Origin of the sequence: Lactobacillus amylovorus DSM 20531 (assembly GCF_002706375.1) — a bacterium.
Lineage (GTDB): Bacteria > Bacillota > Bacilli > Lactobacillales > Lactobacillaceae > Lactobacillus > Lactobacillus amylovorus.
The window spans coordinates 1-922,746 of sequence record NZ_CP017706.1; the positions used below are offsets into that span (position 1 = coordinate 1).

The 922,746-nt window shown below is 37.7% G+C and carries 851 protein-coding genes, 37 tRNA genes, 6 rRNA genes, 2 other RNA genes, 80 pseudogenes, 4 riboswitches and 7 other annotated features; of the genes and pseudogenes, 245 read left to right on the plus strand and 731 right to left on the minus strand.

Annotated features, from left to right (window positions below; all coding sequences use genetic code 11):
• Positions 1–7: 7 nt before the first annotated feature.
• Positions 8–494: pseudogene (locus LA20531_RS00010) on the minus strand (transposase); the annotation flags it as partial.
• A gap of 945 nt (positions 495–1,439) precedes the next feature.
• Here LA20531_RS00010 and LA20531_RS00020 point away from each other — a divergent pair.
• Positions 1,440–2,297, plus strand: coding sequence for an IS982 family transposase (locus LA20531_RS00020; RefSeq protein ID WP_099202186.1), 858 nt, complete (start codon positions 1,440–1,442; stop codon positions 2,295–2,297).
• Positions 2,298–2,432: 135 nt separating this feature from the next.
• On the opposite strand, the gene LA20531_RS11110 is transcribed toward LA20531_RS00020, so the two are convergent.
• The gene (locus LA20531_RS11110; protein WP_157771642.1) at positions 2,433–2,708 is read right to left on the minus strand and encodes a hypothetical protein; all 276 of its coding nucleotides are present in this window, start codon (positions 2,706–2,708) and stop codon (positions 2,433–2,435) included.
• A gap of 4 nt (positions 2,709–2,712) precedes the next feature.
• Between LA20531_RS11110 and LA20531_RS00025 the strand changes: the two genes are divergently transcribed.
• Positions 2,713–2,919, plus strand: a complete 207-nt coding sequence (locus tag LA20531_RS00025; protein ID WP_099202188.1) for a hypothetical protein — start codon at positions 2,713–2,715, stop codon at positions 2,917–2,919.
• A 91-nt stretch (positions 2,920–3,010) separates the two neighbouring features.
• On the opposite strand, the pseudogene LA20531_RS00030 reads toward LA20531_RS00025, so the two are convergent.
• Positions 3,011–3,943, minus strand: a pseudogene (locus tag LA20531_RS00030) (2-dehydropantoate 2-reductase).
• Positions 3,944–4,076: 133 nt separating this feature from the next.
• On the opposite strand from LA20531_RS00030, the pseudogene LA20531_RS00035 reads away from it, so the two are divergent.
• The 19 genes and pseudogenes from LA20531_RS00035 to LA20531_RS00115 all read left to right on the plus strand — a co-directional run bounded on the left by LA20531_RS00035 (position 4,077) and on the right by LA20531_RS00115 (position 20,918).
• Positions 4,077–4,721 (plus strand): annotated as a pseudogene (locus tag LA20531_RS00035) (nitroreductase family protein).
• 118 nt (positions 4,722–4,839) lie between these two features.
• Positions 4,840–5,307, plus strand: coding sequence for a hypothetical protein (locus LA20531_RS00040; RefSeq protein WP_211138015.1), 468 nt, complete (start codon positions 4,840–4,842; stop codon positions 5,305–5,307).
• A gap of 269 nt (positions 5,308–5,576) precedes the next feature.
• On the plus strand, positions 5,577–6,449 hold the full coding sequence (locus LA20531_RS00045; RefSeq protein ID WP_236943764.1) for a hypothetical protein: 873 nt from the start codon (positions 5,577–5,579) through the stop codon (positions 6,447–6,449).
• A 25-nt stretch (positions 6,450–6,474) separates the two neighbouring features.
• Positions 6,475–7,026 carry an AAA family ATPase gene (locus tag LA20531_RS00050; protein ID WP_260191479.1) on the plus strand — a complete coding sequence of 184 codons (552 nt, stop codon included), beginning with the start codon at positions 6,475–6,477 and terminating at the stop codon, positions 7,024–7,026.
• Between the two features lie 102 nt (positions 7,027–7,128).
• Positions 7,129–7,704, plus strand: a complete 576-nt coding sequence (locus tag LA20531_RS00055; RefSeq protein WP_236704194.1) for a hypothetical protein — start codon at positions 7,129–7,131, stop codon at positions 7,702–7,704.
• A gap of 19 nt (positions 7,705–7,723) precedes the next feature.
• Positions 7,724–9,157 (plus strand): fibronectin type III domain-containing protein, encoded by a 1,434-nt coding sequence (locus LA20531_RS00060; RefSeq protein ID WP_236702979.1) that lies wholly within the window; start codon positions 7,724–7,726, stop codon positions 9,155–9,157.
• Positions 9,158–9,454: 297 nt separating this feature from the next.
• A complete protein-coding gene (locus tag LA20531_RS00065; protein WP_056940641.1) occupies positions 9,455–10,633 on the plus strand; it encodes an IS256 family transposase in 1,179 nt (392 codons plus the stop codon).
• Between the two features lie 212 nt (positions 10,634–10,845).
• On the plus strand, positions 10,846–10,974 hold the full coding sequence (locus LA20531_RS11800) for a hypothetical protein (RefSeq protein ID WP_257790260.1): 129 nt from the start codon (positions 10,846–10,848) through the stop codon (positions 10,972–10,974).
• 233 nt (positions 10,975–11,207) lie between these two features.
• On the plus strand, positions 11,208–12,410 hold the full coding sequence (locus LA20531_RS00070; RefSeq protein WP_099202190.1) for an IS110 family transposase: 1,203 nt from the start codon (positions 11,208–11,210) through the stop codon (positions 12,408–12,410).
• A gap of 105 nt (positions 12,411–12,515) precedes the next feature.
• Positions 12,516–14,300, plus strand: a pseudogene (locus LA20531_RS00075) (heavy metal translocating P-type ATPase); the annotation flags it as partial.
• 22 nt (positions 14,301–14,322) lie between these two features.
• Complete coding sequence (locus LA20531_RS00080; protein ID WP_056940655.1) at positions 14,323–14,553, plus strand: heavy-metal-associated domain-containing protein; 231 nt, start codon at positions 14,323–14,325, stop codon at positions 14,551–14,553.
• Positions 14,553–15,104 carry a hypothetical protein gene (locus LA20531_RS00085; protein WP_056940654.1) on the plus strand — a complete coding sequence of 184 codons (552 nt, stop codon included), beginning with the start codon at positions 14,553–14,555 and terminating at the stop codon, positions 15,102–15,104. The genes LA20531_RS00080 and LA20531_RS00085 overlap by 1 nt, the downstream gene beginning before the upstream one ends.
• Before the next feature lie 18 nt (positions 15,105–15,122).
• Complete coding sequence (locus LA20531_RS00090; RefSeq protein WP_025006172.1) at positions 15,123–15,752, plus strand: Crp/Fnr family transcriptional regulator; 630 nt, start codon at positions 15,123–15,125, stop codon at positions 15,750–15,752.
• A 125-nt stretch (positions 15,753–15,877) separates the two neighbouring features.
• A complete protein-coding gene (locus tag LA20531_RS11400; protein ID WP_236704196.1) occupies positions 15,878–16,342 on the plus strand; it encodes a linear amide C-N hydrolase in 465 nt (154 codons plus the stop codon).
• Between the two features lie 2 nt (positions 16,343–16,344).
• Complete coding sequence (locus tag LA20531_RS11405) at positions 16,345–16,641, plus strand: linear amide C-N hydrolase (RefSeq protein WP_236943757.1); 297 nt, start codon at positions 16,345–16,347, stop codon at positions 16,639–16,641.
• Between the two features lie 132 nt (positions 16,642–16,773).
• A pseudogene (locus LA20531_RS11315) lies at positions 16,774–16,941 on the plus strand (ISLre2 family transposase); the annotation flags it as partial.
• A 384-nt stretch (positions 16,942–17,325) separates the two neighbouring features.
• Positions 17,326–18,732 carry an ATP-binding protein gene (locus tag LA20531_RS00105; protein ID WP_056940653.1) on the plus strand — a complete coding sequence of 469 codons (1,407 nt, stop codon included), beginning with the start codon at positions 17,326–17,328 and terminating at the stop codon, positions 18,730–18,732.
• Between the two features lie 76 nt (positions 18,733–18,808).
• Positions 18,809–20,341 carry a class I SAM-dependent DNA methyltransferase gene (locus LA20531_RS00110; protein ID WP_056940652.1) on the plus strand — a complete coding sequence of 511 codons (1,533 nt, stop codon included), beginning with the start codon at positions 18,809–18,811 and terminating at the stop codon, positions 20,339–20,341.
• Positions 20,331–20,918: a restriction endonuclease subunit S gene (locus LA20531_RS00115; protein ID WP_099202192.1), complete on the plus strand. Its 588-nt coding sequence runs from the start codon at positions 20,331–20,333 to the stop codon at positions 20,916–20,918. The genes LA20531_RS00110 and LA20531_RS00115 overlap by 11 nt, the downstream gene beginning before the upstream one ends.
• Here LA20531_RS00115 and LA20531_RS00120 read toward each other — a convergent pair.
• Complete coding sequence (locus tag LA20531_RS00120; protein WP_005727342.1) at positions 20,901–21,758, minus strand: IS982 family transposase; 858 nt, start codon at positions 21,756–21,758, stop codon at positions 20,901–20,903. The genes LA20531_RS00115 and LA20531_RS00120 overlap by 18 nt on opposite strands.
• A 109-nt stretch (positions 21,759–21,867) precedes the next feature.
• Here LA20531_RS00120 and LA20531_RS00125 point away from each other — a divergent pair, with 109 nt between their 5' ends.
• The 3 genes from LA20531_RS00125 to LA20531_RS00135 all read left to right on the plus strand — a co-directional run bounded on the left by LA20531_RS00125 (position 21,868) and on the right by LA20531_RS00135 (position 23,981).
• Entirely contained in the window at positions 21,868–22,401 is a 534-nt protein-coding gene (locus tag LA20531_RS00125) for a restriction endonuclease subunit S (protein ID WP_099202194.1), read from the plus strand.
• A 75-nt stretch (positions 22,402–22,476) separates the two neighbouring features.
• A complete protein-coding gene (xerA, locus tag LA20531_RS00130; RefSeq protein ID WP_056940413.1) occupies positions 22,477–23,442 on the plus strand; it encodes a site-specific tyrosine recombinase/integron integrase in 966 nt (321 codons plus the stop codon).
• The gene (locus LA20531_RS00135) at positions 23,439–23,981 is read left to right on the plus strand and encodes a restriction endonuclease subunit S (RefSeq protein ID WP_099202196.1); all 543 of its coding nucleotides are present in this window, start codon (positions 23,439–23,441) and stop codon (positions 23,979–23,981) included. Before xerA ends, LA20531_RS00135 begins: the two co-directional genes overlap by 4 nt.
• On the opposite strand, the gene LA20531_RS00140 is transcribed toward LA20531_RS00135, so the two are convergent.
• Positions 23,978–24,607, minus strand: a complete 630-nt coding sequence (locus LA20531_RS00140) for a restriction endonuclease subunit S domain-containing protein (protein ID WP_099202198.1) — start codon at positions 24,605–24,607, stop codon at positions 23,978–23,980. The two genes, LA20531_RS00135 and LA20531_RS00140, sit on opposite strands and share 4 nt — an antisense overlap.
• A 63-nt stretch (positions 24,608–24,670) precedes the next feature.
• On the opposite strand from LA20531_RS00140, the gene LA20531_RS00145 reads away from it, so the two are divergent.
• Both LA20531_RS00145 and LA20531_RS00150 read left to right on the plus strand, forming a co-directional pair.
• Entirely contained in the window at positions 24,671–27,814 is a 3,144-nt protein-coding gene (locus LA20531_RS00145) for a type I restriction endonuclease subunit R (RefSeq protein WP_056940412.1), read from the plus strand.
• A gap of 19 nt (positions 27,815–27,833) precedes the next feature.
• Positions 27,834–29,612, plus strand: coding sequence for a GmrSD restriction endonuclease domain-containing protein (locus tag LA20531_RS00150; RefSeq protein WP_056940411.1), 1,779 nt, complete (start codon positions 27,834–27,836; stop codon positions 29,610–29,612).
• A gap of 258 nt (positions 29,613–29,870) precedes the next feature.
• Here the strand turns inward: LA20531_RS00150 and LA20531_RS00155 are convergent.
• The 5 genes and pseudogenes from LA20531_RS00155 to LA20531_RS00170 form a co-directional block, all read right to left on the minus strand.
• A pseudogene (locus tag LA20531_RS00155) lies at positions 29,871–30,026 on the minus strand (IS256 family transposase); the annotation flags it as partial.
• 59 nt (positions 30,027–30,085) lie between these two features.
• Positions 30,086–30,931, minus strand: coding sequence for an ATP-binding protein (locus tag LA20531_RS00160; protein ID WP_236704176.1), 846 nt, complete (start codon positions 30,929–30,931; stop codon positions 30,086–30,088).
• Positions 30,864–31,277, minus strand: a complete 414-nt coding sequence (locus tag LA20531_RS11410; protein ID WP_236704175.1) for an ATP-binding protein — start codon at positions 31,275–31,277, stop codon at positions 30,864–30,866. The genes LA20531_RS00160 and LA20531_RS11410 overlap by 68 nt, the downstream gene beginning before the upstream one ends.
• Positions 31,278–31,354: 77 nt before the next feature.
• The gene (locus tag LA20531_RS00165) at positions 31,355–32,392 is read right to left on the minus strand and encodes a C39 family peptidase (RefSeq protein WP_056940410.1); all 1,038 of its coding nucleotides are present in this window, start codon (positions 32,390–32,392) and stop codon (positions 31,355–31,357) included.
• 9 nt (positions 32,393–32,401) lie between these two features.
• Positions 32,402–33,377: pseudogene (locus tag LA20531_RS00170) on the minus strand (C40 family peptidase).
• Positions 33,378–33,577: 200 nt separating this feature from the next.
• Here LA20531_RS00170 and LA20531_RS00175 point away from each other — a divergent pair.
• From LA20531_RS00175 to LA20531_RS00195, 5 genes are all read left to right on the plus strand, one after another.
• Positions 33,578–34,882, plus strand: a complete 1,305-nt coding sequence (locus LA20531_RS00175; RefSeq protein ID WP_162252728.1) for an MBG domain-containing protein — start codon at positions 33,578–33,580, stop codon at positions 34,880–34,882.
• Positions 34,883–35,311: 429 nt separating this feature from the next.
• The gene (locus LA20531_RS00180; RefSeq protein WP_056940408.1) at positions 35,312–36,430 is read left to right on the plus strand and encodes a 5-methyltetrahydropteroyltriglutamate--homocysteine S-methyltransferase; all 1,119 of its coding nucleotides are present in this window, start codon (positions 35,312–35,314) and stop codon (positions 36,428–36,430) included.
• A 180-nt stretch (positions 36,431–36,610) separates the two neighbouring features.
• Entirely contained in the window at positions 36,611–37,084 is a 474-nt protein-coding gene (locus LA20531_RS00185) for an S-ribosylhomocysteine lyase (protein WP_013437854.1), read from the plus strand.
• A gap of 108 nt (positions 37,085–37,192) precedes the next feature.
• The gene (locus tag LA20531_RS00190) at positions 37,193–38,008 is read left to right on the plus strand and encodes a Cof-type HAD-IIB family hydrolase (RefSeq protein WP_013437855.1); all 816 of its coding nucleotides are present in this window, start codon (positions 37,193–37,195) and stop codon (positions 38,006–38,008) included.
• Between the two features lie 14 nt (positions 38,009–38,022).
• Complete coding sequence (locus LA20531_RS00195; protein ID WP_056940407.1) at positions 38,023–39,204, plus strand: hypothetical protein; 1,182 nt, start codon at positions 38,023–38,025, stop codon at positions 39,202–39,204.
• A gap of 64 nt (positions 39,205–39,268) precedes the next feature.
• On the opposite strand, the pseudogene LA20531_RS00200 reads toward LA20531_RS00195, so the two are convergent.
• The 3 genes and pseudogenes from LA20531_RS00200 to LA20531_RS00210 form a co-directional block, all read right to left on the minus strand.
• Positions 39,269–40,499 (minus strand): annotated as a pseudogene (locus tag LA20531_RS00200) (MFS transporter).
• A gap of 150 nt (positions 40,500–40,649) precedes the next feature.
• Positions 40,650–42,182 (minus strand): annotated as a pseudogene (locus tag LA20531_RS00205) (YfcC family protein).
• A 123-nt stretch (positions 42,183–42,305) separates the two neighbouring features.
• On the minus strand, positions 42,306–43,085 hold the full coding sequence (locus tag LA20531_RS00210; RefSeq protein WP_056940406.1) for a hypothetical protein: 780 nt from the start codon (positions 43,083–43,085) through the stop codon (positions 42,306–42,308).
• Between the two features lie 136 nt (positions 43,086–43,221).
• On the opposite strand from LA20531_RS00210, the gene LA20531_RS00215 reads away from it, so the two are divergent.
• From LA20531_RS00215 to LA20531_RS11805, 5 genes are all read left to right on the plus strand, one after another.
• On the plus strand, positions 43,222–43,554 hold the full coding sequence (locus tag LA20531_RS00215; protein WP_056940405.1) for a putative quinol monooxygenase: 333 nt from the start codon (positions 43,222–43,224) through the stop codon (positions 43,552–43,554).
• A 2-nt stretch (positions 43,555–43,556) separates the two neighbouring features.
• Positions 43,557–43,979: an N-acetyltransferase gene (locus LA20531_RS00220; RefSeq protein WP_056940404.1), complete on the plus strand. Its 423-nt coding sequence runs from the start codon at positions 43,557–43,559 to the stop codon at positions 43,977–43,979.
• 96 nt (positions 43,980–44,075) lie between these two features.
• Positions 44,076–44,285 carry an aldo/keto reductase gene (locus tag LA20531_RS00225; RefSeq protein ID WP_233994605.1) on the plus strand — a complete coding sequence of 70 codons (210 nt, stop codon included), beginning with the start codon at positions 44,076–44,078 and terminating at the stop codon, positions 44,283–44,285.
• Between the two features lie 198 nt (positions 44,286–44,483).
• Positions 44,484–45,017 (plus strand): hypoxanthine phosphoribosyltransferase, encoded by a 534-nt coding sequence (gene hpt / locus LA20531_RS00230; RefSeq protein WP_056940403.1) that lies wholly within the window; start codon positions 44,484–44,486, stop codon positions 45,015–45,017.
• 56 nt (positions 45,018–45,073) lie between these two features.
• Entirely contained in the window at positions 45,074–45,196 is a 123-nt protein-coding gene (locus LA20531_RS11805) for a hypothetical protein (protein ID WP_257790261.1), read from the plus strand.
• 43 nt (positions 45,197–45,239) lie between these two features.
• Here LA20531_RS11805 and LA20531_RS00240 read toward each other — a convergent pair whose 3' ends face one another.
• Both LA20531_RS00240 and LA20531_RS00245 read right to left on the minus strand, forming a co-directional pair.
• Positions 45,240–46,229, minus strand: coding sequence for an IS30 family transposase (locus LA20531_RS00240; protein WP_099202200.1), 990 nt, complete (start codon positions 46,227–46,229; stop codon positions 45,240–45,242).
• A 75-nt stretch (positions 46,230–46,304) separates the two neighbouring features.
• Positions 46,305–47,687: an IS3 family transposase gene (locus LA20531_RS00245; protein ID WP_099202202.1), complete on the minus strand. Its 1,383-nt coding sequence runs from the start codon at positions 47,685–47,687 to the stop codon at positions 46,305–46,307.
• A 184-nt stretch (positions 47,688–47,871) separates the two neighbouring features.
• On the opposite strand from LA20531_RS00245, the gene LA20531_RS00250 reads away from it, so the two are divergent.
• The 10 genes and pseudogenes from LA20531_RS00250 (at position 47,872) to LA20531_RS00295 (ending at position 59,750) form a co-directional block, all read left to right on the plus strand.
• A complete protein-coding gene (locus LA20531_RS00250; RefSeq protein WP_056940368.1) occupies positions 47,872–48,111 on the plus strand; it encodes a hypothetical protein in 240 nt (79 codons plus the stop codon).
• 110 nt (positions 48,112–48,221) lie between these two features.
• Positions 48,222–48,572, plus strand: a complete 351-nt coding sequence (locus tag LA20531_RS00255; protein WP_233994602.1) for a replication initiator protein A — start codon at positions 48,222–48,224, stop codon at positions 48,570–48,572.
• 153 nt (positions 48,573–48,725) lie between these two features.
• Positions 48,726–50,243: a hypothetical protein gene (locus LA20531_RS00260; RefSeq protein ID WP_056940367.1), complete on the plus strand. Its 1,518-nt coding sequence runs from the start codon at positions 48,726–48,728 to the stop codon at positions 50,241–50,243.
• Positions 50,240–52,432: an RNA degradosome polyphosphate kinase gene (locus LA20531_RS00265; protein WP_056940366.1), complete on the plus strand. Its 2,193-nt coding sequence runs from the start codon at positions 50,240–50,242 to the stop codon at positions 52,430–52,432. The genes LA20531_RS00260 and LA20531_RS00265 overlap by 4 nt, the downstream gene beginning before the upstream one ends.
• Positions 52,425–53,828 carry a DUF2252 domain-containing protein gene (locus tag LA20531_RS00270; RefSeq protein WP_056940365.1) on the plus strand — a complete coding sequence of 468 codons (1,404 nt, stop codon included), beginning with the start codon at positions 52,425–52,427 and terminating at the stop codon, positions 53,826–53,828. The genes LA20531_RS00265 and LA20531_RS00270 overlap by 8 nt, the downstream gene beginning before the upstream one ends.
• Positions 53,825–54,766: a Ppx/GppA family phosphatase gene (locus LA20531_RS00275; protein ID WP_056940364.1), complete on the plus strand. Its 942-nt coding sequence runs from the start codon at positions 53,825–53,827 to the stop codon at positions 54,764–54,766. The genes LA20531_RS00270 and LA20531_RS00275 overlap by 4 nt, the downstream gene beginning before the upstream one ends.
• Before the next feature lie 121 nt (positions 54,767–54,887).
• Entirely contained in the window at positions 54,888–55,139 is a 252-nt protein-coding gene (locus tag LA20531_RS00280) for a zinc-binding dehydrogenase (protein ID WP_056940363.1), read from the plus strand.
• A 3-nt stretch (positions 55,140–55,142) separates the two neighbouring features.
• Positions 55,143–56,004: pseudogene (locus LA20531_RS00285) on the plus strand (NmrA family NAD(P)-binding protein).
• 144 nt (positions 56,005–56,148) lie between these two features.
• Complete coding sequence (locus LA20531_RS00290; protein ID WP_056940362.1) at positions 56,149–57,906, plus strand: FAD-dependent oxidoreductase; 1,758 nt, start codon at positions 56,149–56,151, stop codon at positions 57,904–57,906.
• 155 nt (positions 57,907–58,061) lie between these two features.
• A pseudogene (locus LA20531_RS00295) lies at positions 58,062–59,750 on the plus strand (IS1182 family transposase).
• Here the strand turns inward: LA20531_RS00295 and LA20531_RS00300 are convergent.
• Complete coding sequence (locus LA20531_RS00300) at positions 59,743–60,306, minus strand: LysR substrate-binding domain-containing protein (protein ID WP_082589034.1); 564 nt, start codon at positions 60,304–60,306, stop codon at positions 59,743–59,745. The pseudogene LA20531_RS00295 and the gene LA20531_RS00300 overlap by 8 nt on opposite strands.
• On the opposite strand from LA20531_RS00300, the pseudogene aroD reads away from it, so the two are divergent.
• A pseudogene (gene aroD, locus LA20531_RS00305) lies at positions 60,271–60,765 on the plus strand (type I 3-dehydroquinate dehydratase); the annotation flags it as partial. The gene LA20531_RS00300 and the pseudogene aroD sit on opposite strands and share 36 nt — an antisense overlap.
• 265 nt (positions 60,766–61,030) lie before the next feature.
• Positions 61,031–61,669 (plus strand): SDR family oxidoreductase, encoded by a 639-nt coding sequence (locus LA20531_RS00310; RefSeq protein WP_099202206.1) that lies wholly within the window; start codon positions 61,031–61,033, stop codon positions 61,667–61,669.
• 53 nt (positions 61,670–61,722) lie between these two features.
• Here LA20531_RS00310 and ribH read toward each other — a convergent pair whose 3' ends face one another.
• Genes ribH through ribD form a run of 4 tightly spaced genes read right to left on the minus strand, consistent with a single transcriptional unit; the run spans position 61,723 to position 65,021 of the window.
• On the minus strand, positions 61,723–62,184 hold the full coding sequence (gene ribH, locus LA20531_RS00315; RefSeq protein ID WP_056940359.1) for a 6,7-dimethyl-8-ribityllumazine synthase: 462 nt from the start codon (positions 62,182–62,184) through the stop codon (positions 61,723–61,725).
• A gap of 11 nt (positions 62,185–62,195) precedes the next feature.
• Complete coding sequence (locus LA20531_RS00320; RefSeq protein ID WP_056940358.1) at positions 62,196–63,371, minus strand: bifunctional 3,4-dihydroxy-2-butanone-4-phosphate synthase/GTP cyclohydrolase II; 1,176 nt, start codon at positions 63,369–63,371, stop codon at positions 62,196–62,198.
• Positions 63,372–63,373: 2 nt separating this feature from the next.
• On the minus strand, positions 63,374–63,970 hold the full coding sequence (locus tag LA20531_RS00325) for a riboflavin synthase (RefSeq protein ID WP_056940357.1): 597 nt from the start codon (positions 63,968–63,970) through the stop codon (positions 63,374–63,376).
• Entirely contained in the window at positions 63,963–65,021 is a 1,059-nt protein-coding gene (ribD, locus tag LA20531_RS00330) for a bifunctional diaminohydroxyphosphoribosylaminopyrimidine deaminase/5-amino-6-(5-phosphoribosylamino)uracil reductase RibD (protein WP_056940356.1), read from the minus strand. Before ribD ends, LA20531_RS00325 begins: the two co-directional genes overlap by 8 nt.
• A 106-nt stretch (positions 65,022–65,127) precedes the next feature.
• A riboswitch (FMN riboswitch) is annotated at positions 65,128–65,242 on the minus strand.
• Between the two features lie 271 nt (positions 65,243–65,513).
• On the opposite strand from ribD, the pseudogene LA20531_RS00335 reads away from it, so the two are divergent.
• The 4 genes and pseudogenes from LA20531_RS00335 to LA20531_RS00350 form a co-directional block, all read left to right on the plus strand.
• A pseudogene (locus LA20531_RS00335) lies at positions 65,514–65,747 on the plus strand (aldo/keto reductase); the annotation flags it as partial.
• Positions 65,744–66,202 (plus strand): annotated as a pseudogene (locus tag LA20531_RS00340) (hypothetical protein); the annotation flags it as partial. The pseudogenes LA20531_RS00335 and LA20531_RS00340, both read left to right, overlap by 4 nt.
• A 107-nt stretch (positions 66,203–66,309) precedes the next feature.
• Positions 66,310–66,777 carry a Dps family protein gene (locus LA20531_RS00345; protein WP_056940354.1) on the plus strand — a complete coding sequence of 156 codons (468 nt, stop codon included), beginning with the start codon at positions 66,310–66,312 and terminating at the stop codon, positions 66,775–66,777.
• A 95-nt stretch (positions 66,778–66,872) separates the two neighbouring features.
• Positions 66,873–67,730, plus strand: a complete 858-nt coding sequence (locus LA20531_RS00350) for an aldo/keto reductase (protein ID WP_056940353.1) — start codon at positions 66,873–66,875, stop codon at positions 67,728–67,730.
• Positions 67,731–67,790: 60 nt separating this feature from the next.
• Here LA20531_RS00350 and LA20531_RS00355 read toward each other — a convergent pair whose 3' ends face one another.
• Entirely contained in the window at positions 67,791–68,237 is a 447-nt protein-coding gene (locus LA20531_RS00355; protein ID WP_056940369.1) for a GNAT family N-acetyltransferase, read from the minus strand.
• Positions 68,238–68,313: 76 nt separating this feature from the next.
• Positions 68,314–68,868, minus strand: coding sequence for a hypothetical protein (locus LA20531_RS00360; protein ID WP_056940352.1), 555 nt, complete (start codon positions 68,866–68,868; stop codon positions 68,314–68,316).
• Positions 68,869–69,077: 209 nt separating this feature from the next.
• Between LA20531_RS00360 and LA20531_RS11760 the strand changes: the two genes are divergently transcribed.
• The 14 genes and pseudogenes from LA20531_RS11760 to LA20531_RS00425 all read left to right on the plus strand — a co-directional run bounded on the left by LA20531_RS11760 (position 69,078) and on the right by LA20531_RS00425 (position 82,653).
• Positions 69,078–69,491, plus strand: coding sequence for an alpha/beta hydrolase (locus LA20531_RS11760; RefSeq protein WP_250645129.1), 414 nt, complete (start codon positions 69,078–69,080; stop codon positions 69,489–69,491).
• Positions 69,492–69,538: 47 nt separating this feature from the next.
• Positions 69,539–69,970 carry an alpha/beta hydrolase gene (locus LA20531_RS11765; RefSeq protein ID WP_250645130.1) on the plus strand — a complete coding sequence of 144 codons (432 nt, stop codon included), beginning with the start codon at positions 69,539–69,541 and terminating at the stop codon, positions 69,968–69,970.
• An 84-nt stretch (positions 69,971–70,054) separates the two neighbouring features.
• On the plus strand, positions 70,055–70,588 hold the full coding sequence (locus LA20531_RS00370; RefSeq protein WP_056940351.1) for a GNAT family N-acetyltransferase: 534 nt from the start codon (positions 70,055–70,057) through the stop codon (positions 70,586–70,588).
• Positions 70,581–71,294, plus strand: a pseudogene (locus LA20531_RS00375) (coenzyme F420-0:L-glutamate ligase). The gene LA20531_RS00370 and the pseudogene LA20531_RS00375 overlap by 8 nt, the downstream one beginning before the upstream one ends.
• 239 nt (positions 71,295–71,533) lie before the next feature.
• Positions 71,534–71,851, plus strand: coding sequence for an Abi family protein (locus tag LA20531_RS11770; RefSeq protein ID WP_056940350.1), 318 nt, complete (start codon positions 71,534–71,536; stop codon positions 71,849–71,851).
• 80 nt (positions 71,852–71,931) lie between these two features.
• Positions 71,932–72,345, plus strand: a complete 414-nt coding sequence (locus LA20531_RS11775) for an Abi family protein (protein WP_250645131.1) — start codon at positions 71,932–71,934, stop codon at positions 72,343–72,345.
• A 117-nt stretch (positions 72,346–72,462) separates the two neighbouring features.
• Positions 72,463–73,642, plus strand: a pseudogene (locus LA20531_RS00390) (IS256 family transposase).
• A gap of 104 nt (positions 73,643–73,746) precedes the next feature.
• A complete protein-coding gene (locus LA20531_RS00395) occupies positions 73,747–76,251 on the plus strand; it encodes an excinuclease ABC subunit UvrA (protein WP_056939989.1) in 2,505 nt (834 codons plus the stop codon).
• 67 nt (positions 76,252–76,318) lie between these two features.
• Positions 76,319–76,566 (plus strand) — a binding site (T-box leader).
• Between the two features lie 64 nt (positions 76,567–76,630).
• Positions 76,631–78,010 (plus strand): branched-chain amino acid transport system II carrier protein, encoded by a 1,380-nt coding sequence (brnQ, locus tag LA20531_RS00400; protein WP_056939990.1) that lies wholly within the window; start codon positions 76,631–76,633, stop codon positions 78,008–78,010.
• 88 nt (positions 78,011–78,098) lie between these two features.
• Positions 78,099–78,374 carry an RNA 2'-phosphotransferase gene (locus tag LA20531_RS11965; RefSeq protein ID WP_056939991.1) on the plus strand — a complete coding sequence of 92 codons (276 nt, stop codon included), beginning with the start codon at positions 78,099–78,101 and terminating at the stop codon, positions 78,372–78,374.
• Positions 78,263–79,243: pseudogene (locus tag LA20531_RS00410) on the plus strand (alcohol dehydrogenase catalytic domain-containing protein); the annotation flags it as partial. The gene LA20531_RS11965 and the pseudogene LA20531_RS00410, both read left to right, overlap by 112 nt.
• A 186-nt stretch (positions 79,244–79,429) precedes the next feature.
• Positions 79,430–80,093, plus strand: a pseudogene (locus tag LA20531_RS00415) (NAD(P)H-binding protein).
• Positions 80,094–80,273: 180 nt separating this feature from the next.
• Positions 80,274–81,644, plus strand: a complete 1,371-nt coding sequence (locus LA20531_RS00420; protein ID WP_056939992.1) for an APC family permease — start codon at positions 80,274–80,276, stop codon at positions 81,642–81,644.
• Between the two features lie 147 nt (positions 81,645–81,791).
• Positions 81,792–82,653: pseudogene (locus tag LA20531_RS00425) on the plus strand (alpha/beta hydrolase).
• A 52-nt stretch (positions 82,654–82,705) separates the two neighbouring features.
• Here the strand turns inward: LA20531_RS00425 and proC are convergent.
• From proC to LA20531_RS00440, 3 genes are read right to left on the minus strand one after another with little or no spacing between them, the layout of a single operon-like run.
• A complete protein-coding gene (proC, locus tag LA20531_RS00430; protein ID WP_056939993.1) occupies positions 82,706–83,479 on the minus strand; it encodes a pyrroline-5-carboxylate reductase in 774 nt (257 codons plus the stop codon).
• Positions 83,480–83,515: 36 nt separating this feature from the next.
• Positions 83,516–83,815: a hypothetical protein gene (locus tag LA20531_RS00435; protein WP_056939994.1), complete on the minus strand. Its 300-nt coding sequence runs from the start codon at positions 83,813–83,815 to the stop codon at positions 83,516–83,518.
• Between the two features lie 49 nt (positions 83,816–83,864).
• Positions 83,865–84,518: a DUF3800 domain-containing protein gene (locus tag LA20531_RS00440; RefSeq protein WP_162252725.1), complete on the minus strand. Its 654-nt coding sequence runs from the start codon at positions 84,516–84,518 to the stop codon at positions 83,865–83,867.
• 266 nt (positions 84,519–84,784) lie between these two features.
• Between LA20531_RS00440 and LA20531_RS00445 the strand changes: the two genes are divergently transcribed.
• The gene (locus LA20531_RS00445) at positions 84,785–86,017 is read left to right on the plus strand and encodes a replication-associated recombination protein A (protein ID WP_056940023.1); all 1,233 of its coding nucleotides are present in this window, start codon (positions 84,785–84,787) and stop codon (positions 86,015–86,017) included.
• A 1-nt stretch (position 86,018) separates the two neighbouring features.
• On the opposite strand, the gene LA20531_RS11325 is transcribed toward LA20531_RS00445, so the two are convergent.
• On the minus strand, positions 86,019–86,228 hold the full coding sequence (locus LA20531_RS11325; RefSeq protein ID WP_201779574.1) for a hypothetical protein: 210 nt from the start codon (positions 86,226–86,228) through the stop codon (positions 86,019–86,021).
• A 142-nt stretch (positions 86,229–86,370) separates the two neighbouring features.
• Positions 86,371–87,024: an endonuclease III domain-containing protein gene (locus LA20531_RS00455; RefSeq protein ID WP_056939996.1), complete on the minus strand. Its 654-nt coding sequence runs from the start codon at positions 87,022–87,024 to the stop codon at positions 86,371–86,373.
• Between the two features lie 191 nt (positions 87,025–87,215).
• On the opposite strand from LA20531_RS00455, the gene LA20531_RS00460 reads away from it, so the two are divergent.
• Positions 87,216–88,250 carry a YeiH family protein gene (locus tag LA20531_RS00460; RefSeq protein ID WP_056939997.1) on the plus strand — a complete coding sequence of 345 codons (1,035 nt, stop codon included), beginning with the start codon at positions 87,216–87,218 and terminating at the stop codon, positions 88,248–88,250.
• Between the two features lie 619 nt (positions 88,251–88,869).
• Here LA20531_RS00460 and LA20531_RS00470 read toward each other — a convergent pair.
• Entirely contained in the window at positions 88,870–89,148 is a 279-nt protein-coding gene (locus tag LA20531_RS00470; protein WP_056939998.1) for a hypothetical protein, read from the minus strand.
• 126 nt (positions 89,149–89,274) lie between these two features.
• Here LA20531_RS00470 and LA20531_RS00475 point away from each other — a divergent pair, with 126 nt between their 5' ends.
• Positions 89,275–92,814 carry a DEAD/DEAH box helicase gene (locus LA20531_RS00475; RefSeq protein ID WP_056939999.1) on the plus strand — a complete coding sequence of 1,180 codons (3,540 nt, stop codon included), beginning with the start codon at positions 89,275–89,277 and terminating at the stop codon, positions 92,812–92,814.
• A 137-nt stretch (positions 92,815–92,951) separates the two neighbouring features.
• Here the strand turns inward: LA20531_RS00475 and plsY are convergent, their stop codons facing one another.
• Positions 92,952–93,581, minus strand: a complete 630-nt coding sequence (plsY, locus tag LA20531_RS00480; protein ID WP_013438000.1) for a glycerol-3-phosphate 1-O-acyltransferase PlsY — start codon at positions 93,579–93,581, stop codon at positions 92,952–92,954.
• A 96-nt stretch (positions 93,582–93,677) separates the two neighbouring features.
• On the opposite strand from plsY, the gene parE reads away from it, so the two are divergent.
• From parE to LA20531_RS00510, 6 genes are all read left to right on the plus strand, one after another.
• Entirely contained in the window at positions 93,678–95,624 is a 1,947-nt protein-coding gene (gene parE / locus LA20531_RS00485) for a DNA topoisomerase IV subunit B (protein ID WP_056940000.1), read from the plus strand.
• Positions 95,625–95,641: 17 nt separating this feature from the next.
• On the plus strand, positions 95,642–98,098 hold the full coding sequence (parC, locus tag LA20531_RS00490; protein WP_056940001.1) for a DNA topoisomerase IV subunit A: 2,457 nt from the start codon (positions 95,642–95,644) through the stop codon (positions 98,096–98,098).
• A 149-nt stretch (positions 98,099–98,247) separates the two neighbouring features.
• The gene (locus LA20531_RS00495; protein ID WP_056940024.1) at positions 98,248–99,213 is read left to right on the plus strand and encodes a LysR family transcriptional regulator; all 966 of its coding nucleotides are present in this window, start codon (positions 98,248–98,250) and stop codon (positions 99,211–99,213) included.
• Between the two features lie 26 nt (positions 99,214–99,239).
• Positions 99,240–100,175, plus strand: coding sequence for a manganese-dependent inorganic pyrophosphatase (locus LA20531_RS00500; RefSeq protein WP_056940002.1), 936 nt, complete (start codon positions 99,240–99,242; stop codon positions 100,173–100,175).
• Between the two features lie 49 nt (positions 100,176–100,224).
• On the plus strand, positions 100,225–100,779 hold the full coding sequence (locus LA20531_RS00505; protein ID WP_236943767.1) for a glycosyl-4,4'-diaponeurosporenoate acyltransferase CrtO family protein: 555 nt from the start codon (positions 100,225–100,227) through the stop codon (positions 100,777–100,779).
• A 27-nt stretch (positions 100,780–100,806) separates the two neighbouring features.
• Positions 100,807–101,406 (plus strand): peptidylprolyl isomerase, encoded by a 600-nt coding sequence (locus LA20531_RS00510; protein ID WP_056940003.1) that lies wholly within the window; start codon positions 100,807–100,809, stop codon positions 101,404–101,406.
• A 50-nt stretch (positions 101,407–101,456) separates the two neighbouring features.
• Here LA20531_RS00510 and LA20531_RS00515 read toward each other — a convergent pair whose 3' ends face one another.
• On the minus strand, positions 101,457–101,810 hold the full coding sequence (locus tag LA20531_RS00515) for a helix-turn-helix domain-containing protein (protein ID WP_056940004.1): 354 nt from the start codon (positions 101,808–101,810) through the stop codon (positions 101,457–101,459).
• Between the two features lie 243 nt (positions 101,811–102,053).
• Between LA20531_RS00515 and LA20531_RS00520 the strand changes: the two genes are divergently transcribed.
• Complete coding sequence (locus LA20531_RS00520; protein WP_056940005.1) at positions 102,054–102,764, plus strand: YoaK family protein; 711 nt, start codon at positions 102,054–102,056, stop codon at positions 102,762–102,764.
• A gap of 1,488 nt (positions 102,765–104,252) precedes the next feature.
• On the opposite strand, the gene LA20531_RS00525 is transcribed toward LA20531_RS00520, so the two are convergent.
• The 4 genes and pseudogenes from LA20531_RS00525 to LA20531_RS00545 all read right to left on the minus strand — a co-directional run bounded on the left by LA20531_RS00525 (position 104,253) and on the right by LA20531_RS00545 (position 108,635).
• Complete coding sequence (locus LA20531_RS00525; RefSeq protein ID WP_056940006.1) at positions 104,253–104,798, minus strand: Fic/DOC family protein; 546 nt, start codon at positions 104,796–104,798, stop codon at positions 104,253–104,255.
• A complete protein-coding gene (locus LA20531_RS00530; RefSeq protein ID WP_056940007.1) occupies positions 104,795–105,010 on the minus strand; it encodes a hypothetical protein in 216 nt (71 codons plus the stop codon). Before LA20531_RS00530 ends, LA20531_RS00525 begins: the two co-directional genes overlap by 4 nt.
• A 445-nt stretch (positions 105,011–105,455) precedes the next feature.
• Positions 105,456–107,043 (minus strand): annotated as a pseudogene (locus tag LA20531_RS00540) (ATP-binding cassette domain-containing protein).
• Entirely contained in the window at positions 107,040–108,635 is a 1,596-nt protein-coding gene (locus LA20531_RS00545; RefSeq protein ID WP_056940009.1) for an ATP-binding cassette domain-containing protein, read from the minus strand. Before LA20531_RS00545 ends, LA20531_RS00540 begins: the two are co-directional and overlap by 4 nt.
• Positions 108,636–109,008: 373 nt before the next feature.
• Between LA20531_RS00545 and LA20531_RS00550 the strand changes: the two genes are divergently transcribed.
• From LA20531_RS00550 to LA20531_RS00560, 3 genes are all read left to right on the plus strand, one after another.
• Positions 109,009–110,241 (plus strand): MFS transporter, encoded by a 1,233-nt coding sequence (locus tag LA20531_RS00550; RefSeq protein WP_056940010.1) that lies wholly within the window; start codon positions 109,009–109,011, stop codon positions 110,239–110,241.
• A gap of 260 nt (positions 110,242–110,501) precedes the next feature.
• Positions 110,502–111,653, plus strand: coding sequence for a GH25 family lysozyme (locus tag LA20531_RS00555; RefSeq protein ID WP_056940011.1), 1,152 nt, complete (start codon positions 110,502–110,504; stop codon positions 111,651–111,653).
• 113 nt (positions 111,654–111,766) lie between these two features.
• Positions 111,767–112,375 carry a DUF5052 family protein gene (locus LA20531_RS00560; RefSeq protein WP_056940012.1) on the plus strand — a complete coding sequence of 203 codons (609 nt, stop codon included), beginning with the start codon at positions 111,767–111,769 and terminating at the stop codon, positions 112,373–112,375.
• Positions 112,376–112,435: 60 nt separating this feature from the next.
• On the opposite strand, the gene LA20531_RS00565 is transcribed toward LA20531_RS00560, so the two are convergent.
• Positions 112,436–112,894: a hypothetical protein gene (locus LA20531_RS00565; RefSeq protein ID WP_056940013.1), complete on the minus strand. Its 459-nt coding sequence runs from the start codon at positions 112,892–112,894 to the stop codon at positions 112,436–112,438.
• 434 nt (positions 112,895–113,328) lie between these two features.
• Between LA20531_RS00565 and xerS the strand changes: the two genes are divergently transcribed.
• Positions 113,329–114,405, plus strand: a complete 1,077-nt coding sequence (gene xerS, locus LA20531_RS00570) for a tyrosine recombinase XerS (protein WP_056940014.1) — start codon at positions 113,329–113,331, stop codon at positions 114,403–114,405.
• 181 nt (positions 114,406–114,586) lie between these two features.
• Here xerS and LA20531_RS00575 read toward each other — a convergent pair whose 3' ends face one another.
• The gene (locus tag LA20531_RS00575) at positions 114,587–115,468 is read right to left on the minus strand and encodes a DegV family protein (protein ID WP_056940015.1); all 882 of its coding nucleotides are present in this window, start codon (positions 115,466–115,468) and stop codon (positions 114,587–114,589) included.
• 77 nt (positions 115,469–115,545) lie between these two features.
• Positions 115,546–115,962, minus strand: a complete 417-nt coding sequence (locus LA20531_RS00580; protein ID WP_056940016.1) for a MarR family winged helix-turn-helix transcriptional regulator — start codon at positions 115,960–115,962, stop codon at positions 115,546–115,548.
• 277 nt (positions 115,963–116,239) lie between these two features.
• On the opposite strand from LA20531_RS00580, the gene LA20531_RS00585 reads away from it, so the two are divergent.
• Positions 116,240–117,934, plus strand: a complete 1,695-nt coding sequence (locus LA20531_RS00585) for an Rqc2 family fibronectin-binding protein (RefSeq protein ID WP_056940017.1) — start codon at positions 116,240–116,242, stop codon at positions 117,932–117,934.
• 75 nt (positions 117,935–118,009) lie between these two features.
• On the opposite strand, the gene LA20531_RS00590 is transcribed toward LA20531_RS00585, so the two are convergent.
• From LA20531_RS00590 to LA20531_RS00645, 12 genes are all read right to left on the minus strand, one after another.
• Positions 118,010–121,201 (minus strand): carbamoyl phosphate synthase large subunit, encoded by a 3,192-nt coding sequence (locus LA20531_RS00590; protein WP_056940018.1) that lies wholly within the window; start codon positions 121,199–121,201, stop codon positions 118,010–118,012.
• Between the two features lie 3 nt (positions 121,202–121,204).
• Positions 121,205–122,260, minus strand: coding sequence for a carbamoyl phosphate synthase small subunit (locus tag LA20531_RS00595; protein WP_056940019.1), 1,056 nt, complete (start codon positions 122,258–122,260; stop codon positions 121,205–121,207).
• A 4-nt stretch (positions 122,261–122,264) separates the two neighbouring features.
• On the minus strand, positions 122,265–123,173 hold the full coding sequence (locus LA20531_RS00600; protein WP_056940020.1) for an RluA family pseudouridine synthase: 909 nt from the start codon (positions 123,171–123,173) through the stop codon (positions 122,265–122,267).
• On the minus strand, positions 123,166–123,630 hold the full coding sequence (lspA, locus tag LA20531_RS00605; protein ID WP_056940021.1) for a signal peptidase II: 465 nt from the start codon (positions 123,628–123,630) through the stop codon (positions 123,166–123,168). Before lspA ends, LA20531_RS00600 begins: the two co-directional genes overlap by 8 nt.
• Positions 123,631–123,632: 2 nt before the next feature.
• A complete protein-coding gene (locus tag LA20531_RS00610; RefSeq protein WP_056940022.1) occupies positions 123,633–125,309 on the minus strand; it encodes a formate--tetrahydrofolate ligase in 1,677 nt (558 codons plus the stop codon).
• Positions 125,310–125,313: 4 nt separating this feature from the next.
• Positions 125,314–125,580 carry a hypothetical protein gene (locus LA20531_RS00615; protein WP_056940026.1) on the minus strand — a complete coding sequence of 89 codons (267 nt, stop codon included), beginning with the start codon at positions 125,578–125,580 and terminating at the stop codon, positions 125,314–125,316.
• Between the two features lie 285 nt (positions 125,581–125,865).
• Positions 125,866–127,236: an IS4 family transposase gene (locus LA20531_RS00620; RefSeq protein ID WP_099202212.1), complete on the minus strand. Its 1,371-nt coding sequence runs from the start codon at positions 127,234–127,236 to the stop codon at positions 125,866–125,868.
• Between the two features lie 191 nt (positions 127,237–127,427).
• Positions 127,428–128,660 (minus strand): metallophosphoesterase, encoded by a 1,233-nt coding sequence (locus LA20531_RS00625; protein ID WP_056940027.1) that lies wholly within the window; start codon positions 128,658–128,660, stop codon positions 127,428–127,430.
• 2 nt (positions 128,661–128,662) lie between these two features.
• Positions 128,663–129,787: a THUMP domain-containing class I SAM-dependent RNA methyltransferase gene (locus LA20531_RS00630; RefSeq protein ID WP_056940028.1), complete on the minus strand. Its 1,125-nt coding sequence runs from the start codon at positions 129,785–129,787 to the stop codon at positions 128,663–128,665.
• A gap of 72 nt (positions 129,788–129,859) precedes the next feature.
• An RNA gene (gene rnpB, locus LA20531_RS00635) (RNase P RNA component class B) lies at positions 129,860–130,226 on the minus strand.
• Positions 130,227–130,252: 26 nt separating this feature from the next.
• Complete coding sequence (locus LA20531_RS00640; protein ID WP_056940029.1) at positions 130,253–130,672, minus strand: DivIVA domain-containing protein; 420 nt, start codon at positions 130,670–130,672, stop codon at positions 130,253–130,255.
• Between the two features lie 89 nt (positions 130,673–130,761).
• Entirely contained in the window at positions 130,762–131,331 is a 570-nt protein-coding gene (locus LA20531_RS00645) for an SLOG family protein (RefSeq protein ID WP_056940030.1), read from the minus strand.
• A 69-nt stretch (positions 131,332–131,400) separates the two neighbouring features.
• Here LA20531_RS00645 and recU point away from each other — a divergent pair, with 69 nt between their 5' ends.
• Together recU and LA20531_RS00655 are read left to right on the plus strand one after the other, a co-directional pair.
• Entirely contained in the window at positions 131,401–132,036 is a 636-nt protein-coding gene (gene recU / locus LA20531_RS00650; RefSeq protein WP_056940031.1) for a Holliday junction resolvase RecU, read from the plus strand.
• A complete protein-coding gene (locus tag LA20531_RS00655; protein WP_056940032.1) occupies positions 132,036–134,357 on the plus strand; it encodes a PBP1A family penicillin-binding protein in 2,322 nt (773 codons plus the stop codon). The genes recU and LA20531_RS00655 overlap by 1 nt, the downstream gene beginning before the upstream one ends.
• A gap of 184 nt (positions 134,358–134,541) precedes the next feature.
• Here LA20531_RS00655 and nth read toward each other — a convergent pair whose 3' ends face one another.
• The 7 genes from nth to LA20531_RS00690 all read right to left on the minus strand — a co-directional run bounded on the left by nth (position 134,542) and on the right by LA20531_RS00690 (position 147,657).
• The gene (gene nth / locus LA20531_RS00660; protein ID WP_056940033.1) at positions 134,542–135,171 is read right to left on the minus strand and encodes an endonuclease III; all 630 of its coding nucleotides are present in this window, start codon (positions 135,169–135,171) and stop codon (positions 134,542–134,544) included.
• Between the two features lies 1 nt (position 135,172).
• A complete protein-coding gene (locus LA20531_RS00665; protein ID WP_056940064.1) occupies positions 135,173–135,817 on the minus strand; it encodes a DnaD domain protein in 645 nt (214 codons plus the stop codon).
• Between the two features lie 81 nt (positions 135,818–135,898).
• Positions 135,899–137,197 (minus strand): asparagine--tRNA ligase, encoded by a 1,299-nt coding sequence (asnS, locus tag LA20531_RS00670; RefSeq protein ID WP_056940034.1) that lies wholly within the window; start codon positions 137,195–137,197, stop codon positions 135,899–135,901.
• Between the two features lie 54 nt (positions 137,198–137,251).
• On the minus strand, positions 137,252–137,749 hold the full coding sequence (locus tag LA20531_RS00675) for a hypothetical protein (protein WP_056940035.1): 498 nt from the start codon (positions 137,747–137,749) through the stop codon (positions 137,252–137,254).
• 2 nt (positions 137,750–137,751) lie between these two features.
• Complete coding sequence (locus LA20531_RS00680; RefSeq protein WP_056940036.1) at positions 137,752–140,532, minus strand: helicase C-terminal domain-containing protein; 2,781 nt, start codon at positions 140,530–140,532, stop codon at positions 137,752–137,754.
• Positions 140,533–140,551: 19 nt separating this feature from the next.
• A complete protein-coding gene (gene addA / locus LA20531_RS00685) occupies positions 140,552–144,172 on the minus strand; it encodes a helicase-exonuclease AddAB subunit AddA (RefSeq protein ID WP_056940037.1) in 3,621 nt (1,206 codons plus the stop codon).
• A 2-nt stretch (positions 144,173–144,174) separates the two neighbouring features.
• The gene (locus tag LA20531_RS00690) at positions 144,175–147,657 is read right to left on the minus strand and encodes a PD-(D/E)XK nuclease family protein (RefSeq protein WP_056940038.1); all 3,483 of its coding nucleotides are present in this window, start codon (positions 147,655–147,657) and stop codon (positions 144,175–144,177) included.
• Between the two features lie 79 nt (positions 147,658–147,736).
• Between LA20531_RS00690 and mvk the strand changes: the two genes are divergently transcribed.
• From mvk to fni, 4 genes are read left to right on the plus strand one after another with little or no spacing between them, the layout of a single operon-like run.
• Positions 147,737–148,645: a mevalonate kinase gene (gene mvk / locus LA20531_RS00695; protein ID WP_056940039.1), complete on the plus strand. Its 909-nt coding sequence runs from the start codon at positions 147,737–147,739 to the stop codon at positions 148,643–148,645.
• Entirely contained in the window at positions 148,645–149,610 is a 966-nt protein-coding gene (gene mvaD / locus LA20531_RS00700) for a diphosphomevalonate decarboxylase (protein WP_056940040.1), read from the plus strand. The genes mvk and mvaD overlap by 1 nt, the downstream gene beginning before the upstream one ends.
• 42 nt (positions 149,611–149,652) lie before the next feature.
• Entirely contained in the window at positions 149,653–150,735 is a 1,083-nt protein-coding gene (locus LA20531_RS00705; RefSeq protein ID WP_013438053.1) for a phosphomevalonate kinase, read from the plus strand.
• Positions 150,736–150,747: 12 nt separating this feature from the next.
• Positions 150,748–151,764: a type 2 isopentenyl-diphosphate Delta-isomerase gene (gene fni, locus LA20531_RS00710; RefSeq protein ID WP_056940041.1), complete on the plus strand. Its 1,017-nt coding sequence runs from the start codon at positions 150,748–150,750 to the stop codon at positions 151,762–151,764.
• Here the strand turns inward: fni and LA20531_RS00715 are convergent.
• Positions 151,761–152,558, minus strand: coding sequence for a MurR/RpiR family transcriptional regulator (locus tag LA20531_RS00715; protein ID WP_236704151.1), 798 nt, complete (start codon positions 152,556–152,558; stop codon positions 151,761–151,763). The two genes, fni and LA20531_RS00715, sit on opposite strands and share 4 nt — an antisense overlap.
• A gap of 251 nt (positions 152,559–152,809) precedes the next feature.
• On the opposite strand from LA20531_RS00715, the pseudogene LA20531_RS00720 reads away from it, so the two are divergent.
• Both LA20531_RS00720 and LA20531_RS00725 read left to right on the plus strand, forming a co-directional pair.
• A pseudogene (locus tag LA20531_RS00720) lies at positions 152,810–153,435 on the plus strand (ribose-5-phosphate isomerase A).
• Positions 153,432–154,420 (plus strand): annotated as a pseudogene (locus LA20531_RS00725) (Gfo/Idh/MocA family protein). Before LA20531_RS00720 ends, LA20531_RS00725 begins: the two co-directional pseudogenes overlap by 4 nt.
• Positions 154,421–154,491: 71 nt before the next feature.
• Here LA20531_RS00725 and LA20531_RS00730 read toward each other — a convergent pair.
• The 4 genes from LA20531_RS00730 to LA20531_RS00745 are packed head-to-tail and all read right to left on the minus strand — an operon-like array spanning position 154,492 to position 158,367.
• Positions 154,492–155,283, minus strand: coding sequence for a Cof-type HAD-IIB family hydrolase (locus LA20531_RS00730; protein ID WP_056940042.1), 792 nt, complete (start codon positions 155,281–155,283; stop codon positions 154,492–154,494).
• A complete protein-coding gene (locus LA20531_RS00735; RefSeq protein WP_056940043.1) occupies positions 155,280–156,662 on the minus strand; it encodes an RsmB/NOP family class I SAM-dependent RNA methyltransferase in 1,383 nt (460 codons plus the stop codon). The genes LA20531_RS00730 and LA20531_RS00735 overlap by 4 nt, the downstream gene beginning before the upstream one ends.
• Positions 156,637–157,620, minus strand: coding sequence for an ABC transporter permease (locus LA20531_RS00740; RefSeq protein WP_056940044.1), 984 nt, complete (start codon positions 157,618–157,620; stop codon positions 156,637–156,639). The genes LA20531_RS00735 and LA20531_RS00740 overlap by 26 nt, the downstream gene beginning before the upstream one ends.
• A gap of 3 nt (positions 157,621–157,623) precedes the next feature.
• A complete protein-coding gene (locus LA20531_RS00745; RefSeq protein ID WP_013438060.1) occupies positions 157,624–158,367 on the minus strand; it encodes a hypothetical protein in 744 nt (247 codons plus the stop codon).
• A gap of 87 nt (positions 158,368–158,454) precedes the next feature.
• On the opposite strand from LA20531_RS00745, the gene lepB reads away from it, so the two are divergent.
• Both lepB and LA20531_RS00755 read left to right on the plus strand, forming a co-directional pair.
• On the plus strand, positions 158,455–159,021 hold the full coding sequence (lepB, locus tag LA20531_RS00750) for a signal peptidase I (RefSeq protein WP_056940045.1): 567 nt from the start codon (positions 158,455–158,457) through the stop codon (positions 159,019–159,021).
• A gap of 63 nt (positions 159,022–159,084) precedes the next feature.
• Positions 159,085–159,276, plus strand: coding sequence for an LBP_cg2779 family protein (locus LA20531_RS00755; protein WP_056940046.1), 192 nt, complete (start codon positions 159,085–159,087; stop codon positions 159,274–159,276).
• Between the two features lie 4 nt (positions 159,277–159,280).
• Here the strand turns inward: LA20531_RS00755 and LA20531_RS11970 are convergent.
• From LA20531_RS11970 to LA20531_RS00800, 9 genes and pseudogenes are all read right to left on the minus strand, one after another.
• Positions 159,281–160,487, minus strand: a pseudogene (locus LA20531_RS11970) (replication-associated recombination protein A).
• A 61-nt stretch (positions 160,488–160,548) separates the two neighbouring features.
• The gene (locus LA20531_RS00765; protein WP_056940047.1) at positions 160,549–161,376 is read right to left on the minus strand and encodes a hypothetical protein; all 828 of its coding nucleotides are present in this window, start codon (positions 161,374–161,376) and stop codon (positions 160,549–160,551) included.
• Positions 161,377–161,382: 6 nt separating this feature from the next.
• Positions 161,383–162,225: a hypothetical protein gene (locus LA20531_RS00770; protein ID WP_056940048.1), complete on the minus strand. Its 843-nt coding sequence runs from the start codon at positions 162,223–162,225 to the stop codon at positions 161,383–161,385.
• Between the two features lie 9 nt (positions 162,226–162,234).
• A complete protein-coding gene (locus LA20531_RS00775; protein WP_056940049.1) occupies positions 162,235–163,071 on the minus strand; it encodes a hypothetical protein in 837 nt (278 codons plus the stop codon).
• Positions 163,071–163,778: an ABC transporter ATP-binding protein gene (locus LA20531_RS00780; protein ID WP_013438066.1), complete on the minus strand. Its 708-nt coding sequence runs from the start codon at positions 163,776–163,778 to the stop codon at positions 163,071–163,073. Before LA20531_RS00780 ends, LA20531_RS00775 begins: the two co-directional genes overlap by 1 nt.
• Entirely contained in the window at positions 163,771–164,145 is a 375-nt protein-coding gene (locus LA20531_RS00785; protein ID WP_056940050.1) for a GntR family transcriptional regulator, read from the minus strand. Before LA20531_RS00785 ends, LA20531_RS00780 begins: the two co-directional genes overlap by 8 nt.
• A 287-nt stretch (positions 164,146–164,432) precedes the next feature.
• On the minus strand, positions 164,433–165,674 hold the full coding sequence (pepT, locus tag LA20531_RS00790; protein ID WP_056940051.1) for a peptidase T: 1,242 nt from the start codon (positions 165,672–165,674) through the stop codon (positions 164,433–164,435).
• 19 nt (positions 165,675–165,693) lie between these two features.
• Complete coding sequence (locus tag LA20531_RS00795; protein ID WP_056940052.1) at positions 165,694–166,491, minus strand: Nif3-like dinuclear metal center hexameric protein; 798 nt, start codon at positions 166,489–166,491, stop codon at positions 165,694–165,696.
• Positions 166,484–167,170 carry a tRNA (adenine(22)-N(1))-methyltransferase gene (locus tag LA20531_RS00800; protein ID WP_056940053.1) on the minus strand — a complete coding sequence of 229 codons (687 nt, stop codon included), beginning with the start codon at positions 167,168–167,170 and terminating at the stop codon, positions 166,484–166,486. Before LA20531_RS00800 ends, LA20531_RS00795 begins: the two co-directional genes overlap by 8 nt.
• 102 nt (positions 167,171–167,272) lie before the next feature.
• Between LA20531_RS00800 and LA20531_RS00805 the strand changes: the two genes are divergently transcribed.
• Positions 167,273–167,713 carry an 8-oxo-dGTP diphosphatase gene (locus LA20531_RS00805; RefSeq protein WP_056940054.1) on the plus strand — a complete coding sequence of 147 codons (441 nt, stop codon included), beginning with the start codon at positions 167,273–167,275 and terminating at the stop codon, positions 167,711–167,713.
• Complete coding sequence (locus tag LA20531_RS00810) at positions 167,714–168,382, plus strand: M23 family metallopeptidase (RefSeq protein WP_056940055.1); 669 nt, start codon at positions 167,714–167,716, stop codon at positions 168,380–168,382.
• Positions 168,383–168,440: 58 nt separating this feature from the next.
• On the opposite strand, the gene rpoD is transcribed toward LA20531_RS00810, so the two are convergent.
• From rpoD to LA20531_RS00855, 9 genes are all read right to left on the minus strand, one after another.
• Positions 168,441–169,553: an RNA polymerase sigma factor RpoD gene (rpoD, locus tag LA20531_RS00815; RefSeq protein WP_056940056.1), complete on the minus strand. Its 1,113-nt coding sequence runs from the start codon at positions 169,551–169,553 to the stop codon at positions 168,441–168,443.
• A gap of 15 nt (positions 169,554–169,568) precedes the next feature.
• Positions 169,569–171,401, minus strand: coding sequence for a DNA primase (dnaG, locus tag LA20531_RS00820; protein ID WP_056940057.1), 1,833 nt, complete (start codon positions 171,399–171,401; stop codon positions 169,569–169,571).
• A gap of 27 nt (positions 171,402–171,428) precedes the next feature.
• A complete protein-coding gene (gene glyS, locus LA20531_RS00825) occupies positions 171,429–173,492 on the minus strand; it encodes a glycine--tRNA ligase subunit beta (RefSeq protein ID WP_056940058.1) in 2,064 nt (687 codons plus the stop codon).
• Positions 173,485–174,402, minus strand: coding sequence for a glycine--tRNA ligase subunit alpha (gene glyQ / locus LA20531_RS00830; RefSeq protein WP_056940059.1), 918 nt, complete (start codon positions 174,400–174,402; stop codon positions 173,485–173,487). The genes glyS and glyQ overlap by 8 nt, the downstream gene beginning before the upstream one ends.
• Before the next feature lie 259 nt (positions 174,403–174,661).
• Positions 174,662–175,414 (minus strand): DNA repair protein RecO, encoded by a 753-nt coding sequence (recO, locus tag LA20531_RS00835; RefSeq protein ID WP_056940060.1) that lies wholly within the window; start codon positions 175,412–175,414, stop codon positions 174,662–174,664.
• On the minus strand, positions 175,414–176,319 hold the full coding sequence (gene era, locus LA20531_RS00840; protein WP_056940061.1) for a GTPase Era: 906 nt from the start codon (positions 176,317–176,319) through the stop codon (positions 175,414–175,416). Before era ends, recO begins: the two co-directional genes overlap by 1 nt.
• A complete protein-coding gene (ybeY, locus tag LA20531_RS00845; RefSeq protein ID WP_056940062.1) occupies positions 176,319–176,843 on the minus strand; it encodes an rRNA maturation RNase YbeY in 525 nt (174 codons plus the stop codon). The genes era and ybeY overlap by 1 nt, the downstream gene beginning before the upstream one ends.
• A 2-nt stretch (positions 176,844–176,845) precedes the next feature.
• Complete coding sequence (locus tag LA20531_RS00850; protein WP_056940063.1) at positions 176,846–177,805, minus strand: PhoH family protein; 960 nt, start codon at positions 177,803–177,805, stop codon at positions 176,846–176,848.
• A gap of 31 nt (positions 177,806–177,836) precedes the next feature.
• Positions 177,837–178,280, minus strand: coding sequence for a GatB/YqeY domain-containing protein (locus LA20531_RS00855; RefSeq protein WP_013642032.1), 444 nt, complete (start codon positions 178,278–178,280; stop codon positions 177,837–177,839).
• A gap of 331 nt (positions 178,281–178,611) precedes the next feature.
• Between LA20531_RS00855 and LA20531_RS00860 the strand changes: the two genes are divergently transcribed.
• The gene (locus tag LA20531_RS00860; RefSeq protein ID WP_099202214.1) at positions 178,612–179,973 is read left to right on the plus strand and encodes an IS4 family transposase; all 1,362 of its coding nucleotides are present in this window, start codon (positions 178,612–178,614) and stop codon (positions 179,971–179,973) included.
• A 154-nt stretch (positions 179,974–180,127) separates the two neighbouring features.
• Here LA20531_RS00860 and LA20531_RS00865 read toward each other — a convergent pair.
• The 8 genes and pseudogenes from LA20531_RS00865 to rpsU all read right to left on the minus strand — a co-directional run bounded on the left by LA20531_RS00865 (position 180,128) and on the right by rpsU (position 187,486).
• Positions 180,128–181,661 (minus strand): annotated as a pseudogene (locus LA20531_RS00865) (Nramp family divalent metal transporter).
• A gap of 10 nt (positions 181,662–181,671) precedes the next feature.
• Complete coding sequence (locus LA20531_RS00870; RefSeq protein WP_056940386.1) at positions 181,672–181,995, minus strand: metal-sulfur cluster assembly factor; 324 nt, start codon at positions 181,993–181,995, stop codon at positions 181,672–181,674.
• Entirely contained in the window at positions 181,995–183,398 is a 1,404-nt protein-coding gene (gene sufB, locus LA20531_RS00875; protein WP_056940385.1) for a Fe-S cluster assembly protein SufB, read from the minus strand. Before sufB ends, LA20531_RS00870 begins: the two co-directional genes overlap by 1 nt.
• 2 nt (positions 183,399–183,400) lie before the next feature.
• Positions 183,401–183,841, minus strand: coding sequence for a Fe-S cluster assembly sulfur transfer protein SufU (gene sufU, locus LA20531_RS00880; RefSeq protein WP_056940384.1), 441 nt, complete (start codon positions 183,839–183,841; stop codon positions 183,401–183,403).
• The gene (locus tag LA20531_RS00885) at positions 183,828–185,060 is read right to left on the minus strand and encodes a SufS family cysteine desulfurase (protein WP_056940383.1); all 1,233 of its coding nucleotides are present in this window, start codon (positions 185,058–185,060) and stop codon (positions 183,828–183,830) included. The genes sufU and LA20531_RS00885 overlap by 14 nt, the downstream gene beginning before the upstream one ends.
• Positions 185,026–186,249, minus strand: coding sequence for a Fe-S cluster assembly protein SufD (sufD, locus tag LA20531_RS00890; RefSeq protein ID WP_056940382.1), 1,224 nt, complete (start codon positions 186,247–186,249; stop codon positions 185,026–185,028). Before sufD ends, LA20531_RS00885 begins: the two co-directional genes overlap by 35 nt.
• Positions 186,250–186,258: 9 nt before the next feature.
• Positions 186,259–187,053 carry a Fe-S cluster assembly ATPase SufC gene (gene sufC, locus LA20531_RS00895; RefSeq protein ID WP_056940381.1) on the minus strand — a complete coding sequence of 265 codons (795 nt, stop codon included), beginning with the start codon at positions 187,051–187,053 and terminating at the stop codon, positions 186,259–186,261.
• A gap of 256 nt (positions 187,054–187,309) precedes the next feature.
• Positions 187,310–187,486 (minus strand): 30S ribosomal protein S21, encoded by a 177-nt coding sequence (gene rpsU / locus LA20531_RS00900; RefSeq protein ID WP_002880182.1) that lies wholly within the window; start codon positions 187,484–187,486, stop codon positions 187,310–187,312.
• A 177-nt stretch (positions 187,487–187,663) separates the two neighbouring features.
• Between rpsU and LA20531_RS00905 the strand changes: the two genes are divergently transcribed.
• From LA20531_RS00905 to LA20531_RS00940, 8 genes are all read left to right on the plus strand, one after another.
• A complete protein-coding gene (locus LA20531_RS00905) occupies positions 187,664–188,500 on the plus strand; it encodes a pyruvate, water dikinase regulatory protein (RefSeq protein ID WP_056940380.1) in 837 nt (278 codons plus the stop codon).
• 162 nt (positions 188,501–188,662) lie between these two features.
• Positions 188,663–189,298 carry a M23 family metallopeptidase gene (locus LA20531_RS00910; RefSeq protein ID WP_056940379.1) on the plus strand — a complete coding sequence of 212 codons (636 nt, stop codon included), beginning with the start codon at positions 188,663–188,665 and terminating at the stop codon, positions 189,296–189,298.
• 107 nt (positions 189,299–189,405) lie between these two features.
• Complete coding sequence (msrA, locus tag LA20531_RS00915) at positions 189,406–189,933, plus strand: peptide-methionine (S)-S-oxide reductase MsrA (protein ID WP_056940378.1); 528 nt, start codon at positions 189,406–189,408, stop codon at positions 189,931–189,933.
• A gap of 93 nt (positions 189,934–190,026) precedes the next feature.
• Positions 190,027–190,905, plus strand: a complete 879-nt coding sequence (locus LA20531_RS00920; RefSeq protein WP_056940377.1) for a YitT family protein — start codon at positions 190,027–190,029, stop codon at positions 190,903–190,905.
• 472 nt (positions 190,906–191,377) lie between these two features.
• Positions 191,378–191,779, plus strand: coding sequence for a hypothetical protein (locus LA20531_RS11425; RefSeq protein ID WP_236704171.1), 402 nt, complete (start codon positions 191,378–191,380; stop codon positions 191,777–191,779).
• Positions 191,751–191,969, plus strand: a complete 219-nt coding sequence (locus tag LA20531_RS11430; RefSeq protein WP_236704170.1) for a hypothetical protein — start codon at positions 191,751–191,753, stop codon at positions 191,967–191,969. The genes LA20531_RS11425 and LA20531_RS11430 overlap by 29 nt, the downstream gene beginning before the upstream one ends.
• Before the next feature lie 23 nt (positions 191,970–191,992).
• A complete protein-coding gene (locus LA20531_RS00930) occupies positions 191,993–192,640 on the plus strand; it encodes a hypothetical protein (RefSeq protein ID WP_014565915.1) in 648 nt (215 codons plus the stop codon).
• Positions 192,641–192,767: 127 nt separating this feature from the next.
• Positions 192,768–193,958: an MFS transporter gene (locus LA20531_RS00940; RefSeq protein ID WP_236704169.1), complete on the plus strand. Its 1,191-nt coding sequence runs from the start codon at positions 192,768–192,770 to the stop codon at positions 193,956–193,958.
• 55 nt (positions 193,959–194,013) lie between these two features.
• Here the strand turns inward: LA20531_RS00940 and thrB are convergent.
• The 4 genes and pseudogenes from thrB to LA20531_RS11450 all read right to left on the minus strand — a co-directional run bounded on the left by thrB (position 194,014) and on the right by LA20531_RS11450 (position 195,958).
• Positions 194,014–194,876, minus strand: a pseudogene (thrB, locus tag LA20531_RS00945) (homoserine kinase).
• A gap of 21 nt (positions 194,877–194,897) precedes the next feature.
• Positions 194,898–195,110: a hypothetical protein gene (locus LA20531_RS11435; protein WP_236704168.1), complete on the minus strand. Its 213-nt coding sequence runs from the start codon at positions 195,108–195,110 to the stop codon at positions 194,898–194,900.
• 45 nt (positions 195,111–195,155) lie between these two features.
• Positions 195,156–195,735: pseudogene (locus LA20531_RS11445) on the minus strand (homoserine dehydrogenase); the annotation flags it as partial.
• Entirely contained in the window at positions 195,713–195,958 is a 246-nt protein-coding gene (locus LA20531_RS11450) for a hypothetical protein (RefSeq protein ID WP_224430301.1), read from the minus strand. The pseudogene LA20531_RS11445 and the gene LA20531_RS11450, both read right to left, overlap by 23 nt.
• Positions 195,959–196,077: 119 nt before the next feature.
• On the opposite strand from LA20531_RS11450, the gene thrC reads away from it, so the two are divergent.
• The gene (thrC, locus tag LA20531_RS00955) at positions 196,078–197,568 is read left to right on the plus strand and encodes a threonine synthase (RefSeq protein WP_056940375.1); all 1,491 of its coding nucleotides are present in this window, start codon (positions 196,078–196,080) and stop codon (positions 197,566–197,568) included.
• Positions 197,569–197,587: 19 nt separating this feature from the next.
• A pseudogene (locus tag LA20531_RS00960) lies at positions 197,588–198,851 on the plus strand (aspartate kinase); the annotation flags it as partial.
• A 73-nt stretch (positions 198,852–198,924) separates the two neighbouring features.
• Here the strand turns inward: LA20531_RS00960 and LA20531_RS00965 are convergent.
• The 7 genes from LA20531_RS00965 to LA20531_RS11460 form a co-directional block, all read right to left on the minus strand.
• The gene (locus LA20531_RS00965) at positions 198,925–199,551 is read right to left on the minus strand and encodes a Crp/Fnr family transcriptional regulator (protein ID WP_056940374.1); all 627 of its coding nucleotides are present in this window, start codon (positions 199,549–199,551) and stop codon (positions 198,925–198,927) included.
• A 16-nt stretch (positions 199,552–199,567) separates the two neighbouring features.
• A complete protein-coding gene (locus tag LA20531_RS00970; protein WP_056940373.1) occupies positions 199,568–200,119 on the minus strand; it encodes a hypothetical protein in 552 nt (183 codons plus the stop codon).
• Between the two features lie 2 nt (positions 200,120–200,121).
• Positions 200,122–200,349: a heavy-metal-associated domain-containing protein gene (locus tag LA20531_RS00975; RefSeq protein WP_056940372.1), complete on the minus strand. Its 228-nt coding sequence runs from the start codon at positions 200,347–200,349 to the stop codon at positions 200,122–200,124.
• 80 nt (positions 200,350–200,429) lie between these two features.
• Positions 200,430–202,271 (minus strand): heavy metal translocating P-type ATPase, encoded by a 1,842-nt coding sequence (locus LA20531_RS00980; RefSeq protein WP_056940371.1) that lies wholly within the window; start codon positions 202,269–202,271, stop codon positions 200,430–200,432.
• Between the two features lie 358 nt (positions 202,272–202,629).
• The gene (locus LA20531_RS00985; RefSeq protein WP_162252727.1) at positions 202,630–203,277 is read right to left on the minus strand and encodes an ABC transporter substrate-binding protein; all 648 of its coding nucleotides are present in this window, start codon (positions 203,275–203,277) and stop codon (positions 202,630–202,632) included.
• Between the two features lie 174 nt (positions 203,278–203,451).
• The gene (locus LA20531_RS11455) at positions 203,452–203,820 is read right to left on the minus strand and encodes a hypothetical protein (protein WP_236943770.1); all 369 of its coding nucleotides are present in this window, start codon (positions 203,818–203,820) and stop codon (positions 203,452–203,454) included.
• Positions 203,798–204,190, minus strand: a complete 393-nt coding sequence (locus LA20531_RS11460; protein ID WP_224430296.1) for a hypothetical protein — start codon at positions 204,188–204,190, stop codon at positions 203,798–203,800. Before LA20531_RS11460 ends, LA20531_RS11455 begins: the two co-directional genes overlap by 23 nt.
• Positions 204,191–204,807: 617 nt before the next feature.
• Between LA20531_RS11460 and LA20531_RS00995 the strand changes: the two genes are divergently transcribed.
• The 4 genes and pseudogenes from LA20531_RS00995 to LA20531_RS01010 all read left to right on the plus strand — a co-directional run.
• Positions 204,808–206,031 carry an IS110 family RNA-guided transposase gene (locus tag LA20531_RS00995; protein ID WP_099202216.1) on the plus strand — a complete coding sequence of 408 codons (1,224 nt, stop codon included), beginning with the start codon at positions 204,808–204,810 and terminating at the stop codon, positions 206,029–206,031.
• Between the two features lie 257 nt (positions 206,032–206,288).
• Positions 206,289–207,614, plus strand: a pseudogene (locus LA20531_RS01000) (FAD-dependent oxidoreductase).
• A 55-nt stretch (positions 207,615–207,669) separates the two neighbouring features.
• Positions 207,670–207,913, plus strand: a binding site (T-box leader).
• A gap of 57 nt (positions 207,914–207,970) precedes the next feature.
• Positions 207,971–209,332: a branched-chain amino acid transport system II carrier protein gene (gene brnQ, locus LA20531_RS01005; RefSeq protein ID WP_056940673.1), complete on the plus strand. Its 1,362-nt coding sequence runs from the start codon at positions 207,971–207,973 to the stop codon at positions 209,330–209,332.
• Between the two features lie 14 nt (positions 209,333–209,346).
• Positions 209,347–209,535, plus strand: a pseudogene (locus tag LA20531_RS01010) (IS110 family transposase); the annotation flags it as partial.
• 252 nt (positions 209,536–209,787) lie between these two features.
• Here LA20531_RS01010 and LA20531_RS01015 read toward each other — a convergent pair.
• The 11 genes and pseudogenes from LA20531_RS01015 to LA20531_RS01070 form a co-directional block, all read right to left on the minus strand.
• A complete protein-coding gene (locus LA20531_RS01015; RefSeq protein WP_056940672.1) occupies positions 209,788–210,441 on the minus strand; it encodes a putative quinol monooxygenase in 654 nt (217 codons plus the stop codon).
• A gap of 132 nt (positions 210,442–210,573) precedes the next feature.
• Positions 210,574–211,122 (minus strand): hypothetical protein, encoded by a 549-nt coding sequence (locus tag LA20531_RS01020; protein WP_056940671.1) that lies wholly within the window; start codon positions 211,120–211,122, stop codon positions 210,574–210,576.
• Between the two features lie 89 nt (positions 211,123–211,211).
• Positions 211,212–211,817: a LysR family transcriptional regulator substrate-binding protein gene (locus LA20531_RS01025; protein WP_056940670.1), complete on the minus strand. Its 606-nt coding sequence runs from the start codon at positions 211,815–211,817 to the stop codon at positions 211,212–211,214.
• A gap of 1 nt (position 211,818) precedes the next feature.
• Complete coding sequence (locus tag LA20531_RS01030) at positions 211,819–211,980, minus strand: hypothetical protein (protein ID WP_013438106.1); 162 nt, start codon at positions 211,978–211,980, stop codon at positions 211,819–211,821.
• Between the two features lie 17 nt (positions 211,981–211,997).
• Complete coding sequence (locus LA20531_RS01035) at positions 211,998–213,164, minus strand: GNAT family N-acetyltransferase (protein WP_056940669.1); 1,167 nt, start codon at positions 213,162–213,164, stop codon at positions 211,998–212,000.
• A gap of 60 nt (positions 213,165–213,224) precedes the next feature.
• Complete coding sequence (locus tag LA20531_RS01040) at positions 213,225–214,274, minus strand: IS30 family transposase (protein ID WP_099202218.1); 1,050 nt, start codon at positions 214,272–214,274, stop codon at positions 213,225–213,227.
• A 199-nt stretch (positions 214,275–214,473) separates the two neighbouring features.
• A pseudogene (locus tag LA20531_RS01050) lies at positions 214,474–214,923 on the minus strand (citrate lyase holo-[acyl-carrier protein] synthase).
• A 10-nt stretch (positions 214,924–214,933) separates the two neighbouring features.
• Positions 214,934–215,869 carry a carbamate kinase gene (gene arcC / locus LA20531_RS01055; protein ID WP_056940573.1) on the minus strand — a complete coding sequence of 312 codons (936 nt, stop codon included), beginning with the start codon at positions 215,867–215,869 and terminating at the stop codon, positions 214,934–214,936.
• A gap of 1 nt (position 215,870) precedes the next feature.
• Positions 215,871–216,911, minus strand: a complete 1,041-nt coding sequence (gene argF, locus LA20531_RS01060) for an ornithine carbamoyltransferase (protein WP_056940574.1) — start codon at positions 216,909–216,911, stop codon at positions 215,871–215,873.
• Positions 216,880–218,151 carry an arginine deiminase gene (arcA, locus tag LA20531_RS01065; protein WP_056940575.1) on the minus strand — a complete coding sequence of 424 codons (1,272 nt, stop codon included), beginning with the start codon at positions 218,149–218,151 and terminating at the stop codon, positions 216,880–216,882. The genes argF and arcA overlap by 32 nt, the downstream gene beginning before the upstream one ends.
• 76 nt (positions 218,152–218,227) lie before the next feature.
• Positions 218,228–219,079 carry a LysR family transcriptional regulator gene (locus LA20531_RS01070; protein ID WP_056940576.1) on the minus strand — a complete coding sequence of 284 codons (852 nt, stop codon included), beginning with the start codon at positions 219,077–219,079 and terminating at the stop codon, positions 218,228–218,230.
• Between the two features lie 128 nt (positions 219,080–219,207).
• On the opposite strand from LA20531_RS01070, the gene LA20531_RS01075 reads away from it, so the two are divergent.
• Positions 219,208–221,481, plus strand: coding sequence for an HAD-IC family P-type ATPase (locus LA20531_RS01075; protein WP_056940577.1), 2,274 nt, complete (start codon positions 219,208–219,210; stop codon positions 221,479–221,481).
• 59 nt (positions 221,482–221,540) lie between these two features.
• Here the strand turns inward: LA20531_RS01075 and LA20531_RS01080 are convergent, their stop codons facing one another.
• Positions 221,541–222,038 (minus strand): SLAP domain-containing protein, encoded by a 498-nt coding sequence (locus LA20531_RS01080; RefSeq protein WP_056940578.1) that lies wholly within the window; start codon positions 222,036–222,038, stop codon positions 221,541–221,543.
• Between the two features lie 134 nt (positions 222,039–222,172).
• Here LA20531_RS01080 and cls point away from each other — a divergent pair, with 134 nt between their 5' ends.
• The 4 genes and pseudogenes from cls to LA20531_RS01100 all read left to right on the plus strand — a co-directional run.
• Positions 222,173–223,663 (plus strand): cardiolipin synthase, encoded by a 1,491-nt coding sequence (gene cls, locus LA20531_RS01085; protein ID WP_082589047.1) that lies wholly within the window; start codon positions 222,173–222,175, stop codon positions 223,661–223,663.
• 94 nt (positions 223,664–223,757) lie between these two features.
• Positions 223,758–224,548: pseudogene (locus LA20531_RS01090) on the plus strand (homoserine O-acetyltransferase/O-succinyltransferase family protein).
• Positions 224,549–224,558: 10 nt separating this feature from the next.
• Positions 224,559–224,855, plus strand: a pseudogene (locus LA20531_RS01095) (pyridoxal-phosphate dependent enzyme); the annotation flags it as partial.
• Position 224,856: 1 nt separating this feature from the next.
• Positions 224,857–225,288: pseudogene (locus tag LA20531_RS01100) on the plus strand (phospho-sugar glycosidase domain-containing protein); the annotation flags it as partial.
• A 197-nt stretch (positions 225,289–225,485) separates the two neighbouring features.
• Here the strand turns inward: LA20531_RS01100 and LA20531_RS01105 are convergent.
• The 30 genes and pseudogenes from LA20531_RS01105 to LA20531_RS01255 all read right to left on the minus strand — a co-directional run bounded on the left by LA20531_RS01105 (position 225,486) and on the right by LA20531_RS01255 (position 260,342).
• Positions 225,486–225,692: a hypothetical protein gene (locus LA20531_RS01105; RefSeq protein WP_236943772.1), complete on the minus strand. Its 207-nt coding sequence runs from the start codon at positions 225,690–225,692 to the stop codon at positions 225,486–225,488.
• Between the two features lie 15 nt (positions 225,693–225,707).
• Positions 225,708–226,155: pseudogene (locus tag LA20531_RS01110) on the minus strand (GNAT family N-acetyltransferase).
• A gap of 58 nt (positions 226,156–226,213) precedes the next feature.
• Positions 226,214–227,263, minus strand: a complete 1,050-nt coding sequence (locus tag LA20531_RS01115) for an IS30 family transposase (protein ID WP_099202220.1) — start codon at positions 227,261–227,263, stop codon at positions 226,214–226,216.
• A 180-nt stretch (positions 227,264–227,443) separates the two neighbouring features.
• Positions 227,444–227,971 carry an adenine phosphoribosyltransferase gene (locus tag LA20531_RS01125; RefSeq protein WP_013438124.1) on the minus strand — a complete coding sequence of 176 codons (528 nt, stop codon included), beginning with the start codon at positions 227,969–227,971 and terminating at the stop codon, positions 227,444–227,446.
• Between the two features lie 104 nt (positions 227,972–228,075).
• Positions 228,076–230,349, minus strand: a complete 2,274-nt coding sequence (recJ, locus tag LA20531_RS01130; protein WP_056940220.1) for a single-stranded-DNA-specific exonuclease RecJ — start codon at positions 230,347–230,349, stop codon at positions 228,076–228,078.
• Between the two features lie 110 nt (positions 230,350–230,459).
• Positions 230,460–231,149 carry a class A sortase gene (locus tag LA20531_RS01135; protein ID WP_056940219.1) on the minus strand — a complete coding sequence of 230 codons (690 nt, stop codon included), beginning with the start codon at positions 231,147–231,149 and terminating at the stop codon, positions 230,460–230,462.
• A 2-nt stretch (positions 231,150–231,151) separates the two neighbouring features.
• A complete protein-coding gene (gene lepA, locus LA20531_RS01140) occupies positions 231,152–232,990 on the minus strand; it encodes a translation elongation factor 4 (RefSeq protein WP_056940218.1) in 1,839 nt (612 codons plus the stop codon).
• A gap of 99 nt (positions 232,991–233,089) precedes the next feature.
• A complete protein-coding gene (gene dnaJ / locus LA20531_RS01145) occupies positions 233,090–234,244 on the minus strand; it encodes a molecular chaperone DnaJ (protein ID WP_056940217.1) in 1,155 nt (384 codons plus the stop codon).
• An 83-nt stretch (positions 234,245–234,327) separates the two neighbouring features.
• Positions 234,328–236,178 (minus strand): molecular chaperone DnaK, encoded by a 1,851-nt coding sequence (gene dnaK, locus LA20531_RS01150; protein WP_056940216.1) that lies wholly within the window; start codon positions 236,176–236,178, stop codon positions 234,328–234,330.
• 16 nt (positions 236,179–236,194) lie between these two features.
• On the minus strand, positions 236,195–236,779 hold the full coding sequence (gene grpE, locus LA20531_RS01155) for a nucleotide exchange factor GrpE (protein ID WP_056940215.1): 585 nt from the start codon (positions 236,777–236,779) through the stop codon (positions 236,195–236,197).
• 12 nt (positions 236,780–236,791) lie between these two features.
• Complete coding sequence (gene hrcA / locus LA20531_RS01160; protein WP_056940214.1) at positions 236,792–237,841, minus strand: heat-inducible transcriptional repressor HrcA; 1,050 nt, start codon at positions 237,839–237,841, stop codon at positions 236,792–236,794.
• 93 nt (positions 237,842–237,934) lie between these two features.
• Positions 237,935–239,455, minus strand: a pseudogene (gene abc-f, locus LA20531_RS01165) (ribosomal protection-like ABC-F family protein).
• A 261-nt stretch (positions 239,456–239,716) separates the two neighbouring features.
• Positions 239,717–240,646 (minus strand): riboflavin biosynthesis protein RibF, encoded by a 930-nt coding sequence (gene ribF / locus LA20531_RS01170; protein WP_056940213.1) that lies wholly within the window; start codon positions 240,644–240,646, stop codon positions 239,717–239,719.
• Positions 240,647–240,666: 20 nt separating this feature from the next.
• Positions 240,667–241,560 carry a tRNA pseudouridine(55) synthase TruB gene (gene truB, locus LA20531_RS01175; RefSeq protein WP_056940212.1) on the minus strand — a complete coding sequence of 298 codons (894 nt, stop codon included), beginning with the start codon at positions 241,558–241,560 and terminating at the stop codon, positions 240,667–240,669.
• Between the two features lie 50 nt (positions 241,561–241,610).
• Positions 241,611–241,976, minus strand: a complete 366-nt coding sequence (locus LA20531_RS01180; RefSeq protein WP_013438134.1) for a ribosome-binding factor A — start codon at positions 241,974–241,976, stop codon at positions 241,611–241,613.
• An 18-nt stretch (positions 241,977–241,994) separates the two neighbouring features.
• Positions 241,995–244,598, minus strand: a complete 2,604-nt coding sequence (gene infB / locus LA20531_RS01185) for a translation initiation factor IF-2 (RefSeq protein ID WP_056940211.1) — start codon at positions 244,596–244,598, stop codon at positions 241,995–241,997.
• A 4-nt stretch (positions 244,599–244,602) separates the two neighbouring features.
• Complete coding sequence (locus LA20531_RS01190) at positions 244,603–244,914, minus strand: L7Ae/L30e/S12e/Gadd45 family ribosomal protein (RefSeq protein WP_013438136.1); 312 nt, start codon at positions 244,912–244,914, stop codon at positions 244,603–244,605.
• A 2-nt stretch (positions 244,915–244,916) separates the two neighbouring features.
• The gene (gene rnpM, locus LA20531_RS01195) at positions 244,917–245,213 is read right to left on the minus strand and encodes an RNase P modulator RnpM (protein WP_013438137.1); all 297 of its coding nucleotides are present in this window, start codon (positions 245,211–245,213) and stop codon (positions 244,917–244,919) included.
• Between the two features lie 8 nt (positions 245,214–245,221).
• A complete protein-coding gene (nusA, locus tag LA20531_RS01200; protein ID WP_013438138.1) occupies positions 245,222–246,409 on the minus strand; it encodes a transcription termination factor NusA in 1,188 nt (395 codons plus the stop codon).
• A gap of 19 nt (positions 246,410–246,428) precedes the next feature.
• Positions 246,429–246,905 (minus strand): ribosome maturation factor RimP, encoded by a 477-nt coding sequence (gene rimP / locus LA20531_RS01205; RefSeq protein WP_056940210.1) that lies wholly within the window; start codon positions 246,903–246,905, stop codon positions 246,429–246,431.
• 110 nt (positions 246,906–247,015) lie between these two features.
• A complete protein-coding gene (locus LA20531_RS01210) occupies positions 247,016–251,323 on the minus strand; it encodes a PolC-type DNA polymerase III (protein ID WP_056940209.1) in 4,308 nt (1,435 codons plus the stop codon).
• A gap of 5 nt (positions 251,324–251,328) precedes the next feature.
• Positions 251,329–253,026: a proline--tRNA ligase gene (locus LA20531_RS01215; RefSeq protein ID WP_056940208.1), complete on the minus strand. Its 1,698-nt coding sequence runs from the start codon at positions 253,024–253,026 to the stop codon at positions 251,329–251,331.
• Between the two features lie 49 nt (positions 253,027–253,075).
• Positions 253,076–254,332, minus strand: a complete 1,257-nt coding sequence (gene rseP, locus LA20531_RS01220; RefSeq protein ID WP_056940207.1) for an RIP metalloprotease RseP — start codon at positions 254,330–254,332, stop codon at positions 253,076–253,078.
• A gap of 10 nt (positions 254,333–254,342) precedes the next feature.
• Entirely contained in the window at positions 254,343–255,158 is an 816-nt protein-coding gene (locus LA20531_RS01225; protein WP_013438143.1) for a phosphatidate cytidylyltransferase, read from the minus strand.
• Positions 255,159–255,163: 5 nt separating this feature from the next.
• Entirely contained in the window at positions 255,164–255,898 is a 735-nt protein-coding gene (locus LA20531_RS01230) for an isoprenyl transferase (protein ID WP_013438144.1), read from the minus strand.
• A gap of 2 nt (positions 255,899–255,900) precedes the next feature.
• Positions 255,901–256,458 carry a ribosome recycling factor gene (gene frr / locus LA20531_RS01235; RefSeq protein WP_013642134.1) on the minus strand — a complete coding sequence of 186 codons (558 nt, stop codon included), beginning with the start codon at positions 256,456–256,458 and terminating at the stop codon, positions 255,901–255,903.
• Positions 256,458–257,183, minus strand: coding sequence for a UMP kinase (gene pyrH / locus LA20531_RS01240; RefSeq protein ID WP_013642135.1), 726 nt, complete (start codon positions 257,181–257,183; stop codon positions 256,458–256,460). Before pyrH ends, frr begins: the two co-directional genes overlap by 1 nt.
• 137 nt (positions 257,184–257,320) lie before the next feature.
• On the minus strand, positions 257,321–258,343 hold the full coding sequence (tsf, locus tag LA20531_RS01245) for a translation elongation factor Ts (protein ID WP_056940206.1): 1,023 nt from the start codon (positions 258,341–258,343) through the stop codon (positions 257,321–257,323).
• Positions 258,344–258,376: 33 nt separating this feature from the next.
• Positions 258,377–259,150 carry a 30S ribosomal protein S2 gene (gene rpsB / locus LA20531_RS01250; protein ID WP_013438148.1) on the minus strand — a complete coding sequence of 258 codons (774 nt, stop codon included), beginning with the start codon at positions 259,148–259,150 and terminating at the stop codon, positions 258,377–258,379.
• A 160-nt stretch (positions 259,151–259,310) separates the two neighbouring features.
• A complete protein-coding gene (locus LA20531_RS01255) occupies positions 259,311–260,342 on the minus strand; it encodes a GIY-YIG nuclease family protein (RefSeq protein ID WP_056940205.1) in 1,032 nt (343 codons plus the stop codon).
• Between the two features lie 63 nt (positions 260,343–260,405).
• Here LA20531_RS01255 and LA20531_RS01260 point away from each other — a divergent pair, with 63 nt between their 5' ends.
• Positions 260,406–261,020: a lysophospholipid acyltransferase family protein gene (locus tag LA20531_RS01260; protein WP_056940204.1), complete on the plus strand. Its 615-nt coding sequence runs from the start codon at positions 260,406–260,408 to the stop codon at positions 261,018–261,020.
• A 124-nt stretch (positions 261,021–261,144) separates the two neighbouring features.
• The gene (locus LA20531_RS01265) at positions 261,145–262,320 is read left to right on the plus strand and encodes an SAM-dependent methyltransferase (protein ID WP_056940203.1); all 1,176 of its coding nucleotides are present in this window, start codon (positions 261,145–261,147) and stop codon (positions 262,318–262,320) included.
• Here LA20531_RS01265 and LA20531_RS01275 read toward each other — a convergent pair.
• The 6 genes and pseudogenes from LA20531_RS01275 to LA20531_RS01300 all read right to left on the minus strand — a co-directional run bounded on the left by LA20531_RS01275 (position 262,231) and on the right by LA20531_RS01300 (position 270,429).
• Positions 262,231–264,024, minus strand: a pseudogene (locus LA20531_RS01275) (IS1182 family transposase). The gene LA20531_RS01265 and the pseudogene LA20531_RS01275 sit on opposite strands and share 90 nt — an antisense overlap.
• A gap of 183 nt (positions 264,025–264,207) precedes the next feature.
• Positions 264,208–266,151 carry a M13 family metallopeptidase gene (locus LA20531_RS01280; RefSeq protein WP_056940613.1) on the minus strand — a complete coding sequence of 648 codons (1,944 nt, stop codon included), beginning with the start codon at positions 266,149–266,151 and terminating at the stop codon, positions 264,208–264,210.
• Between the two features lie 91 nt (positions 266,152–266,242).
• Complete coding sequence (locus tag LA20531_RS01285) at positions 266,243–268,039, minus strand: ABC transporter ATP-binding protein (RefSeq protein WP_056940612.1); 1,797 nt, start codon at positions 268,037–268,039, stop codon at positions 266,243–266,245.
• Positions 268,032–269,798, minus strand: coding sequence for an ABC transporter ATP-binding protein (locus LA20531_RS01290; RefSeq protein WP_056940611.1), 1,767 nt, complete (start codon positions 269,796–269,798; stop codon positions 268,032–268,034). Before LA20531_RS01290 ends, LA20531_RS01285 begins: the two co-directional genes overlap by 8 nt.
• A gap of 83 nt (positions 269,799–269,881) precedes the next feature.
• Positions 269,882–270,100 (minus strand): YneF family protein, encoded by a 219-nt coding sequence (locus LA20531_RS01295; RefSeq protein ID WP_013438154.1) that lies wholly within the window; start codon positions 270,098–270,100, stop codon positions 269,882–269,884.
• A 65-nt stretch (positions 270,101–270,165) separates the two neighbouring features.
• Positions 270,166–270,429 (minus strand): DUF896 domain-containing protein, encoded by a 264-nt coding sequence (locus tag LA20531_RS01300; RefSeq protein WP_081775143.1) that lies wholly within the window; start codon positions 270,427–270,429, stop codon positions 270,166–270,168.
• A gap of 151 nt (positions 270,430–270,580) precedes the next feature.
• Between LA20531_RS01300 and lexA the strand changes: the two genes are divergently transcribed.
• Positions 270,581–271,207 carry a transcriptional repressor LexA gene (gene lexA / locus LA20531_RS01305; protein ID WP_056940610.1) on the plus strand — a complete coding sequence of 209 codons (627 nt, stop codon included), beginning with the start codon at positions 270,581–270,583 and terminating at the stop codon, positions 271,205–271,207.
• A gap of 18 nt (positions 271,208–271,225) precedes the next feature.
• Here the strand turns inward: lexA and LA20531_RS01310 are convergent, their stop codons facing one another.
• The 3 genes from LA20531_RS01310 to rplS form a co-directional block, all read right to left on the minus strand.
• Positions 271,226–272,029 carry an SGNH/GDSL hydrolase family protein gene (locus tag LA20531_RS01310; RefSeq protein ID WP_056940609.1) on the minus strand — a complete coding sequence of 268 codons (804 nt, stop codon included), beginning with the start codon at positions 272,027–272,029 and terminating at the stop codon, positions 271,226–271,228.
• Positions 272,029–272,676, minus strand: coding sequence for a uracil-DNA glycosylase (locus tag LA20531_RS01315; protein WP_056940608.1), 648 nt, complete (start codon positions 272,674–272,676; stop codon positions 272,029–272,031). Before LA20531_RS01315 ends, LA20531_RS01310 begins: the two co-directional genes overlap by 1 nt.
• A 340-nt stretch (positions 272,677–273,016) precedes the next feature.
• Positions 273,017–273,364 (minus strand): 50S ribosomal protein L19, encoded by a 348-nt coding sequence (rplS, locus tag LA20531_RS01320; protein ID WP_003629071.1) that lies wholly within the window; start codon positions 273,362–273,364, stop codon positions 273,017–273,019.
• Positions 273,365–273,648: 284 nt separating this feature from the next.
• Here rplS and LA20531_RS11880 point away from each other — a divergent pair.
• A pseudogene (locus LA20531_RS11880) lies at positions 273,649–273,765 on the plus strand (low temperature requirement protein A); the annotation flags it as partial.
• A gap of 260 nt (positions 273,766–274,025) precedes the next feature.
• A complete protein-coding gene (locus LA20531_RS11885; RefSeq protein WP_082589049.1) occupies positions 274,026–274,640 on the plus strand; it encodes a low temperature requirement protein A in 615 nt (204 codons plus the stop codon).
• Positions 274,641–274,691: 51 nt separating this feature from the next.
• Here the strand turns inward: LA20531_RS11885 and tnpA (LA20531_RS01340) are convergent, their stop codons facing one another.
• Entirely contained in the window at positions 274,692–275,156 is a 465-nt protein-coding gene (gene tnpA, locus LA20531_RS01340; RefSeq protein ID WP_099202224.1) for an IS200/IS605 family transposase, read from the minus strand.
• Between the two features lie 99 nt (positions 275,157–275,255).
• Here tnpA (LA20531_RS01340) and LA20531_RS01345 point away from each other — a divergent pair, with 99 nt between their 5' ends.
• Complete coding sequence (locus tag LA20531_RS01345) at positions 275,256–276,587, plus strand: RNA-guided endonuclease InsQ/TnpB family protein (protein ID WP_099202226.1); 1,332 nt, start codon at positions 275,256–275,258, stop codon at positions 276,585–276,587.
• Between the two features lie 162 nt (positions 276,588–276,749).
• Here the strand turns inward: LA20531_RS01345 and trmD are convergent, their stop codons facing one another.
• The 6 genes and pseudogenes from trmD to LA20531_RS01375 all read right to left on the minus strand — a co-directional run bounded on the left by trmD (position 276,750) and on the right by LA20531_RS01375 (position 280,804).
• Positions 276,750–277,484, minus strand: a complete 735-nt coding sequence (trmD, locus tag LA20531_RS01350) for a tRNA (guanosine(37)-N1)-methyltransferase TrmD (RefSeq protein ID WP_056940347.1) — start codon at positions 277,482–277,484, stop codon at positions 276,750–276,752.
• Positions 277,474–277,989 (minus strand): ribosome maturation factor RimM, encoded by a 516-nt coding sequence (gene rimM, locus LA20531_RS01355; protein ID WP_056940349.1) that lies wholly within the window; start codon positions 277,987–277,989, stop codon positions 277,474–277,476. Before rimM ends, trmD begins: the two co-directional genes overlap by 11 nt.
• Before the next feature lie 66 nt (positions 277,990–278,055).
• Positions 278,056–278,328: a 30S ribosomal protein S16 gene (rpsP, locus tag LA20531_RS01360; RefSeq protein ID WP_056940346.1), complete on the minus strand. Its 273-nt coding sequence runs from the start codon at positions 278,326–278,328 to the stop codon at positions 278,056–278,058.
• Positions 278,329–278,416: 88 nt separating this feature from the next.
• On the minus strand, positions 278,417–279,847 hold the full coding sequence (gene ffh, locus LA20531_RS01365; RefSeq protein ID WP_056940345.1) for a signal recognition particle protein: 1,431 nt from the start codon (positions 279,845–279,847) through the stop codon (positions 278,417–278,419).
• A gap of 3 nt (positions 279,848–279,850) precedes the next feature.
• Positions 279,851–280,192 (minus strand): YlxM family DNA-binding protein, encoded by a 342-nt coding sequence (ylxM, locus tag LA20531_RS01370; RefSeq protein WP_013438168.1) that lies wholly within the window; start codon positions 280,190–280,192, stop codon positions 279,851–279,853.
• 72 nt (positions 280,193–280,264) lie between these two features.
• Positions 280,265–280,804: pseudogene (locus tag LA20531_RS01375) on the minus strand (GRP family sugar transporter).
• Between the two features lie 196 nt (positions 280,805–281,000).
• Between LA20531_RS01375 and LA20531_RS01380 the strand changes: the two are divergent.
• Entirely contained in the window at positions 281,001–282,428 is a 1,428-nt protein-coding gene (locus LA20531_RS01380; RefSeq protein ID WP_056940343.1) for an APC family permease, read from the plus strand.
• Between the two features lie 60 nt (positions 282,429–282,488).
• Here LA20531_RS01380 and LA20531_RS01385 read toward each other — a convergent pair whose 3' ends face one another.
• From LA20531_RS01385 to LA20531_RS01460, 16 genes are all read right to left on the minus strand, one after another.
• Positions 282,489–282,896, minus strand: coding sequence for a MarR family winged helix-turn-helix transcriptional regulator (locus LA20531_RS01385; protein ID WP_056940342.1), 408 nt, complete (start codon positions 282,894–282,896; stop codon positions 282,489–282,491).
• A gap of 59 nt (positions 282,897–282,955) precedes the next feature.
• Complete coding sequence (locus LA20531_RS01390; protein ID WP_056940341.1) at positions 282,956–284,377, minus strand: C69 family dipeptidase; 1,422 nt, start codon at positions 284,375–284,377, stop codon at positions 282,956–282,958.
• 45 nt (positions 284,378–284,422) lie between these two features.
• Positions 284,423–285,751, minus strand: a complete 1,329-nt coding sequence (ftsY, locus tag LA20531_RS01395; protein WP_082589032.1) for a signal recognition particle-docking protein FtsY — start codon at positions 285,749–285,751, stop codon at positions 284,423–284,425.
• Positions 285,752–289,321, minus strand: a complete 3,570-nt coding sequence (gene smc, locus LA20531_RS01400) for a chromosome segregation protein SMC (protein WP_056940340.1) — start codon at positions 289,319–289,321, stop codon at positions 285,752–285,754.
• A gap of 12 nt (positions 289,322–289,333) precedes the next feature.
• Positions 289,334–290,020: a ribonuclease III gene (gene rnc / locus LA20531_RS01405; RefSeq protein WP_056940339.1), complete on the minus strand. Its 687-nt coding sequence runs from the start codon at positions 290,018–290,020 to the stop codon at positions 289,334–289,336.
• Between the two features lie 115 nt (positions 290,021–290,135).
• Positions 290,136–291,908: an oligopeptide ABC transporter substrate-binding protein gene (locus LA20531_RS01410; protein ID WP_056940338.1), complete on the minus strand. Its 1,773-nt coding sequence runs from the start codon at positions 291,906–291,908 to the stop codon at positions 290,136–290,138.
• 212 nt (positions 291,909–292,120) lie between these two features.
• Entirely contained in the window at positions 292,121–293,872 is a 1,752-nt protein-coding gene (locus tag LA20531_RS01415) for an oligopeptide ABC transporter substrate-binding protein (protein ID WP_056940337.1), read from the minus strand.
• 212 nt (positions 293,873–294,084) lie between these two features.
• Positions 294,085–295,017, minus strand: a complete 933-nt coding sequence (locus LA20531_RS01420) for an ABC transporter permease (RefSeq protein WP_056940336.1) — start codon at positions 295,015–295,017, stop codon at positions 294,085–294,087.
• Positions 295,018–295,031: 14 nt separating this feature from the next.
• The gene (gene opp4B, locus LA20531_RS01425) at positions 295,032–295,991 is read right to left on the minus strand and encodes an oligopeptide ABC transporter permease (protein WP_056940335.1); all 960 of its coding nucleotides are present in this window, start codon (positions 295,989–295,991) and stop codon (positions 295,032–295,034) included.
• A 2-nt stretch (positions 295,992–295,993) separates the two neighbouring features.
• A complete protein-coding gene (locus LA20531_RS01430; RefSeq protein ID WP_013642166.1) occupies positions 295,994–296,980 on the minus strand; it encodes an ATP-binding cassette domain-containing protein in 987 nt (328 codons plus the stop codon).
• 3 nt (positions 296,981–296,983) lie between these two features.
• Positions 296,984–298,012 (minus strand): ABC transporter ATP-binding protein, encoded by a 1,029-nt coding sequence (locus tag LA20531_RS01435; RefSeq protein WP_013438181.1) that lies wholly within the window; start codon positions 298,010–298,012, stop codon positions 296,984–296,986.
• A gap of 120 nt (positions 298,013–298,132) precedes the next feature.
• On the minus strand, positions 298,133–298,375 hold the full coding sequence (gene acpP, locus LA20531_RS01440) for an acyl carrier protein (RefSeq protein ID WP_013438182.1): 243 nt from the start codon (positions 298,373–298,375) through the stop codon (positions 298,133–298,135).
• Between the two features lie 33 nt (positions 298,376–298,408).
• Entirely contained in the window at positions 298,409–299,410 is a 1,002-nt protein-coding gene (gene plsX, locus LA20531_RS01445) for a phosphate acyltransferase PlsX (RefSeq protein WP_013438183.1), read from the minus strand.
• Between the two features lie 22 nt (positions 299,411–299,432).
• Positions 299,433–301,469 (minus strand): ATP-dependent DNA helicase RecG, encoded by a 2,037-nt coding sequence (gene recG / locus LA20531_RS01450; protein WP_056940334.1) that lies wholly within the window; start codon positions 301,467–301,469, stop codon positions 299,433–299,435.
• 1 nt (position 301,470) lies between these two features.
• A complete protein-coding gene (locus LA20531_RS01455) occupies positions 301,471–303,132 on the minus strand; it encodes a DAK2 domain-containing protein (protein ID WP_056940333.1) in 1,662 nt (553 codons plus the stop codon).
• Between the two features lie 21 nt (positions 303,133–303,153).
• Complete coding sequence (locus LA20531_RS01460; protein WP_003547910.1) at positions 303,154–303,516, minus strand: Asp23/Gls24 family envelope stress response protein; 363 nt, start codon at positions 303,514–303,516, stop codon at positions 303,154–303,156.
• A 167-nt stretch (positions 303,517–303,683) separates the two neighbouring features.
• Between LA20531_RS01460 and rpmB the strand changes: the two genes are divergently transcribed.
• Positions 303,684–303,869: a 50S ribosomal protein L28 gene (rpmB, locus tag LA20531_RS01465; protein WP_056940332.1), complete on the plus strand. Its 186-nt coding sequence runs from the start codon at positions 303,684–303,686 to the stop codon at positions 303,867–303,869.
• Between the two features lie 227 nt (positions 303,870–304,096).
• Here rpmB and LA20531_RS01470 read toward each other — a convergent pair whose 3' ends face one another.
• The 62 genes from LA20531_RS01470 to LA20531_RS01755 form a co-directional block, all read right to left on the minus strand.
• Positions 304,097–305,218, minus strand: coding sequence for a GH25 family lysozyme (locus LA20531_RS01470; protein WP_056940065.1), 1,122 nt, complete (start codon positions 305,216–305,218; stop codon positions 304,097–304,099).
• A gap of 62 nt (positions 305,219–305,280) precedes the next feature.
• On the minus strand, positions 305,281–305,670 hold the full coding sequence (locus tag LA20531_RS01475) for a hypothetical protein (RefSeq protein ID WP_056940120.1): 390 nt from the start codon (positions 305,668–305,670) through the stop codon (positions 305,281–305,283).
• A gap of 8 nt (positions 305,671–305,678) precedes the next feature.
• Positions 305,679–305,903: a hypothetical protein gene (locus tag LA20531_RS01480; RefSeq protein WP_056940066.1), complete on the minus strand. Its 225-nt coding sequence runs from the start codon at positions 305,901–305,903 to the stop codon at positions 305,679–305,681.
• Positions 305,887–306,096, minus strand: coding sequence for a hypothetical protein (locus LA20531_RS01485; protein WP_056940067.1), 210 nt, complete (start codon positions 306,094–306,096; stop codon positions 305,887–305,889). The genes LA20531_RS01480 and LA20531_RS01485 overlap by 17 nt, the downstream gene beginning before the upstream one ends.
• A gap of 19 nt (positions 306,097–306,115) precedes the next feature.
• The gene (locus LA20531_RS11470; protein WP_236704152.1) at positions 306,116–306,367 is read right to left on the minus strand and encodes a hypothetical protein; all 252 of its coding nucleotides are present in this window, start codon (positions 306,365–306,367) and stop codon (positions 306,116–306,118) included.
• A gap of 121 nt (positions 306,368–306,488) precedes the next feature.
• Positions 306,489–306,671: an XkdX family protein gene (locus tag LA20531_RS01495; protein WP_056940069.1), complete on the minus strand. Its 183-nt coding sequence runs from the start codon at positions 306,669–306,671 to the stop codon at positions 306,489–306,491.
• Between the two features lies 1 nt (position 306,672).
• Positions 306,673–307,275: a hypothetical protein gene (locus LA20531_RS01500; protein ID WP_056940070.1), complete on the minus strand. Its 603-nt coding sequence runs from the start codon at positions 307,273–307,275 to the stop codon at positions 306,673–306,675.
• A 64-nt stretch (positions 307,276–307,339) separates the two neighbouring features.
• Entirely contained in the window at positions 307,340–307,720 is a 381-nt protein-coding gene (locus LA20531_RS01505; RefSeq protein ID WP_056940071.1) for a hypothetical protein, read from the minus strand.
• The gene (locus tag LA20531_RS01510) at positions 307,717–308,154 is read right to left on the minus strand and encodes a hypothetical protein (RefSeq protein ID WP_056940072.1); all 438 of its coding nucleotides are present in this window, start codon (positions 308,152–308,154) and stop codon (positions 307,717–307,719) included. Before LA20531_RS01510 ends, LA20531_RS01505 begins: the two co-directional genes overlap by 4 nt.
• Before the next feature lie 149 nt (positions 308,155–308,303).
• On the minus strand, positions 308,304–308,921 hold the full coding sequence (locus LA20531_RS01515; RefSeq protein ID WP_056940073.1) for a hypothetical protein: 618 nt from the start codon (positions 308,919–308,921) through the stop codon (positions 308,304–308,306).
• A gap of 90 nt (positions 308,922–309,011) precedes the next feature.
• Positions 309,012–310,418 (minus strand): hypothetical protein, encoded by a 1,407-nt coding sequence (locus LA20531_RS11335; RefSeq protein ID WP_056940074.1) that lies wholly within the window; start codon positions 310,416–310,418, stop codon positions 309,012–309,014.
• 18 nt (positions 310,419–310,436) lie between these two features.
• Positions 310,437–311,006 carry a putative phage tail protein gene (locus LA20531_RS01525; RefSeq protein ID WP_056940075.1) on the minus strand — a complete coding sequence of 190 codons (570 nt, stop codon included), beginning with the start codon at positions 311,004–311,006 and terminating at the stop codon, positions 310,437–310,439.
• Positions 310,999–312,144: a baseplate J/gp47 family protein gene (locus LA20531_RS01530; protein ID WP_056940076.1), complete on the minus strand. Its 1,146-nt coding sequence runs from the start codon at positions 312,142–312,144 to the stop codon at positions 310,999–311,001. The genes LA20531_RS01525 and LA20531_RS01530 overlap by 8 nt, the downstream gene beginning before the upstream one ends.
• Positions 312,134–312,589 carry a DUF2634 domain-containing protein gene (locus LA20531_RS01535; RefSeq protein ID WP_236943774.1) on the minus strand — a complete coding sequence of 152 codons (456 nt, stop codon included), beginning with the start codon at positions 312,587–312,589 and terminating at the stop codon, positions 312,134–312,136. Before LA20531_RS01535 ends, LA20531_RS01530 begins: the two co-directional genes overlap by 11 nt.
• Entirely contained in the window at positions 312,573–312,974 is a 402-nt protein-coding gene (locus LA20531_RS01540) for a DUF2577 domain-containing protein (protein ID WP_056940077.1), read from the minus strand. The genes LA20531_RS01535 and LA20531_RS01540 overlap by 17 nt, the downstream gene beginning before the upstream one ends.
• Complete coding sequence (locus tag LA20531_RS01545; protein WP_056940078.1) at positions 312,947–314,014, minus strand: XkdQ/YqbQ family protein; 1,068 nt, start codon at positions 314,012–314,014, stop codon at positions 312,947–312,949. Before LA20531_RS01545 ends, LA20531_RS01540 begins: the two co-directional genes overlap by 28 nt.
• Entirely contained in the window at positions 314,011–314,703 is a 693-nt protein-coding gene (locus LA20531_RS01550; RefSeq protein WP_056940079.1) for a hypothetical protein, read from the minus strand. The genes LA20531_RS01545 and LA20531_RS01550 overlap by 4 nt, the downstream gene beginning before the upstream one ends.
• Before the next feature lie 12 nt (positions 314,704–314,715).
• On the minus strand, positions 314,716–317,469 hold the full coding sequence (locus LA20531_RS11340; RefSeq protein ID WP_201779575.1) for a tape measure protein: 2,754 nt from the start codon (positions 317,467–317,469) through the stop codon (positions 314,716–314,718).
• Positions 317,470–317,717: 248 nt separating this feature from the next.
• Complete coding sequence (locus LA20531_RS01565) at positions 317,718–318,134, minus strand: phage tail assembly chaperone (protein WP_056940080.1); 417 nt, start codon at positions 318,132–318,134, stop codon at positions 317,718–317,720.
• A gap of 12 nt (positions 318,135–318,146) precedes the next feature.
• Positions 318,147–318,620: a phage tail tube protein gene (locus tag LA20531_RS01570; RefSeq protein ID WP_056940081.1), complete on the minus strand. Its 474-nt coding sequence runs from the start codon at positions 318,618–318,620 to the stop codon at positions 318,147–318,149.
• An 11-nt stretch (positions 318,621–318,631) separates the two neighbouring features.
• Positions 318,632–320,092, minus strand: coding sequence for a phage tail sheath C-terminal domain-containing protein (locus LA20531_RS01575; RefSeq protein WP_056940082.1), 1,461 nt, complete (start codon positions 320,090–320,092; stop codon positions 318,632–318,634).
• A 3-nt stretch (positions 320,093–320,095) separates the two neighbouring features.
• Complete coding sequence (locus tag LA20531_RS01580; protein ID WP_056940083.1) at positions 320,096–320,299, minus strand: hypothetical protein; 204 nt, start codon at positions 320,297–320,299, stop codon at positions 320,096–320,098.
• Positions 320,268–320,693 (minus strand): phage tail terminator family protein, encoded by a 426-nt coding sequence (locus tag LA20531_RS01585; protein WP_056940084.1) that lies wholly within the window; start codon positions 320,691–320,693, stop codon positions 320,268–320,270. Before LA20531_RS01585 ends, LA20531_RS01580 begins: the two co-directional genes overlap by 32 nt.
• Positions 320,690–321,091: an HK97 gp10 family phage protein gene (locus LA20531_RS01590; RefSeq protein WP_056940085.1), complete on the minus strand. Its 402-nt coding sequence runs from the start codon at positions 321,089–321,091 to the stop codon at positions 320,690–320,692. The genes LA20531_RS01585 and LA20531_RS01590 overlap by 4 nt, the downstream gene beginning before the upstream one ends.
• Positions 321,088–321,450: a hypothetical protein gene (locus tag LA20531_RS01595; protein ID WP_056940086.1), complete on the minus strand. Its 363-nt coding sequence runs from the start codon at positions 321,448–321,450 to the stop codon at positions 321,088–321,090. The genes LA20531_RS01590 and LA20531_RS01595 overlap by 4 nt, the downstream gene beginning before the upstream one ends.
• Positions 321,447–321,818, minus strand: a complete 372-nt coding sequence (locus LA20531_RS01600; RefSeq protein WP_056940087.1) for a head-tail connector protein — start codon at positions 321,816–321,818, stop codon at positions 321,447–321,449. Before LA20531_RS01600 ends, LA20531_RS01595 begins: the two co-directional genes overlap by 4 nt.
• A 17-nt stretch (positions 321,819–321,835) precedes the next feature.
• Complete coding sequence (locus tag LA20531_RS01605) at positions 321,836–322,942, minus strand: hypothetical protein (RefSeq protein ID WP_056940088.1); 1,107 nt, start codon at positions 322,940–322,942, stop codon at positions 321,836–321,838.
• 14 nt (positions 322,943–322,956) lie between these two features.
• Positions 322,957–323,496 carry a phage scaffolding protein gene (locus LA20531_RS01610; RefSeq protein ID WP_056940089.1) on the minus strand — a complete coding sequence of 180 codons (540 nt, stop codon included), beginning with the start codon at positions 323,494–323,496 and terminating at the stop codon, positions 322,957–322,959.
• Positions 323,497–324,022: 526 nt separating this feature from the next.
• Complete coding sequence (locus LA20531_RS01615) at positions 324,023–325,096, minus strand: minor capsid protein (RefSeq protein WP_082589021.1); 1,074 nt, start codon at positions 325,094–325,096, stop codon at positions 324,023–324,025.
• A gap of 2 nt (positions 325,097–325,098) precedes the next feature.
• Positions 325,099–326,565, minus strand: a complete 1,467-nt coding sequence (locus LA20531_RS01620; protein ID WP_056940090.1) for a phage portal protein — start codon at positions 326,563–326,565, stop codon at positions 325,099–325,101.
• Positions 326,556–327,785: a PBSX family phage terminase large subunit gene (locus LA20531_RS01625; protein ID WP_056940091.1), complete on the minus strand. Its 1,230-nt coding sequence runs from the start codon at positions 327,783–327,785 to the stop codon at positions 326,556–326,558. Before LA20531_RS01625 ends, LA20531_RS01620 begins: the two co-directional genes overlap by 10 nt.
• Positions 327,772–328,272: a helix-turn-helix domain-containing protein gene (locus LA20531_RS01630; RefSeq protein ID WP_236704154.1), complete on the minus strand. Its 501-nt coding sequence runs from the start codon at positions 328,270–328,272 to the stop codon at positions 327,772–327,774. The genes LA20531_RS01625 and LA20531_RS01630 overlap by 14 nt, the downstream gene beginning before the upstream one ends.
• A 65-nt stretch (positions 328,273–328,337) precedes the next feature.
• Positions 328,338–328,769: a DNA-methyltransferase gene (locus tag LA20531_RS01635; RefSeq protein WP_236943775.1), complete on the minus strand. Its 432-nt coding sequence runs from the start codon at positions 328,767–328,769 to the stop codon at positions 328,338–328,340.
• On the minus strand, positions 328,756–329,061 hold the full coding sequence (locus tag LA20531_RS11475; protein WP_236704156.1) for a class I SAM-dependent methyltransferase: 306 nt from the start codon (positions 329,059–329,061) through the stop codon (positions 328,756–328,758). Before LA20531_RS11475 ends, LA20531_RS01635 begins: the two co-directional genes overlap by 14 nt.
• 621 nt (positions 329,062–329,682) lie before the next feature.
• The gene (locus LA20531_RS01640; RefSeq protein ID WP_056940092.1) at positions 329,683–330,123 is read right to left on the minus strand and encodes an ArpU family phage packaging/lysis transcriptional regulator; all 441 of its coding nucleotides are present in this window, start codon (positions 330,121–330,123) and stop codon (positions 329,683–329,685) included.
• Positions 330,124–330,251: 128 nt separating this feature from the next.
• Positions 330,252–330,803 (minus strand): hypothetical protein, encoded by a 552-nt coding sequence (locus LA20531_RS01645; RefSeq protein ID WP_056940093.1) that lies wholly within the window; start codon positions 330,801–330,803, stop codon positions 330,252–330,254.
• Positions 330,804–330,925: 122 nt separating this feature from the next.
• Positions 330,926–331,264 (minus strand): VRR-NUC domain-containing protein, encoded by a 339-nt coding sequence (locus tag LA20531_RS01650; protein ID WP_056940094.1) that lies wholly within the window; start codon positions 331,262–331,264, stop codon positions 330,926–330,928.
• A gap of 1 nt (position 331,265) precedes the next feature.
• On the minus strand, positions 331,266–331,421 hold the full coding sequence (locus LA20531_RS11115) for a hypothetical protein (protein ID WP_157771643.1): 156 nt from the start codon (positions 331,419–331,421) through the stop codon (positions 331,266–331,268).
• A 2-nt stretch (positions 331,422–331,423) separates the two neighbouring features.
• The gene (locus LA20531_RS01655) at positions 331,424–331,609 is read right to left on the minus strand and encodes a hypothetical protein (protein ID WP_056940095.1); all 186 of its coding nucleotides are present in this window, start codon (positions 331,607–331,609) and stop codon (positions 331,424–331,426) included.
• Positions 331,609–331,821 carry a hypothetical protein gene (locus LA20531_RS01660; protein WP_056940096.1) on the minus strand — a complete coding sequence of 71 codons (213 nt, stop codon included), beginning with the start codon at positions 331,819–331,821 and terminating at the stop codon, positions 331,609–331,611. Before LA20531_RS01660 ends, LA20531_RS01655 begins: the two co-directional genes overlap by 1 nt.
• A gap of 25 nt (positions 331,822–331,846) precedes the next feature.
• On the minus strand, positions 331,847–332,029 hold the full coding sequence (locus LA20531_RS01665; protein ID WP_056940097.1) for a hypothetical protein: 183 nt from the start codon (positions 332,027–332,029) through the stop codon (positions 331,847–331,849).
• Complete coding sequence (locus tag LA20531_RS01670; protein WP_056940098.1) at positions 332,030–332,296, minus strand: hypothetical protein; 267 nt, start codon at positions 332,294–332,296, stop codon at positions 332,030–332,032.
• Complete coding sequence (locus LA20531_RS11200; RefSeq protein WP_168170597.1) at positions 332,283–332,456, minus strand: hypothetical protein; 174 nt, start codon at positions 332,454–332,456, stop codon at positions 332,283–332,285. Before LA20531_RS11200 ends, LA20531_RS01670 begins: the two co-directional genes overlap by 14 nt.
• Positions 332,446–332,838, minus strand: coding sequence for a hypothetical protein (locus tag LA20531_RS01675; protein ID WP_056940099.1), 393 nt, complete (start codon positions 332,836–332,838; stop codon positions 332,446–332,448). The genes LA20531_RS11200 and LA20531_RS01675 overlap by 11 nt, the downstream gene beginning before the upstream one ends.
• A 14-nt stretch (positions 332,839–332,852) precedes the next feature.
• Positions 332,853–333,281: a hypothetical protein gene (locus tag LA20531_RS01680; RefSeq protein WP_056940100.1), complete on the minus strand. Its 429-nt coding sequence runs from the start codon at positions 333,279–333,281 to the stop codon at positions 332,853–332,855.
• A complete protein-coding gene (locus tag LA20531_RS01685) occupies positions 333,271–333,873 on the minus strand; it encodes an NUMOD4 domain-containing protein (protein WP_056940101.1) in 603 nt (200 codons plus the stop codon). Before LA20531_RS01685 ends, LA20531_RS01680 begins: the two co-directional genes overlap by 11 nt.
• 1 nt (position 333,874) lies before the next feature.
• The gene (locus tag LA20531_RS01690) at positions 333,875–334,165 is read right to left on the minus strand and encodes a nucleotide modification associated domain-containing protein (RefSeq protein WP_056940102.1); all 291 of its coding nucleotides are present in this window, start codon (positions 334,163–334,165) and stop codon (positions 333,875–333,877) included.
• Positions 334,166–334,657: 492 nt separating this feature from the next.
• Positions 334,658–335,980, minus strand: coding sequence for a virulence-associated E family protein (locus LA20531_RS01695; protein ID WP_056940103.1), 1,323 nt, complete (start codon positions 335,978–335,980; stop codon positions 334,658–334,660).
• On the minus strand, positions 335,973–336,770 hold the full coding sequence (locus LA20531_RS01700) for a bifunctional DNA primase/polymerase (RefSeq protein WP_056940104.1): 798 nt from the start codon (positions 336,768–336,770) through the stop codon (positions 335,973–335,975). Before LA20531_RS01700 ends, LA20531_RS01695 begins: the two co-directional genes overlap by 8 nt.
• A gap of 90 nt (positions 336,771–336,860) precedes the next feature.
• The gene (locus LA20531_RS01705) at positions 336,861–337,436 is read right to left on the minus strand and encodes a hypothetical protein (RefSeq protein ID WP_056940105.1); all 576 of its coding nucleotides are present in this window, start codon (positions 337,434–337,436) and stop codon (positions 336,861–336,863) included.
• 2 nt (positions 337,437–337,438) lie between these two features.
• Complete coding sequence (locus tag LA20531_RS01710; RefSeq protein WP_056940106.1) at positions 337,439–338,203, minus strand: ATP-binding protein; 765 nt, start codon at positions 338,201–338,203, stop codon at positions 337,439–337,441.
• Between the two features lie 13 nt (positions 338,204–338,216).
• Positions 338,217–338,570, minus strand: a complete 354-nt coding sequence (locus LA20531_RS01715; RefSeq protein WP_056940107.1) for a hypothetical protein — start codon at positions 338,568–338,570, stop codon at positions 338,217–338,219.
• Entirely contained in the window at positions 338,567–339,136 is a 570-nt protein-coding gene (locus LA20531_RS01720; protein WP_056940108.1) for a hypothetical protein, read from the minus strand. The genes LA20531_RS01715 and LA20531_RS01720 overlap by 4 nt, the downstream gene beginning before the upstream one ends.
• On the minus strand, positions 339,069–340,334 hold the full coding sequence (locus tag LA20531_RS01725; protein WP_056940109.1) for a DEAD/DEAH box helicase: 1,266 nt from the start codon (positions 340,332–340,334) through the stop codon (positions 339,069–339,071). Before LA20531_RS01725 ends, LA20531_RS01720 begins: the two co-directional genes overlap by 68 nt.
• Positions 340,318–340,452 (minus strand): DEAD/DEAH box helicase family protein, encoded by a 135-nt coding sequence (locus LA20531_RS11975; protein WP_375711702.1) that lies wholly within the window; start codon positions 340,450–340,452, stop codon positions 340,318–340,320. The genes LA20531_RS01725 and LA20531_RS11975 overlap by 17 nt, the downstream gene beginning before the upstream one ends.
• Complete coding sequence (locus tag LA20531_RS01730) at positions 340,452–340,811, minus strand: hypothetical protein (RefSeq protein WP_056940110.1); 360 nt, start codon at positions 340,809–340,811, stop codon at positions 340,452–340,454. The genes LA20531_RS11975 and LA20531_RS01730 overlap by 1 nt, the downstream gene beginning before the upstream one ends.
• A gap of 2 nt (positions 340,812–340,813) precedes the next feature.
• A complete protein-coding gene (locus tag LA20531_RS01735) occupies positions 340,814–341,044 on the minus strand; it encodes a hypothetical protein (protein WP_056940111.1) in 231 nt (76 codons plus the stop codon).
• Positions 341,041–341,424, minus strand: a complete 384-nt coding sequence (locus LA20531_RS01740) for a hypothetical protein (RefSeq protein WP_056940112.1) — start codon at positions 341,422–341,424, stop codon at positions 341,041–341,043. The genes LA20531_RS01735 and LA20531_RS01740 overlap by 4 nt, the downstream gene beginning before the upstream one ends.
• Positions 341,424–341,900 carry a siphovirus Gp157 family protein gene (locus LA20531_RS01745; protein WP_056940113.1) on the minus strand — a complete coding sequence of 159 codons (477 nt, stop codon included), beginning with the start codon at positions 341,898–341,900 and terminating at the stop codon, positions 341,424–341,426. Before LA20531_RS01745 ends, LA20531_RS01740 begins: the two co-directional genes overlap by 1 nt.
• A 122-nt stretch (positions 341,901–342,022) precedes the next feature.
• On the minus strand, positions 342,023–342,184 hold the full coding sequence (locus LA20531_RS11205) for a hypothetical protein (RefSeq protein WP_168170598.1): 162 nt from the start codon (positions 342,182–342,184) through the stop codon (positions 342,023–342,025).
• Positions 342,174–342,473, minus strand: coding sequence for a hypothetical protein (locus LA20531_RS01750; protein ID WP_056940114.1), 300 nt, complete (start codon positions 342,471–342,473; stop codon positions 342,174–342,176). Before LA20531_RS01750 ends, LA20531_RS11205 begins: the two co-directional genes overlap by 11 nt.
• A 5-nt stretch (positions 342,474–342,478) precedes the next feature.
• Positions 342,479–342,688, minus strand: coding sequence for a helix-turn-helix domain-containing protein (locus tag LA20531_RS01755; protein ID WP_056940115.1), 210 nt, complete (start codon positions 342,686–342,688; stop codon positions 342,479–342,481).
• Positions 342,689–342,981: 293 nt separating this feature from the next.
• Here LA20531_RS01755 and LA20531_RS01760 point away from each other — a divergent pair, with 293 nt between their 5' ends.
• The 4 genes from LA20531_RS01760 (at position 342,982) to LA20531_RS01775 (ending at position 345,858) form a co-directional block, all read left to right on the plus strand.
• The gene (locus LA20531_RS01760) at positions 342,982–343,326 is read left to right on the plus strand and encodes a helix-turn-helix transcriptional regulator (RefSeq protein WP_056940116.1); all 345 of its coding nucleotides are present in this window, start codon (positions 342,982–342,984) and stop codon (positions 343,324–343,326) included.
• Positions 343,319–343,720, plus strand: coding sequence for a M48 family metalloprotease (locus tag LA20531_RS01765; RefSeq protein ID WP_056940117.1), 402 nt, complete (start codon positions 343,319–343,321; stop codon positions 343,718–343,720). Before LA20531_RS01760 ends, LA20531_RS01765 begins: the two co-directional genes overlap by 8 nt.
• A 52-nt stretch (positions 343,721–343,772) precedes the next feature.
• Positions 343,773–344,564 (plus strand): Ltp family lipoprotein, encoded by a 792-nt coding sequence (locus tag LA20531_RS01770; RefSeq protein WP_056940118.1) that lies wholly within the window; start codon positions 343,773–343,775, stop codon positions 344,562–344,564.
• Between the two features lie 154 nt (positions 344,565–344,718).
• Entirely contained in the window at positions 344,719–345,858 is a 1,140-nt protein-coding gene (locus LA20531_RS01775) for a site-specific integrase (RefSeq protein WP_056940119.1), read from the plus strand.
• A gap of 224 nt (positions 345,859–346,082) precedes the next feature.
• Here the strand turns inward: LA20531_RS01775 and LA20531_RS01780 are convergent, their stop codons facing one another.
• Genes LA20531_RS01780 through gmk form a run of 11 tightly spaced genes read right to left on the minus strand, consistent with a single transcriptional unit; the run spans position 346,083 to position 357,010 of the window.
• The gene (locus LA20531_RS01780; protein WP_046432383.1) at positions 346,083–346,388 is read right to left on the minus strand and encodes a hypothetical protein; all 306 of its coding nucleotides are present in this window, start codon (positions 346,386–346,388) and stop codon (positions 346,083–346,085) included.
• Between the two features lie 44 nt (positions 346,389–346,432).
• Entirely contained in the window at positions 346,433–347,119 is a 687-nt protein-coding gene (locus tag LA20531_RS01785; RefSeq protein ID WP_056940123.1) for a thiamine diphosphokinase, read from the minus strand.
• On the minus strand, positions 347,119–347,769 hold the full coding sequence (gene rpe / locus LA20531_RS01790; RefSeq protein ID WP_056940124.1) for a ribulose-phosphate 3-epimerase: 651 nt from the start codon (positions 347,767–347,769) through the stop codon (positions 347,119–347,121). Before rpe ends, LA20531_RS01785 begins: the two co-directional genes overlap by 1 nt.
• Positions 347,770–347,780: 11 nt before the next feature.
• Positions 347,781–348,671, minus strand: coding sequence for a ribosome small subunit-dependent GTPase A (rsgA, locus tag LA20531_RS01795; RefSeq protein ID WP_013642172.1), 891 nt, complete (start codon positions 348,669–348,671; stop codon positions 347,781–347,783).
• A complete protein-coding gene (pknB, locus tag LA20531_RS01800; protein WP_056940125.1) occupies positions 348,672–350,696 on the minus strand; it encodes a Stk1 family PASTA domain-containing Ser/Thr kinase in 2,025 nt (674 codons plus the stop codon). It abuts the gene before it with no gap.
• Complete coding sequence (locus LA20531_RS01805) at positions 350,686–351,441, minus strand: Stp1/IreP family PP2C-type Ser/Thr phosphatase (RefSeq protein WP_013438191.1); 756 nt, start codon at positions 351,439–351,441, stop codon at positions 350,686–350,688. The genes pknB and LA20531_RS01805 overlap by 11 nt, the downstream gene beginning before the upstream one ends.
• 4 nt (positions 351,442–351,445) lie before the next feature.
• A complete protein-coding gene (rsmB, locus tag LA20531_RS01810) occupies positions 351,446–352,774 on the minus strand; it encodes a 16S rRNA (cytosine(967)-C(5))-methyltransferase RsmB (protein WP_056940126.1) in 1,329 nt (442 codons plus the stop codon).
• Positions 352,761–353,705: a methionyl-tRNA formyltransferase gene (gene fmt / locus LA20531_RS01815; protein ID WP_056940127.1), complete on the minus strand. Its 945-nt coding sequence runs from the start codon at positions 353,703–353,705 to the stop codon at positions 352,761–352,763. Before fmt ends, rsmB begins: the two co-directional genes overlap by 14 nt.
• 13 nt (positions 353,706–353,718) lie before the next feature.
• On the minus strand, positions 353,719–356,118 hold the full coding sequence (gene priA, locus LA20531_RS01820; protein ID WP_056940128.1) for a primosomal protein N': 2,400 nt from the start codon (positions 356,116–356,118) through the stop codon (positions 353,719–353,721).
• A gap of 50 nt (positions 356,119–356,168) precedes the next feature.
• The gene (gene rpoZ, locus LA20531_RS01825) at positions 356,169–356,393 is read right to left on the minus strand and encodes a DNA-directed RNA polymerase subunit omega (protein ID WP_003547927.1); all 225 of its coding nucleotides are present in this window, start codon (positions 356,391–356,393) and stop codon (positions 356,169–356,171) included.
• 2 nt (positions 356,394–356,395) lie between these two features.
• A complete protein-coding gene (gmk, locus tag LA20531_RS01830) occupies positions 356,396–357,010 on the minus strand; it encodes a guanylate kinase (protein WP_056940129.1) in 615 nt (204 codons plus the stop codon).
• 165 nt (positions 357,011–357,175) lie between these two features.
• On the opposite strand from gmk, the gene LA20531_RS01835 reads away from it, so the two are divergent.
• Positions 357,176–357,460, plus strand: a complete 285-nt coding sequence (locus tag LA20531_RS01835; RefSeq protein WP_056940130.1) for a hypothetical protein — start codon at positions 357,176–357,178, stop codon at positions 357,458–357,460.
• Here LA20531_RS01835 and LA20531_RS01840 read toward each other — a convergent pair whose 3' ends face one another.
• From LA20531_RS01840 to LA20531_RS01905, 14 genes are all read right to left on the minus strand, one after another.
• Entirely contained in the window at positions 357,461–357,901 is a 441-nt protein-coding gene (locus LA20531_RS01840; protein WP_056940131.1) for an ASCH domain-containing protein, read from the minus strand.
• A complete protein-coding gene (gene recN, locus LA20531_RS01845; protein ID WP_056940132.1) occupies positions 357,894–359,576 on the minus strand; it encodes a DNA repair protein RecN in 1,683 nt (560 codons plus the stop codon). The genes LA20531_RS01840 and recN overlap by 8 nt, the downstream gene beginning before the upstream one ends.
• A gap of 10 nt (positions 359,577–359,586) precedes the next feature.
• Entirely contained in the window at positions 359,587–360,399 is an 813-nt protein-coding gene (locus tag LA20531_RS01850) for a TlyA family RNA methyltransferase (RefSeq protein ID WP_056940133.1), read from the minus strand.
• Positions 360,400–361,269, minus strand: a complete 870-nt coding sequence (locus LA20531_RS01855; protein ID WP_013642177.1) for a polyprenyl synthetase family protein — start codon at positions 361,267–361,269, stop codon at positions 360,400–360,402.
• A gap of 2 nt (positions 361,270–361,271) precedes the next feature.
• A complete protein-coding gene (locus LA20531_RS01860) occupies positions 361,272–361,514 on the minus strand; it encodes an exodeoxyribonuclease VII small subunit (protein WP_056940134.1) in 243 nt (80 codons plus the stop codon).
• On the minus strand, positions 361,504–362,862 hold the full coding sequence (xseA, locus tag LA20531_RS01865) for an exodeoxyribonuclease VII large subunit (RefSeq protein WP_056940135.1): 1,359 nt from the start codon (positions 362,860–362,862) through the stop codon (positions 361,504–361,506). Before xseA ends, LA20531_RS01860 begins: the two co-directional genes overlap by 11 nt.
• Positions 362,849–363,700, minus strand: coding sequence for a bifunctional methylenetetrahydrofolate dehydrogenase/methenyltetrahydrofolate cyclohydrolase (locus tag LA20531_RS01870; protein ID WP_056940136.1), 852 nt, complete (start codon positions 363,698–363,700; stop codon positions 362,849–362,851). Before LA20531_RS01870 ends, xseA begins: the two co-directional genes overlap by 14 nt.
• A 56-nt stretch (positions 363,701–363,756) precedes the next feature.
• The gene (nusB, locus tag LA20531_RS01875) at positions 363,757–364,149 is read right to left on the minus strand and encodes a transcription antitermination factor NusB (protein ID WP_056940137.1); all 393 of its coding nucleotides are present in this window, start codon (positions 364,147–364,149) and stop codon (positions 363,757–363,759) included.
• Complete coding sequence (locus tag LA20531_RS01880; protein ID WP_056940138.1) at positions 364,149–364,583, minus strand: Asp23/Gls24 family envelope stress response protein; 435 nt, start codon at positions 364,581–364,583, stop codon at positions 364,149–364,151. The genes nusB and LA20531_RS01880 overlap by 1 nt, the downstream gene beginning before the upstream one ends.
• Positions 364,584–364,600: 17 nt before the next feature.
• A complete protein-coding gene (efp, locus tag LA20531_RS01885) occupies positions 364,601–365,170 on the minus strand; it encodes an elongation factor P (RefSeq protein WP_013438204.1) in 570 nt (189 codons plus the stop codon).
• 82 nt (positions 365,171–365,252) lie between these two features.
• On the minus strand, positions 365,253–366,362 hold the full coding sequence (locus LA20531_RS01890) for a M24 family metallopeptidase (protein ID WP_056940139.1): 1,110 nt from the start codon (positions 366,360–366,362) through the stop codon (positions 365,253–365,255).
• A 126-nt stretch (positions 366,363–366,488) separates the two neighbouring features.
• A complete protein-coding gene (gene rpmA, locus LA20531_RS01895; RefSeq protein ID WP_013438206.1) occupies positions 366,489–366,779 on the minus strand; it encodes a 50S ribosomal protein L27 in 291 nt (96 codons plus the stop codon).
• 20 nt (positions 366,780–366,799) lie between these two features.
• A complete protein-coding gene (rplU, locus tag LA20531_RS01900) occupies positions 366,800–367,111 on the minus strand; it encodes a 50S ribosomal protein L21 (RefSeq protein WP_013438207.1) in 312 nt (103 codons plus the stop codon).
• A 14-nt stretch (positions 367,112–367,125) separates the two neighbouring features.
• Positions 367,126–367,206, minus strand: a sequence feature (ribosomal protein L21 leader region).
• Between the two features lie 68 nt (positions 367,207–367,274).
• On the minus strand, positions 367,275–368,651 hold the full coding sequence (locus LA20531_RS01905; RefSeq protein ID WP_056940140.1) for a DUF2325 domain-containing protein: 1,377 nt from the start codon (positions 368,649–368,651) through the stop codon (positions 367,275–367,277).
• Positions 368,652–368,803: 152 nt separating this feature from the next.
• Here LA20531_RS01905 and LA20531_RS01910 point away from each other — a divergent pair, with 152 nt between their 5' ends.
• A complete protein-coding gene (locus LA20531_RS01910; RefSeq protein WP_056940141.1) occupies positions 368,804–369,826 on the plus strand; it encodes a branched-chain amino acid aminotransferase in 1,023 nt (340 codons plus the stop codon).
• Between the two features lie 55 nt (positions 369,827–369,881).
• On the opposite strand, the gene LA20531_RS01915 is transcribed toward LA20531_RS01910, so the two are convergent.
• From LA20531_RS01915 to LA20531_RS01940, 6 genes are all read right to left on the minus strand, one after another.
• Positions 369,882–370,061, minus strand: a complete 180-nt coding sequence (locus LA20531_RS01915) for a 2-hydroxymuconate tautomerase (protein WP_003547962.1) — start codon at positions 370,059–370,061, stop codon at positions 369,882–369,884.
• 49 nt (positions 370,062–370,110) lie between these two features.
• Positions 370,111–370,551, minus strand: coding sequence for a DUF2207 domain-containing protein (locus LA20531_RS01920; protein ID WP_056940142.1), 441 nt, complete (start codon positions 370,549–370,551; stop codon positions 370,111–370,113).
• Between the two features lie 112 nt (positions 370,552–370,663).
• Entirely contained in the window at positions 370,664–371,566 is a 903-nt protein-coding gene (locus tag LA20531_RS01925; RefSeq protein WP_446197438.1) for an alpha/beta hydrolase, read from the minus strand.
• Between the two features lie 106 nt (positions 371,567–371,672).
• Positions 371,673–372,902, minus strand: coding sequence for a GH25 family lysozyme (locus LA20531_RS01930; protein WP_056940143.1), 1,230 nt, complete (start codon positions 372,900–372,902; stop codon positions 371,673–371,675).
• A gap of 173 nt (positions 372,903–373,075) precedes the next feature.
• Positions 373,076–373,432, minus strand: a complete 357-nt coding sequence (locus LA20531_RS01935; protein WP_013642185.1) for an arsenate reductase family protein — start codon at positions 373,430–373,432, stop codon at positions 373,076–373,078.
• Position 373,433: 1 nt separating this feature from the next.
• The gene (locus LA20531_RS01940; RefSeq protein ID WP_056940144.1) at positions 373,434–374,330 is read right to left on the minus strand and encodes an alpha/beta hydrolase; all 897 of its coding nucleotides are present in this window, start codon (positions 374,328–374,330) and stop codon (positions 373,434–373,436) included.
• A 151-nt stretch (positions 374,331–374,481) separates the two neighbouring features.
• On the opposite strand from LA20531_RS01940, the gene LA20531_RS01945 reads away from it, so the two are divergent.
• Positions 374,482–374,555: transfer RNA gene (locus LA20531_RS01945), tRNA-Arg, on the plus strand.
• Positions 374,556–374,657: 102 nt separating this feature from the next.
• Here LA20531_RS01945 and LA20531_RS01950 read toward each other — a convergent pair.
• The 4 genes from LA20531_RS01950 to LA20531_RS01965 all read right to left on the minus strand — a co-directional run bounded on the left by LA20531_RS01950 (position 374,658) and on the right by LA20531_RS01965 (position 379,452).
• Positions 374,658–376,238: an ATP-binding cassette domain-containing protein gene (locus LA20531_RS01950; protein ID WP_056940145.1), complete on the minus strand. Its 1,581-nt coding sequence runs from the start codon at positions 376,236–376,238 to the stop codon at positions 374,658–374,660.
• Positions 376,238–377,815 (minus strand): ATP-binding cassette domain-containing protein, encoded by a 1,578-nt coding sequence (locus LA20531_RS01955; protein WP_056940146.1) that lies wholly within the window; start codon positions 377,813–377,815, stop codon positions 376,238–376,240. The genes LA20531_RS01950 and LA20531_RS01955 overlap by 1 nt, the downstream gene beginning before the upstream one ends.
• A gap of 327 nt (positions 377,816–378,142) precedes the next feature.
• The gene (locus LA20531_RS01960; RefSeq protein WP_056940147.1) at positions 378,143–378,958 is read right to left on the minus strand and encodes a Cof-type HAD-IIB family hydrolase; all 816 of its coding nucleotides are present in this window, start codon (positions 378,956–378,958) and stop codon (positions 378,143–378,145) included.
• Positions 378,959–379,029: 71 nt separating this feature from the next.
• Positions 379,030–379,452: a hypothetical protein gene (locus tag LA20531_RS01965; RefSeq protein ID WP_236943777.1), complete on the minus strand. Its 423-nt coding sequence runs from the start codon at positions 379,450–379,452 to the stop codon at positions 379,030–379,032.
• A gap of 134 nt (positions 379,453–379,586) precedes the next feature.
• On the opposite strand from LA20531_RS01965, the gene LA20531_RS01970 reads away from it, so the two are divergent.
• A complete protein-coding gene (locus LA20531_RS01970) occupies positions 379,587–381,584 on the plus strand; it encodes a hypothetical protein (RefSeq protein ID WP_056940149.1) in 1,998 nt (665 codons plus the stop codon).
• Positions 381,585–381,631: 47 nt separating this feature from the next.
• Here LA20531_RS01970 and LA20531_RS01975 read toward each other — a convergent pair.
• From LA20531_RS01975 to LA20531_RS11985, 6 genes and pseudogenes are all read right to left on the minus strand, one after another.
• Positions 381,632–381,865: pseudogene (locus LA20531_RS01975) on the minus strand (transposase domain-containing protein); the annotation flags it as partial.
• A pseudogene (locus LA20531_RS11980) lies at positions 381,865–381,960 on the minus strand (hypothetical protein); the annotation flags it as partial. The pseudogenes LA20531_RS01975 and LA20531_RS11980, both read right to left, overlap by 1 nt.
• Positions 381,961–382,271: 311 nt before the next feature.
• Positions 382,272–382,733, minus strand: a pseudogene (locus LA20531_RS01985) (IS66 family transposase); the annotation flags it as partial.
• A 210-nt stretch (positions 382,734–382,943) separates the two neighbouring features.
• Positions 382,944–383,237: pseudogene (gene tnpB, locus LA20531_RS11480) on the minus strand (IS66 family insertion sequence element accessory protein TnpB); the annotation flags it as partial.
• Entirely contained in the window at positions 383,230–383,412 is a 183-nt protein-coding gene (locus LA20531_RS11485) for a hypothetical protein (protein ID WP_056940150.1), read from the minus strand. The gene LA20531_RS11485 and the pseudogene tnpB, both read right to left, overlap by 8 nt.
• Before the next feature lie 176 nt (positions 383,413–383,588).
• Positions 383,589–383,699, minus strand: a pseudogene (locus LA20531_RS11985) (LPXTG cell wall anchor domain-containing protein); the annotation flags it as partial.
• A gap of 273 nt (positions 383,700–383,972) precedes the next feature.
• Between LA20531_RS11985 and LA20531_RS02005 the strand changes: the two are divergent.
• Positions 383,973–384,287 (plus strand): annotated as a pseudogene (locus LA20531_RS02005) (IS30 family transposase); the annotation flags it as partial.
• A 59-nt stretch (positions 384,288–384,346) separates the two neighbouring features.
• On the opposite strand, the pseudogene LA20531_RS02010 reads toward LA20531_RS02005, so the two are convergent.
• From LA20531_RS02010 to LA20531_RS02070, 13 genes and pseudogenes are all read right to left on the minus strand, one after another.
• A pseudogene (locus LA20531_RS02010) lies at positions 384,347–386,081 on the minus strand (IS1182 family transposase).
• 153 nt (positions 386,082–386,234) lie between these two features.
• A complete protein-coding gene (locus tag LA20531_RS02015; protein WP_056940663.1) occupies positions 386,235–387,872 on the minus strand; it encodes a sensor histidine kinase in 1,638 nt (545 codons plus the stop codon).
• Entirely contained in the window at positions 387,872–388,552 is a 681-nt protein-coding gene (locus LA20531_RS02020; protein ID WP_056940664.1) for a winged helix-turn-helix domain-containing protein, read from the minus strand. The genes LA20531_RS02015 and LA20531_RS02020 overlap by 1 nt, the downstream gene beginning before the upstream one ends.
• A 119-nt stretch (positions 388,553–388,671) precedes the next feature.
• Positions 388,672–389,310: a phosphate signaling complex protein PhoU gene (gene phoU, locus LA20531_RS02025; protein ID WP_056940665.1), complete on the minus strand. Its 639-nt coding sequence runs from the start codon at positions 389,308–389,310 to the stop codon at positions 388,672–388,674.
• Positions 389,310–390,077 (minus strand): phosphate ABC transporter ATP-binding protein PstB, encoded by a 768-nt coding sequence (pstB, locus tag LA20531_RS02030; protein WP_013642200.1) that lies wholly within the window; start codon positions 390,075–390,077, stop codon positions 389,310–389,312. Before pstB (LA20531_RS02030) ends, phoU (LA20531_RS02025) begins: the two co-directional genes overlap by 1 nt.
• A gap of 3 nt (positions 390,078–390,080) precedes the next feature.
• The gene (pstA, locus tag LA20531_RS02035) at positions 390,081–390,956 is read right to left on the minus strand and encodes a phosphate ABC transporter permease PstA (RefSeq protein WP_056940666.1); all 876 of its coding nucleotides are present in this window, start codon (positions 390,954–390,956) and stop codon (positions 390,081–390,083) included.
• A 4-nt stretch (positions 390,957–390,960) separates the two neighbouring features.
• Positions 390,961–391,866 (minus strand): phosphate ABC transporter permease subunit PstC, encoded by a 906-nt coding sequence (gene pstC / locus LA20531_RS02040; RefSeq protein WP_056940667.1) that lies wholly within the window; start codon positions 391,864–391,866, stop codon positions 390,961–390,963.
• 18 nt (positions 391,867–391,884) lie between these two features.
• Positions 391,885–392,775, minus strand: coding sequence for a phosphate ABC transporter substrate-binding protein (locus tag LA20531_RS02045; protein WP_056940668.1), 891 nt, complete (start codon positions 392,773–392,775; stop codon positions 391,885–391,887).
• A 628-nt stretch (positions 392,776–393,403) separates the two neighbouring features.
• Positions 393,404–394,550: pseudogene (locus LA20531_RS02050) on the minus strand (IS110 family RNA-guided transposase).
• 184 nt (positions 394,551–394,734) lie between these two features.
• The gene (locus tag LA20531_RS02055) at positions 394,735–395,592 is read right to left on the minus strand and encodes an IS982 family transposase (protein ID WP_099202228.1); all 858 of its coding nucleotides are present in this window, start codon (positions 395,590–395,592) and stop codon (positions 394,735–394,737) included.
• Positions 395,593–395,833: 241 nt separating this feature from the next.
• Complete coding sequence (locus LA20531_RS02060; protein ID WP_025015408.1) at positions 395,834–397,066, minus strand: IS110 family RNA-guided transposase; 1,233 nt, start codon at positions 397,064–397,066, stop codon at positions 395,834–395,836.
• A 460-nt stretch (positions 397,067–397,526) separates the two neighbouring features.
• The gene (locus LA20531_RS02065; RefSeq protein WP_022087364.1) at positions 397,527–398,126 is read right to left on the minus strand and encodes an SHOCT domain-containing protein; all 600 of its coding nucleotides are present in this window, start codon (positions 398,124–398,126) and stop codon (positions 397,527–397,529) included.
• A gap of 72 nt (positions 398,127–398,198) precedes the next feature.
• A complete protein-coding gene (locus tag LA20531_RS02070; protein WP_056940700.1) occupies positions 398,199–398,996 on the minus strand; it encodes a TIGR02452 family protein in 798 nt (265 codons plus the stop codon).
• Between the two features lie 93 nt (positions 398,997–399,089).
• On the opposite strand from LA20531_RS02070, the gene LA20531_RS02075 reads away from it, so the two are divergent.
• Positions 399,090–399,305 (plus strand): hypothetical protein, encoded by a 216-nt coding sequence (locus LA20531_RS02075; protein ID WP_014565983.1) that lies wholly within the window; start codon positions 399,090–399,092, stop codon positions 399,303–399,305.
• Between the two features lie 34 nt (positions 399,306–399,339).
• On the opposite strand, the gene LA20531_RS11810 is transcribed toward LA20531_RS02075, so the two are convergent.
• On the minus strand, positions 399,340–399,462 hold the full coding sequence (locus LA20531_RS11810; RefSeq protein WP_257790263.1) for a hypothetical protein: 123 nt from the start codon (positions 399,460–399,462) through the stop codon (positions 399,340–399,342).
• Entirely contained in the window at positions 399,463–399,597 is a 135-nt protein-coding gene (locus tag LA20531_RS11815) for a hypothetical protein (RefSeq protein WP_257790264.1), read from the minus strand. It abuts the gene before it with no gap.
• 169 nt (positions 399,598–399,766) lie between these two features.
• Here LA20531_RS11815 and LA20531_RS02080 point away from each other — a divergent pair, with 169 nt between their 5' ends.
• Together LA20531_RS02080 and LA20531_RS02085 are read left to right on the plus strand one after the other, a co-directional pair.
• Entirely contained in the window at positions 399,767–402,148 is a 2,382-nt protein-coding gene (locus LA20531_RS02080) for a Xaa-Pro dipeptidyl-peptidase (RefSeq protein WP_056940699.1), read from the plus strand.
• 212 nt (positions 402,149–402,360) lie between these two features.
• The gene (locus LA20531_RS02085; protein WP_099202230.1) at positions 402,361–403,722 is read left to right on the plus strand and encodes an IS4 family transposase; all 1,362 of its coding nucleotides are present in this window, start codon (positions 402,361–402,363) and stop codon (positions 403,720–403,722) included.
• A gap of 155 nt (positions 403,723–403,877) precedes the next feature.
• On the opposite strand, the gene msrB is transcribed toward LA20531_RS02085, so the two are convergent.
• The 3 genes from msrB to LA20531_RS02100 all read right to left on the minus strand — a co-directional run bounded on the left by msrB (position 403,878) and on the right by LA20531_RS02100 (position 406,285).
• Positions 403,878–404,315, minus strand: a complete 438-nt coding sequence (gene msrB / locus LA20531_RS02090; RefSeq protein WP_056940762.1) for a peptide-methionine (R)-S-oxide reductase MsrB — start codon at positions 404,313–404,315, stop codon at positions 403,878–403,880.
• A 49-nt stretch (positions 404,316–404,364) separates the two neighbouring features.
• Positions 404,365–404,646: a hypothetical protein gene (locus tag LA20531_RS02095; protein WP_056940761.1), complete on the minus strand. Its 282-nt coding sequence runs from the start codon at positions 404,644–404,646 to the stop codon at positions 404,365–404,367.
• 307 nt (positions 404,647–404,953) lie between these two features.
• Positions 404,954–406,285: an RNA-guided endonuclease InsQ/TnpB family protein gene (locus tag LA20531_RS02100; protein ID WP_099202226.1), complete on the minus strand. Its 1,332-nt coding sequence runs from the start codon at positions 406,283–406,285 to the stop codon at positions 404,954–404,956.
• 99 nt (positions 406,286–406,384) lie between these two features.
• On the opposite strand from LA20531_RS02100, the gene tnpA (LA20531_RS02105) reads away from it, so the two are divergent.
• Entirely contained in the window at positions 406,385–406,849 is a 465-nt protein-coding gene (gene tnpA / locus LA20531_RS02105) for an IS200/IS605 family transposase (protein WP_099202232.1), read from the plus strand.
• 27 nt (positions 406,850–406,876) lie between these two features.
• On the opposite strand, the gene LA20531_RS02115 is transcribed toward tnpA (LA20531_RS02105), so the two are convergent.
• Positions 406,877–407,740 (minus strand): GRP family sugar transporter, encoded by an 864-nt coding sequence (locus LA20531_RS02115; protein ID WP_013438292.1) that lies wholly within the window; start codon positions 407,738–407,740, stop codon positions 406,877–406,879.
• Positions 407,741–407,908: 168 nt separating this feature from the next.
• Positions 407,909–409,291: an IS3 family transposase gene (locus tag LA20531_RS02120; RefSeq protein ID WP_099202234.1), complete on the minus strand. Its 1,383-nt coding sequence runs from the start codon at positions 409,289–409,291 to the stop codon at positions 407,909–407,911.
• Positions 409,292–409,378: 87 nt separating this feature from the next.
• Between LA20531_RS02120 and LA20531_RS11210 the strand changes: the two genes are divergently transcribed.
• Entirely contained in the window at positions 409,379–409,564 is a 186-nt protein-coding gene (locus LA20531_RS11210; RefSeq protein ID WP_168170599.1) for a hypothetical protein, read from the plus strand.
• A gap of 68 nt (positions 409,565–409,632) precedes the next feature.
• Here LA20531_RS11210 and LA20531_RS11490 read toward each other — a convergent pair whose 3' ends face one another.
• From LA20531_RS11490 to LA20531_RS02155, 7 genes are all read right to left on the minus strand, one after another.
• Positions 409,633–409,977, minus strand: a complete 345-nt coding sequence (locus tag LA20531_RS11490; RefSeq protein WP_082589038.1) for a YSIRK-type signal peptide-containing protein — start codon at positions 409,975–409,977, stop codon at positions 409,633–409,635.
• A gap of 114 nt (positions 409,978–410,091) precedes the next feature.
• Entirely contained in the window at positions 410,092–413,280 is a 3,189-nt protein-coding gene (gene carB / locus LA20531_RS02130) for a carbamoyl-phosphate synthase large subunit (RefSeq protein WP_056940428.1), read from the minus strand.
• Positions 413,273–414,364: a glutamine-hydrolyzing carbamoyl-phosphate synthase small subunit gene (gene carA, locus LA20531_RS02135; protein WP_099202362.1), complete on the minus strand. Its 1,092-nt coding sequence runs from the start codon at positions 414,362–414,364 to the stop codon at positions 413,273–413,275. Before carA ends, carB begins: the two co-directional genes overlap by 8 nt.
• Before the next feature lie 6 nt (positions 414,365–414,370).
• Complete coding sequence (locus LA20531_RS02140; protein ID WP_056940426.1) at positions 414,371–415,648, minus strand: dihydroorotase; 1,278 nt, start codon at positions 415,646–415,648, stop codon at positions 414,371–414,373.
• Positions 415,648–416,604, minus strand: coding sequence for an aspartate carbamoyltransferase catalytic subunit (locus LA20531_RS02145; protein ID WP_056940425.1), 957 nt, complete (start codon positions 416,602–416,604; stop codon positions 415,648–415,650). Before LA20531_RS02145 ends, LA20531_RS02140 begins: the two co-directional genes overlap by 1 nt.
• A 144-nt stretch (positions 416,605–416,748) precedes the next feature.
• Positions 416,749–417,291, minus strand: coding sequence for a bifunctional pyr operon transcriptional regulator/uracil phosphoribosyltransferase PyrR (pyrR, locus tag LA20531_RS02150; protein ID WP_056940424.1), 543 nt, complete (start codon positions 417,289–417,291; stop codon positions 416,749–416,751).
• Positions 417,292–417,465: 174 nt separating this feature from the next.
• Positions 417,466–418,389 (minus strand): dihydroorotate dehydrogenase, encoded by a 924-nt coding sequence (locus LA20531_RS02155; RefSeq protein ID WP_056940423.1) that lies wholly within the window; start codon positions 418,387–418,389, stop codon positions 417,466–417,468.
• Positions 418,390–418,641: 252 nt separating this feature from the next.
• Here LA20531_RS02155 and pyrF point away from each other — a divergent pair, with 252 nt between their 5' ends.
• Positions 418,642–419,349 carry an orotidine-5'-phosphate decarboxylase gene (gene pyrF, locus LA20531_RS02160; protein ID WP_056940422.1) on the plus strand — a complete coding sequence of 236 codons (708 nt, stop codon included), beginning with the start codon at positions 418,642–418,644 and terminating at the stop codon, positions 419,347–419,349.
• 1 nt (position 419,350) lies between these two features.
• Entirely contained in the window at positions 419,351–419,989 is a 639-nt protein-coding gene (pyrE, locus tag LA20531_RS02165; protein ID WP_013642214.1) for an orotate phosphoribosyltransferase, read from the plus strand.
• Positions 419,990–420,047: 58 nt separating this feature from the next.
• On the opposite strand, the gene LA20531_RS02170 is transcribed toward pyrE, so the two are convergent.
• Together LA20531_RS02170 and LA20531_RS02175 are read right to left on the minus strand one after the other, a co-directional pair.
• A complete protein-coding gene (locus LA20531_RS02170) occupies positions 420,048–420,773 on the minus strand; it encodes a Fic family protein (RefSeq protein ID WP_056940421.1) in 726 nt (241 codons plus the stop codon).
• Between the two features lie 188 nt (positions 420,774–420,961).
• Complete coding sequence (locus tag LA20531_RS02175) at positions 420,962–422,188, minus strand: CPBP family intramembrane glutamic endopeptidase (RefSeq protein ID WP_056940420.1); 1,227 nt, start codon at positions 422,186–422,188, stop codon at positions 420,962–420,964.
• A gap of 238 nt (positions 422,189–422,426) precedes the next feature.
• On the opposite strand from LA20531_RS02175, the gene LA20531_RS02180 reads away from it, so the two are divergent.
• The 3 genes and pseudogenes from LA20531_RS02180 to LA20531_RS11495 all read left to right on the plus strand — a co-directional run bounded on the left by LA20531_RS02180 (position 422,427) and on the right by LA20531_RS11495 (position 426,715).
• Positions 422,427–425,048: a cation-translocating P-type ATPase gene (locus LA20531_RS02180; protein WP_056940419.1), complete on the plus strand. Its 2,622-nt coding sequence runs from the start codon at positions 422,427–422,429 to the stop codon at positions 425,046–425,048.
• A 125-nt stretch (positions 425,049–425,173) separates the two neighbouring features.
• Positions 425,174–426,498: pseudogene (locus LA20531_RS02185) on the plus strand (ClC family H(+)/Cl(-) exchange transporter).
• Positions 426,499–426,538: 40 nt separating this feature from the next.
• Positions 426,539–426,715 carry a hypothetical protein gene (locus tag LA20531_RS11495; RefSeq protein ID WP_224430214.1) on the plus strand — a complete coding sequence of 59 codons (177 nt, stop codon included), beginning with the start codon at positions 426,539–426,541 and terminating at the stop codon, positions 426,713–426,715.
• Positions 426,716–426,956: 241 nt separating this feature from the next.
• Here LA20531_RS11495 and LA20531_RS02195 read toward each other — a convergent pair whose 3' ends face one another.
• The 3 genes from LA20531_RS02195 to LA20531_RS02205 form a co-directional block, all read right to left on the minus strand.
• Positions 426,957–427,475 carry a GNAT family N-acetyltransferase gene (locus LA20531_RS02195; protein ID WP_056940418.1) on the minus strand — a complete coding sequence of 173 codons (519 nt, stop codon included), beginning with the start codon at positions 427,473–427,475 and terminating at the stop codon, positions 426,957–426,959.
• A 65-nt stretch (positions 427,476–427,540) separates the two neighbouring features.
• Positions 427,541–427,837: a hypothetical protein gene (locus LA20531_RS02200; protein ID WP_014565994.1), complete on the minus strand. Its 297-nt coding sequence runs from the start codon at positions 427,835–427,837 to the stop codon at positions 427,541–427,543.
• A 101-nt stretch (positions 427,838–427,938) separates the two neighbouring features.
• Positions 427,939–428,232: a hypothetical protein gene (locus tag LA20531_RS02205; protein ID WP_013438308.1), complete on the minus strand. Its 294-nt coding sequence runs from the start codon at positions 428,230–428,232 to the stop codon at positions 427,939–427,941.
• 226 nt (positions 428,233–428,458) lie between these two features.
• On the opposite strand from LA20531_RS02205, the gene LA20531_RS02210 reads away from it, so the two are divergent.
• From LA20531_RS02210 to LA20531_RS02225, 4 genes are read left to right on the plus strand one after another with little or no spacing between them, the layout of a single operon-like run.
• A complete protein-coding gene (locus LA20531_RS02210) occupies positions 428,459–429,121 on the plus strand; it encodes a serine dehydratase beta chain (protein ID WP_056940417.1) in 663 nt (220 codons plus the stop codon).
• A gap of 13 nt (positions 429,122–429,134) precedes the next feature.
• On the plus strand, positions 429,135–430,016 hold the full coding sequence (gene sdaAA, locus LA20531_RS02215) for an L-serine ammonia-lyase, iron-sulfur-dependent, subunit alpha (RefSeq protein WP_056940416.1): 882 nt from the start codon (positions 429,135–429,137) through the stop codon (positions 430,014–430,016).
• Positions 430,016–430,339 (plus strand): metal-sulfur cluster assembly factor, encoded by a 324-nt coding sequence (locus tag LA20531_RS02220; RefSeq protein ID WP_056940415.1) that lies wholly within the window; start codon positions 430,016–430,018, stop codon positions 430,337–430,339. The genes sdaAA and LA20531_RS02220 overlap by 1 nt, the downstream gene beginning before the upstream one ends.
• Before the next feature lie 14 nt (positions 430,340–430,353).
• Positions 430,354–430,587, plus strand: a complete 234-nt coding sequence (locus LA20531_RS02225; protein ID WP_056940414.1) for a hypothetical protein — start codon at positions 430,354–430,356, stop codon at positions 430,585–430,587.
• A gap of 94 nt (positions 430,588–430,681) precedes the next feature.
• On the opposite strand, the pseudogene LA20531_RS02230 reads toward LA20531_RS02225, so the two are convergent.
• Together LA20531_RS02230 and LA20531_RS02235 are read right to left on the minus strand one after the other, a co-directional pair.
• A pseudogene (locus LA20531_RS02230) lies at positions 430,682–431,503 on the minus strand (IS30 family transposase).
• A gap of 134 nt (positions 431,504–431,637) precedes the next feature.
• Positions 431,638–432,459: pseudogene (locus LA20531_RS02235) on the minus strand (IS30 family transposase).
• Positions 432,460–432,584: 125 nt separating this feature from the next.
• Between LA20531_RS02235 and LA20531_RS02240 the strand changes: the two are divergent.
• Positions 432,585–432,695: pseudogene (locus LA20531_RS02240) on the plus strand (DNA methyltransferase); the annotation flags it as partial.
• Between the two features lie 46 nt (positions 432,696–432,741).
• On the opposite strand, the gene LA20531_RS02245 reads toward LA20531_RS02240, so the two are convergent.
• Genes LA20531_RS02245 through LA20531_RS02260 form a run of 4 tightly spaced genes read right to left on the minus strand, consistent with a single transcriptional unit; the run spans position 432,742 to position 435,679 of the window.
• Positions 432,742–433,602, minus strand: coding sequence for a transporter substrate-binding domain-containing protein (locus LA20531_RS02245; protein ID WP_013642223.1), 861 nt, complete (start codon positions 433,600–433,602; stop codon positions 432,742–432,744).
• 12 nt (positions 433,603–433,614) lie between these two features.
• Positions 433,615–434,355, minus strand: a complete 741-nt coding sequence (locus LA20531_RS02250) for an amino acid ABC transporter ATP-binding protein (protein ID WP_056940622.1) — start codon at positions 434,353–434,355, stop codon at positions 433,615–433,617.
• Between the two features lie 9 nt (positions 434,356–434,364).
• Complete coding sequence (locus LA20531_RS02255) at positions 434,365–435,039, minus strand: amino acid ABC transporter permease (RefSeq protein WP_013438314.1); 675 nt, start codon at positions 435,037–435,039, stop codon at positions 434,365–434,367.
• Complete coding sequence (locus LA20531_RS02260) at positions 435,020–435,679, minus strand: amino acid ABC transporter permease (protein ID WP_013438315.1); 660 nt, start codon at positions 435,677–435,679, stop codon at positions 435,020–435,022. Before LA20531_RS02260 ends, LA20531_RS02255 begins: the two co-directional genes overlap by 20 nt.
• Positions 435,680–435,827: 148 nt before the next feature.
• Here LA20531_RS02260 and LA20531_RS02265 point away from each other — a divergent pair, with 148 nt between their 5' ends.
• Positions 435,828–436,061 (plus strand): hypothetical protein, encoded by a 234-nt coding sequence (locus LA20531_RS02265; RefSeq protein WP_013438316.1) that lies wholly within the window; start codon positions 435,828–435,830, stop codon positions 436,059–436,061.
• A 108-nt stretch (positions 436,062–436,169) separates the two neighbouring features.
• On the opposite strand, the gene LA20531_RS02270 is transcribed toward LA20531_RS02265, so the two are convergent.
• The 22 genes and pseudogenes from LA20531_RS02270 to LA20531_RS02375 form a co-directional block, all read right to left on the minus strand.
• Positions 436,170–437,915, minus strand: a complete 1,746-nt coding sequence (locus tag LA20531_RS02270) for an oligopeptide ABC transporter substrate-binding protein (RefSeq protein ID WP_056940621.1) — start codon at positions 437,913–437,915, stop codon at positions 436,170–436,172.
• 272 nt (positions 437,916–438,187) lie between these two features.
• Positions 438,188–439,552, minus strand: coding sequence for an FAD-dependent oxidoreductase (locus LA20531_RS02275; protein WP_056940620.1), 1,365 nt, complete (start codon positions 439,550–439,552; stop codon positions 438,188–438,190).
• Positions 439,553–439,800: 248 nt separating this feature from the next.
• A pseudogene (locus LA20531_RS02280) lies at positions 439,801–440,438 on the minus strand (NAD(P)H-binding protein).
• A 301-nt stretch (positions 440,439–440,739) separates the two neighbouring features.
• Positions 440,740–441,126: pseudogene (locus LA20531_RS02285) on the minus strand (ASCH domain-containing protein).
• Between the two features lie 92 nt (positions 441,127–441,218).
• Positions 441,219–441,650 (minus strand): restriction endonuclease, encoded by a 432-nt coding sequence (locus tag LA20531_RS02290; protein WP_082589051.1) that lies wholly within the window; start codon positions 441,648–441,650, stop codon positions 441,219–441,221.
• A pseudogene (locus tag LA20531_RS12040) lies at positions 441,649–441,855 on the minus strand (IS110 family transposase); the annotation flags it as partial. The gene LA20531_RS02290 and the pseudogene LA20531_RS12040, both read right to left, overlap by 2 nt.
• Before the next feature lie 270 nt (positions 441,856–442,125).
• Complete coding sequence (locus LA20531_RS02300; RefSeq protein WP_056940713.1) at positions 442,126–442,491, minus strand: pyridoxamine 5'-phosphate oxidase family protein; 366 nt, start codon at positions 442,489–442,491, stop codon at positions 442,126–442,128.
• Between the two features lie 70 nt (positions 442,492–442,561).
• Positions 442,562–444,061, minus strand: coding sequence for a glutamate/gamma-aminobutyrate family transporter YjeM (yjeM, locus tag LA20531_RS02305; protein WP_056940712.1), 1,500 nt, complete (start codon positions 444,059–444,061; stop codon positions 442,562–442,564).
• Between the two features lie 132 nt (positions 444,062–444,193).
• On the minus strand, positions 444,194–444,748 hold the full coding sequence (locus LA20531_RS02310) for a cysteine hydrolase family protein (RefSeq protein ID WP_056940711.1): 555 nt from the start codon (positions 444,746–444,748) through the stop codon (positions 444,194–444,196).
• Between the two features lie 92 nt (positions 444,749–444,840).
• Positions 444,841–444,975 carry a hypothetical protein gene (locus LA20531_RS11820; protein WP_099202235.1) on the minus strand — a complete coding sequence of 45 codons (135 nt, stop codon included), beginning with the start codon at positions 444,973–444,975 and terminating at the stop codon, positions 444,841–444,843.
• A gap of 9 nt (positions 444,976–444,984) precedes the next feature.
• Positions 444,985–446,196, minus strand: a complete 1,212-nt coding sequence (locus LA20531_RS02320) for a bacterial Ig-like domain-containing protein (RefSeq protein ID WP_236704198.1) — start codon at positions 446,194–446,196, stop codon at positions 444,985–444,987.
• 277 nt (positions 446,197–446,473) lie between these two features.
• Positions 446,474–446,749: pseudogene (locus tag LA20531_RS02325) on the minus strand (hypothetical protein); the annotation flags it as partial.
• A gap of 10 nt (positions 446,750–446,759) precedes the next feature.
• Entirely contained in the window at positions 446,760–447,617 is an 858-nt protein-coding gene (locus LA20531_RS02330; protein WP_005727342.1) for an IS982 family transposase, read from the minus strand.
• Between the two features lie 66 nt (positions 447,618–447,683).
• The gene (locus LA20531_RS02335) at positions 447,684–448,202 is read right to left on the minus strand and encodes a hypothetical protein (RefSeq protein WP_236704185.1); all 519 of its coding nucleotides are present in this window, start codon (positions 448,200–448,202) and stop codon (positions 447,684–447,686) included.
• A gap of 67 nt (positions 448,203–448,269) precedes the next feature.
• The gene (locus LA20531_RS02340) at positions 448,270–448,977 is read right to left on the minus strand and encodes an aldo/keto reductase (RefSeq protein WP_056940581.1); all 708 of its coding nucleotides are present in this window, start codon (positions 448,975–448,977) and stop codon (positions 448,270–448,272) included.
• A gap of 16 nt (positions 448,978–448,993) precedes the next feature.
• The gene (locus LA20531_RS02345; RefSeq protein ID WP_056940582.1) at positions 448,994–449,401 is read right to left on the minus strand and encodes an OsmC family protein; all 408 of its coding nucleotides are present in this window, start codon (positions 449,399–449,401) and stop codon (positions 448,994–448,996) included.
• A gap of 23 nt (positions 449,402–449,424) precedes the next feature.
• Entirely contained in the window at positions 449,425–450,603 is a 1,179-nt protein-coding gene (locus tag LA20531_RS02350) for an MFS transporter (protein WP_056940583.1), read from the minus strand.
• A 47-nt stretch (positions 450,604–450,650) separates the two neighbouring features.
• Positions 450,651–451,925, minus strand: coding sequence for a sensor histidine kinase (locus tag LA20531_RS02355; protein ID WP_056940584.1), 1,275 nt, complete (start codon positions 451,923–451,925; stop codon positions 450,651–450,653).
• 8 nt (positions 451,926–451,933) lie between these two features.
• Positions 451,934–452,599 (minus strand): response regulator transcription factor, encoded by a 666-nt coding sequence (locus LA20531_RS02360; protein ID WP_056940585.1) that lies wholly within the window; start codon positions 452,597–452,599, stop codon positions 451,934–451,936.
• Between the two features lie 3 nt (positions 452,600–452,602).
• Positions 452,603–453,214: a GTP pyrophosphokinase gene (locus tag LA20531_RS02365; protein WP_288291066.1), complete on the minus strand. Its 612-nt coding sequence runs from the start codon at positions 453,212–453,214 to the stop codon at positions 452,603–452,605.
• 161 nt (positions 453,215–453,375) lie between these two features.
• A complete protein-coding gene (locus LA20531_RS02370) occupies positions 453,376–455,499 on the minus strand; it encodes an SLAP domain-containing protein (RefSeq protein ID WP_056940587.1) in 2,124 nt (707 codons plus the stop codon).
• A gap of 119 nt (positions 455,500–455,618) precedes the next feature.
• Positions 455,619–456,059, minus strand: coding sequence for a MerR family transcriptional regulator (locus tag LA20531_RS02375; RefSeq protein ID WP_056940588.1), 441 nt, complete (start codon positions 456,057–456,059; stop codon positions 455,619–455,621).
• A gap of 162 nt (positions 456,060–456,221) precedes the next feature.
• On the opposite strand from LA20531_RS02375, the gene LA20531_RS02380 reads away from it, so the two are divergent.
• Together LA20531_RS02380 and LA20531_RS02385 are read left to right on the plus strand one after the other, a co-directional pair.
• On the plus strand, positions 456,222–457,694 hold the full coding sequence (locus LA20531_RS02380; protein ID WP_056940589.1) for an MDR family MFS transporter: 1,473 nt from the start codon (positions 456,222–456,224) through the stop codon (positions 457,692–457,694).
• Positions 457,694–458,275 (plus strand): DUF4811 domain-containing protein, encoded by a 582-nt coding sequence (locus tag LA20531_RS02385; protein ID WP_056940590.1) that lies wholly within the window; start codon positions 457,694–457,696, stop codon positions 458,273–458,275. Before LA20531_RS02380 ends, LA20531_RS02385 begins: the two co-directional genes overlap by 1 nt.
• 43 nt (positions 458,276–458,318) lie before the next feature.
• On the opposite strand, the pseudogene LA20531_RS02390 reads toward LA20531_RS02385, so the two are convergent.
• A pseudogene (locus LA20531_RS02390) lies at positions 458,319–459,294 on the minus strand (serine hydrolase domain-containing protein).
• Positions 459,295–459,663: 369 nt separating this feature from the next.
• Here LA20531_RS02390 and LA20531_RS02395 point away from each other — a divergent pair.
• On the plus strand, positions 459,664–460,887 hold the full coding sequence (locus tag LA20531_RS02395) for an IS110 family RNA-guided transposase (RefSeq protein WP_069168716.1): 1,224 nt from the start codon (positions 459,664–459,666) through the stop codon (positions 460,885–460,887).
• A 347-nt stretch (positions 460,888–461,234) separates the two neighbouring features.
• Positions 461,235–462,440, plus strand: coding sequence for an MFS transporter (locus LA20531_RS02400; protein ID WP_056940498.1), 1,206 nt, complete (start codon positions 461,235–461,237; stop codon positions 462,438–462,440).
• Positions 462,441–462,483: 43 nt separating this feature from the next.
• Here the strand turns inward: LA20531_RS02400 and LA20531_RS02405 are convergent, their stop codons facing one another.
• The 9 genes and pseudogenes from LA20531_RS02405 to LA20531_RS02450 form a co-directional block, all read right to left on the minus strand.
• Positions 462,484–463,470 (minus strand): aldose epimerase family protein, encoded by a 987-nt coding sequence (locus tag LA20531_RS02405; protein WP_056940499.1) that lies wholly within the window; start codon positions 463,468–463,470, stop codon positions 462,484–462,486.
• 2 nt (positions 463,471–463,472) lie between these two features.
• Positions 463,473–464,936 carry a UDP-glucose--hexose-1-phosphate uridylyltransferase gene (locus tag LA20531_RS02410; RefSeq protein ID WP_056940500.1) on the minus strand — a complete coding sequence of 488 codons (1,464 nt, stop codon included), beginning with the start codon at positions 464,934–464,936 and terminating at the stop codon, positions 463,473–463,475.
• A 21-nt stretch (positions 464,937–464,957) separates the two neighbouring features.
• Positions 464,958–466,121: a galactokinase gene (locus tag LA20531_RS02415; RefSeq protein WP_056940501.1), complete on the minus strand. Its 1,164-nt coding sequence runs from the start codon at positions 466,119–466,121 to the stop codon at positions 464,958–464,960.
• A 175-nt stretch (positions 466,122–466,296) separates the two neighbouring features.
• Positions 466,297–467,193, minus strand: coding sequence for a PTS transporter subunit EIIC (locus LA20531_RS02420; protein WP_082589041.1), 897 nt, complete (start codon positions 467,191–467,193; stop codon positions 466,297–466,299).
• 68 nt (positions 467,194–467,261) lie between these two features.
• Complete coding sequence (locus LA20531_RS02430) at positions 467,262–467,663, minus strand: GntR family transcriptional regulator (protein ID WP_236704180.1); 402 nt, start codon at positions 467,661–467,663, stop codon at positions 467,262–467,264.
• 109 nt (positions 467,664–467,772) lie between these two features.
• On the minus strand, positions 467,773–468,417 hold the full coding sequence (locus LA20531_RS02435) for a nitroreductase family protein (protein WP_056940503.1): 645 nt from the start codon (positions 468,415–468,417) through the stop codon (positions 467,773–467,775).
• A gap of 523 nt (positions 468,418–468,940) precedes the next feature.
• Complete coding sequence (locus LA20531_RS02440) at positions 468,941–470,947, minus strand: beta-galactosidase (RefSeq protein WP_056940504.1); 2,007 nt, start codon at positions 470,945–470,947, stop codon at positions 468,941–468,943.
• A gap of 10 nt (positions 470,948–470,957) precedes the next feature.
• A pseudogene (locus LA20531_RS02445) lies at positions 470,958–472,869 on the minus strand (sugar MFS transporter).
• A 192-nt stretch (positions 472,870–473,061) separates the two neighbouring features.
• Positions 473,062–474,069: a LacI family DNA-binding transcriptional regulator gene (locus tag LA20531_RS02450; protein WP_056940506.1), complete on the minus strand. Its 1,008-nt coding sequence runs from the start codon at positions 474,067–474,069 to the stop codon at positions 473,062–473,064.
• Positions 474,070–474,293: 224 nt separating this feature from the next.
• Between LA20531_RS02450 and LA20531_RS02455 the strand changes: the two genes are divergently transcribed.
• From LA20531_RS02455 to galE, 3 genes are all read left to right on the plus strand, one after another.
• Positions 474,294–476,174, plus strand: coding sequence for a glycoside hydrolase family 2 TIM barrel-domain containing protein (locus tag LA20531_RS02455; RefSeq protein ID WP_056940507.1), 1,881 nt, complete (start codon positions 474,294–474,296; stop codon positions 476,172–476,174).
• Positions 476,158–477,108, plus strand: a complete 951-nt coding sequence (locus LA20531_RS02460) for a beta-galactosidase small subunit (RefSeq protein WP_056940508.1) — start codon at positions 476,158–476,160, stop codon at positions 477,106–477,108. Before LA20531_RS02455 ends, LA20531_RS02460 begins: the two co-directional genes overlap by 17 nt.
• 102 nt (positions 477,109–477,210) lie before the next feature.
• Complete coding sequence (gene galE / locus LA20531_RS02465) at positions 477,211–478,203, plus strand: UDP-glucose 4-epimerase GalE (RefSeq protein ID WP_013438365.1); 993 nt, start codon at positions 477,211–477,213, stop codon at positions 478,201–478,203.
• Between the two features lie 63 nt (positions 478,204–478,266).
• Here the strand turns inward: galE and LA20531_RS02470 are convergent.
• From LA20531_RS02470 to LA20531_RS02535, 14 genes and pseudogenes are all read right to left on the minus strand, one after another.
• Positions 478,267–479,892, minus strand: a pseudogene (locus LA20531_RS02470) (IS1182 family transposase).
• Positions 479,893–480,049: 157 nt separating this feature from the next.
• Entirely contained in the window at positions 480,050–481,639 is a 1,590-nt protein-coding gene (locus LA20531_RS02475) for an SLAP domain-containing protein (RefSeq protein WP_056939724.1), read from the minus strand.
• A gap of 137 nt (positions 481,640–481,776) precedes the next feature.
• Positions 481,777–483,186, minus strand: a pseudogene (locus LA20531_RS02480) (DHA2 family efflux MFS transporter permease subunit).
• Positions 483,187–483,330: 144 nt separating this feature from the next.
• Positions 483,331–484,323 (minus strand): LptM family lipoprotein, encoded by a 993-nt coding sequence (locus LA20531_RS02485; RefSeq protein ID WP_056939725.1) that lies wholly within the window; start codon positions 484,321–484,323, stop codon positions 483,331–483,333.
• A gap of 103 nt (positions 484,324–484,426) precedes the next feature.
• Positions 484,427–485,329, minus strand: coding sequence for a hypothetical protein (locus tag LA20531_RS02490; RefSeq protein ID WP_056939726.1), 903 nt, complete (start codon positions 485,327–485,329; stop codon positions 484,427–484,429).
• A 179-nt stretch (positions 485,330–485,508) separates the two neighbouring features.
• Positions 485,509–486,846, minus strand: a complete 1,338-nt coding sequence (glnA, locus tag LA20531_RS02495) for a type I glutamate--ammonia ligase (protein WP_056939727.1) — start codon at positions 486,844–486,846, stop codon at positions 485,509–485,511.
• A 140-nt stretch (positions 486,847–486,986) separates the two neighbouring features.
• Entirely contained in the window at positions 486,987–488,234 is a 1,248-nt protein-coding gene (locus LA20531_RS02500; RefSeq protein WP_013642276.1) for a methionine gamma-lyase family protein, read from the minus strand.
• On the minus strand, positions 488,227–489,147 hold the full coding sequence (gene miaA / locus LA20531_RS02505) for a tRNA (adenosine(37)-N6)-dimethylallyltransferase MiaA (protein ID WP_056939773.1): 921 nt from the start codon (positions 489,145–489,147) through the stop codon (positions 488,227–488,229). Before miaA ends, LA20531_RS02500 begins: the two co-directional genes overlap by 8 nt.
• A gap of 76 nt (positions 489,148–489,223) precedes the next feature.
• A complete protein-coding gene (locus tag LA20531_RS02510) occupies positions 489,224–489,625 on the minus strand; it encodes a rhodanese-like domain-containing protein (RefSeq protein WP_013438375.1) in 402 nt (133 codons plus the stop codon).
• Between the two features lie 58 nt (positions 489,626–489,683).
• Entirely contained in the window at positions 489,684–489,914 is a 231-nt protein-coding gene (locus LA20531_RS02515) for a YqgQ family protein (protein ID WP_013438376.1), read from the minus strand.
• Positions 489,915–489,923: 9 nt separating this feature from the next.
• Positions 489,924–490,604, minus strand: coding sequence for a rhomboid family intramembrane serine protease (locus LA20531_RS02520; protein ID WP_056939728.1), 681 nt, complete (start codon positions 490,602–490,604; stop codon positions 489,924–489,926).
• 37 nt (positions 490,605–490,641) lie between these two features.
• Positions 490,642–491,205 carry a 5-formyltetrahydrofolate cyclo-ligase gene (locus LA20531_RS02525; RefSeq protein ID WP_056939774.1) on the minus strand — a complete coding sequence of 188 codons (564 nt, stop codon included), beginning with the start codon at positions 491,203–491,205 and terminating at the stop codon, positions 490,642–490,644.
• Between the two features lie 54 nt (positions 491,206–491,259).
• Positions 491,260–491,409 (minus strand): 50S ribosomal protein L33, encoded by a 150-nt coding sequence (gene rpmG / locus LA20531_RS02530; protein ID WP_006351577.1) that lies wholly within the window; start codon positions 491,407–491,409, stop codon positions 491,260–491,262.
• Between the two features lie 75 nt (positions 491,410–491,484).
• Positions 491,485–493,593 carry a peptidoglycan D,D-transpeptidase FtsI family protein gene (locus tag LA20531_RS02535; RefSeq protein ID WP_056939729.1) on the minus strand — a complete coding sequence of 703 codons (2,109 nt, stop codon included), beginning with the start codon at positions 493,591–493,593 and terminating at the stop codon, positions 491,485–491,487.
• A gap of 90 nt (positions 493,594–493,683) precedes the next feature.
• On the opposite strand from LA20531_RS02535, the gene LA20531_RS02540 reads away from it, so the two are divergent.
• Both LA20531_RS02540 and LA20531_RS02545 read left to right on the plus strand, forming a co-directional pair.
• The gene (locus LA20531_RS02540; RefSeq protein WP_056939730.1) at positions 493,684–496,272 is read left to right on the plus strand and encodes a YfhO family protein; all 2,589 of its coding nucleotides are present in this window, start codon (positions 493,684–493,686) and stop codon (positions 496,270–496,272) included.
• A gap of 109 nt (positions 496,273–496,381) precedes the next feature.
• On the plus strand, positions 496,382–497,305 hold the full coding sequence (locus tag LA20531_RS02545; RefSeq protein ID WP_056939731.1) for an N-acetylglucosamine kinase: 924 nt from the start codon (positions 496,382–496,384) through the stop codon (positions 497,303–497,305).
• A 57-nt stretch (positions 497,306–497,362) separates the two neighbouring features.
• Here LA20531_RS02545 and LA20531_RS02550 read toward each other — a convergent pair whose 3' ends face one another.
• From LA20531_RS02550 to LA20531_RS02595, 10 genes are all read right to left on the minus strand, one after another.
• Positions 497,363–498,013, minus strand: a complete 651-nt coding sequence (locus LA20531_RS02550; protein WP_056939732.1) for a glucose-6-phosphate 1-dehydrogenase family protein — start codon at positions 498,011–498,013, stop codon at positions 497,363–497,365.
• 13 nt (positions 498,014–498,026) lie between these two features.
• Positions 498,027–498,632 carry a low temperature requirement protein A gene (locus LA20531_RS02555; RefSeq protein ID WP_236704136.1) on the minus strand — a complete coding sequence of 202 codons (606 nt, stop codon included), beginning with the start codon at positions 498,630–498,632 and terminating at the stop codon, positions 498,027–498,029.
• Between the two features lie 91 nt (positions 498,633–498,723).
• Positions 498,724–499,041, minus strand: a complete 318-nt coding sequence (locus tag LA20531_RS02560) for a low temperature requirement protein A (RefSeq protein WP_236704137.1) — start codon at positions 499,039–499,041, stop codon at positions 498,724–498,726.
• A gap of 34 nt (positions 499,042–499,075) precedes the next feature.
• A complete protein-coding gene (gene pepT, locus LA20531_RS02565; protein ID WP_056939733.1) occupies positions 499,076–500,359 on the minus strand; it encodes a peptidase T in 1,284 nt (427 codons plus the stop codon).
• Between the two features lie 110 nt (positions 500,360–500,469).
• Positions 500,470–501,384, minus strand: coding sequence for an L-lactate dehydrogenase (locus LA20531_RS02570; RefSeq protein ID WP_056939734.1), 915 nt, complete (start codon positions 501,382–501,384; stop codon positions 500,470–500,472).
• Positions 501,385–501,445: 61 nt separating this feature from the next.
• Positions 501,446–501,922, minus strand: coding sequence for a transcription elongation factor GreA (greA, locus tag LA20531_RS02575; protein ID WP_056939735.1), 477 nt, complete (start codon positions 501,920–501,922; stop codon positions 501,446–501,448).
• 79 nt (positions 501,923–502,001) lie between these two features.
• Complete coding sequence (pheT, locus tag LA20531_RS02580) at positions 502,002–504,416, minus strand: phenylalanine--tRNA ligase subunit beta (protein ID WP_056939736.1); 2,415 nt, start codon at positions 504,414–504,416, stop codon at positions 502,002–502,004.
• Positions 504,417–504,419: 3 nt separating this feature from the next.
• Positions 504,420–505,469: a phenylalanine--tRNA ligase subunit alpha gene (pheS, locus tag LA20531_RS02585; RefSeq protein WP_056939737.1), complete on the minus strand. Its 1,050-nt coding sequence runs from the start codon at positions 505,467–505,469 to the stop codon at positions 504,420–504,422.
• A gap of 37 nt (positions 505,470–505,506) precedes the next feature.
• Positions 505,507–505,714, minus strand: a binding site (T-box leader).
• 38 nt (positions 505,715–505,752) lie between these two features.
• Positions 505,753–506,103: a winged helix-turn-helix transcriptional regulator gene (locus tag LA20531_RS02590; RefSeq protein ID WP_056939738.1), complete on the minus strand. Its 351-nt coding sequence runs from the start codon at positions 506,101–506,103 to the stop codon at positions 505,753–505,755.
• A 92-nt stretch (positions 506,104–506,195) separates the two neighbouring features.
• A complete protein-coding gene (locus LA20531_RS02595; protein WP_056939739.1) occupies positions 506,196–506,963 on the minus strand; it encodes a TrmH family RNA methyltransferase in 768 nt (255 codons plus the stop codon).
• Positions 506,964–507,050: 87 nt separating this feature from the next.
• Between LA20531_RS02595 and LA20531_RS02600 the strand changes: the two genes are divergently transcribed.
• Both LA20531_RS02600 and yidC read left to right on the plus strand, forming a co-directional pair.
• Positions 507,051–507,323 carry an acylphosphatase gene (locus LA20531_RS02600; protein WP_056939740.1) on the plus strand — a complete coding sequence of 91 codons (273 nt, stop codon included), beginning with the start codon at positions 507,051–507,053 and terminating at the stop codon, positions 507,321–507,323.
• Between the two features lie 40 nt (positions 507,324–507,363).
• Entirely contained in the window at positions 507,364–508,332 is a 969-nt protein-coding gene (yidC, locus tag LA20531_RS02605) for a membrane protein insertase YidC (protein WP_056939741.1), read from the plus strand.
• Between the two features lie 45 nt (positions 508,333–508,377).
• Here the strand turns inward: yidC and LA20531_RS02610 are convergent, their stop codons facing one another.
• From LA20531_RS02610 to LA20531_RS02650, 9 genes are all read right to left on the minus strand, one after another.
• Complete coding sequence (locus tag LA20531_RS02610) at positions 508,378–509,964, minus strand: HAMP domain-containing sensor histidine kinase (protein WP_099202239.1); 1,587 nt, start codon at positions 509,962–509,964, stop codon at positions 508,378–508,380.
• Positions 509,942–510,658 carry a response regulator transcription factor gene (locus LA20531_RS02615; RefSeq protein ID WP_013438395.1) on the minus strand — a complete coding sequence of 239 codons (717 nt, stop codon included), beginning with the start codon at positions 510,656–510,658 and terminating at the stop codon, positions 509,942–509,944. The genes LA20531_RS02610 and LA20531_RS02615 overlap by 23 nt, the downstream gene beginning before the upstream one ends.
• A gap of 157 nt (positions 510,659–510,815) precedes the next feature.
• Positions 510,816–511,373 carry a DUF177 domain-containing protein gene (locus tag LA20531_RS02620; RefSeq protein WP_056939743.1) on the minus strand — a complete coding sequence of 186 codons (558 nt, stop codon included), beginning with the start codon at positions 511,371–511,373 and terminating at the stop codon, positions 510,816–510,818.
• Between the two features lies 1 nt (position 511,374).
• Positions 511,375–512,526: a nucleotidyltransferase gene (locus tag LA20531_RS02625; RefSeq protein WP_056939744.1), complete on the minus strand. Its 1,152-nt coding sequence runs from the start codon at positions 512,524–512,526 to the stop codon at positions 511,375–511,377.
• Positions 512,527–512,531: 5 nt separating this feature from the next.
• Complete coding sequence (gene rsfS, locus LA20531_RS02630; RefSeq protein ID WP_013438398.1) at positions 512,532–512,879, minus strand: ribosome silencing factor; 348 nt, start codon at positions 512,877–512,879, stop codon at positions 512,532–512,534.
• A gap of 21 nt (positions 512,880–512,900) precedes the next feature.
• Positions 512,901–513,494, minus strand: coding sequence for a bis(5'-nucleosyl)-tetraphosphatase (symmetrical) YqeK (gene yqeK, locus LA20531_RS02635; protein ID WP_056939745.1), 594 nt, complete (start codon positions 513,492–513,494; stop codon positions 512,901–512,903).
• Positions 513,475–514,128, minus strand: coding sequence for a nicotinate-nucleotide adenylyltransferase (locus tag LA20531_RS02640; RefSeq protein ID WP_056939746.1), 654 nt, complete (start codon positions 514,126–514,128; stop codon positions 513,475–513,477). The genes yqeK and LA20531_RS02640 overlap by 20 nt, the downstream gene beginning before the upstream one ends.
• Positions 514,129–514,138: 10 nt before the next feature.
• On the minus strand, positions 514,139–515,248 hold the full coding sequence (gene yqeH, locus LA20531_RS02645) for a ribosome biogenesis GTPase YqeH (protein ID WP_056939747.1): 1,110 nt from the start codon (positions 515,246–515,248) through the stop codon (positions 514,139–514,141).
• On the minus strand, positions 515,241–515,765 hold the full coding sequence (locus LA20531_RS02650) for a YqeG family HAD IIIA-type phosphatase (protein ID WP_013438402.1): 525 nt from the start codon (positions 515,763–515,765) through the stop codon (positions 515,241–515,243). The genes yqeH and LA20531_RS02650 overlap by 8 nt, the downstream gene beginning before the upstream one ends.
• 139 nt (positions 515,766–515,904) lie before the next feature.
• On the opposite strand from LA20531_RS02650, the gene add reads away from it, so the two are divergent.
• Positions 515,905–516,906, plus strand: a complete 1,002-nt coding sequence (gene add / locus LA20531_RS02655) for an adenosine deaminase (protein WP_056939748.1) — start codon at positions 515,905–515,907, stop codon at positions 516,904–516,906.
• Positions 516,907–516,956: 50 nt separating this feature from the next.
• Here the strand turns inward: add and rplT are convergent, their stop codons facing one another.
• From rplT to LA20531_RS02715, 11 genes are all read right to left on the minus strand, one after another.
• Positions 516,957–517,313, minus strand: a complete 357-nt coding sequence (rplT, locus tag LA20531_RS02660; protein WP_003627118.1) for a 50S ribosomal protein L20 — start codon at positions 517,311–517,313, stop codon at positions 516,957–516,959.
• 40 nt (positions 517,314–517,353) lie between these two features.
• Positions 517,354–517,554, minus strand: coding sequence for a 50S ribosomal protein L35 (rpmI, locus tag LA20531_RS02665; protein WP_013642294.1), 201 nt, complete (start codon positions 517,552–517,554; stop codon positions 517,354–517,356).
• Positions 517,555–517,575: 21 nt separating this feature from the next.
• Positions 517,576–518,109 (minus strand): translation initiation factor IF-3, encoded by a 534-nt coding sequence (infC, locus tag LA20531_RS02670; RefSeq protein WP_082589005.1) that lies wholly within the window; start codon positions 518,107–518,109, stop codon positions 517,576–517,578.
• A 26-nt stretch (positions 518,110–518,135) separates the two neighbouring features.
• Positions 518,136–518,247: a sequence feature (ribosomal protein L20 leader region), on the minus strand.
• Positions 518,248–518,920: 673 nt separating this feature from the next.
• Positions 518,921–520,858, minus strand: a complete 1,938-nt coding sequence (gene thrS / locus LA20531_RS02680) for a threonine--tRNA ligase (protein WP_056939750.1) — start codon at positions 520,856–520,858, stop codon at positions 518,921–518,923.
• Positions 520,859–521,138: 280 nt separating this feature from the next.
• Positions 521,139–522,056, minus strand: a complete 918-nt coding sequence (dnaI, locus tag LA20531_RS02685) for a primosomal protein DnaI (protein WP_056939751.1) — start codon at positions 522,054–522,056, stop codon at positions 521,139–521,141.
• Positions 522,057–522,072: 16 nt separating this feature from the next.
• Positions 522,073–523,422, minus strand: a complete 1,350-nt coding sequence (locus tag LA20531_RS02690; RefSeq protein WP_056939752.1) for a replication initiation and membrane attachment family protein — start codon at positions 523,420–523,422, stop codon at positions 522,073–522,075.
• A gap of 2 nt (positions 523,423–523,424) precedes the next feature.
• The gene (gene nrdR / locus LA20531_RS02695) at positions 523,425–523,892 is read right to left on the minus strand and encodes a transcriptional regulator NrdR (protein WP_007126545.1); all 468 of its coding nucleotides are present in this window, start codon (positions 523,890–523,892) and stop codon (positions 523,425–523,427) included.
• Between the two features lie 2 nt (positions 523,893–523,894).
• A complete protein-coding gene (coaE, locus tag LA20531_RS02700; protein ID WP_056939753.1) occupies positions 523,895–524,497 on the minus strand; it encodes a dephospho-CoA kinase in 603 nt (200 codons plus the stop codon).
• A complete protein-coding gene (mutM, locus tag LA20531_RS02705) occupies positions 524,494–525,324 on the minus strand; it encodes a bifunctional DNA-formamidopyrimidine glycosylase/DNA-(apurinic or apyrimidinic site) lyase (protein WP_056939754.1) in 831 nt (276 codons plus the stop codon). The genes coaE and mutM overlap by 4 nt, the downstream gene beginning before the upstream one ends.
• 8 nt (positions 525,325–525,332) lie before the next feature.
• On the minus strand, positions 525,333–527,996 hold the full coding sequence (polA, locus tag LA20531_RS02710) for a DNA polymerase I (RefSeq protein ID WP_056939755.1): 2,664 nt from the start codon (positions 527,994–527,996) through the stop codon (positions 525,333–525,335).
• 327 nt (positions 527,997–528,323) lie between these two features.
• Complete coding sequence (locus tag LA20531_RS02715; protein ID WP_056939756.1) at positions 528,324–528,554, minus strand: hypothetical protein; 231 nt, start codon at positions 528,552–528,554, stop codon at positions 528,324–528,326.
• Between the two features lie 247 nt (positions 528,555–528,801).
• Between LA20531_RS02715 and LA20531_RS02720 the strand changes: the two genes are divergently transcribed.
• Positions 528,802–530,025: an SLAP domain-containing protein gene (locus LA20531_RS02720; protein WP_056939757.1), complete on the plus strand. Its 1,224-nt coding sequence runs from the start codon at positions 528,802–528,804 to the stop codon at positions 530,023–530,025.
• A 900-nt stretch (positions 530,026–530,925) separates the two neighbouring features.
• Here the strand turns inward: LA20531_RS02720 and LA20531_RS11500 are convergent.
• The 18 genes and pseudogenes from LA20531_RS11500 to LA20531_RS02810 form a co-directional block, all read right to left on the minus strand.
• Complete coding sequence (locus LA20531_RS11500; protein ID WP_056939758.1) at positions 530,926–531,288, minus strand: hypothetical protein; 363 nt, start codon at positions 531,286–531,288, stop codon at positions 530,926–530,928.
• Positions 531,289–531,367: 79 nt separating this feature from the next.
• Complete coding sequence (locus tag LA20531_RS02730; protein ID WP_056939759.1) at positions 531,368–532,861, minus strand: restriction endonuclease subunit S; 1,494 nt, start codon at positions 532,859–532,861, stop codon at positions 531,368–531,370.
• Positions 532,861–534,339: a class I SAM-dependent DNA methyltransferase gene (locus LA20531_RS02735; RefSeq protein ID WP_056939760.1), complete on the minus strand. Its 1,479-nt coding sequence runs from the start codon at positions 534,337–534,339 to the stop codon at positions 532,861–532,863. The genes LA20531_RS02730 and LA20531_RS02735 overlap by 1 nt, the downstream gene beginning before the upstream one ends.
• 13 nt (positions 534,340–534,352) lie before the next feature.
• The gene (hsdR, locus tag LA20531_RS02740) at positions 534,353–536,656 is read right to left on the minus strand and encodes an EcoAI/FtnUII family type I restriction enzme subunit R (RefSeq protein ID WP_056939761.1); all 2,304 of its coding nucleotides are present in this window, start codon (positions 536,654–536,656) and stop codon (positions 534,353–534,355) included.
• A gap of 326 nt (positions 536,657–536,982) precedes the next feature.
• Positions 536,983–538,242 carry a phosphoribosylamine--glycine ligase gene (gene purD / locus LA20531_RS02745; protein WP_056939762.1) on the minus strand — a complete coding sequence of 420 codons (1,260 nt, stop codon included), beginning with the start codon at positions 538,240–538,242 and terminating at the stop codon, positions 536,983–536,985.
• Positions 538,243–538,254: 12 nt separating this feature from the next.
• Entirely contained in the window at positions 538,255–539,796 is a 1,542-nt protein-coding gene (purH, locus tag LA20531_RS02750; protein WP_056939763.1) for a bifunctional phosphoribosylaminoimidazolecarboxamide formyltransferase/IMP cyclohydrolase, read from the minus strand.
• Positions 539,797–539,798: 2 nt separating this feature from the next.
• Positions 539,799–540,395: a phosphoribosylglycinamide formyltransferase gene (gene purN / locus LA20531_RS02755; RefSeq protein WP_056939764.1), complete on the minus strand. Its 597-nt coding sequence runs from the start codon at positions 540,393–540,395 to the stop codon at positions 539,799–539,801.
• Between the two features lie 9 nt (positions 540,396–540,404).
• A complete protein-coding gene (gene purM / locus LA20531_RS02760) occupies positions 540,405–541,442 on the minus strand; it encodes a phosphoribosylformylglycinamidine cyclo-ligase (RefSeq protein WP_056939765.1) in 1,038 nt (345 codons plus the stop codon).
• 1 nt (position 541,443) lies between these two features.
• Positions 541,444–542,885: pseudogene (gene purF / locus LA20531_RS02765) on the minus strand (amidophosphoribosyltransferase).
• Complete coding sequence (gene purL, locus LA20531_RS02770; RefSeq protein ID WP_056939766.1) at positions 542,861–545,089, minus strand: phosphoribosylformylglycinamidine synthase subunit PurL; 2,229 nt, start codon at positions 545,087–545,089, stop codon at positions 542,861–542,863. Before purL ends, purF begins: the two are co-directional and overlap by 25 nt.
• Positions 545,086–545,757, minus strand: coding sequence for a phosphoribosylformylglycinamidine synthase subunit PurQ (gene purQ / locus LA20531_RS02775; protein ID WP_056939767.1), 672 nt, complete (start codon positions 545,755–545,757; stop codon positions 545,086–545,088). The genes purL and purQ overlap by 4 nt, the downstream gene beginning before the upstream one ends.
• Complete coding sequence (purS, locus tag LA20531_RS02780) at positions 545,754–546,008, minus strand: phosphoribosylformylglycinamidine synthase subunit PurS (protein WP_013438446.1); 255 nt, start codon at positions 546,006–546,008, stop codon at positions 545,754–545,756. The genes purQ and purS overlap by 4 nt, the downstream gene beginning before the upstream one ends.
• Positions 546,009–546,725, minus strand: a complete 717-nt coding sequence (gene purC, locus LA20531_RS02785) for a phosphoribosylaminoimidazolesuccinocarboxamide synthase (protein ID WP_013642318.1) — start codon at positions 546,723–546,725, stop codon at positions 546,009–546,011.
• 203 nt (positions 546,726–546,928) lie between these two features.
• Positions 546,929–548,104 (minus strand): 5-(carboxyamino)imidazole ribonucleotide synthase, encoded by a 1,176-nt coding sequence (gene purK / locus LA20531_RS02790; protein WP_056939768.1) that lies wholly within the window; start codon positions 548,102–548,104, stop codon positions 546,929–546,931.
• Positions 548,070–548,555, minus strand: a complete 486-nt coding sequence (purE, locus tag LA20531_RS02795) for a 5-(carboxyamino)imidazole ribonucleotide mutase (protein ID WP_056939769.1) — start codon at positions 548,553–548,555, stop codon at positions 548,070–548,072. Before purE ends, purK begins: the two co-directional genes overlap by 35 nt.
• 12 nt (positions 548,556–548,567) lie before the next feature.
• Positions 548,568–550,229: a formate--tetrahydrofolate ligase gene (locus LA20531_RS02800; RefSeq protein ID WP_056939770.1), complete on the minus strand. Its 1,662-nt coding sequence runs from the start codon at positions 550,227–550,229 to the stop codon at positions 548,568–548,570.
• 220 nt (positions 550,230–550,449) lie between these two features.
• Positions 550,450–551,331, minus strand: a complete 882-nt coding sequence (locus LA20531_RS02805) for an SPFH domain-containing protein (RefSeq protein WP_013438451.1) — start codon at positions 551,329–551,331, stop codon at positions 550,450–550,452.
• Between the two features lie 17 nt (positions 551,332–551,348).
• Complete coding sequence (locus LA20531_RS02810; RefSeq protein ID WP_013642322.1) at positions 551,349–551,663, minus strand: type II toxin-antitoxin system RelB/DinJ family antitoxin; 315 nt, start codon at positions 551,661–551,663, stop codon at positions 551,349–551,351.
• 160 nt (positions 551,664–551,823) lie between these two features.
• Here LA20531_RS02810 and LA20531_RS11215 point away from each other — a divergent pair, with 160 nt between their 5' ends.
• Positions 551,824–551,982, plus strand: coding sequence for a hypothetical protein (locus LA20531_RS11215; protein ID WP_168170600.1), 159 nt, complete (start codon positions 551,824–551,826; stop codon positions 551,980–551,982).
• Between the two features lie 197 nt (positions 551,983–552,179).
• Here LA20531_RS11215 and LA20531_RS02815 read toward each other — a convergent pair whose 3' ends face one another.
• From LA20531_RS02815 to LA20531_RS02825, 3 genes are all read right to left on the minus strand, one after another.
• Positions 552,180–553,457: an RNA-guided endonuclease InsQ/TnpB family protein gene (locus LA20531_RS02815; RefSeq protein WP_056939771.1), complete on the minus strand. Its 1,278-nt coding sequence runs from the start codon at positions 553,455–553,457 to the stop codon at positions 552,180–552,182.
• A gap of 22 nt (positions 553,458–553,479) precedes the next feature.
• Entirely contained in the window at positions 553,480–553,890 is a 411-nt protein-coding gene (gene tnpA, locus LA20531_RS02820; RefSeq protein ID WP_056939772.1) for an IS200/IS605 family transposase, read from the minus strand.
• Positions 553,891–554,112: 222 nt separating this feature from the next.
• A complete protein-coding gene (locus LA20531_RS02825) occupies positions 554,113–555,090 on the minus strand; it encodes a class III bacteriocin (RefSeq protein WP_003627170.1) in 978 nt (325 codons plus the stop codon).
• A 181-nt stretch (positions 555,091–555,271) separates the two neighbouring features.
• Here LA20531_RS02825 and LA20531_RS02830 point away from each other — a divergent pair, with 181 nt between their 5' ends.
• From LA20531_RS02830 to LA20531_RS02840, 3 genes are all read left to right on the plus strand, one after another.
• Positions 555,272–556,450, plus strand: a complete 1,179-nt coding sequence (locus LA20531_RS02830) for an IS256 family transposase (RefSeq protein ID WP_099202241.1) — start codon at positions 555,272–555,274, stop codon at positions 556,448–556,450.
• 150 nt (positions 556,451–556,600) lie between these two features.
• A complete protein-coding gene (locus LA20531_RS02835) occupies positions 556,601–558,115 on the plus strand; it encodes a M1 family metallopeptidase (RefSeq protein WP_056940740.1) in 1,515 nt (504 codons plus the stop codon).
• Positions 558,116–558,213: 98 nt separating this feature from the next.
• The gene (locus LA20531_RS02840) at positions 558,214–559,191 is read left to right on the plus strand and encodes an SLAP domain-containing protein (protein WP_056940739.1); all 978 of its coding nucleotides are present in this window, start codon (positions 558,214–558,216) and stop codon (positions 559,189–559,191) included.
• 196 nt (positions 559,192–559,387) lie between these two features.
• Here LA20531_RS02840 and LA20531_RS02845 read toward each other — a convergent pair whose 3' ends face one another.
• From LA20531_RS02845 to LA20531_RS02855, 3 genes are all read right to left on the minus strand, one after another.
• Positions 559,388–560,719: an RNA-guided endonuclease InsQ/TnpB family protein gene (locus tag LA20531_RS02845; protein WP_099202243.1), complete on the minus strand. Its 1,332-nt coding sequence runs from the start codon at positions 560,717–560,719 to the stop codon at positions 559,388–559,390.
• Between the two features lie 150 nt (positions 560,720–560,869).
• Entirely contained in the window at positions 560,870–562,183 is a 1,314-nt protein-coding gene (gene murC / locus LA20531_RS02850) for a UDP-N-acetylmuramate--L-alanine ligase (protein WP_014563192.1), read from the minus strand.
• A gap of 51 nt (positions 562,184–562,234) precedes the next feature.
• Complete coding sequence (locus LA20531_RS02855) at positions 562,235–564,136, minus strand: SLAP domain-containing protein (RefSeq protein WP_056940543.1); 1,902 nt, start codon at positions 564,134–564,136, stop codon at positions 562,235–562,237.
• Between the two features lie 282 nt (positions 564,137–564,418).
• Between LA20531_RS02855 and LA20531_RS02860 the strand changes: the two genes are divergently transcribed.
• On the plus strand, positions 564,419–565,780 hold the full coding sequence (locus LA20531_RS02860) for an IS4 family transposase (RefSeq protein ID WP_056940542.1): 1,362 nt from the start codon (positions 564,419–564,421) through the stop codon (positions 565,778–565,780).
• Positions 565,781–566,865: 1,085 nt separating this feature from the next.
• Here LA20531_RS02860 and LA20531_RS02865 read toward each other — a convergent pair.
• The 14 genes and pseudogenes from LA20531_RS02865 to LA20531_RS02925 all read right to left on the minus strand — a co-directional run bounded on the left by LA20531_RS02865 (position 566,866) and on the right by LA20531_RS02925 (position 581,383).
• Complete coding sequence (locus tag LA20531_RS02865; RefSeq protein WP_025005563.1) at positions 566,866–567,738, minus strand: ABC transporter ATP-binding protein; 873 nt, start codon at positions 567,736–567,738, stop codon at positions 566,866–566,868.
• 12 nt (positions 567,739–567,750) lie between these two features.
• Entirely contained in the window at positions 567,751–568,992 is a 1,242-nt protein-coding gene (locus tag LA20531_RS02870; RefSeq protein WP_056940541.1) for a tellurium resistance protein TerC, read from the minus strand.
• On the minus strand, positions 568,992–570,107 hold the full coding sequence (locus LA20531_RS02875) for a hypothetical protein (RefSeq protein WP_056940540.1): 1,116 nt from the start codon (positions 570,105–570,107) through the stop codon (positions 568,992–568,994). The genes LA20531_RS02870 and LA20531_RS02875 overlap by 1 nt, the downstream gene beginning before the upstream one ends.
• Positions 570,108–570,119: 12 nt before the next feature.
• Complete coding sequence (locus LA20531_RS02880) at positions 570,120–571,382, minus strand: lanthionine synthetase LanC family protein (RefSeq protein WP_056940539.1); 1,263 nt, start codon at positions 571,380–571,382, stop codon at positions 570,120–570,122.
• Positions 571,357–574,038, minus strand: coding sequence for a thiopeptide-type bacteriocin biosynthesis protein (locus LA20531_RS02885; RefSeq protein ID WP_056940538.1), 2,682 nt, complete (start codon positions 574,036–574,038; stop codon positions 571,357–571,359). The genes LA20531_RS02880 and LA20531_RS02885 overlap by 26 nt, the downstream gene beginning before the upstream one ends.
• Before the next feature lie 73 nt (positions 574,039–574,111).
• Positions 574,112–574,255 (minus strand): hypothetical protein, encoded by a 144-nt coding sequence (locus LA20531_RS11120; RefSeq protein WP_156399037.1) that lies wholly within the window; start codon positions 574,253–574,255, stop codon positions 574,112–574,114.
• A gap of 257 nt (positions 574,256–574,512) precedes the next feature.
• Positions 574,513–575,325: a helix-turn-helix domain-containing protein gene (locus tag LA20531_RS02890; RefSeq protein ID WP_056940537.1), complete on the minus strand. Its 813-nt coding sequence runs from the start codon at positions 575,323–575,325 to the stop codon at positions 574,513–574,515.
• A gap of 412 nt (positions 575,326–575,737) precedes the next feature.
• Positions 575,738–577,108 (minus strand): annotated as a pseudogene (locus LA20531_RS02895) (IS4 family transposase).
• Positions 577,109–577,336: 228 nt separating this feature from the next.
• Positions 577,337–577,621 (minus strand): hypothetical protein, encoded by a 285-nt coding sequence (locus LA20531_RS02900; RefSeq protein WP_056939818.1) that lies wholly within the window; start codon positions 577,619–577,621, stop codon positions 577,337–577,339.
• Between the two features lie 72 nt (positions 577,622–577,693).
• Positions 577,694–578,341 carry a YtpR family tRNA-binding protein gene (gene ytpR, locus LA20531_RS02905; RefSeq protein ID WP_013438461.1) on the minus strand — a complete coding sequence of 216 codons (648 nt, stop codon included), beginning with the start codon at positions 578,339–578,341 and terminating at the stop codon, positions 577,694–577,696.
• Positions 578,342–578,360: 19 nt separating this feature from the next.
• A complete protein-coding gene (locus LA20531_RS02910; RefSeq protein ID WP_013438462.1) occupies positions 578,361–578,681 on the minus strand; it encodes a thioredoxin family protein in 321 nt (106 codons plus the stop codon).
• A gap of 65 nt (positions 578,682–578,746) precedes the next feature.
• A complete protein-coding gene (trmB, locus tag LA20531_RS02915; protein WP_056939817.1) occupies positions 578,747–579,403 on the minus strand; it encodes a tRNA (guanosine(46)-N7)-methyltransferase TrmB in 657 nt (218 codons plus the stop codon).
• A gap of 11 nt (positions 579,404–579,414) precedes the next feature.
• The gene (locus LA20531_RS02920; protein ID WP_056939816.1) at positions 579,415–580,647 is read right to left on the minus strand and encodes an ABC transporter permease; all 1,233 of its coding nucleotides are present in this window, start codon (positions 580,645–580,647) and stop codon (positions 579,415–579,417) included.
• On the minus strand, positions 580,640–581,383 hold the full coding sequence (locus LA20531_RS02925) for an ABC transporter ATP-binding protein (protein WP_013438465.1): 744 nt from the start codon (positions 581,381–581,383) through the stop codon (positions 580,640–580,642). The genes LA20531_RS02920 and LA20531_RS02925 overlap by 8 nt, the downstream gene beginning before the upstream one ends.
• A 91-nt stretch (positions 581,384–581,474) precedes the next feature.
• Here LA20531_RS02925 and LA20531_RS02930 point away from each other — a divergent pair, with 91 nt between their 5' ends.
• From LA20531_RS02930 to LA20531_RS02940, 3 genes are all read left to right on the plus strand, one after another.
• Entirely contained in the window at positions 581,475–581,906 is a 432-nt protein-coding gene (locus tag LA20531_RS02930) for an HIT family protein (protein WP_056939815.1), read from the plus strand.
• Positions 581,907–581,917: 11 nt separating this feature from the next.
• Positions 581,918–582,274, plus strand: coding sequence for a hypothetical protein (locus LA20531_RS02935; protein ID WP_056939814.1), 357 nt, complete (start codon positions 581,918–581,920; stop codon positions 582,272–582,274).
• A gap of 117 nt (positions 582,275–582,391) precedes the next feature.
• Positions 582,392–583,297, plus strand: a complete 906-nt coding sequence (locus LA20531_RS02940) for a peptidylprolyl isomerase PrsA (RefSeq protein WP_056939813.1) — start codon at positions 582,392–582,394, stop codon at positions 583,295–583,297.
• A gap of 74 nt (positions 583,298–583,371) precedes the next feature.
• Here LA20531_RS02940 and LA20531_RS02945 read toward each other — a convergent pair whose 3' ends face one another.
• From LA20531_RS02945 to LA20531_RS02965, 5 genes are read right to left on the minus strand one after another with little or no spacing between them, the layout of a single operon-like run.
• The gene (locus LA20531_RS02945) at positions 583,372–584,349 is read right to left on the minus strand and encodes a 3'-5' exoribonuclease YhaM family protein (RefSeq protein ID WP_056939812.1); all 978 of its coding nucleotides are present in this window, start codon (positions 584,347–584,349) and stop codon (positions 583,372–583,374) included.
• A complete protein-coding gene (locus LA20531_RS02950; protein WP_056939811.1) occupies positions 584,342–586,837 on the minus strand; it encodes an ATP-binding protein in 2,496 nt (831 codons plus the stop codon). Before LA20531_RS02950 ends, LA20531_RS02945 begins: the two co-directional genes overlap by 8 nt.
• Positions 586,818–588,032, minus strand: coding sequence for a metallophosphoesterase family protein (locus LA20531_RS02955; RefSeq protein ID WP_056939810.1), 1,215 nt, complete (start codon positions 588,030–588,032; stop codon positions 586,818–586,820). Before LA20531_RS02955 ends, LA20531_RS02950 begins: the two co-directional genes overlap by 20 nt.
• 8 nt (positions 588,033–588,040) lie before the next feature.
• Entirely contained in the window at positions 588,041–588,391 is a 351-nt protein-coding gene (locus LA20531_RS02960) for a YlbF/YmcA family competence regulator (protein WP_013438472.1), read from the minus strand.
• 17 nt (positions 588,392–588,408) lie between these two features.
• Positions 588,409–590,466 carry a PBP1A family penicillin-binding protein gene (locus LA20531_RS02965; RefSeq protein ID WP_056939809.1) on the minus strand — a complete coding sequence of 686 codons (2,058 nt, stop codon included), beginning with the start codon at positions 590,464–590,466 and terminating at the stop codon, positions 588,409–588,411.
• Between the two features lie 90 nt (positions 590,467–590,556).
• Between LA20531_RS02965 and LA20531_RS02970 the strand changes: the two genes are divergently transcribed.
• Positions 590,557–591,414: an RluA family pseudouridine synthase gene (locus tag LA20531_RS02970; protein ID WP_056939808.1), complete on the plus strand. Its 858-nt coding sequence runs from the start codon at positions 590,557–590,559 to the stop codon at positions 591,412–591,414.
• Positions 591,415–591,473: 59 nt separating this feature from the next.
• On the opposite strand, the gene LA20531_RS02975 is transcribed toward LA20531_RS02970, so the two are convergent.
• Entirely contained in the window at positions 591,474–592,523 is a 1,050-nt protein-coding gene (locus LA20531_RS02975; RefSeq protein ID WP_056939807.1) for an alpha-hydroxy-acid oxidizing protein, read from the minus strand.
• Positions 592,524–592,715: 192 nt separating this feature from the next.
• On the opposite strand from LA20531_RS02975, the pseudogene LA20531_RS02980 reads away from it, so the two are divergent.
• A pseudogene (locus LA20531_RS02980) lies at positions 592,716–593,466 on the plus strand (MIP/aquaporin family protein).
• Positions 593,467–593,529: 63 nt separating this feature from the next.
• Here LA20531_RS02980 and LA20531_RS02985 read toward each other — a convergent pair.
• The 3 genes and pseudogenes from LA20531_RS02985 to LA20531_RS02995 all read right to left on the minus strand — a co-directional run bounded on the left by LA20531_RS02985 (position 593,530) and on the right by LA20531_RS02995 (position 594,570).
• Positions 593,530–593,859: a hypothetical protein gene (locus LA20531_RS02985; RefSeq protein ID WP_013086716.1), complete on the minus strand. Its 330-nt coding sequence runs from the start codon at positions 593,857–593,859 to the stop codon at positions 593,530–593,532.
• Positions 593,860–593,965: 106 nt separating this feature from the next.
• A pseudogene (locus tag LA20531_RS02990) lies at positions 593,966–594,079 on the minus strand (triphosphoribosyl-dephospho-CoA synthase); the annotation flags it as partial.
• A 167-nt stretch (positions 594,080–594,246) separates the two neighbouring features.
• A complete protein-coding gene (locus tag LA20531_RS02995) occupies positions 594,247–594,570 on the minus strand; it encodes an acyltransferase domain-containing protein (protein WP_056939806.1) in 324 nt (107 codons plus the stop codon).
• 113 nt (positions 594,571–594,683) lie between these two features.
• Between LA20531_RS02995 and LA20531_RS03000 the strand changes: the two genes are divergently transcribed.
• The 3 genes from LA20531_RS03000 (at position 594,684) to LA20531_RS03005 (ending at position 596,754) form a co-directional block, all read left to right on the plus strand.
• Positions 594,684–595,313, plus strand: coding sequence for a LysR family transcriptional regulator (locus LA20531_RS03000; RefSeq protein ID WP_236943784.1), 630 nt, complete (start codon positions 594,684–594,686; stop codon positions 595,311–595,313).
• The gene (locus LA20531_RS11510) at positions 595,228–595,548 is read left to right on the plus strand and encodes a LysR family transcriptional regulator substrate-binding protein (protein ID WP_236704141.1); all 321 of its coding nucleotides are present in this window, start codon (positions 595,228–595,230) and stop codon (positions 595,546–595,548) included. Before LA20531_RS03000 ends, LA20531_RS11510 begins: the two co-directional genes overlap by 86 nt.
• A gap of 96 nt (positions 595,549–595,644) precedes the next feature.
• A complete protein-coding gene (locus LA20531_RS03005) occupies positions 595,645–596,754 on the plus strand; it encodes an acyltransferase family protein (RefSeq protein WP_056939805.1) in 1,110 nt (369 codons plus the stop codon).
• 79 nt (positions 596,755–596,833) lie between these two features.
• Here LA20531_RS03005 and LA20531_RS03010 read toward each other — a convergent pair whose 3' ends face one another.
• The gene (locus tag LA20531_RS03010; protein WP_082589006.1) at positions 596,834–598,141 is read right to left on the minus strand and encodes a PTS sugar transporter subunit IIC; all 1,308 of its coding nucleotides are present in this window, start codon (positions 598,139–598,141) and stop codon (positions 596,834–596,836) included.
• On the opposite strand from LA20531_RS03010, the pseudogene LA20531_RS03015 reads away from it, so the two are divergent.
• A pseudogene (locus LA20531_RS03015) lies at positions 598,133–598,281 on the plus strand (IS30 family transposase); the annotation flags it as partial. The gene LA20531_RS03010 and the pseudogene LA20531_RS03015 sit on opposite strands and share 9 nt — an antisense overlap.
• A gap of 120 nt (positions 598,282–598,401) precedes the next feature.
• Here LA20531_RS03015 and LA20531_RS03020 read toward each other — a convergent pair.
• From LA20531_RS03020 to LA20531_RS03060, 9 genes and pseudogenes are all read right to left on the minus strand, one after another.
• Positions 598,402–599,043 (minus strand): hypothetical protein, encoded by a 642-nt coding sequence (locus LA20531_RS03020; protein ID WP_056939804.1) that lies wholly within the window; start codon positions 599,041–599,043, stop codon positions 598,402–598,404.
• 36 nt (positions 599,044–599,079) lie between these two features.
• Positions 599,080–599,349, minus strand: a complete 270-nt coding sequence (locus LA20531_RS03025) for an aggregation-promoting factor C-terminal-like domain-containing protein (RefSeq protein ID WP_056939803.1) — start codon at positions 599,347–599,349, stop codon at positions 599,080–599,082.
• 238 nt (positions 599,350–599,587) lie between these two features.
• Positions 599,588–600,367, minus strand: a complete 780-nt coding sequence (locus tag LA20531_RS03030; RefSeq protein ID WP_056939802.1) for a LytR/AlgR family response regulator transcription factor — start codon at positions 600,365–600,367, stop codon at positions 599,588–599,590.
• Positions 600,364–601,842, minus strand: coding sequence for a GHKL domain-containing protein (locus LA20531_RS11515; protein WP_236704140.1), 1,479 nt, complete (start codon positions 601,840–601,842; stop codon positions 600,364–600,366). Before LA20531_RS11515 ends, LA20531_RS03030 begins: the two co-directional genes overlap by 4 nt.
• Positions 601,818–602,096 (minus strand): hypothetical protein, encoded by a 279-nt coding sequence (locus LA20531_RS03040; RefSeq protein ID WP_056939801.1) that lies wholly within the window; start codon positions 602,094–602,096, stop codon positions 601,818–601,820. The genes LA20531_RS11515 and LA20531_RS03040 overlap by 25 nt, the downstream gene beginning before the upstream one ends.
• A 159-nt stretch (positions 602,097–602,255) precedes the next feature.
• A pseudogene (locus tag LA20531_RS11895) lies at positions 602,256–603,158 on the minus strand (prenyltransferase).
• A gap of 118 nt (positions 603,159–603,276) precedes the next feature.
• Positions 603,277–603,482, minus strand: a pseudogene (locus LA20531_RS11990) (hypothetical protein).
• Between the two features lie 230 nt (positions 603,483–603,712).
• On the minus strand, positions 603,713–603,901 hold the full coding sequence (locus tag LA20531_RS03055; protein WP_052543162.1) for an LPXTG cell wall anchor domain-containing protein: 189 nt from the start codon (positions 603,899–603,901) through the stop codon (positions 603,713–603,715).
• Positions 603,898–604,212 (minus strand): hypothetical protein, encoded by a 315-nt coding sequence (locus LA20531_RS03060; protein WP_056939800.1) that lies wholly within the window; start codon positions 604,210–604,212, stop codon positions 603,898–603,900. The genes LA20531_RS03055 and LA20531_RS03060 overlap by 4 nt, the downstream gene beginning before the upstream one ends.
• Positions 604,213–604,439: 227 nt before the next feature.
• Here LA20531_RS03060 and LA20531_RS03065 point away from each other — a divergent pair, with 227 nt between their 5' ends.
• Positions 604,440–604,925 (plus strand): DUF1836 domain-containing protein, encoded by a 486-nt coding sequence (locus LA20531_RS03065; protein WP_056939820.1) that lies wholly within the window; start codon positions 604,440–604,442, stop codon positions 604,923–604,925.
• A 305-nt stretch (positions 604,926–605,230) separates the two neighbouring features.
• Here LA20531_RS03065 and LA20531_RS03070 read toward each other — a convergent pair whose 3' ends face one another.
• The 5 genes and pseudogenes from LA20531_RS03070 to LA20531_RS03085 all read right to left on the minus strand — a co-directional run bounded on the left by LA20531_RS03070 (position 605,231) and on the right by LA20531_RS03085 (position 607,449).
• Complete coding sequence (locus LA20531_RS03070; RefSeq protein WP_236943785.1) at positions 605,231–605,881, minus strand: MFS transporter; 651 nt, start codon at positions 605,879–605,881, stop codon at positions 605,231–605,233.
• On the minus strand, positions 605,845–606,249 hold the full coding sequence (locus LA20531_RS11780) for an MFS transporter (RefSeq protein WP_250645132.1): 405 nt from the start codon (positions 606,247–606,249) through the stop codon (positions 605,845–605,847). The genes LA20531_RS03070 and LA20531_RS11780 overlap by 37 nt, the downstream gene beginning before the upstream one ends.
• Positions 606,242–606,604, minus strand: a complete 363-nt coding sequence (locus LA20531_RS11785) for an MFS transporter (protein ID WP_056939799.1) — start codon at positions 606,602–606,604, stop codon at positions 606,242–606,244. The genes LA20531_RS11780 and LA20531_RS11785 overlap by 8 nt, the downstream gene beginning before the upstream one ends.
• Positions 606,597–607,236: pseudogene (locus LA20531_RS03080) on the minus strand (GyrI-like domain-containing protein). Before LA20531_RS03080 ends, LA20531_RS11785 begins: the two are co-directional and overlap by 8 nt.
• Positions 607,237–607,245: 9 nt before the next feature.
• Entirely contained in the window at positions 607,246–607,449 is a 204-nt protein-coding gene (locus LA20531_RS03085) for a hypothetical protein (RefSeq protein WP_013438488.1), read from the minus strand.
• A 91-nt stretch (positions 607,450–607,540) separates the two neighbouring features.
• On the opposite strand from LA20531_RS03085, the gene LA20531_RS03090 reads away from it, so the two are divergent.
• Positions 607,541–608,014: a Crp/Fnr family transcriptional regulator gene (locus tag LA20531_RS03090; RefSeq protein ID WP_056939797.1), complete on the plus strand. Its 474-nt coding sequence runs from the start codon at positions 607,541–607,543 to the stop codon at positions 608,012–608,014.
• Positions 608,015–608,074: 60 nt separating this feature from the next.
• On the opposite strand, the gene LA20531_RS03095 is transcribed toward LA20531_RS03090, so the two are convergent.
• From LA20531_RS03095 to LA20531_RS03115, 5 genes are all read right to left on the minus strand, one after another.
• A complete protein-coding gene (locus LA20531_RS03095; protein ID WP_025015305.1) occupies positions 608,075–608,992 on the minus strand; it encodes a class II fructose-bisphosphate aldolase in 918 nt (305 codons plus the stop codon).
• Positions 608,993–609,101: 109 nt separating this feature from the next.
• Complete coding sequence (argS, locus tag LA20531_RS03100; RefSeq protein WP_056939796.1) at positions 609,102–610,787, minus strand: arginine--tRNA ligase; 1,686 nt, start codon at positions 610,785–610,787, stop codon at positions 609,102–609,104.
• A 303-nt stretch (positions 610,788–611,090) separates the two neighbouring features.
• Positions 611,091–611,765, minus strand: a complete 675-nt coding sequence (locus LA20531_RS03105) for a L,D-transpeptidase (RefSeq protein ID WP_013642341.1) — start codon at positions 611,763–611,765, stop codon at positions 611,091–611,093.
• A 132-nt stretch (positions 611,766–611,897) separates the two neighbouring features.
• Positions 611,898–612,746, minus strand: a complete 849-nt coding sequence (locus tag LA20531_RS03110) for an NAD(P)H-hydrate dehydratase (protein ID WP_013438494.1) — start codon at positions 612,744–612,746, stop codon at positions 611,898–611,900.
• A 1-nt stretch (position 612,747) separates the two neighbouring features.
• A complete protein-coding gene (locus tag LA20531_RS03115) occupies positions 612,748–614,046 on the minus strand; it encodes a serine hydrolase (RefSeq protein WP_022087578.1) in 1,299 nt (432 codons plus the stop codon).
• Positions 614,047–614,134: 88 nt separating this feature from the next.
• Here LA20531_RS03115 and LA20531_RS03120 point away from each other — a divergent pair.
• The 5 genes from LA20531_RS03120 to LA20531_RS03140 all read left to right on the plus strand — a co-directional run bounded on the left by LA20531_RS03120 (position 614,135) and on the right by LA20531_RS03140 (position 617,580).
• Positions 614,135–614,218, plus strand: a tRNA-Leu gene (locus LA20531_RS03120).
• A 161-nt stretch (positions 614,219–614,379) separates the two neighbouring features.
• Positions 614,380–614,697 (plus strand): PspC domain-containing protein, encoded by a 318-nt coding sequence (locus LA20531_RS03125; RefSeq protein ID WP_056939795.1) that lies wholly within the window; start codon positions 614,380–614,382, stop codon positions 614,695–614,697.
• Positions 614,698–614,769: 72 nt separating this feature from the next.
• Positions 614,770–615,474, plus strand: a complete 705-nt coding sequence (locus LA20531_RS03130) for an NUDIX hydrolase (RefSeq protein ID WP_013438497.1) — start codon at positions 614,770–614,772, stop codon at positions 615,472–615,474.
• 117 nt (positions 615,475–615,591) lie between these two features.
• On the plus strand, positions 615,592–617,025 hold the full coding sequence (locus LA20531_RS03135; RefSeq protein ID WP_014566105.1) for a nicotinate phosphoribosyltransferase: 1,434 nt from the start codon (positions 615,592–615,594) through the stop codon (positions 617,023–617,025).
• 9 nt (positions 617,026–617,034) lie between these two features.
• Entirely contained in the window at positions 617,035–617,580 is a 546-nt protein-coding gene (locus tag LA20531_RS03140) for a cysteine hydrolase family protein (protein ID WP_013438499.1), read from the plus strand.
• A 255-nt stretch (positions 617,581–617,835) separates the two neighbouring features.
• Here the strand turns inward: LA20531_RS03140 and LA20531_RS03145 are convergent, their stop codons facing one another.
• The 17 genes and pseudogenes from LA20531_RS03145 to LA20531_RS03220 form a co-directional block, all read right to left on the minus strand.
• The gene (locus LA20531_RS03145; RefSeq protein WP_056939794.1) at positions 617,836–618,090 is read right to left on the minus strand and encodes a bacteriocin immunity family protein; all 255 of its coding nucleotides are present in this window, start codon (positions 618,088–618,090) and stop codon (positions 617,836–617,838) included.
• A 73-nt stretch (positions 618,091–618,163) separates the two neighbouring features.
• Positions 618,164–619,015, minus strand: a pseudogene (locus LA20531_RS11530) (mucin-binding protein); the annotation flags it as partial.
• A 15-nt stretch (positions 619,016–619,030) separates the two neighbouring features.
• Positions 619,031–619,996, minus strand: coding sequence for a mucin-binding protein (locus tag LA20531_RS11540; RefSeq protein ID WP_233995245.1), 966 nt, complete (start codon positions 619,994–619,996; stop codon positions 619,031–619,033).
• A 230-nt stretch (positions 619,997–620,226) separates the two neighbouring features.
• Positions 620,227–620,934, minus strand: a complete 708-nt coding sequence (locus LA20531_RS03155) for a biotin--[acetyl-CoA-carboxylase] ligase (RefSeq protein WP_056939793.1) — start codon at positions 620,932–620,934, stop codon at positions 620,227–620,229.
• Positions 620,934–621,692: an enoyl-ACP reductase FabI gene (fabI, locus tag LA20531_RS03160; RefSeq protein ID WP_056939792.1), complete on the minus strand. Its 759-nt coding sequence runs from the start codon at positions 621,690–621,692 to the stop codon at positions 620,934–620,936. The genes LA20531_RS03155 and fabI overlap by 1 nt, the downstream gene beginning before the upstream one ends.
• Before the next feature lie 8 nt (positions 621,693–621,700).
• Entirely contained in the window at positions 621,701–622,471 is a 771-nt protein-coding gene (gene accA, locus LA20531_RS03165) for an acetyl-CoA carboxylase carboxyltransferase subunit alpha (RefSeq protein ID WP_056939791.1), read from the minus strand.
• Complete coding sequence (locus tag LA20531_RS03170; RefSeq protein ID WP_013642349.1) at positions 622,464–623,309, minus strand: acetyl-CoA carboxylase carboxyltransferase subunit beta; 846 nt, start codon at positions 623,307–623,309, stop codon at positions 622,464–622,466. The genes accA and LA20531_RS03170 overlap by 8 nt, the downstream gene beginning before the upstream one ends.
• On the minus strand, positions 623,290–624,672 hold the full coding sequence (accC, locus tag LA20531_RS03175) for an acetyl-CoA carboxylase biotin carboxylase subunit (RefSeq protein ID WP_056939790.1): 1,383 nt from the start codon (positions 624,670–624,672) through the stop codon (positions 623,290–623,292). The genes LA20531_RS03170 and accC overlap by 20 nt, the downstream gene beginning before the upstream one ends.
• A gap of 10 nt (positions 624,673–624,682) precedes the next feature.
• Positions 624,683–625,114, minus strand: coding sequence for a 3-hydroxyacyl-ACP dehydratase FabZ (gene fabZ, locus LA20531_RS03180; RefSeq protein WP_013642351.1), 432 nt, complete (start codon positions 625,112–625,114; stop codon positions 624,683–624,685).
• Positions 625,115–625,117: 3 nt separating this feature from the next.
• Entirely contained in the window at positions 625,118–625,561 is a 444-nt protein-coding gene (gene accB, locus LA20531_RS03185; protein WP_013642352.1) for an acetyl-CoA carboxylase biotin carboxyl carrier protein, read from the minus strand.
• The gene (gene fabF, locus LA20531_RS03190; protein ID WP_013642353.1) at positions 625,561–626,796 is read right to left on the minus strand and encodes a beta-ketoacyl-ACP synthase II; all 1,236 of its coding nucleotides are present in this window, start codon (positions 626,794–626,796) and stop codon (positions 625,561–625,563) included. Before fabF ends, accB begins: the two co-directional genes overlap by 1 nt.
• Positions 626,797–626,805: 9 nt before the next feature.
• A complete protein-coding gene (locus LA20531_RS03195) occupies positions 626,806–627,534 on the minus strand; it encodes a 3-oxoacyl-ACP reductase family protein (protein WP_013642354.1) in 729 nt (242 codons plus the stop codon).
• The gene (locus LA20531_RS03200; RefSeq protein WP_013642355.1) at positions 627,518–628,459 is read right to left on the minus strand and encodes an ACP S-malonyltransferase; all 942 of its coding nucleotides are present in this window, start codon (positions 628,457–628,459) and stop codon (positions 627,518–627,520) included. Before LA20531_RS03200 ends, LA20531_RS03195 begins: the two co-directional genes overlap by 17 nt.
• A complete protein-coding gene (locus LA20531_RS03205; RefSeq protein ID WP_013642356.1) occupies positions 628,459–628,704 on the minus strand; it encodes an acyl carrier protein in 246 nt (81 codons plus the stop codon). The genes LA20531_RS03200 and LA20531_RS03205 overlap by 1 nt, the downstream gene beginning before the upstream one ends.
• 18 nt (positions 628,705–628,722) lie before the next feature.
• On the minus strand, positions 628,723–629,691 hold the full coding sequence (locus LA20531_RS03210) for a beta-ketoacyl-ACP synthase III (RefSeq protein WP_056939789.1): 969 nt from the start codon (positions 629,689–629,691) through the stop codon (positions 628,723–628,725).
• Between the two features lie 2 nt (positions 629,692–629,693).
• Positions 629,694–630,089, minus strand: coding sequence for an ApeI family dehydratase (locus LA20531_RS03215; protein ID WP_013642358.1), 396 nt, complete (start codon positions 630,087–630,089; stop codon positions 629,694–629,696).
• 225 nt (positions 630,090–630,314) lie between these two features.
• Positions 630,315–630,749: a MarR family winged helix-turn-helix transcriptional regulator gene (locus tag LA20531_RS03220; protein ID WP_099202249.1), complete on the minus strand. Its 435-nt coding sequence runs from the start codon at positions 630,747–630,749 to the stop codon at positions 630,315–630,317.
• Positions 630,750–630,896: 147 nt separating this feature from the next.
• Between LA20531_RS03220 and LA20531_RS03225 the strand changes: the two genes are divergently transcribed.
• The 6 genes from LA20531_RS03225 (at position 630,897) to LA20531_RS03245 (ending at position 635,533) form a co-directional block, all read left to right on the plus strand.
• Positions 630,897–631,709 carry a helix-turn-helix domain-containing protein gene (locus LA20531_RS03225; protein ID WP_056939788.1) on the plus strand — a complete coding sequence of 271 codons (813 nt, stop codon included), beginning with the start codon at positions 630,897–630,899 and terminating at the stop codon, positions 631,707–631,709.
• Positions 631,710–631,915: 206 nt separating this feature from the next.
• Entirely contained in the window at positions 631,916–632,041 is a 126-nt protein-coding gene (locus LA20531_RS11825) for a hypothetical protein (protein WP_257790265.1), read from the plus strand.
• Positions 632,042–632,094: 53 nt separating this feature from the next.
• Positions 632,095–632,358 carry an acyl carrier protein gene (locus LA20531_RS03230; protein WP_056939787.1) on the plus strand — a complete coding sequence of 88 codons (264 nt, stop codon included), beginning with the start codon at positions 632,095–632,097 and terminating at the stop codon, positions 632,356–632,358.
• A complete protein-coding gene (locus tag LA20531_RS03235) occupies positions 632,351–633,409 on the plus strand; it encodes a HesA/MoeB/ThiF family protein (protein ID WP_056939786.1) in 1,059 nt (352 codons plus the stop codon). Before LA20531_RS03230 ends, LA20531_RS03235 begins: the two co-directional genes overlap by 8 nt.
• A gap of 3 nt (positions 633,410–633,412) precedes the next feature.
• Complete coding sequence (locus LA20531_RS11545) at positions 633,413–634,360, plus strand: lysophospholipid acyltransferase family protein (protein ID WP_236704138.1); 948 nt, start codon at positions 633,413–633,415, stop codon at positions 634,358–634,360.
• Positions 634,361–634,366: 6 nt separating this feature from the next.
• Positions 634,367–635,533 carry an MFS transporter gene (locus LA20531_RS03245; RefSeq protein ID WP_056939785.1) on the plus strand — a complete coding sequence of 389 codons (1,167 nt, stop codon included), beginning with the start codon at positions 634,367–634,369 and terminating at the stop codon, positions 635,531–635,533.
• A 54-nt stretch (positions 635,534–635,587) separates the two neighbouring features.
• On the opposite strand, the gene LA20531_RS03250 is transcribed toward LA20531_RS03245, so the two are convergent.
• From LA20531_RS03250 to leuS, 3 genes are all read right to left on the minus strand, one after another.
• Positions 635,588–636,001 carry a cupin domain-containing protein gene (locus LA20531_RS03250; RefSeq protein WP_013642363.1) on the minus strand — a complete coding sequence of 138 codons (414 nt, stop codon included), beginning with the start codon at positions 635,999–636,001 and terminating at the stop codon, positions 635,588–635,590.
• A 511-nt stretch (positions 636,002–636,512) separates the two neighbouring features.
• On the minus strand, positions 636,513–638,159 hold the full coding sequence (locus tag LA20531_RS03255) for a putative polysaccharide biosynthesis protein (RefSeq protein ID WP_056939784.1): 1,647 nt from the start codon (positions 638,157–638,159) through the stop codon (positions 636,513–636,515).
• 93 nt (positions 638,160–638,252) lie between these two features.
• The gene (gene leuS, locus LA20531_RS03260; RefSeq protein WP_056939783.1) at positions 638,253–640,667 is read right to left on the minus strand and encodes a leucine--tRNA ligase; all 2,415 of its coding nucleotides are present in this window, start codon (positions 640,665–640,667) and stop codon (positions 638,253–638,255) included.
• Positions 640,668–640,709: 42 nt separating this feature from the next.
• Positions 640,710–640,893 (minus strand) — a binding site (T-box leader).
• Between the two features lie 63 nt (positions 640,894–640,956).
• Between leuS and LA20531_RS03265 the strand changes: the two genes are divergently transcribed.
• The gene (locus tag LA20531_RS03265; protein WP_056939782.1) at positions 640,957–641,619 is read left to right on the plus strand and encodes a phosphatase PAP2 family protein; all 663 of its coding nucleotides are present in this window, start codon (positions 640,957–640,959) and stop codon (positions 641,617–641,619) included.
• A 53-nt stretch (positions 641,620–641,672) separates the two neighbouring features.
• On the opposite strand, the gene LA20531_RS03270 is transcribed toward LA20531_RS03265, so the two are convergent.
• Positions 641,673–642,884 carry an NAD(P)/FAD-dependent oxidoreductase gene (locus LA20531_RS03270; RefSeq protein WP_056939781.1) on the minus strand — a complete coding sequence of 404 codons (1,212 nt, stop codon included), beginning with the start codon at positions 642,882–642,884 and terminating at the stop codon, positions 641,673–641,675.
• Between the two features lie 19 nt (positions 642,885–642,903).
• Entirely contained in the window at positions 642,904–643,803 is a 900-nt protein-coding gene (locus LA20531_RS03275; RefSeq protein WP_056939780.1) for a prenyltransferase, read from the minus strand.
• Positions 643,804–643,876: 73 nt separating this feature from the next.
• Here LA20531_RS03275 and LA20531_RS03280 point away from each other — a divergent pair, with 73 nt between their 5' ends.
• Positions 643,877–644,857 (plus strand): polyprenyl synthetase family protein, encoded by a 981-nt coding sequence (locus LA20531_RS03280; RefSeq protein ID WP_056939779.1) that lies wholly within the window; start codon positions 643,877–643,879, stop codon positions 644,855–644,857.
• A gap of 4 nt (positions 644,858–644,861) precedes the next feature.
• Here LA20531_RS03280 and cydC read toward each other — a convergent pair whose 3' ends face one another.
• From cydC to LA20531_RS03565, 54 genes are all read right to left on the minus strand, one after another.
• Positions 644,862–646,610: a thiol reductant ABC exporter subunit CydC gene (cydC, locus tag LA20531_RS03285; RefSeq protein ID WP_056939778.1), complete on the minus strand. Its 1,749-nt coding sequence runs from the start codon at positions 646,608–646,610 to the stop codon at positions 644,862–644,864.
• Positions 646,600–648,318 carry a thiol reductant ABC exporter subunit CydD gene (gene cydD / locus LA20531_RS03290; protein ID WP_056939777.1) on the minus strand — a complete coding sequence of 573 codons (1,719 nt, stop codon included), beginning with the start codon at positions 648,316–648,318 and terminating at the stop codon, positions 646,600–646,602. Before cydD ends, cydC begins: the two co-directional genes overlap by 11 nt.
• A gap of 1 nt (position 648,319) precedes the next feature.
• Entirely contained in the window at positions 648,320–649,336 is a 1,017-nt protein-coding gene (gene cydB, locus LA20531_RS03295; RefSeq protein WP_056939776.1) for a cytochrome d ubiquinol oxidase subunit II, read from the minus strand.
• Positions 649,337–650,773, minus strand: a complete 1,437-nt coding sequence (locus LA20531_RS03300; RefSeq protein WP_056939775.1) for a cytochrome ubiquinol oxidase subunit I — start codon at positions 650,771–650,773, stop codon at positions 649,337–649,339.
• Positions 650,774–651,072: 299 nt separating this feature from the next.
• On the minus strand, positions 651,073–652,122 hold the full coding sequence (locus tag LA20531_RS03305; RefSeq protein ID WP_099202218.1) for an IS30 family transposase: 1,050 nt from the start codon (positions 652,120–652,122) through the stop codon (positions 651,073–651,075).
• A gap of 201 nt (positions 652,123–652,323) precedes the next feature.
• Positions 652,324–653,784: an MDR family MFS transporter gene (locus LA20531_RS03315; RefSeq protein ID WP_056940727.1), complete on the minus strand. Its 1,461-nt coding sequence runs from the start codon at positions 653,782–653,784 to the stop codon at positions 652,324–652,326.
• A gap of 22 nt (positions 653,785–653,806) precedes the next feature.
• A complete protein-coding gene (gene metK / locus LA20531_RS03320) occupies positions 653,807–655,006 on the minus strand; it encodes a methionine adenosyltransferase (protein ID WP_013438508.1) in 1,200 nt (399 codons plus the stop codon).
• Positions 655,004–655,097, minus strand: a riboswitch (SMK box riboswitch). It overlaps the preceding gene by 3 nt.
• 67 nt (positions 655,098–655,164) lie before the next feature.
• A tRNA-Val gene (locus tag LA20531_RS03325) sits at positions 655,165–655,237 on the minus strand.
• Between the two features lie 5 nt (positions 655,238–655,242).
• A tRNA-Glu gene (locus LA20531_RS03330) sits at positions 655,243–655,314 on the minus strand.
• Positions 655,315–655,455: 141 nt separating this feature from the next.
• A complete protein-coding gene (locus LA20531_RS03335; RefSeq protein WP_056940728.1) occupies positions 655,456–656,343 on the minus strand; it encodes a metal ABC transporter solute-binding protein, Zn/Mn family in 888 nt (295 codons plus the stop codon).
• A gap of 107 nt (positions 656,344–656,450) precedes the next feature.
• Positions 656,451–656,541, minus strand: a tRNA-Ser gene (locus LA20531_RS03340).
• A 10-nt stretch (positions 656,542–656,551) separates the two neighbouring features.
• Positions 656,552–656,624 (minus strand) — tRNA-Asn (locus LA20531_RS03345).
• A gap of 13 nt (positions 656,625–656,637) precedes the next feature.
• Positions 656,638–656,754 (minus strand): 5S ribosomal RNA (gene rrf, locus LA20531_RS03350).
• 69 nt (positions 656,755–656,823) lie between these two features.
• A 23S ribosomal RNA gene (locus LA20531_RS03355) occupies positions 656,824–659,731 on the minus strand.
• A 203-nt stretch (positions 659,732–659,934) separates the two neighbouring features.
• Positions 659,935–661,498 (minus strand): 16S ribosomal RNA (locus LA20531_RS03365).
• Together the 16S, 23S and 5S rRNA genes with 2 tRNA genes alongside form the textbook arrangement of a ribosomal RNA operon.
• Before the next feature lie 743 nt (positions 661,499–662,241).
• Positions 662,242–663,603, minus strand: a complete 1,362-nt coding sequence (locus LA20531_RS03370; RefSeq protein WP_099202253.1) for an IS4 family transposase — start codon at positions 663,601–663,603, stop codon at positions 662,242–662,244.
• A 187-nt stretch (positions 663,604–663,790) separates the two neighbouring features.
• On the minus strand, positions 663,791–664,255 hold the full coding sequence (smpB, locus tag LA20531_RS03375) for an SsrA-binding protein SmpB (protein WP_056940572.1): 465 nt from the start codon (positions 664,253–664,255) through the stop codon (positions 663,791–663,793).
• Positions 664,256–664,267: 12 nt separating this feature from the next.
• Entirely contained in the window at positions 664,268–666,610 is a 2,343-nt protein-coding gene (gene rnr / locus LA20531_RS03380; RefSeq protein WP_056940571.1) for a ribonuclease R, read from the minus strand.
• 70 nt (positions 666,611–666,680) lie between these two features.
• Complete coding sequence (gene secG / locus LA20531_RS03385) at positions 666,681–666,914, minus strand: preprotein translocase subunit SecG (RefSeq protein ID WP_013437272.1); 234 nt, start codon at positions 666,912–666,914, stop codon at positions 666,681–666,683.
• A gap of 67 nt (positions 666,915–666,981) precedes the next feature.
• Complete coding sequence (locus LA20531_RS03390) at positions 666,982–669,042, minus strand: LTA synthase family protein (protein WP_013437271.1); 2,061 nt, start codon at positions 669,040–669,042, stop codon at positions 666,982–666,984.
• A 71-nt stretch (positions 669,043–669,113) separates the two neighbouring features.
• Positions 669,114–670,139: a lysylphosphatidylglycerol synthase transmembrane domain-containing protein gene (locus tag LA20531_RS03395; RefSeq protein WP_056940570.1), complete on the minus strand. Its 1,026-nt coding sequence runs from the start codon at positions 670,137–670,139 to the stop codon at positions 669,114–669,116.
• Positions 670,139–671,182, minus strand: a complete 1,044-nt coding sequence (locus LA20531_RS03400; protein WP_056940569.1) for a glycosyltransferase family 4 protein — start codon at positions 671,180–671,182, stop codon at positions 670,139–670,141. Before LA20531_RS03400 ends, LA20531_RS03395 begins: the two co-directional genes overlap by 1 nt.
• 13 nt (positions 671,183–671,195) lie before the next feature.
• On the minus strand, positions 671,196–672,359 hold the full coding sequence (locus LA20531_RS03405) for a glycosyltransferase family 4 protein (RefSeq protein ID WP_013641552.1): 1,164 nt from the start codon (positions 672,357–672,359) through the stop codon (positions 671,196–671,198).
• Between the two features lie 121 nt (positions 672,360–672,480).
• Positions 672,481–672,565: transfer RNA gene (locus LA20531_RS03410), tRNA-Leu, on the minus strand.
• Between the two features lie 40 nt (positions 672,566–672,605).
• Positions 672,606–672,676, minus strand: a tRNA-Cys gene (locus LA20531_RS03415).
• Between the two features lie 23 nt (positions 672,677–672,699).
• Positions 672,700–672,771, minus strand: a tRNA-Gln gene (locus LA20531_RS03420).
• A 7-nt stretch (positions 672,772–672,778) separates the two neighbouring features.
• Positions 672,779–672,851: transfer RNA gene (locus LA20531_RS03425), tRNA-His, on the minus strand.
• Between the two features lie 12 nt (positions 672,852–672,863).
• Positions 672,864–672,934: transfer RNA gene (locus LA20531_RS03430), tRNA-Trp, on the minus strand.
• A 4-nt stretch (positions 672,935–672,938) separates the two neighbouring features.
• Positions 672,939–673,020: transfer RNA gene (locus tag LA20531_RS03435), tRNA-Tyr, on the minus strand.
• A 7-nt stretch (positions 673,021–673,027) separates the two neighbouring features.
• Positions 673,028–673,100 (minus strand) — tRNA-Phe (locus LA20531_RS03440).
• A gap of 6 nt (positions 673,101–673,106) precedes the next feature.
• Positions 673,107–673,180 (minus strand) — tRNA-Asp (locus tag LA20531_RS03445).
• Between the two features lie 3 nt (positions 673,181–673,183).
• A tRNA-Met gene (locus LA20531_RS03450) sits at positions 673,184–673,257 on the minus strand.
• Between the two features lie 9 nt (positions 673,258–673,266).
• A tRNA-Ser gene (locus LA20531_RS03455) sits at positions 673,267–673,353 on the minus strand.
• A 35-nt stretch (positions 673,354–673,388) separates the two neighbouring features.
• A tRNA-Glu gene (locus LA20531_RS03460) sits at positions 673,389–673,460 on the minus strand.
• A gap of 639 nt (positions 673,461–674,099) precedes the next feature.
• A complete protein-coding gene (locus LA20531_RS03465; protein WP_056940568.1) occupies positions 674,100–674,522 on the minus strand; it encodes a (deoxy)nucleoside triphosphate pyrophosphohydrolase in 423 nt (140 codons plus the stop codon).
• A 169-nt stretch (positions 674,523–674,691) separates the two neighbouring features.
• Positions 674,692–674,781: transfer RNA gene (locus tag LA20531_RS03470), tRNA-Ser, on the minus strand.
• 2 nt (positions 674,782–674,783) lie between these two features.
• Positions 674,784–674,858: transfer RNA gene (locus LA20531_RS03475), tRNA-Ile, on the minus strand.
• A 5-nt stretch (positions 674,859–674,863) separates the two neighbouring features.
• Positions 674,864–674,934: transfer RNA gene (locus LA20531_RS03480), tRNA-Gly, on the minus strand.
• Between the two features lie 19 nt (positions 674,935–674,953).
• Positions 674,954–675,026: transfer RNA gene (locus tag LA20531_RS03485), tRNA-Phe, on the minus strand.
• A gap of 6 nt (positions 675,027–675,032) precedes the next feature.
• Positions 675,033–675,106, minus strand: a tRNA-Asp gene (locus tag LA20531_RS03490).
• A 3-nt stretch (positions 675,107–675,109) separates the two neighbouring features.
• Positions 675,110–675,183: transfer RNA gene (locus LA20531_RS03495), tRNA-Met, on the minus strand.
• A 26-nt stretch (positions 675,184–675,209) separates the two neighbouring features.
• A tRNA-Ile gene (locus LA20531_RS03500) sits at positions 675,210–675,283 on the minus strand.
• A 12-nt stretch (positions 675,284–675,295) separates the two neighbouring features.
• Positions 675,296–675,369 (minus strand) — tRNA-Met (locus LA20531_RS03505).
• 31 nt (positions 675,370–675,400) lie between these two features.
• Positions 675,401–675,474 (minus strand) — tRNA-Pro (locus LA20531_RS03510).
• 5 nt (positions 675,475–675,479) lie between these two features.
• A tRNA-Arg gene (locus tag LA20531_RS03515) sits at positions 675,480–675,553 on the minus strand.
• Between the two features lie 8 nt (positions 675,554–675,561).
• A tRNA-Leu gene (locus LA20531_RS03520) sits at positions 675,562–675,647 on the minus strand.
• 11 nt (positions 675,648–675,658) lie between these two features.
• Positions 675,659–675,730, minus strand: a tRNA-Gly gene (locus LA20531_RS03525).
• A gap of 10 nt (positions 675,731–675,740) precedes the next feature.
• Positions 675,741–675,813: transfer RNA gene (locus LA20531_RS03530), tRNA-Thr, on the minus strand.
• Between the two features lie 24 nt (positions 675,814–675,837).
• A tRNA-Leu gene (locus tag LA20531_RS03535) sits at positions 675,838–675,919 on the minus strand.
• 13 nt (positions 675,920–675,932) lie between these two features.
• Positions 675,933–676,005, minus strand: a tRNA-Lys gene (locus tag LA20531_RS03540).
• A 2-nt stretch (positions 676,006–676,007) separates the two neighbouring features.
• Positions 676,008–676,080, minus strand: a tRNA-Val gene (locus tag LA20531_RS03545).
• Between the two features lie 4 nt (positions 676,081–676,084).
• Positions 676,085–676,201 (minus strand): 5S ribosomal RNA (gene rrf, locus LA20531_RS03550).
• A gap of 69 nt (positions 676,202–676,270) precedes the next feature.
• Positions 676,271–679,178 (minus strand): 23S ribosomal RNA (locus tag LA20531_RS03555).
• A gap of 203 nt (positions 679,179–679,381) precedes the next feature.
• A 16S ribosomal RNA gene (locus LA20531_RS03565) occupies positions 679,382–680,945 on the minus strand.
• Between the two features lie 513 nt (positions 680,946–681,458).
• On the opposite strand from LA20531_RS03565, the gene LA20531_RS03570 reads away from it, so the two are divergent.
• The 3 genes from LA20531_RS03570 to LA20531_RS03580 all read left to right on the plus strand — a co-directional run bounded on the left by LA20531_RS03570 (position 681,459) and on the right by LA20531_RS03580 (position 684,540).
• Complete coding sequence (locus LA20531_RS03570) at positions 681,459–682,454, plus strand: NAD(P)/FAD-dependent oxidoreductase (protein ID WP_056940751.1); 996 nt, start codon at positions 681,459–681,461, stop codon at positions 682,452–682,454.
• Positions 682,455–682,463: 9 nt separating this feature from the next.
• Complete coding sequence (locus LA20531_RS03575) at positions 682,464–683,114, plus strand: VTT domain-containing protein (protein WP_056940750.1); 651 nt, start codon at positions 682,464–682,466, stop codon at positions 683,112–683,114.
• Between the two features lie 145 nt (positions 683,115–683,259).
• Entirely contained in the window at positions 683,260–684,540 is a 1,281-nt protein-coding gene (locus tag LA20531_RS03580) for an ISL3 family transposase (protein ID WP_099202255.1), read from the plus strand.
• A gap of 155 nt (positions 684,541–684,695) precedes the next feature.
• On the opposite strand, the gene LA20531_RS03585 is transcribed toward LA20531_RS03580, so the two are convergent.
• From LA20531_RS03585 to LA20531_RS03610, 6 genes are all read right to left on the minus strand, one after another.
• Positions 684,696–685,898 carry an IS110 family transposase gene (locus tag LA20531_RS03585; protein ID WP_012845668.1) on the minus strand — a complete coding sequence of 401 codons (1,203 nt, stop codon included), beginning with the start codon at positions 685,896–685,898 and terminating at the stop codon, positions 684,696–684,698.
• A 263-nt stretch (positions 685,899–686,161) separates the two neighbouring features.
• Complete coding sequence (locus LA20531_RS03590) at positions 686,162–686,770, minus strand: TIGR01906 family membrane protein (protein ID WP_056940649.1); 609 nt, start codon at positions 686,768–686,770, stop codon at positions 686,162–686,164.
• Positions 686,767–687,537 (minus strand): TIGR01457 family HAD-type hydrolase, encoded by a 771-nt coding sequence (locus LA20531_RS03595; protein ID WP_056940648.1) that lies wholly within the window; start codon positions 687,535–687,537, stop codon positions 686,767–686,769. Before LA20531_RS03595 ends, LA20531_RS03590 begins: the two co-directional genes overlap by 4 nt.
• Positions 687,537–688,166 (minus strand): YutD family protein, encoded by a 630-nt coding sequence (locus LA20531_RS03600; protein ID WP_056940647.1) that lies wholly within the window; start codon positions 688,164–688,166, stop codon positions 687,537–687,539. Before LA20531_RS03600 ends, LA20531_RS03595 begins: the two co-directional genes overlap by 1 nt.
• Complete coding sequence (locus LA20531_RS03605; protein WP_056940646.1) at positions 688,167–689,543, minus strand: bifunctional metallophosphatase/5'-nucleotidase; 1,377 nt, start codon at positions 689,541–689,543, stop codon at positions 688,167–688,169.
• A 14-nt stretch (positions 689,544–689,557) separates the two neighbouring features.
• Positions 689,558–689,878: a hypothetical protein gene (locus tag LA20531_RS03610; protein WP_013437260.1), complete on the minus strand. Its 321-nt coding sequence runs from the start codon at positions 689,876–689,878 to the stop codon at positions 689,558–689,560.
• Between the two features lie 93 nt (positions 689,879–689,971).
• Here LA20531_RS03610 and LA20531_RS03615 point away from each other — a divergent pair, with 93 nt between their 5' ends.
• Complete coding sequence (locus tag LA20531_RS03615) at positions 689,972–691,342, plus strand: glycerophosphodiester phosphodiesterase (protein WP_056940645.1); 1,371 nt, start codon at positions 689,972–689,974, stop codon at positions 691,340–691,342.
• 54 nt (positions 691,343–691,396) lie between these two features.
• Here the strand turns inward: LA20531_RS03615 and LA20531_RS03620 are convergent, their stop codons facing one another.
• Positions 691,397–692,398, minus strand: a complete 1,002-nt coding sequence (locus LA20531_RS03620; protein ID WP_056940650.1) for a substrate-binding domain-containing protein — start codon at positions 692,396–692,398, stop codon at positions 691,397–691,399.
• 145 nt (positions 692,399–692,543) lie between these two features.
• On the opposite strand from LA20531_RS03620, the gene LA20531_RS03625 reads away from it, so the two are divergent.
• On the plus strand, positions 692,544–693,650 hold the full coding sequence (locus LA20531_RS03625; RefSeq protein WP_056940644.1) for a M24 family metallopeptidase: 1,107 nt from the start codon (positions 692,544–692,546) through the stop codon (positions 693,648–693,650).
• A gap of 49 nt (positions 693,651–693,699) precedes the next feature.
• Here LA20531_RS03625 and LA20531_RS03630 read toward each other — a convergent pair whose 3' ends face one another.
• From LA20531_RS03630 to LA20531_RS03640, 3 genes are all read right to left on the minus strand, one after another.
• Entirely contained in the window at positions 693,700–694,074 is a 375-nt protein-coding gene (locus LA20531_RS03630; RefSeq protein WP_056940643.1) for a hypothetical protein, read from the minus strand.
• Positions 694,075–694,091: 17 nt separating this feature from the next.
• Positions 694,092–694,517, minus strand: a complete 426-nt coding sequence (locus LA20531_RS03635) for a DUF948 domain-containing protein (protein WP_056940642.1) — start codon at positions 694,515–694,517, stop codon at positions 694,092–694,094.
• 154 nt (positions 694,518–694,671) lie between these two features.
• On the minus strand, positions 694,672–696,021 hold the full coding sequence (locus LA20531_RS03640) for an IS4 family transposase (RefSeq protein WP_056940753.1): 1,350 nt from the start codon (positions 696,019–696,021) through the stop codon (positions 694,672–694,674).
• Between the two features lie 164 nt (positions 696,022–696,185).
• On the opposite strand from LA20531_RS03640, the gene LA20531_RS03645 reads away from it, so the two are divergent.
• Positions 696,186–697,031: a mechanosensitive ion channel family protein gene (locus tag LA20531_RS03645; RefSeq protein ID WP_056940718.1), complete on the plus strand. Its 846-nt coding sequence runs from the start codon at positions 696,186–696,188 to the stop codon at positions 697,029–697,031.
• 391 nt (positions 697,032–697,422) lie between these two features.
• Here the strand turns inward: LA20531_RS03645 and LA20531_RS03655 are convergent, their stop codons facing one another.
• From LA20531_RS03655 to murI, 3 genes are read right to left on the minus strand one after another with little or no spacing between them, the layout of a single operon-like run.
• Positions 697,423–698,004, minus strand: a complete 582-nt coding sequence (locus tag LA20531_RS03655; RefSeq protein WP_056940719.1) for a helix-turn-helix domain-containing protein — start codon at positions 698,002–698,004, stop codon at positions 697,423–697,425.
• Positions 698,005–698,062: 58 nt separating this feature from the next.
• Positions 698,063–698,683, minus strand: coding sequence for an XTP/dITP diphosphatase (locus LA20531_RS03660; RefSeq protein ID WP_056940720.1), 621 nt, complete (start codon positions 698,681–698,683; stop codon positions 698,063–698,065).
• The gene (murI, locus tag LA20531_RS03665) at positions 698,683–699,489 is read right to left on the minus strand and encodes a glutamate racemase (RefSeq protein ID WP_056940721.1); all 807 of its coding nucleotides are present in this window, start codon (positions 699,487–699,489) and stop codon (positions 698,683–698,685) included. The genes LA20531_RS03660 and murI overlap by 1 nt, the downstream gene beginning before the upstream one ends.
• A gap of 78 nt (positions 699,490–699,567) precedes the next feature.
• Between murI and LA20531_RS03670 the strand changes: the two genes are divergently transcribed.
• From LA20531_RS03670 to LA20531_RS03685, 4 genes are all read left to right on the plus strand, one after another.
• A complete protein-coding gene (locus LA20531_RS03670) occupies positions 699,568–699,987 on the plus strand; it encodes a YslB family protein (RefSeq protein WP_099202258.1) in 420 nt (139 codons plus the stop codon).
• An 81-nt stretch (positions 699,988–700,068) separates the two neighbouring features.
• Positions 700,069–700,440: a large-conductance mechanosensitive channel protein MscL gene (gene mscL / locus LA20531_RS03675; protein WP_056940722.1), complete on the plus strand. Its 372-nt coding sequence runs from the start codon at positions 700,069–700,071 to the stop codon at positions 700,438–700,440.
• Positions 700,441–700,903: 463 nt separating this feature from the next.
• Positions 700,904–702,136 (plus strand): IS110 family RNA-guided transposase, encoded by a 1,233-nt coding sequence (locus LA20531_RS03680; RefSeq protein ID WP_025015408.1) that lies wholly within the window; start codon positions 700,904–700,906, stop codon positions 702,134–702,136.
• Between the two features lie 246 nt (positions 702,137–702,382).
• Positions 702,383–703,609, plus strand: coding sequence for an IS110 family RNA-guided transposase (locus LA20531_RS03685; RefSeq protein WP_056940154.1), 1,227 nt, complete (start codon positions 702,383–702,385; stop codon positions 703,607–703,609).
• A 210-nt stretch (positions 703,610–703,819) separates the two neighbouring features.
• Here the strand turns inward: LA20531_RS03685 and trxA are convergent, their stop codons facing one another.
• The 24 genes and pseudogenes from trxA to LA20531_RS03810 form a co-directional block, all read right to left on the minus strand.
• Positions 703,820–704,131, minus strand: a complete 312-nt coding sequence (gene trxA, locus LA20531_RS03690) for a thioredoxin (RefSeq protein ID WP_013437241.1) — start codon at positions 704,129–704,131, stop codon at positions 703,820–703,822.
• An 80-nt stretch (positions 704,132–704,211) separates the two neighbouring features.
• Entirely contained in the window at positions 704,212–706,569 is a 2,358-nt protein-coding gene (locus LA20531_RS03695; protein WP_056940155.1) for an endonuclease MutS2, read from the minus strand.
• A gap of 60 nt (positions 706,570–706,629) precedes the next feature.
• Complete coding sequence (locus LA20531_RS03700; RefSeq protein WP_013641531.1) at positions 706,630–706,941, minus strand: DUF1292 domain-containing protein; 312 nt, start codon at positions 706,939–706,941, stop codon at positions 706,630–706,632.
• 1 nt (position 706,942) lies between these two features.
• A complete protein-coding gene (gene ruvX / locus LA20531_RS03705; protein WP_056940156.1) occupies positions 706,943–707,371 on the minus strand; it encodes a Holliday junction resolvase RuvX in 429 nt (142 codons plus the stop codon).
• Positions 707,371–707,628 (minus strand): IreB family regulatory phosphoprotein, encoded by a 258-nt coding sequence (locus tag LA20531_RS03710; protein ID WP_003549189.1) that lies wholly within the window; start codon positions 707,626–707,628, stop codon positions 707,371–707,373. The genes ruvX and LA20531_RS03710 overlap by 1 nt, the downstream gene beginning before the upstream one ends.
• 60 nt (positions 707,629–707,688) lie before the next feature.
• The gene (gene alaS / locus LA20531_RS03715; RefSeq protein WP_056940157.1) at positions 707,689–710,328 is read right to left on the minus strand and encodes an alanine--tRNA ligase; all 2,640 of its coding nucleotides are present in this window, start codon (positions 710,326–710,328) and stop codon (positions 707,689–707,691) included.
• A 240-nt stretch (positions 710,329–710,568) separates the two neighbouring features.
• Positions 710,569–711,930, minus strand: coding sequence for a DEAD/DEAH box helicase (locus tag LA20531_RS03720; protein ID WP_056940158.1), 1,362 nt, complete (start codon positions 711,928–711,930; stop codon positions 710,569–710,571).
• On the minus strand, positions 711,923–712,879 hold the full coding sequence (locus LA20531_RS03725; RefSeq protein WP_056940159.1) for a DHH family phosphoesterase: 957 nt from the start codon (positions 712,877–712,879) through the stop codon (positions 711,923–711,925). The genes LA20531_RS03720 and LA20531_RS03725 overlap by 8 nt, the downstream gene beginning before the upstream one ends.
• Before the next feature lie 59 nt (positions 712,880–712,938).
• A complete protein-coding gene (gene dinB / locus LA20531_RS03730) occupies positions 712,939–714,060 on the minus strand; it encodes a DNA polymerase IV (RefSeq protein ID WP_201779576.1) in 1,122 nt (373 codons plus the stop codon).
• Complete coding sequence (gene zwf, locus LA20531_RS03735) at positions 714,053–715,504, minus strand: glucose-6-phosphate dehydrogenase (RefSeq protein WP_056940161.1); 1,452 nt, start codon at positions 715,502–715,504, stop codon at positions 714,053–714,055. The genes dinB and zwf overlap by 8 nt, the downstream gene beginning before the upstream one ends.
• A 107-nt stretch (positions 715,505–715,611) precedes the next feature.
• A complete protein-coding gene (gene yajC / locus LA20531_RS03740; RefSeq protein WP_056940162.1) occupies positions 715,612–716,019 on the minus strand; it encodes a preprotein translocase subunit YajC in 408 nt (135 codons plus the stop codon).
• A 64-nt stretch (positions 716,020–716,083) separates the two neighbouring features.
• Positions 716,084–717,100 carry a Holliday junction branch migration DNA helicase RuvB gene (ruvB, locus tag LA20531_RS03745; protein ID WP_056940163.1) on the minus strand — a complete coding sequence of 339 codons (1,017 nt, stop codon included), beginning with the start codon at positions 717,098–717,100 and terminating at the stop codon, positions 716,084–716,086.
• 51 nt (positions 717,101–717,151) lie between these two features.
• A complete protein-coding gene (ruvA, locus tag LA20531_RS03750; RefSeq protein ID WP_013437230.1) occupies positions 717,152–717,739 on the minus strand; it encodes a Holliday junction branch migration protein RuvA in 588 nt (195 codons plus the stop codon).
• Positions 717,740–717,741: 2 nt separating this feature from the next.
• Entirely contained in the window at positions 717,742–719,646 is a 1,905-nt protein-coding gene (mutL, locus tag LA20531_RS03755; protein ID WP_056940164.1) for a DNA mismatch repair endonuclease MutL, read from the minus strand.
• A gap of 2 nt (positions 719,647–719,648) precedes the next feature.
• The gene (gene mutS / locus LA20531_RS03760) at positions 719,649–722,225 is read right to left on the minus strand and encodes a DNA mismatch repair protein MutS (RefSeq protein ID WP_099202370.1); all 2,577 of its coding nucleotides are present in this window, start codon (positions 722,223–722,225) and stop codon (positions 719,649–719,651) included.
• Positions 722,226–722,427: 202 nt separating this feature from the next.
• Positions 722,428–724,059 carry a chaperonin GroEL gene (groL, locus tag LA20531_RS03765; protein WP_013437227.1) on the minus strand — a complete coding sequence of 544 codons (1,632 nt, stop codon included), beginning with the start codon at positions 724,057–724,059 and terminating at the stop codon, positions 722,428–722,430.
• A gap of 21 nt (positions 724,060–724,080) precedes the next feature.
• A complete protein-coding gene (gene groES, locus LA20531_RS03770) occupies positions 724,081–724,365 on the minus strand; it encodes a co-chaperone GroES (RefSeq protein ID WP_013437226.1) in 285 nt (94 codons plus the stop codon).
• 175 nt (positions 724,366–724,540) lie between these two features.
• Positions 724,541–725,296 (minus strand): LiaF transmembrane domain-containing protein, encoded by a 756-nt coding sequence (locus LA20531_RS03775; RefSeq protein ID WP_013437225.1) that lies wholly within the window; start codon positions 725,294–725,296, stop codon positions 724,541–724,543.
• A complete protein-coding gene (locus LA20531_RS03780; protein WP_014565570.1) occupies positions 725,296–725,751 on the minus strand; it encodes a LytTR family DNA-binding domain-containing protein in 456 nt (151 codons plus the stop codon). The genes LA20531_RS03775 and LA20531_RS03780 overlap by 1 nt, the downstream gene beginning before the upstream one ends.
• A 105-nt stretch (positions 725,752–725,856) precedes the next feature.
• Positions 725,857–726,132: a hypothetical protein gene (locus LA20531_RS03785; protein WP_041810363.1), complete on the minus strand. Its 276-nt coding sequence runs from the start codon at positions 726,130–726,132 to the stop codon at positions 725,857–725,859.
• 299 nt (positions 726,133–726,431) lie between these two features.
• On the minus strand, positions 726,432–727,154 hold the full coding sequence (locus LA20531_RS03795) for an SLAP domain-containing protein (protein WP_013437221.1): 723 nt from the start codon (positions 727,152–727,154) through the stop codon (positions 726,432–726,434).
• Between the two features lie 13 nt (positions 727,155–727,167).
• The gene (locus LA20531_RS03800) at positions 727,168–728,220 is read right to left on the minus strand and encodes a helveticin J family class III bacteriocin (RefSeq protein WP_056940166.1); all 1,053 of its coding nucleotides are present in this window, start codon (positions 728,218–728,220) and stop codon (positions 727,168–727,170) included.
• Between the two features lie 58 nt (positions 728,221–728,278).
• Positions 728,279–729,088 carry a helix-turn-helix domain-containing protein gene (locus tag LA20531_RS03805; protein ID WP_013437219.1) on the minus strand — a complete coding sequence of 270 codons (810 nt, stop codon included), beginning with the start codon at positions 729,086–729,088 and terminating at the stop codon, positions 728,279–728,281.
• 126 nt (positions 729,089–729,214) lie between these two features.
• Positions 729,215–731,164, minus strand: a pseudogene (locus LA20531_RS03810) (sucrose-specific PTS transporter subunit IIBC).
• Between the two features lie 241 nt (positions 731,165–731,405).
• On the opposite strand from LA20531_RS03810, the gene LA20531_RS03815 reads away from it, so the two are divergent.
• Positions 731,406–732,854, plus strand: coding sequence for a sucrose-6-phosphate hydrolase (locus tag LA20531_RS03815; RefSeq protein WP_013437217.1), 1,449 nt, complete (start codon positions 731,406–731,408; stop codon positions 732,852–732,854).
• A gap of 15 nt (positions 732,855–732,869) precedes the next feature.
• Positions 732,870–733,856 carry a LacI family DNA-binding transcriptional regulator gene (locus LA20531_RS03820; protein ID WP_056940167.1) on the plus strand — a complete coding sequence of 329 codons (987 nt, stop codon included), beginning with the start codon at positions 732,870–732,872 and terminating at the stop codon, positions 733,854–733,856.
• 41 nt (positions 733,857–733,897) lie between these two features.
• Here LA20531_RS03820 and LA20531_RS03825 read toward each other — a convergent pair whose 3' ends face one another.
• Positions 733,898–734,533 carry a redox-sensing transcriptional repressor Rex gene (locus LA20531_RS03825; protein ID WP_013437215.1) on the minus strand — a complete coding sequence of 212 codons (636 nt, stop codon included), beginning with the start codon at positions 734,531–734,533 and terminating at the stop codon, positions 733,898–733,900.
• Positions 734,534–734,717: 184 nt separating this feature from the next.
• Between LA20531_RS03825 and LA20531_RS03830 the strand changes: the two genes are divergently transcribed.
• From LA20531_RS03830 to LA20531_RS03850, 5 genes and pseudogenes are all read left to right on the plus strand, one after another.
• Positions 734,718–736,634: an ABC-F family ATP-binding cassette domain-containing protein gene (locus LA20531_RS03830; RefSeq protein WP_056940168.1), complete on the plus strand. Its 1,917-nt coding sequence runs from the start codon at positions 734,718–734,720 to the stop codon at positions 736,632–736,634.
• A gap of 170 nt (positions 736,635–736,804) precedes the next feature.
• A pseudogene (gene oxc, locus LA20531_RS03835) lies at positions 736,805–738,517 on the plus strand (oxalyl-CoA decarboxylase).
• The gene (gene frc, locus LA20531_RS03840) at positions 738,517–739,851 is read left to right on the plus strand and encodes a formyl-CoA transferase (protein WP_056940169.1); all 1,335 of its coding nucleotides are present in this window, start codon (positions 738,517–738,519) and stop codon (positions 739,849–739,851) included. Before oxc ends, frc begins: the two are co-directional and overlap by 1 nt.
• A gap of 198 nt (positions 739,852–740,049) precedes the next feature.
• Positions 740,050–741,411 carry an IS4 family transposase gene (locus LA20531_RS03845; protein WP_099202230.1) on the plus strand — a complete coding sequence of 454 codons (1,362 nt, stop codon included), beginning with the start codon at positions 740,050–740,052 and terminating at the stop codon, positions 741,409–741,411.
• Positions 741,412–741,587: 176 nt separating this feature from the next.
• A pseudogene (locus tag LA20531_RS03850) lies at positions 741,588–742,774 on the plus strand (CaiB/BaiF CoA transferase family protein).
• Positions 742,775–742,820: 46 nt separating this feature from the next.
• Here LA20531_RS03850 and LA20531_RS03855 read toward each other — a convergent pair.
• The 24 genes from LA20531_RS03855 to rplJ all read right to left on the minus strand — a co-directional run bounded on the left by LA20531_RS03855 (position 742,821) and on the right by rplJ (position 758,747).
• Positions 742,821–743,531 carry a GntR family transcriptional regulator gene (locus LA20531_RS03855; protein WP_056939946.1) on the minus strand — a complete coding sequence of 237 codons (711 nt, stop codon included), beginning with the start codon at positions 743,529–743,531 and terminating at the stop codon, positions 742,821–742,823.
• Complete coding sequence (locus LA20531_RS03860) at positions 743,524–744,498, minus strand: Gfo/Idh/MocA family protein (protein ID WP_056939947.1); 975 nt, start codon at positions 744,496–744,498, stop codon at positions 743,524–743,526. The genes LA20531_RS03855 and LA20531_RS03860 overlap by 8 nt, the downstream gene beginning before the upstream one ends.
• Before the next feature lie 9 nt (positions 744,499–744,507).
• Positions 744,508–745,221, minus strand: coding sequence for a deoxyribose-phosphate aldolase (gene deoC, locus LA20531_RS03865; protein WP_056939948.1), 714 nt, complete (start codon positions 745,219–745,221; stop codon positions 744,508–744,510).
• 138 nt (positions 745,222–745,359) lie between these two features.
• The gene (gene tsaD, locus LA20531_RS03870; RefSeq protein ID WP_056939949.1) at positions 745,360–746,409 is read right to left on the minus strand and encodes a tRNA (adenosine(37)-N6)-threonylcarbamoyltransferase complex transferase subunit TsaD; all 1,050 of its coding nucleotides are present in this window, start codon (positions 746,407–746,409) and stop codon (positions 745,360–745,362) included.
• On the minus strand, positions 746,406–746,978 hold the full coding sequence (rimI, locus tag LA20531_RS03875; protein ID WP_013437208.1) for a ribosomal protein S18-alanine N-acetyltransferase: 573 nt from the start codon (positions 746,976–746,978) through the stop codon (positions 746,406–746,408). The genes tsaD and rimI overlap by 4 nt, the downstream gene beginning before the upstream one ends.
• Positions 746,962–747,696, minus strand: a complete 735-nt coding sequence (gene tsaB / locus LA20531_RS03880; RefSeq protein ID WP_056939950.1) for a tRNA (adenosine(37)-N6)-threonylcarbamoyltransferase complex dimerization subunit type 1 TsaB — start codon at positions 747,694–747,696, stop codon at positions 746,962–746,964. Before tsaB ends, rimI begins: the two co-directional genes overlap by 17 nt.
• Before the next feature lie 26 nt (positions 747,697–747,722).
• Positions 747,723–748,241, minus strand: a complete 519-nt coding sequence (locus LA20531_RS03885) for a folate family ECF transporter S component (RefSeq protein WP_056939951.1) — start codon at positions 748,239–748,241, stop codon at positions 747,723–747,725.
• Between the two features lie 53 nt (positions 748,242–748,294).
• Complete coding sequence (locus LA20531_RS03890) at positions 748,295–749,029, minus strand: acyl-[acyl-carrier-protein] thioesterase (protein WP_056939952.1); 735 nt, start codon at positions 749,027–749,029, stop codon at positions 748,295–748,297.
• A 6-nt stretch (positions 749,030–749,035) separates the two neighbouring features.
• Positions 749,036–749,890, minus strand: coding sequence for a 16S rRNA (cytidine(1402)-2'-O)-methyltransferase (gene rsmI, locus LA20531_RS03895; RefSeq protein WP_013437204.1), 855 nt, complete (start codon positions 749,888–749,890; stop codon positions 749,036–749,038).
• Positions 749,891–750,241 (minus strand): DNA replication initiation control protein YabA, encoded by a 351-nt coding sequence (gene yabA, locus LA20531_RS03900; protein WP_056939953.1) that lies wholly within the window; start codon positions 750,239–750,241, stop codon positions 749,891–749,893.
• Between the two features lie 10 nt (positions 750,242–750,251).
• Positions 750,252–751,109 carry a DNA polymerase III subunit delta gene (locus LA20531_RS03905; protein ID WP_013641510.1) on the minus strand — a complete coding sequence of 286 codons (858 nt, stop codon included), beginning with the start codon at positions 751,107–751,109 and terminating at the stop codon, positions 750,252–750,254.
• Positions 751,109–751,429, minus strand: a complete 321-nt coding sequence (locus LA20531_RS03910; RefSeq protein ID WP_013641509.1) for a cyclic-di-AMP receptor — start codon at positions 751,427–751,429, stop codon at positions 751,109–751,111. Before LA20531_RS03910 ends, LA20531_RS03905 begins: the two co-directional genes overlap by 1 nt.
• A gap of 11 nt (positions 751,430–751,440) precedes the next feature.
• The gene (tmk, locus tag LA20531_RS03915) at positions 751,441–752,079 is read right to left on the minus strand and encodes a dTMP kinase (protein WP_056939954.1); all 639 of its coding nucleotides are present in this window, start codon (positions 752,077–752,079) and stop codon (positions 751,441–751,443) included.
• Positions 752,080–752,182: 103 nt separating this feature from the next.
• On the minus strand, positions 752,183–752,419 hold the full coding sequence (locus tag LA20531_RS03920) for a YaaL family protein (RefSeq protein ID WP_056939955.1): 237 nt from the start codon (positions 752,417–752,419) through the stop codon (positions 752,183–752,185).
• On the minus strand, positions 752,419–753,018 hold the full coding sequence (gene recR / locus LA20531_RS03925) for a recombination mediator RecR (protein WP_056939956.1): 600 nt from the start codon (positions 753,016–753,018) through the stop codon (positions 752,419–752,421). The genes LA20531_RS03920 and recR overlap by 1 nt, the downstream gene beginning before the upstream one ends.
• A complete protein-coding gene (locus tag LA20531_RS03930) occupies positions 753,019–753,348 on the minus strand; it encodes a YbaB/EbfC family nucleoid-associated protein (protein WP_013437197.1) in 330 nt (109 codons plus the stop codon). It abuts the gene before it with no gap.
• A gap of 13 nt (positions 753,349–753,361) precedes the next feature.
• On the minus strand, positions 753,362–755,170 hold the full coding sequence (gene dnaX / locus LA20531_RS03935; RefSeq protein WP_056939957.1) for a DNA polymerase III subunit gamma/tau: 1,809 nt from the start codon (positions 755,168–755,170) through the stop codon (positions 753,362–753,364).
• Positions 755,171–755,232: 62 nt separating this feature from the next.
• Positions 755,233–755,314, minus strand: an RNA gene (ffs, locus tag LA20531_RS03940) — signal recognition particle sRNA small type.
• A 50-nt stretch (positions 755,315–755,364) separates the two neighbouring features.
• Positions 755,365–755,871: a tRNA adenosine(34) deaminase TadA gene (gene tadA / locus LA20531_RS03945; protein ID WP_056939958.1), complete on the minus strand. Its 507-nt coding sequence runs from the start codon at positions 755,869–755,871 to the stop codon at positions 755,365–755,367.
• A gap of 98 nt (positions 755,872–755,969) precedes the next feature.
• On the minus strand, positions 755,970–756,152 hold the full coding sequence (locus LA20531_RS03950) for a hypothetical protein (protein WP_013437192.1): 183 nt from the start codon (positions 756,150–756,152) through the stop codon (positions 755,970–755,972).
• Positions 756,153–756,280: 128 nt separating this feature from the next.
• Positions 756,281–756,901, minus strand: coding sequence for a class I SAM-dependent methyltransferase (locus LA20531_RS03955; RefSeq protein WP_013641505.1), 621 nt, complete (start codon positions 756,899–756,901; stop codon positions 756,281–756,283).
• Positions 756,902–757,747, minus strand: a complete 846-nt coding sequence (locus tag LA20531_RS03960; RefSeq protein WP_056939959.1) for an ion transporter — start codon at positions 757,745–757,747, stop codon at positions 756,902–756,904. It lies immediately after the preceding gene.
• Positions 757,748–757,821: 74 nt separating this feature from the next.
• Positions 757,822–758,184, minus strand: a complete 363-nt coding sequence (gene rplL, locus LA20531_RS03965; protein ID WP_013641504.1) for a 50S ribosomal protein L7/L12 — start codon at positions 758,182–758,184, stop codon at positions 757,822–757,824.
• Positions 758,185–758,234: 50 nt separating this feature from the next.
• Positions 758,235–758,747, minus strand: a complete 513-nt coding sequence (rplJ, locus tag LA20531_RS03970) for a 50S ribosomal protein L10 (RefSeq protein ID WP_056939960.1) — start codon at positions 758,745–758,747, stop codon at positions 758,235–758,237.
• Positions 758,748–758,790: 43 nt separating this feature from the next.
• Positions 758,791–758,912: a sequence feature (ribosomal protein L10 leader region), on the minus strand.
• 90 nt (positions 758,913–759,002) lie between these two features.
• On the opposite strand from rplJ, the gene LA20531_RS03975 reads away from it, so the two are divergent.
• Positions 759,003–759,374, plus strand: a complete 372-nt coding sequence (locus LA20531_RS03975) for a hypothetical protein (RefSeq protein ID WP_056939961.1) — start codon at positions 759,003–759,005, stop codon at positions 759,372–759,374.
• A 39-nt stretch (positions 759,375–759,413) separates the two neighbouring features.
• Here LA20531_RS03975 and LA20531_RS03980 read toward each other — a convergent pair.
• The 13 genes and pseudogenes from LA20531_RS03980 to rpmG (LA20531_RS04040) all read right to left on the minus strand — a co-directional run bounded on the left by LA20531_RS03980 (position 759,414) and on the right by rpmG (LA20531_RS04040) (position 769,707).
• Positions 759,414–760,588: pseudogene (locus tag LA20531_RS03980) on the minus strand (AEC family transporter).
• 192 nt (positions 760,589–760,780) lie between these two features.
• The gene (gene phoU, locus LA20531_RS03985; RefSeq protein WP_013437184.1) at positions 760,781–761,458 is read right to left on the minus strand and encodes a phosphate signaling complex protein PhoU; all 678 of its coding nucleotides are present in this window, start codon (positions 761,456–761,458) and stop codon (positions 760,781–760,783) included.
• Between the two features lie 16 nt (positions 761,459–761,474).
• Positions 761,475–762,230, minus strand: coding sequence for a phosphate ABC transporter ATP-binding protein PstB (gene pstB / locus LA20531_RS03990; RefSeq protein ID WP_013437183.1), 756 nt, complete (start codon positions 762,228–762,230; stop codon positions 761,475–761,477).
• A 1-nt stretch (position 762,231) separates the two neighbouring features.
• Complete coding sequence (pstB, locus tag LA20531_RS03995) at positions 762,232–763,026, minus strand: phosphate ABC transporter ATP-binding protein PstB (RefSeq protein WP_056939962.1); 795 nt, start codon at positions 763,024–763,026, stop codon at positions 762,232–762,234.
• 9 nt (positions 763,027–763,035) lie between these two features.
• Positions 763,036–763,923, minus strand: a complete 888-nt coding sequence (gene pstA, locus LA20531_RS04000; RefSeq protein WP_007126854.1) for a phosphate ABC transporter permease PstA — start codon at positions 763,921–763,923, stop codon at positions 763,036–763,038.
• Position 763,924: 1 nt separating this feature from the next.
• Positions 763,925–764,920 carry a phosphate ABC transporter permease subunit PstC gene (gene pstC, locus LA20531_RS04005; RefSeq protein WP_056939963.1) on the minus strand — a complete coding sequence of 332 codons (996 nt, stop codon included), beginning with the start codon at positions 764,918–764,920 and terminating at the stop codon, positions 763,925–763,927.
• 3 nt (positions 764,921–764,923) lie between these two features.
• Complete coding sequence (locus LA20531_RS04010) at positions 764,924–765,790, minus strand: phosphate ABC transporter substrate-binding protein (protein WP_056939964.1); 867 nt, start codon at positions 765,788–765,790, stop codon at positions 764,924–764,926.
• A 189-nt stretch (positions 765,791–765,979) separates the two neighbouring features.
• Positions 765,980–767,125 (minus strand): annotated as a pseudogene (locus LA20531_RS04015) (RNA-guided endonuclease InsQ/TnpB family protein).
• Between the two features lie 265 nt (positions 767,126–767,390).
• A complete protein-coding gene (gene rplA / locus LA20531_RS04020) occupies positions 767,391–768,083 on the minus strand; it encodes a 50S ribosomal protein L1 (RefSeq protein WP_056939965.1) in 693 nt (230 codons plus the stop codon).
• A gap of 76 nt (positions 768,084–768,159) precedes the next feature.
• Entirely contained in the window at positions 768,160–768,585 is a 426-nt protein-coding gene (rplK, locus tag LA20531_RS04025; protein ID WP_013437178.1) for a 50S ribosomal protein L11, read from the minus strand.
• A 126-nt stretch (positions 768,586–768,711) separates the two neighbouring features.
• Positions 768,712–769,269: a transcription termination/antitermination protein NusG gene (nusG, locus tag LA20531_RS04030; RefSeq protein WP_056939966.1), complete on the minus strand. Its 558-nt coding sequence runs from the start codon at positions 769,267–769,269 to the stop codon at positions 768,712–768,714.
• A 109-nt stretch (positions 769,270–769,378) separates the two neighbouring features.
• A complete protein-coding gene (gene secE, locus LA20531_RS04035) occupies positions 769,379–769,549 on the minus strand; it encodes a preprotein translocase subunit SecE (protein WP_013437176.1) in 171 nt (56 codons plus the stop codon).
• A gap of 8 nt (positions 769,550–769,557) precedes the next feature.
• A complete protein-coding gene (gene rpmG, locus LA20531_RS04040) occupies positions 769,558–769,707 on the minus strand; it encodes a 50S ribosomal protein L33 (RefSeq protein ID WP_003549092.1) in 150 nt (49 codons plus the stop codon).
• Positions 769,708–769,892: 185 nt separating this feature from the next.
• Between rpmG (LA20531_RS04040) and LA20531_RS04045 the strand changes: the two genes are divergently transcribed.
• Positions 769,893–771,635, plus strand: coding sequence for a 1-deoxy-D-xylulose-5-phosphate synthase (locus tag LA20531_RS04045; RefSeq protein WP_056939967.1), 1,743 nt, complete (start codon positions 769,893–769,895; stop codon positions 771,633–771,635).
• A 165-nt stretch (positions 771,636–771,800) separates the two neighbouring features.
• Here LA20531_RS04045 and LA20531_RS04050 read toward each other — a convergent pair.
• A pseudogene (locus LA20531_RS04050) lies at positions 771,801–773,286 on the minus strand (gluconokinase).
• Position 773,287: 1 nt separating this feature from the next.
• Positions 773,288–773,896: a hypothetical protein gene (locus LA20531_RS04055; RefSeq protein ID WP_056939968.1), complete on the minus strand. Its 609-nt coding sequence runs from the start codon at positions 773,894–773,896 to the stop codon at positions 773,288–773,290.
• A gap of 22 nt (positions 773,897–773,918) precedes the next feature.
• Here LA20531_RS04055 and LA20531_RS11830 point away from each other — a divergent pair, with 22 nt between their 5' ends.
• Positions 773,919–774,047: a hypothetical protein gene (locus tag LA20531_RS11830; RefSeq protein WP_257790269.1), complete on the plus strand. Its 129-nt coding sequence runs from the start codon at positions 773,919–773,921 to the stop codon at positions 774,045–774,047.
• Here the strand turns inward: LA20531_RS11830 and LA20531_RS04060 are convergent.
• The 8 genes from LA20531_RS04060 to LA20531_RS04095 form a co-directional block, all read right to left on the minus strand.
• A complete protein-coding gene (locus LA20531_RS04060; protein ID WP_007126845.1) occupies positions 774,037–774,255 on the minus strand; it encodes a P8 family protein in 219 nt (72 codons plus the stop codon). The two genes, LA20531_RS11830 and LA20531_RS04060, sit on opposite strands and share 11 nt — an antisense overlap.
• 63 nt (positions 774,256–774,318) lie before the next feature.
• The gene (locus LA20531_RS04065) at positions 774,319–774,864 is read right to left on the minus strand and encodes a sigma-70 RNA polymerase sigma factor region 4 domain-containing protein (protein WP_056939969.1); all 546 of its coding nucleotides are present in this window, start codon (positions 774,862–774,864) and stop codon (positions 774,319–774,321) included.
• 138 nt (positions 774,865–775,002) lie between these two features.
• Positions 775,003–775,755 (minus strand): 23S rRNA (guanosine(2251)-2'-O)-methyltransferase RlmB, encoded by a 753-nt coding sequence (gene rlmB / locus LA20531_RS04070; RefSeq protein WP_056939970.1) that lies wholly within the window; start codon positions 775,753–775,755, stop codon positions 775,003–775,005.
• Positions 775,742–776,185 carry a Mini-ribonuclease 3 gene (locus LA20531_RS04075; protein ID WP_056939971.1) on the minus strand — a complete coding sequence of 148 codons (444 nt, stop codon included), beginning with the start codon at positions 776,183–776,185 and terminating at the stop codon, positions 775,742–775,744. Before LA20531_RS04075 ends, rlmB begins: the two co-directional genes overlap by 14 nt.
• A complete protein-coding gene (cysS, locus tag LA20531_RS04080) occupies positions 776,178–777,602 on the minus strand; it encodes a cysteine--tRNA ligase (protein WP_276066464.1) in 1,425 nt (474 codons plus the stop codon). Before cysS ends, LA20531_RS04075 begins: the two co-directional genes overlap by 8 nt.
• Positions 777,603–777,707: 105 nt before the next feature.
• Positions 777,708–779,207: a glutamate--tRNA ligase gene (gltX, locus tag LA20531_RS04085; RefSeq protein WP_056939973.1), complete on the minus strand. Its 1,500-nt coding sequence runs from the start codon at positions 779,205–779,207 to the stop codon at positions 777,708–777,710.
• Between the two features lie 76 nt (positions 779,208–779,283).
• Positions 779,284–780,660: a DNA repair protein RadA gene (gene radA / locus LA20531_RS04090; RefSeq protein ID WP_056939974.1), complete on the minus strand. Its 1,377-nt coding sequence runs from the start codon at positions 780,658–780,660 to the stop codon at positions 779,284–779,286.
• Positions 780,660–781,211 carry a dCTP deaminase/dUTPase family protein gene (locus tag LA20531_RS04095; RefSeq protein ID WP_056939975.1) on the minus strand — a complete coding sequence of 184 codons (552 nt, stop codon included), beginning with the start codon at positions 781,209–781,211 and terminating at the stop codon, positions 780,660–780,662. The genes radA and LA20531_RS04095 overlap by 1 nt, the downstream gene beginning before the upstream one ends.
• Positions 781,212–781,343: 132 nt before the next feature.
• On the opposite strand from LA20531_RS04095, the gene LA20531_RS04100 reads away from it, so the two are divergent.
• A complete protein-coding gene (locus tag LA20531_RS04100) occupies positions 781,344–781,640 on the plus strand; it encodes a GNAT family N-acetyltransferase (RefSeq protein WP_056939976.1) in 297 nt (98 codons plus the stop codon).
• A gap of 62 nt (positions 781,641–781,702) precedes the next feature.
• Positions 781,703–783,052, plus strand: a complete 1,350-nt coding sequence (gene pepC, locus LA20531_RS04105; RefSeq protein WP_056939977.1) for an aminopeptidase C — start codon at positions 781,703–781,705, stop codon at positions 783,050–783,052.
• Positions 783,053–783,115: 63 nt separating this feature from the next.
• On the opposite strand, the gene LA20531_RS04110 is transcribed toward pepC, so the two are convergent.
• From LA20531_RS04110 to LA20531_RS04135, 6 genes and pseudogenes are all read right to left on the minus strand, one after another.
• Complete coding sequence (locus LA20531_RS04110) at positions 783,116–784,051, minus strand: AAA family ATPase (RefSeq protein ID WP_013437163.1); 936 nt, start codon at positions 784,049–784,051, stop codon at positions 783,116–783,118.
• Positions 784,052–784,155: 104 nt separating this feature from the next.
• Positions 784,156–784,833, minus strand: a complete 678-nt coding sequence (locus LA20531_RS04115; protein ID WP_022087068.1) for a 2,3-bisphosphoglycerate-dependent phosphoglycerate mutase — start codon at positions 784,831–784,833, stop codon at positions 784,156–784,158.
• Between the two features lie 4 nt (positions 784,834–784,837).
• Complete coding sequence (locus tag LA20531_RS04120; protein WP_013437161.1) at positions 784,838–785,026, minus strand: DUF308 domain-containing protein; 189 nt, start codon at positions 785,024–785,026, stop codon at positions 784,838–784,840.
• Positions 785,027–785,034: 8 nt separating this feature from the next.
• A complete protein-coding gene (locus LA20531_RS04125) occupies positions 785,035–785,934 on the minus strand; it encodes a cation diffusion facilitator family transporter (protein WP_056939978.1) in 900 nt (299 codons plus the stop codon).
• A gap of 61 nt (positions 785,935–785,995) precedes the next feature.
• On the minus strand, positions 785,996–786,676 hold the full coding sequence (locus tag LA20531_RS04130; RefSeq protein ID WP_056939979.1) for a histidine phosphatase family protein: 681 nt from the start codon (positions 786,674–786,676) through the stop codon (positions 785,996–785,998).
• Between the two features lie 42 nt (positions 786,677–786,718).
• A pseudogene (locus tag LA20531_RS04135) lies at positions 786,719–787,476 on the minus strand (sulfite exporter TauE/SafE family protein).
• Between the two features lie 73 nt (positions 787,477–787,549).
• Between LA20531_RS04135 and LA20531_RS04140 the strand changes: the two are divergent.
• A complete protein-coding gene (locus LA20531_RS04140; protein WP_056939981.1) occupies positions 787,550–788,206 on the plus strand; it encodes an HAD family hydrolase in 657 nt (218 codons plus the stop codon).
• Positions 788,207–788,245: 39 nt separating this feature from the next.
• On the plus strand, positions 788,246–788,830 hold the full coding sequence (locus LA20531_RS04145) for a DJ-1 family glyoxalase III (protein ID WP_056939982.1): 585 nt from the start codon (positions 788,246–788,248) through the stop codon (positions 788,828–788,830).
• A gap of 42 nt (positions 788,831–788,872) precedes the next feature.
• Here the strand turns inward: LA20531_RS04145 and LA20531_RS04150 are convergent, their stop codons facing one another.
• From LA20531_RS04150 to LA20531_RS11350, 6 genes are all read right to left on the minus strand, one after another.
• Positions 788,873–789,637 (minus strand): ABC transporter permease, encoded by a 765-nt coding sequence (locus tag LA20531_RS04150; protein WP_056939983.1) that lies wholly within the window; start codon positions 789,635–789,637, stop codon positions 788,873–788,875.
• Positions 789,634–790,269, minus strand: coding sequence for an ABC transporter ATP-binding protein (locus LA20531_RS04155; protein WP_056939984.1), 636 nt, complete (start codon positions 790,267–790,269; stop codon positions 789,634–789,636). Before LA20531_RS04155 ends, LA20531_RS04150 begins: the two co-directional genes overlap by 4 nt.
• A 371-nt stretch (positions 790,270–790,640) precedes the next feature.
• Positions 790,641–791,012 carry a YjcQ family protein gene (locus tag LA20531_RS04160; protein ID WP_056939985.1) on the minus strand — a complete coding sequence of 124 codons (372 nt, stop codon included), beginning with the start codon at positions 791,010–791,012 and terminating at the stop codon, positions 790,641–790,643.
• Positions 791,013–791,043: 31 nt separating this feature from the next.
• Positions 791,044–791,448 (minus strand): hypothetical protein, encoded by a 405-nt coding sequence (locus LA20531_RS04165; RefSeq protein WP_056939986.1) that lies wholly within the window; start codon positions 791,446–791,448, stop codon positions 791,044–791,046.
• Positions 791,448–794,246: a DNA methyltransferase gene (locus LA20531_RS04170; RefSeq protein ID WP_056939987.1), complete on the minus strand. Its 2,799-nt coding sequence runs from the start codon at positions 794,244–794,246 to the stop codon at positions 791,448–791,450. The genes LA20531_RS04165 and LA20531_RS04170 overlap by 1 nt, the downstream gene beginning before the upstream one ends.
• Before the next feature lie 41 nt (positions 794,247–794,287).
• A complete protein-coding gene (locus LA20531_RS11350; protein ID WP_056939988.1) occupies positions 794,288–795,151 on the minus strand; it encodes a hypothetical protein in 864 nt (287 codons plus the stop codon).
• A gap of 72 nt (positions 795,152–795,223) precedes the next feature.
• Here LA20531_RS11350 and LA20531_RS04180 point away from each other — a divergent pair.
• Positions 795,224–796,403 (plus strand): annotated as a pseudogene (locus LA20531_RS04180) (IS256 family transposase).
• 33 nt (positions 796,404–796,436) lie between these two features.
• Here LA20531_RS04180 and LA20531_RS04185 read toward each other — a convergent pair.
• On the minus strand, positions 796,437–796,796 hold the full coding sequence (locus tag LA20531_RS04185; protein WP_056940681.1) for a hypothetical protein: 360 nt from the start codon (positions 796,794–796,796) through the stop codon (positions 796,437–796,439).
• Between the two features lie 147 nt (positions 796,797–796,943).
• On the opposite strand from LA20531_RS04185, the gene LA20531_RS04190 reads away from it, so the two are divergent.
• The 6 genes from LA20531_RS04190 (at position 796,944) to LA20531_RS04215 (ending at position 801,515) form a co-directional block, all read left to right on the plus strand.
• A complete protein-coding gene (locus tag LA20531_RS04190) occupies positions 796,944–797,249 on the plus strand; it encodes a hypothetical protein (protein ID WP_056940682.1) in 306 nt (101 codons plus the stop codon).
• Between the two features lie 2 nt (positions 797,250–797,251).
• Positions 797,252–798,334, plus strand: a complete 1,083-nt coding sequence (locus LA20531_RS04195; RefSeq protein ID WP_056940683.1) for a type IV secretory system conjugative DNA transfer family protein — start codon at positions 797,252–797,254, stop codon at positions 798,332–798,334.
• A gap of 6 nt (positions 798,335–798,340) precedes the next feature.
• Complete coding sequence (locus LA20531_RS04200; RefSeq protein WP_056940684.1) at positions 798,341–798,847, plus strand: hypothetical protein; 507 nt, start codon at positions 798,341–798,343, stop codon at positions 798,845–798,847.
• A gap of 188 nt (positions 798,848–799,035) precedes the next feature.
• Positions 799,036–800,136, plus strand: coding sequence for a Rep family protein (locus LA20531_RS04205; protein ID WP_082589055.1), 1,101 nt, complete (start codon positions 799,036–799,038; stop codon positions 800,134–800,136).
• A gap of 63 nt (positions 800,137–800,199) precedes the next feature.
• The gene (locus LA20531_RS04210) at positions 800,200–800,388 is read left to right on the plus strand and encodes a hypothetical protein (protein ID WP_005720375.1); all 189 of its coding nucleotides are present in this window, start codon (positions 800,200–800,202) and stop codon (positions 800,386–800,388) included.
• A gap of 74 nt (positions 800,389–800,462) precedes the next feature.
• A complete protein-coding gene (locus LA20531_RS04215) occupies positions 800,463–801,515 on the plus strand; it encodes a site-specific integrase (RefSeq protein ID WP_056940685.1) in 1,053 nt (350 codons plus the stop codon).
• Between the two features lie 69 nt (positions 801,516–801,584).
• On the opposite strand, the gene rpsI is transcribed toward LA20531_RS04215, so the two are convergent.
• Together rpsI and rplM are read right to left on the minus strand one after the other, a co-directional pair.
• Positions 801,585–801,980 (minus strand): 30S ribosomal protein S9, encoded by a 396-nt coding sequence (gene rpsI, locus LA20531_RS04220; RefSeq protein ID WP_025014702.1) that lies wholly within the window; start codon positions 801,978–801,980, stop codon positions 801,585–801,587.
• 11 nt (positions 801,981–801,991) lie between these two features.
• On the minus strand, positions 801,992–802,435 hold the full coding sequence (gene rplM, locus LA20531_RS04225; RefSeq protein ID WP_013437152.1) for a 50S ribosomal protein L13: 444 nt from the start codon (positions 802,433–802,435) through the stop codon (positions 801,992–801,994).
• Between the two features lie 263 nt (positions 802,436–802,698).
• On the opposite strand from rplM, the gene LA20531_RS04230 reads away from it, so the two are divergent.
• Complete coding sequence (locus tag LA20531_RS04230; protein WP_099202218.1) at positions 802,699–803,748, plus strand: IS30 family transposase; 1,050 nt, start codon at positions 802,699–802,701, stop codon at positions 803,746–803,748.
• A 77-nt stretch (positions 803,749–803,825) separates the two neighbouring features.
• Here the strand turns inward: LA20531_RS04230 and LA20531_RS04235 are convergent, their stop codons facing one another.
• The 37 genes from LA20531_RS04235 to rpsL all read right to left on the minus strand — a co-directional run bounded on the left by LA20531_RS04235 (position 803,826) and on the right by rpsL (position 824,747).
• Positions 803,826–804,344 (minus strand): hypothetical protein, encoded by a 519-nt coding sequence (locus LA20531_RS04235; protein WP_056939865.1) that lies wholly within the window; start codon positions 804,342–804,344, stop codon positions 803,826–803,828.
• Positions 804,345–804,383: 39 nt separating this feature from the next.
• Positions 804,384–805,178 carry a tRNA pseudouridine(38-40) synthase TruA gene (gene truA, locus LA20531_RS04240; protein WP_025014704.1) on the minus strand — a complete coding sequence of 265 codons (795 nt, stop codon included), beginning with the start codon at positions 805,176–805,178 and terminating at the stop codon, positions 804,384–804,386.
• 2 nt (positions 805,179–805,180) lie between these two features.
• Positions 805,181–805,978 carry an energy-coupling factor transporter transmembrane component T family protein gene (locus LA20531_RS04245; RefSeq protein WP_056939866.1) on the minus strand — a complete coding sequence of 266 codons (798 nt, stop codon included), beginning with the start codon at positions 805,976–805,978 and terminating at the stop codon, positions 805,181–805,183.
• Positions 805,971–806,828, minus strand: coding sequence for an energy-coupling factor transporter ATPase (locus tag LA20531_RS04250; protein ID WP_056939867.1), 858 nt, complete (start codon positions 806,826–806,828; stop codon positions 805,971–805,973). Before LA20531_RS04250 ends, LA20531_RS04245 begins: the two co-directional genes overlap by 8 nt.
• Complete coding sequence (locus tag LA20531_RS04255) at positions 806,804–807,655, minus strand: energy-coupling factor transporter ATPase (RefSeq protein WP_056939868.1); 852 nt, start codon at positions 807,653–807,655, stop codon at positions 806,804–806,806. Before LA20531_RS04255 ends, LA20531_RS04250 begins: the two co-directional genes overlap by 25 nt.
• Before the next feature lie 179 nt (positions 807,656–807,834).
• Entirely contained in the window at positions 807,835–808,218 is a 384-nt protein-coding gene (gene rplQ, locus LA20531_RS04260; RefSeq protein ID WP_013437146.1) for a 50S ribosomal protein L17, read from the minus strand.
• Positions 808,219–808,244: 26 nt separating this feature from the next.
• The gene (locus LA20531_RS04265) at positions 808,245–809,183 is read right to left on the minus strand and encodes a DNA-directed RNA polymerase subunit alpha (protein ID WP_022087075.1); all 939 of its coding nucleotides are present in this window, start codon (positions 809,181–809,183) and stop codon (positions 808,245–808,247) included.
• A 48-nt stretch (positions 809,184–809,231) separates the two neighbouring features.
• The gene (rpsK, locus tag LA20531_RS04270; RefSeq protein ID WP_003625817.1) at positions 809,232–809,621 is read right to left on the minus strand and encodes a 30S ribosomal protein S11; all 390 of its coding nucleotides are present in this window, start codon (positions 809,619–809,621) and stop codon (positions 809,232–809,234) included.
• Between the two features lie 24 nt (positions 809,622–809,645).
• Positions 809,646–809,996, minus strand: coding sequence for a 30S ribosomal protein S13 (rpsM, locus tag LA20531_RS04275; protein ID WP_013437144.1), 351 nt, complete (start codon positions 809,994–809,996; stop codon positions 809,646–809,648).
• A gap of 24 nt (positions 809,997–810,020) precedes the next feature.
• Positions 810,021–810,137 carry a 50S ribosomal protein L36 gene (rpmJ, locus tag LA20531_RS04280; RefSeq protein WP_002878160.1) on the minus strand — a complete coding sequence of 39 codons (117 nt, stop codon included), beginning with the start codon at positions 810,135–810,137 and terminating at the stop codon, positions 810,021–810,023.
• 16 nt (positions 810,138–810,153) lie between these two features.
• Positions 810,154–810,375: a translation initiation factor IF-1 gene (gene infA, locus LA20531_RS04285; RefSeq protein ID WP_002878178.1), complete on the minus strand. Its 222-nt coding sequence runs from the start codon at positions 810,373–810,375 to the stop codon at positions 810,154–810,156.
• 73 nt (positions 810,376–810,448) lie between these two features.
• Positions 810,449–811,105 (minus strand): adenylate kinase, encoded by a 657-nt coding sequence (locus tag LA20531_RS04290; RefSeq protein WP_013641476.1) that lies wholly within the window; start codon positions 811,103–811,105, stop codon positions 810,449–810,451.
• A 10-nt stretch (positions 811,106–811,115) separates the two neighbouring features.
• Positions 811,116–812,411: a preprotein translocase subunit SecY gene (secY, locus tag LA20531_RS04295; protein WP_056939869.1), complete on the minus strand. Its 1,296-nt coding sequence runs from the start codon at positions 812,409–812,411 to the stop codon at positions 811,116–811,118.
• The gene (gene rplO / locus LA20531_RS04300) at positions 812,411–812,851 is read right to left on the minus strand and encodes a 50S ribosomal protein L15 (RefSeq protein ID WP_013437141.1); all 441 of its coding nucleotides are present in this window, start codon (positions 812,849–812,851) and stop codon (positions 812,411–812,413) included. The genes secY and rplO overlap by 1 nt, the downstream gene beginning before the upstream one ends.
• Positions 812,852–812,875: 24 nt before the next feature.
• Complete coding sequence (gene rpmD / locus LA20531_RS04305) at positions 812,876–813,061, minus strand: 50S ribosomal protein L30 (protein WP_003549042.1); 186 nt, start codon at positions 813,059–813,061, stop codon at positions 812,876–812,878.
• A gap of 16 nt (positions 813,062–813,077) precedes the next feature.
• Entirely contained in the window at positions 813,078–813,584 is a 507-nt protein-coding gene (rpsE, locus tag LA20531_RS04310) for a 30S ribosomal protein S5 (RefSeq protein WP_013437140.1), read from the minus strand.
• A gap of 16 nt (positions 813,585–813,600) precedes the next feature.
• Positions 813,601–813,960, minus strand: a complete 360-nt coding sequence (gene rplR / locus LA20531_RS04315; RefSeq protein ID WP_056939870.1) for a 50S ribosomal protein L18 — start codon at positions 813,958–813,960, stop codon at positions 813,601–813,603.
• A gap of 26 nt (positions 813,961–813,986) precedes the next feature.
• Entirely contained in the window at positions 813,987–814,517 is a 531-nt protein-coding gene (gene rplF / locus LA20531_RS04320) for a 50S ribosomal protein L6 (RefSeq protein ID WP_056939871.1), read from the minus strand.
• A gap of 24 nt (positions 814,518–814,541) precedes the next feature.
• Positions 814,542–814,940, minus strand: coding sequence for a 30S ribosomal protein S8 (gene rpsH, locus LA20531_RS04325; RefSeq protein WP_056939872.1), 399 nt, complete (start codon positions 814,938–814,940; stop codon positions 814,542–814,544).
• A gap of 24 nt (positions 814,941–814,964) precedes the next feature.
• Positions 814,965–815,150 (minus strand): type Z 30S ribosomal protein S14, encoded by a 186-nt coding sequence (locus LA20531_RS04330; protein WP_003549037.1) that lies wholly within the window; start codon positions 815,148–815,150, stop codon positions 814,965–814,967.
• Positions 815,151–815,162: 12 nt separating this feature from the next.
• Entirely contained in the window at positions 815,163–815,705 is a 543-nt protein-coding gene (gene rplE / locus LA20531_RS04335) for a 50S ribosomal protein L5 (RefSeq protein ID WP_056939873.1), read from the minus strand.
• A 14-nt stretch (positions 815,706–815,719) separates the two neighbouring features.
• Complete coding sequence (gene rplX / locus LA20531_RS04340) at positions 815,720–815,953, minus strand: 50S ribosomal protein L24 (RefSeq protein ID WP_013437135.1); 234 nt, start codon at positions 815,951–815,953, stop codon at positions 815,720–815,722.
• 19 nt (positions 815,954–815,972) lie between these two features.
• Complete coding sequence (gene rplN, locus LA20531_RS04345; RefSeq protein ID WP_007126804.1) at positions 815,973–816,341, minus strand: 50S ribosomal protein L14; 369 nt, start codon at positions 816,339–816,341, stop codon at positions 815,973–815,975.
• A gap of 31 nt (positions 816,342–816,372) precedes the next feature.
• Complete coding sequence (rpsQ, locus tag LA20531_RS04350) at positions 816,373–816,639, minus strand: 30S ribosomal protein S17 (RefSeq protein WP_056939874.1); 267 nt, start codon at positions 816,637–816,639, stop codon at positions 816,373–816,375.
• An 18-nt stretch (positions 816,640–816,657) separates the two neighbouring features.
• Complete coding sequence (rpmC, locus tag LA20531_RS04355) at positions 816,658–816,855, minus strand: 50S ribosomal protein L29 (protein WP_003549032.1); 198 nt, start codon at positions 816,853–816,855, stop codon at positions 816,658–816,660.
• Entirely contained in the window at positions 816,845–817,285 is a 441-nt protein-coding gene (rplP, locus tag LA20531_RS04360) for a 50S ribosomal protein L16 (RefSeq protein WP_003625792.1), read from the minus strand. The genes rpmC and rplP overlap by 11 nt, the downstream gene beginning before the upstream one ends.
• On the minus strand, positions 817,285–817,959 hold the full coding sequence (rpsC, locus tag LA20531_RS04365; RefSeq protein ID WP_013437133.1) for a 30S ribosomal protein S3: 675 nt from the start codon (positions 817,957–817,959) through the stop codon (positions 817,285–817,287). The genes rplP and rpsC overlap by 1 nt, the downstream gene beginning before the upstream one ends.
• Before the next feature lie 13 nt (positions 817,960–817,972).
• Positions 817,973–818,326, minus strand: a complete 354-nt coding sequence (gene rplV, locus LA20531_RS04370) for a 50S ribosomal protein L22 (RefSeq protein ID WP_003625788.1) — start codon at positions 818,324–818,326, stop codon at positions 817,973–817,975.
• Between the two features lie 19 nt (positions 818,327–818,345).
• Positions 818,346–818,630 carry a 30S ribosomal protein S19 gene (gene rpsS, locus LA20531_RS04375; protein WP_013437132.1) on the minus strand — a complete coding sequence of 95 codons (285 nt, stop codon included), beginning with the start codon at positions 818,628–818,630 and terminating at the stop codon, positions 818,346–818,348.
• An 18-nt stretch (positions 818,631–818,648) separates the two neighbouring features.
• The gene (rplB, locus tag LA20531_RS04380) at positions 818,649–819,485 is read right to left on the minus strand and encodes a 50S ribosomal protein L2 (protein ID WP_013437131.1); all 837 of its coding nucleotides are present in this window, start codon (positions 819,483–819,485) and stop codon (positions 818,649–818,651) included.
• 15 nt (positions 819,486–819,500) lie between these two features.
• The gene (rplW, locus tag LA20531_RS04385; RefSeq protein WP_056939875.1) at positions 819,501–819,806 is read right to left on the minus strand and encodes a 50S ribosomal protein L23; all 306 of its coding nucleotides are present in this window, start codon (positions 819,804–819,806) and stop codon (positions 819,501–819,503) included.
• Entirely contained in the window at positions 819,806–820,423 is a 618-nt protein-coding gene (gene rplD / locus LA20531_RS04390) for a 50S ribosomal protein L4 (protein WP_056939876.1), read from the minus strand. The genes rplW and rplD overlap by 1 nt, the downstream gene beginning before the upstream one ends.
• A gap of 14 nt (positions 820,424–820,437) precedes the next feature.
• Positions 820,438–821,076, minus strand: coding sequence for a 50S ribosomal protein L3 (gene rplC / locus LA20531_RS04395; protein ID WP_005720335.1), 639 nt, complete (start codon positions 821,074–821,076; stop codon positions 820,438–820,440).
• Positions 821,077–821,102: 26 nt separating this feature from the next.
• Positions 821,103–821,411, minus strand: a complete 309-nt coding sequence (rpsJ, locus tag LA20531_RS04400) for a 30S ribosomal protein S10 (RefSeq protein WP_003549023.1) — start codon at positions 821,409–821,411, stop codon at positions 821,103–821,105.
• Between the two features lie 315 nt (positions 821,412–821,726).
• The gene (gene fusA / locus LA20531_RS04405) at positions 821,727–823,820 is read right to left on the minus strand and encodes an elongation factor G (RefSeq protein WP_056939877.1); all 2,094 of its coding nucleotides are present in this window, start codon (positions 823,818–823,820) and stop codon (positions 821,727–821,729) included.
• A 33-nt stretch (positions 823,821–823,853) separates the two neighbouring features.
• Complete coding sequence (rpsG, locus tag LA20531_RS04410) at positions 823,854–824,324, minus strand: 30S ribosomal protein S7 (RefSeq protein WP_003549021.1); 471 nt, start codon at positions 824,322–824,324, stop codon at positions 823,854–823,856.
• A gap of 15 nt (positions 824,325–824,339) precedes the next feature.
• Positions 824,340–824,747: a 30S ribosomal protein S12 gene (gene rpsL / locus LA20531_RS04415; protein ID WP_056939878.1), complete on the minus strand. Its 408-nt coding sequence runs from the start codon at positions 824,745–824,747 to the stop codon at positions 824,340–824,342.
• A gap of 184 nt (positions 824,748–824,931) precedes the next feature.
• On the opposite strand from rpsL, the gene LA20531_RS04420 reads away from it, so the two are divergent.
• Complete coding sequence (locus tag LA20531_RS04420; RefSeq protein WP_056939879.1) at positions 824,932–825,615, plus strand: prepilin peptidase; 684 nt, start codon at positions 824,932–824,934, stop codon at positions 825,613–825,615.
• Between the two features lie 54 nt (positions 825,616–825,669).
• Here the strand turns inward: LA20531_RS04420 and rpoC are convergent, their stop codons facing one another.
• From rpoC to LA20531_RS04455, 7 genes are all read right to left on the minus strand, one after another.
• Positions 825,670–829,323 (minus strand): DNA-directed RNA polymerase subunit beta', encoded by a 3,654-nt coding sequence (gene rpoC / locus LA20531_RS04425; RefSeq protein WP_056939880.1) that lies wholly within the window; start codon positions 829,321–829,323, stop codon positions 825,670–825,672.
• 15 nt (positions 829,324–829,338) lie between these two features.
• Entirely contained in the window at positions 829,339–832,980 is a 3,642-nt protein-coding gene (gene rpoB, locus LA20531_RS04430; protein ID WP_056939881.1) for a DNA-directed RNA polymerase subunit beta, read from the minus strand.
• 220 nt (positions 832,981–833,200) lie between these two features.
• Complete coding sequence (locus tag LA20531_RS04435) at positions 833,201–835,690, minus strand: ATP-dependent Clp protease ATP-binding subunit (protein WP_056939882.1); 2,490 nt, start codon at positions 835,688–835,690, stop codon at positions 833,201–833,203.
• Positions 835,691–835,794: 104 nt separating this feature from the next.
• Positions 835,795–836,250 carry a GAF domain-containing protein gene (locus tag LA20531_RS04440; RefSeq protein ID WP_056939883.1) on the minus strand — a complete coding sequence of 152 codons (456 nt, stop codon included), beginning with the start codon at positions 836,248–836,250 and terminating at the stop codon, positions 835,795–835,797.
• Positions 836,251–836,324: 74 nt separating this feature from the next.
• A tRNA-Pro gene (locus LA20531_RS04445) sits at positions 836,325–836,398 on the minus strand.
• A gap of 39 nt (positions 836,399–836,437) precedes the next feature.
• Positions 836,438–836,509, minus strand: a tRNA-Gly gene (locus LA20531_RS04450).
• 114 nt (positions 836,510–836,623) lie between these two features.
• A tRNA-Gly gene (locus LA20531_RS04455) sits at positions 836,624–836,695 on the minus strand.
• A 212-nt stretch (positions 836,696–836,907) separates the two neighbouring features.
• Between LA20531_RS04455 and LA20531_RS04460 the strand changes: the two genes are divergently transcribed.
• Positions 836,908–837,363, plus strand: coding sequence for a GNAT family N-acetyltransferase (locus LA20531_RS04460; protein ID WP_056939884.1), 456 nt, complete (start codon positions 836,908–836,910; stop codon positions 837,361–837,363).
• Positions 837,364–837,429: 66 nt separating this feature from the next.
• Here the strand turns inward: LA20531_RS04460 and lysS are convergent, their stop codons facing one another.
• From lysS to pth, 10 genes are all read right to left on the minus strand, one after another.
• Positions 837,430–838,980: a lysine--tRNA ligase gene (gene lysS / locus LA20531_RS04465; protein ID WP_056939885.1), complete on the minus strand. Its 1,551-nt coding sequence runs from the start codon at positions 838,978–838,980 to the stop codon at positions 837,430–837,432.
• Between the two features lie 16 nt (positions 838,981–838,996).
• Positions 838,997–840,022, minus strand: coding sequence for a tRNA dihydrouridine synthase DusB (gene dusB / locus LA20531_RS04470; RefSeq protein ID WP_056939886.1), 1,026 nt, complete (start codon positions 840,020–840,022; stop codon positions 838,997–838,999).
• A 79-nt stretch (positions 840,023–840,101) separates the two neighbouring features.
• Positions 840,102–840,992 (minus strand): Hsp33 family molecular chaperone HslO, encoded by an 891-nt coding sequence (gene hslO / locus LA20531_RS04475; protein ID WP_056939887.1) that lies wholly within the window; start codon positions 840,990–840,992, stop codon positions 840,102–840,104.
• A 53-nt stretch (positions 840,993–841,045) separates the two neighbouring features.
• The gene (gene ftsH / locus LA20531_RS04480) at positions 841,046–843,214 is read right to left on the minus strand and encodes an ATP-dependent zinc metalloprotease FtsH (RefSeq protein ID WP_056939888.1); all 2,169 of its coding nucleotides are present in this window, start codon (positions 843,212–843,214) and stop codon (positions 841,046–841,048) included.
• A 94-nt stretch (positions 843,215–843,308) separates the two neighbouring features.
• Positions 843,309–844,553 carry a tRNA lysidine(34) synthetase TilS gene (gene tilS / locus LA20531_RS04485; RefSeq protein ID WP_056939901.1) on the minus strand — a complete coding sequence of 415 codons (1,245 nt, stop codon included), beginning with the start codon at positions 844,551–844,553 and terminating at the stop codon, positions 843,309–843,311.
• Positions 844,554–844,593: 40 nt separating this feature from the next.
• A complete protein-coding gene (locus LA20531_RS04490) occupies positions 844,594–844,956 on the minus strand; it encodes a S1 RNA-binding domain-containing protein (protein WP_056939889.1) in 363 nt (120 codons plus the stop codon).
• Positions 844,956–845,330, minus strand: coding sequence for a septum formation initiator family protein (locus LA20531_RS04495; RefSeq protein WP_013437115.1), 375 nt, complete (start codon positions 845,328–845,330; stop codon positions 844,956–844,958). Before LA20531_RS04495 ends, LA20531_RS04490 begins: the two co-directional genes overlap by 1 nt.
• A 74-nt stretch (positions 845,331–845,404) precedes the next feature.
• Complete coding sequence (locus LA20531_RS04500; RefSeq protein WP_011254102.1) at positions 845,405–845,647, minus strand: RNA-binding S4 domain-containing protein; 243 nt, start codon at positions 845,645–845,647, stop codon at positions 845,405–845,407.
• A gap of 15 nt (positions 845,648–845,662) precedes the next feature.
• Complete coding sequence (mfd, locus tag LA20531_RS04505; RefSeq protein WP_056939890.1) at positions 845,663–849,157, minus strand: transcription-repair coupling factor; 3,495 nt, start codon at positions 849,155–849,157, stop codon at positions 845,663–845,665.
• Between the two features lies 1 nt (position 849,158).
• Positions 849,159–849,716, minus strand: a complete 558-nt coding sequence (pth, locus tag LA20531_RS04510; RefSeq protein ID WP_056939891.1) for an aminoacyl-tRNA hydrolase — start codon at positions 849,714–849,716, stop codon at positions 849,159–849,161.
• A gap of 133 nt (positions 849,717–849,849) precedes the next feature.
• Between pth and LA20531_RS04515 the strand changes: the two genes are divergently transcribed.
• The gene (locus tag LA20531_RS04515) at positions 849,850–850,821 is read left to right on the plus strand and encodes an L-lactate dehydrogenase (RefSeq protein ID WP_056939892.1); all 972 of its coding nucleotides are present in this window, start codon (positions 849,850–849,852) and stop codon (positions 850,819–850,821) included.
• Positions 850,822–850,990: 169 nt separating this feature from the next.
• Positions 850,991–851,698: a cyclic di-AMP binding protein CbpA gene (gene cbpA, locus LA20531_RS04520; protein ID WP_056939893.1), complete on the plus strand. Its 708-nt coding sequence runs from the start codon at positions 850,991–850,993 to the stop codon at positions 851,696–851,698.
• A gap of 73 nt (positions 851,699–851,771) precedes the next feature.
• Here the strand turns inward: cbpA and alr are convergent, their stop codons facing one another.
• From alr to LA20531_RS04550, 6 genes are all read right to left on the minus strand, one after another.
• Complete coding sequence (gene alr, locus LA20531_RS04525) at positions 851,772–852,902, minus strand: alanine racemase (protein ID WP_056939894.1); 1,131 nt, start codon at positions 852,900–852,902, stop codon at positions 851,772–851,774.
• 2 nt (positions 852,903–852,904) lie between these two features.
• Positions 852,905–853,261 carry a holo-ACP synthase gene (gene acpS, locus LA20531_RS04530; protein WP_056939895.1) on the minus strand — a complete coding sequence of 119 codons (357 nt, stop codon included), beginning with the start codon at positions 853,259–853,261 and terminating at the stop codon, positions 852,905–852,907.
• Between the two features lie 81 nt (positions 853,262–853,342).
• On the minus strand, positions 853,343–854,836 hold the full coding sequence (locus tag LA20531_RS04535) for a degradosome RNA helicase CshA (protein WP_056939896.1): 1,494 nt from the start codon (positions 854,834–854,836) through the stop codon (positions 853,343–853,345).
• Positions 854,837–854,849: 13 nt separating this feature from the next.
• The gene (locus tag LA20531_RS04540; RefSeq protein ID WP_056939897.1) at positions 854,850–856,217 is read right to left on the minus strand and encodes a UDP-N-acetylmuramoyl-tripeptide--D-alanyl-D-alanine ligase; all 1,368 of its coding nucleotides are present in this window, start codon (positions 856,215–856,217) and stop codon (positions 854,850–854,852) included.
• A 125-nt stretch (positions 856,218–856,342) separates the two neighbouring features.
• Entirely contained in the window at positions 856,343–856,588 is a 246-nt protein-coding gene (locus LA20531_RS04545) for a type B 50S ribosomal protein L31 (RefSeq protein WP_013437106.1), read from the minus strand.
• A gap of 110 nt (positions 856,589–856,698) precedes the next feature.
• Complete coding sequence (locus LA20531_RS04550; RefSeq protein WP_056939898.1) at positions 856,699–858,324, minus strand: glycoside hydrolase family 13 protein; 1,626 nt, start codon at positions 858,322–858,324, stop codon at positions 856,699–856,701.
• Between the two features lie 117 nt (positions 858,325–858,441).
• Here LA20531_RS04550 and LA20531_RS04555 point away from each other — a divergent pair, with 117 nt between their 5' ends.
• Positions 858,442–859,272 (plus strand): Cof-type HAD-IIB family hydrolase, encoded by an 831-nt coding sequence (locus LA20531_RS04555; RefSeq protein ID WP_056939899.1) that lies wholly within the window; start codon positions 858,442–858,444, stop codon positions 859,270–859,272.
• Positions 859,273–859,314: 42 nt separating this feature from the next.
• Here the strand turns inward: LA20531_RS04555 and LA20531_RS04560 are convergent.
• Together LA20531_RS04560 and glyA are read right to left on the minus strand one after the other, a co-directional pair.
• Positions 859,315–860,906, minus strand: a pseudogene (locus tag LA20531_RS04560) (APC family permease).
• Positions 860,907–860,997: 91 nt separating this feature from the next.
• Positions 860,998–862,233, minus strand: coding sequence for a serine hydroxymethyltransferase (glyA, locus tag LA20531_RS04565; RefSeq protein ID WP_056939900.1), 1,236 nt, complete (start codon positions 862,231–862,233; stop codon positions 860,998–861,000).
• Positions 862,234–862,394: 161 nt separating this feature from the next.
• Here glyA and LA20531_RS04575 point away from each other — a divergent pair.
• The 4 genes and pseudogenes from LA20531_RS04575 to LA20531_RS11835 all read left to right on the plus strand — a co-directional run.
• Positions 862,395–862,682 (plus strand): annotated as a pseudogene (locus LA20531_RS04575) (hypothetical protein); the annotation flags it as partial.
• A gap of 176 nt (positions 862,683–862,858) precedes the next feature.
• Positions 862,859–864,038: pseudogene (locus LA20531_RS04585) on the plus strand (IS256 family transposase).
• 174 nt (positions 864,039–864,212) lie between these two features.
• Positions 864,213–864,728 (plus strand): PH domain-containing protein, encoded by a 516-nt coding sequence (locus LA20531_RS04590; protein WP_056940759.1) that lies wholly within the window; start codon positions 864,213–864,215, stop codon positions 864,726–864,728.
• A gap of 201 nt (positions 864,729–864,929) precedes the next feature.
• Positions 864,930–865,055, plus strand: a complete 126-nt coding sequence (locus tag LA20531_RS11835) for a hypothetical protein (RefSeq protein ID WP_257790271.1) — start codon at positions 864,930–864,932, stop codon at positions 865,053–865,055.
• 12 nt (positions 865,056–865,067) lie between these two features.
• On the opposite strand, the gene LA20531_RS04600 is transcribed toward LA20531_RS11835, so the two are convergent.
• Positions 865,068–866,117 (minus strand): IS30 family transposase, encoded by a 1,050-nt coding sequence (locus LA20531_RS04600; protein ID WP_099202274.1) that lies wholly within the window; start codon positions 866,115–866,117, stop codon positions 865,068–865,070.
• A gap of 170 nt (positions 866,118–866,287) precedes the next feature.
• On the opposite strand from LA20531_RS04600, the gene LA20531_RS11230 reads away from it, so the two are divergent.
• Positions 866,288–866,521 carry a hypothetical protein gene (locus tag LA20531_RS11230; protein WP_056940402.1) on the plus strand — a complete coding sequence of 78 codons (234 nt, stop codon included), beginning with the start codon at positions 866,288–866,290 and terminating at the stop codon, positions 866,519–866,521.
• On the opposite strand, the pseudogene LA20531_RS04610 reads toward LA20531_RS11230, so the two are convergent.
• The 3 genes and pseudogenes from LA20531_RS04610 to guaA all read right to left on the minus strand — a co-directional run bounded on the left by LA20531_RS04610 (position 866,511) and on the right by guaA (position 872,632).
• Positions 866,511–870,094: pseudogene (locus LA20531_RS04610) on the minus strand (type IIG restriction enzyme/methyltransferase). The gene LA20531_RS11230 and the pseudogene LA20531_RS04610 overlap by 11 nt on opposite strands.
• Positions 870,095–870,121: 27 nt before the next feature.
• Positions 870,122–870,880 (minus strand): hypothetical protein, encoded by a 759-nt coding sequence (locus LA20531_RS04615; protein ID WP_056940401.1) that lies wholly within the window; start codon positions 870,878–870,880, stop codon positions 870,122–870,124.
• A gap of 201 nt (positions 870,881–871,081) precedes the next feature.
• Entirely contained in the window at positions 871,082–872,632 is a 1,551-nt protein-coding gene (gene guaA, locus LA20531_RS04620) for a glutamine-hydrolyzing GMP synthase (protein ID WP_056940400.1), read from the minus strand.
• 224 nt (positions 872,633–872,856) lie between these two features.
• On the opposite strand from guaA, the gene LA20531_RS04625 reads away from it, so the two are divergent.
• The 4 genes from LA20531_RS04625 to LA20531_RS04640 all read left to right on the plus strand — a co-directional run bounded on the left by LA20531_RS04625 (position 872,857) and on the right by LA20531_RS04640 (position 876,424).
• Positions 872,857–873,621: a helix-turn-helix domain-containing protein gene (locus LA20531_RS04625; RefSeq protein ID WP_233995166.1), complete on the plus strand. Its 765-nt coding sequence runs from the start codon at positions 872,857–872,859 to the stop codon at positions 873,619–873,621.
• A 99-nt stretch (positions 873,622–873,720) separates the two neighbouring features.
• Positions 873,721–874,323 (plus strand): hypothetical protein, encoded by a 603-nt coding sequence (locus LA20531_RS04630; protein ID WP_056940399.1) that lies wholly within the window; start codon positions 873,721–873,723, stop codon positions 874,321–874,323.
• Between the two features lie 60 nt (positions 874,324–874,383).
• Positions 874,384–874,481: riboswitch (purine riboswitch) on the plus strand.
• Positions 874,482–874,554: 73 nt separating this feature from the next.
• Positions 874,555–875,133, plus strand: coding sequence for a xanthine phosphoribosyltransferase (locus tag LA20531_RS04635; RefSeq protein WP_056940398.1), 579 nt, complete (start codon positions 874,555–874,557; stop codon positions 875,131–875,133).
• 7 nt (positions 875,134–875,140) lie between these two features.
• Positions 875,141–876,424: a nucleobase:cation symporter-2 family protein gene (locus tag LA20531_RS04640; RefSeq protein ID WP_056940397.1), complete on the plus strand. Its 1,284-nt coding sequence runs from the start codon at positions 875,141–875,143 to the stop codon at positions 876,422–876,424.
• Between the two features lie 98 nt (positions 876,425–876,522).
• Here LA20531_RS04640 and LA20531_RS11550 read toward each other — a convergent pair whose 3' ends face one another.
• Together LA20531_RS11550 and LA20531_RS11555 are read right to left on the minus strand one after the other, a co-directional pair.
• Positions 876,523–876,822 carry a hypothetical protein gene (locus LA20531_RS11550; protein WP_236704174.1) on the minus strand — a complete coding sequence of 100 codons (300 nt, stop codon included), beginning with the start codon at positions 876,820–876,822 and terminating at the stop codon, positions 876,523–876,525.
• The gene (locus tag LA20531_RS11555) at positions 876,822–877,067 is read right to left on the minus strand and encodes a TMEM175 family protein (RefSeq protein WP_236704173.1); all 246 of its coding nucleotides are present in this window, start codon (positions 877,065–877,067) and stop codon (positions 876,822–876,824) included. Before LA20531_RS11555 ends, LA20531_RS11550 begins: the two co-directional genes overlap by 1 nt.
• Positions 877,068–877,142: 75 nt before the next feature.
• Between LA20531_RS11555 and LA20531_RS04650 the strand changes: the two genes are divergently transcribed.
• Positions 877,143–877,967, plus strand: a complete 825-nt coding sequence (locus LA20531_RS04650) for an AraC family transcriptional regulator (protein WP_013437089.1) — start codon at positions 877,143–877,145, stop codon at positions 877,965–877,967.
• 60 nt (positions 877,968–878,027) lie between these two features.
• The gene (locus tag LA20531_RS04655; protein ID WP_056940396.1) at positions 878,028–879,452 is read left to right on the plus strand and encodes a C69 family dipeptidase; all 1,425 of its coding nucleotides are present in this window, start codon (positions 878,028–878,030) and stop codon (positions 879,450–879,452) included.
• Positions 879,453–879,594: 142 nt separating this feature from the next.
• Here the strand turns inward: LA20531_RS04655 and LA20531_RS04660 are convergent, their stop codons facing one another.
• The 4 genes from LA20531_RS04660 to LA20531_RS04675 form a co-directional block, all read right to left on the minus strand.
• Positions 879,595–880,890: a UDP-N-acetylglucosamine 1-carboxyvinyltransferase gene (locus LA20531_RS04660; protein ID WP_056940395.1), complete on the minus strand. Its 1,296-nt coding sequence runs from the start codon at positions 880,888–880,890 to the stop codon at positions 879,595–879,597.
• Positions 880,891–881,019: 129 nt separating this feature from the next.
• The gene (locus LA20531_RS04665) at positions 881,020–882,639 is read right to left on the minus strand and encodes a CTP synthase (protein ID WP_056940394.1); all 1,620 of its coding nucleotides are present in this window, start codon (positions 882,637–882,639) and stop codon (positions 881,020–881,022) included.
• 125 nt (positions 882,640–882,764) lie between these two features.
• The gene (gene rpoE / locus LA20531_RS04670; protein ID WP_056940393.1) at positions 882,765–883,319 is read right to left on the minus strand and encodes a DNA-directed RNA polymerase subunit delta; all 555 of its coding nucleotides are present in this window, start codon (positions 883,317–883,319) and stop codon (positions 882,765–882,767) included.
• Positions 883,320–883,365: 46 nt separating this feature from the next.
• On the minus strand, positions 883,366–883,767 hold the full coding sequence (locus LA20531_RS04675; RefSeq protein WP_056940392.1) for a YwiB family protein: 402 nt from the start codon (positions 883,765–883,767) through the stop codon (positions 883,366–883,368).
• A gap of 114 nt (positions 883,768–883,881) precedes the next feature.
• On the opposite strand from LA20531_RS04675, the gene LA20531_RS04680 reads away from it, so the two are divergent.
• Entirely contained in the window at positions 883,882–885,246 is a 1,365-nt protein-coding gene (locus tag LA20531_RS04680) for an HD domain-containing protein (protein WP_056940391.1), read from the plus strand.
• A gap of 28 nt (positions 885,247–885,274) precedes the next feature.
• Entirely contained in the window at positions 885,275–885,538 is a 264-nt protein-coding gene (locus tag LA20531_RS04685) for a hypothetical protein (protein WP_013437082.1), read from the plus strand.
• 41 nt (positions 885,539–885,579) lie between these two features.
• Here LA20531_RS04685 and LA20531_RS04690 read toward each other — a convergent pair whose 3' ends face one another.
• The gene (locus LA20531_RS04690) at positions 885,580–886,491 is read right to left on the minus strand and encodes an ROK family protein (protein ID WP_056940390.1); all 912 of its coding nucleotides are present in this window, start codon (positions 886,489–886,491) and stop codon (positions 885,580–885,582) included.
• A gap of 77 nt (positions 886,492–886,568) precedes the next feature.
• Positions 886,569–887,906 carry a PTS sugar transporter subunit IIC gene (locus LA20531_RS04695; protein WP_056940389.1) on the minus strand — a complete coding sequence of 446 codons (1,338 nt, stop codon included), beginning with the start codon at positions 887,904–887,906 and terminating at the stop codon, positions 886,569–886,571.
• Between the two features lie 195 nt (positions 887,907–888,101).
• Between LA20531_RS04695 and LA20531_RS04700 the strand changes: the two genes are divergently transcribed.
• Positions 888,102–888,824 (plus strand): MurR/RpiR family transcriptional regulator, encoded by a 723-nt coding sequence (locus LA20531_RS04700; protein ID WP_056940388.1) that lies wholly within the window; start codon positions 888,102–888,104, stop codon positions 888,822–888,824.
• A gap of 139 nt (positions 888,825–888,963) precedes the next feature.
• A complete protein-coding gene (locus LA20531_RS04705) occupies positions 888,964–890,391 on the plus strand; it encodes a 6-phospho-beta-glucosidase (protein WP_056940387.1) in 1,428 nt (475 codons plus the stop codon).
• Positions 890,392–890,424: 33 nt separating this feature from the next.
• On the opposite strand, the pseudogene LA20531_RS04710 reads toward LA20531_RS04705, so the two are convergent.
• The 15 genes and pseudogenes from LA20531_RS04710 to trpS form a co-directional block, all read right to left on the minus strand.
• Positions 890,425–891,474 (minus strand): annotated as a pseudogene (locus tag LA20531_RS04710) (IS30 family transposase).
• Between the two features lie 213 nt (positions 891,475–891,687).
• Positions 891,688–892,662, minus strand: coding sequence for a ribose-phosphate diphosphokinase (locus tag LA20531_RS04715; protein ID WP_056940444.1), 975 nt, complete (start codon positions 892,660–892,662; stop codon positions 891,688–891,690).
• A 240-nt stretch (positions 892,663–892,902) separates the two neighbouring features.
• Positions 892,903–894,603 carry an SLAP domain-containing protein gene (locus LA20531_RS04720; protein ID WP_056940445.1) on the minus strand — a complete coding sequence of 567 codons (1,701 nt, stop codon included), beginning with the start codon at positions 894,601–894,603 and terminating at the stop codon, positions 892,903–892,905.
• A gap of 130 nt (positions 894,604–894,733) precedes the next feature.
• Positions 894,734–895,543 carry an SLAP domain-containing protein gene (locus LA20531_RS04725; RefSeq protein WP_056940446.1) on the minus strand — a complete coding sequence of 270 codons (810 nt, stop codon included), beginning with the start codon at positions 895,541–895,543 and terminating at the stop codon, positions 894,734–894,736.
• A 154-nt stretch (positions 895,544–895,697) separates the two neighbouring features.
• Positions 895,698–897,083 (minus strand): bifunctional UDP-N-acetylglucosamine diphosphorylase/glucosamine-1-phosphate N-acetyltransferase GlmU, encoded by a 1,386-nt coding sequence (glmU, locus tag LA20531_RS04730; RefSeq protein WP_013437076.1) that lies wholly within the window; start codon positions 897,081–897,083, stop codon positions 895,698–895,700.
• 47 nt (positions 897,084–897,130) lie between these two features.
• The gene (gene purR / locus LA20531_RS04735) at positions 897,131–897,961 is read right to left on the minus strand and encodes a pur operon repressor (protein WP_056940447.1); all 831 of its coding nucleotides are present in this window, start codon (positions 897,959–897,961) and stop codon (positions 897,131–897,133) included.
• A gap of 106 nt (positions 897,962–898,067) precedes the next feature.
• On the minus strand, positions 898,068–898,325 hold the full coding sequence (locus tag LA20531_RS04740) for a Veg family protein (RefSeq protein ID WP_056940448.1): 258 nt from the start codon (positions 898,323–898,325) through the stop codon (positions 898,068–898,070).
• A gap of 61 nt (positions 898,326–898,386) precedes the next feature.
• Positions 898,387–899,271, minus strand: a complete 885-nt coding sequence (rsmA, locus tag LA20531_RS04745; RefSeq protein ID WP_056940449.1) for a 16S rRNA (adenine(1518)-N(6)/adenine(1519)-N(6))-dimethyltransferase RsmA — start codon at positions 899,269–899,271, stop codon at positions 898,387–898,389.
• Positions 899,261–899,827 carry a ribonuclease M5 gene (rnmV, locus tag LA20531_RS04750; RefSeq protein WP_056940450.1) on the minus strand — a complete coding sequence of 189 codons (567 nt, stop codon included), beginning with the start codon at positions 899,825–899,827 and terminating at the stop codon, positions 899,261–899,263. The genes rsmA and rnmV overlap by 11 nt, the downstream gene beginning before the upstream one ends.
• Positions 899,814–900,581 (minus strand): TatD family hydrolase, encoded by a 768-nt coding sequence (locus LA20531_RS04755; RefSeq protein WP_046432969.1) that lies wholly within the window; start codon positions 900,579–900,581, stop codon positions 899,814–899,816. The genes rnmV and LA20531_RS04755 overlap by 14 nt, the downstream gene beginning before the upstream one ends.
• Positions 900,581–902,557 carry a methionine--tRNA ligase gene (metG, locus tag LA20531_RS04760; RefSeq protein ID WP_056940451.1) on the minus strand — a complete coding sequence of 659 codons (1,977 nt, stop codon included), beginning with the start codon at positions 902,555–902,557 and terminating at the stop codon, positions 900,581–900,583. The genes LA20531_RS04755 and metG overlap by 1 nt, the downstream gene beginning before the upstream one ends.
• Before the next feature lie 95 nt (positions 902,558–902,652).
• Positions 902,653–905,316 (minus strand): magnesium-translocating P-type ATPase, encoded by a 2,664-nt coding sequence (mgtA, locus tag LA20531_RS04765; RefSeq protein WP_056940452.1) that lies wholly within the window; start codon positions 905,314–905,316, stop codon positions 902,653–902,655.
• Between the two features lie 76 nt (positions 905,317–905,392).
• Positions 905,393–905,556, minus strand: a riboswitch (M-box (ykoK) riboswitch).
• Positions 905,557–905,609: 53 nt separating this feature from the next.
• A complete protein-coding gene (locus LA20531_RS04770) occupies positions 905,610–906,251 on the minus strand; it encodes a TPM domain-containing protein (RefSeq protein WP_201779579.1) in 642 nt (213 codons plus the stop codon).
• The gene (locus LA20531_RS04775; RefSeq protein WP_013641434.1) at positions 906,208–906,687 is read right to left on the minus strand and encodes a ComE operon protein 2; all 480 of its coding nucleotides are present in this window, start codon (positions 906,685–906,687) and stop codon (positions 906,208–906,210) included. The genes LA20531_RS04770 and LA20531_RS04775 overlap by 44 nt, the downstream gene beginning before the upstream one ends.
• Positions 906,688–906,708: 21 nt before the next feature.
• Positions 906,709–907,731 (minus strand): tryptophan--tRNA ligase, encoded by a 1,023-nt coding sequence (gene trpS / locus LA20531_RS04780; protein WP_056940454.1) that lies wholly within the window; start codon positions 907,729–907,731, stop codon positions 906,709–906,711.
• A gap of 102 nt (positions 907,732–907,833) precedes the next feature.
• On the opposite strand from trpS, the gene LA20531_RS04785 reads away from it, so the two are divergent.
• Complete coding sequence (locus LA20531_RS04785) at positions 907,834–908,433, plus strand: SOS response-associated peptidase (RefSeq protein WP_056940455.1); 600 nt, start codon at positions 907,834–907,836, stop codon at positions 908,431–908,433.
• 41 nt (positions 908,434–908,474) lie between these two features.
• Positions 908,475–908,545, plus strand: a tRNA-Gly gene (locus tag LA20531_RS04790).
• Between the two features lie 59 nt (positions 908,546–908,604).
• Here LA20531_RS04790 and LA20531_RS04795 read toward each other — a convergent pair.
• Positions 908,605–909,267 carry a CPBP family intramembrane glutamic endopeptidase gene (locus LA20531_RS04795; protein ID WP_056940456.1) on the minus strand — a complete coding sequence of 221 codons (663 nt, stop codon included), beginning with the start codon at positions 909,265–909,267 and terminating at the stop codon, positions 908,605–908,607.
• 131 nt (positions 909,268–909,398) lie between these two features.
• Positions 909,399–909,779 (minus strand): transcription elongation factor GreA, encoded by a 381-nt coding sequence (greA, locus tag LA20531_RS04800; RefSeq protein WP_056940457.1) that lies wholly within the window; start codon positions 909,777–909,779, stop codon positions 909,399–909,401.
• Between the two features lie 234 nt (positions 909,780–910,013).
• Between greA (LA20531_RS04800) and LA20531_RS04805 the strand changes: the two genes are divergently transcribed.
• Positions 910,014–910,439 (plus strand): Hsp20/alpha crystallin family protein, encoded by a 426-nt coding sequence (locus tag LA20531_RS04805; protein ID WP_013437062.1) that lies wholly within the window; start codon positions 910,014–910,016, stop codon positions 910,437–910,439.
• Positions 910,440–910,587: 148 nt separating this feature from the next.
• Here LA20531_RS04805 and LA20531_RS04810 read toward each other — a convergent pair whose 3' ends face one another.
• On the minus strand, positions 910,588–911,637 hold the full coding sequence (locus tag LA20531_RS04810; protein WP_099202220.1) for an IS30 family transposase: 1,050 nt from the start codon (positions 911,635–911,637) through the stop codon (positions 910,588–910,590).
• Positions 911,638–911,774: 137 nt separating this feature from the next.
• On the opposite strand from LA20531_RS04810, the gene LA20531_RS04815 reads away from it, so the two are divergent.
• Positions 911,775–913,091 (plus strand): C1 family peptidase, encoded by a 1,317-nt coding sequence (locus LA20531_RS04815; RefSeq protein ID WP_056940752.1) that lies wholly within the window; start codon positions 911,775–911,777, stop codon positions 913,089–913,091.
• Between the two features lie 442 nt (positions 913,092–913,533).
• Here LA20531_RS04815 and LA20531_RS04820 read toward each other — a convergent pair whose 3' ends face one another.
• Complete coding sequence (locus LA20531_RS04820; protein ID WP_099202276.1) at positions 913,534–914,865, minus strand: RNA-guided endonuclease InsQ/TnpB family protein; 1,332 nt, start codon at positions 914,863–914,865, stop codon at positions 913,534–913,536.
• A gap of 99 nt (positions 914,866–914,964) precedes the next feature.
• Here LA20531_RS04820 and tnpA (LA20531_RS04825) point away from each other — a divergent pair, with 99 nt between their 5' ends.
• Positions 914,965–915,429 (plus strand): IS200/IS605 family transposase, encoded by a 465-nt coding sequence (gene tnpA, locus LA20531_RS04825; RefSeq protein WP_099202278.1) that lies wholly within the window; start codon positions 914,965–914,967, stop codon positions 915,427–915,429.
• 346 nt (positions 915,430–915,775) lie between these two features.
• Here tnpA (LA20531_RS04825) and LA20531_RS04830 read toward each other — a convergent pair whose 3' ends face one another.
• The 6 genes from LA20531_RS04830 to guaB all read right to left on the minus strand — a co-directional run bounded on the left by LA20531_RS04830 (position 915,776) and on the right by guaB (position 922,675).
• Positions 915,776–917,137 (minus strand): IS4 family transposase, encoded by a 1,362-nt coding sequence (locus LA20531_RS04830; protein ID WP_099202214.1) that lies wholly within the window; start codon positions 917,135–917,137, stop codon positions 915,776–915,778.
• Between the two features lie 209 nt (positions 917,138–917,346).
• On the minus strand, positions 917,347–918,291 hold the full coding sequence (locus LA20531_RS04835) for an ABC transporter ATP-binding protein (RefSeq protein ID WP_013641429.1): 945 nt from the start codon (positions 918,289–918,291) through the stop codon (positions 917,347–917,349).
• 20 nt (positions 918,292–918,311) lie between these two features.
• Positions 918,312–919,370, minus strand: a complete 1,059-nt coding sequence (locus tag LA20531_RS04840; protein WP_056939652.1) for an ABC transporter ATP-binding protein — start codon at positions 919,368–919,370, stop codon at positions 918,312–918,314.
• 15 nt (positions 919,371–919,385) lie between these two features.
• Positions 919,386–920,417: an ABC transporter permease gene (locus LA20531_RS04845; RefSeq protein WP_056939651.1), complete on the minus strand. Its 1,032-nt coding sequence runs from the start codon at positions 920,415–920,417 to the stop codon at positions 919,386–919,388.
• A gap of 8 nt (positions 920,418–920,425) precedes the next feature.
• The gene (gene opp3b / locus LA20531_RS04850; RefSeq protein WP_056939650.1) at positions 920,426–921,355 is read right to left on the minus strand and encodes an oligopeptide ABC transporter permease; all 930 of its coding nucleotides are present in this window, start codon (positions 921,353–921,355) and stop codon (positions 920,426–920,428) included.
• A 177-nt stretch (positions 921,356–921,532) separates the two neighbouring features.
• Positions 921,533–922,675 carry an IMP dehydrogenase gene (gene guaB / locus LA20531_RS04855; RefSeq protein WP_056939649.1) on the minus strand — a complete coding sequence of 381 codons (1,143 nt, stop codon included), beginning with the start codon at positions 922,673–922,675 and terminating at the stop codon, positions 921,533–921,535.
• Positions 922,676–922,746 lie beyond the last annotated feature (71 nt).

A 922,746-nucleotide genomic window follows, 5' to 3' on the forward strand; every position in this document is an offset into this window, starting at 1 on the left:
ACGAATTGCGATGTATTTTAGTATTGCGCTTTAACTTTTCTGGCAAATCAGAATTTCTCATACCCATTAAGCATTGATCTACATAGTTGTACAAGGTTCTAGTGCAAACTACCTGATCACGAGAAAATTCTCCTAAAGCTAAGCAGCGATTGGCACATACATCAAGAGACCAGCCATCTTCGCAGAAATGCTTATTAACGTATTTGATAAAGTCAGATTTCTTTAAGAAATCTGATTTACGACCGCAATTCTTACGATGTATTTGGTAAGCTTTATCACCTTGTTGTGCCTTATAGCGTTTTTGCTTACCATGATAAAGCAAAACAGTACCACGTTTAACCTCATAACTGATAGTAGAAGGAGAGCAATCAAGCTCACGAGCAATAGCCCTAAGAGAGAAACCGTCTTTAATACGGGTTTGAATAACAACCCGTTGCTCAAATTAAATGCTTTCTCTTTTGGTGCTTAGGCATGATAGAATGTAAAGAGTCCATTTGTGACCTCCAATAGATGTTTTGTGATTATTAACATTCTATCAAACAGGTCCAAATGGACTTTTTATTTTTCTAAAGTGTTCAATTTGATTTTACAATCAGCGACATAATTTTAATTTAATTATGTCCATTTTTATATAAGGAGGTGAACTGGGTGAATAAAACTAAAAAAATTTATTCGATCAAGACGAATTTCTGCCATTCTTCCTTGGATAGGAATGTTGGGTATGTTGTATTTGGTCTTTTCGCTGATTATGCATGGATTATTAGCATTATATTAAATTTGGGATTTATAGCAAATTTTATTACATAATTGATGAGTATAATTGGTTGATCGAAAGAATATCATTTGATTCTCAAAGGCTGATAGCAAATAAAAGAATGGGTATTAATCGTTTAGTTATGATAGTAAGTATAGTGATAGCTGTACTTAATACAATTATTTTAATATTGTTAAAGAGACAAGATTTTATTAGTTTTTGTGTTGGGCTCTGCTTTATTAGTGAAATTTACTTCGTAAGTCGTTTAATTGAAAACTTTCAAGTAATATTGCATATTGCATTTGATAGTTGGAAGAAATTTTATATTTTGGTTGTAATAGGTACTGCAGTTTCATCCAGTGTATATCTACTTTTATTGTGTTTTAGTATAATAGCTTATTTTATATATTTGCAATTATTGGCATCATGTACGTGATAACATATTATATTTTAATAGAAATTCATGATAGGGTCGAAAATGATCTAGGTGGGCATAAATACTTTATAGATTTACCTGACAATCGATTTGGAAAAAGGTTTTAGTTCGTGAGATTTACAATTTTACGAACTAAAAAAGATATTAATCATAATACGCGTGGTGCTAGTTAAATCGTTTTAGTTAATAAAAAAGTCCAATCGGACTAGACTCAAGTTGTAGTATCAAAAATAAAAGAGTCTGATCTGATTGAACTGCCTTAAGCTTAAGCGTTTTAGCCACCATTTACAAGTTAGTTTTAAAGATTTAGTGATAATTTGTCGGCACTGGTATCGTTTGTATGCACCGGCTGAGTTTACTCATCGGCGAAATATTGATCAAATTAAAACTACGGACAGTCTGATTTTGGCTTTACTTATCTGGCAAGCTAAGACAGGAATTGAATCACAAAGAAGATTCTGTGAATGTTTCAATTGTTTATCACACTCACGTTTTAATCGGCGTTCACGTCAGCTATTGCAATTGATTTATCAGATACGGCAAGAAATGAATAAAAAGGTTGACCTGAATGGACAGTTCTTGATCATTGACAGCTTTCCGGTACCTGTTTGCCAACCAATTCGCAACTATCGTGCTAAAATTTTTCGCGGTTATGCCAACATTGGTTATAAGGACACCAAGAAAATTTACTTCTATGGTTTCAAAGTTCATGCCATTGTTAGCGATGACGGTTACATTCTTGATTATGTCGTAACAAAGGCATCAGTTCATGATGCCAGGGAGACAGTTGAACTGATGGAAAATACCCATCCATCTAATTACTATCTTCTTGGCGACGAAGGCTATTTAGGCAAAGAACTGCATCAACAGCTAAAACAAATGGGTTACGAACTTTGGACACCATATCGTAAAAATATGACAGGAGCTAAAAAGCACAATGATCATCAATTGATGGCTATTCGCAGAACAATTGAAAGCGACTTTTCGCTTCTGACCTATTACAATGCCGAGAACAATCGAGCACGTAGTCTGATAGGCTTTCAAAGCCGGTTGGAAATTGCAATTTTAGCTTATAATTTGGCTTATTGTCTAGAACGATTTAACTAGCACCACGCGTTTCAATATAGAAAATACGCGATTTTACAGCGATGGTAACAGGGGCTTTTTTATGACAAAAGATAGAGAAGGAATGATTTTGACGGCGACTCATGATGGTTATGGTCTTACTAAGGAAAATCGTTCTTAGAATGAAACGGGTGGTACCGGTCCAATCTTCATCTTAGTTGACCCGTACGAACATAAAAAGGGTGATCCTTTAATTAACGACAAGCCAACGTTTGAGATACCAAAACCAGAAAAGAAGCCTGACGACAAACCAAAGACACCAGACAAGCCAAAGGTACCAGATAAGATAACTGTTCCTGATATCCCTGACATTCCTGAACCAAATCCGGCTGTTGTAACTACAGATGAGCCTAAAGAACCAAAGGGCGAAAATGTAGATGAAACTTTAACCACTGGTGTGAAAGGCCAAGATGTAACCAAGACTAAGCAGAATAATCCAGTCAAACCAATGGCTCAAGACATAAAGCAGCCTAAGCAGCCAGTCGTTCAAAAAGTTTCCCTAAACAATCCAAAAGCCACTTTGCCTCAAACAGGTGAACGTAGCTCAATTTTGTTGAGCGTGGCTCGGCGGATTAGTTGCATTAACTGGTTTGCTTTATCTTGATAAGGACAGAAAGAATAAGAAAGCTTAATAAACAAAAAGACGAGAAATACTAAAAGAAATCTCGTCTTTTTTGATGCTCTTAAAATTTTTATTACTTAACGTTCAAAATATCTTCCTTAGCATGAATCAAACGCGTGATGAAAGCACAGTATGGAGTGGCAACACTATGCTTCAAGCCCTTGCGCCAAACGGCACCGTCAATATAGTCGATCTCAGTTGGACGATTGTTTTGAACCAAATCCTGATGCATTGAAGGATAGTGTGGCGTATCAAACAAACTTTCAACGTGTTCAATAACTTCCTTGCGATCCAAGTTGACGCCCTCGTATTGAGCAACATCCGCAAATTCTTGTACGATATTTCTAGTCAACTCGTCAGCTTCCTTAGTGTGACCAAATTGCTTGCAGTCAGCATCAAGCAAAGCACAAAGAGCATTAACCACGCCGTTAACACAAGCTTTACGCCAGATAGAATACATGACGTTTTCACTGTAACTAGCATTCAAACCAGCATCAGTCAAAATCTTAACGATCTTTTGCGTCTCGTCTTTACCTTTTGGATCAAGGCATTGGATTTCGACGTTACCATTGTCATTGGCGAAAGTAATGTGGCCAGGAGCCGTCATCATTGATGCCCACATCGTGACACCCCATAATGATGTGATCGCGAGTGACAAATCTCTCTAGCACATCTTCGTGACCTAAGCCATTAAGCAGCAGAGCACATAAGTATCTTTGCTAATGATTGGCTTCAGACTGTTTAACATATTTTCTAACTGCATTGACTTGGTAAAGACGATTAACAGATCAACGCTTTCATGTTGCTCATCGATTTCTTCAGGACTGTAAATTGGCATCTTTTCCGCAATTTCTTCGTCCTTAACTCTAGCGACCACGCCATTTTCACGGATGGCGGCAATGTTTCTGTCCCAAGTATCGATTAAAGTAACGTCATTTCCAGCCTTCTTTAAATGCCAGCCGAATTTTGAACCCATTGCGCCAGCACCGGCAATTGCAATTCTCATATTTTAAGCCTCCTGTATAATTAGTAATCGTTTTCAGCATAAGATAAAATAGATAAATTAGCAATTGAAAAGAATGCTATAAATAAGTTATTATTAAAGCGTATAAACGGTATCATATTTTTGTAGGCTTATTATGGTTATTATTAATAATGATTTTCATGATGTTTTAACTGGAAGACATTCTGTACGTAGATTTGATCCTTCAGTAAAAATTAGTCGTGAAGAAATGACCAAAATGCTTAAAGAAACCATCACGGCACCATCTGCATGCAACTTACAGGCTTGGAGATTTGTGGTTGTTGATACAGGTAAAGGAAGAGAAAAACTGCATAAATATCTTATGAAGTTTAACTTCCCACAGATCGATAAAAGTTCGGCAATTGTTCTATTCTTTGGCAATACCTTAGCTTTTAAAAAGTATAGTAAATTATGGCATAGCATGTATGAAGCCAAAAGGTAACTAAAGAAGCTATGAATGCTGCTTTAAATACTTTCATGCCTTTATATGAAAAAGCACCAAAGGAAATGTTAGTTGCTGATTCAATGGTTGATACTTCACTTGCTGCAATGCAGTTTTATGTTGAATAGCTCGTGAGCATGGCTATGATACTAATGCAATGGCCGGTTATGATTCACTCAAGCTGCAGCCACAATGGGACTTGACCCTAAGCAGTATGTTCCGGTGATGGCAATTGCGGTTGGTAAGCATGATCCCAAGGCTGAACCTGAGATTGCTACGACTAGATATCAAATTTCAGATTTAGTTGATTTTGAATAATTGCTTATATAGAAACTTTTTTTATGATGAAAGGACTAATAGTAGGAGGGACTTGTTATGAGAAAGAGATATTTGTTCCTAATGTCATTGTGCATTCGTTAGTATTTTCTTTGTAGGGATGCAAAGTCAAAATGTTTATGCAGCTAGTCAATATGGCATTGCTCGTAAATATACAACACCTAAGGCAACTCGGGGAACTTGGTACTATCGTGAAACTGACAAGTTCAGCAGTGATAAAAAGACCATTCATACTTTGAAAATTACTGCTCACACTGCTAATAAAGATAAGTTGTATGTACCTTCACAAAAATTCTTTAAGAAGAATGTATATAATGTTTCTTCAAAGAAGCGTAATGCTTTTATCAAGAAGGTTATGAAGAAGAATATTTATGCAGCTTATAACTTTAAGAAGGGCTTTAACGTTAATAATTGGGTTAACTTGGCTGGTGATGGTGTTTATTACATCCCTGTAACCAGAACTGTTAAAGGTAAAAAGGTGAAGGCTTTGAAGATTGCTACTGGTGCAGATCAACATGCCAGCGCTTATGCATTCAAGACCAAGGCTTTAGCTAAGGCTGCTAAGTAATAGAAATCTTATTTTAATGAATATTTTAAAAAGACATAGTTAGAGTAAATCTGACTATGCCTTTTTGAATGCTTGATAAGTGGTAAAATATCGTTGAATTGGAAAGTTGAGGATGAAATGAAAAAGATTGGGAAAATATCAGTAATTGTGTTAGCAGGTTTAGCTTTAGCCGGCTGCAGTCAAAAGCCGAAGCAAAAAATGCATCATCTAAAGGCAGTGCAACTATCAAAGTAACTAAGAACAAGAAACAGCCCACAAAGATGGGACATTTGTCTGATCAAGATCTAAGTCCACAAAAAACAGTAGCGGTTATAGTGGCATATGCTGGTGATCGTTATTCTGGTAGTTGGACCAAGGCTTTGCTTGATGGTAAGCAAAACGGTATTGAAGTCGATTTAAAGAATCAGTCAAATTATTCATATATGAATGAGGGTAGCGGCGTAGCTTATATGGTATCGGCAGATGCTGGATATACTCTTAAGCAAGTGAATGGAGAGAATATTTATTATCTCTTTTCAAATGGTAAAAAATTAGGATCTGTGACCATGAAGCAAATGGTTGATTATTTGAATAAACGTGACTCAGATAGTTTGGTAAATAGTTTAGCTCAAAATGCCAAGGTGAACGATGAGCGTTCGGATTCAGGCGATGATTCTTCAGATTCTGCTGGTAAAAAATCAAACTTACCAGGAGACGACGGATTGTTTAATGTGCCAACTGAATTTCAAGGTACTTGGTATACTTATAATGATGATAAAATGTCTATTATTAAAATAAGTCAAAACAAAATCAACGTTGATAATTACGTACAAGAATTGCATAAAGTAAAAGCTGGTTTTCTTGATAAATATACTTATGGTGATATGTCTGCATCATATCATAAAGCAACCAAAAATTGGGGAATGGCTGGTATGGGAAGTCAACGTGTTCATGGAATAAATTATATGAATGTCCGTGGTTGGATGCAGGAAGCAGGGGATGGAGACTTCTATGGTCTACATACTGAGAACGGTCAATCTGTTTTAGTACTTGCTCAAGGAGCCGGTCCATGGGTAAGTAGCGTTGCCTGGAAGACGCCACAACTTGCTCAACAATATAAGCATAAGAAATTTAAGGATTTGTATTACCAAGATGACCAATAATATGAAAAGGATACCGTTAATCTTAATGTTGGGGCCACAAGCTTCAGGTAAATCTAGTTTCATTAAGATGAACGATTTACAAAACTATACTATCTCAGCTGATGAGATAAGAATTCGTTTAAATGGAATTAATTCAAATAATGGGCATCCCCAAATAAACTTTGTTGGTCAAACTGAGAAAATTGTTTGGCAGATTTTTAATCAAATACTACAAACACGGTTACAAAATGGCCTACCAACTATTGTCGATAATACAAATTTAGGCGGGCATGGATTTAATCCAATTAATGATATCTTGAAAAGAGTACCAGATAATTATCAAGTGTATGTGATCGATTGTTTTAAACCACTACTGGATGCCAATGATCCACTAAGTGAGGAATCATTAACTCATGCGTTAAAAATTCTCGACCAACGCAATCGTGATCGAGAATATTCAGTGAATATGGATATTATTCAACGTTTTGTTGATTATTATGCTCACTTCGAAATACCAAATAAGGTAAAAGTGATTAGCTCTGCTGATCTGCAGAAAGCACAGGATTTGATTGATCTAATTCTAAATTTTAATAGGTAAAAAATTTAACTTAAATTAAAGAGTCAGCATACTATGGAATGCTATAGTGTGCTGGCTTTTTGTTATAATAAATATAAGAAATACGTTAACAAGGAAGATAAAATGAAAACATTAACTTTACAGTATACAATTAGTCAAAAAGGTTGGACGGATTTAAGACAGAACGGCAAGATCAGCATTGATGAGCAATCATATTTACTTAATGCGATTCGTGCACAAGATCAATATTTCAAGAATATCTATCTTGAACAATATCTGTTGCAAAAGATTATTAAAGATACGTTGCCAGAAGCAAAAAAGCCAATTTTGGCTAAAAAGATACCGATCTCTTGTACACCATTTCCAGAGCATGTAACCGAAATGCCGGATGCCGGTGAAATTTTGTTGGAACTTGAAGTTCCAGAGAATGAGGTTGTAACAGTTGATTATCGTACTTGGCTTTATTTAGCTAGCGAAGTAAACAAGACAGTTGAAAAGTACAATAGCATGAAAGATATGAATACAATCTTGAAGTTGCCTGAAAAGAAATTAAAGATTGATAAGATGATGCGAGTTCAATTGCTTGATGTGTTAAATCCAGCTAAGACAATGAATTTTATCCCTGAACTCAAGTTAGATCAAGTCAAGAAGGCTTATCAGTCGGCTGATGGTCAACTTGAAGAACTTGAGGATTATTAAGCAGAAGAAGGTTAAAACTATGAAGAGGAGAGGCTATTTAATTGGTGCAGTAGCTGCTGGTGCATTGCTATTTAGTTTGAATACTAACGTTCAAGCTGCAACAGTACCAATTTCTGATAATGCAACCAGCTATGTGAGAAAAGGCAATCAATACCGTTTCTATTTCAAAGCACCAACCAGATTAACTGTTGCCACTAAGGCAAAATATAAGATCCTTAATACTTCAAATTGGGAATGCATCCCTTATAAGGGTAAAAACAAGAATACCAAAGTCTTCTATTTGCGTTCTGGTCATTACAATTTGACTACTAAATCTGGTAAAAATGTAAAGATTAAGACTAGCGCTACACGGATTACCAAGATCAGAAATAAGCTGGAGACTTTCTCTCATAAAACTTATCCGTTAGAAACGCGTTTTACCTCAGCTATCCCAATAAAAATAGGACAGACGGTTACTGGTATGACTGATATGTATCATACTGAAAAGCTGAATACGATGAATAGATATAAATTTACGCTGGATAAAGATCAAAAAGTAACGATGAATATGTCTGTTCAACCTGTGTATGAGAACAGTCGGTCTAATATTTTTAACAATAATGACATTCAAATTGTGCAGGACACAGATTATGGTTATGCGTTAAATCCATGGAAAACTAAAGGAACCTTAAAAAATGGAAAATATTCCTGGAATTTAGAGAAAGGGACTTATTATCTAGAAAAAGGTTCTGCTCGTGGTCGTTTCAGCTTTAAGTTGACTAGCGAAGATACGAATGCTCTTCCAAGTACGCCTAAGTTGACTAAGGTTAGCTCAACTGAAGATGGAATCAAGGTTGATTATACTAAAGCTGATAATGCGACTGGTTATGGAATTTATGGTTCTTCTCTAAGACGGTATAGATCAAATGATCCTTTGCTTGATGCCGCATCAATGATTGGACATAGTAATTTCACCCCTGACGGCAATTATCCTGATGTTTTAACTCAGACAATTTCAAAGAATAGACTGATTAACGGTGAAACTTACGATATTGCTGTTCGTGCGGTGAATGATGAAGAAGGTAGAAGCTTTAGCCCAGTTTCAGCAAATCAAAAGTTTACTTACTATATTCCTTTAAAGGGCAGTCATGAGAAACCAAAGACGCCAACGCTTAAGGTTAGCTATTATAATGACCATGGTTCAGATGAACCATATATCAACATTGAATGGGACGTTAACCCAGAAGCTGATAGCTATGAGATTCAGTATAGATTGAAAGGTAGCAGTAAGTGGGCAACCTTCTTTAGCAAAACTAGAAGCGGCGATATAGTAGATGATCCAACGAATGATTTTGGACAAGACTTTAAGAAGGGCCAAGTTTACGAAGTTCGCGTTCGTGCACTTCACAGTAATTTGATCAGTGACTGGTCCGAGGTTAAAACAGCACGCGTTGATGTTACGCCGAATAGGTAGAAAATAGTTAAAAATGTCTTTTAATTGGGTTATTTTGACTTAGTCAAGAGACTTTTTTATAGCATTCCAGAGAGGGATGCTTTTTATTTTTCAGTAATCGTAATTACAGTAATTATAATTATTGTAAGTACGATTACTGTAATTTAAATTACTGAAAAAGAAGATTCGAGACCGTAAAATAGTTTGTGTAAGGATGAATGATTCCTTAAATTAATTTCTTAAAACATTAGAAAAAGGAGTTCCTTTCTCGTATGATTGGTTTGAACAAAAAACACATACAGAAAGAAGAACTCCTTCATGAATGATTTTACCAAAAATATGGCACAAGCTCTATTCAATCAAGACAAAATAAACGATTTATTGCGCAAAGAACTCCAGCAAGCAGTTAATGACCTATTAGAGGCTGAACTGACTGCGTTTTTAGGCTATGATCCTTATGCCAGAGCTGGCTGGAATACAGGCAAATCACGCAATGGTGCTTACTTTCGCAAGGTTGATACGCAATTTGGCGAGATTGAAATTCAGATGCCTAGGGATCGCAACGGCATGTTTCATCAGCACACGCTCCCTGACTACAAGCAGCACTCCGATGTTTTGGAAAGCATGATTATCAAGCTATATTCCAAAGGCGTAACCACCAGAGAAATAGCCGACTTGATTGAAAAGATGTATGGCAGTCATTACAGCCCAGCTCAGGTATCTAACATCTCCAAGCAGATGATTCTAAAAGTCGAGGCCTATCATCAGCGCAAACTCAGTGACAAGTTCTTCTGCGTTTATTTGGACGCTACCTACATTCCTTTGCGTCGCATAACCTTTGATCGTGAAGCAGTTTATATTGCCATTGGCATCAAGCCTAATGGCCACAAGGAAATCATCGATTACCGCATTGCTCCCAGCGAAAACGTCGAGAATTGGACGGAAATGCTTCAAGACATGAAGTCTCGCGGTCTAGAACAGGTTGAGCTCTTTCTTTCAGATGGCGTTGTGGGCATGAAGACAGTGCTGGAGCAGACTTATCCGAAAGCTCATTTTCAACGCTGTCTAGTTCATGTCATGCGCAATATTTGCGCTAAAGTACGCGTAGATGATCGCGAAACGATCATGAATGAATTCAAGCAAATTCATCAACAGCAAAATAAAGAAGCTGCGATCAAAGTCTTGCACGCCTTCTATGACAAGTGGAACAGAGCGTACAACCATGTCATCAGAAATCTCAAAGATATTGAACCTGATCTGCTGGTCTTTTACAGCTATCCTAAGCAGATCAGAGCTTCAATTTACTCTACCAACATGATTGAATCTTTTAACAACGTCATTAAGCGCAAGGCTAAGCCTAAAGCAGAGTTTCCGACTGAACAGTCGCTTGATACTTTTATTGGCATCCAAGCAATGAGTTACAATGACCGCTACTTCAACCGAATTCACAAAGGCTTTGGTCAGGTTAAGGACACCTTAGAATCTTACTTTGACTAAATAAAGAATAAAAAATCAATCTATGAGAAAGATCTATTTACACAAAAGATTTGACAGTTTCGATCTGAAGGATAAGATTAAAGATAAAGAATAATTTGTTAGTTTTAAAGCACTTAGTTTTTAATATTAAGTGCTTTTTTCTTGATGGTCGTCAATTTCTGCTAACAACATTTCTCCTAAACTAAAACATGAAAAACAAAGGAGGAATATAAATGGTAAAAATTCAACAATTTTTTGTTAAACATCAAAAAATAATTTTGTCACTTAATACTGTGCTGATTTTGCTTGCGGAAGCAGCTAAATGGTTATTCCATATCAATGCTGCTTATCAAACACCCTAAAGTATAAAGGTAGATAGAAACATGACGATGTTTTTATCTACCTTTTTTCTTATACTTAGATTGAGGTTGAGGTCGACAACAGAATGGAATATTAAATTCGACTGTCAAACGGGCCCATAAATGTTTATTTTCAATCAAACTAGATTAAGGGTGTGGATCTCAGAGATCGTATAATCAAGAAATGGAGCTGAAAATAAATATTTGCCTCAATTGATTTAAAACGGGGTGATTAGGTGAATATTATTGGTATTGATGTTAGTCAAGGTGAAAGTCATGCCACTTTGATAACAAAAGAAGCGGAAGAAATAGCTTTTAAATTTAAGCATAATAAGAGCGGTTTCCAAATATTAAATTCTTATATTAAACCCGGTACAATAATAATATTTGAAACTACAGGTGTTTATTCGGCTCAGCTTACTACTTATTTAAAAAATAAAAAGGTCAAATTTTATGAGCTAAATCCCCTAGAAGCAAAATTAAGAATGGCTTCTTTGAGAAGAAATAAAACTGACAAGAATGATTCATTTAAATTAGCTTTATTGGGTAAAACTCAATTAGCGGAAATAAAGAATCACTGTAATAAACAATCTAATTCGTTGTATGAATCTTTACGGATTTTATCTTTGAGATATAAGCAGTTAATTAAATGTAGAACCAGAATACTTAATTTCCTTCGTTCTAGCTTAGAGCTTACTTTCCCAGAACTAAATCAGATTTTTAAAAATGCTTATGCAGTTTTAGCTCTTCAAGTATTTAGAATGTATTGTCATCCTGACTTTTTGGTAGGATTAACTCTTAAAGAAATGACCACTAGAGTTTACCAATCTGTTAGCAGGCGAATACATAAAGATGTAATTCAAAGTTATTGTGCTCAAGTTTGGTTAGCAGCTAAAGACTCTTATCCTGCTGTCCCAGCAGATTCTTTAGAAATTGAAATTATTTCAGAATACTGCGACGAAATAGAAAGTTACAATAAAGAAATAGCCTATATTCAGAGCAAATTAATTAAGACAGCTGTTGGATTAGATGATTTCAAAGTTATTTCCAGTATTCCTGGAGCAGGTCAATTAAATAGCGCTTTATTACTGGGCTTTACTGGTGATATTGCTCGCTTTGATAATTATAAACAACTCAATGCTTTCCTAGGTTTGGATTTAAACAGATATCAGTCTGGTAAATACGGTAAGGGTGATACTATTAACCGCAGAGGCAGTAGTCAGGGCAGAGCTGTTGAAACAGATATGATTCGAAGCATGTTAAGAAATCAGGGTAAAATTCAAAATCATTTAGTTGACTACTATTACAAATTAAAAAAGCCACCTTTCAATAAGCATGACAAGGTAGCTTTAATAGCGTGTGCCAATCATTTGAATCGCACTATTATAAATTTGGTCCACACACATCAACTTTATAATTATTCTAAGGCAATTCATTAATAAATGCTTAGCACGCAATAAGTGAAAAACTGCCAAAAGACTAGTCTTTTGGGGTTATGTTTAGTATACTCTTTTTTCTCTATAATAATGATTGACATTCTATAAGAAGTTCTGATGCTAGTAGTAGGAGTTATTGGTTTAATTCCAATATTGTTAACAGCTATTTCATCATTGAAAGTAAAATTAGTTTCCATTGATGTTTTGGTATCATTGGCAGTAATTGGCGCTATTATTATTGGCGAATTTAATGAAGCAGCAATTGTTACCTGGCTTTTTGCATTGGGTGATGTTCTGGAAGAACTTACTCTTAAAAAGACGCGTAAAGCTGTATCTGATTTAACTAAAATGGCGCCACGAACCGCGTTAGTCTTGCAAGATGACGGGACAACGGAAGAAGAGGATGTAGATTTTATTGATCCTGGTGAAAAGATTTTGATTAAAACCGGAGATCAAGTCCCAGTTGATGGAAAAATTGTCTCGGGTTCAGGTTATCTAAATGAAGCTAATGTTAATGGTGAGTCGAAACCAGCCGATAAAAAACAAGGTGATCAAGTCTATGCCGGTACAATTCTAGAAGATGGCACCTTGACAGTAGAGACTACAGCAGCCGGAGATGATACTACCTTTGGCAAGATTATCGAAATGGTAGAGGAAGCTCAGGATTCCAAATCTCATACTGAGAAGTTGATCAATCGTTTTTCTAAATACTACACTCCTGCGGTATTAGTGATTGCGATTATTGTAGGCTTAATTACAAGAGACTTCAAATTGGCAATTACAGTAATGGTTCTAGGTTGTCCAGGTGCTTTGGTTATTGGAGTTCCCGTTTCAACTGTTGCCGGTATTGGTAACGGAGCTAAAAATGGCGTGATGTTTAAGGGCTCTCAAGTAATGGATGCAGCTCGTAAAATCGATGAAATCGCCTTTGATAAAACTGGTACTTTAACAGTTGGTCACCCAGAGGTAAATAAAATTGAAGTTCTGAGTGGTAATAAGGACGAAGTTGTTAACCTGGCTGCTAACATTGAGTCTCAAAGCAATCACCCGTTAGCTAAAGCAATGGCTAAGCTTAGTGGGCAAAAGATTGATCAAATCGAGACTAAGACAGTTAAGGGCAAAGGTATGATAGCTGACTTAGATCGAGAACGGTATTATTTAGGTAATTTAGCTTTAATTGAATAAAATACTTTTGCTAATCCCAAATTAACTCAAGTAGTTAATAAACTAAGTAACTTAGGAAACTCTGTTGTAGTCTTGGCTAATAGTGATCAAAGTAAATTGGCTATTTTTGGCATTAAAGATCGTCTTCGCTCAGAAGCAGAAATCGCATTGATGCAATTAAAGCAACTAGGCATCAAGAAGTTAGTTATGCTTTCAGGTGATAATCAAGAAACAGCTCAACAAATTGCGGCTGATTTGCCAATTGATGAAGTTCATGGACAAATGCTTCCAGCTGATAAGGCACAATTTGTTAAGCAGGAACAAGAAAATGGTCATCACGTTGCCTTTATCGGTGATGGGGTTAATGACAGTCCTGCATTGGCTAATGCCGATGTGGCTATTGCAATCGGTAGCGGTACAGATGTTGCAGTCGATGTTTCAGATATTGTCTTAGTCAAAAATGACTTGCGTAAAATTGCCTATGCTTTATCAATTTCTAAGCGGACCGTTTTAAATATGAATGAAAATATTGTAATTGCATTGTTAACCGTGTTGTTACTATTCATTGGGTTATTTGCAGGTTATGTCGAAATGGCTAGCGGTATGTTTATTCATGAATTTAGCATCTTAGTCGTAATTTTAAATGGTATGCGCTTAATTAGAAATCGTCGAAAAGTTGATAACCATCAATTTCCTGATAAAGAAAAAGATTTAGCATTAAACATGTAAGGAATAAGAAAGGAAGATTTTTATGCAAAAAGTAATGATGAAGTTAGGTGGGATGACTTGCCCATCTTGTTTAACCAAGATTGAAAAAGCTGTTGAAGATGTCGATGGTACAGATCAAATTAAGGTATTATTTAATGCCGGTAAGTTAAAGTTCATGATGAATGCTGATAAGGCTGATGTTGATGATGTTAAAACAGCAATCGAAAAGATGGGCTATGAAGTTAAGGGTGTAAAGGCAAAGGAGTTAAACTAATGAAGGCTGAAGAAGCATATAAGGCAGAGTTAAAGCGAAGTGACATTGATCATCATAAGCCTACAGCTGGTGCAATGGTTGGTCACATTATTGCCAATTTACTGATTCACACTTTAAAAATTAATCAAGCTAAGTTCTTCGCTAAGGGTCAAGCTAGTTTGTTTTTAGAGCAGCATGCTGATGAGTGGATCAGATATGAACAGAATGAGTTTAACAGGCTAAATCAGATTTTAGTTAATAATGGCGAAAGCATACCTACTATTACTGATCAATTTAAAGAATATACTATGCTTGAGGAAGACGGAGCAAGCAAGTACAAAGATGGCCAAGACCAACTTTTTGCTTTAGTAAAAGACTTTGATACACAAATCTTATTTATTACTAAGGCAATTGCTTTAGCTCAAAAAGAAGCTTGGCCAGAATTGAGTGCCAATTTAATTGAACTTCTAACATGGATTAAGGAACAAATTCGTCAATCACAAAACTTCTTGGGCCATGAATTACGTGAAGGATTATATACTGAAGAAGATGATGATGACGATGATTTTTAAGTAAAGGAAGTTTTTTGAATGGCAGAGTTGTGTGTACACTTAGTTCCATTATTTAATGCATTACCGACAAATGATCAAATGCAAATAGAAGAGCTAGTTCACCATCAGAATTATCAAAAAAGTGAATTAGTAATGGATCCTACATCAAGTAATAATTTAGTAATTGTTGCTCATGGTGGTGCTCGCCTTTATACTTTAGACGAAAATGGTCGCGAGAATGTTACCCAGATTTTAAAAACGGGTGATTATGCTGGTGAAAACTGGTTATTTGGTGAAGCAAATATCAATACTTATGTTGAAGCTACAGAAAATAGTGAGATTTGTTTGCTTAATCGAAATGAATTTTTAGCGCTAATGAAAAAGAAACCAGAATTAAGTATTCAACTCTTAGAGCAAAATATTATTAAAGTACGTGCTATGCATAGGCAAATTCAATTACTTAGTTTGCCTAAGGTGGAAGATAGACTATTGAGTTATTTGCAGACTTATGCAAAACAAGTGAATAAGAACTCATTTACTTTGCCACTAAAAATGAAAGATTTAGCCTTGTATTTAGGTACTACTCCCGAAACTTTATCGCGTAAATTCGTACTCTTAGAAAAGCAAGGAACCTTAAAACGAAAACTACGTCACATTGATTTATTCTAATTATTATTAAAGATCTACGAGCCAATGGTTCGTGGATTTTTTCATTAAGAATTATCGCATGGTAGTTTTTAAATTAGCGAAAAAACAACCCCTTTGATAAAATTTTATTTAAATGAAGGGACACTATGTCACCAATTTATATTCGTCAAGCTACCAAAAATGACCTTGAACAAATTATGCCGATCATTGATGAGGCTAAGAAATTTCTAAAGGAAGAGGGGAACCCGCAATGGCAAAGTGGTTATCCCGATGTTGAAACAATTACTGCAGATATTGATGACGGTGTAGCCTGGGTCTTAATCGTTGATCAAAAAATCGCTGGCTACACTGCAATTACTGATGGACCTGATCCAAATTACAAAAAGATTGATGGCAAATGGGAGAATGATCTAGATCCTTATGTAGCCATTCACCGTGTAGCGATTTCTGATGAGTATCGCGGGATGCATATTTATGACGATTCAGTGAATATCTTAACCAACTTTTCAGTTTTCCCAGCACAAATTGAAAAGTTGGCTGATTTTGCGGCTGTCTCACCAGCACAACCTAAGAATACAATTGTTCCTAATGTTGATTTGAATATGTTTTGAATATGTATAGTAGAGGTCTAGGGACACGTCATTTACTTGGCGGAATGGATTCTAGCTTACGCTTTGTTAAGGTAGCGTTTACTTTGGCACATGCACCTAAGAGTGATGACGAAACTGAAAGTGTAACGAATTTCTTCAATATCTTGCATTCAGTCGAACAAGCAAAGAGATTGGACGAAATTGAACCTGGTAAATTTGAATATACAATGTATTCAGACTGTATGAATTTAGATAAAGGAATTCTGTACTTTACTACTTATGATAACAATCAAATTGACGCGGTTGACATGAATAGCTAAGTGTATAATTTTTTGCGGTAAGTTGAATAAATAATTAAAAAAGCTCAAGTCCTTTGAATTTGGACTTGAGCTAAAACAAAAGGACCAGTAGTCTGATGTTAAGAACAAAAAACACATTAGAAGCTGGTCTTTATGGAATCTATTATAACTGATATCGTAAAAATTATTAAGTTTGAAAATAATGTTATTGCTCGTGAAAAGGAATTAATGTGCTACTTCTTTGATTTGATTAGAGAATTAATGAAATTAGCACTAGAAGAGGTTGATGCCGGCTTAGTTGAAAAAACTAAAAATTGGGGAAGAGCTAGCTTTTGGAAGGCACATGGCATTAAATATTTGAATGTCATGGGATGGATGCAAGGCGCTGGTGATGGTACTTTCTACGGCCCTCATACTGAAAATGGTCAACCTGTATTAGTGATTGGTGAAGGTGCTGGTCTTTGGACTAACTGCGTTGCTTGGAAGAATCCGCAACTTGCACAGCAATATAAGCATAAGAATTTTAACGATTTGTATTATCAGGATGATGAATAGATAGTTATTTATAAAATGAAGCATTCCAGAAAGGGCTGCTTTTTTATTTTTGCTAAAATTTGTAAGCGAGATTATAATAATTGTAATTACGATAATTATAATTACAGTAATCGTAATTACTGTAATCTAAGTTACTGAAAGGCATAAACGATGAATGAATTTATCGGACGTGAAATTGAATTAAAAAATTTAAACAACATGTATAACAGCGACAAATTTGAAATGGCTGTTATTTATGGACGAAGACGTGTAGGAAAAACCTCGCTGATTAAACAATTCATATCAAATAAACCTGCAATTTACGTTCAGGGGGTAGAGGCTACAGCTGAAACTAATTTGCGTTTCTTGTCTAATGCAATTTTAGATTTTGAAGAACCGGGACGAGTTAATAAACATAAAACCTTTTATGATTTTGCGGAAGCATTTGAAGAAGTTCAAGATATTGCCAATAATCAAAACGAAAAAATGATTTTTGTAATGGATGAATATCCATACTTTGCAGAAGCATCAGCCGAAATTAGTTCAATCTTACAGTACACAATTGATCATATTTACAAAGAAAAAAATAATATTATGTTAATCTTGTGTGGATCATCAATGTCCTTTATGGAGCATCAGGTTCTTGGTTATAAGAGTCCTTTATATGGTAGAAAAACTGGCCAATTTAAGATTAGACCTTTTGATATCTTTAATACTAAGAAGATGTTACCTCAAGTTAACAATGAAGATTTACTAGCTTATTACGGAATAACTGATGGAATTCCACAATACTTAAGTTTTATCGATCAAACAAAATCCGTAGAAGAAAATATTCAAGAGATGTTTTTAAATCAAAATGCCCCGTTACAAAATGAGCCTAACGTTCTTCTACAGGAAGAATTGAGAAAGCCAGCCACTTATTTTTCTATTTTAAATGCCTTGGCACATGGTAAGAGTAAAAGTACACAGATTAGTCAAGCAATCGGTATGAGTAATGGTAGTAGTATAAGTGCTTATCTTAACAATTTAATTGATCTTGAAATTATTGAACGTAAGCAACCTATCTTTGAAAATAGCCCTAGAAAAGCTATTTATGCTTTTAAAGATAATATGTTTAAATTTTGGTTCAAGTTTATTGCTGAAGCTCAAGATCAAATTGCTCTTGAAAGAACCAAAGGAATTCTAATAGGTATTATGGATGAATTGCCTCGCTTCTTGGGTCCTGTGTTTGAGCAAGCTTCACGTGATTGGTTATGGCAGCAAGATGATCTGCTATTTTATCCTAAGAAAATTTCTAGTTGGTGGGGAAACAATCCAATTAAACATCGTCAAGAAGAAATTGATGTTGTAGCAAGCAATCACGATGACTCTGAGGCTATAATAGGTGAGTGTAAGTGGAGAAATGCAGACAAGTTAAATCATGAGATGATTGATACATTGATTACTAGAGCTGCATTACTTCCTAAGGTAAGAAAAACGTATTTGTACTTTTTCGTTAAGGAATCTACGGATAATTTTGAGAAGTATGCTAGAGAGCATAATGTTAGAGTTGTGAAATATGAGGAGTTTTTTAAATAGAAAGCAGATTGAATACTTGTTCTCTTTTATTTAGAATTATTGATATATAAATGTTAGTGGATGTAAGGAGATTTAAATGGCAACTAAATCAAAAGAACTTAATTTTGAAGATAAGTTATGGAAAGCGGCAGATGCGTTAAGGGGAAGTATGGATGCATCTGAATATCGTAATGTTGTATTAGGTCTAATTTTCTTAAAATATGTTTCTGATGCATTCGAAGAAAAACATGATGAATTATTAAAATCAGATTATCCAGAAGATGCTGAAGATAAAGATGTATATGTTGGAGATAATATTTTTTGGGTACCTAAAGAAGCGCGTTGGGAAAATATAGAGAAAGCTGCTAAAACGCCTCAAATTGGTGAAGTTATTGATAAAGCAATGGATGCGATTGAAAAAGAAAACGATACTTTAAGAGGCATTCTGAGTAAAAACTATGAATCTCAAGATTTGGACAAAGAACGGCTAGGTGAAGTAGTTGATTTAATATCAGATATAGACGTTGGATCTAAAGATTCACGTGACAAAGATATATTGGGGCGTGTTTATGAATACTTCTTACAGCAATTTGCTAGTGCAGAAGGTAAGCATGGCGGTGAATTTTATACTCCAAGATCAATTGTTAGAACATTGGTTGAAATGATTGAACCATATAAAGGCCGAGTATATGACCCTTGTTGCGGATCTGGTGGTATGTTTGTTCAGTCCGAAGAATTTGTAAAAGAACATGCTGGAGATATTAAAGACTTAGCCGTCTATGGTCAAGAATCTAATCCAACTACTTGGAAATTAGCAAAAATGAACTTAGCTATTCGAGGTATTGATAGTGATTTGGGGAAACATCAAGGGGACACATTTACTAATGATCTCCATAAAGGTATGAGATTTAATTTTATTTTAGCTAACCCACCATTTAATGTTAAGAATTGGAATGGAAACAAATTAAGGGATGATGCTCGCTGGAAATACGGTGTACCTCCTGTAGGTAACGCAAACTACGCCTGGATGGAACATATCATTAGTAAATTAACTCCAGATGGTAAAGCAGGTTTCGTTTTAGCAAATGGTGCCCTTTCTACGTCAAATAAAGCTGAACATGCTATTAGAAAAGCTATTTTGGAAGATGATAAGATTGATGCAATTGTTGCACTCCCAGATAAGATGTTTTATTCTACCGGTATTCCTGTTTCTCTTTGGTTCATTGACATGAATAAAAATTCTGAACATGAAAATGACAGAAGAGGTAAGACTTTATTTATTGATGCTCGTAATATGGGTGAAATGGTTGATCGTACTCATCGCGAATTTAATAAAGAAGATATTAAAAAAATTGCAGATACTTATCATGCTTTCCGTGGTACAAATGATCAAAAATATGAAGATGTAGCAGGGTATTGTAAGGTAGCTTCATTGGATGAAATTGCTAAAAATGATTATGTTCTGACACCAGGTAGATATGTTGGGCTTCCTCCACAAAAAGATGATGGCATTCCTTATGAAATAAAGATGAAAAAACTGACAGGTGAATTAAAGAAACAATTTGAAGAGAGTGATAAGTTAGAAGCAAAGATTAAGGATGTATTGAAGGAACTAGGATATGAAATATAAATCTGTTCAACTTAAAGAAATAGCAGACATAATAATGGGGCAATCTCCTAAATCAATTTTTTATAATAATTCTGGAATCGGACTTCCATTTTTGCAAGGTGTGAGAACATTTGGCGAGGATTATCCGAAAATTGATACTTATACCACTAGATTTAAAACAATAGCAAATCAAGGCGATATTTTATTTAGTGTTCGAGCACCAGTTGGTAAAATAAATTGGGCCAATCAAGAAATTTCGCTCGGTCGCGGTCTAGCTTGTATAAGAGTTAAGCCAGGCTATTCAAAAGAATATTTATATTATTATTTAAAAAAGATAGGAACATCTATAAATTCATTAGCTAATGGAACTGTATTTACTTCTATTAACAAAAAAGAATTAGAAGAGATAGAAATAAAAATTCCAATAAATTTAAATGATCAAAGGAATATTGCAAATCCACTTAAAACGCTAGATTCAAAATTAATGATAAATAATCAAATAAATGATAATTTACTTGAGTTAGCTAATGTAATTTTTACAAAGCAAATTAATAAAGATACTACTAAACTACGCGTGGTGCTAGTTAAATCGTTCTAGACAATAAGCCAAATTATAAGCTAAAATTGCAATTTCCAACCGGCTTTGAAAGCCTATCAGACTACGTGCTCGATTGTTCTCGGCATTGTAATAGGTCAGAAGCGAAAAGTCGCTTTCAATTGTTCTGCGAATAGCCATCAATTGATGATCATTGTGCTTTTTAGCTCCTGTCATATTTTTACGATATGGTGTCCAAAGTTCATAACCCATTTGTTTTAGCTGTTGATGCAGTTCTTTGCCTAAATAGCCTTCGTCGCCAAGAAGATAGTAATTAGATGGATGGGTATTTTCTATCAGTTCAACTGTCTCCCTGGCATCATGAACTGATGCCTTTGTTACGACATAATCAAGAATGTAACCGTCATCGCTAACAATAGCATGAACTTTGAAACCATAGAAGTAAATTTTCTTGGTGGCCTTATAACCAATGTTGGCATAACCGCGAAAAATTTTAGCACGATAGTTGCGAATTGGTTGGCAAACAGGTACCGGAAAGCTGTCAATGATCAAGAACTGTCCATTCAGGTCAACCTTTTTATTCATTTCTTGCCGTATCTGATAAATCAATTGCAATAGCTGACGTGAACGCCGATTAAAACGTGAGTGTGATAAACAATTGAAACATTCACAGAATCTTCTTTGTGATTCAATTCCTGTCTTAGCTTGCCAGATAAGTAAAGCCAAAATCAGACTGTCCGTAGTTTTAATTTGATCAATATTTCGCCGATGAGTAAACTCAGCCGGTGCATACAAACGATACCAGTGCCGACAAATTATCACTAAATCTTTAAAACTAACTTGTAAATGGTGGCTAAAACGCTTAAGCTTAAGGCAGTTCAATCAGATCAGACTCTTTTCTTTTTGATACTACAACTTGAGTCTAGTCCGATTGGACTTTTTTATTAACTAAAACGATTTAACTAGCACCACGCGTACTAAACTATCAAATATAGCTACAATTCAGAATGGATATGCATTTAAAAGCAAAGAATATGTTGCACAAAAGCAGCTCTTGATCTTACGAACTAAAAATATTGGCAGCAACCATTTATTTAATAAATTTGATGTAGTATATATTGATCAAGACAACTTTAATGAGTATAAAAAATTTGCTTTTAAAAAATTTGATACAGTTTTAGTAATGGTCGGAGCTAGCATTGGTAAAACAGGCTTTATAACGTCCAATGTCTTACCGTCCTTACAAAATCAAAATATGTGGAGGTTTAGAGTTAAAAATTCCCGTATGCCAGGACTACTTCTTTATGAATATGTAAATTATATCAATAAAAGAGTTAAAGGTTCTGCTTCAGGAAGTGCACGTAGTTTTTACAGAAAGGAACTATTTAATGATTTTGAAGTTCCGATTATTGATAATAATATCTTTACTGTGTTTGAAAGAATACAACTTCAAATTAACAATATTCAAGTGGAAAATAATGTACTTAGCAAGTTAAGGCAAGAACTATTAAATAAATATTTTTAAGCCGCTAAATTATCATTTATTCTTCTTAGCTATCATATTAGTGTATGATTTTATCAAAAACGAGGAGATAAAATCATGCAACAAAGTGAAGTTCAATGTGTAATAACTGATATGTTGCCTTATTTGAACAATAGTCAGTTAATCAAGTTGAAACAGTCGATGAAGAAGTTAGTGGTAAGAAAGGAACCTGATGAACTAAAGAATGAGGTATTGCTTAAGCGATATTTCTCATCTAAAAGAGCTGAAGGATGTTCAGAAAAGTCTCTAAAATACTATAAGGCAACTTTGATTCAAGCTTTAGATACGCTTGGTAAAAATGCTAGAGAAGTAATAACTGATGAGTTAAGAAACTACTTAATGAACTATCAATTACAACATAGTTCCAGTAAAATAACCATTGATAATATTAGACGTATACTTTCTAGCTTCTTCAATTGGTTAGAAGATGAAGATTACATCATTAAGAGCCCAGTTCGAAGAATCCATAAAGTGAAAATCGCAACTACTGTTAAAGAAACCTATACAGATGAAGAATTGGAAAAATTACGAGATGGTTGCGGTAACATTCGTGATCTTGCAATAATTGATTTTTTGGCTTCAACTGGGATGCGTGTTGGAGAATTAGTTCTGCTGAATAAAGATGATATTAATTTTAATGAAAGAGAATGTATTGTATTTGGCAAGGGAAATAAGGAAAGAATTGCTTATTTTGATGCTAGAGCTAAATTACATCTGAAGAAATACATTGAAGAAAGGATTGATAGTGAAGAAGCTTTATTTGTATCAATTAGGAGACCAAATAAGAGATTAACTATAGGTGGAATTGAGTCCAGATTAAAAAGTCTTGGCAATAAGGTTGGTATATCACATGTTTATCCACATAAATTTAGAAGGACTTTAGCAACAACCGCAATAGATAAAGGAATGCCAATTGAACAGTTGCAAAGATTATTAGGACACAAGCGTATAGATACAACATTGCATTATGCAATGGTTAAGCAACAGAATGTGAAAATAGCGCATAGGAAGTACATAGGATGAAAGTGAAAATTTCAGAAATTGGTGAAGTAATAGGTGGAGGAACACCATCTACAAAGAAAGCAGAATATTATAAAAAAAGGGGGATTAGTTGGATTACACCCAAAGATTTAAGTGGATATACAAAAATGTATATTTCGCATGGAGCTAGAGATATCAGTGAATCAGGCTTTAAAAATTCTAGTACCAGAATATTACCTAAAGATACAGTTTTAATTAGTTCGAGAGCTCCAATAGGATATTGTGCTATTGCTGCAAATGACTTAACTACTAATCAAGGTTTCAAGAGCATCATTCCAAATAAAAATAAGGTTTTGCCTAAGTATCTTTATTATCTAATGTTGAGTAACAAAGATAATCTTGAACAAATAGCATCAGGTTCAACGTTTAAAGAAGTATCAGGCAATGCAATGAAGAATTTCGTTGTTGAGATTCCTAATTTAGAAAAACAGAGAGAAGTAGTAAATATTATTGATCCTATTTCAAAAAAAATAGAGTTAAATAATCAAATAAATGATAATTTAGTCGAATTTGATTTTTAAAATAATTTAAGCATAAGTTCTTGTTTTATATTCTGTAGTAGTTGCTTCTCGTATAGGTTGTATATTATTTCTTGATAAATAGGTGCAAAAGTTTTATCAAATTTTTTACATGACTTAATATCAATATTCACAATTAATTTATTAATTGTGGTTGGACTGATATTGGGTTGAGCTGACCCATGTCCTAAACTAATTATTCTATTCATAATATCTTTTTGGAGAAGTATACCCAGTACACTTACCTCAGATAATTTTGGAAAAATTAGTCCCACTCGTTGGTTAACATAACCTTTAAAGTTATACGGAACTATTCCAAATTTCCCTAATGTAGCCCCGGTTAAGGCAATTACAATTTCACCACCTGTAATATAATATTTCTCTGCTCTTTTTAACTTATCTAAATTGTTCACCTTAGATAAGTTTTCTAAATTAATTGTCATGTTATTTATATCTTTTATTTTTATTATCGGTTTTCCATCATCAGCCCAATCGTTTTTATTAAATGCAAAGCCAGAATAAACTCTAAATATTTTACTAATCGTTTCCTTTTTACTTTTATCAATAACTATTTTATTAAAACTAGCTTTTATTAATTCAAGTAAATTATCATTTAATCCATTAACCATGGTCAAAGCCTTCATTATTAGCTAAAATGAAATTATAAGTTTAGTAATAGGAGATCTTAGACTATGAAAAAGAGTGCATATTTATCAGAAGAGGACTTAGAAGATTTAGCACTCGATAGACTCAAAGAAATTGGCTATCAAGTTCTTAAGAGTGAAAGTTATACAAAAGCAAATTCTGAAATAGACGCTGAGCGAGGAAAAGATCCAGAAAATTCGATCTTAAAACCTCGCCTTTTGGCGTCCTTAAAAAAATTAAACCCAGGATATAGTGATAAAGTTTATAAATCTGCATATAAGCAATTTGTTAAGCTTGCTGACAATCCTGATTTAATGATTAATAACCACCAGTTACATAAGTTAATTATTGGTGGAGCTAAAGTAAAAATGTCAGAAAAGGGACAGCAACGAACTGTAACTTTGTATCCAATTGATTTTAAAAATATTGATAATAATGATTTATTAGTTACTGATCAATTTACATCAAAATACGGTGACAATAGTCGTCGAATAGATGTTTCTATTTTTATCAATGGACTGCCTTTAGTTACTTTTGAGCTCAAGAATATGAGTAATGAAAAGACCACCATAGAAGATGCATATAACCAACTCCAAACTTATAAAGCGGAAATCCCAAATTATATGCAATATAACGAGATTTTGATTATATCTGATGGAGTAAATGCTCAGGCGGGTACTTTGACTTCTGGATTTGATAGGTTTATGCGTTGGCGCGCACCTAAACAAGTAAGTGATCTTTCAGATCTTCAACTTGAAACAATGATTAGGTATATGTTAAATCCAAAAGACCTGCTTAATCTTATTCAAAATTTCATTATTTTTGAAACTAATGGTGATAAAACTATAAAAATTGTAGCTGCTTATCATCAGTATTATATGGTGAATAAAGCTGTTCTTGCGGCAAAAAGGACCTTAGCTAATCCTAATGATAAAAGAATAGGCGTGGTTTGGCATACAACTGGTTCAGGTAAATCACTATCAATGGTATTTTTCTCAGGTATTGTTTCAAGAAAGCTAGGTAACCCAGCAATTTTGGTGCTTAATGATCGAAACGATTTAGATGATCAACTTTTTGAGACTTTTGATAAAGCTCATGAATATCTTCAGCAAAATCCAGATCATGCTGAAAATAGTGAAGAAGTACGAGATTACATGTCACGAAATTCTGGTGGTATCGTCTTTAGTACAATTCAAAAATTCTCACCTGATTTTGAAAAAGGTGAAACTAAAATGCCAGTATTGACGAAACGATCTGATGTTATTGTTATAGCTGATGAGGCACATAGAACGCAATATGGCTTAGAAGCTAAAATAACTAAAAATGGACTTCGGTATGGATATGCAAAATACTTGAGAGATGCTTTGCCTAATGCTTCATTTATTGGATTTACTGGTACTCCGATTAACTTAGCTGATAAGTCAACTACTGCAGTATTTGGTAAGTATATTGATATTTATGATATAACCCAAGCTGTTAATGACCATGCGACTGTGCGTATTTATTATGAAAGTCATGTTATTCCGCTCAAGTTAAAAAAAGGATCGGAAGAAGAATACAAACGTTTAATTAAAGATGTTGGATTGAATGATAATCCGGATGAACCGGATAATATTCGAAGAAATAAAGAATTTACACGATTAGAGGTTTTAGCAGGTTCTAAGCCTAGACTTGAGAAAATTGCTAGACATTTTATTAAACATTTTGCAGCTCGTAGAAAAGAAGAATTTGGCAAAGCAATGATTGTTGAATTATCTCGTCAAAATGCTGTTCGTTTATATAATGAAATAATAAAATTAAAACCTAATTGGGCTAGTGATGATATTAATAAGGGAAAGATAAAAATTATAATGACGACATCAGCCTCTGATGGACCTGAATTAGCTAAATTTAAGACTTCCAAACATGATCGAGCTATTCTAGAAAAACGAATGAAGGATAATAATGATGAGCTTTCTGTAGTCATTGTCGTTGATATGTGGTTAACGGGATTTGATTCACCAAGTCTTAATACGATGTATATTGACAAACCAATGCATGGGCATAATTTGATCCAGGCTATTGCTCGCGTTAACCGAGTATTTAAAGATAAGGATAGTGGATTAATCGTTGATTATATTGGAATAGCTGATCAATTAAAATCAGCTTTAAGTTTCTACTCTAAAACAGATCAAAATCAAGTAGGTATTGATGTTAATAAAGCATTGAATTTATTAAAAGAAAAATTTGAAATTATCAAGAATGATTTTCTTTACGGTATTGATTATTCCGAATTTGATTCTAATAATTCGGCTGAGCGGATACAAACTGTTACTAAAGTTGCCAATGAAATCCTAGCTGAAGATAAAGAAACACAACAGAAGTTTTTAGATACTGTGTTAGAGGCACAAAAAGCTTTTGCTTTGGTATCGACTTTTGATGAAGCACAAAAAATGGCGCCAGAAATTGCATTTTTTGTCACGGTTAAAGCTTTTATTAATAAATTAAATAATGCTGGATCTGTTTCAGGTGGCAGTAAACAAACAAATGATTCTAAAATTGTAAAATATCGTATTAGACAATATTTAGATCAGTCTATAATTTCAGAACCATATGTAGATATATATAAAGATATGGGGCTTGAAAAGCCTAATTTAGATGTCATTTCGGATGAATTCTTAAAAAAGATTCAAAAGATGCCAGAACAAAATATTGCTATTATTGTTCTACAAAAATTACTTGAGGGTAAAATAAAATCTTATCAAAGAAAGAATCTAGTTCAAGGTAAGAAATTTAATGACATGCTTAAGGATGCAATTGAAAAATATAATGTAAGAGGGATTACAAGCGAGATTGTCATTCGTGAATTAATTGAAATGGCAAAAAAGATGAATGCAGAGCAAGAAAAAGGAAAAGATCTGGGTTTATCTGATGAAGAAATTGCTTTTTACGATGCTCTAGCAAATCATGAAAAGGCAGTTCAAGTTCTTGGAGAAGAAAAACTTCATATAATTGCAGCTGAATTAGTAAAAATTGTGAAAAAAGAATCAGGAGTTGATTGGCAACGACGTAGAAATGTTCAAGCTAAAATGAGAGTTGCAGTAAAACATCTTCTTAGAAAATACGGATATCCACCTGATATTGCTCCTAAAGCTGTTGATACTGTTGTTAGTCAAGCTGAAAGATTGGCTTCGAATGAATCTGAAGATTAATTTATAAGAAAGTGCATCTATGTCAAATACAAACAAAAGTTATAGTGTAGACCACACTAATGTAGGAACATTACTTCATTGGATTGAAGAAGACAAAATAGGTCTCCCAGAAATGCAACGACCTTTTGTATGGAAGTCAGTACAGGTTAGGGATTTAATTGACTCATTATATCGAGGATATCCTATTGGTTTTATTGTCACTTGGCAAAATCCTGATGCTGCATTAAAGAATGGTAGTAAAGGTCAAAATAAAGAAATTATTATTGACGGCCAACAGAGAATCACAGCTTTAAAGGCAGCATTAGAAGGGCATAAAATAGTTGATGATAAGTATTTGTCTAAACGAATTTATATTGCATTTAATCCAACTACTGAGGAATTTGCTACTAGAAGTGCTGCTATTGCAAAAGATCCTAAATGGATTCCAGATATATCAATTTTTAATCAACCTAGTTTTGATGAATTTGAATACGTTATTAATAATAGTCAAAGTTTAGGATTACCTGGTAATAAACTTAATGCAATTATTCAAAAGTTAAAAGCAATTTCTGAGTCTGAAATTGGAGTTATTAATTTAGATAGTAAATTACCAATTGATCAAGTAACTGATATTTTTAATAGAATTAATCAAAAAGGGACAAGACTATCATCGGCTGATTTTGCTATATCAAGATTATCTTCTGATGTGACACATCATGGTAATGATTTGAGAAAAGAAATTGAATACTTCATTCAAATTTATAATGATGCTGCATTAGCCGATAATATTAAGCAAATGGATCCAGATTTTGCAGATTCAGAGTACTATCAGCATATTGCTTGGGCTAAAAATGAGAATACTACGATTTTTGATCCAGATTTTGGTGACTTATTACATATTTGTTTAGGAATTGGCTTTCTTCGTGGTCGATTATCACAATTAATAAGTTTAATTTCAGGACGTGATTTTGAAACTAAAACTTATACAGAGGAGGCAATGGCAAAGTCATATCAAAAATTAAATGAAACAATTCAATATGTATTAAACGAGAGCAATTTTAAACGCTATATTTTATTGTTAAAGAGTTTAGGTATAGTGGATAAAAGTTATGCTAAGTTGCCTGATTCTTACACTAATTTTGGCTACATTCTTTATTTGTATTTGAAAAAGTATACCAGTTTTAATAATGATGAGATAGAAAAATATACTAAACAGTGGATCTTAATGTCAGCCTTAACTAAACGCTATGGTTCAAGTCCGGAGACAGGATTTGATAAAGACTTACGTTTATTAGTTGAAAATAATTCTAATAATCAATTGGTTGAATTTTTTAACAATGTAATTACAGATAATTTAACTGATGAATTTTGGAATTTGACTTTACCTAATAATCTTGTGGCACAAACTACTCAACTGACAAATTGGCGAATTTTTCAAATGTCACAAATACATGCTAAAAGTCATGCTTGGTTAGAAAAAGATAAATTTACAGCAGATACTATTAACGAACAAGGAAATATTCATCATATTTTTCCAAAAGCATATTTACGTAAAAATGGTTTTAAACAAAGTGAATATAATCAGGTAGCAAATTATGTTTGGATAACGCAGCCACGAAATCTTGAGATAGGCGATAGAGCACCTAAAGACTATATGACAGATATGGAAACTACCAAGTATCATTCTGGTGAAAATGATCAGGCTAATGCAATTCCAGCAGATTTAAATGAATTGGATTATCACCAATACAATCATTTCTTAAATGAACGTCGTAAATTAATGTCACAGAATATTAGGAAATTCTTTAATAGTTTATAAGTCAACTGCACTAATAAAAAATGATATCAATGCAGCATGCAAAGATATCATTTTTCTTTTATCTCAAATTCTCATCTTTAAAATCAATTACATTACCGATAACAAAAACTGCTCAGCTGTGGATCTTCTTAATACTCTTCTAATATCTACAGCAATAGAAAAAAGGCCGCTTTTCTTTGTATATCACTAGTACTATGAAACTGTCAAATTTTTTGTGTAAATAGATTTTTCTCGTAGATCGATTTTTTAATCTTTTATTTAATCAAAGTAGGATTCTAAGGTATCCTGAACCTGACCAAAGCCTTTGTGGATTCGATTGAAATAGCGTTCGTTGTAGCTCATTGCCTGAATGCCAATAAAAGTATTAAGCGACTGTTCAGTTGGAAACTCTGCTTTAGGCTTAGCTTTACGCTTACTTTAAAATTCATCATTAAATTAAAAAATCGACTTACCTTAAAAGTGAGTCGATTTTTTTATTTGGTTAAAAAGTCAATTATGTGAATGACAGGGATGCCATCAATATTACCAACGTCGTCCCAATTGTTAGTAATGATTATCTTTTGATAACCAGTAGGTAAGTGCAAGAAATTATCAGATTCACGAGTACTATTTTCGGGAATCTGATCTGTCACTTGAATGTATTTTACATCCGTATCCTTTTGAGCTACAAAGTCAATTTCTTTATCATTATATTTACCGACAAAGACTTCATAACTACGACTAAGTAATTCAAGATAAACTAGGTTTTCAATCTTAGAACCGCGATTAATATTTTTTCGTTGTAATTGTGATCTAATGAAGCCTAGATCGACAACATAATATTTACCTTGACCTCGTAAATATTTTTTTCCGCGAATATCAAAACGAGGAACTTTATAAAACAGAAAAGCATTATGCAATAGTTCAAGATAATTTTCAATCGTATTGTTGCTTACTTTAAGACCTGAAGACCGCAGAGTATTGGCAATTTTGTTAATGCTGATCAATTGACCAGTATTGCTTAAAAGGTATAATGCAATTCTTTCCAAAACTTCAGTGTTCTTAATAGTAGCTCGACCAGCGACGTCTCTTAACAAAATACTATTATAAATTCCTGATAAAACGTCACGTTTTAATTGAGAATTTGTTTGTAAAACTACGGAAGGAAAACCACCGTATTCGAGATATTCGCTTAAATGCCGTGCGGGATCGGTATTCTCTAGTTTCTTGAAATACAAGAATTCTTTGAAGGTTAATGGTAGCATTTTTATTTCAACATATGGACCAGTTAAGTAAGTGGCCATCTTTCCAGAGAAGTGATGCATTAGAACCAGTAACATAGATGTCGGAATCAAATGCAATTCTATGCCCATTAATTAATTTTTGCCATTCTGAAACTTCTTGAATTTCATCGAATAATAAATATACTTTTTTATTTGCAACTACCTTATCTTTTAGATATTTATACAAATCTTTGTAAGATAATAAATCGAAAAACTCAGGATTTTCAAAATTAATATAAATAATCTGATCTTCGTCTACGCCCATGCTTAAGAGTTTATCTTTAATCATCAATAATAAATAACTTTTTCCAGATCGACGTACACCAGTAATAATTTTGATAAATTCAGTATTTATCATAGGTTCAATCCGTTTTAGATATAAAGGTCTGTCAATAGGTTTCATTTGATTTTCTCCATACTGAAAATTAGAGTACTAAAAAAGACTTACTTTTGAAGTAAGCCTTATTCTTTTTATTCAAATTAATAACTCAATGCACGGTGACCATCGAGTGCCCAGTGACGTTGGAACGTTGCTACACTCATTGAACGCTTAGTACCAGTCCACGGATCATTGTAGTACAAAGTGTTACCGTGGTAACCGGTGAGGGCAATGGCATGGTTAGAAAAACCATCGAACCAGCCAACCCAAGCCACAACTAGGTGAGAACGAATCAGCTTTTTCTTAATTGCTGCAATGCTGCAGCCAGTCATATTGGTGGCAGTGCCAAGGTAGTGCTTAACCACAGGCTTAACGCCATTTGGTGCGACCCAGAAGCCCAACGGAAACTTCTTATAAGGTGAACCGATGAAGCCTTTGTTAGGGTTGAGGCTGCGTGGCATGATTTTTGCTGCTTGATCTTTAGTAATGTTCTTACCAGCAAAGTTGATCATCATTGTTACAGCGGTGATTTCACAACCAGTAGGCATTTCAGGACGCTGGCAAATTACCTTAGCATAATTCTTAATACCTGTGATATTGCCGGATTTGTTGATCCAGTAGTAGGCGCGACTAGTCTTGGTATTCTTGAACTTGCGCTTGCCATCCTGACCAAAGTAACCGTAATTGCTTTGCTTGGGAATCTTACGGACTTTGGTGAGCATAGCACCATTTTTGTCGAACAAGTACCAATCCTTGTCGATCTTCTTCAAACCCTTGGTTGGCTTGTTGTTGACCACATAGTAGCGCTTGCCGTTTTGACTAACCCAACGAGCTTTGGGCTTAGGTTGAGTTTTAGCCTCAAGTTGCTTATTAGTAGTAGATTCGTTTTTTTCAGGTTCCTTGTTTTCAGTCTGATTCTGGTTTTCATTCTTGTTTTGACTAGAGTCAGTATAACTTGAACTATTTGGATCCTTCGTATTTAAATTATTGTTTGAGTTATTAGTATTTGAATTTGAACTATTATTAGCGGTAGTTTGGTTTGCGCTTGTTGTAGTATCGGCTAAAGCAGTCTGACTAGTAGTGAGCATTAAACCGGCGCTAAATAAAGTTGCTAAAAGGATTAATTTTTGATGTTTCATTTTTCCTTACTAAATAAACGGTCTCTTGATGCCGGCAATAACGTTGCGTTGACCGTTAACGATCGGTTGGACCATGACACGTGGTGGCCAGCTTTCGATCACGCGGTTATTGCCAAGATAGATTGCAACGTGCCAGATAGTGTGAGTACCTGGTTGGTAGTAAAAGACAAGATCGCCACGTTGACGTTCAGAATATGGAACGCGCTTCAGGTGCTTGTCGGCCCAAAGGTTACGTGAATTCCATTCATTGCCGGGATGGGCATGACCAATTGAACTAGTTGGAGTTGGGCTAATCCCACCAGCGTAGAGACTTTGCATTACAAGACCAGAACAGTCAACGCCGTATGCTGGACTTGAAGAACAACCTGCAAGCCATGGTTTACCCATATATTGGTAGGCTTGGTGAATCATTGCCTCAATATGAGCAGAACGGCCTTGCCAAGCTTGCGCTCTAAGCGGTGCGATGTAGTTATCTATATCATACCATGAAGCATTTGAAAAAAACTAACTTTTGCCAAGTCTTAATTCCTTCATAGCCGCGGTACAAATTGTAGCCGACCGTACCATAAGGCTTAACTTGAGTGTAGTGAACTTGATGGTAGCCCTTTGGATTTTGGTAACCCTTGACTGCAGCAAGCAAACTTGTTTTTGCTGGTAAATACAAGCCAGTTGTGGTTCTGACTACTGGAGCCTTGCAATTTGGTGTAATTAGACTTTGAACTAAAAAGTGTTCACCACTTCTAGCGGTGCGAACTGAGTTGGTCAATGCTGCATCGGAATAGGCAGGAGTGGAATGCTTAACACGGATAATCTTTGGACTACGTGAAAAGTAATCAGCCTTGCTGTAGCTGGTAGTTGTTGCACTAGTTGATTGATTTGTTGAGACGTCGCTAGTTGTGTCTGCGGCTTGCACGCTAGTGGTGCAGGCAACGATTCCAATTAAGGCAGAGACAATGGCAATCGTCCACTTATTTTGTTTTTTCATATCATAAAACCCCTTCAAATTTTAAATAATAAAATTTGAAAATTGAATAGGTTAGTTTTTTGAAAATGTAAATATAGTATGCGCTTACATTTTCGAAATATGTATAGTCCGAATAATTGAATTTAGTTTTTATAAGCCTAGACTAAGGGTGTAATGAAAGTGAGTTAAATTCAGAAAGTGATTTATTAGTTGCAGCTAATATTAATAATGTTCACTATTCAGCTACTATTTACGCTCCAGATGGAACAGCACAAACTATCACTTTAACCAAGAATGATCTTCAATTTGTAGATGCTGATGGCAATGCAATTACTCCAACTAATGCTGGTACTTACACAGTTGCATTATCACCATCTGTCGAAACCAGATTGAAGAACTTAACTGGCAACAACGATAACTACACGTGGACATTTAAGACTACTGTAACTTACAATATTGCTTCAACTACTGCTTCTGCAGGATTATCTGGATCTAACCGAAAGGTATTTGATGGATCTGGTGTAACAACTGCACAAATCAATCATGGCGGCAGCATTGAAGTTACATTCACATACCCAGGTAGCACCGATAGTAGTATGTACAAACTTCAAGATGGTGACTATACTTGGAATACATCAGATCATAATGCTCCTAAGAACGTTGGTATCTACACTATCACTTTGACTGATAGTGGATCAGCCACATTTGAAATCATTGCTAAGCCAATTAGCGGTGTAACTATTTCTGATAATGATCAAAGTAAGACTTACGATGGTCAAGCTGCTGGATTGGATCTCGATGCTTTGAGCATTAGCGGTACTGATACTGTAAGTGGTACTGCATTGTCAGATACAGGAATTCAGGCTAGCAGCTTTGATTGGTACTATGCAAGTGGTAATAAGCTTGATGAAGTTCCAAATAATGTGGGCACTTACGAAGCTCGTTTGACAGACAGAGCTTTGGCAGCATTGCAAAATGCAAATCCAAACTACAGCTTCAGTGAAGTCAACGGTACGATTAAGTACATGATTAATCCAAAAGTTGCTACAGATAAATTAGGAAACAGTGGTACGAAGACTTACAACGGTCAAGGTACCTCAGTCAGCGATATTATTAACTCAGTAACTTGGAATCCAGGTGGTCTAGTAACTGGTGATGACTATGAATGGATGACTAAGAATACTGACGGTACTTACAGTGTTATGACAGGTCTTCCAACTAACGTTGGCCCTTACTACTTGAAGCTTAAGGATAGCGGAATTACTAAGATCAAGAACGCTAATACTAATTACAGTTTTGCAGATGGTCCAATTAGTCCAACTTCTGACGAACAAGCTATTAGTCCTAAGAGCGCAATCTTCAACCATACAACTAATAACAAGAATGAGAATGCCAAGAAGAATGAGTTGCCACAAACTGGTTCAGCGCATAAAGGTCCACTTGCATGGCTTAGTTCATTGTTCGCAGGCTTGAGTCTATTCGGCTTAGCCGCTGACAGAAAGCGCAAGAAGAAGGACGATAATTAATCAAAGAGAAGTCATGGATATATTCCATGGCTTTTTCTTTATGAAAAAATAAAAGCAAATATTAAAAATATGTTGACAATATGAGAGCCAAATTATAATATAAGATCAAATCAAATAAGAGCGACAAAGAAAAGATAAGTAATTAGCGGTTACCGCCAAAGAGAGCTGCGGATGGTGAAATGCAGTGCGGGAGTACCTAACGAAAATGGTCTTGGAGTCCATTGAAGAGCAAGCGCAAGTAAGCTGTTCACGGGGGATGCCCGATATAGCGTCCGAGTATAACTTCTATTTTTAGAAGCGTACTTAGTGAGGGTATCAGTGTAAGCTGATACTGAATAAGGGTGGTAACACGCTAGTAGCGTCCCTAGACAAGCAATTGTCTAGAGGCGCTTTTTTTGTCCTGTTTTTTTAATAAAGGAGAAGAGAATTATGAGTAGAAATTTAGTACATTATGATATCGTTGGTAGTTTTTTAAGACCTGCAGAATTAAAGCAAGCAAGAGCAGATTTTGCCGCAAAGAAGATTTCTAAGGATGACTTAAAGAAAGTTGAAGACGAAGAAATTAAGAAATTAGTTGCCAAAGAAGAAAAGGCTGGTTTAAAGATCGTCACTGATGGTGAGTTTAGACGAAGCTACTGGCACCTTGATACCTTCTGGGGCTTCGGAGGAATCAAGCATACTAAGCAAGAACACGGTTACTTCTTCCACGATGAAGAAACCCGTAACGATTCGGCCCAAGTTGAAGGTAAGATTGAATTTACTGGTGATCATCCTGATCTCGAAGCCTTTAAGTATTTAAAGAGTATCACTGATAGCAGTGACGTCACTCCTCGTCAAAGCATCCCTTCACCCGCACAATTCTACGCCGAACTCGTTCGTGGTCCAGAAAACGTGACAGCCGTAAAGAAGTTTTACTCCAGTGAATACGAATTACTCGACGATATTTCAAAGGCCTACCGCAATTTAATCCTCGCCCTCTATGATGCAGGTTGCCGCGACGTCAAACTTGATGACTGTACTTGGGGCATGGTTGTTGATGACGACTTCTGGGCAACAATGGTTAAGCAAGGTTTCGACCGTGACGACTTGGAAAAGAAATACCTCCGTGTTAACAACGGTGCTTTAGTCGACTTGCCAGACGACTTACGTGTTTCAACTCACATCTGCCGCGGCAATTACCACTCAACTTGGGCAGCAAAAGGCGGCTACGGTCCAGTTGCCAAATATGTTTTCGCTAAAGAAAACGTCGATGCCTTTTATCTAGAATTCGATAATAAAAGATCTGGTAGCTTCGATCCAATCAAGGAAGTACCAGCAGGAAAAGAAGTTGTTCTTGGCCTTGTAACCAGCAAGAAGCCAGAACTTGAAAAGCCTGACGACCTGATCACTAGAGTTAAAGAAGCCGCTCAATTCCACGACTTGCAAGACTTAGCTCTTAGCACCCAATGTGGTTTTGCCTCAACCGAGGAAGGCAACCAATTAACCGAAGAAGAACAATGGAAGAAGATTGCTTTAGTAATCGATACTGCTAAGCAAATCTGGGCATAATTAATGAAAGAGGGGACAAAGCAATGAAGAAAAAACTATGGATTATAGCACAGGTAGTATGGGGATTACTGATTTGCTTTGGCCTCTATGTCTTCGCAAATTTATAATTCTCAATCTGAGCATATTAAACAGGAATTTAGTTAAAAGCTAATATAATTATTTAAAAAGGAGAAAAATACTATGGCAAAAGTCGAGAGTTTCACCCTGGATCACACTAAAGTTAAGGCACCTTACGTTCGTTTAATTACTGTTGAAGAAGGACCAAAAGGCGACAAGATTTCTAACTACGATTTGCGTTTAGTCCAACCTAACAAGAACGCCATTCCAACGGGTGGTTTGCACACCATCGAACACCTGCTTGCAAGTTTACTCCGCGATCGTCTTGACGGCGTTATCGATTGTTCGCCATTCGGCTGTCGGACTGGTTTTCACTTGATCGTTTGGGGCGAGCATTCAACTACTGAAGTTGCAAAAGCTCTTAAGTCCTCCCTTGAAGAAATTCGCGATACCATCACTTGGGAAGACGTTCCAGGAACCACGATTAAGACCTGTGGTAACTATCGCGATCACTCACTCTTTACTGCAAAGGAATGGTGCCGCGACATCCTTGAAGAAGGCATCAGTGACGATCCATTTGAACGTCATGTCATTTAATTAAGTATAAATATTAAGAATAAGCTAGGTTTTTGTACCTAGCTTTTTTTAGTGTGCATATTTTGTTATACTGAAAACGTATTCAATTTAGAAAGACGTGAGTTTTTTATGTATAAACTAATTGCCTGTGATCTTGATGAAACTCTGATTGATGATGATGCGCATGTCTGTCAGCGTAATATCGATGCGATTAAAGCAGCGACAAAGCTGGGCGTGAAGTTTGTCCCAGCAACTGGACGCGGCTATCGAGCAATTGAGAAGACGCTGGCAGAGATCGGTCTGAAGGATAAGGCAAATGAGTATGTGATTTCTTTTAACGGGGGATGCATTACCGAGAACAAGGATAATCGAATTATGAAGTTTCAAGGCTTGGACTTTGCTAAAGCCGACGAACTTTATCGTCTTGGTTTAAAATGCGATGTCTGCATCCACGTATATACTAAGGATATGGTTTATGTCTATAACGCAGATGAAGATGAAATCAAGTATCTGAAACTACGTCACGTTTACAAGATTATTGATGAACCAAATCTTGACTTCTTAAAGGGACAAGACATCGCCAAAGTTTTATACGGTAGTACTGATATGCCATATTTAGAAAAGATAGCTAGTGAAATTAGCAATACTACCAAGGATCTCGACGTGTCATATTCTTCCAACCGTTATCTTGAATTCAACCATCAAGGCGTCAACAAGGGTGAAGGCTTGCTCTGGCTTGCTGATAAGCTTGGCATCAAGCCTGAAGAGACGATGGCCTTAGGCGATAACTTTAACGATCTTTCTATGATTGAAGCAGCCGGATTGGGTGTTGGCGTGGCTAATGTTAACCCTAAGATGAAAGACGACTGCGACTATATTACCAAAGCCGATAACAATCAAGGCGGCGTTGGTGAGGCAATTGAAAAATTTGTTTTAGAAAAGTGATGAGGTAAAGATAGATGAAATTTAACAAGAAAATCCTAATGATTTCTGCTGCAACTTTGATGTTGGCTAGTCCTGTAGCAAGTTTGGCTAATGCAAATACTATTTCTGCAGCAAGCGTAAAGAAGGTTTCATACGCAAAGCAGACCACTGTGACGGTTAAGAAAAAGACGCCACAATTGTTCATGGCAACTGGCGGCCGTGCTTTAACCACTGGTAAGTACTACAAGAAAGGTCAAAAATTGACTGTTGATCAATTAGGCGGCATGAATATTTTAGCTAATAGTTCTCCAGATGCTTACCACATTAAGGGTACCGATTATTATGTTTGGGCTAAGGACGTTAAAGCAAAGCGTGCCTTACAAGATATCGATTATACAAGTCGTGGTTTGACTACAGTGCGGACCAATAAGTCTAAGGCACCACTTTACTCATTTTACGCTGAAAAGTCTACTCCAGCTGGCTATGCCTTTATGAAGGGGACTGATTTTAAAGTTAATGGTGCAATGTACTTGTACAATGCTAAAACTGACAAGAGCGAATTGTACTACCATTTGACTAATCATTATCACACCATGGCTAATTTGAAGACTTCACCGGATTTCCCTAACAGATTTAATACGGAGCTAGTTGATACTGGGGATGCCTTTGTGAAGGCTAGCGATGTTAATTTCTTTTCTGGCAAGAAGTTGAAGCCAATTAACACAGCTGCTTCCGCAAAAGATGGTAGCAAGATTGCTATTTTAGAAAATCAGGAAGCTGACTTGAAGGATTTACTTGGCAAAGTAGATAGTGTCAAGAATTCAGTTAAATACAAGTTGTCTAGTTCTCTCAAGCGTGACAATTACGATCTAGCTGTGAGGGATGCACAAACTCAGGTTAACTCAAGAAAGTTAATGTCAACTGCTGAAGCACAATACTTGATCTGGAGCCTTAAGACTTATGAAAGTGAGCTTGATGGTGCCAAGGTGAAGGTTGGCAACATGAATAAGTTGACTTCAAATGAGAAGCTCGCAATTGGTTTGTTGGTGATTTCTGTTTATGGTAAAAACACTGACAAGGAAAGCTTATATGGCTATGCCAAGTTTAATAAGGGCAATGACAAGACCTTTACTTTAACTATTGAAGATATGCATAATCAGAATAAGGTTGTTTCAACCAAGACAATGAAAACTAGTGATTTTGCACAAAAGAGATAAGACGATAAAAAGAGGGATGTATCGATTTGATGCATCCCTTTTAGTTTGTTTATTTTGTTTTTATTTAATCGTTATTGCTTAATTCTTTAAGGCCTGGCAAACTCATCATAACAATGAAACTAATGATGTAGAGGGCTGAAAGAAAGCCCATGACAACCGTTAAATTGTAGTGATCCATCAAGATACCGATGACAACTGATGAGAAACCACCGATTGCACGGCCAATGTTAACGATGATGTTGTTAGCTGAAGAACGAATCTCAGTTGGGTAGAGGCGACTGATTACTGCACCGTAACCACCAAACATCCCATTTGAGAAGAAGCCCATGACTGCACCGATGATGAGTAAAGTAGCCATGTTTTGTGCAAGTGATAAAACATAAACCATGACAGCTGAACCGATCAAGAAGATGGCGAAGGCTCTACGTGGACCGAAGTGGTCGAAGATGTTACCAAAGGTTATCATACCGATGCTCATGCCGACGATAGTTGAGATCATCCAAATACTTGAGCTAGATACGTTTAAGTTCAATTGCTTTTGCACGATGGTTGGTAACCAGTTCATTAAGCCAAAGTAACCAGCGATTTGGACGGTCATCATGACCATCAAGCCTAAGCTTTGAAAAGCAAGACGTGGGGTTGAAAACATTTTTTTAATGACATCACGTAATAATGAACCTTTTTCATCTTTTTTAGCTTGGAGGAATTGATCGCTTTCATGCAAATGTCTTCTAATAAAGACTGTTAAAATTACTGGGACAATTCCGACCAAGAATAGTGCGTGCCAGCCAGCTGTTGGAATAATCCAAGCCGAAATTAATGCCGCAAAGATCGCACCGATTTGACCACCGACTGCCGCAATTGAGGTCATCTTACCAATTCTGTCGCTTTCAAAGTTTTCGGCGATTAAGGCAATGCCTACGCCATATTCACCGCCGGCACCAATACCAGCGAGAAAACGTAAGGCGTAGATCTCATAGATGTTGTTGGCAAAAGCCATTAAACCCGGTGGCAATGGCGAAGATCAAAACCGTGTGTGAGAAAGTTTTAACACGGCCAATCTTGTCACCCAAGATGCCGAAACAAATACCACCAACTAACATTCCTAAGTTAGTGATTGAGGAGATCAATCCAGCGGCTCCACCTGATAGATGTAAGTCCGCAATCATTGAACTCATCGCAAACGATAAAAAAAGCACATCCATGTTTTCAAGCGCAAAACCTGATGAAGTAGAGGCGATGACCCACTTTTGGTTTTTACTTAGTCCCTGACTGTGCTGCGTAATATATTTCATATTTAATTCCTCCAAAACGAATGCTCTCTGTCATCCAATTATTTCTTCGTCTGTATATGATACGCTTTTTGAATAAATAAACAAGGGTTGTTATGAAAAAAAGATCATCCTATCGTGCTGAAAGAATGATCTGAAAACTTTGTTTCAAATCTAATATACTAACAATCCGACGCCTAATGCGACTAGACACAAGACAAATTCGATGACCAGTAATTTCCAACACCACTTGAACCATTTGTTAAAGTCAATATTAACCATCATCAAACTCATCAAGATTAATCCGGTTGGGGCAACCAAGGAAATAAAGCCAAGGCCCCAGTTGTAGGCATCAATTACACTAGCACGGTCGATTCCAACCACATTGGCAAGTGGTGCCATGATTGGCATGGAAAGTACGGCCAAACCAGATGATGATTGAATGAAGAATCCCAGAATGATGTAGACGATGAACAGGAACCAAATGAAGATTAATGGACTCATGCCAGAAATCTGTTGGCTGAAGAAGTGCATGATGGTGTCACTGGTGTGACTGTCGTCCATAACAATGGAAACGGCTCTCGCCAACCCGATTGTCAAAGCAACACCAAGCAAATCGCTAGCACCATCAACGAAGGCTTGCACAACTTTGTGCTCGGAAAGTCCCGAGAAGATAGCCATCAAGTAGCCGGCAGTTAAGAAGACTACCGAAATTTCGGTGAAGTACCAGCCTTTTTGTTGTACACCCCAGATCATGACGATAAAGGCAATGCCGAAGATGATCAATGATAATTTTTGTTGCCAAGTAAAGTTGGCTGGTTTGTTAAAGTCGGCATCGTTTAAGTACTTTTCACGATCTTCTTCGTATTGGTCGTAAACAACAGATTTAGTAGGATCTTTACGTACCTTTTCAGCGTAGCGAATGACATAGATCATACCAACTACCGTACAGATGACCCACATGGTAATTCTGAGTGGTAAAGCTCTGGCGAAGTTAACACCGGCAGTGTTAGAAGCGATGATCGTTGAGAATGGGTTAATGGTTGAAATCATGGTCCCAATACTCGTTCCCAGGAAGATCGTTCCTAGAACTGTCATCGTATCATACCCGGCTAGCAGGAAGACTGGAATTAGGATTGGGTACATGGCCATCGTTTCTTCGGCAAGACCAAAGGTTGTACCACCAAGAGAAATTAGCCCCATCACAAGGATAATCAACAGAATTTGCTTACCTTTGATTTGCTTAGATAAAGCCTGCATCCCCGAGTTGATCGCGCCGTTTGCGTGAACGACACCAATACATCCACCTAGGATCAAAACGAAGGCGATGATGTCGACACTTTGAGCGATACCTTGTACCTGTGAGGTGAAGAACTGATTGATCGCCTGCCACAGGTTAGGCTTCTTTAAATTGATTATCTCGTAAGAATTTGGAATAGCAACTGGCTTGTAGATTGTGCCATCCTTAAATTTCTTGACTGCAATGTTGACCTTGTACTTCTTTAAAGTGGCCTGAGTAGCAGGTTATTTGTACTTTTTACCACTTGGTCTGGTAACTACGAAATCTTTATTGCTGGTATCATAAGCAATCGTCGCATAGTTACCGGCAGGAATAACAAAAGTCAATAGTTGAACAAGCAAAAGCACAATTATGATGACGGTATGGGCCGTCGGAAATTGGTGCTTTTTCTTCTTTTTAGTAGCCATAATAAAACCTCCTTACTTGTATAACTATTGATTTATAGTTTTATTATACAGTTAAGGAGGTATCTTTTGACAGCGATTTCATATAAATATAATAAAAAAGCCGAGCTTGACTCGACCTTCTTGTTATTCAGCGTGTTTACCGCGATTTCTGTGCCAGAACTTGCGTGGAATATAGATTGCGGCAATTACTATAATCACCAATGGAGTAACCACGAATTTCAAGATGTTGTTGTTACGTTCAGCTTGTACATTAGCATGATTTTTGGCAGTAGCAGGTTTGTTCTTCTTACTTGTTGCCCTTTTCTTATTAGGCTTACTGCTGGTAGCTGCCTTACTTGGACTAGCATTTTGCTTTTTGTTTAAATTAGAAGTAGCAGAATTTGGCATCTTGTGTTGGTGACGCCATTTGTCTGTTTTCTTGATTGCTGAATGGCTGTTGTGATTATCCTTTGTTACATTCTGTGAATGTTGTTGATTATGGGTAGTGGTTGTGCTACTACTATCCTTCTTATTTGGCAAATAGTAGGCACAATCGATGTAGGTGACACCACTTGGATTGTTAGGATCAACTTCAAGGGCACGTCCATCATAAGGGGGATTACCAGCTATCTCAAAGTCACCAATTCTCTCTGGTAATTGCCCCATGTTAAAGAATTGCCGCTCAGGGACACCGTTAACCACTTTTACCGTATCGGCATACATGACTTGTAAGGTTTGACCAGTATATTGATTTATGCAACGCCAATATAATGATTGGTAGGTTACATTTTGTTTATTTGTTTCAGATGTTTGTGGTTGATTAGTTTGATCATTTTCATCAGCTAAAACTGGAGTAGTCGTTAAAAGCAGGGCAGCTGGTAACGCTGCACACAGTTTGATGAGGAATTTTCTTTTGTTTAACATTTTTCTCACCTCTAAATAATAACGCTTACTTTCTACTTAAATTTTAGCGATAACTTTCGATGAATACAAGTTAAGAATAAGCAAAGATTATATTAAAATAACTAATGAAAGCGATTTTACAAAGGAGAGACAAATTATGAGTTTGACTGTAAATCTTTATTACAATGGCAAAAATGGTGATGCCAGAAAGTTCGCACAAGAAATGGAAGACAAGGGTATTGCAGGTCGTATTCGTGCCGAAGAAGGCAATGAAAAATATGATTACTTTATCCCAATGGACGATCCTGAGACGGTTTTATTAATCGATAGTTGGCATGATCAAAAGGCGCTTGAGGCTCACCATGCTTCACCTATGATGAAGGAATTGGCTGACTTGCGTGAAAAGTATGACTTTCATATGTGCGTTGAACGCTACATCTCAGATGACAGCGGCGTGCCTGCAAGTGATCAAAAGTTTATTCGGAAATAAATATGATTAGAAAATATCAAAAGAGCGATTTAGATGCGTTGATGCAGATTTGGCTTAAGGGCAACCTTGATGCACACGATTTTATTGATCCAAGTTATTGGCATGATAACTATGAATTGGTGAAAAAAGAGTTGCCGAATGTTCAGCTGTATGTAGATGAAGAAGAGGGCGAGATAGCTGGTTTTGTAGGGATGCAAGGCAACTATATTGCCGGTATCTTTGTTAAAAGAGATTATCGGGGCCGCGGTATTGGTGGAAAGCTGATTGACTTTTTGAAGCTAAAGCATGATAAATTGCAGCTGTCGGTGTGTGAAAAGAATGAAGCGGCTCTTAGTTTTTATCAAAATCGTGGTTTTAAGTTAGTGAAAAAAGAGATTGATCAAGAGACTGGTGCAGCCGACTGTTTAATGGAGTGGGATGCATAAAAGTTATGCCTAGGAATTTATAATAAGTATTTTTTCATAATGGACTAGCGGTATTAAGCTTAAAGTAATGAAAGTCAGGAAAAGCATGGTGTTGAGATGTCAGAAATTGCTTTAGCTTGGGAATGGGCTAAGGGTATCACTGCTCCAATTGTTGGTTCAACGAAGATCAAACACCTTGAATCAGCTGTGAATTCGATGGGCGTAGAGCTCACACTAGATGAAGTAAACTATTTTGATGAATTGTATGTGCCACACCCATTATCGGTGCAATTAATCAAAATTCACCTGAGGGCACAGTGGTTTTAGATAGGAAATAGAGTAAAGAAACTATTAAGTGTAAAATCTTAATAGTTTTTTATTTACTCTCACTAGAACACGAACGATAATATATAAAAATTATGATTAATTAATAAATAAGCTAATAATTTTAGCAAAATACTGTGAAACTCAAAAAATATATGTTAAAATCTTATCGTTAACTAATTTGAGAGGGAAATAATCAACATGAATAACGACATCGAAAAAGTATTATTTGATCAAGATCAACTTAACAAGCGCATGGATGAAATGGCAGCTCGCCTTAACAAGAAATATGAAGGGCAAGAACCAATCGTCATTCCAGTTTTGAATGGCGCAATGATCTTTGCCAGCGATATGATCAAAAGATTAACTTTCGAATTAACAATTGAGCCAATTAAGGCCTCCAGTTATGAAGGTACCAGCTCTACTGGTAAGGTTAAGATTACCCAAGACGTGAAGTCAGACGTTAAGAACCGCCCAGTAATCTTCATGGAAGATATCATTGACACAGGTAGAACTTTAAAGGCACTTAGCGACTTGATGAAGGAACGCGGTGCCAAGAGTGTTGAAGTTATTTCTATGTTAGATAAACCTGAGACACGTGTAGTTGACTTCTACCCAGATGATTATGGCTTCAAGGCTCCTAATGAATTCTTAGTAGGTTACGGCTTGGACTACAACGGTCTTTACCGCAACTTGCCATATGTCGGTATTCTTAAGAAAAGAGTTTACGCTTAGATTTAATATAGATAATGTAAAAAAAGACATAGCTTATCTCATTTAACCCAGACACTTTGGTACGTGATCTTAAGCTCTTTAAGCAAAATGGTTATGAAACTAAGGCAATCACACCGATTGATGTTGCACCTCAAACACCAGATATGATGTGCATTTGCAGACTAGATAAGGAAAATTAATTTAAAATAAGAAGCCCGTAAATTGCAATAATAAATTGAACATTTATACTGCTTGATAGATATGATCTAATTCTTTCTCAAAGATTTCATCTGGAGTATGATATGCCAAGATCTTTCTTGGTAGCGAATTGCACCAGGTTTCAATATTAATGATATCTTGAAGAGAATAGTTATTGATGTAATCACCTTTGGGAATAAATCTGCGAATAAGGCCATTGTGTCTTTCAACAGTGCCTTTATCGCAATAAGTATATGGATGGGCGTAATAGACTAAGGTATTAGATACTTCCTCTAGATTGGAAAGATCCGCAAACTCTGAACCATTGTCAGTTGTAATTGTCTTGAAGATTTCATTCCAGTGCTCACTATACTGCTTATGTAGAGTTTGAAAAGCGCTCATCACACTGGCAGCTGTCTTGTCTGGAATACGCAAGATTAGAAATTCACGGCTCATTCGCTCAGACAAAGTTAGCAGTACTTGATCATTAATCTCTTTAGGGCGTTCTTCAATGCTTCGACCTAATTTCTTCTTGTTCTTATGAACACGATGAATTTTAGTATTACGCTTTAACTTCTCAGGCAAATCAGAGTTTCTGATAGCCAACAAGCCTTGATCTACATAGTTATATAGAGTTCTAGTGCAGACTATCTGGTCGCTGCTAAATTCACCCACAGCCAAGCAGCGATTGGCACATACATCAAGTGACCAATTGTCTTCAAAGAAATGCTTATTGACATACTTGATAAAGTCAGATTTCTTCAAGAAGTCTGATTTGCGACCACAGTGGCGTCGGTTAGTCTGATAAACACTTTGACCATGATCAGCCTTGTAACGCTTCTGTTTGCCACGATAAAGAGTAGCAGTGCCTCGTCTAACTTCGTAACTGATTGTAGAAGGCGAACAGCACAACTCACGAGCGATAGCTCTGATAGAGCAGCCATCCTTCAAGCGAGTTTGAATAACAACCCGTTGTTCAAATGATAAATGCTTTCCCTTTTGATGCTCAGGCATGATAGAATGTAAAGAGTCCATTTGTGACCTCGTTTCTGAATGTTTTGTGGTAATTACATTTTATCAAACTGAACTGAGACCTAAAAATTAGACAGTTTAAAATACAGGATTAATAGAGGCTTGATTCCGATATTCTTTCGGAGTTAAGCCTTTTAATCTGCTCTTTATCCTTTCTTCGTTATAGTATTCGATATATTCTTCGATTGCTTGAGCTAATTCTTGAAGACTATGGTACTTGTATTCTTGATCATAGAACATCTCTGTTTTGAGCAAGCCAAAGAAGTTTTCCATTAGCCCATCATCCATGGAATTACCTTTTCTAGACATGCTTTGAGTAATACCATGAAGCTTTAAAGCACGCTGATATCTTGGACTTTGGTATTGACAGCCCTGATCAGTATGAAAGATGCAATTATTAAGAGCCGTTTCCTTGGCAAAAGCCCTATCAAGCATTGTCATTACTAACTCCATGTCTGGATGTTTGGAAATAGTGTAAGAGACTATATCGCCTCCACAACCATCCAAAATAGGTGATAGATAAAGCTTTTCACCATTGAGGTGAAATTCAGTAATGTCAGTGTACCATTTCATGTTGGGCATTGGTGCAAAGAAATCACGACGAATTAAATTAGGGGCTATCTTGCCAATAGTTCCCTTGTAGCTTGAATACTTACGCTTGTTGCGTCTGATACCCTTAAGACCCAATTTATGCATCCAGTAACGGACTGTTTTCTCAGTAATATTCCAGCCTTCTTTTATTAACTGGAGTGCCACTCGACGATAGCCATAGCGTCCTTTGTGACGATTAAATATTTCCTTGATCCTTGCAATAAGTTTGGAACGCTTGGGCTTCTTAGGCTTTCGTTTAATTATTTTATAGTAAGAACTTCTGGCAATCGTAGGCAGCTCTGGATGCTCTGAAATTGCATCTAAGACATAGTTCAAGCTAACCTTAAATTCATGCCTTAGATCAGTAATTGCCTTAGCTATTTCTTTCGATCTTTGTCTTGATCCAAGGCCTTCAGTTTTTTTACGTATTCGTTCACAATACGCAATCGCAAGTTTTCTTCTTTCAGCTTTTGGATCTCTTTCTCCAATTCCTTGCGTGATTTTTGAGTCTCTTTGATCACGGGCAGGGCGTCCTTTCTGTTTGATAATGACATTATACCCGTTTTCCTTATATTCTCTAAGCCAAATACTAAGTGTGCCAATACTCTTAAGCCCCAGTTCTAGTGATACTTGTACATATGACTTGGTACTGAAAACAGCTTGCTCAATTGCTTGTTCTTTAAATTCCTTAGAATAAACCTGATAAGGCCTATCTAAAACATTGATTCCATACATATCAATTAATCTAAGCATGTAATCCAAATTAGCTACATTCGTTTTATATGTTTTAGACAACTGACTTATTGAAATCTTTTCATCTTTCCATTTACGATAAATTTCTATTTTCTGTTCTTTATTAAATTTAGACATAGTAAAGACCTAAAAGTGTCTCACTTTTAGGTCTCACTTCAAACAGGTCCAAATGGACTTTTTATTTTTCTAAAGTGTTCAATTTGATTTTACAATCGGCGAAAATAAGAAGCCTAACATAATTAGGTAAAAATGTTATAATGATTGTGTTGAAGTTTATTTATAAGAAAAGAGATAAAAGCGAATGAACACAATTGCATTTAACCAACAATTATCAGACAAATTGAATGAAGCTCTAAATCCTGATTTGTACTCAACACCAGGTAAAGGTGAAATTACTGTAGTCGCAAATGAAAAGAAAGGTTTGCGTGAATACCGCATCATCACCAAAGACAACAAGGTTGTTGATTTAGTTGATGCTTATGACTCTGAGCACGATGCCGACTACCAAAAGTTAGTCGACTTCCTCAAGGACTACCGTTAATTAAGAATACAATTAAGACCCAGAGCCATATCAGCTCTGGGCTTTTTTATTCGCTTGGCTTAATAATTTTCTAATAAACAAGTAAAACAAACATAATAGAGTTAGATATAATGAAAACACAACTAAGATTTAAAGAGGGCCAAGATTATCCTGAACAACAAAATGGTTTGCCAAAGGCATTCTTCCATAACCCAAAATATAGGGATATGAGTGTCAATGCTCGTTATCTTTACATAATTTTTACTCTACGGATGACAGAGTCACAAAATAAGGGTTGGATAGATGACGACGGCAACATGTACATCATTTATTCAGATGAAGATTTGATGAAAGAAATGCACTGCAAATCTTGTACAGTAGATAAATTGAAAAACGAACTAGTTGAATTTGACTTACTATCAATGGAGAGACATTCCAACCATTTGTATCCCTTACATATAAGCAATTCGTATAGTCATTAGGGTGAAAAAGGTACATAAAATTGTGCCTTTTTTGTTATTAATTTTTTCAAAATTAGGCCGTAAAATTTAGATCATAATCAAAAGTTAATATATAATTAAGATAGAGTAAAAGTATAATATTAAAGTAATTGCATTAATAGGTGAAAATAATAAATGAAGAAAACTTTATTTGGTTTAATTTATATGTCTTCCTATAAAATTCAACTTAACATAGTAGATCTAAAGGATCTAACTGTCATTGAAAAACTGGATTCGCCTTCGTTTTTACAAGCTGATAGTAAAAGCCAGGTTTTTGAACAAGATATGGACAAAATCTGTGATGCAATTGAAGGCTTTAAAGAGAAGCTAGCAGAATATCAGATTAAGGATTTCAAGTTTTACGGCAATGAACAATTAATTGATGAAATGTCTGCCAGTTTTATTGCAGATCAGATCAAGGTTAGAACTGGTTGGAAGATCGAATGGCTTAATGGTGGTCAAATCGTCTACGCCAAGGTTTTAAGCGGGATGAAGAGTCAAGCAGAAGTAAATGACGATGACGAGGACCACGCCACTTATTTGCTTAGTCTTGGTTCTGCAATGATCAACCTTTCTTTGTTTAAAAACAATAAGTTCGAATCAAGCTGGAGCCTGGCTTTAGGTCCACGAGAGATCCAAGAGATCAATGAAATCACTAATGAAACGCCTAATGATCCGATCTATGTTATCAATGATTACTTAGGTGCGAAGATCGGTCACTTGGCTCGTCAGATCAAGGATAATTCGCGTGCCGCTGTAATTATCCAACACGCTGATGCCTTGAATAATACTTATTTGAAGAAAGAAAACTCAGCTAACCAAATTACGCACGAAGAATTTCAACACTTCTATGATCAACTGATCCAAATGTCGCTTAACGATATCATGCAAAACTATGACTTGGAACCAGCTGTAGCTGACCACGCTATTCCTAATGCCATTTCAATCAAGCAATTCCTTTCTCTTTTAAATATTGGCACGATTTACATTACAGACATGTCTGTTGTCACCGGCCTTTTGATGCTAGAGAAGAGAGGCAAAGATACTGATATCATGATGACTTCAGCTCAAAATATGGCTCGACGCTATTTGGTTGATTTACACCATGCTACTGCAGTGCGCAAGTTTGCTTTGCATATCTTTGACCGTCTGCGCAAGGTACATCTTTTGCCTAAATCTGACAGAGAATTATTGAGTTGGGCTGCCATAGTTGATGATATTGGTAGTTTTGTTAACCAAGCAAGACGCTATGAGCAATCAGCCGAATTCTTGGATGATAATGAATTGATCGGCTTGTCTGATCGTGAAAACGAAATTGTTAGTGAAATTTGTCGTTATCAGACTATGAACGAAGATGGTTCTGCACCTGACATTGGTGGCCATCATTACCGTCACCTAGATCCAGAAATTCAGTTAACGGTTGCCAAGCTTTCCGCTATTTTACGAATAGCTACTGCGTTAGATGCTTCACACAAGCAAAAGATTAAGCAAATCGTTATTTCGCTGAAGAAAAATAATGAATTAATCGTCAGAGCTAAAACAAATGCGGATATTACATTGGAACGCTGGTCCTTTAATAAACGCGTGAAATTATTTGAAGACGTATTTGGTATCAAAGTTGTTTTAAAACAAGAGGGTATGAATAGACAATGAGTAGTACATTTTTAGGAAATGAAAAAGAAGAAATAAAACCGTTTTTGAAACCGGAATATTTCAATAATCGTGAATTAAGTTGGATGGATTTTAACGATCGAGTACTAGAAGAAGCTCGTAATAGGGACAATCCATTGCTTGAAAGAATCAACTTCTTAGGTATCACTCAAAGCAATGTTGATGAATTCTTCATGGTTCGTGTCGCTTCTTTGCACAAGTTGATTGCGGCCGGTATCAAGACTACTGATTCATCTGGTATGACTCCAGAAAAACAACTTGACGCGATTAACAAAAAGGAACACAAAGCAGTAGAAAAGAGATACTCAACTTACTGGCGTTCACTTTTGCCTCAACTTGAAAAGAAGAACATCTTTATTAAAGAAGTTAAAGATCTGAGCGCACAACAATACGAATTTTTAAGACGTTACTTTAGTGATGAATTGTATCCAGTCATTACTCCAATGGCTGACGACACTAACCGTCCATTCCCATTTATTGCTAACGATTCTTTGAATATCGCTGTTCATTTAAAGGACAAAGAAGATGGCAAGCATCACTATGCTACACTTAGAGTTCCTAATAACTTTAAACGTTTAGTTAAGTTACCAAAAGCAGACAACAGTTTTGTTTTACTAGAAGATATCATCAAAGAATTTGTCAGCAGCTTTTTCGACGGCTACGAAGTAAAAGAAGCCGCAATTTTCCGTGTTACTCGTGACATGGACTTGGACGTGGCTGAACGTGATACTTCAGACTTTTTACGTAGTGTCCAAAAACAATTGAAGGACCGTGAACATGGTAAAGCTGTTCGCCTTGAAATCGAAAAGTCAATGGGTGACAAATTGCGTTCACGCTTGTTTGACAAGTTAAACGTTAAAAAGAGCGAAATCTATGAAATTTCAGGTCCAATTGATTTAACTTTCCTTAAGAAGTTAGCTGGCGCCGTTAAGGGACATGAAAAATTGCGCTATGCTCCAATTAAGGGTTACGTTGATCCAGACTTGGCTTTTTCTAGTGATATTTTTGCCAATATTAGAGAAAGAGATTATCTTGTACAACACCCATATGATTCATTTGATGCTGTATTGAACTTCATCCGTAAAGCTGCACATGATGACAAAGTTTTAGCCATTAAGATGACTTTTTACCGTGTTTCTGGTAATTCACCAATCATTAAATATTTGGGTCAAGCTGCCCAAGCAGGTAAGCAAGTTACTGTTTTGGTTGAAGTTAAAGCTCGTTTTGATGAAGAGAACAACGTTCATTGGGCAAAGACCTTGGAACAAATGGGTTGTCACGTTATTTACGGTTTGAAAGGACTTAAGACTCACACCAAGATTACTTTGGTAATTCGTCGTGACGAAGATGGTATTCGCAGATACATTCACTTGGGTACCGGTAACTACAACGACGTAACTGCTCACTTCTACACTGATATGGGCTTATTCACTTCACGCCGCGACCTTGGTGTTGATGCCACTAATTTATTTAACATGCTATCTGGTTATTCTCGTCCACCATACTTCAGACAATTAAGAATTTCACCAAATCATATCCGTGAGTTCATTAATCAAAAGATTGATAATGAAATCGAAATCGCCAAAACTGGCCGTAAAGCCGAAATTCACATGAAGATGAATTCACTCTCTGATCCTGAAATCATTGGTAAACTTTATGAAGCTTCTCACGCTGGCGTAAAAATTCACTTAATTGTGCGCGGAATTTGTTGCTTAAGAACCGATATTCCTGGAATTAGTGATAATATTGAAGTACATTCAATTGTCGGAAGATTACTCGAACACAGTCGAATCTATTACTTCTATAATAATGGTAATCAAGATGTCTACCTTTCAAGTGCGGACATGATGAAGCGTAACTTGAACAGAAGAGTTGAAACCTTATTCCCAATCTTGCAGCCAGATTTGAAGGAACGTGTACTTCATATCTACGATATTATGTGGAATGACAACGTTAAGACACGTGTTCTTCATAATGATGTATATTCAATGTTTGATCGTCGTGGTAAGAAGGCCCTTAACTCTCAAGAGCACTTTATTCATCAAGCCCAAGAAAAAGAACGCGAATTAAAGCAAAAAGAAGATGAAGATAGAGATCCTGATGTCTTTGAAGTAATGCGTAAAGAAGACAATGATTTAACCCTTGAAGAAAAGAAGGATACGGATGAGTAAGGATTTTTTACGCAAAAGATTCAATATTGATAAGCTGCGATTAAAAGCTAGCAAAGATGAATTGATTGAGGCCGGCAAGAAGCAGGCTAAAAAGGTGCCAGTTAGTGAACTGAGTGCTTTTAAACCGGTTGAACGGGATGCCGTTGAGATGATCAAGACACAGGAAGATACAATGATTCCTGAGCTATTGCCTTTGCGTCATCAGCGCATGATTGCTAATGCCTTTAGCTTCTTGCGTGGTACTGCTGGTGTCATGGAATATGACTTGTTGCACAGCACGCAAAGCAAAATCTGGGTGATGATTTGTGGAGATGCCCACTTAAACAACTTCGGCTTTTTCGCTTCACCTGAAAGACAATTGCTTTTCGGACTTAATGACTTTGATGAAACCAGAGTTGGCAATTGGGAGAGCGATTTGAAGCGTCTGATGGTCAGTGCCCAATTAATCGGTGAGATCAACGGCTATAATCCAGATAATCTTTATAAGATATTGAAGAATACTGCCAAGGCTTATGAAGACGGAATTAATGATGCGGCTGGTCAAAAGCTGCTCGACCGTTTTTACACCTCATACAGCATCAATGATTTCTTTAATACAACCAGTGATGATAAGCAATTAGTCAAGATTTTGAAGAAAATTGCGGATAAGGCACCAAAGAATAATTCGGATAAGGTAGTTAAAAAGTTTACGACTGAAGAAAATGGTAAGCTGGTCTTTAAAGAAAATCCACCACGTGCTAGACGGATTTCTGATCAAACTTATCAGGAATTAGTTAGTGCGATGGAAGAGTACCAAAAGAAGCTTTCACCTGATGTAAAGGTGCTGTTGAGCAGTTTTAAACTGACTGACATTATTCGTTACAGCGTAGGTGTTGGTAGCTTTGGTACACGCTGCTATCTGGTTTTACTGACAGGTAGAGACGGTAGTAACTTGGTTTTGCAAATCAAAGAAGCAATGCCATCTAAGTATGATTTATCTAATTTGTCTGTGGCAGAAGCTAAACAGCAAGGTTATGAAGAAGGGCGCCGTGTAATCACCGGTCAAAGCATCTTGCAAACCTTCTATGATCCATTCTTGGGTTATACTGAAGCAGGAGGCCGCAGCTATTATGTGCGTCAATTCAGAGATATGAAGGACTCAATTGATACCACTAAGCTGGATGAAGAAAGCTTTGAAGCTTATGCGACGCTTTGTGCCTTCATCTTGGCCCGAGCTCATTGTCAAAGTCCAACGGCAGCAATGATCTATGGCTACTTGCAAGAAAGTAAGCAATTTGATAAGTGTATGGCTGATTGGGCTGTCGCTTATAGTAGGCAAGTAGAACAAGATTACGAAGCTTTTATGAAGTATCTGCGCGGTGAATATGACAGTAGACTGAGGAGGAAGAGAAAATGACTAGTACTAATTTAGTAGTAATTGACTTGGGTTCCAACTCGGTCAGAATGCAGATTTCACAAATAGACGATTATGGTGGCTATACAGTCATGGGTTACTTTAGAGAGTATGTCCGTTTGTCTGAAAATATGGGCAAAGAAATGACACTTAAAGAAGAACCAATGAACAGAACGATTCAAGCTTTGAAAGACTTTAAAACCAGATATACGCAATATGATAATGTGGTCGTCAAAGCGGTAGCAACGGCTGCAGTTCGCGGAGCAAAGAACCAAGCGGAATTCTTAAAACGAGTAAAAGATGAAGTTGGACTGGACTTGCAGGTGATCTCAGGTAGTACCGAAGCATACTTGGACTACGTTGGCGTAGTTAATACCTTGCCAGTCAGAAACGGCATTATCATGGATTGTGGTGGTGCTTCAACGGAGCTGATTTGGGTTCAAAATGGTGCCTGCAAAGAACGGGTAAGTATTCCAATCGGTTCAGTCGTTTTGTCGCAGAACTATAACTTAGCTGATACCATTTCAGCTAGTGATTTGTATAGCGCAATGAATGCAGCAGGGCAGAAAATTTCAACGGTGCGCTGGCTAGGACAAGTGCATAATTTGCCATTAATTGCACTTGGCGGTAGCAACCGGACAATCGCGAAGATTCACCGACGAGAGGTTACTGATGAAGTTGATGAGTTGCCTGACATTCACGGGATGCACTTGCCACCACACTATATCTTTAACTTGATTAGTAAATTGATCGCCATGAATAAAGATGAACGGATGAAGATTCCTGGTTTAGCCAAGTACCGAGCAGACGTGATCGTCGGTGGTTTGATCCCGATTAGCTTAGTATTGCGTAACTTGCAGGTTAGTGAAGTGATCTTTTCTAACTGCGGTTTACGTGACGGCGTCTTATTTGAATATTTACGTAAAAATAGCAAAGAATAAACTAAGTAAAATCCAAGACCTCGTGTCTTGGATTTTTTCTACGTAAAGTCAAGTTGTTTAGCTTTCAAATAAATAGGTCAATTTATTGAGAAATTAATTCAAGACAAATAAGCCTATTAAAATGTTTTTTAATAAGCTAGAAGCGTATAATGAATTTGGTTCAATTGTCGATATTGCAGCTAATAGCTATTTGACTAGTTTTTATTCTGGTAATGTCAATGAACAAAAGATTAACCATATGCTTGATTATGTTAAAAAGTATGATGTAGATGCAAAGCCAGAGCGTGTCTTTGATTTAGAACATGTAGCTGATGCTCATCGCTATTTAGAAAATTCAAAGAGTTTTGGCAAGATAGTTGTAGTGGAAGATTAACTTATGAAAATAGCAGTAACGGGTGCAACTGGTCACTTGGGTAAGTCGTGTTGTTGCACATTTGAAAAAGAAAATAGATTCTGCAGATATTCTTGCTTTGGTACACAATAAGAATCATGCGACTACTTTAATTAATGAAGGTCTCGAAATTAGAGAAATCGATTTTCAAAAGCGTGAAAGTCTAGAAAAAGCTTTTGTAGGAATTGATACGTTAGTCTATGTAGCAAGTAAAACTTATTCTGTTTTTGATCGAGTAGGTGAACTTGAAAATGTTCTTGCGGCAGTGAAGAAAAATGAAATTAAAAATCTGGTGGCAATGAGCTTTATTGCCGATCAAGAAGACAATCCATTTGTCATCTCACCATTTTATGGTTATTTACCAAGACGTCTTGCCGAAACTGATCTTAATTATGCCATTGCCAAGAACAGTTTGTATGCTGATCCATTGGTACCATATTTACCAGAATTGATTGAAAGAAAAGGTTTGATTTACCCAGTCGGCAAACAAGCGATGAGCTTCATTACTTTAGAAGATTCTGCAGAAGCTATGGCTACCATGGCACTTAATGAAGATGTTTTAAAGAGTAGAAGAACTTACTTGTTAACTCAAAGTCGTTCTTACACAATGCCGGAATTAGGTAAAATTATGACCAAGGTGACAGGTCATGAAATTGGTTATCACCCAGTTAGCGTTGAAGAATTTGGCAAGATTTATGCAGCTGAAGGTGATGGCGCTGAACTTGCTTCAATGTACAAGGGTGGCGCAATGGGTTACTTGCATGGCCTTAGCGATGACTTTGCTCATTTAACCGGTCATGAACCAGAAGCTATGGAACACTTCTTGACTAGAAGTTATCACGAATAAAGATAGAAGACGCTTTGTTAATACAGAGCGCCTTTTTATTTATAGAAAAAATCTATTGAACTTTTAAAACAAATTTATTTCTTTAATCATAGATTATAGCTATAATGAAAGAGATTTAATTAATGCGGCTAAAGGAGAAACAAAATGAGTAAAGAAACTATTAAGGCTAAAGCAGACGGCCGTAATGGACAAATAGATTTTGATATTGACCTTGATGGCAATCATATTGATGACGTCAAAGTAACTAAGAGTGCAGAAACCCCTGCAATCTTTAACCAAGTTTTTGATAAATTAAAGAATAGCGTAATTGATAATCAAAGCTTCGATGTTGATGCTGTGTCTGGCGCTTCATTAATGACACAAGCAATGCTCGATTCAGGTAAAAAAGCATTAGAAGATAAAGATATTGAATTAGCTAAGCCTGAGCCTAAGGAACACAGGGAAATTAATTTAAACGTAGACGTAGCAGTTATTGGTTCCGGTATGGCAGGCCTGATGGCAGCATGTCGTGCTTTATCAATGGGCAAACGCGTAGTTGTTTTAGAAAAGAATGGTTACTTGGGCGGTGCTACTATTTTAAATGGTTCTAACGTAGTTGGCACAGGTTCAAAAGTATCAGCTAAACTCTTTGGCAAAACTGCTAAGGAAGATTCACCAGTTTTGTTAGTTAAAGATATTACTAGAGAATGTAAGGGTACCAATTACCCAATGCTGTCTAACTTATTGGCTAATAATATTGGTCGTGCAGTTGACTTTATTACAGAATTTGCCAATTTGAAATACCAAAAAGCCGAAACTCAAACAGTTGAACACTCAGTAAATAGACAGATTGAAATGTCTTCAGAAAGTTCATATGAACTAATTACTAAAGTAGCCAAGGCTTTTGAAGAAAAAGGCGGCAAGATTATTCTTGATGCTCGCGTTGAGAAGTTAAACAAGAATGACACAGGCGTTCTCACTTCATTAGTAGCCGAAGGTAAGAATCAAACTGTTAACGTAAAATTCAAGTCTTTAGTTTTAGCTGCTGGTGGTTTTGGTGCCAAAGACTATAAGGAACATACCACTGATATTCCATACTATGGTCCAATGACATCAACTGGTGACTACTTCAATTTTGCTAAGAATATGAATCTGGTTTCTCGCAACCTCAACTGGTGCAAGATCTATCCTCATGGTTTGGAAGTTGAACCGGGAATTGCTAAATTGACCACTTATTCAACTAAAGAAGTGGGTGATATGGGTGCGATTTTCGTTAATAAATCGGGTAAGCGAATTGTTGATGAATCTGCACCATATACGCATTTTAGGGATGCAATTGCAGAGCAAAAAGATAAAGTTGCCTATGTGGTAATGGATCAAAAGATGTGGGATCGCTTCTATGAATTGATGCTTAAGTACGGCTTCAATAAAGATGAAGTTCAAGGCTACTTTGACTTAAATGGTAAAAAGAGTCCTGTCTTAGTTAAGGGTGATTTGAAGACTGCCGCTGAAAAAGCTGGTATCGATTATGCTACATTGAAGGAATCGCTTGATAACTATGAACAAGATGTAAGGGCAAAATATGATCCAGAGTTTGGCCGTGATCCTAAATTCTTGCATGCTTATGAAGGCGATACTTACTACATCATTGAACAAAAACTCAGCTTCTGTACAACCTTAGGCGGCTATGAAACTAATGACCAAATGCAGCTACTTGATACAGCAATGGCACCTGTAGCTAACTTCTATGCATCTGGTGAAATTATTGGTGGAGCAAATGGTCGTGATTCAATGCCAAGTATGATGAATTCCTGGTCATACGCTTCAGGCTTTGTCGCAGGTACTTCAGCGGCAGATAATGCCAACTACAATCATAGCGGCGATGAAAAACCAATTGATGTAACTTCTGGTGCATCAGAATAAAAGTAAAAGAAAGTGTCTGGGAAAAAACTAGTTCCGGCACATCAAAAAAGAACGATGATTTTCATTTCGAATCTCATCGTTCTTTTTCTGTACTTTAATAGTCTTCCTTGATATTATTGAATCACCACAAAACAAAAATGAAAGAAGGCTTATTAATGTATCAAAATTATATCACAGGTCAAACAGCTTTAACACTCAATTTAGATTTTACTATTCTTAATAATCATCTGCCTACTGTTATTAGCTGGTTCGTGGATTCTATTCCAGAAGAAGTACTGCTAGATGATACCGCTCAAACTGGACGCCCAGCTTATCACCCAGCCATGATGCTTAAAATTCTGCTTTTTGCTTATTCTAGAAGGGTATTTTCAGGTAGAAAAATTGTGGAAGAAAATTTGCCCATGATGGTGCTGGCAGAGCATCATAAAATCTCCTACCATACCATCAATAACTTTAGATCTAGCGATCATGCCAATCAGCTTATCAAGAAAAGCTTCCTTTACTTCACTAACCTATTAGAGCAATAAGGACTTATCAATGAAGGGGCTATCTTTATCGATGGTACCAAGATTGAAGCTGATGCCAACCGCTATACATTTGTCTGGCGCAAATCTGTTGAAAAGTTTCATGATAAGTTAAAGGATCAGGCAGTTGAGCTTTATGATGAATTGATTGCCAAAGAAGTAGTCAAAGTAATGGCAAAAGAAAAAGTACAAACCAGCCAAGGACTAACAGAATTAGCTTAAGAAACCAAAATCGAGCAACTGACTAAAGAAATTGAGTAAGAGCCCAAAGCTATTCCAGGTGGTTCGCCTAGAAAAGCAAGACGACGCAGCCTTAAAAAGTATCTTCATCGCTTAGAAAAGGACTACCTGCCTAGAATAAAAAAATACGAACAAGCTCAAGCGCTCTTTGCCGGACGCAACAGCTATTCCAAGACAGATCATGAGGCGACTTTTATGCACATGAAAGAAGATCATATGAAAAATGGACAGCTTAAGCCAGGCTATAATATTCAAACAGCTACGACTAATCAATATGTAGTGGATTTTGCCTTGTATCCTAATCCAACTGACTTTAAAACGCTGGAGTCTTTTTTAAAGCAGTTGCCAACATTGGACAAGTTCGATAAGATCATCGACGATGCAGGCTATGGTAGCGAATATAATTATTCAATGCTGGAAGATAAGTATTCGGATAAAGAGTACTTTATTCCCTACACCATGTATGAAAAGGAACAAAGCAGAAAATATAGAAAAGATCCAACAAAGCTTACTAACTGGTTCTACGATGAAAAAGATGATTACTATCTAGATCAAAACGGGGTTAGATTTAATTTCAAATATTACAGTAGGCGTAAAGAAAGATCGACTGGTCAGGTTCGTGATTTTAAGGTCTATGAAGCAGATGAATTCCAAGCAACGCCGGAATTAGAGCAATTAGCTAAGACCAAAAGTGGTCGTCAAAGACAAGTACGATATAATCCTAACTGGCAATATTTAAAGGAAAAAGCAAAAGAAGTTCTTCAAAGTCCTACAGGCAGACACATCTACGGTATGAGAAAGTATGATGTCGAGCCGGTATTCGGACATTTGAAGAACGTCTTTGGTATGCGCCGAACACATTTAAGAGGTAAAAATAAAGTAGAAACAGATGTTGGAATAGCCTTTATGATGATGAACTTAAGCAAATATTGGGCCAGAAGATGGTCGAAGGACCAATATGCATTATTGACAAATAAAAACAGAAAGAAAAAGACGGTCAAGCGACTCAAATTAAGAGTTAGCTTGATCGTCTTTTTATATCTGAGAGTTAGTTTTTTCCCAGACACTTTTGTTAGATAAGCTTGTCTTTGCTAACATAATTTTGGTAGCAATATTTTTGTACGAATTCATTAAAGCGATTAACTGCTGGTGGCAAGAAGTGATCGCTCTTTGTGATGATGTAAATTGGGTGCATGCCAATTTTATCTTTCAAGTGAAGCAATTTTACTTCATTTGGATTTAGTTGAGGTAAATTTGGAACGACTGCAACACCATAATTCCAATGAACAAAACCGATAATGGTATGATCTTCTACTGCTTCAATTAAAATCTTTGGTTTGATATTAGCCTTGTTAAACATTTGATCCAGTTGCGGACGCAAGCCGCTTTTTTCAGAATAGTAAATAAAAAGATATTGGACGAGCTCTTTTAAAGAGACGTCCTTTTGTTTAGCCAAAGGATTTTCAAAAGGCACAGCGGCTAAGATTTCTTGATCAACTAAGTGGAAGGTATTAATTTTATCCTTAATGTCCTGTCTTTGCGGCATTGAAGCTAAAACAATATCGAGTTCATCGTTTAAAAGGGCATCAATTAGATGAGCGGCGTTCTTGAGCTTGATGAAGAAGGCTACTTGAATTTACTTAACACCATCATCGTGAATAGATTAGGGGATGCCGTTGATATTGAACTATTCCACGATGAAGACCGTGTTAAGGAATTAGTTGCTGAAGCACATAATTATAATGTAGTCATAATTATGAGTAATCATGACTTTGAAAAAGTACCTGCTAAAGATGTGATTGAATTTCGTTTGAAGAAGATGGCAGCTTTAGGTGCTGATGTACCTAAGCTTGCATGTATGCCTCATAACGCAAAAGACGTTTTGACCTTATTAAGTGCAACTAATGAGGTAAATGAAGCAATTGATAATCCATTAATCACTATGGCAATGGGGGATATTGGCAAGGTAACTAGAATTGCAGGACAAGTATTTGGTTCTAGCTTATCATTCGGTGTAGTGGGAAAGACATCGGCCCCAGGTCAATTATCAATTGATGATTTAAGAAATGCAGAAAATTACTTAGAAATTAAGTAAGAAAAATAATTTTTGGATCTCGACGAAAGTCGGGATCTTTTTTTATAGTTAATGTTTCTAAAGCAAGTTGTTACTAAATATTTTTAATAAAAACCAACTATCTAGGCATCACACCAAATCAAAGAACGCCAATCTACAAAAACAAAAGTAGATAAACGTCTAAATCTATTAAATGAAAATTCTTGATGACTTACAAAAAATAAGCTATATTATATTTGAATTGAAATTTAACGAATATATTGTATTAATTTGAGGAGGATAGATTATGCGAATTTTTGTAGCTGGTGGTTCAGGTCGTGTCGCAACTGAATTAATTAAAGACTTAATTGCCGACGGTAATACCGTTGTAGCTGGCGCACGCCATGAAGACCATATTATTAAGCTAAATAATGTAAAGCCGGTTCACATGGATCTCCATGCTAGTGTGGATGATCTTGCTAAATTGATGAAAGGCAGCGATGCCGTTTACTTTACTGCAGGTTCTCGTGGTAAAGATTTACTTCAGACAGATGCATTCGGCGCTGTAAAGACAATGCAAGCAGCAAAGAAGCTTGGCATTGAAAGATACATTATGCTTAGTTCGATCTTTGCTCTTCAACCAGACATGTGGCATATTGATGGCTTAGATCAAATTATGGATTATAACGTTGCTAAGTATTTTGCAGATAACTACTTAGTAAATCAAAGCGGCCTTAAATATACTATTTTGCAACCGACTAATTTAACTGAGGAAGAGGGCACAGGCAAGATAAGTCTAGATGTAACTAGAGTAACTTCTAACCCAATTCCTGATGTAGCAAAGACCTTGGCTGAAATTCTTAAGCACGATAATACAATTGGCAAGGTAATCATGATGAAGACTGGTGATACACCAATCGATGAGGCTTTAGCTAGTGTTAAGTAGAATAACAAAAAAGCATCCCTAACTTGGGATGCTTTTTCATGCAATCATTTTTATTACATCATCTTATTCAAAGAGATCATTTCTAGCAAACTCTGAGCAGTAGAACTGCCTTCATTACCCGCCTTCAATCCGGCTCTTTGCAATGCTTGTTCAATATCATCAGTTGTCAAAATTCCAAATGTAACAGGAATCTCAGCTTCTAAATTAATTTGCATAATCGCATTAGTAACATTTTGAATAATCATGCTGTAGTGATCAGTTTCACCCTTGATCACAGCACCAAGCGTCATAATACCGTCGTATTTGCCACTAAGCATAATCTTTTTGGCAGTAAAGCCAATTTCAAAAGCACCGGGTACCCAGTAAACATCTATGTTATTTTCATTAATACCGAATTGCTTAAGAGTAGCTAATGCACCATCAACTAAGTGATGAGTAACAATTTCATTAAACTTAGAAGCTACAATAGCAATCTTTACGTCATTGTTTTCAAAATTACCTTCGTATACAGACATTTCTTTTTCTCCTATAAAGCTAATATGTGGTGGAATTTGTCGCGTTTAGTTTCAAGATAAGCATAATCAACATCATTGGCAGGTATTTCCAATGGGATTCGTTTGTTGATCTTGATACCGTAATCTTCTAATTGACCAATCTTATCAGGATTGTTGGTTAATAAATCAATTTGATGAATTCCCATATCCTTTAAGATCTTAGCCGCAGTTTTATAATCTCTTTCATCAGGCTTGAAACCCAAAACCTTATTGGCATCGTAAGTGTCATATCCTTGATCTTGTAAAGCGTAGGCCTTCAACTTATTAGCTAAACCAATGCCACGACCTTCTTGACGTAGATAAAGGATCATGCCGCTACCGTTTTTCTCAATTTGTTTCATTGCATTATGCAATTGATCGCCACAATCACAACGCATTGAACCGAAAGTATCACCAGTCATACATTCAGAGTGAAGACGAACTAACATTGGCTTATTTGGATCAATTTTGCCTTTTAAAATTACGAGATTATTGTCATCCAAAGCTTTAATCTTAAAATCGCCATATTTAGTAGGGAAGTTTACAAAGTCTGACGGTTTACTCACTGCACTTTTAACGTATTCTTGCAATTCAGCAATTGTCAGAAATGGCATATGATGTTCTTTAGCAATTTCACGTAATTGTGGTCTTCTTGCCATGTGGCCATCAGCCTTCATAACTTCACAAATATAGGCAACAGGTTGTTCACCAGCTAATTTTGCCAAGGTAACTGAAGCTTCGGTGTGGCCGTTTCTTTCTAGAACAAGGCCATCTTTAGCAACCAATGGGAAACAGTGACCTGGACGGAAGAAGTCTTCAGGTTTAGTAGTGGGATCTGCGATTGCTTTAATTGTAGCAGCACGATCATATGCTGAAATTCCTGTAGTAGTTGTCTTATAATCAACACTAATCGTAAATGCAGTACCATAAGGATCGGTGTTATTAGATTCCATTTGTGGCAGCTTTAATCTTTCGGCAACTTCACGACCGACACTGGTGCAAAGCAAACCACGTGCATATTTGGTCATAAAATTAACATTCTCTGGGGTAACTTTCGAGCCAATACCAATCATGTCACCTTCGGATTCACGATCTTCATCGTCAGCAACAATTACCAAGCCACCATTTTTCATCCATTGAATTGCATTTTGAATCTTCTTAACATCCATTTTTAATTCTCCCTACTTAAATTTTTTTGCACATACTTACCAAGAATATCTGTTTCAAGATTTACTACATCGCCAGCTTTTAGGCTGGATAAATTAGTTTCATCTTGAGTATGTGGAATTAGACCAACAGAAAATTTATTATCTTTTACATCCATCACAGTTAGACTAACGCCATTTAAGGCGACGCTACCTTGTGGCACGATTTGCTTATCAAGGTGATTAGGAATTGAAAACCATAGTTCAATTGCATTTTCGTTAATATGACTATCAGTTACATGAATGACATCGTCAACATGACCAGTAACGATATGTCCTTCAAAGCTAGAGTCAGCTTTCATAGCTTGCTCAACATTGACATCATCGTTAACCTTTAAATCTTTAAAAGTAGTCTTTTCAAAAGTCTGTGGCATCATAGTAACCTGAAATTCATTAGGTTCAACTTTTTCAGCAGTTAAACATGTTCCATTAACTGCAATCGAATCACCAATTTTAATATCGGATAATAGGCCGGTAGGATAAGTGACGGTCATTGTGATAGTTTCATCTTTTTTATTAATTTCTGCAATTTTGGCTTTGCCTGCAACTACACCACTAAACATTTTTATTCCTTTCATCAATTCTTACATTATTACCCAATTGCTTAATGTCTACTTCATCAAAGTGATGTGATGAAGTAGGTACAGTACCAGAAACTCCGTTTGCACCGATAAGGTCTGGTGAAATGTAGGTAATCATTTCATTTATAAAAAAGTTATCTAAGAATGATTTCTCCAAAGTAGGACCACCTTCAACATAAATTGATTGAATTTCCTTTTTACTCAATTCAGCAATCAGATCAGATAAATCATTATTTTTAGTTAGGAAGCATTGTATATTTTGATTCAAATTGTGATTTGCTAAAGATTTATTTTGAGTAAAAATCCAAGTTGGATTGTCATCATTGAGAAGAGTTAAATCTAAATGCTCTAACAAACGTCCTCGTCGATCAAGAACTATCCTGATTGGCGGATAGTCAGTTGAAGCCGTAGTTAATAAACTAGGATTATCAATAATCGCAGTAGAACTACCAATTACAATTGCCTGGTAATCTGCTCGTTCGCGGTGAACTTGCTCATAAACTTCGTGATTGGTAATTGCAGTTCGCTGATTCAAACCGGCACTTACTTTATAGTCAAGTGAGGTAGCTTGCTTTAAAGTAATCCAAGGACGGTCATTTTTGTAAAAATAGTTATAATGCTCGTTTAACTTTTTTCCTTCAGCGTTTAACACGCCAGTTGTGACCTCAATGCCATTTTCTTTTAAAGTGGCAATTCCTTTACCAGTTACTAATTTATGAGGATCAACTTCCGCAATCACAACACGTTTGATATGACTATCGACAATCAATTGTGAACAGGGTGGCTGTTTTCCAAAGTGGTTGCAAGGTTCTAAAGTTACGTAAAGAGTTGAATTGAATAATTGTTCTGGGGTTAGTTTGGAAATAGCATCTCGTTCAGCATGTGGCTTACCATAATGATGGTGATATCCGGTAGCGAGAACTTGATCATTTTTAACAATCACAGCACCAACTAATGGATTCTTCCATGTTTGGTGTCTGCCTTTTTGTGCCTCATGCAGGGCAAGCTGCATGAAGTGTTCATCTTTTTCCATGTATTTCACTCCCTTTTCAGAACAAAAAAAGAGTCTCGAATTTCTTCGAGACTCTCGTCATTATTATCATAAGCAAAATAAGTGCAACGCAAAAAAGCGCAGACTCATTCTTCTTCTACCATCTAGACTATAACTATCGGTACCCATTGGGATTCAACCGCTTAATGCGGGTTGCGGACTTTACCGCCGGTCGGGAATTTCACCCTGCCTCGAAGAACATTTATTCAATTCGCTTTTATAATATATTTCTTATTACGCGTTGTCAATTGAAATTTTAAGTTTAGAATCTATCAGCCTTTGACCAAACATCCTGAATATCTTGAATTAACGGTATTACACGGTCTTTGTTTAAAAATAAAAAATTTTTTATACTCTACGTAAACCGCATACTACCATACTGTATTTTGAATTTTAAATTACTACATTTACGATTAAGATAATAACTGTAAGTTGAAACAAGTTAAAGAATTCTATTCAGGGGAGATAAGAAATATGACAGACATTCCAAAGATTAAGTTAAATGATGGCAATGAAATTCCGCAATCGGTTTTTGGTGTATTCCAAATTCCTAACCATGATGATGCAGTAAAGGCAGTAGAATCTGCAATTAGCAACGGCTATCGTTTGATTGATACTGCCGAAGCTTACAACAACCAAACTGCTGTTGGTGAAGCAATCAAGAACAGCGACGTTAACCGTGACGACATTTCCTTAACGACCAAGTTGCGGTATTTTTAATCACTTTCTTTATAGTTGCCGACTTTTGGTATGACCTGCATTTGTCGTTCTCATATTATATTTTTAGACCGACAAAAACAGTGGCGATTATGGACTTTCTGCTGTTAGCGGATCTATCTCTTTTTCCGGTAATGACCAAATGGATCATGGCTGAGACCTCAACTTTTGCAGTAGTTAATTTTGGTGTTGTCTTTTTAATTGCAAAAGTAGTTGAAATTCTGACTCAATATTTTGTGGCAAAAGAGACGGTGAAGGATTCACAAATAATGCGAATTGTTATGAATAAATCATTTGTAATACGAAGCGTATTTGATCTAGTTATTAATATTATTTTGATAATCATGTCTCTTTATATTCCAAGAGTAGCAATGATTTTGTATCTGATTATTCCAGTGATTTCATTTATTTTCCCTAATCGAATTAGATTAACCAATAAAGATTAATATTCAAGGCACTTTTTAAGAAGTGTCTTTTTGTTTTGGGTCGAATTATTAGTACTTGTAAGAAAAAGATGCTACAATTAAAGAAAGCGGTTTAAAGGAGGCTTTATATGAAATATACCAAAACAAAAGAAATTTTAAATCAAGCAGTTGCTGATTTAACTCAACTTATCATGATTACTCGTCAACAGCATTGGTACATGAGAGGCCCAAACTTTTTGAAACTTCACCCATACCTCGACGATGTTATGGACGAGCTTGATGAACAAAGAGATTTAATTTCGGAAAGATTAATTACCATTGATGGGTCACCTTATTCAAGTTTATCTGAAGTATTGAAACATACTAAACTAGAAGACAAGCCTGGGGAATGGGACATTTCGACTAAAGATAGATTCAAGACCATTATTGCTGGCTACCGCTATTTAGATAAGCTTTATGAAGAAGGAATTAAAGCTAGTGATGAAGAAGGGGACTACGGTAGCAACGATATTTTGACTAGCTGTCATACGGATATCGAAAAGAGAATCTGGATGATGCAAGCTGAGATTAATGAAGCTCCTGAAATCGATAAGTAACTAATGAAACTTTCTAGGTCGCTTTTTAGCGCTTACAAAGCTTTTTAGTTTATACTTAATGTAATTACTTATAAATATATAATTTAGGAGAAAACATGAAATTTAATTCTTTACAAGATACATACACACTTAATAACGGTGTGAAGATTCCAATTATTGGTTTTGGTACTTGGCAAACTCCAGATGGTGAAGTTGCTGAAAAATCTGTTTTGACAGCTTTGAATGCTGGCTATCGTCATATCGATACTGCTAAGGCATATGGTAACGAAGATAGTGTTGGAGCAGCTATTCAAAAGAGTGGTATTAACCGTCATGAATTGTTTGTTACTACCAAGTTATGGAACTCAGATCATGGCTATGAAAAGACTAAGAAGGCCATCGATCAAAGTTTACTTGACTTAAAGCTTGATTATCTTGATATGTACTTGATTCACTGGCCAAACCCAGCTAACATGCGTGATCATTGGGCTGAACTTAATTCTGAGAGTTGGAGAGCTATGGAAGAAGCTGTTCAAGCAGGTAAGATTCGTGCGATTGGTGTATCTAACTTTAGAAAACGTCACCTTGATGCATTAATGGAAAATGCTGAGATTAGGCCTGTAGTAAATCAAATTTTCTTAAACCCAAGTGATTTACAACCTGAAGTTGTTGCTGAGAATAAGAAGCTTGATTTACTTAGTGAAGCATACAGTCCACTTGGAACTGGTGGTTTGTTAGGTAATGATGTAGTAAAAGAAGTTGCTGCAAATTATGGCAAGTCTCCAGCACAAGTATTGATTAGATGGTCATTACAACATGGTTTCTTGCCACTTCCAAAGTCAGTTCACCCAGAATATATTAAGGCTAATGCAGATGTATTTGATTTTGAAATTAGTCCTGAAGATATGACCAAACTTGATGGTCTTCATGGTGCAGCTGGCGTAGCAAACGATCCAGATAAGGTTAACTTTTAATAGATAAAATAATAAACGTTCGATTTCTGTCAAAATGCAGAAGTTGAGCGTTTTTTGTAGTTAAAGTCTCTTTTGTAAATAAATCATATCTACAAGTTGTTTTCCAACTTCGAAGATTGGATGGTCGTAATTATCAACGAAGAAATTTCGTTTGCGACCACTAACTTTGAAATCAATTTTTTCATAAAAAGGCAAGGTGAGAGGACTATCACCAGTGCCAACTTGAAGAATATCGAACTGACCACGATATTTTTGTTCAATGAATTCAACGAGTTTTTGTGCATAGCCCTGATGTTGGAAGTCTGGATTAGTGGCTAAATTCTTTATTTCTAAAATTTTGTTACCTTCATCAGTGACAACACATTCTGAGATAGCTGTATCATCTTGAAACAAGACATACATCTTACCCCGGTCAAGGTATTTATCTACCATGCTTTCTTGCTCATCAGCCAGAAGGAGTAGAGAAAGATATTGTTTTTTGTTAGTTATAATTTTTTTGATCTTCATAGCTACTAAGATACCACCATAATAAAAAATCTCATAATTATTAGACATTAATCTAGTAATTGTGAGATCTTTTGGTTTAAGCTTTTACAATTTTACCTGCAGCAATAGGTAAAGTAGTGTGAGCATCGTAACTCATTACATCGCCTTTAACAGAATCAGGCAACTTTAAATCGGCTGGCACACCGTGGACATAAACAACACGTTTATCTAATTGAAGGTCAGTTGAACCGAAGGCTTCTTTAAACTTAGCTTGAAGCTTATCTAAAGGAACATCAACTTCATATTCGTAGTGGCCATTTTCATCAGCAACTGGATAACCATCGTGAGGGATTTTCATGTCTTCTGGAGCACTATCTAATGGCACCATTGTTGTACCTGAAACTGGCTCTGTTTCTGGTAAGTCAATATAACCATCATAGTTAACATCTTGCGCCATGGTTGGAACTTGTGCATCCCTGCCATCAGGGAAACCATGGAAGTGTTCCCAGTGTTCGATGTTCTTAGGATTATCGAACATCTCAACCTTAATATGAAGCTTATCGCCATTTTCGGTAAATTCGGCAGTTCCATGTGGATTAACACCAATCTTGTCAGTATTTAAAGCAGTAATCTTAGCAATGTATTTAGTCATAATGATTCTTCCTTTCGTTTAGTTTTCTTACTTGTTGACTACAGTATAGGATCGATAATTTAAATAAAAATTGATCTAGATCAAGAAAACTTAAAATGATAAAAAATATTCCCATAGCTTTAGCTATCGAAAAGCAATCTAAATAGGTATTTCACATTATGAGTTCTTTTAAGTAAGATTTATTTATAAATAAATCTTAGAAAGAGGATTTGAATGAAGAAAAAGCATATTGGATAAGTGCGATTATCGTCATCATTTTGATAATCGCCGGCGTTTTTGCATTTAATAAGCATCAACAACAAGAAAATGATGTGCAGTCTATTATAAAAACCAAAGTCACTAGTAAAAATATCCCTACGTTCTTCTTCCATGGCTGGGGAAGCAGCTATCATGCTGAAGAAGATATGACAGTCGCCATTAAAAACGCTGGTGTATCTAACACAATAGTTCGAGTAAACGTCAATAAAAATGGTCAAGCAAAGATAATTGGAAAAATTACTAAAAATGCGAAGAACCCACTTGTAGAAGTTAACTTTGCCGACAATAAGTTGACTAATGCTCATGGTTCATATACCAAGTACCAAGGCATATTATTCAATAGGTGCAAGATATGTCAAATGTAGTTAATGATTAATACGGTTACCACCAGATTAACGTTGTATCTCACTCAATGGGTAATCTAGAATTTGCTAACTACATTCGTCGTTACCACGCGCAAAAAGATTTTCCTGGTGTTGAACACTGGGTATCCATGGCTAGACATTATGATGGTATCGTCGGCATCAACGACGAACCTACCAAAACGAAGATTGATGCTAAAACGGGTAAGCCTAGCCGAATGGAACCGGAATATCGCGCACTATTAAGTCTTAGAAATATTTTTCCTCGTGAAACCAATGTGTTAAACATTTTTGGTAATCTAGAAAATGGCACAAATTCTGATGGTGATGTGACCAATGCATCGGCTAAATCATTGAAATATTTAATCAATGGTCGTGCCAAATCATATCAAGAATTAATGATCCGCGGTCGAGGCGGTCAACATAGTGCACTGCACAATAACAGCCAAGTTACCAAGGCATTGATTAGATTCATTTGGTAAAAAATGAAGATTATTAATAAAAGCATCCCTAGTAATGGGGATATTTTTGTAGTGTATACTTAAAGAAAAAATAAGGGGGTTTATATGTCACAAATCGTTATTCGTGAAATTGATGCAGCTCATAATAAAGATGCTAGAATTCCTAACCAACCATTTGAAATTTGGGGACGCATGATTCCTAGCATAGATCATGGAAAATGGAGCTATGAAGTTGAAAAAAATGAAAAGCCGACACAAGATTGTTTTCCTGATGAACGATATAATGTCGCAGAAGATGACGCAACATTTTTAGGTGCGTATGATGGTGATACTTGTGTAGGTCTTGCCGTTTTACGTAAAGATATGTTCAGATATCTCTATCTAGATGATTTAAAAGTAAATCGTGACTATCGTGGTCAAGGCGTAGGCGGCAAATTAATTGAGGCTTGCATGCATAAGGCGGAAAAGCTAGGGATGCAAGGTGTTTATACGATTGGCCAAGATACTAATGCCTCAGCTTGCTTGTTTTACTTAAAGCACGGTTTTGACATTGGTGGCTTTGATAATCGTAGCTACCGTGGCACGGCTCAAGAAGATTCTGCCAACATTTTCTTCTATAGAGATTTGAAAAATGATTAGTATAGAAGGTCTAAATGGTGTCTCTCAACTAAAAAAGCAATGTGATCTAGGCAAGGTGCTTTTAGACACAATGAATAGTCAAAAGTTTGATTTAAAAGATGGCGATATTTTATGTATCTCTTCCAAAATGTGTTCTATTGCTAGTGGAAATATTGTCGATCTTAAAAAAGTAGAGCCATCTGAGCTAGCTAAAGAAATTCATGAGAAAATTCCCAGAAAAAGTACGGAGCCAATTCAAGTAATTCTTAATCAAACTTAAGATGCAACTGGAAACAGGATTATAATTGCTGACAACTATATTGGTGGTTGGCTTCCTACTGGTCTCTTTTTGATAAGTGCAGGAGTAGACAGACAAGGTACAGATAAGGCAGTCGTTCTTCCTAAAAACTGTGACTTAATTGCCAAAGAGATTGGAGAAAAACTTATCGGGGCTTTACAAGTTCAAATTGCCATCGTTACTACTGATAGTGATGGTAGAGTGGATAAAAAAGGTGCTAATCAAGTTGCCGTGGGATTATATGGAATAGATGGCTTAAGAAAAACACAGTATGAAGATAAAACTTATGTAGAAACGCTATGCAATATGCTTGCAAATTCAGTTGGATTGGTAATGGGACAAAGAGGAGTAAACATTCCTGTTGTTAAGATTCAAGGACTAGAATACGAATTTAATGAATCAGCTACGATTGAAGATGCATTAAATTAACGACGTAAATAGTCTTTAACTTATATATTGATTTAACAAATGAAAGAAAGAGGACTACCATTATACATGGCTGGACAAACATCCTTCCTTGTGAAGTGATTGTATAACCTATTTTCTTCATTATAAATCTCGCTAAAGTCGCAGTAATGCTATGTTACTGCGACTTTTTTGTTAGTAATTATAAAAGAAGGTATAGTAAATAATATAAAAAATCGCTCTTTGTACAGGGAGATGAATTAATGACTAAATCAGACGAAGACTTTGAAGATGTAGCTAAATGGCGTATGGATTTTTGTCGTGAATTTGGAATAAAAATTGACGATGAGCAATTTTTTATTGATAAGATTAAAACTTATGGCTACCGTGAAATTATTTATCAGTATCTTGACCATTTTATTGAAGATGATAGCGAGAAGGTTAGACCAAATACAACTTTTGAAGAAATATATGCTTTTTATCAACTAGATCAGAGATTAAAAAATGAAGTATTAATTGACTTGCAACTATTTGAACAAACATTTAAAGCTACACTAATCGATGTAATAAGTTGTACGTAGCGCAACTAAAAGCTAAAAAGTTCAACGTATATCAAGAGTCCAGATTAAAACTTGAGGATCTTTTAAAGGAAAAATATATCATGCAATCTGGACGAGTAGTTAGACGAGGTGATCTAAGAAGTAGAGTACGACGTATTAAGGAACATTATCTTGAACCGTTCGATGGATATAATTACTTGTACAGTAATGAAATTACCACATGGGTTCTAATAAAAGAAATGTTATTTGGCGTTGCTTGCAACTTTTTCTTTTTGTTGCACCATAAACAGCAAGCAATAATTTTAAAGCGAGTTTTTAAGAATGACTTGTCACTTGCTGATTTAGAAAAGGTCATCGAGTCCATGCGATATTTCAGGAATCGTGCCGCACACAATTATTCACTGCTGATAATAAAGAATAGTGATGATGAATTTTTATACAATACAGTGTACAAATCACTTTTACGTTTAAAAAATCAAGAACCGGCAAGACGTATGAAGGAAACTGTCAAATAGTTTGTGTAAGGATGAATGATTCCTTAAATTAATTTCTGAAAACATTAGAAAAAGGAGTTCCTTTCTCGTATGATTGGATTGAACAAAAAAACAACATACAGAAAGAAGAACTCCTTCATGAATGATTTTACCAAAAATATGGCTCAAGCACTCCAATAATCAAGACAAAGTTAATGATTTTTTGCGCAAGGAAATTCAAACTGCAGTTAATCAATTGCTTGAAGCTGAATTGACTGCCTTTTTAGGCTATGATCCTTATGCAAAAAGCGGATGGAACTCTGGCAATTCCAGAAACGGCATCTATTATCGCAAGGTTGATACGCAGTTTGGCCAGATCGAAATTCAGGTTCCCAGAGACAGAAACGGCGAATTTCATCAGCACACTCTGCCTGACTACAAGCAGCACTCGGACGTCCTGGAAAGCATGATTATCAAGCTTTATGCCAAAGGCGTCACTACCAGAGAAATAGCCGATCTGATTGAAAAGATGTACGGCAGCCATTACAGTCCGGCTCAGGTATCAAATATTTCCAAGCAAATGATTCCAAAGGTTGAAGCCTATCACAAACGCAAGCTTAGCGACAGTTTCTTTTGCGTTTATCTTGACGCAACGTATCTTCCGCTGTGCCGAGAAACGTTTGAGCGTGAAGCCGTCTATATTGCCATCGGCATCAGGCCCAATGGCCATAAAGAAGTAATCGACTACTGCATAGCACCCAGCGAAAACGTCGAAGTTTGGACTGAAATGCTTCAAAACATGAGATCGCGGGGTTTGAAGCAAGTCGAGCTTGTCTTGTCTGACGGTGTTGTCGGCATGAAAACAGCTCTGGCAAAGACTTATCCCAAAGCACATTTTCAGCGCTGCCTGGTTCATGTCATGCGCAATATTTGCAATAAAGTGCGTGTTGACGATCGTGAGACAATCATGAACGATTTCAAGCAGATTCATAGGCAGCCTAACAAGACAGCCGCTGTACAAACTCTTAATGCATTCTATGACAAATGGAACAAGGCATACAATCATGTCATTAGGAATCTAAAAGACATTGAGCCTGATCTATTGGTCTTTTACAACTATCCCAAACAGATCAGACCCTCAATCTATTCCACCAACATGATTGAATCCTTTAACAATGTCGTTAAACGCAAGGCAAAGCCCAAAGCAGAGTTTCCAAGCGAGCAGTCACTTGATACTTTCATTGGCATTCAGGCAATAAGCTACAATGATCGCTACTTCAACCGAATCCATAAAGGCTTCGGCCAAGTGCAGGATACATTGGAATCCTACTTTGACTAAGAAAAAATTAAAAAATCAATTTACGAGAAAGATCTATTTACACAAACTATTTGACAGTTTCGTTATTGTCGCAAATGAAAACTAATTTTAGAAAGGGAGAGATTATGGCGTTACCAACAAAAATTGAAGTACGTGGTGCAAGAGTTCACAACTTAAAAAACATTGATGTCGATATTCCATTGCACAAATTTGTCGCAATTTCTGGATTATCTGGCTCAGGTAAGTCATCACTAGCCATGGGTATTCTTTACGAAGAAGGTTCACGTCGCTATTTAGATGCTTTATCAACTTTTATGCGTCGTCGAATTAAACAGGGCACACAAGCAGACGTAACAAGTGTAAAACATATTCCATCAGCTTTAGCCCTGCGTCAACGTCCAAGTGTTCCAAATGAACGAGCCACTGTCGGAACTACAACTGAAACTTTCAATGTTCTTCGTTTAATTTTTTCAAGATTAGGTTCACCAGTTTGTCCTAATGGTCACAGGGTTGCTCCAAGTTTAGAAATCGCAGAAGCAGCAGCGAAATCTGGTGCCGAAATGGGTATGATTACTTGTCCAACCTGTGGTGTTAAGTTTCGCATGTTCAGTGCCGAGGATTTTGCCTTTAATTCAGATGGTGCCTGCAAAAACTGTGGCGGTACTGGTAAAGTTCGCCAACTTGATGAAAATAAATTAATCGCCGATGAGAATCTTTCTATTGAGGACGGAGCAGTAGCTTCATGGAATCTGCCAGGTAGAAATTTCATGCCAAATGTGGCACAACACGCTGGCGTCAGAATTGATATTTCCTTTAAAGATCTAACCGATAAGGAAAAAGATTTCGTCTTAAATGGTCCAGAGAAGAAATACAAGATGGACTTAATATCCAGTAATGGTCGTGTTTTCCATAATTTTAATGCCCTTTATGAAAATGCTACTCAAGCAGTTTTACGATCTGCTAAAAGTAGTAAGAGCGAACGTGCACAGAAACGGATCGCTGAATTCTTTACTTATTCAACTTGTCCAGTTTGTCATGGTACACGCCTTCGTCCTGAGCTTTTAAAACAACTGGTTAATGGCAAAAACATTTATCAAGTAGAGCAAATGCAGCTAGGTGATTTACCTAAATGGAGTAAAGAAGTATTAGCTCAATTGCCAGACGATATGCAGAAGATGGCCAGTTCTTTGATCAATGAATTTACAAATAATTTGCAACCATTGCTAGATCTAGGTCTTGATTATTTGACTATGGCTAGAGCAGGTAATACTTTGTCAACGGGTGAATTGCAAAGAATTCAATTAGCTAGAACTCTCAGAACTGAAACTACTGGTGTACTTTATGTTTTAGATGAGCCATCAATTGGTTTACACCCAGCCAACGTTGATGGTTTGATTAAAGTTTTGCGTAAATTAGTCGATCAAGGAAACTCATTAGTCGTAGTGGACCACAATGTCGACATCATTAGTGCTGCTGATGAAATTATCGAAATTGGTCCAGGATCTGGTGAGCAAGGTGGGGAAATTTTGGATCAAGGCAGTCCTGTCGAGATTAAAAATGATCCGCAATCATTAATTGCACCATATTTGAATGGTAAAGCTAAATTAATGGCTAGAAAAACAAGTGAGAAAGTTAATACTGAAAAAATTACTTTTGAAGTAGATCACTACTTTAACTTGCATGACATTAAAGCTGGCATCCCTCTTAATCAAATCACTGCAGTCACCGGTTTTTCTGGTGCCGGTAAAACTAGTCTAGTCCTCGATTCACTTGTTCCAGCAATTCAAAACCAAAGTAAAGACGAAAAATTACCCAAGCAGATTAAAAAATTTAATTCACCAGTCCATAACGTGGTCAGCGTTGATGCGTCGCCAATCGGAAAAAGTACGCATTCAACCGTCGCTACTTATACATCGATCATGGACAATTTGCGTAAACTCTTTGCCCGTCAACCAATGGCAAAAGAAAAGCATTACACGCCTAGTTACTTCTCTTACAACAATAAAGAAGGAGCTTGCCCAACTTGTGGCGGTACTGGAATTGTTACCCTAGACATTCAATTTTTGCCTGACATGCAACAGACTTGTCCAACCTGTCATGGTGAACGTTACAATCCTAAGATTCAACAAGTTAAATGGCATAATCTGTCAATCGTCGATGTTTTAAACTTAGACATTAATGAGGCCTTACCTGTCTTTAAACGCGTGCCAAAGATCGAACGTGAATTGGAATTGCTTAAAGAAGTTGGCCTAGACTACTTACACTTAGGTGAAAGTACGCCAACTTTATCCGGTGGAGAAGCTCAGAGATTAAAGCTTGTAACTCACTTAAGTCATAAGCAAGACGACACTTTATTTGTTTTTGATGAACCAACTATTGGGCTTCACCCACTGGATGTAAAAGTTTTAGTTCAAGTAATGCAAAAGCTGCTCGATCAAGGTGCAACGATTATTACGATTACTCACGATTTGAATCTAATTGTTAATGCAGATTACATGTTAGATCTTGGCCCACGTGGTGGTGAAAATGGTGGTCAGGTAGTCGCCGAAGGTAAGCCAACTGATTTAATTAAGAAGCCAGAAAGCTTAACAGTTAAGTATTTAGCAGACTATTGGAAACAATTTAAATAAAAAATATTGAAAAAGTGTTGACTTTCATGACAATCTAATTAAAATAATGATTAACAATTTAATCAATCTGAAAGCAAAAGAAAGAAGAGTAATTTAATTCTTGATTAACAGCGAGTCTCGTCAGGTGCAAGGAGATAAATCTAAGATTAAATGAAAATCCCTTTCTAGTTCTGTTTCTTAATCAATAGTAAGAAACAGTGGGAGCGCCCATTATAGTGCCAACGTATCGCCATATTTTTTATGGCCGCACGTGAAAGGTATTGTTAGAAATAGCAATATGAATAAAGGGTGGTACCACGCTAGAGCGTCCCTCAGTCAAAGATATTTTGGCTGGGGGACTTTTTTTGTGATCAGACTTATTTTTTCAGGAGGAGAAGACATGAAAGATCTCGAATCTCAAAAGTTGACCTGGAAGCAATATTTAGTCGTTGCTTCTCTATTATTTGGATTATTCTTTGGGGCAGGAAACCTAATTTTCCCACTTCATTTAGGCCAATTGGCTGGTTCCAACTGGGGTACAGCCACTGTTGGTTTTCTGATCACCGGTGTATTGTTGCCATTACTTTCTGTATTGGCAGTCGCAATCACTCGTTCAGAAGGTGTTTATGACATTGGTAAACCGCTTGGTGCAGGATTTGCCGTAGTCTTTATGGTATTGATCCACGCAACAATCGGACCATTGTTTGGTACACCAAGAACTGCAACTGTTTCATTTACAGTAGGTGTAGCACCATTCATCCCCAAGAATATGCAGACTCCAGCTTTATTAATATTCTCTGCCTTATTCTTTGTTGCCGCATTTGCCTTTTCATATCATGAAAACAACATCTTATCTAACGTTGGTAAAGTTTTAAACCCTTTATTCTTGGCCTTGCTTTTCTTAGTATTCGTTGTCGCATTTGTAAACCCATTAGGTAATCCACAAACTGCAGCTGTAACAGGAGCTTACAAGCACTCAGCTTTAGTTAATGGATTCTTAGAAGGTTACAACACAATGGATGCCTTGGCTGGTTTGGCCTTCGGCGTAACTGTAGTAACGGCTGTACGTGGAATGGGACAAAAAGACGCAAAAAGCGTATCAAAAGTTGTTGCTAAATCAGGGGTGGTAGCTGTAGCTGCCATCGGCTTAATCTACTTATTGCTCATCTTGATGGGTGAAATGTCACTTGGTAAGTTTAATGTTTCTGACAACGGTGGTGTTGCTTTTAACCAAATCGTTAACTACTATGGTGGTATGTTTGGTCAAGCGTTGCTTGCATTCTTGTTAACTATTACTTGCTTGACTACAGCTGTAGGTTTGGTTGCCGCATTTGCTCAAGATTTCCATAAGCATTTTCCAAAGGTAAGCTACCATGCATGGCTTGCACTTAGCTGCTTGGCATCATTCTTAACTGCTAACTTCGGTTTGGATCAAATCATCGCTTGGTCAACCCCAATGCTTATGTTCCTATATCCTTTATCAATGGTATTGATCATCCTTTCAGTTTTCTCACCATTATTTAAGAAAGATGGCGTTGTTTACTTCTTTGTAATCTTGTTCACTGTTGTTCCTGCATTAGGTGATATGGTAGTGGCTTTTCCAAGCGTAGTTAGCCAAAGTAGTTTTGGTTTGACAGTAGCTTCATGGAGAAACGCATTGCCACTTGCAAACATGGAATTGTCATGGCTTGTTCCAGCTTTGGTTGGTGCGGTAATCGGTTTGGCAGTTCACTTTGTAAGAGGACAAAAAGTTGCTCAAGTTGAAGACGAATTAGAATAAGTAATAAATCCTTTTCTCTATGGGGAGTTGGAGAGAAGGATTTTTTATTTTTGTCTTAAAATAGATGTGAAAGTTCAGGTGACAAAAATTGCAAAACAGATGGGATCATCGCAGTAATATTTTCATCAGTAAAAAGATGTCCCATTGTTTACGACATAATCCAGGCAAATATGGTTTAAAGTTAGACAAATACGGCTTTGTCGATCTACAAGACTTCCTAGATGCAATGAATAGAATGCACCATTTTCAGCCGAAATTAAGAAGCCTACAGATGCTATTATTAGAATTCTTCGTGCTTGTGTTTGTGGTTCTGACTTATGGTGGTACCGTGGTATTGCAAAACGTGAATCAGGCACTACAGTAGGTCACGAAGCAATCGGTATCGTTGAAGAAGTCGGTAGCGATGTTGTTGCTGTTCATCCAGGTGACTTTGTCATCGCCCCATTTACTCATGGTTGTGGTAAATGTGCGGCATGTCGCGCCGGATTTGATGGTTCATGCTTAGAACCAACCGAAGGACCAAACGGTGGTTACCAAGGTGAATACCTTAGATTTGAACATGCTAACTGGGCATTAGTTAAGATCCCTGGCAAGCCAGAAGATTACACTGACGCACAACTTAATAACTTCTTGACCTTGGCTGATGTTATGGCCACTGGTTATCACTCAGCTGCTAGTGCTGAAGTTAATGAAGGTGACACTGTAGCAGTTATCGGTGACGGTGCTGTAGGTCTTTGTGGTGTTATCGGTGCAAGACTTCGTGGCGCTAAGAGAATTATCTTGATGAGTCACCATGAAGACCGTGCAAAGTTAGGTCGTGAATTTGGTGCAACTGACATTGTTTCTGAGCGTGGCGATGACGCTATCAAGAAGGTTATGGAATTAACTAACAGCGTTGGCGTTGACGCAGTTCAAGAATGTGTTGGTGCAGTTAGTGCTATTGAACAAGCTGGTAAGATCGCTCGTCCAGATGCCGTAATTGGTCGTGTTGGTGTTCCTCAAACTGAACCATCATCAAAAACTTTATTCTGGAAGAACATTGGTCTTCGTGGTGGTATTGCTAATGTTACTACCTACGACAAGAACATCTTATTAAAGGCTGTTCTTGATGGTGAAATCAACCCAGGTAAGGTATTTACTAAGCGTTTTGACTTAGATCACATTCAAGAAGCCTATGAAGCAATGGATAAGCGTGAAACTATCAAGTCACTTGTTATTGTTGCTGACAAATAAAGCTTATAATCATTAATATATAAAAGGGTAGAAGAGCTGTAACTCCTCTGCCTTTTTTATTCCTTATTATTTTGCTATACATTCTATGCATAGCCCCCATACTTAATAAGTAATTTTTTATATTCAGATTCTTCTATACTATTAAATGTAGATGAGATGTAAAAAGAACAGAAAGGAAGAATACCAATGACAAAAAACGTAGCAATTATTGGTGCTAATGGTCAAATCGCTCGCTTAGTTGAAAATGATATTTTAAATAATGATAAAGATGTACATTTAACCTTATTCCTTAGAAATGCCAGCCGTTTGGACAGCTTAAAAGATAATCCTCAAGTAACTATTATTGATGGGGGATGCTAATGACCCAGAAGATTTACGCAAAGCAATCAAGGGCCAAGACATCGTCTTTGTAGCATTTGTTGACCATGGTGCCGGTGCTAAGGTTACTCAAGATGTTATCAAGATCATGGATGAAGAAGGTGTAAAGCGTCTTATTTCTTCAAACATCTTGGGTATTTATGATGAAGTTCCTGGCAAATTCGGTGACTACAACCGTAGCGTCTGCTTTGGCGGTAAGGTAGAACCTGATAACTCAATGGTTCTTTCAGACAAATATGCTGAAGATTCAGATTTGGATTACACTGTTATGCGTTTAGCATGGCTTAACGATCGTGACGACACTAACTACACCGTTACCCAAAAGGGTGAAGAATATGTTGGTGTTTCTGTTTCAAGAAAGAGTGTTGCCGACGTAGTTAAAAACATCATTGAAGATCCTACTAAATACAGCAAGGAAAGTATTGGTTTTGCTGACCCTGCAACTCAAGGCTCAGACAAGCCAGTATATTAATTACTCTATTACCTCTATCCCTATTGAAAATTAGATATACTTATACTTAATATTTATATTCTTATAGCTGGTCGGAAAGACTAGCTTTTTTTGTCTATTATTATACTATCAGAAGCTTCTTGGCCTAAAATAAGAATTGTAAAGATAAATAATGGGAGGATTATAGAATCGGGGCTTATCGTGGAAAATTCAGATAAGAAACCTAAGAAATTGTCCTTCATTTCTATTTATTTCTTAGGGATTAACGCAGTAATTGGGTCAAGTACTTTCTTACTGCCAGCCAAGATTTATCATGAGATGAATCTAATGGCAATCGTGGTATTATTATTGACCGCCGTCGTTGTATCAATGATCGCTCTATGCTACGCAGACTTATCAAGCAGATTTAAAGGGTCTGGAGCAGCGTGGCTATATGCTTATCATGCTTTTGGCCGATTCACTGGATACGAATTAGGTGTTTTTACTTGGTTTTTAGGTTGTTGTACATTAGGGGCTGAAATTGTCGCATTACTAACTACGCTGAAGAGCTTTTGGCCAGTCTTAAATAATCAAACTATCTATTATTTACTAGCATTTGGGTTAATTATTTTATTCGCCATCATAAACTTCTTTGGTCGTTCATTAGTCAAACTAGTAAACAATATTTCAGCAGCCGCAAAAATGATTACATTGCTTATCTTTATCATTGTAGGGGCATTCTTCATTCATCAAGGTAACTTCTCACCAATTATTCCAGTAGCGGCTACGAAAGGGGCTGGACCATTTTTGCAACACTTTGGTGCAGCATTTACTCCAATATTCTATTTGTTTACCGGCTTTTCATTTATTCCAATTGCGGCTCGTCAAATGAATAATCCTGAAAAGAATATTCCACTGGTTCTAATAGCCGTAATGGTTAGTGTCACTATTTTAGACTGCTTAATGATGTTTGTAGCTATTGGCCTTGTTGGTAGTAAATTAAGCACTTATTCAACACCATTAGCAAGTGCACTAGGAAATGGCATTGGTAAGTGGGGCTACTCATTCATTATCGTAGGTATGCTTATCCCAATCTTTGGTGTTGCATTTTCTGCATCATTTAACGCTCCATCTTTGATTGCATCCCTCCCAAATGAACAAGAACTTTTACCTGCATGGGTTGGCAAAAATAATAAACACGATGCACCATGGGTCGGCATCATTGTGACAGCTATTTTAACTGGTGTATTTGTAACTCAATCATACTTATTCCTAGTATCATGTACCGTATTGGCTTCATTTATTCAGTATGTTCCATCAATCTTAGCTGTAATTAAATTCAAACACAGTAATGAATTTCCTAACCACGGATTTAAGTTACCTGGTAAGTATACTATTCCAATTATTGCTTTGATTGTCTCATGCTATATGGTTACTAACTTCACACCTGTAACTCTTTTAGTGGGAGTAGTTGTAGCAGCTATCGGTGCTGTATTATATATCTTCATGGACCAAGATCCTGCCATGGAAGAAATGGAAAAGCTGCACAAAGAGTTTTTGGATAAATTGAGACATAATAAGATCAAGTTTTAACTTATTACAAAACTGTCAATAGATTTCGGCAGTTTTTTGTTTATTTTAAATCTAATTTACTAGCATCCATATGGCTTGAATTACATGAAAATATCAAAGAGGCATACAATATTGGAAGATATTAAATAAGAAAAGGGTAGATCAACAATGAAGAAAAAACGATATCTTATTCTAATAGCTTTTCTAGCTACTATATTCTTAACTGCTTGCTCTAATTCAACTTCTAATCAAGGTACAAGTAGTCAAAATACTAGAACAACTAAAAAGGCATTAAATCACATCAACTCCAACATTATTTTTCCATGGTGGCAGTTCATCTTATCATGCAGAGGAACATATGGTAGGGGCCGGTGTTACTAAATCTGTAATTAGAGCCGAAGTGGACGGTAACGGTAGAGTCACTTTAATTGGTTCATGGCCAAAAGGAGCTAAGAATCCAATTTGTGAAGTTAACTATGAAAATAATCGCCAATTAGATTTTAATAAGCATGGTGTTTATGCCACTAATGTTGTTAAAGCTTTACAAAAACAATACGGCATTAAAAAGATCAATATGGTTGGACATTCTTTAGGCAACATTTCAATTATTTACTACATGCTTCAAAATGGCAAAAAGATGCCACAGCTGCAAAAAGAAGTTAACATTGCTGGTCACTTTGCTGGTTTGACCTTTGATGGTTTACCAAGTGCTATTAAACAGCCGGCAGGGATGAAACTCGATAAAAACGGCAAGCCTAATAAGATGAATGCCACTTATAAGCAAATGACACAGGCAAGAACAGCCTATCCTAAAAATCAAGTTCAAGTATTAAATATCATTGGTGATATTGGTAATAATAGTGATGGTAGAGTAGAAAATGTCTCATCCCTATCCTTGAAATACTTGGTTGCTGACTGTGCAAAATCTTATCAAGTAGTAAAAATCAAAGGTAAGAATGCACAACACTCTAAGTTGCACAATAACTCGCAAGTAGATAAAGTATTAATCAAATTCTTGTGGAATAAGTAAATTGAACAATAGAAATAGAGGTCATCTGGCCTCTATTTTTTATATAACTTAATTAGTTTTTATTAGCCTTATTTACAGCATCAATGACCGCGTATCTAAAACTATTCTGCTCTAAACTGGCTACTCCCTGAATCGTCGTGCCACCGGGTGAGCAAACTTGATCACGCAGAATAGCTGGCGCAGTTTTACTTTCATAAGCTAGACTAGCTGAACCTTTTACCATGCTTGCTGCTAAAGTATTGGCTAAATCTCGTGGCAAGCCATTCAGTACACCTGCATCCCCAAGTGCGTCAAGAAAAACATCTACAAAAGCAGGACCGCAACCACCAATTGTGCCCACAATACTTAATTGATCTTCCTTGACTGGAATAACATCACCCAATTGGCTCAAAAAATCTACAATGAATTGACGTTTATGTTGATCAACTGTTTCAGGTATAAATAAGCCAATAGTTCCAGCATTGATTACGACAGGAATATTTGGAATAATTCTAGCAACTGTGTGATTAGGTAAAATATCCTTTATCTTTTTGTATTCAATGCCAGCAGCGGCTGAGAGGATGATCGTATCATTATCAAGATTCATCAGCTCTGGAACCAGATCAAGAGTAATATTCGCTGGCGTTGTCAAAATGACAATTTCTGGATTTTTTTCAACTAAATCAGCTAGAGTATTAACTAATTCAAATTCTAGTTCTTTAGCTAATTTTGATACTCGTAGGTTAACTGGATTTTCAGCAATAATATGATTTTTAGGATTGTGTTTAAGTCCTTTAATAATGGCACTTCCCATATGTCCTACACCAACTACAGCAACTTTAGTCATAATTTTTCTCCTTTATACAATAATTTCAAATATATATTAGCAATACTTCTTTATTTTAGTATTAAATGCTTTTAGTTCATCTGTCATAAATTTACGCGCAGATTTATTAATACAAGTCCTGTTCATTTGTTTTAAATTGTGTCGTAAATTTACCAATGTTCTTTCGTAGTGCTTATCGTCAAGCTTTTTACTTAAAGTTGCAGCAAAAGCATGAGGCTTAAGTCGTGCGCGTTTAACCAAATCATCCAATTGCGTATTTAAATTGCAACAGAGTGCGATGATTTTCTTACGCTTTCTTTTATTATTGACCGTCTTTAGTTTACGAAGTAAATCCATCACTTCTAGAAAAGGATCTTTTTCAACGTATAAACTATCATCTTTTCTTTTAAAAAGATTCCTCAGAAATGTAATAGGATGACAGCTCTTTTCGATAAGCTCCTGCAAACATATCAGCTACTTGGATACCATAGCTTTCTTTGCTATCGACGGTTTGATAGTTAATTACTACACAATTGTCCGAATCGCTTACTTCTTGAGCTAATCTATCCAACAATTGTTTATTTAAACTCAAACAAGGATCAATACAATTCTGCGAAGTTCTATCAATAACAACATCTACTATAATTTCAGCAGTTTTTGCACAATTTTTTAGTTGCAAAAAAATATTTTTAATGGGCTGAATATATGACAAGAGCTCCAAGCTTAAATACATATTCTTTTTCCAAGCACCAAACTGACTATAATCAATTGCTGAACGCTCTAGCACAGTCGCGTTTACTAAGTAATTCTGTGCTATCTCAAGAGCTTGCCTGTTAGTCTTATCTGATACCTGATTACTTTTCTTTTCATGTGTTGCTTTATTAGCATAAATGGTTTGTTTATAAGCACAATTTAGCCTTTCAATATCCTTAGCCTTAATAGTATAAAAGGCAACAATGAAGCATCTGGCAATCATCATTTCTTCTTGTTGTTCATAAAGAATACTCTCATCAATATAGACCTTAAAATGCTCTACATTAGCTTCAGTAGTCTTTTCCATTAACTTAAAAGGCGGATATAGTCTAAGTTTTAGGTGATAAATTAAGTTTCTCATAGTTTACTCCCAATTAGAAACATTTGTTTGCATAAAGAATATACCAAACATATGATCAAAATAAAAGAGACTTTTATAAAAATGTGAACATTTGTTTTAATTAAGTCAATTATTTTGCATTAAAGTTGGTTAAAAGCTTATATTAATAAGTGTTTAATTCAGAAAGAAAAGAAGGGAAGATATTGCTTTTCAATCAACCTTTGGCTGATCAAATGAGACCTAACAACCTAAAAGAAATCGTGGGACAACAAGAGTTACTGGGAAAAGGGAAGCCTCTTCGTCAAATTATTGAGCAAAAAGTACCAATCTCACTACTTTTATGGGGACCTCCTGGAACAGGAAAATCTAGTTTAGCTCGAATCATTGCTCGCACTAATGAGTATGCTTTTGCTTCATTTAACGCTTCTATTGATAATAAAGCTAAGTTGCTTAATATCATTGATACATATCCTCATCAAACTTTTGTCTTACTTATCGACGAAATTCATCGGATGACCAAAACTTTGCAAGATTTTTTGCTGCCATATTTAGAAAACGGTCACGTTATATTGATTGGTGCAACTACTGAGAATCCTATCATGTCAATTGTTCCGGCGGTGCGGTCACGTTGCCAGATCTTTGAATTTAAGGCATTAACTGATAAAGATATTCAAACGGTATTAAATAGAGCAATCCAAAAAATCTATCATTTAAAAGATGATCAGTTTGATGAGGAAGCAATCAAGTTAATAGCCACCTCTGCTGACGGAGATTTACGTGTTGCATTGAATATTTTGGAAGTAATTCATGCAACTAATCCAGATAAGTTATCTACTTCAGCGGTTAAGCAATTTGTAAAAGAACAGCATTTTGCATATGACAAAAAAGCAACCAAGCATTATGATTACTTGGCTGCTTACTCTGACTCAATGGCCGGTTCAGATACCGACGCGGCACTTTATTATTTAGCTGTTTTGTTAAAAAATGGCGATCTGCCTTCAGTGGTTAGAAGACTCAGAGAAATACCTTATACCTATATTGGTTTGGCTAATCCCGAGCAGGTGACTCAAATTGTCATTGCAGCTAATCAAGCCGAAAAGGTAGGGATGCCCAAAGCAAAATATCCGTTAATGTTTGCAACGATGCTAATGTGTTTATCTCCAAAATCTGGAAGTTTTGATGAAATATGGGATAAACTTGATGAAGATACAGAATATCCTAGTCAGCATCCCATGCCGCGTGGTTTACGGGACATGCACTACAAGCATTCTGAAGAAATAACGGGTGGGGGATTGATTGAATCTCCCTTTGAGCAGCCACATCAAATTGCTAAACAAAATTACATGCCTAAAGGATTGGAAAACAAACAATATTATCACCCTAAAGACAATGCAAATGAACAAAAGCTTTTTGATCTTTATCTTAGGCTGCATCGCTATATTTATAACAAAGACTATGATGATTAAGTTAATCGACTTTAGCCCATTGATCTTGCAAACTACTGATCAGGGGCATGAGTCGATTTTTATTTTGTTTTAAAAAGACGGCATAGAATTTTTGATGAGCACTTTCATCTTTAATAGGGATATTCACACGATTGCCAGGCAAATTGAGTCCCCAATTATCGTCCATCACAGTCACGTTAGTAGTGAAATATGGCAAAATCGAATAATTCAATATTTCGCTATATTCATGAGATTTAGTTTGATAGATAAATTGGCCATCCGGAATTTCATGTTCATAAATCTGACGCCAAAGGCCAATATTATAGGAACTGATAATAGTTTTTCCTTAAAAGTAAAATTCTCCCACAATCAATCTAATAAGGAATAATTAATTCATATTTCGCCAAAAATGAATTATCAAACTGTTGTGGCAACTTATATTCCTGATTAAAAGTATCTATCATCGCATGAAAATTCTGATAATTACGTAAAGTGAAATTATCTAGATTCTTCTCAATCAAAACTTTTGCTTTTTCATATGGCGGCACATTTTTCCAACCCAAACAGGTAAATAAACGGCGAGAATATGTATCAACCACAAATTCACCTTTGCGAAGGCCATACATCAAAATAACGTCTGCAGTTTCAGGGCCAATACCATGAATAGATAAAATTTCTTGGCGTAATTTACGTTTATTTTGTTCCTGAGCTAATTCTAAATCGCAATCAAAGTTGTCATTAAAATAGGTGGCAACATTCTTGATAGTTTGTGTTTTGCGAGTATAAAAACCAGCAGAAACAATCATTTTGCTCAGTTCTTCATTTGTCATATTTAAAATATTTTGAGGTAAAAAGTCAGTAGCATAATAAAGAGAGGTGAGTGCTTTAGCTACATTTTTCCAGTTGGTATTTTGAATTAAAATTGTCGACCAGATCACTTCCCAATCACTGCGTCCAGGCCACCAGCCAGTGGGATCCATATGATCATACATGATGTCGTAAAGTTGATTTAGGGTTATTTTCTCCATACTTATCACTCATTTTCTTATAAAGAATCTATATATTTAGTCTTACAAATCCAATTATAGTATTTCTTAAGAAATTATAAAAAAGAGACACTGTGTCACTTTTATACTGATATTGTGATATTATGAGCAATGTAATGAAACAAAGTTCGGGTACTTTGTAAAACAACTTTATATATTTGGAGATCCTTTTATTGGAAATTATCAAAACTAAATCATTTAGGCTAGCAGCCATCATGACTTTGACTTGTTCTCTTGCTGGTATTCTTTTAGCCAAACTACCATACGCTAACTTAATTGGAGCTTTGGTATTAGCACTTTTATTAGGTATTCTTATGCAGTTTCTACCAGAGAGTACACGTCAAGAAGCTTCAGGTGGTATGGGCTTTATTTCAAATAAGTTCCTAAGATTAGGAATGATTTTGCTCGGCTTTAGACTTGATTTAGAAAAATTGGCAGCAGCAGGTATCAAAACCATCTTAGTTGCTGCACTTGCAGTTGCAGGTACTATTTCATTAACTTATTGGCTCAGCCGTAAATTCGGTGCAGAAGATGAATTAGCATTTCTCTCAGCATGCGGTTGTGGTGTCTGTGGTGCGGCAGCCGTAATGGGTGTGTCCCCACAAATTACAGCTGCTAGTGAAGAACGAAAAAGAGAAAACGAAGTTTTAGCTGTAGCAGTTGTATGCGTAATGGGTACAGTCTTTACTTTATTAGAAATTGGACTTAAACCAATCTTAGGTTTGACTGATTCTCAATTTGGTATTGTTGCTGGCGGTTCTTTACACGAAATTGCTCATGCAGTTGCTTCAGGTGGTGCATTTGGTAACATCAGTTTAGACAGTGCTTTAATTATGAAATTATCTCGTGTAATTCTTTTAGCACCTGTAGCATTAATTATCGGTTACTTATACCAACGTCGTTCAGCTAAAACAAATACAGGCAATGTTGAAAAAGCTCAAAAGAACGGTAAGTTACCAAATCCTTGGTTCTTAGGCGGTTTCATTTTAACTAGTATTTTGGGCACTTACTTGCCATTCTCAGCTAGTTCATTAGACGCTTTAGTACAAGTAGCTTACATCTTCTTAGGAATGGCTATGGCTGCATTGGGTGTTTCTGTTAACTTTAAAGTTATCTTCAAACGTGGTGGTTCAGTATTTGGAGCAGCAGCAATCAGTTCAACCTGTTTATTGGTATTCATGATCATCATGAGTAAATTATTCTTCTAAAAGCACAAAAAAGAGATGACCCCTCTAGTCATTTCTTTTTTAACATCTCATATCTTTTAATTTACTCTCAACTCAACTTTTGTGTTAACACAAACTGCATCATCATCTCCCCAAAAAATACAGTAATTATCACTTTCCAACAAAATATTGTACCAAAACAACTAACGATATAGAATACTTTTTCAATCGGAAATATTCGAATCCGCATTTACATCTTTTTCATTATCATCAAAGAAACTTACCAAGCTATCGTAGTCGGGGTAGGGTTCTGGATAAACTTCTAGATAGTCTTTGATATTACGACAGTATTCACGATTTTCTTCCTTCACGCTACGGTGATAGATTTCCTCTGAAGTTTCTTAGTAATGCCTGAAAACAGTTCTCTGTAGCAATCCAAATCTTCAGCAGTTAGTCTTCCAAATTGCTGAGTCAATTTAATTACCCCTATCTGTTCGTATTTTATTTACACTATCATATGATTCTATAAGCAAACATGTTAATACTGCACTCCTTACAACCATATTATAATGTGAACTTGACATTTGTTAATACTAAAATGCTCGCAATTTTTAATAAAATTTATCATAAAAAAAAGCACCCCTAAAACGAGGTGCATCCCTTATTTAGCCAATTTATATGCTACTTTCTTAGCCAAAATAACAGATTTATTTTTCACAGTATTTAAGTTTTTATCCAATTGAATTTTTTTATCTTTTTTATGATCAACTTTTATTCCATTTAAGTCTTGCATTAATTCCACTTTGGTATGATCGTCCATATAATTAGCACTTAAGACCTTTTTGACATCATTTTTATGTTTTTGTGAACTAATCGTTTTACCCACAACTAAACCAATGCCACAATAGAAGGCTGCTTTAACGATTTTTCTTACTAGCATAATAAACACCTCGTTCTTTGTTTATCTTATTTTTCTTTACTTTAATTATATTTCTTTCTACTGGCTTTTACTATTTAATATGTAGTATTGTAGTTTAAAGTTATACCAAATTAAGGAGTTGTTCAGATGGCACAATGGCCTAAATTATTTCCTCAACGAATTTTAGATCGAGGGGAAATTTATTTTGAAAATCAAATGGTACAAAACATTCAGTTAGCCACTGATCGAGAGCACTTCACAGCTCAAGTTCAAGGTGGCATAGGTCGATACTATAATGTTTCTGGACGTTTACGCCCAGACGGTCGAGCATCTGAATTAAAGTGTAATTGTCCTTGGGCTATGAAAGGCCATCGCTGCAAACACCAAGTAGCCGCATTAATGGCAGCAGAAGAAAAGCAAAATAATACAGACACACAAGCAGTTATGGATGGCGCTCAAGTCGACTTTAAGGATTTAACCTCTGATCAGATTAAACAAGCAATCATTCAAGCCAATTCTGCTATCGATCCTTTTGAAATTATCGGTCAAAGAACATTTAGTCAAGAATCTTATGATCATGCATTGCGGTTAATTGATACCTTACAGGAAATTAATTTCCGCAAAATCGACGACAAAATGCGTGCTTACGAATATATCTGGAATTTTGAAAACGAAAAGGGTAATTGGCAAAATTTATATATTAAATTCACACGCTGGCAAATTCTAACTATCGACTTTGAGAATAGAACAGATATTAAAGATCAAGATACGATTACTATTTTTGCCTTACTTAAATTTTTAAAAGAATATATTAAAGATGATCCTTTTGATGTAACCAATCAAGCCGCCAATCAGTTGTTAGATTTATATTCAGACAATGCTGCTAAAGTTAAAAGTCCTACTATTTTAAGATCGCAAATTGACAATTATGGTAGAATGCTTCGATTAACCTTTAAGTTAGGAATAGAGAAACACTTATACCAAATTAATGATCTAAATGCATTAATAGATGCAGTGCATAAACAAACGCCAGTAAAATTAGGGAAGTTCTTTAATGAACCAATTGATCCCAATCAAATGACTCAAGACAGTAAGAAATGGCTTGATTTCATTGCAAGGATTATCGATGCACGCAATTTAAGTGTTTATTACAGTGGAAGCAGCCATTTTGATTCAATTGAAATTGAAAATTCAATTGCTGATGAAGTAAATGATCTAATTTACAACGGTACTAAGCTTTATTCAGGTACTCATTTAGTAGGATATACTTCTGATCAGTTAGACTTAAATATCAACATTACTGCTGATAAAGGTGGAGCGATTGTCACAATTGAGGATTTTCCGGCTAGAACTATAATCGCTGGTAGAAATAGTTATTACGGCTATTACAAAGGTGTTTGGATCAAGTATATGGGTCTGACGCCACAATATTTACAGAAGCTAAAACTTCATCCGGGAGATGAGCTACGTTTCAGTAAAAAGACGGTCTTACAGTTTGCACGCAATATTTTGTCTACATTAGAACAAGCTGAGCATGTATCCGTAACAGGTGCACAAGAGTTAAAAGATAAGCTGCCGCCTGAAGCTAGGTTTATTTTCAAATTAGACTATCTAGGTGGTAAGATTCGCTGCACAGCTATGACTGTATATGGGGATGCAGAATATCCATTAAATCGTGACTATGTTGCAAACGAAAAACGAGAATCTGATCTTGAAGAATCTGTTCAAAATAAGCTTAAGCAGTACTTTACTGATTTTGATAAAGAACAATATATTCTTCCAAATGAAGATGCGGATGCTGTTGCGGATTTTTTGGATAATGGACTTGAAAAGCTAAAAGAACTCGGTGAAGTGCAAATTACCGCTAATTTTAGATCATTGCTAAAAGGAATTAAGATTAATACGCAAATTGGCGTAAGTGTTAACTTAACAAATGAGTTGCTTAATGTAGATCTGACTAGTCAGGAGCATAGTCTAGAAGATATTCAAGCTGCATTAAAAGCCTATCAAGAAAAGAAACGTTATTTTGTTTTAAAGAATGGCATATTGCAAAAGACTGAACAGCCTACAATAGAGCAACTTGCGCAAACAATGCATGATTTGAACATCAAATTTACTGATTTCATTCATGGCAAATTACAAATACCTGCGTACAGAGCCTTTTATTTTGCCAAGCAAATGAAAAGTATGAGCGCTCTGCATTTTTCAACTAATGATACCTTTAATAGATTAATCGCTGATTTGTCTAACAACCGTATACGCAGGGATGCAATTCCGCAAACTCTTCAAAATACGCTGAGACCATATCAAAAAGCAGGATTTAACTGGATTAGTACAATCATTAATTATAATTTTGGCGGTCTATTAGCAGATGAAATGGGACTAGGCAAGACTTTACAAGTTATTGCTGTGCTTTTAGCCAGAAAACAGCAACATAAGAGTAATCTACCAAGTTTAGTTATTGCACCAGCTTCCGTAATCTATAATTGGCAAGCTGAGATAAATAAGTTTGCACCTGAGTTATCTGTTGGAGTATTGGGCGGCAGCAATGATGAACGACGCAATATGTTAGTACATCAAAACAAATATGATGTACTAATTACCTCATATCAATCGCTTAATCACGATCTAGAAGCTTATCACAACTTATCTTTTGATTTACAAATCTTAGACGAGGCACAAAATATTAAGAATCACCAGTCGATCACGGCTCAATCCGTTAAAGTTATTAAGGCACAACACAGATTAGCTCTAACAGGAACGCCAATTGAAAATAAGCTAAGTGAATTATGGAGTATTTTTGACTACCTAATGCCTGGCTTCTTGGGCTCTTACGTGGACTTCAAAAAGAAGTTTGAAGTACCTATCGTTAAAAAAGAAGATAAGGACCTAGAATCTGCATTAAGTGAGACAGTAGCTCCATTTATCTTGCGGCGACTTAAGAAAGATGTTTTAAAGGATTTGCCTGCTAAAGACGAAGAGGTTATTCCTATCAAGATGAACCAAAAACAGGCTAGTCTATATCATCTGCAGATGAATAAAATTATTGCCCAATTAAATGGACAAGACGATGATGATTTTAAAAAGTCTCGTTTTCAGATTTTGGCACAAATTACTAAATTACGAGAGATCTGCTGTGATCCGCATCTTTTATATGATAATTACCATGGCAAATCCGATAAATTAAAAGCGACTATTGATTTAATAAAGAGCAATCTAGAAAACGGACATAAGATTTTACTGTTCTCCCAATTCACTTCTATGCTAGATATTTTGCAAGAGAAACTGGCGAAATTAAAGGTGCCTACTTTTATGCTTACTGGATCTACGCCAAAAGAGAAGAGGCAGGAAGATATTCAACACTTTAATTCATTAAAGCAGCCTGGTGTCTTTTTGATCTCTCTTAAGGCTGGGGGAACTGGTATTAATTTAACTAGTGCTGATGTAGTTATTCATTATGATCCATGGTGGAATATAGCAGCAGAGAATCAAGCAACAGATCGAGCACACAGAATAGGGCAAAAGAATTCTGTTAAAATTTATAAGATGGTCACGCAGGATACAATAGAAGAACGGATCATCAAGTTGCAGCAAAAGAAAGCAGAACTTGCACAAGCAATACTAAACAATAAAGATATGGCTAATGCTACAATGAATAGAGAAGATCTACTTAAACTGCTAAAATAAAAGAATAGCTTATAGTTATATCTTTCTTAATTTATGCTTTTTATTCTTGCGAACGATTGTTTGCATGAGTATAATAATTTATGTAACAAAAAGCCAACAAGTTAAACACTTGCTGGTTTTATATTTTGCTTATTAGTTTATTTAGCATGTTTCTTTTTGTACCAGTAATATAAACCAAACGGTACCATGTTTTCTTGGTGGTGTTCGATTCGGCTAATATTGCTTCTATGGCTCCAGTAGATTAAGACTACAAGCAATCCACTGATAATGCTTAAGGCAATGTCGTGGAAAAAGAACGAAGCGATAAAGATTAGGACCACTGAGATTAAGCTGGTTAATGAGACCATACTTGTGATAAACAAGACAGGGAAGAATATTGCTGCACAAATCAAGAAGAAATGTACATTGTATCCTAATAGAAAACCTGCTGAAGTTGCAACAGCCTTGCCTCCCTTGAATTTCAAGAATACAGGGAAAGCATGACCTAAGATTGCAGCTAAACCAAAAATAAGGCAAAGATAATGTGGACCTAAGTTAAAAATGACAGGAATCAATGTAGCTAGCGTTCCTTTAAAGAAATCAACTAAGAACACGATGATGCCTGCTACAGGACCTAGAACTCTAAATGTATTTGTAGTCCCGATATTTCCTGAACCGTATTTTCTAATGTCTTTATGGAAAAAGGTTTTTCCAACTAATATACCTGTCGGAAACGATCCGAGCAAATATGCTAAAATAAACAACGATGCAAATTTTAATGCAAACATATTTAACAACTCCTATTAATCTATCGCTATTTTAGCAAAGATTATCTTTTAAATATATGGTAGTTGCTGAATTTATGAACAAGCGGAGGAATTTTAGTGGCAAAAGCTAATACTTATGATGATTCTTCAATTCAAATCTTACATGGACTAGAAGCAGTCCGTAAAAGACCTGGTATGTATATTGGTTCAACTGATATACACGGTCTTAATCAACTAGTTTATGAAATTGTCGATAACTCAGTCGACGAAGCGATGGCTGGTTTTGGTAAAGAAATTGATGTAACGATCCATAAAGACAATAGTGTTACTGTAAGAGACTTTGGACGTGGCATGCCTACAGGGATGCACAAGTCTGGTAAGCCAACAATTGAAGTTATCTTAACTGTACTTCATGCAGGTGGTAAATTTACCGAACAGAACTATAAGACATCAGGTGGGCTTCACGGTGTAGGTTCATCAGTTGTTAATGCTCTTTCAAGTTATATGAAAGTAAGAGTGGTTCGTGATGGCAAGGCCTATGAAGAAGAATTTAAAAATGGCGGTCATCCTGTTGGTACACTTAAATGCGTTGGTAAAACCAAAGATAAGACAGGTACAACTATTACTTTCAAACCTGATCAAACTATCTTTTCAACTACTAAGTATAAATACGAGACAATTCAAGAACGAATTCGTGAATCTGCATTTTTACTTAAGGGTGTTAAATTTGTTTTAACAGATGAACGTGAACCAGAACATCAGGATGTTTTCCAATATGATGACGGGATTAAGTCATTTGTTTCCTACCTTAATGAAGGAAAAGGAACAATCAGTGACGTTTTCTATTTTGAAGGAAAACAAGATGGCATGGAAATTGAATTTGCTGGTCAATATAGTGATGGCTATTCAGAAAATTTAGTTTCATTTGTTAACAATGTACGTACTGGGGACGGTGGTACCCATGAATCTGGTGCGCGTAGTGGATTTACTAGAGCTTTTAACGATTATGCTAAAAAGCAAGGTTTACTTGGCAAAAAGGATAAGAATATTGATGGATCCGACTATCGTGAAGGCTTAAGTGCGGTATTGTCAGTAAAGATTCCGGAAGAATTACTTGAATTTGAAGGACAGACTAAGGGTAAGCTAGGTACGCCCCAAGCACGTTCTGCGGTTGATTCACTTGTATATGAAAAGATGTCTTACTATCTCATGGAAAATGGTGAGTTAGCTCAGGAATTGGTTAAGAAGGCTCAACGAGCTAGGGATGCACGTGAAGCCGCTAAAAAAGCTAGAGATGAAAGCAGAAACGGCAAAAAGAGACGTAAGAAGGAAGTCCTTTCTGGTAAACTTACCCCTGCTCAATCACGTAATCCTAAGAAAAATGAGCTATTCCTAGTAGAAGGGGACTCTGCCGGTGGTTCAGCAAAACAAGGTAGAGATAGACGCTTCCAAGCTATTCTTCCTCTTCGTGGTAAGGTCTTGAATACTCAAAAGGCTAAATTGCAAGATATCTTCAAGAATGAAGAAATTAACACAATGATCTATACCATTGGTGCGGGGGTCGGAACAGAATTTAATGTAGATGACTCTAATTATGACAAAGTTATTATCATGACTGACGCCGATGATGATGGTGCTCACATTCAAATTTTGTTATTGACTTTCTTCTACCGCTACATGCGCCCGATGATCGAGAAGGGTAAAGTTTATATTGCTTTGCCACCTCTTTATCGTCTGCAAAAAGGTCGTGGCAAAAAGAGTAAGATCCAATATGCTTGGACTGATGAAGAACTAGCAGAAGACGAAAAGAAAATGGGTCGTGGATACTCCTTGCAAAGATTTAAGGGACTTGGTGAAATGAATGCTGAACAGCTTTGGCAAACAACCATGGATCCTGAATCTAGAATGTTGATTAGAGTAAAAATCGATGATGCCGCTTTAGCCGAGAGAAGAGTAACTACCTTAATGGGCGACAAAGTTGCTGCAAGAAGAAAATGGATTGAAGAAAATGTCAAATTCAGAATGGGCGAAGACGGCTCAATTCTAGAATCTGAAGATGAATAAAGAAGGTTTTTAATTTAATGGCCACAAAAGAACGAATTCGCGAAATGCCCCTTGAACAAGTTATGGGTGAGCGTTTCGGAAGATATTCTAAATATATTATTCAAGAACGTGCGTTGCCAGATATTCGTGATGGTTTAAAACCCGTACAGCGTCGTATTTTATACGCAATGTACCAGGATGGAAATACCTACGACAAGCCATTTAAAAAGGCGGCTAAAGCTGTCGGAAACATCATGGGTAACTTCCACCCACACGGTGATAGTTCTATTTATGGTGCTTTAGTTCACTTGTCTCAAGATTGGAAGATGCGTGAACCATTAGTAGAGATGCACGGTAACAATGGTTCAATGGATGGTGATGGACCAGCCGCAATGCGTTATACCGAATCTCGTTTAAGCAAGATTTCAAATATGCTTTTACAAGATATTGATAAAGACACTGTCAATATGGTTCTCAACTTCGATGATACCGAATATGAACCAACTGTATTACCAGCACGTTTCCCTAATTTATTAGTTAACGGTTCAACCGGTATTTCAGCAGGATATGCCACTGAGATTCCACCTCACAATTTAGGAGAAGTTATCGATGCCACAATTTATTTATTAAAGCATCCTGATGCAACTCTTGAGGACTTGATGAAATACGTTAAGGGACCAGATTTTCCTACAGGTGCTATCATTATGGGCACCAAGGGGATCAAAGAAGCATACAAGACTGGTCGCGGTCGTATTCAAGTTCGTGCAAAAACAAGCATTCAAGATATCCGTGGACACCGTCAAGAAATTGTAGCTACTGAAATTCCATTTGATGTTAATAAATCTCTTCTTGTAAAGAAAATCGATGAAATCCGCTTAAACAAGGAAATCGATGGTATTGCAGAAGTCCGTGATGAAACTGACCGTCATGGTTTATCAATCGTAATTGAATTGAAGAAAGATACTGATGCACAAAACATCTTAAACTACTTGTTTAAGAATACTGATTTGCAAGTATCTTATAACTTCAATATGGTTGCAATTGACCACATGACACCAGTTCAAGTAGGGTTAAAGCATATTCTAATTTCATACTTGGAACATGAAGTTGACGTTGTTACTAAGCGTACTAAATTCGATTTAAACAAGGCTGAAGCTCGTTTAGAAATTATCCAAGGTTTAATTCACGCAATGGATATTTTGGATCAAGTAATTAAGACTATTCGTGCATCTAAGAACAAAGCTGATGCCAAGAAGAATTTAATTGCTAAATACAAATTCACTGAAAAGCAAGCTGAAGCTATCGTTTCTTTACAACTTTACAGATTAACCAATACTGATGTAAACGAATTGATTGCTGAACAAGATAAGCTCAATAAGTTAGCTGAAAAATACCGCAAACTTTTGTCTGACCGTAAGACCCTTGAAAAAGAAATAATCAAGGAACTTTCAGCAGTAAAGAAAGAATTCAGCAACCCTCGTCGTACTCAAATCTCTCAAGAAAGTGCCAAAGTTGAAATTGATGAAAAGGCATTAGTAGCTGATGAACAAGTACGTGTCTTGATTAGTCGTGATGGCTATCTCAAGCGCTCATCTATCAGATCATATCAGTCAACAGATGATGCGGATAATGGTTTGCCTGATGGTGACAAGGTAGTTTATGAAAACACACTATCAATATTATCTAATCTTTATCTGTTTACCAACCGAGGCAATGTGATTTATCGTCCAGTTCATGAATTAGTCGAAGTTAAATGGAAAGAAACAGGACAACACTTGTCTCAAGAAATAGGTCTAGATAATGACGAAAAGATCATTCGTGTATTTGTTTTAGACAAGTTAAGCGCAAATATCAATTTCTTGTTGGTTACAAATGATGGCTATATCAAACAATTGGAACTTGCTAACTTGCAGCCTACGAGAACTTACAAATCTCGTGCTATGACCGCAATCAAATTAAAGAATAAGGATAGCCTATTAGTTGGTGTAGATGCCGTTAAACCTGATGCTAAAAAGGAAATTACCTTATTTACTCATCGGGCTTATGCAATTAGATATGATATAAGTGAAATTCCTACATCAGGTTCTAAGGCTGTGGGTGTTAAATCAGCCAATCTTAAAGAAGACGACTATATCGTAAATTATGTATTAGTTGATAATAAATATGTTGATTTAATGCATGTCGGTTTGATTACTCAGCGTGGTGCATTTAAGCAGTTCAAATTAAAATTGGTTAATAAAGTGTCTAGAGCTAAACGAGGCGTCTTAGTATTGCGTGAATTAAAGACTAAGCCACATAGAATCGCTGCCTTGGTACCATATGCTCAAGATCATGTATTGCATATTACAACAACTAGTGATCGTCACGTTAAGATTCAAACTAATGAATATCCTTTAGGCGATCGATATTCAAATGGTTCATTCGTCATCGATACAACAACAGATGGAATCCCAACAAGTATTGAGTTAGGACGACCAATTAGTAGCCAAGATTAGTTTTTTATTATTAATTAGTTTCAACTTAGATATTTATAAATAGTGTTAAGAAGTTTGTTTTGACACTATTTATTTTTGGATAGATAATGAAGATGGTTATGGGACACGGCTTATTATTAAATAATATTTTAGGGAAGAAGATAATTACTATGCCTAAAACAGATACTATACTTTCGGTCAAATCCTTACGTTACTTTTTACAATTGATTGACACCATGAACTACACTCAAGCTGCTCAAATTCTTGGTATCACTCAACCTGCATTAACCCAACAAGTCAAAAAATTGGAATATGCAATTGGTGCTCCTTTATTTGGCCAAATGGGTAAGAAATTGTACTTAACTGAAGCAGGGAAGGAAATGGAGTCTGCCGCAATTGAGCTATTGAGCACTATCAATGGTGTTGTAAGTGACATTCAAGAATACACACAAGCCGACAAGGGTAATATTTCCGTTGGAGTTTTGGATACTCTGCAAGCTGATGTCTTTTACGAATTTCTACGCTTCTTCCACAGAAAATATCCAGAAGTTACTTTTTCAGTCGATTACTATGATAGAAAAGAGCTTTGGCGTAGACTCGACACTAATTTAATAGATCTAGCAATTATGTATTTGCCAGATAACACCAAGAAGGAAGAAACTAATTTGCGTCATCAATACAATCACAATGACATTTCTTCTGATCGCTTAGTTGTTTTAACACACAAGACAACTGTAGAAGCAGGTGAAACTTATCCAGTATCACGCTTCATCAACAGAAAATGGATTGCATATCCAGATGACTTTTACGTAACTCACTTAATGTACGAGCTATTTGGTAAAAAGCACAAACCAGATATTTATATGAAGATTGCTTCTACTAAAGAAATGGTCCAAATGGCAGAAGTAACAGACTACGATACTTATGTTACTCAATCCTACTATGACGCCCACAAAGATGAAATCAGTTTAACTCCTATTTACCTACAAGGAGAGCATGATTTCCATATTTCTTATGTCTACCGTAAGGGTAAGTTAGAAATTCCAAGAATGGAAAATATGCTAAAAGAATTTGAAATGTTCTTGGATAAACGCTTAGATTCTAGTAGACTATTAAGAGAAGTAAAACAAAAATAAAGTTAGAAAAAGAGGCAATTAATTTAATGGAAAAAGAATTCGTTTTCGGACACCAAAATCCAGATACTGATGCTATCGGTACTGCTATTGCATTTTCATACTTGCAAAACAGGTTAGGCTACAATACTGAAGCTGTTGCTTTGGGTGAACCTAATGATGAAACAGCTTATGCTCTTAAGAAATTCGGTTTTAAAGCTCCTCGTGTGATTAAGGAAGCAGCACCCGAAGTTAAGGCAGTTATGTTAGTTGACCACAACGAACCACAACAAAGTGTTTCAGACATCGACAAGGTTAAGGTAACTCACGTAGTAGATCACCACAGAATTATGAACTTTAATACTGCTGATCCTTTGTACTACCGTGCAGAACCTAAAGGTTGTACTTCAACTATCGTTTGGAAGATGTTTAACGAAAACAACGTTGAAATTCCTGAAAAGCTTGCTGGTTTAATGCTCTCAGCTATTATTTCAGACACTTTGCTTCTTAAATCACCAACTACTACTGATGAAGATAAGGAAGCTGTAGAAGCTTTAGCTAAAATTGCTGGTGTTGACTACAAGGAATACGGTTTGGCAATGCTTAAGGCTGGTACTAACATCGACGACAAGTCAGAAGAAGATTTGATTGACTTAGATGCTAAGAGTTTTGAATTAAACGGCCACAATGTACGTGTTGCACAAATCAATGTTGTTGATTTAGCAGATGCTTTGAAACGTAAAGATACTTTCTTGAATGCTATGGAAGCTTCTTCAAAGGACAACAACTATGACATGTTTATGCTTTTAATCACCAACATCCTTGATTCAGACTCAGAAGCTTTGGTTGTAGGTAGTGACGAAACTAAGGCATTGTTTGAAAAGGCATTTAACACAAAGCTTGAAGATTCAGAAGTTAAATTGCCAGGTGTTGTATCACGTAAGAAGCAAGTTGTTCCACCACTTACTGATGCTTTCAACGCTTAATTTAAAGTGGACGAATAAGAGGTAGTTGATATAACTGCCTCTTATTTTTATGTCAATTATGAAAAAACTATTTAACACAATAGTCATTATCAGTACGGCGTTAATGATACTAAGCTTTATCTTGTTTATTATTCATAAGGATAAACTGTCCATAGCCTTATTTGCAACGTTTATCACCATTTGGTATCATTTCTTCATGCGTTGGATTATTGGAAATGTAGTAGGGCCAATGTTATTAGGTGTGAATTCTAACAACAAATGGTTTCATCAAACTAAGATAGAAAATAAATTTTATCGCATATTGCACGTCAAAGATTGGAAAAAGTTTCTTCCAACTTATGACTCAACTTTATTCGATTTAAAAACTCAGAACCTCGACGATATCATAAACAATATGTGTCAGGCAGAGCTTATTCATGAACTAATGTTTATATTTAGTTTGGTCCCAATTGCATTTTCAATTTACTTTGGTGATCTATACATTTTTATACTTACATCAATTGTTGCAATGATGTTTGAACTTTGCTTCATAATCGTACAACGTTATAATAGAGAACGTTTGGTAAAACTAAATACTAAGCTAAAACGTAGACTTTCGCGTTAAATCAATTTTATAGAAAAGAGAACAAATATGGATTACCCACAATTAAACTTAGATAAGGTAGAAGGACCAAAAGCTACCATTAAGACTAATCACGGTGATATAAAAATTCAATTGTTCCCTGAGCAAGCACCAATGACCGTTGAAAACTTTGTGCGATTGGCTCAAAAGGGATATTATGATAAAACAATTTTCCATCGAGTAATCAGCGACTTTATGATTCAAGGTGGAGATCCTGAAGGTAACGGTACTGGCGGAACAAGTATCTGGGATCACCCATTTGAAGATGAATTCTCTCAAGAATTATTTAACTTACGTGGTGCTTTATCAATGGCCAACTCAGGTCCTAATACTAATGGCAGCCAATTTTTCATTGTTCAAAACAAAAATATGCCTAAGCGCTATATTAAACAAATGGAACCAGCCGGTTATCCTGAGGAAATTATTCATGCATACAAGCAGGGTGGTACACCTTGGCTAGACGGTCGTCACACAGTCTTCGGCCAAGTTATTGATGGCATGGATGTAGTAGATGAAATTGCTAAAGTCAAGAAAAACAAGATGGATAAGCCATTAGAAGACGTTGTAATCAATACAATTGATACTGACGGTTCAATTTTGGAAGACTAACAAAATAAGAGCTATTGTCAAAATAATCGACAATAGCTCTTATTTTTCTTTTAGTTTATTTCCTTTAAAAGGACAATGAGTGATTTACACACACGTTCTGCCTTAGCGGCTGGTAATTTTCTTAATTCATTATTTACTTTCTGAATGAAAACAGGCGTATTATTCACTGGACCGTCGGGCTTTATCTTTTTAACGCGATAAGCGTTATTAATGATATCAGGTGTAGTAGTATTCAAAGCTCTTGCAATTGAATCAAGCTTTTGAATACTAATATTTTGATCCTTGGTCCTTTCCAAACGTGAAATAAAATTTACTGAAAGATCACTGAGTTCAGCAAGATCTTCCTGCGTGAGTTTTTGTTCACGTCTTCTACGGGAAATTTCTTCTCCTAAATTAATATTCACAAAGCATTCGATCCTTTCAAACTACTTATATTCTTATGTGTATAGCTTATAAAAAATTAGGTGGAAAATGAATAAACTATTTTAATAGTATTAACTTGTATTATATTAAACATCAATATTGCTTTATTTATTGATTAAGCAAATCTCGTAGCCTCAACCTTTGAGGCTATTCTACCGCAAATAACATCTAATATTGTAAGACTAGTATTGTAAGACTAGGATTTTGAAGGATTGGGGATATTAATGAGTTTAAGAGGAAATTTGCAAGATATTTTTAATAGTGTTAAGCCAGCAGAATCAAGGCAATTAGCTTGTGCTTTAACTTTTTGCGGTGGTTTCATTGACGCTTATACATATATAAAAAGAGGACACACATTATCCGCTGGTCAAACAGGGAACGTAATATTCTTTAGTTCAGCATTGGCTGATCATAATATTCCAGGAATGATCAATCGAGCAAGTACTTTTATAGCATTCACATTGGGATTGCTACTGGTTGGTCTTTTTCATAAATACGTAAAAAGTCACTATTGGAGAGTATTTTGTTTATTTCCAATTTTAATCATCTGTGTAGTTGTTGGATTTCTGCCTAAAAGTGTACCTAATTACTATATAGTGCCAGCAATCGCTTTTGGCTTGGCCGTTCAAAATGCTTCTTTCAGCAAAATTGAAGGTATGGGGTACAACAACGTTTTTACAACTGGTAATCTAAAAAAATCTGTAGTTGCTTGGACCGCGTTTTTCTTTGGTGCAGATAAGAGTCAACATACAGCAGCTGTTAATTACATGATACTAACAATTTCATTTGTGGTTGGAGCAATCGTTTCAGCATTGTTGCAAAAGATTTGGGTTCTTAAAACAATTTGGATTGCGGTTGTATTATTGGCAGCAATTAATTTCATATATCTTTTGGCACTTAAATCAAATAATAAATTGAATTTTAAAAATGAATAGAATATTTAAATCATCTGTCTGTAATGCAGATGATTTTTTAGTTGATCGAAGAAAAGGGATAGCAAATAGCAGAAGAAAATGCTCCTATATATCTGCGTATAATTGATATTATGTAAAGCTATATATCAAAAAACAGCAAATAGACGAAGTGCCTCTAAAAACAGCTCTTAAATTTTAGAATTTATATTTTACTAATTAAACTTTTTATCTCATTTAGTTTATTTAAAAAATAAAAATTAGTTTATTTAAAAAATAAAAATTAACCGATCAATTTTTATTTTTTAAATTTACTTCAGTTACTTTGGCAATTCCGTTTCTTGTTAGTTGCCGTTTACTTTCTATTTAACATTCATTCTCTTTACTCAAAAATCAGATGCTGAGATCGCAATTCTACGGTTAAGTTCATTTATTTTGATCAATAATTAATGAACTAAGGCAACTCATTTTGAATTCATATTTTTATAGAATTGGCATCAGAGATCATATATATTCAAATTCGTCCGGATAGCTCTATTAATTCGGAAACATAATTTATGTATTGATCAATTTGCTGAATAAATAAAACATCACTAGCCATGGTTTGTGAATAAACATAATTAGCAAATTATTTATTAGTAGATTTTTTTATTTGTAGCAAATCTATCGGTTTTAGTAATATCTATTGAATGAACTAATTTAAACGACATATATGTGATATATAGCTGTTATGGCTGCCATAAATACAGAATTATTGGAGCAATTACTAATTGATAGCTAGAATTAGTCAAAATTAATGATCAATAGGAGTTTTACCGTTAATTTGCTAAATATTTCAAGGCTACTTACTAAACCACTATTGATTTACTCAGTCATATTGACTTAACTTAAGATTTTATATATTTTTTATTCTTGCTTTATATAAAACAATAATTTTAATGCTAGCTAAATGAACCTCTCTCGAAAATTGCTGATTTGGCTGCACTTTAAACAAATTCTATAAATTGATATTTGCTTAATTTTATTTATTAAGTTTAATTATCAAATTCCATGCAGTTTAAGTAGAAACCTCGAAGCATTTTTGATCTTTTGGCTTTTTAAATAGCTTTTGTATCTAGCAATATGGCATTCTTCTCCATCAATGAACATTCAGCGCTTATTTTGACTAAATATTTTATCTAATTCATTAATTTTCTATTCAATTATTCGATAATCATCGCCAGTAAAGTCGTATTCTGCGATTATCACTCTCACACATTCATAAATTTAACACCCAAATATCATATATTTACTTTTAATTACGCATTGATTTACTCAAAATGTGTTATTTCTTTATAAATCAAGAAAATCTTATCGTATTTTTTATAAAAGACCAATTTTATTATGTATATTATGCTGATTTAATACTATATTTCACCAAATCTCCCCTCCTCTACGACTAGGGAGCAGGAAAGTAGACAAAAAAGATCAAGGTTTGCCGTTAACGAGCCTTGATCTTTCACTTTTTTGATTTTATATTTTCTCAACTTTAATTAATCGAGCTATTTCATGCACATTGGTATCTGTTAGCGCCTGTATCAGGTCATCATTACTTAAAGGAACTATGCATTGATTATGATTTGCCGCATAGCACTGCAAAAACAAGCGTGTACTGCGACCATTTCCTTCTCTAAAAGGATGCATATAATTCAATAAATCCATCAACTGAGCATAGTCTTCAGCAGCCAATTCATCTTTTTCTTTTTGTAGAGCCAGCACATGGTTGATGTCCTCTTCGGCATAATCGAAACGATTGCAATCGAGAAAAGCCGTATTTCCTTTATAAAAATTACCAGTTCGATATTTACCTGCCCAATCGTATAATGGCATGAATAAAAACTTATTTATCTTGGCAAATGCACTAACATCTTTAATCACAATATTTTGATTTAATAAATAAAGTTCTCTTTGCGCAGTGATTTCAAACTCTTTCTGAGCTAACTCTTGTGCATCCCTAATCCCCAACTTATTAATCAAAGTGCCATTCTCATACAAAGTCTCTTGAATCCAGTCACTCATCTACTTACTCCAAACACCTTGTGGTAATCTTCGCTTAAATCCGGTTTTCCATGCACTAAATCATTAATTTCTTTCTCCGTAGGCTGCCAACCCTCTAGATGATTATTTTGTACTACAAACCGCACTTTCTTATATAAGCTTGGACTAAACACTCTAATCCCTTGAATCATTTGCCCTGAATCATCTATCGCTAACCGCTTTTTATCACTCATCTTGTTCACTTTGTTCACTCTTTCTGTACTAGATATATTATAACAACTAAAAAACTCCTTATGTCTTTTCAACACAAGGAATTTTCGTCTATTTACATATTAAAGATTAAGCCTACAGCAAAAATAAACAAAATGATCCAGATCAGTCCCAAAGCTAACGAAACAGCAATAACTGCTGCTTGAGGCATTTTAGATCTAACAGATACAACTTTGTAGAAAAATATTGGCGAAACTGTCCCGATTATGTTTGAAGCAATGTTATAAAGATAATCAACAAGCGACTATCAATATATAAAGTAGACAAAGCACGCCCCATACAATTCCTCATCCATTTCATAGAAATTGATCGACCATACCTACCCAGAATGAATATTACAGCAAAAATAATAATGGCTTGTACCCAGATGGGGACTAATAGACCATATGCTTTCACGAGCTACTCCTCCTATTTTTTTCTGTCTATTTCCTTTACTAAATGAATCTCGCGGTCAAATAACTTGTGCATCCCTTCATTAAAGTTATGTGCGATAAAGACAATAGTTGCCTTGCTTTGTTTCAATATATCAATTGTAGCATTTTGATCAATTGCACTAGTACCTTCATCAATCAGGATAATGTCACTATCATGTACCTTAGCTCTGGCCAAAACAATTTTTTGTCTTTGACCACCTGAGATATTCAATTTGTCCAAATCAAGTTCTTCATTTAAACCGTCATTGAACTTAGAAATATCTGTGTCAAAGTTGACCTCTTTGACTGCAGTTTCAACTTTACTATCAAGCTTATCATTAAACATAGTAATATTGTCTTCGATTGTAGCTGGAAATACTACTGGATTTTGCGGAATATAACCGATCCTACTTAAGTCAGGAACAATCTCCTGACCATTCTGATCTTTATAAACTACATGAACCTCACTCGGCTTTAATTCTCCTAAGATCAATTTGAATAGAGTAGACTTACCAGCATCTGAATCACCAGTTAACAAGATCTTTTCACCTTGGTTAATCTTTAAATCTGGGAAAGATAAACTTTCACCATTTGGAAAATGTAACTTAAGATCATGAGTTTCAATCGAGGCTGGTACAACGCCTTGTTTGTCCTTGAGCACTTTAACACTACTTGCGGATTGATCAACCTCATCAATCAATTTAGTTGTACCTTTCATTGCACCACGACCAGATGTAATAAGATTAATACCTTGATTAAGATAAAAACGAAAGTTTTCAACAATTAATAAAGCACCAATGGTAATAGTACCTTGTTTGACTAAAACCCCAGCTATGATGAATAAGATTAGGCCAAATAAGGCTGAAACAATCCCGTTAACGGCTTCAAGCAACTTGATATAACCAGTTTGCTTTACATTAGAATCTTCTAATTTCTTTGAAGCATTTGCAGTAACTGAGAACAACTTAGCTCCTGCCATAAATTGTCTAATTTGTTCTAATCCTGATAGCCAGTCATTCAATGTATCTAAATATATTTGATTACTGTCAGAGATCATGATTGGCCTTTTGGAGTGGCTTTTCTGTTAATTTAGGCAAAAGCAATGATACAGCTACCATGACACAGATAACGATCAATAATTGCCAGCTTAACAGAATTAAATAGATTACTACACTAATAATCAAGACAGTACCATAAATTACACCGAACAAGTTGTCAAAGTAATTTTCATTAATTAGTGTTAAATCATTAGTCAATCGATTCTGCATATCAGCTACAGAATGTTGCTTTTGATCATCATAATAGTGTTTGACTATCTTAGCTCTAACTTGCTGATTAAGATCCTGTTGTAGATAATTATCAGTAGTCTGTACTATTGGCAACAGAAAGTTCAAAACAAGCATCAAGATAAAGCTTACAATAGCTATTGCAGTAAATCCTTGCCAGTTTCTTGCTAAGATTACATTCGTTAGGATTTGTGTTAAGTAAGTACCAAAGATGGCCAAGGCGGGTATTATTACTGAACCCAAGACAAACAAAGCAAACCTAAAGGGATGTATTTGAATAAACTGTTTTAAATTCATTTTTCCGCCCCTTCTTTCTTACTCTTTAAGTGAATAATTTGATCAAACTTTGATTGCAATTCTGGAGTAAAGTTATGTGCGATTAACAATATTGTTTGATCTGTTTTAAGTAGTTTATCGATAATCTTTTCTGTAGCGGTTTGATCAATAGCACTAGTTGCCTCATCCATTAAAACAAAAGGCTGTTCATGAATTTCGCTTCTGGCTAAAACAACTTTCTGTCTTTGACCACCTGATAGATTTTCTTTCTTTAAATCTACTTCAGTATCAACACCAGCAGGCATTTTAGCTAAATCAGGCTGCAGCTGAACAGCCTGAGTGACTTCTTTTACTTTACTAGTCAGCTTTTCATTAAACATCACAATATTGTCTTTAATACTTGCAGGAAAAACGATTGGGTCTTGAGGTAAATAACCTACTTTGGCTTCATCTAAAGAAAGAGCTTGTCCGTTTTGATCAAAGAAAGTAACCTGACCGGCTTCAGGCTTAAGCTTACCTAACAGAATCTTAAATAAAGTTGATTTACCTGTACCTGAATCACCAATCAGCAGTACTTTTTGCCCCTTCTTAATTGTAAAGTCAGGGTAAGTAATTTCTTCTCCTTCTTTATACTTAGTTTTTAGTCCTGATACAGCAACACCATAAGCATCTTCTTTTTTAGAATTAATATTTACTTTCTTTTGACGTAACTCAGTGGTTTGTTCACGCAATGCTTTAGTCGATTTAACTTTGGTGATTGCATTCGTGATATCCCAGATAGCTGAAAAGATTGTAAAAGCAAAACTACTTGCAACAGCAAAATCACCGAATGAAATAATATGCATCAAAAACAATACACCGGCTACAACGGACATCCCTATTTGAGATAAAGCATTACCTAACCCATTGATGATCTCAGAAATTGCTTGATATTTATAGTTTTGCTTATTGGCCTTAACATAATCGCCGCTAGCCTTCTGCATTTGTCTAGCTAATCTACCATAAGCAGTATAACGACGTAATTCTTGAAGGCCGCCTAGCCAATGTTCAATCGCATTCAGCAATTTACTGTGTTCCTGATTTACTTTATCCATTGCCATAGAGGTCTTTTTCTCCATTATCTTAGGTAAAGATAAAGTGATAACGGCTAAGATAGCTGTAGTCACAATCAAGATCCAATTCATGCTTATCAGCAAGGCGATCGCAATGGTGATGTTTAGTATACCGCTCAAAATAGTAACCCAAGTGGCTGCATAGTTTGTCGTAAGCAACTTCAGATTTTCAGTTAATTCATTCTGCATATCAGTTAGCTTGGCATCCCCACTACCGTAGTAATAGTGCATAATATCTTGTCTAATCTGATGCAGATAATCTTGTGTTTGTCTGGTAAAAACTACAGTTGCAATTGGCAAAAGCAAAGCAGTAATGATTTCTAGACCCCCTTGAATAGCTTGCCAATAAATAAATGTGTTTAGTTTTCCGGCAGTAATTCCATTTAGAGCATATTTAAGAAAATACTGCGAAAAACTACCAGAAAATGCATATAACACATATAGCACAATGATTAAAATCGAACGCGGAATATTGCTCTTTAAAAGCTCTTTGATTGTCATAGGCTTTTCCTCCAAGATTCCTTTCAAATTAATTAAATAATTATTTATGTTTTAATAATACCCCCTGTTTTTAATTTACAACCTATTTTTACTATATGGTCATTTTTTCTAACTAAGATGCAATTGTTTGATACTAAAGCTATGTGCTATAATGTGATCAACTTTTAAACAGGAGATGTATTCTAAGTGTTTCTTCATAAAAACTTAGGTTTAAGCTTGCGGTTAAACTACTTCCTTTTAACCGTTAAGCGCTACTTACAGCTCGATCCCAAATCTGAAAGTTTGGGGTTTGTTAACTACAATTAAATAGATAACTTTTCCCTGACTTTCAGAAATACTTGTTTTGTCACAGTATTAAATAAGGAACGGGAAAATGTTTAAAGATATTAATAAAAACAAGAACCAAGACGTTGACATATTACTGATTGGACGCATAGCTACCAATATTGCAGACTCGTTGTTTTACATAACCATTCTGTGGTACTTTAAGACTACTTTTCATTCACCAGTAGCTTTATCTTTAATTTTTATAGCTGATTCGGCTATTGATATGTGTGCATTCTTATTTGGGCCGCTGATTGATAGAGTCTATATTAAGAAATTGCTCAAAAGCGTGACAATTGGACAAACTTGTTTAAGTCTAGTTGTTACTTTGCTGTTTTATTTTGAAGATTGTAACCAGATAGTACTTGTTTTATTACTATTAACGTATGTGTCATCTACTATTGGTTCAACGTTAATTTATCCGGCAGAAGAAAAAATCTTACCCTTAATCGTTAACAGGGATAAATTATCTAATGTTAATGGCTTGTTTCAATTGACATATCGAATTTTAGATTTATTTCTTGATGCCCTAGCTACACTATTAATTACCTATCTATCTCTAAGTGCAACGATGATTATTAGCGCATTTGTCTTTGCTACCGCTTTCTGCTTTTATACCAAATTGTATTTGCCTAAGGATTTAATAGTAGCTGAGAAAGATGAGAAATACTTCACTGGTAAATATCTACGTGATTTGCTTAAAGGCTGGCAAGTATTGAAGAATGAAGGCCAAATTCTGCTTTTAATTATTCCTCTTGCAGTAACAAATTTGTTTTATGGTATTGCCTCTGTGGGGATGCCATATTTTGCCAGTCAATATCTAACTAAATCAGCAATTAGTTACGGCGGAGTAGAACTCTTTTCTTCTATTGGTGGCTTATTAGGCAGTTTAATTATTAGCAAGATTGGTATATTAAAACAGAAATTAGAACGCATAGTTGTCATTTGTTTAGGTTTGGCCGGTATTTCTGTAATTTTAGAAACGATGATTGCTAATAGCATCCCTATGCTAATACTTGTTTTCGCACTCAGCAGTACCTTCTGGATTAGTATCATGAACATAAACTTTGAGGTACTAATCCAAGAAAGTTTTAACCTACACATACTTGTCAGAATTGAAACGATCAATAGCAGCATTATCAACTGCATGATTCCTATTGATTCATTTTTAGGCGGAATTATCGTGCAGCGAGTTAGCGCAAGCTTCGCTATTTCTTTACAAGGCATTGCAGAAGTTATTACAGCAGTGTTTTACTTGCTTGTTTTTAATAAGAAAAGTTAATTTAAAAAGAACAATTACTGTCGTATCAAACAGCAATTGTTCTTTTCTTTTATTCCTATTTTTGCAGGGATCCGCATCCCTTTTGTATCAAAAATATTTCAATTATTTCTATAACATTACTAGTCTATTAACAATCAATCACGTCTATTGCCAGTTGGTCTCTACCAATGTAAGCTATAACATATAGAATTTAAACATATTAAGTGAGAGATAAAACATATAGATCATTAACTCTCTCCACCAATCTGGAGGAATTAATTTTGGTAAAAAAGAAAACAATCATCAAATTAGCATGCGCAACTATGTTGCTTAACTCAGGAATGGCTCTCTTCCCTCATCTGGCTCTTGCTACATCCACTGTTCAAGCTTCATCAACTTCTGTTGCTGCTAAGGCATTAGGAATTGACGTTGCCAGTTATCAAAGTGCCGACTTAACTGCTCATGCTAAAGCTGGTTCTCAATTCGCTGTTGTTAAAGTAAGTGAAGGTACTGGCTACCGTAACCCTAAAGGTGCTAGTCAAATCAAGTCAGCAATTGCTAACGACATGATGCCAATGGGTTACCACTTTGCGACCTTTAGTTCTAATGCATCCCTGGCCAAGAAAGAAGCTCAATACGCAATTTCTTCTGCTAAGGCATTAGGTTTACCTAAGGGCTCATACCTTGCTTGTGACTACGAAACTGGTCAAGGGAATATCATTACTAATGGTAAAAGCGTCACTGCTAAAGCGATCCTTGCCTTCATGGATGAAATCAAGGCCGCTGGTTATCAACCACTTCTTTACGCTAGTTCATCAGTTTTACAAAACAACATTAATACCCCATCTATCGTAAAGAAATATCCTAACTCATTATGGGTTGCGGCATATGCTATCTCAGGTCGTGTAGATAAGCCTAACTTTAAGTACTTCCCTTCAATGGATGGTGTTGCAATTTGGCAATACACAGACAACTGGAAAGGCATGTCAACTGATGGTAACGTAGCTATCTTGCCACTATCCATCTCTGGCGCTGCTGTTTCTCAGGCACCAACCAACCCTAACACTAAACATACAGGCACTGTAATGTACAAAGCCTACGTTTACAAACAAAACGGAGAACGTACTGGTGATAGTTACAAAGCCTACAGCTCTATCACTTATTATGGTGGTAAAACTAAGCTCAAGAATGGTAAAAGCGCAATCAGAGTTGGCGAAAACAGATATGTTTTAGCAAGCAACGTTTTAGGTAACTCACGTACCTTTAAGCAAGACGCTGAAGTTTACCAAGGAGACGGTAGTTTAAACAGTAGCTGGAAGACTTACAAGAAAGGTTCCCCAGTTAAGACATACGGCCCTAAGCATTATATTAACAACGAGGCTTACTACAGAGTTGGTAAAGATGCATACGTTAAAGCTGAAGTGTTCAAATAATAAATACGCCAAAAATAAACTAGGAATATAAACCTAGTTTATTTTTGGCATCTTTTATTAATGATAAAATTATAGTATCAAAAGTATTGTGTTTTAGAATTTGGAGAAGAATTATGAAATTAAGGAAAAAGCTAGGTATGCTATTCGGTATAGGAATATTGGCCTTAACCCTATCTTCCTGCAGCAATATTGCCAACTGGGAATTATCAATGCGTTCAAAGATTGGTGCTCTGCCTTTAACTGTATCAACCTATGATTCAAATGGACAAAAGATTGATCAGATTAAGGCAAAATCCGTCAATATTCATACCGACAAGAAGATGTCGCAGAAAGACGATAAAGGTAATGAGGGCTCTAGCGTGATTGACGTTGATTACGGACATAATAGAATGATTCATGTAGGTTCTACTTTAATCGCATATGAAGGCCTTAAAAACTATCAGGACGTCTTTAGCAAGCATACTAATATCAATGATCAAAATCATGCTGTACCAATCTTGAATACCATGTATCAAAACTTTAAAAACGATTGGTCTGGCGATTCTAAGGTTGTCATGATTAGAAGTCAATTAGGGATGCCAGTTGCAGTCTTTGCTGGTAAAAAAGTATCAATTCATAAGAGCGATATGAAGAAATCAACTCAATTTGTAATTGACGGTCATCGTCTATTCGTTTATCGTGCAGATTACACTGTTTACCCTGTAGCCAGTCTTAAGAAATAAAACTTAACATAATTAATAATATAAAAAAAGAGCAAGATATACTTACTCTTTCAACCAATCTTATTCATTAACTAAAGTATTAAATGATTCGTTGGTTTCTACAATGTCACCCATTAGTTGGTTAACCCAATTATTAAGTTTATCATTATCATAGTTTTCAAGGCCACCTTCAGTATCACCGATATCAGCAATACCATTGTTAAAGTCGACCATTTCTGTAATTAACTTTTCTGCAAAAGCTTTAGTTGAACCTGCGAAATTATTTGCAAAGTTGTTAACATCGCCATAAGCATCAGTGATATCGCTAAAAGCTTCAACAGTCTTACCAAATGTATCACTCAAATTATTAATATCTTCTTGAGTTGGAACTGTTAATTCTTCGTCCTCATTATTAAGTTGTTCGTCCAAACGCACACCAATATCGTTTAAAACTAAGTGTCCATCATATAGGCGGTTCAGCAACTTAATACCACTAGGATTTCTTGCTTGAAAGTTTACTTCAATTTCTTCTTCTGCCATAATTTTCATCTCACTTATACGTTTTTCTTTATTGTACAATTTTTAAATAAAAATTACCATTTTATGCTTGATCATTATAGATAAACAGCTTAGAATAAGCTATTGAAGGCTGTATTGTACTATACAACCTTCAAACTATTGATGGTATTGTGCAATTTGCTAGATGCAACTTGACCATACTATGAATAGTCTATCAATGTTTACCACAACTGGCATGCTAAGATTGCGTTGCTGGTATCCCAGTTGTGGTAAAATGATTTTCTGATTTACCTTCTTTATAAATAATACCTTATGATAATTACTACAGATATTATTATCGGCATTAGGAGTAAACAAGTTGAATTAGTGTTTAAAAACACCTATCTGATTAGATAGGTGTTTTTATTTTTATGATATAATTTTTGATGAAACGTTTGTTTGCAAAGGAGTAACTTATGGAAACTGCTAAATATCTTGAACGAATTCAAATTGAATTAGATAAAATGCCAGACTATGTTAAACAGTACAATCTTGGCACCAATCATTCATTAACTACTACTTATCAATATTTAACGGAAATTCGTCGCTTCTTAAGTTGGCTGCGTAAAGAAGGTATCTCCAATGCTCCTGATAATAAACACGTTACAACGGATACATTGGCCTCATTACGGCGCAATGATGTAATGCTTTATATAGATTACTTAGGGCATACTAAAAACAAACAAGGTCATTTAAATTCCCCAACTACGATTAATCGTTCAATCAACGCATTAAGGTCCCTCTTTAAGTTTTTAACGATTACTGCTGATAACAACAATGGGATGCCCTATTTTGATCGTAATGTGATGCTTAAAATTAATTCTTTGAATGATACTAAGACACTTAACTATCGTGCCCATGTATTAGCATCGCATATGTACACTGGAAATCTAAAATTTGAATTTCTAAAGTTTATCGATCATGATTACGAAAATAAATGCAATAAGCAAGCCAAGCCTGGATTCAAAATGAATAAAGAAAGAGACATGGCTATTATTGCTTTAATCTTAGGCACTGGTATACGTGTTTCTGAATGCGCCGGCGTGGATTTACAAGATCTTAATTTAAAAGATGCTGTTTTAGACGTAACACGTAAAGGTGGGCAAAAAGATAGTGTGCCTATTGCGGAATGGACCTTAGACTATATCCAAAAATATAAGAATATTAGAATGAAGCGCTATTCTGCTGATCAAAAAGAAACAGCTTTTTTCTTAACTAGATGGCACAATCAAACTAGAAGAATCACTACAAATGCCATTGAAAAAATGGTCAATAAATATTCTGCTGCATTTGGTCACCCGCTTACGCCACATAAATTACGTCATACTTTAGCTTCAGAGTTATATGAAGTAACCAAAGACCAAGTATTAGTGGCTCAGCAACTGGGGCAAAAAGGAACTACAGCGACAGACTTATATACACATGTTGATCAAAAAGTGCAAAGAGCTGCGTTAAATAAGATCTCTGATGAAGATTTGAAGCATAAGCAGTGATAATATATTTATTATTGCAAAATATTAGTATTTAACTAAGCAATAGCATTTAAGTTATTGCTTTTGTAAAAATGTTAATAATAAAATTATTATTATAAGTAATGAACCAGCAATTACATTTTTATTATTGCCTATAGATACAAAAAAGGAGTGAAGATTTGTCTCTTCACTCCTTTTGCATTTAATTATTTAAGTCTAATTTATCAATATCTACCATCCAGGCAATGGCAATTGACTTCTCACCCAAGTGAGTTGCAATTACTGGACTGAACTCTGCTACGTCAACAGGTTTGTCAGGGAAATTATCAATTATGAATTGTTTAATTTCTTCTGCTTGCTTTAGATCGTTTGAATGGAATACAAACAGACGAAGCTTATCCTTATATGGTAAGTCTGCTGTTTTCTTTAATGCTAACTTTTCTACCTTAGATACAGCTCGCTTTAAAGATCTAATCTTATCAAAAGCTACAATTTTTCCTTCATCATTAAAGGTCAATAAAGGCTTGATTTGAAGCATGGTACCAATAAATGCACTTGCATTGCTCAATCGTCCACCACGACTAAGGTTCTTCAAGTCATCAACCACAAACAATTCATCGATTGTTTCTCTAATTTCATCGAGTTTCTTTAGAATAGGTTGTGGTTCCATACCATTCTTGATCATTCTTGCAGCAGCTAATACCAAATAGCCTTGCAATCTTACAGTCATCTTAGAATCATATGGATACAAGTTATATTCAGGATTATTATGCGCCATGTTAACTAGGTTTTGGTAAAATCCTGAAATTCCGCTTGATAATGCAATAGCAATGATTGCTTCATAACCTTCACTGTGCAACTTATTGCATAGTTCAATCATTTCACCCATGCTAGGTTGCGAAGTTTTTGGAAAAGCAGCACCTTGTCTTTGCATCTCAAAAAGTTGTGCGGAGGTAATATTTACGCCTTCCAAGTATTCCTTATCGCCGACAATTACAGGGATAGGTACTACGGTTATATTATTATCGCTAACTTCTTGTTTGGTTAAGACACTAGTACTGTCAGTAACTAATGCAATTTTCAATTTATTAACCCTTCCCATTTATTAAATTCAATGCTTAATACAGAAAATTATAGCATAAAAGCATTGAATTACGCACCCTATTCTGTCTTTTCAAGGGATGCAGATGTTTGGGCAATTTCATTTAATTGCTTGATAAATAAAGTTGAGGCATCTTGATCAAGATAGACAAACAAGCCCTTTTCTATTTCAGCAAGCACGTCTTTTAACTCTTTTGCCTTTTTTATTCCTTCATCATTAAGACTAACAATTTTGCTAGAGTCTTTTTCTGAGCGCGCAATCTTTATATAATTTTGCGTCTTTTTTTGTTGTAATTGACGACTCAAAGTAGACAAAGAAATATTTAAAGCTTCAGCTAATTTTCCCATTGCCAAAGCTTGATTATGAGTTTCATCAAAATACAATAGAATTCTTGTTTGTGAAATATTTAAGCCACATTTGTGATTTATTTCCTTTTTAATTTGATCTGCGATCGTACTAAAAAATAATACATCCATATATATGTCCTTTTTCCCAAAAGTAGTGTTTGCTACAGTTGTATTTTATCATTTAATGGGTACTTTGATAATACTATTTGAGAACAAACTTTCAGATTTCAGCTTTAAGCACTATGTGAAACAATATAGCATTAATTTTATTTTAACGTTTGTGAAACATATTATACATAAGCTTATACTTATGTATTAGATTTAATTAATGTTGGGCTGGAATATTAATATTTTAGAAATAGCTAAATTACTGTTATAATATTAGACGTATTTTGAGGTGATATATATGGCATTTGATGGATTATTTATCCATAGTTTATTACAAGACTTGACTCCTACCTTAGTAGACAGTCGCTTATCAAAAATTTATCAACCATTTGATCAAGACCTAGTTTTAATTTTCAGAAAAAATAGAAAGAATTATCAATTCTTAATTTCAGCTAATGCACAATATCCAAGAATGTATTTAACTGATCAATCAATTGCTAATCCAGATAAAGCTCCTATTTTTGTAATGGTGCTGAGAAAGTACTTAGAAGGTTCAGTTTTACAATCTATCGAGCAAGTAGGTTTAAATCGTATCGTGAACTTCCATTTTAGCAATCGAAATGAACTTGGTGACCAAGTAAAACTTGTTCTTTCAGTCGAATTAATGGGTCGACACAGTAATGTCATTCTTTATGATCAACAAGACAATCATATTATCGACTTATTGAAGCGAATCAATCCGGATGAAAACAGAGCTCGCATTCTTTTGCCAAAAGCAAAATATGAATTACCTCCTCTAAAGCCGGGCTTAAATGGACTAACTTTATCTGAAAATGAATTTAAGCAATTGAGTTCCAAATACCAACCTGATGAGTTGGCTAAACAAATGGATGGTTTAGATCGAGACGATCGCAATGAATTAATTGGCTATCTTGAAGATGATTACAGCTATTCATCCTTTAAGACGTTTTTTGATCAATTCAATAATCCACGTGCTTTTGTTTTAAAAACTCCTAGAAACAAGAGAAAGATTTTTTGTTATCTCCCTTATCATTTGGATCTTGAAAAAGAAAGTTCTAATCCTGATCTAAATAAAGGACTAGATGACTTTTACGAATATCAAGCAACGCGTGATTGGGTAAAGCAACGTGCCAGTCAAGTAGAACGAGTTGTCAAAAACGAGCAAAAGAAGCTAAGTAAAAAAGTCAAAAAATTAGAGAAGCAACTCGATTTAGCTGAAAATTCTGAAGGCTACCGAATCAAAGGTGAAATCTTAAATGCAAACTTGTCTCAAGTCAAACCTGGAATGACCAAAATATCATTACCTAACTACTATGAGAACAATGTACTAATAGAGATCAAACTTGATCCCGCCCTTTCCCCTGCTCGTAATGCTCAAAAATACTTTACTCGTTATAAGAAATTAAGAGATTCCATTAAGCACGTTAATGAGCAGATCAAAATTGCCAAAGGAAATTTGCGCTACTTTGATTCTATTCAAACAGCAATTGATAATGCTGATCCACAAGATATCGATCAAATTAATGACGAATTAATCAATCAAGGCTATATTCGTAAACAAAAGAAAAACAAGCGTCGCAAGAAGATTACTGAACGTAATTTGAATGAGTTTAAACTCTCATCAGGTAAGCACGTCTTAGTTGGTAAGAACAACTATCAAAATGATTGGTTAACTTTAAAGAAGGCTAACAAGTCTGATTACTGGTTCCATGTTAAAAACATGCCTGGTTCTCACGTAATCTTGCGTGATGATCAACCAACTGACCAAGATATTAAGGAAGCAGCAGAAATTGCGGCTTTCTTCTCCAAAGGGAAAGATTCAGCCCATGTCCAAGTCGACTATGTTCAAGATAAACGGGTCAAGAAGCCAAACGGTGCTAAACCTGGTTTTGTAATTTATACAGGTCAAAATTCGATCGAGGTTACTCCTCATGAAGATGAGATAATGGCTAAGAAAGTCGAGAAAAAATAAAAAGGACATGCTTAAAAGCATATCCTTCAACATATAAGCAAGATCTATCTAGATCTTGCTTTTTTATTATTCAAATTAAATTGGTTGAGTTGTTAAAGCTAAGGACTCTAAAACATCCAAAATCAATTCTGCTGTTTCGATACTAGAAAAGACTGGAATATGCGTGTTCAAAGCTTGATCTCTAATTCGTAACGCATCTTCGCTTGCTGCATCAGATAAGTTAGTAATATTGACAACCATTACAATTTTATGTTGGCGAATTTTATCCAGCAACTTACGTGGATCATCATGAACTTTTTCAACTACTCCAGTTGTAATACCGGCTTCCGCAAACATGTTAGCAGTGCCTTCAGTTGCAATCAGCTTGAAGCCCAGTCTATCAAATCTGCGTGCCAGCTTAGTAACTCTCTCCTTATCTTCATCTCTAACAGAAATAAAGATAGTACCATAACTAGGAATATGTAAATCACTTGCTTCATATCCCTTATACAAAGCTTTAGCCAAATGAGTGTCTCGACCCATTACGGAACCGGAAGATTTCATATTTGAATCAAAAGTATTACCACTACTATAGTTCAAAAATGAAAAGACAGGCATTTTAATATGAATAAAATCGCTGGTCTTCCATAACCCATTTGGATAACCCATCTCATTTAAGTTTTTGCCGATTAAAACTTCTGTTGCGCATGCAGTAATATCTTTATTTAAAGACTTAGACAAAAATGCCACGTTATGTCCTGCGTAAGGCTTAATCTGCAATAAATATAAATTATCCCCTACAAATAAGTAGTGCAAATTGAAAATTCCTCGTGTTTTCATTTGCTTGATTAACTTGATAGATTCTTTTTCAATCTTATCTTGTTGCTCAAGGGATAAATTCTGTGGCTTAATAACTGCAATAGAATCTGACGCATGTGAACCTGTCTGTTCCAAGTGTTCAATAATACCCGGAAGCGTGACATTTTCACCATCTGAAATTGCAGTTACTTCATATTTATTTCCTTCAATGAAACGAGAAACTAAAATCTTATCAAGCTGATTTTCGTTTAAATACTTTTCAATCGCAGGAACATCATAGACAACAGCAGATTTTTGCTTGATTTCTTTGTTCATTCCACCAATTAAGATTGGAAAGCCATATTCATTTGCAAAGGCAAACACATCATCTGGATTGTATGTATTTAATGATGGAACTCGTTTTAAATTAGCAATCTCTTGATTCAATAAATTAGCAATCTTATCACGAGGATCAGAAGCTTGATCTTGACCAATTACATGTAGGCCACATTCTTCTAATTTTTTGCTTAATGCGCTTATTCTTTTACCAGAAAACTGCAACAAGACATCAGTGATTTTTTCTTTTCTAGTAATAGTCAAAATGTTCTCTAGCGTGATTGATTCAAAATAAACTCGATCTATATCTTTATTTCTTGAAGAAACAGATTCATCATTGTTAGAAAGTAATACTGTAACATAGCCATTCTTATGTAAAGTTTTTGCGGCATGAGCAATCATATAGTCGAATTCACTGGTAACTGAAACTTGTAACGGCAACATTCCCAAAATTAGAATCTTTTTCTTAGCATCCAAGGCATGAGCTTCGTTTTGAACATTATAAGCACTGTAGTAGGCACATACATTGGGCTTATAAATACCTGCTGAGCCATCGATCTTAAGGAAAGATGGTTTTAGATTAAAGCGATCGATTATTCGATGAATATCATCTACAGAGCGATCCAAAATCTTAGCTAACAATGGATTGAAAAAGCCATATACCTTGGCTTCTTCAATTAAATCCGTAGAAAGACGATCCTTATTTTCGTAAAGCTTTTGACCTATTTCAATAATATGCAGTAACTTTTGATAATAAATGGGATGCAAGTGCGTAATCTCTTGCAATTTTGCATACGGAATGTCTTGATTAATTGCAGCAAGCAGATTGATTAAATGCAATTCGTTGGGATGCATAATGTCATCCATTATCTCATCATTAGATTTATGAATCTCTTTAATAAATGCATTCCAACCAAGCTCTAGATTGATCGTGGCATCAATTGCCTTTAAAAAGGCAGTTTCAAAATTGCGACCAACACCCATTGCTTCCCCACTGGCTTGCATTCGGTTGCTTAACTCATAATGGTTATAACCAGATTCCGTAAATGACCAATATGGCATCTTTATTGCGACAGCATCAAGCGTTGGTTCAATTGCCGCATTCAAGCCGGATAAAGGATCAGTAATTTCATTTAACCGATAACCGATAGCCACTTTACTTACGATATAACCAACATCATATAATCCAATTCGTTGTGCCCAAACTGAACTACGTGTTAAACGAGGACGAATAGTTAATAATTTAGACTTGATTTGAGTACCATGATGCTTTATCGCAAAATGAAAACTAGCAAAGCCTACTAAATCTAACTTATCAGTAATTCTTTTGATTTCTTCACGCAATTCTTGAATATGATCGTTATTCAAGGTTAATGAAGGCATTACCACAGCCGAGTCACCCGAATTAATAGCAACTGATTCAACCGATCCGGCAAAATTGATAAATACTAAATTGCCGTCTTTATCTCGAATGACATCGACAATTATTTTTTCCCATGCGGAAAGATCTTCAATTAAGCGATAGTTCTTCCAAGTAAAGTTGTCGTTTTGACTCTCGTTCTTAAAGTAAGCAATCAATGCTACAGGATCTTTGAATCTGAGATGTTCATTATGAACAAAACGATTATATTTTGTTACTAAAACTGGAAAGGCAATTCTTTGCTTTAACTCTTCCGGAGTAATATTTAGATTATCCGGAATACTTTGATTTAATTCCCAAGACTTACTGGTTTTGACCCCTAATTTTTCTAGGAAATCGGTTCTCTTCTGTTGATCACCCATTTGCAAAGTTTTGGAATTTAGAGTCAATAATTGGATCCCCATTTGTTCCAAAATGCCATCTTGCAATAATTTATGAGCAACCTTTAGTCCATTAGTTGAACCATAAGCCGTAATGATGGCATCGGGTTCTTCCATTCTTAAAATTCGCTTTAAGAAATCCAAAGTCATTGGCTCAAGGTAAACAGTAACGTCTGGTCTTTTATCAGTAGAAATAGTAGCTGGATTAGGATTAACTAAAACAACTTGAATGCCTTCTTCCGTGAGTGCATCAATTGCTTCAGTTGCCATAAGGTCCATTTCGGCTACACTTCCAATTAAAGTAGGTCCTGAGCCGATAATTAATACTTTATCTAAGTCGTTTTCTAATGGCATAATCTACTCCATCATTTGTACAAAATAATCAAAAATTTCATCTGCATCATGAGTTCCTGGTGCACCTTCAGGATTGAAAGCAGTGGCAATCAGTTTATCTTTAGTATTCCAAAAGCCGGCCATTAATTCACTGTGAAGGTCAAAGTACTCACGATTCATGTTCATTTTAATACTATCAGGTAAAACCAATTGATCAATATTCATTGAAGTTTGCCAAATAGTATTAGTATTTTGTTCAATTACCGGATAATTGATTCCATTAAATTCTTGTGGTAGATCCACTAATTCAAAATCCAAATAATCACTTAGTGCTAAGAAACCTAATCCAATACCTAAGATTGGATATTTACCATAGAATTTATCCAAAATTGAACTAAGCTGATTGATAGCCTCGTCAGGCTTACCTGGTCCATTCGAAATAATAATTCCTTCAGGTCTTAGGTTTTCAATATCGGCAGCACTAACGTTATAAGGTAAAACAGTAGCGTTTACTTTTCTTAAGGACAAAGCCCTTAACATTGAGTGCTTTAGTCCCAAATCAATTACCGCCACAGTTTTACCTATGTTTGGGGATGCATAAGCATTTTTAGTTGAGACCATAGCCGATTTATTTTTAGGTAACACCAATGCCTTAATTTGATCAAAAGCGTGTTCATCATCGGTATCCATAATAGAAGCTTTAATTGTTCCTTCTTCCATCAGACGATGAACTAATGCACGAGTATCTACCTTAAAAATAGCTGGGATCTTCTTCTCCTTTAAAAATGAACTCAAATCTTCAAAGTTTTCACTATCAGAAATGTTTAAGGCAATATCGTTGGCAATAATTCCTTTGACGGTTGGATCAATACTTTCATAGTCGATAGCGTTAATCCCATTATTACCAATCATAGGAGAAGTAAATACTAAAATTTTTCCAGCATTAGTGGGATCGGTTAAGGCTTCTTGGTAACCAAAATTGGTAGTTTGAATTGCCAATTCACCGGTAGAAATAATATTGGCGCCTATCCCCTCACCTGGGAAAGAACTGCCATCTTCCAAAATCAAATAACGCTTCATTTTATCACTTGTTTTTTTCTAATTGAGCTAATGTTTCTTGAAAAATCTGAGGTGGTTCGACAGAAAATTCCATCCATTTACCAGTTCTAGGATGTTTAAAGCCTAAAACTTTGGCATGTAAAAATTGACCGTTACCTTTTAACGTTTTTATTGGTCCATATAATGGATCACCTGCCACTGCGTGACCAATATAGTCAAGATGCACTCTAATTTGATGAGTACGTCCTGTCTCAAGTTGACATTCGATTAAACTATATCCTTTAAACTGCTTTAAAACCTTAAAGTGGGTAATTGCCTTCTTGCCTCTTTCAACAACGGCCATCTTCTTACGATCATATGGATTACGACCAATTGGTGCATCAATGGTCCCATTTTCTTCACTAAAATTGCCATGAACAATTGCCCAATAAATTCGTTTGTTAGTTTTATGGGCTAATTGATCCTCTAATGATTCACGAGCCTTGGCATTTTTAGCAATCATCAAAAGACCAGAAGTATCTTTATCGATTCTATGGACAATTCCAGGTCTAAACCCTTCAGGAGATTTCGCTAAATCTTTTGTATGATACAAAAGTGCATTAACCAATGTATGATCTGGATGACCTGGTGCGGGATGCACTACCATGCCCTGAGGTTTATTAACCACAATCACATCGTCATCTTCATAAACAATATCAAGTGGGATATCTTCGGGAACAACATCCAATGGTTTTATCGCTGGAACATTAACTTCAATTTGATCCCCTGCTTGTACCTTATAGGAAACTTTCTCCTTCTTTTGGTTGACTAGGATATTGTCATCTTGAATCAATTCTTTAACTCTGGTTCTTGATAAATCTGGTATCTGTTCTGAAACAAATTTATCTAAACGACCATGTTCATCTTTTACTTCAAGTAGATATTTTTTAGGCATTTTCGTCTTCCTTATCTGCAAAAACAATTAAGTAAATGAAAATAATGATCACGCCTACAGTAATCGCACTGTCTGCAATATTAAAAATATTGAAGTGAATGAAGTCTAATTGAAGCATATCAATCACATATTTCAAGTGAATTCTATCGATAAAATTACCAATGATTCCACCTAAAACTAAGGATAAACCAACATCAAACAATGCGTTCTTATATTTCTTATTGAAAAGGAAATACAAGCAAACAGCAATTGCGACAACACTAATGAAATAAAAGAGCCACATTTGACCCGTCAAAATATTCCAAGCAGCACCATTATTTTGCAAGTAATTAAAGGAAAGGATGCCTGGAATAACTTGATGAACTTCACCTATTGTGTAATTAGTTACAATATAACTTTTTAGCCCTTGATCGGCTAAAATTACGAATAACGAAATTAATAAATATAAAAACTGCATTTTTAGAACAATCCGCCGATTTTACCATTATTGTCTACATCGATATCAAGAGCTGCTGGATGTTTAGGCAAACCTGGCATATCTAATACATGACCTGTAGTAACTACGATAAAGCGTGCACCGTTTTTCAAGCTTACACCTTTAACATGTAAATTAAAATCTGTTGGTGCACCCAACTTTTTCTTATCATCACTAAATGAATATTGCGTCTTGGCAATGATGACAGGAAACTTGTCTTTACCTAAATCATGCAAAGCTTGAATTTGTTTTTTAGCTTTTTCTGAGTATTCAACTCCTGTAGCATGATAAATCTTAGTAGCTACCTTTTTGATTTTGGTCTTAACGTCATCATCATCGTCATAAGTTGGGGTTAAGTCTGCTTTACCTGAATCTGCTAAAGCTACAACTTCTTCAGCTGCTTTCACGCCACCTTTTGAACCATCATCATGATAGTTAACAACTTCTGCTTTAATACCTTGCTCTTCAACAAGTTCCTTTAAGAGATTTAATTCTGATTCAGTATCAGTATCAAAGTGATTAATTAAAACCATGACTGGAACATTATATGAACGCATATTATTCATGTGGCGTTCCAAATTCTTAAAGCCTTCTTTTAATGCATCTAAGTTTTCTTCGTCTAAGTGATCAGTTGAACCTAGAACTTGATATTTAAGTGCACGTACTGTGGCTACAACAACGGCAGCATCAGGCTTTTTATCTAAGTGCTTGGAAACAAAGTCCATAAACTTTTGTCCACCTAAGTCACTACCAAATCCTGCTTCAGTTAAAACGTAATCGCTTAAGTGCATTGCCAAGTTAGTAGCAATTACAGAGTTGGCACCATGAGCAATATTAGCAAATGGTCCGCCATGCACCAAGGCTGGAGTATGTTCAAGAGTTTGAACCAAGTTTGGCTTTAAAGCATTAGATAAAAGAGCTGCAATTGCTCCTTGGAAACCAAGTTGTTTTACGTAAACTGGTTGATCATCCTTGGTATATCCAACAAGCATATCGCCGATTCTTGCTTTAAGATCATCAATATCATTTGCCAAACACAAAATAGCCATTAATTCATTAGCTACAGTAATTGCAAAACTAGATTGGTGTTCAACTCCATTAAATTTGGAGCCTTCACCAACAGTAATTTTTCTCAAAGCACGGTCGTTAACATCAAGACCACGTTTTAACAAGATACGATCAGGATCAATATCAAGGCTATTGTCTTGGTAAATATAGTTATCAACTAAGGCAGCTAAAGTATCGATTGCGGCAGTTAAGGCATGCATGTCACCAGTAAAATGCAAATTGATGTCTTCCATTGGAATAATTTGCGCCATACCACCACCAGTAGCACCACCTTTAAGACCAAAAACAGGACCCATTGAAGGTTCACGCAATGCAATCATCGTATTTTTATGTAATTGATTCTTGATAGCGTCCCCTAAGCCAATAGTGATTGTAGATTTTCCTTCTCCTGCTGGAGTTGGAGAAATAGAAGTTACCAAAATCAACTTACCTAAGTGTTTATTTTGGCGAATTCGATTGATTGCTGACCAACTGATCTTAGCCTTATCGTAACCATATGGTTCAAGATCTTCTTTCTTTAAATCAACCTCAGCAGCAATTTCATTGATTGGTAATTCATTTGTTTCTTGTGCGATTTCAATATCTGACTTCATTAAGTTAACTCTTCTTTCTTGAAATTACTAAAATAGAATAGTTTTGAACTTCGCCCTTTAACTGATAAATTTGAAAAATATGCCACTGAGCACGTAAAGTAGGCTGGTTGACCTTCATTTTTGTACGATATGGCAATTTCAAGATAAATTGATCATTGCTTTTAGCTACATAAGAAAATACCCATGTATAAATCAGTAAGATTGTAAAAATAATTCCAACTACTATTCCAGAAATACTGATTGCCTTATTCCCCTCATAGCCAAGAATCATAGCTATAAAAAGAATAATTAAGAGCCATGAATAATAAATTATTCCAGCAAGCCCTAAAAATATCAAATGCTGTTTAGATTTTAAAATTTAGATCACGCCCTGTTTATCATTTATTCTTATTGTAACAAATATAGCTAAAATAAGAGAGTATGTTTTAAAACATCAATGTCATTAAGTTAAGACATTGACAAATTATCGACTCAATTTTTAAGATCATTCATTTGCGATTTATCGCATTTGAATGATCTTTTTTTATGTCAAATAAGCCCAAATCTTGTTTAGAAATTAGGCTACACGATATAAATAATATACAGCTGATTTTGGTTTGAAATTTCTTTTGTCTTTTCGTCCTGGTCTGATTGGAATTGTGTAATGACCAATTTGAATAAGAATCTTTTTAAAGATTTTAGTTGAAGAAGAAATTATATACATAGCTTGGATGATAAAGCATGACTGTTTGAAATTAAGCGCATATTGATACTTGCAGTTTTTTTGTGGTATATATGCTTGAGCATCAATTTGACTGACTGCGTTAAACATAATCATGTGGGCATAGATTTCCATTTCGATAAATTTATCCTGCTTGGAGTGAAACTGTACGCTTCCCAAAGCATATTTCAATTTTTTGAATGAAGTTTCAATACCCCAGCGCAAATGGTAGATTTCTTTGATCCTTTTTAAGGGATAATCGGCTCTATTTAGATTGGTTAGAACAACTTCCCATTCTTCTTTGCCTGATTTAGGATCATTAATTCTAAATTTACAAGTGCGAAATTTTATTGTACATAGCTCTCCAAAGTCCCAGCTGCCATCTTTGGTATTTTTAGACCGATATTTGATATATTGACGATAATGATGGTTAACAAGATGAACGTTTTCTGTGGCTTTATGGGTTTCATAATAATAATTAGAGGTAGTCACCCAGCAAGCTATATCCTTATCACACTCTTGATTAGGCAACTCAGCTATTTCCTTAAATGCGCCATATCCCGTTTTAGTACGTATGACATAATAACAGTTAGGCAGGCGATTACAATTTTCAATCATGTTAAAGCCGGTATAACCTCGATCCATAGTAACTATATATGGTCCGCAATTTAGCTTTTTAAGCATTTGAACGGCGGCTTTACGTTCATCCATCTTTGACTTAGGCTGAAAGATGCAGTCTTGATAAGTATTATTTAACAGGTCATAGAGTGCATTAACATGAATTTGGCAATATGGCTTTCCTTTATGATTGAGATTTCCAACAATATTCTCTGATTTAGGATTCCAGATTTGATTAAAATCAGACCCATCAATGGCAAATATACGATATTTATGATCAAATAACTGGATATTAAATAAATTTTGATTAAATATAGTCAGAATATGCTTAAAACAGGCGGTTGAAAGCTGACCTTTGCGTTGGACGTAAGCAGAGGTGCTAACTACTTTATCATTATTTTTAACAGCCTCTTGCCCAAAAGCTCTAAACAACTCACTGGTCAAATCTTTTCCTTGCATATTAATAGTAGTTTTAATGACTGTAGCTGCATCTAAAGACCGCTTCCTAGTGAAGGCATGAGGATCATCGATAAAATCATGAATATGCTTTCCAGTATCATTGATAATTTGATCAAGACGATCTAAAATATTTTTATGAAGGGCTTTCATAATTAACACCAGCTTTCTGGCAATAATTTTGAAGGTTTAATAATTTAATCAGAGGGCGAAAAGGTAGGTTCTTTTCGCCTTTATTTTATGCAAAAAAAGAACCAAATCATAATGATTCGGTTCTACAGAGATTAGATTCAATTTGTCAATGTCTTAACTTAATGACATTGTTTAAAACATACTCTCTTTATTTAATATCTTATTTTTACTTGTAAATTAGTGTGATCACTAGTGTCATACAAGGTTTCCAAATAAAGTCGAAACTCCGGATGGTGTTTAATCAGGGTTTGATATGCCTCCGATGAATTAATTTTATTTAACTCACTGACTTTTAAGTGATTATGTCCATTAAAGAAGTGGTAGTTCATCCAACCGAATAATTTTCCCATCTCTCGAACCAAATCTATATCATCATGATACTTATTCAATTCGCTTTGCATCATATCTGCGGAAATACTTCCCAGTTGCAAGTTTTTTAAATACTTATGGAAATGCACCAAAGTATAATCTTGTTTTTCTTTTTCAGTCAGGTACCGCGTCATATCAAAGTTTCTTCTAATATAAGTAATATGACGAGAATGCACACGCACTACTCCGTATCCTTGGTCGCTAGAACAAAAACTAGAAGTGACAATTTCGGTTGTTGGCGTCGTGCCTTGAGGCCCCATAATATTTTGCGCATGAATATGTCCTGAAAAAGCCAGTTTGACATTATATCTTACACAAAGACGACGTAATTCAATTGCATTATCAACTACATAACCTTTATTTACTGCTGGATTGTGGGCATACAGATTATGGTGCATGAAAAGAATAGGGCGCAAGTCATGCTCTTGCGCATAACGAAATTGCTTTTCTATCCACTTTAACTGCTGTTTACCAATCATTCCATGAGTATGAGGAGCTTCCGTTGTCTCTTCTCTGCCATAAATATTAGAATCAGCTAACACTAAAAAATATTGTGGATTTAATTGAACACTGTATGCCAAAGAGCTGTCATCTTCATCGGTAGCTTCACGATATGATTTATCGAAAATCGAACGCCAGAACATAGGACTAATTTCACCGGCATAAAATTGCTTTTTACCACGAAACTCTCTAGCCCAACCGTCAAAAATATCGTGATTACCAGGTAAAACTAAAACCTTGGTCTTTTTTAATGGTTTAAAAATCTCTGCAAATCTTTCTGCGGAAACTCTTTCCCCGTTAAAAGTTAAATCACCTGTCACAATTATTGCAGCAGGATTCTTTCTTTGAGCCATACGCATAAAAGCAGATAGAGCCGTTTCTTGATAGTAGAGATCCTTACCTTGACTCGTTTTTTGCATACGAGAGAAAGCTTGACCTTCATCATGCAAACTATCCGCAATCAAATGGGTATCTGAAATTACCCAAAATTCTGTGTTCAGATCTTTCGTAATCATGTTTACCTTCTATTAGCCCAATATTGGTAGAAATCTACTCTTAAGTTACCGTTGAACAACTTACGCTTCTTTGTAGCCTTTGCACCAAAACACTTTTCAAAGTTAGGATCAGCAGTTAGGTAGTATTGACTAAATGAATCTAATGGACGCAATACTTCTCCCATTTGCTTATAAAGTTCTTCTGCTGATTCGCGATCCTTAAGTCGCTTACCATATGGTGGGTTGGCAATGATAATGCCGTTTTCCAAATCAGTAGTAAAGTCTTTTACTGCAACCTGCTTAAAACGAATATCTTGTAATACCCCTGCATTATGTGCATTTAATTTAGCAATTTCTAGCACTGATTGGTCAATATCACTAGCCCAAATCGGTGCTTCTAATGGCTTAACCTCTGTCTTAGCTTTAGCCAAAGCTTTCTTATGCAAATTAGCATCAAACCAGTCAAAACCATCAAAAGCAAACTTACGCCACGTACCTGGGGCAATGTTCTTAGCGATTAAAGCTGCTTCAATTGCTAAAGTACCAGAACCGGTCATTGGATCAATCAATGGATGCGTACCATTATATGGTGTTAATCTTAACAAACCTGCCGCGAAGTTTTCCTTTAAAGGTGCGCCACCGTGTTCAACACGATAACCACGTTTAAATAAACTTGCGCCAGTGGTGTCTAATGATAAGCGAGCGACATTCTTGTAAATATGCACATCTAAAGGATATTCATTACCACTTTCTGGCAAAAAGCCGCGTCGGTGATATTGATCAACCATTTTGTTAACAATCGCTTTTTTGACAATTGATTGCACATCTGGCTCTGAGTGAAGCTTAGACTTAACTGCTCGTCCTTGGACAGGAAATTTAGCATCAACTGGCAACAATTCTGCCCAATCATAATCATATGTTTCATTGAATAAAGTATCAAAATCAGTTGCTCTAAACTCTTTAAGCAAGACCTTGACTCTATCAGCAGTTCTCAACCATAAATTAGTTTTAACAATATCCTCTTGCGTTCCCTTAAAAAATACACGACCATTTTCAACACGAGTCTTATAACCCATGCCTTGTAGTTCTTTATTGACGACGCTTTCAAAACCGGCGCCCATTGTTGCGTAAAGTTGATATTCTTTCATTATTACTCTTTCATTTATTTATTATCAAAATAAAAAGAGCTGGACCAAAAGCCCAACTCTGCCGGTGTGAATCTCTATAAGCCACGTTTTGTTCCAGTAATTTTTGGCGAAATTACCTTCAGTAGTCATCTATCTTTATTGCAAAGCAACAACTCGGTCTTTAGTTCATTTTCTTAGACCGAAGCTCCCCCACCAAATTTGGGTTTCACGCTCGCAGGGTTTACCTCGTTCCACCAAGATCATTTCTGACCTTGCTTCGTCACTGTGGCACTTTCCAGGATAGTAATGCATGTCATAAGATTTAGCACTTTTTCCGCCGTAAAAGTCAAAAGACTTTTCTCCAGCTTATTAGGCTGAATACGAACACTACAAGCATCGCAGCTTGTGCGTGCGTGGACTTTCCTCAACTAACATCAGTTAGCCGCGCCTACTCGAAATTCACACTGTTAATCATTATAGCAAAAATTAATGCTTTAAGCCATACACATGTTGCTCAAGATTATAAACTTTTCTTTCCAAAGTAGAAATTCTTTGAATAATTGCCATATTGGTTGAGATTTCTCCTTGACCTTCGTCTTCTTGAGCAAAATTAGAAACAGTTGCTGATCTACGATGACTTGGTGTATAAGTCTTAAGCTTTTCTTCGTCTTTTCGTTCAGCTACAACTGTCTTCTTTTCTTTCTGCTTTTCATCCATCAATTGACGTTGAAGCGTACCAATTTGACCGTACAAATCTTCAATCAATTGTTGGAATGTTTCATAATCTGAAATTACTTGATCCAGATATGCATCAACTTCGTCTGGATCATAACCTTTTACTTTACTTCTAAATTGTTTCTTTAATATATCTTGTGCAGATAGTTTTATATCATTTAAATTTGCCATCTTACTGACAACTCCTTTACATTCACTTTTATTTTAGCAAAAAGATAGGTCACTTAAAACAAATATACCGGCTTTAATAAAACTTTTAATTATTCGGAGAAATTAGAACTTTGATGGTTTTCCTGATATTCTTCAGCCGCATCTTGTAAATCATAAAAATCAATTAAATCTAGGGGATATTCTTTGGTTTCTTGATACTTTTGGATTAAATTATAATCATATTTTGGCTTACCGGGATGCTCTGGATCATAGATCATCATAGCTCGTTCGGTATGCTGAACCATAAAATTTTGATAGTTGCGCAATTGCACGGGACTTTGATACGGCGTATTTGAAGTTGAAGCAAAGAAATCAACTTTTTCTTTTAAATTAATGTATTTTGCCTGATTAGTCTCGTTCCAGCGATTAGCAAATTCCTCATAGGGAATCATAATCGACGTTCTAACCGGATATTTTTCCCCTAATTCTAATCCAACTTCGGCAGCCCATTGTTCTACTCCCAAATTGGCACCTGTAATAATCCAATCTAATTGTCCTTCTTCGATTAAACTAACAAAGTAATTCTTTAGGGCATATTTTATTACAGTGATTTTCGGATCCCTATCACCAAAAACATTCAATTCATAGGAACGATATCCAGTTACCCATAAACGCTGCATTATTGTAAACGCCCCCTAATATTCAAAAATCCATTCTTTATTGCTATAATGCTAACAGGAGTGAGGTTAATGGTCAAATATCCAAGCGGTAGTTTAGCCGCATTTAGAAAACCAGTAACAAAAAAAGAAGAACATGCTACTGTTCATCGATCATACAAACACAAAAAGGGAGTTAATTTTTCTGACCGTGGTATGACCTTGGAGCAACAAATAAACGAATCTAATAAATACTATTTAATGGGAGGAATAGCAGTTGTTCATAAGAAGCCAACACCAATTCAAATTGTAAAGGTTGACTATCCTAAACGTTCAAAGGCAGTAATCAGAGAAGCTTATTTTAGACAGGCTTCAACGACTGACTATAATGGCGTGTACAAAGGCTATTATCTTGATTTTGAAGCTAAGGAAACAAGAAATAAAACAAACTTTCCATTAAAGAACTTCCATGATCACCAGATCTTCCATTTGGACGAATGTTTGAAGCAGCAAGGAATTTGCTTTACAATTATTAGATTCGCTAGTCTAGAGAGGTATTTTGTAACTCCTGCTAGTTTTGTAATCCATGCCTACAGGGAAAAGGATAAAAGCTCAATGACCTTAAAGGAAATTGAAAGCCATTCTTATGAGATTAAGAGTGGCTTTCGACCTACCTTGCCTTACCTTGAGGCAGTCGATAAATTTATTGCAGATAGGAAAAGTGAATAATGGCAGACAATAATAATATGAAACGCGAATCACGTAGAGACTATCATGGACGAAGGTCTAGCGGTAGTCACTTATGGGTGAAAATCATTAAATGGATTTTTCTTATTGTGCTTTTAGTAGTGGTATCAGGTATTGGTCTCTTCGCCTTTTATGCAAAGGATGCACCAAATATTAGCCAAGATCAGTTGCAAAGCGGCGGCACTTCTGGACTTTACACCAATGATGGAAAGTTTTTGCTTTCACTAGGTTCCGAAAAAAGAATTTACGTTAGAAACAAAGATATTCCACAACAACTAAAAGATGCCGTTGTTTCTGTAGAAGATAAACGCTTCTACAAAGATCATTTAGGTGTAGACCCAATTAGAATCGTTGGCTCAATGGTTACAAATGCTAAGAGTAACAGTATTGCTGCCGGTGGTTCTACCATTACTCAACAGTTAGTTAAGTTGACAGTATTCTCAACTGCTGCTTCACAACGTACCTTAAAGAGAAAAGCACAAGAGGCTTGGCTTGCTATGAAGGTACAACACGAATTCAGTAAGGATCAAATTCTAGAGTTCTACATTAATAAGGTATTTATGAACTATGGTAATTACGGTATGGGTACTGCCGCAAATTACTACTATAATAAGACCCTTAAGCAATTGGATTTGGCACAGACCGCTTTAATTGCGGGGATGCCTAACGCACCTGTTGCTTACGATCCTTACCTATATCCACAAAAAGCTAGATATCGTCGTAACATTGTTTTAAAGACTATGTTAGAAAACGATAAGATCACCAAGAGTCAATATAACCAAGCAATTAATGAGCCAATCACTAAGGGTCTTCGTCCTAGACATTCAAACAACGAATCTAAGATCAGAAAGATTGACGACCCATACATTAAGGAAGTTATTTCTGAAGTTAAGAGCAAGGGCTTTGACCCATACAATGACAATTTAAAGATAACTATTAATATTGACCAAAAGGCTCAAAACAAGCTCTACAAATTGGCCAACAACGGCTCCGTACCTTTCACTAATGATAAGATGCAAGTTGGTGCTACTGTAGTTGATCCTAATAATGGTCACGTAGTTGCTATCTTAGGTGGTCGTCACTTACCTTCTGTTCAATTAGGTCTTGACCGTGCTGTTCAAACAGGTAGATCAACTGGTTCTTCTATCAAGCCAGTACTTGATTACGGTCCAGCTATTCAATATTTGAACTGGTCAACTGCCAAAATGATTGACGATAGTAAGTACGTTTACCCTGGTACTAATATTCAACTTTATGACTGGGATAACAAGTACGATGGTATGATGACCATGCGTAAGGCTTTGGAACAATCAAGAAACGTTCCTGCCGTTAAGACACTTGCTGAAGTTGGTGTTAAACGTGCTTCAGCATTTGCTCGTAGAATGGGCGTTAATGTTCCTGCAAGTTCTGGTTTATCTGTTGCTATCGGTGCCAACGCTTCAAGTTTACAAATGACTGGTGCCTACAGTGCCTTCGCTACTATGGGTATTTACCATAAACCTCAATTTGTTTCTAAGATCGAAACTCCTGACGGTTTAACTAGAAATTACGATTCAAACGGTGTCCGCGTTATGAAGAAGTCAACAGCATACATGATTACTGATATGCTTAAAGGCGTAATCAAGCATGGTTCCGGTACTAATGCTAAAATCGCTAATTTACATCAAGCCGGCAAAACTGGTACTGTTAAATATTCAGATGAGGACCTAGCAAAATATCCTGGATATAATTCAACACCAAAGGATTCATGGTTTGTTGGTTACACTAGATCATATGTAATGGGGGTTTGGACAGGTTATGATAACTTGAAGGATGGTACTATTTCAGGTGTTGGTCAACAATCAGCTCAGTTATTGTACAAGAGTATGATGACTTACCTTATGAATAATAAGCCAAACCTAGATTGGAAACAGCCTAAATCTGTCGTAGGTGCAAGAATTGTTAATAATTCTAACCCACCTGAAGTTGCTTCAAGTGGTGGTACTTGGCAACTGTTTGTCAGAGGTCATGCCCCTGCCGGAGTTGGCAATAGTGCAACTAGTTATGACGAAGATGATGAAGAAACTGATACTGACAGTAATGATAATACTGGTACTACAAACTCCCCTGCAACTGCTAAGAGCAGATCTTCATCAAGTAGCGAAAATGGTTCAACGAATCAATCAAGTCGTAGTCAACGAGCATCTTCTAAGCAAAGTCGTACACAATCGTCTGCGTCTTCTCAAGCTCAAAGTAGTGCAACATCTAGGACTGAAAATAATAATGAACGGCACGAACAAGAAAATTCTAGTTCGAACGATTAATGATATTTGTTATCAAAGCCAAATTGCAAAAAATGCAGTTTGGCTTTTTGTTTACTTTTTTAAATTGTCTGCTGAAACGAAGTGAAAGCAGACTTTTATTTGTTAGGAAATAAATTTAGTAACAATTCACTTATTAATATTAATCGTAAAAAAAGAAGTAATCATTTTGATTACTTCTAAATTTTTATTTTTGCGAATTTAAATAAGAATATGGATCGCCTTTTGCTCTAGAAGGCATTGTATAGCGACCAAACAGAATCATTGCGTGATGAGTTTTAATCCATTCATCCTTTGGTAGAACCGACTCCAATCTCTTCTCTACTTCATGTGGCGTTGCCTTTTCGTCTACAATGTGAAATTTCTTTGAGATCCTTGAAACATGTGTATCAACTGCAATAGCAGGAACACCATATCCTTCAGCCAATACAACATTAGCTGTCTTTTCACCTACGCCAGGTAAAGTCATCAAAGTCTTTTTATCTTTAGGAATTTGACTATTATATTTGTCTACCAATATTTGTGCTGTTGCTTTCAAATGCTTAGCTTTTGATCGATACAAACCAATTGTTTTTATTTCTTTTTCTATTTTTTCAATTGGTGCAGCTGCCAAACTCTCAGGAGTTGGAAATTCTTTGCTAAAACTAGGCATTACACGGTTAACCATTCTATCTGTCGTCTGTGCACTCATAATAACCGCGCATAACAAATGAAATTTGCTATCCCAGTGTAATTCTCCTTTAGCGTCCGGATAAAGAGATAATATTTTATTTAAAACCTTACGGGCTTCATCATCACTTAATAATTCTTCTGTCATATTATCTATTCCTCTTTAAAAATCTTTCAACTTCTTCTGGCGTTTTCAGATTATGTCTCTGCCAATTAAGTAAAACACGATCAATATATTTTAAAGAATACGCCTGCGATAATACTGCTTCTCGCAATGCTAATTCTATAATTTCTGGATCATAATGGTCAACACTGAGCCACTGAGCTATTTCTTCACGCTCAATGGGACTTAAATAGCGACCGAATTCTACTTCAACTTTTCGAGATAGATAATTTAAGGGATTATTACATAAATTATTGGTAACGGCTACTGTCTTATCTTTCTTATCATCTTTAATTAAAATATTCTGATCAATATATTGATCAAGAGCATCATATAACTTGTTTAGGCTGTACTTATTGCCAATTTTATCCTGATCATCAGTCGTTTGTTCTATCGTTAAATAATTTCGATCAATCAAACGTTGAATCAAATTGCCTACATCTGTGACTGACAGGTTGGTATTGGCAGCAATTTTCTCATTTGATGGAAATGATTCGCCTCGTTGATTAAAGGCCTCAAGTTGAATAATCAATAATAATTCTGCGTCACTAATATTTAAACGAGGATAATAAGCTATTAAGCCATTCTGTAAAGTCGTAAACCCTAATGCACGATAGTCATTAAATTGCAAAATTGATTTTCCTTTCAAAAATAAAAGTTGAACTAACAACTAGTCCAACTTTTGTTTAAATATTTAATTTTCAAATGCGAATTAAGGTTGCATTCTGTTGATCAATCTTGGGAATGGAATTGCTTCACGGATGTGGTCAAGGTGACAAACCCAAGCAATAGTACGTTCAAATCCCATACCGAAACCAGAGTGAGGCACACCACCGAATTTACGCAAGTCAAGGTACCATTGGTAATCTTCAAGGTTAAGACCTGCAGCCAAAATTTGTTGCTTCAAAACTTCGTAGTTACCTTCACGTTCTGAACCACCAAAGATTTCACCATAACCTTCTGGTGCGATAACATCAGCACATAAGTATTCCTTAGGATTGTCTGGGTTCTTCTTCATGTAAAATGGCTTGATAGAAGTTGGATAGTTGACAATAAAGACAGGACGATCGTATTGTTCAGAGATGTATCCTTCATCAGGTGCTCCGAAGTCGTCACCCCACTTGAAGTCTCGACCAGCATCTTGAAGCATTTTTACAGCGTCATCGTATGGAAGACGGGTAAAGTTGCCTTCAGTAGTTGGACGAAGCTTTTCTGGATCTCTACCTAAAATCTTAAGTTCGTATTCGTTCTTGTCCAAAACTTGCTTAACCATGTAAGCCAAGTATCTTTCTTGAATATCGAGAGATTCATCTTGGTGCATCCATGCCATTTCTGGTTCCATCATCCAGAATTCGGTCATGTGACGACGACCCTTTGATTCTTCGGCTCTGAATGTTGGACCGAAAGTAAAGATCTTGCCGTAAGCCATGGCACCAGCTTCACCGTATAATTGACCAGATTGTGATAAGTATGCATCATGGTCAAAGTAGTCAACGTGGAATAATTGAGTAGTACCTTCTGGAGCTGAGTGCATGAAAATTGGGGCATCAAACTTAATGAAGCCTTCCTTTTCAAAGAAGTCTACAGTAGCCTTAAACATAGTGTTTCTAATTTGCATAATTGCAAATGGCTTCTTTGATCTTAACCATAAGTGACGGTGATCAAGTAAGAAATCAACCCCGTGTTCCTTGTTACCGATTGGGTAACCTTCGTTGTTTGAAACTACCTTCAAATCAGTAATTTGAATTTCGTAACCAAAGTGAGAACGTGCATCTTCGTGAACAGTACCAGTAATGTAGAAGCTGGCTTCTTGTCTAAGAGTTTTAGCAGTTTCAAAAACTTCTTCTGATACATCATTCTTACGAACTACCCCTTGGAAAAATGCAGTACCATCACGTAATTGCAAAAAGATAATCTTTCCGCTTGATCGTTTATCTGTAAGCCAAACATGCATTTTTACTTCTTCATCAACATGCTTGGAAGAATCTTTAATTGAAATCAATTCTGTCATAAAATTCCTATCCACCTTTTTATCATTTATACAATGTACATAATACCAAAGTTTCTACAAATTATCGACTTCTGAGATATCATTTCCATCTTTAAATTCATATAAAGTATAACCTAGATTGCCATTTTGCTTTTTGTAAGCAACTTCCCAAACAGCTTCACCTTTATACCAACCCAGATTAATATGATTAATTGTAGCATCTGAATGAGAAGATTTAAACTTATTTTTAATATTCACTTCACTTACACCCTTGTTAGCAGGATATAAATAAGCCTTCTTAGAATTAGGCAAATAAATGAAGTAGTAGCCCTTCCCCTTTTTATTTGTACCATTAATTGCGTAGCTTCTTGTGCCACGGTCTAAATGATAATACTTAGAGATATTGGTAATTGGCGTTTTGCTTCTAGCCAATTCAGCTATTCTTTGATCATTGCCCCTGCTCTTTGAGCCTGCAGCGTAAAAAATTGCAATACTTACAAAGAAAGCAATAATGATTAAACCAATTACCCATGCTACAAATTTAATTGTTTGCCTTGTATCATCTTGTATCATAACTATTTATTTCTTAACTTCTTTTTTAGTTCTTTCAATGTTACTTTTTCAACTTTTACAGGAATCGACTGCAAAAATGCATCCCCATAATTTTTGGTCCAGATCCTTGAATCCAAGATAACGAATTGTCCATGATCATGTTCGCCACGGATCAAGCGTCCCATTCCTTGTCTAAAGCGAATAATCGCGCGAGGAAGACTATCTTTTTCAAATACGTTAACTCCCTGGTCCTCTAGTTTCTTCTGCCTTAATCGCACCTCAGGCTGATCTGGAGACTCAAATGGAAGGCGAGCCGCAAATACGGTATCAATACTACAATCGTGGAAATCAATTCCTTCCCAAAAACTATCAGCTCCTATAATAATTGCTTTTTTAGCAATTACAAATCTTTTAGCAATTCGATTGTTGGAACCTGACATACCTTGGGCCAAAATCTCAAAGTCTTTCAGCTCAGGTGCATTTAAAATTTCAGTAAAGACATCATGAATCTTATCAAGATTAGTCATTAAAACCAACACGTGATTTTTATCTGCTAAATCGTTAACCATAATTTGAGCAATGTCTTTTTGATAGTCTTCACTATCTGGATTAGGCATATTAGTTACAGCAAAAGCTTCCAAATGTTTCTTCATATTAAAGGTACTCTTGCCAATATACTTAACTAAATTCATCTTGCTCAAAGCCAACTGACTAATTGCATAATCAAAATTATGATCACTAGTCAATGTAGCACTGACAAATGCAATATGATCAAAACGACTATAAATTTGATTAAGAACATCGCTTGCATCAAGCATTAACCAATCTAAGTTAGTACTGAGCGGATCCTCTGGATTAGTGATCATCAAAATAAAGCCATCTTGAGCTAAATTCTTTTGATCGGATAACAAGTCGGCCAATTGATAGCCTTTTTCAGAATAATAGTCTAACCGATCGATTTGCTCAGTAATGTCGCTAACTAAAGCTTCAACATTTGCCAGCATTCTTTCTTGCTCATGATAAAGTTCAAACAAAGTCTGATTGGTTAATTCTCTAACCTCTTCTAGTTTTTGTTGAAACTTAGGCAATATTTGTTTAAAACGACTATCTTGATTGAATAAGCCCTTACCCTGAAAACTAAGTTCAAGAGTCCCGTTAGGCAAGTTAACCTTATTGATGGCATTATCATGCTGTGCATAGAGTTGTTTTTGCAACTCATTAATCAAATTGATTAACTCCAAGATCATAGGATCTAGCTTAGTCAATAAGAAATTGATCTGCACATTATCGTTAAATTGGCTTTCTACGCTGTCATTTGAATAATATAGCAAATTGCGTAAATGACTCAGGACACCCCAAAGTGATTCAAAACGCATGGAATCATTGCGAGAACTAATTACATTATCCGCAAAACGGTGAGCCTCATCAATTACCAAATAAGGATTTTGACCCCAGATAGTATCCATATAGTGGTTAGCCAGATAAGCATGATTGGTAACTAAAATATCGGCTTCTTCTTGCTTACGACGAGCCAAATTCCAAAAATCAACTTCCGCAAATCGACTACCCACACGAGCATCCCCCGGATGTTGGATCTGAGCAAATAGCGGTGTATTGTAATTGGTTAAATTCAACTCATCCAAATCGCCAGTCTTAGTTTTGGTCAGCCAAACCAAAATTTGCATCTGCAAAATCAAAGTTGACTTATTAGGCGTCCTCTGGAAAATCGTTTGCACAAAACCATCTAGGTCTAGATAACGACTACTTGATTTAACAACCTCAGCCTTCAAATCAAGCTTTGTCACCTTCAGTAGCTGTGGAATTTCTCTTTCCATTACTTGTTCTTGCAAAACCTTAGTTGGTGTCGCAATTACCAATTTTCTTCCTGAATATAACTGATAAGCATAAGCAAATATATAAGAAAAAGTCTTCCCCGTACCGTTAGGCGCTTCTACCAACATTGCGTTTTTCTCAGGATTATTAATGAACTGATGCAAATGATTGATTAAATCAACTTGTGCTCTACGAAAATGTAATTTTCCTTTAAACAGCTTACGCTTATCATTATCATTTTGCGGAAATGTGCCATTTTCGCCATGACTGTCAAAATGCTCATTTTGCTTTTGCAAAATAATGTTACGTACCTGCATATATTCTGCAGGTAACGGCCTTTTTTCTTGTCTTAGACTATCCGCAATCGTTGTGATTACCCAAGATGTATCTCGAATTAAGCCATGTGACAAAGAACTTAACGTATTAAGCGTTGCTTGAGGTAAAGTTGCAAGCTGCTTAATAATTTTAATTAACAGCACAGCTGTGCCATAGGCATCTGAATCAGCCTTATGCGGATTTAAATGTTTAATTTCAAGTTGAGCTGTTAAATCGCTTAACTTATACGATGGTAAAGTTGGAAAAGCAATTTTAGCTAATTCAACCGTATCAATTGCTTTATTGGTTAACGCATCATAGCCATGTTGCGTTAATTCATAATTCAAGAATGGCAAATCAAAATCAACATTATGAGCCACAAATACCGTATTTTGCAAAATTTTGATTATTTTTGGTGCATAAAAATCAAAATCTTTTTGCTTTTGCACATCTTCATTACTAATACCAGTTAAATTAACAACAGATTGAGGTATTTCACGATGGGGATTAATCATAAAAGAGTAAGTTTTGACAACTTTAAGATTTTTAATAATTGCACACCCAAACTGAATAATGTGATGGCCATTTTCTCGTTGAGTTCCTGTAGTTTCTAGATCCACTACAGCAAAGATATCTTTTGCGAATATTTTTGCCATCCTGCTCCTCCCTTCTTGTTTACTTAACTTCTACTGCTTGTTTAGCATCAAGCAAAATTAAATACTTTCCAATTACTTTCTTAGTACTAAATTCATTTAATGCTCGTTCATATAAACGAAGCTGTCCGGTATATTTTTCTTTAATTAATTCTATTGCTTCATCTAAATGCGATTTGTCTACATGATCAGTTTTGTAGTCAAACAAAATAATACCATTATTTATAATAAAATAGCCATCAATCGTACCATGAACCAAAATTTTTGCATTTGGATCACTAAAATCATCAAACAAGGTTCTGGCAGACAGCAAACTAGAGAAATCAACTTCTCTTTTTAAATCTTCTGGTCTTTGCCAAAAATCTTTAGCAAAATCACTATGGACAAACCATTCAATTTGATCTTTTTTAAGACTCGAAACAATGTCCGCATTCAATTTCTTCTGTTCAATTAAATGCTGAATCTCTTGCTCAAGCTGTTCATCACTTCCGTCACCAGTATAATCATAGTATTGCAAAATCAAGTGTGTGGCAGTACCGATCTCCGCCCCGGTAAACTTAGTTTGATAGAGGAAACTTGGTTTCGTATCGATCGGCTGCAAATACCGGTTAGTTGAGGCCAGCAAATGCGAATTCTCCAGCTCCGCTTCATCTGGGTCATTGAAGGCCTTTTTAATTTCAGAAACAGCCTGGTAAGCAGTAGTTGCAATTGCATCTTTAAAAGGATAATCAAATTGATAAAGCTTAGTAGCAGTTTCTGTCAGTGTTTTAATTTCTGGCTCGCTATCTTTACGAGTTTCCTTTTCTTCATTGACAGCATTATTTGCAATTGCATCATCATCTGAAAAATCTACGAAGAGAATTGGCTGACTCTGATCAAGCGAATTCGTAATATCACTAATTCTCATTGCTACACGACGATCAAAAGCTAATGCGGGGCCCATAAAGCTTAATGGTGTTGTTGCAGCTAATTTATCTGCCAATGATAACTGACCTTCATGATCCAACTCGTTAGACCAGTCTTTGACCTTTTTATCAAAACTAGGAATATCACCAACCATAATTAACTTTTGCTTAGCTCGCGTTAAAGCTACATAGAGAATACGAGCTTCTTCTTCAAGCAATTGTCTTTTCTTAGTAATATTACCCATTGCCTTAACTAAGGAGTCAATTCGATAATGCTCCTCTCTTAAGGTAACACCTAAACCATCAGCATTAATGACATAGTTACCCTTTAAATCGTGCAACTGATACTGATGATGCATCCCTAAATAAAAGACAATTGGAAATTCCAGACCCTTAGAACCGTGGATAGTCATCAATCTTACTGCATTTCCCGCCTCTTTAGTTAAAAGCGGTTGAGCTAAATCCTTTTGACTTTGACGCATGCGATTAATAAAGTTGATGAATTGATATAATCCTTTAAAGCCAGCACTTTCATAAGAAGCAGCTCTCTCATAAAGTGCTTCCAAATTGACCCGACGCTGCTCACCATTAGGCAAAGCAGTCATGATTTCTAACAGATTGGTTCGTGTATAAATACTCCAAATTAATTCAGAAATTCTGTGCGTAGTCGCAAACTCACGCAACGATGCCAATTGATTCAAAAAGTCTTTGCATTTATCGCTGAGCTGATCTCCCACACCAACATATGAAGTAAGGGCACTATAAAAACTGCTGTTTTTACTCTTAATTCTAATCTTAGCCAAGTCTTTTTCACCGAAATTAAAGAGTGGTGAACGCAAAACCGTAACTAGAGGAATGTCCTGATCAGGATTATCGATAATTTTCAGATAATTCATAATGACAGTTAATTCGAAAGTTTGAAAATAATTCTCGGCATCAGTCACAAACAAGGGGATATCTTGTTTGGCAAATTCCTGCATGATCTCCAGATTATCACCATGACTTCTAGTCAAAATAGCAATATCACTGTACTTCATCTCACGCATTTGTCCGCTTTTACTATCGAATACCTGCATGCGCTCTTCTTTTAGCTGCTTAATTCGTGCTAAAACCATTTGGATTTCTGAAAAATCGACCTTATCGCTGTTTTCGTCTCCACCTCTTTCTTTTTTATGAATGATTACCTCACTAGCCTTAGGCAAATTGCTTGGATAATATTTGGCACCAAAAACCAGTTGTCCTTCTTTTTGATAATCGATTCCACCAAAATTAGGACTCAAAATGCTATTAAACAGATGATTGACGGTACGAGTTACAGGTTCGGTTGATCTAAAATTATCCGAAAGCAAAATACGTTCTTCATGTTCGTTTTGTTCTTGAGCAAAATCATGGTACTTTCTTAAGAACAAACTAGGTTCAGCTTGTCTAAAGCCATAAATTGACTGCTTCACATCCCCTACCATGAACAAGGTATTCTTCCCTGGTTGTCTAACCTGTTGAATAATATTTTCCTGCAGAGCATTAATATCCTGATACTCGTCAACCAGAATTTCTTTAAATTTACTTTGATAAAAATCTCTAGCCATCTGTGAGCTAGACGTATCCTGACTGAGAATGCGATAGGCTAATTGCTCCATATCACTATAATCAATCAAGTTTTCATCACGTTTTAACTTGTTAAAACGCTCAATTAGGGCGATTTCAGCTTGCGCAATCGCAGCTACGATCTTTTGACCATCTTGCATTACTTTTACTTGTTCTTTTTCATCGGTGGCAAAAAATGCCGTAAAGGTATCAAAGACCTGACTTTTGGCTTCATCTTTTAACTTTTGCAAATCACCGTAGAACTCTAGCAGATCTTCATCCCATTTACTCGACTTGCGGTATATACCATTAAAAGTACACAAACGCAGCAAATCTCTTTGCTCATCATATGGTTTATCCTCATCCAAGGCTGCCAAGAAATTCTGTAAGTTTTGATCAAACAAACTGAAGTCTTCTCTGACTTTTTTTAGTTCCTTGGTTTCAAAGATAGTCTCTTCTAAGCGCTCATTGATTTTATTTTCTAGGCCCTTAAAACTATCTAATAAGTATGGCTTAATTTGGTTTTGCCATAAATTAGACTGAGTAATCTCAGCTCCAGTTTCATACACCTCTGGCAATTGCATTAACCAGGCATGATATTCTGGCTTAGCCATCGCATAGTTATACAAATCTAATAACAAATCTCGCGGACTGTCAGCATCCCGGTCACCAGCAAAATTATCATAAAAACGTCTAAAGTCAGAATCCTTATTAGTTAAAAATTCACCTTCAACTTCTCGCAAAGCACGTTCTTTTAATAAAGCTGCCTGCGTTTCGTCGGTTAGAATCTGAAAACTAGGATCTAAATCTACTGAATAATAGAAACGATGAATTACTTCAAGACAAAAAGCATCAATAGTTGAGATATTGGCAGTATCCACTTGATTCAGTTGTTCTCGCAAGTATCTCCGATTGACGCCTGGCTTAGCCATTTCTTGCGTCAAGGCATTCTTTATTCTCGTTTTCATTTCTTCTGCAGCTGCTTTAGTAAATGTCACAACCAACAGTTCACTTACTTGCGTTCCTGCCAAAATTTCTCTCAAAACCCGTTCAACCAAGACTGTAGTTTTACCACTACCAGCCGAAGCTGAAACTAAAATATCGTGTCCACGATCATTGATCGCTTTTTCTTGCTCTTTAGTAAATTGTGGCAAAATTAGTCCTCTCTTCCTAATCTTTCTTTGATTTTAGCTAACAGATCTTTTTTCTTCATATTACTGATTTCATGGTATTGATTTTGTCTAAGCATCGCATCAAAGAAGAAGATATCCTTGAAGTCTGAATAAGTTAGAGCATTTTGTGACTTACCATATTTATATGGATTCAAACTAATCTTACCGGACAGAATCTGACTTGATGCTTTCTTGATCAAATATTCATCATACTCTAACAACAATTCAATTTCTTCTTCACTGAAACTACGATTGGCAGGCAAACTAAATCCACCTTTAGCTTTAGTTTTAACACCAGTATAAAGCTCTGAAACCTGCTTAGTGCTTCCTTCTAGTAACGGTTCAGCTTCCGTTAAAATATCCGGGTCGTTACTGATGATGCCATTGTACATCAATTTAGGCTTGCTATCAGTTGCAGCTTGACGAAGATTCATAGAACTATCGATCAGCTTATTGCTGTTCAGTCTCTCTAACTGTCTAGTAACTGTTTGATAAAATGCACCTAATAACGACAATTGATCGCTTCCGGCAAAAAATTGATTATTATTAGCTAAAACATCTAGATATGAAACCATCTGTAAGGCGATGCCATTGTAAAACATACCTAAATCAAACTTTTTAGCTGATGACTTGTAGTCAATAACCTGTGCTAATACTTGATCCTTGTCGGCAAAGTTAGCCAAATCTACCCGGTCCATTTTTCCGCGTAAATCAACATGGTGATTGCCTGATAAATCAGGGACTGCAAAACTAAGACCTTTAAGACGTTCTCCTACCCCAAAACTTAATTCAGAGTACTTAGCTCTAAGTGGCGTTTTAGTTAGTGACTTGCGCCAATTGTGAGCTACTTTCGAGGTTGTATGATCCAGACATTTGAACAAATACTGATTAAACGGATCATTCATTAACTGGGCATATTTTCCTTCATCCTTCATGACTTCTCTCACAGAATTAAGCATACTTTCTAGCTCAGTACTATTAAGATCAGCCAAATCAAGGTGACGCTTATTAAGTTGCTTTACTAAACGGTCAAAGGTTTCATGGAAGTAATTGCCCGCTTGAATTACATCAAATTCATTTTCAAACCGGCGTCGTAATCTTAAACCATAAGTTAAGAAATATTCATAGGAATTTTTATAAAAAGTTTCTAGTTGAGAAACTGATGCGTTTAGATTTTCACCATATAACTTAGTAGCTAGTTCTTCACCAATATCCTCTGGTTGATTATCAAATTGACTAGCACCTAAAACAGAATCCGTTTTCTGTGGCAATACTTTTTGAGTCAGCTGAAGCAATTTAGTAATCGCTGACGACTTAGCTAATGAGTTCATATAAGCCAAATAACCTAAACTGGCATCTGCATTTGTAATAAATGACAAGAGATCCTGCATTTTTTCTGGCAAATCATGCTGCTCAAATTCACGAGCACCATAGTCGCTTAAGCGTTGATAATAGATAGAAGAATTTAGCGTCTCATTTGATGCATTTAAGACAGGATATGACACATACACACGGTCTTGAGCTAAGGCCAGTGATAAACCAAATTGGTAGTTTTGATCCAAATTATTTAATTGTTGATTATCTTCCAAATATGAATCTGAACTAAAACTATCCTGCAATTGAGCTAAGTTTTCAGTGGTTAAAAAGCCTGGCATCTTTTGAATAGCTGGCAAATTACCGCTAGTTGCACCAATAATGAAGACCTGCTTATAGCCACTAGTCTGAACCATTCCGATTTCAGATAAGTTAACTGCATCAAGCGTGGATGGAATTTGCGAGAAGTTAGCCTCCTTAAAGGCATTAATCAACATATTGAAAAATTCATCCATATTAAATTCTTCAGGATTAATCATTAAATAGTCACTAAGCAATTGAATCAACAAATCCCACAATTGCTCTGGCTGTTGTGCTTGTTGCAAGTCTCCAGCATTATTAGCGTCATCACGCCATTTTTCTAGTCTAGCGGCAATTCCATTTTCGGTTAAAAAGTCAAAAAAGATCGTTAATGCCTTTTGACTATCTTTCTCTTGTGCTAATTTTTCAAATAAATTAGTTACTTTATCAACCAGATAACCACGCAAGCGATCAATCTTAGCAACTTCTTCATCCATCTTATCCAGACGAATGACTTCCGCATTCACAAAGTCAGAAAACTTTTTACGCCACAAACCGTGATTAATACCGTGAGCCAAGACAAAATTTTCTAATTCATCGACATCATGAATATATTCGGCTTCTTCTTTATACCAAGACGGAATAAGCAAATGCGTTTTTAAAATTGCTAGCATACTCGAAGTAGTAAAAGGATTGCCTTTTAAATCATGCAGATTAAACAGGTTTTCAATTAAAACAACTAAAGGGTGATACTTCATCTCTTGCTGCAAGTCATTGAAGAAAGGAATTTTATTCTGCCTTAAAATTGGCGTTAAGTAAGTCTCGTATTCCTTTAAATCTGGTGCCAAGATCAAAAAATCATGATAACGGTAATTGTTTAAAGCAACCTGCTGATAAATCGTACGTGCAACAAAATATGCTTCGGCATAACGTGAATCTGCTTTTACCAACTGTACTTGATTTAAATCGTCAGTTTTTGAAATTGCTTCAGTCCATAAACTATTAAGTATTTCGCGTTTTGTTGGTTTTGGTGAAAGAGGGAAGCTGTTGACCGTATACTCCATTTTTCTTTCTTGCAAAAATGAAGTAAAACGACTGATCGTCTGCTGGATTACATAGTCGTAGTCGCCCTCTTCGGCCTGCGGATTAATGTCACCTAGCCTTGTTTTGAAAGCCAAAACCACATTTTTAGCCTTGCGCATCAGCAATTTAATAGTTAAAGTTTCTTGCAATGAAAAATGCGAAAAATCACAGAAATAAAAACTAGTATTACCCAGGTTTTTATTCTTAGCCAAAATTTCATTCAACTGAACTTGAACTTCATTTTTGGTAGAAAATTTACCTGCAATTTCTTTAATAAAAGCATCGTAAATAATCCGTAAATCGTGGACCTTACTCTTAGTTTCTTGATCTAAACTATCTTCATCGATATCTTCTAAATTTACGTTGCCATCATAAATTTGTAAAATAGTACTGTACAACTGATTAATTAAACCAGTATTTGAATTTTCAAAGATGGTTAGCTTATCTTTTTCTTGTTCTACGATATGCGTAAGCAGCATTGCACTTGCCGCATCATCTAGCTGTGTAGGCAAGCCTTGTTCCGCATCTTTTAAGAAGAACCAAGCAAGACGAGAAAAAGAAAGGACGTGCAAATTCTTAACTGCCGTCTCACTTTGATTTTTACTGATTGCAAGTTTATTAATTGCCCTAACTTCTGTGGTAAACTTAATATGATTAGGAACAATGATAAAAGTTTTATGTTCTGGATGCTGCTGATAATTCCGCACTGCTTCTTCCAGAATTTTTTCTTGTAATGGGTCGGTTTGTCTTCCTGTTAGAATTTTGATCATTTGTTCGTACTCCTTGTTTAATATTCTAGCACAACAATGTTCTATCTTTTATTAAATCTATTTTAAGGATGATTAAATAATGAAGTGTAGTTTTTTAGCTCACGGGAAAGTGATTATTATTGGTGAACACTCTGTGGTTTATGGCTATGATGCTTTAGCAATGCCCATTAAGGCTTTGCATATTAAAACCACAGTTGAAGATTCTGATCAAATGTGGATGGATACCACACGCTATCATGGTCCTTTCTTCGATGCACCAGATGAATACAATGGACTTAAATATGTGGTTAAAACCATGCGTGAAAAAGCCAAGAATACCCAGCCTTTAAAAATCACTTATACAGGTGAAATTCCGATGGAACGTGGTTTTGGTTCCAGTGCTACCGTGGCGCTTGGTACAACTAAAGCATTAAATCAATTTTTCAATTTAAACTTAACCGAAAAAGAAATTATGGCGGTTACTAACCATGCCGAAATGATTAATCACGGCAAAGCCTCTGGTCTTGATGCTGCTACTGTCAATTCAGACTATCTAGTATTTTTCAATAAGGAAATGGGTCCTAAGATGCTTAAAGCAAAACTGGGTGCTACCCTTTTAATCATGGATACTGGGCAATTAGGCAATACTAAAGAAGCTGTTACCCAAGTAAGATCATTACTAGATAAATCCGAAGCAGCCAAGAACAATATGAAGCGTTTAGGTGAATTAGCTGATTTAACCAAACAAGCTTGGCTTAAACAAGATAGTCTAACAGTAGGAAAAATCTTTAATGAAGCACAAGAAATTTTGCATTCTTTCAATATTTCTACTGCTAAGATTGATCAATTACAAAAAATTGCTTTAGCTAACGGTGCTTTAGGCTTTAAACTCTCTGGTGGTGGCCTAGGCGGGATCACTATCACATTATGTAAAAATCAAGAAATCGCTAATGAAATAGCAGCTAAGTGCCAAGATATCATTAGTAACAGCTGGATCGAGGAAATTTAATGACAAAAACTGCACGAGCACATACCAACATCGCCTTAATCAAGTACTGGGGCAAAAAAGACGCCACTTTAAGAATTCCGTTGATGTCGAGTCTATCAATGACGCTTGACGCTTTTTATACCGATACTTCCATTGAAAAAGGAACAGACACAAATGAATTCTATTTAAATGATAAAAAGCAATCTTTTGCTAACAGCCAACGCGTTTTTAACTATATTGAGAAGTTGCAACAAAGATTTAACTTAGATAAAGAAAATCTTGTAATCAAATCTACCAATCACGTTCCAACAGCTGCAGGTCTTGCTTCTTCTAGTTCCGCTTTTGCGGCCCTGGCGGCAGCTTTTTGCGCCTATTATCATATTGACGCGGATAAAACCTTATTATCACGTTTGGCTAGAATTGGCTCAGGTTCCGCAAGTCGTTCTGTTTTCGGTGGTTTTTCCATTTGGCAAAAAGGCGATTCCGATGAGACTTCTTACGCTTATGCTTTAGATGAACACCCTAAAATAGATCTACATCTACTTGCAATTGAATTGAACACTAAACAAAAGAAAATCTCATCAACTCGTGGCATGAAAGATGCTCAATCTTCCCCATTCTTTAAGCCATGGCTTGCACGTAATGAACTTGAACTAAACAAGATGATTAGCGCTATTAAAGATGAAGATTTCACTGTCCTAGGCGAACTAGCTGAACTCAACGCTAATGAGATGCACGCAATTAACTTAACCGCTCAACCAGAGTTTACTTATTTTGAACCCGATACCATCCAAGCTATAAAATTAATAGAAAATTTACGCCACAAAGGTATTGAATGCTACTATACTATTGATGCTGGTCCAAATATTAAAGTACTCTGTCAATTAAGAAATATAAAAGAAATTATTGAAAACTTTGAGTCAGAATTCAATAATGTTAAGATAGTGAGTGCAAGTTTTGGTCCTGGAGTTACTTATTTGGATTAATTTGTACATAGAAAGTTAGATAGATTCGAGGATTTAATTCTTTTGATAACAGAAAAAGCACCTGGAAAGTTATATATTGCCGGAGAATATGCAGTTTTAGAGCAGGACTGTCCTGCTGTTTTAGTAGCGGTTAATCAATTCGTACGCGTTTCAATCACCAAAAGCAAAACTTCTACTGGATTGATTCACTCTAAGCAGTATTCACAGGATTCTATCCACTGGGTTCGTCGTGGTTCTAAGATGGTAATTGATAATCGTGATAACCCATTTGAGTATATTTTGTCTGCAATTTCCTTTACAGAACAATATTGTATTGAACAAAATATCAAGATGAAAGTATACGATCTGCATGTTAATTCAGACTTGGATTCTGCCGACGGTAAGAAATATGGTTTGGGCTCAAGCGCTGCTGTTACTGTAGCCACTGTTAAGGCTATTTTACATTTTTATGGCGTAAAAACGAGTAATGAGCTTGTTTACAAGCTTTCAGCCATCTCTCACTATTCCGTTCAGGGCAATGGCTCCGCAGGAGACATCGCTGCTAGTGTCTATGGTGGTTGGCTTGCTTACCAAACCTTTGATAAAACTTGGCTAAAACATGAACTTGATAAAAAGACATTGTCTGAAGTAGTTAATGAAGCTTGGCCTGGCTTAAAGATCCAACTGCTCAACCCACCTAAGGATATGAAGTTGATGATCGGTTGGAGTCAAAAGCCTGCTTCTACTTCTCGCTTAGTTGATGAAACTAACGCTAACAAAGCTGCTTTGAACATGGAATACAAGAACTTCTTAGCATCTTCTAGAGCCTGCGTTTTAAAGATGATCGCTGGTTTTGAAGCAAACGATATTTCATTAATTAAAAAACAAATTCGCGCTAACCGTAAATTATTGCAACACTTTGCTAAGATCAACCAAATTGCCATTGAAATTCCACGTTTGACTCAATTAATCAGAATTGCGGAAGACTTTGGTGGAGCTGCTAAGACTTCTGGCGCAGGCAATGGCGATTGCGGTATTGTAATCACCGATTCTAATACTGACGTGGCCGCTCTTGAAAGCGAATGGCGTCATAATGGCATTTTGCCCCTTAATTTTAGAGTTCACCAAATAAGTTTAGTTCGTTAACGGAGAATATATATGTCAACTAGATCCGAAAGAAAAGAAGAACATCTGAAACTAGCTCAGATGTTTTTTAATAAGCAAAAATACAATAGTTTTGATCAATTACATTTACTTCGCCCTGCTTTGCCTGAAACCAAAGTTGATACTCAAATACTAGGTGTAGAGATGTTTAAAAAACGCGTCTCTGCGCCTTTTTTTATCAATGCAATGACTGGCGGCTCTCAAGAATCTAAAGTCGTAAACAAAGCCCTAGGCCATGTAGCTGCAAAAGAAAAGATTGCTCTTGCATTAGGATCTGCTAGCATCCTTGCTAAAGAAGAAGATCAATTAGATAGTTTTTATGTAGCCAGAAATGAAGATTCTGACGGTGTTTTAATAATTAATATTAATCCAGAAACACCCGTAGAAGCTACTAATAAAATCATTCATGAGTTAAACGCTGATGCTTTGCAAATTCACCTTAATACGGTTCAAGAAATCGCTATGCCCGAAGGTGATCGCAACTTTTTCTGGTTAGATCATATTAAGGCATTACGTGATCAAATCGATCTTCCGATTATTATTAAGGAAGTTGGTTTTGGTTTAGATGAAGCAACTATCCATACTCTAAAAAACGCCGGCATTGAATATTTCGACATTGCTGGCAGTGGTGGCACCAATTTTGCTCAAATTGAAAATGCTCGTAATTCAAGGGATGTATCATATTTAGAAGATCTTGGTCTCTCTACAGTTGTTTCCGCATTAATGGCGAAAAAAGAAGACGTCAACTTCATTGTCTCTGGTGGCGTACGTAATCCTTTAGACGTATTAAAAGGATTAGTACTAGGTGGACAATACGTCGGCATCTCCAATGTCTTTTTACAAGAATATAATCAAAATGGTGTTGCAGGCTTAGAGCAATTTATCTCTGCTTGGAAAAACGAACTGGCTGCCTTAATTGCTATTTATGGTCAAAAAAGTCTTGCATCCCTACCTCAAATCAAAAAGTATTATGATCTGCCTTTGAAAAATCAAATCGATCAGTTACTTTAAATCTTTTGATTAGAGATAATCTCCTCATGCTTTTTAATATGCTCTATTCGTTCATCATCTTGTGAGATCAGCAAAAGAAAGATAGCTTCAATCATAGTAAAGGCAGCTACTCTTGAGAAGTAATACTGCGTTTGCAAAACTGTTTGTCTGACAGCAGTTTGCAAGTGATAATCTGCTTCCAGTGCGATCGGTGAATCAGCTCTATTAGTAATTGCAATCACTCGAATTCCCTGCTCCTTAGCAACTTTAATTTGCTTAAGCAGTGCTGCGGATTCACCAGAATTAGAAATCACGAGTAAACAATCTTGAGCAGTTAGATTCATGCTTTGAGCAATGGCAGTTTCCACATTACCGCCTGAAGCCATCGCAAAGATGCCAATTTGATTAAATTTATAAACTGCATCTTCAGCTACAGGATATGTGTCACCTTCTGCCGAAACTTGAACTATTTTGCTACTAGTTAACAAATCTAGTACTTTCTTTAATACCTGACTATCAATATTATTCAAAGTAGCTTCTACTTCTGCTACTTTATTATCACCGATCTGCTTTAATGCAGTTTTTAAGTCATCCTTTGCAATTTTTTGCAAAGAATGGCTTTTTTCATTGCCAGAAACTTGAGCCAATTGAATTTTCAAATCGTGAAAACCGGTTAAACCAAGATTATGGCAAAAACGCGTTACTGAAGCACCACTAACGGCTGCAGTTTTGGCTAGTTCAGAAATTGTACTATTAACGATCTGTTCTGGATCAGCCAAAACTTGCTTAGCAACTTTTTGATCACTTTGCGACATGGCTGGCAATTAACTATACATTTTATCAATTATTGTTGTCATGTTGTTCACTTCCTACTAAAAGTATATCATGTGAAAATAATTTACACATTTATTTTAAAAATGTAAATTTTTATTGACTGTAAATTGTTTTCATCGTACTATCGCTTATGTAAATTAATTACATGAATAATTGCTATATAAAAATTATTTACGAGGTTATTTTTATTACTACGATTAGTGAACTGGCATTGAGCAAAATAAAAAATGGTATGCCCGTTAGCTTAGGCGGTGGCCACAACGTATTCAATCTAGCTCAAGCTATTAAAGAAGCTAAATTAGACATTCAGCTCTGTTCTCCTTCAGAATTAACTAGACTTAATTGTAAATCTATCGGATTACAGGTTGATGCACTCGATAGAATCAATCATGTTGATCTAGCTTTTGATGGTTGCGACAGTGTTGATTACAATCTCAATGCTTTAAAAAGTGGTGGCGGTATTCATTTATATAAAAAATTGCTGCACAAATGAGTGATGAATATATCTTACCCTTGCCTTCTGAGAGGATTCACAAAGAACTATCAAATAAGATTCCATTATGCATTGAAGTCGCTCCATCAACGGTGAAACAAGTAATCAATACTGGTGAATCTATGGGCCTAAAGATGGAAATTTGTCAAGGATCTAAAGTGGCATCCTTAGCTAGAAGCCCACAAGGCAATTTACTCGTTGATGCTCTCTCGTCTACATGGACCGAGATCGACAATCTGGTCTCTAAACTTAACGATCAAAATGGCGTGGTAGCAACGTCCTATTTCAAAAACTTGGTTACCTCGCTCATTACTACAAATGAAAACAATGATGCAATTGAGCTAAAGAAAGGTGATTTAAAATGACAAAATATAACTGGGGAATGATTGGTACAGGTTGGATCGCACATGAAATGGCTGACGCTTTGAACACCGTAAATGGCGAAGTTTACGCAGTTGCAGATGTCAACGAAGAAATGCTTAAGAAATTCGCTACAGAAAAGCATATTAAGAAGACCTACACTGATCCAGATAAAATGATTGCTGATCCTAACATTGACATCATTCATATTGCTACTCCTCATACTTTCCACTACGAGTACATCAAGAAAGCATTGAACGCTGGTAAACATGTTTTTTGTGAAAAAGCAATTACAGTAAACGCACGTCAATTTGATGAAGTAGAAAAATTAGCTAAAGAAAAAGGCTTGATTTTGACTGAAGGCTTTACCTTGTACCATATGCCTATCTACAAGAAGATAACCGACTTAATCAAAGCCGGTAAATTAGGTCAAATCAAGATGATTCAAGTTAACTTTGGTTCTCTGAAAGATTATGATCCAAAGAACCGCTTCTTTAACAAAGATTTAGCTGGTGGTGCTTTGCTCGATATCGGTGGCTACGCAACTGCTTTTGCCAGAACATTTTTAGATGAAAGCCCTGAAAGCATTCTGACTACAGTGAAATTCTTTGAAACTAGCGTAGATGAACAATCAGGCATCATTATGAAGAACACTAAGGATCAAATGGTAGTTATGGCTTTGGCCATAGAGCTAAACAACCAAAGCGCAGTGTTGTTTCAGGGACCAAAGGCTACGTTGAAATTAATCAATATCCACGTGCTACTGAAGCAGATATTACCTACACTGCCAGTGCTCATGAAGAAAAGCATGACAAGATTACGGCTGGTAACAGCGACAAGGCCTTAGAATACGAAGTACAAGATATGCAAAGATATATTGATCAAGGCCATGACGATGGTCAACTTCAAATGTCACACGATATCGCTCACATTTTGACTAGTGTTAGAACTTCATGGGGGATGAAATATCCTTTTGACGATGAAAAATAATTAATTAATATAAACTAAAAACAGCAGATGTCGTAACATCTGCTGTTTTATTTTACATAATCAAAAATATTTTAATTTAGATTAAGTAAACGCAAAATTTCTTTTTGCACTGTACTTTCATTGCTTGAACCAATAATTTGATCAGCTGCCATTTTAGCTTCTTTTAAAGCTGTGGCAGTGGCATAGCTGCGTCCTGCATACTTAAGCATCCCTACGTCATTGCCACTATCACCAAAAGCAACCATTTCACTTGGTTTAATACCCAATTTTTGACTCAAATATTCTAACCCGACGGCTTTATTCATGCCTTTCGTCTGCATATCAATCGAGTCAGCCGCACCAGAAACAAAACCAATTTCAGGATATTTTTGTTTTAATTGCTCTAGCACAATTGGTATCTCATCTTCCGGTACTGTTAAACTAAGCTTGAAAATTCGGTCATCGATTTCATCAAATGAATCAACTACCTCCAAGTGTTCAACATACTTCTTCATTTCTTGAACATAAGCTGGATCATTACTCTTTTTGACGTATGCACTAACTAGCCCCATAACAATTGCTGGATAATGATACTCATCCGTAATCTTGAGCAAAGTTTGATATAACTCATCACTTAAAGCATCAACGTGCAAAATTTGCTTTTCTTGAGCTACCAAGGCACCGTTTTCTGCCACAAAATAAATCTGATCAATCACATCAGGAAAACGTGTCATCAAATTAGCATACTGATTGCCACTTGCAACAACAAACTTAATGTCTCGCTTGCGCATCTCTTTAAATTCTCGTTTAAAAATTTCACGATCATAATCTTTGTCGTCGTTAAGCCACGTACCATCCATGTCTGTTGCAATTAATTTAATCATTTTCTCAATCCCTTTGGATAAAAGTTCTTCAAAACTTGATTACCAGCAACTTTACCAAAACTAAAGATCATCTTTTTATAGCTTACCAAAACAAAACCACGTAGATCGCTCTTTACTTTGATAGTCTCACCGTGTAGATAATCTTGATATTCTTTGTCATCAGCTAAATCAATCACGCGCTTTTGTTCTACTTGACCTAGCACTTCAGCCAATTGATGTCCTGGCTCAAAGCGCTTTTTCTTTAAAACACCCAGTTCTACACCGTTGTTTAAAATATGTAATTTAGTTTTACCAGTGAATTCAATTGCAGGTACAAAAACATGATCATTGCTTACCAGCGCCTTTTTACGCCAATCAGCTAGTTCTTCAGGCAAGTTGAACTTATCGATTGCCTCGCCCACTAGTTCTTGTTCATTCTTGGTCAAACACAATGCATTACGCTTATTTTTCTTATTTTTAAGCTTTTTCTTGGCAACCTGTTCTATTTCACCTGGCTTTTGCAAAATCGCCGCAAATTGCCCTTCACCAACGCCATCTTGTGGCCAAAAACGCAATGTCCTGGTTAAGTCAGGATTATCATTGCCCCATTCTGGACGACCGGCACTAATGCGCTCATCCTTTATTTGACTGTCTAAAATAGTAAAATCATATTCTTGGGTGAGCCAATTTACGATTTTTTCATCTTCTTCTGGTGCAAACGTACAAGTTGAATAAACCAAGCGACCACCTGGTTTAAGCATCTTTACCGCTTCAGCCAAAATCATTCTTTGTCGTTGAGCGCAAGTTAACACATAAGCTTGTGACCAATAATCAATCGCTTCAGGGTTCTTTCTAAACATCCCTTCCCCACTACATGGTGCATCAACTAAGATTACATCAAAGAAATCAGGAAAAGCTGCAGCCAAATTTTCTGGCGTTTCATTTGTGACTAAGGCATTACTAATGCCCCAGCGCTCTACATTTTCACGCAATATTTTGGCTCTAGAAACAGAGATCTCATTAGCAACAAGCAGACCCTTATTTTCTAACTGCTCACCTAAAGCTGTGGTTTTGCCTCCTGGAGCAGCACAAAGATCCAAAACCTTTTCACCCGGTTTAACAGTACTAATTGCGGCAGGAAACATGGCTGCAGGATCTTGAGAATAAACATAACCACTTACCCATTCAGGATCTTCACCACTAATTTCACCGTAGTATGCATGCTTAATTTCGGGCACTGGATTATCTAAACTGTATGAAATTTGCGTTTTATTTTTTAAAGTATTTACTCTAAAGGCCTTTTTACTGCTCTCATTCATAGCAGTAAACATTTTTTCTGCTTGTTCTGCCCCCAGTAAATCACGATATTTGTCTTTAAAATCTTTTGGCAGGTTTAACAATTTTTCTATCCTTTCTCGCTAAGCAATAAATTGTCACACAGAATGCGGCAATGAATATCAGCCAACTAACTATCAACGTAATGATAAGAGAACTATATGTAGAATAAAAAGCATGATATCTCAAAAAGATATACGTAAAGATGCTTAAAGCACCCTCTATCATGAATAAACGTACGCTTCGGTTGATTACCCAGTTACGCAATAAATCTCCGTGCAGACGCGTTAATTTAGCTTGTCGCTTAATTAAAATAGCTAGCAATACATTGCCGCCAATACCAAATAGTTCGGCAACAAGCAACAGCAAAATATAAGGTACAACTGACCAACAATCACGGTGATGCTCTTTAACAAAAGATGGCACGTGCAACTGTGCGTGGTAATGTTTGGCAATTCTGTCTAACACATTAGGTGCACCATCAATGACTATCCGATAATTTCTTAATTGATCCTTGGCAGTTGGTTGATCAATCCCAGTACTTAGGTAATATTTATCCATTTCTACTTGAGGATAATCTTTAAATTCACCAATTACTGAATAGTAATTTTGCCCCAAAACAACATATTTATTGTTTTGCACATTAAGCAAATTAACTTCAGTTGCTGGACCTAAAACTGCAAAAGAAACCTTGCCCTTAAAATCATCTGGAGAAAAGTAGCGTCCTTCTTCTGTCGGCAGACTCTTAACAGTATGATTAGCCCACACTAAAACCTGCTTTTTCTCATAATTGCTATCAAGATGCAGCTGCAATTGATGGTTGGCATAATTTTTATCTATGTAACGCAAAAATGAACTAATACTTTCTTTGCTATTAGTTCTAAAGTAGCGAGTATTATTTGTTAGTCCGTGTGCTTCTAATAATTCATCCGCATGGCCTGAATCAATATTAGAGAGCATAGTCCCCATACCCAGAAATGCCAATAGCGGTATGAAAAGCAATAAAATCTTTTTAAAATTCATTATTTATCTAATTTCAAATATCTGTTCATCAATAAAATCATAACTCTTAAACGAACGATTTATTTCTGCTAACTCCGGCGTCTTTTTAAACCAGTCGCTTCGCCAAAACTGGGGCGAATTTGTTGCCCCGTCTCGCTCTCCTATAAACAATAAGTAACTTGATTTATTATACGTCCGCCAAGCCTTAACTGTCTTTAAATCGCTTTGACCAAAATTTGGTGACCACGAACACAAAACTAGATCTACATCACGATATTTCTTAATAGCGTCGCTAGCTGCTAAATCTAGCACTTGGTGAAATGGTTCTGAACCAGTTTTAGAGGTCTTAGCCCATTCTAAAGAATCTGTACTAATCACTTCTATGCCAACTTCTTCAAGTGCTTTAGACCAAAAAGCATTTCCGGCCATAATTTCTAAAGCTTTTGTAATACCAAGTTTATCTTTAATTAAACCGGCAGTTTCTAGATTGGCAATAGACCAAATGCCATATTCTAAAGATAGGTACTGACGACAATTATTGAATAGATTATTAATTGCCGTTAAACTGCTTCTTTTGTCTTCACCAATATCTGCTAGAATATCTTCAAATTGATCTGGCAATAACCCCAGCATATTTGGTGCTTGAGGCAAGGGCTTTTGCTTTTTTACATAATTATCAATTTGTCTTATTTCGTTAACCTGACGATGAACAATTTCATTATCTAGTTCTTGATCAAGTTGATTAATTTTCGTTATATATTCTGTCATATCTTTATACCTACTTAATGATTTTAACATTCAAAGCGCTAGAAATCAGTTATAATAAAAACAGTAGGTAATATAAGGAGAATTTTTATGGCAGAAAATACCAAAAAGAAAAATGATGACGAAAGCATTGGTCGCTTTGTTCTCGACATCATTATTATGTTTGCGATTCTGATGGGAATCTACTACTTCATTTTTAGCTTTTTCCTATCTAACGAAACGGTCTCAGGTCCGTCGATGCAACCTACTTTTGAAAACGGCGACCGTTTAATTGCGGTACGCCACTTCACTCCTAAGCGAAACGATATCGTCATTTTGAAGGCTCCAGATCAAAAAGGTGCGCTTTATATCAAACGTGTAATTGGTACACCTGGTGATATGGTTACTTCCAAGAACGATAAGCTTTATATCAATGGTAAAAACATCCCTGAGCCATATTTAAATAACAGCTACGAAAGAAAAGCTCACAAGCTTGGCGAGCTTTATACCAACAATTTCACTTTAAAAGAACGAGTGCCAAAGGATTCATACTTCGTCATGGGTGACCACAGAGATGTATCAAAGGATTCACGGTACTTCGGTTTTGTTAAACGAAGTGCTCTTGTTGGTCGAGTAATCTTCCGTTATTGGCCATTCAACCAGTGGAGAACATTTTAATTAGCTAAAAATTTTATTTTTATGGACAGTTTGGTTAAAATTGAGGTGTAAGGAGAAATTATTATGAATGAGCAACAAGAAGAATTAACAGACGCAATTATTGATTTTCAAGTAAAGCACCATGTAAATGATACTGATTTGGCTTTTACTAGTCACCTTTCAGTTGAAAAAGTTCACGCTATGAAAACTGGTGAAGGTTCATTTACTGCTGAAGAAGTTAACCAAATTTATGACTACATGTCTGCCAATGCTTAATTAGTTATAGATGTATGAAAAAGCTCCATTTTCGTGTGTGAAATGAAGCTTTTTTCTTATCCATTTTTTCGTGCCACTTTTTAATTTGCACAATTCTCTTCTTAAAACGAATCTCATTGCCCTGCTCACTTGGATGATAGAATTGACTGCCCTCTAATTCCGGCGGCATGGTTTTCATGTTAGTCAACTTATCTGGTGCATCTTGAGCATATTGGTAATCCTTGCCATAATTTAAATCCTTCATCAGTTTAGTTGGTGCATTTCTAATTTGAAGCGGTACAGGTAAATTGCCCGTTCTCTTGATTGCCTTTTCCGCCTCTTGTTGAGCAACATAAACTGAATTCGATTTCGGTGTGCAAGCCAGATAAATGACGCATTCAGTCAGATGCACGCCGCATTCTGGCATTCCGATAAATTTACAAGCTTGAAAAGTATTAATCGCTACGTTCACTATTTGTATCGGCTAGACCCACATCTTCACTAGCAAATCTGACTAATCGACGCGCAATATATAAAGTCTAACATGCGATTCACCCAGTAAACTGCAGCAACAACATCACTATTACGCATTGATTTGTGCAAGGCCGAGATTAAGTTATAGTGTTCATCACCTTTTTTATCATAGCGTAGAGACTTAGTGTTGATTAACTGTTGCACTACAACTACCCTCTTCTTACCATTTAAAACGGCATTTTCACGCGTATTCAGGCTGCTGCGTGCATCCCCATTGCTAAATTCCGCAATCATACGCAGATTTTCATCAGATATTTGGACATCTAATCCAGGAAATCCTGCTTGGTTATTAATAGCATTTTTCAGCAAATGAATAATATCATCAGTTGATAAAGAATGAAGAACGAATGCTTTTGCACGCTGAGCAACGCTGAATTAACCTCAAATGATGGATTTTCAGTCGTTGCCCCAATTAAGGTAATGCTTCCACGTTCGACAAAGGGCAAAAAGGCATCTTGTTGTGCCTTATTAAAGCGATGGATTTCATCGATAAAGACAATCGTCTTTCCCGTTCCAGGTGGTCCCCACAAGATCAACGAAGGAACACGATCTTTTTCAATCAATTCGCGCAAGATTTTGCCAGGGCCTATCAAATCATCCTGCCCTACAAATTCAGACAGATTCTGCGACCTAACACGATCTGCTAGCGGTGTACTCTCATTTTCATTGGCTAAGGAAAAAAGCGATTCTTCCTTCATAATTTTTACCTCGAAACAATTATAACAAGAAAAAAAGCAATCAATTAATGATTGCTCTCTCTTATCTATTTACAATTTTAGGTTCAATCCATTTTCTAACAAACAAGATATCGCATAGACCAAATACTAAGTCTACTATCAATAAAAGAAGATCATCTAACCAGATTGGATCATATGACTGAAGTACTTTATTAGTATCAACCAAGTTTTGTAAGTGAGAAAGGACGATTAACCAAACATAAACAGCAATAATTACTAAAATCGCCATGATCAAAAGTCTAATCCATAAGGTGCTCTTTACAGGGAGTTCATTAGAAACAATTCTTGAAACAAAGTTGGCAAAACTTACAAAGAAATAAATAAACAAAATAACTAATACTACAAATAGCCAATAGAATTCAAAAGATACATTGATTCCTGGCACATTTGGTGTAAGAGGAAATAAGCCAAATTGACTAAATGCTTCTGCCACACAATTTGGTCCCATAGTAGGAATAAGCAGAAGAATATTTATAACTTGTTGCAATAAGAAGAAAACACCACATGCAATTAAGCTACTGAATACATTAGCTAAATAAGTCTTTCTTTCATCTACAGCAGCTAAGTGCCAAGTTTGACTCATATTGATCTTTTCGTTTTGCCAGCAAGTAACTGCACAAAAAGCAATATCAAAATAAATAGTTAAAGTAGCCATATTATAGCGCCAAAAACTACCTAAATTATGAGTCGGCGTATAAAAGAAAGATAAATCATAATTACCGGTTCCCCAAGCGAATATTGAAAGAAACGCTATTGTAAACAAGTTAATGACGAAAAGCAAATAAATATATCTACTTTTCTGTACCCACATTTGTTTGAAAAGATTACCAAAACTAGTCAACTCATTCATCCCCTTCTAACGATTAACTATTTTAGGCTCAACGAATTTCTGAATAAGAAGACAATTAATAATGCCTAGCAAAATTGCGCCAATCCAGTATTCAAGCGCAGAAACTCCAAGAGTATCAACATCAATAGCTCGATGGGTTCTAGCAAATAAATGATTAGTATACATGGTTAACACTTGATCGTTGATTCGCAATGCAATAATCACACCAACAATTACCAAAATAGCCATTACAACTAATCTGACTGCAGTAGTATTTTTCATTGGCAATTGGTCAGCAATGGTTCTAGTCAAAAGATTGGCTAAGCTAACAAAAGCAAAGATAATTAAACACAATCCAACCAGAGTTAATAGTTCTTCAATAAGAGACCAGGCAGACTCAATAAAAGAAATATTTGCACCAAAACTTGTACCAACGAAAGGATTGATATGATGGCTAAAACTGTCAATAGTTACTACGACTAAACCTATTACAATTTGAATAACGAAGATATAAGCACATTCAACTATGCTAGAAACAATATTAATGATCCAAATTTTACTACCAGATGCTGGAATCAATTGCCAAGTCTGACTTAAATTGATTTTTTCATTTTGCCAGCACATTAGGCCTAAAAAGGTAACATCGGCAAAAAATGTAGTAAGTACACCCAGACCCAATATCAAGTCCCAAAGATTGTCACTTCCAATAAATCCGCTAGCAACATTATTAATGGGATTGCCATCGCCTTTAAAAATGACTCCCATTAAGAACATAAATGCCACGGCAAAGGTTTGGATTAACAAAACCAGATTAGCATACCGACGCTTTTGTAAAAACATTTGTTTAAATAAAGCTTTAGTACTTGTCATAGCGGCCTCCTAGTTCTGTTTAGCTTCAACGAATTTATTCAAAAGGAAAATATCGATTAAAGTAATAATTACATCAAAGGCCAAAAATTCTAGTACGACTGACCAAACTCCTGTATCACCAGAACCAAAATCAAATGGCGTAAATTGACCAATCACAGAAAATAATGTACTTGATGCATAGACCAAAAGCCAGACAATCATGATCACTATGATTAATCTAACAAAAAACATCAAGGCTTTACTTGAACCATTAGGCAAAAAATCCATAATGCTTCTGCTGCTTAAATTAATCAAGCTAACAATGGCGTACCAAGCATAGCCTAATAAGATTACTAGTAATAATCCGCCTAGTAGTTGGCCCCAGGTCTGAGCACTAATATCAAAGTTGCTTCTTTGAAGAGCTTCTTTAATTTCTTTACTTGATAAAAGCAAAGGTAGCGACATTACTACAGCAGTTACAAACTCTAAAATACCAAGCCAAATGTATGAAAGAAAAGCTGTACCAAAGTTGCTTAATAAAAATTTGGTATCACTGATTGGAATTAAACGCCAAGTTTGACTACGGTTAATTCTTTCGTTTTTTACGGAAGAAACAATCCAATAAACGAAATCCGCCACAAATGATGTCATTAGCATCATTACTGCAAACATGAATAAGAATTCTACCACCGGGTTAATTGTTTCCCGTGCACTTTCCACTACTATTTCTTGAGCATGACCTCCAGCAGAGACCATCATCATGATCGTGAAGCACAAACTAGCAAAGGCCTGGATTAAGTAAATTAAATAAACTGACTTGCTTTTTTCTTGAAACATTCTGTTGAACAATGTATTAAAACTAGTCATTATTCATCATCCTCATCTGCATAAAAGCTCTCGTAGTATTCTTCAATTGACTTGTGGTTTTGTCTGATATCGTCTGCTGATTTATGCTCTAAAACTGTATTGTCCTTAACGATGACTACTTCATCAAGCAATGATGAAATCTCATTGACAAAGTGATCAGAGACTAAAATAGTAGAATTTTCGTCTTTCCACAAAATAATTGAATTGATGATCTTCTTGCGGGCCATTGCATCAATGCCGCCAAATGGTTCATCAAGCAAATATAAATCTGCCTTACGTGCAAAAGTCAAAGCAATGATTAGCTTTTCACGCATACCACGAGACAATTGACTAAGTTTCATCTCAGGATCTAACTTCATGAATTTGCGTAATTCATCAAATTCATTTTCATCAAAATCTTGAAAGATCGTAGCGTAAAAGCGAACAATTTGCGCAATCTTAGTTGAATCACTGAAACCTGTTAAGCCATCAGTAAAAGATAATTTAGCCTTTCTTTCAGCTTCTTTAGTTGCACCAGCTAAATCAATCTGTCCCTTATAATTCTTGGCCACTCCAGCGATAATACGCATTAAAGTTGTTTTACCTGCCCCATTTTCACCTAATAAGGCCACGATTTTGCCTGACGTTAAAGTTAGATCAACATCTTTTAAAATTGTTTTTTGATTTTTCTTGTAAGTTAAATCTTTAATAATTAATAAATCACTCATTATGATCCTCACTATCTTTCAAGTACTCTGTTAGTGTTGAGACTAATTTGTCCTTTTTAATACCTAATTTTTCCATATTTTGTACAAATTCATCTAACTCATTGTTGATGAGAGATTGCTTTGTTTTAGAAAGCAATTCCGTATCTTCAGTAACAAAATTACCTTCGCCACGCTTGGTATAAAGAATGCCTTGTGTGTTCATTTCCTGTAAAGCACGTTGAACAGTATTGACATTAACAGTCAATCCCAATGCCAACTTTCTAACCGATGGAATCTTCTCACCGGCCTTCATCTTACCTAAAGCAATTTGACGATATAAATATTGCTCAATTTGAAGATAAATAGGAATATTATCCTTAAATTCCATTAACTCACCTTCTACATATACTGTATTATTTATCTATTACACTAATAATACTACTAACTTTATACTCAATTTTCAAGTATTATTTTTATCCTGTTTCACATTTTTATAAAATTAAAATCCAAAACAAAAAATAGCCAACATTGCTGATCTAACAACAATATTGGCATATTTTTTGTCAATTATAATACTAGTGAATAACTTGTTATGCTTTAAATAAGCATAAGTTTTGCATAATCATGGGCATTTAAAAGTATATATTTTTATAGTAGTTATTTAAAATTGTTTCACTACTTTGCTCTTTCAGCATTTAATTCAGCCATTTTGATCATAACATCAACAGCCTTGTACATTGATTCAAGAACAGTATATTCGTAGCGACCATGCATGTTTTCTTCACCTGCAAAAATGTTAGGACAAGGAAGACCCATGTAAGTCAATTGTGAACCATCTGTACCACCACGAACTGGATCTTCGTTGATTTCAAGACCTTCAGCCTTATATGCATCCCTAGCCAAATCAACAATATCCATGTGCTTCTTCAATTCATCAGCCATGTTGTAGTATTGGTCCCACATCTTCAACTTAATGCGTTCAGTACCAAATTCAGCGTTCATCTTGTCAACGATTGACTTAACCAAATTCTTACGTTCTTCAAGACCATCACGTTCAAAGTCACGGATGATGTAATCAAGGTGTGCATTATCAACAGTACCGTTGAAGCTCATCAAGTGGAAGAAACCTTCTCGACCATCAGTATGTTCTGGACGATCATGTTCTGGCAATTGATTATGGAAATCAATCCCTACCTGAACAGCATTAATCATTTGACCTTTAGCTACAGCTGGGTGAACGTTAACTCCTTGAATATCAAGACTAAATTGCGCTGCTGAGAAAGTACCCCAGTCAAGTTTACCAGGTGCTTCACCATCAACAGTAAAGGCAAAATCTGCACCGAAGTCTTTGACATCAAAGTGTTCTGCACCAGTACCGATTTCTTCATCAGGAGTGAAGGCTAAACGAATCTTACCGTGTTTTACTTCTGGATGGTTCATCAAGTATTCCGCAAAAGTCATTAATTCAGAAACACCACATTTGTCGTCCCCACCAAGCAAGGTATCACCTGAAGCAGTAATGATAGTTTGACCCTTATAGTTCTTCAAGTGTGGGAAAACCTTTGGATCAAGATAAAATTCCGAATCGCCTAATTGAATCTTGCTTTCACCATCATAATTTTCATGAATTTGTGGCTTAACATTTTCTGAATTGAAGTCAGCTGTATCACTGTGTGCTAAAAAGCCCATTACAGGTACGTCGTAATCAACGTTTGAAGGAATTTCAGCAATTACGCTACCAGCTTTTTGATTATAGTGAACGTCACTAAGACCTAATTCTTCAAGGTCTTTCATAATGACATTCTTTTGGAAGTTTTCTTCTCTTTCAGTTGAAGGAAAACGATCTGAATGTTCATCTGAACGTGAATTTACTTTTACATACTTTAAAAATCTTGGCAACAAGTTTGGGTATTCCATTTATTATATCCTCTTTCTATTAAAATAAATCTTGAAATGGATTTGTTGAAACTTCAGAAAGCTCAACGCCAACATTCCAATTATTCTCTTCGTTCCATTTCTTGAGACGATCATATACCTTATATTTAAACAATTTTTCAGTATAATGACCAGGATCAACTACTGTTAAACCGGATGAAATCATATCATGACCGACGTGATAATAAACGTCACCTGTAATAAAGGCATCCAAATTATCATCTAAGGCTCTAGTCCAGTATTTACCACCATCACCACAGATAAAGCCAACAGTGGAAATTTTTTTGTCGTTATCCGCAGTAATCAATCTGGCCATCTTGATCTTCATTTTGTCTTTAACATAATAAGCAAAATCATAAGCTGACATCGTCTTAGGTAGTTTACCCTTTCGTCCCATTGCAATGCCATCATCATCTAAGCAAAATGGTTCAACATCTTTTAAGCCTAATTCTTCAGCTTGCCAATCAGCTGAGCCATTTTGTGCCTTATCAGAATTTGTGTGAATTGAATAAACGGTAATGCCATTTTTGATGATCTCGCCATACATTGCATTTTGTGCGTTGGCAAAATCTAAATTACGTGCAGGTCTAAACATTACAGGGTGGTGGCTGACAATAAAGTTAACACCCTTTTTTACAGCTTCTTCGACAACTTGAGGACGTACATCCAAAGTCGTCATTACCTTAGTAACATCGGCATCCATTGAACCGATTTGCATCCCCGCAGGATCGCCTTTAGAAGCAATGTCCTCTGGAAAATCTTGTCTTAAACGTTCAACAATCTCTTTGACTTTAGTCATCGCTTAGCTCCTCCTTAATCAACTGAATATTATGTTCAACCTCATTAATACGGTCTTCGTCTTTATTTCGCGCCTTGTTCAAATTCTTTAGCAATTTTTCATTGTAAGCCAATTGCCCTTGCCATTTTTGATAAAAGACGGAGTTCTTTTCACGTACAATGAATGGACCAAAGAAAATATCTTTTTCGGTTAAATCATGTTTATTAGCCGTCAAACGTGCCTTAATTAATTCATAGGTGTGGCCGGCTTCTGCTATCAATTTTTCTGCTACAATTTCATAATTGTGCATCATTAACCAATTACGCACGCCAGCTTCACCGATATTAGGTTCAAGCACTAAATTTTTAAATTGAAAGTCTTTACTCCAAGCCGTATCCAAAATATCAACCATCAATTTTCCACCCATACCAGCGATTACTACAGTATCTACTTGATCTTGATGAGTAATAGTTTCTAGTCCATTGCCTAAACGCGTTTCAATTTGATCGCTTAATCCAGCTTCCGAAATATCGTTTTTAGCATTTTCAAGCGGTCCTTCAGCAACATCACTTGCAATCGCATATTTTATTTTTCCTGATCTAACTAACTCAATTGGCAAATAAGCATGGTCAGTACCAATATCGGCAACTTTACTGTCGGGATCGACCATTTTTGCCAGCGTATTTAATCTTAAGTTCATTTAATCCTCCATAAAGAGTATGTTTAATCAAATTTTAGCATATTTAGTAGTTGTTTTTAGTCATGTTTTGCTATAATCGTACAAAGAAAGTGGGTTTTTGCATTGAAAAGAACTGAGACAGTAACTTTAACTAACATGTGCATGATCAAAAATGGAGATAAAATTCTAGTTTTGGACCGCAACGATCCAGTTTGGCCAGGCCTTACCTTCCCCGGTGGTCACGTTGAACCACATGAGTCTTTTAATGATTCTGTTGTTCGAGAGATCAAAGAAGAAACCGGACTGACCATTTCTCATCCCCAATTTGTTGGAGTAAAGCAGTTCTATGATAAAAATCATGAACGCTATTTAGTCTTTTTCTATGTTGCCGATGAATTTAAGGGGACAGTCAAGGCATCAGACGAAGGGACTTTAACTTGGATGACTAAAGAAGAGCTGCAGCAACATAAGCTAGCTTATAATTTTGATCATGATTTACCTGTATTTTTCAATCCTAATGTTAGTGAACATATGCTTGATGGAAAACGAGATGAACTTTTTTAGATGAAAAAAACAGAAAGCAAAGTATCGCTTTTTATTGCATTAATTGCAATTATTATTTTTGCTTCGGTACCGCTTTGGCACATTGATTTAAATGCCAATAGACCTCATACTCAAGTCGTAAAAAAGAAAAAGCCTAAAAAGAAGAAAAAAGTAGTTCATAAGGTTACCTGGGGTTATCCTTTTAAACGCCTTTACGAAAAGAAAATAAAATTTAAATCAGGCCAAAAATTCGGTGAAACTGACGTAATTAGACGTTACTACCCTACTAAGAGTTACTTCCACGATGGTTACGACTTCGGCTTCAGCGAAGTAGGACACTCCACTGTTTATGCCGTGCATGCTGGGACAATTCATAAAGTTAAGTATGCTCCAGGCCTTGGCTTATATGTTTGGGTGATTTCTGATGATGGCTATGTAGAAATCTATCAAGAAGGTTTTCTCAGCATCACAGATATTTACGTAAAGAAGGGCCAAAAGATTAAGTTAGGCCAAAAGATCGGTCGCTTAACCGGTTCTCACATCCACTTAGGAATAACTAAGACAGACAAGAAATACATTGATAAACATGGTGTACCATGTCGCTACTACTGGAAAGACAATGGTACTTGGCTCAACCCAATGAAGATCATTGAAGATGATATCGCTAAAGAAAAAGTCAGCAAACAATAAAGCAAATCAAAAAAAGACGTTAAGCATTTGCTTAACGTCTTTTTCATAGAACTAGATATTAATCCATAAAGTCACGCAATTGATTTGAACGACTTGGGTGACGAAGCTTTCTTAAAGCCTTAGCTTCAATCTGACGAATACGTTCACGAGTTACGCCAAATACCTTACCTACTTCTTCCAAAGTACGAGTACGGCCATCATCAAGACCAAAACGCAAACGTAAAACATTTTCTTCACGGTCAGTCAAAGTTTCAAGTACTTGTCCAAGTTGTTCCTTTAACATTTCGTATGAAGCATGTTGTTCTGGACTAGTTGCATCCTTATCTTCAATGAAGTCACCTAAGTGTGAATCATCCTCTTCACCAATAGGAGTTTCAAGAGAAACCGGTTCTTGAGCGATCTTAAGAATATCACGAACCTTATTGGTTGGCATATTCATTTCAGCACCAATTTCTTCTGGAGTTGGTTCACGACCTAAGTCTTGTAACAATTGACGTTGAATTCTAATCAACTTGTTGATCGTTTCAACCATGTGGACAGGAATTCTGATAGTACGTGCTTGGTCGGCAATAGCACGGGTAATAGCCTGTCTAATCCACCAAGTTGCATAAGTAGAGAACTTAAAGCCAAGACGATAATCGAACTTGTCAACGGCCTTCATCAGACCCATGTTCCCTTCTTGAATCAAGTCAAGGAATGACATACCACGACCAACATAACGCTTAGCGATAGAAACAACTAAACGAAGGTTAGCTTCAGCTAATTCTTGCTTTGCTTCTTCATCGCCAGCTTCAATTCTCTTGGCAAGAGCGATTTCTTGGTCTGCAGTAAGAAGTGGCACACGTCCGATTTCCTTCAAATACATCCGTACTGGGTCATTCATTCGAACGCTTGAAGGTGCTGACATATCCTTTAATTCAGCCTTTTCAACATCCTTTTGCTTCTTTAAGGCTAACTTTGAAGGATCGCCATTTTCATCAACAATACTGATACCATTATCTTCAAACTCTTGTACAAGTTGGTCAACAGCCTTGCCTTGCAAATTATAAGGCTTAATCAGACGAGCAGTGAAGTCCTTTTCAGTAATTGTCTTTTCCTTCTTAACGTCCTTAACGACTTGCTTTACCACCTTGTCCAAAGATGGTTTTTGTGTAGTTTCTCTTTCTGCCACTAAAAAGCCTCCTTATTAACCTAAGACCCTTTTCAACTCAATAATCTTTTGAGTAAGTCTCAAACATTCGTCTCGATCTTGTTTGCGCATTGCATCCTGTAATTGATTGTTAAGCTCATTCAGCCGGGAATAAATGTTGCGCTTTTGAAGCGATTGGACATACTCATTAATCTCTTGAATTGTAAAATCTTTTGGCATGTTTGCCATTTCAGCATCTACTATTATACCTTGAAGTTGCTCAGGAATAAAATCTAAGAAACCATCAATTTGCGGATTATCGTGTGTTTCTTTGTATTTAATCCATAATTGTGCTAATTCTTCAAAGTCTTTATCTGGAAAATGGAAATTTCCCTCCTGTAGATATTTTTGTGCCTGCTGTGAATGAATAAATAAGTATAATAATCTAACTTGCCTTGGGTGTCGTTGCCCTGCTGTTTGTTGGATCGTAGCAGTCGCTGCTGATTCAAAAGAAGGCTGCATCTCATCCGTGCTAGGAGTCGGAGCAGAATAATTAGACTGCTGACGCATATGACTTTTAGCACGATTATTTCTACGTAATTCTCTAGCTAAATTTGCTTTTAACGAAGCAGATGACACCTGTGCGTTGCGTGCAAGCTGTTCAATATACATGTCCCGTTCAACCGGGTTTCTAACTTGCGCGATCTCTTTGACTGCTTCATCCAAATAAGTAATCTTTTCTCGATCATTGTTAAGATTGTACTTTTTAGCTAATCTTTCAAGGAAAAATTCAGTTGGAGTCTTAGCACCATTTACCTCATTTTGGTATTTTTCGGCGCCATATTTTTTAACATACTCATCCGGATCCAAATTATCGGGCAAAACAACGATTCCTAGGTTGAAATTGCCTGCCTTGTTAAACATTCTTGCGGCACGTTCTTCCGCATGAATACCAGGTGGATCTCCATCGTAGTTGATAATAATATTAGAGGTTACCCGCCGTAACAAATAAATTTGATCATCTGTCAAACTAGTACCCATCGAAGCAATGCCTGAGCTAATGCCTGCCTTGTAAGCAGCTATTACATCCATGTATCCTTCGTAAAGAATAAGGTGCTGCTCACTTCTTGCTGCTTTCTTTGCTTCCGCAAAGTGAAACAGAACTTTAGACTTGGTAAAGATACTTGTCTCAGGACTGTTCATATATTTAGCTTCAGTTTTATCGTCAGAGATTCTCCGCCCTGAAAAGCCAATCGTTCGACCATTTTCATTATCCAAAGGAAACATTAGTCGATCACGAAAACGGTCAAATAAGCGTCCATCTTTGCTTTCGACAAATAAGCCACTTTTTTGCAGCTCATCATCTTGATAGCCTTTGCCACGCAGATAAGTAATCAAAACATTATCTTCTTTGGGAGCATAACCAATATTAAAATGATCTAACACCTTTTGATCCAGTTGCCGCTTTTGAGCATACTGCATCCCTCTTTCACCAGCTTTAGTGGTAAGCAATACACGGTGATAAAATTCTGCTGCATCCTTATGCATCCGCATAAGTGGATTCATCTTGCTTCCATCATTATTGCCATATCCTTGTGGCATCGCGATATGAGCAAATTCTGCAACCCGCTCTACGCTTTCTGGGAAAGTCAGATTATCCTTATACATTAAGAATTTAAAAACGTTGCCGCCTTTACCACAGCCAAAACATTTGAAGAACTGTTTTTCTTCATTAACCGTAAAAGAAGGTGTTTTTTCTTGATGAAAAGGGCAAAGACCAATATAGTCTTTGCCTTTCTTTTCAAGTGACACGTATTGGCTGATGATATCTACAATATTAACGTTACTGCGGACCTCATTGATGAATTCTTCTGGAATCCGTCCAGCCATATGAATCACCTTTTCTATCTATTTTTATTATTTAATGACTAACTTACTCAAGTCACCTAAACGATCAGCTAATTCACTAACAGCAAATAATTGTGCTAAACGGTTGTCCTTAACCTTTTCATCCTTAGCCATGATCATATTAGCATCGAAGTATTGGTCAATAATTGGTTGAAGTTGAACGAAGCCTTGGTAAAGGTCAGCCAAACTTTCAACCTTTTGCAAGTTTTCAACACCAGCATAAAGTTCTTTTTCACTGTTGTCGTCGAATAAGCTTTCATCGATTTCAACATTACCCTTGAACTTAGCTTTCTTCAAGATGTTGTCAATTCTAGTCAAACTTTCAACTACTGGCTTAAATTCTTCATCATCGTGGTGAAGTTGCAATACATTAGCAGCTGCCAAAATTTGACTTGGGTCTTGTTGACTTGATGCAAGGACAGCATCAACGATATCGTACTTGAAGTTGTTCTTTTGCAAGTATTGCTTTACACGATCACGAATAAAGTCAGCGATTTCTTGGTCTGCATCACCCTTAGGAAGTTTAGCTGGGGTTACACCATTAAGCATGTTAATGATTTCTGGCAATACTTCGTTAAATGGAAGTGACCACTTTTCGTTAAGCAAAATTCTAACAATACCGTAAGCGTAACGACGAAGTGCGTATGGGTCGTTTGATGAAGTAGGAATCATACCTGCACCGAAGAAGGTTACGATAGTATCAATCTTATCTGCAATAGACAAAAGTGAACCTACAGTAGTTTCTGGAAGTGGACCTTCAGCAGTTGCTGGCATGTAGTGTTCCTTAATAGCTACAGAAACTTCTTCGTCTTCACCTGCAAGACGAGCATAGTGCATACCCATGACACCTTGAAGTTCAGCGAATTCCCCTACCATTTGAGTTACTAAGTCAAACTTGTAAAGTTCACTAGCACGGTCGAAGTCCTTTACTACGTTTTCTGGTAAGTCCCAACGCTTAGCAAGATAATCACCGATCATGCGTACACGTTGCATCTTTTCAGCCATTGAACCAATCTTGTCGTGAAATGAAACATTCTTAAGACGATCAACAAAGTGGCTAAGTGGGTATTTACGGTCTTCATCGTAGAAGAATTGAGCATCGTCCAAACGAGCTACCAATACCTTTTCGTTACCTGAAATAACGTTATCTAAGTAATCCTTGTTACCGTTTCTTACAGCGATAAAGTGGTTAATTAACTTGCCATTTTCGTCGTAAACTTCAAAGTATCTTTGGTTATCCTTCATTGAAGTAATTAATACTTCGTCTGGGATGTTTAAGTACTTTTCATCGAATGAACCAGCAAAAACAGTTGGGTATTCAACTAAGTAGGTAACTTCTTCAAGAAGATCACGATCAGGTTTTACTTGCCAATGATTTTCCTTAACCAATTCATTCATTTGGTTAACGATCATATCTTTACGCTCTTCAGCGTTAGCAATTACGTATTGATCCTTCAATGCATCTTCATAGTCATCTGCATTAGCCAATACTACTGAATCACCTAAGAAACGGTGACCTTGAGTCTTACGGCCAGCAGTAATATCCAAGATCTTAACTGGAACTACGTCACTACCAAATAATGATACAAGCCAGTGGATTGGCCGAACGAATTCAAAGTCGTTTGAATCCCATCTCATCTTGGTTGGGAAGGTCATAGCCTTGATGATATCACTCATACCAAGCAAAATATCAGTAGCCTTTTTACCTTCTTTTTGAACGTGAACATAAGCGTATTCAGTACCCTTAAGTTCTTCAAAGTAGATGTCATCAGTAGTCATACCTTGGCCACGAGCAAAACCTTGTGCAGCCTTAGTCCAGTTACCATCAGCATCTTGAGCAATCTTCTTAGCAGGACCTTTTTTTACTTCATCAATATCGTCTTGCTTTTCAGCTAAGTCTTCAACCAAGACAGTCAAACGACGTGGTGTAGCAAAAGTCTTGATGTCCTTAAACTTAAGACCGTTTTCTTTCAAAAACTTTCTAGTTCTGTCAGCCAATTGCTTTACGCTGCGTGGTACAACATGGGCTGGCATTTCTTCAGTACCGATTTCAAATAAATAATCTTTAGCCATTTTCTACCCCAGCTTTCTTGTCTTCTGCACTCTTAAGCAATGGGAAGCCACGCTTTTCACGTTCTTCGACAAACTTAACAGCTACTTCATGAGCTAAGTTTCTAATTCTTGATAAGTATCCAGCACGTTCAGTTACTGAAACAGCACCGCGAGCATCAAGCAAGTTGAAAGTATGTGAACACTTCAAAATGTAATCATACGCTGGGTGTACAAGGTTTTGACCAAGAAGACGCTTAGCAGTTGTTTCATAAATATCAAAGAACTTAAGAAGTTGTTCTTGATCCGATTCTTCAAATGCATATTTTGAATGTTCATATTCTGGTTGCTTAAAGATATCACGGTAAAGAACGCCGTTACCCCATTCAAGGTCAAAGACTGAGTTTACATCTTGAATGTATGAAGCAAGTCTTTCAACACCGTAAGTGATTTCGCTCATAGTTGGCTTAACGTCTAATTCACCAACTACTTGGAAGTATGTAAATTGACTAACTTCCATACCGTCAAGCCATACTTCCCAACCAACACCGGCACAACCCATTGATGGGTTTGCCCAGTTGTCTTCTACGAAACGAATATCGTGTTCCAAAGGATCAATACCTAAAACCTTCAAACTGTCCAAGTAGTATTGTTGAATATCCTTTGGAGCTGGCTTGATAACAACTTGGAACTGGTGGTGTTGGAATAACCGGTTAGGGTTTTCACCATAACGACCATCTGCAGGTCTTCTTGAAGGCTCTACATAGCAAGCTGCCCATGGTTCAGGACCAACTGCACGAAGAAAAGTGTAAGGACTCATCGTACCTGCACCTTTTTCAACATCGTAAGAAGGCATAATCATACAACCTTTGGAGGACCAGAATTGTTCCAGCTTAAAGATCATATTTTGAATGTTTAATTTCTTATCTGCCATTTTCCTTAATTCTCCTCCTGCGCTAGGCCATAAAAAAAGCCTATGCAAAATTTTGCATAGGGACGAAATATATCGCGGTTCCACCCTAATTCAGGAAGTGTTCTTCCTGCACTTAATTGAGCTTTGACTAGAGGGGCCTTTTCCTAGGTACCCTTACACCAAACGGTACTCGCTTAACTAGTACTTTTCTAATCCTCATCATCGCCAAATACGTACATATTTTAACACATGAATTAGGTTTAAACCAGATATTTACTAACTAAAAAAGTTTTAATTCATCTAAGAATTTTTTGGTTTTTAAATTCAAATCGATCGTCTCACGGTAGATGCGATCAATCGCTTTTCTAGTAGCCTTTTTTGTTTCTTCATTAATTTTAATTGTGCCAAGACGATCTGTAAGAAGCAGGCCGATTGTTCTTAAAACGGCGGTTTCTTTTGGTTTTAAATGCATGCGACTATTTACTACACCAAAATGGTCGCTACAAACAACACCGCCTAATTTAATTGAATAATCGAAAATACCTTTTTCTTTACCACAAATTACGCAATGACGAAGCTCGGGCTCAACGCCATAAGCTCCAAGCATTTTCATTTGCACAATTTGCGTGATCATCTCGCTATCAACGCCTTCATTGATTTTTTTCAGGGCAAAAAGAGCTAAGTCATAATACTTGCCAATTGGCTGATATTCGACAAAAGCATGATCAATTAAGTCAAAAATAAAAGAAGCATAAGCATTCTTCGTTAGATCTTGGTATAACCCATCGAATTGCTTTACTTCTTTATACGTGCGTAGATTGCTCAAACCATGACCACTTGTGTAAATAACATAAGTTCCCATTGAGAAGTTAAGCGTTGCAGCACTTAAACGTGACTTTGGCCGCAAGGCTCCCTTCACAATCAAGGTAATTATTCCATCTTGTTTAGTCATGATTTTCGCTAATAAATCTGCTTCTTTATATTTTTGTCTCTTGAAAATAATACCCTGAACTTCTTTAAGTTCGCGTACCATTAACTAAGTTCCTTCTTATCGTAGCCAATTTGTTTCAAAAAGCTTGGATCTGAGCGCCAGTTGTGTTGGACTTTAACCCAGAGACGCAAATTAACCCTTTCTCCCAATAAATCTTCAATTTCCTTACGAGAGTTAATACCAATTTGCTTGAGCATCTTACCACCTTTACCTATGATAATGCCCTTTTGTCCATCTCTTTCAACATAAATGGTTGCTTCAATCACCAACTTGCCATTTTGGTGTTTATTCATTCGATCAACGGCAACCGCGGTAGCGTGCGGTACTTCTTGCGAAGTAAGTCGTAAGATCTGTTCACGAATAAGTTCAGCGACGACAAAATATTCAGGCCGATCTGTTATCTGGTCAGCACTATAATATTGTGGTCCTTCTGGCAAGTACTTGTTAAGCGTAGCTAATAAGTCTTCAATACCAATGCCTTTAGTAGCAGAAATCGGTAGTATTTCTTTAAAGCCCTCTAGCTTATGGTATGAATCCATAATTGGCAACAACTTGTTAGGGTGAATTTGATCAACCTTATTGATTACTAAAAATACGGGAACTTTTACTTCCTTAAGCAAATCAGCAATGTATTGATCACCTTTACCAATTTCCTCAGGTTCTACCATGAATAAAACTAAATCTACATCATTTAAACTAGAAAGACTAGCTTTATCCATATAGTCGTCAAGTTTTGAATGAGGCTTAAAGATACCTGGTGTATCTACAAAGACGATTTGCATATCATCGGAAGTATAAATGCCTGAGATACGATTTCTCGTGGTCTGAGGCTTATTAGAAGTAATCGCCACTTTTTGGCCAACTAAGTAATTCATCAAAGTTGACTTACCGACATTTGGTCGACCAACTAAGGCAACAAAGCCAGACTTAAACTTTTTTTCTTCCATTATTTACCTCTGCCTTCATCTAATTGATCTGGATATAGTGGTAAGCCGTAGTCTTCAAGCACCTTTCCTTGAATGCCAAACATTTCTTTAGCTTCATCAGGCTTGATATGATCATAGCCATTCAAGTGCAAGAAGCCGTGAACTACAGTATAACCAAATTCTCGGTCAAACCCAGTGCCATATTCCTTGCTATGACGTTTGATGACACTTGGACACATAAACAAATCCCCGATATCTTCTTGAAAATCAGGATCATCCCCAAAGGCAGCTAAGTCAATTGAATCCTCACCATCTTCAATTGCAAAAGAAATGACATCTGTTGGACGATCTTTATCACGATACTTCAAGTTAATTTCGTGACTACGATCTTCGTCAACAAAGTTAATACTCATTTCTAAGTTATTATCTTTGCCAATTTCTTTCTTAGCTAAAAGCAAAAGCTTCATAATCCAGTCTTGCCAGTCGCGTTTTTTATCATCTAAAAAACCAACTTCATCATTATAGGTAATATCAATTGGATCCATTTTTAGTGTTTAGCGTCCTCTTTTTCATAAGCAGTAATAATTTTGGCAACTATAGGGTGACGAACAACATCCTGTGCAGAAAAGTTGATGAATTTGATTTGGTCGATGTTCTTCAAAATTCGTCTAGCATCGATTAAACCGCTATGCTGTCGTCCCGGCAAATCGACTTGAGTCATATCTCCGTTTACGACCATCTTGGAGTTAAAACCAAGACGTGTCAAAAACATCTTCATTTGTGCATCAGTAGTGTTTTGGGCTTCATCAAGAATTACAAACGCGTCATCAAGCGTACGTCCACGCATATAAGCAAGTGGAGCCACTTCAATTACGCCACGTTCCATTAAGCGGTCAGTAGTATTAGTACCAAGAATAGCGTACAAAGAATCGTAAATTGGTCTCAAATATGGATCAACTTTTTCCTTCAAGTCGCCAGGCAAAAATCCAAGTGATTCACCAGCTTCAACGGCTGGTCTAGTCAAAATTATTCTGGAAACTTCGCCCTTTTTGAATGCAGCAATTGCACAAACAACTGCCAAGAAAGTCTTACCAGTCCCAGCTGGCCCTATTCCAAAGACAACATCGGATTTATCAATGGCCTCGACATAACGCTTTTGACCCATATTTTTCACCCTGACCGGTCTACCTTTAGCATCCCGAATCAAGACTTTCTTATACAGATCCGCAAAGTACTCTGTGGTACCCTTGTCGGCCATCTTCATCGCACTAACCGTATCGGGCGCGCCAACGTTAACGCCGGTATTCACGACACTGTCAAGTGCCTTTAAAACAGCGACGGCTTTCTTTACGTTTGCCTCATCATCCCCTGCAATAACAATGTCATTGCCAGTATCGGTAACGGACAAATCATAGCCTTCAGAAAGAAGCTTCAGATTTCCATCATTAACTCCAACTAATTTTTGAATATTCTCTGCTTTTTGAGGTGTAAAAGTTGTTTGAGCCAAAAAGACCCGCTCCTTCTTGTTACTACTAAACTTAGTTTAGTTGATCACGAACTGCTTGAGACGCAGCCTTACCATCGGCACGTCCCTTGATCTTTGGCATTAAGGCTTTCATAACCTTACCAAAATCAGACTTGCCTTTGGCACCAACTTCATCAATCGTTTCCTTAACAGCAGATTCCAACTCGTCCTTGCTCATTTGTTTAGGCAAGTACTTTTCAACTACTGCTAATTCTTTCTTAGTTTCTTCCACTAAATCATCACGTTTAGCTTTAGCAAACTCTTCGATTGATTCTTCTCTTTGTTTCTTTTCGCGATTAAGAACAGTTAATTCTTCATCTGCATTCAAATCATGTCCCAACTTGATCTTTTCATTCATCAAAGCAGATTTGATCATGCGGACAGTATCAAGAGTTGTCTTATCGTGATTTTTCATGGCTGTTTTCATATCAGTCATGATCTTATCTGACAAACTCAATTTATAATTCCTTCTTTCTATTAAAACCCAATAATATTATAGCAAACTATAAACATAACTATTAAGTTTTCAACGTAATATATTGAAGTTTTTTCTATAAAAAGCAAATATTTTGTTTTATTTCAATAATTTACGTGCGGAAAAAATAAAAACTCAAGGAAAAATCCCCAATGTCATTAAGTTAAAACATTGACGAAGATGGGACCTTAAGAACCGAATCATTTTGATTCGGTTCTTTTTCTACGTAAAATAAAAAGTGAGCAGAGTCTAATTTACTCTTCTGCTCACTTTCGTCATATTATCCGGTCTTTCATAGAAAGCTGTGACTCTTATGAAATCCCTTCACTCAAATATTCTAAAACTGATGGATAATATTATCAATAAAATCGCCACTAATATTCATGCTTTCTCTGTTTCAGATCAGGCCTTTACCCGTTGTCGTAAGCTCAATGTCGTTGATTTGATTAGGCTGATTCTAAACATGGGAGCCGGCAGTTTGAACTCGGAAATTTTTCATGCTTTTCCTAACATAAATTCCAGAATGACCGCTTCGGCTTTCGAACAACAAAAGGCTAAATTAAAACCCGAATGTTTTAAAGAAATCATGGCTGAGCTTAGTCAGGCAAACAATGCACCACAATTACTAGATGACAAATACTTAGTTGTAGCGATTGATGGTTCCGATTTTGATCAGCCTTTTAATCCAAAATCAAAGAATATTTTTCAAGGCAAAGATGGTAGAAAATATTGTCAGATCCATGTAAATGCTCTTTATGATGTTTTGAATAAATTATATTTGGATATGGTCATTCAGCCCAGACAAAAAATGGATGAGCGTGAAGCGGCACTAACAATGTTAAAGAATCTAGATAAACAAGAAAAAGATTTTTTAGTTTTAATGGATCGTGGCTATAGTAGTTTTAATTTGATTGAAACCTGTAATCGGCTAAAGCATTGTCACTATGTTATTCGAACAAAAGCTGGGAATGGCGCTATTAAAGAAATTACCACATTGTCAGGCCATGAATATGATAGTGAGCTTTCCTGTAAAGTAACTGCATCGCATCGCTACTATATAACTCACAAAGATACGGAAAAGTTTCTTCACCTGGTATTCCATAAAAAACATCATTACAAGGCTGTACGCTCAAAAAATACCAAAGATTCACGCTGGGACCATGAAGATATATGCAATGTTAAATTTCGAATTTGTAAGTTTAGAATTAATCCACCAGGTTCAGACGATGAGTGGGAAGTTCTGATCACCAATTTAGACCGGGACAAATACCCACTAGCTAGAATGAAAGAGATCTATCATCTTCGCTGGGGAATAGAAACTTCTTTTAGGGAGCTTAAATATGACTTAAGCGGCGTCCAGTTTCATTCTAAAAAAGATCAATTTGTTTATATGGAGATATACGCCCATTTTGCAATGTATGATGCAGTGAGCTTATCAGTAGCCGCCAGCTCAAAGCCATATGTTAAAAGCAAATATCAATATCAAATAGATTTTAAAATGGCCTGCTGTATTTGGCGACGATACTTTATGATAAGCGATAATTCAGATATAAGCTTTGCACAATTAGTGCTTGATATGGCATCTTATATAACTCCAATTCGACCGGGAAGAAAAGATAAACGTAATTTAAAAGCAAAATTAGTTATCAGTTTTCCTTATCGTTTGGTAGCTTAGATTAATTAAAAAGTGGCTATCCTAGGATGGCTTATTTGTGCTATCAAAAAAAGACATTTACCGAGAAAAGTAATTCGATAAATGTCTCAAAAAATATTGTCAGATTTGTCAATGTCTTAACTTAATGACATTGGAAAAATCCCTGAGTTTCTTCTTATATTCTTCTATTGGATAAAACTAATTTGCGCCGTAGCTTACTCATATCAACATCCAACATTTCTACACATGTCCAGACTAACAAAAACAGAATGATAGCAATTATCAAATAAGCTACTGCTTTCGCCAAAGCTGGATTGCAAAGATTAAATGCCACAAAGGTTCCTGGCAAATTGTATAAATTCAAAAAGATCAATATTAATGAGGAGCTCCAGCCCAATATAGAAATAAAGTAGTTATTAGCAAATTCACCCATTAATTTCTTATTATCGGTCAAAATCAATAATGGAATTATTGTAAACGGTACGGCAAAGGCTAAAAATACCTGTGAGTTTTCCATCAACATATTTAAGACAAAATGCTGTTTGGCAACTGAATCATTTGCAGTTAGTCCTACACAAATGATTACTGGAATCACCGAAAATAAGCGAGTGATCAATCGTCTGGCCACATCGGCATTTTCAAATGAATAAAGCCTTCCATCACTAACTGACCTGTCAAAGTTCCAGTAATTGTTGAGTTTTGACCTGAAGCAAGAAGTGCAATTGCAAATAATGTTGATAAAGCTCCGGTCTTTGCAACATTTATTAATATTGGATTGCTCAACGTAGCCGTATTATTAAGTGCATCATATAAACCAAAGAACGAACTGTCTCGAACAGCCCCACTCTTAAAAACCGCGGCTCCCATTATTAGCAAAAGTGAGTTAATAATAAACGCAATTGTTAACTGAATATTGGAATCAGCCTCAGTATACTTGACCGCTTGACGAATTTCTTCTGGATTATGAGCGTCAATTTTTCTAACCTGACAAATACCTGAATGAAGATAAAAATTATGAGGCATAACCGTTGCACCAATAATTCCTAAGCTTCCTGATAATGGCGAAATACCACCAATAATTGGCGTTTTTGCCAGCATTTTCGATGAAGGTAAAAGACCAACACCAATATTAATCCAATTTGGTCTAGATAGAATTACTTCATATGCAAAAATAAAAAGAATAACAAAAATTAAGCATGATACTAATATTTCAATTTTTCTAAAGCCAATTTTACTTAAAAATAAAAGAAACAGTACGTCCAAAATTGTAATAAGAGTAGCTACAATTAGCGGTATTTTGAATAATAGATTCAAAGCAATTGCAGCCCCAATAACCTCAGCAACATCTGTGGCCATAATTGCAAGTTCAGCAATTAGCCATAAAATTACGCTTAAGAATTTATCAGTATGCAGTCTAATTGCTTGGGCTAAATCAAGCTGTGTTACAATGCTCAGCTTAGCTGACATATTTTGCAAGAGCATGGCCATTAGACTTGATAATAAAATGGTAGAAATTAGCAAAAACTGGAAACTCTGACCACTATTAATCGAAGTAGCCCAGTTATATATCCTACAGCAACTAAAGCCCCCGGTCCCGTATAGGCCAATAAAGTTCGCAAAAGCCCTTTATTTTTAGGCACTTCAACTGAACCGTTGATTTCCGCTAAAGATTTGCCATTAGCATATTTGAAAAGATGATATTGTTTCATTTTTATCACCTTAAATATGAATACCTAAAGTTAATCTAGCAACTCGACTCATCATTTTTGGTGTCCATTTAGGATAGTAGACTAATTTAGTTTCGCACTTTTCTACTCCATCAACTTGCAATGCAGCTTCCTTTATCATTTTCTCTAAAAGCCCAATAATTGGACATCCCATCGTAGTTAAAGTCCAATTAATGTGACAAACATTATGTTCATCAATTTCAACTGAATAGATCAATCCTAAATCAACCAAACTTACGCTTAATTCAGGATCAATTACATTTTTTAAAGCATCATAGACTGCTTTTTCTTTTGGCGACAGACTTTCTTCACCCATTAGCCAATTGCTCCTTCCATTTGGAAACTGATCAAGCGATTAAGTTCTACAGCATATTCCATTGGCAATTGCTTAGTAAAAGGTTCTACAAAGCCCATAATAATCATCTCAGTTGCTTTTCTTTCTGGAATTCCACGACTTTCAAGATAATAAAGTTCTTCATCCGAAATTTTTGAAACTGTTGCTTCATGTTCCATTGCTACATTGGAATTTTCAATTGAATTCGTTGGAATTGTATCTGAAGAAGATTTGGCATCCATAATGATCGTATCGCATTCAACATGAGACTTAGAACCTGAAGAATTCTTACCAAATTTTACGCTACCACGGTAATCAGTTGAACCGCCACATTTAGCAATTGATTTTGAAACGATTGAACTAGACGTATTAGGTGCATTATGAAGCATTCTTGAACCGGAATCTTGGTGAATCCCTTTATGAGCAACAGCAATTGAAAGCATAGTGCCACGTGCGCCTTCTCCATTTAGATAAACACTTGGATATTTCATAGTTACCTTTGCTCCCAAATTACCATCGACCCATTCCATCGTTGCATGACTAGCAGCTGCTGCCTTTTTGGTTTCAAGACTATAAACATTATCCGACCAATTTTGAATAGTTGTATAGCGACAATAAGCATCTTTTAAGACGTTCACTTCAACACCGGCTGCATGAAGAGAATCTGATGAATACTGCGGAGCAGTACATCCCTCAACGTAGTCAAGGCTAGCTCCTTCATCAACGATAATTAAAGTTCTTTCGAATTGCCCTGAATTTTCAGCGTTCAATCTAAAGTAAGCTTGAATTGGAGTTGGTACTTTTACGCCTTTTGGCACATAAATAAAGGACCCACCGGACCATACAGCACAATTTAATGCGGCAAATTTATTATCAGTTGGCTTCACCAATTTGCCAAAGTACTTCTTAAACAATTCAGGATACTTCTTTAAAGCAGTATCAGTGTCAGTAAAGACAATCCCCATTTTATCGAATTGTTCTTTCATATTGTGGTAAACCATTTCTGATTCATACTGCGCACCAGATCCAGCTAGATACTTTCTTTCCGCCTCAGGAACACCCAAGCGTTCAAAAGTTTCCTTAATTTCATCTGGCACATCGTCCCAATCACGATACTTTTTCTTAGTATATTTTTGATAATAAAGCATATCGTCTAAATCCAAATCAGATAAATCTGGACCAAAATCAGGCATTGGCATCTTTTTATATATTTCATAAGCCTTCAGACGATAGTCAAGCATCCACTTAGGCTCATGTTTTTCTGCAGAAATTCTTCTAACAACTTCTTCAGTTAAACCACGACCCGTAGAAAACTCTGGCTGAATATCATCATGAAAACCATACTGGTAGTCTTCATCTTTTACTATATCTTCTGCTTTAGTCATTTTTATCCTTTCTTAAGCAGTGCCTGTTCTAGTGCCCACCAGGAAATCGTGGCACATTTGATTCTGGCAGGAAATTGCATCACTTGTGTTAACACTGCCGCATCGCCTAATTTTTCTATCTCATCAGATGTGTGTTCTTTTCCAATTGCAAGGTCTGAAAAGATTTTCGTAATTTCTAATGCCTCAGAAACGCTTTTATCTTTAACACTTTGAGTCAACATACTAGCCGAAGCCTGACTAATCGTGCATCCCGAACCCGTAAAAGAGACATCAATGATTTTTTCATTCTGCACCTTTACAAAAATATTAACCATATCGCCGCAACTTGGGTTATGGACAGTTTGTATTGCTGTAGCCTCCTTCATCTCTTTTTTATTACGGGGATGACTAGCATGATCAAGAACCAGAGCTTGATAGAAAGTGCGTAAATTATTTAGTCCCATTGAAAAACTCCTCTGTTTCCAAAATACCTGCAATTAATTGATCAATGTCTTCCTTATTATTATAAAAACTAAGGCTAGCTCTTACTGTAGATTCAACACCTAATCTATGCATCAAGGGCTGAGCACAATGATGCCCCGCTCTTACCTCGATCCCTTGCATATCAAGTGCTGTAGCCACATCATGAGGATGAATATTTTTCAAATTAAATGAAAACACCCCTGTATGGTCTTCTTTTGGGCCATAAATAGCGACAAAATCTAATTTCTCTATTTTTTGCATCAAATATTTGCTTAGCACATTTTCATAAGTCTGGATTCTATTCATACCTATTTCATGCAAATAATCGATTGCATAGCCTAAACCAATTGCACCAACTATATTTGGTGTCCCCGCCTCAAACTTTTGCGGCAAATCTGCCCAAGTTGCATCGTATTTGGTAACGTTACTAATCATTTCACCGCCAAAACGATATGGTGTCATTTGATCTAATAATTGCTTTTTACCATACAAAACACCAATACCTGTTGGTGCAAGCATCTTGTATCCGGAAAAAGCATAGAAATCTGCGTCCATCTTTTGAACATCAACTGGAAAATGACTCACGGCTTGTGCACCATCTACTACCACTACAGCTCCAACTTGATGAGCTATCTTAATTACTTCCTCAATAGGATTCATCATTCCTAATATATTAGAAGCATGGGCAATTGCCACAATTTTAGTCTTGGCGGTTATCTTTTTCTTGACATCATCCCAATCCAGAGTCTGACTTTCAGTCAAATCAATATATTTAAGGATGGCACCTTTTCTTTTCGCCAATTGTTGCCATGGTAAGAGATTAGAATGATGCTCCATTATGGTTAACACAATTTCATCCTGTTCATGAATGTTTTGTTCGCCGTAAGTTGCAGCTACCAAGTTCAAACTATCTGTACAACTACTAGTAAAGATTATCTCATTTGCATCAGCCGCATTAATAAAGCTCGCAACTTTCCCTCTGGCCTCTTCATATTGCTTAGTTGCATTAAAGCCTAAAGTGTCAGCACTTCGGTGCACGTTAGCATATGAAGTTTGATAAAAACTGTTGATTTTATGCAAAATTGGCACAGGCATTTGCATGGTAGCGGCATTATCCAGATAAGCTAATCTATTGCCATTAATCTTTTGTTTTAAAATAGGAAAATCATTTCTTATTTTTGTAATAGCTTCTTTGTCCATTAATCAATTTTCTTTCCAAAATCGCGAGCATTCGATCCTTTACTTTTCCCTTAGGAATGGCACCAAGTACTGGATCTAAAAAGCCATGGATAACCATTCTTTCAGCTTGAACGTAAGGAATGCCGCGACTCATTAGATAATTCATCTGAATTGGATCAACCGGGCCAACACTAGCCGCATGCGCTGCAATAACGTCATTTTCATCAATCAACAAAAGTGGGTTAGCATCCCCTTGTGCCGTATCAGACATCATCAAAACACGATTTTGTTGATCAGCTTTTGATCCATGTGCACCGTGAACAATTTGTCCAATTCCGTTAAATATCAATCTAGAATTTTCGAGTAGTACCCCACGTTGATTAATTAAACCAGTTGAATGAGGTCCACGATTAATCACTCGATTGTTAACTGCAACTTTTTGATTGCCAGTCGTAATAGCAATTGCTTTTGAATAAGCATAACTGCCTTCACCTAGAAGTTCTGAAGCTAAATCTCCGACTGTATTACAGTCATTCATAAAAGCAACATTCCATTCAACATGAGCATCTCGAGCCAAATTAGCACGACGATTGAAGTAAAGTGTAGTATTTTCTTCCATTTCATCAAGCGAAGAAAATTCAACGTTGCTTCCAGCCAAAGCCTGAACTTCAATAACTAAATTGGCCAAATTCTTCTCATGACCGATTGTAGACAGGTGCTGGATAAACTTAGCTTTACTATTTTTGCCGACTACAATTACAATGTGTGAAATCAAAGCACTTTTGCTCATGCTATTTTGAGCAAGTTCAATTTCAATCGGTTCCTGCATTTCGACATTATCAGGAATATATAAGAAAAGGCCGTTGTTCATAAAAGCAGTATTATATGCTAGCAATTTATCTTCATTAAAATGAGAAACTGAGTTTAAATATTTTTGCACTAATTCAGGATATTGCTTACTAGCCTCGAATATATCTTGGCAAATGACTTTATTTTCTTCTAACTCTGAATTATCGCTAATTTTTAAAGCAGTTTGTTCTGAAGTCAAATCATTATTAACAATTAGTAGCCAGTCTGAATATTTAAATTGCTGCATTTTAGGTAGTGGCAATTTATCAATTAAATCCCAAGCCTCTAAGCGCTCATTAATTAGCCAATCAGGTTCGTTATATTTTGACCTAAGTTCTTGAAAAGTAATGTTAGAAAACATTTTTATCCCCTACTCTTCATCAACTAATTTAATATCAAGACCTAGTTCATCACGAAGACCTACGTAGCCTTCTTGCTCCAGCTTTTTAGCAAGATCAGGACCACCATCTTTTACAACTCTGCCGTCCATCATGACGTGAACCACATCTGGAACGATATAATTTAATAATCTTTGATAGTGAGTAATCATTAAAGCGCCAAAATTATCACTACGCATGGCATTTACACCGCGTGAGACAACACGAAGCGCGTCGATGTCAAGGCCTGAGTCAATTTCATCAAGAATGCCAAAAGTAGGCTTAATCATTAACATTTGCAATATCTCATTACGTTTCTTTTCACCACCAGAAAAGCCTTGATTAAGATAGCGTTCAGTCATTGAATCATTTATATCAAGTAAAGCCATGTTCTTATTAAGCTCTTTAATGAAATCCATGATAGGAATTGGATTGTCCTTTGGACGACGAGCATTAATTGCGGCACGTAAAAATTCCGCATTCGTAACTCCAGGAACTTCAGCCGGATATTGCATTGCTAAAAAGAGTCCTTTTCTAGCTCGTTCGTCAACTGTCATATCAAGGACATTTTCACCGTTTAAAAGGATTTCACCTTCAATAACACGATATTTTGGATTGCCCATGATTGTTTCAGATAAAGTTGATTTACCTGTACCATTTGGACCCATAATGGCGTGAATTTCACCTGTGTGCATAGTAAGATTTACGCCTTTTAAAATTTTCTTGTAGGCTTTCTTTTCTTCGTCTTTAACTTCAACATGTAAATTTTTTATCTCTAAAGTTGCCATTTTATCTCCCGAATTCTAAAAAATACATCTCTAACGTTAACGCTAATTGGAATTGTTTTTAAGACTTGACTTTTAAAAAATATTTGCTTCACCTACAATTTATAGTGAGTACTGGTAGCTTTAATATCTACATATAGTTATTAACTCATTTAATAAAAAAACACAGTATCAAAATATCAATTATTTCAATACAGTGTTTATCAAATATTTTTGAAAACAAAAAGCTCACCCATTCCCGGGTGAGCTTTTCAGATTATTAATAATGTCTACGCTTGCGTGCAGCTTCTGACTTCAATTTTCTACGAACACTTGGTTTTTCGTAGAATTCGCGCTTGCGGTATTCTTGTAAGGTACCACTTCTTGAAACGGAACGCTTGAAACGACGAAGAGCATCATCAATAGACTCGTTTTCGTGAACGATTGTCTTAGCCATGTGTGATCCCTCCTTCCATTTCTTGGCGTCACGCCATACATTTACTTAAATTATACCAAACAAATCTTAAGGGTCAACACAATTTTTAAATATTTTTTGAAAAAGTTTATCTTTACAATATCGGTTGTTAATCCGCTTTCATTAATAGTATAATTATTCACAGAAAGAGGTGCTGATATGGCAGATACAAAAGACCAACTCGAATTAAACATTATCATTATTTCCGATGCTGCTGGTGATACTGCATTTAGCAACGCTACTGCGGCTGCTGCTGAATTTCCAAAGGCTAAAATTAATTATCGTCGTTACCCATTTATTACTAATGAAAAGAAATTGGATGAAGTTTTACAAGAAATTGAAAAATATCCAAATCTTGTAATCATCTACAGTTTAGTAAAAGATGAAATGCAAATGCCTATTATCAAGTTTGCACGTGAACACAATATTCAATGCGTCGACATCTTCTCACCTGTAGTTGAAGCTATCCAACAGACTACTCACATGACCCCTGATCAAAAGATCGGTGCTCAACACAGTTTGAACCAAAAGTACTTCGATAGAATATCCGCAATGGAATTTGCCGTAATGTACGACGATGGCAAAGACCCTAAGGGCTTCTTGGAAGCTGATGTAGTTTTACTTGGTGTATCTAGAACTTCTAAGACTCCACTTTCATTGTTCTTAGCTAACAAGAACTTGAAAGTTGCTAACTTACCACTTGTTCCAGAAACTCATATTCCAAAGGAAATTTACGAGATTGATCCTAAGAAGATTATTGGTTTAACCAACGATCCATCTGTATTGAATGAAATTAGACGTCAAAGAATGATTTCATACGGCTTAAACCCAGACACTAGCTACTCAAGCATGGATTCAATCAACAAAGAACTTGAATCAGCTCAAGCTTTATACAAGAAGTTAGGCTGTTACGTAATCAATGTAGCTCACCGTTCAATCGAGGAAACTGCCGCATTGATTCTTGAACACTTAGGTATTGATGACTACGCTAAGTAATAAAATTTTTATTTTAAACAGGACTGAGAAGTATTCAGTCCTGTTTTTCTATATTTTGGTAAGTAGAAACAGTTTTGTAACGGTTACGTAAAACTACTGCGCTACAATAATTCTGGTCACATAAAGAAAGGAGATATTCAGGTACATCCTGATTTAATATAGATGAGATTTAAAAAACAATTAATCACTTTATTAGGCGCAGTGTTATTAGGTTCAAATTTAAATGTATCAACTGTAGTTGCAGCTGATGCTGCAGTTGACAGCAATACAACAACAACAACTACTACTGAACCAGAAAAAAAGACATACAAATGGACTTACCCATTCAAGGCTTGTGACAAGTACGGTGTACGTCCAATGTCCAAAGCGCAAACTTTCGGGATGACTGATTATATGCGTTCTGTTAACCCACCTTCATACTTCCACGATGGTTGGGACTTCGGTCACTCAGAAGTTGGCTACTCACCTGTTTACGCTATTCATGAAGGTACAGTTAAGAAAGTTGCTTATGGTAGCGGCTTAGGCTGGTTCATTTGGGTTATCAGTCCAGATAAATATGTAGAAATTTATCAAGAAGGCTTTAACAACAAGAGTGATATTTACGTCAAGGCTGGTCAAAAGATCAAAGCTGGCCAAAAGATCGGTAAATTAACTGGCTCTCACCTTCACTTAGGTTTGACTAAGACCACTAAGAAGTACATTAACAAGAATGGCTTCCCATGCAATAACTGGAACGTTGACAATGGTACTTGGCTAAACCCAATCAGTACTATTAAGAAGTACATTAACAAGAAATAATTAAGTAAAAGAATCATCAAAAATTTTGGTGATTCTTTCTTTTTTGTCATATAATTAAAAACAATTAAGATTATTAAATGGTATTTAAATTAGAAAAGGAGAATAATATGAATAAACATTCAGACACAGCAATCTTTGCTGGCGGTTGTTTTTGGTGCATGGTGGAACCTTTCGACACCGTAGATGGCGTAAAAAAGGTCGTTTCTGGCTATAGCGGTGGTCATGTGGCTAATCCTACCTACGAAGAAGTTTGCAGCGGCAAAACCGGTCATACAGAAGCAGTCAAAATCACTTATGATCCAAGCAAGATTTCTTATGAAGAACTTTTAAATTACTATTGGCAAGTAACTGATCCTACCGATGCAATGGGCCAATTCCAAGATCGTGGCGATAATTATCGTCCTGTCATTTTTTACAATTCTGAAGCACAAAAAGAAGCCGCTGAAAAGTCTAAACAAGAACTTGCTGAAAGCGGTAGATTTGATAAGCCAATCGTGACTCAAATCGAAGAAGCCAAACCTTTTTACCCTGCTGAAGACTACCATCAAGGTTTCTATAAAAAGAATCCTGAAAGATATGCATTAGAAGAAGCCGGTGGCCGTGCTGATTTTATTAAAAAGCATTGGGATAAATAATTTTATTGGTTGGTCCCTGCCCTTATTTTTGTTAAACTTAGTATGCTAAAAACAATAAATATAGTTTGTATTTAAACTAAGGATTGACGCTATATGGATCAATTAGATAAATTCAACAGGCGCTATAACTTCTTGTCTAAGTTATCAGCGGCCCTCTTTTACTCAATTGCTGTGGCGGTTGCGTTAAACTTCTTCTGGACGCCAGGACACATGTACTCATCCGGAATCACAGGTTTTGCGCAGTTAATTAACACTGTCAGTGAACGATACTTACCATTCACGCTGTCCACCTCAATCATGTACTTCGTCTTAAACTTTCCATTGTTTATCTTGGCTTGGGTTAAGATCGGACATAAATTCACGTTCTTTACGATTGTGGCAGTTGTCCTAGGATCAATCATGATGCATGTCATTCAACCATTGCATATGGATCTTGATCCTGTTGTCTGTGCGATCTTCGGTGCGACAATTAACGGTATTGGTACTGGTTTTGCACTTAAGAACGGAATTTCAACCGGTGGGCTGGACATCATAGGGATCGTTATTCGTCAAAAGACTGGCATTAGCTACGGTAAGTTTAATATCTTTATTAACTTAATCATTATTGCCGCAGCTGGTTTCATGTTTGGCTGGACAAGAGCTTTATACTCTGCTTTAACCATCTTTATTAACGGCCGTGTAATCGATGCTGTTTACACGCAACATAAGAAGATGCAGGTTATGATCGTAACTCAGCATCCCCAACACATCATTGATGGTATTCAAAACAGAATGCACCGTGGAATTACCATTTTGCACGATGCTGAAGGTGCCTACAGTCACATTGAAAAGACGGTTTTGATCACTATTATCGACCGCTACGATATGTATGATATTCGTCAAATTGTTCAAAAAGCTGACCCATACGCCTTCATGAGCGTAAGTGAAGTTGAAAAGGTATACGGTCGCTTCAAGGAGCAAGAGATAGTCTAGAAAAGTAAGACAATTGAATATTTAACAAAAAACTCATATTGGAAGAAATTCCATTATGAGTTTTTATTATCTCTCGACTTTTATCTTCTCTACTATACTTAAGATATAATAGTTTTAAAAGGTTAACATTTCGGATAAATTAAAAACAACCTAGTATCATCATAAAGAGGATCAAAATGGCAATAATATTACTAATTTTAATTGCAATAATTATCTGGTTGTTAATTAAAATTTACGACTACAAAAAATAAATACCAAATTATCTAAACAAAATAACGAATTAGCTGAGAGAATTAAATTACTAATTGGCACTTCTCAACTCCATTCTGAAAATTCGGATGAGAAATCAAGTCAAGGCTCAGAAGACAATAAATATGCGTCAATACCTCCTACACCTTTTAATGAGAAAAATGCAGCAGCTTGGAAAAAATATGAAGATGAGCAATCGAAAGTTTGGACCAAATACCGTAAAATGCAAGAAAGCCAACCAGATTATGATAAACAATTTGGTAGATCATTTGATTATCCTAAGTACACCGCCAAATATGATACAAATACAGATTTTAGTTTGCGTGAATTACTTCTATTAATTTGGTGGGGCAAAATCAAAAAAGGTAGACTTACCACCGCTAAAATCCCTAAATATTTTATCTTTACCTACAATTTGAATGTACCAAAAGTAACTCAAAAATTTATTGATAAAGGTTGGCTTGTTCAAGAAGATGACAGATACTTCTTATCAAAAGAAGCAAATCAAGTTACAGACTTCTATAGTGATCTATGGGAAATGCATCAAGCGGACAACTTTCCTATTTGCCTAGATGAAGATTTTCCTAATTGGAATCATGGGAAATTACTCATTACCTTCTACTAAGAATGATATAGATTTTCAAAATAAATTAATTGATTATTATCACAAACTGGAATCATTCTACAAAAACAATCCAAAGTTCTTTTCTGATAAACAAATGCAAAATAATCATATTCAAGAGATTGAACAATCAGTTATAGAAGCTCAAAATGTGATTGATAAGAACAAAAAAATAATTAAAGCTATTGAATAAATAAGAATATAGAAAGGACTATCATGAGCTCATATTACGAATTAATTTGGAAAGAAAATGAACTAGATTCATACTCAACCGATAAACTTAACTTCATTTTTAATACGATCAACCATCCCTTCCCTGTTAGTTACCGCCAAATGTACTCCAACCGCTTGGAATGGCAAAAAGCTGTTAAGCATCACAACGATCTTATTCAAAAGGTAAAAGACACTATCAATACTCGCGACGACATCCACGATGTCAGAGAGGCCTGGCTCAAGCAACATGACAACGCTAAAACCACTACAGAAGATGGCTACACTATTGAGCAAATCGCCAATAAGTTGCCACATTTAGCTAACCAACTAGGAGCTTTCATGGAAATCGAAAACATCGAAATCAAGTACTTCGATGACGATTTCAAGCCGCGTTACGATTTAAACGACTTTAAAGACATCTTCAAAGAAAACTATAAGGATAGTGGCTTTAAGCAAACTGGTATGACTAAAGATGCCCTGTTGAAACTATATCCGCAAATTAACAAACAAGATCTCGAAAATGTCTTAGAAATGGCCGACTGCGAGCCAGAAACAGAAGATGGCGTGGAAGTCATGCCTTACTGGTATGCGGTAAACGCCAAAAGAATGCTTGTTGATGGCGATAGCTTCACAGAAACTTTTGATAATTAAACATCTAAAAAGACAACAGTTCAAAAAATCTGCTGTCTTTTTTACTTTCAATTGACTCTTGGATTTTATCCTTTAATGCTATAATTAATAAAGAAAAACTAGAATAAAAAGTATATTGAGATACTTTTTGCAAAAGGAAACAACATTGGGATCTTTATTATTAGCCGTCATCTATTTAGCCTTTATTAGTCTGGGACTACCTGATTCGTTACTTGGGTCCGGTTGGCCAGCAATGCAATCAAGTTTAAATGTACCGAGCTCTTATGCAGGCTATATTTCAATGACTATTTCTTTAATGACTGTAATTTCATCTTTATTCAGTCCACATTTAATCAAAAAAATGGCCGTCAAGTGGATTGTCATTATTTCAATCACTTTAACTGTATGTGGTCTATTAGGGTTTTCTTCTGTCAACCAATATTGGCAATTACTTGTTTGGGCAATACCTTATGGTCTAGGTGCCGGATCAATTGATGCCGCCCTAAATTATTACGTTGCAAGTAATTATTCTCCACGGGTCATGAACTTCTTGCATTGTTTCTATGGTGTAGGAGCCGTAATAAGTCCAAATATCATGGCATTTGCTTTACTCAAAGCTAATTGGCATGCGGGTTACCTATGGACTGCAATATTACAAGGATTTATCTTATTCGTTTGCATCATTTCTCTGCCACTATGGAAAGTTAACGAGAAAGCTAATGTAGACAGTGAAACCTCTGAATCAGTCGGCATCATGTCCTCATTGAAGGTACCTGGCGTGATTTTTACTTTATTTGCCTTCTTTTTTTACTGTGCAGGTGAAGCCACTTCTTTTTTATGGACATCAAGTTATTTTGCCGGTACTAAAAGCAATATTAATTCAGAGCTCATTGCATCATTTGGTTCTTTGATTTTTGGTGGTTTGATGTTAGGACGACTAATTGCTGGTTTTATCTCTCACCGCTTATCTGATAGAAAGCTCATTCGAATTGGTTTAATCACAGAAGCCATTGGAATTTTATTAGTGCTTATTCCATCATCTCAATACTACTTAGCAGTAATCGGTTTTCTAATTATTGGAACAGGCATGGGGCCTATCTATCCGGCTATCCAACATATGGCACCAGCTAACTTTGGTAAAAAATTTGCGGCAGCCGTAATTGGATTACAAATGGCATCTGCTTACATCGGTAGCACCTTTATGCCAATGATCTTTGGCTTTATTCAGCAAAAAACAGGCATTTGGATTATGCCATATTACTTAGCATTCTTTGCCTTACTAAACTTTATTTTCCTAGAACTGGCATATCGTAGAATTGCAGTATACAAAAATAAATAAATTATCCTTTAATCAAAAAGTGACTTTGAATAAAAATTAAAGGTCACTTTTCTTTTTATTCAATTATTTGTACGCCGTGTTCATCAGGGTGTAAAACAAGCGTATTAGCCTTTAAGTCATGCTTGTTAAGTCCTGATAAAAAGCCTTTGACGTGCTTATCTTCAATCCAAGTCATAATCGTTGAACCTGCACCACTAAGGTAGGTTGTTAAAGCATGCTTTTGATGAGCTACTTCTCTTACCTTCAAAAGCTCTGGTACCAATTTTTCACGATATGGTTCATGGAAAACGTCTTTCTCCATCAATTCTCCGGCCATCTCATAGTTCTGGGCAAACAAACTAGCTACGAGCGTATTTGCGATCGCGGAACCATGAGTGGCCTCTTTTAATAGCAATTCTTTTGGTAAAACGCCCCGCGCCTTCTTGGTTGGTAAATTATAATTAGGCACATATGCTACCAAGCTATATGGAGGAAGTGGAGCTTTTACCGCATCAAAATGATTGTCTACTTCGGTTCCTACCACTAGACCACCTAAAATCGTAGGAGCAATGTTATCAGGATGACCTTCAATTTGAGCACCAATCTGGACTTTCTCTTCATCAGACAAGCCTAATTTGCCAAAATGATCAGCTAATTCGATTCCTGCGGCAATTCACTAGAACTGCTACCCAAGCCGTGAGCAAGCGGAATATCGCTATTCACGCGCAAATGAAGTGGCTCTAATCCTGGATAAACGGTGAGCGCCGTCTTCACGATCAGATTATTTTTATCATGAGGAATCTTAGGCATTACATGGTCAACTTGAAAACGATCTGAAATACTTAAGACCTCTACTTCTAAGTAAAGTGAAACGGCCATCCCTATAGAATCAAATCCTGGCCCTAAATTTGCCGTTGAAGCTGGTACCTTAATAATCATCTATAACTCCCCTCACAATCGTTATAAGATCTTGTAACTGGCTCTCAAATATTTGTCTTGAATTGCTAAGTCTTGCAATTGTCTGCGACTTATTTCTTCAGTTTCAAAAGATAAGTAATAAGGATACTTGACATCCTCTGAACTGGTCAACTTCATCGTTCTAGAGAAATTACTGAAGGGTTTGCCATTAGTCTGTTTGACAAAGTTGCTGGTTTCCGAAATTACATCACTCATTACGGAATTGGCAGTGGCTAAACTACCTGCACCTGGTCCAGTAAAAATCGCTGTGCCAAGACTTTGACTCTTAATTTGCAGAGCATTAATTCATTTTTAATATGCACCATAATCGCATTATTAGGCAAAAGACACGGCGCAACTTTCACAAAGAGCTTACCTGCAATGTTCTTGGCAATGCCGATTAGCTTAATCACATAACCCATTGCTTGTGCCTGTTCAATATCGAACTTTTGCAAGTGATTGATCCCTTCAATAGTGAAATCATTAATACTAATCTTGGTACCAAAGGCAAACTTGCTCAAAATGACAATGTTGTAGGCAGCGTCTTTTCCAGTGACATCGTTAGTTGAATCAGCCTCGACAAAATGTAATTCGTTGTACCGTTGATGATTCCCTGAATTTCTGAAATCTTATCACTAGCATAAGAGGTGCTAAGAGTACGCAAAATAGGAATACTGCCTGCTACACTCGCATCGTACATCAAATCGCACTTATTTTTAGTAGCCAAGGCAATAAGTTCTGAACCAAAAGTAGCCATCAAGTCCTTGTTGGCAGTAACCACATTCTTGCCTACATTTAATGCATCAGAGATGTATTCCTTAGCGGGATGCAAACCGCCCATTAATTATTTTAATTTCTGCATCATGCAAAATATCATCAAAGTTAGTCGTCAATTCGACTTCTTTAGCCATATTTTGGTGCTTCTTAAGATTACAAACAAGGGCTTTTTTAATAACAATCTCTTCTCCACTTGTTTGTTTAATCTTTTTTTGATTATTTTTAATGATTTTTAAAACACCGGAACCAACGGTTTCTAAACCAAGTAATGCGATTTTGATTGCCATTTTCCTATATCCCTCTTTTTTAATGAATTTCTTATTTTTATGATTGTAACACATGGGCAAAACAAGTTACAATGTTAAATAAATATATTTATCACTTAAATAAGAAGAGGAAGATTTGTATGAAATATCGTAGTACTCGAGGCGCAAAAGACAATGCGTTAACTTCACCAGCCGCAATCATCCAAGGGTTGGCCCAAGATGGTGGACTTTATGTACCAGTAGATTTTCCAAAAGCTAATTTTCAACTAGAAGATTTACTTAAGTTATCTTATAAGCAAATTTCAGCAATGATCATTAGCTTATTTTTTGATGATTTTTCTAAGGATCAAATTAAATCTGCAGTAATCAATGCTTATAGCGAACAATGGGACGACCGCAGCATTGTGCCAATTGAAAAACACAACGATAATTTTTACATGGAACTCTTTCACGGTCCAACTTTAGCTTTTAAAGATATTGCTTTGCAGATGTTACCACAGCTAATGACACGTGCAGTACAAATTGAGAAAATCGATCGTGACATCATTATCTTGACTGCTACTTCTGGTGACACCGGAACTGCTTCAATGCGCGGCTTTGCTAACCAAAAAGGTACACGCGTCATCGTCTTCTATCCTGAAGGCGGCATTAGCCCTGTCCAACTTAAACAAATGCTCAGTCAACACGGCGACAATTTGGAAGCCATCGCGATCAAGGGTAACTTTGACGATGCGCAAACTGAAGTAAAGAAGATTTTTAACGATGAAAACTTCAGAAAGAAACTAAACCAAAACGGTTTCCAATTCTCATCTGCTAACTCAATGAACATTGGTCGTCTTGTTCCTCAAATTTCTTATTACCTTTACACTTATGGTCAATTGGTTCGCCGTCGTGAAATCAACTTGGGCGACAAAGTAAACTTTACCGTACCTACAGGCAATTTCGGCGACATTTTAGCTGGTTACTATGCAGAAAAACTCGGTTTGCCAATCAACAAATTGATCTGTGCTTCAAATGAAAACAACGTTCTTACTGACTTTTTTGCCAAAGGTGAATACGACAAGCGTCGTAAGTTCCATTTAACTAACGCACCAGCAATGGATATTTTAGTTTCAAGCAATCTAGAACGACTTTTATTCGATTTATATGATGAAGATAATGAAAAAATTGCTAGTCTAATGAATCAATTAACGCAAAGAGGTCATTACCAAGTCGACAAAGAGGTCTTAGACAAATTACAAACCATTTTTGCGGCTGGTTTTGCCACTGAAGATGAAGTAAAAGAAGAAATTCACCGCGTCTACAATTATGATCGCTACGTAATTGATCCTCATACTGCAGTAGGTTCATACGTTGCTCAGCAATATAAGAGCAAGACAAACGATCAAACACCAATGGTGATTGTGTCTACTGCTAGTCCTTATAAGTTCCCTGAAACCGTTTATGAGGCTATTACAGGTAGAGTTTGTCCTCAAACTGGCGTAGCTGCTATTAAGAAGTTGCATGATGAATTGGGTGGTCAATTATCCATCGGTGTACGCACCTTGTTTGACCACGAACCACACGTTGAAAAAGTAATTGATCCAGTCAACATGGAAGCAGCTATCAGTTCAATTTTAGATTTAAAGTAATTCATTTAGAGGAATAGATATGAAAGTTGTTAAGTTGGGCGGCTCCTCTCTAGCTGCCGGAAATAGTGTCGATAAAGCACTAAACATCGTCAAAAACGATCCCGAACGCAAAGTTATTGTAGTATCCGCACCTGGAAAAAGAACTAGTGATGATATTAAGGTGACTGATTTACTAATCACTTATGCTTGCACTAGTTTGAGAAGCAATAATTATCAGGATATCGTTAATAAAATTTACAGCGCTACGAACTAATTGCCCAGTATTTTGATTTGCCACAATCAGAGCTAGCTGAAATCAAGCGTATGCTGTTAACCTTGCCACAATTAGATTATCCTAATGCCGATTATCGGATGGCTCACGGTGAGCGTTTAAACGCTATTTTAATAGCTAAAATTTTGCAGCATCAAGGTATTAAAACTCGCTTTCTTGAGCCAAAAGATGTGGGCTTAATTGTTACTGGTACGCCGAATAATGCTGAAGTTACCCTGAAACCTACGTTAATTTAAAACGTGTCAAACTCAATGACGATGAACGAGTTATCTTCCCTGGTTTTTATGGCATTACGCCTTCTGGCCATATCGCTACTTTTTCTCGTGGTGGTTCAGATATTACAGGGGCAATCTTAGCTCGCGGTCTTAATGCGGCTCTATATGAAAACTTCACCGACGTTGACGCAATTTTCTCAGCTAATCCGCACATTATCGATCAGCCAAAGCCAATCAAAAAGATGACTTATCGTGAAATGCGTGAATTGTCCTATGCTGGCTTCTCCGTCTTTCACGACGAAGCTCTAATCCCCGCCATTCAAGGCGAGATACCAGTTAATGTAAAAAATACTAATCATCCAGATAAGCCAGGAACTTTGATCGTACCTGAAGACGGTTTTGTTCCTAAGCACACAATTACCGGTATCGCTGGTGGTAAAAACTTTGCGGCCCTTTATTTGAGAAAATACATGCTTGATAAAGGCGCTGGTTTTACCTTAAAATTAATGGAAATTTTCAACCGTCACCATGCTTCTTACGAACACATGCCATCTGGTATTGATGATTTGACCGTTATCTTTAAAAAAGATGCCTTAAGCGATCAATTGATCGATGTCATTTGTAACGAAATTCAAACCAGTTTAAATCCTGATCAGATGCAATGGATTGACGACTATGCCATCACGATGGTTGTTGGTGAAGGTATGAAGGACAAGTTGACTCCATGTGCCAGCATTCTCTACCCTCTTGGTAAGAAAGATATTTCTATTCAAATGATCAACCAGGGTGCATCCCAGAAAACTTCATCAGCAAGTAGAACTTAACATAATTTTATCAATGTAAAAAGCAGAGCTTTGCTCTGCTTTTTTGTTAATTCAAAATAATTTTGCGTAGTTTTCTCGTTAACACGCCTTGTTTCTCCAGCAAGGCAAACTTACGTGACAAAGTTTCCGGCGTAGTTCCTAAATATAATGCTAGATCCTTCATCTTTAACGGTAAATTAAACGTCTTTTTACCAACTTTTACCGCATATTCTTGTAAATACTCAGATAAGCGCTCTTCAATTTTAGGCAAAGACAACAGATCTATTTGCCTTTGCATTGTTTGCATCTTAGTCATACTTTGCTCAAGCAACTTAATGCTTAGCATAGGCTGCTTTTTTAACAGATTTAAAAAGTCTTGCCTGTTCAATAGACAAATCTTACTATTTCCCGTTGCTTCGACATAAATAGAGCCATCATTTTTACCAAGTAGCCAGTCTTCACCAGCATAATCACCTGTATGAAGAATCTGCGTAATATTTTCATGACCATTTTTATCTAAGCTATAAAGCTTGGCACTCCCATATGCGACAATGACTAGATTATTGCCGGTCGGATCCATTACTAGTTCACCCTTTTGATAGTTCTTCTTTCTTACCAGCTTTTCTATCTCTAACTGATCTGCCTCATTTAAAGTATTAAATAATGGAACCAAACGTACACATAAATCTGCCATTTTCTTCACCTTTTAACTAAAAATCGTCATCATCATCGTCTTCTTCATTATATAGTCCTTCACGCAAATCATGGCCTAAGAAGTTTTGCGTAAGACGAATTTGCTCCTTAATCCAAGCTAATAAATTGGTTAAGTTTTGAGCAAGCTCTGGCCAATCTTCTTTTTCAGCTAAAGCAATTGCCTTAGTAATAAATAAAGTTTGTGTATCAAAGTCTTTAACTAAGGCAAAGAGTTGTGCATCCCCATAATCGTATTTATCTGCCCCATTTTCTTCTAGCATGGTGAATTCCTTAAATTGGTCAGTAGTTGTAGGGATGCTTTCACCGTTATTAACTAACAAGTGATTCAACTGCTCGAATTCTTCTTTTTCAAAATCTAACCATTTCTTAGCATTTTCGCTTAAAAACAAACTAGCTGCACCCCTAGCAAACAAACTAGCTTGATTAATTTTTAATGAATGAATAGCCAAATTAGCAATAATATGGCCCGTCATTGCGCCTGCAGTCGGAGTATGATGATCAATATCACTCTGTTTTAACTCTGCTTGATACTTTTCTTCTGCGTTCATTTTTAAATATCCTTTTCCTTAACACCTTTAACTTCGTAACCCATCTTTTCAATGGCGCTTTTAATTTCATCTGAATTAGTTTTAGTCGGATCCATTACGAACTTTAATTTTCCAGCGTTAAATAAAACCTTAATATCGTCTGTTCCAGGAGTTTCCTCTACAGCCTTTTCAATTTTAGTTAAACAAGATGGGCAAGTCATGCCATCTAACTTCATCATTACTTTCTTCATAACTTGAACTTCCTTTCTCGTGTTTCTCGTGTTTATGGTAAAGCCTAATTCAGATTCAAAACTTGATGATCATCAAGTTATTAGCGATTTTTCAATAATCTCATACCATTTAAAATGACTACTAAAATACTCAATTCATGAACTAGCATCCCACTAGCCATCTCAATATAGCCCACGAATAACCCAATGAACAAAATCAGAACAGTTAACAAAGCAAGCGCAATATTCTCATTCATATTTAGAATCGTTCTCTTCGATAAAGAAAAGGCGTAAGCTACTTGCTTTAGATCGTTTTTGACTAAAACAATATCAGAAACATCAACAGCTACATCTGTACCATTACCAACAGCAATTGCGACATTAGCGCTAGCTAAGGCTGGTCCATCATTGATGCCATCACCAATAAACGCGACCTTGTTTCCCTTTTGTTGCTCAGCTTTAATAAAAGTAGCTTTATCGCTAGGCAACTGCTCTCCGTGAACTTCATCAAGTGGTAATTCAGTTGCAATTTTTTCTGCTGTTTGTTGCTTGTCACCAGACAGCATAACTAGCTTCTTAATGCCAAGTTTCTTCAGTTTTAGCAAAGCTTTTTTGGCTTGTGGACGAAGTTGATCCTTGATCCCGAATATAGCTAGCAAACTTTGATCTCGATTTGAAAAGACAACAATCGAATCGCCCTGGCTGCTTAAATCATCTGCAATTTTTTCCAATTCAGCATTCTTTTTAGTATTTTCTTCAACCAGTTGTAAATTGCCTACAAAATACTTCTCTTGTTCATATGTAGCAATAACTCCCTCACCTTTAACAGTCTCAACCACTGCATCAATGACAAAGGGATCCATCTTTGCAATCGTATTAGCTAACGGATGATTGCTCTTCTTTTCAATCGCGGCAGCTAGTTTAATAATCTTGGCTTTATCTCCATTTAAAACTCTTACAGCACTTACTTCTGGGTGACCAATAGTTAATGTGCCCGTTTTATCAAAAGCAATTTCGTCAACTTTCCGCATCTCATCCATAACTTGTGAACCCTTAAACATAATGCCGTTCTTGGCACCATTGCCTATACCAGCCACTGTAGAAACAGGCACGCCAATTACTAATGCACCAGGGCAACCAAGGACCATAATTGTGATCGCTAACTTAAAGTTGCGTGTAATCACACCTACAATAAGAGCTATGATTAAAATAAATGGCGTATAATACTTGGCAAAACGATTAATCAGCTTTTCTGTATGAGACTTAGAATCCTCGGCTTCTTCAACTACTTCAATGATTTTGCCAAAAGTAGTGTCCTCACCAGCCGCCGTAGTTTCAACCGTTAAATTACCATTTTCAAGCATAGTGCCGGCATAAACTGCATCTCCGACACCCTTATTTACTAATCTAGACTCACCATTGATACTAGCTTCATCCAAATTGCCACTACCACTAATAATCTTCCCATCTACTGGCACTTGGTCCCCAGTTTTAACGACTACTTGATCGCCAGAATCGATAAAATCAACATCCTCTTCTTCGGTAGACCCATCCTCTTGCACTACTAATGCTGTTTGTGGAGCCATACTAGCCAAATCAGAAACTTCGGATCTTGTCTTTTTAAGCGTAAAATCTTCCAGAACTTCGCCCAGCATAAAGAGCCAAGTAACGATTGCGGCCTCATTGAATTCACCAATAATAAAAGCACCTATCACGGCTAAAGAAACTAAGACATCAATTGAAATTAACTTGACCTTCAAGGATGATATAGCAGTTAAAATTATCGGAATTACGCCAATTACACCGGCAACTGCCATCAGAATTTGATATAACAATGTTAATTTGAATACCCACTTAAAGATTTCAGCTAAGATAAGCAAAATAGTAATTGTTATTAAGATCTGTCTTTTATATTTGATAAAAAAGCGTTGAATTTTAACCATAGATGTTCCTCCTCATTTCATTAATTAGTTTAAAAGAGCAAACAAAATCACAACTTGATCAGCGTCAACTTTTTCTTAGAATTCTTTAGCAATATATTACCTTTTGCCTAACAATTCTTAATTTTTGTCCTGTATATTAAAATCAAACAAAAGAAAGGAATGAGGGCATTGTTTAAAGTACTTCTATCCGCAATGATAGTTTTAGGCCTCATGGCTATCAGTTTCGTTTTAATTAAAGCTCCCACCCCAGTTAAAGTTAAAAAGACAGACAACAATCGTCTAAATAACTATTAACAAAAATCGAACTTTCCCCTCTGGTAATACTTGGTCAAATGACCAAGTATTTTTCTTTTTATCATTACTTTACATAATTATAATTATGCATAGCAAAATAGGATCTAGTATAATCAGCTTCACTAACTGAGTGCCATAATACTCCTCTTAAATTCTTTCTTGCCAAATGACTCTCAGTCATATTGTAAAGAGGCACTACGGCTGTATCCTTGGTCAACTGATTCTGCGCGTTACGCATATTTTCCCAATAGTGATCAGTTTCTTCGGCACTTTTACTCTTAGTTGCTTTTACATATCTATCATGATTTTGATAATTATTTGATTGTAAAACATCCATATCACTCATTGGATCTGTATAGTCAGCTAACCACAAGCTTAGATACATATCAAAATTACCACGCATGACATTATCCTGAACGTTTTTAGCAGGAACCGCATGAATTTCGACTTTAGCATTCTTTAACTTAGTTTCAACCTGTGATTGAACGAATTGGGCAATATTTTTATTAATCGTCTGATCATCCGTGTAATAAGTTAAGTCTGCCTTTTTTCTACCCTCTTCTTTTAATCCTTCATTCCATAATTTTTGTGCTTTAACTACGTTGTGCGTCTCTTCTGGCTTCATTTCTTTAGCAAAGTCGACACCGGTACTTTGATCCTTGGCTAGCGTTGGTGCTACAAAAGTATCGGCTGGCGTAGAACCATCTGCCAAAACTTTACGTGCAAGTTACTTTTTATCTAATACTAAATTTAGTGCGTGACGTATTTTAGCATTAGAGAAAACGCGATTCTTTCGCATATTAAGTTGTAAATAATAAACTCCTGCTCGATGCAAATGCTTTAAGTTCTTATCGTTCTGCATTACTTGAGCCGTAGTTCCTGTAATTTATGCGTTATCCAAATTACCCTGCTGGAACAACTGATGAGCAGTGTTCGAATCCTTGACCACCTGCATCTTGATTTGCTTCAAATGAATTGCCTTTGAATCATAATAGTGCTTGTTGCGATCCAAGGTCCAAGATAAGTTGCTGCCAGTCCAGCCGTCAGCATCAAGGAAATTAGAAGTATCATAGTTTAAATTGTTATTTGAAGCTTCTTCATTTGCTTGCGACCAAGTTAATGGCTTATCAGAAATTTTCTTAACAAAGCGATTTATAGTTTGGTCTTCATTACCAAACTGTGTCAAATTGTAAATATCCGAAGTACTTTCAACCATTCTATAACCTAATCCTTCAACAGCTTGATTCCAACACATATTGCATATCGTTAAATTTTTCATTGTCAGTATTCTTATTACCAACCCAATCATAAGATTCAACAATCTGATTACTATCTGCATCAATATAGGTTAAGCGATTTCTAACTTGACCAGCGTTCTTCTTTTGTCCTTCACGAACATCGACATCGATCTTGATGATAGTGCTTCTTTTTTGCGGAGTATCACCAGTATTATCAGTGTAAGTAAGCTCTGCTACACCATGGCTTGTCCCCACAGCATCAACATCTGGTTTAGTTTTCCATGTCAAGGTGATTCCTTGATCCTCAAGTGATTCATTATGATCCAAACTACCTACTGCTGATTGCAACTTTCCCAATTGATCAGGAGTTAAATCATTTAAGCTCAAAGTAGGTAATTCATCTTTAACAGTTTGTTGATGAACACCATCAATTTGTTATCCTAGTTTCTCGACTCCTTCCGGGCCCTTAGGGCCATTTAATGCAATCAAAGAATCAGTTACATGTGCCTTGGCATCTTTATTTGAAGTTGCTTCTCCATTAGCATTAGAGTTAGCGCTTACTTCAGCTATGTGTGCTGGTTGTCCAGAACTTAAGAAGAAAATCGATCCTAGGAAAACTGTAGTTAAACCAACGGATAATTTTTATTCTTAACTGATGTTTTCTCATTCATTATATCCCTCATAATGACATCCTCCAATTGTCTATAACTCTGTTATTTTTTTCACAACTCAACACTCATAAAGCAAAACATACTAATCTAGTGTTGGATGATTACTCGACGGAGTAGTCGTTCAACACTTTTTCTTTTACTATGTAAAGTGGAGATGAAGCCAATGCCGTGCGTCTTTTGGACACATGATGTCGTAAGCAAAACTGGCAGCTTCACCATTCAATTTAGAATCTCGTCTAAGTATGTTGGCTGTTAAAGTCCGGTTGAGAAAATTAGATCTGATTGAATTGGGTGAAGGTAGCTCATCTCCAAGTAAAGCGGAGGTTTATTCTTATGGATTTATTGAAAACTGTTTTCGGTATTGATGTTAGCAGCCGGAAGTCTAACGTATGCATTATGGTCAATGGCCAAAAAGTTAATGACTATGCCATCTCCAACGATATGGTAGGCTTCAATCAGCTGCTAGATGACCTTAAACAGGTTACCAACCCGCAAATTATCTTTGAAGCAACTGGCGTCTACTCCAGAAGACTCCAGGCGTTTTTGAACATGCACGAATTACGCTATGTCATGATGAACCCACTGGAAGCCAAAAGAAAGACAAAGGATGACCTGCACCAGAACAAGACCGATAAGCTTGATGCAATGTATCTCGCCAAGCTGCAATCTGAGCACCCGCAACGGCTGGCCTATGTTCAAAGCGAAGAATATCAAGAATTGATGGCCAACAACCGCATCTACGAGCAGGCTTCGCACGATCTGATAACCAACAAGAATAGACTGCACAAAGCCATTCAGCTCACTTTCCCAGAGATTGAGCACCTAATGGCTAATCCGAGAGGAAAAAACTACTGGAGTACTGTTCTCAGATTCCCGCACCCTGATATCGTATTAGAAACAAAAGAAGCCGATATCATCGACTTCTTAAAGAGCTTATCTGGTATTGGTGAAAAACGTACCAATGATCTGGCACAAAGGCTTATCCGGCTGGCCAAGCTCGCATGCCCAGCTGTCAAAAAAGACAGTGCTTATGTTCATGGCCTCAAAATAGCTATTAACAACATCCTAAGCGCTGAAGAAGAGTGCCAGACTGCTTTACAGGAGATGGCTAAGCTGGCTCCTAAGCGGGATCTGGAGATCCTCACAAGCATTCCAGGCATCGGCGAAAACACTGCCTTGAGAATTATTAGTGAGCTCGGAGATATCAGACGCTTTAAAAACCCTAACCAATTAAATGCCTTCGTTGGCGTTGACCCTCAAGTTTATGAATCTGGCAACCTCACGGCCCACCTGTCAATTTCAAAGCGTGGGACAGCTATCGGCAGAAAGGTGCTGTACTTGGCAATCAACCAAATTCAATCGGCCAAGAAAGCAGGCAACCCTTGCCATATTGCGGATTATTACGAGAAACGAAAACGGTCTTCTGAGACTGCAAGTCACAAGAAGGCCGCTATCGCATCGATCCATAAATTATTACGGACGATCTTCGCTTTAATTAAGAATGATCAATTATATAGCTATGACGTAGCCAAACATAACCAAAGACTTTTGTCATAAAAATTGATCCAATAGATATTATAACAGCCTCTTTTTTGAAATTACAGAAGGCAGGCTGTATTTTTCATGCCCTAAAGTCAGATATTTGACTTGATTCTCCGGAGGCTCCATTCAAATTAGGCTCTTATTTCAAAATAAAATTACCTAAAATCGTTGATAATACTTGACTTAGAGTAGAAAAAAGATGACAAATTATATATTTTCTTTAAAATAAATATTGTACATTCATCATTACTTTTTGTAAGAGGACTATTAATATGGAAACTAAAGAAATCAAAAACATTATCATTGGCTTCGGCAAAGGTGGTAAAACCCTAGCAAAGTTCTTAGCCACTAAGGGCTAGGAAGTCTTAGTAATCGAAAAATCGAATCAAATGTATGGTGGTACCTGCATTAACATCGCCTGCTTGCCATCCAAACGGTTAATCATTGAAGCTGCTAATGGTGTAGAATTCACTGATGCCATCAATGGTAAAAATGATATGACCGCTTTTCTAAGAAATGCCAATTATCACATGCTTGCCGATGAAAAGACAGTCACAGTTTTAGACGGTACTGCTAAATTTTTAAATAATCATGAAATAGAAGTCACTAAGCAAGACGGTACTAAAGACCATTACCGTGGCAAGCGCATTTTCATTAACACTGGTGCCCTGCCTAACTATGCTCCAATTCCGGGTCTGGCTGACAGCACTAAGGTCATCAATTCTACTGAAGCAATGGATCAAAATAAAATGCCTAAGACACTCACTATTATTGGTAGTGGTTACATAGGTCTTGAATTTGCCAACATGTTTGCAAACTACGACACCCAGGTCACAGTCTTGGCCGTTCACAGCGATTTTTTACCACGTGAAGACGATGACATTAGTCAAATGATCAAACAAGATCTTGAAAATACCGGCATCAAATTTGAACTCGGCGTAAAGATCAATCGCGTTGAAGACGACACCGTTTTCTACGAAAAGAACGGTCAAGAGCTTTCAATCAAGGCTGACCGAATTTTGGCTGCAACTGGTAGAAAACCGAATACCGAAAATCTTGGTTTGGAAAATACCGACATCCAACTCACCGACAGAGGTGCAATAAAAGTTGACGATCACTTGCTAACTAGCGTGCCAAATGTCTGGGCTATCGGCGATGTCAAAGGCGGCCCACAATTTACTTACATTTCTCTAGATGATTACCGCATCATCAAAGATCAACTTTTTGGCAGCGGCAAGCGCGTCGTCAGCGACCGAATCAATATTCCTTACAGCGTCTTTATCACTCCGGCCCTTTCCCAAGTAGGTTTAAATGAAAAACAAGCCCAAGCTCAAGGAATTAACTATCTTCTTAAGAAGCTTCCTGTCAAAGCTATTCCAAAGGCTCGCGTAGCTAAAGATACTCGTGGTCTTTTTAAAGCCCTAGTCGATCCTGATACCGATCAAATTCTTGGTGCCACATTATACGGCATTGAATCCTATGAACTGATTAACCAAATTTCTATGGCAATCAAAACAAAAATCCCAGCTAGCGTACTTCGTGATCAAATCTACACTCATCCTACTATGAGTGAAGCCTTTAATGATCTGTTTAAATAAAAAATTTGTTGACGAAAAGAAAACTATCCTGTATATTACTTATCAACAAGATTTTTTACACACTACGAATAGAAGAGTAGATTGTCGTCAGTTTAGTCAGCGAGCCTGAGATAGTGAAAGCAGGTATGAATTAAGACAATTGAAAGTAATCTATGAGTGACTAAGGCAACCCAATGGGAAGTTTTAGCCGGGAGTGCCCGTTACTGCACCAACGTATCTGATTTTTTCATGTACGCGTAAGGCATTGTTAGCGATAACAATGTAAACAAAGGTGGTAACACGCAAAAGGCGTCCTTTAAGCAACTTGCTTGAGGGGCGTCTTTTTTCATGGTGGTAATACAGAAGGGATAGAGAAAATGAATAAAACTAATTCTTTTCGTAAAACTATAATTATTGCTTCTTTAATTTTCGGTATGCTCTTTGGAGCCGGAAACTTAATCTTTCCTGTTCACTTGGGTCAATTAGCTGGTAAAAACTGGCTGGCTGCGAGTAGTGGCTTCTTAATTTCCAGTGGTTTATTGCCACTAATGGCACTGATTGCGATCAGTATTACTCACTCACACGGGATTTTTGAGCTAGCAAAGCCAATCGGTAAAAAATATGCGTTGATCTTCCTAGTTTTAATCCATGCAACCTTAGGGCCTTTGTTTGCTACGCCTAGAACTGCAACAGTTCCTTATACCATCGGTATTGCCCCACTTTTACCAGGCAATATGCAAAAAGTTAGTTTACTTATTTTCTCCGCTATTTTCTTCGGTATCGTATTTTTCCTTTCTGCTACCGAAGCAAAGGTTACTGATTTAATTGGGAAAATTTTGAATCCAGTGTTCCTGCTTTTATTATTTCTCATCTTCTTTTTAGCCTTTTCAAACCCGATGGGTGCCGCTAAGGACACAGCTTTTACTGCAAGCTACGCTCATAACGCATTTACTAACGGCTTTTTAGAAGGCTACAACACGATGGACTGCTTGGCAGCTCTTGCCTTCGGTATTACGGTGATCACTTCAATTCTCAGCTTTGGCTTTAAGAGAGAAAAAGACGTGGCGATCACTACAGTTAAAAGCGGCATGTTTGGCATATTCGCTATTGCCATCATCTACGTTTGCTTGATCTGGCTTGGTGCGACAAGTTTGCACGACTTCAAGTTAAGTTCAAACGGTGGTACAGCTTTAGCACAAATTTCTCATCATTATTTGGGTACTGCTGGGGATGCATTAATTGTGGCCTTAACCACGATCACTTGTATCACTACCGCAATGGGTCTAGTTGTTGCCTTTGCCCAAGACTTCCATAAGCGTTTCCCTAAGATTTCATACAAGACCTTCTTAACTATCAATTGCCTTCTTTCATTTATCATCGCCAACATGGGCTTGGATACGATCATTAGCTGGTCTACTCCAGTCCTAATGCTTCTGTATCCATTGGCTATCTCATTGGTAATCTTGGGTATTCTTTCACCTTTATATAAAAATGATCCGGTCGTTTACAAAATAACTACTGCCTTAACCTTGATTCCTGCCTTATTCGATATGATCAACACTTTACCAGAAGTATTGCGTTCAACGCCTTTAATCCAAGCTATTCTTTCATACGCTGAACGCTACTTACCTATGTTCCATCTAGGATTTAGCTGGTTGACCTTCAGTTTAGCTGGATTAATTATCGGTTTAATTATCCATTTTGTTAAACAATTTAATTACTCTGCTGTAAAGGATTAATATCAACATAATAAACTGTTAGGGCTACACAACCTTGCCATATTACTGATTATTATGATAAGAAAAAGCAATCTTCTCATAGCCCAGGCTACAAGAAGATTGCCATCGCATCCGTGCATAAACTGATACGCACGCTCTTGGCTTTAATAAAACATAATCAATTATATGACTACAACATAACCACCAAAAACCAAAGACTTTAGTTGAAATCAAATAATCATCTTTAGTATAGCAACCTATGAAAAAACTACAATACTCATAGGTTTATTTGTGTTACTTTCTATCACCACGTTATTTTCTATTTTATCTAATCTAACCCTATTCGTACCAATATTCTAATTAAATAGAGTATAAATTAATTAAGGAAATTACTGATAATACTTGATTTTTGGTATGCATTAGACTTGACTCTGTCTATATTTTACAGGACATAGACACTTTTTCCTAGTATCATTTTAAGGACGGTAAAAAATTTGTCCTTGATCTGAAACAAAGTCTGACTTAAGTAAATGAAGTCCTTTGCTTTCAACACAGAACTTTGTTGCCTCAAGATATCTCTTAAAGTGCTTAGTTTCAAGGTGTTTTTGATAAGCATCTTTATTTTGATAAACTTCTAATGAAAGCCACTCATTAGGCTGGTTCATCACAGTTCCAGCAATCATTACCATAATGCCTGCTTCTTTTTCAACGGCAGCTTTCATTTCTTTTAACACGCCATTGGCAAACTCATCGCCTTTGCCTAGTTGTACGCCGATTTCAGTCATGTAAACAACATAGTCATTTTCACCAGAAACATTCAATTTATCTGGCTTGGTTGAAATAAACTCTGGTTGTAATTCAACATCAACTTTTTCAGTTAGCAGCTTATCACTGGCTTTTAAAAAGGCTTGGTATTCTTCTGAATTTAAATGTTTTTGATATTGTGCATCATCTTGGAAACATTCAACGGCATAATTCTTGTGTCCAGCTTCATCTTCGTGACCACTTTGCATGAACAATGCATTTTGATCTAAATGAGCATCCAACATTGATTGAATTAATTTGTCATGATTTTTAGGATCAACTTCAAGTTTGAACAAGTGTAAAATAGGTGCTTTTTGTAGTTTCATCTTTAACCCTCACTAAGTTTATTTATTATCTTTTATTATAAATAATTTCCCATTAATTAACATTCTAAATTACTTAACATAATTTTTATTCTGAATACTAAAAAACGCATCCCTTTCGGAATGCGTCTTTTCTTACATTGTATAGTTTACTTTTTCAAACTTGTAATCCTTCATCTGCTTAGCAAGCTTCTTACTTCTGTAGTAATTACCGCCATCGTATCTACTCGTGTAGACCAAAATGTTTTGCTTTTGACCATTAATTGTTTGTGGCGTTACTCTGTAAAGACTCCACTTTTCAAAGGTGACCCATGGATCAATTTCATAGAAAGTATCATTCTTCATTGTGGTTGTCTTGCCTGACATCCAGTTCTTCGTAACTTGGTCAAACTTCTTTTGATTCTTAATCTTGCCATTAAAGTAATCACTGATCACGTTCTTATCTTGTGTGTAAATAATCTTGCCATTTACGGTGTGTGCACCAAAAGTAATCTTTTTACCATCGTGTGCATCCCGATCATATGAATACCAGGTTCCTTGCATGTTCTTAGGTACAGTGACTACGTCACCATTGCCGTAAGTTGAAGCTTTTACTGGCTCAACTTGTGTAGCCAATCCGCTAAGCCCCAAAACAAGTACCATTGAAGTTAAAGGCAATATATTTTTTCTTAGCATAAAAATCATCTCCAGAATCAGTTTGCATCCGTTTTCACCTCTAATTTTACAGTATTTGGCTATACAAAGACAAGTGGTAAACACACCACTTGCCAAAATTAATATTCTTTTTTCAAAATTTCGTTAAACTTCGCAATAGCTGGATTCTTTTCAGCATAGAAAGCTGCAATCGTTTGACGCATTGGCGCACCATTATCTGTTAAGAATAACTTTTGCAATGAGTCGTTCTTGAGCAAATCGGCCGCAATTTCATTGATCAAAAAGTAACCAGATCCTGAAGCCACAAGCAAGGCAACTTCTTCAACTGAGTTTGAAGCAATAAATGGGCTTTTCACCTGATAAAGATCCTTAAACAAATGAAGTTCAGCAACTTCTTCTTCAGGTTTAGCCACGATAAAGCAAGTCATGTCCGACAGATCTGCTTTATCAACCATTTGAATGCCGCTTTGATAGCTGCCCTTAGGCAAGATAGCCATTACACCAACTTGAGCAAGATCTTCTCTTTCAAGGTCATCCTTTTCATAGCGCTTATCCGCAATGACCAAATCGGCCTCGCCATCAGCCATTTTTTCAAAAGCTTCATCATACCCTGTACTAATTAATTTAACTTCAGTATCAGGATACTCTTCTTCGAATTTTGTCTTTGCCTGATCTAATTCTCTGCGCCCTAATTGATTAAAATATGCAATCTTCAATTGCTTCATACTAATCCTCACCTAAAGGTGCGTGACCCTCATCTGCTAGTTTCTTTTGATCTCTTCTAATTTGATACTTATTAAGCATGATCATCAAAGAGATCACTACATTAATTCCACTAACAATGATGCCTAAGAACTTTAATAAGTTGATTTTCTTTTCTCTACTCATTTTAATTACCTTCTTTACTAGAAATAATCATAGAAAGAAACGTCGCCTTTTTTAAAGTCGAGCTTTTTAATCCGATAATCTGTAATTAACCCTAGTTTAACAGCATCACTCATGCTTAGTCTACCTAAAAAAACTTGTGTCCAAGCAGTAATTGGGCCAGAATAATCAACCAAGCCGTCTTCAATTTGTTTACAGGAAACTTGACCAGCTTGATTAGTTATCTGCCATACGCCAACATTCCACGGACATTGGTCATCGCTAATCACTTCAACATTAAAGGTGCCTTCTTGAAGGGGCTTCATATAAGTAACCATTATGGCAAAGTCAATAATCCTGCTCATCATGTAGGGATGCAGACTAATTTGCAATTGATTTTGTTCTGGGAAAAGTTCACCAATTAATGAATGCTCTGGTAAAATCATGCGAAATTCTTTAATCGCACCAGAATGAGAACCCATGAAGCCAAGCAAACATATTAAGCCTTTGGCAGTGATCGAATAAAGTTCATCAGCTAAGAAAACATTGCCATGAATACGGTAAATCAAATAGCTGATAGGACGACCATCTGCATCGATATAAACGGCAATGTTTCGATTGTGGTAGTATGAGTCCATTCTGTTCCACCACCAGGCCTGACGAATTACCGTATTTCGCTCATCATCTGTATGAAGTTGTCTTTCATAGAGTTGAATCACTCCATTTTGAACCATTAGTTCGTTCCATTTGCCGCGAATTACGTGACCTGTACGTGGCAATTTAAATGCTCTTAAGGCACTACCAGAAAAACGATATTCTTTTTGATAGATACTGTTGCTAAAGCCATAGTGACGATAGAAGCTCTCAGAAGAAGGAGCCAAGTTAGTGAACGGAATATCTTGGTCATGCAGGTCTTTTAAAATTTCCTTCATCAATTTCGAAATATGACCTTGCCCGCGATATTCCGGATATGAGGCAACATACCCAATACCAGCCATTGGCACATGATGACCAAAGACCTCACTCTTAAACTTGTTCACCATAATGTAACTAGTTAATTTTTTATCATTAAAAAAGCCATAGCCATCACTATGATCATAACGAGACATAAAATTATCATCATGAAGTAGATCATTGTTCTTTCCAAAAGCATATTGAACCAGTGGGGCTATTTGCTTTAAATTATCTAGATTTTTCTCTAATTTCATATTTTTCCTTATAAACAATAAACATATATATATCGTAAATTGCAATAATAAATTGAACATTTATACTGCTTGATAGATATGATCTAATTCTTTCTCAAAGATTTCATCTGGTGTATGATATGCCAAGATCTTTCTTGGTAGTGAATTGCACCAGGTTTCAATATTAATGATATCTTGAAGAGAATAGTTATTGATGTAATCACCTTTGGGAATAAATCTGCGAATAAGGCCATTGTGTCTTTCAACAGTACCTTTATCACAAGAAGTATATGGATGAGCATAGTAAACCAGGGTTTTTGAAACTGTCTCCAGATTGGATAAATCCGCAAACTCTGATCCATTATCAGTTGTAATTGTCTTAAAGATGTCATTCCAATGTTCACTATACTGTTTGCGCAGAGCCTGAAAAGCAGTCATCACACTGGCGGCTGTCTTATCAGGAATACGCAAGATTAAAAATTCACGGCTCATTCGTTCAGACAAAGTTAGCAGTACTTGATCATCCTTAGTTTTATGTCCTAAGACTAAATCGCATTCCCAGTGGCCAAATTCTTTACGATCATTGATCTCCTTGGGACGTTCTTCAATACTTCGGCCAAGCTTTTTCTTATTTTTACGAATGCGATGTATTTTAGTATTGCGCTTTAACTTTTCTGGCAAATCAGAATTTCTCATACCCATTAAGCATTGATCTACATAGTTGTACAAGGTTCTAGTGCAAACTACCTGATCACGAGAAAATTCTCCTAAAGCTAAGCAGCGATTGGCACATACATCAAGAGACCAGCCATCTTCGCAGAAATGCTTATTAACGTATTTGATAAAGTCAGATTTCTTTAAGAAATCTGATTTACGACCGCAATTCTTACGATGTATTTGGTAAGCTTTATCACCTTGTTGTGCCTTATAGCGTTTTTGCTTACCATGATAAAGCAAAACAGTACCACGTTTAACCTCATAACTGATAGTAGAAGGAGAGCAATCAAGCTCACGAGCAATAGCCCTAAGAGAGAAACCGTCTTTAATACGGGTTTGAATAACAACCCGTTGTTCAAATGATAAATGCTTTCCCTTTTGGTGCTTAGGCATGATAGAATGTAAAGAGTCCATTTGTGACCTCCAATAGATGTTTTTGTGGTTATTAACATTCTATCAAACAGGTCCAAATGGACTTTTTATTTTTCTAAAGTGTTCAATTTGATTTTACAATCGGCGAACATATATATATCTATAATTCGTCCATCATTTATTTTAAATCATTTTCTGTTATTTTTATTAAAAAAACGAAAAATGAGATGGATTACCCACCTCATTTTACATTCTTTGCATATAATTCAGAAATATAATCTTGCATTTCTGCAACAGAATGCCTCCGAGAGCGAGCACATTCTTTAGCCGGTCGATCACAGATAAAACATTTGCGCGGACTTTGTCCCAGATCTCGTCTAGAAATAGCGGTGTAATTGGCAAATCCAAGATATAAAAGTTTTCACATCCTGTATCTTCATCTAAAGAGACCACTAATTTATAAACAAAACCCAATTTATCTCAACTTGCTTCAAGCTGTTTAATACCATAATTAAACAGCTTCTCTAAGAAGCGATTGTTTTTTTATTGGTCCTGTAATATTCAAATTAACGTCAACCAGCGTCTAATCTGGATACTAGGCAAAAATCTTTTGCTACAGAGCAACGCGTTTGTCTTTTGCATTCAGAACCTGAGCGATATTCTGCTCTTTTCCTTCCTTAAAAATATTCACTTAATCCCCGCTACTCATTATAAACGATCGTCCCTACTCCATCGTTTAATTTAGCAGCATTTTTTAAAGAAGTAATAATTGTCGGTTTACCTGTCTTCTCCGTAAATTCAATTGCAGCCTCAATCTTAGGCTTCATGCTGCCAGCCGCAAATTGTCCTTCTTGCAGGTACTGTTTCAACTCGTTAACTGTAACTTTGCCGATTGCTTGTTGATTTTCTTTGCGGTAATTCAAGTAAGCATTGTCAACAGTTGTTAAGATAACCAGCTCATCAGCACTGATATCTTCCGCCATTTTTGCGGCACTGAAGTCCTTATCAATAACTCCGGCAACACCTTTCAAACGACCATGATCGACAACGACCGGGATTCCACCACCACCAGCTGCAATAGGGACAACATGATTTTGCAATAAATTCTTGATAATTGGCGCATTGATGATTTTAACTGGTTTAGGTGATGGAACTACTTGACGATAGCCGCGCCCAGCATCTTGCTTATAAGTGTAATCAGGATGATAAATCTGTTGTTTTTGCATTTCATTGAAAGTATAAAACGGGCCAATCGGTTTAGTTGGATGTTCAAACGCAGGATCGTTGCTTTCAACGATGGTTTGGGTAACTAAAGCTACTGCTTGGCTTGGATAATTATCAGACTTAAATTGATCATCTAGAGCCTTTTGCATCCAGTAACCAATACTCCCCTGCGTCATTGCGCTAATCGTATCAAGCGGCATGGCTGGATTATTTTCACTAGCTCCCTTATGCTGCTGTAAAAGCAGATTACCCACTTGCGGGCCATTACCGTGAGTAATCGCCACCTGGTTGCCGCTTTCGATCATGCTAGCAACGGTCTTCATAGTTTTTCTAACAGCTTCTTGTTGTGCTGCCGCACTATTATCTTCAGCCTGAATTGCATTACCGCCCAAAGCAACAACTATTTTTTTCATTTTAATTGCCTCTTTCGTTAACCGTCGGAATAAACAAATTACCTAAAGTTGCAGCCATTACTGCTTTAATTGAGTGCAATCTATTTTCAGCTTCAGTAAATTGCCAAGCATACTTGGAATTAAAGACTTCATCGGAAACTTCCATCTCGCTTAAGCCATATTTTTCGTAGATTTCTTCACCGATCTTAGTTGAGCGATCATGGAATGCTGGCAAACAGTGCATAAAGATTAGTTGATCATCAGGCGTACCAGTTTCTTTCATCATCTTCATATTTACAGTGTATGGCTTTAAGAGCTTGATTCTCTCGCTCCAGTTGTTTTCACCCATTGAAACCCAGACATCGGTATAAATTACGTTGGCGCCTTTAACGCCCTTTTCAATGTCATCAGTAATCATGTTTTGTGAGCCTGAATCTTTCGCAAATTTTTCGGCAATTTCTTGAACATCTTGGTGGGTAAATAATGGCTTAGGTGTAACAATATGCACATTAACTCCTAGCATGCTGCCAGCAACTAATAGACTGTCTGCGACATTATCACGACCGTCACCAACATAAGCTAAGGTGATGCCCTTTAAGTGACCAAATTTTTCTTTAATTGTCATAAAGTCAGCTAGCATTTGCGTTGGGTGCCACTTATCGGTTAAACCATTCCAAACTGGTACACCGGAGTATTTAGCTAAATCTTCAACATCTTTTTGGGCAAAACCTCGATATTCAATCCCATCAAACATGCTGCCTAGAACTTTAGCAGTATCCTTAATACTCTCTTTTTTGCCTAAGTGAATTTCACCTGCACCCATATACTCAGGATTTGCTCCTAAATCGTTGCAAGCAACGACAAAGGCGGAACGAGTTCTAGTTGAAGACTTTTCAAACAAAAGCGCAATATTCTTACCCTTTAAATACTCGTGTGGAATATGCTCTTTCTTTAATTCCTTTAAGTGAAGTGCAAAATCAATTAAATATTCAATTTCTGCAGGAGTATAATCCTTACAATCTAAAAAGCTTCTACCTTGAAAAACGTTTTGTAAATATTTCATTTTTTGCCTCTTCTATATCTTCACGAACTAGTGGACATGACATACATCTTGGGCCACCACGGCCACGAGAAAGCTCGCTTGAACGAACTTCATGTACTAAAATGCCATGTTTTCTCAATAAATCATTAGAAACATAATTACGATCATAGGTAACAACTTCACCTGGAGCAATTGCCAAAGTATTTGAGCCATCATTCCACTGCTCTCTTGGAGCGGCGATTGGATCTGCACCTCCTGTTGGAATCAAATCGATTTCAGATAAGTGCAAATATTCCTTCAATACTTCGACTAAGTCATTCTTAGGCGTAATTTTGACTTCACCATCCTTATCCGGTTGCAAGACGTAGATATCAATTTTGCCAGATTTGGATAGGATGAAGGGATGCACTGTGAATTGATCATAATTGATCATCGTAAATACGGTATCCAGGTGCATCATGGCATGATTGTGCGGAATTTTAATCGCTAAGATCGTGTCAAAAGTTGAATGACCAAATAAGGCATGAGCTAAGTCGGTGATTGCAGCCGCTGAAGTTCTTTGCGAAATTCCAATTGCCAAGACGTGCTTATTTAAAACTAATTCATCCCCGCCTTCGATTCGGCCATGAACATTACGATCACGCCAAATCGGAATATCTTGATCTTTAAAATTAGGATGATTTTGCAAGATTGTCTTCATAAACAAAGATTCACGTCTTCTTGCCCTAAAGGTCATCCTATTAATCGTCATCCCATTGCCAATGGCCGCCTGTTGATCACGAGTGAAGTAAACATTAGGCATTGGATCTAGGTAAAATGGATAATCTGCATCTTCTGCTAGGTCGGCCAGTGATGGTTCAACGTTTTTGATCTCACTCTTTTTGATACCGGCAATTACTTGCTTCACCATCGTTTCTGGCTTCATTGTCAGCAAATATTCCAGCAGCAATTGGTGCAAAGGATCTTTTTTCTTAATGCCAGATTCTTCTAGCAAACGATCAATAAAGGCCGTGCGTGTTTTTACTGCTACTAAGGATTCTGCTAGCAAATCCTCCAAGTAAAGCACATGAATTCCTTGATCTTGCAAGGTTTTAGCAAAATAATCGTGCTCTTCTTGAGCAATCTTTAAGTAAGGGATGTCATCAATCAGCATCCGATTCAAGATTTCTGGTGAAAGATTTTCGAGTTCCTTGCCAGGTCGATGAAGCATCACTGTTTTCAACTTACCAATTTCTGAATAAACATGAATAGGACTAGTCATTTAACCACCCTCTCACTATAATCAATGTATTCGCTTACACTTATTATGGATCAATTAGGTTTAAGTTACAATCCTATTAGCTTAATGAGTCAATAATCTTTTTCATGAGTGGAGTAACTTGTCTATCTTTGCGCCAAATTAATTGTAAATGTGTTACCCAATTAGCATGTTTAATAGGAATCATATTGTCTTTGGCATAAATTGTAGCAATTGATTCTGGTACCAGAGCTAAACCCATTTTTCTTTTTGCCCATGTAATCGCAGTACGTGAATCGTCACATTTAACAGCATAAAAAGGCGTGATTCCATGATGAGCAAATGTTTGATTAAAGATATCTTCAAAGCGGCGATAAATAATCAGCGGTTGATTCGCTAGATCCTTGATACGCAGTTCTTTTTTACCTTGAAAATACGGATCAACAGTTACCGCCATCATCTTTTCTTTAGTTAAATTGCGCGCATTCAGGCCATTACGATTGTACGGCGTACGCACGATCCCTAAATCGATCGTCTTCTTTTCTAGTTTATCCAAAATGCCAAAAGTATTGGCCTCATAGATATCAAAACTTATTTCGGGATAAAAACGCGTTAATTCTTTAAATGAGTCCATTGGAATTAGTCCAGTCGATGAAGATGCCATACCAATAGCAATCGTCCCTAATTCACCAGAAATTGTCTTCTGCACCTGATTTTCCGCATTGTGGGCCAGCGATAATATTTCACTCGCATAACCTTGCAAAATCTGGCCGGCATCGGTTAATTCGATCCCATGTGACGTTCTTTTAAAAAGTTGTGCGCCTAATTCTTTTTCTAGTTGTTTTAATTGGTAGCTCAATGGTGGTTGTGCAATATACAATCTCTTAGCCGCAGAAGTAATTTGCTTTTCTTCGGCTACCACTAAAAAATAATGCAATTGTTTTAAGTTCATAATCTATCCTTTTTATTTTGGTAAATTTAGATATTAAATTTTTTAATATCATATATTATATTTTAGTATTTTAATCTGGGCAATTTATGTGCTAATTTAATAGGGTAGATTTGGAGGGAATTAAACAAATGTCTGAAAATTTTCATGGCTTAACTCAAGCAGAAGCAGACAAACGCCTTAAAGAAGACGGCTTAAACGAAGTACCTGAGCCTGAATACAATTTCTTTAAGGAATTTTTGTCTAAATTATGGAATCTTTCTGCTTGGATTCTAGAAGGTGCATTGATCCTTGAATGTATCTTAGGCAAGTGGGTTCAATCATTATTCGTATTGTTGATGTTACTCTTCGCGGCCTTTAACGGAGCTTCAAAGAAGAAACAATCACGTCGCGTATTAAACAACATTTCACACAAATTAACGCCAACTGTTGCGGTTGAAAGAGATGGCAAATGGATCAAGATCGACTCTAAGCAATTAGTCAAAGGCGATCTAATCTCATTGCAACGTGGTGACGTATTGGCAGCCGATGTCAAAGTAGTTTCTGGCGCTCTAGCTTGCGATGAAAGTTCAATTACTGGTGAATCAAAGCCAGTTAAAAAGAATGTTGACGACACCGCCTATGCTGGTACTACAGTTGTCGAAGGTGACGGCTTAGCAATCGTTACTGCTACTGGTAAGCACTCAAGAAGTGGTAAGACCATCAACTTGATCAACAATTCTGCTGCACCAGGTCACTTGCAACAATTGTTGACTAAGATCATCTACTACCTTTGTTTATTAGATGGTGTTCTTACTTTAGTAATCATCATCGCTTCATTTTTCAAGGGTGGTAATTTCAATACCTTTATTAACATGTTGCCATTCCTTGCCATGATGTTCATTGCATCAATTCCTGTGGCTATGCCATCAACTTTTGCATTATCCAACTCATTTGAAGCAACTCGTTTGAGTAAAGAAGGCGTCTTGACTTCCGACTTAACTGGTATTCAAGATGCAGCCAACTTGAACTTGCTCTTGCTTGATAAGACTGGAACTATTACCGAAAACAAAACTGCCGTAGCTAGCTGGACCGATGTTAGCGATCTGCCTGATAAAGATGTGCTTGCCTTAGTTGGTGCGGCCACTGACAAACGTAATGCCGGTATCATTGATACTGCTATTGATGAATACTTAAAAGAAAAAGACATCCCTGTAATGGACACCGATAATTTCGTACCATTTACTTCCGACACTGGTTACTCAATGGCCGAAGCTGATGGTCACAACGTTAAGCTGGGTTCATTTAAACAATTATCTTTAATCGATAAAAATGCCAACGAAGAAGTAAAAGACATTAACTTTAAAGCAGGTCGTTCAGTTGCTGTTTTAATCGACGATAAATTCGCCGGTGTCTTCATCTTACAAGATAAGGTAAGAAGCGATTCTAAGGCTGCTTTAGCTGAATTAAAAAAGCGTGGCGTTCGTCCTATCATGTTAACCGGTGATAACCAAAAGACTGCCGCAGCCGTAGCTGAACAAGTTGATTTAACTGGTGAAGTAATTTCTATTCATGACTTTAACGATAATACCGATATCGACAACTTAGCTGGTATCGCTGACGTTTTACCTGAAGATAAGTTAAACATGGTTAAGTGCTTCCAAAAGAAGGGCTACATTGTTGGTATGACTGGTGACGGTGTTAACGACTCACCTGCTTTGAAGCAAGCTGAAGTTGGTATTGCCGTTTCTAACGCCGCCGACGTTGCTAAACGTTCAGGTAAGATGGTTCTTTTGAACGATGGTTTAGGTTCAATCGTTAAGATCTTGGATGCTGGTCACCGCGTTTACCAAAGAATGACTACTTGGTCATTGACTAAGCTTGCTAGAACTGCCGAATTAACTATGCTTTTAACATTCGGTTACCTGTTCTTCGACTACATTCCAATGGCTTTGAACGCAATGGTTATTTACACTATCATGAACAATATGGTTACTATGATGATCGGTACTGATAGAACCCATATCACTTACAAGCCAGAAAACTGGAACATGGCTAAATTAGCTAAAATTGCCTTCTCTCTTGCTGCCGGTTGGACCGTGATCGGTTTCATCTTTGTTTGGTATTTGAGTACTCATGGCTGGAGTCATGGTGCTATTTCAACGATGGTCTACGTATACTTAGTCTTAAGTGCTATGCTCATCGTATTAATCACCAGAACTCGCAAGTACTTCTGGCAAGATTACCCATCCAAGTTGGTTGGTATCGTTCAAATTGCGGACGTAGCTTTAACCTTTATCTTGGCTCTTTGCGGTTTAGCAATGGTACAAATTAGCTGGCAAAACTTATTAATCACTGTAGTTGTTGCAGTAATTGCGGCAGTATTAATTGATTTGGTTTACCAACCGGTAATGAAAAATAGATAATTTGACCAGAATAAAAAAGAAGTGATGATCATCACTTCTTTTTGTTTTACATTGATTATTTAATTATTAACCATAATAGTTAAAACATTAAATGCCTTAACGTATTCGCCATCACCAATTTGAATAAATGGCTTTTCATTAATTTCTTTATGACCTAAATAGTCTACTTTGGTACCACGCTTGACAAACTTGCCTGGAATTTTTTCACCATTTTCATCATAGATATATGAAGTCTTCTTAATAATGTTTTCTACTCGAGCAGACTTAACATATGGTAAAAATGCTTCTTGTTTTACGAATCTGTTCTTGCCAATCTTAACGTAAGTGTCGCCGTTGATTACTTTGATAACGTGGATCTTGCACATGTTACCCTTCTTTAAACGACCCACTCTAACACCGCGCTTGTTGTAAACATATGTACTTCTAGTTAAATTTAATTTCTTACCTGTTTGAATTGGGTCAGCAATCGCTGCATTAACGGGTTCAACGGTAGTTGTTGCACCTAAACCCATTGCCATTAAAGCCAACCCAGCAAGATAAATTATTCTCTTTCTCATCGTTCTCTACCCCCATTTAATCTGTTTTTTACTTTCACTTTTATTTTATCAGAGATCAATAAATTTAAACTATTTTTTGAATTAAATCTGCTAAAATTATTAATTGAAACTATTCAAAGGGGAGTAACAAAATAATGATTTTAACATGGGACATAATAAGGCGAACTTTAGAGGTTCTATGGATAATTAACGTCATCTTTGCCGTATGGACTGTCTTTAGAAGTCGTCGAAGCGTGGTTGCCACTTGGGCATGGATGCTTGTTTTGACAATCTTACCTGGTATTGGATTTATTCTTTATCTTTTCTTTGGCCGGCAATTATCGCAAGATGAAATCTTTGCTATCCAAAAGGAACAAAAAGAAACACGTAACCATTATTTAAATCAGCAAAAGAAGATGTTGCAAGAGTACAATCTTCTTCCAAGAAAAGAACGGGTTCCACGTGCCAGAATGTTAACTGAGCTGAATTTAAATAATGATGATGCTATCTTGACCTTTGCTAACCACGTTAAAGTCTACACAGACGGCCCCGAACTCTTTGATCAAATGATTGAAGACATTAAGAATGCCAAAGTAGCTGTTAGTTTGGAGTTCTATACTTTTTATGCAGATAAATTAGGCCATCGCGTTTTAGCTGCACTTGAGCAAGCTGCCCAAAATGGTGCTAAAGTGCGAGTAATCTATGATACTTCAGGTTCACGTGGTACTAAGCCAGCATTTTTTGATCATTTAAGAGAATTGGGTGGGCAAGCACAACCATTTATTTCTACTTCTAAAAAGCACTGGTTTACTACTCCTCGTCTTAACTATCACCTTCACCGCAAATTGGTCGTTATTGACCACAATACGGGTTACATTGGTGGTTTTAATATTGGCGATCAATACGTAAATCAATCTAAGAAATTTGGTCACTGGCGCGATACGCACCTTCGTGTAGAAGGACAATCTCCTATTCTAATGGAAGTTCGTTTTGCCATGGATTGGAACACTTCAACTAGAAGAACCAGTCTTCCTAAATTCGAATTAGATGAGCTTAAAAATTTTATTGTTGATCGTAAAGACATCGAATCAGATAACAACGTTGCCATGCAAATTGTTGCATCTGGTCCTGATAACCAACGCTACGGTATTCGACGCGGTTATGAAGGTATCATTGCTAGTGCAAAAGAATACGTTTATATTCAAACGCCATATTTGATTCCTGAAGACTCAATTCTAGAATCATTGATTATTGCAGCCAACAGTGGCGTGGATGTCAGAATTATGATTCCATGCATGCCTGACCACCCATTTGTTTATCGTGCGACTGAATATTACGCCAAATACTTGGTTGCTCACGGCGTTAAAGTTTATAAGTACAATGATGGCTTTATCCATGCTAAGACAATGGTCAGTGGCTCAAATATCTCGTCTGTGGGTTCTGCCAATCAAGACTTCCGTAGTTACACTTTGAATTTTGAAGTTAACTCATTCAACTACAATCCTCTTTTAACTAAAGAATTAAAAGAGATTTTTGAAAAAGATCTTGAGAAATGTACCTTATTGACTAATGAATATTTTGCTAAACAGTCATCTTGGTTAAAATTCAAACAATACTTCTCTAGATTGCTTTCACCAATCTTTTAAATCAAAGGTCCAAAAATATTGGGCCTTTTTTCTTTACTTATTTTTTATAAGCTATATAAGTCTATTAACTTTTAATAAATAAGGAGGTTAAAACTTGGCTAATAAAGTAAAAATAGGCGCTCTCAATCTGATGCACAATAAGCTGGATACGCAAAAACGCTTTTAAAGGTTTTGCCTAACGAAAAATTAACGTTTTTATATCCACGCTCTCATTATCTGCATCGCCCTGCTCCTACTGAAGTATCTGCTACTTCTTCAGAGCCATTAGATATCGATCGTATCAAAGAATTTGATGGCTTCATTATTACAAGTGCACCGATTGACCATCTTGCCTTTCATGATGTCGAATATATAGAGGAAATTCGATGTTTGATTCAAGAACCTGATAAACAAAGAAAGCAACAATTGTACTTCTGTTGGGGTGCAATGGCAGCCATGAACTATTTTTATGGCATTAGAAAAAGAATTTTAGCAGAAAAGATTTTTGGCATCTTTCCCCATTTAATCATCGAACCACATCCTTTATTAGATGGGCTTAGCCAAGGCTTTATCGCTCCCCATGCTCGTTATGCGAAAATGGATAAAGAACAAATCATGCAAGATCCACGTTTAGTGATCAATTCGGTTGATGATAACGGCCATTTATTCATGGTTTTATCAGAAGAGAAGCCTGAACAAAACTTCATCTTCTCACATATCGAATATGGCAGAACTGGTTTAAGGGATGAATATCAAAGAGAAATCGCAGCTCATCCCGATCGTCACTACAAAAAGCCAGATAATTATTCTATGTCCTCCCCACTTTTTCAATGGAAGGATACACAAAAAACGTTTTTTGATAACTGGCTTAAACAAGTTGAAAAAAGCAAGTTAGTTTTAAATTAAGAGGTAAAAAATGAGTACAATTTATAATTCAGTTACAGAATTGATTGGTAACACACCATTATTGAAGTTAAACCGTGTCGTTCCAGAAGATGCGGCTGATGTTTATGTTAAGCTTGAATTTGAAAACCCTGCAGGCTCAACCAAAGATCGTATTGCTTTAGCAATGATTGAAAAAGCTGAACGTGATGGCAATTTAAAGCCAGGCGGTACTATTACCTCACGCAACACCGGTATTGGTTTAGCCATGGTAGCTGCTGCTAAAGGCTATCACATTATCATCGTCATGCCTGAAACCATGAGTGTAGAATTTTGCCTCAGGCTTAATTGATGACGTAATCATTGGTAACGCCTATGCTAGCGAAGAAGAATTAAGGGCTTTATCAGAGGTAAATCGTTACCAGTTAATGCTTCACGTTGATTATGTAAAACAAATTAGTGATATAGAAAAACCTCAACACTTCCGCCGCGGCGACATGAATGAAATTGTCATTCGTTCAACTATGCCTCGAGTAACTTACAAAGACATCCCTAACCCACCACATGATAATGAAGAGGAATTTCAACGTGGTGATGTTTTAATCGGTAATGACAATTTTGGTATTTATAAAAATGAACTTCAAATTGTCTTAAAGCCACATAAAGAGCCAAGAAAGAACAAAATTGGTAGTATCGCCAAAGATGAATTATTTTTACTTGATTTTATCAAGCCATGGACCAAATTTAAGTTAACTGGCAAATAGAATAAAAGAAATACCCCTAAAGAAATTTTTCCTTCAGGGGTATTTTTTTATTTCTGTTGATTTCACGCTATTTCTAAGCGTTACACAAATTAGTATAACGATCTTTAATTGCTAGTGCAACATTTTAAGACGATTTATTTTTTAGATTTGTTAATCCCTTTCCAAAACCATCTCACACCAACATATGCGATCACAAATCATGCTAAACTAAGGATCCAGTTTAGAAAGATTGAGGTCATCGTAATAGAACGTCCTGCTTTAGTATTTGTTATCAAGTTGACGCCAAAGATATTCGAAACAATTGGAATATTTACATTAAACCACAAATTCAAAGTTAAATAGATCATTATTAAGAGTAACCAAATTGCAATGGCTTTAATAATTCGTTTTATCCAGATATTCATTTTTATAATTACTCCTTACTTTAATTCCATCGTATCTTGTGAGAAAAGAACCGGATATTCATCAGACCATTTCTCAGTTATCGTTTTAACAGTTTCAAAACCAAACTTTTTTATACAAAGCTTTAGCACGATTATTGTTGGTAAACACCTCAAGACTGACTGGTCGCTTTAATTCGTCTAGTGTTTTTTCCATTAACTTGGTAGCTATCCCTCTACCTTGTGCATTTGGATCAACATAGATGAATTCGATCTTACCTGGTTTAAAGCCTATAAAACCCATTAATTTTTCGTCCTCAAGTGCTACGTAAATCTTACAAGACAACAAATAATCTAAATATGGTGCATCCCTGAAAGCCACAAAAACTGGCTCCAAATTTTCAGCTTCTAGTTCTTGCATCCTCGCTTTATCCATCACTGCGCCTAGTTGTGCAAAATATTGTTTTTCGTATGATTTGATTTTCATGCTTCCCCCTCTTTTATTAACTAATAATTTTCGTAAATTGCAATAATAAATTGAACATTTATACTGCTTGATAGATATGATCTAATTCTTTCTCAAAGATTTCATCTGGAGTATGATATGCCAAGATCTTTCTTGGTAGTGAATTGCACCAGGTTTCAATATTAATGATATCTTGAAGAGAATAGTTATTGATGTAATCACCTTTGGGAATAAATCTGCGAATAAGGCCATTGTGTCTTTCAACAGTGCCTTTATCACAAGAAGTATATGGATGAGCATAGTAAACCAGGGTTTTTGAAACTGTCTCCAGATTGGATAAATCCGCAAACTCTGATCCATTATCAGTTGTAATTGTCTTAAAGATGTCATTCCAATGTTCACTATACTGTTTGCGCAGAGCCTGAAAAGCAGTCATCACACTGGCGGCTGTCTTATCAGGAATACGCAAGATTAAAAATTCACGGCTCATTCGTTCAGACAAAGTTAGCAGTACTTGATCATCCTTAGTTTTATGTCCTAAGACTAAATCGCATTCCCAGTGGCCAAATTCCTTACGATCATTGATCTCCTTGGGACGTTCTTCAATACTTCGGCCAAGCTTTTTCTTATTTTTACGAATGCGATGTATTTTAGTATTGCGCTTTAACTTTTCTGGCAAATCAGAATTTCTCATACCCATTAAGCATTGATCTACATAGTTGTACAAGGTTCTAGTGCAAACTACCTGATCACGAGAAAATTCTCCTAAAGCTAAGCAGCGATTGGCACATACATCAAGAGACCAGCCATCTTCGCAGAAATGCTTATTAACGTATTTGATAAAGTCAAATTTCTTTAAGAAATCTGATTTACGACCGCAATTCTTACGATGTATTTGGTAAGCTTTATCACCTTGTTGTGCCTTATAGCGTTTTTTCTTACCATGATAAAGCAAAACAGTACCACGTTTAACCTCATAACTGATAGTAGAAGGAGAGCAATCAAGCTCACGAGCAATAGCCCTAAGAGAGAAACCGTCTTTAATACGGGTTTGAATAACAACCCGTTGCTCAAATGATAAATGCTTTCCCTTTTGGTGCTTAGGCATGATAGAATGTAAAGAGTCCATTTGTGACCTCCAATAGATGTTTTTGTGATTATTAACATTCTATCAAACAGGTCCAAATGGACTTTTTATTTTTCTAAAGTGTTCAATTTGATTTTACAATCGGCGAACTAATAATTTTATAAAAATTTTGCAAAATAAAAAAGCCCCAATGCTTTCGCATTAAGGCTTTTTATTTACTATTTAAGCACCGTGATATTTTACTAATGAATAAATATCAACGTCTGGCAACTTCTCTCTACCCTTTAAGTCAGGTAATTCAATATAGAATGCAGCACCTACAAGCTTACCACCAAGGTTTTCGATTAATTCCTTAGAAGCTCTCAAAGTACCAGCAGTAGCCATCAAGTCGTCACATACAACTACTCTTTGACCTGGCTTAATAGCATCCTTGTGCATTTCCAAGCTGTTTGAACCGTATTCCAAAGCATATGAAGCACGTTCAACTTCTCTAGGCAACTTGTGAGGCTTTCTTGCTGGAACAAAGCCAATGCCCAATTCAGTTGCTACAGGACAGCCAACGATAAAACCACGTGCTTCTGGACCAACGATTACATCCGCATTTCTGCTCTTGGCGTATTCTGCTAATTCATGAGTAGCAGTACGGTATAAATCGCCATCTTGCAAGATTGGTGTAATGTCGCGGAACACAATTCCCTTGTTAGGAAAGTCCTTTACGCTTGCAATATACTTACTAAAATCAATTGCCATAAGAAGTAAAACCTCCAAAAATCTTTGCGTTTTTATTCAAACACTTTTAACTTGTATATTTTAACAGATTTTTGGTATAAAAACATCAAAATCTTGATATTTATCTAATTATTCAAAAAATTATTAACATATGTGATAATTTGCTGAGTTGGCATTGTTCTCAATTGATCGACAAACTTAATTTGTGACTGCGTTGCTCTCAAATACTTAGATGCTGTTAAAGGCTGCTTTTGAGGATGCTGCTCGCCTACTAGCTTGCCATCGTCCAATTTAACAAAGCCTAATTCAAAGAAGACACGTAAAATGAACAATACACTGTCATAATCTAAGCCAAGATATGGCGCTACGGTGCGATAATCATCTGGACTCAACGTTGGGTGAGCATAAATATATTTCAACACTTTGCCAAAATAGCTTTTTGCTGGAATATGCTCTACTGGCAATTGATCAAGCAAGAAACGTAAGTAAATTTGTTGGTAATTCTTTTCTAGTGCCGAATTTAATTCGATTTGATTGCGTGGTACATCAAGCAAAGCAACTGTTTCACCAGATTTGTCGTAATCTTTAACCAAACTAATCTTATCGTCACTTACTTGCAGTCTATTCCTAACAATTGGAATATTCTTTTTGTCAAATAACAAATAACGATCTGCAAAACCCATGACTAGCTTTTCTTGACGCAAATCAATAACTGGCGTAGGAACAGCTAATTTAGGTGAAGCAAATTCAATTCCTTCGATGATACCTTGCAACGATATCTTATTGCGATAAGTATTAAGCGACAATTGAACAAAGACCCTGGCAATAAATGGCAACAAATTATTGTTTAAAAAGTCTTTATTAAAACCAATTACAGCCAGGCTGCCACCCTTTTTAGCGACATTAAACTTGACGTGATTCTTCTCTTTACCAATCTTAAAAAATTGGGTAATCGTTGGGTTGGAGATACTGAAAATTGGCTGTGCCTCCCCCGTTCCAAACGGTCCCACTTGATTAATCTGCGCTGAGGTCTGTGGTGACAATCCCTGCAAAGGCAGTTCCATATCATATTCCTTAATTTCAAGTCCACCTTCAACGTGAAAACCTTTCTCAAGCTTTTCTCTTAAAGCACCAATTTTATCTTCAGTCATTGATAAACCGCAGGCAAAATCATGACCACCAAATTTGGTAAAAAGTTCTTCTTTTAAAGGATTAAGGGCATCAAACAAATTAAAGCCAGTAATTGATCTACCTGAACCTTTGATTTCTCCAGCCTGATTCTTAGTTAAAACGATCGTTGGCTTATGCGTCTTTTCAACGATCTTATTGGCTACCAGGCCCAACACACCTTCATGAAAATCTGGATCATATAAAACAAGCGTATTTTGTTTTTGCCAGCTATTCTCACGGATTAACGCCATACATTTATCATAGACTTCAGTCGTCAATTCCTTACGCTGATTATTCAGCTCTTCAATTTGATCCGCAATCTTTTGTGCTTCAACATCGTCGTCGCTTAATAATAACTCAACTGCAAGGTTAGCATTGGCCAATCGACCTACCGCATTCAAACGAGGAGCAATATTAAAGCCGATATCTGTTTCGTTAATCGAGCCTAAAGTTAAGCCAGCATTCTTTATCAGGGCACGCAAACCTGGTCGCTCAGTTTGGTTAAGTACCTCCAGCCCTCGTTTAACAATTACGTGACCTTCTCCAGTTACTTTAACCATATCGCCAATCGTACCTATCATGGCTAAATCAAGTAGTTCTGGCATCGTATCCTGCATTAAGCCGCGGCAGATTGTGTAGACAACACCTGCACCACAATAATCATCAAAAGGATATTTTTGGCCAGGATAATTACAGTGTACGATGGCATAGGCATCTGGCTTTTGTTCTTGAAAAGTGTGGTGGTCGGTTACGATTGTATCTACACCATGTTCTTTAGCATATTTAACTTCGTCAATACCAGTCACACCATTATCTACAGTAATAATTAATTTGGTACCGTCTGCAACAATATCATGATAGCGATCAATATTAGGACCATAGCCGTCTTTAAAGCGATCTGGAATAAAGTAATGCACATCAGCACCTAAAATACTTAGAGTCTCTGTCATAATCGTTGTGGCAGTGATCCCGTCAGCATCATAGTCGCCATAAATCGTAATCTTTTCACCATTATTAATTGCTTGATTGATTCGATCAATGGCCTTATCCATATCATGCATAAGTGAAGGATCCGCTAAATTCTCTTCGGTCGCATTAAACCAGAAATCTAGTTTTTCATCGCTGTCAATGCCACGTAAGGCAAAAAGCTTTGCCGCAATTGGACTTAGCTGATACTTTTCTATCAAACTTGGATCTAGCTCTTCAGCAGTTCTTTGTTGCCATTTCATTACTGTAAAACACCCTCATCAAAACTAAAAGGCACTCACAAGCGAGTGTCTTTCTTGCAAATCTATTAATAATTTTAACGCAAATACGATATCTGTATAAGTCAGACAATCTATTTTAAGTTAAAGACTTTCAGATTATTATCTGTTGCTTTTTCGGTTTTAATTAAATTACCACGAATTGCCCAGCGATTTTTACCACCATCAGCACAGGTAATTAAGGTAACAATGTTTTGTCGGGTATTGTTAACTAACCAAACTGCAGAAGGATCAACGATCTTCTTCATATAAATGCGATAAATATATACCTTCTTCAAGTCAGTTAAATAAATTAACTCGCCCTTTTTAACATCTTCTAGTGGTGAAAATAGAATACCCTTCGCGGTCATATAGTGACCAGCAAGAGGATAATTACCTTTACCCATCACTTGGTCGGCACGCATTGTTCCACCACCAGTAGACATCGCATCATCGGACATCCCTAACATAATGGGCAAATGCATATTAACTTCAGGGATTGCTAAAGCACCAATCGCACCTGAGGTCTTCTTTATCTGCGACCTTGTGGCCTGGCCTATGCCAATTGACTTCACCTTCTTAAAGTCGTACATCCCCTTTTTCTTTTGGTTTTGTTCAACTTTCTTTCTAGTTAAGCTAGTCAAAGTTGACTGTTGATTATGACTGATCATCTGATTACCAATCTGTTTATTGAAAATCAGGACCAAACCAACAATCAATAAAATGACGGCAAAAATTCTGATTAAAATTGTGCTAACAGAACTTTTTTGTTTACTTTTAGCCATAATTACTTGCCTTTGATATCATCATCATTCATCTTAAGAACGGCCATGAAGGCATCTTGAGGCACTTCTACCTTACCTACAGCCTTCATTCTCTTTTTACCACGCTTCTGCTTTTCAAGCAATTTAGCACGACGGTCAGGGTCACCGGTGTGAATCTTCCAAGTAACATCCTTACGATATGGCTTGATCGTAGCACGAGAAATAATCTTGGCGCCGATCGCACCTTGAATATCAACTTCGAAGTTTTGACGTGGAATTAACTTCTTAAGCATTGAAGTCATTTGACGAGCACGATCTTGTGCTTCACTTCTGTGAGCGATAAAGCTAAGAGCATCGATTGGTTCCTTGTTAAGCAAGATATCGATCTTAACCAAGTCGGTTGCATGATAGCCAGTAATCTCGTAGTCAAGTGAAGCATAACCCTTAGTTGATGACTTCAAATCATCGAAGAAGTCAAAGATGATTTCAGCCAACGGCATATTGTAGATAACGTTAACGCGGTACTTATCAAGATAGTCCATCGTGACAAATTCGCCACGTTTTCTTTGACAAAGTTCCATTACAGGGCCAACAAAGTCATTTGGCACCATAATTTCTGCCTTAACATAAGGCTCTTGCACTTCCTTGTATTCACCAGCATCTGGCAAATCTGATGGGTTATCAATTACCTTAGTTGAGCCATCATTCATAATTGCGTGATAGTCAACGGATGGTGCAGTCATAATTAAATCAAGATCAAATTCTTGTTCTAGTCGTTCTTGCACAACATCCATATGCAAAAGTCCTAAGAAACCACAACGGAACCCGAAGCCCAAAGCAGTAGAAGTTTCAGGTTCAAATTCTAAAGCTGCATCGTTTAATTGCAACTTTTGCAAAGCTTCCTTTAAGTCTTCATAATCACGGTTATCAACTGGATACATACCAGAGTAAACCATTGGTGGAATTTGACGGTAACCTGGAAGTGGTTCGGCAGTAGGATTATCTGCTTGGGTGATAGTATCACCAACACGAGTTTCACGTACGGACTTAATGTTGGCAGTAATATAACCCACATCCCCAGCAATCAAGATATCCTTCTTAATTGGATGTGGACTTGAAACACCTACTTCTGTAACTTCATATTCCTTACCAGTATTCATAATTTGAACTCGGTCACCAGGCTTAACTGTACCGTCTTCGATTTTGACTGACATTACGACACCACGATAGTCATCATATTTTGAGTCAAAAATCAAAGCCTTGAGTGGCGCAGTAATATCACCAGATGGAGCTGGAATGTCTTTTACTACTTTTTCCAGCATGTCCTTGATGCCTTGACCGGTTTTACCAGAAACTTCCGCAGCTTCAGAAGCATCAAGACCAAGCATCTCTTCAATTTCTTCCTTAGTCTTAGGAATATCAGCAGATGGCAAGTCGATCTTATTAATTACAGGTAAAATTGCCAAATCATCATCGATCGCTAAGTAAGTGTTAGCCAAAGTCTGAGCTTGCACACCTTGTGAAGCATCAACTACCATCAATGCACCTTCACAGGCAGCCAAAGAACGTGATACTTCATAAGAAAAGTCCACGTGTCCTGGTGTGTCGATCAAGTGGAAGATGTAGTCTTCGCCATCTTCGGCATGATACTTAACTTCAACTGAGTTCATTTTAATAGTAATACCACGTTGACGTTCAAGTGGCATATCATCTAACATCTGATTCTTAAGTTGACGTTGACTTACAGTATCAGTCAATTCAAGAATTCTGTCGGCAATAGTAGACTTACCATGGTCAATATGCGCTACGATTGCAAAGTTTCGAATATGTTTTTGATAGTCTTTTAATTTGTTTAAATCCATAAATAAATGCACCCTTTTATTTCTGTCTTATTAATTATAGCAAAGGTTACGGCGCATACAAAAGAAATAGCGAGCTGCATTTTACAGCTCGCTACTTTTTTATTCTCCGTTAAATTTATCTTTAAGCCTTTCGAAAAAGCCTTTTTCTTTTGGAGTGATATGTTCACCACCATCTTGAACAAAGTTAGTTAAATCTTGTTTTTGCTTTTCATTAATATGCTTTGGAATAACGATATCAACAGTAATAATTTGATCACCGTTGCCATTACCACGAAGATAAGGCACACCTTTACCACGCAAGGTAAATTTCTTATTAGGTTGCGTACCTGCTGGAATGGTCAACTTTTCATCACCATGAACAGTCTTAACGTCAATTTCATCACCTAATGTAGCTTGTGCAAATGAAATTGGCACGTGAGTATAAATGTTTTGACCACGACGCTCAAAAATCTTGGATGGCTTTACTCGGTAAATGATGTACAAGTCACCATATGGTCCACCATTAATACCGGCATCACCTTGGCCTTGGTAACGCAATTGTTGACCATTATCAATACCTGCTGGAATATCAACCTCAATAGTATTCTTACGTTCAACAATACCTCTACCGTGACAAGTCTTACATGGGTGTTCAATGACCACACCACGACCATGACATTTATCACAAGTAGTTTGTTGACGAACCATACCAAAGACTGAACGTTGGGTAACTGTCATATAACCTGTACCATGACATTTATCACAGGTAATTGGGTGCGTACCTTTTTCGCAACCATTACCTCCACAAGTCTCACAAATTTCATCACGAGTATAGCTAACTTGAGACTTTTTACCATTAATGGCATCCATAAAGTCAATCGTTAAAGTATAGTCTAGGTCCTCACCACGTTGAGGTGCTGTAGGATCGACTCTTTGTTGACGGCCTTGACCAAAGATATCGCCAAAAATGTCGCCAAAATCGCCAAAGCCCGAAGCATCAAAACCTGCACCACCAAAGCCTTGACCGGCTCCGCCACCGAAGCCACCTTGGCCATTTACACCGGCAGAACCAAATTGATCATATTGTGCACGCTTTTGCTTATCATGCAAAACTTCATAAGCTTCGTTAACTTGCTTATACTTTTCTTCAGCTCCGGGTTCATGGTTCAAATCTGGGTGGTATTTCTTTGCTAGTTTACGATATGCCTTATTAATTTCCTGGTCACTGGCGTCACGATCTACGCCAAGCACTTTATAATAATCTTCTTGTGCCATCTATTTGAACTCCTTATTATTCTCAAAAGAAAAGAACTACTCAATGGGTAGTTCTCTTCTCTTTTTGTTTAATTATAAACCCATTACTTGTTTGGATCTACTTTGTGGAATTCACCATCTTGGGCACCACCGTTATTACCGTTGTTTGGGTTGCCACCTTGTGGGCCTTGAGGGCCTGCTTGACCTGCTGCACCTTGAGCTCCACCATTTTGTTGGTAAAGTTTAACAGCTAAGTCTTGAGCAGCCTTGGATAAAGCATCTTTCTTTTCTTTCATTTCGTCCAAGTTGTTGTCCTTTTGAGCCTTCTTCAAGTCATTAAGGGCATCTTCAACTGGTTTACGATCTGCATCAGAAAGCTTATCCTTAGTTTCCTTCAAAGTCTTTTCAGTAGTAAAGACTAATTGATCAACTTCGTTACGTAAGTCTGCTTCTTCCTTACGCTTCTTGTCTTCTTCGGCGTGTTCTTCGGCGTCTTTTTGCATACGCTTGATTTCTTCGTCTGACAAACCAGATGAACTCTTGATAGTGATCTTTTGTTCCTTACCAGTACCCATATCCTTGGCAGATACGTTTACGATACCGTTCTTGTCGATATCGAAGGTAACTTGAATTTGAGGAACACCACGTGGTGCAGGTGGAATATCAGTTAATTCAAAGCGGCCAAGAGTCTTGTCGTCTGCAGCCATTGGACGTTCACCTTGTAATACGTGAACATCTACTGCTGGTTGGTTATCTGCAGCAGTTGAGAAGATTTGGCTCTTTGAAGTAGGAATAGTAGTGTTTCTGTCGATTAACTTAGTGAAGACACCACCCATGGTTTCAATACCAAGTGACAATGGAGTAACATCAAGCAATACGATGTCCTTAACGTCACCTGAAATAACACCACCTTGGATAGCTGCACCTAAAGCAACAGCTTCGTCAGGGTTAATTGAGTGGTCAGGTTCCTTGCCAGCCCATTCCTTAACTGCCTTTTGAACAGCTGGAATACGAGTTGAACCACCGTTTAAGATAACCTTGTCGATGTCGTTAACAGTAAGACCTGCATCCTTTAATGCATTGTCAAATGGGATCTTAGTCTTTTCAACTAAGTCGCTAGTCAATTCATCGAACTTAGCACGAGTTAAGTCAGCTTCAAGGTGAAGTGGACCAGATTCGCCCGCAGAAATGAATGGAAGTGAGATGTGAGTGCTTGATACACCTGATAAGTCTTTCTTAGCCTTTTCTGCGGCGTCCTTTAATCTTTGCATTGCCATCTTGTCCTTGGACAAGTCAACGCCATTTTCATCCTTAAAGTTCTTGATGAGCCAATCCATAATACGGTGGTCAAAGTCATCACCACCAAGGTGAGTATCACCGTTAGTTGACAATACTTGGAAGACACCGTCACCTAATTGAAGAACGGAAACATCGAAAGTACCACCACCAAGGTCGTAAACCAAAACTTTTTCATCTTGGTCTTTATTCAAACCAAAGGCTAAAGCTGAAGCAGTTGGTTCGTTGATGATTCTTTGAACGTTCAAGCCAGCGATCTTACCAGCATCCTTAGTAGCTTGACGTTGTGCGTCATTGAAGTAAGCAGGAACAGTAATAACTGCATCCTTAACTTCTTCACCTAAGTAGTCTTCTGAGAACTTCTTTATGTATTGCAAAATGAATGCTGAAATTTCTTGTGGAGTGTAGCTCTTGTTGCCAACCTTAACCTTGTAATCAGCTTCACCCATGTGACGCTTGATTGAAACAATGGTGTTAGGGTTAGTAATAGCTTGACGCTTAGCAACTTCACCTACTTGAATTTCACCGTCTTTGAAAGCAACTACAGACGGAGTAGTACGATTGCCTTCTGGGTTAGTAATGATCTTTGGTTCTTTACCTTCAAGAACTGCAACTGCTGAGTTAGTAGTTCCGAGGTCAATACCAATAACTTTTGACATGTATAAACTTCCTCTCTTATTGAGCAACTACAACCATAGCTGGTCTTAGTGTCCGATCTTTATATTGATATCCTTTTTGTAAAACCTGAACAACGTGATCTTTTTGATCATCATTCTCAGCTGCTACTGTTTGAACAGCTTGATGCAATGTCGGATCAAATTTAACGCCTTCAGCCTCAATCTCAACAATACCGTGATCTTTCATGGCCTTTGCAAGTGAATCAAGGGTCATTTGAACACCTTTCTTCAATTGCTTAGACACATCATCATCGGCCTTAACGCTTAAAGCTCTTTCCAAATTGTCCATTGCAGGCAAAACGTCTTTAGCTAAGCTTTGAGATTCATACTTGATAAGTTGTGCTCTTTCTTTTGAGTAACGAGCTTGCATATTTTGAATTTCGGCTTCGCTACGCAAGTACTTATCTTCAAGATCTTTATTCTTTTCTTTTAAGTCAGCGATTTCTTTAGCTAACTTTTGATCTTCTTTATCTTTTTTAGGCTCTTCGTCTTTAGCCGTTTCTTTTTTCACAGCCTTTTTTGGCTCAGAAGCCTTTTCTTTTTTATCTAAATCTCTTTCACTTGGAGACTCTTCTCTACTCACGGCTAACCTCCTCTATTGAAATTTACCGTAATAATCAAGCAACTTCTTGGCCAACTCATTTCTAAAGTATTCAAGAAGGCCGATCATTTGTGAATACGGCATATTTGTTGGCCCAAGTAAAGCAATTGTTCCTTTACCATGGGTGCCAACGCTATATTCAGCAGTCACCAGACTATAATTCTTTAATAAGTCGTTAGGCATTTCTGAACCTAACTTTACTTTTACTGGATATTTCTCAGTCTTTGGATCAGCCTTACCATCTAGCAAGTTAGAAAATAGATTATCATGATCGATCATTTCATAAAGCAATATGATATCATTGACATTATGCTCAGATGTGTTTTTCAACAAATTAATTTGTCCATCAACATACATCTGCTCGCTTGCAGCATCTTTTAAAACATCTTCGACCAAATCTAGAAGCTCACTAACATGATCGCTACCGATTTCGTTTTTAGCAAGCTCACTTAAGAATGAAATATTAACTTCATTTAAGCTCTTGCCTACTAATTGATCGTTGATCATGCGTACTGCTTTTTCAATTTCTTCCCCATGAATATTGTGTGGTAAAGCATAAACCTGATTTTGAACGTTACCATCACTCGTAACCAGAATGGCCATCACTTGTCTAGCTGACAAAGGCACAATTCTGAAACCGGTGATCTTAACATCCCCACTCTCAGGTCCTTCGGCAAAAGCAGTATAATCAGTTAAATCTGATAAGATACGAGCTGCTTCTTGCACAATCTCATTTACTTGATGGAAGGGCCGATCTAATTGACTTCCGATTGTATTATAAACGGACTCTGGCAACTGCAGTGGTTCAACCAAATTATCCAAATAGTATCGATAACCTTCGCTTGAAGGAATTCTACCACTAGAAGAGTGAGTCTTTTCAATCAAGCCCTGATCTTCAAGCACTGCCATTTCATTACGAATGGTTGCACTTGATACCTTAATTGGTAATTGGTTCATCACTGTCTTTGAACCTACAGGCTCATGTGTCTGCGTGAAGTCCGTGATTATTGTTTTTAAAATAAGTTCTTGACGCTCGGTCAACATAAATATCGCCCTCACTTTTAGCACTCATATCTCTCAGGTGCTAACAGATTCTATTATACTAAAATTTAGCAATAATTCAACCCGAGTGCTAATTTATTTTGAACTTTTTTCTAGTTTGATTCTTTGCGTTGCTACATGCTCAATAAAGTATTGATCGTGCTCAACTAAAACCATAGCTGGTTGAACATTTTTCAGTAGCTTAATCAACTGATCTTGATTAAAAACATCCAAATAATTCGCAGGCTCATCCCACAAGTATAAATCAGCTGGTTCTACTAAAGATTTAGCCAAAGCTACTCGTTTTTGCTGACCCATGCTCATTTCTTCGATCTTGGTAGTAAAACTTTCTCGTGGAAAGCCCATTTTCTTCAAATTATTGAGCAGCTCTTCATATGAAATCTTTTGTTTTTCCGCAAACTCTTTTAATGTACCGGTATATTCAGTAAAGTCTTGAGGTAAATATGATATTTTCAAGCCATTGGTTAACGCAAACTGGCCTTGATATGACACATCATTTGCTTTACTTAATAGCAATTTCAAAAAGGTCGATTTACCAGTACCGTTTTTGCCTTCTAGAGAAATGACGCCCTTATTTTCAACAATCATGTTTAGATCTTCAAAAAGCTGTTTATCTTGAACCCTCAAAGACAAGTGCTGAGTTTCAAGTAAAGTATGATGATAATTTGACTGGAAATTCATTGTTAAATAAGGCACATCTTCAATATTGACCATTAAACCTTTTTTTCTCTTCGATTCGTTTATCCATTCGACGCTGAGTATTGATCGCCTTTTTCATCATTTTAGCAGAGACATGGCCAATTGCACCTTTGTTTAATCTTGTTCGCCGATTAAGGACATGTTGTTCCTTCATTCCCTTATACTTTTGTGCTTCAACACTGTCTGACCAATTATTAAAACGAACATATTTCTTATTTAGGTTCTTAACTTCACCTTTTAGCTTTTCATTTTTATCCCGATTAAACTGATCTCTTTTCTCCTTTGTATCTTCATAGCTAGCATAATTTCCTTGATACAAATGAATTTCCGTATTTTCAATTGCCAAAATATGATCAGTAATTTGATTCAGAAAATTACGATCATGACTTACCACAATGAAGCCCTTATCATGTTTTTTTTCAAATATTGTGCTACTTGCATACGACTTTCTTCATCCAAGTGATTCGTCGGCTCATCAATTAACGGAAATGCATCCCTATCAGTAAATGACAAGGCTAGTAATACCTTTGTTTGCTCGCCACCACTTAATGTATCAAACGGCTGCCACAATAAATTAGGATCTGTATTCATCAAGTTCAGTTCTCGCTCAAGCTCCCACTGTTCAAAAGAAGCCTGATCTTGCAACTCATACAAAGTGATATTTTCAGGATTTTTTACAGTAATTGGAAAATAAGAAAAGATCAGCTTACTTTCAATTTCACCAGTTCCCTGCAATTTCCCTCTTAGCAAATTTAGAAATGTAGTCTTACCTCTACCATTTCTACCAACTAGACCCAATTTCCAGGTGCTATCCAAGTTTAAATTTAAGTCATTAAAAATAATGTCACTAGCATCTTCGTATCTAAAAGAAAGGTTTGAAATCTCAATATTGCTCATGAAATCACCTCACGCAAAAAGAGAGCCCACACTTTTTCAAGAGTAGACTCCCTTCTTACATTTTGAGATATGAAAAAAGAAGGGTATACCATATACGTCTAATCTTGACAAAAGTGCATAGTAATCCTCTTCAAATAAAGAGTAACTGTTAAACTATGCTTCGTTTTGCAAGATTAAAGACGCAACAGCGATCCTTCTTTCTAAATTTGAATTTCAATTGATACAAAAAGGATATCATGAAAAAAATTACTTTTCAACTTTTTATTCAGCAAAATAGGCCTTGATCTCTTCTTGATCCTTTTCAAGTTGCTTCTTCAATTCATCCAAGTTGGCAAATTTAATTTCTCCGCGAGTATACTTGTACCACTTAATCTTCATTGGCTTACCATATACATCTTCGTCAAAATTAAATAAGTTTGATTCAATATAAATCTTCTTTTCTTGACCGATTGTCACGTTATAACCAACACTGGTCATCGAGTCATACCATTTGCCATCTATCTCAGTTTTAGTTGCATAAACGCCAATTTTAGGGATCACCTTGTGATCTGCCCAGATTAAATTAGCAGTTGGAAAGCCAAGCTTATGTCCATTACGTTTGCCATGTCCTATGATTCCACTCATCACATAATGATGACCCATCAGTTCATATGCAAGTTCCATATCGCCATCTTTAATGGCTTGGCGAATTTCAGTAGAACCAATCTTTTTACCAGCAAAAATCTGCTTAGGCATCACTACAATATCAAAGCGCCCCTTAGCATAATCTGGTAAACGATCCATATTGGCAATTTTCTTTGGACCATATGTATAGTCAAAGCCTGCTACAATAGTGTCCGCATTCAATTTAACGATTACATTATCGACAAAATCTTGTGCCCCGATTTGACTAAATTCTTTGGTAAATGGCATCACAGCCAGATAATCAACCCCTAATTCAGACATCTTGTCTGCCTTTTCTTCGAGCGTTTCAAGATATTTAAAATTCTTTTTGTCCTCATAAACTTCTTTAGGATGTCGGTCAAAAGTCATCACTACTAAAGGCAGATTCTTTTGATCAGCAATTTCTTTTGCTCGCTTGATTAATTTTTGATGTCCCAAATGAATCCCATCAAAAAAGCCGAGAGCAAGCACTACTTTTGAAGATAGAATATTTTCTTTAACTGGATAAGTTAAATGAACGATTTTCACAACTAATTCCTTCGTTTCAATTATTCATTTTGAAGCAACATTAGACTTGGGCAATAGAGTCTCCCCTTATTCTCATAAATTGCCTTAACTTTTTTATTGTACCTTAAAGCTACCTTTTTGGCATCTGTTTCTAACTTAATCCAAGCACCATTTTGTACTTTCTTCCATTGATCGTCTGATAAATCAATAGTTTCATAATTGGTGAAAAAGGCATCAATTGGTTGAATCAACTCATCAGCTTTTTCTGGATTTGCCTCAATCTCACTTAATTTTATTGCTTGTGAGATATCAAAGCCAGAACTAGCAGTTCTTCTTAATTCGGTCATAACGGCTGGCTTACCTAGTTTTTCTCCTAAATCATTAACTAATGATCTAACGTAGGTTCCTTTACTGCATTCAATTTCGAAGCCAAAACTTTCTTGACCTTTTTCTTCGTCAAAAACAGGTTTATCTATTAAAAGATAGTCATAGATATCAACTGTTCGCTTAGGACGCTCAACAGCAATACCTTCACGGGCATATTCATATAAGTGCTTACCATTTACTTTAACCGCTGAATAAATCGGTGGAACCTGCTCAATTTCGCCCTTAAAAGAATCCATTCCAGCCTGAATCTCTTCAGTAGTAAAAGGATGATCAAGCTTTTCTTCCTTTAAAACCCTACCCGTTGCATCATATGAATCAGTAGCGTAACCCAACAAGCCTTGGCCTTCATACTTCTTAGGACGTGTGTGCATCAATTCGATTAATTTGGTAGCTTGACCAATTGCAATAGGTAAAACTCCCGTTACTTCAGGATCTAATGTACCAGCATGACCAATTTTTCTAATATGCAACGCACGACGCAAATGGTAAACAACATCTGCGCTTGTCATATCCTTGTCTTTATCAATCACTAAAATTCCATTTAACATATTTATATCCTATCTAGCTAACAAAAAAAAGCGCCTTAACGGCGCCTTTTTTACTTACTTGCCCGTTCAGCATCTTGCTTTTTAACTTCTGCAATTAAACGGTCAATTTTACTACCATATTTTACTGAATTATCACGTTTGAAAATAAGTTCAGGAACTTTATATACAGTCAAAGTTTGACCAAGCAAATGACGCATCATGCCCTTTGCCTTTTCTAAGCCTTCTTCGACTTCCTTTTCTTTTTCAGCATCTTCAGTTAATAAACTGTAGTAAACAGTTGCATATGAAAGATCATTCGTACATTCAACCGCAGTGATTGTAACTTCGCTTAAACGAGGATCACGAATTTTCTTTTGTAAAATTTTGGTTAATTCGCGAAGGATTTCTCCTTCAACACGACCAATTCTATGCTTCATGCTTGCCTCCTAAAATAATTACTTAGGTTCAACTTGTTGCATTTCGTATACTTCGAATTCGTCGCCAACCTTGATATCGTTGTAGTCCTTAATAGTCAAACCACAATCGTTACCTTGCTTAACTTCCTTAACATCGTCCTTGAATCTCTTAAGTGATGCAATTTCGCCATCGTATTTAACGATACCGTCACGAACAACTCTAATCTTAGAATCGTTCTTAACTACACCCTTATCAACGAAGGAACCAGCAATTGTACCAACCTTAGAAACCTTCCAAGTTTCACGAACTGTTAAGTTACCGATAACCTTTTCTTCGTAAGTTGGTTCAAGCATACCCTTCATGGCAGCAGTAACATCATCAATAGCCTTGTAGATGACACTGTACAAGCGAATATCAACAGAGTCAGTTTCTGCTTGACTCTTAGCAGTTGCAGTTGGACGAACGTTGAAACCAATAATAAATGCATTAGATGCACCAGCTAAAGTAACATCTGATTCATTAATTGCACCAACGCCTGAGTGAATAATGTTGACACGTACGCCTTCAACTTCGATCTTTTCAAGTGATTGTTGCAAAGCTTCTACTGAACCTTGAACATCAGCCTTCAAGACAATGTCAACCTCTTTCATGTTTTCCTTCTTCATAGTATCGAAGAGGTTATCAAGAGTAACGTGTTGTACCTTTTCACGAGACTTTTGCAATGATTGTTGTGCTCTAGCTTCACCAACGCTTCTTGCAGTCTTTTCATCCTTAAACTCAACCAACTTATCAGCTGATTCAGGAACATCGTTCAAACCAGTAATTTCAACAGGTTCTGATGGGGTTGCCTTCTTAACTTGACGTCCACGATCGTTGGTCATTGTACGTACACGACCGAAAGTATCACCAACAACGATTGGATCACCAATATTAAGTGTACCTTGTTGGATCAAAACGTCGGCTACAGGACCACGACCACGTGACAAACGGGCTTCAATTACAGTACCGATAGCCATTTCAGTAGGATTTGCCTTAAGTTCCATCACATCAGCTTGAAGCAAAATCATTTGAAGCAAGTCATCAACGTTTTGACCAGTCTTAGCTGAAATGTTAACGAAGATTGTGTCACCACCGTAATCTTCAGGAATTAAGTTATACTTCATTAATTCTTCGGTTACGTGTTGTGGGTTGGCACCTGGTTTATCCATCTTGTTGATTGCAACAATAATTGGAACATTAGCACTCTTAGCGTGGTCAATAGCTTCAACAGTCTGTGGCATTACACCGTCATCTGCAGCTACAACTAAGACAACAATATCAGTGATTTCAGCACCACGTGCACGCATGTTTGAGAATGCGGCGTGTCCTGGAGTATCCAAGAAAGTAATCAAACGGTTGTTTAATCTAACTTGGTAAGCACCGATCTTCTGAGTGATACCACCAGCTTCGTGAGCTGAAACGTGAGTATGACGTAAGCGGTCAAGCAAGGTAGTCTTACCGTGGTCAACGTGACCCATGATAGTAACTACTGGTGGTCGCTTAACTTGGTTCTTAGACTTCTTTGATTCTTCCATTCTCTTGTTGTAAAGAGTGTCAATATCAGAGATATCTTCATGAACCTTTTGCTTAGCATCAATACCGTATTCAGCAGCCAATAATTCAATCGTATCCTTATCTAATGATTGGTTTTGGTTAGTCAAAACACCAAGCATGAATAGCTTCTTAACGATTTCTGCTGGTTCACGGTGAAGTAATTTACCAAGGTCTTGTGCGTTCATACCTTCTTCGTAAACCAATACTTCTGGTAATGGACGTTCCTTACGCTTAGTAAGTTGCTTCTTTGGCTTTTGTTCTTGTTGCTTCTTCCTGTTCTTACGACGTTTTCTTTCTGAACGATCTGAATGTTCACTGTATCCGTTGAAGAATTGTTTCTTACCCTTACGGCCTGGCTTACCTGTATTTCTACCATGACCATTGCCACGTCTATCATCCTTAGGAGCTTCTGGCATATTAACCTTAGCAGCTACTCTTTCATTAGCTGATGGTTGATTTTGCTTTAAACGAGCTGGGGATGGCTTTAAAATCTTAGGACCAATTACTTTCTTTTCAACTGGTGCTGACTTCTTTTTGTTGTTATCGTTATTAGTTTTCTTATTATTTTTCACTGGTTGTTCTTGTTTTGGATGTTTCAACTGTTCGTGATATTCTTTCTTAGCTTTTTGAGCTTCCTTGTTAAGTTGGCCTTCTTCGACACGTTGCTTTTGCTTAAATTGTTGAAGCAAAGCTGCGGCCTTGGGCTTACCTGAATTAGCTCTATTATTGCCGCGTTCGTTTCGATTATCACGATTACGATCATTATTTTGACGACGTTTATTATTACGTCTTCTTGGCTTCTTAGAAGAATTATTATCTTCTTGTTTCTTTTCATTCTTGCGAATAGAAGAAATAGAGATCTTAATCTTATTATTCTTCTTGGCGGGAGCGGAGTTTTGGAAACTACTCTTTAATTTTGCAACCTGTACATCATCAATTGATGACATGTGATTTTTCACATCAAAGCCTAAATCCTTTGCTTTTTGGACTACAACTTTATTATCAACGCCTACTTCTTTTGCGACTTCATAAATTCTTTTCTTTGCCATCCAATCACACTCCTTCATTTATTCTTTTAACTAATGCCTTAGCAAAACCAGCATCAGTTAATCCTAAAACTTTTCGTTTCTTGCCAATTGCTTTTGACATTTCACTAGCCGAAAATGAGTTTATCATAGGAATATTATTTTTTCTGGCAACGCGATCCACTTTCTCTGCAGTGTTTGCTTGAACATCACTAGCAAGCAGGATCAGCTTTATTTTTCCTTTATTTGTTTCGGTAATTACAGTTTCAGTGCCTGTTGTTAATTTTCCAGCACGCTCTGCTAAACCTAACAAATTAATTGCTTTTTGTCTATTTTGCAATCTTATTTATCACCAAATAATTCTTTTCTTGCTTTCTGATGATCAACATAAGAATAAAGCTCATCGTAGAAACTGTCTGGGATCTTAGCTCCTAAGCTGCGATCTAAAACATGTTTTTCTTTTGCAGCTTCGATCTTAGTTGGATCAAGTGAAACATATGCTCCTCTTCCTGCCTTTTTACCAGTAGGATCGACAGAAACATTCTTTTCTTTATCAATCACGATACGAACCAATTCTTTTTTAGGTTGCATTGTATCGGTTAATAAATCCTTCCGCATTGGGATTTTTCTTTTTTTCAAAAAATCACCTATTCTTCAGTATTATCTTCTGTAGTATCAGTGTTATCTGTATCTGCAGCTTCAGCATCATTTGAAGCAGTTTCTTCATTAGTTGCTGGTTCTTGACTTTCATCAGCTGCATCTTCACTATCAGAATCTGATGACTTTTCGTCAACAAATTCTACTTCGGATTCTGGACGGATATCAATCTTGTAGCCAGTCAAACGAGCTGCAAGACGTACGTTTTGACCCTTCTTACCAATGGCAAGTGATAATTGGTAATCTGGCACAATTACCAAAGCACTCTTTTCATCTTCATCATCGCCAAATTGAACAGCAATTACTTCTGCTGGGTTCAATGCATTAGCGATAAAGTCTGATGGGTCTTCTTCGTACTTAACGATATCGATATTTTCACCGCCAAGCTCATTAACAACGTTTTGAACACGAGCACCCTTTTGACCTACACAAGTTCCGACTGGATCAATGTTAGGGTCATTTGACTTAACAGCCATCTTGGTACGATCGCCAGCTTCACGAGCGATTGAAACAATTTCAACGGTTCCATCATAAATTTCTGGAACTTCTTGTTCAAACAAACGCTTAACCATATCTGGAGCAGTTCTAGATACAGTAATTTGGGCACCCTTTGAATCTGAACCTACGTGAGTTACCAATACACGAATTTGATCTTGTGGGTTGTAAACTTCATTAGGCATTTGATCGTGATGTGGCATTACAGCTTCAACATTGCCAATTTTAACATAAACAAAGCGATTATCACGACGTTCTACAGTACCTGTAACAAGTTCATCTTCATATTGAGAATATTCATCAATAATATGATTTCTTTCTGCTTCACGCAAACGTTGCATAATAACTTGCTTAGCAGTTTGAGCAGCGATACGACCAAAGTTCTTAGGAGTCACTTCAAAGCGAATTTCATCGCCAACTTCATAAGCACGGTTGATGGCTAAAGCATCCTTTAAGCTGACTTCCAAACGATCGTCTTGAACTTCGTCAACAACGGTCTTAACAGCCATAACCTTAAAGTCGCCCTTTCTTTCGTCAAAATCAACTTCAACGTTTTGTGCTTGGTTATAATTCTTCTTGTATGCAGCTACCAAAGCGGCTTTAATTGCATCAACAATAACATCTTGCTTAATGCCCTTAGTCTTTTCTAAGGTGGCAAACGCTTCTAGCATTTCTTTAGACATAAATTTTTAATCAGCCTTTCTAAAATTCAATTGCAAAACGAATATTTGCAATTAACTTACGGGGAACAGTTAATGTTTTTCGTCTTGTCTTATCTCTTACTTCCAATACAATCTCTTCATCATTATATGACTTAAGCGTACCTTCATACACTTTTTTATCCTTAATTTTTTGATAGAGACCTATATGAATATAATTATTCAAAGCCTTTTTCCAATCTGCTTCAGTCTTAATTGGACGTTCAGCACCTGGAGATGATAATTCCAAAACATATGGTTCAGGGAATGGATCTGGATTAATCGTATCGAGCTTTTCAGAAACGAGTTCACTCAAAGCTGCGATTTCATCAATATCGATTCCATTTGGTTCACGATCTACATAGATGCGTAAATAATTTTGTCCCTTTTCCTTAACGTATTCCATATCAACCAACATGTCGCCATGTTCATCAATAATTGGTTCAACAACTGGACGAACAAGATCTATAACTTTAGACAAAAATTTTCCTCCGTAATAAAAAGAGTGAGCATTACTGCTCACTCGAATTTACCTATTCGAACTTCTCTAGTAGTATACCATGTTTTACTAAACAATGTAAAATCATATATCTAGAAAAGAGACAATTGATTTTCGTCAGGCATCCCGTCCAAGACACCATTATCTTCAAAGTAGTTCATGATAGTTTGAGAAACCTTACCACGCTTAGCCAAATCCTCTTTAGATAAGAATTTCTTTTCGGCACGGGCGGCAACAATCTGCTTAGCAGCGTTATCACCTAAACCAGGTACGGCGTTAAATGGAGCTAAAATAGTATGCTTATCCAAGATCTTAAAGTCGGTGGCTTCAGATTGATCGATATCAACCATCTTGATCTTAATGCCACGTTCAAGACATTCATTAGCAATTTCCAAAACCGTTAACAAACTCTTATCCTTAGCTGAGGCATCCATTCCTTTATCTTGAATTTCTTTCATCGCTGCTTTAACAGTATTTTTACCATGACTCATTGCAACTAAATCAAACAAGTCGGCACGAACTGAGAAATAAGCGGTGTAGTAAATTTCAGGATAGTACACTTTAAACCAAGCAATTCTCAGAGCCATCAAAACATAGGCAGTGGCGTGAGCCTTAGGGAACATGTACTTGATCTTCAAACAAGATGGAATGTACCAATCTGGAATCTTCTTGTTCTTTTTAAGAACAGCCATGTTTTCATCACTAATCCCGCGACCGTGACGAACTGATTCCATGGTTGAGAAGGCTACTTCTGGTTTTACGCCCCAGTGAATCAAGTCCATCATGATGTTGTCACGACAACCAATAACGTCCTTCAACTTGCAAGTACCGTTGTTAACCAAATCTTCGGCATTGCCTAGCCATACGTCAGTACCGTGTGATAAACCAGAAATCTGCAATAATTCGGCAAAAGTAGTTGGCTTAGTTTCTTCAAGCATCCCCCTAACGAAACGCGTACCAAATTCTGGCACTCCCAAAGTACCTGTTTGTGAACCAATCTGTTCAGGAGTAACTCCTAAAGCCTTAGTACTTGAGAATAATGACATAACACCTGGATCATCTGGTGGAATAGTCAGTGGATCAATTCCTGATAGATCCTGCAAGTGACGAATCATCGTTGGGTCATCGTGTCCCAGAATATCGAACTTCAAGATGTTATCGTGAATGGAGTGGAAGTCGTAGTGCGTAATTAACCAAGCAGCATTAACATCATCGGCTGGGTATGACACAGGAGTAAAGTCGTAAATATCCATATCATCTGGAACTACAACAATTCCGGCTGGGTGCTGACCCGTTGTTCTCTTAACCCCACGAATTCCGCTGGCTAAACGATCTAGTTCTGCATTACGCAACTTCAAGTTTCGCTCTTCGTCAAAGTGCTTAGCATAACCATAGGCCGTCTTATCAGCAACAGTGGCAATAGTTCCGGCACGATATGAATTATCGGGTCCAAACATTACTCGAATAAAGTTATGAGCTACTGGTTGGTAGTCACCTGAGAAGTTCAAATCGATATCAGGAACCTTATCACCGTGGAAGCCCAAGAAAGTGGCAAACGGAATATCCTGACCATCTTTTACCAATGGAGTACCACATTTTGGACAATTCTTATCAGGTAAGTCAAAACCTGAACCATATTCCCCATTTTCAAAGAATTGCGAATACTTACACTTAGGACAGCGGTAGTGCGGTGCAAGTGGGTTAACTTCAGTAATACCAGACATTGTGGCTACCAAACTTGAACCTACGGAACCACGTGAACCTACCAAATATCCATCCTTATTTGATTTAGCTACCAGACGCTGAGAAATTAAGTAAATAACCGCATAACCGTTGGAAATAATAGAGTTAAGCTCCAAATCAAGACGATCCTTAACGATCTTAGGTAAAGGATTACCGTATAATTCGTAAGCCTTATCGTAGGTTAATTTCTTCATTTCCTCATCGGCATGGGCAATGTGAGGTGGATACAAGCCATCTTTAATAGGTTGAATTTCAGAAATTTCATCTGCAATCTTATTAGTATTTTCAATTACGATTTCTTTAGCTACATCTTCACCCAAGAAACAAAAAGCATCCAGCATTTCTTGTGTTGAGTAAAAATGCAAGTCTGGTTGCGGCTTATTTCTATTAGGGTTAGAACGTTGAGCAGAAATCAAAATTGTACGATAAATCGCATCATGTGGTTCAACATAGTGCGAATCACCAGTCGCTACAACAGGTTTATTTAATTCTTTACCTAGTTTATAGATATTGCTGATAATTTCTTCAAGCTGATCTTCATCTTTGATCAACCCATCAGCAATTAATTGTGAGTATGTTGCTGGTGGTTGAACTTCCAAGAAGTCATAGAACTTGGCCTTTTCACGTGCTTCATCGTAACCTTTTTGCATCATAGCAACAAAGACGTCACCTTGCCAGCAGCCTGAACCGTACAAAAGTCCTTCGTGCAAATCTGCCAAATCAGACTTAGGCGTTCTAGGAATACGGTAAAAGTCTTTCGTACTTGCGATTGAAACTAATTTATACAGATTCTTTAAACCTTTTTGGTCTTTAGCTAACACCGTCATGTGAGAAGGACGAGCACGCTTATATACTTCACCATGTGCAGCATAACCGTTTAAGTTGTTTAAATTATCTTCATGATATTTCTTCTTAAAAGCATCAAGCAACTTGTACATTAAATAACCAGTTGCTTCGGCATCTTGGTTAGCTCTATGGTGGTGTTCCAATGAAACATTGTACTTCTTAGCTAATGAATCCAAGGTGTGACGGTTCTGTTCTGGGTGAAGCAAACGAGATACTTCAAGCGTATCAACAACAGGTTGAGTAATTTCGCTGAGACCTGCTCTTCTTAAAGCAGCGTTGACAAAACCAACGTCAAATTGAACGTTGTGTCCACAAAGAGGACGATCACCGTAGAAGTCTTGGAACTGTTTAATTACGACGTCTTCATCATCAGCTGCACTAACCATTTCATCTGTAATAGAAGTCAAATTAATGGTTTGTTCACTCAATGGATGGTGCGGATTGATAAATTTATCAAATCTTTCAAGCACTTCACCATTTTTCATCTTTACGGCACCAATTTCAATAATCGTGTCGTAAACAGATGAAAGTCCTGTAGTTTCAACGTCGAAGATTACAAATTCACGATCTTCATAGGTCATTGGAGCCGGATTTAAAACCAGTAATGCATGATCATCAATCATATTGGCTTCAACACCATAAAGAATCTTCATACCAGTAGCTTTACCTGTGCTGTAGGCTTCTGGGAAGGATTGAACATCCCCATGGTCCGTAATCGCAATTGCTTTTTGGCCAAACTTTTTAGCTGTTTTAATAAAATCAGTTGGCGTATTAGTAGCGTCAAGTTGACTCATATTAGTATGCAAGTGAAGCTCGACACGTTTTTGTTCACCTTCATATTTTTCAGTACGACCAACATGCTCTACAGTTTCAAAACTACTAATGTTAAATACTACATCATGTTGATATTGATCATCCGCTGCACTACCTTGCATCTTAGCCCAAGTACCTGGCTTAATAGCTGACATCTGTTCAATTTGATCTTTATCGGAAACAAACTTCTTGAAAGCAATTGAATCACTGTAGTCAGTAATTTCACCAGTGAAAATAACAGCACCAGACTTCAATTCACGACTTTCAATATTAAAGATGTTACCTTCGATTACAACATTGCGTGTACCGTCTTCTACATCTTGAATTTGAGTAATCGGAGCATTTTCATCTAACTTGCGTTTACCATAACTAGTTCGTTTAGTTGGGTATTGACGTGGTTGGGGTTGGGGCTTTTCAGGAGTCTGCTCAAATTGCTTTTGCATATCCTTTTCATGTTCCTCATGCCGCTCTTCCAAACTTTGCAAGTTATTTTCCATGCTCGATTGATCAACCTGAGTGATAAACTTCAGATTAAAGAAGCCATATTTGCGCATTTCTAGAGCAAGATCATCTAAAGCTTTTTGTTCGATGATTCCGTCAATAATATTGTTATCTACTGGTATTACCCAACGACCATCGACTTTTTCTGGTTTTTGACCCGCCAAAAATTCACGCGCCATTGGTTGCAAAACATTAGAATTTTGCACTGCATAATGCCAATACTTTGGTAAATATTGATCCGAGCCATCACCAGTATTAACAAAAAATCTTACATTTACAAAAGAAGCAAAACTTTCTTCTATAGCTTTTCTTAATGCTACATAGGTATCGTACTGTAATGGAGTATCAAAAAAAACGTGGATATCCCACCTATGTTCTTTAGCGTAAACATCCACGTTTTCAATCTTCCCTTTTTGAAGAAGTTCATTATCTTCAAAACTGTCTGGGAAATGAACCTGTTTGAGCAATTTTAAGAAAAGATCGTTTTTATTGGTCACAAAAATTATCCTAACTCTTGATTTACAAACTTATCTAATTCATCAATTGACATTTCAGTTGCCTTAGCATCAGTTGGTCTCTTAACTTCAACAATACCATCAGCAGCTTTCTTACCAATCGTAATTCTAATTGGTGCACCAACTAAGTCAGCATCAGCAAACTTAACACCGGCACGTTCCTTACGATCGTCATATAAAACATCATACTTTTCACTGAATTTCTTTTCAAGTTTTTCAGCTAATTCAGTTTGATCATCCTTGTTCATCTTCATTTGAACAATATGAATTTCAAATGGTGCAATTTCCTTTGGCCATGCTACACCGCGTTCAGTTAAGTGTTGTTCAACTGCTGCAGAAAGCATTCTAGTTACACCAATACCGTATGAACCCATAATAACTGGTTGTGCTTTACCATTTTGGTCCAAGAAGTCAGCACCCATGGTCTTAGTGTAGTAAGTACCCAACTTAAAGATGTGACCTACTTCGATTGAAGTAGTGAACTTAAGTGGTAAATGATCAACTGGGTCTGGTTCACCTTCGTTAGCAACTCTAAGGTCAGCAAATTCATCAACCTTGAAGTCACGATCTAAGTTAGCGTTCTTGTATTGGTAGTCAGTTTCGCCTGCACCAACAACGACGTTGTAAAGATTCTTAACAGTTTCATCAGCAATGATCTTATCAGCCCAGCCTGCATTTACAGGACCTACGCCGCCCTTTTCACTACCAGTGATTTCTTTCAAATCCTTGGTATCAGCTTCATGAATTTCATCAGCATCAAGGACGTGGCCTAATTTTACTTCGTTGATTTGCTTATCACCACGAATTAAAACTAAGATCTTTTGACCATCGGCGATGTAAAGAATACTCTTAACAATTCTAGTTGCAGGAACATCTAAGAATTTAGCCAATTTTTCAATAGTATCGCAATCAGGGGTTGCTACCTTAGTTAATTCCTTAGGATCCTCAGGAGCTTGTTTAAATGTGTCAATACTCTTGGCCATTTCAAGGTTAGCAGCATAAGTACCATTTTCGTTAGTAGCTATGGTATCTTCACCAATAGCTGCAGGAGCTTGGAATTCAGTAGAATTCTTACCACCCATTGTACCTGAGTCAGCGATTACGGGGTGAACAGTTACACCGGCACGCTTGAAAATACGCTTGTAGGCATTTTCTTGATCGTTAAATTGTTCATCCAATTGATCACGAGTAGCAGCAAAACTGTAACCGTCAAGCATTACAAATTCACGACCACGAAGAAGACCAAAACGAGGACGGTTTTCATCACGGAACTTGGTTTGAATTTGATAAAGAGCCATTGGCATTTGCTTGTAACTCTTCAAATTCTTAGCAATAATTTCTGTAAATGTTTCTTCGTGAGTAGGTCCTAACAAGCTTTCACGACCATGACGGTCTTTAAGCTTAAACATTTCTGGGCCATACTTCTTGTAACGGTCTGATTCTTGCCATAAGGTTGCTGGAAGCAAGTGAGGCATAATCATTTCAGGAACATTAATTCTGTCCATTTCTTGTTCAATGATTGCTTCAGCCTTGCGTAAAACACGGTAACCTAATGGAAGGTAAGCATAAACACCAGCAGTAACTTGGCGAATGTAACCACCTCTAATCATCAATTTATGACTTTCTGCCACAGCATCAGATGGTGCTTCCTTTAAAGTTGGCATAAAAAACTTTGATTGACGCATTATTTTTTATAATCTCCTAAAGTAAAAATAAAACTAAAAAACTAACTAATTATTTAATAAAGTAGCGATAAATATCGTTACCTGTAACTGCAATGATCAAAACTAACAATAAACCAAAACCGATTAGTTCGACGATAGCTTCGTGTTCTTCTGAAATTGGTTTTCCACGAACTAATTCAATTAGGTTCAATAAAAGTTTACCACCGTCTAATCCCGGAATTGGAATCAAGTTAACGATTCCCAAGTTGATTGAGATCATACCCAAAAAGGCTAACACATATGTAAGGCCCATTTGAGAAACTTGAGAAGTTTGAGAATAAATTCCAACTGGGCCAGACAATTTATTCAAACTAAAGTGTCTAAACAAATTACCAACTGCATTAAAAATCAAACCTGTAGTTGAAACGGCTGTATCCCAGCCCCTCTTTAACTTAACACCAGCATTTTCATCGCTTTTAGCAACAATACCGATTTGGTAAACTTTTTGTCCTTGAATCTTATGAACCTTTGGCTTTACTGCCACAGTTCTACTTGAGCCATTCTTCTCTAATTTAAAGCGTAATTCTTTACCATTGCTTTGATTAATTTTAGCGGATACTTGATCAAAATTATCGATCTTTTGACCATTAATCGCAACAATTTTATCGCCAGGCTCAATTTTAGCACTTCTGGCAGGAGAATTAGCTTCAATAGAACCAATAGTCGTAGTAGCTGGACCTGGAACAGTAAATGTCCAAATTAAGAATACTACAAAACCAAGTAAAATATTCATAAAAGGACCAGCAAAATTGGTTGCTAATTTTTGCCAAACATTAGCTTGATTGAATTGAGTATCACGAGGGGCAATGATTAATTCAGTGCCATTCTTTTCGATGATCGTCGCATCATGATTTACATGATAAGTAACCGGATCATTTTCATCCCCGTTTTCATAACCTTCAATAATCAAGCTGTCTACCAAATCGGCCTTTGTTACTTGTACAGGAATTCCTTCAATGGGCATGTCAGATTCAGAAGCATCAATTCTAACAACTTCGTTTTGATCATTTAACTGCAAGATTACAGTCATACCCGGATCTAATTTGCTCTCATCATCAGAACCTGCTAAACGAACATAACCACCTAATGGCAACCAACGAATAGTATACGTCGTAGGGTTCCGTCTAATCTGAAAGAGCTTTGGACCCATACCAATAGAAAATTCACGGACAAGAATACCTGACTTTTTAGCTACAATGAAGTGCCCAAATTCATGGACAAAGACAAGTAAGCCAAAGACGACTAAAAAGATTAGTATACCTCTCAATAAAATTCTCCTAATGTACAATACCTAAAATAGCTGCAACAACAGGCAATACAAATAGCATACTATCAAAACGGTCTAAGATACCACCGTGACCTGGTAAGATCTTACCTGAGTCTTTAACACCATAGAAACGTTTGTATGCTGATTCAACCAAGTCACCCATTTGACCAACGATTGAAAGGATAAATGCCAAACCAACCATTGATAATTCTGAAACGCCAAATGTAATGTTGAAGTGACTCAAAATTGCTAAATAGATTGCACTAAAAATCAATGCACAAATTACGGCACCAATAGAACCTTCCCATGTCTTGTTAGGACTAATTACTGGCCATAACTTATGCTTACCGATCTTACGACCGATCATGTATGCACCAATATCAGTTGACCAAACAACTACAAATACATAACCCAATAAAGCTAAACCGTTTTGTGGGTATGCTCTGATTGCGGCCATGTAGTGGAAGCCGAGTCCAATATAAAGAGCTGCTAAAACATAAACACCAACATCATCAAAAGTTGTCTTGTTCTTGGAAAGAACAGTCCAAGTCAAGAAAATCATGACAATGCCATAAAATACACCCAACTTAGTTATATTTGATGGGAATACTTTGAAAAATGAGTCTGGAACAGTCCAGGTTAAAGTAGCAAGCAATGCTAAAACGAAATCAAATGATACCAAGAGTTGTTTTTTCATCAAAAAGATTTCACTAATACCAACTGCTGCAAAAAGTACAGTCAGCCAGTCCATCCAAAGACCGCCTGCTAATACAATTGGAATAAATAAGATTAAGGCAATAACTGCCGTAATTACACGTTGTTTCATATTAATTAACTATCCGATTCGTCTACCTTACCAAAGCGCCGGTTACGGTGCTTAAATTCATTAACAAATTGTTTTAAATCATCTGCATCAAAGTCAGGCCAGTTTTTATCACTGAAAGCCAATTCTGAATAAGCCAATTGCCAGAGCAAGAAATTAGAAATTCGTTGTTCACCTGAAGTTCTGATCAATAAATCAGGATCTTGGTATTTACCAAAATGACCGGTCATTAAATGATCGGAAATCATTTTTTCAGTAATATCTTCGCTCTTTAGTTCACCAGCTTCAATTAAGCCACCGATTTCTTGCATTGCAGAAGTAATTTCTCTTCTTGAGCCATAATTAAAGGCAAAATTAAGTACTAAGCCAGTATTATTAGCTGTTTCTGCCATTGCCCGTTGAACAATTTGATAAGTTTTTTCTGGAAGTTCATCCAAATATCCCATAATGTTAACCTTAACGTTGTTTTCCATTAAAGTTGGCATATATTTATCAAAAAAGCGTACGGGTAAATTCATCAAATAGGCAACTTCTTCTTTAGGTCTAGCCCAGTTTTCAGTAGAAAAGGCATACAAAGTGAGCACCTTAATCCCCAATTTATCAGCAGCTAAGGTAATGCGTTCAACATTGTCCATACCTTCGCGGTGTCCAACAAATCGCGGCTTATGGCGTTTTTTAGCCCATCTACCATTACCATCCATAATGATGGCAAGATGATTTAATTCATTATCCTTCTTACTCATGTTTAACCTTGAGTAATTTCCTTACGCTTTTCATCAGCAAGTTGATCAATCTTCTTGGCTGCATCATCAGTAACCTTTTGAACTTGCTTTTCTAAGTTGCGTTGTTCATCTTCGGTAATGTCGCCATCTTTTTCTTCTCTCTTCAAAGAGTTCATGGCATCACGACGAACGTTTCTAACGGCAATCTTTGCTTCTTCAGCGTACTTACCAACTTCCTTGGCAATTTCTTCTCTTCTTTCACCAGTAAGTTGTGGAATTACCAATCTAATAACCTTACCATCATTGGCAGGAGTTAAACCAAGGTTTGAAGCTAAAAGTGCATGTTCAATGTCATCCAAACTGTTTTGGTCGTATGGAGTAATCAATAAAACACGTGGTTCTGGAATAGTAATACTTGACATTTGAGTCAATGGGGTTGGTGCACCGTAGTATTGAACTTGAACATTATCAAGTAAAGCTGCGTTGGCAACACCAGCACGAATTGAAGCTAACTTCTTTTGATAAACCTTAATAGATTTATCCATATTTTCTTGTGCTTTTTTAATAGTTTCGTTGTTCATTATTTATTACCTCTAATTACAGTACCAATATTTTCACCCAAAACAACCTTCTTAATGTTGCCTGGTGTGTTAACGTTAAATACAATTAATGGGATTTCGGTATCCATTGACAATGAACTTGCAGTTCTGTCCATTACCTTTAAGTTCTTTGAAATCAAATCAAGTTGAGTTAATTCGCTGAACTTAGTTGCTGAAGGATCTACCTTAGGATCGGCTGAGTAAACACCATCCACACCATTTTTAGCCATCAAAATTACATCAGCACCAATTTCGGCAGCACGTAAAGCCGCGGTAGTATCTGTTGAGAAGTATGGATTACCAGTACCACCACCAAAGATTACAACACGGCCTTTTTCAAGGTGACGCAATGCTCTTCTTCTAATGTAAGGTTCAGCAATTTGTCTCATTTCAATTGAAGTTTGCATTCTAGTAGGAACACCAACTTTTTCAAGACCATCTTGTAAAGCTAAACCATTCATAATAGTAGCAAGCATACCCATGTAGTCGGCTTGAGCACGTTCCATGCCTAACTTAGCGCCAGTTTCACCACGCCACATGTTACCGCCACCGCAGACGATACCAATTTCTACGCCTAAGTCATGAACAGACTTAATTTCTTTAGCTAAGTGACCAATAACAGTTGGATTAATTCCAGTACCTTTGTCACCGGCTAAGGCTTCACCTGATATTTTTAAAATAATGCGATTATATTTAACTTGACTCATAATGCCCTCCTCTAATAGCTTTAATTATTCTAACATATATAACTATCTAATGTCTTTCAACTAATTAAAGTCAATAAAAATTTATAAAAAAAGAAGGAGCACTTACGTACTCCTCCTTTCATTAATAGTAGTAAAAACTACTTCATTTGTTCACGAACTTCAGCAGCAAAGTCTTCTTGCTTCTTTTCAATACCTTCGCCAACTTCGTAGCGAGTGAATGAAACTAACTTAGCGCCCTTTTCCTTCAAGAATTCGCCAACAGTCTTGCTGTCGTCCATGATGTAATCTTGTGACAATACTGCGAATTGCTTATCAACTTGAGTGTTGTCATCGATGAAGCGTTGCATCTTACCAGGAATGATTCTGTCCCAGATCTTTTCTGGCTTACCTTCTTCTTTAAGTTCAGCCTTGATATCTTCCTTAGCCTTAGCTAAAACGTCATCAGTCAATTGCTTTGCTGAACCGTAAACAAGGTGTGGTAATGGCTTCTTGTGTACCAATGCACGACTTTCGTTATCTTGGTCGATCTTGTGGTTCATCAATGCTAATTGTTCAGTGATGAAGTCATCATCTAATTCATCTGGTGAGATAACCTTAGGGTTCATAGCAGCAATGTGCATTGCTAAGTGCTTAGCAGTTGCAGCGTCTGCGCCTTCTAAGACAGTGATAACACCGATTTGGCCACCGTTGTGTTGGTAAGCACCAAATTCTTGGTCATCGTTCTTCTTTTCTAAGGCGAAACGACGTAAAACAATCTTTTCACCGATAGTAGCAGTTGCGTCAACAAATGCTTGTGACAAAGTCTTACCGTCTTCAGTCTTTAATTCGCCAGCTTCTTCAGCGTTAGCTGGTTCACCTTCAGCAATAGTCTTAGTAGCTTCTTTTACTAAGTTAACGAATTTTTCGTTTTGAGAAACGAAGTCAGTTTCTGAGTTAACCTCAGTGATAGCTGCTACATTACCAGCAACGTAAACACCAGTTAAACCTTCAGCTGCAACACGGTCGGCCTTCTTAGCAACCTTAGCCATACCCTTTTCGTGAAGGTATTCAATGGCCTTGTCCATGTCACCGTCAACTTCTACCAATGCCTTCTTAGCGTCCATAACGCCAGCACCGGTACGTTCACGTAATTCCTTAACTTGCTTTGCAGTAATTGCCATTAATATGTCCTCCTACAGAACTAACAGTAAAAACTAGTCTTCTGGGTTTTCTTCAGCGCTAACGATTTCGTCTGAACCATCAGCATTTTCTTTGAAGTCTACTTCAACAGTTTCGTCATCTTGACCTTGCTTACCTTCAACGATAGCGTCTGCCATTGCACCAGCGATTAAGCGGATAGCACGGATAGCGTCATCGTTTGAAGGAATAACAACGTCGATTGGGTCTGGATCGGTGTTGGTGTCAACCATAGCTACAACTGGGATACCCAAAATGTTAGCTTCGTGAACAGCGATCTTTTCCTTCTTAGGGTCTACTACGAACAATACATCTGGAATTCTTGGCATGTCTTCGATACCGCCTAAGAATTTTTCAAGCTTGTCCATTTCCTTAGTTAAAAGTGCAACTTCCTTCTTTGGTAATACATCGAAGGTACCGTCTTGTGACATTTCCTTTAATTGCTTTAATCTTCTAACACGACTTTGAATAGTAGTCCAGTTAGTCAAAGTACCACCTAACCAACGTTGGTTTACGTAGTATTGACCTGCACGAGTTGCTTCTTCAGCAATTGAGTCTTGAGCTTGCTTCTTAGTACCTACAAACAAGAATACGCCGCCGTCTTGTGCAACAGCCTTCATGAAGTTGTAAGCATCATCTAACATCTTGATAGTCTTTTGCAAGTCAATGATGTAGATACCATTTCTTTGAGTGAAAATGTAAGGAGCCATCTTTGGGTTCCATCTTCTAGTTTGGTGACCGAAGTGGACACCAGCTTCAAGCAATTGCTTCATAGTAACAACGTCTGCCATATTTAAATTCCTCCTATGGTTTTAAATCCTCTCAAGCGTTCATTTCATCATCTAACCACTACCTAGGGCACCACGATGATGATCGCTCTTGATGTGTTTTTTACTTATGCTTACACAGCATACTCGACTATTTTACAAGATTTTAGTCAATCTGACAAGACTAAAATTTAATATTATGATCCCGTAAAAATTTCTCTTTCCAGCTGCGAGAATGATGTTTAAACCAATACTCTCTCTTGAGTGCCAATCTTTTATCATCAAATTGTTCATGGTAAATCATCCGCACTGGTCGTCTAGCTTTAGTATACTTAGCACCCTTACCTTCATTATGCAGTTTTAAACGATGCTCAAGATCGTTCGTAAAGCCGCCATAAAAACTACCATCATTGCAAAGCAATACATAAAAGTAATATTTACCTTTTGCATCGTGCTTTGCTCGATCTTCATCGGTCTCACGCACAATCCGTTGAATAATTGGTTGAAATTCACCGTTTTGATCATGAACTTCAATTGCATCCCTCAACTCTGTGCCATCTGTTCCCGTATGCTTAACAGCTTCCACAATAATTAAATTAGTATTCTCACCGCGATGAGAAACAAAAGGCTGAATCATTTTAACGCTTAAATCATGCTTCATGCAGTAGTAACAGATCTCGCCTAGTCTTTCAGGCCGATGCACCATAAACATTTTTCCCTTCATCTTAAGAAGGCCGCTTGCCACTGCAATAATTTGTTCCAAATCGATCAATAATTCATGACGCGCAATTGCCTTTTTTCGATCCGGATTAACTTCATGCCCTTTTGGCGCCTTAAAATAGGGAGGATTAACAGTTACGACATCGTAGCTGTTCTTGCGTAAAAACTTAGGCGCATTTAAGACATTATCCCTATAAACTGAAATTCGATTTTCCATATCATTTAGTTCAACTGAACGAACAGCTTGAGAATAAACTTCGTCTTGAATTTCAATTGCATCATAGTGTGCCCGATTAAAATATGCCATATAGATAGTAGCCGCACAATTACCTGCACAAAGATCTGCCACTTTATCTCGGTCTCGAATTAATCCTTTAGCCCAATATGCTAAAAGCAAGGTATCCATTGAAAAACTAAAGGCAGTTTTATCTTGGATAATCCGCAAACTATCGCTGTACATGTAATCGATTCGTTCATTATCTTTAAGCTCAACCATAAAAATATTTGCCTTTCTTATCTATATATTTTTATAATAACTTAGAACAAATTGGAGGACAAAATGTTTTATAAAATTATTCGCCCCATCGTCCGTTTCATCGTTTGGGTGCTCAACGGACACTTGCACGTTCATCATAAGGATCACCTGCCTAAAGGCAATTATATTTTAGTTGCACCGCACCGTACTTGGTGGGAACCACTTTTGTTTGCTCTTGGTGCTAGTCCAATGGAATTTATGTTCATGGCCAAAATTGAACTATTCAAAAATCCAGTTTTGCGTTTTATCTTGAACCATGCTCATGCATTTCCGGTAGATCGTAAGAATCCTGGCCCCTCTGCACTAAAGGTTCCGGTTAAAGGACTAAGAAAAGGAAAACTTTCATTAATTATCTTTCCTTCCGGAACTAGACACTCTGCTGAATTAAAAGGCGGTGCATTGGTAATTTCTAAGATGTCAAAAAAGCCAATGGTTCCGGTAGTTTACCAAGGACCACTTTCATTTAAGGGATTACTTAAAAGAAAGCCAATGGAAGTTAACTTTGGCAATCCAATCACGATTGATAAAAAGACCAAGTTAACTCATGAAAATGAACAAATTATTTATAAACAGTTGGAAGATGCCTGGGACAAGCTTGATAAAGAACTAGACCCTAACTTCCACTATGTTGCAAAATAATATCAATGCTTAGTTAATAATCGCTTTTTCAAGCTGTGCTCATTAACTAAGTATTTTTTATTGCATAATTTTTTTTAGTGTTAAAATAAATAATTAGGTTTGATAATTATTGGAGGAAAGATAATTGTTAGAAAAAACATTTTACAAAATGATGCTTAGCAAGTCCTTCCCTTTTCCCGTTAAAGTAACCTACTGGGACGGTAAAAGCGAAGTCTACGGTAATGGTACTCCTGAAATCGAAATTGTCTTTAACGAAAAGATCCCTATGGGCGACATTACTAGAAATGCTTCACTCGCACTTGGTGAAGGATACATGGATAAGAAAATTGAAATCCATGGGGATATTCAAAAATTAATTTTGGGTGCTTACGAAAGTGCCGACAGTTTCATGCGTTCTTCAAAGTTCCGCAAATTTTTACCAAAGCAAAAGCACACTGAAAAGCAAAGTGAAGAAGACGTACAAAGCCACTACGATATTGGTAACGACTTCTACAAATTATGGCTTGATCCAACTTTGACTTACTCATGTGCTTACTTTGAAGATGGTAATGAAAATGATCTTGAACAAGCTCAAATTGCTAAAGTTCATCACATTTTAAACAAATTAAACCCACAAAAAGGCAAGACTTTACTCGACATCGGTTGTGGCTGGGGTACATTGATGCTCACTGCTGCTAAGGAATACGGCCTTAAGGTTACCGGTGTTACTTTGAGTGAAGAACAATACAGGTTGGTCCAAAAGCGTATCTACGATGAAAACTTGCAAGATGTAGCTGAAGTTAGACTTGAAGACTACCGTGAACTTGGTGATCAAAAGTGGGATTACGTAACTTCAGTTGGTATGTTTGAACACGTTGGTTCAGAAAACTTGCCTAAGTACTTCGCAGATGTTTACAAGTACTTAAACAAAGATGGTGTCGCTTTAATCCACGGCATTACTCGTCAACAAGGCGGTGCTACTAACGCTTGGATTAACAAATACATCTTCCCAGGTGGTTACATTCCAGGTTTGCAAGAAATCGTCGGCGATATCGTTGACAGTGGCTTGCAAATCACTGATATGGAAACTCTTCGTCGTCACTACCAAAGAACTCTTGAAATTTGGGACAAGAACTTCAATGCTGTTCGTGATCAAGTTGAAGGTAAAATGGGTGAACGTTTCACTCGTATGTGGGATATGTACTTAAATGCTTGTGCTGCTTCATTTGAATCAGGCAATATCGATGTTATCCAATACTTGCTTACCAAGGGCCCTTCTGGTAAGAATTTGCCAATGACTAGAGATTACATGCTTAAGTAATTTAAAAATATTAACGTGTCTGGGAAAAAACTCGATTTTTAGCCCGGATATAAAAACACAGAAATTCATTATTTTTAGTGAATTCCTGTGTTTTTTGTTTTTGAAATGAAAATTCGAAGGCTTTACCTTCTTGTTGGCTCCATATTTTTTCAGATTCATCGTCATAAACATGATTCCGACATCCGTTTCGACTTTCTTTTTACCTCTTAAATGCGTTCTCAGCATGCCAAATACACTCTTCATGTGTCCGAAAATTGGTTCCACATCTGACTTTCGACAGCCATAGATGCGTTTGCCTTCTTCGCTTTGAAGAGTCTCTTTTGCTTTTTCTTTTAAATACTGCTAGTTGGGATTGTAGTGAATCTGTCTTTGCCGGCCTGTTTTGGTTTTAGCCAATTGAGTCAGTTCTTCTGTTAATTGAAATTCATCGGCTTCATAGATCTTAAAGTTTCTAACCATGCCGGTAGCTCGATCTTTTCTCTGACTATAACATTTGAAGTTGAAACGGACGCCGGATTTATCTATATAATAGTCGTCTTTTTCGTTATAGTACCAATTGGCAATCTTGGTTGGGTCTTTCTTATACTTCCAAGTTTGTTATTTGTCGTATAAAGAGTAAGGGATTTGATAGTTCTTATCCGAATATTTCTCTTCTAGTAACGTGTAATTGTACTCGCTGCCATAGCCCGCATCAGCCACGATGTTTTGAAACTTGTCGAGAATTCCTCTAGACTCCATCTGCTCTAAAAACGGTTCTAATGTTCTGAAGTCAGTTGGGTTAGGGAATAGGTCAAAATCAACTACATATTGATTAGTAGTTGCCGCTTGAATATTATAGCCCAGCTTTAACTGGCCATTTCTCATATGATCTTCTTTCATATGCATGAAGGTGGCATCATGATCTGTTTTAGAATAACTATTCCGGCCAGCAAAGATCTCTTCAGCTTCTTCATACTTTTTAGCACGCGGAATAAAATCTTTGCGAAGTTTATGCAAGATCTTCTTTAATCCGCGACGTTTGACTTTATTCTGCGATCCACCCGGGATAATTTTAGGTTCCTTTTCGATCTCTTCCGATATCTTCTCGATTTCTTTTTCTGTTTCTTGAGCTAGGATCTCCAGCACTTGACTAGTTTGGGCTTCTTCTTCTGCCATGACTTTGACAACTTCTTTATTGATCAGCTCATCATACAAGGCAGACACATCTTCTTTTAACTTGGCATGGTACTTTTCGACCGCCTTTTTCCAAACAAAAGTATACTTGTTGGCATCCGCCTCGATCTTAGTACCATCAATAAAAACAGCACTTTCGCGGATTAATCCTTCATCTTCTAATAGTGAAGCAAAGTAGACGAAGCATTGTTTAATTACGTCATTAGCGTGGTTGCTTGATCTAAAGTTATTGATCGTGTGATAAGAAATATGTCTATTGCCAGCCAGGATAATCATCGGCAGATTTTCTTCTAGCATTCTTTCAATTTTTCTGCCTGAAAAAACTCTTCTAGAATAAGCAAAGAGCAAGATCTTAAGCATCATTGCTGGGTGATATGCTGGTCGACCAGTATCAGAAGTTGTTCCTAAGATTACCTCGTTAGGAATAGAATCAACGAAATCGCTGATAACACTGGCAATATGATTTGCAGGGATAGAAAAATCTAAATTTAATGATAAAGTAGTTTGTCCTGTGATATAATTTTGATACATGTTTAAGCCCACTTTCTATTGTTTTTTTGTGGTGATTAAATAATATCAAGGAATGGGTTTAAAGTATACAAAAAGAGCGATGACTTCTTATGAAGCTCATCGCTTTTTTCATGGCCTGGAAATTAGTTTTTTCCCAGACACTTACTATTTATTCACTTAGGCCAATATAGATTCTTGTTATTTTTACCAAATAGTTATTCTATCTTCTGGATCAAGCCACATGCCGTCATCCTTCTTAACGCCAAAAGCATCATAGAATTCATCTTGGCATTGAACCGGAATATTTACTCTAGTTGGTTGTGGTGCATGGACATCAGTTTGAACTTCAGTCTTAATTGCTTCAGAACGTTGCTTTTCCATCCAGCTTCTAGAATAGTTTTCAAACAAGTCCTTCAAGTCTGCACCATCATTTTTACCTGCTTGGACAGCACAAGCTAAACCAGCAAGGTCAGCAATATTTTCAGAAACAACTTGCTTACCGTTAATCTTAGCAGGGCCATATTGCAAACCATCAAAGATATCGATCATTTGACCAACACGCTTATTAAATTCAGCGAAGTCTTGCTTAGTCCACCAGTTGTTCATATTACCGTTCTCATCAAACTTAGCACCATTATTGTCAAAGGCGTGAGAAACTTCGTGACCAATAGTAGCACCGATACCACCGTAGTTAGCACCTCTTGATTGGTTAATATCGTAGAATGGCTTTTGCAAAATACCAGCTGGGAAAGTTAAATCGTTTCTTTGTGGGTCGTAACAAGCATTGTTCAAGTTACCTGGCATGAGCCATACTGAACGATCAACCGGCTTAGTCAATTTCTCTAGTTCATATTCGTTACGAACTTTACCCATAGCAGCTTCATTTTCATATAAGCTCTTTTCAGGATCTACTTGCAACAAGTCAAAAATCTTTTCAATTTTTTCTGGATAACCAATCTTAAGAACCAAAGCATTTAACTTAACAATTGCCTTTTTCTTAGTTTCATCAGAAAGCCAAGTATTATGATTAATTCTATCTTCGTAAACCTTAAGCATGTTGTGAATCATATCTTCAACATCATGCTTGGCTTTTTCACCAAAGTATTTCTTACCATAGAAAATACCAACCACTTCATCAAAGGCACTGTTAGCAATACGATAAGCCTGCTTAATTTGTGATGGCATTTCTGGTGCGCCTGTAATTGCTTGATTAAATGGAAACGCAGCTTCTCTAAACTTTTGTGACAAGTATTTAGCTGCACTATTAATGTATTTAACCAGCATCCAACCCTTGATTTTGTCAAAGTTTTCAGCATTGATCAATTCTTCAGCATGATCAAGGAAGCGTGGTTCCATCACAATTACACGCTTTTGCTTTTCAGGCAAAATATCATCTAAGAATTGAGCCATGTTAAATGACTTGAATTTAGCAATGAATTTGTCGTATGAAACTGGGTTGTAAATAGCTGCGTCGTCGGCCCATTCTTCAGTTGACTTAACAACCTTAGCCACCTTAGCGTCAAATGCCAAAGCATTTTCAACATATTCTCTAGCTTCAGTTTTACCAATACCGGCCATCATCAACAAATTAATGCTTTGATCTTGCAAGATATCCAAAAGCTTCTTAGCATCTTCAGTTTTGTAAGTAGTGGTATCTGGTAAGAAAGTGCTTGGACCACCAAAGTATAAGACATTAACGTCGGTATTCTTCATATCGGCATCGACGCCATAGACGAATGGCAAGATATATGGACCCATGTATAAGTCTTTAGCTTTTTTACCAAAGTCAGCAAAATCAGTTAATGATAATAACTTTTGCAAGTCATTTTGAATAGGATGTGCTTCTTCGGCATCCCTCTTCTCAAAATTCTTCGCAATCTTGTACAATGCAATTGCCTTATCAAAATCCTTAATCTCTGGCATCTTTTCTTTGCCTGCAGCAATATCAGCAAAGTCTTTCATCATTCTATTTTCAATCTTAATGTCTAGTTCTGAGTTGACACCAGTTGAAGTACGATCAGCAGGGATTTCAGCTTTAGAAAGCCACTCTGAATTAACAGCTAAATATAAATTATCTTGTGGTTTTGCATTAACATCTGGTTCAGCAACATCGCCCGCACCACCACGAACAGCGTAAAATCTTCTCATTTTTCCTCCTATGAATATTAATAATTATTTCATTCCTTTTAATCATTATAACAAAAAGACGTCTGCATTCGTGCGAAACGTCTTTTATTAACTATTCTTTGTTTTCATTATTTTGCAAGGTGTACAAGTTGTAGTAGTAACCCTTCTTAGCAAGAAGCTGTTCATGGTTACCACGTTCAATGATTCTCCCCTTGTCTAACACAATAATTTGATCTGCATCGGCAATTGTAGACAAACGGTGAGCAATCGCTAAAGTTGTTCTACCTTTACGTAAACGTTTAAGTCCCTGTTGGATCATAGTTTCAGTTTCGGTATCAACGTTAGCTGTAGCTTCGTCCAATACCAAAACTTTAGGGTCTGTAACCAAAGTTCTAGCAAATGAGATCAATTGGCGCTGTCCTTGACTCAGTTCTTCGCCACCTTCGATTACCTTGGCATGATATTTACCTGGCATCTTTTCAATAAATTGATCTGCTTGAACTGCCTTGGCTGCATCTTTAATTTGCTCATCAGTAATATTTTTATTATACAAACGAATATTTGAAGCAATATCGCCATAAAACATGAATGGTTCCTGCAAAACGAGGCCCAATTTTTTACGCAATTCTTCTTTAGGATATTTTCTGATATCTACATCATCAATTAAGATCTCGCCTTTACCAAATTCGTAAAAACGCATCATTACATTGATGATCGAGCTCTTACCAGATCCAGTATGACCAACAATACCTAAAGTTTCACCTGGATTTACTACGAATGAAATATCATGCAAGATTTCATTTTTACCATCATATGAGAAACTAACGTGCTTGAATTCAATCTTGCCGCGACTGATAGTCAATCCTTCTTGAGCATTTTGCTTTGGCTCATATTGCTCATCATCTAAAATCGCAAAGATTCTCTTACCGGCTACTATACCATCTTGGAAGAAGGTCATCTGGTCCATCATAGTTGAAATTGGATTAAACAATTGTGACAAGTATTGTGAGAAAGCATATACCACACCAGCTGGCACAAATGTTGCCTGCAATGGAAAACCGAAGTACATCAATGTCACAGCTAAAGCCAATGAATAAAGCAAACTAGTCAAAGGTGAAAGAAGCAATGAGTTAATACGAATCATGTTGAAACGCGTATTCATCAACCCACCATTTTCACCCTCAAATTGGTTGGTCATTCTCTTTTCTTGATTAAACTGCTGAATAATTGAGACACCTTCAATTGACTCATTCAAGTTAGCGTTAATTCTACTCAAACGTTCACGATAGTTACGATAAAGCCGTGAACTCTTTTGCGAATAGAGCCAAATCACAAAGAGCAAAATTGGCACAAAGGCTAAAACGATCCAGCCGGCAATCACGTTGGTAGTAAACATTGCCACCAATGCCGTAACTACAGAAAATGCACCAATTACTACTGTTGAAAGCACAGTTAAGAAGTTGCTCAAAGTCATCGTATCGTTAGTAACTCTTGACACAATTGAACCTGCAGGAGTTTGGTCAAAATAGCGCATCCCTAACTTATGCAATTTCCGGTAAAGGGCCCTTCTGATACTCTCCAAGGTTTTTTCAGATCCAAGGGCAAAGAAATATTGGTAGGTAAACTGAATGACCGCTTTTAGAATCGAACCTATTGCATAAAGTAAGCCTGCAAACAAAATAATCTGGGTAGTTGCGCTTTGTTTAAGCAAAAAGTTGTCTAAGAAATACTGCAATCCACGCGGCAGCAAAATATTAATGATGCTGACTAAAAATGCCCCAATCAATGCAATAGTCATTTCAAATTTAAAGTGCTTAACAAAGCCCATTAAACGTTTAAAAATCGCAACCTGTTCTTTAAATGGAATTGCTTTAGACCACACTGATTCTTGCTTTTCTTCATTATTCATCTACATCTTCACCCACCTTTGCTTGCAATTCTTGTCTACGCCACATTTCCGCATACCAGCCATTTTCTTTGAGCAGATCTTGGTGATTGCCTCGTTCAATAATTTGGCCGTCTTTTAAGACTAAGATCAAATCGGCATCCATGACCGATGTCAATCTATGTGCCGCAATCATCGTGGTCTTATCTTTTCTTTCATTTCTCAAAGAAGTTAGAATTTCGGTTTCAGTCTTTGCATCAACCGCTGATAAAGCATCATCCAAAATCAAAATTTGGCTATCTTTAAGCAAAGCACGGGCAATGGACATTCTTTGACGTTGACCACCAGAAAGTGAAAGTCCATTTTCACCGACTAAAGTCTCATAGCCATGTGGCATTTGTAAAACATCATCGTGCAAATCACTCTTCTTAGCAGCTGCCGCAATCTCATTTTTGCCTGCATCTGCCTCTGAGAAAGCAATATTTCTACCAATACTCGTTGAAAAGAGGAAGTTGTTCTGGGGAACATAAGATATTTGGCTAAGTAAAACTTTAAGCGGAATTTTCTTGATATTGATGCCATTTAAGGTAATTTCACCGTCATATTGGTCGAATTCTCTCAATAGCAGCTGAATGATTGTCGTTTTACCAGCACCTACACGACCTACTAAACCTAAAGTTTGACCAGGTTTTAAGGTGAAATCGATGTTCTTTAACACTGGAATATCCTTTTCATCAGGATAAGCAAACGATTTAATATCAAAATGCAAATCACCTTGTAAGTCTTGAGCCTTAATACTTTGATCAGCGTGGGCATCAGTGATTAACGGTTTTTCATAAAGTAGCTTTTCTACACGGTCGTAGCTCGCACTACCTCTTTCCAAAATATTGAACAAATAACCAATCGCAAACATCGGCCAAACCATGTTGGCAATATAGGCAATAAAGGAAACGAGCTGACCAATCGATAGCACTTTATTTGTAACTAAAAGTCCACCATAAATAATGGTAATTACATAGGTTGCACCAATAACTACCGTACCCAATGGATCAAACAAGGAGTCCCAAACAAACACTTTTTTATTGATGTTAATAGTATCATCAACCATCTTGTCAAAAGCTTGGGTATCTTCTTTTCCTTGACCAAAAGTTTTAAGTACCTTAATGCCTGAAACTGATTCTTGAGTCTTATTATTCAAGCGAGAAAAGGCCGCCTGTGACTTATCAAAAGCATCGTGTAAACGACCCCCAAGTTTCCAAGCACCTAATGCTAAAAATGGCAGTGGCAATAAGGCAACGATGGTTAGTCGCCAATCAACGAAAATGATCATGGCAATCATTGTTGATAAGCCCATTACAAGTGAGTCAACCAAGGTTAAAACACCATCACCGGCTACGTTTTGAATTGCAGTCACATCGTTAGTTGCATGGGCCATCAAGTCACCGGTTCGGTGGCGCTGATAAAATGTTCTGTCCATGATCATAAAGTGGTCGAACAGTTTAGAACGCATTTGTCGTTCTAGTTCTGCGGCCCCGCCCCAAATTTGCTTACGCCAAAAGTAGCGCAAAATATATAAAACAAAGGCGGCAGCCAAAACAGCTAGAATCAACATCCCATATTGCCCCCATGAGATGTGACCTTGATCCAGCTGATCCGCCATCAGTCCTAATACTCTTGGCGGAATTAAGTTGGCTAAAGAGGTTAAAGCAAGAAAAGTAATTCCGATAATATAACGTTTCCTTTCTTGTTTAAAAAACCAACCCAGTTTTTTAAATATGTTCATTTACTCACTCCATTCTTTAAAAAGAGCACCAAAAAAGACGAAGGAATAATCCTTCGCCTCAACATCACAAAATAATCTAATAATTACTTTTGTTGATGCTTCATCATGTTCATTACTTGATGAACCTTCTTGTTAGAAGGCTTTTGTCCCATTTGAGACATCATAGCAACGATCATATCTTCACTAATAGGAGGATTTTCCTTAAAGTATTTCTTCATGTATGCTCTTGCACCATAAAAACCTGCTGTTGCACCAACTAAAAGTGCAATAATAATCAAAAATATTGCTAAACCTAAATTCATATTATATCCTCCATCTAACTAACAATAATATCTTACATAATTTTTCACTTTTTTAAAAGGCTTAATTAATCTTTTCTAAGACCTTTTCTTCTTTGAGCACGTTTTGCTCTTTCTGAGGTTACTTCTTTACCGTTTTTATCGATAATTACCATATCTTCAACGTCTTGCTTAAAGGCTGCTCTAAAGTTGGCAATAAACTTCTCATGAAGTTCCTTACGTTCAGCTTCTTCTTCAGGAGTTAGACCTTCCTTTACCTTCTTGTGGTAAAGTTCGTTAATACGGTCAGTTACCTTTTTTTCTTCTTCTTTGCTCATAATATCCTTATTCATAATATCCACCTCACATAACATTCCTAGTCTACCGTATTTTTCTCTCAAAAAAAAGCACTTTTCAAAGAACGCCTGTTTGAGATTGCTAGGCTTTTCTGTTAAAATTAATTTTAACGAATAAAATAATAGTTTTCATAAACGGAGAAAAAATATGCCTAAAAAGAATAGTGAAACTAAACAATTAGAAATTTTACGCTATATTTATGACACTGTCGAACATCGCGGCTTCCCACCTACAGTGCGTGAGATTTGTACCGCAGTTAATCTATCTTCAACTTCAACTGTCCACGGACATTTAGCTCGTCTTGAGCGCAAAGGCTTATTAATTAAGGACGCTACTAAGCCACGTGCCTTGGAAATTACCCCTGAAGGTAAAGATGCCCTTGGCATTAAGCCAAAGGAAATTCCAGTTGTCGGCGTGGTTACCGCAGGTCAACCAATCCTTGCAGTACAAGACATTGATGAATACTTCCCACTTCCACCAGATTTGGAAAATGATGCTGGTGAACTCTTCATGCTTAAGGTTCACGGTGAAAGTATGATCAACGCTGGTATTCTTAATGGCGATAGCGTCATTGTCAGAAAACAAAATTCAGCTAACAACGGTGAAATTGTTGTTGCTATGACCGAAGAAAATGAAGCCACAGTTAAGCGTTTCTACGAGGAAAACGGTCATTACCGCCTCCAACCTGAAAATGATACTATGGATCCAATCATTTTGCCAAAGGTAAGCATTTTGGGTAAGGTTGTTAGCCTTTACCGTAACAATATTGATTAATAATATTCACGAAATAAGCTAAATTAAATTTAGCTTATTTTTTAGCAAAAGATTGTTTAGCTGCTCTTCAAATAAAGGCATCCATTTCTCTAAATAGCCAGCACGCGTTGGATGGATTTCATCAGCCATATAAAGTGAATCTTGCTTTTTAAATTCGGAATTATGATAAAGATCCAGTACTTGAACTCCCCATTTTTTAGCAAGTTCAAGCGTACTATCTACCATTTGTTCATACAAATTACTTTCAAAGTATGGATTGGTATAAATCAAAATAGGACAATCCCACTTTTTGTGTGCTTCATTGATGATATACTCAATTGCGCCAATAATGGTTTGCGTATCAAAAGTATCATCTGAACTGATTTTACCCAGTTTTTGATTGGTATTGGCATCATTAGTTGACAGTTGCAAGACAAGCATATCTGGCCTATCTTCTGTAAGCTCTTCCTTAAAACGGGCAACGTATGAGTCACCATGATAGCTTGTATCTTGATCTACCAAAGTCGTGCCATTTTCAGCATCTTTAATAGCGTCGATTCCGTCTTTCCTCCATAAATAATCTACGAATGATTCACCTAAGGCACCAAAGCCAAAAGTAACTGATGAACCTAAGAACAAAATCTTCTTATGACGCAATGGACTTTCAATCGTTTTAACACTATTCAAACTATACTTGCGGCTGTTGCCAGGCAAATATGCAAGTTCAGTATATTTACGTTGATTTAGAGGATGCTCATCCAAATCCATTCTCAACTCATTTAAGGCAACATCAGATAAATCATTATTTTGTCTAATAGGTATTAAAAAAGTTTCGTTACTCATTATTTTTCCTTTTCTAGATAAGGCTTAATTATATTCCAATCTTTAATAATATTATCACTTAGTTTGCGATTGTAAAAAACAGCAGCTGGATGATATTCAGGAAAGATCGTGTATTTTTGTTTTGACCAAACATAACCATCTTTTTGTGGATTGAGCCGTAAAATTGGCGTATTTTCAATTACTTTGCCATGTTCTTTCGATATTTTATGTCCTGGACCAAGCAAACGTTCCAATCCGGTATTGCCTAAAGCGACTATTAATTTAGTTTGCGCATAATCTATTTCATAGTCTAAAAAAGGTGCATGGGCTAAAACTTCCTTTTTGGTTGGCTTGCGATTGGGATACTTAGTAACTTCCTTATTCTCACGTTTACTAAAGACCTTTTTAATTGCATATGGTCTGCTTCTGACTGCACTAGTTATGTAGACATCATCCCTAGTTAAACCTATCTGCGCTAAAGATTTATTTAATTCTTTGCCTGCATCCCCGCTAAAAGGAATGTTATTAACTATTTCATTTCTGCCGGGTGCTTCACCAATAATCATCAACTTAGGATGCTTAGGTCCACTACCTGAATTGATTCCTTCAAGTCGCATACCTGCAGAACGCTTTTTAACTTCATCTATCAACTCTTGAGGATAGTTCAACCACTTTTCCTCCCTTCTTACTTAACATGTACATTATAAGTAATACAGAGAATCATTTCACTTTTTTGCTTTTTAGGTTATAATAAACACAATTTAAGATATGTGAAAAAAACCGCCGGTGTGGATAACTGGCGGTTTTTGCGTTAATTCCACATGAAATATTAGATTTTTAAAATTTAATTTCACAAATTAGTATTGCTGATATATTAATATTTGTTAAGTATATTTTTATACTTTGTGATAAAAACGCTATGTTACACAGCAGTTTCACAGCTAAATATTTTCACAAAGTATAATAAAAAAATAGTCGATTCTTACGAATCGACCATTTTTCATTTTATTAACGACGTGCTTCAGCAATTCTTGCTGACTTGCCGTGACGTTCACGTAAGTAGTAAAGCTTAGCGCGACGTACACGACCATGACGCTTAACTTCTACCTTAGCAACACGTGGGTCGTTAACTGGGAAAGTTCTTTCAACACCAACACCTGAAGCAATCTTACGAACAGTGTAAGTAGCACCGATGCCAGTACCCTTCTTCTTAATTACAACACCTTCGAATAACTGAATACGTTCGTGAGTACCTTCAACAACACGTACGTGAACAGTAACAGTATCACCTGCACGGAAAGCAGGAATATCATCACGAATTTGTTCTTTAGTTAATTCTTGAATTAATGGATCCATAATATATTTTCTCCTTCTTCGGTCTTCATCAACGCACCAGCGCCAGCGGAACACCCATAACTTATAAATTCCGTGGAAAATCCACGCTTACTAGTATAACAAGGTTAGACTAACTGTTCAAGTTAAAAATCAATTACCAACCTAGCTTTTTTATCTTTGTAGTAAAATATTTTTTATAAATCAAGGAAGTGTAATGAATGAATAAAATAGTAAATTTTGGGGGCAAGCCACGTACTATCGAAAATGTGATTAAAAACCGTAAAATTTCTTGATTAGAATTATTCTATGATTTAATTTTTGCTGTAGTCTTTTCACGACTAATGGAAAGCTTACTAGAACATCAAACACTAACCGGATTTATTAATGCAATCCTGACATTTTTCTGGCTAATTTGGGGTTAGGGCGGGTTCAGTGGTTATTTTGATAACCATGGTAACGATTCAATTATCAACATTTTAATTATTAATATTGATATGATCTTAATTGGCTTAGCTAGTATTTTCATCCCTGAAGCAGTAAACGGTAATTTCCATCATATAACTTGGCTATATATCATCTTAGAACTGTTTATGGGTGCTGTCTGGATCGGTTTAGGAATCTTTGATAAAACACACGGACCAGCTGCCAGAGTTTGGGGTATAACTTGTTACAGCTGCAATCATTGCCTGCGACCTCTTTTTTTAGTAATCAGCTTTTATTCTGGTTCTTAATAGTCGGAACTCTAATCAATATCTTTGTAGTTATGTTCGCTAGTTCTCGTCTTGAGCGAGAATATGAAAGAATCAACATGGTTCATATAATCAAAGATTCATTGATTGAACGCTACGGTCTAATGACAATGATCGCTTTAGGAGAAATCATTTCAAGTCTTTACGACTTTAGCAAAACGCCGATCAATTGGAACCGATTCATTCAATTCACTCTTTGTATAATTTTGGTTGCGCTATTGGCAGCTGTATATTATCAAGTTTTAGGTGAACTTCATATTCAACTAAATTCTTCGATTGCTACATCTCTTACAGGCTGGTTATTTTTATTAGTAATTCTTTTTATCTTCTTAATTGACGTTAGTCTTCACCTAGTAATCATTGATGGGAATCTTGAAAGCAAAATTTTATTTAGTTTTTCTTTGATCCTCATGCTGCTAATGATCCGAGTTTTGTTTTTAATCAGTATTCATTTCAAATTGTCAAAACTTCAGATCAAACTTAGCTGGATTCTCCTGATTGAAATAATCATCAATCTAGCAGCTGCCTTTTTACCAGCCATGGGATGATCCTTTTAGATATTCTTGTTTTAATGAAAAACGCCCGAAAATCCCCGTATTTTAATGCGGGGATGGATAGGGCTTGCCGTCTCTAACGGCATTGTAGATCTGGTCATTAATGTACTTTTCTACTACTTCTTTAGACATATTCCCTATGCTACCAAAGTAATAGCTGGGTGACCATAAATGTCCGCCCCACATCTTGTTTTGCTTAATTTCGGGATGATTCTTGAAGAATAAAAAAGCACTTCTTCCTTTGAGTGCTTTGACTACGCTTGAACCTGATTTTGATGGTCTAAAGCTGATAAGCAAATGAATATGTTCAGGCATTACCTCCATTTTTTCAATTTTGATTTGATTATCTTCAGCTATTTGCTTGAGCAGGTCTCGCATCTCTTGTGCAAGGTCTTGGTTAGTAAAGATTTGATTGCGGTATTTAGTACACCAAATTAGATGATAGTGTGCATTATAGACGTAGTGTTTTTCATAGCCTGCGTCTTTTATTTTGTCTCTCTTATTATTCATAGTCTAATATCCTTTCGTCTACTATGTATCTATTTACTGTTGATTATAAGATATACATAGGCTATAATCAAATTACAATAATACAAGGAGGTGAAATACATGAAAAGAATGAGCAGTTTAACCTATCATTTTGGCGTTAAGCTTCGCTTTTATCCTAGTTCTAAGCAAAAGAAAATCATTAAACTAAACTATGATGCGCAGCGCTTTGTCTACAACTCTTATGTAGGACGCAATCGGACTAGCTACCATGCTAAACGTTATTTAGCTAATAGGCAAAATCGAGCAATGCCCTTTGCTTTTTCTGCTCTTAATAGCTATGAAGTCCAACTGGCAGAAACAGTAGTCATCAATAATGAATTATTGGCTAAGCCTAAGAATATTCGTGATGCTTATAGCTTTTTACGTGTTAAAGAAATTGATAGTCTCGCTCTTGCCAATGCGATTCAAAACTATCAGAAAGCTTGGAACAACTATCGCAAGATTGGTCATGGAATTCCGACTTTTCACAAAAAACGCAGCGACTGGTCATATCAGACCAACTGTCAATATCCTAAGCAGTCAGAAGCCTATCTTGATAACGGGACAGCTAGATTTATTGATGCTAAACATATTAAATTGCCTAAGCTGGGAATTGTCCGCATTGCTGGTTTTAGAAAACTGATTAAAGAGCGCTTGCTTAAGCAGATACCAACTAGAATTGGCACAGTCACGATAAAAAAGACCGCTGATGACCAGTTCTACCTGTCTATGCAATTAGGCAGCGATACTGCTTTTGTTAAGGAATTACCTAAAACACAAAGTCAAATTGGCATTGACCTCAATTTAGATAACTTCCTAACAGCATCTAACGGAGCAATGGTCGCTAATCCACGATTTTATCGCAAAACCAAAAAGAAGCTGGCCCATGCCCAACGTGTCTTGTCTCGCAGGCAGCGCCGGGCAAAAAAAGAAGGACGCAATTTGTGGCTAGCAAAAAACTATCAAAAACAGCGTCTAATAGTCGCTAAACTGCACGATAAGATCAGAAGACAGCGTAATGACTTTTTACAAGTACTCTCAACTGCACTAATCAAAAACCACGATTTAGTAGTTGCCGAGGAATTAAGAAACAGAAACCTGTTAAAGAATCATGCCTTGTCGCAATCAATTTCTGATGTCGGCTGGCGTAGTTTCCTGAATATGCTGGCTTATAAGGCAGATCTATATGGTAAAGAATTTCTAACAATTGATCCTAAATATACTACTCAACGCTGTCATGCTTGTGGCAGTATTATGGGCCAAAATGGTTATAAGAAATTAACCCTTAAGGATCGGGAGTGGACTTGTCCAATTTGTCGAATGCCCCATATTCGTGATTGGAATGCGGCAGTGAATATCTTAGAAAAAGGATTAAGCAAGTGGCAAAATCCTAAAATAAAAAAAGCAGCCTAGAAAGGCTGCAGTCCGTTAGCAACTTGCGGACTTAAAAGGCTTTGGTAATTAGACGACCTCTATCGGCAATAGTCAAAAGACTATTGCTGGTAAGTCAAGTCCGTATCTAAGCAAGTTGGTGTTCTGGTTAGCGCAAGCTAACGAGCCACTAAGCCCTAGACTTCAGTCTAGGGTAGTTGACTTTGCTTCAGCTTTAATGTCAGCCAGCATCTTCTTTTCTTCATCTGAAAGCTCACGCTTTTCAAGCATATCAGGTCGATGAAGATAAGTTGCCTTTAAAGCTTCATAATGGCGCCATTCGTCAATCTTTTGGTGGTTGCCACTAGTTAAAACCTCCGGCACCTTTTGGCCTTCAAAGTCTGCTGGGCGAGTATATTGTGGGTATTCAAGCAAGCCATGAGAGAAGCTCTCTTCAACTGGACTGGCCGCATTACCCAAGATACCAGGAATTAAGCGCACAGTAGCATCAATCATGCTCATTGTTGGCAATTCACCGCCAGTTAAGACGTAATCGCCAATTGAAACTGTTTCATCAGCTAAGTCATACACGCGTTGGTCAAAGCCTTCATAGTGACCACAAATAAAGGTTAATTCATCTTCCTTAGCCCAATCCTGTGCCATTTTTTCATTAAAGGTTTTGCCTTGTGGCGCAGTAATAATTATCTTACCAGTTGAAGGAAGTGAATCAAGTGCCTTCTTGATTGGCATGATTTGTAAAACCATGCCGGCTCCACCACCATATGGGGTATCATCAACATGATGATGAACATCGGTAGTGAAATCACGGAAATTAACTAAATTGAGATCCCACTTTTTGTCTTCAAGACCACGCCCTAACATTGAAACTTGTAATGGAGTAAACATATCTGGAAAAAGGGTTAAAACATTAATCTTCATCGCGCAAGCCTTCCATTAATTCTACATAAACCTTCTTGTTAGGAACATCAACCTTTTTTACTACGTCTGCAATATTAGGAATCCAATATTCTTTACCGTCATCTTCATGAACTAACCAAATATCATTAGCACCGGGCGATTGAATATCGGTAATTTTACCTAATCTTTTTCCAGATTCTTCATCAATCACATCGCATTCAAAAATATCTTTGTAGTAATAAACACCTTCTGGCAATTCACCACGATTATCTTCACTAACTACCAAAATTTGACCACGAAGTTTTTCTGCATCATCAATATCATTTACTTCATCAAATTGAAGCAGCCAAAATTGTTTGAAAGGACGGCTCTTTTTAATAGTCAAAATTCGATCAGTATCAGCCTTTAAAGCTAGCTGCATCCCTTCCGCAAAACGATCTTCCGGGAAATCTGTAATCACATTAACTTTAACTTCACCATTTAGGCCATGCGTGGTTAAAATCTTTGCAACATCAAAATATTGCATTTTTTCTCCTTTGTAGTAACAAAAAAAGCTTGAAGCACTCGGCATCAAGCTTTCTCTAATAGCAAATTACTTGTTGTATTTTGCATCGTGCAACTTAGCCATCAAGCCAGCACCTGAAAGAAGTGATCTAACAGTGTCTGAAGGTTGTGCACCCTTTTGTAACCATTCAAAGATCTTGTCTTCGTCAAGCTTCAATTCCTTTGGTTGTGAAACTGGGTTGTAGTAACCAACTTGTTCGATGAAACGACCGTTACGTGGCATACGTGAGTCTGCAACAACGATTCTGTAGAATGGCTTTCTCTTGGCACCAGCGCGGTGCATACGAATTTTAACTGACATAAATTAATTTCCTCCTAAAACTTAACGATTAATAATATACCACCAAAGCAAATGGGTGTAAAGTATTTTTCCTTAACAGCTTCATTTTTTATGAATGATATCTCTTAACCTTACGCAGACGCTTCTTCTTGTTCTTCTTGAAATTCTTATTCATGCGGCGCATAGCCATCTTGGCCATTGGTGAATCCATACCAGGCAAGTTGCTTAAGCCCTTCATGTTACCCTTAGTAACCTTGCTCATCATTTCGCGCATTTGCTTAAATTGCTTGATCATTCGGTTTACTTCAACAACGGGACGACCAGAACCGGCAGCAATTCTTCTACGACGGCTAGGATTCAAAATATCTGGATTTTCACGTTCTTCTTCAGTCATTGAGTAAACAATCGCTTCAGTATGAGCGATTTGCTTTTGATCAACGCTCAAATTCTTAAGTTGAGGATTATTAGCAAGACCAGGAATCATCTTCATAATTTGATCCAAAGGTCCCATCTTTTGTACTTGTTCAAGTTGATCGACAAAGTCATTGAAGTCGAAGGTATTTTCACGCATCTTTTCAGCAACTTTTTGTGCTTCCTTGGCATCGTAATCTTGTTGAGCCTTTTCAATTAAGGAAAGCATATCACCCATACCAAGGATTCTTGAGGCCATTCTGTCTGGGTGGAAGACATCCAAGTCACTTAATTTTTCACCTTGACCAGTGAAGAGGATTGGCTTACCAGTAACGGCACGAATTGAAAGTGCAGCACCACCACGGGTATCACCATCCAATTTAGTCAAGATAACGCCAGTAACGTCAAGACGTTCATCAAAGCCCTTAGCCACATCGGTAGCAGCTTGACCAGTCATGGCATCAACTACAAGCAAGATGTTGTCAGGGTTGGCAACCTTCTTTACTCGTTCAAGTTCTTCCATTAATGGTTCATCAATTTCAAGACGACCAGCCGTATCGATTAAAACATAATCGTTTTTATTCTTATCGGCTTCAGCTAAACCATCTTGAACGATTTTAGCAACGTCTTTTTCACCGTCTTCGCTAAATACTGGCACCTTCAATTGTTCACCGATTTGCTTCAACTGATCTACGGCAGCAGGACGGTAAATATCTCCGGCAATTAAAAGCGGACGAGCCTTCTCGGTCTTTTGCAAGTGATATGCAAGTTTACCAACAGTAGTAGTCTTACCAGTACCTTGCAAACCAACCATCATAATAATGGTAGGAATATGCTTAGACTTATTAAGAGGAACTGCTTCCTCACCCATCATCTTAGTTAATTGTTCATTAACAATCTTAATTACTTGTTGACCAGGGTTTAAGCTCTCTTGAACTTCCTTACCCAATGCTTCTTTCTTGATCGTCTTGATAAAGTCCTTAACGACCTTGAAATTAACGTCGGCTTCAAGCAAAGCCAATCTAATTTCACGACTAGCTTTATTAATATCTTCTTCTGAAATCTTACCCTTACCAGTTAAATTTTTTAATGCTTTTTGAATTCGTTCACTTAAATTTTCAAAAGCCATGGGTTACTCTCCCCTCAATTGATTTAATAAATTCGTTATTTCATTTTTAGCAGTTTGACTATCATCATTATCAATCGACAATAATACGTCCGCCAATACATTTTCAATATGGTCATTATCCCGGCGCATATGAAGCTTGTCTTCATAGTTCTGCAAAATTTTGCTCGACCGTTTCAAATTATCATAAACGGCTTGTCTTGATACATGATGATTTACAGCAATTTCACCTAGGGACAAATCATTATAGTAATAATCTTCAAAATATGATTGTTGGCCCCGAGTCAGCAATGTGCCGTAATAGGCATATAAATCGCCAAGCTCTTCGTTTTTAGTTAATTCATCCATTAAGTTTCACCAGCCTTTAGTATATCAAAAAAGGCCCCTGATCAAAACGATCAAGACCCTTCTTTTCTAATTTTACTTGGCAAAACCGGTTAAAATACTACCACCGACGATAAAAATCAACCCGATAATAATGTAGGTCAATTCACGTTTAGATTTTTCTTCATGTAAGAACCAGATACCACCAAATGTTGAAATTACTGAGCAAAGTTGACTGTAAATAAACGCATTAGTCACACCATTTTGCTTAGCAGAAAATAGATAAAATAGTGTACCAATACCAAATTCAACACCAGCAAGACTGTTTCGCCAGATCATCTTATTGCGATAAACTGCAGTTGAATGTGAACCAATAACATAAATTACAGTACCAACTAAAACACCAAGCATTTCTGGGAAAATATAATCTAAGCCATTTACGCCTGGATTGATATCCTTAGCAATCAGCTTTGGGAAACTTGAATAAATCCAGAAAGCAATGACTTTGGCTTGAGCTGTTGGTCACTCGCCAAAGATTAAAACACCAATCAATGAGTTACCTACTAATTGGAAACCGGCTGAAAGTGGAATAGTACCACTAACACCAATTCGAGTATATGAAATGAACTGTCCAATTTATCCAATAGTCCATAGCATCCCCGCTATAAAAGCAACTGCCCATGTTGAGGCATCAAAAATTTTTGCTTATAACTAAAAGTAAGCGATTTCGATATTATTAAAGCAAGATTTTCAAAATTAAATAGTTGATGTTTTAACGTATTTTTAATTATAATTAATTACATACTATATTATTTTAAGGAGGAGTTACGTTGTGAATCTTTGGCAAAGAATGAACAAAAAAGAAGATCCACGCGTCTATGAAAACAAGGATGGACACCTGGTTCGCTCATTAAAAGTAAAAGACTTCTTAGCATTAGGCGTCGGAACGATCGTTTCTGCTTCAATTTTTACCTTGCCGGGAGAAGTTGCAGCTATGCACACCGGTCCTGCTGTCGCAATTTCATTTATCTTAGCCGCGGTTGCCGCTGGTCTCGTGGCCTTTGCTTATGCAGAAATGGCAGCGGCTATGCCATTTGCAGGTTCAGCTTATTCATGGATCAACGTTGTTTTTGGTGAATTCTGGGGTTGGGTTGCCGGATGGGCGCTGCTTGCAGAATACTTTATCGCCTTGGCTTTCGTTGGTTCAGGACTTTCCGCTAACTTCCGAGCATTAATTGCCCCAATGGGAATTAAATTACCAAACTCTTTATCAAATGCGTTTGGTAACAACGGCGGAATTATCGATATCATTTCGCTGGTTTCTATCCTATTAGTTTCAATCTTGATTAGTCGCGGTGTATCACGTGCAGCTCGTGTAGAAAATGGCTTGGTTATCTTAAAAGTTTTAGCTATCTTACTCTTTATTTTGGTAGGTTTAACTGCAATTAAAGGCTCAAACTTCGTTCCATTTATTCCAAAATACCGTATGACATCTAACGGACCATTTGGTGGTTGGCAAGGAATCTATGCCGGTGTTTCAATGATCTTCCTATCATATATCGGTTTTGACTCAATTGCGGCCAACTCAGCTGAAGCCATTGATCCACAAAAGACGATGCCACGTGGTATCTTAGGTTCATTGGCTATTGCCGTTACCTTATTTGTTGTCGTTAGTCTTGTCCTTGTCGGGATGATGCCATACCAAAAATATGCTAACTCAGCTGAACCAGTTGGACTTGCCCTTCGTTATGCCGGACATCCAATCGTAGCAATCACTGTACAAACCATTGCAGTACTTGGTATGTTTACTGCTTTAATTGGAATGAGCATGGCAGGTTCAAGATTGATTTATTCATTTGGCCGTGACGGAATGCTTCCTAAATGGTTAGGTAAATTAAATGCAGATCGTCGACCAAACAATGCATTATGGACTTTAACTGTCGTTGCCATCTTGCTTGGTGCCTTCTTCCCATTCTCAATGTTGTCACAACTTGTTTCTGCGGGAACCTTAATTGCATTTATGTTTGTATCATTAGGTATTTACAAATTACGTCCACGTGAAGGTAAAGATATTGATGATCCTTCATTTAAGATGCCATTTTACCCAGTATTGCCTGCTTTAGGCTTCTTAGCTGCTTTAATCGTCTTCTTAGGATTAGACTATCAAGCTAAGCTTTACGCTGGTATCTGGTTCATTTTAGGATTAATTATTTACTTCGGCTACGGTATCCATCACTCTATCTTAGATAAAAAGAGATAATTATTCTGTAAACAAAAAGTGACTAGGAAAAATTCCTAGTCACTTTTTTAATGCCATCAATTAATCCTTATCTTCGCTTGATTTAAGCATCTTCTTTAATACTTTTACTAAGCCTAAAGTTTCATCTTTGCTTAACATCCCTGTAATTGTTTGATCAGTATCTTCACGGTGCTTTTCAATCTTCTTGCACAAATCGATACCTTTATCAGTTTCAACGGCCGTATTATCTGAAAAGGTGATCAAATTCTTTTGTTCAAGCTCAGAAATTAATTGCTTAAGCTTTTCATCAGTTACATGAATTTCTTTAGCTAACTTGCTAAAAGACTTACCATTCTTATGATGACGTAATTCAATTAAAACTTCAAGTTCATTAGCACTAATACCGAAGCTCTTTAAATCGTCATCCATTTGTTTTTCAACTTCATTACTGATCTTAGTCAGAAATGAGCCAATTGTACCTTCTGCCATCTATATCTTCCTTTTAAATTCACAAAAAAGCAGCGAAACGCTGCTTTTTTTATCCATTATTAAAGATTTTCATCCATGTTGAAAGTTAACTTAGACATGTTGATTGAGTCAATCATCATTTGCCCCCATAACTTTTCAGTTTCCTTACGAGTATGAGCAACAGTCTTTTGGTTTTCTTTAGTCAAGAATTCAGTCAATTCATCGCCTGACTTGCCTTCCGAGTCCTTGATAATTTCTTCAACACGACCTCTGAAGTAACGGTTAAGTTCAGTAAGGTAAGTAGTATCAAGTTGAACAAATTGTGGGTAGTGACTTTCTACAATGGCTGCAAATGACTTGTAGTACCACCATGCGTCATTCATGTTGTAATCCATTGAAGTATTGTTAAATGAAGGATCAGTATCGTTCATGTTAGCAAAGAATGGAATGAATGGAGTAAATGTTGGACCACCAATACATAACCACATAATTGCGGCACGGTCTTCTGGAACATCACTTCTGATTTGCAAGATATGAGCGTTTTGCGTACGGTTCAAGCCAATTGGACGGTAACGGTGCTTTTCTTCTTCAGTACCCTTGCCAAATGGATCGTATGGAGTGTCTTGGTAGTGTGAACCTAATGCAAATTCAATATCTTCCTTGGTAATCTTCTTAGCAGCCTTACGGATGAATGGAATATCACCATCTTGTGGATCTTGTTCAATTTCTGGGTTGAACAACTTTTGAATGTACCATTGACGGTTAGTGTTGTAGTGACGGTCTTGTTCAGTGTAAGTACCGAAAATGTGACGGAAGTTCCAGCCTTCGTGATCTGGGTTCAAATGATGTTCTTCAACGAATTCTTGAATACCTTCACTCCACATGAAGTAGTCAGGATTATCGAAGTCAACTTGTTCAATAGCAACACGGTTACCAGTTGCAGCGTAGCAGTCATCTGGGATACGTTCTGCTACCCAGTGGTGACCAGTAACAATTTCCATGTACCAGATTTCGTCTTTGTCACTGAATAAAACTGAGTTACCTGCAGGAGAACCATACTTAGCAATTAATTTACCCAAGTACTTAACACCATCACGAGCTGAGTGAATGTATGGCAATACTGAAGTTTGCATACAATCTTCGTCCAAACCATCCTTAACGAGTGGATCGAATGCTAAAGTTCTTTCGTTACCGTAAGTTGATTCAGTACATGACATAGCAACGTTTTCTTGGTTAATGCCACTTTCATCGTAGTAACCACGGTGCTTGTAATCAACATTAGGAACAGCTGGAACACGTTGAGCATCTTCTGGAAGATCCATTTCAAACTTGTTAAGCCATGACTTAATGTGTTTCTTTTCACCATGACGAGCTGGTTCAATAATGAACTTTTGTGGGGTAATAGGACGAAAAGTATCGTCGTTACGAGCAATCATAGTAGTGCCGTCGATTGATGCTTTCTTACCTACCAAAATAGTAGTACAAGCGCTATATTCTTTCATAAAATTCTCCTTATTATTAATATAGTATATACTCTAACTTTATCACTAGACTAAGCCATGGAAAAGACCAATAGCATAATTTGCGGCATCAAAATCTGCCAAATCTTCTGCTTTTTCGCCTAAACCAACCAATTTAACTGGCAACTTCATTTCGTTACGGATTGCCAAAACAACTCCACCCTTTGAAGAGCCATCAAGCTTAGTTAAAACTAAACCGGTTAACTTAGTGGTCTTGTCAAAGTCTTTGGCCTGCAAAAGGGCATTTTGTCCAGTTGAACCATCAAGAACCAATAAAGTTTCTGCTGGTTGTTCAGGCAATAATTTCTTGATCGTTCTTTGAATCTTTTCAAGCTCAGCCATCAAGTTCTTCTTATTTTGCAAACGACCTGCTGTATCAACTAACAGATAATCAGCTTGTTCTTTAATTGCCCGTTCAGTAGCATCGTAGACAACTGAAGCAGGATCTGCCTTCTCTTTACCAGTTATAACAGGGACACCAACACGCTTGCCCCATTCTTCCAATTGTTCAACCGCACCTGCTCTAAAAGTATCGGCTGCAGCCAAAATAACGGATTTGCCTTCATCTTTAAAGCGTTTAGCCAATTTACCAATAGTAGTAGTCTTTCCGGCACCGTTAACTCCGACAAAAAGGTAAACATTAGGTTTAGCGTCAGGATCGTAAGCTAATTTTTCATCCTTACCTTGACCCCCTTGGTCGTAAAGGTCAACCAATTTTTCAACGATTACTTGCTTCAAATCATCACGTGATTTAGCATTTTGCAACTTAGCTTCTTCACGCAATTCATCAGTTAATTGTTCAGCTGTTTCAAAACCAACATCAGATTCAATCAACAAATCTTCAAGATCATCAAAGAAGTCTTCATCTACTGATCTAAATCTTGCAAAGAAGGCATTTAAACGCGCACCAAAACCTTTATTGGTTTTTTCAAGCCCCTTTTCATAAAGCTTTTCTTGAGCATCTTCTTCATCAGAAGATTTTTCCTCATCATTTTCTTGCTCTGCTGGTTGTTCTTCTTCAGTTTCAGATTCAGCCACATGTGTTTTTTCTTCGGCTGGCTTCTCTTCTACTGGTTCAGACTCTTCAGAATTTTCTACTTCAGTAGCTTGTGGTTTTGGTTCTACTTCAGTTTCAGATGTAGGTTCATTTTCAGCCTCAGAGGTAGTTTCTGCTTCAGATTCTTCTGTTGCAGCAGTTTCTTCAGCTGACTCTTCTTTTTCAGGTTCAGCTGATTCTTCTGATCCTTGTTCTTGCTTTTCTTCTTCCTCTTGTTTTGGCTGTTCTTCTTTTTTCTCTTCTCCGTCCTCGTCTTTTTTACCAAAGAGAGACTTTTTAATTCGATCAAATAATCCCAATTATCTCACCTCATGTTTGTTCTTTAATTCTTTTAATGATACAGACAATACTTGAGAAACACCAGATTCTTGCATTACTACACCATACAATTGATCAGCCTTACGCATAGTTCCACGTCTATGAGTAATTACAATAAACTGCGTCTTCATATCGTACTTAAGCAAAAACTGGGCAAATCGAGTTACATTTGCATCATCAAGGGCAGCTTCCACCTCATCTAGTACACAGAATGGTACTGGATTTACTTGCAACATTGCGAACAGCAAAGTAATAGCAGTTAAGGCTCTTTCACCACCAGAAAGCAGACTTAAGCGTTGCAATTTCTTGCCAGGTGGTTGAGCGATAATTTCAATTCCTGTTTCAAGCAGGTTATTTGGCTCGGTTAGTTCAAGTTTAGCCTTTCCTCCGCCAAAGACTACAGGGAAGATTTGCTTAAAGCTGTCTGCAATTGTATTAAACGTATCCTTGAATCGAGTTTTAACCTCTTCATCAAGTTCATTCATGGACTTTTCAAGATCGTCACGTGCCTTAAGCAAGTCGTTTTGTTGACCACTCAAGAAGTCATAACGCTTTTTAACATTTTCATATTCTTGAATTGAATCAAGATTAACTGGACCAATATCTTCAATTGACATGCGATGCAGTTTAACGCTCTTAGCTAATTCATTTCTGGTGTCTTCATCATTTTCGCCTTCAGCCTGAGCAAGAGCTGCCTCATAAGTTAATGAGTAATCATCACGCAAAGTTTCAAGACGTTGATTAATTGCACTGTTGAACTTAGCTAGTTGCACTGAATAGCCTTCTTGTTCAATCGCGGCATCCTTACGCAATTCATAGTTTCGACTAGCTACTTGATCCAGCTGATTGATTTGCGCATCAAATTGACCCAATTGTGAACTAAGCTCATTCAACTTGGTTTGTAAGTCTTCAGTTTGCTGCTTGAGGTCTGCTTTTTGCTTCTTCAGATCGGTATTCTTTTGAACTAAACGCTCACCACTTTGAGTTAAGTCTTGCAGTTTGTGCGTCAAATCAGCAGTTTGTTCTTGATTATTTCTAATCTGCTGTTTCTTCTCATTTTCTTGTCTACGCAAGTTTTCTAATTTGTTGGTATAAACCGCAATATCTGGATCCAACTTGGAAAGCTGATCTTGAACCTTTTGACTCAAGCTGTTAAAGTTTCTAATTCGCTCTTGCAGCTGATTCATTGCAGTTCTTTGCTCTTTACCTTGCTTAGTCAATTCATTTTGCTTGGTTTGAGCTTCTTCAATCTGCTGCTTTAATTCTTTAATCCGAGAATCACGTTCTTTGATTCTAGATTCGTACAAATTATTAGCATCGGTTAAACGCTTAACTTCTTTTTCTTGACTTTGGAAAGAAATAGCAACTTCATTAATTGCTTGATTAGTTTCTTGCAAAGAACTTTGAAGCTTTTGCAATTCAGCATTTGCTCTTTGGGCTTGATCAACTAAGGTTTCAAGTTGATTCTGATCTTCTCTCAAAGTCTTAGTCAAAGTCTTGATTTGTGCTTCTAACTGATTGATTTCAGTAGCGGTTTGCAATGGAGAGTTATTCCGCTGATTTCTTTGTCCACCAGTCATGGAACCACCAGGTGAAATTACATCCCCATCCAAAGTAACGATTCGATAGCGATTGATGCGCTTAGAAATAGATAAAGCAGTATCAATCGTATCTACAATAATTACGCTACCCAATAAGTAATTGATTGCAGCGTTAATATTACGCTCAGTTTTGCTTTCAACTAAATCGCTAGCTACGCCTCTAAACCCCTCATATGATTCAAGTGTAGTAACGGTTGATTGAGGGATGCCATATTGACGCAAACCGTCTAATGGCAAGAAAGTGGCACGACCTGTACGATTGCGCTTCAATTGGTTAATTGCGTTTCTAGCACTAATTCTGCTATCGGTAATTAAATCCTGAACGCCGCCCCCAAGAGCAGTGGTCATCGCAGCTTCTAGTTCAACTGGGAAGGAAATCAATTCACCTACTGCACCAATTACGCCAGGAAAGGCATTCATGTTGTTTAAAACATTACGAACACCATAGTAATAACCCTCGTGACGTTTTTGGATGTTAACTAAAGCTTCATGACGAGCCTCAATTTTTTCTAATTTTCCTCGCTCATCGGCAACTGTCTGACGCAATTGATTAACCTTATTAGTCAAGTCGCTATTTTGATCGCCAACTTCGGCTAACTTGATCTTTTCACTCTTGCGCTTTTCAGTTAAAGTTTTGCCTTCGGCACGGAGCTTCTCAAGTTCAGTCTTTGCCTCACTTAATTGCTTTGAGACATCGCTATTTTGATAACTAGTATCGGCTTTGCTTCGCTTTAATTCAGTATTCAAGTTAACGATTTGGTTATTAGTCGTCGCTTGATCTTGAAGCAACTGAATATAATCATTTCTGCAGCTTTCCAGTTTCTTATTTAATTCTTCTGGATCTTCCTTTAATTCTGCAGTTAATTCATCACGTTGCTTTTGTAAAACAGCCTGCTTATCCTTTAACTCTGTCGCATTCTTTTGCAAAGAAGCCAAGTCTTTATTTAATTTAACCAGGCTATTTTTCAAACTCTTAACTTGATTTTGATACTCGACCTTAGTCGCATCATCAAACTGACGAGATTGCTCTACCATTTGCAAGCTAGCATCCAAATCGGACAACTTCTTACTTAATTCAAGCAGTTGCTTTTGCGTATTATCACGCTCAGTTTGCAGTTTCTTATACTCGCCTCGTTTTTCAGAAACTGCATCTTGAGAATCCTTAACTTCATTATCTAATTTAGATAAAAGAACTTGACTCTTCTTAGCAGACTTTTCTACATCTTCTTTTTGACGGTTGATATCTTCAATTTCAAAAGCCAATAGACTCTTTAATTTCTTGTCTAAACCTGCCTTTTGAAATTGATATTCTTTAGCCAGTGAGCTTTGTTCATGTAACGGCTCAAGACGACCTTCGAGTTCTTTAACTAAATCATTAATTCTAATTAAGTTATCTTGTGTCTTTTTGAGTTGCGTCTGTGCTTCTTCTTTTTGCTGCTTAAAGTGAAGCACACCAGCTGCTTCCTCGAAAATAAGTCGTCTTTGTTCTGGACGAGAATTTAAGATTTGATCAACGCGTCCCTGGGAAATAATGGACAAACTATTTGGTGAAATTCCTGAATCAAGGAAAAGTGCACGAACATCGCGCATTCTAACTTGTTGATTGTTGATCAGGAATTCACTGTCGCCTGAACGCAAAATTCTTCTGGTAATTGAAACTTGATCGGCGTCAAAAGCCAATTCACGATCTTTATTATCAAATACTAAAGTAACTTCTGCTTTATTCAGTGGCTTACGATATTGACTACCAGCAAAAATGACATCCTTCATGTTGGTACCACGAAGGGATTTAGCACTGGATTCACCCATTACCCAACGGATAGCTTCAGTGATGTTACTTTTACCACTACCATTAGGTCCAACGATGCCAGTAATTCCGTCATTAAAATGAATAGTTGTCTTTTCCGCAAATGATTTAAAACCATCAAGCACTAATTCTGTTAATGGCACTTTTTCGTCCCCTTACTCTAATTCTTTTAATGCAGCCTTGGCAGCTTGTTGTTCTGCCGCCTTCTTATTATGGCCTTCACCGCGAGTCTTAGCCTCATCATTGATCTTTAATTCAACTTCAAAGTGCGATGGCAATTGTGATTCACTGATGACTGAATATTCAATATTAACGGGACCATTTTGTTGCAACAATTCCTGCAAGTCTGTCTTATAATCGCGTGAATCATCAAACTCACCCTTATCAATTAAAGGATAAACTGTTAAATGCAGGAAGTGCTCAACTGCTGGCATCCCTTGATCAAGATATAAAGCACCATTAAAAGCTTCAAAAACGTCTTCTAGTAAAGTTTTACGGCTTCTAGCACCAGCTTTTTCTTCACCATTGCCCAAATGAATTTCTTTTTGAAAACCACATTCAATCGCAAATTCAGAGAAGCCTTCAGTTCTAACAATATTAGATCTTAATCTAGTTAATTCACCTTCATTTAACTTAGGGTAATGACGATACAAATAATTAGATACAGCCAATTCCAGAACGGCATCACCTAAAAATTCTAGTTTTTCATAATCACGAATCCCAGCGTCAGGGTGTTCATTTGAATATGAAGAATGCGTAAATGCTTCTTCTAGTAATTTTTCATTATTAAATTCAACATTATATTCGTCTTTTAATTTCTTTAAAAATTTTGTACTTACCATGATAATTGCCCCTTTATACCTAGTAAATTATACCAGTTTTACCACTAAAATTTGAATGTCAAAAAAAGACTACTTCAAAAAAATGAAGTAGTCTTTTAATATTTAGTAATTTTTATTACTTAGCGTAAGCTACATTGTACCAGTTAGGGAAACCGTTACCCATTGAAGCTGATGGCTTAAGTGAGTAGCCAGTAAGTTTCTTGTTAACTGCAGTAATAGTGTAACTGTTTGATACAGGAATAACGTAAGCTTCGTCATCCATGTACTTTTGCCATTCGTGGAATTTATCAATTCTGTATTGGTGGTTGAAGGCCTTTTGTGAGTCCATTTCATCAAGAAGTTGAGTGTTCTTCTTAGTTACGAAACGTGAGTAGTTCATTGGAGCTGTTTGACTGTAAAGGTCGTTTGGTGATGGTTCACTTGAAAGTGACCATGCACCCATGAACATATCAACTGATGGGTCATCGTTTTGAACCTTGTCGTAGAATGAGTTAAATTCAATTAAACGACCGCCAGTAAGCTTAACGTTCAAACCTTCCTTCTTCCATTGTTGGATGTAATTTTGGATGATTGGTTCTTGGTTAGCATTACCACTCATAGCTGCAAGATGAATAGTCAAAGGCTTACCGTTAGGTTGTACACGGTAAGTACCCTTCTTCTTGTATCCAGCCTTGTCCAAGATTTCGTTACCCTTCTTAATGTTGTATGAGTAACCCTTAACATCCTTGTCGAAGTAGTCACCGAATTGCTTAGGAATCAAAGTAGGAATTCTAAAGCTTAAGCCGTATGAGTAACGCTTAGCAACTTGGTTAACGTTCATACCGTAACCAATGGCTTGACGAAGAGCCTTGTTGTTCATCTTGGACTTAGGGTTCATTACGTTTTCGCCCTTCTTAGCGTCCCACTTACCTACCTTAAAGCCAAGGTATGAGTATGAAAGTGGAACAGTAGCAATGAAGTTAACGCCCTTAGTATTCTTAACGTTTGGCCATTGTGAGTTGATAACTTGGATAACGTCAAACTTGTTTGACTTAATACTTTGAGCAACTGAGTTAGGGTTGATTACAGTAGCGGTAATCTTGCTAAGCTTTGGCTTGCCCTTGTAGTAGTACTTGTTTGGTACCCAAGTAGCTGATTGACCACGAACAAGTTTTTGAAGCTTATATGGACCAAAGAACAAAGGCTTCTTACGGATCTTGTCGCTTGACATTAAGTCTGAGAATTTAACGTCCTTTAAGTAGTGGTAAGGTGCTGCAGCTTCCCAGATGTAGCCGTTACCACTAGTGTTCATACCTGGCTTCATAGTCTTAAAGTGAAGAACAACCTTACGACCATTTTCACCATCTGGCATTTCAAGACCAGAAATAGTGCTTGCCTTACCTTCGTGGTATTCTTTCAAACCTACCAAGTCAGCTAAACTTGCAGTGTAACGTTGTGACTTAGAATCCTTGTTAGCAATAATTTCGTAAGCGTATTCGTAGTCCTTAGCGGTTACTTGCTTACCATCTGACCACTTAACGCCCTTCTTAATGTTGATAGTTGCAGTCTTGGCCTTTTGGTCAATATTAATGGTAGCTGCACCCTTATTAGTGAAGACATAATGATCATCAGTTGAGAAAAGTGATTCAGCACCATATTGCATAACTTCGGTATCAGTTGCTGAAGTTGAAAGTTCATCATTAAAAATACCTGTGAATGGGGTATCGGTTTCAACAGCAACCTTTACAGTACCACCGTTCTTGGTAGCCTTCTTTGGAACAACTGAACTAAACTTAGCAGCAGTTGAAGCTTCGTTAGCGTTTTGATTAGATGGCTTCCCACAAGCTGCTAAAGTAAGAGCAACACCTGATAAAAGTGTAATGCCAGCAAATACTTTTGCCTTTTTCATTAGTAAAAATCCTCCATAACTTGGAACAAGTTGATACTATCAATAATAGCACTATTACAAAATAGTTACAATAGCATGAAAACGGCAGGTATCTTTTTAAGACATCTGTCGCTTTTTTATGTTAGTTATTAGATTTTTAATATGAAAGTTTATGTAAAGGATTATTTATTGTTTAGAAATTTTGGAGATTTTTACTAATGTGCTTAATTACACTATTTTGCGTAGCCAACCTTGTACCATACTGAGTTAGCATCTGATGGCTTAAGTGAGTAGCCAGTAAGCTTGCTGTTAACTGCGTTAATTGAGTATGCGTTAACAGTTGGAACTACGTAAGCTTGGTCAAACATGTACTTTTGCCATTCGTGGAACTTTTGAACACGGTACTTGGTATTGAAGGCCTTTTCTGAGTCCATTTCTTGAAGAAGTTGTGAGTTCTTCTTAGTTACGAAACGACTGTAGTTAAATGGTGCCTTTTCGTTGTAAAGGTCATTTGGTGATGGTTCACTTGAAAGTGACCAACCAGCCATGAATACGTCAATATCCTTAGAATCGTGTTGGATCTTGTCGTAGAATGAGTTAAATTCGATCAAACGACCACCAGTAAGCTTGACGTTCAAACCAATCTTCTTCCATTGTTGGATGTAGTTTCTGATGATTGGTTCTTGAGTTGATGAACCAGTCATAGCTGCAAGGTGAATAGTCAATGGCTTACCATTAGGTTGTACACGGTAGGTACCCTTCTTCTTGTAGCCAGCCTTATCAAGCAATTGGTTAGCTTTCTTAAGGTTGTAGTTGTAGCCCTTAACATTCTTGTCAAAGTATTGACCAAATTGTGCAGGAATTAAAGTTGGGATTCTGAAAGTTAAGCCTTGAGTATATCTCTTTTCAACGGCGTCGATGTTCATTGCGTAAGCCATAGCTTGACGTAATGATTTATTGTTCATCTTAGCCTTAGGATCCATTACGTTCTTGCCATCTTCCCACTTACCAACTTTAAAGCCCATGTAGCTGTATTGAAGAGGAATCTTTGCAACAAAGTTAACACCCTTAGTGTCCTTAACTTGTTGCCATTGTGAGTTGATAACACCAGCAATATCAAACTTGTGACTCTTGATTGCTTGTGATGCTGAGTTAGGGTTTACAACACTAACAGTAATCTTGTTAAGCTTTGGTGTACCTCTCCAGTAGTACTTGTTAGGAACCCAAGTAACTGATTGACCACGAACGATCTTACTGATTTGGAATGGTCCAAAGAATAATGGATTCTTACGAACTGCATCTGAAGATTCCAACTTGCTAAATGGAATGTTCTTCAATTGGTGATATGGACTTGCAGTTTCAAGGAAGTAACCGTTACCTGATTGAAGCATACCTGGTTTCATTTCCTTAAAGTGAAGAACTACCTTTCTTCCATTTTCACCATCTGGCATTTGGATTCCGGAAATAGTCTTTGCCTTGCCATCGTGGTATTCTGTCATACCAACAATATTTTGAAGTGAAGCGGTGTAACGTTCAGACTTAGAAGCTTTGTTAGCCATAATTTCATATTCGTACTCAACATCTTTGGCAGTTACTTGCTTGCCGTCTGACCACTTAACACCCTTCTTGACTTCAATTGTGATGGTCTTAGCTTTACGGTCAAGTTTAAAAGTAGCAGGTCCTTTGTTATTAATCTTGTAGCTATCATCTGTATCGAAAAGAGCTTCATTACCAAATTGTGATACATCTGAGTCAGTTTGACTAGTTGACAATTCATTGTTGAAGACACCAGTGAATGGAGTATCTGTTTCAATAGCGTAAGATAAAGTTCCACCCTTTTTAACAGGCTTAACAGGTGTTTCTTCCTTAAACTTTTTAGCTTCTTGTGAACCGGCATTATTTGAAGTCTTTTGACCACAAGCAACTAATGCTAATGCTGCTGCGGAAACTACTCCGACAGAACCAAATACCTTTGTTAATTTCATATAATTATTCCTCCATCTAGGATATCTTTTTTTATTAATAATCTTTGAATCAAGTTGATGATTAAATAATACCACGCTATATTAGTTTTTCAATAGTTTTATGAAATTATTTTTAATTTTTATTTTATTAGAATTACATAACTTTATTATTATGCAGACACAAAAACAGCTCTATCAAGCGATAGAGCTGTTTTAATATATTTATTAGATTATTAATTTTCACGTTGTCTTGCGTCACCAGCACGTTGAAGAGCACGACCAACGTAGTTAATACTTAAGGAAATTACCAAAAGCAAGATAGTAGCTGGAAGCCATAACCATGGACGGTTAATAACGTTAACTGGGTCATCAGCAAATCCAATCAAAGTACCAAGTGATGGCGTAGTGGTTGGCAACCCATAGCCCAAGAAAGACAAACTAGTTTCAATACCAATGTTACCAGCAATAGTTAAAACAATGTCGATGATAATCATTGAAGTAATGTTTGGCAAAACTTCACGGAACATGATTTGTAAGTTAGATGAGCCTGATGTCTTTGATGCCAAAACATAGTCACGGCCACGTTGTGACAGAATGAATGAACGGTAATAACGTGCCGTCGTCGTCCATCCGAACATCGCGATCAAGAATACCAAAGTTACAGCGTTGTAGTTAGGAATAACTGTAGTCAAAACAATGATAATTGGCATTTGTGGCAAAATTTGAATGAAGTCAACTATTCTCATGATGATGACATCAACAACACCACCATAGTAACCAGAAACTAATCCGACTACCAAACCAACGATTTCAGTGATTACAGTAACTGAGATACCGATCATGATTGAGTTACGTCCACCCATGATGAGTAGCTTCAAAATGTCACGACCACCATCATCAGTACCAAGAAGGTGACCACCTTGGCCCCAACCGTAATATGCGTCAACGATATTCATTTCAGTAATTTGTGCTCTATTCAAGAACAGTGAACCACCAAAAGTGAATAACAAAATTAAAATAATGATAATCAACGCTGTTAAAGCAGACTTAGAACGTAAAATTTCACGTACAGCCACCTTGAATCCAGAAGGTGGGAGAGTAGCCTTGGGTGTAGCGTCTTTTTTACTTGCTTTCTTTGTAGCAGTATCTTTCTTCTTATCAGCCATTTCTTCTCTCCTCCCTATTGAATTCTAATACGTGGGTCAATAATACTCATAATGATATCTGACAATAAGTTACCAATTAAAGTCAAAATACCAAAGATAAGAATCAAAGCAGTTAAAGTGGTGTAGTCACGTTGACTGATTGAGTCAAGGAACAACTTACCCATACCAGGATAACTGAAGACACTTTCAATAATCATTGAACCACTAAGAAGACCAGTAATAGTATTACCAAGGAAGGCAGCGATTGGCAATAATGAGTTTCTCAAAATGTGCTTATGGAAAACGACATTTTCAGGAACACCTTTACTGCGAGCTGTTCTGACGTAGTCTTCAACCTTGTTGTCAACGATACCAGTTCTCAAGTACTGAACGATACCAGTAGTAGTAATCAAAGCATACAAGACTGCTGGCAAAATCATGTGGTAAAGTCTACTGCCAAGCACGCCCCAGAATCCTGACGCGTTAGCTGAAACTGAACCTGAGATTGGGAACCAACCTAAAGTAAAGCCGAAGAGCCATAATCCTAAGATATAGAATACGAACCCTGGCGTTGCCAAAGTAATGTAGTTAAAGATTTGAACACTAGTATCTTGCCATTCATCTTGGTGACGACCAGCAGTGATACCAAGAGGAATAGCAATACTATAAGTCAAAATTGTAGTCAAAAGTGAAAGCCAGAAAGTATTGTTTGCACGGTCGGCAATCAATGATGTTACTGGAACGTGCTGGATGTAACTTGTACCTAAATCACCATGGAACAAGTTGCCCACCCATCTAAAGTATTGCACGTACCATGGATCATAAAGACCTGCAGCTCTTCTTAAAGCTTCAATTTGCTTTGGGTCAGTGTTAGGGTTGATTGATCCGCTGAATGGGTCACCAGGCATCATCTTAGCTAAAAGGAAGACGAGCAGACTCAAGATGATCAATTGAGGGATCATGATTAATAAACGACGTAAGATTGTTTTCCACATGCTTAATCACTCTCCTTTTCTTCTCGTTCTTCAATTTTAGCTTCTTGTGCCATGTCTTTTGGCAAAGCTACCCAGTGGTTAGGAGCTACCTTTTGAAGTGGGTAAACACGACCATTTTCGTCATACCACTTGCTTTGGTTTTCCTTAAATTCTCTTTCGACTTGTTCACGGTGCTTCTTGTGTTCTTCACGGTGTTCTACGTCTACCCTAGGAATTGCGGAAAGAAGTCGCTTAGTATAAATATGAATTGGGTGCTTGTAAATTTCATCACGGCTACCCAGTTCTACCAAACGACCACGGTGCATAATCGCCAAATTTTCTGACATATGCTTAACCACGCCTAAGTCGTGAGAAATGAATAAGTATGCAATGTTGTATTGTTGTTGAATGTGCTTCATGAAGTTCAAAACTTGAGCTTGAACTGATAAGTCCAAAGCACTAGTTGGTTCATCGGCTACAATCAATTTTGGATTCGTAGCTACCGCACGAGCAACACCAATTCTTTGACGCTGACCACCAGAGAATTCGTGAGGATATTTGTAAATCGCATCACTAGGCATCCCTACAATATCGAGTAATTCTTGTACACGATCACGTTCTTGATCAGTAGTCAAGTTTTCGAAGTTTCGAATTGGTTCAGCGATAATATCTTCGATTCTCTTTCTTGGGTTCAAACTTGACATTGAATCCTGGAAGATCATTTGAACATCCTTGTTGTAGTCAAGCTTTCTACGATTGCTTGCCTTAGTTACGTCTAGGCCCTTATACATAATTTGACCACTAGTAGCTTTTTCAACACCAACAATTACCTTACCAGTCGTTGACTTACCAGAACCAGATTCACCAATTAAGCCGTAGGTTTCACCTTCACCAATTGAGAAGTTAACCCCATCAACGGCACGAACATAATCAGTAATTCTGTTCCAAAAGCCTGAACGAATTGGGTAATATACTTTTAAGTCTTTAATCTGAATTATTTCTTTGCCCATATACTACTCCCCACTTGCTGCTTTTTGCGTTTCGTCTTCGCCTTCAAAATGGAAGGTCTTCCAGCAAGTACATCTTACCCAGTGACCTGGGACTACTTCGTGTACTTGTGGATTTTCTTCATGAGCGCTTGCTGGAATCCATGGGATTCTAGCAGCAAATCTATCACCTGTACGTGGCATATTCTTAAGTGATGGCACAGTACCATGAATAACATGGAGGTCCTCATCTGAATCATCAGATTGAGGCATTGAATTAAGCAATGATCTTGTGTACGGATGAAGAGGATTTTCGAAAATCGTCTTTACATCTGATTTTTCTACGATTTGACCAGCATACATAACAGCAACTTCATCTGCAGTTTCTGCCACAACGCCCAAGTCGTGTGTAATCAAAATAATACCTGAGTGTGATTGCTTTTGAATGTCTTCAAGCAAGTCCAAAATTTGAGCTTGGATAGTTACATCCAAAGCTGTTGTTGGTTCATCAGCAATGATGATTTCAGGCTTACATGCGATAGCCATCGCAATAACGACACGTTGACGCAAACCACCTGATAATTCGTGTGGATACATTGCGTACATTTCTTCAGGCTTAGGCATACCTACTTGATTAAACAATTCAATAACACGTGCATGACGTGCCTTTTCATCCATATCCGTATGGTAGTATAAAGTTTCAGCTACTTGATCACCAACACGCATCAAAGGATTCAAGCTGGCTAGTGGGTCTTGGAAGATCATACCGATCTTGTCGCCACGAATCTTATTAAACAATGATTCATTTAAACCAACTAGGTTCAATTCGTTGTAAAGAATATCACCTGTAACTTTGGTGTTTTTATGGTCATACAATCCAATAATACTTGCAGCGATAGTACTCTTACCGCAACCAGATTCGCCTACGATAGCAAGAATTTCGTCACGCTTCAAAGTCAAATTAATATCATCCGCAGCATCATAGAATTTCCCTTGCAAACGGTACGCCGTATGCAGGTGCTGAATATCTAATAATAGATCACTCTGCTTTTCCAAAGGTCATTCCTCCATTTATGGCTTTGTTCATTAAAAGCCGTTTAATCTTTTCTATTTATTTTCTAATTATAAACACAAAGCTGGTCGTATGCAAATAACTACACGGCTTTTTTTAGGAAATTAACCTTGATGAGACTCGATATATGAGACTGCATCCCCAACTGTTTTAATCTTTTCAGCTTCTTCATCAGGGATTTCTGAGCCGAATTCATCTTCAAGTTGCAAAATGAATTCTACTAGGTCAATTGAATCAGCATCCAAATCGTCGGTAAAGCTAGTACTTTCAGTGATCTTGTCTTTATCTACATCAAAATTTTCAGCAATCAAATCTTTGATCTTATTAAAAATCTCTTCTTTTGACATATAAATAATCCTCCATTTTAATAAATTATTTTACTATTTTGAAGCAAATTCGTCTTTAAAATCTTCAACAAGATTTTCTTTAATCATTTTATCAACCTGCTTCAAGGTGTAGTAAATCGGTCTTACATCTGAACGGCCGTGTGTCTTAACAACTGGTGCATTGACACCAAGAAGGACAGCTCCGCCATACTTAGCAGTATCAAATTTTGATCTAAGGCTAGATAATGAACCCCTGACCATTAAAGCACCAAGCTTAGTCATGACGCCACCATTTAAAAGACTGTCTTTTAATAGATGTAAAAGAACGCTTGAAGTTCCTTCGATATTTTTAAGAACGGCATTGCCGGTAAAACCATCAGTAACTACAACATCAGCGTTGCCAAGCAATAATTCGTTACCTTCAATATTTCCTTGAAAGTTCAATGAACTATCCTTCAGCAATTGATAAGCTTGTTGGTGAACATCGTCACCCTTGTCGCTTTCTGCACCAACATTTAAAAGGCTAATACGTGGATTTTCAATACCGCGAATCTTTTCTGCATAGTAAGAAGCCATTTGCGCCCATTGCAACAAGTATTCAGGCTTACTCTTAGCGTTAGCACCTACATCTACCATGTTAAAGCCATCATCACTGTTTTGTGCAGGAAGCGTTGGCATCAAACCAGGACGAACGATGCCTTTAATTCGGCCGATGATAAAGATACCACATGCCAAAAGCGCACCGGTGTTACCTAATGAAAGAAGTGCATCAGCTTTTCCTTCTTTAACATAATTTGCGGCAACCACCATTGAAGAATCTTTTTTCTTTCTGATGGCTCTTACCGGCTCATCTTCATCTTCAATAATTTCAGTTGTTGATACAACACCCAATTGATCATTAATTTGATCAGCTGGAATTAATTTACGCAATTGTTCTTTATCACCAAATAGTAAAAATTTAGTGTCGGGCATTTCGCCTTTTGCTTTCAAAACAGCCTCAATGATTGCTTCTGGGGCATTTTCACCGCCCATGGCATCAATTGCAATTGTTCTCATATACTTTTTCACCACATCTTTTTTAAATTCTGTTTTGTTCTAATTGCTTATATTCTAACACTTGCTTTAAGGAATTATGTTCCGGACTTGTTAATTCTGGATCTGCTTTAACCAACTCACGGGCGACCTTTTGGGCCACTACTAACGTATTGTAATTATTGACCACATCACCTACGCGAAATTCCGGCAAACCGGATTGAGCTTTACCGAATAAATCACCTTCACCACGCATTTTAAGATCTTCCTCAGCCAATTTAAACCCATTGTTGGTTGCGGCAATAATTTTCATTCTAGCCTTGCCTGAATCCGTCTTAGGATCTGCAATAAAGATACAGTAACTTTGTGTTTGACCACGTCCAATTCTTCCGCGCAGCTGGTGCAATTGACTTAGACCAAAACGATCGGCATTATAAATGACCATCATGTTGGCATTAGCTACGTCAACTCCAACTTCGATTACGCTGGTCGTTACCAAAATATTGATTTCACCACTAGCAAAGGCGGACATGATCTCGTCTTTTTTAGCTCCTGGCATTTGTCCGTGTAAAAGCACTACATTCTGATCTGGAAAATCATGGCTTAATTTTTCATGCAATTCTTCAGCATTCTTTAAATCCAGAGTTTCTGATTCTGTAATCAATGGCGTTACCGCATAAATTTGGAAGCCCTGATCTAGTTGCTCGTACATTAACTTGTAAACGTCTTTCATCTGGCTGCTAGTCTTCCAAGCCGAAATGATTGGTTTTCGTCCAGCCGGCAGATGGTGAATTTCAGATACTGTCATATCGCCATAAACAGTCAGAGCCAAAGTTCGAGGAATTGGCGTTGCCGTCATTGCTAAAATATCCGGATTGTCACCTTTATTGATCAAAGCTTGTCTTTGACCAACACCGAACCTGTGCTGTTCATCAATGATGACTAAGCCTAGCTTTTTAAAGATGACGTTCTTTTGGATTAAAGCATGAGTACCAATGACGACATTGATCGTTCCGTCCGTTAACTCGCGATAAATTTCACGGCGCTCGAGTGTTTTAGTATTACCTGTAAGTAAAGCTACTCTTACGCCAAGTGGACGCAGCAACTTATCAATCTTTTTAAAATGCTGCGTAGCCAAGATTTCGGTTGGCACCATCAAGGCAGCCTGGTAGCCCGCAGTAATTGCCGCAAAGATAGCATAAACAGCTACAATGGTCTTACCAGAGCCAACATCGCCTTGAAGCAATCTTCTCATTTGACCATCTGAGTGCATATCCGCGAAAATTTCATTAACAACTTTCTTTTGATCATCAGAAAGCTCAAATGGCAAAGATTTAGTCAAATTAGCTATTTCTTTTAAATCATATTTCTTAGGGTAACCCTGCTGCTTACCATCATGATTTGCAAGCAACGCCAGCTGCAATTCAAAAATGAAGAATTCACGGAAAATCGCACTTCTTTTAGCCAATTCAGCATCATGACCATTTTTAGGGTGATGCATTTTTTGAATAATTTCTTGATCATGTAGCAGACGATACTTTTCCATGATTTCTTTTGGAACAATATCCTGCACCTGATCTAAGAAACTATCAATAGCCAAATTAATTAAATTGATCAGCTTCTTTTGCTTTACGTGTCGATTAACTGGATAAATCGGCGCCATACCACTATCATTTTCTTTAGCAGCTACAAATTTAAAGGCGGACAAACTTTGCCGAGCGACATTGTATTTACCATAAATGGCAACTTCTTGCCCAATTTCAATTTTACTTTTCAGCCACGGTTGATTAAAAAAATTGACCATGACAATATCATGGTCAATTTTTATTTTGAAGCTTAGTCTGCTCTTCTTGTATCCAAATCCACTAACAAAAGGCTCAGTTGCTACGATTCCTTTCAACATTACCTTTTGACCATCCATGATTTGGTCTAACGGCAATGTTTGAAGTTCGTCATATCGAAAAGGAAAATAAAAGAGTAAGTCATAAATACTATAAATCCCTAAGCTTCCTAGATCAGCTGCAGTCTTTGTCCCTACGCCTTTTAAATCTGTTACCGGAGCAAATAATGCATTATCTAACATTTTATTCAACTGATACTAAGAAATGATATACTGGTTGACCGCCATCATGAATTTCAAATTCAAGATCATCATGTGTTTCTTCAAGTTGGCTAACCACTTCTTGTGCTTCTTCTTCATTTGAATCACGACCAAACATGATGGTAATGATTTCTGAATCTTCATCAAGCATCTTTTCGATCATTTCGGTAGTAGTCTTGATCAAATCAGCGTTATCAACCTTAATATTACCGTCGATGATACCAATGTAATCATTCTTGTGAATTTCTACGTCGTCAATTTCAGTATCACGAGTAGCTTGAGTTACTTCACCTGAAACTACAGTGTCGAGATCTTCTGACATAGCTTCAACGTTATCATCAACGGAAGCATCTGGGTTAAATGAAAGCATTGCAGTAAGACCTTGTGAGATAGTCTTGCTTGGTACGATACCTACTGGAATGTCACTAACTTCTGCAGCTTGCTTAGCAGCCATCACGATATTACCGTTGTTTGGCAAAACAATTGCCTTCTTAGCACCTGACTTCTTGATTGCATCAATAAAGTCTTGGGTTGATGGGTTCATTGTTTGACCACCAGAAATAATTCTGTTTACGCCTTCGCTTTCAAACAATTTTCTAATACCGTTACCAGAAGCTACGGCAATAACAGCAAAGTCAACTGATTCTTGTTGTTCTTCATCTTGATCAACGATGCTTTCGTGTTGGATACGCATGTTGTCGATCTTGATCTTGCCTAATTGACCGAATTGACTACCGTACTTGAAGACATCACCAGGGTGTTCGGTATGAACGTGAACCTTAGCAATTTCACCATCAGATACAGCTAAAAGTGAGTCGCCCAAACCTGACAAGTGCTTTCTGAATTCTTCCAAATCGAATTTCTTCTTGTTTGGCACGTCAGCGTTAAGGTCAACCATAATTTCAGTACAGTAGCCGTTCTTGATATCTTGAGTAGCTAATTGACTTTGTACAGAAGATTGGTGGTGCATTGCGTTGATCATTTCATCCATTTCAGTTTCGTCAGGTTGATATTGATCAGCAAAGTTTTCACCAAGAAGACCTTCTAAGAAACCTTCATAAATGAACAAAAGTCCTTGACCACCTGAGTCAACAACACCAACTTGCTTCAATACTGGAAGTAAATCTGGAGTTGATTTAAGAGCCTTCTTAGCACCTTCAACAACTGCCTTCATTACTTCAGTAACATCATCAGTGTCATTAGCCTTAGAAGCACCTTCTTGAGCAGCAACACGAGCTACAGTCAAAATAGTACCTTCGACAGGTTTCATTACTGCCTTATAAGCAGTAGCTACACCATTTGAAAAGGCGTTAGCCAATTCTTGTGCAGTTAAGGTCTTCATGCCTTGAGTAGCTTTGTAAAAGCCGCGGAACAACTGTGAAGTAATAACACCACTGTTACCACGTGCGCCCATCAACATTCCTTTAGCTAAGCTTTCAGTCAAATCACCAACATTGCTGCTAGGATTTTCAGAAACAGCTCTTGCCCCACTTTCAATAGTTAAATTAATGTTGGTACCAGTATCACCATCAGGAACTGGGAACACGTTCAATGAGTTAACAAACTCAGCGTTCTTACCAATTCTGTGGGTGGCAACACGCACCATATCTCTAAATTGCTTACTATCTATTTCATTTAAAACCACTATTTAAAACCTCCGCTTACGTTATTCGTCAAGTACTTTTACGCTTTGAACGATTACATTAACGGCTTTGGTGTTAATTCCTAATTGATTAGAAAGATTGAATTTAACACTGTCTTGAACATTCTTACTTACTTCAGAAATCTTAAGTCCATAACCAACAATAATGTACACGTCAACAGTAATTTCATTATCTTCTGACTTTACAACAACGCCACGTTTATAGTTGGCGCGGTTAAGAATCCCGTCAAAGCCATCGCGAATAGCATTCTTAGATGCCATTCCTACAACGCCATAATTAGACGTAGCTGCGCCACCAACAACAGTTGCAATTACACCGTTTGAAATATCAATCAAACCATCTTTTGTCTTGATCTTAACAGCCATCTTTGTCCTCCGTCTCATTATCTATGTATACGTTTATTATTTTATCATAGTACTTACTCAATCAATAAACAAAATACGTTGTAAAAAAATCCTTTTAGAGTTGAATTGCTTCAAAACATATGATAATCTAATTAAGTATGACACCACAAATAAAGGAGATTTAGCAAATGGCAAAAGATTACGTAACAGGTAAGAAGACTACATTCGGTAACAAACGTTCACACTCAATGAACTCAGCTCGTCGTGCTTGGAAGCCAAACCTTCAAAAAGTTCGCATTCTTGTTGACGGTAAGCCAAAGCGCGTTTGGGTTTCAACCAAGGCTTTAAAGTCTGGTAAAGTTACTCGTGTCTAATAATAAAAAAGCCTATTAGATCTTCGATCTGGTAGACTATTTTTTTGTCTAAATTTAAGTTAAAAACCTTTTGTGCAACATTTGTGCAACAGTAAATTATTTTTTTCTTCCTTATAAAAGAGACAAAACAAAAAAGCCACTCCAGGAACTTAATCCCAGAGTGGCTTCTTTGATAGATTTAGAGGGGTTGATTTTTTCACTTCCTCTCATATAAATATTCTAATTAATTATAATACGATATAGGCTCGGTTGCCTGTGACATACACCTGCTTGCCTTTGTGTAACTCCTTGATTTTCAGGAAGTGCCCGACACGCCCTTGAATCTCAATTTTTGAGTTAAGAGCCAAGCCGTACACTTTTCCAGCGTCTGCCTTTGGTGCATCTAAGGCGTGAGTATGTGGCATCACGATCTTGGCAACGCCATGTTTGGCATCGTTGTATGCGATCGGATTAGTCTTGACATAGACGGCACGGCCATCGAAGTATTGGTTCTTGCCAACCTTAACAGCGCCATTTTCCAAGCCGAAGACTTGCCAGACAGAACCACAAGGTTTTAGCTTTGATGATTCTTTTTTATCAAGTTTGGAACTAGTGTAGACATATGCTCCTTTGGCGTTAGACACAACTGCAACAGCACCAATGTTCCACTTAACAACGGGGTGCTGAGACAGCGATTCTGTAGTTTTTTTAGCTGGTTTAGACTTAGAACTGTTCGAACTGGTCTTTAAGTCGATTAAGCAAATGTTGCCATCAACGCCTAGACCACGGTAGTTATCCGTGAATTGCCAGATAGCAACGCCGTCCATAGATGGGAAATAGTTAAAGTCAGCATAATCTTGACGACCACTTACTTTATAAGATGCTACCCATAGACATGTACCAAATGATTTTACAATTCGTGAAATGCTTAGACGATTTCTTAAATTGTAAGCACCAGAATAGATTAAAGGCTTATATCCAGTTTCCTTGATAACTTGCATTGCGGCAAGAACAGCATCTGTATTAGTAGACGTACTGCCATTTACCGAGTTGCCAGAGCCTTGCTCCCAATCATCTGCAAGATAGCTACCTGCAGGGATGCCATATGCCTTAGCCTTAGCTACTGCATACTTGGCTTCCGCCATTGCTTTGGACACAGAAGCACTATGGTTGGCATAGAAATAGCCCATAACCATTAGGCCATGAGCTTTAGCCGATTTAATTTGTGCTTCTGCTTTAGGATTGGTGTACTCTGTGCCTTCAGTAAGCTTTACGAAAGCAAACTTGGCACCAGCATAATTAACTGTTGTGCTTTGGTAGCTGGCTACGTCCACACCATAACTTTTCTTTAATACGATTGAGTTTGACATCAGATTCACTGCCTTTCTTTCTGTCTTTCTCGAAAGAATCGAAGATGATTTCGTTCCATGTCTTAGTCATTTTTTACATCATCTTCTGCTTGTACAAAGCCAATTGGCTCAACAGTTTCATTATCTTGTGATGGTGTAGCCATTTCCTTTTGTGCATCATCGTATGATTTTTGGATCATACCTGCAGCCACTTCCTTAGTTAACTGTGGTTTTTGCTTTAAGAGCTGGTCAGTAGCCCAACTCTTTTTTTCTGCGCCTGTAAGGTCAAGCAGTTTGTTAGCTTGACTGTATAAAGCATCAGACGCTTCTTTGACAGTCACAACTTGTTCGGGCACTTTCTTACCCGATGCAGTCATCTTTTTAATGTAGAAATCCAGTGCAGTAGATACGCCTTGCGATACTGCTACAATCACGATCAGAACAATCAAAGCATAATTCATAAGCTGTTCCATTGACACGACTAGTCACCTACCTTTGGAAGTAAGGGCTTGTCTGGTGTAGTCTTTTGCACCGTTGGTGTTGGTGCTGGTGTGTCGTCCTTGACCATACCGTTATCAGTAACGCCAGATAAGTAGCGCACCCACTTAGTTACTTCTTTCGCGATGTCTTGTGGGACATCATCAAGCGTCAAAACGCCATCTTGTACTAATGTTACATAATCTAAAATTCTAGTGTTTGGTTTCATAGTTATTTAACTCCTCTCGTAATTCTTTGTTTTCTCTTCTCAATTCCCTATTTTCAGCAAGCACAGCTTTATAGTCATCTGCTAAAAAGCTGTGTTTGTCCTGTCTCGTTGATCTCTTATCACTTAGATAACTCGTAAATAATCCCAGCACAAAAGGGGCTAGTACACTAAGTATGTCTTTAAGACCTTGCATAAGTGTATCAGCTCCTTTCTCAGCCTCGTGGGTCATACTCATAAGCAATCTGCATAAGATTAATGATTGCATATATCTCGAAGACGACCACAGGATGAAATCTGAAATATCCAGCTCCAAAGATGTGGAAACTTTCTGCAACTAGCAGGACCGTCAGAAACGCTACTGAAACGCCCAAACCAAGTTTGACTAGTATATCTATGTGTACATCTAAAACACCGCACAGAATCAAATCAACACCTGCCAGTAAGCCGATAATATCCACCCACATGTTGTTCCAGGCTGGTGCTAGTGCCGGCGGATAAAAAAAGTAAGTCCGGTCGACTATGAAGCAGACAGCAAGACTTACGATTAGCAGGCCAGTTTTGATAAAGTTCCAGCGGTTTAGCGAACTAAACTTGTGCAGATGGTGTGGTTTGAGTAGTTGGTGCAACATAAGCTTCACCTACAATCTTCTTGTAGTCGTCATAAGTAAGTTGACCATTCTCAACCAATCCTTGGAAGTAGTCCTTGTCAAAAAGACCCATTTGAAAATCCAATACCCACATTTGTACAAACATTTCATAAATTGACATACTAGTTACCTCCGTTTTCTTGCTTAGTGTCAGTTGTTTCAGTTGATGGTTGAGCTGGTGTAGCTTGCTTTTGGCTTGCCATTTGTAACATCAATGTCTGCATTGATGCGAGCAACTTGTTTTGGTTTGCTTGACCTTCTGACAATTCCTTGATTGACTTGGTCAATGCCAAGGTTTGTGCAGTGCCATTTGATTGATTTTCTTGTACTGTCTTAACAGTTTGATCAAGTTGTTCCTTTGATTTATCAAGTTCGACAATCTTAGCTTGTGCTTGTGCAAGGATTTGAGATTGTGCATCATGAGCGTTTTCAATCCAGCCACCGCTCTTTACTGAGTAAAGTGGGTCAACAAGGTCGTCGCTTGGACGTTCCTTGTATACGTGCCATGGCAATTCTTCATATGCCTTTTCATCAAAAACTGGCATTACATAGTGGTGCCATAAAGGATTAGTGTTATCTGGGTCGCTCATATATAAGTAACCAATCAAAGTTGGAAAGTTCTTTTTCAAACTTTCTTCTTGTGCCTTAACAGAAGTATCAACTTCTGCGTTTTGTGTAGCAGTTTCAGCACTTGCTACTGGTGCGTTTTGTGTTTCTTCAGCCATAATTGGCTCCTTTCTATTAAAAAGCCCACGGGTACGCCCCGTGAGCTAGGTTATTATTAACTTTTTATAATCCGTTGCCAGACATATTTTGCTTCATGATGTCACTGGCTTTGATAAGCATTCTATATAATCCGTCGCCTGTACCGCTATTGACAGTATGATCAAACCAGACGGTATAATACGTGGTTTTGTTTTTAGCCATAGAAATACCTAATATTTCGCCTGTAGAAGCAATGTTATTATCAACGTCAGATGGCGTAGCCCAACTAATTACGGAATCGTCAAAATTATTTAATGACACATATCCACCTGGTACTTTTAGCCAACCAATTTTATATTTGCTATAAGTAATTGACTTACCAATTAAACTGGTATCAACATAATCCTTAATAACTTGAGTATCTGGATAAAACTTATGATCGTTAAAAATAAGGTGGTCGATCATGCGATCACCACCATTCTGTAAAGGTTTCTAAACCATTGATATAAGTGGCTTAGGAGGTGCTTACCCCCCCATTTTACATTTTTAGCTTGGTTCTTTGGTACTTTGAGCCATGCAATGTATTTATAGTAACCATCTAATCGCCCATCTTCGCTATTATCACGATACGTATCAGAGTACCAACTTTGCTGGGGATGAACAATGTAATCATCTTCCCCAACAGCAACAACTTCAGCGGTATGATCATCTTTCAAGCAAAAGCCGTCCGCGTCGTTATATTCATACATCGATGTATCTAAGTTAACCTTAAAGCCATCCGGTATAGTGATTTCTGTCGGAATGGCTAAGAATTTTTTGCTATTAGCACTGATTTCGATTGAATCGTCATTGATGTTAAACCATTTGAGATTGTTAAATAGCATGTGATCTACTGTCATGCTAATCTCCTTTCTATCTATCAATAAAGGCTATTCTTTGAGGATTTTTATTTTCCCATATATTACACCGCTATCTACTGTCGTTCTTCATAAACGTTAGTCTTTTTTTGCATAAAAAACAGCACTCATTGAGTGCCTTAAATATATATTTATTTAGTTTTTAAAATCTTACCATTCGCAAAGTCAGAAATTAACCAACTATCCCAATCAACAGTTCCATTGCCTACTGCACCTGTTCTTGTCATTGTCCAACCCATTTCGCTATGATCGGGCGTAACGGTTTGCTTTATTCTATTAACGTCAGCCTTGGGATTTACAACATTCAAAAAGTACCACTGATTTTGATATTCAGCAGGAAAGTGGTCCATATTGCTACTCTCGACAAAAAAATTTCCTTCTTCAGTCAAGGTATTAATATCTACATTTTGCTTAATAACATTTGTTGCAATGTCAGACTTCCATGCAATCTGTTTAAAGTTACTTGGTTGCTTTGCAAAAGCGGAATAACTATCTGATCTGAGATAGAAATTATTTTGGTCATCAAAAAACAACTGTAAAAACTTATCCCCAGAATGCAAGTTTGCAAATGCGCCCCAAGCTGTAGTGTTATTAGGATAACCTGCCCCATTTGTTTGTTTAGTGGGATAAATTCCCGTTTCTGAAATGTGATTATCAAGAGAATCAGAAACATAATCATTTTGACCTAGCAGCCTATTTAAGTCCTTTTGATTAGCAATTTCATCACCATCAATAAAAATATTAGCCATTTAATTTCTCCTTTCAAAATAAAAACAGCCCATTTAGGACTGTCGTTGCATAAAAAACGCCAGTTTTAGACTGCCGTTCTGTCATGAGTGTTAATCGTCAGTTATAAACGCAATCCGCTGTGGGTTTGCGTTTTCCCATTCTACTGCTTGTGCTTCCTGCGATTTGGCAAAGCGTCTGCCTTCAATGTAGTTAGCTTTGATGTAGTTAATTTGGTTGACTGCATCGTTGAGTTGTGTGTTAAGTGACGCAATCTCGCTAGCCTGCGATTCAACCGTGGCATTAGTACTGCCTAAATCAGACTGATTAGCTTTAGTGGCTAGCTCACTGTTTACAGTTGATTGAAGATCATTGAAATGATTGTATAACCACTCGATGTTGATCTTTTGACCAGCTACATAAGCTTCGCTAGGCTCGTCGTTCATATCGTAAATGCCAAACACGATTGAGCCGTCCGCTGCGGGCTTTGTGGAAGCATCGTATGCAGCTTGCGGACTATCACATTTAACAAACGTGATCTTTTGCCCTAGCTTGTCATCGGTTTGCGATTTAGTATATACATCAGATGCGTTGGCTTTAGTATTAGCAGTTTCTTGCGCCTGATTTGCTAAGTTAACAGCGCCATCGATTTTACTGTCACGAGTGCTAAAAGCGTCATCGACAGCTTTTTTTGTGTAAATATCGGTTTTATCAGCTTTAGAATCTAAAGCGCTTTGTGCCTTATCATCTGCAGCTTTTGCAGCAGCTTTAGCTTGTCTAATACCTTCCTCAGTATCAGTCTTGTCAGGAACAGCAGTAATATCAGCTTTGGTTTTAAGCAACTCCCCTAATTGTTCAAGACTTACATATCTAGACAAATCAGGGTCTGGAACAACCAAATTCAACTTTCCAGTACTGTCAGGTAAAATCTCAGCCCCACCATTTATGCTTGCACTCTTAGCAACATGGCTCATATCTTCTTTGTGAGTATTTTCAAGCTTTTCAAGATTTGCGGTTACTTCACCTTTGTACTTGTCAAATTGTCCATGAGTAACTGAAGCACCATCATTAATAACGACATTTACCGCTTGAGCTTTGCCAATGACTAAATACATCTGCATGTTAAAACGGTACAGAACTTTATCATTAAAGTCTGGCATATATTCTGGGGTAACCGCAGTGGTTACGGCGTAAAGAAAATCGTTTTCTTGCCCCTCTTCTTTGACGTAAACCCCAATTATTCTAATTTGATAGCCAGTGCTTAAATTTTTATTAGCAAAACACAAAGAAACACCAATTACTGAATTATTGCTTTCAACTTCTTCAGTGTCCATGACGGTTCCCTGCTGCATGATGTTAGGAATAGCAGTTACTTCCTCGAGGTCTTGAATAGTTTTATTGCTCCAATCATCCGCAGAAGTAACCGCCCTTGTGATTTCAAACTTTGCTTGCCCTGCATTAGCTCTTTTAGCTAATTCAAGGCCAGCATTAGTAAGAACCGTTTTGTTATATTGCGACATTTTTTAAAAAATCACCTCTTACAATTTATTTTGAAAGCCAATTTGTGCAGTATTAGCTTGAATGCTTATATAAGAATCCGCAGTATTTACAATGCCTAAGTAAAGTTCTCTTGGGGTGTCAGCTTGAGCAAGATTAATCTTAATATCATAAATCATAGTTGCCGGTAAAGTGATATTCAGCATGTATTTCATACTATTAACTTTATCTGGTGTAATATCTGTAGATTTTGCTTCAACTATAGCTAAATGCTTAGCATGATCAACTCTTACTTTAGATTTTAAATTCATAATCTCAAGTAAATGGTTAAGGTATCTAGTAGTTAAAGGCTTAGGTGGCAATAATCTTAAAAGAACGTTATTACGTCTAGTTTCAAGGCTTGCACCTGAATCTGGCTTAATTCCTGCCTGATCTTCAAAAACTGAGATGCCTTTTTCATCTGCTTGAATGATAAATTCATTTAAAAGCGTTCGATTAATCTTTTCATCAAACTGATATAGTCCTTTGGATTGTGCTTTTAAAAGTTCCTCCATTTCATACACACCATCATAGTAATCTGGCATGTATTTTAAGAGTTCGTCTTTATTCATTTATAGTCACCTCACCTAAAACGGGAAGCTGTGAGGTAGTATTGTTAAATACAAGTTGTAGATCTTCATCTTTACCGTTAAGCCGTGGCATTGTAGCATTTGCTACACCTTCCAGCATCATTACCCTAGAAAGGATTTTTGAGCGGTAAATAGTCATAGAATAGCCCCTACCAACTGTGGCATTAATAGTGCTCCAATCTCTACGCAATGATTTAAAGAATTCTTCGAGTGAAGTCTTTATATTGGCTTTAATCGTATCAACGTTCGCACTATCCGCAATTGTTACATTCATTGTGATATCAACAGTGAAGGTCTCAGGAGCTGCAACAGTTACCCTATGATCGATCGGAGCTAAACCATACCCTTGTGTAGCGGACTCCTCAGGGTCAATTTCTTCTTTAACCTTTTTAATCAGAGTTTGACTAGCAGGCATCAGATCATTATTCAAAATAACTAGTTTAACTGTACCTGGTCCGTCCCACGTTGGATAAACCTGAGTTGCTCCAACATCATGAATTTTGCTAGTCATATCTAAGTAATCTGCAACGTTACCGCCGTAAGCTACCCAAGAATTACTGTTAAGTAATCTAGCTCTTAAATGATCATCATTTTCTTCATCCCTGGCTGGAATAGTAATTTCAACAATTTCAGCCCAGGCTAAATTGTCGTTGGGTGTTACTGGTAAAACTTGTCCTAAGTAACTGTTAGCACTTATTCCGGCTTCTTCGGCTTGCATTTCTGCGGTGCCATCATCATTTGCTTTAATGACGGTATAAAAAATAGGTGATTCTGCAATACTTGCAAATCTATCACCTACTTCAACGTTTACCGGATTACCATCATCATCATTGAATTTAGCTTTAACTTCTGTATTTGTAGCTGCATATCTATTAGTACCATGTTCAACCGCTCTATAGTCTAGGAATTCTCCTTGAGCGGTCTTAATATACGTTTCTCGTATGATATTAGCTAAGGATAAAGACTGTTGAGCACTAACCATAGCAGCAGGCGCTAAAGCATCATAAATAATTGAACCTTCACGTTTATCAATATCATTTGGCACATTATCAAGCATCAGGTTTAACCAGTAATCATAGTTCTGTGCTTCTAGTTCGTTTGCTAAATCATCAGGATTCATCTACTATATCCACCTCACTTTCAAACCCAACCCGACCATAAACGGTGTTGGCGAAACCTTCTACGATAATTGAATCGCTACTTGATTGTTCACACTTGGTAATTTCAACGCTAGTGATTCGATCATCTGCTTCTAAAGCTTCAACAGTCATTCTTTCAGCTTCTGATAATGCATAATCAATAGATTCTCCAATCAGTTCAGGCAAATCATTACCATACTGTTCATCGTAAATCTGATAAACAAAACGTTCAGTCTGTAAAATTTTATCCACTGCTTGTTTCATTGCATCAAGTTCATCAGTCATTCCACGAATTCGACCATTAGCCACTTTAAAAGTATAGGTAGGGCTTTGATCGTCTTCTTCATCATCAAGATCAGCATCATCTAAATATGCATCTTCCATTAATGCACCAACATTAATTTCTTCATCAGAATCCAAAACCATCTTCACCTAACCTTTCAAGTAAATAGAACTGTTGACCACCATCCAAACGGATCATTGTGACCTTATCACCTTTTTCAAGTGAATTATCAAATTCAATGTACATTGATGTTTTCTTAAAACTCAAATCAGCCTTACTGATATTAGCTGTATCGTGGTGGCCATGAAAAGTCATATCTGCAGAGCCTTTCATAATTGCATTACCTTGCAGTTTGAATTTTCCAATGTGCTTGCCAAGAATAATAAAATCATTAGTCAAGACCATATTGTTAGAAAGCTGTACTTTTAATGGTTTAGGACTAATGACAGTACCATATACAACATCCGAATAATCGCTTGGCTTACCACCACGTTTTGTCATTAACTCATAGAGCCGTTTACCTGCCATGATTGTCCCACCTTCATTGTTAACTCAACTGTATAATCTTGCCCAAAGTGGTGAGTAGCTTTCAAGATTGGACAGTTTTTAAATTTCTTTTTGTAATCTTTGATTTCAACAGTAACATAGTTGCCCGGAACTAAATCAGTACGACCAACGCATGTAATCTTTAGCTCTTTGTTCGCTCTATTTCGATTTTTAAGCTCATTTTTGGCTTGTTGAATCATCTGAGCATCGTTAGCTTTCTTCTTGGCATTCACTACCTTTTGAAGCTTGCCCCATTGTTTAGTAGATGGCATAGTAACCGACTTCGATTTAATAGTAGTTGTTTTTGGATCATCTTCACCAGTCTTGGTTTTAGATGAATTTTTGCTTTTCTTACTATCCTTTTTAACAACCTTTACAACATTGTAAGTATTATCAATATCAACCGAATAATCATAATCAGTTAATCCAGATGCATCGCCTACAATAATATCTAACTTTTTGTAAGGAAATTTTCTAAGCTCTACAGTGTCGTAGTTGTCATAAATCAAATAATGTTTATGAGTTGCTTTAGTAGTAGCGCTCATCGCACTCTTAATCATATCAAAATACGTCTTACCATCATCGACTTCAGCCTTGCATTTATGACTAGATCCAGCCACAACTTTAGCTTTGATCCCAGCACGTTTGCACACGTCCTTGAACCGTTCACTTAATGTTCCTGTTTTAAAGACAATTGAATCTTCATTCTTTAAGTATCGACTAGGGGCATAGCACTTAACAGCAATGTTATGATTTTTATCAAAACTATACTTAAAAACATAGCCGTAAAACATTTTCTTCTTTTTCCATTTAAAAGAAATGATGTCGCCTGTATATGGAATAATTGGCTTCTTTTCAAAAATCATTTTGAAGTTAAATTCGGTCGCTGAAAAATTAGTATCTCTATCTAATGTGACTGAATCATCAATTACTAAATCACTTATATCATAACCAACACGGCGCTTAGAGTGTGTAAAGTGAGTGGAGCGTCTATACAAGGTCATTTGAATTAAATCACTCATGATCTTTTTACCTCACTCATTTTCACCCAACCATGGGCTTTACCATTAATGCCTACGCAAACTGGATATTGGCGATTGGGAATAATGTATAAAACTTCGCGTTTAGCATTTTTTTCATACATTCCTGCGCCTCTGCCATAACTGTCAGCATGCAAACGCCCGTTCACAATAACCGTTGAACCTACATTGATTTTTCCAGCAGGCTTAGATCGTTTTTTGCCTTTCTTAGACCTGCCTCGCTTTTTGGGATTCTTCTTTTTCTCGTAACTAAATTTACGATACTGTTTTAGTTCCAAAGTATAGGCATATTCATCAGCCCAACCATTTTCCAAACCATATTCAAAACTAGCGATGGTCATCAACATTGAAATATCTGTCTTAGTAACCACGAATCTAACTTTGTGATTCTTACTTTGCATTTTCTTAATTTTTTTAACATAGGTAGCCTGCTTATGTGGGCTTTTAGTCGCTACATAGTGAGCGCCAACCGTAGGAAAAACAGAATTAATCGATACACCTACTAGCTTTAATTTGCCAGGAATATTTACTTCACCTAAGTTGACAATGGTTTCAGAATGATCATCTGTTTCATATTTCAGCTTAACATCGCTAGGATTAACTGGTATTTGTAAATTTTCACCTGTTGTTTGATCTTTTATATAAAATTCCATGCCACTACGATCAGGCATATGTAACACTTCCTAACTTAATGATTTATTAGCTTGCTCCATAATCTTTTCTTCAAGTCTGTCAAGTAAAGCATCCGCATCTTCTTCAGGATTACCAGAGCTATTAATTACAATGGCACCTGGGGCAATAGTGATTTCGCTGGAATTATTAGTGCCACCAGTGTAGTAATTACTACTTGTAGCGCTATTTGGTCTAATTGAACTTGAACTTAAAGAACCCGAACTGTTGATAGAGCTATTTAGTCCAGGGTAAGCACTATTGATCATGGCTCTACTACTTTGACTGATAAGCCCTCTTGTAGAATCCATACCCACAGCCATACCTTGTCCAATGAAGCTACCAACTTCGGCAAACAATCTTGATGGAGAGTGGATTTGTGCCGCTGCTCTTGCAGCTCTATTAGCTTGAGCTACCAGTTCATTAGCCGCGGCGGCTACAGCCCCAACTTGAGACCTAATACCATTCGCTAGACCTTGACCAATCATTACCCCAGCCGCTTGCATAGCTCCAGCGGCACTTCTTGCGGCTGCTACAGCTTGATTCAACGCGCTACGAACTGCGGCACTAATTTGAGCGCCACCTGCTCTTGCAGCTGAAGCTGCTCTACTCATACCTGACCGAACAGCAGAAACGACACCGCTCATGTTAGGTCTCTGCACTTTAGGGGCAGGGATTGTTTTAAGTTTAGGCATTGATGGCTGTGGTACTTTAGGTTTAGCTACTTTAGGAGCTTTAATTGTTTTAAGCTCTTTAGGCATAGTTGGCGTTGGTACTTTTGGCTTATCAACTTTAGGAGCCTTAATGGATTTAACCGTCTTAGGTACAGAGGGAGCTGGAACTTTAGGCTTGCCAATTTTAGGAGCAGGAATAGTTTTAGTATTACCACCAAGAATGTTTTTAAATGGGTTGGTAAAGTTAAGTTTTGGCTTTTCAACTTTAACTTTAGGGCCTTGAACAGTCTTCTTACCTAAATCGGCAATTTTAGCATTAGCACTAGCCACATCAACCTGTGGTTTCATCTTAATACCGTTGACATCACTAGCAGTCTTCTTAGCCGCAGAACCGACTTGGCTAAACTGTTTAATCATATTGGCAGTGGCACCATTGCCAATAGCATTACCAACATTGCCAAAGGAGTTCTTCATATCGATCATGGCATTCTTAGCATCTTCAATGTCACGTTTTGCGCCACTGAAGTTTCCAGTTAACGCATCTCCTAATGCATGGAATCCTTGAGCAATGCCTCTAACAGCATTAACCACTCCCGCCGCTACTGATACTAATGACGTTAAAGCATCAACTACAACGCCAATCCCAAGAGCTACGCCAGCTAATGCGGTACCACCCAATGTTCCAAGCGCATGCCCTACAATTTGTAAGACTGGTGCTAATGGTGCAGCTGCCGATCTTAATTGATTAAAGGCATTTGTTAAAGGTGCCAGCCCTGCAGATAAGCCATTAAATGCACTAGATAATACTTGTGTTACTGTGCTTGCAATTGGCTGGATTGTGGCTATAATTGCACTACCTATGCTAGATAAAATCGGCATTAAGGTAGACATCAAATTAGAAACTGAAGATATTAAACTGTTAAAAACAGGAGCAATCATATTAATTAAATTGCCTATTGCTTGACCAACACCTTCAAACAAACCACTAGAATTTAGGCTACTAAACATATTCTTAATAGCATTAACAGCAGTTTGAAACGTTGAGACGATTCCATTAATTGCACCAGAATTTTGGAATCCATCAAACATTTGACCAATTGATGTACCAATTTCAGAAATCACAGGCATAATTCTAGAAGCAGCGTCACCAATGCCATCGAATACTTGATCAATATTAATTTTGCCTAACGAATTAGATAGTTGATCACCAATTTTAGTGAAATTAAGTTTGCCTATTCGATCTGATAAGTTAGAAACCCATTTAATCCCGACTTTTGAGACTTTATCAAAAGCAGGCTGAAGGTTATTAGCTAATGTTTCCTTTAAGCCGTCCATAGCTTGCCCAACTGTCTTATATTGGGTAGCCATTTTACTAAAGTTGGCGTTTGTACCAGTTTTAGCAACAGCATTTAAGAAATCTTGAGTCTTCACCTTGCCGTCTTGAATATCTCTAATAAGTTGTGTAGTACTTTCGCCCATCGTTTTAGCAACAGCAGAAATACCTGCTGGTGTTTGCTCAAGCATAAGCTTGAAGTCCTGCCATTGAACCTTTGGTTTTGCGGCCATTTGAGTGGCTTGCTCGCTTAAAGTCTTCATAGCTTGTTGTGGGTTATCAGCCGCAGAAGCCAAACCACCGAAACCTTTGACTAGTTGAGCAGTATTTTTAGTACCAACTGCGGCTAACTGAGCATAAGTACTAGACATATCGGAAGCACTATAAATTGTTTGTTGTGCAAATTTTTGCATTTCGGCTTTAGCTTTATTGATTTCAGTATTTGAAGCGCCTAACTGGTGCATATTCCCTTCAAACGTTTGCCATGAAGTTGATGCTTCATTAAGTTCTCCTAGCATCGATCTAATACCAGAGCCAGCTAATCCCATTCCTTTGCTGATCATGTTGCCTACCGCAACGCCACCAGCCATAGATTTAAATAAGCCTCTGCTGGATTTTTCAGCACCACCCAACATATTTCCGCCTAGGGTGCCTTTTAACCTGCTAAAACCTGATTGTGCTCTTGAAAGTCCATTTGCTAACTTATCTAATGGATTACTAAAAGCATCAACAACTCTAATCGTTGCACTTATTTCTGGCATATATTACCTCCTTTCTGGTTCTACAAAAAAAGAGAGGCTAAGCCTCTCACATATCATTTCAATGTGTTATGACTTTGCCTCTCTTTTACTTTCTTCTCTTTCTTCCTCTTCTTGTTCTAGCCTTAATTCAATTGATGCAACAACTAATGTCTTTTCTCTTTCATTTAGATCTACCCATTGCTTTGGTGTCCAATGATACTCATTAAGAACATAATTATAAATTGAAAAATCACCAACTGAATTATTAATTAGTTTTTTGCTTCAGCAACTAAATCATTACCATTATCAGCATCAATACCTGAAAGCTCTAATACTTTTTCAGCTAATGCATTATATTCACCTGCTAAGAGCATTGCTTCCAATGTGCCCGCAGGATCACCATAAGTGCCGTAATGCTTTTGAAGTTCCTCATTCTTTAAATTGGGAACCACGACACTAGCTGCCATTAAATTATTTTCAAACTTATCTTGGTTTAAAACCTTTTGAGAAGTTCTAGTGGATTTATTAAATTGTACTTCTTTTGAATCATTTCTTAATTCGCTTACTTCTTTTGCGGTTAAAGAACGAATCTTAAAAGGTGCTTTTAAACGTTTGATCTTTACTTCTTCTTCCTTTACAGGACTTTCAACATTAATAAAGTCTTCGACATTAAAATTTTCAGCCATTTATTTTTCTCCTTACTGAATACCATCAAAAGGTTGAACTAAGTGAATACCTTCAAACGTGAAATCTGCCGAAGTATCCATTACAGTATCATCTGCTTTAAAATCTGCCACTGGAATTTCGTCCAAGTTCACTTCATCAAGTTGAATAATTTGTTTACCAGCTCTTGAAGTTAGGTCTTCGATGGAAAAAGTGATCGCAAAGTATAAATCCCCTTCCTTCATAGTGTAAGGAATACCATATTTCAACCAATTACTGTTAATTACATATTGACCTAAAGTACCAGTACCATCAACAGAAGTGGTTTTGTGCTTAGTCCAGTGATCACCCAGAACTTGAACCTTTTCTTTGTTCTTTTTGATGTTAATCTTTAATTCTTTACAATCAATCAGATTAATAACATTACCATCAATAGTAACGGTAACCTTAGCATCCTTTGATGAAATGGTATCTCTACCATGAAGAACTTGTTCTAAAGTTGTTGCCATTTATTTGCCTCCTATCTAACTACCAAGTTGACGTAAAGCTTTTCCATTGAGTCAACTGGAGTCACATATAAATCCATTAATACCGCGTCCTTGTCATTGCCTTGGGCCAAGCTTAAATCGCTAGGATCAAAATCGCGAATTACGTTTTGTGACTCTAATCCAGATAAGTAACTTACACGGTTAGCTTTAAATAAATCACGCCCATATTCGTTATTTGAAACCTTACCTAAAAAACTAGTTTCAAACGTTTGAGTAGTATTAGTACAAATTTCATCAAGTGTTCTAATAATTCTGTTTTTGCTAAAGTCTTTGGATTTTTCGCTAGTGAACTTAGTAAGTGAGTTAATATCTTGCTCAACCACAACGCGACTACCAGCCAATGTGGTAAACACAATTTGTCCAGCGCTTAAAGCTTCAATAGTCTTATCATTATTTAGCTTAGGCTTAGCTTCTACAGCATCATCAAGTTGGGTATAAGTTAATGCTTGATCTGGTGTAGCACTAGCACTCATCCCAGCAAATCTAGCAGTGGCAATATTAGGAGTAATCACAGTACCATCGTTAAGCACGTAACCGTTCAGAACAGTTGATACACCTTCATAGTTGTAAGCCACACCAGTTGAATTAGGAACAACGGCACGAACCTTAATGCCGACATTTTCACGCAAAATCTTAATTTCTTCAGCTAAAAGCTTGTGAATATTGCTTGATTCTTCCCAACCAGCAGTAGTTGCTACAGCATAATATTCGTTTTCCAAGTAGTCATGCATGTCATCAACTACATTATTAGTGCCATTAGTACCACCTGTTAAAGTAACGTTTGTAGCACTTTGAGTTAAACCATTATAAATTGCAGTATAAAGTGGATATTCTCCCTTGCCATTTAATTCCTTAGTAACATCTGCCGGAGTAGTACCAAAAGTAATGTCTACGTAGTCATTGTGGACTTCCAATTGGTCTTCCTTGGTTAATCCTGCTTTAGCAATTGCATCGGCGCTTGCCTTTGGTAAAGTGATTTTTACTTGATCAACTTGCTTAGTACCAAAGATAGTAGTTACAGTTACATCCTGAGTATTTGCGCCATCAACTAAAGGACTAGGAACAAAACTAACACTAATGTTATTGCCCTGTTCACCTTCATATTTTGCATTAATGGTATAAACACCTGTCTTAGTAGCAGTAGATTTAGCGCCACCAGTAAAATCGTTTAAAAGCAATACCGTTTCGGCACCCTTTAAAGCTTCATAAACTGGAGCCAATACCTCATCGGTGTTCTTGTGCCCAGTTAGCGCAGTAAAATCACTAGTAGCTTTTAATTCAATGATGCCATTCTTGCCCCAACCTAGAGGCTTATTTTGGAACATCAATAAACGGCCCAAAGGTGTGGTTAATACCGGCTTGCCATCACCTCGAACATTGATGTAAACACCCGGTCTTACTTTGTTTTGCATTCTCCAAGTTCCACCTGCCATTTATTACATACCTCCTTTAAATTCTTCAATTGCTTTCTTAGCTTCGGCAATTGTATAAGTTTTGTTGTCTTCCAACGCAACATTAATCAATGCTGTGTTGTTAGTCCCAGGGAATAAATTGGCTTGCTTAATTTGAGCTTTAGTATACTCAACTTCGGTGCGCTTAACTTTGATGTTATTCCCTGTTGTTTCCTTTTGTTCTTGCATTTAAATCTAAACTCCTTTGTTTCAGTGAAAGATCTGGTTTGTACATTCGTAAAACGAGATCAAAATCATACGTCAACGTATGTTCATTAGTATCTACACTGAATTCACGATTTCTTAAATAAGCGAAATCAGGCAATACAGTTAGATTGTCCATTAGCAGTGCTTCCATCTCATCTAATGCTTCATTAGCATTTTCTTCTGGTGGAAAATAAACAACTTGAAATGGCATTTTCCTAGTTTCATAATCAAAAAGTTCTGGTTTTAGGACTGCATTTCCTGCTCTGCTTATGAAAAAGCACGGTTCATCAAACCCACTTGGCTGGTTCTCCGTGTAAATCGTTGTTTCTGGCGAGATACGAGCTAACTCATCCGCAATTCTTTCAATTATTGTCATGATAGTAAATCCCTAAAAGCCCATAAGCCAGGTGTTATCAGATCAGGCAGTTGAGAGTTTATCGCATTCAAGGAATTCTTCATAAAGAATTGGCCTGGTACCCAGTTCTTGTGATTACGAGTTCTGTGGCCACTTTCAACATAGGAAGCATATTCAGTAGGATTACTTACTTTAACAACCCAGCCACCACCACTCACAGAAGGGCCTTCAGCAGTCCAAGCTTTACGTAAAGCGCCAGTATCAACAGGAGTATTGGTTTTGAGCGTTCTAATGGCTTGTACACCAATGCGCTTAGTGCTTTGGCCAATCTCTTTTTTGAGTTGACCACTATCTATTCTTCCTTTAACACGACTAGCCCAAGCCTGAAATTCTGCATCGTCAACAGTTCCCAAACTCATGCTTTTTCATCCCTTGCCATTGCTAACTCTTGATGTGAGTAATAGCCAGAATATCCTTTGCTAGAGCGCTTATATTTGACTGTATTACCGTTTTGATCAGTAATATAGATAACCGCCCCAGCAGGAATATCAATACCATTACGGATTAGTAACTTAGCGTCCGCTTCATCAGTACCAAAAATAGTTTGAGTACCTGCAGATTGCCCTTTTAAAACAACTTTGCAAGGTTCATTTTCTACTATCGTAGTTTCAACACTATTGGTAATGTGGTTCTTAGTTACTTTTTTAGTACCAGTGATTTTGGCTCTATCCGTCCATAACAAAGAGACTACCTTTTTTAAGCCTTCAAATTTGCTCATTCTGGTAGCCTCCTGAAGTTGTTTAAGATATTAGTGTAATTATCCGTAATAGGATTTAAGCCTTGCAGAGCTAAATAAATATCACTGACGGGCTTAAATGTAACACTGGTATCACCTTCATTTAGTGATTGAATGTTAGCAGCACTCTCGCCATCAAAAAATCCATTTACCTTAATTGCTTGAACTGTCATGTTAACCACTACAGTAGATAATTCATTAGGTAATTCATCAATTGGAATATTACAGTAATTAGCAATGTCATTCATGATTTTATCAACTGTAAAATCAATGATCTTATCATAATCAGGATTTTCATTATTGTTAGGGATTAACAATTTAACTTGGTCAGCAATGTGTTCTTTATCCATTCAATCGCCGCCTTAAGCTATTTTACTAAAGCTAATAAATCTGACTTTGTGGTCTTACCTGTGTAGTCAATGCCGTGCTTATCTAAGTAAGCCTTAATTTCTTCAACGGTATTAGCATCAGTAGGCTTTACATCAGTACTGTCAGCAGTTGGCTCTACATTAGCAGTATCGGCTTTCTTGCCAAGCTTTGATGAATCTGATAAGTCCTTAACACCAGTAGCATCACTAATAACAGCTTCATAACCTTTGGTCTTAGTACTCAACATAAGAACATCATCATATGATTGTTCATAGTATAAGTAGTTGCCCGAAGTTAAAGCAGAAGGTTGGTCAAATCCAACGAATGAATATTTCTCAGGTGCAATTTGAATACCATTGCTAATCAAGAACATATCAATTTGCTTAGCACCTTCTTTAAACTTTGAACCAACAGTGAAATCAAATGTAGTTTGCATCAAGTCTGATGGAACAACATGAATAGCAGATACTTCATCTAATGAGTGAACAGTACGAGTAATAGCTGAAGGATCAGAAATCACAATAGTGCGGTTCATAGCATCTGCACGCTTCAAAATTGCATTCATCTTTGGAGTTACATAAAGGATACGACCTTCAGCAGGAATACGAGCTTCATCAAAGTTACTCATCATTTCATCAAATAACTTAAGGATATTCGTTTCATCGACTGATTCAGTGTGAATGCCATCATCACCATCATAGTGAACCTTTTGTTGGTAAAGCTTTGAGAACATCTCTCTATCCTTTTCAGGCATTTTAGAATCCAAATTAAATTGACGAGTAATATTAGCAATTGAAACCACCATATCAGTTTCATCAACATCCAAAGGATCCACAAGAGTGCTCCAGTAACGTTCGTTGGTTAATTCGTATGAATCCCAGTCATTACTGTAATTAGCTGCAAAGCCTGTAATAGTTCTACGTTGACGGTCTTGACGACCTGCAGTAATGGTTAAACGTGGTACTTTAATATGTTTTGCTCCATCAAACTTAACCATTGAGTTAGATGGTGAGTTCCATAAATCTGCACTATATAAGTGACCATCATAAAAAGCTTGTTGCACAGCACTTTGGTATGCATCAGCATAGTTAATAACTTCTGCCATTTAATAAATCTCCTCTATTTCTTAAAAACATCAACCATAGCTTGAACCGGATCAGTAGTAGCAGGTGTTCCGTTGCTAGGTTCATAGTTCTGCTTAATACCTTCATCAAAGATGTATGGTGCAGTTTTGTGAATTTCCTTAATTTGCTCATCTAGTCCTGATAGGTTGCCTTGTTCATCAATTTTAACCTTGCCCATATCCAAGAAACCTTTGATTGCTTTGGTATCTCTGACCTTGCTTGCACTTAAAGCACGATCAACAGCACTAGTAAGACGTGTTTGATTTAATTTATTAGTAAGATCCGCCGTGTCATTCTTATACTTGGTTTCCAATTCCTTGTATGAGTTTGACAGCTCTTCATTATCCTTAGCATTCTTACGCAAATTCTTTAAGTCTTTATCACGTTCAGCAATTTGAGCTTTCAAAGCATTGTTTTCTTCAATAATTGCATCATTACCAGACTTAGCATTATTAATATCTTCACCGTTTAAGTCCATAACGGCTTTGATTTGATCTTCATCAAGTCCTAAATCTTTAAGTTGATTTCTTTTCATATAAATTCTCCTTACCTTTTACACGTTTTAATACGAGACCGCCCCTCACAAGGCATACAAAAAGAGCAGTTTTACGACTTACTCAGGTCAGACAATTATTAATGTAATGTCCAATAAACATTAATTCCAAAAGTATTTTTTATAAAATGGACAAACCACACATTTATTAGAATTCCTATAACTGAAAGTACTACAAAAGCAATCACTACAAGTAAGACTTGCAATGCAATTGTAAGCCACTCGCTATAGCGTATTTTGTTCCATAGATTTTTCATATTTTTACCTCAAAAATGTAAGGAATGTAAGGAAAATGTAAGATCTCTCGTCCTTACTCTCCCAAAGGATTGCAAAGATTTTTTAAAAATTCTTACACCTTACACTGCCTTAAAACTATTAATAATACCCTTGTACTATATAATATATATATTTATTATTTATATTTTTTATATTAATGTAAGATGTAAGGTATATTATATAATCCCTAGAGCCACAAGGGATTAGGGCCTTACACAACCTTACATTTTTCTTACGTTTTTGCTCTAAGCCCTACTCTCCCAACGGTTTTGGCTGTAAGGCTTTTCTGGGCGGTAGCTTTTTTCCATTGTTCAAAAGTCATATTCCGCGTCCATTTACCTTTTCCAGTAATCGGATCACGATACCAGCGCGTTGGAATATCAGGCAAGTCTTTAATGTAACCACAAGTCGTGCATCTGCAGTAGGGATGCATCAGAGGGTAATTAATGCCTTCTTTTTTATTCTTAACGTCAAAGATACGTTCATCTAAATGAGCGCAAACATCGCATGTATGAGTTTCTAGCGTTGCTAAGTATTGATACTGTTCAATGTCTGAATCTTCGTAGAACTCTGCTGTAGCCTTTTCTGCAGCGTGTCCCATTTCAGTGACAACTAAACGATGGATATTGGATTTAACCACACCTTGAAATTTGTCTCTTAACATTCGTTCAACACGATTGTAAGAGTATCCTAAAGCAGTTGATCTAAACATGACATCAGTTAACACTTCAGGCATTACTTTAGTGTAATTGTTCCAGATTCTTTTACTAAAATTGCTACCCTGCCAGGGCTGATAAACAATATCCTTTAATTCTTGTTCATTAAAGTGAGCAAAATTAACATCTAAGCTACCTACTACTAAATATTTGTTGTAATTTTCCAATAGGTAAGTATCTTCATACCGTTTGGCTAAACCAATGGCCATATTATCTTCTTCATTATCAGCATATTTAGCGGCTAATTCTTGATATTGTCTGTACAATTCCTGAAGTCTAGCAATTCTAGTTTTATAGTAAGCAGAGTTTAATTCTTTTTCAAAGCCACCAGCTCTAGCCTTGGCTTCAAACTCTGCCAGAGTCATATCAAATTTAGAAGTATCAATGGAATTTAAATAATCGGCCACTTGCTTTAGTGATTGATCATTTTCTTTAGCATATTTAGTTAACCATTTCTTAGATTCTTTAATAAATTCATTCTCAAGATCCTTAAGACGAGACCGCATAGCGACTTCATATTCAGCAGTTGAAGCCATCTCTTTTTGTTTAGCTAAGAGAGCGCGTTTCTTCCAATATTCTTGTGAGTTCATAATTAATCACTAGACTTCTTATTTGCCTTCTCTGGCTTATCAGAATCGTTTTTATTATCATTAGGGTAGTCTTCATCTTCAGGATTATTAAAGCTCTGAGAGGCTCTAAAACCGTCGCTATTTTGAATATCATTTTTTTGATGTTTAAGTTCCTGTTGCCAATCATCAACAATAGGATTTGATTTAGCAATTGCTTCTTTACTTGAGTAATTAGCAACAGTGGCAACTTCTTGAGCCTTGGCTAAATCATCTTGTACCTGGGTTCTAGTCCAAATCTGAGAGATTTTGAGGCTTTCAGCATCCCTAATACCCAAATGATTCATAATGGCTCTCACTAATTGACTAATGCCGCGTCTAAAGTTTGATTCTGTAATTCCAGCCTTTAGTTCCAAATGTGAATACAGCATCTTAATTGCTACACCGCTAGCATTGCTATTCTTAAAGTTAGCAGGATCAATGCCTTGACCATAAAGGAAGATATTTTCTTTGGTGGTCTGCAATACTGAATTTCTAGCTTCAACCGGAATATCAATCTGCAGTGTATCAATACCAGATTGATCACCATTACCTGCATTGTTAAATTTAACAGCCTTATTTTCCTTCAGATCATGCATAAATTTATCAAGCGATGTGCCGCCATAATTCTTAAGCACTAACACTACTTGTTGAATATCATCAATATCATTTAAGAAGCCATTATAAATATCATCATAGGCATCAATCAGACCCTTGCATTTCTTAAGCTCTGATAACTTAAGTTTATTCTTTGGAAATGCAATGAACGGGACACGCCCAAAATTATGCTTTAATACGTTACTTACACCAGTTTCATAACCAGCGCTCATATCATAGCTAGTAATATTGTTGTATGGCTCAAGGTCATCAAGGCTAGAAGTTGGTTGTTTAAAGAAAGTGGCCTCTTTATCGTTCCAGTATTCGTGAACTGTAAACAGCTTACCAGTATCAGGATCTAACTGCTTGTATGATCTCAATACACCTGACAGCTTATTATCTAAAGTAGTTGAGTAAATTGGCGTAATTTGATTAGGTGGAATAATTGCATATCTGAAGTTACCATCTTTATCAATCCAGTAATGAAGCCATGCAACACCAGCATTACTTGCATCAATTACTAAGTTATTTACAGTTAAGGCAAAATCGTCACCTAGCGCTTCAGAAATATCTTCATTGTATTTCTCATTGCCCACATCAATCTGAGGGGGAACAGTAGCCACATAACCTGCTTCTTGATCAACAAGCAATTGATAGAAGTTCGATGGCACACGGTTATCAGCATGGCGTAGTGGATCGTCCTTGCCGTCCTTATTCAACTTGGCTTTGCCATCATTTCTGTTTGTAATGTCAGTTTCGTTTCTATAATATTTCAATGCACTTTCATAACTGTTGAAAAAATTAGCACGTTGCGTACTGGCATTTTTGATCAGCTCCTGCATTTGTTTTAATTCCAAGGGATGTAGCCTCCTTTCGCGTTTCTCGAATAAATAGCATATCTTAAAGCATCCAATCGGTCATTATGTCTTACATCGTTTTCTTTCAAAGGTAGCCCCGTGGTTTCGTCCCAAGCGTATTGGTAAATTTCATTCATCAAGCCTTGAGAACAAGATTCAGCAATAAAGAATTTGCCTTCACGCATCTTCTGCGCAACGCATTCAATACCTGGCAATATATTCTTGTTAGCATTGATACAGTTGATGCCTGCCGTTTGAAACTCATTAACATTATCTGGTCTTGCTGAATCAGCATAAAAAATAAGATTGTGTCCAAACTCATCTTGTAAGTTCTGTGCAATCTTGACCCAATAGCTAATAAATTTATGTTTCTTTGTATAATCTCTTAAGACATAAGTATTTCCTTGATCGTCATCGCCAAGTAGCAAAATAGGATTAGGGTGTTCATAACCCCAATCGCAGCCACAGTAATAATGCAAGCCTTTAGGAATCTTATCATCATCAATAACCATTGTGTCCTTATTAAAGTCCTGATAAACAATACCTTCACCAGTTACCCACAAACCTAAAATATCACGATCGTAAAACATCCCTCTAGGCTTAGAAGCCTTAAGTGATTCAACATATTCTTTGTCTAAAAACGTGTTGTCATCAATGGTAAACGTATATGAAATAATCCCAGCTTTCGGATTTTTGTTATCAATGTAATCAGTCTTAAGCCAGTGCGTTGGGATGTCGGGGTTACTATCACAAATAATATGTGATCCCTCCATGGAACAACGATTACGAATTTCGTTAAATACCTCTTGATTTGCTAATGTTGCTTCGTTTATATAAGCTCCATACGCAGTAAACCCACGTGCCCTAGTCAATCCAGCAATTGACGCAGTATAAACAGGAACAATATCAACGTCAAACAAGTGATAATGATTATGTTTGTCAGCTTTTAAATCTAAACCAAATTGGCGCGATAATTCAGCAATAATATTGTTATAAATCGAACCCGAACTAGCACCAGCTAAAATGAATTGTGGGTGCTTGTCATTTCGTTTCTTTGCTAAATTAGCAACACGACGCAGTTCATACATCAGCAAGATATTGTCTATGTAAGTTTTACCAGCACGAACAGCACCAACATTGATCATCATTTTAAATGGAACTGTTAAATAAGTATGAAGAACTTCAGCCTGCTTAGGAGTTAGCACATCATTTAGAGCCATGCTGTAAATCCTCCTTTGCTAAAGTGTCCATCATCTTATCAAGCAACAACTCAACATCTGCACCATTGTCTTCCATTGCCTTAGCCCTAGCTTCAGCAACTCTTGCATCAGCATTAGCTTTACGAATTTTGGCTTTATCCAGTTCAGGAGTTGAATTATCTGAAAGTTGACCGCCCATCTTTAAAATTGTTATCGCTGATTGCATTTGTACCATTTCTGACTTGGCGTGAATCATTAAATAATAAAGGTGATTTAACGCTTTAGGAACATAAGTATTTTTTACTGTAATTTTCAAATACTGTTCTTTAGCTGCTATAAATAATTCATCATTTTTCCAGTTACGAATAGTTCTATCTGTTCTTTCAACTAGTTTTCCTATTTGTTCCTCTGTTAAATCATCTTCAACCATTGATTTAACAGCTGTTTGCTTTCGTCCATCTAGTTCAAAAAAAGGGCCTTTACCGGAAATTTTAGGAAACTTATTCACACCATCTCACCACCCCTTTTCTTCTAAAAAAATCTTTGAGCTGCTTTCCATTTCTTTAATCAAAGCTAAGCATTTTCGATTCTTTGCTTAGCTATTTCAAAATATTCTTTATCTAATTCCATACCAATAAAATTACGGTTTAATTGCTTGGCAGCCACACCAGTTGAGCCACTACCCATGCAATTATCTAAAACTGTCATGCCTTCATCTGTATAAGTTTTAATTAGATATTTCAATAGCTTAACTGGCTTTTGCGTTGGGTGTAATGAATGTTTATTTTTGTTTTTAAATTTAATTACATCGATTGGGAATCTTTCTCCATTTGAACTTGTTGGTTTATATTTTTTGATCTTTAAATCATAATTTTGGGATTCGCTATTGGCATTACCTTTGTACGGCTTGAAGCCCATTCTCATTTGTGGGTTATAAATTGGCAAATGCTTATAAAACACGTATATATTTTCATGTGCTTTCATCGGCATTTTATGGCAACTCAAAAAAACCTACTGGCATTGTTTTTTGCCAGATCCATTCATAGCGATAAGGCATTTTGCTAGGCGCATTCATGATTAAACTTGCACCAAATTTTCCCATACCAAACAACAGAACAGCACCATGATCTTTTATGATCCTTTGGTACTGTTCAAATAATGGCTCCAGCGGAATAATTGAATCCCACTTATTAGCTGTCATTCCATAGGGCAAGTCAGCCAATATAAGGTCAATAGAGTTGGTTTTCACTTCTTTCAGTAGCTCCAAGCAATCGCCTTGTAATAGTGTTTCTGTCAAGTTATAACCTCCATATTATTCCTAACTGCGCCTTATTTTTACGTAAAATAAAAAGCCAGCTTTGCTGACTTGAATTAAAACCTAGGATGGACTTGCACCATCATCGTTGACTTAGAATGTCATGTTTTCTCTAATTAAACTACTAGGTTTCTTAATACGATTAAGAATTAAATATGCTCTTTGACAAATAATTTTGAAAGGACATCTAATGATGTATTCTCGCATAGCAAGAACTAAGCAATAGCCTTATAAGCGCATCTGGACTTACACCAGAACCACCGCTACTGCAATAGTCGGACGTGTCTTTTTGCTCGTGAGAGTTTTTGCGCTTTACCCTGTTATTTAAAAATAAATTTCAAGGAGCAACTTATTTAATGGCGCTTGCTAACGCCACTAAGGATGATGCAGGATTTCCACCTGCACTGTGTACACATCAGTTGTAGTCAAAAGGAGACTTCATTCGTCACTCATAATATTCGTACAAATATCATCCTCGAAAGAAAATAAAAATGTTATTTATCGAAATCTTGGGGAGGTATTTCCTTAATTTTTCGACAATACTATAATAACGTGGTTTCGCTCCGCACGGAGTGCGTACTTAATTCGTACATTGTACGTCCGTCAAGTGTACGCAAGTAATCTTATGACTTTATCACAATGATTTTTTGTCTGCCATCCTTCAAAAGAATAGGCAAAAGTAAGTAATGCTCTTTTTCTATAAGCCGCAAAGGATGTATGTTCTCTATAAACAAGGGGTTGAATATCAACCCATCTTTGATGCTTAATGTATAAACCTATTAATATTTTTTGAGAAACAAGATCAACACCATGATATAGAGCATCATGAACTGATTTTACAACGCTCTGTGCATCTAAGCCGTTAATTAACTTAGTTTCAATACCATTAGCTTTACTTGAACTGTAATTCTCTTCAAAACTAGGTGACGACAAATCAATCATTCGGCTACCACTCATAAGAACAATTTTTTCCAAATCGTCTTTAAAAAAGTCACTTACATTCTTGCATGTTTTTACAGCATCAATTTTAGGTACCAACTCCATATAATTACTCCATGTTTATATATTTTTTAATTGCTTTAGAAGCCACCATTGAAATAGGTTCATTAGTTTTCTTACAATATTTCGCCAATTCGTCAAAAACTGGCGTATCAATTATAATTTTCATTTTATCATCCTTTCCATGCTTCATTCAGCCATGAATCAATACCATGCTTTACAAACACAATAGATTGGCGAACAGCATATGTGCAGTCGTCGGGCAAATCGCCCCAATAAAACGATACTTCTGAAATTTCGTAGCCCAGCTTAGGGATTAGATTCAAAATAGCTTTGGAGTTAAAGCTATTAGAGATTTTTGCAATTCTAGTCATGCCTTTAACATAAGTAGTATAGAAATCTGGTTGACCATCTTTAGTTAATTTGTATTTAAAGAGAGGTTTGTATTTCAAACCATAGAATTCTCTTACACGTTGTACTGCAGGCTGTCCTACATGAAGTATTTCATAAATTGCATGTGCTGGATAACCATATTCCAGCATTTTCTTAATTTCAAAATCAAGATCATCTGGCTCAAACGTTTTTACAGCTCTATGACCAATTGCAATTAAATTTTGTGCCTTAATCAAATCTGGATCATTTTCAGGAGTTTCACTAATTGAACCATATTTTATTTCAGCTCTGTGAATATAAATTAAGGCTTTCTGATATTTAGTTAAATTCATCTAAACCACCTTCTCCACACACACACTTTTTACACTTTAAAAACGATTTTAAAGACCCTCAGAGCGTTTTTTAAATTGCTGAGCATAGTTACACTAGGTTACATAAAAAGCTTTCTAAAGGGCTAATAACCGAATCCACATAAAGCACCATCAACTATCATTAGAGCGTCTTGAACGCTTCGTGCAATTCCATGAATCACATTATGAGATGCAAGAAATTCATGAAATCTCAATTGATCTGGTCTAGGTTTACCTGTTTTTGATTTAACTTCAATAAAAAATATTTGATTATCAACCCAACGAAAGCCCATTAAATCAGGAAATCCTTGAGGTAATCCAGTATCAAACCAGCGATGATCTATTGTTTGCACTTTACCTACATTAGTTCTAAAAACACTACATTTGTGCTGTGACAAAGCCACTTGAATTTCTCTTTGAATATTATGTTCTTCACTCGCCATATCAAATACCTCTAAACATTAATACAATCAGAATAATATCGATTACAGTTAATCCTAAGCCTAGCCAAGTTTGCGTTAGTTCTTCATCTGCATTTTTGATTAAATCGTAAAATAAACAATTTGCGATCAAAACAATGAACCACCAGCTTACAATCATTATCATTTAATCACCCGACCTCGCCCGTAATGTTTATAAATTGCATCAACAGCAGCTTCATAAGTTTTGAATGTGCCTAAGCTGCATTGATAACTATCTTTCCACCACAGTTCAAAAGATCCAGCATTAGTTTCAACTACATTTAAGATTGGAGTGCCATCAACACAAGTAATATAAAATGAACTCATTATTTTTCCTCTATATATTCAACGATTGCCGTTATCATGGCAGTCGTTATCGTTCCGAGACCAGATACACCAGTATGGGACACCCAATCATTATTAACATATCGATGTAAGATTTTTATGTTAGGATGCCGTGAAAACCAATCATTTACTTGGTCTTCGAAATCGTCTGCTTTTAGAACGAATATTTTAATTTTTATTTGTTCCTTGTCCATTGTTGTTTGCCTCTCTTTTCTCTTATCACTGCTTACTGAAGAAAATGTAAAACAATATCATAAAATTAATTGCACCAATCCAAAAAGAATTAATAGCTGGGACATATCTGTTTTCATGATGATTCGATCCATAAACACACCAGACAATCAACGCTACAGAAAGAAAAATCACAGTAGCTTGAGCATCGCTTTGAGTCATAGTTGGCATTTATTTTTCCTCCATCAAATTACGCCCACACATAGGGCAAAATTTAATAGCTGTTGCATCGCCATCGCTTGAATAAAACTCGTTGTCACTATGTAAAGTAACTAAGAAAAAGTAACCATTTTTCTGTTTTAAAAAAGCATATTCAAAGCCATCGCTCCACTCCGAGCCATACATCACTTCTTCAGGGATGTACTCACCACTGTAAATCTCAGCTCCGATATTGTCAGGATGTTTAAAATTACAATAAATGCACCTATTTTCGCTCATTGTATTTCATTCCCTGCTGGCAGTATTTAATGATTTCATGTGCTAGGCCATCAATTTCTAAGTAATCTGGCTTAAGTGCGTTAGCCTTTTGTGCAATCATCATCGCTAGATTACTGATGTTCTCATCAGTGTGATAATTAAAACCATATCTAATACTCATCTTTATTAACCTCTACAGGAATATTCTCTAATCCATAATTTTTTTCTGATTGAAAATCCTTATCGCTACCCCAATACTGAGCTTTTAAACCAGCATTTTGTTTCTTATACAACTTATGAAAAGCTTTAACTGTTACTTTTTTTAAATTCCAATCACAGTAAGTAATGTCATCATCGCATTCAGGTTTCCACAAAGCGTAATTTCTATGTTTTTGCATGGCTACGTTTAAAGTGAAATATTCCTGATTATTGATTTTTTCTAAGGCTGTTTTGATTTGATCAATTGGTTCTTCTACAAACAAAGTCATGGAATTAAAGCCGATTGCGATAATTACTGCAGTATGTGGGCGGCATTCTGTTAATGCCACTTTATCTTCTGTCATCTTTATGCTCCTTTTTAATTCTCTTTATTATCAAATTTCTTTAATAACCGTCTTTCTTTTTCACTCCTAGCACCGCATTCTGCGATTGCTGAAAGATACTCACCTTGAAAGATCTCTTTCCATCCGTTTAGTGATTTCATTTTGTTTAATTGCTCACTAATTCTAATTGCTAATGGAGCCGTAGCCTCCATGAATCCTTCCTTGGTTGCACATTGAAGCCAGGCTGTTATAAAGCTCATTGGCTTACTATCAAATAGCTTCAAGCTATCTAATGAGTAAGCTTCAATATTAATGCCATTAGAGTATTTTCTGGGGACAAAAATGAATTTATAGCCTTTAATAACAACGATCGTGCCGTATCCTTTTTGCCATTTTCCGTTTATATCTAGCTCAACAGCGATTTGATCTCCGTATGCAATTTCTTCCACTCTTTTATTTTTCATCTTCATGTTCCTTAAGGTATTTATAAATATATCCTTTAACTTGCTTTACTTTTCCACGACAGCAATTGGAAACACTTCCTTGACGAATGTTATTATTTTTAGCTGCTTCAACTTGTGAAGAATATTTTTCTAAAAATTTACCATCTAAAGTAAATTTCAAGACTGGAGTTGAAGTCTTTCTACCATTTTCAATAGCGATTTTTTGATATTTATGCTGTTTCAAAGTTTTAGCTACATTTTGATTATGGTTACCATAATTAAGATTATATTTGGCTGTGCACCATTCTAAATTTTCTACTTTATTATTTGTTACATCTTCATCTTTATGATTAACCTGTGGCCAGCCATTAGGATTAGGAATAAATGCTTGAGCAACTAATCTATGAACACGATACTGTTTTGCCTTACCTGCCTTAGACAATGTAACAAACAAGTACCCTGATTTTTGAGAACTGGCTTTTAAAATTTTTCCATTTTGGAACCAATGCCGTCCTTGATCATAAATAATACGATCTAAGCTTCTAACCCTTCCTAAAGTAGATACCTGATATAGTCCTTTATAATCTGAAATATCACACCATATTTCTTCCATTTTACTTACTTGTCCTTTCGCGTTCTTTTAGATACTTGTACAACAATAGTCCATATCCTGAAATATCGAGTGCAGTATCTGCTAATGATTCATCTTTAACCTTTTCTTTGCCACCATTAGCAGTTAAGTTCTCTAAGCGGTTGAATTTGTCTTCAAGCCTTACAACTGCTGCAATAATTCCGAATTTATCTACAGATCTGCTAAAGCTATCGCCATAATCTTTGTTTTTATTTTCTAAAGTAACAGCTAAATGATTTGTGTAGTCCTTAAAAGGATTAGATTCATTTACCATATAAAATCCTTTCTAGTTTTTGAACCAATTGATTAGCATCATTTTTATCGTCATAATCAATTAATCTGATAATTCCATCAAGTGACTTCCACACTGATGAGGTGTAGTAAATTAACTGATACCGTCACTAAAATATCAGTGGCGAGCTTTTGTATAGGTTTAATTATTGGTATTAACCGATATGACAACTTTTGCCCGTTTGTCACCGATTTTTCTTAGCACTCTAGCTATTTAACTGCTAAGAATGGTTACGTTAGGTACATGGTAAAAGCCTTACTATAACCGTCTGTCTTGCTTACTCTCTCAACGGTTTCAGAGATTTAAAACTTAAAAAGTTACGGTAATTTTTTTAAAACTCTATAACGCTATATAGCCCCTATATATATAATTAAATAATATTATTTAGTTATATATATTATTTAGTGTAGTAGTATAACTATATATAATTAGAGTTGATGGAATAGGCTTTTCAGCGGTTACGGTAAGGGTAACCTAACCGTTACCTACCGTATCCTTTTTAAATCCTGCAGTTGTTTTACCATCAATCTTTATTCTTGCACCTACTTCATAACCAAGATGCTCCATGTAATATCGAACGTCTCGTGCGTCTTTGGTATTACGGCTTAATGCATCACGATCAGCAAATAATGAAAATGCTAGTTCTTGATTAGTAATAAACTTTTTGCCCTTGAATTTATTTTCCAAAGTAGTATTAAGTTCATCTTCAAGACCAGATGTGTAGCGGAATTGTTTGCGGTTTTCTTCAAGTAGTTCTTGTTCATGATCATTAAGTAAGAATGGGTCTTTAGTAGTTTTGTAAAGATGTACTGCTTCACCCCACAACTGCTTAACATATTCTGGAGTCATCTCTGTAACTGGTGACTTAACTTGTTTATCAGCATTACAGAAAATAGACATAAATCTACGATCACCAGAACGATCTTTCAAGTGTCTGATTTCATTAGTAGTACGTGCTAAAACAAACTTTTTTAAAAATGTCTGTGACTTACGTGCATAAGCTTTACGATATTCAAACTTTTGCATAGTGATGAATTTTTTGATTTCTTCAAAACTAGCTGCATTACTTGCAGTCATTTCATCATCATTAACAATCAGAGCATTTTTCATTACTTCATAGTCGTCTTTATTGCTAAAAGAATTGAATTGGTCAGTATATAAGCCCATAGGTGCAACATTTTGTAAATAAGATGTTTTACCAACACCTTGACCACCTACTAAATCAAGCACGTTATCAACTTTAACTTTAGGATTGTAGGCTTTAGCCACTGCTTCAAGAAACCATATTTCAGTGATTAATCTGGTAGTTTCATTGTTTGGCGCTCCAAGAAACACCACAAACGTATCATCAAGACGCTGTTTCTTGTCCCATTCTGCATATGCTTCATTCATGTAATCAATGACTGGATTATATGAGTTCATGTGAGCTGTGTTGATAATTCCTTGATCAATTACATTATTTTTGAAGATAGCGCCTTGATATTTCTTAGCAGATTCAATGTAAAGTTCAACAGCATTGATAACCTGATCAGTGTACTCGCCTTTAGCGATGTTGATTGTACCAATTGAAGTTTTTAAAGCAGCATCTTTAACTACATCTACTTCATTGGTAAATTCATTGAACCTGAACAGACCTTGAAGATTTTTGTCTGTTTTAAGAATCAGAACAATATTTTTAACAGATGTGGTTCTGATTTTGCCATTGGTTCGCTCAAATAGATCTTTTTTAGTTTGTTCTTTGCTAAGTTTCTTAGCTTTCTCTTCATCAATATTAATAATTTTTTTGTCATTAGCCATCTTGTTCCTCCCTTCTTCTAATTTCTTTCTCTATCATTGAATTAACGGTTCTTTCCACTTCACTCATTGGTAGAGAATCTTCTGTATTTTCATTAGCAATAACAGCTAATTTAGCTGCAACATGTGGTTCAACATTGCGGAACAGCAAACCACCCACAAAACTAGCCAAAGCATTGTTTCTACCACCAGTTTTACCTAACCCATTGGCTATTTTTTCAAATAGTTCAGTAGTTTGAGTTTTGCCAGTTGGTTGATAGTCTTTTAAATCAACTGGTTTAAATTCTTTTTGCTTTTCAAGAATTAGGTCAATTAATCCTTGTGGTGGCTCTCTCATTGGTTTATGGTTTAACCACTTGTAAGATTTGTCTCCCAGCATTGAAGGAGCTACGACAACATAATTGTTTTCATGAGCTTTAAGATCTACTGAAGGTAAGAATCCAATGTTTTGTTGAATCTTTAAATCTTTAGGCTTAGTAAAGAAGAAATGAAAACCATTATGTGCTGTACGTTCAGTGAGCGTATTCTTAAACCACTCATCATGATTAAGGGCTTTGATAGATTTCATTCCATCACCACCACTGTGACGGTCCACATCAATTACAAAGAATTTATCTGTTTTAAGTGCAATATTTGCAGTTGGATATTTCCTCCATATTTCATGAATTTCCGTTTTATTGAGTGGCGGTTTATTGGCAAATTTAATCAGTGGACGCTTATTGTCACTAATTGGAATTACGCTAAAACCATGTTCTACATAACTTAAAGCATAATTAACTAAGTTGGGATGCATATTGATCACCCCTGTGGTGTTGTGTTGTCAGCAAGATATTCTCTTCTTTCATAGTCATCCTGTGCTTCCTGCATTGCTTGTTCCATTGTTTTAAAAAGGAAGATCATCATCAGAAATATTTACATCGCTACCATTGTTGTCCTTAAATGGATCATCCTTTACATCAAGTGTCTTAGGCTGTTCTGCTCGTGCAAATTCATAATTTCTAAAAGGATGATCAGGATTCTTTTTGTTAGCAGTTTCTTTGATAGTCATCATTAATACCTTGCCTTTAGCTTTTTGCAATACATTAGCTAAATCTTCATAAGCATCAGTTTCTGAATCATGATCAAAGCAACTATCAGGAATTGGGGTATCAGTCATTTCACCAATTACTTGAAGCATTGAAATGTTTCTAGCAATAACAAATTGTGGCATTGGATTGCCCTTTGAAGTTACTTGTGCAAGCGTTGGAAATACTGATTCAGTTTTGCCCTCATATTTGCCTTCGATAACCATAAAGCTTAGCATCAAGAAATCACGATCTCCTTTGGCATTGTGAGTCACTCCATCAAGACTAACTTTGTAAGTTCCTGCTGGAATATTTTCAAAAGCGTTGTATTCCTTACCCTTTTTTGGATCAAAACCTGACTTTTTAACTTCATTTAATGCATCTAATAAACTCATGTTTACTTATTCTCCTTTTTCTTTGCTTGTAATTTTTCTAAATCTTCTTTTTTAAACATTCCTCTGCAACTTTCAAGTAGTTGTAAGATTCTGTGATCTGTGATGTTTGCTGGATTGTACATGGTTCTTAATGCCTTTACTTCTCTAAAGTATGAAGCATTTTGACCGTCACCAATTTTCTTAGTTCTAATCACCACATCACAGTTACCATTCACGATGTTGTAATATTTAGTTTTAAGTGATGGCTTATAAGTTGTAACACCAGTATTTTCATCAGTTTTGTCATCTTCACGGCTAATGTAAATAACATTAAGTGGCAAAGCTTTAAGATCCATAACGAACTGTTGTAAAACTGTATTAAACATTGTCCACCCTTTACCATACGGAATATCTGATAAAGCTTGAACACCAGCATCAAGGCAGATAGCCTGTTCGATCATTACACAGATGTCGTCAATTACATCAATAACCACGGTTTTAAATTGTTGATCTGCTGGACGCTTAGGATTTTCCACTTGAAGTGCCGTGATAATATCATCAAGTTGTTTAATAGCAGATTGTTCAAGCTTGCCTTGAGCATTTCTGATATTTCTGATTTGAATACTTGGTGCGCTACCTTGCTCTGAATTTCCATCAGTATTCAGGATCAATGGATTAGGAAAGAAGCTTGAAAAATAGCTCTTGCCCGACATCGTGGCGCCCCAGATAAAGAAATTATGTGGTTGAGTTTTAGGACTTAGCTTTTCAACCTTTGGTAAACTAATCATTTTTATTTCTCCTTTAGAAAAATGTGAAATTTAATTCGGTTTTTCTCGTTATATAATCTCGAAAATGTTCATTACGTTTTACTAAACTATTCCAATCAGGGCCATTTTCAGATACAAAGGATTTGGCCAATTTTATAAAGCTTTCTAAAAATTGAGTGGGTAAACCATGAGTATAACTAAAAACACCTAATCCTGGTTCTTGTTGTAAAAACTCTACAGAAAATACTTTTTTACCCCTGCCAAATTCCACTTCTATAAAAACTTCATCATTTATATCAATATGCCAATAATTTATTGAGTTTGCATTAATTTGTTTTGCATTTAAGTTTTTCATCCAATATCTTATGTCTAAATCTCTAATTTTCATTTCTTAATCAATCCTTTCCTTTTGGCAGGTCTTCTGTTTTGAGCTTGTTCTTTGGGTGTTATCCACCTGCAGTTATCAGGCTCATAATTGCCATAATTATCAATACGGTCAATTGTTAGTCCTTGCTTGTAGCCATGTTTAATTGCCCATTCATAAAACGGCTCAAAATGTTTATCCCATTCAGAGCAAACTTTTATACCTCTACCACCATAATTGTGATAATTACTTACATGTGGATTACGGCATCTTTGTCGCATGGTGTTCCAAACGTAATACAGATGTGTTTTTGTTTGACCATGTGTAGGTTTAAAAGCTATTTTTTCTCTGTTCTTAGCTTCAATACAGCCACAACTAGTGGTTTCACTTCTTAGAAGGTGGTCTTGACGAACAACAGTATCATTTCCGCAATCGCATTTACATAACCAAAATTTACGTGTTCCCCATTTAGTATGTTGAATATGATCTATTTTGATTGCAGTTAATAATCCAAATCTTTTATTAGATAATTCCCTTTCTCTTCGCAATGTAATAACACCATCCTTTTTTGTACCCGTGTAATTTTCCATAGGCTTGAAGTTCCTTCATCGTGTGGAGTTCACTTACATTTTTATTTGCTACTTCTTTAAGCAAATTACTGTGAACAATTTCATGGATTAAGTTTTGCCTATCTTTGGTAGCTTCAACTAAATCAACATCACTTACTGGTTTAGCTTCATGAACTTTGATTGGTTTACCACAGACAGGACATTTACCATCCTTAACTTCACTAGCTTTCACTACTGCAAAACAATAATCGCATGTGATAATTGAAATCCCTGAATCAGTTAGCAGAGATTTACTTTTCTGCTTGCCCGATTTAATAGCCTGCTTCCAATCACGATCATCGTCAGGATAGCCGAACGTTTTAAAATTATTAGCATGATCAATAATAATGGCAGTTTTATCAGGTCTAGGATTCAAACATCTCATTGAAAACTGCAGATATAAGGCAAGTGACGCTGTGGGACGTGCCATAATCACGCAATCGACATTCGGGAGATCAACACCTTCAGTAAAAAGATTTACGTTAACAAGTATCTTAATTTCTTGCTCTCGAAATTTTCGCACCGCTAGATCACGTTTTTCTTTTGACGTAGTCCCATCTACTTCAATCGCTGAAATCCCCTCAGAATTGAATTTATGGGCTATCTCAACAGCAGTGTCAATGGAATACGTGTACACCACTGCTTGCATCCCTGAAGCTATTCGCTTGTATTGCTTAACGATATGACCAAAGATTCTAGTACTCATAGCCTCTTGCATAGATTCATTAGTAAAGTCCCCAGTACTTCCACGTTTTAATAATTTAGAATCAAAATCATTAGGTGGTTGAAAGTATCTGAATGGTGCTAGAAATCCTTTATCAGTTAGTTCATGAATTGATTGCCCAACGATAATATCATCAGCAATCTGATCAAGTTGCATTCTTCCTGTTCTATGTGGTGTTGCTGTGAAAAGTAAAACTATAGCTTTAGGAAATTGCTTTAAGATTCTTTGATAGCTCCTGGCTAAAGCATGGTGAGCTTCATCAACTAAAATCACATCAGGAATTGGTAATTTATCAACTCTACGAGTTAAAGTCTGAACCATTCCCATTGTTGTAAGGCTCATTTTTACGCCTTGCTCTTTAAAAGTCTTAACAGCTTGATCAAGAACTTCTTTACGATGAATCAAGAACATTACACGGTTATTATTCTCAGTTGTTCTTCTAGCAATTTCTGCCATTACTCACTGTTTTCCCTGTTCGTGGTGGGCTTTGAACGATAATCACACGATGATGATTTTTCATAGAATCAACGATCTTATTAATTAAATCTGTTTGATAAGGTCTTAATTCGTACATTAAAAATCACCCATTTGCTGATCCAAAAAGTCAGAAATTCCACTTAATTTTTTTAAGATTTTATCTGTTTCTTCAGTTTCATATTTTTTTAATAGATCATTTTTAACTTGAGACCAATCAGTATATTTAATTAAAGCTTCTTCATTTTCAGTATTAATTAATCCAAAAGTATGATTAACAGAAAATAGTGATTTACCTGCAAGTTCGCCACATTTTTCATTAAAAACAATACTTTCATTACCATTTCCATCAATTTCCCATGGAAGTGTGTTGCAGATGTTTTTTAGTATTTCATTTACTCTTTGATTTGCCTTTTCTTCAATTAGCTCATCAAAACGAGATTTAGTAATCTTACTCATATTTATTTACCTTTTTCCTTCCATAACTTAGCTACCATATTGAATGACTGATAGTCTTTTCTTTTAACTGCTCTTTTACCTAAATAACGGAGCTGTGCTTCAAAACTTTCATGGTGTCTATAAACTAATCTATAAACAATTCTTTTGGCTAAATGTCGATCATCGGCTTTAGCCACACAATCAAATAATTTAGCTAGTTCCGTATTTGATAAGCCTTTAAGACTAATTTTCATAAAACACTCTCAATCTGTTCCAAATCCAACCGAACGGCTTCAATGTAATTCTTGATCATTGCCGGATTGCCTGATTTAGCTAATTCCTTCAAACCAAAGATTGCATCATTAACGGAATCTTCAATCATCTCTGATTTACGTTTGATTTCATTTCTTTGTTCATCTAGTAATTCTTGAATCTTACATGCCATTTGATAATCCGCTATTTGATTACTCTCATTAGCAGCTTTAGCAATCTGATATAAAACAGTTCTCGGTGGCATCATTGTTTTTCTACAAATCAAAATGATTTCATCCATGGCATGATTAACATCATCTTGCTTAGCAAATTTGCTAAAGCCTTGCATTTGTTCTGTAATATCAGTTTGTACTGAAAACATTATTTGATCACCGTCTTTCTATTTGATTTCAAATGTGCACCTCTAATTGATTTGCCCTTCTTAAGATCTTCATAAATCAATTTCTTGTTAGGCTTAACTACTTCAGAGCAAACAATATAATCAATTGGTAAATCTTTAGTAGATTCAACAATCACAGAATCTTTATAGTTACGTGGTTTGAGAATGTGATTCTCTGTTTGAATTTCTTTATAGCCACTATCATCAATAGCTTTGGTAAGAAATTCTTGAAGATTCTCAGTTTGCTTCTTAATAGAAGCTTCAACTTCTGATAATTGCTTTCTTTTTTCTTTAAGCCAATTAAGTTTCATTTGGTTTTGTTCAATCCAGCTGGCCACGTTATCAAGTTTTTCATTTCTTGGAAGTTCCAAACTTTCTAACGTATCTGCCAAAGTCTCAGGATCAAGATCTTTTTCTTGAACTTGTTTAATGGCGTTGTTTAACTCAAATACATTCATGATTTTTTCCTTTCTAACTAATCGTTGGCGCGATTAGACTTTTTAGTTTGGCCATCACTTACTGCATCAGTGGTAGCCCATAATTTTTTAATTGTTTCCTTGCTAAGTTTCATTTTTATCTCCTATGAAAATAAATTGATGATTGCGTCCCAGAAGCCATATGATAAAAGGCTTAAACTTAAAAGCACTACAGCAATAAAGATTTTAAAAATTGTGTCATCCATATTGATATGATTTTGATGAATTGGCTTATTAAATTCACGATAATAATTCTTATTTTGCATCCCAATCTATCTCCTTCCTATGCTCATTCATCCAAACGGCAGCTGGATACTCAAAAATTGTCATTTTACCGCCTCTACCTGGATGAATGTTTGAACACCAATCCGGTTGAAACGGATAAAGAATATTTCTTTTAACCCATGCTGTGCCATGTGGTTTGGCATATTTTTGGGCAAACTCTTGAATACTAATAGTTCGTCCAACTATTTGATTTTCAGGAACGTAACCACGTTTCTTCATAATTAGATCAACTACTTGTTCTAATGAAGAATCTTCAATTGCTAGTTGCATGTTGATCACTCCATTCCAAGAACTTTGTAGATCTTTTTGCGGATCATTAAATCTTTAGGTGATGTGCCACCTTTGACTGCTTTATTGATGTCTTGACGGCTTTCGCCAATTAACTCTGCTAATTCAGCTTGTGTCATTGACTTTTGAATTAAAGCCATTTTGATTTGACGTTCAACAGCTTTCTTAGCTTGTTCTAGTTGTTCTTCCACTGCCATATAACTCACCTCAATTATTTTTGTTGTTCAACTTGTTTAGAAACTAATTTAGAAATTTGTTTAGAAACTATTGACATTATTTAGAATATTTACTAGCATCAAGGTATAATAAATAAGCGCTTAAACAGTATCCCCATACTTTTAAAAAAAGCTATTTATTCGTTTCAAAACTTGTTTTTGAATTTGTTTCTTAACTTGTTGACAAAACTATTATTACCTAAATCTTCTAAAAATGCAATACTATTTTAGAAGATTTTCTAAATAATTTTGTCAAGGATTGGAGAACCCTTGATATGATTGAATTTGAAAGAACAAAAAAATTAGCTAAAAATAAGAAAATGTCCTTACGTGAAGTAAATGACAAAGCTAAGTTAGGTACTAATTCTATTTATAAATGGAAAAGTAATAAGCCAGGATCTGATGCATTAGCAGCAGTAGCAAAAGTTCTAAGCACTACTACTGATTACTTAAAAGGTTTAACTGATGATCCTTCATTACCTACTGATGATTCATTTTCATTAGATGATGACAAACCAGTAATGTATCACGGTTATACCGTACCTGATAAATATTTAGATATGATCCGTGGTCTAATGGATGCTGATATTAAAGAAGGAAAAGCTGATAAGCATGAATGAGTTAATTGAATATCTTTTAAACTATGCTTTCGATTGCGGAATTGGTTATAAATTAGTACATGCTGATCCTTACGATCCTTCTCTATCTTTAAAGAAACATAATTTAATGGTTATTAATTTAAATTGGCATAATCAATCTGAACTACCTTTTATCATCGGTCATGAAATAGGACATTTTATTTTAGGTGATAAGGGAATTCTGTATTATAGTAGTTTTTCTGGTCAAAATTCAGAAGAAAAATCTGCTGATCTCTATTCCTTAAATTTATTATATGATTATGCATGTAGTCGTGGGCAATACTTTGAAGAACCAGGCCAATTCTTATCAGCTTATGGTATACCATCAAAGATGGCTAAAGCTACTAAGAATCTGTTTGATTACAATGATGATTAAACATAGTCCAAATACTGAAGACGTTAAAAGCTGAATTGATATGGAGGCTAATATGAAATTAAACAAAATAGCTGTGTTTAGTTCCATTGCTTTATTAAGTATGGGATTAGCTGGATGTAGTAGCTCTACTACTACACCAAAGCCTAAAAATATTAGTTATAGTCAGCTTTCTAGCTACAAATCTAGAAAGAAAGTAATAAATAAGGACTTAGCTAAAAAACTTAAAAAGGATCAGAAGAAAGCAAAAGATGGTGATGATGACTATAATTATTCACTCTATCTTTATAAGGTCCAAACTTGGGAAGATCAAACCATAGCGGTTAATGTAGATAAAGATAATTACATGAATCTTTCAACCAAGGAAAAGGTTGCTATTGGTCAAAGCATTGATACCTTAGTTAAAAAGACTCTTAAAGAAAATCATGTAAAGGGTAAAAATATTTTCATTACAATTTATGATGAAGATGGAAATATCTTAGTTCCTGCTTACAACTATGTAACACTTAAGTTCAAAAATAAGAAAGACCAAGAAGAAGCTAATGTTCCAGTTGAATATCAAAATGCTCTAGATAAGGCTCAAAGTTATTCTGATAATATGCATATGTCCAAGCAAGGACTCTATGAGCAACTAACTTCAGAAGTGGAAGGATTTTCTAAAAAATCCGCTTCTTATGCTATTAAACATGTTCAAGCTAATTGGAATGAAAATGCATTAGAAAAAGCAAAGAGCTATCAAAAGAACGAAAAGATGTCTAGAAATGCAATTTATGATCAATTAACTTCAAGCGTTGAAGGATTTACACCAAGTCAAGCTAGATATGCAATAAATCATTTACCAAAATAAAACAAAAAACTCACCTACTGCGCCAACAGTAAGTGAGTAATTGAAAGAGTTACGCCAATAGCTCTAAAAATAAATGTATTTGAATTAAAAACAAAAGCCAAGGCTTTTGCTATACCCTATTTTAGCAAAGTTTTGGCTAGAATAGGAGACTTTTATGGCTTCGATTAAGAAACGTGGTAAGACCTGGTATGTTAGATTTTCTAAAAGAGAAACACGTTGGGATCCAGAAAAGCAAAAGAATGTTTCTGTATTAAAGCAAAAATCAAAAGGTGGTTTTAAAACCAAAGCTGAAGCACAGCAATATGGAATCAAAATGGAAGCTGCTTCTATTTCAGGTGTAGATGTTACCAAGAATCCTGTTTTTGCTGACTATTTCAAAACTTGGTATGAAACCTATAAATTTCCTTCAATTAGGAAATCAACTCAAAAACGGTATATTACAAATTATCATTACATTGAAAACTATTTTGGTGATACTAAAATCAAAAATATTACTAGATCAAATTACCAAAAGTTCTTAAATTATTTAGGCAAGAAACATGCTCCTGCTACTGTACGTAAAACTAATATTATGATCAAGTCATGTATTGGCAATGCAGTAGAAGACGGCTTGGTTGAACGTAATTTTACTAATCGAACAACAATTGCTGGTAATAAGAACGCTGAAAAACACGTTCAGTACCTCAATATGAAGGAATTGCGTAAGCTGGTACAATTATGCCTGACTGATTTAAATACTTGCTACACCAGCAAATATTTAGTTCTAACAGGTATTTTTACTGGCGCTCGTATTGGTGAATTATCTGCATTGAAATGGTCAGATATTAACTTCAAAAACAACACCATTAATATTACAAAATCGTGGAATTGTAATACTAAGAAACTTGGACCTACTAAAACAAAATCCAGTGTAAGAAAAATCAAAGTAAATTCGTTTTTGCTTAAAAAAATTAAGCAATTGAAAGCCAATAACTTAGATTTTGTTTTTGCTACACCACGTACTGAATTGCCGCCAAGCAGCAGTGCCGTAAATCAGTTTTTGAGACGTACATTAGACCAAGGCAATATTCATAAACAAGATTTTCACTTCCACAGTTTGAGACATACTCATGTAGCATATCTTTTGAGCAAAGGTGTAGATATTTCTGCTATTAGTAAACGTCTTGGTCATGCTAATATTGCTACTACTCTTAAAATCTATGCTTATTTGCTTGATGAATATAAAGAAAAGCAAGATAGCAAAATCATTAATTCACTTGATGATATATGTGCAACAAATGTGCAACACGGCTAAAATTTCTATGATTTTCTAAAACATCAAATCGCATAAAATCAGTGCTTTGCTTTCTTCAGACTTCCTAAAAACACATATTTTAGTTCAACCAAGGCTTTAAAGTCTGGTAAAGTTACTCGTGTCTAATAATAAAAAAGCCTATTAGATCTTCGATCTGGTAGACTATTTTTTTACGCTTTTTTAGCAATCATAAAAGGGACAGCTTCACGCTGTCCCTTTTTCTTTTATTTCATAATGTTGTGATGCTTATCATCGTCTGAAATTTCTTCTGCCATTCTTTCATCGATTGGCGTATAAGCATACTCAGTAATCATTTCACCAAGCTTAGTTGGCAAACCTAAATCTTGATAAGTAACGTTTCTAGCTGCACCGTTAATTGTAGCAACTTCCTTATTCTTCTTTTTATCAAAAACATGAACGTGATTCTTGTGCATGTAGTCCTCTACATTTCTCTTAGCACGATCAAGTCTGGCTTCATAGCGACCGTTTTCGAAATCAGCAACATCTTTTTCAAAATCAATATACTTCATAATATTTCCTCATTTCTTTTTCTTTACTCTATTTTCACACTTTTTCAAAGATTATGAAAGCGATTGATATCTTTAGAATAGATTGCCGCAATCAAGCCTTGTTTAAAGGTAATCTTGAAACTGTCGCTGTTAGGTAAAAATTCATTTGATGAAAAAACGCGAGGATACTTACCTGAATAATTTTTCAGATCATATCTTGCACCAATTATATTAAAATCCTCAGTTGCAGAAAGCAAAGCAAAACCGATATACGGATATTCTTCCTTTCTCTCAATCACATGCATCCCTGGATTAAAGAATTCGATGCTGTTTTGTTTATCTGACAATTCTACCTTTGGCGCAAATTGATTAACAGCCGGATTAAGAAGCATCAATAAATTAATCAAGAAATGGTCTAGTCTGCCACCGGTTGCACCTAAAATAGTTAATTTATCTGCATGATAATCGTTAAAAACCGTTTGCAGCATTAACTCCGAATCGGTCAAATCTTTAACTGGGTTAGAATAGCGGATGTCTGTTACGCTCTTTTCAATCCGTGCCAAATCATTATCTTGTAATGAATCAAAGTCGCCAATCGCCACATTGGGCGTAATACCTAGTTCTTCTAAAAACAAGGCACCACGATCGACACCGAAAATCAGTTCATGATTGCGTTTAGCCTCTAATAGCTGCTCTTTAATATCCTGGGGCCATAAATCAGTTGGGCCACCTAATAATGCATATGCTCTCATTATTTAATGACATTTTCTAATTTACGAACTTGGTTAGCTATATCACCATCTTTATATAAATATGAACCCACTACAAAGACATTAGCACCAGCATCCTTGGCGATTTTAATAGTTTGATCATTAACACCGCCATCTACTTCAATAGCAATATCGTTGCTAACAATTTCTCTAACCTGTTTAATTTTCTCAGCAGAATCCTCAATAAATTTTTGTCCGCCAAAGCCAGGATGAACCGTCATTACTAATACCTGATCAAGCTTAGATGCAAACTTAGCTACAACATCGCTAGGCGTATCAGGATTAATTGCTAAAGAAGTTTTGACATCATTGGAAATTAAGTAATCAAGCCAATAATCCAATTTCTTCTCACTCATTGCTTCATAGTGAAGTTCAATCAGATCAGCACCAGCATCCACAAAGGCTGGTATAAGATCATCTGGATTATCACTCATTAAATGAATTTCTGATTCTGTCATCGGAAATTCACGTTTGAAGTCTTGAACCAATTGAGGTCCAAAAGAAAGATTAGGCACAAAATGTCCATCCATAATATCGATGTGAAATCTGCTAATTCCTGCAGCAATGGCATCTTTGACATCATTTTCTAAATTTAGATTATCTGCATTCAAAATTGATGGTGCAATAAGCATATTTTCCTCCGTTATTTTAAGTATTCGGGGATGCGGCCTTCACTAATTTCGGTCCGCATTGCCAAATAATCCTCGTATCGGCTTGCCAAAATTTTACCTTCTTCAAGCAGCTTCTTTACTTCACAACCTGGTTCTTTCAAGTGCTGACAGCCGCGAAACTTACACTTTTGACTAGCACGCTTGAATTCCACAAAGTAATTGCATAATTCATTAAGTTTAATTGGGGTCAGATCAATTGAAGAAAAGCCAGGTGTATCAGCAAGGAAGCCTTCGCCCAACTTAAACAATTCTACTTTTCTAGTAGTGTGCTTACCACGGTTTAAACTAGTCGAAATTTCGCCTGTAGCTTGATGAGCGTCTTCTTTTAAGTGATTCAATAAAGTTGACTTACCCGCACCAGATTGTCCCGCTAGCGTCCAAATTTGATCTTTACCAATCAATTCTGGAATCTTAATTTGTACATCATGATAGTCAGTAAAAACAGGATAACCGATTTCTTGATAGTAAGCTAAAGATTTTTTTATTTCACTAAGTTTATCATCGTCGATCAGATCAGCCTTAGACAAATAAATAGTTGCCTTTACCTTTTGCCAAGAAAAGAAGGTCAAAAAGCGGTCCAATAATTCTAATGAAAAATCTGGTTCAACCGCAGAAATTACCAATAATACATGGCTAACATTTGCGACAGCTGGACGGCCAATTCGATTTAACCGCGGCATAATTTTAACCAGATAACTCATTCCTTTGTCATCGATCTGGATTTCTACTCGGTCTCCTACTGCTGGTTTTTGCTTTTTTTGACGAAAAACGCCACGAGCACGCGTTCTCACGATACCCGCAGCGGTTTCTACGTCATAATAACCAGCAATTAAACCAATAACAGTTCCTTGTGCTAGTTTCATTTATTTAGTCACCTTTTCATTCAAGATAGTTTCTCCATTGCGGACTACTCTTAATTGTCCTGCACCATTCTTAATTGAAAATGGAATTGAGAAGCTCATATCACGTTTAATATAAAGATCACGGTAAATATTGCTTAAGTAGTGATCGTCGTCCTTAATATAGATCTGAACATGATTGCCCTTAGTAGAACTTGACTTGCTGGATGAACTGTCTTCATCTTTATTATCTGTTTCTCCAGCACTGTCGTCTGCTGTCCCAACATAGTTTACGGTAAAGTTCTTAGTTATTGTAGTCTCTTTTTCTTCCTTGGGTCCACGAGAAACCTTAATTGCAATGGTTGAGCCACGATCAACTTTTGTTCCAGGACCTGGATCCATTGAAATGATTAAGCCTTTTCCGACATCATCAGAGTACTCTTGATTAATCTGCAAAGTTAAACCATGATCTCTTGCATAATCTTGAGCACTCTTTAATGAGTAATTATGCAAATCTTTCAATGTCACCGTATTACTTCTTTGACGTGGAGCCTTACCTCTAGAAACTACCAAAGTAATTGTAGTTTGCGTTGGCTTAACTTCAACCCCGGCAGCAATACTTTGCGAAATGATGTTGCCTTGAGCAATCTTGTTTGAGAATTGATCTTCTCTAACCACATCGAAGCCCTGATTTTCTAATTTCTCAGCGGCCTTATCATAATCATCGCCTACTACGTCAGGCACCTTTACCATGCTTGAACCGCTAGAAACGATCAAATTGACAGATTTTCCTCGATCAAGAGAATTACCAGCCGTCGGCTCAGTGGCAATGACATAGCCCTTTTTAACATCATCAGATTGACGTCGAATAATTTTACCCACTTGCAAGCCAACAGCTTCTAACTTTCTCTCCGCTGCATTCTCAGCAATATTGGTTACATCAGGGACATTGACTTGCTTGGGTTGATTATTGCCGCTTAAAGCAAAAATCATAATGAAAATAATCAACCCAGCGGCAATCACAGAAAAGATCCACCACCATTTATGAGCTTTAACATTCTGCCAAAAGCTCTTTTTTTCTTTCTTAGGTGTTTCTTCTACCTCTGATTTTTCCTCTTTCTTGGATTCCTCAGCAGTAGTCTTTTGTGGTTTAAATCCTGGTAAAACGATGGTTTTATCATCACTATTGCCGTGATTCGGAACAAAGATTGATTCATCGCTTCGTTCGGGATCAAGACTGCTATCAAGATCTGCCTTCATTGCTTGAGCAGAAGCGTAACGATCACGTGGATCCTTAGCTGTCGCCTTTAAAACGACATTCTCTAATGCTTGCGGAACGCTCTTGTCTTTCTTTCTAATTGAAGGAATAGGTTCTTGAGCATGTTTTAAAGCAACAGAAACAGGCGTATCCCCATTAAATGGCACAGTACCTGTAATCAATTCATAAAGAATGATCCCAAGAGAATAAATGTCGGATTGCTTAGTAACCAATCCTCCTCTTGTTTGTTCTGGTGACATGTAATGGACAGAACCCATCACTGAATTAGTTTGCGTAATTGAGCTTTGGTTAAGCGCTACTGCAATACCAAAATCTGCGATTTTAATATTGCCTCTTTTATCCATTAGGATATTTTGTGGCTTTAAGTCTCGGTGAATCACATTATGCTTGTGAGCAAGAGCTACCGCACTTAAAATTTGATCCATGATGCGAATTACTTCACGCAAATCTAATGGAGAATTTTCATGGATATATTCTTTTAAATCAGGACCGTTGACATATTCCATTACCATATAAGGAAGTCCATGATCCGTACCAACATCAAGAACTGAGACAATATTAGGATGACTTAGCTCACTGGTAGCTAATGCTTCTCTTTGGAAGCGAGCTTGCGTTTGAGGTTCATTTTGCAAATCTAAGCGCAAGATTTTAACAGCAACTTTACGCTGTAAAATAATATCTTCAGCCAGATAAACATTGGCCATCCCGCCTTCGCCTAAAGTATCAATAATGCGATAGCGCTCTCCAAGCAGATAACCTTTATCGATCACTGCTTTCGTCCTCCTTATTCCAAATTAGGCAGACAGTAATATTGTCACCACCACCTAATCGATTAGCCTCGCTAATTAACTTATTGCAGCGTTCTTTCAAACTTAATTCTTTAGTTGCCAAAATTTGTTGAATTTGCGGATCACTAAGAGAATTAGTTAATCCATCGGTACACAACAAGATAATATCATTATCGCCCAATTTAATTTCATTAATCTCTGGATCAATCGTACTAGATACACCCAAAGCTTGAGTAATAATGTTCTTTTGTGGGTGATGCTTAGCTTGTTCTTTGGTAATTTGACCCATTTTAACCAATTCGTTGACTAAAGAATGGTCTTCTGTGAGTTGAACAAACTTTCCTTCTGAGTAGCTATATGCACGTGAATCACCCAAATGAGCAATTAAAGCATCATTGTCAAAAGCAAAGGCTAAAACAATGGTGGTTCCCATTCCGTTTAAATCGGGAAACTTATCAGCCGTTTTCAAAATGGTTTCATTTTCAGAATTTAACTGAACATCCAACCATTTATGCGCAATATTAGTATCGGTGAAGTCGGTAATGCCGAAGTTATGCCCCAAATGCGTAACTGCCATTGTTGAGGCTACGTCGCCGCCTTGATGTCCACCCATGCCGTCGCAGACGACCGCCAAAGTGATTCCCTTGCGATTTTTAAAAACTTGTACAAAATCTTGATTGCTTTTTCGTACCTTACCGATACTAGAAGCGTATGCTGTTTCAATCAAAAATCTAACCTCGCATCTTAAATTTAGCAATGAGAAATCCATCGTTGTTATCTTGGTCAGGCATTATTTTTAGCATCCCAGTCTTTGATTCCAACTTGCTGAGCTTGAATGGCTTTAATTCGAAATCGGGATGCAATTTTAAGAATTTTTCGACCACGGCTTCATCTTCTTCTACCGAAATTGAACAAGTAGAATAAACTAATTCACCGTCTTCTTTTAATAATGGACTAACTGAATCTAAAATTGCCAATTGAATTTTTTGTAAATTCTGCAAGTCGCGTTCAGTCTTAGTATAGCGAATTTCTGGCTTACGTCTTAATAAACCTAAACCAGAACAAGGTGCATCTACTAAAATCTTAGTAAATTCTCCCGGCTTGAAAACATCTTGTACTTTGCGCGCATCACAAGCTTTAATTTTAACCTTATTAGCTACATTCATTCTTTTCGCATTTTCTTTAACTAAATGCAATTTCTTTTCATGAATGTCTAAAGCTGTTACATCACCGGCGACAACTCGCTCTGCCATTTGCACGGTTTTACCGCCCGGAGCACTACATGCGTCCAAAATATACTCTTCTTTGGAATCAAAATCAAAAGATTCTACCACTAAACTAGCGGCTTCATCTTGAATTGTCAATTTTCCGCGCTTGAATAAATCACTTTGACTAACGCCGCCATGACCTAAAATTACATCATTAACAGATAAGTTAGACCATTCGGGTTCATAACCTTCCGTTTTTAGTTGATTAAAGACTTGATCTCGATCACATAATGCTGAAATGCGGACACTATTTTTAGCCGGTTGATTGATGCTTTCAAGCAACTTTTTAGTACGGCCCATGCCCCAATGATTGGCAAAATAATTTACTAGCCATTCAGGCATACTTTCTTTTACACTCAAATATTTTATTTCATCTTTTGCGTCAGGTAAAATTACGCCTCGTCTAATAAATGAACGTAAAATTCCATTCACTACACGATAGCCAGATGAGTGATGCTTGCCAAACTGTTTAGCAAGTTTATTTGCTTCATCTAAGACCGCGCGATTGGGAACTTTATCCAAAAAGACAATTTGATAAATGGACATCAATAAAAGTGGCTTTAGATATTTCTCAGTTAATTTAGTTCTTACTAAGCCCTTCAATTGATACTCTAAAAAAAGTCGATACTGAATCGTCCCATAAACAATCTTAGTGGCTAAATTTTGATCAGCCTGTGAGAGATCTGAATGGTTAAGACTGTTATTTAGGCTGATGTTTGAATAGGATTTATCTTGTAAAACCTTGATTAATGTTTCTAAGCTGATTGCACGAGCGCTTTTACTTGTCGACAATTTCTTCTCCTGGTGTAAACTTGCTACCTTGACCGTTCAAAAAGTTCTTAATATTCATGCGCTTCTTGCCGCTTGGTTGTACTTCAAGCAAATTCAAAACATTACCATCGGCAAAACTAATAGCGAAGCGACCTTTATTTGCGACAACTGAACCTGGCTTCAAATCTGTAGTTTCATCAGCAACTTCAGCCTTCCAAACCTTGAAACGCTTGCCTTCAACCATCATGTAAGCGCCTGGATCTGGGTTAAGAGCACGAATTATATTATTGGCTTCAGTAGCTGTCATGCTAGTAGTGATTCTTTCTTGCTCTTTGGTAATATTAGGTGAAAAGACCACTTTATCAGGATCTTGAGGCGTCTTTTTAACAGTACCATCAATAATTGAAGGTAAAGTCTTAAGCAAAAGATCACGACCTACAATTGCCAACTTGGCAAATAAAGTACCAGCATTATCATCCGGTTGAATCTTAATTGCTTCTTGAGCATAAATATCGCCGGCGTCCATCTTTTTGACCATTTCCATAATGGTAATACCAGTTTCGGCATCCCCGTTAATTAAAGAATATTGGATTGGTGCACCGCCACGATACTTAGGCAAAAGTGAACCATGAACATTTACAGCAGCAATTTTAACTGAATTCAAAAACTTAGTTGGCAAAAATTGACCATAGGCTGCAGTAACAATTAAGTCAGCGTGCATATCAATTAATTCTTGCATTTCGTCAGAGCCAGATAATTTTGCAGGTTGGTAAATAGGTAAATTATGTTTTTCTGCAGCAACCTTAGCTGGACTCTTAGTAATTTTTTGCTTACGTCCAACCTTCTTGTCTGGTTGAGTTACTACAGCCTTAATTTCATAATTATTTTCAATTAAACCTTCAAGTACTGGAACTGAAAATTCCGGTGTTCCCATAAATATTACTGATGTCATTACAGCATCTCCTCTACATTATTCTTTCTGGTTCATTATCAATAAAAATACTTAAGCCATACTTCTTTGCTTCCTGTGCGGAATCCTGAACATGGTGCAATAGTTTATTCAAATTAGGTTCTTTTTTATATTTTACCAGTATTTGGTAATAATATTGATTTTTTACACGAGAAATTGCACTTGGCGTTGGCCCTAAAATAATCGTTTCTGCATGAAGCTCTTTAGTTAAATAGCGTTTGATCTTAAAAGCTTCTCTTGCAGCGTTTTGCTCTTTTTTAGCAGCAATTGAAATTAAAACAGTAAAGAAGTATGGTGGATAGTTTCCGGCGTGTCTAACGTTCATTTCATAGCCATAAAAACGCTCATAGTCCTGCGTCTTAGCTAATTGAATAGCGTAGTGTTCCGGATTATATGTCTGGATCAGCACTTCTCCTTCTTTATCTGCTCGGCCAGCACGCCCAGCAACTTGCGTTAAAAGCTCAAATGTCTTTTCAGAAGCATTGTAATCTGAGAGCCACAAACCTGTATCGGCATTGATTACTCCTACCAAGGTTACATTAGGAAAATCCAAACCTTTGGCAATCATTTGCGTTCCAAGTAAAATATCTGCTTCGTGATTACCAAATGCATCCAAAATTTTCTTGTAGCTACCCTTTCTACGGGTGGTATCAACATCCATGCGTAAAATTCTAGCGCCTGGCAAAAGTTCTTCCAACTCTTCTTGTACTTTTTGCGTTCCAGTACCCAAAAAACGAATTTGAAAACTTTGACAATTAGGACAACGAGTAGGAATTGGTTCAGTGTGACCACAATAGTGACACTGCATGCTGTTAGTATCCTTATGCAAGTTCAAAGATACATCACAGTTAGGACATTTTAAGACAAAGCCACATTCTCGACAAAGCATAAAGTTGGCAAAACCGCGACGGTTAAGCATCAAAATAACTTGTTCTTTTTTCTCTAGTCGCTTTTTAATCGCATCAACTAGTTCAAGCGATAAATCAAATTGGCCGCCTGCAAATTGAACATGTTTTAAATCGATTAATCTTACTTTAGGCAGCTTCTTATTGTTGGCTCTCTTGGTTAGTCGTAAAAGATGATAGACATTCTTTTGTGCCCTTGCACGGCTTCCTAAAGACGGCGTTGCGCTGCCTAATACAAGTGGACAGTAATGGTATTTACTGCGCCAGATAGCTACATCTCGAGCGTTATAGCGCGGATCAGACTCTTGCTTGTATGATGACTCGTGTTCCTCATCGATCACGATTAAGCCGATATTTTTAAGCGGTGCAAAAACCGCACTTCTGGCACCAACTACTACTTTGGTTTCGCCGCGGCGTATTCTGCGCCATTCATCATATTTTTCTCCTTCAGATAACGCACTGTGCAAGACAGCAACTTCTTGACCAAATCTGGCCTTTACCTGACGCACCATCTGTGGGGTAAGCGAAATCTCTGGCACCAGCATCAAGGCGGTTCTGCCTTGGGCTAAAGCTTTACTGATGGCATGCAAATAAACTTCAGTCTTGCCGCTACCAGTAATTCCTTCAAGCAAAAATGTTTCAGCTTTTTTCTCATCGATAGCTTTGGCAATTTCGTCTAAAGCATGTTGTTGTTCATCATTTAACTTGATTGGAGCTGGTTTTTCATCATCTTTAAAGCCGGCTAAAGGATCACGATAAACTTCAACTGCCTTTTTCTTTAGCCAGCCTTTTTTAACAGCCGAATTCAAGACTGCAGCGGTTAAACCCAATCCAGCTTCTAATTCCTTTTGTGTTTTGGGATAAGCATCGGTATGTTCAATGATATCCATCAAAAGCTGCTTTTGCTTTACCGCATTTTGCCGCAAAGTATTATAGATTTTAGTATATTCTTCCGGTGCCAAAGCCAATGCATATTGATTTTCCTTTTTCTTTTTAGCCTTATTGTCGACAACATACTCAATCTTGGCATCATCATTTTTTAGCAAACTGCGGATTTTCTTGATTTGTGTTGAATCTGTTATTTTATTTAAATCAATGGGATCGCCTTGAAAAAACGGCATCTCTTTAGCCTTTGAACTAGCAGGTAGCAATAGTTTACGATAGCCTGCCCGCATCACCCATGGCAGCATAGCCTGTAAAATTTTGATCCGGTATGAATAAATATTTTGTGCTAAATCTGCAGATAATTTAACTAATTCAGGCGTTAGTGGCGGCATTTCATCAACCACTACCAACAAATCCTTCATTTTGCCTTTAAAATTGCTAGTTTCAGATAGGCCGACAACAAAGCCTTGCACTTTTCTGGGTCCAAAAGGTACTACTACTCTTGACCCGACTTGGATTTCCTTCTCAATGTCAGAGGGAACATGATATTCAAAAACGCGATCAGTCTGTCGCGCCGCAACATCTACAATCACTTGAGCAATCATCTAATCACCTGTAAAAAAGACCTTCACCCCATAGGATGAAGGTCAATTAATTAATCTTCGAGGTTAACCTCGGCATGTGCTGGGTCAACTGTAACTTTTCCAGCAGCTATTTCTTCAAGCGCCTTACCAACGGCCTTATCACACTTAAAGTGTTCAAGTGTTGGGGGATCGCCAGCTTCAAGTTCATGTGCTCTCTTAGCAGCAAGAACAGATAATGAGTAACGTGAGTCAACACGTGACAATAATTTATCAATTGATGGGTAAGTAATTCTCATAATTAATCCTCCTTGACCATCTTGCGGTAGTCATCAATTACACGTTTAACACTGACATGTTCTGCATCAACAATTGCTTTAATATGATCTACTGCATTAGCTACTGTATCATTAACTACTGCATAATCATAGTCTTCCATTTCTAGAATTTCATTTCTGGCTTGCTTGATACGACCACGAATTACTTCTTCTGGTTCTGTACCACGATGTTCTAATCGCAAATGCAAAGTATGTAAATCAGGTGGGGTTAAAAAGATGAATACGCCATCTGGCATCTTTTCACGCACTTTTTGTGCCCCATTGACATCAATTTCAAGTAAAACATCCTTGCCTTCATGAAGCATCTTCTTCACTGGAGCGAGGGGCGTTCCATAATGATGTCCAACATATTCATTATATTCTAATAGCTCCCCATTTTTAATAGCTTCTTGAAAACGTTCCTCGCTGACAAAGAAGTAATCCTTGCCGTCAACTTCACCTGGACGAGATTTTCTAGTAGTCATTGAGACTGAATATTCAAATGGAAAGACCTTGTTCTCCACAATAGCACTTTTTACAGTCCCTTTACCAACACCTGAGGGACCGGAAAGTACAAGTAATAAACCTTTATCTGCCATGCTGAACTCCTCTTAGTAACTATTAATATATCTAGTTTGCACTAAAATCGCGAGATTTTCAAGTTTTCACTTTTTATTATTTTGTATGTGTCAAACACTTGTTTTGCAGAACCAAAGTTCGTATAATTATTTTATCGAACAACGGTTCAGTAAAGGATGATCAATATGACTAATTTTTTAACCAAAAAACTAAAAAAAGCTTATCACTATTTGTTCGAATACAATACTGATAAGCTTTGTATTTATAGCCAATTTAATGGCATAATTTTAGCACGTCTGTCTTATGCTATTTTGCACAAGAATTATATTTTAATTACCTTTCAGGATGGTAGCTACGAGATTGGCCAAATTCCCAAAAGAATTTCAATTGGACGTTTCGTTTTACGCGACATCGATCGAAAAATATTACGCATCGTTGATATCGATGATATTTTTCGTGTCGACCTATAATTAGCCCACTTTAGTAAAGGTCTCGCAGACCACCTCAGTATCCTCGGTAAATTTTTTACCTAATTCTTCCTTGCATTCCCAGGTGAAAAAAGCCTCATGAACTTTTCTCCAAGATTCATAGTTGCGATCGCCTTCACCTTCTAAGTAAGCGTGTTTTTCAGACACGTTTTTAAATGGCATGATCTCCACGGTCTCATTTTTTATGACGCATACTGGTTGATTATTACCATCTAAGACAATCGAATACATGCCAACAACTGGCACATCATCTGCTGATATATAGATGCTTGTTGTTGCTGTCTTGATTCCTCTATTAATCAAATCACTCAAAACATCTGCATCGTGACTATTAGCACCAAATGCATAAGCTCCTTCTAATGCATTCGGTGCTATTTTATTTTTTTGACAAAATTCATTCCAAAATTTGCTAATACTATTCATCTTTTATGCTCTTAATCAAATCAGCGGCATTCTTCTTAGCTGCATCTGTCACGTCTTGTCCGGCCATCATTTGTGCAATGGCAGTAATTGTTTCTTCCTTGCTTAATGGGCCAATCTGAGTGAAGGTTGAACCATCTTTTACTTGCTTAGCCACAAGATAACGTTGATCACCTGCAGCAGCTACTTGAGGTGAGTGCGTAATTGCAATTACCTGCTTGTTGTGACCAATAGAATGCATCTTTTTACCAATCGCAGCAGAAACACGACCAGAAACACCAGTATCAATTTCGTCAAAAATCATTGTTCCTACCGGTTCAACGCGGCTAAAGATAGCCTTCAAAGCTAAAATCAATCTTGATTGTTCACCACCAGAAACAATTTTTACTAATGGCATCAAATCTTCACCAGGGTTTGGAGCAATGAGAAATACAATTTCATCTGTACCCTTTTTAGTAAAGGTTTTAGTTTCATCAAAATTGATTGAGAAGCGAGCTTTTTCCATGTATAAATCAGCAAGCTCTTGCTTAATTTGCTCTTCTAGTGAATGCGCTACTTTTTCACGAGTTAAATGCAACTTGCGTGCTTTTTGCGTTAAACGTTTTTCTACTTCTGCAACTTCAGCTTGAATCTTCTCTTCATCAAGGCCACCAGTTTCAAACTGGCTGAGTTCTTTTTGTACCTTGCTGTAGAAATCAAACACGTCTTTCAATGTTGGACCGTACTTTTTCTTCAAAGAATTCAAAGTATCAAGTCGATTAGTGACATATTGGAAACGTTCTTCGTCAAAATCCATCTGGTCCATCAAGTTGGACAATTCACTGCGAGCATCATTTAAAGCATAAACACCGTCATCAACAGTTTTGGCAAAGTCCTTAAACTTGGAACCAAACTCCGTTAAGTCGGTAGCCGCATTCTGTGCATCCCCCAACAATGTGGCTATTCCATGCTCATCATCATCGTAAAGCTGCATAAAGTAGTTAGCCGTATCTGCGATCTTTTGATAATTATTCAGCTCGTTATACTCTTCTTCGAGCTTTTCATCTTCTTCAGGATCCTCTAAGTCAGCGGATTCCAATTCATTATTTTGAAATTGCAAAATATCTTGCTTTTGTGCCAATTCCTGTGCATCCTGACGCAAATGACGCAGTTGACTGGTCAGCTTTTGCCATTTTTCAAAATCAGCTTGATAATCTGCCAAATCATCCTTAAAAGAAGCTGGTGCATAATTATCAATCAAATCAATCTGACGATCCTGATCCATTAGAATTTGCTGATCGTGCTGGCCATGAATATCAACTAAATAATGGCCTAAATCACGCAAAACGTTAATCGTCGTGAGCTGTCCATTAATTCGTACTACGTTTCTGCCTTTAACCGCCAGTTCACGGCTAATTACCAACTGATCATCATCATGAGGCAAACCATATTGATCGCATAGTTGAGCAATTTTTTCTTTCTGGTCATCAAGCTCAAACAGTCCTGTAATGACAGCCTTATTTTCACCCGATCTGATCATTTCTTTTTGACCGCGACCACCCATTAACAATGAAACAGCATCAATAATAATCGATTTACCAGCACCGGTTTCACCAATAATGACCGTCATCTTTTCTTGAAAGCGAACCTTCAGACTTTTAATAATCGCAAAGTTTTTAATATCCAGTTCGACTAGCATCTCATCACTCCTAAAGCCCGTTTACAGCGCGCTCGACTACTTCCTCTGGGGTACCTTGCCATAGGTTATGACCACCATCTGCTTCATCTTTTTGCAAATGAATCAAAAATTCGATATTGCCTTTACCACCCTTAATAGGTGAATAATCAACGCCTAAAACGTTGAAGCCGATGTCCAAAGCTTTTTGCATAGTATGTTCAATGACTTGCTTATGAACTTCATGATCATGCACAATGCCATGCTTACCCACATTTTCAGGACCAGCTTCAAATTGAGGCTTAATCAAACAAACAGCATCGCATTTATCCTTCAAAATGGCATACATTGGCGGCATGATCAAATCAAGTGAAATAAATGAAACATCGGTCATCGCAAAGTCAGGCAAACCTTGATCAAAATCTTCCGGCTTAGAGTAACGGAAATTTTGCTTTTCCATTACCACAACTCTTGGATCATCGCGGAGTTGCCAAGCGAGCTGATTATAACCAACATCTAATGCATAAACCATCTTGGCACCATTTTGCAATGCTACATCGGTAAAACCACCAGTTGAAGCACCAATATCCAGACAGATCTTATCCTTTAAATCAATATCAAAAACTTTTAAGGCTTTTTCTAATTTAAAACCGCCACGCGAAACATACTTTTTTCCATCATCTTTAACGTAAAACTTTTCGCCTTCTGGAAATTTAGTTCCGCTTTTATCAATTCTTTGATGATTATGATCAGAAACCAGTCCCGCCATAATTGCTCTTTGTGCTGTAGAACGAGAGTGAAAAATTCCTTGTTCTGCTAATAAAATATCCGCTCTTTGCTTTGTCATTTATAACACCTTTTGATATAGATCCAAAAATCCTGCCAAGATTTCACCATTCAGGCCGTGCAAATCATCTTTGGCTTGCTTAATCAAATCCCTTAATTCTTTACGACTCTTGTCAATGCCAAGAAGAGTCAAGGTATTGTTCTTGCCTTCTTCTTGGTCCTTATGCGTTGCTTTACCAGCTTCTTCGCTAGTTTCAACAACATCAACGAGATCATCATAAATTTGATAAGAGCGACCAAAGGCCTTAGCATAGTCAATTAACTTAACTTGTTCAATATCTGTAGCCTTAGCATAAACAGCGGCCATTTCAACACTAGCTTGGATTAAGCAACCGGTTTTTAGCCATTCCATCTTATTGATAAAATCAGCATCCCCAGCAACACTTTCATTATTGGTAGAATCAATATCCAAATATTGACCGCCAACCATACCGTTAGGACCAACTGCTTGCGTAATAATTTTTACCAATTCCGCAGAATTACTGCCTTGGGCAATCCATTGAATTCCGAGTGGCAACAAGGCATCCCCAGCTAAAATTGCTTCAGCTTCGCCCCACTTTTTATGACTGGTCAATTTGCCGCGACGATAATCATCATTATCCATTGCAGGTAAATCATCATGAATCAGTGAATAAGTATGAATTAATTCAATTCCGCAGGCAATTCTAATTTCTGGTTCTTCAATCTTCTTTCCTAAGGCATTTAGTGTAGCTAAGAAAAGAAGTGGTCTAAGGCGCTTGCCACCAGCCATTACTGAATATGACATAGTTTGACTAATCTTTTTGCTATCAACTTCATCAGCTAAGTGCTTAGCTAAATAATCATCAATAACGGGTGTCCAATCATCTTTAAAGTAAGTAAATGCTGTCATTTTTATTCCTCTGGTGCTGATGCGTTGTTAGGATCCAATTTGTGTTCAGTGCCGTCGTTATCAATCAACTTAGCTACAGTTTCTTCGGCACTAGTTAACTTCTTATCCAAGTCACGACTAATTTTTACACCTTCTTGGAATTGCTTCAATGCATCTTCCAATGGAACATTACCATTTTCAAGATTGGTTACGATTTGTTCCAAATTGTTTAATTGTTCTTCAAAATTATTCTTCTTAGTTGGCATTATTTTCTTCCCCTATTTTTGTAACTGTTGCTTCAACTTGACCGTCTTTGAAATGCAGGTTCAAGCTTTCCTGCTTTTTAACTTGTTTTACTGAACTAACTGTCTTGCCATTAGCATCAGTAGTATAAACAAAACCACGCTCTAAGGTTTTAAGCGGACTGTAGTCATCTAATTGCTGAACGGTCTTGCTAAAGCTGTTGCGCTTGTCTTTTAAGTAGTGCTGCATATTATCAGACAAACGTTTGGCCAAAAAGCGCTCTTGTTGCTGCATCTGTTGCATCTGCTTATCTGGACTTGCACCAAATAATCTTTGTTTTAACAAAAGATAACTCTGCTTTGAATGATCAACCTTATTTTGCATACTGTTATGCAAACGATCCTTTAAGCGATCAACCGTCTCAATTTGCTGGTCATATAAACGCGTTGGTTCACGCATAATAACCGAGTTCTTTACTCGATTCAAGCGATCGCGTTTTTCACGAATAATTGCTTGCATGCTTGAGAATAAGCGACTGCGCAGTTGCTGAATACCAGCTAATTCATCAACCAAATTTGGCGTAGCATACTCAGCGGCGGCAGTTGGCGTAGCAGCTCTGGCATCGGCTACCAGGTCACACAAAGTGGTATCGGTTTCGTGACCAACTGAAGAAATAACCGGCATTGGCATTGCATAAATCTGACGGACCACTTCTTCTTCGTTAAAGGGCCACAAGTCTTCAAGCGAACCACCACCACGGCCAATGATCATGACATCATACTTATCACCTTGCTCAGCTATTTGACGCATCGCACGTACTAAGGAATCTGCCGCAGTATCACCTTGTACTTGAGCAGGATAAAGGTCGATTTCGGCATGAGGAAAACGGCGGTTAGCAGTGACCATGATATCGTGAATAACCGCACCTGAAGCACTGGTTACAACTGCGATTCGGTCAGGAAAGCGTGGCAGTTTTCTTTTATGATCTTGGTTAAACAAGCCTTCTTTAGCAAGCTTGGCCTGTAATTGCTTTAATTGCTCATAAAGTGCACCAAGTCCAGCTGGTTCCATGTTTTCAGCGTAAAACTGATATGAACCTTGAGGGCCATACACGCTGACATAACCAGTAACGTAAACCTTCATCCCTTCTTCCGGTTTAAATTTAACCTTGTCGAAGTATGAACGAAACATTACCACATTAATCTTTGATTTTTCATCCTTTAATGAAAAATACTGGTGTGAATTACGGCGATATCTAAAGTTGGATAATTCACCTTGCAGAAAGACCTTATGTAAGTATGGATCGTTTTTAAATTTCTGCGTAATATAATAATTTAAATCTGTAACCGTTAAATATTTATTTTCGGCCATTTTGTCTCCTAGTTAATTTAACTACTGCTTCCATTAAGAATTGTACAGTAAGAGGACCTACACCACCAGGGACAGGAGTAATATAGCTGGCTTTTTCTTTAACCGCATCAAAGTCAACGTCGCCGACTAATTTACCATTAAGATGATTGATACCTACATCAACAACAACGGCGCCATCTTTTACCATGTCAGCCTTAACCAATAACGCTTCACCGGTGGCCGAAACAATGATATCGGCTCTCTTAGTAAGTTCGGCTAAGTTAGTGGTTTCTGAGTGAGCAATCGTTACTGTCGCATTTTGTTCAAGCATTAATGCAGCGAGGGGCTTACCTACAATATTGCTTCTACCAATGACAACAACGTCCTTACCCTTAAGTGGAATTTCATAATGTTTTAAAAGCGCAATAATTCCTTCTGCAGTAGCTGGCTCAATAAAGTGATCTTCCATCCATAGACGACCAATGTTAGCAGGAGTTAAGCCATCAACGTCTTTGTTGGGATCGATTCTTTCCAGCAACTCATCTGCATCAATTTGTTCAGGAGCTGGCAACTGGACCATTACCCCATTTATATCAGGATTCGCATTTAGCTTATCAATTAAGTCTAAAACTTCTTGTTGTTTAGTATCAGCTGGCATTTGATAAATATCTTGGATAATGCCCATCTTTTCAGCTCTGCGCTTTTTGGTGCGAACATAAATTTTGCTAGCAGGATTGTCACCAATATTTATTACGCAAAAATGTGGCGTTATTCCTTCAGCTTTTAAATTCTTAACCTTTTCTTTAAGATTTTCCCCTAATAAATTTGCTAAAGCTTTACCATCGAGAATTTTTCCCATTAACTTTCTCCTTACTGTTAAAAAAATAGCCGGCAAAACTGCCGGCTATTCATCCATTAAACAAAGTTTGCTAACATACCATTAATAAATGGCTTTTCTTTTGGCTCAGCAAATTCGTCACATAAATTCAAAGCTTCATTTACTGCTGCTTTAGGATCAATTTCATCGCTATTTTTGATTTCAAAAAGAGCAACTTCCATAATAGCAACGACAATTTGACTTACACGCTCTAGACGCCAGCCTTTTTTTAGGTGCTCTGACAAAGCAGATTGTAAATCTGCACGATTTTCAAGCACACCTTCGATCAATTTCTTCGAATAGGCAGAAAGCTGTTTTAAATTAAGCGCTGCAACGACTTTAGCTTCAACTTCTTCAGCATTTAAATCTGGCTCTTGATTAGCCAAATAAATGGCTTGCATAGCAACTTTGCGACTTTCGTGTTGGTTCATTATTTCTCTACTTCATCCTCCGGAAACAGCTTTGAGGTAGTTTCCTCAGGATCTTTTTCATCTTCTGGGAAAACTAAACCTACAACATGTACATTAATTGACTTTAGTTCAAGGTCAGTCATTTGCAATAATTGTGCCTTAAGTTGCTTTTGAATTGCCATACCAACTTTAGGAACATTTATGCCACTTTCAAGATATACGTAAACATCAGCAACTAACTTGTTATCTTCATCAACCTTAACATTAACGCCTTTACCATGATCTTCACGGCCAAGAACCCAGTTAAGACCTGATCTTAGACTGCCGCGCATACCTGCAACGCCATCAACTTTTTCAGCAGCAATACCCAAAATAACTTCTAAAACACTTGGATCAATTTTAATTTGTTCGCTGTTTTCTTCGCCACTTAAGAGAATTTTTGAACTATCTGCCATTTCGCTACCTCAAAAAACTACTTATTAGCACGTGATACGTAAGTACCGTCAGAGGTGTTAATAGTTAAAACATCGCCTTCGTTAATGAAGAATGGTACGTTAACTACCAAACCAGTTTCCATAGTAGCTGGCTTACCACCACCTGATGAAGTATCACCCTTGATGTTAGGTTCAGTCTTAGCAACCTTCAAATCAACAGTGTTAGGTAATTGAATACCTAAAGTTTCACCATCGTGCATAATTACGCTAACAACCATGTTTTCAAGCAAGTACTTGGATTCATCGCCAATTTGTTCATTTGGAATTGCCAATTGGTCATAAGTTGAAGTATCCATGAATACGTAGCTTGAACCATCGTTGTACAAGTATTGCATTGACTTAGTTTGAATATCTGCAGTTTCAACCTTAGCAGTTGAACGGAAAGTATATTCTTGTACAGCACCAGTTCTCAAGCTCTTAAGCTTTGAACGAACAAAGGCACTACCTTTACCTGGTTTTACATGTTGGAATTCAACAATGCGCCATAAATCGTTGTTGTATTGAATAGTAAGGCCATTCTTGAATTCATTTACTGAAATCATTGTCATATATTAAGTCCCTCATTTCTACAATAATATCTTACCAATCTTAAACGGTTTTGGCTATAACTTCAACCTATTAAAATTACAACTATAAAGAAATTAGTTCATCTTTAGGCAAAGTTGATAGCGTTTCTGGAGTTTGATCATGAACCAAAATATCATCTTCGATTCTAACCCCACCCTTGTCAGGCAAGTAAATACCTGGTTCAACAGTGTGGACCATGTTGTTAACTAATTTAGTGGTTCTAAATGGCAAAGCTGGCTGACAAAGTTCATGAATCTCTAGACCAATTCCGTGACCAATACCGTGGCCAAAGTATTCGCCATAGCCTTGTTCGGTGATGTAATCACGTGCTGCCTTATCAACGTCATGACCGGTATTACCGACAACGGCAGCTTCTATTCCGCGACGTTGTGCTTCATGCACAATATCGTAAATTTTGTGCATTTCAGGATCTACTTCACCTAAGGAAACGGTACGCGTAATATCAGCAGCATAACCATGGTAAAAACTACCGAAGTCGATGACAATCATGTCACCTTCTTCAATCTCTTTATCGCTGGCCACACCGTGGGCCCAAGCTGAGCGAACACCAGAAGCTATAATTGTATCAAAGTCAGGACCATCTCCGCCATTAACTTTGAATAAATAATCAAGTTTAGCACCAACTGCACGTTCTTTTACGCCTGGTTTGATCATTGGCAAAATTGCCTTAAAGCTTTCCATTGAAATATCGATTGCTTTACGCAATGCGGCAATTTCTAATTCATCCTTAACATTGCGGACACGTTCAACCAACTCCTCAACCATTTCAAAATCGATGTCAGGATTAAGTTCCTTTAACTTAGCAAATTCAGCAGCTGAAACAAATTCGCCTTCAACTAAAACTTTCTTCACATTAAGCTTTTTAAGGGCCTTAGTAAGTTCTTCGTAATCACTGGAGTGTTTCATAACAACATCCATTTCACCTGGAGCTTGGGCCTTAATTTGTCCTGCAAAGCGTGAATCTGACAAAAGAGTACGTTCACCTGCGGCAGTTAAAATAAGTTGAGCTTCTTCACCGGTAAAATTGGTGAGATAACGATAATTAGCTTGATTAAAGATGATCATTGCATCGGCTTCGTGCTCTTTAATCAAGTCTGTGACATGATTAATTCGGTTATTAATCAATGACAATAATTGTTGCTTTTCTTCCATAATCAGAACCTTCTTTGCATAGTATAATTTGAATCTATTATACTAGAATTTCAAGTCTAATATTTGAAAAAGGTTACAAAAAAGACGAATGGTCTTAACCATTCGCCTTCTTAATTATCTTCTGAATTACTTAGCTTCTTCAGCTGGGTATACAGAAACTTGCTTCTTGAACTTGCCAAGACGTTCAAACTTAACAACGCCGTTAACAAGTGCAAATAAAGTGTCGTCTCCACCTTGACCTACGTTCTTGCCTGGGTGAATCTTAGTACCACGTTGACGGTAAATAATTGAACCTGCGTGGATTGATTGACCGTCACCAGCCTTAGCGCCTAAACGACGACCAGCTGAGTTACGACCGTTGGCAGTAGAACCGCCACCCTTGTGGTGGGCAAATAATTTCATACCTAAAATATTCATAATCATTTCACCTCTGAAAATTAAGCTTCAATCTTTTCAACTGTAACCTTAGTGTAAGGTTGACGGTGACCATACTTGCTGTGTGAGTGCTTCTTAGGCTTGTACTTGAAAGTTACAACTTTCTTTTCCTTACCTTGCTTTTCAACTTTAGCAGTTACCTTAGCACCATCTACTAATGGAGTACCAACTTTAACGTCGTCACCATTAGCTACAAGGATAACTTCGTCAAAGGTTACTTTGCTGCCTTCTTCAGCATCAAGCTTTTCTACAAATACGCTGTCGCCTTCTGCAACTTTGTATTGCTTACCACCGGTCTTAATAATTGCGTACATTTGTACACCTCCGAAAAAATACTTAGACTCGCCGAACTGAGGTGCTTCTTACTCAAGAAGACTTCTAACCCCGAGCCGTGCGGTTGCAGATGTGGAGGTCCCCACAAATACAACTCTTATATAATACAACGGTTTTCAGCGGATAGCAATAATTTACTATAAATTACTTAGTCTCTGCTTCTTTATATTCAATGGATTGTGTTCCTTCATAAGCTGGCAAGCCATTTTCAGCCCGATAAAGTGCACGTTCAAAAGAACGATATCCTTTAGATGAAGAAACAGCAAATTTCACGCCATATTTTGAGGCAAATTCTTGGATGTTCCAAGTTGCATCGTGAGCGGCATATGCGGTCATCAGGATCACGATATCAAGATCCTTGATTTGTCGCTCCATGATCTTCTTTTTGCCTTCAAAAGCATCAATTGGAATAGGAATACCATTGTATCTAGTAACGATGCCTTCGAGAATACCTTCATTTTGGTTGTCACCAACCGCAATGCCGACTCTTTGATAGTGCAGATTCATGTCCAGCTTGGTTAATTCTTCCGCGTTATCCTTCTTGGATTTGTCTTTCTTCTTATAAGATAAATCAGACTTCTTTGGCGGATCTACTTGATAAATCCAGCGAATTTGAACGGCATCACTTGGATTCTTCTTAATTCTCACATCCCCTGTGTACCAGGCAAGATCTACAATCGAACCATCTTCGAGGTGAATATTTTCGCCTTGATAATAACTAGAGTCAACCGGAATAGTTACTTCTTTGCCGCGAATGCGCAGTTTTTCACCCTTAATATTGCGCGTAATTGCTAACTGGCCAGTCTTTCCTTGAACTACCGCATAACGGAACTCTTCAATTGGATCGTAGTCACGTGTGCGCAATTTGCGATAACCAACCACACGCAACACTTCTGCTTCATAGTTTGGATTGTCCTTATCTTCTAAGGCTTCGACAATATCGCCACTCTTTAAGTTCAAGGAGTGAATTTGTGATTCCTTGATTCTAAAAACAATTTGACCATTATCATTAATCAAATTGCATCCCGAAAGAGTCCGAATAACTGTGTAACGTCTTCCCTTACGATAGTCACGCTTAGGTTGTTCCTTAGGCTTTAAGGCGTCTTCAAAGATTTTCTTGTTAACTGCTTCTGTTGTAGTCTTAGACTTTTGAATGGCCTGGTCAAGTTTGCCGAGTACATTACCATAACGTTTGCCCACGCCAGGAACAAAAGTAATCTTGTGCAAGGCTTCAAGTGACTTCTTCTTAGCAGCCTCATCACCAGGTGTTTCAATTAATTCAGTCAAGCCCATCAATAATTGCTTAAATTGCTTTACATCTGCGTTTCTTTGTGCGATTGATTGTGTGTTAGCCATCTTCTTAGGCTTAGGAGTTTCCTTTTTAGGTGCCGCTTTTTCAGCTGTGCCACCTTCTGCCATAGCAAGAATTGCCTTAATTGCGTTTAAACTATTGGCTAAGCTTTTATCATCTGCGTCAGTTTTATTTAAAATAATTTTGATATTATTTCGATAATCGTACATAGTTTCACCACTTTTTCCAAATATACATCCTATCTATTATATGCTTACTTTTAATAATTAAAATTAAAACATAAAGTTATCAGTTGTATTTTAAGCTTAATCTAACTATAATTTATCGAAAAAACACTTTAAAAATATAAGGAGGCATTTTTATGACTAAAACTCGTCCAGAAGACTTGGATTGGAACAAGCTTGGCTTCAAATATCATGACTTACCCTATCGCTGGGTAGATGAATTTAAAGATGGTAAATGGCAAGGCGGTCATTTGACGCAAGACTCTACTATCACTTTTAATGAAGCAGCTGAAGAACTCCACTACGGTCAGGAAATCTTTGAAGGTTTAAAGGCCTACCGCAGAAAAGATGGCGGCATTAACTTATTTAGACCTGACCAAAATGCCAAAAGAATGGCAAATTCTGCTAAGCGTCTTTTGATGGAACCTTATCCAGAAGATGAATTCATTAAAGCAGTTAAAGAAGTCGTTTTAGCCAACCAAGATTTCGTTCCTCCTTACGGCTCAGGTGGTACGCTGTACCTTCGTCCATTTATGATGGGAACTCAGCCAATTGTCGGCGTTTCACCTTCTGAAACTTATCAATTCAGAATTTATGCCACTCCCGTTGGCGCCTATATTAAAGGTTTGAAACCAATGCCATATGAGGTCAGCGACTACGATCGTGCTGCACCATTTGGTACTGGACAAGCAAAAACTGCCAACTACACCAGCAGCTTGATGCCATCATTGATTGCCAAAAAGAATGGTTTTGCCGATGCCCTTTACCTTGATCCAAAAGATCACAAATATATCGATGAATTCGGCGGTGCGAACTTCTATGGCATTACTAAAGATGGCCAATTCCAAACACCAAAATCAGACTCAATTTTACCTTCAATTACCAAACGCTCCATCTTAAAGATTGCTAAAGACTTAGATCTTGATCCAGTCGAAACTAAGATTCCAATCGAGGACGTCGATCGCTTCGCAGAAGCTGGCGAAATGGGGACAGCTGCTGTAATTTCACCAGTCGGCTCACTCACTTATCAAGGTAAAAAGTACGTCTTTGGTAGTGAAACTGAAGCTGGTCCGATCACCCAAAAACTTTATGATACTTTAACTGGCATTCAATTTGGCGATCTTGAAGACAAATATGGTTGGACTGTTAAATTAAGTTAAACAAAAATAAGCAAAGAAAAATGATCTTCTACCAAAATAGAAGATCATTTTTTGTTTAGGCTCTCCATTCGCCGCCTTGGCCGTATGAATGCTTACCTAATTCATTGATGATTACGTGGATGTGTTCCTTAGGAGCACCAGTATTCTTGTGAACTGCTTCGGTAACGTCCTTCATCAAATTAGTGATTTGTTCGTCTGAACGCCCTTTAATTAATTCAATATGTACAAATGGCATAATATTCAACTCCCTATCTTTATGAATTTGCTTCAATTATAGCAGAAAATTAACCAAAAACTTCGGCTGCAGCTAGAATTTCGAGCTTTGATTCATCTACTTTATCTCGACCATATGCATCAAAGAAGCGATTACGATACTTATCAGTTTTCAAATCAAAATTAAGTTCAGCCGTATCTTTATAGTTAGTGATTGCATTTAAAATTTTGTAGGAATATTCAACTTTAACATTGTCATCCTCATCAATGCGATGAAAAACCTTAAACCGGTATGACTTACCATATCGCGTTAATTGATAAGTATTATTTTTACCACTATTCGAGGGCACAACATTTTGCCCATCAACCTTGACCTTAACCCCAGTCAAATTCTGCTTTTTTGTTAAATTTTGCTGATAAAAAACGCCATGAGCATCGCTATCAATTTCATAATCAATCTTGCGGTGCATCGTTAAAGAGCCATCACGATTGACTTTAGCTGTGACATTCATATCTGTAATATCATAATGACGTCTGCTCTGGCAGTTTGCGTAAAAACAGCAAATAAACTCAACACGCCCAAAAAAGCCAGTAAACTAAGAACCTCCTTTTTCATATCTATCCTCAATTTTTCTTCAAAAAATCGGTAATCAAGCGGTTAGCACGCGTCACATATTTACCCTTAAAATCATGACCAGCATGCTTGAAAATATATAATTTCGAATGCTTAAACTTCTTATTAGCCTTCTCTGAATATGTTTCAGGCACAATGATATCGTCTGTACCATGCATGATCAGTACAGGACCATTGTATTTAGTGGCAGATTTTAACAAGTCATAATTAAACAGTTTAGCAAAGTAATTCTTACCCACTGTAAAACCAAACAGATTCAACGTATCAGGCACGCGATTAATTGATTTAAAGGCAACCTGCGCATAATCAGTAATTGAAAATGCAGGGTAAAGCAAAATTAATGACTTAACTTCTTTTGGATATTTAGAAGCAAGCATCGCGGAAACGGCCCCGCCCTGGCTTTCACCTAACAGCGATACCTGATTGCGATCAACATCGCTTCTATTTCTAACTGCATTTAAAACTGTCTTTAGATTTTGCTCCTCCGTAAAAATCGACATATTCAATTGACCAACGCCTGTGCTGCAGCCATTTTTGGCACCACCAGGATAATCAAAAGCATAAGCGACATAACCCTGACCTGCCAAATATTGTGCATATTTAGTTACATCACGGTAGTTGCCAGCTAAGCCGTGCGATAAAATGACCGCCCTTTTCTTACCTGGTAAATTCTTGGGCAAGTACAATCGACCATATATATTGATGCCATCTTGATTGATATTCCAATCTTGCTCCAATACTTGATATTTCTTTTGGGGCAAGCTCTCCCTTGTTTTATTTCGCTTAACTGTTTTTACTGATGAATCTGAATTAGTATTATTTTTATTCATCGTGCATCCCGTCAACGCGAATGCCAAGCTAAGCAAAACTAATGTTGCTAATTTTTTCAAAATTTATTTCACCTTAATTAAAAAAATACCTAAGCGTTTCTTAGGTACTTTTATTATACAAAAAAAGCGCGCGCATATTCACTCGCGCTAAATAGATACTTATCTTTTTTTAGAAATTAGCTGACTTAACGTATAAGCCCTTACCAATACGGTAGTAGTACTTACCGTTAATGTTAAAGCGTGAACCGTAAGTCTTAACTGGAGTACCTTTCCTCAAAACTCTCCAGTTCGCACGTCTTCCTGCGTGGTTGTAGATATAAGCATTGCGTCTCATAACACGTGAGTTACCTAAAACGTTGCTTGCCATTACATAACGGTCATTGCCAACCTTAAGAGCAGTCTTGCCATTATCCAAAGTTACAGTTGAGCCGTAGTATTGAATGCCGTAGTAAGCTGCGTAGTAGCCGCTTTGACGTTCACCCTTCTTGTTGTAAATGTAGGCCTTCTTCATTACGTAAGCAGAAGTTACTGGTTCGGTTGGAGTTGAATCAGTCTTATTGTCAGTAGATGAAGAATTTGAGTTATTAGTAGTATTTGAATTACTGCTTGAAGGAGCTTGTGAAACAGCACCGTTGTTAGAAGTTACATTACCGTTAATTGATAATGGAAGAACAGCAACGTTACCATCAACGCTTAGTCCGCGCCAGTTATCAGTAAATTGCCAAATTGATACACCGTCCATTGATGGGAAGTAATTAAAGTTAGGATTATCAATTCTACCTGAAATAGCATATGAAGCTACCCATAATGAGTTAGGGTACTCACCAATTACGCTGCTGGTATCAATGTTGTTTTGCAAAACTGATGAACTTGCGTAAAGAAGTGGTTGGTAACCAGCTGCCTTGATTGTGTCCATGAATGCAATGATTGCGTTAGCAGTTGGCGTCTTACCACCATAAATGTTGTTGCCTTGGCCAGTTTCATAGTCACAAGCAATATATGAACCCTTTGGTAAACCAAATGCTTGCGCTGCCTTAACAGCATAGTTTGCTTCTGCTACAGCAGCACTTGAGTTAGAACTAAAAGTAGCAAAGTGGTATGCCATTGGCATCATATTGTTAGAAATAGCTGTAGAAATTTGGCTTGAAGCCTTAGGGTTACGGTATGAAGTACCTTCACTTACCTTAACGATAGCAAACTGTGCACCTACTTGAGCATGACTTGATAAGTCAGCATTTTGGTAACTGGCAACGTCCACACCAAGTGAACGTGCTGCAACAGATGTAGTTGATGCTTGAACAGTAATTTGTGGTCGATTAATTTGAGTTACTGCCACTCCTGCAGTTTCTAATACGGTTGCACATGCCAATTTAATAATTAATTTTTTGGTTGTAGTCAATCTTCTCGTCCTCCACTATGTGAAAAAATTCAAATTCACACTTGTTGATCTTCCTAGTAATACGAAATCAAATTTAGGATAAGCTCGTTTGAGATTTTAGTCAATAGATTCGCTCTAGATGTAAGGTTAGCTTAATCTTTGTCATAATTTTGTATCATACAAGGCTAAAAGCTTTACAGCCAAGTTTCTTCATAAATATTTTCTCTAAAACCACAAGTTAAATGATCATCGCCGACAACAAGCGGACGCTTAATCAGTTTGCCATCTTTGGACATCATCTCGGCAGCTTCTTCAATCGTCATATCAGGAATTTTGTCCTTTAATTTCTGCTGGCGGTAATGTTGACCAGATGTATTGAAAAAGTATCTTAAACCGCGATCTTGATACTTAGTCATCCACTTAATCAAGTCTTCTTTTTTAGGTGGCTGTTCAACTAAATCTTGGAACTCATACTTTACGCCATGATCGTCTAACCACTTTTGTGCTTTCTTTGAAGTAGAACAACGTTTATAACCATAAAATTTAATCATATTAATCCTTCTTCATGTGTTCTCTAAAGAATTCAAGTTCTTCATCGTTAGCAATATCGGCTAATTCATCCTTTTGACTTACGAAAAAGACATGGCCACGAGGATGATCTTTATCGCCATATGATTTACAAATTGCATGCACGCCGCGACCTAATAAGAAGCCAAATAAAGTAAACTGCATATCATGCAAGAAATCATTATTTGAAGTAATTAAGAATGTTGGCAAGAAATTAGAGTTAATATACTTTTCAACGTCAAGTTGTTCGTGATACTTATCAACTGCTTTAGGAGTGAAGTAAAGACTCTCAAGACCATCAAGACTTTCGGGAGTTAAAACAAATGAAGCAGCACAGTTAAGTCCAACTGCTCTAAACTTTAAGTTAAGCGGCTTGTATGGGAACAATTTGGCATAGTCTGGATTAGTCAAAATCGTGACATATTGCTCAGCCATTTGGCCACCAGCACTATCACCAACGATGAAGACATTGTTTCTATCTAAACGATATTCTTCTGCGTGATCATCAACCCAGTGCATGTAGCGGTCGATATCGTCCAATTCATCAGGAAATTCGGCGTCTTCTGGGGCAAGGCGGTAGTTAGGGTTAATGAAGGCAAAACCATGCTTAGCCAGATTCATGCCGTAATATTGGTAAGTTTCTTTGGTGCCGTAAACCCAACCACCACCGTGGATATTGATGATAACAGGAAATGGCTCATCAGTCTTTTTAGGCAGATAAACATCTAAGGTATGCCATTTGTCTGGGCCGTATGATAAGTCATCGATCCGTTCAACCTCGGGAATATCATGTGGCAAATCTTTGTCACGTTCGTCGTCGCTCTTTTTGCATCCCGCACGATACTCTGTGACAAACTTTTTAAGTCTCTGTGAAAGTTCCATAATGCTTCTCTTTTCTATTATTTATTGATCACACTTTAATTATACTTGCTTTAAAATAAAAAAATAATTTTTTTCAAAATATTCCTTGCATTTTAAATGGGTATTCCCTATAATAGTTTATGTTCTGTTGAGGACATACAAACATACAGATGGTCTGGTAGCTCAGCTGGATAGAGCAACAGTCTTCTAAACTGTGGGTCGTGGGTTCGAATCTCACCCAGATCACTAAAGTAGCAACGCTTGTGGGCGTTGCTTTTTTGTTGCAAAAAATAGGCCAAAGAAAAATGCCGATAATCTTTGCTTTACGCATTGATTGTCGGCATTTTTTTATCTAGTTAAACAGATTTCATGATCAAAGATCTTCTGCATCTCATCATTAAAATTATGTGCGATAAACACAATCGTGGCATCGGTCTTAACTAATCGTTTCAAAATTCTCATTGTTGCAGCTGGGTCAATTGCACTTGTTCCTTCATCAATCAAGATTAGCTTACTATCATGAACCTTACTACGAGCTAAAACTATTTTTTGCCTTTGACCACCTGAAACGTTTAATTTATTCAAATCAATTTCTGTTTCAATTCCATCTGGAAACTTCGATACGTCACTAGCTAGCTGCACATCGTTAATTGCTCCAGAAACAAATTGTTCTAGTTTATCATTAAACATCGTAATATTCTCGGCAATCGTCGCTGGGAACAGCACTGGAGATTGTGGCAAATAACCAATTTCGGCTAAATCTGGCTTAACTACTTTCCCACTCTCATCAAAGTATTCAATTTCACCACGAGTGGCTTTTTCTTCGCCTAAAATCAACTTAAATAAAGTACTCTTGCCAGAACCAGAGTCACCAGTAAGTAAGACCTTTTCACCAGCATTAACTTGAATATCTGGAAAAACTACTTCTTCACCATTTTTAAATTTTATAGCTAAATCTTTAGTTGAAAAAGCAACTGGCTGCTTCAAGTCATTTGATTTTTCATCAATGATCTTTTTCCTGGCCTGTAAAATTTGCTTACGCAAATCCTTAGTTGCCTTCATTCGACCGCCATAATCAGCTATTCCTTGAAGCGAAGCAAACATCGCTGAACTAAAGTTACCAATACTTGCAATTAAACCAAAAGCAGCCCAATTATTAACCACCAAAAATCCAGTTAACAGGAAAATCAATGCATCCCCAACTGAATAAGCTAATTGATTTAAATAGTCCAGTTTTTGATCTACCTTTTGTTTTTCAACGTTAACATTTTCCAATTTACCTGAACTCTTAGCAATCACGTCAAACAACTTTTGTCCTGCTAAATATCTGCGCAGTTCTGAAAGACCAATGAGCCAATCACCCAATGTCTTCAGATACTTTTTATTTGCATCAGATACTAGACTGGTAACTTTCTGTAATTGCTTATCCATCAGTTTAGGCAAATAAATCTGCACTGCCGCAAAAATTAAACACACAAGAAGTAAGCTCCATTGAAATGTAAACAGTGTAAGGGCTACGCTAAACACGCTAACGAGCATCCCTGCCACATAACGAAATGAGTTTAGATAATCATTGTGTAGCAACGTTAAATCATTAGTCATTCTGTTCTGCACGCTGCCCGCATGATGACTCTTACCATCTTCAAAATAATGGTCTGTCAATTCCTGTCTAATTAAATGAAGGTACCTTTGCACATGTTTTTGCCATAAAATACCTGCAAGATTATAAAAAAGATAAACAAAAACATAACAAATAATTTGCAAAACAGTCCAAAATACAAACATCTGTAAGTTGCGATTACGTACTGCATTAAATTGCAGCGTTAAAAAGTAAGCTACCCCAATTTCACCTGCTGCACCGGCCATTTGAAGTAAAAGTGCAATGCTAAAACTCCACGGATTTAATTTGAACAATTCTTTCCAGCTCATTATTTACCCTCCAAGTGAATTTCACGATCAAACAACGCCCTTTGCTCTTCACTCAAGTTGTGTGCAATCATCAAAAGTGTTTCTTTTCCCTGCGTTAAATTACGTAAAATCTTCGTCGCACCCTTTTGATCAATCGCACTAGTTGCTTCATCTAAATATAAAATTGACTTTTCATGAACCATTGCCCGCATTAAGACGACTTTTTGTTGCTGTCCGCCTGAAAGCAAATTATGCTTTACTTCAATTTCAGTATCTAAACCTTCTTTTAATTTTTCTTCATCACGAATAAAAGCATTTGCTTCAATTGCAGAACTAACACAACCGTCCAATTTGGAATCAAACATTGTGATATTCTCCAAAATCGAAGCGTCAAACATCGTTAAATCCTGTGCTAGATAGCCTATTTGATTAAAATCTGGATGAATGATCTTATTATTTTCATTCTTATAAATCACTTCACCACTGATTGGCTTAATTTGTCCTAACAATATTTTCAATAAAGTAGACTTACCAGTACCACTATCGCCTACAAGCAGAACTTTTTCACCACGGTTAATGACAAAATTAGGATAAGCAATCTTCTCACCATGCTCATATTTAACAGACAAATTCTTTACTTCAATTGAGGCAATTTCATCAATCGAATCATATTTCTTATCTGCTTCAATTTTTTGCAATTTGGCTAGCTGATCTCTCAAGGTCTTAGTTGACTTAAGCTGAATATACTTAGTTACACAACTATTTACACTGTAAAAGATCCCATTAGCAAAATAGCCAGCAGTTAGAATTGCACCTAAGCTCACTTGATGATTAAAAAATAAAATTCCCGCAATGACTGGTACGCCAACTCGGCCCATAACATCAAAGATGGCTGCAACCATCTCTACATAAATCATTGCTTTATCACGTTGATATTCACTTTGTTCAAGTTGATGGCTTGATTTGCCTATTTTCTTTTTTAAAACCGATTTATTTTTATATCTTCGAAGTTCTTCCAAACCATTGAACCAATTTTCAATTAGATTCAGAAATTGTGCATTCTTATTAGAAACTCTTTTAGTTGCTTTGTTGGTATATTTTTCCAGCAACTTTGGCACTGCAATTGCGAAAAACGAAATCACCAGACTATATGCCACCAATATCCAATGGAAGGTAAACAAAGTCCCAATCGTTAAAATGACATAGATCAAATCACAAGCAAAATAAAAATAAACATCATAGTAGTTTGTCTGGATCATTTGTAAATCGTTGCCCAAATGATTTTCCATATCTGCCACTTTATCTGGTTTCTGATAATAATGTTTAGAAATATTTTGCCGCACCTGATGAAATAGATTCTGCGTTTGCTTAGTATTTTGAACATTAGCAATATTGAAACTTGAATTGCAAATTTGACCAAACACAAATTGCACAGCAATTAATTCAATAAATAAAGCAAATTTTCTTTGTGAAATTGCATTAAGTTCTGGACTAGTCAAGTACGTATAAAAAGTAGTTGTAGCTTGTGTGAGCGTGATTAAAAACAGTACTAAAAATGCACGCTTATAGTTTGTTTTAAGATAATCTTTTAGACCCATTATTTTTCCTCGTTATTACTTTTACAACAAATTGACGAACTGTTTTACATCCCTAATCTGATTTGTCGCAAAGAAAAAGCACTGTCATTCGCATTCGAATTAACAGTGCAACAAATAAAGGTCGATTTTATAAAAAATCGCCTCTGATTCGTTTACTGCTAATACTGATTGCAAAAAATGGGCGCACTAAATAAAGTGTCACTAGTTCATTTTCTAATTAACAAATCAAGTATTAGAGATTCAATAAGCGAATCATAAAGCAATTTTCCTCTTTTTCTATAAGTTAATTAAACTATATCATATTTTTTTAATTTCACAAGATAATTTTTATTTATCTTCATCCAAGTACTTTTGCAATACTCTAAACACACCATTTTCGGTGTTGGCTGGAGCAATAAACTCGGCATGCTTCTTAACATTATCCATACCGTTAGCCATGGCATAAGAATACTTGGCAAAATCAAGCATTGGAATATCGTTGCCGCCATCACCAAAGGCAATTAAGTCATCGCCGGTCATGCCCATTTTTGCAAGCAAACGTTCAAGACCACTGCCCTTACTTACACCTTTTACATTAACGTCGATGGCAAAAGTAGCTGAAGCAAAGGCTGAAATCTTATTATCACGATTCTTATTAAACGCTTCTTCAACATCAGCAGCGTGTTTACTGTCCATGCCAAAAGTAATTTGATAAATATCTTCTTCTGGCAAATCATTCCAATCATCAATTACCGCACTGCTACCAGCAAAATATGCTAAGAAGTCACGTTCATCTTTATCAATTTCACTGTGCAAATAAGCGATATCCTTTTCAAAGACCATGGTTGCCATCTTGCCATATTTAGCTGGAACGTCATCGAGCAATTCTAAGACATCTTGTCTGTCCATTGGGTAGCTTGCGGCATCCTTACCCTTAATGATCAAGCGGGAACCGTTTAAAGTTACAAAATCCATTCTATCGGCAAAACCCTTGAAGTCTTGCTTTAAACGTACATAAGGTCTGCCTGAAGCAACGATAAAGTGTACTCCACGCTTTTCAAATTCAGTTAAAAGTTGGTCGAATCGTTCATGATCAAATTGCTTACGATCATCCAAAAAGGTACCATCCATGTCAACTGCGACTGCTTTAAATGGTAATGTCATTCTCTTCACCTCAAAAAATTTTTTCAACAGGTTTTATCTTATCATCTAAAGCCGCTCTCATGGCAAATATTTTATCTAATTTTCAACTGCATTTTCCTGCTCCGACGCCAAATTAGCACATTAATCGCAATCAAAACCACCGTGGCAATGACAAAGATCACATTATCATTCCAAAATACCATCCAACCATACTTAGTAAGCGAACTTGGCGTAACTAATTCAAGCACAAAGGCATAAATATAAGACACACCAAAAATGCCGGCAATCACACAATTAATTCCTGCTAAAAAGTACACCAACAAATATGCGCCAATTTTTGCTCGATCTTTGAGTAAATGAATGCCAATGAGCATCAACACAAATGAAATGCATAATGGCAACACGTAAAATGTCCAAAAGCCCATAACATATCCTCCATTTTTTGAGATCATTATGTCCAACATTTTTAAATTTTTGGTTAAGCTGCGGTTAATTTTGATTAAATTGTCAGGCAAATTTTTCAGAAGCTATCATCTTTTCTATACATTTTTTATTCAACTATAATAGGAATTAAAGGGAAAAGAAGGCGATCAGCTTGTACCAATAAAAGACAATATTATTAATATAGATGTAGATTGAAGGCATTTTTATGAAACCAGAAAATTTAAAAAAGCTCTTGCACCAAAATAGGCATAAGCTTTCGAAGAATCACGTTAAAGACGATCAATTAAATATTAGCTATGTAAAAATAAATGATTTAAAAACAGCAAATAAGGCATCGGCCTTTAATATCGAACGCAATAAAGTCATCGATGAACAGCTCAATAAATATATGCATCCCAACTCCATCCACATTCGCTTAAAGCCTTACTTTGACTCCGGCACTTGGATCAAATGGATCGGTGTCTTGGGGGATGTAACTTTGCCGAATAAAACCAATCTCAATGGCTCATTGTTGATCGATAAAATCTCCTGCTACTCAGATAAGGTGGAAATTCTCGACTACCATGCTTGGCTGAATATTGAAAATATCAAATACATTGAACATCATAACCAACAGTTGGCAATCGGCGACTACATTGAAGGTATCAGTCAGGTTAAACAATATGGTCAGGGCAAATATGGCTTAGCCGCCACCTATATTAAAAAAGCCGGCATGTTCATCGGTACCAATAGAGCCGAAACATTGGTCAGCACCTATGATAGACAAGATTCTTGGGTGGTTGAACTAAGCAACAATAATCTGACGAAGAAGAATTATAGTGAAAACTTTATAAATAAAGATCTCGCTGAATTTGCTTCAACAGGTGCGCATGTCGATGCTAAGTTCCAACCAAGTCGGTATGAAAAGTTCCAGCAGCGTCTGCAAAATCTGCAACAAGGCGAATCTGACGACGTTTTGCCACTAATTGACAAAAATAAGCAAAAATACACTGCTACAGTTGTTCGTAGCCATGCAGTAAAGATTCCAAACATCGCCCACAAGATGCCGCAATTAGAGGTTAAAGACATCAAGGTCGTTGATAGCGGTCGCTTGGTCTTTGCTAGATATTCCTTGCCTTATGTGGGCGACATTAAGAAGCTAGGTGAATTGCGCACTGATGATCAAATCAGCTTCTATAGCGAAGCTGCACCAAATAACAGCAATTCGTTCAATATGGTAACCAACTTTGAATTGCTTACAGAGCATGATTTTATCCCGCTTCCATCTAACCCAAATGCTTTTTTGGGCTACATTATGTGGCGCCACCCAGAAGAAGGCGAATCGACTTACATCGCCAACTACCAAAACTGGGCTTTGGCTAAGCAGATCCATACTGAAGAGATCGATCATGAGATCGATTCAATTCGCCCTACTTCCAATTTAACTGAGCTTGAATTAGCCAACAATTTAAGTATCGATCAAAAATTGGTTGCCAACGCAAGAAAGCAAGGCTTGATCAAACCGGTTACCAGCAATGGACTAACCAAACGTTACAATAGCAATGCCTGGAACTTGCTTAGACAGGTTATCGGTGCCCAAGATAGTACGACGATTGAACATTTAAAGCAGATGTATCCGATTTATACTACGGATGATATCGTGAAAAAGACTGGCGTGGATCGTAGCGAAGTCGATACGAGAATCCGGCAAGAAGAGTTTTTCCCACTAAACGGACTGCATTGCTCTATCAATATTTATGGTCCAAAGGTGTTTGATTTATTTAAAGCACGTAAAACTGTGCAAGATCTTTTACCAAATAAGACTGGTGTGGTCACTAAGCGTGAAATTCCGGTTAATAAGTCGCTACATGAAGTAATTGAAAAAGCTGAAAATAAAGAAAAGCAAAAAGCTGAAGTAACTGAACCTAAGAAGCCAGCGATCAAGTTCATCAAGCGAGCTGAGCCAAAGCCACAAATTAGGGAACCTCAACCTAAAGTTGAAGAATCTACTCCAGCAGCTACAAGCTCTATCATTATTATTTCTACCTTTGCCGATGAAAAATATGACTATGTTGCAGCTGATGCCAATAAGGCAATCGCTGAAATCATGGCGGCTGCTGAAAAAACGATGGTTAACAAGATGCTGCAAGTTAAAGACCACACTACAGGTCAGCCTGCAATCATCTCTGTCAAGGCCATCATGAAGATGGAATGTAAGCGTTAAAAACTGAAGTATCTTAAAACCCCACCTTGGCTTGTGCTAAGATGGGGTTAATTATATTCAAAATGTATCTGCAGCTTGCCTGCACTTGCTTTGTCTGTCAGAGTTGATTCATTGGGTAATTTATAGAGCAAATATTTTAGATATTTTTCTGGATCTAAATCATTGCGTTTTGCAGTTTCAATCAAACTAAGAATGATAGCTGAAGATTTGGCTCCGTTAAAACTCTGAGAGAATAACCAGTTCTTGCGCCCAATTACTAGCGTCTTGATTGCTCGTTCAGCGGGTTGGTAACCTGCTTGAGGTCATCCAGCAGCTGATTGAAGCCTACCATATCGTTGGAGATGGCATAGTCATTAACTTTTTGGCCATTGACCATAATGCATACGTTAGACTTCCGGCTACTAACGTCAATACCGAAACAATAAATCCATAAGAATAAACCTCCGCTTTACTTGGAGATGAGCTGCCTTCACCCAATTCAATCAGATCTAATTTTCTCAACCGGACTTTAACAGCCAATATACTTAGACGAGATTCTCAATTGAATGGTGAAGCTGCCAGTTTTGCTTACGACATCATGTGTCCAAGAGCCCTACAGTATTGGCTTCATCTCCACTTTACATAGTAAAAGAAAAAGTGTTGAACGACTACTCCGTCGAGTAATCATCCAACACTAGATTAGTATGTTTCGCTGTCTAGAACTCGGTACGGCGTCTCATCTGCGTGAATGACCTCTAGCTTTAGCAGCTCTTGTCTCAAGCGCTCGTAAAGGCTGGAAAGGTAGTACTCACAGACTTTGATATGCCAATTGGAAGCCGTCTTGTGATCAAGCGGAAGGCCCATGCGCCGCAAGTCCTTTTCTTGTCGGTAGGCAGGAGCCTTGATAATCTTGTCAGCCGGTGCTTCATCACTGCAGTGCTGGATGTGGTCGATTCTCTTGACCTTGGCTGGAACGTACAGCAGCTCTTGTCCAGCGCAGAAGACGCCGATCTCTTTCAGCTCGTGGCGGCAGTCCGGGCAGGTAAAGTCACCCAATCGGTAATGAACCTGCTCGCCTGGAAGAGAAGCTAAAATGTCCTGCTTTCTGCCGACCTGCTTGCGCCTCTTATAAGTAATAGTTTCGGTAATGCGAGGGCAAGTCCTCGTCATCTTCGCCGTCAGCCTAACTTGTTCAGTAGGAAGGGCAACCTGCTTGAGCAACTCTTCGTTAGTTGCTTTGAGCATTTCGATTAAAGCTGAAGTGTCTTTGTCGGTCATGGTTGTTGTCCCTCCCTGATTCATAGGCATAAAAACACAAGAGCTCGTGAAATCAATACATTCACGAGCTCTTGTGTTTTTAATTTTAGGATCAATGGTAAAGCCCTGCATCAAGCGCATGACTTGCTCATCGGACAGCTCTCGCACTTTGTCTTCATTGTTTGGCCAGGCAAGCTTCCCATTCTCAAAGCGTTTATAGAGCAGCCAGAAGCCCTGGCCATCCCAATAAAGTGCCTTGAAGCGGTCCTTTCGACTGCCACAGAAAAGAAAGCACCCGGAAAAGGGATCGAGATGGAAGCTCTTCTTAACTATGTAAGCAAGCGAATCGATCCCTCGATGCATGTCGGTCTTACCGCAAACAATGAACACGCGACCCAGTTCTGCCAGATTAATCATGGCTCAAGAACCTGTCTACGACTTCGAGCATAAGCTCATTAATGGCATCACTGTAAAATGACAGCTCAACCCCATTGGATTTCAGGTTAAGAACAAGTTGGTTCTTTCCGGGCCTATTCTTAGGTCTGATTCTGTCCTTTGGCAGTTCGAGCGGTACGATTGGATGTTCAGTCATAACCTCCGTATTCAATTGTTAAGAACAGTATATGACTATTGAACAGAGGTCGATAGATACCGCGCTATTGGGCACTTACACTGATCGACGTGGTGGCAGAGCTGCTCAAGAAATTGCGCAACTAAAAAAGGCTGATGCCCTCAATTCTTGAGATCATCTGCCTTTTTCTGGTTTATTTAGTTTTCCTTCTTCTTGCGCTTGAAAGCACCCAGGATGCCGATTCCGCCAAGGATGGAAGCAAGTCCTAAGCCAAAGGCGGCCTTGGAATTGTCTTCACCGGTTTGCGGTAGCTGGTCTTGAGCTTACGCAGACTCCTTGATACTGATCGTCTTGGCCGGTTCAGCGGTCTTGACGGCCTTAGGTGCCTTGACAGGAGCCTTGACCAGCTTTTCGGCCGGCGCCTTTGCAGACTTTGCAGGCTTTTCTGGAAGACCTTCCACCTTGCCAGTTGCCGTAGTCTCACCAGGGGTTATGGTGTGATCGTATGGAACCGCAGTGTCCTTGGTTGGATCCTTCGGAGTTACAGGGTCGCCTGGTTTGCCGTTCTTTGGAGTCCAGCATGGAACAGAATATTTAAGTCTATCACAACCGACAACGGTTCCGAGTTCGCGGATCTATCAAATCTTGAGCAAGTTTCCAAGACGCTTGTGTACTATGCTCACCCTTATACATTCTGTAATAAAGGTAGCGTAAAAGGCCGCATCGAGCTTATCAGACGCTATATTCCTAAGGGAGATCGCATGGATAAAGGTAGCGCGGAAGACATTGCTAATATCGAAGTATGGTGCAACTCTCTTTCTCGAAAGATCTTAAACTACAAGACTCCAAAAGAGTGCTTTGACGTAGAGCTTGACCATATTTATTGGCGCAGATAGTCAAAATCTACCAGATGTTATTGGTAAGTGTTCAATTTATTATTGCAATCGGCGGTTTTCTAAATATTGCCCTTAAGCTCGGAATTTACTTGATCCGACGAAAAGTGTCTGGGAAGAAACTCGATTTTTAGCCCGGATATAAAAACACAGAAATTCATTATTTTTAGTGAATTCCTGTGTTTTTTTGTTTTTGAAATGAAAATTCGAAGGCTTTACCTTCTTCTTGGCTCCATATTTTTTCAGATTCATCGTCATGAACATGATACCGACATCCGTTTCGACTTTCTTTTTGCCTCTTAAATGCGTTCTGCGCATACCAAATACACTCTTCATGTGCCCAAAAATTGGCTCCACATCTGACTTGCGACAGCCATAGATGCGTTTGCCTTCTTTGCTTTGAAGAGTCTCTTTTGCTTTTTCTTTTAAATACTGCCAGTTAGGATTGTAGTGAATCTGTCTTTGTCGACCTGTTTTGGTTTTAGCCAATTGGGTCAGTTCTTCAGTTAGCTGGAACTCGTCGGCTTCATAGATCTTAAAGTTTCTGACCATGCCAGTAGATCGATCTTTTCTTTGACTATAATATTTGAAGTTGAAGCGGACGCCTGATTTATCTACGTAATAGTCTTCTTCTTCGTTATAGTACCAGTTGTCGACCTTTGATGGATCTTTCTTATATTTTCGCGTTTGTTCTTTTTCGTATTGGGTATACGGAATCTGATAGTTCTTATCTGAATAATTCTCTTCCAGAATCGAGTAATTGTATTCACTGCCATAGCCCGCATCGGCCACAATATTTTGAAACTTATCGAGAATTCATCTGGACTTCATTTGGTCTAGAAATGGTTCGAATGTTCTAAAGTCAGTCGGATTAGGAAACAGGGCAAAATCAACTATATATTGATTAGTAGTCGCTGCCTGAATATTGTAGCCTGGCTTTAGCTGCCCGTTTTTCATATGATCTTCTTTCATATGCATGAAGGTGGCATCATGATCTGTTTTAGAGTAGCTGTTACGGCCAGCAAAGATCTCTTCAGCTTCTTCGTACTTTTTAGCACGCGGAATAAAATCTTTTCTGAGTTTATGTGCGATCTTCTTTAATTCACGGCGCTTGGCCTTATTTTTTGATCCGCCTGGAATGGCTTTAGGTTCTCGATCAATTTTCTCGGTCAGCTTCTCAACTTCTTTTTCCGTTTCTTGAGCCAGAATCTCTAAGCCTTGACTAGTTTGGGCTTCTTCTTCGGCCATGGCTTTGACTACTTCTTTATTGATCAGTTCTTCATATAAAGCAGACACGTCTTCCTTTAACTTGGCATGATACTTCTCAATAGCTTTTCGCCAGACAAAAGTGTACCTGTTGGCGTCCGCTTCAATCTTAGTACCATCGATAAAAACTGCATTTTCACGGATTAATCCCTCATCTTCTAATAATGAAGTAAAGTAGACAAAGCACTGCTTAATTACCTTATTGGCATGGTCGCTTGATCTGAAATTATTGATCGTGTGATAAGAAATCTTTCTATTGTCAACCAAAATCATCATGGGCAGATTCTCTTCTAGCATTCTTTCAATTTTTCTGCCTGAAAAAACTCTTCTAGAATAAGCAAAGAGTAAAATCTTAAGCATCATTGCCGGGTGATATGCAGGTCTGCCTGTATTAGAAGTGGTTTCTAAGATAACTTCGTTAGGAATAGAATCAACGAATTCACTGATAACACTGGCAATGTGATTTGCAGGGATAGAAAAATCTAAATTTAATGATAAAGTAGTTTGTCCTGTGATATAATTTTGATACATGTTTAGGCCCACTTTCTATTGTTTTTTTGTGGTGATTAAATAATATCAAGGAATGGGTTTAAAGTATACAAAAAGAGCGATGACTTCTTATGAAGTTCATCGCTTTTTTCATGGCCTGGAAATTAGTTTCTTCCCAGACACTTTTCTTTAGCTTTATTCATGGGCAATTGGGAAGGTAGCCGTAAAGGTTGACCCCTTGCCCAATTCGCTGAACAGCTTGATTGAGCCATGGCATTGCTCAGTCGCATGCTTGACGATCGACAAGCCTAAGCCTGTCCCGCCAGTCTTGCGGCTGTGGCTCTTATCAACTCTGTAGAAGCGTTCAAAGATCCGCTGCTGGGCTTCTGCCGGCACGCCGATCCCATCGTCTGCGACCTCCAAGACCGCGTGGCCGTCCCGCTCACCAACCGTCACCTTGACGTGGCCGCCGGGCTTGTTGTAGCGAATTGCATTGTCAATCAAATTGTAGGCTATCTCATACAACAGACGGAAGTTGGCCGTCAGGTAGACTGACTCAAGATTGGCAATCAGCGTCATATTGTGGCGCTCAAACGAGCTTTGCAGGGCATCAATGGCTTCTTGGACCGGACTCTTCAAGTCGATCCGCCGTTCTTCAACCTGTTGCATTTCATCCAGATGAGACAAACGGATAATATCGTCGATCAAGGTCAGCAGCTGGGAAGATGAAGCATGAATCTTCTGGTAGAATTTGTCCTTGTCCTCGTCTTTGACCAAGTGATTTTCTAGCAGCTCGGCCGAACCCATAATCGACTGCAGCGGCGTCTTCAGTTCGTGGGAAACGTTGGCCGTAAATTCACGGCGAATTTGCGCTTCATGATATTCTTCCGTGACGTCCACGACCAGAATCGAAGTCCCCTTAAGAACCTTGCGGCTGGTAATTGGACTGGCACTGACCTGAATGCTGCGGCCATGACGCTTGATGATTCCTTCGGCATGCTCGGTCCGGTTGTTCTTATTGACGATCTTCTTTACGTCTTCAGGCAGCTTGGAATTGTCGTCCAAGTCCAGCAAGGTCATCACGGCTGGATTTGACAGGAGGATCTTGTCGTCCAGATCAATCAGGATCAACCCTTCCTGCATGGCATCCGTGACCGTCTTAAACTCCTTCTCGCGATGGTGCAGCTGCTCAATTTGGTCAGAGATCTGCTTGTTCTGACTGTCAAGCCGTGAAAGCAGCGGCTTGATTTCTTCATAGTTGGAGCTCGCCAGGGGATGGTCCAGATCCAGGCTGTTTAACGGTTCCACGATCGTCTTGGAGATCTTCTTGGCCAAGAGCCAAGAAATTGCCGTTGCCCCCAGGAGAATGATCAAGAGCGGTGAAATCAGGTGCAGCAAGGCCAGCAGCATCGTATTGCGCGTGATTGCGACGCGGACGACGCTGCCATCCTTAAGGCGCTCAGCGTAATAGTGGGTTACGGTCGAAAGGGTCGTGCTGAAGCGCTCGCTCTCGCCCGTCCCCTTCTTCATCGCTTCTGCGACTTCCTTGCGCTGGGCATGATTCCCCATTTTCTTGGGGTTCTCCTCATTGTCGAAAAGGACCTTGCCGTTCTGGGCGATCCAGGTGACCCGATAATTCTCTCCCCGCAATTCCTTTAAATACTTCACTCCGCCGGCATTGACCCCGGCCGCGGCCAAGTTAGCCTGTGAAGTCAAGTTGCGAACTTCAGTATTGTCAAAATCGATACTTAAGGACAATGCGCTTAATGCGACTGACACCAGCAAAACCAATGTCGTCGACGCGAAGATTGCTCGGAAAATTCTTTTAAACATTAATTTCCTTCATGGTAGCGATAGCCGACACCCCGCACCGTCTCGATATGCTTACCAGCCTCACCCAATTTCTGTCTCAAAGTTCTTACGTGAACGTCCACCGTGCGGGTTTCACCGTAAAAACCGGTTTCCCAGATTTGATCCATGATCTCTTCCCGGGAAAAGACAGTTTCCGGATGAGTAATCAGCAGCTTAAGCAAGCCGTATTCTTTGAGGGTCAGCTCAATTTCTTCGCCATTGACAAAGACCTCATGGCGCTTGAGCAGGATCTTGACTCCATCTCGTTCGATTCTGTCTTTTTCTTCACGGCGCTGGGTTCTTCTTAAAACTGCCTTGACCCGTGAGACCATTTCCATCATCCCAAATGGCTTGGTCAGATAGTCATCAGCACCGGAATCCAGGTTCTTGACCTTATCATATTCCGCCGTCTTCGCGCTGGCGATAATCACTGGCAATTCCTTAGTGGCAGAATTACCGCGGATCCGGCGCAAAATGTCGCTGCCATCTTCATCTGGCAGCATTAGGTCCAAGATAACCAAATCTGGTTTCTTTTCCTTAAGTGCTTTGAAAAAGGATATGCCATTTTCAAAGCTCCGTGTCTTAAAGTTCATTGTTTGGAGAGTATACATTTCAATTTCGCGGATACTCTCATCGTCTTCGACACACCAAATTTCTAACATAAAAAAACCCCTTAATTTATCTGTCACATTTAATTATAGTTTAGTCCCTATGCTTTGACTATGACGGATAATTAAGAGGTTTGTAAAATCTAGGTTAAATCTGGTGGCTCAGATCTGATCTATCTGCCCGCTGGGCCAGTTTCCACGAACTTGGCCCAGCGGGCAATGTTGACCGCATGGTCCCCGATCTTTTCAAAGTACTTGGCAACCATCAAGAGGTTAAGCAAGTATTCTGGATTGCCATCTTCCTTGAAGCTCTTGACCAAAGTTTCCTTAGCATGGTTGAAGAAGCCATCAACTTGATCGTCGCGGCGAATGACCGTTTCTGCCAAGTCCTTGTCTGCTTTTACCAAGGCAGTGATGGAGTCGTTGACCATTTCGGTCGCGGCACGTGACATTTCCTTAAGATTGATCATGTCATTGGCAACTGATAGGTGGTCATTCAGGACCAATTCAGAAATATCGGCGGCAATTTCCCCAATTCTCTCCAAATCGTAAACTACCTTCAATGAAGCGGAAATCACCCGCAGATCGGTTGCGACTGGCTGCTGCTCCATCAACAGGCGCAGGCAGCTGTCTTCAATTTCCCGTTCATTCTTGTGAATCCGATGGTACAAATTGATAGAATCATTTGCCTCGTGCGTATCCCCTGTAAACAAAGTATCCGTCGTTTCCGTAATGGTGTCCTTGCACAACTCACCAATTTCGACCATGGACTTGTGCAATTCATCCAACTCGTCATCAAATCTAATTCTCATTATCCGAACCTCCCCGTAATGTACTTTTCAGTGCGTTCATCCTTAGGCATAGAGAAGATTTGATCAGTGTCGCCAAATTCAACCAGATCCCCTAAGAGGAAGAAGCCGGTTTGATCAGAAATACGTACGGCTTGCTGCATGTTGTGAGTAACGATCACGATCGTGTACTTTTCCTTCAACTGCATGGCCAGCTCTTCGATCTTAGAGGTAGAAATTGGGTCCAAGGCTGAGGTTGGTTCGTCCATCAGCAAGACTTCTGGCTTCACGGCCAAGGCACGCGCGATACAAAGTCTTTGCTGTTGACCGCCTGACAGACCCAAGGCTGACTTCTTTAACCGGTCCTTCAAGTCATCCCAAATGGCGGCTTGCTTCAAAGAAGTTTCAACGATCTCGTCCAGTTCCTTCTTGTCAGTGATCCCGTGAATCCGTGGACCGTAAGCAACGTTGTCGTATACGCTCATTGGGAATGGGTTTGGCCGCTGGAAGACCATGCCAACTCTTTGACGCAGGACAGTCACGTCCATGTTGCCCTTGTAGATGTCTTCTCCATCAAGCTTGACGCCGCCTTCGATCCGGCAGCCTTCAACCAAGTCGTTCATTCTGTTCAAGCAGCGCAACAAGGTTGACTTACCACACCCAGATGGTCCGATGAAAGCTGTAATCTTATTTTTCTTGATGTGCATGTTAACGTCATGCAAGGCGTGAAAATCACTGTAGTAAAGATTGAGCTTTTCAATCGTAAACTTGTCTTTTTCTTGTTCAGCCATTTTTTAGTTTCCTCCATTATTGCGCTTGCGCATTTTGTCTGAGATGTGGCGAGTTACCAAAGTAAAGAGCAGGGCGAGCAGAACCAGGACTGCAGAAGTAAAGTTGGCAATTTGCGTTGCGTCTTTGTTCAATGCCCCTTCAGTTCTCATTACCCAGATATGCAGGGAGAGAGTTTCGCCGGCTCTGAATGGGTTCAGCGGTGATGTTGGTGATGTAACCTTCCAGAAGTTTTGCCAGTTGACATAAGTTGATTGACCAGAAGTGTACAGCAAGGCAGCGGCTTCACCAAAGCCACGCCCAGCGGCCATGATGACCCCAGTCAGAATTTGCGGCATGGCTGCTGGAATCAGCACTTTTCTGATAGTTTCTGACTTGGTAGCACCCAAGCCCAGGGAGCCTTCCTTGTATTCAATCGGCAAAGCCTGGATGGCATCATTGGTTTCCGTGGTAATCAGTGGGATTGACAGAATTGAGATCGTCAAGGCACCAGCAATGATGTTCCAGCCCATCCCCGTCCACAGAATGAAAGCCAAGTAGCCAAACAAACCGATAACGATGGATGGCAGAGATGAAAGTGATTCAATACAGATTTCAAGCATGGTCAGGAACTTGCCCTTATTGGCATATTCGGCCAAGTAGACGCCAGCCCCGATCCCGATTGGCACTGAGACCAGCAGTGACAGGAATACCAAGTAAATCGTGTTGAAGAATTGGTTGAAGATCCCGTTGCCGGCTACCCCCAAGAATTCAGGCTTAAAGCCCTTGAGACCATCGAAAAGGATGGTACAGGTCAAGTAGACCAGGAAGATCAGCATAATCCAGCCAATCAGGTAGAAGAGCCCGGTCATAAAGCGATCTTTTTTCTTAGCACCGTTCATATTATTAGTCTTCCTTTCTGTTTGCAAGCTTGTGGATCAAGACAATCAGGATGATTGAGATGATGAACAACAGCAAGGCCATGGTCCACAGGGCCAGGTTGAATTCACCGCCTTGGGCGGTGTTGCCCATGTCGGCCGCGATTTCGCTTGTCAGGTTGCTGGTTGGCGAAAGCAGACTGGTTGCGAAAGCACGCGTCTTACCGATAACCATGGCAACGGCCAGCGCTTCACCGATTGCTCGGGCCAAGCCCAGGATAACCCCGGTCAAAATCCCGCCAGAAGCAGCTGGCAGGACAACCTTGCCAATCGTTTGCCAGCGCGTGGCACCCAAGCCATATGCCCCTTCGCGGTAGCTATTAGGCACGGACTTGATCGCGTCAGCCGAAACCGTGGTAATCGTTGGGAAGATCATAATTGCCAGCACGATTGAAGCGGCCAAGACTGAGAACCCGCCCATGGTTGGGTGGAAAATCTTCTTGATCAAGGGAACGATCTTGGTCATCCCAAACCAACCGTAAACAACTGATGGAATACTTACATAAATTTCCGTTGCCGGCCGGAAGAACTTTTCACCGATCTTTGGTGAAATTTCGGTCATGTAGACTGCTGACCCGATTGCAAATGGCAAGCAGATAAGCAGTGCCAGCAAACAGGTTTCAAGAGAACCGACAATGTAAATTGCTGCACCGACCTTACCACCAAAAATTCCAGGCTTGTCATTTGGTGCCCATTCACTCGTGAATAAGAACTCCCAGAGTGAGTGGTGGGCCTTGATAAAGGTCTGACTGCCTTGGTAAAGGAGGAAAGCCCCCATCAGCAAGGTTAAAGCGACGATCAGCAGGCCACAGAAGACATACAGGGCGCGCCAGCGCTTATCGCTTGCGATGGCTTTTTGAACTACTTTGTCCATAAATTAAATGCTTCCTTTCTACTTGGTTACCTTGCGGGTAGCCTTCGCCTTGTCAGACAGCTTGTAGGCAACGCCGTAACCCATAGCTTCGATCTTCTTGCCGTATTCCTTGCTCATCATTGACTTCAAGAAGGCTTTGGCAGCGCCCTTGGGCTGACCTTTGGTGTACATGTGCTCATAGCTCCACACATTGTACTTGCCATTGTAGACATTAGTCAGGTTTGGCTTGACCCCATCGATTGAGACAACGCCAACTTCTGGATTCCCAGTCAAGTATGACAGGGCAACATAGCCAATTGAACCCTCTACGCTTTGGATCATTTGAATCAAAGTACCAGAGTCATCGGTTTCAAGCGAGGCATTAGAGAGGCTGGCGTGCCCCTTTAAGGCATACTGTTCAAAGGTAGCTCTAGTACCGGATGAAGATGGACGGCTAACCAGAACGATCTTGACGTCATTGCCGCCTACTTGCTTCCAGTTGGTTACCTTGCCAGTAAAAACATCAATCAGCTGCTTGGTGGTCAGGTTGGTCACCCCAGCGTCTTTGTTAATGACTGGAGCGATCGCCGTAACGGCAACCTGGTGGTCAACCAGCTTAGCGGCTGACTTCTTGTCTAGCTTTTCATCGGCAAACAGGTCAGAGTCACCGATATCAATCGTCCCGTCAGAGACCTGCTGCAGCCCCTGGCCGGACCCACCACCGTTGGTGTTAACCACGCAGTTTGGGTTGGTATCCATGAAGCTCTTTGCTGCGCTTTGTACGAGTGGCAGTAAGGCTGAAGAGCCTGCCACGTTGACCGTACCGGATACTCCCTTGGTATCTGCTTTAGAACTGCCAATCACACATCCTGTAACAATAGCTGACAAAACCAGAGCGACTGCGACTACTTTAGTTTTCTTGCTCGACATGTTAGTTTCCTCCTTATTTCTACTGTCCTAATGTTATAGGAAGGAGGTTAAATCAATGCCTTGGTGAATGTTAAATCAATGTTAAACTGCGATATTTTGTTAAAAGTCTTTCGCCTCTAACATAACTTTCACAGCTCTACAAGGGTTACTAGTTCAATTTTCTTTTATTTTTACCTTTTTTGATGGATATTTTTTTGTAAAATCAAAAGCAATTCCCAATATACCAGCTTTTTTCTGCTTTCGTGCTCAGTGATTAGCATTTATGCTAAAATTATCTTCAGAGTTAAATTACAGGAGTTATGTTATCATATTAAATTGGCTGCTGTCATATTTGGCCCAAAGCAATTCATTGCTCTTTCAGGCCATTTTCTTCGTATTTGCCACGGATTCAACCTTTTTTTAGGAATGAGTCCCCGATGAAACGGGTTGGCAAAGGATTGCTCACCATTTTCTACTCTAAGTCAAGTATTATCAACGATTTTAGGTAATTTTATTTTGAAATAAGAGCCTAATTTGAATGGAGCCTCCGGAGAATCAAGTCAAATATCTGACTTTAGGGCATGAAAAATACAGCCTGCCTTCTGTAATTTCAAAAAAGAGGCTGTTATAATATCTATTGGATCAATTTTTATGACAAAAGTCTTTGGTTATGTTTGGCTACGTCATAGCTATATAATTGATCATTCTTAATTAAAGCGAAGATCGTCCGTAATAATTTATGGATCGATGCGATAGCGGCCTTCTTGTGACTTGCAGTCTCAGAAGACCGTTTTCGTTTCTCGTAATAATCCGCAATATGGCAAGGGTTGCCTACTTTCTTGGCCGATTGAATTTGGTTGATTGCCAAGTACAGCACCTTTCTGCCGATAGCTGTCCCACGCTTTGAAATTGACAGGTGGGCCGTGAGGTTGCCAGATTCATAAACTTGAGGGTCAACGCCAACGAAGGCATTTAATTGGTTAGGGTTTTTAAAGCGTCTGATATCTCCGAGCTCACTAATAATTCTTAAGGCAGTATTTTCGGCGATGCCAGGAATGCTTTTAAGGATCTCCAGATCACGCTTGGGAGCGAGCTTGGTCATCTCTGACACGCCTCTTCAGCGCTCAGAATATTGTTAATGGCCATTTCAAGGCCACGAATATGTGCGCTGCTCTTTTTGGCAGCTGGGCATGCGAGCTTGGCCAGCCGGATAAGCCTTTGTGCCAGATCATTGGTACGTTTTTCACCAATACCAGATAAGCTCTTTAAGAAGTCGATGATATCGGCTTCTTTTGTTTCTAATACGATATCAGGGTGCGGGAATCTGAGAACAGTACTCCAGTAGTTTTTTCCTCTCGGATTAGCCATTAGGTGCTCAATCTCTGGGAAAGTGAGCTGAATGGCTTTGTGCAGTCTATTCTTGTTGGTTATCAGATCGTGCGAAGCCTGCTCGTAGATGCGGTTGTTGGCCATCAATTCTTGATATTCTTCGCTTTGAACATAGGCCAGCCGTTGCGGGTGCTCAGACTGCAGCTTGGCAAGGTACAAGGCATCAAGTTTGTCGGTCTTGTTCTGGTGCAAGTCGTCCTTTGTCTTTTTTTGGCTTCCAAAGGATTCATCAAAACATAGCAAAATTCATGCTTATCTAAGAACGCTTGGAGTCTTCTAGAGTAAACGCCAGTAGCTTCAAAGATAATCTGCGGGTTGGTAACCTGCTTGAGGTCATCCAGCAGCTGATTGAAGCCTACCATATCGTTGGAGATGGCATAGTCATTAACTTTTTGGCCATTGACCATAATGCATACGTTAGACTTCCGGCTGCTAACGTCAATACCGAAACAATAAATCCATAAGAATAAACCTCCGCTTTACTTGGAGATGAGCTGCCTTCACCCAATTCAATCAGATCTAATTTTTCTACCTAAAATCAAGTATTATCAGTAATTTTCTTAATTAATTTATATTCTATTACGCGTGGTGCTAGTTAAATCGTTCTAGACAATAAGCCAAATTATAAGCTAAAATTGCAATTTCCAACCGGCTTTGAAAGCCTATCAGACTACGTGCTCGATTGTTCTCGGCATTGTAATAGGTCAGAAGCGAAAAGTCGCTTTCAATTGTTCTGCGAATAGCCATCAATTGATGATCATTGTGCTTTTTAGCTCCTGTCATATTTTTACGATATGGTGTCCAAAGTTCGTAACCCATTTGTTTTAGCTGTTGATGCAGTTCTTTGCCTAAATAGCCTTCGTCGCCAAGAAGATAGTAATTAGATGGATGGGTATTTCCCATCAGTTCAACTGTCTCCCTGGCATCATGAACTGATGCCTTTGTTACGACATAATCAAGAATGTAACCGTCATCGCTAACAATGGCATGAACTTTGAAACCATAGAAGTAAATTTTCTTGGTGTCCTTATAACCAATGTTGGCATAACCGCGAAAAATTTTAGCACGATAGTTGCGAATTGGTTGGCAAACAGGTACCGGAAAGCTGTCAATGATCAAGAACTGTCCATTCAGGTCAACCTTTTTATTCATTTCTTGCCGTATCTGATAAATCAATTGCAATAGCTGACGTGAACGCCGATTAAAACGTGAGTGTGATAAACAATTGAAACATTCACAGAATCTTCTTTGTGATTCAATTCCTGTCTTAGCTTGCCAGATAAGTAAAGCCAAAATCAGACTGTCCGTAGTTTTAATTTGATCAATATTTCGCCGATGAGTAAACTCAGCCGGTGCATACAAACGATACCAGTGCCGACAAATTATCACTAAATCTTTAAAACTAACTTGTAAATGGTGGCTAAAACGCTTAAGCTTAAGGCAGTTCAATCAGATCAGACTCTTTTATTTTTGATACTACAACTTGAGTCTAGTCCGATTGGACTTTTTTATTAACTAAAACGATTTAACTAGCACCACGCGTATTCTATTTAATAAAAAGATGGTGCGAATAAAGCTGAAAAGATTAAATAAAAGTTTAGTGCATATTTATTAGGTAACACAAAGAAGCCTATGAATTCTTGTAGTTTTTTCATAGGTTGTTATACTGAAAGTGATTATTTGATTTCAACTAAAGTCTTTGATTCCTAGTGGCTACGTTGTAATCATATAATTGATTCTTTGTAACCAGTGCATACATGGTTCGAATTAGTTTATGTACTGATGCAATGGCAATCTTCTTGAAGCCGCGGCTTTGAGAAGATTTTTTTCTATCATAATAGTCAGTAATATGACAGGGCTGGGTAGTCTTTACTGATTCCATTTGACCGATACTTAAATACATGATCTTTCTGGCAATTGAATTGCCGTGTTTGGTAATACTTAAATGACTGTCTAATTCACCAGACTGATAGATGCCAGGATCAATGCCGATAAAAGCATCAATTTGGTTAGGACTGTCAAATCGTCTTAAATCACCTAATTCAGCCAATAATCTTAAGGCTGTTGTTTTGGCAATACCAGGAATGCTTTGATAAATGGTTAATATACGGGTATCAGCCTGATTTTTACTGGCTAATTTATACAGGTAGGCCAGTGCTTCCTTTTTCTCCTGATCAAGAGAAAAAAGACTGGCAATATTTCTTTGAATAGCACGGATAACAATACTATCCTTATTGTCATAGGCACAAGTTAATCGAGCCAAAGAGATTAAGCGTTGCGTAAGGTATTCGGCTTTTTTCTGGCTTAATCCCGATATAGTTTCTAATTCGCCCAAAATATGTTCCTTGTTACTATCTAAAACAGCTTGTGCATGCGGAAATAAGGCAACTACTGACCAATAAATTTTACCTGTAGGATGACACATGAGATTTTCAATTTGTGGGAAAGTTGTCTGCAGATTACGATGAAGCTGATTCTTGGCAACAACCATAGCTTTATTCAATTCTTCATAGTATCTGCTTGCATTTTGCATTTCATGGTATGCCCGAGACTGAGGCTTAAGTAGCTTCTGTGGAGCATTAAACTGTATCAGAGCTAGACGATAAGCGTCAACTTGATCGGTCTTATTATGACGAAGGTTATTATCCATCAGCTTTTTAGCTTTCAAAGGATTAAGCTTTAGATATTGAATATGCTTCTTCTCTAAAAAAGCCTGCAAGCTCAAAGAATATACTCCTGTTGATTCAAAGACTATCAAAGGAATGACAGAGTAAAGACGTAATCTTTTATAAAGCTGCTGGAAGCCGACCATGTCATTGCTTATTTTAAATGTCTTACCCTGCCTAACTTTATCCATTAGAACGCAGACAGTAGAGTCCTTACTGCTAACATCAATGCCAACAATCACTTTACAATTTTCCATGATTGAACCTCCCAAAGTTTTAAAGATAAAATACCTTATCGAACTATTTAATTCTTATTTTCTAAACCCGGCATCAAGTGCCTGCATACTTCGAAGAGACTTCTAAATAGTCGGTAAAGCAGCCTGTTTCTAAAACGACATTTTTTGCCTTAAATTAGATATGACTTTATGCTTTATCTTCACCTTTATTTTAGATAAAAATAAAGTATTTGATTAAAGTTCCGTCGAACTTCAACCCAATACTTAGGTTAGTATGTTTCTCAACTGGACTTTAACAGCCAACATACTTAGACGAGATTCTCAATTGAATGGTGAAGCTGCCAGTTTCGCTTACGACATCATGTGTCCAAGAGCCCTACAGCATTAGCTTCATCTCCATTTTACATAGTAAAAGAAAAAGTGTTGAACGACTACTCCGTCGAGTAATCATCCAACACTAGATTAGTATGTTTCGTTTACTCTAAATTTTCAAAATTTGCTTTTTCTTAGCTTGAAATTCTTCTTCAGTCAAAATCCCTTGATCAAGCAAATCTTTCAACTTCTTAATCTGCTCTACTTGCTCATCAAGGTTATCATCATTTCGCGACCATTTCTTAATCGTTGCTGTCAAAAGTGCCGCAGTTGTCTTATTAAGTAAGTTAATGTTAACTTGTTCATTATTCACTATTAACGTTAATTCTTCAGATATAATTTGCTGCTGTAAGAGCACGCTCATAATCTCTGTTAACGGGATCACACGGCTATTTTCACTAGGATGTTTTTTACTCAAAATAATCAAATTTTGATTAGTACATGTTAGCATTACATCTTCGCCCTGATCAGTAATTCCGAGCGCTGCATACTCGATTTTTTCATGATCACTCAGTAGATTACTAAGCGGCGCTAAATCCTTACTGTTAAACCAAATGTCATAAACTTTAGCATTAATCAGTTGTTGTTTAAGTTCAGCTGGCAAATCTAGTTTTTTAATCTTAGCAATAACTTGTTGGCTGCGCTGGTCGGCCAAAAACGCTTGATTCGCTTTTCTTTGTTTTTTACTAAATAAATCAAAAAGTCCCATAGATATTTTCCTTAGTACATAAATATTTACTTATATTATGAACTAAATTTACCTAAAAAACATCTATCTAGCTCACTCGAAAACTTTCTTAAATTCATTCACTGCGCGATTTTGTCGCCGCTCATCTGGGATCACTGCATAAACGACCGTTGAAATACTGGTTGGCTGCTCGAACGTCCTCTGCCACATCTTGGCAACTTCGGCTGGCTTAAAGCCAAAGACGCCGGCGCCCCATGCACCAAGGATCAATACATCAACTTTTTGATCTTCAGCTATTTTTTTAACAAAATTCATTCGACTAAGCATTGCGCTGTCAGCATCACTGTAGAACTTCATCTGCTCTTCTGGCTCACGCAAGGTGCGACGACCAGCAGTCTTATTAGGTGCGGCACATGTGAGCACACCACTTTGAACATCCCCATCCCAGATAATATCAGGCGAATAAAGCCCGCGGTTCATATATAGGCCGCGATTCCTGTGCTGTTTATTCCAAGCATAAAAATCACGTTGACTTGCAATAATCGGATAAAGGTCTGACTGCGTACAAATCGCTTCTTCTTGCGCCATTGCACCGTTTAAAAAACCACCACCAGGATTAACATATGAAGCAAAATTCAAAGCAGCTACTTTTTGTTGCGGATAATCTTGGCAGGCCTTAATCACGGCTTGATTGGTAGCAAGGGGCCAGACAATTTGCTTAGCTTTTTGAGTAAAATCATCAACTTCTTTATCGGCAAAAGCATCAACACTATAAACCTTGGTACCTTTAATTGAAGCTCGAATTTGAGATTGATATTTTTGCTCGATCATCGCTTCATGTTTGCGGGCCACATTGCGATAATGTTCACGTTTAGAGTTATAATTTGCCATCAGTTTTCCTTTCTAAAAAATATCGAAGTTTGAACGTTTGTTTGATATAATTTTAATAAAAAACTAGTACAAATACAACTAAGAGGAATAAGAATGAGAACTCTAAATATTATCGGCATCAGCATTTATCTGATCATTGCTGTCGTTCTAGCGGTCAGACGTATTCAGCTCACCCAGGCATTTCACCAAAATAAAATTAAAGAAGAAAATTATGATCGTCTAACTAAGCGAAACACGATTGAATTAATCGTAGTCGTTGCTCTAGCATTGCTTTACGTTTATACGCCATTTAAAATTTTTATCTTTTAACGAAAAAAAGCCGGCAAAATCGCCGACTTTTTCATTATATAAACTTAACATACTTGCGTCCTAATTTAATCTGCGCATAACTACGCTTGCCCATCTTAAACACACGATTTACATGATACTTAACACCTGGCTTAGCCTCCGCATTCGAATATTCCATTTATGCTTTAACCAAGTTTTTATCAGCTGCTTTAGCTTTATTCCAGTTCTTTAAAGCCGTTTGAGTACTAGTGCTGGCTTTAACTTCAGTAGTCTTTACGCTAAACATTCCGCTACTAACTGTCGTCGCGACCAACAATGCAGCCGCAGTCTTCTTGAAGGTCTCTTTTTTATAATTAAAAATAAAATTGCGCTGATACTTATATAAAAGGACTCTAAAATTAACTTGATCTCATCTTTTTTTGATTGCGCTGTCACCTTAAACAGGTAAACTATAATTAATAAGAAAAAAAGGAGCGAAATCAATGAAATACAATCAATATGCCTATGTTGAAACCAGCTTTGATCAACAAGTCAAAGAATTAATCGACATCAACTTCCTGCCTAGAAACTACGAAGACTGGTCTTTCAGCGACCTGCTTGAAAAACTCGTTAAAAATGCAATCGCTGAAGCCAAAACTGATGCTGCTAAAACGGCCAAGTTGAACGAATTCGCTGTTTCAGATCATGAAACTTTAGCAGATTTCTTAAAAGAAAAGTCTGAATCCATCGGTACCGAACAATTCTACAACGTTGCTTTGCAACTGCTCGGCTATCACGTTCACTACGACTATCAATTAGATGACCCAACTCGCTTTATGCAAAAAAATGCTTTGCCATTTGTTCAAGACATCAGCGACAATCACAAATTGATCTCAGCCTTCTACCGTTTGCTCAACACTCGTAGTAAGAATGGTCAAATCTTGCTCGATGTGATGGCTGGTAAAGGCTACTTCACTCAATTCTGGGGCCAAAACGAATTCAAATTCTTCAATGGCAAGTCCATCCCTGTTTTTGACACTAACAAGGTAATCCGTGAAGTCGTTTACGTAGAAACTGATCTTGACACCGACCACGACGGCAAGAGCGACTTGATTCAAGTTACTGTCTTCCGTCCTGCCGAAACTAACAAAGGCCTCAAGGTGCCAGCACTTTACACTGCATCCCCATACTTCGGTGGCATCATCGCCAACGAAAAACGAAACCACAACGTTGATGAAAACTTGTCCGATGCAAGTACTTGGAACGACCCACAATATGAACACTCTCCAATCGTTAAGGCAGAAAAGCCAGACGGCTCAAGCCACCCAGCAACTGAAGAAGCAGTTCACAAGTCATCTTACCCATTAAACGAATATATGCTTGCTCGTGGTTTTGCTAGCGTCTTTGCTGGTGCCATCGGTACGCGCGGCAGTGACGGTGTCAGAATTACCGGTGCACCTGAAGAAACTGAATCAGCTGCAGCTGTCATTGAATGGCTTCACGGCGACCGTGTTGCTTACACCGACCGCACCAGAACTGTTCAAACCAAAGCCGATTGGTGCAACGGCAACATCGGGATGACTGGTCGTTCATACTTGGGTACTTTGCAAATCGCTATTGCAACTACTGGCGTCAAGGGTCTGAAGACTGTTGTTTCTGAAGCTGCTATTTCATCATGGTACGACTACTACCGTGAACACGGTTTGGTTATTGCTCCTGAGGCTTGCCAAGGTGAAGACCTTGACCTTTTGGCTGAAACTTGTCAATCTAACTTGTGGGATGCCGGTTCCTACCTCAAGATCAAGCCAGAATACGACAAGATGCAAAAGGAATTACTTGAAAAAGAAGACCGTAAAACTGGTCAATATTCTGACTTCTGGGAAGCAAGAAATTACCGTCATCACGCAGATGGCATCAAGTGCTCATGGATTTCAGTTCATGGTTTAAACGACTGGAACGTTAAGCCAAAGAACGTCTACAAGATTTGGCAACTCGTTTCTAAGATGCCAATGAAGCACCACCTCTTCTTGCACCAAGGTCCGCACTATAACATGAACAACTTCGTTTCCATCGACTTTACTGACTTGATGAACCTCTGGTTTGTTCATGAACTCCTTGGCGTAGAAAACAATGCCTACAACCAATGGCCAACAGTCATGATTCAAGACAACTTGCAAGCTGACAAGTGGCATGAAGAAAAGGACTGGAACGACGATTTAGGTCAAGAAAAGAGCTACTACCCTACTGACGAAGGCGATCTTTACGCAGATGGCAATGGTCAAGCTAAGAAGTCATTCACTGACGTAGGTGGCATCGAATTCAAGAAGGCCGGCATTTCTGAAAGCGACTGGCAATACAAGTTTATCTGTGGTGATGAAAAGTGGGCTAAGCCAAGCTTACGCTTTGTCACAGATGAATTTATCCACCCAACTACAATCGTAGGTCGTCCTGAAGTTAAGGTCAGAGTCAAAGGTTCTCTTCCTAAGGGTCAAATTTCTGTTGCTTTGGTTGAACTTGGCGAAAGACAACGTTTGACTGCAACACCTAAGTTCTTGATGCGTGGTGGCCAAGAATTGGGTTATAGATTTGGCACTGACACTTTGCAAGAATTTGTTCCAGACAAGAAGACCAAGGCTAAGTTGATCACTAAGGCCCACATGAACATGCAAAACTACAAGGACATGAAGAAGCCTGAAGCAATTGAAGCTGACAAGTTCTACGATTTGGACTTCTTGCTTCAACCTACCTACTACACTATTCCATCAGGCAGCAAGTTAGCTTTGATCATTTACTCAACTGATGAAGGCATGACTAAGCGTCCACTTGAGGAAGAAACTTACACAGTTGATTTGGCTAATACTGAAATCAAGTTTTATGAAAAATAGAATTTAAACAAAACATCATCAAAAAAAGACTACTAAGCGAAAACTTCAATGTCATTAAGTTAAGACATTGACATTATATCGACAGCTTTTAAAGATCGAATCATTTTGATTCGGTCTTTTTTCTTTTTAAAATAAAAAGTAAGCAGAGTTTATTTGCCCTTCTGCTCACTTTCGTCATATTATCTGGTCTTTCATAGAAAGCTGTGCCTCTTATGAAATCCCTTCACTCAAATATTTTAAAGCTGATGGATAGTATTATCAATAAAATCGCTGACAACATTCACGATTTCTCTGTATCTGATCAAGCTTTTACTCGCTGTCGTAAGCTCAATTCCACTGATTTGATTAAGTTAATTCTTAACATGGGAGCTGGCAGCCTGAATTCGGAAATTTTTCATGCTTTTCCTGACATAAATTCTAGAATGACTGCTTCGGCTTTTGAACAACAAAAGGCTAAATTAAAGCCTGAATGCTTTAAAGAAATTATGGCTGAGCTTAGTCAGGCAAACAATGCACCGCAATTACTAGATGACAAATACTTAGTTGTAGCGATTGATGGTTCCGATTTTGATCAGCCTTTTAATCCAAAATCAAAGAATATTTTTCAAGGCAAAGATGGTAGAAAATATTGCCAGATACATGTAAACGCTTTTTATGATGTTTTGAATAAATTATATTTAGACATGGTTATCCAACCTAGACAAAAAATGGATGAACGTGAGGCAGCTTTAACCATGATAAAGAAATTAGCCCAGCAAGAAAAAGATTTTCTAGTCCTGATGGATCGTGGCTACATTAGCTTTAATTTAATTGAAAATTGCAATCGATTAAAACATTGCCACTATGTTATGCGATCAAAATCCGGAGATGGTGCTTTTAAAGAAATTGTAGCTATGTCGAATCATGAATACGATATTGACTTATCATGCAGAGTAACTTCGTCACATTATTATTATGTCACCCATAAAGATACAGAAAAGTTTCTTCACCTGATTCTTCACAAAAAGCATCACTATAAAGCTGTTCGTTCTAAAAATACCAGAGATCAACGCTGGGATTTTGAGGATATGTGTGATGTTAGATTTAGAGTTTGTAAGTTTAGAATCAATCCACCAGGTTCAGACGATGAGTGGGAAGTCCTCATCACCAATTTAGATCGAAATGAATATCCTCTAGCTAGAATGAAAGAGATCTATCATCTTCGCTGGGGAATAGAAACTTCTTTTAGGGAGCTTAAATATGACTTAAGCGGCATACAGTTTCATTCTAAAAAAGATCAATTTGTTTATATGGAAATATACGCCCATTTTGCAATGTATAATGCCGTGAGTTTATCAATAATTGCGAGCTCAAAACCGTATACTCAGGGAAAATATCAATATCAAATAGATTTTAAAATGGCCTGTTGTATCTGGCGACGATATTTTAGTATAAGTGATAATTCAGATAAAAACTTCACACAATTACTGCTAGATGTGGCATTTTATTTAACGCCCATTCGACCAGGAAGAAAAGATAAACGAAATCTAAAAGTTAAATTAGTAGTTGGCTTTCCTTATCGTCTAGCAGCTTGAACTAATTTAAACGGCTATCTTAAGATGGCTTATTTGTGCTATCAAAAAAAGACATTTATCAAATAAAATAATTCGATAAATGTCTCAAAAAGTGTCATCAGATTAGTCAATGTCTTAACTTAATGACATTGGCGAAAACTTAGCAGTCTTATTTTTTACTCAAACAACTTCTTATACTCGCCATAACCTGCTTCATCTAGCTTCTCATATGGAATAAAACGCAATGCTGCAGAATTAATGCAATAGCGCAAACCGCCACGATCCATAGGCCCATCAGTAAAAACATGACCCAAATGTGACTGCGCCTCTGGACTTACCACTTCGGTACGCTCCATGCCATGTGACTGATCGCGGTGATACTTCAGTTTCTCAATCGGCTTAGTAAAACTAGGCCAGCCGCATCCCGCATCATACTTATCCTGGCTAGAAAACAACGGCTCACCTGACACCACATCAACGTAAATGCCTTTTTCATAAAAATCGTCGTACTTACCAGTGAAAGGATACTCCGTTGCCGCATTCTGAGTGACCTCGTATTCTTCCTTAGTCAACTTCTTCAAAGCTTCTTTTTTCTTATTTTCGTCTAAAACCATCTTTTCACCTCATCAAAAAAGAGCGACAGAATCTATCTGCCGCCTCAATCTAGATATGTTCAGTCGTTTTTGGAAAGAAATTATCGATCTGTTTTTCATAGATGTCGAATTTATATTTCGTCACAAATTCATTCGTCGGATCGAATATTCTCACTTGCAACATTTCATTTTTACCATTCATGTGTACTTCTTTATTTGGCACTTTAAAAAATGACTCAAACGCTGCAATGATATTTTGATATGAACTATAAACGTGGACATTATGCTCTATTATTTCGCCATTACGAGAATATCTTCGTGCATCAATTACATATACGGTATTGTCATTCATAATTTCAATCTGCTCCTTTGATAGACTCTTCCCACTACTTATATTTTAATCCAAAATGGTCTAGAACATATTTCTTTTGCTTAAAAAAACAAAAAACGTCGGATGAAATTCATCCAACGTTCTCCAGTCAACTGCCCTAGACTGAAGTCTAGGGCTTAGTGGCTCGTTAGCTTGCGCTAACCAGAACACCAACTTGCTTAGATACGGACTTGACTTACCAGCAATAGTCTTTTGACTATTGCCGATAGAGGTCGTCTAATTACCAAAGCCTTTTAAGTCCGCAAGTTGCTAACGGACTGCAGCCTTTCTAGGCTGCTTTTTTTATTTTAGGATTTTGCCACTTGCTTAATCCTTTTTCTAAGATATTCACTGCCGCATTCCAATCACGAATATGGGGCATTCGACAAATTGGACAAGTCCACTCCCGATCCTTAAGGGTTAATTTCTTATAACCATTTTGGCCCATAATACTGCCACAAGCATGACAGCGTTGAGTAGTATATTTAGGATCAATTGTTAGAAATTCTTTACCATATAGATCTGCCTTATAAGCCAGCATATTCAGGAAACTACGCCAGCCGACATCAGAAATTGATTGCGACAAGGCATGATTCTTTAACAGGTTTCTGTTTCTTAATTCCTCGGCAACTACTAAATCGTGGTTTTTGATTAGTGCAGTTGAGAGTACTTGTAAAAAGTCATTACGCTGTCTTCTGATCTTATCGTGCAGTTTAGCGACTATTAGACGCTGTTTTTGATAGTTTTTTGCTAGCCACAAATTGCGTCCTTCTTTTTTTGCCCGGCGCTGCCTGCGAGACAAGACACGTTGGGCATGGGCCAGCTTCTTTTTGGTTTTGCGATAAAATCGTGGATTAGCGACCATTGCTCCGTTAGATGCTGTTAGGAAGTTATCTAAATTGAGGTCAATGCCAATTTGACTTTGTGTTTTAGGTAATTCCTTAACAAAAGCAGTATCGCTGCCTAATTGCATAGACAGGTAGAACTGGTCATCAGCGGTCTTTTTTATCGTGACTGTGCCAATTCTAGTTGGTATCTGCTTAAGCAAGCGCTCTTTAATCAGTTTTCTAAAACCAGCAATGCGGACAATTCCCAGCTTAGGCAATTTAATATGTTTAGCATCAATAAATCTAGCTGTCCCGTTATCAAGATAGGCTTCTGACTGCTTAGGATATTGACAGTTGGTCTGATATGACCAGTCGCTGCGTTTTTTGTGAAAAGTCGGAATTCCATGACCAATCTTGCGATAGTTGTTCCAAGCTTTCTGATAGTTTTGAATCGCATTGGCAAGAGCGAGACTATCAATTTCTTTAACACGTAAAAAGCTATAAGCATCACGAATATTCTTAGGCTTAGCCAATAATTCATTATTGATGACTACTGTTTCTGCCAGTTGGACTTCATAGCTATTAAGAGCAGAAAAAGCAAAGGGCATTGCTCGATTTTGCCTATTAGCTAAATAACGTTTAGCATGGTAGCTAGTCCGATTGCGTCCTACATAAGAGTTGTAGACAAAGCGCTGCGCATCATAGTTTAGTTTAATGATTTTCTTTTGCTTAGAACTAGGATAAAAGCGAAGCTTAACGCCAAAATGATAGGTTAAACTGCTCATTCTTTTCATGTATTTCACCTCCTTGTATTATTGTAATTTGATTATAGCCTATGTATATCTTATAATCAACAGTAAATAGATACATAGTAGACGAAAGGATATTAGACTATGAATAATAAGAGAGACAAAATAAAAGACGCAGGCTATGAAAAACACTACGTCTATAATGCACACTATCATCTAATTTGGTGTACTAAATACCGCAATCAAATCTTTACTAACCAAGACCTTGCACAAGAGATGCGAGGTCTGCTCAAGCAAATAGCTGAAGATAATCAAATCAAAATTGAAAAAATGGAGGTAATGCCTGAACATATTCATTTGCTTATCAGCTTTAGACCATCAAAATCAGGTTCAAGCGTAGTCAAAGCACTCAAAGGAAGAAGTGCTTTTTTATTCTTCAAGAATCATCCCGAAATTAAGCAAAACAAGATGTGGGGCGGACATTTATGGTCACCCAGCTATTACTTTGGTAGCGTAGGGAATATGTCTAAAGAAGTAGTAGAAAAGTACATTAATGACCAGATCTACAATGCCGTTAGAGACGGCAAGCCCTATCCATCCCCGCATTAAAATACGGGGATTTTCGGGCGTTTTTCATTAAAATACTGAAGTTAAGACTGCACCAGCGACGATTAATACCAAACCGATTGCAGTGTAAATGTAGCCCTTCTTGGTCTTTTGTTCGTGTAAGAATACGATACCACCAAGAGTTGAAATAACTACGCAAAGTTGTGACATAACGAAGGCCAAGTTAACACCGTTCATTTGAACTGAAATGATGTATGAAAGTGCGGCGATCGCAAAAATCACACCAGCCGGAATAACTTGATAGCTCTCCTTTTCCTTCAAAACCTTAAGTTGCTTAGTGGCAACAAGGTAAATAAAGGTGGCGATCATCATCCCGATTGTTTGACCCAAGAAAATCATGACGCCATCGCCCTTCAAAGCCTTAGGAATTGAGCTTGAAGTGATGTAACCCAAAGTGGTCAAAGCCAAGATGATCATTGTACTGGTTTGGTTTTGCTTGTTACCTTCGGCAGTACCCTTATCAGTCAAAGAGGTAAAGGCAACACCGACAACCAAAGCAAGAATGCCAAGGAAACCAAACAACTTAGCTTGTGTACTTGCCCATTCGCCAAAGATTAAAACCCCAACAAGTGGCACACCGATCAATTGTAAACCGGTTGAGAGTGGCATGGTTTCAGAAACACCGATCTTTGAGTAACTGTAGTATTGACCACACTGACCAACTACCCATGCAGCACCTGCAACCATAGCCAATAAAAATGAAGTCATATTAAATGCTGGACGCTTGATTAAAGTAACGACTACGCCGAACAAAAATGCACCTAATACTGAACCTACGATTTGGTGGTAAATATTACTCTTTTTAACCCCGGCAACGAATAGAGGCATAAGTCCCCATCCGATTGCAGGAATAAATAGAAATAAATAATTCATCAACAATTTCTCCCCTATTTTCTGTAAAAAAGTTACAAAAAGCATTCTATCAATGAAATCGCTTACGTTGCAAACAAAAAATAAGGAAAATTAAAAATGCTTTCATAGGCATAAGAAAAAGGATCAAACGATCCTGAAAAATGAACTGAGACCTAAAAATTAGACAGTTTAAAATACAGGATTAATAGAGGCTTGATTCCGATATTCTTTCGGAGTTAAGCCTTTTAATCTGCTCTTTATCCTTTCTTCGTTATAGTATTCGATATATTCTTCGATTGCTTGAGCTAATTCTTGAAGACTATGGTACTTGTATTCTTGATCATAGAACATCTCTGTTTTGAGCAAGCCAAAGAAGTTTTCCATTAGCCCATCATCCATGGAATTACCTTTTCTAGACATGCTTTGAGTAATACCATGAAGCTTTAAAGCACGCTGATATCTTGGACTTTGGTATTGACAGCCCTGATCAGTATGAAAGATGCAATTATTAAGAGCCGTTTCCTTGGCAAAAGCCCTATCAAGCATTGTCATTACTAACTCCATGTCTGGATGTTTGAAAATAGTGTAAGAGACTATATCGCCTCCACAACCATCCAAAATAGGTGATAGATAAAGCTTTTCACCATTGAGGTGAAATTCAGTAATGTCAGTGTACCATTTCATGTTGGGCATTGGTGCAAAGAAATCACGACGAATTAAATTAGGGGCTATCTTGCCAATAGTTCCCTTGTAGCTTGAATACTTACGCTTGTTGCGTCTGATACCCTTAAGACCCAATTTATGCATCCAGTAACGGACTGTTTTCTCAGTAATATTCCAGCCTTCTTTTATTAACTGGAGTGCCACTCGACGATAGCCATAGCGTCCTTTGTGACGATTAAATATTTCCTTGATCCTTGCAATAAGTTTGGAACGCTTGGGCTTCTTAGGCTTTCGTTTAATTATTTTATAGTAAGAACTTCTGGCAATCGTAGGCAGCTCTGGATGCTCTGAAATTGCATCTAAGACATAGTTCAAGCTAACCTTAAATTCATGCCTTAGATCAGTAATTGCCTTAGCTATTTCTTTCGATCTTTGTCTTGATCCAAGGCCTTCAGTTTTTTTACGTATTCGTTCACAATACGCAATCGCAAGTTTTCTTCTTTCAGCTTTTGGATCTCTTTCTCCAATTCCTTGCGTGATTTTTGAGTCTCTTTGATCACGGGCAGGGCGTCCTTTTTGTTTGATAATGACATTATACCCGTTTTCCTTATATTCTCTAAGCCAAATACTAAGTGTGCCAATACTCTTAAGCCCCAGTTCTAGTGATACTTGTACATATGACTTGGTACTGAAAACAGCTTGCTCAATTGCTTGTTCTTTAAATTCCTTAGAATAAACCTGATAAGGCCTATCTAAAACATTGATTCCATACATATCAATTAATCTAAGCATGTAATCCAAATTAGCTACATTCGTTTTATATGTTTTAGACAACTGACTTATTGAAATCTTTTCATCTTCCCATTTACGATAAATTTCTATTTTCTGTTCTTTATTAAATTTAGACATAGTAAAGACCTAAAAGTGTCTCACTTTTAGGTCTCACTTCAAAATGAATTGTTCGATCCTTTTTTCTCTATTTAATTATTTTTCTTTTTGCGGTCCACGCCAACAAATGAAGCCAAACCAGCAAATGTGAGAGCGATTAAGCCAAATGCGGCAGCATCTGATTACTTCTCGCCAGTTTGTGGCAAAGTGTTTACTTTGGTGCCATTCACAGTATCGCCATTAGCACCGACAGTTGTGTTGTCAACCAAACCTGCTGGCTTTCCACTAGTTTGATCGATTACTTCTGACTTTGCTTGGCTTGTTTAGTTTGCTTAGTCTTATTGGACTTGGTTGGGCTCTTCTTAGTAGACTTCTTTGAAGGATTCTTCACTTTGAGTAGTGTAATTGTTAGTAGTAACTTGCTTATTCTGCTCATGTACATCACTTGCACTAGTATCATTAGAACTTGCATCCCCAACACTGGTTGATTGAATTTCTTTGGCAGTCTCATCTTTATTTAATTGAACATTTTCTTCTTTCTGTTCACTTTCCTGTCCAGTGGTATCTGCTTGAACTGTTTGACCGGCTCCGAATAAGAACGTAGTGTCTAGCAATACACTAGCAGCACAGATAGTTAACTTACGAATAGGATAACGTTGTCTTTTATTTGCTGTACCAAATATTAATTTTTTAGAATTTTTATTCATGACCAGTACTCCTTTTAAATACTCTGATATTTTCTTCCGTCTTCAAAACAACGTAGATAAGCAAAAAGGAACTAGTCTTCTCAACTAATTCCTTTTACTTTATCTTCCCATTTCCTACTTTAAAGCATCAGTCGCAAATGATCTATTCTCAAGTGCAGTAAGAAGTGCATCCGCAGTATCAAGTGCAGTAAGAAGTGGTACATTTTGCTGAATAGCCATCTGTCTGATAATAAAGCCATCAGAGTTCTTCTCAATATCATGACCCATCGTGTTGATTACCAAGTCGATCTTATCATCCCTCAATTCATTCAAGATGTTATCATCCGCATTTTCATCTTCATGAACCTTAGTTACCAAGTCAACGTGTAAGTCATGCTTCTTCAAGAAGTCTGCCGTACCCTTCGTCGCAAAGATTCGGTAACCGATTCTGGCGAATCTCTTCGCAATTGGCAAGATCTTTTCCTTATCTCTATCTTCGATTGTGAGCAAGACGTTACCATTTTCTGGCAATTGCATCTTAGCTCCGGCAAAGGCTTTGTACAATGCCTTGGCAAAGGTATGGTCACTACCCATTACTTCACCAGTTGATTTCATTTCTGGTCCTAAGTATGAGTCAACATCAGCTAACTTACTGAAACTGAAGACTGGTGCCTTAACTGAAATCATGTCAGGTTCTGGTGCCAAACCGTCGCTGTAGCCTTGTTCAGCCAAACTTTCACCCATAATTACGCGTGTAGCCACTTGAGCCATTTCGATACCCGTAATCTTGCTCAAGAATGGGACAGTTCTACTTGCACGTGGGTTTACTTCGATGACATAAACTTCACCGTCACGCACGATGAACTGAATATTCATGATGCCGACACAGTGCAAGGTCAAAGCTAACTTTCTCGTGACGTCGGTAATCTTTTCCTTAACTTCTTCAGTAAAGGTTTGTGGTGGGTAAACAGCCATTGAGTCACCTGAGTGAACCCCAGCGTGTTCGATGTGTTCCATAATACCAGGTAAAAGAACATCCTTGCCGTCACAGATCGCATCGACATCACATTCACGACCATCCAAGTAATCATCAACCAAGATTGGGTGATCTGCCGCAATATCAACGTGGTCTTGCAAGTATTCTTCCAATTCGTCCTTGTTGTAGACAATTTCCATTGCCTTACCACCCAAGACGTAACTTGGACGAACCAAGACTGGGTAACCTAATTTATCTGCTGCTTCAAGCACGCCTTCGTGAGTCGTTGCAGTTAAGCCCTTTGGTTGGTTAAGTTGCAAATTCTTGATAATTTCATCAAAGAGTTCACGGTCTTCTGCACGGTTAACATCCTTAACCTTAGTACCCAAAATCTTTACACCGTGCTTTTCAAGACCAGCTGCCAAGTTAATTGAAGTTTGGCCACCGAATTGGACAATTGCACCTACTGGCTTTTCCAAATCGCAGACGTTTAAAACATCTTCAAGGGTCAATGGTTCAAAGTAAAGCTTATCAGAAACTGAGAAGTCAGTTGAAACAGTTTCTGGGTTTGAGTTAATGACGATTGCTTCATACCCCATCTTTTGCAATGCCTTAACACAGTGCACAGTTGCGTAGTCGAATTCGACACCTTGACCAATTCTGATTGGGCCTGAACCAATTACAACCACTGATTTCTTACCTGACTTATGTGATTCGTTTTCTGTATCATAAGTTGAGTAGAAGTATGGCGTCTTTGATTCAAATTCGGCTGCACAGGTATCAACCATCTTGTAAACTGGTATGATGCCGTTGGCTTTTCTAAAGTTTCTTACTTCATCTTCGCTTTCACACCATAAATGAGCAATTGTTGGATCGCTGAAGCCATATTTCTTAGCAAGGCGCAATGTGTCGATATCGTACTTGTTTTCTTCAAGTGTCTTTTCCATTTCGACCATGTGCTTGACGATATCCAAGAAGTAGAAGTTGATCTTAGTTAATTCATGCACATCTTCTAAGCTGTATCCACGTCTGAATGCTTCTGCTAAGTAGAATAAGCGATCGTCTTGCGCCTTAACTAATTTTTGTTCAAGCTTATCATCGCTAGCTTCATGAGCTTCTTCAGAATAAAGATCCCTTTCATCAATTTCAAGTGATCTGACAGCCTTTTGCATCGCTTCTTCTGCAGTTCTACCGATCGCCATAACCTCACCGGTAGCCTTCATTTGCGTACCTAAAACTCTGTCCGCCTTAGGGAACTTATCGAATGGCCAGCGTGGGATCTTGCAGACAACGTAGTCAAGAGCTGGTTCAAATTCGGCATAAGTCGTACCAGTTACTGGGTTCTTGATTTCATCCAAAGTCATGCCCACCGCAATCTTAGCGGCCATCTTGGCAATTGGATAACCAGTAGCCTTTGAAGCCAAGGCACTTGATCTAGAAACTCTTGGGTTAACTTCGATAACGTCGTAGTTAAAGCTGTTTGGATCAAGGGCAAGCTGTACGTTACATCCCCCTTCGATCTTAAGTGCTCTAATCAAACGTAGTGAACAGTCACGCAGTATTTGGTATTCCTTGTCTGACAAGGTTTGACTTGGTGAGAAAACGATTGAGTCACCGGTGTGGATACCAACTGGATCGAAGTTTTCCATACAGCAGACGATCATCGCATTATCGTCGTGGTCGCGCATTACTTCGAATTCGATTTCCTTGTAACCAGCAATGGATTTTTCAATCAAACATTCAGTTACGGGTGAAAGTTCCAAACCATTTTTGGCAATTTCAGCTAATTCTTCACGGTTGTGGCAGATACCACCACCGGTACCACCCATTGTGAAGGCAGGACGTACGATGATTGGATAGCCGATTTCATCACCAAATGCCAAAGCATCTTCAACTGTATTAACCGTCTTGGATGGTGGCACAGGTTCGCCCAACTTTTTACATAATTCCTTGAACTTTTCACGATCTTCAGCTTGTTCGATTGAATCAAGCTTAGTACCCAAAAGTTCAATGTGCAGTTCATCCAAGATACCAGTCTTTGCAAGAGCCAAAGCCATGTTCAAACCTACTTGGCCACCCAAGGTTGGCAAGATGGCATCTGGATATTCTTGACGAATGATTCTTGAAATTGATTCAACGGTCAAAGGTTCAATGTAGACCTTGTCAGCGATTGTCGTATCGGTCATGATGGTTGCTGGGTTGGAGTTAACCAACACAACTTCGTAACCTTCTTCGCGAAGAGCTAAACAAGCCTGAGTACCAGAATAGTCAAATTCTGCAGCCTGACCAATAATAATTGGACCAGAACCAATCACCATAATCTTATGAATATCTTTTCTCTTAGGCATGACGCTCTTCTTCCTTTCTTTGATCAATCATTGACATAAAGTCATCAAATAGTGAAACCTCATCGTGTGGTCCTGGAGTTGCATCTGGGTGGAACTGGACTGAGAAGGCTGGGTACTTCTTATGACGCAATCCTTCAACAGTGCCATCGTTTACTTCAACGTGGGTAATCATCAAGTTATCTTTATCAACTGAATCTGTATCTACAGCGTAGCCGTGGTTTTGTGAAGTAAAACCGATGTTGCCAGTAGCAATTTCACGGACTGGGTGGTTAAAACCACGGTGACCGAACTTCATCTTGTAGGTCTTAGCACCGTTGGCTAAAGCAAAGACTTGGTGTCCCATACAAATACCCATCAATGGTACATGCTTTTCAACTTCACGAACCATGTCTGTAGCACCATTTGCGGCCATTTCTTCTGGGTCACCAGGGCCGTTTGAAAGAAGGACACCATCTGGATGAAGGTTTAACACTTCTTCAGCGGTTGCGGTATATTGCAAAACAATACAGTTGCAGTCACGCTCGGCGAGTTCACGCAAGATACTGTGCTTGATCCCGAAGTCGATAACCACAATATTGCGCTTTGAACCGGGAACTGGGTATGGACTCTTAGTTGAGACGCGGCTGATCACGCCTTGAGTTACATTTTCAGTTTGTAAAATCTTGGCAATCTTGTCTGCATCTTCCTTTGAATCTGCGATCTTACCTCTTAAAGTACCGTGGACACGAAGCTTTTTAACTAAGGCACGGGTATCAATTCCTTGAATGCCTGGGATATCCAAATGCTCTAAGAACTTAGGCAAAGTCGTTTGCATTCTCCAGTTGTCCGGATGGCGGGCAACCTGGTGGCAAATCACGCCCTTGATCTTTGGTTCAAGTGATTCATAGTCAGCTAAAGTAATCCCGTAGTTACCAATCAATGGGTTAGTGAAAACCAAGATTTGATCTGCGTAACTTTGATCAGTGATTGCTTCTTGATAACCGGTCATCCCTGTTGTAAAAACAACTTCACCGGTTGTTTCGCGATCGGCGCCGAAGCCTTCACCGGCATAGATACTGCCGTCTTCTAAAATTAAATAGCGCATTGACATTTACTCTGCTCCCTCCTGGTAGACAACTTTACCGTCAACCATTGTCATCACTGTTGAACCATAAACCTTGTGGCCGGTAAATGGTGTATTGACACCCTTAGACTTAAAGTCCGCTTCCTTGATTTCTTTTTCATGCTCAAGATCAAAGATAGCAATATCAGCAGGCCTTCCCGGTTCGAGCACACCGGCGTTTTTAAGGCCGAAGGTCTTAGCTGGCTTATCGCTGAGCCATGATAATAATTGTTCAAGCGTAAAGACTTTTTCGTTTTTTACAAACTTGGTGTACAAGGTACTAAAAGCTGTTTCGCTGCCTGTGATTCCAAATGCGGCACCTTTCATCCCGCCTTGCTTTTCTTTCTTAGCGTGAGGCGCATGGTCAGTGGCAATCAAATCAATTGTGCTATCAAGTAACCCAACTAACAAAGCTGCTTGATCTTCCTTATTTCTCAAAGGTGGATTCATCTTGTAGTAGCCGTTGTCCTTTGGAATATCATCATCAGTTAACAAAATGTGGTGCGGTGCGACTTCACAAGTGACGTTGATGCCGCGGGCCTTTGCCATACGGACCAGTTCAACGCTCGTTTTAGTTGAAACGTGGCAGATGTGGTAGTGCACGCCAGTCTTTTGCGCTAAGAGCAAGTCACGCGCAATCTGCGTAGTCTCCGCAAGCTCAGTAACAGGTGGCAAGTTCAACCTTTCTGCGGTTTTTCCGGCGTTGACGATGCCGTGATCAAACAATGAATCATCTTGAGCATGAGTTGCGACAATCAAGTTGTTTTCCTTAGCTTTTTGCATAGCCAGGTACATAGTTTGGGCGGTTTGCACGCCGTGGCCGTCATTACTTAAGGCAAAAGCACCAGCTTTTTTCAAAGCGGCATAATCAGGAATGACATCAGTTGTTTCATCATTAGTGATTGGACCGTATTGGAAGATGTGAACGATGCCCTTCTTATTGTTTTCTTCAACCATCTTTTCCATTAATTCTGGTGTGTTAGGTACAGGAGTGACATTTGGCATGGCACCGACTGTGGTAAAACCACCGCGGGCTGCAGCTTCGCTACCTGTTCTAATATCTTCCTTATAAGTTTGACCAGGATCGCGGTAGTGAACGTGGACATCAACTAAGCCGGGGCTGACTAACTTGCCTTTAGCATCAATTACTTTGTCACCTGTTAAATCAGTACCGATTGCTTTAATTTTTTGACCGTCAATTAAAACATCTGCTTTAACTAAGCAACCATTTTGATAAGCGGTACCGTTCTTAATTACTGTTGTCATTATTCGAGACCTCCGAGCTTTCTTCCGCGTAATACCGCTTCAATCATGGCCATTCTCATGAAGACGCCGTTTTGCATTTGACGAACAAACATACACTTGTCGCTTTCGACCAAGTCACCGCTAAGTTCAACGTCGTGGTTAATTGGACCTGGGTGCATGATGATTGTATCTGGCTTTAATTCATTGTAACGTTTGTGGTTGATGCCATATTTTTCATGGTATGCTTTTGCATCAAATTTCTTTTCATTAGTATCACCTGCATGACGTTCATGTTGTACTCTAAGCAGCATCATGACATCCATGTCAGGGATCAACTTGTCTAATTCTTCATACTTACCGTATTTATCAAATTCCTTTGAATACCAGTAGCTTGGACCTGAGAAGTAGACTTCTGCGCCTAATCTGGTAAGCAGTTCCATGTCACTTTTTGCGACTCTTGAGTTAGTGATGTCGCCGACGATGGCTACTTTTAAGCCTTTGAAGTGGCCGAAGTGTTCGTGGATGGTCATCATGTCGAGCATACATTGACTAGGGTGTTGACCACTACCATCACCTGCGTTGATCACACCGATGTTTAAGTGTTGGTGATCTTTTAAGTTGATCAAATCGTTGTAGTACTCATTTTGTGAGTGGCGGATCACTTCAAGATCGACACCTAAGGCATTCATGATGAGTGAAGTGTCGTATAAAGTTTCACCTTTATTAACTGATGAGTGAGCTGGATCAAATGGGACGACTGTTAAGCCCAACTTTCTTTCAGCCATTTCAAAACTCGTATGTGTTCTACTTGAGTCTTCAAAGAACATGTTGGTCACGTATACCGGCTTGGTTAAGCGAGGCGTTGCACCGCCTTTTTTGAAGTATTCTGCTCGCTTGATCAAAGCTTCTACTTCATCAACATGCAAATTTTCAACACTAACAAAATGTGGTAAACTGACAAGATTTAAATTTTTCATTTTCGATTCTTTCTATCAAAAAAGCCTGAAGCATTTAATTGCTCCAGGCTTTTTCTTCGCATTTTTGTATGCGAAAAACTAAGCAACCCTTCTGGCCCTCTCTGGAGTCAATTAAATGGTTGAATTATTTACTTTTTCTATTTTTTATTTTGGCAAAGTCTTCAGTTCAACTGAATCCTTGCCGTCCTTTTCAACTACATTAACAGCGACTTGTTCGTCGGCAGAAGTTGGAATGTTTTTACCAACAAAGTCTGCACGGATTGGCAATTCACGGTGACCACGGTCAACCAAAACTGCCACTCTGATCGAACTTGGTCGACCAACGTGCATCAAGGCATCCATCGCAGCTCTAATTGTTCGACCGGTGTAGATAACATCGTCGATCAAGACAACGTGCTTGTCATCGATGGCGACACCAACTTGATCAGAGTTAACAACTGGATCTTGCTTCAAGGATGCATCATGACGGTCATCACGGTAAAGGGTGATGTTAAGTTCACCGACCGGAACATCAACGCCTTCAAGTTTTTGAATTCTGTCATGGATGCGGTTAGCCAGGTAAACACCACGTGTCTTGATCCCAACTAATACTAGATCATCGGTACCCTTATTTTGTTCGATGATTTCGTAAGTAATACGCGTTAGCGCACGCTTCATTGCAAGCGCATCCTGAATTTCTTTTGCCAATTTAACAGCCTCCTAATTTTTGCCCATGAAAAAAGCTCCCAGTCTTCTCTGAGACTAGGAGCTTTCTGTAAAGTCGAAACTTAATTTAAGCCTGCCTTGCTAGCCTCACGGGACTAATTTTAAAGGACATTCATTGCTTTAAAGTTACTGTAAATGACAGCGTTTGTCAAGGAATTAATTGAATTTAATTTGACCGACTAAATCGTTGATATCGTCAACGCCTAATTTTTTAAGTTCAACTGGCAAACTATCTGCAATATGCTTGGAGGCGATGCTGTCGTGGAAATGAGCAGTCCCTACGGCAACAGCACTGGCACCGGCAAGCATGAATTTGACGACGTCTTCGGCTGAACTAATGCCGCCCATACCGATGATTGGTAAGTTCACGCTTTGGTGAACTTGGGCAATCATGCGCAGAGCAACTGGTTTAACAGCTTCACCGGAGAGACCACCCACGTTGTGGCCAAGCACTGGCTTTCTCGTTTTCACATCAATGTCCATACCAAGCAAAGTGTTGATCATGGAAAGACCATCAGCACCGCCCTTTTCGGCAGCTTTGGCGATAGTAACTACATCAGTGACGTTTGGTGTTAGCTTAACGTAGATTGGAACGTTGACCACGTTTTTGATTTTCTGGGTTAACTCTTCAACGACGTCGGGATGCACACCAAAGCTCATACCACCGCGATCAACGTTAGGACAAGAAACGTTGATTTCGAGTGCATTAACTAAAGCTGAGTCAGACAACTTCTTAGCGACTTCAACGTAGTCGTCTTCGCTATCGCCACCCACACTAGCCATAATTGGCAGGTCTGGATATTGTTTTCTAAGTGGAACAAGTTTCTCACTAATTACTGCGTCAACACCTGGGTTAGTTAAACCAACTGAGTTCAAAACGCCGTCGTCTAAAACAGCGATCTGTGGTTGCGGATTACCGGTTGTCGCATGTGGCGTCGTGGTCTTGATCACCATCGCACCCAAGTCGTTTAAATCGAACTTCTTAGCTGCTGGCACATCACCAAAGCCAAAGGTACCACTTGCTGGCATCACTGGGTTCTTTAAATCTAATCCTGGTAAACTTACGCGTGTATTTGTCATAATTTTCCTCCAAAAATGAATGCTCACGGACATTCGCTTATTTTTTAGAACAGATTGTACACGCCTTTTTCATTTTTTCAAAGTCCAAAATTTTATTTGTATTTTATTTTCGATGGTGTTAAACTTCGTTTTGATCAAACTTTAAACGGTACAGAGAGACCGCAAGTTCAAAATATTGACTTAAATTATCTGGGGAAAGTCTATACCTGGTGTCTCTCTGCGCCATGTATAGACTTTTTTTGTGGAGGTAAAATGACTAGACCTGTTATCGTTGCCCTCGATTTGGACAATGAAGAAAAATTACACGAAATTTTGTCAAAACTAGGCAAACCGGAAAACGTCTTTATCAAAGTTGGCATGGAGCTTTTCTATAATGCTGGTATTGACGTAGTCAGAGAATTAGCCGACCAAGGCTACAAGATCTTCTTGGACCTTAAGATGCATGATATTCCTAACACTGTTTACAACGGTGCTAAGGCTTTAGCAAAACTTGGCATCACCTTTACTACGGTGCACGCACTTGGCGGCAGTCAAATGATCAAGGCCGCTAAAGACGGTTTAATCGCTGGCACACCCGCTGGCAAGAGCGTACCTAAGCTTTTGGCTGTCACTGAATTGACTTCAATTTCAGACGATGTTTTAGCCCACGAACAAAACTGTTCTTTACCAATGGACAAACAAGTACTCAGCCTGGCCAAGATGGCAAAAGCTGCTGGTGCAGACGGCGTTATCTGCTCACCACTTGAAGTAAAAGAATTACACGAAGCAATCGGCGACGACTTTTTATATGTCACTCCAGGAATTCGTCCAGCTGGCAACGCCAAAGATGACCAATCAAGAGTTGCAACACCAGCCGATGCTAAGGCATGGGGTTCAAGTGCCATCGTTGTTGGCCGTCCTATCACTTTAGCCAGTGATCCAGAAGCTGCTTATGAAGCAATCAAGAAGGAGTTCAACTAAAATGCATAAAGATCAAATTATTTCTCAACTTATCCAAGAAAAAATCATCACTATCTCACCTGACAAGCCATTTACTTATGCTAGTGGGATGCTTTCACCAATCTACACTGACTTGCGTTTGACTGTATCTTACCCAGAATTGCGCGATATGATTGCCAGTGATTTGGCTAATTTGATTGCAAAAGAATTTCCAGAAGCTACAATCATCGGCGGTGTTGCCACAGCCGGCATCCCTCACGCAGCTTGGGTTGCTGACAAGCTTCATTTGCCAATGATCTACGTTCGTCCAAAACCAAAGGATCATGGCAAGGGTCGTCAAATCGAAGGTTGCTTTTCAAAAGACGACAAGATTGTTTTAATTGACGACTTAATCACTACTGGTGGCTCAGTTTTGAACGCTGTTAAGGCAACTGAAAAAGACGGTGGCAACGTAATCGGCGTATCTTCAATCTTCACCTACTACTTGCCAGACGCCAAGGAAAACTTTGCTAAGAGCGGCGTTAAGTATGCTCCACTTCTTTCCTACCCAGAACTTCTTAAGAAGGAAAACGAATCAGGCCACATCTCAAGTGAACAATACGATGTCTTGAAGACCTGGCACGAGGATCCATGGGCATGGGGCAAGAAATTTGAAAAGTAATAAATAATTAGATACTAAAATACCGACACTTATCTAAATGATAAGATGCCGGTGTTTTTTAATTTAAATATTTCTGTAAGTTAGGATCAATCTTAGTATCTTCAGACTTTTTATTTCTTAACTCGATGCCCTGAATTCCATTTTTATAGGTCCATTCTTTTACTTCTTTCATGTCATTAGAAAGATAGTAATCAGAAATTTTTCTTAGAAAAGTTGGATATTTATCTTCGGGCACGGCAATCAGACCGGCACCATTTTCAATCATTAATTTATTTGCGGCCAAAATAGCTGATCGTTTATTTCGATCCCAAAATATTTGCTGTCTCATGTTATGGAACATTAAAGTTAATGCCTTATCTGTTGCAGAGCGATCGCTGTTAATTAAGTCATTTAGATATTTTTCTTCTTCATCTTCACTAATATTTTCTGGTGGAACAAAATCCCCTTTATAGCTAGCTACCAAACCACTACCCGTTCTTAATTCTCCAGGAAATACTGCATCGTCTCTAGCAACAATTAGATTTATATTTTTTTCGATTCGTAGAGAAAGTGGCTTGGTTTCGTTAATAATATATTGCCAGCCTCTTTTTAATTGAACGATTGTATTTATATCATCAACTGGTACTCCATCTACTCCTAATCCAGAAACTATTATCTCTGTCTGAGGTAATGTAGTAGAAAGTCCTTCAAATCTAGTATTTGCGAAAACTAAACGTGCTAAATTTGATTTAGCATACCTTTTATTTTGCTCTGTTATTAGATGATATTTATCTTTGAACTCCATTTCATCATCTCCTTACAAAACATAGTACCATAATCGACTTTGTGTTAAATTGCCAATATTTTGAAACAACGATGTACTAAAGATCTGGCACGAGGATCCATGGGCATGGGGCAAGAAGTTTGAAAAGTAATAAATAATTAGATACTAAAATACCGACACTTACCTAATGATAAGATGTCGGTATTTTTTTAATTTAAGTTAAGCAAACGATTGGCATTTTCCTCTAAAACAGCACGTCTTTGGCCAAACATCATCCAGATCGTAAAAGCCAAAGGCACTGCTACCATTAATATTTCTGAAATATAATCGGTAGTCCAGCCGCTAAATTGCCAACCAGCTGAATTCCAACCTGACTGAAGATCAGCTAGATAATCCATTAAGAAGTGAAAGATCATTGGTAGCCATAATTTACCAGTGTAAAGATAGAGAACAGCCCATAAGAAGCCACTACCCATTACACCAATAACTTGCGCAACTGTTGCAGACAAGGTTTCACCGTTCCAGCCAACGTTACCAGCATGGGACAAGCCAAAAAGAATACCAGACGCATAAACTGCGATTGGCACACGCCACTTAGGGAAACGATTAAAGCCGGCAATAAAGATCAGAACCATCAAATAGCGTTCTGTTTCTTCCAAAATCCCTGGCTCAATGGCGGACGTCAGATTTGGAATAGTCAGATATTTTGCGTAAATATTAATCGAGTAGCCAAAGAAGACTGTCCAAAGATTTTTGTCATAATCACTGAAAGCATTGTAAAACAGATCAATCGTAGCAAAAACTACGACAATGACGAAAACCCACATTTGAAAATTGCGACTTTTGACAAATTTTAAGTTTGGATTGAAACGATAGCCCCAGGCATAGCCTAAAAAGCAGGCTAAAATTAATAAAGCCAACGCTGCAATTACGCCTTGCCAGGTAATGGAATGCATAATCCGCAAGTTTTTGCTTACCAATAATGATTGATCAGGCCCATATTGCTGATCAAGCAAATAAACAGCAATTAATCGAAGATACCATTTCTTTAGATCACCGGCATAAAGAACTGCTAGTGGTAATAACAAAACCAGATAGGCAGCCCAGAGCAAAAGGACCCATAGTATCTCCAGTTGTTTGTAATTAAGTAATAAATAATTACCCATTGCTAACCAGACATCAATGAAATAACCGCTAAACAGCCAGAGATTTATCCAGCGAGTAATCTCATGATTAAGCTTGCTAGGATTTTTACACTTAAATTGAACGTAAAAATTTAAACCAATGACTAAGCATAAGAATACTAACTGAAAAATATTACCTGCAGCGTGTCCTCGCTTAGGAATCATTTCTAAAATTATTACGATTAGTGCAAAAATCATTTGCACGTTAAAGATTTGTTGCCAGCGTTTGCGCGGCAAAATCACCTCATTCATATTTTCCCCTCCAATTTATGATTTTTAATTATATTATTTTTTTATTGCCAAGAACAATGTCGTATGATTTAATTTTAATATACATATAGGGAGTAACCGACAAATAATTGTATTTACGGCGTCATATCACGAAAGCAATTTCCGCTGTAAATTTAAATGGTGAGACTATGCATAAACTTTTTTAAGTTTGGGCATGGTCTCTTTTTTTGTCTAGACACGCCCAATTCTGGAGGATTATATGAAACAGTATTATTTACAGACCAAGGACGAGGTTTTAAAAGAGTTTAAAACCGGCAGCGATGGTTTATCGACTAAGCAGGCTGAAGAAAACTTAGCCAAATACGGTAAAAACGCCTTAGTTGAAGGCAAAAAGAAAACGGCCTTTCAAGTTTTCTTAGAGCAGTTTAAAGATTTGATGGTCATCATCTTGATCATCGCCGCAGTTATTTCTGCCTTTACTGGTGATTTAGAAAGTACGCTGGTTATCATTGCCGTACTGATCTTAAACGCAATTTTAGGAACGGTGCAGCACGTTAAAGCAGAAAAATCGCTTGAATCGCTCAAGTCGCTGTCCTCACCTAGTGCCAAAGTTCTGCGCAATGGTGAAAAGATCGAAATCGATTCAAAAGACGTTGTACCTGGCGACATCATGCTTTTGGAAGCCGGCGACATGGTTACTGCCGATGGACGAATTTTGGATAACTATTCTCTGCAAGTTAACGAAAGTTCTTTAACCGGTGAATCAACCAATATCGATAAGGCCGACGTTGACTTCGATCATGAAATCCCATTGGGTGACCGTCTCAACATGGTTTACTCAAGTTCACTAGTTACTTACGGCCGCGCTAATGTGTTAGTTACCGGCACGGGGATGAACACCGAGATCGGTAAGATCGCTTCCTTGATGAATGAAACTAAGGAACGTCGTACCCCACTTCAAGTCTCACTTGATAAGTTCTCATCCAAACTGGCCACGGCAATTTTGATCATTTGTGCCATCGTACTTGGCTTGCAAATCTGGCGCGGTCAACCGATTATGGATGCACTTCTTTTTGCAGTTGCCTTAGCTGTAGCCGCAATTCCTGAAGCCTTGAGTTCAATCGTAACCATCGTGCAAGCTATGGGTACACAAAAGATGGCCAAAGAAAATGCCATTATCAAGAACTTGGCTGCCGTTGAATCTTTAGGTTCCGTTTCCGTTATTTGTTCCGATAAAACCGGTACTTTAACCCAAAACAAGATGACCGTTGAAGACATCTACATTGGTGGCGAAGTCTTAAAGCCTGATCAACTAGACTTAGGCAATCAATTACACCGCTACCTTTTATACGACGCAGTATTAAACAACGACTCAAGCTTAAAAGACGGCAAGAGCATCGGTGACCCAACTGAATCAGCCTTACTTGAAATGTACCGCAAGGTGCCAGGCATTGACCTTGGCAATAACCAACTTGGTTTATCCGAAAATGACTTGCGTGGTCTTTTAACTCGTCAACAAGAAGTGCCATTTGACTCTGACCGTAAGTTGATGAGTACCAAGCACTTGATTCACACTGTACCTACTATCTTCGTTAAGGGTGCCATTGACGTCCTGCTCGACCGCTGTGACAACATCCGCATCGGCGATGAAGTCCGTCCAATGACCGACGAAGACAGGAAGAAAATTTTAGCGCAAAACGAACACTTCTCAGAAAATGGTTTACGTGTTTTAACTTTTGCTTATAAGGAAAAAGACGGAGACTTATCACCTGAAACTGAACATGGCTTTACTTTCATCGGTTTGGTTTCCGAAATGGACCCACCTCGTGAAGAAAGTATTGAAGCTGTTGCTCGTGCTAAAAAAGCCGATATCCGTACTGTCATGATCACTGGTGACCACAAGGTTACTGCCGTTGCCATTGCCAAAAAGATCGGTATCTTTAGCGATGGCGACATTGCCGTTACTGGTCTCGAACTTGATAAGATGAGCGACGAAGAACTTGAACAAAAGATTGAAAAGATCGCCGTTTATGCCCGTGTATCGCCAGAAAACAAGATCCGCATCGTTAACGCATGGCAAAAGAAGGACAAGATTGTTTCTATGACTGGTGATGGTGTCAACGACGCCCCTGCCTTGAAGAAAGCCGACATTGGTGTTGCTATGGGAATCACCGGTACCGAAGTATCAAAAGATGCAGCCAGCATGATCTTGGCCGACGACAACTTTGCTACAATAATCAAGGCTGTTGCCAATGGTCGGACCGTTTTTGAAAATATTAAGAACGCAATTATGTATCTTCTTTCAGGTAACTTATCTGCTATCATCACTGTACTTTTTGCCTCAATTGGTGGCTTTTCAGTGCCATTTATCGCAGTTCAGCTTTTGTTCATCAACTTGGTAACCGACTCCCTTCCAGCTTTGGCAATCGGAGTGGAACCTGGTGCACCAGACATTCTTGATAGAAAGCCACGTGATCCTAAGGTTGGTATTCTTGATAAAAACTTGGTAACAAGAGTTACCCTTCAAGGGGCAATCATTTCAGTTGGCGTAATTGCAGCCTTCATGATTGGTCGTCAAACTAGTACAGCTGTCGCATGTACCATGGCCTTCTCAACTTTGACTTTTGCTCGTTTGCTTCATGGTTTCAACTGCCGTTCACAGCACAGCATTTTCAAAATTGGCTTTAAGAATAACTGGTACAGCTTAGCTACCTTTGCAGTTGGTACATTATTGCTTGCATTGATTTTATTCGTACCAGGCCTTCACAGCTTGTTTGCCGTAACTCCATTGACTAACACTCAACTTCTTTGGATTATCGGGTTAGCATTAATGCCTACTATCATCATTCAAATTGTTAAGGTAGTTCAAGAAAATAGATAATTTTTATTCAATATTACATGCAAACAGCCCTGAACAAGGGCTGTTTGCATGTGATAAGATAAAGTTGTACTAAACTTCAGTGATAAGATAAAGTTGTACTAAACTTCAGTAATAAGGAAATAATTATGATAAAAACTGCAAAACAAATTTTAAGAAAACCGTTTTCCAGTGACATGTCTTATCACCTGTACCGGGCGATTCTTGTAGGCATCATCACCGGTCTAATCGTAAGCGTCTTTCGCTGGGTCATTGACCATACGATGCAGATCCTCAACTTCATTTACCCGAAGATGGCGGCACAACCAATGTGGCTTGTGCCCTATGTTATCTTGATGATCGTTATCTGCCTTGTACTAGGTCACATCACTAAACCATATTTGAATCAATTAGTCGGTTCTGGTGTACCGCAAATTGAAGCTGTTTTCTTAGGTGAAAACAAGATGCCATGGTGGTCAATCTTATGGCGTAAATTTGTTGGTGGTCTGCTGGCAATCTGCCCTGGCCTAATGCTGGGACGTGAAGGTCCATGTATTGAAATGGGTGCCATGGTTGGACAAGGGTTAGCCGAAAGCATCTTTGAATCAGACAAAGATCAAATTAAGGAACTGCAAGAATGTGGTGTTGCGGCAGGACTTGCGGCTGCCTTTAGTGCACCAATTGCCGGCGCAATGTTCTTAGTTGAAGAAATCTCCTTCAGCTTTAAACCCAAAAAGGTGGTCTCAATTTTAGCCGCCAGCGTCTCAGCTGACTTCATGACTATTCTGTTCTTCGGTAACAAGCCATGTTTATACTTGCCAGTTCGCGGCTACTTCCCAATCAATGCCTACTGGACTTTGCCAATTATCGGTATTGTATTAGGACTCTTAGCTTACTGCTACCAATATACATTGCTTACATCTTCAGTAAACTTAAGAAGATTCCTGCTTACTACCACAGCATTATTCCTTTGATCTCGATTATTCCAGTTGGTCTTTGGAATTCTCACCTGCTCGGTGGTTCACACGTTTTGATCACTGATTTGTCCAACCATAAGCTCGACACACAATTACTGCTTGGACCATGGAGTTTGGTAATTATCCCTATCATTCTCTTCATCATTCGTTTTGTCTTCTCAATGCTGTCTTATGGTTCATCAGTGCCTGGCGGTATCTTCATGCCGATCCTGGTTTTAGGTACGATCTTAGGCATGATCTGTGCCAACGTCATGATTAAATTAGGCATCATTCCGTCAATGTACTTCGTTCACATCTTGGTTATTTCAATGGCCGCTTACTTTGGCGCGATCGAAAAAGCACCTTTTACTGCGATCATGTTGTTAACCGAAATGGTCGGTACTGTCCAACAAGTCTTGCCATTAATCATCGTTACCTTTATTTCTTACTACGTACTCGACTTGCTTGGCGGCAAGCCAATTTACGAGGCCTTACGCTTGCAAATGGGTTACAAATAGTTAGATAATGCAAAAAATTAAATAGAAAGCCGATGTATCAATGAACGCTTGGAACGATACTAAAGCCATCAACTTTAAGCAAGTTACTGATTATCACCAAGCCAACATCATTGTGAACGCTGGTAACTACAGCAACACTGGTTGGGCTGGTATCACACAACTGCCTGCTGTACCACGTGGCTACCTCTACGGTTCAAGGTTCAACCATTTCACTTAACAACTTCTTCTTGGATCAAGTAAATCCAGAAATTGCATTGTCTGTGCTGAACACGAATTGGGTCACGCTATTGGTTTGGAGCACAACGACAGTTAACCATCAGTTATGAATTCTGCATTACTGATCAACGTGCTTACACCATCCAACGATGTGATATCGATGCTGTTAAAGCTCTTTATAACGAAAAGTAAAAAAGCCGCATAATTGTTACTTCTTGAAGCAATTATGGGCTTTTTATTTTCTACATATTTAATTCGTAAGCCAAGCGGTCTGGATCAACCTCATCATCGACTTGGATAATACCACGATATTCAAAACCGTTGCCGGTTGCCAGCTTTTGCATTGGCTTATTCAAACGATGGGTATCAACACGAAAGTTTCTGATACCGGTCGCATATTCCAAACTGATGATATCTGACATGAAGATCCTACTTAAGCCTTGACCTTGATAATTTGAACTCAAGCAAATGCGGTGAATCGTTGTATAAGGATCATCGTTGTCGCTCCAGCTGCCACCTTCAATTTTCAGATAATGGGGATCTACACCAGTAATTGCGGCAGTGTAGCCAGCCACCTTATCGCCAACTACTAAGACATATCCATCACCATTCTTAATATCATCTAAAATTGATTCTTCATTTGGATAGCCATTTTGCCATTGCATGCTGCCTGACTTTTTCAAAAATACCTTGGCATCCCCAATAATAGCCATAATCTCAGCCAAGTCATCTTTAGTTGCTAATCTTGTGTACTTCTGCATTCTGATCCCTTTCCCACAAATAAAAACGAATTTGCCACAATGGCAAATTCGTATTTTTTATGGATTTATTTTTTTATATAAGGCTTAATGATGTCAAGCAGTTCTTTCAAAGCTACCCAATCTGACATCTCTTGCACTGAGAAAGGCTTGCCAGGTTCTGCAGGTGTACCATTGTCCAAGAACAAGTAAGCATATCCTTTAAAGATATCGATGTTTACGCCGAAACTATTTGCACTTGTGTTAGTTTGACGCAACATTAATGCTGGATAACCTAACTTATCCTTTAAGTGGTGATATACACTCCAATTTTCTGATTCTTTGACGCCCTGTTCAATCTGTTGAACAATTTCTTTATCTTCCATCGTTCTCTTCCTTTTCTTTCTACGCCAAAAATATATATTTACTACTGTATTAATGATACCATTCTTATCAACTCATAACCGACTTTAGGGGGTACTTTTTATTAAAATAAGCTAGTCATGTATTCGCTTACCGCACGCTGTTGCATTTCTTGCCAATTATTAAATTTCGTCTCTTTTTTGACAAAATCGTCGATTACTTTGTCATCAATCTTTTCGATCTCTTGGAAGTCCTTCAAGCCAAGTTCTCTTACAAACACATCAATCGTAGCAAAGCTGGTATTCTTTTGCATGAACATTGGACTGAACAAGTCTTGATAAGATACTGCTTGCTGGTCGCCGCGTTCTTCAGCAACCTTCTCTAAATTTTGCTTCAATTTGTCTTTTTCGTTAGTCATAATTTATCCTTCTCTAAAAATGATCTCTATTATGCTACTAAATTATACTGAAAATGTACAAGAATAAGAAATTTTTATTTTAGTTAGATTTCAGTAATTATAATTACAGTAATTACGATTACTCTATTTCTCAAAAGATTGAAAATCATCGCAATCTTTACTTATCAATTTCCCATTATCCGTTATAATGAGAAACGAGAATTATAATACATTAGGGGATCTTACAATGGAGAATCGTTACAAGAGCGTCTTTGACATCATCGGACCTGTCATGGTCGGACCGTCAAGCTCACACACTGCCGGTGCCGTAGCCATTGGCCGTGAAGGAAACCGCTTGTTCGGCGGCGTACCTAAAAAAGTTACTGTTCATTATTATGGCTCTTTTGCGCAAACGCACCGCGGACATGGTACTGACTATGCCATCGCTGCAGGAATCTTGGGCTTTACTACAGAGGATTTGCGTGTGCCGCGAGCACCTGAGATTGCGCGCCAATGCGGAATCGATATTCGCTTTGTTGAAGAAGAAGGCCAAAGCCCCATCGGCCACCCTAACACTGCGATTTTGGACATGTCAGATGGTGAAAAGAATGCCCAATTATCAGGCTGCTCTATCGGTGGCGGTGCCATCGAAGTGCGCGACATCGTCTTACACGGCATCAACATCAAGCCAGCTGGTTCTCTACCAATCGTGATCTTAGTTGATTTTGAGAGAAAACTTAATCACGAGGGATCCTTATCTGACTTTTTGAAACTCAAGGCCCCTTTTAAGGAAAAAAGAATCTACAAGTCGCACGCTTGTTACATCTATGAGTACGATATCCAAAATTACTTCAAACCAGCCTTAACTGGTGAATTACGGAAGAAATATCCTCACATCATTTGTTTATAGATAGGATGAAATCATGTACAACCACATTAAAGAAATTGTCGCCGACTCCGAAAAAACAGGCAAACCTATCTCTGAATTGATCATTGAACAAGAATGCCAAATGTCAGGCTTACCTCGTGAAAAAGTCTGGAACAAAATGAAATACAATCTGGAAACCATGCGCGATGCGGTGAAAAAAGGTCGCAGCGGCAATGGTGTGTTTTCTAGCACTGGCTTAACTGGCGGTGAGGCCGTGAAGATCAAGAAATATATTGAGAAAGGCCACACCCTTTCTGGCGACACGATCATGACTGCCGTACAGAATGCTGTTGCAACTAACGAAGTTAATGCGGCAATGGGTGTCATTTGTGCTACGCCAACAGCGGGTTCATCCGGCACCTTGCCTGGTGTCTTGTTTTTATTAGAAAAACGACTCAACTTAACTGAGGAGCAAATGATTCGCTTCTTGTTCACTGCCGGTGGCTTTGGCATGGTGATCGCCAACAACGCCGAAATCGCTGGTGCTACTGGCGGCTGCCAAGCTGAAGTAGGCTCTGCCTCTGCCATGGGTGCGGCTGCGGCAGTTGAAGCAGCTGGCGGCTCCGCCGAACAAAGTGCACAGGCTTTATCGATTGCAATGTCGAATTTGCTTGGCCTTGTTTGTGACCCTATTGCAGGACTGGTTGAAGTGCCTTGCGTGAAAAGAAATGCGATTGGTGCTGGGAACGCCTTGATTGCGGCAGATATGGCGCTGGCGGGATGCACTAGTGTAATTCCGGCTGACGAATGTATCGATGCCATGAAAAAAGTTGGCCACCAAATGCCAGCATCCCTACGCGAAACAGGAATCGGTGGCTTAGCTGGTACGCCAACCGGACAAGCAATCAAAGCAAAGATTTTTGGTGAGGATGCATAATGAGAGACGGCGAAACAATCAAAAACGACATCATTAACCACCTCGCTCAGGTGATCGACCCTGAATTAAACGTCGACGTGGTTAATTTAGGCTTAATCTATGGTATCGACTTGGACGAAGATGGCATCTGCTTAATCAACATGACTTTGACCACTCCAGCCTGTCCCTTGATCGGCTTTTTAATCGATGCAATCACTAAAGAAGTTAAAAAAGTTGAAGAAGTAAAAAACGTGGACGTAGAATTTGTCTGGTATCCGGTTTGGTCGCCGGACCGTATGAGCGACGCCGCAAAGAAGTATTTTGGTTATGAAAAGAAGGATTAATTAAGGGAGTAGTAATGGATATTTGGTATCAAATCGGGATTTTTGTAGGTTTCTTTTTCGTGGGTCTTGCACTTTACATCTTCAGGGGATGTAGCAAAAGCAGCTACCCTGCCAATTTCACTAACTTCATCTTTTCCATTTCGATCTCAACGGCTGGCGTTTTAATCATTATCGCCAGCCTGGCCGCAATTCAGCCGCACAACTGGTACACCAGTAGTCAATTCTGGAGAATGCTCATTATAGGCTAAACAAAAATGCTTAATACCAACTAGGTACTAAGCATTTTTTATATTCTTTTTATTTAATTAGTGAGTTCGTAAATTGCAATAATAAATTGAACACTTATGCTGTTTGATAGATACGATCCAATTCCTTTTTAAAGATTTCATCTGGGGTATGATATGCTAAGATCTTTCTCGGCAGTGAATTGCACTAGGTTTCAATATTAATGATGTCTTTAAGAGAATAGTTATTGATGTAATCACCTTTAGGTATGAACCTACGAATAAGGCCGTTATGTCTTTCAACAGTGCCTTTATCGCAAGAAGTATATGGATGAGCATAGTAAACAAGCGTTTTAGAGACTTGCTCTAAATTAGCTAAATCCGCGAACTCCGAGCCATTATCAGTAGTGATTGTCTTGAAGATGTCGTTCCAGTGCTCGCTGTATTGTTTTTGAAGCGTTCTAAAAGCATGCATGACACTGGCAGCGGTCTTATCGGGAATCCGCAAGATTAAAAACTCGCGACTCATTCGCTCAGACAAAGTCAGCAGTACTTGATCATCTCTAGTCTTATGTCCTAAAACCAAACTGCGATTGACACATACATCAAGCGACCAGTTATCTTCAGAGAAATGCTTGTTAACATATTCGATAAAATCAGATTTCTTCAAGAAGTCTGATTTGCGGCCACAATGGTGTCGATTAGCCTGATAAACGCTTTGACCGTGATCAGCCTTGTACCGGCTCTGTTTGCCATGATAAAGAGAAACAGTACCGCGTTTGACTTCATAGCTGATGGTAGACGGGGAACAACCAAGTTCACGTGCAATAGCTCTAAGAGAGAAGCCGTCTTTGATACGAGTTTGGATAATAACCCGCTCTTCGAATGATAAGTGTTTACCTTTAATGCGCTGATTCATGGTAGAATATAAAGAGTCCATTTTTGACCTCCAATAGAAGTTTTTGTGGTTATTAACATTCTATCAAACAGGCCCAGATGGGCTTTTATTTTTTACAAAGTGTTCAATTTAATTTTACAATCGGCCTTCGTAAATTGCAATAATAAATTGAACACTTATGCTGTTTGATAGATACGATCCAATTCCTTTTTAAAGATTTCATCTGGGGTATGATATGCTAAGATCTTTCTCGGCAGTGAATTGCACTAGGTTTCAATATTAATGATGTCTTTAAGAGAATAGTTATTGATGTAATCACCTTTAGGTATGAACCTACGAATAAGGCCGTTATGTCTTTCAACAGTGCCTTTATCGCAAGAAGTATATGGATGAGCATAGTAAACAAGCGTTTTAGAGACTTGCTCTAAATTAGCTAAATCCGCGAACTCCGAGCCATTATCAGTAGTGATTGTCTTGAAGATGTCGTTCCAGTGCTCGCTGTATTGTTTTTGAAGCGTTCTAAAAGCATGCATGACACTGGCAGCGGTCTTATCGGGAATCCGCAAGATTAAAAACTCGCGACTCATTCGCTCAGACAAAGTCAGCAGTACTTGATCATCTCTAGTCTTATGTCCTAAAACCAAACTGCGATTGACACATACATCAAGCGACCAGTTATCTTCAGAGAAATGCTTGTTAACATATTCGATAAAATCAGATTTCTTCAAGAAGTCTGATTTGCGGCCACAATGGTGTCGATTAGCCTGATAAACGCTTTGACCGTGATCAGCCTTGTACCGGCTCTGTTTGCCATGATAAAGAGAAACAGTACCGCGTTTGACTTCATAGCTGATGGTAGACGGGGAACAACCAAGTTCACGTGCAATAGCTCTAAGAGAGAAGCCGTCTTTGATACGAGTTTGGATAATAACCCGCTCTTCGAATGATAAGTGTTTACCTTTAATGCGCTGATTCATGGTAGAATATAAAGAGTCCATTTTTGACCTCCAATAGAAGTTTTTGTGGTTATTAACATTCTATCAAACAGGCCCAGATGGGCTTTTATTTTTTACAAAGTGTTCAATTTAATTTTACAATCGGCCTTGATAAAATCAAAGCAGAAGTAGAACAGGTCGAAGAAGTTAAAAATGTAGACGTCGAATTCGTCTGGTACCCTGTTTGGTCACCAAATAAGATGAGCGACGCAGCTAAAAAATACTTTGGCATAGAATAAAGAGAAGTAATTCCAAGTTTGAATTACTTCTCTTTTCATTTTTGATTTACTTTAATAAAATGTCGCTAGGCACAATTCCTTTACCAAAGTATGGTTTAAGTTCAATTTGGTAATCTTTCTTGAAGAAACCTTCAGCAGTCAAACGATTGATTTGTTTATTAGTCCACTTCAATAAAGATTTGTTACCCTTCTTAACAGCAGGTGCAATAAATTGGTGAGGACCAATTGATCTAATTCCTACTACATATTGCGGATTCTTTTTAATCCAGGCATATAAGTAGGAGTTATCATCAGCTAATGCAGCTCCTCGCTTATTTTTCATTGCATTAAATTGCTGGGTTTCTGAATCAAAACGTAAAAGCTTTATTCCAGGACGGTTAGCAAAGTAGTTTTCACCCGTTGATCCTTTCAAAAGAATCAATTGTTTCCCTCGCAATTGCTTTTCACTGGTAATCGGGTGACTCTTAGGTGAAACGACACCAGTTGATACTTTCATGTAAGGATGGGCAAAATCTACTACTTCTGCTCTTTCTGGAGTCTTGGTAAAGTTGGCTAAGACCATATCTACTTTATTAGAATTCAATGCGTCAACCCGGTTATTTCCGTTAAGTTGGGTAAATCGTGGTTTCACACCTAATTCTTTAGCTAATTCTCGTGCAAGTCGCAAATCAAAACCAACCCGTTTGCCTTGAGAGTTAACCCAACCATATGGTGGTAAGTCGCCATAAACACCAATTCGAATATAACCTCGACGCTTAATTTGGGTCACACTATTATTGTTACTCCAACCGCTACCACCAGCAGAACGAGCTAGATATGGTTTAGTTAAACCCATATAAGCTGAAGCTAACACTACGACAGCGGCAATTACACTAATAATAGTGTTGAATATCTTTCGTCCACTCATAGTTTCATCCCCCTAGAAGTCCATATCAGTGAGGAATTGCTGAGCTCTTTCAGATTGTGGTTCAGTAAAGAACTGTTCACAAGGAGTTTTCTCAATAATCCTGCCTTTTTCCAAAAAGAGGACTTGATCAGCGACACGTTTAGCAAAGTTCATTTGGTGAGTAACTAAAATCATTGTCATATGATCATTTTCTGAAAGTTTTTTAACAATATCTTCAATACCACGAACCATTTCAGGGTCAAGAGATGCAGTAATTTCATCAAGTAGAATAACTTCAGGCTTCATAGCTAAAGTACGGACAATTGCCACTCTTTGTTGTTGACCACCAGATAATTCTCGAGGATACGTGTCAGCATATTGATCCATATTTACCCGTTTTAACAAATGATGTGCTTCTTGTTCTACTTCTGCTCGATCCCGTTTTTGGACCTTTGTAGGTGCCAAAAGAATATTTTGCATTACTGTTAGGTTTGGAAAAAGATCATATGATTGAAAAACCATGCCAATCTTTTGTCGAATAGCTTGCCATTCTTTTGGAGAGGACTGGACCTTTTTACCATGAAAGACAATCTCACCATTTTTATAATTTTCCAAACCATTCAGTGTTCTTAAGAGTGTTGATTTACCTGAACCTGAGGGACCCAGAATCGCCAAAACTTCACCCTTTTTCAAATTAAAGCTAATATCGTGAAGTACTTGCCAGTCACCATAAAACTTGTTTAGATGTTCCACTTTTAAAATTTCTTCAGTCATTTTTCTCACCTATTTTTGCTTTGCCATTAAACTCTTTGCCCATACTGATAAAGGATAATCCAGGATAAAGTAAAAGAAGAAAATCAAACCATAAACCCAGAAAACACCTGTTGGGAATTTTTGATTATTTGCTTCAATAATTTGTTGTCCCACATTGATAACATCCATTACACTGATCAACATTAAAATAGAAGTTGTTTTAATTACTCTTGTTGCTAAGTTGATCGTAGCTGGTAACTCTAATTTGAATGCTTGAGGTAACAAAACATACAAGAAAAGCTGCATCTTACTCAAACCCAATGCCAAGCCACTTTCCTTTTGAGCTAATGGCACGGATTGCAAAGCCCCACGAACAATATCGCTGAACTCTGCTGCTACCCAAAGCGAAAAAGCTAAGACTGCCATCCAAGTACCCGGCCAATTAATATGCAAGCTACGAGGCAAAATATAATAAACCAAATAAAGTAAAACTACGCTAGGTAAAATCCTAAAGATCTCCATGTAGACTCTTAAAATGCAACGAATTATTTTATTCGGCATTGTCCGAAGAACACCGAATATAGTTCCAATAAGCAATCCAATGATAATTGACAAAGCAGCAATCCAAATAGAGGTCCATAAACCAACTAATAGCCGATCAAAGTTGCTGCCGCTAAATAAGACATTAATCCCCGAATGCGCCATAACGAACTTTCCTTTCTAGCCAGTTTAAAAGCAAAATTACTGGAATCATAATAATCGCATAGCCGATAACCAACATTAAAAGATATTCGTTAGACCGGTAATACATTCCTATTAGGTCCAATGCGGTATTAGTCAATTCTGGAATCGCAATCACTGTAAAGATAGATGTTTCCTTAATAAGAAAAATCACATTAGCTGCCAAAGCTGGCATACTTAAGGCAAATCCTTGCGGGAACACAACGTATCTTGCTAATTGAAAGCGATTCATTCCTAAAGCTTCGCCAGAATTGATTTGACTATCCGTTACCCCTTGAAAGCCACCGGTGAACCCTTCAGCCATATAGCCTCCCCCAAGGAAAATCAAACCGATAATTCCGGCAGTAATTGATGACATTCGCCAACCAATTACTGGAAATGCATAATACAAAAAGAAAAGTTGAATTAAAAGCGGTGTATTGCGTGCCAATTCGACATAAGCTGTTGCAATCTGACTTAAGATCGGGGTCTTAAAGTATTGCAGCAAACTTGCAATGACTCCAACAATGATTGAGCCAATAATCCCAACCAATGAGAGCCAAACGGTAAGAACGAAGCCATGCCCATATGCTGGCAATGCCTGCTGTATAATGGTCCAGTCCATTTATATACCTCTCATTCATGAAACATCATACTTTAGTGTGAATAATAATAGACTTATTAATATAAGTCAAATTTAACTTTAATTTTTGTTTATTATTCAAAAAAATCATATAATATTTAACAGATTTAAAAAGACTGGGGAAAAGTTGATGTATGTTTTTTACCAAATCGGTATCTCAATAGGGATGATTTTAGTTGCGCTTGCTATCCATATTTTGCGCCAATCTATTAATGAAAGTTCGCAGTTCACCATGGTTAATTACATCTTTGCCTTATCTATTGCCATTGGTGGCATCTTCATCATTGTAGCTAGCTTAGCGGCTATTCAGCCCCAGAACTGGTACACTAGCAGTTCACTTTGGAAAATTTTGATTGCAAATTAAAAACGATTCAGTACCTTGAGTGGTATTGAATCATTTTCTTTTTATTCTATTCGACTATTACCAGTCTCATAATTCAAACGAACACCATCTTTAACGTTAAGAAATTAACTACTTACTAAAGCCTACTTTGTACCAAACACTATTTGCAGCTGCTGGTTTTAACGAGTAGTTCACGATCTTATTATTAACAGCTTGAATCGCATAAGAGTTAGTCATTGGCACAATATAAGCTTCATCATTCATATATTGTTGCCATTTATGAAAAGCTGCTACCCGGTACTTGTGATTGAATGCCTTAGTAGAATCAATTTCATCAAGCAATTTATTGTTTTCCTTGGTAACGAATCTAGAGTCATTCATTGGGTTAGTTTCGCTGTACATCCCTCTTGGTGAAGGCTCTGATGACAATGACCAAGCTGCCATAAACATATCGACATTTTTATCATCGTGGTCCAGTTTGTCGTAGAAGGAATTGAACTCAATTAATCTGCCACCAGTTAAGCTGACATGCAAGCCGATTTTATGCCACTGTTGAATATAATTCTGAATAATCGGCTCTTGCACTGCGGAACCTGTCATTGCGGCCAGGTGAATATTCAAAGGCTTGCCATTAGGTTGAACCCTCCATTTGCCTTTCTTCTTGTAGCCAGCTTTATCCAATAATTGGTTGGCTTTCTTTAAATTGTATGGAAAGCCTTTTGCATTTTTATCGAAGTAATCGCCAAATTGAGCAGGAATCAAAGTTGGCACTCTGAAAGTCAAACCTTGCGTGTATCTCTTTTCAACTTGATTAATATTCATCGCATAAGCGATTGCTTGCCGCAAAGATTTATTATTCATCTTAGAATTCTTGTCCATGACATTCTTGCCATTCTCCCACTTCCCGACTTTGAAGCCTAAGTAACTATATGCAAGAGGGATCTTAGCAATAAAGTTAGTATTCTTAGCGTTCTTAACGGCTTGCCAATCAGAGTTAACTACATCTGCAATATCAAACTTGTGACTCTTAATTGCTTGACTGGCTGATTTAGTCGAAACAACTTGCGCCACAATCTTATTCAACTTTGGTTTGCCTCTCCAATAATATTTATTGGGAACCCAAGTTACTGACTGACCTCTGACAACTTTACTAACTTTATATGGTCCAAAGAATAATGGATCTTTTCTGATTTGATCTGATGAAACTAATTTACTGAAAGGTACATCCTTTAAATGATGATATGGAGCTGCCGTTTCAATAAAATAGTCATTACCAGATTGCAACATCCCTGGCTTCATTGCTAAAAAATGAATGACAATAGTTCTGCCATTTTCACCATCAGGATAAGTTATGCCTGAAATAGTTTTCGCTTTGCCATTGTGATAGGCTTTCATTCCTACGATATTAGCTAGAGAATCTGAGTACCGTAGACTGTTGGTAGCTTTATTGGCAGTCATTTCATATGGATATTCCAAATCCTTAGCAACCACTTGCTTGCCATCGGACCACTTAACTCCTTTCTTAACAGTAATTGTTACTGTCTTGGCTTTCTTGTCTAATTTAAAAGTAGCTGGGCCTTTATTAGTAATCTTATATTGATTATCAGTATCGAACAAAGCCTCATTACCAAATTGCATTACGTCTGAATCCACTTGATCAACTGATAACTGACTATCAAAAATTCCTTTAAAAGGAGTATCAGTTTCAATAGCATAGGTTAAAGTCCCACCCTGTTTTGCTATCTTTTGAGGGGTTTGTTCAGGAAACTTATTCGCAGGCTTGGCTGCATTCTTATTATTTTGACCACATGCAGTTAAACTTAAAGCTGCACCAATAAGTAAACTGGTAGTACTGATAAATTTAATAGCTTTCATAGTCGTTTCTCTTTTCTAAAAAATAAAAAGGCCCACATCCCAATTAAGGAATGTGAACCTTCATAGAATAATTAGTAAATCAATTATCTGAGATTAGGATCGCCGCACACCATAATTTAGGATCACAAATAAACCATCATTTTGGTGGCGGCGTCGTAATTCTACTGTTAATGCGCTTTGTGATTCTAACATGATATGTAGCTCCTTTCTTAAATAAATTTAATATTAAACTAATCTTGCAAATACAGTTTGTCAACAGAAAATTTTATTTTTTAGAATTTAGCTAAACCTAAGGCGTGTTGTGCAGCCAAGTTGAGTAAGCTCCATTGACGATCAAATCCAGGTTGGAAGAAGAAGTCTTGCTCAGCCAAGTCTTCAAGCGTCATCTTGTGACTAATTGCCAAAGCTAAAACGTTGCCTTGTGCAGTAATATCATACTTAGAAAGAACAGCACCACCTAAAATTTGGTGATTGTATGGATTGAAGGTCAAACTTACGTAAACCTTAGGATTGTCTTTTTCAGGAATATAAGCTGGACGCATTGAGTCTTCATAGAAGCTGGTTGCGTATGGAACGTCATTTCTCTTAGCTGAAAATTGGTTCAAACCTGCTGTAGCAAAGTGATAGTCAAAGACGCTCAATGCGGAAGCACCGATGACACCCTTGAAGGCCTTGTCTGGCTTAGCTTCAAATAGGTGATCTACCAAGTATTGTGCTTCGCGGCGGGCAGTTGTTGCCAAAGCAATTGGCATTGGCTTGCCTGCAGGGATTGAAAGTGGCAAGATGGCATCCCCGATTGCATAAACATCCTTAACATTGGTTCTAAGGTATGGGTCAGTCTTAATCCAGCCTCTTTGATCAAGATCAACGGTACCCTTTAACCATGTAGTATTAGGAGTTACACCAGCAGAAACGATGACCAAATCTGCAGGAACTACGCCTTGGTCGGTTTCAACGCCAGAAACTTTGTCCTCACCCTTAAAGCCAGTAATTTTAGCGTTCATCTTAAGATCCATGTGATCCTTAAATACAGGCTCCAAGATATTGGTAAGTTCGGGGTTAAGGTAAGTGCCCAAAGGACGATCGATCATATCCATTAAAGTTACATGCTTGCCGGCTTTAGCAAAGACTTCACTTGCTTCGATACCAATATAGCCGGCACCAATGACTACAACATTCTTGATAGCTGGATCATCTTTGGCAACATTCAACTTGGTTGCCCAGTCGCGACCACGCATTAAGAAGATGTTCTTTAGATCTCTGTTTGGTACTGGCAAGGTCTTAGGAGTTACGCCGGAAGACAAGATCAATTTGTCGTATTCTACTTGGCTTTCTTTGCCGCTAACGACGTCCTTAACGGTTACAGTCTTGTCGTCTGGATGAATAGCAGTTACTTCGTGGTTAGCGTAGACATGGCCGCCTTTAGCTTCAACGTCTTCGGGTGCAAAGTTGCGTACGTCATCTTTAGCAGTTACTTTGCCTTCAAGATAAAGTTGCATTCCGCATGACATGAATGAAATAAAGTCGCCGGCTTCATAAACAGTTACATCAACGTCATCGTATTTATCTAATAATTCGATGGCAGATTCATGACCACCGTGTGAAGCACCAACAATAATTACTTTTCTCTTATCCATATATTTCAAACCTCCTGTTTATTTGGTTAACATCTTCATTATAACCTCTTTCAGGGATTGGTAAAGTTATCCTGCTTGGACAAAAACAGCGAAGTGTCCATAAGCTAACACTTATTATTTAATTTATCCTTATATAGCAGGAAAAAACAAGTATTTTATCAATACCTGCTTTTAAAAAATTTTTATTTATTTTGTTGTGATTTAATCTGTTTTTATTAATTGCTATTTTTCAAGGAGGAGTTTATTGATTAAACGCGACTCAAGGCATCGTCAATTGGCGTGTCACCTTCACGCATCTTGATGATCTTGCGGTTTGTGTTTTTGCACTTCAAAATGTCGACTAAAGTTCTGGCTACATCTTCAGCCGGATTGTAGCCAAACTTTCCTTCATCAACGGTGATCTTGCCAGTGCCAGGCTTGTCGGTCATTACCGTTGGTTGCAAAATTGCGTAATCCAAATCAGTGTTATGAATCAAGTAGTTATCAGCAAATAACTTAGCGATATTGTGTCGGTTAAACCATCGAGGCCCTTAACAGTTCTTCACTTGGTTGGTTCAAGTGAGAACAGTGCGCTAAGCATGACAAAGCGTTTAATGCCATCTTTTTCAGCGGCTTGCATCAACTTAACTGCACCGAATGCATCGACTTGGAGCAAATCTTTAGCACCTGAACCTGCTGTGAAGTAAATTGCCTCCGCACCTTTGATTGCTTTAGTCATCTCTACGACGCTTTCGTGAAGATCAAACTTAACTGGAGTGATGCGATCATTATTTTCTACTATTTCGGGATGACGCGCTCCGGCAATGATTTCATGTCCATCTTGTAATAAATTATGGGTTAAAAGTGTGCCCACACGACCAGTTACACCTGCGATAAGAATTTTCATATTTCATACCACCTATTCATTCATCAGTTCAATTGAAATTATAGGTGACGTAGCTAGGTTAGAAAATTACCGATTCTTGATATGGGTTATACGGGGGATGCATAGTAAAAAGCTGTCGTTGATATTGAACGACAGCTTTTTTCATTTACCAACTATCCTAAATACATTTGTAATAACATTCTTATTGCCCAAACAGCTAAGCCAATAATTAAAGCTAGCACAGCACTTTTATAGTATTTACGTATCTCTTTATTCATTTCTTACCTCTATTATTCTAAGGAGTGTGAGGGATTTAAACCTACTAACTCTCTATTTTATTACTTTTCTTCCTTCTCTTCGGCGTATAAATCAACGGTTGTACTTCTTTTTCAAACTCTTTTCTACTAATCGGCTTAATCAGATCATCATCAACATTGAAGAGCTTGAGCTGACCTTTCACATGAATCGGCTTGATCACATCGGCAAGTTCGATATTCCAATAGTAGAGATCTTCAAGCGGAAAATATTGAATGCTCTTCAAATTCACGACACAAATTGCGTAACCAGGTGCAGAATCTGCCACCTTTTTAGCAGTCGAACACATCAGAAGTGGTCCACGATAGTTTGTTTTTCACGTTCTATATTCAATTTTCTTCTTGTCGGCAATTATATCCATGATGTAATTGCCACGTACCGATAGTGCCTTCATTGCTACCTCCGTATTTTGCTTAGCTAGCACTAAAATTAGTGTTTTATATAAAGCCAACTAAAAAAGAGAACATTGTTCTCTAAATTAAATGTTTAATTATCTTTCTTATCAAAGAAGTCATTATCAATTTCAAACAATTCGTAAGTCTTCTGGACTTGAACTCCAACCTTGTAATCAATCATCAACTTAGTTAAAGTATCACCATCAATCAACTTTATATTAAAAGTCTTAGCTGCCATTTCTGCACCCTTAGTAAACGAAGATGTAGTGATAAACACGCCTCTATCAGCACCTTGCAAATCAAGATCACCATGAAACTGACTGATAGTTTGACGACCTACATTGTTTCCCTCTTCATAGCGTTTTACTTGTATCAAGACTTTGCGCAATCCAAGTGGATCTTGATTAAGAATCCCATCAATTCCGCCATCATTGGTTTTCTGAGTGACCCATGCATCACCATCTGGACCTTTATAGCCCATCTTACTTAAAAGATTAATCATCATCTTTTCGAATCTATCCATAAAATTTGACCTTTTTATTTTTTTAAATAAGTAGTAAGCTGAGCCGAATAAACACCTGTAGTTTCAAATATTATTATTGTACCGGGTTTAATATTTGGAAACCGCTCTTATTATGCTTAAATTTAAAAGCTATTTCTTCCGCTTCTTTTGTTATCAAAGTGGCATGACTTTCACCTTGACTAACATCAATACCAATAATATTCACCTAATCACCCCGTTTTAAATCAATTGAGGCAAATATTTATTTTCAGCTCCATTTCTTGATTATACGATCTCTGAGATCCACACCCTTAATCTAGTTTGATTGAAAATAAACATTTATGGGCCCGTTTGACAGTCGAATTTAATATTCCATTCTGTTGTCGACCTCAACCTCAATCTAAGTATAAGAAAAAAGGTAGATAAAAACATCGTCATGTTTCTATCTACCTTTAATACTTTAGGGTGTTTGACAAAGAGCCAGAAAAATTTTCAATTAAGCATCAATTTCATCAATTTTGATATTGACTACAAATGCATTAGGAAACTTGGTGTCCTTTAAAATATTTTTGGCATAGTCATCATCTTCATGAATTTCAGCAAAGCCTCTAACACGTAATGCCTTGTGAGTTGGGACATCGGCAACTACGATAGCTGCTTCTGAACCATTCTTCAAGTTGGCAAAAGCTTCAGACTTAGTCTTTTCTAAATATTGAACAGTAGTTGCGTCAATGGCCTTAAGTGAACCTTTAGGACCAACTGCTGGCTTACCTTCCTTGTTGACAGTTGCCATGTATGCCAAGTGTTCATTAAAGAACTTTATTTGTTCATCAGTGAGTTTGTTTGTATCTAATTTTTTCATGATTAACTCAGAATCCTTTCTATATCTTTCTTTCTTTCATTATAACACACTTGATAGAAATGTTTACCGATTAGTTTAAAACTTTTTCCTTATGTTCGCGATATGAATAGTAAATCCACGCAACAAGACCGAATGCGACGGGACCAATTGCAGTCCAGAATGAAGTTTGATAATCGCCAGTAAAGAGTGGTTCGATACAAGTAAAGATAATACCGATGGCAACAACTAACCAAACGACAATGGTAGTTGCCCAAACTTTCTTTTTACCTTCGATGAAGACAAATGGACGATCCAAATCCTTCCTGGCCTTGAAGAATGGGAATGCAGCAATCAAGAACAAGTATGGTGCTGATGAAGAAACATTCATCATGTCCATCAATATTGTGTAGAATTGACCAGCAGCGTTACCACCGAATGAAATGAATAAGATGATGATGCTTACGATAATTGCTTGTACCCACATTGAACGTTCAGGCATCCCGTGCTTGTTGAGTTCAACTAACTTCTTTGGCAAAAGACGTGGATCACAGCCTTCGATAAATGACTTGATTGGTGAGTAAACCATCAAGAATGCGGCAGCGATACCTGACAAAACGTCGGCAATTCCGGCAAAGTGTGAGAATGCGGAACCAATTGCGAGGGATTCTGAATGTGACAAGCCCAAGCTCTTACCAGTAACAACACCAATGTTGTTGATCAAAACATATTCTACGTTAGCAAGGTCAACGCCTTTAACACCTAAGTCCTTGTTCCAGTTAACGGCAACACCACACATGAAAATGTTAACTACGTAAAGTGCAGTCATCATTACCATGGCAATAATCAAACCCTTTGGGTAAGTCTTTTCTGGCTTATCAACTGAGTCAATAACACCTGAAGTAGTTTCAAGACCACCGTAAGCAAACAATGCATAAACGGTGAATGAAATAATTGCGATTGGTGATTGGAATGATGGGTTGGGTGAATGAACCAAGTTTTGTGCAGTAACTGGTTCAGCCAATTGTCCATGATTCAAAATGAATACAAATAATGAAACAACCGTAAAGCCGATGGCAATTGCCAAAGTAAAGATACCACCAATATTATTGATCGCCTTTATTTTATCAATTCCCTTAGCGGCACAAAAAGTTACGATTGCTAAGAAGATAACTTCTAAGATACCTAATAACTGGGTTGAAGATAATCCCCATAAGTGCCAGCTTTGGGTTGTGTCATGTCCGAAAACAGCGGTTGAGACTGATACCAAGAAGAACTGAGTAGAAGATACCAGCCAGATAACCCAAGCGGATAGCCAAATAAAAGTTCCGATAAATGCTACTTTTTCATTAGTTGATCCTTCAAGCCATGAGAAGATACCACCTCTGATACCTTTGAAGGCTGCACCATATTCCGCGAAGATCAGTGCGGATGGTAAGAAGAATAAAAAGGCGGTTACGATGTACCAAATGATACTTGAGTATCCCATCTGGTAAAAGGCCGTCAGTGAATTACTAAATCCAAAAATAGAAGAGAAAATCATCAAAACTAGGCTGCCAAGTCTAATTTTGACCTGATTATCTTTCTTCTCCATAAATAAAAAACAACTCCTTTATAAAAACAAACATTACCTATTATGAATCATTGAAGAACATTTTTCAAAAGAGGATTAAAAAAGACACCCCTTTCATGGAGTGTCTTTGAATAATTTACCTCAAAATATACACTAATCTACAACTTCAGCACCCAAACAAGTCTTGAAGTGATTCAATGCCCATTTGTGACCCGTTTGATCAAAACTTGCCACGCCATTTTCATGCACTACTAAATTGTAGCAGCGATTATACGCATCCATAGCAGTATGCAAAACACAAATGTCGGTGCAGACACCAATCAAATGTAAAGTATCAATCTTACGCTCACGCAAAATCAAATCCAATGGAGTGCCGGCAAAAGCTGAATAGCGCATTTTATCCATAAAGATCACATGATCATTATCCTTGTGCTCTTCATACCATTTACCAACCTTGCCGTATAACTTTCTTCCCCAAGTATTTGGCAAATTGTGAGGTGGGAAAAGTTTAGTTTCAGGATGATAAGGATTGCCTTTAAAGTGCAAATCAGTTGGGATAATCACCCACTTGCCTTCTTTTAAAAATTCGTCAGCCAAATTGGTAATTGCATCGTCCAATTCTTGTGCTGGCTTGCCGCAGGTGAGCGCACCCTTGTCATCTACGAAATCGTTGGTGTAATCGATGATTAATAAAGCTTCGTTTGTCATAATTGCTTCCTTTGCAAAATCCAAGTTACGTTTTTATTAATTGTACAAAAAAAGAATCAAACCATCAAAATGATTGATTTGATTCTTTCAACTTAATCTAATGGACCAACGCCACGATCTTGATTTTCGTCATCTTTATCCACTTCGTCGTCGAGCTTTTTACCAATAAACAAAGCGAATAAACTAATCAGCAACGCACTCATGCCTACCTTAGTAGTCTTTTTCATCTGGATCACCTACTTGATTCTTTGTCTAAATAATTCTGGGCGTTGAGCAAGTTCTGTATAGAAATGATTACCATTGACGCAGATACCTTCAAATTCACGACCAGTATGGAAAGAGCCAGTATCCAACACACGACCCTTTCTATTTAATTTAAACAAATAATCATTGAAAGCTAAATAAATTTGCTTTCTCTTTTTATCGTAAGCCATACCTTGAACTGGTGAGTTGTTAAACGTGAAATCACCTTTAGCTGCACCGATTTCTTTTGGAATCCAGCTATCGCCATTGCGAGTTACTTCCCAGTATTCGAAACAGTGATCAGTTAAACGGTGATATTCTGCGATAAATGTATGATCATTGATAAACACAGCATTGTGAATGTAACGACCGTCGTTTGCACCATTGTTCCAAATCTTGAAGGACCAGATACGCTTAATGCGCAAGTTCTTCTTGCTGATTTGCATGATTTCTTCTGAATTTGGAGTGTTCTTCAACAAGTGATCATTAGCAATTACATAAAGATACTTCTTGGTTGCGCTGAAAGCTTGACCATGACCTGTCTTAATGTATGGACTAACCTTCACTTGAGAGGCTAAGCGGGTAAATTTATTCCAAGACATCCATGGCAACTTTTGCATAATATAGCGATTAGAAATCTGGTTGAGCTTGTAAGCAACAATGTGTGAACGCATATTATGTGGTGAGCTGTACATAGTTGTGTAAGCTGTACCTATTGAAACAGCCAAACCTTCTGGTACAGGTCCAACTAAACCATTGTGAGTACCACTTTGACTCAAAATTGCTGGTTGATAAAAGAAGTAAAAGTAAGTCTTTAAATGAAATTCGCCACTCTTTAAGGTGTGTGACTTAGTTTCTGGTACGAAGCTCTTGCCCCAGTGACCTGAAGTCTTGAAGTGTTTAAACCAACTAGTAGCACTTCCTGCACCAGGTTGTGGCGTCTTGTCTGCCTTGACAATACCTTCGTTATCATCTGATCTTACTTCAACAGTAACATGAGCCTTGGCCTTACCGTAAGAATAAGTTACTGGATATAAACCTGCTTCATTAGTGGTGATCTTATCTTCAGAAACATTCACCTTACATGGTTTAATTACAGTACCTGACTTATCTGTAGCAAAGTTGATGGCATCCCTAGTTGGAAAATCATAGTTTGGATTCTTTACCAAGCTGATGTCATGAGCAACTGAGATCTTATTTCTCAAAAAAGCGCGTTGATTTACCCAGCCAGCTCTGTGACCATCGATCCAAACATAGTTGTACTTAGTCTTACCGATCTTTCTTTCAGCACTGGCTTGGAAGTTGCCGTGTCTTCTAACATTGTAATTCTTTATACTGATTTATGTTAGGCTTGTAAGCAGTAGCATTTTAATTTTTGTTAATATATTAATTTATATAAGATGCAAATAATAACACTATTAAGTTTTTAAAATATAAAAAAGACGCTACTTTCGTAGCACCCTTTCATTTTATTAATAAATTCTAGTTTTCAACGATCAAATTCTTAAGATCATCTGGTAAGTTAAGTGGAGCATACTTAGCACTAACAATCTTCAATGCTGATTTCTTTACGTATCTCTTCTTGCCAATGTAAACGTATCTAGTCTTACCTTTCTTAACAATCATTGATGACTTGTACTTCTTGCCATACTTAATAGTCTTCTTGCTTGCAGCGAAGGTAATCTTCTTTGACTTCTTACTCTTCTTGTAAGCGTAGTAGATCTTAGCACCCTTCTTTGACTTAGGGGTTACAGTAATACGCGTGGTGCTAGTTAAATCGTTCTAGACAATAAGCCAAATTATAAGCTAAAATTGCAATTTCCAACCGGCTTTGAAAGCCTATCAGACTACGTGCTCGATTGTTCTCGGCATTGTAATAGGTCAGAAGCGAAAAGTCGCTTTCAATTGTTCTGCGAATAGCCATCAATTGATGATCATTGTGCTTTTTAGCTCCTGTCATATTTTTACGATATGGTGTCCAAAGTTCATAACCCATTTGTTTTAGCTGTTGATGCAGTTCTTTGCCTAAATAGCCTTCGTCGCCAAGAAGATAGTAATTAGATGGATGGGTATTTTCTATCAGTTCAACTGTCTCCCTGGCATCATGAACTGATGCCTTTGTTACGACATAATCAAGAATGTAACCGTCATCGCTAACAATAGCATGAACTTTGAAACCATAGAAGTAAATTTTCTTGGTGGCCTTATAACCAATGTTGGCATAACCGCGAAAAATTTTAGCACGATAGTTGCGAATTGGTTGGCAAACAGGTACCGGAAAGCTGTCAATGATCAAGAACTGTCCATTCAGGTCAACCTTTTTATTCATTTCTTGCCGTATCTGATAAATCAATTGCAATAGCTGACGTGAACGCCGATTAAAACGTGAGTGTGATAAACAATTGAAACATTCACAGAATCTTCTTTGTGATTCAATTCCTGTCTTAGCTTGCCAGATAAGTAAAGCCAAAATCAGACTGTCCGTAGTTTTAATTTGATCAATATTTCGCCGATGAGTAAACTCAGCCGGTGCATACAAACGATACCAGTGCCGACAAATTATCACTAAATCTTTAAAACTAACTTGTAAATGGTGGCTAAAACGCTTAAGCTTAAGGCAGTTCAATCAGATCAGACTCTTTTCTTTTTGATACTACAACTTGAGTCTAGTCCGATTGGACTTTTTTATTAACTAAAACGATTTAACTAGCACCACGCGTACAGTAATGTATTGCAAGCTTCTTTTTTTGTAAGCATCTTGAATGGCCTTTACATCGTTGTTTGCTTGTTCAACAAAGGCTGATTCAGTTGGAACATTGCCTGAAGTAGTTACATCAGTTGATGGAATGAAGACAAGGCTGTCTTTACCATTGATTGTTCTATTTTCAATGTAGTACAAAGTTACGGTCTTGTCGCCTTGCTTAGCTTCAGTTGACCATAAAACATTAATGGTTTGACCCTTAGTATAATTTGAATCAATTTGGTCTGTATTGGTTTGATCCTTAGCTACGACAACAAGCTTTGGATTATCACTATTTACAGTAGCTGAAACAGTTCTATGTTTTACACTAACAGTACCAATCTTAGTATTTGAAGATTGAGTGGTGCCTGCGGCATGAACTGGTTGACCCACTGCCATGCCAGTACCAGCAAGACCTGCTGAAAGCATCACAGCAGCTGCTAATGAAGTAAATAATTTTTTAGTTTTCATTTATAAAATCTCCTAAAAACAAAACTCTTATAATTTAATTATAACATTATTTAGGAAATTCCATTAATTACTTACCCGCAAAGAGCTGGCCGATTGTTCCCATATCTTCTGGGGCAATCGTAAAGTCAGTTTGCGGATTTTCAACGATATCATCTGCTTGAACAATTGGCACAATTCTCTTTTGGGCAAAGTAGCGCAAAACTAATTCCATCGTGCTTGTACCATAATGGCCGGCGATTTCGGCCAATGCATCAATATCGCCTGCAACCGAAAGTTCCACTTGCATCTTGTTTTCTCTAGCTAATTTGATTAAAGATCCATCTTCGTAATCCAAATGAATTACGCTGGGCTTAATCTTAGGTGCTTTCAAAATAGCAGCCAAGGTATCACCATTAGCATTGGTTACACCAATATTCTTGAGCCAGCCTTGGATTTTAACTTGTTCTAATTCTTGCCAAAGTTGCTTATTACGTTCGGCGTCATCACTTAAGCGAAGCATAGCCAAATCGGCATGTTTAGCAACCAGATTATTTCTGATTTCTTTCAAATTATTACGCATCTCTTCACGCGTATTAACTTTTTCAGAAACCTGAATTTCCACGTAAGTTTGCGGACTCAGATTTTTAAAATCGATTTTTTTATCCGCAGTGCAATTAAGCAAACGATAGCCTGCCTTCATTGCCTTTGCGACATCTTCATCACTGGTAACAGTGATGCCAACTTTTGGCATCAAGCTACCATCATTCAAAACAACTGCTTCATCTAATAATGACATTAAATCATTTCTCTCCTTAAGCTAATTCAACATAAATTTTGACAGCTTCTTTGACAGTTTGATAAACAGTTGAGACATGCAAAGTATGAGCTAAAAACTTCTCCTTCTCATCCTTTGACATTTCTGAGTCAAAGAAGACTTTTATGTTCATTTCAGTTACGACGGATTTGCCGTGACCTAGACTTTCAGTTTTAGCATTATTTTCTACACGAAAATTTTTCACGTCTAAACCATGTGACTTAGCGACCATTCCTGCGGACATTACGATGCAGGAATTTACGCTACCACATAGATATTCGACCGGGTTAGGACCCTTATCATGTTCCTTATCGTTGTCATCACAGATAAATTCATGCTCACGGGCCTGGTTAGCAATTTGCCATTCTGTGCCTTCAAGCTTGGACTTTACTAAATATTCACTCATAATGTTGATCCTTTCTTCGTAAATTAATGGTGGTCAATTGCTTCGTTTAAACGTTTGCGCCAGATAAAATAAACTAGCAGCATAAATGGAATCAATACTAGTTCTACTGGATAAAACCATTCAATTGGCAACACGCTATCAACTACTCCGCTTAGCATTGGGCCAAAGGCCATCGCAATATCAAGTCCTAAATAAAAGGTAGAACTAGCTAAACCTTGTTCCTCAATCGGAGCAAGTAAAAGTGCGGTTGATTGTAAAACTGAATAAATAATGCCATAGCCCATTGCCATTCCGGCTGCGGCTAAAGCCATTTGCCAATTATTGTTCATCATGGCTAATAAGCTGATATATGCGACGGTTGAGATTAAGCTAATCCAGAACCAAACACCGAAGCGAACAGTATCAAAATAGCGTTTCAACCCAATTCTGATGATCAGCAGTACTACCGCATAGATCAAGAAATATGATCCTACGGCAACAGACAAATGCTTTTGTTCAACATAGGTAACGATATCTGCCTGCGTTACAAAATATGGTGTCGCAAACAAGGTAGTCAAAATCGCTACCGGTAAAACATTCATCTGAATAAGCTTGAAATGCTTTTTAGGCATCTTGCTTTTATCTTTAACAATTGGCTTGGCATGATCACCAACGAATTGGATAGCTATTACCATTAATAATGCGGAAATAGCCGAGGCGATCAAGCTCTCACGATAACCGATTTTTTGATAAATATTAATCGATAATGCCGGTGCCAAAGCCATGGCTAAGGCATTCATCAAACCATAAAAGCCCATTGCTTCGCCCACGTGCTGCCGCGGCACCAAGAATGCCAGCCAAGTTGTCATACAAACGGTACACAAAACATAGCCGGTACCATTGATCAATCTGAATAAAAGCAGCCAAGCACTTGATGGCGTAAAGATATAGCCTAATACACCAATTAAAATCAAAACACCGCCAATAAAAGATAGACGATATTTTGAAAACTTATCTGTCAAATTGCCGGCAATAGGACGCAAAAACATTGCGGCAACGCTCATAATACCTACGATTACACCGGCAAAGGCGCTGCTTGCCCCTAAGTTCTTGGCATAGCCATTGATCAACGGATTAACGAACATCGTACTAAACATAAAGAAGAAAGATGCTGCCATCACTAATACAACATCTTTGGTATAAATAGATTTTTTCTTTGCCAAATTAATGCCCCATTTCTTTGGCTTAATTATACAACTATCGGCAAAACCTATTTAGCAATCTTCAAAACTACTGTAAAGACGATGTCATCACCTTTGTGACTGACACTGATTCGACCATGAAAGGCTTCGACTAATTCGCGAGCCATGGACAAACCAATGCCGAATCCACCTTTCTTAGAATTATGTGATTCATCTTCACGATAAAAACGGTCGAAGAAGTGACTGTAATCTTCGTTTTTTCCTTCTTTATATGTATTGCTTACCCGTAAAACGGCATTTTTACTTAAAGCACTTTTACTCAGTTCAACTCTAACCTTGCCGTTAGGATCACAATATTTTCTAGCATTATCAAGTAGGATATTAATTACTTCGTTCAAAGAATGTTTTTCCGCCACTACATTGAGGCCTTGGCGAATCGAAACTTGATAAACATAGTGATTCTGCTTCATCACAGATTTGAAATCCTGGGTAGCATCTTCAACTAGTTTAGAAAAATCAACCTTGCTTAATGTGATTTCACCGGTTTCACCAGCCCGTGCCATTGAAATCAGCCGGTTAATCAGTTTAGTCAGTTTTTCTACCTGCTCCTTGGTACTTTCGTTCCATTCGGAGTTATTGCCCAGCATCTCTTCCATCTCAGTGTTGGCCGAAATGACCGCAACTGGAGTTTTCAATTCATGTCCAGCATTTGTAATAAATTCCTGTTGCTTATGGTAGTTATCAACGATCGGTTTAATTGCCCGACCAGAAACCAAGATCAAAACTACGGCAAAGACGATCAGTGAACCGATCCCCAGTACCACGGCCACTCTAAATAACAGCCAGAAACGGTTGTAAATTAGCGTTTCGTTTAAAAATACGACCATTGTTTGACCGACGGAGTTTTTGGCAACCCTGTAAGCATATTGATTTCGACCTACATCTACGCTGCCTGAATCTTGATGGTCAGATAAAGCCTTTCTTGTAATGCTTTTAATTTTCGTACTGTTAACCTGATAAACATTATTATCGTTAACTACGGTCACACGGTGTGACGCATCCACTGTCACTGCAAAATAGCGGTATTGATACACAGCTTCAGGATTATATGGCCCACCTAAGAAATTACGGTTGATGGGATCATTTTGATTGCCAAAGGCCGCATGTGCATTACGTGGTGATAAGTGACCCGCATTTTTGACCAAGGCAGTTAATACGCGGTCAACTTCATTCTTACTTTGCACTCGCGTGATCCCGACAAGACCGCCCAGAGTGATTAACAAAACCAGCAGCAATGCAGCAACGGAAGTCCCGATGAACTTCCAACGGAATTTTTGAATCATCTAATCACCTACTTAACTAATTCATAACTACCACCTTTTTCGCCTTCAATTTTAACTGTGCTACCGATTGACCGCAGTTTTTGGCGTAAATATGAAACATAAACCCAGACTACTTCTGGATTGGCATCTTCGTCGTTCTTCCAGACGCGATTAAAAATATCTTCGGTTGATAATTCTTTATTTTCATTTAGCAAAAAATAATTCATCAATTGGGTCTCGGGGCCGCTTAATTGAATGGAATTATGACTGGCCAGGTTTTGTTGTTCAACGTTAAGTGTTACATCCCCCACAGTCAATAAATTAGGAGTGTAATCATCTTCGCGCCGTTCTTTTGAACGCAATCTCGCAAGAAGCTCTTTTAATGAAAATGGCTTAGTAATATAGTCATCGGCACCACTATCAAGGCCAGTTACGCGGTCGTCAACTTCGGCTTTAGCGGTAAGCATCAAAATATAAGTCTTATCGCCGCTTTCTCTGATCTTCTTCAGCGCAGTAATACCGTCCATTACTGGCATCATGATGTCCAAAATGATCACATCGTAGGAATTGGCTTTAGCATGTTCTACTGCCTTCAATCCATTATCGACGGGATCAACTTCATAGCCGGATTTCTCCATCGCTACCGTTAAAACACGCAATAGCTGAGGTTCATCTTCTGCTACTAAAATTTTCATTAACTAGTCCCCTTCCTTGATTAACTGACGAATCGTCTGCATGCTTACATCACAAGAAGCAAGCTCGTCAGCTACTCGTTTTAATTCTTTCCCGATCATCTCAGGATTCTTGATCTGATGTTTATATTTCATTTCATGTTCAAGACTTGCCCAAGTGTCCATAGCAATTGTTCTTAGCTGCACTTCAACAAAATAATGACCTGGAATATTGCCGTCGACATCTTCGTCGGGTACGGTAATTTCAAGAATCATATGATATGAACGATAACCATTAGGCTTAGCGTTAGTAATATAGTCTTTTTCGTTATAAACACTTACATCATCCCAACTCTTGATGTAGTCAATACAGGTATAAATGTCATCAATAAAGTTGCAGACAACACGCAAGCCGATACTGTCACGCACTTCACGCAAAGCCGAGTGTGCATTCAATGGATAATGCTTTCTGGTACATTTTTCTTCCATGCTAGCTTCACTTTTTACACGGCCATTTAAGTGTTCATATAAACGCTCATGATGAACTTTTTGGTAATTGTTGTTTAATTCATCAAAACGATTCATTAGCTGGTTAAGTATCTTATCCAGTGTGGGGGCGTATTTTCCGTAAATATTCAACATTAGTCCCTTCTTTCGTTTATATCAATTATACCAATGCTTTTTGACTTTTCTTTGAAGGTAACAGGAATTTATAAAATCATAACTTGAACTAAAATTCTTTTAAAATTACAAAAAAAAGACACTTACCAATGAGATTCATTGATAAATGTCTTATTAACTTATCTAGGCAACTTTGAAGTCATTGAAATAATATCGGAAACTTTAACTGCGCCTTCTGGATCAAAGTCACTGTTAAATTCGGCACCACCGGTTAAGTAATAAATGCCATTGTATTTCATTACATATGGGTCAATGAAACTGACATATCTATTCTTTTGGACATTGAATGTCTTGTTTGTGACTCCATAATAGAAATCTGTTTGATAGTAGCGAGCACCCTTTTTTACTTTTGCATAAAGTGAGAAATCCATTGGGTGATCAGGACCGGTTAATTTATCAACCATTCTCTGATACTTCTTGTAGGTTGTGGAAGTACTGAAGTTATCAAGCTTTACGTCACTAGCCTTAACGAAGTAAGTATTCTTTTCTTGAACCATGAAGTAATATTGGCCTTTGATTTTTACAATCAGTGTAGCGAAGATACCAATATTATTACCCTTCTTGATGCTTCTGCCAGTTTGATACAAACGAATCTTGTTAACGTTGAAGCTTGCTCCTTCACCAATTTTAGTCGAGCTTTGGTAAACAGGAGTAGTTCTTTTAGCAACTAAAGAACTCTTTCTTTTATCGTAATCAAGCATTTGGGCATACTTAGCAAGCTTTTTATCTTTATTAATTGAAGCTTGTGTAGCAGAAGAATCGTAGCCCTTCTTATTCTTAATGTTTGGCGTATTTGCTTCCATGTAATCATTAAGATTTAACTTAGTAACAGTACCGCCTTGATCATACTTGTTAGATGCTTTTTCTTTAAAAGTATAAAGAATTAAGTCACGATCATGGTTAGCCCACATTACATCATGAGAATTATCATCATATTGCTGTCTTGCCGCAGTTAAAATCTTGGTGCGATCATATGGACTTAAGAAGTTTGGATAAGCAACCTTAATCTTTTCGACCTGCATACTTTGTTCAATGTGGTTTAATTGCCAAATTGCAAAGTTAACGGCATTACCAGTTGATGAAGTGGAAGCACTGATTTGTTTTGTCTGAGCAACAGCTTGGTCATAATCTTTTTTAACTGAACTTGCGGCACTCTTGTATTTCGCACTTGCTTGAACTTTTTCAGCATTGGCAATTGCGTCAGTTAAACTAGACTTTTCGCTACTTGTAGCAGCATTGTGTCCAGCTTCTGCTTCAGCTGCAGTATTAGCTGGTTCTGGTGCCACACCTTGAGTCAAATTAACATCTGAAGCTTTAACAAATAGTGCGCCTGTTGGTGTACGCTTGCTATCCTTACCAATGTTGCCACCATCAGTAGTTAAGTTTATTTGATTTGCACCGCTACCCACGTAGTAGAACAATTCCGCCTTATTATCTTTAGCATTCCACAAGTAATATGCTCCACCTATTGTGAAAGTTTGGTAGTGGAATGACTTAAAACCAGGGAACATATCTTGCCCATTGACATCGTAGTAGCTAGTACCATTGTTAGCAGAACCTACCTCAGCATTCTTAGGCATTGCTTGTGGAGTAAATAATTTGTCAAAAGTATTGCCATTTTGCACTTGGCTAAGCAAAGTACCGTTGTCATCTTCTAGATAGTGATCAGTACCTACGATGTGGTAGTACTCTTGTGGCACACCATCATCAATCCAGTCACCACCAGGAATTGCACCATGTCCATCGGCCGTGATGATCGTGCCTTTCTTAACAACAGTATCGCCGGCTTGACCTTTGCTATTTAGAACACGGGTATCTCTATTAACTCTTACCCTAACGTTTTGGTCTGTTAAGAGCAGACTATTACTGATGGCACCGATGTTGGAAAGATTGATGTAGCCACCATTACCTACATTTGCGTATTGCTTACCTTTAATCTTGGTAGTTTGAAGGTAAACTTTGCCATCTCTGGTATTGAAGTAATAATGCGTTTTTTCATCAGTTGTTTGAATTGGAAAACTAGGAGTGGCGCCCTTCTTGAAGTAAGCAGTCTTGCCCTTAAATTTGTAAATTCTTTGACCTTTTTTGTTATAGACGTAAGAATTTTTTCTGAAATATACTTTTCGACTTTGAGAAGTAGCGGCTTGTACTATATTTGTTTGTGGAATTTCTACAGCAGAAACGGTGGAGATACCCATCAACACTGCGGCAGAAATTAAAGCCATTTTCTTGTTAAATTTCATTGTTATTACCTCTTGGAATATGCATTTACTTATAAATCAATTATATCAAGATAAGTTATTATTACGTTAAAAAGGCACCTATCGATAAATTTCATCGATAGATGTCTATTTTGGTTAATCTATTCTTCCTTCAATTCAAAATGGCTACCATTTTCGTCAACTATGCCAATAACTTCGGCCTTTTTGTCTCCTACTTCCATCTCGCCCATTCGAATCTCACCGTAACCTTTTTCTTCATCGGTTACTTCAATATCATCAAAGGCATTACGCAACAATTTACGTGCAATCTTGCTTTTAATGCGAACTTCCTTCGATTTTTTCACAGCGGCATCCAATGTGTAGCCAGCATCAAGTTGATCTTTAATAAAGGCAATCAAATAAACTGTCGCTAAACTATAATGACGCACGCCAGATTTTTCAGTAACTGGCTTGATGTAGCCCTTTTGTTCCCAATATCTAAGTTGACGTTGCGACACACCTAGGCTGCTGCTTACGCCACCTATACCTATTTCTAGATTTTCAAAAAGTTGATGTATTTTCTTTTTCTTTGTGTTTTCCATATTTATCAGCCTCACTAATTATTTTTTATTATATTAATTCATGTTAAATTTTTCAACTTACGTGTCATATTTTATATCATATTTGTAAGATTATTTGACATTAATAAAAATTGGGCTTATAGTAATCAACGATTCTTAATTTTCACAAAAGGGGGATGACACATGAATAAACAACCTGTCGATATTCATGGAAAACAATACAATCGTAACTTATTGGTACTAGTATTGATCATCGGCTCATTTTGTACGGTATTAAATGGTACGCTTTTGTCTACTGCTCTACCTTCAATTATGAGAGATTTCAAAATTAGTACAGCCACTGCAGAATGGCTTTCCACCGCATTCTTATTAGTTAACGGTGTAATGATTCCTATTTCTGCTTGGCTAATCAACCGTTTCGGTTCTAAAAAGATGTATTTGACTGCAATGTCTACTTTCTTCATCGGAACTGTTATTGCAGCAATTGCACCTAACTTTCAAACACTTTTAGCCGGAAGAATCATCCAAGGTCTTGGTGTCGGCGTTACCATGCCGCTACTTCAGACCATCATGCTTTCAATCTTCCCAGCTGATAAACGTGGTGCCGCTATGGGGACGGTCGGCATCGTTATCGGTTTGGCTCCTGCTATTGGGCCAACATTATCTGGTTGGGTAGTCGACAATCTTTCCTGGCGTTACCTTTTCAGCATTATTGCTCCAATTGCCGGAATTGTTGTAATCCTTGCTGCCTTTTTAGTAAAAGACGTTTTGCCAACTAAGGATGAAAAAATCGATGTCTTTTCAGTTGCCACTTCAACTATCGGATTCGGTTCTCTACTATATGGTTTTTCAGAAGCTGGTAATAAAGGTTGGACAAATCCTGAAATTTTAGCCTTTATTTTTGTTGGTATCATCTTCGTAATTCTCTTTGGTATTCGCCAATTGAAGATGGATGATCCATTTCTTGATATTAGAGTATTCAAGCACTTCGAATTCTCACTTGCTGCTATTCTTTCAGGTGTTACTAACCTAGCCATGGTTGGAATCGAAATGGTTTTGCCACTTTATATTCAAAACTTACGTGGTGAATCCGCATTTCACTCTGGCTTGATCTTACTTCCAGGTGCTTTGATGATTGGGATTATGTCACCAATTACTGGTCGAATCTTTGACCGTTATGGTGCAAGAAAAATGGCCATTACTGGTATGACACTTCTTACTTTGGGAACTATTCCATTCGTATTTTTAACTGAGAATAGTTCATTCTTAATGATTATTATTCTCTACGCAATCAGAATGGTTGGTGTTGCTCTGGTTATGATGAACGTTACTACTTCAGGGATGAACTCACTTCCATTAGATAAGATTTCTCACGGTACCGCCGTTAACAACACCTTTAGACAGGTATTATCATCAATTGGTACTGCCATCCTTGTTTCAGTATTGACTACAACTACTAACAACAATATGCCAGCCAAGTCAATGCTTAAGACGTTGCCACTTCAATATAAGAATGGTGCAATTAATGCGACACTTGATGGTTTCCATGCCTCATTTGCAATTAGTATTCTCTTTGCATTGATCGCCTTAGTTCTTTCATTCTTCTTGAAGAAAGGTAATCGTGCACGTGAACGTTCAGAGAAGGTGGACAGCTAATGATTTTAATTATCTTAATTCTGGCAGTTATTGCCTTTATCTATTTCAATGTAATTCCTAAAAAGGGTTATATGCCGCTTGCGATTATTTCACTACTCATCGCAGTATTGAGTATCGCTGGAATCGTAGCTCACGACTACAATCACTATGGTATGAATACCCAAACTACCACTGTTAAAAAAGAGCTCGTCTCTTCTGCATCCCCACAATCGTCAATCCTTTTATACCAATCACTTGGCAACGGTACAGAAAAAATCTACCTATATAAAACAAAAAATACAGATAAGAAGCCTACCCCAATTAAAACCGATAAAACTCACGCTAGTGTGAAAAATGCAGATAAGCCTTCAATGACAATCAAGACTGAACGCTACGTTTTCAGTAATGGCTGGAATCAATTCTTGTTTGGCTGGTTTGGTCACAATAATGAGTTGAAGCATCGTGAATATACTTTCAATGTGCCAAAGAATTGGAAGGTTTTATCAATTAAACAAGCTAAGTCTTTGCAAAAGCAAATGGCTAAACGTGCTGCGATGATGAAGAAGATGCAGCAAATGAAACAAGCGCAAATGAAAAAGTAAACAAAAAGCGCAATTCCTTAATTGGAACTGCGTTTTTTCTATACTAAAATCTAAGCTCTGGGCGATAGCCAACATAATGATGCAAAATGTAATCCGAATCTTCTTTCAAATCCCAATAATCGATATTATTAGAAAACATCATAACCGTTTCCTTCGTCTTGTAATTGGCGATAAAGCACGAATTATAACCGGGGATGCTTCCATTGCCGGCGATCACATTATTATGGAAATATACGCCGCCAAAATAGGCCACCTCTTCATGCTGAGTCTGTTGAGAAAAAGTATTGATCATCTTAGGATTCTTTAGCACTGCCTGATTTATAAACTTCCAATAATCTTTTGGCGACATGAATAAGTTCCCTGCTCCAAAATCAGAAGACGTAGTTACTGTAACCTCATGCCAGCTAACATTATTTATAGGCTGAGGCACCTCATTTTTGGCAACCTCAGAAAAATCCTTAATTTGTCTAAGGTTAAGTGGCCCCGCAAAAGTCTGTTTAATATAGTCATTGTAGCTCAGATGCGTCTGCTTACTAATAATTGCTGCTAACAATTCATAGTCAATGTCTTGATAGTCCCAAGTGTGAAGGTGGTCGTACTTGATGTGCTTGAGCATGAAAGCAGTCTGCTCCTTTTCACCTTTTAGCGGCGAATCTGGCCGGGCATTATTGATTACTAGTGTGGTTGAGCAATTCACGGACCGTTATGCTCTTGCTACCCGGAATTTGAGGATAATACGTGGATAGCGACGTATTCCAATCAAGTTGGCCTGTTTGCCTTAATTTATAAATAGCAGTCCCAGTCATGATCTTTTGCAAAGAAGCAATTGGAAACAAGCGATTAGCTTCGACCACTTTTTCTTTATTCGAAGTTTCTTTGTTTTTCACCACAACGGGCTGGCCTTTTTTACCGCTAACCAGGGCTACACCATTGATGTGGTGCCACTTCATGTAGTCCTTAACCTGCGTGGGCAGATCCTTATCGCCGGTCTCTACCCTATCTACCGACCAAGTAAACATCGCTGTGACAACACCGATTGCCAAAACTCCACCTAGTAAAATTCTTCTCCAACGCATGATTTTTCCCTTCCACTCAAGACTTTTTATATGTTTAGTATACATGTCACAGCAAAACATACTAATCTAGTGTTGGATGATTACTCGACGGAGTAGTCGTTCAACACTTTTTCTTTTACTATGTAAAGTGGAGATGAAGCCAATGCCGTGCGTCTTTTGGACACATGATGTCGTAAGCAAAACTGGCAGCTTCACCATTCAATTTAGAATCTCGTCTAAGTATGTTGGCTGTTAAAGTCCGGTTGAGAAAATTAGATCTGATTGAATTGGGTGAAGGTAGCTCATCTCCAAGTAAAGCGGAGGTTTATTCTTATGGATTTATTGAAAACTGTTTTCGGTATTGATGTTAGCAGCCGGAAGTCTAACGTATGCATTATGGTCAATGGCCAAAAAGTTAATGACTATGCCATCTCCAACGATATGGTAGGCTTCAATCAGCTGCTAGATGACCTTAAACAGGTTACCAACCCGCAAATTATCTTTGAAGCAACTGGCGTCTACTCCAGAAGACTCCAGGCGTTTTTGAACATGCACGAATTACGCTATGTCATGATGAACCCACTGGAAGCCAAAAGAAAGACAAAGGATGACCTGCACCAGAACAAGACCGATAAGCTTGATGCAATGTATCTCGCCAAGCTGCAATCTGAGCACCCGCAACGGCTGGCCTATGTTCAAAGCGAAGAATATCAAGAATTGATGGCCAACAACCGCATCTACGAGCAGGCTTCGCACGATCTGATAACCAACAAGAATAGACTGCACAAAGCCATTCAGCTTACTTTCCCAGAGATCGAACACGTGATGGCTACTCCAAGAGGAAAAAACTACTGGAGTATTGTTCTCAGATTCCCGCACCCTGATATCGTATTAGAAACAAAAGAAGCCGATATCATCGACTTCTTAAAGAGCTTATCTGGTATTGGTAAGAAACGTGCTAACGATATAATGCAAAAGCTTATTCGTTTAGCTAAAGTCGCATGCCCAGCTGTCAAAAAAGACAGTGCTTATGTTCATGGCCTCAAAATAGCTATTAACAACATCCTAAGCGCTGAAGAAGAGTGCCAGACTGCTTTACAGGAGATGGCTAAGCTGGCTCCTAAGCGGGATCTGGAGATCCTCACAAGCATTCCAGGCATCGGCGAAAACACTGCCTTGAGAATTATTAGTGAGCTCGGAGATATCAGACGCTTTAAAAACCCTAACCAATTAAATGCCTTCGTTGGCGTTGACCCTCAAGTTTATGAATCTGGCAACCTCACGGCCCACCTGTCAATTTCAAAGCGTGGGACAGCTATCGGCAGAAAGGTGCTGTACTTGGCAATCAACCAAATTCAATCGGCCAAGAAAGCAGGCAACCCTTGCCATATTGCGGATTATTACGAGAAACGAAAACGGTCTTCTGAGACTGCAAGTCACAAGAAGGCCGCTATCGCATCGATCCATAAATTATTACGGACGATCTTCGCTTTAATTAAGAATGATCAATTATATAGCTATGACGTAGCCAAACATAACCAAAGACTTTTGTCATAAAAATTGATCCAATAGATATTATAACAGCCTCTTTTTTGAAATTACAGAAGGCAGGCTGTATTTTTCATGCCCTAAAGTCAGATATTTGACTTGATTCTCCGGAGGCTCCATTCAAATTAGGCTCTTATTTCAAAATAAAATTACCTAAAATCGTTGATAATACTTGACTTAGAGTAGAAAAAAGAGGCGTTAATTTTTACTATTCCTGCAAAAATCACCCTCGAAAAAGCCAAAGGCAATCTATAAATAAGCCAAAAATAATATTTTAAAAATCCTTAACCTATTCTAATGAAAAAATTCGATACAATATTAATTATGATTTTTCAATTTAGAAAGTGGGAAAGAAAGTGACCCAAAAAAGAGCCATCACTCCTTGGTCGATTTTTATTGTTTGTTGTTTTATTTCAATGATTGGCTTTGGCCTGATTGTTAATACTATCGGTCTGTTCTTTGGGCCGATCAGCCAGGAATTTCATGTTGGCCGTGCCAGCGTAGCCTTGATGACTACCCTGCAGAACGCAGCTGCCGCTATTTCACTCCTTTTTGCAGGAAAAGTTATGAAGAAAGTAAACTTGCGCTGGTTACTAACTGCATGTTTCAGCATAATCGCCATCAGTATGTTAACGCTCGCTGCAGCTCACAGCTTAACGCATTTTTACATTGCTTGGATCATCATTGGTATTTGTCAGCCAATTGCAATTACTTTATCAATTCCCGTTCTTTTAAGTAATTGGTTTAACCAAAAACTCGGCACAGTAATGGGTATTTCTCTGGGCCTATCCGCATTCGGTGGAACCATTTTTAACCCGATTATCGCAGATATCATTACTAAATTCGGCTGGCGTGGCGGCTTTATCGCAGAAGGTCTTTTAATTGGCTTGATCTTAATGCCACTTGCTGCTTCAATTAGACCTAACCCTGATGAAAAGCACCCTGCTTACGGCACAACGACTAAGTCTGAATCAAATTCACTCTTAAACGGCATTACGCTTAAAGAAGCACTTCATCAACCAGTCTTTTATGCCTTAGCCTTTGCGATGTTAGCTTTGCAATTTGTGTCGGGAAGCGTTCAGCATATTTCAGGCCACATTACTAATTTAGGAATTTCACCAGTTTTAGCAGCTAGTGTGGTATCCGGTGTAATGATCGGTGCAGCTGTTGGTAAAATTTCCATTGGTTATTTCTTGGATAAATTAAGTCCAATTTTAGTATTGTTGGTCTACTCACTTTTTGGCATTTTAGGTTGGAGTGGCCAAATCTTCTTGACTAACAGTACCCTGCTGACTATCTCTGCTTTTATTCTTGGTTTAGGTCAAGGTGTCTGCCTAGTGGCTCTACCATACTTAATCCAAAAGCAATTTGGCGAAAAAGATTATAGTAATATTTTGTCCGTAATCAACATGCTGGGAGCATTCGCAATGTCGCTATCAGTATACTTGGTAGGTCTATTCTTCGACCAAACCCATTCTTACAACTTAGGATGGACAATTAACGTAATTGCCTATATTCTAAGTTTTATTGCAATCTTTATTACCTTAAGAAAAAAGGCATAAAGCAAAATAAAACCATGGCTCGGTATGAGTCATGGTTTTTCTTTCATTCAAATTTCCAGTTAACTACACGCTTGAACTTTTCAAATGGAAGTAACGTAATTTGACCTAAGTCATTACCTTCTGCAGGTGGACATTGTGCCTCAAAAGTAATCCCATCATATTGGCCAATATTACTTGCAATGCCAATATGGTTAAAGTGATTGCCGGCATAAAGAACTAGCGCTGGTGCGTTAGTTCTCACCGTCAACTTATGCTTTCTAGAACTCAACGTTGCAGCTGGATTATTGCCATTCAAGATAAACGGATGGTCAATCCCATTGCGCAACTTAATTTGTGCATCATCGCTGGTGAGTGCATCCCCAATTCGCTTAGTCTTTCTAAAATCAAAGGCAGTACCAGCCACCTGCTCCATGCCGTGATTAGGCAAGCCGCTTTCATCAACTGGCAAGTAGTAATCTGCATTCAGCTGCAAATCCAGATCTTCGGCACGCTCGCCCAAGTTGAAGTAAGTGTGATTTACCGGATTGAAAATCGTCAGCTTATCACTGACTGCTTCTAATGAATAATGCAAAGTATTGTCATTATCCAATTCGTATCTAGCATGCAACTTCAAGTTGCCTGGATAATCGTTATGACCATCAGGATCAAATAAAGTTAAGTCTACTCTGCTATGTTTTTTATCACACGATGGTCTAAAATTCCAAACTTGCATGTCAGTGCCGACACCACCATGAATATGATTTTCACCATCATTTAGTGGCAATTGATGAATCTCATTGCCATGCTTCCATTGGCCTGCTCTAACGCGGCCAGCAATCCGACCAACGCTGCCACCTAAAAAATTACGCTCTTTAGAATAATCTGCTGGCTTTTTCAATGACAAAATCATGTTTTCGCTATCGACTAGCACCTTTTCTAAGGTTGCACCATAATTTAAAACTTGGGCGACCATGCCATGATCATTTTCAAGGGTAATCTCACACAGGTCCTTGTTATTTTTTCGCCCATATTTTACAAAACTAGTTTTCATTTTTAATCCACATCTTCAGTCAAAGCTGTAATAAATTTATCCCAGCCTTTTTCACCATCTTCAGTATTCTTGAAGACACCTGCATCTTGCAAAACTTGTTCAAAGACTTCTACCAAGGCCTTTTCCATAATTTGATTTACATTATCCGCGGTAATCTTTTCTTTTACCTTAACTTGATCGGCCCATTCCTTGTGACTATCGGCCATCTTGTTGTCCTTACCAAGCCAGTACTTCTTAACTTCTTCAAGTTCGCTCTTAAGACGACCTGGCAAAATAGCACGTCCCATAACTTCAATTAAGCCAATATTTTCTTTCTTAATGTGCCACAACTGCTTATGTGGGTGGAAAATACCCAGTGGATAATCCTTATTAGTATTATTATCACGCAGTACCAAATCAAGCACAAAGCTCTTACCCTCACGGTGCATAATAGGAGTTACCGTATGATGACGCGTTTCTCCATCAAAGGCCTTAATATCACGATCAGCATCAGAATATTGATCCCAGAACTTAATAATTTTGCTACCAAGATCGATTAGATTAAGTGAATTATTACTAATAAGGCGCAAATCACTCATTGGCCAATCAACAATCCCAGCCTTAACATCTGGATATTCATTAAAGACAACAGATTTCTTAATCTTAGCCTTCATCATTGGGAAGGTATGACGACCACCTTGATAGTGCTCATGAGCTAACATTGAGCCACCAACAATTGGTAAATCAGCATTTGAACCAACAAAGTAATGTGGGAAAGTCTTTTCAATTTCAACTAAGTTAATCAAAGTCTGCTGGTTAATAACCATGGGAATATGCTTTTGATCCAAGAAAATACAATGCTCATTGAAGTAAGCATATGGTGAATATTGGAAGCCCCAAGGACGACCAGCAATATTCATGCGAATAATTCTCAAATTAGAACGAGCATTTTTACCATAGCCACCTAAGTAGCCTTCGTTTTCAAGGCAAAGAGCACATTGTGGGTATTTTTTGCCAGTTGCATGAGCCGCTGCCGCAATAGCCTTTGGATCTTTTTCTGGCTTAGATAAATTAATCGTAATTTCAAGACCATGTCCTTTAGAACTAGTACCTGAGAAAACTACATTCTTGGCAATAGCTTCTTTTTTAACGTAATTGTTATTTACACAAAGCTTATAGAACCAATCAGTTGCCTTTTCAGATGATCTTTCCATCTTTTGCCAAAAGATCTCGTTAGTCTTGGATGGAGTTGGCGTTGCTAGATCATACAATTGATCATTTAATACTTCACGTGAAGTAACATCGTCTGGAATTTTTTCATTTTCTACGGCAATATCAACTAATTGTTTTACAGCTGGTTGATCATTTTCTTCTTCATCATGGTCGCCAACTAAGCCGCGAATCTTGTTAATGACATAAACGCGATCAAGTGGCTGATAGGCACCGCTATTAATTATTTCATCTGCAAATTTTTCAATAACTTTCATATCTTATCCTTCCAAAACTAATTAAATTCTCTTGGTACCGTCAACGATTTTGGCATCGTAGAAGCTTGCGTCATAACCGATCTTGTCGCGGTAAATCTTACCAACGTTCTTCTTGAAGTTCTCTGCTTCACTCTTTTTAACAATGGCAATTGCACTACCACCGAAGCCGCCGCCGATCATTCTGGCACCTAAAACTCCAGGTTGCTTCCAAGAAGCTTCAGCTAAAGTATCAAGTTCCTTACCAGTTACTTCATAATCGTAATGTAGTGAAATGTGGGAAGCATTAATCAAACGACCCAGTTTTTCCAAGTCGCCATCTTTCATGGCTTTAGTAGCACGTAAAGTTCTTTGATTTTCACTAACGGCATGACGAGCACGCTTTAGCTCTGTCTCATTATCAATAAGGTAAGAATATTCATCGAAAGTGTCGTTATCTAACTCACCTAGAGCCTTAATATCAAGCTTTTGTTGTAATTTCTTAACTGCATCATGACATTCGCGAACACGGTCATTATATGCAGAATCAGCTAAAGTATGTGGCTTGTTAGTGGCCATGATAATAATTTCATATTCGCCTAAAGCAAGTGGCATGTATTCATATTTCAAAGTATTGCAATCGAGGAAAATGGCACTATCTTTTTTGCCCATAATGCAGGCAAATTGATCCATAATACCTGAGTTCAAGCCTACAAATTCATTTTCGGTTCTTTGACCCATCTTAACTAATGCAATCCGATCAATATCTAAGTTGAATTCATCTTTTAAGATAATCCCCATCAACATTTCGATGGCAGCACTTGATGATAAGCCTGAGCCTGATGGTAAGTTGGCTTTAATATACAGGTTAAAGCCATGATTGATGTTGTCGTATTTTTCACGTAAGTAAGTGATCATGCCTTTAAAGTAGTTAGCCCAGAAACGATCGTCCTTCTCTACAGTGGTATCATCAATATCAAATTCGACGATATCACCATCAACGTTGCCTGAGAAAAGACGTACTTTCTTGTCTTCTCTTGGACCATAAACGCCATAAACACCTAAGCTAATTGCGGCTGGGAAAACATGCCCACCATTATAGTCGGTGTGTTCACCAATAACGTTAATTCTACCTGGTGAGAAGAATACATCTTGTCCCTTTTCACCAAAAGTTTTTTCGTATTCAGTAAGTAATTCTTCTTTATTCATTGTTTGTACCTCAAATTTGTTCTGTAATCGTTTTCAGCTACTAGTATATCTCTTTCACTTCTTTTTAGTAAATAGTTTACTAGAATAAATAAAATGTTTAATTATGTGAACTAAAAAAGCCAGACGTTTGTCTGCAAAAAAATAGCCTTAGCTCACACTAAGACCATTTTGCTTATTAAAATTTTCTTTCACCATGTTGGTAAACTTGTTTATCAGCTTGTTCAACTGCAGATACATCTTTTAACGGATTATCTTTCAGCACTAAGAAATCTGCATATTTTCCTACTTCTAAAGAACCGTAATCTTGATCAATCTTAAGCAATTCCGCAGATCCTAAACCAGCCGCGCGAAGTGCTTGATAATTGCTAGCACCAGCTTTAGTTAATTCGGTAAGTTCTTTAGCCGTATCTTTAAGTGGATTCATGAAAGTACCAGCAGCGATTGTTGAGAAGTTCATGAACAAGGTTGAAAAGATATGATGAGCTTGACCTAACATGTTTTGCGTATCGTTAATAGTCCAGGTCATCCCGAAGATGGCACCCCAAATTGATGTTGGGTGAATACCAAACCATTGAAGCAAACCCCAAGTAAATTGTGATACAAAGGCAAAGGCGTTAGTCTTTGAAATTGCTAAGGCTGGGGCTTGCAAAATTGATAGGAATAATGCTGGCATTGTTTTACCAGTACATGCTGTGCTGAGTCCAATTAAAATAATGAAGACACCAAAAGTAATTGAGCCAGGAATCAATGATGAGAAACTTTGGGCAACTGCAGGTGGAACTGAGTCTGGCAATTTAATTGTAAAGTTTCTTTGCATCAATTTGTTGTAAAGCCATACAGCACAACCACTAATTAAAATTGCGGCGAACACACCTTGAGTACCCAAATATTGAATATCAATATAATTCAATACATTGATTGTTCTCTTAGTGTTTGGAATAGCATATTGGAAGTTCCATGGAATTGAGATAAAGAATGCTGCAAGTCCAAATAGAACATCTGTCATGTGCTCTGTTCTGTCTCTAAAGAATCTGGTTGAGACTTCCCAACTGAAAATTACTACTAGAAGCAAAGCGAAAAAAGTTTAATATACCGTTAGAAACCAAAGCGATTAAGTTTGCTACAGTTTGCAGTCCATGTTCAAACCCACTTTGTTGCCATTGCTGCTCGTTTTATTGTATAGACGATATCATATGGCTGAACATTTAAGACTTCTGTGATTTTTAGAATTACTTGCCCTACTTCAAAATCAAGCAATTTCAATTTGTACTTTTTAAGATTGATTAATTCCAATTGATTTGAATCTACTGTAGCATGCATTAAATTACGTTCCTTTACATAAGTGCCTGCACCTTGGATTCGATAGATTAGGCCTTGGCTTTCCAACTCTTTCATAGCATTACGAACCGTGATGCGACTAACATTGTATGATCTTGCTAGATCGAATTCTTTAGGAAGTTGATCATTAGGTTGATATTCCCCTGTTTCAATCTCATGTTTTAGCTTTTCTGCGATTGCTAAATATTTAGGCGTATCTTTCATATTCTCATCTCAATTCATGATTTGTTATATCATACCGTATGATTTTTATTTTGGTTTACAAAAAAAGAGATAGGTATTCAACCTATCCCTAATCTTCGTTTTTTCTTATCTATTCATAATCAACCAATTCTGAAAGTGGATATCTAGTAGTTGTAATCTCATCTTCAGCCTTTGGATCGTGCTTACCAATCGCAATTGCCATTACTGGTACGTATTGCTTAGGATCAAGTCCCATCACGGCTGCAGCCTTTTTAGTATCATAACCTGCCATCGCATTAGTGTCATAACCATGCTCACGTGCAATCAACATAAATTGCATGGCAGCAAGTGAAGAATCAACCATCGAATCAGCAACTAACATTTCTTGTGGTGCCTTTTCATATAGTGGCATGAATGTATTTAAAGCCGCTTCCATTGCTTCCTTAGTTACTTTCTTTTCTTCATACATGCTGTGCCATAATTGACTGTATTTCTTGAAAGCCAACGTGTTACCGAAGAATAGGACTATGGCAGAGCTATTATCAACTTGCGGGAAGTTAAAAGGCATAAAGTATTGGTGCAGCTTCTCTCTACCCTCTTTTGTATCAACAACTATGAATTTCCAGGCTTGCAAATTGCATGCGGAAGGAGCAGTGATAGTTTCTTCCAGCATTTCATTCATTTCTTCATGACTAATTTTTATGGATGGATCAAATCTACGTACTGAATGTCTTTCAGTCAAAATTTTATGAAAATCATTATTTACTATACTCATTTTTTAAGCCTCCATCGTTATTTCTTATCGCTTACATCATTAGTATAAAGCATATTAGTCATAATGTCGCTCTATTATTGAAAAAGGCGTAAACAAAAAGGATAAATAACTCCCTTTATTATCTAGATATGTACTATAATAATATTAGATTTAGCTAATGAAAGTTAGCTATTTCGATGACTACATCTTCATCTCTTGATATAGTCACGTTTTTCCAAACATCCTAGTGCATTGGAAATAATGATGCACTTGTTCGCGTATAAAAAGACCACTGATTTATTCCGTCGGTGGTCTTTTTATTTATACTATATTCACAGTTAAGTGATATTATTACACTTTAACCATTGTTTAAGCTCTATTCTTGAAATGTCATTCACCCTCTTGCCATCCAAGACAAGCGTGTCAGGCAACAATTTTCTCAACTCTTCCACGCCACGTTCTGGGGTACTCAAAAAGGAAGTTAGAAATTTCGCCTAGCTTCCTTATTTATTGATCTAAATTCGAGGGAAAGAAATAGGATTTGTTACTTGGTTAAGACTTGGACATCCCATCCTTTCATTGAACTCTTAGCTTTTTCACCAGTTAAGATGTCTTCATAATCCGCAAATTTATTTGGCAATTCTCTTTCTTCATTGCTCATGTTAAGCACGAAGTAAAGTTCCTTGCCATCTGCTGTGACACGCTTAGTTACTTCAAGCTTATGGCTGTCGCAAACTAATGATTCAACTCCAGTTTCAAGCACAATGTGGTTGAACAATTGTGTCAAACCTTGGTGACCTAACTTGGTTCCAACGTACCAAGCCTTGCCTTTGCCATAATCATTTTCAGTAATCGCAGCAGTGCCAGCGTAAAACTCATCAGCGTAGCTTGCCAAAACTTTCGCCTTATTTGGATGAATCAAATCACACATTAAGCTAGTTTCGTATTCCTTGTCATCCATCTTAACTCTAACTTTTTGACCTGGAACCATTGCGTCGCTTTCTTCAACCCAGATGCCGGTGACATCTTTCAATGGACCAGGATAGCCACCAAGGTAAACATTGTCAGTTGAATCAACCATACCTGACATGTAGGTAGTAACGAAGTGGCCGCCCTTTTCAACATAGCTGTTGATCTTTTCAGCTAAACCTGCTTTAACCATGTAAAGCACTGGTGCAACAACCAAGTCATAGTTACTAAAGTCATCATCAACACCAATAATATCGGTTGGAATATTGCGTTCATAAAATTGACGGTAGTAGTCCAAAATTGAGTCAACATAATTCAAATCTTGAGTAATGCCATCAACATATTCGTATGACCAGAAGTTGCTCCAGTCAAAGACGATGGCTACCTTTGCTTCAGTCTTAGAACCTAAGATTGTTGGACCAGCCTTCTTTAATTTTTGACCTAAATCAGTCAATTCACGAAAGACTCTAGTATCTGTTCTTTGTGAGTGAGCAATAACTGCGCTGTGAAATTTTTCAGAGCCACCCACTGCTTGCTTTAACTGGAAGAACTGAACGGTATCGGCACCGTGAGCAACGGCTTGAAGTTCAGTTGCGGCCATTTGACCAGGACGTTTCAATGGACTGTATGGCTGCCAGTTAACTTGTGAAGGTGCAGATTCCATCAACATAAATGGTTGATGCTTCAAGCTTCTCATTAAGTCATACAAGAATGCTGGTTTGTAAGTAGGAGCATCATAAGTTGGATAACTATCGTAAGAAATGATGTCTTGGTCTTTAGCCCACTTTTGATAGTCAATCATCTTGTTTGGCAGACTGTGGAAGTTTGTAGTTACAGGCGTTTCAGGATCATACTTTTGGATAATCGCCTTTTCCATCTTGAAGAGGTTTTGCAAACTTTCTGATTGGAAGCGCAAGTAATCAATTGAAAGTCCAGCAACAATAGTTTCGCTTCCTTCTGGACCCCAGGCATCCCCCAACTCGTTTGGAACAACAATTTCATCCCAGTCATAAATCGTGTGACTCCAAACATTCATGTTCCAAGCCTTGTTGAGCGCACCCAAGGTCTTGTATTTGTTTCTCAACCAGTCACGGAAGGAGTTTTGACAATTTCCACAGTAGCAGTTGCCACCGTATTCATTGTTCACGTGCCAAACTACGATATGCGGATTGTCAGCGTAGTGCTGGGCCAATTTTTCAACTAACTCACTATCCAGTCTTTGATAATTCTTGCTGTTCGGACAGAAATTGTGCCGCTGACCAAAGACGTGACGTCTGCCTTGGTAATCAACTCTTGCGATATCCGGATACTTTTTAAACATCCAGGCTGGCATTGCGGCTGTTGCCGTACCCATCACAATATCAAAGTTTGCATCAGATAATTCTTGAACGATCTTGTCTAATTTAGAAAAGTCATAGACTCCTTCTCTAGGTTCAAGAACTGCCCAAGAGAAAATATTAATTGTAGCTGAATTTAAATCTGCCTTTTTAAAGACCTTAATGTCTTCAGGCCATGTTTCTTCTGTCCATTGATCGGGATTGTAGTCTCCACCATAAAGAAAACGTGATAATGTTTTTGTCATTTTTAAACCTCTACTTAAACTGGACTTCTACTACTTCATCACCATGTTTTACAGTAGAACCTGCTTTAATTGGACTAGCTTTTTTAATTCTACCTGGTTGAGTGTAGAAGGTAACGATCGTATCCTTGTAGCCATTCTTAAGAGCCAAATCACGATCAAATTCTAGTAATAAGTTGCCCTTCTTGACTTCTTGTCCATCATCATAATACGTTTCAAAGCCTTCACCACGCAAGTTTACTGTTCCAAGAACAACGTGGACGACTACTTGCAAGCCATTATCTGAGATAATCTCAAAGGCGTGTTTTGTACCAAAGGTAAATCTAATCTTACCATCGAATGGTGCATAGATCTTGCCGGCACTTGGTTTGATTGCGAATCCCTTTCCTGGGAATGGCTTACCATCTTCGTCGACGACGGAGGACATTTGCATCACCATCGGCTGGTGCGTAAATCTTTTGCTGTCTAGGTCTTGCTTTAGTTGAATCATCTTTTTCGATTTCACCTTCAGCAAGCTTAGTCTTCAATTCTTCAACAACTTCGGCGTGTTTCTTTTCGGTCAAAGTTACTTTGCTTAAGAACACGATGATTGAAATCACAGCTAAGATTAAAGGAATATATAAGGCCATTGTATTAAAAGTGCTGATATCGTGTGCTGTCATGTCGGCAGCAGTTGCGGCACCTGTCATACCAGCTGCAATAGCTACATATCCAACCAAAGCATTAGAAACAGCACCAGTGAATTTATCGATCATTGGACGAACTGCCAAAACGACGGCCTCGTTTCTTTGACCACTCTTAAGCTGACCATATTCAATCGCATCAGTTAAGGTCAAAACAGTTACTAATTGAGCAAAGTTGATGTTGAATAAAACCAACCCTAAGTCCATTAACACAACATTATCACGACAGAAAATGAATAAAAGATAAGCACAGATCATGCAAGTTTGACCTGCAACAAACAACCATTTTCTTGGAATGTACCTATTTAAAACTGAATAATGGACTGACACAGAACCCTACAATCGTTGCAGCAAGCCCTACAACCCAGAATTCGCCTGGTTTACCAATGACAAACTTGTACAGATAGAACAAAACCCCGTTAGTAATAGTGTTAGCAAGTGAAAAGACTAAGTAGGCTAAACTTGGCCAAAGAATTTGATCGTTATGGAAAATAGAACTGAAGACTTGAGGCAAAGTAGTTTTCTGCTTGGCTGAATTTCTAATTAAATTGTGCTTTTCTTTAGTACCTAAGCAAACAATAATGGCACAAACAATTGCTAAAGCTGAAATTACAGCCGCAAAGGCAAGCCAACCTGGTGCGCCTTCTTCATGTTTACCAGTAACTGCATAAGTTACCCCAGTTACTAAAGGAACAACGATAATTGCTAAACCGTTCCAACCAATAGCACCTGAAAAGGCACCCAATGAAGTATAAATACCACGCTCATGTGAATCTTCACTTAAAGTCGGAACCATACCCCAATATGAAACATCGGATAATGAATAGAAGATATCAAAGCCGATGTAGATAATTACGAATAAGATAGCGAAAAGAATCCAATTGCTTTGCGCCAAGCCAAAGATTCCAGTAAATAAAATTAATAATAATACTGCACTAACTACAGTACCCAAGAAAATCCATGGCTTAAACTTTCCCATCTTGTTTTGGTATTATCAACTATGTTGCCCAAGATTGGGTCAATAACCAACTCGACAATTCTAATCACTACCATTAAGCCAGTGATTAAACCAATCAATTTATCAGCTACTGATTGCTCTAGCCCACTGAACATTCCGCTAGTAATAAAAATAATAAAGTATGTACTCATTACACCATAAAAAGCTGCGTGTCCTAAGTTACCCAGACAGAATGATGCATAGGAAATTATTTGTTTCCCTGAATTTTTATGACCGTTTGTCATAATGCTTCCTACTAAATTGTTATTATCTGTAATCGTTTACATTTATGAGTATACGCTTACTATCAGTTTTGGTAAATTATTTATTTAATATAACTAAATTACTTACTTATAGTAAAAATAAAAGAGAATGCTATGCCTCAGCATTCTCTTTTCAAAATATTCAAAATAAAAAATTTTTATTTACTAAAAAATTTACTCACCTTTAGGAATAAAGCTTTTACGTACCACTAAGTTAGTGTTCATATTCACATCAATATGCGCACGATCAGGTTGAATAATTAAATTGGTCAGCATAGTTAAAGCTAAATCAATCATTTCCTGCTGGTTGATGTTGTAAGAAGAAAGTGGTGGTGATAAGTACTTCACTACATTACTGTTATTGATACTCAAGATTGCGGTATCTTTTGGTACGTTAATATTTTCTTCGTTAAAGGCTTGTAAAACACCGACTGCTAATGTATCAGAAGCAATTAAAAATGCATCTGGTAAATTGTTCTTGCACTTCTTTATTACTTCTTTGCCAAGCTTATAACCATTTTCAACGCTGAATGGTCCTGAAACGAACATGTTGCTGTCATCTTTTCCGCGAACCTTCATATATTCCGCAAAGGCAACGGAACGTGGATCATTTTCTTGAATATGATCATGCTTAGGGCCAACACCACCAATAAAACCAATCGATTCATAGCTGTTTTTAATAAACAAATCAATAGCATTCTTAACTGTTAAAGTTAAGTTAGGTCTAATTGAATCGAACAATTCGGGAGCTGGATTAGTATCAACAAACACCCCATTTGGTAAAACTTCGTGCAATTTTACCAACTCAGCATTTTCGATTGGCGCTGCTCCTACTCCAATAAAACCTTGGAACAATGAGGCATTTTCAATTAAGTCAGCCGCATTATAAAAGGTCTTCATCTTCATTGATTCTTGCTTAACGGTTTCTACCAAGGCTTGCTTTAAAGAAGTAAAATACTCATCTTGCAACTGTTCTTTATGGTTAGTGCGGTAAAGAAGCGCAATTGTAGGCTTAATTTCCTTTTCTTGGTGGTCTTTCCAATAACCAAGCTTATTAGCAATTTCTAAAATTTTATTTTTGGTATCTGCAGTAATTGATAAGTTAGGATCATTATTGAGCAACCGCGAAACAGTCGCAGAAGAATACCCCGACTTTTGTGCAATTTCTTTAATAGTTGTCATAATTATTTCTTTTCCATTTACTAATATTCCTGTCCTTATTATACAAAATATTTACTTAATTCCAATAAAGACCAATTTTATTCAAAAATATTTTTTCGATATTTGTCAATCAATTTATTTACTTTTAATTACTAAATTATTTATTTATTTGATAAATTATTTAATTTAGTGTTATAATAAAACCGTTTTCAAAATATATTTTTTTATAGAAACTAGGTCTTATCATGAAAGCAAATATCAAATGGCTTGATGATCCCGAAGTATTCAGGATTAATCAACTGCCAGCTCACAGTGATCATCCCTTTTACAAAGATTACCGTGAATGGCAAAACCACAGCAGCAGTTTTAAACAAAGCCTCAACGGTGCCTGGCAGTTTCATTTTTCAAAAGATCCTCAAAGCCGGCCCATTGATTTTTACAAACGCAGCTTTGACTCATCTTCCTTTGACACCATCCCCGTTCCTAGTGAAATTGAATTAAACGGCTACGCCCAAAATCAATACACTAACATTCTGTATCCCTGGGAAAGCAAAATCTATCGTAAACCTGCCTACACCCTGGGGCGCGGCATCAAGGATGGCGATTTTAGTCAAGGAAAAGACAACACAGTCGGTTCATATCTTAAACACTTTGACTTAAATCCTGCTTTAGCCGGCCATGACATCCATATTCAATTCGAAGGCGTTGAACGGGCCATGTATGTCTATCTCAACGGTCACTTCATCGGTTACGCCGAAGATAGTTTCACACCTTCCGAATTCGATCTTACACCTTACATTCAAGCAAAAGACAACATCTTAGCTATCGAAGTCTTCAAACACAGCACTGCTTCCTGGCTAGAAGATCAAGATATGTTTAGATTCTCCGGTATTTTTCGTTCAGTTGAACTCTTAGCCTTACCTCGGACTCATCTAATGGATCTAGATATCAAACCAACTGTTGTTAATGATTACCATGACGGTGTCTTCAACGCTAAATTGCACTTTATGGGTAAAACCAGTGGCAATGTCCACGTCTTAGTTGAAGACATCGATTGCAAAACTTTGCTTAATAAAAAGTTGCCACTTAAATCAACCGTTGAAATTGAAAACGAAACTTTTGCCAATGTTCACCTATGGGACAACCATGACCCATACCTTTATCAATTAATCATTGAAGTTCATGACCAAGATGGCAAATTAGTTGAACTTATTCCTTACCAATTTGGTTTTAGAAAAATTGAAATTACCAAGGATCATGTGGTTTTGCTTAACGGCAAAAGATTAATCATCAACGGCGTTAATCGTCACGAATGGGATGCTAAGCGTGGCCGCAGCATTACCCTAGCCGACATGAAGCAAGACATTGCTACCTTTAAACATAACAACATCAATGCCGTTAGAACCTGCCACTATCCAAATCAAATTCCTTGGTACTATCTCTGCGATCAAAACGGAATTTACATGATGGCGGAAAACAATTTGGAGTCCCACGGCACCTGGCAAAAGTTAGGCCAAGTTGAAGCTACTTCCAATGTACCCGGCAGCATCCCCGAATGGCGTGAAGTCGTCGTCGACCGTGCCCGCAGCAATTATGAAACCTTCAAGAATCACACTGCAATCTTATTCTGGTCACTTGGCAACGAATCATATGCCGGCAGCAACATCGCCGCTATGAACAAATTCTACAAAGATCAGGATTCTTCTCGCCTCACCCACTACGAAGGCGTCTTCCATGCACCAGAATTTAAGAAAGAAATCTCAGACCTTGAAAGCTGTATGTATTTGCCACCTAAAGAGGCAGAAGAATATCTCCAAAATCCTAAAAAGCCACTTGTCGAATGTGAATACATGCACGACATGTGCAACTCCGACGGTGGCATGGGCTCTTACATCAAGCTAATTGATAAATACCCTCAGTACATGGGCGGCTTTATCTGGGACTTCATCGATCAGGCTCTGCTTGTACATGATCCAGTCAGCGGACAGGACGTATTGCGTTACGGTGGCGACTTTGATGATCGTCACTCCGATTATGAATTCTCTGGCGACGGTTTAATGTTCGCAGACCGCACACCCAAACCAGCAATGCAGGAGGTTAGATACTACTATGGCTTACACAAATAATTTACACGTCGTTTATGGCGAAGCTAGTTTAGGAGTTAATGGTCAAGATTTCGCCTATTTATTCAGCTACGAGCGTGGTGGCCTTGAATCTTTGAAAATCAAGGACAAAGAATGGCTTTACCGCACGCCTACACCAACTTTTTGGCGGGCGACCACCGATAACGATCGCGGTAGCGGCTTTAATCAAAAAGCAGCCCAATGGCTAGGAGCTGACATGTTCACTAAATGTGTGGGTATTCACGTTCAAGTTGACGATCACCAATTCGACGAATTGCCTGTCGCTCCAATCAATAATCAATTTAGCAATCAGGAATTCGCCCATGAAGTAAAAGTGGCTTTTGACTACGAAACTTTAACTACTCCTGCAATCAAAGTCAAAATCATTTACAATATTAATGATGCTGGTCACATGACGATTACCATGCATTATTTTGGTAAAAAAGGCTTGCCGCCTTTGCCTGTTATCGGAATGAGATTCATTATGCCAACCAAGGCTAAAAGTTTTGACTATACTGGCTTGTCTGGTGAAACCTACCCTGACAGAATGGCTGGAGCAGAACGCGGAACTTTCCACATTGACGGCTTGCCAGTTACTAAGTATCTTGTACCACAGGAAAACGGAATGCACATGCAGACTAATGAATTAGTCATCACCCGTAATTCTACGCAAAACAATGCGGACAAAGATGGCGACTTTAGTTTAAAGATTACGCAAACTAAGCAGCCATTTAACTTCAGTTTACTGCCATACACTGCAGAAGAATTAGAAAATGCTACCCATATTGAAGAGTTGCCATTGGCTCGTAGAAGCGTATTGGTAATCGCGGGAGCTGTTCGCGGTGTAGGCGGCATCGACAGCTGGGGCTCCGATGTAGAAGAGCAATACCACATCGATCCTGAGCAAGATCATGAATTCTCATTTACGCTAAATTAATTTAAAGAATTTATTTTAAATTAGTAAATAATTTACTAAATAATGTGTTATAATGTAATCGACTTAAGTAAAGATTAATAACCAATTAAAAAAGGAGTAAACATGAAAGTTTTAGTTATCGGCGGTGCCGGCTATATCGGCTCACACGCTGTTCGTGAATTAGTTAAGGAAGGCAACGATGTCGTTGTTCTTGATGCTTTGTACACCGGTCACAGAAAAGCCGTTGATCCCAAGGCCAAGTTTTACCAAGGTGATATCGAAGATACCTTCTTAGTTTCAAAGATTTTACGTGATGAAAAGATCGATGCTGTTATGCACTTTGCTGCATATTCATTGGTACCTGAATCAGTTAAGAAACCACTTAAGTACTACGACAACAACGTTGCTGGAATGATTTCACTTTTGAAAGCAATGAATGACGCTGGTACTAAGTACTTAGTCTTCTCAAGTTCAGCCGCTACCTACGGCATCCCTAAGAAGTTGCCAATCACAGAAGACACCCCACTTAACCCAATCAACCCATACGGTGAAACCAAGATGATGATGGAAAAGATCATGGCTTGGGCCGACAAGGCTGACGGCATTAAGTACACTGCTCTTCGCTACTTCAACGTTGCTGGTGCTTCAAGCGACGGTACAATCGGTGAAGACCACGCTCCAGAAACTCACCTTATTCCAAACATTTTGAAGAGTGCTATTTCTGGTGACGGCAAGTTTACCATCTTCGGTGATGACTACAACACTAAAGACGGTACTAATGTCCGTGACTACGTTCAAGTTGAAGACTTAATTGACGCTCACATCTTAGCTTTAAAGCACATGATGAAGATCAACAAGTCAGATGTCTTTAACTTGGGTACTGCTCACGGCTACTCAAACCTTGAAATTTTGGAAAGTGCTAAGAAAGTTACCGGTATCGACATCCCTTACACTATGGGACCACGTCGTGGCGGTGACCCTGACTCACTTGTTGCCGACTCAACTAAGGCAAGAACCATTTTAGGCTGGAAGCCAAAGCACGAAAATGTCGACGATGTAATCGCAACCGCTTGGAAGTGGCACAAGAGTCACCCAAAGGGCTACGAAGACAAGTAATAAAGTAAATTAAAATAAAATCTAACCCTATCTTTTTAACTATTTCTATTTTCTATTATCCATTTACACGCTAGAAGTTCTAGCGTGTTTTTTGTTTTTGAAATGAAAAGTCGAAGGCTTTACCTTCTTGTTGGCTCCATATTTTTTCAGATTCATCGTCATAAACATGATTCCGGACTTTCTTTTTACCTCTTAAATGCGTTCTCAGCATGCCAAATACACTCTTCATGTGTCCGAAAATTGGTTCCACATCTGACTTTCGACAGCCATAGATGCGTTTGCCTTCTTCGCTTTGAAGAGTCTCTTTTGCTTTTTCTTTTAAATACTGCCAGTTGGGATTGTAGTGAATCTGTCTTTGCCGGCCTGTTTTGGTTTTAGCCAATTGAGTCAGTTCTTCTGTTAATTGAAATTCATCGGCTTCATAGATCTTAAAGTTTCTAACCATGCCGGTAGCTCGATCTTTTCTCTGACTATAACATTTGAAGTTGAAACGGACGCCGGATTTATCTATATAATAGTCGTCTTTTTCGTTATAGTACCAATTGGCAATCTTGGTTGGGTCTTTCTTATACTTCCAAGTTTGTTATTTGTCGTATAAAGAGTAAGGGATTTGATAGTTCTTATCCGAATATTTCTCTTCTAGTAACGTGTAATTGTACTCGCTGCCATAGCCCGCATCAGCCACGATGTTTTGAAACTTGTCGAGAATTCCTCTAGACTCCATCTGCTCTAAAAACGGTTCTAATGTTCTGAAGTCAGTTGGGTTAGGGAATAGGTCAAAATCAACTACATATTGATTAGTAGTTGCCGCTTGAATATTATAGCCCAGCTTTAACTGGCCATTTCTCATATGATCTTCTTTCATATGCATGAAGGTGGCATCATGATCTGTTTTAGAATAACTATTCCGGCCAGCAAAGATCTCTTCAGCTTCTTCATACTTTTTAGCACGCGGAATAAAATCTTTGCGAAGTTTATGCAAGATCTTCTTTAATCCGCGACGTTTGACTTTATTCTGCGATCCACCCGGGATAATTTTAGGTTCCTTTTCGATCTCTTCCGATATCTTCTCGATTTCTTTTTCTGTTTCTTGAGCTAGGATCTCCAGCACTTGACTAGTTTGGGCTTCTTCTTCTGCCATGACTTTGACAACTTCTTTATTGATCAGCTCATCATACAAGGCAGACACATCTTCTTTTAACTTGGCATGGTACTTTTCGACCGCCTTTTTCCAAACAAAAGTATACTTGTTGGCATCCGCCTCGATCTTAGTACCATCAATAAAAACAGCACTTTCGCGGATTAATCCTTCATCTTCTAATAGTGAAGCAAAGTAGACGAAGCATTGTTTAATTACGTCATTAGCGTGGTTGCTTGATCTAAAGTTATTGATCGTGTGATAAGAAATATGTCTATTGCCAGCCAGGATAATCATCGGCAGATTTTCTTCTAGCATTCTTTCAATTTTTCTGCCTGAAAAAACTCTTCTAGAATAAGCAAAGAGCAAGATCTTAAGCATCATTGCTGGGTGATATGCTGGCCTGCCAGTATTAGAAGTTGTTTCCAAGATAACTTCATCTGAACAGAATCGACAAAATCACTGATAACATTAGCTATGTGATTGTCAGGAATAGAAAAATCTAAATTTAATGATAAAGTAGTTTGTCCTGTGATATAATTTTGATACATGTTGAAAGCCCACTTTCTATTGTTTTTTTGTGGTGATTAAATAATATCAAGGAATGGGTTTAAAGTATACAAAAAGAGCGATGACTTCTTATGAAGTTCATCGCTTTTTTCATGACCTGGAAATTAGTTTTTTCCCAGACACTTCGTTTACTCTCGATTACTTATCAGTTGCGTAATCAGAAATCTTCAATTCAGTGTCAGTAGAACTAACCAAAAACTTAGGATCTTGAGTAGCCTTACTATAATGACGAACGTTCATGCTCAATCTACGATTGTGATCGCTAAAACGAATAGTAATCAGATAGTTATATTGAGGCGTGTAAACATCATTTGCATTATAAGCTACACGGTACACTTTTCTAGCTTCTGCTTCAGTTAATTGGTTAACGTTTTTAACATGAACCTTCGCACCGTCTAAGTCGTTAGTCTTTTGTTGCAAGCTCCAAACTGCGAGCTTAACTGCAGCAATCGTTGAAGTATTCGATTTTTCAACATCTTGAGCTAACTTAAGTTGAGTATCATAAGCTTCACGTTTATTACGACTAGTTAAGCGATATGCGTCACTCTTTTCAACATCTGTATGCTTATCGATTTCATTTTGTAAAGCTTGCTTGTCACCAACTGTTGCGGTCTTGCTATCTTGTTCAGCTTCCTCAGGAGTATTTACTGGCTTTAATTCAAGACCACTAACCTTGACATCGCTTTGCTTAACGAAACCATCGCCAACAAATTTATGAGCTTTGCCTATAGTGTAAACATCCCCTTCTGGGGCCATTACGTATTGACTACTAATGTGGTAGAACAATTCTGCCTTTTTCTCACTTGGAACCCAGATGTACATCAAGCGATCTACATTAATCTGTCTTTCTGCATTAGTTGCGGCATGTGGAACAACGACATCAGAAGGCGTACCGTTGATTGTGTAGATTGGCATGTCAGCTGGTTGGGTATATTCAGCAAAAGTGTAGTGGAGATCATCATAGTTAACTGCCTTCATTGCCTTACGTGGAGTAACATCCAATGATGACAAGTAAGCATCCTTTTCACCCTTAATTCTATAAAATGGAACAGCTGAATCATCATTGAATGCAGCAAAATCATCTGAACCACTTGCTGGTGTGTAAATAAATTGATCTACCCTAACCTTTTGTCCCTTTTTGTATTGGGTATCGTTGGCATAGCCGTCTTTGGTGTAGCTGTGAGTTTTATCTGCTTTCACTGTTACATAAGTTTCGTCAACATATTGAATTTTGCCATTAACTACTCCCACATTAGCTGCCTTGACATATTGATTCTTGCCAATGCGGTAGTACTTTTTACCCTTGATTGTCTTTGTATTGTAAAAAAGGATTGGAAGATTTTTCTTTAAAGTTGGTACCTTAACACGCTTGCCCTTGTTGTTATAAACGTAGGAATTGTAATTGAGTAAAAGAGTGTTCTTGTTGTCAATCTTGGCAACCGCATCTGCTCTTACATAAGTGTTTTTGCCAACACGGTAATACTTCTTACCCTTGATTGTTACTAAACCGCTCAAGCGTGGCAAAGTAGTGTTCTTCTTAACAAAGCCACTTAATTCTTTACCATTACCATTGTAGCGAAAGTTATCAAATTGATTGGTAGTAATCGTCTTCTTACTTACCTTAGCGGCTTGAACGACTGATGGATTATTGCTTAAAACTGTGGCAGCTGGGCTCAATGCCATTAAAGTAGCTGCGGAAATTAATGTAATTTTGTTTCTTAGTTTCATTTTTTGCCTCGTATTTTGCTTATCCTTTGATAAATTTCATTAAGTAAAGTATATTCTTTTTTCATTAATAATCACAATAATCAGCTTTGAAGTCAAAAAAATAAATCTACTGAAATCTCAGTAGATTTATTTGCTATCTATTCTTTTCCATCATCTGTCACAAACAAAGCAACGATGAAACCAATAATCGTCAACATAATGGTAAAGTACATACCATAATGAACACCATTAGTGAACTTGAAAGCAGCTGAGCCACTCACCGCATTTCTACCTATTGTTAAAAAACTAGTAGCAAGTGCGGTAGCCAAGGCTCCGACAATCTGTTGCATAGTGTTAAGAATTGCAGAACCATCGGCAGATTCAAGGCCCTTAAGAGAGTTCAAAGCTGAGGTTTGTGATGGTGACATTGCAAGCGGTGCACCGATCATCAAGATAATATGAGCTAAGATTACATACCAGATAGCACTGTGTGTTGTAACTATGCTAAGCATTAGAGCACCAATGAAAGCAATGATAAAACCGATTCGTGCAGGCCACTTTGCACCAAAGCTGTCATACATTCTTCCGGCTAAGGCAGAAGTTACTGCGTTAATAATCCCACCTGGGAGCATGATAATACCGGTCAAAGCTACGGCAACAAGCAAACCATTCTGTAAATATTGAGGCAATAGATACATGGCTGACAAAATAATACCGAAATCAACCATGACTAGAATTGCACCTAAGGTAAAGTTACGGTGTCTGAACACGCGCATGTTTAAAACAAGAATCTCAAGTTTTAACTGACGTCTTACGTAGAAAATTAAAGCGATGATACCAATGATTAAGCATGCAAGAACTTGAACAGAAAGCCAGCCTAATTCACTAGCCAAACTTGCACCGGCGATTAAACCTTAAAATGCAATGATTGACAAAATAATTGAAATAAAGTCAACTTTTGGCTTAGTAATTTGGTTAACATTTTTCAAACTAAACAAGCCAATTACAAAAGCAATTACTAAAAATACAACAAAAGTAAAGAAAATATCGCGCCATTAACCAGCTGCTAGAATCAATCCAGTAAGAGTTGGCCCAATTGCTGGCGCAAACATAATTACCAAAGCAAGAATACCGTTGACTGTTCCCAACTTATTAGGTGGGAAAATCAACATCGCGATAGTAAACATCAACGGCAAGATGATTCCAGTTCCGATACCCTGAATCATTCTACCAATTAAAACCATTGGGAAATTAATTCCAAAACCTGAAATCAGCGATCCAATAATAAAGGCAGCGAGGCCAAATAAAACTAGCTTTTTGGTCGTAAACCACTTAGTAAACAAACTTGAAAGTGGCAGGATTATCCCGATTACGAGCATGTAGCCGGTAACCAGCCATTGAATTGAAGACTGCCCAACTTGAAGAGCCTTCATCAACTGTGGTAAGGCAATGTTAAGTGAAGTTTCACTGAACATTCCTACAAATGATCCTATCATTAATGGGAGAATTGCAAGCCAAGGACGTTTAGCATCAACTCGAGCTTTCATTCCACTTTGTGCATTATCCATTAATTCGTATTCCTCCTTTTTTATTGCAACGTTGATTACTTTACCAGAAAAAATTTTTTCTCGTAAGTAAAAATTTTTGAAACAACAAAAAACTTTCGAAATCCAATCGATCTCGAAAGTTTTTGTTTATATTCAGTTTTTAAATTAGTACTGCAAATCGCTAAATTGCTTATTTGAGTTTTGCTTAGCCAAATCTCTAGTCTTCCAGTATACAGCATTAGTTGTACCTTTGGAGTTAGCTGAAACAATCACATCTTGACCATTTTCGGTATGACGAGCTAAGTAAGTGCTACCTTGACCAGGTTCTTGACCCATATTAGTGAAACTGTAGAAGTTAATGCCATTCATGGTAGTTTGCTTCATGTAGCCTGATAATGAATCAGATGAACTATTGGTATTATCCTTCTTAACGTTCATGCTAAAGCCGGCTTCATCGTTGATCTTGTTGCCTGTAACAGTCAAAGTATCGATATTGCCATTACCAGTATCAGCAGTGTACCAAGTACCTTGAAGAGCTGCTGGAATTACGCTATTTACATTAGCAGTATCCTTAGTTGTAGCACCATCGCCTTCAAGTTTAGCATTTAATTCAGCGTTTTTAGCTAATTGGTTAACTAAATCTGCATCATTTTTATCATTTAGGTAGTTTACAATGTCAGATAAGCTAGCTGTGCCAACATTACGTTGCTTTACAAAAATAGTGATTTGCTTATTAGCACCATCGCCGCTAAGCATATAACGAGCGTTACTGCTCTTGCCTGTACCACTAACTTCGTAAACATAGCCGCTATTGTCTGAAGTAATACCAGTTTCAGCCTTGCTTCTAAAAGCTACGCTCAAATGATTTTGCTTAGCAGCATTTACTGCGATCTCCCAGGTATCACCATACTTTTGTGAAGCATAAACCGCAATTGCACTAGCGGTAGTCTTGTAGTCCATGTTTTCTGCAGAGAGCTTATCTGAATCACTGCTCTTCGAACTAGAGTCTGATGAGGTATTGCTGTTGTTTGAGCTCTTCTTAGAAACTTGACCGCTCTTAGATTGTTCTGATTGTGTATTTCCTTGTGTACTTTGTGAGCATCCTGCCAAAGTTAAAGCGGCTGAGATTGCCACAAGTACGGTTAATTTGCGTTTCAAAAGGATTCTTCCCTTCTATAAAATCTATCTCTTTGACATAATACTATTATAAAAAAAGTAATAAGCCAATCTTTTATCAAAGATATTATAGAAAATTTACGAATTACCTGAGACTAGCAAATTTAGCGTCTACATTAGCTTTAGCTAGCTTAACAGACTTCCAGTAGCTACCGGTGCAACTGCCAGTATCAACGCTATATGTCGCTACAGCCTTATTTTTGCCTTTCTTTTGAACGGTATATAGCCAGCCAAAGTTTTGGGCATTCAAAGCCTGAACGTGATAACAATCAATCCCATTGATATTTTCTATTCTGGCTCTAGCCCATCTTCTAGTTTGTTCAAATGACGTTGGTGCAAAACTACCAGAGATCTTATGGATCTCCCCGCCATTAATGCTATGAGCATCGATCACCAGCTTTTTACCTCGACGGTTGTACCAGGTGCCGCGCAAGTGTTTTGGAACTGTAGCGAGACCATTATCGCCTTTAACACCATATTTATCAGAAGTAATTGACGCTCCCATAGTCGTATAAGCAGCCAGTTTTTTGACATTTTTTATCTCGTTTTTGTCGTTTAAATATGACACAAGCTCATTTAAACTTGCACTACCTATTTTTTTGCGGTTATAAAAATTAACGGTGCTGCCTTCCAAGATGTAAAAAGTATCCGGTTCTTTGCCATTACCGCTAACCTGATAGATATAACCCTTATCCTTAATGTATCTAAAAGCAGTAGCACTCTTTACGGCAACGCTTAAGCCATTTTTATTGGCAGCTTGATAAGTCTTCTGCCAGGCCTTTTTATATTTCAATGCACCATAAACCGTGATCGCACTTGCTTTTTCAGAATCAGATAAATCTTGGGCAACTAATTTTTTTGGAGCCTGTTTTTGAGTGCTAGAAACTCTGCCATTATCTTTATTATCAGTATGAGAATTTTGGCTACATGCCGTTAATCCTAAAACGGCAGCAGTTAAACACATGAATGTTAATATTCTTCTACTCATCAAAAAAGACTCCAAATTCTAATTGCAACACAAAAATATCCCTAAACTTATTAGGGATATTATTACCTTTATTTCTAAATATTATATAGCATATTTGCCCGTTTGACATTGCTCAAACTTTAAAAATTAATAAAAAATCCTCGCACAGAGCGAGGATTCTTACTTGATAATCTACTAAATTACCAATTCATGTAACGTTGACGTTCCCAATCTGAAACAGATTGTGAGTACTTGGACCATTCTAATTCTTTTGATTCGATAAAGCTGTGAGTTAAGTGTTCACCCAAAGCGCTCTTGATTAAGTCATCAGCCTTAAATGCCTTAATTGCGTTGTGAAGAGTAGTTGGAAGTGGCTTGATGCCATGTTCTGCTCTTTCTTCTTCTGACATTTCAAAGATGTTTTCTTCAACTGGCTTCATTGGCATCTTTTGTTCCTTGATACCATTAAGACCAGCAGTCAAACATGCAGCAAGCAACAAGTATGGGTTAGCAGTTGGGTCAGCTGAACGCATTTCCAAACGGGTGTTAATTTCACCAGCACTTGGAATACGAACAAGTGGTGAACGGTTCTTAGCAGCCCAAGCAATGTAGCAAGGTGCTTCAAAACCAGGAATCAAACGCTTGTATGAGTTAACAGTTGGGTTACCAATTGCAGTAATTGCACGAGCATGTTCCAAAATACCGTTCAAGAAGTAAAGTGCAGTGTTTGAAAGGTGGAATTCACCATCTTTGTCGTAGAAGACATTGTGCTTGTTCTTGAAGAGTGACATGTTGTTGTGCATACCGTTTCCGGCTTGACCTTCAACAGGCTTAGCCATAAATGTAGCAAACAAACCATGCTTTCTAGCAATGTGACGAGCAACCATCTTAAAGGTTTGGCATCTGTCAGCAGTAGTTAAAGCATCATCGAATCTAAAGTCGATTTCTTGTTGACCATCACCAACTTCGTGGTGAGCAGCTTCAACTTCGAAACCAATTTCTTCCAAAGTTTCAACGATTTCACGACGGCAACGTGCACCTTCGTCATCTGAAGTCATGTCAAAGTATGATGCGTGGTCTGGAACTTCAGTAGTCCAGTTACCATTTTCATCTAACTTGAAGAGGTGGAATTCCATTTCAAAGCCGATATCAAAGGTATCGAAACCAGCTTCTTTCATTTCACCAAGAACACGCTTCAAGTTGTTTCTCGGATCACCTGCAAATAGCTTACCATCAGTCGTGTGAACTGAACAAATCAAACGACCAATCTTGCCACCGTGTTCGTCACCCCATGGCAATACTGACCAAGTTGATAAGTCAGGGTATAAAACCATGTCACTTTCTTCAAGACGAACAAAGCCGTCAATTGAAGAACCGTCAAAACGAATATCATTAGTCAACACTTTATCCAATTGACTAGTTGGTACTTCAACAGCCTTTTCAGTACCGTTAATATCAGTGAAGCATAAACGTAAAAATCTTACGTCTTTGTCTGCTACTTCTTTTCTAATTTCTTCTGTAGTATATTGTTTACTCATAGCTTTTCCACCTATTAAAAACAAAAAACATTAAATTGGTATGGTCCTATGATTTGATTTTCATCTCCTAGAACTGTTTAATACAGTAGCAGATCAATTTAAAAAAGTCAAATTGGTCTAGTAATATTTTTTAACTTTTACTATTTGTTAAAAAATGTATCGCGAACCGCATTAATGATTGCGACCTTGTCATGAGCATAAGTCAAACCGCCTTGCATATATACTGCGTAAGGTGGTCTAATCGGACCATCTGCTGAGAATTCAATTGTTGAACCTGAAACGAAGTTACCAGCAGCCATAATAATCTTGTCTTCGTAGCCTTCCATGTGGACAGCTTCTGGAGTTACGAAGGAGTCGATTGGCGAGTTCTTTTGTACTTCTTGAACGAACTTCACCATCTTGTCTGGGTCATTGAAGATGATTGTTTCGATAATGTCACTCCGCTTTTCATCCCAGGCAGGCGTTACATTCATGCCCATCTTATCAAACAATGCAGCCGCAAAAATCATACCCTTTTCGGCCATACCAGTTACGTTAGGTGACAAGAAGAAGCCTTCATAGAAGTCATGCAAGTTGCCAATAGTAGCTCCTTCATCGGTACAGCCAGGTGCAGTCAAAGCGAGTTTAGCATTTTCTACTAAGTCCTTTTTACCCACGATGTAGCCACCGGTCTTGGCTAGACCACCGCCGGCATTCTTGATTAAAGAACCAGCCATTAAGTCGGCACCGTATTCAGTTGCTTCGTGCTTTTCAGAAAATTCACCGTAACAATTATCAATAAAGACAATACTCTTAGGACTTACCTTCTTAACAAAGGCAATCATTTCTTTAATTTGATCGATGGTGAAAGTCTTTCTAGTTGAGTAGCCACGTGAACGTTGAATAGCAACGATCTTGGGTTGATCACGCTTCAGAATCTTTTCTGCTTGATCATAGTCAACAGTATTTTCATCATTTAGTGGCACGTATGAAAACTTCACGCCCTTTTCAGCCAAAGTACCACGCTTATCAACGGTTAAGCCGATTACTTTTTGCAAAGTATCATAAGGTTGACCAGTTAAATAAGTTAAAGTATCGCCTGACTTCAAGTTACCGTTTAAAGCAACAAATAAAGTATGCGTACCTGAAACGAATTGTGGACGTACTAAAGCATCTTCAGTATCAAAAACTTGGGCATAAATCCGATCAAGCTTGTCACGGCCCATATCGTCATCACCATAGCCCGTAGAACCGCTTAAATCGGCTTCTGCGACGGCATTATCTTGGAAAGCTTTAAGTACCTTAGCTTGGTTAAAAACGATCTGATCTTCAATTTCTGCCAATTTAGGAGCAATTTGTTGATCAACTTCTTTGACAATCTTTTGTAGTTTTTCTGGTAAATTATTCATTTTTCCATTCCTCGACTTTTGCAATAATCTTTTGTTTACAATCAGGATCATTCAGCGGATCAAACCAAACGACGGGTAGTTGATTTCTAAAATAAGTTAATTGTCGTTTAGCATACCGCCTCGAAGCAGTTTTTAACTGCGTAACACAGCTGTCTAAATCTTCCTTGCCTTCGAAGTAAGGAAAGAATTCCTTGTAAGCAATCGCCTGCAAAATTTGATGCTCTTTAGCACGATTCTCATAAATGAATTTAGCTTCATCCAGCATCCCTTTTTGCATCATCTTGTCGACGCGCAAATTAATTCTGCGATAGATTTCCTGTCTATCAGAATTAAGGCCGATAATCAAATAATCATAGCGGGGGTCAATCTTCTTTTGTTGTTCCGAAAATTTCTTACCAGTACGATCAATTACGGTCAGTGCCCGCATCGTTCTACGTGAATTAGGCACCGGAATCTTCTTAGCTGCAGCCGGATCCTTTTCATTTAATACCTGCCACAGTTTTTCTGGGCCGTAGCGAGCGAGATAATCTTTCCATTTTTGCGACGTACCGCGATTTTCTTCTTGCTTTTCACCCAGCTGCATTTGGTTAAGCAAGGCATTGACATAAAAACCGGTACCTCCAGCTAAAATTGGCAATTTACCTTTAGCACTAATTTCTTTAATAGCTTTTTGGGCTTCGTCAACGAAATCTTTGACTGAAAATTCATCAAACACAGAGCGCGTATCTACTAGGTAATGTTTAACCTTGCTCTGTTCCTCTTTGGTTGCTTTGGCGGTACCAACTTCGACTTCTTGGTAAACTTGCATAGAGTCACCTGAGACGATCTCACCATTTAATTTCTGGGCTAAGGCAATAGCCAGATCAGTCTTGCCAATCGCGGTTGGGCCAACAATGGCTAATACTTTTTGCATATCATCACTTTCACAATCCATTTTTAAACGAAAAAACACATTTGAGCAGATTCTCCTCCCAAATGTGTTTTTCAAATTAATATTTAGACTTTTTAGTTCTGCCGTCCCAGGTCTCAAAACCACCCTTAAGCCAGTGGACTGAAACAAAGCCCTTTTTCTTCAAGAAACGGGCAGCTCTCAATGTGATTGTGTTTGAGTCTGAGTAAAGGTAAACCGGCAAATCACTTCTAAGTTCATTATATTGATACTTAAGCATCGTATATGGCAAGCTTCGCGCACCATCAATATGCTTGCGTTTAAAAGGCTCTTTTTCTCGCAGATCAATAATTTGTGCCTTACGCATGCCTTCTTTAAATTCTTCATTAGTCAATTCACCGCCGAGGGATTTGGCTTGAATCTTATTCCAGGCCCAAACACCACCGAAGACTAAAAGAATAACTAATAAAACAGTATCTAAGACAATTAAAAAACTCGACATAAAATCTAATCTGCCCTTTCATAAAAGTTTACAAATATAATGATACCGCTAAACTAATTTACTTGCTATTGTTTTTCTTATCTTTCTTTTTTTCATTGAGTTCTTCAATGCGATATTCTCTACGTAAAATAAGTTTAGCCATCATATAATCATGTTGATCGATCAAACCAGCCTTATTAATATTGTCGAGTTCTAAGGCCATTAGTTCAATGTCCCAGATTCTTTTACCAATATGAACCAAAATGCCATATTTCTCTAAAAGCTGCTGTACATCATATAAAGTCTTCATTGCTTTTCCTTAGAAGTTAATAATCATACCTGTTCTAACTGTCCAAACTACATAAAAAATTAGTACGGCACCAGCCAAAACACGCCACTTAGGATTGTAAGTCTTCATTACACGATCGCCTAAAATAACCGCTAATAAGAAACCGACAATCAAACCACCGAGGTGACCCCAAATATCGATGCCAGGGGCAAAAATATCAATCCCCAGGTTAATTAAGGCTAAAACGAAGGCCTGTCTACCTAAGAAACTGATCATTGGGTTATGAATATTGCGAAGTCCAATTGCAGTCATCGCACCAAAAAGACCAAACAAAGCAGTGGAAGCACCAGCGCTCAAACCGCGGTCGGAACTAAAGGCTAAACTCATTAGATTACCGCCAATACCGGCTAAAAGATAAGTCACTAAAAATCTAGCGTGACCCATAATCGGTTCAATATATTGCCCCATGTAGTAAATAATTACGGCGTTAGAAACCAAGTGCATTACACCAATATGCAAAAATTGGGCAGTAAATAAACGCCACCATTGGTTGCCAACCACTACGGCGTAGTTGCTCATGGCACCCATTTTCATCAATACGTTGGTATTTTCTGAACCGCCAAGGAATACTTCAGCCAAAAAGACGATCAATAATACTACTAAAATACCCATTGTCACAAATGCTTGCGACAGGTTGATTCTTCGATTCATTTAAAAATCCCCTTAAAATTCGTTATTTGGATATATTTTAATAGATTTTGTCAGTCGTCACAATCGTTTGAATTGGAATATCCGTTTTTTCTACTGGCCATTCTGAACTGGCAAACTGCATTGGCGAACTTACTAGTGAGACAGTCTTAGGATTATATTTAGCCAAAAAACGGTCATAATAACCGCCGCCAAAACCTAAACGAACATGTGAGTCTAACGCAAAAGCTAAACCAGGCACAATCACCAGATCAAGCTCGTTATTAACTTCGGTATCCCCATCAGCAATTTCTTCAACGCCAAATTTTGATTTCACCAGCTTGCTCATATAAGTGTAACGAAGAAAGTCCAATGTATGATCTTGGTCTGCTCTAGCCTTAGCTAAATAAACCTTTTTACCAGCTTCCCACAATCTGGCGATTAATTCTGACGTATCGACTTCAAAAGGCAGAGAAGCGGTCACGCCAATTGTTTGGCTATTTTTAATCAAGTCGGTCTCCATTAGCTTCTCTAACAGGATGCTATCTTCAGTCTCTTTTTCTTTTGTATTCGCGAATTCTTTTAATTTGTTGATTTGTTCTTTTCTTAATTCTGCTTTTTTCATTTTCTCGTCCAAAAATAAAAAAATAGCAGGCACTGAACCTGCTATTTTGGTTTATTACTTAGTTTCACGGTGAAGTGTTACTCGTCTTTCAACTGGGCAATACTTCTTCAAAGATAAACGTTCCGGATGCTTACGCTTGTTCTTCTTAGATAAGTAACTTCTATCGCCACATTCGGTGCATTCTAAAATGATGTTATCTGCCATTTCTTTCACCACCTACACTTTTATTCTGACTGTACTAGAATAGCATTTTTCAAGCAATTTGACCAGTCTTAATCATTATTTTGTTGAATGAAGTTTGAAATAATCCTGAATCATTGCCTTAGCTACCTGTAAAGTATATGTACCTTCACCATCTGGATCAAGTCCTGGGAAAACAACTGCAACCGCAAGTTTTGGATTCTTAGATGGAGCATAACCAATAAAGGTAGCGTTGATTAATTCGATATTGTGTTTTCTGTTAGGGTGTTCTGCATCGTAGTAGAAGGTTTGGGCAGTACCAGTCTTACCTGAGATTGAAGGCTTAACGTTCTTCAATGGGTGAGCAGTACCCCAGCCGTTAGTACCGTGAACTACGCGCCAGAAACCTTGTCTTACAACATTCAATTCATCTGGTGTCCAAGGAATTGCTTGTTGGACATTAGGCTTCTTGTTGTAATTGATGTAAATCTTCTTACCGTCCTTGCTGGTCTTACCAACAGATTGAACGATGTAAGGCTGCATTCTGTAGCCGCCGTTAGCAATAGTTGAAACATATTGTACTAATTGAATTGGCGTATATGCATCGTAGTTACCGTAGGCCAAGTCAAGTACTGAACCTGACAAAATGTTGCCTTTGGAGTTAAATGACTTACCTTCAATACCTGAAACTTCACCTGGAAGGTCAACACCAGTCTTTTGACCTAAACCAAACATAGCGAAGTTTCTACGCAAGATATCAAATGAATCGTTAGGCATATGAATGTATTGCTTAGGCACGTACTTTGCACCTACCCACTTCATAGCAAGGTGCATCATGTAGATGTTACTTGAAACTTCTAGAGCAGTTTCGGCATCAAGAGAACTGAATGTACCGATTGGGTAAACAGATTTCTTAACTGGAGAACCTGGCAAGTAAATTGGCGTATCAGGCAAGGTGTTGTTAGTTGGCGTAATAATATGATTAATCAAACCGCCAGAAACAGTAGCACCCTTAACTACAGAACCCATAACGAATGATTGGTTGATTACACCTAATGCGTTATCTGTAGTCTTACCAGTATTAGTATTTCTGTTAATACCAGCTACGGCTAAAAGCGCACCAGTCTGAGGATTCATAGCAACGGCATAGGCACCGTTAGAGTAGCGTGCAGCACCGGCTGATTCGGCTGAGCTGTATACACGCTTTAATGCAGCTTGAACTTGCTTTTGATACTTGGCATCAATTGTCAGCATCAAACTTGCACCAGCTTGACCATTGTAAACAGTTTTGGTTTGTTGAATATTACCGTTAGACTTAGTAGTTACTCGACTGGTTGACTTTGTCCCCTTCAAAAGTGGTTCATATTCTTCTTCAAGATATGAAGTACCAACACGGTCGTTTCTTGAGTAGCCATTTCTTAAGTAATATTGTAAGTTGTCGCTAGGCAAACCTGACTTTTCAGTTGAAACAGAACCAATGATACTCTGGATTGATGAACCATTTGGATATGATCTTTGCCAGTCGGTACCAATACCAACACCAGGAAGTTCTGACAAGTGTTCACCAACTTGAGCAATTTCCTTATCAGTCAAACCTTTATTCTTAATGTAAATAGTTGATAAAGTATAAGCTCCGGAAATCTTGTTGAAAATCAAAGCAGCAGTCTTTTGCTTTTCATTCAACTTCAGATTCATCTTTTCAACATAATTAAGTTCAGCCTTGTAAATTTCTGAGTTAGTCTTCTTATTACCATCTGCATCAACCTTATCTGACTTAGGCAATTGTGCTGAAATCTTCGTATTATTATTCTCATCAGCTAAATAATAATCGGCTACCATTTGCTTTGTTGGCTTTTCATCGGTAATCTTAATGTAATTACTCAACGCATTTGAGATTTGATAAATCTGCGTCGTGGTAGTCGAAGCACTCTTAGTATAGGTAATGGCATTAGTTGCCTTATTCCCTACTAGGACGCGCCCTTTAGTATCATACATTACCCCACGGGGTACTTGGTTAGATACAACTGTTGAATCAGACTGTTGAACCTCTGCCTTAAAGCGAGAACCGTAGACCAATTGCAGATATGCCAATTGTCCTATCAGCATCGCAAAAAGCACGAGAATAACACCCAGAATGATTCGCATTCTTATTGGAGTTGAGGACTGTTTATTTGAACCAGTCCCACTGTTTTTTCTAAAATAATCCACGTAAATCGTCCCTTACTAAAACTGTATGTATTTTAACAAAAACTGAACGTTAATTCTACGATTGAGAACGGAGCTTAGATAAATTTTAATATGACAAAATATTTTCAAACGCTTAAGTTAAATTTCAATAAAGAAAAAGTGCTTTATTTGATCAGTTTTGTTTTGCCCGGCCTCATTTTCTTAAGTTATTTCTTCTATACCAAAAATGGAGTTTTAACTGTTGATCTGGGCCAGCAATATGTCGACTTCTTAGCCTTTTTCAGAAGCAACTTGTTTACTCACCCGCTTAGACTCATTTATTCATTTTCAAGCGGCTTAGGGGGCTCAATGCTGGCAACGGATGCCTACTATCTGTTTAGCCCCTTTAACCTGCTTTTGTTTTTAGCGCCGCAGAAATTTCTGTCGCAGATGGTGCTCGTCATTATTGCTGCTAAAATTGCGACAGCGGGTCTAACCAGCTATTATTATTGGAAACAAAAAATCGATAATGAGTTTTACGCTTTAGCAGCCAGTGCCGCTTATGCTTTATCAGGTTACACCATCGCTAACCATTTTAACCTAATGTGGCTAGATTCGGTAATGCTTTTGCCATTATTGATTGATGCAATCAACCGCGTGCTAGAGCAAAAGAAGAATCATTTGATTTTGATCACCTTTTTATTGTGGTTCACCAATTTTTACACGGCTTATATGGCCCTTGCCTTTGGCCTCTTTTATCTTTTAAGCAAACTATTTTTCTTCAATAAAAAAGAGCGCTGGCCACTTTTCTGGGAATATTTGAAGAAAAGCATGTGGGGTTCATTTTTAGACGCATTCATGCTTTTGCCCGTCGCAGTTGAAATGTTACAGGGAAAGGCTGCTTCAAGTGCCACTTGGTCCTTGGGCTTTCAATTTGCTCCGTATAACGAATTAGCCAAACTAGCAGATGGCGCATACGACTTTCATGAAATGCAGGAAGGAATGCCCAATATCTATATTGCCCTGCCTTTCGTTTTGCTAGCAATCTTTTATTTCTTAAGTAAAAAAATCAACTGGCGGTACAAACTAGCTAATGGCATTTTATTGATCTTTTTAGTTGTTTCTTTATTCTGGACACCGCTAGTCTTAATTTGTCACCTAGGTCAATTCCCTGTCTGGTATCCAGGTCGTTTCTCTTTTGTGTTGATCTTTTTTGCATTAGATTTAGCAATCATCGCGCTGAAGCAGCGTGAAAAAATCAGTTTCTGGCAAATAGGCGTTTTAATCCTACTAGCGATCGGACTAATCGTTTTCATTACCGTAGACTCTAAGTCATTTACCTTTTTGAATCAAAATGCTCAGACTGCCTCTGCCGCCTTTTTAGCACTTGGTATTCTTTTCATCGGTTTCATCCACAACAGAAGCAACTTTGCAGCTCCGTTCTTCTGTTTAATTATTGAGCTAGAATTGATCATTAATCTGGTTCTATCATTAAACAATTTGGCCTACCAAAACAACGCTGATTACCAAAATTTCGTTCAAAATACTAAACAAGTTACACAATATGCTAAAGATCATGACGACAGATTATATCGGATGGAAAAAACGTTCTATCGCTCCGACGATGATCCATTCAGTGCAAATTACTACGGCCTCAGCACTTTTAATTCTATTTCTAACCAACGCGTTTTAAATCTTTTAAGCAACTTGGGCTTCGTCAACAACAGCAATTCCTACACCAATTATGGCAGCACACCAATTACCGACGATTTATTTGGCGTTAAATACTACATTTTACCTAATGACGATATCACTCCGCTTAAGGCAAATGAGCAGATGAAATATAGCAATTCCAGCAACCGAATCGATACCAGCGACTACGATATTGTGAAAAAATTTGAGCAACTAGTTTTGATGAAAAATGACGATACTTTACCATTTTTATTCTTAACGCCTAAATCTACGACTAAAGTTAAATTTGATTCAACCGATATTACTGGCAATCAAAATAAATTCTTTGAAGCAGCTACGGGAAAACAAACACAACTATTCTCTAGCGTAACCTGGCCTGATCCAAAATTAATTAATATTTCGGGCTGGGACGGCGGCTGGATGCAATACACCAAGAAAGATAAGGCTAAAGAAGGACGCATAATCTTTAACTTTAAACCACAAACTGACGACTCATACTATCTTGAGCTCCCTGGTGATATTGATAATGACTCAATCAGCTTAACCGTTAATGGCAACAGCATTAATACCGACGTACGTGATCAGAATTCTCGCTTAATCAATCTAGGCAGTCGTCAGCGTGGCCAAACTATTCATGTAGTTTTCACGCTTAAAAATAATCAATTAAATCTAAATGCGGCTAACCTTTGGCGTTTGAACACTAAACAGCTTGAGCAAATAATGGACAAATTTAAGCAAAAGCAGCCACAGTTCAAACAAACCTCCGCTTTAACAATTCACTCTAATTCATTTAGCACTAAAAAGACGGAAACAATGAATTCAACTATTCCTAACAGTTTTAATTGGCTCATTTTAGATAATGGTCATATAATTCACAAAAATAAAATACTATTTATGAATACTTTTTTGAATTTTAAATTAAATAAAGGTACACACAAGATTACTCTAATTTACGTTCCTTGGGTATTCTTGATTGGCATAGCTATTAGTTTGCTTACATTATTTCTTTATTTAAGCATTAGAAAATAATTAGTGTTAGCGCTAACAACAAAATTAATACTAGACCTGTCATATGAAAATGTAATAAAATGTATACGTTATAATTCGGGTAAATTAATATAGAAGGAAGATTGAAAATATGGCTCTTAAATACCAAATTGGTGTTGACGCAGGTGGTACTCACTCAACTGCAATCGCATATGACGAAAATGGCAAAGAACTTGGTCGTGCCGAAGGCGGTCCAGGTCAAATTAATGCTGACTACGAAGGCGGAATTAAAAATATTTCCGACACTATCAACGAATTATTAAACAAGATTGATGGCGACTGCATGCGTGTATTAGTTGGTATCGCTGGTCTTTCTGTTGTTGGTAATGCTCCAGAAGTTGCTGCAACTATTTCATCAAGAATCAACAACCTGCCAACTCGTGCTATTACCGACTCACTTTTAGCTCTTTACGCAGGCCTTGAAGGCGATGATGGTGCTTTGGTTATCGCTGGTACTGGTTCTGTTTACAATGGCTTACAAAATGGTCACTTGATCGCTGTAGGTGGTTACGGCAACATCTTAGGTGACGAAGGTTCAGGTTACGCTATTGCTCGTTCAGCTATGCAATCAGCTCTTCTTAGCTGGGACAAACGTGAACACAACTCACTTATCGACATGTTCACTAAGTTGTTCAACGTTGAACACATGGATGAATGTAACGCTAAGTTCTACAAGATGTCTAACCCAGAAGTAGCTGGTATGGCAGTTCACGTTGCTAAGCTTGCTGACAAGGGCGACGAAGATGCAACCAAGATCATTAAGGAACAAGCTCACTTGTTAGCTCGTGACATTATCATCGGTTTGGACCGTTACGAAGATCCAAAACCAATGAAGATTGCTTTAACTGGCTCAGTTTTAGCTAACAACGCCATGCTTAGAGGTCTTGTAGAAGATGAAGTTAAGAGCAAGTACCCTGACGTTATCTTCTCAATTTCAAACGGTGAAAACGCTCGTGCCGTATTGTTTGACAAGAGTAAGGACTACCGTTACTTCACTAACCACGAAGATCGTTAATTTAAATTCTGATAGTTACACAAAAAAGAGATCCGAAAATTTCGGATCTCTTTTTTTCTACAATTTTTCATACAAAGGAGTTAATTCATTAATTCCACTTAAAATAAACTCCTCCATGTCATCTACTCTATCTTGCTTACGAAAGGCAAATTTTCCAAGTAGAAAACTCGTCTTCTTTGCCTCATCATTAAACTGCTTTTGAACCGATGAATCATTCAAGTATTTTTCTAGACTAAGATGATCGACAAACTCCATCTCGTCTTTATCCCATAGATACCAATACGATTTATCTATATTTTTACACCAATCAGGAATATCAGTTAATAAGTGATTATATTCTTCTGGAGTTCCATCTCGACTTTCACTTTTATAATGTTGAAACATTAAATAGACCTGCAATTGCTTTTTATCAAGCATTACACCAATACATGAACTAGCATTTTCTAATCTTGCTAAACGATATGATGCCCAATAATGATCGCGCAGATTCCAACCATTGGTCCAGCTTTCAACGTGAACCTTAGCAAACTTCTCATTTGGCAATTTCTTAGCTACAGTTTGATTAACAGCCTTCCAAGTTTGCCAAACCGCTTTAAATTCATCTTTTAATTGTGCTACTTCTTCTGGTGAATGATTTTCCTTGATCTTTTTAAAAGAAAACTCAGGCTGATCAAAAATCGCAAACATGTCCTCTGTTAGTTCTGTCATTTGCATCCCCTACTCAAATACTACTACTCTTTATGCCGACAAATATAGCATAAGCTGCATTCCAAACAAACAAGATGATCATCATTGCCACTCTGCTCTGGTGCAAAGCAAGAGTAAATACAGCTCCTATGATAAAAATCAATATTAATAAAGCAAGCGAAGCAATTATAAACCACGCTACAAAGGTGAGTTTTATCGCTTTTGAATTTAAATAAAGCGTTGCAACTGTAGTCATTAGAATCGCTGCAACTAATGCAATATGACTATACATCAAGACAAAGCCTTTGCTTACCTGATGATGATTGATGATTTTCTCAGAAAAATTCACATAGCTGGCAAACATCGAGCAAAGCGAAACAAACAATAAAACTGCATAAGTAATCGGTGTCTCACTATTAAAGTAACTAGCCAAATTGACGATTGCTTCGCCAAAAGCAATGATCACGATTAAACTTACTCGTTCAACTAAATGCGGAAAGTTAACTTGTCCAGCTTGAAACTTATCATACATCAATAATGGCAATAAAAAGCCACAAATATAACCGACGATTACGATATAGATGCCAATTTGATAGCCAACAAGCAAACCAACTATAGCCAGCAACAATTCAATCGCCAATATCAAGATAAATGGCTTTTTATCGTTTCTTCATCCTTCGACGTCCCTACCCAATATTGCATGATCAAATCGACCAGCATCGCTACCATGGCTAAGTTAAAGTGTTGGAATGTAATCCGCCATTCGGTATTGATATTGTTGGCCAAATAAACCATGACAAACATGTTGAACAAAATCCGGTTATATCAAAATAATGATTTTGACTATACCTGTTAAAATACAGCGCTTGATATAGCCATATCTGCATGACCACAATTACGACAAACAGAAATTGCAATAAATTAGTCAACGGAATACCGCCATTTACTGGATGGTGAACCATGGCTTTGATTTTTGAAATTGCATAAACAAAAACTAAATCGTAAAAAAGTTCAAACATCCCTACCGGTTTAGCAATTATTTTCTTCATACTTATCCCCTTAAAAAATATCTATCGCTTAATTTTACCAATATTTCTTCAAAGGTGCCTCATCACGACCATTTCTAGTCTGGTATAAATGCTCTTTCACGATTTCGGTCAATACTTCGGCCAATTTATCAATTTGTTCAACTGTCGCATATTCGTAACGACCATGGTAATTACCGCCACCGTTGAACAAGTTAGGCGTAGGGATACCCTTTTGCGTAATGAAGTTACCGTCAGTGCCGCCTCTAAAAGTTTGAATGTTTTGCTTAATACCAAGCTTTTTATATGCATCAAGCGCTAAGTTGACCACATATGGTTGATCCTTAATCACGTTGTAGATATTTTCATATTGACGCCGCATCTTCAGTGAAAAACGATCGCTATATTTTTCATTAAGTTCAGCAACAATATCTTTAATTAATTGTTCTTTTGCAGTAAATTTATTCCAATCAAAATCTCTAATAATCAAACTAATGTCAGCATGATCAACTGAACCTGTCGCATTTAACACCAAGATAAAGCCATCGTGTCCCTTAGATTTTTCTGGTACTTCATCTTTTGGTAAACGATCCAAGAAATCATTCATCAACGTTGCGGCATTCACCATCAAGCCATAAGCTTCACCTGGGTGAACAACAGTGCCACGAATATGGATTTGCGCTTCTGTGGCATTAAAGGTTTCATATTCAAAATCACCGGGACGACCATTTTCCAAAGTATAGGCTAATTCAACATTAGGGAAATCTTTAGCATCAAAACGGCGACCACCATAACCGATTTCTTCATCTGGGCCAAAGCCGATATAAATATCACCGTGTTCAATGTCAGGATGTTCAGTCAAATACTTAAGCATGCTCAAGATTCCGACAATCCCCGCTTTATCATCTGTCCCAAGTAGAGTATGTCCATCTGAAGTAATCAAAGTTTCTCCTTTGCAGCTGGCTAATGCCGGAAAATCTTTCGGATCAAGATAAATACCTTCTTTTTCATCCAGCACCACTCTCTTACCATCATAATTGCGGTGAACCTGTGGCCTAATATTTTCCGCATTAAAATCAGCCGTATCAATATGAGAAAAGAAGCCGATTGGTGTCACATCATCGGTTACATTTTTCTTCAAATGACCAATTGCAAAGCCAGTTTTTTCATTGTAATAGGCATCCAACCCAATCTCTTGAAGCTGCTTAGTCAACTCCTTGCCCATCTTAACTTGACCGATCGAAGTTGGTACTTGATCATGCTTTTCTTCATAAGATCTAGTATTTTCTTTAGCGTAATGAATAAATGTTTTTTCAATAAAGTCTAAATCGTAAAAGGACATCAAATTCCTCCTGTCTAAAAATTAATCTTTATTTAATTTTACACTAATTTTTAAAGAAAAAAAGAACGAAATCTCTTTTAAGAAATTTCGTTCTTGGATTTTATTGTCTTTTACTTGTTCTTCAATTGATCAAGGTGTTCCTTAATCTTGTCAGCTGCGGCTTGAAGCTTTTCACGTTCACTTGAAGTAAGCTTCAATTCAACGACTTGTTCAATCCCATCACGGCCAATAATAGCTGGGTAGCCGATGTAAGTCTTGTATTCTGGGTTATAAACAGATACAGGAGCAAACAAACGCGCATCAGAAAAGACAGCTTGAATCAAACGTGTTGCACAAGTAGCAATTGCATAGCTAGTGTAACCCTTACCGTTAGCAACAACAAATGAGTTCTTGTTAGGTTGCTTGCTCAATTTCTTTTGTTCATTTTCACTAAACAATTGAATAGCAATCTTGTTGTTTACACGCACAGTTGACCAAGCGATAAATTGTGATGAACCGTGTTCGCCTAATACCCAGCCTTCAATGTTTCTTGGGTCTTGACCAAGCTTTTCGCCAACAATTCTTTGCATTCTAGCAGTATCAAGGAAAGTACCTGTACCAAAGACTTGGTTCTTAGATAAGCCAGTAGTTTCTTGCAAAATTTGTGCAACTGCATCACATGGGTTAGAAATGTTGATCAATACGCCTTTGAAGCCAGAATTCTTGATCTTTTCTCCAACCTCTTTAGCATTCTTAGCGTTAAGTTCGAATTCGCCAAAACGATCGCCGGTCTTAACACTAGCAGCGATATCACCAAAAGCAGTTACAACTACATCAGCATCTTTTAATTCATGCCAATCTTGCATAGTTACACGAACGTAGTAATTGTTTCTTGCTAATGTATCGTGTAAGTCATTGTATTCAGCTGCTACTTTGTCTTCATTTTTATCAAGTAAAACTAATTCATCAGCGATACCGTGAGTAAACAAAGTATACGCAACAGTTGCACCAACGTGGCCTAAGCCGATAATACCTACTTTTCTCATAAGGAATCCTTTCTTCTATAAAGAGCAAAAAGAGAGGTAGTTACCTACCCCTCTTTGATTATTAGGCTTCAACCTTGTTAATTACAACGTCAAATTTGCCACCAGGAGTGGTTATTGATACGGTTTCACCCTTCTTCTTGCCAAGCAAAGCTTGTGCGATTGGTGAATCGTTTGAGATCTTGCCATTCAATGGATCAGATTCATCACTACCTACGATAGTGTAGGTTTCTGGATCATCTGTACCAACTTCAGTGTAGGTAACAGTCTTACCAACTGAAACTTCGTTTGGATCAACACTGTCAGCATCTACAACTTGAGCATACTTAAGCATGTCTTCAACTTGTGCGATTCTGTCTTCTACGTGACTTTGTTCGTCCTTAGCTGCATCGTATTCAGAGTTTTCTGACAAGTCACCGAATGAACGAGCAACCTTAATACGTTGAATTACTTCTGGACGTTTAACTAACTTTAAATTCTTTAATTCTGCTTGAAGTTTTTCTTTACCTTCAGCAGTCATTGGATAAGATTTTTCAGGCATATTTTTTAACTCCTCAGAAATTAAATTTTCTTTGCACTGATCAATGATATTGGTTTACACCAGTAAAGTCAACCTTAAACTAACGTACTTTAATGTCAAGATCGTTTTCCAAACCGGCAATAATCTTGTCCATTGCGTTATTAACAACTTTATCAGTTAAGGTATCCTTTCTGTTCAAGAAGGTCAAGTTGTAAGCAAAACTCTTCTTGCCTGCAGCAATGTGGCTACCCTCGTAAACATCGATTACCTTGAGGTCAACCAAGTATTTACCAGCGTTTGACTTAATTACGTTTTCAACTTCTTGGTTAGTTACTTCCTTATCAACCAAAAGTGAAAGGTCACGTTCAATTGCTGGGAACTTAGGTGCTGGAACAGCAGTCATGCCCTTAGTAAGCATTGGAATGATTACATCTAGGTTGATTTCGTAACCATAAAGTTCTGCGTTGCGAAGTGCTTTGTCTGACAAGGTTACTGCGTGAGCAATCATACCGATCATACCTACGTATTGTTTATCGATGTAGATACCAGCAGTTCTAGTTGGGTGCATCCCCTTAATACCTTCAGCCTTGTAAACTACCTTTTCTGGATCGATACCGATTGCAGTAAGCAAGTTGGTCAATTGACCCTTAACAAAGTAGAAGTCTACCTTTTGAGTTAAGTGCTGCCAGTTTTCAGCAAAAGTATTGCCTGAGTACAAGGTAGCAAGGTGTTCATGTTCGTTGTATGTACCACCATCGTGATCGTAAACACGACCTTGTTCAAACAATGCTAATTGGGTTTGCTTTCTAGCGAAGTTATAGCTAGCTGCATCTACCAAACCAGTCATCAAGTTTTGGCGCAAAACTGAACGGCTTGAGTTCAAAGGCATTTGGACCTTAACAGATTCCTTAGGATCCTTAGTGTAGCGAGTAGCCTTTTCTGGTGAAGTCAATGAGTAAGAAATAGCTTCCATCATGCCTTGACCTTCGACAATAGCCTTCATGCGGCGCATCATTTCTTCTTTTTCTGAGTAGCCACCGTGGGTTTCTGCCAAAAGTGGTTGAGTTGATTTCAAGTTGTCGTAACCAAAGATACGGCCTACTTCTTCAACTAAGTCAGCAGGAATTGAAATATCCCATCTTCTATTAGGAATATGAACAGTGATGTCATCGCCATCACGATCAACTGGGAAGCCTAAACGATCAAAGATCTTAAGCATGTCTTCAGGACTAATTTCTGAACCTAAAACCTTGTTAATGTGAGAAATGGTAGTCTTAACTGCAACTGGTTCACGCTTAGTGTCGGCAGCCTTGATAATACCTTCATCAACAGTGGCACTAGCATCATTTCTAAGCAGAAGTGCAGCCATGTTGATTGCCTTTTCAGTGGCATCCCAGTTAGTACCTTTTTCGTAACGACTTGAAGCTTCAGTACGGTTAGCGTGACGAAGAGCAGCTCTTCTAACCAAAGTTGGATCAAAGATTGCGGATTCAAGAATTACGTCAGTAGTTTCAGAGGTAATTTCTGAGTTCAAACCACCCATTACGCCAGCCATCATCACTGGCTTTTCACCATCTGTAATGACGATATCCTTTGGATCAAGTTCAACTTCTTTTTCGTTAAGCAAAGTAAACTTTTCGCCCTTGTTAGCCAATCTAACTTCTAACTTACCGCTTTCGAAAGTCTTGGCATCGTAAGCGTGCATTGGTTGACCAGTCAAAAGCATGACATAGTTAGTTACGTCAACGACGTTGTTAATTGGACGAATACCTGCATTCCACAAGCGTCTTTGCATCCAAAGTGGTGAGTCTTGAATCTTAACACCAGTCAATTTACGTAAGTAGAACTTAGAAGCAAGCTTTTCGTCTACCTTAACGTCAAGTGAATCAGTCCAGTCTGGACCATCTTCTTTTAAGACAACGTCTTCGACCTTAGGCTTTTGGTCAACGATAGCACCAACTTCGTAAGCTGCGCCTTCCATGCTCAAAGTATCAGCACGGTTTGGCGTAATATCGAAGTCTAAAATGTAGTCGTCCATGCCTAAAGCTTCGTAGACATCTTGACCTGGCTTTACGTCAGCATCTTCAGGGAAGACATAAATACCATCAGCGAATTTTTCTGGTACTACAGAATCGTTAAAACCAATTTCTTGCAAACCACAGATCATACCGTAACTTTCCATGCCACGGATCTTGCCCTTCTTGATCTTTTCGTTGCCAGCAATTCTAGCACCGTGAAGAGCAACAATTACTAATTCGCCTGCATCAACGTTAGGAGCACCACAAACGATTTGAAGTGGTTCATCTTCGCCAACATCAACGTGAGTCAAGTGAAGGTGGGTACCTTCAACGCCCTTACAATCAAGGACCTTACCTACGACAAGCTTCTTAAGTCCTTCTTCTGGGTGCTTAACTTCAGCAATTTCAACACCAGTACGAGTAATCTTTTCAGCTAAAGCATGAGGTTCTTGATCTAAATTAAGAAAATCTTGTAACCAATTATATGAAACTAACATCTATTATTTTTCCTCCTTGCGGAATTGCTCTAAGAAACGAACATCGTTAGTGTAGAAGTCACGGATGTCGTCAATGCCGTATTTCAAAATTGCAAAACGATCAAGTCCTACACCGAAGGCGAAACCACCGTAAACATTTGAGTCAACGCCAGCATTTTCCAAAACATTAGGGTGAACCATACCGGCACCTAATACTTCGATCCAGCCAGTGTATTTACAAATAGGACACCCCTCGCCGTTACAGTTGAAGCAAGATACGTCCATTTCAACTGATGGTTCGGTGAATGGGAAGTAACTTGGACGAAGACGAGTTGCTCTATCTTGACCGAAGACGTGCTTAGCGATCATTTCAAGAGTACCCTTCAAATCACTCATGGTTACGTTCTTATCGACAACCAAACCTTCCATTTGCATGAATTGGTGTGAGTGAGTTGCATCGTCATCATCACGACGGTAAACCTTACCAGGACCAACCATCTTAAGTGGGCCCTTTGAGAAGTCATGCTTTTCAAGGACACGAGCTTGGTCACCTGAAGTTTGACTTCTAAGCAAGTCTTCATCGTCAATGTAGAAAGTAGCTTGCATATCACGAGCTGGGTGATCCTTAGGCAAGTTCATCATTTCGAAACAATAGTGGTCTGTTTCAATTTCTGGACCTTGGACAACCTTGTAGCCCATACCAATGAAGTAGCTTTCAAGGTCATCTAAGATGATGTTGATTGGGTGCTTTGAACCTAAGTGGCCTTCACGACCTGGCAAAGTAACGTCAATTCTTTCATCTTCAAGACGCTTAGCCAAAACAGCTTTAACGATATCTTCCTTAGCTGCATCCAATTGAGTGTTAAACAAGTCACGCAATTGGTTTACCTTTTGACCGACTTCACGTCTGTCTTCTGGTGCAACATCACGCATTGAGTGCAAAATTTTGGTTAATTCACCTTTACGACCAACAAGCTCAACTCTTACCTTATTTAAAGTTTGCTCGTCAGTAGCTTTATTGATTTGCTTGAGTCCTTCTTCATGAAGTTCTTTTAACTTATCAAATAAGTCCATTAATTCTTTCCTTTCAAAAACAAAAAAGCTCCGTCCCAGTAGGGACGAAGCTTCGCGGTACCACCCTAGTTTGGACATAGTATGTCCACACTTAAGCTTTCGTTAACGGTGAAATACCGGAATGGGTTAGATTCTACTCCCAAGATGAAATTCACAACTGCTTGTCTATCTTCTCTTTCAGCTTGTTAAAGAAGACTCTCTGTCTAGATAGCAACATTGTTACTAGTCTTGATCTTAGTAATTAACTAATATAATATTTCTTTTTTGGAATTCTTGCAAGCTCCTAGGCCCACTTATCTGCCCAATCATGAACTTGATCAAAGACTGGCTTAAGGTCAGCCCCCTTTTCGGTCAAGCTATAGGAAATAATGCCTGTGTCTTTGTTAACAGTGCGCTTTACAATACCGTCTTGCTCAAGTTCTTTAAGACGCTCAACCAAAACACGGTCAGAGCAAGCTTCAATGCAGCGAACTAGATCCTTAAAACGCATATCCTCTGTGTCGCATAATGAGCTAATGATTAAGCCGTTCCACTTCTTGCCGATTATTCTAAAGGCATTGATAAAGTGACTACACAATTCATAATCTTCCGGTTTACAAGGAGTTGTCTCCTTTTTTTCTTTAACTTCTTGCATAAGTAACTCTCCTATTCATTGGTATAATTCCAGTAAAAATATTATTATATTTTCTTATCTATTATAGAAAAACTACTTACTAATTACAAGTGCTAAGCAAAATGGTAAATCATAATGCCGGCAGCTACTGCCGCATTCAAAGATTCAGCCTTGCCCTTAATTGGAATATACAGCTTTTCATCGCTTAAACTAGCAATAGTTTCGCTTACGCCATGTGCTTCGTTACCGATAATTAAAGCAAGTTGAGGCACCCTCTCAAAGTCTTGCAATTGCTTAGCTGATTTATCAAGCATGCTGGCATAAACAGGAATCGCAGAATCTTGGAAATCAGTGATGACGTCTGCTAAGCCGCGCTTAATCAAATCAATGTGGAATTGACTTCCTTGCATAGCGCGTTGCGTCTTAGGATTGTATAAGTCAGCACTTTCTGGTGACAAAACCACGCCATCAAAACCAGCGGCATCGGCAGTTCTAATGATCGTACCAACATTGCCTGGATCAGCTAAATTATCAAGCAAGACCCATTTACCATAATTAAATGGAAATTCCTTAGGTTGATCGATCTTAAGTACCATGAAGATTTCTTGTGAATTCTTAGTGCTGCTCAAATGACGGGCAATTGCTTTATTGATTAAAATGACGTTTTTGCCATCTAAATCAATATCGTAGTCTTCGTTTACTTGATCAAAAGCTTCTTCTGTTCCTAAGACATATTGATATTTCTTGCCTGCTTTAACAGCTTCTTCAAACAAGTGAAACCCTTCAATTAAGTAGCGGTTTTCTTCATCACGATATTTCTTTTGCTTTAATTTAGCTAATTTTTTAATTGTTGCATTATTAACTGAACTAATTTGTTGCATAATTCTCTCCTTTTTGCTTCTCTCCCCATTATAATGGATAATTGTATATAGAAAAAAGATAAATTAATTGAAAACGAGGCATTCACTATGGAAACTAGAAAATTAGTTGTTTCGGGTTTAGTTCAAGGCGTAGGTTTTCGCTGGAGCACACAAATGCTGGCCAATAAAATGGGCATCCCCGGCACAGTAAGAAATAATTCAGACGGCACCGTAACTATTTACATCCAAGGCGAACCTAGCGAGCTTGATCGCTTTATTGAAAAATTGCCATCTGCATCAGGTTTTGCTCATATTGAAAACATTGACCAAGAATTAGCCTCAAATGTGGAAAAAATGCATAGCTTTAATGTATTATATTAGAGATACATTTTTTAATAGAAACTAAGTGGTGATTATTTTAATGAAAAAAATTAAGAGATATACAGGAGTATTGGCACTCTTAGTAGTTGCTGCTCTTGTATTGAGTGCATGTGGCGCTACCAATAACCCTAATGTGGCTCCTCACAGCGGAATCTATGGTTGGGTTTACCAATGGTTAGGTCGTCCCTTGCAAAACATTATGATCCAAACTGCCCACATGATCGGCGGCGAAAATGGCGCTGGTTGGGGTATCGTGATCATTACTTTTGTCGTTCGTCTTACTTTGATGCCTCTTATGCTTGTACAACAAAATAAGAGCGTACGCCAACAAGAAAAAATGGCCCGTCTGCAGCCACAAATGAAGCTCATTCAAACTGCAATGAAGCATAAGGGAATTACCCCTGACCAACAAATGACCTTGTCAGGTTGGCAAAGAGAGCTATATTCAAAGAACCAAGTTTCTTTGACTGGCGGTATGGGATGCTTGCCTTTGATTATTCAGTTGCCTATTATGTGGGGAATTTACCAAGCGGTATTTTACTCACCACAATTAGCGCACTCAACATTCTTTGGCATCTCCCTTAGTCAAAAATCAGTAGTTTTGGCGATCGTTGCGACTGTCTTCACAGTTATTCAAGGTTACATCTCATTGATCGGCATCCCTGAAGAACAAAAGAAGACAATGCAATCGATGATGATCGTTAACCCAATTATGACTTTATTCTTCAGTTTGTCATTCTCAGGTGCGTTAGCTTTATACTGGGCCGCAGGTAACTTGGTAATGATTATCCAGCAATTAATCGTCACCTTCGTCCTCACCCCTAAGGTTAAGCAACACGTGGCTGAAGAATTAAAGGAAAAGCCTGTTGAAGTAGTTGTTACCCAAGAAAAGGTTGATGCTTTATTCAATCCTAGCGGCGAAAGCAATACTGCTAATACCGAAGCTAAGAAAGAATTGCACCAAGATTTACGTAACCGCAACAAGGGTAAGCAACAAAGAAGAAAATAATTAAGATACAAAAAAAGGATCTGGAAAATTCCAGGTCCTATTTTTTTACTTCAAAATGCCATCTGGCACATCATTTTTATGTTTTTCTGCTTCAATCTTTCGTAATTCAGCGGCACGCTTTTTAGAAAGAACTGGGAAGACCATCTTAAATTGACTGCCTTGCCCTTCTACAGATTCAACACTGATTTCGCCCTTATAACTATCAACTAATTTTTGAGCGATTGATAAACCTAAACCATTACCGCCTTTTTCACGGGTTCTGGCCTTGTCCACTCTATAGAAGCGATTAAAGATCTTCTTTTGATCTTCTGGTGAAATACCTTCACCGAAGTCTTGCACCATGATGCTGACTTCTTTTTTGGTTACACCGGCAGAAACATTGATCTGCTTACGATCCGTTGAGTATTTAATACCATTATCGATCAAAATGACCAATAGTTGTTCAAGGTGACCGTGATACATTTGAATCTCAGTATCATCAGGCAAGTCATCCTCATCAAGCTGAATCTTAAAGTCAGGGTGAACCATTGCCAAATCAGAAACAACTCTCCGTACTACTTCATTGACGTTAGTTATTTCATATGGATATTGCACATCAATTTGTTCAGCTCTAGTCAAATCAAGCATTTCTTGGATCAGGTGCTTCATTCGATCAGCTTCTTGCAATGAGGCCTTGATTGATTCATCCAAAATTTGCGGATCATCCTTGCCCCAACGCTCCAGCATGTTTAAGTGTCCTTCAATTACGGCAACAGGGGTCCGCAATTCGTGAGAAACATCCCCAACAAACTGCTTTTGCTGTTCAATATAACTCTGCATTCGATCCAGCATCTGGTTGATAGAACTGGCCAGCTCTGCTAATTCATCGTCACGATTAAGCGGCTTAATTCTGGCCTCACTATTTGGATCAGCATTAACTTCCTTAGCCACTTTAGACATCGTCTTAATCGGTCTAACAACATTGACTACCAAGACATATGAAATAGCCACAAAGAAGATAATTGCAATCAGCGAAATAATCAGCATCCAGTGCAGCAAGTTGCTCATCAAATGGTTGTAATACGTCATTTTATTTGAGACAACCACATACCCAGTCAATTTATTATTAACGGACGAGTACACCTTTTGGTAGGTGACTAGAGTCGTTTTATTATTTCGTTTAACCTGTACTACCCTGCGATTACCCTTAAAAGGACTAAACTTTGGCGTCGTATCACCATTGGCAAAGACAACCTCGTTATGCCGATTGTAGACAGCTACGTTAATATCAGGATTGGATATTAAAGAAATCAGGTTGTCGCTAAAGGCATTGTTCCGCGTATCTTTGCTGCTAATGGCAGGACCGCCGTTCAAGATTCGCCTTGTAGATGGCGATAGCGACGGAATGACATTCGAAATCTCCAACTCATCTGGAATCGAACTTAACGTCCGCTCAAGCGTAACCACTACATTGTCGGAAGTTTCTTCCTGCTGGTACATCGATTGCTTACTTACAATTTGATAAACCACAACTGAAAATAAGACAAAAGAGACCGTAATCGTCAACGCAACGATACTTACCCATCGCACAATTAACGATGAATGTTTGGTCTCTTTAGCTCTATCTCTTTTATTCTTGATCATCATCTTCATCTCTTACCATGTATCCAGTACCACGTACTGTCTTGATGTAAGATGGTTGACCTGGTACATCGATCTTGTTACGCAAGTAACGAACGTAAACTTCGACCACGTTAGTTTCGATGTTTGATTCAGGTCCCCAAATCTTGTTCAACAATTGATCACGACTAACAACGTTGTTCTTATTTTCGATCAATGTCATGAGTAAGTTGTATTCACGTTTAGTTAAATCAATTGCCTTACCGTCACCGCGGTGAACAATTCTATTAGCAGTTTCAATAGTCAAGTCCTTGAACTTAACAATCTTTTGCTTAGCAACAGTTACCTTAGAAGCATCCTTTTCAATCTTTACACGACGCAAAACGGCACGTAAACGTGCAAGAAGTTCTTCAATTGCAAATGGTTTAACGATATAGTCATCAGCACCGTGATCTAGGCCTGATACACGGTCAATAACAGAGTCACGTGCAGTCATCATGATGATAGGAGTAGTCTTAACTTGACGTACACGACGAGCAATTTCCAAACCGTTTAAATCTGGAAGCATTAAGTCAAGTAAAATTGCATCAAAATCTTGGGAAAGGGCATCGTCCAAACCCTTACGGCCGTTGTTTTCTACTACGGTTTCATAATTTTCGTGTTGTAATTCGAGCTCTACAAAGCGAGCCAAGTTTTTTTCATCTTCAATAATCAGAATTTTTGCCATCTTATCTCAGTTCCTCATAGATCAATTTATTCTTTTAATACTAATAAATTAATTAAAAAATACTTTTATAATTAAAGGATACTTTAAAAACCGCTCTAAAACAAGATTAAAAAACAATCAAAGTTAAAATTCTTTGATTGTTTCGATAATTTTGTTACTATTTTTTATCGTTTTTGTCATCTTGATTATCAAGCAAGACTTTCAGCTTAGCAAAAGCTGGGTTAACTTGATTCTTCTTACCTTCATCAAAGGCAGATTCAGAGATAACTTCCCAGCCATTACCTTCTGGGAAAATATTCTTTTCCTTTTCTTCCGGTGTCAAAATAGTAGTTGGAATATTCAGCAACATATTATCTTCAACAGCAGTTTGCAAATCAATAACATCATTATCTACTTGTACGATTGTGTCATTATCCTCTAATTCTTCCTTTGTAGGCTTGCGATCAATGTAGTTTTCTACAAAAGTGAAGTCTTCTTGATAATCAACCGGTTTTAAGCTTCTACTAGATGGAACTGTTAAGTCAGCTGTGATATGAAAATTGCCGGTTACAAATGGTTCTTGATAGAACAAGTCTCCTGATAGATGCACATTCTTGGCATCAATCAAAAGTTCCTTACTTCGCTTGAAAAATTCTGGGCGCATCTCTACATCACGTTCGATATGAGTAAGTGGCTCAGAAGCATTTTTTATTTTAGAAAAACTAATTTCTAACATATTACACCTCTATTGGACGTCGGCCAAAGTTTTGGTCAACTCCCATTATTTGTTCAAATAAACGATCGGTTCTAACTTGAAGTGCAAGAGAACCATCTTTTGCGCTTCTCTTATCAACCTTAGAAATAATTTCCGTTTGGAAATTTTTACGATTATCTTTTAAAAAATTACGTCCAATTTTACTAAAGCCCAAAAGCATTAGTGATTCATGATTAAAGCTAGCAATCATGTCATCTTGCGTCACGTTTAACAGAGTGTATAAACTCAGACGGCGCAAACGAGAATAAGTATACCGCTTAGACTTGATTCTGCGCAAGAATTCAGTGAAATCACGCGACAAGTGAATTTCTTGCTTCATCTTGTATTCGAGTCCTTCACTCATTTGATAGATTTGACGCAAATCTTCCACTGAAGAAGATTCAATGCGGTATTTCAAAAATGGATACAATAAGTTCCAGTTAGGATATACTTTTTGCTTGCTTAAAACTGCGGCTTCGGCTTTAGGCATCCAATACTTCAAGTTGCTGGTATCTTCTCCGTGTAAAAGCAAGTTACGAATTGCGCTGGCACTTTGCACAACGCCACTGCGTTGCAATAAATCATCGTGGCCTGCACCGATTCGATTGATGGGATGCAACTTTAAAGGTGAGCCAAGATTGTAGTTAGCCACGGAATAAGCTAAACCCAAAATGGCATTAGGTTGATTAATTTCATGGCCTACTTCTCGAGCTACCATTTGATTATATTGAGTTGAATAGGTCTGACTATAATCCTTAAAGTCCATATGATTTTTGGGAATTTCCGCAATCTTGCCACCAAGATAGGCAAAATTCAAGTTAGCATCTTCAACCCCAAATACTAAATCTGTGACGCCCAATTTAGATAATTGCTCGATATTACCTAATGAAAATAGGTCAGCTGGTTCAACTGCCGTAGAAAAAGGCGTTTCAAATACTAAATCGGCACCAGATTGCAAAGCGGCTTTGGCGCGCTCCCACTTGCTCATAATGGCCATTTCGCCACGTTGAACGTAGTTGCCTGACATAATAACGACGATAGGATCATTTTGGGCAATTAAGCGTGCCTGATTTAATAAAAATTCGTGACCACTATGGAAAGGATTAAATTCTGAAATAATCCCCACAACGCTCATTTTTATTAGTCTTCCTTTAATTCAACTTGCTTACCATTAGCCCAAAGTTTTTCAAGGTTGTAAAACTCACGTGCTTCCTTGGTAAAGATGTTAACTACAACGTCGCCTAAGTCTACTAAAAGCCAGTTAGAGTCTCTAGTACCTTCGATGCGGTAATCAGTGTAGTTGTTTTGGTGAGCTTCATCAACAATTGAGTTAACAATAGCGTGAAGTTGACGGTTTGAACCTGCACTAGTAATTACGTAGTAATCCGCTAAAATACTGATTCCGCGCATATCATAAGCTTCGGTATCTTCACCGTGACGATCGCTAATAGCTTTAGTAGTAAAATCTAAAATTTCTTGACTAGTCAAATTTTTTCTCCTTTGTTTTTATTATTTAGTACTCCAAACATTATATGCTGCTATAGTGCGTGGATAAATTCTTTTTCTCTTTTCAACTAAAAACTCTAAGGTGTGTGCTAACTGATAGCCGACACCTTCATCAATGTTGGCATAAGTGATTTTACGTGCTTCATCTACGCCAGGAAAATCACGCCCTGGTTCAATAAAGTCGGCCATAAAGACGATTTTGTCCAGCATGGTCATCTCAGTATCACCTGTGGTGTGACGACGCACTGCGGTCAAAATTTCATGATCTCTGATTTTTAGATCGTGTTCGATAAAGTAAGTCCCAACGATACCGTGCCAAATTGCACGATTCCAATTAAGCAAATCCTTGTCAAAATCTTGTTCCTTGATTACCTTACGGTATTCTTCAACGGAAACTTGTTTGGCATAATCATGTACAAAGCCAGCGAGTGCTGCCTTATCTTCATCATAGTGATTCAACTTTGCTAATTTACGGGCAGTTTCACTAACGCGAACGCAGTGCTTAAATCTCTTTTTGTCCATATTAGCTTTTTCTTTAGCAATAATTTCATCACTAGATAATGGTGAATAAGTCTTTTTAAATGTTAGTTTCGTCAAGGTAAAGCCCCTTTTCTTCAATATACTTTCTAACTGGTTCTGGTACCAAATATCTAATTGAAGTACCGGTAGCCACGGAGCGACGAATTGCAGTAGAACTCAAACGAATATCTGGCGCATCTACCCAAATCATTGGATATTGCGGATCTTGTGGATAGCCAGGGCGACGAATTCCGACCAGCGTAACCATTTTAGCCAGAGTAGGTGCTTCTTTCCAGGTATGGAAACTGTTAACTTGATCGCTTCCCATGATTAAATAGTAATTATTCTGTGGTGCTTTTTCCTTTAAGTAGCGCATTGTATCTACAGTATAAGAAACGCCGCCACGGAACAATTCAAGCAATTTAACCCTAAACTTAGGATTATCACGAGTTGCCAAATCTAACATCGTCGCTCTATCTTTAGCTGATGTTAATGGTGCATTCTTGTGAGGTGGAATATTATCTGGCATAAACCAAACCTCATCCAAACGCAACTTAGTCATTGCTTGTTCGGCCGCAACCAAGTGAGCAATATGGACAGGATTAAAAGTACCGCCCATAATGCCGATTTGACGGCCTTTACCATTTTCACGTTCTAATTGAGCCTTAACTTCAGCAGCAGGTGCTTTTTCAATACATTTTGGATTTACCATACGAAAACCTCTAAATCAATGCACGACGAATTCCTAAACCAATACCATCTGGCGTGTAAGTCTTAACAACGCATCCCTCTGGAACGGTCACAAAACCGATCCCACCAAATAAAAGATCGCTCTTATATTCAGTTCGATATTCCTGCCCCTTAAGTGCTGGCAACTTATCGTCTTTAGCAGGTGGAGCAAGCAATTCACCAACATGCTTTTCATAAAAAGCATCAGCGTTGGCCGTCTTAGTGCGGTGAACGTACATATCGCGCGCTACATAAACGGTAAAACTAGTTGACTCGCCTTTTAAATAATCGATTCGTCCAAGTCCGGCTAAGAATAAGGTGTTACCAGGCATAAGCTGATAAGTAGCTGGCTTGAGCGGCTTCTTTGGTGAAATCAATTCCAAGTCTTTAGCATTCAAGTGAGTAGCCAATTGATTATCGGTCATGATCCCTGGGGTGTCGATCAAAAAGTGACCATTTTCAAGTGGAATTTCGATTCGATCCAAAGTTGTACCAGGAAAACGTGACGTGGTAATCAAGTTTTGGATATCACCCATCATGTCGATAATTGCGTTGATCAAAGTAGACTTACCAACGTTGGTTGTACCTACAAAATAAACGTCTTTATCTTGTGATTGTTTATTAATATAAGCAATCAAGCTTTCCAGATTGACCTTTCTCTTAGCAGAAACCAAGAAGATTTCTTTAGGATAAAGGCCCATGCGGTTAGCTTCTTGTCTCATCCAGTCCTTAATCTTGCTTTGTCTAGAATTCTTAGGGAACAGATCGAACTTATTTCCGACTAAGATAAAATCATTGCCACCTACAAAACGCTTTAATGATGATAAAAGTGAATTTGAGAAGTCAAACAAGTCGACCACGTTAACTACTAATGCCTTCTTTTCGGAAAGTGAATTAAGCAGCGCCAAGAAGTCGTCGTTGTTTAAATCGACTGGCATGATTTCGTTATAGTGGCGCAATCTGAAGCAACGTTGGCAGTATACTTCTGCGTTTTCTTCATTTCTTGCTTTGTCTAATGCGCTCTTAGGCAAGTAGCCTGCTTTTTTAGGATCATTGGATTGGAGCACTGCCCCACAACCAATACAAATAATCTCCTCATCCATTTTGCAAAGTCTCCTTAAATGTTACTCGATGTGATAAACCAAGAAAGAAAAAGATGATCTTTTCAAAGAATCGATTAATTCTGGTATTCCACTTATCTGTTTCAACCAGTGGCTTAACCAATACCGTCTCAACTCCAGCCAAATTTCCAGCCTGCATATCGGTAATCAGCTGATCGCCTACCATCATTACTTGATCCTTTTGCAAATGCATTTCTTCGCGTTTACGTGTTATTGCAAACGGTAATGGCTTGCGTGCCTCAGAAACAAAGTCAATGTGGTAAGGGGTAAGCACCTTTCCTACACGTTGAGCATTATTATTCGAAATTACGACCAGCTTAATGTTCGCCTTGGCTAATCGCCTGTTTAATTTGTTCATCTCTTTAGCAGTTTCAAACTTATTCCAAGCAAGAAGCGTATTGTCTAGGTCTGAAAAAACTGCTTTTATTCCCATCTCATTCAATTTCTGGGGGTCCAGATTATAAATAGTATTTATTGTGTATTTTGGTCTAAATAACATATAAACTCTCCATTTTTTATCACTCTCTATAATATCAAAAATGCGTTTGTATTAGAAACTTTTGTTTCATTCTTAGCAAAAAGTGATACAATACTAAACAATTTAACCTATTTCATCAAAAATTTAGAAAGGGAGGAAAATGAGAAAGTTTATCGATTTACACCTTCACCTAGATGGTTCAGTCCCCGTTGCTACAGTTAAGAAGTTAATGAAAGAACACAATATGCCTGCTCTTTCAGATGAAGAACTGCGCCAAGAGTTGTCTGTTGATTCTAGCTGTAAAAGTTTAGATCAATTTTTAGAAAAATTCGCTTTGCCTAACAAATTGATGCAGACAAGACATGATCTTGAAACGATTGTTTATGATTTGCTTGTCGAATTAAAACAGCAAGGTCTGGTTTATGCAGAAATCCGTTTTGCACCGCAGCTGCACACGAAAAAAGGTCTAACTCAAGAAGATGCGATTGAGGCAGCGATTAGTGGACTCAATAAGTTTTTAGCTGATCAAAAGAAACAAATAACTTTACCTGAACTACATGCTGGTTTAATCCTTTGTTTGATGCGCTTTGCCGATAATCAAAAACAGAACATGGAAACTGTGAAGCTGGCTAAAAAGTTTTTGGGCAAAGGTGTAGTCGGCCTTGACTTAGCCGGTGCCGAAGGCCCGATTCCTAACATCAAATATAAGTTCTTCTTTGATCAAGCAAAAAAGCTTGGCGTTCCCTATACAATCCATGCTGGTGAAGCAGACGGTCCCGATTCTATTCGCCAAGCCCTGGCCATGGGTGCCAAAAGAATTGGTCACGGCATTCGTTGCACTGAGGACCCAGAGTTAACGCAGGAATTAATTAAAAAGCAAATCGTGCTGGAATGCTGCGCAACTTCCAACATGAACACCAAAGCATTCGATCAGATTGATTCTTATCCGATTAAAAAATTGCTGCATAAAGGGATGAAAGTTACCCTGAATTCCGACGATATGACGGTTTCAAATACTAATTTACCGCATGAATATAAGTTACTCGAGCAACAAACCAATTTAACGCCAGCAGAAGAAACGACGCTTTACCTAAATGCAGTTGATGCGGCATTTACGACACCAGATGAAAAAATCAGGTTAAGAGCTTTAATTCAAAAATAGTAAAAAATAGAGGTCAGGAATAATTTCCCTGGCCTCTATTTTTGAACTAATTAGTTCAATGCCTTCTTAGCAGTTTCTGCTAATTGTGCAAAAGTCTTTGAATCGTTGTAAGCAATATCAGCTAACATCTTACGGTTCATGTCAACACCAGCTAACTTCAAGCCGTGCATTAACTTAGAATATGAGATGTCGTTTTGTCTTGCAGCTGCGTTAATACGAGCAATCCATAACTTTCTGAATTCACTCTTACGTCTTCTACGGTCGCGGAATGCGTACTTGTATGAAACGAATAATTGAGTGCTTGCAGCCTTAAATTGCATGTGCTTTGCGCCACGGTAACCCTTGGCAAGCTTCATGACCTTCTTACGACGTTTACGTGTTACAATTCCACCTTTAACTCTTGGCATTTAAATTTCCTCCTACTATAGTTTTTTCAAGAACAAATAATTAGTGCATTTGAGCAACCATTTGCTTGATACGCTTCATATCACTGCTTGAAACCATAGCAGCTTTTCTCAAGTGGCGACGTTGCTTCTTAGTCTTACCGTGGAAACGGTGGCCAGTAAATGCGTGGTGACGCTTTAAGCCACCATTTGCAGTTCTCTTAAAACGCTTAGCAGAAGCGCGGTGTGTTTTCATCTTTGGCATATTTCTATTTCCTCCAATTAACTACTTTTTATTTTTGTCCTTTTCACTCTTAGGTGCGAGCATTAAGAACATTGAACGGCCTTCCATCTTAGGCTTGCTAATTACATTAGCAATATCGGAAGTTGATTCAGCCATCTTCTCAAGTACTTGTTGGCCTAATTCCTTATGAGTGATGGCACGACCTCTAAAGCGGATTGATACACGAACCTTAGCTCCTTCTTTAGAAACAAACTTACGAACGTGCTTCAACTTCGTTTCGAAGTCGTTGCCTTCAATTGTTGGACTCAAACGAATTTCTTTGACACTAACTGTCTTGGAATTCTTACGGGATTCCTTAAGCTTCTTTTGTTGTTCGAAGCGGTACTTACCGTAGTCCATGATACGTGCTACAGGTGGCTTGGCATTTGGTGAAATCAAAACAAGGTCAAGACCAGCATCGCTTGCGCGACGTAAGGCTTCCATCTTGTTCATGACGCCAACTTGCTTACCATCTTCATCAATTAAACGGACTTCGCGTGCACGAATTTTATCGTTTAAGATTAAACTTCTTGGTATAACTGTTCACCTCCGTGTTAATTTCGAGGACAAGAAAAAGGCGGGATAAGTATCACCCGCCTTTAATCAACAGAAAATATCGATCAGCCCAGAGGTTAATTTAACTTAGGCGAGAAGCGGGAGCCTCTTCTTGTTCTCAACTAGAAGTAGTATACTCGTTTAACCCTTTTCCGTCAATAAAATTATTATCTTTTCTGAATTAAATTATTTAGCTAATTTCTTTGTAAGCGTAGCTGATGAAGTAGTTGCCAGCACCACCGCCAGCAAGCCAGCCGTTTGCGTTGAAGCCGGTAATGCCGTGGAATTTAAAGGTGTAAGCTTCATATTGTGAATTAGAAACTTTGTCAGCTAATTTGTAGTTAGCCTTTTCATCGGCAGCATTTAACTTTTTATCCCACTTATCTGCTTCTTTACCCTTTAATACCTTATAAACCTTGAGGCCGTTAATGGTATGTGCAGTAATTTTAGTTCTAATAACTTTACCAGCTTCTTTGTGTTACCAAACACCACGCGTATTCTTAGGTGTGGTGAAAAGTTTGGTAGCACCCTAACTAGCAGCATTTGTGCATTCCTATACAGGTATGATAAATAATGTATTTTTAATCATTATTAAATTTTTATAGGAATAAATATAGTATATAAATCACTAAAATACACTAAAGAATATACTTTAAATTAAACCTGTTATCCAAAAAACGGCTAAAAATTTTTTATTTTGTTAATCCTATCCATAGCTAGTTTTAGGCATAAAAAAGGTAGTAGACAGCTTATTGGCCATCTACTACCTTTTAGGTATTTAACTATTTAAATATTAGTTGTTTTCTCTTGAGTATGACTTAACGTCAGCGTCAATTTCCTTGATGAAGTCGTCAAGACTCTTAGAAATTTCTTCGTCAGTACCGTAACGACGTACGTTTACGCTACCGTTCTTCATTTCTTCGTCACCTAATACCAAAGTGTAAGGTACCTTTTGGGTTTGTGATTCACGAATCTTGTAACCCATCTTTTCGTTTCTGTTGTCAACTTCTGCTCTGAAGCCGCGCTTAGCAAGTTCTTGACGAACCTTTTCGGCGTATTCGCCGTGAGCGTCGTTGTTAACTGGGATGATTTCAGCTTGGATTGGAGCAAGCCAAGTTGGGAAGGCACCCTTGTAAATTTCAGTTAAGTAAGCAATGAATCTTTCCATAGTACCAACAATACCACGGTGGATCATAACTGGACGGTGTTCTTCACCATCTTGACCAACGTAAGTTAAGCCAAATCTTTCTGGAAGCATGAAGTCAAGTTGAATAGTTGACATAGTTTCGTCGTTACCCAAAGCAGTCTTAGTTTGGATATCAAGCTTAGGACCGTAGAATGCTGCTTCACCTTCAGCTTCAACGTAGTCAAGGCCAAGGTCATCCATAGCACCCTTAAGCATCTTTTGACTTCTTTCCCACATTTCATCGTTTGCAAAGTACTTTTCAGTGTTCTTTGGATCACGGTATGAAAGTCTGAAGTAGTAATCAGTAATGTCGAAGTCCTTGTATACGTCCATGATCAACTTCAAGATCTTAGCAAATTCGTCTTGAACTTGGTCAAGAGCTACGAAGGTGTGACCATCGTTCAAAGTCATTTCACGTACACGTTGAAGACCTGACAAAGCACCTGATTTTTCGTATCTGTGCATCATACCAAGTTCAGCAACACGAAGTGGCAAGTCACGGTATGAACGAATGTGGTGCTTGTAAATTTGGATGTGTGATGGACAGTTCATTGGACGAAGTTCAAGCATTTCGCCATCACCCATATCCATTGGTGGGAACATGTCATCACGGTAGTGTGCCCAGTGACCTGAAGTCTTGTAAGCGTCAAGGTTCATAAGTACTGGAGTGTAAACGTGTTGGTAACCATCAGCTACTTCACGGTCGATGATGTAACGTTCAACAACACGACGAATAGTAGCACCCTTTGGCATCCAGTAAGGAAGACCTGCACCAACCTTAGGATCTACGAAGAAGAGGTCAAGGTCACGACCGATAGTACGGTGGTCGCGTTCCTTAATTTCTGCACGACGCTTTAAGTCATCCTTCAATGCTGCTTCTTTGAAGAATGCAGTACCGAAGATTCTTTGAAGCATTGGGTTTGATGACTTACCTAACCAGTAAGCACCAGCTACTGACAAAAGCTTGAAGTGCTTGATCTTACCAGTGTTTGGAAGTAATGCGTCAAAACCAAAGTCTACGAAGTCGCCTAACTTGTAAGCGTCAACCTTGTCGCCTTCAACCTTCTTCAAAAGTTCACTCTTGTATGGGTCGTCCTTGTAGATATCTTCAAGTTCTGACTTGTCCATTTCAACGTGTTCAATTGCTTGACCACTCTTAACAAGCTTTTCCATAGCCTTTTCAAGTTCTGGCAATTCAGTAACCTTGATTTGGTCCTTCTTGTCAGTGTCAATGTAGAAGCCACCTTCGTCAGCTACGTGTTCACCTAAACGAAGTTCTGGGTACTTCTTCTTAGCAACAGCTTCAAGTGCAAATGCTGCAGTTGCTCTTAAGATATCCAAACCTTCATCGTCTTTATCAGTAAGGATAGCAATTTCAACGTCGCTATCGATTTCGTAATCAAGTGGCTTAACTTGGCCATTTACCTTAGCACCAACAGCAGCTTTTCCAAGTGAAGTTGCGATTGATGAAGCTACATCTTTAACTGAAACGGCTTTGTCAAATTCTTTCTTTGAGCCGTCTGGTAAAGTAACTGAAAAACTCATAAAATTACCTCCAAAAAAAATCCCAGTGCTCAATAGCACTGGGACGTTAATTGCGTGGTTCCACCCAAAATTCAGGTTAGCGTGTGTCTAACCTCTTATATTCGGATTGATAAAGGTATCCAACCTAAAATTTTAACTTTGGGAATAAACGATTGGGGTGAGCCTCTAATGAAGGACTTCCAGAACTAGGTCCCTCTCTCTGAAGCGAGGTTCATCATGTCTCGTTTAATTAGTTTCAATTATACGCATTCGAGCTGGGGATGCAAGACCTTTTTAAAAATTAATGCAAAGAATTTCTGCGGTCAGGTCCTGGCACCACAATTTCTTTAGCCAAAAAGCGGACACGCTGCATCAGTCTTCTCGCCTTAACTGGGTCGGTCGCATTACGCGTTTCTTCAAAGTGTGACTGCAATGCTTCCATGTCCAAATTGGATGAGAAGAAGGTTGGCAAAACATTATCCATTCTTGCCTGCAAAATTACGCCTAAGACGTCATCACGTGACCATTGGCTGAGACTTTCGGCCCCAATATCATCCAGAATAAGCAAATCACATTCGGATAATCTACGGATTTCTTCTTGCAAGCTAATTCGGCTATTATCGTCAAAGTGACTAGCAAGGCCGGCAATAAATGTTGGCACGTGCAAGAAAATGACGTTTTTATTCATGTTGGTAACGACATAATTAGCAAGACCTGCCAAAATATAGGTCTTACCAACGCCGAAATCGCCTGAAAGATATAAACCTTTTTGGTGCGGGTCTTTTTTATACTTCTTCAAGAAATCATAAATTAAAGCAAGAACATTGTTCCGATCGTCTGTAACGTCAATTTCACTTAAACTAACGTCATGCAAACGAGCAGGCAAATCAATGAGCTGCAGCCGTCTTTGCGCTGCCTTTTTACGGTCTTGTGCGATCTTAGCTCTTGTCGGTGCATAGCGAATGTCGATTACCTTGCCGTTTAAAAATAGCTGCGGTGCATAACCGACCATCACCTTGTTGGGATGCGTTTTTTGTGAATAAAATTCGTAAAGATTCGACATGCTATTGCGAATCATCTTTTGATCGATTTTATCCGCATTTTGCTTAAGAAAAGCTTGCACATCAGGATCATGCAAGGCTTGATTCTCCAAAGTCTTTTCATCGCCTAAATTGCGCTGTTTAACAATTTGCTTGATCACATTGCCTATTGGTTCCATTTATTCACCTGCTTTCTTATTTATTGTTCAAATCTTTAAACAAGTCCTTCAATTGCGCAGTAGAAATACCGGAATTGGTATCCACCTTCTTCTTGCTCCAATCGGTGCCCTTTTCTACGCGCTTATTTTGATAGTTATAGTTTCTTCTGGATCTTCGATTATTGCCATTGCCAAAACTATCGCGACGTTTCTTCACGTACTGCAAAGCCTGAACCGCGGTTGCAACACCATGTTGGAGCCAGTCGTTAGCGATCTTGTAGGCCAAGTTTGAGTTCACTACAGTATCGTAAGTCAAACAAGTATAGGTCAGAATATTGATCAAATCTTCTGGCAAACCATACTGGGTGTGCAAATTATTGATAATCTGCCGCTCGCCTGCACTGGCAATGCCGCCCTTTTCTGTTTTTATCTTATACAAAAACTCAGCGGGTGAGCTTTCATTGGCTTCCTTGAGCAACTTCTTATCGTTGTCGTCCAAGCCCTTAATTGCAGCCAAAGCCTTTTTACGGCCTTCATTTACCTGCTTTTGCACGTGTTCTCTAGTGTTAATCCGTTTGTAGTTCTCAGCTAAAGTATTGCTAATGTCGCGCATGTTCAATTCATACGAACCATGAAGGCATGGCAAACTCTCATCCACGAATTCTTTTTCGGACAAGCCATACGTCTGCATCAAAGAGCGAATTTGATTCTTCTTATTATCAACTTCACTAGCTGGAATTTGATAAACCTCATATTGCTCTTTGATAAAGTCCCAATCGATTGCATCCCTGTCGTTAACTTGGGCCACCTCTTCTTCATGAACTTTGTTTTCTTTGGCGGCCTCAATTACATCGCTGGATGGAGTGATTGCTTCATCCCCCGGCAAACGGAACATATCAAAGAAATTAGCCGAAACATCGCGCGCATTCTTAATAGGCTTTTCCCGCAACTTAGCTTCTTTAGCGAACTTGTGGCTTAATTCATGAAAGGTTTCTTCGCCAACTTTTTCCTTAAGCAAACTTGCAAGAAGCGGCGTAGCGAAAAACTTATCAGCACTAGGCACTTTAAGCAATTTAAACACGATGACGTTATTAAAAACATTATCGGATAAAAATGTTTGAACTAACCCCACGGCCTCTAATTTATGAAGCGATGTAAACATCGTCTTTAAGCTACAATCCAGTTGTTCTTGCAGCGAATAGATACCCTTAGAATCGGAAACGATGCCATATGGGTCGTAGTTGCTGATCAAAGTTTGGTACAAAGCAACCGCAATGGCACCAACCAATGGCTGATATAGTTTAATCAGTATTTGTTCATCTTCGGGAAAAAGCGTAACGCGATTGGCTACATAGTAGAGGTGCTTGGGATCAGATGTCTCAAACATTTTTAATTACCCTTTCCCTTTTTGGCCATCATGTCTTCCATAGTCTTCATAAAGCTAGACATGTCTTTAAATTCACGATAAATGGAAGCAAATCTGATGTAAGCAACATCGTCTAGATCAGCCAACTCGTCCATGACATATTGACCAATCTTCTTAGACGAGATTTCGCTGACGCCTTGCTTTCTTACCTTGTTTTCAACGTGATCAACTAATTGTTCGAATTGTTCACTGCTGATTGGACGCTTTTGACCTGCAGCCATTACACCGTGCAAAATCTTCTTGCGGCTAAATGGTTCACGCGTTCCATCATTCTTAATTACTAATAAAGGCGCCGTTTCAATACGCTCAAAGGTCGTAAAACGGAAACCACAGTTTTCACATTCTCGACGTCTTCTAATTGCCCGGTTTTCATCACTAGGACGTGAATCAATAACGCGGGAGGCATTTTGATGACAATTTGGACATTCCATAGCTACCCCTCTTTTTTGATTTTATTTAATAATTGTTCTAGTTTACTTTCTAGTTCTTTTATTGTACCAGTATTTTCAATTACAAAATCAGCCAATTGTGTTTTTTTAGACAACGGCATTTGGCTATTAATCCGCATTCTGGCTTCTTTATCAGTTAAATTATTTCTTTGTTTTAATCGCTCTATTTGAATAGATTCTGGCAAAGTAATTACCAACACACTATTGGCAATATGCTTCTTATCTAAGCCAGATTCAAAATAAACTGGTGCATCAAGGATAACCATATCTTCATTTTGATATGATGTTATCTTTTGTACTGTTTTATCGAAAATTAGAGGATGAGTCAACTGATTTAGTTTATTTAGCGCACTTTTATTACTAAAAACTAATTGACCGAGCTTTTTACGGTTAATCGTCTGGTCAGAATTCAGATATTCTTCGCCAAAATTATCCTTAATTGCTTGCCAAGAAGCATTTTTTGGCTTCATTAAATCATGCGCTATTTCGTCACAGTCGACAATAGGAATATTTTGCTTTTTAAAAAATTGATCCGCGGTGCTTTTGCCTGTTGCAATTCCGCCAGTTAAAGCTAAAACGTATGTCATTTATAAATCACCTGACAATGAGGGCAAAAAGTGGTGCCCCTTCCTGAAACCTTAATCTTTTCCAAAGTCGTGCCACATCTAGGACATGCTTCACCGGCGTGGCCGTAAACTTGTAGCATTTCTTGGTAACCACCAACTTCGCCGTTTGCATCCAAATAGCTATGAACAGTTGTACCGCGCTTTTCTGTGGCAATTTTGATGGTTTCATTAATATTTTTACGCAGATCTTCTACTTTATTGGCAGGAATTTTGTTAGCCAAACTCAAGGGATGGATCTTGCTTTGCCACAAGGTTTCATCGACATAAATGTTGCCTAAACCTGCAACAACAGTTTGATCGAGCAAGACATTTTTGATGTTCTTCTTTTTTCTCTTTAAGCTAGACAAAAAATACTGCTCACTAAATTCCGGCGTATTGGGTTCAACGCCCAGTTTACCGATGCCAGTTGTTTGTCGCTCGGTTCCGGTCAAAACTAGCTGCATACGGCCAAATTTGCGCACATCGTTATAGCGCAAGGCAGTGCCGTCGGTAAAAATAAATTCTACGTGATCATGCTTGTCTTTAGGCGCTTCCGGCGTAGTTAAATGATACTTTCCTTCCATGCGTAAGTGCGACACAATTGTTAAATTATCATTCAAGCGAATCAATAAATACTTGGCATAGCGGTCGATGCGAATAATCTTTTTGCCTGGCAGTTCATTGACAAACTTGTCATGGTCCGTCGCAACGATTTTTGGATACCACAGAATTACTTTTTCAATTGTCTTTCCTTTAATTAAAGGAGTTAAAGTTCTCCGAACAGTTTCAACTTCGGGCATTTCAGGCATCTAATCACCTACTTTGCATCGTACCAATTGTGGCCCCAACCAGAATCAGCAATTAGTGGCACATCAAGCTTAACTGCTGATTGCATTACTTCTGGCACAATCTTCTTGATTGTTTCAAGTTCATCTTTTGGCACATCAAAAATTAATTCGTCGTGCACCTGAACTACCATCTTGGTCTTGAGGTGCAATTCATCAAGCTTCTTTTGCATGTTAATCATGGCAATCTTGATGATATCAGCAGCTGAACCTTGGATTGGTGAGTTGATGGCGGTTCTTTCAGCAAAGGCACGCACGGTGTACTTCTTAGCGTGAATATCTGGCAAGTATCTGCGACGGTGCATAATTGTTTCGGCATAGCCTTTGTCACGCGCTTTTTGCACAGCCTTATCCATGTAATCCTTGATTTGAGGATATTGTTCGAAGTAGTTGTCGATAAATTCTTGGGCACGTTTTCTAGAAATGCCTAAGTTCTTGGACAAACCGTAATCGGAAATACCATAAACGATACCGAAGTTAACAGCCTTAGCGTGACGACGCATCAGTGGCGTTACTTGATCTGGTGAATCCAAGTGGAAAATCTTCATCGCGGTGTGTGAGTGAATATCGTATCCGGTCTTGAAGGCCTCTTGCATGTTTTGATCGCCAGAAACATGGGCCAAGACACGAAGCTCAACTTGTGAATAGTCGCAAGAGAAAATGTAGCCGTCTGGTTCACTTGGCACGAAGGCCTTTCTGATTTGCTTTCCTTCTTCAGTGCGGGTAGGGATATTTTGCAAGTTAGGATCCACACTAGAAAGTCGACCAGTTGCAGTAAAAGTCTGCAAGTAACGTGTGTGCACGCGGCCATCTGGTTGAATGACGTCAAGCAGACCCTTTACATAGGTAGATTGAATCTTGGCAATTTGACGGTAATCCAAAATTTCACTAACGATTGGACTTTGCGTCTTTAATTGATCCAAGACTTCAACTGAAGTTGAGTAACCAGTTTTGGTCTTTTTGATGACTGGCAAACCAAGCTTTTCGAACAAAATGTGACCTAGTTGCTTAGGTGAATTCAAGTTGAACTTTTCACCGGCTTGGCTATAAATCTTGTCTTCGAGTTCCTTCAATTGAACGGCAAATTCATTTTGCAGTTGAATCAAGGTGCTGGCTTCAACCTTCATCCCGTTCATTTCCATTCTGGCTAAAACGCACGCGGTTGGGATTTCGATCGTATCAAACAAGGCATCTTGTTCGTGGTCTTTGAGCTTTTCAAGCAGAGTCTTCTTGAGTGATTCAATGGCGTTGACCTTGGAAGCTAAGTGGTTGAATAATTCATCATCGTCATCAGGGATGTGTTCACTCTTACCTTTGCCGTAGACTTCAAGGTCGGTCTTAACGGAATAATCCCCATAAAGATGGGCAATTTCACCAAGATCGTTGGAGTTATTTTCATTATTGATCAAGTAGGATGCCAAAAGCATGTCGTAATCAAGGCCGTGAGTGTGAATGCCCAAACGATGTGCAGCAACCATTGTTCTCTTCAGGTCAAAGACGTTCTTCTGAATCTTTTCGTCTTCTAAGATGTGCTTGATATTATCTTCTTCAAGCAATTCAACGTCTCTTGAAACGTAGATCTTGTCATTGATCTTCAAACTGAAGCCAACAAAAGGAGCTAGGTGATAGTTGGCACCAAGCATTTCTAAGTAAAATTCAATGGTATCAGCTTCAGTAGCTTTAACATCTTTAACGTTGTCGTCGTTTAAAACAGTGTATTCTACTTTTTCAACTTCGGTGCTATCTTGACCAGCACCTGAAGCATTTAGGTCAGTTAAGAACTTGCGGAAGTTCATCTTTTCGTAGAATTGACGCAGCTTTTCATAATCAACTGGCTGACGTTTTATATCATCAATATCAATGGTGACTGGTGAATCACGGTCAATAGTTGCTAACTTTTTAGCTAAAAATGCTTTGTCCTTATCGTTGATCAAGTTTTCTTTCAGCTTGGACTTCTTCATTTCGTCGATATGATCGTAAATCCCTTCAACGGAACCGTATTTTTGAATCAAACGTGATGCAGTCTTAGGACCAACTTTAGTTACACCAGGGTAATTATCGGAATTATCCCCCATCAAAGCCTTCATATCAATGAATTCAGTTGGAGTGACGCCGTTAACTTCCTTCATATGTTCAGGTGTGTAGGCTTCAAGTTGAGAAACTCCAGATTTGGTCACTTCAACGGTAGTTTTGTCTGAAGCAAGTTGAGTTAAGTCACGGTCACCAGTCACAACTGTGGTAGTAAAGCCGTTCTTCTCACCTTTATCAACAAAAGTACCAATAATATCGTCGGCTTCATAATTCTTCAATTCATAAGTTTTAATACCCAAGTCATGCAGCATTTCTTGAATATAAGGCATTTGTTCGAGCAACTCTTCTGGAGTTTTCGCACGTCCACCTTTATATTCTCCATACATGTTTGTTCTAAAAGTGACTTTTCCTGCATCAAAAGCTACCAAAATATGGGTTGGCTCAACGTCCTTCAAAAGGACATCAAGCATATTCTTAAAAGCATAAATGGCATTAGTGTGCAGGCCATCCGGACTCTTGAAAGATTCTAGTTGACGATAAAGAGCGTAAAAGGCTCTGAAAGCTACAGAGTTACCATCGATTAGAAGTAATTTTTTATCTGCCATTTTATTCCCCTTTTATAAAAATTGTTCTCTATACTTACTTATCTATTTTACCAGTTTCAATAGCAATCTTTTAATAGGAAGTTTAATGGAAAAGAAAAAAGGCTTCACTTTTGTGGAGTCTTGATCATAAATCATTTTTATTACACTAAAACAGTCCCTTTATGTAGAGAACGTCAAAAAAGCCGCCCTAAAATAGGACGACTTCAAAGCATTTAATTAATTAGACCTGAAAGAGGTCTATAACTATTAAAGCACAAAACTTTTTCCAGTCCATCAAATTTATAAAATAAAATTATGATCAGCATCGGTAATATTGCACTCTTGAACCTATAAATTGTTTACATCAATATCTTCAATTTTATAATTTATATATTTAAAATTTGGACCACACATGCTATTAAGTCCATTGCAATAAGGACAAATATCTTCTGCTATTGTTTCAAATTCTGGTACTCTCAGAAATTCTTTTCGAAAATATTTTTTATGACAGAATCCACATCTTTTAAATTCACTGTCTCCTTCAAATTTTTTGTAAAGATCGTCTTCACCTACAAGCATTTTTAGCAATTCCTCTCTCGATAGTTCTATATCTATGCAACTATTCTATCAATTTAAAATATATTCTTCGAAAAGTGTGCTCAATCTAAAGAAAAGACCCTATATACATTATGATTAAATAAAAATTTTAGGCATTAAAGTAATAAATAGCTCCTTACTGCCTAAAATATAGTTATCTCATGATTCTCTATAAGTTATATAATTAGAATTATTAAAGCTATTAATAAGGAAAGAAGATAACAAGAGAATGAATAAACTAGTAAAGTACTCTACAGCAGCACTACTCACTGCAGGTCTATTTGGCATGAACACTCAAACTACTAATGCTGCAACTAGCTACCGGAGATTAACACACAATGCATATGCTTATAACTACAATGGCCAACGTGCAAACAAAAAGCTTTACCGTAAAGGTAGCAGAGTCAAAGTGATTGGAACTATCGAACTAAATGGTAAAAAATACAACATCATTAGTGGTAATATCTACATCAAGACTTCAAATTTTGCTAAACACAGAAATAGTTCAGCACTAACTAACGGCTATGAAACGAGTTTGGTTCGTAATTCTTACGTGTACAATGCCCAAGGCCAACGTATTAAAGGCATGAAACTCCGTAAAGGTCGCAGTGTAACTTATTACGGCAAGCCGGTACGTATCAATGGCAAAAAGTATGTACAAATTGACGACAACCAATACATACGCTCAAACAATGTTTTATTAGCTTATGATGGTCCAATCAACTCAAACACCAATAAGCGCATCAATTCAAATAATACAAGTACTTCCAACAGCAGTACTTCAACTAATTCACAGCAAAATACTACAAATAGCAGTTCATCAAGTAACACTTCAAACACTGCTAATAGCAGCAGCTCTGCTACAAATGGCTCAAATAGCCAGTCGTCAAATACAAACAGTAATCAAATAGCATCTAGTTCTGAGCTTCCTACTGAAGATGACTATAAAGCCTTAAATGCTCTTCTTGATAAAGCTGCTTCTGCAGATGATGCAGATGAAGGAGCATCTTCATATGCTACACGCAAGCCTTTTGAAGACGCCACAAGCAAGGGCTGGGATTGTATGAATAATTACATGCTTTCTAAGAGTATACCTACTACATACACTAAGGCTGATTTGCAAAAGATGATGTCTGATATTGAAAACACAATGAAAAACTTAGATGGCTACGGTAAAGAAGAAAACATGCCTGTAATTGTAGTTGAGGAGTCAATGCAAGGCCGAAAAATAGATTTGACCCCTGAAGTAAGACAACAAGTACTGAGCTTTGTTAATAAATGGAGAGGCTCAACCGATGCCAAATTTGTAGACAACGATGAAAACATCCAATATACAGATCCCAATGGTAAAGTGCAAAAATCAGGGTTATGGGGCTTTGCCAGAGAAAAGGATGTACAAAATTTTCCTTGGTCACACAAAGACTCAAATAAAACCACAAATTCAAGTAAATAATACAAAGAAAAGTCGCATGGATACTATATCCTACGGCTTTTTAAAAAGGGAGGTTTGATAAACGTGAAGGTTCGAGCAGTGGCTAAGGGTCTGCCACTGCTCAGTTATCCCCATTTATCGCTGCTTCCAGTCCCGAGACGAACTTTGTAAAGCAGTTCTTAATCATTCTTTTTCTGTTTTCGAAAAAGACTTGCTAAAAGAGATTGAATCTCATAATACTGATTCACATGACCCATATTGGTGTCTATACTCTGCACTTTCTCACCAGCGTGGTCTTGTAAAAGAAGCAAACATTGGGAATATGAAAATCATTGATAAATTAGCACAAATTACTCATAAACATTTTTCAAATAAATCAACTTACGCACTCAGAGCATATATTCAATTGATATGTATGATACTTAATATAAAAAGTACTAATGAACTCAGTGATTTAAATTCATCTCTCTTAGCATTCTCCAAGATAACTCAAAATTTTCTAAAAACCCTAACATGACCTTAACATTACTAATTCATATCATTCTGTATATGCAAAAAAGGACGATTTCCACTAAGGAATCGCCTTTTTTATTGTAAATATATTTATTTGTAATTCTCTTGAGTTAGATAAAAAATTGACGTCGTGAAGACTTTAAGCCATTGTTTGCTGTATTTACATTCCTCTTAGATTAGATAAAAAAGCAGCTTTTGCAAACGGCCTGTTTTTATCAGGATTTATTTACATTTCTCACGAGTTAAATGAAGATTTTAAACAAAACATTTGTTTTCTACTCATAAAATTATATCAAAAGATATCAACTAAGAATAGTAGTTACAAGTAGAAATTTATCAATCTTATTTTTGATGTTTTTTATTAAAGTCTCTAATAAATTGTTTCAACTCATCATCAGGTTTAAACTCTCAACGCTTTATCTCACTACTAAACAAAAATTCATTAAATGGTGGAAGGCCCCAACGTGGATTACTGTATAAGATTACTTCAATCTTAGCAACAGTGTCTATCGGTATAAATATGGTAACCATATTACCACTTCTCAGATGTCCTGTTTTATAATCCGTGTCATACCACTTTAAAGTTAGGCTATTACCTTTTCCAGTCAGATAAGGTTCATCTGCAAAGCCTTCATAAACTTTACCATCATTTGTAGTAATTCTAGCTTTTTGACCTAGAATACTATACTTGTGTTTTGTAATTTCATCTGAATCTATAAATCGAGATTCGACTACTTCACCACTTAATCTATATCTAGTGAATATTGGCATGGTACTGTTCCTACTCTTTAGTTAGCTTTATCATATCAAAACAATACTACCTTTTTTAGACAATACTTTTCGATCCAATCTATTTAGATAACTTGTCTATTGAATTTACAATTTTTTCAATTTCAAAAACAATACGTTTTTGTTCATTTAACGGTGGAATTGGTATTAATATCCCCTTTAAATTTGTTTTATTAAACTTTTTCATTGTTGTCCCTGAAGCTATTTGCAATAACTCAAAATTACCTATTGGAGATTTAATAAAGTAATACAAAAACTTATTAAGTTTAGGATCAATCAGTTTAGTCATTATAGAATTAGGAGCTAATGTCATCGGCCTATTTAATTTAGGAACAATAAAACATTTCCCAATTGATCCAATATTGCTTAAGATCAATTCCCCTCCAAATAAATTTGAATTGTTCAAGAAATTATATCCATGTTCATCAGTATATGTCAGATTTTTACTAAAATGATTAGCAAAATCTGCTGTTTTTACCATAATAGCGTAATTTTCTGTTTTATATTTTCGTACGTTATCTCTAATAGCTGCAAAACTACCACTGGCAACTTCATCTGTAATCTTTTCCGCATAGTCTCCCAGTCTTATCCATTCCCAACTATCAGGAATATCAAACGGCTTTTCATCATCAGTAATTACAGGTAACTTTTGGCTCTTCTTAATCTTGCCTTCTTTGATTAATTCAGCTTTTTCATTTTTAATCTTCTTGATTAATTCACTGGCTGGTTCATCATTAGGATCTTGCTTAATCAGCTTGCCTTCCATAGCATACTGCAAGACAGATTGTTTTAATTTATCTTCAAATTCATTATCAATCTTTTGAAGACGATTATATGATTCAGCATATTCATCCACCAAAGGCATTAATTTTTCAATTTTGGCTACAATACGTTTTTGTTCTTCTAATGGTGGGAGTGGTATTACCATTTTTGCTAAAAAAGTTGTACCTACACGCGGCATTTTCATACCGTACATAGAATCATTAACAAGATCAACGAAATATGGTGAAAGCATAACATATCTTAAATACTGTGGAATCAAAGTATTAATATCAACTACATTAATTGGAAACATTTCAGTAGTTGTAAATCCATCCGCTTTAGCAACTTCAACTTTTCGAAGATAAGGTCGCAATTTTCCATACAAGACTGCATTTTTAGAAAAATAGTATTTATTGCTTTTATAAATATCAGTAGACTTTTTTCTAACAATTGCTAAAAATCCTCCACCATCTTTACGAACATCCTTCATATCTACAACCCACGAATTATCAGGAATAGATGTCCCTTTTACAGAATCAAAATTTCCAAATGTGGTAATTTGCTTTAGTCTTCCGTACGTCCAATTTTTTGGAATATCAAATGGCTTTTCCTCATCAGTAATTGCAGACAATTTTCTACTTCTCTTAATTTTACCTTCTTCAATTAATTGATCTTTCTCATTTTCGATCTTCTTAAGCAATTCACTGGCAGGTTCATCATTAGGATCTTGCTTAACTAGCTTACCTTCCACTGCATATTGAAGAATTGAAGCTTTTAATTGTTCAGGAGTCATTAGTCATCCTCCTCAAGCAATTGTTTAATAATGGATAATTGTTTATCAATCTTCGCATTTAATTCTTTACGCTCTTTTTGATATTTATCCATCAATTCAAATGGTGGTAGAACTTCTTCAGTTTCTGTTGGAAAGCCACACAAATCAAAGTTGTAATTATTCTTAGCTAATTCTTCAGGAGTATAAGCCTTAGACTTGTAATTACCATCATCATCTTGAATTTCATGACGATCATTCCACCATTCACGTACAGGATCAAAATGTTCCAGTTTCATTGGACGAGTCTTAGAGAAGTGCTTGTATCCCTTAGGCATATCTAAACGATAGAACCAAGTTTCTTTAGTAGGACCAGTCTTATCAAAGAACAAAATATTAGTTGCAATTGAAGTATATGGACTGAAGATACTACCTGGTAAACGAATAATTGTATGAAGATTGAAGTCCTTAAGCATGCGCTTCTTAATATTAAGTTTTGCACCATCATTACCGAACAAGAAACCATCTGGTAAAATCACACCAACTTTACCATTGTCCTTAATACGATACATGATCAATGCCAAGAACAAGTCAGCAGTTTCACTACTTTGTAAATCTGTAGGGAAATTTTGCTTGATAATAGGTAACTCTGATCCACCGAATGGAGGATTCATCATAATTAAGTCAAACTTATCCTTATCAGTATATTCAGTAACACGCTTTTCGAGTGAGTTTCCATGAACAATGTCTGGATTATCAACATCGTGAAGAAGCAAGTTAGTTACAGCTAAAATATAAGGTTGACCCTTCTTTTCAATACCGAAAACTGCTTTATTGTACAGTTCTCTGTCTTCAACACTATGAACTTGCTTATTCAAAATATTCAGAGCACTAACAAGGAAGCCACCAGTACCACAAGCCAAGTCTGCTATTCTTTGACCCAACTTTGGCTTTAAAGTTTCTGCAATAAAGTCAGTCAAAGCACGTGGAGTGTAGAACTCACCAGAACTACCAGCACTTTGAAGTTCTTTCAGGATACTTTCGTAAATATCACCAAACAAGTGGCGATCTTTAGGATCAGTGAAGTCAACTTCATTAACTACATTTACTACCTGACGCAATAAAACACCATTCTTCATGTAGTTGTTTGCATCAATAAAGGCATCTTTTACAATGGCCTTGCTAATAGGAGTTTCATTAGTTACAGTGATGTTCTTCAACGTAGGCAATAATTTATTGTTAACAAAGTCTAGTAATTCATCACTAGTTAAAGCTTTACCATCTTTATTGTCTTCAGCCCATTCACGCCAGTGCATCCCTTCAGGAATAATTGATTCATAATCATCTTGATCAATGTCCCAAACTTGTTCTCTGTCGTCATAAACTTTCAAGAATAAGATCCAAGATAGTTGCTCAATTCGCTGCGCATCACCATTGATACCTGGATCATTACGCATAATATCTCTTATTCTCTTAACAAACTGAGTTGTTGTACCTGCCATTTAATAAAACTCCCTAACTGTAGATTTTCTCTTTAATTTCTTTAATAGTATTCTCGTAATTCTTTTTACCACCAAAGCTCAAAATGATTTTAACTGCGCCACCATATTTTTCAAATTCAGGTAAGCTTAATACCTTATTACTTTCCAAATCAGTAATACCATCATCCTTATACTTTTCTAGTAAAGTATCCAGAACTTCTCTAGCAGCACCTTGATATTTATCAAGAATACCTGACTTCTTAACATTCTTGATTCTCTCTGATTTGGTCAGTGGTTTTTGATTGTAAGCAAGATGGACCATCAAATCAAATGGATCCATATCTTTAATGCCCTTTTGCTTGATAATTTCTTTATAAAGAATGCCATGCTTTTCCATTTCATCAAGCAACACTTGCTTCTTATCAGCTTTATTCCAAGCCTTAAGAAAATTATCCAATGTAGCATATTCCCCAAGAATATTTTTCTTGGTGTAATCCACTAAAGAAGTAGTGATCAAATTACCATGTTCATCTAAGAATTGCGTTTCTGCATTTGAAACTTTTACATTATGACTTACTTCATATTTTTCTTTAGGTGGCTCAGAAACACCAGGATGATGAGATTTGTGAGATCCTGTACCTTTGTTACCATCAATTATTTCAATTGGCTCACCATCAAATGCTGGATCAGCAAATAATCTTGATACTCCACGGAAATCAATAATAATGAAGTAACTCTTCCCATGATCTGTATCTAATCGAGTACCACGACCGATGATCTGCTTAAATTCCGTCATGGAATTAATGTTTGAATCTAGCACAATTGTCTTACAAGTCTTTACGTTAACACCCGTAGTTAATAGCTTAGAAGTCGTAACTATTGTAGGAACTTTACTTGCAACATCCTCAAAATTATCTAACTGTGCTTTACCAGTATTATCATCACCGGTAATTCTCATGACATAACGTGAATCTTCGGCAACTAAGTCAGTATTTTCATTCACGAAAGCCTGACGCATTCTTTCAGCATGCTCAATGTCTTCACAAAAGACAATAGTTTTATCCCAACGTCGATCGTTGTCCTTCATATATTTACTTACATATTTAGCAACCATTTCGGTACGTTCATCAATGACTAGATTTTTATCAAAGTCGCGTGTTGTATATAATTTCTTATCAAACTCACGACCGTGCTTGTCCCTTTCACCCTTAAATGGACGGAAGCCATTAATATCTACATTGAAATTAACTCTGATAACTTTATATGGGGCCAAGAAACCATCTTCAATACCTTGCTTAAGCGAGTATGTATAAACTGGATCGCCAAAGTATTGAATATTCGAAGCTTCTTTATCATTCTTAGGTGTAGCAGTCATACCTAAATGAGTTACATTAGGGCCATCAAAGTAATCCAAAATTTTACGCCATTGGCTATCAGCTTTAGCCGAACCACGGTGAGCTTCGTCGATTACAACTAAATCAAAGAAGTCAGGCTTAAGTTGTCTAAATGGTTCATGTCCAACATCTTCATCTTTTCCTGCTAGTTGTTGATACAAAGCAAATTGAATTGGATATGAGCTATCCATATGTCCATCTTGAACTTTAGTTATCTTGTCACTTAATGGATTAAAATCACCTATTCTAGCCTGATCAACAAGAATATTACGGTCAGCTAAATAAAGAACTCTATGTTTAATCCCAGCTTTTAATAGACGATAAACAATTTGAAAGGCAGTGTAAGTCTTACCCGTACCAGTAGCCATGACTAATAAGGCACGACGATCACCATTAGCTATCTTTTCTACTACACGGTTAATAGCATTTTGCTGGTAATATCGAGGTGAATATGTATCTCTGGATGAATAATATGGCTCATTAATTGCTTTGATTTCTTTGTCAGATAGTTTCTTTTCTTTAATATATCTCTTCCAAAGTTCTTCTTTAGTTGGAAATTCATCAAGAGTTAAGGTTCTTTCTTTGCCTGTCAGCATGTCATGCTCAACGAATGCATCCCCATTTGAAGAATAAGCAAATGGAACTTGTAAATCTCTGGCATACCCCATACCTTGCTGCAACCCTGCACTGGGTTGTGGGTGCTTTTTTCTGTCCTTAGCTTCAATTACAGCAATCGGATAATTAGGCTTATATAAAAGTAAATAATCCACCTTTTTACCATTACTACGTTTAGCCACATCGTCTACAACATTGATCTGGCCATCCGTATAGTAATATTCCATCAAAGAGTCTTTTTTCTTCCAACCTGCTGTTTCAAAAATAGCAGGTGAAATATATCTGTTCTTGATATCCTCCTCCGTTAAATTCATTTTTTCAGGATCCATATCATTCACCTCATTTAGTTAGGATTTGATTCATCAAAAATCACTTTTAGTTCTATTATCGTAGAAAAAGCGCTACAACTCAATATTCATGCTATTGAAAAAGCCCTTAGTTTTCACAACTAAGAGCTTTTTAATTATCTTCAAAGCCTCCACTTACGTGGAGAACACTAATTACTCGTTCTTCTATTAAAAGTCGCTTCAGGATCACCTCCACTTACGTGGAGAAAATTTTATCATCAATCCTATCAGTGCAACCAAATGTTCGTATTAATTATACCAATTTAAGCCAAAACAAAAAAGCCCTAACTGGGACTTTCTTTAAACATCTAATCTCTCAAAGCACGATTGCCAATATCATGGCGGTAGAAGCAATCTGGCAGCTCAAGCTTACTCAAATAAGAATACACATTATCCTGCGCCTGGACTAGATTGTCGGCTTCCGAAATTACCATGAACAGACGGCCACCATCACCTATCAGATTATCCAAATTACCTTTCACGTTGGCATAATCGATATAAGTATTAGTGCCGTGAGGCAACTTGCCGATCTTCACATTAGGTGCCGGATGCGTTGGATAGCCTTTGCTGCAAACAACCACGCCTAAGATAGAGCAATCATTTTCTTCAATTTCAGGCAGCTTTTCATGATTTACCGCTGCGTCGATTACTTGCGCAAAGTCATTTTTAACACGAGGCAAGACAACTTGCGTTTCAGGATCGCCCAAGCGGACATTATATTCAATGACTTTGGGACCATCCTCAGTTAACATTAAGCCAATGTACAAAACGCCGCAGTAATGATAATTGCCTTGAACTAAACCATTCATCGTGGGCTTCACGATCTCGTCGATCATTCTTTGACGATCCTCTTTTCTCAGCTGTGGCAAAGGAGAATATGATCCCATGCCACCGGTGTTGGGACCTTTGTCGCCATCGCCAACTCGCTTATGATCTTGCGCCATTGGCAAAATGGTAAATTGATCTTCAGAAACAACCACAAACATGGAATATTCAGGACCAACCAAGCATTCTTCAAGCACAACAGCAGTTTGACCACCAGCAAACATTTCTCTGATCGTTTCTTCAGCGACGTCTTGATTCTTAGCAATGGTTACGCCCTTGCCACCAGCCAAGCCATCTTCCTTGATAACTACTGGAAAATCAAAGTCCTTTAACCCGGCAATACAGGTTTCGGCACTAGTATAAGTTTCATAGCGAGCCGTTGGGATGTTGTATTTACTCATGAAGCGCAAAGCGTAATCTTTTGAGCCTTCTAGTTGGGCTGCTCTTTGGTTAGGACCAAAAATCTTTTGTCCTGCCTTTTCAAATTTATCAGTAATGCCAGCACAAAGGACATTTTCTGGACCAACAAATGTCCAATCGATATTGTGGCTTTTGGCAAAATCCAGCAGACCATCAAGATCAGTTTCTTCAATTGGTACAGTTTCAACGCCAATTGTTTGCATCCCCACATTGCCCGGTGCACAATACACAGTCTTCACATGCGGGCTCTCTTTTAACTTCTTCGCTACCGCAAATTCGCGTCCACCTGAACCAACAACCAATAAAACTAAATCATCTTTCATCGTTTTCACCAATTAGTGTCTAAAGTGACGGTAACCTGTAAATACCATTGCCACGCCGTACTTGTCTGCCATCTCGATTGAGTCTTTATCGCGGATGGAACCACCAGGTTGAACGATCGCCTTAATGCCATGTTTAGCCGCATATTCCACACAATCATTGAATGGGAAGAAGGCGTCTGACGCAAGGACTGCGCGGTCATCAATGGCATCCCCAGCATGTTTAATCGCAATCTTAGCGGAATCGATTCTGTTAGGTTGACCAGCACCTACGCCAAGAGTTCTTTCATCGTTTGCAACCACAATCGCATTAGACTTGGTATGTTTTACCGCCTTCAAGGCAAACATCATAGTCTTGAGTTGTGCTTCAGTAGGTTGAGCCTTAGTTACAACTTTCCAGTCATCAGTGTTTTCAACTAAAGCATCTTGTTCTTGCTGCAAAATACCACCCATAACTGAGACAACTTCTGGACGAGTTGGTTCATTTTCCTTATCAAAGTCTAATTCAAGCAATCTGACATTCTTTTTCTTTTCCAAAATTTCAAGTGCATCGTCGGCAAAGCCCGGTGCAATGATGATTTCTAAGAAAATCTTGTGCATCTTTTCGGCAGTAGCTAAATCAACTTTTCTGTTTAAAGCAATCACACCACCAAAGATTGAAACTGAATCGGCTTCATATGCACGGTCCCAAGCTTCTTCAAGCGTGTCGCCGCGGCCAATACCACATGGATTCATGTGCTTCATTGCAACAACAGTTGGTTCATCTTGGAATTCACGAATGCAGCGCAGTGCTTCGTCGGCATCCTTGATATTGTTGTAAGAAAGCTTCTTGCCGTGCAATTGGTGTGCTTGCAAAACTGAGAAGCTCTTTGGAATTGCATCTTCGTAAAGCCATGCTTTTTGGTGGGAGTTTTCACCGTAGCGCATCTTTTCCTTCAGATCATAAGTCAAAGTCAGTTTTTCGGGATCTTCAAGACCAACTTGCTTAGTTAAGTAATTGGCAATAATTGCATCATAAGCGGCAGTTGCTCTAAACACCTTAGCTGCTAGTTTTGCTCTTGTTTCAAGCGTGGTGTTACCATTTTCCGCAATTTCTTTTAAAACTAAATCATAGTCAGCTTTATCGGTTACGACAGTGACATCTTGATAGTTCTTCGAAGCGGCACGTAAAAGGCTTGGACCACCAATATCAATGTTTTCGATTGCTTCTTCTCTAGTAACATCCGGCTTTTCAATCGTTTGTTTAAATGGATAAAGGTTAACGCAAACTAAATCGATTGGCTTGATGTTCAATTTCTCTAAAGTTGCCATATGTTCCGGATCGTTTCTTTTAGCAAGAAGTCCGCCATGAATATATGGGTTCAAAGTCTTCACACGGCCGTCCAAAATCTCAGGGAAATTAGTAACTTCTTCAACGCTGATTGTCTTGATACCAGCTTCATCTAAAGTCTTCTTGGTACCACCGGTAGAAACAATTTCATAGCCATTTTCGGTTAAGCCTTTGGCAAAATCTACCAAGTTGGTCTTATCACTAACGCTGATTAATGCACGTTTCATTTTTAGTTTTCTTCCTTTTCCATTCTTTGACTTAATACTTTTCTTAACGTAGCTGGGAATAGTTGATGTTCTGTTTCATGAACTCTTGCTTCAAGCGTCTCAACCGTATCATCTGGATAAATTGGGACAGCCTGTTGAGCAATGATAGGCCCATGATCCAAATGGGCATCGATAAAATGCACCGTCACGCCGGTTTCTTTTATCTTGCCTTTTTTATAATCATCAAAAGCTCTTTCGATTGAATTGAGGCCGGGATAACTTGGCAATAAGGCGGGATGCAAGTTGATAATTGCATTTGGATATTCGTTTAAAATCGTGGGGCCAACCACCCTGAGATATCCGGATAAAACAATGAAATCAATTTGATAATCCTGCAAAACTTTTAGCAGGCGCTTTTCATAGGCATCTTTGCCACCGCATTCTTTAACGGAAAATGCTTCATGCGGGATGCCTAATCTCTCGGCTCTTTTCACTACCGGGGCATTTGGATGATTGCAAAACATTAAAGCCTCGGTTCCGGGAATTTCGCCGGCTTGAAACTTTTTAGTTAAAGCTTCAAAGTTGGTTCCATTCCCAGAAGCTAAAATAGCAACTCTCATTTTTCTCCTCTATTTGATTACGATCTTTTCTTCCCCTTCGGGGCGTGCAACTAATTGACCAATTTCGTAGAATTTTTCATTCTCGCGATTTAGTTGTTCTTTGACTGCAGCAACGTTTTCTACTGGAACGGCTAAAACTAAACCAACGCCCATATTGAAAGTGTTGTAGCAATCTCGTTCATCTAAATCGCCTAGTTTTTTCAGATAATCAAAAATTGGTAAAACAGGCCACGAACCTTTATTAACCACTGCTTGCAAGTCATTGCCATAAATTCGAGGTAGGTTTTCGATAAAGCCGCCACCAGTAATATGGGCAATGCCGTGAACTAAATGCTTTTTTACTAGTGGCAAAACTGCTTTGACATAGATTCTGGTTGGCGTAAGGAGTGTTTCGCCTACGGTTTTGCCCGCTAATTCTGCTGGTTTGTCGCTTAATGAAACGTCGTGATCTTTGAACAAAATTTTTCTAATTAAACTGAAACCATTAGAATGGACGCCACTCGATGGCAAAGCAATTAAATGATCGCCTGCTTTGGCTAAAGAACTAGATAATAAGTCCTCTTTTTCCGCAATCCCAGTTGAAAAACCAGCCAAATCATATTCGTGGGGTTCATACATATCGGGCATTTCCGCGGTTTCACCACCAATTAAGGCAGAGCCGCTTTGCTTGCATCCCTCAGCCACGCCCTTAACTACGTCAGCCAATTTCTTTGGATCGTTATGACCACAGGCAATGTAATCTAAGAAAAACAGAGGTTCCGCACCTTGGGCTAGCACATCGTTAACGCACATGGCCACGCAATCGATGCCGACCGTGTCGTTTTGGTGCATCTTTTGCGCAATCATCAACTTAGTACCAACGCCATCGGTGCCTGAAACGAGGACCGGATGCTTATAGCCTAGTTCTTCTAAGTCGAACATCCCGCCAAAACTACCAATGCCGCCCATCACGCCTTTACGCTTGGTTGCGGCTACCATCGGATTAATTCGATTGACTAAATCGTAACCAGCAGTAACATCAACACCTGCTTCTTTATAACGATTCATTTTATAAATCCTTTCTTTGTCGCCGTTCTTGGGCATTGAGAGAAGCTAAATAGCCAGCTTCGTAATCATCCAATTTAGTTGGATACTTTCCATTAAAGTAAGCAACTGTCAGACCCGATGAGTCTCCTCGATCAGGCACATCGATTGCTTGGATCAAGCTGTCAACGCTTAAAAAGCCAAGGCTATCAGCACCGATAATTTTCCGCATCTCTTCTACTGAATAATGAGCTGCCATTAATTCGGCTTTAGTTGAAATATCAATGCCGTAAAAACATGGAAATCTAAATGGAGGACTAGCGATTCTAAGGTGTACTTCTTTAGCACCAGCATCTTTAAGCATTTTGACAATTTGCTTAGAAGTGGTTCCCCTTACGATCGAATCGTCGATGACCGCGATCTTTTTACCAGCAACGACACCACGAACAGCTGACAGTTTTAACTTAACACTCTTTTCACGCAAGGCTTGAGTTGGCTGAATGAAGGTTCTGGCAACGTATTGGTTTTTAACCAGACCCATTTCATAAGGCAACCCCAATTCTTCGGCGTAACCAGAAGCAGCTGACAAAGATGAGTTTGGTACGCCAATTACCATGTCAACATCGGCTGGAGCCTCACGAGCTAGCAGCCGCCCCATTCTTTTTCTAGCATTATGAACAGTCACACCATGTATGATTGAATCAGGACGAGCAAAATAGACGTATTCCATTGAGCAGATTGCTAAATGCGTATTTTTAGTAAAATGATCAATTTTCATCCCATCTCGATCAATGATGATTAATTCACCAGGCTGCACATCACAAACAAACTTGGCACCGATGATGTCAAGTGAACAAGTTTCGCTAGAAACAACGTAGGCGCCATTGTCCAATTTACCAATACATAAGGGACGAATCCCATTAGGATCAAGTGCCGCAATCATGCGATCTTTTTGCAAAAGCAGGAAGGCAAAACCACCGTGAACTTCATTCAGGCTTTGCTTTAAAGCTGAAATAAAGCCATCTTTGATATGATTACGAATCAAGTGAATCAAGATTTCGGTATCAGATGAGGATTGAAAAATCGCACCTTGTTTTTCGAGCTTGTTTCGTAAAGACACGGCATTAACTAAATTGCCGTTGTGGGCTAAAGCAACATCACCGTCTAGAAAATGAAAGAGAAATGGTTGTACGTTTTGAATCGAATTACGACCCGTTGTACTGTAGCGAACGTGACCAATGGCACTGTCGCCGACCAATTTTTTAAATCATTCGGATCAGCAAAAGCATCGGATAAAAGGCCACGATCGCGGTGTTGATACAAATGCTCACCATCGCTTGAGACGATGCCGGCCCCTTCTTGTCCGCGGTGTTGCAAGTTATGCAAACCTAGGTAAGTTAATTGACTGGCATCAGGTGCACCAAAGACGCCACATTCCTCATTTAGGCTTTTGATTTCATTAAACAAGGGATGCACTCCTTCCAAATCTTTTGCAATTCAGCTACATCTTCATTTACTTGATCGTTGGCCAGCGAAATGTTCAATTGCTGATCAGCAGTAACTTGACCAATTTCACTAACGGAATCGCCCATTTCTTGTTCAAATTTTGCCGCATTTGCAGGATCAACTGAAACGATCAAGCGACCTGGAGGCTCACTGAAAAGCAGATTTTTATCAAAATCAAGCTTTACCTTTGCACCAAAGTCTGTATCAAAAAGTGTTTCAGCTAAGGAAACGCCTAAGCCACCTTCGCTTAGATCGTGTGCACTTTTGACTAAACCGTTAGCCATTAATGCTTGCAATTTGTAAAGGTATTGCTTTATCTCTGGCAAGTTTGGCGCATGTGGCAATCCGCTAATTTCACCAGTGATCATCTTTTGCAATTCTGAGCTAGCAAAATCATCATCTGTCTTACCCACTAGATAAATCTTGTCACCTGCTTTTTGCATGTGCATTGGAATGACGTGATCATAATCCTTGATTAAACCAACCATCCCAATCATTGGTGATGGATAAATCGCCTTGCCATTATTTTCGTTATAAAGAGAGACATTTCCTGAAACAACCGGTGTTTCTAAAATTTCACATGCATCGGCAATCCCTTGACAAGATTGATGCAATTCCCAGAAAATTTCTGGATCATTAGGGTCACCATAGTTAAGACAGTCAGTAATTGCTAAAGGTTGGGCACCACTAGCCACGATATTTGTTGCACTTTCAAGGACAGTTCTTTGACCACCAACTTTTGGATCAAGATAGACAAAGCGTCCATTAGTATCAGTAGTCATCGCAATTGCCTTCTTAGTATGGCGCACGCGCAAGACGCCGCTATCTGAACCAGGACCTACAATCGTGTCCGTTCGAACCTGTGAATCATATTGTTGCGTTACAAATTGATCGTTAGCAATGGTTGGCTGGTTCAAAAGATCTTTTAAAGTTTGACCGGCACTTTCAATATTTGGTTGCCAATTTTCACTTTGCTCAGCATCAATGATTCTTTGTGGTTTCTTTTCTGCGCTTTTTTCTTCAAGGACTTTTTCAGTTAAAGTTACCACTGGAATATCACATACCACTTGATCATCGTGATGAAGCACGTATCTACCATCATCAGTAATGCGACCAATAGTTACAGCGTCAAGATTAAATTCATCGAAGATCTTTTTAACGTCCTCTTCATGGCCCTTCTTTACACAAAGGAGCATTCTTTCTTGCGATTCGCTAAGCATAATCTCGTAAGCTGACATGTTAGGTTCACGCTGAGGTACCAAGTTAAGATTGAGATCCATCCCGGATTTACCTTCAGTGGCCATTTCAGCACTTGAAGAAACGATGCTGGCTGCTCCCATGTCTTGAATACCAACAAGCCATTCACGATGATTCAAGATCAGTTCCAAGCAAGCTTCCATCAATAATTTTTCCATAAATGGATCACCAACTTGAACCGCTGAACGTTGGGTCGCATGTTCTTCAGAAAAGTCGGCTGAAGCAAAGGTAGCACCGTGAATACCATCACGCCCGGTTTTAGCACCAACGTACATTACCGCATTGCCAACACCTGTAGCATCCCCATGCTCCATATCTTTAATATCCATGATTCCCACATTCATGGCGTTTAATAAAATGTTGCCATTATAGCAAGGATCAAAAGTTGTTTCTCCGCCTAAATTAGGAATTCCCATGCAGTTGCCATAGTCGCCGACGCCCTTGATGGTCTCTTCCATCTTGTAGCGCATTGTTGGATTATCTTTCAATTCACCAAAGTGCAAAGAATCAAGGATTGCAACGGGGCGAGCGCCCATACTGAAAACGTCTCTTAAAATACCGCCAACACCGGTTGCGGCACCCTGGTAAGGTTCTACTGTAGTTGGGTGATTGTGACTTTCAGCCTTAAAAACAACGGCTTGACCATCATCGATATCAACTACACCAGCACCTTCACCTGGACCTTGTACTACGCGTTTACCCGTGGTTGGAAACAGCTTCAACACTGGCTTAGATTTTTTGTAAGAACAGTGCTCGCTCCACATTGCGGAGAACAAGCCGATTTCTGTGTAGTTGGGCAAGCGATGAAGCAAATGATCGCAAATATAGTCATATTCACGTTCTGATAAACTCCAATCAAGGTAAGGTTTCTTTTCTTTGATTTCTTCTGGTGTCATCGCTTGTTTCATGCTTGAACTCCTGCTTTTAAAAGTGACTTAAATAAAGGCAACCCATCTGTTCCACCGAGAATTTGTTCTACCACTCTTTCAGGGTGTGGCATCATGCCTAGAACATTTCCTTCTTTGTTACAAATACCAGCTATATCATGCAGACTGCCGTTAGGATTTTCACCATGATATCTAAAGACAACTTGGTGATTTACTTCTAAATCTTCAAGTACATCTTCATCTGCGTAATAGCTGCCGTCGCCATGAGCAATAGGAATACGGATAAGTTCTTTATCTTCATACTCAGTAGTAAATGGCGTATGCGTATTCTCAACTTCTAAAGTGACAGTCTTGCAAACAAATTGAAGGCTATCGTTTTTCTTAAGTGCTCCTGGAAGCAGTCCCATTTCTGTTAAAATCTGAAAACCATTGCAGACACCTAAAACTAACTTTCCTTCTTCTGCCATCTTCTTAACGGCTGGAATAATGTTTGAAAAGCGAGCAATTGCGCCGGTTCTTAAATAATCCCCATAAGAAAAGCCACCTGGTAAAACAGCTACATCAAAGCCAGCTAAACTTTTTTCCTTGTAAGAAACATATTCGACATCTGCCTGGCAAACAGTGTGAAAGGCTTCGTACATGTCGATATCGCAGTTAGAACCTGGAAAAACGATTACTGCAATTTTCATGCGTTTTCCTCCAAAACTTTGATCTTGTAAGTTTCCATGTTGAAGTTAACCAATAAAGCTTCAGCGATATCCTTCACATCAGCCTTAACTTTATCTAAGTCATCTTCATCAACTGTTACATCGAAGAACTTACCAACGACGATTTTTTTGACTTCGTCATGACCAAGGGAATTAACTGAATCGGTGATTGCAGCTCCTTGTGGATCAAAAACTGAAGGTTTGTAGGTTACGTAAATACGGACAGTAGTCATTTAGATCTCCTTAAGTGCTTCTTGAATGCGGGCTAAGTCTTGTTCATAAACAGTAGTTAAATCGCCGATGTCTCTACGGTAGACATCTTTATCCATATGCTTCTTGGTCTTTTTATCCCAAAGACGGCAGTTATCTGGTGAAAATTCATCTGCAAGGATGATATTTCCATCTGCATCTTTACCAAATTCAAGTTTGAAATCGACTAATTCCATTCCAGCCTTATCAAAAAGCGGAATCAAAAGCTTGTTAACTTGACGAGACAATTCCCAGATCTTCTTTTGCTCTTCAGCGGTCGCAATATGTAATGCAATCGCATCAGATTCGTTCATGATTGGGTCGTCGAGTTCATCACTCTTATAAAAAAGTTCTTCGACTGGCGTATCGAATTTTTCACCTTCGCCCAAGCCATAACGACTTGAGAAATGGCCAGCTGCAATATTTCTAGTAACAACTTCAAGTGGGAACATATCGCACTTTTTAACTAATTCTTCAGTGTCTGAGATTTTCTTGATGAAATGAGTTGGAACTCCGTTTTTGGACAAGTATTCAAAAATCAAAGTTGAAATTTCGTTGTTTAAATAGGCTTTGTTCTTAAAGTCATCCTTCTTCTCGCCATTACCGGCAGTTGCCTGGTCTGTATAAACCACACGTAAAACTTCTGGGTCATCTGTAGACCACATTTCCTTAACTTTACCGGTATACAACAACTTTGCCATTTTATTTTTCTTCTTGGTAAAAATACGAATATTATTAAAGAGTGAATACTAATTTGTTCACTTTATGCTGACAATATTATCAGCTATTGCTTATAATGCCAATATATTATAGAGCATTAAAAATACTATCACGAAGTATTGTTCGTGTTTTAGTGAAAATGATAAATAAAAAACAGAGCTTTAATAGCTCTGCTTAAACAAGATTAATTTACTTTTGTTTTCCAAATATGGGTGTCATTAATTTCTTGCAACGTTTTTTCAATATCGTCAGTAAGAATTGTAACGTGGCCCATTTTACGATTATGACGGATTTCGGCCTTGCCATAGTAGTGAAAATGCCAGTTGCTCTTTTCAGGAATGACTTTTCTTACGCCGGCTACATGTTGACCCAAAACATTCACCATTACCACTTTGGACAACAGCTTAATCTTAGGCAACGGCAAATTGCAAATAGCACGATCATGGATATCAAACTGGTCAAAATTGCAGGCTTCAATCGAATAGTGACCTGAATTATGCGGACGTGGTGCTAGTTCATTGACATAAATATCACCGTTATCCAGAATAAATAGCTCCACACCCAAAATACCGCGCAAATGAATTGCTTCTGCAATTTGCTTAGCAATAGCCTGTGCTTTAGCATAAATTTCTTTTGAAACACGTGCTGGCACAATACTAATATGCAAAATTTCATCGGCATTGTAGTTTTCACTAACTGGGAAAACTGTCACTTCGCCTTTTGCATTTCTTGCGACCATGACAGAAGCTTCAACTTTGAATGGCACCCAGCCTTCAAGAATGCAGTCTCCTGTAGCTAGAATCTCTTTGATGTGCTCATTATTTTCAAGATCGGCATCGCTCTTTAAAACTTCTTGGCCGTGGCCATCGTAGCCACCTTCACAGGTTTTAAGGACACAGTTATAGCCAATCTTTTTAATCGCTTCTTTTAAATCAGTCATGTTTTTAACAGGAAGATAAGGTGCGGTCATACAACCAGCACTACGCAAGAAGTTCTTTTCACGCAGTCTATGCTTAGTAATATAGAGCAGATTGGTGCCTTGAGGAATTTTTACTTTGTCAGCAACATCCTTCAGTGCATTAAGATCCACATTCTCAAATTCATATGTCAAAACGTCACTTTCTTTTGCCAGTTCTTCGATCGCTTTAACATCTGAATATTCGGCCACAATTTGCTTATCGGCTACCTGACCACAAGGACAATCTGGTGTCGGATCCAGCGTAATAACCTTCATGCCGCCATATTTAGCTGACAAGGCCATCATTTGTCCTAATTGACCACCTCCGATAATGCCAATTGTTTTACCTTGCTCAATAAAATCTGGATCAGTCAAGTTCTGCACTGCTTTCTTTTGCTTCATCATGCATCTTTTGTCGATAGTCTTTTAGCTGCTGTCTTATTTTTTCATCACTAATTCCAAGAATTTCCAGTGCAAGAAGTGCTGCATTACTTGCACCTGCATTACCAATGGCAGTCGTAGCCACAGGAATTCCTGTTGGCATTTGCACAATAGATAAAAGAGAATCCATGCCACCTAATGCCTTAGTTTGACCGGGAACACCAATCACTGGAATCACGGTATTTGCGGCAGTCATGCCAGGCAAATGAGCTGCCATACCGGCACCCGCAATAATTACTTTAGTGCCATTTTTCTCAGCATTTTGGGCAAAATCATACATTTCCTTTGGCATTCTATGGGCCGAGATAACATGTTTATCATAGCTAACATTGAACTGATCCAAGATTTCACACGCATGCTTCATCGTTGGCCAATCTGACTTACTACCCATAATTACGCTTATTTCAGACATGATTCTTCCTTGTTAAAATAGTCCTGTAATTTGACCTTGATCATCAATATCCATATTTTCTGCGGCTGGATGCTTTGCTAGACCAGGCATAGTCATCATGGTACCTGATAAAGCGACAATGAAGCCGGCACCTAATTTAGGTACAAAGGAACGAATATGGAAATCAAAATCAGTTGGAGCGCCTAGCTTAGTTTGATCATCTGTAAATGAATATTGGGTCTTAGCAATACATACAGGCAGCTTGTTCCAGCCTTGTTTATCAAAAGTCTTAATTTGCTTTTTGGCTTTGTTAGACAAAACTACACGTTTTGCGCCATAAATCTTGGTAGCAATGGCGTTTAATTTGTCTTCAATTGAATCAGAATTCTTATATAATTCGTGGAAATCAAATTTTTGGTCGGCAAGTTGAACTACTTCTTTAGCCAAATCTTGCGTGCCTTCTCCACCTTTGGCCCAAGCGTCAACTTCAATAGCTTTTACGCCCATTTCAGCACAAGCATCTTGGATTGCTTTGATTTCAGCCTCAGTATCACTAGTAAAGTGATTAATCGCAACCACAATTGGCAAATTATAGCCTTGCATGTTTTTAACGTGTCTGCGCAAGTTTGCCATACCTTTTTGCAAGGCTTGAAGATTTTCTTCAGTCAAATTATTCTTATCGGCACCACCGTTGAGCTTAAGTGCACGACAAGTTGCGACAATTACCACGGCATTTGGCGTCTTGCCTAAGACTGGTCGCTTGATATCCAAGAATTTTTCGGCACCAAGATCTGCACCGAAGCCACATTCAGTAACGGTATAATCAGAAGTCTTTAGCGCAATTTGCGTAGCCAAGACTGAGTTACAGCCATGAGCAATGTTGGCAAATGGTCCACCGTGAACAATAGCAGGAGTGTGATCCAAAGTTTGAACTAAGTTAGGCTTAATAGCATCTTTCAATAAAAGTGTAATTGCACCAGTGAAGCCCAATTGATCAACGGTAACAGGCTTCTTGTCATAGGTATAACCAACAACGATGCGACCAATTCTCTTCTTTAAATCGTGCAAGCTCTCAGATAAGCAAAGAATGGCCATCATTTCTGAAGCAGCGGTAATATCAAAGCCGGTTTCTCGAGGAACACCTTGCATGATGCCACCGAGTCCAGTAACCACGTTTCTTAAAGCACGATCGTTAACGTCTTCGACTCTCTTCCAAATGATTCTGCGTGGATCAAGTCCTAAAGCATTGTCGCGCATAATGTAGTTATCGATTAGAGCCGCCAAGGTGTTGTTAGCAGAAGTTAAGGCATGCATGTCACCAGTGAAGTTTAAATTAATGTCTTCCATTGGGACAACTTGGCTATAGCCACCACCTGTTGCACCGCCTTTGATCCCAAAGACTGGTCCCATTGATGGTTCACGCATGGCAATGGTAGTTTGATGGCCTAATTGGTTAAGCGCATCCCCCAAGCCAACTAAAACAGTGGATTTCCCTTCACCAGCAGAAGTTGGGTTAATACCTGTCACCAAAATCAATTTGTGTTTCTTCCCTTCAATTTCCTTAACAGGCAAGTTGATCTTAGCTTTATAGTGACCATATTGTTCAATATCATCACTGGACAAGCCTAACTTTTGGGCAATTTCAGTGATCGGTTGCATTTTGGCTGCATCAGCAATTTCAATGTCAGTTGGCATGATTGTTCCTTTCATATACCGTACAATATTACTTAATACTTATAGTATCGTTCTTATTTATTGTTATATTAATACAATACATCACTATGTAAGGATTTGCAAAGTTATATTTTGCGAACTATATTTTATTTATTCAAAAATAAAAGTCAAATACCCTATGGTACTTGACTTTACTTAGAAAAAAGCTCAATCCTCATTTGAGAATTGAGCTAATTTTTATTTATTCATCTTTCTTATCGTCGCTGGCATCCCACACCTTTTTCAAAGCAGGAACCTTACCCAAGTCGGTCATTTCATCCTTGCCAACCACGATCAAGTTGTTAGGGCCTTGAGCCAATTGGTTAAAGCTGTCCAAACTTTGGTTTCTGAAGTAACCTTCGCCAGCCTTTGACAAGGCTTCTTGCATCTTTTGTACACGGTAAGCGTCGGCATCAGCTTGCGTCTTAACTGCCTCAGCGTTGGCCTTAGCAGTAGCAACCAAAGCATCGTTCTTAGCCTTAGTGGTCATTTCAATGGTACGAGCTTCACCTTCGGCCTTAGCAATTGCGGCAGTCTTTTCACGGTCGGCAGTAAGTTGTTTGTCCATGGCACGTTGAATTTCAGCACTTGGTAAAAGTTCATCAACGTTGACACGAACGACCTTGATACCGTAGATATCAGTCAGGTCACCAGTTGCAGTGAAAAGTTGATCGTTAATTTCCTTAGTTGAGCCAAGGGCTGCGTTCAAATCCATACGACCAATAATGTCACGCAAGTGACCACGGATTAATTGCACCATTGATTCAACTGAGTCGGTGTTGTTGTAGAAGTAACGGTATGAATCAGTGACCAAGTAGTTCAAAGTTAAACTAGTAGAAATTTCAGCATTATCTTTGGTAATAATTGAGTACTTAGAAATTTCAAGTGGTTGAAGTGCTAATGGAACTTTGCGAATTCTTTGGAAAAGTGGCCAGACAAAGATAAATCCAGCTTTTACTGTCTTAGAATACTTACCCAAGGTTTCAACCAAACCTTCATTATTTTGTGGAACGATTCTAAAACCACAACAAACATACACAATAACTAAAACAACAATAATGCCAATAATAATTCTTGCTATCATAATTTTTACCTCAAAACTTAGTTGTCTTTCTTTTCATTCTTTTCCGCATCAAGCCTCTTGGCGATATCTCCAAGTAAATCTTCCCTTCCGGTCAATGTGTTCAGGCGCTCGTCAAGCAGTTTGGCATATTCATACTTATTCATTTGATCCAAATTATCCCATGCATTTGGAATCTCTACTCTGAAAGGAATACCATTATGAAGAATAATCTGATCATAGAACATGTTAATTGCCGTAGCTGAATTTAACCCCAGCTTTTTCAGAATAGCTTCTGCCTTTTCCTTCTTTTCTGGATTCATTCTGACATAAAGTCCTGTTGTTTTTTCTGCCATAATTTTTACTCCTTTCTGAATTTGATACTATTATATATCGTTTGCATATAAATTACATATATTTTTATCATTTTGAATTAATCGATCTTAATAGCTAAAAATAGGTTTTGTTTTCAGAGTATACTTATATTTATAGAAAGTGAAAATGAAGGAAACAACAATGAAAACTAACAGAAATTCAAAGATTAAGAAAAACAAGTCTAACTTTTGGGATACTCTTCCTCAAATCAATAACAAAGAAAAAAAACAAGAAATTGAAGAGTTAGGTTATAATCCTTCCGAACAACGTGCTGTTGGTAAAGAAAGAATTACTGATTAATATGAAATGAACTACCCCCCATCAGATAGATGGGTGGTCTCTTTTTAGAGATCTTGCGAACACCTAGACTTGCCACGTTCACTCGAAAATGTGGGCTACTTTCATAGCCGACTGTAGTTTTTTAATACCTACAACGTGATAGCGGTCGGGCTTTTTAACAGGGTCTAGTTCCATACCCACTAATTATTTACAGCAGTCTAGCAAACTGCTCTGGCTAGGATATTCTTAGCTGCGTTAACATCGCGATCATGCTCGGCACGACAAAACGGACAAGTCCATTCTCTTACGCTTAGCCAGTCGCGTGTTTTCATATGCGCAAAAGCAGGATTTTTTTGTCCGCAGTCTGAACAAATCCGGCTAGTATATTGCGGTGGGACAACAATCAGCTTCTTGCCGTACCACTTGCACTTATATGCCAGCATTCGTTTAAACATGCTCCAACCTGCATTGGCAATATTATGCGCTAATTTGTGATTGCCTAGAAGATTCTTGGTTTTCAAATCTTCAATGGCAATTACATCATAGTGCTTAACAAGCCAAGTAGTTGCTTGCTGGATGTAGTCTAGGCGAATATTGTTAATCTTTACTTGATACTTGCTTTTAGTCTTTCTAAGCTTTTGCCAGTTGGCAAAGTCGTACTTATCAATCTTAGTCTCTTTGTGTTTTTGATTGAAACGTGCCACTCGCTTCTCAACTGCAGTCCGGTTACGATCACAATGGCTTTGGCGCAAATTTTTAGCTTTTTCTGCTTCAAAAGTTTGCGGTACGCTCCAACGGTGATTATCACTGGTTACTAGCCATTCATTGCCTAAGCCGACATCAATGCCGATCATCTTGCCGGTCTTTTGCGTCTTGGCTTGGTATTGTGGTAATTCTTCCTTCTGATCAGCTACGACAAAGCTTAAATAGAAACGGTCAAGATCAGCGCGATAGACGACCATCATCCGCTTAATCACCTTATGCTTTAGTCGATTAAGTGAACTGGTTTCTACAAATATTGGCTTTCTCGTTCCAATTCTGAGGCAGTATTTATTCACTGTCTGAATCGGGTAGAGCAGACTGCCATCTTTGCGCTTAGAAGGGACATTCTTTAAAGTGGCACTTTGGCGGTAGAAATGCCGTCCTTTAAATTTAGGTGGCTTTCTGCCAACCGGTGTCTGCTTGAAGAAGGCTTCTTGGGCATTGCAGTAATATTCAACTGTTGCCTGCAGAGATGTGGAGTTTGCTTTTTTTAGCCAAGGATATTCCTGCTTTAGTCTTGGCAAGAGCTTTTTTAGGGAAGCAGTTGATGGGAATAATAATTTCTTATTATTTTGATACCGCTTGTCGGTCATGTCTTTAATTTGATTCCATAACCAACGGTTAGCACCAAACAAGCGCCAAAAGTAAGTCTTTTGTGCAGTAGTCGGATACATTCTGATTTGTGCTACACCGTACTTGACTTCATCAAGGGCTCGGTTTGACTTTTGACGCATGGATTATCTTCTCCTTTCTAATCTACTTAAATGGGCGCTCCCATTGAGTTTCTACATAATGCTTGATGGTTTCTTCTGAACAGTTGCCAACAGTTCTTGCAAAATATGATGGCGACCATAAATGATGATGGTACAGGCTTTCTCTGAGTTCCGGCTTTTCTTTAAAGAGCCATCTAGCGGTCGTGCCTTTTAGCTTCTTAATCAAAACTGTAACCGACATCCACGGGGGCATGACTACTTCCAAATGAACGTGGTTAGGCATCACCGTTAGCGCTTCAACTTGACAGGAATTATCAGCGAGGATTTCTCTTATTTTCTGATCTAGCAGTTCACGGCATTCTTGATCTAACACTTTTTTGCGGTATTTGGTTACCCAAACAAGATGATAAATCAAGATCGAGACACTAGAAGAAGTATGATATTCTTTTACCATTAAATCTCTCCTAAACACATATAGCATAAGCTTTTTAGCTTATTTATATTATATCATTAAAAGCAAAAAGGAGGAGAAACAAATTCATCCCCTCATCAATAGATGAGGCGGTATTGTTTGTTTCTCCTCCTAGTTTTCTTTTCTTATTGCATAAAAAGTGCTGATAGTCTTCATAAGCAAAGACACATCAGCGCTTTTTTACTTGGTTAAATTTTTATTATTCTACAAATCAGTAATATGGAAAATTTGGTTTTCCAAAGTTCTTAACTTATATTCTCCACCCTTAATGTACTTTTGGTGGTAAGCCACAGTTAAGTAAATATCATTTGCGGCATTAACATGGATACTTTCCATTTCACTGTAACGATCTGGTAAATCAATACCATCAACCATAGCTACTTGCCAGTTATCACTGTTTGTTTCACCCCATGGGAACTTAACAATCTTACGTGACCAAGTAGTTACTTCACCAGTTTCATGGTTAATCTTTGGTGACAATTGGTTAGAAATATAGATATTCTTGTCATCATCAATAGCATAGCCTTGAACTGAATCAATCATTTGTGGCATTTCTTCATCTGGAGCAACACTTGGATTATCGAAGTTGTCGATGTGGAAAGCACTCAAACAATGTAAATCAGTGATTGGCGTGTTCTTAGTGCCATTTTCATTCAACTTTTGGTTTACTTCATTTAAGTCAAACAAACCAAAGTGACCTGAACCATCATCCCAAATTGAAGCAATCATGAAGTACTTGCCATTTGGTGAAACTGAAGCTTCTACTCTGTGCAAGTGATCATGACCATCATAAGGAACGTCGGTTACGTGATTCAAGTGTGACAAACGTGGAAGTTGTGTATTTGAAGTATATCTTTCTGGTAAAAGTCTTGGGTACTTTACTCGTGCAATTTGAGTAGTCCAGTTGCCTGAATTTGGTTTAGCACCTACGAAATATTCATCCTTGTCATTAGCTGGTACCCAGGTTTGCGTGTGGCCAAAGCCCATCATTACTAAGTGTGGATCAGTATAATCGATGTTCTTGGTTAAACCTTCATGTTTTCTATAAACCAACACATCATGTGCACTGTGAAGAAGTTGCAAGGCAAAAACATGATCACCATTTACTACACCAACTTGCGCTACAACATGGTGCATCCCATTCAAGCGATAAACCAAATGAGGTGTAATACTTTTAACCATTCTTATTTATCTTCTTTCTTTATATCTATTCATTTTCACTTATACATAAATTAGAGACCGTAAAATATTTTGTGTAAGGATGAATATTTCCTTAATTTTATTTCCCTGAATATTAGAAAAAGGAATCCTTTTCCCGTATGATTGATTTGAACGAAAAACATACTAGAAAAGAGATTCCTTCATGAATGATTTTACCAAAGATATGGCTAATGCTCTATTCAATCAGGATAAAATTAATGATTTATTTAGACAAAAGCTCCAACAGGCTGTCAATGACCTGCTTGAATCCGAATTGACTGCCTTTTTAGGCTACAATCCTTATGAGCGCGATGGCTGGAATACCGGAAATTCTAGAAATGGTGCTTATTACCGCAAGGTTGATACGCAATTCGGACAAATAGAAATCAAAGTTCCTAGAGACAGAAACGGTGAGTTTCATCAACACACTATGCCAGATTATAAAAGGCATACTGATGTTTTAGAGCAAACTGTTATCAAGCTCTATTCCAAGAGCGTCACAACCCGAGAAATCGCTGATTTAATTGAGAAAATGTATGGCGGCTATTATTCTCCAGCTATGGTTTCCAATATTTCTAAAGAAATGATTCCCAAAGTTGAGGCATATCATCAGCGACATCTGTCAGATAAGTTCTTCTGCGTTTATCTCGATGCCACCTATATTCCTCTTAAGCGGGTCACTTATGAGCGCGAAGCAGTTTATATCGCCATCGGTATCAAACCTAATGGTCATAAAGAAGTGATCGACTACTGTATTGCGCCTACTGAAAATATTGAGATTTGGAGCGAAATGCTCAAAGGCTTCAAGAGTCGCGGCCTTGAACAGGTAGAGCTCTTCTTGTCTGACGGAGTAGTTGGCATGAAAGAGGCTATCTGCCAGTCCTATCCTAAAACGCATTTTCAACGCTGCTTGGTACACGTCATGCGTAATATCAGTGCCAAAATGCGGGTTGACGATCGACAAAAAGCACTGGATGAATTCAAGCAGATTCATACTCAGTTAAACAAAGAAATGGCTGTACAGGTGCTGCATGAATTCTATCAAAACTGGGAAAAAGCCTACAAAAACGTAGTTAGAGATCTTAGACAGGTTGAGCCTGATCTGTTAACCTTTTACAACTATCCGCCAGCTATTAGAGCTTCAATTTACTCAACTAACATGATTGAATCCTTTAACAACAGGCTTAAGCGGAAAAACAAGCCTAAAACAGAATTTCCAACTGAGCAGTCGCTTGACACCTTTATTGGAGTTCAGGCAATGGATTACAATGACCGTTACTTTAACAGGATTCATAAAGGATTTGGGCAAGTTCGAGACACCCTAGAATCCTATTTTGATTAAAAGATAAATAAAAAAGTCAATCAACGAGAGAGATTATTTACACAAACTTCTTGACAGTCTCCATAAATTATATCCTATCATCAAAAAATAGATTGACTTTATGCCGATAATTTCCAATAATTAGAGTAAATTTTTCTTGGAGGGAAAATTATGAAAAGAAGAACAACACTTTTATTGTCGAGTGCAGTAACCATTGCGGCATTATTTAGCTTCAACTCAAAAGTTCAAGCTGCGGCTGATCCTACGATCAAGGCAACAAATTACAACATGACCGTGAAGTTGAACACTCGCAAGAATCAATTAACAGAAAAAGTTACCATGCACGTTGTTAATAACGGCAATGAACCTGTTAAAAATTTATTGGTTAGAAATATTGCTAGCGGCGTGTTGAAATGCGACCACAAGCATTTTAAGGCTACAAGAAATGCGACAACTTCAGTTAAAAGCATTTCATCAGATGGTCAAAAGCTTTCCTACACTACTGGCAAAGACAAGAGCAATTTATTCGTTAACAAAAGTCTAAATACAGGTGAATCTACTGATTTAACTGTTAACGTAGTTACCGGCGTACCTAAGAGACAAGATCGTTTTGGCTACCAAAATATCAACGGCGGTAAGGGTTATAACCTGTCATTCTGTTTCCCATACTTAAGCGATTATCGCAACGGTAAGTGGAATTATCACCCATACTACGATGCTGGTGAAAACCGCAACAGTGCTGTAAGCAATTTCCACGTTAGCTTTTTCGCACCAAAGAGCTACAAAGTTGCCGCTTCTGGTCAAAGCACAACCAAGAATGGCAAAACTACAATTACCGCCAACAACATGCGTGAGGTCGCAATCGCTGCTTCCAACAAGTTCAAGGTTGACCACGCTTATGCAAACGGCGTAAGAATCAACGACTACTACCTTGCAAGCAAAAACAGCAAGCAATACAACAAGCTTGCTTTGATGACTGCCCAAGACAGTTTCCACATTTTTACCAAAAAGATCGGCAAATATCCTTACAAAGAAATCGATATTACTGAAGGCTTGCTTGGCAAAGATACCGGTGGGATGGAATATCCTGGCTTGATCATGATCGATGCCAGCGACTTTTTACAAAAGAAGCACCCACTTGATAGATATAATGAATTAACTGAAGATGTTTCTCACGAAGTTGGTCACCAATGGTTCTACGGCACTGTCGGCAGCGACGAATACATGGAACCTTGGCTTGACGAAGGTCTTACCAACCTCCTTGAAAATGGCGTTTACGATTTGACCTACACTAAGAGTAAGGCCTACTGTGCTAAACTGATGCACAGCAAGTTCTACACTCGTAAGAACGTCAAGCGTGCTAACAAGATCTTAAAAGAAAATGCTAACCAATTCATTAATAAGAATAAAAAGGCCAACTACATCAACTACCCTGTTAATAATCCACCAAAGGGCGTTGACACTGAAGACATGGCTTACGAACTTGGGATGGACTTCCCTGCTGTTTTAAAGGTTGCCATGGGCGAAAACAAGTTCTTCGATGCTTTACACGATTACTATCAAACTTACTACTTGAAGCAAGCAACTACACAAGACTTCTTGAACATTATCCGCAAGTACGATAATTCAAAGAAGGTTAACAACGTGATCAATAAATTTATTGATCCTAAGTACTTAAGTGAATAAAATCAAATAACCCCGAAAACGTTTGAGTTTCGAGGTTATTTTTACAGTCTCATAAGTGCTAAAATCAACTTATGGGATTATTACAAAGGAGATTAAATATGAACACTAAAAAATTAGCAACTATCGCAGCAGCTTTATTAATCAGTGTTGCACCAGCAGCTGCCATTATCAATCAACCTGTTCACACAGTTCAAGCAGCTACGCAATCACAAAAAGGTAAAGTTACTCTCAAGAAATCCTTTAACGGCACAGTTCAAGTTTTCAACAGTAAGGGCAATGCCGCTACAACTACCCAAAAAGTTAACGGCAAAAAATGGACCGTTGCTTCTACTGTCAAAGCTGGCTTTAGCTTTAAATATTATGGCAAGCCTGTCCTGATCCAAGGTAAAAAAGTAGATGCAAAAACTTCTAAGAACTACCACTACACCACCGCTTCATACGTTAACATTGGTAAAAAGCGCTACATCAAATCTTTGAATGTTAGCTCAATGGATGGTCAAAATGTTTTGATCTTAAGTGCTAACTCTCGCATTTATGATAAAAATGGTCATCGCACTACCTACAATGGTTTGTCCCTCATTCCTAAATATATGTTAGTTAAAACACCAGCTAAAACCCACGCCACAACTAAGAATGACGTATTTTTCTACTTTGCAAATCTTAGCGGATCTAAGAAGAGAAGTTTGAATACAACCACTATCAATGGCAAACCATTTTATGCTTTAGGCAACGGTGCTTATATTTATGCTTCAAATGTTGGTTTTGTTAACGGCAGCACTCTTTACCAAGCTTCTGGCACCACTACAGCCACTATTTTAAACAAGATCCACGTTTTAAATAATAAGCTCAAGTCAACTAGCAAGTTGCTCAAGATTGGTCAAAAAGTTAAGGTAGATGCCACCAAGACCACTGGTAAAGGCGACAGCGCTGCACTTTACTTCAGAATTGCCGGTACCAAGGGCAAAAATGCACAATACATTTACTGGGGCGACGATGCTGAATATGGTATGGATCAAGAAAGTACCACGGATGAATTCCAAGGCAACTTTAATTTAGATAATCACCTGGCAAATTAACACAATATGCTAAAAGTCAACTACCCTAGACTGAAGTCTAGGGCTTAGTGGCTCGTTAGCTTGCGCTAACCAGAACACCAACTTGCTTAGATACGGACTTGACTTACCAGCAATAGTCTTTTGACTATTGCCGATAGAGGTCGTCTAATTACCAAAGCCTTTTAAGTCCGCGAGTTGCTAACGGACTGCAGCCTTTCTAGGCTGCTTTTTTTATTTTAGGATTTTGCCACTTGCTTAATCCTTTTTCTAAGATGTTCACTGCCGCATTCCAATCACGAATATGGGGCATTCGACAAATTGGACAAGTCCACTCCCGATCCTTAAGGGTTAATTTCTTATAACCATTTTGGCCCATAATACTGCCACAAGCATGACAGCATTGAGTAGTATATTTAGGATCAATTGTTAGAAATTCTTTACCATATAGATCTGCCTTATAAGCCAGCATATTCAGGAAACTACGCCAGCCGACATCAGAAATTGATTGCGACAAGGCATGATTCTTTAACAGGTTTTTGCTCCTTAATTCCTCGGCAACTACCAAATCGTGGTTTTTGATTAGTGCAGTTGAGAGTACTTGTAAAAAGTCATTACGCTGTCTGCGAATCTTGTCGTGCAGTCTGGCAACTGATAAGCGTTGCTTTTGATAATTCTTAGCTGTCCGCAAATTACGCCCTTCTTTTTTTGCCCGGCGCTGCCTGCGAGACAAGACACGCTGGGCATGGGCCAGCTTCTTTTTGGTTTTGCGATAAAATCGTGGATTAGCGACCATTGCTCCGTTAGATGCTGTTAGGAAGTTATCTAAATTGAGGTCAATGCCAATTTGACTTTGTGTTTTAGGTAATTCCTTAACAAAAGCAGTATCGCTGCCTAATTGCATAGACAGGTAGAACTGGTCATCAGCGGTCTTTTTTATCGTGACTGTGCCAATTCTAGTTGGTATCTGCTTAAGCAAGCGCTCTTTAATCAGTTTTCTAAAACCAGCAATGCGGACAATTCCCAGCTTAGGCAATTTAATATGTTTAGCATCAATAAATCTAGCTGTCCCGTTATCAAGATAGGCTTCTGACTGCTTAGGATATTGACAGTTGGTCTGATATGACCAGTCGCTGCGTTTTTTGTGAAAAGTCGGAATTCCATGACCAATCTTGCGATAGTTGTTCCAAGCTTTCTGATAGTTTTGAATCGCATTGGCAAGAGCGAGACTATCAATTTCTTTAACACGTAAAAAGCTATAAGCATCACGAATATTCTTAGGCTTAGCCAATAATTCATTATTGATGACTACTGTTTCTGCCAGTTGGACTTCATAGCTATTAAGAGCAGAAAAAGCAAAGGGCATTGCTCGATTTTGCCTATTAGCTAAATAACGTTTAGCATGGTAGCTAGTCCGATTGCGTCCTACATAAGAGTTGTAGACAAAGCGCTGCGCATCATAGTTTAGTTTAATGATTTTCTTTTGCTTAGAACTAGGATAAAAGCGAAGCTTAACGCCAAAATGATAGGCTAAACTGCTCATTCTTTTCATGTATTTCACCTCCTCATAGATTAGATATTTATATTTTACAGGATAAGCGAACATATGTCTCTATTTTTAGAATAAAAAAAGCTGACTGCTAGGTCAGCTTGGCCCTATCCATCCCCGCATTAAAATACGGGGATTTTCGGGCGTTTTTCATTAAAGCAACTTTTCAAAAGCATCTTCGTACTTAGGAATATCGCCGGCACCCATGAACACAATGACAGAGTTCTTATTCTTAGTTAAATCAGCAATATTATCTAAGTCAATCACTTCTGAACCTGGGATATTCTTAACCAAGTCTTCACTTGAAATATCACCATTAGCTTCACGAGCTGAAGCATAAATTGGAGTTACGTAAGCCTTGTCTACGCCACGTAAGATTTCTTCGAAGTCCTTTTGGTATTTCTTAGTTCTTGAGAAAGTATGTGGTTGGAAGACAACAACTAACTTCTTGTCTGGGAACTTTTGACGAGCAGCTTGAATAGTTGCGCGCATTTCAGTTGGGTGGTGAGCATAGTCATCAATAACTGCAATGTCGCCAAAGTCTTTTTCACTAAATCTACGCTTAGCACCCTTAAAGGTAAGTAAACCATCACGAATATCGTCCATTGGTACCTTTTCAGTGTAGGCAACAGCGATAACAGCAGTTGAGTTCAAAATGCTGTGGTCACCAAACAAGTGAATTTCAAATTCGCCAAGGTCCTTGCCATGAGCTAAAACGTGGAACTTAGAACCAGTAGTTGACTTCTTAATTTCAGTAGCTTGGAAGTCATCAGTATCGTTAAAGCCGTAAGTGTACTTAGGAATATCAGTCTTAAGGCTTTGAAGACGCTTGTCATCGCCCCATACGAACAATGCCTTCTTAGTTTGATCAGCTGCTGATTGGAATGCGCTGGTGTAATCGTCTTGATCCTTGAAGTAGTCTGGGTGGTCAAAGTCGATGTTAGTCATAATTTGGTAATCTGGGTGATATGCCAAAAAGTGACGACGGTATTCATCAGCTTCGTAAACGAAGAAGCGTGAGTCTGGAACACCCTTACCACGACCGTCACCAATTAAGTAAGTAGTTGGTGCAACTTCACCTAAAACGTGTGACAAAAGACTAGTGGTTGAAGTCTTGCCGTGAGTACCTGAAATACCGATTGAAGTGTGCATTTGCACGATTTCTTCAACAGTATCTGGGTAGCTTTGCCACTTAACGCCCTTATCAAGACATGCCTTAACTTCTGGGTTATCTTCCTTGAAGGCGTTACCCTTAACGATTACTTGTTCATCGTTACTCTTGATGTTGCTTGGGTCAAAATCCTTAACTTCAATACCAGCTTTTTCAAGTGGAACTTGAGTGAAGGTGTACTTTTCAATATCACTACCGGCAACGTTGTAGCCTAAGTCGTGAAGAAGTAATGCTAAGGAAGCCATACCGGTTCCTTTAATACCAATAAACCAAATTTGTTTGTTTTTATCTAACATATTTAACTCTCCATAATGTTAAAAATACTCGTCTTTTATTCTAACATTATTTCATTTTTCCGTAGCAAAATCAGAGAACTTTAGAAGTACTTTTTTAGCCCCGCTGCTTGGGATTAAGTAATATCTTGTCTTTTGGTTACCTTTCCAACCTTCTGCTGGATAATAACCTGGCTTGTGTGCCCACTTTTGATATACCTCGACCATTGGATAATTTTTGTCACTATTGTAGGCTTGACGCATTAAATTCAAGATTTGTTGTGCTTCTAGAGGCGTTAAGTTGTTGATGTCTTTTACTTTGACTTTTACACCCTTCAAATTTTTCTTAGCAAAATTAACTTGCCATAAAGCTTCGTTAACTGCAGCCTTAGTTGCATCTTTATCCGCTGCAACAGTCTTCGTATTTTCTATGGCTTGGTCGTACAAGCTACGATTTACCCAGTTGTCTAGACGATACTTATCGGATGCCTTAACAGTACTTTCATCAGAAATTGCATTGGTAAGTGAAGTCTTTTCACTAGTAGTTGCTAATGCACTATTTGCTTTGGCTTCAGCTTCTGTGTTGCTGGTCTTAAGCTTTCTACCACTGAGTGCTACATCACTAGCTTTGACATAGAGATTGCTGTAGGCAGTATTTTGACGATCGTCTTCTGCACCTGATTTGTAAACCAATGAGTTTTGAACATGGTAGTACAATTCAGCTTTGTTTTCCTTGGCATCCCACAAGTAAAGCTTTTGGTTAACGGCCAACTCATCACCGTCAAATTTAGTATCAACCTTTTCACCGTTGACGTTGTAGAAAGCAGTTTGACCTATCTTGAAGTCAGCCACACTATAGCGCATGTTGTACGCATCTTCACCGCTAAGATATTGTTTAGCTAAAGTTGGACCATTATCACCACTCCAAACATAAGGAACGTCTGGACTGCTTTCTTCATATAAGCCAGTATCAATATAAACTGGATTCTTACCGCCTTTTACACGATAGTAAGAAGCAGTATAGTCTCCCATACCGGTTTGAACCACCATATCGGCTGTTACAGTTTGTCCTTTCTTGTACAGCTTATTGATTTGTTGGAAGTCTTGATTGTAAGCAAGTGTATCGGCAACAATCTTAACCTTGATAGGACCTTTGGTATAAAGAGCATTACCATTAATGGCATTTACGTTGTTAGCCTTGATGTACTGATTCTTACCAATTCTGAAGTAATAGTTGTCCTTAATCTTGTAGCTTTTAAGTGAACGAACAGTATGGTTCTTGTTATTAGCCACATAGAAATATTGGCCACCTTTGTCCTGAACTTTACCAGCATATGGTACTAATCGACCTGCTTTAATTACTTGTCGTTGACGTTGACCGCGAGAATTATAAACGGAACTATTTTGAGAAACGAATAAAATTTCCTTGCCATTTAATTTAGCAATTTGGTCACTTTGAATATAGATGTTCTTGCCAATGTTGTAGTAAGTATAAGGCTTACGGTAGTATTCCTCACCGTTTGGAGACTTAATCTTAGTGTTATATGGCAAGTAAGCACGCTTGCCACGGTAGGTCTTCAGTCTCTTACCATTTTTATCGTAGACATATGAATTTCTAGTAAGTACATATGTATCGCCCTTCATTACATACGCATTATTTTGTTTGACATATCCACCATTGCCGATATAGTAATAAGGTTCTTGGTTAATAAGACGTGGTGTTGTGGCACTAGCATAAACCACTTTGTCACCCTTAGTTAAAATAGGTTGACCATAGAATTTATAATTCTTAATTTTGATACTCTTATTGGCATGGATAAATTCGCCTTTTTGTCTAATATAAGGCGTTGCGGTTTTATCGTAGCCTTTATGTAAGGTAATACTTTGTGCATTAACTGTTTGAGAAGTTATTAATCCTAAAGAAACTGCTGCTAAAACAGCCGCTGCACTGGATAAAATTTTATTGTTGAATTTCATTTTCCCCACTCCCTTGTGGCTTTGTTTCAATAACTTTTACAGTTTTATTATACCTTGGTTAATTACTCTAGGATGGAATTTGATTTACGGCAAAAAAAGCGTTGAGATTTTTTCCAATGTCATTAAGTTAAGACATTGACGAAGGTTGGACTTTATGAACCGAATCATTTTGATCCGGTTCTTTTTCTTTCTAAAATAAAAAGTGAGAAGAAAATGTCTCTTCTCACTTCACTTGTTTAAATTTTCAGGTCTTTCAAATAATTTTAGAAAGGTCGTATTATTATGAAAGCCCTTCATTCAAATATTCTAAAGCTGATGGACAATATTATCAATAAAATTGCCGCTAATATTCATGCTTTCTCTACTTCAGATAAGGCTTTTACCCGTTGTCGCAAGCTCAATGTCGTTGACTTGATTAAGCTAATTCTAAATATGGGAGCCGGCAGTTTAAACTCGGAAATCTTTCATGCATTTCCTGATATGAATCTCAGAATGACTACTTCAGCTTTTGAACAGCAGAAAGCTAAATTAAAGCCCGAATGTTTTAAGGAAATTATGTTAGAACTCAGTCGTGAAAGTACTACACTACAATTGTTGGATGATAAGTATTTAGTTGTAGCGATTGATGGATCTGATTTTGACCAGCCATTTAATCCTAAATCGAAAAACATTTTTAACAATAATGAGGGCCAAGTATATTGTCAGATTCACGTAAATGCTCTCTACGATGTCTTGAATAAATTATATTTAGATTTGATTATTCAGCCTCATCGAAAGATGGATGAACGTGAAGCTGCGCTGACAATGTTAGAAAATCTGGACAAGCGAGAAAAAGATTTTTTAGTTTTAATGGATCGCGGCTACAGCAGCTTTAACTTAATTGAAAACTGTAACAGACTAAAGAATTGTCATTATCTTATCAGAACTAAAGCTGGATATGGTGCCATTAAAGAAATCGCTGTATTGCCAGAGCATGAATGTGATATTGACCTTTCGTGCAAAGTAACCTCATTGCATCGCTATTATATGATTCACAAAGATACTGAAAAATTTCTCCACTTAATACACCACAAAAAGCATCACTATAAAGCCGTTCGATCTAAAAATACCTACGATCAGCGCTGGGATTTTGAAGATTTATGCAATGTAAAGTTCCGAGTATGTAAGTTTAGAATTAATCCACCAGGCTCAGATGATGAGTGGGAAGTACTTATCACCAATTTGGATCGAAATGAATATCCTCTGGCTAGGATAAAAGAGATCTATCACCTTCGTTGGGGAATAGAGACTTCTTTTAGAGAGCTTAAATATGATTTAAGTGGCGTTCAGTTTCATTCTAAGAAAGATCAATTTGTTTATATGGAAATATATGCTCATTTTGCAATGTATAACGCTATGAGTTTATCAGTGATTGCAAGCTCAAAACCATATACTCAGGGAAAATACCAATATCAAATAGACTTTAAAATGGCTTGTTGTGTTTGGCGTCGATATTTTAATTCAAGTGATAATTCTGATAAGGGGTTTACGCAACTATTATTAAATATGTCATTTTATCTTACACCAATTAGACCAGGGAGAAAAGACAAGCAAAATTTAAAGAATAAATTAGTGATTGGCTTTCCTTATCGTCTAGCAGCCTAAACTAGTTGAAAAGAACTATCTTCTTGACAGTTTATTTGTGTTACCAAAAAAGACATTTACCGAATAAAATAAGTCGATAAATGTCTTAAAAAGTGACGTCAGATTTGTCAATTCTTAACTTAATGACATTTTAAATATTTTCTCTATAAACCTAATTTAGTAGAATTCCTTAATTTATGAGTTTCTTTTATACTATAACTAGCACTGCTTTAACAGCATAATTGATGTTAATATATCAATTTAAAATACGTTTACTATAATTATTTATTTATTGAATGCAATAAATAATCTACTACAAAACGCAAAGGACTTTGACTATGATGCATTGTTCGATCATCTTATTTATCACACGAAGAAACTAAAAAGATATGATTGCACTGATCTGACAAAGACTTAACCAAGTTTAAAATAATAGTAGACATCCTGTTGGTCGCCCAAGGACAGATCATAAGTTTTATTTCTTTGCCTTTTCAGCGCATTTTTTGCAAATATGCAGTGATGATTCCAATATCTTGAAACAATTTAAAGTAACTTAAATTATTATAAAGTGCAGTAACGTATCTTTGCAGAATTAAGTTGAATATTACCTAATTTATACATTTCAAGTGTAAGATACTTATAAGTATTAGATGAAGTTATAAATAGATCACCTTCTCAAATCAGATGCAATTCAATATTCTGTGATCTGCGAAATACGATCAAGATTCAAACCATCATTAATTTTTTCTTCTATTTCTTGTCCCATTCTATCTTTAATTTTAGTTAAAACATATTTATCATTAGGTATACTATACTTCAAAGTTGCTAACTTTAAACATATTTTAGTTTTATCTTCTGAACTTAATTCATGCTAATATGCATTATTATTCATTACGTTATTCCCTTAATCTACTAAAATATAGCAATTAAAATCCTACAAATAAGCTTAGAACTGTTCTTATAACGTTCACTTTCTACAATTATTAGATCACCATTTAAAACACATTATGATAGGATCACTAACCTAATTTCTATTGGTTCTATGATAAACACACTAAGGTATAAATATATAGAAGTATGACGATATTTTTATCTACCTTTGGATATTATTTTCCATAAATCTTATTAAATAGGTCTTCAATACTAATTTTATCTACTGAATATTGAATATTACGCTGTAATAATTCGACAGTTATTTTTTCTAAAGCATTTGCTTTATTCTTAGAAATAGGTATTAAAACTAATCCATCAGGTAATTTTTCATACTTAAGATGTACCAGTATCTTTGAAACTTCTGATGACATTCGAACCTTTAAGTATTGCTTATTTTGTCCTCTATTATCAAAATCTTGAATTACCCCACCATCTTTTAAAAATAAAATCCGGTCAGCATACATTTGTAAGTTTTGCAATAAATGAGAAGCCATAATAATTGTTTTTTTCTTCTCTTTTAGATCTACAAGTACTTTAGATATTAAAGAAACATTTTGTGGATCCAATCCATTCATGACTTCGTCTAACAACATAACTGGTGTATCTGCAACTACAACCATTGCAAAACATAAACGCTGTTTCATTCCAAGTGAATACGTTTCAACTTTATGATCAACATAGGCATTCATATTAAGTTCATTAACAATTTCATCAACAGATATTTTAGAATTGTCCCATAAATTCGCATAAAGTTTTAAATGATCTCTTCCAGTCATAAATGAAAATAAATCACTTTGATCAGGGAAAGCACATATTTTTTTATGTAGTCTAACAATATCACGCTCATTTTTATAACGTAGACCGTCATACTCAACAAAGCCAACTTGAGGTGTAAGATTATTTAAAATTATATTTATTAAAGTAGACTTTCCTGTACCATTTGGTGCAACCAATCCGGTAATTGTTCCCTCTTCAAAATTTAGGGATAAATCATTAAAAATCTTCTTTTGACCAAAAGATAAGGTCACATGCTGTATTTTTAACATTTACTTTTCACCTCAATTAATTAACGGAATTTTCTTTGTTCTACAGATTAAAAATATAATTGCTTCAATAACTATAACGGTTAACATTAATGAATTTATCCCTTCATTAAATCCCCATCCAGGAGAATCCATCATGTAAGATAAATTGCCAGACAAACTATCACCGATTGTAAAATATGTTGTAGGCAATCGCTGTAAAAATGGATGAACAAAGCCCATTCCCATTGAAAAATAAAACACCTTGCCGCTTACAGCAACTATACTTGCCACAATTTCTGCAACATATTCATTTCTGAATAACAAAGATAATAGCATCGTTAAATGAATAAAAATGAATGTAATTACAACGGTAAATATAAGTAATTGCAAATAATACATACCTAAAGTTGGATAAGTAAACGGTATCTTAAAATATAATCTCCCTGTATAAAAAGTGGTTCTTAAATTAAAGGAGCCTAACCCATATCTAGGAGCAATGCATGCTACTGCAATAATAAAAGCCATCAAGAAATCAAGTAGAACGCCCAGTTCAACTACAGCTGTCTTTATCCACAATACAGTACTTTTACTCAAAGGGATATTTGTAATAACTGTACGGTACTTTTTATCTCTCGGAAAAATGTCAGCTGTACAAAAAATGACGATTATTATTAAAACCAAAGTTGTCCATCCCGATAAGGAATTTTGGATTCTTTGTAAAGCAGTATTTTCTTCCAACACATTTTTATTTAGATTGGCATGACTAGTCAAAAGTGCATTATAAAAATGATGAGTTCGTTGATAACCAAAATGCCCATTCTCTTTATAAATTCCATTGTGCCCATATTCTACTGGATACATAAAATTCTTATTTTCTTTTACAAAAATCAAATGATCAACATATTTAAACCATTTACTTGAATATAGGGTATATGTTCTCCAATCTTTTCTTTTTAAAGCAACTAATCTTTTTTTATCATATTTAAGTATTGTCGGATAAGTTTCAATTGCATTTTTTGCACCCTGACTAGGAATAACCGTTAAATTAGGTTTATTTGCTTGTAAAAATTCTTTTTTTGCAACTTTAAGAAAAGCAGTATCATCTTTATATTCTTTTTTAATGGCATATGGATCAATGCGATTAATAACGTGGTGATCAGGGACACTTACTATCCCAAAATATAAGGCTAACAATGCAGTAACTATGTATAAACCAATATTTTTAGGATTCGTAAAGAATGTTTTTACTTGAAAAAGAAAATAATGCCATTTCACTATGCATCCCTCCCCTTATCGACTAAACACCGAAAAGAGATCATTAAAATTAATGACCACACCATTAATACGAACACACCCATATAACAATTTACAAAGGAGAATTTAGTTATATTAGCTACAGTTCCATTAAATACTTTAGTAATATTCAAATATGTCGAGGGAAGCCATAAGAAATATTTGCTCATTTTTTCTGGAAGGAATGAGATCGTATAAACGAACATCCCTATTAAAATACTCAAATAAACATTTTTAGTTATTTGATTAAGTACCAAAGTTAAAGATGTAGCAAAAATCACTATTACAATGCTATAAAGTAAAAATAGTAAACAGTATAACCATAAAGAGATAGCAGTAATTTTAGTAAAATAAAAAACATCAGGGTATCTTAAATCAGAAAAGCCATTACGGATACCAGCAAATAAATATGCCCCTATCATGCCTATTAGTAGCGGAATAACTGTTAGGGCTAAATTAATATTAATCTTACCTTTTACTTCATCTTCAATTCGATATGGAATATTCTTTAAAACCGTTGGATGATTTAATTTAAGCATCCATACATCACTTGAAACGAAAAGTACATAAAGAAAAATAAAACAGCCTACTAGCGACAAAATATAAATTAAATATGTTGACGAAGATTCTGAATTCATCACTATTGGGATATGATGCTTATAAAGATATTTGTATGAAACCAGTCGCTGATATAGTTCATATTTTGCAGGAACATTGAGCGTTTTTGCACCTTTATAATTATTCCTATAACCAGCAATCATTGTTTTTATTAAGTTTTCTGATCCCTTCAAATAAGATTGTGGATCATTAAATGCCTCACCATTTTGTAAATCAGCAATATATGCTGACTGTTTATTCAAATTATCATAAGTTTGTTTATAACGTTTATTACGAAGCGAGCTTCCATCAAAATAATCAGTATTTACTTGGACTGATTCTGCATAATCACGCCATTGACGAACTCCATCTCCAATTTCTTGAGATTCAACCACAAATAGGAAAAAAGTCATAAAAATTATTAGCAAACAAACCAAAAGAAAGTTCTTTTTTGATTTTATTGCAATCTTGAAGTTGGCTTTAAAATAGTTTGGATTCATAATGGTCACCTTTTAATATAAAAATAACCAATCAGTTTGCCATCTTACATTATGACTTATTGCATTCAATACCAAACTAACTCCCAATTCACCTTCTAAAATTCCCATTTCATATCTACACTTATTATCATAAAGATTCATAGAAACATCCGAAAACAAATATCTTTTATTCCAATTGACATGACTCAATAAGAATTCCAGCATATCATTCATATAGTAATTAAAAGTTTCTTCTTTTGTTTCAAGAAATAAGATATAAGAGCTATATATTGCATTAATCAGTCCATGACACAATATTAGTGAATTAGGTCTAATATCTGTTTTCCAATTTTTTAATACAAATTCAAATTCTTTTTGTAATTTATTAATTAGTAAAACATTATCTATACTCCTTGCAGCCTTAAGCATAGCTCTCAATATTCCTAAAGATCCAAAGCACCAGCCACCGTTTAATGAAGAAATCGATGTATTTTTAACTGCTGTAATACATTCAGGATATAGTGTTTTATTATTTCTAAACTTAAGAAATACGTTTAATAAACGTTGAATATGTTCTTTTAGTTCCGGTGAACTAAATCTAGAATACACTTCTGATAAGATACTCAATATACCAGCCAACCCATGAGCCATTCCCATAAACAAGCCGCCATTAGGTAATAAGATTCTTGATTCACCATTCTCAGGTAAGTTTTTCTTTAATAGATATATTGGAGATTGCGATATATCATTAAAATCTACATAAGATATCCTAATCAAGAAGTTAATAAGTTGTTCAATCCCCCTATTAACTCTCGCAGAATGTATTAATTCATTTGCATGAAAAAGAAAATCTAAAATTCCTACGGATCCATTAAATAGATCATATACTGCAAATATCATATTTTGTTGTTGATATTTTTCAACAGCAAAAACTTTTTCAACTTTATTAGTTATTATTAGAGAGATTTGTGTTAATAGTTTCAGATAATTTGAATCGTATTTTGCCATTTCAAGACAAGCCGTACCCACACCCGATAACCCACTAAATAAGGACAATGACACATTATTTTTATTTATAGAGTTGATCATTGCTTGTGTAATTTTCAAATTTGTGTTTTTTATCAATATTTTTTTATCAACACTATTTGTAGTTTTATATATATCTGAAAGAAAAATGCTCATACCCGCAAGTCCATTTGCAACTCCAATATCAGTACTTTTTTCCTTTAGATTTTGTATACAGCTATCTAGAGAATGATCTAAAATCCTACTAATTTCTTGTTCTATTTTGATCATATTTCTTCCTATCTGACTTCACTTTTTCATACTCCAGTATATTTAAATTTAATTGATATTCTTCCTTCTTAGTTGGTTTGAGAAATCTATTAAAATGCATATGTAGAAGCGAAATCACTACACTATAATATTTTGGTTTACAGTTATTATATTTTTCTTTTACTTTTTCTAAATATTTGAGAATAGGATCAACATAGTTATCTATGTTTTGATCATTAAAAATATAACTTTTTTTTTCAAAGTTAATTAATTGCGATACAATGCTACTATGTTTTGAAATTCTCTGATCCTTTGTAAGAATAAATTTAGCTAAGTATTCAAAATCAACTTTAGCCTTTTCAAGAGTATATGCTGCACTTAAAATAGTTAGTAATTTTATCTTTTCTTCTTGCATATTAATTGTCTTCAAAGCTAATTTACTATCACTCTCAAAAGCCTTTAAAGCATCATTAAATAGTGTCTCTCCTCCATATCTTGAATATTCTGGCCTAAAGTTAACTAATTTGAAGTCATTTATTAATTTTATATTTAAGAGATAGTTCAAGATTTTTAGGATTTTTACTAAAATTCTTTCATCAGCCTGCCAAATTCTTAGACGTAAACTTGGCTTTCCATCATCATTGTACTGAATAAAAAAACAATTTTTTTGAATCCCTGCTCTTTTTAAAACTTCGTTGACAACCTCAACATAATTTTTTTCAAATAAATTAGGATACAAAATAAATGATAAAAATCCATTAGCATAAGTTAATTCATTATTATTTTTTCTATATTCTGATAATACATCCTGACTAGTATTCTTATCTTTACTATCTGCAATATAGAATGAAAAAACTCCTTGAATAATATTATTCTTATGAAATTCTGATATTTCGGGAACCTCAACAAAGCTAATTTGGTTATTACTTTTATGAATTATTTTCTTTAAAGTCTTCAGTTGTAAATCATTACTTAAATCAAAAACTGTTGGTGCTTCTCCTAATGAAACCCCTATTATTCTCGGCACGTTGTATCTATAGCGCCAGTTAGTTATAGCTCTTGAGAAACTTTTATCTTGCTCTTTCATGAACTGAGTATCTAATTTCCATTGTTCTCTACGAATAATTATGTCTTTATATTCTAGTCTTGGAGACCATACTCTTTCACCTAAGTATCCTGGCAAAACAGGTTTAAAGCTTTCATATCTTTCTCTTGAGAGGAAAAACAAGAACCTATACATCTTATTATTAACTGCTAAGCCATTAACCGCATTTGTAAATCTAGGTATAACTCTTTGATGTAAATCTTCGGACCATAAGTAAATACCTTGATCATCTAATCCAACTGATAAAGAATCAATATCAAGTTCCTGTTTAATATTATCTTTAGTACTATTTAAATTAATTTCGTATTTATATGGATTAATATTATTACTAATTGATGCGAATTTTGGATTTTTAAAAAGATACCGAACTTCTGCAATAATTTCATTTTCTGATGCTGACTTTCGTAAAAAACTCAGCATTTTTTTCCTGGCCTCTGATGGATATGCTTGAATAAAACGACCTATAATTTTTCCGTCACAAGAACTACCAATACCTAAATCTAATATTAGTTTGCCATCTACTACGCTTGCGAGTAAATCGCCGGATATATTATGGTAACATTCTTGTTTCATGCCTTCTATTATTTTCTCAGGAATAGTGATTTTAGTTTTATTTTGAATTATTTGTGAAGTAATATAATCTTCTAATAATTGATAATTATTACCTCTATGAAATTCAATATCGTCATTATTCCAGAAATTGAATTCATCTGAATAAACAACCTTTTTTAAAGGTATACGTTCAAATAAATAATTTTCAGAAAAATAATTTCGTAGTTTTTTCCATCCCTTATATTCTTGCTTTGTATCTAAAAAATGAGTTAAAAAATATACTGCAGAATTTACATCTTTATTAATATCTGTATTAGCAGAATCTAAATTAGAACTAAAACATATTGGTTCTTCTTCATAAGTTGTGGCTTTCGAACAACATATAAATCCAATTTTTATTAATTTGTTCAAATAAATAATAAACGCTGATTCAGAAATTATTGAAAATTCTGATTTTATACTCTGAAATAATTTTGAATATAAAGTCCAATTTTGCAAATTTAATCTTAGCCAGTTCAAAATCAAAGTGTCTTTAATACAGGTAGAATTAGTTTTCTTGCCTTCATTTTCTATAAAAATTTTATTTTCTCTTTTTAAGAATAAATTAGTAAGTTTTAATTCAATTTGGGATTTATTATTTTCTGTTATTACACAATTATTACGCGTTATATATCTTAACTTCTTTTCGACTTCCTGAGATTTTATCTTGTTATCAAAGGTTATAAAACCCAATTTAGTCATATATCTGAATGGAGTTGTTCTAGTTCCCATGCGCAATAAATAGTTCTGTAAGGAGACAGCTAACTTTCTTATTTGCTTTTCCTTAGTCATAGATCCATTTTTATATTTGTTTATTGCATTGAACAACAAGGTATTAGAATCTCGTAAGGCTTTTAAAATTAATGGATTACTCTCACAAAATAATATTATCTCATCCAAATTTTGAAATTTTTTCTTTACTATTTCGGTAGATATGATTGGTTTTCTGAATAAATTTATGGGTGATATTACAATATCCAAATAGGTAACTTCCTTTCTTGTAAAAAAATCTCCTAGATTTACTAACCTAAGAGATTCATTGAAAGCTTAGAAATTAATCCATTGTAGCAATTGGACATGGTGGATTAACACATGAACATGAAGAATATGCTGAGTAACTCTTTGCATAACCTTCTGCATCAAATGCATTAACTGCACTTTCATCAATTTTTAAGTCTAATAAAGCAGATTCTGTCATTTTATTGGCCTCCCATAACTCATTGATAAATTCCAAAGTTTAAAAACATAAATTTTTAAACTTTGTACTGTAATTTTATTCTTATATTTTAATGTAGTCTTTATTTTTTCAAATTTGATAATTATTTATACAACTTAATTTCTGGTATTAAGCCATATGGCTCTGGAACAATAACCATTTTAATCACCTCTATAAAAATATAAGATTATTATAGTAATTTAAGGTGATTCTTTTATTACAATTATCAAATTTGAAAATTATTTTGGCAATAATTTTAAAAAATTACTGTATCCACTTAGCGATAGAATTTTTCTAATAGTTTCTTTAGATAAATTATCCCTGGCAAAAACCGCTTTGTAATATAGAGCTAATTCTTTATATCCTATAAATAATGGATCTTCTGGTAATAATTCTATTTCTTTTAAGGCACTATCAATATTTTTAGGATTATTATTGTCATAACAATTTTGCAAATAGTTTATAGCTATTGAGGCAATTAATTCTTGAACGTATTTATCACTATCTTTAATCATTTTAAAATGATTAAAGATAGAATTAACCATTACAGTTAGTTCTTCAAAACTAAAAATAATCATTGAAGTACTAAAAAGTTGCAATGAAAAAGTATCCCAATTATCAGTATTAAAGATTTCGCTTTTAATCCTTCTTTTTTCTTCAGAACTAATATGCTTCAAATTTTTTTGTATAGAACATTTCATTAATTTAGCTAATAAAATTAAATGGTCATCATATTTTAGTTCTTCAATTCGTGTTACAATGTGATTTATTTTATCGAGATTCTGTTCATAAAAAGCCTGTTGTAATTTTTTAGTTAATATTTCCTGTTCTGAAAGTTTATTTGTTTTTATTTCTCGAAAAAATCTTACAACATCAATTCCGTGTAAAGTCAAAATCCTCATTAAATCATTTACATTTATATCAAATAAATTTCTTTCGACTTTCGAATAATATGAAACAGACAAAACAGAACCAACCATTTCTTTTTGTGATAGTCCCAATTCTTTTCTCTTATTTTTTAATGCACTTCCAACTAAAATTGTATTTTCCATCTTAATCACCTATAAGCAGATTTAAAAATTTTATTATGGCCAATTATAGTATTAAACGCAAAAGAAATCAGACTTTAGCGTCTGCTATTGCGTCATTTTTTTACGCGAAAAAATAGCCTTAATTTATCTTCGTAAAACGTTGATAAATCAAGGTTAATCAATCTAAATGAAACTTTATAATACTGATTAGAAGTAGTGAACACTTAAAAGCAATTGCTTGTAGTCTTTAAAGACATTTATCGAATAAAATGATTCGATAAATGTCTTAAAAAGTATTGCCAACTAGGCAATGTCATTAAGTTAAGACATTGACAATTAATATTAGACTTTTAAAGCACTGATTTAACATTTAATTGGTTAAATTGGTGCTTTTTTCGTACAACAAATAAGGCATAGCACAGATTCTGCTTTTTTAAGCTACGCGATATAAATAATATACAGCTGATTTGGGCTTAATATTTCTCTTGTCCTTGCGGCCTGGTCTAATTGGAATGGTATAATAGCTGATCTGAATAAGGATCCGTTCAAAATCTTGCGTTAAAGAAGAAGCCAAATACATGCTCTGAATAATCAAGCATGATTGCTTGAAATTGATGGCATATTGATACTTGCAATGCTTTTGCGGAATATAGGCCTGTGCATCAATTTGACTGATTGCATTAAACATAATCATATGGGCATAAATTTCCATTTCAATAAATTTATCTTGTTTGGAATGGAACTGTACGCTGCCTAAAGAATACTTCAATTTCTTGAAGGAGGTCTCAATACCCCAACGCAGATGATAAAGCTCTTTAATTCTTTTTAGCGAATAATTTTTTCGATCAAGATTGGTTAGCACAACTTCCCATTCTTCTTTGCCTGATTTGGCATCATTAATTCTAAATTTGCAGGCTCGAAATTTTATTGTGCATAACTTGCCAAAATCCCAGCTTAGATCCTGGGTATTTTTAGAGCGATACTTAATATATTGGCGATAATGATGCTGGACATGGTGAATATTCTCACTGGCTTTATGCGTGATGTAGTAATAGTTAGAAGTAGTTACCAGGCAGGAAATCTCACGATCACATTCTTGATCAGGCAATGTCGTTATTTCTTTAACTCCGCCTTGTCCAGCCTTAGTTCGTATTATGTAATGACAGTTAGACAGGCGATTGCAGTTTTCAATCATATTGAAACTAGTGTAGCTACGATCCATTGTTACAATATATGGACCACAATTCAAAGCTTTAAGCATTTGAACAGCCGCTTTGCGTTCATCCATTTCTGATTTAGGCTGAAAAATACAATCCTGGTAGGTATTATTCAATAGATCATATAAGGCATTAACGTGAATTTGTCAATAGGGTTTCTTTTTATGAGAAGAAGCTTGTACAATGTTATTCAATTTCGGATTCCAGATTTGATTAAAGTCAGAGCCATCAATGGCAAACAAACGGTAGTGATGATCAAAAAGTTGAATATTAAATAGATTTTGATTAAAAACAGTCAGAATATGTTTAAAACAAGCAGGAGAAAGCTGGCTTTTGCGTTGAACATAGGCAGAAGTACTAACTACTTTATCGTTCTTTTTAGTTGCATCTTCGCCAAAAGCTTTAAAGAGTTCACTGTTTAAATTCTGACCTTGCATGTTAATTGTAGTTTTAAGGACTGTCGCTGCATTTAAAGTGCGTTTCCTGGTAAAAGCATGAGGATTATTAATAAAATCGTGAATATGATCCCCAGTATTATTGATAATTTGATCAAGACGTTCTAGAATATTCTTATGAAGGGCTTTCATAATTAACACCAGCTTTCTGGCAATAATTTTGAAGGTTTAAAATATATAAGATAGGCGAAAAGGCAGGTCTTTTCGCCTTTATTTTATACAAAAAAAGAGATCGAATCCAAATGATTCGATCTCTAAAAAAGCACCCTTAATTGTCAATGTCTTAACTTAATGACATTGGATTTTTTCTCAACGCTTCTTTTATCTATATTGACCTATTACAATATCTTCTATTTAACTTTATTTAGCTGCAGTAACTGCTGCTTCTTCCTTAGCTTCCTTGGATAATCCAGCAAGGTCACCTAACAATGTAAAATCAATTTGAGTTGCTAGATCTGGCTTTTTACGTAAGAAATCAACTTCAGATGGTTTAACATTTTCGGTCGGATTATCTTTATCAATTAACTCTTGTGAGATTTCACTGTCAGTTAAATTCTTATCTTCTAATACGCTTTCTGTTTCTTTGTCATGAAAAACGCCTTCTTCAACTCTTATTGAAGTTGCTTTTACAAAAAGGTTTAGCAAAACGTACTTTTTTATTTAACTGCAGCAAAAAAGCATCAGACTACCATTTAGTAGCCCAATGACCTTTCTCAATTATAAAGTGATTTCACCACTAGCGATCAATTCGTCGCACTTAGTTGGTTCAAATTCTGCACCAACTTCAAAGTTGTCAGGAACAACCATGATGCCACGCTTTTGAGGTGCGTGTGGCAAACCAAGTTCTCTAGCTGAACAAATCATACCGTATGAATCAACGCCACGTAATTCACCTGGCCAAATTTGTTGACCGTTTGGCATCAAAGTACCTGGAAGTGCAACAACAACCTTTTGACCTTGAGCAATGTTAGGAGCACCACAAACGATTTGGTGTTCTTCACCGTTACCAACTTCAACAGTAGTTACGTGAAGGTGGTCTGAGTCAGGGTGCTTTTCACAAGTCTTAACATAGCCGTAAACAAGAGTTGGCTTGCCGTATGCTAACTTGTCGTCAAAGCCTGCTTCAGCAAGCTTCTTGTTAAGAGCTTCAAGTTCATCATCTGAAAGCTTAACTGGACCATTTGGCAATTTGTCAAAGTCAATCAACTTATCAACGTTGAAGAAGTTATAACCAATAGTCTTACCTTCATCGTTGGTTACGCGAGTAACGTCTTCTTTTTCTTCAAATGAGCTGCGTCCTTCATCATGACCCAAGATAACGATCAAAGTGTTAGGATAAGCTTCTTTATTAGTACTAGTAATCATGCTTTTTAAATCTCCTCTTTTAGTCAAGTGATCGCAAAAATTTTTCTACTTCATCTTTAGTTTTACGGTCCTTATTTACTAGTCTACCAATTTCTTTGCCATCTTGGTAGACAACAAATGAAGGAATTCCCATAATCATTAATTTTTTTGCAACGTCAATTGAGTCATCACGGTCAATTTTGTAAAATTTAGCTTCTGAAAAATCCTTTTCAATTTCTGGCAAAAATGGATCAAGGAAGCGGCAGTCTGGGCACCATGCTGCTGAAAATTCCAAGACAACGCGACCAGACTTAGTAATTTCTTGTAACTTGTCTTCAGTTAATGCTTTAATTTCTTCCATTTTTTATGCCTCTATTCTTTCTTACTTTTTACAAGTATTATACAAAAATGCTGGCTTTTTGCAAACTACTTGGTTTCAAAATGAGCATGCAATGCATAAATCGGATTGCCCTTTGCCGCAAATTTATGCTCATATTCAGTTTCAATGTTCTTTTCAACGATTTCTGGCTTTTCATGGTGTAAATCAACACTCACAAAATCGAAGAACATTCCGTAATTATTCATACTTTGCACAGAATAAGCGAACAAGCCTGAATTATCAGTTTTAAATTCGATATGACCTTCTGGCTTCAACACTTCTTCATACTTACTTAAAAAGCTCTTATAAGTTAAACGACGCTTTTCATGACGAGCCTTTGGCCATGGATCACTAAAGTTCAAGTAGATTACGTCAGTGGTATTCTTGCCAAAAAAGCTGTTAATATCAGCCGCATCCCCACGCAAAATTTGCAAGTTATCCAAACCCTTTTCAAGCTTAGTTCGCAAGATAATACCAGCTGCAGTAGTTTGCAATTCTAAAGCAACGTAGTTTTTGTCGGGATGCATTTCAGCCAAGGTAGTAATAAAGTGACCCTTACCTGATCCTACTTCAATTTCAATTGGATGATCATTGTCAAAACGTTCAGCCCAATCAATCTTCTTATCAGGATCTGGGTTTTGCAACACACTTTCAGGATGATCATTAACAAGCTTTACAGCCCAAGGTTTATTTCTTAATCTCATTTCTCTATTCCCTATCTAATTCCAAAGTTCTTTTGATTCATTTTTCTAACGCGATTTGGCAAGTAAGTGGCAACTACCAATGCGGTAAACACGAGTAAAATACCAATTGCTTCAAATAAGTTTACATTAATTGGCAATAACAATAACCAGAAAATACTGATTAATACCCATTGAATCAGCAAGCCTAAAGTTAATACTTTGACCAAGTCCTTGCCACGATCTTGACGTTCAATTGGGTAAACACGATACATAAAGTTACGGTCGAATTCGGTTGCCATTGGCAATAATTGGTAAACAGTCAAGAAGATCACCAAGCATGATAAGCCAAGCGCCCAGCGCCAATCTTGCACTAACCATGAAATCAAAATTGCGAAGACGGTCATTCTAACCAGCAAGTTCAAATACTCTGGATTTCTAAGTAGTGATCTTCTGTATAAGAACAAGTTAGGATTTTCTTTAGCAATTGACTTAGGCAAAAGGAAGTCCAAGTACTTTCTTCGCTTGATGCTTACTTGCTTTTCTTCGACATCGGTAAACATGCTGAAGACTGAATAAACACGGTCTTTTCTAGCCTTTTCGCTTTCTACAGCATAGCGCCAGTCAAAGAGCAGCTTTTTATTCATCTTATCGCCAAACGATGGCTTAAAGTTAGGCGCAAACAAGATAGTTCCAACTACACCTAAAGCCAAACCTACCATTGGATAATAAGCGGAAAGAATTGCAATAAGCAAGGCAACTAAACTAACTAGTCCAAAACTTAGCTTTTTGCCAAAGTATAGATTGCTTTTTTCAATCTCTAGTTCCGTATCTTTGATAAAGAGCATAGCGAGCACCAACAAGATATAGCTCCAAACACTAATGCCGGCTTTAACTGTCGCAAATGGGAAGACAACCCCTGCCAGCAAGATTTCCAAAATAGCTGGTAAAACCAGGCTATATCTGTGCATGGGACTTAAATATTCATCCATCTGCTCATCTTGCGTGAACAGAAACTGCATATCTGCTTCTTTGATTAAAGTAACAAAGCGTCCTGTCAAAAGAGGCAGCCATAAGATAAAACCAGTTAATGGCTTATAAAACCCAAGGTTAGTTGGCATCGTCTTCATCGCTTCAGCATACCAAAACATCAATGCACCAACTAAAAAGATCAAAGCCAAAATAAAGAAGTCATTGAAAACAAGCGTTAAATATTTAACCGATTGTCTGAGATTCTCATTAAATCTCTTTTTAGCTAACTCACGCATTGCCATGATCCTCTCTATTCAAAGCCAAATACAACTTATCAAATGGATCATCAGGTTTTAAGCCGTAGTGTTCACGAATGTCTTGCAAACTACCGATTATTTCAATCGTACCGTTGTTTAAAACAGCATAATTTGAAATAGCTTGTTGTGCATCAGCCAAAACGTGAGTAGTCATGAGCACCATCTTACCGTTGGCAATAGCTTTTTTAATCAAATCAATTAAGTTAGCAACGGCTAAAGGATCAAGTCCTGTAAATGGTTCATCGATTACGAGTAAACTTGTATCTGCTAAAAAAGCAGAAACGATCATTACCTTTTGGCGCATCCCTTTTGAAAAGTGGATTGGCAACCATTCCAGCTTGTCATCAAGTCTAAACATCTTAAGCAGTTCATGCGCTCTTTCCCAAGCCTTCTTTTCATCCAATTTGTAGCTAAGCATGGTCAATTCCAAATGCTCTTTTAATGTCAATTCTGGATACAAAATTGGTGTTTCAGGAATATAAGCCACTTCACGCTTAAACTTCGTTGGTTGTTGAGTCAAAACTACGTCGTTTAAAGTGATCTTACCTTTTTGCGGTCTAAGCAAACCTAAAATATGCTTAATTGTGGTTGATTTACCGGCCCCATTTAAACCAATTAAGCCCAGCGCTTCACCTGGTTTAATTTCTAAATTTATATCTTTAATAACCGGGACACCTGTATAGCCTCCAGTTAAATGTTCAATTTTTAATGTCATTTTTCCTATCTTTCTTTACTGAATTTCTACATATAGTATGATAGCATGAACTTAATAAGAAACTAAAGTTCAAACACAAGAGGTATATATTATGGAAAAATTAGTAGATGATTGTTTATTCTGTAAAATTATTCGCGGTGAAATTCCTAGTTACACCGTTTTTGAAAACGACGACGTTAAGGCTTTCTTGGATATCTCACAAGTAAACCCAGGTCATACTTTAATGGTGCCAAAGAAGCATATCGTTAACTTGTTTGACTACACCAAAGAAGATGCACAACAATACTTGCAATACATTCCTGAAATTGCCAATGCAATCAATAAGGCCTTCCCTAACGTTACAGGTATGAACATCACCACCAATAATGGTAAATCTGCTAACCAAGTAGTTATGCACTCACACATTCACTTTATCCCTCGTTTTGAAGGCGATGGTTTGAAGCTCATGACTCGCAACAACGCTGACAAGTACGACGAAGCAAAATACAACGAAGTTGCTGATAAGATTAAAGCCCAATTTTAAGGAGTAAACAAATGAAACGCTTTTTATTAGGAACAGTTTTTGGCGCTGCTTTTGGCTTTGTTTTTTCATGCATGAAGGACAGCGATGGCAATCGTCCTGGCAAACCATTGAAAGTTGAATTCGATGCCTTAAAACACGAAAGCAATCGTTTTGCTACTGCATTGCAAAATGCCAAGCAAGCTAGTCGTGAATTAAGCGAACAATTGCCTGCAGCACAACGCACTATTAGCGATATCAGTGATGATGTTGAAAAATATTCTAGACATATTCAACCTACAGTTGATCGCATGAAGCAAAAAGGCGAAGAGTTTAACAAAGATTTGAACTCATTTACTGGTTCAGACACTCAAGATGACGAAAAGGACTAAGAAAAATTAAAGAAAATTTGATTTTTCTGTGAATATTCGTTATTTAAAAACGATTTAGTCATTTTTATGGTATATTAGTTGACAGTTACTTATTTAAGGATGTGGAGATTTAATTATATGAAGAGTTATATGAAAAAAATTGCTGCAGTCGTAGCTGTAGCTGGTGTTGCATTATCAACTGCTGCTTGTTCTAACGGTGGTAGTAATTCTACTGTTGCTTCCTACAAGGGTGGTAAGATTACTCAACAACAATATTACGATGAAATGAAGAAGTCACAAGCTGGTAAATCAACTTTGGCTAACATGATTATCAACCGTGCTTTGGAACAACAATACGGCAAGTACGTTTCATCAAAGAAAGTTGACAAGCAATACAACAACTACAAGAAGCAATACGGCTCACAATTTAGTGCTGTTTTACAACAAAACGGTATGACTGCTTCAAGCTTCAAGGAAAACTTAAAGACTAACCTTCTTTCTGAACAAGCATTAAAGCACATTAAGAAGATTTCAAAGAAGCAAGAACAACAAGCTTGGAAGAGCTACCAACCTAAGGTAACTGTACAACACATTTTGGTTGCTAAGAAGTCAACTGCTCAAAGCATCATCAAGCAATTGAAGGATGGTAAGAGCTTTAAGAGCTTAGCTAAGAAGTACTCACTTGATACTGCTACTAAGAACAAAGCTGGTAAGCTTCCTGCATTTGACTCAACTGATAACACTCTTGACTCATCATTCAAGAACGCTGCATTTAAGCTTAAGACTGGTGAAGTAACTTCAGCCCCAGTTAAGTCACAATCTGGTTACCACGTAATTAAGATGATCAACCACCCAGCTAAGGGTAAGTTTGCTGATCACAAGAAGGCTATCGATGACGAAGTTTACGCATCAATGGCTCAAGACCAAGCAATTATGAAGGACGTTATCTCAACTGTTTTGAAACGTGCTGATGTTTCAATCAAGGATAACGACTTGAAGGACGTATTAGCATCATACGTTTCAACTACTAGCGCTACTAAGTAATAAATATTTAGTTAGTAAATCAGCAAAAAAAGAGGTTAACTTTTTTGAAGTTAACCTCTTTTTTCGTGCACTTTTTATTCCAAATGCTTAGCATTATCCAAAGCTTGATCATGTTTTGGACGATAATAACGCTTGCCATCTTGGCTAAGTAGCGGTTCAGTAAATGTCCCTCTGCCAGTGTGTTGTAATGCATTTGTTACTGCATAAACCATTGCATCCATATCATCGATGCGGTGCAAAATTTCTGCTTCAAGCAATGCTGGTAACTTTGGTGAACCATATTCAAAGCGGCCATGGTGGGACAAAACCATGTGTCTAAGCAAAAGCAAAGTTTCAGATTCTAGATCAATCTTTAAATCTTGTGCAGCCAGCATAATTTGTTCATCAATAAGTACTAAGTGACCAACCAAATTACCTTCTGTGGTGTATTGCGTTGCCGCTGGACCCGTTAGTTCCAAGACCTTGCCCATATCATGCAAAATGCATCCCGCATAAAGTAACGAACGATTAATTTGTTCGTAATTATCAGCCAGACCCTTGGCATCCTTAAGCATCGACAAAGTGTGAAAAGCAAGACCGCCACGCACAGCATGGTGATTGCTCTTTCCTGCGGGATAATCAAAGAAGCGTCTACCCCACTTTTTTAACAAATATTGGACAATCGTCTTCCAAGTTTTATTTTGAATCTGATCAACAAATTGATTAATTTCGGCATGCATATCATTAATCGGTTCTGGAGCTGACTTAACGAATTGATCTAACTCATAGCCTTCTTGTGGTCCAACCACCCTTAAACTATAAATGCGAATTTGAGGACGGCCTTGGTATTCTTCTCTTTTACCGTTCAATTCTACAATCGTACCTGTACTAAAGGTAGCCGCATCTTGATTGGTTGCATCCCAAAAGTTACCCCGAATCTCGCCTGATCCATCGCCAAATTGCATTGCTAAAAAGAGCTTATTTTTCTTATTCCGTCGCAATTGCGAATTCTTAATCAAAACGACGATATCCATTTCTTCGCCGTCATTATAATCTAAGAGTCGTTTAAGCATTTTGATTTCCTTTCGTAAAAGTTAAAGGCTGGATCCCTAATTTTTCGACTAGGTTTTCTTGCGCTGTAAAAATCAGCACTTGATTATTTTCACTAATCTTCTTCAATAATTGTTCAATATATTTGATGCGGTGATCATCAAAGTTAGCAAATGAATCATCGATTAAGATTGGCAAGTTGATTTCATCTTTAATTTGTTCGACAAAGGCTAACTTTAAAGCAAAGTAGAGTTGTTCAGCCGTACCGCGAGACAAGTACTTAACATCACGCTTTTTACCATCTTTTCTGATGACCGTTAATTTCTTGCCGAGTTCAAGATCAACATAACGTCCACCTGTAAGCAAAGCCAAATATTCTTTAGCTGCTTTGAGCATCTTTGGAAAACGTTCATTTGAAGCTAAATCAAGTGAGCGACCAATCCATTTAGCTGCAAGCAAGTTAGCCAAATATTCCTTACTACTGCTTTCAAAATTAGTTTCGGTATTGGCCAAATCCTGTTTCGCTTCAAATACTGCAGTTGAATCAGCCAAATTATTCAACTTAACCTGTACTTGTGCGTTTTGTTGTTGTAAATCGCTGACTTCATTATTAGCTGCAGCTATTTGATCATTCAATTCATGCAATTGCTGCTCTAATTCAGCTGGATTAGTCTTTGTCAATTGAGTTAAATCATCGTTTAAGCTCTTCTTAAGTGCTTCAACCTGCGTCCTAATTTTGGCTTGCTCTAATGAATCTTTGTACACAGCATCATAATCGGCCATATTTTTGACATTAGCTTGAGCAAACAAAGTTTGAAGTTGTAAACCCAATTCTTTCAAATCTTGCTGGTCTTGCTTTAAAGCAGACGAAATCGTCATTCTTCGTTGACCAATTTCTTGACTGTGGTCAATCTTTTCTTCCAGTTCATCAATTCCACTTAAAACGGAGCTAAAATCATCCTCAATTGGCTTTTTCAGCGTATTTTGCACATTTGCGGCTAATTGGGCGACTTCTTGATTAATCTGGCTCAGTTGTTCATTATTTGCCTTCTCAGCGTTTTCTTTTAAGTGATACTGGTTGGCATTAGCCACCAAATTATTAATATCCAAATTATCAGGATTCAAGCCATATTGTTGCCCAAATCCCTGGCGCTTTTGTGCGACCAGTTTTTGCTTTTCCAAAATAGCGGCATTTTGTTTATTGGCGTTATTGCCTTTAACGTAGCCTGCACCAAGAAAGATTAGGCCGGTAATTAAGGCGATCACGCCAACTGTCCCCATCATAACCAGTAAGATCAAACCAAGGACTGCTAGGACAGCACCAATCACATACCAGAGTTTATCATTGGAATTAGGAGCAGCTTCAACTCGATTTTCTTGTTTAGGCAAAGCTAAATAATCTGCTTGCAGCTGTTTGATTTGCTCTGGCGTCAAGTCTAGTACTTGCTTGGTATCAGGAGATAAAGCAAGAATTTGTTCTTTTTCTTGTTTGAGTTCATCAGCTTTTTGCAAACATGATTTGTATTCTGCTTGCCATTGAAGTAGTTGCGGCTTTTGTTGGACAAGCTTTTTGCTAGCTGACAAATCAGCCTGATTATTATCATCCAGATCAGCTAACTGCTCTTTCAAAGACTTAATCGTCTTTTGCAAATTGCGACCTTGCGCCATGATATCTTGCGCTTTTTGATAATTTTCACTATCAAACTGCATATCCTTAACTTGCTTTTGCAAATCTAGCAAAGTTTGGTAATTGCCTAATTCTTTTTGCAGGTCACACAACTCTTGCGCCCTTTTTTGCAGCTTTTCTAAAGCTTGTTGCTTACTCTTTAACTCGTCACTTTTAGCAGTTAAATCACGATCAAGTTCTTCATAATCACCAAACTCTGCTTGCGTTTGAGCCAGATTGTCACGATCGTCTTCCATTTGCTTAAGCAGACGATTTACTTCTGGCTTTTTACCCGTCTTCTTAAACAACTTGCCAGCTTCTTTTTCAAAGCCATCACGCATTTCAAGCAATTTACCACTATTGGCTGCACCCAAGTAATAAATACGTTCAAGCAAGTCTTCTTGACTCAAGCTGCTTACCTGACCCAGCATTTCTTGATTAAAGATAAAGCTGTCGGCATAAAACGAACCATCGATTTTTTGAATTTGATCGAAAAAGAGACTCTCGGGCACTACTTGCCCATCTTTTTTAACGGTTAAAATACCACGCTTAGTCTTATCGCCTTTGGCATACAAGCGCTCTAATTCATATTCGCCATCGTCCGCTTCAAAGACAAGACTGCCACCCATCGGACTCACATGAGCTAACGGCGTATAATCTTCAAAAAACGGAGACGAATTACTGCGCAAATGAAAGCCAAACATGATCTGCTTAATAAAAGCTACCGTCGTACTCTTTCCCGCCTCATTAGCACCAAAGAAGACGTTTATTTCTTTGCTAGGTAAATCAAAAGACTTGTCAGAAAACTGGCCAAAATTGATCATTTTAATTTGTTTCAGTCTCATCTTTAATTCCTTTCAATTTACTCATTAGCTTTACTTCGGTTAATTGCTTAACAGCCTCAATAAATTTAGGATCTTCTGCTAGTGCAGCTGCTTCTGGATCTTTTTTCTTCCAGTCGTTTACGATTTGATTGAACTCATCTACATCAAAAATTTCCGCCTTGGCTTTTTCAAAGGCCTTTTGATCATTCTCATTTAATTTCAAACTGGTATTGGTTTCATAACGAACGTCAACTAGCTGAGAAGCAAATGGCAAATTTTGCGAGATTGTCTGCCAAAAATCAGTATCTGCAGTCAGTTCTCGCTCTTCTTCAGTCAAATATTGTGCACCCTTGATGGTTAAACTAAAGTAAGTCTTTTGCTTAATTTGATTAAGGACTTCAATGATTTTTGTCTGCAAACCTGCTTTATCGATTTCACCTTCCAAATTGATTTCGACAGCTTGCCAAATAATTGGACTAGTTTGTTTAAACTCAATGCTTGTCTTCTTAGTTTGTTCATTGATCTCGCCAAGATAGCAACCTTTAGTGCCCATTTCGTTGATGTGACGCCCCTGAATGTTACCTGGATAAACAATCCATGGATTTTCTGACAAGTTATTGCGTGCGTGAATATGGCCTAAGGCAAAATAATCGTAATTAAGGTTCTGCACTTCACTAGTAGTAAATGGTGCATAAACATTATTAGTTTGTGTTTTTTCTTGTGCGTGCATTAAACCAAAAGTATAATTTTGTCCCTTTGCAGGAAAATCAGGTATCATGTCACGCGTAATATGGTTATTCAAATATGAAAAGCCGATTACATCGTAAGTAAAATCAGCTTTTGTCGCAAAAGTGGCTTTCTCCACTTTTTCACCATTACCCAATAATTTGAAATAAGGTGTTTCAGTAACTAGTAGATCTTCTTTTTTCATGTGGTCGTGGTTACCGAAAATCATCACCACTTGAATTTTTTGGTCAGTCAGCCTTTTTATCTGTTCGGCAAAAAATAGCTGCGCTCTTGGAGATGGCGTGTTGCTATCAAAAGTATCTCCAGCGATTAAGACTAAATCAACATTTTGTTTTAAAGCCAAATCAACAATTCTCGTTAATGATTGATCGGCCGCTTGATATATTTGGTTAAATTCCTTAGATGGCAAAAAAGATAGCCCACGAAATGGACTATCTAAATGCGCATCCGCAAAGTGAATAAATTTCATCGCAAATTCTAGTTTCTAAGGTCTTCATAAAGATCATTAATTGGCTTTGAGTAAGTCTTTTGGATGTCGTTAAGCAAGTCGTATAAAGCTTGTTCTGACTTAAGCATGTTAACGATCAAATCGTTCTTTTGTACTTGGTCGTTCAAGTCCTTGTAAGCTTGTTGATCTTCAGCAGCAAGAGGTTGACCAGCTTGTTGAGCACGCAAAATCTTAGCTTGAAGTTCATCCATCTTCTTGAACATAGCTGAGCTTTCGTCGTTTTCTTCTACATCCTTAATAGCCTTTTGTAAAGCCTTGTATTGATCAGTTTGTGTTAAATCTTCTGCTAATTTGTTAGCTGAATCGTAAACGTTAACCATCATGGTCCTCCTAAATTTTATTGGCCAAATAAGCCTTTCACACTATTATACCATTCATTAATCTTCTGTCCTGCAGAACCTATACCATCTTGAATTTTTTGCCCTAATCCGCCGGTCCAATCAAAGTTTGAACCATTATCTTTCACAATCTGGTTAGGTGCTTTTTCGGTAAATTGAGTCTGAGCGGTATACGGCAGAATGCCTTCCATTTCGGCTTTATATAGTCTAGTAATTCCTGTTTCGGAAATTCCTTGCATATAATGCTGCCTACTGGTTCGGTCAAAACCAACCCAAGTTGCGACAACGATGTCAGGAGTATAACCAACAATCCACTGGTCCTTAGTACCAAAACCATATGAGTTAGGCACTTCAGTTGAACCAGTTTTACCAGCAACACGGTAGCCACTTGGTTGAGCAGATTGACCTGTACCGTTAGTAAATACGCCCAGCATCATCGTAGTCATTTCTTTTGCCGTATTTTCAGAAATAATACGGTGTGTGCCCGGATTGCCATTTTCTGCTAAAACATTACCACTGGCATCTGTAATTCTAGTAATAAAGTAAGAATTGTTAGGCAAATTACCCTTATTGGCAAAGGCAGAATATGCGTGGGCCATTTGTAATGGTGATACACCAGATGAAAGACCACCAAGGGCTAAAGCAAGATTGCGATCGCTCTTTGGCACCTTAATACCAAAGTTTTCAACAGATTGAACACCCTTGTTAACCCCAATCTTATCAAGCAGCCATACAGCAGGTACATTCTTACTTTGAGCTAAGGCTTGGTACATTGGAATCTTATCAGAGTAGGCATTATCAACGTTGTGTGGCTCATAACCGTTCTTACCAAATTTCTGCAGTTTGTTGGAAAGCTCTGAATCATAATGATAACCATCTTGAAGAGCTGGTGCGTAAACAGCAAGCGGCTTGATCGATGAACCAGGCTGACGCTTCATTTGCGTTGCACGGTTGTAGCCACGGAAGACGTGTTGTCCACGTCCCCCAACAACTGCACGTACGGCACCAGTATTAGGATCCATTGCCACACTGGCACCTTGGGCTTCGGTACCATCTGAACCATTTTGTGGGAAAAGCCAGCTTTGTTCAAAGGTATCTTGCATCTTGCTTTGGTAATTTTGGTTAAGGGTAGTGTAAATCTTGAGGCCCTTATTCATTACCTGCTCTTCTGTTAAGCCGTACTTACTAATTGCTTCATCTACAACAGCATCAAAGAAGTATGGGTAACGGTAGCCATCCTTATTCTTAAAGGTATTCTTTAAAGTTAAGCCCTCTTTTGAATAAGCTTTGGCTTGAGCTGAAGTAATTTTGCCATTATCAGCCATTAAGCTCAAAACCAAATTACGACGTGACAGTGCATTAGCCATATGGTCTACAGGGTTGTAGAAACTAGGATTCCGCAGCATCCCTGCCAAAGTGGCAGCTTCACTGACAGTTACATCACTAGCATTTTTACCAAAATATCTACGACTAGCATCTTGCACGCCCCAGACACCGTTACCAAAATAGGCGTTATTCAAGTACATCGTCAAAATGTCTTTTTTGGAATAAACATGGTTGATCTCAATTGCAAAGAACAATTCTTCCAATTTTCGTGAAAAGGTCTGCTGCTGAGTAAGTAGTGAGTTCTTAGCCAGCTGCTGCGTTAATGTGGAACCACCACCGGTAACTTGACCGTGGTGAATAACCAAACTAACGGCGGCACGAACCATACCTTTAACACTAAAACCAGGGTTCGTCCAAAAAGTACGGTCTTCTGTTGAAATGACCGCATTTTGAATATTTGGCGAAATTTTATCATATTCTACAAACGAACCCTTTTGCGAATATAAGGAACCTGCTTTTTTGCCCTTATAATCGTAAATAGTTGTTGTAGTTGAAAGTGACGCCTTTAAATTCGAGATGTTCGAAGTTTTAACTTTAATTGTATAATATGTACAAGTTAAAAGTATTAAAGTGAGTAGGATTAAAATAATCCAGCGTCCGATAAAGAAGCGACTATCAAATCGATGCCATGCATCCTTAAAGCCACTTCTTTTTGGTTGGTCATTATTCATTAAGTACATTGCTCCTTTTTAGAAACAAGAAAATTGTATCATAATTACTAAAACACATGTTTAGAATTGAAGCAGACTTAGGAAATATTTATGGTTTATAATTTTACACTTTTTTATCCAAAAAATCTTGATCCATTACCAGTTAGCGAGGTTCTGCGTAAATTACTTATCCCTAGAAAATGGCGCCATTATTTAAGAATCGAGCAAAATGTAACCATTAATGGTAAATACCGCTACTTCAATGAATTGGTTAAGCCAGGTGACAAAATTGATATCGTGCTTGATCAAATTGATTCAATGCAGCAAACTTACCCTGAAAGTAGACGAATGCCTGACGTTATCTACGAAGACGATAATTTATTGATCATTAATAAAAAGAAGGGGCAGAAAACTCACCCTAACTTAAATGAAACTGATACAGCATTGAATGATTGTGCTACTTATTTAGGTAGCAGTCCGTACATCGTACATCGACTCGATATGCTTACAGGCGGTCTGCTTTTGGTGGCTAAAAATCCGGCAGTTGTTCCTATTTTGAATCGAGAACTCACTACTAAAACTTTTCATCGTGAATATTTGGCTAAAGTTATTCATGCGGATAAATTAAAGAAAAACGGTACTATTGATCTTCCTATTGGTCAGGATCCTGATGATCAAAGAAAAAGAATGGCTCGCAGCGATGGTCTAAGGGCTGTAACCCACTATGAATTACTTAAAAAATATGATAACAATACTGCCCTAGTTAAATTAACGCTTGAAACAGGAAGAACTCACCAGATTCGAGTTCATTTATCAGCAATCGGTTGTCCGATCGTTGGTGATCCTTTATACAATCCAGATTTTGCTGGAGAAAATCTAGCTCTTGATGCTTACGAAATTTCATTGATTAAGCCGTTTTCTTTTGAAAAATTACAGGTTAAATTGCCTGCTGAAAAGATTGAGCTGTAAAAAAGAGATTGCAAGTGCAATCTCCTTTTCTTTTACTGTTCTTATTTATCGATATTATTTTATTTTTGATAATACAAAACATCAGGATCAAATGACTTTGTATCCTTAACGCCAGTGTACATCATCATTTCTGCCAATTGCTCATTCATTTGCTTGAGCTTATCTTCTACTGCCTTAGTACCGCTTTGAAGCAGTTCTGACAAGATTCCGCGGCCAATTAAGACAGCATCAGCACCCATGGCTAAAGCTTTATATGCATCATAACCTGTCATCAAAGAACCATCAACATAAATTTCCATGCCACTACCAACAAGTGCTTTTTTAATTTCAGGCAAAACTGCTAGAGGTGGAACACCAAAAGGTACGCGACCATGGTGGTGTGAAACTACAATTGCCTTGCATCCCGCTTGACGGGCCTTCAAAGCATCGGTCACAGACAACACGCCTTTAGCAATAAACGGTAGCTTGGTACTCTCTGCATAATGCTTTAAATCAGCCATTGTAATTGAACCTAAAGGGATACCGTCAACAACGTCATATTTGCCGTTTTTTCCGGCAATATGGTCGATGTCGATACCTACGGCAACGGCACCATGATCTTCCGCAAATTTAATTTCATCTAAAATCTTGTGATGATCAGCAAAAGGCTTGATAATGCGAATTGTGTCCCCGCCTTGACTGACAATTTCACCATATTCTTCGTTGGTTTCCATACCAATCCAGTTAAGCAAATCCATGTTGCGAGCGGCAACTGCTTTTTCTTGCATTGGTTTTCTCGTTTTATCGCTCAATACTTTATTTAAGTGTGAAACGGCAGCTGGCATCAATGGTGAAGCATACTTTCTACCTAAAATTGTTGTAGTTAAATCAGGCTCAACTGAATCGATCACACGCATCTTTACCAAAATGTTGTCTAAAAAGACACGGTTATGGACATTAGCATCGTCGGCTTTACCACTGGTTACTGGGATCATACCCTTTGGACCAGGCCATGGACTAGTGGCTTCTTCTTTTTTAGATTCTTCATGTTCTAACATCGAAGAACCCGAACTAGCATCAATAGTTTCGGAAGCGCCAGTTACTACATCATTTTTATTTTCTTCGCTCATTCTTTACGCCTTTTCTAAAAAATTCCTTACTAATTATTCTACTAGAAAAAACAAAAAAGTAAGAAAGATCTGTTTTTGAGCAAAATATTTGCAATTTTCAAAATAATCATATCTATTTTCTCAATATAGTGTATAATTCAATCTTGTGTGTATTTTTCACTTATTTTTTTAGAGGAGTAAAAAGTATCTATTATGGAACATACTTGGATGATAAAGTATTTGGCCGAATTTTTCGGTACGATTATTTTAGTAGTTTTAGGTAACGGTTCAGTTGCCAACTCAGTATTGCGTGATACTGGAGGTAATAGCCGCGATGGACAAGCCAATGGTGGGTGGCTTTTAATCGCATTTGGCTTTGGTTTTGGTGTCATGCTTCCTGCGATGTTATTCGGTTCAATTTCAGGTAACCACTTGAATCCGGCCGTAACCCTTGCACAAGCATGTGCAGGTGCATTCCCTTGGGATCAAGTTCTACCATATATCTTGGTTCAAATGCTTGGTGCAATCGTAGGTCAACTTATATTAGTGGCTGTTTACTGGCCATACATTAAGAGAACTGCTAGTGATGACGCTGTTTTTGCCAGCTTTGCGACTGGTGATACTGCCAACAGTAAGTTAAACGGTTTTATCACTATTTGTTGGTACAGCAATTCTTTTGTTTGTAGCCGTTGGTTTATACCGTGGCATGTTCTTCAAGCAATCAGAAGATATTGCCAACCTCGGTGTTGGTTTCTTAATCACCGCATTGGTTATGGCTGTTGGTGGTCCTACCGGTCCTGCATTAAACCCTGCAAGAGACTTAGGTCCACGTATCGTTTATGCACTTTGCCCATTGCCTCATAAGGGTTCTGCTCACTGGGACTACGGTTGGGTACCAGTAGTTGCTCCAATTGCTGGTGGTATCTGCGGTGCATTGTTATACAAGATTGCATTTGGATTATAGAAAAACAAAAGATCGATGATCTTCGTTAAAAAACGTTGATCATCGATCTTTTTTGATATTATTTCAAAATTCAAACAAGCGGTGGTTAATGATAATTCTAAATTCACGATCTTCTTCATCAGCTAAACAACTAGCGACTAATGGTTCATAGCCTCTCTTTTCCTCATCAAACTGATTTCTTTCGGCATCTAGATCTTTAAAGACTTCATCGGGTAACTTATCAACTGGAATTTTGGCTGCTTTTGCTAATTCATCAAAGCTAACTACTACTCCATCTTGTAAAACATCATCATCTTTGCTTTCATTGTATTTCTTTACCAAGAGCTTCATGATGGCCAAAGTTTCTGGTCTTAAGTAATTCAAGGAATCAAAATCAATTACATAATCGTCCATTGCATTTCCCATCCTTTCGTGAAAAATCATTTTTCTCACTTTCAGTATGATGTCCTTTTTGAAAATACCCAAACAACATGACTTAAGATTTTTATATCATTCCACGCTACAACCCCATAAAGATAGTAATAATCAGCAAATCAGCACTACCGCCAAGGCTATAATTCTTTTCTTTAAAAATACGATTTAACTCTAACATGAATTGCTCGCCAGCTTGAGCGCTTCTAAGACTTGCTTGATCGCACTCATTGTTCCAGAAACCGTGTTCTGCGTTTCCGAATTTTGATTAGAAATATAAAAACCGAATCATTCTCTGAATGAACCTGTGCCACCAGCTTTTTTCACTTCTGGCCTGCTTAAGCCAACTACAACACCCATGCCATAGTCTTATGGATAACATTCCTGCATCTGCTTAGCTCTAACATCTTCTTTATTAATGACACCAGCTGCATAAGCTGCTGCAAATATGCCTAAAGAATGTCCTGCAACTAAAGTCGGCTGCCAGCCTAACTTTTTTAATTGATCTACTTGATCAATCTGTAAAAGCAAAATACTCAGCTGAATTTGAACTGAATCTTGATAGCCTTCAGCAGTATCCAGCAGCTTAACTTTGGTCCATTTTTCTACTTGCTCTTTTAATTGAGGATTGACTTGGTCAAGCATGCCCGGATTTTGACCACCTTGACCTGGAAATAACCACAAGTTTCGCAAAATAATCACCTCTTTGGATCTCACATTTTTTTAGTTTAAAACGTTTGGATGACAATTTATAATATATAAATAGAATAATGCTTAACCAAATAGTTATGAATCGAGTAAGCAAAATGAATTTAACTACATTAAAATACTTTATTTCGGTGGCTTCTCTGGGGTCAATCACCGAAGTAGCTAAAGAAGCCTGTGTCAGTCAATCTGCCGTTAGCAAAACTATTAAACAATTGGAAGAAGAAATCGGGGTAGAATTATTCGACCGTGAAGGCAGAACCATCAAACTAAACCAACAAGGTAAACTTTTTTATTCTTATATTTCTGATAGTTTGAATTTGCTTGATCGTGGTATTAAGGCGGTACAAGGCTCAAATCAGAGTCCCTTGAACGTTTTATTTACCGTTACTTCACCTCTCATTTCTAAAATAATCTTGCGCATGCAAGAAGTTCTGCCAAATATCAGCTTAAACATTCACCAGAAAAATAGTTTTGCCAAGGATTTAGAACAATTCGATTTTATTATTTCTACTGCCAAGATTCCTAACTTTAACAGCATCCCCATCACTACTGAGAAATTGCTGATTGGTGCAAAAAAAGGTATTCTTCCTAACAAGGATTTCATTGAACTTAAAGAATTAGAAAAATATATCTTCGTTGGTCTTGATAAAAAAAGAGCTGCAACAAACTATCGATCAATTTTTAAATGCTCACAAAATCAAACTCAATTATCAATATCAATCCGATGAACCGGCAACGGTGCGACAATTGATTGCTAACGGCATTGGGATCGGTTTTATCCCTACTATTAGTTGGCGGGATTTTGAAACTCAAAATATTACCAAGGCTCATATTTATCCGGAAGCACCCCAGCGCACAATTTATTTAAACTCACCCCACCATAATTTGAGCAATGCACAGCGTCTTTTTAGCAACGAAATTGCCAACGTCTCCTTACAAGAACGGGATGCCGCAACAAGATAATTTTTAATTTAAGCCATTGCTTTTTTAAAAAAATACCTTTAAATTAAACTTGAACTTCTTTTGGATCTCACAATTCAAAAGAAAAGAGAGATTTTCATGAAAAAATATCAGTTTAATAGCGTTAACACGGCTGATATTGGCGATTATTTGAAGGTTTTCGCTTGTACGGCTGTAATATCGCAGCCAATTATGTCGATGATCATGGGAGCAGGCCAGTCCATGCATGTGCAAGACATTTTTGGTGTTTTCTATAATTTAGTTAAATATACGGCGCCAGCCTTTATCTTTGGTATTTTGTACACTACCATTCGGACTAATGATGAAAAAGGCAGCTTCTCATATGCCAAGCATATGCGGGCTAATTGGTCTAACCTTTTTTTGCCGACTATTTGGTGGACATTGATTTACCTTTTTGGGATGCCGTGGGTGCAACAAGTCAATCATTTTAATAGCATCGGTTCATTTTGCTGGCAATTCATTAATGGTAATGCGGCGCCGCATCTTTGGTACAACACGATGATGCTGCAATTCATTATCCTAATGTCGCTATTTTGGGTGCTAAGCCGCTTCGTCGGCCATAACTTGACGCGCGGAATCTGGATTGCAATCATTACTTTTGTCCTCTACTTCGCCTGGCTATGGTTCTACGACTACTACATTTTCCACGGCGTGCATGAACATGATTGGTATCTGCTTGATCGCGTGTTCATTTCATTCTTTATCTACGGTGTTTATGGTGTACTAGCTTGGCAACTGCGAAGTTATTATAATCAATTAGTTACTAAGTTATGGTGGCTGATTTCAATTTTATTCATTGGATGCTTCATTTGGACTAATATTGAATTACAAAAATTTGGTCATCCTATCAACTTTAACAATGCTCCATATTACAAGCCATCAATGACCTTGTACTGTTTGACAGTTATTGCACTAATCTCTGCATTTTGCTTGCACCAAGTTAGAAAAAATTCACAGACTAGCTTAAATGTCTTTCACTTTTTAGCTACCTATGCTTATCGAGCATATTTATCCAATGTCTTTTGGAATCAACTAGTTTGGCGCGGCCTCAACATGCAATATCACGCAATCTATCATCCAGTCTTGACTTTGTTTGATACATGGATTTTAACGTGGATCTTATCTTTCACTTCCGCATATTGCTTGCATGTTTGGTGGATGAAAGCTAAAAGTTTAATTTTAAGATAAAAAAGAAGTTACTCACACCGAGTAACTTTCTTTATTTTAATCTTGGATTTTGTATGATTTTATTTGAAGTTTACGATAATTAAGCTTTTTTAGCACTCTTTTGCTCTTCAGCAACAGCCTTATTATCAGCAATTTTGAAGAATGGGAACCAAATCAAAGTACTTAAGACTACTACTACCATAGCGATGATAAAGAATGGAATACCACCTGAGAAGAATGCTTGAACAACACCAGGCATAGTCCATGGCAATTGAATAAATGGATTTACTGTAGCATGGAATAAATCAATTAATCCCCAACTTACCAGACCATTAATGATAGGTTCAAATAGCATCGGCAAGAAGAAAACAGGGTTCAACATAATTGGCATTCCGAATATCAATGGTTCATTAATATTGAACAATGCTGGTACCCCAGCCAATTTTAACATTTGTTTATATCGATCAGATTTTGCTTTAAACATAGAAATAATTAAACCTATTGTGGCACCTTGACCACCGAAAGCACTGTTTAAAATCATAGAAAGCATTGACATCGTGACGTATGGCATTGGCTGTCCTGCCTTAAAGGCATTCTGATTAACAATACCGTTAGCAATGATAATTGGCATTACAATACCATAAACCATATTTGGGTGAATACCAAAGAACCATAAAACATTAGCTAAGGTGTAAATAGCAATAATGCTAATTGGAGAAGCAGTAAATGTTTGCAGTGGTGCTTGAACCAATTTAGTAACACAATCAAAGATGTTACCAAATGCAGTATAACTAAATGCTCCTCTAATTAAAGTCATTAATACCAAAATAATTCCGGCAATTAATGATGGCTGAAGTGAAGCTGCAACATTAGGTGGAACACTGTCAGGTAATTTAATTACAATATTCTTTTTGTTAAGGAATACGTAAAGCATCCCAACAACCCAGCCAACAAGGATAGCAACAACCATACCAGATGAACCAAGGTAATTAGTACCAAAGGCTGTTACCTGAGTCAACTTAGCATGTGTACCAAATGCTCTAGCCATATAATCTTGTGGAGCTAAAATCATAAAACTTGATGCAGCAAGTAATCCCGCTGGCAATGGATTATATTTACACTTTTCTGCATAAACATAAGCAAAGTTAAATACAACAAAGAGTGACAATACATTCATAGTTGCATTTTGTGCAGCGTTAAATTGAGTTGCCCAACCTATCTTTTGTAAAAAGTTAGTCCAAGCTGGGATTGGAAAATTACCAATTAAAAGAACGAAGGCACCACCTAAAGTAATTGGAGTTACTTTCATAAAGGCATCAGCTAATGATGAGAAAAATAGACTTGCTAATGATACTGACAATAAACCTAAAATTCCAAGCTTATTATCCTTTTCGCCAGTTTGTGGCAATTCTTCCCTAAAGGCAAAAGCATGAAAGATAAGTCAGCTGATTATGTTCAACAGGCACCAATGCCATTAACCACAAACATCGTCGAATCCTTCAATATCACACAGCAGAAGAACTCTTCAAGCAATATATTTCTTCATAGCCTAACTGTTGCACTTAATTTGACAATTCAGGTATAAGTTCATTATACTGTTTGTCGACTAGCGTTCACAAAAAATAAAGCTCAGTCATTCGCTGAGCTTTACTACGTAATATCTTAATTTTACAAGCCAAATAATAACAAGTTCTTTCCTTCTACATTCATGGAGCCATCCTTCTTTAGTTGATTCAATGAACGTAAAACGAAATCTCTTTGACTGCCACGTAACTTCTTAGCAGCTTTCATTGCAGCGCTAAAGTCGCGTTTGTTGTTTGCCTTCTTCAGGCTGGTGTTTAGTCTATTAGCAATTCTCTTGAGTGGCTTAGTCACGCCTTGCATAGACTTGCTGTTCAAGTAGTAGTATTGCAAGAAGGCTTGAGTAGTCCAAGTTGAATACTTTTTATCCTTTGAAGCGACCAAGTATACTGGAGCACCAGCGCCGCGACCTTTTACATTAAGAACCTTTTCAATTCTAAACTTAACCTTTTGTACTTTCTTAGGACTGATAGTCTTAGCACCTTTAGCCGGGGTTACATTCTTAACCAATTTGTTGTAGTTAGCTTTGCCAACGTAGATTGGGGATGCATCACGATCGTTAAGAACACGCATGATATAGCCTTCTTTGGTAAAGTTAGCCTTGTTTTGAACTGCTACTACAGGAGCAGTCTTGCTAGTTGCAGCATTTACTGATACAGGTACAACAGCCAATGCACTAGCAGTACCAGCTACTAATAATGCACTCGTTACTAATTTTTGAAATTTCATTTTAAACACAACCTTTTTTGCTGTTTAAATTAGTTTTTAATACCAATTGTGTGCCATCCAAAATCTCTTTGCTGCAGTCCATGAGCCATAACGACCTTTAACATATCTATCAGCAGTACGTTCTTGATTGGCTACACTGTAATCACCATGTAAGTATGACACATCTAATTGAAAACGTCCATAGTATCTGCCTCTTCTAGCAATCCACAACTTAGCTGAACGTTCGCTTGCAGATAATCTACCGTAGTACTTTTGATATTGTGCACTAGAAATTCCACTATGTGCAGTATAGAGTGCTGTAAACAAAAGTGATAAATCTTCATTTTCTTTTCCCTCATAAAATCAACTTATATTTGACATTCATAAGTTACTCAACTACCTCTTCGTAACTTACATAAATTATGATAGCACGGTACTATTCCATTCGAGCTTTCTGTCATAAGCAGCTTATTGCGATACAAATTCAATTCATCAATTAAAATATGATACTAAAACATCACAAATATGAATTAAAATGGTCAAATTTACACACATTGGCTAATTTTTAAGATTGGATTTTATCATATAAATGTTGCATTCTTTTATACGCCGATTGTGAAAAATCAACAGTATCACCGTTTACAAACGTTACTTTGTACTTCGGCAAATCAATTAATTTTATATTTTTAGGATTGGCTAAACAAGATTGACTAATCTTTACTAAAGCCGCAGACTCCTTAGCATATTGATTGATACTGCCAAAGAATTGATTTTCGCCTCTTACATTCACCATAATTAGCTTATGTGGTGTTTTGGTGGTCGAAATATAAATAATATCATCAATATCTACGTTTCTCACTTGTCTTCCCACTTTATAATGAAAAGTTAGCTTTTCTGTATAATCAAAATTCTCAATATTTGAAATAGAAATTTCTAACGTAGCAACAAGCCGCTGTTTAAATCTATCATAATCTTCCTTATTTCTCGGTTTTACAATATAGTCAACAGGACCAAGTCTTCTCTCAAAAGAAATCAAAGATAAGTCGGCATGCGTCGTAATAAAGATAATCTGTGCTCTCTTGTCTTGGTTCTTAATCAATTCTGCTAAATCAAAACCATTATTTTGACCGATCTCTTTACCAAGTTCTATATCTAATAGATAAACACCTCCAGTATAGATATTATCTTTCAAAAACTTCTTTGCGTCTGCAAAAGTAGTTGTAAACGCCACATCAAATTCAATAGCATGCTCATCAGAAAGAATTTCTTCAGCTTTTCCAATCATTTTGACTATATCATTTACTTGCATTTGATCATCATCACAAATGAATACTGGATATTTCATTCTATTCCTCCTTCGTTATCTGGCATAATTTCTAACTCAAAATTGAACCAGCCATTCTCAATTCCATAATTCACAAGCATATATTCTTCATACTTTAACTCTATTTGTTTAACATTGGCTAATCCAATACCAGTATGATGTTTTTTAGTAGAATAACCATCTTTACTTAGGATATCAGAAGCCAAGCTAGTATCTGCTGCTATTCGATTTCGAATTCGAAATTCAAAATTGCCATCTTCTTGATAGTACATAGCATCAACTTTAGCAATATCAGTATTACCAGTTTGCTTAATCAAACTTTGGCTCTCTTCAATCGCATTATCGAATGTAATCCCAATAATCCGTACTATATCAAAAATATTTACTGACTTTGGGATATTATAAATTTCCACATCACAACCAAAACTATAAGGAATTTCTTCATTATAGAGCTTAGCTAACTTAGTAATTACAATACTCTTTAATTCTTCAACATGAATATGATTAACACCTTTATATTTACGAAGTGCTTTTTCATCAATCTGAGTATCAGTATATTCTGCCAGCTGTTTTACAACAGACTCACTATCCCCTTTTTCTGCACTAATTTTCAAACTATTTAAAAGATTCTCATAATCATGCTTAAAATGACGGAGTTCATCTTCATTTTTATCAAGATAATTAGAATATTCTTTTAGTTGAGCATTTTCTATCTGTAGCTGTTGCCCTTTTAATGCTAGTTCTCTATTTCTAATTTCTGTATTTTCTCTCTTTGTTTCTGTTAATTTTAACTGCAGTTTTTGTTGTTCTTGTTCTTGTCTAGTCAATAAATCCTTTTGAATATGTACCATTCCAGCATAAACAAGAATTGCAAAAAAAGTTTGCAACACTAATAAACCCAAAGAAATTTGAATAACTTCTACAGCCCTTCGATCACTAGATAAATAATAATTCACCAGTTCAATTGAAACATACAAATATATAATAATTCCTAAAAATATTGAACTATTGATATCTGTAAGAAACTCCCTGATCCTTTCATTGTATCTATACAAAGCAAGTAGTACTACGATATCTATTAGAATATCCCACAGATATATTTGACTTTCTGAATCGAATAACAAAAAAAGTGAATTTATTAACCTTTCACTCACCATAAAAATAAGATCAACTAAACTAAAAATTATAGCTGACCCTAAAACAAGTTTCTTATTTTTCTTTCTAACTATTCCAAAATAGATATATAATCCCACAATTTCACATATCGTTGTTATTAAATAAAAACTATTAAAAAATATGGAACTTACTATACTTATAAGAATTATTAATCCAGTAAACAAGCTTAAAAAAGTTTTATCTTTTTTATTACGTGCGGAAAGAGATATTCTATCAAAAATTAAAATATCAAAAGTAACAGAAATAATAATAAATATAGTTTGCAGTATTATCTCAAACATTAAATTGGACATTTTTATCTCTTTCCATGTCTTCTCCATTTGTTATATAAAACATGCCACCAATTTGTGGTTCCTGGTATTTCTCTAGTGAAATTCACAAAAGGACTAGCATTTTCATTACTTCCAACAACATTTTCTCCCAGCTTTACATTCTGCTCACTAATCACAGCAGTAGCATATTGTTCACTCACATTTCCATCAGATGCAGCATTTGCTTGTTTAGGCATAGCCACAAATATTGCTACAACTCCTGCAAACATTAACAAACCTATCCAAATTTTTTTCAATTTCATTGTTTATACCTCTTTCATCAATAATCATAATTCGGAGATATAATATCATATTATCCCTCATTTTTAGCAACTCGTCATATTTCCCCGCCTTGGATATCAAATTTGCTTCCAAAAAAGCAGGATAGTCTCTCCTATCCTGCTCAACGAAACCTTTTATACTTAAACTAAAACCAAAACTGTGTAAATGGCTATATACGTAATAAAGAATATTGATAGATACTTAATCATTTGTAAATAGGTGGTCTGTTTATCCGGATGTTCAAAGAATTGTTTTAATTTTGGCCATAATATCGGCAACAAAAAGCAACTAAAAATCAGTGGCCATTTTGCCAAACCAAAAAGAACAACGGCAATTGGAAACAGTAATCCCGCAATAATCAACGCCTTAATTATTTTAAGAGCATTCTTTTTTCCCGTATAACTGGCTAAAGTATGGCGTCCATTGTTTAAATCTTCGTGCAAATCACAAGTATTATTGGCTAATTGCAAAGCATAGAAAATAAGTGTTAAAGGCAAACATCTTATCACAGTGGTTAACGCCAAGTTCCAGGTCAAAGGGTAGACGCCATAAATTGTAACGTAGATACTTACTAATATAATGAAATACGAAATAAAAAAAGATACCACTAATTCACATTGCATTTAGCGGCTTAGGCCCTGCAATGTAAAATATTCCAATAAATACCCCACAATCCCCATTATTAGTACGGGCCAACCAGTACGATAAACCAAAATGATACCCGGAATCGCTGAGATAAAGTAGCTAATCCACACTAAATTCCTAACATCAGTCAAAGGTAACTTCAGTCGTCCAATTGGATTTATATCAGTCAAAAAATGTCGATCTTTGCCATGAAGATAATCATAGTAATTATCAGCGATATTAACTGCTAAATCAAACAGAAAAACATCCACCAAGCACAGCAAGATATTAATCAAATTAAACATGTGATATTGTTGAAACGCCATTGCCGCGCCAAAGACAAACCACACTACGTTTAACGGCGCCGTATAAATCTCTGATAGTTGATAATATACTGGCCAAGATAAAACCTTCTTCATAGTAACTTATTAATCCTCCCATTTTTATTCATATCTTAGTCTTTTTCTAAAACAAAGCATAGCTACCAATTTTGAAAATATTATCACAAATTACTACTTTAGTTATTAATAACTTTCATTACAACTGATGAAACTTCACCACTTTATTCTTCAATAAAATTTTCTGAACCTCAAAGCCATATGCTGGCAATTCTTTTTTTATAGCGTAAAAAAGAATTGTCTAAGGTCACTTCCAGCCTGTTGACCAATCTCATCAAAGGAAAGCTCAAAATTCCCAGTCTCATTATCTTTGATATATTGCCATAATTTATCGTACTTACTCATTATTTATTTTTCAATCCTCAAGATGTAATCTCTTTTTATACTTCTTTTATAATTGAATTTTCTATTTTATAGATTTTTTATAATTCGTACTTTTCATTTTATATTTCTTTTATAGTAAGTTCAATTAGCTAGAATCTAAAGCAAATCTGCAAAAAAATAAAGCCTAGCAAACGCTAGACTTTATTCTTAATAATTATAGAGCCTTTTATTAGTTACGATACTTAAAACTTCTAATCTTCCTTCTTTTTCTTCTCGCCTAATCCAAATAGACTTGCTAATGATACTGACAATAAACCTAAAATTCCAAGCTTATTATCCTTTTCACCAGTTTGTGGCAATTCTTCATCACTTGCCTTTGGCTTATTATTAGCTGTCTCATCAGCACCGTTAAATTCGGACTTAGGACCATTATTACTCATCCATTCACCTGAGGTCCGTGATTACTCGTCCATTCACTCTTAGGTCCACGGTTATTCGACCATGTCGATGACTTAGCAGATTTCTTAGATTCTGCCTTGGCTAATCTATTGGCTAATCTACTTGAATTAGTTGTATGTTTCTTTGCCACCTTAACTTTCTTATTCTTCTTTGCCTTCTTAGTTTTCTTTACTTTATGCTCCTTCTTTGGAGTTGAATGCTTGTCTGAAACAGTTGGTTTCTTTGACTTTTCAGAAACTTCCGGCTTCTTTTCCTTTGAGTCATGATGTTCATCCGTTGGCGGAATTATCACTTTACTGTAAGTTACCGTCTTTTCAATATCACCATCTTCATGATTTACTTCTCCTGCCCTAATTTCTTGTCTTCCTAATAAATCTGCCCAAGCAACGTTTGAAGCATATGCTGTCTTGTTAACTTCCTAGTCCAGTCTGAAATCTGATCAGCAGTTTTTAAAAAACTTATAGCAAGAGATTAATTGACAGAACCTTCAAAAATTTAACCAAAGTGAGGACAAAAAATATAAAAAAGAAAGTAGCAGTAGAACAATTAAAATTTCCTTCATACCAAGAAATTCCTGCAATGGGATTATATTTAAAGCAAGTAGTGAACTATATAAATCAATGTTTAGCGCCCTTAGGAAATATCAAGATTACGAGTTCAATGGTCAGCAATTATGTTAAACATGATCTAATTGCATCCCCTGAAGGCCGGCTATACAGCCGTGAGCAAATCGCCACCCTACTTTTTATCACCATTGCCAAAAACGTGATGGATCAAGAAGACCTGCGCAAGGCGATTGCCATCCAGCAAAAGACCTATTCAACCGAAGTTGCTTATAATTACTTTGCCGCTGAATTGCAGAATGTCTTATTATATGTTTTCAACAAAAAGAAAGAACTGCAAAAGATCGGTCATGATAACACCAGTCAAAAGCAAATGCTGCGCAACGTCATCATGGCCTTTGCTTATCGAGAATATTTGTACCAATTTTTCAAAGAAATTTAAAAGACTCAGCTTATGCTGGGCCTTTTACTTTATGCTTTCTATATTAATCAAAATTACCATGATTTAGCTTAATGTATTGATCAATTTTTCGAAGATTTTAATTATTAAATAAAGCAAAATAAAAAAGTTCAGCTTTCACTGAACTTACAAATCATAAACTATCCATCCATTGATCTAAATCTTTTAAACTACCAATTTTAGTAATGGTATGATTTTCTACCTCTTTTTTGCCTTGTAATGCTTCCACAGTATCTAAAAATTTTAAACTTTTATCATTTTTTAAAAGTCATAAATTTAACCTTTTACTATTTACTTTTCTTCTTCGGTACAAATACTAGTGCAAGGACTAAATTAACAATTATCAGCACAAGCAGCACCATAAACGTCCACTTAGAACCTATTGCCGTGCCATTACCTACATGATTATTTTGTGCAATCGCAATCAAAGTCCCAGCTAATGCAGTTCCGAGTGCTCCAGAAAATTGCTGCAAAGTATTGAAGATCGCGTTGCCTTGGGCATGGTTGGCTTTGCTCAAAGTAATCAATCCACTGGTCATCAGACTGCCAAAACACATCCCATAACCGCCATAATAAAGAACATACAATAATACAATGGCAATACTGCTGAGTGGTGCTAATATATTCATCAAAATCAAACTAGTTAGACTGGCAATTACGCCAATAATGATCGGCAAACGCGCACCTTTTTTATCGAGCAGCTTTCCTGCTAAGGCTGCCATCAAGGCATTTATCACCACACCTGGAAATGTAATCCAACCAGCCAGAGAAACGGATCCATGATTAACGGCTTGCACATAGATTGGAAAGATGAAGCCTAAGGCCAAAGTCGCAATTTTAGCAAAACAATAGGCAATTAGTTGCATGCTAAAACGCAAATTTTTAAATAATTGAGGACTAATCAAGGCTTCCTTATCGGACCAAGATATTTTAGCCAAATTAATAAGCTGATGATTCCTAAAACTAAAAAGCCTAAAACTGGAACTGACAGGAATGAATATTTGGCAATTCGAGTAAAGCTTAGCATTAAGCAAACTAAAGCAACAGCAAAAGACAGCCACTGACCGTACTTGATCTTCACCTTCTGCAAAGGATTGATCTGGCGAATTGAATAGATTCCTGTTAGTAAACTAATTACTATCAGAAACAGTGAAATGATAAAAATCCAGCGCCAATTAAGCGCATCAGTCACGACACCACCAAACACCGGACCAAAGGCTACGGCACAAGCGGTAATCATCGTTCCAATCCCCATCATGAAGCCGAGTTTTTCTTTTGGTACTTCTGCCGGAATAATGTTATACATTAGCGGCAAGCCTATACCTACCAATTCCTTGCAAGGCTCGACCTACTAACAAAAGATCAAACCATGGAGTAACGATATCAATCAGTAAGCCCAATATAAATAATGAAACTCCTAGAATAAATATTTTTTTGGTAGGAATTCTCAACCTGATCTGTGAACTAATTGGCACAATCGTTGCAATCACTAGCAACACCAGGGTATTAACCCATTGAACTTGATCGGTAGTAATTGCAAAGTCTCTAGTCAAGATTGGAAAAGTAACTGTCGTTGCCGTTTCATCAAGGATTCCCAAAAATGAGAGCATCCCTGCCGATAAAATCGCCATCACCAAACGTGGCGTAACTTTTTTAGTCATTTTTTATCTTCTTTTCTTTAACTGGCAAGCGAATAATCGTTTTTAAATTTTCTAACTTTGTACGTTGAGGATTTGATAAATAGATTTCATGATGACGACGCTGATCTGAAAAGTCTAATCCCAAATCATTTTTAGCAATGAATTGATGCATCTTAGCGATAGTAGCAGGCTCATCATCATAACTACCATGATGCATAATTTGTACGCATTTTCCTTCTGTCAAAGTAATTAACTTGACTGACGAAAAATCCAAGCCTTTTTTAATTGCAGCTTCTTTTTTAGCCCAAGCCAAAACTTCATCTGTCACAAACTCAGGCATTCGAATACAGGAAATAAAATTGAATCTTTCTTTATGAGCATAATCAATGCCTTTAACGCCATCTTGCCACCAAAATCCTTCAAGCGGTGGAACCACGAAGTCAAAATAATCTTTAATCTGATGTGAGCCCTTTTTACTCATTTTAATTGTATAGGCTAAACTATACAAGATCATGCTTGTATTCTCCGCCCTCTTGATTTGGATCGCCCTGACCTTGAACAGCAATATATTGCATCTGTGGAACATCAATTAATTCAGGCTTTTTGCCTGGACGATAAAACTGCTTTTCTTCTTTTTTAAAATCGTATGCCATGTCCTGCCTCTATAATTGATGAAACTTAACTGTCTTGTTCTTGAGTGAAATCTTTTTTACCTCAAAACCATAGTCAGGCAGTTCTTTCTTATAATGCAAAAATGAATGGTCGATTGGCGGTCCTGCTGCTTTTTCGATTTCATCAAATGAAAGCTCAAAATCGCCAGTTTTGTTGTCTTTAATATATTGCCACAATTGATCGTATTTACTCATATCTATGTTGCTACACTTTCTAATACTTTCATTAAGATACATCTAATTCTATACTTCTTTGATGGTCGGCTCAATTTATACAAATTTATGCATGAAAAAATCCTATTCAGAAATTACAGTAACTAAGGAAGTCGTGCTAGGTATACTCCAAAAAGGTGACATTGAAGGACAACAACATTTATTCAAACAAAGCGAAAATGAAAACTTTGTTGAAGCTGTGGAGGACACCTGGGTTTGCTCAATTAACCGCGCAGATTTTCAAAAACTTTTGCAGAAAACACCAGATTTGTCATTGAAGCTTTTAAATAATTTCGGTAAAAAGTTAGTCGCAATTGAACATAATTCGGTGCTTAGAAACACCTTGGATGCCAAAGAACGGATATTAGCTTACTTGAATGACCTTGCCAATGAGCAAGGCAAAAATGAAGTAAAATTAGAACTAAAGAAAAAGGACTTAGCCAGTTATTTAGGAATTACGCCGAAGACATTCAGTCGTAAGTTAAAAGAACTAGAAAAAGATGGCAAAATTGAAGTTCATGGTCGCTGGATTAATGTGAAAAGATAAATTATGCAAAAAATAAAGCCCAGCAAAAGCTGAGCTTTATTTTAATTAATAATCAAATGATTATTCTTCGTTTAATGATGAACGGTCGAATGATGCATCCTTAAGTTCGTCATCAATAGTCTTGGTACCTAACCAGCCAATCATTTCCTTCATAGCGTCGGTAATAGCTTCAGTACCTGGCAATAACAACTTACGTGGGTCGTAACCCTTGTTGCCCTTGTCTAAGTCCTTGCCAGCTTCGATGTATTCACGAGTAGCCTTTTGGAATGCTAATTGGAATTCAGTGTTGATGTTAACCTTAGCGATACCAAGTGAAATAGCCTTCTTAACTTGATCTTCAGGAATACCTGAACCACCGTGCAATACAAGTGGTTCTTCTGGAACTGCTTCAGCAATTTCCTTAAGACGGTCGAAGTTCAAGCCTTTCCAGCCTTCTGGGTATACACCGTGGATGTTACCAATACCACAAGCAAGCTTGTCAACACCAGCAGCAACGAAAGCCTTAGCGTCTTCAACTGATGCTAATTCACCGCCGTCAGCACCTTGGTTTTCACCAATCTTACCAATTTCAGCTTCAACTGAAATACCACGTTCGTGAGCTAACTTGATGATTTCCTTAGTCTTAGCTAAGTTTTCTTCAGTATCAAGCTTGTGACCATCAAACATAACTGATGAGTAACCAAGTGCGATACATTCCTTAGCTGATTCAAAGTCACCGTGGTCCAAGTTCAAAATAACTGGAACTGAGATGTTCATTGAATCCATTTGGTCAGCTACCATGTCCTTAACGAACTTGTAACCACCCATGTACTTAGCAGCACCAGTTGATACTTGGATCAACAATGGAGTTCTAGTTTCTTCTGCAGCACGTAATTCTGCACGAGTCCATTCCAAGTTGTTAGTGTTGTAAGCACCTACAGCGTAATGGTTCTTACGAGCATCCTTAAAGATTTGATTACCGTTGTCAAAATAAGCCATAAAAAAATACCTCCTAAATATCTTACATGCATATTGTACCCTAATAATTCTATTATGAACAATTTTTCACAAAATGTAAGCGCTATTTTTTAAATTTTCACGATTTTGCTTACATTTCCTTAGGAGCATTTACGCCTAAAAGTCTGAGTGATTCAGTCAAGACGATTGATGTAGCTTGAACTAAGGCAAGACGAGCACCAATTTTATCGTTCTTAGTTAAAATCTTCACGTTTGCATAGTACTTGTTAAATTTCTTAGCTAAATCAAGAGAATATTTAGCAATTACTGATGGTTCAAACTTTTCACTAGCTCTAGCCACAATTCTTGGGAAGTCTGCTAAATCCTTAGCTACGGCAAATGCCCAATCATCATCAAGAGCTAAATCAGTGTCACTTGGCTTTTCGCCCATCGCGGCAGCTTTACGCAATACACTTTGAGCACGAGCATTGGTGTATTGAACGTAAGGACCAGTATCGCCTTCGAAACGAACGACTTCTTCCAAGTTAAAGTCGAAGTTATCAAGACGATCATTCTTCAAGTCGTGGAAAACAACGGCACCTACACCAACATCATGAGCTACTTGGTCTTGGTTAGCCAAATCTGGGTTTTTTTCTTGAATTTGCTTCTTAGCAAGAGAAACTGCATCCTTCAATACTTGATCAAGGAAGACAACGTTACCCTTTCTAGTTGATAATTTCTTACCGCCTTGAGTAATCAAACCAAATGGAACGTGGTGGATTTCGTCTGCCCAGTCGTAACCCATCTTCTTAAGCACAGTCTTAAGTTCAACAAAGTGTTGCGCTTGTTCGTTACCAACAACGTAAAGCATCTTAACGAAGTTGTATTCCTTCATTCTCCATTCAGCAGCAGCTAAATCACGAGTTAAGTAAATTGAAGTACCATCTGACTTAACGATAATTGCTGGGTTTTCGTCAGGTCCCATGTCAACAACTTGTGCACCTTGAGATTCGTGTAAAAGACCTTTTTCCTTCAATTCATCAATAACTGGTTGCATCTTGTCGTTAAAGAATGCTTCACCATTGTATGAATCAAAAGTTACGCCCAATTCGTTGTAAATGCGCTTGAAGTCTTCAAGAGAAACTTCACGGAACCATTTCCACAATTTAACTGCTTCTGGATCACCGTCTTCAAGTTTCTTGAACCATTCACGACCTTCATCATCGAGTTCAGGATTATTTTCAGCTTCTTTGTGGAAACGAACGTAGTAATGGAAAAGACTCATAATTGGGTCTTTCTTAACGTCTTCTTCGTTACCCCAGTGCTTGTAAGCAGCAATTAACTTACCAAATTGAGTACCGTAGTCACCAAGGTAGTTAATCTTGATTGGAGTATAACCTACTTTTTCCATCGTCTTGGCAATTGAGTTACCAATTACAGTAGAACGAAGGTGCCCCATTGACATTGGCTTAGCAATGTTAGGAGATGACATATCAATTGGAACATTGCCTTCACCTAACTTTTGATCACCGTAGTGTTCCTTTTCAGCTAAAACATCCTTCAAAGTTGATGAAACAAGCTTTTCATGGTCAATGGCAAAGTTAACGTAAGGACCAACAGCTTGGATGCTGGCAAAGTCATCACTGCTTAAGTTTTCAGCAATATCCTTGGCAATAATTGCAGGATTCTTGTGCATAGTCTTAGCCAAAATAAATGCTGGAAAAGCATAGTCACCCATCTTAGCATTCTTTGGACGTTCAATTAATGCAGCAATTTTTTCTTTAGGCAAATCAACTTGGCTTGAAACTAAATCAACTACTTCGTTTTTAAAGTCCATTTTCTTCCTCTTTTCAAATAAAAAAGCCTCTTTCTATTATCTAGAAAGAGACGAGTTACTAACCCGCGGTACCACTCAAATTGATACAAAGTATCCGCTTATTTAAATCATTATTTTAATCAGTTAAACACGCCTTCATTATTCTCTGATATCCAACTTCCACCAACTTGGACTCGCTAAAACAGAAAAATAACTACTACTTTTAACCTACTAGCAAAGATGATTATAACAGGAATGATAAAGGCGTGCCACAAATTTTAACGAAAAAAGCAGATATGACCATTTGCATATCTGTCTAATTTTTTAATGATTCTTGATGACTACTTTAGTACCATTAGGAATATTATCCATAATCCACTTAGAGTCAGGAACACTTAAACGAATACAGCCGTGAGAGCCTTGCGTTCTACCTAATTTAGCAGCTTCCTTTAAATTGTAGCTGCCATCACCTTTAGTAGGTACAGAGTGGAATAAGTAAACATTATCAGGACTCCAGCTTGTCCAGTTGTTAGCCCCTTCTCCTAAATTATAATTGAAGAAACTATCGCCGCGTCCGCCTTGAATACTGTAAGTACCCGTTGGCGTAAGAGATTTACCCTTCTTGAAAATACCGCCAGTAGAAAGCATGGTGTAAATTACCTTGCCTTTTCTTAACAAGTAAGTACGATTGCCTTCAAGTGAGACACGTAAAGTTAAATCTTTTTCTGTTGGACTAATCTTAGGATGTTTCTTAGTCTCACTCTTTTGACGCCAAGTGCCTTCTTTTCTTAAATCCTTAGGATCTTTATATGGACGAAAAATTTCTGTATTTTGTTTAGCCTTTTTCTTAGCTTTTTTCTTTGGTTTAGTCGTCTTACTTTGAATGGTAGCTGCTTCTTGAGAGATATCAGACTTTGGTGCGCAACCGTTAGCTAAACCGATAATTGCTCCAAAAGCCAATACGATGCTGGCCACTCCAATAATAATGTTTTTCTTCATAAACGTGTTAATCTTCTTTTTTAAAAATAATCTTAACTATTATAATTAATGCTTCGCGCATATTAAAGCGTTACGCTAAAAAACATCCCTGAATCGGGATGCTATTTTACTATACTTAAAATTTTAACATGTTTACGATAATTCTGAATACTTTTTCATTAATTTAGGCAATACTTTAGAAACCTCAGTTGGTTTAACAACGTAGTTATCCTTATTAATTAAATCGCCAGCTAGAGAATGAATGTAAACAGCTGCCAGAACAGTGTCGACGCTTGGACCAAATTGAGCTACAAAGCCGCCGATAATACCGGCAAGCGTATCGCCCATGCCGCCAGTTGCCATACCTGGATTGCCCAAAGGGTTAACGAAAACTTGACCTTTGCCATCATAGATATGGGTATGATTTGATTTTAAAACCAACATCGCATTACTATCTGGAATTAGTTGGTTCAAAGCATCAATATTGGCACTATCTGTTTGAAATGGAATTCTAATTTGACTCAGTCTCTGCCATTCCATTTGGTGGGGCGTAAGAATTAAATGACCTGCATTCGTTGGTAAAAGCGATTTATCTTGACTAATCAAGTCAAGCGCACTGGCATCTAGGACTACCGTTTGTTTTTCTGAAGTACATCTTCTCAGAATAACCATAATTTGCTTGGCTAAATCGGACATGCCAAGCCCAGGTCCACAAACCACGACGTCCATATTTTTAATCAAATTAGCCAGCTTGGCATCCCGCCAATCGATAAACATTGCTTCAGGCAAACGTGCATGAAGCGCAGTTAAATTGACCGGATGGGTTGCGACAGCGGTAAGTCCTGCACCACTATTGACCGCTCCTGAAGTCGACATAATAATGGCGCCACCATAGTTTTCGCCACCGCCAATTAAAAGGATTCGACCATAATCGCCCTTATGCGTATCACTTGATCTCTTCGTAATAACCTTTTTTAATATCGCTTCAGTAATTTCTGTCATTTTATCTGCCTCCGAAAAGCCAGCGCCAAATTCTTACAAAGAAGTTGACTTTACCATTAGCTGATAAGGCTTTTGCTTTAACATTCATGCCGTTAGGGTTTGACAAAGAAACAATCTTTTCATTGCCAGACTTGAATTGGTAATTGCCGATTGTTTGATCTTTGGTAATTGGTGCTTCAACAGTCTTTTTATCTAAGCTAGCTACTAAAGTCTTGTCATCTGCTGGATCCCAAATAGTAATTCTGTTCTTCAAGCCCAAGTTAGTAGTTGCGTTGTCACCGTCAGTAACCTTAATTGACTTAGCACCATTCATTTGACTGCCAGCAGTCATCGTAATTGGACGATACTTGTTGAAAATAAAGTTCATCAACTTCTTAGTTTGGATAAAACGTGATGGATCGGTACCGTCTTGGTGACGTGCACCCATAACTACAGTGATCAAACGCGCACCACTGTGTTCAACTGTACCGATAAAGCAAGCACCTGCAGCATCAGTGGTACCAGTCTTTAAACCATCAACTGGGTATGCTTCGTCATATTGAGAAAGACCCTTAAGCATCCAGTTGAAGTTAGCCATCTTAGTAACTTTATTGCCATCCTTAAAGTTTAAGCGGGCAATCTTAGTTGTGTCCAAAACTTCTGGGAAATCCTTGATCAAGTTTTGTCCGATAATTGCCATGTCTTTGGCTGACATAGTGTTTTCATCGTTCTTGTTAACGCCAGGGTAAGCATCCTTGCCTAAATTACCATTAGGTAAACCACAAGCGGTGTAGATTTTGGCATCTTCAATGCCCCACTTTTTAACTTGCGCACGCATTTGATTAATGAAAGCTTTTTGTGAGCCGGCAATGGTTTGACCCAAAAGCATTGCGGCACCGTTAGCTGATTCAATTAACGTTGCTTGGTAAAGTTGTCTGATAGTGTAAGAATGTCCCATTTTAAGTGGTACATTTGAATATTCAGTGTTGTTAGCCACCTTCACGATTGGAGCGGTGGGCTTTACTTTTTGGTCCCATGATAACTTCTTATTCTTAATTGCTTGTAAAGTTAAATAAACAGTGACCAATTTGGTCATTGAAGCAATTGGTAAGGTTTTATCTGCATTTTTGGCGTATAAAATTTGACCGGAATCGCTATCGATAGCAATAGCAGACTTAACGTTCAAATTAAGTTGATCAGCTTGGTAGCTGCTAGTGGCGTCGGCATGTACTGGCGTTGTGAAAACCGCCCCACATGAAATCAACGAAATTGCAGCAACAAAACTAATAAAAGTTCGTTTTATCTTTTTACTAAAAAACATGAAATTCCATCCTTTTGCATAATAAAGTATATTTATGCTTACATTTTACCAAATATTTGGTATGATTATTCATGTACATGAGAAAAATGCCCGCTTGGCGGAATTGGCAGACGCGCAGCGTTCAGGTCGCTGTTCAGGTGACTGAGTGAAGGTTCGAATCCTTTAGCGGGCATAAAGGTAGGTCTAGTAAATGCTAGACCTTTTATTTTACAAAAAGATAAATAATATTTCTTACACAAAGCTTTATATTTTAATCCTCCAAATGCCTTTTGCATCCCTTATGCTGTATAATTACAAGTAACCAATAGCGAGATTAGAAATGAGGCTATTATTATGCAAAAAAGATTAACTAAATCACAAGACAAAATTTTAGTTGGTGTTTTTGGTGGAATTGCTAACTACTTCAATGTAGATCCAGCTTGGGTAAGAATCATTGGTGCTGCTTTAATTATCTTCACTGGTTTCTTCCCGGGCACTGCACTTTATATTATTGCAGCAATGGTAATGCCTGAAGCCAATGAAGTTTCACCTAGAGTCGAAAAGCATGAAACTGATTATCAAACAGGTCGGCCTAACACAATGAACGGTGACTTTACTAAGTCAGATAATCATGATGAAGATTCAAACGATAATCAAGATAATAAAAACTAATTTTTAATAAAAATTTGATCATTCAATTTACGTAGTTACGTATTTGAATGATCTTTTTTCGAGGTGATTTATTTGGATGAAGAAATTGTTGCTCGTCCTTTAATTACGATTACGAATATCATTTGGAGTTTCAATCCTAACACTCATTTGCCTCAAATTTTGTTAATTAAACGAGCTAATGAACCTTTTAAGAATAAATGGGCATTGCCTGAAACTCTGTTACGTAGAAATGAAAGTGCAGATGCTGCTTGTATCCGACTGATTAAAGATAAAATTGGCATGTCCATCCCTCATGGTGCCACTGAACAGTTGGCTACTTTTACTGACCCTAATCGAGTTAGTGGTGAACGTGCACTAGCTTTAGCTTATATGACTTTTTTGCCCGCTATGCCCCAACTTAAGCCTGGCTATGGTGCAACAGAAGCAAGATGGTTCACATTTAATTTTAAGGACCAACATTTTTATTTAAAAAACAATGATATTGATCTAACCTTAACCGAACAATCTAAACTTGCCTTTGATCACCATCTAATCGTAATTGCAGCTATCAAGCGAATTAAGAACAAGCTAGATTACCAACCAACAGTACTTCAAATCTTAGGACCAACATTTACTCTGCGACAAGCACGCGAAGTTTACGCTATTTTCTTAAAAACTACAGTCGACAAAATTGATAATTCTAACTTTAAGAAAACCCATAAAAACATTTTTGAAGAAGTAGGAACAGCTTCTACTAAGCGTTCTGGCCGACCACCTAAGATCTTTAAATTGCGTTAAAACTTGCACTCGCTAAATAACGTGCTACAATCGACACTAATAAAAGTTGATTATACTTTTATTTTTGAAGTAATTAAAGTAAATTATACTTAAAAGAATAGGGAGCAAATAAGAAAAATGTATCATGAACTTTTAACAGATATGTACGAATTTTCAATGGCCAACGGCTATTTTCAAACTCTGCCACATAATAAGCAAGCACGGTTTGATGTCTTCTACCGTAACGTTCCTGACCATGGTAGTTTCGTAGTTAGTGCTGGTTTAATGCAAGCACTAGATGAAATCAAGCACTGGCACTTTACTGCCGATGACATCGCCTACTTACGCTCATTGAAACACTTCTCCGCTGACTTTCTCGATTATCTTGAACATGCTAAAAATCAATGTACCGTTAAAGCTATCCCTGAAGGTACACCAGTTATGCCACAAGAACCAATTCTTTCTATTTCTGGTCCATTAATGGAAGTTCAATTACTGGAAACATTAGTATTAAACATTATTAACCATCAATCACTAATTGCTACTAAAGCGTGGCAAATTACAAATGCAGCTGATGGTCGTGCAGTCATGGAATTTGGTGCTCGCCGTGCTCAAGGTCCTGACGCTGCAACCTACGGTGCTCGTGCCGCAATCATTGGTGGTTGCAGCAGCACCTCTAACGTTTTAGCCGCTAAACTTTTCCATGTACCAGCAGCTGGCACAATGGCTCATGCTTGGATTGAAAGTTTTCCGGATGAATTAACTGCATTTAGAGCTTGGGCCAAAATTTATCCTGACACAGCCGCATTATTAGTCGATACCTACGATGTGGTAAATTCTGGTGTTCCAAACGCTATCAAAGTATTCAAAGAATTACGTGCTGCTGGTCATGAACCAGTTGGCATCAGAATTGACTCTGGTGATATTACTCAATTAGCCAAAAAGGCTAGAAAGATGTTAGACGATGCAGGCTTCCCTAACGCTAAGATCACTGCATCCAATGCTTTAGACGCTCACATCGTTAAAGCTTTACTTGAAGATGGCGCACCACTTGATAACTTTGGTATCGGTGAACGTTTGATTACGAGTTCATCTAGCCCAGTTTTAAGCGGTGTCTACAAAATGTCTGAACTTGAGAACAACGGTAAATGGAAACCTAAGATCAAGATTAGTAACAGTCGTGAAAAGATTACTTTGCCAGGCAATAAGCAAGTTTACCGTCTCTATAAGAAAAATGAACCTAATAAGGCTTTTGCTGATGTCATTGCATTAAATGATGAACAAATCGGTGACACTATTTCTGCAGTCAATGCGGATGTATATGCCACTTGCGACAAAGTTGAATTAAAAGACTTTGTAGCTAAACCACTTTTGAGTGAAATTTTAACTCCTGATCATGAAAAAGATATTGAAACTGACACTTTTGCCATTCAAAAATTCGCTCATCAAAAAATCGCAGAATTACCAACAGCTACTAAGCGTCTAGTTAACCCTGATCGTTATCCTGTCTTTTTGACAAAGAATTTAGCCGACTTACAACAAAAACTGATTTCAGAATACAGAAACATATAGAGGTAAATTATGACTAAAGCACTACTGATTATCGACTACACTAATGATTTCATCGCTGATGACGGTGCACTAACTTGTGGTAAACCTGGGCAAGCAATTGAGGGTCACATTCTAGAATTAGCTGATGAGTTTTATCAAAATGGTGATTATGTGATCTTCCCTACAGATGGTCACACTCACGATAAATTTAGTCCCGAATACAAACTTTTCCCACCACACAATATTATTGGCACTTCTGGACAAGAATTGTATGGCAAAATCAAAACTTGGTATGATGTCCACAAAGATAGCGACAAAGTTTACAAGTTCAACAAGAATCGTTATTCTTCTTTCCAAAACACCAATCTAGATAATTACTTAAGAGAAAGAAAAATTGACGATCTTTGGCTAACGGGTGATTGCACCGATATTTGTGTCTTGCACACCGCCATTGCAGCTTATAATCTAAATTATCATATTACGATTCCAACCGATGCAGTTGCTACCTTCACTAAATATGGGCAACAATGGGCACTGGATCATTTCAAGAATTCATTAGGTGCTAAGTTGGTCTAAATTGTGAATAACTAACCCGAAAAATCCACACTATGTGTGGATTTTTGTTTTATTTTGTCAAAAAGCTCGATATGACGGGCTTTATGGCTATGTTTCACAAGTGAGATTTTGTTTGGTATTGATTTTTCAATTATGTAAGCGCATAGCAGTGTAAATTTATACTTGCATTTTTGTTTCATTAGCCAATTTTATACAAAAAAGATCCGCATTCACGCGAATCTTTATAAACAAGTAATCCACGTAATTAATATTTATCTAAATTCCCGACAACTTCTGCATTTCTTTATGCAAGTCTAGGACGCTGTCTGGGGTCTCGCCTGGACCATGACTAGTAATGTAGCCAGCCAATGCAAGTGCTAAAGCTACTACTTGCATTGGCTTGCCTGCATCCCTCCTGCCATAGGCAACTCTAAAAATATCCATCAACTCAGGATTATTCTTAACTTCTTGATCGTGATTAACAATCTCTTCAATTTTATTTCTAATAATTCTTTCTTCATTTTCAGCCATAATCATGACCCTCTTTCTAAATACATTATACCCTTTAATTGTATTCGCTTACACTAATTATCACTGAAAAGCTTTACTTATTTTCTTTACCGATTACACCAATTAAACTAATAATCGTTGCAGCGATACCCAATGCCATAGCAGCAGTATCTTTATTATTAATAGTTGCTTCTCTGACTGCATCAAGATCCACATCGGATTGCTTTTCAGGTGCCTTAGCCTTGGTTTCACTCTTAGCTGATTTACTCAAACCAACGGTGAAGACGACGTGATAACCAATTTGAGCAATTGCCTTCAATGGAATTTCAGTACTGTACAAATCATTAATGCTTTCACCTGGTTTACCAGTAAGTGGACCAGATGAGGTTAATTGCTTACCATTGTTGTCCAAAACGATAAAGTTAATAATTGCAACTTGATCGTTTTGATCTTTTTTAGGCTTAAGCTCTGAGGCAGCTGCTTTTGGTTCTGTAGCAGCCTTAGGTTCTTCCTTCTTTTCTGGCGTTGCTGGCTTAGCAGACTCTTTCTTTTCAGCCTTGTAAGTTATCTCCAAATCCTTGGCAGGATCATATGGAGCAGTTGTCTTAATATCACAGCTGTAACCCTCTATAGTTGGAACAGCTTGTTGATCTAAAACTTGAGTTGGATCTTTAGGGTCAGTTTCAAAAACAGGAGTTGGTGCACCTGCAATCTTGTTACCGTCTACATCAACTGGAATGATATGACCATTAGCAGTGTAGGTAACCTTCTTATTTACACTTACTTGTGTAACCTTGCCACCTGCAATCGACTTTTTATCGGCATGATAGCCTTTAACTACTGGCACTTGTACATCATCATAATTTTCACGATCTACTTGCCAATCGGTTATATATTGACCATCCGCAAAAATTTTACCAGTAACTCGATCAATAGTTAAACTACGAGTCCATCTAGCTTTTTAAACATTATTGTTTGGAGTAGCAGAACCTGCACCTTCATAATTAACGGCGAATTCTACTTCTCTGAGATATTCTGCTTTTTCAACTTTGTCATTTGGATGATCGACATCAACTGGACCAATTGTATGCTTCATCGCCATGATATAAGTTGGAACGTAGTCATCATTATTACTATAAAATTGGACTTCACCAACTGGATTATATCCATTATCTACTAAAGTGTAGCCTTGCTTTTCAAGCTTCTCAATTGTGTTCTTAGGATCATAATCAACCAACATGTTTGCTTGGCCAGTCAAAGTATCGGTAACAATCTCTTGGTTTTCATCATCATGATCAACATATTCAACTTTAACCGTTTGATCTTCAGTAGAAGGTTGTTGGTTAATTTCATATTCAACGGTGTATTCACGATCACAATCATCAGGTGTAACAGTTTCTCCACCAACTACTGGGTCTTCAGTGATATAACCTGGAATTTCAGGAGTGGTAACCATCAAATAAGTTTGCTTTTCAGGTTGCCAATCAAGTGAATCAACTATCTTCTTAGTCACCTTATCAATCATGACGTTACGCTTAAAAGTAACATAGCTAACATTATCTTGAGGGGTTCTAGTTGCGGCACTTTTATAATGAACAACCTGCTTGCCGACTCTTTCAAGATCGTTTTTAGTGATGCCTAAATTAGCATCCGCATGATCTAATTCTTCTGTATCATGTTTTAACGAAATAGTGTAAGTATACAAAGACTCATTAGAAAAAGCAGGTGCACTACCAGTTGGATCGTACTCGTTATAACTAAGCTTATAACCTTGATCTGCTAACTTTTTAAGCTCATCAGCACTACTGTAATCAACTGCTTTGCCAGCCTTACCTATTATTTCACCAGTACTCGTAATTATTTTCTTATCTTCATCCAGGTCAACATAGTTGATGACAACTTTTTTCTTTCTGCTAAATAGAGACATTATTTTATTCTCCAGTTTTCTAAATATATTCATATATGATGTAAAGTACTATTACCTAGAAACGCAGTCTTTGCTTTTCTAGAAATATTTTACAATTTATCATTCAATTACATTTTAATGATATCACACATATATAACACTTGTTACGAATACTCGTTGCTTTATTTTTTAACTATATATATATTCAAAGTAAGTAAAAAAAGTACATGCAATTTTTTACACGTACTTTTTTACTTATTAAGTTCTACCTTGATAACTTCACCACTTGAATATCTTCGTAGAGTGTTTTGACATGCAATAACCAATCGCCCCTGATTATCAATTGTTACTACTCGACCAGTAATATGCTTGCGGCCTACTTTTAAAGTTACTTTTTTATTTTTCAGATAAGAAAGCTCCCGATAGTTATCTAAAAATTTAGCATTTTGATAAGTCTTGGTAGCTTGGATTATTGCTTTAACTAATTTTCGACTAATTTGATTATTATCAACATCACTTTGCGTGATATTACCGACATGATCTGAAATACTGCTAGGAAAAGATGTAGTAGTGATATTTATACCTATTCCAACAATTAATCCAAATTTAGTTTTCTCTGTCAAGATGCCAGCAATTTTTCTATCATTTAAATAGATATCATTAACCCATTTTAATTGAAAATCATTTGCTGGAAACTGCTTTTTAAGCACTGGAACTACTGAAATTCCAATTGCCAGTGTTAATAAACCTGCATAATTTAGATCTATTTTAAAATTAGGTAAAGCGATACTTAGATAAATTCCTGTTTTAGCAGGTGAATAAAACGATCGTCCTCTTTTGCCATAACCTGCAGTTTGTTCTTGTGCAATAAAGGCCGCAGTTTTATTATTTTTTTCTTCTAAATACTTCTTGGCTAAATCTTGCGTTGAAGTAACTTTCCGATATTCATATATTTGCATTAGCGCAAATGGACACCTTTATCTACAAAAATCACGTCTCCAGTAACACCACTAGCCAAATCACTCATTAAGAAAGCACAGGTATTACCAACCTCTTCTTGCGTAACATTAACACCATCAACAGTTTCACTCTTAGAAATCTTGAGTAAATCTGCATGTCCTTTAATACCAGAAACGGCTAGAGTACGCATTGCGCCTGCAGAGATGGCATTTACGCGAATACCATCTGCACCTAAATCTCGTGCTAAATAGCGCATGCTTGATTCCAAAGCAGCCTTGGCAATACCCATGGTGTTGTAATTAGGCAATGCTCTTTCTGATCCCATGTAAGTTAAGGTTACAAGACTGGCCGGATTATTTAATATTTTTACGCCAGCTTTAGCGACAACTAGGAAAGAATAAGCTGAAACATCAAGCGCCTGACTGAATCCTTCTCTAGTTGAATTTAGAATTGAACCGCCTAATTCTTCTTTTTTAGCAAAAGCAATCGCATGAACAATACCATCAATCTTGCCAAAACGAGATTCAATCGTGTTAAAAGCTTGTTCAATACTTTCATCGCTAGATACATCACATTCAATTAAACGATTTTCATCAGTAACTAATTTACTAATAAATTTCTTTAATCGCTCATTTTGATAAGTATAAATTATTTCTGCTCCTTGTTTTTCCATTGCTTGAGCGCAGCCCCATGCAATAGAACGATTATTGGCAACACCCATTACCAAGATTTTCTTTCCTGTTAAAATTCCACTCATTTTTTCTCCTAGAATTTCCTAAATCTTTTGTATCGTCTAGTTAGCAATTCTTTATCAGATAAGCCACTCAACTTATGCATTTCATTCTGTAATTTTTCGACAATATTTTGACAAACCTTTTGATGATCATCGGGTTCAGCAATAATGCCTTCAATAACACCCATTTTTAACAAATCATTAGGCGTTAATTTCATAACCTCCGCGGCTTCACTAGCTCTCGTCGCATCCTTCCACAAGATAGATGCAAAACCTTCTGGCGACAAAACAGAATAAATACTATTTTCTAGCATCCAAACTTCATCCCCACAAGCAAGTGCTAAGGCACCACCAGAGCCACCTTCGCCATACATGATCGTAATAATTGGCGTTGGAATCTGACTAATTTTAAGTAAATTATGAGCAATTGCCTGTCCTTGACCATTTTCCTCTGCACTCTTGCCAGGATAAGCTCCTGCTGTGTCTACAAATAAAAAGACCGGCCGTCTAAACTTGCCTGCATCTTGAATTAAGCGCAAGGCTTTACGATAACCACTTGGTTCAGGTTGTCCAAAATGTTTTTGCATTCTTTCTTTAATAGAATGTCCTCTACTAGTTGTAATTACTGTTACTGTTTTTTTATTAAAAGTAGCTAGACCACCTACTATTGCTGGATCATCATTACCACAGCGATCGCCATGAAGTTCAAAAAAATCTGGAAAAAGCAATTTACGCAGTTCATGTCCAGAAATGTGGCTTTCATCTCTTGCTGCCTTAACGATATCCATTGCAGTTTTAGTCATGAACTCCACCTACCTTAATTAACCATTCGATTGTTTTCTTTTCTTGTGGACGTTTGACAATATGATCAACAAAACCATGAGCTAACACATTTTCTGCATCTTGCAAATCGGGTGCTACTTTTTCATGAATAGTTTGTTCAATCACCCTTCGACCTGCAAAGCCTACCATCGCATGTGGTTCGGCTAAAATAATGTCGCCTTGGCTAGCAAAACTAGCAGTTACTCCACCAGTAGTCGGATCTGTCAAAATAACTAAATAAAAAAGTCCAGCTTGACTATGCTTGGCAACTGCATTAGATACCTTGGCCATTTGCATTAAAGAAAGGATTCCTTCCTGCATTCTGGCACCACCTGAAGCTGTAAATAATACCACTGGTAAGTGCTCTTCTGTAGCTCTTTCAAATAAACGCGTTAATTTTTCACCAGTCATTTGTCCCAGCGAACCCATAATAAAAGTGGGATCCATAATACCTAAAGCAAACTTAGTTTCATTTATTCGTGCTAAGCCTGTCCATACCGATTCTTTTAAACCACTAATTTTTTGAGCACGTTCAATCTTTTTTGGATAATCAGGGAAATGCAATGGATCCGAAGGTTCAATATCCTTATTCCACTCCCATGCTTTATCAACTAACCAAACCAAGCGTTTTTTAGCAGAAATTCTAAAACCATAAAAGCAATATGGACATTCACAAAACTTATCTAATTCATTAGCAAATATTTCATGATGACATTTAGGACACTCACGAAGCAAACCATCGGGCACACGATCATCTGCTATTTTATCTGCCTTAATATGAGTCTCAGTTGGAGTGTTTTTACGCGGAAATAGTTTCATTTATTTCATTCCTCCATTGCGGCATAAAAATCTGTTCAAGGTAAGTATTAGTAAAATTGCCTTTAATAAAAGTAGGATCATTTAATATACTTAAGTGAAATTCTTGATTAGTAGTTACGCCTCGTAAAACCATTTCATTAAGCAACCGTTTCATCTTGACAATCGCTTCTTTACGCGTAGAACCCAAGGCTACGACTTTAGCTAACATCGAATCATAATATGGCGAAATCTGTTGTCCTTGATAAAGTGCTGTATCGATTCGCATCCCTGGATTACCAACAGGCAAATACAAATAATTTATTTTACCAATCGATGGCATAAAATTACTGGCCGGATCTTCTGCATTAATACGGCATTCAATTGCATGACCCTTAACTTTTAAATCTTCTTGCGTAAAAGGCAATGGTTCACCACTAGCCACCTTTATTTGTGCTTTAACCAAATCAACCCCTGTTACCATTTCAGTTACGGTATGCTCTACCTGAATTCGAGTATTCATCTCCATAAAATAAAAATGATGCTCTGAATCCATCAAAAATTCGATTGTACCAGTGTTGACATAATCAGCTGCTTCAGCAGCTCTGACCGCAATTTGTCCTAGATTTTCACGTTCAGTTTGCGTAATCAAATCACATGGACTTTCTTCCAAAACTTTTTGCTTATTTCTCTGTAAAGAACAATCACGTTCTGGAAAATAAACTGCATGACCAAATGCGTCACGAAAGATTTGAACTTCGATATGCTTCACGTTCTGCATTACCTTTTCCAGATACATTCGATCATCACCAAAGTCATTTTTAGCTTCACTTTGAGCTGATGCTAAAGCCGTCGCCATTTGGCTAGGATCAGCTACTTGTCTAATTCCTTTACCGCCACCACCAGCTGCAGCTTTAAGTAGAACTGGATAGCCAACTTTTGCCGCAATTTTTTTAGCTTCATCAGCATCTTTAATAAAATCCTTTGAACCAGGAGTTACTGGAACACCATGAGCCATCATCAACTGACGCGCGTGCTCTTTGTTGCCCATTTGATCAATCATCTTAGATTTGGGTCCAATAAAAATCAAACCACAGTCCTCACACATTTGAGCAAATTCCGCATTTTCAGATAAAAAACCATAGCCTGGATGAATCGCCTGTGCCCCAGTACCTATCGCAGCCGATAAAATATTTTTAATATTTAAATATGAATCTGTAGGTTGTGGTCCACCAACGCAAACTGCTTCATCAGCTAATTGAACATGCAGGTTTTCACGATCTGCGGTTGAATAGATAGCAACCGTCTTGATACCCATTTCTTTCAAAGACCGAATAATACGGACAGCAATTTCACCACGATTTGCTACCAAAACTTTTTTAAACATTAATTTTCACCTAGCCAATCATAAACGTGAGCTCTGCTTGAGCAATTTTTTTATCTTTTACCCATGCTTCACCTATGCCAACACCGATATTTCTTCTAATTTTGGTTAATTTCGACATTAAAATTATTTGATCACCAGGTCGTGCCTGACCCGTAAAATCAGCTTCTTTAATACCACCAAAGTAAGCAGTCTTGCCAGCAAATTTCTCTTCGCTTAAAAGTGCGATTGCACCTGTTTGTGCCATTGCTTCCACAATTAAAATAGAAGGAAAAACAGGATTTTTAGACGAACTTGCTTGTACAAAGCTTTCACCAAAGCTCACATTATGAACGGCTTTAGCCTCTTGACCTGCCTTAAGTGAAAAAACATGATCAATTAATAGCATGGGGAAACGATGTGGAATAATCGTTTTAATTTCGTTAATTCCTAGTTCTTCGCTCATAAATTAATCTTCCTCTACAGTAATTAACGGTTGACCTACTTCAACTAAATCTTCATTTTCAACCTTTACGCCAGTAACGGTACCCGTTAAATCACTCTTAACTTCCGTCATCATCTTCATTGCTTCAATAATGCAGATAGTATCGCCTTTATTAACATGATCGCCTATCTTAACAAATGCAGGCTGATCTGGTTTTGCTTGCAAATAAACAATTCCAACAATTGGCGCTTTAACCGATTTAGCATTTTGGGTAGCAAACTTAGGAGTAAAAGCTTTAGCCTGTTCTGTTTTCTCAATTGGATTTGTGGATTTAACTATTGGTTGTTGAGAAATCTTATTCTTGTTTTTACTCAAATAGAAATGGAAATCACCATCATCAATTTTTAATTCACGCAAATCTGAATCTTCAAATTGATTCATTAAGGCTTGTATTTTTTCTAAATCCATTACTTTTCACTCCACTTCTTAAATGCTAAAACTGCATTGTGTCCACCAAAACCAAAAGAGTTAGAAATTGCATACTCAATATTCTGCTTTTGATTATCCTGATTAACTAAATTAATTTGGCATTCTGGATCTTGATTAAAACAACCAACGTTAGGTGGCAAAACACCTTTTTCTAAACTAGCAACCGTGATTACCGCTTCAATTGCTCCAGCAGCACCTAGCAAATGCCCAGTCATTCCTTTAGTTGAGCTAACCAAAACTGAGCAGTCTTTACCAAAGACTTGATTGATTGCCTTGCTTTCACCAGCATCATTAGCATGAGTAGCAGTACCATGCGCATTAACATAGCCCACTTGATCAGGAGTAATACGGGCCTGCATAATTGCTTTGCTCATTGAACGAGCGGCTTCAGTTCCTTCAGGATCAGGCGAAGTAATATGATATGCATCACTAGTTGCACCGTAACCAACAATTTCGCCTAAAACTTTGGCACCACGAGCTTGTGCATGTTCCAAGCTTTCAATAACTAATGCACCGGCACCTTCACCCATGACAAAACCATTTCGATCTTGATCAAAGGGCAAAGATGCATGATTAGAGTCAGTACTAGTTGATAGAGCAGTCAATGCCGCAAAACCGGCGATGGCAGTTTCATTGATAGTTGCTTCAGCACCACCAGTGATCATTACTTGTGCATCCCCTTCTCTAATTCGGCGATAAGCTTCACCAATTGAGTTAGTTCCTGAAGCACAGGCAGTCACGATTGAAGTTGAAATATTTTTAGCATTAAAACGAATAGAAATATTACCGGCCGCCATATTGGCAATTGCCATTGGAATAAAGAATGGTGATACACGTTTTGGACCCTTATCATGCATTCGAATAACTTGATCTTGAATAGTAGTTAATCCACCTATTCCGGAACCAAAAATCACACCTAAATCTTCTGGATTAGTATTTTTATCATCAATGCCAGCCATCTCCATTGCTTCACTGGCAACTTGAATGGCATATTGAGAATATAAATCTAACCTTCTGGCTTCTCTTTTGCCGACATAGTCATTTTTGTCATAATTATCGATTTCACCAGCCACACTAATACCAGTTTCTGATGCATCAAATTTAGTAATTGGTTTAATACCAATTTTGCCCGCTAGAGAATTCTTAACAAAATTTTCAACGCCATTACCATTGGGAGCAATGACGCCCATTCCTGTAATTACTACTCTTTGCATATTGCCTCTCTAAATAGTCATTCCGCCGTCAACCACAATTGTTTGACCAGTAACATAATCATTTTGAGCTAAGAAAACCGCACCTTGGGCTACTTCTTCGGCCAAGCCAAAACGACCTAAAGGAATCTGTTCTAAAATATTTTTCTTAACTCTGTCGGACAACTTTTGCGTCATTTCGGTATCAATCATGCCCGGTGCAATTGCATTAACGCGAATACTTCTAAGTGCTCCTTCGCGAGCGATTGATTTAGTTAAACCAATTAGCCCTGCCTTAGCGGCTGCATAATTAGCTTGCCCAGCGTTGCCGTGTAAACCAACCACACTAGATAAATTAATAATGACGCCGGAGCGTTGCTTGTTCATTTTCTTCATGATTGCTTTACTTAAGAAAAATGGTACTTTCAAATCTAAATTAAGCACCTTTTCAAAATCAGCTTCATGCATGCCAATGAACATCTTGTCTTTGGCTAAACCGGCATTGTTCACCAAGATATCAATTTGACCAAATAAATCCCAAGCTTTTTTGCTTAATTCATCTAAGTCAACCTGAGTCAAATCCGCTTGTAGATACTGATATTCAACATTTTCTTGCTCTAAAGCATTTTTTAAATCTTCAGACAATTCTTTTCGGCCATTCAAGATCAGCTTTGCGCCCTGCTTAGCAAAAGCAATCGCCATTGCGGCGCCGATTCCATGAGTTGAACCTGTAATAAAAACGACTTTATCCTTTAATTCCATGTTCTTCCTCTACAAAAGCTTGATATTCTGCATAACTGCCAATGTGACTGCACTTAAGGTGACGATCAATTTGTTTAGCAAACGAAGATAAAACTTTGCCTGGTCCGATTTCTAAAATTCGATCAACTTGGTCATGTTCAATCAAATATTTCACACAACTACCAAAGTGAGTTGGTACAGCTAATTGTTTAGCCATGATTTCACCCCAGTTTTTATCAAAAGGTAAAGCAGTTGTATTTGAAATAACTGGAACTGAATTTTCTTTAAAATCCACATCTGCTAACCGTTTAGTCATTTTAGCTTTGGCATGATCAAATAGTGGCGTATGGAAAGCTCCGTTAACTTTCAACATAATGATTCGATGAGCTAAGCCTTTTTCTTTGATTTGTTTAAGTGCAAGTTCGACATCGCTCTTCTCACCTGCAATAACAACTTGCTTAGGCGAATTATAGTTAGCGATATAAACACGCTTAGCTTGTCTTTGTAAATCGTCAATCAAGACTTCAAGTTCATCTAAATCTGGCTTTAAAATGGCGGCCATTCCATTTTCCACTTGATCAGCATCTTCTTGCATATAACGTGCGCGATCACTGACCAAACTCAAACAGTTTTCTAAATCTAAGGCACCACTTACACACATTGCACTGTATTCACCTAAAGAAAGACCGACCATACCACCGATATTTAAATCAGTGTCCCTTTTTAGCATGCGGTAAATGCCAATTTCAAAAGCTACCAAAGCGGGCTGCACATTGATTGTTTTATTTAGCTCGCCATTTTTATCTTCAAAAATAGCAATCAAATCTTGATGGCTGGCAGAACTAGCTTTTTCGATCGTGTCTTTAAACAAAGGATCTTCTAAAAAATCAAGTCCCATTCCTGCTTTTTGTGCACCTTGACCGCTAAACAGAATACCGTAACTCATTATTTTTGCTTATCCATTTCTGTTTGAACGAAGTCAATTAATTGACTAACAGTTTGAATGCTGTCATCGGCATCTAAATCAATGTCGTACTTGTCTTCTAATTCATTCAAAATTTCAAAAAGATCCAAACTGTCGGCATCTAAATCATTTTTAAAGTTAGTAGTCATTGTGATCTTTTCTGGTTCAACATCTAATTCGTCTTGAGCAATATCTTGTACGTCTTTTAAAATTTCTTCTTTAGTCATTGTTTGTTCTCCTTAAAATTAATACTTAATAATTAGTGTGGCGGTCGTTAAGCCACCACCAAATCCACTTAAAGCGATAACTTCGCCTGGTTTTATTTGCCTTTTTTGCATCATTTCTGCTAGCAAAATTGCTTCACTAGCAGCTGCTGTATTGCCATACTCGTCAATATCAATCGCAAATTTGCTTAATGGCTGTTTTAACTTTTTAGCTACTTGAGCAATGATTCGGCTGTTTGCTTGATGCAAAAGAAAATAATCGATTTGCTCAAGTTCAACTTGTGCATCTGAGCAAGCTTTCAGAATTGATCGTGGAACTTCATGTGTGGCAAAGCGATAAACTTCTTGGCCATTCATAGTGAAGGCTGATAATTTTCTCTTATTTTTTAAGACATCATCAGTAACACCTAAATGACCAGCAACTAATCGATCACCTTTGTTGCCAAAAGTTCGTAAACTTTGCCCTAAAAAGTGTTTCATATTGGTTTGCTCTAATAAAACACCACCAGCCCCATCGCCAAATAAAACTGCTGTTGAACGATCCGTCCAATCTAACAGCTTAGATAACACCTCAGCTCCAATCACTATTGCATTTTGCAAATGATTCGTTAACATCATCCCTCTAGCAAGGCTAACAGCATAAGAAAAACCTGAGCAGGCCGCCGAGATATCAAAGCAAACTGCATTTTCGGCACCGATTCTACCTTGAACCATTGCTGCAGTAGCTGGCGTCATATTATCAGGTGACATCGTTGCCACAATGATGAGGTCAATGTCTTGAGCAGATACGCTACTTTTTTTCAACAGGCCTATCGCTACTTGAGTTGCTAAGTCTGAGGTATTTTCCTTTTGACTAATGTATCGTCTTTTTATACCTGTACGTTTAACAATCCATTCGTCCGAGGTATCCATGATTTTACTTAAATCATTATTGGTAACAATATGCTCAGGCACAGCAAAATTAGTCGCTACAATTTTTACGTCTTTCACTTTTATTCTGTCCTAAAACTCAAATCTGCTGTACAAGCTTTTTTCTCAGCAATTAAAACCTCTGCTTGGCAAGAATATTTTTCCTTAGCAATAACTTTGATCGTCAATTGCATCCCTGGTTTAACCATTTCACGGAAACGTCCGCGCTTAACCTGAGTAAGAACCAAATCTGGCTCATCCCACATTAACTTGGCTGCTTCCACCATTGATTCAATTAAAAGTACTCCTGGCATCACTGGATTATTAGGAAAATGTCCTTGAAAGTAGATTTCATTAGCACTAACACTCTTTTGAGCAATGATTTGCTTGTCTTTATCCAAAACAACAACTTGGTCCAGTAGCATCAAAGATGGCTGACAATCTAACTTACTTTGAATTTCAGCAGCATTAATTGGCATAATTTCATCTCCGTTTTTCTCATTTTATTATAATTAGTATATCTAACTATTTGATATGCAAATCATATCATTATTCTTTTTATTGTCAACAAATATTAAGCTCATATAGAAATCGAGAAATTCGATATTCTTAGTATTGAAAGCCTTTTTATTTAAAAATTATTTTTTCGTGCATTAAAAAAAGCAGGCTGAATCTTCAGTCTGCTTAGTAAAGCCAAAATAGTATTAATGTGAGTTCAAAAAATCGTCCAAGTTCTTAAAAGCATGATAAATCGTTTGCAATTCATTTTCATCTAGATTTTGCAAAAAGCTTTTAACCATACGATTGTGATAAGCATGATATGCACGACATACCACTCTACCCCGCATCGTTAACTTCAAATGAACAACGCGGCGATCTTGTCGGCCACGAATTCGTTCAACGTAGCCTTTTCTAACTAGTCGATCGACAGTTACTGTCATCGTAGCTCTTGTTAAATGTAATTTTTCTGCTACTTGAGATGTAGTTGGACGTTCATACATGGTAATAGCATCAATGGCGTGCAATTCTTTTGGGGTAAGATCATTGAAGCGACTTTTCTTTAATTCTTCTTCAATTCGTTGAATTCCGTAGTATACATGATATAAAGCATCATTAATTTCCTGGTATAAGTTATTCATAAAGATTACCTATCTTCTTAGTTAAGTTCTCAGTAATAATAATAGCATTTTATGAACATAACTACATATCTCAGATTTGTTATTATGTATAATAAATATTTCTTATTAAATTATCCCTGATAAAATATCGAAAAAGGAGGTATGCCAATGAATATGAAACTTGGAGAATATCTAAGAGAAGAACGAAAGAAATTAGGATTAACGCAACAAGACTTTGTACAAAATATTATTTCCGTTTCTCAATATTCTAGAGTGGAAAACGGTGAACAAGATTTTAAAGTATCAGATTTTGTTAAACTAATATCCATTAATAATTTAGATATAAATCAATTGATTCAAACTTTTCAAAATAATACACAAATAAAACAAACTGTATTAGAAACTTTAGCTCAAGCCTTTTACGATAGAGATTTAACGAAGGTCAAAAAAATAAAAGACTATTTAAAACAAAGTAGCCTTGATAATTCATTATTGCTTAGAACAGAATTGATTATTTTGACTTTAGAAAATAAAGATATTTCGCATAATAAAAATCTTGAAAGACAATTTTCAGAAGAATTAAACAAGTTTGACGATTGGACAAATGACAAAGTATTTCTTCAATTATTCGGAAGTTCAATGTTAATTTTCGATATGGATAGATTAAACATTTATATGAACAAGATTTTGAGTGAGTATACCAACAAAATTTACTCCCTTTCATTTGAAGATCAAAGAAGAATTGCAGGTATTTGTATAAACTATTTAAATCGTTGTTATTCAGAGAAGAATTTAGTCTTGGTTAATAAATCTATTAATCTTTTAAATAAATTAGCACGAAACCCGGATCTATTAATGTATAGGTTGCTAGGAAAATACTTTAAATATTTGTTTAATAATGAAAATGTAAAAAAAGATCAAATATTAGATCTTCTAAAAGATGCAGGATACGAAAAATTTACTATAAATCTTGCCAAGTAATAAAATTTGCAAATTTACAAATTTCAAATTTATTTATTATTTACGTTTTATAATCAGTTTATCTTCTAAAGAAAGGAGAATGGTTATGGTTATCGTTGTATTACCAGTTTTAAGTAATTAAAAAATACCTAAAATTCAATTCATTAAAGCATTGACTAGGTACTCAAGTTAAGAAAAATAATGTTATATATTAAAGGAGTATTTATATGAATAACAACTGTCAAGTATTAAACCCAGATGCTAAATTAGATTTCGAAATTTTGGATCAACTTAAAGAAGCTGGTCACGAATTACTTTCTGGTCCAAAACAAAGTTGTAATAATAATTGTTAATTAAAGAAGGGCTTCGGCCCTTTTTTAATTAACAAAACATAGGAGTACTGCTAATGGATAAAAAGGAAATAAAAGAAAAAATACTTTTAATTATCAAGAATTATTTAGAAGATAACGGAATTGATGCTCAAGATTTAAATGAAAAATCTAACCTTATGAAAGATTACGAATTAGACTCTTTAGATTATCTAGAACTATTTGATAATTTAGAAGAAAAACTTGATATTCAAGTTTCTGATAATATGAAAGACTATGATGCTTTATTATCAGTAGAACAATTAATACAATATGTAATTTCAAACAAAACAAATGTATAGAATTAAAAAGACTGTTAAATTATTTCAGAATAAAAACAAAATTAAGATAATCTTTATGAATACTCATAAAGAAATAAATATTAAATGCACTGAGGTATGTCGCTTTATTTTAAATTTACTTACTTCTGGTATAACAAAATCTAATTTAATTAATCGAATTAAAAATAACTATCCTCGGGTATCCGACAAAGAAATACAAGACTTTTTTTACTTCTTAATTGAATCTCAAGTGATTGAAAAAGTTAGAAAAAATAAATATGAAAATTCTATTGTAAGCAGACAAGTCATTTTTTATTCAGATATTGTATCTAACTCAGAAGCTATGCAAGATAAATTAAGTAATAAGACGATTTTAATTTTAGGCTTAGGTGGTGTAGGTAGTTGTATTTCATATTTCTTAGCTCAAGCAGGAATAACTCATTTCATACTTGTAGATTCTGATATAGTTGAAAATACTAACCTAGGTAGACAGGCTCTATATTTTAAAGATGACATTGGAAAATATAAAGTTGATGCAATATCCAATAAACTCAAAAAAATAAATCCTAATATAGTTGTTGAAAAGCATGTATTTACTATACACAGTAAAAATGATTTTACGAAAATAAATCAAATTCCAGATATTGTAGTTAATTGTCTTGATGAACCCAATAGTTATTTTACTGGAAAATGGGTAACTAATTACTACCTCAGTTTAGGTGTACCCATGATAAATGGAATTGGTTACAGAGGAAGAACTATAAGTTTAGGTCTCACTACGATTCCAGGGAAAACTATTTGCTGGAATTGCGCTAATTTATCATACGGTAGTGAAATCAAAAATTACGTGCCTGTTTTAAATCATGATTCACAAGCAGGTGTTACAAGCACTCTGGCTAATTTCATTGCTTCTATTCATGCTCAAGAAGTTATAAATGTTTTATGCAAAGAATTGAATCCTATTTTAACTAATAAGATAGGAATAATTGATTTTCTTACTTTAAAAATCAAGTGGATTACGTTGACAATTAATAAAAAAGATTATTGTCCTATTTGTAAAAAGGGAAACTAATATATGATTAAACAAGCTTTTATTTTCGATTCCTTAATTAAAGATTATAAATTTTATCAAGGTTTATTAAAAGAATATACTGACTATGACAAACAATTACAGGTTTTCAAAAAAATCAGAGAAGAATCTGTAAATCAAGAAATAGTCAAGAACATACAACTGTATAAAAAACTAATTGATAATATTCTTTTAACGAATATCAATTCAAGTTCAGAAAGGAAAATTGAAATTATTGAGAAATATTTTACAAGAGATTTTTATAATACTCCTGTATACTATGGCTTTCACCTATTTCATTTTTATTCTCCAGATTTTATAAAAGATAATGTCGAAATTATTAATGAAAAAGTCTATTTAGATTCTATAAAAAAATACGGTGCAGTTGTACTTAATCCTTTACATAATGATTTATATCAAATATTAACGAATTACATTTCCTTAATAAATAAAAATATAATTTGTTCTTTATATGGATTAGAAACATCTTTAAAAAAGATAGAAAAAATCAATAAGTTATACACTCCTACTGTTAAGAACATTGAGTATAATTATATAGTTGACAATTACGGTGTTCCATATCCGTTAATATTAAGAAAAGCATTAAAAGATATTAGCCAAGGCAAAGTGGTAGCAATCCCACCAGAAATTTCAATGGGCTTAGGACCACAACATACTGTAAAATTATTAGGTAAGGATGTCTCAATGCCATTAGGTAGTTCATGGGTAAGCAACAAAATGCAGGTTCCAATTATAATATTACATACTGAAATGACAGAAAAATATAAAATTAAGATCACTTTTGAAGATCCGATTTATCCATCTGAAATTCAAAATCGACAAAATATTATTGATGAATCTACACATGTATTTAAAAAAATAGATAAAATCATCAGAAACAATCCATATTCTTGGTGTGGATATGATACTTTCGACAAAATGATGATAAAGTAAAAGCCTATGTTAAACAAAAAATCCTATTTTATCTCACGTGCCGTTGGCGGCATAGCCAATTCACTTTTCAGCATGGTCTTCATCTGGTGGCTACAAACATCCACCAAAAGTTCCTTTGTTGTGGGAATCGCCGAAGCCATCTTTTCCACCACAGCTGCCCTTTCCATCTTTTATGGTCCAATTATCGATCGCTATTCATTTAAGAAAACTAGCTATTACTCAATGCTCGTACAAACAGTTTTCTTATTTGCCACAACCGCTGCAGTTTATCAGTTCAGTAAAAGTTACATTTTAGCGTTAATTTGCGCAGGTGTAGTCTCCATCTGTGATGAATTCTTTAATCCAGCGGATCGAGCAATTTTAAAGGAAACGGTAGCTGATGAGCAAGAGTTAAATAATCTAATCTCAAAAGTTAGCAGTATCGATCAGTTCGTAAACATTGCTGGAACAGTATTTTCAGGTCTTTTATTAACCTGGTTGATTTCCGCCAATGTAATGTTAATTTGTAGTTTGCTAAGTTTAATCAGTCTTGTATTTTTGTTCTATGCTTTAAAAGAAGTTAAAAACAGAGTACCACAAGAGGCAAAGCCCAAATACTATAAGCAAATTTTTAGTGGCTATAAGTTTATCAAAAATAACCAATTTCTAAATCATTATTTTTGGTCTTCAATCCTGTACTCATTTGTAACGCCAGCAATGACAATCTTATTGCCACGAATCGCCCAAAGAAGCGGTAAAGCCAGCTTCTATAGTATGTTCTACATCTGCTTCATGCTTGGTTTTATCATCGGTGCAACTATTGCAGGTAAATTAACTGTACGAATAAAAACTATTGGTTTTACCTGGCTAAGTAGTGCTATTCCCTTAATTTCGATGATCTTCTTCAGTAATAGTTGGCTCATCTTCATGGGACTGATTTTTCTATTTGGTTTGATGACAAGCATTCATAATATTTTAGCTGAGTCAATGATTCAAATTACCTCAAATGACGAAGTACTTGGACGTGTTTTAACCACTATTCGCACTAGTACCTCTATTGGTGGACCGATTAGTTCAATTGCAGCTGGTATTTTGCTTGATAATTCTGACGAAACAGTTTTGATCTTGGCCTGCGGATTCATCATTCTTGTTAGTGGATTTAATATTTTCAGAGCAATTGGTAAAACAGCATAAAAAAACCACAGAGTCGATTTTTCAACTCTGTGGTTTTTAAATATCAAAGTGTTTTTACTTTAAGTTGTTGTAGTAGTCTGGGGCTACATCTTCGTACCAAGTAGTCTTAGCCTTGTCAGTATCAGCCATGATTGAAAGGTGTGAGAACCATGAATCTTTAGCTGCACCATGCCAGTGTCTAGTGTTTGGTGAAACAATGTAAACGTCACCTGGGGTCATCTTGTGAGCTGGCTTCCCCTCTTCTTGTACCCAGCCTTCACCAGCAACACAAACTAAGATTTGTGGAACTGTGTGTTCATGCCACTTGTTAATACAGCCTGGTTCAAAGTTAACATTTGCAATGTTGCAGTTAGCTTTGGTTGCAAGTGGGTTTAAGTAACTTTTACCGGTGAAATACTTTGCGTATGCATCGTTTGATGTACCAAAACCAAATGGAGTATTCTTTACTTCTTCTTCATTCTTAGCCATATTATTATCCTTCTTTTCTTTATTGATTGCTTATCATTTATTTCAATTAATATTCTATTCTCAAAAGAAGGAATTGAGAAATATTTATAATTACTAGTTAGTTATAACTTTTGCTTATAGTAAATGTTATAATAAAGGTCCTTGGCAGGGGCACTAAAGTCGATTTAAATTAAATCGGCTTTTTTCTCACTCTTTTTATGAAAGCGCTTTTATTATAATGAATTCTATGTTAAAGTAAATGGTGTAAAGGATAATATGAATTGGAATAAACATTATGATGTTTATTCTCCAGATAAGGAGATGGCTTATTATGACAGCCACTATTGGAATTACTTTTTTAGCACTTGAACTAATTGGGGTCTTTGTTTTAACTGCAATTACTCCAGATTAGCTATCATTACAAATGCAACACTCCTAGAATAATTTTTGCACATTGTTTAAAACCCTTAAATGTAACAAAAAACAACCAATGTCTGAATGACGACATTGGTTGTTTTTGTCTTATTCAATTTTAACCATGGATGTGAAACTTAACCAAAATATTTTCGATTCGACTACCCATAATCTTTTGGGCTAAATCCGTCTTCAATGCAGCAAAGCCATAAAAGGCAATACCGACACTAACAGATAAAATTACTAAAATCAGAGCCGTAATTCTATGATCTGGATTCAAGAACTTGCCTAAACCCATTTCTACCAATTTAACAATCAAGAACATCCCGATTGAAAATGCAGTGATTCCGATTAATCTGCGGCTGGTTCTATTCAAATTGAAATCATATTGTACTTCCAAGTGTTTAAGTGATAAAAGCACAATTACTAATAAACCAAGATTAGTAGCAACTAGTGGTCCGTAGATCTTGAATAAAAAGATCATTGGGAACTGCAAGATCCCTTTTAGAATTAAACCTAAGACTAAATATTTAATAGCCAGGCCATTTTCTGATAAACCTTGCAAAATTGCCATTAATACCGTGAACAAACCCAAGCTAATTGCAGTAAATGAAGATAAGTAAAGCACTTTACTACCAAGTGGATCTGGACCATAAAAGACGGTATAAATTGGTCTACTAATAGCTGCCATCCCAAATGCGGCTGGAATCATTACGAATAAGAACAAGTCCATCGTATTCGCAATCTGTCTAGAAATGCTTCTGAAGTCGCCCCTTGTATGCGCTGCTGATAAAAGCGGAATTGCAGTTACCGCCATCGCACTAGCCAAAGAAACGATAATCATAATTAACTTGTTAGCATTCAAACCAAACAGTGCGTACCAGTCTTCAATTGTATCTGAGCTAGCGTGAACCAAACCAGCAATCATTGGGTGGAAAGTATATTGGTCAACCAATGAGAACAAGGTAATTCCTGAATCAATAATGATAAATGGAATAGCCTGTTCAATAATTTCCACAAATAATTGTGTGGTTGAAACTCGCAGACGATTATTGGAATGAGCAACTAAGCTATCTAGCTGCTTTCTTCTTGAAAATAAGAACCAGACAAGCAAGCCGATACCAAATGCGGCACCAATTGCGGCAGCTAAATTAGATTGAATAACTGCGTGGACATATGAACCATGCTGCACTTGCATAATTACAAAGGCAGTTAACAGCATCCATACCACACGCGCAAACTGCTCCACAAATTGCGACATGGCACTCGGCATCATATCCGCGTAACCCTGGAAATATCCACGCATGATACTCAAAATCGGAATAATCAAAATGGCATAAGACAAGCTACGCATAACCGCAACCTGTCTCGGATCGCTTTGACTCCCATTTGACGCCAAAAGCGGCGAGACAAAATACATAATCGCGGCCGATACGACACCTAGGATTGCCATTAGGACTAATCCTCTATGAAATAGTTTACGTCCAATACCATATTCGTTTAGCGCATTGTACTTGGCTACCTGCTTGGCAATTGCACCGGGAATTCCAGCAGTCGAAATCAGAATAAAAATGGTATAGATATTATAACTTCGAGCCGTCAACGCATTAGCAATATTCCCATATGCACCCATCCATGCATACCATGGAATGATATATAGCGCACCTAGAATTCTTGAAGCAATCGAACCAAAGGTCATCCATGCGGAGCCTTTTAGAAACGTATTTTGTGTATCTTTGCTATTTAAGTTATTTTCTTCTTCCATGAATTTTCCCTAATAAGAAGTATTAACTAATTAATTATCACGCAATTTAAGCGATAAGTATAAAACTTATTGTTCTTTTAGGAAAAACTTAACTTATTTAGCTACGATGTTAACGATCTTGTTTGGTACGACGATAACTTTCTTAACGTCCTTGCCTTCTAAGAATTTTTGAACGTGTGGAAGTGCCATAGCTTGTTTTTGAACGTCGTTTCTGTCAGCATCCTTAGCTGCTTGGAACTTGCCACGAAGCTTACCGTTGACTTGAACCATGATTTCAACAGTTGATTCAACTAACTTAGCTGGATCGTAAGTTGGCCACTTAGCGTAAGTAATTGATTCATCATGACCAAATATTTGCCAAATTTCTTCCATCATGTGTGGAGCAACTGGCGCCAAAAGCTTAACGAAGCCTTCTGCGTATTCCCGTGGAATAGTCTTAGCCTTTTGTGCAGCATTGATGAAGACCATCATTTGAGAAATAGCAGTGTTGAAATGAAGTGCATCAAAGTCTTCAGTTACCTTCTTAACAGTTTCGGCGTAAACCTTATCAAGTTCGCCATCGTTCTTATCAACAATGCGTTCTTGAGGAATTGCCTTAAGGTCAAGGTCGTTAACGAATAGACGCCATACACGGTCTAAGAACTTCTTAGTTGAAGCTGGACCATTGTCGTCCCAGTCGATTGATGCATCAAGTGGTCCCATGAACATTTCGTACATTCTAAGTGAGTCTGCACCGTATTCATCGATCACGTCATCTGGGTTAACAACGTTCCCCTTAGACTTAGACATCTTTTCGTGGTTCTTCAAAATCAAACCTTGGTTGTACAAGCGTTGGAATGGTTCCTTGGTTGGAACAACACCCAAGTCGTAAAGAACCTTGTGCCAGAATCTTGCATAAAGAAGGTGACGAACGGCGTGTTCTGCACCACCAATGTAAAGATCAACTGGAAGCCATTGCTTAAGTAAGTCATAGTCAGCTAATTCTTTATCATTGTGTGGGTCAACATAACGAAGGTAGTACCAGCTTGAACCTGCCCAGTTAGGCATAGTGTTAGTTTCACGCTTACCTTTTCTACCGTTTTTATCAACTACATTTACCCAGTCAGTCAAGTTAGCTAATGGACTTTCTGGAGTACCTGATGGCTTAATGTCAGTTGCATGTGGCAAACGAAGTGGCAATTGGTCTTCAGGAACAAGAGTAGTTTCACCATCTTCCCAGTGAATAACTGGAATTGGTTCACCCCAGTAACGTTGACGAGAGAAGTCCCAGTCACGAAGCTTGTAGTTAACCTTCTTTTCACCACAGTTGTGGTCTTCAAGCCAGTCAACCATCTTCTTCTTAGCGTCTTCAATGTTTAAGCCGTTTAAGAATTCTGAATTAATGTGTGGACCATCCTCAGTGAAGGCTTCCTTAGTAATGTCGCCGCCTTTAAGTACTGGATTAATTGGTAAACCAAACTTGGTAGCAAAAGCGTAGTCACGATCATCGTGGGCAGGAACTGCCATTACGGCACCTGTACCGTAGCTTGCTAAAACATAGTCTGAAATCCAGATTGGAACTTCCTTGCCGTTTACTGGATTAATTGCGTAAGCACCAGTAAAGACACCAGTCTTGTTCTTGTTCAAGTCAGTTCTTTCAAGGTCTGATTTTGATTCAATCTTCTTGATGTAGGCATTAACTTCGTCTCTGTGTGCATCAGTAGTAATTTCTTGTACCAACTTGTTTTCTGGAGCAAGAACAGTGTATGAACAACCGAATAAAGTATCAGGACGAGTAGTAAAGATATCGAAGGTCTTGTCGCTGCCCTTAATCTTGAAGGTTACTTGAGCACCAACTGAACGGCCGATCCAGTTTCTTTGCATTTCCTTAACTGGTTCTGGCCAGTCCAAGCCATCAAGGTCTTCCAAAAGACGGTCTGCATATGCAGTCATCTTAAGCATCCATTGACGCATGTTCTTACGGTAAACTGGGTAACCACCACGTTCAGTCTTACCATCGATAACTTCTTCGTTTGCAACAACAGTACCTAAATCTGGTGACCAGTTAACTGGAACTTCGGCTTCATATGCGAGGCCCTTCTTGTACATTTGTTCAAAGACCCATTGAGTCCACTTGTAGTAGTTAGGGTCTGAAGTGGTAACTTCACGGTCCCAGTCATACGAGAAACCTAACTTGTTCAATTGACGCTTGAAGTTAGCAATGTTGTTCTTAGTAACAACTTCTGGATCTTCACCAGTCTTTAAAGCGTATTGTTCAGTTGGCAAACCAAATGCATCCCAACCCATTGGGTGAAGCACGTTGTAGCCTTGTGCACGCTTCATTCTAGAAACAATATCAGTTGCAGTGTATCCTTCTGGGTGACCAACGTGAAGTCCCTTACCAGATGGGAATGGGAACATATCCAATGCATAATAATTCTTCTTATTGGGATCAGTACCTGTCTTAAAAGTATCGTGCTTTGCCCAATAATCTTGCCATTTCTTTTCAACTACTTTGTGGTTATACAAATCATTTACTCCTTTGCAAAATAAAAAGCCCTATGAACTAAATCATAGGACGAAATAATCGCGGTACCACCTAAGTTTCACATAATGTGACACTTAATTTGCTCCTTAACGCGGATGGCAACGATAGGTTCTTATACCAGGACGAGTTCGTAATTTTATTCTAAGGCTTCGCAGCAACCAGCCTCTCTCTGAAAAAATATCCTTACTAATACTTCCTGACCTTTATTTTCTTATAGATAATGATTATAATTTACCACAAATGCTAAAAATTACAAGAGGGGTGCACTTTTTGATTAATACAAAAAATCCACCAAGAGACACCTTAATCCCAGGTGCTATTTTTGTGGTCATCTATGCTGCGTGGGCGATTTTAGTTTCATCAAGCTCACAATTTATCCATAGTTTTGACAACGCAGTAATTAGTATGGTTTGCAACACAAATCCGGCTAACGTTGCTTTTGCCAAAACTTTTACCAATTTAGGTAACACCAACGTAATCACGATTGAAACTATTATTTTATTCATCATTTTAATCGTCTTTAAGCAATACGCCTACGCGTTTTTCACGGCGGGGATAATGATCTGCGCTAACGCTTACAACTGGATCATCAAACATGCCGTTCAACGGCATCGTCCAATTGTCCACCACCTGGTTTATGCGGATGGCTACAGTTTCCCATCTGGTCACTCAGTTGGTAGTGCAGCACTGTTTGGAGTTTTAATTATTTTGACTATTTTGCTCGTGAAAAGCAAATTCTGGAAAACATTGTTGATCATCATTTGGGCACTATTTCCAATCTTGATTGGCTACACTAGAATCTTCGTTCACGTTCACTACCCATCAGATGTGTTTGGTGGTTGGATCGAAGGAATCACCTTTGTCTTACTTGGTTATTCATTCTTGTACCACTTCTACATTGAGCCAAAAATGATGGAGCACAAACGAAAATAAGCGATAAAAAATAAGCATCAACTGATGCTTATTTTTTTGCATTCGTTTTTCTTTTAATGATACAAGTCAAAACGACCAACTGATAATGTTTCCTTTAAACCACCAGTTTCCATCAATGACTTATCAATGATTATTTTCTTCAAAGCTGAAGCCATATATCCTTTGTATCCGTGGCCCATTGCCTTACCTGCAGCCTTAGTTTCACCCACTGCTACAACTACACCTAAATCATGGTAAACGTACTTTGAAGGTCTTGCTTGGCCGTTTATGCGGCTTCTAATATCCTTAGCAGCATAGTTTGCCATTGAAAGAGCCATTTGAGCTGTATTTGGCCATGGCCACTTTTTACCAGGGACCATAACGCTGGAAACATCCCCCAGAAGGTAAATATCATCACTTTCAGGAGCAGTTAAATGATCGCTGACCATTACTCTGCCACGACGATTCTTAAAGCCTGATGCCTCAATCACAGGGCTGCCGCTGAAGCCCATCATCCAAATTCTAGTACCTGCTGGGATTTCCTTGATTTCATCAGAATCTTTCATTTTATATAAAACGGAATGATCTGAAACTCCTTGCACAAAGGCTGGATTAATAATTTCAATACTATTTTTCTTAACTAAACCCAGTGCATAATCTAAGAGCTTACCTTGGAACATTGGCAAAAGAGCTGGCGAACCATCCAGCATCTTGATCGTAATGTCCTTAGCATCTGCTCCGGCCATTTTGGCAAAGCGTGGACGTGCTTCGGCTAAGGCACCTGCTAATTCGATTGCTTGAAAGCCAGCACCGCAGATCACAATTGACAAATGCTTTTTATCTTTATCCTCACGATATGCTTTCATTTCTGCATAAATATGATCACGAATTGCTTGTGCTTCCTTAACATTGCTCATTGGCAAAGCATTTTCTTTAGCACCTTGAATGCCCATATCGTTTAAGACCCAGCCTAAGCCAACTACCAAATAGTCATAGCTAAGCGGTGCATGATTCTTTAATTCAACGTTCTTTTCTTTGATGTTGATCTTTTCTACTCGATCGACAATTAATTCAGTCATATCTTTATCAAGCACATCACTTAACTGATAAGACATTCTCGTATATGGATAACTGCCTGAAGCAACCTCATAGAGTCGCATGGTTTCGTAGTGGTATGGATTTTGATCAACTAGGATAATTTTTACTTCTTTGTGCAATTTCTTTTGTAAAGCGATAACAGTTTTCAAACCTGCATACCCTGCACCTAAAACAACGATTGTTTTCATAATAATCCTCGATTTCTAGCTAAAGCAAAACGCCAATGATGTAAGTAATTGAATAAGTTAAAGCACCTACTAATAGCGTTTTGACTGCACAAATAAACGTTTCAGTTTTTACCTGTTTTTGTAACAGTAATTTGTTTTGCTTATAAACAAACGGTACAATTAAAACTGTTAACCAGACAGTGACTGGTGCAATTTTCAAAAATGGTAAAACAATGATGACTAAAAATGCCAAAACATTTTTCATACTGTAAGCAGTCAATGCGGCTTTTTTACCAATGAAGTGTACGATTGTCTTGCGATGATTGTCTTCATCTTCTTGCGCATCACAGATGTTGTTGGCTAGCATTAAATTAGAAATCCATAACTCGTCAGCTAGAGCCAACAAGAAGACTTGGCCAACACTAAGCCAGTTCCAAGCAAAGACCTGATAAGCATTCAGATAAACGCTCAGCAGTACAATCATAAAGCCCATAGTAAAGCCTGAAGCTAACTCACCTAAGGGCAAACTTGAAATCGGGTGTGGACCAGATGAATAACCAAAACCAATAAAGTAACAGAAGAGACCCATCCATAGAACTGCCCAACCGGTTTGTGAAGCTAGCCAAATTCCGATAGCAGCTGAAATTAGTGTCATGCTGATAATCAGATTTCTGACTAACTTAGGATCGATATTTTCTCGACCAATAATGTTAGTTTTTTGTTGGTAAGATTTACTATCTGCGTGATAATAGTCATTATAATTATCCAACATATCTACTACCATATTGAACATAAACATGGCAATGAAGAAGACAATTGATACGCCCCAGTTAATGGAATGATAATAATATGCACTGAAACATAATCCCAGCGAGAACGGCATCACGCTAGCCGGTTTCGCCTTGATTTCTACCAATTCTAAAAATGTACTTATTGACATCAAGACACTTCCTCTCAAAGATGTCTAATTATTTATAATAATTATAGTTTTATTTAGTTAAGGAACCTCATCAATGAATAATTCTAAACCATGGAAAAAATATCCTCTGATCGCCAGTGAGCTTGAAGAGGTCAACCAATTCATTCAGAAGACCATCAAGACACCACACAAGAGCCTGCAAACTGCTTTATTGCAAATGGCAGATAACGGTGGCAAATATTTACGACCTAGTCTGCTTTTGCTTGCAGCTCATGCAGTGGGCAAAGCTAACAAGCAAACTATCAAGTTAGCTTCATCCATCGAAATTTTACACATGGCCACTTTGATTCATGATGATATCATTGATGACTCCGACGAACGCCGTGGCAACGTAAGCATTCAAGCTGCTTTTGGTAAAGATGTAGCCGTTTATACTGGCGATTTACTCTTTACCGACTTCTTCGACTTGATGCTTAACGCCATTGATGAAAATGAATATCTCGCCCGCAATGCGCAAACGATGCGCAAGATTTTAAACGGGGAATTAGGTCAGATGGCTGAACGTTTTAATCTAAAACAGACACTAGATGACTATCTTGGTGATATCAAAGGTAAAACCGCCGCTCTCTTCCGTTTAGCCGCTGAAGAAGGTGCCCATTTTGCTGGTGGCAATATCGATCAAAGCAGTGCTCTAGCACAATTTGGTGAAAACTTAGGCATTGCCTTTCAAATTGTCGATGACATTCTTGATTACAGCGGTGGCAAGCAGTTAAACAAACCAACGCTAGAGGATTTAGCCACTGGAGTCTATTCTCTGCCACTTTTGCTTGCATTAAACCAACCTGCACTAAGAAATAAGCTGCTACCTTTACTTAACAAGAAACGCCAAATGACTTTAGCAGATATGCAAAAAGTACAAAGTATTCTGTTAGACAGCACTGTTATTGACGATAGTCACAAGTTAGCCCGTCAATATGCGCAAAAGGCAATTGATAACTTAGCCATTTTTAAACCTAATCCTGCTGTTTTATTACTTAAGAAATTACCTAACACGCTGTTAACACGCAGCTTTTAGTCGATCAAAGTCCTTGATCGGCTTTTTTCAATTCACGATAACGTGAATTTTGCCACAATTGTTCTGGCGTACCCTGCATGGCAATCTGACCGTCTTCGATAAAAATAACCTGATTCATTTTTTCAATACCTTGCAAATGGTGAGTTATCCAAATCAAAGTTTTACCATTCAGTTGCTTCATAAAAGTTTCAATGACAGCTTGCTCTGTAATTGGATCTAAACCTACGGTTGGTTCATCTAGCAAAACGATAGGCGTATTTTTCAAAAGAATACGAGCTAAAGATAAGCGGTGCCGCTCACCACCAGAAAAGCGCAATCCCGCTTCTTCTACTTGCGTCTCCAGCTTTTCAGGTAAAGCCTCAATCGTCTTTTTCAAACCTACTCGGTCAAGTACATCCCAGAGTTGATCATCACTTGCCTCTTTATTACCTAAGCGTAGGTTATTAGCAATTGTCGTGTTGAACAAATATGGCTTCTGATTAATGACGCTAAAGTATTTCGGCATTTGATCGCCAAACTTTGTAACATCGATACCATTCAAATCAATTTGTCCTTCAGTTGGCTTTCGATCACCTCTTAATAAGGCAGCCAAAGTACTCTTGCCTGCTCCGCTTTTACCCAAGATCGCAATCTTTTCACCAGCATGAATATTTAAATTAATGCCACGTAAGATTTCTTTCTTAGTATGTAGATAAGTATAGTGAATATTCTGAATAGTTAAATTATATGGTGCTGCAATTGACAGCGCCTTTTCTTTTACCTTTTGATCAGGATCAGGTAGGTTATTCAATCTAACTAATGACTTTTGATAAACATTTGTTTCCTGTGCTGCCGTTGGTAAACCGGCCAAAGCTTCATTGAGTGGAAAGGCCGCCAAAACAAAGGCTGCAATCCAGTTAGTTAATAGACTCTGCTGACCACCAAATTTAGCTGCACCCCAGATAATTAAGCTAATAACTATCAGCAAAAAGAGCATCTGCATCAAGAAATTTCGGAAGCGTTCAAACTTCTTCATCCTTTGGTGAACGTCCAATAATTTTTCTCGACTATCAACGTGCAACTGTAAGAATTCCTGACTTCTGCCAGCAAGCATCCAATCGGTTACACCCATGACATTGTCAGTCAGGTCAACGTAGAGCTTGTCTTGTGCAGCTTTTTCATAATCTTGCCGTGCTCCATTAATCACAATTGACCAAATAGGAATTGCAAAAATCATTAAACCGAAGGTAACTAGCATCCACAAGCCCATCAGTGGCGATAAAATACCTAGACTGATGACAATAATAGCGTAAAGTCCCCAGGCTACGAACATCGGAAAGATTGACCGTAAGTAAAGATTTTGAATGTGACTAATATCATCTGAGAGCAATCCTAAAACATCCCCCAGCTGATATTTACTGTTGAATAATGCCGCGTCTTTTTCCAAGGCATCATACATCTTTTGTCTAAACTTAGATGTCATTCGTAAAACCCAATTATGGCTGACGATTCTTTCAAAATACTGAATCGTTGGTCTAGCAATTCCCAACGCTCTTGTTAAAACTATTGGCACATATACCAGCAAAATATTTTCTGGACGTGTGGCAGATTTACTAATTAAAAAGCCTGCACAAAACATCAAGCCTGCACCACAGACAAAAGTTAAAATCCCTAAGAAAATGGCTAAAATTAATGTCTTTTTGTAACGGTGTAAAAATGGTTTTACCCAGCGATCATGTTTTAACGCTTTAATAATTAGAATTTTATTGCTCATCATGATCGCCTCTCATCTTTTCTATCAATTTGACAAAGTAGCCATTTTTCTTTTCCAGTTCGTCAAAGGTTCCTTGTTCCACCAATTTGCCATGATCCATTACCAAAATATAATCCATCTCTTTCATCCAGTGCAGCCTATGCGTAGCGAAAATCACTAGATGATCTTTCATTAGTGGCAACATTTTTTTCTTCAAGTCAACTTCAGTTTCAATATCCAGATGGGCTGTAGGCTCATCGAAGATCATGACTTTACGTTGTTGATCTAGAAAGGCACGGGCCAAAGCAATTCTTTGTGCTTGTCCTCCAGATAAGACACGCTTGCCTTGACCGATAATCGTATCTAAACCATCCGGTAGTTCCTTTACCAAATCATCCAAACCAACTACATGAATTGCTTGCCTAATTTCATCATCAGAAGCCCCCGGAGTATAAAAGGCAACATTATCACGCAAACTTGCAGTGAAAACATAGGGATTCTGTGGAATATAAATCAATTGTTTGTGCCAGTTAGGTATGTTTAATGTTTTCGCATCTTGTTTTTGAATTGTAATTTCACCATTTTTTGGAGTTAAAAAGCCACTAAGCAAATTAATCAAAGTTGACTTACCCGAGCCACTCATTCCGATTACGCCAACTTTTTCATAGCCATGAATATTTAACGAAACAGGACCTATCTTACTGCCTTTTTCATATTTAAAATTCATATCTTTAATTGTTAGTTGGTCGTCTTGACTCCATTGACTTAATTGCAATTCTTCTACCGGCTCTTTTGGCGCCTTGATCAATTCATTGATCCGATGAAAAGCATTTTTTCCATTCAAGGTTGCGTGAAAATCACCGGCAAAATTACGAATCGGCAAAAAATATTCTGGCGCCAAAATCAAAATCGCTAAAGCTGGGAAAAGCGTAATCTTGCCATTTAACAAATCAAATCCAAGATAAACGGCAATCACAGCAATCGATAAAGTAGTAAAAAAATCTAGTGCAAACGTCGATAACATTGCGACACGCAAAACAGCCATAGTTTTACGTCTAAAGTTTTCGCTTAAATGAAAAATACTGGTGGAATAGCGCTTGCTCAAGCCCAAGTATTTCAATGTATCAATTCCGCGCAATGAATCAATAAAGTTATTAGACAATATCTGGAAATTACCAAATTGTTTAATCGCCTTATCTTGTGCCGCATGTCCCAGAATAATCATAAACAGTACGATTAGTGGGTACATGATTAATAAGATCAGCGCACATTGCCAATTGACGAAGAGCATTGCAATAAAAAGCAAAACTGGCACGATCATCATCGTTAAAACTTTGTTATAGATCAGTTTAATGTAATTGCGGACTTCATCAATTCCATCTAGCGCCATAGTAATTAAACTGCCTGTTCCCTGCTTTTGGACTAAAGCCTGACCTTCATTAAAAACTTTGCTTAATAACTTCTGCCGCAGCTTTTCTGATTCCTGGTTGGAATAATGGCCCAGCATTTTATCCTGAAACCACTCATTTAACTGCCGACCAGTAAAACAAAGCGCAAATAGCAGTAAGTACAGCCAGTTCAGCTTTTTTCCCTGCCAGAGAATAGTCAGAACCATACTTAACGATAGAGCTTGACCAATAATCAAAAAGGCTTGCAGAACTTCAAGCACTGCAAGCCTTCTAACAATTACACCAGCACCATCAAGTTTAAAAAGGTGTTGATCAATCATATTAATATCCTTCTCCTATTGCAGGCATTTCAATTCTCTTGCGGAAAATCCAGTATGACCAAATTGTGTAAGCCAAAATACATGGAATTAAAATTATTGTAGCAATCGTCATCACAATTAATGTGTAATTAGATGATGATGCGCTTTGAATCATCAAATCATATTTACTACTGATTGATGAAATCATGACTCTTGGGAATAATCCACAGAAAATCAAAGCAACTAATGACACCAAGGTCAAGCCACTAAAGAAGAATGCCCAGCCTTGTTTGTTAACAAAGTTAGCTACATGACCTGCTACTGAAAAGCCCACGATCAAAGCCAAGCAAAGCAAGGTCAAAATTGGGTGTACTTGCAAGAAGTCAGTTTGGAACAATAAAAGTAGTGCAAAGATAACTTCACCAACATAAAGTACCCAGTAAAGAGCTTTAGAGTAGTTTTGTGCACGATCACTTATTACGCCCTTAGTCTTTAAAGCAATATAGTTCAAACCATGCAAATATGTTAACAAAGTTAAAGCAATACCGCCGACAATTGAGAACCAGTTAAAGTAGTCAAAGAAGTGCGCAGTCATATCGCCGTGAGCATCAAGTGGCATCCCTTTAATCATCGAAATAAACATCACGCCTAAAAAGAAAGGTGCAATAAAACTACCAATGGCCATTGCGTTATCCCAAAATGGTTTACGTGGCTCAGGGCTCTTGGCACGAAACTCAAAAGAAACACCACGAATAATTAAACCTACAAGGATAATAAGCAAGATCAGGTAATAGCCTGAGAACAATGAAGCATACCAATATGGGAATGATGCAAACATCGCACCACCTGCCGTAATTAGCCAAACCTCGTTTGCATCCCAAACCGGGCCAATCGTAGCAATAATTTGACTTCTTTCTTTTTCATTATGACCTAAAGTCTTAGCGGCCATTCCGACTCCGTAGTCAAAGCCATCAAGAAAGAAGAAACCACTAAATAAAACTCCAATTAATATGAACCATAGGATTTGCAAGAATGACATTTAAAAGGCCCCCTTTGCAAATGGATCTGTTTCCTTATCACTAGTTTGACCCTGCATAGCCAATTCTTCAGGATCATTGTGTAAGAAGCGAACAATTAAGCTAATTAAAATAATAGCTAAGCCGGTAAACAAACAGAAGTAAACAATATTCGATGTAAGTAGTGAAGCAACTGAAACATTTGGTGAAACACTTTGAGCAATGGTAAATAGTCCATAAACTGTCCAAGGAGCACGACCAAGTTCAGTAATTAACCAACCACAAGTATTAGCAATAAATGGTGTAAAGGTCATTAAAGCTAATACCCATAGGCACCAACGATGCTCATAAAGAGTTTGCTTCTTCTTACGAGTCAAAATTAAGCCCACAATTGAAACAAGAGCCATCAATGCACCAAATCCTGCCATAAAGCGGAAGCTCCAGAATAAAGTGTTAACTGGAACATAATAGTTCATCTTATGGCCATCAATATGAGTACCATACTTCTTTTCCATTTCTTTATTGACTTCTTCCATCCCTTTAACAGAACCAGTAGTACTGTGGTATGAAAGAATACTCAACATATCTGGAATTTCGATTTTACCTTTAACTTCATGAGTCTTAGTATTAGCAAAACCAATCATCGTCCATGGAGCTTTTTCACCAGTTGTCTTATATAAAGCTTCTGTTGCTGCAAACTTCATTGGTTGTTCATGAACCAAGTATTGCATTTGGACATCCCCCATGCCAATTGAACCAATGGAGAAAATAAGCATCAATGTTAAACCAATGCGAATTGTCTTATGATAAATTGCTTTATTAATATCAGACAATGTCCGTTTCTTCAAAAGTTGGAAAGCTGCTAATCCAGTAATAATTGTGGCACCTGTCAAAATTGCGCCAGTGATTACATGACCGAATTCAAACATTAATTGTTTATTGGTCAAAAGAGCACCGAAGTTAACCATTTCGGCACGACCATTTCTAATGGCAAATCCGGTTGGATGTTGCATAAATGAGTTAGCAGTTAAAATCCAAACTGCAGATGTGATCGTCCCAAAGATAATCATCCAAATAAAGAACAAATGTAAGCCTTTCTTAACTTTGTCCCAGGTAAACATCCATAGTCCAATAAAGGTTGATTCGATGAAGAATGAAAGTAATGCTTCAAATGCAAGTGGTGCACCGAAGATATCACCCATAAATCTTGAATAGTCGGACCAGTTCATCCCAAATTGGAATTCCTGAATAATACCTGTTACAACTCCCACTGCAAAGCTCAAAAGAAATACATTTCCCCAGAACTTTGTCATTTTCTTATATTCAGGCTTGCCAGTATGAACATACATAGATTCCATAATTGCTACAACGAACACCGTACCAATTGAAAATGGTACGAAGAAAAAGTGAAAGATCGTTGTCATAGCAAATTGGAATCTCGCTAAACTAACAATATTCATTTTTAGCGCCTCCATAATTTCCCATTACATACGTCCCTGTCTAAAATAACATTCATTATTTTGTTCAACTTAAGTGTACAACCTCTTCTTTTTACTTTCAAGCCGGCTATTAATGCGCTTTCAATAATGTTATCTTATTTTAGTGTTAGCTTTGCCTTTTAATTATAACATTATGAGTTTGTTATACAGTTTCTTTCAAAAAAAGCTAAAGAAAAAAGACTAGTTTTAAGGATGTCAATAAAAAAGAGCACTTTTATAAAAATATATATTTTCGTAAATTGCAATAATAAATTGAACATTTATACTGCTTGATAGATATGATCTAATTCTTTCTCAAAGATTTCATCTGGAGTATGATATGCCAAGATCTTTCTTGGTAGCGAATTGCACCAGGTTTCAATATTAATGATATCTTGAAGAGAATAGTTATTGATGTAATCACCCTTGGGAATAAATCTGCGAATAAGGCCATTGTGTCTTTCAACAGTGCCTTTATCACAAGAAGTATATGGATGAGCATAGTAAACCAGGGTTTTTGAAACTGTCTCCAGATTGGATAAATCCGCAAACTCTGATCCATTATCAGTTGTAATTGTCTTAAAGATGTCATTCCAGTGTTCACTATACTGTTTGCGCAGAGCCTGAAAAGCAGTCATCACACTGGCGGCTGTCTTATCAGGAATACGCAAGATTAAAAATTCACGGCTCATTCGTTCAGACAAAGTTAGCAGTACTTGATCATCCTTAGTTTTATGTCCTAAGACTAAATCGCATTCCCAGTGGCCAAATTCCTTACGATCATTGATCTCCTTGGGACGTTCTTCAATACTTCGGCCAAGCTTTTTCTTATTTTTACGAATGCGATGTATTTTAGTATTGCGCTTTAACTTTTCTGGCAAATCAGAATTTCTCATACCCATTAAGCATTGATCTACATAGTTGTACAAGGTTCTGGTGCAAACTACCTGATCACGAGAAAATTCTCCTAAAGCTAAGCAGCGATTGGCACATACATCAAGAGACCAGCCATCTTCGCAGAAATGCTTATTAACGTATTTGATAAAGTCAGATTTCTTTAAGAAATCTGATTTACGACCGCAATTCTTACGATGTATTTGGTAAGCTTTATCACCTTGTTGTGCCTTATAGCGTTTTTGCTTACCATGATAAAGCAAAACAGTACCACGTTTAACCTCATAACTGATAGTAGAAGGAGAGCAATCAAGCTCACGAGCAATAGCCCTAAGAGAGAAACCGTCTTTAATACGGGTTTGAATAACAACCCGTTGCTCAAATGATAAATGCTTTCCCTTTTGGTGCTTAGGCATGATAGAATGTAAAGAGTCCATTTGTGACCTCCAATAGATGTTTTTGTGGTTATTAACATTCTATCAAACAGGTCCAAATGGACTTTTTATTTTTCTAAAGTGTTCAATTTGATTTTACAATCGGCGAAATATATATTTTATTTTAAAATTTTTAAATGGGCTAGTTTGTTATTCTATTTTCAAGCAAAAAAGCCAGATATCTTTATGATATCTGACTTTATTTTATTTATTTATAATTTTACGGTCTTTATATGTCTGGTTTAACAAAATTGAAATTATGATAACAATCATTGAAACAACATAGGCTGCTTTCAAACCACCTAAAAGTATTTGACGCAATTGTGGTACAACATTGCTTGCTAAAGTCTTGGCATTTTCTGCGGAAACAATCTTGTTCATCATTTCCTGCGTTAGACCTGGATGTTTTGTTAGACCTTTAGCTACCATCGTATTAAAAGCAATACCGTAAATGGAGACCATCATTGTTTGTCCCAAATATTTCATCAAGGTATTAAACGACGTAGCTACACCAATATCGTCCTTTGGAACTAACACTTGCGACCTTACCTGTGAAGCCGTCGTAATCGCGCCAAAAGCTGTTCCGTTGAATGCAGCAACGATGCAAAATACCCAAAATGGAGTATAAATTGGCACTAAAATTAAAACTAGGTCAGCACCAACTAAAATGGTCAACATATAGTCATACGTTTTCTTTATACCCCAACGGCCTAGCATCCCGCCAATTAAGAACGAACCTACAATCCACATCAATGAACTTGGCGTTACGGCAAAACCGGCAAGTGAAGCATTAGTACCATTAATTCCCTGCATCCAAGTTGGAATATAGAATTCAAAGCCGATAACTACACCTGAGATAAGTAATGTGATTATGTTTAGTGCAAAGAACTCTTTATCTTTTAGCATCGAGAGCGGCATTATTGGATCCGCTGCGCGCTTTTCTGCCCTAAAGAATAGAATTACAGATACTACAATCAAAACGGCTAGAGCGGCCATAACTAGCATATTCGTGCTGCTACCTAAATCTTGCAAGAAGAACATTAAAGCTAGAAGCAACAATACTAACCAAACTGTACCTTGCAAGTCCAATTTTGAACTCGATTTATGCTTAGGTTCTCTTAAATATATAAGTACTAATAAAAACGCAATAATTCCAATTGGCACATTAATATAAAAGACCCAGTGCCAAGACAGATGTTGCACAATAAATCCACCTAAAAGCGGAGCAATAACTGAAGCCACTCCCCAGAAGCCCGAGTTAAGTCCTAACATTTTAGCGCGTTTTTGCAAAGTATAAAGGTCAGCGATAATAGTGATTGCGACTGGCTGAACCGCCCCTGAACCTAATCCCTGAATTATTCTAAACAATATCAGTTCAATCATGTTTTGTGCTAGGCCACATAATGACGATCCAATGACAAACAATGCAATTCCAAACAAAAAAACTGGCTTTCGCCCAATGCTATCCGCCAGTTTTCCGTATAAAGGAGTCGAAACAGCCGTCATCAGCAGAAAGATCGATACAACCCAGTTCATAATTTCTAGCCCATCAAGGTCTGAAACTATTGTAGGCATTGCAGTAGAAACGATCGTTCCTTCAATAGCGGTCATAAATGTTGTCATAAAAATCGCAAGCGTGACTACAGGCACGTTTGTTTTTTTCATTTAATTTACTCCTCGAATATTTTTATTGATGATCTTTAATATAATCAAGCAAATCTTGAGTCTTATCGGTCTTTTCCCATGGTAAATCGACATCTGTTCTGCCAAAGTGACCATATGCAGCAGTTTGTTCGTAAATAGGACGACGCAAGTTAAGCATCTTGATAATGCCAGCTGGACGAAGATCAAATACGTTGCGAACTGCTTCGGTTAAAAGTTCATCGTCAACTTTACCTGTGCCAGCAGTATCGATCATGATTGATACTGGGTGAGCTACACCGATGGCATATGCAAGTTGTACTTCACAACGATATGCAAGACCTGCTGCTACGATGTTTTTGGCAACGTAACGGGCAGCGTAACTAGCACTACGGTCAACCTTTGTTGGATCCTTACCTGAGAAGGCACCACCACCGTGACGAGCGTAACCACCGTAAGTATCAACGATAATCTTACGACCAGTTAAACCAGAGTCACCTTTAGGACCACCGATAACGAAACGACCAGATGGGTTAATCAAAAACTTAGTCTTTTCATCCAAGTATTCAGCTGGAATAACTTCCTTAATTACTAAGTCGATCATTGCGCGGCGAATTTCTTCATTTGAAACTTCTGCATCGGTTTGAGTAGAAATAACTACTGTGTCCACACGGAGTGGCTTATTATTTTCATCATATTCTACAGTAACTTGAGCCTTAGCATCTGGACGAAGCCAATCTAAAGTATGATCTTTTCTAAGTGCGGCTACTCGTCTCATCAAGCGGTGAGCAAGTGAGATTGGCAATGGCATAAGTTCAGGTGTTTCCTTAATAGCGAAACCAAACATTAAGCCTTGGTCACCAGCACCGATTTGGTCCAACTCATCCTTATCAGACTTGTTTTCTCTAGTTTCAAGTGAGTGATCAACACCACCGGCGATATCTGGTGATTGTTCATCGATATCAACCATTACGGCACAGTTGTTACCATCGAAACCTAATTCAGGACGATCATATCCAATCTTCAAGACGGTCTTGCGTACGACATCTTGAATGTCGACATATGCATTGGTAGAAATTTCACCAAATACGAAAACCATACCTGTAGTTACGATCGTCTCACAAGCTACGTGTGAGTTAGGATCCTTCTTAAGCATCGCATCCAAAATTGCATCTGAAATTTGGTCAGCAACCTTGTCTGGATGTCCTTCAGAAACTGATTCTGAAGTAAACAAACGTCTTTCCATATTAGTCCCCCTATATAGACATTGGCTATTCGGTTACAAGGCATCTTCATTAGCTAACAACTAGTGAATCCTCTCAGGACTTGAACCGATAAAATTATTACTTTCGTTCGCTCTTTTGCATAAAAAAAGACTACCGCCTCTGCGGTAGCCCCGAACGATGGAGGATACAGGGCTCGAACCTGTGACCTCCTGCTTGTAAGGCAGATGCTCTCCCAGCTGAGCTAATCCTCCATAAGTGACCCGTACGGGATTTGAACCCATGTTACGGCCGTGAAAGGGCCGTGTCTTAACCACTTGACCAACGGGTCATATCTCTTAATCAAGAGCACTTCATTATAATAACTAATTAAGTTTCAAAAGTCAAGAACTTTTTTAAATCTTAGTTATCTGAGTGACATCTCAATCACAACGTTTATTATATTACTAGATAACGTAGTAATATGCAAGGGTTATTTTGAAAAAATATCAAATAATTTTTGATAATTGCCACGCATCCACTCGTAATAGCTTGTGCCATTAGGCATGGTCTCTCTCACCTTCAAGACAGGGATCTGATTTTGGTTAGCTAATTTAACCATTCCATTGACAGTGCTGCTTGAAGCTTGAACATTATTAACGAAGAAAGAAATCTTCTTATGCTTAATGGATTGCTGCATATTATGAACTACCTGTGCACTAGGGTCCGTCTCATTCTCTACGGCCTCTTCAAAGGCAGTATTTCCGATCTTAAAGTGGCAACGTTCAAGAGCATAGTCAAATACCGGCTCACTGACAAATACGGGCTTAGAGTGTTTTCCATCAATTTGAGCAGCAAGCTCCTTGATATTCTGAATTTTCTTTAAATAGTTTCGGCCATTTTTTCTAAAATATGCCGCATTCTTTGGATCAATCTGGCTTGCCCGTTTCACAATGTAATTTACATATCGTTTAGGCATATCCAAGTTATACCAAATATGCGGATTATCGCCCTGCTTTAAGCCCATAAGTTGTTCACCAACTTTGGTCACATGAATATCATTCGAATCAGCTAATTTAGTCATCCAATCATCGTAACCCAAGCCATTAGCAATTACGATATTCGCGTTAGCTACTTCTTTAGCAGAATTGGTAGTAGGTTCAAAATCATGAGGATCAGTGTCGCCATTAGTAATAATAGCTTGAACTTCTCCGTGTTTACCTACGATATTTCTGGCAATATTTGCATAGATATTAGTTGAAGTTACAATATCTACTTTATGATTTTTAGTATTTGCTTCTCTTTTTGTAGAACATGCAGTTAGAGTTAAAACTATCCCTAATAAAGTCGTGATTAATAAAAATACTTTCTTTAACTTCATGTCATCTTCGCTCCTTTTAGAACCATTATAAAGGATTGTTCTTATTATAAGAAGGTAAAACAAAAACCGCCTTAGAATTCTTCAAAGACGGTCCTTTTAACCCATTACGGAGTGTGAGGGATTTGAACCCTCGATACAGGTATAAGCCCGTATACATGATTTCCAATCATGCTCCTTAAGCCACTCGGACAACACTCCATAAAAAGTGCTCCGGCTGTCAGACTCGAACTGACGACATCTTGATTAACAGTCAAGCGCTCTACCAACTGAGCTAAGCCGGAATATTAAAAAAGAGCACGGCAGCTTCCTTTCCTCGCAGGCAGTTGCCCACCAACTACTTTCGGCGTTAAGAAGCTTAACTTCTGTGTTCGGCATGGGAACAGGTGTATCCTTCTTGCTTTCGCCACCGTACTCTTTTGAGCTACTACGCTCAAAACTAAACATAATCTTTCGCAAAAAAACTTTTCAGATCGCTTCGCTTTGGTCAAGTCCTCGACTGATTAGTACTGGTCCGCTCCATTCTTCACAGAACTTCCACTCCCAGCCTATCTACCTCATCGTCTCTGAGGTGTCTTACTGCTTACGCAAAGGAAATCTCATCTTGAGGGGGGCTTCGCACTTAGATGCTTTCAGCGCTTATCCCTTCCGCACATAGCTACCCAGCGATGCTCCTGGCGGAACAACTGGTACACCAGCGGTGCGTCCATCCCGGTCCTCTCGTACTAAGGACAGCTCCTCTCAAATTTCCTACGCCCACGACGGATAGGGACCGAACTGTCTCACGACGTTCTGAACCCAGCTCGCGTGCCGCTTTAATGGGCGAACAGCCCAACCCTTGGGACCGACTTCAGCCCCAGGATGCGACGAGCCGACATCGAGGTGCCAAACCTCCCCGTCGATGTGAACTCTTGGGGGAGATAAGCCTGTTATCCCCAGGGTAGCTTTTATCCGTTGAGTGATGGCCCTTCCATACGGTACCACCAGATCACTAAGCCCGACTTTCGTCCCTGCTCGAGTTGTCTCTCTCGCAGTCAAGCTCCCTTATACCTTTACACTCTGCGAATGATTTCCAACCATTCTGAGGGAACCTTTGGGCGCCTCCGTTACACTTTAGGAGGCGACCGCCCCAGTCAAACTGCCCACCTGACACTGTCCCTGGCCTGGCTTACAGGTCGAGGTTAGAGCATCCTTCAAACAAGGGTAGTATCCCAACATTGCCTCCTGCAAGACTAGCGTCCTGCATTCCTTGGCTCCTACCTATCCTGTACATGTTTAAAAGATACTCAATATCAAGCTACAGTGAAGCTCCATGGGGTCTTTCCGTCCTGTCGCGGGTAACCCGCATCTTCACGGGTATTATAATTTCACCGAGTCTCTCGTTGAGACAGTGCCCAAATCATTACACCTTTCGTGCAGGTCGGAACTTACCCGACAAGGAATTTCGCTACCTTAGGACCGTTATAGTTACGGCCGCCGTTTACTGGGGCTTCAATTCAAACCTTCGCTTGCGCTAAGCTCTCCTCTTAACCTTCCAGCACCGGGCAGGTGTCAGCCTCTATACGTCATCTTACGATTTTGCAGAGACCTGTGTTTTTGATAAACAGTTGTTTGGGCCTATTCACTGCGGCTAACCACTCTCATGGCCAGCACCCCTTCTTCCGAAGTTACGGGGTCATTTTGCCGAGTTCCTTAACGAGAGTTCTCTCGCTCACCTTAGTGTTCTCCACTCGACTACCTGTGTCGGTTTGCGGTACGGGTATGTTCTCTCTGGCTAGAAGCTTTTCTTGGCAGTGTGACTACATCACCTTCGCTACTTTTACTTCGCTACTCATCACAGCTCATGTTGCTGGTTAGAAGCATTTGACTCTTAACCGCACTCGCTGCTTGAACATCGATCCAGCTCGATGCGTGTTTCGCCTCCTGCGTCCCTCCATTGCTCATAACGATTGAACACAGTACAGGAATCTCTACCTGTTATCCATCGACTACGCCTCTCGGCCTTGCCTTAGGTCCCGACTTACCCTGGGCGGACGAGCCTGCCCCAGGAAACCTTAGTCTTTCGGCGGATAGGATTCTCACCTATCTTTCGCTACTCATACCGGCATTCTCACTTCTAAGCGCTCCAACTATCCTCTCGATTAGCCTTCGCCGCACTTAGAACGCTCTCCTACCACGTGCTCTTTAAAACACATCCACAGTTTCGGTACTATGCTTAGCCCCGGTAAATTTTCGGCGCAGCGCCACTCGACTAGTGAGCTATTACGCACTCTTTGAATGATGGCTGCTTCTGAGCCAACGTCCTAGTTGTCTACGCAACTCCACATCCTTTTCCACTTAGCATAGATTTGGGGACCTTAACTGGTGATCTGGGCTGTTTCCCTTTCGACTACGGATCTTATCACTCGCAGTCTGACTCCCGTGTATGGATATATGGAATTCGCAGTTTATCTGGATTCAGTAACCCCTGACGGGCCCCTAGTCCAAACAGAGCTCTACCTCCATTATCCTCTCCACGAGGCTAGCCCTAAAGCTATTTCGGAGAGAACCAGCTATCTCCAAGTTCGTTTGGAATTTCACCGCTACCCACAACTCATCCCCGCAATTTTTAACTTACGTGGGTTCGGCCCTCCAGTGCGTTTTACCACACCTTCAGCCTGGTCATGGGTAGGTCACTTGGTTTCGGGTCTACGTCAACTAACTTCTCGCCCTATTCAGACTCGCTTTCGCTCCGGCTCCGTCTTTTCTGACTTAACCTCGCTAGTTAACGTAACTCGCCGGTTCATTCTACAAAAGGCACGCCATTGCACTTTAATGTGCTTTGACTACTTGTAGACACACGGTTTCAGGTTCTCTTTCACTCCCCTTCCGGGGTTCTTTTCACCTTTCCCTCACGGTACTGGTTCACTATCGGTCACTAATTAGTATTTAGCCTTGCGAGATGGTCCTCGCGGTTTCAACCGGGATTCCTCGTGTCCCGGCCTACTCAGGATTCTGCTAGGCGCGCTTGCAATTTCGCTTACGGGGCTCTCACCCTCTCTGGCTTACCTTCCCAGATAATTCTGCTATCACTTACGCTGCCACGTCGCAGTCCTACAACCCCAAATGATAAATCACTTGGTTTGGGCTCTTTCCTCTTCGCTCGCCGCTACTAAGGAAATCGATTTTTCTTTCTCTTCCTGCAGCTACTTAGATGTTTCAGTTCACTGCGTATTCCTTTGAATGACTATCTATTCATCATTCAATAATGCATCGCTGCATTGGGTTCCCCCATTCGGACATCTCCGGATCTTAGCGTACTTACCGCTCCCCGAAGCTTTTCGTAGTTCGTCACGTCCTTCATCGGCTTTTAGTGCCTAGGCATTCACCGTGCGCCCTTTTCTACTTGACCTTACTCAAGAATTCTCTTCTCGGTCGCTCTACAATCTGTTCTCTTTGATTGTCTCGGTTTTTTGCTTGGATTATATTCAGTTTTCAATGTACTAACTCTTTGAGGTACTACCCTCAAAACTAAACAAAGTTTCTCAGTGTGCTTCCGCTTGCTCTGGATACTTCTCTTAGTATTTCTACTCTCCATATCCTTCGCTTCCTTAGAAAGGAGGTGATCCAGCCGCAGGTTCTCCTACGGCTACCTTGTTACGACTTCACCCCAGTCATCTGCCCTGCCTTAGACGGCTCCTTCCCGAAGGTTAGGCCACCGGCTTTGGGCATTGCAGACTCCCATGGTGTGACGGGCGGTGTGTACAAGGCCCGGGAACGTATTCACCGCGGCGTGCTGATCCGCGATTACTAGCGATTCCAGCTTCGTGCAGTCGAGTTGCAGACTGCAGTCCGAACTGAGAACAGCTTTCAGAGATTCGCTTGCCTTCGCAGGCTTGCTTCTCGTTGTACTGCCCATTGTAGCACGTGTGTAGCCCAGGTCATAAGGGGCATGATGACTTGACGTCATCCCCACCTTCCTCCGGTTTGTCACCGGCAGTCTCATTAGAGTGCCCAACTTAATGCTGGCAACTAATAACAAGGGTTGCGCTCGTTGCGGGACTTAACCCAACATCTCACGACACGAGCTGACGACAGCCATGCACCACCTGTCTTAGCGTCCCCGAAGGGAACTCCATATCTCTACAGATTGCACTAGATGTCAAGACCTGGTAAGGTTCTTCGCGTTGCTTCGAATTAAACCACATGCTCCACCGCTTGTGCGGGCCCCCGTCAATTCCTTTGAGTTTCAACCTTGCGGTCGTACTCCCCAGGCGGAGTGCTTAATGCGTTAGCTGCAGCACTGAGAGGCGGAAACCTCCCAACACTTAGCACTCATCGTTTACGGCATGGACTACCAGGGTATCTAATCCTGTTCGCTACCCATGCTTTCGAGCCTCAGCGTCAGTTGCAGACCAGAGAGCCGCCTTCGCCACTGGTGTTCTTCCATATATCTACGCATTCCACCGCTACACATGGAGTTCCACTCTCCTCTTCTGCACTCAAGAAAAACAGTTTCCGATGCAGTTCCTCGGTTAAGCCGAGGGCTTTCACATTAGACTTATTTTTCCGCCTGCGCTCGCTTTACGCCCAATAAATCCGGACAACGCTTGCCACCTACGTATTACCGCGGCTGCTGGCACGTAGTTAGCCGTGACTTTCTGGTTGATTACCGTCAAATAAAGGCCAGTTACTACCTCTATCCTTCTTCACCAACAACAGAGCTTTACGATCCGAAAACCTTCTTCACTCACGCGGCGTTGCTCCATCAGACTTGCGTCCATTGTGGAAGATTCCCTACTGCTGCCTCCCGTAGGAGTTTGGGCCGTGTCTCAGTCCCAATGTGGCCGATCAGTCTCTCAACTCGGCTATGCATCGTCGCCTTGGTAAGCCGTTACCTTACCAACTAGCTAATGCACCGCGGGGCCATCCCTTAGCGACAGCTTACGCCGCCTTTCAAAAGCTGATCATGCGATCTGCTTTATTATCCGGTATTAGCACCTGTTTCCAAATGGTATCCCAGACTTAGGGGCAGGTTCCCCACGTGTTACTCACCCATCCGCCGCTCGCTTTCCCAACGTCATTACCGAAGTAAATCTGTTGGTTCCGCTCGCTCGACTTGCATGTATTAGGCACGCCGCCAGCGTTCGTCCTGAGCCAGGATCAAACTCTCATTTTAAAAAGTTTGAAATGACTTCATTTCGATTATTTAAGATCTTTGTCTCAAATTTATTGCTTGCGAATTGACTTCGCTTTTTGTTTGGGTTTTTACACCCGCACACTTTTAGCGAAACTTTGTTCAGTTTTCAAAGTACTACCTCCGTCCGGTTCAACCAGACGGCTTTTATATTTTATCAAACCCTCAAGCCCTTGTCAAGAACTTTTTTGAATTTGTTTTTCGTCATCCGCTCGAGTTATTCATCTCTTGCCTGACGACATTTAAATATATTACCAGCTTCTTCTCCCCTTTGCAAGTACTTTTTTCATTTTATCGATTTTTCCTTTGCTCAGGCTTCTTATTCAAGCTGTGCCGCTTCTCTCGAAACGACTTTATTAAGTTACCCTATTTCTGCTCTTTTTGCAAGTTTGCCCCTTCGTTCGCTTCACTTATGAAACGCGTGGTTTAGTTGTAACCACTTCTAAAATTGCATCCCTCATTCGACAATTATTTTCTTAACACTAAAAGTTTAACGCAACTGATCGTTCGAAATTTGCTTAAAATCCACTTATTTTTCGTCAAAAATTTTTTGATTTTTTTCAAAATAAACAAAAAAGTCCACGATCTTCTGATCAATGTCATTAAGTTAAGACATTGACTAATCTGATGACACTTTTTGAGACATTTATCGAATTATTTTATTTGATAAATGTCTTTTTTTGATAGCACAAATAAGCCATCTTAAGATAGCCGTTTAAATTAGTTCAAGCTGCTAGACGATAAGGAAAGCCAACTACTAATTTAACTTTTAGATTTCGTTTATCTTTTCTTCCTGGTCGAATGGGCGTTAAATAAAATGCCACATCTAGCAGTAATTGTGTGAAGTTTTTATCTGAATTATCACTTATACTAAAATATCGTCGCCAGATACAACAGGCCATTTTAAAATCTATTTGATATTGATATTTTCCCTGAGTATACGGTTTTGAGCTCGCAATTATTGATAAACTCACGGCATTATACATTGCAAAATGGGCGTATATTTCCATATAAACAAATTGATCTTTTTTAGAATGAAACTGTATGCCGCTTAAGTCATATTTAAGCTCCCTAAAAGAAGTTTCTATTCCCCAGCGAAGATGATAGATCTCTTTCATTCTAGCTAAAGGATATTCATTTCGATCTAAATTGGTGATGAGGACTTCCCACTCATCGTCTGAACCTGGTGGATTGATTCTAAACTTACAAACTCTAAATCTAACATCACACATATCCTCAAAATCCCAGCGTTGATCTCTGGTATTTTTAGAACGAACAGCTTTATAGTGATGCTTTTTGTGAAGAATCAGGTGAAGAAACTTTTCTGTATCTTTATGGGTGACATAATAATAATGTGACGAAGTTACTCTGCATGATAAGTCAATATCGTATTCATGATTCGACATAGCTACAATTTCTTTAAAAGCACCATCTCCGGATTTTGATCGCATAACATAGTGGCAATGTTTTAATCGATTGCAATTTTCAATTAAATTAAAGCTAATGTAGCCACGATCCATCAGGACTAGAAAATCTTTTTCTTGCTGGGCTAATTTCTTTATCATGGTTAAAGCTGCCTCACGTTCATCCATTTTTTGTCTAGGTTGGATAACCATGTCTAAATATAATTTATTCAAAACATCATAAAAAGCGTTTACATGTATCTGGCAATATTTTCTACCATCTTTGCCTTGAAAAATATTCTTTGATTTTGGATTAAAAGGCTGATCAAAATCGGAACCATCAATCGCTACAACTAAGTATTTGTCATCTAGTAATTGCGGTGCATTGTTTGCCTGACTAAGCTCAGCCATAATTTCTTTAAAGCATTCAGGCTTTAATTTAGCCTTTTGTTGTTCAAAAGCCGAAGCAGTCATTCTAGAATTTATGTCAGGAAAAGCATGAAAAATTTCCGAATTCAGGCTGCCAGCTCCCATGTTAAGAATTAACTTAATCAAATCAGTGGAATTGAGCTTACGACAGCGAATAAAAGCTTGATCAGATACAGAGAAATCGTGAATGTTGTCAGCGATTTTATTGATAATACTATCCATCAGCTTTAAAATATTTGAGTGAAGGGATTTCATAAGAGGCACAGCTTTCTATGAAAGACCAGATAATATGACGAAAGTGAGCAGAAGGGCAAATAAACTCTGCTTACTTTTTATTTTAAAAAGAAAAAAGACCGAATCAAAATGATTCGATCTTTAAAAGCTGTCGATATAATGTCAATGTCTTAACTTAATGACATTGATCTTCTGATCGTGAACTTGTCTAAATACCATATCTGCGATGAATTTCGCGTTTTTGGTCTCTTTCTTTAATTGTCTGACGCTTGTCATATTCTTTTTTACCTTGACCTACGCCAATTAAAACTTTAGCAAAACCGTGCTTCAAATAAACCTTTAATGGAATAATTGCAATACCACGTTCGGCTTGTGCTTTAGCTAATCGATTAATCTCCTTTTTGTGTAAAAGAAGTCGCCGACTTCTAAGTGGTTCGTGATTATATCGATTGCCTTGCTTATATTCACTAATATGCACGTTCTCCAAAAAAGCCGAGCCATTAATAATCTGCACGTAGCCATCGCGTAAATTGATACGACGGGCACGCACGGACTTAATTTCTGTCCCAGTTAAAGCAATACCAGCTTCATATGTTTCTTTAATGAAATAATCGTGGCGTGCTTTTTTATTCTGTGCAATTAAGTTTTCGTCTTTTTCTTTTTCTTTTTTCATTAAGGTCACTCCTTAATGTTTAAAATTTCTTTGGTTTCTTCTATTACTGCCACGTCCATGACTTCTACGGTCTCCGCGACTATTATAGTTGCCACCACCACGGTGACCATGATCATTATGGAAACCTCTATTGCCACGACGACGGTTATTCATCCCTCTATCACGATGTTTTCTCTTAGGTGCATTAGGGTCATAAACTTCAAAGTTCAATTGATGCTGTTCAACGTTAGCATTAATAAGGGTAACCTTAATTGGCATCCCTATCTTGTATTGTTTATGCGTACCACGTCCCGTCAAAGTCAATGATTTTTCGTTAAAGCTGTAGAAGTCATCAGTTAAGTTAGAAATATGCACTAAGCCTTCAACGGTATTAGGCAGTTGAATAAACATCCCGAAACTAGTAACTGAAGATACTACGGCATCAAAGTGTTCTCCCACTTGATCTGCCATGTATTCTGTCATCTTCAAATCGTTTACTTCACGTTCAGTATCAATTGAACGTCTTTCTTGTGTAGAAGTTTGTTCCGCAACATCTGGTAAATATCCAGCAAAGTGTTTTTGAATGTCTTCACTAGTACCCTTTTCTTGGTACGCATGAATCATTCTGTGCACCATCAAGTCAGAGTATCTTCTAATTGGTGAAGTAAAGTGGGTGTAGTATTTAGCCGCAAGGCCAAAGTGTCCCAAAGCTTCTTCAGAGTATCTGGCCTGCTTTAAACTACGTAACATCATCATTTGCACAACTGCTTCTTCAGGTGTACCAGTTGTCTTAGATACTACTTTTTGCAAATCTAATGGCTTAACGTTCTCTGGATCTGCATGAATATTTAAGCCAAATGCACTACAGAATTCAAAGAAGTTTCTAATTCTTTCAGAATCTGGAGTTTCGTGAACACGGTATAAGAATGGAACTTGCTTCTTGTAGAAATCTTCTGCGACAGTTTCATTTGCCATTAACATGAAGGACTCGATCATCTTTTCGGCTGTACCACGTTCGTGAAGAACGATATCAGTTGGCTTGCCTTGATCATCCACAATAATCTTTGCTTCTGGTTCTTCAAAGTCAATCGCACCACGTGCATGACGTTGCTTGTATAAAATAGCATGCAAATCAGCCATTTCTTCAAGCATTGGACGTAATTTGACGTATTTATCTTCCAAACCGTCCATGTCGCCCTTCAAGGTTTGGTTAACCTTGTTGTAAGTCATACGTCCATGTGAGCGCATTACAGCAGGATAAATCTTGTAGCCTACTCTCTTACCTTCAGGCGTAATTTCCATGTCACAAGATAAGACAAGACGGTCTACACCTTCATTTAAGGAACAGATACCATTTGAAAGTCTAAATGGCAACATTGGAATAACTCGATCAACCAAGTAAGTACTGTTGCCACGAGCAAAGGCTTCTTCATTCAAAGGAGTATTTTCAGTTACATAGTGAGATACATCCGCAATATGAACTCCTAAATGGTAGTTGCCGTTAGGAAGTTTCCATAAAACTACGGCATCGTCAAAGTCTTTTGAGTCATCCCCATCAATAGTTACGGCAGGTTGATCAGTAATATCTACTCTGCCTTTTTTCTCTTCTTCAGTAACATGGTCTGGAATTGCATTAGCTTGTGCCATTGCATCTTCAGGCCAATCAGTTCTGACATCATGAGCTGAAACAATTGACATAATATCAACGCCAGGATCATTTTTATTACCAATGATCTTGATAACAGCACCTGTCATTGATTCAGGATTATCTTTGTCAGGGTAGTCCTTAATTGATACCTTAACCATGTCGCCCATTTGTGGGATTAAACCATTTTCAGATAAGTAAACACGGTATTTATGTAACTTCTTGTTGTCACTAATAGCATAACCAATGAAATGACTGACTTTTCTTTGTTCATCAGTTAATGGGTGAAATTCACCAACTAAACTTTCAAGGCCACGTTCAAGAATTTCTTCGATTTGTCCTTCTGGCCCTTTACCATTCCATGGGTTGCCCCCAGCTGTAATCTTAACCTTTACTCGGTCGCCATCAACAGCGTATTTAGTATAGTCGGCGGCGATAAAGACATCATAGGCTTCTTCATCATCAAGTTTTACAAAGCCAAAGCCTTTATCATTAGCTCTAAAGTTTCCTTCAACGATGGTATTTTCTTGAGCTAATTGATATTGTCCTTTACCATCTGTAATAATCTTTTTTTCATGCTCTAAAAATGAGAGAGCTTTAATTAATTCAGTAAAATTACCTAATCTATCACGACGTGCTTCTCGTTCGATTTGATCTACACGAAATTGTTTTTGTGGATTATGGCGAAAAATTTCTAAAACACCGGACAAAATTTTTTCGTTTTGTGCCATGTAATTAATCTCCGATCTTTATTTAATATAAAAAAAGCCTCCCCATCATACTGATCGGGAGGTACAAAATTTATTTTGAAGACATGTAAGCTAGAATAATAGCAAAAACGAAAAAGAATACCAATAAAACTGAGGTTACTTTTTCCATAAATGCTTCAAAACCACGTTTTTTGGTTTGACCACTAAAAACGGCTCCGCCTGATAAGGCGTTCAATGCATCTTGTTGTTTTTGTGGCTGCATCATTGTTGCAATAACGATTAAAATTGAAACAATGATTAGTAGCGTCATAACTAAATTATACAATGCGCTGCCTCCAATACACACATACGGCTTACCTATCAATTTTATCACAAACTGCTATTTTTTGCAGTTATTTTTTTAACTCAGGAGCATCTGTCTTGAAATCTTTCTGAGTTGTCTTCTTATGATTCTTATACCAAAGAGAGGTCTTGCTTGGATCATCATATAGACGTTTTAATGACGGCTCCTTGTTATAATCATAATCTTTAGGTTTCACTTTAGTAAACCACTTAGGACGATAGAACCGCAACAAATTACCGTTAATCACACGATCAGACAGAGAAAGCTGTGTAGTAACCTGGTTAGAAATCGAAGTAAGTTTAGTCTTCAACTTCTTATCGGGTTTTATCTTCTGTCCTGTCTTGGTGTCATAATAATTGCTGCCTACTTTAGAGTATTCTGGCGTAATAAAGTCACCATTTCTCTGTGCCACAATTTGAGGCGTATGCTTACTCAACAAATCATAGCCAAATTGAATAGTTCCCTTATCATTTACACCAAGCAAATTAAGCAGTGTTGGCAAAACATCAATTTCACCGCCATAAGTATGGTTAATGCCACCTTTAAGTCCCTTCATATGGAACATCAATGGGACTCTTTGAAATTGTAAATTATCAAAATCATTAAATGACTTCTTCTTAAGCAATTCAGCACTTGCTTTATGGTGGTTGCCTGAGATTCCGTAGTGGTCACCATAGAGAACAACCAAAGTGTTCTTATCAAGACCGGTCTTCTTCATCCACCGCATTAGTTCACCAATGGCTTGATCAAGATAGTGCGCTGTTTGAACATAACCATCAACGGTTTCATCCCCCGTGTTGGTTTTATCAATGGTCTGATTCTTCTTATCAAGTTGATATGGATAGTGGTTCGTTACCGTAATCATCTTCAAATAAAATGGTTGTGGCAAACGTTCAATATACTTGATTGATTGGTCAAAGAAGATCTTATCCTTTAAGCCATAGCCGATGTAATAGCTTGGCTTATTTTTATAAAAGGAAAGTGGCATAAAGTATTGGTAGCCAAATGACTTATAAGCATTATTTCTATTCCAAAATGATCCAGCACCACCATGCATTACAGCAGTAGTATAGCCTGCTTCTTGATGCAAAATTGCTGGGGCACTTTCAAAAGTATTGGAAGTACCATAAGTAGACATTGCAGAGCCTGATTGCAAACCATACAGTGAGTTCTCAAGCATCATTTCTGCATCGGAAGTCTTACCTTGACCTACTTGATTAAAGAAATTATCAAAACTAATAGTATCTTTTTGATGATAGATCTTATTCAAGTTAGGCGTTACTTCTTTACCCTTCCACTTATAGCCAATCAAAAATTGCTGGAAACTTTCTAGGTGAATGATTAAAACATTCTTTCCTTTAGCTACGCCAGTATATTCAGGATTTGGTTTAACATAATTGGCTTTCAAATAGTTTCTAACAGAGCGTAAGTCAGAAACATTAGCCTTAGCCATCTGCGCACTAGTCTGCGCTGTCTTATAGCCGTCATAAACGGCATATTCATTGATTCCCAAATATTTAACAATGTAGTTATTATCAAAAGTTCTTGTTAAAAGACCTGAACGATCCTTTTGAGCCATCAACAGATTTAATCCCATTAGACTAGCTGCTAAAAGTTCAATTAAAAGATTTACCTTAAGCTTCAAAGGACGAACGTCTATCTTGATAACTTTCGTAAGCAGCAATGCAATAACTATCGCGATATCAGCAAAGGCCAAGAAATCACTTGCTAAAGTTATCCCTGCAATACTTTTTCCTAAATTATCTGAAGTTGAACCTGATGTCTTAATGATTGAAAATGACAAAAAGTTTGAAAACTCTCGGTAATAAAGAATATTTGAAAAAAGCCATAGTGTCAGGATGAAATCAATTATCAAAACTATCCAATACGATTTCCGCCCTTTAAAGAACAATCCGATTCCTAAAAGGAGCATCCCTGAAGGAATAGGATTAATTAAAAGCAAAAATTGCTGCATTGGACCAACTGCACCTAAATTAAACTTGGTCAAATAAATAAAGTATGTTTTCAGCCAAAATAAAACTAAAACAATCGTAAAAAATCCAAGTTTGGTTTGCGTTAGCCATTTAAAAAAAGACTTGATACGTTCCATTGCTCTCTCCTCTCGTTACGGTATTTTATCTTACTACGGATTTGAGCAAGACTCATTTCTTTTAATAAAAATTAATTACTTTCTGTACTTTTTATCTTTTTCGGCTTAAAAATCCAACCGAAAATTCCTAAAATCATACCGAAAAAGTAAGTTGCAAAACGCCAAACAAACATTGCAAGAATTAAAGCACCATGCGATGAAACAAAAGTAGAAAACAATGTTTGGAAACTATATTCCGCTCCACCTGAAGCACCAGGAATTGGAATAATTGCCATAAACATAATAATCATAATATTCATCTGCGTGACGCTGCTCCATGAACATGGAACATTCAATGCTGTCAGCACCATAAACGGGATCGAGTAAAAGAACAATAACTGTAAAACAGTTAAAATGGACGAAATTATTAGTTTATTCTTTTCTTTTTTGAGTTTTTGACTTTCTGCATAAAACGTATCGATTTTTTCTAAAGTAGCTGTACGCCATTTTTCAACACGTTCCTTTTTCATAAATTTGCCTAATAAATCCATCACCCAATTAGTTGCTCTTTTGGTAAAACGGTAGGCAAACATAATCGCGAGTAAGAAAATGATCGAACTAATATGGATTAAAAAGCCAATCGCTATAAATACAGCTAGGCCGGCAAACTTAGTCATTACTGTATGGAAGCCAAAAATAATCGTAAAGACGTAGGCGAAGAACACAACTATCTGATAAATGATAAATTTCATTAACAAGATAGATGTTGAACGTCCACCTTCCATGCCCATTTGGATCATTGCAGCAAGTTGCGAAGGTTGGCCCCCTGTCGACATTGGCGTAATCGCATTAAATAAAGCTTGAATAATAGGAATACGCAAAAAAGACCAGGCCGATCGTTTAGGCTCATTTTTACGATGGGCCAAAGTTGCCAATATTCCAGCTTCACAAACATAGGATAAAAGCATTAGACCGAACACCATTATCAATGCCCAAATATTGAGGCCATGAGCTGCTCCCAATATCTCTGATAATGGCGTAGATTTTAAGTCCGTATATAGAACAAAGGCACTGATTGCCAAAACAATCAGAACGCCCAATAAATGTTTTTTATTCATTAGCGAATTTGCCCTAATTCTTTTCCTAATTTGTATTGCTCATGATAAAACTCATTCCAAATTTTAGCTAATCGTTCCTCAGAATATTCTTGACTAGCTTTATTGGACAATTCACTATACTTCTTTAATAATTGTGGATCTTTTACAGCTTTCTGCAAAATTTGATTCATTTCGCCGAAGTCTTTACCGCTCATATAATATCCGTCAATAATTGCCTTATACAAATCAAGGTCACGCAGCAAAACTGGCGTACCACAGCTAAATGCTTCTAAGACAGACATTGGGAACAATTCATCATATGATGGTAAGACAAACAAGTCAGCAATGTTCAGGTAATTAACCAACTTAGCACGATCAACTATTCCGGCAAAAGTTAAGTTCTTAGGTGGATTGTCGACCATCTGCTTGTAGTGATCATATCCATCCGTAATTTTGCCAAATGAAAAGCCACCAGCCCAAATAAATTGCACATCAGGATTAGCTTCAGCCATTTTAACAAAATCATCAATACCCTTACGTTCTTGAACTTGTCCGTCGCCAAACACAACGAATTTATCAAGTGGAATACCTAGTTCATGACGAAAAGCATTTTTACTTGCAAGTGATTCTTCGTAGAACTTTTCCTTAGAAACAAAGTTAGGAATGTATTTTACCTTGTCACGATCAATGCCATAATCAACCAATTTATCAATAAAAATTGGATTAACTACAACGATTTGATCCATTCGTTGATAAAAATCAATTACGTAATTATAAAAGACCTTTTTAGCAACACCAGGTAATTTAATAGAACCTTCAAGCGTATCAGGTAAAAAGTGTACATAGCCTATTTTTCTACCACGAGCTGGTGAAAAGCTGTTGGCATAGTAAGTTGGATTAATTGTATGGTAGTGGGTCAAATCACTATTGCCATATTTATTAATCGTTACATAAAATTCATCTACTAAACGCGTTCTCAGCAATTTGATCAATTCATTATAAGCAGAGCCAACACCTTGACCCTTAACTGAATCTGCTTGCGAGAACATATTAATTCTAATCATCTACATCCTCTTTTTATAAATCTTCGTGCTTAGGCTGATAATTATCAATTGCATATTGATAAAAATTATATACATCTGTAGCAAATTGATCAGAGGAAATTTTTTGCAATTTATTTTGTAAAACTTCCTGAGGAATTTTTCTGCGCCCTTTTTTAAGCAATTCAATAATTTCTTCTAGCATTTCTTTTTGAGTAGTGAAGGTACGACCGAAAATTTCTTTATCAAAAATATTCTCTGTGTAATCAGTATCATAAACTACACATGGAGTACCAGCAGCTAATGCTTCAATATAAGTAAGCCCTTGAGTTTCTGTATCACTGGCCGAAACAAAAAGATCTGCCATGCGGTAATAGTTGCCGACATCGCCGTGTTCAACGTTCCCAGCAAAAATCACATAATCTTCCAAAGTTAAACGTTCTACTTGATCTTTTAGAACATCAACATCTGGTCCATCACCAGCAATCACGAATTTAACATTTGGAAATTCTTCAATAATATCGGGCATCACATTTAAAATATGATTTATTTTCTTTTCAGCTGCAATTCTACTCAATGTCAAGATTACTGGCACATCCTTAGCAATGCCTAAATCTTTTCGCACATCACGTTTTGCGTCGCAATTTATTCCCTGAATATCTACGCCAGTAGGAATAACTCTAATAGGAATTTGTACGCCATAACGGTGCAACAAATCTTCTACTCGACCACTAGGGGCGATACAGCCATCCATATTTTTCAAATAGCTTTTTACAAATTGTTTAACATGGTATGGACGAAGTAAGTGACCATTAAGAATATAGTGCAAGTAATCTTCATACATTGTGTGGTATGTATGAATAGCGGGAATATCTAATTGGTGAGCTACATATTTTCCAATACTTCCCAAGGCAAATTCGGTTTGTGTATGAACAATATCCAAATTTACTTCTTTAGCAACCTTTGTAGCTTCGAACAACCCTCTAAAGGCTATTCTTCTATCGGTAAACGAAACAAACGGTATGCTGCTAAAGCGAAAGACATTTGGCTCCACTGTCCCTTTTTTTACATTTGGATCTGTTGTGGTAAAAATAAATACATTATGCCCCTGCCTTTCCAAGGCGTCTTTTAACGTCTTTATTGAAGTAGCCACGCCACTTATCTGGGGAAAATATGTATCGGTATAAAGACCAATATTCATTTAAATACCTCCATATTTAGCATTATAAAGATTACTCAAACTATGTGCAATTTTAAATACTAAATTAATAACATATCTTAACAAAAAAAGCGATCCAACTTAATGGATCGCTTATAAAAGATAGCGGTGATCGGGGTCGAACCGATACGTCCGTAATGGACACCAGATTTTGAGTCTGACGCGTCTGCCAATTCCGCCACACCGCCATAATATTAAATTTTAAATAATCAACTTATTCGGTTGATAAGGCGGAGGTCGGACTCGAACCGACGATTAAGGTTTTGCAGACCTCTGCCTTACCGCTTGGCTACACCGCCATAAGTTATAAAATTATTTAGAATTGGGATAGCTGGGCTCGAACCAGCGCATGTTAGAGTCAAAGTCTAATGCCTTACCACTTGGCTATATCCCAATACTAGGGCGGAATGTGGGATTCGAACCCACGCATGCCGGATCCACAAACCGGTGTGTTAACCCCTTCACCAATTCCGCCATGAAGGTAAACAGGGATAGTAGGAATTGAACCCACATCAGCGGTTTTGGAGACCGATGTACTACCATTATACTATATCCCTATTATGGAGGAGGGTGGATTCGAACCGCCGAACTCAGAGAGAGCGGTTTTACAGACCGCCGCGTTTAGCCACTTCGCTACTCCTCCAGCTTGATGGCGCGGGACGGAATCGAACCGCCGACACAAGGAGCTTCAATCCTTTGCTCTACCAACTGAGCTACCGAGCCATCTTACGGTCCATGTGGGATTTGAACCCACGATCTCCTCCGTGACAGGGAGGCGAGATAAACCACTGCTCCAATGGACCAAATTGCGGGAGCTGGATTTGAACCAACGACCTTCGGGTTATGAGCCCGACGAGCTACCAGACTGCTCCATCCCGCGATAATATTAAGGAGGATGTGGGATTTGAACCCACGCGCGGCAGAACCGCCTAACGGTTTTCAAAACCGTCCCCTTAAGCCACTTGGGTAATCCTCCATTAGCTTAATGCCAAAATATATTAAACTGGCAAATGACCCGTACGGGATTTGAACCCATGTTACGGCCGTGAAAGGGCCGTGTCTTAACCACTTGACCAACGGGTCGTGTCTCTTAATCAAAAGCACCTAATTATAATACCGAATCAAGTCTTAAAAGTCAAGTACTTTTTTTAACCTTCTTTCAAAACTCAATTGCTTAGGCGATCTCTCAATCACAACGTATCTAATATTAATAGATATGCAGCTGAAATGCAAGTACTTTTTTTATTTTTTTGCAAAAAAGTGCAAATACGCTGTAATAAAGACATTACACCACTACTTTTATACTTCATTTTCGTCGGCATGTAATATGTATTCATATCAACTGATGTAGTTAATTTCAAATTCATCTAAACAACTTTTACTGTTTTAGTTTTGCTTTTCTTGTCTACCCTCTTCATTACTTTTCTAAAATGATTATTTAGACATAAAAAACTTAAATATGTTTTTCCTTCCCAGGGTGCAGAAATAATCAATGTCTTATTTTTATTGTCTATGACGTCTTATACTTCTTCGACCATTCTATTAGGCCGTACACTATTTGCAGGCTTATCTTCACCTATTTTTGACTCTGTCAAATTATCTTGATCATACTGTTCGATTAACTAATGCACAACCAGAAATTAGATTAGAACATCAATAATTGCAGAACAATAACCTTCTGCTTCCGTCAAACCAAAATACATCTAAGTTAATAGGCGACTATTAGAATTTAATATCTCTAAAGTTTGTTCGCGCTAATTCTTTAACTAACGGAGCATCAGCAGGTGCCCAATTTAATTTCTGAACTTCATCAGCAGATAACCATTCCACCTCACTATGAGCAACAAGATCAAAATTATTCGTTAACAATTTTGCAAAGAAAACTGTTAATTTAACTATTCCAAAATCATATTCATAACTTACTGTTTCACCCAATTGTGGTCCAATTTGTACTTCATCATGGAATTCCTCTTTAAGTTCTCTTTTAGCGGCTTCCTGAGGTGTCTCGCCCTTCTCTATCTTTCCACCGGGAAACTCCCACATTCCGCCTACTAATCGATTAGCATTGCGTTTTCCGGCCAATACTTTATTTTTATCTTGATCTATAATTACTACACCTGCAACTTTGATAATTTTCTTTGCCATTTTATTCTCCTAAATGTTCTTAATTGTATTCTACACTAATCAATCCTTAGGAAATAATATGTTTCAGCCAGATAAAAAAGACCTAGTCTTGATACTCTATTTCCAAACTAGGTCTACTATTTATTTTTAGCAACAAAAAAGCTCGATAAACGAGCTTCAAATAATATTACGGAGACTGAGGGATTCGAACCCTCGCACCGGAATAACCCGATCTACACCCTTAGCAGGGGCGCCTCTTCAGCCACTTGAGTAAGTCTCCAATGGGCCTAAATGGACTTGAACCATCGACCTCACGCTTATCAGGCGTGCGCTCTAAACCAGCTGAGCTATAGGCCCATAAAAGCGGGTAACGAGAATCGGACTCGCGACTAAAGCTTGGAAGGCTTTCGTTTTACCACTAAACTATACCCGCACCTAATATAAAAAATGAGTGGCGCGGGACGGAATCGAACCGCCGACACAAGGAGCTTCAATCCTTTGCTCTACCAACTGAGCTACCGAGCCATCTTACGGTCCATGTGGGATTTGAACCCACGATCTCCTCCGTGACAGGGAGGCGAGATAAACCACTGCTCCAATGGACCAAATTGCGGGAGCTGGATTTGAACCAACGACCTTCGGGTTATGAGCCCGACGAGCTACCAGACTGCTCCATCCCGCGATAATTATTAAACTATCTGTAATTAATGGACCTTGTAGGACTCGAACCTACGACAAGACGGTTATGAGCCGTCTGCTCTAACCAACTGAGCTAAAGGTCCAAGTTTACAATATAGCGGCGGGGGGGATCGAACCCTCGACCTCCCGGGTATGAACCGGACGCTCTAGCCAGCTGAGCTACACCGCCAAAATATGTAACTAATTACCATTAGATACAATCGGGAAAACAGGATTCGAACCTGCGACCCCCTGGTCCCAAACCAGGTGCTCTACCAAACTGAGCCATTTCCCGTTATATGCGCCCTGAAGGATTTGAACCTTCAACCTTCTGATTCGTAGTCAGACACTCTATCCAGTTGCGCTAAGGGCGCATCATCAATGCCGGGGATCGGAGTCGAACCGATACGGTTGAAACCAACCGCGGGATTTTAAGTCCCGTGCGTCTACCAATTCCGCCACTCCGGCGTGTTGATGAAAGCGGAAGACGGGATTCGAACCCGCGACCCCCACCATGGCAAGGTGATGTTCTACCACTGAACTACTTCCGCAAAATATAAATGCCGATTATACGACTTGAACGTACGACCCCCTGTTTACAAGACAGATGCTCTACCAACTGAGCTAAATCGGCAAAATGTCAACATGTGGTTGGCAATACGGGTAGTGGGACTTGAACCCACACGTCCGAAAACACTAGAACCTAAATCTAGCGCGTCTGCCAATTCCGCCACACCCGCAAATATAGGGTCATGAGCCGTGAGGGACTTGAACCCTCGACCCACGGATTAAAAGTCCGTTGCTCTACCAACTGAGCTAACGACTCGATGGAGGATACAGGGCTCGAACCTGTGACCTCCTGCTTGTAAGGCAGATGCTCTCCCAGCTGAGCTAATCCTCCATGAGCACGGCAGCTTCCTTTCCTCGCAGGCAGTTGCCCACCAACTACTTTCGGCGTTAAGAAGCTTAACTTCTGTGTTCGGCATGGGAACAGGTGTATCCTTCTTGCTTTCGCCACCGTACTCTTTTGAGCTACTACGCTCAAAACTAAACATAATCTTTCGCAAAAAAACTTTTCAGATCGCTTCGCTTTGGTCAAGTCCTCGACTGATTAGTACTGGTCCGCTCCATTCTTCACAGAACTTCCACTCCCAGCCTATCTACCTCATCGTCTCTGAGGTGTCTTACTGCTTACGCAAAGGAAATCTCATCTTGAGGGGGGCTTCGCACTTAGATGCTTTCAGCGCTTATCCCTTCCGCACATAGCTACCCAGCGATGCTCCTGGCGGAACAACTGGTACACCAGCGGTGCGTCCATCCCGGTCCTCTCGTACTAAGGACAGCTCCTCTCAAATTTCCTACGCCCACGACGGATAGGGACCGAACTGTCTCACGACGTTCTGAACCCAGCTCGCGTGCCGCTTTAATGGGCGAACAGCCCAACCCTTGGGACCGACTTCAGCCCCAGGATGCGACGAGCCGACATCGAGGTGCCAAACCTCCCCGTCGATGTGAACTCTTGGGGGAGATAAGCCTGTTATCCCCAGGGTAGCTTTTATCCGTTGAGTGATGGCCCTTCCATACGGTACCACCAGATCACTAAGCCCGACTTTCGTCCCTGCTCGAGTTGTCTCTCTCACAGTCAAGCTCCCTTATACCTTTACACTCTGCGAATGATTTCCAACCATTCTGAGGGAACCTTTGGGCGCCTCCGTTACACTTTAGGAGGCGACCGCCCCAGTCAAACTGCCCACCTGACACTGTCCCTGGCCTGGCTTACAGGTCGAGGTTAGAGCATCCTTCAAACAAGGGTAGTATCCCAACATTGCCTCCTGCAAGACTAGCGTCCTGCATTCCTTGGCTCCTACCTATCCTGTACATGTTTAAAAGATACTCAATATCAAGCTACAGTGAAGCTCCATGGGGTCTTTCCGTCCTGTCGCGGGTAACCCGCATCTTCACGGGTATTATAATTTCACCGAGTCTCTCGTTGAGACAGTGCCCAAATCATTACACCTTTCGTGCAGGTCGGAACTTACCCGACAAGGAATTTCGCTACCTTAGGACCGTTATAGTTACGGCCGCCGTTTACTGGGGCTTCAATTCAAACCTTCGCTTGCGCTAAGCTCTCCTCTTAACCTTCCAGCACCGGGCAGGTGTCAGCCTCTATACGTCATCTTACGATTTTGCAGAGACCTGTGTTTTTGATAAACAGTTGTTTGGGCCTATTCACTGCGGCTAACCACTCTCATGGCCAGCACCCCTTCTTCCGAAGTTACGGGGTCATTTTGCCGAGTTCCTTAACGAGAGTTCTCTCGCTCACCTTAGTGTTCTCCACTCGACTACCTGTGTCGGTTTGCGGTACGGGTATGTTCTCTCTGGCTAGAAGCTTTTCTTGGCAGTGTGACTACATCACCTTCGCTACTTTTACTTCGCTACTCATCACAGCTCATGTTGCTGGTTAGAAGCATTTGACTCTTAACCGCACTCGCTGCTTGAACATCGATCCAGCTCGATGCGTGTTTCGCCTCCTGCGTCCCTCCATTGCTCATAACGATTGAACACAGTACAGGAATCTCTACCTGTTATCCATCGACTACGCCTCTCGGCCTTGCCTTAGGTCCCGACTTACCCTGGGCGGACGAGCCTGCCCCAGGAAACCTTAGTCTTTCGGCGGATAGGATTCTCACCTATCTTTCGCTACTCATACCGGCATTCTCACTTCTAAGCGCTCCAACTATCCTCTCGATTAGCCTTCGCCGCACTTAGAACGCTCTCCTACCACGTGCTCTTTAAAACACATCCACAGTTTCGGTACTATGCTTAGCCCCGGTAAATTTTCGGCGCAGCGCCACTCGACTAGTGAGCTATTACGCACTCTTTGAATGATGGCTGCTTCTGAGCCAACGTCCTAGTTGTCTACGCAACTCCACATCCTTTTCCACTTAGCATAGATTTGGGGACCTTAACTGGTGATCTGGGCTGTTTCCCTTTCGACTACGGATCTTATCACTCGCAGTCTGACTCCCGTGTATGGATATATGGAATTCGCAGTTTATCTGGATTCAGTAACCCCTGACGGGCCCCTAGTCCAAACAGAGCTCTACCTCCATTATCCTCTCCACGAGGCTAGCCCTAAAGCTATTTCGGAGAGAACCAGCTATCTCCAAGTTCGTTTGGAATTTCACCGCTACCCACAACTCATCCCCGCAATTTTTAACTTACGTGGGTTCGGCCCTCCAGTGCGTTTTACCACACCTTCAGCCTGGTCATGGGTAGGTCACTTGGTTTCGGGTCTACGTCAACTAACTTCTCGCCCTATTCAGACTCGCTTTCGCTCCGGCTCCGTCTTTTCTGACTTAACCTCGCTAGTTAACGTAACTCGCCGGTTCATTCTACAAAAGGCACGCCATTGCACTTTAATGTGCTTTGACTACTTGTAGACACACGGTTTCAGGTTCTCTTTCACTCCCCTCCCGGGGTTCTTTTCACCTTTCCCTCACGGTACTGGTTCACTATCGGTCACTAATTAGTATTTAGCCTTGCGAGATGGTCCTCGCGGTTTCAACCGGGATTCCTCGTGTCCCGGCCTACTCAGGATTCTGCTAGGCGCGCTTGCAATTTCGCTTACGGGGCTCTCACCCTCTCTGGCTTACCTTCCCAGATAATTCTGCTATCACTTACGCTGCCACGTCGCAGTCCTACAACCCCAAATGATAAATCACTTGGTTTGGGCTCTTTCCTCTTCGCTCGCCGCTACTAAGGAAATCGATTTTTCTTTCTCTTCCTGCAGCTACTTAGATGTTTCAGTTCACTGCGTATTCCTTTGAATGACTATCTATTCATCATTCAATAATGCATCGCTGCATTGGGTTCCCCCATTCGGACATCTCCGGATCTTAGCGTACTTACCGCTCCCCGAAGCTTTTCGTAGTTCGTCACGTCCTTCATCGGCTTTTAGTGCCTAGGCATTCACCGTGCGCCCTTTTCTACTTGACCTTACTCAAGAATTCTCTTCTCGGTCGCTCTACAATCTGTTCTCTTTGATTGTCTCGGTTTTTTGCTTGGATTATATTCAGTTTTCAATGTACTAACTCTTTGAGGTACTACCCTCAAAACTAAACAAAGTTTCTCAGTGTGCTTCCGCTTGCTCTGGATACTTCTCTTAGTATTTCTACTCTCCATATCCTTCGCTTCCTTAGAAAGGAGGTGATCCAGCCGCAGGTTCTCCTACGGCTACCTTGTTACGACTTCACCCCAGTCATCTGCCCTGCCTTAGACGGCTCCTTCCCGAAGGTTAGGCCACCGGCTTTGGGCATTGCAGACTCCCATGGTGTGACGGGCGGTGTGTACAAGGCCCGGGAACGTATTCACCGCGGCGTGCTGATCCGCGATTACTAGCGATTCCAGCTTCGTGCAGTCGAGTTGCAGACTGCAGTCCGAACTGAGAACAGCTTTCAGAGATTCGCTTGCCTTCGCAGGCTTGCTTCTCGTTGTACTGCCCATTGTAGCACGTGTGTAGCCCAGGTCATAAGGGGCATGATGACTTGACGTCATCCCCACCTTCCTCCGGTTTGTCACCGGCAGTCTCATTAGAGTGCCCAACTTAATGCTGGCAACTAATAACAAGGGTTGCGCTCGTTGCGGGACTTAACCCAACATCTCACGACACGAGCTGACGACAGCCATGCACCACCTGTCTTAGCGTCCCCGAAGGGAACTCCATATCTCTACAGATTGCACTAGATGTCAAGACCTGGTAAGGTTCTTCGCGTTGCTTCGAATTAAACCACATGCTCCACCGCTTGTGCGGGCCCCCGTCAATTCCTTTGAGTTTCAACCTTGCGGTCGTACTCCCCAGGCGGAGTGCTTAATGCGTTAGCTGCAGCACTGAGAGGCGGAAACCTCCCAACACTTAGCACTCATCGTTTACGGCATGGACTACCAGGGTATCTAATCCTGTTCGCTACCCATGCTTTCGAGCCTCAGCGTCAGTTGCAGACCAGAGAGCCGCCTTCGCCACTGGTGTTCTTCCATATATCTACGCATTCCACCGCTACACATGGAGTTCCACTCTCCTCTTCTGCACTCAAGAAAAACAGTTTCCGATGCAGTTCCTCGGTTAAGCCGAGGGCTTTCACATTAGACTTATTTTTCCGCCTGCGCTCGCTTTACGCCCAATAAATCCGGACAACGCTTGCCACCTACGTATTACCGCGGCTGCTGGCACGTAGTTAGCCGTGACTTTCTGGTTGATTACCGTCAAATAAAGGCCAGTTACTACCTCTATCCTTCTTCACCAACAACAGAGCTTTACGATCCGAAAACCTTCTTCACTCACGCGGCGTTGCTCCATCAGACTTGCGTCCATTGTGGAAGATTCCCTACTGCTGCCTCCCGTAGGAGTTTGGGCCGTGTCTCAGTCCCAATGTGGCCGATCAGTCTCTCAACTCGGCTATGCATCGTCGCCTTGGTAAGCCGTTACCTTACCAACTAGCTAATGCACCGCGGGGCCATCCCTTAGCGACAGCTTACGCCGCCTTTCAAAAGCTGATCATGCGATCTGCTTTATTATCCGGTATTAGCACCTGTTTCCAAATGGTATCCCAGACTTAGGGGCAGGTTCCCCACGTGTTACTCACCCATCCGCCGCTCGCTTTCCCAACGTCATTACCGAAGTAAATCTGTTGGTTCCGCTCGCTCGACTTGCATGTATTAGGCACGCCGCCAGCGTTCGTCCTGAGCCAGGATCAAACTCTCATTTTAAAAAGTTTGAAATGACTTCATTTCGATTATTTAAGATCTTTGTCTCAAATTTATTGCTTGCGAATTGACTTCGCTTTTTGTTTGGGTTTTTACACCCGCACACTTTTAGCGAAACTTTGTTCAGTTTTCAAAGTACTACCTCCGTCCGGTTCAACCAGACGGCTTTTATATTTTATCAAACCCTCAAGCCCTTGTCAAGAACTTTTTTGAATTTGTTTTTCGTCATCCGCTCGAGTTATTCATCTCTTGCCTGACGACATTTAAATATATTACCAGCTTCTTCTCCCCTTTGCAAGTACTTTTTTCATTTTATCGATTTTTCCTTTGCTCAGGCTTCTTATTCAAGCTGTGCCCTTCTCTCGAAACGACTTTATTAATATATAATACTTGCAAAACAAATGCAAGCACTTTTTTAATTAATAATTTGTCACGCTTAAAAACGCGACTTCAATAATATAACCTATTTACTACTAACGAGCAAGCATAATTTTCAAATGAATATTGCTCTAATTCATGTTAAAGTTGATACAGCAACACTTAGAGGAGGTTTTTAAAATTAAAAAAGTTGATTTAGCTATCATTGGTGCCGGTCCTGTTGGAACATTTGCCGCACATTTCGCCCATTTACATGGTTTAAATACAATCCTTTTTGATTCCCTATCCGAGTTGGGCGGTCAACCGCAAATGCTTTATCCTTTTAAACAGATAACTGACATCCCTGCTTTCGGCACAATCAAAGCGCATGATTTAATTCAAAGATTAACTGCAAACTTAGAAAACGAAACTGAAATAGTAACTAATCATAAAGTTGAAAACATCGTCAAAAACGCAGACGGTTTTACAATTGATGATTCAGTCTTCGCACGCAGCATTATTATCGCTACAGGAGCAGGCGCATTCAAACCTAAAGAGCTCCCACTTAAAATGAACGATGACATCAAAAAAAGAGTTCATTACTTTATTAGGGATCCTAAAAAATTTGCTAACCAAACAATCGGTGTTTTTGGTGGTGGCGACTCAGCTCTAGATTTAGCACTTGAACTTGCAAATTATGCTGATATTAAATTAATTCATCGCCGTGATCAATTCCGTGGGCTCGAATCAAATGTGCAAAAACTCAAATCCTTAAAAAACGTTGAAATTCTTACCCCATATCTTCCTAAAGATATTCAATTAATCGATAATAAGTTAGACATCAGTCTTAAGGAAATGGGAGACACTCAATTGCGTCATGAACAATTCGATCAGATTGTAGTAGCCTACGGCTTTAGAGCTAATAATCGTTTCGTTAAAAAATGGGGCATCGATCTTAAAGGGACAAATATTCCAGTTGATCGAGCAATGAAAACCAATATTGATGGAATTTATGCAGCAGGCGATGTTGTTTCTTACTCTGGACGTGTTCCTTTAATTGCTTTAGGTTTTGGCGAAGCTCAAATTGCTATTACATCAATTATGCGCAACCTATTTCCGGAAAAGACTTTAACAATCCATTCAACGAGTATATAGGGGGTTTTTATGGCTTTAATTGATTTTATTTTGCATATTGACGACCACTTAGTCACCATCGTTAATCAATTTGGCGGTTGGTCTTACCTAATCCTTTTCGCCATTATTTTTATCGAAACTGGTTTAGTCGTTTTTCCATTCTTACCGGGAGATTCTCTTATCTTTGCGGCAAGTGCAATGGCAGCCAATCCAAAGTACGGTTTAAATGTTTGGCTAATTTACGTAGTGGTCGCCTTGGCCGCAATTGTCGGTGATACGGTCAACTATGAAATAGGTGCTTGGTCTACTCGAGCTGGAGAAAAACATAGCTGGTTCAATAAACTAATCAATGAAAATAACCGATTGGCAGCTGAAAAGTTCTTCGAACGTCATGGTCCAACCACGATTGTTATAGGAAGATTTATACCATTTATTCGTACTTTTGTTCCGTTCATTTCAGGCGGCAGCAAGATGCATTATGGCAAATTCATTACATATAATATCGTAGGTGGCCTGCTTTGGACGGGATTATTTACAACAATCGGATTCTTCTTTGGTAATATTCCATTTGTAAAGGATCACTTCTCAATGATCGTAATTGCCATTATCCTTGTTTCGGTAGTGCCAATTGCTATTGTTGCTTTAAAGAAAAAATTGTCATTAAAAAAAGAATTCCATTAACGGAATTCTTTGGTTCTATGATAAATCCTGTTGATAGATTTCTATGATATTCTATCAATAGGATTTTTTGCATTAAAAAAGAGGCACAAGCCTCACTGCATAATGTCCTTTGATACCACTCTTTAGAAATTAAGGTGAATTGCTTATGTCCTCTTATAATGATTGTATTAAATTTTCTCTGAATATTAAAGACCCTTTGTTAGAATTTTTTGATATCTCAACTGGCAAATACCGCAATCGTAAAGCCAAGTTCTACCACGCTATTGTACATTTAGACCATTGCTTAAACTGTGGCTCCGCTAACATCGTACATAACGGTCATTTGTATTCTAATGTGCGTTATCCTGCTTTAGATGCTAGTCTGCCCGTCTTTATCAGAATAGCTAAAGAAAGAATTATCTGCCGTGATTGTCAGACAAATTCGATGGCTCAAACAGAACTAGTAGATAAATACTGCTGTATTTCTAATGCCACCAAGCGTAAAATTATTGGCTCTTTAACCGAAGACTGGTCCATGAAGAGCATTGCCAGACAAACTTCAACTTCAACCAATACCGTGCAACGCGTACTAGAGAAATATAGTCCGTCTTCCTTTGAAGATACTGACTGGCTGCCGGAATACCTGGCTTTTGATGAATTCAGAGGCGTTGGCAGGCAGCTGCACTTTATTGCCATTGATGGTCACACGCACAAAATAGTTAAGGTACTGCCTACCAGATTAAAAAAAGATATTATCAATTACTTTAAACGTTTCCCAATAACCGTAAGAAACAAGGTTAAGACTGTAACTATGGATCTTAATTACTATTATGACATTATGGCTAAGGAGCTTTTTCCTAATGCTCAAGTAATCCTCGACCGTTTCCATATCGTTCAGATGCTTAACCGTTCCTTTAATTCCTGTCGCATTCAAGAAATGAAGAAGCACAAAAAAGGTTCATGGGAATACAACCTGCTTAAATATTACTGGAAGCTTTATCTTAAGCCTTTTGATGACCTGGAAAAAGTTAAGCCGTGCTATCAATCCAGATTAAAAGATACCCTAACTCAAGAACAAATCGTGGCTGATGGGCTTTCTTTAAACAATGAGCTTGAAAATACTTATAACCTTATGCAAGATATCAGTAAAGCTTTAAAAGATAGAGATACCAAGAAGTTACGAAGCCTAATTCAAAGCAAAGATCATGTTGGCAATATGATGCACACCACTTTAAATACTTTCAAACGTAATCTACATGATATTCTCAACGCTGCTAAGTTCGATGAATCAAACGGTTGCCTTGAAGGAACCAACCGTAAGATTAAACAGATTGAACGTACTGCCTACGGTTACGCTAACTTCAATCATCTAGTAACCAGAATCGATCTAGAAGAAAAGGATGCCATTATTAAGGAAAAAGCATCAGACTACTATTTAGCAGCCTAATGCCTTTCTCTATTATTTATTTTTTAATTGACTTCTATCAACACCATTTCTTATAGAATGTCAAGCATTACTACAGAGAAAAAAGAGTATACTAAACATAACCCCAAAAGACTAGTCTTTTGGCAGTTTTTCACTTATTGCGTGCTAAGCATTTATTAATGAATTGCCTTAGAATAATTATAAAGTTGATGTGTGTGGACCAAATTTATAATAGTGCGATTCAAATGATTGGCGCATGCTATTAAAGCTACCTTGTCATGCTTATTGAAAGGCGGCTTTTTTAATTTGTAATAGTAATCAATTAAATGATTTTGAATTTTGCCTTGATTTCTTAACATACTTCGAATCATGTCTGTTTCAACAGCTCTGCCTTGACTACTACCTCTACGATTAATTGTATCGCCTTTAATGTATTTACCAGACTGATATCTGTTTAAATCCAAACCTAGGAAAGCATTGAGTTGTTTATAATTATCAAAGCGAGCAATATCACCAGTAAAGCCTAATAATAGAGCGCTATTTAATTGACCGGCTCCGGGAATACTGGAAATAACTTTGAAATCATCCAAGCCAACAGCCGTCTTGATTAACTTGTTTTGAATATAGGCTATTTCTTTATTGTAGCTTTCTATCTCATCGCAATATTCTGAAATAATTTCAATTTCTAAAGAATTTGCTGGAACAGCAGGATAAGAATCTTTAGCTGCTAACCAAACTTGAGCACAATAACTTTGAATTACATCTTTATGTATTCGCCTGCTAACAGATTGGTAAACTCTAGTGGTCATTTCTTTAAGAGTTAATCCTACCAAAAAGTCAGGATGACAATACATTCTAAATACTTGAAGAGCTAAAACTGCATAAGCATTTTTAAAAATCTGATTTAGTTCTGGGAAAGTAAGCTCTAAGCTAGAACGAAGGAAATTAAGTATTCTGGTTCTACATTTAATTAACTGCTTATATCTCAAAGATAAAATCCGTAAAGATTCATACAACGAATTAGATTGTTTATTACAGTGATTCTTTATTTCCGCTAATTGAGTTTTACCCAATAAAGCTAATTTAAATGAATCATTCTTGTCAGTTTTATTTCTTCTCAAAGAAGCCATTCTTAATTTTGCTTCTAGGGGATTTAGCTCATAAAATTTGACCTTTTTATTTTTTAAATAAGTAGTAAGCTGAGCCGAATAAACACCTGTAGTTTCAAATATTATTATTGTACCGGGTTTAATATAAGAATTTAATATTTGGAAACCGCTCTTATTATGCTTAAATTTAAAAGCTATTTCTTCCGCTTCTTTTGTTATCAAAGTGGCATGACTTTCACCTTGACTAACATCAATACCAATAATATTCACCTAATCACCCCATTTTAATCGATTGAGGCAAATATTTATTTTCAGCTCCATTTCTTGATTATACGATCTCTGAGATCCACACCCTTAATCTAGTTTGATTGAAAATAAACATTTATGGGCCCGTTTGACAGTCGAATTTAATATTCCATTCTGTTGTCGACCTCAACCTCAATCTAAGTATAAGAAAAAAGGTAGATAAAAACATCGTCATGTTTCTATCTACCTTTATACTTTAGGGTGTTTGACAAAGAGCCAATTCTTTTTTATTTACGCAATAATTTTTCTGCAAAATAGAGTTCATAAATGATTCCCGCCACGGCAAAGCATGAAGCGAAAAATCCTTCGGTTAAAACATTAATAATTGGATCCGTATCAGGATCAAATAGCCAATCGTTGTTGTTGAACAAAATATGGTGAAAGATCACAAAGAAACTATCAAAATTTGTCACCGCAAAAGGAAAAACAACAATCGGAAGCAAGAGCAAAATAAGCGCTGCTGATTTATTTAAATCTAGCAATGCTTTTTTTCTTTGCTTTTTAAAGATAAAATGCAGCACCAAACAAATGATAAAAACAAGTACGGCTAACACAAATAATTGCTTACATTCCGCAAAGTGTTCAGCAGCATTTGGTGATGTGGAAAAATCGTCCATTTTAAGCTTATTTTTAAAGGGCCAGATCAAATAAACCATCAACTGGTTATAGTTATGCATGACCTTAAATAAAGACATGTGAACCGTCTCATTTGTCTTCTGAACGATCATGAAAATAAAGAGCAAGGGCCAGCTTGCAATAATTGTCCCAACTACACTACTAGTTAAAGCAAATAAGAAGTGATAAATGACTGAAAAAATATTGTCTTTTGTGATCATAGTTTTAACTCGTCTAAATTATTAACCAAAATTGTTGGTTGTCTTTTGCCTTGAATATCTTCTTTTTGAGTCACGCCAGTCAAAGTTAACAATTGATCCACGTCACTATTAAAGCCAGCTTTAATATCCGTATTGTAATTATCGCCTACTAAAAGGGTATCTTCTTTGGTGTAGCCCATTTTATCCAAAGCCATATTAACAATAATTGATTCTGGCTTACCGATATATAGAGGCTCTACGCCACTAGAAGCTGCTACAAAGGCACATTGGGCACCGTTACCAGGGATTAATTCCCCTTCCGCCGGCAAATTCATGTCAGCATTTGTCCCAATAAAAGTTGCACCATTTCTAATTGCATTTGAAGCTACGCGTACCTTATGGTAGGTCAAATCCTTATCCATTCCGACAATCACATAGTCTGGATCTTTTTCATTTAGTTCAAACTCAGGGTGCTTCAAGATTTCGGTCCATAATCCAATTTCACCGATAATGTACACACCAATCTTTTTCTTATGATTGTGAGCCAGAATATAGCTAACCGTAGCCATGCTTGGAGTATAAACATGGCTAATATCAGTATCAACGCCGTGGCCTTTTAACTTATCAACCACCATTTGTGGTGTTCTGGTCGTATTATTAGTTAAAAATAAATAGTCTTTATTATGCTCGATCAAACGATGAACAAATCTTACTCCAGACTCTACAGTTTCTTTTCCACGGTAAACCGTACCGTCTAAGTCAATCATAAATAACCGGTAATCTTTCACTAGTTTCCCTTTCTCTTTTTAATAATAAATGAATGATGCCGTCCAAATTCTTTCTTTATTGCAATTGATTGCTTCTTCTTGAATTTAGTTTGATGAACGCGCCGTTTCTTAAATGGATTATTGTTATTATTCTCATTTTTACGCTGTTCCTTATAGTGGCGCCGACTGCGAAAACGTTCTTTTTTATTATGCTCACGCTCATAACGTTCATGCGTCTTTTTCTTAGGATGCTGATAAAAATGCGTAGGATGCGTTAACTCCAAGATAAAATATGGTCCACCTGGATTACAATACTCCTTCAAGTAATCAACAATCGCCAACTCTTTTTTATCAATTGAAGTGCGGGCCTCATCTTTATAAAAGCCTTTCAAACGCAAGTGTTCACTAGAAACATCCCCCACTAAATAATCATATTGATCCAAATAGGGATCATACTTTTTACGCAAGGTTTCTAAATCCAGTGCATCCCTCTCATTGGCAATGATGCTATAAAGCTGATCATTGATTTTGATACTCCTACCATCTTGGGCTACGTTAGCCAAGGGATGACGAAGCGGCTGTTCTTGTTCAAACTTATTCGTTTTCTCTTCGCTATTTTCTTCTGAGTTCTTCTTGTTCTTTTCAGTCATTTACTTCACATCTCTTGATAATGGATATTTTTTGGCTAAATAATTGCCTACAACTTCACGTAAAAATTGAGGGAATAAGAATTCATTTTCACCAACAATAGCCAACGTTGGGAAAAATGGAACCAAAACATAGTGGTCCAAACAGGCTAATTGATAATCTTTTTCTGGATCAACTTCACGACCATTCACATAAACAATTCGCTTACGCATATCTAGTTTGATCCCTTTATAGTACATTTGACCAAAGATCTTGCCTCTGAAGCTCATGCCTTGCAAATGAAAATGATCAAGATAATGACGGTTCTTTTCAATTTCCATTACCAAACGCCACAAGTCGCTGCCCTTTAATGTTGAGCGCACCACGTGCATTGGGTGTGGCAAAGCGTTTTGTAAATCGAATTGAGTTAAAATTCCACTCTTAAATGGGGTTAAAAACAAACCTGAGCTTAGAATCGCCAAGTCAGTTTTCGCAAAATCAGCAATCGCATCAAGGGAAGCTTGAACTGCGGCTACCTTGTCATCTGCAAATTTTTCAGGTAAATCTGCCACTTTACGTTCAGACAGCAATTTTTTACCCTTTTCATAATAGCCGCGAATCACTGCTTCATCTCCTGGCTCTTCTGGCATAGATGCAGTAGCAACCGTATTCGGAACAATCTTAGTTACATGATGATCATCTAATTCAACATGAATGTCACCAACATAGTTACCCCATTTACCAGTTTGGGTAATCCAAGTATGATCTACTTTTTCTCCATGGACGATTAAATCATGACTGTGCCCGCCAACAATTAAATCAATTTGAGGATAATTCTTAGCTAACCAGCGATCCATCTTCAGGCCAACGTGTGTTAATAAAATAAGTACGTCATATTGACCATCGATTTCTTTAAGTTCCTTATCCATCGTGCTTCCTAGCATTTTTACGTGCCAGTGATTAGGACCATACGTCATTGGATAAGCGGCAGTCAAGCCGATTACGGCAATGCGCGTATTCTTTTTAGTAGTTAAAATCTTGTGTCCTACTGCCCATTTAGGCATAGTTTCGTCTTCTTCACGCAAATTCGCCAAAATTGTAGGAAAATCAGCATGATCAAACAAACGCTCTAACACCCAATGCGGGTTAGAAATTCCTTCGTTATTGCCAATCGTAAGGGCCGTGTATTTAAAGCCATTCATTAATTTAACATTGGCTTGACCTTCTGTGGCATCAGTAAGTGGATGGGAACGATCCATAAAATCTCCCGCGTCAAAAGTATAAACCTCATCAACAGAAGTATCTGCCTGCGCCTTTTTTAAATAGCGTCCTATCTTAGGAAAATGTTCAAAATGTGAATGAAGATCATTTGTATGTAAAATTCGCCATGTTTCTTCCATTTTTGTACCACTTTCTAACCAATTCGATTGGCTTTTAATACCATATTATACGCATCGAGGATTTTTCCTTTAGGCTTTTCCCATTCCACCCATTTTGGATTTTTCCAATCGTCTTCATTTGTTAAAGTCTGCAAATCATAAGTATCATTAATATATTTTTCGTATTCAATCAATGCCTTGGTTCGTGGAATATTCAGTTGCAATATTCTAACGCTCTTGATAGCGCCATGGTCTGCTGCTAATTCGGCAATCCCATTTTGATCGATATTAGAAATTTCATAATATCGACTGCCATCATTTCTTGTAATTTCTTCAATTAAATCCAATTGTTCCATCAAATCACCCTTAAGGAATAAAAGAATCATACTATAAAAAATAGAAAAAAATGTGTAACCATGCTATTGTAAGTATGCGATAGAGGTGTACACATGAAAATTAAAAGCCAAGTATTTTGGGCTATTTTTTTTAGCTTAGTCTTTTTTACAACTAGCGGTTTTACTGTCGTTGGTCACCGCGGCGATCCTATCAAATATACTGAAGAAACAATTCAAGCTGATAACTCCGCCTTCAATTCTGGTGCCGACTACGTTGAACTCGATCTTCAACTTTCTAAAGATGGAGTATTGGTCATCTCTCATGATGATGACCTTTACCGAGTTACTCATACACATGCAATTGTATCACAAAATGACTTTAAGACACTTAAACAGCTAAGGTACGATAATGGCGAACACGTCATGTCACTGAATGAGCTTTTTAAGTATTATAAAAATAGGCCAAATACTAAATTTGTTTTAGAGACAAAAATAGATCATAGCATTAACCCTTCTTATGAGCTAGAAGATAAAATTGCTCAAGTAGTTAAAAAATATCATATGCAAAACAGAATTATGATCCATTCTTTTTCTGCCGCAAGTTTATTTCATTTAAGAGAACTAATGCCACATGCATATTTAATCCTAATTGTTGGTAGTCTTCGCCGCATTAACTTCAGTATTTTACCTCAGGTCAATGCAGTTAACGCCTCATCCGATATTGTTCAAGAGCATCCCTTCTTAATTCACTGGCTCCATAAATTGCATAAGCAACTTTATGTCTGGGCCAAAATGGATGAATCGCCTGCTTTATGGCATTGGCTAATCAACCGAAATGTTGACGGGGTTGTAACTAACTTTCCGGCTACTGGTTTTAAATATAAATTAGCCAAAAGTGGCACCAAAAAATATACCATCAATCGTTCAGGAATCTATTTTGGCAAAACTAAAACTGCCACAATGATGAATCCTTATGTGCGAATCAAAGAAAAGAAATATGTCTATCCAGGACAAAAACTTAACGTAACTTATGGCGTACGAGTTGATGATCGTCTTTATTACCAAATTGCCGAAAAGACATTTATCTCTGCGGAATTTGTTAACTTAGATTTACGCCAGCAAGATATTGCCCCATATCAGAATAAAAAGATTATGGCTAAGCCAAACACTAAAGTTACGCTGTACAGTTATCCAGATAATCAGGCCCAAACCAATAAAGTTTTACCTGCTGACAAACTATTCAAGATTCAAAACTTTAACGGCAGTCCTAAAAATATGTGGCTCTACACCAAGCTAGGCTGGGTTAAAGCAAATCAAATTCTGTTCTACGGCTTCTTCAGTAAACAAGCTTTTGCAGATTACAAGAAATTGCCAAGAGTTAGTCATTACACTAACTTGGCCTTGTTAACATATAATCCAAATAACCCAATTAAAGAACTAACCTTTAGTGAAAAGCAAAAGGCCGTTAACCATATTATTTATTAAAGACAAAAAAGACCAGTTCCTACGAACTGATCTTTTTTAATTTACTGATTTTAATTATTGGTTTAAAGTACTTTGCTTCTTAACCAATTCATATGGCAATTCAATATGAATATCGTCAACTTCTTCGTTGTTCATCAACTTAGTCAACATTCTCATAGCTACGGCACCCATATCGTAAAGTGGTTGCTTAATGGTAGTCAAAGCTGGACGAACAACTGAAGCCAATTGAGTAGCACTCGCAGTAACGATTTCAAATTCTTCAGGAACCTTAGTACCTGCATCCATTGCTGAATTCAAGATACCTACTGAAGAAATGTCACGAGTTACAATTACACCATCAATACCATCTTTAACGAGTTGAGGATATAAGTTGTAACCATCTGAGTAATCCTTAATGCCAGTATAAATATGTGGTTCACCCAAATTGTTTGCTCTAATGAATTCTTCGTAAGCTGGAATTCTATTTTCGCCATTAACTACGGCATCTTGATCGCCAACTACAATAGCCAAGTTCTTCTTGCCATCATGCATGAGCAAGTTCAACGCTTCGGTATCAGCCTTCTTGTAATCAATCGTAACTGAAGCGAATTCTTCACGATTGTCCTTGGTACCTGCCAAAACTACAGGCGTTTCAGTACGTTTAAATGCTTCCGCAGCCTCATCTGGCAAACGGTTTGACATATAAATTACACCGTCAACTTGCTTGTTAAGCAAACTTTGAATAACTTGATCTTCTTTCATCAAGCGATTTTCAATACTGGTAATGATAATGTTGTACTTGTACAAAAGTGCAATATCATCAATCCCCTTTGATAATTCCGCAAAATATAAATTGGTTAAATCTGGGACGATTAAACCAACAGTAGTGGTACGCTTAGAAGCTAAACCTTGTGCTACCGCATTTGGTTGGTAGTGCAATCTCTTAATAACCTCTAATACGCGATCACGAGTTTCTTTTCTAACATTATTGTTCCCATTAACAACACGAGAAACAGTAGCCATTGAAACTTTAGCTTCTCGAGCAACATCATAAATAGTAACATCTTGCTTATGCATTCTCATCTCAGTCCTTCCCAAAACTCCTTCGCCCTAATAATGTATCATTATCTAGTCTCAAGCGCAAACGTTTACAACTTTTCTTTCATTTTTTCATGCATAAATCATGGTATACTTGCAATAAATTTAAGAAAAGAGGAACGCTATGAACTTAGATAAATTACAACAATGGTTGCAAGATTACGGCAATGACCTTGCCTTTATTTCCAACCCAATTACCATTTCATACTTCACTGGCTATTCAATGGATCCTCATGAACGAATTTTTGCCTTGGTCGTATTTAAAGACGCAGAACCATTCGTATTCTGCCCTGCTTTAAACGTAGAAGAAGCCAAAAATTCTGAATGGGACGGCGACGTTATCGGCTACCTTGATTCAGAAGATCCATGGGGTATTATTGCTGACAACGTTAGAAAACGCGCAAGTGAGCATCACAACTGGGCAATTGAAAAAGACGATTTATCTGTTGCCCACTACCAACGCTTACGTGGCGAATTTCCAAACTCCAGCTTCACTAACGACGTATCTCCTTTCATCGAAAGACTTCGTTTATACAAGACGCCTGAAGAAATTAAGAAACTTCAAGGTGCCGGTGCTGAAGCTGACTTTGCTTTCAAGATTGGTTTTGATGCCATTAGAACTGGCGTTACTGAAAGAAGCATCGCTGGTCAAATCGACTACCAATTAAAGATTCAAAAAGGCGTAATGCATGAAAGTTTTGAAACTATTGTGCAAGCTGGTAAGAATGCCGCTAACCCTCACCTAGGTCCAACCATGAACACAGTTCAACCTAACGAATTAGTTTTGTTCGACTTAGGTACCATGCACGATGGCTACGCATCAGACTCAAGTAGAACTGTGGCCTACGGCGAACCAAGCGACAAACAACGTGAAATTTACGAAGTCGACTGCGAAGCTCAACAAGCAGCAATTGAAGCAGCTAAACCTGGTATTACTGCAGAAGAACTTGATCGTGTTGCTCGTGACATCATCACCAAAGCTGGATATGGCGAATACTTCATTCACCGTTTAGGTCACGGTATCGGTAAAAACGTACACGAATACCCATCAATCGTTCAAGGCAATGACTTGGTACTTGAAGAAGGCATGTGCTTCTCAATTGAACCTGGTATTTACATCCCTGGCTTTGCCGGTGTTAGAATCGAAGACTGTGGTGTCGTTACTAAAGATGGTTTCAAGCCATTTACCCACACCGACAAAGACTTAAAGATCTTGCCACTCAAAGATTAAGACAAAAAGAAAAAGGCCGATTAAATCGGCCCTTTTTTAGTAGATTTGATTAAGCTTCTGGCTTATCTTCTTCTGCATCTTCAGCGTTGTGTTCTTCTTCTGCGTTGTTTAAATCATCGACAGATTCTTGAGCATTGTCGCCTGCAGTAACATCGTCATCTTTATTTGAATCATCAATTACGATATCATCGAAGTCTTTTAATTCCGAATCATCTTCAACATTCTTTGGGAATGAAGCTAATTGATTCTTGACAATTTCAGTACCATTATCGTATTTCTTCTTCAAATCTTGAAGCTTGTCGTTATCTTTAATTTTGTTCTTAACGTCATCAACTTGTTCATCACTAACAAGAAGTGAGCCTGCGAGAAAACCTGCTGCACATCCAGCAACGGCACCTAATACAAAACTTGCTAACTTTTTCATGGTAAATTCCCCCTTTATTAACTTTCACCTCTGCGACGCTTACGTCTTGCGAATACCGTCGCAGCTATTGAAGAAACAAGACCAGCATGGCTAAAATGATTGCTGCTAAAGCGTTTAGCGATCTTCTTGGATGAATCATTTAACTCTGATACGCTTTCGCCTAAATCTGCAGCAGCTTGAACTACTGGATCTAACGTCTTCATTTTACCATTAACATCGACCATCAGGTCATTAGTTTTATCCAACAAATCATTTGTTTGATCCATCAGACTATCCATATCTTTTGTCATCTTTTTTAATGATTCATTAGTTGTTTGAATAGTTGTACTGGTTTCTTTTAATAATTTTGCGGTTCTAGTAAGCATTGGAATTGTAAACAATACCAAAATCAAGAAAGCGATAGCCGCAATCAAACCAGCTAAAGCACCATAAGAAATTGTCATTTTTAACCTCCATTATTATCTAAAAAAAGTCTAGCATGAAAATGCTTTATTCTCAATCTATGTATTGTTATTATTTTATAGAACTGAAACTTGAAAGCACTAAAACTAGCCGGATCTCTTATCGGATCTGGCTTTTTGTTTCTTAAATTAGTTTTTAAGTTGTCCTCAGAAGTTGCTTTTGAATGAAAACCGGCAATAACTTAATAAAGTTGTCTAATATTTGTTCCACTGTCGCGGAGATTTCGGCCTTTACTTCTTTGAAAGCTGTAAGCAAGTAGACCAATGCTTCTTCAAAGGCTAAATCAGGCAGCGCCTCATTCATTAGATAGAATAAATCGCCTAAGGTTCGATCATCGGTACTTTGTCTTTCTTGCCAAGCTAACAGATCATAAGTTAGAGCCGTCACGGCAATGTAGCCGCATTGTCCATCATAGCTTTGGATCTGTGATTTGTTTAAGGCTAAATATTGCTTAGCTGCTTTAAAATAAGTTTCGATCTGCCATCTGCGGCCATAGAGCTGAATGATTTCTTGTGGATGCAGCTTGTATTGCGTAGTTGCCAGTACTAAATATTTTCCTTTACTGCCGCGTTTAGTGACATAGACTAATCTAATTGGAAAAGCATGTCCTTGATATTCGGCTTCAACCACGCTGCTATAGAGATAGTCTGTTTTCTGATGCATTTTGGAAGCAGCCAAACGTTCATACAGTCCTTTGACATCATAAAGGCGGCCGCGGTAACGATAATAAACTTTCTTGGTCTGCTTAAGCATGCCTACGCTATCTAACCCTAATTGCTTCAGCTGCCAGAACATTTTAGGTGAAGAGAACCAGCTATCAAATAAGACATATTCAGCTGATATGCCCATAGCGACAGCTTGCTTAATCAGCTCTACGGTGACAGTATTCATCGGTCTTTGAGCTTGAGTTCTTCTACGGCCAGCAATTGAGCGCTGATCAGTAGTGACTGGTTGGCTGCCAATCATATTCTCTTTTTTCTTGGTTGACATCAAAGCAAAATTAACCGGTAAGAAGGTATTACCGTCGCTCCAGCCAATAGTTAAGCCCCGATAGCCGGTTAGAAATTCATGTTTATCATGATCATAGACTTTAGCCAATAGTTCAGTCTTCTTAGAACAAGAGCGAGCCATTAGCGTATCATCAACGATTAAAGCTAATCTTCTACGCCGATCGATTACCGGCTTCAAAACAGAAATCAGTTTGACAGCAGTCAAACAAACTAGCTTCTGCCAGTTAATACGACCATCATTAAGCACATTTCTGCCAGTTTTGGCAGTAAAATCCTTTGCGCGCTGACAGCGGTAAAGCGACTTTCTTGCAAATCTAGCCTTGATCATCCAGGTAATAACCATTAACAAGCTAACCAGGGAATGGCGTTTAAAATTTACCTTTTTGCTTAAATCAGCTAGACCAATTAATTTAGAAAAAGCAAAAATTAAAGATTCAGTGTCCTTTTCTTGGTCGAATTGCGTTATACTTTTCATTGCGTAGGATCTCCTTTACTTTGAATTTGACACTTAAAGTATAACGCGGAGAGATCCTGCGTTTTTATTTTTACGCAAAAAAGACTAGGAACCATGGCAAAAGAGCATGATTTCTAGCTTTCAAGTTTCAGTTATAGAATCATAATGTAAAGAAAGGACCATCTATGAAGCTTCCCTCACAATTAAATATTCAAAAAATAAAACTAGACTGGGATAAAATCGGTCAAAATTTACTTTCTACTGTTTGGCAGTTAGCAATTACGACCCTGATCTTTTATCTATTATCTCACTTTGGGCATAAATTAATTAACAATTATTTAGCTAAACACAATACATTAAAAAATAAACGCTCTAAAACAATTGCTGCTTTGATCAACAGTTTATTCCAATATACGTTGATCTTCTTTTATTTGTTTGGCGTCTTATCAATTTTAGGTGTGCCAGTTGGAACGCTACTGGCCAGTGCCGGAATTTTCTCCCTAGCTTTAGGGATGGGGGCCCAAGGATTTGTCAGTGATCTGGTCAACGGTTTCTTCATCTTGAGTGAGGACCAATTCGATGTTGGTGACTTGGTACAAATTGGCACTAACGTAGGAACTGTAGTTCAACTGGGGCTTAGAACCACTAGATTAAAAGGTTCAGATGGTTCAATTATCTACATTCCTAACCGTAATATTACCATCGTGCAAAACCTAGCTCATGGCGGTGTGGCACTTGATATTAACCTTGACCTTGATGCTGAAAACGATGTTACAGAAGTAAGCCGCCTCATCAAGCAATGCAATCAAACTATTCAACCCGAGAAAAAGACAATTGTTCAAGGCCCAACGATTACAGGAATCACGGAACAAACCGGCAACAAATTTGTTTACAGCATTCACTTTCAAGTTAAGCCAGGAAAACAAAGTGCAGTTAGAAATTTGTATTTAACTAAATACATTCAAACTTTGCAAAAAAATGGCATTAAATTTGCTAGTGTGCCTACCCCAAAAACAACCCAAGCTAAGTAAAAAATGTCCAGTTTTAAAAACTGGGCATTTTTATTTTTGACTTCTTTGTAAGTTCTATAAATAGCAATTATTCCTGAAAGATTGATCAGAATAAGTATCCACCAAACTTTTTTATCTGCCATGGAAATCGTAGTTAAAAACCAGATATCAAATAAAACATAAAGTAGAAAAATAATTAAAATATTCTAATATCCTAGCTTAACCACATATCGTAAATAATATTTTCTAGTTGCCGACAAACACGCTGCCACCATCACAAAAATTGCTGGAATTCCGATTACCCATAATGCCATAATTGCGCCTCTTTCAAAGCATGATTTATTTTTGCTATTTTTATTATCATGCTTTTAGTAGCACCCATTTACTTATTTCCGAAATCTCGGAAACCAATTTATTCACCATAGATCTGTTTAATTTGTGTAAATGCAACCTGAAAATCTGATTTCATATTTTTAAGTCCTAGAAAATCTAAATACTTAAACAAAGAAGCTATTTCAGTACTGTCATTATTCTTGGCATAATCAATCAAACTATGCATGAATTTTTTACGAATAGTTTCTTCCGCATACAGATTCATTATTTCTAACGTATCTAATTTTTCTAACAAACTTTCAGCTTTGGGCAGATCCTTTTTATTTAATGGCCCATCCTGATACCGCTTTAAATACTGCAACGAAATTGCTTTAAGCTGCTTGATATTATTTGCTCCATATGCATCGGCAATATCTTGAATTGAAAAATATAAATGTGAACTGACCGTATTTTCTAAAAATTCCATTGGTTGAACATGGATATTAAAAAGCAAGGCAATAACTTTACACCAGGATAAATTATCCTTGCCCTTTTCCCATTCTGCTAGCGTAGACTTGTTAGTAATCCCCTTTGCTACATCAACTAAATTAATATGATGAGCTACACGCATTTTTCTAAATTTCGGGCCATAGATATTATCTTTTATTACATTTTCTTTCACAGAGGTCTCCTACTTACAAGCACAAAAAGGTGTTCCAAAATGAACACCTTTTTTCTTTTTATTCAAATTGTTCAAGCCAAGCAGGTAATTCTTGTAATAATTTTTCTACTGCACGACCACGGTGAGAAATTTCATTCTTTTCATCAGTAGTCATTTGTGCAAAAGTTTTACCCTTTTCTGGTACATAAAACAATGGATCATAACCAAAGCCATCTTCACCTTGTGGCAATGGTAAAATGCGACCTGCGCATGTACCCGAAACGACTAAATCTTTATCAAATTCACCTGGCATCGAAACCACGATTGTGGTCCAGAACTTAGCCGTTCTCTTTTCCTTGGGCACACCGCCAAGCTCAGCTAATAATTTAGCATTGTTTTTGGCATCATTATGAGCTTCACCAGCATAGCGAGCACTTCTTACGCCCGGTTCACCATTTAATGCATCAACCATCAAACCAGAGTCGTCCGCAATTGTTGGCATTTTACTAAAATCAGCCAATTCATGTGCCTTAATTTTAGCGTTGGCTTCAAAAGTATGACCACTTTCAATTGGATGTGGTGGATTTTTCAAATCCGCATTTGTTTTAATGATTACATCAACATCAGCTTGTTTGAAAGCTTCTTTTAATTCACGTGCCTTACCTTGATTGCTAGTCGCAAACAAAATTTCTTTAACCATTATTCGTTCTCCGTATCTACGTGTTTGGAAGTTAAAGTGTCATCATCCATAAACGTACGCGCTAATTTATCAAAGCTTGTTGAATTACCAGTAGTGTAGTATTCATGAACTGGCTTATGCCCTTCTTCACTAAACAAACCATCACGGCGCATTACGTTGAATGTATATTGTGCTACTTGATCAGCAGGATCTAAAATAGTTACATTTTCATCGTCAATTGCTTCTTTGAATTCTTGTTCAATTAATGGATAGTGGGTGCAGCCCAAAACCAAGGTATCAAATTCCTTACCTTTTAAAGAAGCTAAACTTTCTTTAACCACCTTTAAATTAGTCGCATGATCTTCCTGTGCTTCAACTAATGGAGCAAGTTTTGGCGTAGCTAATTCTGTTACTTCAATTTCTGGATCACGGAAATGAATTTCTTTTTCATAAGCATGTGAACCTACGGTTACACTAGTTGCTACAACCGCTACCTTTTTATTCTTAGTAGTTCTAGAAGCTGCTAGTGCACCTGATTGAATAACCCCGATAATCTGCGGTTCAATTTCTTTTTCAATTGTCCCCATGGCCGCAGCGGTTGCCGTATTGCAGGCAAAAATTACCAGCTTCACATCATTATTAAGCAAGAACTTAACTGATCTGCGTGTTAAATTAATAATATCTTCTTTAGTTCGATTGCCATATGGCATATGTGCGTTATCACCAATAAAAACGGTGGATTCATTAGGCAGTTTTTCAATTACTTTTTTAGCGATAGACAGGCCGCCTAGACCTGAATCTAGTAGTCCAATTGGACGATTATCCATGATAAAAAACCTCTTATTAAGAAAAAAATTATTTTCTACTCCTACTAGTTTACGGTAAAATAAAAAAGAATAAAAGGGATGAACAAGTTTATGACAGAAAATACAGAACACTCTAATGAACACGTATATTTTATTAATCAGCTTTACCGCGACTTTCTTTTGCCAACCATTTTAGGCGACGATAATGCATCTATTCTTTACTGGGCCGGCAAACGAGTTGCTCGCAAATATGATCTAACCGATTTTGACGATTTAGCTGACTTCTTTGCCATGGCTGAATTCGGCAAACTCAAAAAGACCAAGGAAAGACGCTCTTCTACCACTTTTGAACTTAGTGGACAAACAGTAGAAGATCGTTTAGACAGCGACAGTAAAGAATTTTCACTTGAAAGTGGCATGATTGCTGAAGCAGTTCAAAAGGCTACTGGCAAGACTACCGAAAGTGAAATCAACATTTTGCCTAAAGAAAAGAAAGTGGAAATCACCGCTAGATTCTAAAATCTAGACTATAAATTAGGACTCCTATATACTTAATTTGTAACCGTATTACAACTAGATCTATATATAGGAGTAAATAAAATGCTTAAGGAATTTAAAAAATTTATTGCCCGCGGAAATGTAATTGATTTAGCAGTCGGTGTAATTATTGGTGCAGCTTTTACTGCCATTGTGCAATCACTTGTTACGAATCTAATCAATCCTTTAATCGGATTATTCGTAGGCAGAATCGATCTTTCCAACATAGTTCTTCAAGTCGGGGATGCTAAATTTAAATACGGCAGCTTTTTAAATTCAGTAATTAACTTCCTGATTATTGCCTTTGTTGTATTTTTAATTGTTAAAGCTGTTAACAAATTTACCAAAAAAGAGGAAAAAGAAGCGCCTGCTACACCAACTGAGGCAGATTACTTAAAAGAAATCCGTGATTTGCTTAAAGAAAAAGAAGTATAGTAAACATTCTAAGCTAAATAGTGAATTAGTTATTCGACGGGATAATTGATTCACTATTTTTGTTCTTTTGTGGAATTGAGATAGTAGTAAAACAATATGCCATGAGGGCCTTAGGCACTTGATGTCACATAGTAAACTGGCAGTTTTACTTAGGTTTTCAATAGTCTCTTCGAAGAATGTAGACACAAGAGATGTCGAGTTTAGAAACATACTAACCTAAGTATTGGGTTGAAGTTCGACGGAACTTTAATCAAATACTTTATTTTTATCTAAAATAAAGGTGAAGATAAAGCATAAAGTCATATCTAATTTAAGGCAAAAAATGTCGTTTTAGAAACAGGCTGCTTTACCGACTATTTAGAAGTCTCTTCGAAGTATGCAGGCACTTGATGCCGGGTTTAGAAAATAAGAATTAAATAGTTCGATAAGGTATTTTATCTTTAAAACTTCGGGAGGTTCAATCATGGAAAATTGTAAAGTGATTGTTGGCATTGATGTTAGCAGTAAGGACTCTACTGTCTGCGTTCTAATGGATAAAGTTAGGCAGGGTAAGACATTTAAAATAAGCAATGACATGGTCGGCTTCCAGCAGCTTTATAAAAGATTACGTCTTTACTCTGTCATTCCTTTGATAGTCTTTGAATCAACAGGAGTATATTCTTTGAGCTTGCAGGCTTTTTTAGAGAAGAAGCATATTCAATATCTAAAGCTTAATCCTTTGAAAGCTAAAAAGCTGATGGATAATAACCTTCGTCATAATAAGACCGATCAAGTTGACGCTTATCGTCTAGCTCTGATACAGTTTAATGCTCCACAGAAGCTACTTAAGCCTCAGTCTCGGGCATACCATGAAATGCAAAATGCAAGCAGATACTATGAAGAATTGAATAAAGCTATGGTTGTTGCCAAGAATCAGCTTCATCGTAATCTGCAGACAACTTTCCCACAAATTGAAAATCTCATGTGTCATCCTACAGGTAAAATTTATTGGTCAGTAGTTGCCTTATTTCCGCATGCACAAGCTGTTTTAGATAGTAACAAGGAACATATTTTGGGCGAATTAGAAACTATATCGGGATTAAGCCAGAAAAAAGCCGAATACCTTACGCAACGCTTAATCTCTTTGGCTCGATTAACTTGTGCCTATGACAATAAGGATAGTATTGTTATCCGTGCTATTCAAAGAAATATTGCCAGTCTTTTTTCTCTTGATCAGGAGAAAAAGGAAGCACTGGCCTACCTGTATAAATTAGCCAGTAAAAATCAGGCTGATACCCGTATATTAACCATTTATCAAAGCATTCCTGGTATTGCCAAAACAACAGCCTTAAGATTATTGGCTGAATTAGGTGATTTAAGACGATTTGACAGTCCTAACCAAATTGATGCTTTCATCGGCATTGATCCTGGCATCTATCAGTCTGGTGAATTAGACAGTCATTTAAGTATTACCAAACACGGCAATTCAATTGCCAGAAAGATCATGTATTTAAGTATCGGTCAAATGGAATCAGTAAAGACTACCCAGCCCTGTCATATTACTGACTATTATGATAGAAAAAAATCTTCTCAAAGCCGCGGCTTCAAGAAGATTGCCATTGCATCAGTACATAAACTAATTCGAACCATGTATGCACTGGTTACAAAGAATCAATTATATGATTACAACGTAGCCACTAGGAATCAAAGACTTTAGTTGAAATCAAATAATCACTTTCAGTATAACAACCTATGAAAAAACTACAAGAATTCATAGGCTTCTTTGTGTTACCTAATAAATATGCACTAAACTTTTATTTAATCTTTTCAGCTTTATTCGCACCATTATTTTTAAGAAAATATTTAAATTAAACGTTGATAATACTTGAATTAAAGTAGAAAAATTAGATCTGATTTCTTAAGCAAATACGTTTTACTACTTGGCTTTAAGGAGGTTTATCTTATGCAAGTTACTTTTGGAATTGATGTAAGCAAGTCTACTTCTACTGTTTGCGAGCTTATTGGTGAAAGCAAAAATGAACTGACAATTACCAATGATCGTCCTGGTTTTGTTCAGCTGCTCAAAGAACTATCTGCTTTTTCTAAGCATCCACAAATAATCTTCGAAGCTACAGGAGTCTACTCACGCAGACTGCAGACTTTTCTTGAAGACTATGACTATGATTATGTAATTCTTAATCCGCTTAAAGCTAAAAAGGAAATGGATCTTGGGTTAAGATACAACAAGACTGATAAAACTGATGCTTATCATTTAGCCTTAATTCAAAAGCTGCATCATCATCCTGTTAATCAAATTCAATCTCAAACCTATAAGCAACTTAATTCACTAAGTCGTTTCTATGATCAGTTGACAAGCGACTTAGTAACGGCTAAAAATAGACTTCATCAAGCCTTACAGTCAACCTTTCCTGAGATTGAAACTTTATTTTGCTCTGCCAAAGGCAAGAATTACTGGCAAATAGTGCCCCATTATCCTCACTGTGATTTAGTGAGAAAAAATGATAAAAAGCAAATTATTAATTGGTTGATGCGGTTAAAAGGCGTTGGCTTTAAGCATGCTCAAAGAACTACAGATAAACTAATCGAGTTAGCCAATAAAGCTTATCCTGTTGTTTCATGTAACAGTGTAGAAGCCGAACAGGTGCAATACTATGCTCAAAGTCTCCTCAATTTGAGTGATCAAAGAGAACAGCTAATTGAGCGAATGGTCAAGTTAGCCCAATCCTTGCCTAATCATAATTTAGAAAACTTGGAAAGCATTCCCGGCTTTGCTCAAATTACCGCAGTTAGAGTCTTGGCAGAATTAGGAGATTTACGCAGATTTAGTAATCCCAATAAAATCAACGCTTTTATTGGGATTGACCCAGGCAGATATCAATCAGGCGAAATGGATTCTAACTTGAGCATTTCTAAGCATGGCAATGCAGTGGCACGTAAGCTGCTTTATCGCGCTATTGGTCAAATTGATAATGCATCAAAGACCAACCCTTGTCATATAGCAGACTATTATGAAAGCAAAAAGCTATCCTCTCAAACCAAAGGATTCAAGAAGATAGCTATTGCTTCAATACATAAATTAATCAGAACGATCTATGCTCTGATTATCAAGGATCAACTATATGATTACAACGTAGCCACACATAACCAAAAAGGCTTTAGTCGTAATTAATTGATCAAGTACATTATAAAACGAAGCTTGTAAAAATAATATATTTGCAGGTTTATTTGTTATACCATCTTTTAAAAATAATTCGCCCATAATTTCTATATATCAAAAATACAATAAAAAAACAAAGTCAAACACCCTATTGTGCTTGACTTTACGTAGAAAAAAGCCTGAGGTCGATTGGTCTCAAGCTTTTTTGATTATCTTTTTTCTTTAATCAGTGTATTGATCCAAAATTTGGTCCAACTTTTCCTTTGGAGTGTAACCAGTAATTCGATCAACAATGTTGCCATCCTTCTTGATAATCAAAGTTGGGATAGCCATAATGCCAAGGTTCTTAGCAGTATCTTGGTTTTGATCAACATCCATCTTGTAGAAGTTAACGTCTTGACGTTCTTCTGACAATTGTTCAATTACTGGTGATTGCATCTTACATGGACCACACCAAGTTGCCCAAAAGTCAACTAAAGCAACACCATTACTAGTTTCTTCATCGAAGTTTTGATCATTAATTGCATCAACCATAATATTTACCTCACTAAATAAATTTCTAAAGTTTATATTATTAGTATATTCATCTTACTTACTTTTTGCAAGTAAATTGCTTACTTCAATTCAACAATCGTTGCTCCGTTACCGCCTTCGTTAGCTGGCGCATAGTTAAAGCTCTTGACGTGTCTGCTGTTACGCAAATATTGCCATACCCCTTTACGGATTGCACCAGTACCAATTCCGTGAATTATCGTTACTGTGCCAAGGCCGGCTAATAAAACAGAATCGATATAACGATCAAGGTTAGTCATTGCTTCGTCATAGCGTTGACCGCGCAGGTCTAATTCACTATGAGCATTGCTTCTTCTAACTGCACTAGTAGCTCTAACTAAATGTTTAGGCTTAGTAGATTCGTTCTTTTCAATTCGCTCAATATCACGATCGCTAACTTTTACCTTGATAATTCCCATCTGAACCTCATATTCATGTTCGGACAGCTTCTTGGTAATAGTCCCTGTTTGACCGTATGAGAGGACTTTTACACGGTCACCTACATTTACATGATGACGACGCTTTTCACGCTGTAAGACCTTGTTATGGGCTAAATTGTTAGCCTGACGTTCCAGACTGTTTAATTCACCCTTAGCTTCAATGATCTTGTTTTCTTTTATGCCAGCATTCTTTTGCTTTTCAAGTTGTTCAATAATTTGATCAGCCTTTTTACGACGCTTGGCAATGATTTCATTCGCTCTTTCTTGAGCAAAATCAAGCTGCTTTTGTACGCGTTGATTGTACCAATCAAGTGCTTGTTGCAATTTTTGTTCCAACTTTTGGCTACGATCTAAACTAGTCTCCAAACGATTGCGTGCACTAGTGGCCGCCTTAGTTTGCGCATTCAACTTAGAAATCATCTTGTTAATGTCTGAATCTTCATCTGACATTAAGTTTTGCGCATTTTTAACTACATCTTCACGCATCCCCAATCGACGAGCAATCGCAAAGGCATTACTGTGACCAGGAATACCAATTTGCAAATGATAAGTTGGTGACAAAGTCTTCAAATCAAATTCCATTGAGGCATTTGTAGTACGAGGACGGTTGTAGCCGTAAAGTTTTAATTCAGGATAGTGCGTCGTAACCATGATCTTGGCATCTTTTTGACGCAAAAAGTCCAAAATACTGATAGCCAAACTGGCACCTTCTTCTGGGTCGGTACCTGCACCAATTTCGTCAATTAAAACCAAGGTTTCCTTGTTCACATTTTTCATAATGGCTACAATGTCATTGATGTGGGATGAGAAAGTACTCAATGATTGCTCAATCGATTGTTCATCACCGATATCAGCGTAGACCTCTTCAAACACACCAACTTTACTACCTTCTTCGGCTGGAATAAACAAACCAGATTGAGCCATTAATTGCAACAAACCTGCAGTTTTTAATGTGATAGTCTTACCACCGGTGTTTGGACCAGTGATTAACATCGTATCAAAATCATCACCCAAACGAATATCATTTGGTACAACTTTTTCAGGATCAATCAATGGGTGACGCGCGTTGCGTAAATTAATTGAGTGATCCTTAGTTAAAATTGGTTCGCTAGCCTTCATGCTTTTAGCCAATTTAGCTTTAGCTTGCAAGAAGTCTAGTCGTGTTAAAGCAGTCGCAATATTATTCAAACTGTCAATTTCCTCTCTAGCTAAGCCAGACAAGTGCTTTAAAATATTGCGGATCTCTTGTTTTTCTTGAGCAATCAAATTTTGTTGACGGTTGTTCAGGTTTAAAACTGCTTCTGGTTCAATAAACAAAGTTTGACCACTGGCACTTTGATCGTGAACTACACCACCAAATTTTGCTCTATATTCTTGTTTAACTGGAATAACGTAACGATCATCACGAATAGTTACAATTTGTTCAGATAAGTATTTACTGCTGTTGCCCTTGGTATAAGCATTCATCTTATCCTTGATTTCTTCTTCATTGCTTGCAATATCGTGACGCAAACGAGCTAAAGCACTTGAAGCCGTATCAAGTACTTCACCATCATAATCAAGGGACTTCTTTAATTCTCTAAAAAGAAGATCTGGCACATCTAATTGATCCAAGATTGAATCAATAGCTGATAAATCTATTTTTTCATCATCAAGATCTTCCAAAAAACTATTAATTTCATTAGCCAGGCTTAAGACAAGCAATAAGTTGCCCAGCTCTTTAGCATTCAAATTTGCCTTTACGCCCAAACGTTTAGTACTTGGACGGACATCTTTAAAGTCAGTTAAAGGAAGTTGCCCTTGGATTCTAAGCAAATCTGCTAATGCCAAAGTTTGTTTTAATTCCGTTTGTACTTGGTCAAAATCATCACTTGGTACTAGCCTTTCAGCTTCTTTCTTAGCTGGTTCAGTAATAGCTAGTTCACTTAAGCGTTTGGTAATTTCGCCAAATTCTAAAATTTTTAAAATCTTTTTATTCATAGCTATTTATTTTTCTTAAAACTAACAAAAAGGACCAGCCACAGCCAGTCCTTTTTTTATTTACTTACCACTCAAGCGGTCATCGTCTAAGAAAGTATTCAAAACTCCTTGGACCATATCCCACTCATCATCAGATTCGATTTCGTGCAAATCACTACTTGTTACATCGCCTGCATCATCTGCATCGTAACTGAAAGCTTGTACTTCGATATCTTCATCATCGCCAACAGCGGCTGGATAAAGAAGCACGTATGATTTGTCATAATCATCAGAATGAAAAGTAAATAATACTTCATACAATTCTTCATTACCTTGATCGTCGATCAAAGTAATTTGACGATCTTCATCGTCACCATTAACTTGTGCTGCCATGTTAATCCTTTCGGTGTAAATCTAAATAATTTTGCAAGATGAGCACCGCTGCCATCTGATCAATCACTTGTTTACGTTTCTTACGGTCATGAATACCAGCATCTTCTACAAGTACTCGCCGTGACTCAATTGTTGTTAATCTTTCATCAGAATAATACACAGGTAAACCAAACTTTTCTTCAAGTCGTTTGCCATATGCCTTACTTCGTGCAACAGAAGATCCTGAAGTCCCATCCATATTCTTAGGCAAACCCAATACGAATCCTTCTGGATCATATTGTCTTACCAATTTCTTTAAGGGATGCATACCAAAATTATATTTGGTTTCATCAATTTGAATAGTTTCTAACTTTTGTGCAGTAATGCCTAGCTCATCGCTAACAGCAACCCCTACGGTTTTAGAACCTACATCTAGACCTAATAATCGCATTATTTATTCTTACCAAGATAACTCTTAACAAGTTCTTCAATAATCTCGTCACGTTCGTGCTTAAGAATCAAGTTACGGGCATCATTGTGCCGTGGAATATAAGCAGGATCGCCGGAAAGTAAGTAACCTACAATCTGGTTGATAGGATTATAGCCCTTTTCTTCAAGCGCATTGTAAACATCTTGCAGAGTATCATAAACATTTTTCCCCTTATTCTGGTTAAAGTCAAAATGCATAGTCTTATCTAGCGAACTCATATTTATTCCTCCTGTCAACAATTTTACTTGAAAAAAAGCGTAAACACAATTAATTAATGCTTAGTTCTTAGAAATTTCGTCAATAACAGCTTTAATAGCGTCATTCAAACCTTCTGGTTTCTTACCACCGGCTTGAGCCATGTTTGGACGACCACCGCCGCCGCCACCAAAGATTGGGGCAGCAATCTTGATCAAGTCGCCGGCTTTAAGACCCTTGTCTAATGCCTTTTGGTCCAAGCTGATGATCATGTTAGCCTTGCCATCGTTATTAGCAGCTAATACCAAAACATCTGACTTGTTGCCACTCCTCCAGTTGTCGGCAAGTTCACGCAAGTCATTCATGTTGTTTACATCTGCAATAGCTGAGATTACAGTCAAATCGCCAGCTTGCTTTACATTGTCAAAGATTTGACCAGCCTTAGCTTGGTTGATCTTCTTAGTCAAAGCTTCAACTTGCTTTTGGCTATCGTGAAGGTCACTTTCAAGTGAGTCAATCTTATCAATAATGTTGTCTGGCTTAGTTGCCTTAACATATTCTTGAATGTTATCAAGCAAGCTTGAACGTTCTGCTAAGTATTCATAAGCCTTCTTTGAAGTTACGGCTTCAATTCTACGCATACCTGCACCAACAGCTGATTCAGAAGTGATCTTGAAAATACCGATTTGGTTAGTGTTGTCTACGTGAGTACCACCACAGAATTCAGATGAGAAGTCACCCATTTGTACGACACGAACCTTGTCACCGTACTTACCGTTGAACAATGCTAAGGCACCCATCTTTTCACCTTCTTCAGGTGTAGTGATAGTAGTCTTAACTTGAATAGCTTCCCAAATCTTTTGGTTTACTAATTTTTCAACAGTCTTGATTTCACGTTGAGTCATTGGTTCCAAAGCAGTGAAATCAAATCTCAAGTAATCAGGATCAACTAATGAACCTGCTTGGTGAGTGTGTTCACCCAATACTTGACGAAGGGCTGCGTGAAGAAGGTGGGTTGCTGAGTGAGAGTGACGAAGACCTTCACGACGTTCCTTATCAAGCTTCAATATGTATTCCTTACCCTTTTCTACAGGCAAAATAAGGTCAACGAAGTGTAAGTTTTGGTCGTTAGGAGCGTGTTGAACGTCAGTAACCTTAGCAACAAGTTCGCCATCTTGGCTATAAATGTTACCATGATCGGCAACTTGACCACCACGTTCTGCGTAGAATGGAGTCTTATCAAATACTAAAGTTGCGTGTTCTCCATCAGCCTTGTCGACTAACTTATCGTCAACAACGATATCAAGCAACTTAGCATGTGGTTCTTCGTAAGTATCACGTTCAAATACTGACTTGTCCTTAATGTTCATCAAGGTTACATCTTGACGACCCATTGATTGAAGGTCACCACGAGCTTTACGTGCACGTTCCTTTTGAGCTTCCATTTCAGCATCGAAGCCCTTCTTGTCAACCTTAAGGCCAGCATCTTGAGCTGATTCAAAAGTTAATTCGTATGGGAAGCCGTAAGTATCGAACATCTTGAAGGCATCCTTACCTGAAATGGTCTTGTCCTTTGAGTTCTTAGCCTTGTCGATTAAGTCGTCAAGCAAAGTCAAACCAGTATCAAGAGTTGATTGGAATCTTTCTTCTTCGTTTTGAATAACGTTTTCGATGAAGCCACGTTGATCCATTACTTCTGGGTAGTGACTTTCCATGATCTTACCTACAACTGGTACAAGCTTGTAAAGGAAGGCACCCCTAATACCCAAACGTTGACCGTTCAAGTCAGCACGACGGATCAAACGACGTAAAACATAACCACGGCCTGAGTTTGATGGAAGAGCACCATCAGCAATAGCAAAACTTACAGCACGAACGTGGTCAGCAATAATCTTGAATGCAGTAGTGTCTTCTTTGTTTTCACCGTACTTCTTGCCATCAGTCATTTCTTCAGTTGCATGAATAATTGGCAAGAATAAGTCAGTTTCAAAGTTAGTTGGTGCATCTTGCAAAATTGAAAGTACACGTTCAAGACCCATACCAGTATCGATGTTCTTGTGTGGTTGATCAACGTACTTACCATTTGGCAAGTGGTTGTATTGTGAAAATACGATGTTCCAAATTTCAAGGTAACGAGCATTTTCACCACCAGGGAAGTTTTCTGGATCGTCTTCAGCAACATCGTTGTTTTCTTGACCACGGTCGTAGAAGATTTCAGTATCAGGACCACATGGACCTTCACCAATATCCCAGAAGTTATCTTCAAGTTTTACAATGTGGTCTGCTGGCATACCAGCTTTTACCCAAACCTTGAATGAATCTTCATCTTTTGGATAAACAGTACAGTATAATTTATCCTTTGGTAAACCTAACCACTTAGGACTAGTTAAGAATTCCCATGCCCAAGGAATAGCTTCATCTCTGAAGTAGTCACCTACTGAGAAGTTACCAAGCATTTCAAAGAAAGTTTGGTGACGAGCAGTTTTACCAACGTTTTCAATATCGTTAGTTCTGATAGATTTTTGTGAAGAAGTAATTCTGCGGTTCTTTGGTACAACTGAACCATCGAAGTATTTCTTCATCGTAGCAACACCAGAGTTAATCCACAAAAGAGTTGGGTCATCTTGTGGAATAAGTGATGCACTAGGCATAATCATGTGACCATGTTCTTTGAAGAAGTCTAAGAACATTTGACGAAACTCTGAACTATTTAGTTTCTTCATTAATAATTTCTCCCTAAAACAAATAAAAAACACCATTGCAGTTATTCAAGGACGCTCCACGCGCGGTACCACCTTGATTGCAACAGTGTTTGTTACCTCTTAATATTCTTAATTATTAAACTTAAAGGAGCATTTCTTGACCATTATTAAACCTTCCCATCCTTCGGCTCTCTCTATGAAATAATTAATCAAAAAACATATCTTAAGCTGAAAATAATTGTACTACAAAATTAACGTATGTCAACGCCCTTGCTCTCTACGACGCTTTCTTTGTCGTTTAGCTTTCCTAATTTCATGACGTTGTTCAAGCTTGCGCTTTTGACGATTGTCTTCGGCAATTGCACGCTTGATCTTCTTCTTGTAGCCTGGCTTACGCTTTCTCTTTTCTTTCTTAACATAGCCAACTAACTTGGTATCAAGCTTGCGGTTCTTGCTTTGACGATTTTCACGACTGCAGTAGTGCTTACGTGGTACAAGTTCGCCATTCTTAATTTCGACAAAGTCAAAGTGAACACCCATCTTTTCAAGTTCTTCAATGCGGTTCATTTCTTCTTCACGAATCAAGGTAATAGCATGACCTGATAAACCATTTCGACCAGTTCTACCAATTCGGTGAATAACGAATTCAATATCACGTGGAATTTCGTAGTTAATGACCAAACTAACCCCATCGATATCTAGGCCACGAGCAGCTAAATCGCTGGCTACAACGTATTGATATTGACCTTGTTCAACCTGACGCAGAGTTCTTTTTCTTTCTCTTTCGGTAACTCCGCCGTGAATCTTGGCTACTTTTAAGCCTTGATCTTGCAAGTACTTGGTCAATTCATCAACAGTTTGTTTAGTATTGGCAAAGACTAAAGCCAAATATGGTTGGCCCATCGTAAGCAACTTGTACAAAACGCTCTTGCGGTTCTTAGAACCAATATCGATTAAGTCATTCTTAATCGTTGGTGCAATTACGCTTGGGTTATCAATGACGATTTGGTCAGGGTGAGCCATGTATTTACGCAAAAAGTTAGACAACTTAACTGGAATTGTAGCTGAGAAGGCTGCAATTTGAACGTCCTTAGGCAATTTAGTGGCTACTTGATCGATATCTGCTAAAAAGCCCATGTCTAACGTCATATCAGCTTCATCGATGACAAAGGTCTTCACTTGATCTACTGCAAAAACTTTCTTTTGTACAAAGTCCAAAAGTCGACCAGGTGTCGCAATTACTAACTGTGGCGTATTATTTTGGTACTTTTCAAGTTGACGTTCTCTGTCAGTTCCGCCAGCCAAGTGAGCAATTGAAAAGTTCACCCCTGAAGCTTTTCTAAGTTCACGTGCTACTTGATAAAGTTGATCAGCTAATTCACGACTAGGCAAAGTAATAATTGCTTGCACAGTATGAGCAGCTTCATCAATTTCATTAAAAATTGGCACCAAATATGCATGTGTCTTACCTGATCCTGTAGCAGCTTGAACTACTACGCTTAAATCAGAAAGCATTGCAGGAATAACCTTTTCCTGCACCTTAGTTGGCTTTTCAAAGTGAATCTTCTTTAAACCGGCTTGAACGGCAGGCTTAATTCTGGAATCTTCAAAAATATTATTCATGATCTTCTTTATACTTCTTAGTTACTTCAACGACTTCCGCAAAGATTTGCTTTACTTCGTCCAAATCCTTGGCGTTGGCACCACTTGCAAGAGCATGGCCACCACCATCATGCTTAGCAGCAAGTTCATTAATAATTGGGCCCTTTGAACGGTAGTGTACACGGTAAGTGCCATCTGGCTTTTCTACAAAGACGTTCCAAGCCAAAACATCTTTAATGCGGCCTGGAGTTGATACTGCTACGTTAGATTGATCATCAGTTAACACTAACTTCTTAAGGTCGTCTTGAGTCAAAATAGTGTAAGCTGCACCAACTGGGTCAATTTCCATCTTGTCCATTGCAAGTGCTTGAAGCTTAGCTTCATCAAAGGTTACATCGGCAATGTTTCTAGCGATTTCAGTAATATCAATCCCAGTTGAAGCAAGTTGAGCAGCTACCTTAAAGGTGTGTTCTGAAGTTTCAGGGTACATAAAGCGGCCAGTGTCACCTACAATACCTGCGTAAAGTGGGTAAGCAATTTCCTTAGTAATCTTAAAATCTTCAGCGTTTAAGAAATCAACAATGATTTGGCAAGCTGCAGGAGCATCTGGATCAACGTAGCTCATGTCTGCGTATGGATCAACATCTGGGTGGTGGTCAATCTTAATCAAGAAATCACCCTTGTTGTAAAGCTTGTTAGAAATTCTTGGTGTATTGGCAGTATCAGTAGTGATTACCAAAGCACCTTCATAATCAGTAGCCTTAACTTGGTCCATGTGGTTGATCCAAGCAAGATCGCCTTCGTCGTTTTCACCAGCACAAAGCACACGCTTGTCTGGAAACTTTTCCATAATTGCACGAGCTAATCCAGCTTGTGAGCCAATTGCATCTGGGTCTGGACTAGTGTGACGGTGCAAGATAATAGTTGGATATTGTAAGATTTTTTCGTAAATGTCATCAAAACTACTCATTGTTTTTCCCTCGTCTTCTAAAAATATCTGTATCTAGTTTAACAGAAAAACGCGTCTGATTAATAATCGAACAAATTAATTGCCTGATAATTTTCTTTTTTAAAGTCCGTCGCTGTTACGCCTAACAAACGAATACCATCTTCTAGAAAGCCATGTGTACTCTCAAATAATTCTCTAGCTACCTCATAAAAATCAAAACGATCGTCAGAGGGCTTTGCCAATTTCCTCCGTTTCGTAACCGTATCAAAATTATTATTGCGGATTTTCAAAACAATCGTAGAAGCGTGAAAGTTGCGCTTTTTTAATTCTTTTTCTAAATAATCACAATAAACGCGAATTCTGCTGAGAGCTTCATCTTGAGTGAAAATCGCTGGTTCATAGGTACGCTCGATGCCAATTGATTTTCGGTTGACCTCTGAATCGGTCACTACCGGATTTAAATCGATGCCACGCGCATGTTGGGCCAAAATATAACCCATCTTTTTAAACTTATTAAGCAAAACCAGTACATCAACTTGCTGCAAATCGGCACCTGTATAAACACCCAGCTCATGCAATTGTTCCTGCGTTTTAGGGCCAATACCCGGAAACTTCTCGATTTTTTGCATCCCTAAAAATTGTTTAGCCTCACTTGGTAAAATCACGGTACGGCCAAACGGCTTGGCATATTCTGAGCCCATCTTGGCTAAAAATTTATTGTAGGAAACGCCAAAAGATGAATTTAACCCTACTTCTTTTCTAATCCTTTTTTGTAAATCAAGCGCTAACTTAACAGTTGATTCCTCACCCAATTTATTATGAGTTACGTCAAGATACGCTTCATCAAGTGCAACTGATTCTACTCTGTCAGTAATATCATGCATAAAAGAATGAATCTGAGCCGAAACGCTACGGTAAGTTTTAAAATCAGGTGCTACAAAAACTAGCTTATCCTTGGGAACCAAACGCACAGCCTGAATACTAGCCATTGCTGAGTGGACCCCATATTTACGCGCAACATAATTACAAGTTGCCACTACGCCGTGCCCATTATTCTCACATGGATCTTGTCCTACAATCAGCGCTTTATCTTTATATTCTGGATGTCTTCTAGTTTCCACTGAAGCGTAAAAAGCATCCATATCCAGATGAATAATCCGGCGATGGATGTCATTTTGCGGTAATAAATTTTCTTTATTCATAAATCCAATGTTCAGTTGGTGATTCAAAGATATTGTCTGCTTCCTTTGGACCCATTCTGTATGGCAAGTATTGCGCAATTTCTGGATTGCCTGCTTCGTTTTCTTTTTGCCATGCATCTTCAACAGCATCAATGAATTCCCAGTAACGCTTCAATTCGCTCCAGTGAGTGAAGTTGGTTGAATCGTTAACAAATACATCATGAAGCAAACGTTCATAACCATCTGGCACCTTAGCCATTTCTTCCTTTGAAAAGGCGTAGGTTAAATCTTCACGACGAATACCTGGTTCGTCAATCTTCTTACCATTGATAGTGATATAAATCTTACTTTCAGGATCAACTTCAATCGTAATGTTGTTTGAATGAGCTTGACCATATGGATTATTGATATGCTTTAAAACAATATCAATTCTGGTCTTCTTTTCCTTAAATTCCTTACCAGTTCTGAAGTAAATTGGCACGCCAGCAATTGGGCCACTTGTAAACTTAGTCTTACCAGCTACATAAGTTTCAGTAGTTGAATCAGGATCAACATTAGGTTCTTTCTTGTAAGCAAAAGTAGTATCGCTGCCTAAGTATTGGCCTCTTACAAAGTTCTTCTTAACTTCTTCTGGAGTTGGAATAATTAAACTCTTGAGCAATTCTTGCTTAGCTTGGTGAACGCTGTCTGATGACAAGTCCTTAGGTTCTGGCATTGCAAGCAAAGTAATGATTTGGAAGATGTGGTTTTGAACCATATCACGCAAAGCGCCTGAAGTATCGTAGTAACCACCACGTGCTTCTACACCTAAACGTTCTGCCAAAGTAATTTGAATATTCTTAATGTATTCGCCTGACCAGATATTCTTAATCAATGGGTTGGTAAAGCGCATTGGCATAATATTTTGAATCATTTCCTTGCCTAAGTAGTGGTCGATTCTGAAAATATCATTTTCATCAAATGAGGCGGTAATTTCTTTATTTAATTGTTCAGCTGAAACTAAATCATGACCAAATGGCTTTTCAACTACGATACGGTTAAAGCCGCTACCGGTTAAGTGTTGATCATTGATATGAGTGGCAATTGTACCAAAGAATCTTGGTGCCATAGCCATGTAAAATAGACAGTTGCCCTGAGCTGAGTAGCGATCATCAAGTTCTTGAGCCAATTTCTTCAAAGTTACATAGTGTTCAACATTAGTAACATCGTGAGATTGGTAATAGAAGTGACTAGCAAATGCCTTTACTTCGTTTTCATCTACTTGATCATGAGTTTCGTGAATAGCATCTGAAACTTGTTCACGTAAATACTCATGTGACCATGGACGACGTGCAGTACCAATGACTGCAAAGTTGTCATGGATCAAACCTTGTTCATATAAATTAAACAAGGATGGGTAAAGCTTACGGTGAGCTAAGTCACCACTACCACCAAAAATAATCATTATAACTGGGATATTTTTCATAACTAAGTCCCTTTCTTTAATTCGTTATTTCATTCATATTCTATTTTACAACAACCAATTTTTAGGCAAAATAAAAAGCGCGTTATTTTGCGCTTTTTGTTGGTCAATTATTTATCTTCTTTTTTAGCTTCATCTGAAGAAGCAGGCTTAGCTGGTTCTGCTGGTTTAGCAGCTTCGGCTGGCTTTGCGGCTTCGGCTGGAGCTGCTGGCTTAGCAGCAGCTGGCAATACACGACGAATAGCCATTCTTTCGAAAGTTAAGTAAATGCCGTCTGCATCAACAACAACAGTCTTATCACTGTTGATCTTGTCAATCTTTGCGTGCAAACCGTCTACTAAAATAACTTCGTCGCCCTTCTTCAACTTATCCATCATTTGCAATCTTTGTTGTTGTTGCTTCTTTTGTGGACGGATCATACCAAAGTAAGTAAAACCAATCAAAATAATGAATAAGATGATCATCATCCAGTTGTTGCCGGCAGCACCGCCAGCGTTTGCTAAAAATACAGTATTCAAATTTTTCACCTCATAAAACTATTAAATTTTTCAATATAATATATCCATTATACAGAAAATTTTGCTATTTATCACCCGGAATAGGCAAACCTAACTGTAAATATGCCTTATCGGTCACCATTCTGCCACGGGGCGTTAATAAAATAAAACCATGTTGAAGCAAATATGGTTCATAGAGTGACTCAATCGTCTCCATATCCTCACCAATATTTGCGGCCAAAGTTCTAATACCAACAGGGCCACCATTATAGCCCTCAATCATGGTTCTTAACAATTTACGGTCAGTTTGATCTAGCCCTTCATCGTCAACCTGCAGCTGCTTTAATGCATTTTCGGTAGTGGCAAGCGAGATCGTCTTTTCGCCTTTTACTTCCGCAAAATCACGTACACGCTTTAACAAGCGATTAGCTACACGGGGCGTTCCGCGTGAACGACGAGCTAGTTCATTCGCAGCCTCTGGCGCAATTGAAGTATGGAAAACATCGCTTGAACGTTGCACAATCTTTTCCAATTCGTCAACAGTGTAATACTGCATGTGCTCCACGATTCCAAAACGGTCACGCAAAGGAGCAGATAACTGTCCAGCAAGTGTCGTTGCCCCAATTAAAGTAAATGGTGGAAGCGGCACGTGAACTGCGTGCGTAGTTTGCCCTTCACCAATTACGATATCAATGTAGTAGTCCTCCATTGCGGAATAAAGGACTTCCTCAACCGGTTTAGCAAGACGATGAATTTCATCGATAAATAAGACATCGCCTGGATCAAGATCAGATAGCAATGCTACCAAATCGCCGGCTTTTTCAATTGCCGGGCCACTAGTACTCTTTAAGTTAACGCCCAATTCATTGGCAATTACAAAAGCTAATGTCGTCTTACCTAAACCCGGTGGTCCATATAGCAAAACGTGATCTAATGCCTCATCACGTTGTTTTGCGGCTTTAATATAAATGGACATTTCTTTTTTAACACGCTCTTGGCCCAAATACTGGTCCAAAGTTTGCGGTCTCAAAGATAATTCCATTGCTTCTTCTTCAGAGCCTTCAACTTGTCCTGAAGTTACTGCATCATCTTTTTCTGCCACCAGTTTCACTTCCTTATTAAAAATCCATTGCTTGTACTATTATAACAAGAACTACTTCTTAAGCAGCAATGCTAAACCTTTTTTAATATATTGATCTGCTGTATCGGCATCGACCTCGATTAACTTAGGCGTAATACGGTCAACTTCTTTTTGGGTATAGCCCAAAGCAATTAATGCTAATAATGCATCATTTAATGCTGGAGAAATTTCTTCATCGTTATCCTTACGATCAAGACGAGCAACGTAGTCGCCTAACTTCCCCTTTAGATCAAGCACAATCTGTGAGGCGGTCTTTTTGCCCACACCAGGGAAGCGAGTTAAGTATTTAACTTCACCTTGTTCAATTGCTTCAGCTAAGGAATTGCTGTCTTCGGCTGCCATAATTGCCATGGCACTCTTAGGACCAATGCCGCTTACACTAAGCAACTTAAGGAAAAGTCCTTTGTCATCTTGACTCTGGAAACCATATAAAGTAATGCCGGTATCACGCACAACTTGTTCGATATAAACCTTGGCCTTTTGTCCTTGAGTATAAGCAAATGGCGTTGGACTATACACCTTATAGCCCACTCCGTTAACATCTACTACGATATAGCTTGGCGTAATGACGGAAATTATTCCTTCAAAATATTCATACATTATTAATCATCCCTTTTGAACATCTTTTTTAATTCATTTTGGCTCATGCGGACCAAAACTAGACGCCCTGAGGCATCATGATATGGATCAGCCGTTTTGCGCAAATCACTAATAATTTGTTTTGCTTCTGCGGCAGACAAATCGATTTTCCCCGTTACTGCATGTTTGGCTTCCATCTCAGCTACACGTTTAAACAGATTCTCAGATTGACCCTTATCCAAATTCAGATAACTATCTAAGATTTGGCGAATCGTTTCTTCGATATTTTCATGAATCCAAGTTGGATATGAACGCACAATAAAACTATTTTGACCAAATTCTTCTAAGTAAATGCCAATCTGTTTAATCTGCTCCAGCTTATCTTTAATTTGGATAAAATCTAGATTACCGAATTCTAAGACAATTGGCGTAAGCAGTCCCTGCTGCACAATTTTTTTAGAAGCTAGTATCTGATATGTTTTTTCAAATTGCAGTCTTCTTCTAGCTGCAACCTGATCGATCAAGAACAGATCCCCTTCATTCTCTGCAATGATGTAGGTATCGGTTTGACCAACATAGGCTAGACGTGGCAAATTGTTGGCTAAAACTTCATCCCCGCTGGAAATCACCTCTTGATTAGCAGAAGAGGCACCAAAAGGCGTAAGTTTTTGCTGCTCTTCTACATTTTGATCCCAGGTTTTGGTGATAATGTATTTGTCATTTTCACGCGGAATGTTTAGATCAACGTATTTGCCAGTTCCCTCGGTATCTTCTTTTTCAGTTTCCTTAGCAGCCTTAAATTTTGGTTTTTCTACCTGATCATGAATTTCTGGTACTTCTTTACGTTCTGTATTTACTACATCTTGATTCAAGTTAAATTGCAATTGGTCTACTAATGTTTCACGCTTATTTTCTAGATTGGCAAATGCACTAGTTTGCTCAACTTTTTCCACAAGTGCATTACTGATTGCAGTTGTAATCAATCGACTAAGTTCTTTTTCCTTAGATAAACGTACCTCTTGCTTAGTGGGATGCACATTTACATCGACTAACAAAGGATCGACCTTAATAGACACAACAGCAATTGGATAATGCCGCGCCTCAAGTTTGGAGCCATAACCATCCATAATTGCTGTATTCAGTTGGAAGTTTCGAATATAACGTCCATTAAGCAGAATTGAAATAAAGTTGCGGGTTGAACGAGTCAATTCTGGTTTAGAAATTAAGCCCGTAACTTTAAAATCAGTATCTTCTGCCTCAATGTCTTCCATTTTTTCCGCAATATGGCGCCCATAAACATTGGCAACAGTTTGTTTTAAATTACCATTGCCAGTTGTTCTGAGTAAAATTTTACCCGTATTCGACAAGGCAAAAGATACTTGTGGATAACCTAATGCTAAGCGATTAATAATATCCACAATCTTCATGATTTCGGTTCGTGGACTGCGCAGATACTTCAATCTCGCTGGCGTGTTGAAAAACAGATCTTGCACCGTAATCTTGGTCCCTTTTTGCGATGCCGCATCTTCTTGACCTTTTTTATTGCCGCCACTAAAAGTAGCTCTTGTACCAATTGCTCCGTCTGTTGCCGTTAAAATTTCTACGTGACTTACCGCGGAAATTGAAGCCAGAGCTTCACCTCTAAAGCCTAAAGTCGAAACTTTAAACAGATCATGCTCGTTGCTAATTTTACTAGTCGCATGACGCGTAAAAGCCAGGTCAACTTGATCACGTTCAATTCCTGTACCGTTGTCCTGTACTACAATTTGCTTTAATCCTGCATCCACAAAATCTACTCTGATTCGGGTGGCTCCAGCATCAAGGGAGTTTTCCACCAATTCTTTAACTACGCTGGCAGGACGTTCAATAACTTCACCTGCCGCAATTTGATTGGTTAAAGTTTCAGATAATTCATGAATTTTAGGCATAATTAGTTATCATCCTTCAAGTCTTTTTGCCAATCCGCTACCATTTGCATAATTTGAAGTGGTGTCTTATCGGCCAAATAAAGATTAGAAATATCGTCAAGCACATCTTGTTCCGCATCGGTCATAGCTGGCTTGTCATTTTGTACTTGCTCTTCCTCATCTGAACTATCCACAGGCTCTGCGAATAAGTCTAATTGCTGACTAACTGGAGCAAGTTCACTGCCTTGTGCTTCAAGACGTTTTAATAATTTGGTTGCTTCACGCAATACGGCACGTGGTAAACCAGCAAGTTGGGCAACGTGAATACCATAACTTTGGTCGGCTGGTCCTGGTAAAATTTTGTGCAAAAAGATCAGCTTGCCATTTTCTTCAGTCGCACCAACGTGGATGTTCTTTAAATGATCTAGTGTCTCATCAAGTGCAGTTAATTCATGGTAGTGGGTCGCAAATAATGCCTTAGCTCCTACTTTATCATGCAGATACTTAACGATCGCCCCAGCTAAAGCCATACCATCGTAAGTTGCAGTACCACGACCAATTTCGTCAAAGAGAACCAAACTGCGTTTAGTTGCATATTGCAAAGCATCGTTTGCTTCGCTCATTTCAACCATGAAGGTACTTTGACCAGAAATCAGGTCATCGGCAGCACCAATTCGAGTAAAGATTTGATCAAATATTGGCAAATCAGCACTATCAGCTGGGACAAAGGAGCCCACTTGCGCCATGATTGCGATTAAAGCCATTTGTCTCATGTAGGTACTCTTACCAGACATGTTAGGACCAGTAATCAAGAAAATGTTGGTAGCTGAATCCATTTTGACATCGTTAGGGATGTAGGAACCAGCAGTCATAACTTTTTCAACTACTGGGTGGCGGCCATTAACCACATCGATATCCTGATTATCGGTATGGAAGTGAGGTCTGCAGTAATTATTTTGTTCAGCTACGGTCGCAAAGCCGCAGTAAACGTCTAAGGCTGCAAGTTGCCCACCCAATTTTTGCAAGGCAGGAATATACTTCTTAACTTCCTCACGTAATTTAACGAACAAGTCATATTCCAAGTCAGTTGAACGAGTTTGCGCCTCCAAGATTAAATTTTCGTGTTCCTTCAACTCTGGCGTAATGTAACGTTCAGCGTTGGTCAAAGTCTGTTTACGCGTGTAGCGATCCAGTGGCACCTTGCTCTTATTACCATTAGATACTTGAATGTAATAGCCAAAGACCTTGTTATAGCCAACTTTCAAGTTATCAATACCGGTCTTTTGTCGTTCGTCAGCTTCCATTTGAGCTAACCACTTTTTACCATTATTCATGGCATCCTTGTAGCGGTCCAGTTGCTTATCAACGCCTTCGCGAATTAAGCCACCTTCTGTAGTCAAAATTGGTGGATCCTTAACCAAAGTCGTTGAAATCATTTCTGCTACGCCCTTTAATGGATCAATCTTTTGGGCAAAATCTTCTAGCACTTGACTATCTGATTGGTTCAAAGCATCCAAAATTACAGGCACAGCTTGAAGTGAGCGGGATAATTGCAAAAGTTCACGTGCATTAACATTGCCAAAGGCAATTCGACCAGTTAAACGCTCTAGGTCATAAACGCCCTTCAACGCATCAATCGCATTTTCACGTGTGAAGTAACCATCAAGCAGAGCTTGCACCATTTCTTCACGGTGATTGATCTCATCCACATTGAGCAGTGGTCGAGCTAACCATTGCTTAAGCAGACGCCCACCCATTGCCGTATGAGTTTTATCAAGAACCCAGAAAAGCGAGCCCATTTTTTTACCAGTTTTAGCAGATGCAACTAATTCCAAATTATTTTGAACAGTATGCGACATCTGTAAGTATTGGTTTACTTCGTAGCTCTTAGCAATTTGCAAGTGGGCTAAGCTTCTCTTTTGGGTAGATAAAAGATAGCCTACCAGTTGACGCGTAGCTTCTTTTTCTGCCTTATTGGTTAAATTTTGTTCAACATAAGAAATCTCGGCATGTTCGCCTTCAATTGGCGTAGGCGCGGAAACGGTGATATTAGCCTTATGCATAAAGTCCTTATTTTGTTCAGTCAAAGGACCATTGTAAACAACTTCGCGTGTTCTTAATGATAAAAGTTCATTAGAAACAGCTTCGAAGCTCTTCAAATGTGTCGCATAAATTTCACCAGTTGATAAATCACTGTAGGCTAAGCCAAAGCCACTCTTAGTAGTCACTACTGAAGTTAAATAGTTAGAATCCTTAGCATCATTGGGACCTTCATTCATCATGGTACCTGGAGTTACCAATTGAATAATGCCACGCTTTACCATGCCCTTAGCTTTTTTAGGATCTTCGAGCTGTTCGCAAAGTGCAACCTTATATCCCTTTTCAACCAAAGTATTTACATAAGTATCAACGGCCAAATGAGGTACACCAGCCATCGGAATTGGATTCTTAGTTTTATTTGAACGGTGTGTTAAAGTTAATTCAAGAATCTGAGCGCCCTTAACCGCATCGTCTTCGAAAAGTTCGTAGAAATCTCCGACACGATAAAAAAGAAAGGCATCAGGATATTGCTTTTTAATTTCGTAATATTGCTCCATCATTGGAGTCGTACTTGCTTTTGCCATACAATCTCTTTTCTATTCCTATGCTTGATCACTGGTAATTATTATACGCTATAAAGGAAGATAAAAGAAAAACTTCGAAGCTGAACTTTTTTGCTCAACTTCGAAGTCTATTTAAGTATTTATTTGGATTTGAACTAGAGTGAGAGTTTTATTCTTTTATCAGAAATTAGTTTCTAAATTACATACCCATTCCTGGGGCGCCGGCACCTGCACCACCTTGTGGAGCAGCTGGCTTTTCTTCAGGAATTTCTGCAACAACAGCTTCAGTAGTAAGGAGTAATGCAGCAATTGAAGCAGCGTTTTGTAAAGCGGTACGAGTTACCTTAGTTGGGTCAATGATACCTGCGTCAACCATGTTTTCCCACTTGTCAGTAGCAGCGTTGTAACCAACTTCGTTTTCTTGGTTTTCAAGCTTGTTCAATACAACGGCACCGTCTTTACCTGCGTTTTCAGCAATTTGACGAACTGGTGCTGAAAGTGCTCTTAAAACAATGTTGATACCAGTTTGTTCATCTGGAGTGTCACCCTTAAGGTCCTTGATAGCCTTTTCTACGTCTACCAAAGCAGTACCACCACCAGCAACATAACCTTCGTCAACAGCAGCACGGGTTGAGTTCAAGGCATCTTCGATTCTGTAACGACGTTCCTTAAGCTCAGTTTCGGTAGCAGCACCAACGTGGATAACAGCTACACCACCAGTAAGTTTTGCAAGACGTTCTTGCAACTTCTTCTTGTCAAAGTCTGAAGTTGATTCTTCAATTTGCTTTCTGATTGAATCTTCACGTTCTTGGATAGCGTCCTTTGAACCAGCACCGTCAACAATAGTAGTTGAGTCCTTGGTTACAGTTACACGACGAGCTTGACCTAATTGATCAATCTTAGCATCCTTCAATTCAAGACCTAAGTCATCAGTAATTACTGTACCACCAGTCAAAGCAGCGATATCTTGTAATTGAGCCTTACGACGGTCACCAAAGCCAGGAGCCTTAACAGCAACAACGTTGAAAGTACCACGGATCTTGTTCAATACAAGAGTTGGAAGAGCTTCACCAGAAACATCGTCAGCAATGATTAACAAAGCCTTACCTTGTTGAACGATTTCTTGAAGAAGTGGCAAAATGTCTTGGATGTTAGAAATCTTCTTGTCAGTGATCAAGATGTATGGGTTGTCAAGATCTGCTTCCATCTTGTCGTTGTCAGTTACCATGTATTGTGATAAGTAACCACGATCGAATTGCATACCTTCAACTACTGAAAGTTCAGTGTTGATACCACGTGAATCTTCAATAGTGATAACACCATCGTGACCAACCTTTTCCATAGCGTCAGCGATTAAGTCACCAACTTCTTTAGATGCTGATGAAACAGCAGCTACGTTAGCGATTTGGTCCTTTGATTCAACCTTGTGGCTGATCTTGTGTAATTCATCAACGGCAGCTTGAGTAGCCTTTTCAATACCGCGACGAATACCTACAGGGTTAGCACCAGCAGTAACGTTCTTCATACCTTCACGAGCAATTGCTTGAGTTAAAACAGTTGCAGTAGTAGTACCGTCACCGGCAATGTCGTTAGTCTTTTGTGCAGCTTCAGCAACAAGCTTAGCACCCATGTTTTCGTAGTGGTCTTTTAATTCAATTGACTTAGCAATAGTAACACCATCGTTAGTAATATCTGGGTTGCCGTAGCTTTGTTCCAAAACAACGTTTCTACCCTTAGGACCAATAGTGGTCTTAACAGTATCAGCTAACTTGTCAACACCCTTTAAAAGGGAACGTCTTGCATTTTCTGAGAATTTAATATCTTTTGCCATATTCTATATCCGCTCCTTTAATTACTTTTCAATTGCTAAAATGTCTTTTTCGTGAAGAACTAAATACTTTTCGCCTTCGTATTCAACGTTAGTGCCTGAATATCTGTCGTAGATAACTACGTCGCCCTTCTTAACGACCATAGGAATCTTTTCGCCGTTTGATGCGTAAGCACCTTCACCGACAGCTACAACTTCGCCTTCAATTGGCTTCTTCTTAGCATTTGATGCTAAAACGATGCCGCCAACTGTCTTTTCTTCTTCTTCTTTAACTTTAACGATTACACGATCACCGATTGGTTGTAACACGTTTAGTCCCCCTTATAACTTATTTTCTTCTTTTTAAAAGTTTAAAATCATTATTAATTGATTAGCACTCTTATTTATCAAGTGCTAACTTACAAATATGATAATAACCCGTTTACCAAAAAAAAGCAAGAAAAAATTAGCACTTTTTTATAATGAGTGCTAATTTTGAATTTTCTTAATCTTTTACATGTTTAACAGTTAAATCTCCCATGGTATTTCTACCCTGTAAGATCAACTTGGTGCCAGTTCCCTTGCTGTGATCAATATCGACATCGCTCAAACTATTTTGCATATTATTTTCAACTTGCCAATCACTAGGAATATAAACATTAACGTCACACATTGAAGTATTAACGTTCATAATTACTTCATCTCCTGCAGCTTTAGCACCGTCTAAATAAACGCTAACTTCGCCCATAGTAGAATCAATAGTAATAGTCTTTAAATTTTGTGAATGGATATAGCGTGAAGCTTCTGACATTTTTCCACTGATCACCACATTATCACTATCAACACCGAAGCTGCTATCAGTGATCACATTGTCTGAGTCAAAAGTTTTATTTTTCAAATCTGACCAGTTAGCATCCACTTTTTTACCATTAATAATCACTGTCGGCTTGAAACTTTTTCTAAAAATCAAACTAATTCCAGCAGAAATTAGAAATGCGACAAGCAAAATAGTCCACGGAGCAAGCGCTGCAATATGAAGTGGCTTAGCATAAATAATTAATAAAAATGCAATTGAAAAAATAGACCCATATAAATTTTTATTTATTATTGAAGTAATTAAACTAGCTGCAAAAACTACTGTCCAAAAGATCGCCCAGAAACCTATCGTAAATGGTAATAAATGTAACTGGTCAATTACTAAGAACACGGCAGCTGCAATTAACCCAACGCCCCAGAAAATTCGACTCCACTTAGCTTTCATTAGTAAGTCCTTCTTTCGTTTAATTTATCTTTTAATTCGCGGTAGTAACGTCTAGAAACATAAACGGTTTTGTAAGAATGATGAAATTGAATCTGGCAATTAGAAATTGATTTAGTCAAAGCATAAATCTGATCTAAGTTAAGAATTGTTGATTTAGATACTCGCATAAATTGTCCGCCAAGCAAATTTTCTAATTCATACAACTTGTATTTCACAGCATAGCTATGATTTATAGTATGTGCCATTACCTGTTTATCAGCAGTTTCAAAGAATAGAATCTGATTTATATCGAGATAATATGCTTTGTCATCCTTTACTCCAGTAATTTGATCAGGATGAGATGATTCATCTTGCAATTTACGATAAATTCGCTCTAGTTCTGGAGTAATTTTATTAGCTTTGATAATTACTTCCGATTCCTGGTTATCAGGATCAATTTCTAATTTAACCTTCATTTTTTTCATCCCCTTCATTTCTATAATCCTATTACACCGCGTTTTATTAAGAAAAACTAGCTAATTCAACTAAGTGGTCACAAAATTGAAGTAAGCGGTCATTTTTTAAAACCAATCAAAAATTGAAGAAAATAATGCATCCCATAGTCCTTCGACCAAGGTATAAGATAATTGCTTTTTATAAGCCTTACCAAAGCTGGTATATTCATATGTTTTATTTGCTTCTTCATCGGTAAAGTAATATTTGCCATTTTTCCGACTGCACAAAGTTCTAATCAAGGCAACAAGCATCCCCAAAAGCATGAAAAAGATGACTAGAATAATTATGAAGACGATTCCTGTCCAACTTTGTAGGTAGTAGTTAAAGCCTAGCGAAACCATCTAAAGCAAATAGAAAATAAAAGTTAAACCACTAGTAAAAATGCGTGGCAGTTTTATTTTGGCCGTTAATAGAATTGCCGGAATAATGGGCAAAATTGAAAAGATGAGCAAAACTATGCCATAACTTTTAGTAACATTCTTCACTCCACTAAAAAAGATAAAAACTATGCTCAAAATGATGCAAGCAATGAACAATAACCAAGTTCGATTTCTTTTTACATTCATGATTATCCACCTTCTTTTTTGTAGCATAACATGAAAAATCGCTCAAGATTGTTTCTTGAGCGATTTTCTTCATATTAGTTTTTACTGTGTAGCCTATCCTGTTCTTTTTGTCTATTCTCTATAGTTTCCGCAAACTGCAAATCAATTCTTGGACGTTTTGTATCATTTGCATAGATATAAGTTTGTGTTCCTTTGATCCGGTAGAAGCAATAAACCCTGCTAGAAACATTATAGTTTTTCAAATTGAGTAAAGCATCAACTCTGACTTTTTGCCCCTTTTTAACCATCTGAGAAATTGGATTACCCGCATAATTATACAGATGAGCATCACGCTTAACAGTCAAAGTTAATTCTGTAGCGTAAACTGCGTATTTACCTATATGGCCCACATTGGCTGCTTTAACATAATTACCTTGCCCCATGTTATAGTATGGCTGCTTTTTAATCATGCGATATGAAACATAACACATCTTTTTTGGTTGACCATAATCGTTTACAAAAAAGTAGAATGGTGCATTAACCGGAAGTCCATCATACTGGCTTCTAGTATAAGGCATACTAGTATATGGATTAGTTACCGTTTTAGATGTTAAGTTACCAACTAACGTAACTTTTTCTCCCTTAAACAATTTCTTGTAGGAAGTCTTACGTTTACCACTTTTATCATATACATAAGTATTATGATTCAATGTACCAGTATAAGTTGCAGCTGATGTATTTTGTGAGAAGAAACAGAGGAAGCTCACCACCATAAGTACCGCAATGTAAAAGTTCAAATACTTTTTAGAATGTTTCATTCAATAGTCACCTTTATAAGATACCAAACACTTGATATATTCTACTTTCTACAACTGTGTTATTAGCATCATATTTATCATGGTACGATGCTGTCACATATACGTTTCCAGTTCCAGTAATTTGAATACTTTCTAACTCTGTATAATAATTATTATCTACTATACCATTTAATGAGAAGGCTTGACCATTATTATTAGACGAAGATCCCCACGGAATTTTTACAATCTTAGGATGAATGTCACTTTCTATAGTGGTAGATTTTTGACAAGTAACATAAATATTCCAGTTATTATCGATATCAAATCCTTGTACAGAATCGATATACGTATCTCCACTGCCGCCATTAAAAAAGTTATCAATGTGAAATGCATTCTTCTCTTTATCAAATACATTTATTGGAACTGGTGTTGTACCATAAGAATTCAATTTACTATTAATTGAATCTAAATTATACAAAGCAAAATGACCTGAATAATTATTCCAAATACCTGCGATCAGTAACTTATCATAATTAGGAGTTGCTGCGGCTTCTACTCTCAATAAGTGTTGACCATGCCAATTGGCATCTGTTGCTTCAACTAACTGAGATAACCGAGGTAATTGAGTATTTTTGTCATAACTCTCTCCAAATTTCATTCGAGCAATCTGAGTACTCCATTTAATTCCCTCAGTAACTCGTTCATTAGGCTTCACACCCACAAACCAATTATTTTTTGTAGCATATTCCCATGTCTGAGTATGACCACTCGCAGTACCTGTCAACCAAGTTTGAGGTGACGGGAAACTTAAGTATTCTTGATCATTTCGAATTCTACTTACTAAAGTTTGATTTTTATACATCTGTAAAGCGTACACATACGTTTCACCAATGTTTCCTTTTTGTACCACTCTAGCATACGGCATCTTCAAAGTGTGTAATAATTGTACTTGTGCTTCAATCATAATAATTCTTCCTTCCAGTTTTACACAAGCCACATCAAACCAATAATTGTAGAAATTACTGGTGTTACCAATATATCCATATCTATACCTTCCTTCTTTTCTCACACCTTTGATACTAACCATTATCTTTTTAATTAGATACTTCCTTTACCAAACCTTGATCTTGTTTTCCAAATGGAAACTATTTCTCTGGTAGTCCACTTACTATCTTAGGGACAACTCGTTTTAATACGCTTAAAGTTTGTGCCAATTCCTTTTCATTCTTGAAAAAAACAGCATCATAATAATCACCCATCAGCTTATCTAAGGTCAATTCAGGAATTCCCGGTAAATTTTGTAAAAAATTGATATATTTTCGAGCCATTCTTTTAGCACGATAATCATATAAAACATGCAAATAATTAACGAAAATATTGCCAATACGCTTTTGTGTATCTAATGGATATTGATCTATCTTTTGATATTTCACCAACAATTTATTCATCAAGGTAGCTAAGAAGTTAAAATCAATTACTCTAGTAGAATTTCCAATAATTCTCAACATATCTGGATCATCCATCCAGGTAGCATCCCTTTCAAAATAATTAATTAACTTTGCGCTTAGTTCTTGCTTGGTTTCTTTTAAATTATTAGTCAAAACTGCAACTACTAATTCAGCCCGAATTTGTAACTCTTCCGCATCAGAAAAATCGGCTAATTGTTCTTTTACTGCCTTAGCCAATTTAATATCTGGCTTATAAAAAGCTTTAGTTAACTGATCTGCTAGTTCATTTAAACTATTCCGTTTTTTATCAATAATCTTTTTTCTAAAATTATTAACATCGATTTTTCTAGCATCTAATAATTCAAATAAGTCTTTTGCCTTTATGTCCTGAATATCATTTTCAATCTTAGAATAATGAGATACAGAAATAGATGTTCCTTCCACCATTTCTTTTTGCGTCAAATCCAAGTTTTCTCTTTCTTTTCTTAAAGCATCACCAATCGTCATAATTTTTCCTTCTAACAATTTAGAATTTTTAATCAATTATATTATTTAACATGAAAAATCGCCCAAGATTATCTCTTGAGCGTTTTTCTTTATTGTTAATTGTTTTAAGGAATAAGATATCAACGATTAATTACGAGCTGTAACAGCGATTAACTTATCACCATGCTTGTCGCCTGCATCAGTAATACGTTGAACATTTGCATAGTTGGCAGTGTTAGTAATTACTACCATTACAGTAGTATCTTAGCCTGCCTTCTTGACAGCATCTAAGTCAACGCTGCCAAGTTTGTCACCCTTTTGAACACGTTGGCCTTGCTTTACAAAGCTTTCGAAGTGTTCACCCTTAAGGTTTACAGTATCAAGACCGATGTGGATTAAAACTTCAGCACCATCATCTGACTTAATACCATATGCGTGCTTAGTTTCGTAAGCAATAGTTACAGTACCAGTTACTGGTGCGTAAATAGTACCATCACTTGGAATAACTGCAGCACCGTCACCCATCAACTTAGCTGAGAATACTTGATCGTTAACCTTAGTTAAGCTTTCTGGAGTACCGTCAACTGGTGAAGCAATAACTTCATCCTTTAATGATAATTGTTCTTTTGAAACTTTTTCTGCTTTTTGATTTTCTTCAGCTTGAGTAGTTGCGTCATTTACTGGTACGTCTTGACTTGCAACTTCTTCCTTCAAGTGACCCTTACCGTAAACATAAGTAAGAATGAATGCAACTGCAAAACTAATTGCAACTGAGACAACCCACATTGGGATAGTCTTTGGATAAATTGAAAGGAATCCTAAGAAACCAGCTGAACCAAGAGCTGCAGCAGTTACGTGCATCAAGCCAGCAAATGCAGCAGCCACACCTGAACCAATTAAGGCACAGAAGAATGGGAACTTGTACTTCAAGTTAACACCGAAAAGTGCTGGTTCAGTAATACCAAGAAGTGCTGAAACACCTGATGAACTTGCCAAACCCTTCATCTTTTCGTTCTTAGTTAAGAAGTAAACTGCGAAAGTTGCGGCACCTTGTGCAACGTTAGCCATACATGCAGTAACGAAGATAAAGTCACCAGAACTTGCTGGGTTCTTAGCAAAGGCTGCCAAAAGTTGAGTTTCAACAGCTGGGAAACTTTGGTGAAGGCCAGTAGTAACAATTGCTGAGTAAGTAAGACCAAAGATACCCATACCAAAGGCACCAGTAGTGTTGTAAAGCCATACGATTGCATTAGTAATAGCGTCAGATACGCCCTTGAATACTGGTCCAATGATTGTGAAAGTCAAGAAACCAGTAATCATAATTGAAAGAAGTGGCGTAAAGGTAAAGTCAACTGCAGATGGTAAGTGCTTGTGGAAGAATTTTTCCAAAATTGATAATACCCAAACAGCTACTAAAACTGGAATAACTTGGTATTGGTAGTTGGTTTGAGCAACGTGCAAACCGAAGATGTTCCAGAAGTGGTTAGCACCTTGAAGTCCAGGTGTAGTCATAATCATACCGATTGTTGCACCTAAGAATTGGTTGGCACCAAACCGTTTAGCCGCCGACATACCAACTAGAATTGGCATGAAGATAAATGGAGCGGCTGACATTACCTGAATCATTTCTGACATTCCGGCAATGTTTGGAGCCATTTGAACAACTGACTTAGGACCAAATAGTCCTGGTGAAGTCAAGAAGTTGTTCAAAGCCATCAACAAACCACCAGCAAATAAGGCTGGAATAATTGGAACGAAGATGTCAGACAAAAGCTTAATGAAGTCCATGATTGGATTCTTCTTTTGGCCTTCAGCTGCTACCTTCTTTAAATCATCGGTTGATAATTCCTTAAGACCTGTGATTTTAATGAATTCGTCGTAAACGTCATTAACATCCCCTGGCCCAATAATAACTTGATATTGGCCATTAGTCTTAAATGTGCCTTTAACATCTGGATCGTTGTCCAATGCTTTTTGATCAACCTTTGAGTCATCTTTTAAAACTAAACGCAAACGAGTAGCACAGTGAGCACCAGCGATAATATTGTCGCGGCCCACGTCTTTAATTACTCGTTCAGCCACCTTTCTGTGGTCCATATTTGTTTCCTCCCATGTAAGCGCTTTATTATCATTTCACTAATTATGATAACGCATTCAAAAATATGTCAATCGCTTGACATAAATTTCTATATTTTATTTTTACTTATAGTTTTTATTATGGATAAATAAGGCATTATTGTAGTAAATACCAATATGAAAAATATGATAATCGTTTGACATTTTTTTATAATCTACTAAAATATCATATAAAGATAACGCTTACATGGAGGCTTTTATTATGGAATGGACAAGAGAAAAACGTTACTTACCTTATAGTAAATGGGATGCCGATACTTTACTTCATTTGCAAGCACAAGCAGCCAATTCCCCTTACCAAATGCACTATCACTTACATCCAATTTCTGGGTTAATCAACGATCCAAATGGTTTTTCTTACTTTAATGGTGAATATCATCTTTTCTATCAATCATATCCATTTGGTGCTGTTCACGGCTTAAAGTCATGGGTTCACTTTAAATCATCAGATTTAGTTAACTGGGAAAGCTTAGGCTTAGCTGTTGAACCCGATACAATGGCTGATTCTCACGGGGCATACTCAGGTTCTGCTCGTGAAATTGACGGCAAATTATTCCTAATGTACACAGGTAACCACCGCGATGAAAATTGGGTTCGCATCCCTTATCAAGTTGGTGCTTGGATGGACAAAAATGGGAAGGTTGCTGATAAAACTATCTTATTTAAGAATCCTGACCACATTACTGAACACTTCCGCGACCCACAAATTTTAAAGCAAAACGACACCTACTACGCTATTTTGGGTGCACAAGACAAAGCTGAAAAACATGGTCATATTGATGTGTGGAAATCAAAGGATTTAAAGAATTGGGAAGAACTAGGCTTCTTAGACATGGGCACAGATGACTTAGGTTACATGATCGAATGTCCTAACATTGTTAGAGTCGATGGCCACGTTGTTGTAATTTTCTGCCCTCAAGGCTTAGACAAGAAGATTGCCGACTACGATGACATTTACCCTAACATGTACATCATTGCCGACGACATTGATTTTAAAAATCATAAATTAATCAATCCTGGTAAATTGCACAATTTGGACAAAGGCTTCGACGTTTACGCTACCCAAGCATTTAACGCACCTAATGGCAAAGTCTATGAAATCAGCTGGGTTGGTTTACCAGATACCACTTACCCAACCGATAATGAAAACTGGGCCAACTGCCTTAGTCAAGTCAAAAAATTATCTATCAAAGATGGTAAGTTAATGCAAAAACCTGTTTCTGCTATGCAAGAACTTCGTTACAATGAAAAAGAAATTTCAGACGAAAACAAAGCTAGTCAACAATATGAAGCTGAACTCACAATTAAAGCTGGTCAAAAAGGCAGTCTTTACCTTGCCGCAAACGATAATTTAACTAGCGGCCTTAAACTTGATTTCGACACTGAAAACGGAACTTTAATTCTTGATCGTTCTAACGCTGGTCAAAAAGTTTCTGTCGATTATGGTGAAACTAGACAAGCTAACTTTGAAGCTAACACTGACTTAAAGTTAAACATCTTTATTGATCATTCATTAATTGAAATTTTCGTGAACCACGGCGAAGAAGTTTTAACCGGTCGTTATTTTGCAGATCAAAACAATACTAAATTCGCATTTGCACAAAAGACACACTATAATGGTAAATTATGGCAAATGAAAACTATTCTTTAGATTAAGGTGATATAGATGGCAGCTAAATTAAGCGATGTTGCCAAAGAAGCAGGTTGTTCAGTTACTACGGTTTCACGTGTAATCAACAACCATGGCTATTTAAGTCAAAAAACCAAAGATAAAGTTTTTGCGGCAATGCGAAAGCTAAATTATCAACCCAATTCTGTTGCCCGCTCTCTTCAAGGTAAAAGAATGAATCTAGTTGGATTGATTTTCCCTGGTATTATTAATCCATTTTTTGCGGAACTAGTGCAAAACATCGAAGAAGAATTATTCAAAAAAGGCTACAAAGTTATCATGTGCAACGCTAGTCGTGATAAAGAAAAAGAGCATGAATATTTACGCATGCTCCAAGCCAATCAAGTTGATGGTATTATCGCAGGTGCACACAACTTGGGGATTGAAGAATATAAGCAATTAGGTTTGCCAATTGTTTCTTTTGACCGTAAATTATCTGATAATGTCCCTATCGTAAGTTGTGATAACTACCAAGGTATCAAATTAGCCATGCATGATTTAATTCAAGCCGGCTGTAAAAAGATTTACTTTTTGGGTAATGAACATAAAAAAGGCAATCCTACCGATGAACGATTGGATACCTATCTCGATGAAGTGAAAAAGCATGACTTAAAACCACATATTCGTTCTGTCGCTTTTTCTGATTCTTCTAACATTAAAAATATGCAAATTCATGACATGTTAGTTGAAAACCATCCTGATGGCGTAGTTTGCACTGACGATTTAACTGCTATCTTGGTTTTACAAGAAGCTAAAAAATTAGGTATTAAAGTCCCTAAGGAATTAAAAGTAATCGGCTTTGATGGCACTAAATTGATTCAGACTTATCATTCTGAATTAACCACCATCGCCCAACCTATTCACGATATTGCTACATTATTAGTGGATTTGCTTTTAAAGCGAATTGCACATCCCGACGAAGAGCTAAAGCAAATGAACTACACATTGCCTGTAAAACTAATTAAAAGTGAAACGACCGCATAAAAAAACGACTGAGTTGAATCTCAGTCGTTTTTGTTTTGGCATTAATTTTCTTTATCGCTGTCTAAGAAGTAGATCAGTGTTTGTAATTCAGTGGCTAAATCTACGTTTTGTACACGGACATTAGCTGGAGCAGACAATCTAATTGGAGTAAAGTTCATAATTCCCTTTACACCAGCATCTACCATTTCATCAGTTGTCTTTTGCGCTGCAGTTGAAGGAACGGTTAAAATTGCAATTGAAATTTGTTGGTCACTCAATTGTTGCTTTAAATCGTCCATGTCATAAACGGGAACACCGCTTAAAATACGACCAGTGATTTCCTTATTAATATCAAAAGCACATGAAATTCTAATATTGTTACTACGTTTAAAGTTGTAATTTAACAAGGCACGTCCCAAGTTACCTACACCGATCAAGGCAACATTAGTCAATGTGTCTTGATTCAAAATCTTCTTGAAGAATGTAAGCAAGTTCTTAACGTCGTAGCCATATCCACGTTTACCTAATGCGCCAAAATAAGAAAAGTCTCTTCTAATTGAGGCACTATCAACTTGAACAGCTTCTGACAATTCAGTTGATGAAACCTTATCTTTGCCTTCTTCATTCAAAATCAGCAAATAACGGTAATATAATGGTAATCTTTTGGCTGTTGCCTTTGGAATCTTTATTTTTTCCATTTGAAGCCCTCCAAACTTATTCCATGTTTGTGAATGTACAATCAATCACTACTATCATAACTGTTATTATGCCTTTTGTGCAAGTATCTTTTTCACAAAGATACACTTTTTCACATATTGACATGAGAAAACCAGTAATATTAGGCTTGCATCATATGATAGAATAATGATTAGGTGAAAAATTATGATTATTGCACAAGGACACGATTTAGAACAACAATTTGGTGCCAACACGTTATTTAAGAATGTTACTTTTTCAATCGATTCAAATGCAAGAATCGGCTTAGTTGGCCCTAATGGGGTTGGTAAAACTACCCTATTAAAAATTATGACAGGCGAACAAGAACCTACTCGTGGTGAATTTACCGTTAATAAAGGTATTGATGTAGGTTATATCGCCCAGGAAAATGCTTTAGACGAAGACAAAACTATCTGGGATGAAATGGAATCCGTTTTTGCTCCTTTAATCAAAGAAGGCAAAGTATTAACCAACATGCAGCAACAAATTGCAGACCATCCTGAAGATCAGGACTTACTAAAGCAATATGACCAAAAGCAGTTCAATTTTGAACAAAAAGGTGGCTATACTTACCAATCAGATATCAAGAGTATCCTTAACGGCTTTAAGTTTCCTGAAGATACTTGGCAAAAACGCATTGGTAGTTTATCTGGTGGTGAAAAAACCAGATTAGCCTTCGTTAAGTTGCTTTTGCGTAAGCCTGCCTTGCTCTTACTAGACGAACCAACCAACTATTTGGACCTAGATACGCTTGATTGGCTGGAAGGCTTTTTAAAGAACTACAGCGGCGCCATTTTAGTAGTATCCCACGACCAATACTTTTTGGATCATTTGGCAACACAAATTTTTGAGTTGCAATTTGGTAAGCTGACTACTTTTAAAGGTAATTATTCTGCCTACGTAATGCAGCGTGAACAACGTGATAAAGATCAAGAAGCTGCTTACGAAAAACAACAAGCTGAAATCAAGAAAGATGAAGAGTTCATTCAAAAGAACTTGGTTCGTGCCACAACTACTAAGAGAGCACAAAGTCGCCGCAAGAAGCTAGAAAAGATCGATCGCATCAAGCCGCCTAAGCATAAGAACAAGGTGCGTATTCACTTTAGTAGCGAACGTCCATCTGGTAAGGAAGTTTTAATCTTTAATGATTTAACTATTGGCTATCCTGAAAAAACGATGGTGAGTGACATCTCCTTCCAAGTAAATAAAGGTGATCGTGTCGCCGTCATCGGTCCTAACGGAATCGGCAAATCTACTTTACTGAAGACAATTATGAAGCAGCTGAAGCCAAAAGGCGGTTCAATCAAGTATGGTGCTTCGTTAGACATTGGTTACTACGACCAGGAATTGCAAGGACTCGATCCATCTAAGACTGTTTTGGACACCGTTTGGGATCGTCATAAGACTATGCCAGAACGTGACGTTCGTTCAATTTTGGCCAGTTTCTTATTTACGGCTAAAGATATCGATAAAACAGTTGGACAATTATCTGGTGGTCAAAAGGCGCGTTTAACTTTAACTGTCTTGTCACTTGAACATGACAATTTCTTACTAATGGACGAACCAACCAACCACTTGGATATTGAAGCTAAAGAAGTACTTGAAAAAGCATTGAAGGACTTTGATGGTACTTTGCTCTTTGTATCCCACGACCGTTACTTCATTAACCAACTTGCCAATAAGATCGTTTCAGTTAGAGATGGTCATGCCAAGATTTATAATGGTAACTATTCTTACTACCTTGATGAAAAAGCAAAGCAAGCTAATGCCACAGCTAGCGCAACTGAAGATGCGGAACCTGTAAAGGCAGTTAGTGAACAAAAGCTTTCTTACCAGGAACAAAAACAGCGTGATTCGCAAAAGAGAAAATTGCAACGAGCAATCGATCAAGCGGAAAAAGAAATCGAAGACTTAGAAGCTAAAGAAAAAGATATTCAAAACGAAATGGCTAACCCAGAGATTGCTTCTAACTTTGATAAATTGGGACCTCTTCAAGAACAACTAGACGAGATTCAAAAGCAACTAGATACTGCTAACAACAACTGGGGAAAGGCTATCGAAGAACTAGATAACTTTGAATAAAAGACAGCCACTATAACTAAATAGTTATAGTGTTTTTTTGCCTTATTATACATGTATTATAAATAACGCAGCTTATTTCTATAATTGCTTGTATCTTATTTTTAAGAGGTGTATCTTGATCTTGAATGTGAGGTTATAAGCATTTTTTATTTTTGAAAGAAGGATTTATCGTGGTTGATAATACATCACTCACTGGTGCAGCACTTTTAATCGATGCTTTACAAGCCAATGGATTAAACAATATGTATGGTGTTGTAGGTATTCCAGTTACCGATTTTGCCCGTTTAGCTGAACTAAAGGGTATGAAATTTTATGGATTTAGACGTGAAGACTCAGCCGTAGATGCAGCAGCAGCTGCTGGTTTTATTACAGGTAAACCTGGCGTAGCTTTAACTGTATCCGCTCCTTGATTTTTAAATGGTTTAACAGCTTTAGCACAAGCTACTAAGAACTGTTTCCCATTAATTATGATCTCAGGTTCATCTGATCGTCACATTATCGACCTTGATCGTGGAGATTACGAAGGTCTTGATCAATACAACGTTGCTAAACCATTCTGTAAAGCAGCTTACCGTGTTGATCGTGCAGAAGATATGGGCTTAGCCGTTGCTCGTGCTGTTAGAACAGCAGTTAGTGGCCGTCCAGGTGGTGTTTATTTGGACCTTCCTGCAGCAACTGTTAGCGACACTGTTGCACAAAAGTCAGATGCCAACATCTACAAAGTAGTAGATCCAGCACCAAAGCAATTACCATCAGACGAAGCAATTAACCGTGCCGTTGAATTATTAAATAATGCTAAGCACCCTGTACTTCTTCTTGGTAAAGGTGCCGCATATGCTCAAGCTGAAGATGAAATCAGAGAATTAGTTACTAAGACCAACATTCCATTCTTACCAATGTCAATGGCTAAGGGTGTTGTTCCAGACGACTCACCAGCATCTGCTGCCTCCGCTCGTTCATTTACACTTGGTCAAGCCGACGTTGTTCTTCTGGTTGGCGCTCGTCTTAACTGGATGCTTTCAAATGGTGGTTCACCATTATTCAGCCCAGATGCTAAATTCATTCAAGTTGATATTGATGCAACTGAATTTGATTCCAACAGAAAGATTGATGCTCCATTACAAGGTGACATTAAGTCAGTAATGCAAAAATTCAATTCTGCTGTTATTGACGCTGGTGTCAAGGCACCGCAAGATTGGCTTGATCAAATTAAGACCGAAAGTGAAAAGAACAACACTAAATTTGCTAAGAGAATCTCTGCTTCAGAAGCTAAGCCAACTTTAGGTTACTACAGTGCAATCGAACCTATTAATGACCTTCTTCAAAAACATCCAGATACTTATATAGTAAGTGAAGGTGCTAACACCTTGGACATTGGTCGTAACTTAATCAGCATGCAAAAACCTCGTCACCGTCTTGACACTGGTACTTGGGGTGTTATGGGTGTCGGCATGGGTTACGCCATCGCTACAGCCGTTGAAACTGGCAAGCCAGTTATCGCCCTTGAAGGTGACTCAGCCTTTGGTTTTGACGGTATGGAAATGGAAACTATCTGCCGTTACCACTTACCTGTTATTGTCGTTGTTGTTAACAACGGTGGTATTTACAACGGTGATGTTAACGTTGTTCCTGACCAACCAGGCCCAACTGTCTTGGATCACGACGCTCACTATGGTGACATTGCTAAGGCATTTGGCGGTGACAGTTACCGTGTAAATAACTACACTGAAATGAAAGATGCCCTCGAAAAAGCATACGAATCAGGCAACCCAACAATTATTGATGCTCAAATCCCAGCATCAATGGGTAAAGAATCAGGTCACATTGGCAACTTAAACCCAAAGTTGGACTTAAGTTCTCTTGAAGAAAAGGAGAATAAATAATGGCTGAAGAAAATAAATATGCACCTTTAAAAGGTATTAAGGTTGTTGACCGGACTCAAGTACAATCTGGTCCTTCATGTACTCAACTTTTAGCATGGCTCGGTGCTGACGTTATCAAGATTGAACGTCCCAACACTGGTGACCCAACTAGAAATGAATTGCTTGATATTCAAGATTCATGGAGTCTTTACTACTTGCAATTAAATGCTAACAAGAAGTCATTGACTTTGAATATCAAGACTGACGAAGGTAAAAAGATTATGTACGACTTAATCAAGAAGGCCGATGTCTTTGTTGAAAACATCGCTCCTGGTTCTGCCGAACGTAATGGCTTTGGTTGGGAAAAATTGCATGCAATGAACCCCAAGTTGATCTATGCTTCATTGAAGGGCTTTAACAAAGGCTCACGTTTTGAAAATGTTAAGGCATTTGAACCAGTTGCTCAATCTGCTGGTGGTGCTGCTTCTGCTACTGGTTGGAACAAGGGTGAAAACAATGTACCTACTCAATCAGCAGCTGCTTTAGGTGACTCCAACTCAGGAATGCACTTAACAATCGGTATTTTAGCTGCCCTTCTTCAACGTGAACAAACTGGTGAAGGTACTTTTGTATACCAATCAATGCAAGATGCTGTATTGAACCTTTGCCGTATCAAGTTACGTGACCAAATTATGTTGGACAATTTAGGTGCTTTACCTCACTACGCTGTTTACCCTAACTACAAATGGGGCAAAGCTATTCCTCGTGCTGAGAATACCGAAGGTGGTCAAGTTATTGGTTGGACTTACAAGGCTAAGGGCTGGGAAACTGATCCTAACGCTTACGTATACATTGTTGTTCAAAATAGTAACAAGAGCTGGGAAGCTATTGCCAACACAATGGGTCACCCAAAATGGATCACCGATGAACGCTTCCAAGATTGGCAACACCGTCAATTAAACAAAGAAGATCTTTACAAGTGTATTGAAAGCTACACCAAGAACTATGACAAGTATGAATTAACCAAGACTTTGGGTAAAGCTGGTATTCCAGTTGGTCCTGTTCTTGACTGGCACGAACTTGAAAATGATCCAGACTTGAACTCAGATGGTACAATTGTCACTATTGATCAAGGTGGCAATCGTGGCAAATTCAAGACTATTGGTTTACCATTTACTCTTTCTAACTACAAGCCTGATTACAAACGCGCTCCAGACCTTGGTGAAAACAACAAAGAAATCTTATCTTCACTTGGTTACGATCCAGATCAAATCGAAAAGTTAACTGAAGAAGGCGTAATTTCTAAGGCTAAAGGTCCTAAGAACCCACGCACTGAAGTTATCAAAGGTGAATAATTAATTTACCGAAAAAAGCTGTTCAAAATCTGCAATGTCATTAAGTTAAGACATTGACATTATATCGACAGCTTTTAAAGATCGAATCATTTTGATTCGGTCTTTTTTCTTTTTAAAATAAAAAGTAAGCAGAGTTTATTTGCCCTTCTGCTCACTTTCGTCATATTATCTGGTCTTTCATAGAAAGCTGTGCCTCTTATGAAATCCCTTCACTCAAATATTTTAAAGCTGATGGATAGTATTATCAATAAAATCGCTGACAACATTCACGATTTCTCTGTATCTGATCAAGCTTTTACTCGCTGTCGTAAGCTCAATTCCACTGATTTGATTAAGTTAATTCTTAACATGGGAGCTGGCAGCCTGAATTCGGAAATTTTTCATGCTTTTCCTGACATAAATTCTAGAATGACTGCTTCGGCTTTTGAACAACAAAAGGCTAAATTAAAGCCTGAATGCTTTAAAGAAATTATGGCTGAGCTTAGTCAGGCAAACAATGCACCGCAATTACTAGATGACAAATACTTAGTTGTAGCGATTGATGGTTCCGATTTTGATCAGCCTTTTAATCCAAAATCAAAGAATATTTTTCAAGGCAAAGATGGTAGAAAATATTGCCAGATACATGTAAACGCTTTTTATGATGTTTTGAATAAATTATATTTAGACATGGTTATCCAACCTAGACAAAAAATGGATGAACGTGAGGCAGCTTTAACCATGATAAAGAAATTAGCCCAGCAAGAAAAAGATTTTCTAGTCCTGATGGATCGTGGCTACATTAGCTTTAATTTAATTGAAAATTGCAATCGATTAAAACATTGCCACTATGTTATGCGATCAAAATCCGGAGATGGTGCTTTTAAAGAAATTGTAGCTATGTCGAATCATGAATACGATATTGACTTATCATGCAGAGTAACTTCGTCACATTATTATTATGTCACCCATAAAGATACAGAAAAGTTTCTTCACCTGATTCTTCACAAAAAGCATCACTATAAAGCTGTTCGTTCTAAAAATACCAGAGATCAACGCTGGGATTTTGAGGATATGTGTGATGTTAGATTTAGAGTTTGTAAGTTTAGAATCAATCCACCAGGTTCAGACGATGAGTGGGAAGTCCTCATCACCAATTTAGATCGAAATGAATATCCTCTAGCTAGAATGAAAGAGATCTATCATCTTCGCTGGGGAATAGAAACTTCTTTTAGGGAGCTTAAATATGACTTAAGCGGCATACAGTTTCATTCTAAAAAAGATCAATTTGTTTATATGGAAATATACGCCCATTTTGCAATGTATAATGCCGTGAGTTTATCAATAATTGCGAGCTCAAAACCGTATACTCAGGGAAAATATCAATATCAAATAGATTTTAAAATGGCCTGTTGTATCTGGCGACGATATTTTAGTATAAGTGATAATTCAGATAAAAACTTCACACAATTACTGCTAGATGTGGCATTTTATTTAACGCCCATTCGACCAGGAAGAAAAGATAAACGAAATCTAAAAGTTAAATTAGTAGTTGGCTTTCCTTATCGTCTAGCAGCTTGAACTAATTTAAACGGCTATCTTAAGATGGCTTATTTGTGCTATCAAAAAAAGACATTTATCAAATAAAATAATTCGATAAATGTCTCAAAAAGTGTCATCAGATTAGTCAATGTCTTAACTTAATGACATTGCAAAATCTGGACAGCTTTTTTCTTTTACATAGAAAGTGTGTCATAATGACCGAACCTAATTACAGTGAATTAGAAGCTAAAAATGTTCACTTATATAAAGATAAGCCCTACCCCTTAAGCGGTATTTTAGTCGTCGATTTTACCCACGTTTTATCAGGCCCAACCTGTACCAGAATGTTAGCAGATGCAGGTGCACGGGTAATTCATATTGAACGAAAAACTGGTGACGATACGCGTCATATGGGACCATACATCGCTGATGGTTCTAGTGAATACTTTAGAATCTGCAATGCAGGTAAAGAATCCATTGCTTTAGATTTAAAAGATCCTAAAGACCATGCATTAGCCGAAAAAATGATTGCTAAAGCAGATGTTGTAGTTGAAAACTTCCGTCCTGGCGTTATGAAGCGTCTAGGATTTGGCCCTGAAGAAATGGTCAAAAAATATCCCAAATTGATCTTTGCCTCTATTTCTGGTTTTGGTCAATATGGTCCTTGGTCTAAACAAGCGGCTTACGATACGATTATTCAAGCTGTTTCAGGCTTAATGGATGCAACTGGTACGCCCGAAGGCAAACCAACTAGAGTCGGTACTTCAGTGTCTGATGTAGTGGCCGGTATTATGGGCTATAGCGCCATTATGACGGCCTTAGTTGCTCGTGATCGTACTGGTAAAGGAACTACTGTTGACGTTTCAATGCTTGACTCTACCTTCTCCTTAATGGTTCAGGATTTAATGATCGCATTAGGGCCACACAAGATGCCACATCGTATCGGCAATCGCCACCCAGATATGTATCCATTCGATACCTTTGACTGTAAAGATCAGCCTATTGCCATCTGTTGTGGTAACGATCATTTATGGAGTCTGTTATCACATGCCTTAGGCCACGATGAATGGGTTGAGCAAAAAGACTTCAAAACTAACGACTTACGCGAAAAAACTGGCAAAAAGTTAAAGATGCAATGCAAAGTGTCCTCAAGACTAAAGATGCAGCTGAATGGGATAAAATTTTGCATGAAGCTGGCGTCCCTGCTGGTCTTGTCCTTAACGTAGATAAGACACGCCGGTTGGATCAAATTATCGCGCGTGGCATGGTTAAGACTTTGCCAGATGGCAATGAAGTACTAGGCTCACCGATGAAGTACAGTACGTGGAATTCCTATGGTCTGCAAAAAGATTCACCAAAGTTAGATGAAAATGGCGATGAAATTCGGAAAGAATTTGAATAATACAAAAATGAGATGACTACTTTTATAAGTCATCTCATTTTTTGCTCTATTTCTTCAAATCAATCATAAAGTAGTTCTCATCCCCACGATAAGTAGCAATCGAATATTCCAATGGCAATTCATTTTTTGAATAGCCATAAGTATGAAAGTAAAACACCGGATCTTTTTCCTTAATATTTAACAAATCCGCCGTCATTCCATCTGCAGATTTTACTTCTAGTTTACGTTTAACGTGAACAATCGGTAATCCTCTTTGCTCTAATTCTTGATAAAGAGACTGCTTAGTAAAATCTATCTTTGCAAAATCTACGAGCTTATCTGCTGACAAATACGTTGTAACTACAACAAGCGGATTCTGATCAACGGAACGTAATCGCGTTAATTTATAAACCTGCTCTTTTTCTTTTAAATCCAAAGCCTGTGCTACTTCTTCTGAAGCAAGAACCTTCTTAAAAAACAATACCTGCGTCTGTGCGGTCAAACCTTTCTCCGTCATTTCGCTATTATAGCTTTGTAAAACCTGCGTAAATTCCTGGCTAATCTTGGTCTGCTTAACGATCGTCCCTACATGCTTGCGCCGTTCCAGATAACCTTGATTGACCAAATCCTGAACGGCATGGCTAATCGTCGGACGTGAGACATTGTACTTCTTAACCAGATCCATCTCTTTAGGAATTAGATCGCCTATCTTATAATGTCCACTAATAATTCTTTGCCGCAGAATTTCTTCGATCTCTTGATACTTTACTTTAGTCATCTTGTGGTAAAAACTCCTGCGCTTTTTCCAGAACCTTAATCGCATTCAGACTATGCTCGTAAGCTTCATCAGCAGCTGCTTGATTATGCTCTTTAATCGCCTTAATAAAGTAATTAAACTCGCTAATCATCCGGTGATAATATTGATTATAGTTAAAATGCTGAGCCTTTTCTGAGCCGATCTGAACATAATAATCCGGCAGAACGTTCAATGGGCCATCAAAGCAAATCAAGCCCTTCTCGCCCTCAATATAAGATCTTGTTGGGCCTACAGCGTCCTTAGCGGCAATCAAACTAGCTTGCTTGTCATCATAAGTTAGATTCAAAATTCCTGACGTATCGGTATTGCGTTGAATTGTAGGTAGATACGTAATCGTCTTAGGCTGACCAAATAAGCTGACGCAGAAATTGATATTGTAGATGTTCATATCCATCAAGGCTCCGCCGCCCATTTTGCGGTCAAATTTAGCAATGTGTTCACCTGCTAAGAATTCTTGATAATGACTGGAAATTTGCGTCAGATTTAAAGCGACCACATGAATTTTGCCAATCTTCTTCAAATCTTGCTTGAGATGCATGTAGTTTTCCAAATAAAGGACAGTCATAGCTTCAAAGAGCAAGACATGATGTTCATCGGCAACCTGCTTGAGTTCTTTGACTTGTTCACTAGTCTCAACCAGTGGCTTTTCACAGATGACATTTTTGTTAGCCATTAATGCTTCCTTAGCAATTGGAAAGTGCAGTGAATTAGGTACACCAATATAAATCGTATCAATATCGCTATCTGCAAACATAGCCTGATTATCTGTGTAGACCTTATCTATCTTATATTTTTCAGCTAATTCTTCTGCTACCGCTTTTGATCTAGCTAAAGTAGAAATAGCCACTAATTCTAAATCTTGTATTTTTGAACTAGCTGATAAAAAGTCGTGGACAATTTGACCGCTACCTACAATTCCTAATCTCATTATTTTCTCCTAACGTTCAATCTCAATACTATCAACGTGATCATCTTGCATCCGGCGCCTCAAAGCTTCATAAATCTTCACGCCAGCAGAACAGCCAATTCGATCAGCACCGGACCGTACCATAGCCAAAAAATCATCACTGTTGCGAATTCCGCCTGCCGCCTTAACCTTTACATCACCGCCAACAACTGATTTCATTAACTTAACATCTTCGACTTTTGCGCCAGATGTACCAAAACCAGTAGAAGTCTTAATAAAGTCCGGTTTTACTTCTTTAGCAATTTCAGCTAATTTCTTAATTTCATCCTTAGTTAAGTAACAATTTTCAAAAATTACTTTGCATGGAATATGATGTTCATGACATACATCAACCATCTCTTGCATTTCACGCTTGATGTAGTCATACTTCTTGGCCTTCAGCTCAGTAATATTGATCACATAATCAATCTCATTGGCACCGTTCTTGATTGCATCCCTTGTATCAAAAACCTTGGATTCAATAGTCTGCTGTCCCAGTGGGAAAGCAATTGCGGCACCAGTATCAATGTCCGTTCCCTTCAATTGTTCTGAACAAAACTTAGATTGCACTTGGTTAATAGCAACCATCTTGAAGTGATACTTTTTTGCCTCATCACAAAGTTTCTTCATGTCAGCTTCCGTTGCATCTGCGTGCAGATTCGTGTGATCAATTAAACGTGCAAAGTCATCTAAAGTGTATTTCATATTTATGCCTCTTTTATATGTTATATCATATTACTTACATAGCTGATCATAAGTGCATAATATATAAAAGTCAAGACTTATGTAATAACATAAAAAGCACCTAACTTTACGTTAGATGCTTTTTTATTCATTACTTCTTTAGTTCAGCATATTTTTAGCATAAGGTAATTCCAAAGATGGATCAGCATTAAGTGTCAGGTCTGCAAATTGACCATCATTGTAAAGGTTATATGCGGCTGCACCAATCATTGCGGCATTATCACCACAAAGCTTGATGTCTGGCAAAATTACCTTTGGCTGATCTTCCTTAGGCAGCTTAGCAATTTCTGCGCTCATGCGATCACGTAAACCATGATTAGCGGCTACCCCACCACCCATAATAAAGGTCTTAGGTTTGTATTGCTTAATTGCACGCATCGTCTTATGAGCAAGCACATCAATTACAGCAGCTTGGAAGCTAGCAGCCAAATCATACTTGTTCAATTTTTCATGAATTTGATCGGCATGGTGGCAAGTGTTGATAAAGGCTGACTTCAAACCTGAGAATGAGAAGTCAGAATCATCATCTTCCATCATTGCACGTGGGAAGTTAAAGGTATCCTTACCTTCATGTGCCCATGCATCAATTGTCTTACCAGCTGGGTAATTTACGCCAAGAACACGACCGATCTTATCGTAAGCTTCACCAGCAGCGTCATCACGAGTATCACCGATAATCTCAAAGTGAACTGGATCTTTCAATAAAACAATTTCGGTATGTCCACCAGATACTTGCAAAGCAAGGGCTGGGTATTCGATCTCATCCTTTAATTGCGCTGCCATAATGTGACCCATAATGTGGTCAACGCCAATTAACGGAATACCAGTAGCCATAGAAGCGGCTTTGGCTGCGCTAACACCAATTAAAAGTGCACCAACTAAGCCTGGACCATAAGTTACGGCAATTGCATCGATATCTTTCCAAGTACAATTTGCTTCACTTAAAGCTTCTTTAGTAATTTGGCTAATTACTTCAATATGGTGACGACTGGCAACTTCTGGCACTACCCCGCCAAAACGTTGGTGACTTTTGATTTGGGTTGCGACGATCAAACTCTCAATGTCACGTCCATTTTTGATCACGGCAGTGGAAGTTTCATCACATGAGCTTTCGTAAGCTAAAATGCGAACATCTTTCTTTTCACTCAAAACGTAAACTTCTTTCTTTTAATCTGATGTGGCTTCAACCATAACACCATATTCATGGCATCAGTATGCGTATCTTGATAATAATCTTTACGAATAAAATTCCCTTTAAAACCTAATGATTGATACAATCTTTGAGCAATTTCATTATCGGTTTTAACCTCTAAAGTTACACTATCACTATCATTTTCACGAGCACGATCGATCATCATTTGCATTAAATAGCGACCAATGTGTTGGTGTTGATAAGCTGGTGCAACTGCAATATTAGTAATATGAGTTTCTTCAGGACTAAAGCGTGCCCCGATAAAGGCAACCAAAGTAGACGCTTGATAAACAACTAAATAAAGAGAATTACGTCTTTTTCTTAATTCAGTTTCAAAAGAGAATTTATTCCAAGGTGTTCGACCCGAATATACTTGTTCTTCCAAAACCAATAAATCAGGAATATTATCATCTGTTGCTTGCATTATCTGCAAAATATTACCATTCACGTTTGCCATAAATGGCGTAAAACTCATATCAATTCGATTAATTTGTGGATGGAAAAATTGATTAAACTTCTTCAACATAATGACTGTCAGGCTCGAATGGTTTGCCTGTCTTCTTATGCCAATCAACTTCCGCTTGAGTTCTGCGTAAGTAGCGTGGCAATAACTTGTCAGGATCAATTGGAGTAGCTGAAACAGCTAACTTGCCAATTAAACCGGCATGAATTACATTTTGATTATCATCACCGTATTCATAAGGAATATTTAAAGCCTTGATCTTTTCATCTTGCTTTTCAAGACCTGATCCTACGAATACGATCTTCTTTACTTCATTTTCAGCGGCATATTCTTGAATAGCCTTAATTAAAGCATCAATGTTGTAGTGACCATCTGGAATTACATTTTCTGGAATATCACCGCTCTTGTAACCACCAGCAAAGTAGTTATCGTTTCTCGCATCAAGACCAGCGATGACGAGTGCATCCCCAGCAACACCCTTAGCCAAAGCTTGCAAAGTTGAAATGCCAACTACTTCTTTATCTAAAATGCTGGCAAACATCTTAACAGTTGTAATCCCAATTCTTAATCCAGTATATGAACCAGGTCCAATTGCGACTGCAAAGCGATCAATATCTTTTAAAGTTAATTTGTTTTCTTTTAAAATTTCGTCAATTAATGGATCAAGATGTTCACTGTGATTGCGTTCATCTCGTTCATTTTTTTCAACAATTACTTGTTGATCTTCATTTAAAGCTACGCTCAAATGATTAGTAGCTGTAGAAACACTTAAGATTTTCATTACTATTATTCTCTTTCCGCTTTAAATCACTTTTTTATTTTAACACGAGAAACAGCTTGCAATACAAAGTAGATTACTACCATTTGAATCCATGGTACGATCGTTTCTTTAGGTAAGCGCTGAATCAAAGCCGCTTTAAAATCTAGATTGTACATAATGTGCAGCCATAATGTATTCATGCCAATGTTTACGATAAGTGTAACCAAAATGGTTGAAGCGATTATCCGCCAAATTTTAACTGGCTTATCATACAAAAACAAAGCATAAATCAATGGGCCAGCCATAGCGGTTAGAGTAAAACCAATAAAGAAGCCACCTTGATTACCAAAAATTGCTGAACTAACTAAGTCGCTAATTCCGCCTCCAATAGTTCCCCAAACTGGGCCAAAAAAGTAGCCTAGTAATACACTCCCAATAAAACCTAGGCCTACCTTAACAGTAGTTGGTCCAAATGAAAATTGTCCAAGGATAATTTTCATTGCCACAACGATCCCTAAAAAGATCATTTGTTGTAAATTAGTTCGTAAAATTTTCTTAACACTCATTTGCTGTCCCCCTCGACAAAAAAAGCATGACCCAAGTGTCATGTTTTTATTTATTATATCTTACACCATTTTAATTCACAAACTGCTTGCTCAGTTCCATCATCAGTCTTGATGGCATGATATGAGGTAATCTCATCATCCTGAACTAAAGTCATGCAAGAATGCACATTTTTTCCATAATGTACTTCTTTATCAAATTTAATATCAATGGCACTAATTTCATGATCTTTCAAAAAATCACGGTCCAGCATATCAATAAACCAACTGAAGTAATGACTGTTAGTTACATGATGGTTAGTGTCTAAATCATCGTAACGCACACGGTATACTCGCTCATGATCATATTCTTCTTGTGGTCGCAGGCGAGGAAAACGGGGCATCTTTTTAAGTAGCGGCACCCCCCAATCTTCCATCATTTTTAAATCAGCAGGAACCATGTGACGCTTCTTCAAATCTAGCATCACCCATTGGCTCTTTACATCAACTAACGAATTACCTGCTTCATCGTCTACGCCAAAATCACGATATTCAAAAAAGCGATTATAACCGCTAGCTATCGTACTCAATTTGACCTTGTCTTCGGGCTTAGGCAATTGGTTAATATCAAAGCGGTATTGCGTAACTACCCAGCCTAATCCGCGCTTTAATAAATCGTCTGTACCGGCACCACCTTGATCTAATTGGTGTTCTGAAGTCTGCATTAAGAGATCTACTAAGGCCGGTATCTTCAAGCGACGATTTTCATCACAATCTTTAAATTCGATTTGATAGTCTTCAGTATATTTCATTAGTAATTACCTTTGATGATATTGGTCATACAATTCATTCTTAGAAACACTGTGCTCCTTGGCAACTTGCTTAATCGCATCTTTTTTGGATTCGCCTTTGTCTACCAAATCGTTTACTAAATCAATCAATTCTGGCCAAGATAATTGTTTAGGTGCTTCAGTATTGGGTGAAATCAAGATAACGAATTCGCCTCGTGGTGCATTTTCACTGAAATACTCAGTTACTTCTTTAACCGTGCCACGAATAAATTCTTCGTGAATTTTAGTTAATTCTCGTGCCGCCACAATTTGTCGATCCGCTGGTAAAACAGTGCTTAAATTCTTTAAGGTTTTAGCTAAACGGTGAGGTGCTTCATAAAAGATTGAGGTAGCCTTAGCTTCTTCCATTTGTTTAAAGTATGGCTTTTGTTCGGATGATTTTCTTGGTAAAAAGCCGTAGTAAGTAAATGGCTGAGCATCAAAGCCTGAAGCAATCAAAGCTGTCGCAAAGGCAGATGGACCTGGAAGAGGTACTACTGGAATATCATTTTTGATACATTCTTGAACCAAAATATAGCCTGGATCAGAAATTACCGGCATCCCCGCATCACTAATTTCCGCAATTACGGCCCCATCCTTCATCAACTTGATTAATTCAGGAGCACGTTCTTTAGAATTATATTTGTGAAATGAGATCATCTTATTGTGGACACCAATTTTTTCTAGCAAAATGCCACTCGTTCTCGTATCTTCTGCAGCAATATAATCGGCATCGGTTAATACCTTTTTTGCTCGAATAGTAATATCTTTCAAATTACCAATTGGTGTAGGTACTAAATAAAGTTTTCCTTCATCTTTGGCATAACTGCTTTGACGTTTCATTTATCTACCGTCCTTTTTAATACCCTTTTTTTCGCCAAAATTGTCTAAGATATCAAGACAAAACATACAGTCTGCACTAGGATCACGGTGAGAACCATAATACATATTGCAGATATGATAGCCTGAATCATAAATCTTCTTCAGTGATTCTAATCCACTTTGCGTTTTAGTTTCAGGTGTTGCTTGATTTGCGGTTAGTTTGTCTAACTTTTCGTGCAACAGTTGATTTTCAACTTTCAGCTCAGTATTTTCTTTCAAAGTGTCTAAAATATCATTTTCAAGACTAGCAATAGTCTTAGCCATATTTTCTGTAGTTTCTTTTACCTTTTTTAATTTTGAATATGGATCCAACTTAAAACACCTACTTCCATTCTAGGGCAAGATAATCTAACGAATTACGTAAACTAACATTGCTCAACCGCATTTTATCTACCTCAATTAAGTTTTTGAGCATCTGTGCAGCCATTCCCATCTTTCGCGGATCATTTAAATCATGTTCTGCCAGCAGCTTTAACCTAACTAAAATGTAACGTTGCTCTGATACCAGCTTAGCATTTTCGGATAATTTATGCGCGCTAACTAATGCCAAACTGTTATGTTCAAGCATTTCTTGATAAAAATATTTGATCTCCTGGTCTCTTTTTTCCAGATTGCCTAATTCATCAATTTCATCTTTAGAAAAACCATTCTCAAGCAGTACTGCAGTTTTGCCATCAGGCTTTTCACCGTTATCAAAATTGATGATCTGTGTTCTTGAGCGAATTGTCGGTAAAATCTGATCGCTATTATTAGTAATCAAAATCGTGACCACCGGTGCAATCGGCTCTTCCAACAGATTAAGTAAACCATTAGCAGCGGATAAAGTTAATTTTTGAGCTTCATTAATAAAGAAGAAGCGTCTGCTGCTTTCGACCGGACTCTTAGCAAGTTCTTCTTTAAGTGGTCTTACCTGATCAATCCCCAAAGTTTGCTTACCTTCAGGTCCGACAAGTAAAACATCCGGATGGTTGCCTGATAATATTTGTCTGCAGTTTTGACAAGTACCATCAGGCTTGTTTTCACCAGTGCAGTTAAATAAACATGCTAGCCAATAAGCTGTGTTAAGTGCACGACTTTCATCACTATCAACAAAAAGATAACTATGAGCTAACCTCTTCTGCTCATATGCGCGACGTAAGAATTGGGTTTGCTTCGTACCCACATTTGTAATATCAATCATTAGAATCGTTTAAACTCATCAACTGGGACAACAAAACAAGTTGCACCACCAACTGTAATCCTCAATGGTTGGGTAATTTCATATCCAGTAGAAAGCATGTGTGGTGTTGCAATCTCTTCTCTTGCCCGAGACTCTTGCTTAATTATCTTCAAAACATCGTCTACTTTTTCATCTTCACAACCAATTAAAAAGGTCGTATTTCCTTGACTTAGAAAACCACCTGAAGTTGCTAATTTAGTAGCGCGAAAATCATTTTGAACAAATGCTCTTTGTAAATTATTTGAATCTTCTCTTTGAACAATAGCGATTACTAATTTCATTTAATCAGTCCTTAAAATATCTCTGGCATTCGCTGTTTTAGTGTGGCAATTACTTGATCTACAACTTGGTCAATCGGTTGAGTTCCATCGATCGTCACAAAGCGTTCAGGATACATAGCCCTTACCTTCAAAAAGCCTTGGTAGACTTTTTTGTGGAAAGATAAATTTTCTTGCTCTAAGCGATCCTCTTGGCCTGGACGGAGTTTTTGAATTCGGCTAAGACCAATTTCAGGAGCGACATCGATAAAGAAAGTCAAATCTGGATCCAACTTATTTGTAGCAAAATCATTGATCTGCTTTACTTCTTTAATACCTAAATCACGGCCTTCGCCTTGATAAGCTAAAGAACTATCCACAAAGCGATCTGAAAAAACAATCTTGCCTGCTTCAAGTGCTGGCTTGATAATTTCTTCTACGTGTTGACTTCTCGCTGCAGCATATAAAAGTGCTTCAGTTTTGGCATCCATTTTATCATTGGCCGGATCCAAAATAATATCACGAATCTTTTCTGCGATCTTTGATCCACCAGGTTCACGCGTCACAAGATATTGTGGTTTAAGCTGAGAACCTATTTTAGCCAATACTTCCTTTAAAACTGTACTTTTTCCTGCGCCATCTGGGCCTTCGAAACTAACAAAATAACCTGTCATAAAATCCTCCATAGGTCTATTTTACAGAAGTTTCACAGAGATTAACAGTACTTGTAGTTTTTTTATTAGGCAAAATAAAAAAGCCCCAAAATTGGAACTAATTTTATTGAGTAATCGCGTTAGTGATACCACTAAATCTTGTGCTTCGATGACGAGCTTCATTATACAAAAAAGTATACTTGGCTCTTAAAATTTTGCCTTGGATATAATTATCATCAGATAAATCCAAAGTAGTTTGATCTAAATCTTGCTCTAAAGCAATTTGATTTTGTAATTTCTCAATCTCGGCTACTAATTTTTGATCGCCGAGTTCTTTGATTTTATCTTTTTTTCTAGCCATTATAGAGTCGTTCTTCCTTGTACTGCCCGTTTCAAAGTAATTGAATTGGCATATTCAATATCGCTACCTACAGATAAACCTGCAGCTAAGCGAGTAACTTTAATACCAGCTGGTTTGATCAATTTGCTGATGTACATTGCGGTTGATTCACCCTCAGGAGTCGAATTAAGAGCTAAAATCACTTCTTTAACTTCGTCATGCTTTTGCAAACGAGTAATTAAAGATTTAATGTTGATTTCTTCTGGACCAATTCCATCCATTGGTGATAATACGCCGTGAAGCACATGATACAAACCGCTGTATTCACCCATCTCTTCAAAAGACATTACATCTTTAGGCTGTTCAACCACCATAATCGTTGTTTGATCACGATTATGGTTAGAACAAATATCACAGATATCTTTTTCGGTAATATTGCCACAAATTGGACATTGATGGATATCTTTTTTCACTTGAATTAATGCTTTAGCAAAATCTTCCACATCTTCTTGCGGCATATCCATTGTGTAAAAAGCCAATCTAGTGGCGGTCTTTTCACCAATGCCTGGAAGTTTCATATAAGCATCAATTAAATGAGCTATTGGTAATGGATATTGCAATTACATCAAGCCTTTCGTGTATTTGCCTAAACTTGCTTGGGTTGCTTCATCGATTTGAGCTAAGCCTTTGTTAACCGCATCGATTACTAAATCTTGCAACATATCAGGATCGTCTGGATCGATTGCTTCTTTATCGATCTTGAGGTCTTTAAGCTTACGGTCACCAGTAAATGTAGCAACTACCATATCATCTGCTGACTTACCGGTAAATTCTTGGGCAGTAATGTTTTCTTGTTCTTCTGCCATTTGAGCTTGCAACTTCTTAGCTTGCTTCATCATTTGTTGCATGTTCATGCCGCCCATACCGCCGAAATTAGGTCTTCTACTCATTGTTTTTATCTCCTTAATCTTTAATGGTTACTGCATCCCCGAATAGATCCTTAGCTTTATCAATTACTTCGGTATCTTCTTTGGAGTCTGCTTCTTCTTTATCTTCGATTTGTTGCTTTTTCTTGGCTAATAATTCAGCCTTGTGACTTTCAACGAATTCTTTTCTTACTGCCAGCCAATCACTATCTGGGACTAAAACGATACCATAATAATGTTTAGCAAACTTTTCGATATAACTCGTTAATTTTTCCAGCAAATCACTATCTGAACTAGCATTTTCAAACCACAAAGTATACTTGCATTTCATGACTACTTGATCAGGACTAGCTGCCACTGGTTCAAGTACATCAAGCAATGCTCTTTCAGAAACTGCCAAGACAGATTGCAAATCAGGCCACACATTTTTGATGGTATTTAAATTATCTCTAGTGGCGTTTTCAAGAACATGATAAACCTGTTTGCGATTTTCTGCTGTAGTTTTTTTGATATTTTTGACTGGCTTTTTCTTAACTGATTCAGCCGGCTTGGCCTTCACCTTAGGCACTGATTTTGGAATCGCCGTATCCAATTGAAAAACCTGATCTTTTGCAAAAGATGGTCTCTTGGAAAGCTGTTGAACTTTTTGCGTTAATTCAACCACTTGATTCTTTAAAGCGGCGAGTTCCGCAGAAATGTCCGTACTACCTTGTTGTGGTACTTGTGCAGTCTTAGCTACAGGTGCAGATGTTGATGCTGCTACTTGTTTCGATTCACTTGTAGTAGCCTCTACCAAGAATACTTCCAATGGAATTTGTTGCTGGTTAGTATAGCGCAAATCGTTCAATGCCTTATTAGCCAAAGTAATCAAACGATAATATGTTGAAGTAGGTACATCTTTTATTTTAGCGATAAAGTCTTCCGATAAAAACATATTTTTATCGTCATCGCCTGTTTTGATGATCATCAAGCTCTTGGTGGCCATATCGACTAATTCATCCAAGATGTTCTTGGAGCTGGCACCCTTATCTAATTCTTCTTGAGCTAGCTTCAAAGCAGCGGGTGCATCTTTACTTAATAATTTAAGCAAAATTTGTTCGACATTTTTACGATCAGCAAAACCAGTAATCTGCAAAGCATCTTCATAATTGACGCTTTCTTTTTCATAACTAAGCAGCTGGTCCAAAATGCTGAGCGCATCACGCATCCCACCATCAGCTACCTGTGCGATGACCGCAATTGCCTTATCTTCGTATTTAATATTTTCTTGATCGAGAATATACTTCATTCTCTTTTCAAGATCAGCCTTGGAAATTCGTTTAAAATTGTAGCGCTGCGTTCTAGAAATGATCGTAGCTGGTACTTTTTGCAATTCTGTCGTTGCCAAAATGAAAACGACATGCTCTGGCGGCTCTTCTAGCGTTTTAAGCAATGCGTTAAAAGCACCCATTGAGAGCATATGAACTTCGTCGATGATGTAAACTTTGTACTTTCCTTCTGTTGGAGCGTACTTTACCTTATCACGAATTTCACGGATTTCATCAACACCGTTGTTGGAAGCTGCATCGATTTCCATAATATCAGGCATTGATCCTTGATCTGCCGCAATACAATTGGCGCATTTATTGCATGGTTCGCCATCTTGAAGATTAGTACAGTTTAATGCTTTCGCAAATATCTTGGCACAAGAGGTCTTACCAGTACCACGAGGTCCCGCAAACAAAAATGCATGAGAAACTTTGCCTCGGATAATCGCATTTTTAAGCGTATCGGTAATTGCTTCTTGCCCAATCACACTATCAAAAGTCCGTGGCCGCCATTTTCGATATAGTGCTTGATAAGCCATAAATTCTCTTCCCTAGTAAAAAAGCTCCTAACTCTAAAAGAGCTAAGAGCTTGTTAATGTCTAATAAAGGGCACATGCCTGAACGACCTTAGTGCTGCTACCTTCCGGTCCTGACACGCTTCAGAGGTCAAACATTGCCCAAAAAGTATAATAACGTATTTTAGAACTTTTTTCTAGTTTATTGCCTCAAAAAATTAATTATTTTCTTCTTTTTGAGCTTGTTTTGCTTCTTTTTGTTTTTGCCGAATTGCTCTAAAGAAGTCTTTTAACATTTGGGCACATTGATCACGATAAAGACCGCGAATTGCATGAGGATGGTGGTTAAATTTTTCCACAGTAAATAAATCCACAACTGATCCACAGGCGCCTGCTTTAGGATCAAGCGCACCAAAATAGACATCTTTAATGCGCGAATTAATAATTGCACCAGCGCACATCGGACAAGGTTCTAAAGTTACGAATAAACTACAGTCAATTAGTCTCCACATGCCTAAATTCTTACATGCTTCTTTAATAGCAATCATCTCCGCATGTTGGGTGGCATCTTCATCTAATTCTCGCCTATTATAACCAGTGCCGATTACCTTGCCATCAGGATCAACTATTATGGCTCCGATAGGGACTTCTCCTTGCTTCTCAGCCTCTTTTGCCTGGGCTATGGCTAATTGCATGTATTTCTGTTTATCATCGCTAGAAAGCATTATTTTCACTCACATTCAATTTAAGTTCTTTCCATTTTATTTTACCAAAAAAGGACTAGCCATTTTGACTAGTCCTTTAATCTTTTAGTGAGTACTGATTATAAAGTACTGATGTTGCGATTTCTAAAGTTGTGGTAGAAGAAGATACCTGACAAAATAAGGTACAATGCAGTGATACTTGCTGGGCCAGCAGTTTCGTTATCGCCTGAGATCCAACCCAACATAAATACACCAACGATTACAATTAAAACAGCAACGATATATTTCCAAACTTTTTTCATGGCTAATTAACCTCTTCACATATTCTCTATCTTTATACCTTCATTATAGAGAGGCTAACCGCCAAAAGAAAGCATTTTTATAAACTCTAATGTTGATCTAATAAGGCTTTTACGCAATTCTTATTTATTTAATTCTTAGTTGATTTTAAGATATAATAGCCTTTATCTCTTGTTAAAATTTCACAATTTTCGTAAGTGGCAGTCATATTCTTACGGGCACTAGGTTCTCCCTGCTTTTTCTGGATTACTACTAAGAGCACGCCACCACTCACTAAATGCTCATTTGCACCCATTAAAATCTCATTTACGACTTTTTTGCCGGCTCTAATCGGCGGATTTGTTAAAATTAAGCCAAACTTTTTATCATTATCCACCTGTGCATAACAATCAGAAGTGTAGATATCCACATTAGAGATATGATTATTCTTGGCATTTTGTCTAGCTAAATTAAGTCCACGCTCATTAACATCAACCATATCAACTGTTTGATCAGGCCAAAACTTAGCTGCAAACAAACCAATTGGGCCATAGCCAGTACCTACGTCCAAAATACCCTCTTTAGGAAAAGTTACGTCCTTCATGGTCTTGATTAAAACACCACTACCGTAATCAATTCGCATTTTGGAAAAGACGCCGGCATCAGTGGTAAATTTCAAATCAATATCATCTACATGATAATCTACAACGTGCTCATCATGCTTAGCCGTAGGATCTGCCGCAAAGTACATTTGATTTTTTTCTTCGCTCATCTAATTATCCTTTCTTTTTTCAAACCAATCTTTTATTTTACTTAGTTCACTTGAATTTTGCTCGATCTTTAAATTTTCAATTTCGGCCTGTAGCTTTTTATTTTGATCCTTTAAGGCCTGATTTTGCTTTTCAATATCATCAAGCTTTTTCAGAATTAATTCAATATTATCATGCGTCTCATGAGTATGAGCTCCATTCGTTCGCCGCATTAAATATGACGTAATGGATGACGTCAGCATACCGACAATACCAATACCCAAGAGCATGGTTATCAACGTGACGAACTTCCCTACAATACTGTGAGGCGGAATTGTTTTACCAAAAATTGCATCATAACCGACTGTTGAAGCAGTTGAAACAACCCACCAAAAAGCCGTATTCAGTGTCACATGTTCGGCAATCGCAAAGGCCTCAGCACCAACTAAAATAAACGTAATGGTAAAAAAGATGACGTAAAGTAAGCCGTTGGTATGAAAGATTTCCCTTAATTTTCCCATTAAACCGGCCAGTCGAATCAAACGTAATAATCGCAAGTCCGACACTAATCCAGACAAATTAAAGACGTTTAGTCCAACGAATAGCAGTCCCATTGGAATAATGCTCAATAAATCATAGATATGTGTTTTAAAGAAAACCTTTTTATCTTTTGCTTGTCTTAAATGATAAAAATAATCAATTGCAAAATAGACTACGATACCCGCATTTATCCAAAACCATTTGCTCGTAGGTTGATCGATGCTAATTACTGCCGCAAAATCTAATAAAATTAAAAAGATTGAAATAATGGATAAAATCGCCATTACCCATTGATATGGCGTTAATTTTTTATTTATACCTTGCATCATAAAATAAATTACACAAAAAAATAAGTCCTTCGTTATGTGCGAAGAACTTATTCTTAATTGCCCTAAGGCATTAATTATTTAAGGGTTACAGTTGCGCCAACGCCTTCAAGTTGTTCCTTGATCTTGTTTGCGTCGTCTTCTGAAGCGCCTTCCTTAACGATAACTGGAGCACCGTCAACCAACTTCTTAGCATCAAGTAAGCCCTTGCCAGTGATGTCACGGATTTCCTTGATAACCTTAACCTTTTCTTGACCTGCGTCAGTTAATTCAACGTCGAATTCTGACTTAGCAGCAGCAGCGTCACCAGCACCTGCAGCAGCAACTGGAGCAGCAGCAGTAACGTCAAATTCGTCTTCAATAGCCTTTACAAGGTCGTTCAATTCAAGAATTGAAGCACCCTTTAATTCTTCAATAATCTTATCAGTATCTAAAGCCATTTAAGTATCCTCCGAAAAATTAGAATTTAGATATTAAATACAATTGTTTATTATTCAGCTGAGTCTTCATCCTTTGATTCAGCAACAGCCTTAACAGCATAAGCGAAGTCGCGGATAGGAGCTTGCAATACAGAAACAAGCATTGAAAGCAAACCTTCGCGGCCTGGGATTGCAGCAAGTTCCTTGATTTCATCCTTAGAAGTTAACTTGCCTTCAAGCATACCACCCTTGATTTCGATAACATCGAAGTCATCTTCGTACTTAGAAACAATACGTGCAGGTTCAGTAATGTCATCAGCGTTATCAGTGTAGATAACAGCAGTTGGGCCTACAAAAGTATCGTCAAGGCCTTCAATACCAGCCTTAGCAGCAGCACGTCTCAAGTAAGTGTTCTTGATAACCCTCATCTTAACGTCGTTATCACGAAGTTCCTTACGCATGTTAGTAACTTCTTCAACAGTTAAACCAAGGTAGTTGATTACTAAGATAGCCTTAGCATTCTTAAGTTCTTCAGCAAATGCATCAACGAGCTTTTCCTTTTCAGCAATAGCAGCTTTACTCAATTAATTTCACCTCCATGATCGCATTGATAAATTCTATAAGGCCTTTTTAAAGCAAAAATTCCATGCCGAAAGACATGGAGCATAAAAATCTTCATTATCTTCTGGCCTCGGCGGGATTTTGAGGCGTCATGCCACCCGAGTCTTAGGTAGAATTTACAGTTATTTAGTATAGCAGGCATTGCAAGAGATAGCAAGGATAAATTTACAAATTGTAGAATAATCTGTAAGATAGTACAAAAAAGATTGGAGAGAAATATGACAGATCAAGAACGAAAAGAACGTATTTTAACCAAATTACGCAACATTGTCTTCCTATTACTCGGAACTACCGTTGTCTTCATCAGTATCGCCAGCATCGTTTCAAACACCGCCTTTGGCAATATCGTTTCAAATGCTGTTTGGATTGTTCTAGCCTTAATTTTGATAGTTCAGGCCTTTATAAGTATTTATCAGAGTTTTAGACCATTAGCTTCTAAGGCCAAAATCTTTTTACTTACAGATTGGGCCACTATCCTACTCGGAATTCTACTAGGTAATTGTGCTTATTTAATGAAAAATAATCTCTGGTTAATCATCGGAATTGCAATCTTTATTGCTGGCTGCATCCCTATCAAGGACAAAAAATAAAAGCTTCGCCAAATGGCGAAGTCTTTTTAGTTCAATTTATTAATGTAACATGCCTGCAAGAATTGGTAAGAACCAAATCCAGAAAATACAACTTACTGCAAAGAAGACAGTTGAAACAGCAACTGAACTTGCACCTTCCTTAACATAAATGTTGTAACGACTAGAAATGATAATACCTGAAAATGCAGGTGGCAATCCGGTTGCTAAACAAAGCATTGAAATCTTCTGCGGGTCTGATCCCATACCACATAAGTATGCGGCAGCTACAATAATTGCAGGAGTTAAGAACAAACGGAAGAATGTATTCCAGATAACTTCTTTATCAATTGAGAATTTAACAGTTGATAAAGCTAACCCGGCAGCTAAAACAGCAACACCAGCATTAGCCTTAGCAATCAAATCAAACGTAGGAGCCCATGAACTAGGAACTCTAATTCCGATCAAAACAAGGATAACAGCGATAAGTGGAGCAGCAGCAACTGGCTTCTTAATCGCATCAAGAACTGATTTCAAAGTTGGATTCATATGCTTGCCATTGTCTTCGCCAGCATGATCCTTGAATTCAGCATGAACTAAATCAATTTCACGTTGAATTCCTTTTTCGCTAAGAGCTTTAGCTTCTTCGTCACTTACAGGTACGTCGTCAGGAACAGTAACCTTCTTGACCTTCTTAACAGTAGTACCTTTTGAGGTAACTTAACTTCAACCTCAGTACCACCATTATTCTTCTTAGCCTTTTCCTTTAAAGCAGCTTGTCCTCTATTAATTAAAGACAAACCTAAAGGAATGGTAATCGCATTAACAACAATAGAAACAATCCCGATAACCAAGTTAGTTGTTGCGTTGTTTCCGTAGATTGGATCAAGAACGGCAAAGCCCAAGAATCCAATAGTTGATGAACCAGCAATCATCGCACAAACTGCAGCTTCTTGAGTTGATCTGTGAAACATCAATTTATCCAAATAGTAACTGAGCATGAATAAGCCTGTAACACCTACTAATGAGATCAATGTCAAAACTATGTCTTGTGCGAACATTTTTCTCGTAGCTTTGACAATTGAAATAAACAAAGCTGCAGGCAATGCAATATTTAAAACTAGTTTATTCAAACCTTGACGCTGATCGTCGTCAAAGAATGTTAACTTTCCACATACGTACCCTAATAGCATGATGACTAGTATGGGAACGATGTCATTAACCAAAATCGTAGTCATGGGTCCCCTCCCCAAAAACAAGATATAATTCATTTTAAATAACACTATATATATTTAAAACACTTTACTTCATTATTATGGTCATCATCTGTTTAAAAGTAAATTGAATATGGTAACTTTTTATAGTATGATCATAAATAACGTATAGTTATTATTAATCAAAAAAATAGAGGGACATATTGTCCCTCTATTTTATAAAGTTTGATTCTCTGTTGCGTTAGTCAACTCTTCTAGTTCACCAGTAGTCTTGTAAACTACCCAACTAGCCAAGTTAACGATGTGGTCACCAATTCGTTCTAGCAACCTAGTTACTACAAAGTAACTTGATGAAGCTGCAGCTTTGGATGGATCGTCCTCAATTCCATCAACAATTAACTTTCTTGCGCGTACATAATCATGGTCAATAATGCCATCACGACTGGCAACCTCTTTAGCCATTTTTTCGTCATCTTGTACGTAAGCCGTCAAAATTTGAATAAGCATGTGACGAACATTGTGAGTCATATTTGAAATGATCTCTTCAACTTCAGGAATTCTTGGATTACCCTTTACACGAATTGTTTCAAGAGCAATACTCATGGCATTTTCACCGATTCTTTCCAAATCAGTTGTTGCCTTCAAAATACTAATAACTACTCTGAAGTCAGTAGCTACTGGTTGTTGTAAGGCCATTAATTTCAAGGCCTTTTTTTGAATATCGATTGATTCAGTAGGAATCTTTTCTTCATTATCAACCATAGATTGAGCTGTCTTCTTATCATGATCAACAAATGCGCGTGTGGCTTGATCGATTTGATCATTTACAAAAACACCCATTTCCATAAATTGCGTGTTTAATTTCTTTAATTCATCTAAAAATATTTCGTGCATCTTTATACCTCAAAATTTAACCAAAACGACCGTTAAGGTAATCACTTGTAATTTGCTTCTTAGGTGCAATAAACATTTCTTCAGTCTTGCCTGCTTCGATTAAGTCACCATTCATCAAAAAGGCTGTTTGATCGGAAATACGACCCGCTTGCTGCAAGTTGTGGGTAACCATAATAAAAGTATATTGGTGCTTCAAATCCATCAAGGTTTCTTCGATTTCACTACTTGAGATTGGATCTAGCGCACTCGTAGGCTCATCAAGAAGAACCACTTTAGGTCTGACAGCTAGCGCACGAGCAATACAAATTCTCTGTTGCTGTCCACCTGAAAAGGCCTGCGCATTGCGGTTCAAGTTATCCTTAGTTTCTTTCCAAATTGCGGCTTGCTTCAGACTTTCTTCAACACGTTGATCGATTAAATCTTTATCTTTTACACCAGCAATTCGCAAACCATAAGCCACATTGTCATAAACTGAGAATGGAAATGGGGTTGGTTGTTGGAACACCATTCCGACGTTCTTGCGCAATTCTACCAAATCCATCTTGGAACTATAAATATCTTGTCCCTCAAACTTAATCTCACCTGTAATATTGATATTTTCAATATCATCGTTCATCCGATTAAGGCAACGCAAGAAAGTAGACTTACCACATCCTGATGGTCCAATTAATGCCGTTAATTCTTTTTCCTGAAAATTAAGATTGATCCCATGAAGTGCTTCATAGTCACCATATTTTAGATGTACATCTTTTGCTGTAATAATTGTTGTCATTTTAACCAAAACTTCCCTGAATATAATCTTCAGTAATCTTTCCTTTAGGATTAGTAAAGATATCTGCAGTTGTATTATATTCAATCACATGACCCAAATGGAAAAACGCCGTATAATCACTAATTCTTGAAGCTTGCTGCATGTTATGCGTAACCATAATCATAGTATATTTACTGCGAAGCTGCTTTAATGTATCTTCTAGCTTCGAAGTAGATACTGGATCTAGCGCACTTGCTGGTTCATCTAAAAGTAAAATTTCTGGCTTAACAGCTAATGCACGAGCAATACACAAACGCTGTTGCTGTCCACCTGAAAGAGCCAAAGCACTTTTATCAAGCTTGTCTTTTACTTCGTCCCATAATGCGGCGGCACACAAACTTTCTTCAACTATTTTATCTAGTTCTTCTTTGTCATTTTGTCCGTCTGCTTTTAAAGCGTAAACAATATTTTCTCTAATTGACTTAGGAAATGGATTTGGTCGCTGGAATACCATTCCAATGTTTTTTCTTAATTCATAAACATTGATATTTGGCTTATTTACGTCCAAACCGTGGAACCAGATTTCTCCTTTTACTGTTGCTACTCGATCATTCATCCGATTTAGTGAGCGTAAAAAGGTAGATTTACCTGAACCTGAAGCACCAATTAAAGCTGTGATTGTATTTTTCTTGAATTGTAAACTAGCATCAAACAATTTCTGAATTTTTCCACCATATAAAACACTTAAGTCTTTGGTGGATAATTCCAAATCATCTTTAGCAAAAGTTTTTACATAGCTTTGTTCTAAATCTTGCATTACATCACCTTATTTAGCTGCGGTTAACTTACGGTACAATTTATTACCCAAATAACGCGCACCTAAATTAAATACAATTACTACGATAACAAGTAATGCTGATGTAGCAGCCGAAACGATTGTGGCATCTGGAATAATACCTTCTGTATTTACTTTCCAAATATGCACAGCCAGAGTTTCAGCTGGACGCATTACATTTAATGGACTAGTCGGACTAAATGGATTCCAATCTGCATAATTTACAGTAGAACCACTTTGACCAGCTGTATAAATTAAGGCAGCCGCTTCACCGAAAATTCTACCTGCACTTAAAATAATCCCAGTTAAAATACCTGGCAAAGCTGCTGGTAATACGATGCCACGGATCGTTTTCCAGTTGGATAATCCCAAAGCAAGCCCGGCTTCACGCTGATCTTGCGGCACGCCTTTAATTGCTTCTTCAATGTTACTAGTCAAAATAGGTAAATTGAAGAAAGTTAACGCAAGCGCACCAGAAATAATTGAGAAACCAAAGCCAAATTGAACTACGAAGAGTAAGTAACCAAACAAACCAACAACGATTGATGGCAATGAACTCAAAATTTGAATAGTAGTTCTAATCAAATTAGTTATCCAATTATCCTTGGCATATTCAGCTAGATAAATAGCTGCGCCTAACGCGATTGGCAATGAGATAATCGTGGTCAGGATTAATAAATACAATGAATTGAATAATTGATCTCTAACCCCACCACCAGCTTGATAAGATGAAGCCTCAGAGGTTAAAAAGTGCCATGACAAATGAGGAATACCAGTAATCAGGATATTACCCAAAATGCCCGCCAAGATCAAAACAACGATGCCAACTAAAATATAGATAATAACTGTTGCTAATTTATCTCTCTTTTTTGCGTCCATTCTACTTTTGACCTCTCTTTCCTACTAATTTAACTAAGAAGTTAAAGACTAAAGACATGATCAAAAGAAGCAATGCCAATGACCATAATGCGTTGTTAGGCAATGTGCCCATAACCGTATTACCCATTTGACTTGTTAATTGACTCGTTAATGTTGCAGATGGACTGACCAAATTGTATGGCATCAAAACTGCGTTACCGATTACCATTTGTACGGCTAAGGCTTCACCAAAGGCACGGGCCATACCGAAAATAACAGCAGTTAAAATTCTAGGAGTAGCTACTCGCAAAACAACATGATAAATAGTTTGCCAGTGAGTTGCACCAAGTGCCATTGAAGCTTTTCTAAAATGACTTGGTACTGCCTTTAAACTATCTACTGTTAATGAAGTAATCGTTGGCAAAACCATTACGAACAAAACTAAAGTAGCCGCTAAAATACCAAAACCTGTTCCGCCAAATAGATTTCTAATTGTGGGAACAATAATGGTTAAACCCAAGAAACCATAAACAACGGAAGGAACACCTACAAGCAATTCAGTAACTGATTGTAAGAAATTTGCACCTTTTTTAGATGAATACTCTGTCATGAAAAGAGCAATTGCGATCGCAAATGGTGTAGCAATCAAAGCTGCCAAAAGCGTTACCGCAAATGAAGTAACAATCATTACTGCAGCACCGACATGGTTCTTGCCTTCACCTGGATCCCAATCTGTAGAAGTTAAGAAATGGAACACATTAACATGATCGCTCACAAAAGTAGCTAAACCGTGGTAACCTACAAAGCCGATAATGGAAACCACCAAAACAATGATCAAACCGATTGCGAAGTAAGTTAAGCCTTTACCCCAGTACTCTTGATGAGTTTCTTTAGAAGGTTTAGTTAACTTATCAATGTCAACACTAATCGGTCCCATCTTATTTAATTTAACGTGAGGGACCTGTTGTTCAGCAATCGCCTGATCAACAACCTTTTTTAAATCTTCTTTGTTCTCCATAAACTATTTTCCTATTTGCGTAACTTGATTTTTACTATTACGAGTAACTTTCATATCATTAATACTCAAATAACCGATCTTAGGCACAAGATCTTTTTGTACCTTTTTGCCGAGCATATACTTAATAAAGGCTTTAGTTTGCTTATTAGGTTCGCCTTTAGTATACATATGCTCATATGACCAAAGTTTCCATTTATTAGTAGTAATGTTTTTGTTTGTTGGTTTAACATTATCAATACTCAATTTTTGAATATGAGTGTCGTGAGCATATGGGAATGACAAGTAACTGATGGCTCCCGGAGTACTATTGACAATTTTCTTTACTGTCCCGTTTGAGTCTTGTTCTTGAGACTTAATTGGTTTTTGACCTCGCAAAATTATATCTTCAAAAGTACCTCTAGTACCACTACCCTTTGAACGGTTGATTACAGTAATTGCTTCATTTTTGCCACCAAGTTGTTTCCAATTGGTAACTTTTCCTGTAAAGATCTTGGTTAGTTCATTGGTAGTAATATTTTTTATACCAACATCTTTATTAACAATAGGTACAATTCCAACTACGGCTACTCTATAGTCTTTTAGCTTATTTGCTTGAATTCCTTTTTGAGTTTCCGCAAACACATCAGAAGTCCCAATTTGCACTGCGCCAGCTTGAACTTGGCTAAGTCCAGTACCGGAACCACCACCTTGAACAACAATGTTGCTATTAGAATGGCTTAAGCGATAATCATTGCCTGCTTGTTCGGCTAAAAGTTGCATGGCACTTGAACCAACAATCGTAATTTTTGAACCATTATTGGCACAAGCGGTTGTAGCAACCAATGTCAACAACAAAAGTATGATTAATTTTCCTATCGAATGCTTTCTCATTGCCTTTGCTATATAAAACATGGAAATATGTAAAATAATTAGTTTTTCTACATATTAGAAAGATGTATATTTTCCTTTCTTTATTTTATTTACTGTCGTCAACACCAGTATTCCGATATTCCAATTTAGGAGTAATCGCATTGACTAACTCTTACAGCTTAAGGACCTAGCCAGCCCCGATTGTTTTCTTTATTTTGCTAAAGCTAAAAGATTTAATACTGCATTTTCATCTCTATTATTATTATAGCCACACTGATAACAGATATACTCATTATGCTTTGTACCATGCTTTTGATTGCCTTGCAGAGTGATCTTTTCATCACCTTTTTTGACATAACCACACTTTGCACATCTTTGTGTTGATGGATACGTTTTAGAGGTAAGAATTAATTTTTTATTGTACCAATCGCACTTGTAAGTTAAGATCTGTCTGAATCTGCTAAAAAGCGAGCTCTGCATGCCTTTTGAAGCCACATGCCTCATCATCATTTCTTTGACTGCTAAATCTTCGATCGTAATTATTCACTAACTTGGTAGTGAATTTTTGTAAAAGATCATTTTGGATATTAGCTATTTTACGATAATCTCTTTGCAGTTTGATTCTCACTGCTAAGTAATTATTTGATTTAATAGCTAGCTTACCATTAATTTCTCTTTTACGGGCTAACATTCTTTGATAATGCTTAATTCGCTTATAGAGCTTTTGCAATTTGGCTGGCAAGACATTGATTTGATCCTCTGTATAGTTGAAATGACCGACATTAACATCAACTGCAGTTTTTTGATGAGTTTTAGTCTTAGCAGTAACTTCCTCTTCATAAGACAAGGCTGCATAATAAGTCTCATTTTCTTTAAAGATGCTTATCACTTTAACTTGGTTTATCTTTAAAGCTGCATAGCTTGCTAGATCGAACCAATTATCTTTGGAAATATTTATTGGCTTATCAAGCCGAAGCTTGCCATTAATAATTTTAGCTCGATCTGTTTTAAAGCCTTGTCTAGGAGCTTTCTTGGATTTAAATTTAGGTTTACCCCAATCAGGCTGTGACTTGTCAAAGAAGTTCTTCCAGGCATTAGCTAAATCCTTGATAGCTAATTGGAGGTACCTAGCGGATAGATCATATGCCAATCTGATTTATTAGTTACCAATTCATCACGAACTCTGCGTTCATTAGGACTAGGGTTATCTTTAGCACTTAAGGTATGAGCCTCATACTTCAACTGCCAGATTTCCAACCCTTTATTCCAACAATATCTGCGATAGTCACATAAAGCATCAAGATGTCTCTGCATTGTTTTATTTACTTTTAGCTTAACTACTTGTGTTTTAATCATTGCCTTTCTCCTCAATCGAACATCAGTTTAGCAGACAGGCAATTTAATACAAGCGAACAAAATATTAAATTTTACTCAGCTTCATTTTCCATGTTTAACTTTCTAAGTGAAACTGATTTTTACTATTTTTTCTATGTTTATCTATATTTTTATTGGCTGCTAATCTTCCCCTTATATTTAAGATTTGATCGCAAAGATAAATTAATGATACCATACAAAAAAGCGCCCCGCTATAACACGGGGCGCTTATTAAAATATATTTAAATTAGTCCAAGTTTAATGGATCAAGCTTGATACCAGGACCAAAGGTTGCTGAAATTGTAACACTCTTAATGTATTGACCCTTAGCTGAAGCAGGACGTGCACGTAAAATTACATCACGTAAAGCGTCAAAGTTTTCAACTAATTGGTCTTCAGTAAATGATACCTTACCAATAGGAGTGTGAATAGCAGCTTGACGGTCAACACGGTATTCTACTTGACCAGCCTTAACATTCTTAACGGCCTTTTCGATGTCCATAGTTACAGTACCAGTCTTAGGGTTTGGCATTAAGCCCTTAGGTCCAAGAATACGACCTAAACGACCTACCTTAGCCATCATCATTGGAGTGGCAACTACAACGTCGAAATCTAACCAACCGTCTTGAATCTTTTGTACTAAGTCGTCTGAGCCAACAAAGTCAGCACCTGCAGCCTTAGCTTGATCAGCTTGTGGGCCTTCAGCAAATACTACAACGGTTTGAGTCTTACCAGTACCATTTGGTAAAACAAGTGAACCACGGATTTGTTGGTCTGCTTGCTTAGGATCTACGCTCAAGTTGTAAGCTACATCAACTGTAGCGTCAAAGTTAGCGTATGAGGTTTCCTTAACAAGTTTCATAGCTTCTGCTACTGAGTATAATTTATTTGAGTCTACCTTCTTGGCAGCATCTAAATATTTCTTACCATGCTTTGGCATGTGATTTCCTCCTTGTATATGTGGTCAAACGAGCTTCTCTAACTCTCCCACCTAATGTGTTACCTAAATAACAGGATTAGTCTTCGACTTCGATACCCATGCTTCTAGCGGTACCTTCAACCATGCGCATAGCAGCTTCGATGTCAGCAGCGTTAAGGTCTTTCATCTTAGTCTCGGCAATTTCCTTGACTTGGTCCTTGGTTACCTTACCAACTTTCTTGGTGTTAGGTTCACCAGAAGCCTTCTTGATCTTAGCAGCTTGCTTCAAAAGTACTGGTGCTGGTGGAGTCTTAGTTACGAATTCGAATGAACGGTCTTCGTAAACAGTAATAACTACAGGGATAATCATGCCCTTTTGGTCAGCAGTTCTAGCATTGAAGTCCTTAGTAAAACCAACAATGTTAATACCAGCTTGACCCAAAGCAGGACCAACTGGAGGTGCAGGGGTTGCAGCGCCAGCTGGAATTTGTAACTTAACTACGTTAATAACTTTCTTTGCCACGGTCAAAACCTCCTTGATTCCGTGATGCGGTTAAAATGGAGAATTTTCCTTTTTCTCCTCCCACAATAATAAACGTACCGTATTAGAATAACATCGTTTCAGTACAATTACAACAATAATTTACAATTATTCGTTTTCGTCCAACTTCTTAACTTGATCGTAGTCAATTTCAGCAGTAGTTGCACGACCAAACATATCAACTGAAACATATAATTTGTACTTATCAGGTTGAATGTCAGTGATCTTACCAACCATACCATTGAAGGCACCTTCAGTAATAGTTACTGATTCGCCAACATCGAAGTTAGTAGTTGGTTCCTTAGCAGGTTGGCCTTGGTTCTTAAGCAAACGTTCAACTTCTTCTGGAAGAAGTGGTGAAGGCTTAGAACCACCACCGTGTGAACCAACAAAGCCAGTTACGTTAGGAGTGTTTCTTACGATGAACCAACTTTCATCAGTCATTACCATTTCAACTAAAACGTAACCTGGGAAAATCTTTTCTTCAACTTCTTGCTTCTTGCCGCGGACAGTTTCAACCTTTTCTTCTTCAGGAACCATTACGCTGAAAATGTAATCTTGCATCCCCATACTTTGAGCACGAGAAAGCAAGTCTGACTTAACCTTATCTTCATAGCCAGAATAAGTGTGCAATACATACCATTTCTTTTGAGCTGTTTCGACCATTTTGACTTCTCCTTAATTTAGGTAAACAAAAAAACCTCTACTCAGAGGTTTCTCTTCTTCGCTTTTATTAATTATAGCATGAATCAAAGGTAAATTCTATTACCTACGATTACATAATTCTTTGAGTTAACCAACTGAAGAGCCAGTCAAGAGCGCCTAAATATGCTGCAAATAAAATTGAACTAGTAATAACAATTGCAGTATCGTGTCTGTTTTGCTTAGCTGATGGCCAAGTAACCATCTTCATTTCTTGAGCTACACTCTTAAAAAACTTAATCATTAACTTCTTTACCTCGTTTCTTTATGCAAAGTCATCTTACCGCAATGCTTGCAGAACTTCTTCAGTTCAAGTCGCTGAGTGCGATTCTTGCTTGCGGTGATTGAGTAGTTGCGTGACCCACATACGCTGCAGGCTAAGGCTGCTTTTTTCACTGCCATAGTCTCACTTCCAAACTTTTATTAAAACACATACTTAAGGAGTATTTTATACTGATCTGCCCTATTGCGTCAATAAACAAAACTAATGATAACCTATTCGATTTTTATATTTTAATTATGCGTCCTACTTATCTATAATAAGTGTGAGTAATAAGTATGAATATTTTGCAGAAAGGAAACTTATTATGAATAAACACCCAGAATATTTATTAAATAACATTTCTGGTCCTAAAGACTTAAAGAAGCTCTCCATTCCTGAAATGGAAGAATTAGCTAAAGAAATTAGAACCTTAATTCTCGAAAAAGACGCAGCTGAAGGTGGCCACCTTGGTCCAGACTTGGGTATCGTAGAAGCAACTATTGCTTACCACTACGTTTTTGATGCACCTAAAGACAAGATCGTTTGGGATGTTTCTCACCAAACTTACCCACACAAGATGTTGACTGGTCGTGCTCTTGCCTGGATTGATCCAGATCATTACGAAGACGTAACTCCATATACTAACCCAGATGAAAGTCCATATGACTACTACGCTGTAGGTCACACCTCTACTTCGATTGCTTTAGCAACAGGTATGGCTAAAGCTAGAGATTTAATGGGTAGACACGAAAACATCATGGCTTTAATCGGTGATGGTTCAATGACTGGCGGCTTAGCTTATGAAGGTTTAAACAACGCAGTTATTGAAAAGCACAACATTGTTGTCGTAGTTAACGACAACCAAATGTCCATCGACGAAAACGTGGGTGGTTTAGTCACCGCTTTAAAGAAATTGCGTGATTCAAATGGTGAAACTAAAGAAAACCCATTTACTGCAATGGGCTTTGACTACCGCTACGTTGCTGATGGTAACGATGTTAAATCAATGATTGATGCCTTCAAGGCAGTTAAAGATGTAGATCACCCAATTTTGCTTCATATCAACACCTTGAAAGGTAAGGGCTATGAACCAGCTATCGACAATGAAGAAGCTCACCACTGGGTAATGCCATTTGATTTAAAGACCGACAAGACAACTGTTCCAGCCCCAGAAGGTCCAACTGCAAATTCTGTTGCAATGGATGTAATGAAGAAGCACATTGAAAATGGTGAAAAGATCATGGCTATCGATGCTGCAATTCCTGGTGTCTTTGGTCTTGATGAAATTAAGAATAAATATCCTGAAAACTACCACGATGTAGGTATTGCCGAGCAAGAGTCTGTTGCCTTTGCTGCAGGTATGGCTAAGGAAGGTGCAGTTCCAGTATTGTTTGAAAATTCAACCTTCTTACAACGTGCCTTTGACCAATTATCACACGACGTTGCCGCAAACGACTTGCCTGTTGTCATGATGGTTGCCGGTGGCGGAATGTCTGGTACAAGTAAGACCCACCTTGGTATTTTTGATCAAGTAATGATTTCTAATTTACCTAACTGGATCTACCTTGCCCCTACCACCTTGGCTGAAGAAAAAGACATGATGGAATGGGCTATTAAGCAAAGAAAGCACCCAGTTGCAATCAAGATACCAACTAAGCGTGTTCCTGCAGGCAAAGATGTTAGTCGTGATTACTCAGAAATCAAATATGATATCAAGCCTGGTAACGACGTCGCAGTTTTGGCTTTAGGTGACATGTACGAAATGCTTGGTAAAGAAGTTGCTGAAAAACTCGGTGCAAGTTTGGTTAACCCAATTTCAGCTAATATCTTAGACACCGCTTCATTAGATAAATTAGCTGATGAAAACAAAGTTATCGTAACTCTTGAAGACAACATTTTAGACGGTGGCTTTGGTGAAAAGGTTGCTTCATACCTCGGTGACAAAGACGTCAAAGTTTTGAATTACGGTCAAAAACGTGTTTACACTGATCAAGTTCCATTAAAAGACATTTTGAAAGATAACCGTATGACTGTTGATCAAATCGTTGAAGACGTTAAGAACGCCTAAAAATAAATATTTAAAAACAAACTAAAAATCTCTTCGGGTAATCCTGAAGAGATTTTTTATGGCAAAATAAGTCGAGTACTTTTCTAGATAATTCGGCATAATACAACATGTAAGGAGGAATAAAATTGGAACAAGAGGCTACATCGAAATGATGCCAATTAATGATTAATCTTTATTCACAAATTTTCTATAAGAAGCAGCCAAAGCATTTTTGACTTCACAATAAAGTGGGAACAAATTTTGATAAACAGCTGCTTCTTTTTGATTAGGGAAATACACTTTGTCTATTTGAGCAAATTGTTTAATCTCACTTAGTTTTTCATTAAGACCTAACGCCTGTCTTGTCAAAAACATAGCAGCCAGCGTCCCACTCTGTTGCTCTTTCATGGTCACAATCGGCACGTTAAAAATATCAGCACAAAGCTGTCTTACAAAATCATTCTTTAAGAAGCCACCAGTTGCATTAATTGCGACTGGCTTTTTCGTATTTTTAATCAAACTAAAGGCCGCATCATACAGATTAAAAATAATACCTTCAATTACTGCTCGCGCCATTTCAGGCTTTTGATGCATGCGCGTTAAGCCAACAAATGAACCACGCGCATTGGCATCCCAAATTGGAGCACGTTCTCCGCCTAAGTAAGGCAAAAAGATTAAGCCTCGGCTTCCTGCTGAAGCAGTTTGCGCAACATCCAAATAATCTTGCGGTGTCTCATCGGCATCAAACAAGGTCTGACGTGCCCAATTAAATACGATCCCGCCGTTATTTACTGGACCGCCCAATAGATAATGTTTTTTATCAACTGGATAACAGAAATAACTAGCCTTTTGATCGATCTTAGGTTGATCAACGATTGTTCTAACCGCGCCTGACGTACCTACGTTTAAAGCAAAATGATCACTATCAATTGCGTTAACCCCAATTGTAGATAAATAGCCATCACTGGCTCCTAAAACAATTTTAGTATCAGGATTTATCCCTAGTTTTTGCACATAATCCTCTTTAATAGGAGCGATAATTTCCGTCGGCTGTGCTATTTCAGGTAGCTGATCTCGCTTTACATTTAACAGATCCAACAATTCTTGATCCCAAGTTAGTGTTTCAAGATTGAGCATCCCTGTCCCAGCCGCCATCGTAGTATCGACGACTAGCTTACCTGTTAAACGAAAGATCAAATATTCCTTGATCCCAATCCATTTTTCAGCTTGGTTAAACAGCTCCTGCTTTTTATCTTTTAACCACAAAAGTTTATAAATTGGTGCCATCGGGTGCATTGGCATCCCTGTTTTTCGATATATCTTTTGCGCCAAACCACTTCTTTTCGCATCCTGGACAATATTCTTCGCACAATTATCTGCCCACGTAATGCTATTAGTTAATAGGTTATTGTCTTTGCCTAAACCAATCAGGCTATGCATCTGGCTAGACCAAGAGATAGCCGCAATTTCACCGTCTACCTTCTGCGCTAAAGCAAAAATAATTTCTTGAACTGCATCAAAAATCATCTTAGGATCTTCTTCAGCTTGTCCTATTTTAGTTTGAATTAATGGGTAACCCTTACTAGCCGAAAAAAACAGCCTTACCCTTTTCATCATAAAGTACGCCTTTAGTTGCCGTTGTACCGACATCCATGCCAATAATATATTTCATTTTATTTCTGATAAAACTTCTTCCATTTCTTATAAGACTTATCTTGCCAAGATTTTGGCAAATCTTCCCAATCCCAGTGGCGGTCTTTTATCTTTTGTAGAAATAAACCTTCACTTCGAGCTAGTTCTTTAACTAATTTAAGATTCTTACCTCTTAAATTTAAGAAAATAGTTTCCCATTCATCCTTAATTTGAATAAAGAATTCTCGATGCTTTTTATCAACTAACTTAATAATTAAACTACCCTGCCATTTTAAAACGATATGCTTAATAATTTCTTCTAATTTATCAAAACCAATATTACGAATATTCTTACCTACATACTTACTATACTTTTTCGGATAAAATTCTGGTTCTAAATATACTTCTGCATAATTATATTCCATCATTGCAAAAGTTATACTAGTAACACTCTCGGCAAAAGCAGGTAAATAAGACTTGTCACACCAATCTTGATAGCCATCATAGTAAGAATCCTCACGACCAATAGTTTTCGGTACAGTATCTAAATAATAATAAACTGTATTATCAGTCAGAAATTCAATAATGCGGTTCATTTCTTCAATTTCTTTTATTACTTGTTTGCGTTTCTTTTTCTTGCTTTTGCTCATAACTTTCCCTTTTCAATAATTTTTGAAAATTATAGCAAAAGATTATTTGAAGCACAAAAAAGACAACTACCGGAGAGTAGCTGTCTTTGGTGGTCAAACATGCGTGACCACGGTGCGTAGAACATTGTTTTTAGTCGGATTTACTTCTTAAGATTTTCGTTAACGAAGGCTTCGATCTTATCGTCTGAGTCTTTCAAAAATGGAAGCATATCTTCTTCCGTCTTCATGGTATCTCTACCATTCTTTTCCATAAAGTAGTCCCAAAGGGCATCTCTAACTGGCATGTTTGAATCACTCCAGTCAAATACTTCTTTCATGTGACGGTCTAACAATGCAGTCTTAATAATTTCGTCTGCCATCTTAAATTACCTCCTAAAATATTCTACGTTTATTATTATACCGCACTTTCTTTTTATAGCATACTAAAAAAGTACTTTGCGCATTTTTTGCAGGGTCCTTGATCTTGCTCTAATCAGTTGAATTGCCTCAATTTTTAAATGATCAATCACGTATTCCGCACTCATTTCACCAATAATCGTCATTAATGCGATTAATTCCAAACGTGATAAACTTTTGACGAATTCATTGTAGGTATCGTTGATTGGAATCGCTAATTCGCTCCGCCTCGGCTCCTGAATTCCCTGAATTTTGACACTTTCCCAGGAAATAGATTGATCATAAACCTGTCTTTTAAAAGCATTATTGTACCTAATCAAAGTTCGCGCATGATTCGACAATTTTGTTTTATACAAACTACCAAAATTACCTTTTTCACTGGAATAAACTAAGGCAGCTTCATAACAAATAATCATGGCCTCCTGTTCCCAATCATTGCGATCATAATGACCCAGGTAATACTTTTTTACAACTGAATTCACTAACGGTTTATATAATACAAATAATTTTTCTAAAGCCTCATCATCCCCGGCTTTAACTTTTTTAATTAACTTTCTCTCTTTTACTCTCATCTCTGTATCCTCTTTCAAAGTTCATTTTGAGGATACAGGTTGAGCTCTGAGCATGATAAGAGAACAAAAGTTTATACCGACAGATTGGCCATTTTGTACAAAAAAAGCCGACAAAATTCAACTTTTGTCAGTTTTTTCTTATTTTAATGGATGTCTACTGTTAAATGCTTGATAGAGCAAAACACCTGTTGCCACACTCGCATTCAATGATTGAACGTGACCAATCATTGGCAAAGTAATGGTTTGATCCATTTGTTTCTTAAGTAATGGAGCGATTCCTTTACCTTCGTTACCAATAACCAAAACTGTTTTACCATTGGCATTCCATTCACGGTAATCAACACCAGCCATGTCTGTACCAAAGATCCAGTAGCCGCGCTTCTTCAATTCCTTAGTTGTTTGGACCAAATTGTTTACACGGGCAACAGGAACATAATCGATCGCACCGGTTGAAGTCTTAGCTACAACCGAGGTCAAACCAGTGGCATGACGCTTAGGAATAATAATTCCGTCTACGCCTGTCGCATCTGCAGAACGTAAAATGGAACCTAGATTATGCGGATCTTCAATTGAATCAAGCATCAATAAAAATGGTTCTTTTCCTTCTTGGTCAAATTGATCAAGCAGTTGATCCAAGTCGGCATATTCAAAACTAGAGATTGCCAAAACAAGCCCTTGGTGGTTGCCGCCTTCAACTAAACGATCCAACTTATTCTTAGGAACGGTCTGAACCACCAATCTCTTTTTCTTAGTAATCGCATATACTTGATTAGCAAAGTCTTCTTGCACGCCATGTTGCAAAAACACCTTATTGATTTGATCAGAGTTATGCGTCTTCAAATAATCCAGTCCGGCATGGCGACCAAAAACAAAATCTTTATTCGAAGTCATAATCTTTTAGTCCGTCCTTTTCTACTGTATCAATGCACCATTTACTTAATTCTTGCACACGATCATCTTGATTTAACAAATTCAAGTAACCGATCATCGCCTCAAAACCAGTTGACAATTGATAAGTCTTAAGGCTAGTATGCTTAGCTTTAGTATGACTCTTGGCATTGCGACCGCGGCGAAATGCAGTTAACTCATCGTCTGTGAGCAATTCTTCATCCTGCATTTTAGTTACTAGTGCAGCTTGTGCTTTAGCAGAAACATAATGCGTTGCTTCACGTTGCAAAACTTGTGGTTTTACTATTCCGCCACAAACTAAGTGGCGACGAATGATCACTTCGTAGACCGCATCCCCCAAATAAGCCAAAGTTTGACCATTCAAAGTATCCGGATTTACATCTTCTTCAGTTAATTTTTTTATTTTAGTCACGAGTCCACCTTGTCCCTTGTGGGGTATCTTGAATCGTAATGCCCATTTCCTTTAATTGATCGCGCAATTTATCACTAGTTGCCCAATCCTTGTTAGCACGAGCTTCATCACGCTTTTTTACCAATTCTTCAATCTCATCATCATTTGAACCGGCATTTTGAGCACACAACTTTTCTGTATCAACGCCGAAGACTAACAACCAAGCTGCTAATTTCTTTTCAAAAAGTGTCAACGTCTCTTTATCAGCCTTTTCACTGTTGGCATTGGCATTTACTGCTGGAAGCAAATCATAAATAGCAGTTAAGGCATTTTGCACATTAAAGTCATCGTCCATTGCAGTAACGAACTTTTGCTCAGTTTCTTCAATTGACTTAGCCAAATCTGGTGCTGCTTCACTAGCAGTATCATCTTCAAGACGGTAATTGATATTGGTTAAAGTATTCTTGAATCTATCTAAAATAGTAGCAGCTTGTTTTAAGTTTTCTTCGGAGTAGTTAATTTGACGACGGTATTGCACGCTAGCCATGAAGAAACGCAATACTTGTGGATCAACTTCCTTTAAAATGTCATGCACAGTGACAAAGTTATGTAGTGACTTAGACATCTTTTCTTGATCCTTGCCCACGGTAACAAAACCGTTGTGAAGCCAGTAATTAACAAACTTCTTGCCAGTCTTTGCTTCACTTTGAGCAATTTCATTTTCATGGTGTGGGAATTCAAGGTCTTGACCACCACCGTGAATATCAATTGTGTCGCCCAAATATTTGGTACTCATCACTGAACATTCAATGTGCCAACCTGGACGGCCCTTGCCCCAAGGTGAATCCCAAGCAATTTCATCAGGCTCTTTTTGAGCTTTCCAAAGAGCAAAATCAATTGGATCTTCCTTACGATTTTGTTCTTCATCGTTGATATGCTCTGAAGCACCTTCTTCAAGTTGTTCGATATTTTGATCACTAAGTTCGCCGTAGTGCTTAAACTTGCGTGCACGGTAGTAAACATCGCCATCTACTTCATAAGCATAGCCTTTATCAATTAAAGTTTTAACGAAATTGATAATATCTTTAATTTCATGAGTTGCACGAGGATGCAGTGTAGCAGGTTCAATATTTAAGGCAGTTGTGTCTTCCAAAAAAGCATTGATAAACTTTTCTGCAAGTTTAGGCACAGTCGTCCCTTCAGCGCGAGCTTCATTGATCATCTTGTCATCAACATCAGTAAAATTAGAAACGTATTTTACCTTATAGCCTTTATATTCAAAATATCGTCTGATCGTATCAAAAGCGATTGAACTACGAGCATTGCCGATATGAATATAGTTATACACGGTTGGTCCACAGACATACATGCTAATTTGTCCTGAAACCAGTGGTTTAAATTCTTCTTTTTTGCGCGTCAGTGTATTGTAGACTTTCAAAGCTAACACTCATCCCTTCTGTGAAAATAGCTAATTTTTATTTTAGCAGAAACAAAAAGAAGTTGTAGTCTTCTGCAGCTTCTTCTTTGCTTTATTCTCTTTTAATTAAAGATTGTTAGCACTCATTTGCTTCAAGGTTAAGTCAATGTGTTCTACAACACGTTCCTTACCCAAAAGTTCCATGGCTTCACCGATACCAGGGCCAACCATTGAACGAGTAGTAGCAATTCTGATTGGCATAAAGAGCTTTCTACCCTTAACGCCAGTTGCCTTACGAGTAGCTTGGATAGCATTCATGATTTGAACTGAAGTAAATCTTGGAATGAGGTCTAATTGCTTCTTGAATTCTTCAATTACGCCGCGACCATCATCGTTCTTAATTTCTTCAATTTCTTCGTCTGAAAGATTCTTAGCATCTTCAAAGAAGATCTTAGCCATGTCAACGATTTGCTTAGTGTATGACATTTGTACTGAGTAAATGTTAACCAATTGACGTACCCATTCCATCTTTTCTGGGGTTGGGTGTTCATCAATTAAGCCTGCTTCTTGCAAGTTGTTCAAAGCAAGGTCAAGCAAGGTATCACGATCAGCCTTCTTGATATATTGGTTGTTGATCCATTCAAGCTTCTTTTGGTCAAATGCAGCAGGTGATTTAGACAAACGAGCTGGATCAAATTGCTTGATAAATTCACGCTTAGTGAAGATTTCGTTTTCACCCTTTGGTGACCAACCAAGAAGTGTAATGAAGTTAAACATAGCTTCTGGTAAGTAACCAAGGTCACGATATTGTTCAATAAATTGAAGAACTGATTCATCACGCTTAGAAAGCTTCTTACCAGTTTCTGAGTTAATGATCAAAGTCATGTGACCAAACTTAGGTGGCTTCCAGCCAAGTGCTTCATAAACTACTAATTGCTTAGGAGTGTTTGAAACGTGGTCATCACCACGAAGTACGTGGGTAATCTTCATCAAGTGGTCGTCAATTACAACGGCAAAGTTGTAAGTTGGCATACCGTCACGCTTTTGAATAACGAAGTCGCCACCGATAGTGTCTGATTCGAATTCAAGGTGACCCTTAACGATATCATCCCATGAGTAGGTTTCCATTTCTGGAATGTGAATACGTACAACTGGCTTAAGCCCCTTTGCCTTAGCTTCGTCTTGAGCTTGCTTAATTTCGTCAGCAGTCATACCTTCGTATTCGTAAGTGTAGTGAGGAGCAACACCCATAGCACGTTGTTCTTCACGTTGAGCTTCAAGTTCTTCCTCAGTCTTGTATGAGTAGTATGCCTTGCCTTCGTCGATCAATTGATCAATGTACTTTTGGTAAATTTCTTTTCTTTCTGATTGACGGTATGGACCGTAGTCTCCACCCTTGTCAGGACCTTCATCCCAGTCAATGCCTAACCAGTGAAGGTTTTCCATTTGAGACTTAGAACCGCCCTTAACGTTACGTTTTTGGTCGGTATCTTCAATTCTCAATACCATAGTACCCTTGTTGTGACGGGCGAATAAATAGTTAAAAAGTGCAGTACGTGCGTTACCAATGTGCAAGTGACCAGTTGGACTTGGTGCATATCTTACACGGATTTTTTCTTTAGCCAAAATTCATGCCTCTTTCAAAAATAGTAGATTTAAACAATCTTAGTTTACTCGTTATATAGGAAGAATTCAATTAGTGCTAATCAAAAACTAATTTTAATGCTTGTGGAATACTGGAAACTGGAATTACTTCGATTCCATAATCTTTAAGACCAGCATACATGTTGTGCCGCGGTACAAAGATTCGTTTAAAGCCAACTTTAGCGGCTTCTTTTACCCTAGCATCGATCTTGTCTACGCGGCGAACTTCACCGGTTAAACCAACTTCACCTACAAAGCAGTCCGTTGGTGAAATTTCTTTATCTGTGTAACTAGATGCCACAGCCATAACAATAGCTAAATCAATTGCCGGTTCATTCAGTTTAATCCCGCCAGTTGCAGTTAAATAAACATCTTGATTTTGCAGCATTAAATTGCCACGCTTTTCAAGAACGGCAAGTAAAAGAGCTGCTCGATTGTAGTCAAGGCCTGAAGTTGTTCGCTTCGCATAGCCAAATGCCGTTGGGGTTACCAAAGCTTGGATTTCAGCTAAAAGTGGACGGGTTCCTTCAAGCGAAACAACGACAGCTGAACCAGTCGAGTTAGGCAATCTTTGATCAAGAAAAATAGATGATGGATTAGTAACTTCTTTTAGCCCTTCATTGACCATCTCAAACATGCCAATTTCGTTAGCAGCACCAAAACGGTTTTTAACAGAGTGCAGGATACGGTAAGAGTGGTGTTCATCCCCCTCAAAATAAAGTACTGTATCCACCATGTGTTCCATAATCTTAGGACCAGCAATGGTCCCTTCTTTAGTCACGTGACCGATAACAAAAATCGTGATCGCATCCATTTTAGCGATCTTCATGAGCTCACTGGTTACTTCCCTAACCTGTGAAGCTGAACCGGTCATCGAGTCCAAACTAGGTTCATTCATCGTTTGAATGGAATCGATCACCACAAAATCAGGTTTAACATCATTAATCTGTTCACGAATATCATGCATGTCAGTTTCGGGATATAACAGCATGTTGCTTTGCCCTACGCAAAGTCGATCGGCTCTTAACTTGATCTGATTAGCTGATTCTTCCCCTGAAACATATAGTACTTTATATTTTTCAGATAAATCGCTCATGATCTGCAGCATCAATGTAGATTTACCAATTCCGGGATCCCCGCCAATTAAGACAAGCGATCCTGGCACAATACCGCCACCTAAAACACGATTTAATTCTTCAGATTTGGTAGGAATTCTTTCTTCTTTTTCTGCCTTAATTTCGTCTAACTTAACCGGTTCATTGACGCCGGTCTTTTGAATTAAACGACTAGCTGTAGCCTTAGTAGAACGCTTTTGTACTTCTTCAGTCTCTTTTTCAAATTGGTTCCAAGCACCACAGTTAGGACATCTACCCAAGTAACTCGCAGAAATATAGCCACAGGAGCGACATTTATATTGTGTTTTTACTCTTGCCATTAATCATCCTTCTTTTCATTAGTAGAACCAAAACCACTAATTCTTTGTCTACTGATTGGATCATCGTCGTCAGTTTTAAGATATTTAATAAAAATTCCTTGTGCAATGCGATCACCCTTATGAATGTGTAAAGGACGCACGCCGTAATTAAGCATTTGCACAAAAATTTCGCCTTCATTATTTGGATTGTTGTAATAATCTGAATCGATTACTCCTATGCCATTAGGCAATGCAAGATTACGTTTAAAAGTGTTAGATGAACGGTTGGCTAAAATCAATACTTCATCTTCATGCATATAAGCTTTCAAACCTGTAGGAACCAAAAATGGTTTTAATATTTGATCCGCCATTTCGTAGTCACGTTCATAAAGTTGGTGACCATTTCTGATTAATCTAAAAATTCTGACAAAGTTAAGACGCCAAATACTAGGAATGGTAATATCTTCAGCTGCCTCAAGATCATAGCCAGCACTTGCCAAGGTTTGTCTTCTAGGCAAGTTAATCCCTTTATCTTGATATTTTTTTACTACTTCAAATCCACGTGTCTTCATTAGTTAACTCCATTTACTTCTTTTATTTTGCTAGTTATCTATTTTACAATGTTTTAGGTAAACACAAAATAATTAACTTCCCATTATTTATTACGCAAAAAAAGCGTGATTTTTTCTTAGAAAAGGTAAAAAATGTCTGAAACTAAAAAATATTTTACGCTATCTAACAGTAATGACGACCAAATCACATCACGAACTGATTTAGATTTAATTGAACGTAAGGATGCTACCGTCTGGGTGATGAACCATATTTTTATTAATCCTGATGAACATGACCCACATGAAATCAGTTTGCTAATGAAACAAGTGATCGCTTATGTTCAAGAATCTGGTAAAAAGGTGTGGCCGCTTGATCCGATCGCCATTAAGTACTTTGAAAAGCATCCCGAATTAAACGATATTTGGTATCATCGTCCATTTACAAAATAGACGTTTCTCCCTTTATAGGCTAAAATGGAGTTAGATTTCCATTAAAAAGGGAGGAAAAATTAATGGCAAAAGAAATTTCTAATGATACAATCGAAAAATTCAAGAACGATTTAACCAATCATCCTGCATACAAAGTAGCTAGCCGTGCTGCTCAAGAAAACGGTATTTTCAAGGCAAGCCAAGACTTACAAACTAAGATTGATCTTGATCCAACCTTCTCAATTGAAATCGACACTGGTAAGTCAGCTGACCAAAAGCAATCAGGTCGTTGCTGGATGTTCTCAGCTTTGAACACCATGCGTCACCCACTTCAAAAGAAGTTCAAGTTAAAGGACTTCGAATTATCTCAAAACTACACTAACTTCTGGGACAAATTCGAAAAGTCAAACTGGTTCTTCGAAAATGTTATCGCAACTGCAGACAAGTCACTTGGTGATCGTAAGGTTTCATTCTTGTTTGCTACTCCACAACAAGATGGTGGTCAATGGGACATGCTTTGCGGCATCATTGAAAAGTACGGTATCGTACCAAAGAGCGTTTACCCAGAAACTGCTAACTCAAACAATTCTAGTGCATTAAACGACACTTTAAACACTTTACTTCGTAAAGATGGTCTTGAATTGCGTAAGTTAGTTAACGATGGCAAGTCAGAAGACGAAGTTCAAGCTCGCAAGGAAGAAATGTTAAACGACGTCTTCCGTGTACTTTCAATTTCACTTGGTGTTCCTCCAACAAAGTTCAGCTTTGAATACAGAGACGACGACAAGAACTACCACATTGATAAGGACATCACTCCTAAGGAATTCTTCGACAAATATGTTGGCATGGACCTTGAAAACCACATTTCAACTATCAATGCTCCAACTAGCGACAAGCCTTTCCACAAGGTATTCTCAGTTGAATACTTAGGTAACGTTGAAGGCGGTCGTCAAGTTCGTCACTTGAACCTTAAAGTTGATGAAATGAAGGACTTAATCATCAAGCAATTAAAGAGCGGTGAAGTTGTTTGGTTCGGTTCAAACGTTGTTAAGGATTCAGAAAGAAGAGCTGGTCTCCTTGATACTAATCTTTACCGTCGTGACGAATTGTTCGACACTAACTTCTCAATGACTAAAGCTGAAAAGCTTGATTCTGGCGAAAGCATGATGGACCACGCTATGGTTATCACCGGTGTTGACATTGTTGATGGCAAACCAACTAAATGGAAGATTGAAAACTCATGGGGTGAAAAGCCAGGCTTTAAGGGTTACTTCGTAATGAGCGACAAGTGGTTCGATTCATTCGTTTACCAAGCTGTTATTAACAAGAAGTTCTTGCCAGATGACCTCAAGAAGGCATATGACGAAGGCAAGAAGAACCCTATTCAATTGTTGCCATGGGACCCAATGGGTGCTTTAGCATTTGAATATTAATTCAATAATTTTATAAAAGAAAAGAGCTACGTTTTTAAAACGTAACTCTTTTTTTGCACTCTTTTACCAAATATGAAGCAAACGGGTTGCATCAAGTTTGCTTAAATTGAACTGGTGCACATGTTGCTTTGGATTTTCTGGAAATTCTTTAATAAAATCAGCAACATTATACAATCCAGTTGAATATGTCCATACACCCTTCACTTTTCTAATTGGGTCAAGCATTTCATTTCTAATTGGATATGCCGAGATCAAGAAATGCTTGTGGTGAAACTTAAAGACAAAATATGGCAACTTGAATTGCTTTACCGCTTCATCCTCAGTCTTAGCAATTGAAACCACATTGCGGTAAGTTCCATACTTCTCAGTAAACTTTTCATTAAATGAGAAGTAGAAGTTCGAGATATGCACATGTGGAAAATCTTCTTCACTTACCTTATCTGGAACGGCAATTACGTGTGAATAACGATCAAGATTGCTTTCCTTTTGTGATAGTGCATGATCCATTTGTGTTGGGATAATCTTATGTGCCCAACTTGGAACTTCTGGATGTGCTTCATATGAACGATACATTTGCTTAACAACTTCTGGCTTTACCCAATCGTAATGCATTCTGGTTTGATTACGCTTAAGTAAGTTTTCCAACGTGTTGTGCTGCATTAAATCAACTACGAAACATTCATAGTGATACTTGTCTACCCATGGCTTGAAATGCTCAATTGCGCTAGGAACGATGTGTGTTCCATCAACAATTACAGTTTCCCCATGTTCCATCTTGTGTTCTACAAGGTGATCCACCATTTGCTCAGTACGCACAGTTACGTGCCGCGGAATCACTTGGTGTAATACATCCGCATCCTCTTGATAATAAACTGTTAAATCCGCCAATAATAACCGAATTTGATCACGACTGATCGCATAAGGCGTTAAGTGATGACGGGCAATAAAAGAAGACTTACCGGAGCCAGGTGCACCTCGCAATAAAAATAATTTACGCATGCAAAATACTCCAAACTAATATACTAGAAATCATATTAAATTCTACCATAATTGTAGGTAAATCCCTCTTTAGAGCATTAAAAAAATGCAGGTTCTCTGCATTTTTAACGTAAAATCTTTTTATCAACAATATTTAACTGATCATCCATCGTATAAACAATTGGTTCTGCATTAGGTACTTCAAGGTTAACAATGTCATGATCATTAATGTTTTCAAGCTTTTTAATCAAAGCACGAAGACTTGAACCATGAGCTACGATTAATTGGTCTTCGCCATTTAACAATCTCGAAGCAATATGATCATAGTAATATGGCATCAAACGTTTTTGGGTTTGATGTAAACTTTCTGCTCGTGGCATCAAATGTTGATCGCATAATTTATAGCGACGATCAATCATTGGCGAACCTTGAGCAGGTGGAACGGAATCAAAACCTCTCCGCCAGAGTAAAACTTGTTCTACACCGAATACTTTACGCGAGATATCCTTGTTAAGGCCACGTAGAGCCCCGTAGTGACGTTCATTTAGTCGCCACGTCTTAGTGATAGGGAGCCATAACAAATTACATGTATCGGCGACAATATTGGCTGTCGTAATAGCACGCGACAAGACTGAAGTATGGATATGCGTTGGAGCAAAGTCTGAGATAGTATTAATTAATTCGCCTGCCTGCTTAGCCTGCTCCTCACCCTTGTGAGTCAATGGAACATCGTTCCATCCAGTATAAACATTTGCGGCATTGGCAACACTTTCGCCATGTCGAACTAATACTAATTTAGCCATTCTATTATCCTTTATTAATCAAACATCTAATAATCATTACGATTCCACCGATGGTGAAAATCACGCCCAAAATCATAAAAGCCCTAATGCCGCCTTTATTATTAGGCTGCTTGCGTCGATTAAAGGCATATGACATATCGTATATGCCCATAACTAAAACGATTATCGCTGTAAAAATATTGACTGAAAACATTTATCCACCTAATTTTCGTTATTACCGCGGCCTGGAACGATCATCTTATCATTACGGCCACGTTCACATTCTGCTTGTAAAGTAATGTGATTGATGCACAATTCTTCTTTTAACTTTTTACCAATCTTTTGATAAAGCTGTTCCAGTTCGCCAGCTTGCAGATTACGATCGACGTTAATGTGAGCGTCCATCATAATAAAATCATCACTATAGCGCCAAACATGGACATGGTGAACATTCTTTACTTCAGGGAATGACAACATAATCTCGTTAACTTTAGTCAAATCGATATTAGGATTTGATTCCATTAACACATTGGCTGCCTTCATTGTGATTTCATATGCTTCATGCAAAACAAAGAGTGAAACCAAAATAGTCAAAACTGGGTCAAGCCAAGTCACATTCCAGAAGTAAATAAAAATCGCACCAATTACGACCGCTACACTTGATAATGCATCGCTAAGCATATGAATAAAGGTTGAGCGCACATTCAAATTACCCTTAGAATCTCTGTGCATAGCAAACATTGAGATCAAGTTAGCCACAAGACCAATGATTGAGACAGCCAGCATAATTCCGCCATGAATATGTTCTGGCTCCCAGAAGCGTTGAATTGCTTCTACGAATAAAACTACACTGATTACGATCAGAATAACGCCATTCGTAAAGGCGGCTAACGTCTCCGCCCGCTCATAACCGAAAGTCTTGTGTTGATTACGACTACGTCTACTAATCAGGTGAGCGACAAAAGATAAAATAATCGCACCTACATCACTTAAATTGTGGACAGCATCTGAAAGCAAAGCTAGTGATCCTGAAAAAATACCACCTAAGAATTCGGCAATAGTAATAACAACATTTAACAGCGTAACAAATACATAGCGCTTAGTTGTATGATCTTTATTCATTTAAATTTTCCTCTTGCTATCAGTGTACCAAAAAAGGCCCTACTTATGCAGTAGGACTTTCTTATAATTTTTCTGCATCAACATTGTAGTCAACAATTTCAAATTGACCATCGTCATGCAAAATTCCTCTAGTAACGCTGCCGTTATTTGGAAAAATGATGTCATGCTTACCATCACTTCTATTCCAATACTTAATCGACAAGGTTTTAATAAAATCGCCGTGTGTAACTAGCAGAACTCTCTTTTCATTTTTGGTAAGATCACCTAATACTTGGATCCCACGGACCATTCTTTTATCGAGTTCTTCCGTATTCTCTGCTAAGTGACGTGGATCGGCCTTCTTAGTAGCCTCACGGAAATCATGCAGGCCCACTTGATTGATAATCTTAGTGACATCGTCTTCATGACCGATTCCGGCTGCCATCGCTACTTGATCCCAGGTTTGGTTAATATCATCACCTTCGAAAGTTCCAAAGAAAACTTCACGAAATTCCGGCAACTTTTTAATTTTACCAATATCCGAGACCAAATTAGCGTCTTTCATTAAGTGAACGGTGTCAATTGCTCTTTTCAAATCTGATGAGTACATGTTGTCAAAGTGAACTTGGCTTAATGCATCTGCAGTTCTCTTTAAATCGTTAATTCCCTTCACAGTTAGTGGAGAATCACACCAGCCTTGAACTTTGTTCAGCTGGTTAAACATAGTCTCACCGTGGCGAACTAAATAAACTTCTGTTGCCATCTATTAACCCCTCCCTTTGTATTAATAAATATTGTATCAAACTTAGCCTAGGTATGCTGTATAAAAGAAGTAGGCTGACTGAACGAATGCCAAAGTTGCAATAAAAATTCTAACCGGCTTTTCAGGAACACGTCTTAAAATAGCTGGCCCAATATAACCACCAATGAACATTCCGATTGCTAGTGGAATTGCTTGAAGCCAATAAATGTGAGAAGTAAACATAAAGATTATTAAAGCAACTAAGTTAGCAAAGCCACTAATCACATTTTTAATTGCATTAATTACGATAAACTTCTCATTCGTAATGTAGGTTAAAATTACCAATACGATAACACCACCGGCGGCACCGAAATAACCAGTGTAAGCACCCATGATTAAAAGCGTGCCTAAGTAAACAATTCTTAACCAAGTAGGCTGCTTTTCCGTATTTAATGTATTATGCTTTCCCGAAACAAGAATCATAATTCCAGAAAATGCGATGAAGAACGGTACTGCTTTTTCAAAAACACTAGAAGGAAACGAAAGAAGCAACATGCATCCCACAATTGAGCCAAGCACGGTAAAAATCGTGAAAAACCATGTTTCCTTCCAATGTCCCTTTAATTCCTTGATTGAAGAAATGGTTGAGCCAATACTCGTCCAAATTAAAGCGGCGTCATTAGTTACATTTGCATAAACTGGCGGAATCCCCACTGCAAGTAATACTGGATACGAAGCAAGCGAGGCCATTGAAGCAATGGATGATAATAAACCACCGCCAACCCACCTAATAATAAGAAAATAGCCGTCCAGATTGTCATTCTTAAATCCTTTCTAAAAATTATCGAGTTCATTATAATTCTTATAGAGATTAACGCAAAAAGAAGGTACTATATGTCAACATTTGAAACATTAATTTTCATCCCTGAGGGTAGTCTTTTAAATCAAAAACTAGCCGAAAAGACTGCTTTGCGCCAAGCCTTAAAGCATTTTGGCCTCGATTGGGGACCAGCCGAACGCTTAAGGTACACTAGTCTGCAAAAACAATTTAAAACTTTATCTGATGACGAGCAAATCGATTTATCTTTAACCACTTTTTTGGATAAGGATATTAAGGAAACACGCCCTGTTTTTGACGACTTAATGAAAGAACAAACTAGGCTTGTCAAAGGTGCGCCTGATTTTCTAGATCAAATTAGTTCTTTGCGTTTAATTTTGCTTGCTAAAGAAACTAAAGCTCAAATTGAACCTCGCCTTACGCCATCTGAATTGCTTAGTTCGTTTGATTATACTTACTTTGCAGATGATTTTAAAGACAAATTACCTAGCAAAAATATCTTTTTCAAAATTCTCAAGGATCATCCCGAAATTGACCCTGATACTGTTTTAGTAATCGGTACCAACTTAGATGAGGAAATTCAAGGTGCAGAAAATGCTAACTTGAAGTCACTATGGTTGGCTCCTAAAAAAGATAAGATTCCTATTTCACCACATCCTACTTTGCATTTGAGTAAATTAACAGACCTCTCATTTTATTTAGACATTAATTAACTAGTATAATTAATATAGTGAAGAAAGGAAGGTTATATAATGACAAAAGTTGCTGTAATCTTTGCAGATGGCTGCGAAGAAGTTGAAGGCTTAAGCGTAGTTGACGTACTTCGTCGTTTAAATGTGCAATGTGATATGGTTGGCCTAACCAGTAAAAAGGTTGATGGCGACCACCACATCGAAATCACTTGTGACAAAGTTGTTGATGATAGCTTACTTGATTACGATTTAGTTGCATTCCCAGGCGGAATGACCGGTTCCGCAAACTTACGTGACAACGAAAAGTTGCGTGATTTGATGGTTACGCGTCACGAAGAAGGTAAATGGGATGCTGCGATGTGTGCTGCACCTCGTGCCCTCGCACGTTATGGCGTGTTAGATGACGCTGACTTCACCTGCTACCCAGGTATTGAACAAGAATGCTTGAAATATCAACCAAATGCTCATTTTTCAGAAAGAATCAGCGTTACTGACGATAAGCACAAGATTGTAACTAGCCGTGGTCCTGCTACTGCTTGGGCATTTGCTTTTGCAATCGTCGAAGCACTTGGCATTGACACTAAGGACTTGAAGAAAGGCATGCTTTACGATTACTTAGCTGACAATATTCAAGATAGTTTATAATTTCAAGCAAAAAGAGCAAATCTAGATGGACTTGCTCTTTTTTTATTTTTCAATTAATTGCATACGCTCATTAAAGTAATTTTTATAGGCCAAGTAACCTGCTATCACTGCTCCCAGCCCTGTAGCAGATAGCAGCATGAATGTAACCATAATCTGATATTTGATCGCATATACAGGATCAACTCCGGCGAAAATCAATCCTGACATCATACCTGGCAAGTTAACTAAACCTACAGTTTTAGCCGAATCAATTGTTGGTTGCATCGCAGTTTTAATACTTCTGCGTAAAATTGGCATACTGGAATCTTTGATATCCGCTCCTAATGCCAATTTTTCTAAGATTTGTTGGCGTTGATCATGAAAACTTTCATTCAGTGTTTTATAACAGAGCCCAATTGCAACCATTTCATTACCAGCTATCATGCCTGTGATTGGAATGATTTGCATTGGCACTAATTTAATCGTCTTTGAAAGCATTAGCACGCCCAACGTAATATAAGTCCCAATCAGCAGCGCCACAAAAGATTGCCATAATTTTTTATCAGGATTAGGGTCTCTCTTATTGGCATTCCATGATGCATTAAAAATTATCAACAGGGTAATCACAATCGTGAGCCAAACATTGTTGATTTTAAAAATGTATTTCAGAATATAACCTACAATGGTTAACTGAATAATCGCACGGGCCACACTATAAAAAACATCCTTGGTTAATCCCAAGTGCTCTTTCATAGAGATTACGACAGAAACCATAACTAATGCAACCGAGAGAAACAACGATAAATTGCTAACAGCTAAATCTTTCATTTTACTAATTTTCCTTCCGCCACTTTAATGATTTGACCAGCTTGATGAATTTCATCATTATCGTGAGTAACTTGAATAATAGTCGTGTTGCCTTTATGTACATTCTGAATTAAGCGATGCACAATTTCTTTACTATCATTGTCCAAACCCGTGGTAATTTCATCTAGTAAAAGCACTTCTGGTTTAAACAATAGATTACGAATCAAAGCTACCCTTTGCTTTTCCCCACCTGATAGCTCTGTAATATTTTTATTTAAAAAATCTGGCTTTAGGTCAACAGATTCTAGTACCTGCTCCATTTTACTTTGATCAGGGGTTTGCTTTCTAATTTTAAATGGAAACTCCAAATTGTCTTTAACAGTTTCTCCAAAAAGACTTGGCTGTTGAAAACAATATGATACTTGGCGCCGATAATTTGTTGGTGAGTATGTATTAATATTTTTATCTTTAAAATCAATTTCTCCAGAAGTTGGTGAAATTAAATTAGCCAATAACTTTAACAGCGTACTCTTCCCTCCACCAGAAGGACCAACAATTGTTAAAAAAGCCCCTGTTGCAATATTCAGTGAAAAATTTGAAATGATATCTTTATCTTTTACGCGATAACCAACATTTTTTAGTGACAGGATCATTTTGCACCTACTTTGAATAATCAAAACTGTTAGTTTAATTTTACATCTTTATCATTAGTTAACTTTGTACTTTAGCAAAACTTAGAAATAATTTTAGGCACAAAAAAAAGCATCCCTGGTTGGAATGCTTTTTTGATATATAAACGTAAAATCCACAGATTAACGCTTTGAGAATTTCAGGTTAGTAAACCTAGAACAATTTTCTATTCTGGTGAATTCTAATCCATCATATTCCATACAATTTTGATTATGATTCTAATTAATATGGAAGAAACTGGAACAAAATTCTTTAGATTGGAAAACAATGTGACCAATTGTGACCATTTTGCCGATTATCTTACTAAACTTCATTCTTCTTGGATGGAGTTTTTTTATTTAAATAAAGGGATCCAATCTCTAACTTCCTTTGACACTTTATATGCTTTTGTCATCATTGAATTTTCAACTAAATATTGTAATCCAGAGCTTGTAGCATATGTATTCTGAATATTACAAATTATAGTTGGTCCTTGAAGTGTAGGTTTTAACGATACGCCTCTAATATATCCATCTTCTAAAAGCATTTGTAACGTCAGAATAAATTGCTTCTCTGAAATACCAATATTATCTGGGCTTAAAACATCTGGATCTACAAAGATACCATTTTCGTAACAATACTTTAAATATGTAAGAATCTTATACGCAACATTAAAGTAATTATTTTTATTTACCTTTAAATCATTAGGATCATATTCTTTATTCATTTATCTTCTTCCTCAATGTTTCCAAAAATCTTCAACCTTTTTTAGAAATATATTCATCATGTAATTCCATTAAGCGAGATCTCAGATCTCCACTAAATACAAATTCATTAATTGGCGGATGTCCCCAACGCGGATTACTATGCAAAATAGATTCTATTTTAACAACGATATTTAATGGAATAAATATTGTAGTCATATCTCCACTTCTTAAATGAAATGTTTCATAATCTATGTCGTACCATTTTAACGTTACACAATTACCTTTACCAGATAAATAAGGTTCATTAGCAAAACCTTCATAAGTCCTACCATCATTGATAGTTACTCTGGTCATTTGTCCTAAGCAACTATATTTATGATCTGTCACTTCTTCAATATCAATAAACCTTGAAAAAGATACATCTCCATCAAATTTATATTTAGTGTATATGATCATTATTTTTCCTTATCTTTGGTCAATTTTTCATACATCTTAAACAGATAAGCTACAGCATCACTTTCAGTTGTTCCTTTAACTGGTAAGCCATAAGCTTCCATTACTGCGCGATCATTATCTTGATGTGCCTTAAGTAATTCCTTTGGCATAGTTAACGGATCATATAGATCAGCAAGTGAACTATCTGGATACAATGCACGTGCATCTAAAATAGCTTGCGCTGTTTTTTCAATTTTTGCCTTTTGTTTATCTGTTGGTGTTGGCCATGGGAAATTAGTATATACAAGTTCTTTTGAATATTGATAATCACTTTTCATTCTTCCTGCTACTAATCTCATCCATGCCATATGTACATTAGATTCTAAAATTCCCAAATGATAATTAGTAGCATCAGCTATCATAAGACTACTCCCATTAACAATAATATTAGGATCTATAAATGGAATTGGAATATACCTACGTTTTTCTGATGAAACTTTTGGAAATACCAGCATCTTAGAATTAGGTTGTCTAATTTCACCAAATAAATAAGGTGTATTCGCTAATTTCTGTGTTGCCGTTCTTCCGCTATTCTCTCTGAATTCTTTAGTCTTATTAATGCGATCTACAATAAATTTTGATTTTCTGTATTGTGAAGGATTAGCCCCATTAAGCCATAAACACCATCTATATTTATTTTTGATAATTTCTTGTCCACCAGTATACGGCTTTACAAATTGTAAAAATTGTTCTCCTTCTTTAGCTACTTCTTCTACATCTTTTTTACTTAGAATTAAAAATCCCTTGTCAATCGGCATACTTCCATAATGCATCTCTGGCGCTTTTTCATCAATATTTGATGCACTTTTAGAGATAACTAAATCTTGAGGTAAATAGTCAACAAGATATGGACTGATATGTTTAACCTTAGTAACCTTTCCTTGACTAAATAAGAATTTTTCTTTTCTTTCATTATTATCATTAGAAAAACCAATGATAATGACATGAACATGTGCCTTATCTTTAGCTTCACTGTCCCATGCAAAAGTTCTCCAAGCAAAATTAATGGTTATATTATTTAAATGTTTCCATAAAGGAGCAACTTGTTCACCTTGAGAAATAGAATTAGTTGAGACAAAGGCTACCTGCGTCTTTTGAAGTTTTATATATTCGTTTGCTTTTTTATACCATCCACAAACATAATCTAATACACTGATACTTGTATCTTTAGATCCTACTTTAAATACATCTTTTAGTTCTTGTTTTTGAGCTTTACTTTGTTCTTTCTTCCCAATAAATGGAGGATTCCCCATAATATAATGACAAGCATAATTAGGAATCACATCATTCCAATCCATTGTTAAGGCATTACCTTCATGAATATGCGTATAAGTCTTTAATGGCAGGAAATCCCAGTCAGCATAAAAGATATCTTTGGTTTCTTCAAGCATCTGACTTTCTGCAATCCATAAAGCCGTTTTAGCAACAGACACGGCAAAATCATTAATCTCAATTCCGTAGAATTGTTGAATAGAAACTTTAATAATATCTTTAGCCTGACCAACATCAAGTGAGGGGTTAGGATAGATCAATTTTATTGCTTCATTTTCCAACTTTCTTAATTGTAAATATGTCTCAGTTAAGAAATTACCAGAACCACAAGCAGGATCAAAGAAAGTTAAATTAGCAAGCTTCTCTTGAAATTTTCTAGCCTTTTTCTTTAAAGTTGCTAATTGTTTTGTTTTCTTTATCTCATTCAGTTCATTCTTAAAATCATTCAAAAATAAAGGATCAATTACCTTATGAATATTTTCTACTGAAGTATAGTGCATCCCTCCCTGTCGTCTAGTTTCAGGGTTCAAAGTTGACTCAAATACAGCGCCAAAAATAGTAGGACTGATGTCAGACCAGTCAAACTCATCACTAGCTTTACTTAATAATAAGCTACGCAATTCATCAGTAAACGATGGAATCTCGATATCTTCATTAGAAAACATCCCACCATTAACATAAGGAAATTCCGCCAATTTAGGATCATCATCAGCTAGGTAAGGATCTCTATCTTCTTCTTTGGTATCTAGTACCTTAAACAATTTAATCAAAGCCTGTCTCATTTGCCTTGCATCAAATTGCTCAAGATAATCATGGAACATATTTCTTTTACCAAAAATCCCAGCATCTTCAGCATATAGACAAAATACAATTCTTACACAAAGCTGATTAATGCTCTTTTGTGAATGTTCATTGTTAGGGTCTTTATATTGCTTTAAAAGTTCATCATAGATTTTACCAACTAATTCACCAGCACTTAATGAAACTTGTTTTTCTTTCTCTAAATGCTCGTTACTTTTATCGACTAAAAATTCAAGTTGATAGTAATTCTTTTCTAAATCCTTCAGTTCAATTCTAACTGGTTCAGAGTTAGGATGCTCCATGTCATACACACGGAATTCAATGAAGTTACAAGTAACAATCCAGCGTGGGCGCTCAGAATAAGGTAAATTATTAGCATATCTTTGCGCTTGTTGAAAAGGTGTTAACAACTCTCCGCTAGATTGCCTAATAGGTTTATCTAGATCTTTATTACTACCCTTTTGTTCAATCATCACATGCGTTTGATCAATGTAGCCATCAATAAAACTTTCATGTGATAACTGAACTTTCTTTTCGAATTTAATGAATTGCTCTGGCTCTTCTACTCCCAAAACATCTCGTAAAAGCTGTAGCCAAAATGATTGGCTATCTTGTTTTTCATGCCCTCGGTTTTGCCAATTTTGAATAAATTGTTTAGCGTTTCGTTTTTGTGTTGTAATATCCATAATAAAAATTTCTCACTTAATTTTATGATGATAATTTAGCATTAAATATCTTTTATTCCAGCATTCCGTAAAGCATCAAATATCAAATTATCTGCATTATTTTTCTCTAAGTATTGATATAAAAAACGTGAAAAATTATGTCTAATATTTGAAGCTTGATTTGATAACACATTATCTTCGATCATCAATAATTCTAAGTTAGATAAAGTGTAGCTTTCAAACGAATATATTGAATTTTTTATTTTTTTCTTTAAATCTTTATCAGATATTTTAGCAATCTTATTAAAAGAATATTTAGAATGTAATTTCTCTTTTTCAACATTTTCCTTTACATCAAAGAAAAATGACTTTGATAACTTTGATTTTGCTTCAAGGAACTGTTTAAACATATTATTTTTTTCTAAACTGGCAAGATTAATTACTTGAGGAAAAATATCATTCCAAGTTCTAAGAAAACTTAGTATATCTTCATACCTGTCTAGTTCAACATTTCTTGCCAATTGCTGTGCTTTAACTTCATTAGCCACCTTCAAAGCAAAATCATCAATTAAAGAATCAATTTCCGTAAAAATATTATTTCTAAAATTAGACTGATTAAATTCAGATATGATTTCTTTAGGCGAATGAGGAAGAAGAGACAACGTTTTAGTCGGATATTCTCGTCTTTCAATCTCATGCTTCAATGCAAATAAATATGGTTCGGTCATAAGATATTTAGTCTTTCCTTTACCTGGAGTACCATATAAATTTTCATAGATGTCTCTCATCTCACTTTTCTCAATATCATCAAACTCATCATCTAATGCCGATAAAACTATACTTTGCTCATTTTCTTTAAATAAATAGGGACTGTAAAATAGTTTGTGTAAGGATGAATGATTCCTTAAATTAATTTCTGAAAACATTAGAAAAAGGAGTTCCTTTCTCGTATGATTGGATTGAACAAAAAAACAACATACAGAAAGAAGAACTCCTTCATGAATGATTTTACCAAAAATATGGCTCAAGCACTCCAATAATCAAGACAAAGTTAATGATTTTTTGCGCAAGGAAATTCAAACTGCAGTTAATCAATTGCTTGAAGCTGAATTGACTGCCTTTTTAGGCTATGATCCTTATGCAAAAAGCGGATGGAACTCTGGCAATTCCAGAAACGGCATCTATTATCGCAAGGTTGATACGCAGTTTGGCCAGATCGAAATTCAGGTTCCCAGAGACAGAAACGGCGAATTTCATCAGCACACTCTGCCTGACTACAAGCAGCACTCGGACGTCCTGGAAAGCATGATTATCAAGCTTTATGCCAAAGGCGTCACTACCAGAGAAATAGCCGATCTGATTGAAAAGATGTACGGCAGCCATTACAGTCCGGCTCAGGTATCAAATATTTCCAAGCAAATGATTCCAAAGGTTGAAGCCTATCACAAACGCAAGCTTAGCGACAGGTTCTTTTGCGTTTATCTTGACGCAACGTATCTTCCGCTGTGCCGAGAAACGTTTGAGCGTGAAGCCGTCTATATTGCCATCGGCATCAGGCCCAATGGCCATAAAGAAGTAATCGACTACTGCATAGCACCCAGCGAAAACGTCGAAGTTTGGACTGACTTGCTTCAAAACATGAGATCGCGGGGTTTGAAGCAAGTCGAGCTTTTCTTGTCTGACGGTGTTGTCGGCATGAAAACAGCTCTGGCAAAGACTTATCCCAAAGCACATTTTCAGCGCTGCCTGGTTCATGTCATGCGCAATATTTGCAATAAAGTGCGTGTTGACGATCGTGAGACAATCATGAACGATTTCAAGCAGATTCATAGGCAGCCTAACAAGACAGCCGCTGTACAAACTCTTCATGCATTCTATGACAAATGGAACAAGGCATACAATCATGTCATTAGGAATCTAAAAGACATTGAGCCTGATCTATTGGTCTTTTACAACTATCCCAAACAGATCAGACCCTCAATCTATTCCACCAACATGATTGAATCCTTTAACAATGTCGTTAAACGCAAGGCAAAGCCCAAAGCAGAGTTTCCAAGCGAGCAGTCGCTTGATACTTTCATTGGCATTCAGGCAATAAGCTACAATGATCGCTACTTCAACCGAATCCATAAAGGCTTCGGCCAAGTGCAGGATACATTGGAATCCTACTTTGACTAAGAAAAAATTAAAAAATCAATTTACGAGAAAGATCTATTTACACAAACTATTTGACAGTTTCAATAAATAATCGTATTTAGGGAAAACATGCAATTTTTCAATTTTATTATCAGAGAAAAGATTTCGTGACCAACCTTTGTAAGCATTTTGCTTAAACCATTCTTCATCTGTAGTAGTAGGTTTTCTATTATTTATTTTCAAATACGTTCCTTTTATATCTGATCTAATAATTTTTTGTAATTGTCGTCTTTGTGTAGAAAGATAGTCGTCATTTTTACTGTAAAAAGAATTCCAATGTTTTCGTATTTTTTTTTCTGCTTCCTCGAATGTAAACCATTTATTGGCTTTAACTATATCTTCCAAATGTTTTCTTTCTTTATCAGATAGCTTCATTATAAATACCTTATTTTATTTTCTAACAATGACCATTTAACCTATACATCATTTAACTGCCGTAAACTATAAGAGAATTAAGTTTACGGCAGTTATCTTAATTCAATTATACTAATAAATTGCCTTTAATTAGAAAGGACTTTCATCATGAAAGCAAGAAGATCTAGTGGCTACTCAGAAGAAGTAGCAAGCGTTTATGTATCTGAAGATACAGATGTTGTTTTGTTAAGCACTAAGCTTGAGCCACGAGTAAAGTGGGAAAATCACAAGCCGACAAATGAAATTACAGGTTATCGCATCTTATGTGGTATGCCGGACAATTATTTCTACGTCAAGTTTAATAAGAAGGTTAAACTACCACCTTTCAATTCAAAGATTAAGTTTAAGCACTTACAGGCTTGTGAAGTAGAGAATAACGTTTGGTTTAAAGCAGAGGATATTGAGGAGGCTTAATTATGATTAATCCGACACTCGATGAAATTGCAGCTCACTGTAAGCAGGCCATCAACATGGCTTTAAACAAAGATGGTGAAACATCTTATACATTGTCATTCGATGTTAGAGCAACTGAAAAAGACTTAAAGTTCATATTTTATAGTCCTTCAGCCTTATTGCTTAATCTGGAATTGTACAATCGACTAACGTCGATTATCAGCACGAATGCCTATCCCTATTTTACAGTCTTTCCACAACCATCACCATTATTAGTACCTTGGGAAACAGATAACCTACATAAAGCCCGAGCGTGGGCTTTCCCGTGGAAAAGAGGTATCTCAAAAAGACTTGTTATAAATGATGCTGATTCATTTTTAGATCTAAATGCTAAAAATGGAAATATCTGGTTAATGCAAAATTATTGTGTAAATATTAATTCATTAACATCTGTAGCGATCATGGGATTATCGGGCTCTGGCAAAACCATGCTCACAAAATGGCTCAATAGCAATGCTGCCAGAATGGGAAAAGTAATTACGATTGATCCGAAAGGGTCAAAAGATCTAGTCTGGTGGGCACGTGATAATAATCAAGAAATTATTTATCCATCCCCAGACGTATCAAAGTCTGATTTCTTATCAAAAGTAAACGATAAACTAAGCCAAGTACTGCAGTTAGTATATCAAAGGCAGAGTGAGTATCTTCAATCTCATGCTAATGTCAACAAGAAATTTCTACCTGTTGTTGTCACTATTGATGAACTTAGCGCTCTTACAACTGGTGCAAATAAACGAATTGTTGATTCATTTTTTAGCTTGTTGCAAACAATTACTTTGTTAGCAAGAGAAAGTAATGTTCACTTAGTACTAATCTCACAAGAATTAGATGCAAAAACGATACCTACATCTGTAAGATCTCAATGTAACTTACGTATTTTGATGGGGCTTGTAAATTCCAAGAGCTGTCAATATTTGTTTCCAGATTTTGATGTTTCAAGCATCGTAGTACCTTCTGGTGTAGCAACTGGAATTATTCAAAAAATTAATAGTAATGATGTGCCGGCAATTACCCCATTTCTGGCACCTACAGTTAAAGGATGGTAGACAAGAATGAAATTATTTCTTCCAATTTATGAATTATTAGCAAGTGTGCTCATTTTTTGTGTAGATTGGTTAATTCATCAATTAAATCTGTTCATGCAGTATCAAACTATTGTTTTAATTATAGGTATTGGACTACTAATTTTGGCAGTCAGTTCCGTTTATCTATTGTCTAGAAGACGAGGTTTTGTTAATTACTGCAAGTCGTTGAATGATACTGGCAGATTAAGACGATTCCTACGCCAACAAAACTCGATCAATGATTTTACGTCAAAAACAAAAGTTAATCTTGATCAAAGAATCTATAATTCCGCTCTTTGGTACACATACATTGATTATGCAGAAGACTCAATGAAAGTATGGGTATGTATTCCTAATAACTTTAAAGCTAAAAAAGTATTAGATAGTAATTTAGATAATCTTGCTCAGGAAGTAAGCAGTTATACCGATAAATATATTTGCTCAAGTCATACTCGTAAAGGAAGTTTTTACGTCTATAAAGGTGAGAAAAAATGACGCGCGGTTTGGAGCTAGCGCTTGTCGCAGACAAGAGCGCTAAGGCGAAAAACCGCGCCCATAAAAAATATATATTAATTACAATGTGTAATTATCTCACAAAAGCCATTACGTTGGGGCTAGGAGCTTGTTATCTAGCCCCAATCACTAATGTGTAAATTGTGTAAAAAAAGAAGGAGCATTTAAATGTGAAAAAAATAATACGTGTAAGAAGTTTCATGTATACACAAGATTTAGATCACTTACCGTTTAAACCAGAAGAATTAAAAGACAGATTAGAAAAATCTGGTGCCGAGGAGTGGGCTTATATCTTACATGATAAGGACACTGATAAAGATGATAAGGAAGTACGTCCACATTTTCATGTGATGCTACATTTCAAAGATGCCAAAACTATTTCAAGAGTTGCAAAAGTTTTTGCTGACCAAGAACAATATATTGAAGCATGGCACAGCACTATAAATAATGGCTACAGTTACTTAATTCATGAAACTAATAATGCAAAGAAAAAACATCATTATAGTCCTTCCGAAGTCATAGCATCATTTGATTTTGAAGAAAAAATCAAAGAAATTAGAAAAAATGTTAAAAAGCCTTCTCGAAAAGAAATTGAAAACTTTATTGATAACTATTCTAATGAAAAGCTGACTAAAGAAGAATTACAAGAAAAAATTGGTGTTCTTGAAATGGCAAAACATAAAATCCTATTGGATCATATTGATGATATTTTAGCCTATAAAAAACACCAACAATTTCTCAAAGATTTCAAAGGACAACGCTGCCGAACATACTGGTTATACGGGGTATCTGGCATTGGGAAAACAAAACTAATCAGAGAAATTTTAGAAGAAAGACATCCTAAAGATTTCTTTATTTCCGGAAGTAGTAAAGATCATTTTCAGGAATATAAAGGACAACACTTTATTGTAATTAATGATCTTAGACCTCGCGATTATGAATATGGTCAGTTACTAACTCTACTTGATCCATGGGAAATAGATAAGACTGCCAAGCGACGCTATAAAGATGTTTTTATAAATGTTTGTGCGTATTTTATCAGCACTCCTTACAGTCCTTTAAATTTTTACAACGAATGTCGGATTGATAATAGACTTGTTGATACATTTTCTCAACTTGAAAGACGAGTTATCGCTTTACATCTCACAAAAGATAATCGTGAAAAAATAAAACAGGATCTAATCACTGATGATAAATTATTTGAAGCCATTTGGAAGATAAAATCGCAAAAAAATACTAGTCATGCTAATAGCAACAAAAGCAATGACTAGATTACTTACTACCTAGATTTTATCTCAATATGGATAACTAAACAATCTCAGGAGAATAATATAATGGCTAAATTATTAACTCGCGAAGAAGCTTCAAAATACATTGGCATTGATCCCAAAACTTTTGATAAAGTATTTCGCTCTGATCCTGATTTTAAAAGATTTAAACTAGGAGAACACACAGAACGCTTTACCATTAAAAGTATCGAAGCTTTCATCGATCTTAAAGAAACAAAATTAAAAAAGATTTGAGAAATAGTCGGTTATCTGCTAACTTTATTGCTAGTAAGATAGTCGGCTTTTCTTTTGAAAGGACGATTAAATTTATGGCAAGCATTGAAAAACGTGGCTCTTCATACAGAGCTAGAGTAACTATTTATCAACATGGAAAGCGTGATTACTTAACTAAGAGTTTTAAAACTGAAAAAGAAGCTAAAGTTTGGGGGACTACTCTTGAATTACAAAAAGCTAAAGGTCAAGCAATAGCCCAGCAAAACACTTTATTCAAGGACTTTTATTACTTATTCGTTCAAACAGTAAAAGTGCATGATGTCAGAAAAGCTACTTTTGATAATTATATTAAAGCTGGTAAAGTAATTGATAATCTTTTTCCAACCGCTAAACTTGGCAAACTCGATGATGTGCAAATGCAAAGTATCTTAGATAAATATGGTGAAACACATTCTAAGAAAACAGTAACCGAGTTACTTAAGAAAATTAGAACTGCCCTCCGGTATGCTTATGCTAAGGGATACATTTATAATGATTTTGCTAGTTTACTTAAAGCACACGGAAAAGAATTACCTAAACGCAATAAAGCTTTATCAATGTCTGATCTAACTAAGTTAAAACATTATTTGCTTGAACATACAGATAATGAATTTAACTTAATGGTGTTACTTGAAATTAGTACTGGTTTAAGACGTGGTGAAATTTTAGGTATTAAACCTGAGGATGTACATTACGATGGTCAATATTATTGCGTTGAAGTAAAACGCTCAATTAGCCCTACTACTGATGATACTAAACTAAAAACAAAGCATTCTAGACGTAGTGTTACTATTCCTGAAAATATTTATGACTTACTTAAGACTATTACACCTAAACAATCAGGATATTTATTTGATTGGTTTAGCTTTAAACAATCAGGTATGTTAAAAGAATTGCTCAAAAAAATAGGTATCCCTACAACCACATTTCACGGTTTAAGAGATACCCACGCTTCTTTTTTATTCAGTAATAATATTCCTTTATCCTATGTTAGCAGAAGATTAGGACATGACTCAATCTTAACTACTGAAAAATATTATCTGGAATTAATGCCAGAAAAAAAGCACTCGCAAGATGCGAATGCTTTAAATCTATTGGAATCCCTATAGCATTGTGACCATAGGTGACCAACTGAAGTCTCCAAAACGTTGATATAACAACATTTTTGAACGTAAATATTAACGCTTTGAGAATTGAGAAGCTTTACGGGCTTTCTTCAAACCTGGCTTCTTTCTTTCCTTCATTCTTGGGTCACGGGTTAAAAAACCTGCCTTCTTAAGTGGACCACGGAAGTCTGGGTCAACTTCAAGAAGAGCACGTGCAACACCGAGACGGATAGCTCCAGCTTGGCCTGAGAAACCACCACCGTTAACATTAACGTGGACGTCGTATTGACCGTCAGTTTCAGTTAATGTTAAAGGTTGCTTCAAATCTTTAACCAAGTTAGGGAATGGAATGTATTGATCAACATCTTTACCGTTAACAGTGATCTTACCGTTACCTGGTACTAAACGAACACGCGCAACTGAATCCTTGCGGCGACCAGTACCTGTGTATGCAGCTTGTTGTGCCATTATTTAACCTCCTAGATTAACTTGTTAATATCTAACTTTTCAGGCTTTTGTGCTTCATGCTTGTGATCTTCACCAGCATAAACGTGCATCTTCATGAATTCTTGGTGACCAAGAGTATTCTTTGGAAGCATGCCCTTAACTGAGATTTCAACCATCTTTACTGGGTTATTAGCAAGCAACTCGCCGTATGAAGTAGCTTTTAAGCCACCGCGCCATTCTGAGTGGTGGTAGTAAATCTTGTCAGAAGCCTTTTTACCAGTCAACTTAATCTTTGATGCGTTGATAATAATAACATTATCACCGGTATCAACATTAGGTGTGTATTGAGGCTTGTTCTTACCTCTCAAAATAGTGGCTACAGCTGCAGAAAGACGACCAAGAGATACGTCAGTTGCATCAATAATGTACCACTTACGTTCGATTTCACTAGATTTTGCTAATGGTGTAGTACGCAATTTAAATTCCTCCGTTTATTTGCAGTTTGAAAACAATAAGTTTCCGGGGCCTATCGTGGACAAACATACTATATTAGAGTACGTCCTTTTTTGAAAAAAGTCAATTATAAATGCCAGTCTTAAAGAATTTATTCTTGCATTTTTAGAGAAATAAAAAACGCTGATTGTAAAATCAAATTGAACACTTTAGAAAAATAAAAAGTCCATTTGGACCTGTTTGATAGAATGTTAATAATCACAAAAACATCTATTGGAGGTCACAAATGGACTCTTTACATTCTATTATGCCTAAGCACCAAAAGGGAAAGCATTTATCATTTGAGCAACGGGTTGTTATTCAAACCCGTATTAAAGACGGTTTCTCTCTTAGGGCTATTGCTCGTGAGCTTGATTGCTCTCCTTCTACTATCAGTTATGAGGTTAAACGTGGTACTGTTTTGCTTTATCATGGTAAGCAAAAACGCTATAAGGCACAACAAGGTGATAAAGCTTACCAAATACATCGTAAGAATTGCGGTCGTAAATCAGATTTCTTAAAGAAATCTGACTTTATCAAATACGTTAATAAGCATTTCTGCGAAGATGGCTGGTCTCTTGATGTATGTGCCAATCGCTGCTTAGCTTTAGGAGAATTTTCTCGTGATCAGGTAGTTTGCACTAGAACCTTGTACAACTATGTAGATCAATGCTTAATGGGTATGAGAAATTCTGATTTGCCAGAAAAGTTAAAGCGCAATACTAAAATACATCGCATTCGTAAAAATAAGAAAAAGCTTGGCCGAAGTATTGAAGAACGTCCCAAGGAGATCAATGATCGTAAGGAATTTGGCCACTGGGAATGCGATTTAGTCTTAGGACATAAAACTAAGGATGATCAAGTACTGCTAACTTTGTCTGAACGAATGAGCCGTGAATTTTTAATCTTGCGTATTCCTGATAAGACAGCCGCCAGTGTGATGACTGCTTTTCAGGCTCTGCGCAAACAGTATAGTGAACACTGGAATGACATCTTTAAGACAATTACAACTGATAATGGATCAGAGTTTGCGGATTTATCCAATCTGGAGACAGTTTCAAAAACCCTGGTTTACTATGCTCATCCATATACTTCTTGTGATAAAGGCACTGTTGAAAGACACAATGGCCTTATTCGCAGATTTATTCCCAAAGGTGATTACATCAATAACTATTCTCTTCAAGATATCATTAATATTGAAACCTGGTGCAATTCGCTACCAAGAAAGATCTTGGCATATCATACTCCAGATGAAATCTTTGAGAAAGAATTAGATCATATCTATCAAGCAGTATAAATGTTCAATTTATTATTGCAATTTACGGAGAAATAAAAAATCATATTTCAGTAAAAATACCAAAATATGATAATTCTTTATTTTGCCAGTCTAGCAAGCTTTTTTGTCTTATATGCATAAGCAGCAGTATAAGGACCAGCACCAGTAGCAATACGTAATGCTTTTACCTTCTTGCCTTTAACTTTACGCGTAACAGGAATATAGTAGACTCCGTCTCCTGCTAAACTAACCCAATTATTGACATTGAAGCCCTTTTTATAATTGTAGCCAGCATAAATATTCTTAGTTTTCTCAATAAATTGATTACGTTTCTTCTCAGAAGCATTATAAACATGTTTCTCAAAATACTTTTGTGAAGGAACATATAGTTTATCTTTATCAACAGCATGGGCCGTAATTTTAACAGTATAAATCTTTTGGGTTCCCTTGCTATCACGATCAAGATAATACCAATTACCGCGCGTTGCTACAGGCGTGCTATAGGGATGCAAAATTCCGTAGGCAGCTTCTACCTTTTGTGGTTTTAAACCTAATTGAAGAAGTCCTAAGAACACAAAGAATACAACCGAAAATAAGTAAACAAATCTCTTTTTCATTTTACTTACCTCCTAAAAAAGCACTTACACTTATTTTAATTAAATCATTAATCCTTGGTCTTGACGATATTTTTGTGGAATTTCGTCATAAAATACATGATACAAATATAAGCCGCTTGCTTGTGCCGTCTGACGAACTTCTTGTCTATCTTTGGCTAAAATCACTCGTTTTAAATCATGAACTGGTCGACGATCATTGCCTATCTCTAGCAATGCAGCAACCATAATTCGGACCATATTATACAGAAAGCCTGAGCCAATGAAATCGAATATTATTTCATTTTCTTCTTCGTTTTTCCTGATATTGACATAATAAATAGTTCGAACCTTATCTTCTATTTGACCACCACTGGCTGCAAAACTAGTAAAGTCATGTGTCCCAAGTAAATCTTTAGCTGCTTCTTGCATCTTTTTAATATCAAGATGGTATTGAAAATGACCTGTATAAAATCGTTTAAATGGGTTCACAAAATGGTCTAAACTAACGCGATATCGATACCATTTTCCCTTAATTGAATATCTAGCGTGGAAATTTTCGTCCACTATTTGACAATCTGTAAAAACAATATCAGTTGGCATCATTGAATTTAAAGCTAAAATCATTCTGTGGACTGGAATCGTCTTTCCAGGATAGTCGAAGTGAATCACTTGCCCCACAGCATGTACTCCAGCATCTGTTCTACCAGATCCTTGAACAATAACTCGCTTACCCTTAGTCATCTTCTTAAGAGCATCTTCTATTGTTCCTTGGACCGTTCGCTGATCTGGCTGAAGTTGAAAGCCATGAAACAAATGACCATCATACGACATTGTCATTTTATATCTAGTTAACATAATTAGTGATTCCTAAAAATTAATAGTAACAATACTAATGCGATGAAATAGAATAATGAAATTAAATCATATTTTGACCAATTCAAAACTCTATATTTGGTTCGACCACTACTGCCACGATAGCCACGTGATTCCATAGCAGTCGATAAATCAATTGCGGTTTCTAGAGAGTGAATAAACAATGGCACCAATATTGGCGTAATTGCTTTTGCTCTTTTTACTAGACCACCATCATTGAAATCAGCCCCACGTGATCTTTGAGCATTCATTATCTTCAAAGTTTCATCAAACAATGTTGGGACAAAACGAAGAGCAATTGAAATTACTAGCGCAATTTTATCCACTGGCACTTTAAATATTTTTAATGGTTTTAGTAACCACTCCATCGCATCGGCGATTTCAAGTGGCATCGTAGTAACCGTCATGACCGTTGAGATCAAAATGATCAAAGTGAATCTAATAAAAGTATAGGCCGCATTAACCAACCCGTAACTAGAGATAGTAAAAATCCACCATTGCCAGTATGTTTTCCCACCGGTCATAAAGAATAATTGCAATAAAGACGTGAAAAAGATTAACCCAATTAACGGTTTAACCCCATCCCAGAACACTCTTACTTTTAACCTTGTTGCGAAAACCGCTGCTAAACAAAATACTGTGATAATAGCGTAAGTTATGGGATTATTTGCCAAAAAAATCACGAAAATAAATAGTATTGTAATCAATAATTTACCACGTGGATCCATTTTATAGACAAGAGAATTTCCCGGGATATATCGCCCAACAATTATTTTACTCATCAAACTCTCCCTTCAAATTCTCCTTGATTCCATCTACAAGTTGATCAAGCGTTAACGGATTCTGTGCAAAATTATAATTTGCTAATTCTGAAGCAAAACGACTAGGGGTTGGTTCCATTAGATAATGCTTTTCCAGCCAATTTTTATCTTTGAAAATATTCTCCGGTTTATCGTGTTTAATTAGCTGTCCATGTTCCATCACTAATACATCATCTGCAAATTCAGCAACATCATCCATATTATGCGTAACTAAAATTACAGTATGGCCAGCCTTTTGATAGTTCAAAAACAACTTCATCATTTCTTTACGAGACCGTGGATCAAGACCAGCAGCAGGCTCATCCAAGCACAGTACTTGAGGTTCATTTACCATTACCCCGGCAATAGCTACTCGTCTCATTTGCCCGCCTGAAAGCTCAAACGGAGATTTAGTTGCTATCTCTTCAGGCAGTCCTACTTTGCTCAGCCATTCAAAGGCTTTGGTTTTTGCTTCTTTTTCTGTCGCACCAAAATTCTTAGGTCCAAATTCAATATCTTCTAACACAGTATTCTCAAATAATTGTGCTTCAGGAAATTGAAAAACTAGACTAACTCGTTTACGCAATTCTTTTAAATTTTTATTACTTGTTTGAGGAGTGATATGATATCCGGCAATATCTATTGAACCTTTGCTTGGCTTCAGCAACGCATTAAAATGCTGCATAAGCGTAGATTTACCACTACCAGTATGTCCAATCAAAGCAATGAATTTATTGTCAGCTAATTCGAAAGAAACGTTATCTAGCCCCCTTTTTTTCATTGTTGTTCCTGGAGAATAAATATAATCTACTTTTTCGAATTTAATTGACATAAGTACTGTTTCAACTCATCTTTCGTTTGTACATCTTTTGGTATTGTAATGCCTAATTGATTTAATTTATATATCAATTTATCTACAAAAGGAATATCTAATCCAATTTGCCGCGGCATTTCTGTTTGACTGAAAATTTCTGTTGGCGATGCTTGTGCCAATATTTTCCCTTCATTTAGCACAATGACATTATCTGCCATATCAGCTTCATCGATATCATGCGTAATAGAGAGAATGGTTAAATTTTTTTCTGACATTAAGCGTTTAATTATCTTTAATATTTGGTCTCTACCGCTGGGGTCTAGCATTGACGTCGATTCATCCAAGATAATAATCTCTGGTTCAACAGCAAGAATACCTGCAATAGCTACTCTTTGCTTTTGACCACCAGATAAATTGGCAGGTTCAGCATCAATATAATCCAGCATTCCCACATCAGATAATACCTTTTTAACGGTCTGTACCATCTGGTCCCTAGGAACACCACGATTTTCTAATCCAAATGCTACATCGTCACCAACTGTAGCTCCAACAAATTGATTATCCGGATTTTGAAAAACTATACCAACTTTTTCTCTAATGTCCCAAACATTTTCTGAATTTAGATTCATTCCGGAAACAGTAATTACACTGCCAGAGTCCTTATCAGGTAAAAGTAAACCATTAATCAACTTGGAAATTGTGGATTTACCACTCCCATTATGGCCTATTAAAGCTGTCCATGAACCTTTTTTTACTTTAAAATTAATTTTCTTAAGGACAGGTGCTTTAGATTCTGGATATGTAAATGTCACATCTTTAAACTCAATAGCATTGCTAATTGTCATATTTCACTCTCCCTTCCAACTCACTTAATAGTAATTGTAACAGAAAAAAGGGTAAAAAAAATCACCCATGAAGAGGGATGATTTTCATCATCTAAGCTAGACTAAGCTTGCGCCATCATCTTTACGCTTATTCTCACTTTCATGGATAATTCTTAATACGTATTAAGTTTTTGACTATTCTAGACTAATTCAAGAATAACCATTGGAGCAGCGTCACCTTTACGAGGAACTGCTAACTTCAAAATTCTAGTGTAACCACCATTACGGTCTTTGTAACGAGGTGCTACATCGCTGAAAAGCTTTTGCAATGCTGACTTAACAACTACAGTATCCTTTTCTTCGTGGATATCTGCAACTTCGTCACGTACAAATGCTGCAGCCTTTCTTCTTGAAGCTAAATCGCCGCGCTTACCTAAAGTGATCATCTTTTCGGCAGTCTTGCGAACTTCTTTAGCACGAGTTTCAGTAGTAACAATGCGTTCGTTCATGATTAATTGAGTAGTCATTTCTCTTAGCATTGCTTTTCTGTGAGCACTATCGCGACCTAATTTACGGTATGCCATGGGTTTGCCTCCTTTATTGCCTACTTTTAGTCTTCTTGACGAAGTGAAAGACCTAAGTCGGCTAATTTATTCTTAACTTCTTCCAATGATTTACGTCCTAAGTTACGTACACGCATCATATCTGATTCTGTCTTATCAGTTAACTCTTGAAGAGTGTTAATGCCGGCACGTTTCAGGCAGTTGTATGAACGAACAGAAAGGTCAAGCTCTTCAATTGTCATTTCAAGCTTCTTTTCCTTCTTATCGTTTTCCTTTTCCACCATTACTTCGCTGAATTGAGTATTTGCATCAGCTGATTCAAATACCTTGAAGTGTTCAACTAAGATCTTAGCAGCAAAACTAAGGGCGTCATTAGGCTTGATTGAACCGTCAGTCCAAATCTCAAAAGTGAGCTTGTCGAAATCGTCTCTCTTACCAACACGAGTTGATTCAACTTGGTAGTTAACCTTTTTAATTGGTGAGAATAATGAATCAACAGGAATTACTCCGATTGGCATGTCATCACTCTTATTGTCACTTGCAGTTACATATCCTCTACCATTCTTTACGGCGAGTTCCATATGTAAATGCCCACCTTCAGCAATGGTACAAATATATTGATCTGGATTCAAGACTTGAACGTCTGCATCAACTTTAAGATCATCAGCAGTTACTGTGGCAGGACCTTCAACGTCTAATTCAATAACCTTTTGTTCATCTGAAAGAGACTTTAATTCAAGTTTCTTCAAGTTCAGAATAATTTTGGTTACATCTTCTCTGACGCCAGGAACTGTTGAAAACTCGTGTAAAACGCCATCAATTTGCACATAAACAAGTCCAGTACCCGGAATAGAAGTAAGTAAAACTCTTCTTAAAGAATTACCTAAAGTAGTACCAAAGCCTCGCTCAAGTGGTTCAACAACAAACTTACCGTAAGAATCTTCTTGTTCAACAACGGTAATATTTGGTTTTTCAAATTCAATCATTACTGGGCCCCTTTCAAAACGTAACGTCCTATATCATCAAGGACAAAATTAAACACGACGACGTTTTGGTGGTCTGGAACCATTGTGGGGAACTGGCGTAACGTCACGAATTGCAGTAATTTCAAGACCAGTTGCTTGAAGTGATCTAATAGCAGATTCACGACCAGCACCAGGACCTTTAACTGAAACTTCTACATGTTTCATACCTTGGTCCATTGCACTCTTAGCTGCTGCTTCAGCTGCCATTTGAGCTGCAAATGGAGTAGACTTACGACTACCCTTAAAGCCCAATGCACCAGCTGAAGACCAAGCAACTGCATTACCTTGAACGTCAGTAATCATGACTAAAGTATTATTAAACGTTGAGTGAATGTGTGCAACACCGCTTTCAACATGCTTCTTCACACGACGCTTACGTGCTGTTTTCTTTGCAGGCATCAATAAACCTCCTTATAAATAAAATTAACGGTTTCTCTTAGTACCCTTACGAGTACGAGCATTGTTCTTGGTATTTTGGCCACGAACTGGAAGTCCACGGCGGTGACGAATACCACGATAAGAACCAATATCAACTAAGCGCTTAATGTTCATGCTTACTTCACGACGCAAGTCACCTTCAACACGGTACTTGTCAACTTCAGCACGAAGCTTTTCTTGATCTTCTGGAGTTAAATCCTTTGAACGAACGTCTTCAGATACACCAGCATCAGCACAAATCTTCTTAGCAGTTGTGTCACCAATACCGTAAATGTAAGTTAAGGCAACAACAATTCGCTTATCTCTTGGTAAGTCAACACCAGCAATACGAGCCATAAACTACACCTCCTCTTTTTTCTATTAACCTTGACGTTGCTTGTGCTTTGGATTTGCTGGGCAAATTACCATAACACGGCCATGTCTTTTAATAACTTTACAATGTTCACACATTGGTTTAACAGATGGTCTAACCTTCATGTTTCCCTCCGTTATATTATTTTATAAATCGATACGTAATTCTACCTTTAGTTAAATCGTATGGAGACAATTCAACAGTCACACGGTCTCCTGGCAAAATACGAATGTAGTGCATTCTAATTTTACCGGAAACGTGTGCTAAAATAGTAGCTCCATTTTCCAATTCAACTTTAAACATAGCATTAGGTAAGGTATCAACTACCTTACCTTCTACTTCAATGACATCATCTTTTGCCAAAGTTGTTCCTCCGCAATTAATACAGTCATACTTTGAAATTATAACACGGATAAAAAATTATACAAATTTTTCTTTATTGATTATTACTCAATACCGCATCAATGTCTTCAAAGACTTTTTCTGGAGTTTGTTCACCATTAATTACAGTAAGCAAACCTTTCTTTTGATAAAAGTCTTTCAAAGGAGCATTCATCTTTTCGTTAACTTCAAGACGATTCTTAACTACTTCTGGCTTATCGTCTTCACGTTGGTAGAATTCGTGTCCACCACAACGATCACAAGTACCTTCAACTTTAGGTTGCTTAGAAATCTTGTTGTAAGTAGCACCACAATTCTTACACATGTATCTTGCTGATAAACGCTTGATCAAAGTATCTTCGTCAACTTCAAGCGCGATGACATTTGTTAAAGGCTTGTTCAAACGTTTAGTAATGCCTTCAAGAAGTTCTGCTTGTACAGTAGTTCTTGGAAAACCGTCTAAGATGAAACCTTCTTTAATATCAGGTTGACCTAAACGTTCTTCAACTAATCTAGCAGTAACTTCATCTGGTACCAAATTACCTTTGTCGATGTAGCTTTTAGCTTCAAGACCAACCTTGGTCTTGTTAGCCATTGCTTCCCTAAACATATCTCCAGTTGAGATATGAGTTAAGTGATATTTGTCAACGATTCTCTCTGATGCTGTACCCTTACCAGCACCTGGTAAGCCTAAAAGAATTAAGTTAATCATTTTTCCGTTCCTATCTGATGAATCCAACATATTCTCTCTTCATTAACAAACCGTTAATTTGACGAGATAACTCAAGAACAACCCCAATTACAATTAAAAGACTTGTTCCTCCTAAACCAATGGAACTTGGGAGATTCCAGAAGTTTGTGGCCAATTGAGGCAATAGAGCAACTAAACCTAAAAATACTGAACCTACAGTTGATAATTTAATCAACATCTTTGAAATATAATTCTGGGTATCTTTTCCTGGCCAAACACTAGGAATGTAAGCACCTTGCTTTTGTAAGTTTTCTGCCAGCTTCTCAGGGTTAACCTGTACGAAAGCGTAGAAGAATGTAAATAAGATAATCAATAAAGTGTAGATGATAACCCCAGGAGTAGTTTGTAAACTAAAGATCTGGTTCATTACTTTAAACCATTGTTGATCGCCTTGGGTTCTTTGAAAGGCCATTAAAATTGTTGCCGGTGTAATGATAAATGAACTGGCGAAAATAACTGGAATAACTCCAGATACATTAACTTTTAATGGTAGAAAACTTTCAGAACCACTAATCGTCGCTCTTCTTGTGTATTGAATAGGAATGCGACGATCAGCTTGTTCAACCCATGTAACTAATTGAGTAACTACAAGGATTGCAACTATAACCGCGATGAAGAACAAAATACCTTTCCAACGATCACTGGAACTATTGTTAATAATTGATTCTTTGTAGATTTGCCATAAACCACTTGGTAATCTTGCAATGATACCAGCAAAAATAATTACTGATACACCATTACCAAGACCTTTATCGGTGATTTCATCACCCAACCATGTCAATAACATGGTACCAGCGGTCATGATAATAGCAATTTCTACATAAGTTTGAGGGGATTGGTTTTTAACCAATCCCATTTGAGTCAAGGCATTGAAACCTAACGTAATACCAATACTTTGAACAAAAGCAACAACTAATGCTAAATATCTTGTTACTTGATTAGTTTTACGACGACCTACTTCACCTTGTTTTCCCCATTCTACCAATGTCGGTACAATATCCATCTGTAACAGCTGGATTACAATTTGTGCCGTGATGTACGGGGAAACACCCAAAGAAAATATTGAATAGTTATCTAGCCCACCACCAGATACAGTATCTAGCATTGGAACTAATCCAGTTTGAGCAACCTGTGTGATCGCCTTTGCATTAACACCTGGAACAGTGATATTAGCACCGATCCGGTAGATTAATAGAATAAAGAGAGTGAAATAAATTTTATTTCTAATTTCTTTATCCTTAAAGGCGTTCTTCAAGGTCGAAAACATTAGATCACCTCAACAGTTCCGCCAGCGGCTTCAACTGCTTTCTTAGCAGCTGCGGAAACTTTATTAACCTTTACAGTTAACTTAACTTTTAATTCTCCGTTACCAAGTAACTTAACGCCTGATAATTCTTTCTTTACCAAGCCGTTTTCCTTAAGAGTTTCAACAGTTACTTCACTGCCATCTTTGAACTTATTTAAGTCATCTAAATTTACGATTGCGTATTCTTTACGGTTGATGTTCTTAAAACCACGCTTTGGCATAGTTCTGAACAATGGCATTTGACCACCTTCAAAACCTAAACGTGTGTGACCGCCTTGACGAGCCAATTGACCCTTTTGACCACGGCCAGAAGTCTTACCGTAACCACTTGAAGTACCACGACCGACACGTTTTCTATCACGACGTGAGCCTTCAGCAGAATGTAATTCATGAAGCTTCATTAAATTGGGCACCTCCTTGATATCCTATTTATTAATCTCTTCAACAGAGATTAAGTGAGCAATTTTCAATAATGCACCACGAGTAGCAGCGTTGTCTGGAAGAACAACAGTACTATCTACTCTACCCAAGCCAAGAGCTTTAACAATCTTTCTTTGTTCAGGTAGACGGTGAGCAGCACTTCTAATTAAAGTAATCTTTAAATCAGTCATCTATGATCTCCCTAATCTAAGCTCTTTCAGGTTGACGAAGTTTTTCTACTTCTTCACTAGTTCTAAGCTTCTTCAAACCATCGATAGTTGCACGAACAACGTTGATTGGAGTATTAGAACCAAGTGATTTTGAAGTTACGTCTGAGATACCAGCCATATCCATAACGATACGTACGGCACCACCAGCAGCAACACCAGAACCAGCTTCGGCAGGCTTCAATAAAATGTTACCTGAACCGTAGTGACCAATAACTTCATGAGGAATAGTAGTACCAACTTTAGGTACATTGATCATTTTCTTCTTACCGTCTTCTACAGCCTTACGGATTGCTTCTGGGACTTCTTGAGCTTTACCAGTACCAAAACCTACACGGCCTTTCTTGTCGCCAACAACAACAAGAGCAGCAAATCTCATGCGACGGCCACCTTTAACAACCTTAGTAATACGGTTGACAGCGACTAATTGATCTTCGATATCGTCTTTGTTTCTACGATTGTTACGAGAATCATTGCGGTTTGCCATGTGTTAATCTCCTTTCCTAGAATTCTAATCCGTTTTCACGAGCAGCATCAGCTAATGCTTGAACACGGCCGTGGTATAAGTAACCACTTCTATCAAATACAACGGCAGAAATGTTCTTTGCCTCAGCAGCTTCAGCAATTGCCTTACCTACAGCAGCAGCTTGTTCTACCTTAGTTGCATCTTCTGATACGTTTTCATCCAAAGTTGAGGCGCTTGCAAGCGTAACACCCGCTACGTCATCAATTAATTGAGCGTAGATGTTTTTATTTGAACGAAAAATGCTTAAGCGTGGGCGCTCAGCAGTACCAGAAATCTTACTACGAATACGTTTACGACGCTTTAAGCGTAACTTGTTTTTATCTGGTTTAGAAATCACAATTTCACCTCAAAATAAACTACTTATTACTTACCTGTCTTACCTTCCTTACGACGTACGTATTCGTCAACGTAACGAATACCTTTACCCTTGTAAGGTTCTGGTGGACGTACGGCGCGGATTTCAGCTGCAAATTGACCAACATCTTGCTTTGATACACCTTCAACTTCTACATCAGTTGCTGAAGTTGCCTTTACAGATACACCTTCTGGTGCAGTCAATACAACTGGGTGTGAGTAACCAACATTCAAAGTAATCTTGTTGCCTTGTGCTTGTGCACGGTAACCAACACCGATTAACTTCAAAGTCTTCTTGTAACCATCAACTACACCTTCGATCATTGAAGCTAAGTTAGCTCTTTCAGTACCGTGAAGTGCTTTATCGTTTTCACTTGAACGTGAGAAGTTGATCTTACCATCTTTTTGTTCAAAAGTGATCTTTGGATCGAAGTATCTAGTTAATTCACCTTTAGGACCCTTAACAGTAATGTTGTCGCCTTCTTTGGTAACAGTAACACTGTCAGGGACTTCAATAGTCTTTAAACCGATTCGGCTCATTGATTGTTCTCCTTTCTGTCAGTATTACCAAATGTAGGCAATTACTTCGCCGCCAACGTTCTTTTGTCTTGCTTCCTTGTCGGTAATAACACCAGCAGAAGTAGAAACGATGGCAATGCCCAAACCATTAAGAACTTTAGGTAAGTCTTCAGCGCTTACGTAGTTTCTAAGACCTGGCTTAGAAATACGCTTCAAACCTGAAATTACACGTTCTCCATTTGGACCGTATTTCAAGAATACCTTGATAATGCCTTGCTTGTTGTCATCTGCAACTTCGTAATCACGGATGAAACCTTCGCGCTTCAAAATTTCTGAAATAGACTTTTTAATGTTTGATGCAGGAATTTCAACTGAATCGTGCTTTGCCATGTTGGCATTTCTGATTCTAGTCAAGTAATCTGCGATTGGATCTGTCATGACCATTTAAGCTATCCTCCTAACCGTATCCTACCAACTAGCCTTTTTAAGACCAGGGATTTGACCCTTGTGTGCTAATTCCTTTAAGCAAATACGGCATAAACCGAATTTACGGTATACGGAGTGTGGACGACCACATCTCTCGCAACGTGTATATTCACGTGAAGAGAACTTAGCAGGACGACGATTTCTGATTTTTTGTGATGTTTTAGCCATTAATGTCCTCCACTATCTTGCAAACGGCATACCAAATTGAGTCAAAAGTTCACGAGCTTCTTCGTCAGTGTTGGCAGTAGTTACGATAACAATGTCTAAACCTCTAGTGCGGTTAACTTTATCAAAATCGATTTCTGGGAAAATCAATTGTTCCTTGATACCCAAAGTGTAGTTACCACGACCATCAAATGAACGAGTTGATACACCACGGAAGTCACGAACACGTGGAAGAGAAACATTGATCAACTTGTATAAGAAGTCGTACATTCTATCGCCTCTAAGAGTAACCTTAGCACCGATAGACATACCTTCACGTAAACGGAAGTTAGCGATTGACTTCTTAGCCTTAGTGATTAATGGCTTTTGGCCTGAAATCAAAGTTAATTCTTCAACTGCTTCGTCCAAGTTCTTGGCGTTTGAAACAGCGTCACCAACACCCATGTTTAAAACGATCTTGTCAATCTTAGGAATTTGCATTGATGAAGTGTAGTTGAACTTTTCTTCCAATGCAGGAGCTACTTTTTCTTTGTATTCTTCAGCTAAATAACTTGCCATTTGTGTCCTCCCTTCTACTTATCTTCTTTTTTACTAATTACTTTAACGTTTGATGCGTGAATTGAACCTTCTGATTCAACTACACCACCATTAGCGTTAACTTGTGAAGGCTTTTGGTGCTTCTTAATCTTGTTAACGCCCTTAACAACTACGCGGTTCTTCTTAACGTTAACAGAAAGAACAGTACCTTCTTTACCTTTATCTTTTCCGGCAATAACTTTTACCTTGTCACCAGTTTTAACGAACATCAGTGCACCTCACTATCAATTATAAGACTTCAGGAGCAAGAGAGACGATCTTCATAAAGTCGTGCTCACGTAACTCACGTGCAACTGGCCCAAAGATACGAGTACCACGTGGGCTCTTATCTGCGTTAATAATTACGCCAGCATTTTCGTCGAATTTGATGTATGAACCATCTTCACGACGTGCACCTGATTTGGTTCTAACAATAACTGCTTTTACAACGTCGCCTTTTTTGACAACGCCACCTGGTGTTGCTTGCTTAACAGTACATACTACGATGTCACCGATGTTACCAGTCTTACGCTTTGAACCACCTAAGACTCTAATAACTAAAAGTTCTCTGGCACCAGAGTTATCAGCAACCTTTAAACGGGATTCGTTTTGAATCACTGTGTAATCCTCCCCTCACTAAATCCGCAAATTAAACAGATTTCTTAACAATCTTTACTAAACGGAAGCGCTTCTTACGAGATAATGGACGGGTTTCCATGATACGTACAGTATCGCCAACTTTAGCTTCGTTATTTTCGTCTTGTGCGTAGTACTTCTTTGAATATTTGATACGCTTGTTGTAAACAGGGTGGTTCTTGTAAGTGTCAGCAACGACTACAATAGTCTTGTCCATCTTATCAGAAACTACACGACCTTGGTATACGTGACGACGATTTCTTTCGTTTGTTTCGCTCAAGTTAATAGCTCCCTTCCATTAATTGTTTTCTAACGCTTTTTCGCTCAGAATAGTCTTAATTCTGGCGATATTCTTGCGGACTTTACTCAAGCGAGCGGTATTTTCTAATTGACCCGTTGCTTGTTGGAAACGCAAATTAAAGAGTTCTTCTTTATATTGCTTTTCTTTTTCTAACATTTCATCAGTGGTTAATGCTCTGATATCTTTAGCCTTCATTAGATTCGCCACCTACTTCCGAACTTCTAGTTACAAACTTAGTCTTAATTGGTAACTTAGTTGAAGCAAGACGTAAAGCTTCACGAGCAGTTGCTTCATCAACACCACCAATTTCAAACATAATCTTTTCTCTCTTAACTACAGCTACCCAACCTGCTGGTGCACCTTTACCAGAACCCATACGTACACCAACACCTTTAGCAGTGTATGACTTTTGAGGGAAAATTCTAATCCAAACTTTACCGCCACGCTTCATGTAACGTGTCATAGCAACACGGGCAGCTTCGATTTGACGGTTAGTAATCCAATGTGATTCGAGGGCTTCAAGACCATATTCACCAAAGGCAATATACTTACCACCTTTAGCAGCACCACGCATCTTTCCACGGAATTCACGACGGTGTTTTACTCGTTTTGGTACTAAAGGCATTATCTATTTCCTCCCTTCGCTGGCTTTGAAGCTGGCTTATTCTTACGAGTTGGTAAGACTTCACCACGGTTGATCCAAACCTGGACACCAATTTCACCGTAAGTAGTGAATGCATTTACCCAAGCGTAATCAATATCAGCTCTCAAAGTTTGTAATGGAACACGACCTTCTGTGTGCCATTCTCTTCTTGCCATGTCGGCACCGTTCAAACGACCTGAAGTTTGAACCTTAATACCCTTGGCACCAGCACGCATAGCTCTTTGAGTAGCTTGACGCATAGCACGTCTGAAAGCAATACGAGCTTCAAGTTGACGAGCGATACCATCAGCTACTAATTCAGCATCAAGATCTGGTTTCTTAATTTCAACAATATTAATGTGAACTTGCTTACCAGTTAAAGCATTTAATTGTTTTCTTAAAGCTTCAACTTCAGAACCACCTTTACCAATTACCATACCTGGCTTAGCAGTATGAATTGAGATGTTGATTCTGTTAGCTGCACGTTCAATTTCAACAGTAGATACTGAAGCATCCTTCAATTTTTCTGAGATAAATTTTCTGATTCGAAGGTCTTCGTTTAAAGTTTCTTTGTATCCCTTGTCAGCATACCATTTTGATTCCCAATCGCGGATAACACCGAGACGAAAACCGTTTGGGTTAATCTTTTGACCCATTAATATACCTCCCTTAATCGTTCTTTTCTGAAACTACTACAACTACGTGACTGGTTCTCTTGTTAATTGGAGAAGCCATACCCTTAGCACGTGGACGGAATCTCTTCAAGGTTGCACCTTCGTTTACGTAAGCTTCTGATACGTAAAGGTTAGCACTTTCAAGATCGTAGTTGTGTTCTGCGTTAGCAATAGCTGAACGTAAAACTTTTTCAACGATTGGGGAAGCAGCTCTAGGCGTAAATTCTAAGATTGCTAATGCTTCAGCAACGCTCTTGCCACGAATTAAGTCAACGACTAAACGAGCTTTTCTTGGAGCGATGCGAACAGTTCTTGCTTCAGCCTTAGCTGAACTAATTTGTTCTGCCATTTAGATGTTTCTCCTTCCTCTAAGCTTGTGTTGTGGCTTTATCATCAGTGGATCTGTGTCCGTGGAAAGTTCTTGTTGGAACAAATTCACCTAACTTATGACCAACCATGTCTTCAGTAACATATACTGGAACATGTTTTCTACCATCGTAAACAGCTATAGTCAAACCTACAAAGGAAGGGAAAATAGTTGAACGACGTGACCAAGTCTTAATAACTTGTTTCTTATCTGCATCTGCTTGTGCATCAACCTTCTTTAATAAAGATGCATCAGCAAAAGGACCTTTTTTAATACTACGGCTCATTAATTAACCCTCCTTCTATTATTTGCTACCCTTACGGTGACGAATGATTAACTTCTCGCTAGCCTTCTTGATATCTCTAGTCTTGATACCACGAGCCTTCTTACCCCATGGAGTCATAGGTTGTGGACGACCAACAGGAGCCTTACCTTCACCACCACCATGTGGGTGATCGTTAGGGTTCATTACAGAACCACGTGATTGAGGACGCTTGCCTAACCAACGCTTACGACCAGCTTTACCTAATTGGATTAAGGAGTGTTGTTCGTTACCAACCACACCGATAGTAGCACGGCATGATGATAAAATCTTACGAACTTCGCCACTTTGTAATCTAATCAAAGTGTAGTCCCCATCAACACCTAAAACTTGAGCTGAAGCACCAGCACTTCTTACAAGTTGACCACCCTTGCCTGGCTTCAATTCAATATTGTGAATTGCAGTACCAGTAGGGATGTTCTTCAATGCTAATGCATTACCTGGCTTAATGTCAACTTCGTCGCCTGATTCAACGATGTCGCCAACCTTTAAGCCCTTAGGTGCCAAAATGTAAGCCTTGATACCATCAGTGTAGTGAAGCAAAGCGATGTTAGCAGTTCTGTTGGGATCGTATTCGATTGCCTTTACAACTGCCTTTGCATTGTCTTTGTTACGCTTAAAGTCGATGATACGGTATTTTTGTTTGTGACCACCACCACGGTGTCTTACAGTGATATGACCATATGAGTTACGACCTGCAGTGTGTGATTGTGATTCAAGTAAAGTCTTTTCAGGCTTTGTCTTGGTAATCTCAGCAAAGTCGGAAGAAGTCATATGACGACGACCATTCGTGGTTGGCTTGTAAATCTTAATAGCCAATTGACTGACCTCCTATTACTTATTGTCTTCTTTATCTTCGTCTTGGAAAATCTTAATACTGTTTGAATCGTCAGTTAAAGCAACAATAGCCTTTCTACGACGAGCAGTCTTACCAGTGTAACGACCTACTCGCTTGTCCTTGCCGCGAACGTTCATAATGTTAACGTTCTTTACTTTAACATCGAAGATTTCTTCAACAGCATTGCGAACTTGTGTCTTGGTTGCAGTTAAAAGCACGTCGAAAGTGTACTTCTTATCATCCATTAAGTTCGTAGACTTTTCAGTAATGACAGGTCTTAAAATGATATCGCGTGCATCCATTAAGCCAAAACCTCCTCGATCTTCTTAACAGCATCTTGAGACAAGATTAACTTGCCGTAGTTAACAGCATCTTCAACATTCAAACCGTTAACTGGAACAGCCTTAACCTTAGCCAAGTTTCTTGCGGAAAGTTGTACATTGTTATCATCAGTAACAATTAAAACCTTACCATCAGCGTTTAAGCTGTTTAACATTGATACTAATTCCTTAGTCTTAGGAGCTGACATAGTCAACTTGTCTAAAACGATTAAATCATTGTCAATCAACTTTTGGGAAAGAACTGACTTAATAGCCAAACGACGTTGCTTTCTTGGCATAGTGTATGCGTATGAACGTGGAATTGGGCCAAATACTGTACCACCGCCACGCCATTGTGGAGCTCTGATAGAACCTTGACGAGCACGACCAGTACCCTTTTGTCTCCAAGGTTTCTTACCACCGCCGCGAACAGCAGATCTATTCTTAACCTTTGAGGTACCTTGACGCTTGCCGGCTCTTTGTCTAATGATTGCTTCAAAAACGACGTTATCGTTAGGTTCAATACCAAAAACTTTATCGTTTAAAGTAACTTCACCAGAGTCTTTACCGTTTTGATCCATAACTTTTAAATTAGCCATTCTAGTCCTCCTTCCTATTTATCAGCCTTAACAGCTTTAGAAGCAGTCTTAACAACGATTAATGAGTTCTTAGCACCAGGAACATTACCCTTAATCATTAATACGTTCTTATCTGCTACAACTTTTTCAATTACTAAGTTTTCAATGGTAACTTTCTTTACACCCATGTGACCTGGCAAACGCTTGCCCTTTGGTACACGGTTAATGATGGAACCCATTGAACCAGGAATTCTGTGGTATCTTGAACCGTGGGTTTCTGGTCCTCTTGATTGGCCCCAACGCTTAATGTTACCTTGGTATCCATGACCTCTTGAAGTACCAGTAACGTTTACAACGTCACCTTCCTTGAATGTATCCACAGTAACTTCTGAGCCGACTTCATAGTCCTTAAGCTCAACACCGCGGATTTCCCGAATGAAGCGCTTAGGCGAAGTCTTTGCTTTATCAGCATGACCTTTTTCTGGTTTGTTGCTCAAAACTTCACGCTTGTCTTGGTAACCTAATTGAACTGCTTCGTAACCGTCTGACTCAACAGTCTTAACTTGCATAACAACGTTAGGAGTTGCTTCTACAACAGTTACAGGAACAAGGACACCATCTTTAGTAAAGATTTGAGTCATACCAACTTTTCTTCCTAAGATTCCTTTGGTCATGTTTACACCTCTTTCTATTATTTAAATTACAGTTTAATTTCGATGTCTACGCCGCTTGGAAGATCAAGCTTCATTAATGAATCAACAGTCTTAGGTGTTGGATTCAAAATGTCGATCAAACGCTTGTGAGTGCGCATTTCAAATTGTTCACGTGAGTCCTTGTTCTTGTGTGGTGAACGAAGAACAGTGAATAAAGTTCTTTCTGTTGGAAGAGGAACTGGACCTGAAATTTCAGCACCAGTTCTCTTTGCAGTAGCTACGATCTTAGCAGCTGATTCATCGAGAATACCATGTTCGTAAGACTTAAGTCTAATACGAATTGTTTGACTTGCCATTAAATTACCTCCTTAACGTCTTCTTTAAAAGATGACTAGCTCGGCAAAAATTCCCCGCACGCCACTGTGGCAATGCAGCCTGGTGTGCCGCAACCTTTTGCGTCAAAGCTTTACAACAATATTCTAGCTTTAGAGCACAATTGCCCCTCAAGCACAAAGACTATTGTACTTTGTCTCCCCTTAAATATCAAGGGTTAAGGGCATTTTTCTAAAAATTTTTTCAAAAAAAGAGCTATTGAAAAATCTTCAATAACTCTTTTTTGTATGTAATTGTTTTCAATTAAGCTAAAAGCATTTCGGCTTTTTTAACTGAAATTATTCAGCTTCGCCGCCACGCTTCTTGATGATTTCAGCTTGAATTGACTTAGGAGTTGGTGAGTAGTGATCAAATACCATAGTAAATGTACCACGACCTTGAGTTGATGAACGCAAAGTAGTTGCGTAACCAAACATTTCTGAAAGTGGAACAAATGAGTTAATGATCTTAGCACCGGCTCTGTCTTCCATACCTTCCATGGTACCACGACGAGCAGTGATTGAACCCATAACGTCACCTAAGTATTCTTCTGGAGTAGTTACTTGAACCTTCATAATTGGTTCCAAGATAACCGCGCCAGCCTTTGAAGCAGCGTTCTTCAAAGCAAGTGAAGCAGCAACCTTGAAGGCAGCTTCTGATGAGTCGACTTCGTGGTAACTACCATCGTAAAGCTTAGCCTTAACGTCGATCAATGGGTAACCTGCAAGAACACCATTCTTCATAGCTTCTTGTAAACCTTGGTCAACTGAAGGAATGAATTCACGAGGAACAACACCACCAACGATGGCATCTTCGAATTCGTAACCCTTACCTTCTTCGTTAGGAGTAAAGTCAATCCAAACGTCACCGTATTGACCTTTACCACCTGATTGACGAACAAACTTACCTTGTGCCTTAGCTTCCTTGGTGAAGGTTTCACGGTAAGCAACTTGTGGTTCACCGATCTTAGCATCAACGTTAAATTCACGTCTCATACGTTCAACCATGATGTCAAGGTGAAGTTCACCCATACCTGAAATCAAAGTTTGACCAGTTTCTGGGTTAGTTTCAGCACGGAAAGTTGGGTCTTCTTCAGTAAGCTTTTGCAAAGCAACGTCCATCTTATCACGGTCAGCCTTTGACTTAGGTTCAACTGATACTTGGATAACTGGATCTGGAACTTTCAAGCTTTCCAAAATAAGTGGGTGATCTGGGTCAGTTAATGAGTCACCAGTAGTGGTGTTCTTCAAACCGATGGCACCAGCGATATCACCTGAGAATACTTCTGGAATTTCAGTTCTTGAGTTGGCGTGCATTTGAAGCAAACGACCTACACGTTCACGACTGTTCTTTGAAGCGTTCAATACGTATGAACCTGATTCAAGAGAACCGGTGTAAACACGGATGAAAGTCAAACGACCTACGAATGGGTCAGTAGCGATCTTGAATGCAAGAGCTGCAAATGGCTTCTTATCGTCAGCCATAAGTTCAACTTCATCACCAGTCTTAGGATCGTGAGCAATGTAAGGCTTAACGTCAAGTGGTGATGGCAAGTAGTCAATAACACCATCAAGCATCATTTGAACACCCTTGTTCTTGAATGCTGAACCAGCGTAAACTGGGAAGAACTTCAAGTCCAAAGTAGCTTTACGGATAGCTGCCTTTAATTCATCGTTAGAAATTTCTTCACCGCCAAGGAATTTTTCCATGATGCCGTCATCAACATCGGCTACGGCTTCAATTAAGTCGTTACGACGTGCTTCAGCTTCTTCCTTGTATTCGTCAGGAACTGGAACAGTATCCCACTTAGAACCAAGCTTGTCTTCGTCGTAGATGTCGGCAACCATGTTGATTAAGTCGATAACACCTTCAAAAGTGTCAGCTGAACCAATTGGCATTTGAACAGCATGTGCATTAGCGTTTAAACGTTCGTGCAATGACTTAACTGACTTATCGAAGTCAGCACCGATCTTATCCATCTTGTTAACGAAAACAATACGAGGAACACCGTAAGTTTCAGCTTGACGCCATACGTTTTCAGTTTGTGGTTCAACACCAGCTTGGGCATCAAGAACAGTTACGGCACCATCAAGAACACGAAGTGAACGTTCTACTTCGATAGTGAAGTCAACGTGTCCTGGGGTGTCGATGATGTTAATTCTGTGGTCTTTCCATTGTGCAGTAGTAGCTGCAGAAGTAATGGTGATACCACGTTCCTTTTCTTCATCCATCCAGTCCATTTGTGAATCACCTTCGTGAGTTTCACCAATTTTGTGGATCTTACCAGTGTAGTAAAGGATACGTTCAGTAGTAGTAGTCTTACCCGCATCGATGTGGGCCATAATACCAATGTTACGTGTCTTTGCTAATGGAAATTCACGCTTGTTAGCCATAAATTATTCTCTCCTTAAATTAAAACGAACAAATTAGAAGCGGTAGTGTGCAAATGCACGGTTAGCTTCAGCCATACGGTGAACATCTTCACGCTTCTTAACTGCTGAACCAGTGTTGTTTGAAGCATCGATAATTTCGTTAGCTAAACGTTCATCCATAGTGTGTTCGTTACGTAAACGAGCGTATGAAACAAGCCATCTTAAACCTAAAGTAGTTCTTCTTTCAGGACGTACTTCAACTGGGATTTGGTAGTTTGAACCACCGATACGGCGAGCTCTAACTTCCAAAACTGGCATAACGTTGTTCATAGCTTCTTCAAATACATCAAGTGGTTCCTTACCAGTCTTGTCTTGAACAATGTTGAAAGCATCGTAAAGGATTGAAGATGCCTTAGCTCTCTTACCATCAATCATTAAGTGGTTGATTAACTTGGTAACAAGCTTTGAGTTGTAAACTGGATCTGCTAAAACGTCTCTCTTAGTTACGTGACCTTTTCTAGGCATTATTTAACTCCTCCTTTAATCTTTCTTAGCACCGTACTTAGAACGGCTTTGCTTTCTGCCATCAACACCAGCAGTATCGAGGGCACCACGAACGATGTGGTAACGTACACCAGGAAGGTCCGTTACACGACCACCACGGATTAATACAACTGAGTGTTCTTGCAAGTTGTGGCCTTCACCTGGGATGTAGGCAGTAACTTCGATCAAGTTTGAAAGACGAACACGAGCGTACTTACGCAAAGCTGAGTTAGGCTTCTTTGGAGTCATAGTACCAACACGAGTTGCAACACCGCGCATTTGTGGAGCTGGGTTGAATACTGATTCCTTCTTCATACTGTTGTAGCTGTAATTCAAAGCAGGTGACTTTGATTTAGTAACCTTTGAATGACGGCCTTTTCTTACCAATTGATTAATGGTTGGCATTAATTTTTCCTCCTAAAAATTACTATTTTGTTCACACATCCGGGAGTTTCTTTTTTTGGCTCACGAATAGACTGTTCAAAACATACAAAGACTATTGTACTCGGTTTTAAACAGAAATCAAACTTTTTCAAAATAAAAAAAGAAAAATCACCTTTTTTGCGTAATAAATAATGAGGTGATTTTTTTGAATTCAATATATTATTTTTTCAATTTTATGATTGGTAGTTGCTTGGCATCCCATGCCCTAGTTATTTATGAGCGCTGGCCCGAGCAAAACACTATCTTTTCTCGTTCTCATTGCAGCAATTGCAAATTTGAGCTTTTGCTTTTAGATGAAATACCAATTTTTTCTTTTTTATTCTTAAAAGGTCGTTGCCGATATTGCCAATCCCCTATTCCTGCAGAATTATTTTTATTTGAAATAATTGGCGGTATTGCTTTCACTACAATTGATTTTAGTAATAAAAATTGCATTTTAACATCAATCTTACTTTTTTCATTACTATTAACTACAATCGCAGATTATAACCAACAAAGTTTTGATTTGCTTTTTCTTGTTCCCGCTGCTGTAATTGCTCTCCTATATAATCAATTCGCTAACTACAAGCTAATAGATTGGATTTCTTTTGGCTGCATCACATTTGTTTTAAGTTGGAATATTTTTAAGCAAAAAATGGGATCTGGCGATCTACTCATTTATTTAATAATTGCAAGCTACTTTTCTGTAACTGCAGCTAGCCTTGCTTTACTTGTGGCTTCTTTTCTAGCAATTACCGTTTTTATAATTGAGCAAAACAACAAAAAGCAGAGTTTCCCTTTTTTACCCTATATCTTTATTGGTTTAATCTTCACTCAATTTTTAATATAAAAAAAGCGTTTCTACCAATAAGATAGAAACACTTTTTATTAGATAAAGCTATTTTTACTTAGCCTTGTCCTTTTCTTTCATCTGTTTTTCGATATCAGCAATTGAGTAAACTGAATCTGGCTTCTTTACATCAGCTTCAGGTTCCATGCTGCGGTATACAGGCATACCAGTACCAGCTGGAATAATCTTACCGATAATAACGTTTTCCTTAAGTCCAAGAAGTGGGTCGTTCTTGCCTCTGATTGAAGCATCAGTAAGCACACGAGTAGTTTCCTGGAATGAAGCAGCTGACAAGAAACTGTTAGTTTCCAAAGCGGCCTTAGTAATACCTAAGATTACGCTTTGTGCAGTTGCTGGAATACCACCAGAAATGATTACTTCCTTGTTGCGGTCTCTAAATTGACCGATATCCATTACTTCACCTGGTAAGATGTCAGTTTCACCTGGGTCAAGTACACGTACCTTTTGAAGCATTTGACGAGTCAATACTTCGACGTGCTTATCAGAGATATCTACACCCTGCATTCTGTAGGCTTTTTGAACTTCAGCTAAGATGTACTTTTCAGTAGTCAAAGTATCAGTTACTTGGATCAATTCCTTAGGGTCAACAGAACCAAGAGTCAACTTATCACCACGGTGAACAGTATCGCCTTCAGCTACGGCAACAGAAGCAGTGTAAGGAACACTGTAACTTCTAGTATCAATCTTGCCCTTAACTGTGATTTCACGAGTATGTTCTGCTGGGTTTTCTTGAATTGAATCAACTACACCATCTACTTCAGAAATGGTTGCACGACCCTTAGGGTTACGTGCTTCGAACAATTCTTGAACACGAGGCAAACCTTGAGTAATATCTTCAGCACCGGCAACACCACCGTTGTGGAAAGTTCTCAAAGTAAGCTGAGTACCTGGTTCACCAATTGATTGTGCGGCAACCGTACCAACTGCTTCACCGACCTCAACTTCTTCACCAGTAGCAAGGTTCATACCGTAACACTTGCGACATACACCGTGAGGAGTATCACAGGTAAGAATTGAACGAATCTTAACGTGAGTTACACTAGCATCACAAATCTTGTGAGCCATAGCTTCGTCCATCATGACATCTTTACCAACGATAGCTTCACCGGTCTTTGGATCCTTAACAGTTTCAGCAGTAAAACGACCAAGTAAACGGTCAAATAATGGTTCGATTAATTCGTCACCTTCCATGATGGCGCTAACTGTAATACCACGATCAGTACCACAATCGTCTTCACGGATAATAACATCCTGAGCAACATCAACCAAACGACGAGTCAAGTAACCTGACTGAGCAGTTTTCAAAGCAGTATCAGTCATACCTTTACGAGCACCGTGAGTGGACATGAACAATTCAAGCACAGACAAACCTTCCTTGAAGTTTGAGGTAACTGGAATTTCGAACAAACCACCGTTTGGAGTAGCCATCAAACCACGCATACCGGCTAACTGAGTAAAGTTAGAAATGTTACCACGGGCACCTGAGTCGGCCATGATTGAAATTGGGTTGCGAGGTGAGTGAATTTGAGCAATTTCGTTTTGGATTTCATCCTTACATGCATTCCAAATACTAATTACTCGATCGTGACGTTCTTGCTCAGTAATTAAACCACGTCTGAATTGCTTAGAAACAATATCAACTTGCTTACGTGCCTTAGCTACCTTTTCATCCTTATCGTGGATTTCAGGAACGTCATTCATACCAATAGTAATACCTGAAGTAGTTGAACTAGTGTAACCTAACTTCTTCAAGTCATCCAAGTATTCTGAAGTTCTTTGAACCTTGTAGTACTTGTAAATAGTAGCAATAGAATCTGATAAGAAGCTACTCTTGAATGGACTAGCAATCAAATAATCGGCAACTTTATCGATTCTGTCCTTAATGTCTTCACCTTCGTCTAAGAAGTACTTAGCATCCAATGGATTGTTCAAGTTCTTCTCAGTTGGTTCATTGATGTAGAAGTAGTCATCTGGGAACAATTGGTTGAAGACGATCTTACCATAAGTGGTAATGAAGATACCATGTTCATGTCCCTTAGGCCATGGCTTCTTAGGCATAGAATCTGCTGACATACCAATAATAGTATGGTAGTGAATGTCACCATTTTCGTAAGCTACAGTTGCTTCTGCTGGTGAACTGAAGATCATGCCTTCACCTTCACGACCACGTTCAGCTTGAGTTAACCAGTAGTTACCCAAAACGATATCCTGTGATGGAGTAACGATTGGCTTACCATCCTTAGGAGCCAAGATGTGGTGAGCTGCAAGCATAAGCAAACGTGATTCAGCAACAGCTTCATCTGAAAGTGGAACGTGGATGGCCATCTGGTCACCATCGAAGTCGGCGTTGTAAGCTTCACAAGCTAATGGGTGAAGTCTGATTGACTTACCTGGTACCAAAACTGGTTCAAAGGCTTGGATACTCAAACGGTGAAGAGTAGGTGCACGGTTCAAAAGAACTGGACGTTCCTTAATAACATCTTCAAGTACATCCCAGATATCGTCATCTTCACGATCGATCTTACGCTTAGCATTCTTAATGTTAGAAGCAATACCACGCTTAACCAATTCGTGCATTACGAATGGTTTGAACAATTCCAAAGCCATTGGACGAGGAACACCACATTGATAGAACTTCAATTTTGGTGAAACATCGATAACTGAACGACCTGAGTAGTCTACACGCTTACCAAGCAAGTTTTGACGGAAACGACCTTGCTTACCTTTAAGCATGTGTGAAAGTGACTTAAGTGGACGGTTACCTGGTCCTACAACTGGACGACCACGACGACCGTTGTCAATTAAAGCATCAACAGCTTCTTGAAGCATACGCTTTTCGTTTTGAACGATGATGTTTGGAGCGTTCAAATCAAGCAATCTCTTCAAACGGTTATTACGGTTAATAACACGTCTGTACAAATCGTTCAAATCTGAAGTTGCGAAACGTCCACCTTCAAGTTGAACCATTGGACGAAGATCTGGTGGGATAACTGGAACAGCATCCATAACCATCCATTCAGGTTTGTTGCCTGACTTCTTGAATGCATCCAAAATATCCAAACGTCTGATTGCACGAGTACGCTTTTGACCAGTTGCAGTTTGAAGTTCTTTCTTCAAATCCTTAACTTCTTTGTCAAGGTCAACCTTCTTAAGCAAATCACGGATAGCTTCAGCACCCATTTTAGCTACAAAGCGATTACCGTATTTTGCCTTTTGTTCACGATATTCAGCTTCAGTTAATAATTGCTTAGGTTCAAGATCAGTATCACCTGGGTCAATTACGATGTATGCAGCAAAGTAAATTACTTCTTCAAGCAATCTTGGAGAAATATCCAATACCAAACCCATTCTTGATGGAATACCTTTGAAGTACCAAATATGAGTTACAGGAGCTGCTAATTCGATGTGACCCATACGTTCTCTTCTTACCTTTGAAGAAGTAACTTCAACGCCACAACGATCACAAACTATGCCGCGGTATCTAACACCCTTGTACTTACCACAAGCACATGACCAATCTTTTGTTGGTCCAAAAATTCTTTCATCAAACAAGCCATCTTTTTCAGGCTTTAAAGTACGGTAGTTGATGGTCTCTGGCTTCTTAACTTCACCATATGACCAGCTTCTGATCTTGTTAGGTGATGCAAGACCAATTTGCATACTTTCAAACTTATTTACGTCGATCAAAAGTTTAACCTCCTACTATTTAGAAACTTTACCGTCAGATTCATCTGCAGGAGCTGCTGGCTTGTCTGCAGTCTTTTCGTCATCTTTTTTATCTTCTGATTTTTCAGTTTCTTCGGCTAACTTCTTCTTTTCTTGTTCTTCTGCCATGCGTGACAATGCATCGATATTCAAGTGTTCACTTGATTCTCCATCCATATCACGAAGTTCAATTTCCTTGTGGTTCATATCAAGAACACGAATGTCCAAACCTAATGATTGAAGTTCCTTAACAAGAACACGGAATGATTCAGGTACACCTGGCTTAGGAATTCTTTCGCCCTTAACGATAGCTTCATATGCTCTTACACGACCAACAACGTCATCTGACTTGTAAGTCAAGATTTCTTGCAATGTGTAAGCAGCACCGTAAGCTTCAAGAGCCCAAACTTCCATTTCACCGAAACGCTGACCACCGAATTGAGCTTTACCACCCAAAGGTTGTTGAGTAACCAATGAGTAAGGCCCAATTGAACGAGCGTGGATCTTGTCGTCAACCATGTGAGTAAGTTTCAAGTAGTGCATGACACCAACTGATACACGGTTGTGGAATGGTTCACCGGTACGACCATCGTAAATAACAGTCTTACCGTCTTTATCAACACCAGCTTGACGAACAGTATCCCAAACATCGTTTTCGTTTGCACCATCAAATACTGGAGTTGCAACGTGAATACCTAATTGACGAGCAGCAGCACCCAAGTGCAATTCAAGAAGCTGTCCAATGTTCATACGTGATGGAACACCCATTGGGTTCAAACAAATGTCTACTGGAGTACCATCTGGAAGATATGGCATATCTTCTTCTGGAACAACTGCGGCAACAGTACCCTTGTTACCGTGACGACCAGACATCTTGTCACCAACTTGGATCTTTCTCTTTTGGGCAATGTAGACACGAACCATAGTGTTTACACCTGGAGAAAGTTCGTCGCCGGCTTCACGAGTATAAACCTTAACGTCTTGAACGATACCGCCACCACCGTGTGGTACACGAAGCGAAGTATCACGAACTTCACGAGCCTTTTCACCAAAGATAGCGTGAAGTAATCTTTCTTCAGCAGATAATTCGGTTACACCCTTAGGAGTTACCTTACCTACCAAAATGTCGCCATCGTGAACTTCTGCACCGACACGAACGATACCATCGGCATCAAGATCCTTCAATGCATCTTCACCAATGTTAGGCAATTCTCTAGTGATTTCTTCAGGACCAAGCTTAGTATCACGAGCTTCTGATTCGTAGTCTTCGATACTAATTGAAGTGTAGACATCATCCTTAACCAAACGTTCTGAAAGCATGATGGCATCTTCGTAGTTGTACATGTTCCAAGTCATAAATGCGATCAATGGGTTTTGACCTAAAGCAAGTTCGCCGTGATCCATAGTTGGACCGTTAGCAATAACGTCGCTTACGTCAACGTGATCACCTAATTTAACATTAGGAGTTTGGTTGTATGACTTAGAGTTGTTTGAACGACGGTACTTTTCAAGAGTGTACTTGTCTAAGGTGCCATCTTCACGTCTAATACGGATTTCGTTGGCATCAACGTATTCAACAGTACCTGCAGCCTTAGCAATTAAAGCGGCACCTGAATCGTGAGCTGCACGATATTCCATACCAGTACCAACAAGTGAACCGTGTGGGTTGATCAAAGGAGCAGCCTGACGTTGCTGGTTGGCACCCATCAAAGCACGGTTGGAGTCGTCGTTTTCAAGGAATGGAATACATGCTGAAGCAACTGAAACAACTTGCTTAGGAATAACGTCCATATAGTCAATCTTGTCTGGAGTAACTTCGACGTTATCTTCCTTTTGACGAGCCAAAATAATGTTTTCCTTAAATGAACCATCGTCATTCAAAGGAGTGTTAGCACCGGCAATGATGTAGTTATCTTCTTCATCAGCAGTCAAGTAGTCGATCTTGTCAGTTACCTTGTGAGTATCCCAAGAAACACGACGGTATGGAGTTTCAATGAAACCATACTTGTTAATGATTGCGTATGAAGCAAGTGAGTTGATCAAACCAATGTTAGGACCTTCAGGTGTTTCAATAGGACACAAGCGACCATAGTGAGTATAGTGAACGTCACGAACTTCATATCCGGCACGGTCACGAGTCAAACCACCAGGCCCTAAAGCTGACATACGACGCTTGTGGGTCAATTCACCTAATGGGTTGTGTTGGTCCATGAACTGTGAAAGTTGTGATGAACCGAAGAATTCCTTGATACTTGCAACAATTGGACGAATGTTGATCAATTGTTGTGGAGTAACAGCTGATGGATCTTGGATTGACATTCTTTCACGAACAACACGTTCCATTCTTGCTAAACCAATTCTGAATTGGTTTTGAAGAAGTTCACCAACACGACGAATACGACGGTTACCCAAGTGGTCGATATCATCAGTAGTACCGATCTTGTCTTGCAATGCAAAGAAGTAGTTGATTGAAGCCAAAACATCAGCTGGAGTTAAGTGCTTAACATCTGCAGCAATATGACCATTAGACATCAACTTAACTTCACGTTCAGGGTCAACCTTTGAGTAAACCTTAATTTCTTGAACAGTAATGGGATCTGGCAATACACCTTCCTTTGAAGGTTGGTAAGTTACCATCTTGAAGTCATCACGATCAAGGTATGGAGCAAGCTTGTCCATTACTTCGTGGTTAACAACAGTATCTTTCTTAGCAATGATTTCACCAGTATCTGGATCAGCCAAAGTTTCAGCTAAAGTTTGACCGTACAAACGGTTCTTAAGTGAAAGCTTCTTGTTGATCTTGTAACGACCAACTGGTGCCAAGTCGTAACGACGTGGATCAAAGAAACGGGCATATAGCAATGAACGTGATGAATCAGTAGTCTTTGGTTCACCTGGACGAAGTCTTTCGTAAATGTCCTTCAAAGCTTCAGCTACACGTGAGTCAGCTGGGTTCTTGTGAACATCCTTGTCCAAAGTAAATTGCAAAGTATCGCTTTGACCAAACATATCAATAATGTCGCTGTCAGAGCCAATACCCATTGCTCTAATCAAAACTGTAAGTGGCAACTTACGAGTACGGTCAACACGAACAAATGAAACATTCTTAGCGTCAGTTTCATATTCAAGCCAAGCACCACGGTTAGGAATAACAGTAGTACCAAAGATTTGACGACCGTTCTTGTCGTAATCGCCAGTGTAATATACACCAGGAGATCTTACTAATTGAGAAACGATAACTCTTTCAGCACCATTAACGATGAATGAACCTGATTCAGTCATCAATGGTAAATCGCCAAAGAATACATCTTGAGTCTTAATTTCACCAGTTTCTTGGTTAGTAAGCTTCAAAGTAACGTGCATTGGTGCAGCATAAGTTGCATCGTGATCACGAGCTTCATCAACTGTGTACTTAGGCTTTTGAAGCTTGTAGCCAACATATTCTAATGAAAGCTTACCTGAGAAGTCACTAATAGGCATAATGTCATCAAAGACTTCTTTAATGCCTTTATCAAGAAACCACTTATATGATTCGGTTTGAACATCGGTCAAGTTTGGCAGCTTCAATACTTCCTTAATTCGGGAAAAACTGCGTCTAGTTCGATGCTTACCGTAGTTCACTACGTGTCCATTTAACAAGGAAAAACATCCTTTCTGTCTAAGAAAGCAAATATTACATTTCTGTTACAAATTCAAAAAACCGCAATTTTAGGCATAAAAAAGACAAAAACAACGTATGTCGTTTTTGTCAATATCATTTTGCTGGACAATAGATCAGCAAAATCCTGAATCTCAGTCTTTTTAAACCAAAAAAATTATATGTTATTTTCGGTGAATTGTCAAGGCTAAATGCCTATTACTACTTGACTTTTTCCAATTTTTTGGTAACTTTAGCAACTTCAAATTTCAACTTGCCATGTTGACTGCCAATCTTCAAAGTATCACCTTTTTGAACTTCACCAGTTATCAACATTTCAGCCACTTTATCTTCAATATCATTTTGAATTGCTCTTCTAAGAGGACGTGCTCCGTTTTCTGGATCATAACCATCTTGAACAATCTTGTCCAAAGCAGCACGAGAAAGCTTAAGCGTAATACCCTTCTTTTGCAAACGTTCAATCAATTTGTGAGTAAGCAAAGTAACAATGCTACGCAATTGTTTCTTATCCAATTCATCGAAGACAATTGTTTCATCAATTCTGTTCAAAAATTCTGGACGGAAGAATTGCTTGATTGCTTGTTCAACCTTGCTTTGTCTTTCCTTAGCTTGATCTGCATTGTCAGCATTAAAGCCAACTGCGTTTTGATCAAACAATGAACGTGAACCTAAGTTAGAGGTCATGATAATAACGGTATTTCTAAAGTCGACTTTTCTACCCTTAGAATCGGTCAAAAATCCTTCATCAAGGACTTGTAAAAGCAAGTTAAATACATCTGGGTGGGCTTTTTCTACTTCATCAAGTAAAACTACTGAGTATGGATGACGACGAACTTGTTCTGAAAGTTGACCACCTTCTTCATAGCCAACGTAGCCAGGAGCCGAGCCAATCAACTTGCTTGAAGCAATTTGATCCATATATTCAGACATATCGAGTCTGATCATGTTGTCTTCTGAACCAAACATTGCTGCAGCAACTGACTTAGCAAGTTCAGTTTTACCTACACCTGTTGGTCCTAAGAATAAGAATGAACCAATTGGACGATGTTCATCCTTAATTCCACTTCTGCTACGACGAATAGCGCGAGCAACTGCAGAAACAGCCTTGTCTTGGCCGATAACACGCTTGTGCAAGAGGCTTTCCAGGTTAGCCAATTGACGTGTTTCATTACGCTTCATTTGGGTAACTGGCACACCAGTCCAATCTGAAACAACCTTAGCGATGTCTTCAGGCTCAACGATTGCACTTGCACTTACCTTAGAATGCAAAGTATCGATCAACTTTTCACGTTGTGCTTGCAAGTTATTTTGTTCATCTTGCAATTGAGCAGCCTTAACAAAGTTTTGACTTGCAGCAGCTTCATTCTTTTGATCGATCAAATTCTTAATCTTATCGTTGATTTGCACTAATTTGTCATTAGAGCCGACATTATTGCGGATCTTTACTGCTGCACTAGCTTCATCGACTAAGTCAATCGCCTTGTCTGGTAAAAATCTGTCATAAATGTAACGACTTGATAAATCAACAGCGTCTTCAAGGCTAGCTTCAGGAATAGCTACGTGGTGGAACTTTTCATATTTTGGCTTTAAGCCTTGTAAAATAGCCAATGCTTCTTTTTTTGAAGGTTCGTTAAGACGAACTTGTTGGAAACGACGAGCCAAAGCTTGATCTTTTTCAATGTACTTTTGATATTCATCAAAAGTAGTTGCACCAATCATTTGGATATCACCACGAGCAAGTGATGGCTTCAAAATATTAGAAGCATCGATTGCACCTTCGGCACCACCAGCACCAATCAAGGTATGCATTTCATCAACAAACAAGATGACCTTGCCGTCTTTTGCGATTTCATCCAAGATCTTCTTCATTCGATCTTCGAATTCACCACGGTACTTAGTGCCGGCAACCAAGTTACCCATATTCAGTGCCATGACACGCTTATCAAGTAAATCTTCTGGCACCTTTTTCTTAACGATTTCTGTGGCAATTGCTTCAGCTACAGCAGTCTTACCAACACCGGGTTCACCAACTAAAACCGGATTATTCTTGGTACGACGAGAAAGAATTTGAATTACACGCTTAATTTCTTTATCACGACCAATAACCGGATCAATTGCGCCTTCGCGTGAACGTTGATTCAAGTTAATTGCTACCTTATCCAAGGTAGGTGTCGTGCTAGCTTTCCGCTTCTTTTGTGCTGGTACTGCTGATGTATTATTGGTGCCTAACCAGTTAGCTGAATCGCCGAAGTCTTGGTCTTGTTCCAAGCTATCAATTGCATCTTGGCGCAAACGACCAATATCGACATTTAAGTTCTTCAAAATCATTGCTGACAATACTTGTTCACTAGCAGTTATTCCTAGCAAAACGTGGTTAGTTTGAATTTCTTTATATCCACCTTGATCTGCTTGTCTTTTAGCATAATCTAATGCCAAGCTCAATCGAGGTGACATTTCCATATAACTAGCTTTAGGTGCTGAGCCGTAGCCAGTGTAGCTTTCAATTTCTTCACGCACAGCAGTAGGAGTTAATCCCCATGAGCGGAGAATCTTCCCTGCTTCACCATATGTTTCAATCACTAAAGCTAATAAGACATGTTCTGTTCCAATCAAGCGATGATGGAAATTCTGTGCTTGTTCACGTGCGATTTCCAATACTTGATTAACACTTTTACTATATGAGTTTTCCATACAAACACCACCCTTTAAAATACGCTATGGTATTTTACTTTTATTTTGTCAGTAAGTAAAATAATTTAACTCGCTATCAGTACATTATGAGTAAAAATTACTAATTAAGCAAAAATCGCTTTAGCAATCTCAGTTAAATACTTTTCGTCTGTCTCATCAAAATTGTTTAACTTAGTCGAGTCAAAGTCAAATACACCCCATAATTTTTGATCTTTAAAAATAGGGATAACTATTTCTGAATTTGAAGCACTATCGCAAGCAATATGACCAGCGAATTCATGCACATTAGGGACAATTTGTGTTCTTTCTGTTTGTGCTGCTGTTCCGCAGACGCCTTTGCCCATTTGAATATGCACACAAGCTGGCATCCCTTGAAATGGACCTAAAATCAATTCACCATTTTCAAAACGATAAACTCCAGCAAAATTTACATTAGATAATGAATTAAACAAAAGTGCAGATACATTGGCAGTATTTGCGATCCAGTCTTCTTCGCCATCAACCAATGCCTTCGCCTGTTCTACTAACAATTCATAGTTCTCTTTAGTAGTTGCTACCATATTTATCCCCTCAAGTTTTAATGGCTATTATAACAAAAAGAAATAGGCTGTCCTAACAGACAGCCTATTTTCTATCGGGAAAACGCGATTTGAACGCGCGACCTCTACGTCCCGAACGTAGCGCTCTACCAAACTGAGCTATTTCCCGAAAAAAAAGACTCACCATTCGGTGAGCCTTCTATCTTAGAGCGGAAGACGGGATTCGAACCCGCGACCCCCACCATGGCAAGGTGATGTTCTACCACTGAACTACTTCCGCGACAACAGATATTATTATAGCAAACTTCATTTTCTTTGCAAGACCTTTTTACCAAAAAAGATAAATTTATTTTAGGCACAAAAAAAGCTCACATTCGTGAGCTCTTCATCTTAGAGCGGAAGACGGGATTCGAACCCGCGACCCCCACCATGGCAAGGTGATGTTCTACCACTGAACTACTTCCGCGTAACAAATATTATTATAGCAAATACATTCTTCTTTGCAAATACTTTTTGAAAAAATATTACTTATCTGTTTTTAACTAAGTTAATTTTAGTTATTGTACCGAATTAAAAAAATTGCTACAATATCTTCAATTTAATTAAAGGAGATTTCACATGAGATTATGTACTATTGCTTTCTAAATCAAAATCTTAATATTAGGAAGCGAGAAAAACATGCCAAAATTTAATATCAGAGAATATCAACCAAACGATTATGCTGAAGTATGCCGCAATCACGACGTTAGTCGTAAAGAAGAGCTAACAATTGGTGGTGCGGAAAAATACTTCATACCTTTAGAGACAGCTCCATATAAGGATGATTTTTTCTCCTGCAAAATTTATGTAGCTTATGATGCTGACAGCATATTGGGCTTCGTTGCAGTTCATCCCCAAGAACTGGATTACATTTATGTAGATCCAATTCATCAAAATAAAGGTATCGGGTATGCTTTAGCAACGACAGCTTTTAGGTACATGAGTCGACCAGTTAGTCTTGATGTATTTGCAGAAAATACTAAGGCCAAAAAGCTTTACAAAAAATTAGGCTTTAAGTGTCAAGAAGTTAGATATCAGCAATGGGATTTAAATGATCCTAAAAAATACTCTGATGAAAAAATGATTCTCAATTAAAAAATACATAAACAAAAACTCTTATCCATGCTTAAAACATAGATAAGAGTTTTTTAATTTATAAGATTACTTGTTTTCTTTATTCTTTTTTTCCATATCAGCCTTAACTTCAGCTTCTACGCTTTCAACACGTTCTGGACGCATAGTTGGGAACAAAAGAACATCACGAATAGCTGGAGCATCAGTCAAAAGCATTACCAAACGGTCAATACCGATACCCAAACCACCTGTAGGTGGCATACCGTATTCCATAGCACGAAGGTAATCTTCATCGATCATGTCAGCTTCGTCGTTACCTGCTTCACGTTCTTCCATTTGAGCTTCGAAACGTTCACGTTGGTCGTCAGGATCGTTCAATTCTGAGAAGGCGTTACCGTATTCTTCACCCATGATGTAAATTTCGAAACGATCAGTAAATCTTGGATCGTCAGCATTCTTCTTAGCAAGTGGTGAGATTTCTACTGGGTGACCGTAAACGAAGGTTGGGTCAACAATAGTTTCTTCACAGTACTTTTCAAAGAAGGCGTTAATAATTTGACCAACTTTCCAGAACTTTTCAACGTGGATGTCGTGGTCTTCCGCAATCTTAGTTGCTTCTTCAAGAGTCATTGGCTTCCAGAAGTCAACACCAGTCTTTTCCTTGATCAAGTCAACCATGTGAACGCGACGGAATGGCTTGCCTAAGTCAATGTCAGTACCTTGGTAAGTGATCTTACCGTCATCTGAAACAACCTTAGCTGCAGCACGGATAATACCTTCAGCTTCATCCATAACATCGTGGTAGTCCCAGTATGCTGCGTAACTTTCAAGTTCAGTAAATTCCGGGTTGTGGTGAGTGTCCAAACCTTCGTTTCTGAATACACGGCCAATTTCGTAAACACGTTCCATATCACCAACAATCAAACGCTTAAGTGGAAGTTCCAAAGCAATTCTCATGTAAAGGTTAATATCCAAAGCGTTGTGGTGAGTAATAAATGGACGAGCTTCAGCACCACCAGGAATGTTGTGAAGTACTGGAGTTTCAACTTCCAAGAAGTTTTGACCATTTAAGTAGTCACGAATAGCTTGAATGATTTGAGTACGGTGAACAAAGCGCATGTAGCTGTCACGGTTAGTGATCAAATCAAGGTAACGTTGACGGTAAATTGCTTCAACATCCTTCAAGCCGTGGTACTTGTCTGGTAAAGGACGAAGAGCCTTGGACAAGAATGTTACGTGAAGAGCTCTAATAGTAAGCTCGCCAGTATTGGTCTTCATAACTTCACCATCGATACCTAAGAAGTCACCGATATCTGATTTCTTGAAGATCTTGTAGTTGTCTTCACCAACGATGTCTTTACGTACGTAAATTTGAATCTTGCCAGTACGGTCGTAAAGGTCAGCGAAACCTACCTTACCCTTACCACGCTTAGCAAGCATACGACCAGCAATTTTGGTCTTAGGCATGTCATCGTTTAATTCATCTTTATCTTCTTTGCCATACTTTTCTTCTAAAGTACTTGCTAAATCTTGACGATCAAATTTTCTTTGGCCAAATGGTTCAATTCCATTTTCGCGCATTTCGTCCATCTTTTGGCGACGAACTCTTAATTGGTCGTTCATTTCATTCTTTGCCAATTTATCTTTCCTCCATTTATTCGTTCTTTGTCGCGCGCCGTGCAACACGAGCTTCTTCTCTTTTTTCGTATTCATCTACAAAGTTATCAAGCAAGTCATACACTTCTTGACGCGTCCAGACCTCATTTATTTTAGCACGAGTACGGGCCGAACGGGGAATTCCCTTTAAATAGTATGCAGCTTGTTGACGAAATTCAGGAACTGCCCGCTTTTCGCCGTGAATTTTAATCAATCCTTCAAGCTGATGCTTGGCTGTTTCAACTTTTTCACGCACAGTTTGTGGTGGCAAAGTTTCACCAGTCTCTAAATAATGTACCATATCCTGCAAAATCCAAGGATTACCTAGTGCGGCACGTCCTACCATCACTGCAGTACAACCAATTTCATCTAGAGCCTTCTTAGCAAGCTCAGGGGTTCTGATATCGCCGTTTGCTACGAATGGTACATCCAAAACTTGGGCAACATCATGCAAAACTCCCCAATCAGCTTCACCTTGATACATTTGCTTTCTAGTTCTACCATGCATTGCAATCATGCTGGCACCTGCTTCTTGAGCAGCCAATGCATTTTCTACGGCAAAAATATGCTTGCGATCCCAACCAATTCTCATTTTAACAGAAACTGGTTTTTGCACATTCTGTACCACGGCATGAACCATTTGATAAATCTTGTTAGAATCAAGAAGCCATTTAGATCCTGCATCAGTTTTAGTAACTTTAGGTACAGGACAACCCATGTTGATATCAATGATATCAGCATCAGTATGTTGATCAACGTATTGAGCAGCTTGTAGCAATGTTTCTTCGGTCCCTCCGAAGATTTGAATACTCATTGGGTGTTCTCTTGGGTCAACATCCATCATGCTCAAAGTTTTCTTATTTCGATAAATAATCCCATGATCTGAGATCATTTCGCAGACAACCAGCCCAGCTCCGAATTCCTTACATACAACGCGGAATGCTGAGTTTGAAACTCCCGCCATCGGCGCAACAACAACTCGGTTTGGAATGGTGATATCGCGAATTTTCCAGCTGTTATCCACCAAATCATCCTTTCAAAATACCCTATTATAATATCAAAAAAGCCCCAGAGGATAAAACCTTAGGACTTTTTAATTAAAATTAATAATCTTTGTCGTCTTTTTTCTTGGCTAAAATTTCTTTCAATTCATCTTCAGTGTAGTGATATTTGTTGCCACAGAAGTTGCAAGTAAGTTCAGCACCGTGATCTTCATCGATCATAGCTTTTAATTGTGAGGACTTCAAGGTTTCAAGGATTCCAGCGTACTTTTTCTTTGAACAGTCACAGCTGAATGCAACGTCGTCTTTTTCAAGGATCTTGCAGTCAGTACCTAAAATCTTGCGGGCCAAATCTTCTGGAGTCATTCCGTCTAAGAATGAAGTTGAAAGAGCTGGTAATTCATCGATGCGCTTGATAGTTTGATCAATCAAGGCATCACTTGCACCTGGTAAAGCTTGAAGCATAAATCCGCCGGCTTCACCAATTGAATTATTTGGATTTACAAAAACAGACAAACCAACGGCTGATGGAATTTGTTCTGACTTAGTAAGGTAGTATGCAAAGTCTTCGGCAATTTCACCAGAAACGATTGGCACTTGACCAGTGTAAGGTTCCTTTAAGCCGAGGTCCTTAGTAACTTCAAACCAACCTTGACCAACAGCCTTTTTAACATCAATGTGACCATTCTTCTTAGGTGGCAAAGCAATGTGTGGGTTCTTTACATAGCCCTTAACAGTTAAATCAGACTTGGCAGTTACAATTGTTGGGCCAACTGGACCGTTGCCTAACAATCTAACAGTTAATTCTTCTTTATCAGTAAGTTCGGCACCTGCCAAAAGCAATGAACCTACTAAAGTACGACCAAGTACTGCTGCAGATGCTGACCATAAATCATGACGCTTTTGGGCTTCGCTTACCACACCTTTAGCAGTAATTGTTAGTAAACGTAAATTCTTAGTTTTATCAATTGATTTTACTAAATAATCATTCATCATTTATCCTTCTCTCTAAAAAAATAGAGCCTTTTTCAGGCCCTACTTTTTATTTAATTATCTTTGTGCTCATCGTCTTCTGCAGGTGAATCTGTCTTAGTTGAATCAGTGTTTTGATTCTTTTCAGGATTTTCTGCATTGTGTTCTTCAACTTCATGATTCTTTTCTGATGGAGTTTCCAAAGCATCCTTTTCTTGATCAGCTAAAGCTTGATATGAATCTTTCTTTTCTGCCTTTTCAACTTCACGCTTTTCTGCAGCGGCTTTAGCCTCTTCGTAAGTTGAAGCCTTTGATTCGCTTGGATATTCGCTTTCGTACTTTTCAGGCATCTTACCAGTCTTGTACAAAGACATGATTTGCTTTTCGTCCAAAGTTTCGTATTTAAGCAAAGCTTCCGCAATAATTCTGTGCTTCTCTTTGTTTTCTTTTACGATTTCTAAGGCCTTAGCATGAGCTTCATCCAAGATCTTCTTGACAGCTTCATCAATCTTAGCAGAAGTTGCTTCACTGTATGGCTTGAATCCGTAAGGATTGGTTTCGCCTTCTTTTTCAAGCTCAACCATACCTAAGGAGTCAGTCATACCGTAGTTAACAACCATGCTATGAGCAATTGCTGTAGCTTGTTCAAAGTCGTTTGAAGCACCGGTTGATTTATCACCAATTGTTGCTTCTTCACCAGCACGACCACCCATTAAACCAACAATTTGTTCAAATAATTGTTTCTTAGTCAAAATGAATTGATCGTCTTTTGGAAGCATGATGTTGTAACCACCAGCACGACCACGTGGCACGATAGTTACTTTACGTACAGTTCTTGAATCGCTTAAGACCAAACCACAGATTGAGTGTCCAGCTTCGTGGAAAGCAACTCTACGTCTTTCGGGTTCTGCAATCAAGCGGTCCTTCTTAGCTGGACCAGCGATTACACGGTCTTCAGCTTCATCAATATCTGAAGCAGTAATTTCGGTACCGTTTCTACGAGCAGCTACCAAAGCAGCTTCGTTCAAAACATTAGCTAAGTCAGCACCTACGAAACCAGGTGTTTGACGAGCAACTTCCTTCAAGTCAACGTCTGGAGCAAGCGGCTTGTTCTTGGCATGTACCTTCAAAATAGCTTCACGACCACGAACGTCAGGACGACCAACCAAAACCTTACGGTCGAAACGACCAGGACGAAGCAAGGCTGGGTCCAAAACGTCTGAACGGTTAGTAGCGGCAATGACGATTACGCCTTCGTCGCCTTCGAAACCATCCATTTCAACCAATAATTGGTTCAAAGTTTGTTCACGTTCATCGTTGCCACCGCCGGTGCCGTTACCACGACGACGACCAATGGCATCAATTTCATCGATAAAGATGATACTTGGTGCATTCTTCTTAGCGTTGTTGAACAAGTCACGTACACGACTAGCACCAACACCAACAAACATTTCAACGAAGTCTGAACCTGAGATTGAGTAAAATGGTACGTTAGCTTCACCAGCTACGGCACGAGCAAGCAAAGTTTTACCAGTACCGGGAGGACCCTCAAGTAAAACACCAGATGGGATTCTAGCACCCAATTTAGTGTATTTCGATGGGTCTTTTAAGAATTCAACAACTTCGACTAATTCTTGCTTTTCTTCTTCTTCACCAGCTACGTCAGAGAAACGGACCTTATTCTTAGAAGGATCCTCTGGTTTAACGTGTGAGCGACCGAAGTTCATAATTCCGCCGCTGCCACCACGACCAGCACCGCTTTGGTTCATCATCATCCAAAGCATGACGATAAATAAAACAGTTGGCACAAGCATGACAATGGTTGAAATCCAATTGCCTGATTGTGATTCTCCCTGAGTAGTCATCCGAGCATTACTCTTTTGTGCCAAGTTCTGCACATTATAAACTGTCGAATCATTTTGTAACATGGTAGTAGAGAAGTTAGACACTTTTCTACTTGAGTTATTACTAAAGAAATCAAAACTATTATTTGATTGATTCTTTGTTGTTTGTGCATTCTTGTAACTACCTGTAACAGTGTAGACACCATTAGCAGGTTGAACACTAAAGTTTTTAACTTTGCCTTGGCGTAAATCCTTAACAAATTGTGAGTAGCTGATATTTTCACTACTGCCTCCATTGTTAGAACCGCCGAGTGCCCAGTTGATTCCCCATAGGAGTAGAAGGAACACAACTATATAGAAAAGGCCATTTGAAAGTAGCCTATTCCGGTTATTCTTCATAAAAAACCTCCGCAAAGTCTTCAAGTTATACGTTTAAAATTCTATCACAAAATATGTTGCGACCACTAATATTTTCAACTATTTTGAAGACTTTTTAACATTTATATAAAAAATACTGTTTACCGTTTTCAATCCAATTTTGATTTTGATATGCCACTTCGACAAAAACTGGTTCATCATCTGCATAAATAGTTAGACATAGTGGTCGTAAAGATAATGGAACAGCATGTTCCGCAAATTTTTTCTTTGCTTTGGTTCTTTGACCATCTTGAAGCAAAAGTTTTGCCCCAGGAATCAGTGACCCTGCACTAAAATCCGCTTTTTCTTCAAACCAAAAATCACCTATTTCTGCCTTATCCTTTGCTTTTTGATCAGTTAAAACAAATGTCACACCTTGAAAAGCAAACGGAATATTCAATTGAATCGGATAAGGAACGATCATATTTATTTTTGCTTTTTTAGTCAAATAAAAATAGCCCTGATACTCAATTACGGCAAAATTACCTAAATTTTTATTAACGCGGCGGTGGAATTTTTCCCAGATATTCTTCTGCCAAAAAATATTTCGCTCATTTTCTGGTAAAGCAGTTAATTTTTCACTTTTAATGCGATATGCCTGCCCCAAAAAGGGAGTCAATTGACCAATGTCGTCTACTTTTTGGTCAATAAATTCATCTAAATTAGTCATTTTCTTGCTATAGTTCAAAGCATTCGCAATTAAAGCAGGATTTTCTTTTTTTAGTAGCGGAACAACATGGTGGCGCAGTCGATTGCGCATGGTTTCATCCTCGTTGTTAGTCGAATCCGTGATAAACTCAATGCCATTTTTTTGATCATACTCAAACAGTTCTTGCTTGCTATAAGCCAAAAGTGGCCTAAGTAGGGAAACTCCATGCATTACCCCTACTGCTTGCAAGCTATTCATTTCTTCGGGATTGCCCGAGCGAATAAACTTAAGCAAAATATTCTCTAGCAAATCATCACCATGATGGGCCGTTAACAAATAATCTGCCTTTTCTTTCTTAGCTATTTGAGTCAAAAAAGCATAGCGTGCATCCCTCGCCGCTGCCTCAATCCCTGCAGCCGGCTGCTCATCTTTTGCCCACACTGCCGTAAACAGCGGAATGTCGTACTTCTTGCAATACTCCTGCAAAATTTTAGTCTCGTTTTTACTATCGCTGCGCAATTGATGATCAAAATGAGCCGCAATTACCTGCACCTTCATCTTCTGCAACATATCGAGTAAGGCCATCGAATCCGGCCCCGCACTTGCCGCTACCAAGAATTTTTTATTATTCAGCTCGATGCCGTTATCTTCAAAAAAATCATTAATCTTCATAAATTTACCCAACAAAAAATGGCCCACTACAGGCCATTTTCTAATTTTCAGTTAACACTTGCTTTAACTCGGCAATTTCTTTTTTGGCATCTTTAGCCGTCTTATTTAGAACTTGATCAAATTCAGCAGGCTTTACATCTGAAAATTGATTATCATGATCAATTAACTTCGGATCATTCACACGAGTAATCGACAAATTAAATCTGCCCTTATGAATATGAACGACAACTACGCGGACTTCTTGTCCAACCTTGTATTGCCGTCTTTCTCTTGGCCAATTATTGCCAAAATCACCATGGTGAACTAATCCTGAATGCTTATTTGGCAAAGTAACGAAAATTCCTAAGTTAGTAATATTGTTAATTACTCCCGTTACTCGATTGCCAGCTTGGTATCTTTCCATTAATTATCGTTTCCTTCGTGGACGTTATAAATCTTCTCATTATTTTTAGAGTAATAGAACTTATAACGAATTAGCTTTGCAACATAATTTGGATCCTTTAGATCCTGTCTTTTCGTTGTCAACTCACGATCTTTAGCTTTCACTTGAGCTAAAGTTTGTTTTTCAGCTTCAACTTGGTTATTTATTCGTCCAGTTTGAGAAATCTTAATTGCAATTTGTACGCCTAATACAACAAAGATAATTGCAAAAACAGCAATTATTCTGTTCAATCTTACACGATGCACTTCTTTTTCTCTTTTAGCCTGTTTACGTTTTAAACGCGCCCTTTGCTCTTCTGGACTCATCGAATTATAAATACGTGGACCATGATTCATTTTTGTTAATCCCCTATTGCTTGTTACTGTAAATGCAATCAAGTTAAGTATAACAGCGATTTACTTAAAAGTCATTAATCAACTAATTCGTAAAGTTCGCTTGCTTCAGCCTTTTTAGTGGTCTCACGAATATTCAAAACTTTGGCTTTAATAACTCTAGCACCGTAGCCAATTTCAATAATGTCATCAATTTTAACATCATAACTTGACTTAACGACACGACCATTAACCTTGATTCTGCCTTGGTCTGCCATTTCCTTAGCTACAGTTCTTCTTTTAACTAATCTTGAAACTTTCAAAAATTTATCAATTCTCATTTTTATTCCTCGCAATTATCTTTGTACAATATCGCTTGCTGCCTGCAAGAATGTGGCTAATTCATTGAATAAAACACGATTCTTCATTTCATCAGGCATTTGCAGCAATACTACCATCCGTTTTTCTTGATTCATGCTAATACGGGCTTTCATATTCACGTGTTCAAGTGCCTTGAAGATATTAGGTCCTTCTAATTCACGTGAAGCCGCATTATTGAATTCAACTTTAATTTTATCGCCAGTTTTAAGGACAGTCAGCACTTGCGCCAAATCTGCATCAACCTTTAAACCAGCAACCGCCAACAAGTTCTCTACTGCTGCAGGATAATCACCGAAACGATCAATTAATTCGTCTTCAATTTTATCCAATTCATCTTGATCGGCAACAGCTTTAATCTTCTTATAGAATTCGATCTTTTCTTCCTGATCGCCAATATATGAATCAGGAATATATGCTTCAAACTTAAGATCGATTTCAGCATTCGACTTCTTAACGGTCTTTTTGCCCTTACGTTCTTTAATAGCATCACTCAACATTTGTGAGTACAAGTCATAGCCAACACTATCGATAAAGCCGTGCTGCTGGGCACCTAGCATGTTGCCGGCACCTCTGATTGATAAATCACGCATGGCAATCTTGAAACCTGACCCAAGTTCAGTAAAGTCGCGAATCGCATCTAGCCGCTTTTCACCAACTTCAGTCAAAACCTTATTTGGTTGGTAAAGGAAATAGGCATAAGCCAATCTGGCACTTCTACCAATTCGACCACGCAATTGATACAGCTGACTCAAGCCATAGTGATCGGCATCTTCAATGATCATGGTATTAACGTTAGGCATATCAATACCAGTTTCAATGATTGTGGTCGTTACCAAAATATCAAATTCACGATTCAAAAAACGATACAGAATATCTTCCAGCTGGTTCTGACTCATTCTGCCGTGTGCACTAGCGATCCGGGCATTTGGAATCAACTGCTGCAACTTTTCAACCGTTTCGTCGATGTCGCTAATTCGGTTGTGTAAATAAAAGACTTGACCGCCACGCTTCATTTCTCTTAGACAGGCATCCTTGATTACGCTAGGAATTTGTTCCATGACGTAAGTTTGAATTGGATATCTATTTTGTGGTGGAGTTTCCATAACTGATAAATCACGTACCCCAACCATTGACATGTGCAACGTACGTGGAATTGGCGTAGCCGTCAGCGTCAAAACATCGATATTTGCCTTTAATTGCTTTAACTTTTCCTTGTGTTTAACACCAAAGCGCTGCTCTTCATCAACAATTAACAGACCCAAGTCCTTGAAATGCACATCTTTAGACAAAAGTCGGTGAGTTCCCACAACTAAGTCGATTTTGCCATCTTCAAGTCCTTCGATGATCTCTTTTGATTCAGCCGGAGTTTGAAAACGTGACAACATCGCCGTGTTTACTGGGAAATCCTTAAACCGATCCTGAATTGTCTCATAGTGCTGCTGAGCCAAAATAGTCGTAGGTACCAAAAAGGCAACCTGCTTATTATCTTGAATTGCCTTAAAAGCAGCCCGCAAAGCAACTTCAGTTTTACCAAAACCAACGTCCCCAACTAGCAAACGATCCATTGGCTTCGGCTTTTCCATATCTTCTTTAATTTCCTTAATTGAACGCAACTGGTCAGGCGTTTCAGGGTATGGAAAGGCATCATCGAATTGGCGCTGCAAGTCATCATCTGGTGAAAAGGCAAAACCTTTTTCAGATTCACGTTTAGCATAAAGTTCGATCAAATCATCGGCAATATCTTCAACCTTAGATTGAACTTTCCGCTTGGTTTTAGCCCATTCGCTACCACCTAGTTTGTTAATATGTGGCGTCTTGCCCTCTGAACCAACGTATTTTTGAACCAAGCTCAATTGATCCGCTGGCACGAAAAGCTGGTCGCCATGCTGGTAAGTAATGGTGATATAGTCTCGTTTTACGCCATTATTTTCGAGAGTCTTAATTCCTTCAAAACGGCCAATACCATGATTGACGTGAACAACGTAGTCGCCAGGTTTAAGTTCGGTATAATTACGCAATCTTTGCGCGTTTTCCAAGGTCTTAATTCGTTTTTTACGTTGCGGACGCTTATTAAATAGTTCTCGTTCAGTTAAATAAACTAATTTAACCGTTGGTAAAGAAAAGCCGCTGGCATAGCCACCAACCATGATTTGAGCTCTGCCTTCAACTAATTCGTCTTCACCGACAATTGGCAAATTAAGGCCAAAATCAACCATTGTTTGATCAATCTGTCTAGCTCTTTTATCATTGTCGGCTTGCAAGACAACCGTTTGACCAGACTTTTGGTAGGATTCAAGTTCTGATTTAATCAACGGCATTTGACTAAAGAATTGTTCCGGCTCACGCGTTTGCCAGTTGAGCATCTGTCCTAAACGCAAGCGTCCCATGCTTCTTTGGAAAAGTGAAAAGTAAATCCGATGATGCTTATCTTTACTTAAAACATCATCAAAATCAGACCGCAATTCTTGATGTGGCAACATTGCGCCAGTTTTTAGTTCATCACTAATAAATGCCGCATTTTGCTTATCCACGTCTTCAACTGCTTGCTTAATCAATGGCAAATCATCCAATAAAATTTCACCATTTTTAGGCAAATATTCTAATAAGCTGCTTGGCTTTTCAATTAAGTAGTCGACCAAAAAAGCGTAATTATCCGGCAACCCGCCATCTTCAAGATTATCGAGCGCTACTGCAAAGTGATCTTTTACAGCCTTAGCTGGTGCAGGTGCATCGACCATATCCTTTTTAATTTTTTCCGCTGCATTAAAAATTTCATCCTTGGCAAAAACGCGGTCTTGCGCAGCAGCCACCGTTACCTGCTCAATTTCTTTTTGACTCCGTTGACTTGCCAAGTCAAATTCCTTGATAGTATCAATTTCATCGCCAAAGAATTCGATTCTGACCGGATTTTCACGATCTAGTGGATAAATATCCAAGATATCACCACGAATGGCAAATTCACCAGGACGGGCTACCAATGCCTCTTTTTTATAGCCAGCACCAACTAACCAATTATTCAGTTCGGTTAATTCATATTCTTTTTCTGGTGCAAATTCTCGCCGTGCCTTGGCAAAATCTGCCGGCGACGATAATTTATACTGCAATCCCTGTGGTGTGGTTACCACAATGCCTGGTTTACCGCTCAATAAAAAATTCAAAGATTGGATTCGGCTGCTTAATTCGTCTGGTGAACTAACCGCAGTTTGCGTAGCAATGGTTGCATCGACTGGAAAATAATGGGCAGCATCGTCTTCCAAAATTGAGTTTAATTCACCATATAGGTTCTGGGCCTTGCTTTCATTTTCTTCAATTAAAATTAAAGGCGCATTTGGCTCAGAAACAATTTGCTTTAAGAGTAGACTAAAAGCACCGGCATTAGCGCCAGTGATTAGTGAGTTTTTTACTTGTTTTGTTTTTGCAATAAAATTATTTAAATCTTGATCTTGTTTAAGTATTTCTGTTAAACGCATTTTAATTATATTTATTCATCAAATATTGACTATCGCGACCTGCAATAAAGTCGTCGATAATCTTTACGCTTGTATCAAATGCATCATCCATCAACTTTTGTTGTTCATCATTAAATGGGGTAAGCACCCATGAAACGACAGTTGCATTCTTAGGGTGACGAATACCGATCTTTAAACGGTTGAACTTTTCAGTTCCTAAATCACGGATAATGCTCTTAATTCCGTTATGACCACCAGATTTTCCATTGGCTCTAATTCTAATTTTACCAATTGGCATATCCATATCGTCTTGAATGATCAAAATATTTTCAGGATCAACCTTAAAGAAGTTAGCGACTTGACTAACTGAACGACCCGATTCATTCATATAAGTTTGTGGTTCAAGCAAAATTACATCTTCACCGTTAACTTTTTGCTTGGTCCAAAGTCCTTCAAATTTATCCTTATCTAGTGACAAGCCCTTTTCATCAAGATAATGATCCATTGTCATAAATCCTGTGTTGTGCTTGGTTTTATCGTATTTTTGGCCTGGATTGCCTAAACCTGCAATTATTTTCATTAATATATACCCCTCATTACATAATCCCTCATATAATAGCACAAACAATAAATAATAATTTTATTAATGCTTGCTAACATGGTATAATTTGCTTTGTTAAAATTATCACTAATAAAAAGGAGACTTTATTGTTATGGCAAGAGTTGAAAAACCCCGTAAAGTTATTTTAGTCGGTGACGGTGCCGTAGGTTCTACCTTCGCATTCTCAATGGTACAACAAGGTATCGCTGAAGAATTAGGTATCATCGACATCGCTAAGGAACACGTTCAAGGTGACGCAATCGACTTAGCAGATGCTACTCCATGGACTTACCCAAAGAACATCTACGCAGCTGATTACCCAGACTGCAAGGACGCAGACTTAATCGTTATCACTGCTGGTGCTCCACAAAAGCCAGGTGAAACTCGTCTTGACCTTGTAAACAAGAACTTGAAGATTTTATCATCAATCGTTGAACCAATCGTTGAATCAGGCTTTGATGGTATCTTCTTAGTAGTTGCAAACCCAGTTGACATTTTGACTCACGCAACTTGGAAGATCTCAGGCTTCCCTAAGGATCGTGTTATCGGTTCAGGTACTTCACTTGACACTGGTCGTCTTCAAAAGGTTATCGGTGAAATGGAACACGTTGACCCACGTTCAGTTAACGCATACATGCTTGGTGAACACGGTGATACTGAATTCCCAGCATGGAGCTACAACAATGTTGGTGGCGTAAAGGTTAGTGACTGGGTTAAGGCTCACGGTATGGATGAATCTAAGCTTGAAGACATCCACAAGGAAGTTGCTGACATGGCTTACGACATCATCAACAAGAAGGGTGCTACCTTCTACGGTATCGGTACTGCTTCAGCAATGATCGCTAAGGCTATCTTGAACGACGAACACCGTGTACTTCCACTTTCAGTAGCTATGGATGGTCAATACGGCTTACACGACCTTCACATTGGTACTCCTGCAGTTGTTGGCCGCAAGGGTCTTGAACAAATCATCGAAATGCCATTAAGCGATGATGAACAAGCTAAGATGGAAGCTTCTGCAAAGCAATTGAAGGAAGTTATGGACAAGGCCTTCAAGGAAACTGGCGTTAAGGTTCGTCAATAATCCATTAAACTTTAATTTAAAAAGCATCTCCGCTAAGAAGATGCTTTTTTATTTGCCCAACTATTGTTAAAATATAGTTGATTATCTTAGCTGGTCTTTAATTAATATTTAATTAACTCATTGATTATGCTATAATTACTTGTAATATTTTCCCTTTGGAGGCGAACTCATGCTTATTAAATCTTTAGTTATTAAGAAAGATTATTTAACTACAGTTAATGAAAAAGCCACGTTAGCAGAAGCATTAAAAGTCTTAGAAGATTCAGGTTATAGATGTGTGCCTATTGTAGATGATACTGGTACAATTTTCCGCGGTAACATTTATAAGATGCACATCTACCGTCATAAGTCACAAGGCGGCGATATGAATTTACCTGTAACCTACTTGCTTAAGAACGCAACTAAGGCCATCAAGGTTAACTCACCTTTCTTCAAGGTATTCTTTAACATCAAGGACTTACCATACATCGCTGTTTTGGATGAAGAAAATCACTTCTACGGTATTCTTACCCACTCAAGATTGCTTGATATGTTGTCAGATGCCTGGGATATTAAGAACGGTTCCTACGTTTTAACTGTTTTGTCTGACAACGCACGTGGTAACTTGATTAAGATGTCTAAGATCGTGTCTAAGCACACTAACATGTCTAGTGTAATGACACTTGATGCGGCAGCTGGTGAACTTCAAGGCGACTTCGTAAGAAGAACATTATTCACCTTACCTGCTGGCGTTTCAGAAATCACTATGAAGACTATTGTTGATAAGCTGCATAAAAAAGGTTTTGTTGTTTCAGAAATCGAAGATTTGCAAGCTGGTATGACAATCATGAGTGATGAAAACCCTGGCGTATTTATTGAACGCCCATCACAAGACTAAATGAAAATTTGACCATAATAAAAAGCTTCTAGAAATTCTAGAAGCTTTTTTGTCTGCCTAATATATTTAAATATTACTTTTCGTAGTAAACACGTGGCAAACGATCATTTAATAAGCAAGCTACTTCGTAGTGAATAGTATCAACGTAGTCAGCTGCAGCCTTAATGTTGTTAGGAGCAGTAGGATCAGCTGAGATGATTTCTACCTTAGTACCTACTGGCATCTTTTCTGGCATTTTTACCATAAATTGATCCATACAAATACGACCAACAATTGGGCAATACTTGTCTCCTACCTTAACCTTGAAGCCTTGGAACTTTCTGATCCAGCCGTCGGCATAACCAACAGGTACAGTACCGATAATCGTATCTTCATCAGCCACAAAAGTTGAACCGTAACTTACACCGTCACCCTTATGAATTGTCTTAACATGAGTCAATTCACTTTCAAATGACAAGGCTGGTTCAAGCTTAAATGCAGGCTTTAAATCAGGGGTATCAGGAGTTGAAGATGGGTTTAAACCATAAATTCCGATACCAAAACGAACTAAATCACTCTTGATGCCACTATGGAAAATACTTGCGGCAGTGTTGTCAATGTGGATCCACTTTGGCTTAACTGTTAACAAGCTTTCCATATGTCTGAACTTCTTAATTTGACGTTCAAAGTAAGATTCATCGCTACTGTCTGCAGAAGCAAAGTGAGCAAACATGCCCTCTACAAAGAAGTTGTCATTGTTCTCCAAGAACTTGTTGGCAGCAATAAAGTCCTCATCTTCGTTAAAGCCGATTCTGCCCATACCTGAATCAATACCTAAATGAATCTTCAATTGTAAGTTGTCTTTTTCTAGGTACTTTTCAGCTTCTTTAAGCCATTCTAAGTTTGGTACAGTCAATGAAACGTCATTGACAGCGGCAATTGGTGCATATTCAGGTGATACAACACCTAAAACCAAAATTGGCTTAACAATGTCGTTGTGACGCAATTGCAAAGCTTCATCCAAAATAGCAACACAAAAACCAGCTGCACCGACTTCATCAGCTACTTTAGCCACTTCAACTGCACCGTGACCATAAGCGTTGGCCTTAACAACTGCCAGCATCTTTTGACCTGGTTCAAGATGCTTCATTTCATTTTCAAGATTTCTTCTAATCGCACCCAAATTAACTTTTACTACTGCGGGACGATGATAGCCTGGAACCATTATTAATTTTCCTCCAAAACTACAAATGTAATAATTTCATGATTATCATGTGTGATACTTGGGTAAATCTTCCCATCAAACTTGGTTGAGGTCATTACAGGATGACCCAAATCATCCCATAGGGTTTCAACGTCTTGAAAACCGACGTACTTGCCAAGACCTGTCCCCATTGCTTTAGAAAAAGATTCTTTTAGTGAAAAACGACCACCAAGATATTCAACTTTTCTTTTGCCCTTCATCTTTTGATATTGAGCAAATTCGTTTGGAGTCAATACTTTTTTAGCGAAGGAATCACCTTTGTCTACAATCTTCTTTACTCGTTCAACTTCAACTGAGTCGATTCCTACACCTTTAATCATAATTTTCACCTCACACAATGACATCATTATAATACAAAAAAGAAGTTGTCAGAATAACAACTTCTTTTTTTAGGATAAAAATTAATCTTTTTTATTCTTGATAATAAATTCATGACCATTGCCACGACCGCGATTACCACGATTGCCATTATGACGATAGTTGTGGTTGTTGCGACGGTGATAATTACCATTGCCATGTCCACGATTGTTGCGTCCCTTGCCGCGACCGCCACGGTTGTGACGACCATCTCCCTTGTATGGAAGTGGCTTTTCTGGGGTGATCTTAACCTTAACGTCAGAAGAATCTTTAGAAAGATTCTTCAAGAAGGCTGCAACCAAATCAAGTGCTGAGTAGTTATCAAGCAGTTCACTAGCTTCTTGCGTGTACTTGCCCAAATCACCATTCATCAAATCTTCGATTTCAGCTTCAGCTTGCTTCAATTGACCACGGAAAGCTTGCGCATCTGTAGGTGGACGAAGTGGTGACATCTTCTTCTTGGTTAATTGTTCGATGGTTTTCATGTAACCAATTTCATTTGGCGTTACAAAAGTTACTGAAATTCCGTTTTGACCGGCACGACCAGTTCTACCAATACGGTGAACGTAAGAATCTGGATCTTGCGGAATATCGTAGTTATAAACGTGAGTAACACCTGAAATATCAAGTCCACGAGCAGCGACATCAGTAGCTACCAAAATATCAAGCTTACCTTCACGGAATCGCTTCAAGACAGCCATTCTGCGAGCTTGTGACAAGTCACCGTGAATACCGGCTGCATTATAGCCACGAGCTTGCAAGCCACGTGTCAGCTCATCTACGCGGCGTTTAGTACGACCAAAGACCAAAGCCAAGTCTGGACCTTGAACATCGATTAAACGACACATAATGTCGAATTTCTCTGATTCTTTGGCACGAACAAAGTATTGGTCGATTAAGTCTGCAGTTAATTCCTTAGCCTTAATTTGAACAATTTCAGGATGGTTCATGAACTTTTCGCCAATACGTAAGATTGGCTTAGGCATCGTTGCACTAAAGAGCAAAGTTTGCTTGCGGTTCTTGGCATACTTCAAAATGCTTTCAATATCTTGAATAAAGCCCATATCAAGCATTTCGTCTGCTTCATCTAGAACAACAGCCTTAACTTTGTCCAAATTGATTGTGCCACGCTTTAAGTGATCCAATAAACGTCCTGGAGTACCTACTAAAATTGATGGTACATGGTGCTTTAAAGAACGAATTTGACGACCAATATCAGCTCCACCATAAACTACTTGTACGTGGGCATGTTCATCACGACCTAGACGGAATAATTCCTCTTGAGTCTGAATAGCCAATTCACGCGTTGGTTCAATAATGATCGCTTGAATTGCTTTTTCTTTTTTATCAATAATTTGTAAAATTGGCAAACCAAAAGCAGCAGTCTTACCTGTACCAGTTTGTGCTTGACCAATTACATCCTTGCCCGCTAAAGCAAGTGGAATAGTTTGTTCCTGGATTGGAGTTGCTTCTTCAAAGCCTGAGCGTTTAATTGCCTTAAGAAGCGCATCGTTTAATCCTAATTCTGAAAATTTCAAAAAATTTATTCTCCTATCTTAGTCGGGCTAAGACATTTTCAAGGTGCATCCCGTGTGAACCCTTTAATACAACAATGTCGTCCGGCTTAATATCATTTTTAAGATCGTCGATCATACGATCCATTTGATCTTGTGTATAATAATGCAAATGTTCTGGCTTATACTTGTCTTTCAATGCATCGTACAAGTTCTTCATTTCAGGGCCGTACAAATATACTTCATTGATGATTTGTGGATCCAAAGTATCACTTAAACCAGCGTGAAGTGCAGGAGAGTTCTTACCTAATTCAAGCATATCGCCCAAGACGGCAATTCTACGACCGTCGTCTTTAACTTCAACTTGACCAAAGCTAGTAACAACGGCTCTAACAGCAGTTGGGTTAGAGTTATAAACGTCGCTCATAATTGCTTCGCCGGCATCGCCCTTTTCCCACTCCATTCTGTTAGCAGTTGGCTTGAAGTTAGAAAGTGATGAGGCAATTTCTTCATCGCTTTCGCCAAAGTGACGACCAACACTAATTGCAGCCATAGCGTTTGAAACGTTGTGCTTACCAATCATTGGGATTGAGAACTTTTGCTCTGAATCGTTAATAGTGAAAGTAGCATGGTGCATGTAGCTCTTAAAGCCAGTAGCGTGAACTGTATCTTCATCCCTGAAGCCAAAGGTAGCCTTAACTTGATCAAGCTTCTTAGCACGTTCTTGTAACAATGGTTCATCACCGTTGAAGATAAATTCACCGTCTTCACGCAAGAAGTCGGTAATTTCCATCTTGGCATCGGCAATCTTGTCACGTGTACCAAAGAATTCGATGTGAGCTTCACCAATCATAGTGATTACGGCTACATCAGGATGAGTCAATTCACTTAAGTGGTGTAATTGACCAGGTCTGTCCATAGCCATTTCAAGTACCAAAATTTCAGTATTTGGCTTCATTTCAAGAATGGTCATTGGCACACCAATCTCGTTATTAAAGTTGGCTTGTGTCTTATGAACGTTAAAACGCTTGGACAAAACGGCAGCTACCATGTCTTTAGTAGTAGTCTTACCATTTGAACCAGTAATACCAACTACAGTTGGGTTAACCTTGCGTAAGTAGTAGCGTGCCAAATCTTGCATTGCGCTAAGTGGATCATCTACTTCGATTACCGCAATATTCTCTGGTTTGTTAGGATGTCCCTTCTTCCAAAGCGTAGCAGAAGCACCATTACTAATAGCACCAGCTACGAAATCATGTCCATCACGTTCACCTTCAAGTGGTACAAACAAACCACCATTTGTGATCTTTCTGGAGTCAAAGGCAACAGAAGTAATAACTGTTTGATCGTCGCCTTCACAAGTTGTATTTAAAGCCTTGGCAATTTCCGCCATTTGCATTTTCATTGAATAATTACTCCCATAAAAACAATGTTATACAGACACCATTATACTGTCTTTCAAGTATTATGCCAAATAATCTATAACAAAAAAGCAGCCCCCCAATGGGACTGCTTCCACCAGATAAAGGTTTACTTCTTCAAGCCGTACTTCTTGTTGAACTTTTCGATTCGACCATCTGCTTGAGCAAACTTTTGCTTGCCAGTGTAGAATGGGTGTGAATCTGATGAAACTTCAACACGTACTAATGGGTAAGTCTTACCTTCGTAGTCGATAGTTTCTTCTGGCTTCAAAGTTGAACCAGCTAAGAACTTAGCACCAGTAGCTGAGTCCATGAAAACTACTTTTTGATAATCTGGATGAATACCTTGTTTCATAATTTATTACTCCTTTGCCATGACCGTATTACAGATCATAGATTAATCGATTAACGTAGACTAGAATACCATCTTCAAGTTATTAATTCAAGATATTTTTTCAATAACTACTACTTAATTATTTTGCAGGCAAAAGCTTCATAAGGCTTAAGAGTAATCCCCTTTAAATTGCCTCTTTCTTCATAGTTAGCAACTAAAACTTGATCAATCTGATCATCAGAATCAAACTTCTGCTCTTCACCAGATAAGTTAGCAACTACTAACCATTTCTTTCCATCTAAGACGCGGTAATATGCTAAAACTGCATTCCCTGTATCAGGAATCAATTCGAAATCACCGTTTACCACAACATCATTTTCATGCCGCAACTTAATCAATTTTTGATAAGTGTAAAAAATTGAATCTGGATCAGCCAATGCTTTTTCTACATTAATATCAACATAGTTAGGATTAGTTGCTAGCCATGGCTTACCATCTGAAAAGCCGGCATTCTTATCATCATTCCATTGCATAGGACGACGAGCATTGTCACGGCCCTTAACATTGATAGCATGAATCAGCTCATCTTTGTCATTGCCTTCAGCTAAACGCTCGTTGTACATATTAATGCTTTCGATATCTTCTACTTCACTAATATCTTTTACCGGACAATTAGTCATGCCGATTTCTTCACCATTAAAGATGTATGGTGTGCCGTGCATCATGTGCAAAACGATGGCAAACATCTTAGCACATTGTACGCGATATTCTTTGTCATTGCCCCAGCGAGAAATTACTCGTGGAATATCATGGTTTTCCCAGAACAAACTGTTCCAAGCATGGTCAAAATCAATCTCAGTTTGCCATTTAACTAAAACTTTCTTCAATTCGCCCAGATCGAGCGGACGCAAATCCCACTTTTCTTTACCTGGTTGTTGGTCTAAAGATTGATTTTCAAATTGGAAGACCATCGATAATTCATGACGTGCAGGATCAGAATATTCTTCCGCAATCTTTGGTGTTGCATTCCAAGTTTCACCAACTGTCATCACATCACGCTTGCCAAAAGTATTCTTGTTCATTTCTTGCAAATATGGATGAAGCATTGGGCCATTTTCACGAATCATCTTGTCGGGATCCTTACCGATCAATTCGATCACGTCCATCCGGAAGCCGCCGATACCCTTATTAAGCCAGAAATTCATCATGTCGTAGATCTTATGGCGCAATTCTGGATTCTTCCAATTTAAATCTGGCTGTTGATCAGCAAAAAAGTGTAAGTAATATTGACCTGTTTTTTCATCAAATTTCCAAGCTGACCCTGAAAAGGCTGACTTTAATTCATTAGGTTCATGACCATCAACTGGATCACGCCAAATGTAGTAGTCACGATATGGATTATCCTTGCTCTTTCTTGATTCAATGAACCACTTATGTTGATCAGATGTATGGTTTACCACCAAGTCCATCACGATTCTGATATGGTGTTCTTTTGCCTTTTTAATCAGCTCATCCATATCAGCCATCGTGCCGTATTGTGGATCGATCGCTTCGTAATCAGAAATATCATAGCCATTGTCGACGCCAGGTGATTGATAAACTGGTGAAAGCCAAATGGCATCAATCCCTAATTTTTCTAAGTAACCTAATCTTGAAATAATTCCTTGCAAATCCCCAATTCCATCGCCATTGCTGTCTTGGAATGACTTAGGATAAACTTGATAAACAACTGCTTTTTTCCACCATGGAGTAGTCATAAACATTTCCTCACTTCTAAAAATCTTTTTCTTATTTATTACTATAAAGAAGTTATGTAAGCACTTGCAAGAAATGGTAAACTGTTAACGGTATCAGAATTTTTTAGATGTAATTATATGAAACAACTTCCTTTTAAAGCCGTTGCCGTAGACGTCGACGGTACTTTTGAAAATGATAAAAAAGTATACGATCATGAGATGTTTGGCGAGATTTTATACAGATTATACAAGCATGGTGCCCACTTCATTATCGCCAGTGGTCGTCCTGCCGGTCGTCTTCATGATGACTTTATCGACTTCATCGATTCAGTCGACTTTGTGGCAGATAATGGCGCCGTACTCGTCCGCGATGGCAAGATTATTCGTACCACTACTTTTACTAAAAAATGCATTTTGCATTTGATCGACTATCTGCACCAACGTTATCCTGGCGCTGTTGATACCTTATTAGTTAGCGGTGTTAAACACTCTTACTTTTTAAAGAGTACGCCAGCTGAATTTAAGCGAGGGCATCATTATTTCTACCCTAACAGCGTTGAAATTGATGACTTCAACCAAATTCCAGAAGATGATCAATACACCAAAATCACAGTCGATTATCCAAGTAAAGTCAGACGTGAATTAGAATATGGTTTTAATAGCCGCAGCGTTGAAAAAATTCACGTTACCACTAGTGGCTGGAATTATATGGATATTATCCCTCAAGGCGTTAATAAAGCTACTGGATTAAAAGAATTTCTAGCCTACCTTGATGTACCGAGAAGCGAATTAATTGCTTTCGGTGACGGTGAAAATGACATTGAAATGCTTAAACTGGCTGGTTTTAGCTATGCCATGGAAAACGGCCAAGATAGCGTTAAAAAGATTGCCAAGTTTATTGCTCCAAGCAACAACGACAACGGTGTGTTCAAAGTATTAAATAAATACCTAAATGAAGCCAATAACTAAAAAGAGCTGCTGAGAAAAATCCCAACAACTCTTTATTTTTGCTTATTTTTTATTTTGGGCGATGTGTTCGGCATATGGATCTAATTGATCACGACCACTCTTAACGCCCCAGTAATAGAATAAAAGTGAAACGACAATGATAACGACAAAGTCAAATGGGTACTTGATCCAGTTTTGACCGCCAAAGCCGTTACTGCCGATATAGGACATAAACGACATAAAAATCAAATAGCCAATCATCCACCAGCAATTATGCAACTGCTTCTTTAAATCTGAATGCTGGTAGCGAATTTCATAATAGAAGTAAATTGGCAAACCTAGCGCAATTACCAAGATAACTTGAATCGTTGTTGGCCACATTGACCAATATATTGCTAAACTAGTTAAGACAAAAGCAATTGGTGCTAGCCATGGCATGTAACGTGGCTTAAATGGACGATCAAGATCTGGACGAATTTTTCTTAAAGTCATTACCGTCACTGGACCAGTTAGGTAGGCAATCAAAGTAGAAGCTGTAATTACAGTAGCCAATAGGTTCCAGTTTCTAAATAAGCTAACCAAGATCACGGCCAAAATCAGATCGGTAGCCATTGCGTAACGTGGAATCATGTACTTTTGATTGATCCGGCCGAGCCACTTAGGCAAGTGACGCGTATGGGTCATTGCAGCCAAGGCTCTTGAAGCAGTAGCCACGAATGCTACACCGGTACCAAACGGCGAGACAAAGGCATCAAGATAAAGCAGAATTACCAACCAGTTAATGCCTAAGATAATCGCTAAGTCCGCAAATGGTGAAGTAAAGTCGATCCCGTGCCAGCCTACTTGGCAAGCATGCTAGGTTCAACTGCACCAATAAAGGTTACTTGCAACATAATATAAATTGCGGCAGTAATTAACATTGAAATGAGTACCCCACGCACAATGTTCTTGCGTGGATTTTTCAATTCCCCACCCATATTAATTACAGTTTGAAAGGCATCATAAGACATGATAATGCCGGAAACTGACGTTGCTTCGAAGATTGAACGTGAACCATATGGCATGAATTCATTAATGTTAGTACCAAAGTTTTGTGGGTGGAAAACACTGCAAATCAAGGTAACAATCGTCAAAGTTGGCAATAAAATTTTAAAAACTGAAATTAGGTTGGTAAAATGCGTCATGATTTTTACTGACCAGAAATTGATCATGGTAAAAATAAGCATAAAGATGAAAACAACGCCGATTCCTTCAAAAGTAATATCGCCATTCTTAATGAAGTTCTTCGTCCAATTAGCCCAACTCCACGGCCATGAACTCATATATTGCACGGCGGCTACAGCTTCCATCGGCACTAATGTAACCAGCGAAATCCAGTTAGCCCAAGCCGCGATAAAACCTAACAGCGGTCCGTGGCTATATTGCGCATACCGGCTCATCCCACCACTTTCAGGAAACATCGAACCTAATTCTACATAGGTTAACGCAATCGCAATAATAATTACTGCACCCAAAATCCATGAAAGAATGGCGGCTGGACCAGCAATCTTTGCGGCTGATCCTGAACCAAACAGCCAACCAGAGCCAATCAATGAATTTAGCGCCAGCATAATGGCAGAAAATAACCCTATTTTATGTCGTTTTAGTTTTTCCAAATCATCACTTATCCTATCCTTGCCCCAATATCATACATAGTTCTAAATTATAACAAAAAAGCCCCTAGTTTTCTACTAGGGGTTAGCTACTTTATTCAACTGGATGCTTTTGCGTTAAAGCATGTACTTCATCTTTAACATGTTCAATCGTCTTTTCATCTTTTGGATTAGATAAGATTTTGATAATCAATGAAGCCGTCTTCTTAGCATCATCTTCGTCAAAGCCGCGGCTAGTAACGGCTGGCGTACCGATTCTTAAGCCACTTGTGACAAATGGACTACGCTTATCGCCTGGAATTGATTCCTTATTAGTAGTGATGTTAACAGAATCCAGCAATGTTTGAGCCTCTTTACCAGTTAAACCAGTATCTGTAATATCGATGATCATCAAGTGATTGTCAGTACCACCGGAAACCACGCGAATATTGTCTGATTCGCTAAATACTTCAGCCATTGCCTTAGCATTCTTGATTACTTGCTTGATGTAATCAGTAAATTGTGGTTGCAAGTCTTCATAAAATGCTTGTGCTTTACCAGCAATTACGTGTTCAAGCGGACCACCTTGAATGCCTGGGAACAAAGCGGAATTAATCTTTTTACCAATTTCAAGATTATTAGATAAAATCATCCCACCACGAGGTCCACGCAAAGTCTTATGCGTAGTAGTTGTCACAACATCCGCAACTGGAATTGGACTTGGGTGTTGGACTGTCGCAACAAGACCTGCAATATGCGCCATGTCTACCATTAAATATGCGCCAACTTCGTCGGCAATATCGCGGAACTTTTGCCAATCAATAATGCGGCTGTAGGCGGAAGCACCAGCTACGATCAACTTGGGCTTAACGTCTAAAGCGATCTTACGGATTTGATCAAAATCAAGTTCTTCAGTTTCTACATTTAAACCATATGAATAAGACTTGTATTCCTTACCACTAAAGTTGACCTTAGCACCATGAGTAAGGTGCCCTCCGGCGTCCATGCCCATGCCTAAAATGACGTCACCTGGTTTTAAAAGTGCTTGGTAAACGGCCATGTTAGCTTGTGAGCCGGAGTGTGGTTGTACGTTAGCGAATTTAGCGTTAAACAACTTTTTAGCATAATCAATTGCCAGTTGTTCTACTTCATCAATGTATTGGCAACCACCGTAGTAGCGACGACCAGGATAGCCTTCTGCATATTTGTTGGTTAAAACTGAACCTTGAGCTTCTCTAACAGCATCGGAGACAATATTTTCTGAAGCGATCAATTCGATCGTATCTTGTTGACGTTTTTCTTCCTTATGAATTGCATCCCACAATGCTGGTGATTTTTCTGCGTATTTCAAAAGAAACCCTCCTTTTTATAAAACATTTCCTACCTATTTAAAATTATACTATTGATTAATTTCTAACGACATTTAAATATGCACGATTGCTGCGAGGAAATTCTTTCTTAAATGCGGCAAACAAAGCATGGCGACATTCTGTAGTCTCAGCTAATTAATAATCTTTTTTCAAAAAGCATCCTCAGGGTAAAAAGAGTGTTCAAGCTAAAATCGGCTCTGCGATTAAAAAAGAAGTGCAAACTGGGATGAGCAAGGTTAAATTAGCTACACGAAAAAAGATCAATAACCTGCCCTGCTATGAAATGCGGCTTAACTTAGGCAAAAATGGTTCTGTCCGAATAGCTTTTACCGTTCATGACAATCAAGCTACCGTTTACTACCTAACCACGACCCTGCAAAAAAGTGAATTCAGTAAGGAGCTTGAGAAAGCATTAAATGGTATATTATAAGTAGATACTAAAAACTATTTAAAATAATATATAAAGCTAATTTCGGGACTGTAAAATAGTTTGTGTAAGGATGAATGATTCCTTAAATTAATTTCTGAAAATATTAGAAAAAGGAGTTCCTTTCTCGTATGATTGGATTGAACAAAAAAACAACATACAGAAAGAAGAACTCCTTCATGAATGATTTTACCAAAAATATGGCTCAAGCACTCCAATAATCAAGACAAAGTTAATGATTTTTTGCGCAAGGAAATTCAATCTGCAGTTAATCAATTGCTTGAAGCTGAATTGACTGCCTTTTTAGGCTATGATCCTTATGCAAAAAGCGGATGGAACTCTGGCAATTCCAGAAACGGCATCTATTATCGCAAGGTTGATACGCAGTTTGGCCAGATCGAAATTCAGGTTCCCAGAGACAGAAACGGCGAATTTCATCAGCACACTCTGCCTGACTACAAGCAGCACTCGGACGTCCTGGAAAGCATGATTATCAAGCTTTATGCCAAAGGCGTCACTACCAGAGAAATAGCCGATCTGATTGAAAAGATGTACGGCAGCCATTACAGTCCGGCTCAGGTATCAAATATTTCCAAGCAAATGATTCCAAAGGTTGAAGCCTATCACAAACGCAAGCTTAGCGACAGGTTCTTTTGCGTTTATCTTGACGCAACGTATCTTCCGCTGTGCCGAGAAACGTTTGAGCGTGAAGCCGTCCATATTGCCATCGGCATCAGGCCCAATGGCCATAAAGAAGTAATCGACTACTGCATAGCACCCAGCGAAAACGTCGAAGTTTGGACTGAAATGCTTCAAAACATGAGATCGCGGGGTTTGAAGCAAGTCGAGCTTTTCTTGTCTGACGGTGTTGTCGGCATGAAAACAGCTCTGGCAAAGACTTATCCCAAAGCACATTTTCAGCGCTGCCTGGTTCATGTCATGCGCAATATTTGCAATAAAGTGCGTGTTGACGATCGTGAGACAATCATGAACGATTTCAAGCAGATTCATAGGCAGCCTAACAAGACAGCCGCTGTACAAACTCTTCATGCATTCTATGACAAATGGAACAAGGCATACAATCATGTCATTAGGAATCTAAAAGACATTGAGCCTGATCTATTGGTCTTTTACAACTATCCCAAACAGATCAGACCCTCAATCTATTCCACCAACATGATTGAATCCTTTAACAATGTCGTTAAACGCAAGGCAAAGCCCAAAGCAGAGTTTCCAAGCGAGCAGTCGCTTGATACTTTCATTGACATTCAGGCAATAAGCTACAATGATCGCTACTTCAACCGAATCCATAAAGGCTTCGGCCAAGTGCAGGATACATTGGAATCCTACTTTGACTAAGAAAAAATTAAAAAATCAATTTACGAGAAAGATCTATTTACACAAACTATTTGACAGTTTCCTAATTTCATAGTTTTTATCACATGAATTAATCAAAAATTTGTGTTATTCTTCTATACATCTACTAAAAATATGTTTATAATTTTTAGGTTGAATAGGGGTGAAATTCTGATCATGAGAAAAGTTAACTATACTAAAAAACATCACATGTATTTAATGAATCACGTTAATGGTGATGTCATCGAAGTTAAAATGGACAAGAAGAACAAGTCCTTTAAGAAATTAAGACTTTATCGGCAAGACGGTTTAGGAAACTATTATCTAGATCCACATGCAGAGTTAAGAGATCAGAATAGTTTGGCCACTAAAGAGAATATTGTAGCAGCTGGTAAAAAAGTCAGTCATCACATTTCTGACATCAAGAACTGGCATCATAGAGTAAAGCCAGTTTTCAACGCTGATCACAAAATTATCGACTTCGAACCTAGAATTACTTTGAAGCATCATGAGCATATTCAAAACGCAAAGAGATACTTGCGTCACCTAGACAATCACCATGCAGATTTCCTTTTCCGCAAGAATAATAAGGGTCGTTTAATGGCACCTTGGAACTATGTTAAGGATGTCATCTACGAAGACCGCAACAAAGAAATGGTTATCGCTCATAAGGTACATAAATTATCAAAATAATGAGAAAGCTCTCAGCATTGTTTCGATGCCGAGAGCTTTTTTGGTGGTCTATTCCCTTATTCTCCATCACAGCTACAGCAGCTTTAGCATAATCACGTTTGTATTCCTGATTAACTTGATTCCAATTAACATTTTTAAAGTGCTTTTTCTAGACAATCACCTACAACATGTCTATAGTAAACACAAAGAGGCGATTTTATTATGGAAACAAAACAATTCTGTTACAGAAAAGCAAACTTTCAAATTTCTAAAGCCCCAACTTTTGTAGAAGACTCTAGTAAAAAATTAAAGAAAATAAAAAAACAAATCAAACGTAAATTGCAATAATAAATTGAACATTTATACTGCTTGATAGATATGATCTAATTCTTTCTCAAAGATTTCATCTGGAGTATGATATGCCAAGATCTTTCTTGGTAGTGAATTGCACCAGGTTTCAATATTAATGATATCTTGAAGAGAATAGTTATTGATGTAATCACCTTTGGGAATAAATCTGCGAATAAGGCCATTGTGTCTTTCAACAGTGCCTTTATCACAAGAAGTATATGGATGAGCATAGTAAACCAGGGTTTTTGAAACTGTCTCCAGATTGGATAAATCCGCAAACTCTGATCCATTATCAGTTGTAATTGTCTTAAAGATGTCATTCCAATGTTCACTATACTGTTTGCGCAGAGCCTGAAAAGCAGTCATCACACTGGCGGCTGTCTTATCAGGAATACGCAAGATTAAAAATTCACGGCTCATTCGTTCAGACAAAGTTAGCAGTACCTGATCATCCTTAGTTTTATGTCCTAAGACTAAATCGCATTCCCAGTGGCCAAATTCTTTACGATCATTGATCTCCTTGGGACGTTCTTCAATACTTCGGCCAAGCTTTTTCTTATTTTTACGAATGCGATGTATTTTAGTATTGCGCTTTAACTTTTCTGGCAAATCAGAATTTCTCATACCCATTAAGCATTGATCTACATAGTTGTACAAGGTTCTAGTGCAAACTACCTGATCACGAGAAAATTCTCCTAAAGCTAAGCAGCGATTGGCACATACATCAAGAGACCAGCCATCTTCGCAGAAATGCTTATTAACGTATTTGATAAAGTCAGATTTCTTTAAGAAATCTGATTTACGACCGCAATTCTTACGATGTATTTGGTAAGCTTTATCACCTTGTTGTGCCTTATAGCGTTTTTTCTTACCATGATAAAGCAAAACAGTACCACGTTTAACCTCATAACTGATAGTAGAAGGAGAGCAATCAAGCTCACGAGCAATAGCCCTAAGAGAGAAACCGTCTTTAATACGGGTTTGAATAACAACCCGTTGTTCAAATGATAAATGCTTTCCCTTTTGGTGCTTAGGCATGATAGAATGTAAAGAGTCCATTTGTGACCTCCAATAGATGTTTTTGTGATTATTAACATTCTATCAAACAGGTCCAAATGGACTTTTTATTTTTCTAAAGTGTTCAATTTGATTTTACAATCGGCGGAAATAACTTTTTCAAAAAAATTAATTATTATATAGAAGAAGCCCATTTTCCCTTCTACAATGATGTGCTAACTGGAAAACCAATCAATACGATAATTGGAAATTCCATAGATCATTATTTTTCAGAAAAATACTACGATATTACAAGTCCAAATTGGATACCCGTTCAAATCAATGAAGCAAATTTTGTATATTTGATATCAGTCAAAGCTATTTTAGATTTTTTACATGAAATGCCTTATAGAATTAAATCTAATAATGATTTACTCAATACACCTGGCTTTAATCTTAAAAAGTAAAATCTCGAACTTCTTGCTTCTCTTCGTCAGTTAATCCATATGCATCCATTACCAATTCATCAATTTCATCATTTTCTTTAGAGTAATCTTGCTTAGATTCTGCTTTACTGATAATCAATGAGACCACATCTGCAATTTGCTTTTGTAAAACTTGTGATGCTATTGGTATAGGGAATTGTTTAACATCTGTGTTTACTAATCTTGGAAATGTTTTCCGTTGAAATTTATCAAACTTCATTATTAACCATAATGTTAAGCATTTTGAATTAATCACACCTAGCAAGTAATATATGTTAATTTTATTAATATCTGTGAGTATAATCGATGTTCTATCACTAATAAAATTCTTATCAGTAAAAGTAGCAAGTATTGCCTGCTCACTCATTGTAGGTATTTGCCTGATTAAGATTCTTTCTCCTTGAAAAATCTTTGGATCTCTCATTGCTGCTAAATTTGGTCCATATTTCAAATATTTATGATCCCAATTAAGTTGATACCTATCAATTGTTCGTCCCATAAAATATGGTTTATACGTTTCATCTTTTTGAAAATCGGCCTCATAGATATGTTCTTTAATATCATTCTTGGTCATCGCTGGGATGCCTTTACCAACTTCATAGACGTTTACACCTGCTTTAACTACTGCCAAATTTTCTTCAGATATAGAATTAAAAGAGTTTATTTTATTAAAAGCATCAGTATATTTCCTATACTTTACTTTTGAAATACTAATTACAGACTCATCCTTAAAAAATTTGTAATTAACTGTACCTAAAGTTTGGTAATCATCTTGTATTAATTCACCTACTGTTATTTGAGATGGTTTTGTCTTAGTACCAAATACTAAGCAATTATCAACACTAGCATCAGCAAAAATTTTATCTAAAGAATTAATAATAATTAATCCACCCATTTTATTAATCAAAAACTTTCGCATTTTAGAATCTGTATTGATAGTCAGCATATTATTAGGCACGATATAAGCAAAGGTACCATTTTTCTTTAATAAGTTATAACCCAATTCCATAAACAGCGTATAAGTATTAGCTTGGTATTCATCCACTTCATAATGTGAAAGATAATATTGCTTCGTTTTATCATCAAATGACTGATTTCTTGCAAAAATATATGGTGGATTTGCAATAACAATGTCAAAGCCGACAAAATCCCCATCTTGATCTAAAACTTCTGGAAATTCCAAACGCCATTCAAGCGCATTATTATAAAAGGGATCTCCCTTTCTATTTTCAAAGCTTTCTTTTGCTTCTCTAACTTTTTGTCTCAATTCAGCAATTTTCTTATTATCACCTTTTTGATCAAAAAGGTTAGTAGTTCCTGCTAATTCTGCAAGTGCTTTATCATATGTTTCAGCTTCAGGAGATCTCCAGCTGTTCACAAAAGTACTTTTAATACTATTAATCTTGCCATTAATTTCAGATTTAATGTTTTTATCACTAGTATCTTTATATTGTTTGACTAACTCAACATATTGCTTAAAGTCTTTTTTACGGAGATCAAATTTATCAGTAAGATCATAACGATGAATCAAGCTATCCCCAACTTTGATATTAATATCAATATTAGGAAGGGTTGTTAGATATCTATGCCCATTATCATCTTCTGAATAATATGCATTCTTTAAAAGTTCAATCCATAATCTTAAACGACAAATATTTACAGAGTTTGGATTTAAATCCACACCATAAAGACAGTTTTCAATAATTGTCTTTTTTTGTTGGAACAGTGCTTTTTGCACTCTTAATGAATTAGGCTTATTAGCATCATAAGAATAGTTATTACCATATTCATCTTGAATAATTAATTCATCATTAGCTACGGTACAACTAATATCATTTAATAAATTACCATCGGCATCAAATAGCACTCTAAGGGATGCTTTAATAGCAATCAATTCATTAAGCACAGAAACAAGGAAATGCCCTGAACCAACTGCGGGATCTAATACTTTTAATTCATCAATTGCATCACTAATCTTCTTACGATTTTCAACAGAAAAATGATAGTCTCTGGTAATGTATCCTAGTTCAGTTATACTCTTAGCATCAGTTTTTAAAGTTTCATTGACCTTAGTGAGAACAGCTTGTCTAACTGCTCTTTTAGCCATATACATGGTTATTTTGCCTGGTGTAAAGAATGATAACCATTAATCTTTTCAAAGATTAACCCCAATACAGATGCATTAATTAATTGGTCTTGACTCTTCTTGCTCTTGGCATCTACTGCAGATGTAAAATCATATGAATTTAAGAACTTGAAAAGATAATCTAAAATTTGAATCTTACCTGTTAATTTCTTACCATTAGCATCCCTTAATTTTGTTTTAGAATAGACCTCTATTTCACCTTCGCGTAATCCATTAATATTTATACCTTCTTTTGAAGATTCAAGTTCTGTTCTTTCAAATAGAGAGCTATTCATATAAGGAACATATGGGAATTTTTCTTTTATTCTATCTCTTCTGTCTTTTACTTTCTTAGCCATTACCAGGAAGAAAAGTTCATTAAGATCATCAAAAGAGGTGATTTTTTTAGAGTTCATGAACTTATAATCATCACTATGATTGAAACTAACTAAAGAAGATTCCAAAAGTTTCAAGAATAGAATTCTATTGATCCACACAACATTCAATTGCATGGCAATATCAAATTGTTGACTTTCTGGAACATCATTTATATCTAATTGTTCAATAGTATTTTCAATTAAAGAAGCATCTTGTCTTTTTCCTTCTTTAAATCTACTAATAACCTTATTTCCACTCTTCTTCTCTTCGTGAAGCCCCATAATGTATAAAAGCTCATTGTAGAAATTCTTATTCAAGCTATTTGAGTCCGCAAAAACCATTTCATTTAAAAGGTTTTCAGTACTAAAGAATCTATAAAGACGGGTTATGTCTTGCTTTTTAAACTCATTAGAATTAGCTTTTAAGGAATCTCTCAAGTCAAAATAACCAATTTTAATTGGCTTAGTTAAAGCCTTATCAATTGCTGGAGCAATAACCTCATCAAATAAGAAATCAGTTTTGGTACTAGATAGTTGTCTTGCTTCTAACTTATTAAACAGATCAACTAACTTTTTATTTTTATAAAAATACTTTTCAAGTTCATTAGAATCAATAACAAAGAAATCATAACCATTAGTTACAATTCCTTTCTTAACTTCTAAATTTCCATTAACGATTCTTTCTCTTAGATAATAAGCAACTAGTTCTCTAAAAGCTTTAACATTTAGATGATGTTTGCTCATCATTTCAGACTCATTACCTAAAAGTCTTTTATATTCAACGATGACGCCAACCTTACTTTTACTGGTTTCACCATTATAAATAGCTAAATCAATTCTTTCGCTAGTATTAATAAATTTGTTAGGAATAACCTTTTCTAAGAAATCACGGAATATTCCTTTTTGAAATTCTTCTGTTTGTTTTTGGTTTTCTGCTATTTTTCTATAGTATTCCTCAAGCGCTTTGGTAAATTCTTCTTTTTGGTCATCTTGAGGCATAATCGCTTCAACATTACGATTAATGCTTTGCTTTAAATTCTGTATAGTTGACATAATCTATTCCTTAAATTGATACTAATATCAGTTATTAACATTTATCATTATTTCTATACTATTCATTTGATTTTCAGAAATAATCGTAGCATCTTTACTTATTCCATCAACAGTTACATTTTCCCCATTCTCTGGAAAATCTTTCTTATTTATTTTAACTATTCTGTATTCTCTTTGATACTTAAAGCTTTCTGGCTTGAAATAATAATACGGTTCATCCCCATCTTTGATCTCAAAAAATCTTGACAAATTATATGGATCATAATATTTTATTTTATTTGCTTCATAGCCTGAATTTCTTATCGAATTTAAAAAATTTGAAGGATTATAAACAATTAAACTACATTTATTGCCAGTAAATTTTTCTTTTTCTTGAATGTATTTTTTTATGTCATCTAAAGCTTTCGCTTTAAGTCTGAAATGCTTTTGATTATCAGAAGTACTGTATAATTCAAAATCTTCAAAAGTTATAAGTGAAAAACAAGCTACTCCTATTTTTTCTTTAATTTCATTGTTCAATTTAAATTCAATCTTTGGATCTTGAGTAAGGTCTTTGCCGGGTATGGTCCATTCTCGACCATTCTTTGGATCTTTTATAGTAATTGTAGTAATATCTTTTTTTGATTTACCAAATATCTTATCTTCAGAATCATCCCCAATACCTTCACCCTCAATTTTTGTGTAGTACATTAACTTTCCAAAATGAACAGTATCTTTTAGACTACTTTTCAAATACTTATTTTCAGTTACTCTGATCGGTATCACAATATTTCTAATATCACACACACAAATTCTCCATATTTCTTACATAACTAACCTTAATAATTTTAACCTACACTTACTTATCAAAAAAGACTCCTAGCAATAACTAAGAGTCTTTGGCAAACAATTGGCAAACAACCATATTGTTAAACGTAGTTTTTTATTTATTTCAGTTCCTACAAATGCCTTTATATAGCCCTTTCAATTTTAAGTAATATAGCTATATTATTCCCATTCAATAGTGGAAGGTGGCTTACTGGTTACATCGTAAACTACACGGTTAACGTTATCTACTTCGTTTACGATTCTATCTGAAATGTGACCAAGTACGTCCCATGGAATTTGTGCAAAGTCTGCAGTCATACCATCAATTGAAGTTACGGCACGAATACCAATGGTGTAGTCGTAAGTACGGCCATCACCCATAACACCAACTGAACGAATGCCTGGAAGAACTGTGAAGTATTGCCAAATCTTTTCTTGCAATCCTGCACGCTTGATTTCATCACGCAAAATTGCATCAGATTCACGCACGATTTTAAGCTTGTCTTCGGTAACTTCGCCAAGAACACGAATACCCAGACCTGGACCTGGGAATGGTTGACGCCATACCAAGTCATGTGGAATACCTAATTTTTCACCAAGTTCACGGACTTCATCCTTGAACAACTTGCGAAGTGGTTCAATAAGTTTAAAGTGCATGTCCTTAGGAAGACCACCTACGTTGTGGTGTGACTTGATAGTTTGAGCAGTATTAGTACCTGACTCAATGACGTCAGTGTACAAAGTACCTTGTGCTAAGAAGTCAACATCCTTAATCTTTTTAGCTTCTTCGTTGAAGACTTCGATAAATTCCTTACCGATGATCTTACGCTTCTTTTCAGGATCAGTTACGCCCTTAAGTTTGTCCAAGAATCTCTTTTGTGCGTTAACACGGATAATGTTAACACCGAGGTCCTTGTTCAAAGCCTTCATAACTTGGTCGCCTTCGTCCTTACGAAGCATCCCGTGATCAACGAAAATAGCAGTCAATTGATTACCAATTGCCTTGTGAAGCAAAGTGGCAGTAACACTTGAGTCAACACCACCAGAAAGACCTAAGATAACCTTCTTGTCACCGACTTCCTTACGGATTTCGCCAATCTTCATGTCGATGAAGTCATCCATCGTCCAGTTAGCTACGGCACCACAAACGTCAAAGGCAAAACGCTTCAAGATGTCCAAACCATATTCTGAGTTACGAACTTCAGCGTGGAATTGGATACCGTAGAACTTCTTGTCTGGGTTATCAATTGCAGCGATTGGGCAGTTCTTGCTTGAAGCAGTTACTTCAAAGCCCTTAGGTGCTTGGGTTACTAAGTCACCGTGGCTCATCCAAACGTATTGCTTGCTTGGTAAGCCCTTGAATAAAGCACTGTCTGGATCTTCGACAGTAATGTTTGCTCTACCGTATTCCTTGTTATCAGCAGGTTCAACCTTGCCGCCCAAGTCATAGCTCATCAGTTGCATCCCGTAACAAATACCCAAAATAGGAATACCTAATTTAAAGATTTCAGGATCAACCTTCAAAGCACCATCGTCATAAACACTGTTTGGACCACCTGAGAAAATAATTCCTTTAGGATTCATTTCCTTGATCCTGTCAATTGAAAGATCGTGGGGCAAAAGTTCTGAGTAGATGCCAAAATCACGAATGCGTCGAGTGATTAATTGATTGTATTGACTACCAAAGTCAAGAACAATAATCTTGTCAAAATCGTCTAGATTTTTAGCCACTTGATTCTCCCTCTTTTCAACTACACATTTTTAATCAACTTTACTAGGAATTTTCAAAAAGGTCAATCAATATTTATGAAACCGAAGTTAAATGTTCAGCTTTTAGGTAATGCAACTACCAGTTGCAACCGCTAGTTGCCTAAGACGCAAGCAAAAAGTTCTTGTTAGCAACTAATCTTTTTTATAAATTAAAATCATCACCAAAACAGAAAGGACGACCAATTATGAAACTAGGTCAAAAAATTGCAGAATTACGCAAAAAATCTGGTCTTTCTCAAGAAGCTTTGGCTGAAAAAATGAATGTCAGTCGCCAAGCCGTTTCTAAGTGGGAAAGTAATCAATCGATTCCTGATATTGAAAAGATTGTCGATTTATCAGAATTATTCGGTGTTACCACTGATTATTTATTAAAAAATGGTACACCTTCTTTTGAATTACCCGGGAAAACAACGGAAGAAGAAACTAAAAAAATACCCAAGATTAGTGATCATGAAATCACTCAATATTTGGAAGTTGCAAAAAATGCAGCTCATTTTGAAAGTTTAGCTCTTGCTCTAATTTTTCTATCAATTGCAGCATTTTGTCTATTTTCTTCTTTCACATTTATCTCTCCTAATATTTTAGGGACAGTATCTTATGTCTTACCTGTTATTATTATTGCCATTGCATTGGGCTGCTTTATTCATGGAAGATTAATAATGCGCGAATATAAAGCAATTACTCAAGAGCAATTCGATTTAACGACCGCGCAAAAAGATTTAATTAACCTTTCTGCTTACGACTTTAGAGAGGATAACAATCAACGAATTATTATCGGCGTAGTTCTCTGCGTCTTGGCTATTATTCCACTTATAGTGATCTGGACCTTAGCACTTTCAACCCTCTGGACTTGGGCAATATTAGTTATTACCTTTGTCTTACTCGGCATTACGTTCCGGATCCTAACATCGCTGATAACGTTTCAGGCTTTATTTTTGAAATATCATTAGTCGCTTATTTAATTTTTACTTTGCATTCTAAGCTCGGCTCCCCTTCTTGCGCTCATTAGCTTTGCCAAGCTTGGTTCATCTACACCATCAGTAGACACGATGACTGCATTAGGCGTCATCATTTTACTGATCATCGTCGCTACCGGTGCCGCATTCTTCATCGCATCTAATCGCTACATCAAAATCTATGAAAAACTAGAATACGAGAACTGCACTCTAGACGAGGAAACGACTAAACAAGTTGAAGCCGAAAAAGAACAATATGCTTCAACCTACACAGCAATGATGATCACCGCCACCGTTTTATGCATCATCTCCGCCATTCCAATTCTCTGCGGCACATTCTTCACCCAACATCTTTCCGGCAATCAAATCGATTCACTAATGACCGGTTCAGTTGCCATCACCCTGATTTTAATTGCTATCGGAGTTTTCTTCTTTGTCAAAACTAACACCATCGAAGATGGCTACGACATTCTTCTTCAAGTTAAAGACTACACGCCGCAAAATAAGCTGGGCCGTAAAAAGATGCGCAAATACGCTACTATCTACTGGCTAATCATGACCGCCATTTATCTTGGCTACAGCTTCTCTACTGAAAATTGGGAACACAGCTGGATCGTTTGGCCTATCTCCGGAATTACCTACGGCATTTTAGAAAAAATCTTCAGTATGAAAAGCGACGACGTCGCCTCCGATTAGAAATAATCGAACATTAATGCTTAATTTTTCACTTGTGTTCGGCAATGTATTTTGTTACTATTAAACCAACACAAGAATATCTATATATCGTCGAAATAAGGTCGACAGTTTCTACCCACTACCGTAAATGGTGGACTATAGGTGAATGAAAGTTAAGAAAAACATCTTAAGGACTTCTTTTACCTAAACGTAGGTAGAAGAGGTCCTTATTTCTTTAGGAGGATTAAGTAGTTGAAGTTATTAGAAGACAGAATTAAACGAGATGGGGAAGTTTTAGACGGCGATGTTCTTAAGATTAACTCATTCTTGAACCACCAAGTTGATCCCAAGTTAATGATACAAGTTGGTGAAGAATTCAAGCGACTTTTCGCCGATGAAAAAATCGACAAGATTTTGACCTGTGAAGCATCAGGTATCGCACCTGGCATCATGACCGCTTATCAATTGGGCGTGCCAATGGTCTTTGCCAGAAAGAAGAAGCCATCTACTCTTAACGACGCAGTTTACTGGGCAGATGTCTTCTCATACACCAAGAAAGTTACCAACAAGATCTGTGTTGAAGAAAAATTCTTACACAAAGGTGAACACCTTTTAATTGTTGATGACTTCGTTGCCCACGGTGAAGCCGTTAAAGGTATGGTTAACATTGCTAAACAAGCCGGCTGTGACATCGTTGGTGTCGGTGCCGTCGTTGCCAAAACCTTCCAAGGCGGAAGCGACTGGGTTAAAAACGAAGGCTTACGCTTTGAAGCTCTAGCAAGTATCGACAGTTTCAAAGACGGTAAAGTACACTTCGAAGGAGAAGAATAAATAAAAAATGGCACAAAAAGAAGTTAGTCACAAAAAAGCTGCTGTCTTAGGTTTGCAACACCTGCTCGCCATGTATTCCGGTGCTGTTGCCGTTCCTCTTTTGATCGGTACCGCACTTAAATTCAATAGCGAACAAATGACTTACCTTGTTTCCATTGATATCTTCATGTGTGGTCTTGCCACCATGATCCAATTATTCCGCAACAAATACTTTGGTATCGGCCTTCCCGTTGTTTTAGGCTGTGCCATACAAGCTGTTGCCCCACTTGAAATGATCGGACAAAAATTTTCGATCAACACGATGTACGGCGCAATCATCGTCGCCGGTATCTTCGTTTTCCTAGTCGCTGGTTGGTTCTCAAAAATTAAAAAGCTGTTCCCGCCAGTCGTCACAGGAACTTTAATTACAGTTATTGGGTTAACTTTGATTCCTGTTGCTGTCCAAAACATGGGCGGTGGCAATGCTCAAGCCAAAGACTTCGGTGATGCGAAAAATCTTATCGCTGCCTTTCTTACCATCCTCATCATCGTTGCCATCGAAGTCTGGACCAAAGGATTCCTTCGTTCAATTTCTGTTTTGATCGGATTAATCGCCGGAACCGTTATTGCAAGTTTCATGGGACTTGTTTCCTTAAAACCAGTTATGCAAGCTTCATGGTTCCACCTGCCACAGCTTTTCTACTTCGGAGTGCCTGAATTTGAATGGTCGTCTTGTTTAACAATGATCATCATTGCATTGGTTTCTATGGTTGAATCAACCGGTGTCTTCTTTGCAATCGGCGACCTGCTTCATAAAGATATTACCGAAGATGACCTTAAACGCGGTTATCGTGCCGAAGGACTGGCACAAGTCTTCGGTGGGCTTTTCAACACCTTCCCCTACACTACATTCTCACAAAACGTTGGCCTGCTTCAATTATCTGGTATTAAAACAAAACGCCCAATCTACTGGGCTGCCGGCTTATTGATGGCTATGGGTCTTCTTCCTAAAATCGGCGCTTTAGTAACCATTATTCCTGATTCTGTCTTAGGCGGCGCCATGTTAGTCATGTTCACCATGATCGCCGTTCAAGGGATCAGAATGTTAACCAAAGTTGACTTTGAAAACAACCGTAACATCTTGGTTGTAGCTATCTCTATCGGATTAGGTTTAGGCGTTACCGTTTACCCACAAATTTTCCAAGACCTTCCTCAAACTATTCAATTGTTCTTGGGTAACGGTATCGTAGTAGCCAGCATTTGTGCTACTTTGCTTAACCTTATACTTAATGGAAGAAGTGGTGCCAAATAAGCTGAATATCCCATTTCATAATTTATAAATCTCACATATTTTTTCTATAAATATTTCTTTAGACCCTACATAAAACGTCTGACAAAAAATCAGGCGTTTTATTTTTTATGATAATGTCTAAACTGTCTAGGTGCTCGATCAGGTGCAAAGAACGAAATGATGGGCAAAACTAAGTACATGATTAAGGTGATTTTAGGCAAAAGAATTAAAACTACAGCTAGCGGCATCCCGATCAACAGCGTTCTAACTAACGCGGTCTGCCCAACGGCTCCCTTATGAACGCGGACATAATTGCCAGCCACAAAGATCCAAAGCGCACACATTTGCCCCAACAGATAAACGCCGCCGTAGACTGCTAGCGCCATTTGCGAAGGATCAATGATAATCCACTTAGTCATCACGGGAATAAACGATAGTGTCGGTAGAAAAAATCTGCGATGACGACCTGTTTCGTCGCTCTTTTAAAGGTGATAAAAATGCGGTGCGCATCATACCAAAAGTCGCCGTCACTTCTAGGTGCAGGAATCGACAACACCATAATCGTAATAATAATCGCAATCACGCCATCGTTAAAAGTGAGTAGGTGTTCTTTTAGCGATGTCTGAAATCGTTCAAAAAATCTATCCTGCTTGTCTTTTTCCATACTCATTCTTCCCCTTAATCTTAATCATTCTCTATAATAGGAATAGAAGAAAAGTTTTTCAATAGCGAGGAAAATATGCCGAACCAATATCATAATTTCAACAATCAAAATCTCGAAAGCCATATTCTATTTTATGGTGAGCAAGCTTGTCAGCCTGATGAATACTTCGAAGGCAATAATTTGCGCAAAAACGATGTCCTCTATTACATCATGTCGGGTAAAGGCACTTTTACTTCAAGCGGCCACCACTCAGTCAAATTAAAAGAAGGCGACCTATTCTACATTCCACGTAGTCAAACCTGCTACTTTCAAGCAGATCATGATGAACCATGGCAGTATTTCTGGATTGGGTTAGCCGGTCCTGGCACTAACCAGATGATTAAGGCTTCTAATTTGCCTAATAAAAACTTTTTGCGACAGATTCAGAACACTAAGTTCTTCACGACTTTACATAAAATCTACGGCATTTTAAACAAGAAGACCTCGCTACTTAATAACATTCAAATCGCCTCTCTCACCTATCAGCTCTTCTATCACCTCGTCAACGAATTTCCTGATCACCCACCGGTTCGCAAGACACCTAAAGTCGATCAATACCAGATCGCTATTGATTATTTGAACAAAAACTACACCGACCCTACTTGCAACATCGTGGAGCTCTGCAACCGGCTTGGCGTTTCGCGTAGTTTTTTGTATGCCCTATTTAGAAAGAATACCAAGATTTCGCCGCAAAAATATCTGATGCAATTGCGGATGGAGGCCGCTAAGAAGGAGTTGCAAAATACTACGCATAATTTAAAGCAAATCGCGCATACGGTCGGCTACGGCGACGAATTCACCTTCTCCAAGGCATTTAAACGATATAGCGGCGTCAGTCCTAACGTATTTCGTGGAAATTAATGTCTTTTTTGCATACAATATTAATATGAAGTAAATCTTATCTAGTAAAGGAATGATCAAATGAAACAAACAGAATGTACTACTATCTTAGTTGGTAAAAAAGCAACTATTGATGGTTCAACTATGATCGCTCGTAGTGAAGACGGTGGTCGTGTTATTATCCCTGAAGGCTTCAAGGTAGTTAACCCAGAAGACCAACCTAAGCACTACACTAGCGTTATCAGCAAGCAAAAGATCGACGACGAAGATTTAGCTGCAACTCCTCTTCGTTACACCTCTGCACCTGATGTTTCAGGTAAAAACGGTATTTGGGGCGCAGCTGGTATCAACGCTGAAAACATTGCGATGACTGCTACTGAAACTATCACTACCAACTCACGCATCCAAGGCGTTGACCCACTTCTTGACCCATCAGAAGGCGGTTTAGGTGAAGAAGATTTTGTTACTTTAACTCTTCCATACTTACACTCAGCTTTTGACGGTGTTAAGCGTGTAGGTTACCTTGTTGAAAAATACGGTACCTACGAAATGAACGGTATGGCCTTCTCAGACAAGGACAACATTTGGTACCTTGAAACTATCGGTGGCCACCACTGGATCGCACGTCGCATCCCTGACGATGCTTACGTTATCGCACCAAATCGTTTGAACATCGATGAATTCGACTTCGATGACACTGACAACTTCGCTGCAGCAAGCGACTTGAAGGACTTAATCAGTGAATACCACTTGAACCCAGACCGTGAAGGCTACAACATGCGTCACATCTTTGGTTCATCAACTATCAAGGATGCTCACTACAACAACCCACGTGCTTGGTACATCCACAACTACTTCGACCCAGACTTCGGTGGCACTCCTGCTGACCAAGATCAACCATTTATTTGCCACGCAAATCGTTTGATCTCAATCGAAGACATCAAGTGGGCTGAAAGTTCACACTACCAAGACACTCCATACGATGCATATGGTGATCAAGGTACTCCTGAACAAAAGAAGACCTTCCGTCCAATCGGTATCAACAGAAACTTCGAAACTCACATTTTGCAAATCAGAAACGACGTTCCTGCAGAAATCGCTGGTGTTCAATGGTTGGCATTTGGTCCAAACACCTTCAATTCAATGGTGCCATTCTATACCAACGTAACTACTACTCCAGAAAGCTTCCAAACTACTCCTAAGTTCAACTTGAACAAGATCTTCTGGCTTAACAAGTTGACTGCACAACTTGGCGACACCAACTACCGTGTATACGGCGAACTTGAAGATACCTTTGAACAAAAGAGTTTGGCACAATGCCACAAGATCCAACACGACACTGACAAGGAAGTTAAGGATCTTTCAGGTAAGGAATTACAAGATAAACTTATTGCAGCTAACCAAAAGATGGCTGACACCGTTTACAACAACACTGTTGAACTTCTTGGTCAAATGGTTGACGAAGGTCACGGCTTGATGACTTTGAAGTACGACTTGCTCGATTAGTAAAAAAATAAATTTTAGATAATAAAAATCGCATGGCGAATGTCATGCGATTTTTTTGTACAAAAAAGACGAAACAGCCTACCCTGCTGTTCCGCCACAATATATGATTTTGCTAATCTAAAATAATTATGCAAGTCCTGCTTTAGATATTATCTAAAATGCCGGGAACGGAAGGGTCATCTTTGATACTCACATCAGCACCAAGTTGACGCAACTTCTCTTCGACACGGTCATATCCACGCAAGATATTACCTGCCTTGTCGATTATCGTTGTTCCTGCAGCCATTAAACCTGCAATCATTAAACATGCACCTGCTCTAATTTCACCGGCAGTTACTTCTGCACCGTGAAGTTGAGGGGTTGGATGAGCCAAGATAATATTATCTTCAACCTTAATGTTAGCACCCATCTTTTGCAATTGCGCAATATGACCAATTCGCTTTGGATAAATGTTATCGATCACTACGCCTTCACCAGACTTAGCGGTCAAAAGAAGTGGCGTAATTGGCTGTTGTAAATCTGTCGCAAAACCTGGATAAACATCAGTCTTAACTTGCACCATCTTCAAATCACCGGCTGGGTACACATAAAGTGAATCTTCATCCGCATCAATAACAACGCCCATTTCCTCTACCTTAGCTAGGTATGAATCAAGGTGTTCCTCAATAATATTATGAATACGAATGCCATTGCCGATGCATGCAGCAAGCGATACATAAGTACCTGCTTCAATTCGATCAGGAATAATTGTATGTGGAATTTGTGCCTTAAGCATGTCCACACCTTCAATTCTGATTGAGTCAGTACCTGCACCACGAATAACTGCCCCCATGTTGTTCAAGAAGGTAGCTAAATCAATGATTTCTGGTTCTTTGGCTGCATTTTCAATAATAGTTTGGCCTTGCGCAGTCACACTGGCCATAATAATATTCATCGTAGCACCAACGGATGGCATCTTAAGGTGAATCTTCGCACCATGCAAGCCATCTTCAGGAGCCGTAATTATAATTTGATCATTTTCATTTTTTACGCTGGCGCCTAAGGCTTCAAAGCCCTTAATATGTTGGTCAATAGGACGTGGTCCAATATCGTCACCACCAGGGAAGCCCACAACTGCTTTGCCAAATCGACCAAGAAGTGCACCCATAAAGTAATATGAAGCACGCAAACTCTTAATCTTACCAGTTGGCAAAGGACTCATCTTAATATCGGTTGGATCAATGCGCAAAGTTGTCTCTCCGAAGTCACAATGCACATCCATCTCACTCAACAAGTCCATCAAGTTAACAACATCAGCAATTCTTGGGACGCCTTCCAAAGTTACCGGTGTTCTAGACAAAATCGATGCCGGAATCAATGCAACAGTTGAGTTCTTAGCTCCACCAATCCAAACATCACCCTGCAGGGGCTTTCCACCATGAATAATCATCTGCTTCATTGGCGAAAACAAATCCTTTTCTACTTTCAATTAATCATAATAATGTTAAAGGATATTCGCAAAAAAAACAAGAGCTGAGGCCCTCAGTTCTTGTTTTCTTAAGATTTTGTATAATTCAAATCTATTATTCTAGAATTTTTCAGCTGGAAGACCACTAGCTGCACCAATAAATGACTTGAACAAGCCTTCTGGACGTTGTGGACGGCTCAAGAATTCTGGGTGGTATTGAGCTGCGATGAAGAACTTCTTCTTTGGCAATTCAATAATTTCAACTAAGCGGTTGTCTGGTGAAACACCTGAGAAGACCATACCGGCCTTTTCAAATGCGTCACGGTACTTGTTGTTAAATTCGAAACGATGACGGTGACGTTCTTGAATAACATCTTGGTCGTCGTAAGCTTCACGAGTCTTAGTACCCTTCTTAAGAGTAGCTGGGTAAAGACCTAAACGTAAAGTACCACCAATATTTTCTTCGTCACGCTTGTCAGCCATGATGTCGATAATGTTGTTCTTGCAGTCTGGTTCAGCTTCTGCAGAGTTGGCATCTTCAAGGTGCAATACGTCACGGGCAAATTCAACACTAGCCATTTGCATACCCAAGCAAATACCTAAGAATGGGATATCATTTTCACGAGCGTACTTGATAGCAGTGATCATACCTTCAAGACCACGAGTACCAAAACCACCAGGAACGATTAAACCATCTGAACTCTTCATGATTTCTGCAATGTTGTCTTCAGTTACATCTTCAGCTTGAACCTTATCAACTTCAATCTTAGTGTTGTAAAGGTAACCTGCGTGTTGCAAAGCGTCAGTAACTGAAATGTAGGCATCTTCAAGTTCTACATACTTACCTACTAAAGTAATCTTAGTCTTGTGCTTCAGGCTCTTAGCACGTTCGTCAAGCTTCTTCCAAGCTTCCATGTCAGCTTCTGGCTTTGGACTTTCAAGGTGCAAGAAGTCACAAACTTTTTGATCCATTCCTTGCTTTTGGAAAGCCAAAGGCACATCGAACAATGAAGGAGCATCAATTGATTCAATGATTCGGTCAACAGGAACATCGGTGAAGGTTGAGATCTTGTCCTTGTGTTCTTGGTCGATTGGCTCTTCCGCACGAAGAACAAGCATGTTTGGTTGAATACCGATGCTGCGAAGTTCTGCAACTGAATGTTGAGTTGGCTTAGTCTTCATTTCATGAGCTGCGTGAAGAAGTGGTACTAAAGTACAGTGAATGTACATTACGTTGTCTTCACCAACTTCACGACGCATTTGACGAATAGCTTCCATGAATGGAGTTGATTCGATATCACCCACAGTACCACCAATTTCTGAAATGATTACGTCAGAATCAGTAGTAAGAGCTGCACGCATGATCTTCTTCTTGATCATGTCAGTAATATGAGGAATTACTTGAACTGTTGCACCATGGTAGTCACCACGACGTTCTTTTTCCAAAACCTCTTGGTAAATCTTACCAGTAGTTACGTTAGAGTACTTGCTAGTTCTAACGTCTACGATTCTTTCATAGTGACCTAAATCAAGGTCTGCTTCTGTACCATCGTCGGTAACATAAACTTCACCGTGTTGGTATGGGTTCATTGTACCTGGGTCAATGTTGATGTATGGGTCAAACTTTTGCATGGTTACCTTTAAACCACGATTCTTGAGAAGTCGACCTAGACTTGATGCAGTAATACCCTTACCAAGTGAAGATACGACACCGCCAGTTACGAAGATGTATTTTGTCATTTTCTGCTCCTTTATTATTTATCCTTCAAACAAAAAAGCTCCCTCAAGTTAGGGAGCTAAACGCACATAGGGTGCCCAAGAAAAATACTATCTGCTTTTTCTTCTTAAGTCAAGCGTCAAGCAAATTAATTATCTTCTTCGTCATCATCGTCATCGTTTAATTGTGACAATTGACCTTCGATACCGTCTGGCAATACGTCATCAGTATCATCGTTATCTTCATCGTAATCAGAATCGTCGTCGTCGTAGTCGTCATCGCTATCATCAGCAGTGGCATCTAAGTCGTCTTCTGGGTCGTCATTGTCGTAGTCGATGATGTCATCGTCACCAGTTGCACTGGCTAAGAAGGCATTAACCTTCTTGTGGTGCTTACGTGCATCGTCTTCGTCTTCATCTTCTGGGTGGTTAACTTCTTCGTCAACTGATTCGTATGGGAACCATGAGCGAAGTGCCCAAACATTTTCACCCATGGAAATAAATTCACCATCGGTGTTCATGTCAGTATAGAATTGTGGCAAACGTTCACGAATTTCTTCGTCACTCTTGTTCAAGTATTTTTGTACGGCATTAACAATATCGGCAAATGCCATTCTCTTACCATTATCTTCCAAAATTGCACGAGCAACTTCGATCATTGATAATTCGTCGCGGTTTTTGTCTTTAAATTTGTCTAATCCCACAGCTGTACGTCCTCTCTTTTACAATCTTTACTATTCTACTAGGCGTTTAAGTAAAAATCAACGTGACTGCATAGTTACCTATTAAGTATAGTCCATTAAAGAGGTCATATTCAACCCGAAGTTTATGAGAACCTTCATCTTCTGTGTATTCGAGCAGGTTGGTCACGCTGACCATATCCATTTGTCTGCCTTCAACTACATAACGGCAGCTCTCCTTTTCACCGGGAACAAACTTCATGAACGAGTAGTTGTTGTGATCAACGCCTCGTCTGATCAACAATTTGTCGTCCTTTAAAAGCACTTTGACGGGAATTGCACCCTCTTCAGCGTAGGAAATGCGAATAATGTCCCCGTCTTCGGTCATATTTCCTGGTGCTGTTCTGGTAAAAGTTTCAGTATCGTTATCTTGAGTAATTTTGCTAGTTAAATTGATTGTAATATCAGTCACACTCTCATCCCTTCCGTTAAGCACTTCAGACACATCTTTGCTATAATTTATATAGGTATACTCTATTTTAATATATTTTTTCAAAAATTAAATTAACAAGCTTGGTGAATGTTTATGGCAAGATTTCAAAGTGAAAAACTAAAACAAGAAGTTGTACTCCGTGACCCGGTGCACGGCTACATCCATATTGAAGATAAAGTTATCTTCGATATCGTAAAATCAAAAGAATTCCAGCGGATGCGCAGAATTAAGCAGCTTGGACCTGTCAGCTATGTCTTTCCTGGGGCAACGCACACCAGATTTGAACATAACTTGGGCGTTTATGAATTAACGCGCCGCATCTGCGATATCTTCGCAAAGAAATATCCTTCGATAATACCAGGAGACGGCCTCTGGGACGATGATAACCGTCTGTTAGTAGAATGTGCTGGTCTGCTTCACGACATCGGCCACGGTCCTTATTCGCACACATTCGAGCACCTTTTTGGCACCAACCACGAAAAGATTGGGCAAAAGATCATCAAGGATCCTAATACTGAAATCAACAAGGCATTAAAACAAGTTGCGCCCAACTTTCCTGAACAAGTTGCTAGCGTAATTGCTAAAACTTACCCTAACCCTCAAGTAGTTAAGATAATTTCAAGTCAGGCTGATGCCGACAGAATGGACTACTTGCAACGTGATGCCTACTTCACTGGCGTTAACTACGGACGCTTTGATTTGTCCCACATTTTGCGCGTGATTCGCCCATACCAAGGTGGCATTTGCTTTACCAATAACGGGATGCACGCGGTAGAAGACTATATCGTGTCACGTTACCAAATGTACCAACAAGTCTACTTCCACCGCGTTGGTCGTTCAATGGAAGTTATCTTGCACCACTTGCTTGAACGTGCTCAAGACATTTACAAAGAAGGCAATTTAAAAGTTACACCAAGTTTGGCCAAGTTTTTGGCTGGCAACTGGACGCTTGAAGACTACTTAAAGTTAGACGACGGCGTCATGGAAACTAACTTCTTGATGTGGACAGAAGCACAAGATCCCATTTTATCTGATTTAGCCAAGCGCTATTTATACAGAAAGCCACTCGCTAGCGTCAGAATCGATGAAGAAACTAAGAACTTGTTGCCAAAATTGAAGAATTTGATCAAGCAAGCCGGCTTCAACCCAGATTACTACACCGCTACTAACTCAGCTTTTGACGAACCCTACGATGCTTACAAGCCTACTGGTAAAAATGCCAACAGCCAAATTGAAATCATGCAAGATGATGGTAGCTTAATCGAATTATCGCAATTAAGTCCATTGGTTTGCGCCTTAAACGGTACCTTCCAAGGTGACGAGCGTTTCTTCTTCCCTAAGACAATGTTGTCTAACAACGAAGATCAACCTCAAATCTTTGAACCACTTTATGAACAATTTCAAAAATATATTAAAAATGGTGCATTAAGGTACTTAAGAAGACCTAGAAAAAAGTAGAATATAAGGTGAAAGTGAGGTATTTGTTATGAACAATGATGTAAGAACTCAAATCAACCCAGAGGATGAACCAAAACGTGCTGAAAAGAGTGGCTACACTCAAGTGAAAGACCTGATGAACACTATTCACGGCTACTGCATGGATTACACTAATGCATCTTTCAAATTTATCCATGAAAATAAGGATTTAGTCAAAGATATTGTCGACATTAGTTGTAAGACAGCAATGGTCGCTTGTGTTGCGGCAGCTAGCGTAAGCATTGCTAAGTTCATGTCAGACGTTAAAAAATAAGTAGATCAAAATAGCCTAGTTCAAACGAACTAGGCTGTTTTTTATTGCTTATTCAGTTCAAGCAAAAGCGAATACAAGGCACCATATAAGTTAGAATCGTTGCCATGCTTTGCGGCAACAATTTTTGGTGGGATCATCTGCTTGCCAATCATTGGGTTGATTTCCAGGATTTTAGCTAATTGATTATTGATTTCTTCAATCAAGATTGGCTGGTTGCTGATGCCGCCACCAATCACAAACTTCGAGGCATTTATCACAGTTTGAATATTAATAATCATAATCGCAACGTTGCGGCAGTAACGTTTAAAAATTGCCAATGCACGTAAATCACCATTATTGATCGCTTCAAAGGCAGTAAGTCCATCATCTAAATCTTTATTTCCAAGAGCTAGATTTACCTTTTTAACCATATTAACGGCAGAACAATTATCACCAGTATATGCAGCCTTGTTCTTTGTGCCGATACCAGAATTAGTAATCATCCAGCTAAGCTCACCGGCTTGGAAAGTCCAGCCATGCAAAAGATGATTATTAACAACGACACCGCCGCCAACGCCGGTGCCTAGAGTAATTGCAACACCAGTATCTACTCCACGCAATTCGCCAAGCCATTGCTCTGATAAAGCTGCTGCTTTGCCATCATTCTCCACACTGATTGGCACATTATATTTCTCCTCTAATGCGTCCTGAAGATTCAAACCATCAAGGAACTTTAACGCACCACCGAAATAAATGATCTTATTTTCAGTATCGATCTTACCTGGTGCACAGATTGCGATACCTTCAAATTGATCCTGATATGAATCGATCACCTCATACATGTTTTCCATAAATGCAGTAAGATTTTTTGCATCTGTTTTAACGCGGTCTTTTTCTAGAATATGTCCTTTTTCGTCGATTAAGGCATACTTCAGATTCGTTCCGCCAATGTCAATTGAGAGATATTTTTTCATTATTTTCCCCTATTAAAAATGAGCTTCTATCTACAAATTAAATGATAGAGATAAAAGCTCATTTTTTCTACTTTAAATTATTTTTCTTCTTTAGCTTTGGCAGCTTGTTCTTGTTTGTAAAGCATGTTGTCATAGCTACGTGCAAATGGCAAATATACAAAGAATGAAATGATTAAGATAATAGCCTGCCAAATAGCAACTTTCCAACCACCGATTAAGAAACCAGAAATTACAGGTGGAGTAGTCCATGGAACCTGGACCCCGTTAAGGTATGGCAAGATACCTGCTTTGATTAACAAGTAAGTTGAACCAGCTGAAAGTGGTGACATGATAAAGAATGGAAGTGCAAGCATTGGGTTCATAACAATAGGAACACCGAATAATACAGGTTCATTAATGTTAAAAATACCAGGAACCAATGCCAACTTACCAATACTTCTCATTTGAGCTGATCTAGCCATGAAACACATGAAGACAACCAAACCGATAGTCATACCTGCACCAGTTACAGTTGAGAATTGGTCAAACAAACCTTGAATAACGATGTGACCACCGTGTGCAGCGTCTACGTAACCGTATTTCTTAAAGATAGCTGCGTTTTGTAAAGCGTTGGCACTCAAAATTGGACCAGCAATACCACCAACCAAAGTTGAACCGTGAACACCAAAGAACCAGAAGAATGGTACTAGCAAAGTCAAAACTAAGATACCACCAAATGAGTCGGTTATACCTTGAAGTGGTGTTTGAATAGTTGCGTAAATCCATTGAGTTAAAGTAGTATGAGCTACCTTTTCAAAGAAGATATATACAAGAAGCCATAATGCAGTCAATACAGCTGCTGGGATCAAAGCAATAAATGAGTTAGCAACTGCAGGTGGAACTTGTTCAGGCAACTTAATAGTAATCTTACGCTTAACAAACCAACTATAAATCCAACCAGTAACTAAACCAACAATGATCGCAGCGATCATCCCTTGACCCCCAAGCCAAGTACGATCAATAAATCCTGTTAAAAGAGTTGGAGCCTGTTGAGCAGAAACAACGGTTTTAGTTCCGTTCATAACTGGAGTAGTAGAATTCATCAAAATTAGGAATCCTACGAAAGCAGTCATACCAGCAGGGAGTCCTTCAACCCCTTCATTCTTAGCCCATTGATAAGCAATACCAACAACGGCAAATACAGATACAATACCAAATGAAGCATTGTAAGCTTGATTCCAAAATGGAGTCAAACCTGTTTGATTCATCCAATTAGCAACTGCTGGAATTGGGAATGAAGCAAGCAGTAAGAATAAAGAACCGATCATAATGAATGGTAATGACAAAAGCATACCGTCCTTTAAGGCAATAATAGCTTTTGTATTAACAAACTTCATAATTGGCGGCAATATTTTATTGTTAATAAAATTCTTCATAAAAAAATTCCTCCAACTTTTTTATTAACGTGTTTTCATTTGACATCTTTAATTCTATGAAAGCGTTTGCTATTAGACAAGACTTTGGGAGGAGATAGGTATCATACTGTTTTTAAGCTCAATATTTCGTGATTGGAACACAGTGTTCCAATATAGTACAATTAGTTTAAAGTTTTCACATTAAGGAATAAGATTATGGAATTTTTTGGATTTAAAGATTTATCAAAACTATCTACCGTTGATATGACTATCTATCGTTATATCGAACAAAACAATGATAAGGTAATTTACATGCGCGTCAGAGACATTGCCCAAGGAGCGCACGTCTCTAGTTCTTCTGTTATGCGCTTTATTCATAAGATAGGTTTTAACAGCTTCCCTGAATTCAAAGCTTATTTAAAAAACAATCACCAAAGCCTGCACAACGTGAAAGTACATTACGTTACCGAAGATAACTTCCCTAGCGATACTTTGAGCAAGCTGAACATCGTTGCAGATAAAATCTATCAAGCAGACAACATTATTACTATCGGAATGGGTGATTCAGCCTTTTTAGCAGAATATGCCGCAAGAAAGATGGCAGCTCTAGGATTAAACACCTCTCCTGTCACGGATCCGTTCTATCCGCTCGTTTCCAAATTGGAAAATACTACCAATAACGTCATTATTTGCTTTTCTGTATCAGGCAATACCACTGAAATGGTGGAAATGATCAATCGATTTGTCAACAATGACGATATCCTTCTAATCAGCATCACCGGCGATGAAACTAGCGCTATCGCAAAAATGAGCCGTTATTCCCTTACCTACCATGAACAAATGGTTAGAAAAGAAGCTTACGACTTTTCTTCACAAGTACCTGTAATGTATTTGGTTGAAGGAATCGTCAATATTTTAATTGAAAAAGAAAAACAATAAATAGATGAAACACTCTGTTTCACTTTAGGTACAACCAGCCATTTTATCGAACCATTCCTAAAAGCCCCTTTTGTCTATCATTTATGAAATCGATTTCATATAATGCTTATAACAAGTTAGACAAAAGGAGTTTTTTATTATGACTGAATCTACTTTCCCTAAAAACTTTCTATGGGGTGGCGCCGTCGCCGCTCACCAACTCGAAGGTGGCTACAATGAAGGCGGCAAAGGCATCTCAATCGCCGACCTCATGACTCTCGGCGGACCAAATCACCCTCGTGAATTGACTGCCACCATCGAAAAGGATAAATACTACCCTAACCACAAAGCCATTGATTTTTATCATCACTATAAAGAAGACATCAAATTAATGGCCGAAATGGGTTTCAAGGCTTTTCGCACCTCAATTGCCTGGACCAGAATCTTCCCTAATGGCGACGAAACACAACCCAACGAAGCAGGATTAAAATTCTACGACGACGTCTTCGATGAATGCTTAAAATACGGCATTGAACCAGTCGTAACCCTTTCTCACTTCGAAATGCCATATCACCTTGTAACTGAATATGGCGGCTGGAGCAATAGAAAGTTGATCGACTTCTTCACTCGCTTTGCTCATATTTGCTTCGAACGCTATCACAACAAGGTCAAGTACTGGATGACCTTCAACGAAATTAACAATCAAGCTAACTATGAAAGTGATATCTCCGTTTACGAAAACTCAGGCATCAAATTCAAGGAAGGCGACGACAAGCAAAAGCTAATGTACCAAGCTGCTCACTATGAAATGGTCGCTAGTGCTGAAGCCGTACAAATTGGTCACGCAATCGATCCAGATATGCCAATCGGCTGTATGCTTGCCTTCTGCCCAATTTATCCTGCATCCCCTAAGCCAGAAGACATCCTCTTTGCCCAAAGAGCAATGGACTCTCGCCTCTACTTCGGCGACGTTCAAGTTAACGGTGAATATCCAAGATGGCTTACTCAATACTTCAAAAACAAAAACTACAACTTAGACATCACCGATAAAGATCTCGAAATCTTGAAACATGGTACAGTTGACTACATCGCCTTCTCCTACTACATGTCCTTTGCAGTTAAATACACTGACCACATGGATTATCGCGAATATAGTGATTTAGTTGAAAATCCATTCGTTAAGGCAAGCGATTGGGGCTGGCCTGTTGATCCAGTTGGTTTGCGCTACTCCTTAAACTGGATGACTACTCGCTGGCACAAGCCATTATTCATCGTTGAAAATGGTCTTGGCGCTTACGACAAACTAACAGACGATCACAAGGTTCATGATGATTACCGCATCGAATACTTGCGTAGTCATATCAAGGAGATGAAAAAAGCTGTCACAGAAGATGGCGTGGATTTATGGGGCTACTTGCCATGGGGATGCATCGACTTAGTAAGTGCATCAACCGGCGAAATGAACAAGCGTTACGGTTTTATCTATGTTGACGAAGATAACCATGGTGGCGGCTCTATGAAGCGCTACAAGAAGGATTCATTCTACTGGTACAAGAAGGTCATCGAATCTAACGGAGCCGATTTATAAAATATTCGTAAATTGCAATAATAAATTGAACATTTATACTGCTTGATAGATATGATCTAATTCTTTCTCAAAGATTTCATCTGGAGTATGATATGCCAAGATCTTTCTTGGTAGTGAATTGCACCAGGTTTCAATATTAATAATATCTTGAAGAGAATAGTTATTGATGTAATCACCTTTGGGAATAAATCTGCGAATAAGGCCATTGTGTCTTTCAACAGTGCCTTTATCACAAGAAGTATATGGATGAGCATAGTAAACCAGGGTTTTTGAAACTGTCTCCAGATTGGATAAATCCGCAAACTCTGATCCATTATCAGTTGTAATTGTCTTAAAGATGTCATTCCAGTGTTCACTATACTGTTTGCGCAGAGCCTGAAAAGCAGTCATCACACTGGCGGCTGTCTTATCAGGAATACGCAAGATTAAAAATTCACGGCTCATTCGTTCAGACAAAGTTAGCAGTACTTGATCATCCTTAGTTTTATGTCCTAAGACTAAATCGCATTCCCAGTGGCCAAATTCTTTACGATCATTGATCTCCTTGGGACGTTCTTAAATACTTCGGCCAAGCTTTTTCTTATTTTTACGAATGCGATGTATTTTAGTATTGCGCTTTAACTTTTCTGGCAAATCAGAATTTCTCATACCCATTAAGCATTGATCTACATAGTTGTACAAGGTTCTAGTGCAAACTACCTGATCACGAGAAAATTCTCCTAAAGCTAAGCAGCGATTGGCACATACATCAAGAGACCAGCCATCTTCGCAGAAATGCTTATTAACGTATTTGATAAAGTCAGATTTCTTTAAGAAATCTGATTTACGACCGCAATTCTTACGATGTATTTGGTAAGCTTTATCACCTTGTTGTGCCTTATAGCGTTTTTGCTTACCATGATAAAGCAAAACAGTACCACGTTTAACCTCATAACTGATAGTAGAAGGAGAGCAATCAAGCTCACGAGCAATAGCCCTAAGAGAGAAACCGTCTTTAATACGGGTTTGAATAACAACCCGTTGCTCAAATGATAAATGCTTTCCCTTTTGGTGCTTAGGCATGATAGAATGTAAAGAGTCCATTTGTGACCTCCAATAGATGTTTTTGTGATTATTAACATTCTATCAAACAGGTCCAAATGGACTTTTTATTTTTCTAAAGTGTTCAATTTGATTTTACAATCGGCGTTTATAAAATATTTACTTTTCATTACATTTATTTCAAAAACTCTCTCAAACATATGAAAAAACGGCTAGTCAACTAAACTAGTCGTTTTCTTTATCTTCAAATAATTTTTATTCGTTCTTGTCAGCTTCGTATCTGTTATCGAACAATGGGCTAAGTGCCTTGTGTCCTTGGATGCACTTAATAGCATCACCCATAAGTGGGCCAACAGATACTAAAAGCATCTTGTCCAACTTCTTTTCAGCTGGTTGGTTGATTGAGTCAGTAAGAACTAAGTTCTTAATTGGTGAATCATTCAATCTCTTGATGGCTGGGCCTGAAAGAACGGCGTGAGTTGCACTAGCGTAAACTTCAGTAGCACCTGCATCGATCAATGCTTGAGCTGCTAAAGTAATAGTACCAGCAGTATCGATCATATCGTCGATAATGATTGCACGCTTGCCCTTAACATCACCGATAATGTTCATAACTTCGGCAACGTTAGCCTTAGGACGACGCTTATCAACGATAGCGATAGGACAACCTAAGAATTCAGCAAGCTTTCTAGCACGGTTAACACCACCGTGGTCAGGTGAAACAACAACTGCGCCTTCTTCCAAGTGGTTACATAAGAAGTAATCAGCAAGAAGAGGAGCACCCATCAAGTTATCAACTGGAATATCGAAGAAGCCTTGGATTTGTGGTGCGTGCAAGTCAAGTGAAAGGATACGATCTGCACCTGCAGTTTGAAGCATATCAGCAACAAGCTTAGCAGTGATTGGTTCACGTGCACGAGTCTTACGGTCTTGACGAGCATAACCATAGTAAGGCATTACAATGTTAATTGTACGAGCACTAGCACGACGTACAGCGTCGATCATGATCAAAAGTTCCATCAAGTTATCGTTTACTGGATCACTTGTTGATTGAACAAGGTAGATGTCTTTACCACGTACAGTTTCATCAATATTAATTTGAATTTCACCATCACTAAAACGTTCAACGCTTGACTTAGAAAGTGGAACGCCAACACGGTCCGCAATCTTTTGAGCCAATGGCACGTTTGAGTTGAGGGCAAAAATCATCATATCGTCTTTATAGGACATAATTTCCTCCGTAAAAATAATTAACCAGCTCTATTTTAGCAAAAGTTGTTCCAAAAAGAACCATGTACTCCTTAATTATAACAAGATTTTTGCTTCTACAGTAAAAAACAAGCAAAAGGACTAACTATTGAGCACTAAAAAAGTTAGAATATATGTGTACTTTCGAGTACAACGAAAATATCCTAAAAAATAAGACGTAACATCTATTGGATGTACGCCTTATTTTTGTTTTCAGTACTATTAGTTGTTACTAGTAGTAGTACCTACTTGAGCATAGTCATTAATGTTCAAAGCTTGAGTGTAACCGTTAGTTACGATTGACAAAGTAGTGTTGTTGTTAGTAAATTGAACGCTGCTTTCTGGAACGTTGTTTACTGAAGCTACTAATTTAACAATTGCGGAAACTTCATCTGGAGTTAAGTTGCTTAAGTTAGCTACAGTAACCTTCTTACCGTCAAGCTTAGCCTTTGCACTAGTGATGTTAGCGATAGCTTCGTTAACTTGTGCAACAGTTGCGCTAGCGTTGTTGTTTACAGCAGTAGCGTCAGTAATTGCCTTGTCGTATGCACTCTTAGCACTTGATGAAGCAAGCTTGTAAGCATCTGTGTTCTTAATAGCGTTTGCTTCGTTGATGCTTGGAGTAAGCTTAGCCTTGTCAGCTGCAGTAGCTACAGTAACTTCAGTTAAAGCTTGTTCTGGAGTGTTAACTGGGATTAAAGTCTTGCCGCTGTAGGTAACATCAGTAGCCTTTAAGTAGCCTCTGCCACTAGCTAACTTGTAGAACAATTCTGGAGTGCTGTTAGCTGAGATAGCAATGTATCTTAATTCTGAAACTTGTTGCTTTTGGCCAGCACCGAATGATCTAGTTGAGTCTGCTTGACCCTTGATGTCGTAAAGTGGAGCAACCTTAGTAGTAGTTACGATTGATGCATTTAAATTAGTATAGTCTGATGAGTTGTCATCTACAGTTGCGCTGCCGTCTGGTTCGTTAACTGGATCAAGCTTGCTTGAAACCTTACCAACATTAGCAGCCTTTACGAATTGATTGTCACCGATCTTGTAGTAAAGCTTAGTACCAATGTATCTTGCTTCAGTAGCCTTTACCTTCTTGCCCTTCTTAACGGTCTTCTTTTTAGTATTACCGTTACCATCGTAGATGTAGGCATTCTTCTTCATGGTAATAGTTACGCTGCTAGTTGAGTCAACGTTGCTTGCCTTAACAAATGCAGTACCTGCAGCATTAAGTTGGTAGTAATCCTTACCATTGATAGTGTCAGTACCGTATGAGTTAACAGTAGTACCTTTAGTAAGCTTTGTCTTACCGTTGTACTTCTTGATACGCTTGCCGTTTTGGTCGTAAACGTATGCGTTGTGGATCAACTTAACCTTAATAGCATCCATGTCTGAAGCTTCTGAATCCTTCTTAGTTGAAGTGGTCTTCTTAGCGGTAGTCTTGCTTGATGATGAAGCATTTGCACCACCAACTACATTTGCGGCCTTAATGTAAGCATTGTTACCAAGGCTATAGTAAAGAACACCATTGATCTTAGTAGTGCCGTTTGACTTTACAGTTACACCCTTTGCAATAGTAGTGTATTTTGCACTGCCCATGTACTTATCAAGACGCTTACCATTCTTGTCGTAAACATATGCGTTACGAGCTAAGGTAATATTGTTTGAAGATGCCTTTGAAGTAGTCTTTGATGAAGTTGACTTCTTAGCAGTAATCTTAGTTGCTGCCTTCTTTGATGAAGTACTCTTTGAGTTTGACTTACTATCAGTAGTCTTCTTGGTTGAAGTAGTAGTCTTCTTTGCAGTGGTCTTGCTTGATGACTTAGTAGTTGTTGCAGCTTGAACTGAGTTTTGGATGTTAGCTACAAGTGGACTAACACTCATCAATGCGGCTGCTGATACCATAATCAACTTATGATTTAATTTCATCTATTATTTACCTCAAATCTAAACTAAAAATTAAATTCATTTATATATTGTAAATCCAAAACCGAATTTTGCCAATTTTAGTACAAAAAAAGACATCTTTTCTTAACGAAAAGGTATCTTTTATTGCAAATTATTGCTTAACAGTTACATCTGAAGCTTTAACGTAGTAACGGTTTGGTTGTAAAGCGTAGTACTTAACACCGTTGATAGTCTTAGTACCTAAGCCCTTAACAGTTACGCCCTTGCCAATGTACTTAGTATTTAAGTAATTGTTTACACGTTTACCATTCTTGTCGTAAACGTAAGCCTTGTTCTTCATAGTAATCTTTACAGGCTTAACGGCTGCCTTCTTGCTAGTAGTCTTCTTAGTTGAAGTTGACTTAGTAGTAGTCTTGGTAGTCTTAGTTGACTTCTTTGCAGTAGTCTTTGAGTTGCTGTTTGACTTAGTTGAAGTCTTAGTAGAGGGCTTCTCTGAAGAAGTGTTTGACTTAGTGGTCTTAGTTGACTTCTTAGTAGTCTTCTTTGAAGTGCTCTTCTTAGCAGTTGAAGTAGTAGTTGTTACCTTCTTGCCGTCTGACTTAAGAGTGTATGTAGTGTTGCCTGACTTGTAAGTTACTGTACCTTGAGTTGCTGAAGCTGGAATCCAGTACTTCAAATCAGTTTGGATACTGTAGTAAACTTGACCATTGATAGTCTTAACGTTCCAAATAGTGTACTTGCCACCCTTAGTAGCAGTCTTTGAAGTCTTCTTACCGTTTCTGTCAACGAACTTCATGGTCTTAGTCATTTCAACACGACTATTCTTGCCGTAGGTGTTATTAACGCCCTTTGCATGTGCAACTGGTGCAGCTTGTACGCTGTTTGATGCCATACCTAAAACTGGACTAACGCCCATTAAAACTGCTGCTGATACCATCATTAACTTATGACTTAACTTCATAAATATATACCTACCTCGTTAAAAATATTCTGTGTAAATATATTGTAGGGCTCTTATATAATTTTGCAAATAAATACTTTAGCCTTAATATTTTTTTATCAAAAGAACCCTAGTCCGTTTGAACTAGGGTTGCTGCTTTATTTTTTATTTAAAACTATTCCCAATCTTTGTCTTTTGAAAGAGGAAGTTTGTGCCAGTAGTCTGGCTTGTTGACTTGACGACCACGAGCAATTGCCATGTCGTACTTGTCTACGTCCTTAGTGATGGTTGAGTCAGCAGCAATAAATGTATGATCAGCAACATTAATTGGAGCGATCAAAGTTGAACCAGCACCGATGAATGAGTGATCACCAACATTAGTATGGAACTTCTTAACACCATCGTAGTTAGAGAAAATGGTACCACAACCGACGTTAATATCCTTACCCAAAGTAGCATCCCCAACATAAGTCAAGTGACCTACCTTACTGTTTTCGCCAATTTCAGCCTTCTTGATTTCAACAAAGTTACCAATGTGAGCACCCTTGCGAATAACTGCCTTTGGACGAAGGTGTGAGTTAGGACCAATATCAGTATTGTCATCCATTTCAGCTTCTTGAAGAGTTGAAGAAGTAATGGTTACGTGGTTGCCGATCTTAGAATCAACAATTCTTGAACCATTAGTGATGTAACAATCGCTACCGATTTCGGTGTTGCCCTTAATCACAACGTTGCCTTCAATTACAGTATCGTTGCCGATCTTTACGCCAGCATCAATATAAGCAGTATCAGGATCGATGAATGAAACACCGTTACGCATGTGTTCTTCGTTGATTCTTCTTTGCATGGTCTTAGTTGCTTGTGCTAAGGCAATACGGTCGTTTACACCAAGACTTTCACTGAAGTCTGGCATCTTGTAAGCACCAACGCGTTCGCCACTGTTACGCAAGATTTCGAGCACATCAGTCAAGTAGTATTCACCTTGTGCGTTGTTGTTGTCAACGTGCTTCAAAGCTTCGAAAAGCTTCTTGTTGTCAAAGCAGAATACACCAGTGTTAATTTCCTTAACCTTTAATTCTTCTGGCTTACCGTCTTTTTGTTCAACAATTCTTAAAACGTTGCCTTGGTCATCACGAATGATTCTGCCGTAGCCAAATGGGTTAGGTGCTTCAGCAGTCAAAACAGTAGCAGCGTTGCCCTTTTCTGCGTGGTACTTGAACAATTCGTCAAAAGTTTCGGTGGTAAATAAAGGAGTATCACCAGTAACTACCAAAGTAGCACCGTCTTTATCACCTAATTCTTCCTTAGCAGTCATTACCGCGTCACCAGTACCAAGTTGCTTTTCTTGGAAAGCAAAGTCAGACTTGCCGTCTAAAACCTTTTCAACTTCGCCAGCACCTGTACCAACAACAGTAACGATCTTGGCAGGGTTAACGCCACGAGCGGCATCAACTACGTGTTCAACCATAGTCTTGCCACAAACTTTGTGTAATACCTTATATAACTTTGATTTCATTCTGGTGCCCTTGCCTGCAGCAAGAACAACTACATATTTTTCCATTAGTAATTAACCTCTTAATAATTAAAACTTGGTTCTAGTATACCATTTTAAAAACGGTCGAAATCAGTTTCATCTAAGAAGTTGCCAGGTTCTGCTAAAATAAGCTTCTTTTCGGTATCAATCTTGCTGATCTTAACCAGTGATAGATAGTTGTTGATTAACTTTTCTTTATCAAAATCAGCTTCGCAAAGTACGCACACGCCGGCAATAGTTCCGTCAAATTCCTTAACTAGTTCCTCCATACCAGTTAAAGTGCCGCCGCCTTTCATAAAGTCGTCGACGATCAAAACTTTAGAACCCTTTTCAAGTGCGCGAGTAGGCAATTCCATCTTTGATACACGAGATAAAGATGAAGAAATGTAGTTTACTGAAACTGTTGCACCTTCGGTAACCTTTGAGCGTTTTCTTGCGGTCACGAATGGCATATTAAGGTATCGGGCTACGGCTTGAGCTAAAGCAATACCCTTAGTTTCAACTGTCATTACGGCATCGACATCTTCATATGCATAGCGAGTTGCGATCAATTCACCAATACGACGCAAGTCTTGCGTGTCGCCCAAGATATCTGACAGGTAAACAAAGCCCCCTGCCAAAATTCTGCTTGGATCTTCGATTCTTGATGACAAATCTGATAAATACTTTTCTGCGTGCTTTTGACCTAAAAATGGAATGTAGCGTACGCCACCGGCTGCGCCTGCTACGGTCTCCAACACGCCGTCTTGATTGCTTGCAAGCGTATGCTTCAAAATAGCTAAGTCTTCTGAAATAGATGATTTAGCTGCACCGTAACGCTTAGCAAAGAATGGTAGTGCAATTAGCGTATGAGGACGTTCCATTAAATATTTGGTCATATCCACCAATCTTTCTGAACGTTTCATGATATTTCCTTTCTAATGTTTGGTTTTATACTTAATAAATATACTCTAAAAGACAAAAAAAATCACTAACATTTCAAAAATGCTAGTGACTTTTTGTAAATTATAATTAAGCTTCGGCTTCTTCAGCCTCATCATCAAACTCTAATGTAATATTCTTAGTTAATAAATCTGTATAACTGTAAGAAACGTGTTTAAAGTTATTTTGATGTTGATCTAAATCAACCACAAACACTGCAGGGAATGTTTCTCTTAAAATTCCCCGTCTTTTTGTAACCTTCTTACGACCCGCTTGAGCTACTACTGTTATGGTATCACCTAAGTGAGAATCCAACTTCTGTTTAATTGTCATAATTGACGTTGGCACTAAGCAACAACTCCTTCTTAGGTATTTTACCATAATTATATAATAAAATCAATATTATACACTATTTAGCAGTAATATTGCTAGCTATTTTGATAAATTGTTCAATTGTTAAATCTTCAGGTCTAACTCTCGTATCAACGCCCAATTCTTTAATCAAAGCTGCACGCTGATCATTATCTGGAATCAAAGTCTTCAAGTTGTTGTTCAAAGTCTTTCTTCTTTGTGAGAAGCACATCTTCACTACCCAGATAAAGTGTTTTCTATCGTTAATCGCTGGCTTTTCAGCAAGTGGCGTCAAAACAACTACCGCAGAATCAACCTTAGGACGTGGCATGAATGATGAGCTCTTTACTTCAAGCGCCAGCTTAACGTTCATTTCAGTTTGAACGGAAATAGTGAGTGGCCCATACTCCTTGTTGCCTGACTTTGCTTCAAGTCGTTCAGCCACTTCTTTTTGCATCATCAAGGTTAAACTGGCAAAGTGCAAATCTGATTCAGCCAAAGCAAAAATGATTGGCGTTGTAATGTAGTAAGGCAAGTTAGCGACGACCTTAATTGGCTTACTCATATCGAAAAAGCCAGCCAAGTCTTCTTCAAAGTTAGCCTTCAATACATCCTTAAGTATCAACTTAAAGTGTTCATCTAATGGCGCATCCCCAATCTTTTTGGGTAATTCATTATGCAAAATTTCAGGCAAGCTGTCGTCGACTTCATAAGCAAACACCTTAGCTCCAGCTAAAAGCAATTGCTCAGTCAATGATCCAATCCCAGGACCAATTTCAATTACTTGATCGCCAGGTTGAATATCAGCTGACTCGACAATACCCAAGATAGCAGCTTGGTCAACCAAAAAGTTCTGTCCTAAATTTTTCTTAGCTTTAACAAAGTAACGGTTAATGATCGCTCTTGTTCTGACTGGTGAGCCAATTGGAATATTATTTGCCATTTTCAATCTCCTCTACAGCCTGCTTAAGTTCATCAAGTGAAACGCCAAAGGTATGCAGGCGATTGTAAAATTGCTTGGAATTGCCGTAGCCTACGCTTAACTTAATACCGACTTGTTCGCGTAATTTCCGTGAACCACTGCCGCCTGCTAAACCTAGCTTGCGATATTCAGTTTCAGTTAAATCACTCTTTTGCAGATCAACTTCATGCAAATCCTTCAGGGCCCGTTCAAGCGCTTCTTTTGAGGCATGCTCAACGCCAAGGCTACCCTTTTTATTAGGCTCGCCTTCCTTACGCGTAATAAAGGCCTGCTTAGCGTTCGGAACCGCATTAGTTACAATACGACGAATTCGTTCGCCATTAAAGTCAGGATCCGTAAAAACAATAATTTGTCTGGTCTGACTTAACTTTTTTATTTGCTTTAAAACAGCATCAGAAACAGCTGAACCGTTTGTTTCAACCGTCTCAATTCCTGGGAAAAATTGTTTTAAACGGATAGTATCGTCTTTCCCCTCAACAACGATTACTGCATCAAAATTCTTTTTATTTAAGACCATAAACTCTCACTGTATTTTTATAAGTAGCGTCTGCCACTTCTTCAAGTGGAATATTCTTCAACTTAGCGATGGCTTCGGCTACATAACGCACATAACCCGTCTCGTTTTGGTGACCGCGGTATGGCTTAGGTGTCAAATATGGCGCATCAGTTTCAACCAAGATTCGATCAAGTGGAGCTGCCTTGGCACTTTCATGCACTTCCGTTGCCTTAGTGAAAGAAACAACACCGGAATATGAGAAGTAGACGTTTAAATCTAAGAACTTGTTTAACCAATCAACGCCACCATTAAAGCTGTGCAAAATTGCCCCATATTCAAGATTGCTGTGTTTCAAAATGTCGTAGCAATCTTCAAAGGCATCCCTAGTATGAATATCAACCGGCATCTTCAAGTCATGTGCTACTTCAATTTGTCTTGCAAATACTTCACGTTGCACATCGCGAGGTGATTCGTCCCAATAATAATCAAGACCAATTTCACCCATCGCAACTACCTTAGGCATTTTCAATTGTTCAACCAGCTTATCTTCGGCCTTTTGATCATAGTCTTTAGCAACATCAGGACAATAACCGACCATCGCATAAACATTATCAAATTTTTGTGCCAAATCGACTGCACGCTGGTTAAAATCAGGATCTTGTCCTGCGCAAATCACCTTGGTTACACCCAAAGCTTTTGCGCGTTCAAGGTAATATTGTTCCTTGCCGCGAAACGGCTCATCGTTTAAATGAGTATGGTTATCAATGATTTCCATTAACCTAATTCAGCTCCGTTTGCGTGTTCGTCACCAACAATTGCCAACTTGATCTTGCCGTCTTTTTCACTAGACAAAAGCATACCTTCACTTAAGTGACCAAGCATCTTACGTGGCTTCAAGTTAGTAACTGCCAAGACCTTCTTATCAAGCAATTCGCTTGCGTCTGGGTAGAACTTGCGGATACCACTCAAAATTTGACGTTCCTTACCATCGCCAAAGTCGAGCTTGAACATCAACAACTTCTTTGAACCTTGAACTGGTTCTACTGACAAAACTTGACCTACTTGGATCTTAACCTTGTCGAAGTCATCAATGGTAATTTCGTTACCCTTCTTTTGTTCGCTTCTAGTGGTCTTCTTTGGCTTAGCCTTAGCCATTTCATCCTTGATGTACTTAACTTCTTCTTCAGCCTTAAGTCTCGGGAAGATTGGCTTTGGCTTTTCGATTACCTTAGTGTCCCAAGCAAAGTCGCCAAATGATAAGCCTCTTTGGTCTTCATCGTCCCAGTTCAAGCCAAGTTGTTCAAACATCTTAGGTGCAGTTTCAGTCATTACTGGTTCAATCATAATTGCGATCAAACGAAGACTTTCTGCCAAGTTAGACATTACGTGCGAAAGTGCTTCCTTCTTGCCTTCCTTGTTAAGAACCCAAGGAGTAGTTTCATCGATGTACTTGTTAGCACGAGCGATGAGCTTCCAAATACTGTCTAAAGCTTGTGAGAAGTGGAGTGAATCCATGTATTCTCTGTATTCGTCGATTACGCTAGCAGCAGTATCTTGCAATTCCTTGCCAAACTTGTCTTGTGCGACAGGAACTGGATCAACGTGACCATCTTGGTATTGGTTAATCATTGAAACAGTACGGTTCAATAAGTTACCCAAGTCATTTGCCAAGTCGTAGTTGATTCTTTCAACGAAGTCTTCTGGAGTAAAGATACCGTCAGCGCCAAATGGAAGTGCACGCATCAAGTAGTAACGAAGTGGGTCAACGCCGTAACGGCTAGTAAGTGATTCTGGGTAAACTGCGTTACCTTTAGACTTAGACATCTTACCGTTCTTCATTAATACCCAGCCATGACCAATAATGTGCTTTGGAAGTGGCAAATCAAGAGCCATGAGCATGATTGGCCAATAAATAGTGTGGAAACGAACGATTTCCTTACCTACCAAGTGAACATCTGCTGGCCAGTACTTCTTAAACAATGAATCATCGTCTGAGCCGTAACCTAAGGCAGTGATATAGTTTGAAAGAGCATCGATCCAAACGTAAACAACGTGCTTAGGATCGCTTGGTACAGGAATACCCCAGTCAACTGTAGTACGAGTAACTGAAAGGTCTTCAAGGCCTGGCTTAATAAAGTTGTTGATCATTTCCTTTTCACGAGAATGAGGCAAAATAAAGTCAGGGTGTTCCTTGTAGTATTCAACCAATCTGTCAGCGTATTTGCTCATCTTGAAAAAGTATGAAGGTTCCTTAACCAAACGTACTTCGTGACCACTTGGAGCCTTACCGCCGATTACGTTACCGTCATCATCCTTATAAACTTCGGCAAGTTGTGATTCAGTGAAGTATTCTTCGTCTTCAACTGAGTACCAACCAGTGTATTCGCCTAAGTAGATGTCGCCCTTCTTTAAAAGCTTTTCAAAGATCTTTTGAACAGCCTTAACGTGTTGTTCATCAGTAGTTCTAATGAACTTGTCGTAAGAAATATCAAGGCTCTTCCATAATTTCTTGTAAGAATCAGCCATCTTGTCAACGAATTGTTGTGGCTTGATTCCTTGTGCTTCAGCCTTTTGTTCGATCTTTAAGCCGTGTTCATCAGTACCTGTTAAGAAGAAGGTGTCATAGCCTTGTGCGCGCTTGTAGCGAGCCATAGTATCAGCTGCGATTGTAGTATAAGCATTACCAATAGTTAATCTACCGGATGGGTAGTAAATAGGGGTTGTAATGTAAAAAGTATCTTTATCAGCCATTAATATTCATGCTCCTTTATTGTCTAAAATATCTATTCTATCTTACCACGAAAACAATATTAAAAAGGAATTGGAAATAATCCAATTCCTTTTTTCTAAAATGTTACATTTTTTAAATATATTTTCTTCACGATCGTGTTAAGCAAAATATAAATTATTTCAAGAACCAACACAACCAGCATAAAGCTGAATGGCAAATTCGTCATCCCTAAGCTTGAAGCGATGCTGGAAGATGGCAATGCCGAACCCCAAATTGCTAGTGCAAAGGTAACCAAGAAGACGATTGGTGTTGCATGTTGACCAAAGAATGGAAATCTTTCGTCACGCAAAACGTGGATTGCCATTTCTCTTGTCCACAGTGATTCAATAAAAATCCCTGAGTAAAACAGTGAAATGAAGACCCAGTGATGGTAGTTTGAACCAACCAAATATGGACAAACCACGTAAAACATCATTGCCATCGCAATAAAGTCGATGATCGCAGGAATCGGGCCAAAGGCTAAAACAAACTTAGGCCATTTTCTGATCGACCATTTCTGTGGCTTTTTAACATAGCTCTTCGAAACACTATCGAATGGAATTACCAAACAGCTGATGCTGTAGATCAAATTAAGAATCAACAATTGCAGTGGCAATAATGGTAAGAATGGCAAAATCAGTGAAGCCACAACCATGGTGATGATACTGCCGAGGTTGGTTACAAGGAAGGTCTTGATGTACTTCATCGTATTGGAGAAGACCTTTCTCCCCGTAATCACCATTTCTTCAAGCAGCTGCAAATCTTTTTGTTTAAAAATGATATCTGCAGATTCTCTCGTAATATCAACTGAGTTTTCTGAGGTAACCGTCACGTTAGCCACATTCATGGCAAGAGCGTCTTTATTGCCATCGCCCATGTAGCCAACTGTATGACCATTTTTCTTTAACGCTTCAATGATCTTGGTTCTAAGTTCTGGCGTTAAATGAACAAAGATATCGCACTTTTCAACGATCTCAGCTAATTCTTCTGGACTCGCCTTTTCGATTTGTTCACCATCGTAAACAGTATCAACGTTTAAACCCACCTGCAAAGCAATCGCACGCGTTACCGCCTCATTGTCACCGGTAAAGATTTTGACATCGATATTGTCATTTCTAAGAGCTTGTAAGGCTTCCTTAGTACTTTCCTTTGGTGGATCTAGATATGCAAGATAGCCCACAATGGTTAAATCATTTTCATCCTTAGCTGAAAATTCTCCAACTGGAGCTGGATTTAACTTGTAGCCTACTAAAAGCACACGCAAGCCATCATCGTTTAATTCATCGATCTGCTTTAAGATCTTTTTGCGCCAGTCATCGGTCAACTCTTCACTTTTACCGTTAATTTCTACTTTATTAGAAATATTGAGCATCCCTTCAGCGGCGCCTTTTGTAACCAACATGTGCTGGCCGTGGTGTTCATCGTTATCAACCACCACGACGCTCATTCTTTTGCGTGTATAATCAAACGGAATTTCGTCGATCTTGTTGTAGTCACGCTGGATTTCATTGACGTCAAGCTCGTCACCCGCCGCATCGATTATGGCCTTATCAATCAAATCCTTCATTCCAGTTTGATAGTAGGCATTCAAATACGAGAACTTCAAAATTCGCGGCGTTTCTTGCATCTCCAAGTCATAGTGCCGCTCCAGCACTACCTTATTTTGCGTTAAAGTCCCCGTTTTATCGATACAAAAAGTATCAATTGAGCCCAGATTTTGAATGGCATTCATCTGCTTGACTACGGCACCTTTTTTGGACATTTCCAGTGCCCCTTTAGTCAAGTTGCTGTTAACGATAATTGGCAAAACTTCTGGCGTAATCCCTGCGGCGGCCGCCAAGGCGAAGATCAAACTTTCACCCCAGTCACCCTTAGTCAGGCCATTAATAATGAACAAAAGCGGAATTAAAATCGCAGCCGTGACGATCAAAATCTTGGCTAACTGTCTCATCTCACGATCAAATAAGGTCGTCTTTACCTTCTTGCGTGAAATTTCCTGCACCTTTTTACCAAAGACAGTATTGTTGCCGACCGCAAAAACAATGCCGCTACCCGAGCCAGAAACAATCGTCGTTCCCTCATATAAAATGTTAGGGTAGTTCAAATAGTCCTGCATACTCGGTTTAATGGTCACATTGGCCATTTTTTCTACTGGTTCCGAGTCGCTATCCAAATAACTGTATGAACAAAACAGGTCCTTACTCGTAAGGAGCTTCATGTCTGCAGGAATCATGTCGCCGGCAGACAAATTAATCACATCGCCCACAACTACTTCGTCGGTGGGCAGTTCCACGTTTTTACCATCCCGACGAATGTTAGTCGTTACCGAAACCATGTCCATCAATTTTTCAGTTACTTTGGCAATCCTAATCTTTTGGGCAAAATTTACTACCACAGAAATGATCAACATAATAATCATCACAATGACTGTATCTATATCACTATTATCTTGTGGCACCAATATATAACTAGTAAATAAAGTTAAAATAGTTAATCCAATTAAAGCAAGCGTGAACGGAGTAGCGATTGATTCCCACAGCAATCGCCAATTAGAAGCATTGGAGTTAGTCCTAATCCTATTTTCGCCATATTCTTTTCTATTTTCTTCAGCCTTATTCGTGGAAAGTCCTTCAGCGCTTGCCTGAAGTCGCGCTAGCGTCTCACTACGCGATTCGTGTGCAATCTGCTGAATTCTTTGAATGTCGACATTTGACTGCTTTTTGCCAGCTGCTTTTACCATTCTTTGCTCCTCTCATTTGATCGACAAGCAAAACAAAAAAGCCACCTACTGTTTCTGTAGGTGACCTAACAAGGCTTTGTCATACTCGTCGTTCAGTTTTAACACTACGTGACGTAAGCACATGCTAGCTATCTGGATCTCGCCTTAAGTCGACGACACCTATTTAACCCGTTGGCATCTCTGGATGTTTCTGGGCGATAGCGTGTGTTCACGTAGGAGTCTCACCTAACAGTTTAATTGCTAATTATATCCACAAGAAAGTGTAAGGACTAAATTTAAATAAGTCAAGCCACCTAATTGCGTGAATTGTAATTATTGCGGCCGAATCTTCTTAAAACATAAACGATTCCGACGATCAAGAATGCTAGTGCTAACGCAATCGGAAGCGCTACGCGATGTGGATGCGAAATTTTATCTTGCTCGCTGCTCGATAAATCATATTTGTCTAGTGCATATTGATACTGCTGATCCACCTTGGTAGCACAAGCTCTAAACACGAAGCGTAATCCTTCATTAAAGGTGGCATTATCTTGACTGCGCAACTTATCTACTTCAGCTCTAATAATGTTGGCCCGTGCGTCAGCCGTAAAGGCGCCGTGCAGGTCCTTAGTAGAAAAGATTTGCACGTTGCGCTTCTTGCCTTTTTGTCCAACCACGATAAATACCGATCGCTTAGTACGGTTAAACGCCTCAGGAGTGAGTTTATTCAGTCTCTTAACTGTAATCACAGAGATCTGCGGCTGCTCCTTAGTTTGAAAATAGCGATTATTCTTTTCAGTAATTAAAGTCTTAGTTTCTTTATTCAGAATATGAGCATGGTCTTCAATATTAGGCTGCACAAATCCCGTAGTCGTTAAAAAGACTAACAACAAACCTACTAAGCCAACTAAACTAATTCTCGTCTTCTTCAAGTTTATGGGCCAAACCTTCCACATATTTTCGATCGATCTTAATTTGCTCATATGGTACCCCGCAATCATGAAGCAACTTCAATGCTAGTGGATTATCACGATAGTCAAAATAATAATTTATCTTTTTAATGCCTGCTTGCACTAAAGCCTTGCAGCAGTTGTAACAAGGAAAATGGGTCACGTAAATTTCAGTATTTTCAGTAGAAACACCAAATTTCGCACATTGAATGATGGCATTCATCTCTGAGTGAATCGTTCTTACGCAGTGGCCGTCAACCATTTGGTGGCCAACGTCATCGCAATGCGGCTGTCCTGAAACCGAACCGTTATAGCCAGTACCGATAATGCGGTGATCTTTGACTAAAACGCTGCCGACTAGCGCTCTATTACAAGTAGAACGCTGAGCAATTACTAACGCCTGCATCATAAAATATTGTTTCCATGGAATTCGATCATGCATGACTTTGCCCCTTGCTTTTATTTATCTATTCTTAAAGTAGTTCAAGCCGATAGCATCACGAACTTGTTGCAAAGTTTCGTTAGCTACCTTGTTAGCCTTCTTTGAGCCTTCCAAAAGCATTTCGTAAACTGCATCTTCATCTTGAGCAAACTTTTCACGACGTTCACGGATAGGTGCAAGTTCTGCTTCAAGGACCTTGTTCAAGTAACGCTTAATCTTAACGTCGCCCAAACCACCCTTTTGATATTCTTCCTTAAGTTCCGCAACCTTATCCTTGTCTGGGTCAAAGACATCAAGGTAAGTAAAGACAGTGTTACCTTCGATCTTGCCTGGATCTTCCACGTGAATGTGGTTTGGATCAGTGTACATTGACATAACTTTCTTTTGGACGGTCTTGGCATCATCAGCTAAGTAAATAGCATTACCAAGTGACTTAGACATCTTAGCATTACCGTCAAGACCTGGAAGACGACCTTGACCCTTTGGTGGGAAGTAGCCCTTAGGTTCAACCAAAATATCGGTGTTGTAAACTCGGTTGAAAGTTCTAACGATTTCACGAGTTTGTTCAAGCATTGGTTCTTGGTCATCCCCTACAGGAATAACAGTTGCCTTAAATGCAGTAATATCTGCAGCTTGAGAAACTGGGTAGTTCAAGAAACCGACAGGAATGGAATCTTTGAAGTCCTTTTGCTTAATTTCAGTCTTCACAGTTGGGTTTCTTTCAAGACGAGCAACTGTTACTAAATCCATGTAGTAAGCAGTCAATTCAAACAAAGCTGGAATTTGTGATTGTACATAGATAGTAGACTTATTTGGATCAAGACCAACAGCTAAGTAGTCCAAAGCTACTTGGATCAAGCTTTTGCGGATCTTTTCTGGATTACGAGCATTGTCAGTTAAAGCTTGCGTATCGGCAATCATAATATAAGGATCATACTTGCCTGAATTTTGTAATTTTACTCTGTTCTTTAAAGAACCAATGTAGTGACCTATGTGAAGTTTACCAGTTGGACGGTCACCGGTTAATAAAATTTCTTTTGCCATGCTTCTTACTCTTTTCTATTATTAATGTTTATTTTTTATTTAAGTAATTACTTAATTTTAACAAATATTAGGCTATGATTAAACTAATCGTAGGTGATCAAAATGTGTAATCAATTTCGTATACCCAAACTCGCATTAATCAAACAATATCTAACTGAAGACCTAGATCTGCCTTTAGTTGAACCCAAAATAAATGATGAAGAAAAAGACGTCTTTCCTAACCAAATAGCGCCAGTTTTGCTTTATCAAAACAATCGGCTGCAATTAGTAAATAAAAACTGGGGCTATCCTAGTCCCGTCGATGCAAATAAGCCGCTATTTAATGCTAGAATCGAGCGTTTTTATGAACAAAAACCATCAATGTGGGATGAGTCCTTTGCCAAGCAGCGCTGCATTATCCTGGCTAGCGAATTCTTCGAATACGCCAAAAACACTTATCAAGCAGATAATGGTAAGAAATACCATGAACGCTATAGTTTTAAAAGCAAACAACCAATTACGATGATTGCTGGTATTTATGACCATAATAATTTTGCCATGGTGACGACCGACCCGAACTCAGATATGCGGCCCATTCATAACCGGATGCCGCTGATCATTGAACCAAGCGAACTGCGCCGCTGGCTCTTTCAAAACTTTACCAGCTTAATCAACAGAGATAGTATTTCACTTTCTGTCCAGAAGCAGCCCCACAAAAAATAATTGTTCTATTGCCTGAAAGCATGATAAAATAAAGACATATTGCGGGTATAGTTAAATGGTAGAACGACAGCTTCCCAAGCTGTAGATGCGGGTTCGATTCACGCTATCCGCTCTAACCAAAAAACAGGGATGAATTTTTCATCCCTGTTTTTGTTTTATCTTGTTTTCTTTTTAAACCATGATCACAGTTAGAACACTGCTTAAGATTGCCAGATAGATTGGCATATAAATCGTTTGTGAATATAAATAGCTCCCAGCAAAGAGCATGCCGTAAATTGCTTCAATAATGAAGTTAATGAGTGAACTTTGATAATTCAATACGCTGAAGATCAAACCGGAAACGATGATTCCCACAACGGCAACTTGAACGCTATCTCTACGGAAAGCATAGTTGAATAAAAAGCCCGTTGCTAGGAATTCCTGCAGAATCGGTAAGATGATTCCTTGAACGACGATCAAGAACCAGAACATCCCTGTTGACTGACTCTTAAGATAAATCGTCTGGAAATCATACAGAGGTATTTTGCCATACGCCTGCAAATATGAAATCGAAATTCGAGTAGCCGTCAGCACCAGCGTTAATAAAACTACCGCCGAGAAATTCCCCAGCCACGGCAATTTAAAATCACGCGCAAAAAAGCGATTCTCACGATTATAGCGATATACATAAAACAGTAAAATCATCGCAGCCACGACACCGAATAAAATCAGGTCCCAGACATGCAACGGCGACTTTCTAGTAACAAGCTTCACTACTGCAAAGACCATCAGGTAACAGATTAAATACACTGCATAGCGAATGACATTGCCCTCTCTCGATTCTGGCGTATTCAAGATTTTCACTCCTACTCTGGATTGTATCCTACAAATTCCATATTATACCAAAAAAATACAGTTAATTGAATACAGATTATTTTACTTCCACAATAGTTACCTTGATATTCTCCGGCCGGTGCTTCAACTGTTTAAGTCGTCCCTGCCTCTTTTTTCATAATTGCTTGCCCCAGTGGTGAATCAAAGGAAATATTGCCATCGGCTAAATCAGCCTCCATCCGGCCAACAATCTTATATTCTTCAGTATCTTCATCATCGTCAAACTTCAAGACAACGGTTTTGCCCAAATCAACCTTGCCATCGTCCTTAGTTTCAACGATTTCCGTATACTTTAATTGTTTGCCTAAGTAACGCTTAGCTTCAGTATATTCCGTATTTTCTGAAAGGTCGCCGAGCGCAGCACGTGCTGCCTGCAAAATTTTAATTCTGCGTGGACGATCCTTCTTTAAGCGGGCAATTTCATCTTCAATTTGTTTGTAGCCTTCTGGCGTCATCTTTTGAAAATATACCATAATAGTTATTTCTCCTTTTGCTTTTTAATTATGTAAGAGTTTTCCACAAGTGTTAATCCTTAATTTGATCAACTTTTTAATCAAAAATTAGCACTATATGTTTTTGAGTGCTAAATAGTTTAACTTTGTTTCAAAACGACTACAATAATCAGTGTAAGGAAAAAGAGATCAGATAAACAAATGATTCGCTCCTTACAAATTAACTTAGACAAAAAATGAAAGGAAGTTTTATTTATGGCAAACGATATGATGAATCGTCGTAATGATATGATGGATGCAATGAACGACTGGTTTGGTTTTCCAAGAAACTTCTTTGATGACAGTGAAATTGAAAACATCATGCAATCAGATGTTGCTGAAACTGATAAAGATTATGTAGTTAAGATTGATATGCCAGGCATGAACAAAGATGACATTAAGCTTAACTATAAAGATGGTGTTTTGAGTGTTGCCGGCACCAGACAAGCCTTTAAGGACACCAGCGACAAGAACAGAAACATCATTCACCAAGAGAGAAGCGAAGGCAGTATCTCAAGAAGCTACAGATTACCAAATGTAGTTGCAAGTGACATTCATGCAAAGTATGATAATGGTGTATTGACCATCACTTTGCCAAAGCAAACCGCTAGCGATGATGGCAATTCTATCCAAATTGATTAATTATTAGATAATTGCAAGAAATCTAATAAGTAACGGATAAATAGTTCTCTGAAGCGAGTTCATGATTGAACCCGCTTTTGTTTTGGCTTAAAATAGAGTTAATTTAAGAAAAAATTAAAAACGTAAATTGCAATAATAAATTGAACATTTATACTGCTTGATAGATATGATCTAATTCTTTCTCAAAGATTTCATCTGGAGTATGATATGCCAAGATCTTTCTTGGTAGTGAATTGCACCAGGTTTCAATATTAATGATATCTTGAAGAGAATAGTTATTGATGTAATCACCTTTGGGAATAAATCTGCGAATAAGGCCATTGTGTCTTTCAACAGTGCCTTTATCACAAGAAGTATATGGATGAGCATAGTAAACCAGGGTTTTTGAAACTGTCTCCAGATTGGATAAATCCGCAAACTCTGATCCATTATCAGTTGTAATTGTCTTAAAGATGTCATTCCAATGTTCACTATACTGTTTGCGCAGAGCCTGAAAAGCAGTCATCACACTGGCGGCTGTCTTATCAGGAATACGCAAGATTAAAAATTCACGGCTCATTCGTTCAGACAAAGTTAGCAGTACTTGATCATCCTTAGTTTTATGTCCTAAGACTAAATCGCATTCCCAGTGGCCAAATTCCTTACGATCATTGATCTCCTTGGGACGTTCTTCAATACTTCGGCCAAGCTTTTTCTTATTTTTACGAATGCGATGTATTTTAGTATTGCGCTTTAACTTTTCTGGCAAATCAGAATTTCTCATACCCATTAAGCATTGATCTACATAGTTGTACAAGGTTCTAGTGCAAACTACCTGATCACGAGAAAATTCTCCTAAAGCTAAGCAGCGATTGGCACATACATCAAGAGACCAGCCATCTTCGCAGAAATGCTTATTAACGTATTTGATAAAGTCAAATTTCTTTAAGAAATCTGATTTACGACCGCAATTCTTACGATGTATTTGGTAAGCTTTATCACCTTGTTGTGCCTTATAGCGTTTTTTCTTACCATGATAAAGCAAAACAGTACCACGTTTAACCTCATAACTGATAGTAGAAGGAGAGCAATCAAGCTCACGAGCAATAGCCCTAAGAGAGAAACCGTCTTTAATACGGGTTTGAATAACAACCCGTTGCTCAAATGATAAATGCTTTCCCTTTTGGTGCTTAGGCATGATAGAATGTAAAGAGTCCATTTGTGACCTCCAATAGATGTTTTTGTGATTATTAACATTCTATCAAACAGGTCCAAATGGACTTTTTATTTTTCTAAAGTGTTCAATTTGATTTTACAATCGGCGAAAAAATTAAAAATGAAAAAGGAGATTTTTTTATGGCTCATGAATTAACTGTACAAGAGCTGGAAAAGTTTTCTGCAGACTTTAACAAGAACCCAGAAAACAAAGTTATTGCTCGTGCTGCACAACGTAGTGGTGTGCTTGAAGCATCATACAATGATCGCGTTCAAAGTAAATTAACTCGTGTCTTCTCTACTGAACTTGACACTGACAACGTTACTAACCAAAAACACTCAGGTCGTTGCTGGGAATTCGCAACCTTAAACGTTTTGCGTCACGCTTTCGGCAAGAAGTACAAGGCTAAGAACTTCACCTTCTCACAAGCCTACAACTTCTTCTGGGACAAGATTGAACGTGCCAACATGTTCTACAACAGAATTTTGGACAGTGCTAACATGCCCCTTGATTCTCGTCAAGTTAAGACTGACTTAGACTTCGCCGGCTCAGATGGTGGTCAATTCCAAATGGCAGCCGCATTAGTTGAAAAGTATGGTGTCGTTCCTTCATACGCAATGCCTGAAACTTTCAACACTAATGACACTACTGGCTTCGCTACTGCACTTGGTGACAAGCTTAAGAAGGATGCTTTGGTTCTTCGTCACCTTAAGCAATACGGCAAGGACGACGAAATCGCAAAGACTCGTGAAAAGTTCTTGAGCGAAGTTTACCAAATGACTGCTATTGCCGTTGGTGAACCACCTAAGACTTTTGATCTTGAATACCGTGACGACGACAAGAAGTACCACTTGGACAAGAATTTAACTCCACTTGAATTCTTGCACAAGTACTTAGGCGACGTTGACTTTGACGACTACGTTGTTTTAACTAACGCACCTGACCACGAATACAACAAGTTGTACGGTCTTCCAGCAGAAGACAATATCGAAGGCTCAATCAGAATCAAGCTTTTGAACGTACCAATGGAATACTTATCTTCAGCCGCTATCGCTCAATTAAAGGATGGCGAAGCTGTTTGGTTCGGTAACGATGTTCTTCGTCAAATGGACCGTAAGACTGGTTACCTTGACACTAACCTTTACAAGTTAGATGACTTGTTTGGCGTTGACTTCAAGATGTCAAAGGCTGACAGATTAAGAACTGGTGTCGGCCAAGTTTCACACGCTATGACTTTAGTTGGTGTTGATGAAGACAACGGCGAAGTTCGTCAATGGAAAGTTGAAAACTCATGGGGTGACAAGTCAGGTTCAAAGGGCTTCTACGTAATGAACAACGAATGGTTCAACGACTACGTATACGAAGTTGTTGTTCACAAGAAGTACTTAACTGACAAGCAAAAGGAATTAGCTGAAGGCCCAATCACTGACTTACCAGCATGGGATTCATTAGCTTAATGAAGAAATTTGAGTATATTAAAAAGCCAGATCCACTAAGGACCTGGCTTTTTAATATCGATTCAATTTCTCAGAATTTACGATATTTATTTATAAATATAGCTTCCATCTGGATAAAAAGTTATAATTTTCGAATTTTTAAATAAAGAAAACATTTCGTGTATCGATTCTTTATTCTTAAATCCCATATTTTGGGCTGATTTATTTGCAAAATCATCCCCTAAGATTTCACACAAAGAATTCAAAATTCTTTCAAGATGTGTCAACTACCCTAGACTGAAGTCTAGGGCTTAGTGGCTCGTTAGCTTGCGCTAACCAGAACACCAACTTGCTTAGATACGGACTTGACTTACCAGCAATAGTCTTTTGACTATTGCCGATAGAGGTCGTCTAATTACCAAAGCCTTTTAAGTCCGCAAGTTGCTAACGGACTGCAGCCTTTCTAGGCTGCTTTTTTTATTTTAGGATTTTGCCACTTGCTTAATCCTTTTTCTAAGATATTCACTGCCGCATTCCAATCACGAATATGGGGCATTCGACAAATTGGACAAGTCCACTCCCGATCCTTAAGGGTTAATTTCTTATAACCATTTTGGCCCATAATACTGCCACAAGCATGACAGCGTTGAGTGGTATATTTAGGATCAATTGTTAGAAATTCTTTACCATATAGATCTGCCTTATAAGCCAGCATATTCAGGAAACTACGCCAGCCGACATCAGAAATTGATTGCGACAAGGCATGATTCTTTAACAGGTTTCTGTTTCTTAATTCCTCGGCAACTACTAAATCGTGGTTTTTGATTAGTGCAGTTGAGAGTACTTGTAAAAAGTCATTACGCTGTCTGCGAATCTTGTCGTGCAGTCTGGCAACTGATAAGCGTTGCTTTTGATAATTCTTAGCTGTCCGCAAATTACGCCCTTCTTTTTTAGCCCGGCGCTGCCTGCGAGACAAGACACGTTGGGCATGGGCCAGCTTCTTTTTGGTTTTGCGATAAAATCGTGGATTAGCGACCATTGCTCCGTTAGATGCTGTTAGGAAGTTATCTAAATTGAGGTCAATGCCAATTTGACTTTGTGTTTTAGATAATTCCTTAACAAAAGCAGTATCGCTGCCTAATTGCATAGACAGGTAGAACTGGTCATCAGCGGTCTTTTTTATCGTGACTGTGCCAATTCTAGTTGGTATCTGCTTAAGCAAGCGCTCTTTAATCAGTTTTCTAAAACCAGCAATGCGGACAATTCCCAGCTTAGGCAATTTAATATGTTTAGCATCAATAAATCTAGCTGTCCCGTTATCAAGATAGGCTTCTGACTGCTTAGGATATTGACAGTTGGTCTGATATGACCAGTCGCTGCGTTTTTTGTGAAAAGTCGGAATTCCATGACCAATCTTGCGATAGTTGTTCCAAGCTTTCTGATAGTTTTGAATCGCATTGGCAAGAGCGAGACTATCAATTTCTTTAACACGTAAAAAGCTATAAGCATCACGAATATTCTTAGGCTTAGCCAATAATTCATTATTGATGACTACTGTTTCTGCCAGTTGGACTTCATAGCTATTAAGAGCAGAAAAAGCAAAGGGCATTGCTCGATTTTGCCTATTAGCTAAATAACGTTTAGCATGGTAGCTAGTCCGATTGCGTCCTACATAAGAGTTGTAGACAAAGCGCTGCGCATCATAGTTTAGTTTAATGATTTTCTTTTGCTTAGAACTAGGATAAAAGCGAAGCTTAACGCCAAAATGATAGGCTAAACTGCTCATTCTTTTCATGTATTTCACCTCCTTGTATTATTGTAATTTGATTATATCCTATGTATATCTTATAATCAACAGTAAATAGATACATAATAGACGAAAGGATATTAGACTATGAATAATAAGAGAGACAAAATAAAAGACGCAGGCTATGAAAAACACTACGTCTATAATGCACACTATCATCTAACTTGGTGTACTAAATACCGCAATCAAATCTTTACTAACCAAGACCTGGCTCAAGAAATGCGAGACCTGCTCAAGCAAATAGCCGAAGATAATCAAATCAAAATTGAAAAAATGGAGGTAATGCCTGAACATATTCATTTGCTTATCAGCTTTAGACCATCAAAATCAGGTTCAAGCGTAGTCAAAGCACTCAAAGGAAGAAGTGCTTTTTTATTCTTCAAGAATCATCCCGAAATTAAGCAAAACAAGATGTGGGGCGGACATTTATGGTCACCCAGCTATTACTTTGGCACGGTAGGGAATATGTCTAAAGAAGTAGTAGAAAAGTACATTAATGACCAGATCTACAATGCCGTTAGAGACGGCAAGCCCTATCCATCCCCGCATTAAAATACGGGGATTTTCGGGCGTTTTTCTTTAAAAAGTAATAATTGTTCTTCATATGAAAGATGATGTTCCATATTATTCTATCCATAAAAAAACCTTCGCTGATAGAGGAAAATCCATCCGTCATTGCGAAGGTATGATCTACTTTCATTATACAGATTATTTTTAATAAATACTGTCTTAAGTTCTACAAAAATAAGCCTCAGAACTTCTGAGCAATGTCATTAAGTTAAGACATTGACAAATCTGACAATATTTTTTGAGACATTTATCGAATTACTTTTCTCGGTAAATGTCTTTTTTTGATAGCACAAATAAGCCATCCTAGGATAGCCACTTTTTAATTAATCTAAGCTACCAAACGATAAGGAAAACTGATAACTAATTTTGCTTTTAAATTACGTTTATCTTTTCTTCCCGGTCGAATTGGAGTTATATAAGATGCCATATCAAGCACTAATTGTGCAAAGCTTATATCTGAATTATCGCTTATCATAAAGTATCGTCGCCAAATACAGCAGGCCATTTTAAAATCTATTTGATATTGATATTTGCTTTTAACATATGGCTTTGAGCTGGCGGCTACTGATAAGCTCACTGCATCATACATTGCAAAATGGGCGTATATCTCCATATAAACAAATTGATCTTTTTTAGAATGAAACTGGACGCCGCTTAAGTCATATTTAAGCTCCCTAAAAGAAGTTTCTATTCCCCAGCGAAGATGATAGATCTCTTTCATTCTAGCTAGTGGGTATTTGTCCCGGTCTAAATTGGTGATCAGAACTTCCCACTCATCGTCTGAACCTGGTGGATTAATTCTAAACTTACAAATTCGAAATTTAACATTGCATATATCTTCATGGTCCCAGCGTGAATCTTTGGTATTTTTTGAGCGTACAGCCTTGTAATGATGTTTTTTATGGAATACCAGGTGAAGAAACTTTTCCGTATCTTTGTGAGTTATATAGTAGCGATGCGATGCAGTTACTTTACAGGAAAGCTCACTATCATATTCATGGCCTGACAATGTGGTAATTTCTTTAATAGCGCCATTCCCAGCTTTTGTTCGAATAACATAGTGACAATGCTTTAGCCGATTACAGGTTTCAATCAAATTAAAACTACTATAGCCACGATCCATTAAAACTAAAAAATCTTTTTCTTGTTTATCTAGATTCTTTAACATTGTTAGTGCCGCTTCACGCTCATCCATTTTTTGTCTGGGCTGAATGACCATATCCAAATATAATTTATTCAAAACATCATAAAGAGCATTTACATGGATCTGACAATATTTTCTACCATCTTTGCCTTGAAAAATATTCTTTGATTTTGGATTAAAAGGCTGATCAAAATCGGAACCATCAATCGCTACAACTAAGTATTTGTCATCTAGTAATTGTGGTGCATTGTTTGCCTGACTAAGCTCAGCCATGATTTCTTTAAAACATTCGGGTTTTAATTTAGCCTTTTGTTGTTCGAAAGCCGAAGCGGTCATTCTGGAATTTATGTTAGGAAAAGCATGAAAAATTTCCGAGTTCAAACTGCCGGCTCCCATGTTTAGAATCAGCCTAATCAAATCAACGACATTGAGCTTACGACAACGGGTAAAGGCCTGATCTGAAACAGAGAAAGCATGAATATTAGTGGCGATTTTATTGATAATATTATCCATCAGTTTTAGAATATTTGAGTGAAGGGATTTCATAAGAGTCACAGCTTTCTATGAAAGACCGGATAATATGACGAAAGTGAGCAGAAGAGTAAATTAGACTCTGCTCACTTTTTATTTTACGTAGAAAAAGAACCGAATCAAAATGATTCGGTTCTTAAGGTCCCATCTTCGTCAATGTTTTAACTTAATGACATTGAACTTCTGAGACTTATTTTTTATTTAGAGAGATTTATTATTTTGGCTTAGTCTTCGTAGCTTGCTGCTACTTCTTCATAATGCTTTATTTCGTCATCACTACAACGAACAAAGTGCCCTGGACGAATTTCGTGCATGCTACGCTCTTTTCCGTCCATTTCTTCTTTTTGAGCATCGTATGGAATTCTTGTACGACTGCGTTCAACTTCTGGGTCAGGAATTGGCACAGCTGAAATCAAACTCTTAGTATAGTCATGAAGCGGACGATCATAAACGTCGTCAGCTGGCCCTACTTCAAGCAATTTACCGTAGTGCATAACACCAATACGGTCAGAAATAAACTTAACCATTGATAAGTCGTGAGCAATAAAGAGGTAAGTTAAACCACGCTTTTTTTGCAATTCAATCATCAAGTTAACAACTTGGGCCTGAATTGATACGTCCAAGGCTGAGATAGGTTCGTCAGCAACGATAAATTTAGGTTCAACGGCTAATGCACGTGCAATTCCGATTCTTTGACGCTGACCACCTGAGAATTCGTGTGGGAAACGGCTGGCGTGACTTTCGTTCAAACCAACAGTTTCAAGCAATTCTTCTACACGCTTGCTTCTTTCGGCCTTATCCTTAACCAAGTGGTGAATATCAAGCCCTTCAGCGATAATATCTTCAACTGTCATTCTTGGGTTAAGTGAAGCATATGGATCCTGGAAGATCATTTGTGCATCCCTAGTAAAAGCTAGCTTATCTGCACGAGACTTCAGATTTTCGACGTTCTTGCCTTCGAAAATAACCTCACCACTGGTTGGCTTGTACAATTGCAAAATTGAACGACCAGTAGTAGTCTTACCAGATCCAGATTCACCTACCAAACCAAAAGTTTCGCCTTCGTAAATATCAAAACTTACATCATCAACAGCTTTGGTGACATTACGGCCATTTTTAAAGTATTGTTTTAGATGTTTTACTTCCAAAATTTTCTTTTTTTCTGGCATAAAATTCTCCTTTGCTGCGATTATTTAACTCCTGGTAGTTTGTTCTCTTTTTTCATCAAATCATATTTCTTCCAGCGTCTTTGAATTTCTGCTGGTGGTTCAACCTTTGGTGCACCTGGTGCAAGCAGCCAAGTTGCGGCATAGTGGGAGTCGCTAACTTTGAAAAATGGTGGCTTGCGTTCAACGTCGATCTTCATGGCGTATTTGTTTCTTGGTGCAAAAGGATCACCCTTAGGTGGATCAAGCAAGTTAGGTGGCGTACCTGGGATTGATTCCAAAGTATCACTATTAAGCGTAGGCATTGAGTTGATCAAGCCCCAAGTGTATGGGTGTTGTGGATCGTAGAAAATTTCGTCTACGCCGCCAAATTCAAGGAATTCTCCTGCGTACATTACGGCTACACGATCAGCCATGCCGGCAACAACACCCAAGTCGTGTGTAATAAAGATAATTGAAGTCTTTACTCTCTTTTGCAAATCCTTCATCAAGTCCAAAATTTCAGCTTGCACAGTTACATCCAAAGCAGTTGTCGGTTCGTCCGCAAGTAAAATTTCGGGTTCACAGATAAGTGCAATCGCAATTACGATTCTTTGTCTCATACCACCTGAGAATTGGTGTGGGTATTCGTTGATTCTTTCTTCTGCGTTAGGAATACCAACGGCCTTCATCATTTCAAGTGCCTTAGCCCATGCTTCCTTCTTTGAAGCACCCTTGTGCTTGATCAAAGGTTCAGCGATTTGTTGACCAATCTTCATCGTAGGGTCAAGCGAAGTCATTGGGTCCTGGAAAATCATTGAGATTTCATTACCACGAATCTTTTGCATTTCCTTTTCAGGCAACTTCAAAAGGTCCTTACCGTGGAAGTCAATCTCGCCGCCTTCGATCTTGGCGTTACGAGCAAGCAGGCCGATGATACTACGAGTAGTAACAGACTTACCTGAACCTGACTCACCTACGATTGCTAACGTTTCACCCTTATTCAAGTGAAAGGACACATTGCGGATAGCTTTAACCTCACCAGCATAAGTGTGAAAATCAATTTTTAAATTTTTAACATCTAAAACTCTTTCTTCTGGCATTTAGGTTAATCCTTTCTATCTTTGTCCTCTAGGGTCAAAGGCATCACGTAAACCATCACCTAGTAAGTTGAAGGCAATCATCAAGATACACAAAACAATTGCTGGGTACCACATTTGGTATGGCAAGAATTGGAAGTTCTTTTGACCTTCGTTTAAAAGCACACCAAGTGAAGTTTGTGGAGCTGAAATACCGATACCGATGAAACTCAGGAAGGCTTCGAAGAAGATAGCACTTGGAATGGTGTACATCGTTTGAATAATGATGATACTTGAAAGGTTTGGCACCAAGTGCTTCCACGCAATCTTCCAAGATGATTCACCAAGTGAACGAGCTGCTAAAACATATTCTTCGTTCTTCAGACTCAGCGTCTCGGCTCTGACCTGCCGTGCCATTGTTGTCCAGCTAGAAATGGCAATGGCTAAAATAATTGAAGTAATACCTGGTTTCAAAACAACCAGCATTAAAACTACGATGATCAAGTTAGGTACGGAGGAGATGATTTCGATAATACGCTGCATCACGTTATCGACTCCCCCGCCTTTCCATCCGGACACTATTCCATATATAACCCCGATAGTTAAGTCAAAGAAGGCGGCTACTAAAGCAACGATCAATGAAATCTTAGTACCATAAATAATTCTTTGACCAAGTGAACGACCTAAGTAGTCAGTACCTGCAAGGAAATACTTGTCCTTTGGCACATTGTTTTGAGCATATGCGTCAACCCATTTGCCGTTTTGCTTAATCTTACCGTTCAAGCCGTTAACTGCGCTCATGCCAGGAACCTTGGCAGGCAAGTTAGCGTATTGCGGATGTGACTTAACCAAAGTTGCGTTATTGATGAATGGTGTTGAACCAAAGGAAATGACAATCATGACGATAACAATGATTGCTGAAATTACTGCTGCTTTTCTTTGCTTAAAACGAATCCATACGTTTTGAGCAAATGACAATGATGGACCAGCAATATTTTCGTTGTCTTGCGCCTCATCTTTTGGTAAAGGTTCAAAGGCATCTGCAGGAAGGTTTAATTTTTCTTCAGCCATATTGTCTCCTAAGCCTCACTTTCATCTAATCTGATTCTTGGATCAATCAATCCGTAAATGATATCAGTAATTAACAGAATTACTACTAATCCGATACAGTAGACCATCGTGATTCCCATGATTGTTGGGTAGTCGTTAGTTAAAATTGACTTAACGAATTGTTCACCGATGCCTGGGATGTTAAAGATGTTTTCAATAACCATTGAACCAGTCATCAAAGCTACTGCGTAAGGACCAATCAAAGTAACAAGTGGAATCATTGAGTTACGCATTGCGTGTTTTCTAATAACTTCCATTCGGCTTAAACCTTTAGCCTTACCTAACTCAATGTAGTCACTACTCAAAGTATCAACCATGCTCGTTCTAATGAACCGGGCCGTCTCGGCGAATGGCCCTACCGCTAAAGCAATCGTCGGCATAATTGTTTGGGAGAATTGCCCCCAACCGGCCAGTGGGAAAAGCCCCAGTTTCAAACCGATGTAGTATTGAAGTAGTACCGCTAAAACGAAGTTAGGTACTGACTTACCGATAATAGAAATTACAGTTGCAGTTGAGTCAACCCAGGTTCCCTGGTTTACAGCAGCGATCGCACCAACGATAACGCCAAGCACAACACCAAGAATCAAAGCTTGAAGACCAAGTTGCATTGAGGCACCCAAACGTGAGCCAATCAATGTTGCCACAGGTTGATTACTGTATTGGAAGGATGTACCGAAGTCTCCGTGAAGCATCCCGCCGATGTAAATCAAATATTGTTGCCATACTGGTTTATTCAAACCGTATTGTTCATCCATAATGTGTCGCTGCGTTAGCGTCATCTTCGCTTCGTTAGCGTAAGGTGAACCAGGCATTAACTTCATTAAGAAGAAAGTTACCGTGGCTACGATAAACAAAGTGAGGATCATATAAAAAATACGTTTCAATAGGTATCTAGCCATATTAATTTCTCCCTCATTTTCTTTTTGCTTTATTACTTAATTTTTAATGTTGTTTTAATTATACCAGATGGATTTTAAATTACTAGAGAAAAGTAAATTAAAATTAAAAAAATAAGAGAAAAGTATGTGCTTTTATCTTATTTTTAAGCTGTTGTTATTATTTTGATTGTTTGTACTTTATTTGTAGTTAGGTGCTTCCTTAGTCATTTGCACATCGTGTGGGTGTGATTCACGCAAACCAGCATTAGTGATTTGAACAAATTGGGCCTTTTCGATTAATTCTGAAATGTTAGCTGCACCGCAGTAGCCCATACCTGAGCGAAGACCACCATCGATTTGGAAGACAACGTCAGAAACGTCACCCTTGTATTCAACACGAGCTTCGACACCTTCTGGAACAAGCTTGTTGGCTTCGTTAACACCACCTTGGAAGTAACGGTCGCTTGAGCCGTGAGCTTGAGCCATGGCACCGACAGAACCCATACCACGGTAACGCTTGTACTTCTTGCCATTATCTTCAAAGATGTCGCCAGGTGCTTCAGTGGTACCACTAAGCATGCTACCAAGCATAACTGCGTTACCACCGGCAGCTAAAGCCTTAACTACATCACCTGAGTACTTGATACCACCATCGGCAATGATTGGCTTGTGGTACTCACGTGCAGCTGAAGCAGCATCATAAATAGCAGTAATTTGTGGTACACCAACACCGGCAACTATTCTAGTAGTACAAATTGAACCAGGTCCAATACCTACCTTAACTACGTCAACGCCAGCGTCGAACAATGCACGAGTGGCATCCCCAGTTGCCACATTACCGGCAATTAAAGTTTGCTTTGGAAAATGTTCACGGAATTCTTTAATCTTACGCAAAACACCTGCTGAGTGACCATGAGCAGTATCAATAACGATTGCATCGGCACCAGCTTCAAGAAATGCTTCTGCTCTTTCAAAAGTATCACTAGTTACACCAACAGCTGCGGCACAAAGCAATCTGTTTTGGTCGTCAACTGCAGCCTTAGTGGCATTGCTTGGTACGACTACGCTCTTAACATTAGCAACTTCACTTGCTTGGGCTTGAATTGACATATTCTTGTGCACTACGCCAAGTCCACCTTGGAGAGCCATCGCAATTGCCATTGCTCCTTCAGTGACAGTATCCATGCCGGCACTGATTAATGGAATATTCAATTTAATATTATCAGCCAGTTGTGTGCTCAAATCGACTTCGTTTGGCAAAACATGGCTTTCTGCTGGAATCAATAAAACATCATCAAAAGTTAAACCTTTTTTGGCAAATTTTGTATCCCAATTAGACATTATGCTATCCTTTTCTCATACAAATAAAAATTATTAGCTCTACTTTACTAGGAGATCAACCAATTTTCAAG

Coding starts and splice junctions, on each gene's coding strand:
- LA20531_RS00040 (WP_211138015.1), top strand. CDS start 4,840: ATGCAAAGTCAAAATGTTTATGCAGCTAGTCAATATGGCATTGCTCGT.
- LA20531_RS00050 (WP_260191479.1), top strand. CDS start 6,475: ATGTTGGGGCCACAAGCTTCAGGTAAATCTAGTTTCATTAAGATGAAC.
- LA20531_RS00055 (WP_236704194.1), top strand. CDS start 7,129: ATGAAAACATTAACTTTACAGTATACAATTAGTCAAAAAGGTTGGACG.
- LA20531_RS00060 (WP_236702979.1), top strand. CDS start 7,724: ATGAAGAGGAGAGGCTATTTAATTGGTGCAGTAGCTGCTGGTGCATTG.
- LA20531_RS00065 (WP_056940641.1), top strand. CDS start 9,455: ATGAATGATTTTACCAAAAATATGGCACAAGCTCTATTCAATCAAGAC.
- LA20531_RS11800 (WP_257790260.1), top strand. CDS start 10,846: ATGGTAAAAATTCAACAATTTTTTGTTAAACATCAAAAAATAATTTTG.
- LA20531_RS00080 (WP_056940655.1), top strand. CDS start 14,323: ATGCAAAAAGTAATGATGAAGTTAGGTGGGATGACTTGCCCATCTTGT.
- LA20531_RS00085 (WP_056940654.1), top strand. CDS start 14,553: ATGAAGGCTGAAGAAGCATATAAGGCAGAGTTAAAGCGAAGTGACATT.
- LA20531_RS00090 (WP_025006172.1), top strand. CDS start 15,123: ATGGCAGAGTTGTGTGTACACTTAGTTCCATTATTTAATGCATTACCG.
- LA20531_RS11400 (WP_236704196.1), top strand. CDS start 15,878: ATGTCACCAATTTATATTCGTCAAGCTACCAAAAATGACCTTGAACAA.
- LA20531_RS11405 (WP_236943757.1), top strand. CDS start 16,345: ATGTATAGTAGAGGTCTAGGGACACGTCATTTACTTGGCGGAATGGAT.
- LA20531_RS00105 (WP_056940653.1), top strand. CDS start 17,326: ATGAATGAATTTATCGGACGTGAAATTGAATTAAAAAATTTAAACAAC.
- LA20531_RS00110 (WP_056940652.1), top strand. CDS start 18,809: ATGGCAACTAAATCAAAAGAACTTAATTTTGAAGATAAGTTATGGAAA.
- LA20531_RS00115 (WP_099202192.1), top strand. CDS start 20,331: ATGAAATATAAATCTGTTCAACTTAAAGAAATAGCAGACATAATAATG.
- xerA (WP_056940413.1), top strand. CDS start 22,477: ATGCAACAAAGTGAAGTTCAATGTGTAATAACTGATATGTTGCCTTAT.
- LA20531_RS00135 (WP_099202196.1), top strand. CDS start 23,439: ATGAAAGTGAAAATTTCAGAAATTGGTGAAGTAATAGGTGGAGGAACA.
- LA20531_RS00140 (WP_099202198.1), bottom strand. CDS start 24,607: ATGGTTAATGGATTAAATGATAATTTACTTGAATTAATAAAAGCTAGT.
- LA20531_RS00145 (WP_056940412.1), top strand. CDS start 24,671: ATGAAAAAGAGTGCATATTTATCAGAAGAGGACTTAGAAGATTTAGCA.
- LA20531_RS00150 (WP_056940411.1), top strand. CDS start 27,834: ATGTCAAATACAAACAAAAGTTATAGTGTAGACCACACTAATGTAGGA.
- LA20531_RS00160 (WP_236704176.1), bottom strand. CDS start 30,931: ATGTTACTGGTTCTAATGCATCACTTCTCTGGAAAGATGGCCACTTAC.
- LA20531_RS11410 (WP_236704175.1), bottom strand. CDS start 31,277: ATGAAACCTATTGACAGACCTTTATATCTAAAACGGATTGAACCTATG.
- LA20531_RS00165 (WP_056940410.1), bottom strand. CDS start 32,392: ATGAAACATCAAAAATTAATCCTTTTAGCAACTTTATTTAGCGCCGGT.
- LA20531_RS00180 (WP_056940408.1), top strand. CDS start 35,312: ATGAGTAGAAATTTAGTACATTATGATATCGTTGGTAGTTTTTTAAGA.
- LA20531_RS00185 (WP_013437854.1), top strand. CDS start 36,611: ATGGCAAAAGTCGAGAGTTTCACCCTGGATCACACTAAAGTTAAGGCA.
- LA20531_RS00190 (WP_013437855.1), top strand. CDS start 37,193: ATGTATAAACTAATTGCCTGTGATCTTGATGAAACTCTGATTGATGAT.
- LA20531_RS00195 (WP_056940407.1), top strand. CDS start 38,023: ATGAAATTTAACAAGAAAATCCTAATGATTTCTGCTGCAACTTTGATG.
- LA20531_RS00210 (WP_056940406.1), bottom strand. CDS start 43,085: ATGTTAAACAAAAGAAAATTCCTCATCAAACTGTGTGCAGCGTTACCA.
- LA20531_RS00215 (WP_056940405.1), top strand. CDS start 43,222: ATGAGTTTGACTGTAAATCTTTATTACAATGGCAAAAATGGTGATGCC.
- LA20531_RS00220 (WP_056940404.1), top strand. CDS start 43,557: ATGATTAGAAAATATCAAAAGAGCGATTTAGATGCGTTGATGCAGATT.
- LA20531_RS00225 (WP_233994605.1), top strand. CDS start 44,076: ATGTCAGAAATTGCTTTAGCTTGGGAATGGGCTAAGGGTATCACTGCT.
- hpt (WP_056940403.1), top strand. CDS start 44,484: ATGAATAACGACATCGAAAAAGTATTATTTGATCAAGATCAACTTAAC.
- LA20531_RS00240 (WP_099202200.1), bottom strand. CDS start 46,229: ATGGACTCTTTACATTCTATCATGCCTGAGCATCAAAAGGGAAAGCAT.
- LA20531_RS00245 (WP_099202202.1), bottom strand. CDS start 47,687: ATGTCTAAATTTAATAAAGAACAGAAAATAGAAATTTATCGTAAATGG.
- LA20531_RS00250 (WP_056940368.1), top strand. CDS start 47,872: ATGAACACAATTGCATTTAACCAACAATTATCAGACAAATTGAATGAA.
- LA20531_RS00255 (WP_233994602.1), top strand. CDS start 48,222: ATGAAAACACAACTAAGATTTAAAGAGGGCCAAGATTATCCTGAACAA.
- LA20531_RS00260 (WP_056940367.1), top strand. CDS start 48,726: ATGAAGAAAACTTTATTTGGTTTAATTTATATGTCTTCCTATAAAATT.
- LA20531_RS00265 (WP_056940366.1), top strand. CDS start 50,240: ATGAGTAGTACATTTTTAGGAAATGAAAAAGAAGAAATAAAACCGTTT.
- LA20531_RS00270 (WP_056940365.1), top strand. CDS start 52,425: ATGAGTAAGGATTTTTTACGCAAAAGATTCAATATTGATAAGCTGCGA.
- LA20531_RS00275 (WP_056940364.1), top strand. CDS start 53,825: ATGACTAGTACTAATTTAGTAGTAATTGACTTGGGTTCCAACTCGGTC.
- LA20531_RS00280 (WP_056940363.1), top strand. CDS start 54,888: ATGTTTTTTAATAAGCTAGAAGCGTATAATGAATTTGGTTCAATTGTC.
- LA20531_RS00290 (WP_056940362.1), top strand. CDS start 56,149: ATGAGTAAAGAAACTATTAAGGCTAAAGCAGACGGCCGTAATGGACAA.
- LA20531_RS00310 (WP_099202206.1), top strand. CDS start 61,031: ATGCGAATTTTTGTAGCTGGTGGTTCAGGTCGTGTCGCAACTGAATTA.
- ribH (WP_056940359.1), bottom strand. CDS start 62,184: ATGTCTGTATACGAAGGTAATTTTGAAAACAATGACGTAAAGATTGCT.
- LA20531_RS00320 (WP_056940358.1), bottom strand. CDS start 63,371: ATGGATGTTAAGAAGATTCAAAATGCAATTCAATGGATGAAAAATGGT.
- LA20531_RS00325 (WP_056940357.1), bottom strand. CDS start 63,970: ATGTTTAGTGGTGTAGTTGCAGGCAAAGCCAAAATTGCAGAAATTAAT.
- ribD (WP_056940356.1), bottom strand. CDS start 65,021: ATGGAAAAAGATGAACACTTCATGCAGCTTGCCCTGCATGAGGCACAA.
- LA20531_RS00345 (WP_056940354.1), top strand. CDS start 66,310: ATGAAATATACCAAAACAAAAGAAATTTTAAATCAAGCAGTTGCTGAT.
- LA20531_RS00350 (WP_056940353.1), top strand. CDS start 66,873: ATGAAATTTAATTCTTTACAAGATACATACACACTTAATAACGGTGTG.
- LA20531_RS00355 (WP_056940369.1), bottom strand. CDS start 68,237: ATGAAGATCAAAAAAATTATAACTAACAAAAAACAATATCTTTCTCTA.
- LA20531_RS00360 (WP_056940352.1), bottom strand. CDS start 68,868: ATGACTAAATACATTGCTAAGATTACTGCTTTAAATACTGACAAGATT.
- LA20531_RS11765 (WP_250645130.1), top strand. CDS start 69,539: ATGGGTAATCTAGAATTTGCTAACTACATTCGTCGTTACCACGCGCAA.
- LA20531_RS00370 (WP_056940351.1), top strand. CDS start 70,055: ATGTCACAAATCGTTATTCGTGAAATTGATGCAGCTCATAATAAAGAT.
- LA20531_RS11770 (WP_056940350.1), top strand. CDS start 71,534: ATGACTAAATCAGACGAAGACTTTGAAGATGTAGCTAAATGGCGTATG.
- LA20531_RS11775 (WP_250645131.1), top strand. CDS start 71,932: ATGCAATCTGGACGAGTAGTTAGACGAGGTGATCTAAGAAGTAGAGTA.
- LA20531_RS00395 (WP_056939989.1), top strand. CDS start 73,747: ATGGCGTTACCAACAAAAATTGAAGTACGTGGTGCAAGAGTTCACAAC.
- brnQ (WP_056939990.1), top strand. CDS start 76,631: ATGAAAGATCTCGAATCTCAAAAGTTGACCTGGAAGCAATATTTAGTC.
- proC (WP_056939993.1), bottom strand. CDS start 83,479: ATGACTAAAGTTGCTGTAGTTGGTGTAGGACATATGGGAAGTGCCATT.
- LA20531_RS00435 (WP_056939994.1), bottom strand. CDS start 83,815: ATGGATTTACTTCGTAAACTAAAGACGGTCAATAATAAAAGAAAGCGT.
- LA20531_RS00440 (WP_162252725.1), bottom strand. CDS start 84,518: ATGGAAAAGACTACTGAAGCTAATGTAGAGCATTTTAAGGTCTATATT.
- LA20531_RS00445 (WP_056940023.1), top strand. CDS start 84,785: ATGAGACCTAACAACCTAAAAGAAATCGTGGGACAACAAGAGTTACTG.
- LA20531_RS00455 (WP_056939996.1), bottom strand. CDS start 87,024: ATGGAGAAAATAACCCTAAATCAACTTTACGACATCATGTATGATCAT.
- LA20531_RS00470 (WP_056939998.1), bottom strand. CDS start 89,148: ATGCTAGTAAGAAAAATCGTTAAAGCAGCCTTCTATTGTGGCATTGGT.
- LA20531_RS00475 (WP_056939999.1), top strand. CDS start 89,275: ATGGCACAATGGCCTAAATTATTTCCTCAACGAATTTTAGATCGAGGG.
- plsY (WP_013438000.1), bottom strand. CDS start 93,581: ATGTTTGCATTAAAATTTGCATCGTTGTTTATTTTAGCATATTTGCTC.
- parC (WP_056940001.1), top strand. CDS start 95,642: ATGGCCACAAAAGAACGAATTCGCGAAATGCCCCTTGAACAAGTTATG.
- LA20531_RS00495 (WP_056940024.1), top strand. CDS start 98,248: ATGCCTAAAACAGATACTATACTTTCGGTCAAATCCTTACGTTACTTT.
- LA20531_RS00500 (WP_056940002.1), top strand. CDS start 99,240: ATGGAAAAAGAATTCGTTTTCGGACACCAAAATCCAGATACTGATGCT.
- LA20531_RS00505 (WP_236943767.1), top strand. CDS start 100,225: ATGTCAATTATGAAAAAACTATTTAACACAATAGTCATTATCAGTACG.
- LA20531_RS00510 (WP_056940003.1), top strand. CDS start 100,807: ATGGATTACCCACAATTAAACTTAGATAAGGTAGAAGGACCAAAAGCT.
- LA20531_RS00520 (WP_056940005.1), top strand. CDS start 102,054: ATGAGTTTAAGAGGAAATTTGCAAGATATTTTTAATAGTGTTAAGCCA.
- LA20531_RS00525 (WP_056940006.1), bottom strand. CDS start 104,798: ATGAGTGACTGGATTCAAGAGACTTTGTATGAGAATGGCACTTTGATT.
- LA20531_RS00530 (WP_056940007.1), bottom strand. CDS start 105,010: ATGAGTGATAAAAAGCGGTTAGCGATAGATGATTCAGGGCAAATGATT.
- LA20531_RS00545 (WP_056940009.1), bottom strand. CDS start 108,635: ATGACAATCAAAGAGCTTTTAAAGAGCAATATTCCGCGTTCGATTTTA.
- LA20531_RS00550 (WP_056940010.1), top strand. CDS start 109,009: ATGTTTAAAGATATTAATAAAAACAAGAACCAAGACGTTGACATATTA.
- LA20531_RS00560 (WP_056940012.1), top strand. CDS start 111,767: ATGAAATTAAGGAAAAAGCTAGGTATGCTATTCGGTATAGGAATATTG.
- LA20531_RS00565 (WP_056940013.1), bottom strand. CDS start 112,894: ATGGCAGAAGAAGAAATTGAAGTAAACTTTCAAGCAAGAAATCCTAGT.
- xerS (WP_056940014.1), top strand. CDS start 113,329: ATGGAAACTGCTAAATATCTTGAACGAATTCAAATTGAATTAGATAAA.
- LA20531_RS00580 (WP_056940016.1), bottom strand. CDS start 115,962: ATGGATGTATTATTTTTTAGTACGATCGCAGATCAAATTAAAAAGGAA.
- LA20531_RS00585 (WP_056940017.1), top strand. CDS start 116,240: ATGGCATTTGATGGATTATTTATCCATAGTTTATTACAAGACTTGACT.
- LA20531_RS00590 (WP_056940018.1), bottom strand. CDS start 121,201: ATGCCATTAGAAAACGACTTAGATAAAGTATTAATTATCGGCTCAGGA.
- LA20531_RS00595 (WP_056940019.1), bottom strand. CDS start 122,260: ATGAAGCGTTATTTGATTTTGGAAGATGGCAGTTCTTTCCCAGGTGAG.
- LA20531_RS00600 (WP_056940020.1), bottom strand. CDS start 123,173: ATGCCTAAAAAATATCTACTTGAAGTAAAAGATGAACATGGTCGTTTA.
- lspA (WP_056940021.1), bottom strand. CDS start 123,630: ATGCAGTTTTTATATTTATTAATTTCGTTATTCGTAATTTTAGCCGAT.
- LA20531_RS00610 (WP_056940022.1), bottom strand. CDS start 125,309: ATGAAGTCAGATATTGAAATCGCACAAGAAACAAATGAATTACCAATC.
- LA20531_RS00615 (WP_056940026.1), bottom strand. CDS start 125,580: ATGATTCTTGGCTATGAGGGGAATAAGGCAATCAGTATTTCTGGAATA.
- LA20531_RS00620 (WP_099202212.1), bottom strand. CDS start 127,236: ATGAAAGCCCTTCATAAAAATATTTTAGATCGTCTTGATCAAATTATC.
- LA20531_RS00625 (WP_056940027.1), bottom strand. CDS start 128,660: ATGATTACGAAAGATCTGAACACAGAATTTTGGGTAATTTCAGATACC.
- LA20531_RS00630 (WP_056940028.1), bottom strand. CDS start 129,787: ATGAAAGAATATCAACTTTACGCAACAATGGGCGCCGGTTTTGAAAGC.
- LA20531_RS00640 (WP_056940029.1), bottom strand. CDS start 130,672: ATGGCAAATTTAAATGATATAAAACTATCTGCACAAGATATATTAAAG.
- LA20531_RS00645 (WP_056940030.1), bottom strand. CDS start 131,331: ATGCAGCGTTTATGGGTAACTGGATATCGTTCCTATGAATTGAATGTT.
- recU (WP_056940031.1), top strand. CDS start 131,401: ATGGTCAAATATCCAAGCGGTAGTTTAGCCGCATTTAGAAAACCAGTA.
- LA20531_RS00655 (WP_056940032.1), top strand. CDS start 132,036: ATGGCAGACAATAATAATATGAAACGCGAATCACGTAGAGACTATCAT.
- nth (WP_056940033.1), bottom strand. CDS start 135,171: ATGACAGAAGAATTATTAAGTGATGATGAAGCCCGTAAGGTTTTAAAT.
- asnS (WP_056940034.1), bottom strand. CDS start 137,197: ATGACAGAATTGATTTCAATTAAAGATTCTTCCAAGCATGTTGATGAA.
- LA20531_RS00675 (WP_056940035.1), bottom strand. CDS start 137,749: ATGATACAAGATGATACAAGGCAAACAATTAAATTTGTAGCATGGGTA.
- LA20531_RS00680 (WP_056940036.1), bottom strand. CDS start 140,532: ATGGCAAAAATATTCGCAAAAGATATCTTTGCTGTAGTGGATCTAGAA.
- LA20531_RS00690 (WP_056940038.1), bottom strand. CDS start 147,657: ATGATCAAAATTCTAACAGGAAGACAAACCGACCCATTACAAGAAAAA.
- mvk (WP_056940039.1), top strand. CDS start 147,737: ATGAAGTGTAGTTTTTTAGCTCACGGGAAAGTGATTATTATTGGTGAA.
- mvaD (WP_056940040.1), top strand. CDS start 148,645: ATGACAAAAACTGCACGAGCACATACCAACATCGCCTTAATCAAGTAC.
- fni (WP_056940041.1), top strand. CDS start 150,748: ATGTCAACTAGATCCGAAAGAAAAGAAGAACATCTGAAACTAGCTCAG.
- LA20531_RS00715 (WP_236704151.1), bottom strand. CDS start 152,558: ATGTCGCAAAGTGATCAAAAAGTTGCTAAGCAAGTTTTGGCTGATCCA.
- LA20531_RS00730 (WP_056940042.1), bottom strand. CDS start 155,283: ATGATTAAATTAATTGCAACAGACATGGATGGTACGTGGCTTAACGAC.
- LA20531_RS00740 (WP_056940044.1), bottom strand. CDS start 157,620: ATGAATTTTAAAAAGATTTTATTGCTTTTCATACCGCTATTGGCATTT.
- LA20531_RS00745 (WP_013438060.1), bottom strand. CDS start 158,367: ATGACAGAATATATAACGAAAATTAATCAACTTGATCAAGAACTAGAT.
- lepB (WP_056940045.1), top strand. CDS start 158,455: ATGGCAGAAAATACCAAAAAGAAAAATGATGACGAAAGCATTGGTCGC.
- LA20531_RS00755 (WP_056940046.1), top strand. CDS start 159,085: ATGAATGAGCAACAAGAAGAATTAACAGACGCAATTATTGATTTTCAA.
- LA20531_RS00765 (WP_056940047.1), bottom strand. CDS start 161,376: ATGAATGAGTTGACTAGTTTTGGTAATCTTTTCAAACAAATGTGGGTA.
- LA20531_RS00770 (WP_056940048.1), bottom strand. CDS start 162,225: ATGACAAGTACTAAAGCTTTATTTAAACAAATGTTTTTACAAAAGCGT.
- LA20531_RS00775 (WP_056940049.1), bottom strand. CDS start 163,071: ATGACTAGTTTTAATACATTGTTCAACAGAATGTTTCAAGAAAAAAGC.
- LA20531_RS00780 (WP_013438066.1), bottom strand. CDS start 163,778: ATGAGTGATTTATTAATTATTAAAGATTTAACTTACAAGAAAAATCAA.
- LA20531_RS00785 (WP_056940050.1), bottom strand. CDS start 164,145: ATGGAATTTAAGGATAATATTCCTATTTATCTTCAAATTGAGCAATAT.
- pepT (WP_056940051.1), bottom strand. CDS start 165,674: ATGGAATACCCAAACTTGTTGCCAAGATTTTTAAAGTATGTAAAAGTA.
- LA20531_RS00795 (WP_056940052.1), bottom strand. CDS start 166,491: ATGACTAAAGTCAAAGAGATTGTTGAACGTTTAAGACAAGATTTTCCA.
- LA20531_RS00800 (WP_056940053.1), bottom strand. CDS start 167,170: ATGAACTTAAGATTAAATACGCTGGCAAAAATGGTCGATCCCGACAGT.
- LA20531_RS00810 (WP_056940055.1), top strand. CDS start 167,714: ATGAAAAAAACAGAAAGCAAAGTATCGCTTTTTATTGCATTAATTGCA.
- dnaG (WP_056940057.1), bottom strand. CDS start 171,401: ATGGCTGGACGGATTCCAGAAGAATTCATCAATGAGGTCCGCAGTAAC.
- glyS (WP_056940058.1), bottom strand. CDS start 173,492: ATGGCTAAAGATTATTTATTTGAAATCGGTACTGAAGAAATGCCAGCC.
- glyQ (WP_056940059.1), bottom strand. CDS start 174,402: ATGGCAGATAAGAAATTAAACATTCAAAATATGATCTTTAAGCTGGAA.
- recO (WP_056940060.1), bottom strand. CDS start 175,414: ATGGTACGCGAACTTAAAGAAGTTCAGGGTATTATTTTCAAGAGACAA.
- era (WP_056940061.1), bottom strand. CDS start 176,319: ATGGAAGAAAAAAAGTTTAAGTCTGGCTTTGTTGCCTTAGTTGGTCGA.
- ybeY (WP_056940062.1), bottom strand. CDS start 176,843: ATGGATCCAATTGATATTACCTATAATGATGAAGTTGGTTTTTTAGAT.
- LA20531_RS00860 (WP_099202214.1), top strand. CDS start 178,612: ATGAAATCCCTTCACTCAAATATTCTAAAACTGATGGATAATATTATC.
- LA20531_RS00870 (WP_056940386.1), bottom strand. CDS start 181,995: ATGGGTGAAGAAAGTCTGTCGCCAAAAGAAAAAGCAGTCTATGATGCT.
- sufB (WP_056940385.1), bottom strand. CDS start 183,398: ATGACTAAAGCAGAAGATATAGTAAAAGATGAAGACTACCAGTATGGT.
- sufU (WP_056940384.1), bottom strand. CDS start 183,841: ATGGGACTAAATAATTTACGCACTTTCTATCAAGCTCTGGTTCTTGAT.
- LA20531_RS00885 (WP_056940383.1), bottom strand. CDS start 185,060: ATGGACAAAGAAGCTATTACAAAAATAAGAAATGATTTTCCTATTTTA.
- sufD (WP_056940382.1), bottom strand. CDS start 186,249: ATGTTTTCTAACATTACTTTTCAAGAACTTAGGTCAAAATATAACGAA.
- sufC (WP_056940381.1), bottom strand. CDS start 187,053: ATGGCAACTTTAGAGATAAAAAATTTACATGTTGAAGTTAAAGACGAA.
- rpsU (WP_002880182.1), bottom strand. CDS start 187,486: ATGGCTAAGACAATCGTTCACGAAAACGAGTCTATTGATGATGCTCTT.
- LA20531_RS00905 (WP_056940380.1), top strand. CDS start 187,664: ATGGCAGATACAAAAGACCAACTCGAATTAAACATTATCATTATTTCC.
- LA20531_RS00910 (WP_056940379.1), top strand. CDS start 188,663: ATGAGATTTAAAAAACAATTAATCACTTTATTAGGCGCAGTGTTATTA.
- msrA (WP_056940378.1), top strand. CDS start 189,406: ATGAATAAACATTCAGACACAGCAATCTTTGCTGGCGGTTGTTTTTGG.
- LA20531_RS00920 (WP_056940377.1), top strand. CDS start 190,027: ATGGATCAATTAGATAAATTCAACAGGCGCTATAACTTCTTGTCTAAG.
- LA20531_RS11425 (WP_236704171.1), top strand. CDS start 191,378: ATGCAAGAAAGCCAACCAGATTATGATAAACAATTTGGTAGATCATTT.
- LA20531_RS11430 (WP_236704170.1), top strand. CDS start 191,751: ATGGGAAATTACTCATTACCTTCTACTAAGAATGATATAGATTTTCAA.
- LA20531_RS00930 (WP_014565915.1), top strand. CDS start 191,993: ATGAGCTCATATTACGAATTAATTTGGAAAGAAAATGAACTAGATTCA.
- LA20531_RS11435 (WP_236704168.1), bottom strand. CDS start 195,110: ATGAGTGATGTAATTTCGGAAACCAGCAACTTTGTCAAACAGACTAAT.
- LA20531_RS11450 (WP_224430301.1), bottom strand. CDS start 195,958: ATGGCAATCAAAATCGCATTACTTGGTTTAGAAACCGTTGGTTCCGGT.
- thrC (WP_056940375.1), top strand. CDS start 196,078: ATGAAATATCGTAGTACTCGAGGCGCAAAAGACAATGCGTTAACTTCA.
- LA20531_RS00965 (WP_056940374.1), bottom strand. CDS start 199,551: ATGGCAGATTTATGTGTACGTTTGGTTCCATTATTTAATACTTTAAAT.
- LA20531_RS00970 (WP_056940373.1), bottom strand. CDS start 200,119: ATGAACGCAGAAGAAAAGTATCAAGCAGAGTTAAAACAGAGTGATATT.
- LA20531_RS00975 (WP_056940372.1), bottom strand. CDS start 200,349: ATGAAGAAAGTAATGATGAAGTTAGATGGCATGACTTGCCCATCTTGT.
- LA20531_RS00980 (WP_056940371.1), bottom strand. CDS start 202,271: ATGGTTAAAATTCAACGCTTTTTTATCAAATATAAAAGACAGATCTTA.
- LA20531_RS11455 (WP_236943770.1), bottom strand. CDS start 203,820: ATGTGTTGGAATCAAGCTGTTGAAGGATTAGGTTATAGAATGGTTGAA.
- LA20531_RS00995 (WP_099202216.1), top strand. CDS start 204,808: ATGGATTTATTGAAAACTGTTTTCGGTATTGATGTTAGCAGCCGGAAG.
- brnQ (WP_056940673.1), top strand. CDS start 207,971: ATGAATAAAACTAATTCTTTTCGTAAAACTATAATTATTGCTTCTTTA.
- LA20531_RS01015 (WP_056940672.1), bottom strand. CDS start 210,441: ATGAAACTACAAAAAGCACCTATTTTACACTTGTTCAAACTTGAAGTT.
- LA20531_RS01020 (WP_056940671.1), bottom strand. CDS start 211,122: ATGATTTTTATGCTAAGAAAAAATATATTGCCTTTAACTTCAATGGTA.
- LA20531_RS01025 (WP_056940670.1), bottom strand. CDS start 211,817: ATGAAGCAATTGAAGATTGCATATTTTAATCAATTAGGGCGCAGAGAA.
- LA20531_RS01030 (WP_013438106.1), bottom strand. CDS start 211,980: ATGAGTAGAGAAAAGAAAATCAACTTATTAAAGTTCTTAGGCATCATT.
- LA20531_RS01035 (WP_056940669.1), bottom strand. CDS start 213,164: ATGAAATTAGAGAAAAATCTAGATAATTTAAAGCAAATAGCCCCACTG.
- LA20531_RS01040 (WP_099202218.1), bottom strand. CDS start 214,274: ATGGACTCTTTACATTCTATCATGCCTAAGCACCAAAAGGGAAAGCAT.
- arcC (WP_056940573.1), bottom strand. CDS start 215,869: ATGAAAAAAATAGTTGTTGCTTTGGGCGGTAATGCAATTCAGGCTGAA.
- argF (WP_056940574.1), bottom strand. CDS start 216,911: ATGAAATATTTACAAAACGTTTTTCAAGGTAGAAGCTTTTTAGATTGT.
- arcA (WP_056940575.1), bottom strand. CDS start 218,151: ATGACTAGTCCTATTCATGTTTATTCAGAAATTGGTAAGTTGAAAACA.
- LA20531_RS01070 (WP_056940576.1), bottom strand. CDS start 219,079: ATGAACTTAAAACAATTGCATTATTTTTTAGTGGTAGCCGAAGAAAAG.
- LA20531_RS01075 (WP_056940577.1), top strand. CDS start 219,208: ATGTCTGAAAATTTTCATGGCTTAACTCAAGCAGAAGCAGACAAACGC.
- LA20531_RS01080 (WP_056940578.1), bottom strand. CDS start 222,038: ATGAGAAAGAGAATAATTTATCTTGCTGGGTTGGCTTTAATGGCAATG.
- cls (WP_082589047.1), top strand. CDS start 222,173: ATGATTTTAACATGGGACATAATAAGGCGAACTTTAGAGGTTCTATGG.
- LA20531_RS01105 (WP_236943772.1), bottom strand. CDS start 225,692: ATGAATATCTGGATAAAACGAATTATTAAAGCCATTGCAATTTGGTTA.
- LA20531_RS01115 (WP_099202220.1), bottom strand. CDS start 227,263: ATGGACTCTTTACATTCTATCATGCCTAAGCACCAAAAGGGAAAGCAT.
- LA20531_RS01125 (WP_013438124.1), bottom strand. CDS start 227,971: ATGGCAATTGATTTTAGTAAGTATATTGCAAGCGTAAAGGACTTTCCT.
- recJ (WP_056940220.1), bottom strand. CDS start 230,349: ATGAAATGGCAACAAAGAACTGCTGAAGAGCTAGATCCAAGTTTGATA.
- LA20531_RS01135 (WP_056940219.1), bottom strand. CDS start 231,149: ATGGCTAAAAGTAAACAAAAAAGTTCTGTTAGCACAATTTTAATCAGA.
- lepA (WP_056940218.1), bottom strand. CDS start 232,990: ATGGATTTAAACAAATTAAAAGACTATCAAAAACATATTCGAAACTTT.
- dnaJ (WP_056940217.1), bottom strand. CDS start 234,244: ATGGCACAAGAAGATTATTATAAAGTGCTTGGCGTAGATCGTGACGCC.
- dnaK (WP_056940216.1), bottom strand. CDS start 236,178: ATGTCAAAAGTTATTGGTATTGACCTCGGAACTACTAACTCAGCAGTT.
- hrcA (WP_056940214.1), bottom strand. CDS start 237,841: ATGTTGACCGAGCGTCAAGAACTTATTTTAAAAACAATAATCACGGAC.
- truB (WP_056940212.1), bottom strand. CDS start 241,560: ATGTTAAATGGAATTTTAGTGATTGATAAAGACAAGGATATGACAAGC.
- LA20531_RS01180 (WP_013438134.1), bottom strand. CDS start 241,976: ATGAAGCATAGAATTGGTCGTGTTGAAGGAGAAATCCTTCGCGAATTA.
- infB (WP_056940211.1), bottom strand. CDS start 244,598: ATGGCAAAGAAAAGAATTTATGAAGTCGCAAAAGAAGTAGGCGTTGAT.
- nusA (WP_013438138.1), bottom strand. CDS start 246,409: ATGTCTAAAGAAATGCTAGAAGCGTTTGCCACCTTAGAAAAGACTAAG.
- LA20531_RS01215 (WP_056940208.1), bottom strand. CDS start 253,026: ATGCGTCAATCAAAGTTTTTTATGCCAACTTTAAAGGAAGCACCATCT.
- LA20531_RS01225 (WP_013438143.1), bottom strand. CDS start 255,158: ATGAAACAACGTGTAATTACGGCAGTTATTGCCTTAATCTTATTTATT.
- LA20531_RS01230 (WP_013438144.1), bottom strand. CDS start 255,898: ATGAGTAAGAAGGATAATGAATTAAATCATCTTGCCATCATTATGGAT.
- frr (WP_013642134.1), bottom strand. CDS start 256,458: ATGAACAACGAAACTATTAAAAAAGCACAAGAAAATATGGATAAATCT.
- pyrH (WP_013642135.1), bottom strand. CDS start 257,183: ATGAGTCAAGTTAAATATAATCGCATTATTTTAAAAATATCAGGTGAA.
- tsf (WP_056940206.1), bottom strand. CDS start 258,343: ATGGCAATTACTGCAAAGCAAGTTAAGGAATTACGTGAACGTACCGGT.
- rpsB (WP_013438148.1), bottom strand. CDS start 259,150: ATGGCAGACGTTGTTACTATGAAGCAATTGCTTGAAGCTGGTGTCCAC.
- LA20531_RS01255 (WP_056940205.1), bottom strand. CDS start 260,342: ATGGTTGAGCTTAAAGATAATGAACGAATCGATTACATGTACAGCGAT.
- LA20531_RS01260 (WP_056940204.1), top strand. CDS start 260,406: ATGTTTTATAAAATTATTCGCCCCATCGTCCGTTTCATCGTTTGGGTG.
- LA20531_RS01280 (WP_056940613.1), bottom strand. CDS start 266,151: ATGAGAAGATTTTACGCTGTTCGTGGTGGTGCGGGCGATGTTGCTGAA.
- LA20531_RS01285 (WP_056940612.1), bottom strand. CDS start 268,039: ATGAATAATGAAGAAAAGCAAGAATCAGTGTGGTCTAAAGCAATTCCA.
- LA20531_RS01290 (WP_056940611.1), bottom strand. CDS start 269,798: ATGAACATATTTAAAAAACTGGGTTGGTTTTTTAAACAAGAAAGGAAA.
- LA20531_RS01295 (WP_013438154.1), bottom strand. CDS start 270,100: ATGAATTTAGGTTTAGCAATATTTTTGATTATTATTGCACTTTTAGTT.
- LA20531_RS01300 (WP_081775143.1), bottom strand. CDS start 270,429: ATGAATAAGGATATTATGAGCAAAGAAGAAGAAAAAAAGGTAACTGAC.
- lexA (WP_056940610.1), top strand. CDS start 270,581: ATGCCTAAAAAGAATAGTGAAACTAAACAATTAGAAATTTTACGCTAT.
- LA20531_RS01310 (WP_056940609.1), bottom strand. CDS start 272,029: ATGAGTAACGAAACTTTTTTAATACCTATTAGACAAAATAATGATTTA.
- rplS (WP_003629071.1), bottom strand. CDS start 273,364: ATGGATCCATTAATTCAAGAATTAACTAAAGAACAAATTCGTGATGAT.
- tnpA (WP_099202224.1), bottom strand. CDS start 275,156: ATGAATAATAAGAGAGACAAAATAAAAGACGCAGGCTATGAAAAACAC.
- LA20531_RS01345 (WP_099202226.1), top strand. CDS start 275,256: ATGAAAAGAATGAGCAGTTTAACCTATCATTTTGGCGTTAAGCTTCGC.
- trmD (WP_056940347.1), bottom strand. CDS start 277,484: ATGAAGATTAATGTTTTAACCCTTTTTCCAGATATGTTTACTCCATTA.
- rimM (WP_056940349.1), bottom strand. CDS start 277,989: ATGCAATATTTTGATGTTGCAAAGATTTTAACCACGCATGGCCTAAAT.
- rpsP (WP_056940346.1), bottom strand. CDS start 278,328: ATGTCAGTTAAAATTCGTATGCACCGCGCTGGTGCCAAGAGAAAGCCA.
- ffh (WP_056940345.1), bottom strand. CDS start 279,847: ATGGCTTTTGAAAATTTAAGTGAACGAATTCAAAAAGCATTAAAAAAT.
- ylxM (WP_013438168.1), bottom strand. CDS start 280,192: ATGGATGAATTAACTAAAAACGAAGAGCTTGGCGATTTATATGCCTAT.
- LA20531_RS01385 (WP_056940342.1), bottom strand. CDS start 282,896: ATGGCAGAAGGTACAATTGGCTCATTTCTGACTAAGATCAGTAATGAA.
- LA20531_RS01390 (WP_056940341.1), bottom strand. CDS start 284,377: ATGAAAGAATATAGCGCTTGTACTACTATTTTGGTAGGTAAGAAAGCA.
- rnc (WP_056940339.1), bottom strand. CDS start 290,020: ATGGTAAGTACAAAATTTTTAAAGAAATTAAAAGACGAATATAATGTT.
- LA20531_RS01410 (WP_056940338.1), bottom strand. CDS start 291,908: ATGAAAAAGGCAAAAGTATTTGCTGGCATTACACTTTTATCAGGTGTT.
- LA20531_RS01415 (WP_056940337.1), bottom strand. CDS start 293,872: ATGAAATTAACAAAGGTATTTGGTTCTGTCGGAGTAGTTTCCGCAGCA.
- LA20531_RS01420 (WP_056940336.1), bottom strand. CDS start 295,017: ATGGCTGATAAGAAGAAAGATACTGCTACAAAGAAAGCAAGTAAAAAA.
- opp4B (WP_056940335.1), bottom strand. CDS start 295,991: ATGTGGAAAACAATCTTACGTCGTTTATTAATCATGATCCCTCAATTG.
- LA20531_RS01430 (WP_013642166.1), bottom strand. CDS start 296,980: ATGGGCAAAGAAATAATTCAGATTAAAGACTTAAAAGTATATTACCCA.
- acpP (WP_013438182.1), bottom strand. CDS start 298,375: ATGTCAAAAGAAGAGATTTTTAATAAGATCAAAGATTTGATTGCTGAA.
- plsX (WP_013438183.1), bottom strand. CDS start 299,410: ATGAGAACAATTGCAATTGATGCCATGGGCGGTGAAAATGCCCCAGAA.
- recG (WP_056940334.1), bottom strand. CDS start 301,469: ATGTTAGATAATGCATTATTTGCTCCGGTAACAGATTTAAAAGGCGTA.
- LA20531_RS01460 (WP_003547910.1), bottom strand. CDS start 303,516: ATGGCTGTTAAGATCAAGACAAAAGATGGTTTGATTGATATTTCAAAC.
- rpmB (WP_056940332.1), top strand. CDS start 303,684: ATGGCAAAAGATTACGTAACAGGTAAGAAGACTACATTCGGTAACAAA.
- LA20531_RS01470 (WP_056940065.1), bottom strand. CDS start 305,218: ATGTCAAACTCAATCGTATTAAAGAAAAGTTATGGTGTGGACGTAGCC.
- LA20531_RS01475 (WP_056940120.1), bottom strand. CDS start 305,670: ATGGAACAGCTTATGAATTATGCTTTGATTGTTCTGATCGTGATTGTA.
- LA20531_RS01480 (WP_056940066.1), bottom strand. CDS start 305,903: ATGAAACCAAACACTAGAATTTTAGATTATGTAACATTAGTACAAGAT.
- LA20531_RS01485 (WP_056940067.1), bottom strand. CDS start 306,096: ATGCAAGGTCTTAAAGACATACTTAGTGTACTAGCCCCTTTTGTGCTG.
- LA20531_RS11470 (WP_236704152.1), bottom strand. CDS start 306,367: ATGTGGGTGGATATTATCGGCTTACTGGCAGGTGTTGATTTGATTCTG.
- LA20531_RS01495 (WP_056940069.1), bottom strand. CDS start 306,671: ATGTCAATTTATGAAATGTTTGTACAAATGTGGGTATTGGATTTTCAA.
- LA20531_RS01500 (WP_056940070.1), bottom strand. CDS start 307,275: ATGGCTGAAGAAACACAAAACGCACCAGTAGCAAGTGCTGAAACTGCT.
- LA20531_RS01505 (WP_056940071.1), bottom strand. CDS start 307,720: ATGATCGACCACCTTATTTTTAACGATCATAAGTTTTATCCAGATACT.
- LA20531_RS01510 (WP_056940072.1), bottom strand. CDS start 308,154: ATGACAGTAGATCACATGCTATTTAACAATCTCAAATGGTTTAACATC.
- LA20531_RS01515 (WP_056940073.1), bottom strand. CDS start 308,921: ATGGCTAATATTTTTATTGATGGTGATGAAATTGCTAATCAAAAGGAC.
- LA20531_RS11335 (WP_056940074.1), bottom strand. CDS start 310,418: ATGTCGCAATATAACAAAACGGTTCTTACTAATGCTGGCCTTGAATTA.
- LA20531_RS01525 (WP_056940075.1), bottom strand. CDS start 311,006: ATGAATAAAGACGAACTCTTAAAATACATGCCAGATTACTATGATGGT.
- LA20531_RS01530 (WP_056940076.1), bottom strand. CDS start 312,144: ATGAATCCTGATGATTTAGCAAACGAACTAGAAGCACAGAACTATGAT.
- LA20531_RS01535 (WP_236943774.1), bottom strand. CDS start 312,589: ATGGTTTTGGATTCTGATGAAGAAATTAATGTTGGTGCATTAATGGAA.
- LA20531_RS01540 (WP_056940077.1), bottom strand. CDS start 312,974: ATGGCAGGTAAACGGCTCTATGAGTTAATGACAAAACGTGGTGGTAAG.
- LA20531_RS01545 (WP_056940078.1), bottom strand. CDS start 314,014: ATGAGTGATTTAATTCAAATGACCTTGTATAGACGCTCCACTCACTTT.
- LA20531_RS01550 (WP_056940079.1), bottom strand. CDS start 314,703: ATGCCTGATCGTAGTGGCATGGAATTTTATATAAAAGATCAAACAACA.
- LA20531_RS11340 (WP_201779575.1), bottom strand. CDS start 317,469: ATGCCAGAAATAAGTGCAACGATTAGAGTTGTTGATGCTTTTAGTAAT.
- LA20531_RS01565 (WP_056940080.1), bottom strand. CDS start 318,134: ATGGCTGAAAATTTTAATGTCGAAGACTTTATTAATGTTGAAAGTCCT.
- LA20531_RS01570 (WP_056940081.1), bottom strand. CDS start 318,620: ATGGCAACAACTTTAGAACAAGTTCTTCATGGTAGAGATACCATTTCA.
- LA20531_RS01575 (WP_056940082.1), bottom strand. CDS start 320,092: ATGGCAGGTGGAACTTGGAGAATGCAAAACAAAGTAAGACCGGGTGTT.
- LA20531_RS01580 (WP_056940083.1), bottom strand. CDS start 320,299: ATGCAAGAACAAAAGGAAACAACAGGGAATAACATCAAAGTTAAGCGC.
- LA20531_RS01585 (WP_056940084.1), bottom strand. CDS start 320,693: ATGACAATAATTGAAAGAATTGCGGATGAGTTAGCTCGTATCTCGCCA.
- LA20531_RS01590 (WP_056940085.1), bottom strand. CDS start 321,091: ATGAGTTTGGGAACTGTTGACGATGCAGAATTTCAGGCTTGGGCTAGT.
- LA20531_RS01595 (WP_056940086.1), bottom strand. CDS start 321,450: ATGAGCAAATTTGAAGGCTTAAAAAAGGTAGTCTCTTTGTTATGGACG.
- LA20531_RS01600 (WP_056940087.1), bottom strand. CDS start 321,818: ATGGATAAAGAACACATTGCTGACCAAGTTAAATTGTTAATCCCTAAC.
- LA20531_RS01605 (WP_056940088.1), bottom strand. CDS start 322,942: ATGGCAGAAGTTATTAACTATGCTGATGCATACCAAAGTGCTGTGCAA.
- LA20531_RS01610 (WP_056940089.1), bottom strand. CDS start 323,496: ATGAAAAGAAATCAACTTAAAGATTTAGGACTTGATGAAGATCAAATC.
- LA20531_RS01615 (WP_082589021.1), bottom strand. CDS start 325,096: ATGAACTCACAAGAATATTGGAAGAAACGCGCTCTCTTAGCTAAACAA.
- LA20531_RS01625 (WP_056940091.1), bottom strand. CDS start 327,785: ATGGCTCTAAATGATGTGCTAACTCCTAAGCAGGCTGAAGTTCTTCAT.
- LA20531_RS01640 (WP_056940092.1), bottom strand. CDS start 330,123: ATGGAGTTGGTACCTAAAATTGATGCTGTAAAAACATGCAAGAATGTA.
- LA20531_RS01645 (WP_056940093.1), bottom strand. CDS start 330,803: ATGAATTTAACTAAATATCAGAAAGCCTTAATTTATATTCACAGAGCT.
- LA20531_RS01650 (WP_056940094.1), bottom strand. CDS start 331,264: ATGGCGAGTGAAGAACATAATATTCAAAGAGAAATTCAAGTGGCTTTG.
- LA20531_RS11115 (WP_157771643.1), bottom strand. CDS start 331,421: ATGATTGTAAGCTGGTGGTTCATTGTTTTGATCGCAAATTGTTTATTT.
- LA20531_RS01655 (WP_056940095.1), bottom strand. CDS start 331,609: ATGAGTTCATTTTATATTACTTGTGTTGATGGCACTCCAATCTTAAAT.
- LA20531_RS01660 (WP_056940096.1), bottom strand. CDS start 331,821: ATGGACAAGGAACAAATAAAAATTAAAATATTCGTTCTAAAAGCAGAC.
- LA20531_RS01665 (WP_056940097.1), bottom strand. CDS start 332,029: ATGCCAACTATGACTCAAAGCGATGCTCAAGCTACTGTGATTTTTCTT.
- LA20531_RS01670 (WP_056940098.1), bottom strand. CDS start 332,296: ATGAGCGAAAATAGGTGCATTTATTGTAATTTTAAACATCCTGACAAT.
- LA20531_RS11200 (WP_168170597.1), bottom strand. CDS start 332,456: ATGAGTATTAGATATGGTTTTAATTATCACACTGATGAGAACATCAGT.
- LA20531_RS01675 (WP_056940099.1), bottom strand. CDS start 332,838: ATGACAGAAGATAAAGTGGCATTAACAGAATGCCGCCCACATACTGCA.
- LA20531_RS01680 (WP_056940100.1), bottom strand. CDS start 333,281: ATGAAAAATAAAAGAGTGGAAGAAATTGCATACGGAGATCAAATCGCT.
- LA20531_RS01685 (WP_056940101.1), bottom strand. CDS start 333,873: ATGGAAGAAATATGGTGTGATATTTCAGATTATAAAGGACTATATCAG.
- LA20531_RS01690 (WP_056940102.1), bottom strand. CDS start 334,165: ATGGTAAATGAATCTAATCCTTTTAAGGACTACACAAATCATTTAGCT.
- LA20531_RS01695 (WP_056940103.1), bottom strand. CDS start 335,980: ATGGCTAATGACAAAAAAATTATTAATATTGATGAAGAGAAAGCTAAG.
- LA20531_RS01700 (WP_056940104.1), bottom strand. CDS start 336,770: ATGCATCCCAACTTAGTTAATTATGCTTTAAGTTATGTAGAACATGGT.
- LA20531_RS01705 (WP_056940105.1), bottom strand. CDS start 337,436: ATGAGTTTATTAGATGCATTAAATGAAGTTAAAAAGTCAGGTTTTGAT.
- LA20531_RS01710 (WP_056940106.1), bottom strand. CDS start 338,203: ATGATTAGTTTACCAAAGGTTGAAAAGCTAAGTCCTAAAACTCAACCA.
- LA20531_RS01715 (WP_056940107.1), bottom strand. CDS start 338,570: ATGAAAATTAGAGATTTAGACATAAGATATTGGATGAAAAACTTAAAT.
- LA20531_RS01720 (WP_056940108.1), bottom strand. CDS start 339,136: ATGGAAAATTACACGGGTACAAAAAAGGATGGTGTTATTACATTGCGA.
- LA20531_RS01725 (WP_056940109.1), bottom strand. CDS start 340,334: ATGGCAGAAATTGCTAGAAGAACAACTGAGAATAATAACCGTGTAATG.
- LA20531_RS11975 (WP_375711702.1), bottom strand. CDS start 340,452: ATGTACGAATTAAGACCTTATCAAACAGATTTAATTAATAAGATCGTT.
- LA20531_RS01730 (WP_056940110.1), bottom strand. CDS start 340,811: ATGAGTAAGATTACTAAATCTCGTTTTGATGAGCTAATTGAAGAAAAG.
- LA20531_RS01735 (WP_056940111.1), bottom strand. CDS start 341,044: ATGAAAATTAGTCTTAAAGGCTTATCAAATACGGAACTAGCTAAATTA.
- LA20531_RS01740 (WP_056940112.1), bottom strand. CDS start 341,424: ATGTTTTCAGTACAAACTGATATTACAGAACAAATGCAAGGCTTTAGC.
- LA20531_RS01745 (WP_056940113.1), bottom strand. CDS start 341,900: ATGAATGTATTTGAGTTAAACAACGCCATTAAACAAGTTCAAGAAAAA.
- LA20531_RS11205 (WP_168170598.1), bottom strand. CDS start 342,184: ATGCAAAATAAGAATTATTATCGTGAATTTAATAAGCCAATTCATCAA.
- LA20531_RS01750 (WP_056940114.1), bottom strand. CDS start 342,473: ATGCAACTAGCAATTGAAGATTCTTCATTAGAACAAGTAGTTGATCTA.
- LA20531_RS01755 (WP_056940115.1), bottom strand. CDS start 342,688: ATGGCAGTGGAAGAACAACTAGAACAAGCTAAGAAAGCTGTTGAACGT.
- LA20531_RS01760 (WP_056940116.1), top strand. CDS start 342,982: ATGATTGAATTTGAAAGAACAAAAAAATTAGCTAAAAATAAGAAAATG.
- LA20531_RS01765 (WP_056940117.1), top strand. CDS start 343,319: ATGAATGAGTTAATTGAATATCTTTTAAACTATGCTTTCGATTGCGGA.
- LA20531_RS01770 (WP_056940118.1), top strand. CDS start 343,773: ATGAAATTAAACAAAATAGCTGTGTTTAGTTCCATTGCTTTATTAAGT.
- LA20531_RS01775 (WP_056940119.1), top strand. CDS start 344,719: ATGGCTTCGATTAAGAAACGTGGTAAGACCTGGTATGTTAGATTTTCT.
- LA20531_RS01780 (WP_046432383.1), bottom strand. CDS start 346,388: ATGAAGTATATTGATTTTGAAAAAGATGTTGCTGATTTCGAAAACGGT.
- LA20531_RS01785 (WP_056940123.1), bottom strand. CDS start 347,119: ATGAGAGCATATGCATTATTAGGTGGCCCAACTGATTTATGGCCCCAG.
- rpe (WP_056940124.1), bottom strand. CDS start 347,769: ATGCTTATTGCACCATCAATTTTGAATGCAGATAATCTAAATTTAGAA.
- rsgA (WP_013642172.1), bottom strand. CDS start 348,671: ATGAAACTAGCACAAGGAACTGTTATTGGTTTAATTGCTGGTTATTAT.
- fmt (WP_056940127.1), bottom strand. CDS start 353,705: ATGACATCAGTAATATTTATGGGAACACCGGAATTTTCAGTTCCAGTA.
- priA (WP_056940128.1), bottom strand. CDS start 356,118: ATGATTGCTCAAGTGATTGTAGATGTTGCGGCGCGACAGACTGATCGC.
- rpoZ (WP_003547927.1), bottom strand. CDS start 356,393: ATGAGAATTACTTACCCATCAATTGATAAATTATTGTCACGTGTTGAC.
- gmk (WP_056940129.1), bottom strand. CDS start 357,010: ATGGCAGATAAAGGTTTATTACTTGTACTTTCCGGTCCCTCAGGTGTT.
- LA20531_RS01835 (WP_056940130.1), top strand. CDS start 357,176: ATGACTAATTTTTTAACCAAAAAACTAAAAAAAGCTTATCACTATTTG.
- LA20531_RS01840 (WP_056940131.1), bottom strand. CDS start 357,901: ATGAATAGTATTAGCAAATTTTGGAATGAATTTTGTCAAAAAAATAAA.
- recN (WP_056940132.1), bottom strand. CDS start 359,576: ATGCTAGTCGAACTGGATATTAAAAACTTTGCGATTATTAAAAGTCTG.
- LA20531_RS01850 (WP_056940133.1), bottom strand. CDS start 360,399: ATGACAAAGCAAAGAGCGGATATTTTATTAGCAGAACAAGGAATTTTT.
- LA20531_RS01855 (WP_013642177.1), bottom strand. CDS start 361,269: ATGACAGCATTTACTTACTTTAAAGATGATTGGACACCCGTTATTGAT.
- LA20531_RS01860 (WP_056940134.1), bottom strand. CDS start 361,514: ATGCCAACTAAGAAGAATAATTTTGAAGAACAATTAAACAATTTGGAA.
- xseA (WP_056940135.1), bottom strand. CDS start 362,862: ATGGCCGAAAATAAATATTTAACGGTTACAGATTTAAATTATTATATT.
- LA20531_RS01870 (WP_056940136.1), bottom strand. CDS start 363,700: ATGGGAAAAATTCTCGATGGTAAAGCTTTAGCAAATTTATTAGGGGAA.
- nusB (WP_056940137.1), bottom strand. CDS start 364,149: ATGAACCAACACGAAAGTCGCAAAGTTGCTATGCAAGCCATTTATTTG.
- LA20531_RS01880 (WP_056940138.1), bottom strand. CDS start 364,583: ATGGCAGATAGTTCAAAAATTCTCTTAAGTGGCGAAGAAAACAGCGAA.
- efp (WP_013438204.1), bottom strand. CDS start 365,170: ATGACAATGATTTCAGTAAATGAATTCAAGAATGGCCTTACTATTCAA.
- LA20531_RS01890 (WP_056940139.1), bottom strand. CDS start 366,362: ATGGAAGAAAAGCAACAATTATTGTCATTGATTAATAACCGAATTAAT.
- rpmA (WP_013438206.1), bottom strand. CDS start 366,779: ATGAATATTTTAGGTATGAAATTATTTGCCCACCACAAGGGTGGCGGT.
- rplU (WP_013438207.1), bottom strand. CDS start 367,111: ATGTACGCAATTATTAAGACCGGTGGTAAGCAATACAAAGTTGCAGAA.
- LA20531_RS01905 (WP_056940140.1), bottom strand. CDS start 368,651: ATGTACGATTATCGAAATAATATCAAAATTATTTTAAATAAAACTGAC.
- LA20531_RS01910 (WP_056940141.1), top strand. CDS start 368,804: ATGACTAAAACTCGTCCAGAAGACTTGGATTGGAACAAGCTTGGCTTC.
- LA20531_RS01915 (WP_003547962.1), bottom strand. CDS start 370,061: ATGCCATTTGTACATATTGAATTAATTAAAGGGCGTTCAGACGAACAA.
- LA20531_RS01920 (WP_056940142.1), bottom strand. CDS start 370,551: ATGAATGTCACAGCTAAAGTCAATCGTGATGGCTCTTTAACGATGCAC.
- LA20531_RS01935 (WP_013642185.1), bottom strand. CDS start 373,432: ATGATTAAATTTTATGGTTATAAACGTTGTTCTACTTCAAAGAAAGCA.
- LA20531_RS01940 (WP_056940144.1), bottom strand. CDS start 374,330: ATGGAACTTTCACAGAGACTTAAAAAGTTTGTCACAGAGTATCGTGCG.
- LA20531_RS01950 (WP_056940145.1), bottom strand. CDS start 376,238: ATGAGCTGGAAAGAATTGTTCAAATTAAATCCGTGGAGTTTTAGCATT.
- LA20531_RS01955 (WP_056940146.1), bottom strand. CDS start 377,815: ATGGGTCTAAAAGATTATCTTAAAACAAACTATAAGCGTGCATTTTTA.
- LA20531_RS01960 (WP_056940147.1), bottom strand. CDS start 378,958: ATGACATTACCATTTAAAGCAGTCGCAGTTGACATGGATGGTACCTTT.
- LA20531_RS01970 (WP_056940149.1), top strand. CDS start 379,587: ATGAAACCAGAAAATTTAAAAAAGCTCTTGCACCAAAATAGGCATAAG.
- LA20531_RS11485 (WP_056940150.1), bottom strand. CDS start 383,412: ATGACTGAACATCCAATCGTACCGCTCGAACTGCCAAAGGACAGAATC.
- LA20531_RS02015 (WP_056940663.1), bottom strand. CDS start 387,872: ATGTTTAAAAGAATTTTCCGAGCAATCTTCGCGTCGACGACATTGGTT.
- LA20531_RS02020 (WP_056940664.1), bottom strand. CDS start 388,552: ATGTTAGAAATTTGGTGTGTCGAAGACGATGAGAGTATCCGCGAAATT.
- phoU (WP_056940665.1), bottom strand. CDS start 389,310: ATGAGAATTAGATTTGATGACGAGTTGGATGAATTGCACAAGTCCATG.
- pstB (WP_013642200.1), bottom strand. CDS start 390,077: ATGGCTGAACAAGAAAAAGACAAGTTTACGATTGAAAAGCTCAATCTT.
- pstA (WP_056940666.1), bottom strand. CDS start 390,956: ATGAACGGTGCTAAGAAAAAAGATCGCTTTATGACCGGGCTCTTCTAC.
- pstC (WP_056940667.1), bottom strand. CDS start 391,866: ATGGACAAAGTAGTTCAAAAAGCCATCGCAAGCGATAAGCGCTGGCGC.
- LA20531_RS02045 (WP_056940668.1), bottom strand. CDS start 392,775: ATGTCGAGCAAGAAAACTAAAGTAGTCGCAGTCGCTCTGGTTTTGTCA.
- LA20531_RS02060 (WP_025015408.1), bottom strand. CDS start 397,066: ATGGAAAATTGTAAAGTGATTGTTGGCATTGATGTTAGCAGTAAGGAC.
- LA20531_RS02065 (WP_022087364.1), bottom strand. CDS start 398,126: ATGGGACTTTTTGATTTATTTAGTAAAAAACAAAGAAAAGCGAATCAA.
- LA20531_RS02070 (WP_056940700.1), bottom strand. CDS start 398,996: ATGGCAAATTATAACTCTAAACGTGAACATTATCGCAATGTGGCCCGC.
- LA20531_RS02075 (WP_014565983.1), top strand. CDS start 399,090: ATGAGAACTCTAAATATTATCGGCATCAGCATTTATCTGATCATTGCT.
- LA20531_RS11810 (WP_257790263.1), bottom strand. CDS start 399,462: ATGGAATATTCGAATGCGGAGGCTAAGCCAGGTGTTAAGTATCATGTA.
- LA20531_RS02080 (WP_056940699.1), top strand. CDS start 399,767: ATGAAATACAATCAATATGCCTATGTTGAAACCAGCTTTGATCAACAA.
- LA20531_RS02085 (WP_099202230.1), top strand. CDS start 402,361: ATGAAATCCCTTCACTCAAATATTTTAAAGCTGATGGATAGTATTATC.
- msrB (WP_056940762.1), bottom strand. CDS start 404,315: ATGGTTTTAGACGAAAATAAGAAAAAAGAAGCTTTGAAGAAGTTGACT.
- LA20531_RS02095 (WP_056940761.1), bottom strand. CDS start 404,646: ATGAATGACAATACCGTATATGTAATTGATGCACGAAGATATTCTCGT.
- LA20531_RS02100 (WP_099202226.1), bottom strand. CDS start 406,285: ATGAAAAGAATGAGCAGTTTAACCTATCATTTTGGCGTTAAGCTTCGC.
- tnpA (WP_099202232.1), top strand. CDS start 406,385: ATGAATAATAAGAGAGACAAAATAAAAGACGCAGGCTATGAAAAACAC.
- LA20531_RS02115 (WP_013438292.1), bottom strand. CDS start 407,740: ATGAATTATTTATTTCTATTTATTCCTGCAATCGGATGGGGACTTATG.
- LA20531_RS02120 (WP_099202234.1), bottom strand. CDS start 409,291: ATGTCTAAATTTAATAAAGAACAGAAAATAGAAATTTATCGTAAATGG.
- LA20531_RS11490 (WP_082589038.1), bottom strand. CDS start 409,977: ATGAATAAAAATTCTAAAAAATTAATATTTGGTACAGCAAATAAAAGA.
- carB (WP_056940428.1), bottom strand. CDS start 413,280: ATGCCTAAGAGAAAAGATATTCATAAGATTATGGTGATTGGTTCTGGT.
- carA (WP_099202362.1), bottom strand. CDS start 414,364: ATGCGCTATTTAATTTTAGAAGACGGCAGTATCTATGCCGGTGAAGGC.
- LA20531_RS02140 (WP_056940426.1), bottom strand. CDS start 415,648: ATGACAACAGTAATTAAGAACGGTACCGCTTATCAAAATGGTTGCTTA.
- LA20531_RS02145 (WP_056940425.1), bottom strand. CDS start 416,604: ATGAAAAATTTAAATCTTGTCAGTTTACCACATTTTGTTAGTGTTGAA.
- LA20531_RS02155 (WP_056940423.1), bottom strand. CDS start 418,389: ATGACAAATACACGCGTAAGTTTACCAGGATTAGATTTAAAGAACCCA.
- pyrF (WP_056940422.1), top strand. CDS start 418,642: ATGACTAGACCTGTTATCGTTGCCCTCGATTTGGACAATGAAGAAAAA.
- pyrE (WP_013642214.1), top strand. CDS start 419,351: ATGCATAAAGATCAAATTATTTCTCAACTTATCCAAGAAAAAATCATC.
- LA20531_RS02170 (WP_056940421.1), bottom strand. CDS start 420,773: ATGGAGTTCAAAGATAAATATCATCTAATAACAGAGCAAAATAAAAGG.
- LA20531_RS02175 (WP_056940420.1), bottom strand. CDS start 422,188: ATGAATGAGGTGATTTTGCCGCGCAAACGCTGGCAACAAATCTTTAAC.
- LA20531_RS02180 (WP_056940419.1), top strand. CDS start 422,427: ATGAAACAGTATTATTTACAGACCAAGGACGAGGTTTTAAAAGAGTTT.
- LA20531_RS11495 (WP_224430214.1), top strand. CDS start 426,539: ATGAACGCTTGGAACGATACTAAAGCCATCAACTTTAAGCAAGTTACT.
- LA20531_RS02195 (WP_056940418.1), bottom strand. CDS start 427,475: ATGCAGAAGTACACAAGATTAGCAACTAAAGATGACTTGGCTGAGATT.
- LA20531_RS02200 (WP_014565994.1), bottom strand. CDS start 427,837: ATGGAAGATAAAGAAATTGTTCAACAGATTGAACAGGGCGTCAAAGAA.
- LA20531_RS02205 (WP_013438308.1), bottom strand. CDS start 428,232: ATGACTAACGAAAAAGACAAATTGAAGCAAAATTTAGAGAAGGTTGCT.
- LA20531_RS02210 (WP_056940417.1), top strand. CDS start 428,459: ATGGAGAATCGTTACAAGAGCGTCTTTGACATCATCGGACCTGTCATG.
- sdaAA (WP_056940416.1), top strand. CDS start 429,135: ATGTACAACCACATTAAAGAAATTGTCGCCGACTCCGAAAAAACAGGC.
- LA20531_RS02220 (WP_056940415.1), top strand. CDS start 430,016: ATGAGAGACGGCGAAACAATCAAAAACGACATCATTAACCACCTCGCT.
- LA20531_RS02225 (WP_056940414.1), top strand. CDS start 430,354: ATGGATATTTGGTATCAAATCGGGATTTTTGTAGGTTTCTTTTTCGTG.
- LA20531_RS02245 (WP_013642223.1), bottom strand. CDS start 433,602: ATGAGTGGACGAAAGATATTCAACACTATTATTAGTGTAATTGCCGCT.
- LA20531_RS02250 (WP_056940622.1), bottom strand. CDS start 434,355: ATGACTGAAGAAATTTTAAAAGTGGAACATCTAAACAAGTTTTATGGT.
- LA20531_RS02255 (WP_013438314.1), bottom strand. CDS start 435,039: ATGGCGCATTCGGGGATTAATGTCTTATTTAGCGGCAGCAACTTTGAT.
- LA20531_RS02260 (WP_013438315.1), bottom strand. CDS start 435,679: ATGGACTGGACCATTATACAGCAGGCATTGCCAGCATATGGGCATGGC.
- LA20531_RS02265 (WP_013438316.1), top strand. CDS start 435,828: ATGTATGTTTTTTACCAAATCGGTATCTCAATAGGGATGATTTTAGTT.
- LA20531_RS02270 (WP_056940621.1), bottom strand. CDS start 437,915: ATGAAAGCTATTAAATTTATCAGTACTACCAGTTTACTTATTGGTGCA.
- LA20531_RS02275 (WP_056940620.1), bottom strand. CDS start 439,552: ATGGATAAGAGAAAAGTAATTATTGTTGGTGCTTCACACGGTGGTCAT.
- LA20531_RS02290 (WP_082589051.1), bottom strand. CDS start 441,650: ATGGATAGATTCGAAAAGATGATGATTAATCTTTTAAGTAAGATGGGC.
- LA20531_RS02300 (WP_056940713.1), bottom strand. CDS start 442,491: ATGAAAAAATTAGATACAAACAAACTCACTGATGAACAAATAAAGTTC.
- yjeM (WP_056940712.1), bottom strand. CDS start 444,061: ATGGAGAAGAAAGATAATCAGGTCAAAATTAGACTTGGCAGCCTAGTT.
- LA20531_RS02310 (WP_056940711.1), bottom strand. CDS start 444,748: ATGACAAACGAAGCTTTATTAATCATCGATTACACCAACGATTTCGTA.
- LA20531_RS11820 (WP_099202235.1), bottom strand. CDS start 444,975: ATGAAAAAGACTACTAAGGTAGGCATGAGTGCGTTGCTGATTAGTTTA.
- LA20531_RS02335 (WP_236704185.1), bottom strand. CDS start 448,202: ATGAAAACTAAAAAATTATTTACTTCATTAGCAGCTGCTGTGATGCTT.
- LA20531_RS02340 (WP_056940581.1), bottom strand. CDS start 448,977: ATGTCATTATTAGATGAAGCAGTTGTTTTGAATGATGGTAGCTTGATG.
- LA20531_RS02345 (WP_056940582.1), bottom strand. CDS start 449,401: ATGAGTGAATATTTAGTAAAGTCCAAGCTTGAAGGCACAGAATGGCAA.
- LA20531_RS02355 (WP_056940584.1), bottom strand. CDS start 451,925: ATGATTCAAAAATTCCGTTGGAAGTTCATCGGGACTTCCGTTGCTGCA.
- LA20531_RS02360 (WP_056940585.1), bottom strand. CDS start 452,599: ATGAAAATTTTAGTAGCAGAAGATGAACCTCAGCTATTGCGTGTTTTA.
- LA20531_RS02370 (WP_056940587.1), bottom strand. CDS start 455,499: ATGAAATTTAACAAGAAAATGGCTTTAATTTCTGCCGCAGTGTTGATG.
- LA20531_RS02375 (WP_056940588.1), bottom strand. CDS start 456,059: ATGGAAAACACAAAGAAAAAGAAAATACATCAACTTTTTGAAAATCTA.
- LA20531_RS02380 (WP_056940589.1), top strand. CDS start 456,222: ATGAATAAACAACCTGTCGATATTCATGGAAAACAATACAATCGTAAC.
- LA20531_RS02385 (WP_056940590.1), top strand. CDS start 457,694: ATGATTTTAATTATCTTAATTCTGGCAGTTATTGCCTTTATCTATTTC.
- LA20531_RS02395 (WP_069168716.1), top strand. CDS start 459,664: ATGGATTTATTGAAAACTGTTTTCGGTATTGATGTTAGCAGCCGGAAG.
- LA20531_RS02405 (WP_056940499.1), bottom strand. CDS start 463,470: ATGAAAACTAGTTTTGTAAAATATGGGCGAAAAAATAACAAGGACCTG.
- LA20531_RS02410 (WP_056940500.1), bottom strand. CDS start 464,936: ATGAAAGTTATTGAAAAATTTGCAGATGAAATAATTAATAGCGGTGCC.
- LA20531_RS02415 (WP_056940501.1), bottom strand. CDS start 466,121: ATGAATAAAGAAGAATTACTTACTGAATACGAAAAAACTTTTGGTGAA.
- LA20531_RS02430 (WP_236704180.1), bottom strand. CDS start 467,663: ATGAAAGATACGCCTAAATATTTAGCAATCGCAGAAAAGCTAAAACAT.
- LA20531_RS02435 (WP_056940503.1), bottom strand. CDS start 468,417: ATGAGTATAGTAAATAATGATTTTCATAAAATTTTGACTGAAAGACAT.
- LA20531_RS02440 (WP_056940504.1), bottom strand. CDS start 470,947: ATGACAAAAACATTATCACGTTTTCTTTATGGTGGAGACTACAATCCC.
- LA20531_RS02450 (WP_056940506.1), bottom strand. CDS start 474,069: ATGACAACTATTAAAGAAATTGCACAAAAGTCGGGGTATTCTTCTGCG.
- LA20531_RS02455 (WP_056940507.1), top strand. CDS start 474,294: ATGAAAGCAAATATCAAATGGCTTGATGATCCCGAAGTATTCAGGATT.
- LA20531_RS02460 (WP_056940508.1), top strand. CDS start 476,158: ATGGCTTACACAAATAATTTACACGTCGTTTATGGCGAAGCTAGTTTA.
- galE (WP_013438365.1), top strand. CDS start 477,211: ATGAAAGTTTTAGTTATCGGCGGTGCCGGCTATATCGGCTCACACGCT.
- LA20531_RS02475 (WP_056939724.1), bottom strand. CDS start 481,639: ATGAAACTAAGAAACAAAATTACATTAATTTCCGCAGCTACTTTAATG.
- LA20531_RS02490 (WP_056939726.1), bottom strand. CDS start 485,329: ATGAGTAGAAGAATATTAACATTCATGTGTTTAACTGCTGCCGTTTTA.
- glnA (WP_056939727.1), bottom strand. CDS start 486,846: ATGAGTAAACAATATACTACAGAAGAAATTAGAAAAGAAGTAGCAGAC.
- LA20531_RS02500 (WP_013642276.1), bottom strand. CDS start 488,234: ATGAATAATTTACCAGAAAAACTACAAAAGATTGTCAAAGAAGTTGAT.
- miaA (WP_056939773.1), bottom strand. CDS start 489,147: ATGCAAAAAGTATTAGCCATTGTTGGCCCAACCGCGATTGGCAAGACT.
- LA20531_RS02510 (WP_013438375.1), bottom strand. CDS start 489,625: ATGTCGAGTTTTTTAATTGTCTTAGATACTGTTTTATTAGTTATTCTT.
- LA20531_RS02515 (WP_013438376.1), bottom strand. CDS start 489,914: ATGAAGACTTTATATGATGTACAGCAGCTTTTAGAGAAATATGGCATT.
- LA20531_RS02520 (WP_056939728.1), bottom strand. CDS start 490,604: ATGAATCGAAGAATCAACCTGTCGCAAGCATTTGTGACAATGGGTATT.
- LA20531_RS02525 (WP_056939774.1), bottom strand. CDS start 491,205: ATGAAAAAAGCAGAATTAAGAAAAGAACAAATCAACAAATTAAAAGAA.
- rpmG (WP_006351577.1), bottom strand. CDS start 491,409: ATGGCAGATAACATCATTTTAGAATGCACCGAATGTGGCGATAGAAGT.
- LA20531_RS02540 (WP_056939730.1), top strand. CDS start 493,684: ATGACAAAATATTTTCAAACGCTTAAGTTAAATTTCAATAAAGAAAAA.
- LA20531_RS02545 (WP_056939731.1), top strand. CDS start 496,382: ATGGCTCTTAAATACCAAATTGGTGTTGACGCAGGTGGTACTCACTCA.
- LA20531_RS02550 (WP_056939732.1), bottom strand. CDS start 498,013: ATGACAGAACTAACAGAGGACATGTTTGCGATTTTTGATCAGCCTGAG.
- LA20531_RS02560 (WP_236704137.1), bottom strand. CDS start 499,041: ATGAAGAAAATAATTGCTAAACCGGTAGGGATGTTTGAACTTTTTTAC.
- pepT (WP_056939733.1), bottom strand. CDS start 500,359: ATGTCCTTTTACGATTTAGACTTTATTGAAAAAACATTTATTCATTAC.
- LA20531_RS02570 (WP_056939734.1), bottom strand. CDS start 501,384: ATGAGAAAAGTAGGTATTATCGGCTTAGGCCACGTTGGTGCAACTGTT.
- greA (WP_056939735.1), bottom strand. CDS start 501,922: ATGCCTGAAAAATCTTATCCAATGACTGCTGAAGGTAAAGAAAAACTT.
- pheT (WP_056939736.1), bottom strand. CDS start 504,416: ATGTTAGTTTCATATAATTGGTTACAAGATTTTCTTAATTTAGATCAA.
- pheS (WP_056939737.1), bottom strand. CDS start 505,469: ATGGACTTATTTGATAAGTTAAAAGAACTTCATGAAGAAGGACTCAAG.
- LA20531_RS02590 (WP_056939738.1), bottom strand. CDS start 506,103: ATGCAAGAAGTTAAAGAAAAAAAGGAGACAACTCCTTGTAAACCGGAA.
- LA20531_RS02595 (WP_056939739.1), bottom strand. CDS start 506,963: ATGCAACAAATTAGTTCAGTTAATAATGCAACAATTAAAAAATTAGCT.
- LA20531_RS02600 (WP_056939740.1), top strand. CDS start 507,051: ATGGAAACTAGAAAATTAGTTGTTTCGGGTTTAGTTCAAGGCGTAGGT.
- yidC (WP_056939741.1), top strand. CDS start 507,364: ATGAAAAAAATTAAGAGATATACAGGAGTATTGGCACTCTTAGTAGTT.
- LA20531_RS02610 (WP_099202239.1), bottom strand. CDS start 509,964: ATGAAGATGATGATCAAGAATAAAAGAGATAGAGCTAAAGAGACCAAA.
- LA20531_RS02615 (WP_013438395.1), bottom strand. CDS start 510,658: ATGGCAAAAATTCTGATTATTGAAGATGAAAAAAACTTGGCTCGCTTT.
- LA20531_RS02620 (WP_056939743.1), bottom strand. CDS start 511,373: ATGTTAGAAATTAGTTTTTCTAAAATAAAAAATGCTTCTGAGCCACTT.
- LA20531_RS02625 (WP_056939744.1), bottom strand. CDS start 512,526: ATGAGCGTTGTGGGGATTATTTCAGAATTTAATCCTTTCCATAGTGGT.
- LA20531_RS02640 (WP_056939746.1), bottom strand. CDS start 514,128: ATGGTAAATCCAAAATGTATTGAAAAAGCACCTGCTGCTGAAGTTAAG.
- yqeH (WP_056939747.1), bottom strand. CDS start 515,248: ATGGATGAGGAGATTATTTGTATTGGTTGTGGGGCAGTGCTCCAATCC.
- LA20531_RS02650 (WP_013438402.1), bottom strand. CDS start 515,765: ATGTTATTTAGACCAAAATACACAATAAATACTATTTATAATCTGGAC.
- add (WP_056939748.1), top strand. CDS start 515,905: ATGAGAAAGTTTATCGATTTACACCTTCACCTAGATGGTTCAGTCCCC.
- rplT (WP_003627118.1), bottom strand. CDS start 517,313: ATGCCAAGAGTTAAAGGTGGAATTGTAACACGTAAACGTCGTAAGAAG.
- rpmI (WP_013642294.1), bottom strand. CDS start 517,554: ATGCCAAAGATGAAAACACACCGCGCTTCTGCTAAGCGTTTTAAGAGA.
- thrS (WP_056939750.1), bottom strand. CDS start 520,858: ATGAGTTTTTCAGTTACTTTACCAGACGGCTCAAAGAAAGAATTTGAC.
- dnaI (WP_056939751.1), bottom strand. CDS start 522,056: ATGGAACCAATAGGCAATGTGATCAAGCAAATTGTTAAACAGCGCAAT.
- LA20531_RS02690 (WP_056939752.1), bottom strand. CDS start 523,422: ATGTTTGAGACATCTGATCCCAAGCACCTCTACTATGTAGCCAATCGC.
- nrdR (WP_007126545.1), bottom strand. CDS start 523,892: ATGGAATGTCCAAATTGTCATCAAAATGCCTCCCGCGTTATTGATTCA.
- coaE (WP_056939753.1), bottom strand. CDS start 524,497: ATGACATACGTTTTAGCTTTAACTGGCGGAATTGCAACAGGCAAAAGC.
- mutM (WP_056939754.1), bottom strand. CDS start 525,324: ATGCCTGAAATGCCCGAAGTTGAAACTGTTCGGAGAACTTTAACTCCT.
- polA (WP_056939755.1), bottom strand. CDS start 527,996: ATGGCAGATAAAAAATTACTTCTAATCGATGGTAACTCTGTAGCTTTC.
- LA20531_RS02715 (WP_056939756.1), bottom strand. CDS start 528,554: ATGCTTGTAGGTGAAGACGATCTTTACAAAAAATTTGAAGGAGACAGT.
- LA20531_RS02720 (WP_056939757.1), top strand. CDS start 528,802: ATGAATAAACTAGTAAAGTACTCTACAGCAGCACTACTCACTGCAGGT.
- LA20531_RS11500 (WP_056939758.1), bottom strand. CDS start 531,288: ATGCCAATATTCACTAGATATAGATTAAGTGGTGAAGTAGTCGAATCT.
- LA20531_RS02730 (WP_056939759.1), bottom strand. CDS start 532,861: ATGACTCCTGAACAATTAAAAGCTTCAATTCTTCAATATGCAGTGGAA.
- LA20531_RS02735 (WP_056939760.1), bottom strand. CDS start 534,339: ATGGCAGGTACAACAACTCAGTTTGTTAAGAGAATAAGAGATATTATG.
- hsdR (WP_056939761.1), bottom strand. CDS start 536,656: ATGGATCCTGAAAAAATGAATTTAACGGAGGAGGATATCAAGAACAGA.
- purD (WP_056939762.1), bottom strand. CDS start 538,242: ATGAAAGATGATTTAGTTTTATTGGTTGTTGGTTCAGGTGGACGCGAA.
- purH (WP_056939763.1), bottom strand. CDS start 539,796: ATGAAACGTGCATTAATCAGCGTTAGTGATAAGACCAACTTGGTAGAT.
- purN (WP_056939764.1), bottom strand. CDS start 540,395: ATGAGAGTTGCTATTTTAGCTTCTGGGAATGGAACCAACTTTGAAGCT.
- purM (WP_056939765.1), bottom strand. CDS start 541,442: ATGAATCGTTATAAAGAAGCAGGTGTTGATGTTACTGCTGGTTACGAT.
- purL (WP_056939766.1), bottom strand. CDS start 545,089: ATGAAACAAGCGATGACACCAGAAGAAATCAAAGAAAAGAAACCTTAC.
- purQ (WP_056939767.1), bottom strand. CDS start 545,757: ATGAAAATTGCAGTAATCGTTTTTCCAGGTTCTAACTGCGATATCGAC.
- purS (WP_013438446.1), bottom strand. CDS start 546,008: ATGACTACTGTCCGTATTTACGTAACCTACAAACCTTCAGTTTTTGAT.
- purC (WP_013642318.1), bottom strand. CDS start 546,725: ATGGCAAAGTTGTTGTATACCGGTAAAGTTAAGGAAATGTGGTCTACA.
- purK (WP_056939768.1), bottom strand. CDS start 548,104: ATGAAGCAAAAGAAAGCAGTGCAGAACTTGACTGATCCAGATTTTATT.
- purE (WP_056939769.1), bottom strand. CDS start 548,555: ATGTCTGAAATAAGCGTAATTATGGGTAGTAAGTCAGATTGGCCAACG.
- LA20531_RS02800 (WP_056939770.1), bottom strand. CDS start 550,229: ATGCCAACTGACATTGAAATTGCTGATGCAGCCAAAATGCAACCGATC.
- LA20531_RS02805 (WP_013438451.1), bottom strand. CDS start 551,331: ATGATAGCAAGAATTATTATTGGCATTATTGTTGTTTTAGTTATTGTG.
- LA20531_RS02810 (WP_013642322.1), bottom strand. CDS start 551,663: ATGGCAGAAAAAACAACAGGACTTTATGTCAGAATGAATCCAGAAAAG.
- LA20531_RS11215 (WP_168170600.1), top strand. CDS start 551,824: ATGAAAACTAACAGAAATTCAAAGATTAAGAAAAACAAGTCTAACTTT.
- LA20531_RS02815 (WP_056939771.1), bottom strand. CDS start 553,457: ATGCGTCAAAAGTCAAACCGAGCCCTTGATGAAGTCAAGTACGGTGTA.
- tnpA (WP_056939772.1), bottom strand. CDS start 553,890: ATGGTAAAAGAATATCATACTTCTTCTAGTGTCTCGATCTTGATTTAT.
- LA20531_RS02825 (WP_003627170.1), bottom strand. CDS start 555,090: ATGGTTAAAAGTATTACACCTCATTTGGTTTATCGCTTGAATGGGATG.
- LA20531_RS02830 (WP_099202241.1), top strand. CDS start 555,272: ATGAATGATTTTACCAAAGATATGGCTAATGCTCTATTCAATCAGGAT.
- LA20531_RS02835 (WP_056940740.1), top strand. CDS start 556,601: ATGAAAAGAAGAACAACACTTTTATTGTCGAGTGCAGTAACCATTGCG.
- LA20531_RS02840 (WP_056940739.1), top strand. CDS start 558,214: ATGAACACTAAAAAATTAGCAACTATCGCAGCAGCTTTATTAATCAGT.
- LA20531_RS02845 (WP_099202243.1), bottom strand. CDS start 560,719: ATGAAAAGAATGAGCAGTTTAGCCTATCATTTTGGCGTTAAGCTTCGC.
- murC (WP_014563192.1), bottom strand. CDS start 562,183: ATGTTAGATAAAAACAAACAAATTTGGTTTATTGGTATTAAAGGAACC.
- LA20531_RS02855 (WP_056940543.1), bottom strand. CDS start 564,136: ATGAAATTCAACAATAAAATTTTATCCAGTGCAGCGGCTGTTTTAGCA.
- LA20531_RS02860 (WP_056940542.1), top strand. CDS start 564,419: ATGAAAGCCCTTCATTCAAATATTCTAAAGCTGATGGACAATATTATC.
- LA20531_RS02865 (WP_025005563.1), bottom strand. CDS start 567,738: ATGTTAAAAATACAGCATGTGACCTTATCTTTTGGTCAAAAGAAGATT.
- LA20531_RS02875 (WP_056940540.1), bottom strand. CDS start 570,107: ATGAATCCAAACTATTTTAAAGCCAACTTCAAGATTGCAATAAAATCA.
- LA20531_RS02880 (WP_056940539.1), bottom strand. CDS start 571,382: ATGATCAAAATAGAACAAGAAATTAGTAGGATTTTAGATCATTCTCTA.
- LA20531_RS11120 (WP_156399037.1), bottom strand. CDS start 574,255: ATGACAGAATCTGCTTTATTAGACTTAAAAATTGATGAAAGTGCAGTT.
- LA20531_RS02890 (WP_056940537.1), bottom strand. CDS start 575,325: ATGGAAAATACAATTTTAGTTGGAAGTGCATTAAAAAATAAGAGAAAA.
- ytpR (WP_013438461.1), bottom strand. CDS start 578,341: ATGATTACTAGTACTAATAAAGAAGCTTATCCTAACACTTTGATCGTT.
- LA20531_RS02910 (WP_013438462.1), bottom strand. CDS start 578,681: ATGGAAGAAATTAAAGCATTAACTGAAGACAAGTTACAAGAAATTACT.
- trmB (WP_056939817.1), bottom strand. CDS start 579,403: ATGAGATTAAGAAATAAACCTTGGGCTGTAAAGCTTGTTAATGATCAT.
- LA20531_RS02920 (WP_056939816.1), bottom strand. CDS start 580,647: ATGCGTGAGTTAGCTAAAAAGAGATTTAATGAGAATCTCAGACAATCG.
- LA20531_RS02925 (WP_013438465.1), bottom strand. CDS start 581,383: ATGACATTAAAAATTGAACATTTAACTGGAGGCTATACAGGTGTCCCG.
- LA20531_RS02930 (WP_056939815.1), top strand. CDS start 581,475: ATGGAAAAATTAGTAGATGATTGTTTATTCTGTAAAATTATTCGCGGT.
- LA20531_RS02935 (WP_056939814.1), top strand. CDS start 581,918: ATGAAACGCTTTTTATTAGGAACAGTTTTTGGCGCTGCTTTTGGCTTT.
- LA20531_RS02940 (WP_056939813.1), top strand. CDS start 582,392: ATGAAGAGTTATATGAAAAAAATTGCTGCAGTCGTAGCTGTAGCTGGT.
- LA20531_RS02945 (WP_056939812.1), bottom strand. CDS start 584,349: ATGCTTAAACGACTCTTAGATTATAATGACGGCGAAGAAATGGATATC.
- LA20531_RS02950 (WP_056939811.1), bottom strand. CDS start 586,837: ATGAGACTGAAACAAATTAAAATGATCAATTTTGGCCAGTTTTCTGAC.
- LA20531_RS02955 (WP_056939810.1), bottom strand. CDS start 588,032: ATGAAATTTATTCACTTTGCGGATGCGCATTTAGATAGTCCATTTCGT.
- LA20531_RS02960 (WP_013438472.1), bottom strand. CDS start 588,391: ATGGTTAACGTTTACGATTCAGCTAACAAATTAGCAGAAGATTTAACA.
- LA20531_RS02965 (WP_056939809.1), bottom strand. CDS start 590,466: ATGAATAATGACCAACCAAAAAGAAGTGGCTTTAAGGATGCATGGCAT.
- LA20531_RS02970 (WP_056939808.1), top strand. CDS start 590,557: ATGGTTTATAATTTTACACTTTTTTATCCAAAAAATCTTGATCCATTA.
- LA20531_RS02975 (WP_056939807.1), bottom strand. CDS start 592,523: ATGAGCGAAGAAAATAAAAATGATGTAGTAACTGGCGCTTCCGAAACT.
- LA20531_RS02985 (WP_013086716.1), bottom strand. CDS start 593,859: ATGGACGATTATGTAATTGATTTTGATTCCTTGAATTACTTAAGACCA.
- LA20531_RS03000 (WP_236943784.1), top strand. CDS start 594,684: ATGAATTTAACTACATTAAAATACTTTATTTCGGTGGCTTCTCTGGGG.
- LA20531_RS03005 (WP_056939805.1), top strand. CDS start 595,645: ATGAAAAAATATCAGTTTAATAGCGTTAACACGGCTGATATTGGCGAT.
- LA20531_RS03020 (WP_056939804.1), bottom strand. CDS start 599,043: ATGAAATTTCAAAAATTAGTAACGAGTGCATTATTAGTAGCTGGTACT.
- LA20531_RS03030 (WP_056939802.1), bottom strand. CDS start 600,367: ATGAAATATCCAGTATTCATTTGTGATGATGATCAAATGCAAGTAAAT.
- LA20531_RS11515 (WP_236704140.1), bottom strand. CDS start 601,842: ATGGAGAAGACATGGAAAGAGATAAAAATGTCCAATTTAATGTTTGAG.
- LA20531_RS03040 (WP_056939801.1), bottom strand. CDS start 602,096: ATGAAATTGAAAAAAATTTGGATAGGTTTGTTAATGTTTGCAGGAGTT.
- LA20531_RS03055 (WP_052543162.1), bottom strand. CDS start 603,901: ATGAGTAATAATGGTCCTAAGTCCGAATTTAACGGTGCTGATGAGACA.
- LA20531_RS11780 (WP_250645132.1), bottom strand. CDS start 606,249: ATGTATAACATTATTCCGGCAGAAGTACCAAAAGAAAAACTCGGCTTC.
- LA20531_RS11785 (WP_056939799.1), bottom strand. CDS start 606,604: ATGACTAAAAAAGTTACGCCACGTTTGGTGATGGCGATTTTATCGGCA.
- LA20531_RS03085 (WP_013438488.1), bottom strand. CDS start 607,449: ATGAGTAAATACGATCAATTGTGGCAATATATTAAAGACAACAAAACT.
- LA20531_RS03090 (WP_056939797.1), top strand. CDS start 607,541: ATGAAAAAATCCTATTCAGAAATTACAGTAACTAAGGAAGTCGTGCTA.
- LA20531_RS03095 (WP_025015305.1), bottom strand. CDS start 608,992: ATGGCTTATTTTGACAACGGTAATCAAATCTTTAAGGATGCTCGTAAG.
- argS (WP_056939796.1), bottom strand. CDS start 610,787: ATGGACTTTAAAAACGAAGTAGTTGATTTAGTTTCAAGCCAAGTTGAT.
- LA20531_RS03105 (WP_013642341.1), bottom strand. CDS start 611,765: ATGAAGAAAAACATTATTATTGGAGTGGCCAGCATCGTATTGGCTTTT.
- LA20531_RS03110 (WP_013438494.1), bottom strand. CDS start 612,746: ATGACAGAAATTACTGAAGCGATATTAAAAAAGGTTATTACGAAGAGA.
- LA20531_RS03115 (WP_022087578.1), bottom strand. CDS start 614,046: ATGTTTTTTAGTAAAAAGATAAAACGAACTTTTATTAGTTTTGTTGCT.
- LA20531_RS03125 (WP_056939795.1), top strand. CDS start 614,380: ATGCAAAAAAGATTAACTAAATCACAAGACAAAATTTTAGTTGGTGTT.
- LA20531_RS03135 (WP_014566105.1), top strand. CDS start 615,592: ATGTATCATGAACTTTTAACAGATATGTACGAATTTTCAATGGCCAAC.
- LA20531_RS03140 (WP_013438499.1), top strand. CDS start 617,035: ATGACTAAAGCACTACTGATTATCGACTACACTAATGATTTCATCGCT.
- LA20531_RS03145 (WP_056939794.1), bottom strand. CDS start 618,090: ATGGCTGAAAATGAAGAAAGAATTATTAGAAATAAAATTGAAGAGATT.
- LA20531_RS11540 (WP_233995245.1), bottom strand. CDS start 619,996: ATGTCTCTATTTAGCAGAAAGAAAAAAGTTGTCATCAACTATGTTGAC.
- LA20531_RS03155 (WP_056939793.1), bottom strand. CDS start 620,934: ATGCAAATATATGAATATCGGAAAGTTACTTCAACGCAAGATTTAGCC.
- fabI (WP_056939792.1), bottom strand. CDS start 621,692: ATGAGTGGAATTTTAACAGGAAAGAAAATCTTGGTAATGGGTGTTGCC.
- accA (WP_056939791.1), bottom strand. CDS start 622,471: ATGACTAAAACTGCAATGGATATCGTTAAGGCAGCAAGAGATGAAAGC.
- LA20531_RS03170 (WP_013642349.1), bottom strand. CDS start 623,309: ATGAAACTATTTCCGCGTAAAAACACTCCAACTGAGACTCATATTAAG.
- accC (WP_056939790.1), bottom strand. CDS start 624,672: ATGTTTAAAAAAGTTTTGGTAGCAAATCGTGGTGAAATTGCTGTCCGT.
- fabZ (WP_013642351.1), bottom strand. CDS start 625,114: ATGAGCGAAGAACTAGGAATTAACGAAATTAAAACGATTATTCCACAT.
- accB (WP_013642352.1), bottom strand. CDS start 625,561: ATGGATTTAGAAAAAATACAAGCCTTAATGAATCAATTTGAAGATTCA.
- fabF (WP_013642353.1), bottom strand. CDS start 626,796: ATGCAAAGAGTAGTAATTACAGGAATGGGCGTCATTGCTCCCAATGGT.
- LA20531_RS03195 (WP_013642354.1), bottom strand. CDS start 627,534: ATGGAATTAAAGGATAAAGTCGTTTTTATTACAGGTTCAACTCATGGA.
- LA20531_RS03200 (WP_013642355.1), bottom strand. CDS start 628,459: ATGAGTTACGGTATTCTGTTTAGCGGTCAAGGTGCACAAAAAGCAGGA.
- LA20531_RS03205 (WP_013642356.1), bottom strand. CDS start 628,704: ATGACTAAAGAAGAAATTTTAAAAGACGTACAAGATATTGCTCAAGAC.
- LA20531_RS03215 (WP_013642358.1), bottom strand. CDS start 630,089: ATGCCAATTAATGCTGCTGAAATTCAAAGTAAGTTAGATTGTCAGCCA.
- LA20531_RS03220 (WP_099202249.1), bottom strand. CDS start 630,749: ATGAATAACTTATACCAGGAAATTAATGATGCTTTATATCATGTATAC.
- LA20531_RS03225 (WP_056939788.1), top strand. CDS start 630,897: ATGAATATGAAACTTGGAGAATATCTAAGAGAAGAACGAAAGAAATTA.
- LA20531_RS11825 (WP_257790265.1), top strand. CDS start 631,916: ATGAATAACAACTGTCAAGTATTAAACCCAGATGCTAAATTAGATTTC.
- LA20531_RS03230 (WP_056939787.1), top strand. CDS start 632,095: ATGGATAAAAAGGAAATAAAAGAAAAAATACTTTTAATTATCAAGAAT.
- LA20531_RS03235 (WP_056939786.1), top strand. CDS start 632,351: ATGTATAGAATTAAAAAGACTGTTAAATTATTTCAGAATAAAAACAAA.
- LA20531_RS11545 (WP_236704138.1), top strand. CDS start 633,413: ATGATTAAACAAGCTTTTATTTTCGATTCCTTAATTAAAGATTATAAA.
- LA20531_RS03245 (WP_056939785.1), top strand. CDS start 634,367: ATGTTAAACAAAAAATCCTATTTTATCTCACGTGCCGTTGGCGGCATA.
- LA20531_RS03250 (WP_013642363.1), bottom strand. CDS start 636,001: ATGGCTAAGAATGAAGAAGAAGTAAAGAATACTCCATTTGGTTTTGGT.
- LA20531_RS03255 (WP_056939784.1), bottom strand. CDS start 638,159: ATGGAAGAAGAAAATAACTTAAATAGCAAAGATACACAAAATACGTTT.
- LA20531_RS03270 (WP_056939781.1), bottom strand. CDS start 642,884: ATGAAAACAATCGTTGTTTTAGGTGCAGGGTATGCAGGTTTGAAAACT.
- LA20531_RS03275 (WP_056939780.1), bottom strand. CDS start 643,803: ATGTCAATAAGTACATTTTTAGAATTGGTAGAAATCAAGGCGAAACCG.
- LA20531_RS03280 (WP_056939779.1), top strand. CDS start 643,877: ATGAATAATTCTAAACCATGGAAAAAATATCCTCTGATCGCCAGTGAG.
- cydC (WP_056939778.1), bottom strand. CDS start 646,610: ATGAGCAATAAAATTCTAATTATTAAAGCGTTAAAACATGATCGCTGG.
- cydD (WP_056939777.1), bottom strand. CDS start 648,318: ATGATTGATCAACACCTTTTTAAACTTGATGGTGCTGGTGTAATTGTT.
- cydB (WP_056939776.1), bottom strand. CDS start 649,336: ATGTCATTCTTGCAAATCCTATGGTTCATATTAATTGGAGTTTTATTT.
- LA20531_RS03300 (WP_056939775.1), bottom strand. CDS start 650,773: ATGAATATTGTTAGTTTAGCGAGATTCCAATTTGCTATGACAACGATC.
- LA20531_RS03305 (WP_099202218.1), bottom strand. CDS start 652,122: ATGGACTCTTTACATTCTATCATGCCTAAGCACCAAAAGGGAAAGCAT.
- LA20531_RS03315 (WP_056940727.1), bottom strand. CDS start 653,784: ATGAAAAAAACAAACGTGCCTGTAGTCACGCTTGCGATTTTTATGACA.
- metK (WP_013438508.1), bottom strand. CDS start 655,006: ATGGAAAGACGTTTGTTTACTTCAGAATCAGTTTCTGAAGGACATCCA.
- LA20531_RS03335 (WP_056940728.1), bottom strand. CDS start 656,343: ATGAAGTTAAAGAAAGTATTTTTATTAATCACGACTTTATTAGGGATA.
- LA20531_RS03370 (WP_099202253.1), bottom strand. CDS start 663,603: ATGAAATCCCTTCACTCAAATATTTTAAAGCTGATGGATAGTATTATC.
- smpB (WP_056940572.1), bottom strand. CDS start 664,255: ATGAAAAAAGAAAAAGAAAAAGACGAAAACTTAATTGCACAGAATAAA.
- rnr (WP_056940571.1), bottom strand. CDS start 666,610: ATGGCACAAAACGAAAAAATTTTGTCCGGTGTTTTAGAAATTTTTCGC.
- LA20531_RS03390 (WP_013437271.1), bottom strand. CDS start 669,042: ATGGAACGTATCAAGTCTTTTTTTAAATGGCTAACGCAAACCAAACTT.
- LA20531_RS03395 (WP_056940570.1), bottom strand. CDS start 670,139: ATGAATAAAAAACATTTATTGGGCGTTCTGATTGTTTTGGCAATCAGT.
- LA20531_RS03400 (WP_056940569.1), bottom strand. CDS start 671,182: ATGATTAGAATTAATATGTTCTCGCAAGCAGATTCAGTTAAGGGTCAA.
- LA20531_RS03405 (WP_013641552.1), bottom strand. CDS start 672,359: ATGAATATTGGTCTTTATACCGATACATATTTTCCCCAGATAAGTGGC.
- LA20531_RS03465 (WP_056940568.1), bottom strand. CDS start 674,522: ATGGCAAAGAAAATTATCAAAGTTGCAGGTGTAGTAATTATAGATCAA.
- LA20531_RS03570 (WP_056940751.1), top strand. CDS start 681,459: ATGTTAAAGTTGATACAGCAACACTTAGAGGAGGTTTTTAAAATTAAA.
- LA20531_RS03575 (WP_056940750.1), top strand. CDS start 682,464: ATGGCTTTAATTGATTTTATTTTGCATATTGACGACCACTTAGTCACC.
- LA20531_RS03580 (WP_099202255.1), top strand. CDS start 683,260: ATGTCCTCTTATAATGATTGTATTAAATTTTCTCTGAATATTAAAGAC.
- LA20531_RS03590 (WP_056940649.1), bottom strand. CDS start 686,770: ATGATCACAAAAGACAATATTTTTTCAGTCATTTATCACTTCTTATTT.
- LA20531_RS03600 (WP_056940647.1), bottom strand. CDS start 688,166: ATGACTGAAAAGAACAAGAAGAACTCAGAAGAAAATAGCGAAGAGAAA.
- LA20531_RS03605 (WP_056940646.1), bottom strand. CDS start 689,543: ATGGAAGAAACATGGCGAATTTTACATACAAATGATCTTCATTCACAT.
- LA20531_RS03610 (WP_013437260.1), bottom strand. CDS start 689,878: ATGGAACAATTGGATTTAATTGAAGAAATTACAAGAAATGATGGCAGT.
- LA20531_RS03615 (WP_056940645.1), top strand. CDS start 689,972: ATGAAAATTAAAAGCCAAGTATTTTGGGCTATTTTTTTTAGCTTAGTC.
- LA20531_RS03620 (WP_056940650.1), bottom strand. CDS start 692,398: ATGCATAAGCAAGATGTTACTATTTATGATGTTGCTCGAGAAGCTAAA.
- LA20531_RS03625 (WP_056940644.1), top strand. CDS start 692,544: ATGAACTTAGATAAATTACAACAATGGTTGCAAGATTACGGCAATGAC.
- LA20531_RS03630 (WP_056940643.1), bottom strand. CDS start 694,074: ATGAAAAAGTTAGCAAGTTTTGTATTAGGTGCCGTTGCTGGATGTGCA.
- LA20531_RS03635 (WP_056940642.1), bottom strand. CDS start 694,517: ATGACAATTTCTTATGGTGCTTTAGCTGGTTTGATTGCGGCTATCGCT.
- LA20531_RS03640 (WP_056940753.1), bottom strand. CDS start 696,021: ATGAAAAGTATAACGCAATTCGACCAAGAAAAGGACACTGAATCTTTA.
- LA20531_RS03645 (WP_056940718.1), top strand. CDS start 696,186: ATGAAGCTTCCCTCACAATTAAATATTCAAAAAATAAAACTAGACTGG.
- LA20531_RS03660 (WP_056940720.1), bottom strand. CDS start 698,683: ATGGTTAAAGAAATTTTGTTTGCGACTAGCAATCAAGGTAAGGCACGT.
- murI (WP_056940721.1), bottom strand. CDS start 699,489: ATGGATAATCGTCCAATTGGACTACTAGATTCAGGTCTAGGCGGCCTG.
- LA20531_RS03670 (WP_099202258.1), top strand. CDS start 699,568: ATGAACAAGTTTATGACAGAAAATACAGAACACTCTAATGAACACGTA.
- mscL (WP_056940722.1), top strand. CDS start 700,069: ATGCTTAAGGAATTTAAAAAATTTATTGCCCGCGGAAATGTAATTGAT.
- LA20531_RS03680 (WP_025015408.1), top strand. CDS start 700,904: ATGGAAAATTGTAAAGTGATTGTTGGCATTGATGTTAGCAGTAAGGAC.
- LA20531_RS03685 (WP_056940154.1), top strand. CDS start 702,383: ATGCAAGTTACTTTTGGAATTGATGTAAGCAAGTCTACTTCTACTGTT.
- trxA (WP_013437241.1), bottom strand. CDS start 704,131: ATGGTTGATGCAATTAATGATCAAAACTTCGATGAAGAAACTAGTAAT.
- LA20531_RS03695 (WP_056940155.1), bottom strand. CDS start 706,569: ATGAATAAAAAGATTTTAAAAATTTTAGAATTTGGCGAAATTACCAAA.
- LA20531_RS03700 (WP_013641531.1), bottom strand. CDS start 706,941: ATGGCAGCACAAGTTAATGGTGACGATGAAGATCGTCAAATTACTTTG.
- ruvX (WP_056940156.1), bottom strand. CDS start 707,371: ATGCGATTATTAGGTCTAGATGTAGGTTCTAAAACCGTAGGGGTTGCT.
- LA20531_RS03710 (WP_003549189.1), bottom strand. CDS start 707,628: ATGAGTTCGCTAGATAAGACTATGCATTTTGACTTTAACCAGAATAAG.
- alaS (WP_056940157.1), bottom strand. CDS start 710,328: ATGAAGAAACTAAATAGTTCAGAGTTTCGTCAAATGTTCTTAGACTTC.
- LA20531_RS03720 (WP_056940158.1), bottom strand. CDS start 711,930: ATGAATAATATTTTTGAAGATTCCAGAATTAAGCCTGCCGTTCAAGCC.
- LA20531_RS03725 (WP_056940159.1), bottom strand. CDS start 712,879: ATGAGTAGTTTTGATGACATTTACGAAAAAATCTTACAATATCCAACT.
- dinB (WP_201779576.1), bottom strand. CDS start 714,060: ATGAATAAAGAAAATTTATTACCGCAAAATGACATCCATCGCCGGATT.
- zwf (WP_056940161.1), bottom strand. CDS start 715,504: ATGAAAAATATCCCAGTTATAATGATTATTTTTGGTGGTAGTGGTGAC.
- ruvA (WP_013437230.1), bottom strand. CDS start 717,739: ATGTATGAATATTTTGAAGGAATAATTTCCGTCATTACGCCAAGCTAT.
- mutL (WP_056940164.1), bottom strand. CDS start 719,646: ATGCCTAAAATTCATGAATTATCTGAAACTTTAACCAATCAAATTGCG.
- mutS (WP_099202370.1), bottom strand. CDS start 722,225: ATGATGGAGCAATATTACGAAATTAAAAAGCAATATCCTGATGCCTTT.
- groL (WP_013437227.1), bottom strand. CDS start 724,059: ATGGCAAAAGATATTAAATTCTCAGAAAATGCAAGACGTTCCCTTTTA.
- LA20531_RS03775 (WP_013437225.1), bottom strand. CDS start 725,296: ATGAAAGCTAAGTGGAGTCGAATTTTCTGGGGCGTTGGGTTAATTGCA.
- LA20531_RS03780 (WP_014565570.1), bottom strand. CDS start 725,751: ATGAAGGTTAAATTAGAAATTGATCCTGATAACCAGGAATCGGAAGTA.
- LA20531_RS03785 (WP_041810363.1), bottom strand. CDS start 726,132: ATGGTTTCGCTAGGCTTTAACTACTACCTACAAAGTTGGACAGGAATC.
- LA20531_RS03795 (WP_013437221.1), bottom strand. CDS start 727,154: ATGAAACATTCTAAAAAGTATTTGAACTTTTACATTGCGGTACTTATG.
- LA20531_RS03800 (WP_056940166.1), bottom strand. CDS start 728,220: ATGGTTAGTATCAAAGGTGTGAGAAAAGAAGGAAGGTATAGATATGGA.
- LA20531_RS03805 (WP_013437219.1), bottom strand. CDS start 729,088: ATGACGATTGGTGATGCTTTAAGAAAAGAAAGAGAAAACTTGGATTTG.
- LA20531_RS03815 (WP_013437217.1), top strand. CDS start 731,406: ATGGAATGGACAAGAGAAAAACGTTACTTACCTTATAGTAAATGGGAT.
- LA20531_RS03820 (WP_056940167.1), top strand. CDS start 732,870: ATGGCAGCTAAATTAAGCGATGTTGCCAAAGAAGCAGGTTGTTCAGTT.
- LA20531_RS03825 (WP_013437215.1), bottom strand. CDS start 734,533: ATGGAAAAAATAAAGATTCCAAAGGCAACAGCCAAAAGATTACCATTA.
- LA20531_RS03830 (WP_056940168.1), top strand. CDS start 734,718: ATGATTATTGCACAAGGACACGATTTAGAACAACAATTTGGTGCCAAC.
- frc (WP_056940169.1), top strand. CDS start 738,517: ATGGCTGAAGAAAATAAATATGCACCTTTAAAAGGTATTAAGGTTGTT.
- LA20531_RS03845 (WP_099202230.1), top strand. CDS start 740,050: ATGAAATCCCTTCACTCAAATATTTTAAAGCTGATGGATAGTATTATC.
- LA20531_RS03855 (WP_056939946.1), bottom strand. CDS start 743,531: ATGACTAAAGTAAAGTATCAAGAGATCGAAGAAATTCTGCGGCAAAGA.
- LA20531_RS03860 (WP_056939947.1), bottom strand. CDS start 744,498: ATGAGATTAGGAATTGTAGGTAGCGGTCAAATTGTCCACGACTTTTTA.
- deoC (WP_056939948.1), bottom strand. CDS start 745,221: ATGAAATACACTTTAGATGACTTTGCACGTTTAATTGATCACACGAAT.
- rimI (WP_013437208.1), bottom strand. CDS start 746,978: ATGTTGAAGAAGTTTAATCAATTTTTCCATCCACAAATTAATCGAATT.
- tsaB (WP_056939950.1), bottom strand. CDS start 747,696: ATGAAAATCTTAAGTGTTTCTACAGCTACTAATCATTTGAGCGTAGCT.
- LA20531_RS03885 (WP_056939951.1), bottom strand. CDS start 748,241: ATGAGTGTTAAGAAAATTTTACGAACTAATTTACAACAAATGATCTTT.
- LA20531_RS03890 (WP_056939952.1), bottom strand. CDS start 749,029: ATGAAATATACTGAAGACTATCAAATCGAATTTAAAGATTGTGATGAA.
- rsmI (WP_013437204.1), bottom strand. CDS start 749,890: ATGAAACGTCAAAGCAGTTATGCCAAAGATGAAGGAAAACTTTATTTA.
- LA20531_RS03905 (WP_013641510.1), bottom strand. CDS start 751,109: ATGATTGATATTACAAATGTGGGTACGAAGCAAACCCAATTCTTACGT.
- LA20531_RS03910 (WP_013641509.1), bottom strand. CDS start 751,429: ATGAAATTAGTAATCGCTATTGTTCAAAGAGAAGATTCAAATAATTTA.
- tmk (WP_056939954.1), bottom strand. CDS start 752,079: ATGACAGGTTATTTTGTTAGTTTCGAAGGCCCAGATGGCGCAGGAAAA.
- LA20531_RS03920 (WP_056939955.1), bottom strand. CDS start 752,419: ATGGCTAGAAAAAAAGATAAAATCAAAGAACTCGGCGATCAAAAATTA.
- LA20531_RS03930 (WP_013437197.1), bottom strand. CDS start 753,348: ATGAGTAGAAGACCTAATTTCGGCGGTATGGGCGGCATGAACATGCAA.
- dnaX (WP_056939957.1), bottom strand. CDS start 755,170: ATGGCTTATCAAGCACTATATCGAAAATGGCGGCCACGGACTTTTGAT.
- tadA (WP_056939958.1), bottom strand. CDS start 755,871: ATGCTTTCTAGCGATGATAAACAGAAATACATGCAATTAGCCATAGCC.
- LA20531_RS03950 (WP_013437192.1), bottom strand. CDS start 756,152: ATGAAAAAAGTTTGGAAATATATCGTTGCTGTTTTAATTGTAATCGTT.
- LA20531_RS03955 (WP_013641505.1), bottom strand. CDS start 756,901: ATGAGCGAAGAAAAAAATCAAATGTACTTTGCGGCAGATCCTACGGCT.
- LA20531_RS03960 (WP_056939959.1), bottom strand. CDS start 757,747: ATGATGCAAGGTATAAATAAAAAATTAACGCCATATCAATGGGTAATG.
- rplL (WP_013641504.1), bottom strand. CDS start 758,184: ATGGCTTTAGATACTGATAAGATTATTGAAGAATTAAAGGGTGCTTCA.
- LA20531_RS03975 (WP_056939961.1), top strand. CDS start 759,003: ATGACAGATCAAGAACGAAAAGAACGTATTTTAACCAAATTACGCAAC.
- phoU (WP_013437184.1), bottom strand. CDS start 761,458: ATGCACGAAATATTTTTAGATGAATTAAAGAAATTAAACACGCAATTT.
- pstB (WP_013437183.1), bottom strand. CDS start 762,230: ATGACAACAATTATTACAGCAAAAGATGTACATCTAAAATATGGTGAC.
- pstB (WP_056939962.1), bottom strand. CDS start 763,026: ATGCAAGATTTAGAACAAAGCTATGTAAAAACTTTTGCTAAAGATGAT.
- pstA (WP_007126854.1), bottom strand. CDS start 763,923: ATGGACGCAAAAAAGAGAGATAAATTAGCAACAGTTATTATCTATATT.
- pstC (WP_056939963.1), bottom strand. CDS start 764,920: ATGGAGAACAAAGAAGATTTAAAAAAGGTTGTTGATCAGGCGATTGCT.
- LA20531_RS04010 (WP_056939964.1), bottom strand. CDS start 765,790: ATGAGAAAGCATTCGATAGGAAAATTAATCATACTTTTGTTGTTGACA.
- rplA (WP_056939965.1), bottom strand. CDS start 768,083: ATGCCAAAGCATGGTAAGAAATATTTAGATGCTGCCAAGAAGGTAGAC.
- nusG (WP_056939966.1), bottom strand. CDS start 769,269: ATGGTCGAAACAGCTCAAAAGAAATGGTATGTATTGCACACTTATTCT.
- secE (WP_013437176.1), bottom strand. CDS start 769,549: ATGATTAAGTTTTTTAAGAGTGTAGCTCAAGAAATGAAGATGGTTACT.
- rpmG (WP_003549092.1), bottom strand. CDS start 769,707: ATGGCAGTGAAAAAAGCAGCCTTAGCCTGCAGCGTATGTGGGTCACGC.
- LA20531_RS04045 (WP_056939967.1), top strand. CDS start 769,893: ATGAATAAACACCCAGAATATTTATTAAATAACATTTCTGGTCCTAAA.
- LA20531_RS04055 (WP_056939968.1), bottom strand. CDS start 773,896: ATGAGCAAAAGCAAGAAAAAGAAACGCAAACAAGTAATAAAAGAAATT.
- LA20531_RS04060 (WP_007126845.1), bottom strand. CDS start 774,255: ATGGCAGACGAAATTATTAAGACTGCATTGTTAGACCGTCACATGAAA.
- LA20531_RS04065 (WP_056939969.1), bottom strand. CDS start 774,864: ATGAGAGTAAAAGAGAGAAAGTTAATTAAAAAAGTTAAAGCCGGGGAT.
- rlmB (WP_056939970.1), bottom strand. CDS start 775,755: ATGACTTCGAATAAAGATTTTGTTTTTGGTCGCCATGCCGGACTGGAT.
- radA (WP_056939974.1), bottom strand. CDS start 780,660: ATGGCAAGAGTAAAAACACAATATAAATGTCGCTCCTGTGGCTATATT.
- LA20531_RS04095 (WP_056939975.1), bottom strand. CDS start 781,211: ATGAAGACACGTGGATTTGAAGTAGTAAAAAAATATCAAGATAAAGGG.
- LA20531_RS04100 (WP_056939976.1), top strand. CDS start 781,344: ATGTCTGAAACTAAAAAATATTTTACGCTATCTAACAGTAATGACGAC.
- pepC (WP_056939977.1), top strand. CDS start 781,703: ATGGCAAAAGAAATTTCTAATGATACAATCGAAAAATTCAAGAACGAT.
- LA20531_RS04110 (WP_013437163.1), bottom strand. CDS start 784,051: ATGCGTAAATTATTTTTATTGCGAGGTGCACCTGGCTCCGGTAAGTCT.
- LA20531_RS04115 (WP_022087068.1), bottom strand. CDS start 784,833: ATGGCTAAATTAGTATTAGTTCGACATGGCGAAAGTGTTGCCAATGCC.
- LA20531_RS04120 (WP_013437161.1), bottom strand. CDS start 785,026: ATGTTTTCAGTCAATATTTTTACAGCGATAATCGTTTTAGTTATGGGC.
- LA20531_RS04125 (WP_056939978.1), bottom strand. CDS start 785,934: ATGAATAAAGATCATACAACTAAGCGCTATGTATTTGTTACGCTGTTA.
- LA20531_RS04130 (WP_056939979.1), bottom strand. CDS start 786,676: ATGGCAACAGAAGTTTATTTAGTTCGCCACGGTGAGACTATGTTTAAC.
- LA20531_RS04140 (WP_056939981.1), top strand. CDS start 787,550: ATGTCAACATTTGAAACATTAATTTTCATCCCTGAGGGTAGTCTTTTA.
- LA20531_RS04145 (WP_056939982.1), top strand. CDS start 788,246: ATGACAAAAGTTGCTGTAATCTTTGCAGATGGCTGCGAAGAAGTTGAA.
- LA20531_RS04150 (WP_056939983.1), bottom strand. CDS start 789,637: ATGAAAGATTTAGCTGTTAGCAATTTATCGTTGTTTCTCTCGGTTGCA.
- LA20531_RS04155 (WP_056939984.1), bottom strand. CDS start 790,269: ATGATCCTGTCACTAAAAAATGTTGGTTATCGCGTAAAAGATAAAGAT.
- LA20531_RS04160 (WP_056939985.1), bottom strand. CDS start 791,012: ATGAATAAAGAATATGATCCTAATGATTTAAAGGTAAATAAAAATAAT.
- LA20531_RS04165 (WP_056939986.1), bottom strand. CDS start 791,448: ATGATCATATACACTAAATATAAATTTGATGGAGATGTATCTTTTTCA.
- LA20531_RS04170 (WP_056939987.1), bottom strand. CDS start 794,246: ATGGATATTACAACACAAAAACGAAACGCTAAACAATTTATTCAAAAT.
- LA20531_RS11350 (WP_056939988.1), bottom strand. CDS start 795,151: ATGTTTTCAGAAATTAATTTAAGGAATCATTCATCCTTACACAAACTA.
- LA20531_RS04185 (WP_056940681.1), bottom strand. CDS start 796,796: ATGAAGCTATCTGATAAAGAAAGAAAACATTTGGAAGATATAGTTAAA.
- LA20531_RS04190 (WP_056940682.1), top strand. CDS start 796,944: ATGAAAGCAAGAAGATCTAGTGGCTACTCAGAAGAAGTAGCAAGCGTT.
- LA20531_RS04195 (WP_056940683.1), top strand. CDS start 797,252: ATGATTAATCCGACACTCGATGAAATTGCAGCTCACTGTAAGCAGGCC.
- LA20531_RS04200 (WP_056940684.1), top strand. CDS start 798,341: ATGAAATTATTTCTTCCAATTTATGAATTATTAGCAAGTGTGCTCATT.
- LA20531_RS04210 (WP_005720375.1), top strand. CDS start 800,200: ATGGCTAAATTATTAACTCGCGAAGAAGCTTCAAAATACATTGGCATT.
- LA20531_RS04215 (WP_056940685.1), top strand. CDS start 800,463: ATGGCAAGCATTGAAAAACGTGGCTCTTCATACAGAGCTAGAGTAACT.
- rpsI (WP_025014702.1), bottom strand. CDS start 801,980: ATGGCACAACAAGCTGCATACACAGGTACTGGTCGCCGCAAGGATTCA.
- LA20531_RS04230 (WP_099202218.1), top strand. CDS start 802,699: ATGGACTCTTTACATTCTATTATGCCTAAGCACCAAAAGGGAAAGCAT.
- LA20531_RS04235 (WP_056939865.1), bottom strand. CDS start 804,344: ATGAAAAAGAGATTTGTTTACTTATTTTCGGTTGTATTCTTTGTGTTC.
- truA (WP_025014704.1), bottom strand. CDS start 805,178: ATGTTAACTAGATATAAAATGACAATGTCGTATGATGGTCATTTGTTT.
- LA20531_RS04245 (WP_056939866.1), bottom strand. CDS start 805,978: ATGAGTAAAATAATTGTTGGGCGATATATCCCGGGAAATTCTCTTGTC.
- LA20531_RS04250 (WP_056939867.1), bottom strand. CDS start 806,828: ATGTCAATTAAATTCGAAAAAGTAGATTATATTTATTCTCCAGGAACA.
- LA20531_RS04255 (WP_056939868.1), bottom strand. CDS start 807,655: ATGACAATTAGCAATGCTATTGAGTTTAAAGATGTGACATTTACATAT.
- rplQ (WP_013437146.1), bottom strand. CDS start 808,218: ATGGCATACCGTAAATTAGGTCGCGATAGTGCTCACAGAAAAGCAATG.
- LA20531_RS04265 (WP_022087075.1), bottom strand. CDS start 809,183: ATGATTGAATTTGAAAAACCAAATATTACCGTTGTTGAACAAGAAGAT.
- rpsK (WP_003625817.1), bottom strand. CDS start 809,621: ATGCCTGCAAAGAAAACAGCACGTAAGCGTCGTGTGAAGAAGCATGTT.
- rpsM (WP_013437144.1), bottom strand. CDS start 809,996: ATGGCTCGTATTGCTGGTGTTGACTTACCAAGAGATAAGCGAATTGTT.
- rpmJ (WP_002878160.1), bottom strand. CDS start 810,137: ATGAAGGTTAGACCATCTGTTAAACCAATGTGTGAACATTGTAAAGTT.
- LA20531_RS04290 (WP_013641476.1), bottom strand. CDS start 811,105: ATGATTAACTTAATTCTTTTAGGCTTACCAGGTGCTGGTAAGGGTACA.
- secY (WP_056939869.1), bottom strand. CDS start 812,411: ATGTTTTCGACCTTGAAGAACGCCTTTAAGGATAAAGAAATTAGAAAT.
- rplO (WP_013437141.1), bottom strand. CDS start 812,851: ATGAAGCTTCATGAATTACATTCTGCTGAAGGCTCACGTCGTGATAGA.
- rpmD (WP_003549042.1), bottom strand. CDS start 813,061: ATGACTGATTTAAAGATTACTTTAATTAGAAGTGCTGCTCACCGTCTA.
- rpsE (WP_013437140.1), bottom strand. CDS start 813,584: ATGGCAAACCGCAATGATTCTCGTAACAATCGTAGAAACAAAGACGAT.
- rplF (WP_056939871.1), bottom strand. CDS start 814,517: ATGAGCCGAATCGGTTTAAAGACTATTGAAGTCCCTGACAGTGTTACT.
- rpsH (WP_056939872.1), bottom strand. CDS start 814,940: ATGGTCATGACAGATCCAATCGCAGATTACTTGACTAGAATCAGAAAT.
- LA20531_RS04330 (WP_003549037.1), bottom strand. CDS start 815,150: ATGGCTAAAACATCACAAAAAATCAGAAATCGTCGTCCTGCTAAGTTC.
- rplE (WP_056939873.1), bottom strand. CDS start 815,705: ATGGCAAGTTATTTAGCTGAAGAATACAAAGAAAAAGTAGCTCCTGCA.
- rplX (WP_013437135.1), bottom strand. CDS start 815,953: ATGTTCGTTAAAACTGGTGACAAGGTAAAAGTTATTGCCGGAAAAGAT.
- rpmC (WP_003549032.1), bottom strand. CDS start 816,855: ATGAAGGCTAAAGATATCAGAGCATTAACCACTGATGAAATGTTAGAA.
- rplP (WP_003625792.1), bottom strand. CDS start 817,285: ATGCCTTTAGTACCAAAACGAGTAAAACACCGTCGTGAATTCCGTGGA.
- rpsC (WP_013437133.1), bottom strand. CDS start 817,959: ATGGGTCAAAAGATTAACCCAAACGGTTTTCGTCTCGGTGTTATCCGC.
- rplV (WP_003625788.1), bottom strand. CDS start 818,326: ATGGCAGAACAAATTAGTTCAGCTAAGGCTGAAGCAAGAACTGTTCGC.
- rpsS (WP_013437132.1), bottom strand. CDS start 818,630: ATGAGCCGTAGTATTAAAAAAGGTCCTTTTGCTGATGCATCTTTATTA.
- rplW (WP_056939875.1), bottom strand. CDS start 819,806: ATGGATGCACGCGATATCATTTTAAGACCTGTCATTACTGAAAAGTCT.
- rplD (WP_056939876.1), bottom strand. CDS start 820,423: ATGGCTAATTTAAAAGTTATGGATCAAAACGGTAAAGACTCTGGTGAA.
- rplC (WP_005720335.1), bottom strand. CDS start 821,076: ATGACCAAAGGAATCTTAGGAAGAAAAGTTGGTATGACTCAAATCTTT.
- rpsJ (WP_003549023.1), bottom strand. CDS start 821,411: ATGGCAAGTCAAACAATTCGTATTAGACTTAAGTCTTACGAACATGGT.
- fusA (WP_056939877.1), bottom strand. CDS start 823,820: ATGGCTAACAAGCGTGAATTTCCATTAGCAAAGACACGTAACATTGGT.
- rpsG (WP_003549021.1), bottom strand. CDS start 824,324: ATGCCTAGAAAAGGTCACGTAACTAAGAGAGACGTTTTAGCAGATCCA.
- rpsL (WP_056939878.1), bottom strand. CDS start 824,747: ATGCCAACCATTAATCAATTGGTAAGAAAAGGCCGTCATTCAAAGGTT.
- LA20531_RS04435 (WP_056939882.1), bottom strand. CDS start 835,690: ATGGAAAACTCATATAGTAAAAGTGTTAATCAAGTATTGGAAATCGCA.
- LA20531_RS04440 (WP_056939883.1), bottom strand. CDS start 836,250: ATGGTAGCAACTACTAAAGAGAACTATGAATTGTTAGTAGAACAGGCG.
- LA20531_RS04460 (WP_056939884.1), top strand. CDS start 836,908: ATGCCAAAATTTAATATCAGAGAATATCAACCAAACGATTATGCTGAA.
- hslO (WP_056939887.1), bottom strand. CDS start 840,992: ATGAATGATTATTTAGTAAAATCAATTGATAAAACTAAGAATTTACGT.
- ftsH (WP_056939888.1), bottom strand. CDS start 843,214: ATGAAGAATAACCGGAATAGGCTACTTTCAAATGGCCTTTTCTATATA.
- tilS (WP_056939901.1), bottom strand. CDS start 844,553: ATGAAGATTAATGATTTTTTTGAAGATAACGGCATCGAGCTGAATAAT.
- LA20531_RS04490 (WP_056939889.1), bottom strand. CDS start 844,956: ATGGAAAGATACCAAGCTGGCAATCGAGTAACGGGAGTAATTAACAAT.
- LA20531_RS04495 (WP_013437115.1), bottom strand. CDS start 845,330: ATGAATCATGGTCCACGTATTTATAATTCGATGAGTCCAGAAGAGCAA.
- LA20531_RS04500 (WP_011254102.1), bottom strand. CDS start 845,647: ATGAGAATTGATAAATTTTTGAAAGTTTCAAGATTAGTTAAAAGAAGA.
- mfd (WP_056939890.1), bottom strand. CDS start 849,157: ATGCGTTTAACAGAAATACTTAAACAAGATCAAGATTTAAATAATTTT.
- pth (WP_056939891.1), bottom strand. CDS start 849,716: ATGAAAATAATTGCAGGTTTAGGCAATCCAGGCCAAAAATACGATAAA.
- LA20531_RS04515 (WP_056939892.1), top strand. CDS start 849,850: ATGGCAAGAGTTGAAAAACCCCGTAAAGTTATTTTAGTCGGTGACGGT.
- cbpA (WP_056939893.1), top strand. CDS start 850,991: ATGCTTATTAAATCTTTAGTTATTAAGAAAGATTATTTAACTACAGTT.
- alr (WP_056939894.1), bottom strand. CDS start 852,902: ATGGTTCCAGGCTATCATCGTCCCGCAGTAGTAAAAGTTAATTTGGGT.
- acpS (WP_056939895.1), bottom strand. CDS start 853,261: ATGATTAAAGGTGTAGGAATCGACTCAGTTGAAGTTGAACGAGTAAAG.
- LA20531_RS04540 (WP_056939897.1), bottom strand. CDS start 856,217: ATGAAAATGCAAATGGCGGAAATTGCCAAGGCTTTAAATACAACTTGT.
- LA20531_RS04545 (WP_013437106.1), bottom strand. CDS start 856,588: ATGAAACAAGGTATTCATCCAGATTATCAAAAAGTAGTTTTCATGGAC.
- LA20531_RS04550 (WP_056939898.1), bottom strand. CDS start 858,324: ATGACTACTCCATGGTGGAAAAAAGCAGTTGTTTATCAAGTTTATCCT.
- LA20531_RS04555 (WP_056939899.1), top strand. CDS start 858,442: ATGAAACAACTTCCTTTTAAAGCCGTTGCCGTAGACGTCGACGGTACT.
- LA20531_RS04590 (WP_056940759.1), top strand. CDS start 864,213: ATGAGAAAAGTTAACTATACTAAAAAACATCACATGTATTTAATGAAT.
- LA20531_RS11835 (WP_257790271.1), top strand. CDS start 864,930: ATGGAAACAAAACAATTCTGTTACAGAAAAGCAAACTTTCAAATTTCT.
- LA20531_RS04600 (WP_099202274.1), bottom strand. CDS start 866,117: ATGGACTCTTTACATTCTATCATGCCTAAGCACCAAAAGGGAAAGCAT.
- LA20531_RS04625 (WP_233995166.1), top strand. CDS start 872,857: ATGAAACTAGGTCAAAAAATTGCAGAATTACGCAAAAAATCTGGTCTT.
- LA20531_RS04630 (WP_056940399.1), top strand. CDS start 873,721: ATGACTGCATTAGGCGTCATCATTTTACTGATCATCGTCGCTACCGGT.
- LA20531_RS04640 (WP_056940397.1), top strand. CDS start 875,141: ATGGCACAAAAAGAAGTTAGTCACAAAAAAGCTGCTGTCTTAGGTTTG.
- LA20531_RS11550 (WP_236704174.1), bottom strand. CDS start 876,822: ATGACTAAGTGGATTATCATTGATCCTTCGCAAATGGCGCTAGCAGTC.
- LA20531_RS11555 (WP_236704173.1), bottom strand. CDS start 877,067: ATGGAAAAAGACAAGCAGGATAGATTTTTTGAACGATTTCAGACATCG.
- LA20531_RS04650 (WP_013437089.1), top strand. CDS start 877,143: ATGCCGAACCAATATCATAATTTCAACAATCAAAATCTCGAAAGCCAT.
- LA20531_RS04655 (WP_056940396.1), top strand. CDS start 878,028: ATGAAACAAACAGAATGTACTACTATCTTAGTTGGTAAAAAAGCAACT.
- LA20531_RS04660 (WP_056940395.1), bottom strand. CDS start 880,890: ATGAAGCAGATGATTATTCATGGTGGAAAGCCCCTGCAGGGTGATGTT.
- LA20531_RS04665 (WP_056940394.1), bottom strand. CDS start 882,639: ATGACAAAATACATCTTCGTAACTGGCGGTGTCGTATCTTCACTTGGT.
- LA20531_RS04680 (WP_056940391.1), top strand. CDS start 883,882: ATGGCAAGATTTCAAAGTGAAAAACTAAAACAAGAAGTTGTACTCCGT.
- LA20531_RS04685 (WP_013437082.1), top strand. CDS start 885,275: ATGAACAATGATGTAAGAACTCAAATCAACCCAGAGGATGAACCAAAA.
- LA20531_RS04690 (WP_056940390.1), bottom strand. CDS start 886,491: ATGAAAAAATATCTCTCAATTGACATTGGCGGAACGAATCTGAAGTAT.
- LA20531_RS04695 (WP_056940389.1), bottom strand. CDS start 887,906: ATGAAGAATTTTATTAACAATAAAATATTGCCGCCAATTATGAAGTTT.
- LA20531_RS04700 (WP_056940388.1), top strand. CDS start 888,102: ATGGAATTTTTTGGATTTAAAGATTTATCAAAACTATCTACCGTTGAT.
- LA20531_RS04705 (WP_056940387.1), top strand. CDS start 888,964: ATGACTGAATCTACTTTCCCTAAAAACTTTCTATGGGGTGGCGCCGTC.
- LA20531_RS04715 (WP_056940444.1), bottom strand. CDS start 892,662: ATGTCCTATAAAGACGATATGATGATTTTTGCCCTCAACTCAAACGTG.
- LA20531_RS04720 (WP_056940445.1), bottom strand. CDS start 894,603: ATGAAATTAAATCATAAGTTGATTATGGTATCAGCAGCCGCATTGATG.
- LA20531_RS04725 (WP_056940446.1), bottom strand. CDS start 895,543: ATGAAGTTAAGTCATAAGTTAATGATGGTATCAGCAGCAGTTTTAATG.
- glmU (WP_013437076.1), bottom strand. CDS start 897,083: ATGGAAAAATATGTAGTTGTTCTTGCTGCAGGCAAGGGCACCAGAATG.
- purR (WP_056940447.1), bottom strand. CDS start 897,961: ATGAAACGTTCAGAAAGATTGGTGGATATGACCAAATATTTAATGGAA.
- rsmA (WP_056940449.1), bottom strand. CDS start 899,271: ATGGCAAATAATATTCCAATTGGCTCACCAGTCAGAACAAGAGCGATC.
- rnmV (WP_056940450.1), bottom strand. CDS start 899,827: ATGGTCTTAAATAAAAAGAATTTTGATGCAGTAATCGTTGTTGAGGGG.
- LA20531_RS04755 (WP_046432969.1), bottom strand. CDS start 900,581: ATGGAAATCATTGATAACCATACTCATTTAAACGATGAGCCGTTTCGC.
- metG (WP_056940451.1), bottom strand. CDS start 902,557: ATGGCTGATAAAGATACTTTTTACATTACAACCCCTATTTACTACCCA.
- mgtA (WP_056940452.1), bottom strand. CDS start 905,316: ATGGTAAAAGCAGCTGGCAAAAAGCAGTCAAATGTCGACATTCAAAGA.
- LA20531_RS04770 (WP_201779579.1), bottom strand. CDS start 906,251: ATGTGGAAGGTTTGGCCCATAAACTTGAAGAAGACGAGAATTAGTTTA.
- LA20531_RS04775 (WP_013641434.1), bottom strand. CDS start 906,687: ATGCATGATCGAATTCCATGGAAACAATATTTTATGATGCAGGCGTTA.
- trpS (WP_056940454.1), bottom strand. CDS start 907,731: ATGGCAAAAGAAATTTTATTAACCGGTGACCGTCCAACTGGTAAACTT.
- LA20531_RS04785 (WP_056940455.1), top strand. CDS start 907,834: ATGTGTAATCAATTTCGTATACCCAAACTCGCATTAATCAAACAATAT.
- greA (WP_056940457.1), bottom strand. CDS start 909,779: ATGGTATATTTTCAAAAGATGACGCCAGAAGGCTACAAACAAATTGAA.
- LA20531_RS04805 (WP_013437062.1), top strand. CDS start 910,014: ATGGCAAACGATATGATGAATCGTCGTAATGATATGATGGATGCAATG.
- LA20531_RS04810 (WP_099202220.1), bottom strand. CDS start 911,637: ATGGACTCTTTACATTCTATCATGCCTAAGCACCAAAAGGGAAAGCAT.
- LA20531_RS04815 (WP_056940752.1), top strand. CDS start 911,775: ATGGCTCATGAATTAACTGTACAAGAGCTGGAAAAGTTTTCTGCAGAC.
- LA20531_RS04820 (WP_099202276.1), bottom strand. CDS start 914,865: ATGAAAAGAATGAGCAGTTTAGCCTATCATTTTGGCGTTAAGCTTCGC.
- tnpA (WP_099202278.1), top strand. CDS start 914,965: ATGAATAATAAGAGAGACAAAATAAAAGACGCAGGCTATGAAAAACAC.
- LA20531_RS04830 (WP_099202214.1), bottom strand. CDS start 917,137: ATGAAATCCCTTCACTCAAATATTCTAAAACTGATGGATAATATTATC.
- LA20531_RS04835 (WP_013641429.1), bottom strand. CDS start 918,291: ATGCCAGAAAAAAAGAAAATTTTGGAAGTAAAACATCTAAAACAATAC.
- LA20531_RS04840 (WP_056939652.1), bottom strand. CDS start 919,370: ATGCCAGAAGAAAGAGTTTTAGATGTTAAAAATTTAAAAATTGATTTT.
- LA20531_RS04845 (WP_056939651.1), bottom strand. CDS start 920,417: ATGGCTGAAGAAAAATTAAACCTTCCTGCAGATGCCTTTGAACCTTTA.
- opp3b (WP_056939650.1), bottom strand. CDS start 921,355: ATGGCTAGATACCTATTGAAACGTATTTTTTATATGATCCTCACTTTG.
- guaB (WP_056939649.1), bottom strand. CDS start 922,675: ATGTCTAATTGGGATACAAAATTTGCCAAAAAAGGTTTAACTTTTGAT.